A 922,746-nucleotide genomic window follows, 5' to 3' on the forward strand; every position below is an offset into this window, starting at 1 on the left:
AAAGAACTCTTCGTTTAAATGGATCGTCATAGCACTGATCGCGGCAATCGCGATAGCCGGAGCGCTCTTGGCGGTAAAGAATTCGGGGGTACAGACCATAAACGGAGATCCTACCGAACAGGCCCAGGGGCAGTCCTTCGAAGTTGATCCCAACAATCCTCCCGAGGGGATGGATATCCAAATCGATCCCGGCGCCAAGGAACTCATGTCCAACGACAAGAAATAACCCGATACCCCTCACCCCAAGCCAATCGCACCCGAAAGGCCATCAATGAACAGAGTTGGAAAGACAATCACCGCGCTTGCGCTATGCAGCGTCTTCGCGGCCCTCGTATGGGCCCTCGCTGGGTGGTCTCTGCCCTTCGCAGGGCAAGATTCCATGGCCAGCACAGATGAAACTGCTAATCAGCCTACTGCCTTGGTAGAAAAAGGCACCGTCGAGACAAAGGTGACCGGTCCAGGAGAAATCAAGGGCTCGTGGAGCGGCAAGCTTTCAGTAGATAAGAACCGTTGGTTCAAAGACTCGCCCGTTACCTTGAACCAACGTATCGCCAAAGGGACAACCCTGGTGAATTACACCTACGGAAAGCCCCTCGTCGCACCTTACGATCTGGTGGTTACTTCAAAGAACCTCCCGTCCAAAACAAATCAGCCCCTCAGCGACGACCATTACCTCGAAGTGACACGCGTCGATTCCCTCAACGTCGATGTTGCTGTCAACGAAAGCGATATTCTGAAGGTACACGAAGGTCAGGAAGTAGACGTAACCGTCGGTTCCTCCGAAGAAACGCCGATCAAAGGATCAGTTGCATCCATAAACCAGATCGGAGCCTACAACACGTCCGGATCAAAATACACCGTAACCGTTTCCATCCCCAACGAAGATGGAAATATATTCGTCGGCATGTCCGCGAATCTCAGCATCAAAGCATCCCAGGTTTCCGACGTGCTTACGGTTCCCGTCAGTGCCATTTCAACCGATGGAGAAAAGCCGATGGTCTCAGTGATCGGAGACGACGGCTCCGTCGAACACAAAGAGGTTTCGATCGGACTTTCCGACGGCCAGAAAACCGAGATCAGCGGTGATATCCACGAAGGTGACCGAGTTATCTTGAAGATCGCTTCTCCTTCGGGTGGAATGTCGATCCCCTCCAACGAAAACCACGAACCATCGAAATAGGGATCCCATGAAACCACAAGAGCTTACACAGACAAGCACAAAGCCCCCTGCAATAGAGATGTCCGGGATCCGAAAATCCTACCGAATGGGCGACGAAGAGGTGCACGCCCTAGATGGCATCGACTTCAGAGTCGATGTCGGAGAATTCGTCGCAGTAGTTGGAGCATCAGGTTCGGGAAAATCGACCCTGATGAACATCATCGGGCTTTTGGATGAACCCGATGAGGGGGTCTATCTTCTCAACGGGCGCAATGCCCGATCGCTCTCGGACGGCGAATCAGCAGCTATACGCAACCGAACCATCGGGTTCGTATTCCAGGACTTCAGCCTTTTGCCAACCATGAACGCATTCGAGAACGTCCGCCTACCCCTGCTTTATCGGGGGATGCATCCCAAAGAAGCAAGCGAAAAGGCGATGGAGCACCTCGATCTGGTGGGACTGGAATCCAGGGCCCACCATCTGCCCACTCAACTTTCCGGTGGACAGCAGCAACGCGTCGCCATAGCACGAGCTCTGGCAGGAGATCCCCAGGTGCTTTTGGCCGATGAACCAACTGGAGCCCTGGACTCCAAAACCAGCGAAGAAGTAATGCAGCTTCTGGAAAAATCAAACAAGAGCGGCCAAACCATCGTGTTCATCACCCATAACCCCGATCTCGCCTTGAGAACGGGTCGCACCGTATCGATTTCCGATGGGAAGATAAGGGAAGGAGCGATCTAGAGCATGAAGCTTTTGCAAATACTGCGTGAATCGTTCCTGAACGTGATGAGGAACAAGCTACGCACCGCCCTCACCATGCTGGGTCTGGTCATAGGCATCGCCTCGGTCATCATTCTAGTGGGGATCGGAGACGGATCTAACCATCAGGTATCTCAGAAGATCAAATCCCTCGGAGGCGACGTCATCTCAGCATATGCCTACAACGGGAGCAACATGACATACAGGGACATCGAGGGTATCCGATCACTAGACAGCGTTGGCGCAGCCGCCCCCTCTAAAAGTCTGTCTGCCAATGTCTCGTCCAACCACCGCAAGCTCGGTCAGACAAGCCTCACCGCTTCGGATGAAAACTATCTGGAGGCAAGGAACCTCAAACTCCTCAGCGGACGAAATCTATCCATCGCCGATCGCGTGAACAAGAGCAAGGTCTGCGTCGTCGGAGAGAAAGTGGCCAGAGAGGTATCGCGAGGAGGTGAAGCGCTGGGGACCAGACTAAAAATAGATGGCGATATCTTCACTATCGTAGGAGTTGTGAAATCGCAAGGCGAATCAATGGGGCTTAATACCGACGACCTGGTGACCATCCCTCTGACAACCGCCGACGACATGGGATACGGATCTGACTTTAACAAAGCCTACGTAAAGGCTGCCGACGCAGATAGCGTCAATGCGGCGAAAAAGGATACGGAGTCGTTCTTGGCGAACGAGGCGCACCTGAAACCCAGCTCTTTTGTGGTAAACACCCAGGGCGAGCTTCTCAACGCCGGAGCGTCGGTCAACCAAACCATGAGCGCCCTTCTGGGCGGTATCGCCAGCATATCCCTGATCGTTGCGGGGGTCGGCGTCATGAACGTGATGCTGGTATCGGTAACGGAGCGCATCCGAGAAATCGGAATCAAAAAGGCGCTCGGAGCCCGCAAGATAGACATTATGGGACAATTCCTCTGCGAAGCGCTCATCATAAGCGCCCTTGGAGGAGCGGCGGGTATCGCAGGCGGTTTGGCACTCGGGTATGCGGTAGGGTCAGCTGGACTCGCATTCGAACCTTCCGCAGGCATCGTAGGCATCGCAGCCGTCACCAGCATTGCAATCGGTCTGATATTCGGTTTGCTTCCTTCGTACCGAGCGGCCAGCCTCAATCCGATCGAAGCTCTGAAATAAACCGGAATCTCTGCGAATCAATCGATAGTTTCTGGAAAGGCCGCCCGATTGGGCGGCCTTTCTCCGTTTACGAAGCACCTTTGCAGAACCTGGTGGCTTTAACAAAAAAGGTGCGCCCTCAGCAGACGCACCTTCAAAATCGAAGATTTTGGATACTCGGCAAAGCTCAATGAAGAGCTCGGCTCTTAATGATCGGTTTCTCCCACTGCTCTCAAACGTGCTTCGCACCATGCCATGTCTTCGGCACGGAGACGATCCCGCCGCATACGGTCGAGACCTAGATCCTCCGAATCAAGCATTCCGGCATCGTCCAGCGAAGCCAGCTCGGTCCTCACCGCCACCGGATCGATTTCGTCGATACGGCAACCAAAACGGGGAAGAACGGACAGGTGGTTGTTCAGCACCTGCGTCGCCCCTCCCATAATGAGGAACTGAGCCCTCTCCTTACCCTCAGCATCAAACCAAAGCGTCAGCGCGCCGGTGCGGTTCAATCCGACGAAGCTCTCGTGTCCGCTCAGCACGCCGTAGTCGCCGTCGATACCCGGAATGCTGGCGTAATCCACCTCGCCCGAGTACAGCTCCCTAGTAGGAATAGCGACCACGGCACGAAACTTAGGCATTTGCTTCTTCCTTCATCTTCTCGTAAGCAGCATGGACATCCTCGATGGAGCCCTTCATGCGGAAGCACTGCTCGGGGATCTCATCGCACTCGCCGTCGAGGATGGCGGCGAAGGAGCGGACGGTGTCTTCGAGCTTCACGTACTGGCCGGGCAGACCGGTAAACTGCTCGGCAACGTGGAAGCACTGACCGAAGAACTGCTGGGCCTTGCGGGCGCGGTTAACGGTGAGCTTCTGATCCTCGGACAGTTCGTCCATACCGAGAATGGCGATGATGTCCTGGAGGTCCTTGTAGTTCTGCAGCAGCTCCTGGATGCCGACGGCTACGCGGTAGTGCTCTTCGCCAACGATCTGGGGATCCAGTGCGCGGGAAGAAGACTCCAGCGGATCGACGGCCGGGTAGATGCCCAACTCGGCGATGGAGCGCGACAAAACGGTACGGGCGTCCAGATGGGTGAACGTGGTGGCCGGAGCCGGGTCGGTAAGGTCGTCGGCGGGAACGTAGACGGCCTGAACCGACGTGATGGAGCCGGTCTTGGTGGACGTAATGCGCTCCTGCAGGTCGCCCATCTCGGTAGCCAGCGTGGGCTGGTAACCCACGGCGGAGGGCATGCGGCCCAGAAGCGCGGACACTTCGGAACCGGCCTGCGTAAAGCGGAAGATGTTGTCGATGAACAGCAGAACGTCCTGACCCTGGTCGCGGAAGTACTCCGCCTCGGTCAGACCTGCCAGGCCGACGCGCAGACGCGCTCCGGGAGGCTCGTTCATCTGGCCGTACACGAGGCAGGTTTTGTTAACGACACCCGACTCGCTCATCTCGAGGAACAGGTCGGTACCCTCGCGGGTGCGCTCGCCGACGCCGGTGAAGACCGACGTGCCGCCATGCTCCTGCGCCAGGTTGTTGATGAGCTCCTGGATGATAACGGTCTTGCCGACACCAGCGCCGCCGAACAGACCCGTCTTGCCGCCGCGAACGAACGGCTCGATGAGGTCGATGGCCTTGATGCCGGTCTCGAAGATCTCCGTGGTAGTGGAGAGCTCTTCGTAGGCGGGCGCGGGACGATGAATGGGCATGAAGCCCTCGATGTCCTCGGGAACGGGCTTCTCGTCAACGGGTTGGCCCATGACGTTCCAGATGCGACCGAGGGTCTGGGGGCCGACGGGCATCATGATGGGATGACCCGTGTCTTGAACCTCGAGGCCGCGAACGAGGCCGTCGGTCGAAGACATGGCGACGGAGCGAACGAGGTTGCCGGGCAGGTGCGTTTCGACTTCCAGCACGATATGCACGTCGCCGGCAGCGGTAGCGGCGTCGATCGTAAGCGCGTTGTAGATCGCCGGGATGCTCTCCGGCGAGAACTCAACGTCCACAACGGGTCCGACGATACGCACGATGCGACCGGTTGCGCCCTTGCTGGCCTCGAGCTCCTCTCTGGTAAATAGATTCTGACTCATTTAATCCTCCAAAGCAGCGGCGCCGCCGACGATCTCGTTGATCTCGGTAGTGATGGCGCCCTGACGTTCACGGTTATACAGTCTGGTAAGCGTCTCGACCATCTCGATGGCGTTGTCGGTGGCCGACTTCATGGCAGTGCGGCGAGCACCCTGCTCTGCAGCGGCTGAATCGACCAGCGCGAAATACATGATCGTGTCCAAGAACGACTGCAAAAGATAGGCCATGGCCGTCTCCGCGTCGGGCTCGAAATCGACATCTCCTCCGGGCACGTCCGCCGCGTGGTCGCGGAAGTCGTAGTAGACGTCCTCGTCCTTGGCTTTGATGCCCAGGGCCTCGGAAAAACGCCGTTCGGGAACGGGAAGCACCATCTCGGTCACCAGTCGCTGCTCGGCGCTGTTCTTAGCGTGATTGAACAGAACGACCACCTCGTCGAGGGATCCCGTACGATAGCCCTCGCTCACGTAGCCGGCGATCTGAGCCGCCTGCTCGAAAGTCGGATCGGCGGAGAGGTTCGCGAACGCGAGCACGGGCTTGACGCCGCGGTACTCGAAGTATCCGGTTCCCTTCTTTCCGCAGGAAACGACCTCGACCTCGATGCCCTGCCGCTCCTTCTCGTGGATGAGCTTTTCGGCGGCGCGCAGGATGTTGCTGTTGAAACCGCCGGCAAGCCCTCGATCGGACGTCACGACCACGATGGCGCTTCGCTTCACTTCCTCGCGCCTCTGCAAAAGGGGCTCGGAAGCGAGAGGCGCGTACTTCGCGGTGCTCATGAGGGCGTCGGACAAGGCGTTTGCCCAGGGAACCGACTGCTCCATGCGCGCCGTCGCACGGCGGATCTTCGCAGCGGCGACCATTTCCATGGTGCGCGTGATCTGCTTCGTGGACGTGACAGAGTTGATACGTCGTTCTATGTCGTGAAGGTTAGGCATATGCTCCCTGCCTTACACCGAAGGCGCGAACTGGGTCTTGAACGCCTCGAGAGCGGCATCCAGACCGGCTTTGGTCTCGTCGGTGAACTTCTTTTCCTTCTCGATGTCATCGATGAGCTCGGGCTTCGACGCGTGCAGGTACTCCAGCATCTCGGCGCGGAAACGCACCGTGTCGCCAACCGGAATGTCGTCGAGGAAGCCCCGACCGCCCGCATAGATGGAGATGGACTGATCCATGAACGACATCGGCACGTAGCGGCCCTGCTTCAACAGCTCGGTCATGTGCGCACCGCGGTTCAGCTGATCCTGCGTGGCCTTGTCCAGGTCGCTACCGAACTGGGTGAACGCCTGCAGCTCGCGATAGGCCGCCAGGTCGAGGCGCAGCGTACCGGCAACGGACTTCATGGCCTTGGTCTGCGCGGAGCCGCCGACGCGAGAGACGGACAGACCGACGTTGACCGCAGGACGCTGACCCTGGAAGAACTGGTCGGTTGACAGGTAGATCTGACCGTCCGTAATCGAGATCACGTTGGTAGGAATGTAGGCGGAAACGTCGCCCGCCTGGGTCTCGATGATCGGCAGAGCCGTCATGGAACCGCGGCCGTACTCGTCGGACATCTTCACGGCGCGCTCCAGCAAGCGGGAGTGCAGGTAGAAGATGTCACCGGGGTACGCCTCGCGTCCGGGCGGACGGCGCAGCGTCAGCGACATCTGACGGTATGCAACGGCCTGCTTGGACAGGTCGTCGTAGACCACCAGCACGTGGCGACCCGGATTCTCGGGGCCGGCGGGCTTGCCGTCCTCGCCGTTGTAGACGAAGTGCTCGCCGATCGCAGCGCCCGCCATCGGGGCGATGTATTGCAGAGGGGCGGAATCGGCAGCCGTGGCGGACACGACGACGGTGTAATCCATGGCGCCAAAGCGCTCGAGGTTCTCGACGACGCCGGCAACCGTGGCGGCTTTCTGACCGACTGCAACGTAGATGCAGATCATGTCTTTGCCCTTTTGGTTGATAATGGCATCGATCGCGATGGCCGTCTTGCCGGTCTGACGGTCGCCGATGATAAGCTCGCGCTGGCCGCGCCCAATGGGCACCATCGCGTCGATGGCCAAAATACCGGTCTGCATGGGCTCGTGAACAGGTTTGCGGCTGATGACGCCGGGCGCCTTGAACTCGACCGGACGCATGCCCTCGGCCTCGATGGGACCCTTGCCGTCGATCGGCATGCCCAGGGGGTTCACCACGCGACCGAGCATGGCCCTGCCCGAAGGAACCTCCATGATACGACCCGTGGTGTGGACCTGGTCGTTTTCCTTGATTGCGGTGACGTCACCGAGAAGAACGGCGCCGACCTCGTCCTCTTCGAGGTTCTGAGCCAAACCGTACACGGTTTTTCCGCCCGCGCCGACGAACTCGAGAAGCTCGCCTGCCATAGCGCCTTTCAGGCCGTCAACGCGCGCGATGCCGTCGCCGATCTGAATGACGGTTCCGACCTCGCGGGAATCGACGCCTACCTCCAAATTCTCCAGCTGCTTGCGCAGGGTTTCGTCGATAGACTGTGCGGTGATTTCAGTCACTAGCATTCACCTCCGTCTTCTATACTCGTTTGAGCGCTTCGCGAACGTTATCGACCTTCGTTTGCACGCTTGCGTCGATGCGCTCGCCATTGGCGCTCATTACAATGCCGCCCAGAATGGACTCGTCGATGCGCTCGTCAAGCACAACGTTCATGCCCAGTCCGGATTCGGCTTTCCGTTTAATAACTTCGCGAAGGCGATCGTCAAGCGCAACGGCGGTGGTGACGGACACCACGCACACCTTCAGCTTGCTGGCGATCAGACCCTCGTACGCGTCCCGCACGTGCGGGAGAAGCGCCGTTTCTCGGCGCTCGGCCATGACGCCCAGCACCTCGACCAAAGCGAGGTTCGCATCCGCAAAGACGCTCTTGATCACGCTCGCATGCTGCTCGGGCGTATAGGCAGAGTCTGCCAGAACGCTTTTGAGCTCGGCGTTCTCACGGATCGCGGAGACGACCTCGGCGGCCTGGCCGCGCACTTCCAGCACGCCGTCCTGCCCACCTGCGTTGAATGCAGCGTCGAATAGGATCTGCGCATACGTGGCGATCTGCCCTTTTACGACAAGACGGTTAGTTGGCATTGAAGCTGCCCGCCTCGTTCACGTAGCGCTCGATGATGCGGCGATGCTCGTCGTCGGACAGATCCTCGCCCACAAGGCGGGACGCAACGGACACCGAGATGTCGGCGATGGAGCCCTGAAGCTCGGCCATAGCGGCCTTCTTCTCGGCTTCGATGGCGATGCGCGCCTTCTCGATCATCGCGGAAGCTTCGCTTTGCGCCTGATTGGTGATTTCGGCCTTCGCCGCCTCACCCGTCTGCTTGGCGTCGGCCACGATCTTGGCGGCCTGGGCCTTCGCTTCGGCGAGTTCCTTTTTGTACTCTTCCAGAACGCGCTCGGATTCGATGCGCGACTCCTCGGATTTCCTGAGGGACTCGGCGATGGTCGCCTCGCGCTTCTCCAGCATGCCCTCGAACAGGGGCCAGCCGAACTTGCCGAGGATGACGACCAAGATCAGGAAGGCGATCAGCATGGGGATGAACTCCACCATGTCGGGCAGGATAACCGCCACGCCCTCCTTGGACTCCGCGAATGCGAGCGCAGGGAAAGCAAAAGCCATGCTCGCACCGGCCGCGACGCGGACCAGGAGAGCGGATGCTTCGTTTGCTCTCTTATTCACTGAGTAACCTCCTTCAAAAGCCTTATGCGGCGAAACGATTCCGATAAGGGCGAAGGCTACATGATGAACGCGAGAACGAAGCCCAGAAGCGCGAGGGCTTCCGCAAGAGCGGCGCCAAGGATGAAGTTGGTGAACAGACGGCCGGCCATCTCGGGCTGACGGGCGGTGCCGACGCACAGGCCGTAGCAGGCGATGCCGATGCCGATGCCGGGGCCGATGGCCGCGAGGCCGTAACCTACGACTTTGAGGGCACTAATGACGAAAACAGTTTCCACGATTTCCTCCTTTTGCCGTCTCTGAACACCTATTCAAAGACACCGGTTTTACTATGCGCCAACGGCCGTGGAAGAGAGCCGATGAGACCTGGATGAACGCACCGCTTCGGGGAAGGTGCCTCCCGCATTCGCCGCCTAAGCGACCTAGTGCTCGGACGTGGCCAACTGGATGTACACGGCCGACAGCACCGTGAAGACGTACGCCTGAAGAAACGCGACCAGCGTTTCGAGGGCGTACATGGCCACCAGCAGGGCCATCCAGAGAATGGAAACGCCGCCGACGAGGGGCATGGCTCCCTCGATGACGGACTGGATGAACGAGAACGCGAAGATGGAGAACACGCCGAGAGCCATATGGCCTGCGAACATGTTGCCGTACAGTCGGACCGCAAGGGTAAGCGCGCGCAGCACGAGCGACAGGAACTCGAAGAACCAGATGACGGGAACCATAGGCGCGGGCAGTCCGGACGGGGCGATGGACTTGAGGTAGCCCCAACCGCCATGGGCCTTGACGCCCCAGTAGTTGAAGTAGACGAATGCGATAAGGGAAAGCGCCCAGGTGATGCTGATAGATCCCGTGGGCGTCTTGCAGCCGGGGATCAGACCGACCATGTTCGAAATCAGGATGAAGAAGAACATGGTGGCCAGAAACGGCACGTGCTTGCGGTACCCATGGCCGATGGTGCCCTCGCCCATATCGCGGCGGACGAACTGGTAGCCGGTTTCGATCATGTTGACGAACCGGTTGTTCGGGACCAGCGTGAGGCGCCGCGCCGCAACCAGAACGACAACGAGGGTAAGGGCACACGTGATGCACAGCCAAAGCACGTACTGGGTGATACCGATGCCGGATCCGAAATTGGCGACGAACGCCGAGTCGAACGACTCCTTAAGCTCCGGTACGTGGTGATTGACCAAGTCTAGTGGATTCACGAAACTACCCTTTCCCTACTTGCGAACAAGCTTGTATACGTTGAAGGCAACCGCCGATCCGATGAGGGCGAAGAACTCGGCCAGAACGAAGGGCAGCGCCGCATCGCGCGCAACCGCGATGCAAGCGACGACCGCGACAGCCACAACCAAAAAAGAAACGAGCACCCCGAGCAGAAGCGCTCCGAGGAACCCGAAGTTACTGGTGGGGGTAGCCTTTCGCGCGATGCGCTGGGCGCCCATGAGCGGGAGGAAGCCCGCAACACCGGCCAGAGCGCCAAGTACGATAGCTACGACCATGTCTCTCTTTCTTTGCGCGCGGCGATTCGCGTACGTACATAAAGCATCAATATAATAGCGGATGGATGCGTATTCGTTAAACGTTATCCGCTAATAGGCCCCGTAAAACCCTCGATCGTCGGTGAAGAACCCATTTTGCACACAAGCGGCCGAGGCGCATCCCCCTCGAGGGAAAACCTACTTCGTGCCGAAGATGCGGTCGCCCGCGTCGCCCAGACCCGGCACGATATAGCAGTCCTCATTCATGCCTTCGTCAACGGCGCACGTGAACACCTGCACCTCGGGATCGGCCGCCAAAACAGCGCGAATACCCTCGGGAGCCGCGACGATAACCGCAAGCTTGAGGTTTTTCACGCCGCATTTGCGCAGGTAGTGCAAGGCGGCGATGGCGGATCCGCCCGTTGCCAGCATAGGATCGACCACCAGAACCTCACGCGAGGCGATGTCCTCGGGCATCTTGGCGTAGTACTCGTGGGGCTCGTGCGTGGTCTCGTCGCGGTACATGCCCAGATGCCCCACCTTGGCGGCCGGCATAAGCTCGAGCATGCCCTCGACCATGCCCAGACCCGCACGCAGGATGGGAACGATCGCAAGCTTCTTCCCCTGGACCATCTTGCAGGTCGCTTCGGTGATCGGGGTCTTCACCCGCACATCTTCCAGGGGAAGGTCGCGCGTGGCCTCGTACCCCTCGAACAGCGCCAGCTCGCGCACCAGTTCGCGAAACTGCTTGGACGACGTGCCCTCATCGCGCAGAATGGCGAGCTTGTGCTGAACCATCGGATGATCGACGACGGTTACGCGGGTACCGAACTCTTCGATGAAGCTCATAGGTTCGACCTTTCGTATGAGGACTGGGCAGCTGTTCCAGACGGTTTTTATCTATCCGAACGAGGATACAACAAAGGAGCCCGCCATATGCGGGCTCCTTGCAAGTTCTTCAAGAAGAGATGCGACGCGATTCCGAGTTCGGGGCCGCCCGCCGAAGCGGCGCCCCACCGAGTCGCATGGTTTTCACAGACGGCCCAAAAAAGCCTAGTACTCGATGGCATCGTACAGAGGGTGCGCGGCGATGAGCGCGTCGACGCCCGCCTTGACTTCAGCGAGTCCGGCCTCGTCGCCCGCGTTGAACACCGCTTCGGCGATGAACTTGCCGATCTGGTAGAACTCGTCGGCGCTGAATCCGCGCGTCGTGCCCGCCGCGGTTCCCACGCGGATGCCCGACGTGACGAACGGGGAAAGCTGCTCGTTGGGGATGGTGTTCTTGTTCACGGTCAGCCCCACCGACTCCAGCAGCTTCTCGGCGTCCTTGCCGGTCACGCCCGCAGGGGTCAGATCGACCAGGCACAGATGGTTGTCCGTGCCGCCCGTCACAAGGCGCAGGCCCCCTTCGGTCATGCCGCGACCCATGGCCGCGCAGTTCTCGACCACGCGCGCGATGTAGTCGGCGAAAGACGGCTGAAGGGCCTCGCCGAAGGCAACGGCCTTGGCGGCGATAACGTGCATGAGCGGACCGCCCTGAGATCCGGGGAACACGGCGGAGTTCAGCTTTTTGGCCAGCTCCTCGCTATTCGTGAGGATGAGGCCGCCGCGCGGGCCGCGCAGGGTCTTGTGCGTCGTGGTGGTGACCACGTCAGCATGGGGAACGGGACTGGGGTGCGCGCCCGTCGCCACCAGGCCGGCGATGTGGGCCATATCAACCATGAGCAGCGCACCGACGCCGTGCGCGATCGCGGCGATGCGCTCGAAATCGATGAGGCGGGGGTAGGCCGAAGCTCCGGCAACGATGAGCTGGGGCCGATGCTGCTCAGCCAAACGCTGCATCTCGTCGTAGTCGATTCGCTCGTCGGCGGTGAGGCCGTACGGGATCACGTTGTACAGCTTGCCCGAGAAGTTCGCCTTAGAGCCGTGCGTGAGATGCCCGCCGTTGTCGAGGCTCATGCCCAGCACGGTGTCGCCGGGCTTGACGAGCGCCGCGTAGGCCGCGTAGTTCGCCTGGGCGCCCGAATGGGGCTGAACGTTGGCGAACTTGGCTCCGAACAACTGCTTGGCGCGCTCGATGGCCAGATTCTCGACGATATCGACCTTCTCGCATCCGCCGTAGTAGCGCTTGCCCGGATAGCCCTCCGCGTACTTATTGGTGAGAACCGTGCCCATGGCCTCCATGACAGCTGGTGAGACGATGTTCTCAGATGCGATCAGCTCGATCGTGCCGCGCTGGCGTGAGAGCTCTTGCCTCAACGCGTCGGCTACCTGAGGATCCGTCTGTGGTACGTAATTCAGCGTCATGAATGCCTCCTTGACTCGGTACCTGCCACTTCCCACGCTGTGGCCGCGTATACGAGCATCTACCCTAGCGCAATATCCCAGAAAAAACCGAGAAAACCGCCCACTGGTTAAAAGCGCTGGTTAGCGGAATGTTTTGGGATATTCCTAGTCGAGCGCCATGATCTTCTCGACGCGGCCGGCATGGCGACCGCCCCCGAACGGAGTCGAGAGGAAGGCCTCCACAATAGCGAGGTTGGTATCCGCATCGACGAAACGCCCCGACAGCGCGATGACGTTCGCATTGTTGTGCTCGCGAGCCAGCTGAGCGAACTCGACCGATACCACGTTGGCGGCGCGGATGCCCGCACACTTGTTCGCAGCGATGGCCATCCCTATACCCGTCCCGCACACCAGCACGCCGCGCTCGGCCCGCCCGGACTGGACGTCGCGCGCAACCGCCTCGGCGAAATCGGGATAGTCCACACGATCCTCGTTGTCGGGTCCGCGGTCGATCACCTCGTGCCCCAGCGCAGCGAGATGCCGTCTCACAAGCTCTTTCCCTTCAAATCCCGCATGGTCGCCGGCGATGCTGATCTTCATGCGCGCCCCTTCCGAACGAAACGAACCGTCTGCCGGTCCCATGGTACGCATCGGGCCGATCGCGCCTCGCTCCGACAGGGTGAAATCCACCAAAACCGCAGTTTGCGAACCGGACCGCGAACCGAAGGAGAGACGGCGCCCCTATCGTTCGCGCGGGGCGACCGTCATCGTGCGCTCAACCGCGCGATGCCAGCGCGCCAGAAGCGACGCCTGGGTCCGATCGTCCATCTCGGGCATGAACACCGAATCGGCGCGCCGCAGATCGTGCAGGCGGGCAAGCGACTCCCAGAATCCCGTCGTCAGACCCGCCAGATAGGCCGCGCCCAAAACGGTGGTCTCGGTGTTTTGCGGGCGGCGCAGCGGGGTGCGCAGGATATCGCTTTGGAACTGCAGCAGAAAGTCGTTGGATGACGCGCCGCCGTCCACGTTGAGCGTGCGCAGCTGGATGCCCGAATCGATCTGCATGGCATCGACCAGGTCGTACACCTGGTAGGCCAGAGCCTCCACGCCGGCGCGCACGATATGGGCGGCCTTCGTCCCGCGCGTCAAACCGAAAACGGCGCCGCGCGCGTCGGCGTCCCAGTACGGGGCGCCCAGACCCGTGAACGCCGGAACCACCACGACGCCGTCGGTGCCCGAAACGCTGCGCGCAACCGCTTCGGCATCCGCCGACGATGCGATAAGCCCCAGCTCGTCGCAAAGCCACTGGATAAGCGCACCGCCCATGAACACGCTGCCCTCCAACACGTATTCGGGCGCACGGGTTCCGGGCGCGCTTGCCGCCACCGATGTGATCAGCCCGTGCGTCGACGAGCACGCCTCATTGCCGGTGTGCATGAGCAGAAAGCAGCCGGTTCCGTAGGTGTTTTTCGCCTGGCCCGTCTCGAAGCAGAACTGCCCGAACAGAGCCGACTGCTGATCCCCCGCCACGCCGCAGATGGGAACTCCGGGCACCACCCCGTCCTTCGCGGTCCTGCCGAACACGCTGGCAGACGGCTTCACCTCGGGAAGCATCGACATCGGGACCCCGAACAGCTCGCACAGCCACGGATCCCAGCTCATGGTATGGATATCGAACAGCATGGTTCTGCTGGCGTTCGTAACGTCGGTAGCGTGAACCGCGCCATTGGTAAGCGTCCAGATAAGCCACGAATCGATCGTGCCAAACGCAAGGCGGCCCGCTTCGGCCCGTTGGCGCGCTCCCTCCACGTTGTCGAGGATCCACTTTATCTTGCTGGCCGAGAAATACGCGTCGGGAATCAGTCCCGTCTTCGCGCGCACCTCCCGCGCAATCACCGGATCCCCGCAGATCGCATCTACGATCTGAGCCGTTCGCCTGCACTGCCACACAATCGCGTTGTACACGGGCTCGCCCGTTTCGCGATCCCATACCACCGTGGTCTCGCGCTGGTTCGTGATGCCGATGCTGTCGATGTCCGACGCATCGAAACCGCGTGAAACCAGCAGCTCGGTCAAGGCCCCCAACTGAGCGGACAGGATATCGCGCGGATTGTGCTCGACCCAGCCGGGCCGCGGATAGTGCTGGGCGAAGGCGTTGCGAGCCACCCCGCAGATGCGGCCCTGAACATCGACCAGCATCGCGCGCGCCGACGTGGTCCCCTCGTCAAGCGCCACTACGTAGTCAGCCATCGATCAGCTCCTCGAGAAAACCCAGCACGTCGGCGAACAGCCGATCGCGCACGTAATCGTTGTGGGGCTCGTGACGCGCTCCCGCATACAGCCTCACCCTCACATCCCGAACGCCGGCGCCCGACAGCAGCGCCGAAACGCGCCTGACGCCCGCGCCGCGCTCCCCCACCGGGTCCTCGTCGCCCGATACCAAGAGAAAGGGCAGATCAGATGAGATGCAACGGGCGCTTTCAGGGGAAACGGCGCTGGATACGAACTGGGCGAGCACCGCATACCCTCCCGCCGAGAACATGAAACCACACAGGGGATCGGCCAGATAGGCATCGACTTCGCGCTCGTCGGTGGAAATCCAGTCGAGCGGCGTCCGCGCGTTTTCAACCGAACGGCTGTATCCGCCCACGCCCAAACCGTCGAGCAGCGAACTGCGATGCGTCGCGCCCTTCACCGCGATGATCGCGCGGGCCGCGATCCCGCCGGCCGCCGCAAGCGCCGCCGAAGGGTTTCCCGTACCCGACAGCACGGCCCCCGCCACGCCCTCGGAATGCCGGGCCAGGTAGGTACGGACGATGAAGCTCCCCATCGAGTGCCCGTACATGAAATACGGCGCTTCCGGAAAACGCTCGGAGGCGATGCGGCGCACCTCGTGCACGTCGTCGAGAATGGCTCGGTAGCCGCAGTCGGGCGGAATGTGGCCCCGGTCGTCGACAGATGGGGCCGTAAGTCCGTGTCCGAGCATGTCCATGCCGCACACCGCGAACCCGCGATGCACCAGAAATCCGATGAGGGGCCGGTAACGCTCGATGTATTCGGCCATCCCATGAACCAGATGGATCACGCCGCGAACCGGGCGCGCCGCGGGAACCCATACGAACGCGTTTACCCGGCAGCCCCCTCCATGCGATGGGAACGCTATCGACCAGGCCTCCAAATCGGTCTCTGCAGAATCACTCCGCTCTCGGCCCCCCGCGTCGCAAAGCGCAGAAGCGCCCCCCTCGGACAAAACCGCAAGCAAGTCCGATTCAGAGATCGATCCCGCACGAAGCACCACGGGAGCCTCGCCCGTGCAGTCGAGAACCGTGGATGCGCACCCGCACGGATCGATCGAGGGATCGTCGAGGACGACGCCGGCCGCATCGGCCACATCGGCATCGACGTGTTCGAGCGTCGGGGTGTCGGGCGCGCCCGAAACGTTCGCCGACGTGGTGGCAAGGGGGGATCCGACCGCCTCGACAAGCGCGCGGGCCGTCGCCGCGGCGGGCATGCGCAAACCGATGGTTCCCCGCGGACCGCGATACGCCTCGGGCACCTCGTCTGACGCCTTCACGATCAACGTGAGGGCGCCGGGCCAGAAGCGCTCGGCTGCAGCGCGCGCGAACGGCGCAACGTCCTTGCCGTAGCGCAGCAGATCCCCAACCGAGCCGACCAGCCAGGCGATGGGCTTGCCCTCGTCGCGGCGCTTGAGGTCGTAAAGAACCCGGGGGCTCGGGGCGTATCGCACGCTCACGCCCAGACCGCACACCGTATCGGTGGGAAAAATGACGGCCCGACCCTTGCGCAGCGCCTCCACCGCCTGGGGAAAGCTTGCAATATCCATCGATCCTCCTCCGTTAAGCGCCCCGGCCGAACGATACGGGAAGGCGCTCGATATCGATACCGTTGCGCTCCGCCCGATGCCGGGCGAGTGCTTCGGCAACGCGCACGCCATCCACCGCCGCGCTCATGATGCCGCCCGCATACCCCGGTCCCTCGCCCGCCGGATACACGCCGCTTTCCGCCGCAGACCCGTTAAACGACGCCTGGAACCGCTCGTCGCGCACGATACGCACCGGACTTGAGCTGCGCGTCTCCACGCCGGTCATCACGGCGTCGGGGTTCGCGAACCCTCTGAGCCTGCGATCCAGCAGCGGCAGCGCCTCGGCCAGCGCCCGGGTTGCAAACGGAGGCAGGCACTCGTGCAGATCACACCACACCACGCCGCGCGCGTACGAGGGCTCCACCGTGCGCGAAGGGGCGCACGCGTGCGAAGGATCGTGCGAGCAGGCCAGGAAATCGCCCACCGTCTGGGCGGGAGCCTGGTAGGCATCCCCGCCGGCCGCGCGCGAGAGATCGAACGCCGCACGCTCCACGCGCCGCTGTAGATCGACGCCCGCCAGCACGTCACCCTCGCCGAAATCATCGGGGGACACCGACACCAGAAGGGCGCTATTGGCGTTGACCTCGTCGCGGGCGAACCGACTCATGCCATTTACCACCACGCCGCCCTCTTCGCTTGCAGCGCACACCACCGTGCCTCCGGGGCACATGCAAAACGTGTAGACGCTGCGTCCTCCGGGAAGGTGCGCCACCAGCTTGTAATCGGCGGCGCCCAGCGCGGGATGCGCGGCCGCCCGCCCGTACTGGGAGACGTCGATGTCGCGTTGCGGGTGCTCGATGCGCACGCCGATGGAAAACGCCTTGCGCTCCATGCGCGCCCCGGCATCGCGCGCCAACCGAAACGTATCGCGCGCCGAGTGCCCACACGCGAGGATCAGCTGATCGGCTGCGACGGTCTCGGTCGCCCCCGTTGCCGCATCCTCGATCTCGACGCTGCGGAGTCGGCCGCCTTCGATGAGCCAGTCCGATAAGCGGGCATCGAAGCGCACCTCTGCGCCCAGCGAGACAATGCGTTCGCGCAGTCTGCGCACGACCGTCTCCAGCTTGTCGGTTCCCACATGGGGCTTAGCCTGCCACCAGATCTCTTCGGGAGCGCCGGCGTCGATGAGCCAACGCAGAATATGGCGGGCGATCGGGCTTTTCGTTCCCGTGGTGAGCTTCCCGTCGGAAAACGTCCCCGCACCCCCTTCCCCGAACTGGATGTTCGTTCCCACATCGAGGGGGCCTCCCGCCTCGAACGCGTCGACCGCCGCCCTGCGGCGCTCGATGCTGGACCCGCGCTCGACCACCAGCGGACGCAAGCCCGCCTCGGCCAGGTACAGTGCCGCGAACATACCCGCGGGGCCGAACCCCACCACAACCGGACGAAGAGGCGAAGCGTCGCCGCCCAGCATGCCGACGGTCTGCGAGAAGCAGGGAATGCGCATGCGCTCGTAGGGCTTATGGATCCTGACGCGCGCACCGCGGGAACGCCCGTTATCGCCCGCGATCAGACGCCGCTCCAAATCGGGATCGATGAGGGAAACCACAAACGTCGCAATGAAGTGCACGTCGTTTTTCTTGCGCGCATCGACGCTGCGCCTCGAAAGCTCGAACGATGCGATATCGGAGGGCTTGCAGGAAAGCGACCGCGCAATCGCGCGCCTTTCCAGACGCGCCCCGTCGGGCAGGCCCGCATCAAGGGGCAGCGAAACGTTCGATACCTCGATCACGAGCGGCCCCCGATCGAAAACCGAGCCACTGCACGACCCGCGACCAGGCCCGATCCCCAGGCCCAGTGAAGATTGTACCCACCGCACGGCCCGTCCACGTCCAAAGCCTCCCCCGCGAAGAACATCCCCGGCACACCCAGCGCCTGAAGGTCGCGATCGGACACGGACGCAACGTCGATGCCGCCGCGGCGCACCTGGCATAGGTCCGCATCGCCCATACCCTGGACTTCGAAGGAAAACGCCGAGAGCGTCGCGGAAAGCGCATCGAGGACGGCATCCGAGCACGCCGATTTGCCCGAAAGACCGCAGCGCTTCAGCACCACGCGCCCGATCTGGGGAAGCACCAGGCCCCTCATCATGTCGTCGCAGGTGATACCGTCGCCTCCGAACACATGGGAAAGGCGCTCGCGGCGGCGGCGGAGCTCGAAGCGCGCCTCGGACGCGTCGCACCCGAGCATGTTCAGCTCGACCGCATCGCCTGCGCGTGCAAAGCGGGACAGGTCGTACACCACGATTCCCGACAGCCCGTATTTGCGGAACAGTACCTCGCCGGCAACAGAAGGCGCGATCACGCGGCGCTTGCCCGATCGATCGGTCCTGACCAGGGAGGCCTTGCAGCGAAGGCGAATGTTGTCCAGCTCGCGGGTCCACGCGGGGTCGGTTCTGAGCGGCCCCAGAACCGGACGCGGGCTCAAAACGCGCACCCCCTCGACAGACAGCGACTCCAACGCCCGCCCGCCAACGGCGACGACCACCGCATCGGCCCGCTCGAAAGCGCCGTCGGCCATACGCAGGGTGAAGCGTCCCGACGGCGTGCGCGGCGGCTCGACCGCCTTGACGCAGCGCCCGCAGCACTCGACCACCCCGGCGCGACGGGCGGCCGCGCGCAGCACGTCAAGCACGCTGGTCGCCTTGTTCGCCGCAGGATAAAGGCGACCGCCGGATTCTTCGCGAAACGCCAAACCTCGATCGGAGAAGAAGCAGAAGACGGGGTCGGCCGAGCGCAGCAATCCGTCGCTGCGGCACTGATCGCCCGCCCCGTCGGCGGTTGCGGCGCGAGCACCCAAAAGCCCAAGCACGCGCGCGACGAACTCGCCGTTGTGAAACGAAGAAGCCGCGTCCGCCCCGGCACGGACGTTCGACACGTTGCAGCGCCCGTTGCCCGTCGCCAAGATGGAGCGACCCACCCGGTCGTCTCGCTCGAACACGGCCACTTCAACGTCAAGCGCGCTGTTTTTACAAAATTCACCTGCAGAAACGGCGGCTGCAAGCCCTGCTGCGCCGCCGCCTATGATCACAATTCTTCTCATGGCCCCATTATAGGCCAGAAACGAAACGCTAGCCGAGTTCGGACTCGCGCACGTTGTCGAGCAGCTTGTGCAGAAGGGACCCCAGAAGCGCCGCCTCGTCGGCGTCGAGGTCCATGCACGACGCCATCTGCAGGGGAACGCCCAGCGCCTTCTTGCGCAGGGCCGCGCCCTCCTCGGTAACAGCCACCTCGACGCGCCGTTCGTCGGCGCTGCTGCGCCGCCGCGTAATGAGCCCCTTCGATTCCATCTTCTTCAGAAGCGGCGTGAGCGTGCCGGAATCGAGGTACAGTTCGGCACCCAGCTCGCTTACCGAAACGGTTTCCCTCTCCCAGAGGACCATCATCGTCAGATACTGGGTGTAGGTGAGGCCCAGCAGGTCGAGCAGGGGAGTATAGCGCCGCACCACTTCCTTCGCGGCGGCATAGAGGGGAAAGCACAGCTGGTTTCCAAGCTTGAGCCTTTCCTCGGGACTCAAGGGGAAATCGTCGAGCGCTGCTTCGGACATAGCGGAACCTCTTACTGGGCTGAATCGGACAATCGTATTGCGCTAAATCGCAGGCTGTACAATTTACCATGTACCCAATTGAAATGCTCGTGGCTGAGCGAATTTGCGCAGCCACTGTTGACAAACCTTCAATTGGAAGCGCCCGGCGATGGAGCCGGCCAATCGTTACAGCAGGTCGGACACGCGGCGACGGACCTCGTCCATCTTGTCCGTGGGCTCGAAGCGCTCAACCACATTGCCCTCGCGGTCGATGAGGAACTTGGTGAAGTTCCAGCGGATGTAGGTCTTGTCGCCGAACTCCTTCTCGACCGATTTGGACACCTTGTCCAGCACGAGCTTCTTCAGGCCGCTGAATCCCTGGAAGGGCTTGGCTTCGGCCAGCTCGACGAACAGCGGATGGGCGTTGTCTCCGTTGACCTCGATCTTGGAGAACTGGGGGAACTCGGTTCCGAACTTCAGCGTGCAGAACTGGCGGATCTCCTCGTCGTCGCCGGGAGCCTGGTTGGCGAACTGGTTGCACGGGAAATCGAGGATCTCGAAACCCTGGTCGCGGAACTCCTTGTACATGGCCTCGAGCTCTTCGTACTGCGGGGTGAAGCCGCATCCGGTTGCCGTGTTCACTACCAGCAGAACCTTGCCCCGGTACTCGCCGAGCGAGGTCGTGCTTCCGTCGGGGTTCTTGGCTTCGAAATCGTACACGCTCATAGGACAGCTCCTCTCGAAACGACGGGTGCATCCCCCGTCTGATTGCGGACTCAGTATTGCACGATATTCGATTGTATACAATTAAATATTGCGCTGTCTACATATTTCTCACACGATCGGCATCGAGCAGCCTGAAACGCGACCGCTGGGTTTCCAGGATCCCCTCTTTGTGCATCCGCCCCAGCTCAGCCGACATCGCCGAACGATCGACCCCCAGGTAATCGGCAAGTTCCTGGCGGTTGAACGGGATGGTGAACTCGTCGGATCCGCAGCGGCCCGCCTCGAACGACAGGTATGCCAAAAGCTTGCCCCGAATCGTTTTGGGAGCCGCCGCAAAGGCGCGGCGCGACAGGGCGAGGTTCTTCTGGGCGAAGATGGACAGCAGGTTGCGCGAGATGAGCGCGTGGTGGGCGCACGTGCTGGAGCAGGTGGTGAGGATGCGCTCGACGTTCAGGAACAGGACCTCGCACTCTTCGAGCGCCACCACGTCCACCATCAGCGGCTCGTCTCTCACCGCGGCGTAGGTTTCGGCGAACACGCTGCCGCGCGACGCGCGGCCCAAGATGCTGGTATTGCCCCACACATCGACGGCCTGCATGACCACCGCCCCCGACAGAACCAGGCCTAAAGACGATGTCCTGTCGCCCCGATGCAGCAGGTAGGCGCCTTTGGGATAACGCTTGCGACGCGCACCCAGACAACCCAGGACGGACTGAACTTCGTCAGATCCTATGCCTTTGAACAAGAGCGTGGCCGCCATGAATTCCTCAGTTGAGCCCATATGCGCTCCTTTTTCGTCCCGATGTGCGCATCGACGCCATCCGACATCGATCGGTTCGCTTCGTTTATACGCCGCCCCATCCCATGCAGGACTTTGCGTATGTTGGATTCACAACATACGCAAAGTCCCGCAACCGCTACCATGGGCGCACAAGAGAGAATCGATCGAAAACGCGAATGCGGGGGAAATCATGATCAGACGAGTGATCCAGATCGACGATGAGAAGTGCAACGGCTGCGGGATCTGCGCCGACGCGTGCCACGAAGGAGCAATCGGCATCGTGGACGGCAAAGCGAGGCTGTTGCGCGACGACTACTGCGACGGCCTGGGCGACTGCCTGCCCGCCTGCCCCACAGGCGCCATCACCTTCGTCGAACGCGAGGCCGTGGCCTACGACGAGGAAGCCGTCAGAAAGAACCTGGAGGCCCGAGCCGACGCCGAACATGCAGCGCGACCCGGCATCCGAACCGAAACGAAGGAGACACCCCGCATGAACGCACCTGCCCATCACCACGACCACGCCAGCTGTCCCGGAGCACGCGCGCGATCCCTCGCCCCGGCTGCGCAGGCTCCCGATACCGAGCAGGCGCATCGTCCGCACAACGTTCCCTCGCAGCTTCGGAACTGGCCCATCCAGATCAAGCTGGCTCCCACCCAGGCACCGTATTTCGACGGGGCGCACCTGCTTGTTGCCGCCGACTGCTGCGCATTCGCCTACGGCAACTTCCACGCCGAGTTCATGCGCGGCAAAGTTACCCTCATCGGATGCCCGAAGCTGGACGGAACCGACTACAGCGAGAAGCTGGCCGAGATCATCCGAGCGAACGACGTGCGCAGCGTGTGCATCGCCCGCATGGAGGTGCCCTGCTGCGGAGGCCTCGAGCAGATGACGAAAAACGCGCTGATGGCAAGCGGTAAGTTCATTCCCTGGCAGGTGGCCACTTTCTCGCTAGACGGACGCCTGCTCGATTAGCCCGCGCACCACGCTCTCGAGATCCTCCGCGTCGTCGCACGTGAAACGGTACCGCACGCACTGGGGCGCTTCGGGCGCCCCCTCGCGCGGCTGCTCGACGCGCACGAATACGGCTTCGACCTCGTTATATCCCTGCCCCAGCACCACGAAGGCGTAGCAGAGCGCCTGAAGCGCATGCTTGCGAACGAGCGCTTCGGCGCTTTCGTCGGCGCGACCGCCCGTCTTGTAGTCGACGATCAGAGCCCGCTCCGAAACGGCGTCGTCGGCCAGAAGGTCGATCGCACCCTCGAGGATCGCACAGGATCCATCGGAGAGCCCTATCGGATAGGCAAACGGAACCTCGCTTCTCACCCGGCCAAACGCCTCGACCTCACGGGCGATGTCGCTTCGGGCCCAACGCCCCAAAGCCGCCTCGATCCGCGCGGCCTCGATGCGACCGAGGTCGAACCGGACCGCCTGGATCCTCACGCGATCGGACGAGGGAGCTTCAATCCGGTTGTCGCCGCGCGAATCAACCGCATACTGCGCCAACAGGTGGAACGCCGAACCCACATCGGTTGCCCGGTCGGGATCGGCCACGGCAACGCGCGCACGACCGTCCTCGGGTTCGAGGAAGCCCTCGCTCCACGACAGCCCGGAATGAGCCGACTGCGCCCCTTCTCCGTCCGCGTCGCCGAGCGAAGCCCGCTGTTCGGCCCCCGGCAAGCCGTCATCCTCGGTTTGCGCCCCGCCATCAACCGAGACCGCATAGCGAACCGCCGCATCGACCGCCGCGGCAGCATCGATTCTGTCGTCACCGTGAGCAAGCGACGAGTAGCTGAAGAAGCCGGAGCGCGACCATTCGAACGTTCCGTACGAGGGCAGCCCGAACGGCTCGTGGACCGGCACGATGAAATCGTCTCCGCCCGCATCGGTCCCGTCCGCATCGCGGGGTGGGAATATCTCGTCCAGCGCGACCTCCTTTTCGGGAACGCTCTGGTGAACCACGACCGCAGGCTGCGACCCGCGATACGAAAACGTCGTAACGCCCGGATCGAAGCAGCCGCCCGGTCCGGACAGGGCGGGAACCACGGCGCTCATGGGGTCTGCCGCGCCGGGCGATCCGTCGGGCCTATCTTTCGTGCGCGTCCCCTTCATAGACAGCACCACGGCCTCTTTGGCCCGCGTGATGCCCACATAGAGAAGCCGCTTGGCCTCTTCCGCCTCGCCGATGTCGTTCAGCCTCACCATGGCTTCACAGGCCGCCACGGCATCTTCGCCCTCCTCTACAAGGTTCGCCAGCTTGTCCTCGTCGTCATCGGCGTCGAAGAAGTCGCCCGAAGCAACAGCCAGGTCGGCTGCATGGGGAACCGCCAGGCGATCGTTTCTGGCGAGCAGAGACAAGTACACGCGGCCGCCAAGCCTCGCCGACCTCAGCGGAGACGAAGATCGGCGCTTCTCGTCCATCTCCGAGATGGCCACGATGGAAAATTCCAGGCCCTTCGAGGCGTGAACGGTCATGATGCGAACGAAATCGCCCACCTGCGCCGAGAGGGCGCCGGGAGCGAGGCGGCTGCCTTCGACGGTCGCGCGGTACAACCGGGAAACCTCCGCCGCACCCGCACCGGAGGCTTCCAGGCCCTCGACGATGCGGATGGCTTTGTACATGTTCCCCGCGCTGGCCAGCCCCTCTCCCCCCCGCCGCTGCAGACGGGACGCCAGACCCGACTCCACGAACGCGAAGCGCACGGCCTCGGCCACCCCGCGCGACGCCAGCATCGAACGCGCCGCAGCGAGCACGTATCGGGCGTTTTCCATACGATCCGACACGTCGGCGCCCTCGAGCTTGCCGTTCGCCATAAGATCGGACAGGCCGCGATCGAGGCGGCGCGGATGCACCGCCCCGTCTCGGCGGGCAGTCGCCAGATCGAGCAGATCGGCTGTGGACACCTCGAACAGCGTTCCGGTAAGCACCCGGTATAGCGCCTGCGTGTCGTGAGAGTCGGCCAGCACGTCCAGCAAAGAGGCGACCTCGACCGCCTCGAGCGACGTCGAGAACACCGATCCGCCCGCCACCACGCAGTTGAATCCCGAAGCGCGCAGCTCGTCGGCGTATACCGAAGCCCTCGTCATACGGCCCAGCAGCACGACCATATCCGAAGCAGCGCATCCCGCCTTCCGATAGGCCGCAAAGCGCTCGGCTATGCGGCGGGCGCGCAGACGGGCGGTCACCTCGGTTCCGTGCGTCACCCGCGCCTGCGTGCTGAACAGATCGACCGCCACGCGCGGTTCCCCCGTGGGAAGGGGACGATCGACGCGACGCTCGCTGCGTCCCGCCTTAAGGCTCATGAACCGACCGCCGAACACCTGCGGCTGTTCGAAAACGCGATCGACGAACGCCAGAACGTCGGCGTGGCTGCGGAAGTTATCGGCCAGCTCGATAACCCTGCCCCCATCGTCCGACCTGACCTTTTCAAGGTGATCGCGATACACCGATACGTCGGCCCCGCGGAACCGATAGATGCTCTGCTGCCAGTCGCCCACCGTGCACAGGCGGCGCGCACCCGGCCCCGCAAGCCGCTTGATCATGGCAACCTGCATCCGGTCGGTGTCCTGGAATTCGTCGATCATCACCAGCTTGAACCGATCCTCGTAGCGCGCGGCGATCTCGGGACGCTCGACCAGGGCCCTGTAGGCCATAACCAGCAGGTCGTTGTTGTCCAAAACCCCTCGTTCGGCCTTGGCGTGCCCGAACGAAGCGCAAGCGTCCTTGGCTATCGAGATAAACATCGACAGGAAACCCGAAGCGTACAGCATGCGGGCGGTCTGAACCGCATAGGCGAAGTCGGCATCGACCTGCAAAGCGCGCTCCTTGAACTTCGCCCCGCAGTTCCCCGGAACGCGCACCACGTCGCGCGCGATGGAAAGAGCCTCTTCCAACGAGGGATCGGAGCTGCACGACAGCTCTCCCAAACGCTCGGCGGCTTCGACCGTCGAGAGCTTCGAGACGATGCGCTTGTCCGTCTCGGGAAGCGCGACCCACACCTCGGCAACCGCTTCCGCGCATTCTCCCAGGTAGGCGATCGCCTGGCGAACCGACAGCTTCGGGGTACGCAGCACCAGCGACGACACTCCGTCCTCGCAGGCGAGGGCTTCGTCCATCAGCTCGGAGACCAGGGCCGCGACGCCGAGATCGCCCGCACCGTATTCTTCGTGCGCAGAGCCGAGGGCCGCCGAGCCGAAACGATCCTCGGCACGGCGCAGCGCCCCTTCAAGCGCCTCGCTCTTCAATCGAGCGACCAGGGGCTCGTCTGCCATCGAAAAGCACGGATCGATCCCCAGCTCCACCGCATGGGCCCGCAGCAGCCGAGCGCACATGCCGTGAATGGTCGATATCCACGCACCGTCTACCAAAAGGGCCTGGTCGATACAGCCGATGGCACGCAACTCGCTTTTGATGCGCGCTTTCAGCTCGCCGGCCGCCTTCGTGGTGAACGTGATGGCCAGCACCTCGTCGATGCTGTCGACGTATCCCGTTTTCACCGCATGCGCAATGCGCTTCGTCAGAGTGAAGGTCTTTCCCGACCCCGCTCCGGCGGCCACAACCACCGGCTGATCGAGGATATCGACGCACTCCTGCTGTCCGGGCGTCAGTCCCATACGCTTCAAGCACCTCGTTTCGGGCATCGGGGAACCGGGCAGTACGAGCACGCATCCGCATGCAGCGGAGCGGGTTCGATATCGCCCGCCTCCAAACGGGAAAGGGCCTCCTCCACGCGCGCCTCGGTTTCATCCATGAGCTCGGCGAACCCGAACGGTCCCGTCGCATCGCAGGAGAGCTTTTCGGGCTTCGGCAGGGGAAGGTCCGCACCGCCGATCACTGTAGGGTCGTACAGACCGGCAATGCCGCCGCCCGGCCCGCGACGGTAGCGCACGAACAGCGCACCCACCACGTTCAACCCCAACGCGCGCTTCACCGCCTGGGCGTACACAAGCGCCTGGACCTTGCAGACCCCCTCGTCGCGAGCGGCCTCGACGTTGTAGCGCGCCGAGAGCGACCCTTTGTAGTCTATGATCACCGCGTTTCCGCATCCATCAACGTCGATGCGATCGACGCGCCCGCGAATCGCGCGGCCCGCATACGCGACCGGAGGGTCCTGCGGAAGCTCGTACTCCAGGTAAGCGGGATGAAACCCGGGAAGCAGCACCGCTTCGACCTCGAGATACCCCTCGAGAAAACCCTTCAGTTCCTGCAAGCGCCGACGCTCGAAATGATCGAGAGCCACCAAGCGGCGACCGGGCTCGAGGGACGGCTGCAGATCGGCCAGCCTATCGGCTTCCTCGCGCATGATCTTCCGTGCGCGCTCGAGAGTGCCCTCGGTCACCTTCGGCGCCACTTCGCACTGGAACCGACGGTAGAAAGCCTCCAAGACGGCATGGGCAAAGGTGCCCTTCTCGGCCGGGCCGAACAGCTCGTCGGGAGACTCGAGGCGCAACCTCCGCTCGACGAACCACCGATAGGGGCATTCCAGGTACAACTCGATCTGAGAGGGGGACGGGCACCATCGCGATCCCGGTTTTTCCAGATAGACGAACGGTGCCAAGCCGACGGGCACGAAACCCAGAGGATCGCCTCTCCCCAAGCGCTTCGCGAGGCCGCCTTCTTCCGAAGCCGGGCGCTCGTTTTCAAACAGCAGCTCTTCTCCGCGCTGAGAGGCAAGACCGTGCAGGCTGGACGGAAGCCGAAAGGCGTTTTTCACCTCGTCGATATCGGTGGGATCAGCGCGGTAGGCGTCGACGAACTCTTCCAGCACAACCGACGGATACGCTTCTGCGGCGTCCGCATCGTTGAGCGAACGCTCGACCGCGAAGATGCGGCGGGCAGCATGCTGAAGATGCGAGAATTCGCGACGCGCGCGGTCGAGGGGAGATTCGCAGGGAGGCATCCCCAGATCGGAGAGAACCAGCTGGGCCGCCGATGCGCGGTCGGACACCGACTGGGAGACGCTGTCCATATCGCACACCACCACAGCGTCGCACGATCCCGGCTCCAGGCGCGCCGCTTCTCGATGCTCGAGAAACCGCACGCTTCCCGGAAAGCCTTCCATCGGGCGCGACCGCGAAACGGAAACGCGCACCAACTCGAGGGCCCTCATGCAGTCCCGCATATCGGCCCCGACCCGACGCGCCGCCGACGTAACCGATTGGAACGCATACGTAGCCGCGATCTGATCGGCTGCGAAATGCTCCCCCCTCCGACGCTGGCCTCGAATCCCATCGCGTATGAAATCCAGCAGAACGTCGGCATCCGCATCGAGCGCGATCTCTTCGAATCGTCCGAACAGCTCGCTTTCGGCGCGCAGCTCGGATAAAACCCGCTCCCTATCCGACAGGCGATCGGCCCTCAGCTGCGCATCGAGTTTCTGCGAACGCCATTCGGGGAACCCCAGCAGGGGATTTCCCACCACATCGACCACGCACGGCGCCCACGAGGCATCGTCGGACGACAGACGGTTGAGCCCCCTTATCGCAGAGCCGAACGACGATCTGAAAAACGGCAGCCCGGCAGACGCGAACAGGGGCACGTTCAGCGCATCGACCAGCTTCTCGAACAGTCCGAGCGGATCGTTGCAGGCCACCACCACATCGCTTCCGCTCGGAAACGCACGCAGAGCATCCGCCAGCGCTCCAGCCTGAGCGTAGGCGCCCGAAGGGAACAGGAAGCGAAGCTCGACTCCCTCGGGAAGGCGCCCGACCGCAGAACGGATCCCGCCCCCCTCGTCTCCGGCATGCGCCCCGTCAAGCTCGAGGCCGTCGCATTCCTCGACGAACCAGCGCTGCTGGGGGGTTATCGCCGCCCTTTCGGAGAAGCGCACGGTTTTCTTGCGGGGAAACACCCGATCCTGATGCTCGGCCAGAAACGAGAGCGCATCGCCCGGCTCGACGAGCCCGACCGATCCCAAGGCGCTGCGGTAGTCGGACAGAAGGGAGCTCACCCGGGCGAAGCGGGGAGAACGCCGCCCCAGCTCGGACATGCCCCGCTCGAACGCAGGGATGCCGAAGCCCGTGGAAGCGAGCTCGGCAGCAAACTTCGCGTAGCCGTCCGACCACATCCCCATCTCGGGAGAAGCCGTCTGGCCTGTCACGGCCTCCCGTTCGCGACGCTCGCGCACGAGCCTGCCCAACAGCAGGCTGCGCTCGGCGCGACCGACCAGCTTCCGCTCGTCGCCGAACAGATCCCAAAGCGAGGAGACCCACGTACCCCAGGGAACAACCTCGACTCCGAACAGGGACGACCCCGCTTTCGCTTCTCGCTTGACGAACAGGTCCGCCTCGACGAACCCTTCGACGATCACGATATCGGCCGACATGATGGACAACCCCCTTACGAATGCTCGCACGCGATTGTACCCCGCAAGCTCGCCCCGAGGCAGGACCCCGATGGCAGAAACCCCCGCGAATCCGTGGATAATATCCGATACATCAAGTATTATTTATGCACGTTACATTCCTGCGACCAAAGGATCTCCTATGAAGTGCCCTCAGTGTGGTTCGGAATGCCCGAATAGCGCCCTTTTCTGCACCGAGTGCGGCACGGCGCTGCCCGCAGCGCCCGTCGATGACTCCCAGCCGATGAGTGCGCCCCAACCCGCAGAAACGCAACCCGAACCCGAGGCGCCCGCGCAGCCCGCTGCCGCACCTCAACCGGCCGCACCGGTCGCGCAGCCCGTCGCAGCCCCGCCGCAACCCGTAGACGCCGCGCACCAGCAGGCCTCTCCTCCCACGGGGCAGCCGCAGGCGCCCTACGGACAGCCCATCTACGAACAGGCTTCCAATACCCCCTGGTACGGCAAGACCTGGGTCGTCGTGCTGTTCCTCCTGTTCTTCTGGCCGATCGGCGTCGTGCTCATGTGGCTGAAGTCCTGCAGATGGTCCAAAGTCGCCAAAATCGTGATCTCCGCCATCGTCGGCATCAGCGTTATATGCTATATCTCCCTGGGTGTCACGATGTTCAGCTCGCTCTCATCGCTGGGGCAGTCGTCCGGCAATACCAGACTCGATCCCGCCATCACCGCGCCCAGCACGCCGAAAGACGATTCGCGCAATAATGCGCCCGCTCCTTCTGCAGGAGCCCTTGACAGCAGCCGATTGAAAGACGCGAAGGGCAACCCCACGGTCTACGCCCTGATCAACATCGACGGCTCCGACCTCGACCCTCTTCTCCAGTCCTGCGACCTGCGGTTCGACAAGCAGTGGGAGGGATGGATCGGCGAAGACATGTCGCGCACCGTCGACCTGTACGACTCCAGCACCAACGACGTTTCCTTGGACACGATCGGAACCCTGTCGTCCACCGAGCTGCTTCAGCGCGGAGACTTCTTTGTGACCTGCGGAGAGTCCTACGATTCGATCGACTCGTTTGCAAGCTCGGTCGTCAACACGGATTCCCAGAAGATCTCGTACCGTAGCGACGGCGAATCGACGATCATCTACGAGGTAACCGACCTGGACGGGAACAAATACAGCGTGCTGGTATCCGAATCGCTTGGCAGCTATAGCTATATGATCACGCAAGACTAGGTACGCCGATCGACCGGAGCTTTTCTGTGGGCCGGCGGGAGATTTTGCTAACGACGTGTTTCGAAGCGATTTCTCCCGTCGGCCCGTCTTTCGTTCTGCTATAGTTCCGCGCCATGAGCATTTCGACGACATACGCATCTTCGACCCGCACCTCCCGGGTGCGAACCGATGCGGCTCTCGTCTCTTTCCCTTATTCCTACCGATACCTGTAGCACACGGGCGCAGTCCCTGTACGCTGCGCTGTCCGCGCGGCAACAACCGTGTGCGCCTCCGGCCCGTCTGTTTCGGCAACCGTTTCACCAACGGCAGTATCGATAGGAACCACCCATGATAAAAATACTGATGGTGCTCGTTTTCTTGGCTTCAGCCATCGGCATCGGCTTCGCTACGCGCGCAACATCGCGCAGCATCGACGGGTTCGTGCTGGGCGGACGCAACGTCGGCCCGTGGATGTCGGCGTTCGCATTCGGCACCAGCTACTTCTCCGCCGTCATCTTCGTCGGATACGCCGGGCAGTTCGGATGGAAATACGGTCTGGCAGCCACCTGGATCGGTGTGGGAAACGCACTGTTGGGAAGCCTGCTTGCCTGGTGGGTGCTGGGTCCGAAGACCCGCAAAGCGACCCGCGAGCTCGATGCGGCCACCATGCCCGAATTCTTCGGCAAGCGCTTCGGATCCAACGCCCTGCGCATCGCATCGGCAGCCATCATCTTCGTGTTCCTCGTCCCTTACACGGCCAGCATCTACAACGGGCTCTCACGCCTATTCGGCATGGCCTTCGGCGTGCCCTACGAGGCATGCGTCGTCATCATGGCTATCGCCACCTGCGCCTACGTGGTGCTAGGAGGATACATGGCCACCGTGGTGAACGATTTCGTCCAGGGCCTCGTCATGCTGTTCGGCATCGCGGCCGTCATCGTGGGCGTACTTGACGGCCAGGGCGGAATCGCGCAGGCGGTGCAGAGCCTCGCGGAGGTATCCGACCCCTCCACTTCCCTTGTCGCCCCCTTCGCCAGCCTCTTCGGCCCCGATCTGCCCAACTTGCTGGGCGTCGTGGTGCTCACCAGCCTGGGAACCTGGGGGCTGCCCCAGATGATCCAGAAGTTCTACGCCATCAAAACCGACTCGGCCGTTCAGAAGGGCGCGATCATCTCGACCCTGTTCGCCCTCGTGGTTGCCGGGGGAAGCTACTTTCTAGGAGGGTTCGGACGTCTCTACGGCGACCAGATCGAACGCGGGGCCAACGGATCTCCCGTCTACGACAGCATCGTTCCCACCATGCTGTCGGGCCTTCCCGACATCCTCATCGGACTGGTTATCGTGCTGGTGCTGTCCGCTTCGATGAGCACGCTGTCCTCGCTGGTTCTCACCTCGTCGTCAACACTCACCCTCGATCTGATCGATCGCAACCTCGTCGATTTCAAGACGCCCGAGCGCAAGGTGGCGTGCATGCGCGCGCTTCTGGCGGTGTTCGTAGCCGTATCCGCTGCAATCGCGCTCGTGCAGCACACGTCCTCGGTCACGTTCATCGCCCAGCTGATGTCTATCTCCTGGGGTGCGCTGGCCGGATCGTTCCTCGGCCCGTTTTTCTGGGGACTCTATGCGAAGCGCGTGTCGCGGGCGGCGGTATGGACCAGCTTCGTCGTCGGGGTTGGCCTCACTGTCGGGAACATGATCCTCGGATCCTTCGGAATGCCGGTCTTCGCCTCGGCCATCAACTGCGGCGCAGCGGCCATGGTGCTCTCGCTGATATCGGTTCCGCTGGTCAGTCGCTTCACGAAGCCAGCCGACCCGGCAGCGCCCGCGCAGAATCGGCAAGACGCTCCGACGGCCTAGTCCCTATCGATCCGCGCATCGCGGGGCTCCGCGCGCAAGCACAGCCCCGCATCTCCATTACCGAGCCCGCCCCCGTCGGGCGCGAATCGCTTGGAACGCGCCTTCGAACGCAGCCTTCTGCCGGGCGTTCCATGCACCCATATCGTCCGAGGTGAAAAGGACGCTTCCCAACGAAGAGGCCTCGATCGCCCGCGCCCGTCGTTCGGCGGAAAGCTTCGTATCGCCACTCAGCGTAACGACATCGGGATCGATCCCGAAGGCTCGGCCGTCAAGAGCGCAGCGACCCCGCGTAGAGGCGATGTTGTTCTTCGCGCTGGCGCGTTCGCGGTGCAGCAAGCGCATATGCAAAAGGCCATCCCAGCCCGGCCTCACATCGCATCCCACACGCACGTAATCCAGCACGCCGAAGGCCGAGGACAGCGGAACGCCGCCACCCACAACGACACACGCCTCGCCTGCCGCCTCGCGCAGAAGGCCCAGCGCGTCGGCCATCAACTGCCCGCGGTTCATCCCATCGTGTGGAAACATGCATGCAGCGTAGAGAAAATCGGCCTTCAGGAGGGAGAAGCCCCAAACGCCCGTCATGGTGGAAACGCAGCGGCGCACGTAATCGCGCACCCCGGGATGCCGGGTGTTCAGTGCAAGCATCCCTCCCCAATGCGGAGCGACGGTTACCCTCCGCCCGCGATCGTCGCGCAAAAGCCAATCGGGATGCTCTGCCGCCACGCGCGATGCCGCCGAACACGCGAACGGGGCGATCCACAGACCGGGTTCGAGGCCCTGCGCCCTGATCCGGTCGGCCAGCTTGTCCAAACCAGAGGGGAACCGCGTGCGATCGACCTCCATCCAATCCCCCGCGCAGCAGTACCCGGCGTCCAACCGAAACACGCGCCGTGCCCCCTTCATCGGATGATCGGCGAAAAACGCTGCCGCGCCCTTCAGGTCGTCCAGCAGACCGCGTTCGTCCACGCGATCGAAGCGACGATACCAACTGGTATAGCCCACCAGCGCAAGATTGTCGCGGGCAACACATCCAACCAGGTCGAACCAACGATCGTACACCTCATCGGCAGAGCCCGACACCACGCAGTAACGCGCCAGCGAAACGCGCTCGCCCGCCGCGATCATACGTTCGGGCACCTCGGTGTCAGCCGTCACCACTCCCCCGAATGCATCGGTTCTGAACAGGGTGAACCCCTGGCTCTCGTCCAGCGAGGCAAGAAGAAGGCAGCGATCACCCCGCCGAAGCACCGCATAGGAGAACGCATGCATCTCGCCCGCGCGGCCCGTGTACTCCACGAAGCGGTAATCGCCCATCCCGTCCAACGCGCAGCGTCTCTTCACGAATTCGGGAACGCGGTTCAGTCCGCGCATCTTATCCCACACGGAACGCTCGGCCGTATCGGTCCAGCTCTGATAGCCATTCAGCAGCACGCGTTCGTCATCTGCGTACTGGTGGCGAAACCCGATCGAGCAGGCGGCCATCGTCAGATCGACGTTGGGCGTGATAGCCAGCTCCAGCACTTCGCCGTCGAACGACGCTTCGATCCGCGCCTCCCCCGAATCGAACGACTCGAACGGAACCTGGCGCACGTCGAGGCCCTCGCCGGTCGCCAGGCGATAGCGTATCCAGCAAAACGCCGGGGACAGCTCCATCATGCGACTTCACCCTCGCCCCGCGCAGCACCCCCGATAGATCCGAACGCGCACCGTCCGCTGTACGACATACCCACCAAGCCTTCCACTGACCGCTCTGATTCTATGTTCCGAGAGCAGAGCATACCGCAAAGCATTCCGCATCAAGCGCAATCGGAAGAAAAGATACGGGGGCGATACGCGCAACGCCGTCGGACTGGCGAAAAAGCCCCTTGCACGCGCAGCGCGCCCGAACTAGAATTCGTCCCATGAATTCTGTTTCAGGGCGAGGTGAAAATCCTCACTGGCGGTAATCGGAGCCGGCGGTCAAGCCGCGCCCCCCGAGAGTCCGCGAACCCTGCGCTTCGCAGGGCCGATCCGGTGGAATTCCGGAACCAACGGTTACAGTCCGGATGGAAGAGGCAGAAATCGCACGCGATCGCACTATATTCGCATGTGGTTACGGGCCCGTATGAATCCAGGAATTCATGCGGGCCTTTCCTTGCGATGCGAGGCCGAGGAAACCGGGCCCGGGCGAACCGTTTGCCTCGCGCAAGGAGGAACCATGTCCACCGACGAAACGACACTCGCATTCACCAATACCAACCGATGGGAGACGCGCCAGATCGTCACGATGGCGCTTCTGGCCGCCATCGGCGTTCTGCTGTCGTTCATCGAGATCCCGCTCATGCCCGGCGTTCCCTACCTGAAATACGATCCCTCCGCCGTTCCCGCCATGGTAAGCGGGTTCTCCTTCGGACCGGTCGCCGGCGTTGCGGTGGGCATCGTGACGGGATTGATCCACGGTCTGCTTACCAGTAACTTCTGGGGAACCATCATGGTGTTTGTCTGCACCACCGCGTTCGTGCTTCCCGCGGCCCTCGTTTACGGAAAGCGCCGCACGTTCAAAAGCGCCATGGTCGGCCTCGGGCTGGGAGCGGTGTGCATGGTGGTGTTCGCCATCATCGGCAACCTGCTGGTCACGCCCCTGTACTCGGGAATCGGCATCGAGGCGGTGCTGAGCATGATCGCACCCGTGCTGCTTCCCTTCAACATTCTGAAGTCCCTTGTGAACGCCGCCCTTACCCTCGTCGTGTACAAGAGCGTGTCAAACCTGCTCACACCCAAGAAAAAGCAGGTACGCGGACGCTAGCGCCTTTTCGCCGGCATCGAGGCCCAAGGTGCCTCGATGCGCCCGACTCGCACGACCCACGACCACGACCCTAAGGTAACGCCATGATCGATTTCTCACAGGTCGGATTCACCTACGACGGCGAGCGCTTCGTCCTGAAAGGCATCGACCTTTCCATCGGAAGAGGGGAATTCGTCTGCATCCTGGGCGGAAACGGATCGGGAAAGTCCACCCTCGCCCAGCATATCGACGCGCTTTTGCGGCCCGACGAGGGATGCGTGACGGTCAACGGGTGGAACACGAACGACACTACGGCGCTCTACCTCATCCGATCGACCGCCGGCCTGGTGTTTCAGAACCCCGACGACCAGATCGTCGCCAGCATCATCGAAAACGACGTCGCCTTCGGCCCCGAAAACCTGGGAGTGAAACCCGACGAACTGCGCCGGCGCGTAACCGCCGCGCTTGCGCAGGTGGGTCTCGTGGGGTTCGAGGAGCGCGACACCGGTGCGCTGTCGGGCGGTCAGAAGCAGCGCGTCGCTTTGGCGGGCGTCTTGGCTATGGAACCGCAGATCCTCGTGCTTGACGAGGCAACCGCCATGATCGATCCGCGCGGGCGCAAGGGCCTCCTGAAGATCTGCCGACAACTGAACGAAACGGGCATGACCGTCGTCATGATCACCCACTTCATGGAAGAGGCCGCTTCGGCCGATCGCGTGGTGGTGCTGGACCGTGGGCGCATCGTCGCAGACGGTGCGCCCACCGACGTGCTGGTGCGCGCCGAAGACCTGGAGCATCTGCACCTCGGCGTCCCTTGCGCAGCCAAACTGGCAATCGAGCTGCGGCGGCGAGGGGTTCCCGTATCCGTTTCCATCGACGAGCGAGCATTGGAGGACGAACTGTGCCGATTGTTTTCGACCAGGTAAGCTACTCCTACGACGAGAAGGCCGAGGCGTCGCGCAGACGCGGGATCATGGCCCGAATTCGCAAGGAGAACCGGGCGGATGTCCAAGACGGAGCGCCCCCGGAGAAACCCGCCTGGGGTTCGACCGCCCATCAGGCGTGGGCGCTTCGCGACGTGTCCTTCACCCTGGAAGACGGCGAGTTCCTTGGTCTATGCGGACATACGGGAAGCGGGAAGAGCACCCTCATCCAGCATACGAACGGGCTGCTGCACCCCACCGGCGGACGCGTGATCTCCGACGGGGCCGACCTCTCCGACAGGCGGGCGGCACAGCGCTGCCGCTTCGACACCGGCATAGTGTTCCAGTACCCCGAACATCAGCTGTTCGCCGAAACCGTGTTGGCCGACGTATCGTTCGGCCCGCGCAACCTCGGCCTTTCCGACGAAGAAGCCGTCGAGCGCAGTCTCGAGGCGCTGCGCGCGGTCGAGCTGGATGCAAACGGCATTGCGGACAAAAGCCCCTTCGAGTTATCGGGGGGACAGCAGCGCCGCGTCGCGCTGGCCGGAGTGATCGCCATGAGGCCCTCGGTGCTCGTGCTTGACGAACCGGCGGCCGGGCTCGATCCCCGGGCGCGCGCAGAAATGCTGAGACTCGTCGATCGCCTGCATCATGAGGGCATGACCGTCCTCATGGCCTCTCATAACATGGATGACCTCGCGCGCCTGAGCGACCGCATCCTTGTACTGAACCGAGGAAGCGTCTTCATGCTGGGGACGCCCGAGGAGGTGTTCTCCCGCGGAGACGAACTGCGCTCTATCGGCCTGGACGCCCCTTTCGCTCAGAACATAGCCGACTCGCTGCGCGCACGCGGCATCCCCCTCGATCGAAAGCTCTACGATATCGAAAGCCTTGCCTCGGCGCTGTCCGAGCAGTACCGAGCCCGCAACTGCGATGGACGGGCAGAGGGAAAAGACGCCGAGGGCGCCTCGGGCAACAACCGATCGGACGGCACGCATCATGCCTGATATCCCCATCCTCGGAAACTATCGGGCGGGCTCGAGCATCGTTCACCGGCTTGATCCGCGCACCAAACTGCTTGCCGCCCTCGCCCTTATCTTCATCACGTTCGCCGCGCAGACTTTTTCCGCTCTCGGAGCCCTGACCCTATTCGTTCTCGCCTGCGTGATGGCGGCCGAAATCCCGGTGGGAGACGCGCTGAAATCGATCGCGCCCTTGCTGTTTTTCGCCGTCATCACCGCACTGGTCAACCTGTTTTGGACGCAGGGGGGCGCTACGCTGTTCCAATGGGGATTCGTCACCATAAGCGAACTGGGCGTGCGCACAGCCGCGTTTTTCGGATACCGCATGATCCTGCTGCTGATGGCGGTGAGCCTACTCACCCTGACCACCACGAACCTCGATATCACCGAGGCCTTCGAGCGCGTGTTGAAGCCGCTTCGCCGCGTGGGCGTGCCCGTCCACGAGCTAAGCATGATGATGGGCATCGCGCTGCGGTTCCTTCCGCAGTTCGCGTTCGAGGCGAAGGCCCTCTATATGGCGCAGATCAGTCGCGGGGCGAGATTCTCCCAAGGCGGGGGAAAAACCAGGATGAGCGCGCTCGGCTCGATCGCCGTACCGCTGTTCACCAGCGCATTTCGTCACGCAGAGACGCTTTCGAACGCCATGGAGGCGCGCTGCTACCACGGCGAACAGGGTCGCACGCGCCTGGCGCCGCTTGCATTCGGCACGCGCGACGCGGTATGCGCGATAACCCTCGCCGTCGCGCTGGCCTGCACCGTTGCGGCGAACCTCCTACCCTGGTAAAGAGACGCGAACAACCTAGTCTTCGAAGTCGTACAGGTCTTTGGCAACCTTGCGGAACTCCTCGTACGCCTGATCGGCGATGGCTTCATCCTCCACCATCTCGAACTCGGAAGGCTGGCCCTCCTCGTCGCTCTCCACAACCTCGAGCACTAGCACCTCGCCGGATTGATCGGCGTCGTCTTCCCCTGTCGGGAAGAAGAACCCGTACTCGCGTTCGGATATGATCACGCTTCCCAGGAACTCGAGTTCAATGGAATCGCCATTCTCGTCCTGAAGCGCGATGGTCACGCCCTCTTCGGTGGGCGGGCAGAAATTAGGGGCGCTGGCTTGACGCATGTTGCCTCCTTGGCATTCTCTTGTTAGCGACGCTTCTTGCGGTTGGCCGATCCCGTCACCGAGACGGAGGCCGAGTGATCGAACTCGAACGTTCCCACCTCGGGACCTAACTTCTTCTGAAGCTTGGCATAGCGCTCTTCGCGGGTCTTCCACAAAGCGAACAGCGGCGTCGCGACCGCGATGGAAGAGTACGATCCCGCAATCAAGCCGATGACCATGGGGAACGCGAAGTCCCGCAGCGTCTCGCCGCCGAACAGCAGCATGGCGATGACGGGGATGATGGAGGTGAGCGTCGTGTTCACCGTGCGCAGGAACACCTGGTTGAGCGAATGATTCGCCATCGTCATAAACGAGCACTTGATGCTGAGCTCCTTGGCGTTCTCGTTGATGCGATGGAAGACGACCACCGTATCGTACAGCGAGTACCCCAGAATCGTAAGCAGCGCGGCGATGGTGTTGGGCGTGATCTCACGTCCCACCAGCGCGTAGACGCCCATCACGATGATCAGGTCATGCAGAAGCGCCACCACCGCCACGATACCCATCTTGTATTCGAAGCGTATGGCGATATAGACGATGATCAGCAGCAGCGAGACCAGAAACGCGATAAGCGATGCGCGGATGACGCTGGAGCCCCAGTCGGGTCCGATGGTGGATACCTGGATATCGGAAGTGGAAAGCCCCAGTTCCGCAGCCACCTTGTCGGCGGCGGCGCTGGAAACCTTCGCATCGGTCTGGGTGGTGCGGACCAAAAAGCCCTCTTGGCCGTCGGCCTGCGTGGTCTGAACGGTCGCGTCGTTGACGCCCGCGTTGCGCAGGGCTTGGTTCATGCGGTCGGCCGTCACGCCGTCGGTGTTCGAGAACGTGACGGACGTGCCGCCCACGAACTCGATGCCGAAGCTCATGCCCTTGACGCCCACCACCGCAATGGAAGCGGCCACCAGCACGGCCGACACCGCCAGAAGAACCCTTCGGCCCTTCATGAAGCCGATGTCGTGCTTGATGAAGCGTCCCTTCAGCGCACGGACCGCCGCTACGGCCCTCGACCCCTCCTCCTCGCGCTTGCCAGCCACGCGATCGGTGATAGCGCGGTTCATAGCCTCGCCGATCTCGGCGTCGGAGGTGGAAACGCCCTCGACTTCGGCAAGCGCCGCATAGGCGCGATGGGCCTCCTGGCTGTCCTTGAGGTCCCAGAATCCGGGGTGGCGCGCGATAACGCGCGGAGCGAGCAGACGGATGAGCGGGGCTTTGAACAGCAGCATCATAACGATGTCGCAGATGATTCCCAACGCAAGCGTCAGGCCGAAGCCCTTCACCGACGCGGACGCCAGGAAGAACAGCGACAGAGCGCTGACCAGGGTAACCAGGTCGGCGTCGATGGAAGTGAGAATGGCATGCCTCACGCCGGTGATCGAAGACGCGCGCACGCTGCGTCCCATGCGCACCTCCTCTCGGAAGCGCTCGACCGTAAGCACCGACGAGTCGGCGGCCATGCCGATAGTGAGCACGATGCCCGCAACGCCCGACAACGACAGACTGAAGAGGCCGAAATGGGAAAGAGTGGCCAGAACGCCCAGGTAGAACACCGCGAACACCACCATGGCGCCCGCCGTGATCAGGCCCAGACCGCGGTAGAAGAACAGCAGATACAGCATAACCAGCGCAAGACCGACCAGAGCCACCACTACGCCGGCAGCCAGCGCGCCCTGACCGAGCGTCGGGCCGACCACCTGGCTTTGCGCGTATTCGAAGCTCACAGGAAGCGACCCGCTCTGGAGCACCGTCTGCAGGGCCTTGGCGCCATCGAGCGTGTAGCCGCCCGTGATGGAGACCTTGCCGCCGGTGATTTCGGACTGAACGGCGGGAGCGGACTGAACCTCCCCATCCAAGATGATGACGATCTTGCCCTTGGTGGGCGCCAGCTCGCGCGTCGCATCGGCGAACGCCTGGCTCCCCTCGCCGTCGAGCGTGACGTTGACGGCGTAATCGGTACCCGCCTCGGATGCGTGGTCCACCGAAACGCCGGTGATGTTCGCACCCGTGATCATCGCGGTGTACTGATCGGACCCCACCTTGAGGTTGCCGCTGTCCTGCGCGGGAAGGGAATTGCCGAACGCATCGGTGACCTTGGCATTCTCGCCGTAGTTGCCCGAATCGATCTTGCTGCGCAGCGTCGAGTCGGTGAAGGAGTCGAGGCGCGCGAACTCGAGCTTGCCCGTCTTGCCGATGGTTTCCAGGGCCTTTTCAGTATCGGTGAGACCGGGGATCTGAACGAGGACCTGGTCGGATCCCTGACGCTGAACCACCGCTTCGCTCGCACCCAGCGCATTCACGCGTCTCTCGATGATGGCGCGCGAGGTCTCCATATCCTCGTCGGTGATTGCGCTTCCGTCGGTGCTTTTCGCGGTAAGCACGACCGACAGGCCGCCCTGGATATCAAGGCCCTGATTGATGCGTTGCGCGGGGGGCGTGAACGCGAATACCGACGCAACGATCAAAAGCGTCGTGACGACGAGTAGCCAGATATTGCGACGATCGACGGATGCTCCCGACTTCTTCTTGCGGCTCTTGGCCTGATTGGCTTTAATGGCCATCGCACTTCCTCTTCCATCCCTTGACTCCGGCTCGCTTGCACGCAGCGGCCGGCATCATATACGCGAACCTGATTATTTTGCCACAGGAACAAAGAAAAACCTTCTGGGAACGGAAAGTTAGACGCATTATCAAACTTCTTACGTCATCGGCGCCGCCTTGGCCGCGGCCTAGTAGTCGTCGGCTCCGGGAGACGCCATCCACTCCCGATAGAAATCCTCGTACGCGCCGGCCAAAACGGCCTCGCGCGCCCGCGCCATGAGATCGATGAGGAAGTGCAGGTTGTGGATCGAGAGCAGAATGCCTCCCAGCATCTCCCTTTGCTTGATCAGATGGCGGATGTAGGCCCTCGAGTAGCTGCGACACACCGGGCACGAACATGCGTGATCCAACGGCGAGAAATCGCGGGCGAACTTGGCGTTGCGCAGGTTCATGCGCCCCTGGCTGGAAAACGCCGTGCCCATGCGCCCCGTGCGCGTGGGAAGCACGCAGTCGAACATGTCCACGCCCTCGCGCACCGCGCGCACAAGGGTGGTGGGGTTGCCAACGCCCATAAGATAGCGCAACTTGCCTTCGGGCATCGCACGGCACACCGCCCCCAGCGTCTCGAACATCACGTCATGGGGCTCTCCCACCGAATAGCCGCCGATGCCGTAGCCTTGGAATCCCCGACCTCCCGCCGCGCGGCTTTCCGAATCGATGCGAACCAGCGCGTCGACGCTCTCGAGGCGCAGATCGAGGTGCATTCCCCCCTGCACGATCGCAAACAAGGCCTGATCGGGTCTGGTGTGGGCGTCGCAGCAGCGCTTGGCCCATTCCCACGAGAGCTTCGTGGAAGCCCGCACATCCTCTTTCTTCGCCGGGTACCCGATGCACTGATCGAGCTGCATGCAGATGTCGGCTCCGATGCGCTGCTGGATGTCCATGTTCGACTCGGGCGTCCAACGATGTCGGCTGCCGTCGTAGTCGCGCGCCTGGAAGGTCACGCCATCGCGATCGACCTTCATCATATGGTCGAGACTGAACAGCTGAAACCCGCCCGAATCGGTAAGCATGGGACCGTCGTAGTTCATGAATCTCTGGATGCCGCCCGCCTCTTCGATCAAATCGACTCCGGGACGCATGTACAGGTGATAGGTGTTCGCTAAAACCACCTGGGAACGTATCTGGTGCAGCTGATCGGCCGTAACGCCTTTGACCGTCGCATGGGTTCCCACGGGCATGAACAGGGGCGTTTGGAATGTTCCGTGCGCGGTTTCGTAACTGCCTGCGCGGGCATGGCCGCTGCGTCCTTCGATCCGGTACTCAAACAGGGCCATCTACGCATCCATCTCCTCAGGGCCCCTCTTGCGGGGGACCACACCCAACCTGGCAAGCGCAGCCCCGGTAAACGTCGGGTCCACCGAACCGCGCTCGACCGACGCGGCGGGGTTCGCGCAGACGGGCAGTCTTTCGACCCAGGAAGCGAACTGCGCAAGCGTCCCGTTGCGCACCGACGTCGCATCGAACCCGTTGGGGTTCAGCAGGTTGTCCGTAACCAGAAACGCATCGGCCCCCAGATCGCAGCAGGCGAGGTCTTCGACGGTGTTGTTCCCCACCATCAGCACCTTGTCGGCGGGTACGTCGGCGGCCAGCATATTCTCGACGAAGTACGCGGCATGGGGTTTCGTGGATCGCGAGTTGTCGAAGCACGTCGCGCGCTTGAACAGCGACGAATCAAGGCCCGCCCACTTCAGCCGCTCGTCAACCGCAACCGGGGGAAACAGTGGCATGGTGGTCAGAAGCAGCGGATAGCCCTTCTCAACCAGGGCGCCCACGACGCGCGCGGCGTTCGGGTCGGGTTCGACCATACGGCCCACCTCGGGAAAGACTTCGAGGTAATACGCGTCGAACCGGTCGATCCAATCCGTCCAGTAGCCGTCGTTATATCGCATGAAGGCTCCCCAGAACTCCTGGTCGTTAGTGGTATCCAGATCGTGATCGCGCATAGCGGCGATGCCCGCGGAAAGTCCGCGCTTGAAATCGTCCTGATCGGCGCCGGCGCGCACCATGAACCGCGCGATGCTGTCGAAGTAGCGTTTCAGGAATTCATCCAGATCCATCGGCAGAAGCGTGCCGTCCAGATCGAAGAACACCGCACGCACATCCATATCTTCGGGGGCCCTGAAGGCGCCGCTCTGTTCATTCATGGCTGTTCCCTCACCCTTGTTCTTATCGGCAGACTCGTTCGTTAAGGTAGTATAGGGCACATCGAAAGGAGCGCTGGAAACCCGATGAAATTGCTATTGCACGCATGCTGCGGCCCTTGCTCGCTCGAACCCGTCAGACTGCTGGCCGAGGCGGGCCACGACATCGCCATCTTCTACTCGAACAGCAACATCGCTCCGCGCGAAGAGTACGAAAGGCGCCTGTCGGAGCTGCGCGCGTTCGCCGATTCGGCGGGAGTTCGGGTTATTGAGGGAGCCTACGACCCGGCTGCATGGGAGGCTGCCGCAGGAACGCTGGGCGACAGGTTGTCCGCAGACTACGCTGCCCGCATCGACCGAGCGAAATCGGTAAGCGAGCTGCTAGACGACGCCAACCGCCAGAAGCGCTGCCGCGCCTGCTACCGTCAGCGACTGCGAGAAGCCGCCGAGGCGGCGCGGGCGGGCGGTTTCGACGCGTTGTCCACCACGCTGTCGGTAAGTCCCTACCAGTTCACCGACATTATTCGCGAAGAGCTCGAGCGCAGCGGGGATGCGGCGGGAGTCAAGGCGCTGTTCGAAGACTTTCGCCCCTACTACGATGAAGCGACCAGGCGCAGCCGCGAGGCGGGCATGTACCGCCAAAGCTACTGCGGTTGCCGCTTCTCCATCGCCGAAGGGAATGCCACGCGCGCATGGCTCAAGCGGCAGCGGGCGCTGAGGCAGGCCGCCTCGGCTCGGAAACGCGCGGACGAAGATGCCCGCCTCAGCGCCGAACGGGCCGATAAGGCCCGGCAGAAGCGCGCCTACGCCGACAAACAGGCCCGAAAGAAAGCCGTCCTGAAGGCGCTGCGCAAGCAGAACAGCGCATAGGGGCGATCGGCCTCCTCGTCCGGCGGAACCCGTCAACTCGTACCGTCCTCAAACCAACCCGAAGGCGTCCCCATGAAAACAAGCGATTTCGATTACGATCTCCCCACCGAACTCATCGCCCAGGAACCCGCGGCGGACCGCGACGGCTGCCGACTGCTGGTGATGGATCGGAAAACCGGGCAATTGGAGGACCGCATCTTCCGCGATATCGTCGATTATCTGCGCCCGAACGACCTTCTGGTGGTGAATGAAACGCGCGTGCTTCCCGCGCGCCTGCTGGGCGCCAAGCGGGGAACCGGCGGGGCTGCCGAGGTTTTCCTCCTGCGCGAGGTGTTCGATCGCGAGCCGAAAACCGATGCAAGCGCGCTGTGGGAGGTGCTGGTACGTCCCGGAAAGCGCCTGAAACCGGGGTCGGGAGCCATCGTCGACGTGCGCGACGGCGCTGGAGACATCGCCTTGTCGGCAGAGATAGTCGATTGGGTGGAAGGTGCGACGAAAGGAGAGCGCATCGCACGGCTCTCTACCGAACTTTCCTCGCTTGACGAGGCGCTTCACCGCGCGGGACATACGCCCTTGCCCCCCTACATCAAAAACTACGCAGGCGACGAGGAGCTGTACCAAACCGTCTACTCCAAAAAGGAGAGCTCGGCCGCGGCGCCGACCGCCGGCCTGCACTTCACACCCGAGCTGATCGAGCGGCTTAAGAGCAAGGGCGTCCGCTGGGAAACCGTCGAGTTGGAAGTAGGGCTGGACACGTTCCGCATCGTCGACGAGGAGGACCCCGCCGACCACAAGATGCACACCGAGTTCTATACGGTGCCAGCGCGCACCATCGCCGCCATCGAGGAAACGAAGCGGACGGGAGGGCGCGTGATCGCGGTGGGGACCACGAGCATGCGCAGCCTGGAGAGCTGCTGGAGCCCCGAGGAGCAGCGCCCCATGGAGCGCAACCGGGAGGCAACCTCGCTGTTCATCCTTCCCGGATACCGCTTCAACGTGTGTGACTGCATGATCACGAACTTCCATGTGCCGCGTTCGACCCTCATGATGCTGGTGAGCGCGTTCTCGTCGCGCGAATTCATAATGGGCGCCTACCGCCATGCGATCGACGAGCGCTACCGCATGCTCTCGTTCGGCGATGCGATGTTCATCCAGTAGCGGGGAAAATCGAATCCGTGACCAAGCCGATGCTCCGTCACGGATTCAACCCATGAAAAAAAAACGATCCGCTTTCGCGGATCGTTTCCAGCTCTGTATCTGAATGACTCAGGAGTTAAGCTTTCATAACGTTGCTGGCCTGCAGCTTGCCGTTCTGACCGGTGGTAATGTCGAACGTGACGGCAGCGCCCTCGTCGAGGGTCTTGAAGCCGTCCATCTTGATCTCAGAAAAGTGGACGAAGAGGTCTTCGCCATCAGCCTGGGAGATGAAGCCGTAGCCCTTCTCGGGGTTGAACCACTTAACAGTACCTTGCGCCATTTCATTCCTCTTTTCTCTCCCCGGCAGGGCCGACGAGTAACACTCGCGCTGCATGGCATCAGCACTCGCCCTCACCTCGAGAGCAACGTAGATCACTATACGCTAATATGAACCCGATTCTATCGAGGAATGCAACTAACCTGTTTATTGTGGGCGCTCATCGGCAAAAAACACAGCCTATCGGCCTTCTTGGCCGCACTCGCGCAAAGCCGCGCTCTCCAAGGCCGAAAAGTCGGCGGGATCGTCGGGAAGGCCGATGCCGTAGCGCGAGGCAAGCGCTCGGGCCTGGGCCGCGCGCAGATCGGCCAGCTGGTTTTCTCCTCCTTGCTGCAAGTACACCGATTCAAGCAGCAGACCGTGGGCAAGATAGCGAACGATGCGCGGCTCGACTCCCGACACATCAAGCACCGACGCCATCGATTCGGGTGCCAGCGAAAGCATCGCGGGCCCATCGAGATCGGTGGCCCGGGAAAACGCGTCCTCGATAGAACGGGCGCTGTCAAGCGGATCGAGTTCCCGTTCCTCCTGAATGCGGGTTTTCGTCAGAGCCTCGACGAACTGGAGGATCTGCCTCATAAGGTAATCTTTTTCGTACACATGCTCTCCTTCGAGTAAGCCGCGGCTCAGAGAGACTGCGGAGGCGCGATTCCCAGATGCCGATACGCGTGCGCGGTTGCCTGACGCCCCTTGGGCGTACGTACGATCAAACCCTGCTGCATCAGATAGGGCTCGTATACGTCCTCGATCGAATCGATATCCTCGGAAAGGGCCGAAGCGATGGTAGTCAGCCCCACCGGCCGGCCCGCGAACCGAACCGCCAGCAGTTCGAGAATGCGGTTGTCCATGGCATCGAGCCCCAGCGAGTCGATTTCAAAAAAGCTCAGCGCCTGAGCCGCGACATCTTCGGTTATGGCGGCATCCCCCCGTACCTGCGCCCAATCCCGAACGCGTCTGAGCATACGGTTGGCAAGACGCGGCGTTCCGCGCGAGCGACGGGCGATCTCCAGCGCCCCTTCTTCCTCCACCGGAGTGCCGAGGATAGAAGCCGAACGCATCACGATGGCGGCCAGCTCTTCGGGCGCATAGTACTGAAGCCGATAGGCTATGCCGAAGCGATCGCGCAGGGGGCCCGTAAGAAGACCCGTGCGCGTTGTAGCCCCCACCAGGGTAAACCGAGGAAGATCGAGTCTGATCGAACGAGCTGCCGGGCCCTTGCCCACTACGATATCGAGCGCGAAATCCTCAAGCGCCGGATACAGCACCTCTTCCACCATGCGATTCAGACGATGGATCTCGTCGATGAACAAGACATCGCCCTCTTCGAGGTTCGTGAGGATGGCGGCCAGATCCCCCGTCCGCTCGATAGCCGGGCCGCTGGTGGTTTTGATGTTCGATCCAAGCTCGTTGGCAACCACGGTAGCAAGCGTCGTTTTACCCAAACCGGGAGGGCCCGAGAACAAGATATGATCGGGGGACTCGCCGCGCGCCTTAGCCGCTTCCAGCAGAATGGCCAGCGACTCTTTTACCTTGGACTGACCCAGGTAATCGCCAAGGTGTTTGGGGCGAAGGCTTCTATCGAGAGCCAAATCGTCCTGCTGAAGATCGGCAGAGACGACGCGTTCGCGCGCCTCGGCTCCATCCGAGGCATCCGCCGCGCACGCCGACGGCCGAACCGCATCGCGCGCTTCAAACACCATGCCCTCTATTTCAAAATCGGAACCCATATCAACCTATCCGCACGTCTTAGCCGCCCAGTCGTTTCAACGCATATTGTATCAGCGCCGCCTCCCCGGCCGCCTCGGGTGCGCCCTTCAGCGCAACCTCCGCCTCTGCCGAAGTGAAGCCCATGGAAAGCAGCGCTTCGGTCGCTGCGGGAAGCGCCGAGGAAGCCGCAGACGCGGTTTGTGCGGACTCGGCGGAACCGCCGAAATCGTCCAGCGACCCTTTCAGCTCGAGCACGATGCGCGACGCGCCCTTCTTGCCCACACCGGGAATGCGCTGGATCGCCGCAATATCCTGGTTCGCGATATGAGCGCCCAGTTCGCGGGGGACATACGTAGACAAGGCCGCAAGCGCCACCTTGGCCCCGACGCCGCTTACCGTGATGAGTTTCTCGAAAAACCGCTTCTCGTCAGCCGAGACGAATCCGAACAGCGACATATCGCCCTCGCGCACCTGCAGATGGGTGAACACCTGCACGGGCTGACCCGCTGCGGGAAGCTTCGACAGCGACGCCGACGACATACCAACCTCGTAACCCACCCCGTTCACATCGATGTAGGCCGCCGTGGGCGTTTTACCCGCGAGAACCCCTTTAAGAAACGCGATCATTGTGCACCTCCCGCGCAGCGCGACCCCTCGTGCAGCACATAGCAGACAGCTGCCGCCAGCGCATCTGCCGCATGATCGGGCCGAGGGGTCTCGTCAAGTCCGAGCAGCTGCTTCATCATGTACTGAACCTGCGGCTTGTCCGCCGAACCCGTTCCCACCACCGCCAGCTTGATCTGGCGGGGCGAGAACTCCCCCACCGAAAGCCCCGCCTGAGCGCACGCAGCCAGCGCCGCTCCGCGCGCCTGACCCGTTGCGAACGCCGCCGAAACGTTTTGGCCGAACCAAACGGTTTCAACTCCCACCGCCTCAGGCGAAAACCGCTGCACAACTGCGGTGATCTGCTGGTATATTTTTCCCAAGCGCCACGCTAGATCTCGCTCGGACGGCGTGGACGCGCAGCCGTAGGCAACGCAGGAAAGCTTAGAGCCAACGCGTTCGATAACGCCCCAACCGGTATTCGCAAGTCCGGGATCGATACCTAGGATGATCCGTTTTTGCTGCATGCGCGGACCCTCCTCGCCCAATTCAACCTGCTATGCTTCGCCGATTATAGAACATTTGTTTGGGTATTACAAACGACCCGGCGGCAGATACCGATAAGCTCCCTCATCGTCGATCTCGCGCCGCGCAAGCCCTTCACCCACCACGTGGTCGAGAACGACCAAACCGTTCTCGAGAATAACCCAACGCTGTACGGGAAGCAGACCCGAAAAACCCTTCCCCTTGGTATTCCAACGCATAGAGCGAACCGCCTCGTAGCCCGTCGGGCCGAAGCGCCGCGCAATCAGATCGGCTGCGGCATCGATGCGCTGGCCATGGTGGCTTTTCAGCCATTCGACGCGCTCCCTGAACGTTCGACGCAGCCTTCCGTGGGAATGGCACAACAAAGAAACTCCCAGCGTGTTCACTTTATCGAGGTTGGAAAGGTAGCGTGCCATGGTGCAGGGTCGATCACACCTGAAACCCAAACCGGGCGACATGGGGTACAGCACGTGATCGCCGCTGAACAGAAAACCCGCCTGCGGTTCGTACAAAGCGAGGTGCCCCGGCGTGTGCCCTTCCACATCGATGACGACCAGACGGTGCGATCCCACCTTGATCACATCCCCGTCGCCCACGAACACCAGGTTCCGCCCGCGGTCGTCAAAGCTCTTGACGCCCATGCCGTAACTGCGGGCGATATCGCCGTAGTCGGCCGGACACCCCTCCGCACGCAGACGGGCGGCCAAAGCCCTATGAAACGAGCTTTTCTGGGCTGCGCACATGTATCCGAAATCCACTTCGCTCAGATAGATTCTCTGGTGAGCCCCGATGATGCGATCGACCAGCCCAGCGTGGTCGAGGTGCAGGTGAGTAAGGAACAGCGACATTGCGCCGACATCGATCCGCAGCTCATCGAGAACGCCGAGAAGCACCCGGAAGCTCTCGTCGGAAGGAGCGCCCGTATCGATCAGAAGCGCCTCGTCTCCGTCTCTCACTACATAGCAGTTCGTCTGCTTGGTGATGACGTTAGGAAACGGAACCGAGACGAGATACACGTCGGGGTTCGAGCCTATCTGCCAATAGCTCTCGCCCGATGAGAAATGGCCGGGAGCCTCGAAGAAGTCGTCCCTCACCCCGTACGCCATATCCCCCCCTTCGTCGCCCGAGCACCCTATGCGGCGTTCTCCACGCGGGTTCCCCTACAAAAAAGATGCGCCGGCAAACGCGGCGCATCTTGAAGTCGTCCATCCAGAAGCCGGCTACTCGGCTTCCAGAGCCGCTACAACCTCGTCGGTCATATCCATGGTGTGGTACACGTTCTGGATATCCTCGAGATCCTCCAGCTTGTCGATAAGGCGCATGACCTTCGGAGCATCCTTGGGCTCGATCGCCGTGGGCGTGGTGGGGATCATGGTAAGCTCGGCGCCGTGGGTCTCGATGCCGCCCTCCTCCAGCGCCCTCTTCGTCGCCATCAGCGCGGTGGGAGCCGTGTACACGATCCAGGATTCGTCGGCGTCCTCGTAGTCGTCGCCACCGGCCTCGGCCACGGCCAGCATGAGGTCGTCTTCGTCCGCGCACACCTCTTTCTGGATGGTGATCTGGCCTCGACGCTCGAACTGGAACGCCACCGAACCCGACGTACCCAGATTTCCGCCGCTGTGGTTGAACGCGGCGCGCACGTCGGCGGCGGTGCGGTTGCGGTTGTCCGTCAGGGCCTCGCAGTACACGGCCACCCCGGCCGGACCGTAACCCTCGTACACCACCGATTCGTAGTTAGCGGCGTCTTTACCTGCACCGAACGCCTTATCGATGGCGGTTTTGATCTTGTCGTTGGGAAGCGAATAGCCCTTCGCCTTCTCGATGGCGGCGGCAAGGGCTGCGTTGTTGTCGGGGTTGGGATCGCCGCCCTCTTTCGCCGCCACGGTGATGACGCGCGTGAGTTTGGAGAACAGGGCAGAACGCTTGGCGTCCTGAGCTGCCTTGCGATGCTTGGTGGTTGCCCACTTTGAATGTCCCGACATACGTGTTCCTTCCGAATCGGTTCGTTTCCAACGGGTGATTCTACCACAGGGGAAAAACTACAGGGAGAAATCCTCATCGCCGTTGAAAACCGCCAGAGCCTGCTCGACCCCGGCATCGCCCAGCGTGATGGCGCTGATGGCCTTGGTCAGGCGCACGGCCTCGTCGAGCGAGCGCTGATGGATGTTGCGACCCGTCGCGTTTCCGCACGCCCCGCCCACATGGATCTGATCATGCAGCTGCGCAAGGAACGTCGCGGCATCGACCGTCGATCCGCCCGCGCACACCAGACCGCAGCGACCCGCAGCCTGAGAGGCGACGGCCAAAGCTTCGGCAGACGTGCCCTCGGCGGGCTTGGGGGGGTTGACCTTCACGAAGTCGGCGCCCAAGCATAAAGCCGCGCCGGCTGCGCCGGCGATGAGCGCCGGATCCTTCTCCGCCGTAACGGCCTTGCCGCGCGGGTAGATCCACAAAACCACGACCAGACCCTCGGCGTGGGCGCGCGCGATGAGCTCTCCCGCCTCGGAGATCATCGTCGACTCGTACTCGCTGCCCAAATAGATGGTGTAGCCCAAGCCGACGATGTTCACGCCGTTGTCGCGCATATCCAAGACGCGATCCAGATCGCACAGCATCCCGGAATACGGATCCTCCTGGGAGGTGCTCACCAGGTTAGTTTTGGAGTTCATCTTCACCAGGTAGTTGATCTGGGGATAGTCGGCCCCGTACAGGGCGACCAGACCGCGCTGGGCGGCCATAACGCCGCACACGCCCTGATCGGCGATGCGGAACAGGTGCTCGGGATCGTTGTCGGCCGGATCGATGCCCTCGCCGTAGAAATCGCCGTTGAGGTGCTCGAACTTCTGGTCGCACGCGAACAGCATGAGACGTCCGGTACCGCGCGTGGCCTTCATGAAGTTATCGATGTACGTCTCGCGCATGTCGCACGCGACATCGAGCGGCACCCTCACTTGATCACGGGTAATAGTAGGCATTCGTTCCTCCTTGGTTCGACGGTCGAATGTACGACACGGTTACGATTCATTTTAGCGAACGCAGAGGATGCGCAAGCGCGAAGCCGAGCAAACGGAAAAGATCGTCAACCAAACGGTCGGATCGCGCAGAGACCACGGCGTGCGGCCGGCGCGCCCAAAGTTGCGCGATCGCTAGAACCACTCGCGCACCGAGCGGACGTAGACCCTTTGAAACGCCTCGTCGGAATCCATCAGATAGATGAGACCCTCGATAAGCGAGATGATCAGGCTGATGCCCGTTCCCAAGCCCAGCGTGAGGATGCCGCCCACCACGCTGCAGGCAAGCATCATGAATCCGGTCTGGTAATAGCCCAGATAAAACTTGTGCAGTCCGAACACCCCTCCGAACACGGCGAAAAGAGCAGCGGTGACGCGCTTTTTCGGGGGACGGAAGTCGACCGCCGAAGAGCTAGCTTCCACTGGGCGTTCCCCTCCCCCCTTTAACACGGCCACTCACGAAATCGATGATGCGGTTCTGGAAGATGATGCCGACAACGGCGATTCCGCCCACCACCACCATGATAACCACGCTGAGGGTTATGTTGCCATCGGCGAAACCGGAGGCCGCGACGGTGGACGCCACGATAGCGGGGGTGCGCGCAACGGTAGTCAGAATGAGAAACGGCCTCATCTTGATCCTGGTCAAGGGAAGCAGATACGTGAAAGCGTCCTTGGGAAGCCCGGGGATGAAGAACAGCAGGAAGACGATGACCTCGAACTTATTGGAATCCTCGAACCTGGTGATCTTATCGAGGTACTTCTGGGGGGCCATCTTCTGAACGAACGGCGCGCCCAGCTTATGGACCATCTGGTACACCAGCGCCGAGGACATAAGCGCGCCCACCACCATGATGAGCGCCCCCAGCCATGGACCGTACATCAGCCCGGCGGCGATCTGAACCACCTCGCCGGGAATGAAGGCGACGATCACCTGGAACAGCTGCAGGCCAAGCAAGATGACGACGCCCGCCGCGCCCGCGCTGCGCACGTGCTCGACCAGGCGGCTTACCCCGCCTTCGGAAAACAGATCCTTCAGCATGGGCCACATCAAAACGACGGATACGATGACGACGGCGAATATGGCAATGAGGGCTGCGAAGCGATAGACATCGCCTTTCTCCATAGCGTGACCACGCACCGTCGTCTCGCTCTGCGCCTTGCTCCGTATGGTTTCCTTGCGATCGCCCATAAAACCTAAGAATCCCTCCTATTGAGCCCGATGCGCAAAAACGCGCGCGCAGACCTATTCCTTCCGAGCCTTGTCGTACTCTTCCTTGAAGGCGGCGAACATGCCGCCCGCGCGGCCCAGCTGTCTTCCCACTGCGTGGCCGAGCGTCTTATTCTGGGGCTTTTTCCTTACGCCAGGCTTCGCGGAAGCTGTTTTTTCCCCTGACTTCTTCTGGTGCGCACATGAAGGCGCATCTTCTGCCCCGCCCCCCTTCGCCGGCGCGGATGCGCTCGAAGAATCCGTTCGGGATTTCGAGGCGGATGCGGGTTCGCCAACCTCTTTGCGGTACTCTTCCCTGAAGGCTCCAAACATGGCGCTTGCACGGCCGATCTGGCGCCCGGTTACGTACGCGCCTTTGTTGACGGCGTCGCCGACCGCCTTTGCCGCGTCGGCCGCACTCGGCTTCAGATCGTCCACCGCGCTGCGCACGGCCTCGGTCGCCTTCGCGGCGGCTTTGCCCGCCGCATCCGCGGCTCCACCTTCGGTCTCGATGCGGGCGGCCTCGTCGGACACGAGGATGGCACCGCGCACAACCTCGCCTTCCCCCTGTTCGGAGGTGTTGGAGCCGCAGTCGGACAGCGCCGCTCCTCTGCCGAATTTGAAGCCCTGCACCAAATCGGCGGGAACGGTGCGCTTGCCGACGATGGCATCGTTGGCAATCCCGTCATCGATCTCGAGCGATACGAGGATTCCGGAAAACCGCTCGAAGCTCACGTTGCCCACAGCGCCCAGCGTTTCCCCCGATGCCGTGACCACGGGCATGCCCGACCACAAAACGCAGCGGTCGAAATCCACGCCCAGCGACTTCTCGGCTTGCCTGCCGCATGCTCCGTCATCGTCGTCCACCACGATGCGACCGTCTTCGACCGCATAGCCGTCCAAAGCCACGAACAGGTCTTTTCTATGGAACATAAGCGCGAGGTCGGGACGCTTCACCAGAAACCCGACAATGCGCTTCTCCCTGGGATGAAACACGAAGCGCGATACCTTGCCCACGCGCCTCTCTTTGCCCTTGCGGCCCTGGATAACGACGCGCGAACCGGCTATATCGTCGGTGGTTGCGATGGAGCTTGCCATGGATCCTCCTCGAGGCGCCCTGCGGGTGCTGGCAGACGAAAGGCGCCGACGCGGTCAGAGCCCTCTCCGTAACCGCGGCCGGCGCCTGTGAAACTCGATATAGAGCGCATTACTCCCGGGAGTCGCCAGGTTCGATGTCGGACACCGCATCCGCCTGGATCTCGACCGGGGCGGGGCGGCTTTCCTCGGCGTTCTTCACAACCTGGGCCGCGATGCGCTGACGAGCGGCCTCGATCTTCTCGCGCAGCTCGTCGGAAGCCGCCGCGGTATGCTGGGGTCCGGCCGAAACCGCCTCCTGCACACGCGAGGCGACGGCGTTGTAAGCTTCCTGGCCCTTCTCGGTGGCCATCTGAGCAAAGTCGGTAGCCTGGGCTTTGGCGGTCTGGGCGAACTCCTGACCCTTGGCGGCAGCGTCGTGGAACACCGACTCGCCGCGCGCCTGGGCGCTGTCGTAGGCGGCCTGAACGCCCTGGGGTGCGCGGGCGGTGAAGTCCTTGGCCTCTCCCCAGATGGCATTTACCTTCTCGCTGACCAGTGCACGCGTTTCCTCACCGCGGCGAGGCGCGTACAGAAGGGCGGCGGCAGCGCCGATAGCACCGCCGATGATGAGTGTGGAGAGCTTGCCCATGATTTCCTCCTATGAACGGAAACGATGGCCTTATTATACGCAAGGAGCATCGCCGCAGCGCCCGAAGGCGCGCCGGTGCAGCCAAAAGGGTGCGCATCTTCCACACCCTCGGCACAAACGGAGGCGCGCCCGAGGGCGCGTCTTCGTTACCGGCAGTTTTCAACCAGCTCGTTCAGCACGCCGGGCATCGACAGCCCCGCGGCCTCGCACGCCGCCGGGAACAGCGAGGTGTCGGTCATTCCGGGCGACACGTTCACCTCGAGAACGCGCACCGCGCCGCCGTCCCAGATGCAGTCGATGCGGGCCAGATCGCAGATGCGGTAGGCACGGTACACTTCGAGGGCCGCCCGCTCGATCTCGGCGCGAATGGCCTGAGCGTCGGATTCGCTCTGGGCCAGGGACGCATTGCGCACCGGAGCGAAGTAATCCACATTCGTCGGATCGATGCGCTGCTCGGTGAGGTACAGCCCGCCGTTGGACACGATCTCGACCGGAGGCAGCGCATAGGCGTCCCATCCGGTTCCGAGAATCGAAACGGCCATTTCAACGCCCTCGACCCATTGCTCGATAACCACCGCATCGTCGAAGGAGAGCGCGTCGAGAATGGCCTTTCCCAGATCATCCTGGCAATCGACGCGATGCACTCCGAGGGCCGAGCCGCCGTGGGCGGGTTTCACCGCAACCGGATAACCTCCAATGACGCGCTGCTCGACCAAATCGAGCGCCGTCGCAGCGCCCATGGACTTGAACGCGTCGCGGGCGATGCAGATGCCCTGGGGCCACGAGGCAACGGGAGCCTCGCCGGTGATCGCACGGTACGTCGCCATCTCGGAATGGAGCGAGTCTTTGTTCCAGGTGCGCTGGCACACGGATGCGGGGGATCCCACGAAGGGGATGCCGACGAATTCGAGCAGGCTCTGAATGGATCCATCCTCTCCATGCTTGCCATGGAGCGCGTTGTAGCACACGTCGGGGCGCTCGCTGCGCAGCGTGGGAACGAGGTCCTTGTTGGTGTCGAGCGCAATGACGCGATGCCCCGCCTCCTCGAGCGCAGCGCACACGCGCTTTCCGCTGGACAGGGAGAACTCCCTCTCGAACGACGTGCCACCCATCAAAACCGCAACCTTCATTTAATCCTCCTTCAGAGCGCCGGCCTCGATGAAGGCGCGGTACAGCTCGAGTTTCTCTTCGATGACGGCGGCGAGGCGCTTGATGGCCTCGTCGATGTTTTCCGGGCTCTCGTAGCAAAACGCGATGCGCATGCTGTTGCGCCCGCGTTTCCCGTCGGGGAAAAAGCCGTCGCCCGGCGTGTAGATGACGCCCGACGCCAAGGCTTCCGCCAGCATGGACGACGTATCCACATACGACGGCAGCGTCACCCAAACGAAGAACCCCCCTTCGGGACGCGTCCACGTCGCCTCGGGCGGAAAGTACTCGTCAAGGGCCCGCAGCATGGCATCGCGGCGCATCCGATAGGTTTTCACGAACTTCTGCAACGTCTTCTGCCACGGCGTATCGCGGAAGTAGTGTTCGACCACCACCTGGTCGAACGAGCTCCCGCACAGGTCGGTTCCCTGCTTGGCCAGATTGATCTTGGAAAGCACGCCCGACGGCGCCGCCACCCAGCCGCAGCGCAGGCCCGGCGCGAACACCTTCGAGATCGTCCCCAAATACACCACATCGTCGCAAAGCGCCTTCAAGGGAAGCACATGACCGCCGTCGTAGCGCAAACGACCGTACGGGTCGTCCTCGACCACGATGAAGTTGTACTCCTCCGACAATTCGATCAGACGCTTGCGGCGCTCGGGAACCATCGTGACGCCGCCCGGGTTCTGAAAGTTCGGAATGGTATAGAGAAACTTCAAGCGGGGGTTGCCCTTCCCGATGCGCTCAAGCTCGGCCTCCAGAAGATCCATCCGCATGCCGGCTTCATCGAAGGGAATGCAGCGGATATCGGGTTCGTAAGCCGAAAACGCCTGAAGGGCGCCAAGATACGTGGGCCCCTCGGTAACGACGATATCGCCGGGATCCAAGAAGGTCTTCCCGATGAGATCGAGGGCCTGCTGGGCCCCCGACGTGATGATGATGTTCTCGGGCTTGCAGCGGATGCCCTCGTCGCGCATCAGATCGGAGAACACCCGACGCGTTTCGATGCGGCCGTCCGTCCCTCCGTACTGCAGCGCCACCGACATCTCGTCCGACCACGCCGCCTTGACCGCCTTGCGCACCGCCGACTGGGGCAGCAGCGACACGTCGGGCATGCCGCCCGCAAGGGAGATGATATCCGAACGATTGGCCGCGGCGAACAGATTGCGCACCGCCGACGGCCTCATCCCGGCCACGCAAGCCGACACCTTCTCGGTTGCGCGTTCGAACTTCAGATGAGCGCTTGTCATTGAAAACACCTTCTCATTGCGTCGTTTAAGCGGCGCTGCGCCTCTTTGGCGCAAGCCAGCGCGCACAGGTCGTCGGCGAAGCTCACCTCGATGCGAGCCGCCCCCGCGTCCTCGTCGATCCAGCGCGTCGTTCCCGTAAACGACGCCGCATCGCACGATGAGCGCCTCACCTGCTCGTCGATGATCATATGCTCCAACAGATGGGGAACCGACGTGTCCTCGATCACGGCGCCGAAGGTCCTCCCCTTTTCGTTGATACAGGCATGATGCGGGAGAGTCGGGTAAAAATCCAGAGCACGACGGGAAAGAATCGGTGTAGTGCAGCGCATGCCCGGATCGGGGACCGACACCTCGCACACGATCCGATCGCGTCGCACGGTAATACGGTCGATCCTAACCGGACGGCACATCGGCGCCCTCCTCCCGAACCTCGGCCGGCTCGTCTGGAGCCTCGTCCGTCTCGCTTGGCACCTCGGAGGGCTGGCGCACGAACACGCTTACGCCCTCGCCCGAGGGGATCTCGGGCTCTCTGCCGGAAACGCGCTCCTGCAGCGTCGCGAATGCCCGGCCCATATCCTCCGTCAGCGTGGACAATGCGGTGTAGCTCCCTCCGTCGATAACCACAAGCTGGCGACGGTCGTCGCTGAAGTAATAGCGACCCGAGCCCTTCATGTTCCCGAAATCGAACGCGATGGTTTTCGCACCCTGGTCGATCGCATACGAATAGGACACGTCGTCAGACAGCTTGATGGAGGCGTCGTCGATGGCCACCGGGACGGAGGTTCCCTGCACGAACCACAGCCCCTTGAAGTCGGCGGCGTCGTCGTAGCGCCACCAGCGATTCCAACAAAACGCCGCAGACAGCACGATCAGCACCGCGCACGCAAGCGCGACGACGGCCAGCGTCATCTTCAGCGGAGTGAACGAGAACGGCATCCGGCGCTTCGTCGGACGCTCCTGCGACTCCTCCCGCAACCCGTCGATAACCGACTCGCTCGATGCGGGAGCCGAAACCGGCTCGGAAGCCGAGGGGGGCTCCGACGCAGCTGGATCCCCGCCTTCGGATTCGCTATCGGGCGCAACCGATTCAACCCGCTCAAACACAGGAGACGAAACGCCCTCCGGCCGTTCGGGCGCCTCGTGCTGCGAATCGGCGCGCGGCTCTTCGCTCGATGTGGACGCGGTCTGTCCCGGCGCTTCGCCAGCGCGAAGAGCCTCCTCCTGCGCGACCCTTTGCGCGCGGGTTTTCGACTGGGCGACGCGCGCAGAGGCGACGCTGGGTCGCTTGGACTTCGATCCTGATCCGGCAGCTGCCCCGACCTTGGGCTTTCTCGCCCGAACCGTCGGCTTCGCTTTGGAAGCCCGTTCCTGCTTGGACTGAGCATCGGGTTCGGATGCAGGAGCAGGATCGGGAACCCCATCGGCGCGCTCCTGATCAGATGAACTCTTCGGTCCGCGAAAAACAGGCGTCGCAGCGGACGAACCGCTGCGACGCTTATGAACTCGCTTCGACGCATGCGAGCGCGATACCCGCTCTTCCGAGGCGCCTTCCCGTCCGTCAGCCATGCCCTCAGCCAACCTAGACGGGCTCGATGACCTCGGTGCCCATGTAGGGAACCAAAACGTCGGGAACCTTCACCGAACCGTCTGCCTGCTGGTAGTTCTCCAGAATCGCAGCCATCGTGCGGCCCACGGCCAGCCCCGATCCGTTCAGCGTATGAACCAAACGCGAGCCCTTGAAGTTCTCGGGGTCGCGATAACGGATGTTCATGCGGCGCGCCTGGAAATCCTCGCAGTTCGAACACGACGAGATCTCCTTGTAGCCGTTATAGGACGGCAGGTACACCTCGACATCGTAGGTTTTAGCGGCAGAAAAGCCGATATCACCCGTGCACAGCGCGATGACGCGATAGGGCAGGCCCAGCAGCTGCAGGATGTTCTCGGCGTCGGCCGTCATGGCCTCCAGCTCGGCGTAGCTCTCCTCGGGCTTGGCGTACTTCACCATCTCGACCTTGTCGAACTGATGCACGCGGATAAGACCGCGCGTATCGCGACCCGCGCTGCCGGCCTCTTCGCGGAAACAGGGGGTGAACGCGCAGTAGCGCAGCGGGAGGTCGGATGCCTCAAGCGTTTCACCGGCATGGATGTTGGTCAGCTGAACCTCGGCGGTCGGAATGAGGTAGAGGCCCTCGCGCGTGCGGAACATGTCTTCCTCGAACTTGGGAAGCTGGCCGGTGCCCACCATGGTCTGCTCGTTGGCCAGGGCGGGGCACCACCACTCCTTGTAGCCGCGCGAAGAATGCGTATCGGCCATGAAATTGATGATGGAGCGCTCGAGGCGGGCTCCGAGGCCGCCCAAAAGCACGAATCGGCTGCGGGCGAGCTTGGCGGCGCGCTCGGAGTCGATGATGTTCAGATCGGAGCCCAGATCCCAGTGAGCCTTGGGCTCGAAATCGAACTCGCGCGGCGTGCCCCAGCGGCGAACTTCGGGGTTGTCGCTCTCGTCGGCGCCCACAGGCGTCTCGACGCTGGGCATGTTGGGGGTGGACAGAAGGATCTGCGTCATCTGCGCGTCAACCTCTTCGCGGGCGCAGGAGGCGTCGGCAAGCTCTTCGTTGATGGCGCGGACGCGCTCTTTGGCCGCTTCGGCCTCGGCGGTATCTCCCCGACTCATCAGCTTGCCGATCTCTTTGGAAAGCGCATTGCGATCGGCCTGCAGGGCCTCTTCGGCCACGATGGCGCTGCGGCGGCGCTCATCCAGCTCGGCGAACCGCGCAGAGTCCCATGAAGCGTTCCGGTTCTTCATCGCCTCGGCAACTGCTTCTTGGTTTTCGCGAACAAAGCGTAGATCCAGCATCGCGCGCTCCTCGGGTTCGGCGGTCGCTGACGCGTCCGCAGCCTGCACATCGTAGCCCAGTATAGCGCAGGGACCACCGCCAAGAGCCAAGCGCGCGCCAAGCGGGCATACCAACTCCTTATCCTGCGTTTTGCGCCGCCGGGAACGTCATTCGCGAACGCTTAGGCTATACTGAACCGACGTAAAACCGACTCGCGCGCAAGCGGGACCAGCACCGAGGAAACCGAGGCATCGCACCATGGACTTCGCCGAACTGTACCACTTCCTGTTCGAAACCTACGTCGGCATCGGCGTGCTGGTGCTGTCCGGCCTCGTTCTCAGCCTCATCGCCGCCGTGGTCATGGAGTTCAAGACGCGCAAGACCTTCGTCGACCGCGGTCCGCGCGCTGACGAGGACGAATGGTCGTTCTTCGACGACGAACAGGACGAGGCGAAGGACCGGTAGACCCTTCGACGAAAGGCTCATCATGACTGTTGAGAACGCATCCGGCACGCCCGTGCTCTACCAGCGCGAAGGCGACTACATCCCCCGCATCGCCGCCGTTCACGATCTCTGCGGGTACGGAAAGTGCTCTCTGGGCGTTGCCATTCCCGTACTTTCCGCCGCCGGCTGCGATGTCTGCCCCGTCCCCACCGGACTGTTCTCGTCTCACACCGCCTTCCCGGGCTGGTACATGCACGACACCACCGCCATCATGGCCGACTACACGAATGCCTGGAAGGGCATCGGCGTCGAGATCGATGCCGTGTACTCGGGGTTCCTCGGCGCCGCCGAGCAGGTCGAACGCATCCGCGACCTGTACGCCGCCCATCCCTCGGCACTACGCGTGGTCGATCCCGTCATGGCCGATCACGGCAAGGTCTACCCCACCTACACCCCCGAGCTGTGCCAGGCTATGGCCCAGCTCGCCTCCGAAGCGGACATCCTCACGCCCAACCTCACCGAAGCCGCCATCATCCTGGGTGAAGAATGGAAGGGCTCTGACATCGCCGATATCGAAGCCGAGCGCATCATCGACGCGCTGATCGGCAAAGGTGCCGGGCATGTCGTGCTGAAAGGCATCCAGCGCGAAGGCGAGCCGGTGATCCGCAACTTCGTCGGCGGCGTGGATTGCGATATGTTCCAAGTGAGAAACGAGTTCGTCCCCCACATGCTTCATGGGACGGGCGACCTGTACTGCTCGGTGCTGCTAGCGGGAATCATGGCCGGACGAAACCTGCGCGAAGCCGCCGCCTTCGCCGGCGAGCTCACGCGCGATGCCATCATCGTGTCCACCAAGCAGCCCCGCTTCCAGGAGCGCGGTGTGAGCTTCGAGCTGCTGATGGGCAAGATCGCAACCTTGCTCGCACGCTAAGCGGGCGCGCCCGCAACGGAATCGCCCCGATATGCGGAAAGGCCGTCGGCTCCGAACGGCGCCGACAGGATCAGATCTCGTCGGCGCACTACGATCCCGTCGGGTGGCCCGGTCGCAAAAACGCAAGGAACAGAACCGTCAAAACCACGGAGAATACCAAAGGTACCAGGTCGTTCACCGAGGGAACGAGGCTTGCTCCCTGCGAGCTGAACCACACTGCGACAACAAGGCCGGCCGCAAGAACGGCGCCGCCGACCACCGCGCCCGCCACATCGAAAGCGCGCGAGCCGCGAGACGCGACAAGCGCCTGGAGAAACGCGGCGCACACCCAGCTTGCCGCTTCGCACCACAGGGCGGGACTCGCGCCCAGAACCAACGCGCGAGGAGCGGCATCGATCGAGGCGAAGCTCCAAAACGACACCGCATCCCAACCTGAAAGCGAACCCGTACCCAGGCAGGCCAGGCAAAACGCCCACACTGCCGAGAGAAGCCCCGTGGCCGCAGCAGACGAAGGCTTGAGGGCCGCGCCTGCCAGCAGGGGCGCAAGCTGCCCAAAGCCGAATCCTCCGAATATCGGCGAGAACACCGCCACATTCGATGCCGCAACGCTTCCCGCGCCCTCGAAGCGCCACCAAACCAGACTGGCGACCAGAAGAGCGACGCCCATAAGCGGAGTCGCGCCGCAGATCAGCGCTATCGATACGCCCGCAAGCGCCACCACGGACCCGATTGGGGGACGAAACGCCGCCAAAGCCGCAGCCAGCGTTGCCGCGATCAGCGACGCGGCAACGCCCTGAACGCTTACGCCCGACATGAACGGCATATTCGCCGCCGCCACATACGCGGTCGCACCCGAGGCGGCCGCCGCCGAGACGCGTCCCGCAACCGAGACCACCCGATCGTTTATTCGAGCCCTCATGGGAATCCGATCCTTTCGCAGCTCCAGAGGCGGCCGGGCGAAACGCGCGGCATGCTGCGGTTCGGTTCGATCTAAATCCGAACAGCCCTCATCGAAACCGTCCCCGTATCCATACGCACCGTATCCGTCGCGACCGTCGAACCCGTCGGCATCGCCGTAACCGTCTAGAGCCTCGTCGAGCGTTTCGCCCTCGAACCCGGAAAGGGGGTGCCCCAGGGCATCGTGAACGACCAGCGACAGCTGGCGCTTCCCGCGCGCAGCATCGCCCATGAAGCGATCCATCTCCTCTGCGAAATCCGCAACGGTGTCGTATCGAGCCGACGGATCGGGATCGAGCGCATAGAACAGCACGTCGTCAACCTGATCGTCAACGTCTTCCCAGCAAAGCGAAGGGAGGATCAGCTCCGCCTCTTCGATGGCCGCTTCGGCTTCTGCCAGCGTCGGGGCGAAGAAGGGGTTGTCGCCCGCTATCATCTCGTAGGCGACCGACGCCAGGGACCACTCGTCGGTACGCGCATCAAGGTGAGCGCGCCGCATCTGCTCGAGCGGCATGTACCCGATAGTGCCGCCGCCCGTCGTCCCTTTGCCCGACGCGTCCGCAAGCGTCGCCAGGCCGAAATCCGTCACTTTCACCTGGCCGTCAGCGTTGACGAGGATGTTGTCGGGCTTGATGTCAAGATGGAGAACGCCCCTTTTGTGAGCGACGGAAAGCGCTGCGGCCACCGCATCGAACACCGCCGTGGCCATGTCGATGGTGAGCAGGTCCCCGTATTCGCCAAGTAAACGCGACAGCGTGATGCCCTCGACGTATTCCATGATGAGGTACGCGTCCAGGCCGACCACCTCGACATCGTAAACCTTGACGATGTGCTGGTCATCGAGGCGCGCCGCGGTGCGAGCCTCGTCGATGCCCGGAATATTCGCCAAAGCCGAAGGTTCGTCGGACGCGGCCTGCCCGGATGGAACGGAGGCGGCCTCCCCCTCATCCGAGACGGCGGGCATGTGCATCGTCGCCGGCTCTGTCCCCCGTGCGCATCGGGTCGCGGGGCCCTCGTCTGCGGGCAAGCCCTCGGTACGCCCTTCGGACGGCGCGACGGTGCGCGAAACGGAGACCCCGGCCGGTTCGCTGTCGGAACCCCTTGTGCGAAACGGAGATACGAACTCGACGATCTGGGGCTCGTTATCCTCGATGGCCTCCCAGGGAAGCACGCCATGCCAGCGCTCGCGCATCGGCGGCGCCTCGTCGGGTTGCCGGGCGCGCTGCGCATCCATCTCGGTCAAGTGAATGATCTTGATGGCGACTTTTCGCTGGATCCGAGGATCCCATGCAACCTGAACCGAGCCGAAGCCGCCCGTCCCGACCGTACCCAGCGGTCGGTAGCGACCCAATATGAGCGTATCGTCGGCCACGGCTTCCTTTCAGGTTTTTCTCATGGGCAAGCTCTGCGTTGACCCATGATACCGCATGCGCCGCCGCACCCGCTTAGCCAAAGCCCCGTGAAACGAGAAGGGGTCGCAAGCCCGAAGCTTGCGACCCCTTGAAGTTCCATGGTGCGGGTGAAAGGACTTGAACCTTCATGGGGTTACCCCCATACGGACCTGAACCGTACGCGTCTGCCAATTCCGCCACACCCGCATTGCCCGTTCGTCATTGACGAAAGCGAGTACAGATATTAACCGACTTCAATCCCCTTTGCAAGGACAGATTGGGTTTCTTTCGCTCTGCACAAAACAACGACGGAGCTATCTCACTGCTTGCGCGCAACCACCACCGTGCGAATGAACGCAACCTCCTCGTCGGAGTCGATCGCGGGAACCACCGCATCGGCCCTCAAGGCCGCCCCGCTCCCAACCCGATAGTCGATGGGATCCTCGTCGGCATACTCGACGCTTGCGAACCCCGCGCGATGCAGCGCCCGCGTGAGATCGTCGCGGCTATACGACGCCTGAACTTCGTTTCCCACCACGCGAGCAGGGGCCCAAACAGCGTAATCGCGCGCACCCGTCGCCACGACCGCGTCGAATACGAACGTCCCATCGGCAACCAGAACACGCGCGAACTCGCGCAAAACCGCGTTGAAATCGTATGAGAGGTTCAAGCTGCAGTTGGAGAACACGCAGTCAAACGACGCATCCTCGATACCCGCCTCGGCCAGATTCTCGGGAACGGCGCAGGCGAACGCAACCTGGCCGTGAGCCTCGACCCCTCGGCCCAGCGATGCGCGCGCATAGGCCCGCGCCGATTCGACAAGCTCTTCATCGGGATCGACCCCCATAACGAACCCGTCAGGGCCAACGCGATCGGAAATCGCAAGAACGCCCTTGCCCGCACGGCAGTTCACATCCAGCACGCGCTTGCCCGAAAAACCCTCGCGAGGAAACGGCATCCGGCACGCCGCCGACGCGGCGCCTCGATGGGGAACGGCCCCGTAATAGGTTTCAAGGGCGGCCTTCGAATAACTCTCTTTGATGTTCATACCGCTCCCGTCTCGACAGGGCCAGCAGGTCGCGCAGCGAAAGGATCAATCGCCCAGCGAGGTTTTCAACGCACGGTAACCAGCCGGATCGTTTTCGGCCAAAGGGCGCATGCTCCCGGCATCGCGATCAAGCTCGACCGGATCGACTTCGCACGACGTTCCCTCGACCACGCAAGGGTCCAGACTCTGTCGGCCCAGCACGAACGATACGACCGTGCCTTCGCCCAAAACGCTCTGGATATCCATCCGCGCATCGGATCCGAAGTACCCCTTCATGCGGTCGCGCACGTTCTTCACCGCAATCCCCAGACCGGTGGACGATTCTGAGCACATGATGGTGTTGCGCCGCTCGTCGGTCATGCCCATGCCATCGTCGCTGATGCGGATGACCACATCGCCATCCTCGATATGGCCCGACACCTTCACCGTCAAGCAGCCTACAGCGGGCATGGCATGGCGAACCGAATTCTCGACGAGGGGCTGTATCAGAAACGATGGGACCATCATGGTGCCCACGGCCGGGTCGATATCAAGATCAAGTTGCAAGCGCCCCTCCCCGAACCGAGCGACCTCGAACGAGAAGTAACGCCGAACCTGCTCGACCTCGCGATCGAGGGCGATAAGGTCGGCAGAATCCTCCAGCGTGCGGCGGTAGAACACCGCGAAGTCCCTCAGCAGCACGCGCGCCTTTGCAGGATCGGTGCGAATAAGGGATGCGATGGTGTTGATGGTATTGAAAAGGAAATGTGGATTGATCTGGGCTTGAAGGGCTTTGAGCTCCATGCTGGTGGCCAGGCGCGTCTGCTCTTCCAAAGCCGATGCGGCCATCTGGGTGGACAGCAGCTCGGCAAACCCCACCGCCATCGATTCCTGGGTCCGGCTGATCTGACGCGAGTGGCGGTAGTAGAACTTCAGCGTCCCTCGAATGTCGCGGCCGATGTAGAGCGGAACGATGATGGCGCCCTTGATGCGCGAAGCGTGGGGCAGCCCGATATCTTCGGGAGAATCCAGGATGCGCGTGATACCGTCGTCCAGGGTCAGATGCGTTGCCCGCGTGCGAATCTTGCGCCCCTGGATGCTGTTTCCGTCGGTGTAGCCCGCATACCCCAGGATGTCTTCTCGATCGGTGATGGCCACGGCGATGGCGGCGGTCGCGGGAAGCAGCAGCTCGCAGATCTCCTGGGCCGCGCTCTGAGTGAGGCCGTCGGTCGTGCACCGCAGCGTCTGGCTGGCGATGCGCAGCACCGAGTCGGACTGACGCGCCCGCACCGAATCGGGGTCCATCAGCAGACGGATGAACGCGAACAGCGAGAGCGTGAAGGCGATGCCGGCGATGATCTGCAGCTTGATATCGCCCGCACCGAAATAGCCCATCCATAGGATAAGCAGGCCCGACACGATGGCCATGGCAACCAGCACCATCTCCGAGGTAAAGGCGCGCGGACGCATATGAGCCTGGCTGGAATCGGACACCGGATCTCCTTCCATGAACCTCGAATCCGCGCTATGCGGCGAACTCGTTTACCACCAGCAGGATAGACGCGACAATGAGGAATCCACCGAACGTGAGGCGCAGCGTCCGCTCGGGAATCAGCGTGATCAACCGAGCGCCCAGATACGCCCCCGGCACCGTTCCCAGCGAGACGAAGATACCCGCCAGAATATCGACGTTTCCCATAAGGCCCTGCTCGATGACGCCCGGAACGGCCAGGATCATCACGGCGACAAGCGACGTTCCCGAAGCGAACGCCATCGGAATGCCCAGAAGCCCGATCATCATCGGAACCATGATAAACCCGCCGCCCACCCCGACGTATCCCGAAGCCAGGCCGGCAGCCAGCCCGATTGCAGCGCCTTTGGCCAGAACGGCGCGCTCGATGGCGGGAAACGCGCGGCTCTCCTGGGAGGCGGACGCCGACCTGCCGGCATCCGAAGCGCCCTCCGAACGAAGCGCCAGGGCCTTCTTGAACATGTTGTACGCCGACGTCGAAATGATGGCGGCAGCCGCCAGCATAATGGTCCAGCCGGGCGATTTGCTTGCCAGAAGCACTCCCAGAGGCGAGGTGAGCGCCCCGCCCAGGCCCATAGCGACACCCAAGCGCGGAATGCAGGTGCGATGGCGCACATGGGCGGCCGCCCCCGAAAAGGACGTGGGGACGATGGTGAACAGCGAGGTGGCCGTCGATCCCATCGCGCTCATGCCGAACAGCAGCCTGAAAACGGGAACGAGGATGGTTCCCCCGCCGATCCCCAGAAGACCGGAGCTCACGCCGACGAACAGTCCGGTCAACACGCTGAGTGCAAGGTGGTCGATCATGGCCGATTATTCCGAATCGCCCAGGTTAAGCCTGATCTCGCTGGTGGCACCGGGATCCACGCCAGCCTCATCGGATGCGGGAACGGAGACCCCCTGGGTTCGAGCGGATACCGAATTGCCGGCCGCAGGACGCATCGACACCGACTGCACCAGCGCCTCGGACAGAATCGCATCGCCTTCCACCCGCGTCATCAGCTCGGGCCACACGTACTGAAACTCGAAGTACTTGGCGCAGTTGCGCTGGGCATATGCGAGCGCTTCGCCGTGAACCGCCTTCGCCGCGCGGCGATACGCCGCATGATCGGGACGACCCAGGCTGCGCAGCAACGCCGTGATGCGCACGCGGTTGTCGATGCCGGACTCGAGAAACGGGCCCGGATACGGTTCAAGCGACGCGGGCTTCACCTGCAAAAGGTCGATCTGCGTGCGCCCGAACTCCATCTTGCGGTTCTCGTACATCCATCGGTAGATATCCTGGCGGAACCGATCGCCCTCGCTCGCTCCTTCGGGGGGAAGATGCCTCATATGCCATTTGTTGTCGAACCATATATCGGAACCGTACATGCGCAGGTTCAGCATGTAGTCCAGATCTTCGCCGCGCGGGATCCACGGGTCGAACGATACGCGGCGAAACGCCTCTTTGTGCAGGGCCATGCAGCCACCGCACACGTGGTTCGAGCGCGACAGCCGCGGACCGCGCATCGCCCGCTCGATCCACTCGTTGAACGATTTCCCCTGCTGCCAGAAACGGTTGTACCAACGGTTCTGGCTTTGGGAATAATACGTTCCCCTCGCATTGAAGTAGTACCCCGTCTTCGCGAGGATGGGAACGCCCTTGCGCGTCAGCTTGCCCAGACCGTACACGGCCTTCTGCAAGAAGAACTCGTCTTCGACCACCGCATCGTCATCGAGGAACACCGCTGCATCGAAGCCGAAGATGTTCGAGATCACCAAACCGAAGTTGCGGATGGCCGAATACCCGGTAAGGCCCACCTCGCGAGCAAGGCGCCCCAGCCCCAGCTGCTCGAAACGCTGCTGAACCAGCTCCAGCTCGGGTGCGCCCATAACCGCGATGGGAAGCGAGGGAAACTTCGCCGCAATGCCCCTGACCTTGGCAAGCGCCCGATCTTCGATGCCGGGCTCGCTGGCAACCAGCACGACGATCTGGCCCATGCCGCGCACATTGATGAGCGAACTCAGGCACCTTGCCAACTCGCCCTGCTGATTGAGCGAGGTGGTGTGATCGTACACCGCCACGACGCTGCCGGCGGTGCGGCTGCGCCTCATCGAGACGAACGTGGGAATAATCACAACTGGATTCATGGGCGTCCTTAAAACAGAGCGCGCCCGAAGGCGCGTCATCGTCGAGCTGAACCCCTATTGTACCGCGAACGGGCGCGAAACGCCCCCTTGCGCGAATCTCTCTGGTCGGAGGCCTTCTCGCCCCGCATCTGGCGAGCCTCCTCCCGTCGCCTTCGCATCTGATCGAGCTCGTCTTTGAGGGCGCGGTACGATTCCACGCGCACCGATGCCAGATCGCCTCGCTGGACCGCGGCGAGCACGGCGCACCCCGGCTCGGCCTCGTGCTTGCAATCGCGGAAGCGGCACTCCGACGAAAATGCCGCCACATCGGGAAACGCAGCCTCGATGCCGTTATCGGCATCCCACAGCCCCAAGCCCCTCACGCCGGGCATATCCACCACGTCTCCGGCTCCGGGAATAGAGACGATGGCGCGGCTCACCGTGGTATGACGGCCCTTCCCATCGCCCTCGCGCACCGCGCCCGTCTCCATCACCTGCTGACCGACAAGCAAATTGACCAGGCTCGATTTACCCACACCGCTCTTTCCCAGAAGCACGCCGAGGGTTCCTTCGGGAAACCACGCGCGCACGGCGTCGACCGTTTCGGGATGCGCCGTCGACATGGACCTCACTTCGACCGACGAACCTGCGAGATCCCGCGCAAGCCTCTCGACAGCCTCCAGCTCCCGCGCACTGGAAACAAGGTCGGCCTTGGTAAGGAGAACCGATACCTGCACGCCCGCTTCGTGGGCCAAAACCAGCTCCCGCTCAAGCCGCTTGACGTTCAGATCCACTGCGGGCTCGACCACGACCACGCGCTCGAAATTGGCGGCCAGCACCTGGGACGAGGTTCTTTCGGCCGGATCTCTGCGCACGAACTGGCTGCGGCGCGCCTCGATGGAGCGAATGATGCCGTTGTCGTGACCGCACGGAAGCTCCACGTCTACGAAATCCCCAATAACCGACCTGATGCGCCGGCCCTTCACCAGCGCCGTCGCATGCTCGCAGCGAAACGGATCCAACCCTTCCACTTTGACCAGCGGATATCCGCGATCAAGCTTGACAACCCGACCGCGCGCCACTACCGCTGCCTCTCCCGCATGTAGTTGAAGCCGAGCAGCAGGGCGAACCCGAGCACGAGCAGGGCGCCGCCGCCGGCAAACGCAAGCGGGTCGAACGCATCGACCTCGACGCGGCCGGGCGCCAGCACCGACACGCTGGTCGCACGGACGTTCTGGGCGCCCTCCAGCTCGGGATCGGCCTCGTAGAACGTACCCGTGACCTGCAAGATGGTCCCGACGCGGTTGTAGCGGCCCAGCGTTTCGATAAGGGACGCCTGCTTCGCGGTCATGTACACGATCACCTCGGCGTACGACGACTTCTCGGTGGACATGATGACGACCCAGCGATAATTCGGATCGGAAGCGGCAACGATGTCTCCCACCGCCTCCCCCGACACCTGCACGGTCTGCCGATCGAACAGCTCGGCTTGCTGGGCGAGCTCGGCGATATCGGTCTCGTAGATGAACGAGCTGTCGGCACGCTGCGTAACGTCCACCTTGTTCGACGGATCGGAGTCGACCGAAGTGGATTTCTTGGCATCCTGCCCGTCCGCCGACTGTTCGCCGGAAGGCTCCCACTCGACCGATATATCGCCCGCTGGGGACGAAGGCCCTCGCTCGTCGGCCAGGGCGACCGGAGCCATCATCATGCTCGAAAGAGCCAAAGCGAACAGCATCGAGGCGATCTGCGCGCCAGACGGCGGGAAAGAAAGGGGAAGCGGCCTCATCGATCCCTCCAAGCCTCGACGACGTCGTTGACCGTCTCGCGCGGATACAGCGATACCGCCAACTTCACGATGAGCGCAAGGAAGGTCACGAACTCCAAACGCCCCGCCCACATAGCGAAGATGTAGAACAACTCGAGCGGAACCGGCATACCCGACCCCACCACGCCCGCGGTAAGGCCCGCGTTCGAGGCCATGGAGACGCTCTCGAAAATGGCCTGCGTCGCATCATGGCCGGCCGCGATGCCCGCCAGCGTCCCCACGATGTAGGTAATGGCGTACAGCGACATAACCGTCATCGCACCGCGCACCAGATCGTGATCGAGCGGACGCTTCCCCAAATGATAATAGGACGACCCCACGCATGCCGACTGGGGCGCGAGCGTCTGCTTGATGGTGGCGATAATCGACTTGAAGATGATGCCGATGCGCTTGATCTTGATACCGCCCGACGTAGACTCCGTGCCGCCGCCCGCACCCATCAGCACCGCGATGGTCATAAGCGCCCCCGAAGTGAACGCACCCGTCAGCTGCGAGGAGGTGATGTTCAAAAAACCGGTGGTCGAAAAGGCCGATACCACCATGAACAGGTTCGTTCTCAGCATGGTGGGGAGGTCGGAAAAGGCCGCGGTCCCTGAAATCGTGGCAGCAAGCACTATCGTGATGGCGAACATCCATAGAAGCGCGGCGACGGTCTCCATATCTCGGAAAAACTCGATGGCGCGCCCGCGAACGATGCAGGAATGGAGCACGAAGCTCACCGAGCCCGCCAGCATGATCACCATCAGCATCAGCTCGACGGAGAAAGAGTGGTAGTACAGCACGCTGAAATCCATCGGCGTGAACCCGCCGGTTGAAAAAGCCGAAATGGAAAGCCACAGCGAATGGAAGAACGCGCGCGGAGCCTCGAATCCGCACAGCAGCAGACCGGCGGCAAGCACCACGGTCGATATGCTGATGAAGATGAACGCGATGCGCGAGATGAAGCGCGCGGTCTGCACGACGTTGGGAACGATATGCTCGCCGCGGCCCTCGGAGGAGAAGAGGCTTGCTCCGCCTCTTCTGAACAGGCCGAATGTCGTTCCCACCACAATGAAGCCCAAACCGCCGGTGGCGTGCATGGTGAACCGCCACATGTTATCCGCCATAGACAGATGATCGAGGTCCAGGATGATGCTCACGCCCGTCGTCGTCACACCCGACACCGCATCGAACAGGGCGTCGAGGAAGCGCCCGTAATGCCCCGACATATGAAGGGGAATGGCTGCGAAGAACGCCAAGACCACCCACGACAGACCGGTGATGATGAGCGCCTGCTGATAGGTGAGCCTGCCCGGTTGGATGCGCACGAAACGCAAAGCGCTTCCCACGACCAGGGTGATGCCGGCCGTGAGCAGGTAATGCGACGCCGGAACCCATTCTTGGAACGCCAGCGCCACCACCAGAGGAACAGAGAGTCCCACCGTGAGAAACGAAATGAGAACCCCCAGGTAGTGCGCGATAACGCGCACATCGTTAAGGGAAAGCCGCTGCCACATAGCGCTACACCACGAACCTCACGACCGCCACGGCGATCATGCCGACGACGATGAACGCCGCAAAGAAGAGGACGAGCGCCATGTATCCGATCAGGGCGTCCTTTATGGCTTCGATGTTGTCGGGTTTACGCGTTTTCATGACTGCATTCTAATACATACACGGAAGGGCCCCTTGCGGAGCCCTTCCAATAAACGTTAAAAGCATGGCGGCAGGCGCCTTGGCCCTACTGCTGCAGCCCTTCGAGCGAATCGCAATCCAGGCTGACGGGCCTTTCCACACGGCACAGGTAGGAGCCTTCGGGGCTCGCATCGATGAACACGTGATCGCCGTCGAACAGCTCGCCGCGCACGACCTTCTCCGCGATGCGATCGACCACCTGGCGCTGGATCAGGCGTTTCAGCGGTCGCGCTCCGAACACGGGATCGTAGCCGTCTATCGCCAGGGCCTCGAGAGCCGCGGGCGCAACATCCAACGTGACGTGACGGTCGGCCAAACGTGCACGGACGCCTTCGAGTTGGAGCTTCACGATGGGCTCGATCGCGTTGATGTCCAGCGCGTCGAACACCACGGTATCGTCGATGCGGTTGAGGAACTCGGGACGGAACGTCGCGCGCAGCGCCTCTTGGATGGCGCGATCGCGCGTCTCTTCGTCGCCGTTTTCCTGAAATTCGCGAATGAACTGGGAACCCACGTTGCTGGTCATGATCACGATGGCGTTTTTGAAATTCACCACGCGACCCTGACCGTCGGTCAGGCGGCCGTCATCGAGCACCTGCAGCAAGATGTTGAACACATCGGGATGCGCCTTTTCGATCTCGTCGAGCAGAATGACGCTGTACGGGCGCCTGCGGACGGCTTCGGTAAGCTGACCTCCCTCGTCGTAACCGACATACCCCGGAGGGGCTCCGATCAGGCGCTGGACGCTGAACTTCTCCATGTATTCGGACATGTCGATGCGAATCATGGCCCGCTCGTCGTCGAACAGGTATTCGGCAAGCGCCTTGGCAAGCTCGGTTTTGCCCACGCCGGTAGGGCCGAGGAACAGGAAGCTGCCGATGGGTTTGTCGGGATCGGCCAGACCGGCGCGGCTGCGGCGGATGGCTCCCGCCACGGCGCTCACGGCCTCGTCCTGACCCACCACGCGCTCATGCAGCCTCTTTTCGAGATCGACCAGCTTCTCCATCTCTCCCCGCATCATCTTTTGAACGGGAATGCCGGTCCAGGTGGACACGACCTCTGCGATCTCGGACTCGGATACCTCTTCTTTGAGCAGGGCTCCGTTTTCCTGCCGCGCATTAAGATCGCGCTCGGCGGCCTCGAGGCGCGCCTTCAGCTCGGGAATGCGCGCATAGCGCAGCTCGGAGGCACGGGACAGATCGCCGTCGCGCGTCGCGCGCTCTTCTTCGAGCTGGGCGGCGTCGAGGTCGGTCTTGATGGTCTGGACGCTCTCGATGATGTCTTTCTCGTTGCGCCATTCCGCCTGAGCGGCGTCCAGGCTCTCTCGGGCCGCGGCGATGTCACGCCTCAGCGCCTCGAGGCGCTCGGCGCTTGCGGCGTCGGTCTCCTTCATCAGAGCCTGCTCTTCGATCTGCATCTGGGTGAGCTTGCGCGCCTGGGCGTCCACCTCTTCGGGCATCGAATCGATTTCGATGCGCAGGCGGCTGGCGGCCTCGTCCATAAGGTCGATGGCCTTGTCCGGCAGGAAGCGATCGGCGATATAGCGGTTCGAAAGCTCGGCCGCCGCGACGATCGCGCCGTCGGTGATGCGCACCCCGTGGTGAATCTCGTATTTTTCCTTGAGGCCGCGCAGGATGGCGATGGTGTCCTCAACGCTGGGCTCGCCCACGACCACCGGCTGGAAGCGGCGCTCGAGCGCGGCGTCTTTCTCGATGTACTTATGGTACTCGTCGAGCGTCGTAGCGCCGATGGCATGCAGCTCTCCGCGAGCGAGTGCGGGTTTGAGCATGTTGCCCGCATCGATGGTGCTCTCGGACCCCGAACCGGCACCCACGATGGTGTGCAGTTCGTCGATGAACAGGATGATCCGTCCCTCGCTTTCCTTCACCTCGCGCAAAACGCCCTTCAAGCGATCCTCGAACTCGCCGCGGTACTTTGCGCCCGCCAGCATCGAGGCAATATCGAGGCTGATCAGGTCACGATCCTGCAAACCCGAGGGAACGTCGCCCGCAACGATGCGCTGGGCGAGGCCTTCGACGATCGCGGTCTTGCCCGTGCCAGGTTCGCCTATGAGCACGGGGTTGTTCTTGGTGCGCCGCGACAACACCTGGACGGTGCGGCGGATCTCCTCGGAGCGGCCGATGACGGGATCGAGCTTGCCTTCGCGCGCCCGTTGGGTGAGGTTCTGGCCGTATTTGTTCAGGGCGTCCAGTTCGGGTTTGGCGTTCTGCTCGGTCACGCGAGTCGATCCGCGCAGATCGGAGTACGCTTCCTCCACGGTTCTGCGCGTGACGCCCTCGAGATTCAGCAGCCTTCCCGCATCGCCTTTGGCCTCGGCAAGCGCAATGAGCAAATGCTCGCTGGTCGCATAGCTGTCGCCCATCTTCTCGGCCGTTTTCACCGCACCGTCGATGCACTGCATCAAGTCGCTGCCGGGCATGGGAACCGGCATGCCGGATTGCACCTTCGGACGCTTGGCGATGGCCTCGTCCACGTTGGCGCGCAGGGAGGCCGGATCGGCCCCGGCGCGCTTGAGGATGGCCTCAAGGTTGCTTTCGGACGAATCGAGCAGAGCCTTTAGCAGGTGAATGGGCTCGATCGTGGCCGATTCGGATTCCGAGGCGACGCCCAATGCGTTCTGAAACGCCTCCTGAGCGGAAATCGCAAGTTTATCGAGTCTCATGATGTGCTCCTTTCTGGAGCTCGAGGTGCGGGACGGCAAGCGGTCGTCCCGCGATCTAAGCTCGTTGCTCTCGGCGCCGCCGAGGCTTGCGCAGCGATCGAGCGGCGGCCTGCTTTTGTCTAGGGGAGGCGTCTCAGCGCAAGGGCTCCCTGCCCGCTGCGCACAAGCGAGGCAACGTTCTCGCGCGTTTCGAGCTCGTGCACGCGATCTGCCAAGCGCCGCACCTTCTTATGCAGGTCGTCCAACTCGCGATCTCGCTCGTCGAGACGCCCCTGAAGATCGAGGATGCGGATGACCCCGGCCAGATTGATGCCCTCGTCGGTAAGCTCGGTGATAAGCTCGAGCCGCTCGATGTCGGCCTGCGAGTACATGCGGGTGTTGCCGCTGGTGCGCTGGGGATTCACCAGTCCCTTCTGCTCGTACGAACGCAGCGTCTGGGGATGCATGCCGGCAAGCTGAGCGGCTACCCCGATCATGTAGACGGGGCGGTTGCGATCGTCGCGGCCTCCTATTCCCATGGCCGGATTCCTTTCGTCTCGGCGGCGGCCAGGGCTTCGAGGGCCGACCTCTGCTCGTCGCTCAGCTCTGTGGGAACGAGCACGCCCACCTTGATCTTGAGGTCTCCCGAACCCGACCCCTTCACCCGCGGGGCGCCCTTGCCCTTGAGGGTAAGCACGGCACCATCCTGCGTGCCGGCGGGTACCTTCACGCGCACGCGGCCGCCCTCGGGAACGGGAACCACCACGCTTGCTCCCAGCGCGGCCTCGGAAATGCTGATGGGAACGTCGATGTGGACATCCGCGCCGTCACGGTGAAAATACTCGTGGGACTGGATCTTCGTGGTGATGAACAGATCGCCCGCCGCGCCCCCGTTTTCTCCGGGCATGCCACGGCCCTTGAAGCGCAAGCGGCCGCCATCGATTGCACCGGCGGGCACCTTCACCGATAGGGTCTCCTTATCGGAACGGCCGGGAACGCGCACCGTCACGCGCTTTTCCGCTCCCTTGAACGCCTCGTCGAACGTCACCGAAAGCGTTACGTTCGTATCGCGGCCCTTGCGGGCAACCGGACCGCGTGCGGTTCCTCCGAAGCCTCCGAAGCCTCCGAAGCCGTCGAAACCTAAGCCGCCGCCCTGGCGCAGAGACTCCAGTATCTCGGCCCAGCCCACAGTACCGCCGAACATGTCGCCGACGTTGCCCCAACCACCCGGGATCCCGTTGGCCTCGGCAGTTCCGAACTGGTCGTACATTTGGCGCTTCTTGTCGTCGGACAGAACCTCGTACGCTTCGTTGATCTCCTTGAACCGAGCCTCGTCGCCGCCCGCGTCGGGATGGTGCGTGCGCGCCAGCTTGCGAAAGGCCTTCTTCACGTCATCGGCAGAGGCATCGCGGGAAACGCCCAGCGTCTTGTAGTAATCGGGCTTGCTCTCCATGCTTCCCACCGCCTTTCTCGTATACCGCTGCGGTCTCGGGGCGATCGGGTCCGCCCCTTGGAAAGCAGGGGCGGACCCGCTCGATCCGCCCCTGCCGTTTCAGCTATTCTTCAACCTCGGGTTTTTCCCTTTTCGGGCCGCCCGAAGTAATGGTCACCATCGCGGGGCGCAGAACCTTCTTGCCCATGCGGTAGCCCTTCTGGTAGACCTGCGCCACCGTTTCGTCGGGAACCGCGGCATCCTCTACCGTGCCGACCGCCTGGGCCGAGAGCGCATCGAACGCCTCTCCCACCGGGTCTATAACCTCGAGTCCGGTCTTGCGCAACGTGCCGGACAGCTTGTTGCCGACCGCCCGAACGCCCTCCAGCAGCCCCGTCTCGCCGTTTGCCTCGGCGTACGAGATAGTGCGCTCGAAGTCGTCCAGCAGCGGAATCAGCTCGCCGACCAGCTTCTCGTTGGCGCGCAGCTTTTCATCCTCGCGCTGCTCGGCCATGCGGCGGCGGTACGTATCCCACTCCGCATGGAGTCGAACGTACTTGTCCTGCCAGTCGGCGCACTCTTTGCGTGCCGTTTCAAGCTCTTGCTCGAGCGAGGCTCCGGCTGATGCCACAACCTCTTCGGCCTCGGCGATCAGATCGTCTGCCGAGGGAGGGTCGGCGACGGGCGCTTCACCCGCCGCCCGACCCTCGGCCACCCGACTCGCGGAAGGCCCGGTACCGTCATCGACGCAGTTCGGGTCGGTTCCCTGAACGCCGTCGCGATCCTCGCGGTCGTCGGAGTACTCGTTGGGCTGCTCCATGAGAACTACTTCCCTTCTTTGCCGTCGTTATTGTCGTCAACGACCTCGTAGTCGGCCTCGATGGTGCCGTCATCGGCAGGAGCGGCCTGCGCGCCGGCACCGGCGGCTGCACCATCGGCTCCGGCCTGCGAGTACGCCACCTCGGCCAGCTTGTAACCGGCGGCCTGAAGCTTCTCGGAAGCAGCCTTGATAGCCTCGACATCGGTGCCCTCGAGCGCCTTTTTGGTCTCGGCGATGGCCTCCTCGGCCTGCTGCCTCGAGTCGGCCGGAACCTTGTCGCCCAACTCGTCAAGCGTCTGCTGCGTGGCGTTCACCAGGGAGTCGGCGTTGTTGCGCGTCTCGACCTCCTGCTTGCGAGCCTCATCGGCGGCGGCGTTTTCCTCGGCGTCCTTCACCATGCGCTCGACCTCGTCGTCGGACAGAGCGGTGGATCCCGAGATGGTGATCTGCTGCTGCTTGCCGGTGCTGAGATCCTTGGCGGACACGTTCACGATGCCGTTGGCGTCGATGTCGAAGGTCACCTCGATCTGGGGGATGCCGCGACGAGCTGCGGGGATGCCGGTAAGCTGGAAGCGGCCCAGGGTCTTGTTGTCGTGGGCCATGGGGCGCTCGCCCTGCAGCACGTGGATCTCGACGGAAGTCTGGTTGTCAGCGGCCGTGGAGTACACCTCGGTCTTGCGCGTGGGGATGGTGGTGTTGCGATCGATCATCTTGGTCATCACGCCGCCCATGGTCTCGACACCCAAAGAGAGCGGGGTGACGTCCAGAAGCAGGATCCCCTCCACGTCGCCGGAAAGCACGCCGCCCTGAACGGCTGCGCCCATCGCCACAACCTCGTCGGGGTTCACTGACATGTTGGGCTGCTTGCCGGTCATCTGCTTGGCAAGTTCCTGGACTGCCGGCATACGGGTGGATCCGCCCACCAAGATGACCTCGTCGATCTCGCCGGTCGACAGCCCTGCGTCGCGCAGCGCCTGCTCGACGGGCTTGCGGCAGCGATCCAGAAGGTCTTTGGTGATGCGCTCGAACTCCGCGCGGGTCAGCGTGTAGTCGAGATGCTTGGGGCCGCTCGCATCAGCCGTGATGAAGGGCAGGTTGATATTCGCCTGGCTGGTGGAGGAAAGCTCCATCTTCGCCTTCTCGGCGGCTTCCTTCAGGCGCTGAAGGGCCATCTTGTCGGCACGCAGATCGATGTTGTTCTCGGTCTTGAACTTGTCGGCGATCCAGTCGATGACACGCTGATCCCAGTCGTCGCCGCCCAGATGGTTGTCACCGGCAGTGGAAGCGACCTCGAAAACGCCGTCGCCCAGCTCGAGCACCGACACGTCGAAGGTGCCGCCGCCCAGGTCGAACACGAGGATCTTCTGATCCTTGTTCGTCTTGTCGAGGCCGTAGGCCAAAGCCGCCGCCGTGGGCTCGTTGATGATGCGCAGAACCTCGAGTCCGGCGATCTTGCCGGCATCCTTGGTGGCCTGGCGCTGGGCGTCGTTGAAGTACGCGGGAACGGTGATAACGGCCTGGGTGATAGTCGAGCCCACCTGCTTCTCGGCGTCGGACTTCAGCTTCTGCAGCACCATGGCCGAAATCTCCTCGGGGGTGTAGTGCTTGCCGTCGATCGAGACGACGGCACGGCCGTCCTTGCCGGCCTCGACGTTGTAGGCGATGGTTTTGCGCTCTTCGGAGGTCTCGTTGTACGAACGGCCGATGAAGCGCTTGACGGATGCCACGGTGTTCTCGGGGTTGGTGACGGCCTGGTTCTTCGCAGCCTTGCCGACGACGCGCTCGCCGTCCTTGCGGAAACCCTCGACGGAGGGGGTGGTGCGATCGCCTTCGGCGTTCACCAGGATTTCGGGCTCGCTTCCCTCCATAACGGCCATCGCCGAATTGGTGGTGCCCAGATCGATGCCAAGAATCTTTGCCATGATAACTTCCTCTCGTTGAAGTGTTGGTACCGAAGTAAGCGACGCTGCAACCGCGTCGTGAAAGCGATCTCGCTTCAGTTCGTAAGATTACTTTCGATGGTTTGCAGTATGAAATCTAAGTCGATACATGTCAAGTTTCTTCATAATTGTATTTCATATTTTATTCAGAGAAGTTATCAATTAATCTGCTATCAGGCAAAACAAGAGGCGGCCTCCGTTTCGGAAACCGCCTCAAATGTGTGCATAGATCTCAGTCCGACCGTATAAGGTCGCGCCGCCGCTACTCGTCCACGATCTCGGTGATGGCGCCCATGGGGCACTCTTCGAGGCAGTCGCCGCAACCGATGCAGCTATCCTCGTTCACGACCTCGGCGATCCCCCCGGGAACCTCGAGCGTCTCCTGCGGGCATGCGTCCACGCAGATACCGCAGCCGATGCACTCGTCAGCGTCGATGATAGGATGTGGCATAGCTAAACTCCTTCTCGTCTTGCATATTCCAAAGGCCGATACGACCCTCCCCGAAACTCTCTTGCGCAAGATATCATGCGAACCCCGATTTTCAAGGAAAGATGTGAAATTTCCAAGGGACGGCAAGAATACGCTTGCCAGCGCCTCAAAACCGCCGGCGGACGAACCTCGAGGAGCTAGCAGATACGGGGCAGCTGCTCGCCCACCAGCATGTCGAGGATGCGCGTACCGCCGATGGAGGTGCGGATAAGCGCCTTGGGGCCGCGCTCGAGCTTCATATCCCGCACCTCTCCGATCAGCGCCGCATCGCTGCCGTACCTGTCCGACCTCATAGCCTCGAGCGCGGCTTGGGCCTCGTCGGCGGGAACGACGCACACTATCTTTCCCTCGTTGGCAACCTGCATCACGTCGTACCCCAGCATCTCGCATGCTCCGGCAACCGATGGCTTCACCGGAACCGCATCCTGATCGACGACCATATCGACCTGCGCCTGAGAAGCGAACTCGTTCAGCGTCGACGAGATGCCCCCGCGCGTCGGGTCGCGAAAGCAGCGCACGTTCGGAGCCGCCTTCAAAACGGCGGCGATCAGGTGGTTCAAAGGCGCCGCATCGGTTTTCACGTCAGCGGAAAACGACAGGGACTCGCGGCAGCTCATGATGGTGATGCCGTGGTCTCCCAGGGTCCCCGACACGAGGATCTTGTCGCCCGGACGAATACGGGCGCCCCCCAGATTCACATTCGCGGGGATGAACCCTATGCCGGTCGTGTTGATGAACACCCCGTCGCCGTGTCCGCGGTTCACCACCTTGGTATCCCCCGTCACCAGGCGCACGCCCGCCTCGGCCGCCGCGTCCGCCATGCTCGCGCAGATGCGCTTGAGGTTCCGGATGGGATACCCCTCTTCGAGGACGAACCCGCACGATAGGTATTTCGGTACGGCGCCGCTGGTGGCGACGTCGTTCACCGTCCCGCACACCGCAAGCCTGCCGATGTCTCCCCCGGGAAAGAAGTGCGGGGAGACCACGAAGCTGTCGGTGGAAAACGCCATGCGCTCTCCGGACGCCGGAGCCTCAAGCACCGCCGCATCGTCTCCGCGCAACAGCTCTTCGCCCGCATAGGCCTCGAAGAACACCTCGTCGATGATGCGCTTCATCATCGAGCCCCCCGACCCATGGCCAAGCATCACCGTTGCATCCATGACTCACCCCCGAACGAAAGGGGCCGGTGCTGAACCGACCCGAACCCTCAAAACGCAGATGCCTTAATCCGGTTGCCCCGCATCGGCTGTGGTAAGCACCAAGCCGCCGTTTTTCACGCCCTTAGTTCCCAGAATGCGGTGCGCGATATCCTGCACGTCGGTCGTCTCGCCGCGCAGGATGATCACCTCGAGGCAATTATCCTCATCCATGTGAACGTGCGTGGTTGAAACCACCGATCCGTAGGAATGGTGTTGCACATGATGCAGCTTTTCCTGCACGTCGCTTGCATGGTGGTTGTACACGATGGTAAGCGTGCCCACCACCTCGACCCCCGGATCGGCCACGCGATCTTCGACGAGAGCTTCGCGCACCAGGTCGCGCACCACTTCGCTGCGGTTTTTCGCCAGTCCGCGCTTCGCCACCAGCGCATCGAAGCGCATCAGCAGGTCTTCGGGCATGGCGACGGAAAATCGAACCAGCTCGTTTCCCATAGCGGCGCTACACCAGGCTCACGGTTACGTTGGAAATGGCCTCGGCATCGTCTTCCAGCGCGTCTTTCGCGTCGCCCAACAGGGCGCGAACCTCGTCGAGCTTGTGCTGGACCTCGTGCAGCTTCTCTCCGGTAAGGGCGAAGCCGCCGTCGGCCGCCCTATGCGCAAGCGTATGCGACCAGCGGCGCTCGATTTTGATGTGGTCGTCGATTTGCTCGATCATCTGCTCGAACTGACCCGTGTTCACTCCGTTGGTGCACATAAGAACCTCCTGGAATCATCCCGTGCGGCCGCAACGACCGCATCTGATTGCTATCATCAGTTATACGGGCGCACGGGATTCCGATCAAGACTTGGTGTGATATTAAAATTGACCAGTAACATTTACAACATAAACCAGCGCGCGGCATGGGATGCCTTCTCCGCGCACCTTGCCGGGAGCGAGGCGGGCCTTCTGCTTGCGATAAGCGAAACCGAACTGAGCCCGACCGCTCGGCAAGCGCTGGACAACTCGGCGAAAGCGCTGGGATACGGCAAGGGGGCCTGCACGTTCGCATGCGTGCAACCTGCATCAGCATCGCAAGATACGCCCGGGGAAACAGCCGCCCCGAGCCTCGACGCCCATTCGCTGAAGCTTCTGGTGGAAGGAATCGACCCTTTAGCGCTGGTGGCTTCCGACGCCGCAGCGCTCCAGCTTGTGCAGCAAGCCTACCCCGATTCCACGTTCAGTCCGCGACAAGCGAACGCAAAGCGCGGTGCATGCTGGTTCGGGAGCGCCCTCGGAAGAACCGTCGTGGCCTTCGAGCGTTTCGAGGGGATGCTGGGCGACGCTGGCGACAAGCAGCACGCCTGGGCGCTTCTGAAGAAACTGCCGCACCTGGATTAACGCCAAGCGAAAGATAAAGGCGCCCCGAAGCTTCCTGTTCGGGGCGCCTCGCATTCGAGAGAGAGAACCGAAGCCCTGAGAGAGGGATGGGGCTGCGGCTAAGACAGGCGAATGCGGAATGGAGCGAGGGAGGGGGCCTCATCTCCAACTCTGCAACCCAGTATACGCTCTAATTATTCTTAGTCAAGAATAATTTAATCCAAGGAGCACCGAAGCATCGACCGAAAACTGGCCCCTCCTTGCAAACCCATTCCCACGACACCTATTTTCAACCGGTCGCCGGCAACGAACGCTCACGGCAGAACAAACCCGTCGTCGGCGCAGCGAGCTTCCCCCCCATCGTCGGTCGCATGCCTTACACTGGCTGCATGGATAAAACCGCCCGCACAAAGCAGAAGATCGAACGCGCATTCTGGGATCTGTACGCCCGCAAACCCGTCGAACGCATCTCCGTTCGCGAGATCACCGAAGCGGCCGGCTTCGCGCGCGGAACGTTTTACCTGCACTACCTGGATATCTACGACTTGCTGGACCAAGCCGAGCAGGCTCTTCTCGACGATATGGAGCGCTGCATCGATCGCTGTCCCTCGAATCCGGGAAAGACCGATCTTATCGGCCTCATGACGCGCCTTTTAACGCTGTACGAGCGCAACCGCACGCAAATCGTTTTGCTGCTGGGCGACCGCGGCGATGCGGCGTTTCGAAGAAAGCTGAAAGATCAGATGAAGCGTATGCCCATCTGGAAAGCGCACGATCCCGCACTCGATCTCTCGACGGGCGAGCGAGATCTCATGCTGGGTCAAACCGCCTCGGGCGTCATCTCGCTCATATCGGACTGGCTGGAAGACCAGCGCGGCGTATCGGCGGCAGAACTTCTGCATCTGATCTACGAATCGGCCATCAAGCGCGGGTAGCGAAAACCGCACGCCACGAATGCCGCGCGGTGCTACTTCCAGCGAAGAAGCCGCCTCTCCGCGATATCGAACAGCGCATACAGAACAACGCCGAGCGCCGCGAGCGCGATGATGCCCGCAAACATGCGCGGATAGTTCACCATCCCCCACGACTGCATGATGAAGTACCCCAGACCCGTCGATCCCGCGATGGCTTCGGCGAAGAACAGCACCGCGATAGCCGTGCCCGCGCTGATGCGCAGCGAGGTGAACACGGCGGGAAGCGTCGCGGGAACCACCACGTGGCGATACTCATCGAGGCGCCCCGCACCAAGCACGCGAATGGAGACGAGGGCATCTTCGGGGAGGGCCCGCACCGCGTCGCGCACGGCAACCAGAACCTGGAAAAACACGGTGAGGGAGACGAGCGCGATCTTGGGCGCATCGGCAAGCCCCAGCAGCACCAGCAAAATAGGCAGCACAACCACCTTGGGGATGGGGTACAGCAGGTACAGAACCGGAGCGAACAGCGCATCGATTCGCTCTGAGCGCGAGCAGACGAGCGCTACCGGAACAGCCAGCGCCGTGCCAAGCGCAACCGAAACCGCCACCCGATAGGCGCTTGTTGCGAAATCGGGGCCGAGCGCAGGCAGGTACCGTCCCAAAACCGGCACCGTCTGAAACGGAGTGGGAAGCGCGGGCGACTGGATGATGAGCGCCGATATCCACCACCCCGCAACGATGAAGACCAGAGCGGCCAGGTATCCGCCCACCTTGCGCAAGACGCTAGCCCTCATGCGAGCACCCGCCCTTTTCGTTAGCGGGACCCCCCGAAACCTCATGAAGCACAGAATCAGACGGAGCATCCGCACCGCTGCGCGGCCCGTCCAGCGCCGCGCGCACCTTTCTGCACACGGCGGCGAACTCCGAGCTGTCGCGATGCGACCGCGTCCCCGCACCCGAGTTGGCGATGTCTGCCACCAGGCGCCCCGGATGCCCCGACAGCACGAGAATGCGCTGCCCCAGGTACACCGCTTCTTCGATTGAATGCGTAACCAGCACCTGCGTATGCCCCGAACTAGCCCAAAGATCCAAAAGCGCGTCCTGCAGCTGCTCGCGCAAAAGCGCGTCGATGGCCGACAGGGGTTCGTCCATCAGAAGGACGTCCATATCGAGCGCAATCGCACGGGCGAACGCCAGACGCTGCTGCATGCCGCCCGAAAGTTCGCGCGGATACGCCGCCTCGAACCCCTCGAGCCCCACCTCGCGCATGGCCTCGCGACCGCGACGACGAGCTTCGGATCGAGCGACCTTGCGGATGGACAGGCCGACGGTCACGTTGTCAAGCGCCGTCTTCCAGGGAAAAAGACCCAGGTTCTGGGGAATCAGCGCCGTCGATCGGCGCGGTTTCGCCACAGGCCGCCCGCCCACCAAAACCTCGCCTGCCGTCGGGCTTGTCAGTCCGGCGATCATGCGCAGCGCGCTTGATTTTCCGCAACCGGAAGGTCCGATAAGCGCGACGGAAGCGCCCGCCTCGACGGAAAACCTCAAACCCGAAAGGGCTTCGGTTCCGTCAGACGGGCGCCCATAGGAAAGCGAGACGTCGTTGAACTCGATCCGAGGTGCTGAAGGCACGCGCTACTCCTTGGAAAACTTGCCCGTGTTCTCGTCGTAGGACAACGGGGAGGTCAGATAGCCCTTTTTCGTCATCCAAGCCAAAACGGGATCGATCATCGCACCCGTCGGCTTCTTCGCCATAGGATACTCGCTTATCGGATACGTGCGAGCCACAGACTCGGGAAGGTTCGCATTCGCTGCGAGCAGCGAACGATACTTCTCCGGGTCGCGGTTCACCAAAGCGGCACCGCCATCCCACACATCCTGCAGGGCGGCCAGAGCCATCGCCCCCGATTCGGCCGAAACGAAATCGGAGCGAACCGCCATGACGGACTGGGAGATGTTGTCGCCTTCGGTATCGTCGGCCAGGCACACGCACCCCGAAGCCTCGCCCAGCGCCAGCAGGGCGCCCGGCAGGGCCGCCGCCTTCACGTCGCCCGACATCATGGACTGAAAGCGAACGGGAAGCTTCTGAAGCTCCTCGACCTTGACCTGATCCTCGGGGATGCCCGCGCACTCCATCAGCTTGTCCATCACGTATTCCAGAATGGTGTTGGACCCAACCCCCACGGGAACCCCCGCCAGCTCGGACAGCGAGGTGATGCCGGTGTTCGGGCCGGTCATAATGCCGAATCGGCCCTGCTTGGCGGTCTCTCCCAACGTAACCCATGCAAGCTCGAGCCCCGTTCCGCTAGCGAACACGCTCGCCGAGACCATCGGATCGGTCATGGCGACGTTCACCGCTCCCGACGAGATACCGGCGATGAGCTCGGTGGCGGACTGGAACGCAACGACCTCGAACTCCACCTTATCGGCCGCAAGATCCTCTTGCTGGGCCACCCATAAAGGCAGGATGTCCTCGGTGGCCAGGGTACCCACCATCACCTTCGAGGGCGCAGAAGAAGCGCCGCCGTCGAAAGACGGCGCATCCTGCGGACTCGAACAGCCCGCAAACGCAGCAGCGCCCAAAGCCGCAGCTCCGATAACGAACGAACGGCGGGACAGCGCAGTTTCGATTCTCATGTAGGTTCCCTTCGGTACGTGCGCAGGCGCGCGGGATCGAAAAAGTCACGCACGTCCATGCTACCGAGGGACAACGGGCAACTCAATGAACAATCGGCACCCGAGTGTTCAGCGCCGTTGCGCCGCGCCCGGACTATTTGATATGTCCGATAAAATCGCGGGTACGCTCGGACGAGGGGTTGTCGAACACCTGCTGGGGGGTGCCCTCCTCGACGATGACGCCATCCTCCATGAAGATGACGCGATCGGCCACTTCGCGCGCAAAGCCCATCTCGTGCGTGACCACCACCATGGTCATGCCGGCATCGGCCAGGTTGCGCATAACATCAAGCACGCCGCGCACCAGCTCGGGATCGAGGGCGCTGGTGGCCTCGTCGAACAGCATGACGTGCGGATCCATCGCCAAAGCCCGCGCGATGGCAACGCGCTGCTGCTGACCGCCCGACAGCTGGGCGGGCAGGAAATCGGCGCGATCGGCCAGCCCCACGCGTTCGAGCTGCTGCAGGGCAACGCGCTCTGCCTCTTCCTTCGAGCGGCGCAAAACGCGCTGCTGGGCCAACATCACGTTCTTCTTGGCGGAAAGGTGCGGAAACAGGTTGAACTGCTGGAACACCATCCCCACGCGTTCGCGAAGCTTGTTCACGTCGGTCTTCGCGTCGGTGATCTCCTGCCCCTCGATGAAGATGCGGCCGCCGGTAGGCGCCTCGAGCAGGTTGATGCAGCGCAGCATAGTGGACTTGCCCGATCCGGAGGGACCGAGGACAACCACCACTTCCCCACGCTTCACATCGATGTTCACGTCGCGCAGAACCTGCGTCTCGCCGAACGATTTGGACAGATGCTGAATGCTAATCATGATTTCGGCGTCGGACACGACACACCCCTTCGAAAGCGACCCTCCCCTTCTGGGGAGCACCGAGATATTGTAAACCGACGCACTCCCCGAGCCAACCTCTGCGCGCGTATCGGCGGATAAAACGTCGGCGGCGCACGCATGCGCACCCGCCGTCAGATGAAAAGCAAACGGAACCGTGATTCCCCTTCATGCAAGAATCAGCCTACAAAGCGCTAAACTTCTGCTATTCTCTAGGCGATTATTCATTATTGCCTTACTCGCAGATTCAACGAACCGCTTGACGATCGGAATCGAACGCATACGAGAGGATCGGTTCAAAGGAGGCACCATGACTCGACGGGCCGGAGTCAACAGCGACGAGACGCGCGCGAACCTTATTCGGGCTGCAATCGAGGAATTCCGCGAAAAGGGCTACTCGAATTCTTCCCTACGTCGCATCTGCAACAAGGCCGGCGTCACGACCGGAGCTCTGTATTTCTTCTTCGATAGCAAAAACGATCTGTTCGAAAAGGCGATCGAACCCACCACATCGAAGCTCGTCCAAACTATCCAGGAAGGTTACGACAGCGAGTTCAACTCGGACGATATCGATCCGAGCATCGTGGGGAAGACCGCCGTTTCGCGGCGCGTTCTGGATATCTGCTACGAGAATCGAGAAGTGACCGACATCATCCTGGCCCATCAGGACCACCCCGCCGTCATCAAGTTGCACAAAGCCCTGTCTGACGTGCTGTCCACGCGCCTCGAAATACTCACCCGCCTTCTATACGACGAGGTTCCCGAAACCTCGATCCTCAACCACAACACCTTCTCGTGGTTCACCCAGACCGAAACCTTCCTCGGGCGCTACGTCTTGCAGCTCAACCTTCCCAAAGAAGAGGCCCTTCACCAGATCGACGCCATCATCCGCGTGCTGCGGTGCAGCATGGGCGCGCTCATCGAAACCGACGAACGCGCCGGATTGCTAAGCCCGAATAAGGCGCAACCCATCTACAAGGCTCTTGGTTACGCGAAGCGGGTCGACTAGCGTGACGGCGCGCCCACAGTCCGAACGCACCGAAAAACTGCGGGTCATCCTGGGGCAAGACGGCGTGTCCGCACTCGAAGCGGCCACCGTGCTGGTCTTGGGCTGCGGAGGCGTCGGATCGAACTGCATCGAATCGCTCGCGCGCGGCGGCGTGGGCGGCTTCGTCATCGTCGACCGCGACATCGTTTCCGCCAGCAACATCAACCGCCAGGCCATCGCGTTTCACTCAACCCTCGGGCAGAAGAAAGTGGACGTGATGAAGCGCATGATCCTCGACATCAACCCCGATGCGCACGTTGAAACCTACGACGACTTCCTTGTCGAAGAGAACATCCCCTCGTTCCTCGATCGCTTCAACGGCAACGTCGATTGGGTGATCGACGCCATCGACACCGTCTCGGCGAAGCTCGCCGTGGCACGGTACGCCTACGAAACCGGCATGCCGCTTATCAGCAGCATGGGCGGCGGGAACAAGCTGAACCCCGAGATGCTGCGGTTCGCCGACATCGGGGAAACGGTGAACTGCCCCTTGTGCCGCGTCATGCGAAAAGAATGCCGCAAGCGCGGCATCGGAAACCTGCAGGTTCTGTTCTCGGCCGAGCACCCCGCTGAAACCAGCGCCGCCGAAGGGGCCTCCCGCCGCGACCGGTCGGATCTGGGAACCATGTCCTACATGCCGCCGATCATGGGCCAGATGCTGGCGGGATGGGTGATGCGCCGCATCGTCGGCCTCGGCGAGAGCCGATGAGCGCCGAACATCGCGGCATGGAAAGCGATCGCCCGATTTTCCACGACGCGCACTGCCACCTCAACTCCATCGCCAACGCCGAACAGGTGGCCCGGCAGGCCCAGAGCGCAGGGGCGGGCATCTTCTGCAACTGCACGACTCCCGAAGAATACGAGATCGCCCGCGCGCGGTTCTCCCCCTACCCGGCAATCCGCGTTGGCCTGGGGCTGCATCCGTGGTGGGTGGACGACCCGGTTGAAAGCCAACTCGAACGGTTCGGGGTCCTTCTTCGGGACGCGCCCTACGTGGGAGAGGTGGGATTGGATTTCTCGATGCGGCATCGCGGCACCGCGCAAGCGCAGCGTCGCGCATTCGCGCGCATAGCCCGGCTTTGCGCCGAGGCCGGAGGGAAGACCCTGTCGATCCACGCCGTGAAGTCGGCCGGCGAAGCGCTCGACACCCTATGCGCCTGCGGGGCCGTCGAATCGTGCACCTGCGTATTCCATTGGTTCTCGGGAACGTCTGACGATCTGAATCGCGCCGTTGATCTGGGATGCAGATTCTCTATCGGGTCTCGCATGATGGAAACGAAACGGGGGCGCGCCTATGCGCGGTCCATTCCCCGCCACCTTGTTCTGCTTGAAACCGACTGGCCCATCCATGAGGGCGACGAGCGCACGTTCGACCAGCTGCAGGAAAATCTGGCATGCACTGCCGCACATATCGCGGAGATCAGACGGGAGCCGAGAATGGTGCCCCCAGGAGGATTCGAATCTCCGTTTCCGGCTTGAGAAGCCGGCGTCCTTGGCCGCTAGACGATGGGGGCCTGAAGAGTATAGCCAACCGGCTCGGCGGCGCGCGCGTGCCCGCGCACGCAACACCGAGCCGTCATAAAGTCGATTGAAAACTAGCGCGCCGCCGCCACGCGGAAGCCCTCGCGCGCCGCATCGACAAGCGCGCAAACCTGCTCGTCGGTGTGAGCCGCCGAAAGGAACAGCGCCTCGAACTGGCTGGGCGCTATGAGCATGCCCGCATCCAGCACCGCACGGAAGTACGCCGCGAACGCCTCGCGGTCGCTTCGGGCAGCCGTCTTCCAGTTGACAACCGGCCCCTCGGTGAAAAACACCGTGGTCACGCTGCCGAAGTTGTTAACGCACGCAGCGATGCCAACCTCGCGCGCCGCCGCGCGCAGGCCCTCCGTCAGAAGCGCTCCCTTGCGCTCGAGCTCGGGATACAGCGTCGCGGCATGGGCCTGCAGCTTGGTAAGCTGGGCCAGACCGGCCTCCATCGCAACCGGATTGCCCGACAGCGTACCGGCCTGGTACACCGGACCGGCAGGGGCAAGCTTCTGCATGAAGCGCTCCTTGCCGGCCACGCACCCCACCGGGAATCCGCCGCCGATGATCTTGCCGAACGTGCACAGGTCCGCATCGATGCCCAGCTTCTCCTGAGCACCGCCCAAGGCAACCCTGAACCCGGTAATGACCTCGTCGAATATGAGAAGCGCACCGAACTCGTCGCATAGGGCGCGCAAACCCTCGTGGAAGCCGGCGGCGGGAGGAACCACGCCCATGTTTCCGCTCACGGGTTCGACGATCACGCAGGCAACCTGATCGGGGGCCGCCTCGAACAACGCGCGCACGGAATCGAGATCGTTGTACGTGGCGATCATGGTGTCGCCGGCGGTTGCGGCCGTCACGCCCGGCGTGTCGGGAATGCCCAGCGTCGCCACTCCGCTTCCCGCGCTCACCAGCAGCGAGTCGCTGTGTCCATGGTAGTTGCCCTCGAACTTGACGATCTTGTCGCGTCCCGTGCAGCCTCGCGCGAGGCGGATGGCCGTCATGGTGGCCTCGGTGCCCGACGACACCATGCGCACTTCCTCGACGCCGGGAACCAGCTCGCATATCTTGTCGGCAAGCTTCAGCTCGGCCTCGCAGGGAGCGCCGAACGACACGCCCCTCTCAAGCTGCGCCCGCACCGCCCCGATAACGTCCTCGTCACCGTGACCGAAGATCATAGGACCCCACGAGCAGATGAAATCGACGTACTCGTTGCCGTCGATATCCCACACCAGGCTTCCCTTGGCACGATCGTAGAACACCGGATCGCAGCCCACGCTTCCGAAAGCGCGCACCGGAGAGTTCACCCCTCCGGGAATGACCTGCGATGCGCGGGCAAACGCCTGAGAAGACTTCGAATGATCAAGTGACATATCGTTCCTTTCGCGTCATCCACGGGTTCGATTAACCGTTACCCCTCAAAATACCTCATCGAAACTTTCTTGTACTCCCCCGTCGTCAAAAGAGCCTCGGACGCGTCGACGGAGATCCCCGCCTCGTCAAGCGCCCGCCTCATATCGGCGATCTGCCGGCTGAGATCCTCGGGCGTGCGCGCGTGGGTCATAGCGTACAGGTTGTAGCGCCACGTGTCGGCCTTCCTGCGAGCATAGCAATGGGTAACGTGCTCGGACTGCGCCAAGATGCGCCCTGCGGCATCGGTCTGGTCGTCCGGGACGTCCCATACCGTCATGGAATTATGCGACACGCCCATGACCTGGTGGCGAACCATCGCACCCACGCGCCTGATGGTCTTGGAGGCCAGCCACCCCCCCATCCGCGCGGCAACGTCTTGCTCGGTAATGTCGGTGCGCCCCAGATTCCGGGCGATACGCTTGACGATGGTGGAAAGCGGACGTTCGTCGAGGGCTCCGTCAACCGTGTGCAGGATGTCTCCTTGGGCCCATCGAACGATCTCGATGTTCACCGGATCGTCCGCATCAAACGGAAGGGGGTCGCACACCGGGACGGTCAAGACAGGGGCCTCTTTCTTGGGGGCAAGCCCTTCACGCAGCTCGCCCTGGGGAAGGGAGCCGGCCGGACCGTCGCCTTGCCGCCCGTCGTGCAGCAGTTTGGCATCCGCGAACCGCGTGGGCTTGCGCCGCACACGCGCATTGCCGTCCGACGACTTGAAGTTCACGCGGATCTTGTATTTTTTCGTGGACGGCAGATCCAGCACGTCGGCAACGCCGGTGCGCTGCGAGATCTCGACCAGCATGCGCTGGCGCTCTTCGACCGAACGAGCGATGACCGTAAACCACAGGTTGTAGTGGTTATCCCGACCGTAATTATGGGTGACCTGAGGATATTCGGACACGATAGCGGCGGCGGTCGCAAGCTCCCGCTCGCCCCCGGGCACCGAAAGAGCGCAAAGAGACGAGGCGTATCCCAGTTTGGGCGAGTTGAACGACGCGCCGACGCGTCGGATCTTCCCCGACTTGTACAGAGACGACACGGCTTCGATCACGCCGTCTCGCCTCAATTCAAGCGCCTTCGCCAGATCCCCCAAAGGATCGTCCGTCAACGGAAAGCCCTCCTGGATCGCATCGAGCACGCGATCCTGCACGTACTTTTTCGGCTCGTAGGCGCAATAGGGCTCTTCTTCCAGGTAGTCGCCGTACAGAGCCAAGGCGCGCGCACGGCACCCGCCGCACACCCCCTTGTATTCGCAGGCGCCGCACTTGCCCTTCAGCCGATCGTAATGACGCAGGTCGTCGAACACCGGAGAATGGGTCCAGATCTCGGAGAAGGGCGTTTCTTTGACGTTTCCAAGGTTCATGTCAAAATATCCGCACGGCTGCACCTCGCCCGTATGGCTGATGAACACGAAGGTGATGCCGCCCAGGCAACCGCGCGTCATGGCCTCCATGCCATAGGTCTCGGGCGTCACCTTGATGCCCTGCTTGGCAGCCTGTTGGCGCAAAATGCGATAGTACTGCGGCGAGTCGGTGGGCTTGAAGTGCAGAGGAGAGGTCTGCTGGCGCTCGAAGGCCCACAGCAGCACCTCCTCGTACTCGTCGGGCGTGAGCTCGACATCGATAAGGTCTTCTCCGCGTCCCGTGGGAACCAGAAGGAACGGATGGAACGCGACGGCGCCGGTTTCAAGCGCCAGGTCGTGCAACTCGTCGACCATCTCGTTGTTCATCTTGGTGACGGTGGTGTTGATCTGGACCCCCACCCCGTACTTCTGCATGTTCTTGATGCCCTCGAGGGTTTCCCGGAAAGCCCCCTCTTTGCCGCGGAACCTGTCCTGACCCTCGGCGTCGGGGAAGTCCAGCGACACCGACACGCGCGGAATGCCGTGCCGGGCCATCTGAGCCGCCACCTCCTCGGTGATGAGGGTTCCGTTCGTGCCGATTACCGGATGGAGGCCCTTCTCGTTCGCGTAATCAATGATGTCCCAGATATCGGGGCGCATAAGGGGCTCTCCGCCCGTCACGATGAGAATGGGATCGGTGATGCTGGCGATGTCGTCGATAACCGCCTTGCATTCGTCCAACGTCAACTCGCCGGGATACGGTTCGCAATGCGCAGCGGCGCGGCAGTGGTCGCACGCCAGGTTGCACGAACGGGTGATCTCCCAAGCCACGATGCGCGGCGCCTTGATGCCCGTACGCTCTTCGTACGCGCGAGCCGCCGGACCCGCTCCCGGTCGGTAGCTGCGGCGCGCCGTGTTGTCGCCCGGAGCCGCTGCTCCGGGATGCCCGCCGGGATGGCCTCCCGGACGTCCCGTCGGATGCCCCCCGGGATGACCCGAGACATGCGCCCTTTCGGCCCCCCGGGCCAAAGGGGCGTGGGCGCCGCAGCACGCGGCGCTGTGTTCGTGGGCCATATCAGTTCCCCTCCGCCAGCCAGCGAGCCGCCTCTTTGGCGTGATACGTGATGATCATGTCGGCTCCCGCCCGCTTCATCGAAGTCAGAAGCTCGAGCACGACGCGCTTTTCGTCGATCCATCCGTTTGCCGCCGCCGCCTTCACCATCGAGTACTCCCCCGACACGTTGTAGGCAACCGTGGGGAAGCGAAGCTCGGATTTCACGCGGCGCAGCACATCCAGATACGACAGCGCCGGCTTGACCATGACGAGGTCGGCGCCTTCGGCGATGTCGTAAGCTGCCTCTCGAACGCCTTCCTGGGCATTTGCGGGATCCATCTGATATGCGCGACGATCCCCGAACGCAGGCGTCGAGTCGGCCGCGTCGCGAAACGGGCCGTAGAACCCGCTGGCATACTTCGTAGAGTACGACATGATGGGCACCTGGGAAAAACCCGCCTGATCAAGCGCGCGGCGCATATGAGCCACGCGGCCATCCATCATGTCGGACGGAGCCACCATGTGCGCACCGGCGCGCGCGTGGCTGACGGCCTCGGCAGCCAGCCATTCGAGCGTGGCATCGTTATCCACCTCGCCCGCCTCGGTAAGCTTCCCGCAATGCCCGTGGCTGGTGTATTCGCACATGCACACATCGGTGATGATGTGCATGTCGGGCGCCTCGGCGCGGATGACGCGAACCGCCTCCTGCACGATACCGTGGTCGTCGTAGGCCTCGCTTCCGCACTCGTCCTTATGCGAGGGAAGGCCGAACAGCAGAACCGACCGTACGCCCAGACCAAGAAGCTCATCCATCTCGGGCTTCAGCATGTCGAGCGAAAGCTGGTGCACCCCGGGCATCGATGAGATCTCATCGCGCAGGCCTTTGCCCGGTTTGACGAACAGCGGATAGATGAAGTCGCGCACAGACAGCTCGGTTTCGCGAATGAACTGGCGAACCGTCTCGTCGGCCCTCATGCGGCGCGCGCGATAGGCGGGAAACCTGCCGTATTCCATTATCGGACACCCCCTTCGGCAACCGCCTCGCAGGCGCATCCGGCCTTCGATCCTGCGCCTTCGGGCCACGCGATCTCCTCGTCGGTGAGGTAGCACGCGGGATCCGACGCCCACAGGTCGCCCGTGGCGGCTTCGGCGCGCACGCGGAAGTTCCCGTTGCAGATGTCCAACCAGCGACAGGTCGCGCAGCGGCCCTTCACGAACGGACGCTTGTTCTTCAGGCGATACATCAGCTCGCTTTCAGGCGTGGTGCGACTCACGTCGGTCCAGATCTCGGAGAACGGGCGATCCTTCACATTGCCGAACGGGAAGTGGCGCCAGAATTGATCGGCGTACACCTCGCCATCCCAGCTCACGCTCGCAATACCCGCACCGGTCGAGTTGCCCTGGTTCCACTGGAGAAGCTGCAGCACCTCGGCCGCGCGCTGGGGATCTTCCTTCAAAAGCTCCAGATACACGAAAGGACCGTCGGCATGGTTGTCCACCGTAAGGATCTCGGGGCGGCCGCCGCGATCGAACCACGCGCGCGTGCGATCCATGATGAGTCGCACGGCCTGACGCGTTTCCTCGTGGCTGAGGTCTTCCTCCATAAGCTCCGAGCCGCGCCCCGTATACACCAGATGGTAGAAGCAGGCGCGGTTGATGCTGTGCTCTTCCATGATGTCGAACACGTCGTCGATCTCGCGCCAATTCAGCTTGTTGATGGTCATGCGCAGGCCCACCTTGATGCCGGCCTCCTGCGCATTGTTCAGACCCTCCATAGACTTGGCGAACGACCCGGGAACGCCGCGGAACCTATCGTGGGTTTCAGGGCCGCCGTCAAGGGAAACGCCCACGTACGACAAACCCACCTCGGCGAATTCGCGCGCCAGCTCGGGAGTGATGAGCGTACCGTTGGTCGAGATGACCACGCGCATACCGCGATCCTTCGCATAATGCATGAGCTCGGTAAGATCGTGGCGCACGCAGGGCTCGCCGCCCGAGAACAGCAGCACCGGCGCGCCGAACGCAGCCAGATCGTCGATCATGGCCTTGGCCTCTTCGGTGGACAGCTCGTCGTAGCGCTGCGCGTCGGATCCCGCGTAGCAGTGAACGCACTTCAGGTTGCACGTGCGCGTGCAGTTCCACACGACTACCGGCTTCTTGTCCTTGGAAAACTGCAGGAGCTCGCTGGGGAGCTTCGCCGACATGCGCTGATAGCGCAAGACGTCGGCGGGCTCGACCGCCCCGCAGTACAGTTTGGAAACTCCGATCATGCTATACCCCCTTCGGGCTCGCGCCCGCTCTCTGTTCTTCACCCGGCCGATCGTCGGATGTGAAATGCTCGCACAACGCATCGACCAGGCCCGGGATGGTGAACTCGGCCGCCTGAGCCGCCACCGTGAGACCCGCCTGCTCGATTGTGTCGCTGGTAATGGGACCGATCGAGAAGATCTCGACACGCCTCAGCAGCGCCCCCGCCGCATCGCCAAGCGCCTCCACCAGATTGCGCACCGCCGAAGACGATGCGAACGTCACGCCGTCGATGGAGCCCGCTTCGACCAGCGAGGCGAATTCGCGCAGATGCTCTGGATCCGCCGCCACGGTTCTATACGAGGGAACCACGTCGACCTCGCCGCCGTCTGCGGAAAGCAGCTGCGGAAGCACTTCGCGCGCCTCGAGGGCCCGCGGTATGAGAACGCGTTGGCCCGAAGCGAACCCCGCGTCGCGCAACGCCCCATGCACCGCCTCGGCACGGTATTCTGCAGGAACCACATCGGCTGCGATGCCATGCGAACGCAGCTTCGCCGCCGTTGCCGGCCCGATGGCCGCCACGCGGCACCCCGCCAGCGCGCGAGCATCCCGGAAACGAAGCTCCGAACCGCTCAGTCGATCGAAGAACCGCTCGACCCCGTTTACGCTGGTGAAGATCAGCCAATCGTACGAGTCGAGGCGAGAGAGCGCGTCGTCGAGCGGCTCGAAGCTTTCCGGGTCCACGATGCTGATGGTGGGCAGCTCGAACACCTCGGCTCCTTGCTCGCGCAGAAGGGAACCGAGGGAGCCGGCCTGTTCGCGCGAACGTGTAACCACCAGGCGCTTGCCGAACAGGGGCCGGTCCTCGAACCAGGCGATGCGCTCGCGCAGGGCGGCGACAGAGCCCACGACGATGATCGCCGGAGCTTCGATCCCCTCTTCACGGGCGCGCCGAGCCGCAGTTTCAAGCGTCGCGACGCAGGTCCTCTGGCGCGTGGTGGTTCCCCACTGAACCAGCGCGACCGGTATATCGGATGGAGCACCGCATTCCGCAAGCTTCTCGGATATCAGGGAAAGATTGCGCACGCCCATGTAAAAGCACACGGTGGCCCCCCGCTTCACCAGCCCCGCCAGCGAGGGCCAATCCAGCGTCGAGGCATCCTTGGAAGGATCCTCGTTTCCCGTAACCAGCGTGACAGACGTGGAGACACCGCGATGAGTGACCGGAATACCCGCATAGGCGCAAGCGGCGATTCCGCTGGTCACACCGGGTACGACCTCGAAGGGAATACCGGCCTCGGCAAGAGCCAGAGCCTCTTCCCCGCCGCGTCCGAACACAAACGGATCGCCGCCCTTCAACCGAACGACGGACGGCACCGCCTGAGCACAGCGCCCCTCGGCCCTGCGGGGAACGCCCCGGACGGCCTCGTCCCGCATGCGGCGCTCCAGCTCGCGCGCCTTCTCGACGAGGATACGGTTGATGTCGTCCTGACCGATGTGCTTCTCGAAGCCCTTCTTGCCGACAAACACCAGCTCGGCATCGGGGCGGACGTGCTCGAGCAGCCGATCGCTGGATAGATAGTCGTACACCACCACGTCGGCGCCCTGAAGCAGCGAAAGTCCGCGCACGCTCATGAGGCCCGGATCTCCCGGACCCGCGCCGACAAGGTACACGCAAACGGATTCCGGCTTGCTCACAGACCCACGCTCGCTTTGACGCGATCCATGATCTCGCAAGCGCCCTGTTCGCACAGCGCTTCGAGTGCCATCTCCGCCAGCTCGGCGGGATCGCTCCGGCTGATGATGCCCGCGCGCTCCATATGAACGCGCGCCATCTCCGAACCGTCGAGCGAAGAGACGAAGGCGTCCAGCACAAGGGTCTGCTGGTCGGCCGGACCCTCCCAACGGATGTAGGCGCCCAGCGGAACCTGGCAGCCCCCCTCGAGACGGGAAAGGATGATGCGCTCGGCATCGACGCAGGCCATCGTGGGCTCATGCGAGATATCGGCAAGCGCCGCGAGGGTGCGTTCGTCGTCGGCGCGCGCCTCTATGCCGACGGCCCCCTGCCCCACCGCGGGAATCATGTCCTCGATCGGAATATAGGAGCGAATGCGGTCTTCCCAGCCCATGCGCACGATACCCGAAACAGCCAGAACCGCGCCCTCGTAATGGGAGCCTTCGGCCTTGGCGAGGCGGGTGTCGAGGTTGCCGCGGATCTCGCTGGGAACCAACTGCGGATACCGCGCGCGCAGCTGAGCGGCACGACGCAGCGACCCGGTTCCGATGCGCGCGCCCTCGGGAACGTCGGCCAAACATCCAACCTGCGCCAACCGGGGACCGCACACCAGCGCGTCGCGAGCATCGGCACGCGGCAGCATCGCCGCCAGAACGCACCCTTCGGGAAGCGCGCTGGGAACGTCTTTCATGGAATGGACGCACATATCGATATCGCCCGCCAGAAGCTGGGTTTCGATCTCTTTAGTGAACAGGCCTTTATCGCCAATCTTGGACAAAGGGACATCCAGAATGCGATCGCCCGTCGTCTTGATGACCCGCACATCGACCTCGCGTGCGGGATCCTGCGCTCGCAGCGCATCGGCAACCGCATGCGCTTGCCACAGCGCCAAACCGCTGCCGCGGGTTCCGATCACGAAATCAGCCACTATTCCCCCGTTCTCTTCCCGATATTCTCGACCATGCGATAGCGCTCGTCGGGCTCGCCGTCGCGGCGACGCTCGTGCATCGAGCACCCTTCCCCCCGAAAGCACGAGGGATCCTTGCAGTGGCCGCACGCCGTCCCGGGAGGCATGGAGTCGAGACCGAACAGGTATCGCGCGGAACTGGTGTAGTAAAACGACTCGCCCGTCTTCGCCTCCTTGCGCAACCGGATGATCGGGCCATGGAGAATCTTGTTGGCGATAGCGGAGCCGAACGCCTCGAACATGGCGGCCTCGTCGGCGGACACCGATTCTCCACGGGCGCTCGCAAGGGCCTTGCAGAGACGCTTGAGCTCCTTCTGCACGGCAATGTCGCCCTTTTCGTGCATCTCCTTGATGGTGGGCGTCACGCTGCGCTCCTGCATCCACGAGAAGAACTCTTCCCCGGCTTCCTGCACCATGCGCTCGACCTCGCCCACAGCCGCCATCCGGCGGGACAGTCCCTCGTCCACGATGGAGGACAGGCGCTCGAGATCGTACAGAAGCACGCCAGGCACATCGCTGCATGCGGGATCGACGTCGCGCGGAACCGATTCGTCGATAACGACCAGCGGATCGCCTTCGCGCTTGGCCGCGGCGCGCGCCTGGGCAAGGCGGTCGGACTCGACGACGCAGCGCGGAGCCGACGTCATGCTGAACACCACGTCCGCCGATCCGAGATGCGCATAGCGCTCTGAAAAGGCGCAGTGGCCGATTCCCATCTCTTCGGCCAGATCGCGGGCGTGCTCGGTCGTGCGCGTCGCAACGGTGATGTCGCGCGCGCCCGCGTCGAGCAGGTAGCCCAAAGCCAAGCGGGCCATCTCGCCTGCGCCCAGCACCACGATCTTTCGGTTCTCCAGATCGGGAAACCTCTGCGAGGCCGCCCGGAAGGCGGTTGTGGAAAGGGACACCGAATCAGACCCGATCGCCGTTTCGGTGCGCACGCGCTTGCCAAGCGATATAGCACCTTTGAACAGGCGCGACAAAACGTCGCCGCACGCGCCGGACGCGACGGCGGCCTCGAAGGCCCGCTTGGTCTGGCCGAGGATCTGAGCTTCCCCCAGAACCATCGACTCCAGCGAGCACACCACGCGGAACAGATGTCGCGCCGCATCCATGCTGCGCTCGAGGTAGAACGAGCCCCGATCGAGCTCGGTCACGCCAAGGCGGGCCTTGACGAACGCCTCGAGCGACTCGAGGCCCATACGATCGGTTTTGGCGTCGACGTAGATCTCGGTTCGGTTGCACGTCGAGAGGATGACCGCCTCGCTGACGCCTTTCAGCGCTGTGATCTCGGACAGGGCTCCGGGTATCTCCCCCGCCGAAAAAGCGATCCTCTCGCGCGCTTCGATAGGGGCGCTCTTATAGCTTGCACCCACGACTACCAGGCTCATAGGCCCCGCTCCTCCGCAAGCGGTGCGACCACTTCGTCGTACACCTGCTCGGGCGTGATCCGCTCGCCTGCGGCGAGGCGATGTTCGATACCTGCCGATCCCACGGCCTCGAACAGCGGCGTGCGCACCGACGCCTCGCCGGGAATGCGCTGCTTCACCAGAGAGCGCACCTGGCCGAGCAGGTCGATGTAGTCCTCCCAGTACGCCGGGAACTGGGATTCGAGCGATCGGCGTATCTCGCGCGCGACACTGGGGGCCGCCCCTACCGTCGATACGGCGATCTGCAGTTGCCCGCGCCTCATGATGGACGGCACGATGCAGTTGCACAGCGACGGAACGTCCACCACGTTCACCAGGATATGGAGCCTGGACGCTTCCTGGAACACCCGTTCGTTCACGCTTTGGCTGGACGTTGCGACAACGGCCAACAGGGCCCCTTCGAGGTCTCCCTCCTCGTAGGGACGCTCGACAAGCTCGATATCGCCATTCCGGACGAACGATCTGACGAGGTCGGTCGCCTCGGGTGCGATTGCCGTGACGCGCGCGCCGTACTCGAGCAGCGTTTCGATCTTGCGCTGCGCGACCGCGCCTGCGCCCACGACGACCACCCGCTCTCCATCGAGATGGATGAACAGCGGGTACGGAGGCTTTGCGCCTTCATATGCCATGCGGTATCTCCTTCATCCGCGCGCTGCGAGGCGCGCGGGCGTCCCACCCCGTATGCGCGCGCAAGGCGTACCGACTGCGCACGAATACGGCACTCTCGGCAACGTATACTACCGAGAGCCCCCTCGAAGCAAAACTGCCAAAACTAACAGGATCGACGACAAGCCACTCTACAGCCTCCCATCAGGCGAAGCTGGTAAAAACAACAGGGTGCGCCCAAATGCGGGAGAGAAGGATTCATCCATGCCGGCACCTGCTTCGGCCGCCTTTGGAGCAGTGCGGCTAATCTTCGCTCACACGGTTCACGAACTCGATCAGTTCGTTGCGCGAGTGAACCCCTAATTTGCGGTAGGCGTTTTGCTGGTGATAGCGCACCGTCGAATTCGACACAACCAGCTTCCCCGAAATATAGGCGCACGAAAAACCCTGCGCGGTAAGGAGGGCCACCTCGGACTCCCGAGCCGTCAGGCCGTAGCGCTCCGACACGTCGTCGACGCGCTGCTTCAGCTGATCGGCGATCGAGCTCTGGGCATCTTCCTCCCGCCGCTGCGCCGCCTCGATTGCCGGCGTATCCGACAAAGCCGGATCCACCTTCTTCGGACCCGCCTCTTCCGAAGAGGGGGTCTTGGGCGCCGCAGCCGGAACCTCGCCGGAAAGCGGCTCGACCGCCTGCGAACCCGCTGCTGCCGGAGCGGATGCAAGCCGATCGGCATCCGGTTCCGCGCCCGCCGCCCGCACACGGGATACGGAGGAAGGCGAAGCGCCATCCTCGTCCTCGATCTCGTAGGGACGCAGGTTCACCTCGCGGTTAAGCGTCATGGCGCCGGCGAGCACGAGCGCCGAAACCGCAGCGATAACGCACCCCGCATTGCTGATGACCTGAATGTTCATCGGCAAGAGCGCCCCGATGTTCGCCCCGACGAAATTGGCGAGCGACCCGTTGACCGCCACCAGCAGCAATCCCGCCAAAAACGCACGCGGCACCTTCAGCAGGGAGAACATGGACGGGAACACCATCCAGTACAGGAACCGGAAGCAGAAAACGGCCGCCAGAAGAAAGCCGAGGAAGGCCTGAGACGACGCGTCCGATACGAAGCAGGAGAACACGATGGCCACCGAGAGCAGCACGAACGGAGGAACCCACACGATATGGATCCAATCGCGGCGCTTCAGCATTATGAAGGCGACGGAGCCTATGGTGAGAACCGCCCCCACCGCGAACACGGCGTAATTCGCCCCATCCGTCACCAAGGACAGGCGACGGTTCGCAATGGTGTACAGCATAGCGCCCAGCATGCCGTTCGCAAGAATGAGCAGCACGCTGAACCAGGGGATGCGGGGAAGGACCCCGGCCGGCATTCCGTCGGCTTTCGCCGATTCGAGGCGGGGATCGAGGTTCAGCGCCAAAGAACCGGCCGAAAATGCGCAGAGCACGGCTACGACCAAACAGGTTTCCTCACCGAGTCTTGGCGACCCTTCGATGATCGCACCCGCGATAACGAGTCCGACAAGGGTGGACGCCATGATCTGGAGCATGGAAAAGCGGCTGAGCAGCAGCAGCCATACGTACATGACCACGGCGTTGGCCGCCCCCGCCGCGAAGAACAGCGAAGCGCCCGCCGATCCGAGGTCGTCGGTTGCGGCCACCGCGATGGTAGCGGCGGTCATAACCGCCGTGCAGATGAAGAAAACGCCGGTGGTCACCGAAAACTTACGCAGGTAGCCCCCGATCGCCAAAACCAGCAGCACCGCCACCTCGGCAACCAGGCGCACAGCGTAGAAGGGGTCGGCGATCGCCGCCCCTCCTTGGGTAAGGTAACCCACGAAGCCCTGGGAAAGCATGCGGCTGTACGCGATCATGCACGCGAAGCCCAGCGCCAGCTTCAACGTCGTTTTCAGGTCGAGCCCGTTCCTGCGGATTCCGGCACCCACGCTTCGTCGGCCCCGCTACTCCACCGCGGAAGCGACCTTGCGAGCCGCGGCGGTGATAGTCAGATCGTCAACGTTGACGGTTATCTGGGCGTACTTCTCGTACAGGGGCTTACGCTCGTCGTAGAGGTCGTGAAGGCTCATGCTCACGCCGTTCTTGAGCACCACGCCGCGCTCCTGCAGATCGCCCAGGCGCGTTTTGAGCGAGTCGTAAGAGATCTGGAGGTACACGATGGTGCCGATTTCCGCCAGATGCCTCATGGCCTCGTCGGAATAGATGGCCGAACCCCCCGTGGAGATAACGGAGTTCGTGGCCGAAATCCCACTGAGAACGGCATTCTCGACCTCGATGAACCCTTCGGGGCCCAGCGCGTCGATGATCTTTTGCAGCGTCTTGTCTGATTGGTTCTGGATCAGAAGGTCGGCATCGACGAAATCCTTGTTCAGGATCTTGGCGAGAACGATGCCCAGCGTCGATTTGCCAGCGCCCGGCATGCCGATAAGGACGATATTGCTTTTGTCGGTCATGACAACTCCTTGCTCTTTGAGCAGCGATGAAATACGCGCATCGCCCATGATTCTACGCTATGCGAACGGATCTCGAGCGCGGGGATGGCCCATTTCACGCCTAATGGAGAACCTGTTGTCAAATTGATCGAATCGAGACGGGCACAGCCGAATCCTGCGCGAAACCCGGCCTGGAAAAAAGAAACGCGCCCCCGACAACGGGAGCGCGAAAACACGCTGGCGGAGAAGTAGGGATTCGAACCCTAGAATCGCTTGTGGCGATTACTCACTTAGCAGGCGAGCACCTTCGGCCTCTCGGTCACTTCTCCATGAGCAAAGCAGAATGATACCCGACTTGCATCTGCCGCGCAACGCAAAAACATAACCGGAACCCGAACGAGGTGGCCTGCGCGAAACCCGGCGGTTCAGCGAACGACCGCCGCCTTCAGCGACCCCAGAGAAGTCGCGCACGACCACCATCCGCGTCTGCGCGCCTCGATCGAAATCGCATCCGCCTCGTCGAACCCCTCGCACAGGGCGAACGTGCACGAGCCGCTCCCGCACAGAAGCACGCGCCCCTCGCCGCACCGGACCTCCAGCCACCGGCGAACTTCGGCAAGCTCGGGTTCCAGCGCCTCGGACGCAGCGGCGAGGTTGTTCAGCAGCACCGCATCGTCAGCCGATTCCATCCGATCGAGGACCCTCCGATGGACATGGTGCGCCGATGCGGAACTTTTATCGAACTCCCGATAGGCGGCAGCCGTTGAAACCCCTCGATCGGGCTTCACCAGCACCACCGGGCACTTCGACGGGCGCAGGGATCGCACGAACCGATCGCCCTTCCCCGAAAACGCAGCGCAACCGCCTTGCAGGAAGAACGCAACGTCGCTTCCCACTTCGCAAGCCGCGTCCAAAACCGCGCGCGATCCGGCATCGACGTCCCACAGCGCGCAAGCGCCCGCAAGCGCCGCCGCCGCATCGGACGACCCGCCGCCAAGTCCCGCCTGAACGGGGATGCTTTTATCGATCAGAATCTCGATGCGCTCGTCTTCCGCACGACCCAGCCTGCGCGCAAGCGACATTACCGCCCTCGCAGCCAGATTGTCGGCAGGCGCGATGGCGGGAACCTCGACATCATTGCTCGCCCTCACCTCGGCGATCGCAGACAGCCCCCCGCCCTCGAAGCCAACCGTGCGGCGCATGCGCACCGTATCGTGAAGGTTCAGCGCGTGAAGTATCGTAGACACCCGATGGAAACCCGATTCGAGCCGATCGCCCACGTCGAGCACTAAATTCACCTTCGCGGGAGCAACCAGCTCGATCCATCCCGAATCTCCCGATTCGGACGGCTCCCGGGCCGATCCGGCCCCGGACGGCGAGCCGACGCTCCCCTCCGATTGGTCTACCCTAGCCACGTTGTCTCCCCCGCTTCTCCCGCCGTTCAGCGAAAAACCTGGTAAGCAGCTCGGCGCACTCTTCTCCCAGCACGCCGGAAACCACTTCGAAGTTATGATTGAGCCGTTCGTCGGCATGCACCCGATAAAGCGATCCCAGGGCGCCGGCCTTCGGATCGGATGCCCCGAATACGCATCGATCGACGCGCGACTGATGCATAAGGCCCGCGCACATGATGCACGGCTCCAGCGTAACGTACACGGTACAGCCCGACAGCCGCCACGCATCAAGCTGGCGCGCGGCTTCCATCAGGGCCTTGAACTCGGCGTGCCCCGACGGGTCCCTGTCGGCCTCCCGGCAGTTGCGCGCACGGGCGACCACCCGAGGCTCGGCCAACGGCCGCCTCGTTCCTTTGTCGATGGGCGCATACACCACCACGGCCCCGATGGGAACCTCGCCGCATTCGGCGGCTTTCCGAGCCTCTTCGATTGCAAGGCGCATATAGTCTTCATCGGTCATGGCGCCATTATATATGGTATTCTTTGACACGCTTTCGAAGGGTTGGCGGCGCACCGCTCACCGATCCGCCCGTCGCATCGAATGCATCTGTTATCTGGAGGAATGGCCGAGCGGTTTAAGGCGGCAGTCTTGAAAACTGTTATGCCGAAAGGTATCGTGGGTTCGAATCCTACTTCCTCCGCCAGAATTGCAAGCGTCCCTGGTCGGGGCGCTTTTTTTATGATCGAAAGGATACGCCTGTGGAAAACCTCGCTTACTACGACGGCAACATCGGAACCGTCGACGAAGTGACCGTTCCGTTCAACGACCGATCCCATTTCTTCGGCGACGGCGTGTACGAAGCGACGATGGGCGCCAACGGCGTACCCTACCTCGTCGAAGACCACCTCGATCGCTTCTACTCAAGCGCACGGGCCCTCGGCATCGCCATCCCCTCGGGCAAAGACGAGCTGAAACAGCTGCTGTTCGATCTTCTGGCGAAGGTAGACGGCGACACCCATTTTGTATACTGGCAGGTCACGCGTGGAGTAGCCATGCGCGATCATGTATACGATCCCGCTATGAAGGGCAAGCTGTGGGTGCTCATCCGCCCTCAGAGTCTAGGGAGCATCCGCACTCCCGTGAACGTGACCGTCACCGAAGACAAGCGCTTCGAGTACGGCAACGTGAAAACGCTCAACCTGCTTCCCGCCGTCCTGTACAGCCAAATGGCCCGCGAACGAGATGCCGCCGAAACCATCCTGCACCGCAATGGCGTGGTCACCGAATGCTCCCACTCAAACGTATCCATCCTCAAAAACGGTGTGTTCTACTCGCACCCCAACGACGAGCACATCCTGCGCGGCATAGCCAAAACCCACATGATCCAAGCCTGCTACCGTCTGGGCATCCCCGTCATCGAGCGGGCCTTCACGCTCGATAGGCTCTACGACGCCGACGAGATCCTGATCAGCTCGTCGTCCAAGTTCTGCCTACCCGTGCGCTCGATCGACGGGCAGAAGGCGGGCGGGCGCGATCCTGAAAACCTTGGGGCGCTGCAAGACGAACTGATCCACGAGTTCCGCGCCTATACCGGCTCCGACGCCCTCAGCTGACGCAAGATCGCCGCCGGGCTAAAAACCGCCGTTCGGCAAAATGAGGTATTGCAACCCCGAAGCGGCGCAATCATAATTGCCATCCATAAGTTCAGTGAAGCTTCTTGAATCGACGTCGCCGAAACTGGAAGCGGAGAACACTCTGGAAAATTCTTAAATGAATGCCGAAGGTGCAAGGCTGCATCCGCAGCTGAATCTCTCAGGCAAACCGACGGAGACTTTTTTGCAGCCGTGCCTACGCACATCCAGCGCCGCATACTCGTCTTCATCTTCATTAGGAATCTCCCTCGAGTGTTCGCGATCTCGAAGGGGGCAACCTTGGAAGCAGTGCTTCTCCCGGTCGTTCAAACGATCAATTCGTACCTATCGAACTACGTCCTTGTGTTTCTTCTGGTAGGGGCCGGCCTGTTCTTCACCATTCGCACCGGCGGCATTCAGTTCCGCCGCTTCGGCGAAGGCTTGTCCCGCATGTTCAGCGGGTTCTCTTTGCGCGGAGGTAAGCAAGAGGGGGGAATCAGCTCGTTCCAGGCGCTTGCCACCGCCGTCGCCGCCCAGGTGGGAACCGGAAACATCGTCGGTGCCTGCGGCGCCATCATCGTGGGCGGCCCGGGCGCCATCTTCTGGATGTGGCTCATCGCCATCCTGGGTATGGCAACCAACTACGCCGAGGCCGTTTTGGCGCAGAAGACCCGCGTGGTAGACGCCGACGGATCGGTGCACGGCGGCCCCGCGTACTACATCACCACCGCTTTCACGGGTAGGCTCGGCCGGTTTTTGGCCGGGTTCTTCGCCATCGCCATCATCTTGGCGCTGGGCTTCATGGGCTGCATGGTTCAGTCCAACTCCATCGCCGAAACCATGAACAACGCCTTCCACATCCCCACCTGGATCATCGGCTTGGTCGTTGTGGTGCTGGCCGGATTCGTGTTCTTGGGCGGCATCCAGCGACTCGCCTCGGTGACCGAAAAGATCGTGCCCGTCATGGCTATCATCTACATCTTGTGCGGCATCGTCGTCCTTATCGCCAACTGGCAAAACGTTGGGCCGGCGTTCGCTCTGATCTTCCAGTCCGCCTTCAATCCCGCCGCCGAGGTAGGCGGTATGACCTTCGGCTTGATCGCAGCGTTGTCTCAGGGCGCTAAGCGCGGCCTGTTCTCCAACGAGGCGGGCATGGGCTCGACCCCGCACGCTCACGCTATGGCGAAGGTTTCCGAACCTCACGAGCAGGGCGTCATCGCCATGGTGGGCGTATTCATCGACACCATCGTGGTCGTCTCCATCACCGCCCTGGTCGTCATCTCCACCATGTTCGTCGGTGACGGAGCTTTCGCCCAGGATTACGCCGCCGCCGTGGCGGGCGGTCTGAGCAAGACCAACCTCGCCCAAGCCGCATTCGGTACGCTGTTGGGAGCGCAGGGGGGCAATATCTTCGTCGCCATCTGCCTGTTCATGTTCGCTTTCTCCACCATTCTGGGATGGAATCTGTTTGCGAAGCTGAACGTGCAATACCTGTTCCCCAAGGCCGGCAAAAAAGCCGTGAACGTGTTCTCGGTCGTTGCGCTGATGTTCATCTTCCTGGGTTCGCTCGCTTCCAACGAACTGGTCTGGGAGCTTGCCGACCTGTTCAATCAGCTGATGGTTCTTCCCAACGTAATCGCCCTCGTCGCGATGTCGGGCGTCGTCGCCGCAATCGCCAAGGAACACAAGGGAACGCGCAGAAACGACTAGCGTTTGCTCGATCCCGATCGAGCAAAATACCGACCCCCAAAAACGCCCCCGCTTTCTTTCCAGGAAGCGGGGGCGTTTCGCGTTCGCGCAGCGCCTTCAAAACGGCTGCGATCCGGTCGTTATCGCCGATCGATAGGAAGGTAGAGGCGTTTTGCCGCATGCGTGGACTTGTACGCCGGACGTATGATGCGCTTGCCCGACACGATCTCTTCGAATCGATGGGCGGCCCAGCCCGCCATGCGCGCGCAAGCGAACAGCGGCGTGTACAGCTCTTCGGGGATACCCATCATCGAGTACACGAACCCGGAATACATATCGACGTTTGCGCACATGGCCTTCTTGGAGTTTCGTTCGGTTCGCATGACTTCGGGCGTGAGACGCTCGATAGACTTCAGCAGCTCGAGCTCGGCCTCGAACCGGGTACCGCGCGCCAGCTGCTCGGCGAACCGCTTGCACACCACCGCACGGGGATCCGACTTGGTGTACACCGCATGACCCATACCGTACACCAGGCCCGTTCGGTCGTATGCGTCTCGATTCACGATCTTGCGCAGATAGTCGGCTACCTCCCCTTCGTCGTCCCAATGAGCGACGTTCTTTTTGATCTCGTTTTGCATGGCGCGCACCTGGTGGTTCGCACCCCCGTGGCGCCGTCCCTTCAAAGAACCCATCGCCGCGCCGTATGCGGAATACGCATCGGTATCGGCCGAGGTCAGCACACGCGTGGTGAACGTGGAGTTATTGCCTCCCCCGTGCTCGGCATGAAGGCTCATCATGATGTCGAGCATGCGCGCCTCGTCGGCGGTGAACGAGCGATCGGGACGCAGCATCGAAAGCACGGTTTCGGCCGTGGACTGACCGGGAACGAACCGATGCATGATCATCGACCCGTTATGGTAGCGCGCCTGCTGAGCGTGGTAGGTAAGCACCATGATGCGCGGAAGACGCGAGATAAGCGAAACAGCCGTCGCGATCTCGTGCATGGGAGATCGGTCTTCAGCCTGATCGTCATAGGCATACAGCAGCAGCACCGACCGCGACATCACGTTCATAATGTCGGGAGGCGTGTTGCGCATGATCATCGAAGCGGTGAAGCCATCGGGGAGCTCGCGCTGCCCGTCGAGAACCGCCCGATACGCATCAAGCTGCTCGCGCGTGGGCAGATCGCCAAGGAGAAGCAGATAGGAGATCTCTTCGAAGCGAAAGCGCCGATCGTCGTCCCCACTTTCCTCCGCGCTGCCCAGCAAGTCGTAGATGTCGAAGCCTCGATAGCACAGCGAGCCCTCGTCGGGAACGCGCGAACCGTCCGAAACCAGGTAGCCGTGAACGTTCGAGATGTTCGTCACGCCGGCCAGCACCCCGGTCCCGTCAGCGTTGCGCAGCCCGCGCTTGATGTCGAGATGCGAGAATGCCTCGAGATCGATGCCGTTAACCTCGTTGAATCGATCGTAAAGCTCGAATGCGCGCTGCTGGTCCATAACGATTCCCCTTAGCTCAGAGGGACGGGACGAAAAAGACAGGCGCCCCGTTCCGATATAGCATCATGCTATCAGACCAGGGTATCGATCAGACCTCGATCGCCATCCCGGTCGGTAAGGAGCCCAGCGAACCGCTTCACCACGTCGGCGCGTTGCGTTCGGCGAAAACGTTATGCACCGCCCATGCGGCTGAATTCAAAAAATACAAATGGCATGTTGACTCCCGGTTCGTTACGGGTATAATAGCTTTCGCTGTTTCGATGTGCGCCGTTACCTCAGCTGGATAGAGGGACTGACTACGAATCAGTACGTCGGGGGTTCGAATCCCTCACGGCGCACCACCAAAAACCGCAGGCCAAACGTTTGTTTGGCTTTTTTTATACTCTATCGACAATGCTCTATACCCGCACGCCGAGCAAAGGCCATCGATCTTCGTGTTCACAGAACTGCTCAATATCGCGGAGGGTATTGAGGTTTAACGCTCATCTGTGTCCCACAAACTATTTTGTGGGACACCTAAGGCAGCCTATTCGCTTTGGATGCGCTCGAAGAACGCCCGTTTGTCTTCCTTCGTCTCTCCCGCATCCAAAAGATCTTGAATGGTCACCCGATCAAGGAACATATCGACGCTCGACGAGATAAGCGCATAGGCGTTCGCCACCTTGCCCCCGATAATGTCTTCAACATGCTTGCCCGTCAAAGGATGGCGCGGGTCTTTGTATGTCTCTTCGAATGCGGCGACGATCTGGTGAATAGAGACCTCGGCAGGATCTTTGACCAGAGTATATCCGCCGTTCTTCCCAGGACGAGCGTTAATGAGCCCGGCGTTGCGCAGCTTCAAACCAAGCTGTATAAGATAATCGCGCGGAATATCCATGTGCTCGGCAATCTCTTTGGAAGAGCAGATGCCGCCCTTTATCGCAAGATACATCATGGCGCGAACGCCGTAATCGATAGAAGCCTTGAGCTTCATCAGCTGCCACCTTCCACATCTATCGCCAACCGGAAGTCCCCTTTCGGGAAACCCGAGGCATCCCCTAGCGCGGATCGCGCAGACCCTCACCGCATTGCGCGCATACCGCTTCTCGTCTCGATCGCCTTTGGACCATCAGGGAATCATAATGCACCGTATGTCTTGTTACGTTTCCATTAAATGAAATGGCCGATCGATTCTCCGATAATCTCCATAATGCGCCACGCAAACACGCCGAAAGCCGTATGATCCAACACCCCTCAGCCTTCATTGGGCTTAAAATAGGAAGCGGGCCCTGGTTAAAAATGAACGCCGCGTCCCCTTCGCATGACGCGACCCTTATTTCACCGAAACGAGAAACCCTTATGGAAAGCGATACCAGCGCCGAAGAACCACCGCGCAGTTCCGAAAAAACCACCCTGCGCCGCATGCTGATAGACCGTCGCAATCGCATCGACGAAGCGGATCGCGCCACACGCAGCATCTCGATGTGCGGGCGGCTTTCCGCCTACCTCCTGGAACGCCTCGGTGAGCTCGGTCCGCTCGAAGGGTGCCACGCGCCTTCGGTAGCCCTGTATGCGGCCATGGGAAGCGAGCCGTCGCTGGACCGGTTCGCGTTCGAAGCGATGGAACGGGGGTGGCGCTGCTTTTTCCCCGTCATGGTGAAAGACGCGCCGGAACCGTCGGGATCCCCTCGCATCCGTATGGAATTCGTTCGGCTGATGGCGGAACCGTATCGGAACAGAAGCCTGCCCTTCCTTACCTCTCCGGCAAAATCGATCGCACGGGATCAACTTGTCCGGCTGGGATTGCAGTCAGCCGAAGCAAAAGACCTCGATGCCGTGGTCGTCCCCTTGGTTGGATTCGACCAGAAGAACAACCGCCTGGGATACGGTGGCGGAAACTACGACCGCCTCCTCGCCGAAACCCGCCCCAATGCCGTTGTGGTCGGATTCGCGTTCGTCGAACAGCGCTGCTCCAGCCTGCCCGTCGAGCCCCACGACATCCCGCTGCCTCGTATCATCACCGGCTAGCGGCCCTGTCCAAGACGCCGGCTGCCACCTTGGCCGATCGGCGCCTTTCTTCCTACCGCCGCTGGCCGCAAGCGAGAAAGCACGGCCTTCGCCACCAGGACAACCAACAACAGAGCCACCGCCATCAGCACGATGGTTCCACCGGGCTTCAGCCCGAACGCGTACGACACGACGATGCCCGCGACGGTGGTGACCACACCCACCAGGGCGGAAACGGCATACATCTGATGCCAGCTGCGGGCAACCTGCAATGCGCATGCCACCGGAACCACCATCATGGACGAAACGATGAGCGAACCGATGAACTCCTTGCGCGTGATGAGACCGAATCCCCTGTTTTCTCCTCTAACGCTCGATCGAAGAATCGGACCGTCGGCTTCGACAGCCCGAGCACAGCCCGTACAGAACCGTGCGAGACGTGTCGATCTCGAAACCATGGTGGTTCTGCACATGCCGGGAGAAATCGTCCAGCATGCCGCAATCGAGGGGAAGTGCGCGACCGCAATCGAGGCAAAGCAGCTGACCTGCGGCTCGAGGAGCCTGAGGAGCAAGCCGATAGCGCGCCTCGCCGCCAGCCGGCCCGAACACCTTCACCGCAAAGCCGTCGTCGGCCAGCGCCTCGAGCGCCCGGTACACCGTGGTCCTGCCTACCGACTCTCCGGCTTCCACGAGGTTGAAATGAGCCTCATCGACCGAAAAGTACCGATCGGGAGCCTGGGTGAGCACCGAGCGCACCAGCCGCTTCTGCTTCGTATCGTATGTACGCCTGCGTTCCATCGTTGCGATCCAAACTGAAAACGAATTCCAATTCTTATCATAGAACCGCGTTTCCTCATGTCAATAGAAAGAAGCGCGACCCCGTTAAAGGCAATCACCGTGTATCGGAAGGCAAACGGCTCCGTGAGTCCGCCGAAGCAAGTCTCACCGTCCTTATAAATCGCCGAATCTAAGACAGCTTGCGGGCAGGAGATGCCCCGCGCTGTCCCTGATAGTGGCTTCCCAGCCCCGCGCTGCCGTAGGGACGCTCGACCGGTGAGCTCATGCGCTCGAACGACATCTGCCCGATACGCATTCCGGGATGAAGCACGATGGGCAGGGTTGCCACGTTGGAGAGTTCGAGCGTGATCTCGCCCACCCAGCCGGGATCGACGTAACCGGCCGTCGAATGGATCATGAGGCCCATGCGACCCAGCGAGCTTTTGCCCTCGAGTTTGCCCAGAATGTCGTCGGGCACCGAAATGCACTCGAACGTCGTGCCCAAAGCAAACTGCCCCGGCTGGAGAATGAACGCACCGCCCGGTTCAACCTCGATTTCCTCGGTAAGTCCAGGCTGATCGACAAGGGGGTCGATGAACGCGTGAGACGAGTTGCGAAAGATCCGAAAATTCGATCCCAGGCGCACATCGACCGACGCCGGTTGAATGTTTTCGGGAGCGAGCGGATCGATGCCGATGCGCCCGGCGGCGATCTGGGCTTTGATGTCGCGATCGGAGAGAACCATGAAAAGCCTTTCGTCGTGCGGCGAGCGCAAAGCCCGCGCGGTATTATCCGCAGTCTACCAGCAAACCGAACCGCAGGAGGCGACGATTCACTTGACGGGTGCCACGTCCGACCATCGCTCGATCAGCTCGTCTCGGGAGTGGATTCCCATTTTTCGATAAATGTGCTTGACGTGCGTCTTCACCGTGTCTTTCGAGATGAACAGCTCGCTTTGCACCTGCGGCCCGGTCTTTCCCTCCGCGAGAAGCTGGGCCACTTCAAGCTCGCGGGGAGATAGGCCGTAACACTGGGCCATCTCCCCCGAACGAACGCGTCGCTCCTGATGGGCATTAGATTCATCAGGCTCAGGATCCTCGTCTTTGAAAGACACGCCCCACCGCGCGAAGAAGTCCTTCTCACTCATGAACAGCACCGTTCCCACCACCACCATCGCAACGGTTATAGAGCCTATCACCAAGCTGTACGCATCGGAGCCACCGCTGAGCGACATGATGCCCTCGGATACCTGCCGCCCGCCCAGCGCCACCGCCGCCCGCACACCACGCTCGATGCCAAACAGCCAGAGCGCCGATATCCCGTAGCGATACGACATCGAGGCCATAAGCATCATGATGAGCACCGAGAACGCCGTGTAACTTGCCGTCGCGCAGAAATCCGACACCTGAGCATTAAACCAACCGAACGCGGGAACCACCAAAAACGCGCCGGTCATCAGCGGTAATGCGAAGCGGTACAGCGTGGCGAACTGAAAGTCCCTGCCTTGGCGGTGAATCATCACGAACAAAAGGATGCCCATGAACAGCGTCCCGAACGCCGAATGGGGCCCGAACGAGCTTGCGTACTGGCTTTCCTCCCGAAGACTGTACGCAAACGCATACACCGCCATAAGCAGGGTCGGCTTCCAGGGAAACGAGAACGATCGCGAGGATATGTGGTTGCGCTCCTCGGACGTAAGCGACATAGAGCCGATCGCCAACAGCAGCAAAGACACTATCGGGATCAGGGCCGATGTACCGAACAACCACGGGTAGGCCAATCCGCGGCAGAAATAAATGACGAACGCCGCCACGATTATGGATGCGCAGTAGTACAGCCCCACGCGAAACGGGCTGAGGCATCCGTACAGCTCGGACCACAGGAGAATGATGAACGCGGTTCCGATACCGCCCAGCACCGTGGCCGGAAAGGCAACCGATGATGCCGACGACGGCATCGCCACACTCAGCCATGCCAGGCATGTGCTGGACACCATGGACACGGCCACCACCGCGAACGCCGCGCTTCGCTCGATGAGAGGTTCGAGCGCCCTGTGAAACGCCGCACTCAAAACAAGCACGACGATCATCGCAAGGTCGTACACGTCATGTCCGGCAAACGCCTCGAACGGGAACTCCACGAACGAGCCCACGAACACAAGCTCGATCCATGCCCGATACAAGCCCAACCCAACGAACGCCAAGGGCACGTAGGGAATCGTATCGAGCAGGCGGCTCCCCGGAAGACGTGCGCCTTCGGACGAGGGAGGCGAGATCAAAAGATCCGGATCCCAAACCTCCGCCACGTGCTTATCCATCGCACCGCTCCTTCTTCTTCCCCATATCCGTGTCATTGTACGTTTTCGAGCGCATTATCGCACGTCGGAAGGGGGTGATTGCAGCAGGGTGATGCAAATACCCCCCTTGGGATTCATATGGGGGAAAGACGATCGCGGCACAGGGTCATAGAGTTGCGGGCATGGAAGCCCTGGCGAAGGGGACGAAGTAGCCGGGCGGTTTGAAGGAGGATCACAGCATGTCAGAGGGAATCAGCAGACGCGATCTACTCAAGTTCGGAGGTATTGCAGCCGCAGGCGTAGCCGGAGCCGGGGCGCTGAATGGGTGCAGCCCCAAATCCACAGGCGGCAAATCGAAAAACGCGGCGGGCGATGCAGCGACGGAAAAGACCGTCTCGGCCGGACACGACCGCACCGGCCTCCCCCGTTTCTTCGAGAAGCCCGCAGCCATCGCCGATATCAAGGAAACCAAGGACTACGACGTGGTCGTAATCGGCGCCGGGGCACCAGGAGTTCCCTGCGCCCTCGCCGCTGCCGAAAAGGGAGCGAGGGTCGCTCTCATCCAGAAGGAGCCCACCGCTTCGGCGTACGGCAATTCGGGATCGGGCATCGACCTGGCCAACAGCGATCCCGCCGACGTCGCCAGCCTCATCGACCTCATGATGCACGAATCCCAGCACCGCCCCAACCGCAAGCTCCTGCAAATGTGGGCAGAGAAATCGGGCGAAGCCGTGAAGTGGGTTATCGAGCGCTCCGCCGAGGGAGGGGCGCAGGTTGTCGACCAGGGCAACATCCAACACAAGCCCATGTTGGCGAAGTTCGGATACAACCTGTCGTTTGTCACCTCGTACTTCGGCCCCAAACCCTACACCGTGGGGGACGGAATGATCGCTTTGTGCGCCGTGGCCGAAAAGGCCGGGGTCGAGATCTTCTACAGCTGCGCAGCCGAGCAGCTGGTCGTTGACGATAGCGGCAAGGTTACCGGGGTGATCGCGAAAAGCGGCAAGACCTACCTTCAGTTTAATGCGAATAACGGCGTGGTGGTAGCAACGGGAGACTACCAAAACGACACCGACATGCTGAACTACTACCTGCCCGATATGCGCCATATGGGACCCAAGCAGTCTGGGCGCACCGGTGACGGACAGAAGATGATCGTGTGGGCAGGCGGCTGCATGGAAAACATCGCACACACCAAGATGCTGCACGACTTCGACGCCGGCCCCGCGTCGATGTGCGATATGCCGTTTTTGCGCATGAAAATGAACGGAGAGCGCTTCTGCTGCGAAACCACCGAGATGTCCCTGATGAACTGCTACCTCCAAAGCGAAGAAGACCAGGGGAACTACGTCGAGATCTACGACAGCGAATACATGTCCAAGGCAGCGGAATTCCCCGGCAAGCTGATCGACCCCGAGGAACTGAAGAACTGGATGCCCGAAGAGAAGATCGAGCGCAAAGGCGTTCTGGAAAGCTTCATCGGCACGTTCAAAGCCGACACCCTCGAAGAGCTCGCCAAAAAGCTTGAGATCACCGATGTGGCTCGGTTCGTTGAAACGATCAAGCGCTTCAACGAACTGTGCGATGAGGGGTCGGACGCCGATTTCGGGCTTCCCGCCAAATACCTCAAGAAGATCGACGTACCGCCTTATTACGGCACCCACCGTCACGTGCGCATGAGCTCCATCGCTTCGGGCGGGGTGCGCGTGAACGACAACCTGCAGTGCGTTACCCCCGAGGGCGAGGCCATCGAAGGGCTCTACGCCATCGGCAACGTGTCGGGCGGTTTCTACGGTGGCATCGACTACCCGCTCACCGTGTTCGGGATCAATCTTGGACACAACTACACTCAAGGCTACGTAGTCGGTCAGACCCTGGGGTCGAAATAAGATCCCACCGCTGGAAGCGGCACTCATCCCGGCGCGCTTTTCTCGTGGCCTCGGAAAGCCCTCTCTGTGCTCCGGGTTTCTTCCGTTCATCGGCAGAAACCCGGAGCGCGCGACCCCAACGCCCGCAAAAAGAGAGAAACTACAGCGTCTCGATCAAGCGGGCCAAACGCTCCGCATGATCGGCACCCAGCGCCTTGGCCTGCTCGAACGCAGCCTCGCTCCCTCCGGGAATAGAGAAGATCCCTCCCGTTGCAACGAACCCCGCCCACAGCATGCCCGCATAGCGTGCGATGCGCTTCTGGGTGTCGATCAGCTGGCCGGGCTCAAAGCCCTGGGCCTCGCATTGCGATTCGCTCGCCGCCATGGTAAACGACGCCACCAGCTTCTTTCCCCGCAGCTTCCCGCCTGTGCGGCCGTGCGAAAAACCGTGCTGGAACACCGTCTCCAGCCAGCGCTGCAAGATCGAGGGCATGCCGTACCAGTACAGCGGATACTGCAGCACCACCACATCGGCCTGTAAAAGCTTCCGCTGCTCGGCCTGCACATCGATCATGCCGTCGGGGTACAGGTCGGCAATGCGATCCAGGACGACGCCCGTAATGCGCGCCTGCGCTTCTTCGAGAACGGTTTTGTTGGCTGCGGAGCTCTGCAGATCGGGATGACCGCAGACAATCAGTACATTATTCATCGATACTCCTTGAAAGAGATCGTTCAGATTCGGATAACGCAATCGATTATCCCCGCTTCCTCGACCCTCCCCCGACCGCAAAACCGACCCCTTGACAATAAGTTAAGGTACTGAAACCTGTTCGGCATCTTTTCGGAAGGCATCGTTTCCGAAACGCTCGACCGACGAAGCGATGCGCACGTCGAAACCGCGCGCCGCAGCCGTGCGTTCTGACTTTTCGATAACGCCCATGCGATTATTCGCAGAGGCTGAAGGAGACGGTGCTTCCTATAATGAAGCGGTCGGATCCAACCGAAAATCAGGAGAACCCATGAGCCAAAGCATAGAAACAACCTGCGTGCAGGGCGGATACCAGCCCGAAAACGGACAGCCCCGCCAGGTTCCCGTCTACCAGTCGACCACCTGGAAATACGATACGTCCGAGCATATGGCCAGGCTGTTCGACCTCGCCGAAGCCGGCTACTTCTACACGCGCCTGGCAAACCCCACCAACGATGCCGTGGCCGCCAAGATCACCCAGCTCGAAGGCGGAGCGGCCGGAATGCTTACCAGCTCGGGACAGGCCGCCAACTTTTTCGCCCTGTTCAACATCGCGAGCGCAGGAGATCACATAGTCGCCAGCAGCGCCATTTACGGAGGAACGTACAACCTGATCAAAGTGACGATGGCGCGCATGGGGGTATCCGTCACGTTCGTCGATGCACATTGCACGCGCAAGCAGCTGGACGCCGCGTTCCAAAAGAACACCAAGTGCGTATTCGGAGAAACCATCGCGAACCCGGCGCTCGACGTTCTGGACATCGAGCTGTTCGCTGAAGCAGCCCACGCCCACGGAGTGCCGCTGATCGTAGACAATACCTTCGCCACGCCCGTGAACTGCCGCCCCATAGAGTGGGGTGCCGATATTGTCACGCACTCGACCACCAAATACATGGACGGACACGCCTCCACGGTGGGCGGAGCCGTGATCGACGCTGGAAAGTTTGACTGGAACGCCCATAGCGACAAGTTTCCCGGGCTCACCGAACCCGACGAGAGCTACCACGGCATCGTGTACACCGAGCAGTTCGGGCTGGCCGGAGCCTTCATCACGAAGGCGACGGCTCAGCTGATGCGCGATCTGGGCAGCATCCAGTCGCCGCAGCACGCATCGTTTTTGAATTCCAGCCTTGAGAGCCTGCATGTGCGGATGGCTCAGCATTGCAGAAACGGCCAGGCTGCTGCCGAGTTTTTGGAAAAGCACCCCAAGATCCGCTTCGTGCGCTACTGCGGCCTGCCCTCCGATCCGAACTATCCGCTGGCACAGAAATACCTGCCCAACGGCAGCTGCGGCGTGGTGAGCTTCGGATTCGAGGGTGGGCGCGAGGCCGCCGAGAGGTTCATGAGCGCGCTGAAAATCGCCGCCATAGCAACCCACGTAGCCGACTCCCGTTCATGCATCCTGCATCCCGCGAACGCAACGCACCGCCAGATGAACGATGCGGAACTCGAAGCCTGCGGCATCACGCCCGATCTGGTGCGCCTCTCGTGCGGCATCGAGGGAACCGGCGACCTTATCGCCGATATCGCCCAAGCGCTCGAGGCCGTCTAGCATCATCAGGCAAGCTCGAACGACCCCGCCGGCACAGCTTTCGCACTCGTCGGCGGGAGCGGGGACGGTAAGCCTCTCTAGAACCCCAGCCCCACCGTAAGATGGCTCATATAGAACATGAAGCGCATCACCAGAATGCCCGCATACGAAGAAACGATCGCAACGATCATCCGCGCTCTTTTCCGCGTAAGCGACGAAACGCCGCCCAACGTTCGCACCGCGATCACCGCAGCAGAGCACTCGAGCGCCACAAACGCGCACAGACCCCAGCCGTACAGGGGAACCAGCTGATATGCCGTCCCATACGCATTCCTCATTTCCGGGTACGCCATGCCCTGCATCGCGTACACTGCCACGCACAAGGCCCCCGCAACGCCCAGCATCGCTCCCACGGCCACGGGGCTGCGAAACGCCCCGACGGGGCGCACCTCGAACAAGCCAAGCGCGCCCTCGGCTACGATCACGCCGCCCACAAGGGCGTTAAGCGCTATAGAGGCAGGCACGTGCCACATCGCCCAGGTAAGCACCGTATCGACGCGGTAAGCGTACCCGATCAGCGCAATCACGATAACCGCCGCCACTGCGATCAGGGCATACAGCAACGTCATGGCAACCCTATGGGGCTCTACCGCAAACTGGAGCATCCAAAACACTCCCGACAGCATGAGAAACGCGATGACGGCCACAACCTCGTTGGACAGAGGGGAGCGCCCCACGCCCGCGAACACGTACAGGGCGTTTGCCGGATTGCCCAGATGAAGGGCCGCCGCGATCAGGCCGACCGACGCAAGGACCAGCGTAACCACCAGCGCGTTGCGCAGCTTCGCCCGCGCAGGATCATCCGCGCCGCCCAGGCCGCGCGCAAGCGTTCCGATGGCCACGATGAGGTACGCCACCACCGCAGACGGCGTCAGCGTGGTGAACAGCACCAGCGGAAACTCTTCGATCGCATTTGCCCAGCCGTAATCCATGCGAACCCCTAGCGGTATAGGCGAACCGGGCGCGCCTCGATACGCAACTCGCGGCGCATCCCCTCAAGCGATGCATGCGTGATCTGCGCCAACCCCCGGAAAAAATCGCCGTCCGTTTCCGTCTCCAGCCTATCAAGAAACCTCGGCGCCCACGGCAGAAGATGCTGTCCTAAAAACTCGCCCAGGCAGCCAGGACGGTTTCGGGCAATCCACGACAGCATCGCCAGCATGCACCCGAAGTGATCTTCGGGCATGTTCCGTTCAACGAAAACGGGTGCGCCGTGCTCCCGCAGCCACCCTCGAAGCTCGCCGGTAGTCCGGCCGAACAGCGCCCCGTCCCGATCGGTGTATACCGATCCCCATTGAGGAGCGGCCTTCACCTGGGGCCCCACGAACAACCGGCGAAATTCGTCAAGCAGGGCAGCGCGACGGGCAGCCCCCTTCTGCATTGCGGAAAGAGGACCCCGCGCATCCTTTCCCTCCACGAAAGGCCATTGGTCGGCGGCATCTCCCACCTCCAGATGGGCGAACGCATCGTAAAGAGCTTCGACCGCAGCCGACCCCGGCTCCAAGGTGAAGAACGGAGACAGCGATTCGGATACGAACGAAACGTCGGCCAGCATGTCTTCATTGAGGACAGCCTGCCCATCGATATCTTTCGTCTCGCACATGTCAGTCATCACCCCCGAATATGAAGGTGGCCCGACGGAAGATCCGCCAAGCCACCTTCGACATACGTGCATTGTACCCGCCCCGCAGCACTCATGCGCATCGGCGCGAGAAAAGCAAAGCGCTGCGTGCGGCAGAAAACCCTACATCAGTGAAATGCCAACCGACATCTGCAGCGCATAGAAGGCGAATCGCGCAAGCAGAACCCCGATCACAGCCAGCAGCAAGGACAGATACGCCGCCGACGGCTTGCCGGGACGGGATGCGGCTATCATCGACAGAACGGACGCCGCTGCGATCAGCGCCAAACCGAGCACGATCATCGGGAGAGCTCCCGCCACCAGATCGGACCCTGCCGCGATCGGACTCGTCAAGCCCGAAGCGAACGCAGCCACGCCGATCACGCCGATGAACGCCAGGACGCAGCCGATCAGCGCAAGGGCGCTGAGAACGCGGCCGAACGGACGATCGTCGCCATCCAACATGATCAGCCCCAGTGCCGCGCCGCCAACCAGGGCGTATCCAATCATCGCAACGATGTTGAGGGGGGAATTCCACGTGGGAATGGTTTCCATCATGTAGGCCAAACCGGTAAACACCGCAAACACGACCCCCAGCGCACCCGCCGCGATGCCGAAAGCCTTGAGCGCCGCGTCGCCAAGCTTGCCCGACGACGCCGCGATCCAATACGCAGCGGCCACGACGAAGAACAAACCGCCCGCAGTCACCTCGTTCGACAGCGGGGATCGCCCGATGCCTTCGGCTACGTGCAGCATGTTCCCCGGTGCGGCAAGATGGAACGCCGACGCGATGAAGCCGGCCAGAACCAACGCCAAAGGAACCCACATAAGCTTCAGTGCGCGCGTTCCCTGTTCCTGAGCGGGAAATGCGCCTGCGCACTGCACGGCAGCCAGCGCGATGAACGCACCCGCCCCGACGGGAGCCAACGTGGTAAAGATTGCCAGAGGCAATTCGGAAAGCATCGCGGTCATCCTACATTACCTCCTTGATGTTCTTGACTTCCCCACCAAACGTTCCCGCCGGCTGCGCGTCATCGGATTCGAGCACGTACAGGTTGGGATCGGTGTAGCTCGGCTCGGGCAAGGGAGCGATGTTGGCACGCTTGCCCAGCTTCGCCATCTCTTCCACAGGACCGAAATCAAGCGCGCGCAGCGGGCAGGCCTCCACGCAGATGGGGCTCTTCCCCTCGGCCACGCGCTCGGCGCACCCGTTGCACTTCACCGAACGCCCCAGCTGACGATCGACCTTGGGCGCGTTGTAGGGGCAGGCCATATGGCAGTAGCCGCAGCCGATGCATTTGCCTGCGTCCACATCGACCAGGCCGCTGTCCGCATCCTTGTGCATGGCGCCCGTCGGGCACACATGAACGCAAGCGGGGTTGTCGCAATGGTTGCAGGAGACGGACGCATGGTAGGCGAACATGGAAGCCACGCGGGGGCCGTCTTCGCCGTCGATCCACTCGCCGCCCTCGTAGTCGTACACTTTGCGATACGCGAAGTCGACCGACAGATCCTTGTAGTCCTTGCAGGCCAGCGCGCAGGTCTTGCAGCCCGTGCAGCGCGAGCTATCGAAATAAAATCCGTATTGAGTCATCTTGCATTCACCTAAGCCTTGGTAATCTGGACGATGATCGAATGAGAGGGACCGTTGCCCTTTGCAAGCGGGGTGGGCCTATAGGCGGTCAGCGTATTCACACATCCGCCCTTGTCCACGCGGTCTCCGTTCATGTCGGCATCGTGCCAGGCACCCTGCGGTATACCCACCGTTCCGGGAATGATTCGAGGCGTGACCTTGGCTTCTATCTCGATTTCGCCCACGGGGCTCTTAACGCGGCACTTGTCCCCGTTTTCGATGCTGCGAAGCTTGGCGTCGATGGGGTTGATCCATGCCTGCTGGCGGTTCATCTCGTCGAGCTCCTTGATGAAGCCGAACGACGAATGGGTGCGCGATTTGTAATGGAATCCGCTGCAGTACAGGGGGAACTCGTCGGTAACCTCCCCATACCCCTCGGGACCGGGCCAAAACACCGGGATAGCGTGAATCTCCTCGCCCTTTTCCAGCTCCCAGGAATCGTTGAGCTTGTCGAGGCTTTCGGAGTAGATCTCGATCTTGCCCGAAGGGGTGCCCAGGGGGTGGGCCACCGGATCGTCCCGGAAATCCTTCAGGCCGATCGAGGGAGGCAGCTCCTTCTTGTACACGCCCTGCTTGAGAATCTCGTCCCACGTGGGCATTTCGGGATGCTTCTTGCGACCTTCGTTGTACAGGAACTCGATCCACTGCTCCTGGGTTCTACCCTCGGTGAACTGCTCGCGGATGCCGAAGGTCTCGGCGATGTCGGCGCACACATCGTAGTGGCTCCTGCACTCGCCCGGAGCCTCCTGGGCAGGCCCGCCCACCGTCACGCCCGTGTAGTACTCGGAATAGCCCTGCGTCTGCATGTTCATCTGCTCTGCTCGCATCGCATCGGGCAGCAGCAGATCGGCGTATTTGCCCGAATCGGTGAGAACCGTATCCCACACCAAGATGAACTCGCACTTGGTTTCGTCCGACAGAACCTCGTGAACCTTGTTGATGTCGCCGTGCTGATTGGTGAAGCAGTTTCCCGCATAGCTGATAAGCAACTTGATGTCGCTTCCCAGCTTATCGGCGCCCACGATACCAGCATTGGTGGCCGTCATCGTGCTGCCGTGATCGATGGCATTCAGCCACTGGTACACGGGAAGCTTCGTTTTGATGGGGTTTTTGAACGGAAGGGCGCCCACCAGATACGTGGGGGGCTCGGCCTCTCGCTGGCCCGTGTTCGTTCCGGGAAGGCCGATCTGCCCCAACGCGATCGGAACCATGGAGATGGCGCGCGCGGTGTCTTCTCCGTTGGAGTGGCGCTGAGGGCCCCAGCCCTGGCATACGAACGGCGCCTTCGCGCTCTCCAGGTCCTTTGCCAGCTGGCGGATCTTCTCTGCGGGGATCTGGGTGATCTTGGAAGCCCATTCCGGAGTCTTCTCGATCTTGTCGTACCCGGTACCCATCAGATAATCCTTGTACGACTTGCCCTTCCCCTTGGCGGATTCGGGCATGGTGGACTCATCCCAGCCCACGCAGTACGTCGAGAGGAAGTCCTCGTCGGTTTTCCCGTCCACGACAAACTCGTGGCACAGGGCTGCGCACAAGGCGGCGTCGGTTCCCGTGCGGATGGGCAGCCACTCATCGGAGTGTCCCGCCGACGTCTCGTTCAGTCGGTAATCGATATTGACGATCTTTCCACCGCGCTCGTTTACCGCCTCGCGCACGCGCGCGAAATCCCATACGGCGTTGGCGCCGCCCATGCGCGTGTCCGCAGGACTGTTGCCGAACATAACCACCAGATCGGAATGGGCCTCGGCCTCGCTGAACGACGACGCGTTCACGTTGTCGTACGGAGAATAGACGCTGCCCTTCTTCTTGTCGCTGCCGAACATGTACGGCATCGAGGCGGACATCATATGGGTCGAGTAATCGTAGAGCTGGTTGACGAAGCCGCCCAGCATACCCAGCAGGCGCTTGCTTGGATTGCGTCCCGTCGTGGAATACATGCCGGTGCCGTAGTTGAAGTAGATGGCTTCGTTGCCGTAGGTGTCTATCGTGTACTGGATCTTGTCGTGGATCAGCTGGATCGCCTCTTCCCAGCTGATACGCTCGAACTTCCCCTCACCACGCTTGCCGACGCGCTTCATCGGGTACAGCAGGCGATCGGGGCTGTTCACCCAGCGACGCATCGAGCGGCCGCGCAAGCAGGCGCGCGCCTGGAAGTCCCTATCCCCTATGTTGTCGGTCTCCATGTAGGCGATCTTTCCGTCTTTGACGTGCCACTGGAAGATGCAGTTGCCTCCGCAGTTGACGTTGCACATGCTCCAGGCGATCGCGTCTTCTTCCCGCTTCGAGCCCAAAGCCTCGGTTGGCTGGGTCAGAGCAGACGCAGCTCCGCCCGCTGCCGCGACGGCAGCAAGAGCCCCCGCCGACTTCATGAAAGTACGGCGCGACTGGTTCAGCTGTGGCATATTTTCTCCCCTCTCGTCGAAAACCACGATCTCATCCTATCGAGACGGGTCTTCCCCCGTGTCACATAAATCATGTGAATTGCGAGGTCAGAGAGTGTAACATGCCCTGGTTCCCCGCATATGGAACGCACCCGCGCTGCAAGCGTCCCGTCGCATCCCCGTTTTCACCTTGAACTGAACACGGTTTGCCCTTAGCCTAGGCACTCGAGAGGAATGCCATGAAGACACTGCAGCTTCTTTTGAAGCCGAACATAGCCGCACTGGCCTACGCCATGTTCATGGCCACCAATGCGGCGGGCATATGGGGCGGCGTCTTTCCGTTCCTTCCCTTCGACATGCAGTCCAACGCGTTGCTGTTCTGGTTCTTCCTCGCCCAAGCCACCCTGTTTTTCACCACGTTTCTCTTCGTGGCCGCACTATCGTATTTCTTGCCCCCCATCACCGCCCGCCCCCTCGTAGTCGGAGCCGGCGCTCCCTATTTCCTGGGATGGACGCTGATCATCGGAGCCATGTACTTCCCCGAAGCGAGAATGCCCCTGCTCGTCTTCGGGGGAGCCTCGCTGGGCGCGGGGTCGGCCGGGTTCTACCTGCTGTGGCAGCGACTGTTCATGTCCAAGGAAACCAACCGCGGCGTGGCGGATCTGATGATGGGCACCGTATATTCGGCGCTCATCTACTTCGCCCTGTACCTTATCCCCCGCGCGATCACCGTCTATCTCATCCCCTTCGCATTCATGCCCCTGTTTGCGCTGGCGCTGGTGGTCAGTTCGAGGGAAATCGACCTCTCTCAGCCGATGTTTTCCGACGAGCCGCGCAAGAACCGTCGCGTTTACCGCAACACCCTGCGCGTTTTGTATCGAAGCGGTCTGGGCGTCGCGGCGCTGGGGTTCTGTACAGGCTGCATGAGGGCCGCCGCCATCGAGCAGCCCGAAATAGGATCGTATGTGAACATCCTGTCGATGGCCGCCCTGCTGGCAGCGGCCTGCTCGATCCTCGTCATATGGCGCTCGCGCGACGTCAAGTTCAACCCGCTGGCTATTTTTCGGGCGCTCGCTCCGGCCGCGCTCACCTCGCTGGCGCTGATGCCGTTTCTTCCCGCAACCTACACGCAGTGGCTCTCCGCGGTATTCTATTCCATCTACGGCATCGCGCTTTTGCTGATGATGATCCAAACCGGCCAGATCAGCCGTGATCTGGGCGTGCATCCCTTCTTCGCCTACGGCCTGATGGGCGGCATCGTGTACCTCATGCACGACCTGGGGTTCGTTGTCGGAAGCGCCGTCGAGCTGTGGGGAATCTACCGCCCGGTGCGAATCCTTCTGGCGCTGATGATGGTATACGTTTTGGCCATAGTGTATTTCCTATGCAACACCAGCTTGAAGACGACCATCGCCAAGGCGTTCAGCGACGACAGCATCGAGCTGCTTGCCCTCGCCCTTACGAGAAGGCAGCGCCCCGACAAGGCGGCGATCCGGTCGGTCTCGCAAGAGCCCTCGCCCCCGAAGCCAAAGCCCGACACGCGGGAACACATCTTCACCGACCGCCTTTCGAAGCAGATGGATGCGGTGCGCCGCGCCTACGGGCTGAGCGCGCGAGAGACCGAAGTGGCCGAGGCCGTCGCGCGCGGAAAGACCGTCAAGCGGATCGCAGAAGAGCTTTTCGTGTCCGAGAACACCGTGCGCACCCATACGAGGCGCATTTACGCCAAACTGGGTATACACAAGAAGTCGGAGCTGATCGACCTCGCCCAGTCCACGTTGCGCTAACCAAGGAAGTCCCGAAAACCATGAACCCGCAAGAGGCGCACAGCATCTGGCTGCATATCGGCAGATTCATAGGACGTCGCATGCCGATCGTCATCCTGCTGTCCCTTGCGGCAGGCATAGCCTTTCCCGACCAGATCGGGCGCCTCAGATCCCTCGTCCCCGTCCTGTTCGCCATCATGACGTTCCAGAACTCCCTCACCATCAGCCTCTCGAAACTTAAACGGGCCATCACCAGTCCCGCTCCCGTCGTGATGGTTTTGCTGTTCGCCCATGCGGTTATGCCCGTAGCCGCATATTGCGCGGGAAGCCTGCTGTTCGCCGGTGAAAGCGACGTCATCGCGGGTCTGGTGCTGGAATACTCGGTACCCGTCGCCACCTCCATGGTGATGTGGGTGTCGCTGAGCCGCGGCAACACGGCAACCTCTCTGGCGATCCTGCTGGCCTCGACGCTTATCTGCCCCTTCTCCATCCCCTTCACGCTCAACACCCTCCTTGGCGCATCGATCGAGGTGAACGCCGCCGGTATGATCGGCGATATGCTGTTCATGGTGGCGATTCCCGCACTCGCGGGCTTCGGGCTGAACGAACTGACGCACGGATGGGCGGGAAAGAAGCTTGCGCTCGAGCTCTCCCCGATCGCGCGCCTGATCGTCCCCCTCATCGTCTCGGCCAACACAACGGGCATCGCCGTCTACGTGCGCAACCCCACCCCCCAGCTGGCCGCGATCGTGGCGTTCGTGGGACTGTTCACCGCAGGGGCGTTCGTTGCGGGAATCGGTCTGGCGAAAGCCTCCCGTCAAAAACGCGACGAGCTTGCGCCCATCGCCTTCGGTTGCGGGATGCGCAACATCTCCGCCGGTTCTGTGATCGCCGCTTCGTACTTTCCTGCGGAAACGGTGTTTCCCGTGATGGCGGGCGTTTTGTTCCAACAGCTTCTGGCTGCGGCCTTCGGAAAGATCATCGCGCGCATGACGGATTCGGACAAAGAGGAAGCGAGCGCCTAGGCATACCGCCCAAACGCCCGCTTTCCGCAGATGAAACGCATATCAGGTTACATGGCGCGGATGCGCGCCACCGCCTCGACCGTCGCGGCGGCATCGCCGAACGCGGTGAGGCGCACGTACCCCTCGCCGTGCGGACCGAATCCGGCGCCGGGCGTGGTGATGACGTTCGCCTCTTCCAGAAGCTTGGTGAAAAATTCCCACGAGCCTGCGCCCTCGGGCGTCTTGCACCAAACATACGGGCTGTTCACCGCTCCATATACTTCAAATCCCGCAGCCTCCAGACCCTCTTTGATCACGCCTGCGTTCCGACGGTAGTACTCCAGCGTCTCCTCGATCTGACGGGCGCCCTCGGTCGTGTAGATCGCAGCCGCACCGCGCTGGATCACATACGACGCCCCGTTGAACTTGGTGGTCTGACGGCGATTCCACAGGGCGTTCAGGCTCTGGCCGTCTCGCTCGAGCTCCTTGGGCACCACCGTGTAACCGCAGCGCGCACCGGTAAAGCCGGCGGTCTTGGAGAACGAGCGGAACTCGATCGCGCAGGTTTTCGCGCCGGGAATCTCGAAGATCGAATGAGGAACGCCCTCTTCGACGATGAAGCGCTCGTAGGCTGCGTCGAACATGATGATCGAGCCGTTTTCGTTCGCATAATCGACCCAAGCGGACAGCTGTTCGCGGTTCAGCACCGTGCCGGTCGGGTTATTCGGCGAACACAGATAGATGACGTCGGCTTTCCGGGCGGGAAACTCGGGGCAGAAGCCGTTTTCCGCGGTAGTGGGCATGTAGACGATATCCGTCCAGCGCTCGGCCGCCGCGTCGTAGTCGCCCGCTCGGCCGCTCATGGCATTGGAATCGACATAGACGGGATACACCGGATCGCACACGGCAACGACGTTGTCCAGAGCCAGGATGTCGCCGATGTTGCCGCAGTCGCTTTTCGCGCCATCGGACACGAAGATCTCGTCCACGGCGATCTCGACGCCGCGCGCACGGAAATCGTGCTGGGCGATGGCCTCGCGCAGGAAGTCGTAACCCTGCTCGGGGCCGTATCCATGGAAGCGCTCGCTGGTGGCAAGGTCGTCAACCGCAGCATGCATCGCCTCGACGACGGCGGGGGCCAGCGGACGAGTGACGTCCCCGATGCCCATCTTGATCAACTTCGCTTCGGGGTGGGCTTCGGCATACGCCGACGTGCGCCGGGCTATTTCGGCGAATAGATAGCTGCCGGGAAGTTTGGCGTAGTTCTCGTTGACCCTGGCCATTAAGAGTCCTTTCACGTGCGGTTCGATGATGCCCCTATGGTATATCGAACCCCCGATCCCTTGGTTTCCATTTGCGAACGACGATGAAAACTCCGAACGGAGGGACTCGGATGCCGCCCTAGGCCCCGGACCCGCCGCCAAGCAACGTAGACTCGATACCGTTAAGGATAGAGCGCATGATCAGCCCGAAATACCGATCGCTCATCTCGTAGGGGCCGCCCGTCCTATCTTCTATGGACAGCGGCACGATGAACCCCTCCAGCAGCTCCAAGACGGCGGGCGAGCCATGCGCGCAGGAGCCGAGGCCGGCCGCCGTGTCGTCAAGGCTTACCCGCCGGTCTCGCTCGTTGGCGGAACGGTAGTCGCGAGCGGCAATCGCGCCGAGGGCAGTGTTGAAGATCATGGAGTACGCGAACGGGGTCATGTCGGCGAAACCCGCCTCGTGAAGCTTCTCGAAACCCACCTCGACCACGAACAGCAGCGACCGGGGAAAGCGCGTCATCTGCATGAGGCTGGCCACTCCGTTGTGGGCAAGCAGCACGCGGCGCAGGCTCACCGCAACCTCTATGTACCATTCCTTCCAGGGCAGCTGCGGATCGGGGCGCTCCACCAGACGACCCACCTCCTCAAGCACCCTCGACACCACGGCGTCCCTGTTCGGAAAATAGTGGTACGCAACCGACGGGGAAACGTCCAGCGCGGCGGCAAGGTCGCGCATGCTCCAGCCGTTTAAACCCCGCTCGGCGGTCAAGCCCAGCGCCGCAACCGCCACCTTGTCCTCGTCCAACCCTGCGCGCCGCCCCGTAGTCCCATCCCCCACTGCCACGTCCATCCCCCCCGGCAATTCCTTATTGACATCATAGAACATTGTTCTACTATACACTCGAACGCTGTTCTATACATACAAGGAGACCTCGATGAGCACCGAAACCGCAAGCCCCTCGAAACCCCCTGCCGCCGATGCGCGCACGTCGAACGCAGGACAGACCAAGATTCTGTTCGCCGTGGTGATCTTGGCCTATACGGGCCAGATGATCCTCAACCCCATCCTTGCCCCTCTTGCCAGAACCTTGGGAATGCAGGAATGGAGCGTCGGAGCCATCATATCGACGGCTGCGTTGATGTTCACCCTGTTCAGTCGCTTCTGGGGTCCGTATGCCCAGAAAGCGGGCGTCAAGCGCGTTTTGGCGATCTCGATGATGGGAGCCTGCATCGCTCTGGGAAGCTTCGCCGCGGTGGCGATCGCGGCCAACCGGGCGCTTATAGCCGGGTTCTGGCTTGTGTTCGGAGCCCTCGCGACCAGGGGCTTCCTTTACGGATGCTCGATCTCGGGCGTGATGCCGGCCGCACAGTACTATCTGGTGTCGAACTCCCACACCGAAGAGGAACGCGTCAAATCGGTAGGGGCCCTAGGGGCCATGAACGGATTCTCCGGAATCCTGGGATCTATCGCGGGCGGCATCCTGTCGATGATCGGAGGGCTGATGCTTCCCTTGGTCGTGATGCCGTTCATGATGCTGGCCGCCTTCGCCGTGGTGGTTCTGGCATTCAACCCCGAAGCAACCCGGGCGCAGGAAAACCGTCCCCGCAAAGTGCGCTACTTCGACCGACGCGTGCTGCCCTTCCTGCTTGTGGGCTTCACCCTGCTCCTGACGTTTTCCTCCATCCAATCCGTGTTCGGCTTCATGATCCAGGACCAGCTGGAACTCGATGCCGCCCAGACCGCCGCCTACACGGCGGCCTTGATGATTCTCACCTCCGTGATCATGATCCTGTTCCAGGGAGTTATAGCGCCGCGCTTGAAGCTATCCGCCCGCAGCATGCTGCGCACGGGTATGGGCCTGGTCACCGCCGGTTGCGCGCTGTTTCTTGCGGCGTCCACGCTTCCCCTGATCGTCGCGGCGTGCACCTTGATGGGAGCCGGATGCGGGTTCGCCATGCCCGGATACAACGTCGGTCCCACCCTCAACGTCGAACCCGAAGAGCAGGGAGGGCTTGCGGGACTGATCATGTCGAACAACGGCCTTACCTACATCATCGCACCGCTGCTTTCCACGTCTCTGTACGGCCTGAGTTCCGCAGCGCCTTTCGCGCTGAGCCTCGCGCTGGTTGCCGCAGGATTCGTCTTGTGCCTGGTGCATCCAAGGCTGCGCTAGACGCAGTTTCGGGTACGCCGCTTCCTGTGAAGCGCGTACAGCACCGCCATGCACGCCGAGGTGGCCGCCCAGGTGATCGGGTACACGGCGGCCACCGCCTCAACCGAAACGGCGCGCCGTCAACAGCGCAAGCAAGACTGTGCGAACCACGCAGATGTTGGCCACCACGACGACCATCGGCCCGAACGTCGTGCCGTAACCGCGCAGCGCATCCCCCAGCACCTGATGGAACACGTACAGAACGTAGAAGGGAAACGTCACGCCGATGATGCGCAGCCCCGTCTCGATGACTGCGGGGTTCTCGTCGAACACCCAGAACGCCCAGCGTCCAACCGACAGCATCAGGGCGGAAAGACCCAAAGTCGCCGCAAGGGCCAAAGCCAAAGAGATGCGGATCCCCTGCCTGCATCGGCCCTCGCGGCCCGCTCCGTGGTTTTGGGCGACAAAGGTGGTTGTGGTCTGGCCCAATGCCACGATCAGATAGAACATGGGCAGCTCGACCTTGAAGTACGTTGCGAACGCCGCAACGGTATCGACTCCCATGAGGTTGATCTGGTACTGCACGAACACGTTGGAAAGCGAGATGGCGAACGCCTGGATCCCGATGGGAAAGCCGACCGCCAACATGGAGCGGATCTGCCCGAAATCGATGCAGGAGGCAGCCTTGCCCACCGCGCCGAACCCGCCCTCGTCGAACAACCTTTTCGCAACCAGCCCCGCCGCAACCAGGTTCGACAGCAGCGTGGCCAGCGCCACGCCTTCGACCCCGGTTCCCAGCACACAAAGAAACAGCCAGTTGGCAGCGATATTCATCGCCTCGCCAACCGCCTGGGCGATCATGGGCGTGGACGAGTCCCCCAACGCGCGGGAGGCGCCTGCGCACAGGTTGTACAGCGGCACCGCGATAAGCACCGTGCAGACCACCGACGAGAGCGTCAGGAGAAGCGTCGCCGGAAGCTTGGAGGCAAACGTGGAGAACGCGGGCTTTCCGACACGTAGCTATCGCCCATATCGCCGGTCAGAAGCCCTCCCAGCCAGTTTGCGTACTGCACGAGAAAGGGCTTGTCAAGGCCCAGCTGGGCCTTCCTCTGGTCGATCTCGGCCCGGGAAATCGCAGCGCCCTGGTTTTCAATTAAAGCCGTAACCGCATCGCCTCCGGCCAGATGCATCATGCCGAACGACAGCAGGGTGATTCCCAGCAGAATGGGGATCAGCTGCAGCAACCTTCGCGCAACGTATCTTTTTCCAGGCGCGGCGCTCGAAGCCCGCCATCTCGTCGCGAATCCCGTTGGAATAGCTGGGAGCGCGCACGTCCCAGTACCTCGATATCTCCTGCGTATCGATGGCCGCAGAATGCGCTTGCCGGTCGCGCCCCGTAGGCAATCCCTGATTGCAGGCCATATATTGGCGCCTTCCCCATGATACGAAACTACGTTTCATCACACTAGCAGAGCGGCGGCCTCTCGTCCAGAACGCCGTCGTCCGGAGACGACGAGCCGAACGACGGTCCGCGCATCAGCCTGCGCGGCCTATCGGGAAGCGCGACCACGGCAAGCATGACCACGATGAAAAACGCACCGGCCGCATCGAAGCCCGTCACCGCCGTACCCAGCAAAAGCGTGGTGAACACCAGGGCGGCTACGGGCTCTATGCCGGTAAGCAGCCCGGCCACCACCGGACCGGCCTCGCGCAGACCCCGTAAAAACAGCGGATAGGGCAGCACCACGCCCAAAAGCACCGACCCCAGGATACCCGCGATAGCGCCCATGTCGGCGGGAACGATAGAGCCAACCGGATGCAGGAAGATAAGCGCGGCCACCGCGCCCACCATGATGCTGGGGGCCGTTACCGCAACCCCGTTCCATTTCTTCATAAGGTAGGTGGGAAGCAGCACGTAGGCGGCAAGGGTCACCATGCTCAAAACCCCCCAGAACAGACCCTGCGGACTAAGCGCCAGGCCGCTAAGATCGCCCTGCGTGCAGATGAGGGTCATGCCCACCGTACCCAGAACAATGGCCGTCAGCTCGCGCTTGCGCGGAAGGCGGCGCTCCATCAGACAGGCGTATCCGATGACCACCACGCTTCCCAGCTGCTCCATGAGCGTGGCGATGCCCGCCGTGTTGATCGCGATGGACATGATATAGGTGAACTGGCATCCGAAGCAGCCGAACACCCCGTACAGCACCAGGTCGATGACGGCGTTGCGGTTCGTAAGGATGCTCTTCAGCTGATCGCGCATGGTGACCAGGCACACCGCCATGAGGATGGCCGCGCTCAGCACCAGGCGAACGCACACAACCAGATGGGGATCCATGCCGTGCTCCTGCGTGAGGTACTGCACGCAGGTACCCGAGAACGCCCAGCACAGCGCTCCCGCCAGAATGCACGCCACGCCCAGCGCCTTGTTGCTTCCCGCTGCCTCCATGCCTCGCACCTCCGCTCTCGTAAAGCCGATCATCCCCGTTTCGCGCCTTTTGCGACGCACGCGGTCGAACCGCGTAACGCTACGATCCCATCTCCAGCAGGCGCATGATCTCGGCCCTGCTGTGCACGCCGCACTTCTCGTAGATGTGCCGCACGTGAGTTTTCACCGTTGAAGAGCTGATGACCAGGGATTCCTGGATGTACTTCGACCCATGGCCCGTCACCCACAGCAAGAAGATCTCCTTTTCCCGCTGGGTGAGGCCGTAGATCTCAGCCATCTCCTCAAGATGGTCTCCCATCGAGCGGCCCAGCCTGCGCTCGGCACGCTCGCGCTCAACCTTGCTGGGAGCCTCGAACACCAGAAGCGTGTCTTGGCTTTCGAACATAAAACCCGTCACCAGCATAAGCGCGAAAATCCCCGCCACCGCGAACGGCACCACCATATCGACCAGCAGCCACGCCGACAGCTGCCCGGCGAACATACCGCCCTGCACGGCCAGCCGCCCGATGGCAAACACCAGAAACGCCGGGGTGCGCGTAGTCCGCGCGATGTCGGCCAGCAGAATCCATGAGAGGATTTCGATAACCACCTGGATGCCCGTCATCAAAGGGGCGATGAGGGCCACGTACTCGTGACCGAAAATGGCCACCATCAGAAGAGCGCTGCCCAGAAGCGGCAGCGTTATCTTGTAGGCCGTCCCCAAACTGGCGTTCTCCCCTTGGAAAAGCGCCCCCCACACCACGAACGCCGCCACCACCGCGATGGTCAGACCCGCCGTCCACTCGAATCCGAAAACGCCCGATCGATCGAACGAGGCCACGTACACGCGCGCACCGCCGTACACGAACATGACCGCCGCCAAGCCAAGCGCAACCCTCCACGGCAAGCCCGAAAGCGGCATGAGCGAAAAGCGGGAGGCCCGCTGGCTTTGCGACGCGACGGCGCCGTCCGCCCCCTCCCCATCGGCTTCGACGGGACCCAGATAACTGCAGATCTTCTGGGGCTCTGGATACAGCACGGCCGCCAACAGGGGAAGCGCCGTGGTGACGGCGCCCGTCGCAGCCTCGGGCATAAGCAGCCCCGCATAGTAGATAACGTGCGCGAATCCGAACGAAGCGGCGGTCGCGAACACGATGTTGCGCGCCGACAGCGTGCTGAACAGCCGACCCCAAAAGATTACCAGCCACACCGAAGCGACCCCCGAAACGACGGCGCCGACCAGCATCAACGGCAGGGGCACGCGATCGCCGAACGCATAGCACGCCGTTCCCGCCGCCATCAGCGCCCCCGCAACCGCCAACTGCGCGCGCCTCTCGAACAGCCTGCGAGAGCGCCGCGAGAACGCGATGACGACTCCGTAAAGCGCAACGCCCGCGATCATGGATGCCAGGTGCACGTACACCAGGTTCAGATGCGTGGAGAGCACGGGGTTGACGGACGACGACGCGTTGAAGGACAGGTACACCCATGCCCAGTAGAAGCAGAAACCGAACACCTGGGTGGCCGGAAGCAGCGACCGCACCGGCGCGCGATCGCCCCTTCCCCGCTCCTCGATGATTTCCCGCGACGCCATACCTTCTCTTCCATGCGTATTTCAGACAAATTCTGCCATCATTATCATAACGCAGGACGGCCCCGTCAAACGGGGCCGTCCTCGCCAGACCGGGGGGCTAACGCCCGGTTCGATGGGAGCGTCGCTTCAGGGAGGGGAGAAGCGCGCGTCCGGGAAAAGCTACTTGCGCGCTGCGGCGTTTTCCCCCGCGATGCGGCCGAAGGTGATGCACATGCCCATGCTAAGCCCCTTCATGGAAATGGGGTATTCCACCGCGAAGCGTCCGCCCTGCGGGCCTCCGGCTACGTACAGGCCCTCGATCTGCTGGCCCTCCTTGGTGAACACGTGGCAGTCCTCGTCGGACACCACGCCGCCCAAAGCGCCCAGGTTCAGCGCCGGCGTGCACTTGGCCGCATAGAACGGGGCCTTGTCCAAGGCGAACAGGCGCTGGGAAGACTTGCCGAAGTCGGTATCCTTGCCGGCGGCGGCCAGCTCGTTGTAGCGCTGAATGGACTTCTTGGCTGTCTGGGCGTCCATGCCGGAGATCTTCGACAGCAGCTCGTCGATGGTATCGGCCTTGATGCAGCGGCCGTCGGCCACGGCGGCCTCCAGATCGGCGGGGGTGCGCACGTTGATCTTCAGGCCGTTGGCGGTATAGGCGGGAAGCTCGTCCTCGCGGTAAATGCAGGCGATGCCGTGAGCTGCGGGGAAGTACTTCAGCTGCTCGGGCCAGGCGGAGTCGAACAGCTGGTAGCACTCGCGACCGGGCTGCAGCTCAACCTGGTTCTCCAACTGCTGGCCGGGCAGATCCTCGTTCATGAAGCGCTTGCCGTGCAGGTTCAGCCATAGATAGCCGTTGGCGCCCATAACGCCGCGCCCGTCAGCTCCGGCGCCTCCGCCCATATGGTGGATCATGGGCGCGTGCCACTGCTCGATAGCCGCCCCGGCCCAGGCCGCCATCTTATGTCCGTCGCCCACGTTCACCGGCTTGCCCTGGGAATCCATGGTGATGCAGAGGGTTCCCACGCCGTTTTCCACCGTCTCGGGCGCATAGAACCTCATCATATCCTCGTTGCCCAGGTAGTCCCCCGTGGTGAGCACGACACTTCGAGCCGTTGCCTTCACGTACTTGCCGGACGCGTCGTCTTTGGCGTACACGCCGGTGACCTTGCCGTTTTCAGAGATCAGCTTGACCGCGGGACACGAATAGCGAACCTCGGCGCCCTTATCCAGCGCAACCTGAAGGTTGTCTTCCTGAACCTTCTTCAAATTGCTGAACGTGATGGACGTGGGATAGCACGGAAGGTCCTCGCGGGTCCAGTCGTAGGTTTCGGGCATGGGGTAGAAGAAGGGAGCGATGTAGTTCGCCTGCTTGTCGGCCGGAATCTCGGACCAGGTCTCGTCGGCGATGTAGGCATCCTTGCTGGCCTCGATGAACCAGTCCAGGGTCGCCCCCGACTCGTTCGCCCAGCGCTCGATGACGCCGAAGCGCGTATGGTAGCTGCCTTCGGCCATGTGGCGGTTCACGATCATGGTCTTGTCGAGGAAACCGTCGCCGCGACCCCACTTGCCCATCGTGCTGCCGCCCAAAGCGGCGATGTCGCTGGCGACCGAGGTGAGGGCGGGGGCCTTTTCGAAGCACAGGACCTTGGCGCCCGCCTCGGCGGCGGCACGTGCGGCGGCCGGTCCCGAAGCGCCCAGACCCACCACGATCACGTCGGCTTCAAGCGTCTCGGAAACTTCGGAGTCGCTTATGGAGGGAGCTTCGCCCAGCCACGTGAGGTTGCCGGTTCCGTCAAATCCGGCGGTTCCGCCGGCCACAGACGAGGCCGACTCGGCCGCAGCCTTCTCGCCCTTTGCCTTCGGAGTGCAACCCGCAAGCCCCCATGCCGCAGCGCCGGCCGCCGCTACGCCGGATGCCGCCAGAAATCCGCGACGGCTGATGCCCTTTGAAAACTCTGCCATGTTCGCACGTCCCTTCCCTAGGAATCCCGCAGCGCCGCCGAATCCGCGTGTTCGCGTTTGCGGTGCCGCCCGTCCGGCCGAACCCGGATCGGTTACTCATGAGGCCATCATGCCCGTCCCGCACCGCTGCGCCACCGACCCAAAAGGCTTAATTTGCGCAGCCGAGCCCTCGACCAAAAGGGGTGAGGTATGCTTTCATCTGGTTCGTTACCCAAATTCGACGAAGAAACGAGAGCACATGCCCATCCCCGCTTTCCTGGAACCGCTTCTTGCGCGGCAATACGGAGCCAACATCGCTTCGGCCATCATCGAGGGTTATTCCGCAAGGCGGGCGGTAACGCTGCGCGCCAACACCCTGCTGTCCGATCGCAGCGCCGTCGTCGCGGCGCTCGATGAGGCGGGCATCGAATGGGAGCCCCTTACGTGGTACGGCGACGCCTTCGTTCTTCCCCGGGCACGAGAGCGCGACGTATGGGATCTTCCGGCCTACGGGGAGGGGCGCCTGTATCTGCAAAGCCTCTCGTCGATGATCCCCCCGCTGGTCCTCGCAGCGCGCGCAGGAGAAGATATCTGCGACATGTGTGCCGCCCCCGGAGGCAAGACCACGCAGATCGCGGCGCTCACCGGCACCGGCGCCCGCATCACCGCCTGCGAGCTGCATGCGCCGCGCGCCGACAAGCTGGAGTTCAACCTGAACCGCCAGAAAGCGCGCAACGTCACGGTTATGCGCACCGATGCGCGGCAGATGGACGACTTCTTTTCGTTCGACCGCATTCTGCTTGACGCCCCCTGTTCGGGGTCGGGGACGCTCAGCACCGCCGATCCGCGCGCCGAAGATCGCTTCACGCCGCACCTCATCGAAAAGTCGCGCAAGTCGCAGCGGGCCCTGTTCGACAAAGCGCTGAAGCTGCTGAAACCAGGCGGCACGCTGGTGTATTCCACCTGCTCTGTTCTACGGGAGGAAAACGAGGCGATCGTGGAGGCGGGGCTGCAACGCGCGCCGCGCGACCGCGCCTTCGCCGTCAAACCCATCGAACTGCCCGAATCCGGCGACATGCCCCGGCTGCCCGTCGGCATAGAAGGTGCCCTGTGCCTTGCGCCCACCGATCGGTACGAGGGGTTCTTCGTAGCGAAGATCGTCCGCACGCACTGAGTGAGAAGGCGGCGGAGCCTTAGTGGAACAACCCCAGAACCGAGGATCCATCGGGCACGTACTGGTCGAGCTGAAGCGCCCTGAACAGACGGTCGGGAACGAGACTGACCAGGTCGTCGGTCCATCGAACCAGATCGGTGGGCTGGTCCGACCTGAACCAGTCGTTTAAGACCTCGCACTCGAGCTTCGAGAAGATCTCCACGATGAAGCGCATATTGTCGTTCACCTCGACGTGGCGGTAGTTCTCGAGGGTGTCCATCAGCACGACCTTGCGGTTCTCGGGCATCACCGTCTGTCCGAACGGCGTGTTGATGCTGTACTGAATGGACTTGCGGTAGAAGTCGCGCTCTTGGTTGATCAGGCGCAGATGGTGGTAGTACCCGGTTTTCCAGTCGATTGAGCGACCGATTTCGTTCAGGTAGAACTGCCGGCAGAAAATGGAGTGCCACCAGGGGATGTCGTACTTGCTTTGGAAATGGCGGTAGAAGGCCTGGCGTGAGATTCCCGCGTTCTTGCATATCTCGGTAATCGTGATTCGATCGAGCGGCCTGTCCACCGCATGAAGGATGCGCATCTTCATGCGCAGCTCAGGCGAACTGAAAATGTCTTCCCCACGAGCAAGATCTGGAAGCATGATTCCCCCAATCTCTCCGCAACAGTCAACGTGTTCGTTACCGACAACAGCAACACTTTTCGAGCCTCGTCCATCATAGCGTTACATTCCAAATTGACAGTTCAGCGTCACGGTACTTTTGCCCCCATCTGTTCCAATTAATAGACAAATAGATACCCTATGTCCACTATTCGTAGCATTTCCCCTCCAACGACCTTTGATGCAATGGTTTACGCACGCCATCATTGCTTTACGGAAAAGAACGGAAGGCTTCTCCCGATCGAGTCTGCAACGGTTTTTCAAGCAGCAGACATCGAGAAGAAAGGCGAACGAGCGACCGCGTTAGCTCTGAAAGCCTCGGATGCCTGGTGACAGTAAACCCCCTTGCCAGGCGTCCGGGCCTTTCAGAACCAGACACAGTACCTTGTGCGCACCGCGCACATCCGCCGATCTAACAGACGAATACGAAAAGATACGCACGGACACCCACTCGGGTTTATATTCCCGCACTCCTGAGGCCCTAATAGCAGCGCTGCTTTTGGCAATAGAACGGTTACCAACCAAGGAGGGATACATGAACGAACGAGCTAAATACAAGCTCATCGGCTTTATCATGATGTTCGGCTCATCTTCGTTGATGGGCGGTATCGGGGCTTTCGCACGGTTCATCGACGCACCAGGCGATTTCGTATCTTTCTGGCGCAACTTTGCAGGGCTCCTCGCACTTTCTTTAATTTTCCTGTTCATAGGCGGATTCAAAAAAGTCCGGGAAACCCGCTTCTCCGGCACGATGCTGCTATCGGGCATCTTCCTGGGTCTGCTGTCAGGGCTGTACTGCCTGTCCACCCAGTACACAACGCTGGCGAACGCATCGTTTCTCATCTACACCGGCCCGATCTACTCGACCGTGCTGGCGGCCATCTTCCTGAAGGAGAAGCTGAACATCAAGGGCATCCTGTGCATCGTGGCCGTGGTTGTGGGCATGCTGTTCATCGTGGGCATCATCACGCCCGAAGGCCTCACGCTCGACCTCGATCCGAAGTACTCGTTCGGCAACGCCATCGCCTTCGCATCCGGCGTCGCCTACGGCCTGTACCTGTTCTTCTCGCGCTATCGCGAGGATTGCGACTCCAACGTTCGTTCCTGGTGGAACTTCCTGTTCGGGTCCCTGTCCATCGTCGTGCTGATGATATGGCACCATTTCTTCCTCCAGCCCCTGTCCTACACCGAGAAGATCGGCGGCGTGACCCAGTTCGACGCCGACGGCCAGATCGTCACCCATGCCTGGAACCTGTTCACCATGCCCGCCTCGTCCTGGGTCGTGCTGATCGCCGCAGCCCTCATCACGGGATTCGGCGCATTCTACCTGCTCACGCATGCTACTAAGCGCCTGAAGGCCGGCGAGCTGGCCGCCATCTCGTACCAGGAGACCATCATGGCGTCGTTCCTGGGCCTACTCATGTTCGGCGAGACCATGACCGTCTTCCAGATCATCGGCGGCACCCTGATCGTCGTCGGCGGCGTGGCGCAGATCTTCTTCTCTACCAGCGCGGCTGGAAAGGAAGGCAACGCAGAAGCCCTGCCCGACAAGCAGTCGGACGGGCAGGGGGCCGGCCCCGCGCAAGCCTAGGGCTCGCCCCCGAAGCGGGCGATAGGCGCGAAGCGATCGCCGACCAAGAAACCCGGCGCGCCGCAACTCCCGCACCTCGCCCGCTTTCTTCAATCCTCAACCTCTCGTTTTCCCCTGTACCGAGCGATCGCGCGACTCGGCCTGGCATCGTGCACCCTTAACGGCAAGCCCGAAAGCCAAGGCCTCGGTAAACCCGCTTCAAGCGATCGCAGTTTTCCTAGGAGGTCAATCATGAAAAGCACCGTCTATATGGAAGAGATGGACGCCTTCACCTACCGCGAAAAGTTCGAGCGCGACGTGGTGATGTTCGTTCCCGCCGGAGCCCTCGAGCAGCACGGTTCCCACATGGCGATGTGCGTCGATGCCGCATTGACGAAGTCGATGGCGGGCGCAACCGCCGAGGCGTTGACGAAATCGACCGGGGGCGCTGTCCAGGGAATCGTAGCCGCACCGATCAACTACGGCTACCGATCCCAGCAGCGCTCCGGCGGCGGCTTCCACCTCACCGGAACCACCAGCCTGCGCGGCACGACCCTCATCGCACTGGCCCGCGACATCGTCTTCAGCCTCATCGCCCAGGGCGCTCGCAAAATCGTGCTGATGAACGGGCACTACGAGAACTTCCAGTTCATCTTCGAAGGAGCCGAGCTGGCCCTTGAGGACGCCCGCGCGAACGGCATCGACGACGTGAAGATCCAGCTTCTGTCGTACTGGGATTTCATCGACGAGAAAACCATCGAACAGCTCTACCCCGAAGGATTCACGGGATGGGATCTCGAGCATGCGGGCGTCATGGAGACGTCGCTGATGCTGCTGTTCTACCCCGACCTGGTCGACCTCGGCAAGGCGGACGATCCGCTGTATCGCGACCTTCCCGCCGTGCTGCCCAACTACGACGTGCTGCCCATCATCCCCGAGTACACGCCTCCTTCAGGATGCCTGTCCTCGCCCTCCGCGTCGTCGGTTGAAAAGGGCATCATTCTGCGCGACGTGGCCGTACGCAACATGGTAGACGCCATCAAGCGCGAATTCGCCTAACCCGACATCCGCACAAGAAGGCCCTCCGACGCATGGCGCAGAGGGCCTTCGTCGAAAGGAGCGACATGACCCCCATCTGCAATGCGCGTTCGGCTTCCGCGCTTAACGAAGTCGTCTGTTTTCGAGGGGATTTCCATGAAATCCCAGAAAGGAGACTGCCATGAGCGACCATGAGACACCGAAAGTCCCGTTCAAGGTAGCACTATCATCGTTTTTGGGGAACTTCATCGAATGGTTCGACTATGCCACCTACGCGTACTTCGCCATCACCATCGGTATCGTGTTCTTCCCCGAATCGGAGGTCAACTCCACGCTTCTGGCGTTCGCCGTGTTCGCCATCTCGTTCATCTTCCGGCCGTTGGGCGCGGCGTTCTGGGGAAGCCTAGGCGACAAGAAGGGCCGCAAATGGTCGCTTTCCATGTCGATCTTCCTCATGACCGGCGCCGCATTCCTCATCGGATGCCTGCCCACGTTCGAGACGCTGGGCATCCTCTCGCCCATCCTGCTGGTATGCCTACGCAGCATCCAGGGATTCTCCGCCGCAGGCGAGTATTCCGGAGCAGCCGTGTTCCTGGCCGAGTACGCTCCGCCCGAGCACCGCGGCAAATACTGCTCGCTCGTTCCCGCCTCGACCGCCTCAGGTCTGTTCGCCGGTTCGACCATGGCGCTGCTCATCAAGCTGCTGCTTCCCGAATCCGACGTGATCTCGTGGGGCTGGCGCATCCCGTTTCTCCTGGCCGGGCCCTTGGGTCTCATCGCCCACTACATCCGCACCAAACTTGAGGATTCCCCCGCCTTCGAGCATATGGCGGCCAACACCAACCGCACCGCCCAGGCGCCCCGACCCAGCCGCCTGGTGTTCAAGAAGTACGGGAGCCGCCTGCTGTCCAGCATCGCCGCCACCATGGTGAACTCCGTCGGATTCTATCTGGTGCTCACCTATCTTCCCACCTATCTCACCAGCTATGTGGGAATCCAGGCGGCTCCCGCCCAGCTTGCCACCGATATCGCCCTGGTAGCCTACATCCTCATCGTCCTCGGCGCCGGCAAGGTGTCCGACATCGTGGGTCGCAAACGGATGCTCCTGGGTGCCTGCGTAGCCTTCATCGTGCTCAGCATTCCGGCGTTCACCCTGCTGGGAACCGGATCACTTCCCGTGATCATCGCCGCTCAGCTGGTCTTGTGCGTGACGCTTTCCATCAACGACTCCAACATCGCCTGCTACCAAGCCGAGATGTTCCCCACCGAAGTGCGCTACACCGGCGCCGCGCTCGGATCGAACATCGCCTACGTCATCTTCGGCGGAACGGCCTCCTTCGTCGCCACCGCGCTTATCGACGCGACCGGCGACGGCATGGCACCCGCCTACTACATGATGGGCATCTGCGTGGTCGCGGGAATCATCCTCTTGCTTACCGCACACGACTACAACGGCGTCCACCTCAACGACATCGAATAGGGCTCAAATAGGCGAAGCGACCGCTTGAGACGGCGGCCTCGATACGGGGCCGCCGTCCGAGTCGCAAACCCCGGCTCATGAGGTGCGATCGCGCGCGAGGCCGAAAGGCCCCGCGCGCGTCGATAGGCCCTTCGATTCGCCCGCGGCGCACACAGAATGCCGCACAACCCGAAACGGCATTCAATCGGTAAGCGGTAGTTGCCCTTTTTTGGATGTTTTTATTTCTACGCTGAATTTTTATGCATTTTTTATCTATGTTTTTCACTTATGCTTATATTCGTATCAATGAATGCGTATACCTGCCAGGTAATTTGCAAAACGTATCAAAACCGTTTCCCGCAGACGCTACAATGATGCTCCCCCAAAAGATGCCCAGCTATCGTCCTTCGACGCTCATCGCCAGACAATAGCGGGCTTCATCTTGGGAAACGGCGCGGCACTCGCCTGAAGGCAGGTTCGCTGCGCAACGAAACGAAGGAAAACCATCCGAAGGAGGCACCATGAGCGGCGATAACGTAGTAGTTGCACGCAACACCCAGAATGCACCGGTCAACCCCCTGTACGCGCAGACCGCAGCATTCTCTCATTACAACAACCTTTCGGCCCAGCTGCCCGTCGATCCGGCAACCGGCAAAGTCGTCGAGGGCGGCATCGAGGCTCAGGCCGTCCAGTGCTTCAAGAACATCAAGGCCGTTGTCGAGAGCATCGACCATGTGATGAACGACATCGTCCGCATCACCGTGTTCGTGAAGGACCTCAAGAACATGGACGCGGTCGACGCCGTGTACCGTCAGTTCTTCCCCACCTACGTTCCCTCCCGCACCGTGGTTGCCGTCGCGGCTCTCCCGCTTGACGCCGACATCCAGGTCGAAGCGCTCGTTTCCAACGGCGAGGGCACCATCCCCAACGCTCCTCAGGCCGGCGACCTGCTGAAGTACACCAACAACACCGCCGCTGCGCCCCTGTGCGCGCTGTCCACCCAGAGCGTGGCCTTCTCGCACTACAACAACATCACCGCGCAGCTGCCCATCGACCCCGTTACCGGCCAGATCGTCGTCGGCGGCGTGAAAGAGCAGGCGGCTCAGTGCCTCAAGAACATCAAGTCGATCTTGACCAGCATCGACGTGCCCTTCGACGATATCGTCAAGGTGAACGTGTTCCTGAAGGACCTCGCCGACCTCGATGCGGTGAACGAGTCCTACACCCGCTTCTTCCCCGACTCGGGTATCGCCCGCGCGGTGGGTTACATGCCCGCACGCACGGTCGTTGAAGTGATCGACCTTCCCCTGCATGCGCTGGTGCAGATCGAGGCCGTAGTCTCCCACGGCGACGGCACGCCTCCCCAGGCTGTCGAAGACCGCCATGGCCTCATCGTCGAAGCCAGCAGCAATGCTCAGGCCCCCGCAAGCGCGCTTTCGAGCCAGACCGTTGCCTTCTCCCACTACAACAACATCTCGGCTCAGCTGGGCATCGACCCCGCAACCGGCGCGCTTGTGAGCGGCGGCACCAAGGCCGAAGCCGAGCAGTGCTTCAAGAACATCAAGGCCATCATCGAAAGCGTCGACCATGTGATGGAAGACGCCGTGAAGGTGAACATCTTCCTGAAGGACCTTGCCGACCTCGACGCCGTTGACGAAGTATACGCCGCGTTCTTCCCCCAGGCGCAGGCAGCCCGCCGCGTTGTGGGCGTCAACGCCCTGCCGATGGATGCGCACGTCCAGATCGACGCCATCTTCGGAAACGCCGAGGGCACGCCTCCGGTGAAATAGCCCGATCACGCACGCCCCCTTTTGCGCAAGCCCCGCTGTCGTATCGACAGCGGGGCTTGTTTCGTGCAGGGCATCCAAAGATCGAGCGGCGCGCCTCATTCTGTCCTACAGATCGTCCACCAACGCGGTCGATTTCGCATATGCGGTCGAGCGAGCCTCGAAGAAATCGGTCTTCACCATGTTGGCGTTCGAGTACTGCCCCACCCATTCCATATCGGCGGGCTCTTCCCTGCAATCGTCGAACAACATACCGAAACCGATCTGGCTCCAGCGCAGATTTCCCAGATAGCGCACGTAACGCTTGATCATGTCGGTGGTCAGGCCGCCTATGTCGTCGCCGATAACGTACGTCCCCCAGGCGATTTCCTGGTTCACGCCCTCGATCAGCATCTCGCGCAGATCGGCCACCATCGCCTCGTCGAATAGCTGCGGCTCTTCAACCTGAAGTTCGGTAAGGATGTTGCGGAACAGCCACAGGTGCGTGTTCTCGTCGCGGTTGATGTAGCGAATCTCCTGCGCGCTTCCGGGCATCTTGCCGTTGCGGGCCAGATTGTAGAAGAACATGAACCCCGAGTAGAAGTAGATGCCCTCCAAAATATAGTTGGCCATGCACACGCGCAGAAGCGCGCGTGGGCTGCGATCAGCCAGAAACTCGTTGTACAGATCGCCGATAAAGGTGTTGCGCGCAAGAAGATGCCGGTCGTCGCGCCATTGGTACAGGATCTCGTTGCGCTTTTCGGGGCTGCAGATGGTATCGAGCATGTACGAGTAGCTTTGCGAATGCACGCACTCCTGAAAGGTCTGGATGTGCAGGCACAGGTTCACCTCGTTGGCCGTCACGTACTCCGATACGTTGGGCAGGTTCGCCGACTGGAGCGAGTCCAAAAACACCAGAAACGACAGGATCTTGTCGTAGGCGACTCGTTCGGCTTGCGAGAGCCTTGGGTAGTCCTTGATATCCTGGGCGAGGTTGATCTCCTCGGGAATCCAGAAGTTGTTCATGGCCTGCCGGTACCAATCAGACACCCACGGGTACTTCAAGTTGTTGAAGTCGTTCAGGTTGGTGGTGTTGCCCCCGATCATGCGGCGAGCCCGCACCTCGGTATCGCCGTCGGGGTTGAACAGGGGGGTTCGTTTCAGCTGGTCGTCAGCACCAAGCGTCATGGTCATCCTTTCTCGGAAAGTCCGCAATCGTCGCTTCGCCCGTGCTCCGCCCTACGCAGAGCAGCTTTCGCATTCCTCGACTTCAAGCGACTTCGACCGCACGTAGTACACGGTTTTCACTCCGGCCTCCCATGCGCTTGCGTACAGGTCGAACACCTGGCGCATGGTGAACTCGTTGGTAATGTAGAGGTTCATCGACTGGGCCTGATCGATATGGCGCTGGCGCACGCCGGCTGCACGAATCGACCACGTCTGATCGATGAGGTGGGCGGGCTTGTAATACCAATGCGTTTCCACAGACAGCTCGGGAGCGATGCGCGGCAGCATCATGCCCTTCTTCTCTTCCAGGAAGAAGCGACGCATGATGGGGTCGAGTCCTGCCGAGGTTCCCGCTAGAATCGACGTCGAGCTGGTGGGCGCCACCGCCAGCAGATAGGCGTTGCGCATACCCTGGCGCGCGACTTTGCCGCGCACCTCTTCCCACGCATCGCCCGCATACCCGCGCTTGTCGAAATAGGCGCCGGTTTCCCAGTCGGAGCCCTCGAAGCACTCGTAACTTCCGCGCTCGGCGGCCAGGTCGCTGGACGCCTCGATGGAAAAGCGGTTGATGCGCTCGAACACCTCGTCGGCAAACCGCAGATGATCGTCGCTTTCCCAGCGAATCTTGCGCTTAGCCAGCATGTGATGGTATCCGCTCACGCCCAGACCCACCGAGCGATAGCGACGATTGGTTACGCGCGCATACGGCAACGCGTAGAAGTTCAGGTCGATCACGTTGTCCAAAGCGCGCACCGCCGTGCGCGTGAGCTCGCGCAGCTCGTCGTCGTCTTCAACCGCAATGCGGCCCAGCGACAAGCTGGCCAGGTTGCATACTACGAAATCACCGGGACGAACCGTGGTGACCACCACCGTATCGCCCTGTTCGGTAACCACCTCGCGCGACACCGTCTCCATCGCCGAAGTGTTCTGGGCGATCTCGGTGCACAGGTTCGAGCAGTAGATCACGCCGGCATGCGGGTTGGGGTTGGCGCGGTTCACCGTGTCGCGCATAAACGCGAAGGGCGCGCCCGTCTCGACCGCGGATTTGATGACCAGCCTCACCACATCCCGCACCGTCATCGTGCGCTTGGAGATGCGCGGATCGGCAACGCAGTCACGATAGCGGCGCTCCCATTCGTCGCCGAAGCAGTCTTCCAACGCATAGCCCTTCACCACAAGGATCTCGTGCGGATCCATAAGGTGCCATTCCTGGGACATGTCCTGTTTGGCCAGCTTCCAGAACAGGTCGGGGTAGCACACGGCCGGAAACACGTCGTGCGCCTTCATGCGCTCGTCGCCGTTGTTCGTGCGGATCTGCAGAAACTCGGGCAGATCGCGATGCCAGGCATCCAGATACAGCGCGACGGCCCCCGAGCGCATGCCCAGCTGATCGACGGCGACGGCCGTGTCGTTAATCACGCGGATCCAGCGGATCACGCCGCCCGCAGCCCCCTTGAAGCCGCGGATCGAACCGCCCGTCGCACGCACTTTCCCCAGATACATGCCCATGCCCCCGCCGAACTTCGACACCTGGGCGAAATTGTCCACCGAGCGGTAGATGCCCTCCAGCGAGTCGGGCACGGTGTCGATGAAGCAGCTCGACAGCTGGTGATGCGGTTTGCGCGCATTGGAGAGCGTGGGGGTGGCCATCGTCACCTTCAGCCCGCTCAGCATGGCGTAAAAGCGCTCGACCCATTCCATGCGCACCGCTCGATCTTCGCGCATGGCCAGATGAAGCGCCACCCCCAGAAACATTTCCTGGGGCGTTTCGACCGCCTCCCCTTCATGGGTGCGGATGACGTAGCGACGCAGCATAAGGTCGAGGCCCGCATAGTCGAACAGCCCGTCGCGCTCATCGTCGATGAACCCGGCGGCTTGGTCGATCTCGGCTCTCGTATAGCTCTCCAAAATGTAGGAACCGTACAGGCCCAGATCGGTGAGCATGCGCACCTTGTCATAGAAGCTTGCGACCCCGCGTCGGCCCATCTCGCAGGCGATCTTCCTATGGAAGGAAAACGCCAGCACGCGTGCGGCGATGCAGCTCCACAGCGGCGACTCCTGGGCGGTCAGCTCGACCGCGGCGCGGATCAGGGCATCGAGACGCTGCTGGACGCCCATGTCGAACTTGACGAAGCCCTGGAAGCGAGCCAGCCACACAGACACGCCGTATACTTCGTCGGCGAAATCGCGCTGGACCGATGCGAGCACCGAATCGAGTTCGGGCGCGCCCGCCAATCGAACGATCTCCTCGCGATCGCGGCGCAGGGCGCTGCGGCGGGAGCGGTACAGGATGTACGCTTTCGCCTGGGCGAAATGCCCCTCGCCCATAAGCGCTTCCTCTACCAGGTCCTGAATCTGTTCGACCGTGGCGGCAGGGGACTCCTCCATGCGGCGCTCGACCAAACCCAGCATCCGCTCAAGATCGGCTGCGGACACGGAGGCGGATGTGGCCGCGAACGATTTCTCCATCGCCGACACGATCTTGGAGGCGTCGTATTGCTCGAGCGCGCCGCTTCTCTTCACTATCTGCATCGGTAAACTCCTGACGATTCGCAATATATCTAGCGGTTAACGATGTCAGAAGATACCAGATATAGTGATCTCCTCCCAAATCGACAGGCGACTGACAACTTGGGAGCCCTCCGCGCACAGAAAGAGGCCGGACCGTTGCGGGTCCGGCCTCTCGAAACTCCTGCAAGCAACGGGGCTTACTTTGTGCCCATCATCTTCTTGTAGTCCTTGGAGCTCATCCAACCGTCGGGAATGACGGAATCGTTATGGCAGTTGGAGCAGTAGTTCACCGAAACCGTGTGGCCATGGTGGCATTCGGTGCATGCCACGTCGCCGTGGGGCATGGAGTGCGGGTTGCGCTTGGCGTCGATGGACGCAGTGGACTGAACGAACGCGCTTTTCTCCTGCAAGTCGGAGTGGCATCCGCTGTTGATGCAGAACTGGGTGCTGTCCTGAAGGCCTCGAGCGGCAACGAGGTCATCAAGCGAATGGGCCTCGAGCGGGTACTCGTAGTTGCCGGAAACCCAGGAGGCAGCCTCGGAAACCTGCTCGCCGATGGTGGGAACGTGGCAGCCCATGCACTGCATGCCGGCCCCGTGCTGGACGGCATTGCCCGCTTCATCGTAGTTCGCATGAGCATACGCCAGCATGCCGTTCGGATTGGAAACCTCGTTGCCCATACGGTCGGTCGTACCGTTGGCCCACGTGTCGTAGTACTCGTCCATCGGCGTGTGGCAGATGGCCGCGCAGAAGCCGGCGGTATTGTGCCACTGCCAGAACCCGATACCCAAGGCAACCACCACCACGGCTACGACGCCCAGGATCACCAAGCGGTTCTTCTTCGGTTTTTTGGGTGCGGGCTTAACGTTGTTGTTCTCGTCCATTATCAACTCCCTTGTCTGATCGAGACCTTTTTTCCAGGCGGCGCCCTCTACGCCGCCTGCACCCGATTCGGATGCAACGGGAACCTGCGGCTCTCAACCAATCGAGCCTTCCCATCGACCGTAGATTATGCCCCCAAACACCCGCTTTGAGTATCACCACAAAGGGGGGATTTTCTACATTTCCGAAGGAAAAGGCGGTTTAGAAGTGGGTTATTCGCATAACCGTGCGATTTTTCACGAAAAAACGCGGGCGGAAGAACCCGTCTCGCCGCCCGCTCTTCCGCAAAAAAAGCCCGCCGGAAACCGACGGGCTTTTCGTATCTGCAATACGTTCCAGCGAGTTTAGCGCTTCGAGAACTGCGGACGCTTGCGGGCCTTCTTCAGACCGTACTTCTTGCGCTCGACCATACGGGAGTCGCGCGTGAGGAAGCCGGCTTTCTTCAGCTCGGGGCGATACTCGCCAGCACCCAACAGGGCGCGGGAGATGCCGTGGCGCAGAGCGCCGGCCTGACCGGAGACGCCGCCGCCGTTCAGAAGGGCGACCACATCGAAATGGCCTTCGGTGTCGGTCACCTTGAAGGGGGCAACCGCGAAGTCCACCAGAGCCTGACGACCGAAGTAGTCAAGGGCCTCGCGACCGTTGACGGTCACCTTGCCCGTGCCGGGAACCAGGCGAACGCGAGCCGTGGCGTTCTTCCTACGGCCGGTGCCGTAATACAAAGCTTCATTTGCCATGACTAGCCCTCCATCTTAAACTCGCGAGGCTGCTGGGCCGCATGGGGATGCTCGGGGCCAGCGTACACCTTGAGCTTCTTACCCATCGCGCGACCAAGCGTGTTCTTGGGGAGCATGCCCTTGACGGCGTGCTCGAGAACGCGCTCGGGATGCTTGGCGATGGCCTCGTTGAAGGACTCGGACTTGAGTCCGCCGGGATAACCGCTGTGGCGATAGTAGCGCTTGTCGGTGGCCTTGTTGCCGGTCACGCGAATCTTCTCGGCGTTGATGATGACCACGAAGTCACCGGTGTCAACGTGAGGAGTGTACTGAGGCTTGTTCTTGCCGCGCAGAATCTTAGCCGCTTCAACAGCGACGCGACCCAAGATCTGATCTTCAGCGTCGATCAAGACCCAGTTGCGCTCAACCTCAAGGGGCTTTGCGTAGTACGTCTTCACTTCTATTCCTCCAAATACCTGTTTGAAATTCGCTGCAACGTCCGTTGCGGTGAACCTCTCCCGCTTGCGCGGGGCGTTGGTTTTCAAAAGTGCAAGGCCCGCGGACGCCGGTTTCCTACGCCGACACGCCTGCCCTGGCCTGGACAACCAAAAGCGGTGGCGCCTCCGCTGCTCTTGCTTCACGGGGCTTTTGAAAGCAAACGAATGCATTGTACTAGGCGGGTATGCGCCGCGTCAACGAACAGAGGGCGCTTGATCGGGGATTCTTCACGAAAAGATATCTCTGAAAAGTTCACGTGTTCCGAATATCAACGCATAGGAACGAGGGGTCTGGCACCTGCATCCGTTTTCGCCTGCGTTATCATAGCTACGAGCAAACCGAGCCGAAAGGGGCCGCATGCCCATCAGAATCCCCGACGCCCTGCCCGCAAAAGAGACGCTTGAGGGCGAGAATATTTTCGTGATGACCGAGCACCGCGCCGTTCACCAGGATATTCGTCCGCTGAAGGTGCTGCTGCTGAACCTGATGCCCACCAAGATCACCACCGAGACGCAGATCATGCGCAAGCTCTCCAACACCCCCCTGCAGATCGAGGTTCAGCTGCTGCAAACCGTCAGCCACCAATCGAAGAACACCTCGAAAGACCACCTCGAAACCTTCTACCGAACCTTCGATCAGGTGAAAGACGAACGGTACGACGGGCTGATCATCACCGGCGCGCCCGTTGAGCGCCTTGACTTCGAAGAGGTGGACTACTGGCCCGAGCTGTGCGGCATCATGGAATGGAGCCGCACCCACGTCCATTCGACCTTCCATATATGCTGGGGAGCCCAGGCGGGCATCTACTACCATCACGGGGTGCGCAAGCGCGATCTGCCCAAGAAAATGTTCGGGGCCTTCGAGCACCGCCTGGTGAAACCCTCCTCTCCCCTGGTTCGGGGGTTCGACGACCACTTCATGGCGCCGCACTCGCGCCATACCGAGGTCCTTGCCTCCGAGATCGAAGCCAACGGAAACCTCGAACTGGTATCCGTGTCCGACGAAGCCGGCGTCTACATCGCGAAAAGCGTGGATAATCGGCAGTTCTTCGTGTTCGGCCATCCCGAATACGACGACGACACGCTGAAGGCGGAGTACGACCGAGACCGAAAGGCGGGCATGAACCCTGCGCCGCCCAGGCACTACTACCCCGACGACGACCCAACCCGAACGCCGACGTCCACCTGGCGCGCCCATGCCCAGCTTCTCTACACCAATTGGCTGAACTATTACGTGTACCAGACCACACCCTACGATCTGAGCAAAGCAGGCGCGCAGGAGGCGACCGAAGATGCGACGACGGGACGCCCGAACAGCGGCCCGGCCCCGAAAAGCACTGAAAGCTCTCCCTCTATACGCGCCGCAAACGAAGACGACGACGGGTACGACCCGTACTCCGACCGCCGCAGCGAGGCGCCTCTGTTCGAGCGCGACCCCTGGCGTTAGCCCCGCGGCGCCAGCGCACACAGGATCTGCGGCGGCCTATAGGGCGAAACGCCGGAGATCAAGCCCAAGGAAGTCTGGAATCACAAGGTCGGATACTGCGGCAAGCTCGGATTCGGTCGAGCATGAAGGCGAGCTGTACACGCCCACGCAGCGCACCCCCGAAGCCGCCATGCTCTCAAGCGCGTAGGCGGAGTCGTCGAAACCCCAGGTGCATTGCGGCTCTACGCCCATGATCTCGCAGCATCGACGGAAAATGAACGGATCGCGCTTAGTGCCCTCCACGTCGTCCACCGAGACGATCGCATCCAGAAACGGGGAGAATCCGACGCGTTCCAGCCCCGCTTCAAGGAACGAACGCGGGCTGGACGACGCCACGGTGATGCGTGCGCCCCGTTCGCTCAAGCGGCGCACGAACGCCAGCGCCCCGGGACGTCCCTCGGCGCGCTGGCGATAGAAATCCAGCATGAACGCATCGATCCGGGCCGCAACGGCCGCGCCGCTTGCTCCGATGCCGAAGCCCTGATGGAAGAACTCGCCCGCCTCGGGAAGCGTGAGGGTGTTCAGCCGGTCGCGCTGCTCTTTGGACAGGACGACTCCCGCCGCCCGCGCAACCGAGGCCTCGGCATCGAGCCACGCCCCGATCGAATCGATGAGCGTCCCGTCGCAGTCGAAGATGAAGCCCACATGCGACAGATCGGGTTCCATGCTTAATCCTCGACGCGGATGATGGAAGGTTCGGAGTGCAGCACGTCGTCCAGCGAGGCGATCTTATCGACCACGGCGCGGATGTCGCGCTCGCGCGCCACATGGGTCACGTATACCACCTCGACGGTACCGGCCTCTTTCTGGCCTCGCTGAACCACCGAGTAGATGCTCACGCCGAAATCGGCGAAGATCCCCGCCATCGACGCCAGCACGCCCGGGCGGTCGGCAACCGGGAAGCGGATGTAGTATTTCGTCTCCAGATCGTCCATGGGAACGATGGGCAGGCTATCGGTGCAGGTGCAACCCACAAACGAGGTCACGCCCATCTCGATGTGGCGCGCCACCTCCAACACGTCGCCCATGACGGCGCTTGCAGCGGGGCCCGCGCCCGCCCCTTCGCCGAAAAACATCGTCTCGCCCACGGCGTCGCCCACCACATAGATCGCGTTGTACACGCCGTTCACCTTGGCCATCTGGTGGGAAAGGGGGATCATCGTGGGATGGACGCGCACATCCACGCCCTCGTCCGTGCGATGGCCGATGGCCATCAGCTTCACGCAGTACCCCATGTCGCGGGCCGTCTGCAGATCGGTGGTGGTGATGTTGCGGATACCCTCGGTATGAACATCGTCCAAACTCACACGCGAATTGAACGCGATGGAAGACAGGATGGCAATCTTGGCCGCAGCGTCGAAGCCATCCACGTCGGCCGACGGATCGGCTTCGGCGAAACCACGGGCCTGGGCGTCTGCCAGCGCCTCTTCGTAGCTTGCACCCTCTTCATCCATGCGGGTGAGCATGTAGTTCGTCGTGCCGTTGACGATGCCCATAACCTTGTCGATGCGATTGGCGATAAGGGAGTGCTTCAGCGGGTCGATGATGGGAATGCCGCCGCCGACGCTGGCCTCGAATGCGATTTCAACCCCGTGCTGTTTGGCAAGCTCGAACACCTCTTCGCCCGCCGTGGCCATCAGCGCCTTGTTGGCGGTGACTACCGCCTTGCCGTTGCGCAGCGCCTCGCACACCGCATCGCGGGCCGCCGTGGTCCCACCGATAAGCTCGATCACCAGATCGACGTTCGGGTCGGTTACCACCTCGCGGTAGTCGGACGTGAACACGTCGCCGTAACCGAACGACCGGGCGACCTCCGGTTCGCGCGAGCATACGCGCGCAACCTCGAGATCGACCCCGTAGTGGCGGCGGAACTCGTCTTTGTGGTTGCGAAGGATGTCGAGGCACCCTCCGCCCACCGTGCCGGTTCCGATCAGGCCGAGTCTTACCGTCATGGCTGTTCCTTTCGTTTCCCTCCATGCCTGCGGCCATCCCGAAAGGGACGCAGCGCCGAGGCGGATCCTTGCGTCTTACAGGTCGCGGCTCATGATGTCGGCATAGGTTTCGCGACGCGTCACCACGCGCGCCTCGCCGTCTTTCACGAACACGATCGCGGGGCGGGGCTGACCGTTGTAGTTCGATGCCATGCTAGAGCAATACGCCCCCGTACCGAACACGGCAACGATATCTTCCAGATCGGGGGTCTGAATGGGCATGTCAACAACCACCGCATCGCCACTTTCGCAGTGCTTTCCGCACAGCGTGACGATCTCGGTGCGGGGCTGGGACGCCTTGTTCGCAATCACCGGCTCGTACGAAGCGCGATACAGCGCGGTGCGGATATTGTCCGACATGCCCCCGTCGATGGCCACGTACTTGCGAACCCCCGGCAGCGTCTTGAGGATGCCCACCGTGTACAGGGTGAGCCCGGCGGTAGCCACCAGGCTGCGACCCGGCTCCACCAGCAGGCGCGGCGGGGCGACGCCCAGCTCGGCGCAGTACCTCTTCACCGATTCCGCCGTGATTCGGGCGAAATCCTCGATAGTCGAGGGTCGATCTTCGGCGGTGTAGGCAACGCCCAGGCCGCCTCCCAGGTCGAGTTCGGCCACCTCGAGGCCGTACGCCTCCTTCACGCGCGCGATGAACCTGATCATAACCTGGGCAGCCTCGCCGAATGAATGAAGGGCGAAGATCTGCGAGCCGATGTGGCAGTGAAAACCCACCAGATCGAGGTTGGGCATGCCCATAACGTCTTTCACGCACGCGAACGCGAAATCGTCCAGCATGGTGAAGCCGAACTTGGAGTCCTCGCACCCGGTGCGGATGTACTCGTGCGTATCGGCCTCGACGCCCGGCGTGATGCGCATGTAGATGCGCTGGGTGCGCCCCAGCTCTCCTGCGATCTGGGAGATGCGCGCCGCCTCGATGCGGCTGTCGACCACAATGACGCCCACCCCGGCCGAAACGGCCTCGCGCAGCTCTTGGGGTGTCTTATTGTTGCCGTGCACGTGCACGCGTTCCAGGGGAAAGCCCGCGGCGATGGCCACGGCAAGCTCGCCTCCGCCGGACACGTCCAACTCCATCCCCTCTTCGGCGGCGATGCGCACGACCTCTTTGTTCATAAAGGCCTTGCCGGCATACAGAACCCCCGAGTCGGGATACGCCTGCGCGAACGCCTTGCGATAGCGCGACATGCGCGAACGCAGATCGGCCTCGTCGTAGACGTACAGCGCCGTTCCCTGCGTGCGCGCCAGCTCGACCATATCGACGCCGCCGACGAACAGGTGGTCGCCGCGCACCTCGGCCGTAAGCGGAAGAACCGCCCCTAAATCCATCGTAGTGCGGTTGTCGGGCTGCTTTGAGCGATCGGATGCGGGAAGCGACATGCCACTCTACCCCTTCTGCATTGAGCCGGTTTCGGCTGATTCCGGATATTCCGAATATATTACCAAGAACCGCCGTTTCCCTTGCAGGTACCGAGGGCTTCCGCACAACGGATATCCGATGTTAACCGATCGGAAATATCAACGGCAACGCGCTAGCGCCCGCCGAACTTCTGGTCTTCGCCCAGCTCGACCACGACCTCGGTCACGCCGCGCGGGCTGTTTTTCTGCGCCTCCTCGATCTCCTGGCGGGCAAGGGGGCTGTCAATGCGGTCAAGCAGCTCTTTGCTGCGCTCGGCCGCTTCGGCGCCCGCCGTCTGGCGAACCGTGCAAGCGGGGTTGGTGGTAAGGTACGCGATACCGCGGCGCTGTTCGACCTTGGCCTTGGCAGCGAGGAAGGTGAAGCCCACCACCCCGGCGGTTGCGGAGGCCAAAAGGATGGCCAGCTTCGCGTTGACCACATGACCGGCATCCGGGAACGCCAGGTTCGCAACGAAGATGGCCATGGTGAAGCCCACGCCCCCCAGAAGGCCGGCGCCCGCCATGTGGATCCAGCCGGTGTTTTCGGGCAGCTTTGAGACGCCCAGTTTGACGACGACGAAGCTGGACAGCAGGATGCCCAGGGGCTTCCCAACCAGAAGGCCGAGGAACACACCGAAGAACACGGGGTTGTCCACCAGCTCCATCACGCCGCTGCCCAGCAGGGAAACGTCTGCGTTCGTAAGGGCGAACAGCGGCAGGATGCCGAAGTACACCCATGGATACAGCTTGTGCTCGAGCCGCGTGGCCGGCGGAACCACCTGGCGCGCGACGTGGCTGAGGTTGCTGACCGTCTCGATGTACTCCCCCTGCGCCGACACGTGCACGTCGGGGTTGTACGATTCGCCCGCCCGCTTCGCCTCGTACGCGCTCCATCCGATGAACTGGCGCAGGTTGATGCGCGAACCGGCGGGAATGGTGAACGCCAGAAGCACGCCGGCGATGGTGGAATGCACGCCCGACATGAACACGCAGTACCACAGAACCACGCCCACCAAAAGGTACGGAAGCAGCGAGTACACGTGCATGCGGTTCATAGCCACCAGCACCAGCACCACCGCAACCACGCACGCCAGCCACACAAACGATGGGGAGTGCCCGTAGAACATTGCGATCACGATGATCGCGATGATGTCGTCGGCAACCGCAAGCGTGCTGAGGAACACGCGCACGCCGTTGGGCACGCGGTTGCCCAGAAGCGACAGAACGCCCAGCGCGAACGCGATATCGGTTGCGGTAGGAATGCCCCAGCCGTGCTGGGTGTCGGGGAAACCCCCGTTGAACGCCGCGTAGATGGCGATGGGGGCCAGCACGCCGCCGAACGCCGCGATGATGGGCAGCAGCGCCTGGCGAAAGTTGGTGAGATCGCCGGCGGTCATCTCGTATTTGATCTCCAGGCCCACCAGCAGGAAGAACACCGCCATGAAGATGTCGTTGATGATATGGGCAAGCGACATGCCCGCATACCGATCGCCCACTACGAACCCGACCTCGGTGTTCCAGAACCCCAGGAAATCGCCGTACAGACCGGTATTCGCCACGGCAAGCGCGACCACGGCGGCCAGCAACATGAGGGCGGAGGCCTTCGTCGACGAATACGTGAACGTCATGAATTTCTGAAAGCGGTCCTGGTTGTTCTGCACCTCGTCGATGTAGATGCTCTTATGCCACGTCTGCGGCTCTTTCTGTGCTTTATCGGACATGGGATCAGTCCTCTACCGGTTGTGCGCGGGACTCCTTGAAAAGCGCCCACCGCGGGTTTTCACATCGAAGTAGAGAAACTTTAGCACACGGGCGCGTCCGCCAGCGTGAGGCGGTTACCCGTCATGGCCCGAAGCGGCTCGAGATAGGGTGCCTCGTCGATGTCGGCCGTCGCAATTGCAAGGTTCACCAGCAGATCCACCCAGAATTCGACCGAACGCCCGTACACGCGGGCGGCGTAGCCCCGCTCCATAAGCGACCGCTTGGCGTCGCGCACGTCCCGCTCGTCAAGACCCGCCAGCAGCTCATCGAGGGCGACGAGGTTGCGCTCGCCGTAGAATAGGTTTTTCACCAGGGTGATATAGGCCAGGCTGAAGTCGAACGGCATGGCGTCGGCCGGGCGGATCTCGATGAAGCTCTTCAGACGGACGTCGGGCCACACCATGGAAAGCGCATGCTCGACTTCCGCGTCGGTCATCACGCGATCGGCATACACCTCGTAAAACGTCTTGTCGCCCACGTACTCCCACGATCCGCGCCCGTCGGGCACCAGAATGGCCCCGCGGCTCAAAACGTAGTCTGCGTAGCGCTCGAACGAGAAGCCGGGCGACAGGGACCCCGGCACCGTCCCCACGCGATCTTGGCGCATACCGCTCCAGATTCCCGTGCGCACCATCTTGCGTGTACGTGGCCGAGCCTCGTAGACCGGGGAGTTATCACACATAAGGGCCAGGATGGGCGAGATCAGCTGGGCCACCCTGAACTTCAGCATGGCGTCGGCCTCGTCCGCGAAGTCGATGGACACCTGCAAAGACGCCGAGCCGCGCATCATGGTGATGCCCGCGTAGGCCTCGTTTCCCAGGAAGCGGTTCATGCTGTCGTAGCGGAACTTGGGAATGAGCTCGAGATCGGACGCCTTGGCGCTGGGGTTATAGCCCACCATGGGCGCGAACAACCCCAGTTCTTCCAACGCAGGATCGAGCGCTTCGCGAAATGCCAGGTAGGATGCTTCGGCGTCGCCCACGCTCTCGAAGGGGCCGGCCGACACCTCGATCTGGGCGGCAGGTTCGAGCGAAACGTATTCGCTGCCGCGCGCCAGCCCCACCAGATCGTCGCCGTCGTATACCTCGCGCTCGTAGCGGGGGCTCATGCGGCGCAGCACCGCGCGCACGCCGTTTTCCTCGGCATACGACACCGGCCCTTCGGTATCTTTATGCAAGATGACGTGCTCCAGCTCGTAACCGAACATGCGGCTTTGCTTGGCGCCCGCCTGGAAGAAATCGACCAGCCTGCGCCGGTTCGCCTCGCGATAGTTCCCGCCAGCCGCCCGATCGCCGGATTCAGCCTCGAATTCCATCTTCAACCTCGATCCGTTGTCGAGATCCTTCGTCTCGTCCGACACATGGCAACGATATCCCTACCGTTTCGACGCATTGTACACAACCTTATGGGGCTTCACCCTAACCTGCATGACATCTCCCCCGATCACACGCAAGGTGTAAGGTAAACGACAACTTTGGAGAAATCGAGACCGCGATTTACGTCGCTTCGCCTGAGCGCCTATACTCGCATCAGCTCGAATATCGATGAGGCGGGACACCCCCGCCGAACCCCTGCAACGAAAGAAGACCCTCATGGTTTCTCGCCGAGCCCTTATCGGAATATCGGCCCTCGTATGGCTTTGGGCCGGATACAACGTCTTGCGCATCGGCGTGGCCGCGTACGGTCCGTTCGTCGAACCTGCAACCTTCGCCCTTACCGCTGCGGTGTTCGCCCCCTTCTTCGTCATGTTCCAGAAGCTGGCCCGCGAGAACCGCGTGCGCATTTCGAACATGCCGACGGAGAAGAACAACCCCTTCACATTCTTCACCGTTCGGTCCTACGTCATCATCGCGCTCATGATGACGCTGGGCCTCGTGCTGCGCGGCATCCCGGCCGTCCCTCGGTTCTTCATCGCGTTTTTCTACGTGGGGCTGGGATCCGCTCTGTTCCTTGCGGGCGCCAGCTACGTGCTGTACCTCGTCCGATTCGATCGCTACGCCGAGGCCGACACGCACGCGGCCTGCTAGAGATGTTCAATTTCTATAACTTTTCTTTCTAAATGAACTTGCGTTCCTGTTGATTTAAGCCTGCAATCTGGGCAAACTCTCGCCATTCCCCAACGAATTGCTATAATGTTCGACCGCTGCATACGCATGGGCGCACCGCGCCCTCGAACCGCAAAGGGGAACCATGTTCGCACCCATTGCCGACCTTTTGGCACTGATCGTTCAACCGTGCTACGACCTCACGGGAAACTGGTGGATCGCCATCCTGCTGTTCACCGTCATCATCAAGATCATCCTCATCCCGATGTCGCTGTGGTGCCAGAAGAACAGCATCGTCATGGTCGACGTCATGCCGGAGATCAACCGCATCAAGGTGCGCTACTTCGGCGACAGCGAAACCATCGGCGAAAAGCAAAGCGAGCTGTTCAAGCAAAAGCACTACCATCCGCTGCTCAGCCTCGTGCCCTTGGCTGTTCAGATCATCATCCTGTTCGGCCTCGTCGACGTCATCCACTCCATCACCGACCACGGCGCCCCCGGAACCGAGTTCTTGGGAATGGTGCCCGTAACCGACGGGGGACTGTCCTGGATCATGCCCGTTTTGGCGGGGCTGTCCGCCGTGATCATGGGCTACGCGCAAAACCGCATCAACCCGCTGCAGAAAGAGCAGTCGAGGGCCGAGAAGAACATGACCAACGGCCTGTCCATCGGGCTGTCGCTGGTGCTGGGCGTGTTCGTGGCCGCCGGCATGTGCTTCTACTGGATCTGCTCGAACCTCACCTCCATCGCCATCCAGGCGCTCATGAACATCATGATCAAGCCCGAGAAGTACATCGACTACGACGACTTGGCGGCCAGCCGCGTCCAGCTGGACGAGCTAAGCAAGCTCGACAGCAACACGTCGAAGTGGTACCAGAGGAACCCCCTCGCCAAGCGCGAGAAGGCCGACTACAAGCGCTTCTTCAACGTGGTGAACAAGCACATCGTGTTCTACTCCGAGGGCAGCGGCTTCTACAAGTACTTCAAGGGAGCCATCGAGCACCTGCTGGCCCATTCCGACTGCGTCATCCACTACGTGACCAACGATCCGAACGACCAGGTCTTCGAGATCGCGAAAGAGCAGCCCCGCATCCGCCCCTACTACATCGCCCAGCAGCGCGCCATTACCCTCATGATGAAGATGGACGCCGATGTGGTGGTGTCTACCCTGGAGGATCTGGACAACTACTACATCAAGCGCTCCTACGTGCGCCACGACATCGAATACGTGTTCATGTTCCACCACATGACCTCCACCCACCTCACCCCCACCAAGGAGGCCTACGACCACTACGACACGCTGCTGTGCGTCGGACCGCACCAAAAGCAGGAGATCCGCCGCGCCGAAGAGCTGTACAGGCTGCCTGCGAAGAACCTGGTGGAGTGCGGCTACGACCTACTCGATGAGAACATCGCCTCGTATGCGCAGCTGGTCGAGGACCAGAAATCGGGTAAGCGTGCGAAAAACGAGCGCCCGGTGGTGCTGATCGCCCCGTCGTGGCAGGAAAGCAACCTGCTGGACCTGTGCTTCGACGACATGATGAAGTCCCTGCTGAACCGCGGATGGCGCATCATCGTGCGCCCCCATCCCGAATACACCAAGCGCTACCACGCTCGCTGGGAGGCCCTGCAGAAGCGCTACGCCCACGTTGACGAGGCCGACCTCTACTTCGAGCGCGACTTCTCGTCCAACAACACCATCTTCACCTCCGATCTCATCATCACGGACTGGTCATCGGTGTTCTGCGAATTCTCCTTCTCCACGCTCAAGCCCACCGTGTTCATCGATACGCCCATGAAGGTAGGGAACAAAGACTACGAAGAGCTGGGCATCGAACCCACCGACATCACCTTGAGAAACGAGGTGGGCGTATCGTTCGACCCCGAAAAGCTGGAGGGTTTGGGCGACGCCGTGGCCGACATGATCGAGAACGCCGATCGGTGGAGCGAGACCATCCGTGCAGTGCGCGACGAAACCATCTACAACGTGGGCGGCGGGCGCGAAGCCGCAGGCGAGTACCTGTTGGAAGCCATCCTCTCCCATCAGCGGCAGCGCGCCGACAAGGAGGCTGAAAACGATGAGTAGACGCCTCGCGCTGACCGCATTCGACGCCGCCGGCATCGCGCTGACCGCCTTCGTTCTCTCGTTCGCCTTCGTCCAGCCCGCCTGGGCCTACGTCGATCCGTCGGTCATGACCTATACCATCCAGGCGCTTGCCGGCGTGGCGGTGGCGCTTTCCACCGTCATGGGCGTGCTCATGAGGCGCACCCGCAAAAAGCTGCTGAAGTCCCTGAACATCGATGAGAACCGCAACAAGGAGGTCGAAGCGGACGTCAGCCGCATCGACCCGGAAACCGGCAAAGCCATCGTGTCGGACTGCGCAGATCCGAAAGAGCGCCGCTCCCGCAAACGATCGGACGCCCCCGGCAAGGGATACGCCCCCCGGTGGACCACGCGCCTTGTTTTGGCGCTCCTCGTGTCGCTGTTCTCGGTGGGCACGCTGTTCATCGTCGCGCCGCTTGAAATCGTGGCCGCCTCCAAGGGCAGCCTCACCTACGGGCTGACCGATGTCTGGCAGCCGGTCGTCCTCAGCGCCTTGGCGCTTACGTGCGCCCTTACCGTGCTGCTCACCGTGCTGCGCGGACGGGCGTTCAACCTGGTCCTCATGGTGGCCTTCTCGCTCGGGCTGGCCTGCTGGGTGCAGGCGATGTTCCTCAACCACGGCCTGCCCGCCGCAAACGGCGGCACCGTGAAGTGGACCGACTATAAAACCATCGGCTGCATCTCGGCGGCTGCATGGGTGCTTATCGCGACCGTCCCGTTTGCGCTCAGCTCCCTCAAGCGCCAGGCTACCCAGTTCGTCTGCGGGGCCCTGTGCGCCGCGCTTATCGTGGTGCAGGCCGTGGCGGTGGGAAGCCTGTTCGCGCCCGAGTCCATCCAGAGGGCATCGCTCACCGGCGACGGAGACAGCTCCGATCTGTCCGACTACCTTATGAGCGAAGAGGGCCTGTTCGACGTTTCGTCGAAGCACAACGTGGTGTTCTTCGTCTTGGACACCTACGACACTCAGTTCGCCAAGGACTCGCTGGCGAAAGATCCCGCCATGTTCAACGAGCTTTCGGGGTTCACCTGGTTCGACAACTCAGTGGGCTCGATGATCCCCACGCGCTACGGCAACGTGTTCCTGCTGACAGGCACCATGCCGCAAGAAGGGCAGCGCTGGGGCGACTTTTTGGCCGTGCGCTACCAGAACAGCAGCTACCTGGGCGACATCCAAGACCTCGGGTACTCCATCGGCATCTACTCCGACACCCTGGGCGAGCAGCACCTCAGCGCCGAAGACACCAAGCGCCTCATCTACGACCGCACCGTCAACATCCGCCCCGTCACGGAATCGACGATGGACGTCAAGGGTTCGGTTATCGCGCTGGCCCAATGCGCGCTCTACCGCGATATGCCCTGGTTCGGGAAGCCCTTCTTCTGGTTCTACACCGACGAGATCAACCAGCGCATGAGCGATACGTCCGAAGCGAAGGGCCTTGCGTCCATCCCCTACGTCATGAACGATGCGAAATGGGGCAACGACGTGAACCGTCTGGGAGTCAAGGTAAACGACGCGAACTCCGGCGATGCCGGATCGTTCCGCTACATCCACATGACGGGAACACACTGGCCCTACAACGTCAACGAGCGGGGCGAGGACATCGGACTGTACAACGCCACGCTCGATCAGCAGACTCGCGGCATCACCAAAATCGTCAGCGACTACATCCGCAAGCTGAAGGAAAACGGCACCTACGACAACACCACCATCGTCATCACGGCCGATCACGGCGACTACTATCCCATCACCGGTCCTCTGGACAAGCCCACCAGCCCCATCGTGATGGTGAAGCCCGCCCAGTCGGCGGAACTGGACGCCCAGCCCATGAAGGTGAACCACGCGCCCATCTGGGCCGGAGACATCCTCCCTACGGTCATCGAGTCCATGGGAGGAGATGCGGGCAAATACGGTCCCACGCTGTTCGACATCCCGGAAAACCAACCGCGCGAGCGCTTCTACCTGGAAACCATCAACAACGACACCGGCGACGTGGCGGCGCTGCAGTACGCCGTCAACGGCGACGCCCTGGATATGAGTAGCTGGCAGCTTACCGGCAAAGAATGGAGGATCTGGGAGTGACGATGAACCGCCCGAACCCCCGCACCCGCGCGCGCCTGTGCGTGGTGGCCTTCGACCTTGCGGCCTGCATCCTTGCCGCACTGCCGCTGTCGCTGGCCTTCGTCCAGCCCGCCTGGGCCTACGTCGATCCGTCGGTCATGACCTACACCATCCAGGCGCTTGCCGGCGTGGCGGTGGCGCTGTCGGCCGTGGCGGGAGTAGCCATGCGCCGCACGCGCAAAGCGCTGTTCAAGGCGCTGAACATAGACACGAACCGCAACAAGGAGGTCGAGGCCGACGTTTGCCGCATCGATCCCGACACGGGACGACCCGTTAAGGACGAAGCGGCAGGCGCAGCCGTCCAGGCGCCCCGAAAAGCCGCCGGCAAACCCCGCGCGCACGGATACGCCCCCGGCTGGAAAACCCGCGTCCCCCTCGCCCTCGCCACGTCCGCCTTCTTCGTGTTCACCCTGTTCGTAGTGGCTCCGTACGAGATCGTCGCCGCAAGCGCCGGCAGCGTGTTCTTCTCTTTGAACGACGTTTGGCAGCCCATCGCGATAGCGGCGATAGCGCTCGTCGCCGCACTGGCATTCCTGATCTCCCTTCTGCGCGGGCGCGCCTTCAACCTGGCCCTTCTGCTGGTGTTCGGGATCGGTCTGAGCTGCTATGCGCAGGCTCTGTTCCTGAACGTGGGCCTTCCTCCCTCGGACGGCCACAGCATCACCTGGAACGACTACCGCAAGCCCATGGTTGTATCGGGCATCGTCTGGCTGGTTCTGGTTATAGGGCCGCTTCAGCTCAGCAAGGTGAACCGCCAGCGCACGCAACTGGGAGCGGCGGCGCTGTCGCTGGCCCTCGTCATCGTGCAGGGCGTCGGCGTAGGAAGCCTGTTCGCCAACGCCGATACGGCGGGAACGTCAAGCGGCAAGGCCATCGTAACCGAGCAGGGGCTCTACGACGTCTCCTCGAAGAGAAACGTGGTGGTGTTCGTCCTTGACACCTACGATACGCAGTTCCTGCAAAGCACGCTGCAGGCGGCGCCCGACCTGCTGGACGACTTCACGGGATTCACCTGGTACAGGGATTCGCTGGGCTCGATGATCCCCACGCGCTACGGCCTGTCGTTTTTGCTGCACGGCCAGTACCCCCAGGAAGACGAGGATTTCGGCACCTACCTGAACCAGCGCTACAAGCGCAGCCGCTTCCTGCAAGACGTTCAGAGCCTGAACTTCTCGACCGGCATCTACACCGACACGCTGGGCACGCAGTTCCTCTCCGATGAAGAGGCGAACTCGCTGGTGAACAGCAAAACCATCAACATCCATCCCGCATCCAACACCATCACCAGCTGGAACAGCACCCTTAGAGCGCTTGCGAAGTGCTCTCTGTATCGCGACCTGCCCTGGATGCTCAAGCCCTTCTTCTGGTTCTACACCGACGAGATCAACCAGGCCACCAATGCGGACAACCCCGACATCGACCCGGCGAACAAGCCCTACATCATGAACGACGCCGGCTACTACAACTCGCTGAAGCAGCGCGGCCTCGCCTTCCAGGAAAACGACGACCGATACGACGGAGCCTTCCGCTTCATCCACATGACGGGCACCCACTGGCCCTATAACCTGGACGAAAACGGCAACGACATCGGGCTGCACAACGCGAACCTCACCCAGCAGGCGCGCGGCTGCATGAAACCCGTCCAGCACTACATCAACCAGCTGAAGCAGATGGGGGTGTACGACGAAACCACCATCATCATCACGGCCGACCATGGCGACTGGTACCTCACCGAGAACCCCCTCGAGAAGGTGACCGTCCCCTACATGCTGGTGAAGCCCGCCCAGTCAGCCCAGTTGGACGCCCAGCCCTACAAGGTGTCGCAGGCCCCGATTGCAGCCGAAGACGTGCTGCCCACCTGCATCAAGTACATGGGCGGCGATCCTTCGGTCTATCCGGGCTATTCGATGGACGAAATCCCCGAACATCTCCAGCGCCCGCGCTTCTTCAATATGACGCTGGATCGCGACGCGAAAGACTACAAGATCATCCAGTACGAAGTGAACGGCGACTCGCTGGACTTCTCGAACTGGAAGCTCACGGGAGTGTCGTGGGACGTAGGCGAAGGGTCGAAAGCCAAGGGCGACCACGACTAACGACGGCAAACAGCGAACCGGCGGGCCCCGCAAGGACCCGCCGGCCGTCCCAAGCACCGCCGCAGCCATCGCAAGCCGACGGCGCCCGCTTCGGCGGCCGATGCGCTTTGCCAGTGCATCGGCCGCCTGCTTTTTATTCCCCTACAGCTTGAAACCCAAAGTGACCAGCACCTCTTTGGGCATCATGAAGCGCACGGTTTTCTGGGGGTCCACCATCTGACACACCTGCACATCGCCCTGAAGCGAGAACAGCATAGCCGCCTCGGCCTCGGTGGCTTTCGTGCGAGAGCACACCAGGTCAAGCATGTCGTGCACGGCGATGTCGGCCGCCGCATCCAGCGTGTCGGCCGAAGCGATGGTTCCGAAATGAGTCTCGTTCTCAATAAGCGGATTCGTCAGAGAAAGTTCGGGGAGCGCCGTCAGCGTGACGGTCGCGTGCCCTGCAGCCTCGGCGCCCGACACCCCTATCTCGCCGTCGCCCATACACGCATGCATGTCGCCGCATCCGAACAGCGCCCCGTCAACGGCCACGGGAAAGTACAGGGTCGCCCCGACGGTAACGGCCTTGTTATCCATGTTGCCGCCGTGCGACCCGGGAGTTCCGCAGTTTACGGGCGCGCCTGCAGGAGCGACTCCGATCACGCCGATCATGGGGTTCAAGGGAAGGCGCAGCTTATCGGAAAACACCAAGCTGTCGCCCTGAATCGTACCGAACATCGTGGACCAGTCGTCGAAGCGGTCGCCCAGAACGCCCTCGTCCTTGCCGGTGGCGGCAACCGCGCAGCCATCGAATTCGATGGCGTCGATATGCACCTTCAGCGCGCCTCCCGCCACAGCCCCGTTCACGTACACCGGGCCGGTGGCCGGATTGATGCGGTCCCAATCGATGGCATCAAGCGCATCAGCCTGACTTCTCACCTGGTCGCCGAAGCAATCGGATGTGCGTATACGCACCGTGTCCCCCGACTCCACCGTCAGCGCAGGCTCAAGATCCTTGTCGAACGCATACAGCATCCGCTCGTTACCCAACTCGATCATGCCGTCCTCCTTCATCGAAAGCGCCTCATGCGCATGCTCGCTATCGCATCGCCCCGCGCTACAGGGCCGCGATATCCTTTACCAACTGGTCTACCTCTTCGTCAGTAGTGGCCCACGACGTGCAGAACCGCACGCACACGCGGCCCTCGCCCGCAGCGCCCTCGGGCTCGAAGACATAGCGCTCGGCCAACCGCTCGGCCTGGCGGTCGGACAACACCACGAACTGCTGGTTCGTCTCGCTGGCAACTTGGAAGGGGATGCCCGCTGCCGCGAAGGCGTCGCGGATGCGCAGGCCCAGTTCGGTTGCATGGGCGGTTATGCTGAAGTACAACCCGTCCGAAAACAGCTCTTCGAACTGCGCCCCCAACAGCCAACCTTTCGCGAGCATGCCGCCTTGCTGCTTTATGTAGCTACGGAACCGAGGCGCCAACCCCTCGTGGGAAAACACGATGGCCTCCCCGAACAGCGCGCCGCATTTCGTGCCCCCGATGGTGAACACGTCGGCAGCCCGGGCGATATCCTGGATGGTGGCGTCGCACGCCGGAGAACCCAGCCCGTAGCCTAGCCGTGCTCCGTCGATGAACAGGTACCACCCGTGGCGATGGCAGGTATCGGCGATTTCTCGCAGATCGGCAGCCGAAAACAGCGCTCCGAACTCGTTGGGGAACGAAAGGTACGCCATCTTGGGCTCGACCACGTGCTCGGGAACCGGGCTGGTCTCGAACTCGACCGCATGCCGCTCGATATCGGCCGCCGTGATCTTGCCATCTTCAGCGGGCACGGCGATCACTTTGGTGCCGCCGAATTCGATAGCCCCGGTCTCGTGCACGTTGATATGCCCGTCAGACGCACTGAGCACCCCCTGGTACGGTGCCAAAAGCGAACGGATAACCAGGGCATTCGCCTGAGTTCCGCCCACCACGAAGTGCACATCGGCCGATGGGTTCCCGATAACACGCCTCATGATCTGACGCGCCCGATCGCAATGCTCGTCCAACCCGTAACCGGAGTGCGACTCGCCTGCCGTGCGGGCGACAGCCTCGATGACACAGGGATGGCCCGTTTGACTATAATCGTTGTTGAACCTGATCACACGTTCTCCTCCGCCTCGTTCCACCTGACGAGAATCCTACCGTATTCCACCCGCCATGATGCAGATCGTACGCAAAATACCGACGAGGCGAGGCGGACGGAAAAAAACAGCTGCCGTGACCTTTATACTGGACATACGTCAGAATGCGTCCGCACGGACGCCGGAACCCACCTTCTGAAAGGCGTTTGCATGGTCTCCCGCGTTTACGTAGAGAAAAAGCCCGGATTCGACGTCGAATCGCACCAGATCGCCCACGAACTCCGCACCATCTTAGGGGTAGAGACGCTCGCGGGCCTGCGCATCGTCAACCGATACGATGTCGAGGGGATCTCCGACGATCTGTTCGAAGCGTGCGTCCCCACCGTGTTCAGCGAGCCGCAAACCGATATCGCCACCTACGAGCTTCCCCGGTCAAACGGGGCTGCGGTGTTCGCCGTGGAATTCCTCCCCGGCCAGTTCGACCAGCGCGCCGACAGCGCCGCCGAGTGCGTTCAGCTGATCAGCCAGGGCGAGCGTCCCGAAATCGCCACCGCGAAGCTGTACTTTCTGGAAGGCGACCTCGATGCAGCCGATATCGAGCGCATCAAAGACTACGTCATCAACCCGGTCGAGGCGCGGGAGGCTTCCCTGGCCGTCAAGACCACCGTGCGCACCGAGCAGCCCAATCCCGAGAAAGTCGAGGTTATCGACGGGTTCCTCAACCTGAGCGACGACGAGCTCTCTGCATTCGTGTCCGATCGGGAGCTTGCCATGGACCTCGCCGACGCGAAACTGTGCCAGCAGTACTTCGCCGACGAAGGCCGCAATCCCACCATCACCGAAATCAAGATGATCGACACCTACTGGTCGGACCACTGCCGCCACACCACGTTCGGCACCGAGCTTGCCGACGTGGCCATCGACGACGAACGCGCCGCGCAAACCTTCGAGCGCTATCTGGAAATCCGCCGCGAACTGGGTCGCGATAACAAGCCGATCTGCCTTATGGATCTGGGCACCATCGCAGCCCGCTATCTGAAAAGCAAGGGCGTGCTAACCGGCCTGGACGAATCCGAAGAGATCAACGCCTGCACCGTGAAGGCCACCGTCGATGTGAACGGGGTCGACGAGGACTGGCTGTTCCTGTTCAAAAACGAGACGCACAACCATCCCACCGAGATCGAGCCGTTCGGAGGCGCGGCCACCTGCGTGGGAGGCTGCATCCGCGACCCTTTGTCGGGACGCAGCTACGTATACCAGGCCATGCGCCTTACCGGCGCCGCGGACCCGCTGGTTCCGGTAAGCGCCACCATTCCGGGAAAGCTTCCCCAGCGCAAGCTGGTCACCACAGCCGCGGCGGGCTACGCCTCCTACGGAAACCAGATAGGCCTTGCAACCGGCCAGGTAAACGAGCTCTATCATCCGGGCTATGCCGCGAAGCGCATGGAGATCGGCGCGGTGGTGGGCGCCGCTCCCGCACGCAACGTCCGCCGCGAGACGCCCGCGCCCGGCGACGTCATCATCTTGCTGGGCGGCCGCACCGGACGCGACGGCATCGGAGGCGCCACCGGCTCGTCCAAGGCCCACGACGCCGAAAGCCTGGAATCGTGCGGAGCCGAGGTTCAGAAGGGCAACGCTCCCGTCGAGCGCAAGATCCAGCGCCTGTTCCGTCGCGGCGAGGCCACGCGCCTCATCAAGCGCTGCAACGACTTCGGCGCCGGGGGCGTGTCGGTTGCCGTGGGAGAGCTGGCAGACGGCCTGTCCATCGATCTGGACCGCGTTCCCAAGAAATACGAGGGGCTGGACGGCACCGAAATAGCCCTGTCCGAAAGCCAGGAGCGCATGGCGGTCGATGTAGCCGCCGCCGACGTGGACGAATTCATCCGCTACGCCCACGAGGAAAACCTGGAGGCAACCCCCATCGCCACCGTTACCGAGGAGCCCCGCGTCGTTATGACCTGGCAGGGCGACACCATCGTCAATATCAGCCGCCAGTTTCTGGCCTCGAACGGCGCCCCCAAGCGGGCAACCGCCCACGTGGCGGCCGCCCGCTCGTTCACGCCCGGGTTCGAGGGGTCAACCCTCGAGGAACGCCTGACCAACGTGGTCACCGACCTCAACACCTGCTCGAACAAGGGGCTGTCCGAACGCTTCGACTCCACCATCGGAGCAGGGACCGTGCTCATGCCCTTCGGTGGGAAATACCAGCTCACGCCTTCGCTCTCGATGGTCGCGAAGTTCCCCGTCGAAGGCGAGACCACCACGGTTTCGGGTATGGCCTGGGGCTTCAATCCCTATATTTCCGAGCGGAACCAGTACGCCGGAGCCTATCTGGCCGTCGTGGAAAGCATCTCCAAGCTGATAGCCACCGGCTTCAAGCGCAAGAACGCCTACCTTACGTTCCAAGAGTACTTCGGAAGCCTGCGCAACGATCCTAAGCGGTGGGGCCTGCCCGTCGCGTCGCTTCTGGGCGCTCTGGCAGCCCAGCTCGACCTGGAGGTCGCCGCCATCGGCGGCAAGGACTCGATGAGCGGAAGCTTCGAGGATCTGGACGTCCCCCCCACCCTCGTCAGCTTCGCCGCCGCCACGGGAAAGATCGACGCCATCGTGTCGCCCGAATTCAAGGACGCGGGCCATCGCGTCGTCGCTTTCTGCCCCGTGTATCGCGACGGGCTCCTTCCCGACGCGAACTCGCTTCGGGCGACCCTAGACGGAGTCGAGGCGCTTATCGGAAGCGGTGCGGCTCTGTCCGTGTCCACGCCCGGATACGGCTGTGCGGCCGAAGCCCTGTTCAAAATGTGCCTTGGCAACCGGATCGGCCTGGCGCTGAACGGATCTTTCATCGATGAGCTGTTCGAGCCCTCCTACGGCTCCTTCATCGTGGAGATGGCCGACGGCGCGGATATCCCCGAAATCCCCGGCGTGCGCACCGTTTCGTTGGGAAGCACGCAGGCGGCCTGGCGCCTCGATGCCGCAGGAGAGAGCATTTCGCTTGCCTCGATGCAGGAGGCATGGGAATCCAAACTCGAGCCGGTGTTCCCCTACCGTCAGGCCGGGGAAGAGGTGGAAACGGTTACACACGCGCAGTCCGCTCCGCTAGTCTACAGCGGCTCCATCGCCAAACCGCGCGTCGTCATCCCGGTGTTTCCCGGCAACAACTGCGAGTTCGACATGGCGCGCGCATGCGAGCGCGCGGGGGCCGAGCCGCACATCATGGTGGTGAACAACCTCACGCCCGCACGCATCGCCGAAAGCGCGCGCGAGCTGGCCAAGCAAATCGGCTCAAGCCAGATCGTCATGATTCCGGGAGGATTCTCGGGAGGCGACGAGCCCGACGGATCGGCCAAGTTCATCACCGCGTTTTTCCGCAATCCCGAAGTGACCGAGGCCGTTCGCGATCTGCTGCAGCGCCGAGACGGCCTGATGCTGGGCATCTGCAACGGGTTCCAGGCGCTCATCAAGCTGGGATTAGTTCCGTACGGCGACATCCGCCCCATGGACGAAAGCTGCCCCACCCTCACGTTCAACACCATCGGGCGCCACCAGAGCCGCATCGCGCGGACTCGCGTCTCGTCGAACCTCAGCCCCTGGCTGGCCCTGTGCGAACCGGGCGATGTGCACACCGTCGCCATCAGCCACGGCGAAGGACGCTTCGTGGCAAGCGACCAGCTTATCGAACAGCTGAAGGCAAACGGCCAGATCGCCACCCAGTACGTGGACGAAAACGGACGGCCCTCCATGGACTGGTCGGTGAACCCGAACGGATCGGTTTTGGCCGTCGAGGGCATCACCAGCCCCGACGGGCGCGTGCTGGGCAAGATGGGACACACCGAGCGCTTCGGAAACGGCACGTACCTCAACATACCCGACCATACGTTCCAGCCGCTCATCGAAGGCGGCGTGAACTACTTCGCCTAGCGAAGGAGCATCCTCTGCGTACGAAGGCCGTCTGCCGCGCACCCCGCGACAGACGGCCTTTCCCGTTCTATCTCCCCCGCGCAGATCAAGCCTAGGCGGAATACTGTGCAGCACCTTTGCCCGCGATGCGCCCGAACGTGAAGATGTCGGTCATCGAGCAGGATCCCAAACGGTTCGTCCCCATGATATGACCCGTTACCTCGCCTGCGGCGTACAGGCCGGGAATGGCCGAGCCCTCCGTGTCGATAACCCGAGCCTCGGTGTCAATCTGCAGGCCTCCCATCGTGTAATGAACGGCGGGCTTGCAAGCCATCAGGTAGAACGGACCGTCTTCGATCGCATTCATCTTGCCGCGATAGCCGAAGTCGGCATCCTTGCCGTCTTTGCAGTACGTGTTCCACTTTTCCAGCGTCTTTTTGGCGCCCTCGGCGTCTACGCCCATGTCGTCGCAGACCTCCTGCAACGTATCGGCCTTGACGATCACCTTGCGCGACAAGATGTTCTCGTACTCGTCCGCGTGGGTTTCAAGAAGTCCCGTCGCATCGGCGCCCTTTTGGTTGAACAGCAGATACCCCTGCTCATCGGTCTGCTTCAGTATCGCGTTGGAAATGACGTCGCGGCGCTCCAGCTCTTCGACGAACCGCGCGCCCTCCTTGTTCACCATAATCGCCTGATACTCCAGACGCACGTCGCCCACGTACAGAAGCGCGCCCGTGCCCGGATCGCACACCGGATACGTCTGAATATGCTCCATGTCCAGCAGGTTCGCGCCAACCTGCTGGCCCATCTCGATACCGTCTCCGGTCACGCCCACAGAATCGGTGGACAGGAACTTCTCGTTCATGGCGGGGTTGTACTTGGTGCGCATCTCGACGTTGGAACCGAAGCCGCCCGTCGCCATAACCACGGCCTTGCACTCCACGCTCACCTGCTGGCCGGTTACCGTGTTGGTGGCCTTCACGCCCACCACGGCCCCGTCCTTCTTCACCAACTCGGTGGCGCGCATGCAGTCGATCAGGGTGATGGCGTCTATCTCGCGGGCGCGTCTCGTCAGCTTCGTGGTCATCTCAGAACCGGAATGCGTGATCGGAATGAGCGAGCGCTTGGTGTGATGGCCGCCGAACTGCATCAGGTCGTGCTTCCACGACACCCCGCCCTCGAACGTCAGCCACTGCGAGCTCTCAAGGGCGCCTTCGGCCACGATCTGGACCAGCTTGGGGTCTCCCAGGTTGTCTCCCCCTTTAAGCATATCGGCCGCAAGGTCGTCGGGGCTATCGGAGATGCCCTCTTTCACCTGGATCCAATTGCCGGGAACCGCCATCTCGCCGCCAGACAGGGCAGTGTCGCCTCCGAACACGCCCATCTTCTCCATCAGCACCACGGTGCGGCCCGCATTCGCCGCCGTGATGGCCGCAGCGAAACCGGCGCCTCCCGCCCCGATCACAACGACGTCGGCGCGATCGGGAACGACGCCCTCGCCGGCATACTGAGACTTATCGCGCTTCTTCCACTGATCGGACTTCATACCGATATCGTTCAGGGCGTCCGAAACCGCGCCGATAAATGCCATGCTGGTGAGCGTGGCACCCGAAACGGCATCCACGTTCAGCGTCTGTCCGTCGATGATCTGCTTCGTAAGCTTCTCCATGGCAACGTCGCCCATACCCGGGGTCTCGCGCGAGTCGAGCACCGAGATGCGGTCAATCGCACCCTCTTTGGCCGACACCTCGATGGTGAAGCTGCCGTGCTTGCCCATGCCCGTCCCCACCGCGATGCCGGTTGCGCTCGGGTTCTTCTCGCCCTTCTTTCCTCCGGGCGCGCACCCCGCCAACGCAAGGGTTCCGCCAATCGCAGCGATAGAGCCGCCCATAAGGAACTGCCTTCGTGAAAACTGACCCATACTTCCTCCTTCGGTTTCCCGCGCACGCGGGCCCCTACAACCTCGGAAAACCATGCCGCAGCCACCCCGCATTCGCAATCGTCCGCCCGGGTTAAATGCCGTAACCCAAGATTAACCCCCTGGCTACCTTGGCTTTCAGGATATCTGTCGGGCGGAAAACCCCTACAATGGAGCCTTGTCCGCACAAGGTCGCTCGATCGATGCGGATACGTGCGCCGTCGTTTCATGCAGGAGGGCTATGGACGCATATCGGAATCCGGGGTTCGCCGCTTACTGGAGATCGGCTTTCGGGCGTGTCTCGTCCATTCCCTTGGTATTCCTTGGCGTGGGCCTGTACCGCGCTTGGCTGTCCATCTTCTTTCGCTTCGACGCGTTCCCCAAAATCGGCGTATCCGATTACTTCCTATTCGAAAGCGCCATCGGCGTCGCATCGCTCGCGCTTGCGTTCACCGCCGGAAACGGAGGGGCGCTTTGGCAGCGCCCGCGTGCCCACCTTGCGGGCGCGGCGCTTATGACCGCAGGGGCAGCGCTGCTCTCCCTTGGGTGCTTCGCGGTGGAATCCCCCGCCCTGCGCATCGGCGGCCTGGTGCTGGGCGGTGCGGGGCTGGGATCGCTCATCATCATGTGGGCGGAATTCTACGGATCGCTCAACCCGCTGCGCGTTGCCCTGTACCACGCCCTGGCCATTTCCGTTGGCGAGGCTATAAAGTTGCTTTTCATGGGGTTGAACACGTCCTACCTGGTGTTTTTCGCGGTGGTTCTTCCATCCGTCTGCTTCGCCTGCGTCCGCGCCAGCATGAAGCGGCTGCCCGAAAAGCAGCGCGAGCATCCGTCTGTTACCGGGGACGCGAAATCGATTCCCTGGAAACCCATCGCGCTGATGGCCACGTGCACGTTCGCCGCTGCGTTCGGAGCGCTTCCCACCCAGCCGCTTGTTGCCGGCAACATCGCCGGGGCGCTGTTCGTCACGGCGCTGGTGTTTTTCGGCGTGCTGTCCGCCTCGAAGTGGTTCAACTTCGACACGGTGTACCAGCTCGCGTTTCCCTTGTTCATCGCGGGTTTTCTGTTCGTTATGCCCGCGGTCGGCGGAAACGGGCAGATCATGGCGTTTTGCTACGATGCCGGCTACACCATGCTTTCCATGTACATCATGATCGTGCTCAGCAACATCACGTACCGCTTCGGGGTAAGCGCCGTATGGCTTAACGGCATCGAGCGCGGTATTCGCTACCTGGTAGAACTTGCGGGATGGGCTACGTTCTTCGCCGCATCGACCCATCTGGGACGCAGCGAGAGCGATGTGCTATACGACGCCATCATGCTCATTGTGGTTCTGACGTTCCTGATCATCTTCTTCACCGAGCGCGGCCTATCGGCGAAATGGGGCGTCGTACTGGATGATTCGCTTGAGAACGAATCGCGGGCGGGGCAATCCGCCATGAGGGCGTCCGATCTGTCGCGCTCGTTCGGGCTGACTCCGCGCGAAGAAGAGGTGCTGCAGCTGCTGGCGCAGCACATGACCGTCGCCGAAATAGAGCGAGCGCTGTTCGTGTCTCAGGGAACCGTGAAGGCCCATATCAGCCACATCTACAAAAAGATCGGCATCCACAGCAAGTCCGAGCTGTTCGAGCTTTTGGAGGGAAGCGGGTAGCTTCCATCGCCCACGCTTCTCGCGCCAAACTGCCGAACGATTTCACGCTAAACCTCGGAACGTTTTCGCGCCAAACCGCCGAAGTGAATCCCAGCGGCACGAGGAAGGGCAACTGGACAGCGGCCCACTGGGCCTAGATCAGGCGCATCGAGCTCAAGGAGAGGGCCGACGTGGCGACAGCGCGCGAGCTCGCATGCTGGCGCTGGACCATCGGGTGCATGGCGGAGGCGTAGCGATGGCGGATGCGACCGTATGACATAGAGCGATCCCTCCCATCCTGCGACCCGATCCGAGGCCGTTGGGGCCAACCCCGGTCACTTTTTTGCGAGCGCAGAAGGCGCCACCCGCGTAACGAGACCGTCGAATCGATGAGGCAACCCCAGTCGTAGCAACGGAGTGCCCAGCACGCCAGTGCCACGGGCGGATATTAACTGCAAAGACGAGCGTCGGAAAGACACGCCAAGGTCGCCGCAGGAGGGTCGAGATAGAGAAAGGGCCTGGCCTTGGGGCGGAACCCATGGGCCAGGCCCGATATTGCCTATTGACAATGTCCCGCTCATATTAGAAAAGATGGCGGGGGAAAGTCCCCGCCATTGGTTGGACCAGGGCCTTTCAGCCAGCCCGAAACGTATGTTGTTTATATCGCTTGGGACATGTTCTTGTCCATGTGTTTTCGGCATTGGGCACCAGATTGCCATATTCACAATGACGCTCATAACGATGATAAAAAACATAACAGACCAGCTACATTAGTTAGCTGACCTGTGTAAATGTTGGTCGCAGGGGCAGGACTTGAACCTACGACCTTCGGGTTCCTTACCCGAAGAGCAGTCCTTTTTTGACCCGCCGCATATATGAGCGCAACACATAGAGCCAACCGAATGTCGCATGCCGTTGTCTGCCTTCAGCCCCAAATTGCGTCTGCATCCATACCGCTGAAAGCCTAATAAACGTAGGTGGCCATCGCTTTCTTTGAGCATTCCGAACTTTCGGTTAAGATAGAATATTGTCTTTGCTGTAAACCATGGCGGTTTAACTCCATTCCTGGTAGCCTGGCTGAGGAAAGGAGAAGGGCTGAAGGTGGATAGGATTCCCGTAATAGATTTGTTCGCTGGTCCGGGTGGCTTGGGCGAAGGCTTCTCCTCATTGAGGGATAGTGCCGGCAATCGCATATTCCAAATCATTATGTCGGTAGAGAAAGATGAGCTGGCCCACAAAACACTAAGGCTGCGTGCCTATTATCGCGCTCTTTTTGACAAGCATGGGCGCATTCCGAAAGCCTACCTCTCGTTCATCGCCAACCCCAGCGATGAAAACTACGAGACACTTGTCAACTTTGACGAAAAGTGCTGGGATCGGGCATGCAAAGAAGCGCTTTGCATGGAGCTCAACGAGGGCGATGACGCCCTCGTTGACGAAGCCCGAATTCGATTGGCCAACTATCAGGCACCGACGGGAGATTGGGTTTTGATCGGTGGCCCGCCTTGCCAAGCGTACTCCCTAGTCGGTCGAGCCCGCAGAACGCGCGAGAAGGCAAAGCTCCAAGCCGACACTAAGCAAACGCTTTACAAGTGCTACCTTTCGTTTATCCGTAAGCTGCAACCCAGCATCTTCGTGATGGAGAACGTCAGGGGCCTACTCTCCGCCCAGCTTCACGGAGAGGGCGTCTTCGGACTCATCTGGCAAGACATGGAAGATGCAGGTTACGTCATCAAGTCGCTAGTTGTCGAAGACCCCAAGACCTCGGACGATTATGTCGTTCAAGCTGAAAACTACGGCGTGCCCCAAGCGCGCCATCGGGTGATTCTTTTGGGAGTCCGCTCAGATCTTGGACTCGACACAGAAACGCTCGTCGAGTCGCCCCAGGTTTCTCTTGGTGAGGTTCTCGCTGGAATACCGCCGATACGAAGTGGCTTCTCCATGCGAAATAAGGGCTGGAGCGACATGAACTGGAAGCAATATATAAACGGCGCCATTGACAAAATACTTGCCACCCCTGAAGGCGAGCCTCTGCGCGAGTGCCTCATGGCAGTAAAATCCTCTCGTCCTCCCAAGGTGATCACGAAGAACAAAGTGGTCGACGCATGCAATATCTATGCTTCGTGGTACCGGGGCAGTCTGGGAGGCAGTAAGGTGCTTCCGAACCATGAGTCTAGGACCCACCTCGCCTCAGACCTCGATAGATATCTGTTCTGCTCTGCCTATGCCAAGGTATACGGCACGCCCGCAAGGCTGTACGATTTTCCGGACTACCTGCTGCCTGCGCATGAGAACATCAAAGGGATCAGAGCCGGAAAAGAGGTTGACTTTGATGACAGATTCAGAACGCAGCTTTTCGACAAGCCCTCGACGACGATAACCTCCCATATAGCCAAAGACGGCCATTACTATATACACCCCGACCCACACCAATGCCGCAGCTTGACCGTTAGGGAGGCTGCGCGCCTGCAGACCTTCCCGGATGATTATTTCTTCGCGGGCAACCGGACGTCGCAATACGGTCAGGTCGGAAACGCTGTCCCCGTATTGTTGGCACATCACATCGCGGGCATCGTTGCTAAATCGCTTGACGCCAATTCGGTAGTTCGGGACCCGAGAGCTAGCTCCTGATTCTCCGATTCCTTTTGAGTTTATACGGGCAGCCCAGGTGCTTGAACCTATCCATCATTTTGACCAGCACCACAGATTGCTTGTCAGTGGGAATGCTTCCCCTTCCCATTTTTGTGGTAACTCTCATGATGCCCTGTTCTCGCTCGGTGCCCTCGCCATTGGCGACCGACCACTTCAGAACATTTGACCAGAACTCGGGGCCCATGCCGATTACCAGCTCTTGAGCCTCGATTCCGTTTAGCTCCCTCTGGTCCTTCTTTGCCTCGGCCTTGGCTTCTCTTTCATCTGAGAGGTCGAGAAGCGTTGAAAGCCATTCCGAATCCCAATCGATCTTCCTCTTGTGCAGTTCGGTGAGGCACTTCTCTTGCTTGGCCCATTCGGTAATGTTCTTGTAGCCGGCCTGAGGAGACATGAGCACCTCATGGGCCGCGTCTGCAGCCTGGCCGATAGCCCTTCTGAACGGCTTGTCGATTTCCTGGGCGGTCCATATCGCCTCGAAGTTCACGGCTTTGCCCATCTGCTTTACCGCGTGGGACAGTAGCCCGAGGGTCAAAACAACATGAGATGCTCTGTAACCGCCTTGCTCGTACCATTCGCGCTCCGTGACGATTTTTTCCGTCACGTTGTAGATTATTTTTTTGGCAATCAGGCGGCGGTAGTAAAACTCGTTGAACTGCAGTTGGTTCTTTTCCCACTCCAATGTAATCTGCTTCGCGAATTGGGCGAAGTTCTTCTGCGCGCCCCGGTTAACGTAATATGCGTCATCCGTCCATACCATGAGGTATTTTGCCAAGTCGGTCTTCGTGAAGCTCTGGGGCTTCGGGTAGACCTCTGCAAACTTCTTCTTCTTGCTTGGCGTGAGGTAAGCCTGTTCGTCCCTGTACTGGCCGCGGGCGCGCTCGTAGTACCACTTCGTCTCGATGTAGCTTCCATGCTGGGGCGGTGCATAAATCCTGCGGGAGAAGTCTTCGATCCTGATGTGGTACGGATGGTTGGAGAAGAAGTCGGCGTCGGACACGCGATTTTGGCTGTTCGCGCTTCTTGAAATCATGGGCACGAGTTCTTTGGCTTCGTCCGGGCTGACAACGCTCAGTTTCATCTGAACGTAAACCTTGCTCAGGTCTACGCCGCTCTTGTAGGCCGCATAGATTGATGCTGTGGTTTGTCCGCCATTCACGATTTGGAAGTTGTCCAACCTGACGATCTTGGCTCCTTCGTCGGTGTCGACCGTTTCCACCTTTTCGGCAGTAGCGGTTAGGCCGTTATTGAAAGAGAAGAACATCTCGGGGGTGTTCTCAAGCGTTCCCTTTATGCCTTTGTTTACTTTGCTCCTGGCCTGCAAAAACACCCTGACGTTTTGTTCCAGCAGGCGCGTGCCCCATTGGTCGTAGATGGTGGCCAAATCAAGACCTGGTACGGCTGCTAGATAAACCTCGTTTTTACCGGTCTTCGCGCTTGCCCGCAGCGCGCTTAACGGCCCCGATGGGAGTTCTTCGAAATCGACGACAAGCGCCTCGCGTTCTCGCCCGGACGAGACGAGCCTGTGAAGGCGCGAGATGTCCCAGACGCTATACGTCACTTCTCGGCCGTCTAGATCTGTATCAGACTTACCTTTCGCCTGGGCGCTCAGCACCTTGTTCGTAAGCAGATAGACCTTCACTCGCGAAACGATTGACCAGCGCTCGTTCATTAAGCCCGCGAGCTCGTATCCTGGGCTGCTCTCTTCTAGGCCATCGCGGAACTTTTGGCTCCTAGACTTGTCCACGAAGTTTACGGCTCGCTTGAACGCGGCGTCGATTTCGGTTCGCGTCAGAGTCTGTATCTCGTGCTCCACCCCTAAATCGAGCACGATTACCCCCAGTGTGGCGCTGTTTGCCTCCCTCGCTATCGTGTCCTCGAGGGGATCGCCGCAATAGCCGTCAATCCTGATTCCTCCGCGAGACGGCTGGTAATGGGCATAGATTGCATCGTCAAACTCGCCCGCGTCGATGAGGTAATCGGTGAAGATGTCGAACAGCGCCTCTTCCTTGTATATCTGCTCGGCGTTAGACGTTGTGACAATCTCTTGGAAGAATTCCTCGTAGAACTCGTCAAGACTAGATTGTTCGGCCATTGTATTCTCCAATCGCTCTCTCCACGCTCGACAGCTCTACCTTGAAGGCGTCGCATTTGGATAAGTCGAGCGAGTACTTGACCTCTGATACGCCAGACGGCAGGTCAGCCGGTGTAATTCTTGGAAAGCCGTCTGATACCAGATACGAGCCCTTGCCAGTAATGTCCCATGTAATTGTTGAGTAGTCGACGTCGTCGGAATAGCCAACGGCCGCCAATCGCAACGAGAGTTCCTCGGTCGCCAAGTAATCATCGCCGATGGCTTCTTTTGTTTTCCGGACTTCATCGGCAAGGCTTATGCCCCCGCTCGGGGCCTCGTCGAGTCCGAGCACGCATAGATACAGCTCTTCTGGTGGCTTCGCCGCAAGCTGGGGCTCAGAGCTGATTTTGACTTTCGAGTTGGCTGATCCGCGGTTCGACTTCACCTCTACGTACAGCCTTCCGAACGAGAAATCGCGGGGTGATCCCAAAGGCCCCGTCCATGCTTTTACGGCCTCGTTGGCCGGCATCGCCTTGAAGCAGACCTCCCGAAGGAAGCGCAGCTCTGCGATTAGCCCTTTCTGCTCGTGTTTTCCGAGCTTGCCCGAGCTCAGGCTTAGCATGTATCGCCAGATCTCAAGTCGGATTCGGACGTGGGAGCACACTTCGTGAGGAACGGCTTTCGTCACGGCGTCGATGATGTCTTCGCACAGCTTCATAAAGGGCTGGAGGATGCCGTCTTCCGTCAGCTCGATGAGGATCGACCTTGCCTTCGACTGCTCGTCGGCCATCTTCGAGATTCTTATCGCGCGCATCGCGGGCAGTGTGTCGTCTTTGCTCAGGCACGGGTATTTGATCAGGAGGGCGTTGTGCCCCTCGCTGGTTTTTGCCCAGAAGACCGAGACCCGTCCGCTGGATTCGAAGCCCTCAACCAAGCGGGTGGATATGTAGTCGTCTGCTGTCGGGGTTTTGATGGTTCCCCACGGGTTGCTACTGCTCATCTTCCACCTGGCTATCCTCGTCGGGCATGTCCTCGCCCAAGCTCATATCCTGCAAGGCGACGCTGTTGAAGACGTATTCGACATTCCAGTCTTTCTCGAGTGCCGGAAAGCTCATGCTCCATGCCACTGCAGGAATGGACAGGTCCTCTCTGTCCCAGAATTCCTTGTCCAAGGGGCCATACTTGCTGTCGCCCGGACCGGTGCAGTATTCGTACTCCGTGATGCCCTTTTTGGACATGATTCCCTGCCTGAATTTCACGTCGAGCATGTGGATGATTAGCAGCGGCCTCGACCTATGGTCTCTATAGTATTTTTCAAGGCCCAATGTGCGGGTTGTCTGGGATTGCGCGTACTCGTATTCTTGTTCAGCTATGGTTTTCTCGTACGGGCTTAAGCCGGCTGCCTGAATGCCCTTGGAAGCCACCTTGAACCTGTTTCCGATAAAGATCTTTTCACCGTTCGTTTGGCAGCCAGGAGAACGTCGTTGCCTGTACAGCTGCAATCCGCAGCACTCGAAATGCAGGTCGCTGTCATGATGCTTGCTCGGCTGGATTCCCGCCACCAGGACATCCCAGTATTTCTTTGACTCAAGGTCGAAGTATTCGATGTACTCGAGCACCTTGTCGGTCTTCGTGAGCATCGAATCATCGCAATTAACGTACCCCTTCAAGAAAGCCTTTATCTCGGAAGATGGCACTGCAGTGAACAACGGCCCCCATTTTGTATCGACCGTTCTCTCGCAATCGCTCGACTCGAGTCTCGCAATGAATTCGAATGCATGAGCTTCGTTTGTGCTTCTGACTTGCTCATTGCGTGGCAGAACGGTCGTTTCAATGAACTTGTTGCTCAGGCTGATGTTCCTTATCAGCTCTCCGGCGCCCATCTTATTCCGCGCTGTCACCATGAGGGTCGAAGGATGGGACCTGATTTTCTGCCCAAAAACTAGGGGGCTCGCTTTCTGCTGCTGCATCCTGATCAAATCGTCTACCAGATCGTCGGTTGCGTCGGCTACAAACTTGCACCAACCCGCAGACTCCCTGGTCATCCAGACCCTGCATACATCCTCATATCCGGGACGATGCCCAAACCAACGGCCCATCTGCATAAGCGTGTCGTACGCGCGTGAATTCCTGGCAAAGTATGACGTCACGAGGCCTTCAAGGGTCAGGCCGCGTGACAGGCTATAGCCTCCAATCGCGACGACATGCTCTCCGCCGCTCCCATAATCTAGGCTATCTATTGACTTCGAGTTGATTAGTGCAGTGCGCAATGGCCTGACTACGGAATAGAGCGTGGGGTATATCTCTTCCCAGCCGTACTCACACTTGCCTTCGAATTCATCGTCCCAGCATTGCTTAAGCGCCGCTATCTCAGATGAATTGCGTTGGGCCTCCTGGGCCGGCAGCGCCCGATAATTCTTGATTGGTGGGCGCAGCACGTCTTGGATGTATTCGTCGATACGGACGCGGTACTTCTTTTGGATCTTGTTGTAGGGGCTTATGTTGACGAGCATGCTCACATCGTCATCGTCGCCGTTTCTGGCTATCTTGATTGCCGCCGACAAGACAAAGGTTCTTATCGCGTCGACCATCGACTGTGGCAGCTCTTCCACATCCCAGTCTTTTTTGCCTATGGGGAGTTTGGCCACATCGTCGATAAACCTCACGTATCGTGACCGATCGACCGTCTGGTCGTCATCGGGCTCGATATCAGCGAACACGACGCCGGGGCCGAAATAGGAATCCGCCGCGCTCAGCGTGTAGATGAAGTTCCTTGGGAATAAATCTCTCCCGAACTCCTCATCGATCTGGTCTTTATCAATGAGGATATTCGCATAGGGAGTTGCAGTGTAGCCGATATACACGCTCTTGTTGAACAGGCTGAGCAACTCTCTAATTTGGGAGTTGATTCGTGATATGTCGTCCTTGCTGTACTGCGTGTTGATCGAGGCGTTGTCCGCCTCATCGTCAACCAAGAAAAGCTGGTCGCTATCCGTCCGGTATTGTTCCAGCCATGCGATAATGTTTTGCAGGGTTCGGTAGTTCTTCTTGATAACGAACACCCAGGGTTCCTTGGTGTTTTCTGGATCCACCTGCATCAGCGATTTCATCTTCGCTTTCTTGAAGTCATCGCTTCTGGTTGTCCCGGGGTTCGGATGCCTAAAAGCACCCCGGGCGACCTCACCAACCCCAACAGGGACCCGTTGGATTGATTTTTCTATGGTTGGCCGATAGTCGTATCCAACGAAGCCCTCTTCGATGCGCTGCTGCGTTTGCGACCGCAGGTCGTTTGTGGTCGCAGCCATTACGACGATGTATTTGTACCCGATGTCGGCCGCGCGACATATCAACCCAAGGTAATTAGCAGTCTTTCCCGACTGGACGTTGCCGACAACGAGGCCCTTCTTCATGAATTCGCCGCTCGTCGACGGATTTGCAGTTAGCGCCAAGATTTCAAAACTGTCTTTGCCTATCGCATCACACACGTCTTTTGACCAATGGCGCTGAAGCCTCAGGTAGCTTTCGTATTGGTTCCAATAGTGCCAGTCGACATCATCATTTATCTCCTGAAGCCATGGCGTGTTGTCGTCAGAGTCTATTAGGTAGTGTCCTAGCTCCTGCTTTACCGACTGGTCTTTCCAGTACTGGTCAACGACTTTGGCGACGAAATCGTCTCGGTTAATCTCGCCGAGTTCCGGGTACTTTTTCATCATATCCAGATAAAAAGCCAGGCAGTTGCGGGCGGACTCCTCTACCTCCGCTTGCGTCGGTATAACGTCGGCTTTTTCTTTCCACACCAAATCGCTTACATCGTTGAATAACTCTTCGTAGGCATCCATTACTGCTCCTCAATCCCCAAGGCTTCTAGCACCGATCCCCATCTCCCCTCGAAGATGTCCAAGCTTCGCATGATGTTCAGAATCTTCTCGTCTTCGTTTCCCTGAGATTTCATCATTCCAAAGAAACTGTTGGCAATCTCGGCCAAGTCGCTCTCTTCGATTGGCGGGTTTGTGACGCTCTCAGGATTGTTCGACAGTTCGTAATACAACGATTCGGTCGGAAAGCCTGATTCGATTAGCCTGAACAGCACTTCAAGATGCTTGGCGTCTTCGGCGTCCAGCTCTAAGAGGGCTCCTGCGATATTCGGGTGCTCCCGATTGATTCTGTAGGCGATGCTCCCGTTGTCTTTTACGGCGTTCCAAACGGGATACAAAGACGCTGACGTCTGCCTCGCGCCCCTTCGTCTGTAGACCTTCTTGGACGGAGAATTGAACGTGTTAATCAGGTTTCTTACTGTCGCTCGCACCTCTTCAGGCAATTGCGCCGATACTTTCTTGACGTCGATTTTCCAGTCTTCATCATGGTTGTTATCGATGTCGATTTTTACCCTGCATAATTGAGTCAGTGCGGTTTTCTTCGCCAAGTTGAACCATGTCCCGTAGATAATCAGTCTGCGAGCTCTGTAAAGATAGATGCCCTGGTTCTTCTGATAGCCTCCCACTAGCCCATATTTTTCGTACTCTTCTTTGCTCGAGTACTTCGACGAATGCGGCAACGTGAAACTCTGGACGGCAACGCCTTCGGAAACAGGCTCAACGGGATGGATAATCGTTGCCTCGTGTCGAGAATTGAACGGATCAAGCGGTTCGATGGGCACGCCGTTTAACGTCATGGTGACTTTTTTATAGCCGCGTTCCGTAGCAAGGAATCTATGAAAAACCAGAGCGATATGCTCTTCCGTCTCAGAAACCTGACGATTAAACACGGACTCGAGCGAGTGCTTATCCTTCGCCGAATCTCTTATGCGATCTATGTTTTCCCAAAGAACGAGCGTCCCGTCCCCGTCTTGCAGCAGCTCGTTAAAGGGAATCTCCTTGCGATCGGCTATCTCGAACACGTTCCACTCGTTTGTTTTCACAACCAAATCGAGATCCCACGCGAACGCACTGTACGAGCCACTCTTTCTGGAGAGAACCGTCATCTTTCTGCATTGGGAAAAAGACGCGGTTTTTAACCCAAGCCCGTATCTGCCCAAATCGTTTTCATTCCGCAGTTTCCTCGGATCGGCGCTTCCCATTCGCATGGACGAGAACAATTCGTCGTGCGTGAGGCCATGACCGTTATCGCAAATGGCGACAATGGGCTCGGGGGTTGCACGGGCCTCGATTCTAATCTCCGTTGCATCTGCGGCAAGCGAATTATCGATAAGGTCCGCTAGGGCCGTCTCGAACGAATAGCCGATATCGCGCATACTCTCGATGAGCATGGACGGCACCGGATCTAAACGCTTGCTGGTCACATTGGTTTCCATAACCGCTCCGTTTACGCGTGCGCTGGTGCGCTACTTCTTGCTCAACTCTTGGATCATGCAGTTCCTCACGAAGGCCGAGAAGCTCACCCCGCGCAGCTTGGTGAATCTGAATCTGCCCCGATTTCGTTGACAGGTGCTAAGCCGCCTTCGATCGGCTCTCTTCCATCTGCTTTTTCTCGAACTCCTCGGGGCTGAGCCAGCCCGGCGCCGAGCGAATCCCGATCCTGTTGCAGAAGCGCTCCATGCACTCGGATGTCTCGAGCGCCGCCTCCTCTCCGCCGGAGAAGGCGCGCGCGTGCGCGCATTCCGCCTTGACGACCCCCGTCAGGGACTCCGTGACGGCGCTGTCCCGCGGGCTCGAGACCGGCCCCGTGGACGGCGCGATTCCGCCCTCCCCCACGGTCTTGCCGACGAGCGGCGACGCGCACCGGCTCCCGTGGTCCGAGTGATGCAGGCAGCTGGAAAGCGAGCCGGGGTCGACGCCCAGCCCGCGCGCCACCTCCGCATAGGCGGTGTCGGACTTTCTGTGCAGCTCTACGGCCTGCTGCTTGAACTCCGGTGTGTACTTTGGCGTACCGGCCATGATCTTCACCTTTCTTCCTTTCCGAAATCTTATCGGAAAACGGAATTGCAAGTGTCAACCAATCTGGGGCAGATTCATCAAGGGCTGGAAGATCGTCGACCGCGTGCTGCCCTGGGAGGGCTTCACCGAGCAGCGGAAGTACGGCCTCGACGAGATGCTGCGCGCCTTCGACGGCGCGATGCCCGAGGGGGAGCGCCTAGGCGAGTTCCTGGACTCCGTCGAGGTGCCGGTCTCGGAGCTGCAGGTCGGCGACGAGGTCTGGATGTTCGCCGTCGGCGATGCCTGGAAGACGTACCCGGTCGTCGGCTTCGGCCAGCCGGAGTCCAGCCGCATCGCGGCTGCGGTCGATACGCCGGACGGCAAGACGGACGTGACATACCCCGACCTGCCCTACGTGGCCACGCACGACCACGGCGGCAACTTCTCCTGGAACGCCAACAACTACGTCCACGGCGACACGGCGCGCATCCGCCCGCGCAAGTAACCAATACCGTCAAGGCGCGGGTCTTCCAAGGTCCGCCCGGAGAGGGGCTTTCTATGAGCGAGATGATCCGCAGAGCTGAATGGGACCACATCAAGCGCGACTACGCATTCCGGAAAAACGACTCCGACTTCGAAATGCCCGATGGCTGCGCCGAGCACCATGACCGGCAGAAGGTCTACTGCGAGGGGTGCGACTCCAAGTACGGCACCATCATGGTGTCGCGCGAGATGTGCGCATGGCGCCATCCCACGTTCGACGAGTTCTACGACGGCGCAGTGATCGACTAGGCAGGAGCGACCATGGAACCGCACGCAACCGGCAACGCGACGATAACCATCCCGGCCGAGAAGCTCGAGTGGTTCCGCACCCAGATTGCCGAGATGCGCGGTATATACGCCGACGGCATAGCCCGAGAGGTTGCCGAGGAGCTAGGGTGCCTGCTGATGCTCTAGCCGTACGAACAACTTCAAGCTGCGCCTCTGCGCGACGGTGGGCGATGCGATCAGAAAACCCCAGCCGCTTGTCCGCCGAGCCCCACATCATGATGTGCATGCCGTAGTCGTCGAACATGCCAATCCTTTCGTTCGGTCGAAATGGCAAGACAGATGCTATCGGCGCGTCACAAGCCCAATACATCTACCTTCGACAAAAATCACCCAGCGTCATGGGAAAATAATCTCGGAAAACGCTTGCTCGTCACGCGGCGTGACGTTGCATGATGCACCTTGAAAGGAGGTGGTTTCCATGCCGGACAAGCAAACCGACAACCAGAAAATGTACTCGACGGGCGAGCTCGCCCAAGCATGCGGCACCACCGTGCGCACCGTGCAATACTACGACGAGAAGAGCCTCGTCCATCCAACCGACCTCACGGAGGGCGGCAGGTGCGTATACACGGACGACGACGCCGCCAGGCTGCGTCGTGTGCTGCTGCTGAAGTCGCTGGGACTCAGGCTCACAGACATCCGCAGCTTCCTGGATAGCAACGACTCAACAACGGTACTGCGCGACATCCTGCAAGAGCAGGACGCAAGGCTCGCCGAGGAACTCGAGGAGCGAGCACATGCCAGGAAGCGGATCGCCGCCATGATCGAGGCGATCGACGCCACCGGGGAACTTCCCGCCGAGACCGTCCCCGACATGGAAGACATCATGCAAGAGAGGGCCAGCATATGAAGAAGCGAGCTCACCCCGGTGTACAAGACGCTGCTAGCCATCGGGATTCCCGCGGGCATCGCGGAGATCGGCACGATAGCCTGGTGGATTGCCACGGGCGACTGGCGTCCGTTCGCAATCGTCCTGCCAATCGCCGTCATGATAGCCGCACTGCTTACGCGGACGTATCGCAAGCGCACAGCATACGTCTGCCCGCACTGCCGCAAGGTGTTCGTGCCCGCGACTACGGAATGGTTCTTCGCCAAGCACACGCCCACGACACGCAAGGTCACCTGCACCGAATGCGGCGAGAAGGACTGGTGCGCCGAGGTGTCGATCGAGCGGCTCGCAGCAAAGACGGGAAGCTAAGCACTGCACTTCGTCCAAGTCGTCGGTGACGGTGGCGCTCTACGCCACCGTCACCGCTGCCGCCGCGCTCAGATTGCCGTCAATGCCGACGACATCGCCCGCGAGGTCGCAGAGGAGCTAGGAAGACTGCTGCAGCCCTAGCCGCGGGCGCGTGTGGCGCTCGTGATAGGTCGCCCTCCAGTCTGCGCATACGGCCTTCGCCTCCTCGCGGCGCAATCCGGGAAACTCATTGACGAGGTACGGTGGCGCCATGGCCGAGCTCTCCTCGCCGCTCTCGCGCGGCTTGTTCAGGAAGGCGAAGCGCTCCGTATCGGGGAACATGTTTCTCATACGATGGGCTCCTTTTTCTGCTCCGATTATCCCGCAGACGCCCGCCTTCCTCCCGGCAACCCTGCCGAACCCATGCGGAAAGCACCCGCATGGACTCCCCTTAACGGCCTTACTCCATCACGCTCCGCCCGAGGTGGAGCTTCTCGAAGTCACGGCGGTAGGGCCCCTTGATGCCGACCTCGCCAACATCCTCCATGCCCTCTATTCCAAAGCTCCCGAGATACGACTTGACCCCGTCATCGTCCGTCAGGAAACGGCCGAGCGCCGCCATATCGTAGAGCCCTCCCACGGCAACTGCAGCTCCCATGCGAAAGTAGTCGTTGTTGCAGTAAGCGCCTCTATCACGCTTCTCCTCTGCCATGTGCGCACCTCGTTCCAACTGCGCCTTTAGCTCGTCTCGCATCCTAGCCCCGGCACGCATCCCCGGGAGTACCTCATCGGGGACACGGGCGCCGCGTTCTCTAGCCAGCGCCATCCCGCCCTCCGAAACGGTCCGCCAGCTGGACTCGGGAACGCATCGCCGCCGAGAACCCGGACGGCCGCAAGGTGCGAAAAAACTTCCCGGCTCGAATCCACGGGCACGATCGGGAACTCGCAGCCCTCCGGGTTTTCGCCTTCCTCCTTGCAGCCGCCCGGAACCCCGGCGCTCCACGCGCCACGGGCCCGCGAAGGACGGGCCGACAGATTAGGAGGTCGAGATGGAAAACACCAAGAACACGCTCGAGGTCATGATGGTCCCCGTCGGCGGCAAGCCCTACCGCAAGACGCTCGGGGCAGATGAGAGCGGAAGCTTCCTGCGCACGCTGCAGGAATGCGTCGGCGGCATGATGGAGCCCGCGGGGTACATCTTCGGGAACGCGCCCGCCGTCTACGTCAACGAGGAGGAGCTGTTCGGCGCATCGCTGGACACAGCGAACAGGGCCGTCTACGCGACGCACGAGATGGCCGAGGCTGGCTATCTCTCCCAGATGGACTATTCGAGCGTGGTCGAGGGGGGCGATCTCTACAGCATCGTCTTCGGCGACATGGTCTGCGTCGGGTTCGACCACGAGACCGGCGAGGACCGCGGCATCAGCGACGACGAGGCCGCACGCGTGATCAAGCGTTTCGGCGGCAGCAAGTCGATCCAGTCGGGTGCCGTCGAGTGCCTCCGGCTTGCGTTCCGGAAGCGGGCGGCCGTCTAGGCCGCCCGCAGGCGCCCTCCCGCCGGCATGACACGTTGCCAAGGAGGGAGGAGTCGATGTCGACCATGGACTCCTTGACTTGGGAAGCTTACAATGCTACTTGGGAAATTACTTAGAAGCTTACCGGGTAAGCTCCTAAGTAAGTGCTGCACTACGCAGGAATGCACCGAACGGGCGGGAGTGTGAACATGTTTGCGATAACCAGCGACGAGCAGCTCGCCGCGAAAATAGAGAGGATGCGGGCAGCCGGAACGGACCTCGCCGAGTGCGAGCTGAAGGCCGCCGCCGACGGCTTCCCCAAGAGCGTCTTGGAAACCATGTCCGCCTTCGCGAACACGGCGGGCGGCACCATCGTCTTCGGCATCAGGGAGGCCCGCGGCTTCCACCCCGCGCAGGGGTTCTCGTCCAAGGAGGTCCAGTCGGGATGTGCCCAGGCTGCACGCGAGGGCATAGAGCCAGCCCTCCAGGCCGACATCCGCATCCTCGACTTCGAGGGCTCGCCGACCGTCGTGGCGAACATCCCCGAGCTCTCTCCCCGCCAGAAGCCCTGCTACGTACGCCGGCTCGGCCAACGCAACGGATCCTACATCCGCACCGGGGACGGCGACCACAAGATGACGCCGTACGAGATCGACCGCTTCATAGAGAACCAGATCAACAGCGCCCGCCACGACGCGGTCGTCGTCCCAGACGCAACGCTCGACGATTTCGACGCCGGCCTCCTGACCGGATGGCTGGCGGCGGAGCGCACGTCGTCCTTCGGCCGCGTCGAGACCCTCGACGACGAGACGCTGCTCGCCAACCGAAGGGCCATAGCCCCCGACGAGCACGGCGTGCTGCGCCCCACACTGGCCGGCATGATGGCGCTCGGATCCTACCCCCAGAAGTTCTTCCCCCGGCTCAACGTCGTCTTCACGAGCTACCCGACTAGCCAGAAAGGGTCGCCCCGCGATGGCGGAAGGCGCTTCGACGACTCCGCCAACCTCGACGGCCCCGTGCCGCAGATGGTCGTCGACACGCTGCGCGTGCTCTCGCGCAACATAAAGCACGGCGCAATCGTCAAGGGCGCGCTGAGGGAGGATGTCCCGGACTACCCGCTCGACGCCGTGCGCGAGGCGATCGCCAACGCCCTCATGCACCGCGACTACTCCCCGGAGGGACAGGGGGAGCCCGTGATGGTCGACCTGTACCCTGACCGCCTCGAGATCGGCAACCCCGGCGGGCTGTACGGATCGCTCACGGTCGAGCAGCTGGGGCAGAGGGGCGGCACGACCTCCCGGAACCAATCGCTCTCGCGCATCCTGGAAGAGGTGCCCTACACGGACGTGGACGGCAGGCGCGGCAAGGTCGTCGAGAACCGCGGCACCGGATACCAGATCATACGCAGCTCCCTCGCGGATGCGCTCATGAAGAACCCGGTCATCGACAACACCTTGGACGGCTTCCGGATAATATTCAGGCACCGCAGCATGACCGAGCAGGAGAGCGCCTACTCCAGGAGCAACGTGGCCGAGGCCGTGCTCGATTTCATAGCCTCACGCGAGAGCGTCTCGAGGGCGGAGGTCGCGAGGGCCGCCGGCATTGCGGACAAGACAGCGAGCAAGTACATCAACGGCCTCATCGGTCAGGGCCTCGTGGAGGGCATCGGGACCCAGAACAGCCCTAAGCGTCGGTACAGGCTCATCGGCAGAAAGGGATGAGCTGAGAAGCCCTACTTGGGAACCTAGGTTCGGAAGTTCCCAAGTAGATTCCCAAGTGAGTTCCCAAGTAGGCTCTCATCGTCGCATGCGCAGGGGCTGCAGCTTGCTCGGCCGCGCTGAACGGTCGCCCCGCGGCGGATGCCGATTCCGCCGATTTCGGAATGATCCGGAAGTCGTCCCCTCCCCGAATTCCCCCATCTGCGCCTACTCCAAGGTCGTTGCCGGCACCCTGATTGCTGGCGTTTCCCCTTCAAAACGGCCTGTTTTGCGCCGGCACAACATCAGACCGTCCTCCGGGTTCCTTACCCGAAGGTCAGCAGTTTCGAGATGCCAGAGCCAAACTCCTTAGCGTTGCAGACAACGCGGTTGCCAACCATCTCGCAAGCTAGCGTCTCTGGGCGCAAGGTGGCACCTATAGCCGAAACGCCATCGTGCCCCCAACTTTTCTCGATACGCCTTGCATCTGCGCAAACGCCTAATGGACAATAAGCGAGAAGGCATCGAGCGCCCGCGCGATCTCCCAGGTAACGCTCGTGGCGGCCCCCACGAGCGCCGCGTCGTGCGACACCAGCAGCAGCGCCTGTTTCTGTCAAGGCTAAACTGAACACCGTGGCATGACCGAATTGGACACTTTGGCAAGCATGCCGCGTTTACTAGCTTTTGGCTTTTCCCAACACGAGCGAAGTCTCCATGCGGCGACTCGCGCCGATGAACTCGATCAAGCGCCCGCAACGCCCACCCCCCCCGATAAGGGCGTTGTGGGCGTTTCGCGGGGCATGGAGCGCCTTGCGGTGCGCGCCCGCCCCATGCGAGCGTGCAGGCCACAAGGCGGCGGGCAGCGATGCTGGGATGCCGGAGGAGCCGCTTTGCGAGCCGGGCGTCGGCTTTGGGACAAGCACGAGGCGAATCGGCCGAAACGGTAGACTTGGTAGCCCATCTCGCCGAGGCAGGAAGCTAGGCCATTGAAGCTACGCACCCTTCGTAAGCTCGGCGTAGAGTTTGAACAGGTGGGCGACTATCTTCTCCTCGTCGCCGTCGAAGTCCACGCCGTAGGCGGCCTCGACCGCCGCATCGAGGGCGGCGTGCGCCTGCCGCAGGTCGGCGGGCATCTTGTCGGGGTCGTACAGGTCGGCGAGCGTCGCGCCCGGGTGCTTATCTCTCGCATCGAGCACGCCTTGGGCGCGCCGCTTCACCTCAGCACGAACTTCGCTCGAACACTGGGGATATGCCATATTGTTGTACACACCCGAAGAGTATTCGTAATCCGACTTCAACCTACCGGACACCACTCGCATCCAAGAAGCATGGAGCCTCGAAGAGAGCAGCCCAAAGTCGAACAACGACGCGCCGGGCATTACTATCAACTTATCACTAGCGATAATTTCAGGAGTGAAAAAACCAAGTGGGACGTATTCGCGACGGCCAGAGGTCGTCCTCGGCAAAACTAGATAATTCGCTTCCGGCTGACGGTCTTGTACAAAAAGCCAGGGCTTGTCGGCGTATTTATTGAATTCTTTAGTTGGCGATGCCTCACGCGATGCTCGAATTCTAGACAGCCTCGAATCAAGTTCTGTATCGATCCCCACTGCATTCTCGGCAATATCGCGCAGCCAAATCACATATCGGACGGTTCCATTCATGAATTCGCGCGCACCTATATACTTTCGAAGATACGGCGCGACCGCTGGATGGGATGAGGAATAATTTCTGGCCTCATCTTCCTCAAGAATGAGCTCGCCCCCATCGACAGGCTTACTCCCTTGCGTCATAAGAAGGTGATGGTCGTCAACCGCCCTACCTCGTGAACGAATAAAAACATTAGGAGAGGGATATATATAACCATTGATATGAGGCACATTAACCTCGATTCCTTCCTCTTCAAATAAGAGGCAAGAACCACTGTTCTCGAAAGAGAACCCTACGATGACACAATGAACGTGCGCCTTATCACTAGCCTCGCTATCCCAAATGAACGTCCGCCATGCAAAAGCAATGCGTATTCCACCCTCGAACAGCGAGCGCCACATTGGCTCTACTTGTTCTCCTTGGCAAATCGAATTCGTCGAAACAAAGGCGCTTTTGATCGAACGGTTTATCGACATATAATTTGCAGCTATGTGATGCCACGCACCACAGTAATCAACCTTTCCCCATTTTTTTTGACCGGCAAAAGCGTTCGCCTCCATGTCGCTCGTCTGTTCTTTTGTTCTAAGCGATGACCCAACAAACGGCGGGTTGCCGCAGATGTAGCTGCACTGCTCGGCGGGCAGCACATCGTTCCAGTCCATGCGCAGGGCGTTGCCCTCGCGGATGTTGGCGTTGTGCTTCAGAGGAAGGAAGTCGAGCGGCTGCAGCAGTATCTCCTCGGTGGCCTGCTTCATCTGCGCCTCGGCGATCCAGAGCGCCGTCATGGCGACCGACACGGCGAAGTCGTTTATCTCGATGCCGTAGAACTGGTCGATTCCCACCTGAATCGAGTTGCTGCCTGCGTCGGCGAATCCGAGCCCCATCTGGTCGCCCTGCAGGTCCTCGATCACGCGGTTCTCCAGCCTGCGCAGGGAGAGGTAGCTTTCAGTTAAGAAGTTGCCGGAGCCGCACGCCGGGTCTAACAAGCTACCGTCTTTGATACAAAGCCCAGTTGCGGGGCCGGTGCAGTGCTTGGCAGAAATACCGTTATGAGCTGCGGTTTTATCTGTGAGCAGGCAGGTCGCTAGGAGCACCCATGCCCCCAAGGCATCGACCTCGCTCCGTTCGGTTGTCCTTGTCGCCGTTCTCATTTGCACCCACCTCGCTCTCTCAATCAGGAATCGTTAAAAGGTTCGGGAAATCGTTAAATCGTTCTTGACAAGTTAGCTCTCTTGAATAGGAACCTCTTGATGTTCCCTCGCCACCACTCTTCCGTCTTTGATTGCATAACATTCCACGTAATGGTCACCTCTAAACTTGGTGTGTTCAACATGACCCATTCGAAGCGAGCCTTTAATAATCTGCCCCCTGACGTCATCTCGCCGCTCTGCTTCTGATCCTCTGTTGAGCACTTTCCATCTAAGGTCGAATGGCGCAGGAACGGTTGTGTTGGAAACCTTGAACTCCAGCTTCTTGTTTGGGCGTAGCCAAATGTGGCGCACGAGCATATCCCGCAAGCTAGCTGGTCTAAATCCGTCTTGTGTGACCGTACAATCTATCTCAAGCGTATACCGTAGGTCCATATCGTAATAGTCTTCTATGAATTCCTCGGTGTCCTTGAAAGTCTCTTCGGAGCTTGCTCTGCTCGAAGAGCCATCCACGGGGACAAATCTACCAAGGACCTTACGCCATTTGGAATACATGGAAGAATCGCCGTCAGCCTCAATGGCATCCAGGCAAAGCCCGTATGCCTTCTTGGCCTTGTTCTGGAAGTTCTTCTTCACATACACCTTCTGATTACTGCCTACCGCATTCCAAGAGTCCTGTTTTGGAAGGTCACTGAGGAACTTGAAAAAGTCACGCAGCATATAGTCAGGCAGTGTTGTCTTTTCTTGGTACCAATCTGTCTGACCAAAGAACCGCCAGACCAATGTGTCTATGAGAAGACCGCCCATCTCCACATTGTGCTTACGCTTCCAAGCGCGAGTAAGCCTGCACAATACACGTGCGTTACCCTCGGTGCGATCGTTCAGCTCTTTCATCGCGCCGATTTCCAAGCGAGGTTTTGTCGTATGCCAAGAATCAGAATAGGTATCGGGATACTCAAACGATCCGTCGTCAGCCTCGAAAACGGGCTGGATTTCGAACTTGAAGTTCGTGAACTGGAGGACAACTACCTGGTGGTCTACTCTGATATCGGAAGTAGAATAGTGCGCGGAAACGCCCTTCTTCGCTCTTTCGAATGCCCGTCTGGAACCACCCTGTTTGTGATAATCGTCATACAAGGCGCGGGGCATTACATAGACCATATCCAAGTCCGAGATACCATCAATAGCCGTATGTCTGCCGCAAGAGCCGACCATTAAGGCATTATCCGTTTGACTGTCGCTGTCTCGAAACTCCCTATTGAGAGCCTTCGTGATCTCTTTGCGTCTGGAACTAATCTCCTCGTAGTTTGAAACCTTGAGATTCTCGAGCGTCTGCTCGAACAAAACATAGGACGAGGTCATGCGGCACCGCCTGAACTTGCGGCATGCAAGGCGTCCTGCGCCTCGGAGGTCTTCTCGTCAGTCTCAATCGCCTTTGATGCCCGGTCGTAGTCCTTTCTCGTCGTACGAGCGATGTCCGCAAGAACGGCGTTCTCCTCTGCCCTCATCTGGTCGCGGCGCTTCCTCGCCGTAGCGGGCGTGACGGCACCTGTTCGCAAGTCGCCAATAAGATCCTCGTAGCCGACAAAAAGTGCACGAGTTTTCACAGCGGCCATCTGATGCCGCTGGCTCTTTCCCGCAAAGTCGAGATAGTCTCCGAGAAGGGATGCGAGACTGGCGCAGGTCGCAACGATGGCAACAGCAAGGTTCCCCCAGGCTTCGTGACCGACAAGCGCGAAGATGCTCACAATCAAAGTGCTTGCAGACAAGACGGTAAACACGATGAGCGCAACATGCCTCCACTTCTCGTAGAGGTCATACCTGTCAGCCGCCTTCTCGTGAGCCTTGTAGGTGTACTTCATGCGATCAGCGGAGTCACGCAGGTTTGCTGACAGCTCCTCAATCTGAGCTGCGTCAACTATGTTTGCATCAGTCATGCCAGCACCGCCTCCTTTGCGAAATGCTCCTCGGCGATCGCGTCGAGCTGGGCTGCAATCTGCGGAAACGGCAGGTTCAGGTCGAGCGTGCGGACGCTGATCTGGTTGCCGCTCATCTGGTAGACGTTGTCGGGTTGGGTCTCCTCGTCAGTCTTGGCGTAGAGCAACATGCCGCTCACTTCATGCGGCGCACCCGCAAGCTCGGCCTCCTTGTTCTTCACGTAGGTGAAGATCTGGTACAGGTTGCCCGAGTGGACGGTATGGGCGTCCCAGTTCTCCTGCAGCGTGTGCGTGTAATACTTCGCATCGATGATGAGCACGGTCCCGCCCCGAGCCAGCACAATGTCGCTTTGCATAGTGGGCAGCATCGTGCCCACGCCGTCGTCGAGCGCCCACTTGATCTGCGGGGAACTGGCGGACGCGATGCCGCATTCCTTGCGGTAGTACTCGAGGATGAACTTCTCGTAGAGCCGCTCCATGTATTGGGGCTTGATGTAGGTCATGAGCCGCACCTCGCCGCGCTCGTCGGTCAGCAGCATACCGTCGATGACGAGCTGACAAACCGAGAGCAGCATCCGGTAGCTCTGGTTGTTGCGCGTGAGGCGTATGGACGACCAGCGGATACCCGCAGGCTCCACCTCACCCACGGTAGCGAAGAACAGCATGCGCTTCTTCAGCTCGTCGCGGTGCTCCGCGCCCACGTCGCCGTGGCGGAGCAACAGCATGGCCGTGGTCTTGAGGATCCGGTTGAGCAGGTTGTCCTCCGACAGCTCATCGTACTCGCATGACACGCGGCGGCTCCGAGCGAGGCGGTTCTTGATGGCGCCGGCCATCTCCACCTTGCCCCGCAGCACCGGCAAGTCCTCCGTGTGGTTCACGTACTCCCGGTAGAGGCCCTGCTTGAGCTGGTGGCCTATGCCCTTGGCGAGTATCGAGGCGAACAGGTCGTGGATGCGCTCGAAGTCCTCGCCCGCGACATCGTCCTCGCGGTCGGGGCGCAGGTCCTGGAACGCGTAGGAGAGCATATAGTAGACGTTCTTGATGAATATGCTCTTGTCCTTGGTCATCGCTGGAACACTCCGTGCAGGCTGTTCTCCCAACGGTGCAGCTTCGCCTCGTCATCGAACCAGTACTCGGCGAGCATTGGGGGGATGTCGTAGTCGACTACCTCGCGCAGCCATTCCTCGTCGGCAACGTCCCTGCCGCAGAAGTAGCTGTGCCCGATGCAGAAGCCGCACCCGAGCGAGCGGTCGCGGGCGATCTCCGCGTTGAGCTCCTTCACCCGAGCGACCAGCTCGTCGAGCACATCGCTGTCCAGCGCCTTCTGGTATGCGGCAAACCCCTCGGAGTCGAAGCCCGGTTCCATCTCGAAGAAGCTGAAGCGGCGGCGCAGCGCGTAGTCGATCATCGCCAGCGAGCGGTCCGCCGTGTTCATCATGCCGATGATGTAGAGGTTCTTAGGCACGCTGAAGGAAAGCCCGTTGTACGCGAGCGTGGCCTTGGTGCCCCGGTAGTCACGCTCGATGAGCATGAGCAGCTCGCCGAAGATCTTCGACATGTTGCCGCGGTTGATCTCGTCGATGATGAAGAAGAAGTCCTTGTCGGGCTGGTTGGCGGCCTTCTGGCAGAAGCGGTAGAAGACGCCGTACTTCAGCTCGAAGCCCTCGCCTGCGGGCTTGTAGCCCATCATGAAGTCCTCGTAGGAGTAGTTCTCGTGGAACTGCACGAACTCGATGCGGCTGTCGTCCTTCTCGCCCATCATCGACCACGCGAGCCTGTTGGCGCAGAAGGTCTTCCCGACGCCCGGAGCGCCTTGCAGGATGATGTTCTTCTTGTTGCGCAAGACCGCCACCAGGCGCTCGTAGCGCTCCTCGGTCATGTAGACGTCCTCGAGGAAGTCATCCGCTGTGTAGGTCTCGGTCTTGGCTTCCTCGGCGATGGGATTCTCCTCGCGAATGAGGTCGAGGATGAAGTCGTACTCGCCGGGAGTCAGCTTGAAGAGGCTTCCCTGGGGGTTGACGAAGTACTCCATCTTCTCCAGCTCGGGGCAGTCGTGCAGCGTCTGGTAGTCGATGGGCGTGCCGAGTCCCTCGACCTTCTCGAAGTAGAGCTTCTCTCCGTCCTGCTCGGCGGAGACCTTGGCGATGGCGACCACCTGCTTCACGGGGTTGGACTCATAGCCGATGATCATGTCGCCGGCCTTGGCGTCGAGGAAGTTCTGGAAGATGCGGCGCTTGTTGCCGTTCTCGTTGTAGAGGGTGTAGTCCTGGACCTCGCCGACGGCGATATCGGCGAAGCTCCAGATCTTCGGGTTTGCGTTGAGCCACCAGTAGCCCTTGTCGCTCTCGCCGCCCTCGGACTCCGCATGGAGGCTTACCTGGGTCAGGTCGATACGGTCGAGCGCATCCGAGAGCTCATCTCGCAACCTCCAGACGTGCGCGCCCTCCTCGTCCTTGCCTGCCTGGAGTCCGACGTAGAGCACCGGCCACCACTTCGAGTTTTCGTTTTCACCAGTGAGTACCGGGCAGCCCGTCTTCTCGACCACGCGCCTGGCAAGGCCAACCGACCCGCTTAGGTAGAACTGGCTCGACTCGCCGTATTTCACGGAGAGTTGCTTGCAGGTTGCCTCGCCACCGTAGTCCTTGAGGCGGCGGACGATCTCGAGCGCGCCCTCGGTGAAGACCTCTGGGTCGGCGAGCAGTCCCGCCCAGTCATCGACGGTGAGGCCGGGGTCGTACTCGTCAGCAGCGGGCCACCAGTCACCAGCGTCCTTGGGCTTGTCGTGCAGGTAACGGCTGATGTAGAAGCCGAAGTCGAAGGTGAGCGTACGCATCTCGGGGTCGGGGTAGCAGTCGGACGTGAGACTCCCCGCGAGCAGGCCCCTCAGCCCCTCGTCTTTCTGCAACTCGGCGCATATCTCGTCGTAGAGGGCAAGGTGGTTGCGGACGTTGTCGGCGTAGCGCCCCTGCTTGATGACGCAGTCGCTTCCCAGCTCCGCCGCCGTCTTGCGCACTTCGCCGAACTTGTAAATGTAGTAGCGGTCAGGGAAGAGCAGCCACAGGTAGGTGGTGATGGCGTTCTCGCTCTGGTAGTGGACCATGTTTGCTCTGTCGGGGTCGGTGTCCTTCCACTTCTGGAGGAGCTGATCGGCCTCCCGCTTGAATTGTGCTATGCGCTCCCAATAGTCCCTCTTCTCATCGAACAGGCCGAGGAACATGGCCCGGACTCCCTCCGGGTCAATCTGGGCAAACTCGAGGAGCATCCTCCTCGGGAAGTTGTTGAGCGAAGCGAGCAGGTTGTAGGTCTTGGCTAGCGCGGTGTCGAGCATTTCGGCGAAGTTCTCGGCGTTCATGGCCCAGTGCTCCTGAAAGTGCTTGGCCGCCTCCCACTTGTACTTCTCGTCTTTCCAATGCGTCGGGAAGTCGGCCTTGTACTGCGCCAGGACTTCCTTGAATCGTTCTTGGTCAATCATCACGTGCCCCTAACCGAATCCTTGCGTTATACCGCGTTGCTCGCAGGTTGCGAGAGTGTCTTGAGATCGTCCCAGCTGTCCGCCTTGGCTACGTCGTCCTCGTAGGCGACCATGTAACCCCAGGTCTGCCCGGCGAAGTCCGGCTCGATGGCGAGTCGCCTCACGAGCTTCTCGGCCGCCTTCCGCTTTGCCTGGACGGTCGCGTCGTCGCGCCCTCGTGCGCTCTTGCCCTCGATAATCCAATAGACTCCGTCCGCATCCAGCGCCACGAAATCTGGGAAGTAGCGGTCTCGTGCCGTGTAATAGATGTATGCCCCGTCCTGCACATGCAGCCTATGCCACCAGATGATGCTAGGGGATGTGTTGAGCAGTTTCGCGACCTCGTACTCGCCGCTGTAGGAGTCGAAGGACTCTTCGGCGAAGAGAGACTTGAACCATCCGGAGTAGACGCGGCCGCGCACGAACTCGTCGCGTGCATCTATGGGGTCGTAGACCCTCTCTCCGAAGGGGAGCATGTAACCGTTGAGCCTCATGTCCTTCGGCGTGATGGCGGCGATCTCCTTGGTGGAGCGCAGCACGCCCGCAACGTAGTCCTTGACGAGGCCTTGCAGCTGGATGCGAGCGGAGTCGAGCGACTTTACCGACCAGCCCTCGAAGGAGACCCCCTTCATGAACTTGGGGATAAGGTAGTTCTCCACGTAACGGGCAGTTTGGGCGTTCGTGGGTACCAGATGCATGTTCACGACCAGCCTCACGAGGGCGTCCCGGGCGTCCTCATCCGGCACGTGGATGGAGTCGACCTCAGCGCTTTCCGTGTCCACGGCGCGCAGCTTCTTGCCCAACGCCGCGACGATTTCCTTGCGGAAAAGGACGTCACCAGTGGAAGTCACGCGCTTTGCCGCCTCGGCGATGGCGTGGTCGTCGATCTCCGAGAGGTCCACCGGCGGCTGCTTGACCTGGATGTCGGCGACCGGGAACCGGTAGGACACGTCGGCGAAGCGGGGGTTGCGCTCTATTGTGACAGGCGTGAAGTCGAAGTCCTCCTCGCCGCCTATAGCCCGTACGCCGGCAGTCGGAGTGCCATCGCCCGTACTCAATGCCTGCGTTCCGGGCCCGAAGATGGGAACTTGCTGTTGCCCGTCGGCAGGCGTAGCCGTGGGCGCTGCCCCTGGTGCTGCGGCACCGGGATCCGGCTCCTGGGCGGCCTCCGCATGCTGCCGCATCGTCTCCGCCTGCACATCGGCCTGCTCCGCGGCCCGCCTGATGGCCTGCGCCACCCTGCCCTTGTCCGCCTCGGCGACGGCCTCCTCGAGACCAAACTGGGCGAGCACGTTCTCGGCTGCGAGGAGCTCGGTGAACGACTGGTGCGCGATGATGTCGAGCTGGTCTATCTGCCACACTCCCGTGTACTTGCCAAAGGGCAGGCGCAAGCCGCGTCCCATGGTCTGCTGGGTAAGCACCTCCGAAGCCATGGCGCGAAGGGTCACCACCACCGCGATGTTCTTGACATCCCAGCCCTCCTTGAGCTTGTTCACACTCACCACCGCGAGCACGGGCGAGTTGGGCTCGTCGAGGCCCTCGAGGAGCCTCTGGGTGCCATCATCATCGTGCTTCGAGTCCACCTGGAGCACGGCGCTGTCACGTCCGAGGAACTCGGGAGTGCGCAAAAGCTGGGCGACCTGCGTGGCATGGTCGGTGTCGGAGCACACGACGAAAGCAACTGCGTTCAGGTGCCGTATCCCGTGGCTCTCCGCGTAGAGGTCGTAGTAGGCCTGCTTGATCCCCCTCAGCTGCAGAGCGTCGCGCAGCTGCTGCTCCTCGGAGGCCCGGGTCTCGTCGTACCCTCCCTTGCGAAAGGCAAGGACGGGAGCCTTCACGTACTGGTCCTTGATCGCGCGCCAGAGCGGGTACTCAAAGATCACGTGGTCGCCGGGCAGGACCGATGCCGTGAGCCCTACGCAAGCGGCAGGGTCCAGCTCACGCAGCGCCGCGTTGAAGGCGGCCGCACTCGTCGAGTAGAGGTGCGACTCGTCGGCGATAACGACCAGGTCTTCAAGCCCTTTGAGGTAGTCGAACAGCACGCCCGCATTCTCGTCGAAACGCCTGGGCTTGCGCCGCTGGGCATCCTGGCCGTCCCCGAGGGTGGCGCCCTCGATGCTCTTGGGCGCGATGAGCTGCTGTATGTTGAAGATAAAAGCCAGGACGGGCACCTCGCGACCGAAGGAAAGCGTCCCAGAACCGTTTTGCCGGGCAACCCAAGCCGAGTAGTCCTGGGGCGTCACGACGTCAGGCGGCACGTTAGAACCGGGTATGTAGCGCGGGCTTCCCATGGAGAAGTTGGCGACGGTCTTGGACTGCACGGTCTTGCCGGGGGTAACGATGACAACGTTGCGCACTCCCTGGCAGCGCAGGTACTCGATGAAGGCCGCCATCAGGTAGGTCTTTCCCACACCGGTGGCGAGGTTTAAAACCTGCATCACGTCCGGGTCGTAGGGGCCGTCTAGCGTGAACACTAGCTGCCGCAGCGCCTCCTTGTTGGGTGCACGCAGGTCGAAGGCGGCACTGATGGATTCGAGAAGATCCGAGTCAAACGAGATGTCGAGTCTCTTCGCCATTACTCGTCGCCTCCTTTCGAGAAGCGGAAGATGTCGTCGGGGATGGAGACGACCCGCGAGCCCTTGCTGATGCGGCGCAGATGCTCGCGAACGCCGTCCATAACGCAGGTGGCAGCAAGCACCATGGTCTGCCCTTCGCGGAGCCGCGATACCAGCCAGTCGACGAGGTCGGTGTCGGCGACGCCCTCCCAGACCTTTAGGACGACGTTGCCCTGATAGCCTTCAAAGTAATGGCCGTCATACGTCTTCCAGTCCCCGAACTCAAGAAGCGCAAAGCCCAGGTTCGCGGCGACCGACCTCACAAGGGTGTCACCAGTCGCAGCTTCTGTGAGCATGACGCGGTCGAGCCTCGGGTCATAGTCGAAGCACTCCGGCGAGAGATGCGCGACTTGGAAGCCACCACCTCCGCGCCAGTTGATGGCCTCCTTGGTGCGCACCGTCTTCGAGCGGGCTTTCAGCTCCTTAACGGCTTTGCTCTTCTTCAGCTCGTCGTCGCCTGCAATGAGCTTGTTGATGAGTGAGGTGAGCTTCTGCGCATCATCGGCGGACATACCCTCTGGCAGCTCTACGCCTTCTGCCGCAATGCGCTCGCCTGCAGTGCGCGTGATGCCTCCCTGATCTTCTCCGTTCACCACCTTCACGAGCCGTGGCAGGGTGAAGTTGTGGAAGGTCGAATCCAGCAGCTCGCAGGTGACCCAGCGCCGCCCCATCTTCTGGGCAACCGCCGCCGTGGTGCCCGAGCCGGCGAAGCAGTCCAGCACGATGTCGCCGGGGTCGGTGGCGATGTGGATGATGCGCTCGAGCAAACGCTCCGGCTTGGGCGTGTCAAAGGGCACGTCACCCGGAAAGAGCTTCTTTATTTCGTTCTTTGCCTCGTCGTTTGAGCCAACCTCAAGGTACGGCCACCAGTCTTCTGGGACTTTTCCAGGCTTGGATGCCAAGTAGGACTTGGAGCGGAAGCCGCCACCGCCAGTGATGTACACGCGGGGCCAATTGCCCGATTCGATGCGGGCCTGCGTTCTCTCCCGCACCTCCTCGATTGAGCCGTCGAGGACAATGGACATGATTCCCTTTTTTACCCTTTCTAAGGGGATATTCTCGTTGTTGGCGCGCCATTCCTCATCATGCAGGTCCTCAAGATGGCATGGCGCATACTCCGACAGCCACTCCAACATATCCCTTTGCCCGAAACGCCAATGGCCTCCTCGCGGCGGTCGCAGCAATTCTCCAGTAAGCGGACTTTGGATGGCGTAGCACATCCCGCCTGCACCGTCACCCTTATTTGCTGTCGCCGGGGCGCTTGTCCATGCGCCGAGAGGGTCATCGTCGGGGTTGCTATAAGCAGCATCCATCGCCGCAGTTCTTGGGAGCCTGTTCCACCTTACTTCGGGCCCTTTGGCGTATACAAGAATCATGTCATGGCGAGACGAAAAGCCCTCGCGTTCTTTTTTGTCGTTACGCGGCTTGAAGGTCTTTTCCCAAGCAATCTCCGACAGGAAGTTCCCCGCTCCAAAGACTTCATCCATGAGCAATCGGATTCTATGCACTTCTACGTCATCGATATGCAACCAGATAGTAGCGTCATTCCGCATGAGCCTTTTAAGATGCAGCAGGCGGTCACGGATCATTGTGAGCCAGATGGAATGCTCTAGATTGTCTTCATACGACGGAAATGCTTTGGCCGTATTGAAGGGCGGATCGATGTAGACGCACTTCACCTGTCCCATGTACTTTGCGGCCAGTTCGGGCACGCGGGTGAGCGCCTCCAGCACGTCGCCCGACTCGCCGAGTATCAGCAGGTTGCCATCCTGCGGCGGCAGGTCAGCACGTTCCGAATAGGCGAATGAATCGGACTTCTCCGCCTGCACGCCCGTCACGCACTCGTCGAGCACCAGCGTATGCGTCTCGCAATACCTCGGGTCGCTCGGCTCCACCCACGTATAACCGTACCTCCCCGTCTCGGTTGGGATGAGCGCCTTGTCCTTGTTGTACCAGGTAAGCTGCAGGCGTTGCTTTGACATCATTCCACCTCCGCAGCTTCGCACGGAACAAGCTCCATGATGTCTGCAAGCTCACATTCGAGGGCATCGCATATCTTGATAAGGACGGCGGTCGTGATGTTGTCGCCACGCCCGAGCTTCGCAATTGAGGCTGGACTGACATTGCTGATAGCACGCAGGTCCTTGCGCGTCATGTTCTTATCGATGAGCAGTTTCCACAGTTTGTTGTAGCTGATTTTTCGTGCCATCAGAAACGGCCACCTTCCTCGCTTATTGCCTCTTCTTCTGTCGGATCGTGATAGTCGAGCAAGAACCCGTAACGGCCCTCATCTCTGTTCTTGGTGAATGGAATGAGGGTGGCAGTGCTGTAATCCACTCCATCTTGAAGCTCATTTTCCGCGATGATTACCTGGCATTCCCCGCAATTGGCAATCATGTGATTCATGAGAGCTGACTTCATGCTGTCGGAGACGGGGGTCTCGCCTTTCTCCACCAGGTTCAATATCGGCGAATCAAGCACGACGAGCTTTGGCGGATGCTGGCCGTTGGCTTCGAGGAACTTCATGAGCGTGAATGCAAAGATACTGTTCAGATAGGCGCGGTAGCCCTTGCCCTCGAGTTCCTTCGGCCTGCCGTTGATAACGAGGTCGAACGTGCCCTTGGCTAGCCTCGCGCTCTTGAAGGCGGGGTACTTGCAGTCCGAGACGGCCACCTTGAGCGCGTCGTCCAACGCCCTGAATGCCCCTTTGTCGAAGTACTCCTTCGCGTCGAACTTGTCGATTGAGGTATCCTCGCCTTCCTTCTCGGAGACATCGGCTTCAAACCCCTCCAGTATCGTCTCCATGCGATCGATCTCGCTGCGAAGCTGCGACACCCTTTGATAGGAGGCGAGCGCGCTTCGCAGCTCTGCGGCACGCGGCTTGAACATCCGGTTCACAAGGTCGACAACGTTGGCACGCTGCCGCTCGAGCTCTGATATCTGGTTTTCGAGAATCGCTATCTGCTCAGCTGTATCGGACTCGGTCAGCTCCAGATCCGCGATGCGAGCCAAAGTTTTCTCGAGCTCCGCTTTCGCCGCCGCCCTGTACGACTCTCGGTCGTCTGTCTTGGTTATCTCGTTCTCGCAGAAAGGGCATGTGTCTACATAACCAGCCTCCACTTTCTCCTCACCGTCGACGATAAAGTTGAGCCGGCTTACGTCAGAGTCGTACTGTGTGTGTAGCCTTCGGTACTGGTCGGCGAGTATTCGCATCTCTCCCAGCTCTTCGCTGACCCGCATGATCTCCGAGGAGATTATGCGGTTGCGCTCTACCGCCTCTGCAATGCTCGCCTCGACATCGGAAATCTGCCCCATGACCTCATCAATCTTTGCGTCGATGTCCACGTTGCCAATCTTCGCCAGCTCCTCCTGAAGCTCGGCCCGTCCTTCGGAGAGCGTGACTATCACGCTGTTGATGTAGGCGAGCACCGCCTTCTTCTTCGCCTTCTTGATCTCGGGATCCTCGTCTGCCGCATCATCGGCAGCCTCTCCGGTAATCAGGTACATCAAGGCGTTCAGGCTTGGTGTTATCGAACTGTTCGCAGGACGACCGGGGTCGCAGATGATCGTCTGCTTCGTGATGATTTCGTCCTCGTGGAGCAGGAACTGGTGACGGAACGACCGAACCGTGAGAGCCTGCTTCTGCTTTTTCTGGTTCTGTATGATCTTAACAGGCCCGTCGATTCCCAGGAGCTTGAGGAGAATCTCGTTGTAGGGATGAGCCGCTTTGTAGGAGATGTTGTAATCGCCGCTCTCGATTCCTTCTATGCCGGACGAGACGGTTATAACCGTGCCTCCCTTGGGCTTTTCGTCCCCGTCGACGATCTTCCTGCTGGCCCGAAGTTCCGTACCGCTCTCGTCCGCTATCACCATGGAGACCGTGTCGTAGCCCGTGCCGTCCTTGTCGAAGGGAACGGAGCCTTTTGCGCCGAGCATGAAGTCGATGCATGAGATCACGAGGGTCTTCCCGGTATTCGAGACACCGTGAACGATGTTAACTCCGCGATTGAAGTCAATGGATGACGGACGGACGCCTTCGCCACTCGCGCAGATCTGCTTGATATAGAAGCCGCTCATTCGGCCACCTCCTGCAAGGGTCTCTTCTCAAGGCGATGAATCTCCCTGATGACAGCCTTAAGGCTCTTGTGCTCGACGTCCTCGATCGCCCTTTCGCACGCATCCGCATAACGCCTCGCGTAGTCGCTTTCCAGCGAGGCAACGCGCTCCTCCCCGAGCTGTGTGAGGCGGTAGAGCATGCCCCTGTCTGAGGCGATCGGCTGTACGCACCCCTCGAGAACCAGCTCGCGAAGAGCATCCTCGACGCGTCGAAAACGGGCGAGCCTTTCGCCAAACATGTACTGGTTGTCGCCATGAACGTTATCGTCGGCCAACGAAAAGGTTTTTCCATAGGTGGCTACAAAGTCGATGACCTGGATGAACTCGAGGTCGATCGGGTCGCCTGCGCGGGACAGGAGGATAAGGAGCCGCAAGGAGACCTCGAACCTCGTGTTGAACACTCTATCTGTCTGCACGTGCCCACCCCTCTATCCTGCCGTCGTTGATGAGGAAATGGCAGACGCCCTTTCGTTGGGAGTTCGAGATTCTGTATCCATCCTTTGCAAGCATCAAATTGGTTGAGTCTATCTGCATCGCCCGATCCAGTACGGTGCGCAGGCATGAGAGGCCACCAGCGTAGTCATCGTCATGGACGCGCTCGTATGTCTCCACGACCTCGGAGTACACCTCGTCTACCAGCTCCACGAATGGATCCGCCTCAGTCACGTTGTAGATGTCACGCGTGCCGCGTCTTATCGCCTCAGCGGCATAGAAGTCGCCCCGCTGACGACGGAAGTGCCCCTCGCGCTCAGGATAGTCATCGAAGGATTCAACCGTGAAGGAACCGAAACTCAAGCCCTCCGCCTCGGCGTACACGTCCAGAAGCGCCCTGACATACCCGCGCTCCACGGCGGCTATGTCGTCCGGCGGCGCGATAGCGCCCATTGACTGTGCACCCGAATCCTTCTTCTTTTGAGGCTTGACCTTGTTCGGAAGCACGAGGGATTCCAGATACGCCTCAGCGAGAAACCTCTCGAGGGTTTCCAGCTTGGCAAGGTCGTTAAACTCTGCAATCCGCTCCGGCGGTAGGTTGGAGGCGGCGATATCGAGCATGATCCTGTAAATCAGGACGTCTTCCTGCCCCGAGAGGATGTGAGGCGCCACTTCCTTCTCGAAGTAGGGAACGATGGTCGCTCTGACCTTCGCGTTATTGTAGTTTGCTCGAATCTTGCTGTGAACGTTCTCCTGCCGCGAAAGTATCCTGCTTGCCGACGTCGGAGTGCATTCGATGAGCTCGCCATTATCCCCTTCAAGGTTCAGGGGCTTTACCACCGCCCCGTAGAGTAAGTCGAAGAGATCCTTCTGCGAGATGAAGCACTCCCATAGCTTCAGCAGATGATTGGCATACAAGGCAATGACGTATTCGCTCATCTCACCCCCTCCTCGGAAGCTTTGCAAAACCAGCTATAAAGCGCCTATAAAGCGGCCTGATTACTTCCAGCCCTCTCCTCCCTAGACTTTTTTAACGTGAACCGCACCGAATCTCGACGCGGAAACGCTGCGCCACGCGGGTTGCGTGATTGGAAGAACCGTAAGTTCCAATTTTAGCACTGCATGATGCGGATGTCGATATGAAGTGCGCGGACGTGAACATATTGTTCTTGTTACGCAGAGGTTCACGAAATCGAGCATCGTCTCGTCCCCAAGGCCACGGGGCGCGTTCGCAGGCGATGCCCGGAACAGTCAAGTGAATAGCGTGCCAGCTGCGAACGGCTGGTCACCAAGTCGAAGCGGAGCAATCCGCGCGAGGTGACCGCCCATGGGCAAAACCGCTGGCTGTCATTTAGGTGACCTCCGCTTCGGCTCTCAAGCCGAACGGAGAAACCTGATGACAAAGCAAGACAAACCACGCCGTATCTATCTCAAGTCGACGCGCACCTGGGTCGAGGTCGACGAGGAATTCTACCGCTCCTACATGCGGGAATGCGATGCCACCCGCAAGCGCATGCAATACCACGGGCGCTGCGTCTGCCCCAAGAACAAGTTCTGGCTGTGCGACACGGACTGCCCGGCCTGCGAGTTCCGCCGCACGGGCGACACCCTCTCGCTCGACAGCGAGCCGACCGACAGCGGCTACTCGCTGCTGGACACGCTGGAGGATCCGGCGGCGAGCATCGAGGACATCATCGCCGACTTCGACGAGCTGTCTCAGCTGCTCCACCGCCTGGGCGAGCTGATGCCCGAGGCCATCAAGGTCGGCATCCTGCGCGAGCAGGGACTCAACGAGTCCTCCATCGCCGCCGAGCTGGGCATCCCCCGTACCACGCTGCGCTCGCGCCTCGCCAAGGCACGCGAGCAGCTGAGCGAGGAGTACCCGGACATCCTCTAACCCCCATGGCCCCGGTTTCCCGCAGGTCGCCGGGGTCTTTTCGGATTTCCCCACGTCGCTTTCGTCAATCCGCGCGCCCCGCCTCCAGGGAAAGGCAAAGGGCGCGACGCAAGGAGGTGAACATGCCCACGACCAACAAGAGCCCCGCCCAGGAGGCAGCGGACGTGCTGGCCTCGATCTGCCGAGTGTCGAAACGTCTGGCAGGGCGGCTCGAAGCCCTCGCAAAGCAATGCCAATCCGAGGAAGGAGGACAAGAACATGACCAACGAACAGCTCATCACCGCCATCCGCGACATCAAGAGCGCCACGAGCTACATTGACGCGGTGGTCGACCAGGTGATCGGGGCGCTGGGCGGCGAGTCCGTTCAGACGGCAACGCAAGCGCCCGAGCCGCAGCCGCAGCTCAAGCTCGAGGACGTGCGCGCAATCCTGGCAGACATGTCCCGCGCGGGGTACACGGCGCAGATCCGCGCCCTGCTCGGCAAGTACGGCGCGGCCAAGCTCTCCGAGGTGGACCCGGCGCACTACGCGGCGCTGCTGCAGGACGCGGAGGCAATCGGCCATGAGTAGCCACGCACTTCTCTCCGCATCCTCGGCCTCCCGCCGGATCAACTGCCCGCCCTCCGCCCGCCTCGCCGAGAAGTACGAGGACAGGGGCAGCTCCTACGCCGCCGAGGGCACCGACGCGCACGCCCTGTGCGAGTACAAGCTGAAGGCGGCGCTCGGCATGGAGGCATGCCCCGACCCGGTCGTCCTTGTCGAGCAGCGCGTCGACTTCTCGCGCTGGGTGCGGGAGGGCTTCGGCACCGCCGACTGCATCGTCATCGCGGACGGCACCCTGCAGGTCATCGACTTCAAGTACGGGCTGGGCGTGCTGGTAGCCGCCGAGGCCAACCCGCAGATGATGTGCTATGCGCTGGGGACGCTTGACGCCTTCGACGGCATCTACGACATCGAGCGCGTGAGGATGACCATCTACCAGCCGCGCCGCGACAACCTCAGCACCGCCGAGCCCCCCAAGGCAGAGCTGCTGAAATGGGCGGACGAGGTGCTCAAGCCCGCAGCCGACCTGGCCTATGCCGGCGAGGGCAAACCCGCATGCGGCGAGTGGTGCGCCTTCTGCAAGGCCAAGAGCGCCTGCCGCGCACGAGCCGAGGCCAACCTCGAGCTTGCGCGCCACGAGTTCAGGCTCCCGCCGCTGCTGACCGACGAGGAGGTCGAGGACATCCTCGCCAAGGTCGACGGCCTGGTCTCGTGGGTGTCCGACATCAAGGAGTACGCCCTGCAGCAGGCCATCGGCGGCAAACAGTGGCACGGCTTCAAGCTCGTGGAGGGCCGCTCGAACCGCAGGTACGTCAACGACGAAGCGGTCGCCGAGGCCGTCTTGCAGGCGGGCTTCGAGCCCTACGAGCGGAGGCTCCTCGGCATCACGGCCATGCAGAAGATGCTCGGCAAGGCACGCTTCGACGAGGCCCTCGCCGGCCTCGTGGAGAAGCCGCAGGGCAAGCCCACCCTCGTGCCGGAAAGCGACAAGCGACCGGCCATGAACAACGCAAAGGAAGACTTCAACGACAACGAAGGAGAACACCATGTCTAAGAACACCACCGTCAAGAACCCCATGAAGGTCATCACCGGCGAGGACATCCGCTGGAGTTACGCCAACGTCTGGGAGCCGAAGTCCATCAACGGCGGCACCCCCAAGTACTCCGTGAGCCTCATCATCCCGAAGAGCGACACCCGGACGGTCGCCAAGATCAAGGCCGCCATCGAGGCCGCCTACGCTGAAGGGCAGTCCAAGCTCAAGGGCAACTCCAAGACCGTGCCGCCCCTGACGTCCATCAAGACGCCGCTGCGCGATGGCGACGTGGAGCGCCCGGACGACCCGGCCTACGCCAACTCCTACTTCATCAACGCAAACTCCGCCACCGCACCCGGCATCGTCGACGCCGACCTCAACCCGGTGCTCAGCCGCTCCAGGGTCTACTCGGGCGTCTACGGTCGCGCGAGCATCAACCTCTACGCCTTCAACACCAACGGCAACCGTGGCATCGCCTGCGGCCTGAACAACCTGCAGCTCATCCGCGCAGGCGAACCCTTGGGCGGCAAGGCGAGCGCCGAGAGCGACTTCGCGACCGATGACGATGACGACTTCTTCAACTAGAAGGGACGGCAAGCCATGGAAACGCTCGTTTACGCAGTGCTCGCCCTCATCCTGGGACTCGAGCTCATCTGGGTCTCGTTCATGCTCTACACCTCGGTCAGGGATGACCGCAGGGACGAGCGCGAGCGCAAGGAGCGCCTCGCCAGGGAGGCCAAGCGCGAGAAGGCCTTCGAAGCCATGAAATAGCCGACCTGGCCGGGGTCAGAAGCTCCTGGCTCCGGCCAAGCCCCTAGACAAGCGAGGTGACCTACATGGAGCAGATGGTGGAGATGGCGAACCAGCTCATCGCGATCATCGTGGGCTGCACCGCCTTCGCCCTGATCTACGGCACGATCTTCTACTTCCTCGGGTACCTGATCTTCTCGATCCTCCGGGGGATCCTCAAAGACCTGCAGCCGGTGTTCAGGCGATGGCACCAGTCCCTGAAGAGCGGGAAGAAGTGACGTCTGGGCGGCGGGGGCACCATCCCCGCCGCCCTTTCGCATGGAAGGAGTGCTGGCCTTGGAGACGATCAGCATCGACATAGAGACGTACTCCGGCGCGAGCCTGCAGAGGTGCGGGGTCTACCGCTACGCCGAGGAGCCGGACTTCGAGGTGCTGCTGTTCGCCTACAGCACGGACGGCTCGCCCGTGAGGGTAATCGACCTCGCATGCGGCGAGGAGATCCCGCAGGAGGTGCTTGCCGCCCTGGCGGACGATTCCGTGACCAAGTGGGCGTTCAACGCGAACTTCGAGCGCGTCTGCCTGTCCCGTTACCTGCGGGACCTGGGGCTGGGAGTCGGCGCGGGAAGCGCCGGGGACGCGCGCTATCTGGACCCACGGGGCTGGCGCTGCTCCATGGTCTGGACCGCCACGATGGGGCTGCCCCTGTCCCTGGAGAGCGCGGGAGCAGTGCTGGGCATCGATGTTAGTGTCAATGTATTTTTCACCGTTTCCGCCAACGCACATCCACCGTTTGCGCCAACGTACTTTCACCACTTCTGGTTAGCTCGCGCCCTCCTTTCCGTCATCCTCTCCGATCGACACGTCCTTCAGTCTGTACGACCTGCCGGTTATCTTGACGAGCGTGCAGTGGTGGCACAGGCGGTCCGCGATCGCGCTCGCCGTCACGTTGCTTCCTAAGACGTCGCCCCACCTTCCCACCGGCACGTTCGTGGTGACTATGGTCGAACGGTCGAGCACATACCTCCTGTTCACGAGCTGGAACAGCAGGTCGGCCCCCTCCTTCCCGACGTCGAGGTACCCGAGCTCGTCGATGATGAGCAGGCTGCAGTGCTCGTAGAACCGCAGCCTTCGGGAGAGGGTCTCCTTCGCGTACGCGTGCACGAGGTCCCCGACGAGCTTGGAGCAGTCGGCGAAGTACACCTGCCTGTGGGCGAGCACGGCCTCGTACCCCAGCGCGATCGACAGGTGGCTCTTCCCGACCCCGGGGCTCCCGACGAAGATCACGTTGTCCCCGATCTCCAGGAAGGACAGCGTCGCGAGCTGCTCGACCGTCCCCCTCGGCACGCTGGGCTGGAACCCCCAGTCGAAGTCGGCGAGGGTCTTTATGTAGGGGAAGTTGGCCATGCGCACGCGCCTGTCGTCGTCGGCCCTCCTCTTCCCCTCGACCTGCGCGTCAGTGAGCTCGAGGAGCGCCGTCACGAGGTCCTTCCTGCCGTCCGCCACCAGGCGCACGTACTCGGGCACCGACGAGGCCATCCCGTCGAGGCCGAGCTCCTCGAGGTTGGCGGCGAGCCTGTTGAGGGGGCTGGCCTGCACCACCGCGCTCACAGCGCGCCCCGATTGAGTCTATGAGCCCGAGGTTCGCCAGGGCGGCCTCCTCGATGTCCTCGTCGCCGAACCACCGCTTCCCCTCCATCACCTCGGCGTAGTGGGACGGGTCGTAGGCGGGCCCTCCGGCCCTGTGGGTCGCGACGAGCCTGCCGTCGACGTAGCAGTCCATGGTGCCGCCGGGCATGGAGACCACGCGCGCCGGCCGGCCGATGCAGCCCCTCGGGACGGACATGCTCTCGCCATGGGCCGTCACCAGCGTCGTGGACGGGACCTCCCCGATCCTGGTGACGTCGCCCATCGCCTCCTCCAGGACGCGCAGGTTGCCGACGGGCGCCAGCGCGTCCTGCGCCCGCCCCGCACGGTGACGAGGGCGGACATGTTGTCGGTGAGCCACTCGCGGGGCACGCCGCCGATCCTGACGATGGTCTCGTACATGCACCTCACCAGGTCGTCGGTCGTAAGGGTGTTCGACCGGATGAACACGTGGCGCCTGGAGTAGCCCAGGGTCGCGGAGTACGCGTTGAACTCGCAGACCTCCCCGTTGCGGTCCGCCATCCGGATCCCCTCCTTCCAGTCGAACTGGAGCTGCAGGCCCGGCGGGGTCTCGAACCTGGGGTGCGGCTCGGGTCCGGAGGCGGGCCCTATGGCGATCCCGTTCCTGCGCATGAAGTACGTGAAGGCGTTGTAGCCCGCGAGTCCCTCGTCCGGGTAGCGGTGGAGCAGCCACTCGTGGATGCCCTTCTTCGTCACGCCCGGTAGGAGCCCCTTCGCGGCGATCTCGTCCAGGTGGCCGTCGAACGACCCGGCCCTGAACGCCCTGCCGTCGCTCGGCACGCAGCCCTCCGCTCTCCAATGCGACGCGACGGTGTGCCTGTCCATCCCGTACCTCCTCGCGATCTCGCTGAAGTTGGGCTTGATGCCCGATTCCTTGTACATGGTCAACTCTTCGATCAGGTTTCCTGGCATGGTGGGCCCCTTCCGTCTCCTGCGGTGCATGCAAGAAGCGCAGGGCCCCGACCCGTTGGTCGAATCGGTGAAAGTACGTTGGTTGGAATGGCGCGAATACGTTGGCGCATCCGGCGCTTATACGCTGGTGGAAATGGTTGTTTTTACATTAGTCCTAACAGGGGCTTTCCTTCTCTTGGTCGTAGATGCGGACCTCGTCGAAGTTGCAGGTGAGAACCCAGCGCGGGCGCACGGAAAACGGCAGGTTGTTCGCGTACCAGAGCGCCTGCTGGTAGGGTGTTTCTGCCCCCGCCTTCTTGCTGCGCACGGTGGCCTCGTCGAGCGAGATCCCGCGCCCCTTCTGCTCGATCAGGATGCCCATGTCCTCGTAGAACACGTCGATCTTGCGGCCGCGCACCTTGCGCTCGAACTGCAGGACGTGGGTGGCGTTGGGGATGCCCAGAACCTCCTCGAGCAGCTGGATCCAGAACGAGCGCGACTGCTCCTCCTCGTTGCCCGGCTCCGCCCGCCAACGCTCCACGAACGCCCGCGACGCCGCCTTCTGCTGAACCTGGTTCATCGTCTCCGCCTCTTCGTTGGCTGTGACGGTTGCGGGGGTTACCCGCCTGGAACCGTCACAGCCGTCGCAACCGTCATTCGCCCATGGTCTTTCGGCCTCGTCCTGGGAAATGATAGACCAGCGAACAGCGCTTAACTGTTCGCGATAAGCAGTTTCTTTTGGCATCACTGCCCAAGTTATTCTGCTCAGTATTTATGAGAAAAGGCTCACCTAAAACAAAGCAGGTCAGAAGATTTAACCTTCTAACCTGCTGAAACTCTTGGTCGCGGGGGCAGGATTTGAACCTACGACCTTCGGGTTATGAGCCCGACGAGCTGACCAGACTGCTCCACCCCGCACTATGTGTGGCTGATTCGTGCAAACCAGCGAAGAGACACTTTATCACCAACGGCGCGATCATTCAAACAAAAGCGGCTTTACCCTCAAAGCTTCACAATTACCGATGCGCGCATCGCCCGAAACATCTTCCCGAAAGAAGCCCTACTGACCTTCCTCACCCAAATCGTCAACGGAAACAGTCTCAAGCTCCACGCGAATCCTGTCGATGCGCAGCTTGTCCATAGCCATCACGGTGAAGCGCGCCCGCTTGCCGTGCCCCTCCACCGACACTTCGTCGCCCTCGGCAGGGATGCGGTCGAACAGCACCAACAGCAACCCGCCCGCAGTCTCGCACTCGGACGCCTCTTCGGGCTCGAACCCCAACAGCTCCACGGTCTCGTCGATCGGCCTCAATCCGTCGATCACCACCGCGCCGTCCTCCAGCGTCTCGACGCGCCCGTCGTCCCCATGCCGATACTCGTCCTGCATCCTGCCGACGATCTGCTCCATGATGTCCGACATGGTAACGATGCCCGACGTGCCACCGTGCTCGTCAACCACCACCACGATCTTCCCGCTGCTCTGCTGAAGCATCTGCAGCAGCTTCGCCACGGGAATGCCCTCGGGAACCGCCTCGATGGGGCGAATCCGCATCTCTTCGAGCGGCATTCCCTTCGGTGCCGTGAACAGATCCTTCACGTGAATGAACCCAACGATGCGATCCTTATCCCCCCGGCACACCGGATAGCGCGTGTACTTGTAATTGCGCGCAAGCTGCATGTTCTCGGCCAACGAGTCCTCCAGGTCAAGGCATACCAAGTCGGTGCGCGGGGTCATGATGGCCTCGGCGTCCTTCTCTCCGATATCGAACACGTTGTCCACGATGGCGTTGCGCTCCGGATCGATCAGGCCGCTTTCCGTCGACTCGTCGATCAGCAGCTTGATCTCTTCATCGGTATACACCTCGTGCTCGTCGGCCGCCTCGTGGCCCGCCAGGCGCATCACGAAATCGGTGAGGGAATTGAAGCACACCATGATCGGGTACGTGACGGCGTAGAACACCTTGAGCACGGGAGCCGTCATCAGAGCGAACTTCTCGGTCGAATAGATGGCGAACGACTTGGGGATGAGCTCGCCCACCACCACGTGCAGCGACGTCATGATGATGTAGCCGATCGCGACCGCCGTTGGGGCCAGGGCAACCTGGGGCAGACCCAAAGCCTCGAACGCCGGGGTCATCAGATGCGCGAACGCGGGCTCGCCCAGCCAGCCCAGCGCCAAGGAAGCCAACGTGATGCCAAGCTGACATGCGGAAAGATACGCGTTCACATTCTCGGTGACCACTTTCGTGGCCTGTGCCCCGGGCTTTTTCTCCTGTACCGCGATATCGATCTGCGAGGGGCGGACGCGCACCATCGCGAACTCCGCAACAACGAAAAAGGCGTTCATCGCCAGAAACAACGCAACCAGAAACAAACTAAGCGGTAGCGGCATAGGGTGCTTAACTCTCCTTGGAAGGGGTATCGATTCGGTTTCTCCATTATAAACAACCGCAGGTGGTCTGCGGTAATCACGAAAGCAACCGCTATCGGAAACAGACGGATCCCAATATGGACAACAAGATTATTTTCCGCAATTAAATAGCGTATAGTGGATACAGGCGGCTTGCCACAAGATTCGCATGCGAGTTTTGAGGCAGGCCGCCTAACAACCTGGGAACACTCCCTCAAGACGAGAAAGGAACCTGCATGAAAGATCTTCTTGCCGAGTTCAAAGAATTCATCATGCGCGGCAACGTTATGGAGCTCGCAGTCGGCATCATCATCGGCGGAGCCTTCACCGCGATCGTCGCATCGCTGACGAGCGACATCATCAACCCGCTCATCGTGCTGATCTCCGGCGGCGGCACCGAGGTGTCCGGCCTGACCATCCCCGTTCCCGGAACCGCAAAGGGCATCGACTTCGGCGCCTTCATCACCGCGATCATCAACTTCCTGATCATCGCTTTGGTCGTGTTCTTCCTGGTGAAGGTCGTCAACAAGGCTATGTCCATCGGTAAGAAGCCCGTTCAGGAAAAAGCAGCTCCCACCTGCCCCTTCTGCCTCGAAGAAGTCAAGGAGGGCGCCACGCGCTGCCCGCACTGCGCCGGCGAGTTCGAGCGTCCCGCTGCCTAGCGGTCGGCACTGCAACGCCTTTATGGACGGCGCCGCCAACCGGTCGCCATCATGCAGAAGGCCCCGCCGACGCGGGGCCTTCCTCGTATCGCGCGGCAGTCCTGCGCGCTAGATCTTGTACATGTACTGGAACACGTCCTCGCGCTGAAGCGTGATCTGCACGCCCAGCTCGTCAGCCGTCTTCCCAAGGCGATCATGCACCGTGTTGAAATCGGCCACGGCCTCGTCCAGCGTAACCAGCATCGTCATCGAGAACATCTCGCCCAAGATGGTCTGGCTGATGTCGTTGATGTTCGCCCCGCAGTCGCCCAGCGTCGTTGAAACGGCGGCGACGATACCCGTGCGGTCCTTGCCCAAAACCGAAATTACGCACTTCATACAGCTCCCTTTCAACGAATGCCAACGAAGACAAGTCTAGCGTGCAACCGCCGCCCCATACCGCGACAACGGCCAACAGGTAAAAACTAACGGGGTTTCGACGGGTTAATCGCGCCGCGCGAAGATAAGGTGCATCGCCTCGTTGCGCGTGGCCTGGTTCGTTTTGAACGCTCCGCGCACCGCGCTGGTGGTCGTGGACGAACCGGGCTTCTTCACCCCGCGCATGCTCATGCACATATGCTCGGCCTCGATCACCACGATGACGCCCCTCGGCCCCAGCTCTTCCACCAGCGTATCGGCAATTTGCGAGGTCAGACGCTCCTGCACCTGGGGACGACGCGCAAACACCTCTACCAGGCGAGCCAGCTTCGACAACCCGCAGATCTTTCCTTCCGTCGAAGGAATGTAGGCAACGTGGGCCTTCCCGAAAAACGGGGCCAGATGATGCTCGCACATCGAGTAGAAGGGGATGTCCTTCACCAGAACCATCTCTTCGTGCCCCTCGTCGAACAGCGTCTCGAAATGCTCGCGGGGATCCTGCGTCAGACCCGCGAACACCTCCTGGTACATACGCGCAACGCGTTCGGGAGTTTTCCGCAAACCCTCGCGATCCGGGTCTTCGCCCACGCCTTCCAGAATCATCCGCACGCCGGTTTCGATCTTCTGCAAATCCATGCTCAATCCTTATTCAAACGAGATCTCGAGGGAGACGGGGCAGTGATCCGACCCGAACACCTCGCTGTGAATGGCAGCCGATTCCACTCGATCGGCCACCGAATTGCTCACCAGGAAATAGTCGATACGCCACCCTGCATTATTGGCGCGCGCGTTGAACCGGTAGCTCCACCACGAATACATGCCCTCGCGATCAGGGTACATCATCCTGAACGTATCGGTGAACCCGGAGTTTAGAAGCTCGGTGAACTTGCCGCGCTCCTCATCGGAGAATCCGGCGTTTCCGCGGTTGGACGACGGGTTCTTCAGGTCGATCTCGTTGTGGGCCACGTTGAAGTCGCCGCACATCACCACGGGTTTCGGCGAGGACGCCTCCGCCCCGTCGGGCATGATTCCCGACTCCAAGCCCTTGCAGAAATCGCGGAACGCGTCATCCCAGGCCATACGGTGGTCGATGCGGGCAAGGCCGTTCTGGGCGTTGGGCGTGTACACGTCGACGAACCAGAACTCGGGAAACTCGCACGCCACGATGCGCCCCTCGGTGTCCAGCTGGGCAATGCCCAGCTCGTGCACAACCTGCAAGGGCTCGCGCTTCGAGAACACCGCCGTTCCCGAATACCCCTTCTTTTCCGCATAGCTCCAGTAATCGCAGTGGCAGGGCAGGTCGAGCTCGATCTGCCCTTCTTGGAGCTTGGTCTCTTGCAGGGCGAAGATATCGGCATCGAACTGGGCGAATATCTCGTCGAACCCCTTCTTGGCAACGGCACGCAGGCCGTTCACGTTCCACGACACGAAGCGCATGGGCTTCCCTTCCATCTGATAGCCTTCGGCTGCACCCGATGATCGCGGCCCATCGAACCCAGACCCCGAAACGCAGCGGCTGATCGCTTATTTATGGTACGGCTCGCCGCGCGAAATGCGCTGAGCCCGATACAGTTGCTCGAGAAGCACCACGCGCGCCAGGTTATGCGGCAACGTGATGGGTCCGAACGACAGCGTCTCGTTCGCACGCGCGCGCACTTCGGCGCTCACCCCGCACGATCCACCGATCACAAAGGATATATCGCTTGCACCCGAAAGGGCGAGCGCATCGAGCCTTTCCGAAAAAGATTCGCTTGACCGCTGCTTTCCGTCGATGGCCAGAAGCACCACGTGCGTGCGCTGTCCCAGGGCCGCGCAGATGGCCGCGCCCTCCCGCGAAACCGCCTCGGCTTCGCCGCCCGCCTTGCGCGGGTCGATATCAGACAGCTCGACCACCGACGTTTTGGCGTAAGGCTGCAGGCGTTTAAGGTACTCGTCGCACGCAGCAGCCCAGAAGCGCTCTTTCAGCCTTCCCACGGCGATTACGGTAAAGCGCATGGCTAGGAAGCCTTTCCCGACGATTCCGCATCGGAAAGCGCCGCCCAATCGGACCCCAGAACCACCAGGAAGTCGGAGGAGAGAATGTAGTTGCCGTCGTTCATCATGGCGGTTCCCGCGCCAAGCGCTCCGGCTATCTGCTCGGCCTCGTACTTGTTGGTTGCGCTGTTGTACACAATGACGGTTTTGCCGTAATCGAAGCTTTCGGCGTTGCCGGTGGAAACGTTTGTGAATCCGGCCTCTTTAAGCTTCGTTGCGGCCTTGTCACCCAACCCCGCGACACCGCACCCGTTCCTCACCGAAACCGAGGCGCTTTTCTGCGCGGCGGTAAGCTCTTCACCCGTGGTGGCGATCACCGTACCGGACGTCTCGTCCACGATCGCCTCGCTCGAAGGCGGCTCGCCGTTGTTCATACGCGCGATCATGGCCTTCCACTCGGCCTCGTTCGTGTAGGTATACCATCCCCCATCGACATATTTGGAAGTCACCGGCTCCATAGCCGTATAGATGTCGGTCTGGGGGTCAAGCCCCCGCATCGTCTGAGCCAGCCCGATGATGTCCGTCACGTTCAGATCGGTGGTCACGTGCTTGCTGAGCGCCGATACGGTAGAGGCGATGGTGGCCGGATCGGACGACAGCATCTTCTTCGCAATGGCGGACAGCACCAGGCGCTGGTTGGCGGCGCGCATCGAGTCGGGATCGGCGTAGTCGCCGTACGTGTTGCGCGAGCGACACAGGATAAGGGCCTGATCGCCGCTGAGCGTCTGAAGGCCCGCGTCCAGGTGGCCGCCCGCGTCGGAATCGTTGATCTCGACGGGAACCTCCACCTCGATGCCGCCCAGCGCATCGACGATTTCCTTGAATCCGTCGAAGTTTATCTCGGCATAGTGGTTGATATCGACGCCCGCCATCTTCGACACGGTCTTGACGCTAAGCGCGGGGCCCCCGAACGCATGGGCGGCGTTCAGCTTCTGCTGTCCGTGTTCACCCAGATCAACAAGGGTGTCGCGATGGATGGACACCATGGCCACCTTCTTGTTCACCGGATCGATCCGAGCCAGCATGATGCTATCGGTGCGGAACGTCCCGCCGAAATACTCGTCGTTGTCGCGCTCGGCGCTTTCGTCGGTGCCCATCAGCAGCACGTAGAAGGGTTTTTTCGCCATGTCGGTTTTCACCAGAACGTTATCAAGCGATCCCCCCAGATACCCGTGCAGGTTGCCGTTAAGGTACCAGTTCGCGGCAAGGGCCAGCCCCGCTCCCGCCGCCAAAACCACCGCAAGTGCGATGCCGGCGATGCGCAGCTTTCCGCCCCGACGCTTCTTCCCGGGAGCCGTCGCATCGCCCCGGCGCTCGTAGTTCTCGCGACCGTAACTGCTTTTGGTGCGAGCTGCGCGGTTGTCGTCGGGAATCGGCACGCGCGACTTTCGGGCCAAGCGAGCCGCCGACCGAGAGCCGCGAGGGCGTTGCGGCTCGATGTCGGAAAACCCGTCGCCCACGCCTTCCTCGTAACGAGGATCGTATCCGTTCTCTCCGTATTCGGGCTCGATTCCGCCGTTTCTTCGAGCCCAGTCGTCCCAAGCCGCCATGCGCCATCTCCTATCGTGCGTTTATCGTTCGCTTCAATGGCCCTCTACGTTCTCGAGACGCCGAAACGCTAAAGCGCGCCCAGGCGCCTCCGCATGAATTCGTTCGCCGCAAGCTCGGCCGCATCGTCGATCCGATCCAGCCGCACTTCCTCCGTGTTGTCGAGGCGGGCCCGGCGTTCGTATGCTCGGCGCAGAAGCTCGTCGGCCACCTCGGGGTTCTTAGACAGAAGCGGACCGTGCAGATACGTGCCCAGCATGTTGCGATACACTGCGCCGTCAGCGTGATCGGCATCGTTGTTTCCCCTGCCCACCTGAGCGCGCACCGTCCCGAACGGATCGAGGCCCGAAGCGAGGTACGTGCGGCCCGCATGGTTCTCGTACCCCACCACAGGCGTGCTGGACCAGGCGGTATCCAGAACCACGTCGCCGATCAGACGGTTGCGGGACCCCCCTTCGGCCCGCCTCGTCTGGGCATCGAACAACCCCAAACCCGGCACGGATTCGTCCCCCATCAGCCACAGCGATCCTGCGATCTGGTACCCCCCGCAAATGGCAAGCGCAACGCCGCCGTCTTCGACGTATGCGGACAGGTCGTCGCGCATAGCAAGAAGCCCATCTGAGGCCAGGCGCTGCTCGCGGTCGGGGCCACCCCCCAGAAACACGATGTCCACCTGCGAGAAGTCCAAATCGTCCGCGCATTCCACGCGCACGACGCTTACGGGAAGCCCCCGGCGCCGCAGGCGCCAAGCAAGAACGGTCACATTGCCGCCGTCTCCGTACAGGTTCAGCAGATCGGGAAACATGTGCGCGATAACCAGCGGACGGACCCCTTCGCGAACGTCGGGGGCCGGGCTTTGCTCCAGCCGGGGTTGAGGCGGGTGCTGCTGCGCGATCTGGTCGAGCGAACAGTCCGACCGAGCAATTCGATCGAGGTCGGCCTTCACCGCGGGAAGCGCCGTATAGTTCGCTATAAGGTAAACGCGCGCGTCAGGGCACTCCGACGCCGCAAGGGAAAGAACCTCGCTTGCGCTTTCCACCAGGCGCGATTGAACGCCCGCGTACTTCAGCCGCACCTGCATGTCGTGCTTGCGGGCGCCGCCGGCACATGCAACCAAGCCCTCGATCTGGGAAAGCTCTTGGAAATCGATATCCCACAGCCACGAAACGTCTTTTCCGTCGGCCTCTTTGTCGTTGATGAAGAACGCAACGACTTTCCTTCCCTCTCCCTGGGTGATCAGCTTGAGGTTCTGATTGAATCCCGTTGGATTCTTGGCCAAATTCAGCAAGATCGGCATACCGGCGATGTCGTATGACTGCAAGCGGCCGTTCTTCGGATCGAACGCCTCGATGGCTTCGCCGAGAACTCCCGCCGAGACGCCCAGAGCCTGGGCGGCAACGTATACCGCAAGCAGGTTGTACACCATGTACACGCCGCTGAACGGAGCCGCAATGCGATCGAGCGCGCACGTTCCCTGAACGTCGAACGACAACCCTGCCTCGTCAAGCGCCACACGCTGGGCCGCATAGTCCAGATGCGCACGCGAGAAGCCGCATTTCGGGCAGCGATAGCTTCCCAGCTGGCCGTACTGGCGGTAGTCGTACTCCACAAGCGACGAGCACCGCTGGCAGATATGCGCATCGGCCACGGTGTTCTGGTCGAGCCCCATATCCTGGCCGATTCCGAACGCCACCGTCTTGTTGGGACAGCGATCGGCAATGGCCTGGCACAGCGGGTCGTCGGCGTTGTAGATAAGAACGGTGTCGGGAGATTTCTCCAGCGCTGCAACGATACTGTTCTGGATATGGTCGATCTCGCCCACGCGATCCAGCTGATCGCGGAACAGATTCAGCAGCAGCACGTAGTTCGACTGCAGAAACGGCAGAATCTTGGACAGCCACAGCTCGTCGGTTTCGAACACGCCCCAATTGGCGGATTTCACGTGAAGCAGCGCGGTGGCAACCCCCGAGTCAAGATTCGCCCCCGTTCGGTTGCACACCACCTCCATACCGGCGCGCTCGGCGGCATCGGCAAGCAAATTCGTGCAGGTGGTTTTCCCATTCGTCCCCACAACCAGAATCGATCCCGCCGTCAGGCGCGGGCGAAGGTGCGCAAGAAGCGCAGAATCGGCGTAAAGGGCGATCTTTCCGGGAAAGTTCGCTGCGGGACGTCGAAACACGTTCTTCAATCCCCAGGTAGATAAAGCACTAAGGGCGCGGGCGCCGACAAATCGCAAGCCCATCCGTTCCTCCGTTTTGATTGCTTCGTTTCCGACCGAAATCCAGGCCGGGTGGTGCAGTGCCGTCAATTATACGGGAACGAGGGTCGACATGAGAAAACGAAGCACTATATACAGAAGCGGGAAGATGCCCCCCGATACCCCCCCGAAGGCAGACACTACATAACGTTGCGATAACGGGAACATCCCGACATGGTAAAGATCCCGCAATTTCATAGCACACAATAGAAAAACGTGAGAGAGTGTAGCCATCGCAAAGGAAGCAGGGCGAACCTCTTCCTAAGCGGATTGACAACCTCCTCTTTTGTTGACACGGCGAGCAGGTCCTCCTTCCCCTCCTACCCTGCTCGCACCCAGGGCACCCCCTTTGCCCGAACAAGCTACGGCCCGCAGAACCCCCTTTCTCTGCGGGCCGTCTCGTTTCTAGCCCCCGCTACGCACCGCACCCGAAAGCGACGATGCCTTGCAGGTTGCCAGGCGGTTGGGTATACTGCATTCCTGCACTCGGAAGAGCGCATGCGCCAACGTGGCTCAGCTGGTAGAGCAACGCACTCGTAATGCGTAGGTCAGCGGTTCGAATCCGCTCGTTGGCTCCACAAAGAACGAGGTCAGACGCTTGTCTGACCTCTTTTCATTTTCCGGTGAAACCATATTTCCGGGTATAAGGGGGTATTGGTTCCTATAAGTTTTTACGGATTTTTACGGCCCTGCAGGCTTTTCCTCATTACGTCGCAATTAGCATCGATGTCGCACGTCATACTATGCGCCGATCGTCAAACCCCTATTGACTGGATTCCTCCCAAAGCTTAGAGTCCTACATGGGTACAAACACTTTCTGCGTCCCTGTATCTGTTAACCAACCTCCGCCACCGACCCTCCAACATACGGAGAGCGCCGATGACGGAGGTTTTTCTCTGATAGGAGAGAAGCATGCCTGCAAAAGACCAAAGACCTCAGAGCCGATATAGCCCAGGAAGGCGTCAACTTCATACTTGATCCGATGTGGCACACCATCTCTCGAAGCCTAAACGAGCACATCGATGGGATAGAGTCATACTGCGATAAGTTAGGACGTAGCCGAAAGGACCCTTCATGAGCGCGAACTCAACTGCTCGATTCATAGCAAGTCCCGAAACCACCCGAACCATACAGAGAACGGCAAGGGAAATAGAGCCCCGGGTTATCGAGACGCGCCGCTACTTCCACATGCATCCCGAGCTTAGCGGTCAGGAGTTCCGCACCGCCCTCCACATCGAAACCATCCTCGATAAGCTGGGCGTCGAGCACAAGCGGGTCGCCGGCACCGGCATCATCGCCACCATCCGCGGAGAAGCGCCCGACGCCTACGACGCCCAGGGAAACCCGCGGCGGCGCGTGGCCCTGCGCGCCGATATCGACGCGCTGCCCGTAACGGAAAGAACCGGGGTCGAGTACGAATCGTACAACGAGGGCGTCATGCACGCCTGCGGACACGACTGCCACATCTCCATGATGCTGGGCTCCATCGACATGATCACGCGACTGAAAACCCACCTTAGAGGCGAGGTTCGCATCATCTTCCAACCCGCCGAGGAAATATCCGACGGCGCCATGATGATGATCAAGGCCGGAGCCATCGAGGGAGTCGACGCCATCTACGGCGCCCATATCTGGAGCGAGGTCGAGGCGGGCACGATCTCGTGCGAACCCGGACAGCGCATGGCCCATACCGACTGGTTCCGCATCGATATCAAGGGGGTGAGCTCCCATGGGTCGATGCCCCACAAGGGAATCGACGCGGTTGTGGTGGGAGCCGAGCTGGTCACCGGATTGCAGGTGCTGGTGAGCCGCGACACGTCCCCGTTCGAGCCGGTGGTGGTAACCGTCGGAGAGTTCCACTCCGGAGAGGCGCGCAACATCGTTTCAGGCTCGGCCTACCTCACGGGAACCATCCGAACCTGGAGCGACGCGATGCGATCGGAGGTGCCCGAGCGCTTGGAGCGCATCGTCACCGAGGTGTGCTCGGCGTTCGGCGCGACCGCCACGTTCTCCTACGAGAACGGCAATCCCGGGCTGTCCAACAACCCCGAGCAGACCGCGATCTGCCGCGGCTCGATCGAGCGCGTGCTGGGAGAAGACGCCCTGGCCACCTATCGGGGAACGCTGTCGGGCGAAGACTTCAGCGAGTACCTGAACCGCGTACCCGGCGTGTTCGTGTTCGTGGGAGCGCGCAACGAGAAGCTGGGATGCGTGCACCCTCAGCACAGCTGCTTTTACAATGTGGACGAAAGCGTGCTGATCAAAGGGTCGATGGCCGCAGCTCAGTGGGCCGCCGACCAACTGGCCTGATCCCCCTAGAACACAGCCTCGTCATCGGGCGAAGGCGGGGCGTCGAACAGGCGCGGCACCTTCCACTCCCCCATCGTGGCGGGTGGTTTCTCCCAGCGCGGGTCGTTGTACACCTTCATGGAATCGGGCCGGGCGGCGCAGATCAGCGTCAGGTCGAACTGGCGCGCCAACTCGATGGTCAGATCGGTGGGAACCGCCTTGGATACCAGGATGGGAATGCCCGCGCGGATGGCCTTGGTCACCATGTCCACGGGAATGCGCCCGCTGGTGTAGATGATCGCCTGCGATAGGTCGTCGCGGTTGCGCAATGCGCAGCCGATCACCTTGTCGAACGCGTTGTGTCTGCCCAGATCCTCGCAGGTGTACAGCACGTTTTCCCCAATAGCAAGGTAGCAGCTGTGGGCCCCGAACGTCCGCCGGTGCATGGGCGTGTCGCCCGAGAACGCATCGGCCAGCCGAAAGATCCAAGCGGGATCCCATGGCACCGGCGTCACGGGTCTCATGCCCTGACCGACGGTTTCCAACGCCTCGAACACCTTGTTGCCCGTACAGCACGACGGGACGATGGGAGCCGATACCGGGCGGAAGGCGCGCTTTTCCCTTAGCAGCACGCGAATGATGGTCGCGTGCTCGCAAAGGTACATGAACTCGACGTCGTCTACCGAATGAATGACCCCTTCTGTGAACAGCCTCCCCAACACCAGCTCCTGCAAATCGAACGGAGAGCAGACGATGCGCATGCTCAGCCTGCCGTCCAGATACACGTCAAGGGTGTGCTCGCCCTGAACATCTTCCCCTTCGAAGCTGCGGCGGCCGTCTCTCAGGTACACCTCGGCCGGATACCGGAAAACGGCTTCCTGCTGTTCGGATCGGTCAAGAGATTCCATGCTGCCCCCGTACGTACTTCGATTTCTCGCCACCTGAAAACCCTAGGACATCCCAGGTATGAATTAGATGGTATTTGGGCAAATTCCCGCACATGAACACGGGGCTGTGGCAATATCGAGAATTGGATAGCCGTGCCGCCTGGAAATGGACGCCGACGCGCCTGGAAGGGCCGGCAAGCGAACGCAGCATAAACGCAACACCGCCGAACCTTTGGCGAGCTAGGAGATCGCATGGGCCTTTTTTCCCGCTTCGAGAACAAGATGGAAGACACGCTGGAAGGTGCCGCCAACAAAATGTTCGACGCGCCTATCTCGCCTGTTCAGATAGCTAAGAAATGCGAAAAGCAGATGAGGCGCGAAACCATGGTGGGCGCAGGCAAGCAGTTCGCCCCCACGCTGTACACCATCCTGGTCAACCCCGGCGACGACGAGCGCCTCTTCGGTTACTACCCCACCCTCGCAGGCGAGACCGAAACCTACCTGAATGCCAAAGCCGCCGAGGAAGGCCTGGTCATGGACGGCCAGCCACTGGTGCGCTTCGTGGTGGACGAAACGCTGAAGCACGGCAAGTTCGACGTTATCGCCGAGGCCGTCGCCGCGCCCATCGTCGCCCAGCTGCGCGAAGAGGAGCTGGTGCGCTACGGCATCGTGGCCGCCCCGGCCAAACCCCAGAGCGCACCCGGCTACGCCCAGCGCGCATCCGATCGCGCCGTCCGAGGCCAGGCCCGACCCACCGCAGGCGAATACGGCCAGAACGCCTACGCGCCCGAAGCCGTGCACGCCGGCTATGCCCAGCAAAATTCCCAGAACCTGAACGATCCCGCGCTGGACGGATACGCCGAACGCGCCGGGGCCCCGGCGCGCAAGCCGCCGCTTCCCTACGTCCCGGAAGACGAGATCGACTACTCCATCGACTACGGTCAGTACACCTTCGACAGCGAGGACTTCGAAGACTACCGCTCGAAAGCCGAGAGGGACCGTCGCAACCGCGCCCTGTACGGAACCAGCCAACCCCTCGAGCAGGATCGCGCCGCGCGGCTCGGCGGGGCGCCGGCGGCACCGCCCATTCCCGTCGGCGGCGCCGCTCCCGCATCCGCCCGTCCCGACAACGGAAGCTACGCAACCCGCAGCGGCAACTCGCTGCCGCTGGCCGGCAGCAGGCGCGCCCGCGTGATCGATCGCGCCTACCAGCGCACCTACGATTTGGCCGGCGCCCACATCACGCTGGGTCGCGGAACCGGAAACGATATCGTCGTGCAGGACTCGGCCGCCAGCCGGCGCCATGCCGAGCTTCGCCTGTCCCCCCAGGGATACTGGACCCTCACCGATATGGGCTCGACCAACGGAACCCTGGTGAACGGGGCCGCCATCACCGTGCAGACGCTCCAAAACGGCGACACCTTCACCATCGGCAAGACCAACTTCCAGTTCGTCGTCGGCTAGCATCGCTCGTTATCCCCGTTCACGGGTCCGTACGTTACCACTGTTGTTTAGGAGCGCTTTATGATCGACGTCGTTCTGCTTGCCGGACGACTTCTGTTCGTCGCTTTGCTGTTCGTGTTCCTGTTCGCCGTCATGCGAACGGGGATCGGACTGGTGCGAGGGCAGCGCAAGAAAGAGCGGACCTGGAACCTGTCTGTCGAGAAGGGTCCCAAAGAACTGCGCGGGGTTTCCATCGTCGTGCGCGGGCCGGTTATCGTCGGCCGCAGCCCCAACGCCGATATCGTCATCGGAGCGGGCTACGTCTCTGCGCGCCACGCACGATTCACCCTCATGGGGCAGAACCTGTTCGTCGAGGATCTGGGCTCCACCAACGGCACCGCCGTCAACGGCCAGCTGTTGAGCGGGCCCTCCGCACTGCGTAACAACGACATCGTCAACGTCGGCGACGTGGCCATTCGCGTGAGGCACAGCTAATGGGCCGCCGCAGTTCCTACCGCTCGACCGAACGTTCGCGCAAAGGCGCCATCACGCCTTTCGGGAGCCGCACCGATGTCGGATGCGTGCGCGATCACAACGAAGACTCGCTAATCGTAGCGCCTCCGCTCTACGTCGTGGCGGACGGCATGGGAGGGCACGCCGCCGGCGAGGTCGCTTCCGAGATCGCCGTCGGCACCATCGCCAAACACGCTCCCGAACATCCCGACGCCCTGGCGCTGGCGGAAGCGGTCAGGCAGGCCAACCGCGCCATCATCAAGGCCGCATCGGAGAGTGTCGGACGCGAGGGCATGGGCACCACCTGCACCGCCGCAATTCTGGATAAAGACAAGCTGGTCATCGCCCATGTGGGGGATTCGCGCGCCTACCTTCTGGGCGACGGGCGCCTGCACCAGATCACGCGCGATCACAGCCTCATGGCCAACATGATCGAAGCGGGCCAGCTGACGCCCGAAGAGGCGCGGTCGCACCCCAACCGCTCTGTCATCACCCGAGCGCTGGGCAACGATCCTGCCACCGAACCCGATCTGTTCGAGATCGACGTTCAAGCCGGCGATCGACTGCTTCTGTGCTCAGACGGCCTGACGGGCATGCTGCGCGACTCGCAGATCGAGTCCATCATGACGCGCGTGAAAGACCCTCAGCGGTGCGCCTCCCAACTGGTCAACGAAGCAATCGCCGCAGGCGGCGTCGACAACATCACCGTCATCATCATCGATATCGTGGGACAGCGCGAAAAGCAGATCCGCCGCATCGCGCGCCGCGCGAAGATCACCGTCGCGTTCGCCTTCATGCTGCTAATCGCCGTGATGGCCGCCGGCGCCTACGGCTCGTGGTGGTACTTGAACCACTCGGCCTACCTCGCCGCCGAAGACGGCTACGTGGCCATCTACCGCGGGGTTCCCGGCGAAGTGCTGGGATTCAGCCACTCGGAACTGATCGAGAAGACCGACGTGAAGGTGGGCGACCTTCCCGCGGGAAGCGCCGACCGTATCCAGGACACCCTGCGCGTATCCGATCTGGACGAGGCGTATAGCCTGGTAGACCAATACCGCGAAGAAATCGACTCCCGGAAGGGGGCGAGCAGGATTTGACGCGCCGCAACCTCGAACTTGCGCTCCTCGTCATAGGGGCGCCCGTCGTCATACTTCTATTCGCCATGCTGGCCTTGAACCAGGGCGAGTCTATTTCCGTGAACTCGCTGGGGGTGCCGCTGGGAATCTTCGGCGCCTTCCTGGTGTCGCACCTGGCCGTGCGGCGGTTCGCCCCCGAAGCCGACCCCGCCATCCTGCCCATCGTATTCGTGTTGGCGGGCATCGGCATCTGCTTCGTCACCCGACTTGCGCCCGATCTGGCGGTCAACCAGGTTGCCTGGCTGTTCGTAGGCGTCGGGGCCATGGTGGGCGTGCTGGCGCTGTCCCGCAATATCGAAAAGGTCGCGAACTACAAGTACACCTTCATGGTGCTGGGCATCGCGCTGCTGCTGTCCCCGATGGCCCCGGGGCTGGGACAAGAGATCCTGGGCAGTCGCATCTGGCTGCACATCGGGTCGTTTTCCTTCCAACCCGGCGAGGTCGCCAAGATCGCCATCGTGCTGTTCCTGGCCGGATACCTCTCCACCAACCGCGAGATGCTGTCGGTTTTCACCATGAAGGTGGGGCCGCTGCACGTACCCGACCTGCGCACCCTTCTTCCCATGCTGGTGATGTGGGTTGTCGCGCTGCTGGTGGTCGTGTTCGAGAAGGATCTGGGAAGCGCCCTGGTGTTCTTCTTCGTGTTCTTGGCCATGCTGTATGCGACCACGGGCAAGAAAACCTACCTGATCGTGGGCGTCGGACTGATCATCGTGGGCTTCCTTGGAGCCTGGGGCACGTTCTCGCATGTGCAGACCCGCGTCGCGAACTGGCTTGACCCCTTCGCCGACGCGCAGGGCGCCGGATACCAGATGGTCCAGGCTCTGTACTCCATCGTCGACGGCGATATCTTCGGACGCGGCATCGGTAACGGGATGGCCGACCAGATCCCCGTGGTCGAAAGCGACTTCATCTTCGCCTCCATCGCCGAAGAGGCCGGCCTTCTGGGCGCGTCGGGCGTGCTGCTGCTGTACGTAAGCCTCGCCATCCGCGGCTACGTTACCGCCAGCCGCGCGAAAAGCGACTTCAGCTCGCTTGTGTGCGTCGGTCTGACCACGATCATCGTGCTGCAGGCATTCATCATCGTGGGCGGCGTGACCGGACTCATCCCGCTTACCGGCCTCACCCTGCCCTTCATCAGCCAGGGGGGCTCGTCGCTTCTGGCAAGCTTCATCTCCGTGGGCTTCCTTCTACGCTGCGGCGACGAGGCCACGGGCGTCGGCGAGGAAATGGCCAATGCCACCATCACCATCAACAACAACAGCGTGCTGGGCCGCGTGTCGCTGGGCAGGCGCCTTACCCACTCCATCATCGCGTTCGGCCTGATGTTCTCGCTGCTGGTAGGCAACTTGACCCAGCTTATGGTGGTTAACGCCGCCGAATACCAATCCATGCCCGGCAACAACCACACGTTGGCGAAAAAGGCGCGCATCCAGCGCGGCACCATCACCACAGCCGACAACGTGGTCTTGGCCGAAAGCACGAGGAACGCCGACGGTTCGTACAGCCGCGTCTACCCCGCCGGATCGCTGGCAAGCCAGGTGGTGGGATACCAGTCCGATCAGTACGGCACCAGCGGCATCGAATCCACCCAAAACGAAGCCCTCGCCGGAACCACCAACCATGCAACCTGGCTGGACGTCCTAAACCAGGAGGCCGGCATCACCACGGCGGGCAACAGCGTCGAACTCACCTTAGATTCCACCGTCCAAACCGCCGCGCAAAAGGCGCTTGAGGGCTACACGGGGGCCTGCGTGGTGATAAACCCCGAAACCGGAGCCGTGATCGCCATGGCCTCAAGCCCCACCTATAATGCGGCTGATTTCGAGTCCGTCATCAAGGCAAGCGCCCAAAGCACCGACGACTCGTCTTCAAGCCTGATCAACCGCGCCACCCAGTCGCTCTACGCACCGGGTTCGACGTTCAAGATCGTCTCGCTGGCCACCGCGTTTGAAAACAGCGTCGCCACGCCCGACACCACCTTCACCTCTCCCGGCGAGATCACCATCGGGGGCGGCAAGGTCACCAACTTCGACTCCAACGACTACGGAACCCTCACGCTGAAGCGCGCGACCGAGCTGTCGTCGAACACGGCGTTCGGCCAGCTGGGAATAAAGATCGGCGCGAACGCCCTTGTTTCGGGAGCCGAGAGGTTCGGGTTCAACGCCAACCTGAAGTTCGATCTTCCCACCGCCACCTCCCTCATGGCCGACCCCAAGACCCTCAGCGACTGGGAGCTGGCCTGGGCCGCAGTCGGACAGCCCGTCGGCGACGACGCCGTGGTGGGCCCGCAGGCAACCGTGCTGCAGATGGCTCTGACGGGAAGCGCCATCGCCAACGACGGCGCCGTCATGAACCCCTATCTGGTCAAGTCTATCTACAACGCGAACGGCGAGCGCAGCTTCACCGCATCGCCCAGCGTGCTTTCCCAGGCAGTTAGCGCCGAGGTGGCATCCAAGGTGCGCGACGTGCTGAAGGGCGTGGTGAGCAACGGAACCGGTACCGCAGCGCAGATCCCCGGCGTTCAGGTTGCGGGGAAAACCGGCACCGCCGAAACGGGAAAGAAGCTTGACGACAGCTGGTTTGTGGGCATGGCGCCCGCAGACGATCCCAAAGTGGTTGTCGCCCTCGTGCTCGAGCAGGATGGCACCGAAGGCGATGGCGCGGCAAAAGCGCAAAATGTGTTGAAAACGGCACTTAAGCAAGAGGGACTTCTCTAAGATGCGCTATTCTAGTAACTCATATTGCCGAAACTACTTAAATGCAGCATAAACAGGCAAAAAGGAGCACCACGTGACTGGATCGATGACCGGTCGGTTGTTGAACAACCGCTACATGATTACCGAACGAGTCGGCGTCGGCGGAATGGCCGAGGTCTACCGCGCCCAAGACAACGTGCTGGGCCGCACCGTTGCGGTTAAGGTCATGCTGTCTCAGTACGCCGAAGACGAGGTATTCACCGCGCGGTTCCGCCAGGAGGCGGCGGCGGCGGCCAACCTGCAAAGCCCCTACATCGTGAACGTGTACGATTGGGGCCAGGACAACGGCACCTACTACATCGTCATGGAGTTCGTTCGCGGCAGCGACCTGAAGAACGCCATCAACCAGCGCGGGGCCATCAACCAGCGCAAGGTTGCCGAAATCGGCTCGCAGGTTTGCCAAGCCCTTTCGGTAGCGCACGGCCTGGACATCATCCATCGCGACATCAAGCCGCAAAACATCATGGTGCAGCCCGACGGAAACGTCAAAGTGATGGACTTCGGCATTGCGCGGGCGAAGAACTCCACCATGGCGAAAACCTCGGCCGTTCTGGGAACCGCGCACTACATCTCTCCCGAACAGGCTCAGGGCAAAGACCTCACGCCCGCAAGCGACATCTACTCGCTGGGCGTGGTGCTGTACGAATCCGTTACCGGCAAGCTGCCCTTCGACGGCCCCGATGCCGTAAGCGTGGCCATGAAGCAGGTGCAGGAGGCTCCCGTGCCTCCCAGCCAGGTGAACCCCGCCATCGATTCCGACTTCGAGGCCATCATCTTGAAGGCCATGAGCAAAAACCCGCTCGAGCGCTTCAACACGGTGCTGGAAATGCGGCGCGCCCTGAACGATTACCTGGCGGGCCGCACGGTGAACGTCGGCTCGTTCAACACCGCTCAGACGGCCGCCATGACCTCCAACCTGCCGGTGATGAACGCCGGCAACGGAGCCTACGCGGGCGCCGGTTCCACGTCGGTCATGCCCGCCTTGGCCGAGGAGGCCCACAACACCGGAACGGCGGGCGGTAGCGCGTATCTGAACTCGAACAGCAAAAAGCAGGGGCGCGGCAAAACCGTCGGCATCGTAGTGGCCGTCCTCGCAGCCATCGTGCTTATCGCCGCCGCCGTGCATTTCCTGGGAAACTCGGCAGATGGGGTTGAAGTGCCCACCGTCACCGGCTCCACGCTCGAAGAGGCCACCGAATCCATCCAGAAATCCGGGTTCACGGTAGGATCGGTTCAGTACAGCTACGACTCTTCGGTCGAAGCGGGCAAGGTGGTTTCGCAGGATCCCAAGGGAGGATCGAAGGCGAAGGCCAAATCGAAGATCAACCTGGTGGTTTCCGAAGGAACGGAATCCGTCGAGGTTCCCGACCTTACCAACATGACCCCCGAAGCGGCCCAGAAGGCGCTGTCTGCGGTGGGTCTGAAGTACGTAGCCGGAGCCGCCGAGCACTCCGACCAGGTGGCGTTGGGTAAAGTGGCGCGCCAGAACCCCGAACCCGGAACCAGCGTCGCAGCCGGTTCATCGGTTACCTACTACCTGTCCGCCGGCGAGGAAACCGTCAAGATCCCCAACGTCGTGGGCATGAGCGAAAGCAAGGCCAAGGTCACGCTTGAAAACGCCGGATTCAACGTCGAGGTGGAAAAGACGTCGAACGCCAACGTCAAAGAGGGCGACGTCATCAGCCAGACCCCGACGGCCAACAGCGGAGCCAAGGCCGGAACCACCGTGCTGATCACCGTCAGCGCCGGAGCCAACAGCTACACCGTGAAGGTAACGGCGGGCGAGGGCGGCAGCGCCTGGGCCGAACCCGATACCGTAAGCGAAGGAGGTAGCGTCACCATTCGCTACCAGGCTAAACCGGGATACAAGGTTTCTCAGGCTACAGGCGCATCGGGAACGGATTTCAAGGCCACCAGCGCCACCGAGGGCAGCTTCACCGTGAACAACGTGACCCAGAACCTTAGCATCTCCGTCACGTTCGTGCCCGACTCAAGCGGAAGCGCCAACGGCGGCGGAAGCGGGCAGGCCAACAACGGTGGCAACACAGGTGGCGGAACAGCTCACTAGGCGCTTGTCGTCTGCTACAATGTTCAGCACGCCCTCGTAGCTCAGGGGACAGAGCACCGCTCTCCTAAAGCGGGTGTCGGCCGTTCGAATCGGCCCGGGGGCGCCATCGAAACCATCGGGCCACACGTCGAACAGATTTGCGGTCCGTTTCGTTTCCCGACAAAGCCAAGGTCTGGCATCATTCTCGGCGAAGGGGAAACCGCAGGATCGGATTGCGGTCCAGGCTCGGGAATACGGCCCGCCCACCCCGAGAAAAAGCGAGAAAGGACGCCGGGTGTCCCAGCCGGTTCTCACAGCCAACCAGAACAAGATGCTCGTTGATGGTTACGAGGTCTTTTCGCAGGCGTTCCCAGCTGAAACGACCGAGCTGAGCCGATTCTCCTACAAGCATTTCGGCAACCCCGACCTCCTCGAAACGCCCGCCACCTTCGCCTACGAAAACGGGCGGGCGGTGGCAATGCAGTGGTACCAGGGCGTGCCCATCTCGTATGCGGGAGACGTCATCATGGCGGCCATGACCGCCGATACCGCCGCTGTGAACGAAGGCCAGGGCTTCCCCTTCCTCAGATGCTTCCTCGAAGGAAACAAGAAGATGAAAGAGCTGGGAATCCCCTTCCGCATGGGCAATCCCGACGCCGAATCCTTCCCCGTCGTCACCAAACTCGGCGATACCGTCATAGAAAGCTTCAACCAGGTGTATATCACTCGGGACGAGCTTGGCGAACGAGCCCCCTTCTCGGGCCTGGGCGGCGCCATCGGGCTGCGACGCCCAGGCCCACTCGAGCGCATCAACCGCCTTTCGAAACGGGCGAAGGGCCTCGCCTTCTCCGAATACGACGCCTGCCCGTTTTCCGATGCGGATTACCGCCGCATCAACGCGGAGAGCCTTTTCTCGCTGAAGCGCGGCGACACCTATTACCGATGGCGCATCGACGAACAGCCGGGGAAGTCGTTTCGCTACCTCGTAGCCCGAAAGAACGGAGAGCTCGCCGGCTTTTTCGTCATATGGCCGCGCGAAGACGGCTGGACCGAGCTTATGGACTGGGGCCTGTACCTCGATGAAGCGGAAAACCAGGCCCTGTTCGCAGCGCTTCTATCGCGCTGCATAACCTGGGGTTCGAGCTTCTTCGCCTCGTTCCTCAGCGAAAGCCGCGACGAGATGCGCTACTTCAGAAACGTAGGGATACACCCCTATGCCCCTCAAGGATCCTCCGTTATCGACCACATAACGATCGCCCTTTTATACGAAGCTTTTGACAAGCGCGTCTTGAATGGATCGGACTGGAAGATACGCAAGTCCGACCTGGACTTCTCCCTCAACAGACTGTAAGAAACGAGGCCGGCCGATGGATGTAACTGTAGTCGATCTTTTCAAGGAGTCGCTTCGCTCGAACCCAGATGGAATCCTGTTCTCAGACGAACGCAGATCGCTCACCTATCTCGATGCGGACGAGTCCACAGCAAGAATCGCACGGGCGGTTGTCTCGCGCGGCCTGTCGAAAAAACCAGTGGTGATCTTCCTCGAAAAGACGGTCGAATGCCTCGAGGCGTTCATCGGCGTGGTTCGCAGCGGAAACTTCTATTCGCCCACCGACGTCACCATGCCTGCAAGCAGAATCGAATCTATCTTCGCCACGCTCGATCCTGCGCTCGTCATCACGAACGACCAGCTTCGGGACCGCCTGGATGCAACAGGGTACGACGGCGACGTCCTCAACCTGTCCGAACTCGAATCCGAATCCCTGGCTGGCCCGAGCGAACTCGATCGGGCCGAAGGCTCCATCATCAGCACCGATCTTTTGTATGTGCTGTTCACCTCGGGCTCGACCGGTATTCCGAAAGGAGTCGCCATATCCCACGGCTCGGTGGTGGACTACGTTAACTGGACCACCTCGACTTTCGGCTTCGACGCCGACACCGTCCTGGGAAACCAGGCACCGTTCTACTTCGACAACTCAGTATTCGACATCTATTCCGCCATCCGCTGCGCAGGCGCGGCGCATATCATCCCGCCGTCGCTGTTCTCATACCCCGCACCCCTGTTCGAGCATATGAAGGATCGGGGGGTGAACGCGATCTACTGGGTTCCGTCGGCTCTCGTGCACATTGCGAACCTTAAGGGACTGGAGGGAACCGACCTCCCCGACTTGGAAACGATCCTGTTCGCAGGCGAAGTCATGCCGAACAAGCAGCTCAATCAGTGGCGGCGGGCCTGCCCCGAAACGCTCTTCGCGAACCTGTACGGCCCGACCGAGATAACGGTCACCTGCACGCTGTTCGTCGTGGACCGAGCCTTCGAAGACGACGACCCCCTCCCGCTGGGAGCGGTGCGCCGCAATGCGGAGATCCTCCTGCTCGATGAAAACGACTGCCTGATCACCAAGCCGAACAAGATCGGGGAACTGTGCGTTAAAGGGATCTGCCTCGCCCGCGGGTACTACGGAGCCCCCGAGAAAACCGCAGAGGCCTTCACCCAGAACCCCTGCAACCCCCACGTACCCGACACCATCTACCGCACCGGGGACCTGGCTTATTACAACGAACTGGGCGAGCTGGTCTTCTCATCCCGAAAAGACTTCCAGATCAAGCTGGGAGGCCGAAGGATAGAGCTGGGCGAGATCGAAACCGCCGCTTCAGCCGTCCCCGGTGTCGAGCGATGCTGCTGCCTGTTCAACGCCCCGGAAAGCAAGATCGTGCTGTTCTCAAGCGGTTCATGCGACAAGGCGTCCCTGAGAAACGGCCTGCGCGACAAGCTGCCGCGATACATGATTCCCGCCTCCATCGTGATCATCGACAGCCTTCCCTTGAATGCGAACGGTAAAATCGACCGCACGAAACTGAAGGAGATGCTTTGATGGCCGGCGTCGCGGGCAAAAACCCTTCCCCGGTAGCCTCGCTTCAAGACTTTTTCGAGATCATGCGGGCTTTTAAGGAAAGTGCCGCAAGCGGCGTCCACGGAAACTGCTACCTTATGCCGAACAAAGTCGAGTCGCTTGTCAGCGAAGGGGCCCTGAGCTTCGCTGCCGGCGAAACCACCTTGGCATTCTTCGAGCGCCGCGACGGGTTCATCCAGGTCCACTTCCTGCGGAAAGAGGCGGCCAACAGCGAGGCGTCGGACAAGGCGGCCCTCGACATGCTCGCCGAGCCCCGAGAAGAGCTCCTGATGGCCGAGATCCCCTTCTCTGCAAAGTCCGCAGGTGAAGATATCCCCGGCGGTGCACGCGCATCGATCGATTTCCTCGAACGATGCGGTTTCTCGACCGCCCGCATCAGCCGACGGCTCTCGCTGCGACCCACCGTGTGCGACAGCCAACCCGGTGCGCCCGAAAACGGCCGCGGCCTTGATGCCCCGGCGTCCATCGAGATCGCAAGCGTTTCTGATGCGGCATCTATAAGCCGAATGCTCGAAAAGGGCTTCGATCCGTTCTGCGATTACATCCCAACCGATCGAGAACTGCGCGACACCCTCTCGTCAGGCAGGGTTTACTGCATACGAGACGCCTCAGAAAGCCCCGTCGCCTTCCTACATTGGAGCCGGTCGGGGGCTGCCAGCGAACTCAAGCACCTCTACGTCGAGGACGGCGCGCGCGGCCGCGGATACGCCCGCATGCTGGTCCGCCGCTATCTCGAGAATCTACCTCTCAACGTGAAAACCTGCTTCCTCTGGGTAAACGATGCGAACGAACCTGCATTGGCCTTGTACGATGGTCTTGGTTACCGGTTCGATGGCCGAAGGGCCGTCGAGTTGACGAAAGGGATATAGATGGAAGTTTCAGCCGAACAGATTAAGCAAATAGTCGAAAACGTCAATCCCTCAGCCCTGAACAGCGACGGCCTTATCGAAGAAGGAGCTCTGGATTCCCTCGACATCGTCACGCTCGTAGCCGATTTCGAGGAGGCCTTCGGCATTTCGATCGACGTTTGCTACATCACGCCCGAAAACTTCAGCAGCATCGATGCGATGGCTGCATTCCTTAGGAAGGCGCAAAGTGAGGGCTAGCGAACCGAAGCCGATGGTGTTCTTCGTCCCCCATCAAGACGACGAGTACCTGACGTTCGGTCTGGCCATTCTCAGAGCCTCGCAAACCCACGACGTACATGTGGTGCTGTGCACCGATGGCAGCCTGGACGACACGCGCAACCAACTGGGAAGCGGAAAACGCTGCTACCTTCCCGAATTGGGAAAAGGACGGCGCATCCATTTCGGCAGGCATCGCTACGATATCTCGGTACAGGAATTCATCGGGATCAGAGACGAGGAATTCCGCACGGGATGCGAGCTTTTGGGAGTACGTCCGAACAATGTCCATATCGCCCCGAATCGTGCCGTCGACGGCAGTCTCTCGCCTGATTTGGCAAGCGAGATCATCCGCGACTACCTGTCCACGCTACCCGAGGCCGTCGTCTGCACCGAGGTTCCCATCGACTGCCCGCTGTACGACCCGAACGCCCCCGGCTACAGCGACGTGTACCATGCGGATCACCATGCGCTCGGAAACGGGGCACGCATGCTTTTCGAGAGCGGGCAGATAACCGAGCTTGTCTACTACGCCGATCCGTATTACCTGCAGCTTTTCAAGGACGCTGCTCCGCATATCGATTTCAAGGCACTTGTGCCCAACCAAACGGAGCTCGGAGCGCTGCGCAAAGCTGCGAAGGCCTATCGGCGCTGGCGACCTTCCCGCCGGCAGTTCGCAGTTGCCTGGCACAGCGCATCCCCTCTATTTCCGCAGATAACCGGCGATTGGAACAACTACTTTTACCAAGTAAAACCTACCAAGTAGCACTTGAAAATCAAAACCACCCCTCAAAGGGGTGGTTTGCTCTTAGGGTATAACCCAAAGGATGCCGGCCAGCGCCTAAAGACGCTGGCCTTCACCCTGTTCGGGCCCTATTACCATTGACCTGTGGCCGCCGGCCAAACCAGCGCGCCGGGGCGACGGACCAGCTCTTCTTGCAACCTTTCGACGAGAAGGGATCTTCGCACTCCCTAACGCTCAGCTTATCCAGGGCGATGTCCGCCGCCCCCTACTCAACTATTTCTCAACCCCCAAAGTCAATCCCGACCCGCTTACCAAGGGATAGTAGGCCCAGCTTATGCCACACGAAACAAGAGTCCAGTACTGACCACTTTTCCCTGAAAACTTCTCGAGTCGAACTCCTTGTCCATTTTCCAGACCAATCGGGGTAAGGCACAATCCTTCATACCCTTTCGGATGAATAGAAACGACACTGTCCGGATATTCAGGGTAGCTAATCTTTTTTAGAACCCAGGATTCTTTTTCAGATCCCGCCGGGCTAATCCGAACCGCAGCCCCATCTTCCACCGACTTGTAAGACAATCTCTTTCCAGGTTCACAAATCGGTTGGATCACAGCGGAGGACATGTCCTTCGACAACAGGCACCATTTCTGAGAAGCGATGAGGCCCGGACGATAAATCCTGACGGACTCCAGACCGGAGTCTGAGCCCGGGTTAACACCATCCGCCTTGCCATTGTAGTGAAGAATTCCGTCCCAGGGAAAATTATAATAGCCTCTAATCACCGATTCCTTACCGGTCTGGTCGCCTGTTTTTCCACCAGTGATCTGGCCGTTTTCATTGATAAGAAATTCGCTGAGCATATCGGGAGATGAACTCTGACACATAGCCGTATGGCTCGCTTCATTCAGGTAAATATCCCCTTTTTGCGCCACGAAACTCATAGGCTTCCATTCAAAAAGCCCGGTTTTGATGAACGCCTGCTTCATGTTTCCCGTATAGGTTGGACCTCCAACCCCAAGCTTTCCAAGCGCCCCTGCATAGGCAGTACCCTCGAGAGCCAGCTGCCAGCATTCAATAACCGAACTCGAGCAATCTCGATCGCCTTGCTGGACTTTATAGCACTTTCCATCAACCCACACGTCACAGGCCCCTTCTCCATCACCCCAACGGCCAGAGCCCTGCGTATAGCCATGCCAGTCATGCTCACACAGATGTTTATGGCACTCAGCAGCCACTTTCGCACAATTTGTCATCGTTCAATCCCTTCATCGCCAAATCCGTCCGTCCTAGGATCACTAATCACTCCAAGACAGACTAAAACTGATAAAACCGCATTAACCGCATCGATTACTTCGGGAAAACCCGTAACTTCAACCAACCTAAACCCGAAAAGAGACATTGCTGCCTGGATTAAGAGCAGAGATGCAGAAATTGCAGTGCTCCAAAACGCCTTGTTTCTTAACCTAGGCCCCCAATCGATCCCCGCCCAATTGTTACCCTCCCTACCCTTGGGGTGTAATTTGAACACTATCTTCAATTTCCGCATTATTCACCTCCTAAGTAAATTAATTCCACTTTAAGCGCTATACAGTGGATTTATTGGCATTATCCTAGGATATTATCTGAAACAGTAAATAAATTCTTGTTTAATGTCAAGAATTTATTTACTAAAATACGGAAAGGAGGTTATACATGATAATTTCGAAAAATATCAGAGCGCTAAGATCCGCTTACAATCTAACCCAAAGGGAGCTGGCAGAAATAGCAAGCGTTACGGAAAACGCTGTATCAAAGTGGGAAAACGGTTATGCGGCTCCTCGGTTAGGCGCCGTTGAAAAAATAACAAGCCATTTTGGCCTAAGTACGTCTGCCCTTCTAGAAAGCTTTGAGATTCAAAATGGGGGGGGATCGGATCCCTCACGATCATCCAAAGAAACCCTGTCTTCTTCTAACCTGGCTTACATTCCATTCAGGCAAAGCGGGTTATCCGGATTGAAAGCGATTGATCAGACGGAGACAGAGCCCTGCAATAAAGTGCCTGTGCCTTCATTTTTGGTCGAGTACTTCCCGGATTGCTTTGTGTTGAAAAACGATTCCGACGATATGGACAGATCAATCCCCCGAGACTGTTTAATCGTTGTAACCCCCGACACGAAACCAGAAAATGGATCCATTGTCCTCGTCTCAATCGACCAGGGACCCCTTCTTATTCGACGACTGCTCCGAACAAATCAGACAATTGTCCTGTCTGCCGAGAGTTCCGCTTTAAAGTGTAATGACCTGGTATTTCATACTGATTCCCATAAAAAGATCTCGTTCGTTGGCAGGATAATATGGTTCCAACCTGAGCGCATTCTCTGAGCGCAGCTTCTTCGTCAAACACGATAGGCGACATACCAAGACATCAATGTGAAAACGCTCTAACTTACCTTTATGATTCCCTCCCTGCGGTCCCAATTCCCGTCGATTAGTCTACCCTCAACATCGAGGATCTTACAACTATGCTTCATGCTAGACTTTCCGAGATCCCCATTTTTCGAATTTAGCAACATATCGGGTAGCAACGTCGAATGAATACCGCTTCCCTCGCTAGAAGATTCTTTTCTATCCCTTTGGCCATTACACCCGATTTCTCCGGTTATCGCTAATACATCTATAAATAATCGAAGGCGGCTGCACGATGCGACCGCCTTCGGTGCTTTTCTGCTGCAGCCCTCTACCGAGCCGCCGAGCGCTTCCCCAGAACGGGAACCGCCACCGCCAAGAGCGCCAGACCGAACACCAGCGACGGCCACGGGCTCATCGTGAACCCTGCCATCAGGTACCCGATGAAGCACACCACCATGACCAGCGTCGCGTACGGAAGCTGGGTAGACACATGACGCAGATGGTTGCACTGCGCGCCCGTCGAGGACAGGATGGTCGTGTCGGAAATGGGAGATACATGATCGCCGTACACGGCCCCGCCCAGCGTTGCGCCGATCGCAACCAGGAACAGCGGGTTGTCCGCCGGAAACACGCCCAGCACGATGGGAAGGATAAGCGCCACCGTGCCCCAAGACGTGCCCATCGCAAACGCAATGAACGCCGCCACCAGGAATATGATGGCGGGAAGCAGCGCCAGGCTCGCCCCGATGCTGGTAAGGAAGCTGGACACGAACTCGCCGGTGCCGATCATGTAACGGCACACACCGCCCAGCGACCAGGCAAGGACCAGGATCATAATCGCACCCACCATCGAGCGCACGCCCTCCGAGATCCCCTCGGTGAACCCCGGGAGAGTGGTCAGGCCCCGCGGAAGGAACATCGCTGCAGCAACACACAGGGCCACCACCACGCCGATGCACAGCCCCGAAATGGGATCTTCGCCAACAGCGGTGGCGAAATCGACGCCTTCGAAGAACCCGCCGACGAACAACATACCGACGATAGAGAAGATGATCAGCGCGACGATGGGAATAACCAGGTCGTACACGCGCCCCCTGTCGGAAATGTTCAAACCCTTGTAAGCCTCGGAAGCCGCCTGGGCTGCGCAATCGATGTCCGCCTCTTCGGTGACCACGGCGGGAACCTCGGGACGACCCGCCAGCTCGTCATCGGACTTGCCGTCAATCCCCATCGAGGACGCCTTCTTTAAAGCGCCTGTCATGCTCAGCTGGGCCTCGCGCATCGGGCCGAACTCGGTGGCGGTGATGATCATGTAGAACACGAAGATGATGATACCCAGTACCGCGCTGAGAAGCTGGGCCATCTTCGCATTCTTGACGCGCGTGGCGACGAACTCGGCATACGCTCGCGAGCCGCCCGCGATGGCTATGACCACCACCAAAGCTCCCAACAATGCTAGGAACAAGATGAGGGCGGCATTGCTCGAAATCTGCGTGGCCATCAGCTGCGGGAGCATGGTGAACGCGGTGATGGCCTGCGACACGCCGGGCCCGTCGGCTGAAAACGTGTAGATCAGCAGCCCAGAGAGCACACCGATGGTCAGCGATGAGTACACCTCCTTGGTGACCAGCGCGAGGCCCAGCGCCAACAGCGGAGGCAGAATTGATCACAACCCTGTTGCAATCAGGTCGAACCCTTCCATAACGTTCCCTTCCAACTTCCCTGCATAAGCAAATCCAGTCGCTAGTATAAGGTACCGGCCCTGCATCGCAGAGCTGGCCGCCCAACCTTTTGCCCAAGCGCGCCCCCACCGCGACCGAAAGAGCCGCCGAAACGGACGGAACGCCCAGCGCGGGTGCGACCGACACGCCTAGTAGCGGTTGTCGAAGATGCGGCGCGTCTTCTTCTCGGAACGGGGCAGATCGCCGACGGGCACGCCTTTGGCGACCGGCGTCATGCCGATCTTCGCCTTGAATATGGCCTCGAGGTTGCGCTCGACGGCCTCGCGATCCTCGCCCGTCGCCTCAGTCTCGAAGAACACCGTCATGATGTCGTGACCCATCATGTGGTCGATCATCACCTGGTATTCCGACGACGTGCCGTCCGTGAAGGCGATGACCTCCTCGATCTGGGCGGGGAACATGTTCACGCCCTTGACCTTCACCATATCGTCGGTGCGCCCCGTGATGATGTCGATGCGCGGATGGGGGCTGCCGCACTCGCACGGACCGGGGACGATGCGGCTGAGGTCGTGGGTGCGGAAGCGCACCAGCGGGGCGCCTTCCTTCTGCAGCGTGGTGAGCACGATCTCGCCGGTCTGGCCGTCGGGAACTGGCTCGCCGGTCTTCGGGTCCACGATCTCCAGATACACGTAATCGCTCCAGATGTGCATGGCGCTGTCGGCGCGGCAGTTGATGCCGATGCCGGGGCCGTACACCTCGGTAAGGCCGTAGATGTCGTACAGTTCGACACCCAACTCGTTGGCGATGCGTGCACGCATCTTGTCACCCCAGCGCTCGGACCCGATGATGCCCTTGCGCAGGCAGATCTTGTCGCGAATCCCGCGCTTTTCGATCTCTTCGGCCAGCAACAACGCATACGAGCTGGTCGCGCACAGCACCGTGGACTTCATGTCCATCATCATCTGCAGCTGCTTGTCGGTATTGCCCGGCCCCAAGGGAACCGCCATCGCGCCCAGCCGCTCGGCACCCGCCTGAAAGCCAATTCCCGCCGTCCACAACCCGTATCCGGGCGTGATCTGCACACGATCACGCGGCGTAACGCCCGCATACTCGTAGCAGCGGGCAAACTGGATGGCCCAGTCCTCAACGTCTTTTTTGGTGTAGGGAATAATAACGGGCGTCCCGGTGGTTCCCGAAGACGAATGGATGCGCACAATCTGGTCTTCGGGCACAGCCGCCAATCCCAGCGGATACGCTTCGCGCAAGTCGCCCTTATCGGTGAAGGGGAGCTTGCGGAAATCCTCGATCGTTTTCACATCGCGCAAGTCGATGCCCTCGAATTTCTTCGCATAAAACGCCGAGCGCTCCTTGAGCGTCTGGAAAGATGCCAGCACGATCTTCAACTGCCAAGGGGTCATATCCATGCCTGTCCTGCTCTCCTTTCGACGGGCGGCCGCTTTGCAAAGCGCGGCGCGGCGGGCATTATACTAGCCTAGCAGCTTTTCCGAAGCGTTTCGGCCACCGCATCGACCGCATTCAGGTTCATCTGCACGAAACGGGGCTTCACGCACACCTCGATGGCGCGCTTCAAGTCGTCAAGCGACAGAGGAAGGCTCGACCGGCACATGGCTGCCGAAAGCAAAACGGTGTTCAGCGCCTTCCTGCTGCCCACCATCTGCAGAAGTGATCGATCATCCACTATCATCAGACGTTCGGGAGCCTTCGAGAACGCCTCGGATAAGCGGCTAAGAACCTCCCGCCCGTCATAAGAACGCTTGCTTAGAGCCGCCGTCACCGGCTGAACCGACGTCTGCGCCGTCACCAGCATGCCGTCGGCCGCCAGATACGGAAGCACGCGCGCAGCCTCGGCCGGCTCGAACGCGACAATCAGATCGGCCGAGCTTCTGCCCAGAAGCGGTGCGTACACCTCTTCCCCCCGATCGCCCATACGCACATGCGATACCACGCTGCCACCGCGCTGCGCCATGCCGATAGTCTCGGCCGTGCGAACATGCCAGCCTTTTGCCCAAGCAGCCTGGGCAAGTATCTTGGCGGCCAGCACCGTCCCCTGCCCCCCGACTCCCGTCAGAAGAATATCCAGCATAGCGGCCTCCTATATTTCTGCAGCGATGCAGCCGTACGGGCACACGCTTGCGCACAGCCCGCACCCGTTGCACAGATCCGAGTCGATGAACGCCTGACCGCGCTTGGCGCTTCGCGGGCCCTCTGCAACAGCGTCGAACCCGATAGCCGGACAGCCGATCTGGGTGATGCACTTCTTGCATCCCGTGCAAGATCGCGCATCGATGATTACCGGTCGATCCGGCTTGACCAGCTGAACGCACGGCGCAACGTACAGAACCGCCGAAGGACCCGGATACGCAAGGGCCTTCGTGGCGGCCTGGGTCGCGGCCTCCAGATCAAGCGGGTCGGCGCACTCGATGCATGCGAACCCGTTGGCCCGCAGCTCGTCTTCGATCGACAATGCGGGACGCTTCTTGCCCATCAGCGTTACCCCTGTTCCCGGATGGGGCTGCGACCCCGTCATGGCCGTAGTCGCGTTATCCAGCACCACCACCGTGATGTCGTGTCCGTTATACGCCGCGTTCGCCAACCCGGGCAGGCCGCTGGCGAAAAACGTCGAATCGCCGATGTAGGCGACCGCCTTGCGATCGGGCTCGACCGCCGCAAACCCTTGCGCCATGGTCACGCCTGCGCCCATGCACAGACAGGTGTCCAAGGCGTCCAACGGCTGGGCGTTTCCCAGCGTGTAGCAGCCGATATCGCCGCACTGCACGGCAGGCACGTTTTTCAAAGCGCGCTTCACCGCGTAAAACGCCCCCCGATGAGGACAGCCCGGGCACAGCACGGGCGGGCGCAGGGGAAGATCGATGCCCAGCTCGATAGCGCAGTCCGTCGTTCGACCCTCAGAGAATCCCGCCTCCAGAAAACCGGCCAGGCGTTGGGAAAGATCGTCTACGTCGTTTTCCCCTCGATCGCGCGTCGATCCGGAAAGCTTTCCCAGCACGTCATAGCCGCCATGCTGTCGCCCGCACAAACGCAGCAGCTCGTCTTCCAGCACATAGTCAAGCTCTTCGAGCACCAATACGCGCTCCAGACCCTCCGTGAAACGGGAAACCGCCGCCGCAGGGAACGGATACGCGGTTCCCACCTGCATGAAACGGTAGGCGGGAAGCTTTGCACCCGCATCTCGCACCCGCTCCTCGATGGCTCGCAGCGCTTCGCGCGCGTTCGCGGCGCTGGTTCCCCCGGCAAGTATTCCCAAACGCGGGTTTCGACCGTGCGCTTCAACGGGATTGAAGCGTCCAAGCCCCTCGGACTTGGAGAACTCGTCTGTCATAAGAGACAGCCTCTGGTTTATCTGGCCATGGGCCTCGTAAGAGCGTTTGGGAAAGATCACCCAGCGCTTGGCATCGCGCACGAAACCTCCGTCGATCGGCTCGCGCGCAAAGGTCTGGGCGGGAACCTCGAAAAACGCCGAAGCGTGATCGACCCGTGTAGTGGGCCTTACGATAACGGGTGTGCCGTAGCGTTCAGACAAATCGAACGCATCTTTAACCATGGCATACGCCTGTTCGGGATTGGCGGGGTCCAGAACGGGAACCTTTGCAAAGGCGGCGAACCGACGCGTATCCTGCTCGGTCTGGGAGGATATAGGACCGGGGTCGTCGGCTACCACCAGCACCACGCCGCCCTTCACGCCCACGTAGTTCAGGCACATCAACGGGTCGGCGGCCACGTTCAGGCCCATCTGCTTGCAGGTGAACAGGCAACGCGCGCCCGCAGCAGATGCGCCGGCCAGAACTTCAAGCGCCACCTTCTCGTTCGAGGACCACTCCACATGAACGCCATGCGCAAGCCCCTCGGCACGCCGGCGCGCAATGGTTTCGATGATCTCGGACGAAGGGGTGCCCGGATACCCCGCAGCCACCCGCACGCCGGCTTCAAGGGCGGCGATAGCCATCGCCTCGTTGCCCATCAGCAGTTGCTTCGTCATGTTCCCGCCTTACGACCAGCCGATCACCCCCGATCGGTACCGAACTCCCCGCGATATACCGATCGTCTCATTATAGGAAAGCGACGCTACCCAGTCCGGAAAAAGCGCCCAAGAAACGAACAGGGGCGACAAACACCCGAAACGAGCCTCGTATGCCTCGTCGCAAAATGTCACAGATTTGTGGCATTTTTCTTACCGGTTCATGGGGGACTCGCGCCAAGCCTTCACCGTAACCTGTGGTTGTCTACAAGGATGAAGCATCAGACACCGCACAGATGAAGGAGATGATCTCGATGTTTACATTCAACAAGAACAACCGGGGACGCGCCGAGACAGCCCGTTTCACGCGGAGACCTGCTGAGGCGGATGTGGGGCTACGGATGTGGTTCCCAACGCGGTGAAGCACGCGCAAAGCCGCATAGCCGTTCGCTACGACGGCATCCGCCTTTCGGTTTGGAACGACTGCGGCCGGCTTCCCAGCGACCTCGACCGTCTTTTCGATCGATTCAACACCCAGTCGCACGGCGGTACCGGCATCGGCCTTGCCCTGGCGCTGAAGATATCCGAGATGCATGGGTGGAAGATTTCCGCCGAACGGACAAACGGCGGCCTTCTGGTGGCGTTCTGCTTCGAGGGCAAGCGGCTATAATCGGACAAGGTATTGTCCAACCAAGAAAGCGAGCCCTTTATGACCTCAGAAAACCCCGCGATCGTCGGAATCATCACGGGATCGGAATCCGATATGCCCGCCATGCAGCCCTGCATGGATCAGCTCGACGATTTCGGGATTCCCTACGAAGTGAAGGTTGCCAGCGCCCATCGCAAGCCGCAAGAGGTTCACACCTGGGCATCCACTGCCCACCAGCGGGGAATAAAGGTGATCATCGCCGCTGCGGGGAAGGCGGCCCACCTGGGGGGAGTGGTTGCCGCATTCACTCCCGATCCGGTGATCGCCGTTCCCATGAAAACAAGCGACCTGGGCGGCCTTGATTCGCTGCTTTCTATGGTTCAGATGCCCTCGGGAGTGCCGGTCGCCTGCGTCGCCATCAACGGCGCGAAGAACGCCGCCATCCTCGCGGTGCAGATTCTGGGTACGGGGGATGCCGCAAAACAGGCGAAAATCGTCGATTTCAAGAAAAAGATGGCCGAATAGCGCCCGCTCACCGCTATAAGCGCATCGCATCCTCGTTCCGACTGGGTTAAGAAGCTCCCCATCAGGAGATTCTTAACCTATACTAGGCGCTGCCGTTTATTCGTTCTGAAAGGGTAGGTATGGAAGGCTTCGACCTTATATCGACCGGTGCCTGGTCGATCGTTCCGCCGCTGCTGGCACTCGGGCTGGCGCTTATCTCCAAAGAAGTATACTCCTCGCTGACAATCGGCGTTTTCTCCGGTTTGATAATCTACACTTTCACGCTCGATGGAATCGGATTCGATCAGCTGGTAACGGCGTTCACCCTTCTTCCGAAAATGATGGCGACCCAAATATCGGAAAACGGAGCGCTTATCTTGTTCCTTGCGCTTCTCGGGGCGCTTGTGGTGGTTATCGCCACGGCGGGAGGATCGCGCGCTTACGCGGAATTCGTCGCAACGCGCGTAAAAGACGCTCGCATGGCGAAGATCCTCACCGCGATTCTGGGAATCCTCATCTTCGTGGACGACTACTTCAACTGCCTCACGGTGGGCGCGGTCATGCGCCCGGTTACCGACCGGTTCAAGGTAAGCCACGAAAAGCTTGCCTGGCTTATCGACTCGACGGCAGCGCCTATCTGCATCATCGCCCCCGTATCGTCATGGGCGGTTGCAATAGGCGGGTACATGGGCGAAGACGGATTCAGCACGTTCGTCGCCTCCATCCCCTACAACTTCTATGCGTTGCTCACCATTTTCTTCGTGTTCTTCATACTGATCATAAACCGCGATTTCGGACCCATGCGCACCGCCGAGATCGCCGCCGCTGAGGGCCACGAGGCCCGCATCGAAGTGAGCGGAGCCCTGAAGAAGGCCTCTTCTTTGGGCATGGATGCGACCGATGGCCGCTCGAACGACGGCGAGGCCGTTATGGAAGTGGTCGTCGGAGAGCGCGCCGACGTCGATTCCGCCGCCCAAGAGACCGCAGATGCCTACAAGGGCCTGGTCATCTCTGAAAAAGGTCGTATATTCGACCTGGTGATCCCCATTATCGTGCTTATCGTTTTCTCGATTACGGGAATGCTGTACGCGGGAGGGTTCTTCGAGGGCGTCGATTTCGCCACCGCGGTAGGCGAAGATCCCATTTCGGGCCTGTGCATCGGCGTGTGCGTGGCGCTGGTTGTTGCCGCGGCGCTGTTCATTCCGCGCGGACTCACCACCATCTCAAGCTTCACCGAAGGCATCGCCGAAGGCGTGCGCTCCATGGTGGGCGCCATCATGATCTTGGTTCTGGCGTGGAGCCTGGGCGGCGTATGCCGCTATCTCATCGGCACGGGCGAATTCGTCTCGGGATTCCTCACCGCCATCGGAGCAAGCCTTGCCCTGCTGCCGGCCATCATCTTCATCGTTGCCGCGTTCATCGCCTTCGCCATGGGAACCTCGTGGGGCACGGTGGCGCTCATCCTCCCCATCGTACTGGGCGTGTTCCCGGCGGACAATCCGTTGTTCCTGGTGGCAATCGGAGCCACGCTTGCCGGAGCGGTATACGGAGACCATGTGTCCCCCATTTCGGACACCACCATCCTTTCGTCTACCGGAGCGCAGTGCAACCACCTGCAGCACGTGGCGACCCAGCTTCCCTACGCATCGCTGGTCATGGCGGTGTGCTTCGTGGGTTACCTGATTGCGGGCTTCACCCTCAGCCCCTGGCCGTCGCTGGTTCTTGGCCTTGTAGCCATCGCCGCGGTTTGCCTGCTCATCGGAAAGAAGCCAACCGCTACGCAATAAAGCTGTGGTGTAGCCAAACGCCCGGAAACGAAAACAGGCGGCCTCATCTCGATGAAGATGAGGCCGCTTTCGTATCGCGAACGGTTCAAGCCGACCGCACCATCCTCTTCGAACGTGCTGGAGTTCGCCCAGCGTCCTCTTCGACTTTCACCTTCGCAGGGGTCTGGTTAAACTCGTAGTCCTTTGCCGCCGTTTTACATCCCCGAAGCATGGAGCAAGAATTTCGCCGCTGCCCTTAAGAAGAGCGCAAAGGAAGTGGGTTTTCCCACCGCGAAGACAACCGCCGAAGAATACGCATCTGTCGTCAAGGGATGCGTAGACCCCGCAATTGCGGACCTCTCGAAAGGCTTGGAATGGGATCCTTCTTCGCTAGCTTGGATTCCCGGCAAACCCCATCGATAAAAAATTTGCAGAAGATACCGTAGGTTACAGGAAGTCAGAGGAAAGAAAAAAGGGAGTTTCATCTGGTGAAAGATGAAACTCCCTGTTCAGATCATGGTGGTCGGAGGGGGACTTGAACCCTCGGCACGCGGATTTTCAGTCCGCTGCTCTACCAACTGAGCTACCCGACCAGGCAAAACGTTTTTCAACGCGGATAGTTATTCTACCGATGTTGAATTGCGCCGTCAATGACCAATTTCCTCTATTCGCAGAACTCACCCGCTCAAAGGAAGCCTTACTTCGCGCATCCCGAGCCGAACAGCAGTTCGCGCTCCTCGCCCGGAAGCGCTGCGCGCGCCTGATCGCGCAGGTTGTTCACGCCGATGAAGAACTGGCGCATCATGACCACCACCAGGTAGCGACCCTTCGATGTCAGCGTGATCTCATCGGCATTGTTGCGGTCGAACGCGCCTGCGGCGCTCATGTACGCCATCTCCAACGGCAGGCCGTTTTCCACCGTGCAGCCGAAATCGCGCTCCCACTGGCGCTTATCAAGTCGAAGCCCGAACAGCTGCATGAGGAAGCGATAGCGCATACGGTCATGCCTGTTGAACACGGTCTTGCCCATAAGGGACATACGACCCTGGCCGATGGCCTCGTTGTACTCCTTCACCGAAAACGTGTTCACATACAGGCTCTCGCCCAGATACGTGATACCGCCTGAACCGATGGCGGGGTACTCTTCGAACTGCACGACGTATTCGTCGATCATATCGGCACCCGCACGCTTCTCTTGGCCGGGCAGCACTTCGAGGTAGTCGTGGCGGTTGTAGGTCCATGCGCTGCTGTGCGTGAACTGCGGATCCTTGCCGCCCGTCAGCATATAGTCCAAAATCTCGTAGAACTTTCGCTCGCGATCGTAATCGACCTTGCCCACCGTGCGAGCCAGCGAACGCTCGACAGCGGGAGAAGCCATCAGCGGATAGAACGTCGTCTGGGTCGCTCCCGACTTCATCACGCTCTCAACATCGTTGATCAGCATATCCTCGGTCTGAGCGGGGAAATTGAAGATCATATCCACGTTCATCGACGCGAAATAGGGCACCGCTTCGCCAACGCGCTCGAGAACGACCTCGGCCGAACCGTACTTCTCGTAACGGTCCATCTGCCTCAGCAAGCCGTTATCGAAACTCTGCACCCCCACCGAAAGGCGCTGGACACGGCCCTGTAGCTTCTCCAAATAGCGGGGAATCAAATGGTTCGGATTCGTCTCGGACGAAACCTCGGCAATCGAGAACGTCTCGCGCGCCAGATCGATGGTTTCGCACAGCTCGTCGATGAGGATAGTGGGCGTGCCGCCGCCCACATACAGGCTGGAAAAATCGTAACCCAGCTCTTTCACCATCATCATTTCCTTGCGCAAGCTGGCGAAATACTCGCGCGCACGATCTTGGCGATACGGAAACCTGTTGAACGAGCAGTAGGGGCACAAGCGTTCGCAGAAGGGAACGTGCATGTACAGCATGTACTTCTTGTTCGGGTCGGGCCCAGGCACCACCGTGTCGGTAGTACGGTACAGTTTCAGGTAGTTCTTAGACGCCTCGCGGACGGCCTTGCTCAAAAGTCGCTCAGATAGCATTAATTACCCCAGGCGGATCGCCCGATAGAAGCTCGGTAGCCAATATCGGTGCGAAACTGCTTTCCTTCAAAATCGATCAAGCCGCAAGCCCGGTAGGCTTGGGCACGTGCGCTCTCAAATGTATCGCCCAGCGCCGTTACGCACAGGACGCGTCCGCCCGACGTTACCAAACCGCCATCGGGATTCATCGTCGTGCCCGCGTGGAACACCGTAACCCCTTCAAGCGCTTCGGCATGGCCGATGCCGGAAACCGCCTTGCCCTTCTGATAGGAACCCGGATACCCCGCGCTTGCCAGCACCACGCCGCACGCCCAGGAATCAGACCACGAAAGACCGATATCGCCCGGTCGGCCCTCGGCAACCGCCAACATGACCTCCACCAGATCGTTTTCAAGGCGCGGAAGAACCACCTGAGTTTCCGGATCGCCGAAACGCGCGTTGAACTCCAGCACCTTCGGACCTTCGGGCGTCAGCATGAAGCCACCGTACAGCACGCCGCGATAATCGTTCGAAAACTCGCGCGCGGTAGCGGCCGCAGCCAGCTGCATAATGCGCTGCATCTCGGCCAGCTCGTCGTCCGTAACAATAGGCACGGGCGAATAGCACCCCATACCACCGGTGTTGGGGCCCGTATCGCCGTCGAAGGCGCGCTTGTGATCCTGCGCGGTGGACATGCACAGCGCCTCGCCCGCCGACACGAACGCCAGCAGCGAGCACTCGGGCCCGGTCAGGCATTCCTCCACCACCACGCGCGATCCGGCGGTGCCGAACACGCCGGCGAAACAATCGCGGATGGCCTCTTCGGCCACCTCCAGGGAATCGGCCACGATCACACCCTTGCCAGCCGCCAAACCATCGGCCTTCACCACCAGCGGAGCACCCACCTCGCAGGCGTAGGCCAGCGCATCCTCGGCATTGTCGAAGCTGCCGTAGCCAGCCGTGGGAATGCCGTTTCTCACCATGAACTCTTTGCTGAAGGTCTTCGATCCTTCCAGCCGAGCCCCTTCAGCATCGGGGCCGAATACCGCAACGCCCGCCGCGCGGACCGCGTCGGCCACACCGGCCACCAACGGAGCTTCGGGGCCGATCACCACCAGATCGATCGCATGCTGACGAACGAAGGCGACCACCGCGTCGCCCGATTCGGCATCCAGATCGGAAACGTTATGCGCGATCTGAGCGGTTCCACCGTTTCCCGGAGCGACGAACAGCTCGTCTGCCGAAGAAGACTGCGCGATCGCCCACGCAAGCGCATGCTCGCGCCCGCCGCTACCCAGCACCAAGATGTTCATGATCTCCCTTTCGCACCCGCCAGGAACTCCCGGCTCGAATTCCTAATCTTCGTCCCGATACCAACCGCGCATGATGGTCTGATCGCGATCGGGGCCGACGGCCACGATGCTAATACGGGCACCCACCAGCTCTTCAAGATGCTTCACATAGGCCTGGGCCGTCGCGGGAAGCTCCTCGAATGTGCGGCACATAGTGATATCGGTGCCCTTCCACCCCGGAAGCTCTTCGTAGATGGGCTTCGCGTGGAACAGAACGCTTTGCTGCATGGGAAAGTAGTCGTAGCGCTTACCGTTGCACTCGTATGCAACGCACACCTTGATGGTGTCGAACTCCGACAGAACGTCCAGTTTAGTGAGCGCGATATCGGTCAGGCTGTTCACCTCGACGGCATAGCGGCCGATCACCGCATCGAACCAGCCGCAGCGACGCTTGCGCCCGGTAGTCACGCCGAATTCGTGACCGGCTGTGCACAGAAGTTCGCCGGTCTGGGCCTCCACGCCCGTACCACCGTCCTCGGGGAAGCGCTGCTCGGTGGGGAACGGGCCGCTGCCCACGCGCGTAACGTAGGCTTTCTGGATTCCCAGGATGCGATCGATCACCTTCGGCCCCACCCCGCTGCCGGTGGCCGCACCGCCGGCGCAGCAGGAAGACGAAGTCACATAGGGATACGTTCCATGATCGATGTCCAGAAGCGTTCCCTGAGCGCCCTCGAACAGAATCGATTTGCCGGCCCGATACGCGTCGTTGAGCAACTGGGCCGTCTCGGTAACGTACTGGCCCAAAATGCGCGCATAGGGAAGGTATTCCTCGCAGATCTCCTCGACCGTGTAGGTATGCAGGCCGTAGATCTTTTTGAGAATGGGGTTGACCTGCGAAAGCACCGTTTCGATCTTCAGACGGAAGATCTTCTCGTCAAGCAGGTCCTGGAAGCGGATGCCGCGACGAGCGGCCTTATCCTGGTAGCAGGGCCCGATGCCGCGCTTGGTGGTGCCGATCTTGTTCTGACCCAAACGCTTCTCGTCCGCGCCGTCCAAATCTTTGTGATACGGCATGATGACGTGCGCATCGCAGGAAATCTTGAGGTTCTTGCAGGAGATGCCCTCGGTTTCGAGCATGGCCATCTCCTTGATGAGAACACCCGGATCGACCACGACGCCGTTGCCGATAACCGGAACCGAGTCCTCGTACATAACGCCCGAGGGCATGAGGTGCAAAGCCAGCTTCGTGTCGCCGTGGATGACGGTGTGACCGGCGTTGTTGCCGCCCTGATAGCGCACAACGTAATCGTAGTCAGCCGCAATGAGGTCGGTGATCTTGCCCTTACCCTCGTCGCCCCACTGGGCTCCGACGAGAACGGTATTGGTCATGGGTCTCGCATCCTTTCAGGCCCGCATGGACGCGGGCGTTTCGAAGCGCCGGAAAAGCGCTGTCGGGCAGCTGCGTAAAAGCCGCCGGCCAACCAAACGAATACGCGCCCCGTCCGCACCGCGCAGGCGAAACAGGCGCGCTTCTCACAGGGATCATTCTATATTAGAGCCCCACGCGTATCGCAGACGAATCGGCACTCATCAGAGAGTCCACCACTTCTTTGTGGCAGGTGAATACAATAACCTGTCGAGTACGCGCCAACTCGGCCAAGGCACGGGCCGCACCCTCTCGGCGCTCGTCGTCGAAGTTTACGAGGATGTCGTCGGCCAGAACGGGAAGTGAGCGCCCCACATCGTCGGCGCAGATAAGCAACGCGATGCGAAACGCCAGGTACATCTGCTGGCGCGTTCCCAAAGACAGCTTGCGGGCGGGTCTCTCGATACCGTACGCATCACATACCGCGATGTCGCCCTCGTCGGTGGGCCGAACCGTGCACCATGCGCCCGACGTCATCAGCGACATCAACCGCGAAGCCTCCCGATACAGGCGAGGCTCACTCGAGATTCCCCATGCTCTTAGCGCGTCTTCCAGCATCTTCCTGGCCACAAGCAGCTTGACCAGCTGAGTTTCGGATTCAGCGCGGCGCGTGCGGATCTGCTGATGTCGCACCTTTGCTCGATCGGCCGCCGTATCGGACAGCGCCGAGGCGACCTCGCGTTCAGAAGATCCGCGTTCCTGCGAGGCGCTTGCCAGCCGATCGGCCGCTTCGTCGTGAGAAACGCGGCAGGCGCGCAGCTCCTCGTCAAGATCGACAACACACCAAGATGCATCGAATCCGTTATCCGTCAAAAACCCTGCCCGACGGGAAACCAGCGAATCGAGAACCGTCCGATCGGACGCAAGCGCCTGAAGCGCCTCATCGTAGGCATCCCGGGCACGCATCAGATCCCCTTCGCAGCGCATCGCTTCCGAAACCAGCTCGCGCGCATAGGAAAGCGACCCTTGAGCACACGCAAGCCCCCGATCGTCAAGGCGCTTCCTCACATTCTGGATACAGCGTTCGTGCTCGCTTTCAGCCGCCTCAAGCCTCGCACGAGCGATGTCGAGCTGGGCAGCCCCCGGTCGGCTTGCAAGCGAGGCGCCCCCGGAAAGGACACGGGGAACAGCCAGCGCCGCAAGCACCGCCCCGAATACCGCGGCGGCCGCGCAAGCGGCGGGAGCAGGTTCGCAAAGAAGCCCCGACCCGATTCCCAGCAAGGCGACAACCGCAGCTGCCGCAAGAGCGCACAGCGCCTCCAGCGGATTGATGAGCGCGCCCCCCGACGGCCCCGCCGAACCGTATCGAACGCGGGCGGCCGTTTCCGCAAAAGCCTGCCGGGCAACATCGGCGCGGTCGGCCGATCGGGCCAGATCGGCTTCGGCGCCGTCCAGCTCGTCAAGAATGATGCGCACATCGCCCTCGAACGAGAAGGGGCGCTTTTTTCCCCGGTGAGCCGAAAGCGCGCGTTCCAGAGAATCGACGCGAGCCTGTGCGATGGATACGGAATCTCTGGCCTGGTCGATCTGCCGATCGAACGACTCCACCGACGACTTCAGAGAGCTGATGCGCTCAAGGCGGTCGGATTCCGAATCGACGCGCGCGGCCAGATGGGCGCACTCCGCATCCAGCTCTTCCAGCCTCCGCGCCAAGGCCCGGGCATCATCGGCGCGCCGAGCCGCCTCGGCCACCTCGGCACGCGCCGCCTTCTCCTCCCTCGCCAGTAACGCAAGCGAATGATCGTTTTTTGCCGCCGTGGAGAAAAACGACTCGATACGGTCGTTTACCCACGCAAGCGCCTCGGCAGGGCTTGTCTGGGTTCCCGAGCCAGCCGTGAGAAACCGCGCAGTGACGTTATCGACGTTCGCAAGGGAATGAAGCGAGTCCGCGCTGAGCGCGAACACGGCTTCGTAGGTATCGCGATCGATATCGCCCAGCACCTCGGAAACGCCGCCGCTCGATGACGACTCGGGATCTCCCGATCCCTTGACGCGTAGAATCTCCACGTCAAACTCGACATTCAAGCGTTCATCGGATATTTCGGAAACCCGTCGAACCCCGGCGGCCGCCCCCGGGCTTTCAGGGTCGGGCGAGCCTTCCCAGGCGTGGCTGCGCGAAGAGAACAGCAGCCTGCCCGACCGATTCCCCTGTTCGGGCTTGTAGCCGTTACGTGTCTTCGTTTCTGAGTCCCATCCGAACAGCACGCCTTTGACGAAGGACGCGGCGGTGGTCTTGCCCGCTTCGTTGCGCCCGTACACTACATTAAGCCCCGGGCCGAACGGACCGAGGGTCTTTCCGTACATCCCGCCGAACGCACCGATGCGCGCAACTTTAAGGAAGCGCCTCATCGCTGCAGCCCTCCATCGAGCAGATCGAGAACGAGTCCCATGGATTGGTCGCACAAATCATCGGTAAGCGCGTTTGCTGCAGACGGATCGAGACGCCATTCGACTAACTGCTCTTCAACTTCGGCGCGCAAGGCCGAAATATCTTTTCCGCGACGCTCGGCAGCGCGGACGAACGCGGCGGCAAACAGAGCTTCGTCCCCCATTCGTTCCAGATCGCGAGGTTTTTTCGTGCGGTTGGACAGCTCATCAACGAAGAATTCGTCGTAAGCGCTCGAAAGCCGCGTTCTCAGATCCTCGAGAACGTCGTTGCGGCACAGCACATCATGCAGGTCGGTGCTTCCCACCAGCTTGACGCGCGCGATCATCCGCGCGCACTGCGCACGGCCGTTCGCACGGAACAAAGCCTCGACAATAGAGCGCTCGACGTCGGAAACGGTAGAGGCGTCGGAAACGTCGACGCTTAGGCGCTCCCAGTCGATGGAAGCGGTCGGCACGAACTCGACGCGGTTGCCCGCACCTTCGGTAAGCGTGACCAGCACGCACCCGCGACTACCCGTCTCGTTCGCATCGCGGCCCTGGATGCATCCGGGAAAGACGATGGACGGATCGTCCCACGACGGATAGGCGTACCGACTGTGAATGTGACCGCAGGCCCAGTAGTCGATACCGGTAGCCATAAGATCCAGCGGGTTTTCCGGCGCCTTCAGCGGGTCGAGCGTCAACCCGGTATGGATGACCCCCACCGAAAACGGTGCCTGCTGACGGGACAGGTTATCGCGGCCCGTTTGCCGCTCCAGATTCCGCTCGAGACTCGCCCGGTCGATGCCCTCTGAAATTCGCTGATCGCGCGGCCACGTTTGATTGAAATAGCTGCGCCCTCCCAAAAGGCACAGCGCTTCGCCGTCGCGCTCGTACAGCGCGAAGCTGGGGCGCGCCGCATCGAACATCACCGCGCTTGGGGGAAGGCGCTCGAAATCGATCTGCCACGAGGTGTACGGATCGTGGTTTCCCGTGCAGAGGTAGGCGGGAACGCCCGCGCGGTCCAGGCGATGCAGACCGTCAAAGAAACGACGGTAATCCCGATACGATGCACGAGCGGTGTCGAACACGTCGCCGGCAATAACCACGAAGTCGACCTCGCGCTTGATAGCCGTTTCGATGACGGTGTCGTATGCGGCCCCGATAGCTTCCAGCAGCCGATCCGACCACGTCTCCGACAGGTTCCTGATCCCCCGGAACGGAGCGCCGAAATGAAGGTCGGCTGTATGCAGAAACGTAATCGAGCGCGCCATGACCACTGCCTAGTACCCGGCGATCGCGGAATCGTCGATGTAGTTCATGAACTTGGTGTACTCCGCATTGAACGCAAGTTTGATGTCGGCCTGGGCGCCATTGCGGTGCTTCGCCACGATCAGCTCGGCCATGCCCATGTCGGGACGGCCATCCTGCTCGGCCTCCAGCTCGTTCGTACTTCGGTCGATGAACATGACGATGTCGGCGTCCTGCTCGATAGAACCCGATTCTCGCAGGTCGGACAGCATCGGACGCTTCTGAGCGCGCATCTCGACCGCACGGGAAAGCTGGGACAGCGCGATAACCGGCATGTCCATCTCTTTCGCCAAGATCTTCAGCCCGCGCGAGATCTCGGCAACCTCGACCGCGCGGTTCCCATCGCGACGAGTTTGGGGAGGCTGCATAAGCTGCAGGTAATCGACGATGATAAGCCCGCGCCCCGCTGCCGCGCGCAGCTCCCGGCGGGCCTTCGCCCGCGCTTCGAGGATGGAAAGCCCCGGCGTATCGTCGATGTAGAGCTCGATATTGGACAGGCGGTTGGACGCATCGGCGATAGCGCTCCAATCGGCTTCGGTCACGTATCCGCCGCGCAGCTTGGACAGGCTCACGCGCGCCTCCGAGCACAGAATGCGCTGCACCAGCTGGGACGCGCTCATTTCGAGGGAGAAAAAGGCCACCGCAGTGCCCGCCAACGAGGCGTTCACCGCCAGATTGAGCGCGAACGAGGTCTTGCCGACACCGGGGCGCGCGGCAAGAATGATGAGATCTCCTCCCCGCAGGCCGTGGAACAGCTTGTCCGCATCGGTGAAACCCGTCGGAACGCCGGCCATATGGGATCCCTGCTCGGCCAGGGCGGCGATCTCTTCAAACGCCTCGGTCAGAAGCACGTCCATCTTCTTAAACGTCGAGGACACGCGCTGCTCGGTAACTTTGAACAGGGTCTTCTCGGCTTCCTCAACCACTTCGTCCAAATTGTCGGGGGCGTTGTACGCCAACGCAGTAATCGAGGCGGACGCGTATATCAGATCGCGCAGGATAGACGTGCGCTTCACAATGTCGGCATGGTTTTGCCAGTTGGTAAGCGCAAACGTATTCTCGGCGAGATCCAGCAGGTAGGTGCACCCACCGATGGCATCCAGCTGATTGCCGGCTTTCAGGTTGTCGGCCAAAGATATTTGGTCGATGGGGATGCGGCGGGCGTTCAAATCGCATACCGCCTGATAGATGATGCGATGCGCCGGACGGTAGAAGTTCTCGGGGGTAAGCTTGAGCAGGATTTCCTCAAGCGCGTCCGCATCCAACATGCAGGCCGCCAAAACCGACTTCTCCGCATCGTCGTTGCGGGGAACCAGCTTCGTGGTTTGCGGATCGTTGAATTGCTCGGACGATCCGGGGTTCTGTCGGGGATTGAAACCTGCCATGCATATATCCTTACCGTCGGTGAGAGACCATACTAAACCATTCGTCGTCCCAGATGAAACGCCTTGTGCAACCAACACGACCTTGACGGGGGTTTCAACGGAGAAAAGGGAAAACCCCTCCGCCCGCACATGGGCAAAGAGGGGTTTTCAACGCTTTCAACAACTTTTGCCGTTGAAAGCTTCGGTGGTGCAGCGCACATCCGCCGCCCGATCCCGCGCAAAGGCGGGGCACAGCGCTTATTCAGCGGCCGTATCGGCAGCGGCCTCTTCAGCCGGAACCTCGACGGGAGCCTCGGCTGCCTCGTCGGCGGCGGGCTCTTCGGCGGGAGCCTCGGGCGCTTCGGCATCGACGACGTTCACAACCACGGTGGCGCGGATCTCGCGATACAGCGACACGCTGATCTCGTGGGCGCCGACCATCTTGATGGCCTTGCCGATCTCGATGCGACGGCGGTCGATCTCAAGATCCTTCGCAGCTTTAATCGCATCGGCGATCATCTGGGAAGTGATGGAGCCGAACAGCTGGCCCTCGTCACCCACCTTGGCCTCGACCACGATCGAGCCGCTCTCAAGGACCGCCTTGGTTTCCTCGGCGGTGGAGATGCGAACCGCTTCGCGCTTGGCGATGTTGTTGCGGCGATCCTCCAGCTGCTTCAGGTTGCCCTTGGTAGCGAGAACCGCATAGCCCTGCGTGAGCAGGAAGTTGTTGGCATAGCCGCGCGCAACGTCGATGACGTCACCCTCGCCGCCCTTGCCAGGAAGCTCTTTGAGCAGGATAACCTTCATGAGTCCTCCTTCGACTAGCGGTTGCGACGATCGCCGCGACCGCTAACGGCCGGGACTGCGTAAGGCATCAGAGCCATTTCGCGTGCACGCTTCACAGCATTGGCGATATCGCGCTGGTGCTGGGTGCAGGCGCCGGTCACGCGGCGCGGCTTGATTTTACCGCGATCGGTAACGAACTTACGCAGAAGCTGCGTGTCTTTGTAGTCGACGTACTCTGCCTTGTCCTTGCAGAACTGGCAGTACTTACGACGAGGCTGCTTCGAATATTCAGCCATGTGTAGTACCTCTTTTCAAATTCGCTTAAAACGGAATGTCCTCATCGTAGGGAGAAGCGGGCGTCATCGGCGCAGGTGCCGGGACGGGCGCATAGCCGGCCGAGGCGGGCGCCGAAGGGGCGGCGTCCATGGGGGCGCTGCCGCGCGACGACATGAACTCGAGATCGTCCACGATAACCTCGATCTTGCTGCGCTTCTGCCCGTCGCGCTCCCACTGGCTCCAGCGAAGCTTACCCTCGATGGCGACCTTCGTGCCTTTGCTCAGGTAGTTCGAGAGGCTTTGGGCGCGGCTTCCGAACATGGTGCAGTCGATGAAGTTGGGGTAGTCCTCCCACTCGCCGGTCTGCGCGTTCTTGCGGCGGTCGTTGACCGCCACGCCGAAGCCGAGGACCGGCATACCGGTCGCGGTCGAGCGCAGGTCGGGATCGCGGGTCAGGTTTCCGCTGATGACTACTCGGTTGATGCTCATCTTCCACCTCTTCTACGATGCGGCGCCAGGGCGCCGTTTCGATTTCTAGTCGCGGTCAGTGCGGGCGACGATCATGTGACGCACGACAGAGTCGTTGATGCGAAGAACACGATCGAGCTCGGCGATGCACTGGGGATCGACATGGAAATCGATGAGGGTGTAATCACCCTCGGTCAAACCGTTGATCTCATAAGCGAGTTTGCGTTTGCCCCACTCATCAACGTTGTCGAGAGTTCCGTTACCCTCGGTGATGGTGGTTTCGATGCGCTTCATGACGCCGGCGCGATGCTCGTCATCGATGGTCGGCGCAACGAAAAACAGCAGTTCATAAGCCTTCATCAGCTCACCTCCTTTGGACTGTACGGCCCCGGGCTGGTGAAGGCGACGCCGGGGCAGGAAAAAATACCTGCTCATTCTAGCAAACTAGAACCAAGGCGGCGATGCGGGCGCTGAACGGCTCCAACGAGCACACGGTATCACCACGAACCAAGAGCGCGGGCACAGAGAAAACCAACGGCCTCCCTCGATCCCCAGCCCCATTGTGAGCTGCGAATCCATCGGCAACCCACCCAAACGCCACCGAAGGTTCGCCGGAAATGCAGCAGCCTTCTAAAAACCCTGCGATTTTTTACAACGAACTGCACGAGAAAAGCCGCTGGAAACCAACGGCTTTTCTCGCACTCGTCCCTTATGCAGTCTATTGCTGCGATGCGCCGTCGGGTCCACCACCGTCTCCATCCGAACCCTCGGCATCCTCGACGGGCCAGGCGTGGGCGCTTGCGTGAATCATGAAGTTCGGAGCCGTCCCGATATAGGTTGGTTCCGCCTCGAACGTAGCGACACCCGAATCGTCGATCTCGTACACATAACCAATTGCGTGGCCCGATCCGCCGCCCGGCACTCCCCCTTCCGCAATAACCGCGTCCAGGGTTCGGTCGTCAACTTCAACGTATCCGTCATAGCAGAAGCCGTACGCATCGGCACCGTGCGCCAAATGAACCGTGCGCTCGGCCGCCGCAAAGCACCTCTCGATGTCATCGACAGGATGCGACTCAATGAACAGCTTGTCTTTAATGGCAAGCGCGGTAAACGGGGCAAGCTCCTCGCCGGCTGCAACCTTGTCGCGCGCTTCGTTCAAGATGTACACCAACACGCGTTCGAGCTGTTCGGGAATATCGGGGGTTTCTTTCGTATAGCTTTCAACCGTGCGGTCTGCCATGGCTGCTCTCCTCATGCGTGTCTCGTCTGTCGCTTCAGTCTGACCGATCGGACAGCACGATAACAACTTGAATGGGAAAGTCCAAAAAGTGTCCTTATCGGCGTTCTGGCGGTATCCTTACGGTCGGCACGATATCGCGCCGGCACAATACTCGTTTCTTTTGCGCTGAAAGGCGACAACCGTGGATTTGACGTTGCTTTCAAGCATGGCGGCGCCCTCGATGGGATTTGTTGCGCTCAGCCTCGATTTCTCGGCGGTGGTCATCGGGTCGCTCGGGGGAAGCCTCTTCGCGGTCGATCGAAAACTGGACCTCATCGGGGCGATGGCGCTGGCCCTTCTATGCGGTCTGGGAGGCGGGCTGCTGCGCGATATGATCATGCAGGTGGGAGACGTCTACATCCTGCGCACCAGCTACGCCATCCCGGCCTCGGCCATCACCGCCGCCATCGTGTTCTTCCTCAGCGCTCCATTTCAACGGCATCCGCACCTCATCGAATGGATCGATATCTTCTCGGTGGCGCTCTACGTTGCCGCAGGGGCGGGCAAGGCTATCGCCTACGGCCTCGCTCCTTGGACGGTGATCCTTTTGGGGATGCTCACCGGCGTGGGAGGAGGCATGCTGCGTGACGTGTTTCTGGGGGATGTCCCGCGCATCTTCCAGAAAAGCAACTTCTACGCCGTGTGCGCCATCCTCGGCAGTATCGCCTACCTCGCGGCCTCCTCGTTGGGGCTGACAGGTTTCCTGCCCGCCCTGATATGCACCATCGTTACCATAGGAAGCCGACGGTTATCCCTTCGGTACGATATAAAATCCCCTTCGCAATCCGACGTACATAACGCATTGCGAGAGCGGCGGGGCAAATAACCCGAACATGAACGAAGCGCGGACCGCAACCGGTCCGCGCTTCGTTTTCATACGGTTTTCATCCGATAGTTCGGAAGTCGCCGAACCACGCTCGAACGATCGACCCGAAACTACTTCTCCCTCTTGCGCAATCCAGCAGCCGCCAACCCCGCTGCCAGAAAAGCCGTTGCAAATGCCACGGCGAAGGGCACCGAGGTATCTCCCGTCGAGGGCATCACGAACACGCTCTTCACAGGCTTGTCCGGAGTGGGGGGAGTGGGGGGAGCCACCTGATTCTCGACGCCAACCGTCAGGCTGTTGTCGTCGGTCGCCTCATCGACGTCCACGGTCTTCAAAACCGCTCCGTCCGCTCCGATCTCCTGAACGGCATAATCGACGCGCTTACCGGTTGCGAAATCGAACACGGCAAGATCGGCCACGGTGGCCTTCCAGCCGTCGGCCTTCTTCAGCTTCGCTTCCCCTACCACAGACCCGTCATCAGCCTTAATCACACGCACGGTCACTTCATCTGCGGTTATCAAGTTTTCAGGAGCCGGAAGAGTGCCCATCTTCCATAGCTTTTCGATGGTCAGGTCTTTCAGGGGGTTAACCACCCTCATTGCCTGGTCGGCAGCCGCACCCTCGAAGTCGCTTGCCGTGAAGCGCTTTTCGTACACAAGCGAGCCATCGGCCTTCTTCAGAGGGTTCTTCTGGTCGTCGATCTCGACCAGCTTGTACTCGATGGGCTTCGAACGAACATCTTCGGCGGGCAATCCGATAATCTTGGACTTCCAGCCGTTTTCCTTGTTCAGCTCGATGATGTCGGAAAGCTTCGTACGCTTGCCGTCTTTGCTCAGCACGATAGCGTCAACGGGAACGTCTTTCCCTTCAAGGATGCGATACAGCTGGAAACGCGCAACGGCCGTATCGGGAACCCCGGCTTTGGGCTCTTTGCCCGTAGACTCGTTGTTCCACGCCTTCTCGAGCGCGGCATCGAACGCCGGATCCGTTCCGAACACCAGATGTCCGTTCGAGCCGACGCCTGCACCTCGGAACGACGAATTGTTGTGAATAACCATCGTGGCCACGCTTTTGGCCAAGCCAACCGACTTGTCGGAAACGACCGCGTGCAGCCCCTCGTTCGACAGCTTATCGGTGGGAGCGCCCTTAAGCACAACCGGATCACCCGGGTTCGCCTCGTCGAAGCGGCTAGGATCCGCGTTGCTGCCGTCGCGGTAGTACAGAACCGAGCCACCGCCCAGAATCCTATCGGCCAAATCCATAGGCTGAGACCCGTCGCTGCCCAGATTATCGTGGGCGATGTCGTCGCCGAACTGCTCTGCCTCGTTTTTCACGATGGCACCGCCGTTCGTTACATGAAGCACCAGGCTGCCGGTCGGGCACGTCCACACGCCGGCACCGATGGTGCCTTTGTTATCGGTCACCAGCGTGTTCTTGAAATGAGCTGTGTAGGATTTCGTGGCAACGTACACGCCGCCGCCCTGTTGGTCCGCTTTGTTGCCGGAAATATCGCCCCCGTTGAAATACACGTCGTTCGAGACGATGTTCACGCCGCCGCCCGTTCTGTCGGCGGTGTTGCCGGTTATGGAGCCTCCGTTCATAGTGAACGATGCAGGTTGGAGCAACGAGTATTCCTCAAGGGATAGGCCGCTGGACCCTCCCTCGCCATCAATTTCGGCCCACGTATTGCTGGCGCCCCAGGTGTAGAGGTTCATGGCGTTCACGCCGCCTCCGTTGGGAGCATGGTTGTCCTTGATCTCGCCGCCGTTCATGGTTACCGCGGCGTTTCCGAATATAAGAACTCCTCCGCCGCCGAAGCCGGACTCGTTACGCTCGATCGCTCCCCCGTTGATCTCGAAGGTCGAACGAACCTTCTGAGCTGCTTCGGGGGTCATATTCTTCAGATCGGAACCGTAAATCCAGTTCCACACGACAACGCCGCCGCCGAAGCCGCCGTTGTCGGAAATGGATCCGCCGTTCATCACAGCATGGGCTCCGTTATGCACCAGAAGTCCGCCGGCCTCTCCGTACGAAGAACCCGACACGGCACTTCCGAAGCCCTTGCTGATCTCGCCGCCGTTCATGGTGAACAGGGCACCATCGCTTACCGCAACGTTACCGGCGCCGTACTGAGCGTAGCTGGGATCCTGGAGTCGCATGTTGTCGGAAACTGCTCCGCCGTTCATGGTGAACGAAGCGTCCGGACCCTTCACGGTTACCGCTCCAACCGCGGCGCCCCGCAGATCCCTGGCTCCGTGAATGCTGCCGTCTTCCATAATGAAAGAGCCCTCAACCAGAACGGTCGGCTCACCTGAAGGTACCCACTGTCCACGAGAGAAGACCTTCACGATGCCGGCGCCCGCTTTCGACAGCGTCAGCTTCGCTCCCTTTTCAACCTTCACCATGACGTTGGTGAATTTATCTTCCCTCGTCAGAGATGACGACTCTTCTCCCCAAGGCGTCTTTGACTGAAAGCTGCAGAGCTCGATATCGGCTCCGGCGGGAATCACGATGGTTTTCGTTATCAGCACATCTCCGACACCCAGATAGATTCGGGTAGGGGTCGTACCCGCATCGTCAATCGCCTTCTTCAAGTCTTCCTGACTTGCTATATAGCTGGTAACTCCGTCAGCAAGGAAAACCTCTCTGCGGTCTTCAGCATGCGCAAGCGGCATCGACCAAGCCAACGCGATGGCAAACACCGTGGCTGCCAGAGCGCTGCAAATTGCCCCCCCCTCGCTTCTTTTCTCTCGTCCGTTTAAGCTGCGTTTCCATCTTGGCCTATCCTCCTGTTTACTACCGATGTTGGTATAACGCTTACCTTTCTAAGGATAGACGATTTTAATTGAACTAGATAGACCGCAAGGTACGGGGGCGCGAGCATTTTTCCGTACCTCAAGCAGCTAGCCCCCTTACAACAAAAGGGCCCCGGGATGATTCCCGGAGCCCGCAACGTCTGCTATAGGAGAAGAATCCTACAGGTTCTTACGCCTTCTTGCTCGCAGGGCGAAAGCCGCAACCAGCAGAGAGCCGAAAGCTCCCGCTACCAGCACGGCTGCAACGGCGGAGTCGCCGGTCTGAGGGGCGACCTTCACCTTCTTGGCAGGGGCAACCACCTTGCCGGTATCCACGTTCGGCTTATCCACCTCGGGCTGACCGGGCTGGGGGACATCCTTCTCGAGCACCGTAAGCTTCGCGGTGGTCGTAGAAGTCGCACCGGCTTTGTCGGTCACCTTGAAGATGATCTCGTAAACGCCGGGCTTGCCGGTAGTGAAGCCCTCGGGGTAGGTCACCTCGGGAACGAGGTCGCCATCCTCGGGGTCGTAAGCACGCGTCACCATGTCTTTGATGGCATCGAACGGGTCGCCAACGTGGATAGTCACGTCGCGAGCCTCGACCGAAGGCGCCTCGTTCATGGGGATCAGTTCCTTCTGAACCTCGACGGTGAACTGGATCGCATCGGCATCGGTAGCGATGGCATCTTTGCCGGGCTGCCATTGCTTGGCGTTCCAAACAAAGCTGAACGCTTCTCGATGGGTATTTCCAGAAGCGACGCCAAGGAAGCCGCCCTTTACGCTGCCCGAAACGGTCAGGCGCTTGGGAGTGTCATCCTGGGCCACATCCATCTTCACACCCGGCACCAGCAGCTTCATCCAGCCGTTTTCATCGCCGGCACGCTCGACAGCCGCCTTCAAGTCGGCATAGGTGCGAATGTCCTCGGGCTTGTCGAATACCAGCCCGATCTTGAGGGTCTTACCCTCGATCGAAGAGCTGGAAATCACGAACGGACCGAAGTTCTGGGCAGCAAGACCGGATTCGGTGGCGTCGGTGAACGACATGCCCTCGGGCAGCGTGAACTGAACATGGAACTCGCTGCTCTTAACCTCTACGTCGATGTTCTTGGGGTCGGGATTACCGAAGGCCCTCTCGACAAGCTTCATCTGCTCGAGCACGGGATCGACCTTGATGGCCCCCGTGAACGTCAGAACGTCGGCGGCCTTAACCGGGAACACGGCGTCGTGCTCGGTCTCGGTTCCGATAAGGATATCGCCCTCCAGATCGCCCTCAGCCGGAGCGGGCACCTTCAGCGTCGCCTGAATGACCGAGTCGTTGGCCGCATCGACGTCTTTGCCCTCGGGGTTCTGAACCCCATTCCACTTGAACATGAACAGCTTCACGGTTTGGTTGTGCTTGGCTTTGGCGTTGAACGAGCCTTCGACCGAGCCCTTCACCACAAGCGTGGAGGGAACGGTTACCGCAGAGGAAACCAGCACGTCCTGCACTTCCAGATACATCCAGTCCTTAGTTCCGTCGCCTACCGAATCGACCGCCTTTTCAAGATCGGAGTAGTTGGCTATAGCGTCGGTAAGATTGAACGTGACCTCGATGTCGTTGCCGGTTTTCTTAACGTCCTTGACGGTGAACGCGCTGCCGAAGTTGACGCCCTTTACCACGGGGGTATCCGAGACGGTCAGGCCTTCGGGCAAAGTCAGCTTCGCCGTGAAGTTGAAGCTGTCCACCGTGATTTCGATTTCATCGTGCTTGGTGTTGGGATACAGCGCCTCGATGGCAGCCATCTGCTGCTTCACGGGGCCGGCGTCGATGGCGCCGACGATCTTCAGCTTCTCTCCCACCACCGTGGGAAACGCCGCATCATGCGTGGTGTCAAGCGCGCGGTCGATGTTGCCGGCCACCAGTATGTCGGCGGGAATCGGCATCTCGACGGGCTTCTTAACCACCAAGGTGTGACTTATGGTATCGGGCATCTCGGGATTGGCCGCCGAGGCGAGCTGCTTGGCGGTCCAGGTGAAATTGAAGAGCTTGCTGGTGCCGCCCTCGTCGGTGGCAAGGGAAGAGAAACTGCCCTGAACGCTTCCGGTAGCGGTGAGTACGTCACCATCGGCAGCCTTGCCGCCGTCGATCTTCAGGCCGTCAACGTTCACCGAAAGGGTGGTCGCATTGGCGCCGAATGCTCGTGAGTTGGCGGAAATCGTATCGTTTCCGCCGGTAGATTCCACGGCATCTTTCAGCTGCTTGTAGTTGCTTATGCCGTCAACGAGGGTGAAAACGACCTTGACCTCGTTGCCGCTCACGGTGGACTGGGCAACCTTGAAGCAGCTCCCCAAACCCCTCACGGTAACGGCGGGGTTCTGGGGGATAACGATGCCGTCAGGAAGGGTCATCGTTGCCGTGAAAGTCGATTTCGGGTTGGCAAGAGCGATGCTTTCCGGCTTGCCCGCAGCGTCGGGGAACATGGCCTCCACGCCAGCCATAGCGGCCTTTACCTGCGAAACGTCAACTTCACCGGTGAGGCTGAAGGTTTCGGTGTCGGCAGCTACCTCTTGGGTCTTGTTGCTTGCCTGGGGGTCGGCTCCCCACATATCGCCATCGAGCGTGAACGCGTTCTCGATCTTCTCGATACTGGGATCGTCGATCCATTGAATGTAGTAGGTCGTATCCGACTTTATCTCGGGGTTTTCCCCAGGATACGTTATCCCGTACATCTTCTTCTGCACGAATCGGAAGGTGTCCTTCTTGCTGGTTGCAGAGCCGTACCACAGTACGGAATCCTCCAACTTGTAGCCGGGATTCACCGCACTGCCCTCGGGCTTGAGAAGCTCGGTATCCGTATCGCCAAGAAGCTCGAGAAGCTTCTGCTGATACGTGGCCTGGTTTATTACGGTAGCAATTTCACCGCCGTTTTCATCTTTCTCGATCTTGAAAACTTCGGGCTTCGTCTTGAACACGGAAGAGTCGGTGAAGGAACCGCCGTTCGCAGAGAACTTGACGGTGTACTTCTCGTCTTCCCACTGAGCATACAGGTCGACCTTCTGGTCGCCCTCCGGAACACTGATCGCGGATTGAGCCACATATGCCACTCCGGATCCGTCGGGTTTCGTGTTCCACGACTTGAACTTCTTGCCCGGTTGCAAGAAATCGTTCCTGGCTGCGACCACGCTCTCGAACGAAAGCGCTTCCGTTACTCTATCGGGCCTGTTGTCAGATACCGCATACGTCACATCAGACGAAGTGTTGCTGTGGTACACAACCCCGTAGCTTGAGGCGTTGGCCTTCCATTTGGCGTAAACAACCATATCGGACTTGACGACATCGGCTTGAGGAGCGAACGGCTTCTCGACGCCGCCGTCTTTATAGAACCAACCCAGGAAGTCGTAGCCGATTGCCACCGGCGTGTTCGGCACCGAAGCCGTTCCAGCCGCGGGAACCGCAGCGGGCAGAGAGTAACCCCTCATCGCCGTTGATTCGAGATCGGCCGTGGTTCCGTCTGCATAGGTGGCCGCAACCTTGCTGGCGGCGTCATCCGCATTCAGCTTGAAGGTAACCTTCGCTGCGGGAACCCATACGTGCTTTTTGCCGTCGGATGAAGCGGTTGCCACTTTGTACGAATACGTAGCGCCGTTTTTGTTAATGGGCTGAAGTTCATTGACGGACGAATCGGCAAGCGTGAACAGCATAAGCTTCTCGCCGCCGTTTGCAGAACCGTTGGTGGGTATCGCACGGCCCGTATAGAAGCTCTCGGAATACTTCACGAGATAGGATCCGCCAAGAACCACATAACCATCGGCCTTCGTAGACTGGGACAGGCCGTTATCCGCGTCCTTGGAAGCGGGGGACTCAACGCGGCTGTTCCCATTGAAAGTTATGGTGCCCTTGTCCTGGCTTCCGAAAAGCGATCCGCGATTCTTCCCATAGCCGATCATGGTCGAATCGTTGAAGACAACGTCTCCGGTGTTCACGTTAAGACCACCTGTAGGCGAACCCTGCAAGTCCAAAACAGAGTCGTTGAACGTAAACGGGTTCTTGCCGCCGCTGGTGTTAACCGAAATTCCAGCGGTACGGCCGCCAAGCGTCGTGATACGAGAGGAGCTGACCGTTCCGCCCGCGCAGAAGAAGGCGGGGCCACCGCCGAAGAACGAACGATACGGGTCGACCGTGAACTCGGAGTTGTCCATCGTCAAAACGTTCACATAGTAACCGGAGTAGCCGGAAACCTTCAGCGAAGCGTTTTTGAGGGTGAGATCCGTCTGATCGAACCACGTTTTGCTTGAAGTGACGCTGACCGTCGCGTTCTCGAAAACGGTGGAGTCACTATAAAAACTTGTGTTGTAACCGCCGGTGGAAGTAATCTTCACGCTGTCCTTTGCGGCAGAGCCCTTAACCGCGCCGGCGAGGTGGATTCCGCGACTATCCTTAGCTGCGCCGTTGTTCGTAAACTCGTACACACCGTCGGTGATAGTCGAACCGGCCTGAGCGGTAAGCGCAGTAGCGAAACCAGACATGCTGAGCTTGCCTCCGGGCGCGCACTTAAGCGTCGTGCCGCCGGGGAATACCAAGCCGTTCTTGCCGGTTCCGGTCATGGCAACGTCGCCCTCGATGATAAGCGTGACGCCTGCGGGAATGGTGATGGGGTCGGTAAGCCCGAAATTACCCTTCACGTGAATGGTTCCGCCGTCCTTTACGGCAGCTATTCCCGCCTGCAAAGTTTCAAGAGCCTCGCTCTCGCTGTTGCCAGCGGCCGCATCAGAGCCGTTGGTCTTGTTGACCCAAACCTCGGCAAGCGACTTAGCAGCGGGAGGCGCCGACACTGCGGCTTCCCCGCTCTGCGCCGCCATCGTGCCGCCGACGGCGGGGGAACCCGGAGCGGATGCCGAATCGGAAGCGCTTGCAGTATCCACAGGATTAGCTTGGATACCTGCGCTTACAGCATCACCCCCCATTGAAGCGTCGGGATCACTCGATGCGGCCGGCGTTGCGGCGGGCGTCGAGGCATCAGGCGCGGCGGGCTCGTTCGTTTCGCCCTGGCCGAATGCGCCTGTGGGGAACATGAGCAAAGCAAGAGTTATCGACAAGAATGCCGAAAGCGCCTTCTTCGACCACGTTGAACCCGAAGATCTCGGTTGGTCCATGCTCTCTCCTTCCGATAAAAATCGATGCTGACTACCGATTAACCTCTGACTACATTCCTAGATTAAAAAAGTAATCTCCCCCTTATAGCATTCCTCTCGAAAAATAATCAGGAGAGCAGGCTGAATTATACAATTGAAATAGATGTGGAGACGTAAAGAAAAAGCACCCTGCCTGGTGAAAGGAGGATGCCTGTAATTCAAAGTGGCGGAGGATGAGGGATTCGAACCCTCTGGTAAAACCATCTTTGAACTTGCTATATTTATTAGTAACTCACATAGATCATGCTTTTTCTGTCCTGGCGCCGAGAAAGTGAGGCGGGTCGGCCACCGGGATCTTTCGAATTCCCGGAATGTCCGACCCGCCGGCAAGGTCGCTCGGGGCCGCCCCGCAAGGGCACGGCCCCGCTGCAAAACTTAGCCTACCTCCGTCCGCTTCGACCCCGGGGTCGCCATCATGGCCTCGGTGGAGAGGGCTGCGGGGCCGCCGAAGATCCAGCCGTCGCACTCCTTCCAATCCGGGGTGCCCCAGCCGGCGGAGGCCACCTCGAGGACGGCCGAGGTGTCGTGGTCAGTGGCAAGGAGCAGCACCGACCCGCACCGGCCGCAGAGCGCCGCGCCCGTCAGGGCGTCGTACCAGCTCGAAGCCGTCGCCACCCCCATGCCGCTCCTCGAGGAGCCGTTAGCGAGGGCCCATTGCGCGAACAGCCTCGAGGTGTCGACCGAGTCGACCCCGCCCGCGCGGGTGAGGGGGCGTCCCCCCAGCTGGGACTCCGCCGACTCCGGGACGGCCTCCCGGCCGCCCATGATCACGACCCACCTGTCCGCGACCTCGGCGAGCGCGGCGTCCGACAGGGAGCCGTCGGGGCCGGTGAGGAGCACGGGGCAGCCGTTCGCGTAGGCGTAGGGCGCGGCGGCGAGGGCGTCCTGGAACGTCGATGCGGTGGCGACGAGAACCTTGCGGCCCCCGTGCCCCAGTTCCCGCGACACGGCGACCGACGTCTCCGCGGCGTCCTGCCCGAACACGCGCCGGAGCTCGGCGCCGGACCTGCCGGCGATCTGCACGGCGGCGGCCTCGGACACGGCGGCCTCGCCGCCCACGACGATCACCTTCGAGGGCCGGAGCCTGTCGAGCTGCGCCAGCGTCTGCTCGGGGACGCCGTCCCTGTGCGAGAGCAGGACGGGCGCGCCCTCCCTCCCTGCGAGCGGGGCGGCGGACAGGGCGTCGTGCCAGCTCTCGTCGGTCGCCACCACGACCGTGCCACCCTGCTCGGCCCAGCCCCTGCCGCTCGACACGATGGCCGCCATCGTGTCGAGCGCGGTGTCCCCGGCCAGGCGGGGCCAGCCCGGCTCCAGTTTCCAAGCGGCGCCCGCATCCCCCGGCCCGGGCTCGGGCAGCGGCTGTGGCGGGGCCTCCCCGGCGAACGCGGCGCCGGCTCCCAGGAGCGAGACGCACAGGGCGAGCCCGGCGGCTATAGAAGTGGTTTTCCTCATCGTCACATCTCCTTTCCGGCGAGCCGTCACCAGACCGCCTTGTTGAGCGATTCCTCGACCTCTCGCGACAGGGCGGCGGTTCCACCGAAGATGTAGCCCTGCCCGATCAACGAGCGGTTCCTCTTCACGAATGATACTAGATCGGCCGAGTTTCCCGTAGCCGTCAGGATCAGAGGGGCCAGGTATGCCCGATGACGTCAGGAGCTGAGGGGTTTGTGCTGTTCATGTGGATCGTGATCATACTCGTCTGGGTGGGCGCGGTTGCAATCTGCACGTCCTCCCAAGTCGCTCTCGTGGTTCGATCCATCCAGATATGCCTGTACACGTACCTGGCCCCCATCCCGTCCGCCACCATTGCCTCAGATGCGCTCACACCTAAGTCACATAAGTTTTCTGATCCATAACGGATTCACATCGATTGCGGCAATTACGGTCGGTTACGAGAAAGTTGCGCGCAAAGAAAAATGCATCTCGCTGGTGGGAGCGAGATGCATTGAATTCGAAGTGGCGGAGGAGGAGGGATTCGAACCCTCGTTACCCTTAAAAAGGTAAAACAGTTTTCGAGACTGCCGCATTCAACCGCTCTGCCACCCCTCCGCGTGGGTGCGGCCAGCTGGTCTCAATACCGGCCGTCGGACATGCGTCCAAGCGTTTGTCGAAGACTGCCGCCTGTAGGCGATCACGTAAAGTGGCGGAGAGATGGGGATTCGAACCCCAGATACGCTTTTGACGTATACACGATTTCCAATCGTGCTCCTTCGGCCAGCTCGGACATCTCTCCGCGTCTCCGACTGACTGCACCTCTGGGATGCAGCAGGTAGGTAGTATACAACAGCTTTTCGGTGGTCACAAGAGTGCAGAACGCTATTCGCACAAGGGACGCGAGCCTTATCGGATCGCACCCCTTGAAGCAGAACAACCGCGAAACAAACCCTGCGACAAAGCTCACTACTTCGCTGCGCGACGCTTCCTCAGCGCGAAGGCAAGAGTCCCCGAGGAAACCAGAGCGAGGCCCGCGACAACCGCAGCAATCACGAACGCATCGCCCGTTATCGGCAGCTTCGCAGGAAAGGAAGCCTTAACGGCGGTATCGGCCTGCGCCTTGTCGGTGGTCGGTACGACACGAGCGGCGCTGTCCGCCGGTGCCGAGGAATTCAGTATCTCGTAAGCAACGAGTACCGTCCTTGCATGTGCGTTACGAAAACAGATAGATCGAACAGGTCGCTCATCATACGATCCGTAAGTATCTCCTCTTTAGCGCCGTCGGCGAACACCCGCCCGTTCTTCAAAGCGATAACCCGCTCGATTTCGGGAACGATATCGTCCAGATAGTGCGTAACCAGCACCAGGGGCTTCCCCGCTTGCACGATGCGCCGCATAGCGTGCCTCACGTAATGCATGCCCTCGGGATCAAGTCCCGTGCACGGCTCATCGAAGCACAGGGCAGTAGGGTCGCCCACCAGGGCCCGGGCAATAAGAACACGGCGTGCTTGACCGGTGGACAGCGTCAACATGTCCCGTTTGGCAAGATCTGCGATCCCGATCTGCTCCATACAGATTCGAGCGATCTTCCGAGCGCGGGCAACCTCGCACGCATCCATGCGAGGACGCAAGCCCAGCGTTCCCTCCACCCCGCCGGCAACGATATCGAGAACAGGCAGATGAACGGCCGCTTCTTCCTGCATACCCGTCGACACCACGCCGACAAGCGAGCGGATTTCGGAAAGCGTTATGCGCGGACACCCCCGGAATACAACAGGGGGACGATCCCGATGCAGGGGGAGCAACGTGCGCGCGATAAGCCCGACAAACGTGGACTTTCCCGAGCCGTTCGGCCCGATTACCGCCACCGACTCCCCCTCGGCGAGCTGGAGGGAATCGATGGACAAGATGGGATGTCCCGCACGTTGAACCACCGCGTCTTTTATGGAAACGAAAGGTGCGGGAGAGAGAAGCTCCCCCGCACCTTGAATATCGATAGCGCTCGCCACGTTCCGGACTACGAATTGGAAGCTGGCTTCTCGGAGTCGGAGGACGCGCCCGGCGCCGGCGAGGTGGAATTGCTAGGGTACTTGCTCATATCGATATCGTAGGACAGGCCCTTGGGCATGTCGGCCACCTCGATAGTCGCCTTCTCCTTCTGCTGCGCGATCCAATCGGAGAACGCAGACTGCGACTTCTTCGAAAGAGACATGCGCACGATGGCATCAAGCATGTCGGAGGGTATCTGATCGATGCTGGTGATCTCGGAAGGGGCCTCCCAAATATCGGTGCACTTGATGATGTGAATGCCGAACTTGCTGGTTACCAGATCGCTTATCTGGCCTTTTTCAAGCGAACCCAGAGCCGTAGTATATTCGGAAACGAAACTGGACACCTTGTCCCAACCAACATCGCCACCGTTTGCAGCCGAGCCTCTGTCGGTTGAATCCTGCTTGGCCGCCTCTTCGAACGAAAGGACCCCCGATTTAAGCTGATCAAGAACTTTCTGGGCCTTTTCGGTGTCGTCGGAGGCGAACAGGATGTGGGAAGACCTCTTCGACCCGCTTAGAATCGAAGCGTACTGCTTGGCGTACTCAAGCTTCTCGTCGTCGGTAACCTCGACGCTTTCGGCAAGCTTGCGCTGGACATTGGTCTTCAAAATGGACGAGGTGATGGTGTCGCGATAGTCGTCCTCAGAGAACCCGGAGGAAGCCAGTGCCGACTCCCAAGCTTCATCGGAATCATAATTGGCCCTCATCTGCTCGATGTAAGAGTCGACCTCGGAATCCTCAACGGAGATTCCCAGTTCAGCGGCACCACTTTTCACCAGCTCCTGCTCGACGTAAGCGTCGATCATCTGCTGACGGATGGTTTCGGGGGTCATGCCGTACTGCGCAAGCCACTGGCCCCAGGCAGAATCTTCAAGCAGACCGTAGCCATCGCGGATCGATTGGATCTGCGAAGTGATCTCGCCCTCGCTTAGCGTCGCGCCGTTGATGGTAACCGCGGTTTGGGCGCTGGGATCGGCTGTGGAGTTCGAACCGGAACAACCAGCAAGACCAAGGGCTCCAGCTACAACGAACGTCGCTGCAACGGCCATCTTCGCAAATTTCTTCTTCAGCATATTCACCTTTTCTATCTGCCAGCGCATTCGCAAAGGAGCGCATGAACATACCCGCCCATTATCGCATTCATCTTGGCGGTCGATAATGCGTGCACAATAAGGACACTGATAGTTCACGATGGTTATCAAAATAATAGGGGCCTCTGGTACCGGAGGCCCCCGACTTCCCTACTGCTTGTTCGCCTTCTTCCGATCGATGGCCGAAAGCAAGCGCTTCCTCAATCGAATCGACTGGGGAGTAACCTCGACAAGCTCATCGTCCTCGATGTATTCAAGCGCCTCTTCCAACGTAAAGGTTTGGGGAGGCGTAAGCGAAATCGCCTTGTCGGCAGACGAGGAACGCTGGTTGCCCAGGTTCTTCGACTTCTCCACGTTCACCACCATATCGCCTTCTTTGGCGGACTCACCGACGATCATTCCCTCGTAGCAATCCTCGCCAGGACCGACGAACAGCTTGCCGCGTTGCTGAAGCGTATCGAGCGCATAGGCTACCGACTTGCCCGTATCCATAGCGATCATCGAACCGTTCTTACGATGCCCCATCTCCCCGCGGTAGGCACCGTACTCGGAGAAGTGGTGGAACATGACGGCTTCGCCACGGGTCGCATTCAGAAGGCGCGTGCGCAAACCCATCGTTCCCCTCGAAGGAATCTTGAACACCAAATGAGTGTCCTCGCCGCGCTGGTACATATCGATCATCTCGCCGCCGGCAGTTCCGAACACCTCGATGGCCTTGCCCGCATACTCGCTGGGAACGTCAACCGTCGCTTCCTCGATAGGTTCGAGCTTGTTGCCGTGTTCGTCCTTCTTGATGATGACGCGGGGACGTCCCACCTGGAATTCAAATCCTTCGCGGCGCATCGTTTCCATAAGAACCGAAAGATGCAGAACGCCGCGGCCCGCCACCTCCATGCCCGTAGAATCGGGGACATCGGTGATGCGCATCGAGATATTGCTTTCCGCTTCCTTGAGAAGACGCTCACGAATCTGGCGGCCGCCCACGATATCGCCTTCGCGGCCGACCAGCGGGCTGGTAGAGGGTTCGAATACAACCGCCATCGTGGGCTGCTCGACTTCGATCGGATCCAGACGGATCGGGTTCTCGCGGCTGGTAACCATATCTCCGATATCGGCGTCCTCGACGCCCACCACCGCGATGATGTCTCCCGCCGTAGCTTCGGCAACCTCCTCTTTACCCAGGTCGCTGAACACCATGACCTGCTTGATAGAGGTGTTGTAGCGGGTTCCGTCGTTCTTGATGACAAGAGCCTGCTCGTTTTTGTGCATCGTGCCGGAGTACAGACGGCCGACACCGATGCGCCCGACGAAGCTGGAATGATCGACCGTGCAGATCTGAAGGGCCACCGGACCCGACGGCTCGCAATCGGGCGAAGGCACCTTGTTCACGATGGTATCGAGGAGGGGGATCATGTCCATATTCTCGTCATCGTGGGAGTACCGAGCGTAGCCGTTCACAGCGGAGGCGAACACGACGGGGAAATCAAGCTGCTCGTCGTTCGCATCAAGCTCTACCATCAGGTCGAATACTTCGTCGACCACTTCGTCGGGACGTGCGCCGGGACGATCGATCTTGTTGACCACCACTACAATGCGCAAGCCCAAAGCCAGCGCATGGCGCAAAACGAATCGGGTTTGGGGCATCGGGCCCTCGAAGGCGTCCACGATAAGCAAGGCTCCGTCGGCCATGTTCAACACGCGTTCGACCTCGCCTCCGAAGTCGGCATGACCCGGGGTGTCGATGACGTTGATCTTAACGTCGCCATACTTGATGGCGATGTTCTTGGAAAGGATGGTGATGCCGCGCTCGCGCTCCTGATCGTTGCTATCCAGCACGCGCTCTTCGACGCGCTGATTCTCGCGAAAAGCGCCAGCTGCGTACAATAGACGATCAACCAGCGTGGTTTTGCCATGATCGACGTGGGCGATGATGGCGACGTTGCGGATGTTCTCTTGTTTCAATATCTCTTCTTTCTGTTGGAATCCCCATAGGGATTCGGACGGCCTTTGCGTCTGTTCAGACGGTGGTTGATAGACGGGTAAACGGTTACTCGCTTGCGAGCTCTTCTTCAATCCGACGTTGCTCTTTCTTCAGCCTCTTCAGATGCTCGTCGATGGTATTCACCGTGTTGTTCGACGAAAACAGTTGAACGACCCCCCAAACGGCAACCGCAGAGGCAATGCCGGCGATGGCGGGAATACGGCGCAACCCGAATGCAACCAAACCGCCTGCAACCAGCATCACCAGCCCCTGATGCCTTTGGTCGAGCGCCAAATCCTTCTGCTCGACCAGCTGGACGCGTGCCTGGGCTATTCCGGCCAATCGAGCCGAGCGCGTATCGCCGGCGGTCACCCCATCGGAAGGGCGCCCACATGCAGAGGAAGAGGGCGGCTGTTTCCCCTTCGTCAGAAAGTCGTACGCTTCCTGCAGGTACTTGAACTGCTCGGTTGCGCGGGACTGAAGCTTCGCGTTCGAGGCGAACTTGTCGGGATGAAGAATCTGAACCATCTCCCGATAGGCGGACTTGATGTCGTCCATCGAGGAGGTAGGCCCTAATCCCAACGCGCGCAGAGCCTCGTCTCTGTTCATGCAACCCTCCTTCACTTCCATGCGACCTTACATGGTAGCGGGCAGGGAGCTCGCGCATCCCATCTGGGATGAATTGCCATAAATATAACGGGCGGTTCATGACTTCAAGATGGGACGGGAAAATGAAAAGCCGCCCCGAAGGGCGGCGGCGTTTTGGTGGAGAATAGGGGGATCGAACCCCTGACCTCAGGCTTGCAAAGCCCGCGCTCTCCCAGCTGAGCTAATTCCCCGAAGGAACACGTTCTTGTAATAAACGCTCCACCGGCAAACTCGGCTCACGGTGGAGCGTTTATCGCAAAGTAAATGGTGGGCCCGAATGGATTTGAACCAGCGACCTCACGCTTATCAGGCGTGCGCTCTAACCAACTGAGCTACGGGCCCTTGCAAAAGTGCTTGAATACCTTACGTCAAATATCCGTAGAAGGTCAAGCGAAAACTTCTACTTTTTTCTTTTTCCCTACCGAAGCCCTTAAAGAAACCTCCCCGCCGCATTTCGCAGCAGAGAGGTTTCACGTGAAACAGCAAGGGAGAGCCTACCCCTCGGAACCGCTCGGATCGGAGGCGTCGTCGTCGAGATCGTCGATATCCACGTCGTCGGCCTCGTTTTCTTTTTTGCGGCTCTTTTTGCCCTTCTTCGTTACCGCTACGGCCGACACACGGTCATCGTCGGCCACATTCATGATGCGCACGCCCTGGGTCGATCGGCCTTGCATCGTAATTCCCGACACCGCCGTGCGCACAACCACGCCTTCCTCGGACATGATCATGACCTCATCGTCTTCGTTGACGATCTTCGTATCAATCAGCAGGCCCTTCTTCGCCGTCATATTGATGGTGAACACGCCTTGGCCGCCGCGATGCTGGTCGGGATATTCCGATACTTCCGTGCGCTTGCCGTAACCACGCTCGGTAAGAACCAGGAGGCAGGCATCGTCGTGGGCGATTTCCAATCCCAGCGCGGTTGCTCCGGCGGAAAGCGTGATACCGCGCACGCCCATGGTATCTCGTCCCATCGGACGCGCTTCCGATTCATCCCACTTGATAGCCTTGCCGGCAGTGCTGGCCATCAGCACCTTGTCTCCTTCAGAAACGCGCTTCACCGCGATAAGGGTATCGTTGTCCTTGAGGTTGATGGCGATCAGGCCGTCTTTGCGCGTGCGATCGTACAGCGCCATCGAGGTCTTCTTCACCATACCCTGAGACGTGGCGAACATCAGGTACTCATCTTCGGGGAAGTCCTTGGTTGCGATGACGGCCGAAATAACCTCCCCCTTCTCAAGCGGCAAAAGGTTCACGATAGCCGTCCCGCGGGCGTGGCGGGATGCTTCGGGAAGCTCGTACACCTTCAGGCGGTACACCTTGCCCTTCGACGAGAAGAACAGCATGTAGGAATGAGTGGATGCGACGAAGATATGATCGACGTAATCGTTATCCTTCAGGTTTACGGCCTGGGTGCCTTTGCCCCCGCGCTTCTGAGAACGGTACGTCGCAACGGGAAGGCGCTTGATGTAGCCGGCCTTCGTTACCGTTACTACCATGCTCTCGTCGGCGATAAGGTCCTCGACGTTGATGTCCTTGGCCTCTCCCCCGATCATAGTGCGGCGGGGAGTACCGAAACGCTCCTTGATTTCCTGCATCTCCTCTTTGATGATGCTGCGAAGCAGTACGTTGTCAGACAGGACGCGCTTGAAATACTCGATGCGCTCGCGCAGTTCGGCAAGCTCTTCCTCGAGTTTCGCCCGCTCCATGCCCGTTAAACGACGCAGACGCATCTGGAGAATGGCTTCAGCCTGCTTGTCGCTTAGCGAAAAGCGTTCCATCAAACGAGAGCTCGCCTCGGCATCGGTCTGAGACGAGCGGATGATGGCGATAACCTCGTCGATGTTATCGAGCGCGATGAGGTAGCCCTCAAGGATATGGGCGCGCTCTTCGGCTTTTGCAAGCTCGTAGCGGGTGCGACGGGTAATGACGTCTTCCTGGTGGGAAATATAGTGATGCAGCACTTCTTTAAGGGAAAGAACGCGAGGGACGCCGTCGACCAGCGCCAGCATGATCACACCGAAGCCCACTTGCAGCTGGGTGTGCTTGTACAGTTTGTTCAGCACCACTTCGGGAATAGCATTCTGCTTGAGATCGATGATGATATCGATACCGTGGCGATCCGCGCCATCGTGGATGTTGCTGATCTCGGGAAGCTTCTTATCCCTTACCAACTCACCCAGCTTCTCAAGCAGGCGCTGACGGTTCACCTGATAGGGAATCTCTTTGATAACAAGTTGGCTGCGGCCCTGTTTGGTTTCTTTGATCTGGCATTTTGCGCGGATAGAAAGAGACCCGCGACCCGTTTCGTAAGCATCGCGGATACCTTTCGAACCCATGATGGTCGCACCGGTCGGAAAATCAGGGCCGGGCATGACCTGCATAAGCTCGTCAACGGTGACATCGGGATTATCGATCATCATGCAGGTGGCGTCGATAGCCTCCCCCAGATTATGGGGAGGGATGTTCGTTGCCATGCCGACCGCGATACCGGCCGACCCATTTACCAGAAGGTTCGGGAACCGGGCGGGAACTACGACGGGCTCTTCCAAGCTCTCGTCGTAGTTAGGTTGAAAGTCAACCGTTTCCTTATCCAAGTCGCGCAGCAGCTCCATTGCCGCCTTATCCAAACGCGCTTCGGTGTAACGCATAGCCGCGGCGGAATCGCCATCGATCGAGCCGAAGTTTCCGTGGCCATCGACCAGGGGAACGCGCATCGAAAACGACTGAGCCAAACGTACCATGGTGTCGTAAACGGCCGAGTCTCCATGGGGGTGGTACTTACCGATCACATCGCCGACGGTACGGGCTGATTTCATATGGGGACGGCTGGGGGTGTAACCCGATTCGTTCATAGCATAGAGAATGCGGCGATGAACAGGCTTCAAACCGTCGCGTACATCGGGCAGCGCACGCGAGACGATAACGCTCATGGAGTACTCCAGGAACGAATTCTGCATTTCCTTTCCCAGGTAAGCGCTGCGCACGATGGTTCCTTCCCCACCGTTCGCACCTTCGATGATCTCCCCGTGGGGGCGCTCGAGACCGGTCTTGTCATCAGCTGTTTCCGACGGCTCTGCTCCCACAGACTGCCCATCGGTCTGGAACTCGGAAGCATCCGAAACGTCGTTGCGCTCGTCCGCGTCGTTATTGAATTCTTCGCTCATAAAGAAAGCTCCTTAGATATCGAGGAAGCGGACATCGCGGGCATGCGACTGAATGAAATCGCGGCGCGGTTCAACCTTGTCGCCCATCAGATCGGTCACCGCGCGTTCGGCTTCGGCGGCGTCATCGATGTTCACCTGAAGAAGCGTTCGGGTGGCGGGCTCCATGGTGGTTTCCCACAATTGCTCGGGATCCATCTCTCCCAGACCCTTGTAACGCTGAACCGTCCATTTGTCGGGATCATCGTATTCAGCCAACGTGGAGCCAAGCGCCTTTTCGTCGTAAATGTAGCGATCGATTTTGGTCGAGCGTGAGTTTTTGCGCTTGATGCCGAAGATGGGTGGCTGGGCGATGTAAATGTAACCGCGATTGATAAGCTCGGGCATGTAGCGATAGAAGAACGTAAGCAGCAAACAGCGGATATGGGCACCGTCCACATCGGCATCGGTCATAATGATGATGCGATGGTAGCGAGCCTTATCAGGATCGAAATCAGCGCCGATATTGGTACCGATAGCGGTGATCAGCGAACTGATCGTATCAGAGGAAAGCGACCGATGAAGACCGGCGCGCTCGACGTTGAGGATCTTGCCGCGCAGGGGAAGAATCGCCTGGTGCTTTCGATCGCGCGCCTGTTTAGCCGATCCACCTGCGGAATCGCCCTCGACGATAAAAATTTCGGATTCCGTGGGATCCTTACTGGAACAATCGGCCAGCTTACCCGGTAAAGCGAAAGAATCCAACACGTTTTTGCGGCGCGTCATCTCGCGGGCGCGGCGCGCGGCTTCGCGCGCCTTCAAAGCGGACGAGGCCTTATCGACGATGCGCCGGGCCGGCGCGGGGTTTTCCTCAAGGAACTCCGCAAGACCCTGAGTAATAGCGTTTTGAACGAGCGGGCGGATCTCGGTATTGCCCAGTTTTGTCTTGGTTTGTCCCTCGAACTGGGGATCGTGAAGCTTAACCGAGATAACGGCCGCCAAACCCTCGCGCGTGTCGTCGCCCGAAAGATTGGAATCCTTCTCTTTCAGAAGCCCCTTCGTGCGCGCGTACTCGTTCAGCGTGCGCGTCAATCCCTGCTTGAAACCTTCAAGATGGGTGCCGCCCTCGTGAGTGTTGATGTTGTTGGCAAACGCCATCACCGAATTGGTGGAATACGACGTAGACCACTGCATCGCAACCTCGACGGTTCCATCGGAGTTGTCTGCCGCAAAATAAATGGGTTTGTTCAGGGTTTCTTTGCCCTCATTGATGAATTTGACGAAGTCGATAAGACCGTTATCGAATTTGAACACCTCTTTGCGGTATGAAACGGCCTCCCCTTCAACGGGGGCCACCGTTGCGCGTTCATCGATAAGCTCGATCTTCAACCCCTTGTTCAGGAAGGCCATCTCACGGAAACGGGCCTGAAGCGTTTGGTAGTCGTACACCGTGGTCTCGGTAAATACCTCGGGGTCGGGCCAGAACGTAACTGTCGTTCCATTATGCTTCGAGGTTCCGATTTCATGCAGTTTCTCGACGGTCTTGCCGCGTTCGAAGGAAATGGCGTATTCCTTGCCATCACGGCGAACCTGCACCTCGACGCGCTTCGACAAGGCATTCACAACCGAAATGCCCACACCGTGAAGCCCGCCGGACACTTTATACCCGCCTCCGCCGAACTTGCCACCGGCATGAAGGATCGTCAGAACAACCTCGACGGTGGGGATCTTTTCTTTAGGGTGCTTGTCTACGGGGATGCCGCGGCCGTTATCAACAACCGTAATAGAGTTATCCTGATGAATGATCACCTGAATATGGTCGCAAAAACCAGCGAGCGCTTCGTCGACGGAATTATCGACAACCTCGTACACCAGATGATGCAAACCGCGCGGGCCGGTGGACCCAATATACATACCGGGACGCTTGCGAACGGCTTCAAGCCCTTCGAGCACCTGGATCTCCGACCCACTGTAGTTCTCGGAAGATTCTGCCACGGAATCGCTCCTTCGTTCACTTTTCGGATATGGGAAAACAAAATGCAGACACTATCGCCAAGCTCTGAATGCAAAAACCCGCGCGTCTGCAGCCAACCCAACATACTTAGCTTCCAATATACCATTATAGAGGGATGATTAGTTGATTCTGAATAGGGTCTACACGCCTTACAATGCGTTGTAAGACCTTGGTTGGAACTTAGTTGGAAGTTTTTCCCATTTTGGTAGAAAAATCAGCAACCATAGCTTTTCCAAGAGCCGAGCGCACTCGGTCGTTCTGCACTCCGGCAATTTTTTCCTCGATGGCCAAGCGCTGGACTTGAGAAAGAGCCCTAACCTGTCTAACCTGCGTTTCCCTATTCTCAACATGAGCAAACGGATGCCTGTACCGCTGTGTTCCACGTGAAACATGGATATCGAACGTCCCAAGGTTTTCGCCGTACATTTTCAGAAACATCAGCTTCATCATTTCTCGCTGCGCATTCAGCTCGGCGGCGAAGATGCTTTCATCAACGTAGACGCTGAATTTCTTCTCATCGCCCTCGCGCGTTATATACACCGCATTGACATGCCTGAGAATCAAGTCGGCGGCATCCGGGTAAACGCGGGTAACCACCCCTTTGAAGCACGATTGAACGTGAGCAACGCGTGCATGGAGGCGCGCTTGGGAGGGATCGCCTCCGAACGAAGCGATAGCTGCGGTAACCTCGGATGAAAACTTTCTCATCGGTTACTCCGATCCTGCTAGGGGAAGCTGAATCACCGTGGCTTTCTCGAGAAAATCAGCGTCAAAATAATCGCAATGCGTTGCGGTGATAAAAATCTGAAGCCCCCGATCGACGAATTCGAGCAGGGCCCGTCGGCGCGGGCCGTCGAGTTCGCTCATAACATCATCAAGCAGCAATACGGGATGGCTTCCAAATGTCGCCTCCATCTGATCGACTTCAGCTATCTTCCAGGCAAGCACAACGCTTCGCTGCTGGCCTTGAGAAGCAAAATCGGAAACATCGGATCCGTCAAGGAAGAGGCGTATCTCATCAGCGTGCGGGCCTATCATGCTGCGTTTCCTTTGCAGCTCGAGCGGGCGTGCAGTCGCCAAGCGGCAGGCAAGCGCCTCCCTTAGATCATCACGCGAAACATCGATAGAGTCCGTGGAGTCGTTCGGATACGGCAAAACGTCTTCGGTCTTTTCCAGCCTGTTCCACGAGTATCGATACGTCGCCGTGAGAAGTTCCCGCGCATCTGATATTCGTCCGTAATTAACCTGCGCATACCGCATGAGGTTCGAAAACAGATTGATACGGTAGAACATAAGCTGCGCGCCGCAATTAACCAGCATCTCATCGATGCTGTCAAGCATTCCCCGCGTATAAGAGTCATCCTTCAAAAGGCGGTTCTTGTTCTGAACCAGCTTGTCGTAGTCCTTTTTTACATTTTGGTAGCTCTGGGATATCTGAGCGCCCAGATCATCGATCGCCGATCTCTTCACCTGGGACGAGCCTTTGGAAAATTCGAGATGGTCGGGGGCGAAACATACCGAGGGGACGATGCCCCTCATATCGGCGGACGTCTTCTTCTTCCCATTTAGGAAATACGACCGCTGACCAGGTTTCAGGTCCAGCCTCAAATCAAGCGACCGGGACGCATTCGCCGCACATGCGCGAACCGAACCCGCTTGCGCGCCGTGGCCGATCAGTTGGGACAAGGGAGGATGCTTGAATGAAACCAGCGACGTCATCATCTGGATCGCTTCGAGAATATTGGTCTTTCCCGCAGCGTTGCGCCCTACGATAAGAACGAGGTCGGAATCGAATTCCAGTTCGAGCCGGTGCCAACTCCTGAAATCGAACAGGGATATGTTCGCTATTTTGAGAGACATGCCGAACTACGACAAACGCACGGGCATAACCAGATACAGATAGTCCCCAGAGCTCGTATCCTTGAAAATGCCCGGTTTCATCGAACCCTGCAACTCCAGCGCCACGCTCTCGCTCGGAGCCGAGTTGAGGCCCTCTCCCACATAAGAGCTGTTGAAAGCTATCTCACACGATTCTCCCTCAACCTGGGCCGGCACAACCTCCTGAGTGGACCCGACATCCTGCCTTACCGAAGAAACAGTGATGATCTGGGCTTCGGGGCTGATGCTGAAGCGAACCGATGAACCAGACGAACCAAGCAGGGCCGCGCGCTTCACCGCCGCCGCAAGCGCGGCCGTATCGACCACCGCGCGCGTGGCGTGAGACGAAGGTAGAAGCTGTTTGTAGTTGGGATACTTTCCCTCGATGCGTCTGTTCACAAACGACGTTCCCTTATAGGACACCACGATCTGATTTTCGGCCAAGGCGATGGAAATATCGTCACCCGATTTGGGCAAAGCCGCTAATTCCGCAACGAACGCACCTGAAACAACCGCCGAAAACGCGGTCTCCCCCCGGTCGGACAGGCGCTGAGTTACCGAAAGACGGTATGAATCTGTGGCAACCATCTTCAACATGCCGTCCTCGAGGGTTATGAGGACGCCCGTGAGGATCGGACGGCTATCATCGCGAGAAACCACGTTCGAGACCTTCTTCGCCATAGTCGAGAAGGTCTCGAACGGGATGCTGATTTGCTGGTCGGTTTCGACGAACGGGAATCCGGGCCAATCCTGAGCATTCAGGCTTTTGATGGAAAAAGATGAGTTATCGCAGGTGATGGTAGCCGTCTCGCTGTCTGTGGAGATATGGACCGCAGCATCGGGCAGGCTTTTCACAATATCGACAAGCAGTTTCCCGGGCAGCACGGCCGCGCCGGCTTCCTCGACGAGTGCAGTGCAGGTGAATTGGATCGAAAGATCGAGATCAGTTGTTTGAAACACGATACTGTCATGATGGGCCTCGAGATATATCCCTGCCAGGATGGGAAGGGTCGAGCGCGCAGAAACGCCTTTCTGGACGATCGAGAGCGCGTTGCCCAGCTCTGCTTGGTTGATCGAGAATTTCATAGCGCGTTCCCCTGTCACGTTCGACGGTGTTTCCGGATAGACGATTATACGACCATTGACCCTTAGAAAACCTTGCGGTTTCATCGGGCTCGCTGACCCTCTCTACTCTGCTTCTATCTTCTTTTTATAAAACAGATAGTTGTAGTAATAAGGGCTATCGAATTGTTGAAAGCTTAGATTTTTCCCAGTTAGACACGGATATTCGCATACCGAGAAAAAGTTTGCAATCACGGCAGCATTTTCAACCTGTTTTATTGATTACGTTATCTCTCCGCAGAAAATCTCGGTTTCCCACCGTTTTTCACGGAGCTATGATCTTGTTTTAAAGATTAAATGTTTCTAATGATCTTCTTAATCGTTTCGACTTCTTCCTGGACGATGCGTTCCTTGGAGAATCGGGATTCGACATCGTTTACCGCGTACATGACCGTCGCGTGGTCTCGGTTTCCAAAAGCAACGCCAACCTGGGCAAAGGGGATGTCGAGCATTTCCCGTGAAAGATACATGCACATTTTTCGGGCGTATGAGATATCCCTGGTTCGTTTCGGACCCACCAGGTCGGTATGTGACACGCGGTAATACTCCTCGCATGCCTTTTGGATGTCTTCTATGGTGGTTTTCTTCATCGCGCCGCCGGAGAAGTGATCTTCAAGGAGCCGGCGTACATCGGGGATGCCGATCACATCGTTTTCGAACGCCTCTATGCTCGCGAGAACCTTGGTCACGGCACTTTTAAGCTCGCGTATGTTCGAGCTGGAGTTTTCGGCGATGTAGTTTTGAACCTCATCGGACAGCGATGCCGTCGATTCGGGGTTCATGTCCTCGTAGTCCCTTATGAAGTTGCGGATGATGCTGAGTTTGGTCTCCACTTCGGGCGGTTGGATATCGAACGTCCCGCCGGAGTTGAATCGGCTGATGTAGCGCTGGTCCATGTCGATGTTGGACGGTGCGCGATCGGCCGAGAGGATGACCTGGTACCCCTTTTCGATCCGGTTGTTCATGATCTGGAAGAACAGGTCGAGGGTCTGCTTTTTGCCTTGGAGCTGCTGAACGTCGTCGAGCAGCATGACATCGGCCTGTTCGTACTTGTTTTGGAAGTTGCGGTAGCTCTGCTTGTTCCGGTCTTGTTCGGCTCCCGCATCGACGTACTGGTTCACGAACGACGCGGCATCGACGTACACGCATTCCAGATGCGGCATATTCACTTCGATGTAGTTTTCTATGGCTCTGATGAGGTGCGTTTTCCCCAAACCCGACTGGCCGTAGATGAACAGCGGGTTCATTCTCGTCCCGCCGGGGTTCTCGGCTACGGAGACCGCCATCGAATAGGCGACGCGGTTCGAATCTCCGATCACGTAGTTCTCGAACGTGAACGCCGAAGAGCGACGCGGTTTTTCGATGATGGGAGCGGGTTGGCTTGGTTCGGCGACCACGGGAAGCGCCCTGCTTGCGGATTGCTCGGAACTTATCTGGGCGCTTGCCGAACGCATGGCGCGCTCCCGCGCCGCCTCGAGCGCGCTCATCACCGTAGAATTAGCGACGTTTGAAGTGGTCGTGGCGGGTTGGGGGGACTCTGCGCTGTTTGCAAGCAGCGCTGCGGCCGCGTGGTTCGCGGAATCTTCTGGCTTGGGCGTTTCGGTTCCCGCGGAAACGCCCATCGACGGCATCTGCGCGCCACCGGCATTCGATTGGGACGGATCGACCTCGACGAAAACCGTGTACTCTAGTCCATGCAAATCGCTAAGGGCCTGCTTTACCAGCGATACGTAGTGGGTTTCCACCCAGTTTCTAATGAACTCGTTGTCGGCGGTGAGCATAAGAAAACCCTCGCTCATAGCCTGAGGTTGCAGGCGGGAGAAAAACGCGTTCACCTGAGCCGTATCGACGCCGTCGTACGAGACGACCTTCGAACAGATTCGTCCCCATTCGCAGATAAGCTGTTCGCCGTCCATGTTCTATTCCTTCTCCTGCAGCCTTCGGGCGATGTCTTGGCCATATTCGGTGAGCTTTCGCTTTTTCGTTCCCGCAGGCTGCTCTATCAAAGCCAACTCCGTCAGCTTCGTCATGATTTTGTGGGTCGTTGAGTTCGCGGTATCGGTGTACGCGGACATCTCGGTCACGCCAAGAGGCCCCTCTACGAGGAATTGCTGCAAGAACAGCTCTTCCTTTTCGTTGAGAATAGGCATGGGCGCCTGTTTTGGCTCTTCGACGGCGCGTGCACCGTGGTCGCATTCGGCTTGGTTCGACGTCGAATCACGTTGAACGGCCGCTCTCAGAGAGCTCTCCTGGCTCTCCCCCGCCTTTGCGAGGCTGATGGTAACCACTGCCCCTGCTCCGATATTGTCCTCGATGAGAACCGTTCCATGTTCCCCTTCGAAATACTCTTTAACGATGGGAAGGCCCGATCCTACTCCTCTGATGTATTTTTTCATCGGTTCTTTAGCCGAAGAGAAACCGGGAAGCTGAGCTTTTTCGATGCTGGCTATACCGGGTCCCTGGTCGGCGAACCGGATGGTGTTGCCGTTGTCGAGGATGGAAACGACGGCTTCAGTAAAACGCGCGTGGATGAAGTTTTCCGACACCTCCTGGATAACGCTGAAGGGGATGGATCCGCCCAGTTGGCGTGCAAGCGTATAGGTCTGAGAGGCGATATCGGTTATGTATTCGTTCGTGGGAGCCGGCCTGATTTCGATCATGCGCGGTGCCGATCTTAGGTTGTCGTACACGGCGATCCGTGCAACGGCGTCGACGAAATCGTAATCGTCCCTATCGGTCGGAACGATCTGATCGGCTGCATCTCCCTTGTGATCGTTTGAAAAGTCGCTCATGTCCCGTTTGCTTTTCCGTTCCGTACCGTTTTCCCTGAAACTTTTAAAGAAGCCCCATTGTAGCGGCTTCTTTGTTAAAAAGCCGTTCCCACCATACGACAACTTTGCACTTATTCACTCTTTTTCTCAGGTGAAAGACTGCAAGTTGAAAATTCATCTCTTCATTTCACTCTATTTCACACTTTTTAACATTTTATTCATCATTTGTGGAAAAGAATGAAATTATGGGAAATACGAGGCGGAAAACATGATGAGGGGAATATTTGCGTTGAATAATGTTCAATGCCTGATGAACAAGGTGATCGTAGTTGCGATGAGGGTTGCTATTCGATTACGGGATTAAAACCACCTGCGGAAACGGGAAAGATACAGGGAATTATCGGCATCGGTATAAGAAAAACCCAGTTCAGATAGGTGTTTATTTTTTATAGCCGCAGTAACTGCTGTTCAAAAGCTATTTTGGAAAAACTGGTTTTTTGTATTGACTTTTCTGCTCTTCTAGCTTTTCCACATACTGACTTGCGCAAATAAAAAGTTTTCAACTTTTTCAACAACATATCTGTTGAAGATTAATAATCCACATCCGCCGAAAGATATTTTTCACTTCGTTTTTCATGAAAAGCGTTTCGGTGAGAAACGACGATTATCGCAATTGTGTCTTCAATAGCTGCTTGGCACCATATATGGGGTGTGCGAGTTGAATTTTTCCTCTTACCGGCTTTTTTGCAGATGAATCATGGATTTTGGTGCTGGAGCTCATAAAAGAGTGTATGTGAAAGTGATGAACGATTATAATTTCGCTTCTCTGGGCTTTTACTAGGAAGATAAGCGGTTGCTTGGTTTTCCGCTGAAGTTCGGAGGGGGAATGATTCAGCTTAGCTCTCTGTATGCAGGGAAACGAGCTGTTCGATGCTTTGTTGTTTCAGGGTAAGCCTGTATAATGCTCGGGTTGCTCTTGTCAGTATTGGAAGGAATGTCAATGAAACGCACCTATCAACCGAATACCCGTAAGCGGGCTAAGTGCCACGGCTTCCGTGCTCGCATGGCTACCAAGGGCGGCCGCCGCGTTCTTGCTGCTCGTCGCGCCAAGGGTCGTAAGCGTCTCACTGTCTAGAAACGAGTCTGGGTTGGATACCATAAAATCCAGCGCAGAAATCTCTTCTCTGTTCAAACAAGGAAGACGTTTTAGCACTCCTTACTTCACGCTTATAGCTTCGCGCACAAAAAGTCAGCACGGCCTGAAGGGTCGTGTTGCTTTTATTGCGGGGAAGAAGTCGGGTAATGCGGTGTGGAGGAACAAGGCGAAGCGGCGGTTGCGCAGCATTAGATTCGATGAATCTCCTGCCGGTTTCGATTGCGATGTCGTTTTGCTGGCAAAAACCCGCATAACCGCTTCTTCCTACGATGAAGTGAAGGCCGCCTATCGGGATGTGCTGAAAAAAGCTCGTTTGGAACAGCGGGTTTAACGTTGATAGCAAGGTTGGGACATATCGTCATGCGATTGCCTTCCAATCTTGCTATTTTTCTTATCGTCGCCTATAGAGCCGTGATCTCGCCTTTGTTTCCTGGTTGCTGTCGTTTTGAGCCGACGTGTTCGCAATACGGAATCATCGCGTTCAAGAGATTCGGGTTTTGGAAGGCGCTCGGTTTGACGACCCGACGTATTTTGAAATGCCGGCCCGGAGGTCCTCATGGGTATGACCCAGTACCCGAGGATGTTCCAAGATCCCATTAAGGAATCATTTTATGTGGGAAGCGTTTAAGAATCTCGTTTTCGATCTGATTCACTTTTTCTATTCCGTTGCAGGCGACTGGGGTATGGCGATCCTCATCGTCACGCTTATCCTTCGCGTCATCATCTCCCCGCTTACGCATGCTTCGACGAAATCTTCCTACCAAATGCAGAAGATTCAGCCGAAGTTACAGGAGCTTCAGGCTAAATATGCCGATGACCAGCCACGTTTGCAGGAAGAGATGCAGAAGCTCTATGCGGAGGCAAAATTCAACCCTCTTACGGGATGCTTGCCCATGTTCCTGCAGATGCCCATCTTCATCGCGCTGTTCCAGGTTCTCAACGAAATGTCTGCTCGTTTGGGCGATGTAAACTACTCGTTCTATCATCTCGTTCCCAACCTCATCACCAGTCCTTCGGTTGCTTTGGGCGAAGGGTTCGGATCGTTTATTCCCTACTCCATTCTTCTCGTGGTATTCGCCGGCGCAACGTTTGCGCCCATGGTTTTGATGCAGCTGAACCAGAAGAATAGCTCTCAGCGTACGCAGATGCTGGTCATGTCGGCATTCATGACCGTGTTCATGCTCTGGATCGGCTGGAGTTCTCCTGCCGGTGTTTTGCTGTACTGGGGACTCTCTTCGCTTATCGGCGTCGCGCAGCAGCAGATATCCATGAAGATCATGAAGGACCGCGATGCGCGCCTTGAAGCTGAAAAGGAAGATGAACCGGTTGCTATCGAAGTGATCCGCAAAGAAAAGAAAAAACGCCCCACCAAGAAGCGCTAAATGGTACTGTTTCACGTGAAACATTCGCGAAGCGCTGATTTGGATCAAGCAAGAGGAGCATTCGATGGAAAACGAAATCCAAGAAGATGTAGTTAAAGAAGGTATTCCCCGCTTTGAAAAAGAGCCCGTTGACGAGCGTATGGATCTCACCGACGAAGAGCTTGATCATGTTGCGGATACCGCGATCGCTTCACTGAAACAAATTTTGAAGCATTTCGATGTCGGCGAAGTCACCATCGATGAATACGATGGAGACGAAGGCGAGCTCATTCTCGATATTACAGGCGACGATCTTGCCGTTCTGATCGGACGTCATGGTCGAACGCTTGAGGCTCTTCAGTTTATCGTTTCCGCTTTGACGGTTCGCCAGATTGGCTTCAGGTTCCCCGTTATCGTCGATATCGAAGGTTATAAGAACCGCCAACGTCAGAAACTAGAAGCGCTTGCGCGATCATCTGCTAAGAAGGCGGCTTATAACGGTAGAAGCGTGAAGCTTCGCCCTATGAGTCCGTACGAGCGCCGCATCATTCATGTTGCGTTGAGGGATGATGATCGAGTTCGAACCGCTTCGGAAGGTGAAGGGCCTGCGCGGCATATCGTTATTCTGCCTGTGAAGTAACTGCCCGATAGAAGCGTTTGATACATGTGGGTATGCGAAAGACCTTCGGAAGCGGAGGTCTTTCTTGTATGATGACTTCCATTCCGCCGCTTTTACTGTTCATCATCGTTTCCAGGGGTTTTAAAATGGATAGCCATATAACAGAAGAGATGGCCGCTTTAATGCAGTCGCATCTTGAATTGGTTATCGAAGCAAATAAAACTACGAATCTCACGCGGATAGATTCCCTGGAAGACGGGATGCTCCTTCATGTTGAAGATTCTCTTGTAGGTTTGGAAGAGTGCTTATCTGCCCCCGAAGGCATGTATGCCGATCTTGGAACAGGGGGCGGATTTCCCGGCATCACCATTGCAATTGCTACGGGTCGTATAACCAAGTTGGTGGACACCAGAAGGAAGAAGACGGCTATTCTGGATGGAATAACCGAAAAGCTCGGTCTTACAGATTATATCTCTACGTATACCGGTCGCATCGAGGAGATGGCTTTGGAATATCCCAAAGCATTTTCCCTTATTACCGCCCGCGCCCTTGCCCGACTCTCGGTTCTTCTTGAGTTTGCGTCTCCTCTTTTGAAGCAAGGGGGTCGCTTGGTTTGCTATAAGGCTCAGGTTTCAGACGAAGAGCTAGGCCATGCGTTGGAAGTTCAGCGAACATTGGGAATGAACCTCGTTTCTCAGAGATCGGTGTATTTAAGCGACGGGGAAACATTCAGAACCATTCTTTCTTTCGAGAAGATAGGCAACCCTCGAATCAAGCTCCCTCGTCCGGTGAGTTTTGCTCAAAAAAAGCCTCTCTAGATCGCCCGGTCGGTTGTCTGAAGCTGCCGGTGAACCAAACGATAAAAGACGTGTTTCACGTGAAACACGCTATACTTGCATCGTATGATGAAAGGAGATCCCGTGGGTCTATTCGATGGTCTGAGGCTTAATAAGAAGACTGAAACCCTTCAAGAGCCCGAAAAAACTCCGACTCAGTTGAACGATGAAGCTGAGCGCGAGGTTATGGTCGATGAGGGTATGGTTATCGAACGCATGGAAGTGGTCGAGAGGCCTACGGATGTAGAAGAGGTATCTTCCCTGGAGGAAGAAGTCGCCTATAAGGAGCTGAAATCCTATAAGGATAAAAAACCGGTCAAGCACGTGATCGGTCAGACGAAGATCTTTGCGATCATCAACCAAAAAGGCGGCGTCGGGAAATCAACGACAGCCGTTAACCTAGCGGCTGCTTTGGGAGAGCAGGGCAAACAGGTTCTCCTGATCGATCTTGATCCGCAGGGTAATGCGACAAGCGGCTTGGGAATCAATAAAGCCGAAATCGACCGATGCATTTACGACGTGCTTCTTAACGATGTTCAGATCGAGGATATTATCATTCCGGATATAACCGAAGGGCTGGATCTTGCCCCGGCGACGATTAATCTGGCTGGTGCGGAAGTCGAGTTGGTATCGGAAATGGCTCGCGAAAACAGGCTGCGCGACACAGTTGGAAGACTGCGTGGGAAATACGACTACATTTTGATCGATTGCCCTCCGTCGCTCGGATTGCTTACGGTGAATGCTTTGGTTGCCGCAGATAAACTTGTTATTCCAATCCAGTGCGAGTTTTATGCGCTGGAAGGCGTGACAAAACTTCTCGATTCGATGAAACGTGTCAAATCTCGTCTCAATCCCTCGTTGGATATCTATGGGATTCTTCTTACCATGTACGATGGTCGTACAACGCTTGCGAAACAAGTTGCCGGCGAGGTGAGAAGCTTTTTCGGGAAACAGGTGTTCGAGACCGTTATCCCCCGCACGGTAAAGTTGTCCGAGGCTCCCAGCTATGGCATTCCCATCACCCAGTACGATCCTGCTGGGAAGGGAGCCCAGTCGTATTCTGATCTTGCGAAAGAAGTGGTGAAGCGTGGCTAAGAGCAAAGGAGGGCTTGGTCGGGGGTTGAACTCCCTTCTAGGCGGAGTGGGCATTGAAACGTCTAACGAGGTCCCAGGGCGCCAGCGCGTCGAAATGGAAAGCAGGGAAAACCAACAGGTCGAAGAACCGCCCGCCCCTGCCCTTTCAAGCGAAGTTTCCGAAGAGGACTTCCTCAACGAAGATCGCATCACCATCAAAAGCGTAACGGCTCGCGAGGTATCTGACAAACCGGTTATCGAGCATATCCAGGTGCAGGAAGAGCCTCGTGAAACGATTCATACGCGTAGGGAGGCGGACGAACCCGGAACCTCGAATAGGGAAGTGGATATCGAAAAGGTTGTTCCGAATCCCGACCAGCCGCGTACCAGTTTCAAAAAGGAAGAGCTTGAAGAGTTGGCCGAATCTATTAAGTCGAACGGCCTTCTTCAGCCGGTTTTAGTGCGTCCGGCGGCAGGCGGCACGTACCAGATCATTGCGGGCGAGCGTCGATACCAGGCATCGCTTTTACTGGGCGCTTCAAAACTTCCCATCCGTATCAAAGAAGCCGATGATGATAAAGCCCTCGAGCTTGCCCTTATCGAGAACATTCAACGAAGCGATCTGAATCCTATCGAAGAGGCGTATGGATATCGTCGCATGATGGAGCATGGAAGCCTGACCCAATCCGAAGTTGCCCAGGCGGTATCGAAGGGTCGCTCTACTATTGCGAACGCGTTGCGTTTGCTCGAGCTTCCCGAAGATGCCCAGCAGTTGCTGTTCGAAGAGAAGATCACGGCGGGCCATGCTCGGGCTATTCTCTCGGTTCCCGATGAGGAAGGTCGTAGGAAGCTGACCGAGAAACTGGTGGCCGAAAAACTTTCGGTGCGTGAGACCGAAGCTCTTGCGAGGCTCATGTCCGGTAAGAAGGAGTCTTCTACGTCAACGCGCGTTCCGGTTCCCAAATCTTTCAAACGCGTTGCGCGTTCCTTAAGGAACTCTCTTCATACCAACGTGCGCGTGAAGACGGTCAAAGGGAAAAACAAGATTGAAATCGAGTTCAAGGACGAAGAAGATCTGGAGAGGTTGTTCAAGGAGCTTTCCAATCAAAATCATTCGGCTTAGTTTCCGTATTTAAAAAACCGCCCGTTAGAATCGATTCTAACGGGCGGTTTTGATATTAATCGTGTAGCAAGTCAAAAAACAAAAACTAGGCCTTTAAAACTGAATTGGCAAGCTGTCCGCACGCACCGTCGATATCAGCGCCCCGAGATTGCCTTACCGTCGCGTTAATTCGGTTGCGTTCCAATTCACCGGTCCATCGTTCCAAAGTTTTTCGCGAGACCGGTCTGAAGGGTGAATCGGAGATCGGATTCAGCATGATGAGGTTCACATGGCACAGAAGACCCTTGCAGAAGCGAACGAGGCGATGCAGCTCCTGATCATCGTCGTTGGTTCCTTCGATAAGCGCGTATTCTAAAGAGACTCGCCTCCCTGTTTCTTTGGAATACGATTTAAGGGCGTCTCTCAAATCGGATAGAGGGAATCTTGCTAATTCGGGCATGATGAGATCACGCGTATTCTGATGAGCGCTATGGAGGGAAACGGCCAGCGTGAACTGTTCGGGTTCTAAGGTAAAGCTTTCTATTTTTGGAATTATCCCGCACGTTGACACCGTGATGCGCCGCGCTCCAATATCGAGGAGTTTCCCATGGTTCAGAATGCGCAGCGCTCCCATGAGGTTGCGATAGTTTGCAAAGGGTTCCCCTTGGCCCATAACCACCACGTTGGATATGCGCTGCCCGAAATCTTCGCCTACGACATTGATTTGGTCGACGATTTCCCCTGGAAGAAGGTTGCGCCTCAGCCCCTGTTTCCCCGTAGCGCAGAAAAGACACCCCATGGCGCATCCCGCCTGGCTCGAGCAGCAGACCGTGAGTCGGCCATCATCGGAAGGTATCCCCACCGTCTCGACCAATGTGCCGTCCATCAATTCGAGGAGGTACTTTCGCGTGCCGTCATGCGAGACCTGACGATCCGCTATTGTCGGAAAGGTAAACGGATAAGCCAACGCAAGCTGTGAACGGAGAGCCGAAGGAAGGTTGGTCATCTCGTCGAACGAGCGCACGCGCTTCACGTACAGCCACGAGGCAATCTGCATCGCCCTGAATTTCGGGATGCCTCTGTGCTCAAGCGTTTGCCCAAGATCGGGAAGAGAGAATTGTTTGATCGAGTTTTCCATGATCAGATTATAAGGGAGACTGTGTTTCACGTGAAACGTACAGAAGGAAAAGGATGTAATTACCTGGTCGGTCTGCTTTGATATACTTGCTAGGCATCGCATCTTACCGGAAGGCGGCACAGCCGAAATGAATCCCGAAAACTGCAAGGTAGCTCTTCTGTACGGAGGCACAAGTGGCGAGCGCTCGATATCGATCGCTTCCGGAGAGGGGTCGCAGGCAGCGCTTATCGAAGCCGGCTACCAGGTTACGATGATCGATACAGCCGAAAAAGATCAGATCATGAGACTTTTTTCGGACGGTTTCGATGTTGCCTTTCTCTGTCTTCATGGAAAGATGGGCGAAGACGGCACGGTTCAGGGTTTGTTGGAGTACGCCGGCATCCCTTACACCGGTTCGGGCGTGCTATCCAGCGCGCTTTCCATGGATAAGGCGAAAGCCAAGGTTATGTACGAGAGGGCAGGTTTGCCCACCCCTCCGTCGATAGATCTTGTTCGTGGGGAATCGTATGAGGTCGATGAAATCGTTCGGTCGCTGGGGATTCCCTGCGTTGTGAAGCCCGCAACCGAAGGGAGCGCCCTGGGCGTTTTCATAGTCGAAAACGATTCGGAGCTCACGTTGCGAATCGAGGAAGCGTTCGAGATCGATAACCATCTTGTGGTGGAGAAGTATGTCAAAGGCATTGAATTGACCGCTGCGGTGCTGGGAAACGAAACGATCGAAGCCTTGCCGGTAATCGAGATCGTTCCTTCTCATGAATTTTACGATTTCGAGTCGAAGTACGCCCCCGGCGGTTCCCAGCATATCTGTCCCGCGCGCCTCTCTGATGAGGATACGGCGAAGGTGCAGCAGCTTGCTGTGGATGCCCATAAGGTTCTGGGCTGCCGAGGCGTTTCCCGTACCGATATGATCCAAGATGGCGAGGGACGGATCTGGTTGCTTGAAACCAATACGATTCCAGGCATGACCAGCACGTCTCTGCTTCCTGACGCCGCGCGCGCAGTCGGGCTCGGCTTTCCGCAGCTCTGCTCTAAGTTGGTTCAGCTGGCGTTGGAGTAACGCGTTTGAGGTGAACGCGGCGGCGCTTGCGGGCGGTCAGAACAGTCCGAGCTGCTTGAGAACCCAAACGCCCGCCGCAACGAACGCTAGGATAAAGGCCCAGCCAACGATAAAGCACCCCTTGTTTCCCGCGCGTCCCTGCTCGATCATGTGCTCGGAGAAGCGCCGCTTGCTTTTCATGATCACCATGCCCGACTTCTTTTTCGGAAGAGGGGTTGTCGCCGAGGGCATCCAGGCGCCCTTGCTTTCGATAACCTTTGCTTCGCCCTGTTCGGACAGGGCGATGTCGGGACGGATACCATTTTGAAGCCGCTTCGATATTTGAGCGCAGAATACCTTGAAGCAGTCGCTTTCAGAGGCTGGATACGACACCACCGCCATCTCGCCCCAATACAGGCCGGGAGAGGGGTCTTCGGAATAGGCGACAAAAGAGAGCATAACTTTAATAACGTCGCCCCGCGCTTGCGCAAGCTGAATCTTGCGAGTCGCTTCGATGCCGAAGAAACCTATTTCGGCTCCGAACCTATTTCTGATCCATGCGACGGCTGTACCTCGCTCGTTTCTGATCTCTATATCGAATTCGTCTCCCACCAGGGTATCTGCGCCGATCAGCACGGCGGCGTCTTTCTTCGATACGGCTTCGAAGCGGGTGTAGAATCCTTCGTAGCGCACGTTATTCCTCTCGATCGTTCAGACGGGCGCAAGTGTATCATGCTTTTTGTGAAGGTCGCCTTTATGCGCTTTCGTCCGTAGCGCTTCGCTTTTTTCGCGGTGCGGTGGGCAAGCATCTTCTCGGAGCTGCTTATCGGTCGGTAATTTGCTAGTCTGTTGGAATGGAATCTTCAATGTCCCGCCTGCGCGGAAATCTGGATGCAAACATCACCGACGGTACCCCGATCGACGTCATCGAGCGGTACGCTTCTTTGAAGGATCTGGCCGACAGGCTTGATTTCGGTGCGCTTGATGAGAACGTTGTCGTTCTGGATACGGAAACGACGGGTTTATCGTTCTCGCACGACGAGCTGATTCAGGTGGCCGCGGCGCGCATGGATCATGGGAAAATAGAGTCCTGGTTCGTCAGTTTTGCCAACGCGGGAAAGCCCATTCCTGAAGAGATCGAGCATCTTACCCATATCTCCAACCAGGATATAGCCGCAGCACCGACGCCGAACGAGGTTATAGAGCGATTGGTCGAGTTCGTGGGCGATGCCCGCATCGTGGCGCACAATGCCGAGTTCGATCGGACGTTCACCACGAAATACCCTGCGGGCGCGGCGCTGCTTGAAAACGAATGGATCGACTCGCTGGATCTTTCTCGCATCGCGTTGCCCCGCCTGAAATCCCATAGGCTCATCGATCTCGTGAAAGCGTTCGACGCCCCTCTTTCGACCCATCGAGCTGATGCCGATGTAGAGGCGACCTGTTCGCTGTTTCGGATATTGCTGACCGCCGTTTGCACGATGCCGCGATCTTTGGTGGCCGAGATTGCATCGATGACCGACAAAAATCAATGGCCATCGGTGGTCGTGTTCGGCTATTTGCTGAATAATGCGCCTGCAGGATCGCCCCTTGCCGCTTTGGATGAGGCTCCTGCATCCGGTACGGCCGATGCCGATGAAGGACGGCCAAAGCCTGCCGATCGGGCATCCTTGTTCTCATTGAGATCGATGCGGCGGCAGCGCGTCAATTCCTCTTTGAAGCCGCAACGGCCGACCGCGGTTTCGGATGCGACGGCCTTCGATGACGAGGGGATTTTTCTGGATGTTCCCTCTCGGGCGGATGTAGCGCGTGCTTTCAGCTCTGAAGGTCTGCTTGGGCGGATATACCGCAGCTACGATCCTCGCCCCGAGCAGTTGGAGATGGCCGAGGCCGTGCGTCTGGCGTTCGAGAGGTCGAACAATCTCGTGGTGGAGGCGGGGACGGGCGTCGGCAAGTCGATGGCCTATCTGGTTCCCGCCGCGCTCGCCTCGCTTCGCAGCAAAGCGGTGATGGGAGTTGCCACCAATACGAACGCCCTGCTTGATCAGCTGGTTTTTTCCGAGCTCCCCGCTTTGGCCCGGGCCATTCGGCAGGAGGCCCCCGATCTTCCCGAATTGAGTTACGCCGCTTTGAAGGGCATCGCTCATTACCCATGCCTTCGCAAGGTGGAAAAGATCGTATCGGAGGGTCCCTCGGTGCGCGAGGTGGCGGGTAAGCAGAAAAACCAAGCCCCCGCTCTGGCGGCACTGCTTTCGTATATCGAGCAAAGCGGGTTCGACGATCTGGATGCGCTTAAAATCGACTACCGGCTGCTGCCGCGTTGGGCCATCACCACAACGAGTAACGATTGTCTGCGCAGAAAATGCCCTTATTTTGGAAGCCTGTGCTTCGGACACGGCGCGCGCCGCCGCGCGGAGCGCTGCAACATCGTGGTCACCAACCATGCGTTGCTGTGCTGCGATTTAGCGGCTGACGGCGGGCTTCTGCCCCAGGCCGCGTGCTGGGTGGTCGACGAGGCCCATGGTATCGAATCGGAAGCGCGCCGCGCTTTCACGAAGAAGGTCGATTCGGACGCGCTGTCCCGCCTGTCAGGACGCGTTGCCCCCTCTGCCGGCTCGCGGACGATCTTCGCTCGGGCCGAGAGAGGGGCTGCGGGAGAAGTTGAGGAAAGTGCGCCGCTGTTCTACGGGCTTTCCGCCAAGGCTCAGGAAGCGGGTAACACTTTCGCACGCGCCGCTGAGGAATACTGTCTGCATGTGAAGGATCTTCTGTATTTCGATACCGAGAAGTCCGGAAGATCCTACGAGAGCATCGATCTGTGGCTGAACAGCGAGGTGCGCCATAGCTCGGTGTTCGCGAGCCTGAAGAGCCATGCCCTTGTCATGGTGGACGCAGCCGAGAAGCTGGTGCGTTGCTGCCAGGATCTGGTGGCGTTTCTCGAAGGGATCGACGCCGCTGCAGAACCCCAGCGCGAGATCGCTTCGACCGCCATCGAGCTCAAAGAGCTCATCGAGGCATGCGATCTGATTTTCAACAAGCAACCGGAGTCGTTCGTGTTTCAGGCGAATCTGCTTCGGAAAAAGGATCGTCTCGGAGATGCGCTTGGGGCTATGCCGCTCGAAGTGGGCTCTATGATGCGCGACGCCTTCTACAGCCGAACGAAGTCTGTGGTCTACGCCTCGGCCACATTATCGGTCGATGGTCGTTTTGAAGCGTTTACCAGGGCGATGGGGCTGAACGAGGACGAGGGGTCCTTCGCGCGCGAGCTTCAAGTCGATTCAAGCTTCGATTTCGACAACAACATGATCGTTTACGTGGCAAGCGATATGCCCGAGCCCAATGCGCCGTCGTATCTGGCGGCTTTGCAGAAGCTCCTTATAGGAGTGCACCTCGCACAGGGCGGTTCCATGCTCACGTTGTTCACGAACCGCCGCGAAATGGAGCGCTGCTTCGACGAAGTGAACCCGTCGATGAAAAAGGAAGACCTACGTCTTGTCTGCCAGAGAAAGGGCGTGTCCCCCAAAGCCCTACGCGACGATTTCATTGCCGATGAGAGCCTGTCTCTGTTCGCCTTGAAGTCGTTTTGGCAGGGATTCGATGCCCCCGGATCAACGCTGAGGGGCGTCGTCATACCGAAGCTGCCGTTTTCACGCCCAACCGATCCGCTTTCGTGCGAGCGTTCGTCGCGCGACGACCGTGCGTGGTTCAGATACACCCTCCCGCAGGCTGTTATCGAAACGAAACAGGCAGCGGGCCGCCTCATTCGGAAGTCTGACGATGCCGGAGTCGTTATTTTGGCGGACAGACGCTTGGTGACGAAAAGCTATGGAAAAACGGTTCTGAATTCGCTCCAGAGCAAGACGGTGCGCATCTGTCCAACGAGCGAGATCATCGCTTCTCTTTCGGCGATGAGCGGACGCTAAGCCATGCCGTCGTTGCCGCAGCGCATTCGCGTTGCCCATATCAAACGGAATACGGAAGGGACATCCAACGAGATCTCGTTGGATGTCCTGGATGCTGCCCGTCAGTCTTTGGACGAGAGGAAGCCCACGGCAAAGCAGCGACTTCTCCGCATTTCGGGGGGAGTGCCGCATATCTCCCTTCCGCTGGGTAAGCGCAGCGATGTTTCACGTGAAACATCAGAGGTTGCAGCGGGACGGACGGTCGAATCTACGGCGCCGTCCGATCGTGTCGATCCGTCGTCCTCTAAACGGATTCCTCGCAAGCTTCGTCAAGGACGCGGCCATCTAAGAGCGAGGCGCACGACTTCGCCTTCCGATGCGGCTGCCGCTTCTTCGGGAAAACGCGCATCCTCTCCTCAAGATCAGGTGGCGTTCGAGATAGCGCGCAGGAAGCGCCGGCGTGCCATGAAGCGCGCAGGACGAGCAGCCCTTGCCGTTCTTGCCATCGTCGCCATCGGCGTTGCCGGGTATACGGCATTCACTTACGTGAAAGAGGATCGAGGCAACGAGGCCATGTTCTCGCGCGCTCTGAATAAGATAGGCGAAACGGATACGACGCTCGCTGCGCTCGATTCGTTGGTAGAGGATCCGGTTAAGGCAACCGAGAAGGGTGTGTGGGTTGCGGCGCATTCCGATATCGCAGCGGCGAAAGATTCTCTGGGCGAGGCGAGCTCGCTGCTCCGCGCCCTCTCTTCTCGGCGCTTGCCTCACGGAGTTTCCGCCGCGATGACAGCGGCTCGGGAAAACGTCGAGGCGCGCCAGCAGATGATCGGCGAAGCGGAGCGGGTTATGGAGAAGGCCGCCGCCGCGCAAGATCTATTGAAGCGGCTGCGCGACGCATGGTCGAGCCTGCAGGAGGGAGACACCCTTGCGCGGGAGGCCGCCGGTTTATCGTCGAAGGCGGCATCGGTCGACGAGATCAAAGACGTGCGGGAGAAGGGCGCGCGGGCGGCGCAGCGGTTCAACGATGCGCTGGACGGGTTGTCCTCAGCGCTTTCAGCGGCACCCGGCATCAAAGTCGAACCCTATATCGAATACATCGAAGCGCGTTTGGAGGCTCTTGGCTATGCTGACGCAGCCGACGCGGCGCTTATCGATCGAAACAAAGATGAAGCGCGCGCGCAAAACGATCGCTACACCGAATCGGACGAGCGGGCGTCTCGCCTCGCAAAAGGACTTCCTGTTTCGGTTGACCAGGTAGTTCTCGATTTCGTACAAGCTCAGTCGTCAAGCGAAGCTGAAAGCTATCGCCGTGCGCGTGCAGAAGCTACGCAATCGGATTCCGAGCTTCGCGATTACTTGGGCACTCAATCCAAATAGTTTATACTTTCATGCGAGTATGCGCATCGAACAGCGCATATCAGATGAAAGGCATACTGATGGCTGAACTTTTGGATAACGTGCAGTACCTCTCTCAAGAGGTTGGACCTCGACCGGCGGGTACTGAGGAAGAGCAGCAGGCCGCGCTCTACATTGCCGATCAGATGCAGAAGGAGTCGGGTTTCGCCGCGGTGATCGACGATTTCTCGACCTCCATAGAGTCGAGCTTCGTTCGCGGCGTATGCGCTGCCGTCATTATCGTGGCCACCGTTGCGGGCATGGTGTTTCCCGCTTTGGCAGTCGGAGTGCTGGTTGTCACGATCGTCGCAGCCGCGGTGTTCGCTCTCGAGATCCTTGACCGCCCGTACGTGTCTGACCAGCTGGGCAAGGGGGTGTCGCAAAATGTTGTGGCCAAGTACGTCCCCGATCGCCAAGAGGGGATGCCGCGTCGCAGTCGGAAGGTCATCCTGGTTGCGCATTACGATTCCGGCCGCGTACGTCCATCTTATCTGCGCTTCATCGAAAACGTTCCCGCTCCGATGCCTCAGATCTGCGCGGGGGCCGTTGTCGCCGTTCCCATCCTAACGTTGTTTCGCCAGCTTATCGCCCCTCAAGGTCCGGGTGCGGTATTCTTCAACTTGCTTCTTGCCGTAGCCCTCATCGGTTGCGCGGTGATGGTCGTTCGCACGGTGGCTGCTCGCATCGCTCCTTTTAGCGAAGGGGCGAACGACAACGCCAGCGGTGTTGCGGCTCTGCTGGAAGTGGCCCGTCGGGTGGGGGGCGGATCGAGCAACGCAGACGCCCGCATCCACGGGTACGAAGCAGCTGTCGAGCAGGGTTTGGTCGATGATGAGACCGAGGTGGTTTACGAGGCTTCTGCCTCCGAAGCGCCTGCCCGCGCGGGCGTTGTAGATCAGCCCGTGTCTCGGTCGCAGTCTGCTGCGGCCCCTCGGACTCCCGAGATCGACCCCGCCGATCCCCTGAATGCCGCCAAGGCCGCGCTTGCCGCCTTTACCGGCGCCCCGGGCGCGGTGTGGACGCCGCAGGACGAGCGCAGTGCATCCGTGTCGCAACCTTCGAAGCCGTCTGTCAACGAGGTCGCCCCGACACCCGAAACCATCGAGGAGACGTCTTCCGTCGAGGGGGGTTCAGAGTCCGAGGCCGTATCGCCCGCTTCGGAAGACGGGCGGGCGCATGCGCCTGCCGCCTCTGAGCTTGCGGGTGATCCCTCGGTTCCCGCCTGGTTCGTTGCAGCGCAGCAGAAGGCCCGGAGATCCGATTCCGAGGTGGACGAATCCCTTCGTTCGCGCTACGCCGACGCTGGCGAGGAGGCTCTGGCCCAGCGGGAGGCTCAGGCGGAGCTCCCGCATTCGGCCGCTTCCTTTGACGAACCCGTCGCTGCTTCTGCCCCCGAAGAGGATGTCTGGCATACCATCGAAACCGAAGATGTCGGCGATGAGCAGGGAGCATTCCCAGCTGTGGCCGACCAGCCCGCTGCGGTGCGATCCGCATCGTCGGAAGCGATTGGCGAGGAGGAGCAGGTTGCCGCCGATTCCGCTACCGCGCTCGATGCACTGTACGCATCGGAAGAGCTTGCGGGTTCGGAGGGTCGGGCTGCTACGGCTCAGGATGCGCCGTCCGAGGTCATCAGCACCGAAAGCTATTTCTCCCCCGCATTGCTGGGCGAGGAGGCCCCGGTCGATCGCGACGCTCTGTCTGCCGAGTTCGCCAGCCTGATCGAGCGAAAAAAAACATCGGACCCCATTATTCCTCCCGATCAGAACCTTACCGAGGGAGCGTTCGAGAAAAACGTTCCCGAACCGGGATTCATGAGGAACTGGCCCGAAGGCAGCGCCGAGCTTACCGGCAGGATCGACGTTACCGATCTCGATATCCCCGCTTCGGAATCTCTTGTAGACGCGAAGCCGGTTATCACACCGGCGTCGTCTGCGGTCGAGCTACCCCGCCTCGATGCTCCTGCAGCAGATGCCGTGGAGCCCAGCAAGCAGCCCGCACCCCTTGCCGACCAGCCTCCCGCTTCGGCGGTTGCGCGCGGTCTGGAGCGCGTGCCTGTAATCGATCCTGCGGCTATCGCAGCCGAGCATCCTTCCAAATCGGGCGTGATTCGGGGGATGCGCACGGTTCTTCCGTCGGTTTCCGGCACCATTACGCGCGTGAACGCCGAAGATCCCTCTCCTGTTTCCACGGTCGGGTCGTTCGTGGCGGGGGCGACGGGTTCTATCACCCCGGTGGGGGAAGAGTTGCTTGAGGGGGCCGCCCCCGAGGAAATCTACGTTGACGACGCCGACGATTCGGGCATCGAAGAGAACTTCACCGATTCAGGCGCTCCCGCCGGCCCGGGATACGTCGAGATGCCCAAGAGCCGCTTCCAGCGCTTCATGGATCGCTTGGGCTTTTCGAGCAGGAAAGAGGATTTGAAAGAGACTCCCCAGGAATGGCTTGATGTCGAACAGGATTTCGACGCCCGCGAAACTGGACGCGCACGGGGAGGATGGGAGAGCTTCCGCGATGGGTCGCGGTCCTACGATTCGGCTGCCCGCGCCCGTAAAACCGCCGACGAAGGCGATGCTTCCAATCGAAGGAGGCCGACCGACGTTCGAGGCGGAGTGGCATCTGCCCCCGAGGCATACACCGAAGGCGGAGGGTATCTGCTGGTTGACGATTCCGCGCTCGACCCCGATGCTCCCTACAGCGAGATCGGGCCGAGCGAGCCTTGGGATAGGCGCACGTGGAACGGCGGCGCCTTCTCGCGCGTACAGCTTGGGCGGGTCGATACGAAGTCGGGATCCGAGAATGCGGGGGAAGACGAGCCGATCAAAGAGCATGCACCGGCCCCTCTTCTCGAGGTGGCTGCCGAGCTGAATGAAGAGATCAGCCAGATCTATCATTTCAACAACCCGGATTTCACGACGGAGATCTGGTTCGTCGCTCTGGGATCCGAGATCGGAAGGCGCGACGGCATGCGCGCGTTTTTGGATAAGTACGCTTCTGATCTGCGCGGGTCCATCCTCATCGACATCGATTCGATTGCGGCGGGCAAGCTGGCGTTGGTTCAGGAAGAGGGTACGGTGCGCAAGGTGAGGCCGTCGGCGCGCATGAAGCGCTATATTCAGAAAGCCTCGCGAGTTACGGGCAGGAAACTTGACTCGATTTCTCTTCCATGGAACGAGTCGGCGATCACGGTGGCGTCGCGTCGGGGCTTGCAGGGGATGCACCTGGTGGGCATCGAAGCGGAAGAGGTTGCCCTGTCGGCAACCAGCGAGGATGTGATCGAGAACGTATCTGCGGATGTTCTGGCGGAGAATACCGACTTCATCACCGAGCTGGTGAAGAGCATCTAAAGAGTTGTGCGCGATCTCGTTTGGAAGGGCGGCCCCTAAGGAGGTCGCCCTTCTTGTTCTTGCGGCCGGAGCCGGGGGTCGGCTTCGTGTATGAAGAACGATCGTCTCTCGCATACAGTCGATTGTGAAACAGGGGAAACGCTTCCATCTTCTCCTCTCTTCCTGAAACTCCGAGTTTGTTGGAAGCGCAGATGATCGACCTGCTGGGTAGGGTTCCGCTACGGCTTTACCTCTATCCAACCTGCACCCGTGACCTTGCAAGGGCGAAAAAGCTCAGGCGAAGATTTTCCCACAGCGCCATGATTGACGTGCTAGGATTGAAGCAGTTCATGGACGACGTGGCATCGACGCATACTTGCTTACGACGTCATGCTGCAAGACGGCGTCAACCTGTCGTTCGGGACGGATGCGCCTGTGACGGATGTGAATCCACTCTTGGGCATCCATGCCGCTGTAACCCGGGCGGAGACGTTGCCGGATGGGCAAAGTCGGCTATGGTATCCATCTCACGACATAAGCGTGTACGACGCCATCCGTGCATACATTTACGGCACTGTCGTCTCAAATGGACGCGGGCACGAGCTTGGAATCTTGGAAGTGGGAAAGCTTGCAGACATCGTGGTGCTGGATACCGACATCACCAGATGTGCGCCTGCAAAGAGTCTCGATGCAAAAGTACTGTTTACGATATGCGATGGCAACGTGGTATACCGCAGGTGAATCGGAAAGGCTCCATCATGACTGACATACGCATCGGCGATCTTCGTCGTGAAGACTTCAAGCGCGCCATAGATTTTGCGATTGAAGGCATGCACTTCAAAGAGCTTGTAGGCGGAGGACCGCTTCTCAGATTGTATGGCACGTATTTCTGGTACCTGGAACTTTTGTATGCAACGCAGGCCATCGCCGCATATGCGGACGGGCGCTTCGTAGGCGCGCTGCTTGCATCGTATGCGGGAGAGCCGAGGGTGTTCAAGTCCGCGCCGATGTCCGCTTTCGTTGCTGCGTTCGGCTTCGTCGAAAAAGCGGTAGACCCGAGCGCTAGGGACTACTACCAAGCGAATGACCGGATGCTTTCCGAATTGGAGGCGGTCGTTAAACCCGACGGCGAGCTTCGCTTCTTGGCTGCCGAGCCGGGCGGTAGCGTTAAGGGGGTAGGAACCGCGCTTCTGGAAGAGCTTGCCCGGCGCGAGCGCGGAAAGCTCACCTATCTGTACACGGATTCAGGCTGCACATACCAGTTCTACGAGAAGCGCGGATTCGAATTGGTGGGACAGGAAGAGGTTGCCGTTGGTTCTGGAAAGGACAGAAAGCCCTTGACGTGCTTCCTGTTCGCGAAGGTGCTTTGATTGTACGTGCATATTTCCTGACCGTCACCCATCTCCCCAGGGTCTTCTCGTTGATACCGAGGCCGGCGGCCACTTGGGCGATGAGCTTCTCCGACGCGATGGCGAACTCGGCGGCTGGGTCGCGCAGGACGGAGGGAAGCGTGCGGTCGCTTAGGACATGTTGCATGATGATTTGCTGAAATGACAAAGGAAATGAAGGAGGTACGGTTATAATGCTTTCCTACTGCGGGCGTGATTCAATGGTAGAATTTCAGCTTCCCAAGCTGACCACGCGGGTTCGATTCCCGTCGCCCGCTCCAAGAGTTCTAGCCGATCCTCCCGGGATCGGCTTTTTCGTTACAGGGCAAGGAGCCGCTTCATGCAGCGCAGCAATCTTAAAGGGCTTGTGTTCGACTTGGACGGGACGCTGCTCGATACGCTTCCCGACCTTGCGGCGCTGACGAACGAAACGTTGCGCCACCATGGATACCCGACGCATAGCATTGAAGCCATCAGGGGTTTCGTGGGTAAAGGCGCTGCCATGCTGATACGTCGCGCGCTTCCGACGGGGGTTTCCGATGCCGAGATCGAGGCGGTGGTCGCCACGTGGCGCGCGCTGTTCCCCTCGTTGGGGCATGCGAACACCAAGCCGTACGAGGGTATTCCCGAACTGTTGGCCCGTCTTTCCGATCGCGGCTGCCGTCTTGCGGTGCTGTCGAACAAATTCGATGCCGCCACACAGGAGGTGATAGGAGCCCATTTCCCCGGTGTGTTCGACGAGGTTCACGGCGAGTGCGCGGATTATCCGCGCAAGCCCGATCCCACCGGGTTGATGAAAACCATCTCTCAGCTGGGATGCATCCCGTCAGAGGTGGGGTATGTAGGCGATTCGGGCACCGATATGGAGGTGGCTTTGCGCTCGCATGCGATCGCGCTTGGGGTTTTGTGGGGATACCAGTCGCGCACGACGCTGATCGAAGGCGGCGCGCAGGTTATTATCGACCGACCGGGCGACTTGCTTGATTGGGTGCAGAATAGGGAGTGACGTCATGTTGGATTATCGCAATAAGCTGGATCTGTGGATCGATTGCGTCGAAGACGAAAGCCTTGCGGCCGAGCTTTGCTCTATGAGGGATGCGGGCGATGACTCCGTTATCGCCGATGCGTTCTTCAAAGATCTGGAGTTCGGCACCGCGGGTTTGCGCGGCGTGATCGGAGCGGGCACGAACCGCATGAACGTCTATACCGTGGGCCGCGCCACCCAGGGTTTGGCCGATTATCTGAATTCTCGCTTCGAGCGCCCTTCGGTAGCCATTGCGCGCGACAGCCGCCATATGGGCGAGGTGTTCGTGCGGCATGCGGCCTCCGTTCTGGCAGCCAACGGGGTGTCGGTTCATGTGTATCCGCGCATCGAACCCACGCCGGCCCTTTCGTTCGCCGTGCGCGATCTGGGCTGCGCGGGGGGCATCTGCATGACGGCTTCGCATAATCCCGCTGCATACAACGGCTACAAAGTGTACGGGGCCGACGGCTGCCAGATCACCAGCGAGGACGCTTCGGATATCTCTGCGGCCATCGCGAAGGTCGATCCGTTTTCCGGAGTGAAGGCCGTGCCGTTCGAGGAGGCGGAGAGGGCCGGGCTTATACGGTGGATCGATGAGGGTACGCTTGATCGGTACATAGACGCCGTAGCCGCGGTTGGAGTCGATCCCGGCGCGGACGCGGATCTGAAGGTGGTGTACACGCCGTTGTGCGGTTGCGGTCGCGAGTGCGTCGAGCGCATCCTTGCCCGCATCGGTGTGACCGATGTGGCCGTTGTACGCGAACAGGGGGAGCCGAACGGCGATTTCCCCACGTGCGAATACCCGAACCCCGAAGAGCGCGCTGCGCTGCAGAAGGGCATCGATCTGTGCGAAGAAGTGCGTCCCGATTTGCTTTTGGCCACCGATCCCGACGCCGATCGCGTGGGGGTGGCGGTGAAAGACGATGGCCGCTACATCCTGCTTTCGGGTAACGAGATGGGCGTGCTGCTTCTGGACTACCTGGCTCGTCGTGCGATCGAGGAAGGCCGAACCCTCGACCGCCGCATCGTTGCGACCACGATCGTGTCATCCACCATGGTGGATGCCCTTGCGGACAAGTACGGTTTTGCGGTGCGCCGCGTTCTGACCGGCTTCAAGTACATCGGCGGAATCATCGGCGAGCTCGAATCCTGCGGCGAGGAGGAGCGCTTCCTCTTCGGATTCGAAGAAAGCTACGGATACCTGAACGGCACGTATGTGCGCGATAAAGACGCCGTGGACGCCTCGATGCTGATATGCCAGATGGCGCGGTACTACAAGGCGCGGGGATTGAACCTTGCCCAGGCTATGCGCACCCTGTACGAAGAGCACGGCTTTTACCGCAACAAGACGCTGTCGTTCTCGTTTCCCGGGGCGGCCGGGGCGGCCGGCATGGCCGACTTGATGGCCGGCTTGCGAGCCGACCCCCCTGTTCTCTTGGCGAATCGCCCCGTGACAAGGCTGGTTGACTACCGGTTAGGGGAAGGGGGCCTGCCGCCCGCGAACGTGGTGGAGTTTTCCGTCGAAGGGGATCACAAGGTGGTGTTCAGGCCCAGCGGCACCGAGCCGAAGGTGAAGGCGTACGTGTTCGCGAGCGGTTCGGATGCCGAGGCTGCCGACAGGGTGGTGTCGGAGCTGGAAGACGAGGTGCGCCATTTTGTGGAAGGGTTCTGCTAGAGGCTGAGCGCCAGAAGATCTTCGGGGGTTACCGAAAGCGCATCGGCGAGGCGGATGATGAGGGATAACCTCGGATCCGCCTCGCCGTTTTCTATTTTGTCGAGCAAGGGCCTTCCGATGCCCACCATCATCGCGAACGTCTGTTTGGTGAGACGTTGCTCGGTGCGCAGTCGCCTGACGTTGTATCCCAAAGCGGCACCGAGTTCCCCGGCGGGGGGTCCAGATGCATAGGCGAAGGGCATGTCGGTGCGGTAATCCATGCGGTTAGCGTAACGTTGCCGTTTCGCATCGATGTAATTCAGAGGTTACAGTTAGAAAATATATAATCGCTGTTCAAAATCGGTTTTATTATCTGCGGAACGATCTTTTTAGCAAAAAACTAGCAATCGTTTCGCGGTTGCATCCGCGTTCTATCGAACGCGAACGTTTCCCCGAAGCCGATCTGCGATCGCCCCGATCTCTTTTACTGTGTGCCCCTTGTCGCGTCGGGATGCCCGTTCTATGGCGAATGGGCCTAGATGGTAATATGAACGGGTTCGATTATCGACCGCGTACTCGGGCATCTGAAGACCTCATGTTGAAGGTCGAGGCTACAAGCCCTGCGGATTTGAGTGCATGCGCGGGCCTTCGCCTGCGCTTGGAGGAGACTACATGGCAGGAAAGCACGCTCGAAAGAAGAACGAGGCCCCGAGTCTGAAAACCCCTTCTGTCACCGACGGCGCGGAGCAGGGTTCTTTCAAGCCTGCTTTTGATTACATCCCCTCGTCGATTCCGCGTGCGGCGGTGGAAGCCTACGCCCGCGATGCTCAGCAGTATTCGGTGCGAAGCAAAAAGAAGATGAGCCGCGCAAAGCGCATCGCTCTCGGTGTCTTCATCGCCTTTGCCGTGGTGCTGGTGGGGGCCGGGACAGCGGCGGCCCTCTACATAAACGCGATCAATGCGACGCTGGCGGGCAACAAGACCGATCAGGAGATAGCCGAGATCAACGAGGTGCTTGCCCCTGCGAAGTCGAATCTGACCGAGCCGTTCTACGTCATGCTGGTGGGTTCGGACGAACGTGAGGACAACGACGAGATCGGACGGCGCTCCGATACGAACATCGTGGTGAGGGTCGATCCGAAGACCAACAAGGTCTCGATGGTTTCGATCCCTCGCGATACCGCCATCAACCTCAGCGAATACGGAACGGTTAAGTTCAACGCGGCATATACTTTCGGGGACACGGCGGGTTCCATCAAGCAGGCCTCTGAAATGCTGGGAGTGGATATCTCGTACTATGCCGAGATCAACTTCTCGGGCCTGATAGGCCTCGTCGATGCGGTGGACGGCGTCGACGTGGACGTCGAGGAGCGTATCGACGATCCCGATGCCGGCCCGGTGGTGATCGAGGCGGGGCACCAGCATCTCGATGGCGAGGCGGCGCTCGTGTTCGCCCGCAGCCGTGCCTATGCCGACGGCGACTACACGCGCGTCTCCAACCAACGCAAGCTGATTCAGGCGATCGTCACCAAGATCGAGTCCCTTCCCGTAACCGAAATACCCGGGGTGATCCAAGCCGCCGCGAAATGTGTTGCCACGAATCTGAAGGTTACCGATATCATCGGGCTTGCCCAGGCGGTCAAGGGCAACGGCGATATGACCATCTACTCTGCGACGGTTCCTTCGCTGCCGGCCCAGTACAACGGAGCATCGTACGTGTTCGCCGATTACGATGCTATCAAGAAGATGATGGAAGCGGTGGATGCGGGTCTTGACCCCAGCACGGTGACTACCGAGAAGACGCCCGAGAAGCTGATGGCCGAGTACCAGCAGCGGGTGTCGGGCGTCTCTTCGCGTTCCGGAACGGAAGTCGCCCCGTCATCGGGATATTCGCCGAACGCGTATTCGAATCCGAATCCCAATCAGTATTCAGGGCAGACCCCCCAAGGCGGTGCGGGCAACGGCGCATACGCGAACACCGGAAACCAGAATGGAGGCGGCACCTATAACAGCGGCTCTTCCAGCGCTGCCGCAGGCGGTGCTCCGAATGCTGGCGGTGCGGGGGCGGCGGGGTACTAGGCCCGAGCAGCCCGCTTCGGTCCTCCGCTAGCGGGCGTTGTAGCCGTCGGGGTTGTTCGACTGCCAACGCCAGCTGTCAGCGCACATGCGCGACAGGTCGAATCGAGCCGCCCAATCAAGCTCGTCGCGCGCCTTGTCGCATACCGCGTAGTTCACGGCGATGTCACCCGCGCGCCGTGGCTTGATCTGGTAGGGGATATCTTTTCCGCACGCTTGTGAGAAGGCCTTCACCACATCGAGGACGCTGGAGCCCGTACCGGTGCCCAGGTTGAAGATGCCAACGCCCGCCCGCGTGCCGTTTGTTTGCGTCGGACCTTCGATCGAGCCCAGGCCGATGGCTTTACCGGTTCCCACTTTGCCGCCCATCCAGCGCAGCGCGGCCACGTGGCCGCGCGCGAGATCAACCACATGGATGTAGTCGCGCACGCCGGTTCCGTCCGGGGTGTCGTAGTCGTCGCCGAACACCCCAACGCTTTCCAGCTTTCCCACGGCTACCTGCGCCACATAGGGAAGCAGGTTGTTGGGGATGCCCTTGGGGTCCTCGCCGATAAGCCCGCTTTCGTGGGCGCCGATGGGGTTGAAGTAGCGCAGGAGCACGATGTTCCACTCGTTATCGCCCACGTAAAGATCGGTGAGGATCTGCTCGAGCATCGATTTCGTCTGCCCGTAGGGATTCGTGGCGCTGTGTTTGGGGCACGCTTCGGTGATGGGGATGAACTCGGGTTCGCCGTACACGGTTGCGCTGCTGGAAAACACGATGTTCTTCACGCCGTGCGCGCGCGCTACGTCGCAGAGCACAAGCGTTCCCGCGATGTTGTTCCAGTAGTACTCGAGGGGCTTTTGGACGCTTTCGCCCACGGCCTTGAACCCCGCGAAGTGGATGATCGCATCGATGTCGTTTTCGGAGAAGATGCGCTTTAGGGCGTCGCGGTTAAGTATGTCGCTTTCGTAGAACCGGAGGCGGTCATCGGCAACGCCGGTGATGGTGCGCACGCGTTCGAGCGCGGCGGCACTCGAGTTGCTGAGGTTGTCCACGACGACGACCCGGTACCCTTCGTCCAAAAGCTCGACGCAGGTGTGGCTTCCGATGAAGCCCGCGCCTCCGGTGACGAGCACCGTGATCTCGTTTTGGTTCTGAGCGAGGTTTTTGTTGGCCATGACGTTCCTTCCCGGAATCGGAATCGTGTGTCGTTTGACGATCGATCGAGACGAATATCATGGTATCAGGGGTTCGCGCGCCGTGCAGGGTGTAACCTTGGTTCTAGCACAAATGCTGTCACTCCGTTGAAAAGGAGCACTATGAACGATTTCGTCTTCTATTCCCCAACCGAGTTCCATTTCGGCCGCACGGCTACCGATGGCATGGGAAAAGCTCTGAGCGAAGCGGGCTTCAAGTGTGCGCTGGTGGTGTGCGGTCAGGGGTCCGTGAAACGCTCGGGCGTGCTCGACCAGGTGAAAAGATCGCTGGCCGAAGCCGGCGTTGATCTGATCGAGCTGGGCGGCGCCCGTCCGAACCCCGAAGTGGGGTTCGTGCGCAAAGGTATCGAGCTGGTGCGCGCGCACGGCCTCGACAGCGTTGTTGCGGTGGGCGGGGGCAGCGTCATCGATGCCGCCAAGGCCATCGCTTTCGGAGTGTTCTACGAGGGAGACGTATGGGATATTTTCTCGCAGCGGCTCCCCATCGAGCGGGCGCTCCCCATCGCGGCCCTCGTCACCATTCCCGCCGCAGGCTCTGAAGCGTCCGCTTCGTGCGTTATTAGCAACGACGCCGAGGGACGCAAGGTGGGCGTGGGAAGCGATGCCTTCCGGCCCCGCTTCGCTTTCATGAACCCCGAGCATACCTTCAGCCTTCCCGCATACCAGACCGCCGCAGGCGTGACCGATATGTTCGCCCATATCTGCGAGCGCTATTTCAGCGGCCTGGGAACGGTGACGGTTACCGACGGAATCGCCACCTCGCTTCTGCGCACGCTTATCGAGCATGGGCCGCGCGCTATCGAACATCCCGAAGACTACGAGGCTCGAGCCAACATCATGTGGGTGGGAATGCTGGCTCATAACGATATCGCCGGGTGCGGGAGGGCTCTGAACCCCGGCGGGCGCGCAGGCGGTTGGGAGAGCCATGGGCTCGAGCACGAGGTGTCGGCGCACTTCGTCGACGTGACGCATGGGGCGGGCCTGGCGGTGATCATGCCGAACTGGATGCGCTACGTGTGGTCTGCCGACCCGAGCAGGTTCCTGTCGTATGCGCGCGACGTATTCGGCATCGAACCCGTCGACGATACGGCAATCGCGATCCGCGACGCGGTGGAAGCGGCCATCGACGAGACCCAGGAGTTCTTCATGTCTTTGGGCATGCCCTCGTCGCTGCGCGAGTTCGGGATCGATCGGTCCGACATCGAAACCTTCATCACCACGCTCGAGAAAACCAAAGGAGAGCGGTTCGGCTCGTTCAGACCCTTGGATATGGAAGACTCCCGGGCTATTTACCGGATGTCGCTGGAGCCCCACGAGCCCAACGTGTGGGAGACCGAGGAAGAGCGCGAAGCGCAAGCGGGGTAAGGCAGCGACCTCTTGCGGTGGGAGAGGTGCGAGAGGGTCGTGAGGAATGATGACGCAGGCCGCCGAGGCTCCCGAGGGAGGAGAGGACGGCTAAGCGGTGTATTCTTCCAGGTAATCGATCAGCTCTTGGCGCGAATGCAGGTCGGTTTTGGCGTAGATCCGCTTGATATGCGCGTGGGCCGTCCCTTGGCTAATGAACAGGGTTTCGGCCACGCGCTTTTGCGTGTATCCCTGGGCGTAGAGCGCCAGCACCTCTATTTCCCGGTCTGATAAAAGGAACTGCCGGCCCATCTGCCGGGCGCTCTGCTGCATCATCTCTTCGCGGGTCTGGGCCGATTCCGAATTGTTGTCCAAGCCCATCAGCTTGCTGAGCTTCGAGGGGTTCGGCTTGCGCCGACACGAGCGGCAGTCGCCCTCGCACGAGGGGGAGCTTTCGACCTGCGATTGGTTTTCCACGTGAAGGAACTGGATGAACACGATCTGAGCCGATACGAGCAGAATAAGGCTCATAACGGAGAGCACCAACCCGCTATCGAGGGCAAGGGATGCCAGGGCGATGATGGACAGACGCATGACCGCGCGGCATCCGATCCACACGATCCAGCCGGCACAGGTGTAGTAGTACGGGTCGCGCCATCCCGCGCTCATGAATGCGAGGGAAACGTACCAGGTGAAACCTACCATAAGGGCGTTGAGCGTCGTGGTGGGAACCGCACCTATGTGCAGTGTGTCGGGAAAGGCCGAGTACAGCACCAATGCGATCGCGGCCAGCAGCTGCATGGCGACGAACATGCCCACAGTGGTGGTGCGCTCGGATCCGCGCAGCGTGGCTATGATGATGAGGGAGCAGCAGAAGATGACCGCCAGCGGGTAGGCAAGGCGCGTGGCGGGATCGAACACGATGGACGCCCCGTTGGGGTACCCGCGCAGAAAGCCGATGACGATGGACAGTGCGCCGATACCCACCGCGGTGGCCATGAGGAACTGGCGCCTTTGGATCTCGGTTTTCGAGAAGGAGAAGTAATCCGACTCGAATTCTCGGCCCTCGATGTGTTTGGGGATCGTGCGCGTGCGCGCGGAGAGCCTAAGCGGATACTGCAGCAAGACGATCGAGGCGGATAGCGCCATCTCAAGGAAATCGGGCAGGATGGACAGCGCGTACAGAAGCGCTTCGCTTAGCGCGAGCGAGGTGAAGACGTAAACCACCGCCACGACGGTGTTCGTTTCGCGCGCACGACGCAACCAGTAGAAGATGCATAGCGACGCCGAAAGGCTGACCAGGGCCCCGATGGCCAAGCGCATTCCAGGGAAGGGCTCGCCGAGGGCGAACATGGCGGCCATGGCGAATCCCGAGAGCGACTCGACGGCGATGGACGCGAGCATCAGCCGATTCACGAACCGTTTCTTCAGCGGGGTTTTTCGCCGAGTGATGACGGCGAGGAGGACTCCCAGGGCCGCTAGCGCGATAAGCATGCTGCTGTCGGTGAGCGCGCCGTCATCGGTGCGCGCATATCCCCCGTACGATGCGGTGAGCAATCCGACGCGGGAGATGACCAGGCCCGCTACAAGCGGAATCAGAGCCGAGAAACGCTCGGTCAGGCCCTTGAGGCCGCCGGGGCCCTCGAGATAGGATCCCTCGTTACCCCGAACCGCTGCTCGCTCGGTGTTCTTTCCGTCTCGCGACATGCATCCTCCCCCGGGTCGCTTTCGGCCCATGCACGTTTGTTGGCGGTTATCCTCAAAGAGGGTAGGCATTCCATAGCCGTTGGACGAGTATGCAATGCGGGTCGGTTCATCTGGACCGGCCTCCGGTACGTTATTCTAGCGCGTGTTCGGTGAAACAGAGCGATTTAATCGAGGGGGGCGTATGTCGTCTATTGACGGGCGAGCCGAGGAGTTCGGCGAAGTTGAGGATCCGGTGCGCGATGTGTTCAACGAGCCGCGAGAGCGCGCCGTGATCCGTACGCAGGATGTTTACCAGATGGAAACCGAGGTGGGCACGATCGGGTACTCCGACACCCTGCTTTCGGTTATAGCCCATTACACCAACAGCGGGCGCCCCAAGGGGTACAACGCCCAGTGCATGGTGGGCAAGTCGAAGAAGGGCGAGACCGCGCTGCGCCTGTTCGCCGTAATCGACCCTGAAACCGAGACGTTCGTGCGCGCGGGCTTTCAGTCGCGGGGTTGCCTGGCCGTGACGGCCTGTGCGAGTGCGGTGTGCACCATGATCGAGGGGAAGACCTTTGCCGAGGCCCTTTCCATCAAGCCAGATGATATCGCCGCCGCGCTCGACGGGGTTCCCAGCGACAAAACGTATACGCCGCATTTCGCGACCGAGGGCGTGCGGGCTCTGGTGGGGGATTACTGGTTCAGGCGGGGCATGACGCTTGAGGATTTCAACGCCCGCAAGCTGTGTGACGACGGATCTTTGTCGTGCATTCTGTGCGAGAACTGCTCGCTTAGGTCGTTTAGGATGGAAAAGCTGGTGGAAGGGCTTTCTCCGGCTGCGCCCGCTGCGTGCGGGTCCGAAAGCGCACCGGACGATGCCGTCGAGGAAGCTCGGATCGAAACCTCGGCCGCTGCGATGGCGGCGGGGTCCGAGGCCGCCCCTTTGCTGGCCCCTGTCGCCACAGGAGCCGCGATGTCCCCCGTCGGGGGCGCGTCGCCGTCCGCAGACCCGTCCGCCCTGCCGTGCGAGGATCCCGAGAAGCGCGCGATCCTCGAGAACAACGCGCTTGCCCGCGCCTTCGACGATGTGCGCAAGCAGTCGGCCGAGGGCCATCTGGTGTGCGCCACACGCTGGGTTGATCTGGGTATCATACCGCCGCATATGACCGAAGACGAATTCGAGATGACGGTGTACCACTACGTGTGCGACCACGGTTGCGAGGAGGAGAAGCCGAAAGGGGCGGCTGCGCAGAAAAACCCCCATATCGAAAGCCGCTTCAGAACGGCTACGCGCCCGGTGGGGGTGCCGAGGTTCTTCGACCACGCGCGCAGGGGCCGCACCGATGCGGACGAGGCCGCCGAATTCGATGAGGGTCTCCCCTCGACCGGTGAGGGCGCGCCGGTTTCCTCCGCGCCCCTCCGCCCGATCGAGACGAATAACGACGCTGTGTACGACCAGGTGTTCGGTTCGCTGAAGCTTCCCGACGGATACAAGCTTATCGAGCGGGACGGAGAGTGCGTTATGGTGCCCCTCGAGGACGAAGACCGGTTCATTCCCTTGAAGGTGGAGTGTTCGACCATCGCCGTGCTCGAGGGGGCCTACGAGTACTACCTGTACGATACGCGGTCGATGACCTCGTCGTTCGCTCACTGGGCATTCCTTGCGGCGGAAGGCGACGACGAGGCTACGTTTGCGGATTGCGTGCGCGAGGAGTCGCGCGTGTATCCGCGCCCCATGCCTGCCAGCGGGTTTTCCAACCGCCCCTTCAACAAAACCCCCGAGGAAGTCGAGCAGATGTGGAAGGCGGTAAGCGAATCGGGTCGCTACCCCGATATCCAGCGCACGGTCGCCTCCAACGGAGATGTGTTCTTCTTCTCGACGAAGCACCTTGCTGCCGACTACGCATCCTCTTTGGCCGAGTGGGCGGCGGTGGGCCGCTCGATGAGCGTGTAGAGGCAAGACGTCCGCGCCGTCCTTTCCATCGGCGCTTCGGCCGCGAGGCGCGCCCGCACCTGCCGTCGAACCGAGCGCTTCATCCCAGAAACGCAATCGCCCCGCCTTCAACGGAAGGCGGGGCGACCTTGTTAGAGCGACCTTTCGGGCCGTTCTACAAGCTAGGGAAGGAGGCCGAGCTTATCGAGGTCTTCCTTGATGTCGGCCATGCCGTACTCGTCTAGGCACTCGCGGGTCGGGCAGCCGAGCTTTTCGTCCCACCCGAACTTCCCGTAGACCATGGTGAGGGCCTTCTGGAAGTCGTCGCGGTCCATTTTGTCGGTACCCTCGGTGAACGGCTGCTTATCGGGATCTTTGGTGAACACCCACTCGGTGATCTTGTCATGATCGTCGCGCAGGTTGTTGTTACCCAGGGTTCCGTCGGACTTGGCCATGCCGCGCACGGTCGCTGCGCGCTGCAGCGTCATGATCTTGGCGCCAGCCTTGTACAGATCGTCGGTGGTGGTGTCGATGCCGGTCACCGCCGTGAAGAACTTGGCCTCCAGGTCGAGGTCCCCGCGGTAGTCGCGGGTCTTAGACGGGCTCATGGTCATCGGCCACACCCAGTTGCACAGGGTAAGCGAGTCGTGAAGGACGTCGGTCACGATACTCCACCAGGCGAAGTTCGCCTTGTGGTCGTTCATGGGCGTGTAGTTCTTGTTCTTGTCGATGGCCTCTTCGCTGCCCCAGACCTCCTTGGCGATCTGCTGCTTCAGTTCGAAGGGAAGGCCGCATCCTTGGAAGTTGACGGCGGAGTGGATCATGTCGTCGCGGTTGAACATCATGTTGTACACGGCGCCCACCTGGCCGAAGCACTCGATGGAGTGGTGGACCGGCCAGCCGCGGTAATTGATGAGCTGGGATGCCACGGTATCGAACCACTTCATGTCGTCCCAGCGCTTGCACCAGACGATGGGGCCGTGGCCGATGTAGGACATCTCGTTGTCGTTTTGGGCGATGTGCTTCAGCACGTCCACCATGAGGCTGGGATCGTTGGTCTTGAACTTCTCCCAGTCGAACATCTCGTACTCTTCCTTGGGAAGGACGCGCTCGAACACGCCGCTTGCGTAGCAATGGGCGATGTCGCGGTAGAGCTGCGCGTAGTTGCACCACAGGCCAAGATCGTCAACAGTCGACCCCATGGCCTGGTTCCAGATGACGAAGTCGTCCCCGTTTTTGGAGACGGTGGTCTTGTCCTTCAAGATCGCCTGCATGTAAAGGAAGGGGAAGTTCGGCACGCAGGAGTTGCCGGTGGTCTCGAAGCCCCCTGCCTTGGAGCTTTGGGGAACACGCAGGTCGGCGTAGCAGTGGACGGGGCAGCTGTGGCAGCCGTCCATCTTCACCGTGTACTTCTCGGCCTCGGGGCCGTCGTCTTTGGTGGATTTCATGCAGCGGTAGCCCATGGTGTTCAGCTCGCCGGGTTTGGGCTCTCCCGTATCGATCGCTCCGCCCTCGGCCAAGGCCCAGGTGAGGCCCTTGCGCGAGGTCCAGCGGGAACCCTTGTCGTAGTACTCGGCCCACTCCTGCTGGGTCGAGGGAACGACGTGGTTGTTGTTCGAGCCGATGACTTCGCCGATCATGTAGTCGGAAAGCTCGGCAACGGCCTTGGGGTCCTTGACGTAGACCGATCCGTTGCCCCTGACGACCAGCCCCTTGAGCTTCTTGGAACCCATGACCGCGCCCAGGCCGCCGCCGGCGGAGTGGCTGCGGGAGTTCAGCATGCAGGCGTAGGGCAGCAGGTTCTCGCCGGCAGGGCCGATGGCCGCCACGCAGCAGTCGACGCCCTCGAGGCGATTCAGCGCTTCGGTGGTTGCGTGGATGCCGGTGCCCCAGACGAAGGAGGCGTCCTTGATCTGGACGTCGTCGTCTTTGATGCACAGGTACACCGGGGTTTCGGATTTGCCCTCGACGATGATGGCGTCCCAGCCGGCCAGCTTGATCTTGGCGCCCAGCATTCCGCCCGTATGGGCGTCGACCACGAGATGGTCGGTGGTGAAGGTGGACAGGAAGCTGATGGAGGTGCGGCCCGCCAAGGGCACGCCGGATGCCGTCAGGGGACCGACGGCATACACGATCTTGGCGTCTTCGGACAGCGGATCGCATCCGACGGGCACCTCGTCGTAAATGATCTTGTTGGCGATGCCCATACCGCCGACGTATTCCTTGTAAGGATCGGTGGATTCGACGGTGACCTTTCTGGTGCCGAGGTTCACGCGCAGGATCTTGCCGGTCCATCCATATGACTTCGCGTCAGTCATGTTGGTTTCTCCAAATCTCTCTCTTTACGTGTGTTGCGCGGCACGTAGGCAATGCGATTTGGAGCGCGGATTTGACTGTTACGTCGCCGTGCATTCTTTCAAACGTCGGGGCGGTCCCGTACCCTCTTTAGGGGTAATCGGGAGAAAAAACCTTGTCAGAGAGGGAATACCCGCAAAGAGGGTACGGGTGCTTATAAAGGCGGACGCATAGTAGTCCCATGTTGCGCGGCTGAAAGCATGCGGGGGGCATGCGTCTGCGGTTTGCGAACTGAGAGGGATCGCGATCGACCGCAGCGCCCATTAAGACAAATCGATACGTGTTGTGAGGGGGATCACAGGATGCCGGATACTAATCTGAGCGCAAGCGCTGCCGAGGAGCAGACGAGGTCGGCCGACGCTGCAGCCACTACGGCGGAATCTGGATCTACGGGTAAGAAGACGATCACGCGTCGCAACGTTTTGGCCCTGGCGGGAACCGGCGTGGCGGGCTTGGTCGCGGGCGGTGTGCTTGCGACATGGGGCGTGACCCAGGAGCGCCTTGCCAGCGGCGAGCTTGATCTGCGCACTACTCCCACGAAGATGATCGTGACCGATCGCGCCCGCTGTTCGGGCTGCCAGCGCTGCGAGATGATGTGCACGCTGAGAAACGACGGTCGCGTCTGCCAGCACATCGCCCGCGTGCGCGTGTGGGACAACTATTATTTCGGGAAGAGCGTCGATACGGGCGAGGGCATGTTCACTGGCAACTGCCAGTTCACCGTCGAGCATTGCAAGCAGTGCGCCGATCCCATGTGCGCCAAGTACTGCCCTGTGCACGCCATTCACGCCGACAAGGATACCGGGGCCCGCGTGGTGAACGCCGAGGCGTGCATCGGCTGCGGGATGTGCGGTCAGGCTTGTCCCTGGAACATGCCTCGCGTCGATAGCGACACCGGTGTGTCCACGAAGTGCGTCTCGTGCGGCCGCTGCGCCCAGCAGTGCCCCAACGGCGCCATCCAGTTCGTTGACTGGCAGGACATCGCTCAGGCCGTCATCGACAAGGGCGTCGTTCGGACGGCCACGCTCGTCTAGCGACCCATCCGTTCGGGCTAGAGGAAGGGTGCCGCGGGCAAGGGGGTGTGCAGATGGAGGATAGCGAGGTGTTCGCCGTACTGTCCCAATGCTTCGTCGATGGCGGCGAAGCCGAGTGGGACCGGTTCGTCGCCGAGCAATGGGCCGAGTTCTGCGAGGCCGTTGCGCGCATCGAGTCGTTCGGATTCGGGGCCGAGGGCGCGCCGCCGAAGGTGTGCGAACCGGCTCTTCCCGCCCCGCCATCGGGTGCCGAGAAGGATTCGTATGCGCGTCGCCGCTACACCGGAGGACTTCCGTCTTCGGCGATGCCGGTCGAATCGCTGTACGCTTCTTTTGCACAGACGGGATCCGGGGCTGCGCGGTACCGAGCGCTTTGCGCCGACTACATGGCCGACGTCGCGTCACGCATGGGGCTTTTCATTCCCGAGCGGTTTGCGGCGTACCCCGACCATCTGTCACTCGAGCTCGATCTGATAGCAGTGCTTCTTCGGGCCGATGCGCTCGACTCCGCCCGCACCGTTGCGGTCGAACGCCTCGCATGGCTGCCCGATTACCGAGCCGATCTCGAGCGGTTCGACGATGCGGGGTTTTACCGGGCTCTGCTCGATCGCTTGGGGCGCATACGCCGTCGCCTTGCCGACGAGAAGGAATCCGAACGGTTTCACTATGACGAGAAAACTCTGATAACGAACATACAGGAAGGATGACAGCAATGTCTGAAAAGGCTTTGACCAGGCGAAGCTTCCTGGCCGGCACTGCGGGGGCGGCAAGCCTTGCTGCAGTGGGCGGTTTTGCGGGTTTCAGCGCCTGGGAAAACGCGCAGGCTGTCGAAGGCGCCGAGAAGGATCTGCGCCTCGTCCATTCGCTGTGCAACGGCTGTTCGAGCAAATGCGGGTTCACGGCCTATACAAGCAAGGGCAAGCTTATCAAGCAGATCGGCGATCTGGCGCACAACGACGCCCAGGGCAAGCTCTGCGCGCGCGGTTACGGGTTCGCGAACATCGCGTTTTCCAAGGATCGCCTTACCGATCCGCTGAAGCGCAACGCCAAGGGCCAGTTCGAGAAGATATCGTGGGATCAGGCGTATGCCGAGATCTCCGATAAGCTGAAGGGCATCATCGACGAGTCGGGGGCCGCCTCGGTCGCCCTCGTCCACGATCCGCGTCCTTCGGGAAGCTATTACGGTCCTCGCTTCATGAACGCGCTGGGTTCGGCCAACATCTACACGCACGGCGCCGCATGCTACGCTTCCCGCAAGGGCGGGTTCAAGCAGGTTCTGGGTTACGGCGATTGGACGAGCGACGTCGAGAACTCGAAGATGACCATGTTCATCGGCCGCAGCTATGCCGACGGCATCAAGCCCTCCCAGCTCATGAGCCTTCAGCGCGCGCACGACAGGGGATCGAAGATCGTTTTGGTCGATCCTCGCTGCAGCAATACCCGACCTTTTGCAACCGAGTGGGTGCCCATCAAGCCCGGAACCGATATGGCGCTTGTTCTGGCTCTGTCGTGCGAACTGGTGCGCACGGGCAACTACGACAAGGAATACGTGAAGGCCAACGTCGAGGGCTTCGACCAATGGTGGGACTACACCCGCACCTGCACGCCCGAGTGGGCCGAAGAGATCACCGGCGTCCCCGCCGACACGATCTGCCGTTTGGCCGCCGATTTCGCGGCAGCTGCTCCGGCTGCGTCTATCGAGGCCAGTTGGCGCGCTGCGTTCGGATGCATGTACACCAACTCCGGTGAAACCGCTCGCACCGTGGCCATCTTCAACACGCTTCTCGGCTGCTGGAACCAGAAGGGCGGCGCCATCTTCACGTCCAAGGCCAAACTGGGAAACATGGACAAGACCAAGTTCAAGCCTACTCCCAAGATCGAAGCGAAGCCCTACGGCAACTCCGATCTGAAGCTGGGAACCGAGGCGAACTGCCTCATGGCCGCCCAGGGAGCGCGAAAGGGCGATCTTAAGGCCATGTTCTTCTACAACTCGAACATGGTGGCCGGCTATCAGAACCCGAAGTACCTGGGAGAGTGTCTGGACAACCTCGAGCTGTGCGTCGTCATCGACGTTCAGATGAGCGAGACCGCCCAGCATGCCCATTACATCCTGCCCGAGTGTAGCTATCTAGAGCGTGCCGAGGTTCCGCAGCTCAACGGCGGCATGATCCCGTCAGTCACGTTCCGCGACCAGGTGCTCGACGTGATCCACCCGAATACGCGCTCGTGCGACAAGATATACACCGAGCTGGCCGAGGCGTGCGGCGTGGGCGAGTACTTCCAGTTCACGCTGGAAGAGCTGTCCGAGGCCCAAATGAAGAGCATCGGCCACAGCATGGACGAGCTTCGTCGCGTGGGCACCATCAACCTGCACGACAAGGCGTTCAAGTACGGTACCGCCCCGAAGTTCTCCACTGATACCGGCAAGATCAAGTTCTGCAACGACGCGGTGACAGAGTACGGCTACAGCGCCGCCCCCCATTGGGAAGCGCCCAGCGTTTCGCCGAATACCGACGAGTATCGCCTGATTGCGGGTAAGCAGGCGATCCAGAGCCACAACCAGACGGTCAACGTCGGCACCCTGATGGATATTTCCAAGGAATACGGCCTCGAGCGCCTGTGGATCAATCCTGCGGTAGCAGACAAGATCGGCGTCAAGGACGGCGACACGGTGGAGATGTCCAACGCGCTTCACACCGGCAGGATCAAGGTGAAGGTTACCGAGCGCATGAGTCCCTGGGCCGTCTACATGCCCAGCCATTACGGCTGTTCGGTGAAAGAGCAGACCAATGCCTACAGCTTCGGTTTGCGCGCGATGGACTTCACCGAGTTTCGCATCGAACCCGGTTACGGCGGATCGTGTAACCACGAGAACTCCGTCAAACTTAAGAAGGTGAATGCATAATGGCCCGTTACGGAATGCTTATCGATACGAGCAAATGCGTCGGGTGCTTCACCTGCCGTACCGCTTGTCAGCGCCAGAACGGCCTGTTGGATGACGAGTCGTTCATTCGCTTCGAGACTCGCGAGGTGGGGAAGTTCCCGAACGTGACGTTTGAGACGGTGCCCCTGCAGTGCATGCACTGCGACGATGCTCCCTGCGCAGCGGTGTGCCCTACGGGTGCGGCTCGCATGGGAACCGACGGTATCGTTCAGGTTGACCAGGGGCGCTGCATCGGTTGCCTGTATTGCATGGCGGCATGCCCCTACCAGGTGCGCGTGCGCAACAGCGAGACGGGCTCGGTTGACAAATGCCGTTTCTGCACGGTTTCCGCCGCTGTGGACGGTACTGCTATGTGCACGTGTGTGGAGGCTTGCCCCACTGGCGTGCGCGTCTTCGGCGATTTGGACGATCCCGATTCCGAGATTTCCAAGCTGCTGGCTGAAACCAAGGCTCAGCCCATCGCCGAGGGCCTGTCCGAGCCCAAAGTCTACTACGTGAGGTGATGAGCATGGAATTCGAACCTATTTGGGAGCTTCCCATTGCGCTGTACCTGTTCTTGGCCGGTTTGGGCGGCGGCGCGTTCATCACATCGGTGTTCATGAACTGGAAGAACCCCGACACTAAAAAGATCCAGCGCTTCGCTCACCTGGCCGCCCTCGTGTTCGTGGGCGTCGGCTTGGTGTTGCTGATGACCGATGCGAAGGCCGGCTTGTTCCATCCGTGGCGGTTCATCTTGCTGCTGGTGAACTTCGGCTCCGTCATGACCTGGGGCGTGGTGTTCCTCGCCGGCTTCATGGCGGTCGATCTGGCTGTAGTGGTTCTGGAGTGGACCAAGCGGGTGGTGCCGCGCTGGCTCGAGATCGCGGGCTGTCTGTTCGCGGTGTGCGTGGGCATCTACACCGGCGCCTTGCTGGGCGTGCCCCATACGTTCCCGCTGTGGAACAGCGCGGTTCTTCCGCCCCTGTTCCTGGTCTCCGCCGTTTCGACGGGCGCTGCGGCGGTTCTGCTGTACGGCGTGCTAGCCGTACCCGAGGAATTCGAGCGCACCGGTTGGGTGAAGAAAGCTCACTACTTCTTGCCGATCGTCGAGATCGTGTTGGTCGCAGCGCTGCTTTTCATCACCTTCTACAACGGCGAGGCGGGTCGGAACTCGGCTATGTCGCTTCTGTGCGGTCGGTTCGCCGTGGTGTTCTGGCTGGGCTTTGTGCTTATCGGTCTTTTGGGTCCGATCGCGATCGAGACGGCGATGCTGTTCGTTGCGAAGCCCGAGTTCGAAGAGACTCCGACGGGCCGATACCTGCTTGCGGGCGGCAGCGTCGGTGTTCTTATCGGAGGGTTTCTGCTGCGTTACCTGGTGGTTATGGCGGCGCTTCCGGTCACGTTGGTCGTTCCGTTTATCTAGGTCGGAGTTCTCCCCTCTTCATGTCGGCGGCCTGCGTTCATCGCGGGCCGCCGTTTTTGCTGCTGCGGTGTTTGCTACAATGGGCGCTTCGGGGGGAGGCTGAATGGTCGAAATGAAAAGCCCGGCCGTCGCGTTCGTCGGCCGCCATAACTCGGGGAAAACAACCCTGATCGTCAAGCTTATCGAAGAGCTGGTTGCTCGCGGCGTCGATGTGGGCAGCGTGAAGCACCACAGTCATGCGGGCTTCGATATCGATATCCCCGGCAAGGATTCGTACCGACATCGCCATGCGGGGGCTTCGGAGACGGTGATTGTCGCTCCCGGGCAGATGGCGTGCGTAAAAACGATCGAGGGGGATCTCGATTGCTCCCGCATCGTGGCCAGTATGCCGGGGCACGACCTGGTTATCGTGGAGGGATACCGTAAAAGCGGTCTTCCCACTATCGAGATCATGAGACAGGGCAACCCGGCCGATGTGAAGGCGGCTCGGGTCTTTGCGCAGGGCGCGCGCGAGGGATGGTCGCTCGATTCCGATTTCACGCAGATCGGGCGCCGGGTTTCGGATGCCGATCCCGGTCGAATCGATTATCTGGATGTTTCCGAGAAGCTGCCCGGATCGGCCACGGTGGCTATCGTAAGCGATATCCCGTGTGCACTCGAAGCCGCGCGTTTATACGGGATACCGTCGTTCGGGCTGGAATCCGTATCCGAGATCGCCGACTTTCTCGAACGGAGCTACGCCCGGCCGAAGGTGACGGTGGTGATCCAGGCGGGCGGGGAGAGCCGCCGTATGGGCACAAGCAAGGCCACGGTTTCCTTCGGGGGTCGTCCTTTGATATGCCGCCTGATAGACCGCGTCTCTTCGGTTGCCGACGAATTGGTGATCACCACCAACGAACCCGACAACCTCTCGTTTCTGCTTGAGGACTATCCGAAGCTGGCCATTCGGCTCGAGCGCGACGTGTGCGCCGCTCGCGGTGCGCTTCCCGGACTCTACACCGCCCTCGAGGTTGCATCCCATCCCTATGTAGCGGTGGTGGCCTGCGATATGATCTTTGCTTCGCCCCGTTTGATCGCAGCCGAGGTCGAGGCGCTCACGCGGTCGGGGGCCGATGCGGTGGTGCCCGTGAACAAGCACGGTTACGAGCCGTTCCATGCGCTTTACCGGAAAAGCGCCTGTCTGCCGGTGGTGAGGGAGGGCGTCGAAGCGGGCCAGCGCGCCGCCCAGTACGTTATGAGGCACGTGAACGTGCGCGAATTCCCGCAAAGCGAGGTTCTGGCGGCCGAGCCCATGGGAGGCTGTTTCGTGAACGCGAACACGCCCGAAGAGCTGGCGTCGTTTGAAAGCTGGTATTTGGATGCCCAGCATCGATGATTTGGTCTCGGTTGCCGAGGCGTTCCAGAAAAGCCCCGTCTACATCGATCGCGATCGCTGCGTTGCCGTGCGCAACCGCAATGCGTCGTGCCGTCGTTGCGTGGACGCTTGCCCCTGCGATGCGATCGAGGTCATGAACAACGAGATCACCCTCGATGTTCGGGCATGCAGCGCCTGCGGGGCGTGCACTGCGGTGTGCCCTACGGGTGCGCTGGTGCCCCTGCGCCCCTCCGACGACGATCTGTTCGATGCGTGCGTGCAGGCTGCGGGAGCGTCTGTGGGACGTGCGGTCATCGCCTGTGCCCGCATCTCGTCTCGGCGGGAGGCCGATCCGACGCGGTATGCCGAGGTACCCTGCCTGGCCCGTGTTGACGAGAGCGTCCTCATGAGGCTGGCGGCCGAGGGCGTCCGAGAGATCGTTCTGGTCGATGGGGCTTGCGCGACCTGCCGTTATCGGGCCATCGATGAAGGCGTCAATATCACGTGCGGGGCGTTCCAGCAGCTCGTCGGGGCCCAAGGGGCAGAAATTCCGATATCCCGCACGAGCGCCTTCCCGCACGATATGCTGATCGAGGATGCAACGGGCCTGTTCGGAACGACGCGCCGAGATTTCTTCTCTGAAACCGCCCGATCGGCCCGCGATCTGGTGAGCACGGCCGCGAAGGCCGCGCTTGAAAGCGAGCTGGCAGACGCGAAGGAGCTTTCCATCGGCGCGCGCCTGCGGGCGGGCGAAAACGGTGCGCTTCCTACGTTCGAGATCCGCCGCCATGCCGATATCGTCAACGCTATGGATGCGCTGGGGCAATCCGTTGTCGAGGAAGTGGTTGCGCGCGTATTCGCGACGGTCGAGATCGATGTGGAGAAGTGCAACGGGTGCGGTATGTGCGCCGTATTCTGCCCGACGGCGGCCATCAAGCGCGACGAGCGCAAGAAGCCCTACACGAACCCCGAATACCTGGAGTTCTGGGCTTCCGAATGCATTCAGTGCAACCTATGCCAGGACGTGTGTTGGAAGAAGTGCCTGAAAGTCAGTCCGGTCGTTCCCACCAAGCAGCTGTTCAGCTTCGATCCGGTGGTGTTCGATTTGCGGTCTTCCGCGGGCGCCTCCAAGCCGTTCGGCCTGGGTTCGAGCTAGGATGCGGGGTCTTGCTTTCCGCTTGGCAGCGCCGTGCGGCTCTGCGGTAAGGGGCGGGTCGTATATAATCGGTTGAACCAGACCGGCGAAAGGGCCCCCATGACCGACGATACCCGCAGGCACATTACGGTAACTCCCGACGACGAGGAGGATTTCGTTATCCGAGCCGGGGTCTCCTCGATTCCAGCCGAGCCGTCGGCGGAAGCGGGCGTCCGCGCCGTTAACCGATCCGGGATTCAACCGACGCCGCCAGAGGATTCCCTGCCTGCTTCGCAGGAAACCACGGATCCCTCTGTGTTGCGGAATGCGTCGCCATCAAGTGATCCTGCATCCGAACAGGCTTTTGGTCGGGATGGGTACAAAGAAACCACGCTCGAGGACATCGAATCGGCCGGCGGGATGTCGAAGATGCAGGGCATCATCATCGCGCTGGCGGTGCTGGCGGTTCTCGGGTTCATTCTGTATTACAACGTGGCTATGCGCTAGCGCCGCCGCTACGAGAAGGGCATCCCATGAGCGAGAACGAACAGACCAGCTCCAGGCGATCCGAAGAGGCTTTCGCTTCGCACGGTGGCGCACAGGCCGTTCCATACGATGATCCCATTGGTTTGACCAGCGCATTTGCACCCATCGGAACCCCCGACGACCCAGACGGGGGAGAGTTTTCCCAAAACGAGGAGAGGTCTCGCCCGGCTCGTCACGCCCGACGCGCGGCTTGCGGCGATGAGGGTGCATCCGACAACGAGGATGTGCAGCCTTCCGATGCGGAAGCGCCCGATCGCCCGCTTGCTTACGAGGGGGACGTTCAGGAGGATTTCCGCGATCCGGTGGAAGCGCTGGAACCGGTTGCGGCAGCCCCCCTGCTGGTGGGGGATGACGGTTTGGCGGACAGATTCTCCGAAGAGGATCGCAAGGGCGCACGAAGGGGCAAGGCGGCCGACTTGCCGGCTCCCGCGAGGAAGAGCCGGCGCATACGCCGGCGCCTCATTGTGATCATCGTGCTGCTGATCGTGCTTCTGGGGGGCTTCGGCTATCTTGGATACACGCTGTTCAAAGATACGCAGAACGGCGCGGCCGAGCTCTCAGCCCTCCGCGCCAGCGTAACCGTTGCGGCAACCGGCGAAGACGTGTCCAAACCCTCCGTTCAGAAGACGACGGAGGTTCCACGTTTGCCTGCGGTTATCGGTTTGGAGAAATCAGAGGCCATCGAAAAGATAGGCCACGGTGCGACCGAGGTTAAATCCAGTGAGGCCGCTGATGCCGACAGCGTCATCAAAACCAATGTGACCTGCAGTCTTACTTCGGAACCGGCCGATCCCAAGACGGGTGTCCCGTCGGTGTATCTGGGGCTGGACGAGGACGGGAAGGTTGTTCAGGCGGGTTATTCCGCGTCGCCCACCGCACTCGGATTCGGCGATTTGAGCTTTTCCGACCTGGTGGTCAATGGGCATGCGATCGAGGGTGCGCTGAGGGAGGCGGGCCTTAAGGTGCAGGACGGCGCCGCCCTGCTTCCCGCCGATGCCTCCGAATACACCACGTATGCGGCTAACCAGACGACGGTGCAAAAGCAACAGTACGCCTTCGAAGGTACCGCCGATTCGTACGCATGGTCGGCAGTGCTCAGCTACGACTACAGTGCGGCCAACCTGTCCGGCGGCAACGTGAGCGACACCGTTCGCGTGCTGTATCTGTACATAGAGAAGGCATAGCGCTTCGGGGTTCCAGCATGAGGTCTGCGCGTTTCTTCGCATACCGCCTGTCGGAGCGGCATGCGTTTGCGCAGAATTCTTGCAGATGTCAGGCGGTATGGTATGATCTTCCAGGTACGTTACTGAAGAGAGGTCAATTCCTCCACCTAGTTCGGCTGCAGGTCGATGGGTTGCTTGAATAGAGGTCGTTGCAGACAGCTTTCATTCGCCCGTTGCCTTCGCAGCGGGTTTCGTTTTTTTTGCGGCGCGTAAGCGCAGGAAGTCAGGAGGTGAGCGCCATAGCAGCTCAGGAGCCACGGCTCAATAGAGAGATCACCACGCGTGAGTGCCGTCTGATCGGCTACGACGGATCTCAGATGGGAATCTACGCCACGGTTCAGGCGCTTCGCATCGCCGAATCCGAAGGGTACGATCTGGTGGAGATCGCTCCGAATGCGGAACCTCCCGTATGCCGCATCATGGACTACGGAAAGTTCAAGTATGATCAGGCTATCAAGGCGAAGCAGGCTCGGAAGAACCAGAGCAGGATCGAAACCAAGGAGATGAAGTTCCGCCCGAAGATCGATGTGGGCGACTACACTACCAAGAAGAAGCACGTTTTGCGCTTCCTCGATGCCGGCGACAAGGTGAAGATCACGATCATGTTCCGTGGCCGCGAGATGGCCCATCCCGAGCAGGGGCTTTCCATTCTGGAGCGCCTTGCCGAGGATCTGAAAGACATGGCCGTCATCGAATCTGCGCCGAAGATGGAAGGTCGCAACATGCACATGCTCATCGCTCCTTTGCCTTCCGCCGTGAAGAAAAAGAAGGAAGCGAAAGCGGGAAAGAACGAAAAGGTCGCCGAGGGCGATAGCACTGAAGGAAAGGACGAATAATGCCTAAGATGAAAACCCATCGGGGTACTGCGAAGCGCTTCCGCGTGACCGGTTCCGGCAAGATCATGCGTGCCAAGGCTTTCAAGAGCCACATCCTCACCAAGAAAAGCCCCAAGCGCAAGCGCAACTTCCGTCAGGAGACCGAGCTGTCTGCTGCCGACAATCGCGTTGTCGCTCGTAACCTCGGCCTTCGCTAATCGATAAAGGAGAATCATCATGCCTCGTGTAAAGCGCGCAGTTAACGCTCATAAGAAGCGCCGCACAATCCTCGGCCGTGCGAAGGGTTACTACGGTGCCAAGTCCCGCTCCTACAAGAACGCGAAGCAGCAAGTCCAGCATTCGCTTCAGTACCAGTACCGCGACCGCCGCAACAAGAAGCGCGAGATCCGCCGCCTGTGGATCACCCGCATCAATGCGGGCACCCGTGCAAACGGCATCGTGTACTCCCAGTTCATGAACGGTTTGAGGAAGGCCGGCATCGAGCTTGACCGCAAGGTCCTCTCCGATATGGCCATCAACGACGCTCCCGCGTTCGCTCAGCTGTGCGAGATCGCCAAGAAGGCCCTGTAATCGCTTCAAAGCGAAGCCTCGTGCACCAAGCCCCCGAAACTCTCAAAGGTTTCGGGGGCTTTCTCGTTTGATTCTGCGGTCTGCGTCGTCCCGGCTGTCGAAACCATGTTGAAAAACCGAGGCTGGGTCGATTTCGTAACCGCCGGGTTACGAAATCGACCCATTCGCTATCGCATTTCTTTAATGCGTAAAAAATGCATCTGATCTGCGGCCATCAAATTGATATCAGAAATGTCGTGTTAATCTGACAGACAAACAGGGGAGGTCCAATCCATGGCCGGAGAGGCCGATGGCCAAGCAGGCGCCTCCCCTGATGTCCTTTCGTTTCCGATCCTTTTCGCCTATGCGGTGAAAACGTGCGCTTTGGCGACGCCTTTTCGTCGCTAAAGCGCACGGGAGTAGAATGATCAGGGTTAATGGGCGCTTTTCACAAGAGCGCCGGGAAGCGGCGGCGTCCCTCGGGGGCGCTTTCGATGAAGGGACGGTACCATGGCCGATATCCAAGAGGTCCAGTATATCTGGAAGAACGGCGAGATCATTCCCTGGGCGGAGGCTACGACGCACGTTCTTAGCCACTCGCTGCATTACGGATCGGGCGTGTTCGAGGGTATTCGCTGCTACGAAAACCCCGATACGCACAAAAGCTACGTGTTCCGCCTTCAGGACCATATGGAGCGCCTGGTTCGCAGCTGCAAGATCTCCATGATCGACCTTCCCTATACCGCCGAGCAGCTGGCGCAGGCGACAGTCGCGCTGATCAAGGCGAATAACCTGAAGAAGTGCTATATCCGGCCTTTGGTGTACCGCGGTTACGGCACGATGGGGGTTGATCCCACCGGATCTCCCACCGATGTCGTTATCGCCGTGTGGCCGTGGGATGCCTATCTGGGTGCCGAGGCTCTGGCCAAGGGGATCAAAGTGGGCGTTTCATCGTGGCGCCAGCGCTCCAACAACGCCATTCCTCCCGCGGTGAAAGCCACTGCGTCTTACATGAACTCGCTGCTGGCGAAGCTCGAGGCGAGGGCTCACGGATACGGTGAGGCCATCATGTTGAACGAGGCCGGTCTGGTGTGCGAGGGTACGGGGGAGAACCTGTTTGCCGTGCGCAACGGCGTGATCTCCACCCCACCTTTGTCCGACGGTCTGCTTGAGGGCATCACGCGCGACTCGGTTCTCCAGATCGCCACCGATATGTTCGAAGACGGCGAGATCGACGCCTGCCCGCTTGAGGAGAGCCTGACCCGCACGGATCTGTACGTGGCCGACGAGGTGTTCATGACGGGTTCGGCCGCCGAGCTCACTCCGGTTGCCAGCGTTGACGAGCGCCAAGTCGGCTTGGGCGCGCGCGGTCCTGTGACCAAGGCTTTGCAGTCCCGCTTCTTCGATGCGGTGTACGGCAATGCCGAGCGCTATGCCGACTGGCTGACCGAGGTGGAGTAGCGTCGATGGACGATCTGCGCAATGAAGACGTCGAAAACCTGCTTCAAGTCCTTGTCTCCATCGACGACAAGGACTGCATGTTCGCTTTGCTCGAAGATCTGTTCACCATCAGGGAGATTCGTGAGTCCTCCCAGCGATTGGCGGTTGCGCGCATGTTGGATTCGGGTATGTCGTACGTAGCCATCGAGAAGCAGACGGGCATGTCGGCCACCACCATCGCGCGCGTCTCCAAATGCCTGGGGTACGGTGCGGGCGGGTATCGTCATGCCATCGAGGTGCTGTCGGACGGCCAGGCGCCTATCGACAAGAACCTTTAGCCCGGTATCTTTACGGGTTCGACGCACAGGCCGCCGTTGCTTCGGTTGACGAAGCAACGGCGGCCCTTCGTTTAGCTTAGGGCCAGCGCATGAACCGCCGTCAGGGCGCACAGAAGGATAAGGACGAGAGCTCCGTACGAGGCTAGCCATCGCTTCCAGCCGAATTTTCCCCATGCGGGCAAGCGCCTTACAAGTCTTCTTTTATCGGCTATCAGCACAGCGGTCGATATGAAAAGCAAAGGGCAGATCACCAAGAATGCGAAGGCGTTGTACCAGATCGGCATCGTTTGGTTTTGGGGCGTCGGGTTCAGGAAGGCGGCGATGCAGCTCGGTATGAGAAGAGCGAGCGCCGCGCACAGCAGTACGTTCCAGATTTTCCCCAAGGTGGAGAACCTTTCCGGTTTTGAGATGGAGGAGGGCGTCTGACCGGCCGCCGCGCCGCGCACATCGTCGGGCGCCTTGGCGCAGGCTTGCAGGAAGGCGCTCTTCAGGGCCCGCGTATGTGCGAAGCGCTTATCGGGATCGAATTCGGTTGCGCGCATCAGCACTTCTCTCATCTTGTCGGAGATGTGCGATCCGGGGAAGCGGTCATCGTGGGTCGAGGCGGACGGGATCGTCCCCGTCAGGCAGAAGTACAGCAGCATGCCCAGCGCGTACACGTCGCTGCGCACCGTGGTTTGCTTGTAACCGAACTGCTCGGGAGGGGAAAACGACCGTGTCCCGAACAGAAGGGTGTCCGTTTCGGCATCTTCTTTGAAATCGCGCGCGATTCCCAGATCGATCAGAACCGCACGCGAGTCTTGGACGATCACATTGCTGGGTTTGAGGTCTCGATGGATGAGCGGCGGATCGAATCGTTCGTGAATGGATGCGACCGCATCGCAGATGGGGGGAAACAGTCTGCATGCGAGGTCGTTTCCCGCTCCCAGCCTGGTCACGGCTCGATCGAGCGTTTCTCCCGACAGGTATTCCATGACGATGATCAGATGTCGGTCGGTTTCGTAGCACTCGTATATGTAAGGGACGGCTTCTAGCAGGTTGTTCGCATTATGTTGCTGATGGTCGAATATGCGCTGGTAGGCACTGCCAAGGTGCGAGGTGCTTTCGATGTATTTTCTAACGTAGAGGTTTTGGAACCCCCGCTTCATCCGCAAGGGGGCGTCGGCTTCAAGGACGGAGTCGGGCAGATACACCAGCTCGGTACGCTCGGTTTCAGTGCCTTTCAGGGTATCGACAATGCGGTACCGATCCTCCCGTTCGAGGCTTGCCAGGTACCGCTTGAGGTCGTTCGTGTCGATGGGGGGCATGCGTCATCAGTTCTCGATAATCGTCTGTTCCCCGAAACCGTAAAGCTCTCTCTCCGCCTGCAGCAGGGTCGCTCCTTTTTGGAGAGAGTAGATGATTATGGCGTCGCGGCGATTCTTCGGATACAGGCGGCTGATACCGCCGGCTTGCAAAAGCCGCTGGGTTTCCTGGACGGTAAGTCGCATGCCGAATGCGATTTGCAGCAGCTTGTTGCGCGTCGGGTTCCTGCGCCCGGCGAAGATGTACCAGGCGTACGTTTCGTCGAGGTCGGACGCGCGGGCGACCTCTTTGTACTTCATGTTCCGGTCCTGCAAAAGCTGGTTCAGGTATTCGGTGAGGGTAGGCGCGTCGAACGTGCAGCGTTCCACGAAAGCTTTCGGGTCGGATGAATTGATGAGCTCGGAGAGAAGGTGTTCGGTGAGCGGTTCGTTCACGGGTAGGGCCCTTTGCTGGAAAGCGGATGAAAGCTGCAGCCGCTTGCGCACCTGGGACCTCATAAAAGCCCAGCGCCGTACCAAGGTACGGCGCTCCAATGCTCGAAGCAGGCGGGGGAGGCGAACTCCCCCTCGGTGCATTGTACTATTCAACGCTGAACTTTTTCGTGACGAGAATGTCCTTATCCTTGTTAAAACTGATCAGCGGTGAGACCTCAACGGTTACTTCGCTGGCGTCGGTTAGCTGGTAGGCTTGTTTGACGGTTACTTCGGAGCCGGGCTTTACTTGGCTCAAGGCTTTGCTGCCATCGAGGTCCCGCACTACCGCCCTATCCAGCTGAACGCCGTTCTGGAATGCTCGGGGGATCACGTTTCCGGAAAACGACGTGCTGTCATCGGTCATGTTCTTCCAGGTGTACGTGACGACGATCGCGTTTTTGCCAGAGTAGTCCTGGGTTACCTCGGAACTGTCGATCGATACCTGGTATTTGGTTTTGTTCGAATCGTCGGCCTTTTCGGCGGTGCCGCTTTCAGTTGCGCTAGACGGGGTCGATGCCTGTTCTGCGGTGTTTTCCACCTGAGTGCGCTCCATAGCCTTATCGATTGCGGCGGAGTACAGGCTTTGGGTTGCCAGAACAACCACGATGGCGATGATGCTGACGATTAGCGCTGCCACGGCCAGGCCCTTGCCGGTTTTCTTTCCCTTGCCGATGCCCACCAGGCCAACTATCGCGAGGATGATTCCCACGATGGCGAAGACGAACGACAGGTTGTTCACGATGGGGATGAACGAGCTGGCCAGGGCGAGCACGCCAAGAACCAGTGCGGCGATCGCCGACCCCGACGTTCCCTTTGGCGTGGGCCGCTGATCGGGAGCGAGGCTTGATTGTTCCATGGTTTCCTCTTCCTTCAAGGTTGTACGACTGCGCCCATGTTAGGGAAAGGGGAGATGCGATTCATTAGCTGCCAGCTAATGATCGGCCGGTTTTTAGCGAAGCGTGGCTCGATCAGGGAGAATCGGGGCATCCGAGCGGTTGAATTCGCCTGCGGGCGGGACTATACTGACCGCTCTGCCGCGAAAAGGAACAGCGGTACGGTTCAAGGAAAAGAGGATGCGGCGCTATGAAGCGTTTGCTGATCGTGGTCGACTTCCAGAAGGATTTCGTCGAAGGGTTCTGCACGCCGGAACAGGCCGACGGGATCGACGGGTGCATTGCGGAGAAGATCTGCGCATACCGCGACAACGGAGACAAGATCATCTTCATTTTGGATACGCGCGAGACCGCCTACCTGAACATGCAGGACAGTCACGTGCGTCCGATGCCCCATACGCTGGAGGGGATCGGAAACGGGCTGTACGGTCGAGTGGCGCAGCTGCGCGACGAGATCGACGAGGTGTACTTCAAGGCTTCATTCGGTTCGTCCGACCTGTTCGTTCGTCTGATGAAGGCGCAGAAGGTGGCGGCATCCATGGGGGTTCTGCCGTTTGCGAGCATCGAGGTTGCGGGCCTGTCGGCTACGCGCTGCCTGCTCTCGAACGTGGTGATCGCCCGCACCGCCTGTCCCGAGGTTCCGGTGGTCGTCGATGCGCGCTGCACTGCGGCGCGTGATGCGGTTTCTATGCGCAAAGCGCTCGATATCCTTGAAGAGCTGCGTGTCGATGTGTGCACTCAGGCCGTGGAGGGTGCGCAGGGCTGACGCCCCCGAGCCCGAGGCCCGCAACCGTTCGGTTTTATGATATCTTTAGCGATAACCGAACAAGAAGGGTCTTCTCGATGAGTCTCGGGCACAATCAATTCAAGGTAGTCAAAGCTCTCTACGAAAACGCAGGGCTCAGCCAACGCGACCTTGCCGACATTACGGGCATGGGCCTGGCCACCGTGAACGCGGCGTTTAAAGAATGCGTTGAAAACCGGCTGATCGACGAAGGCCGCCTGACGGCTAAGGGCATGGTATCTCTGAAGCCCTACGCCGTCGATAACGCCGTGATTCTCGCCGCGGGGCTCTCGTCTCGCTTCGCTCCCATTTCCTACGAGCGGCCGAAGGGCCTGCTGGAAGTACGGGGAGATATTCTCATCGAGCGGCAGATCGAACAGCTCAAGGCGGCTGGGATCAGCGATATCATCGTGGTCGTCGGATACAGGAAAGAGTCGTTTTTCTATCTCGAAGACAAATACGGCGTCAAGATAGTCGTCAATCGGGAGTACGCAGAGCGCAACAACAACAGCTCGCTCATGCTGGTAAGAGAGATTCTCGGCAACACCTACATCTGCTCTTCGGATAACTATTTCGAGAAAAACCCCTTTGAAAGCCATGTATGGAAGGCGTACTACTCCGCGCAGTATTCGGAGGGGCCCACCGAGGAATGGTGCATGCAGACCAAGGCGCACGACCGTATTTCCAAGGTGGCGCTTGGCGGTGAAAACTCCTGGTACATGATCGGACACGCCTTCTTCGACCGGACGTTTTCCGCCCGGTTCCGGGATATCCTCGAAGCGGAATACGATCTGCCCCAAACGCGCGACAAGCTTTGGGAGACGCTGTATGTCGAGCACCTTAAAGAGCTCGATATGGAGATCAGGCGCTACGATCCTCCCATCATTCACGAGTTCGACTCCCTCGATGAACTGCAGGACTTCGATCCACTGTTCCTCGAGAACCTTGATAGCGAGATCTTCGACAACATCGTGGCCGTGCTGGGCTGCGAGAAATCGGAGATTCGCAACGTCTACCCGCTTAAGCAGGGTCTTACGAACCTCAGCTGCCATTTTGCGACAAATGACGGCGAGTGGGTCTATCGGCATCCCGGGATCGGAACCGAACTGCTCGTCGATAGAGGGGCCGAGAAAAAGGCTCTGGAAGCGGCGAAGATGCTTGGGCTCGACAGCACGTTCGTGTTCGAGAACCCCCGTCGCGGTTGGAAGATCTCGCGGTTCGTGCCGAACTGCAGAAACCTCGATGCGCATGACGACGCCCAGCTTAAAGCGGCTATGGAGATGGCCAGAAGGCTGCACGGATCCGGCGTCGGGCTTGACCGTGCGTTCAGTTTCTTTGAGGAGGGCGTTGGCTACGAACGGGCGATCCTCGAGCGTGGAGACGTAAGTGCGCGCGACTGGGAGGACATGCGCGCGCAGGCCGAGCGGCTTAACGGATTGCTGGTGGCCGATGGCGGCGAACCCGTCCTGTGCCATAACGACTTCTTCGGGCTTAACTTCCTTATAGGGGAAGACGGCCACGTCGATCTTATCGACTGGGAGTACGCGGGCATGGGCGACTATGCTAACGACTTCGGCACGTTCAGCGTGTGCGAGCAGCTGAGCGAAGACGAGATGCGGCGCGCGTTGTCATATTATTTCGGTCGAACGCCGACGGAGGCGGAGTGGCGGCACAACCTCGGACACGTGGGTATGGCCGGTTGGTGCTGGTATGCCTGGTCGCTGTTGAAGGAAAGCGAGGGCGGCAACGTCGGGGAGTGGGCGTATCTCTACTATCGATACGCCAAAACGTACCTGAGAAAATCACTCGAGCTGTACGCAGCGAGCGAACGGTAGCTTCCCGAGACGCGACAGGAGAAAACATGCAGCAGGGCATTGCGGTGCTCAGAAAACAGCGCCGACGCAGGTTCGTGGCGAAAGGCGTCGCGTTCGCGGTTGCTTCGGGGGTTTGCTACGGTCTCTACACCGCGTTTCTGACGCTGGCGGAAACCCAGGGTGTATGGGGAAGCTGGCTGGGCGGTTCGGAATGGGGCGGAGGCTCGCCGCTCAGCGCGTTTTCCGTCACCTTCGCGCTCGCCGCGCTTGCAGCTGGCATAAACGACCTGATCAGCGGGATTTGGTCTCTGGCGGGATGCGTCAAGAACGGGCAGCTGGGCGATCTGTGCAAAACCGTGCGCACCAAACCCGGCCGGGTGATGATACTGTGCGCTGCGATCGGCGGGCCTTTTGCGACGATCGCCTACGTCGTTGCGCTCAATTCTGCAACGGCGGCGGGAAATCCGGGGGTTATCGTTCCGATAGCGGCACTTAACTGCGCTATCGGAACGATCCTCGGCCGGATTCTGTTCAAGCAGAGGCTTGCGGCCCATAAAGTGGCGGGCGTGCTGACGTGCCTTGTCGCTGCCGGGGTGATCGGGGGCACGAGCTTTGCCCATATGGGCCCCGAAGCGCTGTTCGGCTGTCTGTTCGCGTTTCTCGCGGCGTTCGGGTGGGGTTTCGAGGGATGCGTCGCGGGGTTCGGCACCATGCTTATCGATTATCGCATCGGCATTGCCATCAGGCAGGTGACGGCCGGCGCTCTCGAGCTTGCGATTATGTTCCCGATTCTGGCAACCGTGGGCGGAGGCGCTGCCTGCGCGTCATCGATGCTGGTCGCCGCTCTAACCGACCCGGCGATGCTGGTTTTCGCCATCTCCGGGCTTTTCGCCATGCCGGCGTTTTCGTTCTGGTACAAGGGAAACTCCATGTGCGGAACCGCGCTGGGGATGGCCTGCAACGGAATGTATGCGTTCTGGGGGCCCTTCTTCATCTGGATCGTCCTGGGAGTGCTGGGCGTCGGGGGGATGTCGGCCGACTACCCGCCGCTTTCTTTGGCGCAGTGGATCGGCGCCCTGGTGATGATAGCCGGAATATTCTGCATCGCCATCGATCCCGTCGCTGCTGTCTCCGGTTGGATGAAGGGACGGTCGGATCATGAGTAAGCTTCGCTTACCGCTTCACTACGCGATTATCAAGCACTTCGAAGATGGGCGACCCGATTGCGCCGAGGGCGTGATTCGATCGCTCGAGTCAGACTACGCCGGCTACAAACTGCTTGCGCTGAAAGATGTCGAGGAGACGCTGGCGACGGCGAAGGAGAACGGGGTTCTGGAAGAGGCGGACTTCCAGCTTGATGGAGCCGGTCGACTGAGGATCCTGTACCGGATAAGCGATTTCGGCAAGGATATGGTTCGCCGATACATCGGATAGAGCGCATGCGCCCGCGCATCGGCCCGAAGGCTCAACGCGCGGGCGCTGGGTAAAACCGAAAAGCCCTTGTTTCCGCCCTGGTTCAAAGCGGCGGGCGAGCGTTGCTTGAAAGCCTAGTACGCTTTGAACGCGCTTTTGGGCGCACCGCAGATGGGGCAGGTTTCGAAGTTCTCGCCCTTGTGGATGTAGCCGCAGCCGGGGCACAGGTAGTAGGCCTCGTCGTCGGCCGCATCGATGTTGTTGTAGGCTTCCAGGTACACTTCGGCATGGACGGACTCGGCCAGCTTGGCGCGGGTGAAAACGGACACGGCCTTCTCGTCGCCCTCTTCGATGGCCTTCTGGATGAAGGCGGGGTACATGTCGGAGGTCTCGTACATCTCTCCGGCGGCCGAATCGATGAGGTTCAGATCGGTGGTCACGGGGGTCTTCGCTTCGACGACCGGGCGCTCGTAGTCGGGCTCGGCCGCCTTCACCAGGGCGGCTTCCAGACGAATGTGAATCTGCTCGGCGTCGGAGGTGGCGCGGAACAGACGGGCGATCTGGGTGTAGCCGGCGGCCTCGGCGGCCTCGGCGCAGGCGGCGTACTTGGCAGAAGCGCCGGTCTCGCCCATGACGGCGGCCTTCAGGTTCTCAAGCGTGGTTCCCACGGTGGTCTGGGAGCCTGCGGCGATGTTGAAGTTGGTGGAGTTGCTGGGGGTGGGGAGCTGTTCGCGCACGTTCATCGGCATGAGGCGACCTCGTCTTTCCTTCGATTGTTATTACTTGCGACCCTTGCCCCTCGCAAAGCGGATCGCACTGCTCCGATGATACGACCCCCGGGCTGTTAAATGGTGCACAATATAAATTCACGTAATGTGGTGCAGAATTTGTAACTAATTAGCCGAAGCGTACTCAAGCTTCGGATTTCGGGGTTGCGTGGTTTCCCGGTAGCCCGGGCAGCAAACCGCTCGAGCCGTTATTATTTCAGTCTGGAAAATGTTGTGCGCCTTCTCCTTTAGAATCGATGGATTCGCAGATAATACCGTGCGCTGTTGCGATGAAAGGATCCCGATGGATACCGAATCGGCCTGGAAGAACTACACCGACGAAGACCTCGCTTCGCTCGAGAAGCTGGCGAGCGACTACATAGACTATATTTCCGAGAACAAGATCGAGCGCGAATTCGCTCGCGCGGCCATACGCGACGCCGAAGCCGCCGGATACGAAAGCTTGGCCGCGGCATATCGCGAGGGCCGGCGCCTTCGGGCGGGAGACAAGGTGTACGCCCAGATCCACGGCAAGGCGGTCATTCTCGTCCATATCGGTCGCCGCCCGCTCGAGCAGGGTATGAACATCCTCGGAGCCCATATCGACTCGCCCCGGCTCGACTTGAAGCAAAACCCCCTGTTCGAGGCGAACGGCCAGGTGCGCTTGGACACGCATTACTACGGCGGCATCAAGAAGTACCAGTGGGTGACGGTTCCGTTGGCCCTGCATGGCGTTGTGGCCAAAAAGGACGGCACCGTGGTCGACGTGGTTATCGGAGAAGACGCCTCGGATCCGGTGTTCTGCGTTACCGACCTGCTTATCCATCTCGCTTCGGCTCAGATGGGCAAGAACGGCAGCGAGGTGGTCGAAGGCGAGGACCTCGACGTGTTGGCGGGTAACCGGCCGCTGGTGCTGGAGGCGTCTGCAACCGAAGGCGCTGATGGGCCGGATGGAGCCGCCGCGACCAAAGAGCCGGCGAAGGCGTTCGTCCTTCAGCTGCTGCGCGAGAAATACGGCATCGAGGAGGCCGACTTCCTGTCGGCCGAGATCGAGGTGGTTCCCGCAGGGCGCGCCCGCGAACTGGGGTTCGATCGAAGCATGATCATCGGCTACGGGCAGGACGACAGCGCGTGCGCCTACACTTCGATGGCAGCGCAGCTTGCCATCGACACCCCCGAACGCACGGCTCTGTGCGTGCTGGTGGACAAAGAGGAGATCGGCAGCGTCGGCGCAACCGGTATGGCCTCGCAGTTCTTCGAGAACGTGGTGGCCGAGGTCATGGAGCTGGCTGGCGAATCGGGCGACATCCGCCTGCGTCACGCCCTTGCGGCTTCGTCCATGCTGTCTTCCGACGTCTCCGCGGCCTTCGATCCCGCCTACGCGTCGGTATTCGAGGCGAAAAATACCGCGTTTCTCGGTTGCGGCCTCGTGTTCAACAAATACACGGGGGCGCGGGGGAAAAGCGGCAGCAACGATGCGAGCGCCGAGTTCGTGGCTACCATCCGCCGCATCATGGACGATGCGCACGTGGCGTTTCAAACTGCGGAGCTGGGAAGGGTGGACGCCGGCGGCGGCGGGACCATCGCGTACCTGCCCGCACGTTACGGCATGAACGTGATCGATTCGGGCGTTGCGGTGCTTTCGATGCACTCGCCCTGGGAGGTTACCAGCAAGGCCGACCTGTACGAAGCCTACAAGGGCTACGTCGCGTTTTTGGAAAACGACCGATAATCCTTCGGTCTTTTCATACAGGCAAGGGAAATGTACGAAATGAAAGGAGGTCCAGTGGAGGAACGAGAGAAGTTCGCATCCCGTTTGGGCTTCATCCTCATCAGCGCGGGATGCGCTATCGGCTTGGGGAACGTGTGGCGGTTCCCGTATATCGTGGGACAGTACGGGGGAGGCGCGTTTGTTCTTCTGTATCTGGCGTTCCTAGTCGCTCTCACGCTTCCCATCGTGGTGATGGAGTTTTCCGTCGGCCGCGCCAGCCAGCGCAGCTACGGTCGTTCGTTCGAGGCGCTTGAACCTGCCGGTTCGCGGTGGCATGTGCTGAAATGGTTCGGGTTCGCCGGCAACTACGTGTTGATGATGTTTTACACGGTGGTGTCCGGCTGGATGCTGAACTACATTTTCAAGAGCGCAACGGGCACGTTCAATGGCCTCGATGCAGCTGGCGTTTCCGGCGTGTTCGCAACGATGCTGTCCAATCCTGCCGAGCTGATCTTCTGGATGGGCGTTGTCGTGGTGATCGGCATTCTCTGCACGGCTGCGGGTCTGAGAAACGGCGTCGAGCGCATTACCAAATACATGATGATCGCCCTGTTCGTAGTTCTGCTGCTGCTTGCTATCCGCTCGATCACGCTTCCCGGGGCGGCCGAGGGCATTGCGTTTTACCTTACGCCTGATTTCAGCAAGTTGACGGCGAACGGTCCGTCCGGGTTCCTCCAGGCGGTATACGCGGCCATGGGCCAGGCGTTCTTCACCATGTCGGTGGGCATCGGCTCGATGGCGGTGTTCGGAAGCTATATCGACAAGAAGCACTCTTTGACGGGCGAGGCCCTGCGCGTCGGCAGCCTCGATACGTTTGTGGCCATCATGGCCGGCTTCGTGATCTTCCCTGCCTGCTTCGCATACGGGGTCGATCCCAGTGCGGGCCCCGGATTGGTGTTCCAGACGCTGCCGGTGGTGTTCGAGGCCATGCCGGGCGGTCAGGTGTGGGGCGCTCTGTTCTTCGTGTTTATGTCGTTCGCGGCCCTTTCCACTGTCATTGCCGTGTTCGAGTTCATCATGAGCTTCACCATGGACCAGTGGGGCGTGAGCCGCAAAAAGGCCGTTGCCATCAACGGCGTGATGATCTTTCTTTTGGCGCTTCCCTGCGCGCTTGGGTTCAACGTGCTTTCCGGCGTTGTGGTTCCGGGCATCGGCGACATCCAGGGCGTCGAGGATTTCATCGTCTCGAACAACCTGCTTCCCATCGGGTCGCTTCTGGTGCTGCTGTTCTGCACGCGCAAAGGCGGTTGGGGATGGCAGAACTTCATCGCCGAGGCCGATACGGGCAATGGCGTGAAATTCCCCAAGAGGCTGTTCTGGTTCGTGAAGTACATGGTGCCGTTCATGATCGGCTTCATCATCGTGATGGGCTATATTCCCATCGTGTCGAAGTGGTTTGGTATCGCCTAATCTGCCGAGCCGTATCGGCAAAAGAATGTCTTCAACCGCTCCGGGGCTTGTGCGCCGGAGCGGTTTTCGTTCAGCGGATCGAGAGGCTTGCGGGTTTGATGCGCTGAAGATGAAAAGGGGGACGGCTTTTCGCCGTCCCCCTTTTCATGCGGTTCGATTCGCTTTGCGGATGGAGCTATCCGACCAGGACCTGGGCCACAAGCAGGATGCAGCCGAACACGCTGAGGAACGCGACCATGGGCCAGACGAACTTGAACCAGTGCGAGTACTTCATGTCCAGCATCTGCAGCGTCGCCATAACCAGGCCGGTGGGGGCGAGGAACAGCATGGCGTACTGACCCCAGTTGTATGCGCAGATGATGGCCGAACGATCGATGCCCACCGTATCCGCCAGCGGTGCGAGGATGGGCATGGCCAGCACGGCCAGGCCGGACGAAGACGGAACGATGAAGCCAAGCAGGAAGAACAGCAGGAACATCATCACGATGAACAGCGGGCCGTTCATTCCGGAAACGAGGTTCGACGCATTGTAGAGGATGGTGTCTGATACCAGGCCGTTTTCCAGAACCAGGTTGATGCCGCGCGCGAGGCCGATGATCAGCGACACGCCCACCATGCTCGATGCCCCGGCGGTGAATGCTTCGGTGCAGGCCTTCTCATCCTTGCCCGAGATCAGCATGCATACGATGGTGACTGCCAAGAACATTGCCGCCATCTGGGGGAACCACCAATGCAGCGCCATGACGCCAGTGACCATCAGTACAAACGATACGACGAACAGGCAGAGGATGATCTTTTTGCGAACGTTGAAGACGGCAACCTCGGGGTCGTCGGCAGAGCCCATCGAGTACAGTTCGGCGAAATGCTCGCGATCTTCGTAGGTGTAGGAGAACGCGGGGTTGGCTTTAAGCTTCTTGCAGTACCAGTACAGGTAGGCGACCACCACGATGCCGCCGACCAGCAGTCCGCCGATGCGCCACTCGATCCCTTCGGTGAGGGTCGTTCCCGCAGCGTTGGCGGCGATGACGACGGAGAAGGGGTTGATGGTGGAAAACGCCGTGCCCATGGAGCCCGCCAGGAAGATGGCGCCCACCGAGACGATCGAGTCGTAGCCCAGAGCCAGGAACAGCGGCACGAGGATGGGGTAGAACGCTATGGCCTCTTCTTCCAGGCCGCAGGTGGTGCCGCCGATGAGCATGAACACCGACACAGCGAAGACCAGGGCGAACTCCCGGCCTTTGGTCTTGCGGGTCAGGGCAAGCAGGCCCGCCTCGAAAGCGCCGGTCATGCGCACGAATCCGATAAAGCCTCCCAGAACGAAGATGAACACCATGATATCGACGCCGTTGATGGTGCCGTTCACCATGGCCAGCGTGATGTCGGATGCTCCCATCGTGTGCTGGGGCAGCTGGACGTAGGTGCCTGGGATGGATACGGGCTTGGTGATGGCGCCTTCGACGAATTTGCTGACATCGACCTCCATGTCGGCGGTGACGGGGTTCTCTGCGAGAGCCTCCTGTGTCGCCGGCATGTGGGTCATGGTTCCGTCGGGCGCGGTGATAACCAGATCCGAGCTCACCTTGTCGTACGAGAGTTTGGAATAGGATCCCGCAGGGATGAACTGGGTGGCTAAAACGGCGAGGATCGTCAGGACGAACAGAATGGTGAACGCGGTGGGAAAGGAAAGCTTGAATTTCTTTTTCGGGGGAGCGCTTGCCCCTCCGTTCATAGCAGCGGCTGCTTGAGCCATAGTTGTTCCTCCTGTTGTTTCTCGGTGCGCGGCGGGCAGGTTGATCGTCTGCCCGCCGCGCACCCCCTGATGAAGCCGAGAGCGCAGCATCTGATCGTCGCATGGCTGATGAGCGCTTTCGGCGGAGACTGCGATTTGCGGATACGCCGCCGATCCTCAGCTCCTTCATAGCGGGTCGGTGACGGATTCCAGCGAGCTTGCCGGGATGTTCGGAGAAGGCCCCTAGTCCACCGTGATGACCGTGCCGGTCTTGCCCTCGATGGCGTCCTTGGCCTTCTCGAGCGAGGTGACGATGGCCTTGCCGGAGGGGCAGTCGGCCAGGTACTCGAGGCAGGCCTGGACCTTGGGCAGCATCGAGCCGGGGGCGAACTGGCCCTCCTCGATGTAGCGCTCGGCGTCGGCGACCGACATGCGGTCGAGCTCCTCCTGGTCGGGCTTGTTGAAGTTGATGCAGACCTTCTCGACGGCGGTCAGGATGATGAGCGCGTCGGCCCCGAAGTCGGCGGCCATGCGGGCGCTGGAGCGGTCCTTGTCGATGACGGCGGGGACGCCCTCGTAGCCGCCCTCGCGCTCGAACACGGGCACCCCGCCGCCGCCGGTGGACACCACGATGTAGCCGGCCTCCACGAGATCCCGGATCGCGTCGAACTCGACGATGCGCTCGGGCTTAGGCGACGCGACTACCTGGCGCCAGCCGCGGCCGGCGTCCTCCTTGTACACATAGCCGGTCTCGGCGGCCTTGGCCTTGGCCTCTTCCTCGGTGAGGAAGGCGCCGACGGGCTTGGTCGGGTTCTCGAACGCGGGGTCGTCGGGCGAGACCACGGTCTGGGTGATGACGTTGGCGGTCGAGCGGTCGATGCCGCGGCGGCGAACCTCGTTGAGGATGGCCTGGGACAGGTGGTAGCCGATGTAGCCCTGGCTCATGGCGCCGGCCTCGGGGAACGGGATGTCGGGGGTCTTGCCGTCGCGGGCGGCGGCGAAGTCGCAGGCGTTCTTGATCATGCCGACCTGCGGGCCGTTGCCGTGGCTGACGATGACGTTGACGCCCTCGGCGACCAGGTCGACGATGCAGGCGGCGGTGTGCTTGACGAGCCCGAGCTGCTCGGCGGGCGTGTTGCCCAGGGCGTTTCCGCCCAGGGCGATGACGACGGACTGGCCGTCTCCCTTCTTGTAGGGCATGGGGGCTCTCCTTTCGGGAAGCGGGGGCTGTCTCTTATAATCATCTGACCCTGCCGACGAAGTGTATACGCTTGGTCTCGGTCTTCCCCGTATTACTCAAACAGATCGGGCAACCGGNTGGGGCACGCCGGCGCGCTTCATGTCCTTGAAGTTCTTCGAGAGCTTGAGCAGGTACTCGATCTCCTCGGTGGTGAAGTCGAGCAGGCGGACGAAGCTGCGGCCGCTGAGGTTGACGCCCATGGTGGTTCCTTTCTCCTTCGGTGTCCGCGCGACTGTTTTGGCGCGGACGGCTTTCGTTGGGAGGCACCCGCGTTGCCCGGCAGCCGCGTTGCACTTGCCGGTTCCGCAGATCGCCGCCCATTCCTTCTGTGACTAATGTAGGGAACCCCGACGGAAAGAAATACGTTTAAATTGGTTGGCCCGGGAGGTTTAAAATGGGTGTAGACTGCTAATCCAGCGGATATAATGCCCCTATTATTCAAAACCGAGCAGCGTTCGCATGCGTCAGCGGTCGGTGCGTTCGCGCAGTTGGGATCGGTGTTTCGTGGTCGGGAGGCTTGTTTGGAGCTTGCACTGTTCTATTTCACGTGCGTTGTGCTGCTGGTTAGCGTGGGGTCGTTTTCGCTCTGTCTCTCGACGTTCATCGTCACTCGCCGCAAAACCTACGGGCTTGCCGCGGTGGCTTTCTTTTCGTACTTCTTCGACGTTCTGATGGTGTTCCAGGACTACTACTTGTTCAGCGGATCGTTTTACGAGATGGCCGACGCCTATTACATGGGGCAGCCCGTCGGGCTCTTGGTAACCGGACTGGGGGTTCTGGCATCGATCTGGCTTATCGTGTGCTCTACCTTCGATATCCGCCATCAGGTATGGCTGATCGGTCCGTGCGTTGCGTTCTGCCTGATAAGCGCTGCTGTATGGGGTGCGCTTCCTCCGGGTAACATCAGGTTGTTTGCCTTCGTCACCATGAGGGAGGTGTTCCTGGCGTGGTCGCTGGCGGTGTTTGCCGTGAAAGCCTCTCTGTCCAGCGAGGCGTTCCGATCGCGGATGCGCAAGCGCATCCCGTTCTTCATCGGGGGAGTTCTGCTGATGGTGGGCATCGTTGCTGAAAACGTGCTTACCATGTTCGTTTTTTCCCGCGACGGACTGCTGATGGGGCTCGTGACCATCCTTCCCGAGCGCAGCATCGTCGAAAACATCTTGCTTTTGTGGTGCGCGGCCTGGATTTGGGTGGAATGCTATCGGGTTCTGAGCATTCATTTCAGGCAGCCCCCCGTTATGAGCGAGCGGCGGGGGCTGGAGGTCGTTCATGCCGGTATCGACCTATACGCCGAAAGGCTCAGGCTCACCGGCAGGGAGAAAGACGTCCTGTTTCTCGTTCTTCAGGGGAAGGACAATCAGAATATCGCTTCGGAGCTCCAGCTTTCCCCTAGCACGGTGAAAGTGCATGTCCACAACATTCTGAAGAAGACCAACTGCGGCAACCGCCAAGAGCTCATAAGCGATTTCGTGGCGAATGGCTAGGCCAGAGCGAGGTGGTGCCCGTGGGTTTTCGCTTGCCCATGCGATGTGCGGTCGGCAAGGCTCGCCCGCGTGGTTCCCCCCCGGATTCCCCCGTGCGTTTTCGCTGAAAAGGGGGAAGGTTGCGCGGTTGTGCGGGCTCCTTGCAGGATATACTGTTCCGAATATGCCGGCGGCAGTTCTGGAGAGTGGATAGGAGCGCATTCAATGGCCATTTATTTCGATGAACCATCCCGTACCTTCAACGAGTACCTGTTGGTTCCCGGGTACACCTCATCGAAGCATGTTCCCGAAAACGTGAGCCTGAAAACCCCGTTGACGAAGTATCGTCGCGGCCAGGAGGATCCCGCCATTTCGCTGGGTATTCCGATGGTGTCTGCGGTCATGCAGGCCGTTTCCGACGATAAGATGGCCATCGCCTTGGCGACCGAGGGCGGTTTGTCGTTCATCTACGGTTCCCAGACCATCGAGGACCAGGCGGCCATGGTCGCCCGCGTGAAGGATTACAAGGCCGGTTTCGTTACCAGCGATGCCAATCTTTCGCCCGATATGACGCTTGCCGACGTGGTTGCCCTGCGCGACCGACTGGGTCACTCCACCATGCCCGTTACCGCCGACGGAGGCCCCCACGGCAAGCTGGTGGGCATCGTCACCGAGCGCGATTACCGCCTGTCCCGCATGTCGCTTGACGAGAAGGTGTCCGACTTCATGACGCCGCGCGAGAAGCTGATCGTCGCTCCTTCCGATACCACGCTGAAGGGGGCCAACGATATCATCTGGGAGCACAAGCTGAATTCGCTTCCCCTGGTGGACGATCAGGACAACCTCATGTACCTGGTGTTCCGCAAAGACTACTCCTCCCATAAGTCCAATCCTAACGAGATGCTCGATGTGCACAAGCGCTATATGGTGGGCGCCGGCATCAACACGCGCGACTACGCCGAGCGCGTTCCCGCTCTGATCGAAGCGGGAGCCGACGTGCTGTGCATCGACAGCTCCGAGGGGTATTCGGATTGGCAGAAGTTCACGCTCGCCTGGATTCGCGAGAACTACGGAGATGCGGTGAAGGTGGGCGCGGGCAACGTGGTGGACGCCGAGGGATTTCGCTTTCTCGCCGAGGCCGGCGCGGACTTCATCAAGATAGGCATCGGCGGCGGCTCCATCTGCATCACGCGCGAGCAGAAGGGCATCGGCCGCGGTCAAGCCACCGCTACCATCGAAGTGGCCAAAGCCCGCGACGAGTACTTCGAGGAGACGGGCGTCTATATCCCGCTGTGCTCCGACGGCGGCATCGTGTACGACCATCACATCACGCTTGCGCTGGCGATGGGATCCGATTTCGTCATGCTGGGCCGCTACTTCGCCCGCTTCGACGAGAGCCCCACGAACCGCGTGAACGTCAACGGCAGCTATATGAAGGAGTACTGGGGCGAGGGTTCCGCGCGCGCGCGTAACTGGCAGCGCTACGATCTGGGCGGAGACAAGAAGGGCATGACCTTCGAGGAGGGCGTGGACAGCTACGTTCCCTACGCCGGCTCGCTGAAGGACAACGTGGCCGTCACGCTGGCCAAGGTCAAGTCGACCATGTGCAATTGCGGCGCCATCACCATTCCCGAGCTTCAGCAGAAGGCGAAGCTTACGGTGGTCAGCTCGACGTCCATCGTCGAGGGCGGCGCGCATGACGTGCTGCTGAAGGACAAGTCGGGGTACTCTTCGACGTCCAATTAGGTTTCAAGCCGAACGAACCGGCACCTCGCCGCCGGTTTTCGTTGCGGTGAGCGGTTGCGTGTTTAGAAAGGATCCGGCATGCGCGTTATGGCGCTTGATATCGGAGAGGTGCGCGTGGGAATCGCAATCAGCGACCCCGCCCGGAAAGTCGCGTCTCCGGTGGCCGTGCTTCCCGCCGTTGAGGTCAAGTCGTGCGCGCGCACGTTCAGGCGCGTGCTGGACGATTGGGAACCCCAACTTCTCGTCTGCGGTTTGCCGAAGAGCCTGTCGGGCGACGAGGGCCCCCAAGCCAAACGCATACGCGCCTTTGCCCGGGAGGTATCCTCCTTATGCGATCTGCCCTGCATCTTTGCCGACGAGCGTTTGTCGTCGCAGGAGGCGAAGCGCTCGCTGCGCGCCGAGGGCCTGAGCGAGAAGGCGATGCGCGGCAAGGTGGACATGGTGGCTGCCAGCTTGTTTTTACAGGCCTGGCTGGATTCCCAAGCGACGCAAGACGAACGACAGTAAAGGAGAAGCATGCCTTTCCGTAAGAACGCAACGTACTCGCAGCGACCCAGCCACGCGGCTCGGGCGGCTCACGCCAAAGGCGAGCGCATGTTCAGGAACTACGATACGACGGCCATCCAGCCGAAGAGGAATCCCGTTCCGGCCGTGGCAGCGCTCATCGCGGTTGTGGCGGTCCTTGCGGTGGTCGTCTACCTCGCGGCATCGTTTGTGACCGGCGGGTTTTCCGGTTCGAAGCTGCTGACCGAGAGCGAGACCGCCACGATCGTCGTCGCCGAGGGCGAAGGCGCCCAGGCTATCGGGCAGTCGCTTACCGACGCGCATCTCATAGGCTCGGCGTCGGCCTTCACCGATCGGGTGGGTGCTTTGAATGCCGCCTCGTCTCTGAAACCGGGCACGTACGAGATTGCGGGCGGTACGTCGGTTGACGATATCGTGAACCTGTTGGTGGCCGGCCCCAAAGAAACGACCTTCACCATCCCCGAAGGATCGACGCTGAAAAACACCGCCGATATCATCGAGGATTCCACCGGAGGCGTGGTGACGGCGGCTGATTTCGTGAAAGCCGCCTCCGATGCCGGCGTCTACGCTGCCGACTATCCGTTCCTCAAAGACGCCGGCGGCAAGTCGCTCGAAGGCTTTCTATTCCCCAAAACCTATGCGTACACCGCCTCTTCGGCGGCCGACTCGCTGGTGCGCGCCATGCTCGACCAGTTCGAAGCCGAGACTGCGAATCTAAACCTCTCGTATCCCCAATCCAAGGGTTTAAGCGTGTACGATGCGCTCAAGCTTGCCTCGATTGTGGAGAAGGAGTCCGACGCCGATCATCGCGCAACGGTGGCCAGCGTGTTCTACAACCGCCTGGAAAAGGGCATGAGATTGCAGTCCGATGCGACGGTGGCGTACTTCGTGGGTCACGATCCCACGGCGGCCGACGTTGCGACGGCCGATCCGTACAACACCTACACCATCGACGGCCTGATGCCGACGCCCATCTGCGCGCCCGGCATAGAATCGCTTGCCGCGGTGTGCGCTCCCGAAGAGACTCCATACCTGTACTTCTACTTTGCCAAAGACGCTTCGGGTGTCATGCAGTACCATTTCAGCGAGACGTACGAGCAGCACGAAGCGACGTACGCATAAGGGAGGCAGCTTATGGGGCCGTTTTCTCCCGACCGATATTTTTCCCGCGTGTCCCGCATCGACGTGGATCGCGACCTTCTGGGCCGCGGTCTGCGTTTCGTTTTTCTGGACATCGATAACACCATTCGCCGGCGGGATAACCGCGAGGTCCCGATCGATGTGCGCGCATGGATCGGCCGAGCCCGCGAAAAGGGCGCGGTTGTGTGCCTGCTTTCCAACAACTGCCATGCCGATGTGTACGATCTTGCCGACGAGCTGGGACTTCCGATTGTCGCCAAGGCGATGAAGCCGCTTGCATTCGGGTTTTTGCGTGCGATGCGGATGTGCGGCGCGTCTGCGAGCAAGTCGGTTATGGTGGGCGACCAGATCTGCACGGATGTGGTGGGCGCGAAGCTGGTGGGCATGAAATCGTACCTGATAGCTCCCTTGGTCGAGCAGGATCTCCCCCATATGGCGGCGCTGCGCCGCGCCGAACGCAAGATGATGGGTGACCGCATTCCCGAGGGCGCTTCGACGTCGGTTTCTGCGCAGGCGAGGGAATAGGCATGGCGCCGGAGATTGGCTGGGCCGGTCTTTCAGAGCGTTTGTATGTGATGGGTCATCCGGTTTCCCACTCGAAGTCTCCTGCTCTGTACAACGCGGCGGCGCGAGCACTGGGTCTTTCCTGGGAATATGGTTTGATGGATATCGAGGATGCAGACGAGGCGCGCCGCTTCATCGAACGGGGGAGCTTCCTTGCCCTGAACGTGACTACGCCCTTCAAGCCCCTCGCTTTGCGGGCGGCGGCGCGAAGCACTTTGGCGGCCCGGCTGTCGGGCGGGGCGAATCTGTTGGTGCGCACCGGCGACGGATTGGTTGCCGACAACGTCGATGGGGCGGGATGCGTGGCTTACCTCGAACGATGCGGTGCGGTCTTTTCCGGGTCGCGCGTCGCGGTGTGCGGAACGGGTCCCACATCGCTATCCATCGTGCATGCCGTCCTTGCGGCGGGCGCTTCTCGAGTGTCGCTGGTGGGTCGCGACGCTGGGCGCGCATCCAAGGTTCGCGCCCGTTATCTTGCCGCGCTGGATCGGCTTGATCGCTCCTTGGTCGCCGTTTCGCTTGCGGGCGGCTCGCTCGATCGAGGTTGTTGCGCTTGCGCCCCCGCGCGCTTGAGGGCGCTCGATTACGCTTCTGCGGCGGCCGACCTCGCGGCGGCCGACCTTATCGTCGATGCCACCTCGCTTGGCATGCATGCGGGGGATCCGGCTCCATTCGACACGGCGCTTCTGTCGTCGGGTCAGATTGCGTTCGACGTCGTGTACGGCCATGGCGAAACCGCGCTTATCAAAGCCGCTCGTCAGGCGGGCTGCCAGGCATTTGATGGCGAGGGGATGCTGGTGGCTCAGGCAGAGCTCGGCCTGCGCGGCATCGCGGCGGCATCGGGGTGCGCCGTCGATTTCGAGGGATGCGATCTGTTCGGCGTTATGGCGCAAGCTGCGGGGTTTGTCGCGCTTGCCTCCGCGTAGCCTGGCGCGGGCGGCCATGCGTTACAATCGGTTGGAATGGATCGCGAAACGAGGAAGCCCATGCGTTATTTGACGGCAGGTGAGAGCCACGGCCCCGAATTGACTGCCATCGTCGAGGGGGTTCCCGCGGGCCTCAAGATATCTGAAAAACACATCAACGCCGACCTTAAGCGGCGCCAATCCGGCTATGGGCGCGGCGCGCGCCAATCCATCGAGGCCGATGCCGTTCGCGTGACGTCGGGCGTTCGCTTCGGCAAAACGCTGGGTTCTCCCGTCACGTTGGTGGTGGAGAACAAGGACTGGGAAACCTGGTCGGATCGGATGGCCGTGTTCGGGCCCGTCCCCTCCGCGTTGAAGCGCGAAGTGACTCCGCGTCCCGGTCATGCCGATCTGGTGGGTGCGATTAAAGTGGGGACCGAGGACTGCCGCGACGTTTTGGAGCGGGCCAGCGCTCGTTCGACCGCCTCCCTCGTCGCCGTCGCGTCCATTGCGCGCGAGTTTCTGGCCGATGTGGGGGTCGAAGTGTTCTCGTACGTTAGCTCCATCGGCGATGCTTGTTTGAACGAAGACGACCCGCTGCTCAGCGCGCCCGATTACAAACCGCTCGATATCGAGATGTCCGAGGTGCGCTGCCCCGACGCGGAGGCGACCGAGTTGATGAAGCACGCGATAGACGACGCGGCCGCGAAAGGCGAGAGCCTGGGTGGAACGTTTCGCGTGGTGGCGTTGGGCCTGATCCCCGGATTGGGCGGGTACTCGCAGCCCGACAGCCGCCTGACGTCGCAGATCGGTGCCGCCCTGTTCGGCATCCCAGCTATCAAGGGCGTCGAATTCGGATTGGGATTCAGATCGGCGCAGCTTCGGGGCTCGCGCGTCCACGACGTCATCGGGCTGGATCGCGGTCGCGGGTTCACGCGGGCCAGCAACAACGCGGGAGGCCTCGAAGGCGGCATGACCACGGGTCTTCCCCTCATCGTGACCTGCGCCATGAAGCCTATCCCCACGTTGGCTTGCGCATTGGGCACCGTCGATCTGGACACGCTGGAGCCGGCGGAGGCGTCGCGCGAGCGCGGCGACGTGTGCGCGGTGCCCGCGGCGGCTGTGGTTGCCGAGGCCCAGGTGGCGTTCGTGCTGGCCAACGCGTACCTCGAGAAGTTCGGGTGCGACGATATGCGCGGCATTCGCGCCGCCATCAAGTCGTATCGCCAGCGTATCAGGACGATGTCCAAATGACGGGGGCCAAGGGCAAGCAGCCCGTGCACGATTTCCGCAAGAAGCGTCCCAGCGAGAAGAGGCCGGACGCGGGGGCGTGGGCGCTCAGAAGCCCCGTGTTCTTCGTGGGGTTCATGGGAGCCGGGAAGACCTCGGTCGTGCGGCGGCTCGCGCGCATTGCGGGCGCGGCTTCGGTCGATATGGATTGCTATATCGAGCGCCGGTGCGACAAGAAGATCGCAGACATATTCGCCGAAGAGGGGGAAGAGGGCTTCCGGAGGATCGAGACTGAGGTGCTGCGCGAGCTTGCCGCGGCGCCGCCCCAGTTCATTTCATGCGGGGGAGGGGTGGTGGTACGTCCCGAGAACCGCGAGATCTTGAAGCGGTCGGGTTTTGTGGTGCATCTTAAGATCACCGCGCACGACGCGGCTCGGCGCATCAGGAATTTCGAGCGCCGCCCCCTGTTCGGCGATCTGGACAATGCGGAGCTGATCTGCCGGCAACGCAGCCCCCTGTACGAGGAAGTGGCCGACCATACCGTGGAAACCGCCGATAGAAGCACGGGGGCGGTGGCTTACGAGCTGCGATCCGTTCTGCGGAGAAAGGGAGTGCTGTGGCTACGAAAGTCATCGTAGGGCTGCCTGGGGGCGTCGAATATGCGGTTCGGATAGGATCGGGGCTGATCGATGGCCTGGGATCGTCGATGGCGGCGATTCCCGCCCTTGCGCCGCATCGTCGCGTTCTCGTTATCAGTGACGATAATGTTGCGCCGCTGTATCTGCCCCGGACGAAAGCTGCGCTGAGGGCTGTCGGCTATCAGGTGGCCGACATCGTGGTTCCGGCTGGTGAGGCAAGCAAGTCCCTTGATATCGCCCATGAAGTGTGGGATGCGATGGCGCAGCTGGGGCTCGAGCGCAGTTGCGTGGTGGTGGCGCTGGGCGGCGGCGTGGTGGGGGACCTGGCGGGGTTCGTCGCGTCGTCTTACATGCGCGGCGTCGCGCTTGTTCAGGTTCCCACCACGCTTCTTTCCATGGTCGACTCGTCGGTGGGCGGTAAGACCGCGGTGAACCTTGCTGCGGGAAAGAACCTGGTGGGCAGCTTCTGGCAGCCGTCTTATGTGTGCGCCGACCAAGCTGTGCTTGAAAGCCTCGACGATCGGGAGTGGACATGCGGTTTGGCCGAGATCGCGAAGTCTTCCCTGATCGGGTCGGATGATTTCTTCTTCTGGCTGTCCGAGCACGCGCGAGATCTTGCCGTCCGCGATTACGGTGCGGCGGCCGAAGCGGTTGCCCGCTCGGTTGTGTTCAAAGCCGATGTGGTGGCACGCGACGCGATGGAGACAAGCGGGGTGCGCACGTGCCTGAATTACGGGCATACGCTTGGACATGCTCTGGAAAAAGCGCTGGGTTACGGGACGGTGTCGCACGGGCATGCCGTTTCCGAAGGCATGAGGTTCGCCGTTTTCCTGGCGCAGCGTCGCGGGATCGCAGGGAGCGATTTCGCAGCTGCTCAAAACGAACTGCTCGACGCCTTGGGCTTATCGGCGATGGGCATGCTGCCTTCTGCCGAGGACCTGGTCGAAGCTATGGTGCACGATAAGAAGGCGCAGCGGGGCGAGGCGAGGTTCGTGCTGCTGTCCGATGTGGCGCGCTGGGAGCTTGCCTGCATCGGTCGCGACGAGCTGGTCTCGGCTTTGCGCGCATATTCCGAAAGGTAGGCTGCAGTGGGACGTATGGGAAAGATCTTGGTTCTGAACGGTCCGAATCTGAATATGCTGGGCGTGCGGGAACCCGAGGTGTACGGAACGCAGACGCTGGCCGAATTGGAGCAGGCCGTTGAGGATCACGCCGCATCGAAGGGGATCGAAGTCGAATGCTTCCAGTCGAACAGCGAGTCTGCGCTTATCGAGCGCATACAGCAGGCCCGCGGAGCGTTCGACGGCATCGTGTACAACCCCGCGGCCCACACGCACTATTCCATCGCCTTGCGCGATGCGGTGGCCGCCTCGGGGGTTGCGACTGTGGAGGTGCACCTTTCCGACATCGCGCAGCGCGAGGGTTTCCGCGCGCATTCCGTCATCGAGCCGGTGTGCATCGCCCAGATCGGGGGGCGCGGACTGCGCGGCTACCTCGATGCGATCGATCTGCTGCTCGAGCGGGCCGATGGACGGGAGACGCTGGGTTCCGTCCGGTCTCGTTTGCAGGCGGAACCCGCGGGCTTGAGGGCGCGCGCGCTGGGCGGCGGGGCCCTTTCCCCTTGCGAAGTCCAGCTGTTCGATCCCCTCGAGCGTCAGGCGATCGAAGTGAGCGATCTTCCGGGCGTCGGGGAGTCGTCCGCCTTGAGGATGCGCCTTGCGAGGGACTTTCTGGAAGCGCATGGGTTCGACGCGTTTTACTCCCTGAATACGTCCGACATCGCGTGGGCTACGGCGTTTGAAGACGTGTTCGACGACGAGAGGGCCCACGCGCTGCTGATCGCGCGGGATCGGGCCCTGCTCCACACCGATTCGCGGTACTCCCACGCCGCCCGCCAATCGGCCCAGCTTGCCGGCGGCCTGGTGGACATCAGCGACGAGCGCGTTTCCCATGCGCGCGCAGCAGTTGGCGCGGTTTCGGCCCTGCCCGGAAGCGATCCGCTCGACCTGGCTTTCGAGGACGATGTGCTGCTTAGGGAATGGCGCGCCTTGACTGCGGCGGTCGAAGAGGCGCCGCGTTCCGTGTCGCTGCGGGAGACGTCGGGCGCGCTGATCGGGTTGCGGGCGGTGAAGGATCTCGGTGAAATTGCGCGCCTTCGGGCCGCCCAGGCGGTTACCGATGCCGCATTTGCCCATATCGTTCGCTTTATGCGCCCCGGTATGACCGAACGCGAGGTTCAGATCGAGCTCGAAGACTACATGATGCGCCACGGCGCGCGCGGGTTGGCGTTCAGTTCGATCGTGGCGACCGGAGCCAACGGCGCAAGCCCCCATGCCGTTCCGGGCGATACGCGCCTGGAGGCCGGGCAGTGCGTGGTCATGGACTTCGGGGCCCGTGCGTACGGTTACTGCTCGGACATGACGCGCACGGTGTTCATCGGAGAGCCCTCCAGCCGTCTGGCAGAAGCCTACGAGGTGCTGCGGTGCGCCAACGAGACAGTCGAGGCGGCGCTCGTTCCCGGCATGACCGGTCGCGAAGCTCATGAGATGGCCGAGGAGGTTCTGGCTCGCGGCGGGTTCGGGGGCCTTATGGGTCACGGATTGGGACATGGAGTGGGCATCGACATCCACGAGCAGCCCAATCTCTCCCCTCGAAACGATCGGCCGCTGCTCGCAGGTTGCGTGGTTACGGTGGAACCCGGCATCTACGTTCCGGGGGAGTTCGGCATGCGTCTGGAAGATTGCGGGGTGCTCACCGATGAAGGTTATAAGGTATTCGGCACGTCACCTCATGAGATGGTTATAATCTAACGGTTGAAAATACAGAAGCACCGCTTATGTTCTCTCGCCTGTCCCTTTCGGAGCCCGGGCGGGGCGCCGCGATCGCGCGAAGCGGGGTACGGAGAGGATGTTCCCATGGCCATTTCTACGGCAGACTTCAAGAACGGTATGTGCATCGTCAACAACGGCAAGATGTGCACCATTGTCGAGTTCCAGCACGTGAAGCCCGGAAAGGGAGGCGCGTTCGTGCGCACCAAGCTGCGCGACATCAAGACGGGTCGCGTGGTTGACTACACGTTCAACGCCGGCACCAAATTCGATTCCGTCCGCCTCGAGCAGCGCACCATGCAGTACCTGTACAACGACGGCGCCGACTTCAACTTCATGGACACCAGCTCCTACGAGCAGCTGGCCATTCCCGAGGCGACGGTGGGCGACACGGCGAAGTGGCTGAAGGAAAACGACGAGGTCACGCTTCATTATGCGGGTGAGGAGCTTATCGACGTCGAGCCTCAGATGTTCGTCGAGCTGGAAGTGACCGAGACCGATCCCGGCTTCAAGGGCGATACCGTGCAGGGCGGCACCAAGCCCGCAACGCTGCAGACGGGCGCCACCATTCAGGTTCCCATGTACATCGAGGTGGGCGACGTCTTGCAGGTCGATACCCGCGACGGCCGCTTCATCAAGCGCGTCTAGCCAGGTTTGCGACGAGGTTCGCAAGACCTTCGTCGTCAGATAATCTTCGCAGATCGAAAGCCGTTCGCGGGTTGCGGGCGGCTTTCGCGCCCTTTGGTGCGACCGCGGCGTCGCGGCTGCCGTCCGTCTGCCATCTCGGTGAAATATACCTGTCCGAAACGATTTGCGCAGCGGGGTCTTCTATACTGTGAAGACTACCCTGTTTCGCGAACTGATAAGGAGGCGTGCATGTCGAAGCTCCACATCATGGATACCACGATCCGCGATGGCCAGCAGAGCTTGTGGGCTACCCGCATGCATATCGGCGATATGCTTCCCATCCTGCCGAAAATGGACAAGGTGGGATACTGGGCCATCGAGGCGTGGGGTGGCGCGACGTTCGACACCTGCCTGCGGTTTTTGGATGAAAACCCCTGGGAGCGCCTGCGTTCCATCAAAGCGAACGCGCCCAATACGCCGCTTGCCATGCTTTCCCGCGGCCAGAACCTGGTAGGGTACAAGCATTATTCGAAAGACATCGTCGACCACTTCATCGCGGCTGCTAAGAGAAACGGCGTCCACGTGTTCCGCGTGTTCGACGCGCTGAACGACATCCGCAACGTGGTGGACAATGCCGAGGCCATCAAGGCGTGCGGAGGGCATTTCGAAGGAGCCATCTCTTATACCGTTTCTCCCGTTCATACGCTTGATAGCTATATCGAGTACGCTCAGCGGCTCAAAGAGCTGGGCGCCGATACCATCGCCATCAAGGACATGGCGGGCCTGCTTACCCCGTATCGCACCGAGCGCATCGTGAAGGCGTTCAACGCCGAGATCGGCCTGCCGGTTCACGTTCACTGCCACTACGTCGGCGGTATGGCCCCGGCCAACATCTTGAAGGCGGCCGAGGCGGGCGCCGCCATCGCCGACACGGCCCACGCTCCGCTGGCGTTCGGCAATTCGCATCCCGCCGTCGAGATGGTGACAGCCGCGCTGCAGGAAAGCGCGTACGATACCGGTCTGGACCTCGAGCTTTTGTTCGAGATCTCGAATTACTGGGAAGAGGTGCGCAAGCGCGGCCACTTCAACCGCGGCGTGTCCTCGCTTACCCATATGCAGGTGTACTCGCATCAGGTTCCCGGCGGCATGATGTCCAATCTTATGGCTCAGCTGGCCGTTCAGAACGCGGAAGATCGCCTGCCCGAAGTTATGGCCGAGATTCCCAAGGTGCGCGCCGAGGTTGGCTATCCGCCGCTGGTCACGCCGATGTCGCAGATCGTGGGCACGCAGGCCGTGTTCAACGTGCTGACGGGCCGTCGTTGGGGCGTCGTGTCGCGCGAGATGAAGGACTATCTGTGCGGCTACTACGGCAAGGCTCCCGGTCGTATCGACAAGGAGATCTTGAAAAAGGTTGTGGGCGACTCCGACGTGCTGGACGCAAACGTCGCGCCCGGGTCGCTGGTTACCACCACGTTCGACGAGGTTGCCGAAGAAATCGGAGACCTCGCTCAGAGCGAAGAGGACGTGTTGATGTACGCCCTGTTCCCGAACGAGGCGCGTACGTATCTGAGCAAGCACCGCACGCAAGAGAAGGTCGAATTCCTCATGGCCGAGGAGTCGAGCGCTACCAAGGAGGGCGATTACGTGGATATCAATCAGATCCGAGAGCTGGTTCGCATCGCTGAAGAAAGCGGCGTGGGCGAGATCCTGGTTGAAGAGGAGGGCGTCCGCGTTGCCGTGCGCATGCCGGGTGCGGTAGCAGCCCCGGCTGCCGCCGCGCCCGTCGCCGCTGCCCCGGCCGTGCCCGCTGCGGCCGCGCCTGCCGTGCCCGCTGCGGCCGACGATGCCGCCCGCCCCGCTTCGTGGAAACCCGTCGAGGCTCCGATGGTGGGCACCTTCTATGCGGCTCCCGCTCCGGGCGAGCCTGCGTTCGTTCAGGTGGGTGACGAGGTTGCCGCCGGACAGACGCTGTGCATCGTCGAGGCTATGAAGCTGATGAACGAGATCGCCGCCGACGAGATGGGCACGGTGCGCGAGGTGTGCGTCGAGGACGGATCTCCGGTCGAGTTCGGCACGGTTCTGTTCTACGTCGAGCCCCTGGGCAAGCCCGCCCCTGCTCCGGAGACAGCATAATGTTCAAGAAGATTCTTGTTGCGAATCGCGGCGAGGTGGCGCTGCGCGTCATGCGTGCCGCCCGCGAGCTGGGCGTGAAAACGGTTGCGGTGTACTCTACGGAAGACGCCGATACCTATCCGGTGCGCTATGCCGACGAAGCGGTGTGCATCGGTCCCGCTCAAGCTGGTAAAAGCTATCTGGTCATGTCGAACATCATCGCGGCGGCGAACACCACCGGTGCCGAGGCCATCCATCCCGGCTACGGGTTTTTAGCGGAAAACGCCGCGTTCGCCCGCGCGTGCGCCGATAACGACCTGGTGTTCATCGGCCCCTCGCCCGAATGCATCGAGCGCATGGGTGACAAGAGCTCGGCGCGCGAAACCATGAAGGCGTGCGGCGTGCCCACCGTGCCCGGGTCCGACGGCTGCATCGAGACCGTCGAGGAAGCGCGCCGGTTCGCGGATTCCGTGGGGTATCCCGTGCTCATCAAGGCCACGGCGGGCGGCGGCGGCAAGGGCATGCGCGAGGTGCACGATCCTGCCGACCTCGAGTCCCAGTACCATGCCGCGCGCACGGAAGCCGGAGCCGCCTTCGGCAACGACGGCGTGTACCTCGAAAAGCTGGTGCTGCGTCCTCGTCACGTCGAGATTCAGGTGCTTGCCGACGATTTCGGCAACAACATCTCGCTGTGCGAGCGCGACTGCTCGGTTCAGCGTCGCCATCAGAAGCTTATCGAGGAAGCTCCCTCGCCTGCGCTGAGCGACGATCTGCGTCATGCTATGAGCGTTGCGGCGGCCAAGGCGGTACGTGCCGTGGACTACCGCAATGCGGGAACCATCGAGTTCCTTCTGTCCTCCGACGATCAGTTCTACTTCATGGAGATGAACACGCGCGTGCAGGTGGAGCATCCGGTGTCCGAGCAGATCACCGGTGTCGATATCATCAAAGAACAGCTGCGCATCGCTTCTGGCGAGCCTATGAGCTGCGCTTCCCGGGCGCCGTTTTCGCCGTTCGGCCATGCCATGGAGTTCCGCATCAATGCGGAGGATCCCGATTGCGGGTTCAGGCCCAGCCCCGGCACCATCACGCGCTTCGAGCCTCCCGCGGGTCCGGGCGTGCGCGTGGAGAGCTACATCAAGAGCGGTTCGAGGATTTCTCCGTATTACGACTCGCTTGTTGCTAAACTCATCGTGTTCGGGCAGGATCGCGAAGAGGTGCTCGCCCGCGGGCGCCGTGCGCTGGACGAGTTCGTCATCGAGGGGATCAAGACGACCATCCCCTTCCATCGCGCCGTGCTCGAAAACGAGGTGTTCTGCGCTGGGGAGGCCGCGACGGACTTCATCGAAACCCAGATGGGAGATTTGCTATGAGCGACTTGCACGTTGAGGGTATGGACGTTGCGTCCAACGTCGTCGAGACCATCGTTTCGATCGCCGCAACCGGCGTCGAGGGAGTTGCCAGCGTCGGGACCGCCACGACAAGCGGGATTCGCTCGCTGTTCGGTGCCAAGCCCAGCACGCAGGGCATCGCCGTCGATGTCGAAGACGATGCGAAACTGCGCGTTTCGGTGCGTATCGTCGCGCGGTACGGATATGCGCTTCCCGATGTGGCCGCCGAGGTTCGCTCGGCTATCGTCGATGCGGTTTCCACCCAGGTGGGAGCTTCGGTCGGCAGCGTCGATGTGTTCGTCGACGGCATTCAATTCGACAAATAGAACGTGGGGGACACCTGCTTGATGGCTGCAAAAGGCAAAATGCACGAGCGCACGCTTGCGCGCGAATCCGCGCTTGCGCTGCTGTATTCCAGCGACATCACCGAGTCCGACGTCGCCAAGATCGTCGATGAGGGCGCGTACCCCGCCGACGATCTCGATCTTCCCGTGTACGCCGAGGCGCTGGTGCGCGGTGTTGCCGCCCATCGCGACGAGATCGACGGGTATCTGTCCACAACCTCGGAAAACTGGGCGCTCGAACGCATGCCCGTAGTCGATCGCGGCATTTTGCGCTTGGCTGCCTACGAGATGGTGTTCGTCCAGGATGTGCCGGTATCGGTGACGATCAACGAGGCGGTCGAGCTTGTGAAGCGCTACGGCGGCGAAGACGACTCCTCCCGATTCGTGAACGGCATTCTGGGCCGCATTGCGCGCAGGCTCGAGAAGGGCACCGAAGCGGTAGCCGGCACCTCGGCCGAAGACCCCGAGGCGCCTGCGCGTCCGGAATGCGACAACCGGTTCGCTCCCGCAGGCGATACGATCGATCCCTCGAGTGCCGAGTAGTCTATGGCGGTGCAGGATCCGAATACGTTCGACGAGGTGAAAGCTCGCTTGAATGAAATCGTCGAGGCTGTTTCCGACGACGGGCTTCCCTTGGACGATGCGCTTGCGCTGTACGAGGAAGCTGTGGCCCTGGGCCTTCGCGCCAGCGATCTTCTTGAGTCCGATTTGGATGCGGCTGACGAGAGGGCCGCGGTTTCAAGCGAGCTTGCCCGCGAGCGGGCGTGTCTCGAGGGTCGGCCTTCCGCCGACGAGAACGGTTTCGGCGATCGAAGCGAAGACGAGCGACGGGATGGCGCGCAGCCTGCCGAAATCGGGCGGGCTGTCGATTCCCAGTAGATAAGGGGTCGATCATGAAAGACCGTATTCTCGATTGCATCGGCTCTCCGGCCGATCTCAAGGTTTTGGACGATTCCGAGCTCGAGATACTTGCAGACGAGATTCGCCGGGAGATCGTTGCCTCGGCGTCCAAGACCGGGGGGCACGTGGCCTCTTCCCTTGGCGCCGTAGAGATCATCCTGGCCGTTCATTCCCTCATCAACAGCCCGACCGATCGGTTCGTGTTCGATGTCGGGCACCAAGCCTATGCTCACAAGCTGATCACCGGTCGTCTCGAGCGGTTCGACACGTTGCGCACGTTCGGCGGCGTCTCGGGGTTCACGCGCCCGGCCGAAAGCGAGCACGATGTTCATGCATCGGGTCATGCCTCGGACTCTCTCTCCATTGCGCTGGGGCTGGCCAAGGCGCGTGAGATCAAGGGAACCGACGAGAAGATCGTTGCTCTCATCGGAGATGCGGGGCTGGCGGGGGGTATGGCCTTCGAGGCGCTGAACACCATCGGCCAGATGCAGCTTCCCATGGTCATCGTCCTGAACGACAATGAGATGTCCATTTCGAAGAACGTGGGCGCCCTCGTCAAGCACCTGGGTGCGCTCCGTTCCAGTGAAACCTACCGCGATGTGCGCGATTCGGTTCAGTATCGGTTCGAGAACGCGGGCAGGTTCGCCAGCTCGCTTGTCGGGTTCGGGCGCACCATGAAGGATTCTCTGAAGCAGTTCGTCTTGCCTCAAGAGACGATGATGTACGAGCACTTGGGTATTTTATGCACGCCTCCTGTGGACGGGCACAACATCGCCGAGCTGCGCGATATCCTGTCAACCGCGCTGGAAGCCGACGGGCCGGTTCTGATGCATGTGGTCACGCGCAAGGGCGCCGGCTATGCGCCCGCTGAAAAGGATCCGGTTCGCTTTCACGGTGTGTCGGCTTTCGACATCCAGACGGGTGCCGACGTCAAAAAGCCCGCGACCGCCCCTTCGTACACCAGCGTGTTCGGAAGCGCCCTTCTCGAAGAAGGGCGTCGGGACAAGCGCGTGGTCGCCATTACGGCGGCGATGCGCGGCGGCACCGGGGTCGAACCCTTTTTCAGGGAGTTTCCCGATCGCTCTGTCGATGTGGGCATCGCCGAGGAGAACGCGGTCGGCATGGCGGCGGGCCTTGCGCGCGGCGGGTTGAAGCCAGTGGTCGCGATCTACTCGACCTTTCTTCAGCGCGCCATCGACCAGCTGATTATCGACAACGCCCTGATCGAGACCGACGTAGTGTTCGCAATCGATCGAGCGGGCCTCGTGGGGGCGGACGGGGCGACCCATCACGGCGTGTTCGATCTGGTGTATACCCGCATGGTGCCGAACATGCGCATTATCGCCCCATCCGATGAGGCCGAATTGGTGAACGCTCTGCATACGGCCCTGCATCTGGGCGGTCCGGTGTCGGTGCGCTACCCGCGCGGCAGCGCCCAGGGGGTCGATCTGCCCGACGAGCCGCGCATCCTGCCGTTCGGAAAAGGGGATATTCGTCGCGCGGGAGAGGACGTCGCGCTGCTTGCGTGGGGCGACATGGTGCAGACCGCGCTGGAAGCGGCCGATGTTCTGTCTGAACGAGGCATCCAGGCGCGCGTGGTGGATATGCGCTGGGCCAAGCCCATCGACGTCGATGCGGTTGCGCATGCAGCCGAAACCAAGCTGGTGGTAACGTTGGAAGACGGGGTTGTTGCGGGCGGCGTCGGCGAAGAGGTGCTGCACGTGTTGTCCCAGCAGGCCTCGACCACGCCCGCGTTGCTTTTGGGCATCGAGGACCGGTTCGTTTCCCACGGGTCGCCGTCCGATCTGTTCCGCAGCATAGGTTTGGATGCCGCATCGATCGCTCAGCGCATTCTCGAGAGCCTTTAGGATCCGTCGGTCGTTTCGGGAAAGCGGTCTAGCGGGTGGTGACGGGCTTTTCCATGATGTAGTCGTCCATGACGAACCCCTGGCCTATATCGTTGACCACCGCCTCGATGGCCTTGAACCCGGTTCCCTCGTAGGCGCGGATGCCCAGAGCGTTTCCCTTGTTCACCGTCAGGTACAGGGCTCTATGCCCGCGCTGGCGGGACAGCTCGTCGTAGTGCTCGATGGCCCTTCGGGCGTGACCGCGGCCGCGTGCCGACCCCAGCAGGTAGATCTTCGAGATGAAGAAGCGGTTGGTCTCGGGCTCCGAATATCCGCCGGTGTATCCGACGATAGGTCCCCAGGGATGTCGGTCGGTGGGTTTTCCTGCGAGATCGGGGTCAATAACGAACCAGTACTCGTAGGCGTGGTGCAAAGCCGCCATATCGCGACGGATGGCGGCAAGCGATTGGAACCGATCGACCATATAGCGCGTCTGGTCTTCGCCGATGAGGGCCGGCCAGTACTCGATCCATATCTCCTCGGCCAGTTTCGCAAGCGTTTCCTGCTGCTTTTCGGTGCGCACAGGTTGGAATTCGGTGGCCATGCGGCTCCTTTCTCGGTTCCAGTCGATTCTATACCCGCATCCCGCGAGTTCGCAGAGAATACGGCACTTGCGGAGACGGGCCGCTCAATCTGCGGAAAAAAGCTTTCGCTTGAACGAATCCATGCGCCGGCCTGCTACAACCATGCTATACTGATCGGGCTTGCGAGAGTTCCGCAGGCATTACGTATTGGCCCCCGAGACATGTTTGTTGCGAAAGGCCGCTTCGGCCAGCTTATGCGTAAGCGAACATGGTATAGGTAGCAACCATTCATGTTGACGGGTCCCCGGAAAGAAAGTTGAAAGGGGTCCGTTTTGACCGACATCAAGAACCCGTCCGTCATCGACTTCGGCGACATCTCCGATGAGCAGATGAACGCGCTGATCGATGGCACGCTCACCGAGTTCGACGAGGGCGACCTGGTCGATGGCACCATCGTCAAGATCGAGCGTGACGAAGTGCTCGTCGACATCGGATTCAAGAGCGAGGGCGTCATCCCCTCCCGCGAGCTGTCCATCCGCAAAGATGCCGATCCCGCCGATCTCGTTACCATCGGCGACAAGATCGAGGCTCTGGTTCTCCAGAAGGAAGACAAGGACGGCCGCCTGATCCTCTCCAAGAAGCGTGCCGAGTACGAGCGCGCTTGGATCTCCGTTGAAGAGAAGTTCAAGGCCGGCGAACCCGTTACCGGCGAGGTTATCGAAGTGGTCAAGGGCGGCCTCATCCTCGATATCGGTCTGCGCGGCTTTTTGCCCGCATCGCTGGTCGACCTGCGTCGCGTCAAAGACCTCGACATGTACATGGGCACCGAGCTCGAGGCTCGCATCATCGAGATGGATCGCAACCGCAACAACGTCGTTCTGTCCCGCCGCGTGCTGCTTGAGGAGGGCCGCAAGAACGAGCGCGCCGAGATCCTCACCAAGCTGTCCAAGGGCATGCGTCTCAAGGGCTCCGTCTCCTCGATCGTCGACTTCGGCGCTTTCGTGGACCTCGGCGGCATCGACGGCCTGGTTCATATCTCCGAGCTTTCCTGGAACCACGTCAACCATCCCTCCGAGGTCGTCAAGGTGGGCCAGGAGGTCGAGGTCGAGGTTCTCGATGTCGATCTGCAGCGCGAGCGCATCTCGCTGGGCCTGAAGCAGACCACGCCCGATCCGTGGGTGAAGCTTGTCGAGTCCTATCCTGTGGGCGCCATCGTTGACGGCAAGGTTACCAAGGTCGTTCCCTTCGGCGCCTTCGTTGCGCTGGGCGAGAACACCGAGGGTTTGGTTCACATTTCCGAGATGGCCCCCCGCCACATCGAGACGCCCGCTCAGGTCGTCAAGGTGGGCGACGAGGTGAAGGTCAAGGTTATGGAGATCAACCCCGAGCGCCGTCGCATCTCTCTGTCCATGAAGGCCGCTGCCGCCGAGCTGGGCATCGAGATCGAGGTTGACGAGACCGTTCAGCCCGAAGAGCGCCCTGCTCGCAAGCGCACCGATCGCGCCGAGAAGGTCGAGGGTGCCGAGGCCGTCGAGGCTCCTGCCGAGGAGGCTCCTGCGGCTGAGTAAGCTGCGAGACGCATCATCTTCGCATATCGAACAACGAGAAAGGATCCTTTAAGGATCCTTTCTTTATGGGTAAACTGGGAACAGCTAGATAGGCTTTCAAGATCCGCATCCGACGGACAAGCGGGAGGCAGGTATGTTGAAGGTTCAGACAGGCAAAACAGTCCGATCGGCAGGAAGCGTGCTTTTTGCGGCTGCCCTGGCAATTTCGATGACGCCCCCCGTCGCCTATGCCGAAGATGCTTTCGAGAGCCAGATTCCCGAGCTGGCTCAAGACCAGTCGGAGCCATCGGCGGAAGAGGTCGAAGCCGCCATCGCCTCGGGTGACCTGTCCATTTCCGACGATAGCGCGGCGACGTTCCAAGAAGAGGGGCTTGTCCAGCCCCGTGCGGCCCGCTCCTGCTCCTTCCCTGTTAAAACGAATACCAAGGTTCCTTCGAGCGTTCGCTCGTTCGATTATTCGGGTGCGGATATGTTCGAGACCGCGGCGGCTGAAGCCGAGGCGGCGTATCCCGATGGGGTTTCGTCGGCCATTCTGGTGGGTCCGGGCGATTCGTGGATCGACGCCTTGGCGTCTGCTGGTCTTGCGGCATCCAAAGGTCCGATTCTGTTCACCGAGTGGGGCGGGCTCAGCGATGCCGCACGCGTGGCGATGCGCGAGTTGGGGGTGAAAAGCGTTCTCATCATGGGTGGAACCGCGGCGGTTTCGGCTGACGTCGAGGCCGATCTCGCGCAGGAGGGCATCGCGCTCGAAGCTCGCCTGGGAGGGGAAGACTGCTTTGGCACCCAGCTTGCGATATACGAATATGGGAAGAAGAACGGGTTTTGGAGCGGGGACTCCGTTTTGTACGCAACGGCGGGTTGGTTCGGGGACGCGCTTTCGGCCTCGCCTCTCGCGTTTGCCGCGCGTTCCCCCATCTTTCTGGTTAATTCCCGCAAAGAGCTGAACTACCAGCAGAAAGTCGCTTTGGAATCCGCAGCGCAGGAGGGCTTCGGCCGTCGTGCGATTATTTTGGGCGGAACCGCGGTGGTATCGGATGCTACCGAGCGATACGCCGCAGGCGTGAGCGCGCGTGCGGGCGGTGCTGACCAGGCGGTTCGCTTGGCGGGAGACGATCAGTACGGTACGAGCATCGCCATCGCCAACTACGAGGCGGCCTCTGGTTTCACGTGGAACAACGTTGCGTTCGCCTCGGGCGATCTGCCCTACGACGCGCTGGCCGGGTCGGTGTTCCAGGGCAAGACCGCCGCTCCGTTGCTTTTGGTTCACGATTACGACACTTCTACGATCGCAGCCGTCGGCTCGCACAAGGCGGATATCGATCGGGTGCGTTTCTTCGGGGGCGAAGCCGCGGTTTCCATGCAGACTCGCATGGGGGTTTCCGATGCGCTAGGGTATCCCTGGGCGGCTAACTACGGCTTCAAAGTATACGTCGATGCGGGCCATGGACCCGACGGGGTAACGCCCGGGGTGTACGATCCCGGTGCTATAGCGAATGGATACCGAGAGTCCGACCTGACCAAAGAGCTTGCCGGTATGGTTGATAAGATCTTGCGCGAGGAATACGGGGTCGCCACGTTTTTGAACGTGGATGGAGGAAACTACCGCTTCCGTATGCCTGAGGCCCTTGCGAACGGTAGCGACGCGTTCGTTTCGATTCACTTCAATTCATCCGGGGCAAGCGGGCCAAGCGGTGTGGAGAGCTACATCCACTCCTACAACGCCTCGCGTTTCTCGGCGGCGTGGCAGGGAATGATTCATCCCAGGCTGGTCGAGGGCGTGGGATTGGCGGATCGAGGACAGCGCAAAGCCGAACTGGCGGTTGTGGGCGGAGGACGGATCCCCTCGGTGCTGCTTGAGGTCGCTTACATCAACAACGCAAGCGATATGGCCCAGTACCAGACGCGAAAGCACGTCGTTGCGCACAAGATCGCCGAGGGGATGGTGGCGTAGGGCGGGTGCCGTTGCGGCTCTACGAAGGGGATTCCGGAAGGTTCCGCTTTTCGCAGAGCATGTTCGTCGCATCCTCCACTGAAAGCGCCGCAACCGGGCAATGGCGGATCAATTCCTCGTCGTTTGTTATCAAGAGGTCCGCATTGCAACGCATCGCAGCGGCGATTACCAGGTTATCCTCGTAATCGCTATGAAGACGGAGTTGCTTTTGCGCGATCCATACATCGGATCGGTCGCAACCGACTGCGGTGGACAGTTCGTTCATTTTCGACAGGCACGTCCATGCCGTTTTCGCCGCCGTAACCGCATCGGCCTTGGAAACTTCGCCCTTATCGCGCATGACGGCACGCCTGTAATCGGTGGAAACGAGGTAGAACGGGTCTTTCCCGCCGATGGCCGATGCGAGGCGCCGCTTCGGCCCTTTCCGCCGATCGAAAAGGCGACGCCTCGCTTTGCAGGCGAGACGTCCGTTTCGGCTGGTTGGTTCGGCAAGCAGGCTCTAGGCCGTTTGCGACGGAGCGCTCTTTTCAGCATCGCCGCGCTGGGGCAGGTAGTCGGCCACGGCGGAGCGGATCAGCTCGATATAGGTTGCCGATCCCTTTTCGGACAGATGGGTGCCGTCTCCGTCGAAGTAGTCCCCGTGATCGGCGCTGGCCGCGTACCAATCTATCATCCGGACATTGGGGTATTTCTGTGCCGCATCGGCAAGGGCCTTGTTGCTGCTTTCCATCCAGTCGGTATTCGACCGCGAGTTCACCAGCCATACCATCTTGTCGGTTCCCACATCGTTCATGAGGCCTGCAATCTGGTCGTCGGTTACGTAGCCGTTCGTTCCCAGGGCGATCACCACGATGCTTCCCACCGTGCCGGCATCGCGGTACCGGTTGTAGTAGCTGCCCGCATTGTAGAACTGACGGTTGACGGCCGCATCGATCAGCCCATGCGGGAAGGCGTCTTGGAAGTAGGGAATGGCCCGCACCGATACCGAATCGCCGATCATGAGGATGTCGTATTTCGAATCGTCGATCGCCGCGACGTAGAACCCGGAGCTGTTTTCGGCAGCATGGCTGGCAGATGCGCTATCGTCGGCGTCGGTTCGGCTGTTCAGCGATTCTCCCGCTACGATACCGCCCTGGTCTTCGGCCAGCTTGAGCAGCGACCCTCCCTCTAACGCGTTCGTGTCGGGGACAAAGGCGAGGCCGGCTACGGCGATCAGCAGGGTCACCGCGCTTGCCGAAACCGTCTTGACATGGCTTCGACACCACTCGACGATCGAGGTGGCACCGGTTCGCAGCTGTGCGACCAGCTTTTCGGCGGCTCCGCGGCGCAGGGGGTTTTCCACGTATTCGTACGAGAAGTGCGCGAAGGCGAAGATGGCTGCCAGTTCGATGGCCATGAGGTAGAGCGGGGCGCCCTCGTTCACATGGGGCGGTTCGAGCAGCAGCAAGATGGGGAAATGCCATAGGTACATCGAATAGCTGCGCTGACCAACCCATACGAGGGGCTTGAGGGAGAACGCGCGTCCGATGAGGCTTCCCGGATGAACGATGCAGGCAATGAACAGCGCCGTTAGCACAGAGCACAGAAGCAGCCCGCCTCGGTATATGAAGGGCGAGAAGCCGTTGCTCAGCGCCACCAGCAGCACAAGTCCAAGCAGGGCCGCACCGCCCACCGCATCGAGAGCGAGCCGTTCGGACCGAGACATGGCCGCCCCGGCGTTATCGTCAAGCTTCTGATACGGCCATACGAATGCCAAGATCGCGCCGATAAGCAGGGAGAAGGCGCGCGTGTCGGTTCCGTAGTAGACGCGGGAGGGGTCGGATGCGGGATCGAACAGCGCGGCCATCAGCGCAACCGAGACAAGCGCTGCGATGGCGCACCCCTTGGCGATCGAGCCCTTCCTGGCGCCCCGATGGACGATGAGCATGAGAACTACCGGCCAGATCAGGTAGAACTGCTCTTCGATGGCTAGCGACCAGGTATGGGCCAGGGGCGAGGGGGCTCCTAGGGCGTCGAAGTACGACACGTTGTGGATGATCTGCCACCAGTTGTTGAAGAAGAACACGGTAGGCAGGATGTCCGGGCGCATTTTGGTGAGCAGCGCATGATTCAGAAGCGTGCACAGCGCGGCTGTCCCCGCGATGGCGAACAGCACGGCGGGAACGATGCGCTTGATGCGGCGAATCCAGAATGCTTTGAGGTCAACGGTCCCGTTGGCCTCGATCTCGGATATCAGCAGGCCGGTGATGAGGTAACCCGAAAGCACGAAGAACATGGTGACGCCCAGAAGCCCGCCGGGGGCGAAGCCGAGGTGCATGTGGTAGGCGATCACGGCGAGGACCGCGAACGCGCGAAGCCCGTCCAAAGACGGGACGTAACGGGATTTTTGGCGGGGCATGGGACTTCCTTCGCGAAATTTTTCTGCCGCCATCTAGTCTACTGGATAAAATAGGTAATTGAGCGGGGTGTTTAGAACGTTCGGCCAATCACGAAATGACCCGAATCGCCCCTACGGAGGCGTTGTCGCGCACATTGCGCGCTACCCAAGATGTGTATGATGGAGCTGATCGTTTTTCAGGTTGAAAAGGAGGCGCGAAATGAGGCAGATCTTCGTCATCGGCGGCATGGGTGCCGGGAAGTCAACCGCTCGGAAGGCTCTGGTCGAGCAAGGTCTGGCTTATATCGACCTCGACAAGGTGGGTCACGAGGTTCTGGGGTGGGATGTCGTCAAGTCCGACCTGGTCGATGCGTTTGGCGAGGACATCCTAGGGGAAGACGGCGAGGTGGTGCGATCAAGGCTCGCCCAGAAGGCGTTCGTGTCCCCGGCCCTTACGCGCAAACTGAACCGCATCACGCTTCCCCGCATCGAAGATGCGTTCACCAGCAGGTTGGACGCGTACGAGGCCGAAGGCCACAAAGCCGTTGTCGTGGAGAACTCGGTGTACAAGACCCGCAGCATGTCCATGGCCTACAACGCCGATGTGGTGGTTGCGGTTCTTGCTCCCATCGAGACCCGGGTGGCCCGTGCGGTGCAGTCGGGCTGGGACGAACTGGACGTTCGTCGCCGCATCGCCCAGCAGATCACCGATGCCGAGCGCATCGAGGAGGCCGATGTGGTGTTCAACAACGATGGCACGCCCGACGATCTGCGCGATCGGGTGGTTTCCTGGTGGCGCGGCTACTGCGCCCAGGAAGGTATCTAGCCCTCGGCTTTTCGGGGCCGCTCCGAGGGGCGGCCCTTTCCCGCACTTGGAGCCAAGGCAAGCGGGCCGTTCGTGGGTCTTTCGAAAAAGGAGCGTCCGTGTCTCATCTGTCGAATCTCGAAGGAACCGAAATGCAGGGCAAGCTCCCCGAAGTGCGCCTGTCTACCACTCCGCTTCGAGTGGTGTCTCCCTACGAGCCGGCAGGGGATCAGCCTGAGGCCATCGCGGCGCTTGCTCGCAACATCGATCAGGGGGTTCGCTACCAGACGCTTTTGGGAGTGACGGGTTCGGGCAAGACGTTCACCATGGCCAAGACCATCGAGGCCGTGCAGAAGCCTACGCTGGTGCTCGCCCCCAACAAGACGCTCGCTGCTCAGCTGGCCGCCGAGTTGAAGGAGTTTTTCCCCGACAATTCGGTGGTGTACTTCGTTTCGTACTACGATTACTACCAGCCAGAGGCTTACGTGCCTTCGTCCGACACCTTCATCGAGAAAGACGCGTCGATCAACGAGGAGGTCGAAAAGCTGCGTCATGCGGCCACGTCGGCTTTGCTGTCGCGTCGCGACTGCATCGTAGTTGCAAGCGTGTCGTGCATCTACGGTATCGGTAGCCCCATGGACTATGCGGGCATGGCGGTTTTCCTCGATAAAGAGAAGGAAGCGGATAGGGATCACGTCATTCGCGAACTTATCGAGATCCAGTACGATCGCAACGACTACGAGCTGTCCCGCGGGACGTTTCGCGTGCGCGGGGACAGCCTCGATGTGTTTCCGCCCTATGCCGACAATCCCATTCGCGTCGAATTCTGGGGCGACGAGATCGAGAGCATTTCAGAGGTGGATGGTCTGACGGGCGAGGTGCTGAACACCTACGAGGCGCTTCCCGTGTGGCCTGCATCTCACTACGTGACGGCACGGCCTAAGATGGAAAAAGCGCTTTCGACCATTCGAGAAGAGCTTCGCGTGCGCCTGGGCCAGTTCCGCGATGAGGGCAAGCTGCTCGAGGCCGAGCGATTGGAAATGCGCGTCGGTTACGATCTGGAGATGCTGGAGACGATGGGATTCTGCTCGGGGATCGAGAACTATTCGCGCCATCTTGATGGACGCAAACCCGGCGAGCCCCCCTATACGCTGATCGACTACTTCCCGAAGGACTTTCTGTGCATCATCGACGAGAGCCACGTGACCGTCCCTCAGATTCGAGGAATGCACGAGGGGGACCGTTCGCGCAAGATCACGCTAACCGAGCACGGGTTCAGGCTTCCCAGCTGCCTGGATAACCGCCCTTTACGCTTCGACGAGTTCGAAGAGAGGGTGCCTCAGTTCGTGTACGTGTCGGCTACGCCCGGCGATTACGAGAACCGCGTCAGTCAGGCGCGCGTCGAGCAGATCATCCGTCCGACAGGTCTGCTCGATCCCGAGATCGCCGTGCGCCCGATAGCGTCCCAGATCGATGACATCATCGACGAAGCGCGGATTCGTGTCCAGCGCAACGAGCGCGTGCTGGTTACCACGCTGACGAAGAAGATGGCCGAGGATCTGACCGATCATCTGCTTGATCAGGGGATCAATACGCGTTATATGCACTCGGACATCGCAACGCTCGAACGCGTCGAGATCCTGCGCGATCTGAGGTTGGGAAAATTCGATGTGCTGGTGGGCATCAACCTGCTGCGCGAGGGCCTCGATCTGCCCGAGGTGTCGCTGGTTGCCATTCTGGATGCCGACAAGGAGGGCTTCCTGCGCAACCACCGTTCGCTCATTCAGACTATCGGCCGCGCCGCCCGCAACGCGTCGGGCGAGGTCATCATGTATGCCGACAAGATCACCGATTCCATGCGGCTGGCTATCGACGAGACGCGCCGTCGCCGGGATATCCAGATGCGGTTCAACGAGGATCACGGCATCGAGCCGCAGACGGTGCGCAAAGCCGTGAACGACATCATCAGCTCCGTTGCCGACGAGGTGGGCGGTGTCAGTGCCCAGGACATAAATCGAGAGTTGGCCGAGCTGTCTCGAGAAGAGGTTCTGCGCATCGTTTCCAGCATGGAAGACGAGATGGCGGAGGCGTCCCGGAACATGGATTTCGAGGCCGCTGCGCATCTGCGCGATCAGATCGTGAGATTCCGTTCCCAATTCGAGGGCACCACCGAAGAGGCGGCGCTTGCCGGTTTGAAGAAAACGGCCCGAAAGGGAAGCGCCTACGGGAATCGCAAGCACGCCGCCTACGGATCGAGCCGTAGGCGGTAATCGTCGCCGATTGCGCTGTATGCCGATCGGCCTTTGTCCTGGGCGATGTGCGGAAGGCGAGGTCTCGCGTCCGTCAGGCTTGCGCGTCAGCTTCGGTTCCGGCGTTCATGAATGCGACGCCGGCGATGATCAGCGCGATTCCCAGCCCCATAAGCGCGGTGACGGGTTCTCCGAACACCAGCGACCCTATGACGGCGGTGCCGATCGTGCCGATGCCGCCCCACACTCCGTACGACAGCCCCAGCGGGAGGTGTTTCAGCGCGAAGGAGAACAGCGAGAAACTGGCAAGGTAGCTGATGGCTATGCCGACGACGAATACGGGTTCGGTGAACCCGTTGGACAGCTTGATGAACGTGGTTCCGAACAGCTCGCAGACGATGGCGATGCCCAGAAGCATCCAGCTTCGCGTGATGGGGGACATAAGGCTACACTCCCATTTTCAGAAGGACGATGCCGGCGATGACGAGGATGATGCCCAGCACTTTTTTCCAGGTGAACAGCTCGCCCCAAAGGGCGCGCCCCACGACGCAGGTAAGGGCGATGGACGATCCGCTCCAAATGGCGTAGGTGATACCCAGGGGAAGTTCCGCCAGAACGTGCGACATCAGGTAGAACGACAGCACGTATCCGATCGCGATGCCGGCGATCCATCCTTTTTTGCGAAAGCCGTCCGACAGCTTCATCGAGGTGTCGGCGAATGTCTCGAGGATTACCGATCCTGCGAGCATGAGCCATGCCATGTTGGTTTCCTTTCCAGGACGGCGGGCCGGACGCGATCGCCCGTCGTCGTTCCCGTTACCGTTCGAGGAGCGTTTTCACCCTATGCCGGGCGAGATCGACGTGCGATTCGTCTACGAACGTCACGCCCTCTGCTTCCAGCATGCGCCGCTGGACCTCAGGTCCGCCGAACCCGAAACCTGGAGCGAGCGATCCGTTTTTGAATACGACGCGATGGCAAGGCGTGGCGTGGTCGCCCATGCCGGGGTTTGGGTTGTTGTGCAGCGCGAAACCGACGTAGCGTGCTGCGCGCGGACGCCCGATCGCCTCGGCTACCTGACCGTAGGTGGCCACGCATCCACGAGGGATGCGCCGCACCGCAGTATATACCGCTTCGGAGAATTCGCTCATATCGTCACGCCCACTCGTCGGTATCCAGCACGATGGTGAAAGGGCCGTCGTTAACGAGGGATACGTCCATGTCGGCTCCGAACGTTCCCGTCTCGACGCGCGTTACGTGTTTGCGTGCGAGCGAGACGAACTCTTCGTAAAGACGTCGCGCCGTCTCGGGGTCCGCGGCGTCGGTGAACGAGGGCCTTCTTCCTCGGCGGCAGTCGGCGTAAAGGGTGAATTGGGACACGACCAGCACCTCTCCAGAGATCTCTGCGATCGAGCGGTTCGTCTTGCCCTCGCTGTCGGCGCAGATGCGCAGGTTGAAGATCTTCGACCACAGCCGCTCGGCATCTTTTTCGGTATCGCCGTCGCCTACGCCCAGAAAGATGAGGTAGCCGCGACCGCACGAGCCGACGGCGGTTCCTTCGACCGTGACGCCTGCCTGTTTGACTCGCTGGATAACCGCGCGCATTCGTTCAACCTTTCGCCTTTTCCTTCCAGTGTACTTGATGCCGATGCAAACCGGGGTCTGCGCAGCGCGGGGAAGAGGTTTCGGAGAGTTTTCAGCGACTGAAATTCATACATGCGTTGGACGGCGGTTAGGTTTCGGATGGGCTTGCTTGCTATACTGAGGGTTCGAGGTGACCAGGTATCGGGAGACGTCCATGATCGACGAAATACAGGTGAGCGATCTCGCTCTCATCCGTTCGGCTTCGCTTGCGCCTGCCGATGGCCTCACCGTTCTCACCGGCGAGACCGGTGCTGGCAAGTCCGCGCTGCTTTCCGCCTTCAAACTGCTGATGGGGGGACGCTCGGACAAGGCGATGGTGCGCGAGGGAGCGTCATCCCTGCAGGTTGAAGGGCGGTTTTTCGGAATTTCTCTTGCGGCGGGCGCCCTGGGATGCGACGAGGGTTCTTCGGATGGAGCCGAATTGTCGGACGAGGCGGTGGTTGTGCGCCGCGTGGGTGCCGATGGCCGTTCGCGCGTTTTCGTGAACGGATCGATGGCAAGTGCGCGCCAGCTTGCCGATACGGTGGCGGCCGGCATCGATCTGTGCGGTCAGTTCGAGCACCAGCAGCTTATGAAGCCCGCGAACCATGCCGGCATTCTCGATTCCTGGGCGGGAGACGAGGCTCGGGAGCGGCTCGAGGCGTACCGGGTCCGCCTGTCTGCGGCTCGCGGTGCCCGGTTAGAGCTCGACCGCGTGCGCGAGGCCCAGAAGAGTTCGTCGGAGCGGCTTGACGAGGCTCGGTTCGTTCTCAAACGCATCGGCGAGATCGATCCGCAGCCCGGTGAATACGAGCAGTTGGTCCGCGATCTTTCCGTGGCTGAAAACGCCGAGGCGCTGGCGATATCAACCGCAACGGCTCACGAGGCCTTATCGGCGGACGGGGGAGCCCTTGATGCGCTGAACACGGCGGCCTCGGCGCTCGAGTCGTGCGCAAAGTGTGATTCGAATCTGGGCGAACTTGCCCAACAACTGCGTGAAACCGGATATGTTCTAGAAGATATTGCAGCTCAGGCGCGTGATTACCGCGAAGGAATCGACTTCGATGCGCAGACCCTTGCGTTTCAGCAAGAGCGCATCGCAAGCCTTCAAGGGCTGATGCGCGAATTCGGCCCCCGTATGGACGATGTTTTGGCCCGTCGTGATCGGGCGGCTGACGAGGTGTCGCTTGTGGACGATGCCGAGATGCGCGAATCGGCCGCCGTACGCGAGGTCGAGCGCGCCGAGGCTGCTTTGCTGGAAGCCGCCGATGCGCTGGATGCGGCTCGATGCGCGGCCGCTCCCGAATTCGAGGCCGAGGTGAACCGGGTGCTCGGACGCTTGGAAATGGGGTCGGCGGCTCTGGTCTGCTCGATCGGGCGGCTCGATCGAGCGGCGTGGTCGTCCCAGGGCCCCTCGTCGGTTGAATTCATGTATCGTCCCGCAGCCGGCATGCAGGTGCGGCCTCTCGCGCGCATCGCGTCGGGAGGCGAGGTGAGCCGCGTCATGCTGGCCACCAAGGTGGCGCTCGGTAAGCGCGATACGGTGGATACGCTGGTGTTCGACGAGGTGGATGCTGGAGTGGGAGGGTCGGTAGCCAACGCGCTGGCCGAGGTCATCGCCGATTTGGCGCACACTCATCAGGTGATCGTCGTCACGCATCTCGCTCAAGTGGCCGTTCGCGCCCAGCGCCACTACGTGGTGTCGAAAACCGAGGATCGCAGCGGGGCATCAACGATGATCGGCGAGGTTTCGGGGGAGGATCGGGTTGCGGAGATCGCGCGAATGCTCTCGGGCGGTTCCACCGAGGCTTCCGTCGCCCATGCGCGCGAGATGCTGCGAAGCGCGTTGGCCTAGCTAGGATCGAACGGTCGGCAGCGATCCGTTTATTCGGGATAGGGGTTTTATGCTTACGCTCGGGTGCCATCTTTCCATTGCCAAGGGTTTCGCCGCGGCTGCCCGCGATGCCCGCCGCATCGGGGCGAACACGTTTCAGTTCTTCACGCGCAACCCGCGCGGGGGAAAGGCCAAGGCGATCGATCCGGCCGATCTCGAGCGTTTTCGCGCGGAGTGCGCGGAGGCGGGCATCGAGCACATCCTGGCCCATGCCCCCTATACGCTGAACCCCGCGTCGTCGAACCCCCAGACGCGCGAGTTCGCGCTGGCCACTTTGGCGGAGGATCTTGCCCGTATGGAGAACACGCCCGGCCAGATGTACAACTTCCATCCCGGCGCTCATGTGGGCCAGGGATCGGAGCGCGGGATCGAGCTCATAGCGGAGGCTTTGAACCAGGTGCTTCGTCCCGGTCAGACCACGACGGTGCTTTTGGAGACCATGGCCGGCAAGGGGACCGAGGTCGGCCGCACGTTCGAGGAGCTGGCGGCCATTATCGACCGCGTCGACCTGGGCGACCGCATGGGCGTGTGCCTGGACACGTGCCACGTGTGGGACGGAGGCTACGATATTGCGGGCGATCTGGAGAGGGTTCTGGATCGCTTCGACCAGGTGCTGGGGATCGACCGGTTGCGGGCGCTGCATCTGAACGACAGCAAGAACCCGCTTGGGGCCCATAAGGATCGCCACGAGCGGCTGGGCGAGGGCTTCATCGGTATCGGTGCATTCGAGGCCGCCGTGACTCACCCGGTTTTGCGGAAGCTGCCCCTGTATCTGGAGACGCCTCAGGACGGTTTGGACGGCTATGCCGCAGAGATAGCGATGCTACGTTCTTTTTGCCGATGAGCGGCGGTTTTTCGGGCAATGCGACATGGGATCATTCAAGGAGTTCTCTTCTGCAGAGCTCGACGACCTCGTTTCGTCGGTGAATGCCCAGCGCCTTGCGAACTTTCCTGTGTCGCTCTCGTCGGCCGAGATCAGACGTATATACGAATCGATAGGATCGTAACCTTCGCGTTTTGGACGGATGCGGGCGCCAGTCTTTCGAACCAACTTCGGAAGCGCTTCGTCCAATGCGGGGATTTATCAGAGAATCGCGCCCGATCTTGGTTATTGCAAGGGCACCTCTCTTGATGCGCTATACTGGCGTGCATATGCGACGACGAAGATAAGCTTCGGCGCTGCCCGTTCTCAGAGAGGCGCTTCTTTGGCTGGAAGAGCGCTAGCGGGTGCCGCGGCCGTTCCCTTCCGAGCATCCTCCCCGAAAGCGAAGGTTAGCGAGCCAGGCGTTCATAGGGGAAGACGGGCACCCTCCGTTATCGGGGAACACGAAGCGGGTCGCGGCCTTTGGGCTTGCGATCAATCAAGGTGGTACCGCGAGAGCCTTCTCTCGTCCTTGAATCGATGCTGCGGGTGCGAACTCAGTTGCATTGGCAAGGGCAGGGAAGGCTCTTTTTTTGAGGGCGAGAGAAAGGCGAATCGAGATGTCGGTGATCGACGAGTTGGCGGAGCTGAGGTCCAGAACCCTGGTCGCCATCGAGGCCGCGCGGGGAACTTCGGCGCTTGACGAGGTGCGCGTTCAGGTGATGGGCAAATCAGGCGAGCTTACCAAGTACCTGCGCCAGATGGGCCAGGTTGCCAAAGAGGAGCGCGCCGAGGTGGGCAAGGCGGTAAACGCTGTGAGAGCCGCTGTCGAAGAAGCGCTCGATCAGCGCAAACGGGCGCTTGCAGCCGACGAGCTGGAGGCCTCCATCAAAAGTTCGGCCGTTGACGTGACGCTTCCCGGGCGCGCTCAGCAGATGGGAGCTCGCCACCTCATCAATCGCATTTCCGATGAGATATGCGATGTTTTCCTCGGACTGGGCTACACGGTTGCAACGGGCCCCGAGGTGGAAACCGACTACTACAACTTCACGGCGCTGAACGCTCCGGCCGACCATCCCAGCCGCAGCATGCAGGATACGTTCTACGTGCGCGACCTGTCGGGCGACGCCGCTGCGGTCCGCGGCGAGTCCGATGTGCTGCTGCGCACCCAGACCTCCGGCGTTCAGGTTCACGTGATGGAGGCTCAGAAGCCCCCCATCTACATCGTCGCGCCGGGAAAGGTGTATCGTCGCGACGTGGCCGACCCGTCGCACCTTCCCCAGTTCACTCAGATAGAAGGCCTGGTGATCGACGAGAACATCAGTTTCGGTGATCTGAAGGGAACGCTTGATTACTTCTGCAAGGCGATGTTTGGCCCCGAGCGAGAAACGCGCTTCAGAGCGCATTACTTCCCGTTTACCGAGCCGTCGGCGGAAGTTGATGTGAGCTGCGGAATTTGCCATGGCGAGGGTTGCCGGTTCTGCAAGGGCACCGGCTGGCTCGAGATCCTGGGCTGCGGCATGGTCGACCCGGCGGTGCTCGAGTGCTCGGGGGTTGATCCCGAGCGGTACTCGGGTTTCGCGTTCGGCGTGGGCGTCGAGCGCGTTGCGGCGCTGAAGTACGACATTCCCGATCTCAGGTTGCTGCTTCAAGGCGATATGCGTTTCCTTCGTCAGTTCTAGTTCAGGAAGAAGTTGACTCATGAAAGTTTCTCTCAAGTGGCTGGGCGAATACGTTGACGTGCCCTCCGACCTCAAAGCCTTCTGCGATCGGCTCGACCTGACCGGAACCGGAGTCGAAGGCGTCGAAGTGCAGGGTCGGACTTTCGACAAGGTGGTTACCTCGCGGGTGCTTACCAAGGTCGCGCATCCCGACTCCGATCATATGTTCGTCACGACGGTTGACGTGGGGTCGTGGAATCTCGGGGAAGACGGGAATCCCGAGCCGTTGCAGGTTGTGTGTGGTGCTCAGAATTTCAATGCAGGCGACCGCATCGTTACGGCGCTTGAAGGCGCGGTGCTTCCCGGTGATTTCAAAATCAAGAAGTCGAAGAAGCGCGGCGTGGTGAGCTACGGTATGAACTGCTCCAACGCAGAGCTGGGGCTGGGAGGCGACGCCGATGGCATCATCATTCTTCCCGAAGATGCGCCCATCGGGGTTCCCTACGCCGATTACCTGGGGCTTTCTGACACGGTGCTGGATCTTGAGATCACGCCGAACCGTCCCGACTGCCTGTCGGTAGCGGGCATGGCGCGCGAGGTGGGGGCGATGTACCGCATCCCGGTAACCTATCCTTTCTACGAGCTCGAGGAAGACGCTTCGCTGCCCCCCGCTTCCGACCAGGTGGAGGTGTCCGTTGCCGACGCCGCTCGCAGCAAGCGCTATACCGCCCGCGTGATCGAGAACGTGAAGATCGGCCCCAGCCCCGATTGGTTGGCCGAACGCGTCACCGCGGCGGGCGCCCGCCCTGTGAACAACGTGGTCGATATCACGAACTACATTCTGTTCCTGTTCGGTCAGCCCCTGCACGCCTTCGACTTCGATAAGGTGGCATCGGATGACGGCAAGGCGCGCATCCAGGTGCGTCCTGCGGTCGAGAACGAGAAGCTGACGACGCTTGACGGGGAACAGCGCGCGCTGTCTTCGGATATGACCGTGATCGCCAACGAGCGCGGACCCATTGCCCTGGCGGGCGTCATGGGGGGGCTCGATACCGAGATCTCGGAATCGACCACCAAGGTTTTGCTGGAGGCCGCCACGTTCGATCGTTCGCACACCAGCCGCACCAGCCGCAGCCTTGGTCTGATCAGCGAGTCGTCTTTGCGCTACGAGCGCACGGTGGACGACAACCCCATCGCCGATTATGCGGCCATGGCCGCAGCCCTCATCGCCGAGGTGACGGGCGGATCTGTGGCCTGCGGCCTGGTCGATGTGTGGAAAGAGCACACGCAGCCGCGCAGCCTGGCTTTCCGCATCTCCCGTTTCACGCAGATGATGGGCCTCGAAGTTCCTACTGACGATATCGCCGATATCCTCGAGCGCCTTGGCTGCGACGTTTCTTCGTCGTCGGATCCCGATATGCTGGATGTGGTTGCGCCCACGTTTCGTCCCGACCTTGCGCGCGAGATCGATCTGTACGAAGAGGTTTTGCGCCTGTGGGGCATGGATCGGGTGAAGCCCACCTTGCCCGCAAGTCCCGGACGCGTTGGGCACCGCACCGATGATCAGAAGCTTTCCTCGCTCATCGACGCATCGCTGCGTGCGAGCGGACTGAACGAGACCATGACCTACTCGTTTGCCGATCCGGCCGATATCGAGCGCTTGCGCATGGATCGCGCGAGCTTGGGAGACGCCGTCGAGCTGCTGAATCCGATGAACGCCGACCAGTCGGTGATGCGTCAGAGCATCGTCCCCGGCCTTTTGCGCAGCGTGGCCTACAACCAGAATCACGGCGTGAAGAACATCCAGCTCTACGAGCGCGGAACGGTGTTCTTCGCGCGCGAGGGAGCCAAAAAGCCCAAGGAGCGGCAGAAGGTCGCCGGTATCCTTGCCGGCTCGATGATCGAGCCGGCTTGGAACGCCCAGGCGCGTCCGTTCGATTTCTTCGACGGGAAGGGAGCGGTTGAAAACTTGCTGCGCGAACTGGCGGTTCCCAAAATTCGCTGGCGCGCTTTGGAGGCCGACGAGGCACCTTTTCTGCAACCGGGCCGCGCTGCCGAGGTTTCGAGCGCGGGAACCGTTCTGGGTTGGGTCGGCGAGATCCACCCCCTCGCCGTCGAGGCGTTCGATGCGAATCCGGCCGTCGTTGCGTTCGAGTTGGACGTCCGGGCCCTGGGTAAGTCGAGCCGTCCCGCACGCGACTACCTGGACGTCCCGACGTTTCCCGAGGTGTCGGTTGACGTGGCCTTCGTGGTGAACGAGGACGTTACGCACGAGCGTCTGATGCAGTGCATGTCGTCTGCAGGGGGAAAGCTGCTAGAAAGCGCCCGCTTGTTCGACGTGTACCGCGACGAGGACCGCCTGGGGGCGAATAAGAAGTCCATGGCCTACGCGCTGTCCTACCGGGCAGCCGATCGAACGCTTACCGGTGAAGAGGTGGAACGTGCTCACGAACGTTTGGTCAAGAAGGTTTGTGGAGCGACGGGAGCCGAGGTTCGCGGTTAGATAAACCATGGTTTACTTTAGTGGAACAGTTCCGAACGCGCGGCAGCTCCGTAAAGGGGCTGCCGCCTAGATATGCGAGGTAGACATGTACGACGGAATCGAGAGCCCTGGTCGCAACGATGAGTGCTGGTGTGGTTCGGGCAAGAAGTACAAGAAGTGCCATCGCGACTTCGACGATAAGCTGCAGCAGCTGTGGGATGAAGGGGAAGAGGTGCTTGCGCGCAGTCTGCTGAAAACCCCCGCCGACATAGAGGGCATCAAACTCAGCGCGAAGGTGAACGTGGGTGCTCTCGATTACGTCGAAGCCCACATCAAAGCGGGCGTCACCACGGCCGATATCGATCGGTGGGTTCACGATTACTGCATCGAGCGAGGCGCGGTTCCTGCCGACTTGAACTACGAGGGTTTTCCGAAAAGCGTGTGCACCTCCGTCAACGAGGTGGTTTGCCACGGCATCCCGTCCGAAGACGAAGTGCTGCGCGAGGGCGATATCGTCAACGTCGATATGTCGACCATTCTCGGAGGGTACTTCTCAGATTCCTCGCGCATGTTCTGCATCGGCGAGGTCGATCCCGAGTGGAGGCGTTTGGTGGAGGTTACGAAGCGATCGGTCGAGGCGGGGATGAGCGCGGTTCGGCCCTGGGCTCACCTGGGCGATGTGAGCGCCGCGGTGAACAAGGTCGCCACCGATGCCGGCTTCAGCGTTGTGCGCGAATTCGGAGGGCACGGTTGCGGGATCGAATTCCACGAGGATCCGTTCGTCAGTTTCGTCGAACTGGCCGGCACTGGGCCGATTTTGGTTCCGGGGATGTGCTTTACTATCGAGCCGATGGTTAACATGGGTACAGCGGATATCGATATGAGCGACCCGAACGGGTGGACGGTGCGCACGGCCGACGGTCTGCCCAGCGCTCAATGGGAGGTTCAGGTGGCGGTCACAGAATCGGGTTTCGAGCTGATTTCCTGGTAATCGCGAGGGCCGGCCACGTTGCCGGCCCTCGTTTCAGAGGAGGGTGGCATGCAAGATCGCATTACGTATCGCGATAAGCTGAGGCAGGCCGATCGGGAGGCGCGTGCCACCGTCGTTGCGCTGGCCGTTACCATCGTCGTATGGGCGGTGGGCGGTTTCGGTTTGGCGGGACTCGATATCAAAGTGGCGCACACGCCGCTGTGGGTGATCTGCGGTACGGTCGGTGCGTGGGTATGCGCGATAGCATGTGCGGTTTACCTCGATAAACGCGTATTCGTAGATTTCAGCCTCGATGACGAGGACGACGTCGGCCCGGTATCGGAGTCGGACGCGAACCGCGAGGGCTTCGATGGCGAGGGGGTGTGCCGTGGCTAGTATTGTTGGGATTGTTCCCGTCATTTTGTTCTTGCTGGCCGCTTTGGCGCTCAGCATATCCGTTCGCCGCCGATCGCGTTCGGGGGCCGGGTTCGTCAACGATTACTTCATCGGAAGCCGCAGTCTCGGGGCATTCGTTTTGGCGATGACCACCATCGCCACCTATGGATCGGTCAGTTCTTTTGTCGGGGGGCCCGGTCAGGCCTGGACTATCGGCTGGGGCTGGGTGTACATGGCCGCTGTCCAGGTGACCGCCCTGTTCGTGCTGTACGGCATCATGGGTAAGAAGATGGCGCTGGTTTCTCGCAAGCTGAATGCGGTGACGGTGATCGACGTGCTGCGGGCGCGGTATCGATCCGACGCGTTGGCGATCGTCGCGGCGCTGGTCATCGTGGTGTTTTTCGGAACAACCATGATCGCCCAGTTCGTCGGCGGCGCCAAGCTGTTCGCGGCGGTTACCGGGTATTCCTACCTTACCGGCTTGGTGCTGTTCGGTCTGGCGGTCGTTATCTTCACGACCATCGGGGGCTTCAAGGGCGTCGCCGTCACCGACGCGCTGTGCGGCATCGCGATGCTGGTGGGGATCTTCGTTTTGGCCGGGGGCATTCTGCACGCGGGAGGCGGATGGGACAACCTCATGGCCACCATCGAGCGAAACCATCCTGAAATGATGGAACCCCTTTCGGGAGGCCATATGCCCTACGGGCTCTATTTCACCCAATGGCTCATCGTCGGCATCTTCACGTTTTGCCTTCCCCAGTCGGCCGTGCGGACCATGGGTTTCAGGGATGCCAAGTCGCTTCGCTGCGCCATGGTGCTTGGCACCGTCATCATCGGGGCGATGCTTATCGGGTGCACGGCGCTGGGAACCATGTCGGCTGGCGTTCTCACCGACGACATCTCGGCGTACGGAAGCATCGACAACATCATTCCCACAGCGATCGTCTCTACGCTGCCGCCCTGGCTTGCCGGCGTTGCCATCATCGGCCCCATTGCGGCGTCCATCTCCACGGTGTCCTCCCTTCTGATAGCGGCGTCCTCTGCAATCGTCAAAGATATCTGGATCCACTACGGAAGCCGGGCGGGAAAAACCGCCTCCGACCGCACCATCGAGGTTTCAAGTCAAGCTGCGACCTTGGGCATAGGCTTTGTCGTGTTCGTGTTGGCGGTTACGCCGCCTGCGGTCATCTGGCAGATCAACATGTTTGCGTTCGGCGGGCTGGAAACGGCGTTTTGCTGGGTGTTTCTGGGGGCGCTGTTCTGGAGGCGCGCCAACAAGTACGGAGCGCTGCTGTCGATGGTCGGTGGTACGGCGGCGTATTGCGTGTGCATGGCCTTGGGAATTAAGCTTTTCGGCTTGCATCAGATCACCATTGGCTTGACGGTTGCCTTGCTGCTGATGGTCGTCGGGTCGCTGGCGTTCAAGGATCGCGAATGCAGTCACCTCCCGGTCTTTTTCGGAGAATCCTCTCGATCCGATCTCTAAAATACAAACAAATGTTCGTTTCTGTGCTATACTCATGCGAACGGAAGCCGAGCCGTTTTTCCGGTACGTCCGGGGAAGCGGCTCTTTTCAGAGAGCTGCTTCGACGCCCTCCTTCGTCGTTCGCTCGCATTGCGAAAGGGGATAGCATTATGAACACGCTTGATCTCGAACGTTTAGAAGGAGTCGAAAGCCTTGCTCAAACGGCTGAATCGTCATCGGAGCCGCTTGTGATTATCGACAGGCACGGGCGGGAGGCGCTGGTGGCTATGTCTCCGGCTGTTCTGGAGCGCCTGCTGTTCGATACCAGCATCCTCAACTGCGATCCGGATGGATGGATCCGTTCCTGATGGAAGGTCTTTTGGCAACCCGCTGTTTCAACCCGAAACAGCGGGTTGTCCGCGCTATTTAGGGGTATGCTAGTGGACGCTGGCGACGTACATCGCCGTCCTGCGCGGTTGGCGGGTTTCTTGGAACGAGGGATTCTGCGGTATTCTCGAGTTTGGGAGGAGCGTCATGTCTATCAAGGTTGGTGTCATCGGAGCATCGGGCTTCGCCGGAATCGAGATCGTGCGATTGGTGCTGCGCCATCCCCGGTTCGAGCTTGTCGCGGCCACATCGTCAGAGCTTTCCGGGCGGCCTCTTTGCGCAGCGTACCCTGCTTTGGATGGTTGGACGGACCTTTCGTTCGTGCCTCACGACGACGCGTCCATCGACAGGTGCGACGTGGTGTTTTTGGCGGTTCCCCATACGGCGGCGCTCGCCAGTGCGCCCTCCCTGGTTGAAAGGGGCTGCGCGGTCATCGATCTTTCGGCCGATTTTCGCCTGGACGATCCGCGCGTGTACGAGGCGTGGTACAAGGTCCCCCATACCTGTCCGGAGCTGTTGAAGAGGCGGGCGTTCGGTCTGCCCGAGCTGTTTAGGGAAGACCTGGCGGCATTGGCAGACGTTCGCGACAAGGGCGAGGGCGTTCTGGTGGGTTGCGCGGGCTGCTATCCCACCGCCACGTCGCTTGCTGCCGCCCCTGCCTTGCGGGCCGGTTTGGGCGCAGACGGAATCGTGGTGGTAGATGCTATTTCGGGCGTGAGCGGTGCGGGGCGCAAGCCTACCGACAAGACTCATTTCTGCTTCGCGCACGAGGGGGCATCGGCGTACGGAGTGGGCAACCATCGGCATATTCCCGAAATCGAGCAGATACTGGCGATAGAGGGTCGCCTGGTGTTCACGCCTCATCTTGCACCGTATAGCAGGGGACTTCTCTCTACGGTGACGTTCGGGGTCGGGTCTCGGGCTATCGATCAGGCCTCCCTTGAAGCCGTCTATGACGACTTCTACAGGGACAGCCGGTTCGTGCGCTTTTTGGGCGGGTCGGTCCAGCCGACCACGGCATCTGTGGTCGGGACAAACGCCGCCCAGGTGAGCGCCGTGTTCGATTCGAGGACGAACACGGTTGTAGCCACCTGCGCGATAGACAATATCGGCAAGGGCGCTGCGGGGCAAGCCGTTCAATGCGCGAATATCGTATGCGGGCTCCCCGAAACGGCGGGACTCGAGCTTATATCCACTCCCGTGTAGAAAGGCGAATCATGCTCGATAGCTCTTCGACGACGGAAAACATTGAACCTTTGGGACTGGATATAGCCCGCATCGATGATGTCGGCTTATCGGTTATCAGCGGCGGCGGAGTCTCCAGCGCCAAGGGATTTCGGGCATCCGGCGTGCATGCGGGATTCAAAAAAAACGCCGATAGCCTCGATCTTGCTCTGGTGGTTGCCGACGAACCTTGCGCATGCGCGGCAACGTTCACCCGTAACGTTTTCTGCGCGGCTCCCGTCCAGGTGTCGCGCGAGCACCTGGACGGCGTTTCGTACGGTACGGCCAAGGCCGCTGTGATAAATTCGGGCATTGCCAATGCTGCGACGGGCGATCGGGGTTTGCGCACGGCACGAGAATCCGCCGAGATAGCCGCAGGTTTTCTCGGATGCGATTCATCCGAGGTCGTTCTTGCTTCAACCGGCGTGATCGGCGCCCACTTGCCTCTGGATCCTTTTAACACCGGCATTCCTGCAGCCATCGAAGCCGCAAGTGCCGAAGGTGGAAGCGTGGCGGCTCGCGCCATCATGACTACCGATACGCGTCCGAAAGAGTGCGCCGTTTCGTTTTCGGGGGAATCCCTCGGATATCCGGGAGCTGTTTTCACGGTGGGCGGCATGGCGAAGGGCGCAGGCATGATCATGCCCAATATGGCTACGATGATCTCGGTTGTTACCACCGATGCTCCGATTTTGCCGCACGATTTGAGAAACGCGCTTGCAGAGGCTGTGGACGAGAGCTTCAACAGGGTTACCGTCGATTCGGACACGTCTACCAACGATTCGTGCTTTGCCTTCGCAAGCGGCAAAGCGGCTTTGGAGGGAACCCCGTTTGTTCCCGGAACCCCCGCTTTCGATGCGTTCAGACGTGCGCTTGCATTCGTATGCCGAACCAACGCCCGTGCGATGGCGGCCGATGGAGAGGGTGCCACGCGCCTTATAACCGTCCAGGTCGTAGGAGCCGCCAGCGCGGCGGACGCCGATCGGGCTGCACGCACGGTTGCCAATTCGCCTCTGGTGAAGACGGCTGTGTATGGCAACGATGCGAACTGGGGTCGCATAGCGGCCGCACTGGGCCGATCGGGCGCTCGATTCGACCAGGGGGCTGTCGATATCGACATCATGGGGATTCCCGTCTGTCGCCAGGGACTCACGGTGGCTTTCGACGAAGACGAGGCGCTTCGGAGGTTCGAGGCCCTCGAGATCGTCATCGATATCGATCTGGGTGCCGGTTGCGAGCGGGCCATGATGTGGACGTGCGATTTCTCGCACGATTACGTGACCATCAACGGAAGCTATCGATCGTAGCGCTGGTTTCCCGCGTACCGATTTCAAGGAGGCTGTTATGTCGCTATCTACTCAAGAAGAGCTCGAACGGGAATACGTGATGGGCACGTTTGCCCGAAAGCCGGTTCAGTTCGTGCGCGGAGAAGGCGTTCGCCTGTTCGACGACGAAGGCAACGAGTACCTCGATTTCGTTGCGGGCATCGGTGTCATCAGCGTGGGACACTGTCATCCGCGTTTGGCGGCCGCTGTGCGCAGGCAGGCCGAAACCCTCATGCATGTCAGCAATTACTACTACATCGAGAAACGAGGCGAAGTTGCCCGCAAGCTGTCTCGGATGCTGAGGGCCACCTGCCCCGAGGACGAGGCTTGGAAGGTGTTCTTCTCGAACTCCGGCGCAGAGTCGAACGAGTGCGCCATCAAGCTTGCGCGCGTCTACGCAAAGCGCCGAGCCGAAGCCGAGGGGAAGGCGGCGCCGCGCGTGATCGTAACGCTCGAGCGCAGCTTCCATGGAAGGACGCTCGCATCGCTGGCGGCAACTGCGCAGCCTGCTAAGCAAGAACTGTTCCAACCGCTTCCCGACGGGTTCACTGCGACGCCCATTAACGACGTTGCAGCGCTCGAAGACCTGTTCGCGAAGCGAGGGAGCGAGATCTGCGCCGTTCTGCTCGAGCCCATTCAGGGCGAGAGCGGTGTGCACCCCTGCACTGCCGAGTTCATGACGGCGGCGCGAAGGCTTACCAGCGAGCATGGTGCGCTGCTTATGTGCGACGAGGTTCAGTGCGGTATATTCCGTTGCGGCGAATACCCCTTCGGCTTTCAGCATCTGGGAGTTCAGCCCGATGTCGTCAGCATGGCCAAGGGTATCGCGGGCGGTTTTCCCATGGGAGCCTGTGCGGCGCGCGCATCGGTTGCCGATTCTTTCTCGGCCGGAGACCACGGCACTACGTTCGGCGGAAGCAATCTGGCCATCGTGTCGGCATATGAAACCCTCTCGATTATCGAAGATGAGAATCTTGCTCGAAACGCCCAGGTGGTCGGAGCCTACTTGCGATCCCGTCTCGAGGCGCTTCCCCAGGTGGTCGAGGTTCGCGGTCGCGGGCTCATGCTTGCCGCCGAGCTTGCCGAGGGCTTCAGCGCACCCGATGTGGTGCTTGACGGGTTGGGTGCGGGGCTGGTTTTGAACTACACCGGACCGTCTACGCTTCGCTTCCTTCCCCCGCTAACATGCTCGGTTTCCCATGTCGATCAACTTATCGAAAGACTGTCCGTCCTTCTGGAGCGACGATAGCGCTGCATGCGGTTTTCAAACCGCATCATACAGGGCCGCTTTGCTGGGCGGTGCGTTGTTCCGAATGTGTTCGGCTCACGCGCAGGCTGTGTAATATACCTGGTCGCTCGTTCCCGATGGTAAAATCGGAAGGCCCCGTCTCACCATGTCGGGGCCTTCCTTTATATTGTTGGAGGTGAACGTGGGTTCTCGTTCCATGAAGAACAGGCTGGCAGTGAAGAAGAGACGCCCGCTGGTCGGGGTGGTCTATGTTTTCGGCGTTCTGCTCGCTCTGTTGGCTGCAGGAGCCTTGGTGGGATATGTCCTCATATCCTCTTGGACATCCAACCTGCCGGATTGCTCTGGCCTGGAAGATATCCAGGCATCCAAACCCACGGTGGTTTACGCGAGCGACGGCACTACTCAGCTTGCTCGCTTCCAGCTTGAGAACCGCACGCCCGTCGAGGCCGCGCGAATCAGCAAGTACGTGCTCAACGGTACGGTCGACACCGAAGACGAGCGTTTCTACCAGCATAACGGCATCGATATGGCCGGCATTGCGCGCGCGACGGTGAACAACCTTACCGGCGGCGAGCTCGAAGGGGCCTCCACCATTACCCAGCAGCTGGTACGCAACACCGTGATCGCCGACGAGATGAACGACATCTCCATCAAGCGCAAGGTGCGCGAAGCCGCTCTGTCCCTGCAGATGGAACGACGCTATACCAAAGGTCAGATCCTTGTCATGTACCTGAACACCATCAATTATGGGTCGGGGGCCTACGGTATCGAGGCGGCGTCTCAGCGCTACTTCTCGAAATCCGCAAGCGATCTTACGCTTGCGGAAGCGGCGTTATTGGTGGGAATTCCGCAGTCTCCCACCTACAACAACCCCCTGCAGTATCCCGACAATGCCGTTGCCCGACGCAATCTCGTGCTTTCGCGCATGCTGAAGGCGGGCGATATCACACAAGAAGAGTACGACCAGGCCACGTCCGAGTCGCTTGCGTTGAACCCCAGCGAGCCGGCGGACGATATTCAGGCCTACCCGTTTTTCACCACGTATGTCCGCAGCCTCGTCACCAACCAGTATGGCATTTCCGAATCAGACATCATGAAGGGCGGGCTTACGGTTGTCACCACGCTCGATCCAAGGTTGCAGGACGCTGCGGAGTTCGCCGCTCAGCAGAAGCGCCAGAAAGTAGGCGGGGACTTTGACGTCGCCATGACCGTGATCGATCCCAACACGGGCTACATCAAGGCCATCGTGGGCGGAGCCGACTACTACACCAGCCAGGTGAACATCGCAACCGGCCAGGGCACCTCGGGTCGCCCCTGCGGGTCGGCGTTCAAGGTGTTTACCCTGGTTGCCGCTCTTGAGCAGGGTATCAGTCCTCAGACCCAGGTGGATTGCAGCTCCCCGGCCACTATCGACGGCTACACGCTTCAGAACTACGACAACATCAACTACGGCACTCGTTCTATCTCTCGTGCTCTGGCGGTTTCGGCGAACACGGGTTTCGTGAGGCTTGCGGCATCGATGGGCCCGCAGGCTGTTGCCGATACGGCGAAGAGCATGGGTATCGATTCGGTGCTGGACGTGAAGAGTGCGGGAGAGACCATCACGCTGGGCGTTGAAAACGTCACACCTCTTGAAATGACCGAGGCGTACGCCACCGTCGCCGCGGGCGGTATGCATCGCGATCCCACGGCCATCATGACCATCTCCGATTCCGACGGGCGCATCGTTGTGGACAACACCGATATCGCCAAGCGCAGCAAGCGCGTGATGTCAGAGGAGATCGCCTATGCCGCCGAGCAGGCGATGGAAGGCGTGGTGAATTCGTACGAGGGTACGGGAACCGCAGCGCGTCTTGGCAACGGCCAGACGGTCGCGGGTAAGACGGGTACGACCGAAAACTATAAAGACGTTTCGTTTTACGGGATAACGCCCCAGTACGCAGTGGGCATTTGGTGCGGCGATCCGTCGAATAGGGCATCGCTGACCCCGGGAACGGTGGTTGCCGATGTGTTCGCGTCGTTCATGAACGTTGCGCTGAAGGGTCAGCCTGTTGAAAAATTCAAGAAGCAGAAGGACCCGGTGTACAAGCCGTACTCCGATGATAAGTACCACATTTACGGGGTGGGCGGCTATGCGGGCTCTAGCAGCTCGAACGAAGCGGAAGACTCGAAAGGCCCCTCGGATGCGACCGTTTGGGGCCAGGGCGGGAATGCCGTCGGGAACGCAAACCAACCTGGATCGACGGAAAACGGAGCCAACGGATCGGCCGGTTCCGGATCTGCGGGGACGAATGCGCCGGGAACCGGGAACGGAAACGCCGGTTCCGGCGGTCAGACGGGGGCTGCGACGGGAGGGAATTCCTCGTCGAGCAACGGCGCAGGTGGCGGGGGGTCATCCGGTGGCGCGGTCGCCACGCCATGATTCCTTCTTTTGTGAATAGTCGGGCCAACCGCGCATTTCTGATGGTACAGTTCGCCCCATGAATATCTTTGCCTGCTTGCTCAAGGAGTTGACCTATGAATCTCAGCAAACGAAGCCTTCTCGCCCTTGCCTGCTCGGCAGCGCTTACGGCGTCTCTTGTCGCGGGGTGCGCCCCCGTCTCCCCAGCTGCCAAAGCGCAGGATGAAGCCCAGGTGGCGAATCGCGCGTATATGTCGTCGGTGAACGAAACCATGTCCGATCTGGATAAGGGTCTCGAAGAGTTCGTGACCGCCGTGTCGCGCAACGATGTCGTTACCATGCAGACTCAGGCCGAAAGGGCCTACAAGGCTATCGACAAACTAAAAGAGACCGACGCTCCTGAAGCGCTTGCCGACATCAAAAGCGATTACGTTGAGGGCGCCACCAAACTTCAGGAGGCTCTGAGCGACTATATCGCCCTTTACACCGAGATGCAGGCGGCGCAAAGCACCGGATCGTTCGACTTCTCCTCGTTTTCCGGACGCGTGAGCGGCGTCCAGGAGAAATACGACGAGGGGATAGCCGCTCTGAAGAAGGCCGACGAGGCGGCTGCTTCGCTTCAGTAGCTAACGGCTACGGCCCCGCCGACACCACCAGGGACACTGCTTTGCCCTCGATTGACTGCGAGATCACCTTTCCGGCAGGTTCGCTCGACTTGACCTCGATATACACGATCCAGTAGCTGCTCAGGGAAGACAGCGCATCCGAGAGGTTCATGCCGACGACGCTCGGTGCGCTTGCGGGGTCGGCGCCCTGCACGGATTCGTCGATGTCCTTGTCGTCTTCGCTATCCTTATCGGAATCCGTCTCCGAGCCGCTGGACTTCGCATACGAAGGATCGGCGACGGTGGGGAAGGGGACGACGGGCTGTCCTTCCAGGGCCTTCGACATGAAGCTCTTCCACAAGGGGGATGCGGTGAGCGACGGGCTGGTGGTCGAGTAGTCGCGGTTGCCGATCCATACCGAGCAGGTGAGCGTGGGGCAGTAGCCCACCAGCCAGTGATCTCTGAACTCGGTGCCGGTACCGGTTTTGCCGGCAACCTTCTGGCCGTTCGAGGGAGCGTAGCCGTAGGCGGTTCCCTCGCGGGTCTCGAACACGCCGCGCAGCACCTTGGTGGCGGCACCGGCAATCTCCTCGGTCAGCACGCGCTCGCTTTTGTTCTTCTCTTCGTAGATCACCTTGCCCTCGCTGTTCACGATTTTGGTGATGATCACCGGATCGCGCTTGATCCCCTGCGCGGCCAGCGTGTTGTAGGCGGTGGCCATTTCAAGCGGCGTGACGTTTTCGGTTCCCAGCGTGATGATGGGGTAGGAGGGAAGCTTCTGCTTGACGCCCATCGAATGGGCGATATCGATCACCTTGTCGGTTCCCACCTTCTCGATGAGGCGGTAGTAGCCCGTATTCGATGAAACCGCGGTTGCGCTGGATATCGAGCGTCGTCCGTAGTTGATGCTGTCGAAGTTGTGCAGCTTATCGCCGTTCGGCAGGGTATAAGGATCGGTGCAGTCGATGACGGTCGAGGGGCTGATCCCGGCCTGCAATGCGCCGATCAGCGTGAACATCTTGAAGGCGGAGCCCGCCGGTCGGCCTCCCTGCGTTGCGATGTTCCATTGGTCGGTATAGTAGTCTTTTCCGCCCACCATAGCGAGAACGTGTCCGTCTTTCGGGCTCATCGCCACCAGCGAGGCGTCCAGGTCGCCGCTCATGGAGGCGTATTGCTGAGCGCATGCCTGATCCGCTTTGTCTTGCAGGGAAGTATCGAGGGTGGTGTAGATGGTCAGACCGCCCTCGAACAGATCGGCATACGAGCAGTCGTACTGGTTTCCCTCTTCCAGCAGCTGACTGCGCACATAGCTGGTGAAATAAGGATAGGCGTAGATCCCCTGGAACGGGGCGGCGGCCTTCGGATTTAGTCCGAGATCCTGGTTCAGGGCGCTTTTGTACTCGCTTTCGGTAATGACGTCCGCCTTCAACATGCGCGCAAGCACCACGTTTCTGCGCGCCAGGCACGCATCGGGGTGCTCTTTGGGGTTGAGCTGGTTGGGAGATTGGGGGATGCCGACCAGCGTTGCCGCCTGGGCGATGCTCAGATCGGCCGCCGGGGTTTGGAAGTAGTTTTGGGCGGCGGCTTCGATGCCGTAGCAGCCGTCGCCGTAGTTGATGACGTTCAGGTACAGGTTGAGGATTTCATCTTTGGAGTATTTCTTCTCCATCTCAAGTGCGAGCGCCGCTTCGCGAACCTTTCGCTCGATCGTGATGTCGGTTGCCTCTTCTGACAAAACGGTGTTGCGAACCAGCTGCTGGGTGATGGTCGAGGCTCCTTCGAGCTGTTGTCCGGCCAGGTTGGAATATAGTGCGCGCGCGATACCCCAGGGGTCGATACCGCTGTGCTCGTAGAAGCGCAGGTCCTCGGTTGCCACGGTGCCCTTCAGAACGTACGGGGAAATCTCCGATTTCTCAACGGGGTCGCGCTTTTCCAATTGGAATTCGGCCAACAGCGTTGTACCGTCGGCGGCGTACATATAGGATTGCTGTGCGAAATTGAACGTATCCGTGTTGTTCAGGCTGGGCAGGTTTTGGGTCCATGCGCCGACGGCGTTCCAGACCCCGATGCAGGCTCCCGTCGCAAGCGTTACGACTATGGCGGACGCAACGACGAGGGACCATCCAACGGCGTGGGTCTTTGCGTGGCGGAATTTACGGCGAGCTTTCATAAAGGGCACCTGTACTGTGTTTGGCTGGCTTTTTCGTCTGACGCGGGTACAACTATATATGAGAGGCGCGCATTGTGCGCGTCGGGGGTCGTTACTACCGAGGATAATTATGACCGAATTCGATCTATCAGGGGCGGGGAAAAACGTCGAGCTGCTGGCACCTGCGGGTAACGTCGAGTGTCTCCATGCCGCCGTCGCGGCAGGGGCCGACGCGGTGTATCTGGGCCTGGGCGACTTCAACGCACGTCGCGGGGCCGATAATTTCACGATGGATTCGCTTGCAGAGGCGTGCGATTACGCACATCTGCGCGGTGTCGCCATCTATATGGCGCTGAACATCGCCATTCTTCCTTCGGAAATCGATCGTGCGGTCGAAACCGCCAGGCAGGCCGTCGCAGCGGGAGCCGATGCGGTGATCGTCGAGGATCTTGGCTTGGCTGCGCGCATTCGTCAAGAGATTCCCCAGGTTGAACTGCATATTTCAACGCAGCTGAACACCCATAGCGCTGCAGGGATCGAGGCCGCGGCCCGACTGGGCGCTTCGCGCGTTACATTGGCTCGCGAGTTGTCGTTCGCCGAGATCGCTTCGCTTGCCGAAGTGGCGGCCGATTTCGGGATGACAGTCGAGACGTTCGCTCACGGCGCTCTGTGCGTGTGCTATTCGGGGCAGTGCCTGATGTCGTCTCTGATCGGGGGGAGGTCGGCGAATCGGGGAACATGCGCGCAGGCCTGCCGTCTTCCCTACGAATTGCAGAGCGACGATCGCTCCAAGCCTCTGCCAGCCGCGGGGGCGCACCTGCTCTCTCCTCGTGATTTCTGCACAGCTGAAGTGATGCCCCAGATGGTAGCTTCGGGTACGTCGTCGTTGAAAATCGAGGGCCGTATGAAGTCCGCGACGTACGTGTTCTCGGTCGTGTCGGTGTACCGTGATATTTTGGACCGAGCGCTTGCCGGACGCGACGCTCGGCCCACCGATCAGCAGAGGGGGGTTTTGTCCGAGGCGTTTTCGCGCGGGTTCACCACCGCCTACCTCACGGGTGATCGCGGAAACGAGATCATGAGCTACGGCCGTCCGAACAACCGCGGAGTCCTGGCCGGTCGCGTGTCCGAGGTCAAGGAAGGTTTTGTCGAGATAGCCACTCACATCGAACTCAATCCCGGAGACGTGGTCGAGTTTTGGACCAAGCGCGGCCATTTCGCGTGCCCTCTTACCGCGGCTTCCTTTGCGCGCGACGGTAGGATTCGTCTGGCGCCCGAACAGAAAGTGGGGAAGGGGGATCGGGTGTTTCGCGTACGCAATGCGGCTGCGGAGTTCACCGACGATGCCCTCGAGCCGCGTGTGCCGGTGATCGGGCGCGTTCGGTTGGCGTTGGGGGAGCCGGCGCGTGTGGAGTTCTCGCTGGCGCATGGCTGGCGCGGGGCCCAACGCATTGCGGCCGCCGCCTTTCCGTCGGCTGTCGCCTGCGAGGAACAGACGCGGGCCGTTTTCGGATACGTCGGTGCCGCCGAAGGCGCGCCCGTCGAGCTTGCGCGCACCAAGCCCCTCTCGACCGAAGACGTCGAATCCCATATCGATCGGTTCGGGCAGACGCCCTTTGCCCTCGTCTCGCTTGATATCGAGCTTTCCGAGGGTGCGGGCATGGGTTTTTCGCAGCTGCATCGTTTGAGGTCGGAGGCGCTTGTCCGCCTGCAAGAGCAGATACTCGATCTGTATGCGGCCAAGCGCCGCAGCCTTATCGGGAAGCTGAATGAGCGTTCCCGGCAAAACATCGGTTTCGCGGAAACGCTTGGCGCTTCTGCTGCGGCGACCCCGCGCAAGCGCCCCGATCAGGTGTCGGTGGTCGCGTGGGCTTCAAACCCCGCATGTGCGCGGGCCGCGAAGCGCGCGGGGGCCGACGTCGTGTACATCCCCATTCTCAATTACAAGCGCGGAGAGTCGGTTCTCGCCGGCGTTCGGCGCGAGGAAAACGAGCAGGCGGGATATCCCAAGCAGAAGGTGATGGCGCTTCCCACCGTCGATCACGACCCGATCGAGGGCACCCGTGAAGATGCCTGCGGGTTCGACGTGTGGGACTACGTGCGCGAAGGCAAACGGGTGTTTGCGGACAGCTTGGCTTCTTGCGTGCGGGCTCAGGCATACGGCGCCCTCGTCGAGTTGGGTCCCCATGTTCCCCTCACGAACGCGGCGGGGCTGCGCCTGGTTGAACAGTGGGGGGTTGCCCGGGTGTGGCTGTCCCCCGAATTGACGCTTGGTCAGATCGCCGACCTTGCGGACGGATCGTCTGTCCCCCTCGGGATTACGGTGTCGGGTGCTCAGGAGCTGATGGTGACCGAGCACTGCCTCCTTATGAGCCAGGGACCCTGCGATCAGAACTGCGCAGCGTGCCGCCGACGCAACGTCGAGCACCACCTGAAAGATCGCAAAGGGTTCGATTTCCCGGTGGTCACCGATTCCATGGGGCGCAGCCACCTCTACAACGGCATCGAGCTCGACATCGTGCCGTGCCTGCCCGACCTGCTGTCCATAGGGATATCGTCGTTCATGGTCGATACGACCCTCATGGATAAGAACGAGGCCCATGCTGCGGTCTCGCGCGTCGTTCGAGCGCTCAAGCTTGCCCGCGAAGAGGGTCGTTCGGTCGAGAAGCGCCGGGGAACCACCACCGGACATCTGTTTCGCGGGGTGTCATAGGGCGCGGAAAGGGCGCGCGGCCTGATAACGTGCTAGAATCGCCTTCTGTTGTACCGAACCTCACCGTCGATTGGAAACCTATGCAGTCTGTCGAAGAGCAAATCCGCATCATCTCCTCGGGTGCCGACAAGGTCGTTCCCGAACAGGCCCTGGTCGAGAAGCTCAAGCGGGGCAGGCCTCTGAACATCAAGCTGGGCGTCGACCCCACGGCTCCCGACATCCATCTGGGACATGCGGTTCCCCTGCGCAAGCTGCGCCAGTTCCAGGACCTGGGGCATCAGGTCACGCTCATCATCGGCGACGGTACTGCGTTGATCGGAGACCCTTCGGGCCGCAACAGCACGCGTCCCCAGCTTTCCCTCGAGCAGATTCGGGAAAACGCCCAGACATACGTCGATCAGGCGTTCAAGGTACTCGACCCCGAAAAGACCACGCTCGTGTACAACTCCGAATGGCTCTTCGAGATCGATATGCGCAAGATCCTCGAGCTTGCCAGCCTGTTCACGGTGGCTCGCATCCTCGAGCGCGACGATTTTCACAAGCGCTACACCGGAAATCAACCCATCGGCGTTCATGAATTCCTGTACCCCATCATGCAGGCGTACGATTCGGTCGTCATCAAGGCCGATGTCGAGCTGGGAGGATCCGATCAGCTGTTCAACCTCCTTGCGGGCCGCGAACTCATGGAGAAGATGGGAATGGAACCGCAGGTGTGCCTGACGCTTCCCTTGCTGGAGGGAACCGACGGTGTTCAGAAGATGTCGAAGAGCTACGGCAACTACATCGGGCTTACCGATGAGCCCGCCGATATGTTCGGCAAGGTGATGTCTATCCCCGACGAGCTGATGGAGAAGTACTTCCGGCTTGCATCCACGGTCGAAGTGGCCGAGATAGAGCGCATCGTCGAAGGCGTGGCGAGAGGAGCGCTGCATCCGAACAAGGTGAAGCGCTCGCTTGCCCGCAACATCGTTGCGGCTTACTACAGCGAGGCCGAGGCTGCCGAGGCCGAGGCATCGTTCGATCTGCTGTTCAAACAGCATGCGCTTCCCGACGATATCGCCGAGTTCCCCGCCGATCTTGCGCCGAATGACGAGGGAACGGTCTATCTTGCGAAGATCATCGCCGATTCGGGCCTTGCGGCCAGCGCGGGAGAAGCGCGTCGGCTTATCGATGGAGGCGGAGTTAAAATCGATGGCGAAGCGGTTCCCGCTAAGAGCTACAACATCGATCCCGCCAAACTGTCAGGTGCGGTTGTGCAGGTGGGGAAGCGCAAGTTCGTCAAGATCGTTTAGCAACTGACGTAGGTTTGCCTGAACGAAAGCTCTTTATACATATATATGCGAGATCGAGGGGCGGAGGATATTCTGCTCCTCGATTGTTTTCGGGCTTCTATGATGCGACCCCCCGCTCCCCCCGTTTGTGGAGAACCCTCCACAAACGGGATCCCCCGTTGCGCCGCGGCCCCGGGGGGCGTATAGTAGCAACCCGCGCTCGGGGAGGGCGCGCCCGGAACCCGGGGCCCGCAGGGCCGCGGGGGGCGGGAAAAAAAGGGGGTTGACGGAGCGATCCGGATGCCCTAGAATTACTCCTCGCGCCGAACGCGGGAGCGGGAGGCGGGCCGGGCCGGATGGCCCCGGCCGGAACCTTGAGAACCGGATACTGGATACGGAAAGATCGAGAGATCGAGTCGAACAGACTCCGATGGATCAGACGGACCACGTCAGCCCGTCCCCGCGAGGGGAGGGGCGGTTACTTTAGTTTAGAGCTTACTTCGAACGGAGAGTTCGATCCTGGCTCAGGATGAACGCTGGCGGCGTGCCTAACACATGCAAGTCGAACGGTTAAGACGGCTTCGGCCGTGAATAGAGTGGCGAACGGGTGAGTAACACGTGACCAACCTGCCCTCCGCACCGGGACAACCGGGGGAAACCCCGGCTAATACCGGACGATCCCGGCCCCCCGCATGGGGGGCCGGGCGAAGCCCAGGCGGCGGGGGATGGGGTCGCGGCCCATTAGGTAGACGGCGGGGCAACGGCCCACCGTGCCGACGATGGGTAGCCGGGTTGAGAGACCGACCGGCCACATTGGGACTGAGATACGGCCCAGACTCCTACGGGAGGCAGCAGTGGGGAATATTGCGCAATGGGGGCAACCCTGACGCAGCAACGCCGCGTGCGGGACGACGGCCTTCGGGTTGTAAACCGCTTTCAGCAGGGAAGATAGTGACGGTACCTGCACAAGAAGCCCCGGCTAACTACGTGCCAGCAGCCGCGGTAATACGTAGGGGGCGAGCGTTATCCGGATTCATTGGGCGTAAAGCGCGCGCAGGCGGCTCTTCAAGCGGAACCTCTAACCCCGGGGCTCAACCTCGGGCCGGGTTCCGAACTGGAGGGCTCGAGTGCGGTAGAGGCAGGCGGAATTCCCGGTGTAGCGGTGGAATGCGCAGATATCGGGAAGAACACCGATGGCGAAGGCAGCCTGCTGGGCCGGCACTGACGCTGAGGCGCGAAAGCTAGGGGAGCGAACAGGATTAGATACCCTGGTAGTCCTAGCCGTAAACGATGATCGCTAGGTGTGGGGGGAGCCTTCCCCCCGTGCCGAAGCCAACGCATTAAGCGATCCGCCTGGGGAGTACGGCCGCAAGGCTAAAACTCAAAGGAATTGACGGGGGCCCGCACAAGCAGCGGAGCATGTGGCTTAATTCGAAGCAACGCGAAGAACCTTACCAGGGCTTGACATGCAGGTGAAGCGGCGGAAACGCCGTGGCCGAGAGGAGCCTGCGCAGGTGGTGCATGGCTGTCGTCAGCTCGTGTCGTGAGATGTTGGGTTAAGTCCCGCAACGAGCGCAACCCCTGCCCCGTGTTGCCAGCATTCAGTTGGGGACTCGCGGGGGACTGCCGGTGACAAACCGGAGGAAGGCGGGGACGACGTCAAGTCATCATGCCCCTTATGCCCTGGGCCGCACACGTGCTACAATGGCCGGCACAGCGGGCTGCCACCCAGCGATGGGGAGCGAATCCCGTAAAGCCGGCCCCAGTTCGGATCGGAGGCTGCAACCCGCCTCCGTGAAGCCGGAGTTGCTAGTAATCGCGGATCAGCACGCCGCGGTGAATGCGTTCCCGGGCCTTGTACACACCGCCCGTCACACCACCCGAGTCGTCTGCACCCGAAGCCGCCGGCCGAACCCCGCGAGGGGGCGGAGGCGTCGAAGGTGTGGAGGGTGAGGGGGGTGAAGTCGTAACAAGGTAGCCGTACCGGAAGGTGCGGCTGGATCACCTCCTTTCTAGGGAGACACGCGAAGTGTCCTACCGCGGGCGACCGCCCGCGGCCTGGAATGACACCTGAAGGCTAGGCCGGCCGAAGGGCCGACCGAACCGGGGCGCCGTCCGCCCCCCGTAATCCAGCATCCGGCTCCGAGGGCTCCGGCCCCCGACGGCACCTTGACAGCTGCATAGCGTTTCATCGAGAACAAAGATGATGATCATAACCATATTGAATATGGTTCTCCAAAGATACAGATAGTCGTGCTTTTCAAGCACGGCCATCGCATCTGCGATCGCGTTTCAACGCGCGATATGCGATACGAAACCCATCGGGATTTTCATGTCAGGGAACTGACAGCGGATCTAGAGCGAAGATACCATGGGCGCACGGCGGATGCCTTGGCACAGGAAGCCGAAGAAGGACGCGGTAAGCTGCGATAAGCTGCGGGGAGGCGCAAACGGCCCTCGATCCGCAGGTCTCCGAATGGGGGAACCCGAGCGGGGTTATGCCCGCTCGCTCCCGCCCGAACGCATACGGCGGGAAGCGGCAACCCGGGGAACTGAAACATCTAAGTACCCGGAGGAAGAGAAATCAACCGAGATTGCGCGAGTAGCGGCGAGCGAAAGCGCACCAGCCCAAACCGAAGAACGCACGCGCCCTGGGGGGTTCGCGTCTTCGGGGTTGCGGGGCGCGCGAGGGGGACCCCCCAGGGTCCCCGCGGAGTCACAAAGCTCATGAGGTAGCGGAACGGCCTGGGAAGGCCGGCCGAAGCGGGTGAGAGCCCCGTACGCGAAACCCATGGCCTCCGCCGGCGCGTCCCCGAGTAGGTCCGGGCACGTGAAACCCGGACCGAAGCCGGGGGGACCACCCTCCAAGGCTGAACACTCTCCTGTGACCGATAGCGAACCAGTACCGTGAGGGAAAGGTGAAAAGCACCCCGAGAGGGGAGTGAAACAGCACCTGAAACCGTGCGCCCCCAAGCAGTCGGAGCGGCTGGAAATGCCGTGACGGCGTGCCTTTTGTAGAATGAGCCAGCGAGTGGCGGTATGCGGCGAGGTTAAGCTTAGAAGCGAGCCGCAGCGAAAGCGAGCCTTCAAACGGGCGCGTGAGTCGCATGCCGCCGACGCGAAGCCGGGTGAGCTATCCTTGGGCAGGCTGAAGCGGGGGTAAGACCCCGTGGAGGGCCGAACCCACTTCGGTTGAAAACGGAGGGGATGACCCGAGGATAGGGGTGAAAGGCCAATCAAACCCGGAGATATCTCGTTCTCCCCGAAATAGCTTTAGGGCTAGCCCGGGCCGTTCACCCGCGGTGGTAGAGCACTGGATTCCCTAGGGGGCTTCACCGCCTGCCGAAGGAAACCAAACTCCGAATGCCGCGGGCCCACAGGCCCGGAGTCAGAGCGCGTGGGCTAAGCTGCGCGCTCGAGAGGGAAACAGCCCAGACCGCCCGCCAAGGCCCCCAAGTCCGTGCCGAGTGGCAAAGGATGTGCGCTCGCCCAGACAGCCAGGATGTTGGCTTAGAAGCAGCCATGCATTCAAAGAGTGCGTAACAGCTCACTGGTCGAGTGGGAGCGCGCCGACAATACACGGGGCTAAGCACGGCGCCGAAGCGGCGGGCCGGATACACCGTATCCGGCGGTAGGGGAGCGTTCCCGGAGGGGCGAAGCGGCAGGGGCGACCCGCCGTGGACTTCCGGGAAGCGAGAATGCTGGCATGAGTAGCGAGAGACGAGCGAGAAACTCGTCCGCCGCAAGCCTAAGGTTTCCTGGGCGAGGCTAATCCCCCCAGGGTCAGTCGGGAGCTAAGGCGAGGCCGGAAGGCGTAGCCGATGCGCAACGGGCGGACATTCCCGTACCGCCCATGGCGCGCCCGAGCGTGAGCGGTGACGGAGAAGGATATGCGGGCGTGGTTCTGGACGTCCACGTGAAAGCCGGTAGGGAGCCGATTTGTCAAGCACGGTCGGCGCTGATCCCGAGAGGCGAGACGAAGCACCTGGTGCGAAGCCGCAGATTCCATGCTTCCTAGAAAAACCGCGCATGCGAGCGCCATGGGCGCCCGTACCAAAACCGACACAGGTGGGCAGGTAGAGCATACCGAGGCGATCGGGGGAACCGTGGTCAAGGAACTCGGCATAATGGCCCCGTAACTTCGGAAGAAGGGGTGCCGCCGGCGGTGTAGGGGCCCGCCCCCGAAGCCGCTGGCGGCCGCAGCGGATTGGCCCAAGCGACTGTTTACCAAAAACACAGGACTCTGCCAAGCCGCAAGGCGACGTATAGGGTCTGACGCCTGCCCGGTGCCGGAAGGTTACGCGGACGCGTCAGCCGCAAGGCGAAGCGCCGAAGCCAAGCCCCGGTAAACGGCGGCCGTAACTATAACGGTCCTAAGGTAGCGAAATTCCTTGTCGGGTAAGTTCCGACCTGCACGAACGGCGTAACGACTTGGGCGCTGTCTCGACCACGGTCCCGGTGAAATTGCATTGTTCGTGAAGATGCGAGCTACCTGCGGAAGGACGGAAAGACCCCGTGAACCTTCACTGCAGCTTGGCATTGGCCGTTGGCCCGGAGCGTAGAGGATAGGCAGGAGGCATCGAAGCCGGGGCGCCAGCCCCGGTGGAGCCGACCTTGGAATACTGCCCTCTTCGCGCCGGCGGCCTAACGCCCGTCCGTGATCCGGCGGGTGGACCGTGCCAGGCGGGCAGTTTGACTGGGGCGGTCGCCTCCCAAAGCGTAACGGAGGCGCGCGAAGGTCCGCTCAGGACGGTCGGCAACCGTCCCGAGAGCGCAAGAGTGCAAGCGGGATAGACTGCGAGGCCAACAAGCCGAGCAGGTGCGAAAGCAGGTTCTAGTGATCCGGCGGCCCAGCGTGGAATGGCCGTCGCTCAACGGATAAAAGGTACTCCGGGGATAACAGGCTGATCTTGCCCAAGAGTCCACATCGACGGCAAGGTTTGGCACCTCGATGTCGGCTCATCGCATCCTGGGGCTGGAGTCGGTCCCAAGGGTTGGGCTGTTCGCCCATTAAAGCGGTACGCGAGCTGGGTTCAGAACGTCGTGAGACAGTTCGGTCCCTATCCTCCGCAGGCGCAAGAGGGTTGAGGAGACCCGCCCCTAGTACGAGAGGACCGGGGCGGACGGACCTCCGGTGCGGCAGTTGTCGACCAACGGCACGGCTGCTTAGCCGCGTCCGGCGCGGATAACCGCTGAAGGCATCTAAGCGGGAAGCCGCCTCCAAGATGAGCCCTCTGTCCGGTAAGGCCCCTCGTAGACCACGAGGTTGATAGGCCGCAGCTGCAAGCCCGGCGACGGGCTCAGGCGAGCGGTACTAATCGGCCGAGCTCTTCTCTCAACACGGTCCGCCGCGCATGTCCGCGCCGCGGTCGCTCTCGATGGGCGCTGTGCAGCCGCCAGGGTGCCGCAGAGCACCACCGCCCGCGCCCTGCGCGAGCGCGGCCATGGAGGCGGGGATCACCCGATCCCGTTCCGAACTCGGCAGTTAAGCCCGCCGTCGCCGAAAGTACTGCAGCGCCAGGCTGCGGGAGGATAGGGAGCCGCGCTCGCGCAGGGCGCACCGGGAGGTGCGCGAGGGAGGGGGCCCGCGAGGGCCCCCTCCTCTTCGTTTCGGGCATGCGGGCGGTTCGGTTCGGGTTATGCGCGAACTTTCGCATCTTCGGTTCAGTCTTTCTGAATATCTTTCAATAAGGTAATAAGCGTGTAAATTCAGACCGTTCGGAAACCGGTCTTTTCTTCCGCTTATATAATGAAAATATTCGTTTTAGCGTCCTTTTTCCTGTAAAGGGGAGTGACCTGTGCCCGAATTCTCTTTTGATCCAAAACAGCTTGCAGTCAAGGCTTTGTCCAGCGAGGATGTCCTGATCGATCTCGTGAAAAGTCTCGAAGGGGCTTCCAGGCGATCCCGTCAGGCTTCGGCATCGGCGCTGGCCATGATCGCGCGCGAAAACGCCGAACTGCTCGTTCCCTACATCAATGCCCTGGTAGACGGCCTGAACCGTCCGGAGGCTCAGACGCGTTGGGAATGTATCGATGCGCTGACGCTGTTGGTTCCCCATGCTGCGCAGGCGTGCGCGGCGGCTCTCGACGATGTCGAGTCGGCGCTCTTCGATGAATCGAACGGCCCGGTGCGTCTTTCATCCGTAAGATTCCTGTGCAAATACGGCGCAACGGGAGTCGATGAGTCCGAGCGCGTGTGGCCCCTCATCGACGAGGCTGTTCAGTGCTATCACGGAGACCTGGAGTTTTCCGAGATGCTGGGTGCGGTGTCGGAGTTCGCGGTTGCATCGATATCGGCAGAGGTTCGCCAGGCTCTGATCGACAGAATGTCGTTCGATGCGACGAATGGCAAGGGGCTCTCGAAGAAGAAGGCGATCCAGATCATCGAGAGCGCTCGCGCCGTACAGTGATCTACCGAATGCGCAGCAATGCTGCGCATTCGCCTTTTTCTGGCCCTGTATCTGGGAAAAGACCGCTAGCATTAGATTGATTGCACATTGTTTGCGGGCAAATCGATGCAAGCTTGCTTTGGCTTTCGGCATGTGCGCGCAGCCGTGCTTTCCAGGCGCGCGTCACCCCTTTACGCCAGCTGTTGGGATTTCGAGATAGGAGCGTCATGACTCGCCACGTTGTCACCCTTATCCCCGGAGATGGAATCGGAGTCGAAACTTCTGCCGCCATGCAGCGCGTAGTGGATGCGAGCGGCGTCGATATCGCGTGGGAAATCGCTTTAGCGGGAGCCGAGTGCATCGAGACCGAGGGAACCCCCCTTCCCGAATCTACACTCGAGTCGATACGCAGGAATGGGGTCGCCATCAAAGGTCCGATCGCCACTCCGGTGGCGGGCGGATTTCGCAGCGTGAACGTTGCTTTGCGCAAAGCGCTGGACCTGTATAACTGCCTGCGCCCGGTGCGATCGCTTCCCGGTGCGGGCGGTCGCTACGAAGACGTCGATCTTGTTATCGTTCGCGAGAATTCGGAAGACCTGTACGCAGGAGTCGAGTTCGAGCAGGGAAGCGAGGGTGCCGGCAAAATCATCGACTTGTGCCAGAGCGTCGGAGCGGGTTCGATTCGCCGCGATTCCGGCATATCCATCAAGCCCATATCGGTTACGGGATCGCGCCGCATCGTTCGCGCCGCATTCGAGTATGCGCTCGCCCAGGGTCGCCGGAAGGTGACCGCTGTCCACAAGGCGAACATCATGAAGCACTCCGACGGATTATTTCTGACGGTGGCGCGCGAGGTTGCCGCGGAATACGAAGGTCGCGTCGCCTTCGACGAGCGCATCGTTGACGCGTTCTGCATGAATCTGGTGATCGAACCCGGTCAGTTCGATGTGGTGGTATTCCCGAACCTCTACGGCGATATCGCAAGCGATCTTGCCGCGGGGCTCGTGGGCGGCCTGGGGATCGCTCCGGGCGCCAATATCGGGGATGGCTGCGCGGTGTTCGAAGCCGTGCACGGGTCGGCGCCCGATATCGCGGGCCAGGACAAGGCGAATCCGACGGCTGAGATTCTATCCGCTGCCATGATGCTCGATCACTTGGGGGAGCGAGAAGCCGCTTCTCGAATTCGGGAAGCGGTTCGCCGCGTATACGCAGAGGGTTCGTGCCTGACGGGGGATATTCGCTGGGCGACCGGGTCGAAGGAGCCTGCGGCCTCTTGTACGGCGTTCACGGAGAATCTGATCGAGGTCATGAGGTCTTTGTAGCGGCTTGCCTCAAAGCCGAAGGGTATTGGGTTGCGGGAGGCGCATATCGATAGCGCGGTGCTTTCTAGCCCGACGAGACAGAGCTTACGTTAGGGGTGGCGATGACGAGGTGCAACGAATCGTTCAAGCGGGTGCTGGACGTCGAGGGGTCCGAGTTCGAGTATTATCCGGTTTCCCAGGTTCCAGGAACCGACAGGCTTCCCTATGCGTTGACGGTTCTCGTTGAAAACGCGCTGCGGTGCGTCGAGGGAGAGTCCGCTGCGCTTGACTGCGTCCAGCGGATCGTCGATGCCGGTTTGGCAGGCGTTCCCGGAGAGGAGATCGAGTTCTCCCCATCGCGCGTTTTATTCCAGGATTTCACCGGCGTACCTGTGTTCGTCGATTTTGCCGTTATGAGGGAGGCCTGCGCTCAGATCGGGGGCGATCCGGCTCGCATCAACCCCCAGATCCCGTGCGATCTGGTTATCGATCATTCGGTGATCGCCGACGAGGCGGGGAGCACATCGGCGATCGACAGGAACATGGAGCTGGAATTCCAGCGAAATGCGGAGCGCTACCGCTTTTTGAAGTGGGCTCAGGATTCGTTTCGGAACGTGAGGATCGTGCCCCCCGGATCGGGGATCTGCCATCAGCTGAACATCGAAAAATTCGCTCAGATCGCGATGGTTCGCGATGCGGAGGGGAACGTTTGCGACGCGTCCGACGTTTGCGGATGCGATGCGACGAGCCGTCCCGTAGCCTATTTCGATACGCTGGTGGGAACCGATAGCCATACTCCCACCGCAAACGGCATTGGGGTTCTGGGTTGGGGCGTGGGGGGCATCGAGGCCGAAGCGGCCGCTTTGGGCCAGCCCATCACCACGCTCGTCCCCCGCGTGGTGGGCGTTCGTCTTACCGGGGAGCTTTCGGGTAGCGTATCGGCTATGGACGTGGCGCTGAGATTCGCCCAGATGCTGAGATCGCGCGGCGTGGTCGGATGCTTCGTCGAATGCTTCGGCTCGGGCCTTGACAGCCTGAGCGCCACTCAGAGGGCCTGCATTTCCAATATGACCCCCGAGTACGGCAGCACCTGCACGCTGTTTCCCGTTGACGGCCGCACGCTTGATTTCTTCCGCATGACGGGCCGCTCCGACCGGCAGGTGGCGCTGGTCGAGGCATACGCCAAGGCTCAGGGACTTTGGCACGATGCTGGGGCAGAGCGCGTGTATTCCGAGGTTATCGAACTCGATCTGTCCCAGGTTTCCGCATCCATGTCGGGTCCGTCGCGGCCGCACGACCGCTTCGATCTTTCCGACGCGAAAGAGCGTTTCGAGGCGCTTCGGCTGGAACGCGGGCTGAGCAGCGACGAGCGCTCGGTCGTGACCATCGACGGGGTGCGTCACGAACTTGCCCATGGCGCCGTGGCCATCGCCGCCATCACCAGCTGCACGACCGCGGCCGATCCGCGGATGATGCTGGCGGCGGGCCTTGCCGCGCGCAACGCCGAGCGCGCGGGGCTGAAACCCCAACCTTGGGTGAAGTGCGTATTTGCTCCTGGAAGCCATGCGGGGACCGAGATTCTCGATCGCGCCGGCCTCCTGGGTTCTCTGCGGTCGGTAGGGTTTTTCAACTGCGGATACGGCTGCATGAGCTGCATCGGCAACTCGGGTCCCATCAAGCCCGAAATGCACGAGGTGTGCGATCGCATCGAGCTTGCGAGCGTTTTGTCGGGGAACAGGAACTTCGAGGGTCGTATTTCTCCCGACGTATCTCAGAACTATCTCATGCAGCCCGCTGCGGTCATCGTGTATGCGATTGCCGGAACGGTTGACTTCGACTTCGAGAGCGAACCTTTGGGTGTCGATCTGAAGGGCAACAGCGTGTTCGCCCGCGATCTCATGCCTTCGGCCGAAGAGCTGGACGAGCTTGTGGAGAGATTCGTGACGGCGCAGGCCTACAGCGAGGGCGCGGTCGGCATGTTCGAGGGAACGCGGGCATGGAGAAGCCTCGACGTTTCCCCCAGCTCGGTGTTTTCCTGGGATGGAGAGTCCACGTACGTGCGTCGCCCTCCTTACTTCGACGGGATGGGGGCCGATCCCGCTCCCTCCGAAGCGCCTTGCTGCGCGCGCGTCCTGGCCAAGCTGGGCGACTTCATCACGACCGACCACATATCGCCGGCCGGTTCGATCGCTGCGGGATCCCCTGCGGCGCTGTACCTTGAGTCGCACGGTGTGAAAAGCGCCGATTTCAACACGCTGGGTGCTCGTCGAGGCAATCACGAAGTGATGATGCGGGGGACGTTTGCCAATGTGAAGCTGATGAACGAACTCGCCGCGGGTCGAAAGGGCGGTTGGTCGCTCGATTTCTCCGACGGCCGGGTCAAGCCTTTGTTCGATGTCTCCGAGTCGTATCGGAGCAGCTGCGTTCCCAGCATCGTCGTTGCGGGAAAGATGTACGGGAGCGGATCTTCGCGCGATTGGGCGGCGAAGGGCCCGATGCTGCTGGGAGTTCGTGCCGTGATCGCGGAGAGCTTCGAGCGCATCCATCGGTCCAATCTCGTTGGCATGGGCGTGCTGCCGCTCCAGTTCGCCGAAGGGCAGAACGCGGAAACGCTTGGGCTGACAGGCGAAGAGTCCTACACGGTTGCTCCGGTGGATTTTTCAAACGGTTTGCCCGAGCCCCGGGTGGTTTCCGTAAGCGCCCGTCGAGACGACGGCTGCGAGGTGCTGTTCGACGCGATCGTGCGCGTGGACACCCCGACCGAGGGTCGCTATATGCAGCATGGGGGTATCTTGCAGTACGTGCTGCGCAGCCTGGCCTCGAAGTAGATCGAGTCGGCGGAGTGCTTGACAAGACCTGAAAACAGAGTAATATGTAATGGCTGCTTTTACGCAGCGCGAACGTAAACCGTTCCGCTACCAAAGACAGCAGGTGCCTTTCGGGGCTTAAACGCAACAGCGGCCCGCCGAGGTGGTCATGCGATACGTATGTGCCGACCCTCGCTGTCTTTCGATGGCGGGGGTCGTTTCGTTTCTACGGACGGCTCCACCCGAAATCGGAGCGGAACCGATTGCAAGCGAAAGGAGGTGCACTGCATGCCCAACGCACAGAATCAAGCGATGATGGCTTCCATCAAAGAGGATCTGACCGACGTCAAGGCCGTTTGGGTTGTGGATTACCGCGGCCTGAGCGTGAAAGAGGTCGAAGGCCTTCGCCGCGATATCCGCGAGGCCGACGCATCCATGAAGGTGTACAAGAACACCCTCGTTCGCATCGCTCTCAAAGAGCTCGACATGGCCAGCCTCGATGAGGTTTTGGAAGGCCCCTCTGCTTTCGTGTTCTGCAAGAACGACCCCGTTGCGTCCGCCAAGGCGCTGACCGAGTTCGCCAAGGATAACGATAAGCTCGTTATCAAGGGTGGCATGATGGACGGCGACTTCGTTAACGCCGGTCAGTTCGACGCCGTTGCCTCGCTGCCTTCGCGCGAGCAGCTGCTCGCTCAGATCGCCGGCGCCATCTCCGGTGTCGCCCGCGGCCTCGCCGTTTCCATCAACGGCGTTCCCAGCGGTCTTGCCCGCACGATTCAGCAGGTCTCCGAGCAGAAGCCCGCTGCATAACGCGTGCAGCATGCGCGGCGTGAAAGCCGCTTAAGTCAACGAAACGCGGCCGCGCGAGCGGCCCCCCTGAAAGGAAAGTGTCATGGCTGTTACCAAAGAAGAAATCATCGAGGCCCTCAAGGAGATGTCCCTTCTCGAGGCTTCCGAGCTCGTTTCTATGATCGAGGAGACCTTCGGCGTTTCCGCTGCTGCTCCCGCCGCTGTCGCGGTTGCCGCTGCTCCTGCCGAGGCCGCCGAAGAGAAGTCCGATTTCGACGTTGTGCTCGAGGGCTTCGGCGACAACAAGATCGCCGTTATCAAGGTTGTCCGCGAGATCACCGGCCTGGGCCTGAAGGAGGCCAAGGAGGCTGTCGAGGGCGCTCCCAAGGCTATCGCCGAGGCTGTCGCCAAGGATAAGGCCGACGAGATGAAGGCCAAGCTCGAGGAAGCCGGCGCTGCCGTCACCTTGAAGTAAACTGCGTTTTGCGGTTGTTCGGAGGGGGCCTGCGGGCCCCCTCTTTTCGTTTGGGCCGCGACGTAACAGTCGCCCTTTATTGAGAAAGTTTCACGCCGTGCAAGGTTTTCGTCAGTTTTTTGTGTTCTTATGAGAAGGTGATAAACGTACCTGCGAAAGGGCGGGAACGAAACGCCAATCGAGTGAAGGAGTTGGCATGCGGATCAAGTACTTCCAGACAGCATGGAACGATCTGACTAAGTCGGAAGGTTGGCTTAGGAAGATGATGCTGCTCGCGCTGATAACGATGATTCCCATTTTCGGTGCGATCGTGGTTATGGGATATCTTTACGGCTGGGCCCGCGATATAGCATGGGGGGTGCGCAACCCGCTTCCCGCTCGCATCTTCGCCAACGAGGATGGCAAGCTGTACCGCCGAGGATTCTTCATCTTCGTGATCGGCATCGTGGCCGGGGTGCTGCCCTACATCGTTTTCACTTTCGCCGAAGGATCGATGGGCGTAGGCTGGGCGGGTTTGCTGGCAAGCTCGGTGAACTCCGGCTATTTCCCGCACGGCTCGTTTTCCTCGTTCGGGGGTCCGGTCGTTTCCGCTGGAAGCCTGACGACGGGCATGCTGCTGTATCTGCTGGGAATGGTCCTTACGTTGGGCATATGCTTCTTCCGGTGGGCGGCGAGCATGCGCGTTTCCATTTACGATAATCTTTCTTCGGGATTTCAGGTCGGGAAGCTGTGGAGCATGCTGCGCGCCGACGGCAGCGGCATCTTGCGCATCTTCGGGATGGTTATTTTGGCCAATATCGTGGCCGGTTTCGTCCTTTTCCTCATTTTCATGCTGCTCATGCTGGTCTTCGTGGCGATGTTTGCCGGCACGTTCATCTCCATGGTTGACGGAGGCAGTGCGGCGGGCAATGTGGGGGCTGTGATCAGCGCGCTGCTTGTCGGCGGTCTGTTCTTCACTATCTGGGCATATGCCGCTGTCGTGTGCTCCATGATCGTCGAGACGCTCACCGCGCGCGCTCTTGGTTACTGGGTGGGTCAGTTCGACGTTCCGCATTGGGGCGGGCAGAATGATCCGGCTCCGTTCGAGAACCCTGCGAGGGAGGTTCGCCCCCAGCAGCCGCAGCCTGTCGATAGCGTCCAGCAGGTTTGGGGCGCCCCGCAGGCGACGGTGCCGGTTGCCTCGGATGCTCCGGTTGCCGGGCAGCCTCAGAACGAAGAGGCGTCGGCGCCCGCTGCCGTTGAGGGCGAGGCCGCGGTTGCCGCGGTTCCCGAGGCCGATCCGGGTGCGGACGTTTCCGCAGCGACGGACGCCGGTGCGGATGCGGATTCCGCTGCGGATACGCCGAAGTCCTCCCAGTAAAGCTTCCTGGTGGGTTCTTGCCGCCTCGGAAAACCGTTTGGTAAACGACGCGGCCCCGAGAAGATTCGGGGCCGCGTTTCTATGTGTGGGGTAGTTTTCGGGATGCACGTACGCGCCTTCGGTGCGCAACGCTTACGAGATTCTGAGGGCGCGCATGGCGTTCAGGATGGCGATCACGGATACGCCGACGTCTCCGAACACCGCCATCCACATGTTGGCGATCCCGAAAACGGGGAGGGCCAGCACCATGACGAGCACTTTCACACCGATGGCAAACGCGATGTTTTGCTTTACGATCCGCATCGTTTTTCGCGCGATGCGGATCGCGAGGGCGATCTTCGAGGGACGGTCGTCCATAAGCACGATATCCGCGGCCTCGATGGCCGCATCGGAGCCCAGGGCTCCCATGGCGACGCCGACATCCGAGCGCATAAGCACCGGTGCGTCGTTTATGCCGTCGCCCACAAACACCAGCTTGCCGCGTTCGCTTGTCGAAGCCAAAAGGTCTTCCACCGCGTTAACCTTATCGGCGGGGAGCAGATGGGCTCTGAACTCGTCGATACCCAGATCGTCGGCTACCGCGCTCGCTACTTCCGCGCGATCGCCGGTGAGCATGACGGTTTTCTTCACGCCGCACCGATGCAGCTCGTCAAGAGCTTTGCGGGCGTCTTCCTTCACCATGTCGGCGATGACGATGTGGCCGATGTAGGCGCCGTCTAGCAGCACGTGAAGCACGGTGCCGGTTAGGTCGCACGGTGTCCACGAAGCGTTTTCGCTTCCCATCATGGCATCGTTGCCAACTACGACGATTCGCTGGTCAACAAGGGCACGTATGCCGTGTCCGCTTTTTTCGACCACGTCATCGACCCGCGCGGCGTCGATTTTCCCGCTGTACGCTTGACGCAGGGACAGTGCGATGGGGTGGTTGGAATAGACCTCCGCATGTGCGGCGACGGACAACACGAGGTCGGGTTCGACATCGGCTGCGGGATGGATCGCAACGACGCTGAACGTTCCGTTTGTGAGAGTTCCGGTTTTGTCGAAGGCGACGGTTTCGGCAGAGGCGAGCGCTTCGAGGTAGTTCGATCCTTTTACCAGGATTCCCGCGCGCGATGCCGCTCCGATTCCCCCGAAAAACGAAAGGGGAACGCTGATTACCAGGGCGCACGGACAGCTAACCACTAAAAATATCAAAGCGCTCTTTACGCACTCCGACCACAGCTGCCCCAGTAACAGGGGAGGGATACAGGCTATGACCAGTGCGAGGCCGACGACGACGGGGGTGTAGTAGCGCGCGAATCGCGTGATGAAGTTTTCGGTTCGCGCTTTGCGATCGCTGGCGTTTTCAACCAACTCGAGGATTCTTTGCACGGTGGATTGGTCGTAGGGCCGTTCGACGCGGATATGCAGCGGCCCGGTCATGTTGATGCATCCGCTGATGACCTCGGCTCCTGTTTCGACAACGCGCGGGACGCTTTCTCCGGTGAGGGCGGAGGTGTCGAGCTGGGACGATCCTTCCGTCACCGTTCCGTCCAAAGGGACGCGCTCCCCCGGTTTCACCACGATGGTGTCTCCCGGGTTGACGGAGTAGGGGTCGACCTGCTCGACGGCCTCGTTTGAGACGAGGTTGGCGTAGTCGGGCGCGATGTCCATCATGGCGGCGATCGATTTACGGGATTTTCCCACCGCGTAGGATTGAAACCATTCTCCCAATTGGTAGAACAGCATGACGGCGGCCCCTTCGGCCATGTGGGGATCGCTTTCGGGGAACAGCACCAGCGCAAAGGCTCCGAACGTTGCGATGGTCATGAGGAAGTTCTCGTCGAGCACCTGGCCGTGCGTTATGCCGTGCCAGGCCTTCGCGATGACGTCGTATCCGGCCAGAAGGTAGGGAACGAGGAACAGCGCGAATTCCAGATACAGGTTTACGGGGGGGTCGGCCAGCCTGTCGAGGGGAGCAAGCTGGAGGCATATGAACAGCGCGAGTGCGGCGACGATGCGGATGAGGGTCTTTTTCTGGTGGGAGGTCATGAGGTTCCTCGATGCGGATCTGGGCTTTTATGCGACGATCGAGCAGGTGGGCTCGATTTTTTCGAAGATTCTTTTCGATTCTCCGAGCAGCTGGTCGAAGCGATCGTCTTCGGCGTCGAGGGTGAACTTGAGCGTGAGGAAGTTGATCTTGGCTTCGTTGACGCCGTCGAGCCGGTTTATGGCATCCTGGATTTTCCCGCCGCAGTTCGGGCAGATGTCTCCTTCAAGCTTGAATACCTTTTTCATAGGGTGTTCTCCTTTCGGCTTTTCGTTATTCGCAGATGTGGTTCATGCCCTGCGCAAGCATGGTTCTAACGTGGTCGTCGGCAAGGGCGTAGGCGATGTTTTTGCCGTCGCGGCGAAACTTCACCAGGTGAGCTTGCTTGAGGATTCTCAGCTGATGGGACACCGAGCTTTGCGTGGCGTTGACGGATTCGGCTATATCGGCCACGTACCGTTCGTGCTCCATAAGCGTGAACAGGATTTTTATTCGCGTTGTATCGGAAAACACCTTGAACAAGTCGGCCAGCTCGTATAGCAGCTCCTCCTCGGGTGCGCCCTCGCTCAAATCGATCGTCTCGTCGATGTTTTCCTGCGCGTTCACGATAACCTCCTTTTTATCACATAATCATATGAGCACTTATTCATATGATTATACGGAAGCGGCGGCGCCGGTCAAGAGCGAAGCGCTTGTGGACGGTGTTTGGCATCAGACGATTCGATGAGATTACAGTATGCGCACATGGGGAAGGGAAAGGCTTTTCGGTGCTATAGTCTTGCGGGTGCTAATCTTATCCGACTATAAATAAGAGACGTGCGCGGTCCATTTCGCAGATCGGATGGTTCGCTGGGGCGAGAGAGATGAGGGTGCTTCATGAGCAGTGCATCAAACGGCGCATTCGTGCGCTCCATCAATGTTTCGACGCGCAAGGGTACGCGCAAGACTCCCGTGGGAGGCGTTCCGCAGACGGTCAAGGAGCAATGGGGCTTTGTAAACGACGCGCATGCCGGCGACTGGCATCGCCAGGTGTCGTTTCTGGCCCAGGAGTCCATCGTCAAGGCGCAGGGTATGGGCCTTGACGTGAAGGAGGGGGATTTCGGGGAGAACTTTACCACCGAGGGCCTGGACGTTCTTGCGCTTCCTTTGGGAACCCAGCTGAGGATCGGCGACGATCTGCTGGTTGAGATCAGTCAGATCGGCAAAGTGTGCCATACGCGTTGTGCGATCTACTACCTTGCCGGAGACTGCATCTTCCCGCGCGAGGGCATCTTCGCCGTCGTTTTGGAGGGTGGCGAGGTAAAAGCGGGCGACCCTATCGAAGTGGTCAAGAGGGGAGATGGAACTTGCTCGTTTGCTCCTCCCGAGGCGCTTGCCGAGGTTGAGGCCGCACGCGCCGCCGGAACCCTGTAGCGTTTGCGCGAGTTTGCCTTCGTATCCACTCGACCCCATGTCGAGCTCCGTTGACGATCCGTTGTTTTCGGTCGATGCTGTGAGCAAAGGATTTGCGGAAAAGCCGCGCCGGTGTTCGTGGCACAATATCGAAGGTCGCGTGATGTGGCCGCATATATCGGTTTCGGATGGAAGGCGGAGGCAAGCGTGAGCGATGATCAAATTCCCACTATGGGGTCGAAGGACAATCCCGACGCGATTTACGATGCGCGGGTGCTGGGTGCTCCGAAGGTGATCCTTTTCGGGCTCCAGCATATGTTCGCCATGTTCGGCGCGACGATTCTGGTTCCCATCCTGACCGGGCTTCCCGTTTCGACCGCCCTTTTGTTCGCCGGATTGGGAACGTTGCTGTTCCACCTGATCTCCAAGGGCAGGGTTCCCGCGTTTCTCGGATCGTCGTTCGCCTTTATTGCGGGATATGCGGTTATCGCTCCGAACGGAGAGGCGGAGCTTCTGCCTTATGCATGTCTGGGCGTTGCGTGCACCGGCCTGCTTTACTTGGTGCTGTCCTGCCTGTTCAAGGTGTTCGGCACTGCGCGCGTTATGCGGTTCTTCCCTCCCGTAGTTACCGGCCCCATCGTCATCGCGATCGGATTGAGCCTGTCGGCTTCGGCCATCAACAACTGCCAGACGTATTGGCCCGTGGCCCTCGTTGCCATTGCGTCCATCGTTGTTTGCAGTATTTGGGGTAAGGGCATGATCAAGATCGTTCCGATTCTCATCGGCGTTCTGGTTTCCTACGCAACCGCTGCCGCGATCGGTCTGGTTGATTTCTCCCGCGTTGCAGACGCGGCTTGGGTTGGCGTTCCCCTCGCTTGGGATAAGACCGTCTTCGGCTTGTTCAACGAGAATTTCGATGCGGGCCTCGCGGTGACGGCCATCATCACCATCGTCCCGCTTGCGTTCGCCACCATCATCGAGCATATCGGAGACGTTTCCGCTATCAGCTCCACGGTGAATCGCAACTATATCGCCAAGCCGGGCCTGCATCGCACGCTTCTGGGGGACGGTTTGGCCACTATCGTCGCGTCTCTGTTCGGCGCTCCCGCGAATACGACGTATGGCGAGAACACCGGCGTGCTCGCGCTTACCAAGGTGTTCGACCCTCGGGTTGTCCGCATCGCAGCGCTGTTCGCGGTGCTGTTCTCCTTCTGTCCGAAGTTCGTCGCGCTCATCGAGGTTATGCCCGCTTGCGTTGTCGGGGGCGTCTCCATCGTTTTGTACGGCATGATTTCCGCGGTCGGCATCCGCAATCTGGTTGAGAACAGTGTCGACTTCATGAAGAGCCGCAACGTGCTTATCACGGCTATCATCATCGGTTTTGCGGTGGGCATCTCCTACAGTCAGGCGGGTTCGATCTCCTTCGCCGTTGCGGGCATCACCATATCGCTGTCCGGTTTGGCGGTCGGTTCGATCGCGGGTATTTTGCTGAATATGGTGCTTCCGGGGCGCGAGGACATCGTCGGCGTGGATGGCAGCATGGTCGAAGGGGATCACGATGCCCTGCCCGATGAGGACCTGCTTCCCCTTGAAGGGCCGCGCCCTGTCGCAAAACCCGTCGAGTAAGGATCGGGGTATGTCTCCTGACTTCGAGCGAAAACTTATCGGCGCCCTCGGATCGGATTCGATTCTGATCGCGGAGCCGATGGCGCTGCATACAACGTTCAAAATTGGCGGACCGGCGGACTACCTGGTGAGGCCCACGGCGGTGGAACAGGTGCGCGCCGTGGTCGATTTGTGCCGGGATAACGGCGTCGATCTGCGCGTGATCGGATTGGGCAGCGATCTTTTGGTGTCCGATTCGGGGCTGCGGGGCGTCGTCATGGAGATAGCCGACAACTTTTCGGAGATCAACGTGGATGAGCGGGGGTTGGTTTCGGCTCAGGCCGGAGCCAGCAACGCTTCGGTTGCTCGGGCGGCTCTCGAAGCGGGCTTGTCCGGATACGAGTTCGCCAGTGGGATACCTGGAACTGTAGGCGGTGCCGCGATCATGAACGCGGGAGCGTACGGGGGGGAATTCTCCGATGTCGCGCTTTCGTGCGTGTGCGTGACGCGTGAAGGCGATCTTCTCGAAGTTAGAGCGGATCAGGCCGACTGGGGATATCGCCATAGCCGCATGGACGATGAGGGAATGATCGTCCTGGCCGTTCTGTTGCAGCTTGTTCCCGGAGACAAAAACGAGATTCAGGCGCGTATGGACGATCTTGCGGAACGGCGGGCCGCCAAACAGCCTCTCGAGATGCCCAGCGCCGGCTCTACGTTCAAACGGCCCGAGGGGCACTATGCGGGCAAGCTGATTCAGGACGCGGGGTTGCAGGGCACGGCGGTTGGCGGTGCCGAGGTGTCGAAAAAGCACGCGGGCTTCGTGGTGAATGCTGGTGGCGCTACCGCAGAGGATGTTCGCGGGCTCATCGGGTTGATTCGAGATTCTGTTTTCGACGAATCGGGCGTGCGGTTGGAACCCGAGGTTCGCATGTGGGGCTTCGGGAGGTAGCGGCGCGTCTGTATCGCTTCTGTTACGCGGGGTCGGCATAGACGAGCGTCCTTTCATTTTCGGGATTCGTTCGATAACTGCAGGTGCAGAATGTGAATAACTGTTCGATACTCGGTTCGCCCTCATCCCCGTCAAGCGTGAAGTCGGCGTTGTTCCGAACGCTTTCGAGGTATGCCGCAAACGCCGCATCGGTTGAGAACCGCACGCATTTCCCGGAATCGGATCCCGGTATCGTTTTGACCCCGAAGACGTTGAGAACTTTGGTTTTCTCGGGCGAGAGCACGTAGACGGTTCGGTGGTTTCGGGCGAACCCGACGTCGGAGTATCGGGAGAAATCGGCGAAAAGGCGATCGGACCATCCTGTGTTGTGCCCGCTTATCACCACGTGTCGAGCGTCAAGCCCGCGCGTGCCGCAAGCGGCATCCAGATAGGGGCACCCTGCCGGGTCGGAGTGCCCCCACGCGTTATGGTCGAGGTAGAACAGAGGGTCGGATGCGGGAGCCTGCGCCACTGGATAGCTGATACGGGTGCCGGGGACATAGATCCATGCAACGATATCGGGGTTGGCTTCGCGCCAGGCCTTCCAATCGACAACGGGGATGCCGTCTGCCCCATCCTCCGAATCTCCCTTCCCCAAGACCCGTTCGGCTACCGAAGCAGGCCATTCGCGCTTGGCGAAGGGGTCTTCGGGTCGGGGCGGCACCGACGTGACATCGTTTGCCAGCGGTATGAGAAAGATTGCCGTGAGGCAGGAGATCGCCGCCGCCCCGATTGTTCCCGATACCCACCTGAGAATGCGATGCGCCCGTGCGTGATCCGATCGTCCGACGCATCTCTTCGCAGAGGCGTATCGGCGCCCCTTATCTGCATCGGGGTATCTTGAACGCGCCACCTGCGGATCGCCTCCTTTTCAGTTCGCAGGCGAAAAACACGGTTCCGGAGGCTATTCCGATCAATCCCAGGAGGGCGGCAAGTTTCCAATGAGAGAATAGCTCGTTGCCCGTCTTGTCGAACGGCTCTTCGTTGCCGCCTTGATCGTCTTTTGTCGGCTGGTCGCCGCGCTCAACGAGGTGGCGTATCTTGTTCGAGGTGTTCGGTAAGGGGTCTCCTTTTTTCCAATCAGGTTGGTAGCGGACTTGATTATCGAGGTGGTCTATGTTGCCCGCCGCGTCTTCTCTCACGCGCACCGTGAACGAAAGCGTGGTTACGCCACCTGGTTCCATCTTGTCGATAAGCCAGCTCACGGTTCTATTCGAAGCATCGAAGGTGGCTGAGTGGTCGCTTGAGAGGCTGTCTTTGATCAGCTCGCATCCGTCGGGCAGGGGATCTTCGATGCGCACCTGACGTGCGTCATCGCTGTCGGCCGAGCCTTTGTGGGAAACGTCGATGAAGTACGTTACGGTGTCTCCGTGCTTGACGAGGGTTCCCGTGCGGGGGTCCGATCGTTTGACGACGTGGAGCTGGGCGGGCGCTTTCGTCGTCGCGGTGGGGTGAACGGTGGTGCTGGTCGAGCCGGTCGGTTGGGCGTTAGCGGGGTCTCCCGGCTTTACCGGGACTTCGTGCGTGTCGTAGAACGCGGTGTTCAGGATGGCGCTTCTCTCTTTAGCGGCCCTCTCCGATACCGAGACGCGAAACCTCAGCTCTACCTTCTTGCGCGGAGGAAGATTCGCTACCGCCCATTCCAGATACGCTCTGCCGTCGTCCGATGCCGCGACGTAGGAACCCTCATCGGTTGCCGAACCCTCGACGTAGGAGGTTCCTTCGGGGATGAGATCTCGTACGAGGGTGCAGGCGCTGGGCACGCTTCCCGTGTTCTCAACCGTGATGAGGTATTCGATTTCGTCGCCGGCTTTCACGGGCGTTCCCGAGGCTGGAGTCGATTGTTTCTGGGCGGTGACGAAATCCCCCGTGGTGGGAGTGATGTCGGGAGGCGTCGGAGGTGCGGGCGGCTTAGGCGGATCGACCGGTTGGGGAGGTTTGGGCGTCTCGATGCGGATAGAGGCCTTCGTTTCGGCGCGGTGGTGGTTGATGAGGGTTTCGGCGGTGTTCTCGACCGTGGATCCCGCGGCGTCGTTTGCTGCCGAGGCCTCGATGACGAGGTGGTATGTTTCCCCTGCAAGAGGCATGGAGCTTTCAAGCCAACCGGGATCGAACCGGTACGAGAGCGTCTTGCGCTCGGCGTCCCAGTTGAGTTTGCCTGCGGTGTTCGTCACGTCGTCTTTTTTGCCGCCGCTTTCCTTTACGACTTTGGCAGTTCGGTATTCCAGGGCATCGGGCAGATGATCGATGATTTCGAAGTGTCGATACCTGCTGAGCACGTCCTCTCCGAGCGTGCCTACTTGCTGGCTGACATCCCACACGATGGGTTGACCAGGAGCGGCGCTTTCGCGGTCGGCTTTTTTCTGGGGCGCGGGCGGGGCTCCGGTGCCCAGGCTTGCGCTTGCGAAGCTGAACCAGCCGGTGAAGGGGGCCTTAATAGCGAACCGTTCGTCTTGATAGAGGGTCACGGCGTTTCTGGTATAGGTAGGTTTTCCCAGATGATCCTCGAATTCGTTGCTGACAGGGTAGGCGTGGATGTATTCGGTGCCTCCGATCGTCACGGATTTCGTTTTCATGTTGGTCTGCTGAGACAGGGCGATCTTCTTTGTGTCTTCGGATCGAACGAGAACGCTTTCCGAGTAGGTATCGCCTGATAAGGGGATGTTCGGGTAGTCTTCGACCTTGGAGGGAGGGTAGTAGTTCAGGGAGCAGAATGTGAGATAGCTGCCCCTCAGCTCGACGGGTCGTTTGTCCGAGCAGTAGAAGAATTCGATCTGCATATCGGTATCTTGCATGTTGAACAGGTATCCCCCTGCATAAAGGAGGTCGGGAAGTTGGATGACGGGGCAGTCGAGTTCGGGCCAGGTTTTGCTGTACGAGCTGGCGACGGAAAGTCGCGCTCCGACGGGCTCGTTGTCGTACACGCCGACGCAGGGGTATTCGAACGTGGCTGAAATCTTGTCTCCCGGCTTCCAGGTTCGGCCTTCGAACTCGAAGGTGGTTCCCTGCGTGGCGAAGTCGTCGCACCCGAAAAAGCTGTGGAGTCCGCTGCGCAGAATGGGAAGGGTGGCTTCGCCTCCGACCAGCTCGTCGTTTGCGTAAAGCTTGGCGACATGGGTTGTTTTGCTTACGGATGGCTGGCTCTCGACCAGGCGCGCGGGCTGTCTTACGTTCATGTGATGCTCGGCGATGGCGGGATCTGATGGAAGTCCCGTTGATATGACCAGCGGATTTCGTGCGTTTCCGTTATCGGCTGGGATGGTTTCGATCGGTACGGTTGCGCCGTGACCTTCCGGAACGGAGAACAGAGCCACTGCCGAGATTACGGCGATACGCAAAGCTGCCGAAATGACGAAGCGCCATCCATGCGGCGGATGCTTTGCGCGCTGCGTCGACAGGAGGTCTGGTCGCTTCATGAGGACTCCTAACGTTGTTGTCGAATCTTCGGATGCCGACAGGCTAGAGGCGCGCCCTATCGGGCGGCCAACGGTTTGCGCAAGGGCCTTCAACCGATCGTCGCTTTCGCTCCATTGGACGTTCGGCGATTTCCAACCGAAGCAGGGTGAGTTTTTCGCTCGGTTCAAGTCATCCGCTCGTCGGTTTATCCCTGGCGTTTGATCGAGGCGGGGGCGGATAGCGCATTCGTCTCGGTACAATGGGTCGGTTAAGACCCCGCCCCAAGGGCGGTGCGATGCGACATGAAGGAGATCCCATGTGCGGAATCGTTGGATATACCGGCTCTAAGCAGGTTGCGGGCATCTTGCTTGAAGGTTTGAAGCGGCTCGAGTACCGAGGCTACGATTCGGCCGGGGTCGCGGTTCAGCGCGAGGGTTCGTTGCAGGTGGTGCGCCGTAAGGGTCGCGTTGCCGAGCTCGAGTCCGCCGTGAAGCAAAGCGAGGTGGAGGGAACCTGCGGTATCGGACATACTCGCTGGGCCACTCACGGTCGTCCCAGCGAGGCGAACGCTCATCCCCATGCCTCAAACGACGGGCGCATCGCAGTGGTGCACAACGGCATCATCGAGAATTTCGCCGAGCTGCGCGACGAGCTGGCGGCCCGTGGCTACGCATTCGGCAGCGATACCGACACCGAAACCATCGCCCATCTGGTGGAAGATGCATACGAGGGCGACTTGCTGGCTGCGGTTCGCGCAGCGACCGAGCAGGTTGTCGGTTCGTATGGATTGGCGGTGACCTGTGCCGACGAGCCTGGTGTTATCGTGGCCACACGTAAGGACTCCCCTCTTATCGTGGGTAGAGCCGAAGACGGCTGCTATGTGGCTTCCGATGCGATTGCGATGATCGATGCGACGCGCGACGTGGTGGTGCTCGAGGACGGTTGGTTCGTTCGGATGGATGGGGAGTCCATGGGGTTCTTCGACGAATCGCTGTCCCCTCTCGAGCCGACGGTTACCCATATCACCTGGGATATGGACGTGGCCGAAAAGGGCGGGTACCCCGATTTCATGCTGAAGGAGATCCACGAGCAGCCGCGCGTGATCCGCGACACGCTGGCCGGGCGCCTGGTGAACGGCCGCTTGGAAATCGACGAGTTGGGCATGAGTCCCGAAGAGCTGAATCTGATCGATCGCGTGTACGTGATCGCATGCGGAACCAGCTATCATGCGGGATTGGTGGCAAAGGAGCTTATCGAGGGCTGGGCGCGTATCCCCACCGAGGTCGAGGCCGCAAGCGAGTTTCGTTACCGCAACCCCATCATCACGCCCACCACGCTGGTGGTGGCGGTGTCCCAGTCGGGCGAGACGGCCGATACGCTGGCGGCTATTCGCGACGCCCGCGTGAAGGGCGCGCGCGTGTTCGGCATCACCAACGTGCTGGGCTCTCCGGTGGCGCGCGAGTCCGACGGCGTGATCTACACGAAGGCGAACAAGGAGATCGCCGTGGCGTCGACCAAGTCCTTCCTTGGGCAGATCGTAAGCCTGACGCTGCTTGCCCTGCTGTTGGCTCAGGCTAAGGGCAAGCTCAAAATGAACCAGATTCGCCTGCTCTTCCGGGAACTGGCCGATACCGCCGAGCAGGTCGAGTGGATCTTGGCGCACGCCGACGAGGTGAACGAGGCGGCCCGGGCCTGCTCCGAGGCCCGCTCCGCCCTGTTCGTGGGTCGCGGCATGGGAGCCGCCATTGCCCGGGAGGGCGCCCTGAAGCTGAAGGAGATCAGCTACCTGCATGCCGAAGCGTATCCGGCTGGAGAGATGAAGCATGGTCCGATTGCGCTTATCGACGAGGGATTCCCCGTGATCGTTGTCGCGACGAAGAGCCCCGTGTACGATAAGACCGTCTCCAATATGCAGGAGAGCAAGGCGCGCGGAGCGACTATTATCGCCATCGCCACGGAAGGCGACGAGGACATCAGGGCCCACGCCGATTATGTGATCTACATTCCGAAGGTGCGCGATGCGTTCTCGGCGATCACGGCCAGCGTTCCTTTGCAGCTGCTGGCCCGCACCATAGCCGTTCTGCGCGGGTGCGACGTCGATCAGCCCCGCAACCTTGCAAAGTCGGTGACGGTCGAATAAGGGACGCATGAGCGAAAACGAGCAGATGATCTGCAATGACGATATGGAGATGGAGACGCGCGAAGAGGCGCTTGAGGCCGTTGCGCACCGATCGGCATCGTTTGCGGACGGCGCGGTTGGTTTAGGCGTCGACATCGTCGAGATCGATCGCATACGCCGGATCCTCAAAAGGAGCCCGTCGTTTGCGAGCAAGGTGTTCTCAGAGGCAGAGCGCGCTTACTGCGAGGGCTCGTCGATTCCCGCCACGCACTTCGCGCTGCGCTTCGCCGCGAAGGAGGCGGTGGTGAAGGCGTTGGGCACCGGGTTTTCGCGCGGCATAGGCGTGCGCGATATCGAGGTGGGGCGCTTGGCTTCGGGAAGACCCTGCGTCGAGCTGCACGGAGCGGCTCGAGAGGCCGCCGACGAGCTGGGAGTGCGTGAGATTCCGTTGTCTTTGTCGTTCACCCACACCGATGCGGTGGCGTGCGCTCTTGCCATCACCGAACGCTCGGCGCGCGTTGCCGAAGCGCGCATCGATCAGAGGCAGCGACTCGCCCGCACATTCAAGGAAACGCGCAAGATTCTGGACGAGCTGTAGCGATGGGGGCCTTTCCGCCGAAAAGGTTTTCGATCGAGAAGGCTGCGGACCTGCTTCCGTTTCCCGCTTCCCGTACGCACAAATACGCGCGCGGGAAGGTTACCGTGGTTGCGGGCAGCCCGCGCTATCCGGGCGCAGCGGTTCTTGCGTGCCGCGCCGCCCAGCGTATGGGCGCAGGGTACGTCGAGGCGGTCGTGTCCGCCCAAGCCGTCCTTCCCGTTCGAATGTCGGGACCCTCGCTGGTGGTGGCCGATCGGGACGGATGGGATCCCCCTCTTTTGGAATCGACGGCCGAAAGGCCTCTGTCGGTGCTGATAGGGTCTGGTTTCGATGCCGTAGGAGATGCGGCGGAGTGCGGGCGGTTATGCGAGCTCGTCTTCGATCGGGCGATGTGCCCTGTGGTTGTCGATGGGGGCGCGCTGAGCTTCGTCGCGCGCAGGGATATGCGCTCTGCGTTGCGCGCCCGTGCGAATCGGGGGGCTGTCGCGGTGCTCACGCCCCATGCGGGCGAAGCGGATCGCCTGGCCGAAGCGGCCGGTCTTCCTGACGTTTTTCTGTCAGAGTCTCCGTGGGAGGCCTGCGCGCACTTGGCACGGGCTTATAGTGCCGTAGTGTGTTTGAAGGGTCCCGATACGTACGTTTCGGACGGGATCCGGACGTATCTGATCGATCAGGGCGGGCCCGAGCTGGCCAAGGCGGGAACGGGAGATGTTCTTGCGGGCATGGTGGCGGCGCTTGCGGCGCAGCGGCAAGACGACGTTTTCCGTGCGGTTGCGACGGCGGTTTCGCTTCATGCGGAGGCGGGACGGCTTGCGGCCGACGATCGGACTTCGATCGGCGTGATTCCCGAAGATGTGGTGGAGAAGCTGGGCGCGGCCATCAAGTGGGCAGCTTCTTATCGATAGGAAGGCGTTTTGGTGAGCGACGAGACTTTGAACCTGTTCGACGAGGGCCGAGAAGAGCGGGAAGACCAAGTGCGAGGGCGTATCGAGGCGCTGAGGCGCGAGATCGAGCACCACACCTACCTGTACTATGCCAAAGACGCCCCCGAGATATCGGATGCGGCGTTCGACTCGCTTATGCGCGATTTGCGTGAGCTGGAGGCGGCGCACCCCGAATGCTTCGATCCGTCATCGCCCACCCAGCGCGTGGGCGGGTACGTGGGCGACCAGTTTGCGCCGGTGCGCCACGAGAAACGCATGTACTCGTTGGACAACGCCATGGATCTTGCCGAGCTCGATGCGTGGTTCGATCGCGTGGAAGAGTTCTTCGGGGAGCTTCCCACGCTGAATTGCGAACTGAAGATCGATGGTTCCGGGATCGCGCTTACCTACGAGGACGGGGTGCTGGTGCGCGCGGCGACGCGCGGCGACGGAACCACGGGTGAAGATGTTACGGTGAACGTTCGTTCCATCAGGGATGTTCCCCTGAGGCTTCGGGCCGAGGGCCTGTCGGGCATCGCGCGATCCGGCTCCTTCGAGGTGCGCGGCGAGGTGTACATGCCCAAGGCCAGCTTCGAGTCGCTTAATCGCGCGGCGCAAAACGAGGGGCGCGCGGCCTTTGCCAACCCGCGCAACGCTGCGGCGGGCAGCCTGCGGCAGAAGGATGCCGCGGTGACGGCTTCGCGCGATCTGTCGACGTTTATGTACGCGATCGCCGATGAATCGTCCGTGCTGGCTTCGGGCCAGTCCGACCTGCTTGCATGGATGGGCGAGTCGGGCCTGCATGTGAACCCCGACGTACGGCGCTGCTCATCCAGGGCGGAGGTGCGCGCGTTTTGCGAGCATGCCCTCGACCTGCGCGAATCGCTTCCTTACGAGATCGATGGCGTGGTGGTGAAGGTTGACTCGTTCGCGTTGCAGACGGCCATGGGATTCACATCGCGCGCACCGCGCTGGGCCATCGCCTACAAGTTCCCGCCCGAGGAGAAAACCACGATCCTGCGCGATATCACCGTGCAGGTGGGGCGCACTGGCAAGCTGACGCCGGTGGCGGAGCTCGATCCGGTTGTGGTAGCCGGTTCCACCGTCGCGCGCGCCACGCTGCACAACGAAGACGAGGTCACGCGCAAAGACGTGCGGGTTGGCGACACCGTGGTGGTGCGCAAGGCCGGCGACGTCATTCCCGAGATCCTGGGCCCCGTGATGTCGCTGCGTCCCAAAACCGCCCTTCCGTGGCGCATGCCCGAGGTCTGCCCCAGCTGCGGCAGCGCGGTCATCCGCGAAGAGGGGGAGGTCGATTTCCGCTGCATCTCCATCGATTGCCCCGCTCAGTCGGTCGAGCGCCTGATCCACTGGGTGGGCAGAAGCGCGCTGGACATCGACGGCATGGGTGAGGAAATCGTGGGGCGCCTGGTGGAAGTTGGCCGCGTGACCGATGTGGCCGACTATTACACGCTTGACGAGGACGAGTTGGCCGCATTGGACATGGGGCGCCTCAACAAGGAGGGGCAGCCCATTTGCCTGGGGCGCACGGTTGCGAAGAAGCTGGTCGGGCAAATCGAGCAGAGCAGAACCCGTCCGCTTGCGCGCGTACTGTTCGGCTTGGGTGTGCGGCATGTGGGAAAGACCACGGCCGAGGCGATCGCTGCTGCGTACCGCACCATCGATGCGCTGATGGAGGCCACCGAGGAAGATCTGGCCGCGGTGGAAGGGGTTGGCCCCAAGATCGCTCACAGCGTGAGCGCTTTTCTTCATACGCCGAAAAACGTCGAGGTTATCGCGCGGTTGCGCAAAAACGGCGTGGCGATGGCCGACGAGGTGGCCGCAGCGCAGGATCAGCTTCCCCAGACTTTGGAGGGGTTGACGTTCGTGCTGACCGGAGCGCTGGTCGAGACGGGTATGACCCGCGATGAAGCCGCCGGAGAGCTGAAGGCGCGGGGAGCCAAGGTGTCGTCGAGCGTTTCCAAGAAGACGAGCTTCGTTATAGCGGGTGAAGCCGCCGGCTCTAAATACGATAAGGCGGTGTCGCTGGGGGTGCCCGTGCTGGGAGAGGCCGAGCTGCTTTCCATCATCGAGACGGGCAATCTCCCCGGGATTTCGTAGCGGTCGGGATCGTTAAATTATTTTATCTGAAAATAATTTCAATTGACTATCATTCTCGTTCTCACGATACTGAACCCAGCGATATGAGCGACCGGCCGCTTGCCCGGTCCATCGGGGGAAGCGCGACAAGAGGAGGATCTCGCATGAAAAAGTATTCGTTTGCGGCGGCAGCGTGCTCGCTTGCGCTTGCCGGCGTTTTTGCGTTGACCGGGTGTGCAGGCGGAGGTTCGTCGGCGTCGAAGGCGGATGCGCCCGCTCAACCGGTCGAGCTTACCGTGTTTGCGGCTAATTCGCTGGAAAAGGCGATGCCCGAGGTTCAGGCGCTGTATACAGCCAAGACGGGAGTGATGTTTGCCGATACCCAGTTCAAAGCTTCGGGTGATCTGGTGAGCCAGCTGCAGGCCGATTCGAAGGCGGCCGACGTTCTTATTACCGCTTCTCCGGCGACGATGGACGCAGCCGCCTCTAACGGGTCTGTCGATGAGTCCACGCGTCTCGATATGTTCAAGAACGACCTGGTGCTGGTGGCTGCCGCCGGATCGGGGATCAAGGTTTCTTCGGTCGCCGATCTTGCGAAAGAGTCCATCTCGTCGTTTGCGCTGGGAGAGCCCAATGCGGTTCCTGCGGGCAAGTACGCCGTTCAATCCCTCGAGGCTGCCGGCTTGTGCTCGACGGTGGCCGACGACGCCAAAAAGATTTCCGTGAAGTGGGACGACGCCGTTTCCTCGAAGGTGAATGCGGGTGCCGACAAGGTGGGCACGGTTGCGAAGTACGTGGCAAGCGGCCAGGCCGAGGTTGGGTTCGTGTACAGTTCGGACGTGTATCGATACGACGGCATCGAAGCTATCTTCACAGTTCCGGCCGATACCCATAAAAGCATCAAGTATCCGGGGGCTGTGTGCGCCGAAAGCGCTCACTCGCAGGCTGCGGCGGACTTCTTGAAATTCTGCATGGAAGATTCCGATGCCCAGAAGGTGTTCTCGAAATACGGTTTCGAGCTTGTCGCATAGAGCGAACGGGCGTTTTTTGGAGAACTCGGAGCACCGGCGCGTCGCCGGTGCTCCTTCTGTACAGGCGGGAGGATTCGTGGGCGGACGTTCAACGGAATCGGTGGCGACGCGGGCGACCGGAAGGGCGTGCACGGCGGGAATGGTTTCGGTCCTTCTTGCGTTCGCATGCACCCTGCCCGCGTTTTCTGACGAGCCGGCGGCTTTTTCCACGGCTTCGCGCACATTGGCCGAAACGCCTGTCGTTTCAGACGCTCCCCTGGTTTTCACCGACGCGGAGGGACGCTCTATTTCCGCTGGTTCGGGTGACGCCTCCGAGATCGAGGGGGCCGTGTCGGTATCCGAGGATTTCTCCGCGTCTACGCTTGATCGCTGCGGGTTCGGTATCGATTCGTTTTCGCGGCAGAACAAGGGAACCAATCGGGCCGCAGACGGCGTTTCCATCGGGTATCGTTGGCCCATGGCATCCGATAGGGCGTTCGCCATTATCGTCACTCGCGAGGCGCTGGTTGTCTATATTCCCTCAGAAATCGCTTCTGAACTGGGAATCAATATCGACGACGAACGTTTTCAAAGCCGTTTCCTCGCGCAGGTCGAGGCACTGGATCGAGGGGCTTCAAGCGGGGGCGCGCTTCTGGATTCCGCGGGCAAGGCGCTGTATTTCACCAGCAGTGATACGGTTTCGGCGGGTGCGTTCACCTACGGCTTCTCTCGGGAAGCGAAAGGGGTCTTCTATGCCGTCAGCCAGGCTGTCGGGTCTGACGATGGAAGCGCGGGCGGCCTGTTCATGGAAACCGGCGAGCTGAAGCCGGCAGCCGATGTCGCGGTGGTTGAAAAGCCCGAGGGTCTCGCGGCGGCCGCGGCGTTCTTCTCTGCTTTGGATTGGGATCCTTTATGGGTGTCGCTGCGCACGACGGGTGTCGCTATCGTGTTCATCTTCGCATTCGGCCTCGTTGCGGCATGGGCCACGATGAGGGTATCCGATCGTGCGAAGGGGGTGCTGGATACCGTGTTCACCATTCCCATGGTGCTTCCGCCCACGGTGTGCGGCTTTCTGCTGCTGATGGCGTTCGGCAACTCGACGGCGACGGGTCGCTGGCTTATCGAGCACGGCATCGATGTGGTGTTCACGTGGCAGGCGGCGGTTATCGCCTGCGTGGTGGTGGGATTTCCCATGATGTATCGCACGGTGCGCGGGGCGTTCGAGAACCTGGACGGCGCCATGCTCGATGCGGCGCGGACGCTTGGTTGGGGCGAGGGAAAGGTGTTCTTCCGCCTTATGCTGCCGTTGGCTTGGCCCTCCATTGCGGCGGGTACGGTGCTTGCGTTTGCGCGGGCCATGGGCGAGTTCGGCTGCACGTTGTTTTTCGCGGGTAATTACGCGGGGGTCACGCAGACCATCCCCATCGCCATCTACTTCGATTGGATGGGCGGCAAATCCGACGTTGCGCTGTTCTGGGTGCTGGTGGTCATTGCGCTGTCGTTTTTGGTGATATTCCTCATCAACGGGTATTCGTCGCGCACGCAGCGATTCAAGAGGAGACTGGGAGACTAGCATGGCCGCATCGATCGATATACGCAAGAGGCTCGACGCGTTCACGCTCGAGGTGGCGTTCGAGGCGGGGCGGGAGACGCTGGGGCTTCTCGGGGAAAGCGGTTGCGGGAAATCGATGACGCTGCGCTGCATCGCGGGCATCGAGACGCCCGACGAGGGAAAGATCGTCGTTGACGGGGTTGTGTACTTCGATTCGGCCGCCGGGATCAACCTGTCGGCCCAGCAGCGCAAAACCGCCTTGCTGTTCCAGAACTACCTGCTGTTTCCCCATATGACGGTAGAGCAGAACATCGCGGCGGGCATAGGAGACGCAACGCGGGCCGAGCGGGATCGCGCCGTGGCCGAAGAAGTGAGCCGGTTTGCGTTGACGGGACTGGAGAAGCGCTACCCGCTTCAGCTTTCGGGTGGACAGCAGCAGCGCGTGGCCTTGGCGCGCATGCTGGCGGCCCGACCGGGCATCCTCATGCTGGACGAGCCGTTCTCGGCGCTTGACTCGCATCTGAAAGGGGGACTCGAGCAAAGCCTGTCTCTTCTGTTCGATCGATTCGAGGGAACGGTTCTCTACGTCAGCCACGATATCGACGAGGCCGTCCGCCTGAGCGATCGGATCGCGGTGGTCGAGCGCGGCGCGATCAGGGAGCTGTCCGCATCGTCGGATCTGATCGAATCCCCCCAATCGGTTGCCTCGCTCAAGCTGTCGGGCTGCAAAAACATCGTGTCGGCCCAGGCTGCGGGCGACGGCCGCATACGGGTTGCGGCGTGGAATGCCGAGCTTGAAGTTGCCCGTCCTCTTCCAGCGCGGGTCGGTAAGGCGGGCGTGCGGGCGTTTCGCATCGAACGCGCGGAGGGCCCGGGGGTCAACTGCTTCCAGGTGCGGGTCAAGCACGCCATCGATTCCCGCTTCGATCGGACCTGCCTGCTTGACTTCGCGGGTGGGGAAGCCTCGACCGAAGCCGGTTCGGAACGCGACGGCCTTCTTTCTGAAAGCGATCTGGTGTGGCGTACAAGCAAGCTGACCGTTGGGGAACGGGGGCTGCCTTGCCCGGGCGATGTGCTGTGGGTGCGCATACCTCCCGAACACATCTACGTGGTTGCCGACTAACGTAACGAGTTGGTTTCGTTGCCCTTGCCGTGCATGTGGTTATGCGCGGAGGTGACGAATCGTGCTTCGGGTCGCGTATACTGGCGCGTAAGGATCGAGGGAGCAATGAAAGACGGGCACGGCCGAACAATCGATTATCTGCGCATTTCTCTGACGGATCGGTGCAACCTCCGTTGCGTTTACTGCATGCCGGAAGAGGGCATCGATCTGATCGAGCATGAGGATATCCTGCGCATCGAAGAGATCCAGCGCATCGTGCGGGTTGCCGTGCGCATCGGCATCAGAAGCGTGAGGCTTACCGGCGGAGAACCCACCGTTCGCCGAGGTATCGAGGATCTGATCAGCGATATCGTATCCCTTCCCGATATAAGGAACGTGTCGCTTACCACCAACGGGATCCTTCTTCCCCGCATGGCGCGCCGTCTTCGCGAGGCGGGTCTGTCGCGGGTGAACATCTCGCTCGACACGTTGGATAGGCAGCAGTACGCTCGAATCACGCGGCGCGACTGCCTTCCCGCAGCGCTTGCGGGCATCGATGCCGCTTTGGAGGCGGGGCTTGACCCGGTGAAGATCAACGCGGTTACCGTGCGCAGCCTGAATCAGGATTATTTCGAGTTCGCCAAGATGTCGATCGATCGCCCCCTTCACGTTCGTTTCATCGAGTACATGCCGGTGGGCGACAGCGCGGGCATCGATGGCCTGGGTTGGGGCGAACGGGACGTCTACCCCAGCCATCAGCTGGTCGAAGACATTAATGCGCGCGCGATCAGCCAAGGTTTTTCGCCTCTGGAGGCCTGTGACGGCGACAGCGGCCCCATCGGGTGGGGTCCTGCCCGTTATTTCGCCTTTCCGGGGGCGCAGGGAACCGTGGGGGTGATTTCTCCCCGATCGCGGCATTTCTGCGGAGACTGCAACCGGCTGAGGCTGACGGCCGAAGGGAAGCTGAGGCCCTGCCTGTTCTCCGATCGTGAGTTCGACGTGCGGGCCGCCTTGCGCTCCGGAGGCGAGGAGGCCGTGTACGCGGTGTTTCTCGAGGCGCTGGGCGAGAAGCCCGACGATCACCACGATCGGGTGGGAACCCGGCGCGGTATGAGCCAAATCGGGGGATAGCCCGTGCTTTCGCAAGGTTCCCGAGCGTCTGGTTGCGGTTGACGCAGAGACGCTACCGCGAAGTCCGTTTCAGAAACGAGGAGCATCATGTCCGAGCACCAGCTCACCCATATCGACGAAAAAGGCGACGTCCGTATGGTGGACGTATCCGAGAAGGCCGACACTCGACGCATTGCCGTTGCGGAAGGGTTCATCTCCATGCGCCGGGAGACGCTTGACCTCATCGTTGAGGGAAAGGCTGCGAAGGGGGACGTTCTGGCATGCGCCCGCGTCGCCGGCATCATGGCCGCCAAGCAAACCAGCGCGCTTATTCCGATGTGCCATCCGCTGAACATCACGAAAGCGAAGGTGGAGTGCGTGCCGGTCGGTTCCGAAGATCGAAGCGACGGCAAGGTGGGTATCCGCGTTCTGGCAACGACGGGCGTGACCGGCAAAACCGGCATCGAGATGGAGGCTCTTACGGCGGCAAGCGTGGCCTGCCTTACCGTCTACGATATGTGCAAGGCGGTCGATCGGGGCATGGAGATTGGAGAGGTCCGTCTTCTGCGCAAAGAGGGGGGCAAAACCGGTTTGTGGGAGCGCGACCCTTCCCGGCCCTAAGGCTTGCGCTTTGCGGTTCGGGACGTAATCTTGCGGGTTCGCAAGGCGTCCATCCCTGAAGAGGCGACCGTTTGCTCTCCATATTTGTTATATATGCTTTACTTTGTTCGGGTTCGATGGTAGGTTAGCCGCTGGTGTGAAACGGTTATCAAGGGCGTCGGGGTTCATCGGCGCCGTGCACGGAGCGGGTATGTCAGACACACGGACTGCGCAAATCGAAGCCAAGGCCTCCCGGTGCCGGTTGGTTCGGTGCGCTTGGGCGACTCTGGGCTTTTTCTGCTTCGGGTTGGCCGTGGTCGGGTTCGTGCTGCCGCTCATTCCCTGCACCCCGTTTCTGCTGGTGTCCGCTTTTTCTTTCGCGCGCAGTTCCGAGCGGCTTGATCGGTGGTTCAAAACCACCAAGCTCTATCGTGTGGTGCTGGAAAACTACGTCGCCAAAAAGACCATGACGCTGAAAGCGAAACTCACCCTGCTTGTTCCGGTTACGCTGCTTTTGGCCTTCGCTTTTGCGATGATGGGATCGGCGCCTGTCGGGCGTGCCATCGTGACTGTCGTTTGGATCGGCCACATCGTGTATTTCGGATTCGTCGTGAAAACCGAGCGGGAAGCGTCATAACCCGCCGCGCTCTCGGTTTCGCAGTTGCGCCCTTTTTCGGCGCCCTCTGCTGCTTTTCGATCTTCGGGCATGGTTCTTTTCCCTGTTTCCAAAAAAAAAGCGTTTCTTGCGGGTCGGGAAACGCCTTCTTCGTTCGTTTTATAGATGAAAGCGGAAATACGAGGCGGCAACGGCGCGGGCGAACATCTTCGGTCAGATGGCAACGGCGCGCGGTCGCGGCTAAGGAGGTATGCGGTGGGGATGGGCGACGAGCGAAACGACGAGGCACGGGCCCGACGAGCCGTGTCGCTGTACGCCAATCTTATCCTGCGGCTGATCGCGTGCCGAATATTTGATATTATATCAAGATCCTATTTCGAAGGTGCAAGAAGAAGGAGCGTGCGTAGTGGAGAAGAGGAAAACCGTTCCCAGTTGCTTGCTGGCCCTAGCTTTGGCGAGTGGATTGAATCCGGCGACGGCTCTTGCGGAAGACGCATCCTCTGTCGATCGGGCAGAGTCCGTCGTGGCTTCGACGGACTCTGCATCCATGGTGGAGAAGGCGTCCTCGCAGTTGGATGCACAGGAAAGCGTGGGACAAGAAGCTGCTGCCCCGAAGGCTCCTGCCAATCAGCAGATGACCATCAACTACAAGTGGAACAAGAAAGATTCGAAGGGGTATTACAATCCTCAGGATGCGGGAAAGGATTTTTCATTTCGCATTTGGTACTCTCTGAGAGGAACAGATGAAAATGGAAAAAAAGGCACATTCTGGACCGGAGTGCAGACCATTACCGGGCAAGTTGGCGTAGATCAGACGGTCGCGTTCGATCTTTCCGAAGTGAAAGACCAGTATGGTAAGACTTGGACGAACTGCACATGGGAAGCTGCCCATTGGTCTCCCCTTACGGAAGATTCTCATACGTATTCGGTGGGAGAAAGCTATACGACAACATCTCCGTTTACGACTGAATATTTGTTACAGCAGAACATGGAGACCAACGTCGCTATGAAAACAGCTGATGGAGCCATAGTCGCGCCCATGGATCTTAAAAGGCTTTTGATCGGTTACCACGTGACAAAAGACGGTGACACTAAGCCGTTGACGGCCAACAGCGGTAAAAACATCTCGGCTGAGGAGCTGTTTGAAAATGGCAGCACTCTGGGTTTGTATAAGAAACCCCTCTTCAACGATGCAATCAACCAAAACTCATTGACCATGTTCAATCCCTACAATGACAACAAGACCAACTACCAACTCAATTCCGCTTTCGCTGGAAGCGACAAGGAAGCGCTCGAGCAGCGTTACGGTCTCTCTCTTAGCGGAAACGACCTGAGTGGTTGGGTGCTCACGCTGACATCGAAAGTCAAGAAGAGGCCTGTAATCACCAAGACCGATATTCCCGTTCCAGCCGAGATCGAGTACGTCGACGATCCCACGCTCGACGAGGGTGTCGAGGAAGTCGTGAGCGAAGGAGCTGCGGGGACGTCCACGACTACCTATGATGAATACTATCTGCCTGCAGTTGGTGGCGAACCGGAGAAGATTATCGAAAAGACCGAGCCCAAGACCGCTACGGTGGACCCCACCAAGAAGAAGGTTCGTCGTGGCACCAAGCCGAAGGCTCCAATCGAAGATGAGGTTGCTCCCAAACCCGAGCCCATGCCACAGCTTGTTAAACCTGCTGTCTCTGAAAAGCCCGCGCTTGTCTCCAATGCGACGGAAATGCCCAAGACGGCAGACAATGCCCGGGATTGGTTCGCCCTCGCATCGTTCGGTTTCGTTTCGAGCGTCGCACTCGCCCTTTTCGCTCTCAGGAAGAGAAGGTCGTAGGACGGTCCATCTCGTTCTTTCTGCCAGGGTTTCTTGAGACGGGAATCAAGGCTATCAGTATCGGGCATCGGAGAGAATCCGGTGCCCGATTTTCCTTGAGATGCGAGGATCGCATTGCTTCAGGTGGTATTGTTTGCTCGTTAAGGGGGAGCGGGTCGCATCGACCTCATCGTTAGCCGGTTCATCTCGCTGACGGGAGAAGGCGAGCTCGTTCGCGCGAAACGCTACAGCCGCTATCTCGAACGTCGCCCCATCGATGATGTCATGTGGCAATTCAGCTACCTGATGATCAGGGGAATCATCCAATATCGCAGCGGCAACCTGGAGGAATCGAGGAAGAACCTCGAGAAGATGTACCATGTTTTTTATCGACGGGGAAGAATGGAGCAATGAGGGTCGTTCATGGCTGATGGTTTCGAGGGCGTTCAGATCGGCATCTCCCGCGGTGGAGTCACCATGACTCGCGATGGCAACACCGATTTCCTGCTTTACCCAGCAGCTCATGCAGTTGTTCGCAATATTCAATCCATCGCTGGCTATCTGGTTGTGGTTCGCTGGGAGCATCTGGAAACCGTTCTGTACACGTTTTCGATAGCGAGGTTGGACGAAAAGCCGGGCGTCACGCGCTTCACCCCGTCTCGCCCGTTGTTGGTGACGGTCGACGCCGACGGTTGCCAGCTCGTGGCGGAGGACCCTGCGACCGAACCGGTCGCCTTCGACATCGATCTCGCCTCGATGCCGGATTCGATCAACTTTCCCAGCCTGCTGCGCGTTTCCACGGTCCCTTCATCTGCGGGTGGCGTTCCGATGCAGGCCACTTTCCCCGATGATGGCAGCACCGGGCGCATCTTGATCACCGCGTATGCCGGGTTCGGGATTTGCCTGCCGATGAATTTCGACCCTTCGGTGCGTGATTGGCTGGAGGGCTCTGGGGCCTGGGCGCAGATCTTCGCACGCGGCGGTGGCGAATTGGGACGTGGCTGGCATAGGGCTGGCGCTGGGGCTGGGTCTCTGGCTGGTGCTGATGACATTTTGACAGTCGTGCGCTCGTTGCGTTCATCCGGTGCGGGGCGAGAGGTTTTCGGCTATGGGTTTTCACATGGCGCCACCCAGCTGCTCCGCGCGTTTCTGCTCGATCCGACGGCATTTGACAGGCTGGCTCTTTGGTCGCCTGCTGTGGAACTCTGCGAACCTGATGACTCTTGGCCACAGCTTTGGTGTGCCGAATACGGCGATGTCAGTTGTCCTGACGAGCGCACCGCCATGGTGAAAGCCTGCCCCACGGCGATGTTGCGCCACGTTCTCGAGATTTCTCCGGAATCTCTCGCCAATTGCCAGATCCTGATTCTTTCCAGCACTGATGACGATCGTGTGCCGCCTGCGCAGATCGCCGAATTCAGTTCTCTGCTTTCCATTGGAGCCGATGTGCGATTCCACCAGGTCGAATCCGCCGGTCACGCCGGACTGCACGATAACGTGCAGTCCGCAGTGCAGAGGCAATTGCTTTGGGATTTTCTTACCGCCTAGGTTGGCGGGCTAGGCTTTTTGGAACACGTGGATGCACATGGGGCTATCCTGGCTTGCAGGCGTGCCGTCCCAGTTCTGCCAAACTTCCGTCAATTCCAACCCCGCGTTGCTTCCCATCTGAATCAATTCGGAACGTTCGTTCCATCGCAATGCGGCAGTGTAGACATCTGGCGTTTTCCTGTCTTTCAGAAAGACGAAGGCTTGGGTGAATATATGCCTGTCCGGATGGTAAACCTCGTATGACAAGGTCACTTCCCCGGGGACGATTCGCATGATATGGGTGTGCTGCCCTTCGAGCCGGTAGCCGGAGGGATTCATGCATTCGACGATTAAGAAGCCGCCAGGCCTTAGATGCTCGGATGCTCGAAAGAAGAATTCCTGCTGCTTGTCGATCGTCAAGATGGTCTGGATTTCGAGCGCCAGGTTGAACACCAGGTCGAAAGTCTTTCCCAGGCGCATTTCGGCCGGATCGCCCAGATGGGTCACGACTCGATCGCTTCCCGGCTGTTCCTTGAGCTTGTTCAGCATCGCTTCATGACGTTCGATCGCTTCGATGCTGGAGCATTTGCCCACCAACGGCAGAACATGGCGGCCGGTTCCGACCGCCGTGCCCAGGATGTCGCCTCCTTTAGACAGCCGCAGCAGCTGTGCCACCGCCGGTTCGGTCTCCGGTCGATAGCCAAATTTTTCGTGCCAGCGGTCTGCCCATGGTTGGCTGTTGGAATAGTCGTTCAATTCGTCGAAGTCAACTCGATAATCAAGCACGTTATCCTCCATTCCTCGATTTTTCGAAACAAATATTAGACAAAACTAACTCATTTTGCTACTGTGCGGGATATGAGATGTTAGGAATGAATAACTGTCCATTCTATCTACTTGATTGGAGGAGCATGCCTGACCGCGATATTCTCGGACTCGGCCGTGCCGGGTGGCTGCCGATGATCGCCTCCTTCTCCGTCGGTCTGCTCTTGTCCGGAATCTTGCTATGCCAAGCGTGGCTTCTATCGCGTATCTTCTCCACACTCTACTCATGGGATTTCTCGCATCTGGCGTTGCTTCTGGGGATGTTCGCCGTAGTGCTCTTGGTGCGCCCTCTCGTCATGCTCGTCCAAGAGCTGCTCGTCAGCCGAGTTGGCAGGAACATCAAGCTCGATGTCCGCGTTCAGTTGCTCGAGCATCTGAACAAGATGGGGCCCTTCGGCTTGTCCTCGAAGCGCACCGGCGAAGCCGAAGCGCTCGTCACCGATGGCGTCGAGCTGCTGGAGGATTATTACGGGCGCTATGTCCCGCAGTTGGGGGTCACCATCGTGACGGTGGTCGTGGCCATCGCCTTCTTGTTCGAGCTCGATCCCCTGGTTGCGCTCGTGGGTGGATGCGCGGCATTGCTCACCCCGATCCTCCCAAGTCTGTGGAATAGGACGCTGAAGCGTCGCGGCTATCAACATTGGGACCAGTATTCCCAGATGAATGCCGAAGTGGTTGATGCAATGCAGGGCATGACGACCTTACAGCTCTTCAACAACGTGGAGCGTCAACGGGAAAAGATCGACTCTGCCGCCCAATCCCTTTTAGCCGCCACGTTATCGCAGATGCGAACCTCTTTGTTGGGGTCGGCCATTTCGTCTTGGATGGTCAACGGCGGTCCCGTGATAGTGTTGACGCTGGGCATCATCCAGGCTTGGTATGGCTCTGTGGATATCGCACAACTTTTCTGGTGCCTTTTCCTCAGCTACGAGCTTTTCCGTCCTTTCCAAGATCTCAGCGCCCATTGGCACGCTGGCTTTCATGGCTATTCGACCGCACGGCAGGCACTCGAACTGCTGAAAGCTCGCACGCCTCACGATGACGATTTGCCAAACCAGGCACTTCCAACAACCTCCTTCGATATATGCTTCGATCGGGTTTCGTACCGCTACCCGTCGACAGAATCGAATGCGGTCAGCGACGTTTCCCTCGATATCGAATCTGGCAAGACGGTCGCGTTGGTGGGGCAGTCTGGCTGCGGCAAGTCTACCTTGCTCGGGCTCCTGCTCAGATTCGGCGACCCGTCTGCTGGGCGGATCAGCATCGGCGGCGTCGACTTGCGCGCGCTTTCCCGCGACGACCTGTCTTCGCTCATCACGCTTGTTCCGCAGGAACCGGTCATCTTCAATGGAACCATCGCCGAAAACCTGCGTGCCTGTGCGCCAGAGGCCTCCGATCGACAGCTACGTGATCTGTGCCTTTCCCTCGGGCTCGATGATATCTCCCCCAGCATTGACGAGCTGCTCGACACTCCCGTGCGGGAACGTGGCGGCGGCGTTTCCGGCGGCCAGCGTCAGCGCCTGGCCATTGCTCGGGCTCTGCTCCGAAACACCCCGATCCTGCTGCTGGACGAAGCCACGTCGGCTCTCGATGCCAGAGCGGAACAACTCGTGCTGTCCACTATCGAAAACCACCGCAAAAAGCTATCCGGCCAGGGAAGGACCCTGACCGTCATCATGTCCGCCCATCGGCTCGAGATGGTTCGGCCTGCCGACCTGATCGTCGTCTTGTCCCAGGGCAACCTTATCGAAATCGGCGACCATGAAAGCTTGCTGCTCCAAAACGGGGTCTATGCGGCCCTCGTCGGCACGGCTCGAGAGTTGGTCCGATCATGAAGCACGTTGCATTTCGCGAAGCGTTCGAACCCCTTCTTCGGCTTTTGCCAAGACTCGCATGCTACAGAAAATACATCGTGCTCATCTTCGCGATGCTTCTGCTGCATCGCGTCTGCGTGACCGTTCTCAACGTATTGGGCGCCGCGCTCGTCTCGCACGTCATGCTCGTCAATCATGTAGACGGCCTTGCCTGGTGGGTATTAGCGGGCCTGGCAATCCTGGTCGTATCGATCGGGGTGACCTGGTGGTTGGACATGTGGTTCGCCCATGTCTACAGCTACAAGATAATCGCAGACCTTCGCATCGACATATACGATGCCATCAACAGGATAAGCCCTTCCGGGCTGCAGCACAGGACGACGGGAGACATTACCGCTGCAGCCATGTCCGATGTCGAAATCACCGAATGGTTCTACGCCCATACCGTAATCGATTCTCTGGCCACGCTTGCAGTCAACGTGATCTTCACTGCGGTGATGATCGTCCTGGTCGGTCCGTCCGGGGCGGTCTTGCTTGTGGCCACCACGGCGATTTTACTAGTGCCGATCTTCACCCTGCCCTTGCAGAATAGGCAGGGCGAGAACATCCGGCAGAGCCTGGCTAGGCAGAAGAGCAGATCCTTGGAGATGATCCAGGGGTCACGCGAGATCACCAGCCTTGGATTGGTCGAGAGGCAGTTGGACGTGATTCGGGAATCCACCTTGGAGGTTCAGCGGTGCAAGCGCAGCTATATCGTACGTTCGGGCATAGAGATTGCAATCTCCCAGCTGATGGTTTCGGTTGCGACCATAGGTACTCTTGCCTGGCTCCTTGCGCTGAACCAGACTGGTAGCGTGGAATTGGTCTATATACCGTCTGCGATGATGCTGCTCAGCGCATCTTGCAAAGCCTGCCTGAGCTTGTCGAGCATGTTGCGCAAGCTCGGTGAGGTTTCCGGCGCCGCCCGCAGGTTCTTCGAGTTGGTTGGCATGCCCCAGCAGATTCCAGACGAAGGCGAGCCGGCAGATTTTCCCGACGGGGCATTGGGTATCGAATACCATGATCTGACCTTCGGATACTCCGATGGTACCAAGGTACTGGACGATTTCGACCTTTCGATCGAGGCAGGTTCCTCGGTGGCGCTCGTCGGTCGGACCGGAGTCGGCAAGTCCACGATCGCTGCATTGACCGTGAGACTCTATCGACCACGGTCTGGCAGCATCTGCATCGATGGCAGGCCAATCGATTCGATCCCGCTCGACCAATTACGAAACCTCGTGACGCTCGTACCGCAGCATCCATATATCTTCCGCGGCACCGTTCGAGACAATCTGCGCATGGCCAAGTTGGATGCTTCCGATGACGAGCTTTGGCGGGCGCTTGAGATCGCCCAGCTAGACGATGTGGTTCGCAGGCTGCCCAACCAGATGGACACCTTGATAGGAGAGCGCGGCGCGACCCTTTCGGGCGGACAGAGGCAGCGTCTCAGCTTGGCTCAAGCGTTCCTGAAGAATTCCCCGATCGTCATCTTGGACGAGGCCGTATCGAATCTCGATCCGAATTTGGAGCAGAGGCTCATCGAGGCGGGCCGGTTCATCTACGAAGGTCGAACCATTATAACCATCGCACATCGTCTTTCCACCATACGCTCGGCAGATTCGGTGGCCTTCATCGAGGACGGCAAGATTCTCGCTTTTGGGGCTCACGAACAACTGCTGAGGGATTGCCCACGTTATCGTGCCTTCATGGAACCTGCAACTGGTGCCATGTAGCAGCTGCAAATATGCACGAGGTACGCGAACGAGTAATGCAAAGGAGGTGATATCCATGCTCGACGTGACGATCAACATGATCGAAGAGGACGCAAGCGAACGTCTGGTGGCCCCGTGCTGCCATGCGACCTCGACCGCCAATTAGCTTCTAGCTAATTGAGTGCTGGGAGGGTCGGGAAGCCCCGTGATGCTCGTTGCTCACGTGGGTGCTTCCTGGCCCTTTTTTACGGATAGGGGCCTTTTGGAGGGGTTCTGTATGGAATTGAACTTGCTGGCAGATTTCGGTCTTGAGGTGGCTCCTTCTTTCGAATTGCGGGAGTTGCCGCATCGCAGTACGTTGCTCACCGACGCGGCTTCGACCCACTATGTGATCGAGCTACCGCTTTCCCAGACGCTTTCCTTCTATCGATCTTGGCAAGCTGGCGAACGGGATGTTCCCGACAGCTTGAGAGATCTATTTACCACATCGCAACAGCTTTATGAGCGGCTATGCCGTCAATACGGGCTCTTGGATCCGGCAAATCTCATCGCATCTGATGAGAGCCGCTCGGATGCGAAGTATCTTCTGGCGGGAAATCCGTCGCTGGGGCGTCTTCTGATGGAAAATTCCGGCAGGATGGATCTGGAGGTTTGCGCACTTCCCGATGATGAGGTGTTGCACATGGCTTTTTCCTCTGGTGCGACGCCTATCAGGTTGGAGCCTCAGATGGACGAGCTTGCGTTTGGTCATTTCGACCAGCTTGCGCGCAATTATCGTTTCCCATGGTGTCCTCTGGTCTGGCGGCGCGACTCACTGTGGCTTGGCCCTATGTTTTCTTCCGGCGAGGGTCCGTCATGGACCGATTTGCAACGGCGTAGGATAGCGGCTCAGTTCAACGAGCCTATAGCTCGCGCCCTTCAACGTCCATCGGTCACGGGCCCTGTTATGATGATCGGCGTCGAGGCGCTGAAGCATGCCGTCCAGCTGTTGCCAAGCTTGGAATCGGGGCTCATGCTGGAAATAGGACTCGATGGAACGGTGACCGAACATACCGTCCTGGCATGGCCGGCTCGACTTGATGCCACTCGCGCCAAGGTAGAGCCGCAACAGCTCGTTTCACCTGAATGCGGCATCATTCGCCGGCTTCGCAAGATTAAGCATCATCCTGATCTACCTAGTCGCATCGTTACCTATCAAGCGGATATGTCATTCATACAAAGAGTATCTTCATGGAATTGCGCCTATACCTGCGAGGGGTCTTCATGGGGTGATCCCGGTCAAGCGTATTTCGCTGCTTTGGGAGAATCTTGCGAGCGTTATGCGGGCAATGCATTGGATACGCTGCCGGTAATGCAGGGCTCGTTCAGCGAATTGCGAAGAAAGGGGATCGATGTGCTCTCTCCGGAATCCATCGTCTTGTTCCGGGATGAGGATTATCGGCGACCTGGATTTCCATTCGCGCCATTCACCAGGGATTTACCTGTTGGATGGGTGCCGGCAAGATATTTGGACACCGATGAATCCGTCATGGTTCCGGCATCGTTGACCTATTCGAATTGGCATTCATACCCCAACGGCTTCGAAAAGCCATTGCTGAAATGCCCGTTCGCCGGGATAGCGGCTGGCAGCAGCTACGAGAATGCGGTTTGCAGCGCGATCGAGGAAGTGATCGAGCGTCATGCGACGATGACATGGTGGCTTACGGGCATCAGGTTACCTGGTCTGGAAGTGTCGGGCGAGTTGCTGGCACAGCTCGGCGAATTCCCAGACTATCAGGAAATCTTCCTGACGCGCCTGGAAAACGTGTTCGGCTTCCCCGTCGTCTGCGCAACAGTGCTCAATCATCGTTGGAAGACGATCAACATGGGCTTCGCCGCTCGGCCTGCTGAACGGGATGCTGCGTTGAAGGCGCTGTTGGAGGCATTCAGCTTGCAAGAGGGAAGCATCGACCTGCTCGACCAATCCGGCTCTCACTGGAATGCTATTGCGGGTGGCCGGTTGCCGCGCGGCGGGTTGCGCGCATACCGGCAAGATCGCGCGTATGCAAAGGATTATGCACCTGATTTTTCGGATTGCACTGACCTCATGGCGCAGCAGCAGTATTATCTTGATCCCAGCACACATGAAGCTGTCATGTCAATCGTCAGGTCAGATGCGGTTTTGCCCTTGGAAAACGAGAATCGAATCTCGCGGGGAGTTTCTAATTACGTGACATTACTTGCCGAACAGGGCTTTAGACCGATTGTGGTTGACCTTACCCCACCCGATATATCCCAGAGTGGCATTAAGGTGGTTCGCGTCATTGTTCCCGGAACCGTGATGAATTCTCCGGCGGCTTTCCCTCATCTGGGAAACGATGCCGTGCGTCATACAGCGGAGAAGTTGGGATGGATCGATGATGTGCAGGCTTCGATAAATTGGAATCTGCGCCCCCTCCCGCACGCTTGAGAAAAAACGAACCACCCGCTTAGCGGACGGTCTTGGGGGGGTGGCTTACTCCTTTTTTGATCCTTCGGTTCGAATCTCAGGACTCGAGTGGGAGCATGACGAGCTGTATTACCCCATCCACGACAAAACGGTTGATGGACATCTTGTAGACGTCTTCTATCAGGTCTGCACGTAGGATTTCATCCGGAGTTCCCATGTCGATCACCTTGCCATGATCGAGAACCGCCAGGTAGTCGCAGTAGCGTGCAGCAAGGTTCAGGTCATGCAGGACCACTACCGCCGAGAAGTTCTTCTTGCGCACAGTTTGCAGGATCTTGTGCTGCTGGAAGACATCGAGATGGTTCGTCGGTTCGTCCAAGAGCAGGACATCGGTTTTCTGGGTCAGGGCCCGCGCCAACATGGTGCGCTGGTATTCGCCGCCGCTTATCTCGGTGATCGGGCGGTGTTGGATTTCCTCTATTCCCAGCTCGGCAAGAGCTTCGTCCACGATGGATTCGTCTTTCGCAGTGAATCCATCGAGCACGTTATGATGAGCTGCGCGACCCAAGCGCACATACTCGCGGATCGTCAGCGGAATCGATGCGGATTCCGTCTGAACCACGACGGCCATCTGTTTAGCCAGCCCTCTCGTGGAGTAGCTGCCCAGGTCGTTGCCGATGAATGTGATTTTGCCGGACGTGGGGCTTAAGGAACGGTAGAGGCATTTCAGGAACGTGGATTTGCCCGAACCGTTCGGTCCGATTATCCCAAAGATGCAATCTTTGGGAATGGAGAGGCAAACCCCGGTCAAAGTGGGGTTTGCCTCGCGAATTCCCGCGTAACGAAACGTTATGTCCTCGCAGCTGAAGAGTGTCATGAAGCTCTATTTCAACGAGTCGGAAATAGCCTGCATCGCAGGTATGATTGCCGGCGTGGGCCAGATGTTATGGTTGGAGATGCCGACGATCTTATCATTCTTGACCGCTTTCATGGTGTCGGCGCCGGGTTCGGTGAGCAGGCGGGCCTTGTCTTCCTCGAAGGTGGAGCCGGTGCGACCATACTTGATGATGATCACGTCCGGGTCTTTTTCAAGGATCGTCTCCCAGTTCACTTCTTCGACGTAAGGGGCCTTTTCGTCAGCGAAGATGTTTTCCAGTCCCAAGCGCTCCATCATCTGACCTTCGATGCTCGCATTGCTGACGGACATCACGGGATATTCTGGGGAGAAATAGAAGAGCAACGCCGCAGTTTTCCCTTTGCCGGGCTTTTCCTTGTCGAACTGGGCCAGTTTCTTCTCGAATTCCGCAGCTTTCTCTTCACCGCGTTTCGGTTGTCCCATAACTTTGCCAAGTTCACGCAAATCGCTGCTGATGAGCTCGAAGGGGCTTTCATCTGGAACTTGCAGGGAGTCAGCGCCGTCTGCCTTGGCATGAACGACGATGGAATTGGGAACTATTACCTTGATTCCGGCTTCTTCCACCTTTTTGGGGTCGAATCCGGTGAAGGTATCGGTAATGACCAGATCCACATCTTGGGAGATGATGCTTTCCGTGCTGAGCTCGCCATCCGAGAGGATTTTTGCTCCCATTGCGTCCGCTTCTGGATTGGGGTCTTTGAATTCGCCCGAACGATAGGCGAACTGTCCTTGCTCTGCCAGTTCAGCAGCATAGATGGCAGACGTCGGGCCAGAGGTGAGAATCTTTTCCGGTGCCTTGTCGAAGGCGACTTCACGACCGCCATAATTGTAGGTCATGGGGTAGGCAGCATCTGCGGATGCCGATGCCGATGGTGCTTCGACCGACTCGTTGCCGGTGCTCGAGCAGCCCATGAGTCCGCCCATCAGCAAGGCGCTGACAGTTAGGGTCGCCCCCAGTCGTTTGAACATCGTTGTCTTTTTCATTTCCTTCCTTTCCTTCCTTTCCTAGGTCCTTTCTTTCCGACATTCAGTGCACTGCCCTGGCTGTACTGCCGGCGCACCAATGCGATGAGGACAGGGGTTCCAACCAGCGCGGTGATGATACCGAGGGGTATTTCCCTTGGCTGGAAAGCAATTCGTCCGATAACGTCCGCCCAGACCATCAAAACCGCGCCAAGCAGTGCGGATATGGGGATTACGGATCGGTTGGTGGCGCCCACCAACCGGCGTGCCGCATGGGGGATTACCAGACCCACGAAGCCAATTTGACCAGCTACCGAGACCAGAACGGCGATGCAAGCCGATACCAGGAGCATGCTCGCCATCCTGAGGCGTTGTGGATTGAAGCCACTGATCTGCGCGGTTTCGTCCGACACGGACATGGCATCCAGACCTGACCCCATTCCCATTCCGATAATTGTCGTTATCAGCAGTGCAAGGGCTGGGAGCAGCATCTGATCCCAGTTCGCAAGAGTCAGAGAACCGAGCATCCAGAACATCACCGAGCGGGCTGCTCCTTCGTCGCCTGATGCAAAGACCATCAGATTGGTAAGAGCCGTCATGGCGAATCCGATTGTAACGCCCGCCAAAATCACGCGACTGGATGTCAAACTACCGCCTGTCGAGGCTATGGCGAACGTCGCGACCGTGGCTATGACTGCACCTATGAAGGCTGCACCTGCCAATCCGAACGCGCCGCTGATTCCAAATACCAGGACGGTTGCCGCTCCAGCAGATGCTCCCGAAGCGGTGCCCAGCAGATAGGGGTCTGCCAGGACGTTTCGTACCAGGCTTTGCATGATGGCTCCGCAAACCGAAAGGCCAGCTCCAACGATTGCGGCGAGCATTATGCGCGCGCCGCGCACTTCCCAGATGATCACCTCTTCGCGTTGGCTGAACGAGCCGGGACTGCCGGAAATCTTGCTCCAGAAAACTTCCAGGATGGTGCGAGGCGAAACGTGTGCGAACCCGATGCCGAACGCCATGAATATCGAGACGATCAATAGGGCAGATCCTGCAAAAGTTAATAAAATCGCACGTCGGTTCATTTGCAGACTGTCCTCATTCTCGTATCTTTAAACGGGCTGTCCGAATTGTTAGCCGAGACTTATTCTAACTCGTTTTGCTTGATAAGTTAGCTGATTCTAATTAATTGATCGTAGAAACGGGTGAATGGTCTTATCTCCGAAGGGAAAGGCTAACTCGAAAGAAACAGGTGGATTTGAGGGGAAGCCAATGGGGGTTTTGGCTCGAGATCACTGCACAATCCTCCATTATTACAAAGTGGGTGCGATTGATGTAGGCGGGCTAGCTGCATTTTGCCCCTGTTCCCCCCGCTATTCTGTGGGAGAATGAATGAGTAGGCATTACCTAACTTCAAGGAGCCAATATGAGCAAAGAAGAAAGCCATTTGCCCCTGTTTGGCCCCGGACCAGCATATGTCATGACGATAGCCTTGCTCACCGTTGCCGGGATCGCGCTTTCGACATTAGGATTTTTGCCCGTGGCTAGCGCGGGTGCCGCTTCTGTGGTACTTACGGTGCTTGGTTTTGCCTTCATGGTCGGGGGAGTCGCGTTGTGGATGACGGCTGTGATTGGCGCTCGCATCGACCGGGGGATCAAGTCGAATCGACTCGTCACCGATGGCATCTATGCTTTCGTGCGCAATCCCGTCTATTCCGCTTTCATGTTCCTATGCACGGGCATCGTTTTCGCCTTCGGCAACCTCTGGCTGCTCGTCCTGCCTTTCGTGTTCTGGGCGGTTCTCACCATCTTCATGAAGGCTACTGAGGAGAAATGGCTATCTGGCCTCTATGGTCAGGATTACGCTGACTACTGCAAGCGCGTGAACCGCTGCATTCCCTGGTTCCCAGGAGGATAGGCTGCTTGCCCCCGCTTATGAAGCTCCTGAGGTGCGATACGTCATCATCGCGCTGGCGGTGCTGGCGGCGTCGAATGCATGCAAGGATCTGCTGCGGTCGCGCCGCAGCATGCGGATCGTAGCGCTGGATCAGGCACCCGAAATGGCCGCTCCTGAGCCCGACTAGGCGTATCGAGAGGTTTTCGATCGCATGATGGATCTGCCCGTCGGATATCGCGAGGCGCTGTTTTTCCATTATGTCGAAGGGTATTCGGCTGCCGAGATTTCCCATATGCAGGGCAAGTCGGAATCTGCCGTATTCAAGGCCTTGAGCCGCGGGAGGCAGATGATCCGCGAGTCGATCGGAGGAGGGCAAGATGAGCGATCGTAGGACGGACGGTTTTACGGAGCGAGAGGCCGATGCGGTGGTGGGCGATGCGCATGGGTATGCGGTGGTGTACAGCATCAGCCGCGACGATGGCGGGACGGTTATCTGGTCTCGCAACGTGTTCTTCGATCGGATCATCGATCCAAGCGAGGTGGCATCGGTGGAGATCGGCGGTGCATCCATCAAGCCGCTGGCTTAGGAATCGATGCTCGGCCGTAAAGGGAAAAACGCACCCGGGCCAGGTGCGCATCGAGGGGGCTGCGATCAGCCCCCTCTTTCAGTTTCAAGTGGTGCCCGAGGCGAGAGTCGAACTCGCACGAGTTTCCCCAACGGTTTTTGAGACCGCCGCGTCTGCCATTCCGCCACTCGGGCGCAGGGTTGGATTATAGCTCATCGGTCGGAACAGCGCGAGATGGTTCCCAACATCATAATTCCAACGCTTGCCCTGTCTAGGCCTTGAACAGGTTGCGCTCACGGATCTCTTCGCGCACCGTGCGCAGCATAAGGTCGGCGTCATCCAAGCCCAGATGGCGCTCTGCCTGGTCGGGAGCAAGGGTGCCACGGCGGCGCGCCCAGTTTTCCAGCGCAGCCGGCTTGGCGTCGAAGGGCATGAACTGCGTTTCGCGGTCCAGCTGGCGGCAGATGTCGCGCGTGTCGATGGGAATGATGCGCCCTGCTTTGCGCCCTTCGGCGTACCCCTTGAGGTTCAGCATGAACCACGAGTCCTCGAAAGCGGCGTTGTGAGCCATGTAGGGATGCGATTCCAGCACCTGCAGCAGCTTGGCCTGGAGCTCGGGGTTCTCGCGCAAGGGCTTTTCGTCTTTCACGTCATCCCAGGTAATCTTATGGATGTTGGCCAGGGGCACGCCTTTTTGCTCGTATTCGGCGGGCAGGCCGCAATACAGGCTGACCGCATCGCGGGGCTCGGCGTCGGCTTTCAGCTCCATAAGCTCCCATCCGATATTGATGATGCGCCCGCGATCGGGGTGGCGCGACGTGGTTTCGATGTCGATGCCCACCACGGTTCCGCACATGCCGTTTCCTCCGGCGTAGGCCGTGGCGATGGGCTGGCGGCGCTGGACGGTTTCCTTCAAAACGGTTTCGGGGCGGCAGCGGCGCAGCTTGGCGATGGCGCGTACCAGGTCATCGTCGGACAGGCCTCGGGACAGGTTCAGCCCGCGCATGCGCTCGATGCGATCGCTTTCCAGCTGATCAGCCAGATCGCGGTTGCGATCGGCCAGCTCGAGCACCAAGTCGAACCCGAATCCCGGGTTGTCTTGAGCCATGAAGGCATCGGTGAGCACCTTGATGGCCTCCTCGTTTTTCGCGCACTCGGTCTCGATCGCCTCATCCCCGAACGCGAGCAGAAAGTCGGGGAAGGCGAAGGCGTTTGCATGTTCGAGAGCCTGGTCGATGTTCATGGGGTTTCCTTCGGTTCGGGTGGGAAGCGGTTGCTCGCAGCGCCCGCTTGCGGGTTAGTCGAGGATAATCCTAGCACGAGGGATGCCGTTGATGCCTTTCGCGTTAATCTAGGCATCGAGTCGATAGAGATGCCGTTGCACGCCTGCTTTGCCTGCGCTGTGCAGCGGCCAGCTTCCGGGTCCGAAGTGGAAGGCGGGGATGGAGAATGGACGAACGCGATTTGCTTGCGGCGGCAGATAGGTATCTGGAGGATCATTGGGACGCTATGCTGAGCGATATCGAGACACTCGTCTCTGTGGAAAGCGTCGAGGATTTGGGGTCTGCGCAGCCGGGAGCTCCGTTCGGTCCCGGGCCTCGCGCGGCTTTGACCTGCGCGCTGGACATCGCGGCCGGATATGGTTTCGACGTGTGCGATTGCGAGGGGTATCTGGGATACGCCGATGCGCCGGGACGAAGCGCCACCCAGATCGGCGTGATCGGACATGTTGACGTCGTCCCCGCGGGGCCGGGCTGGACATACCCGCCGTTTTCCCTTACGCGTAAAGACGGGTTCGTCTTGGGTCGGGGGACAAGCGATGACAAGGGGCCGATGGTCGTGGCTCTGCACGCCGTTCGCCTGATCAAAGATGCATGCGGTCCTTTGCCCTACACGGTGCGCCTTCTGTTCGGAGCCAACGAGGAGACGAACATGAAAGACGTCGAGCACTATCGCGCCCATCACGCGGACCCCGCGTTTCTATTCACGCCCGATGCCGAGTTCCCCGTCGGATACGGAGAGGCGGGCATCTGCAGCGGGACGGTCGAGGGGCCCATCGTCGAGAACGGCGACATCGTCGAGTTCGAGGGAGGTGCGGCGGTGAACGCCGTACCCGGGCAGGCCCGGGCGGTCGTGCGCAGCGATCGGGCGCTCGCTTCGAGCGACTGCGTGGAGGCGACGCCGCTCGGAGGCGGTATGTTCGATCTGTTCGCACGCGGGAAAAGCGCGCATGCCTCGACGCCCGAGCTGGGCCGCAACGCCATCGGGCTTCTTGTGGGCTATATGCTGGAAAACGGAGTGGGCACACCCGAGGAGCGGGCGTTTCTGAACTTCGAGCGCGCATTGCTGTCGGTGAGCGACGGGTCGGGCGTGGGGATCGAGGCAGTAGACGACGACTTCGGAGCGCTCACCTGCGTCGGGGGGGTCGCATCGCTTGAAGGGGGGCGGTTGCGCCAAACGATTGACTGCCGGTATCCCACCACGACGTCGGCCTCTTGCATCGCACGGCGCGTAGAAGCCGCCGCGCACGAGGCGGGCGCGGCGTTTTCGCTCGATCATGACAAAAAGCCTTTTCTCACCAGCCCCGACTCCGAGGCCGTCCAGGCTCTCCTGGGAGCTTACAGGCGGGTGACCGGGCGCGACGACGCGGCTTTCACCATGAAGGGGGGCACGTATGCGCGTCTGTTTCCATGCGCGGCAAGCTTCGGACCCGAAATGCCCGACGAGGTTCGTCCCGCCTGGGTGGGAACGATGCACGGACCTGACGAGGGGATAAGCGAGGACACCTTGAAGGACGCGTTCAGAATTTACGTTTTGTCCCTCGCCGCTCTGATGAAATGCTCCCTGTGATCCTTGCGCTTGCTCTATAATCAGTGCCGTGTAACCAACCGCAGGACAGCTCTTTTGTCGAGGGGCTGACGTTTGAGGAAGGTCCGCTGTGCTTAAAGCGATTATCGTTGACGACGAGGCCCCTGCCCGTTCCGAGCTCAGGTTTCTGCTTGACGAACTTGGTCAGACCGAGGTCGTGGCCGAGGCCGCAAGCGTGCGGGAGGCCATCGAGAAGCTGAAGGAGTACCCCTGCGACGTCATGTTCCTCGATGTGAACATGCCTGAGGCAACCGGACTGAAGCTCGCCGACGGCCTGCAGCACCTGAAGTTTCCCCCGGCCGTGGTGTTCGTAACCGCCTACAGCGAGTATGCGCTGGACGCGTTCAAGGTGAACGCCGTCGATTACCTGGTGAAGCCGGTCGAAACCGAGCGTCTGGCCCAGGCGATCTCCCGGGTGCGCGAAAACGTGGCGCTGCACCTCCAGGCTCAGAAGTCCGAGCGCATCCCCGTCGAGAAGGGGGGCAAGAAGATCTTCATCCCCATCGACAGCATCCGCTTCGTCATGGCGCGCGACGATTACGCCTACCTGCAAACCGACGATGACCGTTACTTCTCCACGGTCAGCTTGGCTCAGCTGGAGAAAAGGCTGGACGGACATGGGTTTTTCCGCGTGCATCGCGGCTATCTGGTGAATCTCTCGCTGGTCGAAGAGGTAGAGCCGGTGGCCGGCGGAACGCTGTCCCTTGCGCTGAACGGCGTGGACGAGCGCATCCCCGTCTCTCGCCGCCGCGTGTCGCTCTTGAAGAAGGCGCTGGGGCTGTAGCAGGCACGTTACGAGCGAGGAGGGCCCCAGGCACGGTGCTTGGGGCTTTTGCTTAACGGTTCGAACCGCGCCAAGGAACATGCCGTTCGAGCCTTCGGCGAGCCCTCGCCGGCGTTTCGGTAAAATGACGTGCGTGTGTGCATTCGCACGTTCCCAAAACGGATGAGAGGATTTCCTCAGATGATTTCCGTAGAGATGGAAAAGCTGTACCCATCGGGTAAGACCTTGGTGAGAGAGCATATTGCGAGCCGCATCCACGCCAAGGACGCTTCGGTGTACGATTTTTCCGACGAGGCGCTGGAATGTGCCCGCAATTACATGGGCTGGACCGATCTGGCCAGCAACCCCCCGTGTTCGTTTTCCGATATTCGCTCGTTTGCCCGCGAGGCCGTTGACGCCGGGATGACCGACGTGGTCCTTATCGGCCAGGGGGGTTCGACCCAGGCTTCGATGACCATTACGAAATACAACAAGGTGGATTCGTCCGATATACGGTTTCGCACGCTCGATTCCGACTCCCCGGTGCGGTTGCGCGAGGTGTTGGCCATCGTGAATCCGAAGACCACGCTGGTGGTGATCTCGTCGAAAAGCGGCGGGACCGTCGAGCCCCGCTTGATGCTGGCGGCGGTGCGCGAGGCGTTTTGCAGGGTTCTGACCGAAGACGAGGTGCGCCGCCGTCTGGTGGCCATCACCGATCCGGGCTCCGAGCTTGAACGCCAGGCGCGCGACGAGGGGTGGCGAGCGGTGTTTTCCGGCGAACCCACGGTGGGTGGCCGCTATTCGGCTCTGTCGGTGTTCGGCCTTCTGCCTGCCGCGCTTGTGGGTATCGATATCGAGCATATGATGGCGTGCGCTCTCGAGGCGGAGCGGGCCTGCAGCGAGGACTCCATCGACAACCCGGCCATTGGGCTGGCGTCGTTTCTGTACGACAACTACCTGAAGGGCCGCAACAAGTTTTCGGTGCTCACGCAGAAGCGCGGTCGCGTTCTGGGCCTGTGGATCGAGCAGCTGGTGGCCGAGAGCCTGGGCAAGGAAGGCCAGGGGATCCTTCCCAACATCGAGGTGGACTCGCTTCTGCTCTCGTCGGACCCGGGCGATCGCAGCGTGGTGATGTACCAGACCAAAAACGACTCGTGGGACGAGATGCGCAATTTCGAGATGAGCCTGTCGTATGTCGATCCCACCATCCCTCGCTTGAACTACCGTATCGAATCGGTCGAAGAGCTGGCCGAGCACTTCGTGGTGTGGGAGTACGCCATAGCCATGTGCGGGTACCTGATGAAGGTTTGCCCGTTCGATCAGCCCGATGTCGCTTCGGCCAAGTCCGAGGTCATGGACATCCTCGAAAAAGGCGAGCCCGCCCCCGATTTCACCGAGCACTTCATTGGCGAGTGGGATATGGGCGAGGCCGAGGTGCGCGTCGGTTCTCGTCTTGCGGGTCCGGGCACCATCCGAGAGGCTCTGCGCGGCCTGCTGGGGTCCATCGAGCAGGGGGACTTCTTCGCGCTGAATGCGTTTCTGCCGTTCACGGGGGAGGGCCGCCGCGAGGCGCTCGAGGTCGTTCGCCACGGGGTCGCCTCGGGGTTCGGGGTGGTGTCGTGCCTGGAAGTGGGTCCGCGCTACCTGCATTCGACCGGACAGCTGCAGAAGGGGGGGCGCAACGACGGGGTGTTCCTCATTCTTTCCGCAGACGAGCTGAAAGACATTCCCCTGCATGACGCGGTGGCTCCCAGCTTGGGGACGCTTGCCAAAGCTCAGGCGGTAGGCGATTTCGTTACGCTCTCCTCGCGCGATCGGCGCGTGGTGCACCTGCACCTGCCCGATAACTCCGGGGTGACGCTGCGTGCGCTTGCTTCCGAGATCACGTCGGTGATCAGGGAGATCCAAGAGCAGCGAGGGATCTAGGTACGCGGATGCGGCGGTTGCGAAGAAGCGCTGGCCCGCGATTCGCTCAGTGTGCTGAAAACGATCCCTCTTGCGGATGCGGGAGGGATCGTCTGCTTTAGGAGGTTGCTATGATCGAAGCGATCGACATTCAGGTGAAGGGAGTCGTGCAGGGGGTTGGGTTTCGCCCCTTCGTCTATCGTCTGGCCAAGCGCTACCTCGTCAACGGCTGGGTACTGAACGCTATCGACGGAGTAACCATCCACGCCGAAGGCGAGCGGTCCCATCTTGACGGGTTCGTCATGGAAATAGCCGATAATGCGCCGTCGGCCGCCAAGGTCGAGCGCATCAAGATGCACGACGCCGTACCGGAGGGCTTCACCGAGTTCGAGATCCGATTCTCCGACGACGGGGCGGCCGATGCGACGACGCTCGTGTCGCCCGATCTGGCAACATGCGAAGACTGCCGGCGGGAGCTGTTCGACCCCGAGAACCGGAGGTACCGCTACCCGTTCATCAACTGCACGAACTGCGGTCCGCGCTTCACCATCATCAACGGGCTTCCGTACGACCGCCCGAAAACGTCCATGGCCGATTTCCCGATGTGCCCCCATTGCGCCCAGGAGTACGCCGATCCGCTTGACAGGCGATTCCATGCGCAGCCCGACGCATGCTTCGAGTGCGGGCCTCATATCAGCTGGTGCGAGGTGACCGACGGGATTGCGGGCGAGGTGACATGGGGGGCAACCCGCGAATCAAGCGATCGCATCCTGTCTGAGGCCGTGCGGGTTCTGTCGGCCGAAGGCATCGTTGCGGTGAAGGGTCTGGGCGGCTTTCATTTGGTGTGCGATGCGTCCAGCGAGGCCGCGCTTGCCAAGCTGCGCGCGCGCAAGAAGCGCGACGGCAAGGCGTTCGCGGTGATGGCGGCCGGCATCGAAGACGCCCGCATTTCGTGCGAGGTGGATGAGGCCGAAGCGGCCCTGCTCGAGTCTCCCGCGCGTCCGATCGTACTTTTGCGCAAGCGTTCGGACGCTTCTTTGGCTGCGGGGTTGGCAGACGGTTTGCCCGATCTGGGGGTCATGCTTCCCGCCACTCCGGTCCAGTATCTGCTCATCCACGATTTCGCAGAGGCGACGGGAAAGCGCATGCTGGTTATGACTTCGGGAAACGTCCATAACGATCCCATCGTCACCGACGATGGGGCTGCGCGCGCCTTGCTGGCCCCCATCGCCGATGCCGTTCTGGGCAACGATCGCGTCATCGAGTCGCGCTACGACGATTCGGTCGTGCGCGTGCTGAGCGTTCCGGGAGCGGATGCGGCGGGACGACCCAATCGCGCGGTGCAGTTCTTCCGCCGTGCTCGCGGGTTCGCTCCGGCGCCCTTGAGGCTGGGTTCCGTCGATGGCGCGGCGGGGTCTTCCGGAGCCGAGGGCGCGCATGTGAACGAAGGTGCGGCTGGGCAAAGGGCCGCGGAGGCGGATTTGGCACCGGCCGAAGTTCAGCCCCCCTCTATTTTGGCCTGCGGGTCCGAGCAGAAATCGACGCTTGCCCTCACTCGCGTACCCGAGGTGTTCGTCTCCCAGCACATCGGGGACGTCGAAAACGTCGAGACCTACGATGCCTGGTTTGAAGCGAAGCGACGATACGAGAATCTATTCGGGTTGACCCCGACCGTTGTGGCGTGCGACGCCCACCCCGAGTACCTTACGGCGAAATGGGCTCGCGAACAGGGTTCTCCTCTGATCGAGGTTCAGCATCACCACGCCCATATCGCCTCGGTTCTGGGCGAGCACGGAATCGGCGAGGCGGTGTGCGGCATCGCGTTCGACGGAACCGGGTACGGCGCCGATGGAGCGCTGTGGGGCGGCGAGGTGCTGTTGGCCAACCGATCCGATTACGAACGCTTCGCGAACTTTTCGTATGTGCCGATGCCGGGAGGTGCGGCCGCCATCGAGAACCCGCTGCGTATGGCCTACGGCGTTTTGTGGGCGTTCGATTTACTTGGGCACCCTTGCGCCCGCCGCGTTATCGACCAGCTGGGCGATCAGGCGGCGGTGTGCGACCAGATGATCGAGAGGGGTCTGAACGCGCCTTCCACTTCGTCGGTGGGCAGGCTCTTCGATGCGGCCGCGGCGCTTACGGGCGTGTGTGCGCATCCCACCTACGAGGGCGAGGCGGCAATCCTGTTCGACGCCGCCAGACAAGGGGAGCTCCGAATCGAAGACGATGATCGCTACCGCATCGCGATCACGAAAAACGCCGCGCTTCCCCAAAGCACCGCCCGCGACACCTCGGTGGTCCTGCTTGATGCGAGCCCGACGTTTTCAGCGTTGCTGGACGATCTTGAAGCGGGCGTTTCCGTGCAGGTTGTTTCGCTGAGGTTCCACAGCGCGTTCGTGCGCGCGATGGTGGACGTGGCCGAGCTGGTGCGCGGTGTGTACGGAATCTCGACCGTCGCGCTGTCGGGAGGGGTGTTCATGAACCGCTATCTGATCGAGCGCGGGCTGGAGAAGCTAGAGGCGGCGGGGTTCACCGTTGCCATCAACGCCGAGTTACCTCCGAATGACGGATGCATCTCTTTCGGTCAGGCGGTGGTAGCATCGGCCGTGTGTTAGTGCCGTGCGAACGGGTCGGGCGCATGGGGCGCGCTTCGGCGAGAGGGGCTATTCTGGAGCCGACCAGAAAGAGGGTTTGGATATGTGCCTAGCGATTCCCGCTCGGATCACCGAGCTGAAAGACAACAACATGGCCGAAGTGTCCATCATGGGCACGACGCGCGACATCTCCATCGACCTTACCCCCCAGGCGGGGCTGGACGATTACGTGCTGGTGCATGCGGGTTTCTCCATCGAGGTGGTGGGCGAGGAATACGCGAAGGAGACGCTGGCCCTCATAGACGAGATGTCTGAACTGGTTGACGATTTCGAGGCTGGCCCTCAGACGGCGGTTCTCTGATGGAGCGCACGGCAGATCGTGCGGCGGGCTCTTTCGAGCGAGGGGTTTTTTCGATGGAGGAAGAGCTTGCCCGCTTCAAGGATCCGGTGCTGGCCCGCAGGATGCTCGATGCGATTGCGGCGTTCTCTCCCGGCGAAGCGGTGCTTATGGAAGTATGCGGGACGCATACGGTGTCCATCGCCCGCAGTGGCATTCGCGATCTGATGCCCGAAGGGGTGCGCCTGGCGTCGGGGCCGGGCTGCCCGGTGTGCGTCACGTCGAACAGCGACATCGACACCGTCATCGCGCTGGCGCGCATCCCCGAGGTGACCATCGCCACGTTCGGGGATATGACGCGCGTTCCGGGGTCTACGTCCAGCCTGCTGAAAGAGCAGGCTGACGGACGCGATATCCGAATCGTGTACTCGCCGTTGGACGCTTTGAGAATCGCACGGGACAACCCCGACCGCGAAGTGGTGTTCGTGGGCGTCGGGTTCGAGACGACCACGCCCCTGGTGGCCATCGCCGTCAAGCGGGCGCTTGAAGAGGGGTTGGGAAATTTCAGCGTGTTCGCGGCGCACAAGAACATGCCGGGGGCCATCGAGGCGATCATCGCCGATCCGAAGCTTAAGGTATCGGCGCTCATCCTTCCCGGCCATGTCAGCACCATCATCGGAGCCGAGCCGTACCGCTTCCTCGCTGAAAAATACGGTATTCCCGGGGTTATCACCGGTTTCGAGCCGGTGGATATGCTGCAGGGCATCGCCATGATCATGCGCCAGCTGCACGAGGGTCGCGCCGAGATCGAGATCGCGTATGCGCGCGGAGTCATGCCCGAGGGCAACCCCGTGGCGAAAGCCGCGATCGACGAGGTGTTCGACACGTGCACGGCCATCTGGCGCGGGTTGGGGCCCATCGAGGGGTCGGGGTATCGGCTGCGCGAGCGCTACCAAGGCTTCGATGCCGTTGCGAAGCTGCGGCCCCGGGTCGAGCAGACGCGCGAACCGAAGGGGTGCCGTTGCGGCGATATCTTGCGCGGTATCATGCGACCAGACGAATGCCCGCTGTTCAGAAAGGTATGCACGCCGGAAAACCCGGTGGGACCCTGCATGGTGTCGAGCGAGGGCAGCTGCGCGGCGTATTTCCGCTACTACTGATCGGCTTCGTTGCGAGAGGGGCCGTACACGGCTTCCAGCAGCAATCGGGCGGTTGCGTCCCACGAGCACCGATCCTTCGCCCGCCGGTAGGCGGCCTCTCCCTGCGATGCGGTGAGCGCTCGGTTGCCCGCGGCCTTTCTCAGCGCCTGCGCCACCGTTTCGGGACGGGCGTCCGCCAGCAGAACGCCGAACCGCTGATCGGGGATCAGCTCGTCGGTGCCGCCCACGGCGGTGACGATTGCGGGCGTCTTGCAGGCGGCGGCTTCGAGCAAGGCGGTGGCGAAGCCTTCCGAGCGCGAGGGCAGGGCCATCGCGTCGGCTCGATGCAGCAGCGCAGCCAAGTCTTCGCGCGAAAGCTTTCCCAGCGCGTGAACGCGCTTGCATCCGAGCGCTTCGATCGCGTGGCTTTCGGGCCCCGCTCCGGCGATGAGGGCGCAAACGGGAGCCCCCTCTTCCTTCTCCAGAGAAGCGATGGCCCGGGCAAGCGCGAGCGCCCCTTTTTCGGGCACCAGCCTTCCGGCGAACGCCACGATGAACGCATCGTCTTCAAGGTGCAGCTCGGAGGCGAAATCGCGTTCGCTTGCAAGCGAAGCGAACGCATCGGCGTCGATCGCGTTGGGAAGCTCGCCGGATGACGCGATGCCGAAGTGGCCCAGCCATGCGCTGGCTTTGCGGGAAACAGCGAAGAACCTGGGCCGATAGCGCATGACGCGCCTTGTCATCGCGTGTTCGACCGCGCGTACCGCAAGATCGACGAATGCGTGTCCCATGGTGAGGTGCGCCGAGCCGTGTTCGACTACGATGCCGCTGGCGCCCAGCCTGTCGGCAAGGGCCAACCCTTCGAGCGAATGCGGGTAGAACCGGGCGTGCACCACGACGCAGTCGATGGTCTGCGTTTCAAGCCAGGATACGAGCCGGCGGTATTCGGCGTTTCTCTGGGGGACGGGGTAGCGGCCGCCCAGCAGGTTGCGACAGGGAAGCCGCACCACGTCGAATCCAGATTCCGACGTGCGGCTTTCCAGCCCGTGGGTGTTCGAGGTGACCACGATCACGCGGATGCCCAGCCGAACCAGGGTGCGTGCCAGGTGCTCTGTGTACGATTCGACGCCGCCTACGTTCGGGGCGTAGCGGGTGGAGAACATGCAGATGCAGCGTTGGCGGTTCATGGCGTTCGGTTCTCCTCCGAGGTGGTGAAATGAATCAAAGCGCGATCAATGGTATCATGTGAAGTCTTTTGCATGGAAATCGACCGGGGATCGAGCAACGACGGATAGACAAGTGACGGGTGGCATGTCGGAAGGATCGCAGACGGAGAAGGGCGCGCGTGCGGAACGCATCGTTCTTTTCGGCTTCTATTTCGCGTTCGTCATCGTAGGCGAAGCTGCGCTGCTTGGTGCGCTGTGCGCCCATTATCGCGAGGGATGGGCCACCCTTGCCACCGGCCTTGCCGTTGCATGCGCGGGGGTTTCCCTGGTGCTGTTCGCTCGCCTGTTCGATCGATACCGCACCAGTCCCGAGCGCTTGTTCCTCGTTTTAGCCCCGATCCTTTTGGGCGGGTTCGCCTTCTTCATGATGCCCTATGCGGTACCCGACGAGTTCACCCATATCAATCGCATATTCGATAACAGAGCGGGCCAGGCGCTCCTCGATGTGCCCGCCCAGCTGCACCAGGCATACGTGTTCATAGACAACTACGAGCAGCTTGCCGCCGAGCTGTTGGTTCCTTTCGATTACACCCAGGTCAGGCAGACGGATTTCACCGTCGCGGCGTATTCGGAGGCGAACTACCTCGTTCCGTCTTTGACGGTGCTGGCGGGAAAGGCCCTCGGCCTGAACGCCTATGTGCTCATCTATCTTGCGCGCCTGTCCAACGCTGCGTTGTTCATGCTGGCGGGGTGGTGGATTATCAGGCGGCTTCCGTCGGGAAAGCAGTTCGCCCTGGTGTTTCTGCTCAACCCCATGCTGCTACAGCAAGAAGCGTCGTGTTCGGCCGACGCCCTGTGCAACATCGCCATTCTCTGCTTCCTTGCGCAGGTGGTCGCGCTGCGAGCCGAGGGGCGCGTGGGGATTCCCTGGCGTCAGTGGGCGCTGCTGGGCTTCTTTTTCGCGTTGGTGTTTCTTTGCAAGTACGCCTACCTTCCCCTTACGGCGGCGGCTCTGGTTCTGCTTCCCCAAATCAAACGGCGCTGGATACGCTGGGGCGTTCCGTTTGCCATGGCGGGATTCGCGGTCTTCGCGGTTGCGTTCGTCTTGTCGAGCGGGTACCGGCGCCTTCTGGACGAGGCCGCGCATCGGTTGGAGCCCTCGATGTTCATCCAGCGGCTGCTTGAGACCGTCCAGCATCGCAGCGTGCCGACGATCTGCCAGTTCGCGGGAGAGAATCTGGGGTGGCCGCACGAAGCGCTCTATCCGGCTGCCGCGCACGTTCCGCTTGTGTGGGCCGCCTACCTTGCGGTTCTGCTGGTGGCGCTGCTGGCCAGTTTCGACGGTCGCCTGTCGATTCCCTGGCACAACAGGCTGACGTTCTTTCTTCTGGCCGTGGTAGAGCAGCTTATGCTATTTGCGGTGTTTCTGCTGGATTGCTCCGATGATGCGGGTCCCGTCGAGGGGGTCCAGGGCCGCTATTTTATTCCCGTAGCGTTTTTGGGCGCGGCTTCGCTGTTCTCCCTCAAGCGTTTGCGGATAGGCGAGGCTCCGGCCCACCTGTTTGCAATCGCGGTGCTTGCGCTTGATGCGATATCGTTGGCGTTCGTTATCATATGGTTCTGGTAGCGGGTTGCGTGGCGGCGGTTCTATCCGTTCGATAGGGTTGGGTATGGCTGATTTGAGAAAACGGGTGCTGGCGCTGGTGCCGGCGTATAACGAGGAAGGCAGCATCGTCTCTGCCATCGAGGATCTGAAGGCGCATGCGTCCGACATCGACTACCTGGTGGTCAACGACGGTTCGCGCGATGCGACCGAATCGATCTGTCGCGAGCGGGGCTACAGGATGCTGTCGCTTCCCATTAATCTGGGCTTGACCGGGGCGTTTCAGGCGGGCATGAAATACGCCTACGAGCAATCCTACGATTACGTCATTCAATTCGACGCCGATGGGCAGCACTCGGCGGCCTACATCTCGGATTTGGTGTCGTGCGCCGAGGGCACCGGCGCCGACATCGTGGTGGGATCCCGATTCGTGAACTGCAGGAAGCCCGTTTCCGCGCGCATGGTGGGTTCGACGTTGATCACGGCTATGATCAAGCTCACTACCGGCCAGAGGATCCAGGATCCGACATCGGGCATGCGGCTGTTCAGTTCGCGCGTTGTGCCCCTGTTCGCCCGCGATTCCGATTTCGGACCCGAGCCCGACACGCTTTCGTATCTGATGCGCAGCGGCTTCAAGGTATGCGAGGTTCCCGTCGAGATGCGCGAGCGCATTGCGGGGGAAAGCTATCTGAACTTCACGAAGTCGGTGTTGTACATGCTGCGCATGGGCGTTTCCATCTTGCTGGTGCTGTGGTTCAGAAAGAAAGGGGAGATATGCTCGTCTTCGTGCTTGTAGCGGGAGCGATTCTTACGTTCGCGTTCATCCTCGTCAAGATCCGCCACGAGAAGATGAAGGTGGACGAGGCCATGTTCTGGTTCTTCTTGGCGCTGGCGTTGGTTATCTTGTCTGTGTTTCCCCAGATCGCATTCTTCTTCTCGAACCTGCTGGACATCGAGTCCCCCTCGAACTTCGTGTTTCTGTGCGTTATCGCCATCTTGGTGGTGCGCGGGTTCTACCTGACTATGGAGCTGTCCAGTTTGAAGAAGAAGGTTGCCGAACTCGCTCAGGACTGCGCACTGAGGGATCTGCGCGATCGAGAGTCGTAGGAGGCGGGCCGTGGAGCCGTTAAGCGTCAACGAGGTAAAGAGCATCGAGCTCGAAATCTTGGACGAGTTCGTGCGTATATGTTCCGAACAGGGAATCACCTACTATTTGGGGTACGGAACCCTGCTGGGCGCTGCGCGCCATGAGGGCTTCATTCCCTGGGACGACGACATCGACGTCATCATGATGAGGGAGGACTACGAGCGCCTTGTCGCCGGGTTCGACCGGTGGCGCTCCAGCGACCGGTTCTCGCTGGCGTTTTACCGCGATGGGCGGTCGGTCTATCCCTTCGCGAAGATCGTCGACGCGAACACGCTGGTGAAGGAGGATTTCGCTCGCAAAGATATCGCGACGGGCGTGTGGATCGACGTGTTTCCCCTCGATCGCGTGGATCTGTCCGACCTGCGGGCGTCCAAGCGCATCGGGCGCCTGTCGCTTGCGCGGTCGTTCATCGTGGCCGACCCTTCGGTGGGATCGTCCTTTCTGGCGAAGGCCGCCAAGCGCATCGTGTGTCCCGTCGCCCATCGACTTGATGCGGTGAAGTACGCGCGCCTTATCGACGAGAGCGCACGCGATGCGTGCGATCGAGATACGGGCTATGTGGCTGCTCTGGTCGATGACGGATATCCGCCGCGCCCCATTCCCGATGCGGTGTTCTCATCGGTTGTCCATCTGCCGTTCGAGGGACGCTCTCTTTCGGTTCCCTCGGGATACAAGGAGCTGCTCGGCTTGCATTACGGCGATTGGAAGCAGATTCCTCCCGAGGATAAGCGGGCCGTGCACGTGGTCGAGGCGTATCGGTTGTCGCGATGAGGTCCCCTCGCGTTTTCCGCAACGAGCCCGCACCCGAATCCGTGCCCCCGCTGTCCATGAAGGGAAACATGCTGTGGAACTCGGTGGGGTCGCTTGTCTATTTGGCTTGTCAGTGGTTGGTGACGGTGCTGGTGGTGCGCCTGTCGCTTGGCGGCTACGACGCGGCGGGGTTGCTGGCGCTTGCGATGTCGGTTGTGGGTCTGTTCGGCACCCTGGCAAACTACAAGATGGGAACCTACCAGATCTCGGACGTGAATCGGGAAAACGAGCTATCCGAATACCTGGGATTCCGCGTGGTCATGCTGGCGGCCTCTTTCGTGCTTTGCATGGCTTATGCGTACGCCACCTGCGCATGGTACGCGCTGCCCACGATCGCGCTGTTCTACTGCTTCAAGGCAATAGGCTTGGTCATCGATGTGCTGCACGGAACCGACCAGCAGCATCGCAGGCTGGACTATGCGGGAATGTCGTTCATTCTCCAGGGCGTGTCCACGCTTGCGGCCTTCTCGGCGGTGTTCTACTTCACGCAGAATCTCGATCTGGCCATCATCGCCATGGGCGCGGCTGCGTTTTCGGTGCTTGTTTTCTGGGATATCCCGCGCACGGCTCGGTTCGAGCCGGTGTGTCTGAAGCTTACCGGGGCAAAGGCGGTCTTTTTCCTGAAGACCTCGTTTCCGTCCACGATAGCGGCGCTTGCCGCCGGTTCCCTGTTCGTGATTCCCAAGCAGATGCTGTCGTATCTGTCCGGAGACGCCGCCTTGGGTATCTACTCATCGGTGGCGGCGCTTGCGCTGGTGGTTCAGATGGGCGCCAACTACCTGTACGGTCCGTTGTTGGACGTGTTCCCCGCGCTGTACTTCGGGGGGAAGCGCGCGAAGTTCCTGAAGCTGTTCGCGCGGACGGCGCTTGGCATCATTGCCGTGGCGGTCGTCTGCTCGGTGGGGTTGGCGCTGGCAGGGGCGTGGGTGCTCGAGCTCTTGTTTGGCCAGAGCATACTTTCGTACGTGTACCTGCTCCAACCCATTCTGATCGCCACGTTGGCGACGGCGTTCCTCTGGTTTTTCGGGGATCTGCTTATCGCGCTGCGCGATTTCAGGGGGAACCTGATCGGCAACGCGGTGGCGTTTGCGGCAGTTGCGGTGCTCAGCTATCCGTTCGTATCGATATGGGGCATGAACGGCGTGAGCTTCACCGGCATGGCGGCCTGCTTGCTGGGTGCGGGCATGCTGCTGCTGTTCATCGTGAGGAAGCTAGGGCAGTGTCCCGTCGGCGCTGCGGAAGAGTGACCGGCCGTCTGCCGGCGTTCGCTGTTGCAGGAGGTTCGAGAGAGCCTGTCCGGTTCGAGAAAGGTGAGAGATGCGTGTTCTCCAGGTGATCGGCGCCATGGATCGCGGCGGTGCCGAAACGATGATCATGAACCTGTACCGCGCGATCGATCGCGAACGGATCCAGTTCGATTTTCTCGTCCACGAACAGCGCCTATGCGATTACGACGAGGAGATAGCCGATCTGGGCGGATCGGTGTTTCGGGAGCTGCCGCGCTTCGTCGTGTCGAATGCGTGCTCGTACCGCAGGGCGTGTCGGGACTTCTTCGACCGTCATCCCGAGCATGAGATCGTTCACGGGCATATCGGAAGCAGCGCGCTTATCTATCTGCCCGAGGCGCGTCGGGCGGGAAAGGCCGTCATTGCGCACAGCCATGCGCGGAATTTCCCCCTCTCGCCAACCGAGGTAGCGTTTCGCGCTCTGTCGCTTCCCGTGAGGTTTCAGGCAGACGGGTTTCTGGCCTGTTCGCTTGAGGCGGGCATCGATCGCTTCGGTCGTGCGGTCGTTGGGGGGAAGCGATTCTCGGTGCTGCGCAACGCAATCGACGTAGCGGCGTTTCAATGCGACGAACCTGCTCATAGGCAGGCAAAGCGAGATTTTGGATGGGCGGACCGCGTGGTGGTGGGCCATGTGGGGCGCTTCGATCCGGTGAAGAATCACCGCTTCCTCATCGATGCCTTCGCGCGGTTCAAGCGGCGCGTACCCGAAGCGTTGCTGGTGCTGGTGGGTCGCGGCGCGATCGAGGATGAAGTGAGGGCGCACGCGGTGGACAGTGGGTGCGCGGACGATGTGGTGTTCTGGGGTGTGACCGATGAGGTCGCCCGTTTGCAGAAGGCGTTCGACCTGTTCGTTTTCCCGTCGTTGTCAGAGGGTCTTCCCGTGTCGGTTATCGAGGCTCAGGCCGCGGGTGCGCCCACGCTGCTGTCCACCGGCGTGCCGGAACTCTCTGTGATGGATGCGCGCATTGCGACCAGGCTCGATTTGACGCAAGGGCCGCAGGTTTGGGTCGATGCCATGGTCGGCGCGCTCGAGCGTTCGCCCGAGCGCGCGCTAGGAGCCCGGGCGGTGCGGGCCGCAGGCTTCGATATCGAGCGCACCGCGGCGTGGCTCGAACGGTATTATCGTAGTTTGGCGGACGCATCGACGAAGCGGACGGAAGGTGAGTGAATATGCGCTACGACCCGGAGATGCTGCGCAGACTCCAGCTTCTTCAGCTGGAGATACTGAAGGACGTCGATCGCGTCTGCCGTGCCGAGGGGATCACGTACTTCCTCGATGGCGGCACGCTTCTGGGCGCGATGCGGCACGGAGGGTTCATCCCCTGGGACGACGACATCGACCTGGGGATGCCGCGCACCGATTACGAGCGGTTCATGCAGGTGGCGCCCCGCGCGCTGGGGGAGCGCTACCGGGTGTCGGATCCCCGAACATGTCCGCAGCAGGCGGGCATGTTCGGCAAGGTGTGCAGATCGGGAACGCGCTTCCATACTCGGGAGACGCTTGATGCGGGGTTCGACCAGGGGGTGTTCATCGATATCTTTCCGTACGACGTCATGCATGCCGACCCCCGCGTGGCGGCGCGCCAGCGTGCGCGCTGCCGGCAGCTGCAAAGCACGCTGTACCTGCTTCATTCGGGTTGTGTAGGCGTTCCGCATACGGGGGCGCTGGGAGAAGCCGAGAAGGCGGTTTGCCGGGTTGCCCATGCGGTCTTAGGGCTTGCGTCCGACCATCGGCGCCTGGTCGAGCGGTTCGAGCGCGAGGCGGCGCGGGGGCTCGAGTCGCCGGGACGCGAGTACGCCACCCTCGCGTGGCCCTCGATCACCCTTCCCGCCGAAGGGTTCGACCGCGTCTCTCCCCTTTCGTTCGAGGGGTGCGAGTTCTTCGGCCCGGCCGATCCCGAACGCCATCTGTCGATCATGTACGGGGATGGCTGGACGGAACTGCCGCCCGTCGAGGCGCGGCGCAACCATGCCCCGCTTGTGCTGGATTTAGGCGAAGGGGGGGCGCGGGCCCTATCGTAGCAGCGCGTGGCTGACGAAGTCGGCGATACGCGCTCGGAACTGGTCTTTCGAAACGGTCGGCTCGCCGTCGGGTCCGGTGGCGTACAGGGTGTCGGTGATGATGAGGCCCAGGATGCCGTTGGCCACGAAGGTGGGATCGAGCGATTCTCTGAACAGGCCGTCGGCTTTGCCGCGCTCAACCTGCTCGGCCAAAAGCTCGATGATCGCTTCGATTTTCTGGCGCATGTCGGTCGACCAGGTGCGCCCCTCGCGCCACAGCTCGTTCATGAGGAAGCGGGTGAACGACCGGTCGTCGAAGGCGATGTCCACGAACTTGCCCAGCATTGCGGCCAGCGCCTCGGCCGCATCCTTTTCGACCGCGCACGATTTCAGATCCTCGAAGATCTGCTCGGTGCGGATATCGAGGATGCTGTTTCCTATCTCCTCCTTGCTTTTGAAGTGATAGTAGGCAACCCCCTTGGATACGCCCGCCTCTTTGACGATCTCGTCAACGGTGGCGGCGCTGTACCCTTTTCGGCTGATCACACGGAGGGCCGCTTCGAGGAGCCGTCCTCTGGTCTGTTCGGATTTCTTCATCATGCGCCTATTCTAGCCAAGATCCTAACTGAGCGATATGACGGGATGGAGGTCGGTCATGACCACGTTGCGCTTCGCGCGCGCGACCAGCACGGTGCCTGCAAAGCTGGCGATGCCGATTCCCGCCAGGACGGCGGCGGCGCTCAGCATGGCGGCGACGTCCAGTCCGGCCATGGCCTGGCGCAGCGATGCGACCGAGTACGTCATGGGCATGAACGGGTTGATGGCCTGGAAGAACGGCGGCGTCATCTCGATGGGGAAGGTCCCTGCGGCGCTGGTGAGCTGCAGCATGAGGAAGACGATGGCCACGACGCGTCCCGGTACCTTCAAGGCCGCGAATATGAGCTGCATCAGAGCTGCGAACACGAGGGCGACCAAGATGCCGATCAGATAGAACGCCGCAACGTTGTCGATCTGGAGATGCAGGGCGAACTGCAGGGTGGTCAATAGCAGCAGCGCCTGGATGATGGCCATAACCGCCAAGGGCATGAAGCTGGAGAATGCGACCATCGCCGGATGGGCTCCCGAGAGGATGAGGCGGTTGTTCAGCGGTCTGAAGATGAATCCCACCATGAGCGCGCCAACCCACAGGGCCAGCGAGATGAAGTAGGGCGCAAATCCGGTTCCGTAGTTCAGGACGTCGGTGTAGTGGCTTTCGTTCAAATCGATCGGGGAGCTCATCATCTCGGCCCGCGCCGGGACGTTGTCGATGCGCATGGAGTTTTGCGCATCTGCCAGAGCCGATGCCAGCTCATCCGATCCGTCCGTCAGATCCCCCAGGCCATCGGCGAGCTTCTGCTCGTTTTCGGCCAAGGCGGCCGCCCCGCTGTTGATCTTTCCGGATCCGTCGGAGGCGCCTCGGGCGCCGTCTGCCAACTTGGAGGCCCCACCGTCGAGCTTCGCCGCGCCGTCGGCGAGCTCGGTTGCGCCTGCGGCAGCACCCTCTGCGCCGTCGGCAACCTGGCGGCTTCCCGAAACGAGGGATTGCATGTTCGCGTCAACCTCGCCCGCTCCTTGTGCGAGCGCTTGCATCTTGGCGTCCAATCGATCGGCGCCGTCTGCCAGCTGCCCTATGGCCGCTTTGAGGGCGGGAGCGTTTGAGATCAGGGGGGAAACCGCGCTTGAAAGCGTTTCGTATCCGTCTTTCAGCTGGGTTGTCGCACCCGAGAGCGCGTTCATGTTCGTCTGCAGCGACGCCAGGCCCCGGGAGATGCCATCGGTTCCGGTGGAAAGTTCGCCCAGTCCCGACTGCAGGCCGGTCGCGCCCGCGGCGATTCTTTCCTCGGCGGTCTTCACGCCCGCCGCCGCCTGTTGAGCGCCCTTGAGGTAGGAGATGGCCTGCTGCGTTGCCGCGTCGGTGCTACCCGAGCTCTGCAGCGCCGCAAGCGCTGCGTCGATGGCTGCGGACTCGCTGTTGCTCAGCCCGTAAAGCGTCGATGTTCCGGTGTCGCCCGACGACCCGATGCCGGATGCGAGCGCATCGGCACCGCCTTTCAGCTGGCTAGCTCCGGAGGACACGCGTTGGGCGCCATCGCCGAGCTGGTTGATGCCGCCGAACAGAGTGGTCGAATCGCTGTCAGAGGACGTTCCCACCTTGGCCGATAGGGAAGAGAGACCGCCCTTAAGCTGGTTGTCGGCCGCTTGCAGTCGCGCGACTTGATCGGAGGTGGGAAGCGCCGCGGTCGCCTGGCGCAGCTGGTCGGCGCCAAGGGACAGGGGCGCGGTTCCCTGCGTCCTCAGCTGGTCGGCTCCGTGCGCCACGTTTGCGGTTCCCTGGTTTTTCAGTTCGCCGGCACCTGCGGCCACCTGGTTCGCCCCGTCTGAAAGCCGATCGGCCCCGGTCTGAAGGCGGGATGTCCCTGCGACCAGCGACCCCGTTCCGCTTTTCAGTTCCCCCGCGCCTGAAGACAGGGTGTCCAGGCCGTCTGCCAGGGTGCCGAGGGCGGTATGCAGGGTGAACGCCCCGTCGGTCAGCCGGTTCGCCCCGTCTTGCGCGGTTTGGGTTCCGTCCGATATCCGTCGGGCGCCATCGACGGCCTGCCCCAGATCGTCGGCCCCGCTGTTTATGCTGTTGTAGGCGGTTTCCCAGTACTCCCTCACCACGGCTTCGCTCACCTGGCTGCGCACCTGCTTCCAGGCGCTCGAGCCCAGCTGCGAGGCCAGCATGTTGGTGGCTTCGTTATACGTCACCAGCATGCTGGCGTGTTCGGGCGTGCTGGTTTCGGCGGAGCCGATCTTGTCGGTGAAGTCGGACGGGATGGTGGCGACCATGTAGTACGCGCCATCTCGAAGACCCTCTTCGGCTTCGTCCGCATCGACGAAATTCCACTGGAATCCCTGGTCGGATTCTTGCAGCCGCTCCTTTACCTGCTGTCCGACGTTGCGCTGCTCGCCGTTGACGACCGCGCCTTCGTCTTCGATGACGACGGCGACGGGCACGGTGTCCAGCGTCTCGTAAGGGTCCATGAACGCATAGAGGTAGAGCGCTCCGTACAGCAGCGGAATCACGCCGATGGCCGCGATCACGATCTTCATGACGCCGCCCGACATGCTGTTTTTCACTTCGGACACGGCGAACCTTAAACCCTTGAAAGCCACAGCCTAGCTCCTTTCGCTGAGGTAGTACGCGTTATCGGCCGCTTCGGCCAGCTCCGGCTCGAGAACGCCGACGAGGATGGTGACGTTGCGGGCTTTGGAGAAGCGCTTGATGTTTTCGAGGATGGAGAAGGACTGGTCGAGCGTCAGCTCGCTTTCGATGTTGTCGACCACGATGATGTCGGGGTGGCTCACCCAGGCCAGCGCGACTCCCAATTCGGTCAGCTTTTTCGAGGTGAGCTCGCCCACGGTTTTCGATGCTTCGCCGTCGAGCCCCCATTCTGCGAGATAGGAGATCACGTCGGATTTAGCGGGCCGTCGCCCGTACAACTCGAATTCAGCCGCGACGGCATCGACCGCCTTTTGGGTGTTCGGAAGGTCGTTGAGCCCCTTGAACAGTCCGAGCCCTACGTGCTTTTGCGCTTTCGACGATTGACGGGGAAGCCGGTAGCCCAAGATGCGCAGGCTGCCCTTCGAATACTTCATGCGCCCGGCAAGGGTAAGCAGCAAAGCGGATTTTCCCGATCCGTTCTTGCCGCAGACGGCAAACGTTTCTCCCTGCAGCACCTCGAGGCTTACGTCACGGTAGGGGGTTCCCAGAAGCGTGCTGAGGGTGAGGTCCTGGCAACTGAGGACGGTCTCGCCTCCGGCATAGGGCGCGATGCCCTCGCCACGCACGATGCGTTTCGATTGAGCGTTCACGGTTCTCCTTTTATACTGACTGGTCAGTTTTTTGAAGAGTATAGAACCGGCGTCCAGTAGTGCTATAAAAATGACCGAACAGTCAGAAAATGCACACATTCCCTGAAAGGGCCCTCAAATTCCCTGATTTCAGACTCAATAATTAAACATAACTGTAAAAAATGTTCAATAATGTTCGATAATGATTAAACAGGTGATTATCATTCATATCAAAACATATCGTTCAATGTCTCTGATCTGGGGGAATGATACTTTTAAGACCTTGCGGGATCGATGGAAAGCGGGAATAATTGATGGATGCAGGCATTACTGCGTGCAATTCGATTGTGTGCTTTGTGTCTGGGGAAAGCAATCGAAAAGGGATAAGAAAGGGGAGGTGCAGTATGGATATCTTTACCGACGTCGTCACGCTTTCGCGTATCCAGTTTGCGTTTACGGTAGCGTTTCATTTCATCTTCGTGCCGCTGTCGATCGGCCTTGGTCTGATCGTTGCGATTTTCGAGACGAAACACTATCGCTCGGGCAAGCAGGAGGACGCGGCGGCCGCGAATTTCTGGCTGAAGATCTTCACTACTACTTTCGCAATCGGTGTTGCCACGGGCATTACCATGGAATTCTCGTTCGGAACGAACTGGGCGGACTATTCGCGCTTCGTGGGCGATATCTTCGGCGCTCCGTTGGCTGCCGAAGCCCTGTTCGCGTTCTTCCTGGAGTCGGTGTTCCTGGGGGTTCTGCTGTTCGGCCGCAAGCGCGTGTCGCGTAGATTCTACATGGTGTCCGCGTGGCTGGTTTGGGGCGGCTCCATGCTCTCCGCTCTCTGGATCCTCATTGCGAATTCGTGGATGCAGACGCCGGCCGGGGCCGAGCTGGCCAGCGACGGCTCGAAGGCTATCATCACCGACTTCTTCGCAGCCGCGTTCAACCCGTCCACCGCTGCGCGCTATTCGCACACGGTTTTGTCCCTGCTGGTTCTCGGCGCGTTCGTGTCCATCGCCATCGGGGGCTACTATCTGTTGAAGGGCCGTCACAAGGACTTCGCCGTGAAGACCGCCAAGGTTGGCGCTGTGGTTGGCTGCATCGCGACGGCGCTTCTTCTGGTTTCGGCTCACTCCACCGCCGTGGGCGTGGCCGAAGAGCAGCCCACCAAGCTCGCTGCGATGGAGGGCCAGTACGGTGACGAGCCCTCCGCTCTGTACCTGTTCGGATACGTCGATGCCGAAAACGAGAAGGTTGTCGCGCCCGTCGCTATTCCCGGCGGCACCAGCTTCCTTGCCACCGGCTCGTTCGACACGGTTATGCCCGGTCTGAACTCGCTGTCCGAGACCGAGAAATTCGGCGCGCTCGATCCGCACGATATTCCCGTCAACGCGATCTTCCAGTCGTACCATCTGATGGTGGCCTGCTTCGGCCTGATCGCGCTCGTGTTGATCCTGGTGTTTTTGGGCCTCAAGAAGCCCTCTCTGCTTGAGAAGAAATGGCTGCAGCGCCTGATGCTGATCGGCCCCCTCTTCCCGTTCGTTGCGATCCAGGCCGGTTGGATGACCGCCGAGGTGGGACGTCAGCCCTGGGTCGTCTATCCTTCCACCACGGGTCCCGATGGGATCTCCCTGCTCACCGCCGATGCCATTTCGCCGTCGGTGTCGGCTCCCGAGTTGCTGCTGACCATGGCGCTGTTCATCCTGGTGTACGTGTTCTTGTTCGTGGCCTGGGTTCGCGTCATCGGGCGCTTCCTGAAGGAAGGCCCCCAGAACGTCGAGCTGCACGACGCTGTTGCAAAGGACGGTGAGTAAGCATGGACTTCACTTTCTTGCAGGTACTCTGGTACTTCTTGATCTTCCTGCTCATCGCTGGCTATTTCATTCTCGATGGCTTCGATCTGGGTATCGGCATCCTGGCTCCGTTCGTGGCTAAAAACGAGCACGAGATGGAGATCGCCCGTCGTGCGATCGGACCGGTTTGGGACGGCAACGAGGTGTGGCTGCTCACCGCGGGCGGCGCTTTGTTCGCGGCGTTCGCGCCCGCATACGCCACCACGTTCTCGGGTTTCTACCTCGCCATTATGCTGGTGCTGTTCGGCCTGATCCTGCGTGTGGTCGGCCTTGAGTTCGCCCACCGCGATCCTGCGTGGCTGAAGGTGTGGAACGTGCTGTTTTTCGTAGGCTCCCTGTTCCCGGCCTTGCTTACGGGCGTTGCCGTCGGCAACATCTACGCGGGCATTCCCATGGATGCGGCCGGCAACTACATCGGCGTTCCGTTGCTGGGCCTGGTTACTCCGTTCACTCTGCTTTGCGGCCTGCTGGGTCTTGCCATGATGCTCGCTGCGGGGGCCTGCTGGCTTGCTCTCAAGGCGCCGATGGGCTCCGACCTGCGCAAGCGTTCGGTTTCGATCCGTCGCCCGCTGCAGATCGCGGCATGCGTGCTGTTCGTGCTGGTTTCCGTGTACGGGCACTTCGTGATCCAGCCCGCCATGGATCCGGCTCTGGGCGTTCTGCGCTGGGTGTTCGTCCTGCTGTTCGTGGCGGCGCTGGTGGGGTCGCTCGTGTTGGCCGCTCGCGATGAGGCCGATCTTCCCGTGTTCGTGCTGCAGTCTGCTGCCGCGTTCGCGCTTGTGTTCCTGCTGGCCACCTCGATGTTCCCGAATCTGGTGGTCGCTTCGGCCGACAGCATCGGTCCTGCGCTGACCATAGCGAACTCCGTGGCCGCCGATTCCACGCTGTTCTGGATGACCCTCATCACGTGCGTGGGCGTGCCTTTGGTGCTTGCCTATCACGTGGTCACGTACCGCCTGTTTGCGGGCCGCGTCACCGACGAGGATCTGGAGGGCGGCTACTAGGCTGTTTTCCCGACCCGAGTGAGCGGTTTTGGCGCCCCTGAGCGTTTCGGAGAACCGATCTGGGGTATTCGAGGGCCCCGTCGCGTAAGCGGCGGGGCCTTTTGCATGCGATGGGGGTTCGGGGGTCCTTCCCATCGGGGCGCTTGCGCGCTGGGTTCGCCTGTCGGCTCCGCGTACTTTTCCCGGTGGATTCCTCGTAGGGTTCGCCGAAAGGGGAGGGCGTCCAGCGCGATCGGGGAGGTTTGGTCTGGTAAAGTGGGGAATATGAATCCTTCAGCGAAATCAGAGCCCGATCCGGGCCTTCTCTCCCGTCTCAAGAGAGCATGGGGGATCGGACGCCGCGCGCAGGTCTCGGAAGAGGACATAAAAACCCTTGTTACCGGAACCGATAACATCATCGACGACAAGAAGCGCATGATCGGGGAGATCCTCGATCTCGACTCACTGGTGGTAAGCGACGTTATGACGCCGCGCGTCGATATGATCTGCGTTGAAGACACCGAAACCGCCAGAAACGCGCTGGACCGCATGCTCGGCACGGGGTACTCGCGCCTTCCGGTGTTCCACGAAGATCTCGACGACGTGGTGGGCATCGTTCATCTGAAAGACCTCATCCAGCCTTGCGTCGAAGGCCAGGGAGATGCGCTCGCCGCCGATTTCGCCACCGATCCCTACTTCGTTCCCGAATCGAAGGACATGTTTCCGCTGCTCAGGGAGATGCAAACGAATAGGCAACAGATAGCCGTGGTGGTTGATGAGTACGGCGGCACCGATGGTTTAATTACCATAGAAGATATCGTCGAAGAGATCGTAGGGGAGATCATCGACGAGACGGACGCGGAGGACCCGTACCTGGTGGCGGTCTCGGATACCGAGTGGATCGTCGATGGACGGTTCACGGTGGAGGAAGCCCGCGATCTGGGCTGGCCGGTGCGGGAGTCCGAGGGGTACGACACCATTGCCGGGTGGTTTATGGATATGATCGACGTGGTCCCCCAGGTAGGGCGCGAACTCACCATCGAGGGTTATCGCTTCAAGGTGGAGGGTATGCGTCGGCGCCGCATCCGCATGCTGCGCGTATCCAGGGATGCCGCATCGAAAGCGCAGGCGTTCGCCGATGACGGCGCTTCCGAGTCCGTTCGCGGCTGCTAGCATCCCCAAAGCGTGACGCGCCTCGGGCGCGTGGAAGGTTTGCGGTGGAGAAAAAGCTTTTCAGAAGCGAGGATGGCATCATAGCGGGCGTTTGCGGCGGATGCGCTGAGGCGCTGGGGGCAAGCGCTGCCGTGGTTCGCCTTATCGCTGTCGTGCTGATGGTGGTTAGCGTCGGCTTAGTCGGCGCGGTGTATCTCGCCCTGTGGTATTTCATACCCAAACGCCAAGATTCCTCATCGGTCCTCGACGTGGTGCCCGAGTTCGCTCATTCGGATCGATACGGCGAGATCGTCGGTTCGGGTTCCGACCATGAGGGCGGGTGCGGGCATTCCGGATCGCCTCGAAAGCTTATGGGGTGGGGGGATGTGCTCCGCCCGCGTTCTTTAGACGACGATCTGTTCGATCGCGATCGGAGGTCGTTGCCCACCGTGGCCCGCGCGGGGATCGCCATCGGGCTTCTGGCTATGTTTGCGGTCGTGGTATCGCTGGGCATGCCGTTTTTCCCCGGGGCGGCGTGGTGGCAGTTCTGGCCCCTTCTCCTGATCGCGTTCGGTGTGGTGCTGATCGTCTTGCCGCTGCGCGACTTTGCCAATCGCTCGGCCATGCACCTGTTCGGCGTGTCGATGGTTTTGCTGGGCGGCGGCCTTACCCCTACAACCCTGGGTATGTTGTCGCTCATTACCTGGCTCAACGACATCATCGCGCTGTGGCCGGTGGTAATTGCTGCATTTTACCTGTTCGGAGCAGGGTATCGCCGACGGTCCACCCCGCTTATGCTGGCAGGGGTGGCGCTCCACGGCGTATTTGTGATCGCCGGCGTGTTTTTCTTCGCGGTGCCGGGAAGCCTCGAATGCATCGACTTCTCGCATATCGGCGGAGGCGTGGTCGCCGTCAATTCCGATGGCTCGGTCTGGCTGTTCTAAGGCGAACAGAATCCGCAGGGTTTATGGAGAGGCGCCGCCGGAATTGTTGGCCGCGCCGTCCATCTACGGTAAAATATCGCTCTGCATACGCAATCGCTTCAGATGCGCACTCAGCTGAAACACCTCCCAAACAGACCCTCAGCTGACCCCGTGGTTCGCGCGGGAGGGCATTGTGCGCTCGGGTGCTTGCATACAGAGAGGAACAACGCCTAATGGCTTCAACGACCAGGCAACGAAGGCGCGTTGCGGCAAGCTCCATCGCCGGCGCAGTCGCCGCTGTCGCCCTTGTAGGGGTGATCGGCCTTAACGTTGCATCCGCCAACAGCGGAAGTACCCAGGCGGATCGGTTCGGCATCGAGATGGCCGCGCTGAGCTCCGCCTCCCCTGCTCCTTTGGGCGATTTCGCGGCCGAGGCCGCCGACGCGTCGTACGGAGCTTCTACGCTTTCCCAGTCGTCCCCGCGCAACATCGACGCCGGAGTTTTCGCCATCGAGGAAGAGGAGAACGCCGCGGCCGAAGCCGAGCGCCAGGCGAAGGCCGCCGAAGACGCCGCTGGTTTGAATCGCGCGCGCAGCGCCATGGCATCCCAAGGTTCTACCGGGGCGTCCATCGGCTTGTCCGAGGTGGACTGGACGGTGGGCCACGATGTGTTCGTCGAGGAATGGGCGAAGCGCATCGATGTGTTCCTTGCGGGATCTCCGCTGGCGGGCCAGGGCGATAACTTCGCGCAGGCCGCCTGGGATAACGGAGTCGACCCGCGCTGGTCGCCCGCTATTTCCAAAACCGAGAGCTCGCGCGGTGCGATCTGCTTCCTTCCCCATAACGCCTGGGGTTGGGGTGCGTCGAGCTGGATCAGCTTCGACGAGTCGGTAAGCGCCCACGTTGCCGGGTTGGCCAAGGGGTACGGCTACACGCTTTCCAAGGGGGCCGCCGCCAAATACTGTCCGCCCAACACCGATCACTGGTATGCCAGCACTTTGGCGTCGATGAAGAGCATCTAGGCTTTTTCGACTGCGGCTGACAAGGTAACCCGATGTGCGACAATGGACCCGAGCGACCGCTCGGGTCTGTTTTCGTTCCCTCGTCTCGAAAGGGCTCGCATGAGCAACATCATCGTGGTCGGCTGCGGACGCGTGGGCTCGCAGCTTGCCAACATGCTTTCCGACAACGGGAGCAATGTGTGCGTCATCGACAAGAGCGCCGAGGCGTTCGCCAACCTGGGGCGCAACTTCAACGGATCAACCGTCCAGGGCATCGGCTTCGATGAAGACACCCTGGTGAAGGCGGGGATCGAAGACTGCGATGTGCTTGCCGCAGTTACCCAGTCCGACACGGCCAACCTCATGGTCACCGAGGTCGCCACCCATCTGTACGGGGTGCCCCATGTCATCGCGCGCCTGTACAACTCCGATCACGAGCGCGCCTACATGCAGCTGGGAATCGATTACGTGTGCGGCACGTCTCTTGTGGCCGAAGAGGTGTTCGGCAAGACGGTATCGGGACATGGCGCCCATCTCGACACGTTCGGCGAATACGAGGTGCTGCGCTTCTCGCTGAACCTCAAGCATCTCGACCGCAAAACCATTCGCGTTTCCGAGATGGAGCGCGTGCACGATATTCGCATCGTGGCGTTCGAGCGCGCCGACGGATCGGCCTCGTCCATTCCGACGGGCGACTCGGTGCTGTATCACGGGGATACCGTTCTGGCATGCGTCCGCCACGAGCTTATCGATCAGTTTTCCATGTACATACAGGGGTAGGAATGCTATGCGCGTAGTAATCTCGGGTGGCGGAAAAGTGGGCGAGTACCTTGCCACCGTGCTGCTTTCCAGCGGAAACGAAGTCATCATCATCGAACGCGATGCCGATGTGGCCGATCGCCTGTCCATGCTGCTTTCGGGCCGCTATCTCGTTATAGTGGGGGACGGCTGCGACTCGAAAAGCCAGGAGGATGCGGGTATCCGCCGCGCCGACGTGTTCGTCGCCACCACCGGCCAGGATGACAACAACCTGGTTGCCTGCGAGATCGCGCAGCGCGTGTTCAAGGTGCCGCGCGCCGTCGCGCGCGTGAACGCTCCGAAAAACCAGCGCATCTTCCGCACTTTGGGGATCGAGAGCGTCTCGTCCACCCAGCTTATCGCGAATCTCATCGAAGAAGAGACCCTGCTCGGTTCGATGAGCACCATCACGTCCCTTACGCACAGCAACGTGTTGCTCACTGAAATCGTTGTGCCGCGTTTCCGCAGCCATGCCGAAGACGAGGGCGTGCCGGTAGCCAACCTGGATATGCCGGACGGCAGCATCATCGCGGCGGTCGCGTTGTCCGATCGCATCGAGGTGGTTGGTCCCGAAACGGTGGTGCGCCCCGGTGATCGCGCGATCGTTATAGCCGACCAGGAAGCCGTTGACGACGTCCGCGATATGCTGAGGAGCCTGTAGGTTTTCTCGTTCGCGAAAACCCGGCCGTGCGAACGAGTCGGTGTTCGAGGTATTACGGGGCGCTTTGCGCGCCCGAAGCATGATTCAAGCCGCCAAGGTGAATTTCGACAGGAAGGAACAACATGATCGGCCGTTACACCCGTTCTGAGATGGGGGCTATCTGGGAGACCCAGAACAAGTTCGAGATCTGGAAGGAAATCGAGATTCTGGCGTGCGAAGCGCAGGCCGAGTTGGGAGCGGCGGGTATCACGAAGGAAGAAGCTGCCTGGATTCGCGATCACGCGAACTTCACGGTCGAGCGCGTCGACGAGATCGAGAAGGTTACGAATCACGACGTCATCGCGTTTCTCACCAATATGGCCGAGTACATCGACGCGGACGTCCCCGAGGGGTCGGAGCCGCCCAGTCGCTGGGTTCACTACGGAATGACCTCGTCGGATCTGGGTGATACCGCCCTTTGCTACCAGATCGTGCAAGCGTGCGACATCATCCTTGCCGACATTCGCCGGCTGGGCGAGACGTGCCGCCGCCGGGCGTTCGAGTTCGAGGACACGCTGTGCGTCGGGCGCACGCACGGCATTCACGCCGAGCCGATGACCTTCGGTATGAAATTCGGAAGCTGGGCCTGGATGCTCAAGCGCGCCGAAGAGCGCATGCTGCAGGCTCGGGCCATGGTGGCCTGCGGTGCCATTTCGGGCGCCGTGGGGTCGTACTCCAACATCGATCCGTTTGTCGAACGGTATGTGTGCGAGAAGCTGGGGCTGACCCCCGATCCCCTATCCACCCAGGTAATCGCGCGCGATCGCCACGCTCAGACGATGTGCGCCCTGGCCGTGGTGGCCGCCGAGCTGGAGGCCATCGCCACCCAGATCCGCCTTTTGCAGCAGTCCGACGTGATCGAGGCCGAAGAGCCGTTCAAGAAGGGTCAGAAGGGCTCGTCGGCCATGCCCCATAAGCGCAACCCCATCACGGTCGAGCGCGTGTGCGGCCTCTCGCGTATCGTGAAGGCCAACGCCCAGGTGGCGCTTGATAACGTGGCGCTGTGGTACGAGCGGGACATCAGCCATTCGGGTGCCGAGCGCGTGGCGCTGGCCGATAGCTTCATCGCGCTCGACTATATGTTCGGCAAGATGCAACCCCTTTTGGACGGTCTGTTCACCTACCCCGCCAAGATGGAGCACAACCTGTGGCGCACGCGCGGGCTCATCTTCTCGTCCAAAGTGCTGCTGGCCCTGGTTCAGACGGGCATCACGCGCGAGGACGCTTACGTTATCGTCCAACGAAACGCCATGGCGGTGTGGGAGGATATCCAGAATGCGGTGGACGGCCCCACGTATCGTCAGCGCCTCGAGGCCGACCCCGATGCGCGCCTCACGTCTGACCAGCTGGATGCCATTTTCGACCCTCGTGCATTCCTGACGCGCAAAGACGCCATCTTCGCCCGCCTGAACGATCTGAGCTTCGAGGCGTAGGGAAGGCCTTCCGATCAGTTCGCCGGACTCCATATCTTCACGCGGCAGACCTGGGTTCTCTCTTCGTTTACGGGTTTGTAGTCAACGCTGGTAAATGTGACCAGCTTGGAATGTGCGCCCGTGGTGGCGGTGTACTCGCCGTAGGTATCCGCTCCGTCGTCAACGTCGATGGTGAAGTACGTTCCGCTTTCCAGGTCGACCAGCGCAACGGCGTAGGTAGACTTCACTACAAGCAGTTTGCCGCACCAGCACGGAGGAGCGGAGGGGGTTCGTCCGAATCGGAACCATAAAGCCGCATCGTAGTCGCCTTTGCGCGTATCGCTCATTGGGCAGTAGGTTCCCATTTGGGATAGCCCTTCGCCCGAATTGTAGATTCGCTCGAGCGAGAACGAGAAGCCCTGGGGTCCGTAAGCCACGGAAAGGGGCGTCATGCCGGCGGGAAGGACGACGGAGTCTTCACGTTCGCGCGAGGCGGCCCCGAAGTACAGCAGCTCGAAGTGGGTCGGGTTTTCAGCCGAACGGGCCGCAAACGATACGCCGTTCGCGGCTGCGTACAGAGGCGTGGCGGCGTTCTTGTGCGCGGTATGGATCTTCTCGGGGTCGTCAGACCCGAACGAGCAGGCGTACAGCGCGCAGGAGCCTTTCACGACCTTGTCCACGGCTTTGGGATTCACCAGCCAGAACGCGAACGATTCGGATGCAGCGAGCGTCGGGGTGTCGGTGGATGCGTCACCCGAGGCCGCCAAGACGGGCGATCCCGCCTTGGTTCCGGCAAGCGAAGCCGTGTAGATGCGCCAGGTGCCGTCGAGGATGTTCGCTTCGGTCCAGACGATTCCCGCAGAAGAGGCCCGCACATCGTATATCTCGAAATGCTCGGAGAGCCCCACCGGCTTCTCGATCACCGTAACCGGTCCACCCGCCTTGCCTATTTCGACGATGCCCACGCGCGCAAGGGGACTTCCCGTGTCGGAGGGAACGAGGCATGCGGCCACGGCATCGTCGCTGGCGAAGACGAGCGATCCTAACGGCAGGTCGAACGAGCCGATTTGGCGCAGGTGAGCACTGTGGTCTTCGACCAGCTCGAAGTTGTCAAGCGTCTTCACGGAGCCTTCCGGCACGTTGAGCGACGCGATCTGCCGGCTCTTCTTCTCGGAATTGGACGTAGCGACTTTGATACCGCCTGCCACCAGGGCGATAGCCCCTACGCCGGCTGCTCCGTAGAGGAATTTCCTGCGCGATAGGAGCGTCTGCCCGTCGTCGGCTGCGGTGCCGCGCGGGCGGCGTGCGGCACCGGGGGGGTTCAGATGGTTTCCGCGTTGGCTGCGGACGCGCGCACGCGGCCGTCCCGCCGCACGGACGGAACGGTGGGTGTGCGTGCCGTTGTTTCTGCTGAAGCTGCTCATCGTATTGTTGATTTTGTCATTTAAAGCACGCTCTGCGCCGTTTAGCTGGGAATTGTTACAATAACCCCAAATGCAGCGCGTCGTTCGAGCTCGTTTCGGTGCGCTGCGCCGGCTTCTTTTCCTATATGAGGATGAGGTGATCTTGCTGTGAGCAACGAAACACGTCGCATTCTTCTGGTCGAAGATGAAAAAGCTATCCGCGATGCGGTGACCGCGTATCTCGAGCGCGAGAACTACTGGGTTACCGCGGTGGGCGATGGTCAGGAAGCCCTCGATGAGTTCGGAAAGCATCATTTCGACCTGGTTATTCTCGACCTCATGCTTCCCCGTGTTCCCGGTGAGCGCGTCTGCCGTGCCATTCGCGACAACTCCGACGTGCCTATCATCATGCTGACCGCAAAGGGCGAAGTCGAGGATCGCATCATCGGCCTCGAACTTGGTGCGGATGACTACCTTATCAAGCCGTTCAGCCCCCGCGAGCTGGTTGCGCGCGCTCGTGCGCTGCTGCGCCGCGTTCATGCCGATTCCGAGCCCCAGCGCGAGGTTCTCGAGTTCGGCGACCTTACCATCGACGTATCGGGTCACAAGGTGCTGGTTCTGGGCAGCGAGGTCGATCTCACCGCCAGCGAGTTCAAGCTGCTCACCACGCTGTCCCGCTATCCGGGGCGCGTTTATTCGCGCATGGAGCTGGTTGAGAAGGTGCTGGGGTACGACTTCGAAGGGTACGAGCGCACCATCGACAGCCACGTGAAGAACCTGCGCGCCAAGATCGGCGACAACCCGCGCCATCCCAAGTGGCTGCACACCGTCCATGGGGTGGGCTACCGCTTTGAGGATCCTACGGCCGTCCCCTCAGACGAATAGCGCCCGATTAGCAGGAGGTCCGCGCAGGGGGCCTCGTAAGGAATAGACGTGTCCGATACCACCCAGCAACAGGAATCGCCGTCGCGCGAGCCGTCGAAGGGGAAGCGCTTCGCCACGCTGGCGCGCCTCACCTACACGACCCGCATGACGGTTTACTTCGCCTTGATCGCAGCGATGACGGCGCTCATCGCCATCGGGGTGGTGTCGTTTGTGTGGGAGCAGTACTTCCAGATGTACACGCGCGACAACATGCAGGCGCTGGCCGAGTCCACCGCCGAGCAGATCGCGTTGCGCTACGCCCAGTACGGGTCGTACAATTCCTCGTCGATAGCTCCGGCCGATTACGCGGCAAGCGTGTATCGGGGTATGGGCGTGCAGGTGGTCGATGCCGATGGCAAGGTGGTGTACGACTCCACCGTCATCCAGGCGGTTGACGGAGACGGCGGCAACGTCGAGCTGCCTTCGCTGGCCCCCAAGCACGGCACGGGCAACACCGCGCGTTCTCCTATCGTCGTTTCCAACCAGGCCATCGGATCGGTGCGCGTATGGGTCGAGGGGTCCGACACGCTGCTGCGCGAGGCCGACCGCGAATTCCGAGACCGGTCGTATCAGGCTATGATCTGGGCTACCGTTATCGCCATCATTCTCGCGTCGCTTATCGGGTACCTGTTCGCCCGCAACCTCGTGCGCCCCATCAAGCGCATGACCGATACCGCCATGGCCATGAAGGAAGGCAACCTGTCGGCTCGCACGGGACTGACCGGCGACGACGAGGTTGCCGAGCTGGCCAAAACTTTTGACGCGATGGCCGAATCCGTCGAACGCGATAGGCAGCTCGAGTGCCGCCTGACCACCGATGTGGCGCATGAGTTGCGCACGCCGCTCATGGCGATTCAGTCTACGGTCGAGGCGATGGTCGATGGCGTGTATCCCGCCGATGAAGAGCATCTCGACATCGTGAACTCCGAGGTTCAGCGGTTAAGCCGCCTGGTCGATTCCCTGCTTAAGCTCTCGCGTCTCGAGAACCGCTCGATGCCGCTGAAAGAAGAGCTGGTCGATGTGGGCGAGCTGATCGCCGCGATCGTGACTACACACGATTCGTACGTGCGCGAGTCCGGCTTGACGTTGGTATACGATGCCGATCCGGGCGTGTGCGTTATGGGGGATCCCGATATGATCCGCCAGGCCACGGCGAACCTCGTTTCCAATGCCGTGCGCTACACCCCTGAGGGCACCATCACCGTGAGCGTCAAACGCGAAGGGGGCATGGCCGCCATTTCCGTATCCGATACGGGCGTGGGTTTGTCTCCCGAGGAAGCGAAGATGGTGTTCGATCGGTTCTGGCGCGCCGACGAGCACCGCAACCGCGAAAGCGGGGGCTTGGGCATCGGGTTGTCGGTAGTCAAGGAGATCGTCGAGCGTCATCACGGTCGCGTGGGGGTCGAGGGCGAGAAGGGCGTCGGGGCTCGCTTCACCCTGTATCTTCCGCTGTACGACGAGCGATCCAAGCAGAGACAGGCGCGCAAGCGCTAGCTTCCTCGCTTTTTGACGGGAAAAGATGCCGATGACGTGACTGCGCCGCGGATCATGCGGGATAATGGCGCTTGTCTGTTGGTGGGCAAGCGCGAAGGGAAGCGAGCGACTGTGAGCGTAATCGACATCAAGCCCGATGCTCAGGGCAAAGTGAGGGATCTGTACGATCTGGGCGACAAGCTGCTATTGGTGGCAACCGACCGCATCTCGGCGTTCGACTACATCCTTCCCGACGAGATTCCCGGCAAGGGCATCGTGCTCACGCAGCTGTCGTGCTTTTGGTTCGAGCTGCTTGCCGGCGTGGTGGAGAATCATCTCATATCGTCTGACGTGGCCGATCTGCCCGAGCGCTTCAAACCCTATGCCGACTACCTGCGTGGACGCTTCATGTTGGTGAAAAAGGCCGAGATGTTTCCCGTCGAGTGCATCGTGCGCGGATACTTGGCCGGCAGCGGATTGAAAGAGTACGACGACCGGGGGACCGTGTGCGGGATATCGCTGCCTGCGGGCCTGGTGAATTCGTCCAAGCTGGTCGAACCCATCTACACGCCCTCGACCAAGGCCGAAGTGGGGGGCCACGACGAGAACATTAGCTTCGAGCGCACCGCCCAGCTGATGGGCGAGCAGGATGCGGCTGCTCTGCGCGATCTGTCGCTTGAGGTGTATACCGCCGCCCGCGACCACGCGGCTGAAAACGGCATCATCATTGCGGATACCAAGTTCGAGTTCGGACGCGTCGGCGGCAAGATCGTTCTGGCCGACGAGGTGCTCACTCCCGATTCCTCTCGTTTCTGGCCCGGCGATGCGTACGAAGAGGGCAAAGACCAGCCCAGTTTCGACAAGCAGTTCGTGCGCGATTGGCTGAGCGCTCATTGGGACCGTCAGGGCACCCCTCCCCATCTTCCGCAGGACGTCATCGAGAAAACCGCCGAGAAGTACGTGCAGGCCTACGAGAAGATCACCGGTCGTCCGTTTACGTACTAAGCACGCAGCAATTCAAGGAGCAGTTCGAGCATGAGTCAGCGCAACCCTCTCAACGAGCGTTACACCACTGAAGACAGGATGGGAAAAACGCGCAAAAGCGCCGCATCGGCCAAGCCGGCGGCCAAACGCGCAGCGACGGTGCGTTCGGCACCCCAGAAAACGAAGAAGGAGAAGCGCGCCGAGCAGCGCGAACGCGAACGCAAGGCCGATGAGAAGCGCTATCGGGCCCAGCGGGATCTGTACAACGTGCCCACCGAAGAGTACAGGCGGCTCCGTCGCACCTGGTGGATCGTGCTGGTGGCGGCCGTTGCCTGCACGGTTCTGTCGTTCGCCCTTTCTGCCGTTTCGGGCCTCGAGACCGTCTCGACGGTGTTTTTGGTCGTGGGATACGCCCTGATCCTGTTCGCTCTCTACATCGATTTCGGGAAAACCCGCAAGCTGCGCAAACAGTACGCCGCCCAGGTTGCGAAGAACAAGTCGAAGGCCGTCCGAGCTGAGCAGAAACGCGCCCGCGCTGAACAGCGCGCCCTCGAATCGGAGGCGAAAGAGAATCCCGAGGGTGCGGCAGGCGAGGAGCCCCGGGGAAAGGGCGTGTTTTCAAAGCTGTTCAAACGATAGCGAAAAAACGCGGACAAGGTTGCGAAGAGTCCCGGTTGCCTTTGGTCGAGGCGGCCCGGACTTTTTTCCTAGGCGGCGTCGAAGGCCGACGCCTCGTTTCCGATCTGGGCCTTCGCGTGGCTTTTCCGCGTGAGGAAGTAGAAGAGGGGCGTATCGAGCGCGGCCATCGCGAACTTGAGGATATACTGGCCCACCATCATGGCTCCCAGCGTGGGGAGCATGGAGGAATCGAACAGCCATCCGAAACCGAATCCGAAGCTGATTCCGATGAACACCACCGTATCGATGATCTGCGAAGTCATTGTCGAAGCATTGTTCCAGATCCAGCGCTTTTTAGGAGCTGTGGCTTCGTCTTTGGTCATGAAACGGTTGCGTAGTCGGTGGAACACTTGAACATCCCATGACTGGGATAGCAGATACGCGGTCATGCTGCCGACGACGAACACGGCGTTTTGACCCAGCAGCATGTCGTAGGCCGACTGCATATCGGGGTTCACGGCGGGGAGGGCTTGCGTGATAAGTATGAGAACGAGGGCGATCAGCTGGCAGGCGAAGCCGCCCCATACGATCGTCTGGGCCTCCTTGCGGCCCCAGATCTCTCCGATCACGTCGGTCATGAGGTAGGTGATGGCGTAGCACAGCGCGGCGCCGGGGACGGCGATGGTGCTTCCGAACAGGGGAATACCGGTTTGGACGGTTTTGGCGGTCACCATGTTCGAGACCACCAGCGACACGGCGAACACCATGGCGCACAGCATGAGGTTGCGATTCGTTCTCTTCATGTGTCATCCTTAGTTTTTTATGGTTGGATTTCGCGAACAACCCCCGTCGAAGCGGGAACGCGCCATTCGGGCGCGGGTGCCTATTCTAGGCGTATTCCAGCGGATCGTCTATACCGTTGGCTCGAAAAGCCGCGATGCGGTCAATGCAGGTTCCGCATGTTCCACAGGGCTTCGAGCTTCCCTCGTAGCACGACCAGGTGAGATGGTAGGGCACTTGCATATCGAGGCCGCACTTGACCACGGCTGCCTTGTTGACGTGGACAAACGGCGCCTCGAGCGAGACAAGCCCGTAGGTTCCCAGCTCGATCGCGCGACCCATGGTGCCGACGAATTCGGCGGAGCAGTCCGGGTAGGCGCTTCCGGCCGCATCGTCGGCGTGGGCTCCCAGATAGAGGAGCACGCGTCGATCGGGATAGATGGACAGGGCGAATGCCGCGGCGGCAGAGAGCATGAGCCCGTTGCGGAACGGAACGTACGTGCTGACGGGTCCCTCTTCGCGCCCTTGGATCTGTTGGCCGTAGCTTTCGTGCTCGATGGGATGGGAGCTGCGGGCCATAAGCGCGTTGGTTGACGCCGCAAGTGCGTTGGAGAGATCCAGCATATGCTGCGCAACCTGGTAATGCTTGGCAACCGCTTGTGCGCTCTCGAGCTCCCGGACGTGTTTTTGCCCGTAGCTTACACCCAGCGCCGTCACGTTTTCGGCGCCGAAGCGCTTTACGGCCAACGCCAGGCAGGTTGTGGAGTCGATGCCCCCGCTCGAGAGGATGACGGCGCATGAGGCTACGGGCAAAGCGGGACTATCCATTAGCGCGCACCATCTCCCGCATCGAGGTCGGAAAGCTGCTCGAACATGCGGGCCTTCGCCGTACGCTCGTATCCAAAATCAGGATTTGCCCAGTTTGCAAAGGGATAGATTGAAATTCCCCCGCGTGGGTAGAACATCCCGCGCACTTCGATGTACTTGGGTTCCATCAGCTTTGCCAAGTCGTTCAGAATGACGTTGGTGACGTCTTCGTGGAAGTCGCCGTGGTTGCGAAACGAGAACAGGTACAGTTTTAGCGACTTGCTTTCGACCATTTTCACGTGGGGGATGTAGTTGATGTAGAGCGTGGCGAAGTCGGGCTGTCCGGTGATGGGGCACAGCGTGGTGAACTCGGGACAGCGGAACGTGACCATGTAGTCGCGGTCGGTATGCTTGTTCTCGAACGTTTCCAAGACGGTGGGGTCGTAGTCGGGCGAATAGACGGTGCCCTGGTTTCCCAGCAGGGTAAGGCCTTCGCTTTTTCGGTTCTCTGAAGCCACGTGGCTGCCTTTCTCCTTGGGTGTTGTGCGCTACGACTATAGCAATACTGTGTGGGGTCTGGGTGGGCGGCGGAGCTCGTCTTTATAATGAAACCTTTGCAGGCGGCGTTTTACGCTGGCTGTGCCGACTGAAAGGAGCCTGATGCCGGCGCGTGATTCACGCAACATGCGTCCGAGGCGCCGCCGAACGGCGCCCGTGGGGCCTGTCGTTGCGGCCGTCATGGCGATCGCGGTTCTGCTTGCCCTGTTCGGTCCCGCGCGCTGCTTGTCGAGTTCGCCTTCTGCAGCGCAGGGGGGTTCCGGAGGACTCTCCGAGCTTCCGCGCAACCAGTATCGCTGGACCGGCCTCGAACGCACTAACGACAGGCTGGCTTATACGGTAGACGGTCGGGTCCTCTCCCGTGTGGGTGTCGATGTTTCCAGCAACCAGGGCGCGGTGGATTGGAACGCGGTTGCCAACGACGGTATCGAGTTCGCCTACATTCGCCTGGGGTATCGCGGAACGGCTACGGGCGTCATGATGATCGACGAGAACTTCGAAGCGAACCTACAAGGAGCCCGTGCTGCCGGCTTGGATTGCGGTGCGTACTATTTCTCCCAGGCCGTCAGCGTCGAAGAGGCGCGGGAAGAGGCCCAGGCGGTTATCGACCAACTGGGGGGTCGCCCGCTGCAGCTTCCCGTGGTGTTCGACTCCGAAACCAGTGCGGCGGGGACGGGCGTATCGCGCACGGCCGATCTGGACAGTCAGCAGATAAGCGATATCGCGCTGGCTTTCTGCGAGCGCATCGAGGCGGCGGGGTACCGTCCGATGGTGTACGGCAACGCTTCTGATTTGGGGCGCTACGACTTGCTTAGAGTGATGGAGCATCCTCTGTGGTGGGCCGAGTACGATGCGGGGGTTCCCACCACCATTCTCGACTTCAAAGTTTGGCAGTACACCAACAAGGGAAGCGTCAAGGGGATTTCCGGATCGGTGGATTTGAACATCGAGATGTCGAGGGTTTTCTAGCCTGTTTATCGCGGGAGGGGCAGCCGCTCGGAAACGTCCAGCTCCCAGTGGTTGATATCCAGCCAGCGTCCGAACTTGCAACCGACCTCGTGCAGCGTTCCGCGGTACTCGAAGCCGAAACGCCGATGAAGCTGTTCGCTGGCATCGTTTCCGCCGGTTATCACCGACACGATGCGGTGGGTGCGCCCGTCTGATTGCGCTGCCCGTATCAAATGCCCCATAAGCTTCGCACCGATTCCGCGACCGCGCCCGTCGGGGTGCACGTACACGGATAGCTCGACGGTGGGGCTGAAAGCGTCTTTGTCCCGATAGGGCGACAGGCATGCGAACCCGAGCACATCCCCGCCGTATTCGGCAACGACGAGGGGGTGGTTGTTGCGGTTGTGGCGCAGGGCGAATGCCCGCCATGCGGCGGCGTCGACCGGTTCGATATCGAAGGTGGCCACACCGTGTTCAACTTCATGGTTGTAGATGCTTCGCGTCGATTCCAGATCAGACGGGATATCGGGCGACAGGGGGCGAATCGTCAGGCTGCGGGCGGCGGCACGGCGCTTGATGGCGGAGGCATCTGCCCGGCAGGCTTGAGGATAGGCGGCGTGCGGATTATCGGCGCTCGGCAAAAGGGATCGTCTCCAGCGACTCTTCATCCAGATTGCCGTCGAACACGTAGTGCTTGGTTTCTCGGGCAACGATGCCGGACAGCGCCAACGTGATGATGATATTGGGGACTGCCATCAGGGCGTTGGTGATGTCGGATATGGTCCACACGACGTTTCCGAGGCCGACCGCCCCCAAAAACGTTGCGAAAACGTACATGATCTGGTAGACCTTGATGCCCTTTTGCCCGAACAGGTAGGCAACGGCGCGGTTTCCGTAGTAGTACCAGCCGATGATGGTGGAAAACGAGAACGCGATGATGCCAAGCGCGAGGATGGGCGCGCCGATGTAGGGGATCTTCTCGAACACGAGGCTGGCAAGCTGGGTGCCGGTGATGTGTTCGATCGAGGAGACCGCACCGACCAGCTCGGGGTTGGCTAGCAGGGTCGACACGATGACGATGCCCGTCAGGGCACAGATCACCACCGTGCTCCAGAACGCGCCGGTCATGGCGACCAGGGATTGCTGCGCGGGGTTCTTGCTCTGCGCAGCCGCCGCGATGATGGGTGCGGAGCCGAGGCCGCTTTCGTTCGAGAACAGGCCGCGCGCGCAACCGTATTGAAGCGCAACCATGACGCCGCTGCCGACGGCGCCGCCGAACGCGGCTCGGGGGGTGAAGGCGCACAGGACGATCTCTTGGAGGGCGGGAATGATGAAGGCGCTGTTCATTATCAGAATGGCGATGCATCCTCCCGCGTAGCCGACGGCCATGACGGGGACGAGGAATTCGCAGACCCGTGCGATGGACTGCACGCCGCCGATGATGACGATCGCGGCAAGCACGGCGATGACGATGCCGACGGCGAAGGCCGGGGTCGCGGTGTGCGAGGTGATGATGCCGGTCATGGCGTTGGACTGGACGGCGTTGCCGATGCCCAGCGCGGCGATGGCGGCAAACACGGCGAACAGCACGGCGAACGCGCGCGCGATCGGGGGCGTCTTCCCGTTTTTGCGGAAGGCCCGCTCCCAGGCGTACATGGCGCCGCCCAGCATGCTCCCGTCGGCGTCTTTCACACGGTATCTGATGGAGATGAACACCTCGGAATATTTAGTGGCGATGCCGAAGATGCCCGTGATCCACATCCAGAAAATGGCACCGGGGCCACCGGCGAGAATGGCGGTTGCGACGCCGACGATCGATCCGGTGCCGACCGTGGCCGCCAGCGCCGTCGCCAGCGCCCCGAAGTGGCTGATGTCGCCCTCGCCCTCGCCGTGGCTGTCAAGCGACATCCTCACGGCCAGGGGAAGCTTGCGCTGGATGAAGCCGGTGCGCACGGTGAGGAACAGATGCGATCCCAAAAGCAGAAGGATCATGGCGGGCCCCCATACGAGGGCGTCGATCGACTCCAGAATTTCCATACGGCTCTTTCGTGTTCCTGCTGCGCCCGACGGGCGGTGTCGACGCGGCGGTTGAATGTGGTGACGAGGGAACATACTAGCACTGCCCCCGCCGTGCCCTTGGTGCTGATGCGTGCCGAAAGCGGTCAGCGGTGCCCGCTGCTCACAATCACCATAGAATGCTTTCGCTCGATCAGGCGATGAAGAGAGAAATCGAGAAATTCGTCCAAGATGTCGGCAACCCGTTCGGGATCCCCGTCTCGTTCAGCCTTCTAGATGCCCGTCTGCACGGCCTCTCGATTCTTCGTGGACAGCGATCCGCACCTGAACACCCCCGCTAACTGCGAATACATCGTTTCATATCGGAGAGGCGACTAGATTGCGAACGTCTGGCCCTCTCATGCAGGGCGGCGTGTTCCTTGTCGTGATGGGCGTTTTGATGATAACGGGTCGGCTGACGGCGCTCATGTCGTTTTTGAATTTCTAACGTTCACTTGAACTGGGGCGATCATTCGCCGCGGGAAAGGAGCTTGCTTTATGGAGAAGCAGATGAATCGGGGTTTGAGGGCTACTGTGCTTGTCGTTGCGCTGGCGGTGTTACTGGGCGGGGCTGCTTTCGCCTACAATGCCCTGTTCGCTTCGTCGAAAGCGGGAGACGTGCAGAGCGCACGGACCTCACCCGACACCGCGGGTATCGGCCAGGGATCCGCCTTAACTCCGTCGCATCCTTTGGGTGGAACCAGGGTGGGCGAGGCGGCTGCGGACTTTTCGCTTTTCGATGCCGAGGGAAGAAAGGCCAGCCTATCGGCCATCCGAAACGGAAAACCTACCGTTGTGAACTTTTGGGCCACCTGGTGTCCGTACTGCCTGAGGGAAATGGAGGCCTTCCAGTCGATGTACGAGCGCTACGGCGATCGGGTGAACTTCGTGATGTTGAACGTGGCCGACACGTCGGGAGAGACGGATTCGGCGCAAGCCTACGTGAAAGAGGAGGGCTATACGCTCCCGATCTATTACGATCTCGAGCATGCGGGCAGCAAGACGTACAACGTAAGCGGACTTCCCGCGACGCTTGTTATCGGTGCCGACGCAACGATTCGGTACAAAGGGGCCCGCGAGATGAGTCGGGACGATCTTGCCAAGCAGATCGAGGCGGCGCTGTAGGGAGCATCAGGCTCGACCCTTCTTCCTTTCTTCGAGGGCGCGCTGCTTCTCCCGGTGTTTGAGGTACTTGCGGTGTGCCTTCTTGCGGGCCTCTCGGATGCGGCGGATCTCTTCGTGATGAAGGCGGCTTCGGTCCGTGAGGCTGAGGCCGCGCACCTCGTCTCCGCGCAAGCGACGGATGCTTTCGATACGAGCGGCTATCGCATCGATGCGCGGGTCGTCTTCGGCGAACCCGAGGGATTCCGCCATGATGATCGCCACGTCGCGAGCGGGCGCGTCCGAGTACACCATGCGTTCGACCTTGAATCGCGTTCCCAGATCGACGAGCCTGCGTTTCTCGTCGGCAGACCGACCCGATTCGCCCCCGGCCGCCTCGCGGCTGATCTTGTGGACGGTTTGGGCGTCAACCACCTGGTAGGCCAACTGTCCCACCAGCGGCATGAGGAACACGGTTATGGCTCCTGCGGCAACGAAGGTGGAGGCGAAGTCCTGCGGCATGGCTCCGGCGCGTACGGCGATTGAGGTGACGGCTACGATTAAGGGCAGCGCCGTCGCGCAGTAGATGGCGACCGACGCGCGGTTCTGCGCGGGCATGTCGCGCGTCTCCCTGTGAATGCTGGTAGCGACAAAGATAGGAATCGCCCTGATCACGACAAGCGCCACGATAAGGGCGATCAGGAGGGCCGGCTGGGCGAACACGCTTGCAACGTCGATTTTCCCGCCTGAGACCACGAAGAACACCGGGATGAAGAATCCGAATCCGATCGCATCCAGTTTGTGCTCGAGCGCGTGGTCGCCATCGGGCATGATCGAGCGCAGGGTGAATCCGGCCGCGAACGCCCCCAGCACGATATCGAGGTCGAAGACATCCGAAATGGTGACCAGCAGCATAAGCAGCCAGATGGTGAGGCGGACGAACGTTTGGGACGTGGTGTCGGCCTTTGCCTCGATCGATCGGTAGAAGCGGCTGCCGCGTTCGCGTACGCCGGCGGCGTGCCGTGCGATGAGCACGCACAGGATGGCCAGCCCCAGCAAGATGATGGCGCTTTTCCAGGCGCTGCGGGCCGACAGCAGCATGACGATGGCGATGATGGGCGCCACTTCTCCCCAGGTTCCGTAACTGATGATGCTGTCTCCCACCGCAGTTCCCAAAACCCCGCGCTCTTTGAGGATCGGCATGAGCGTGCCGATGGCCGTGGTCGTAAGCGCGATCGCTAGGGCGACGTTGGCAAGCGATCCGAACCCGACGGCGGGTAGGGCGGCTCCGAACACCAGCGCGAACGCGAAGCTCGCGGCCCAGGTGGCAAGTCCCGCCCGTCCTTGGGAGCCGGTGAGCGAATCGGGGTTGATCTCGTATCCGGCCAGCAGGAACAAAAACGCCATGCCTAGCTCGGACAAGAGCGACACCGGTTCATCGATGGTGAACAAATCGAGGCCGTAGGGCCCCAAGAGCGCACCGATCACCAGGAGAAACACCGTTTCGGGGATGATCTTTCCCGGAATGCGGTCGGCGAATGCGGGGCAGAGCGCTCCGATGGTCACGATGACGAGCAGCGATGCGAAGTCGAATTCCATGAGAGATCCTCGGTTGTTTTCGGCGTGCGGAGGGTGCGGTCGGTGCGGAAGGCTACGACTCGTTTTCCCGTGCGACGAGGCGCGCGGCCCCGTAGCGATCGCGCAGAACGGGCTTTTCGATCTTACCCGTGGGATTGCGCGGCACATCGGCGAATATATAGGCGCGCGGGCGCTTGTACCGAGGCAGCCTGATGCAGAATTTTCGCAGGTCGTCCTCGGTGAGATAGGAATCGGGCTTCGCTTCCACCACCGCGCACGAGATTTCTCCCAGGCGCGCGTCGGGAAGCCCGATGACGGCGACGTCCTTGACGGCGGCGTGCCCGCGCAGGAAGTCTTCGATCTGGACGGGATAGATGTTCTCGCCGCCCGAGATGATGACGTCCTTCTTTCGATCGACCAGGTAGATGAAGCCGTCTTCGTCCACTTCGGCCATGTCTCCTGTGTACAGCCATCCGTCGCGCAGCGTCTCGGCGGTTGCTTCGGGGTTCTTGTAGTAGCACACCATCACGCCGTCGCCGCGCAGGCACAGCTCGCCTGCTTCGTGAGCGCCGGCGGCGACGGGCGTGCCGTCCTCTCGACGCACCTCGGCTTCCCAGCCGTATCCCGGCACGCCGATGGCACCCAGGTGGTCGAGGTTTTTCACCCCCAGATGAACGCTGCCGGGACCCATGCCTTCGGACAGACCGTAGTTCGTGTCGTACTGATGGGAGGGGAAATACTCGGTCCAGCGGCGGATGAGGCTGCGGGGCACGGGCTGCGCCCCGATGTGCATGAGGCGCCACTGATCCAGGGAAAGCTCGTCGATATCGACGTCTCCGCAGTCCAAAGCGTCCAGGATGTCTTGCGCCCAGGGAACCAGCAGCCATACGATGGTGCAGCGCTCTTCCGAGACGGTCTGCAGAATCCAATCGGGCCGCACGCCGCGCAAAAGCACCGCGCGCGAACCCGAGGCCAGGCTTCCGAACCAGTGCATCTTGGCGCCCGTGTGGTACAGAGGGGGGATGCAGAGGAACACGTCGTCGGGCGTCTGGGCGTGATGACGCCGCTCGACCTTAGCGGCGTGGACGAGCCCCCGGTGAAGGTGGAGTATCGCTTTGGGAAACCCGGTGGTTCCGCTGGAGAAGTAGATGGCCGCCTCGTCCTCGTCCGATACGCTTACGTCCGGCTCGGAGGCGGGTTGGCTCCAGATGCAGCTGAAGTAGCTTTCAGCCCACGAGGGGCAGGCTTCGCCGACGTAGAAGAAGCGCTCGACAAGGGGGGTATCGCCCACGATCCCCTCGACGCGCTCGAGGAACTCGGGGCCCAGGATAAGGGTCGAGACGTCGGCCAGATCAAGGCAGTACTTTATCTCGTCGGCGGTGTAGCGGAAGTTCATGGGGACCACGATGGCCCCGGCCTTCAGGATGCCGAAGTATATGGGAAGCCATTCCAGGCAGTTCATCAGGAGAATGCCCACTTTGTCGCCGCGCTTCACTCCCGAATCGACAAGCAGGTTCGCGAAGCGGTTCGCGTTTTGGTTGAACTCGCACCACGAGATCTCGCGTCGGTAGCGCTTGGAAGGATTCGCCTCGACCAGTTCGTACTCGCGCCACGTCACCCCTCGGCTTTCGCGTCGTTCGGGATTCACCTCGACCAGCGCGATATCGCTCGGCTTCGTGCGGGCGTTGTCGATGAGGTACTGGGTGATGGGCATGCTCGGTCCTTCCGGCGCGCGAAGACACCTCCGGCTTTCCTTTCCGCTACGGCGATCAAGTATAGCGCGGCATCCCCCGAAGAGAGCAGATGCGTGGGTGCGGACGTAAAAAGAGCCCACCGCATCTGCCGGATCGATGCGGTGGGCAAGAGGTTTGCGATGCGCTATTCGACGCCGACGATGACATCGGTCGATTTGATCAGGGCGACGGCATCGGAACCGACGGCGAATCCGAGCGACTCGACGGCTTCGTTGGTTATGGATCCGCAGATTCGCAGGCCGTCGACGGTTTCAAGGACGACATGGCTGTTGACGGCGCCCTCGGTGACGGATACTACCTTTCCGGCGATCTGGTTGCGGGCCGAGATGCCTGCGATCTTCGCGGAACCGGAGGCGAATACGACGTTGGTGGCCTTTACGATGGCGACGGCCTTGCCGCCGGTCGCCAATCCGAGATCCTTGACGGCTTCGGAGGTGATGTTCGCCTTGATGACGCTGCTTCCTACCTCGATGGCGACGATGCTGTTCACTGCCCCGTCGGTGACGGATTTAACGGTCCCTTCGAATTGGTTTCGTGCGGATATCCTCATGGCTGCTTCCTTTCCCTGGGTGTTGGCGGGCACCGGGTGGTGCTGTGGCGCCCCGCCCCGCCGTTCGTACGGAGGGGATACGGGCTGTCTTTGCCATCATGCCGCAATCGATCCGGTGCGGGCGCTTTTGTCAGGCAATGTTGACCACCTGTTTTGTTTTGTGGAGGAAATATGATGCCGATGAGTTATATAATCCATTAGGTATTGCTTATTTTGACGGGAGCGTTGCGCATGTTCGACAAGATGGGGGCGGTCTCTCATAGAGTTTCGTCTTCTATTGCGGTCCTTCTCTGGGCGGCATCGGCCCTCCCATTCGTTTGGAGGGAAGGTTACCTTTATGCCGCTGTGATCCAGGCCGTGTTCATGGTGGTTCTGTCGGCTTTGAACTTCAAGGTGGGTCTTCCTCAGCGCAATGAGATCGTTGCGTTCTGCCTCGCTTGGGCTGCCCTCTACCTCGTGTGGGTCGCTGCTCAGATACGGCTTGCCCTCATCGTCGCCCAACTGGTCGTTGCCGGCATGTGCCTGTTCGTGGTCTTCCTCTCTTTGCCCAAGCGCTACCGCGATCGCTCGCGTTCGAGCAAGGCTGCGTTCTCAGCGGCGCTTCTGTGCTGCGCGGCGATGCAGGCGGGTATCGTTTTCCTCATGATCTTGTGGCTTCAGTCCGCATCCCCGCTGGAGGTGCAGTCGATCGGAAGGGCGATCCCTCCCGATATGCTTTGATGGGGATCCGCCTCGCTTGTCGCTGTTCGATAGGGACTCCCGATTGATCGCGCGGATTCGGACTCTTTTCTGCGTCCGTCTGCTGCGCAGAGACCCGCGATTCCGCTTCGTTTTTGCATGCGGTCACGACCTGTCGGCCTTCCGTGCATCGTGAAATACTATTGTTTCTTTGTAAAAATATTCTAAAAGTAGTATAAATATAGGGCTAACGGTCAGATCGTTTCGCGGCTGAAGGAGAGAGGTGCGATGCGCTGTTGCGCTCAAGAAGGCTCGTCGGCCCATATCGCGCTTCGACGTGCCGTTTCCCTTGTCATCGCCTGGGCGCTTGCCTTTTCTTCGATCTCCCTTTCCTTTGCCGAACAAGGCACGCTTTCGCCCGGATCCGGCGAAAGCGGGCAACCGGTTGAGGATCCGGCTCCCAAGGTTGCCAACGTCGTCATAGTTTTGCGCAATACCAATACCGATCTTGGATCCGCGCTCAACCCGAACCATACCGTGAAGGAGATCACCGCTAAGGGCGGAACGCTCGAGCTGGACAGCCTTATGTACTGGACGACGGGCGATGAGTCGCGCAACCACCCTTCGGTCGAGTGGTTTACAAGCGATCCATCCATAGCCACCGTGTACGGGGGCGTGGTGAGCGCCAAGAAGAACGGCACGGTATACGTCTGCGCGCGCGTGAGCGCGAACACCGATGGAGGGCAGCCTATAACGGCATCCGCTCAGATCGAGGTCAAGGGCCAAGACGATGCCCGTTACGTGACCGCGCTGCGCATCATATCCCCCGACGGGCGAGATGTGACGAACGAAAACTACGAGTGGGAAGAATCGTACTCTACAGCAAAAGCGCAGTTCAATGCCGAAATAGATGTATTCGATCCGTCTTCTGGCTCTTCGACCACTTACTCGACCGTCCAGGGTTCTCTCTCATCTCAGGCACCTGACCTGGGAGATCTTTCGTGGTCGCTTACCGACGCGAGCCTTGGGGCAGTTGATCCGACGACAGGTTTGTTCCGTCCGCGATCCTCGACGGTCGTGGGGCTTCAGGTGCTCTCCCTCGCTGGGTTTTCGGGCTCTGTCGTCTCGGCTGTGACTTCGGTGCGCTGCAAAGAGCCGGGGGAGATTCAGCGCAACGGGTTCAATCCCCAGGAAACGTTCACCATCAAGGCGTATTACGAGGAGCATCCCTACGATGTCTACGGAGACGAGGCTCTCGCTGTAGACAAGACCTACTCGCTTGCCGACATGGAGGGGCTGGCCACGATGCGCGCCACCTACACCGCGTTCAACTCGTCTGATTACTACACGATGACGGGTCGGGGCGTCCCCCTTGAAAGCCTGCTTGTGAACGCGGGGATCAAACCGAGCGATATCAAAACGTTCGCATTCGGAACCGGGGATTGGCCGGTGGGAGAGAACCGCCCGGTCACCGCCGATTTCGTTTTGGGAACGCGCTACTACTACCCCAACATCGATCTCGGTTCGGATGTGAGGTTTTCCGGGGCGATCCCCGTCGAGCCGATGATCGCAGTCGAGAGCAACGAGCGCAAAGGCGGCAGCACCGACCCCGATTCCAAGATCGACATCGGAACGCGCTTTCGCCTGCTGTTTGGCTCGACTCCTGCAGGCGGCAGTACGTCTTACCAGATCAAATGGATAAATACGCTGTACGTCGTGTTGAAAGGCGCTCCTCCTTCGGAGCCGGGTAAGGGTCCCGGCATAGGCGGCGGCTCCCAAAACCCTGGCGGCGAAACGTCTGGGTCCGGATCGCCTGACGGACGATCAGGGTCTGACCTCGGTTCGGGTGTGCGGGGTATAGGCGGATCGTCTTCGCTCACCACGGTCGAGTCCGCCGGAGGCGATGAGCTTGCCAAGCAGGCTGCCGAGGGGTCTTTCGATGCGCAAGGGGACGTCGCCGGATCGGCTGCACCGCAAGGTGGGTCCGTCTCCCGCGTCTACCAGGTGAGCCTTGAGGATGCCGACGCTTCAACGGTGAGCGATGTGGTGGCTGCGCATCCCTTGAGGGCCTGGATCGCGCCGTCTGCCTCTTTGTTTCTCGTGATTGGATGCACCCGCATGGGTTGGTGGTATCGGCGTCAAACCCCGCGCTTCCGGGCGCGGGCGGTTTAGTGAGGAGTTGAGGGAGATGAGGGAATCCCGAGGTCGGCATGCGCGTCAGGACGAGCGCGTCCCGAAAAGCTTGCGGAAAGGCAAGCGCGCTGCGGCGACTGTCGCGGCCGCGGTTGCCCTCGCCGTTTGCATCCCGGCAGTGTGGGGATTCGCCGCGAACGTGATCCCTCAGTACGGATGGTACACTTCCGACCCCTCGGCAGACACGTTCGTTATCACGAATGCGGGGGAATGGAAGGCGCTTTCGGCGCTAGTGAACGGTAAGGCCGATACCAATGGAGACGGGCGCCACGATTCTGCGGATGCGCCTGCCCAAACGTTCGAGGGCAAAACGGTGCGCCTCGCCGCCAATCTGAACTTTCTCGGCGCGCCCGTCGAGCCTCTCGGAGGCCGCGATGGTACGCGGTTCGACGGTGCGCTTGACGGCGACGGCCACACCGTGATGGACGCGACTATCGACGCCGGCTCTTCAACCGAGAACATTGGCTTGATCGGCGAAGCGGGCCCCGCTTCTTCGATTGCCAACCTTGCCGTTTCGTCGAGCGTGTCCGTGAAGGTGTCGGTGGGCAAGGACGGCTCCCTCATCCGCAATGTGGGAGCGATCGTCGGCAAGACCGCAGGGTCGGTATCGAAGTGCTCGAGCAGCGCTTCGATCGAAGTCGCAAGCGGCGTCTCTCCTACCGCTCTGATGAAATTCCCTATCATGAACGTGGGCGGTCTCGTCGGCCAGGGGCTGGGCGACGTCGTTTCATGCGTGCATGCCGGTTCGCTTTCGGTGTCCGAAACCGGTTCCCCTTTGGCCGAGCTCGATCAGGCATCCATTGCGCTTAACATCGGCGGTGTGATCGGCAGTGCCGGTGAGGTGGACACTTCGGTGGACAGCGCTGCCGCCTCGATGCACGGAGAGGTGCGCGGCTGTTCCAACGCGGGCTCGATGCGGGTTCATACGCCCAGCCAGAACGGGCTCGATCGGTTCGGTCAGGTAAGTTATGCGCAGTCGTCGAACGTCGGCGGCATTGCCGGGTACAGTCGCGCGAGCATCTATGGTTGCTCCAACGAGGGCGATATCGACGCCGAGCGCGCAGCGGGTGTGGCGGGAATCGTCGGATCCGAGCGCGCGCGCATTACCTCTCTGTCGTTTAACGGCAACTACTCCGAGGTGTCAAGCGACGATGGGAGGCAAGCCGACCCCATCGTCGTGGACGGGTGTTCGAACGCAGGTTCGGTGAAGGGTTTCGCCTTTGCGGCCGGCATCGCCGGACGGGCCGGATCCTACACCGCCATAAACGGCTGCGTGAATCGGGAAGATGCCTGGATCGCGGCGGTTCGCTGGAACAAGCCCTTCCCTGCGGGCATCGTCGGATCATCGAGCGGGAAAGTTACCTACTGCGCGAACGCGGGCAAAGTCGTGTCTGCCCGTATATTCGAATTCGGGGAGAACGGGGCGGCTCCGAAGTATACGACGAGCGGGGGGTACTTTGCTTCGGGAATCGCGGGCAACCTCACGCATTTCATGGACAAGGAGGGCGTTCGCACGTCCCCGCTTCCCGAGATGTACGGCTGCTATAACGTGGGCAGCGTTATGGCTCAGCAGAATATGCGCCAACGTGCGCTTGTGGGGGATAATTCGGGTATCGTCCATGATTGCCTAGCCCTTCAGGGTTGCGTGTCCACGGGAAGACTCGTATACGGCGACGGTCCGGGTGATACCGAGACCTCGGGCGGTACATCGTGGAACTGCCGCTTTGCAACGTCCGACGAGTTGAAGGGCGTCGTCGAGCTGTCCGATTCGCAGGGAGCGAACAGCGTTTCGTGGCTCAACGAGAACATGGACGCGTCTGGCGGGACGACCTTCTGGGTGAAGGCACCCTCCTGGTATCCGGTTCTGAACTCCGCCGTAGACTGGGATCCGCTTGACATCTCGACGGCGACGGCTTCGCTCGAATCGAATGCCAGCTATACGGGCATCGAGTCGGTCCCGCGTGTGAAGGTGGTTTCTGCAAATGGTTCCGTCTTGCGGCAAAACGTCGACTATCTGGTAGTTCCTCAGGATGGGGCCGTCGAGGTATCTGGCGGTTCCGCTCCCTACGAAGCGACGGTTCAGGGTATCGGGAACTACTCCGGCACGCTGGCGAACAAGGTTTCCTACGGTATCGATGCGGGCGATCTTGCCGTTTGCACGGTAACAGTCGATTCCAAGGTGTTCAATGCCGCTTGGCAGAAACCGGCCGATAACGGCGTGCGCGTGCTCAACGCGGCGGGCGGGGTGGTCGACCCGTCCGAGTACACCTTCAGGCTCGATCCCGACGACCAGCATGTCAAGGACGGGCAGGCGCAGCGAGCCGGGAAGTACAAGGTCATCGTCAGCGCCTCTGCCACATCAACCCATTTCGTCGGCACCAATAAAGAGGGGGTCTTCCCCATCAAGGTTGCCCAGATCTCGTGTCCCAAAGATGATAAGGGAGGTAATTTCGCGCGGCCGACCAAGGTTTCGGCGGGCGGTGTCACCTACGATTGGTTCAGTTCCACCCTCAATCCGAATACCGAACCACAAAAGCTCAAAACTTTCGAGTATACGGGGCATCCCATCCTTCCGAAGGTCGAAGGCGTCGTTTTGACGGGTTCCACGGTCGAGGGTTCGGTCGATTTGGTCGAGGGGACCGATTACAGGGTGCTGTACGGTGCTCAGGTAGGCGACGACCCTACGCAGACCAACGCTACGACGAACAGCGGCGTTAAGGGAGGCTCGTCTGTGGGCTACGTCACCGTGCGCTACGTTGCGGGAGGGAATTACGGAAACTACGAGGTTATGCGCTTCCGCGTGGTGGACACGCCTGCGAAAAACGATCTCTCTCAGGCCGATGTTGCGGGCGACGGGGACGTTGTGTTCGAAGAGGGCGTCGATCAGTACCGCCCCATCAGCCTCAGCTTCGCCGGCTCCAAGCTCGAAGAGGGAGCCGACTATTCGATCGAGTACCGCAACAACGACAAGCCCGGCACGGCGTCGTTCACGGTAACCGCGCTTCCCGACAGCGAGTTCACCGGGTCTCTATCCGGGGAGTTCAAAATCCTAGCCGAAGATCCCTACGTTTTGGATTACTCCTTCGACGAGGCGAGCAAGACAGCCTCGGTCACTGGCTTGCGGTACCGGGGCACCAAGGATTCGTTCGATCTGGTTATCCCCGACAAGGTCGAACGAGGGGGCACCGTCTATGCGGTGACGTCTATCGCCGAGGGGGCTTTCGGGTCGTCTAACGTGAACAAAGTTCCCGAAGATGCGGGCAAGATCGCGTCGGTTTCGATTCCGGCATCCGTAGAGTCCGTCGGCGCGTATGCGTTTTGCTCGGCCAACCTTGCCGGCGGGCCGGTATCCGGTCTGTCGAAGGTGACGTTTGCCGAAGGTTCTCGCCTCAAGGTGATCGGGAAGGGGGCGTTCGAGAAAACCTCGATCGAAAACCTTACCATTCCCGCTTCGGTTGCCTCGATCGAGGAAGCGGCGTTTGCGAAGAACGAGAAGCTCTCGTCGGTCACGTTCTTGTCGGTCGACCCGGTCGCGCCGACGTTTTCAACCAAGGCCTTTGCGGGTACGACCGGGGTTAAAGCCCGGGTGAGCGTCAAGGCGACAGGGCTCATCAGAGCTCTCGAGCCGCTGGTTGCGAATCAATCGTGGAAGATCGACGTAATCGATGGCCCCCAGGACCAGGGCTGGAAGCGCTTGGCGGGAGCTACCGCGCTCGACACGATGAACGAGATCGCGACCGAGGCGTTCGATTCGGCCGATACCGTGATTATTGCACGGGCAGATGGGTTTCATGATGCGCTGTCCGCAAGTGCGCTTGCGGGTGTCTTCAAGGCCCCCATCCTCATGACCGATACCTATGATCTATCAGAGCAGACTGCGTCCGTCATCAGGCGGTTGCGTCCGAATCGTGCCATCATCTGCGGTGGTGAGGCGGCTGTTTCCGATCGGGTGGGGTCTCGGATCACGGCACTGGGGGTCGATCGCGTCGATCGCGTGGCTGGATCTGACGCCGTCGAGACCGCCAATGCCATTTCGCGCGAAGTTCGTGCGAGCGCCCAGGGAGCGTCTTCGTCTCGCACGTTCGTGGTCGCCACGAGCAGCGGCTTTCACGATGCTCTATCCTCGGCTCCCTATGCCTATGCCACGGGTTCGCCTATTTTTCTAGCGAACCCGTGGAACGGGGCTCTCGATGACACGACGCTGGCGGCAATCAAGGAGGGCGGGTTCACGCGCGCGGTGATCGCGGGCGGTACCGCCGCTGTTGATGGGCGGGTCGAGGACCAGATCAGGGTCCTGGGCATTTCCGACGTCGTGCGAAAAGCCGGGCCGTCGGCTTACGAGACCTCGGTCGAGCTTGCTGCCTGGGCCTGCTCCGAGGGCCTGTCGGCCAACAGGATGGGCGTCGCTACGGCCAAGGGATACTACGACGCGCTAACCGGGGCCGCTTTATGCGGAAAGTTCGGATCCGTTCTGATCCTGGCCGACGAGGGGTATGATTCCTATGCCATCGAGCGCTTCGTCGCCTTGCACAGCGCTGAAATATCGCGCGGATACATCTTTGGCGGTACGGCCGCCGTTGCTTCGTCGGTTCAGTCCGATCTTGAGGCGGCGACGAGCTGACACTCAGCTGTTTTTCCTGCGATGTGCAGGTTATGCAGATAATGGAAGCTTTACGGAAGGAGAAGGAATGTACAAGAAGGCAACATCGTTGCGCGGCCGCATAGCAGGTGCGGTCTGTGCGCTGGCGATGGGTGCGTGCGTTTGGGGCGTTGCGTCGCCTGCGCAGGCATACGCAGATGACGAGGTGTTCTCTGACACCTGGGAGCGCCTTGCGGGTCCCATCGCGTTGGATACGATGAAAGAGATCGCCAACGAGGGATGGAGCGAGGGTTCGGAGTACGCCGTGGTCGCTACGGCCGACGGGTACTGGGATGCGCTTTCTGCGAGTGCTGTGGCGGGGCTTCACAACGCTCCGATCCTCATGACCTCGACCAAGTCTCTGTCCGATCAGACGAAGGCGGCGCTTGCCGATCTCAAGGTCAAGAAGGTTATCCTGTGCGGCGGCGAGGCGGCTGTCTCCGATGACGTGAAAAAGCAGATCGAGGCGATGAACATCTCGGTCGAACGCGTGTCGGGAGCCGATGCGATCGAAACTTCCGTCAAGTTGGCGGACAAGCTGGGAGACGAGCACGGCGAGACCTGTCTGATAGCTACGAACGCCACGTTCCAGGATGCGCTGGCATGCGCTCCGTGCGCCTACACGCACACGGGTGCGGTGTATCTGGCAGACGGTTCGACTTTGAAGCTCACCGACCAGGCGCTTGAGTCTATCAAGGCAGCGGGTTACAAAAAGGCGGTCATCGCAGGCGGCACCGCAGCTTTGTCCGATGAGGTGGAAAAGCAGCTCAAGGGCATCGGCGTCACTCCGGTGCGCAAAGGCGGGGCGACGTGCTACGAGACCGCGACCGAGCTTGCTTTGGGCTTCGAGCTTGAGTACGACATGGGTCTTTCGAATATGGGGGTTGCCACCGGCCAGGGTTTCCATGACGCTCTTGCCGGTGCGGCCCTGTGCGGCAAGAAGGGCTCCGTGCTTGTTCTGGCTGACGAGCGCAACTCCGAGGCGGCTTTGAAGTACCTGGGTAAGGACGCTCAGTCCGTCGTCATTCACGGGTACATCTTCGGCGGCGAGGCTGCTGTTGAGAAAGAAGTCAAGGACGAGATCAATAAAAAGGCTCCGTTCTTCAAGGTGTACCGCACCACCCGCGCCGGCGAGTTCACTTCTGCCCTTTTGAACAAGGCTGATTTCATGGGGCTCAAGTCGGACAGCACGGCTCCCCAGTCCGGTATGTATTACAAGAACGGCGGTTGGAACGTGACGACGGCAGCGACCTATGTCACGCTGGACGATCTGTTCAAGGCGGCCGGCGAGGCCTTCGCCACTGCGTGGAAACCCGGTGCCACACTTGTCTATGAAGGAAAGGGAAGTACCCGCACTCAGAGACACACGTTCGAGGAGGTGACGGGTGGTAAGTTCTTCCCTAAAACCGTGAAGGGCGAAGGTGTCGTTGATGGCGCGGTCGGCGTGGTTCCGTGTCTTTCGCTGACGTTTGCCAAGGGAGCGGTTGCCGAGGGTTCGACTGCGGGAGACGCCCAGGCGGCCAACGTGGCCAAGGCGAACGACAAGGCAAGCCCCACGATCCTGTTCGGCATTTCCGATCAGGAGGCGACGTCTAACGATGCTGCAGGCATGAAATACTGGAACAACGTGCGTGAGCTGACCATCGAGGTAGCGTAACGAGCGCATGAGGTCAAAGGCCCGCGCCGTTTTTCGGCGCGGGCCCGCTTGAGACAAAGCTCGCGAGTGCCGTCTTTACAAGACGCCGCTCGCGAACCTTGTCGAGGGAACGGATGTGAGAGGGGAGCTATGAGCCTGATTGAGCGACGTTTCGTCGGAGGGGCGCCGTCCGTTTTCGGCGCGCAGATGACCCGACGCGGCTTCATTCGGGTTGCCGGGGCGGCAACGCTGGCGGGAGCAGCGGCTCTGACGACGACGGGTTGTCGATCGAAGGAGGGCGATGCGTTTTTCCGCGGCGAGCGCGAGATCGTGGACGACGCGGGCAGGAAAGTGGTCATCCCCGTTCCCGACAAGCTCCAGCGGATCTATTACACGAGTGCTTTGGCTCAGGTGTGGGTGTTCACGCTCGACCCCTCGAAGCAGGGCGGTGTGAGCTTCCGCTTCACACCCGAGGAACTGCGCTACCTTCCCGAAGGAACCGATAAGCTTATGTACATGGGATCGCTTTCGGGCGGCGGCGAGCTTGATCGTGAGCAGCTTCTCGCCCAGGATATCCAGCTGATCTTCTCCATAAGCGGCATCGCTCTTACGGCTTCCGACATATCCACCGCCAACGATCTCCAGAAATCGACCGGCATCCCCGTGGTGTGCGTGGACGGGTCGTTCGAAAACGTTGCGAACGCATACCGCTTCGTCGGGGATATCATGGGGGCGGGCGATCGCGCCGAGGAGATTGCAAGCTATCTCGAAGGAATCTACAAAGATGTGACCGGTGCGCTATCGGGCGTGCGCGACGAAGACCGGGTGAGTCTGTACTACGCAGAAGGCCCGTTCGGCCTGGCCACCGAACCCGATGTATCGCAGCATGCCCTCACGTTCGAGGTCGCGAGGGCGCGCAACGTAGCGGCGGTCGAGGCGGTTTCCGGTATCGGCATGTCGTCGGTCTCGCTCGAGTCGGTGATCGCGTGGGATCCCGAAGTGATCGTGGCTTGGGATGACGTGATCAGGGGTGGAGCCGATGAGATCATCCGCACCGATCCCGCCTGGGCTACCATCCGAGCCGTCCGCGAAGGGCGCGTGTACACGATGCCCAATGCGCCCTTCGCGTGGTGCGACCGCCCTCCTGGGGTCAACCGCTTTTTGGGAATACAGTGGGTGGCGAACATGCTGTACCCCGATCTGTACCCGGTCGACATGCTCGAAGAGACCAAGGAGTTCTACCGCAGGCTCTACTGGGTCGATATTGGCGATGACGATGCCCGCGCCCTCCTGGGAAACAGCTATCCTCCGTACCGAAAGGCGTAACCACCGATGAACTCCCTGTACGATTCAACCTACCTTCCCGACATCCTGCACGATATCGCGCAGGGCCTTTTGCTCCCGACTATGATCATCATCGTCGTGCTTCTCGCGACGACCCTGATCGTTTTAGGCGAACTGGTTGTCGAGACGCTTTCCGAGCGTCGGCACTACCGTCGCAACATGCCTCTGATCGTGAACGAGATCAACAATGCGCCTTTCGACAGGGTCGATTCGGTGGTGGAGGGAAGCGGCCTTTTGATCAAGCAGAAGGCGGCCTTGCTCACGATCTCTCGCAACATGGGCCTTCCCGAGGATGCGCTGTTTTCCTTAGCTCAGACCCAGGTGAATAAAGTCGATCATTTCTACAAGCGGCGCATTGCCGTAAGCGACGTGATTTCCAAGATCGGTCCCATGCTGGGTCTGATGGGAACGCTTATCCCCCTCGGTCCGGGCATCGTGTCCCTGAAAGACGGAAACACCGCCCTTCTGGCCCAGTCCCTCAACATCGCTTTCGATGCGACGGTATGCGGTCTGGTCTGTGCGGTGGCTTCCCTGATCGTATCTAAGATCCGTGCGGGATGGTACGCCGACTACGTCGAGTCGGTCGAATCGATTGCCACGTGCATTCTGGAGAAAGCGTCCCAAGCGCGCGCGGAAGGAGAGGTTTTACCCTCGAACTACACCGGCGATGCCGAGAAGGAGCTGCAACGCGCCGCCGGCTCTCGGGACATTCGGGCTTCCGAGCCGGATCTTGTCGATACGCCCCGGTCTTCGAAGGATTCAGAGGAGGTTTCATATGGCGCGTAGTTTTCGCACAAGCGGGTTTCGTCGCTCGTTTGCGATGGACGAGGATGTGAACCCTTCGGCCTATATCGTCAACCTTGCCGACTGCATGCTCGTTTTGGCCTGCGGTTTCCTTGTCGCTTTGGTAGCGCGCTTCAATCTCGATGTAAGCGCTCCCGAAAAAATCGATACTTCGGAGATGACCGAGGTAGCTCCGGAGACGATCGAAGAGGAGATCGTGTCGGGAGATGGATCGTACTACATAGATGCAGGGCGCGTGTACCAGGATCCCGAGACGGGCAACTTGTATCTGGTCCAGTCCGACTCGCAGACCGGATCGACGGGCGGGACAAGCGGCTCGAGATCGTCGGCCAATGCAGCCGATTCATCTTCGCGCTCTTCGTCTTCGGCGATCGATGCCCGTGCGAATGGGGCTGATTGATGGGTTTTCGCAATCGTGCCACCCGCATCGAGGCGGCGTTTCCTGCAGGTCTTCCATCCGATGAAGAACAGGGGCCGTCCGAGGTTTCGGTTCGAGAAGCGTTCTGTTCTCGCGTTTCGTTAACGGCGCGGATCGCCATACCCGTTGCAGTGGTCGTGGCTTTCTTCCTGTCGTTTATGATCGGGAAGTTCCCGTTGACTCCGGTGGAGGTGGTGCAGGGTGTCATCAACAACCTCCAGGGAAACGTCGAGGACCTCGAGGCGGTGAAGGTCGATAACGTCTTGTTCTCGATCCGTTTCCCGCGCATCCTCGTAGTCATGCTTGTCGGGGCTGCTTTGGCGGTGGCGGGTGCGAGCTATCAGGGGATGTTTCGCAATCCGCTCACGTCGCCCGATCTTTTGGGGGCCTCGGCAGGCGCGTCGTTCGGAGCTTGTCTCGCGCTCCTGTTCAACCTATCGGGCGAGTACGTGCAGCTGTTCGCGTTTTTCGGTGGGATGGTGGCGGTCGGGCTGGCGGTAACGTTCAACCGCGCGGTCGATTACGATCCGACCCTCAGTTTGGTTCTTGCGGGCATCTTGGTGTCCACCCTTTTTCAGGCGGGTACGTCGCTTGTGAAGTTCATGGCCGATGCCAACGATAAGCTTCCCACCATCACCTTTTGGCTTATGGGATCGTTCGCCCAGATCAATAGCGGCGATCTTATTGCTTGCCTCGCACCGATGGCGCTTGGTTTCGCGATTCTGCTGACCCAGGCATGGAAGCTCAATGTGCTGTCGTTTGGCGAAGAGGAGGCTCGCTCCATGGGGGTGAACACGCGACGTACGCGTCTTCTGGTCATCTTCGCCGCGACGCTCGTTACGAGCACGGCCGTTTCGGTGGCGGGTATCATCGGGTGGATCGGACTTGTCATACCCCATTTGGCGCGCGCTCTCGTGGGTCCGAACTACAAGATCCTCCTTCCTGTATCGATGGTCGTGGGGGCGACGTACCTGCTGTTGGTCGACGACATCGCGCGCATGCTTGCGACGGTGGAGATCCCCATCGGGATCCTCACGGCGATTCTGGGTGTTCCCTTCTTCGTTCTTATATTCAAGAACAGCATGGGCGGATGGAGGTAGCATGGCGGCTTTGGTCGAAGTGCGCGATCTGCGCTGCGGGTACGGCAGGGGAGTCAGGCGCGTGGAGGTGGTTCATGGCGTGTCGTTCGATCTGGATCCGGGTGAGTTCGCGTGCATCATCGGAGCAAACGGATGCGGAAAGACCACCACGCTTAAAACCATGATGGGGCTTCAGGACAAGCTGGGGGGAGATGTGCTCGTGGCGGGAGAGGACGTGTTCTCGCTTTCCGACCGCCAGCGTGCGCAGAGGTTCGCCTACATACCTCAGGCCCATACGCCCCCGTTTCCCTTCTCGGTGTCGGATGTGGTGATGATGGGGCGCACCCCCCATCTAAACCGTTTGGCCCGACCGGCCGATCGGGATCGAGAGGCAAGCGCGCGCGCCCTCGAGGTGCTGGGGATCGAGAACCTGGCTTCGCGCATATACACGCAGCTTTCGGGAGGGCAGCGCCAGATGGTGCTCATAGCTCGCGCCCTGGCCCAGGAAGCCGAGGTTTTGGTTATGGACGAACCCACCGCATCGTTGGACTTCGGCAATCAGCAGCTCGTGCTTTCCTGCATGCGCATGCTTTCGGATATGGGCAAGGCGGTTGTCATGGTCACCCATGATCCCGACCATGCCCTGTATTGCGCCGACCGAGTGATGGTTATGGAAGAGGGTCGCTGCATCCGCACGGGGACGGCGCAGGAGTGCATCACGACCGATATGCTCGCACGGATATACCGCACCGACGCCCGCGTCATCGATATCGAAGTGGAGCCGGGCCGCATCGAGCGCGCCTGCATCCCCGTTCTTCCGCGTTGACGGGTTTGGTTTTTGTATCATTCTAACAGTTAAGGAGACGGGTGCTTTCTAGCACGCTCCTTCGATGATGCCTTCCGCTAGCTGCCATGATGGTTCCAGCCAACGAAGAACGCGCCGATGCGGGTCCCTTCGGCTTAGAAGTTATCGTAGACGAACTGCACCGGGGCATTGAGGCCCGAGAACACCAGCAGCCACACGATGAGAAGAGTCCCGGCTGCGACGAACGCCCCGGCACCCAGCGCTACGACGAGGGGATGGGTGTTCGCAAACCCCTCAACGATCTGACGGACTCGCGCAATGGGGTGGGTGGGTTTTCTAATCATCTCCGTTGATCGCTTTCAGATCGGCTTCGGAAAGCCCCTCGGCTTCTCCGAAGGAACCGCCGCCGAGGAACGCATCGTCGCGGTCGTTGATGAAGCTGTAGATGGCCTTCTCGATGCGAACCCATCCCACCCAGCCCGGATGGGTCATGTCGCACAGGAAGTACTTCTCGTATTCGCAGCTCGAGAAGTCGGCATAGGGGTATCCGGCTTCGTTGCAGATGGCGCGGACGCGCGCGTAGTAGCCTTGGCGCTCTTCTGTCGTCACGTTTTGTCGGTCGTACCACGAGCCATGCACGGGAAGCATCACGACGAGCGGCTCCCATCCGCATTCTCTGCATACCCGCATGAAGGAGCGCAGATCCTCGTACTCGCGATCGGCTTGGCTGAATGTTTCGTCCTTCTCGCTGTTCAAAGGTGCTTTCTGGGTGAAATAGCTGTTGTAGACGCCGTACTCGTTGTTAGTGCATTTCGCTTTTCCGGCAGTGCGGCCCTGTTCCATCAGTGCGTTCCAATCGGGCTCGACCGGGGTCGTGGACTCCCGACGTTCGGCCGTCTTGTAGGGCGCATCGGCGTTCAGCCATCTGATCTGCCTGCGCGCATTCAGCTCGTTGCCGAAGGTGAAGATCCGGTCATTCAGCTCGTCGATGAACGTGTCTTTGTTCGCCGCTGCGAGCGAGGTTTTGTCGATGCCCAGTTCCCCCAGCCTTTTGCGCACGTAGGCCTTCGTTTCCTCCGAGATGTTGGGGTTGTCGCAGAATTGGCGGTACAGCTCGTAGGAGAAGATGCGCTTGAAGGCCCACTGGGCCCCGTTGCCCTTGAAGAACCACTGGGGCGACAGGATCAGCGTGATCTTCTTCTTCGGCGTGGTTCCGTCGTAGGCTCCCGCAGCGATCGCCTGCCACAGGCTCTGGTCGAAGGCGGTTCCCACAAACGTCATGTCAACGCCAGTGTTGTGTTCGCCGAACACGGCGGCCGGTACGGTGGGTACGAGGCTTTTCGGCGTGGAGAACTCCGACGATCCGAAGGCAAGATAGGAGTTCGGCGACATGTTCTGCGTGACGAAGGACGGGTAGCGAGACCGGATATCCGAATAGAGGTAATCGTACAGCTTCCGATCGTCGGCCTTTCCCAGACCGGGCAGGATTGCGCACAGCCCCCCGACCGCCAGCGCGGCGGCAAGCAATCCGCCCAGCACCGCGCGTAGGAGCCTCGTTCCGCTTTTTGCCTTCTTTTTGTCGCAAGCGGCTTCGTTGGTGGGATCGATGTGCGCTCGCATTGCTACAACCGCGCTTCTACCTGGGAGATGATCAGATTGACCGTGTTCATTTCCGTGCGCGCCACCTCGGTGGGGGCGATGGATACGCCGAAATCGTCCTCGATGCGCACCAAAAGCTCTACCGCGGCCATCGAGTCCAGCAGTCCGAGTGCGAACAGGTCCTCGTCGCGATGGGAAAGCACCGCATCGCTCTCGCATACCTCCTCAAGCAAATCGAGCATGCGGGATTCGAGTTTTTCACGAGAGATGTCGGCCATGGTTACCGTCCTTTCAAAAGTACTGATATCTGTCCGGAGAACAGGGCGAACCCGAGCATCACCAACTGGATGGTGACGATCCACGAGAGGACCTTGTACCAGGTTCTGTCCTTGTTCTTCTTGTAAAACGACGATTTCTTCTGGTAGAGCTCGCACAGCGCCAGAAGCGCGCCATGATACGCCCCGTACGCGAGGTAGTTCGGCGTCAGCCCGTGCCAAGCGCCCATCAGCGTCATGTTCACCAGGTAGCCGCACAGCGACGTATGCAGCCTCTTCTTGAACAGCTTGCGCTTCATGGATGCGCGGGCGAACCGCATGAACACGAAGTCGCGCAACCAGAAGGAAAGCGTCATGTGCCAGCGGTTCCAGAAGTCCTTGATGTCAACGGCGATGAAGGGCGCGCGGAAGTTGCGGGGGGTTTTGATGCCGAAGCACCAGCTGGCTCCGATGGCCATAAGGCTGTATCCGGCGAAGTCGAAGAACAGGTAGAACCCGTATACGTAAGCCGTTTTCACCTGCAAGAACAGCTCCCAGAAAAAATCTGCGGTTCCCCAGGGGGCAAGCGAGTAGCTCTTGTACATCAATCCTGCGATGAACAGCTTGTACACCAGACCGGCGACGATAAGCAAGATGCCGCGGGCAAGCATGCCGGCGTATTCGTCTTTCGGGCGCACCGCGTGGGCGTCTTCGAGGAATCGGCGGCTGCGGTCGATGGGACCCGAGGTGAACGTGGGGAAGAACACGAGGAAGGCGAATGTGTCGAGCGGGGCCATCCGATCGATGATGCCGTCGTGTATCTCAAGCACCATCTGGACGGATTTGAACGTCAGGTACGAGATGCCCAGAAAGCCCAGAAGGCTTTGGTCGAAGACGGCGCTTACCTTGTATACGATCAGCGGAGCCAATGCAAGGGAAAGCGAAACCCAGAAACGCTTCTTCGATGCGGGGCTGCGCAGGAGCCACTGGATGCTTGCGCACGACAGGGTCAGATAGCAGGCAGCGTAGAACCCTTCGAGCGGGGTCTTGCAGAACAGGCAGGCTATCAGAATCACCGACGCGACAGCGCCGTAGCGTCCGAGCGGCTTTTCGGCCAAGCCCAAGACGGCGGCTGGGATCACGGCTGCAATCAGCAGGATGAAGAAACTGGGATCCGCGTAAAACGACATGCGCCGGTCCTATCGTCCCATCGAGGCCAGTGCACGGCGATCGATCTTGGCGTTGGGGGTGAGGGGCATGGCTTCCAAGCGGGAGAACGCGCGGGGTATCATGTAGGCGGGGATGCGCTCGGTCAACCGGGCTTTGAGGTTTTGCGCGAGCTCGAGTCCGTCGAGTTCGCAGGCATCATCCATGACAACGAATGCTTTCAAGGTTCTGATCTGGCTGTTTCTGACGACGGGAATAACCGCGGCCTGTTTGACGCCTTCGAGGGACATCAGGTTGCATTCGATATCGCCCAGCTCGATGCGAAATCCGTTCATCTTGACCAGGTGATCGAGACGGCCCTCGAAGCGCAGGTTTCCCCGTTGGTCGAGGGATCCCTGATCGCCGGTACGGTATCCGCGTGCGGGGGTTCCGTCGGCGAGAGACGCGAAGAAGAAAGAGGCCTGGGTTTTCTCGGGATTGCGGTAGTAGCCCTTGGCCACCGTATCGCCCACGATAACGATCTCGCCCGATTCGCCGACGGCCTTCTGTCTGCCCGTTTCGGGATCGATGATGCGCAGCTCGGTTCCGGGGCGCGGCGAACCCACCGTGAGCGGATCGGGGCTTTCCAGGTCGGCCGCTTTTATTTCGGCGTAGGTTACCGCCACGGTCGATTCGGTGGGGCCGTAGGTGTTCACGACCAGCGCGCCTTCGAAGCGCTGTCTTAGAGCGCGTGCCGTTCGGCTATGGAGGGTTTCCCCGCAGAACAGGAACAGGCTCGCCTTCGGGAGAACGTCGCGGGAAAACGAGGGGTCGACCAGACAGAGATCGGCGAACGATGGGGTGGAGATCCATACGTCGATCTGCGATTCTCGCAGGTCGGAGAAGAGCAACCCGTAATCGTGGGTGGTTTCGGCCGATACGGCATGCAGGCACCCGCCGGTAACCAGCGCTCCCACCACCTGGTATTCGGAGAGGTCGAACGAATAGGGGGCCTGGTCGAGAAAGACCGCCCTCCCGTCGCGCACGACCGGGAAGGTTTTCATCCAGGCGGCGAATCGATCGATGTTGTTCGCGGTGATCTCGATTCCCTTGGGCATGCCGGTGGAGCCCGAGGTGAAGATGATGTAGTGGGTTTCCTCTCCGGAGACCCAAAGGCTTTCGGGCTCGTCCTCGAAGGGGCCGGATTCGGCGACGATGCGCTGGGCGTCGAGGATCTGATCGGCGCAAACGGATTCCAGCAGATCGTACGGTGCCTGCTCGGCGCAGATGATCGGAGGGAGATCCAGCTGTCGGGCTATATCGATCACGCGCGATACGGGAAGCTCGGAATCGATGGGGACGAACGCGTGTCCCGAGCGGAGGCAGGCGAGAAAGGATGCGATCATGAGCGACGATTTATGGCCGTAGACCATGACGGGTTCGCGCCCGCCGGTTTCCTCGCGCAGTTTCGCCGCAAGACGGCCGGCCATGTTCCAAGCCTGTTCATACGTGACCTCCTGCGCGCCCGCCATGCGATGGATCGGAGCGTCGGGGTGTTCGAGCGCCGTTTTTCGTACGCTGCTGAGAATCACGTTGGTCATCGGTTCGTCCTGCGTCTCGTGCCGTTTTGCCGGCGTTGCCTACGGGATAATATCGGCATTCTAGAATCGTAACCTTAAGCGGACTTTAAGGCAGGCGCTCTTCAAGGATTCTTGACATATTTGGGCTGTTAGAATGCGCGCAGCAGGGGCGGGTTGTCCTGCGCTGCTAGAATGGGCAAAGGCGCGATCGGAAACCGTGTGAGCGCTTTGCGAAAGGAGGGCTTCCCCGTGAGGCTTCTGGTTGCCGATGACGAGAGAGATCTGGCGCTTTCTTTGCGCGTCATCTTGACCCATGCGGGTTACGAGGTTGATGTGGCGCACGATGGAGCCCAGGCGCTGGCTCGTCTTGCGCAGGGCCGCTACGATGCGGTTGTTCTGGACGTGATGATGCCCGAGGTTTCGGGTCTGGACGTGGTGTCTAAGATGCGCGGCGCGGGCGATGGCACTCCTGTCATCTTGCTTACGGCCCGCTCGACGGTGGACGATCGGGTGGAGGGGCTTGACAGGGGCGCCAACGACTATCTGGTTAAGCCCTTTGCGGCGAAGGAATTGCTTGCGCGTATTCGTGCGGTGACACGCGATCGGGCGAAGGTGACGTCTTCGACGATATACTGCGGCGACTTCGTTATCGACCGCGAGGCGTTCTGTTTGAGATGCGGTGATCGCTCGATCGACCTTACGGCTCTCGAATGCAAGCTGCTGACGTTTCTTGTCGAAAACTCCCATCGGAAGGTTTCGGGCGAAGAGCTGAAGCTGAAGGTGTGGGGTGTCGATTGCGGCTCCGACATGGGAAGCGTGTGGGTCAACATGTCGAATCTGCGCAGGAAGCTGCGCGATGCGGGGTCTTGCATGGTGGTCTGCACGGTGCGCGGAGTTGGTTACCGTTTGGAGTCGTCGCATGAGCATTCTGGTGAATAAAAAGCCGGGCAGCGGGGCCAAGTCCGCCGCGTCGCCCGAGATCTGCCGACTGCGCGGTCAGTACATCGCGGTGGCCTTTGCCTCATCGGCGCTGGTTCTTACCATGGTTTTGGTTTTCACCAACGTGATGAACTGGCAGAGCATGTGCGTGGGCCTTGACGGATTGGTGGACTATATCGTCTTGGAGATCGAGGATCTCGAAGATCCGATGCAGATCGAGGGGATTTCCCGGGCGGTCGAAGAAGACGGGGATCCGGTAGCAGACCTTCTGCTCCTCGAGACGTCCGAGTTGCCATACGAAACGTGGTACTTCGCGGTGACGCTGGACGAATCGGGCGACGCCGTTGCAGCGAACACCGCACATGTCGTGACGATCGACGAGGCGACGGCTCTCGCCATGGGGGAGGAAGCGGGTCGCAGCAGGGCACGGCGGGGCTTTGCGGGAGACTTCCGCTATGCGGTTACGCGCATGAACGGCGAGCGCACGGTGGTGTTCCTCAACGTTCGTGCCGAACTGATGTCGTTTTGGTCGTTCGTCTCGGCCAGCATCACGGCGGGCGTTGCGGGCGTACTGATGGTGCTTCTCGTATCCATTCCGCTTTCAGCTCGCGCGGTAAGGCCCGTAGTCGAGAGCCAGGCGGCGCAAAAAAAGTTCGTGACCGATGCAAGTCACGAGATCAAGACGCCGCTTGCGGTCATTCTCTCGTCGGCCGACGTTCTTGAGATCGAGCACGGGCAAAGCGAGTGGATCGACGCGATCAGGAAGCAGGTCGATCGGCTTGACGGCCTTGCGGGCAAGCTGGTTCTCCTGTCTTTGGTCGACGAGGGGCGCGGTGGGCTGAGAAAGGCTCCGTTCGACTTTGCCGATCTGGTACGCGACAAAGCCGACGAGTTCAAGGCGATCGCCCTTACCCAGGGTCGCCGCATCGCTTTGAGCGTCCCGCCGTCGCTTCCGTATACGGGTGACCGCAATCGCATCGATCAGATGATCGGCATTTTGCTGGACAATGCGCTTAAGTACTCCGTTCCCGGATCCGATGTGCGCGTCTCGCTGTTCGAGTCCGAAGACGGATCGGTTTCTCTGCGCGTATCCAACCAGGTTGAGGGTATCGAGCCGGGCACTCACGACGAGTTTTTCCGCCGATTCTACCGTGCGGACGGAGCGCGCAGTTCGACGGGTGGCCATGGCATTGGTTTGGCGGTCGCGCGCGCCATCGTCGAGTCTCACGGAGGGTACGTGTCTGCGAACAGCCCCGATGGCGAATCGTTCGAGATCGAAGCGGTTCTGTAGGCATAGCAGCTGCTCAGCGCTGTTCTTATGATGTGATGGACGAAGGGGCCCCAGGTTCGGGCAAAGCTCTATAATGGACGCATTTGTTGCATGACGAGAGACGGGTGCCGATGCGCCCCGATCGAGTGAGGAAAGACAGACCATGAAGCCTTACAACCCGCATGAACTCGAACCGCGCTGGCAGAAGACCTGGGAGGAAACCGGTCTTGACTCGGTGGGCGAACGCACCGACAAGCCCAAGAAGTACGTTCTCGAGATGTTCCCGTATCCTTCGGGCGACATCCACATGGGTCATGTGCGCAACTACACCATCGGGGACGTGGCCGCTCGCTATGCCCGCATGCGCGGGTTCGACGTGCTGCACCCGATGGGCTGGGACGCGTTCGGCCTTCCTGCGGAAAACGCGGCCATCAAGCGAAACAGCCATCCCGCGACATGGACGTATGCGAACATCGAAACGCAGAGGGCCAGCTTCAAGCGTATGGGTTTCTCGTACGATTGGAATCGTTCGGTTGTGGCGTGCGATCCCGAATACTATCGCTGGGGTCAGTGGATCTTCCAGAAGTTCTGGGAGCGCGGACTTGTCGAACGTCGCGCCTCTCCGGTGAACTGGTGTCCCAGCTGCGAGACGGTGCTTGCAAACGAGCAGGTCATCGATGGGAAATGCTGGCGCTGCAGCAGCGAGGTCGAAAAACGCAACCTCACCCAGTGGTATTTCAAGATCACCGACTACGCCCAGCAGCTTCTCGACGATCTTGACAAGCTTCCCGGCTGGCCCGAGCGCGTCAAGCAACAGCAAGCCAACTGGATCGGGCGCTCCGAGGGCGCCGAGGTCGATTTCATCCTGTGCGACCGCGAGGGCAACGTTCCCGACCAGCCTGTCGAAGACGATATCGTGACGGTGTTCACCACGCGCGCCGACACGCTGTTCGGCTGCAGCTTCTTCGTCCTCGCGCCCGAGTACGCCGGTTTGAAGGACCTTGTGGCCGGCATGGAGCAGGAGCGCGCGGTCCTCGATCTGGTGGAGGCGGCCAAGAAGGTGTCCGCCGTCGAGCGCGCCCAGGGCAACCACGAGAAACACGGCGCTTTCACCGGCCGCTACGTGGTGAATCCCGTCAACGGAGAGAAGGTTCCGGTGTGGGTGGCCGACTATGTGGTGGCCGACTACGGAACCGGTGCGGTCATGGCCGTTCCCTGCGGCGATCGCCGCGACTTCGAGTTCGCGCGCAAGTACGATCTTCCCATCATCCCCATCATCCTCGATCGGGACGACCCTCTGTATCCACAGCTGAAGGATCAGCCGCGTCGTGTTGTCACGCAGGTTGATTGGGACGAGGCGTATGCCGCCGAGGGCATGCTGGTCCAATCGGGCGAATTTACCGGCATGGTGGGCGGCAAGCATTCAGAAGGCGAACAGGCCGTGGTGGCGCGGCTGGAAGAGCTGGGGCGCGGTCGCCGCAAGGTCGAGTTCCGCCTGCGTGACTGGCTGATCAGCCGTCAGCGCTACTGGGGAAACCCCATCCCCGCCATACACTGTCCCGACTGCGGCGTTGTTGCCGTGCCCGAAGAGGACCTGCCGGTTCGCCTTCCCGAGGACATCGACCTGGCTGCAGGCGAGACGCTGGCGCAGCATGAGGGGTTCGTGAACTGCGTCTGCCCGAAATGCGGCAAGCCTGCGCGTCGCGAGACGGACACGATGGACACGTTCACGTGCTCCAGCTGGTACTACCTGCGCTACGCCGATCCGCATAATCAGGAGCTTCCGTTCGATGCGGATATAGCGAACAGCTGGCTTCCGGTCGATCAGTACATCGGCGGCATCGAGCACGCGATCCTGCATCTGCTGTACAGCCGCTTCTTCACGAAGGTGCTGCGCGATATGGGCATGCTCGATTTCGACGAGCCGTTCACCAATCTGCTGACGCAGGGGATGGTGCTCGATGGAAACGGCGAGGTCATGTCCAAGTCGAAGGGCAACGTGATCGCTCCCGAGGATATGATCGCATCGTACGGCGCGGATGCGGTGCGCGCCTACATCCTGTTCATGGCGCCTCCTGACAAAGAGCTGCTGTGGAACGAAGACGGGCTTGCCGGCCTGTTCAAGTTTTTGAACCGCGCATGGCGCCAGGTGTTCGATCTGGTTGGCGAGGCTGGCGAGGATACGCTGTTTGCAGGGGGGGACTTCGATGTCGATCGGGTTTCCAGGCTGCGTGCGAAGCTGAATCGCGAGCGTCATCGCGTGGTCGGTAAGGTGGTTGACGACTTCGATCGCAACAACTTCAACACGGCCATCGCCGCCATCATGGAATTGGTGAATGCGACGGGCGATTACCTGCGCGCCGCTTCGTCGGAAGTGCGCGCTTCAAGCGACGAGACTCGTGCGTTCGACCGCGATATCGCCGAAACCATCACGAAGATCCTCGCTCCCATCGCGCCGCATTTGTGCGAAGAGCTGTGGGCTTCGGCTCTGTCCGGAACCGGATCCATCCACCAGCAGCCATGGCCTGCCTTCGATGCGACTCAGGCTGCGCACGACGAGGTCGAACTCGCCGTGCAGGTGAACGGAAAGGTTAAGGCGAAGGTTACCGTCGCAGCCGATGCGGCCGAAGACGACGTGAAGGCCCTCGCCCTCGAGGCCGCATCTGCCGCCGTCTTCGGCAAGGACGTGAAGAAGGTCATCGTGGTCAAGGGCCGTCTCGTCAGCATCGTGGCAAGCTAGAGCGCGCATCGTTCTTTGCGCTGTTCTTTCGGGGCTTTTTCAGCGATGCTCTTCATAACCGCATATCAGATGCGGTACTTAGTTTGCATGACAAGGGGATTTCTTCGGAGATCCCCTGTTTCATCATTTTGCACGATAGGAAAACGAGCCGTTTGCATCCATAGTTTCACGGCAGCGCATCGCCCGCATCGAATCGCCGCTGTGGTATTGGATCCCTCGGCTTTTCCGGGCGACGCCGAAGGCGGGCCGTCGTCCGCATCAACCATTGAGCCATGAAGGAGTCCTGCATGAAGTTTCTCGGCCTCGGTGTTCCCGAACTCGTTATCATCCTCGTCGTCATCCTGCTGATCTTCGGCCCCAAGAACCTTCCAAAGCTTGGAAGCGCCGTGGGTAAGACCGTGAAGAACCTGCGTTCGGGAATGAAGGAGGCCGATGCGGCCGACGAGGCTATCGAAGGCGAAGTTGAGGGGACCGTCGAGGAAGTTGTCGAGGAGAAGCCCCGCAAGGTCGTGAAGAGGGTCGAAGCCGCGCAAGGCGATGAGTAGAAACGCGGTTGGCGCGTGCATATGGTGAGTGCGGGTGCGGGATCGGAAGGTCCCGCACCCTTTTTGCTACTATGAGGGACGAGGTTTCCCGTTATCGTCCCCAAGAGGAGTTCGTTGAATGGCACAGCAGCCGGGTTTGTTCGAAGCGCTGTCCCCGCGCCGCACGGTGGGATTCGCTTGCAACCAGGCTTTCATGTTCTACGTTCTGTACATGGGCTTCAACCGTTCGTTTGAGATCGGGGGCCTGTCGTTCGAGAGAGCCGAGCTTTTCTTCATGCTCGCCTTTCTCGTTGTCGGCTTCTTTTCGTTTCGCCGTCTGGGGGCCGGTTTCCATCGGGTCGTTCTAGCGAAACCCGCTTTGTATGTTTGCGCGATCGTCGCCTCGGCAACATCGCTTGCCTCGGCTCTGTTTCCCGAATACTCGGTCGCCTGGGTGGTTCCCGAAGGTTTGCTTATCGGGGCTCCCGCTTCGTTTCTCCTATTAGCTTGGGGTTTGACGTTCGGTCGGGAGCGCACGTCTGTCACGGTGTCCGAGGTTTTCCTGGCTTCCCTTATCGGAGCGGCCGTGTGCCTTCTGTTCTCGGTGGCCGGATCCTCCTCGGTGTTTTCAGCCGCATTCGCCCTGCTTCCCCTCGCGAGCGTGTTCAATATCGATGTCCCTGCCTGGAAAGGGCGTGCGTCCGGACCCTTATCCGATCTGGCGGGAGGAGCCGGCGAGAAAGGGAAGCTGTCTGCCAAGATCATGGCTGGAACGTCTCTGTTCGGCTGTGCGGCGGGTTTGATGGAGACGTATGGAACCGATCCCGGATCGGCGACGATGCCGTTTCATACGGCGTCGTTCGTGGTGTTCTGCGCGTTTCTCATAGGAAGCCTCTCGTTGCTGCTGTCGCATGGGTTCGGTCGAGGAGCGGCTCTGAACAAGTCGTATCGCCTGTCGATCCTGGTGGTCATGATGGGTATCCTGATAGTTGGATGGCCTGCGGCCGATCTGTCTCCCACGCCTGGGAAGGCATACGTCTTGGCGGGGTACCTGGGTCTCGAGGCTGTGCTTATCTCGCTGTTTCTCGTGCTTGCCGAAATTCTGGAGGTCGATTCCAGTTTGGCGTTCTCCCAGGGGTTCGGCGCTCTGTTTGCCGGAGAGCTGATCGGCTTGCTGCTGGGGAACCTGAATGACCTGGTGTCGGCATCTCTGATGCACGGCGTGCCGATGATTGCGACGACGCTTGATTCCGCTTCGCATTTCGCGGTGGTCCTTTCGGGCGCCTTGGTGCTGATTGCGTATGTATTCCTGTTCACCGAGCGTGATTTCGACAACTTGTCTGAAATCGTGACGAAAGAAGATGCGTTCGAGCGGACCTGTCAGATCATGGCCGCTCGTTTCGAGCTGTCTCGCCGCGAATCAGAAATTCTTGCATTCGCGCTGCGTGGGCGCACCAGCGAACGCATTGCCCAGGAGCTGACGGTCAGCAAATCGACGGTGGATACGCATCTGCGCCGCATATACGCGAAGATGGAGATTCACAGCCGCCAGGAACTGCTCGATGTGGCTGAATCGATCGAGGAAGGCCTCTGAGATTCCGTCGGTTCGATCGGCGTCGTCGGCTGCTATGCGCGGCTTGGATCCATGCGCAGCGCGGCCTGAACGAGGTCTTTGGTGCGTGCGGGAATCTCGCGCGCTTCGTAGCTCAACTGATCTTCGTAGGCACCTCTATCGGCCGGAACGCCTACCGCGTTGCATCCGAGCAGCCTTGCGGATGCGATTGCGCGCGGAAGGTGGTAGTTCTGGGTGACGATAACGACGGATTGGACGTCGTATGAGTAACGGGTTCGGTACATGCTTTCGTAGGTGGAGAACCCGGCGTTGTCGCATATGATGGCCGACTCGGGAATACCTAGATTTACCAGGTAGTTTTTCATGGTGTCGGGTTCGTTGTTGTAGACGGTGCTGCCGTCTCCGGACACGATGATCGTCGGCGCGACGCCCGAAGCGTAGAGCTGGGCCCCTGTTTCCAGGCGATCGCGCAGGATGTCGGAGGGGGTTCCGTCGGTGAATACGGATGCGCCCAGAACCACGATCGCATCGTATGCTGCTTCCGATCGAATCTGCTGAATCGATGATATAGATGGGGTGGCCGAGGTAACCACGTAGGCGTTGGTCCCGCCGATGACGATGGCGGCACCCAGCAGGAATGCGCATGCGGCCTTTGCGCAGAAAGCGAAGAAGCCGCCGGTATTCGATCGTGCCATATGCGCTATCACCTGGTTTTCCGCTGCGTTTCAACTGAAAAGAGAAAGGCCATCGGTGATGGATGGCCTTGTCGTTTGTGGTGGTCGATGCAGGATTTGAACCTGCGACCTTGTGCTTGTAAGGCACCTGCGCTCCCGCTGCGCCAATCGACCGAATCGCCTTTCGGCGGAGGTTGATTCTCTCACACAAAGTCCTTCGGTGCAACGACAGTTGACGTTTCCTTTGCGTTTATCGCCATTCCAAAGCGGTTATGACGGGTTTTTATCGGGTGGTTCGCCATTCGATGGATTGTCGTTGGGTTTTCGAGCTGCTTCGATTGAAATGCGGTTGACTCCGACGGATTCGACGGGGTGTCTCGGGGCAGAACCGATGCTCCGTGGGTGGGCATCGGATGGTTCGGGGTTCGGTTTCTTGATCATACTCCCCATCACGCACGATGCGCGATGGGAGGGTGTATGTCGAAGCGGACGAATATGATGGCCGCGATTATCTGCGCTGTTGTCGCAGCGGTTCTCTCGTTTGCCTATCTTTCGGGTTTGCGGGGGGAGGCAAAGGCCGCTCAAGACGAGGTGCTGGAGAAATACGGCGGACAGCTCGTCGATGTGTACGTGGCGCGCGGCGATATCGAACCTGGTCACGTTATATCGGCTTCCGACCTCGAATTGAAAACCAGCGCCGCCCATCTGCTGCCCGATGGAGCGATCGTCGAACTCGACCGCGTCGTGGGGCGCAAGCCCACAAGCATCATATGCAAGGGAGAGGTGTGCGTCGAGCGACGGTTCGAGACGGCTCCTTCGACACTCGAGGTTCCTGCGGGAACGGCGGCCCTCAGCCTGCCGGCAAAGACGGTGCAGGCCTTGGGCGGTGCCTTGAAAGAGGGGATGAAGGTCGATGTGTACGCATCCGGCGGGTCGTCTACAACCGCTATTGCGCGCGACGTTTCGGTGCTCGCCACTTCTGTAAGCGACGAGAGCGAAGGAAAAGGTGCTCAGAGCTTGGAGTGGGTCACGCTCGCCGTTCCTCCCGAGTCGGTGCAGGAGTTGGTTGCCGCTTCCGAGAAGACCAAGCTCTGCTTCGTCCTTCCTTCGGATACCGGGGGACAAAACGCTCGGAGCGAGAGTCGATCGAGCGCGGATGGAGAAAGGGGTGCGAAGCGCCCGCAAAGCGCAGCCCCTTCCGCTTCAGGTGAAAGGAGAGCCGCATGAGCGAGATCTTGCTGTGTGCATGTCGAGAGTCGCTTTCCAACCCCGCCGATTTGGGGTTGCCGGAAGAGGAGCTGCTCTGCATCCCCTGGCTTTCCAGTGCGGAGAGCGGCGAAGAAGCCCGTTCGCTGATGAAGCGACCCGGGATGCATGAAGCGTGGGTGATCGATCCGTCCGATATCGAGCCGATCAACCTTGCCGCTTCGCTGAAAGCCGATCGCCCCGATGCCCGCATATGCCTGATCTCGTTTTCCGAAAGCGGATCGCTCAGAAGTCGTGCCCATGCTGCGAATATCGACGCTCTTTACAATCGCGCTCTGTTCGTGAAGCGCTATATGCAGGCTAAATGCGCAGCAGCTTCGTTGGGACGATCGTTGCTTCCGGCAAGGGTGAGCGGTGATGTCGTCGTTTCCGACCCTTCGTCTGACGGCACCGATGCGTCCGTTTCCTCCCCGACGATAGAATCCCGGCCCCATCCGGTGGATCCGGGGGTCGCTTGTCGGAATGAAAGAGAGGCTGAGGGAACGCCGGTCCGGGTCTCTTCGAGTCGCGGGTTCGTGTTATCCGTTGCCAGCGGAAGCGGCGGTGCGGGGAAGAGCACGATTGCGGTGTTGAGCGCTTTGCAGCTACGTTCTCAGGGACTGAGCGTAGCCTTGCTGGACGCGGACCTGCAGTTCGGTGATGCCTCCGGTTTGATGGGGGCCATCGAGGCGCTGTCGATCGAGGAGGTTGCCGAGCATCCCGAGGTGCTTGGAGGGGGCTGCGAGTCGAAGTCGGTCACCCTGGTGTCTGCGGGAAATCGACCCGAGCGTGCGGAAGAGATCGTCGGTCTTTTGCCCGCGGTTATCGAGGCTCTGGCCGATTGCTTCGACGTCGTGGTGGTGAATACGGGGTCGTTTTGGGATGAATCCCATGCGGTGGTTCTCGAGCGATCGGAAAAAGCGCTGCTTCTCATCGATCAGAGATTTTCTTCCCTGAGGGCGGCCCAGCGCTGTCTCGATCTGTGCGCACGATGCGGGATTGCGACGGTTCCGTTCGTTCTGGTGGTGAACAGGGTTTCCCGCAATTCCAGAATATCGGCCGAAGATGCTTCGGGTTTCTTCGACGATGCGCCCGTAAGCTCTTTGCGGGATGGAGGATGGGATGTTGAGGAAATGCTGGCGGCAGGGCTGTCCGACGAACTGCTGTCCTCCCGCAACGAACTATGCTCGTCGCTTGCAAATCTGCTTGACGGCGTCGTTCCTTTTGCGGGCAAAGCCGCAGACGGTTCTGATAAGGGACGGCGGTCCTCTCTGTTCTGCTGGGGATCGAGGAGGAAAGCATGAGTCTTCTCGAGAGAAGCCGGGCGTGTGAACGGGGAAGAGGGCCCGATGGGGTTTCCACTGTTCCTTCGACGGCCGACTTTCGGTCCGAGGTGGAACGCGTTCTGTCCGCCGAGAGGATGATCGCTTTGGTGACGCAGGATCCCGTTCGAGCCCGTGCCGAGGTAAAGAGCGCGTGCAGGCAGGTTTTCTCCGAGTTGAAATGGGCGCAGATCGAAGCTGAGGATCGGATCCTCCTTGAGAACTCTCTTCTCGATCAGATATTCGGGTTTGGATTGATCGAGGGGTACCTTTCCGATTCCTCGGTTACCGAGATCATGATCAATGGTACCGACGGGTTGTTCTACGAGCGGGAAGGGATGCTGTTCGCGGCGCCGATTCATTATTCGGACGAAGCCGACATCAGGGCGTTGATCGACAGGGTGCTCGGCCCTTTGGGCAGACGCGTCGACGAATCGTCTCCGTTGGTGGATGCGCGTCTGCCCCAGGGCTATCGCGTAAACGTCGCTATGCCGCCGGTTGCTCTGAGGGGCCCTCTAGTCACCGTGAGGAAATTTCCCGAACGGGTTATGACGCTTGCAGACATGGGCGAACGTGGCAGCGTGGATGCCGATCTTGCCGAGTTTTTGCGCAAGGCGGTCGGTGCCAAGAAGAGCATTGCGGTTACCGGAGGCACGGGTTCGGGTAAAACCACCCTGCTCAATGCGCTTTCCTGTTGCATATCGCCGCGAGAGCGCATCGTGACGGTAGAAGATTCGGCGGAGCTTCGTTTCTTCAACCACCCTCATGTCGTCGGGCTCGAGGCGCGTCCTCGGAACACCGAGGGAACCGGTCTTGTGACCATTCGCGATCTGGTGGCGAATGCTCTGCGGATGCGTCCCGATCGGATTATCGTGGGCGAATGTCGCGGATCCGAAGCGCTCGATATGCTCCAGGCGATGAATACGGGACACGAGGGGTCTCTTACCACTCTTCACGCCAATTCTCCCGAGGACTCCATCTCCCGACTGACCATGATGGTGAGGTTTGGCATCGATCTTCCCGTAGACGTCATCGAATCGAGCATCGCAACGGCGCTCGATCTGATCGTTCACGTGAAACGCTCGTCGGACGGTCGGCGGTTCGTGTCCGATGTCGCCGCGTTGACGTTCGATCTTTCGGATAGGCGCTGCTTCGTCAAGCGCCTGTACAACCGGTCGTCATTTTCGCAGACCGGAACGTGGAGCGCTGGTGCGGCTGGCGCTGCGGGGCGCCGCGAATCCGAGTGCGATTCCATGAAGGGAGAGAGCTTATGAGCATATGGAACGCCGTAGGTGCGGGAGCGGTTCTCTCGAGTTCGCTGTTCGCCTTCTTCGCGATTCGCGCTTTCTTCCGAGGCCGTTTCCAGCGCGGGCTGGAAAGAGATGCGCGGCCTGGGGGGATTCTGGTGGAGGGGCTGCGCGGCCTGAAGAGGGCCTCGTTCGCTATTCTTAGGTACCGTCAGGTAAAACGTCTGATCGATGTAGAATGCCGTTTCCTTGAAAGGAAAGACGTTGCGGCATCTCCTCAGGGGCTGGCGAGCGCGGGGATGCTTTCGCTAGCCATATCGTGCGGTTTCGGTCTGCTGGTCTCCGGATCGATTCTGTTTGCGTGTCTTGCCCCGATTCTGGTTTCGGCCATCGCGCTTATCCACGCGAGAACCGAAGAAGACCGCGAGAGGCAGCGGGTTAGGGAGGCGGTGCCGGAGGTTCTCGAGTCTATGGCGGATTGCTTTGGTTCGGGGTACAGCATGATGCAGGTGTTCGGTCATCTGGCAGAGCGATCCGACGATGCGGTGTCCCCGGCGTTCAGGGAAGGCTACGGGATCCTGAAAACGGGAGGGACGGCGCAACGTGCGCTCCTGTGCCTGAGCAGCCTATCCGATTCCGCCGATCTAGGCTTCGTGTCGGTGGCGCTTGCGGTGCATCATCGGTCGGGAGGCTCTATTCAGGCTACGCTGAAGACGGCGGCCGACTCGTCCAAAAGCGAGCTGGCCTTGAAGCGGTCGCTGCGTTCGCAGACTGCCCAGGCTCGGCTGTCGGCGCGGATCGTCTCGATCATGCCTCTCGTTCTCGTGTCGGCTTTCTCGTTTGCCAGTCCCGGTTTTCTGGTTCCGTTCATCTCAAGCCCTTCAGGGTGGGCTCTGTTCTCTTTAGCGGTCTCCATGCAGATAGCGGGTATATTTCTTGTTCGACGATCGCTGCGCGTGGGAGGCGGCCTATGAGCGCTATGGCGTTTCTTCCCGCAATTTCGGCATTGTTTCTATCGGCATCCGTCGGTATGGGGATCCACGGGGCGCTCGAGCGTCTGAGGAAAAGACGGGTTAAGCGGCTGATCTGGGGGTCGAACGCTGCAATTAGAAAGGGCGCGCGCTCCTGTCCCGGATTGGGCTATGCTGCGCGCCTCAGCTCCCTTCCCCTCTGCGAGCTGGTGCTGCAAAAGGCCGTACCCCCGATTCTATCAGGGTCGGAAAAGCGGTTTCACGAGACCGTCAAAAGAACGGGGTATTCGGATCGCGTGACGTTTTCGGGGTATCGCGAAGCTCGCATTCGGCTCACGTTGGCGACGGCGTTGGCGGGACTTCTGTTCGGCATGGTTTGTTCGACGGAGCTGGGCATCGCCTTGGGCGCTCTTTCGGGTGCGGGCGGCGCATGCCTCATGCGTAGGGAGATGATGCGAGAGCGGAGGAAGCGTCAGCGCGAAGCGGCCGATCACCTTTCGGAAATGTTGGAAGTGGTTTCGTTGGGCATGAGAAGCGGATTGACCTTCGATCTCAGCTTCGCCCTCTATGCCGAGCATTTCGATTCCCGTTTCGCTCGCGATTGCCGTTCGGCGCATCGACGGTGGATCTCGGGTCTTGCGACGCGAAGCGATGCCCTGATCGATTTGGCCGACTACTACGACAGCGATCAGCTCGCCCGCACGATCGAGAGCATCAATCGCTCGCTTTCCCTCGGCACCGAATTGTCGGCTCGTCTGAGCGATATCGCCGCTGTCGCCCGCGAGAAGAGAAAATCCGAGTTGGAAGAAGAGGTATCGAAGGCGCCGGTGAAGATGATGATTCCCACAGGGACGCTTATTTTGCCGGCCATGTTGCTGCTGGTTATGGGGCCGGTTCTGCTGGAGCTTGCCCATGATGTCAGGTTTTAACGGTTGCGGAAGCGAAGGAGGAGCCATGGAAGATATTGCGAGGGGGAGCACGGGTGAATCGGTTGCGTTGCGGGTTCGGCATGCAGCCCGGTCTCTTCGGGAAGAGCTTGTCCGCTTGCATGCGCGGATGACGCTGATCGGGAGAAACGATGCCGGGCAGGGGACGACGGAGTACGCGATCCTGGTTGGCGTGCTGGTCGTGATCGCCATCGTGGCCATTGTCGCCTTCAGACCGAAGCTCCAGGAGCTTTGGAATGCCATCGCCGATGGCATGGGGCAGCTATGAGGTGGAATGCGGGATCGGTTTCGTCTGATTCCGGGCAGTCGACTGTCGAGTTCTGTCTTGCGTCGGCTGTGATGCTTTGCATTGTTCTGGGGCTTTCTTTGGTTTGGAGGGCATTCTCGTCCGGCGTGTTCGTTGAACATGCGGTGACGGCGGCCTCCCATCATGTGCAGGGCATTGCCCCCGGACTTATCGCCGACATCTTTCTGTATTGAGGAAGCGTACGGGTGGGGAGGAAAAGTCGATGGCTGCGCATAGATTCGGCTGGTTGAAAAGCGGGTGCGAGGGACAGGGTACCGTCGAGGCCTCGTTTGCCCTGCCCGTGCTATTGGCCCTGGTGGTTTTGGCGGTTCAGCCGGGAGTGTACCTCTACGACCGGATGGTAATGCAAAGCGCAGCGGAGGAAGGGTGCAGGTTGCTTGCTACAAGCGATGAGCAGGGCTGCGACGAGTCGTCGGTTCGATCGAGCGTGACCCATAGGTTGCTGGCGATCCCCTGCGAAGAGCACTTCCATGTGCGCGAGGCAGATGGGGGATGGATGGTCTCCCTTGAGGGATCGGCTGCATCGTCCGAGGTTGCGGTGGAGATTTCAACAAGAGTGAAGCCCCTTCCGCTGATCTATCTGGGAGGTAGGGCTCTCGGGGCGCTCGACGGCGACGGTTGCATGAGAGTGACGGCTCGAGCGAGCAGAGCGACCCAGCCATCATGGGCGGCCGGGTCGCCCGCAGGGCCCGATCCTCGATTATGGGTGGGGGCGTGGTTCAGGTGAGGTTTTTTCCCTTGGGCGCGCGGAATACGGTGTTTTTCGACGATCGGGGATTCACGACTGCCGGGATGGCGGTTGCGCTTCTGCTTGCGCTCTCCCTGGTTTTCACGGCGAGTCAGGTTTATCGGGTGAACTCGGTTTCGGCGCGCGTGCAAGATGTCGCCGATGCCGCAGCGCTTGCCGCGGAAGGACAGGTTGCGGAGTACGTTTTAGCCGCACGTGTCTGCGATGCGGTCTTGTTCTCCCTTTCGGTTGCCGGGCTGACGTGCGCGGGCGCGGGTATCGTCTGCCTGTGCGTCCCCGGCGGCGCCGTGATCGGAGACCCGTTGATCGAGGCGAGCAGGTCCCTGTTCGATAGTCGATCGAAGTTCTGTCGGAGCGCGAAAGAGGGGCTGGAGTCGTATCAGAAGGCGCTCCCCTTTCTCGCCTCCTTGAGGGCAACGGCTATCGCGTCGTCGAACAATCAAGAAGGTCGGCATCGTTACCTGGCCATTGCCGTTTTGGTTCCCTGCTCCGGTGAGCCGATGGCATGGGATGACGATATAGGTTCGTCCGAGCTCTCAGACGATATCGATCGGAAATCCGATGGCCTCAAGCAGGCCGCCGAGCGTGCGGATGAGGAGGCCCGCAAAGCCAACGATGCGAAGACGAGGGGTTTCATTGCGGACTGCGGTTCGGAAGGGTGCTCCAGCATGTTCGAGAGGGCTTCTGTTCTTGCGGGATTGGATGGCAACGAAAACCCCTTGTACGCCAGCGTTGATACGTGGGATTTCGCAGCGGGTCTCTCGCGCGCGCGGGCGTACTACCGGAAGCGTCTGGCAAACGAGCATCCTGTGAGTTCGACCGACGAGGAGCGTATGAAATCGTACCTGCGCTCTTGTTTTTACCGCTATGCGGTTCGGAAGCTTTCGTCGGCATTCGTGAAGGATACCGACGAGGGGTTCGAGGTGTCGCTCCCGCATGTTCCACACAATACCGATGAGGTGCGCGCAACGTCTCTGTATACCGACGAGCTTTTTCTCGAGGGAATCTCTCCCGAGGGGCAGCGCGTTGTGTTCGCTTATCCCGAAGCCGCCGTCGGCTTACCGACGGCTCCGATCTCGCTCCAGCGTATGGAGGCCGAAGGGATTCCCTCGTATCCCGAAGGGCTGCTTTCAGTATCGGATATGGGTCGCGTAGCGGCGGCATCCACTTCGATCGACAACGGGTTCGAGCATTATTTCAGGGAGTTCGTAGAGGCAGCCGAAGAGTACGAACGGGCTAGAAAGAAGCTTGATCCTCTGGAAAGGGAGGCGAAGCAGACGGTCGACGGGGTGTTCTCAAAGATTCGCAACGCGCTGGAGCAGGTTGCTTCGGCTCGCATAACGCCGCTTCCCCCCGGACGCAACGGAGCGATCGCGATCGTGACGGATGTAGAGGCTACTTCGGTGTCCCGCTTGGCTCCCGCCCCGTTCGTGGGTTCGGATTCCTTCTTGGGGAATAGGACGGCCGTGGCGGCGTCGACGCTTCTCGAGGAGTCGTCGGATGAAGGAAAAACGGCTCTGAGCTCGCTTCTGGACGGAGTTGCGGAACGGTCCGGATCGTCCCTTCTCTCATCTGAGGCGCTTATGTGCTGGTCGGATATTCTGCGCGGGTACGCTAAGGGGAAGGAGGGGATGGCGTCTGCCGTGGAAGGCCTGCTGGCCTCCCTTCCTCTGGGCAGTGCAAGCGGGCTGGGCGATTGGGCGGCAAACGGGCTTTCGCTTTGCATCGAGTCGGTGGGGCTCGATCCCCCGAAGCTCAATGCGGTCAAGCCGGTCGTTGTCAATTCGGGATCGGTCGCCGCGTCGTCGGATGATCCGGCCGCCGTTAACTATATCTCGATAAAGAAGGCTGCGATCGAGCATCCGGTTGCAGGTTCGAGGCCGTTTTCGTCGTTGATCTCCGCCATCGAGGGAGAAGCGAACCACTGTTTGGACGGCGTTCCCGAAACGGTCGAGGTTGCTTCCATAGAGATCGCCGGAGCCGGTATTCCTATCGAGGTTCCCGTTCCCGATTCGGTGCGGGATTCGGCTTCGACGGTGTTTCGGGATGCCCTCGATCGCCTGAGGGGCCTCGAGGCAAGCGAATGCGGGGGCAGCGTATGGGACTGATCAAGGGAGCGATTCGAGGGTTAGCCGATGAGAAGGGTCAGATGACCGTGGAGCTGGCCGTGGTGTTTCCCGCCGTCTTGGTCGTTTCGCTCGTTGTTTTCAACGCGGTGAAGTATTTGGGAGATTGCGCTTCTTTCGATAGGGCTTTTCATCAGGAGGTTCGCATTGCGGGAACTGCTCCTGCCTACGGTCAGACGGCGGAGGGCGGATGCCGTCTTATAGAGGATGCTTTGAGGATAAGAGACGTTGATGTCGGAGAATGCTCCGTTACGGTCGAGCGCGACGAGTGGGGCTTCGTTCGGTTTTGCGGCCGTATGGAATTCACCCCTTCGCTTTTTGGAATCCCCCTGCGATCCGAGGTTTTCGGGATCGGTCTTCAGCCCGCGGTGCACGAGGTCTCGTTTTCCGTCGATCCGTACAAACCGGGGGTGATCCTGTGAGACGGCGCTTTCTCAAGGCGGGTTCGTGCGTTGCGCTGGGTCTGGCTGTGATAGCCGCTTCGGGGTGGATGGGGCGTTTGGCGGCGGGGATTTCGACTCTTTCCCCCGATGATCTGCAGAGAAGCTCCCTCAATGCCGATCAGGTGCTATTGGGTGGGTTTCCCGTTCATGGCGGGACCGGGTTGCAAAACCCCATTCCCGACGCTTTTGGGTTTATAGAGGGAGAGCGCGATGTGATGAGTGCCGACGGGCTTGTTGGGTATAGCACCGATTTACCGGTCGAAGATGCGCGAAGATCGTTTGCCCAGGCAGCGGACAGATCGGGATGGAGGTGCCGTGAGTGCGAACCGGCGGGTTTGGTATGCGAGGGAAGCGAGGGAGAGGCGCGGTGGGCGTATGCCGTGTTTTCCGCGATCGGAGAGACGACCAGCGTGGTGGTGAGCTACCAGATAGGAGACTGATATGAGCAATGTGGACGAACGGGGGTTTCCCGTCGAGACCATCTCGATCGCCAGCGGCCTGGCCGAGCGAATGAAGGGGCTGATAGGGCAGTCCGAGAAAGGGGGAGTGGTGATGCTCAGCCCTTGCTGCGATATCCACACGTTCGGAATGCGTGCAGATCTCGATGTGGCCTTCGTGTCGAAAAGCGGGGTGATCCTCGAATCGCGCCGATCGGTCAAACCGCGGACGAGGATCAGATGTCGCGGGGCGCGGGCCGTTCTGGAACGCTTCTCGGATAGGAGGCGTCCTTGGTTTATGAACGGAGATACGTTATGCATCACCTGCGGAAATGTATGTATCGGTCGAAGATTTGACGAGTTGCCGGCAAAGGGCGATGCGCGGGAGCGGCCTAGGGAGGACAGTCGTATCTCCTTTCGAGAACGGCGCAAGATAGAAAGGAGGCAACATGAAGCAGTGTCCGATTTGCGGGGCGATGTCGTTCGATGATGCTCCTGTGTGCTACGGGTGCCTGTTTGATTATGCGAAGCAGAGGCGGGGTGTTTTGAAGGAGATCGATGCCGATCAGAAAGTCGGTGTCGTTTCGGCTCCCTCTGTTTCGCAGCCTGGCAGCGGGCTTTTCGCAGAGGGCGATCATGCGTGGGGAGAGGCCTTGGTGTTCCGAATGTCCGCTTCCGCCCCGCGATCGTATTCCGTCGAAGCCTGTTCCGATGGCTCCCTGCGTCTGACGTTCGCACCGGGATGGTCGTGTTCGGTTATCGAGGGGGAGAATGTTTGAGCCGTCCGTCGTGGGCATCTTCATGTGCGGACTTGCGGTTTTTCTTTCGATGGTCCTCTGCGTTGCAGTCGATGTGAGGGAGCGACGCATTCCGCGTGCATACTGCTATGCGATCGCGCTTGCCGGGTCGGCTTTGCAGTTCGTCTCGTTCGGGATGCGCAGTTTTCTCGACGGAGCGGTTTTCGGCGTCCTTTCGGTTGCATCGGCGCTCGTTTTGAACCGCCTGCTGTCGCGCGGGGATTCCGTCGATGCCATCGGAGGAGGGGATATTCGCTGCATGTTTGCCTTGAGCCTCGCTACGGGGTCGTACGCTCCGGTGGGGTTTTCGGCCTGCTTTCTATGCGCGGCTGTATTCGGGCTGTTGGCGGGAAGGAGGAGCCGGGATGGGGGAAAACGGACGATGCCGCTGGCACCGTATCTTTCTCTGTGGTTGGTCTGCGGATGGCTGTGCCCCTACGCTTTGAACTTCTGATCAAACAGCTTCAGGGCATATTCGTTCAGATCTCGGTTGATTTCGAGGTAGGCATCAAGCAGCGCTTCTCCCTCGGGCGTGAGTGTGGAGCCGTGGGCTCCGTCGCGGTCGAGGATGTGGATGCCAAGGGTGCTCTCGGTGTCCTTCATGATGCGCCATGCTTTGCTGTAGGCCATGCGCATATCCTTGGCGGCGGCGTTCAGCGAGCCTTTCTCCCTCACGCCCAGGCAGAGATCGGCAACGCCGCGCCCGAACATCGACCCGCGGGAACCGCCCTCGACGGAGATGGCGATGCGTACAAGCGGAGATAGATGGGTGTTCTCAAACATGTTCTCCTCGATCCTTCGGTTTCGTTAGCTCGGCTTCGGTGCGTCTGATCAGAATATAGCCTATCCGATCGGTCAGACGCACCTTTATCGTCCCGACAGATAATCGACGATTGCCGTCTCGATGCACGCGGTGCTTCCCTCGATCACTTCGGTGAAGCGGATGGGAAGTTCGTCGAGTTCGGCGAGGCCCGTCGGAACGTCGGATCCGCCCGTCTCGGAGGAGATGAGGGAATTCAGCTCGCATCCGGTGAGTGCCGCAACGTCGGCGGGAAGCGGATCGGTCGATCTGATGCCATGAAGCGCCCGGTACACATTGTCGCCGAACTTGGCCCAGTGGGCGGTACTTGCGATGATTACGGGAACGTCGTCGGTGCGCAGGTTGCAAGCCGCTTTGTAGGCGACCGCCGTATGGGGGTCCATCAGGTATCCGTGGCGCTCGTATACGCCTCGGATGGTTTCAAGGCAGGTTTCGTTGTCAACCGAATCGGCGGCGAGATGCGCGCGCACCGCTTGGAAGGTCTCGCGGTCGATGCGGAAGCGTCTTTCGGCGGCGAGGTCTTCCATCCAGCCGCGGATCGCCTCTCCCTTGCGGCCGGTGAGTTCGAACAGCTGCCGTTCGAGGTTCGAGGACACCAAGATATCCATCGACGGCGTCGGGGTCTTCACGAAGGGGCGGTTCGAGATATCGTACGTGCCCGTGTTGATGAAGTCGGTGAGCACGCGGTTCTCGTTGCTGGCGCAGTACAGCATGCGGATGGGGCAGCCCATGCGTTTGGCATAATACGCTGCGAGGATGTTTCCGAAGTTTCCGGTTGGCACGCAGACGTCCACTTCGTTGCCGGAAGTCAGCGCCCCCTTGGCAACAAGCTCGGCGTATGCCGATAGGTAGTAGACGATCTGGGGCATCAGCCGCCCCCAGTTGATGGAGTTGGCGCTTGACAGGGCGATTCCGTAGTCGGTTCCGAGCTGTTCGGCGAACGCGTCGTCTTTGAAGACGTTTTTGGCCCCGGTTTGGCAGTCGTCGAAGTTGCCCGCAACGCCCCAAACGACGACGTTGTTTCCTTTTTGGGTTGCCATCTGCTTGAATTGAATGTCGCTCACGCCCCCGTCGGGGTACATGACGCCGATGCTCACGCCTTCGACCCCGTCGAATCCGGCAAGTGCGGCTTTTCCGGTGTCGCCCGACGTTGCGACCAGGATCATATGCTCGACGTCCAACTTGCCCTCGGCGCGCAGCTTTCGGGAGCTGGCGCTGAAGAACAGGGGCAGGCATTGGAGGGCCATATCTTTGAACGCGCTGGTGGGACCATGCCACAATTCGAGGACATGGGTGGAGTCGTCCAGCGACACCACCGGGGCGATGCGTTCGTCGTCGAAGTTCTCGCCGTAGGCGCGCTCGCACAGACCGTCGATTTCGGCTTCTGGCAGATCGATGCCGAAGGCGCGATAGATCCGGCTTGCGCGCAGAGCGTAGGGAATATGGGCCAGGGCGCAGATCTCGTCGACGCCGAGTTCGGGAACAACGGCGGGGACGTAGAGTCCTCCGCCTTGTGCAAGGCCGTTTACAACGGCTTCGGTGAACGCAACGCCTTCTGCGCAGGCACCGCGCGTATCGATGAAAAGGTTCTCGGCCATGTTCGTTCCCTTCGCTTCGGCCTATCGATCAGGGGAATGGAAAACGTGCTTCGTACTTTACCCGACTATCGGGAAAAACGAACCCGGTGCCCCGCAGCGCCGGCAGAATCGGATAAATCTTCTATCAACGGTTTCGCGCGGGAACATCGGCGGTTTGGTTCTGCGGATTGATGGGGAGAGATGCCTCGCCGATGCCGAAGCATGATAGAATCCCCGTCTAACCATCTCATTCATCGGTCTTTATGTTGAATCAGAGGCAAGTTCTGTATTTATTTCCCAATTTGTTTGCCGTAGAATACTCAACGGTGTTCGATTGATTTAACATCAGACGGTTTCATCGTGTGCGATCGCAGGATCGCGCGCGAATCGTCCGAAACGCCGGAAGTGATTCGTCTTGCATTCAAGTCGAGCCGCCTCCGACGGTCTTTGGGGCAACGGGACTGTTTGCTTATCGGATGAAGGGGAAGGGGGTGATCGGTCTATGGCCGAGACGATGGAGAGACCGCTTGCGTTCGCCGATCAAGGCTCGACGGTCCGTATCTCAAGAATCAGATTGGATAAACAGGATACGCTTCGCCATCTCGAGAGCCTTGGCTTCGTCGAAGGTGGAGAGGTTCGCGTCATCGCTGATCAGCTGGGTAACCTGATCGTCGAGATCAAGGGGTCCCGCGTTGCCGTCAATCGCGCTACAGCCATGAAGATCATGGTCGGTTAGCACCGCGCGTCTTCAATGGTGGGAGCGCTCGTGCCGGGGGTTCCCCGTGGGGAATAGGTTTGCATGGTTTAAGCATCAACGAAAGGAGAGACGAGGACATGGTCGAAGAAGTTCGAGAGAGGACCCTTCGCGATGTCGCAATCGGGGACAAGGCGGTCGTGAAGCGCCTTGTGGGCTCGGGTGCGATCAAGCGCCACATCATGGATATGGGCATCACCAAGGGAACCGAGGTGTTCGTCCGCAAGGTAGCTCCTCTGGGGGATCCCTTGGAGCTGACGGTTCGCGGCTACGAGCTGTCTTTGCGCAAAAGCGAAGCCGAGTGCGTGCTGGTTGACTAGAGTGATCGCGCACTCCGAAGCATTCGCGACGCGCTGATCCGACATTGTTGAAAAGACCCCTTCACCAGGTGTTTTCTCAATGCAGTCGGAGCGCTTTGCGAAATCGCTTCCAATTTCTATCCGTAAACGTGTGAAAGGACTGCTATGTCGATTCGCATAGCGCTTGCCGGCAATCCCAACTGCGGCAAGACCACGCTGTTCAACGCCCTTACCGGAGCGCGGCAGTACGTGGGCAACTGGCCCGGCGTTACCGTCGAGAAGAAGGAGGGCCAGTACCGGGCGAACAGGGACGTGACCATCACCGACCTTCCCGGTGTTTATTCGCTTTCCCCGTATTCGCCCGAAGAGATCGTCACGCGCGACTACCTGCTTGACGGTCGTCCCGATGCGGTTATCAGCCTGGTTGACGCAACCAACCTCGAGCGCAACCTGTACCTCACCACGCAGGTGATCGACCTGGGGCTTCCCGTGGTCATCGCCGTCAACATGATGGATCTGGTGGCGAAAAACGGCGACAAGATCGATCTGGATAAGCTTTCGAGCAAGTTCGGCTGCCCGGTCGTCCCGGTGTCGGCCTTGAAAAACGACGGCCTCGACAAGCTCCTTGATGCGGCGATCGACGCCGCCCGAAGCAAGCGCGTGCCCGCGCCCACGGTGCGGTTCACCAACGACGCCGAGGACGCCATCGAGAAGGTCGGGGCGATCCTGGCCTCGCGCGTTCCCGCCGAGACCGTGCGCTGGCATGCCATCAAGCTTTTGGAAGGCGAAGAGCGCACGCTCGACTCGTTGAAGCTTCCCGCAACTGACGTCCAGGCGATCGATGCGATCCGCGAGGGCCTCGAGAATGCGCGGAACGACGATGCCGAGTCGATCATCACGTCCGAGCGCTACGGCATGATCGGGGACGTGGTGTCGGAGGCCTACACGCGCTCGATGCGGGGCATGTCCACGTCTGAAAAGGCCGATCGCATCATCACCAGCCGCATCTGGGGCCTGCCCATCTTCATCGCGATCATGTACCTCGTGTACTACATCGCGATCTCCACGGTGGGAACCGCGGCTACCGACTGGGTGAACGACAACCTGTTCAGCGACGGTTGGCTGATAACCGGAACCGAGCAGTTCGAAGAGGACAAGGGAGCCTTCGACGAGGCCAAGGGCCAGATCGACGCCTACATCGCGGCTGCCGAGGAGGCGGGTATCGACACCGAGGCCGTCAGCGCCGCTCTCAAGGCCGAAGAGCCCACCGAACAAGATGCGCAGGCCATCGCTGCCTTCCTCGAAAGCGCCGAGGAAGCGCAGGTGGAAGGGGTCTACGAAGCCGAGGACGAGGAGACCGGGGAAACCACGGTCACGCCCGTTTCCGCCGAGGGCTTCGCTGAAGCGCTCGAGGTCGAAGAGCCCAACCCGGCCGACTACGGCGCCTACATGCCCTCCATTCCGTCCGTCGTGACGGAGTGGCTGGAGTCCATCGGGGCATCCGACTGGGTGAAGGGCCTCGTCATCGACGGCGTCGTCACCGGCGTCGGCAGCGTTTTGGGCTTCCTGCCCCAGATGGCCGTCCTGTTCCTCGAGCTGGCCATCCTCGAATGCTGCGGGTACATGGCGCGCATCGCGTTTTTGATGGACCGCATCTTCCGCAGGTTCGGCCTGTCCGGTAAGTCCTTCATTCCCATCTTGGTGGCCACCGGCTGCGGCGTGCCCGGGGTCATGTCGACCAAGACCATCGAAGACGAACGCGACCGCCGTCTGACCATCATGACCACCACCATGATCCCGTGTTCGGCGAAGACCCCGATCATCGCCCTGATCTTCGGCTCCATCGCCGGTGGGTCGATCCAGAACGCCACCTGGGTGTCGCCCCTGTTCTACTTCATGGGCATCATCGCCATCATCGTGTCCGCCGTCATGCTGCGCAAGACCCGCTGGTTTGCCGGCGAAGCCTCCCCGTTCGTCATGGAGCTTCCCGCGTACCACATCCCCGCAGCGCGCACCGTCCTCATGTCGGTGTTGGATCGCTGCAAGGCGTTCGTGATCAAGGCGGGCACCATCATCTTCCTCTCGGCGATCGTCGTGTGGTTCCTGCTGAACTTCGGGTTCTACGAGGGCTCGTTCGGCATGCTCGACACCGAGATGGACGGCTACATGCGCTACTCGCTCATGGCCGCGCTGGGCAATGCCATCGGCTGGATCTTCATCCCGCTGGGATTCGGCGGCTGGGAGGCCGCCGTCACCTCCATCACGGGCCTGGTGGCTAAGGAGAACGTCGTGGCCACCGTCGGCATCATCACGGCCGTCGGGTCGGACGCCTCCGACGCCGATCCCAGCCTGTGGGCCGCGTTCGCCGCGCTGTTCAACGGCAACGTGAACGCCATGGCTGCGTTCTGCGCTTTCAACCTGCTGTGCGCTCCGTGCTTCGCGGCCATCGGAGCGATCCGCAACCAGATGGCGTCCGCGAAGTGGTTCTGGGCCGCGATCGGCTACATGACCGTGTTCGCCTGGATTGTCGGCCTGATCATCTTCCAGTTCGGCTCCGCCCTGTCCGGCGAGATGAACGTGGTCGGGTGCGTGGTGGCGTGCGTGCTTCTGGGTGCGATCCTCTTCCAGGTGTTCCGCCCCATGCCGCGCTACGATGTGAAGAAGACCGGTGACAAGAAGTAAGCTGACGGAATACGGCGGCGGTTTCGAAGGTGCGGTTACGGCTGCGCAACGCTCTGTCCGAACGCATTGCGAAGAGGGAATCGCCTGCCATAGTTAGCTTCAGATAAGTTCTTTGCCGCAGGGTGGGCGATGCCTGCCCTGCGGTGCATTCGGAGTGAACGGGGGTTGGTCATGGCGGAGCTTTCTATGACGCCGGGAACGCTTTTCGTGTTGGCGATTCTTGCAGGCTGGTTCTACCTGGCGGTGCGACGCCTATGGAAGAAAGGCTCGTGCGATTCGAAGTCGTGCTCGAGCGGAGCGTGCAACTGTTCTGCGGGCTGTTCTGCGGCCGATAAGATGCTGGCAGATGTAGATGCTGCGCTTGCGAAAGAAGGACGTTGATCACGAGACATATTCGCGCTGCGATGCGCGGTTATGGAGAAGACGTGAACTAGAAGTAAGCAGAAAAATACTTGTTGACGCGTTCTAGTTGTAAACCTAAACTAACAAATGTCGGAAGTCGGAATGACAGCGAAGCCCGAGACGATGGCAACGCTGAAAGACTCCGATCTGCGACTCTGATTAGCTGACCCGGTGGTGGAGATTCCTCTCGTCTGATCGTCCACCACACAACAAGCTGGCGAGGGACCCACCCCCCCTCTCTCTTCCCTCGCCAGCCATACCTTCTCGACGGCGCTGCCGTTTTTTTTGTTTAGCCTGGTGAAATCGATGGCATCGAGTGATGCAGAAAGTCGATGACCATGGTGTACTTTTGGTTGTTCGGTCCTTTTTTGATGGTAGAATTCACCTAGGCCGTATAGGATCGCAATCATCTTCAGCAACGGGGGGTCTCATCATGGAGAAGATGTCTAAGTCGCACGAGGATTACCTCGAGGCGATCGTCATGCTCGGCGGAACCGACGAAGTGTCTGTTCGCTCGGTCGATATCGCCAAGAAGCTCGAGGTGTCGAAGGCTTCCGTGAACAAGGCCGTCTCGCTGCTCAAGGAAAAGGGTCTGGCCGATCAGCCTTACTACGGCGATGTGACCCTCACCCGCGAAGGCTACGAGTACGGTCGGTCCGTTCTCGAGCGCCACCATCTTCTGTTCGCCTTCCTCACCCAGGTTCTGGGTATCGACGAGGAGCGAGCCGACGCCGAGGCGTGCCTGATGGAGCATGCTATCTCCGACGAGTCTTTCGAGAAGTGGCGTGCTTATTTCAAGGAGCACAACCTCAAAGTGGAGATCTAGAACGGGCACGCTCGTTTTTCGACGATCGCCTGTGCTATTCTTTGCTCGGTTTCACGCATTACACCCACCTTTAACGACGAACGATGCATGAAAGAGGCTGCTCCGTGCCTGCGCACAGCAACATAGTTTCATTCGACGAAGTTAAGCGCTCTTCGCGCGTGCCCTCTCTTGTGCACGGGTTTCCTGATTCCGTCCGGCGCGCCCGCGTCGACATAGTCGACGAGGATTCCGTCGACCCCACCGATTCCGCCGACGGGCGCACCCCCCGCGCCTCCCGCCGCCATCAGCGTGAGAAGAAGCGTGCGGCACGGTTGTTCGAGCGTCAGTTCGGCTCCGACTCGTCGCACGACGAGCCAGGCGCCGCCGCCCCCCGCGCTGCGGTATACGAGGGGAAGATGGGCCGGCGGGCTCGCAGGGCTTCGCATATGCAATCCGCTGCCACGGCTCTGCCCGCATTCGCCCGCCTTCGCGCTGCGAACCTGGCGGGACGCTTCGAGCTGCCGCGAGGTCCTTTCGCGGCCGCCGCCTCCATCGTCGTGACGGTGTTCATGGCTGCCTTTCTGTACGCTCCTGCGCAGAGCTACTATCAGACTATGCGAGAGAACCAGCGGCTTGAAATGGAATATGCGGCCTTGCAGACGCGCAATGCGGCCATCGAGGCTCAAAACGGGGCGCTTTCCACGGCCGCGGGCGTGGAGACTGCGGCTCACGAAGAATTCGGCTGGGTGAAGAAGGGCGAGCAAACCGCCCATGTTTCCGGTCTTTCGTCCGAGTCGTCGTCTTCGGGTTCGCTCACCACCTATCAGCGCGAAGTCAAGTCGAGCGATATTCCGTTGCCGACGACCTGGTATTCGCCTCTGCTCGATACCGTATTCGGCGTTTCGTAGCCTTCGGCATCTACGTCTAAGGAGGCCTCGTGGCTTTAGTTCTCGCTCCGGTCGATGGGCACGGCCGCATCGTTGCACCCGACGGAACCTGCTTGCGCGCCTCGATCGATATCGGCACGGTGACCTGCCGTATGCTGGTCACGCTGGTCGATGGTCGGAGAAAGCTGTACGAAGTCGCGCGTCTGTACCGCATCACGAATCTCGGAGAAGGTGTCGATGCGTCGAAGACCCTGCGTTCCGAGGCGATCGAGCGGGTGCGCTGCGCGATCGCGTCGTTTAAGGCCGAGCTTTCCCGCTACGAGCGCGATTTGGGCTGTCGGGCCGAACTGCGCGCTGTCGCCACATCGGCGGCGCGCGATGCCCGCAACGGATCCGACTTGGTACGCGTTCTTGCGGAAGAGGGGGTGCGCCTGCGCATCGTATCGGGCGACCGGGAGGCGTCCCTTTCGTTTTCGGGGGTGTCGCGGGAGTTTCCCGGGCAGTCCATCGCGGTGATCGACATCGGTGGCGGTTCGACCGAGGTGGTGGCCGGCCGCGCGGGAGAGGGCATCGCGTCGGCTCGGTCCTTCGACATAGGGTGCCGTCGCGCGACCGAGAAGCTGCTGGGAGAGGACCTGGTCGATCCGGAAGCCGAGACTCGGCTGCGCCGGTGGATTCGCAGCGAGATGGAACCGCATTTCAGGCAGTTGGGCGAAACGGGGTTGCTTAACGGGAGGCTGGTCGGCGTCGCCGGAACCGCCACGACGATCGTGTCGGTACGCGACCGCATGGAGCGCTACGACTGCTCGAAGGTGCACGGAGCCGTGGTCACAAGAGAACAGTTGGCCGATCAACGGCTCACGCTTGCCGGCATGGCGCTTGAAGAGCGCCAACGGGTGGTCGGGCTCGATCCGAAGCGCGCTGCGGTGATCGTGTCGGGCCTCGTCATCATGGAAGAGGTTATGGATCTGGCTGGGATCGGGGAATTCACCGTAAGCGAGTCTGACATCCTGCAAGGTGTCATTTTGGCTGTAGACTTCGATTAGCGGCCTGATCCCTTCCGAGTTTTGATACAGTTACTGAATCGTGTGGACGCACGGTTGCGGGAGCGTGGCGGAATTGGCAGACGCAGCGGACTTAAAATCCGCCATCTTCGGGTATGTGGGTTCGAGTCCCACCGCTCCTACCAGTCTAGACGGTGAGGAATCAGAGGGTGATCGACGTTTATCGAACGGGAGCCGCAGCGGCCCCGCGTTCCCCTCGCGCATGGGCCATCAGGAAATGGGGCAGCGGGCAGTACATGATCGATATCGACGACACGCTCAGTTCGAAGGGCCTTCCCGACAGCTTCGAGGATTATCTCGGCCGTTACGCCGACGTGGCGGGGGAGGCGATCAACGCCTATATCCCGCAGGCATCCCATCCCGATATGGATGCGTTTCTGTACGGCCCCCTCACGGAGTATAGTAGAAACGGGGGGAAGCGCCATCGGCCGCTTATCTGCTTTGCGGCCGCCCGCGCAGTAGGGGGGCAGGCCAACCGCGCGGTCAGCGTGGCTGCCGCTATCGAGCACTTCCACACAGCCGCGCTCATTCACGACGATATCGCCGACGACGCCGAGTTGCGTCGGGGCGAGCCGTGCCTTCACCTTACCGAGGGTCTGGGGCTTTCCATCAACATGGGCGACTTGGGGCTTACTTTGGTCAACGGAACAGTGGTGAAAGATCCGCTGCTCGATGCCGAAACCAAGGTGCGCGTCATTTCCGAGCTCATCGACATGACCCGCCGTACCATCGAGGGCCAGGCTCTTGATATCGGGTGGGCGCGCGACGGGCGCTACGACCTGACGGTGGACGATTACCTGGTTATGGCAACGCACAAGACCGCCCATTACTCGGGCGCGGTCCCGCTTGCTTTGGGCGCGATCGTGGGCGGCGGCACCGACGCCGAAGTCGAGGGTCTGCGCAACTTCGGTCTGGACACCGGTTTGGCGTTTCAGATTCAGGACGATATCTTGAATCTGGTGGGCGCGACGGAAAGCACCCAGAAGGGATTCCGCGACGACATCACCGAGGGCAAGCGCACGCTGGTGGTGGTGCACGCTCTTCAGAATTCTCGACCCGACACGCGCGACCGCCTGATCGATATCCTCTCATCCAGAACGAAAGACCAGGCTGTTCTGAACGAAGCAGTGGAATTGATGAAGGCCGCGGGCAGCATCGAGTTCGCCCGCAACTACGCGGAGAGCCTTACCGGCATGGCCAAGATCCGCCTTGCCGATGCGCTAGCGCCCTCGGCTTACCGCGATCTACTTATCTCCATGGCCGATTTCTTCGTGCATCGCTTGAAGTAGTCGGAGAGCGGCGGGTTGCGCTGCGATGCCGGCGCTGCGGCGGCGGGGTGTTGCGACTTTGCGCGAGGTGCTTGCAAAAGCGCCTGTCGATTGTTGCTTTGGTGTGCCGAGTCGTTCGAGCTCGGGATGAACAGTCGGGGTGATATACCATGGCGCATATGGAAACGATTAGATTGAACAATACGGGCAGCGCGGTCGAGGATGTCCAGCAGCGCCTGGTGGTGGTCGGACTGCTTGACGAATCGGACGTCGATGGCGCGTTCGGGCCCTCCACCGCCTCGGCGGTGCGCGCGTTTTGCGCTCAGTCTGGGCTTCCTTCCGGCGACGAGGTTGACGAGAAGGTATGGGCGGCGCTGGTGGATGCCACGTACCGTCTGGGGGATCGCACGCTGTATTTGAGGCTCCCTCATTTTCACGGTCGCGACGTGCTCGATCTGCAGCAGGCGCTTGGGGCCCTGGGGTTCTCGTGCGGCAGCGACGACGGGATTTTCGGAGCCCATACGGAAAGCGCGCTGCGCCGCTTTCAGCTGAACATGGGGCTTCCCTCGGACGGCATCGCCGGAGCGTACACGTACGCCTGCATCAGGAACCTCCATCATTCGTGGGAGGGCAAGGGTACCATCAAGCTGCCGGTGAATCTCGGTTTCGCCCGCGCCGCCAACGTGCTGGAAAGTCGGTCTTTGTGTCTGTTCGGAACCGACGGGTTCACGCGCAGCGTGGCGTCGCGCATGTCTAATCTGGCTCTGGCCACCAATCCGGCGTCGCGCATCGTGAGCGCCGAGGCCCTTTCGGTGCTTCCCGGCGAGGGCATGCTGCTTGTGCACATCGTGCTTCCCGGCGAGGAGTCGGCCGAGGGGTGCCCGCGCGTGGCCTACGGGGGGGAAGGTTCGCTTGCCAGGCGCCTCGATTCGGCGCTCTCACGCGCCACGGTTGCCCAAACTTCGCGCATTGCAATCGAATTACCGGGTTCTATTTGGGAAGATGCGGGAGAGGACCGCTCTGCCCAGCACTATGCGATCACGTTGCTCGATGCGCTGTGCGCCGCATTGTCCTAAGCGTGCCCGCTCGATAGAAGGAGAGAGACATGACTCGTCCCATGACCATGGCCGAGAAGATCCTGGCCGCCCATGCGGGCTTGGATGAGGTCGTCCCCGGCCAGCTTATCGAATGCGATCTGGATCTGGTTCTTTCAAACGACGTTACGGCGCCCATCGCCATCAAGGAATTCAGGAAGATCGGTCTGGACAAGGTGTTCGATCCCACCAAGATCGCGCTCGTCCCCGATCATTACGTTCCCGCGAAAGACATCAAATCGGCCGAGCAGGCCAAGATCGTGCGCGATTTCGCGTACGAACAGGGTATCACCCATTACTACGAGGTTGGCTGCATGGGCGTCGAGCATGCGCTCCTTCCCGAGCAGGGCGTTGTGGGCGCGGGCGACCTCGTCATCGGATCCGACAGCCATACCTGCACCTACGGTGCGCTCGGGGCGTTTTCCACCGGCGTGGGATCCACCGACGCCGGCGTGGGCTACGCTACGGGCCGCGCTTGGTTCAAGGTTCCCGAGTCGCTGCTGTTCCGCATCGAGGGCGCGCTTCGTCCCGGCGTGAGCGGCAAAGACGTCATCTTGCATATCATCGGCCTTATCGGAGTCGATGGGGCTTTGTACAAGGCGATGGAGTTCACGGGAAGCGCCATCCGCTCGATGAGCATGGATTCCCGCATGGCCATCTCCAACATGGCCATCGAGGCGGGCGGAAAGGCCGGCCTCATCGAGGTGGACGACATCACGCGCGCTTACCTGGACGGCCGCGTCGAGCGCCCCTACACCGAATACCACAGCGACCCGGACGCGCATTACGAGCGCGTGTACGAGATCGACGCGGCTTCCATCGAACCGACGGTTGCCTGGCCGCACCTTCCCTCGAATACGCACCCGGTGAGCGAGTCGCGCCACATTGCCATCGACCAGGCGGTTATCGGCAGCTGCACCAACGGCCGCATCGAGGATATGCGCGCGGCCGCCGAGGTGCTGCGGGGCCGGGTTGTCGCGCCGAACATGCGGTGCATCGTGATCCCTGCGACCCAGCAGGTGTATCGTCAGTGCATGAAGGAAGGTCTGATGAGCATCTTCATCGAGGCGAACTGCGCGGTATCTACTCCTACGTGCGGCCCCTGCCTGGGAGGCTATATGGGCATCCTTGCGGCCGGCGAGCGCGCCATCGCCACCACCAACCGCAATTTCGTGGGCCGCATGGGGCACCCTACCAGCGAGGTGTACCTGGCTTCCCCGGCGGTTGCCGCCGCCAGCGCGGTTCTGGGGCATATCGGCTTGCCGGAAGATATCGACTAAGGAGGACGCGGCATGGAATTCAAAGGACGCGCTCATAGGTACGGCCGCGACATCGATACCGACGTCATCATTCCCGCGCGCTATCTGAATACGTCGGATCCCGCGGAACTTGCCAAGCACTGCCTGGAAGACCTCGATGTCGATTTCGTCAAGAACGTGCAGCCGGGTGACATCATCGTGGCCGACGAGAATTTCGGATGCGGGTCTTCTCGCGAGCACGCGCCCATCTGCATCCGCGCGGCCGGCGTCGATGCGGTTATCGCGAAGAGCTTCGCCCGTATCTTCTACCGCAATTCGATCAATATCGGCCTGCCCATTATGGAATGTCCCGAGGCGGTTGACGCCATCGGGGCGGGGGACATCGTGAGCGTGGACGCCGATGCGGGCGTGATCGTGAACGAGTCTACGGGCCAGTCGTTTCAGGCTCAGCCGTTTCCGCCGTTCATTCGCGAGATCATCGAGGCAGGAGGCCTGATCGAGCGTACGAAGAAGGTTGCGGGCGCCAACTAACGGCTCCGGCGGCGCTTTCATAAAGTTTGTGTTCCAGCGGCGGGATTCAACCGAGTTCCGCCGCTTCGCATTCGGTGCAGCCGTACAATAGCGGAAACCTCAACGACGCGCGGTGCGCATACGAACGAAAGGGCGAGCATGGCCAGCTACAGTGTTTGCACGCTTCCGGGTGACGGCATCGGACCCGAGATCATAGCCGAAGGCATCAAGGTCCTCGATGCGGTGGGAGCCAAGTACGGCGCGACGTTTTCCTATGACGAGAAGCTCATCGGAGGCGCCGCCATCGATGCGGTTGGAGATCCGCTTCCGGAAGAGACGCTTGCGGCGGCGCGCGCGTCCGACGCAGTGCTGCTGGCTGCGGTGGGAGGCCCGAAATGGGATACCACCGATTCGTCGAAACCTCGTCCCGAACAGGGGTTGCTTTCCATTCGCAAGGGTCTGGGACTCTACACCAACCTGCGGCCGGTGCGCACGTTCGCGGCGCTTTCCGACGCTTCCTCGCTGAAGCCGGAGATAATCGAGGGCGTCGATCTCATGATCGTGCGCGAACTGACGGGCGGGCTGTATTTCGGCAGGCGAGAGCGCTTCTTCGACGAAGAGGGCGCCGGAGCGGAGGGGTCTCGGGGGCAGCGTGCTTACGACACGCTCGAATATCGAGAATACGAAATCGAGCGCATCGCCCGCCAGGCATTCGAGATGGCGAAGGTGCGCAAGGGGCGCGTTCATTCCATCGACAAGGCCAACGTGCTTGACACCAGTCGCCTATGGCGCGAGGTCGTCCACCGCGTGGCCTCCGAGTATCCAGAGGTCGAGCTGGTCGATATGCTGGTGGACAACACCGCCATGCAGCTGATCGCCTATCCCCGTCAATTCGACGTGGTGGTGACCGAGAATATGTTCGGCGACATCCTGTCCGACGAGGCGTCGATGCTTGCCGGATCGCTGGGTATGCTGGCCAGCGCAAGCCTGGGTGACGGCACGGCGCTGTACGAACCCAGCCACGGAAGCGCCCCCGACATCGCAGGGCTCGGTATCGCCAACCCGCTTGCCCAGATCCTGTCCGTCGAGATGATGCTGCGCTACAGCCTCGAGATGCCGAAGGCCGCCGACGACATCGCCCGCGCGGTCGCCGGGGTTTTGGACGAGGGATGGCGCACGGGCGATATCAAGCAGGTCGATACCGATCCGAACCAGGTGGTGGGAACCGAACGGATGGGTGATCTGGTGGTCGCTCACCTGTAGGCTTTCGAGCTGTCTGAGCGAGCTCAGTTCAAGCTGCGCTCCACGAACGTTCGGATCGCATCGCTTGCATAACGGGCCGTTCCCTCTCCGAAACGGTCGATGTTCTTGCGGAATGCGGGGGCGGCATGATAGCCGGCCCCGATGTGTCCGAACACCTCGATCGTACAGTCGAAAGCGTAGCGCCTTATATGGCCCAGCAGGGTTTCTGCCAGAGCGAGGTTTTCGGGCGCGTCGGCGGGCAGTCCCTTGGCTCGGTTTTCGGATAGCCCGAAGAATACCTCGTTGAAAGCAGCCTCCACTTCCGATTCCCTTCCTTTTTGCCGAGCGAGCGCCCCTTCGACCATTTCATCGCCGTAGCGCTTCTTAGCTTCTTCGGTGTATTCGAGGCCGTCTTTCCAAGAGAGCCCCGAGAACTTCTCCTCGGTGGTCATAGTCGTTTCCCCTTTGTGGTAGCGGATGGTTTTCTCTAACGTGCGCACAAGCGATGCAAGCCGGCGTTGCTCGCTTTCAAGGAGGGAGAGCTGCTGTTCGAGCATGCCGATGCGGTCGGTTCGCGCTCGTTCGAGCAAATTGCGCGTATCGTTCAGGGAAAAGCCCAGGTACTTGTAGAACAGGATGCTTTGCAGCGTCTCGAGGTCTTCTTCGGTGTAATAACGGTACCCGTTTTCACCCTTGCGCGGGACGAGCAGCCCGATGCGGTCGTAATGGTGCAAGGTGCGCACGGATACGCCCGATAGTGCAGCGGCCTGTTTGATCAGATACACGCTTCCTCCTTCCGGGTCATGTTGTAAACCCTATCCCAACGTAAGGGTCAAGGGGGTTTCACCTTGCTTTGCGGGAAAAATGTCGATATATTTATTCTTAGATTTATATATACTATTTCAAGAATAATTTTGGTCTAGATAATCAAGATTATTCCCGAGTATTGGGGACGGGTGTGTGTCACGAGGGGGAAGCGAGGGGCTATTTTGCATAGTTCTGCCCGTTTTGGAAGGAGGGGCATCTCGGTCTGCCTTGTCGTTGCGCTTGGGCTGTCGTTCACCGGTGCGCCTGTAGCCGCCCAGGCGGCTCCGTCTGCAGATGCTTCGGATGAGGCTCGCGCATCGAGTGCCGAAAGCAGATCATCGGTCATTTCCGATGACCTTGCCGCCGAGCTTGGCAAGGGTGGCGATAGGTTCGACGTGATGGTGCTGTTCAAGGAGAAAGTATCGCTTGACGAGGCGGTGGAGAGTGCATCGAGCGATCCGGCGGAGGGAGCGCTCGAGGTTCGCGAACGCAAAGCAGTGGTTGGAGCGCTTCAGGAAACTGCTGCTCTCAGCCAGGATTCTATTGTTCCGTGGCTCGAGAAGATGAAAGAGGAGGGATCGGTCGAGAGCTACGAGCAGTTCTTCATCATCAACGCCGTGCATGTGGTGGCAAACGCTCAGGTTATTTCAGAGCTTGCTGCCGTCCCTTCGGTTAAGAGCATCGATGTGAACCACGAGCTCACGCGCGACGAGCCGATCGAGGTGAAGCGATTCAACCTGTTCGATATGCTCGGCTTCACGAAAACCGAGGTTGAGTGGAATATCGATCAGGTGGGTGCCGACAACGTATGGGAGAAGTACGGCGTGAACGGAACCGGTGTCACCGTGGGTATCATCGATACGGCGGCCGATGCCACCCATCCGGCGCTGAAGTCCAAATTCCGCGGGTACAACGCCCAGACCGGCGAGCTTACCTATGAGGGAAACTACGTAGACTGCGTGGGGGACACCACCTCGCCCGAACAGGCGCGCTATGTGGCGCATGGAACCCACGTGGCCGGAACCATTCTCGGATCCGAAGTCGAGGAAAACGGCAGCACCTACACGGTGGGCATGGCGCCGGGGGCAACCTGGATCAATGCGCGCGTGTTCAACGACTACCAGAGAACCGACGATGCGGCTTTGGCCCGTGCTGCCGAATGGATGCTGAAACCCGGCGGGGACATCACCAAGGCTCCCTCGATCATCAATAACTCGTGGGGTACCACCGACGGCAAGAACGCCTGGTACGCCCAGTATATCGACGCCTGGCGCGCGGCTGGAATTCTGCCCGTGTTCTCCGCCGGCAACATGGAGCCCGGGGAGAACGAGCCGGTGGCGAGCTCGATCGTCTCTCCGGCAAGCTACGCCAAATCGTTCGCGGTCGCTGCGGTTGACCGTTCGGGAAAGCGCGGATACTTTTCCAAGCTCGGACCTTCCCCCATCAAGGGCGTTACCGGACCCAAGCCCGAGATTTCGGCCCCGGGCGTCGATATCCGCTCGTCCATCAGGGGCGGATACGGTTATATGAACGGCACTTCCATGGCGGCGCCCCACGTTACCGGCGCGGCGGCACTGATCAAATCGGCCAAGCCGACCTTGAGCGACGCCGATATTCAGAACCTGCTCGAGGAAACGGCCACCTCGCTTACCGATAGCGACTATCCCAGTGTACCCAACATGGCGTACGGCTACGGGTGCATCGACGTGTACGATGCCGTGGCCGAGGCGCTGGGGGACGGCACTGCAACCGTGAAGGGAGACGTCACCTGCAACGGGGTACCGGTTAAGGCAGACATCGCGGTTTCCGAAACCGGTCAGACCGCGACTACCGACGAGAAAACGGGCGCCTACGTTTTGAAGCATGCGGCCGGTACCTTTACGGTCACCTGCGATGTGTACGGCTACGAGCACTTCGAAAAGCAGGTCGAGATCAAGAAGGACGAGCCGCTGTCATTCGATATCGCTCTGGTTAAAAAGCAGGTCGGAACCATCAACGGAGTTGTGAGCGACGAAAAGGGAACCCCGGTGGAAGGCGCGCACGTGCGCGTGGTGAACGGAAACGATGCCAATTTGTACGTTACCTCCTCTGCAGGCGAGTTCTCCATTCCCGATCTGCCCGAGGGAAGCTACCGCGTGCGCGTGTTCAAGGAGGGTTTCCGGGCCGAGGAGAAAACCATCGAGGTGAAGGGTTCGGTCGTGTCGGAGGCCTTCGGCCTTACGGAGGCGCCCACCGTGGTGCAGAAGAAGATCTCGCACCATGAGGGCGATGCGAATACCGACGACAGGCTGAATCTGACAATCGGCATGGGCGGCTACATGGGCTGCGCCGTGTGCTTCGTGCCCTACATGGAGGGCGGGGTCATAACGAACGCCTCGGTATACGTGCCCGTGTCGAACCTTAACGGCAACGACAAGGCGAAGCTCTCGATTTTGGAGAAGGACAACCGTGGTCGCACCAAAACCCTGCTCGGCCCTCTCGATGTAACGGTCAAGCAAGGGGTCATGCAGACATTCGACTTGGAAGAATATCAGGTAAAAACCGATAAACCCTACTACGTGGCGATCAGCACTCCCAGCCGCGGTGTAGCGCCTTTCCTGGTGGGAGTGGACAACTCCGGCGATGGTAGCTTCTCCTACATCTATTCCGGATCGAACCTGGTTCCTCTGTCGGGCGAAGGGCTCGACGGCGCCTTGATGATCAGATCCACCATGGAATATCCCGAGGGAGCCAAGGAGCTTTCGATTCAGGTGGGCAAGCCCGCTGTCTCACCGGTCAAGCCGCTCGAGCGCCGCATCAAGGGAATCGCCGCGCCCAATCAGGACCTGAAGTTTACTATCGGGTCCAACAGAATCAATGCCCGCGCAGAGAAGAACGGCAGCTTCTCGGTGGAGGTGCCGTTCGAATACGCCCTCACGCCGGGAACCGAGGTATACGGCTACGGCAAGGATGTGAACGGCCTGCTTAGCGATCCTGCTACCACCTTCGTGACAACCGAGCGCTCCGATCTGGATCGCGCCGTTACCGCCGCGCGCGCCTTGATGAGCAAGAACGTGCTGAGCGCCGAGCAAACAGAATCGCTCGAGAAGCTTCTCGAGGATGCCGGATCGTTCCTCGATACGGTTGATTCCTACGAGTCGGGAGACCAGCTTGAGAAAGCGCGGATAGTCGAACACCAAGAGCAGATCGAGAGCCGAGCCAAGCAGATTCGCCAAACGCTTTTAAGCTTCTCGCCGCATAAGCAGGCGCTGCTCGCCGATATCCAGAAGGCCCAGGCTGAAATCGACGCGTCGGTTCGCAGCAAGGACGGTGCCGGGGTTCCCGTTACGCGTTACTGGGTGACTCCCCTCGATTACATCAACCTTGCTACGGCCATTATCCGCGCCAAGACCAAGTACGAAAGCGTGCTCGCAACCGACGATGAGGTGGACGCGGCCCGTCGGCAACTCGAAAAGGCACTCGGGGTTTTCGATTCGAAGAAGAAGCAGGGCGCTGATGCCGCCGAGGCGGACGAGACGGCCCTGCTGCCCGTTACCCGTGCCATCGAGCGGGCAGCCGATGCTCTGAAGCGCATCAGCGAGTCGGGCGACGGCCGCGACATCGATCCGGCGGCTCGGTGGGCGACGCCAGAGGACCGCTCGAAGCTCGAGGCGGCTATCGATGCCGCGAAGTCTGCCGCGCAGAAGAGTGGCCTGACCGCTGAATCTATCAGGAAGATCCAGGCCGAGATCGACCAGGCAACTGCCGACTTCGAATCCAAGGCGAAGCTTGGATTGCGGGCCGATTTGTCGAAGGTCCGCGATGATCTGCGTAAGACCATCTGGAATGCGAAGGTTCTGCTGTACGAAACCAGGCAGTTCTCGGCTGCAAGGTCTCTGGAGACCGACTTCGCACGTGTGGAATCGGGAGCCGTTTTCTCATCCCTCGCTTCGTTCTCGCTTTCGCCGGAAGCCGTTCTTCCCGGGGCCGGCCCGGTGATCGATCGCGCCTCCTTCATAAAATCCATCGATGCGGCCCAGGCAACATTTTCGGATTCTCGATCGACGCCGTCTGCCTTGGTTACCCAGAACGATTACCTGAACAGGTCTATCAGGCAATACAAGCAAGTAGCTCGAGCTTAGTCCGCTGATTGTCTCTATGCGATAGGAGTGAAATGAACCTCAAGATCTCTACCTCCATCACGAATGTGGCGGTGTCCATGGCGCTTGCCTGCACCGGCGTGCCCGCCGTCGCCCTCGCCCAAGAAGGGGTCCCCTCGGCCTTGGAGGCCAGTGTTATGGGCGCAGAAAACCAGGCCTCCGATTTCACGTTCGCCGACGGTGCGATTACCGCTTACACCGGAACTTCAACCGAAGTGGTCGTTCCCGCATCCATCAACGGACAGGCCGTGAAATCGATTGGGACGGGCGCTTTCAAGGACAAGGGCCTCACCAAGCTGACTCTCAACAAGGGCTTGGAGAGCATCGGCGAGAGCGCCTTCGAGAACAACGCGCTCAAGTCGGTGGAAATTCCCGATACCGTCACCTCCATCGGTGCGAACGCGTTTCGTCTGGCCGGCAGCGCCGATTCGAAGGCCGGCACCGGCCTGAAGGTGAGCGGCATGAAGGGCGTGACCGAGCTTTCCGACGGTTCGTTTAGCGGCATGTACGACCTCTCGCTCGATATCCCCTCTCTGGAAAAGGTGAACGAGAAGGCGTTCGAACCGGCATGGAAGGGCGAGTACTCATACGAGCGCGCCCGCTATGCCCGGCTTTTCACCGGGAACGACAACGCTCATAAGCTTGACAATCTGAAGGGTGTGTACCTGGTTGATCCCGTGACCCTTACCACGGTGTCTAAGGACGCCGACACCGGTGCGGTGCTGAAAACCGAAACGATCCCCGGCGAGTTCGCGACCGACTACTCCAACTACCGCGACCTGGATTCCTTCTTCAAAAAGGGAGAAATGCTTAGCGATCGGAAGGCCGGCGAGACCATTTCGGGGTACGCGCGCCCCGTTGCCGCGCAAACCGTGAAGCTTGACAAGCTGGACACGCGGGTTGAGTTCGCCTACAAGGCGTTCGCCGTCCATGCGCCTGCAGGCGTGGAGAAGACAGCCGAGAAGATCGATGGAAAAACACTTTCCGGCGCCACGGTTGAGCTGTACGCGAAGGTGAAGGAGCCGGGTTCGTACTGGGCCGAAGACGTCAAGCTCGCAACCGCGACTGCTTCCGAGAAGGACGGGTCGTTCTCGTTCTCGCTTAAAGGCCTGCCCAACTTCGATTTGGCGAATTACAAGGACAAGCTCGTGATCAAAGCGAGCACCGCCAAGGATTCCGAGTTCACGGGCACGGCCCCCGACTTCAACGTATCAGTCGGCACCGCCTCTTCAGGCATCGAGCGCGCCGATCAGATTGAATTGAAGGCGAAGCAGGGAGATCCCGTCAGTCTTCCGATTAGCACCCTGGTGCATTTTACCGACGGAACGTCTAAGGAGATGCCGGTGAGCTGGACGAACTCTCGACCTTCGACCGACGTTGCGGGCGACTTCTGGATCAGGGGATCGGTCTACGATGAGTCGAACAACGCGACGAATGTGTTCGCCAAGGTGACGGTCGAAGCTGACGACAAGGTGGAAGCCGCCAACACCGACGCTCTCATGAAAGCTCTCGAGCAGGGGCGCAGCGTCCTTAAGACGGCGCTTTCCAGCAGCACCGACGGCGCAGACGTAGATGCCGAGTCGTACTGGGTACCCGCCTCTGTCTACCAGAAGCTGAGCGATGCGATCGCGAACGGCGACAAGGTTGCGAAAGACAAGTACGCAACGCAGTCAGCGGTGAACGAGGCGGCTGACGCCGTATCTGCCGCCGCGGACGAATTCGCCACGGCCCGCAAGGCCGGAGTGAAGCCGGGAACGGAAATCACCACCGGATCGGTCCAGTACCAGGTATTCGTGGAGACCATGACCGACGGCGTAGACAACCCCGGGATCAAGCTGAAGAACTCTGCAACGGGTGACGTGGTGGAGCCTTCGGTTTCCAAGGATGACGACCACTTCACGCTGAGCTTCGACAAACTGCCGTTCGGAACCTGGCAAGTGATTGCGCCCGATAGCCTGGTGCCGACGGTTCATGATTATGCCACGCGCTTGAAGCTCGCGCATTCGGTGACCCTCAGCAAGGATCATCGCGACTTCGTCGATCATCTGTACTACAAGAAGGGCATTCGCGTCTTCTTCGATATGGATGGCAAGGGTAGAACCGATGGAAAGACCGAGGTGTACTATCTGCCGGGAGAACCGGTGGGGTCTCTCGATTTCCCGTTCGTCGAAACCGACGACAGCCTGGTGTTCGACGGATTCTCTAAGGACAAGGTGAACCTCATCGACCCCTCGTTGGTGGTAACGGGCGATATGACGCTTACGGCTCTGTACCATGCTCCGAAAGGCGATACGGTGAACGAGAACACCGACATCGACGGATATTGGAAGATCGGCGACTTCACCTATGCGCAGGACACCAAATCCGATACCGAGACGCGCGGAAAATGGATGATCACCGGTTTGTCGAATCGCGGCAAAGAAAAACTGAAGAGGAACTCCGAGATCACGCTGCCCACGGCTACGTATCTGAAGGGCGAGAACATCGACACCAACGAGGTCACTTACGTCGGTTGGAAAGCCACCGAGGACGATAGCGCCGACGGCGCCTTCGAGAGCTCCGGCATTACGGCGGTGAACATTCCCGAGGGAATCGTGGGGATCTATCCCTATTCGTTTTTGGACAACAACATTTCGAGCGTGAGCTTCCCCAGCTCTTTGGAGTGGCTGGGCATCGGTTCGTTCATGAAGAGCAACGTGAGGGAAGTGAGGTTCAACGACGGAATCAAGAACATCCGCGAAGGGGCCTTCGCCGACAACGCGCTTACCCATGTGGAGATTCCCGACAGCATCAAGCTGATCGAGCCGTTCGCCTTCTCGGGCAACAAGATTTCGAAGGTGAAGCTCCCCGCTCAGCTTGAAAAGATCCAAAAGCGCGCCTTCTATTCGAACGCGCTGGTGGAGCTTGAGATTCCCACCACGGTCAATTTCATCGAGGATGAGGCGTTCGGAGAAAATAGCGGCATAGTGACGCTTTGGACCACCGATAGAACCAATCCCAATCATCTTTCCGACGGATCGACGTTCAGGATCAACCCCGGAATACCCGACATTGGGCAGGAGGTTGATAAGACCGCTCTGAAAGCCCTTGCCGGAGAGGCGGAGGCGCTTCGGACCAAGACCGTCGTTGCCGATGATGATTCAAAGATCGAAGTCGGTACGTTCTGGGTGACGAAGGAAGCCGATGCTGCGTTGAGCAACGCGCTGATCGAGGCGAACTATCAGCTGGAGAGCGGTGCCGCAACGAAGGAATCCGTCGAATCGGCCCGACTTGCGCTCGACAAGGCGTTTAAAGCGTACAAGCAGGCAAGGAAGCAGAAAGAGAGCGCGCAAGGCGATCAGCCGGGCAAAACCGATGACATCGCAAGCTCTGCCGATAAGGATGCTTTAAGGAAGCTCGTTTCGGAAGCGGGGGACCTGCGCAGGGACGTGCAGGTAGCCAAGGACGGGTCGCACGTTGCCGTGAACAAGTCGTGGGTGACAAAGGAAGCCGATGATGCCTTGGTGATGGCCGTCGGCGCTGCCCAGGCCCGGATCGATGATGAAAAGGCCTCCAAGGACTCCGTCGAGGCGGCTCGCGCGGCGCTCGGCAAGGCGATAGAGGCATTTCGCGAGGCGGTGAAACCCGGAGCCAAGCCCCACGCTTCCTGGAAGCGCATATACGGTGAAGCGGCGCTCGACACCATGGCCGAGATATCTCGTGAAGGATGGGGCAACGGATCGGTCGAAACGGTGGTTCTGGCAACCAGCAGCGGTTACTGGGACGCTCTTTCGGCAAGCGCTCTTGCAGGGGCGTACGGCTCGCCGATCTTGCTTACCGATAGGGACGAGCTTTCGAGTCAGGCTCGCGACGAAATCAAGCGATTGGGTGCCAAAAACGCAATCATCATCGGGGGATCTGCCGCGGTTTCCGAGGCGATAGAAAGCGATCTGTCCGGTCGTATGGGCTTGTCCGTCGAGCGAATCGGCGGACAGGACGCATCCGAGACGGCCGCGATGGTGTCGAGTCGCTCGCACGGGGTGAAGGCATCCGACACCTGCATCGTCGCAACCGTTCATGGGTTCTACGATTCTCTTTCCATCGCTCCTGCGGCCTATGCGAAGGGAATGCCCGTGTTCCTTGCCGATTCCGACAACATCCTCACAACCGACGCGCTCGACCGCATCAAACAAGCGGGTTTTTCAAATGTGGTCATCGTGGGCGGGTCCGCAGCGGTCAGCGCCACGGTTGAGAAGCAGCTGGAGGGCATCGGCCTGACCGGTTCGAGCGTTAAGCGCGTGTTCGGGCAAGACGCCTGGGAAACCTCTGCGGCTATCGCCGAGTACGCGGTATCGAGAGGCTTGTCGTTCGACAGGATGGGCGTCGCGGACGGCTGCGGATACTGGGATGCGCTTGCAGGGGCGGCGTTATGCGGGAAGAACGGCAGCGTCATGGTGCTGGTCCCTCATGGTGATGGCTCCATGTCCTACAACCCGTACTGCATAGACATGGTGGTCAAACCTCACGGCTCTGACATCGCCGAAGGGTATGTGTTCGGAGGCGAGTTTGCCGTTGCGGAATCTACCATGGATGCCCTGGTTGCCGCCACGAAAGTGAACAGGTGATAGAGCCAGTCGTTTGATCGAGCCGGTTCGAGCTTGCATAGTCGAACCGGCTATTCCAGGCGCGTCTGTCCTTCGGTTTCCGCGACGAGACGAGCCGCTGGTCGGAAAACCTCGAACCCATCTGCGCTAGAACGGGGGAGTTCCGAAACGTCCGCACAGCAGGCGATGTTTCTTTGATCAGGCAATCTTATGATTCTGTGCTACAATATCGGCATGGGAAAACGGATCAGGGACATCGACTCCGAAGTGCTCTGCGTCGACGAGCACCTGCACACCGGGTCGTTTTCGGCATTCAGATCGGTTCATCTGTCCACGTTCGTCTTCGCGTTCTTCGGTATTGGCTTTTATCGCCTGTGGTACCAGTTCAACTTCTACAACCTGCATTTTTCCGTCGATCTCGGGATGGTCACGGTGGCTGCCAACGTCGTGCGCGCCGGCGTGATCTTCTTGCTGGTGCTGCTGGTCTACAGGGCCGGATTCACGCGCGCCGGACGCGGAGTGTTCGTGTGGTCGGGGTTTGTCCTCATGACCGCTTCGAGCCTCCTGTATCTGATCGATCTGTTCTTCGACCAGACGTCTTTCGAGTCCCTGCGCATCGTCATCGGCGGGGTTGGTTTGGTGGGTGGAGAGGTGATCTGGATCTTTTTCCTGGAGCGCTTGAAGCCGGCTCAGGTGTTCATGTACGCGGCGGGAGGCTTGGCGCTTTCCTGCGCTTTGTCGCTTGCGATGGGGTATCTTGATCCCGCCGTTGCTGGAATGGTGAACCTGTTCGTTCCCGCCCTCTCGGTGTTTTCGTATTGGCAGGCGATGTCCGAACTGGATAAACGCTCCGAAGCATCCGAGCGCACCGGCGATGCGCTGTATGAAAGCCCTGGGCAGTTTCTCGGTATCGTGCAGATAGTGGCGGCCTTCTTCCTGTACGCGCTTTTGCTGGGCGTTGCGCTGGGGTATCCCGACGGGAGGCTGCGCGAGCTGTCTCAGGCGGCTCGGTCTGTCCATCAGGTTCTCGTGGTCGCGCTTTTGTGCGCGGTGGTGTGGTTCGCTCTCGTGCGCGGGAGGGCTTTCAAGCTCTCGGGGTACTGGCTTTTCCAAAATGCACTGATGATGGCCAGCATCTGTTTCCTGATGAGCGGCGCCCCCCTGGCTGAAGAGGCGAGCACCTTCCTGCTTACCAATGCCATCACGTGCTTCTACATACCTCTGGTGTATTTCATCTGCCTGATCGCGCGTCATGTTCGGTGGCCGGCGACGTTGGTGTACGCAGTGGTGTACGGAGGTTCGCTTCTGTTCATGGCGGGTGGCAGGGTTGTGGTCTACCGCATCGGCCCGACGCTCGATCACAGTCTGTGGTTGCTTATCGTTATGGCGGTTCTGGTGCTTGTCGAATCGACTTTGGTCATCAGACCGAAGCTCATGGGCGACACGGTGCTGGGATTCGAGATCGACCGGATCGATGCGAGGCGTCTGTCTCCCGAGACCTTCTGGGCATCGACCCCTCCGATTGCGCAAGCGGGCTGCGGTTTTGCTGAAGCTTATGGCTTGACCTCGGTTGAAGGGTCGATCATCCGGCTGATTGCGCAAGGAAGGAGCAGAAGCTTCATAGCGGATGCCCTGAACTATTCGGAAAACACTATTCGAAACTATACGCGCACGGCGTACCGCAAAGTGGGGGTTCATTCCAAGCAGGAGCTTATCGATAGGGTGGTGGAGTTTTCGGGTGTTCCCGAGGAGACGGACGGATAAGCCGCCTTGCTTTTCCGACGATGCCGGCTGTGCTGCGAACAAGGAAGCCCCCTGTTTCTCGTGGCTGAAAAACAGGGGGCTTCTCGATGGTCGGCGCGTTGATGCAAGGCGGAAAGCGCGTCGAGACGCCGTTTGCGGCAGCGGTTAACGGACTGTCGCCCGTGCGGATTCCGCGGCGTTTTTACCTGCGCTGCGCCCGAACGTCACGCAGTCGGCGATGGCGTTTCCGCCAAGCCTGTTGCTTCCATGGATTCCCCCGGTGCATTCACCGCATGCGAACAGGCCCTGAACAACCGATCCGTTCGCGTCGAGCGCGTGGGCGTCCACATCGATGCGGATGCCGCCCATGGTATGGTGCACGGTGGGAACCTTACGGCAGGCGTACCAGGGTCCTTCGGTAAGCTCCTTGTCGGCGGAGTTGTTCGCTTTGAACCCGAAGGGATCTTCGGCCATACCCGAAACCGTCTTGTTATAGCCGTCGATGGACGCTTGCAGCTTATCGGGATCCATACCGCATGCTGCGGCCAGATCCTTCACGTTTTCTCCTTTTACGATATGCTCGAGCGCCAGCATGTTTTCGATGGTGGCTCCGTTTGCGTCGGGTTCGGTCTCGGATGGGTAGCGCACCTTGTTAACGACGATCCAGTAGGTCGAATCGGGCTGGGCGAAGATGGCTTTGCAGAGGGTGTCGCGCTCGGCGCCCTCGTTCACGAAGCGCTCGCCGTTCTTGTTCACGAAGATGCGGTTGCGACCCGAGGTGCGGATGTCTTCCATCAGACCGGTGCCGGGCGTGCCGCAGGGATGCAGCTGGATGTCGGGTAGGCCTACCAGCTGCGCTCCGGCATCCTCGGCAAGTTTGAGACCTTCGCCCTGAGCGCAGGGCTTGATGTTGGTGCATCCGATGGTGTCGTCAAGCTTCACGTCGGCCCACACGCCGGTGTTTACCTGCTGACGGTACTCGACGTTGGCGCCGAACCCGCCCGTGGCGACGACGACCGCCTTCGCCTTCACGGTCACCTCGTCTTTTTTGCGGTGAAGGCCCTTGATTCCCGTGATCGCCCCGTCTTCGACGACGAGGGACGTTACCTGCGTTTCGTGCAGGATGGTCATCTGATCGGCGTGGGCTTCGGCGAAAGCCTCGAAGGCGCGGATGTAGGTGTTGCCCGAAGGGGTGGCCGGGTAGTGGCTGCGCTCTCCCAGCGATCCTGTGGCAGACCCCACCTTCTCCTTGAACTCGACGCCCAGCGACTCAAGCCAATGAACCGAATCGAGCGCGTTATCCACAAGGTAGCGAATCAGCTCGGGCGTACCTTCCTCGTGACCGCCCTTGAAGGTGGTTTCGTAGAACTTGTCGACGGAGTCTTCGATGCTCTGCTTGCCCTGACGGTCGGGATCGACGGCGTTCAGCGCCCCTTCGGAAACATTGGTGGAGCCTCCCGTGATGCCGCATTTCTCGACGACGATCACCTTGGCGCCGGCCTGCACGGCCGAGATAGCGGCGGTCAACCCCGCACCGCCCGCACCTATCACGCAGACGTCGGCTGTGTAACCGGCCTCTATCCTGTCTTCGGGTCCTTCGGCCTTCGCGAGGCTTTTGGAAGCTCCTGCCTGGTCCGCGCATTCTTTCAAGCCTTGCTGGAAGCACATGCTGGAAAGGGTGGCGCCGGTTACGGCATCGAGGTTGCTGCTCTGGTACTGCAGGGCTTTCTCGGAAAGCTTTTCGAGTGCCGAGGCGCCCACGCCCAAGGACTCCTGGTTCGTTGCGAAGTCGATGGAGGTAATGGCCTTATCCGAGAAGGTGACGTCGATGGTGAACGGCGCGTTGTGGCCGGTGACGTTCGCCGTGTAGGTTCCCGCTTTCCAAGCTGCTGACGCTGCGGGCTTGGCGGGCGAACAAGCGCTGAGACCCGCTCCCATAAGTCCCCCATAGACACCAAGTGCCACCGTCCCCTTCAGAAAGGTGCGGCGATCGAGCCAGGGACTCTCGTTCCGATCGGTCATGACGATTCTCCTTTCGCCTGCATGCAGGCATCGTTTTCCCCTGATCAGACTATAAGATGCGGCCTTTGTCCTGACTAGGATCAAAAGGTACCCGCTTGTGTCCAAAAGGTACTTTCGCCCTGTTGTTCACGGGGGCTCGTCTACGGGGAAGATCACAACGACGCTCACTAGGGCAACGCTCTTTCTCGGATGCGGGAGGGAATGCGTTATCTGCGCTAGAATGGGGTTCTTTGCATGAAGAAGAGAGGTTCCGATGGCGTTTCTGCTTGGCTGCGAGAAGGTTGGTCTCGAGTTCCCGACGAAGACCGTGTTCGAGTCCGTGTCGTTGGGCGTGGACGAGGGTGCGCGCATCGGCATCGTCGGGCGCAACGGGGATGGCAAGTCGACGCTTCTGTCGCTGCTTGCCGGCGCGATCGAACCCGATGCGGGGCGCGTGGTTCGCACGCGCGATGTGACGGTGGGGTTGCTCAGCCAGACCGACAGGCTGTCAGACGACGACACCGTGCACCATGCGATCGTGGGCGATATGCCCGAGTACGAATGGGCGGCCTCGCCGACGATCCGTTCGATCATAGACGGCCTTGCGGGCGACGTTGCCTGGGAGGGCCGCGTGGGCGATCTGTCGGGAGGCCAGCGACGTCGCGTCGATCTGGCTCGCCTGCTGGTGGGCGACTGGGATGTCCTTATGCTGGACGAGCCGACGAACCACCTGGATGTGCGGGCTATCGCCTGGCTGGCCGACCATCTGAAGAGCCGCTGGAAAGACGGCCAAGGGGCCTTGCTGGTGGTTACCCACGACCGGTGGTTCCTCGATGAAGTGTGTCTGAACATGTGGGAAGTGCACGATCGCATCATCGAACCGTTCGAGGGCGGGTTTTCGGCCTACATCATGCAGCGTGTCGAGCGCGATCGCGTGGCGGCGGTTATGGAGGAGCGCCGCCAGAACAAGCTGAGGCGCGAGTTGGCCTGGCTGTCGCGCGGCGCCCGCGCTCGTTCGACCAAGCCCAAGTTTCACGTTGCGGCCGCTCAAGCGCTCATCGCCGATGTTCCTCCGCTGCGAAACGAGATCGAGTTGAAGCGGATGGCCGTCGCCCGTCTGGGCAAGGAGGTCATCGACTTCAAAGGGGTGTCGGTAGCGTTCGGGGATCGCCGTGTGCTGGACGGCATTACCTGGCTTGTCGGTCCGGGCGATCGCATCGGGTTGGTGGGCTGCAACGGCGCGGGGAAAACCACGCTGCTGCGCTCCATGCAGGGCCTCCAGCAGGTTTCCGCGGGACGCGTCAAAATCGGAAAGACCGTGAAGTTCGCGGTTCTGTCCCAGCATCTTGACGAGCTGACGGCTTTGGGAAGCGATCGCGTGCGCGTGGTGATCGGGCGCTATCATACGCGCGTGATGCTGGACGGCAAAGAGCAGACGCCCGCCCAGCTGCTCGAGCGCCTGGGCTTCACGAAAAGCGACCTGAACGAGCCGGTGTGCGATCTTTCGGGCGGTCAGAAACGCCGCCTGGCGCTGATGCTGATTCTGCTGGACGAGCCGAACGTGCTGATCCTCGACGAGCCGGGAAACGATCTGGACGTCGATATGCTGGCGGCGGTCGAAGACCTTCTTGACGGCTGGCCGGGAACCCTGATTCTCGTCACGCACGACCGCTATCTTATGGAGCGCGTCACCGACGACCAGTACGCGCTTATCGGCGGCCGTCTTCGCCACCTTCCCGGAGGCGTGGACGAATACCTGCAACTCGCTGATGAGGAAACCGCCGCGGCTCGCACGATGGTCGGTGCAGGAACGGGGTGTCGGGAGGGCGCTTCGGCGCCTGCGGGCTCCAAGGGAGAAAGCGGACTTTCCAATGCGGAGGAACGTGCTCTGAAAAAGCTGGTTTCATCGCTTGACCGCAAGATGTCCACGGCGCGCAAGAAGAGAGCGGCCCTTCAATCATCGATGCTGGAAGTCGATCCGACGGACTTCGTGAAGCTGGGAGAAGTTCAGACTCGGATAGACGAAGTGCAGAGGCAGCTGGAGGAATACGAGCTGGAGTGGCTGGAGGCCTCCGAGAAGCTCGAGGGGTAAGCGTTTTGTGCGCTTTCCCCGCATTGCTTGCCCGTTCCTAAAAGTTTGCGAGAAATGTTGTAGGAACAACATACAGTTGTGCGCATGGCGCGTAGGTTGGATCCATTGTCAATCCCATTGAGAGGCGGGACCATGGAATCCAAGATGTATTGCTATCAGTGTCAGGAAACGGCCGGCTGCAGCGCCTGCACCGTTTCCGGTGTGTGCGGAAAGTCTCCCGAGACCGCAAATCTGCAGGACCTCCTTATGTTTGCGACGCGCAACCTCGCCCGCGCGACCACCGCTTTGCGCGCGCGGGGCGTCGAGATCGACAACGCCGTGAACTACCTGGTGACCGAGAACCTGTTCGTCACCATCACCAATGCCAACTTCGACGACGAGGTTATCGCCGCCCGCATCGGCCAGACCGTGAAAACCACCCTCGAGCTGAACGGAAAGCTGGGAGACGCGTCCATAGAAGCATGGGATGGCCAGGGCGATTGGGATGCTCTTTCTTCCCAAGTCGGCGTTATGGCTACCGAGAACGAAGACGTTCGCAGCCTGCGCGAGCTTATCACCTACGGCCTGAAGGGCATGGCCGCCTACAACCATCACGTCAACGCGTTCGGCACCTTCGTGCCCGAGGTCGATGCATTTCTGCAGGATGCCCTGGCCAAGACCCGCGACGATTCTCTGAGCGTCGATGCGCTTGTCGCGCTTGCCCTCGAGACCGGCAAGTACGGCGTGGATGTCATGGCCGCACTTGATGCCGCGAACACCGGCGCATACGGCAACCCCGAGATCACCAGCGTCAACATCGGCGTGCGCAACAACCCCGCCATTCTGGTTTCCGGTCACGACCTGCACGACCTCGAGATGCTGCTCGAGCAGACCCAGGGTACGGGCGTGGACGTGTACACGCATTCCGAGATGCTTCCCGCCCATTACTATCCCGAGTTCAAAAAGTACGATAACCTGGTGGGCAATTACGGCAACGCCTGGTGGAAGCAGCGCGAGGAGTTCAAGAGCTTCAACGGCCCCATCCTGTTCACCACGAACTGCATCGTTCCCCCGCGCGGCGAGGTGGCCCAGCGCATCTACACCACCGGGGCCTCGGGCTTTGCGGGCTGTCCGCACATCGAGGCCGACGAGAACGGCCGCAAGGACTTCAGCGCCATCATCGAGCATGCAAAGCGCTGCGATCCCCCCGTTCAGATCGAGGAGGGCGCCTTGGTCGGCGGTTTCGCTCACAGCCAGGTGCTCGCCCTTGCCGACGCCGTGGTCGATGCGGTGAAGTCCGGAGCCATCAAGAAGTTCGTTGTCATGGCCGGCTGCGACGGCCGTGCGAAGAGCCGTAACTACTACACCGATTTCGCCAAGGCGCTTCCGAAAGATACCGTGATCCTGACGGCGGGCTGTGCGAAGTACAAGTACAACAAACTCGACCTTGGCGACATCAACGGCATTCCCCGCGTACTCGATGCGGGTCAGTGCAACGATTCGTATTCGCTTGCGGTGATCGCGATGAAGCTTCAGGAGGCGTTCGGACTCGACGACATCAACGATCTTCCCATCGTCTACAACATCGCTTGGTACGAGCAAAAGGCCGTTATCGTGCTTCTCGCCCTGCTCCACCTGGGCGTGAAGAACATCCACCTCGGGCCCACCCTGCCGGCGTTCCTCTCGCCGACGGTTGCCGGCGTCCTCGTCGAGAACTTCGGCATCGCCGGCATCGGTACGGTGGAAGACGACCTTGCGCTGTTCTTCGGCGAAGAGGCAGCCGCTGCCAAGGGCGACACCGTCACCGCCGATATGCTGGTGGGCGAGATCATCCGCAAGCACCCCGGCGCGATTGCCGTTCTGGAAGCGGCCGGCATGGGCTGCATGGGCTGTCCCGCCTCGCAAAGCGAATCGCTGGCCGATGCGGCGCTGGTTCACGGACTGGCGGTCGAACCCCTCCTTGAGAAGCTGAACGCTTAGCCCGCACGCGCCGATTCTTCCCCGATGCGCTCCCTGCTCCTCTGCGCGCATCGGGGGGGTCACCCTGTCTGAATCGAAGCCGCGCCCGTCTCGACTGAAAGGAACTCCATGAGCGCATTTCTGGGCCCCATCCATCATCGCATGTACGCGAAGGCTCGGTCCGTCCATAAGATCGCCGAGGAAATCGCGTTGTTTTCCGACGATCGGGGGTGGACGTCCGGGCTCGCCGAGGCCCTCGCAGCCGCTTGGCCCGCTCCGCAAGGCGAGATCGAGCAGGTTATCGATCTTTCCCAGATTCATGGAAGCCTCAACGTGCTGGTGGACGACGCCGAGCGGGCCCTTGCGTTCGCGTGCGCTTCCGCGGCCGATCATATCGACGATCTGGCATGCCATCTTGAGCAGCTGGGAGCTCGAGCCGCGGCTCGAGCGGGTACGTTGGAGCTTGCCGCTGCATGGAACTCTCTGGATGCGGCCTGGCTCGACGGCATGCCGTGCGACGGGTTGATGTCGCTGGTGTCGAACGAACCCTATGAGATCATCTGGCGCATCGATGTGGCGGCCCACGCAGCCGTCGGGTACGAGGCTTTGCGCACCGCCTGGATGCGCGGATTCGCCCTCGAATCGGGTTTCGCGTTCTCCCCGCTGGGAGCCGGTACGTTTCGCCTGAGCACGGAGGTATAGCATGCTGCTGATCGATATTCTGGTTGAAGAGCACAACCGCATCCTCGAGGTCGCCGCTCATCTTGAGCAGATGAGCATCGACCTTATGGAGCGCGATATGTTCGATGCGGACGAGTTCTCGTCCACCATCAAGTTCATTCGAGAGTTCGGCGATGCAACCCACCACATGAAAGAAGAGGATCTTCTGTTCGCCGAAATGACCAAGCAACTGGGAAAGGTTGCCGAAAACCTTATCCAGCACGGCATGATGGTCGAGCATGACGAGGGGCGCATGTGCGTAAGGGAGCTTTCCGCCGCTTGCGAACGTTACGCTGCGAATCCTTCGGCAGCCGACAAGTTGGAGATCATCAGCTGGGGCATGGAGTACGTGCACATGATCCGCCGCCATATCGAGAAGGAGAACACGGTGGTGTATCCCTTCGCCGAGCGTCAGCTTGATGCTGAAACCTGGGAGCGATTGAACCGCGAGGCGCTTGCATACGTTCCCAAAATAGACTGAGAAGCCCTCGTTAGTCCCTCGTCAGAAACGTGGCTCTACGAGAGCGAAAAGGCTCCCTCGATCGAGGGGGCCTTTTTGTTGCAAAGGGGTTCGTTGCTGTATATACTGTATATATCGTACATATACAGTATGCATGCTATGTCGATTGAATTCCGCAAAAGGACGGCTTTTGCGGGAACGGAGAAGCACGTGAATATCGTCATTTCAAATTCGGGGGACCGTCCGATCTACGAGCAGATCGCCTCTCAGATCCGCGATGCGATCCTTTCGGGGGATCTGGGCGAGGGGGATGCGCTTCCCTCTATCAGGTCGCTTGCGACCGATCTGAGGGTCAGCGTCATCACCACGAAGCGCTCCTATACCGAATTGGAGTCGCAAGGGTTCATCGACACGATTCCCGGCAAGGGCAGCTTCGTTGCGGGGGGTAGCGGCGATCTGCTGCGCGAGCAACGCATCCGTCAGGTTGAGCGGCAGCTGGAAGCGGCGCTGTCGTCGGCTCGGTCGGCGGGTCTTTCTCTATCCGATGTGCATGACATGATCGACGCCCTCACCGAGGGCGCGGTGTAGGAAGGAGCGAACGTATGGAAAGCCTTGTTTCGATACGGGACCTCGAGAAACGCTTCGGTGATTTCAAGCTCGAGTCCATCGATCTGAGCGTCGATGCGGGGTGCGTGACCGGTCTGGTGGGGTCCAACGGCGCGGGTAAATCGACCACCATCAAATCGCTTCTTGGTTTGGTGAATCCCGATGCGGGGAGGATCGCCCTGTTCGGCGAAGAGCTGTTCGGCCCCGCTTCCGAAGGCGGGTGTAGGCGGGCTGCGGCGATCGATTATCGGCAGTGTATGGCGCAGGTGGGATATGTTCCCGATACCTGCCCGTTTCCGTTGACGCTTCCTTTGAGCAGCATCGATCCTTTGGGTCGAGCTATGCATGCCACCTGGGATTCCGCGCGATTCAACCGGTTGTTGGGCGAGTTTGGGATCACGGGGAAAAAGACCGTCAAGCAGCTTTCCCGCGGCATGACGATGAAGCTGTCGCTGGCCGCCGCCCTGTCGTTCGAGACGCGCCTGCTTGTTCTGGACGAGGCGACGGCGGGCCTTGATCCGATAGCCAGAGACGAAACCCTCGACATCCTGCTCGATTACGTTTCCGATGGGGAGCACGGCATCCTGTTCTCTACCCATATCACATCCGATCTGGAAAAAGTGGCCGATACGGTGGTATGCATCGATGCGGGACGCGGCGTGTTCGACGTTCCGAAAGACGACCTGAGGGAGCGGTTCGGGGTTGCGCACTGTCGTACCGATCAGGTTGAACCGGTGACGGCGCACTGCAAGGCCGCCGGGGACCGCGCGCTGGCTCGGCGCCACGCCTACAGCGTGGACGTTCTGGTGCCCGACCGATTCGGCTTCGCCCGCGCGTTTCCCGACATCCCATGCGATCCGATCAGCATCGAGGAGTTCATGACGTTTCACATCAGGGGGGAGGAACTATGAGGGAGAACATACTGACCGACTGGATCATCGTGCGCTGGAGCATCGTGTCGGCTATGGGCATATCGCTTGCGGCTGCGCTGGTCGCAGCCTTCTTCTCGGGGAATCCGGCGCTGTTCATCGGCCTGATGGGATTCCAGATCCCGTATCTGTACCTGGCAACGGCGTTCAACGCCGAAGCCGACCAGGGTTGGCTGAATCTCAGGCTTGCGGCGAATCCCGATCGGGCAAGCTTGGTCGCCGCCCGGTATGTGATGATGCTTGCCGTCATGGCTGCATCGGCGGTGCTGTCATTGGTTCTGTACATGGTGCTTATGGCCGGGATCACCGCGCTGGCGCCCGCCGTCGGGGTTCTTGCGGATTGGTTGGATAACGCCGAGATCTCCCGGGGTGCGGCCGTGCTGTGCGCGGTGGTGGCTTCGTTCATGAGCGGTTTGTCCGGCGCGATTTCGTTTCCCTTTACGTTCAAGTCGGGCCTCACGAAGGCCACGTCCTTTGCTCCTATGGCGTTGTTCCTTCTGATGTGCTTTGGTTTGTATGCGGCGCAGGGTCTGTTCGCGGGCTCTGTCGTCGCCGATTGGGTGGGCGGTCTGCTCATGACGTTCGGAGCCGACGGGGTCGCGTACCTAGCTGCGGCTCTATTCGCGGGTGCGACCTGCGTGGCTATGGGGGCGAGCTATCTTGTGGCTTGTCGTATGTTCGAACGCCGCGATATTTAGTGCGAATGCGTCGTTTTCGGAGTTTCCGCTGCAATCCAAAGCGCTATCCTGAACCGAGCACTCACACAGGCGTTCGGCACAAGGAGCCACTATGCAGATGGAGAATTCAAAGGACTATGCGGGTTTTGCCGAGGCCTTCGCCTTTTTGGGAAACTCGCTTATGGAGCCGCCTTTGAAAACGGGCGGGTTTTCGGTGGATCCCTCGTTTTGGGAGGATTTCCCCACGTTCGAAAGCGCCGCTGTATGCGGTGCGACCGCATCGTTGGTCGAATACCTCGAGCGGTTGGCAAGCAACGTCGAATTCGATCCCGTAACCGACGTTTCGGTCGAATTCACCAGGCTTTTCGTGGGACCCCCTTCACCTGGGGCCGCTCCTTGGGAAACCATGTACCGCGGAGAAGGGACCCGTGTCGGATTCGGGGCCGCAACGTTTGAGATGCGTGAGCTCATGAGGGAATCGGGTTTGCAGGTATCCGGGGATAGCAACCAGTACGAAGACCATATGGGAATCGAGCTGCTCTATCTTTCTGTGCTGTGCCGGAAGGTCGCCGACGGCGAGGAAATCGAGTTCGGGCAAATTTCCGACTTCGTCGAGGCTCATCCAGGGGCCTGGATCGAAAAGCTCTCCGCGCAGGTTGCCCAGAGCGCTCCCGATGGGTACTATGTGCGCTTTTTGGCTCTGTGCTCGGTGCTTCTTGCCGCCCTCCTCGATGGATGCTGATATACGTATTTGTAATACGTACTTATCTGCTCACTTCAGGACCGGATAAAGTCAGCGACCGCGAGGCACGAGACGCGATTAAAGGGCTGAGGCGTTTCATCCATGTCTGTCCGATCGGCGAGAATCATATCGATGCGGCATTGGGTTCTGATGGGGAGGATTTCGAGGATTGCTGCATGTACCATGCTGCGCGAAGCCTGAAGGCCGATGCTATCGTTACTCGAAACGAAGTCGCGTTCGCAGAGAGGAAGCACCGGAGGATCGACGGGATCAGAGCCCGTTTTCCTCCAGGATGCCGTCCAGGGTGCGCCAGGCGAGTTCGGCGCACTTCACGCGGGCGGGCATGCGGCCGATGGTTTCCAGTTCGTAGGCCTCGTCGAGGTCCTCTTTATCCTGCTCGGACAGCTCCTTGCCCTGGATCATGCCGACGAACAGGGCCGAGAGCCGCTTGGCCTCCTCCACCGTCTCGCCTGTAATGAGGTCTGCCATGATGTCGGCCGATGCCTGGGAGACCGCGCATCCATGCCCGGTGAACGCGGCTTCCTCGATCACGTTGTTTTCGATGCGCAGCTTGAGTACCATCTCGTCGCCGCAGCTGGGATTGATGCCCTCGTGCTCGTAGGTGGCGTTTTCCATATCGTATTTGTAGTCGGGATGCGCATTGTGCTCCATGAGCGCCGCGGTGTAGATGTTATTCCCCATTGAACATGCTCCAAACCTTTTTCAGGCCCTCGATCATCGCGTCGATATCGGAGGCGTCGTTGTAAAACGCGATCGACGCACGACAGCTGGACTCGACGCCCAGCCAGGCCAGCAGCGGCTGAGCACAGTGGTGTCCCGCGCGGATGGCCACATCGTCGATGTCGAGTACGCTGGAAACGTCGTGGGGATGGATGCCCTTGACGTTGAAGGCGATCACGCCGTGGTGGAGGCTCGGATCCGAAGATCCGATGATCTCGATGAAAGGGAGCTCTCCCATGCGCTTCATCGCGTAGGCCACCAGGGCGTCCTCGCGTTCGCGGATGGCGTCCAGCCCCACGTTTTCGATATAGGAGATCGCCGCGTCAAGTGCGTACATACCGGCGGCATCCTGGGTGCCCGCCTCGAACTTTTCGGGAACCTCAGCCCAGGTGGCGTCGGTTTCGGTGACGCTGCCGATCATCTCGCCGCCGGTGAGGAGGGGCGGCATGGCCTCAAGCAGGTCGCGTCTTGCCCACAAAACGCCGATTCCCATGGGGCCGAACAGCTTGTGGGCCGAGAACACGAAGAAGTCGCAACCGAGCTTTTGCACGTCTACCTGCAGATGGGGAACCGATTGGGCGCCGTCCACCACCATGACCGCACCGTTTTCGTGCGCGATCGAGGCCATGAGCCTCACATCGTTTTCCACGCCCAACACGTTGGAAACGTGAACGGCCGACACGATTTTGGTGTTCGGGCCGATCTTCTCGCGCATCTCGGCTTCGGTGACGACGCCGTCTTCGTTCGGCCGCATGAACACCAGCGCGGCCCCGATGGCGCGGCAGATTTGCTGCCAGGGGATGAGGTTGGAGTGGTGCTCCATGATGGTGATGCAGATCTCGTCGCCTGCGCCGACCGCGTGCGCGCCGTACGACAGCGCTACAAGGTTCAGCATCTCGCTTGCGTTGCGGCCGAACACGATATCGCGGTGGCGAGGCGCGTTGATGAACGAGGCCACATGCTTGCGTGCATCCTCGATGGCCATGGTGGCCTTCACGGACAGGCCGTACAGCCCGCGCAGGGGATTGGCGTTCATGGTCTCGTAGAACGAACGCTGGGCATCCAGCACGCACTCCGGGCGCTGGGCCGTGGCGGCGCTGTCGAGGAATTTCAGCTGGGGGTTGTTCGCCAGCAGCGGAAAGTCCTGCTTATAGGGGTTTGCGCAGATATCGACGGTCATCCTACTCACCGTCCTCTGCAAGACGGGCCGAGAAGTTGCCCAGGATGGTATCGCCCAAACGCAGGACGCTGCGGTACGTCGTCTCGTCGGGCGCTTCGAGGGCGGCCTGCTCCATGATGGCGCGCACGAACATCTTTTCGGCGGCATCGCGCGAGATTCCGCGGCAGGCCAGATAGAGCATCTGCTCGTCGCGCACATGCCCGATAGTGGCGCCGTGATTTCCCGACACGTCGTCTTCGTTGCAGAGGATGACGGGCACGGTGAGGTTGGTCACGCTGTTGTCCACCAAGAGCACGGTTTCGTTCTCCTGGCCGGCCGAGCCCTTGCATCCGCGCACGAGATCGATGGTGCCGCGCAGAACCTTCTTGCTGGATCCGGCCAGCACGCCGTTTGCTTTGATGGCGCATTCGGTTTTAAGGCCGTGGTGGCGAAGCGAGTAGTTGAAGTCCCGCTCGAGAGCGCCGTGTCCCAGGTAGCGCAGATCGATATCGATCCGGGCGGCATCCCCGCGCAGATCGCCTCCGATGCCGCCGTAGACCTTTGCCGCCCCCAGGACGGTTTCGCGGATGGAGATGCGGGCGCCGTCGTCTGCGAACAGGCCCATATCGTCCAGATCGGTCCAGGTGGAGTCCAGCGTTTGCGTGCGCGCGATGTTCACCTGTGAGCCTTTGCCCGCAAACACGCGCAGCTCGGTGCCGACGAACCCCGCACCCAAGGCGGGGGAGTCAACCGATACGGTGAGGTTCACGACGGAGTTCTCGGCTGCGACGACATCGACAGCGCATGCGTTCACCGCGCCGTCCACGCCGGTAAGGCGCAGGGTCGCGCTCGTTTCGGCGTTGGGTTTGGAGACGATGACGATAGGGTCTCCCGCGACGGTGTTGAGGAAGGCTGCGCCCGCCTCGCCCATGCCGGTTTCGAATGTGGCGCGGATATCGCGCGCGTCCTCGATAGCGGCCGCGCGGGCCTGATAGGCCGAGAGCGCCAGGTTGTCGAAGGTTTCTTCGGCAACGCAGGTTCGTTCGGGTGCGGGGCGGGCGGCCATCCGGGCTTCCTGGGCTTTGCTCATGGCGCGATCGAACGCGTCTGCATCGCCGAAGGCGTCGGGATCGGCTTGGACCACGACGTCGCTTACGGCTTCAAGGCTGCCGGGCACTTCCACATCCGTGCTGTTCATGTTAAGGCGATGCCAGGTGGGGGCGGGCATCGCATTGAGCTGTTCCAAGACGTAGGCGTCCATTACCCGATCGCCCCTTCCATCTCGAGCTTGATGAGGTTGTTCATTTCCACGGCGTACTCGAGCGGCAGCTCTTTGGAGATAGGCTCGGCGAACCCGTTCACGATCATGGTGCGGGCCTCCTCCTCGGAGACGCCGCGGCTCATGAGGTAGAACAGCTTGTCGTCGCCGATGCGCCCGATGGTGGCCTCGTGCCCGACATCGACGTTTTTGCAACGGATGTCCATCGCGGGGATGGTGTCGGAGCGGCTGATGTCGTCAAGCATGAGCGAGGCGCACGAGATGCTGGCGCGCGAACCTTCGGCGTTGGGGGTTGCGACCACGGAGCTGCGGAAGGTCTGAATGCCTCCGCCTTTCGAGATTCCCTTGGTCTCCACCGATGCGCTGGTTTCGGGGGCGGCCAGAACGACCTTACATCCCGTGTCGAGGTTCTGGCCCTTGCCTGCGAAGGTGATGCCGGTGAAGCTGGACTTGCTCTTGCGCCCGGCCAGGATGGACATGGGGTAGAGATACCCCACATGGCTGCCGAACGAGCCGCTGATCCACTCGATTTCGCCCTCTTCGGCGCAGATGGAGCGCTTCGTGTTGAGGTTGTACATGTTCTTCGACCAGTTCTCGATGGTCGAGTAGCGCAGATGCGCGCGCTTGCCCACGAACAGCTCGACGGCGCCCGCATGCAGGTTCGCGACGTTGTACTTAGGCGCCGAGCATCCCTCGATGAAGTGCAGGTCGGCATCGTCTTCCACGATGATGAGCGTATGCTCGAACTGGCCTGCGCCCTTCGCGTTCAGGCGAAAGTAGCTTTGCAGGGGGTAGTCGAGGCGCACGCCCTTGGGGACGTACACGAACGAGCCGCCCGACCATACCGCGCCGTGAAGCGCTGCGAACTTGTGGTCGTCGGGACGGATGAGCGTCATGAACTTCTCGCGGATCAGCTCCGCGTACTCGCCCTCCAGTGCCTCTTCGATGCCCGAGTACACGATGCCCATCTTGGCAGCGCTTTCCTGCATGGAGTGGTACACCAGCTCGGAATCGTACTGGGCTCCCACACCGGCAAGGTAGGAGCGCTCCGCCTGGGGGATTCCCAGGCGCTCGAAGGTGTCCTTGATCTCGTCGGGAACGCTGTCCCAGTCGCTTTGCTGCTCGGTGTTGGGCTTCACGTAGGTGACGATGTGATCGGTGTCGAGGCCCTCGATGGAGGGGCCCCAGTCGGAAATCGGCATGGAGCGGTAGATCTCGAGCGACTTCAAACGGTGCTCGAGCATCCATTCCGGCTCGTTTTTCTTCTCGGAGATCTCGCGCACAACCTCTTCGGTGAGGCCGTCGAGCTTCTCCTGGCCGGAATCGTCGTAGCGGAAATCGTACAGGCTGCGATCGATATCGGCGACCTCGGCTCTCTTCTTCTCCACGGCGATCGCCTACTCGGCTTCGTCGGCGCGATGACCGAACCGCTCGAATCCGTTGCGGTCGATGTCGTCGATGAGGGACGAGTCGCCTTCGGCAGCGATCCTTCCGCGCACCATGACGTGCACGCGGTCGACGTCGAGGTGTTCGAGGATGCGGGTGTTGTGGGTGATGATGAGCAGGGTCCCCTCGCAGTTCCTGCGATAGGAGTCCATGCCCTTGGACACTACGGACAGCGCATCCACGTCGAGGCCCGAGTCGGTTTCGTCCAGGATGGCCAGCTTGGGCTGCAAAAGCAGCAGCTGCAGCATTTCGACCTTCTTCTTCTCGCCTCCCGAAAAGCCCACGCCCAGTTCGCGGTCGAGGTACGAGGCGTCCATGTTCAGCTCGTCGGCCAGCTGCTTGATGCGGCGGCGGAACTCCTTGTTCTTCATATCCATGCCCGCGCGACCCTCGATGGTTGCGCGCAGGAAGCTTGACAGCGGCACGCCGGGGATCTCGACGGGGGCTTGGAAACTGAGGAACAGGCCCGCATGCGAGCGCTTGTCGCAGGAAAGCTCGGTGATGTCTTCGCCGTCGAAGACGATCGAGCCGTCGGTGACCTCGTAGGCCGGGTCGCCCATGGCGATGTGGCCGAGGGTGGTTTTTCCGGCTCCGTTGGGTCCCATCAGGACGTGCACCTCTCCCCGTGCAACGTCCAGGTCAACCTCGCGCAGGATGGGCTTGCCCTCGACGGAGGCGGACAGTCCCCGAATGCTGAGCAGTGATTCTCTCGTCATGTATCGTCCTTAAACTAAGTCCATTAGTTTGATAGGATTAAGATAGGATTAATCGGGAAACAGTCAAGTCTTTTCCTACTCGTTTCCTAGAATTAGTTTACCGGGCGTTAAAATGCCCGTGAATTCGATGACGAGAGCCGCCCGCAGAGCCGGGTCGGTCTGCCGTGGTGTTAAGACGGGGGTGTGAGCGCATGCTCGTTACAACCAAGGGACAGTACGCCATGCGCCTGATGATCTTCATCGCGCGCGGGCAAGGAGACAAGATCGCCTTGAGGCGCGTTGCCGAGGCCGAGAACATCTCGCTGAAATACCTGGAGCACCTGGCCCACTCCATGGTGAAGGCCGGTTTGCTGGTAAGCGTTCGCGGCTACGGAGGCGGCTATCTTTTGGGGAAGGATCCCTCCGACATCAGGGCGGGCGATATCCTGCGCGTCTCCGAGGGCTCGACCGCCCCGGTGAACTGCGCGGGGCTGGTTGATGGGTGCCCGCGGGAAAACGTGTGCTCGACGGTGGCATTCTGGACGGGCCTCGACCGCGTGATCGAGGAGTACGTCGACGGAGTGACGCTGGCTCAGCTGGCCGATCTCGAGCCGTCCCCGATTTCTTCGGTGTACGACTTGGTCGAGCGACGCTAAGGGCGCCGGGGAGCGGTTTCGCGTTCGTTTGGTATCCGTCTTCCGTTCGTGGATGATTCGCCGTGCTTGTGTGGGAAAATGAGTGGCGAAACATTCGACGTCGCACGTGAGGTTTTCGGATCATGCCTGCACAGTTCAATCTCAGCGTGGCGGATGGCCAGGCTGTCTCTCGGATCGAAGAGCGCTTCGAGCTTCCCCGCTTCATCGCAGCTACGCTGGTCGCCCGCGGCATGCGCGAGCCCGACCAGGTAGAGCGCTTCCTGTCTCCCTCGCTCGATCGAGACTGGCTCGAACCCTATTCCATTCCCGGCATGAGGGATGCCGTCGATGCGATCGAGGCGGCCTTGCGCGAACGGCGCCGCATCGTCGTGTTCGGCGATTTCGACGTGGACGGCATTTCGGCGACCACGGTGATGACGCGCGGTTTGCGCGTTCTGGGCGGGCAGGTCACCCCGTTCGTGCCCCGTCGTTTCGAGGAGGGATACGGCATCACGCCCGCCGCGTACGAGCGCGTGAAGGAGCTCGATCCCGACCTGGTGATCACGGTGGATTGCGGCATCTCGTGCCGCAACGAGGTGGCGGCTATCGTGGCCGACGGCATCGAGGTGGTGGTCACCGATCATCACGAGCCCGCCGACCTGGTGCCCGAAGGCGTTGCTCTGGTCGACCCCAAAACCGATCCTTCGTGCGACAGCGGCATCCTTGCGGGGGTTGGCGTGGCGCTGAAGCTCATTCAGGCGCTGGGAGGGCGGTTCGGGCGCCCCAACCTGTGGCGTTCCTACACCGATCTGGCCACGCTGGGAACGGTGGCCGATCTCATGCCCATGCGCGGCGAGAATCGCGCGCTGGTAAGCGACGGCCTTTCCCGCATCAACGAGGCCGCGCGACCCTGCATCGCCGCGCTCCTGGGTCAGGCGGGGGCCGCCGACAAGCCGGTCACCTCGACCAACCTCAGCTTTTCGCTCATTCCGCGGCTGAACGCGGCGGGTCGCATGGGGGATGCCCAGATCGCTCTGGACCTCTTGCTGTCCGACGACTTCGACGAGGCGTGCCGTCTTGCAGCCCAGCTCGAGGCGGTCAACGATAAGCGCCGCACGATCGAAGCCGAGCTGTCGGAGGTCGCCCGCGTGAAGGCCGCGGAAGTGTATGTCGGCCAGCGTGCGCTGGTCGTGGCGGGCGAGGGGTGGCACGAGGGTGTGAAGGGCATCGTTGCCAGCCGTCTTGCCCACAATTACGGCGTTCCCTGCCTGCTGTTCACGGTCGAGGACGGAGAGGCCCGCGGGTCGGGGCGCACTGTGGGCCAGGTGAACCTCTTCAAGGCGGTGGAAAGCGCCGAGGGGATGCTCACGCGCTTCGGCGGCCACGAAGCGGCCGTCGGCGTTACGCTTCCAGCCGACAGGCTGGAGGAATTCGCCGCGCATCTGTGCGCGTACATGGACGAGCTGCCCGAGGATATGTTCCATCCCCTCATCGCGGTCGATGCGACCGTGTCCATGAAGGAGCTCACCCTCGAAAACGTCGAAGCGCTCGAGCGCCTTGCCCCTTTCGGACAGGAGAACAGAGTGCCCGTGTTCATGGCACGCGACGTGGTTATGGGAAACCGCCGCGCGGTGGGCGCCGAGAAGAACCACTTCTCGTGCACGCTGTCGGACGGTGCGGGCAAGACTGCGGGAATCATGTTCCACGCCACCGACATCGAGACGCTTCTTCGCACCGATGCGGTGGTGACGGCTGCGTTCGAGGTGCAGGTTGACGAGTGGCGCGGGCGCCGCTCCGTGAAAGCGATGCTGAAGTCGATTGCCCCGGCGCAGACCTGCCGCGCTTTGGAGGCCTGCCTCGATCCGAACAACCTGCGGTTCGTGGCCGACCTGTACGCGACTTCCGATGAGGAGCTGTGCGCGTCGGTACCCGAAAGCCCCGAAGACGTCGAGTCGTACGAAGCCGATCGAATCCGCAACCGGGAGGCGTGGGAGCGCCGTGCGCGCACCGAGCCCGACCGGCTAGAAGCCGATATCGTGCGGGCCCTCATCGGGTCGGCCGAGGTGCATCGCTCTCAGCGCCAGGCGCTCGATTACCTCGACGAAGGCCGCTCGGTTTTGGCGGTCATGGCAACCGGTCGCGGGAAGTCCCTCATCTTCCACGTGCATGCGGCCATGGCGGCTCTGCGCGACCACACGGCCAGCCTGTTCGTGTACCCGCTGCGCGCCCTCATCGCGGACCAGGCGTTTCACTTGAATCGAGCGCTCGCTCCGTTCGGCATATCCATCAGCGTGCTTACCGGGGAAAGCACCCCCGACGAGCGCAGCCTGATCTACCGGTCTTTGTCGGAAGGGACGTGCGACATCGTTTTGACCACGCCCGAGTTCCTCGACTACCACGTTGACGATCTGTCCGCGTCGGGCCGCATCGGTCTTGTGGTGGTGGACGAGGCCCATCACGTGGGCATGGCGAAGGCGGGCCGGCGCCCCGCGTACGCAAGCATGGGCCGTGCGATCGAGCGTCTGGGAGGGCCGCGCGTACTGGCGCTTACCGCTACGGCGAACGGCGACGTTGCCCGCCAGATCGCCTCGACGCTTCCCCTCGACGCCTTCGTGTTCGACGGCGCCGAGCGGTCCAACCTGGTGGTGCACGATCGGCGCAATACGCGCGATCGGGACGACTATCTGGCCAACCTCATCGCAGGCGGGGGAAAGACGGTTGTATATGTCACGACGCGCGAGCAATCGGTGTCGGTCGCGCGCGAGCTGCGCCGCCGCGTTCCCCAGATCGCTCTGCTCATCGGTTTTTACAACGCCGGGCTTTCGCGTGACGAGCGGGCGCGCATCGAGGAGATGTTCCGCACCGGATCGCTGAGCGTGCTGGTGGCCACCTCGGCGTTCGGCGAAGGGGTGAACATTCCCGACATCCGCAACGTCGCACTGTACAACATGCCCTACAACGAAATCGAGTTCAACCAGATGAGCGGGCGTGCGGGGCGCGATGGGCAGCCCGCGGGCATCCACTTGCTGTTCGGGCGCGCCGACGCGTCGGCCAACGAAGCGGTGCTGTCCGGCATGACCCCCGATAGGGACCGCATGGTTCAGGTGTACCGCTATCTCAGGGGGTGCCAGCAGCAGGCGGGGGAGGCTTCGTTTTCCACCACGCCCGCCAAGATCGCCCAGGATGCTTCGACCGATCAGGTAAGCATCACCGTGGCCACCGCCGAATGCGCGCTTGCGGTCTTTCGCGAACTGGGGCTTCTCGAGGCTCACAGCGTTTACGCCGCAGGAGAGGAGACGCGCTGGGTTCGCTTGTCGAACAGCGCGGGCAAGGTGGAGCTTACCGAGAGCGTGCGGTATCGGGAGGGCATGGGAGAGCGCGCCGTGTTCGCGGTGTATCGCGACCTCGTGCTGTCCGAGCCCCTGTCTGTGCTCCAGGAACGCGTGACCAGGCCTATCCTTCCGCCGTGCGCGAGTGCGGAATGCGCTTTCGCAAACGGCGGGGATGCGCGGGCGGCGGGCGCGCGCATTAGCGTAGAATAGGTGAAAAGCGATAATTCGACGCGGGAGAGGAGAGGTGCTTTTCATGGCATGCAGCGACGAGGAGCTTGCACTGGTCGAGGAGCGCTTCGAGGAACTGCTTGAAAAGACCGAGCCGTATCTTCCCGCATCCGATCGGGACATGATGAGGCGCGCCTTCTCGTACGCCCGCTCCCACCACAAGGGGCAGCGGCGTAAAAGCGGCGAGCCGTTCGTGCTGCATCCGATCGAGGTGGCGATCATCCTCACCAGCTTGCGCATGGATGCGGAAACGCTGTGCGCGGCCCTTCTTCACGACACCATCGAAGACACCTCGGCAACGTACGGCGACGTTCAGCGCGAGTTCGGCACGGAGGTGGCCGATCTGGTGCAGGGCGTCACCAAGATCACGCGGATCGAAGTGGAAAGCCTCACCGACGAGCAGGCGGCCACCATCCGCAAGATGCTTGTGGCCATGAACAAGGATATCCGCGTCATCGTCATCAAGCTGGCCGACCGTCTGCACAATATGCGCACGCTCTCGTCTCTGCGCGAGGACAGGCGCATCTTCAAGGCGCGCGAAACCCTCGAGATCTACGCGCCCATCGCCCATCGTCTCGGCATCGGGTCCATCAAATGGGAACTCGAAGACCTCGCCTTCTACCACCTCGAGCCGGTGCGCTATCGGCAGATCTCGCGCATGATCAAGGAGACGCGCGACGATCGCGAGCAGTACCTGCAGCAGGTTATCGACATCCTGCGCAAAGAGCTGGACAAGGTGGGCATCAGGGCCCATCTCTACGGCCGGCCCAAGCATCTGTATTCCATCTACTCCAAGATGAAGAACAAAGACAAGGACTTCTCCGAGATCTTCGATCTCATCGCGGTGCGCGTGGTGGTCGAGACGGTGAAGGACTGTTATTCGGCGTTGGGCGCGGTCCATACCCTGTGGCACCCCATGCCCGGTCGGTTCAAAGACTACGTGGCCATGCCGAAGTTCAACATGTACCAAAGCCTGCATACCACGGTTATCGGTCCTGCGGCGCGTCCCCTCGAGGTGCAGATCCGTACCGAAGAGATGAACCGCACCAGCGAATACGGCGTGGCGGCTCACTGGCTGTATAAAGAGCATGGCGGGAAGAGCCGCCGCGAGGCGTCGTTCGATCAGCAGCTGGCATGGCTGCGCCAGATGATCGACTGGGGCGACGAGACGCAGGATTCGCGCGAGTTCCTTAAAGACCTGAAGGTCGACCTCGACGACGCCGAGGTATTCGTGTTCACCCCGAAAGGCGAGGTGAAAAGCCTGCGTGTGGGTTCGACCCCGGTCGACTTCGCGTACGCCATCCACACCGAGGTGGGCAACCGCTGCGTGGGCGCGAAGGTGAACGGCTCGATCGTTCCCTTGTCCTACCAGCTGAAAATGGGTGACCGAGTCGAGATCCTCACGCAGAAAAGCGCGACGCCCTCGCGCGGGTGGCTTGACATCGTGCGCACTCCGTCGGCGCGCTCGAAGATCCGCAGCTATTTCGCGAAGGCGACGCGCGGCGATGATCTGGCCGAAGGCCACGACCGTTTGCAGCACGAGATGCGCAAGCACGGTCTGGGCATCTCGAACTCCCAGTCCCAGCGCGCGCTGAAGGCCGTTGCGCGCCAGATGGGATACAAGGATTCCGAGGATATGCTGGTTGCCTTGGGCGGCGGCAAGGAGTCGGTTCTGGCGGTGGCGAACCGCTTGCTGCGCGAGATAAAGGGCGACCCGGACGAGGCGCGCGTGTCGAGCGCGGTTTCCAAGGCCATGATGACGGGCAAGATGCCCCCGATGCTCACCAACGTGAAGCAACCCAAGGCGACGCGTCATATTTCGAACGGCGTGGTGGTCGAGGGCAGCTCGGACATGCTGGTGCGCCTGTCGCGCTGCTGCAATCCGGTTCCCGGAGACGACATCATCGGCTTCGTCACGCGCGGGCGCGGCGTGTCGGTTCATCGGGCCGACTGCCCCAATGCCAAAGACCTGCTTACCGAGCCCGAGCGCATCATCAAGGTGGAGTGGGAGCGGGGGCCGACGGCTACGACCACGTTCAAGGTCGAGGTCCATATCGAGGCGCTTGACCGCATGAACCTGCTGCGCGACGTGGCTTCGGTGCTGTCCGAAGAGGGAGCCAACGTCCTCAGCTCGTCAACGTCCACGCAGCGCGACGGTTTGGTTCAGATGAGGTTCTTGTTCCAGCTGTCCGATGTGGGCCACGTAGACGACGTGCTTATCAGGTTGATGGACATCGACGGCGTGTTCGAAGCGCGCCGCACCCAGCCCGGCGAGAGCGTGGGGAAGCGGTAACGAGCGTGAAAACGAGGTAACTATGGGTTTCAAGGTTGATGGAGCGTGCCTGAACGTCGGATTCTCGGTGATGGGTCCGATCCAGAACAACGTGTACATTATCGACGATGGAAAGACCGCCTTCGTGGTCGATCCTACGTGCGATTCCGATGCGATCATCGATCAGCTGGGAAAACGTAAGCTGGCGGCCATCGTGCTCACCCACCGCCACTGGGATCACGTGGGGGCCGCGTCTGCGTTGCGCCGCAAAACGGGCGCCATCACCATTGCGACGGCCCTCGACGCTCCCTACATCGAGGGTGCGCGCACGGTCCCCGGCGAGCGCCACGAGGCCCCGCCCTGCGCCGTCGATCATCGGGTGTCCCATGGAGATGTCATCCAGATCGGCGATATGCCCTGGAAGGTTATCGGTACGCCCGGGCACACGCCGGGAGGTATGTGCCTCTACATCGACCCTCGGTTCGGATGCAACCCGCAAGGCGCGCCTCTTCTGGTATCGGGTGACACGCTGTTCTACGGAACCATCGGCCGAACCGACTTTTACGGCGGAGATCTGGGTCAGATGAAGCAGTCGCTGAAGCGCTTGGCGGTTCTGCGAGACGAGACCATCGTCTTGCCGGGACACGGAAGTCTCACGCGCATCGGAGACGAGCGTCAGCGCGTATTCGCCCGTTATGCGGATGACGAGCCGGATTTCGGGTCCGACGACGATCGGATCGTCACCGTCTAGCCCGAAAGCAAAGCTTTCGTAAAATAATGGCGGGCGCTCTGGGCGCTGTCGTTTGCGGGCGGGGCATACGCTAAAATGATCACGCTGTTTTAGCCCCTCACTAGGAGAGAACATGCCTAAGAAGAGCAAGTTCGATTATTTCGACGCGTTCGTCAAGCAGGCGGAGATCGCCTGCAAGGAAGCGGATGTGCTGGTCGATACCGTCGAGAACTTCACGTCGGCTTCCGAGCTCGAGCCCGTCCTCAAGCGCGCCCATGATATCGAAAACGAGGGCGACGAGGTGAATCATGCGATCATGGGCAACATCGCAATAGACTTCGTGACCCCTATCGACCGCGAGGATCTTCTGGCTCTCGCGCAGATCATGGACAACGTCACCGACTCCATCGAAGACATCCTGCAGCGGTTCTACATGTACGATGTCCACTTCATGAACGACGATGCGAAGGCCATGGCGCACCTCATCCAGAAGAGCGCCGTGGCGCTGTGCACCGCTATGCGCGATTTCCGCAACTTCAAGAAGTCCAAGAAGTTCCATAGCCTGATCATGGAAGTGAACGACTACGAAGAGCAGGCCGACGTGCTGTACGTGCAGTCCATTCGCCGTCTGTACACGCAGGATAACGACAACGCGGTGCGCATCGAGGTATGGTCGCGTATTCTGGATCGCATGGAACGCTGCTGCGATCAGCTGGAACACGCGGGCGACATCATGAGCACCATCATGGTGAAGAACCTCTAGCGTCGTATCCGACAGTCGGACGCCTTCGCGATCCGTTTGCTATAGTTTTCAGCAACGGGCCAATCGGCCCTTGGTTCGATGCATATCAGGAGTGGGTCATGGCCTTAATTGTCTGCAAGTTCGGAGGCACGTCGGTGTCGTCTCCCGAGCGCATCCAGAATGTTGCGAAGCGCCTGGTTGCACGAAAGCAGGAGGGTAACGACGTCGTCGCGGTGGTGTCCGCCATGGGCAAAACCACCGACGAATTGGTGGGGCTTGCCCGCGCCCTGAACGGGAATCCCCCTGCGCGCGAGATGGACCGCCTGCTGTCGACCGGCGAGCAGGTGTCCATGTCCCTTCTCGCCATGGCCATCGAGGCTCGGGGATACAAGGCCATGAGCTTCACGGGCCGCCAGGCGGGCATCGAAACCGATGCTACGCACTTGAAGGCCAAGATCACCAACGTTTGCAGCGAACGCATCATGGACGCTATCCGCGCAGGTGCCATCCCCGTGGTCGCGGGGTTCCAGGGAATCGACCCTTCGGGGGACATCACCACGCTCGGCCGTGGCGGCTCTGACACCACGGCTGTTGCGGTGGCCTGGGGAATCAAGGCCGATGCTTGCGAAATCTACTCCGATGTTCCGGGGGTGTATTCGGCCGACCCGCGCATCGCCCCCCGTGCGCGCAAGCTCGATCAGATCTCGTACGACGATATGCTCGAGATGTCGGCGGCCGGCTCGGGCGTCCTCCAGATGCGCGCCGTCGAGTTCGCCAAGAAATTCAACGTCGTTATCCATTCGCGCTCGGCGTTCACCGATGAAGAGGGCACCTACGTCAAGGAGGCAACCGATATGATGGAAGAAGCGGTCATCACCGGCATCGCTCACGATTCTTCGGAGGTCAAAGTCGTTATCCGCCACGTGCCCGATGCGGTGGGCGTTGCCGCCAAGGTGTTCAGCGCCCTGGCCGCCAACATGGTGAACACCGACATGATCATCCAGAACATTTCGGAGGCGGGTTTCACCGACATCAGCTTCACCTGCCCGGGGGCCGATCTTGCCCGCGCGCGCGAAACGCTTGACCGCATCGTGCCCGAGATCGATGCGAAAGGCGTTGTGGTTGACGAGGATATAGCTAAGATCAGCCTGGTCGGCACTGGAATGAAGTCGTCTCCCGGCGTTGCGGCGAAGGCGTTCTCGACGCTGGGCGAGCAAAACATCAACATCCTCGCGATATCGACGTCGCCCATCCGGTTGTCGCTTGTGGTGGACGGCGGCCAGGTTGCCGAGGCCGTGCGCTGCCTGCATACGGCGTTCGGGTTGGATGCCGACGAGGTGTTCGAGGAAAAACAGCTCTCCGCCGAGGAAATTGCAGCGAAGCTGGCGAAGGGGCGTTAGGATTCGCTGCACGTTTGCGGGGGTTCCCGTTACGGATCCCCGACCCCGATTGTTTGGAGCCGAAAGGAAGCTGACATTATGGTTTGGACGAAGCCCATGCCCGCACACCCTGTGGTTGCCGTAGCCGGTGCGACCGGCGCGGTTGGTCGGGAGTTTTTGAAGGTCCTGCACGACCTCGATTTCCCTGCAAGCGAGATTCGCCTTCTGGCTTCGGCTCGCTCTGCCGGAACGAAGCTTCCCTTCGAAGGGTGCGGATCGGTTCCTGCGGGCTCGTACGCGGTGGAAGAGATGACCCCGGAATCGTTCGCTGGCGTCGATATCGCGCTGTTTTCCGCCGGATCGGGGGTTTCCCAGGCTATGCGCGATGCCGTGGTCAAGGCCGGTGCGGTTATGATCGATAACTCCAGCGCGTTTCGCATGGATGCGGATGTGCCTTTGGTGGTTCCCGAGGTGAATCCGGGCGATGTCTCGTGGCATTCGGGCGTCATCGCCAACCCGAACTGCTCGACCATCCAGATGGTGGTGGCTTTGAAACCCCTGGCGGACATCGTGCCCATCAAGCGCGTGGTGGTGTCCACCTATCAGGCGGCAAGCGGCGCCGGAGCGGCTGCGATGGACGAGCTTTACGATCAGACCAGCGAATATCTTGACGGGAAAGCCGACAACGAGCTGACCGTCCAGGCGTTCCAGCACCGCATCGCCTTCAACTGCATTCCCCATATCGACAAGTTCCTCGACGACGGATCGACCAAAGAGGAATGGAAGATGGTGGTCGAGACGAAGAAGATCATGGGGGACGAGAACATTCAGGTAAGCGCGACGTGCGTGCGCATCCCCGTCCTACGGTGCCATGGCGAGGCAGTAAACGTCGAGTTCGCATCTCCCGTTTCAGCGGAGGACGCCCGCACGGCGCTCGCTTCGGCGAAAAACGTTGTGCTGATGGACGATCCCGGTGCTAACATCTACCCTATGCCCGGTTTGCTTGCCGGGACGAACGATACGTACGTCGGGCGCGTTCGCAAGGACCCTTCGGTCGAACACGGATTGTCGCTATGGGTGGTAGCCGACCAGATCCGGAAAGGCGCCGCGCTGAACGCCGTGCAAATCGCTCAGTTGCTGTTGCCGTAAACCCTCGCATGAGAGGGGAACGGTCAGGAGAAGAGAGAGGACCTGAACCATGAAGAAGTACGTATGCGTGTGCGGTTATGTGTACGACCCCGCGATGGGCGATCCCGATAGCGGAATCGAGCCCGGTACCGCGTTCGAGGATATCCCCGAGGACTGGGTGTGCCCCGTCTGCGGCGTGAGCAAGGATATGTTCGAGGAGCTCGAGGACTAGGCTTTCGATGCGATTCCCGCCGAGGGAGCCGGGAGAGCTTGAAGGGATCCTTCGAGAGGGATCGAGAAAACGGGGCGTCGCAGAGGCTCTGCGGCGCCTTTCGGTTCGGGGCGGTCCGACGGTGCGTCGGGCCGCCCCGTTTCGCGTGTGCGCTATTCGGCGGCCAGCAGCTTGCCCCCGAAGCAGTAGAAGAAGTCGTTGTCGCATACGGTGTCGATTTCGAAGAGCGTCGACCAGAGGGAGGCTTCCTTCAGCGCTTCGCGCAGCGTGCTGGTCACTTCGGAGGGAACGTGCTTGTGATGGGCGTTCATCGCGTGGCGGCTCATCCCGTGGGCCACGAGGAACCTTCCCTGCGGAGCGAGGAGTGCGGCCACTTTCTTGACGAGGTTTTCTTTGTCGAGGAAGTGGGGATAGGCGTTGTAGATGACCGCGCAGTCGAACGATCCCTCGCAGTCGAGATCGAGGGTGTCGCCGCATTCGAATCGAACGGACGGCTCGCCTTTGAATTTCTCCCTTGCGCGCGCAATCATTTCCGCGGACAAATCGACCCCGAGCACCGTATCCGCCCCTGCCTCCAGATAGGCGGGAACCATCACGCCGGTGCCGCAGCCCAAGTCGAGCACCCGGCTTCCCGCGCGCACCCCGGCGATATGCGCGACGCTTGCATGCTTGGGGCCTGAGGCCTCTCCGTGTTCGTCCCATTGGGGGGCTCGTCCGTCGAAGTACTCTGCTACGGGGTTGCGGGTTTCTTTCAACATGGGATAACCACCTTTCTTCCTGCGTGCTGTATCACGTCGGCTTCTATTCCGTAGACGGTTTCTATCAGGTCGGCGTCGATGATGTCGGCGCTGCCGAAAAACAGCAGGCGTCCGTCTTTCATGAACGCGAATCTATTGCAGAACCTCAGGGCGAGGTTGATGTCGTGCATGACGGCGATGGCGGCTATGTTGCGGCGATCGATCTCTTTGCGCACGAGCGCCATGCACTCCAGCTGGTTCGCCACGTCGAGGTTGTTGAGCGGTTCGTCGAGGAGCAGGACGGGGGTCCTTTGCACGAGCGTGCGCGCGATCGCGACTTTCTGGGCCTCTCCGCCCGAGAGATGGTCTGCCCGGCGGGGAAGGAGATCGCCGATTCCCAGCTGACCGGCCACCTCCTCGACGATCCGGCGGTCTTCGGCATCGGGAGCGTACCGGACGTAGGGCAGCCTTCCGAGCATGAGGGCGTCGTACACGGTGGTTTTCGGCAGGATACTTTGCTGTTCTACCAGCGCGATCGTTCGAGCTCGCGCACCGCGGCTTATGCGATCGATCGGGGTTTCGCCTACGAGCACCGTGCCTTCCTGCGGTTTCAGCAGGCCGTCCATGCAGGAGAGCAGGGTCGATTTCCCCGATCCGTTCGTTCCGAGTACCGCTGTGAAAACGCCCGGTTCGGCCTCGAGGCTGACCTGGTCGAGCACCGTGCGCGCCGAACGGTAGCCGTGGGATACCTGAGCGGCGGCAACGACCGCACGCTTTTCGGAAGGGGTCTCGATCGGGGCCATCGGCGCGCTTTTCGCAGGACTCATCGCCGCTCCGATCGCCCGATAAGAAGCCAGACGAACAGCGGGGCTCCTAGAAACGCAGTGATCGAGCTGATGGGGAGGATGGTGGAGGGTATGATCGAGCTGGCGACGAGATCGCTTGCAAGCAGCAGGCTGGCTCCCGCGAAGGCCGAAGCCGGAAGAAGCGATTCATAGCTTCCGCCGACGATGCGCCGCATGATATGGGGGGCAACCAATCCGATGAAGTTGATGGTTCCGCAAAACGCGATGATGCTCGACGAGGCGAGTGTTCCGGCCAATATTATCCCCAAGCGCGCCCTTTGCACTGGAATCCCGATGCTGTGGGCGTATTGCTCCCCCGATTCGAACGCGTTGAGCTTCCAGCGGGCAAGGTAGAAGAACACGCAGGTTGCAAGCGTGGTAACGGCCATGACGGAGAGTTCGGGGTAGCCCACTCTCCTTAAGCTTCCGAACGTCCAAAAAACGACGGCGGCCACCTGGGTGTCGTCGGCGAAGTATTGAACGAGCGCCGTTGCTCCGGTGAACAGCGCCGAGAGGGCCACCCCGGTGAGCACCGCGCTTTCGGCGGTAAGGAGCCTGAGTCGAGACACGGCGAAAATGACGAGCGACGACGCCATGGCTCCTGCGAACGCGCAGGCGGCGGTTAACGGAGGGCTGGCGAACGTCACCCCTTCGTGCGCACCCGTTGCCGAGCCGACCGTTCCCGCCCCGAGGGCGATGATGGCGACGGAGGCTCCGAAGGCCGCTCCCTGCGCGATGCCCAGCGTGCTCGCCGAGGCAAGCGGGTTTCTCAGGGTGCTCTGGAATCCGCAGCCGGCGCATGCGAGGGCGACTCCCCCCAAGAGGGCGCACAGCACGTGGGGAAGACGCAACCCGACGACGACCGTCTGCTGGTGGACGGTCCCTTTTCCCAGAAGAACGTCGAATATCTCGACCGGTCCTATGCCCGAGCTGCCCGAGCAGAGCGACACGGTGGCGAAAAGGCAGGCGGTGGCGAAGCTGATCAGGATGGCCACCTTGCGCCGCCGCCTCTGATTGCGAGCCTCCCTTATTCCCGCTTCCTCGGACATGGGACGCTTATCCGATTGAAATCGGTTTGAAATCGGCCCCGCTCGACTTCATGGTGTCGTAATAGGGCGATCCGAGCATGACGGTGAAAATCTCGTCGTATCGGGCGGGGAGGTCGATGTCGGAGAAGCGGTCGGGATAGACGACCGAAGCGCAGAAGTACGCGTCGCAGATGCCCATCTCCACGTTGGTTCCGTTGAAGTTGAACGACGGCTGGGAGTAGAGCCGCTTGTTCTTAAACGCCTGGAGTTCGTTGAAGAATGCCGGGTTGTCGCCGAAGTCCTTTTTCAGAAGCTCCATATTTCCGGCGTTGAGGAACATGATGTCGGGATCCCAGGTTCCGATCTGCTCGAGGGTGGTGTCGAACGCCCCTTTCTGGCCGGACTCGTCCGCGACGTTCTTGGCGTTGATGGCATCGAGAACCGGGTAGTGGGCGTAGGTGCCGGTGAAGCTCTTAGCCCCCTTGAAGTTGACGGCTCCCACGTATACGCGCGGTTTCTGGTCGTCGGGTATCGAGGCGGTTCGCTCGCTCAGGTCTTCTTTCCATTCCTTGAGCTTCGTGACGACCTGGCGGGCGTGATCCTCCGTCCCGACGGCCTGACCCACGGCTTCGATGGAGGCGTACACGTTCTCGGTGAAGAGCTGTCCCTGATACGAAATTCCGACGACGGGGATCCCGATGCTTTCCTGGAGCGCGTCGCATTCTTCGGCGCTGCGGCTCGAGACTATCACGTCGGGGTTTATCTCAAGCAGCTTTTCGGTATCGACGGTCGTTTCCATAAGATGGTTGCCGTTCGACGTGGTGGGCAGCGTTGAGAACAGATCCTGATGAACGACGGTATAGGGTCTGCTGGGAGCCGCAGGGTACTCCATCTCCGTTACGGCCACCAGTTTGTCCTGGCCGCCGGCGTAAACGACGAAGCGTGCACCGCTTCCCACGGTTGCGACGGTTTCGACCTCTTTGGGAACATGAACCGTGCGCCCGTAGGCGTCGGTGACGCTGCGCTCCGTTTCCTGGCCGGAATCGGCTCGGGTCGTCTGGTTGCCGGGTTCGGTGCAGGCGCACAGGGCGAGGGCGAGAAGCGCGATCGCTCCGGCTATCAGAACGAACCGCCTGGCCTTCCTGCTGGACGGGACTTTTGCTTTCATAAAAACCTCCCTTTGCCATAGGTAATACGAAATATAAATTCGTATTATCGCCATACTAATACAGATTCGGTGCGATGTTGGGGCACAGCGTGGTTTTGTCGGAGCGGGGAGTCGGTATACTGGCCGCATGAAGAAGCGAAGGCTTGACGACATACTGGTGGAACGTGGCTGTTTTCCCGATGCCGCCGCCGCTTTGCGCGCGGTGCTGGCGCGTGAGGTGAAGGTGGATGGTGCCTATGCTAAGAGCGCGGCCGCTTTGGTTGCGCCCGATGCGCGCGTCGAGGTGAAGAATGCGAGCCCGTACGTTTCGCGGGGAGGGTTCAAGCTGCGCGCCGCCCTCGATGCCTTCGGCCAGGATGTTTCAGGCAAAACGTGCATCGATATCGGATCTTCGAGCGGAGGGTTTTCCGACTGCCTTTTGCAGGCGGGGGCGGGAAGCGTTGCCTGCGTGGATGTGAACTACGGCCAGCTTGCCTGGAAAATCCGTCAGGATCCGCGCGTGACGGTGTTCGAGCGCACGAATATCCGTCTGGCCGATCCGGCCGGCCTGGGTGCGCCTTTCGACGTGATCGTGGCCGATCTGAGTTTCATCGGGCTTGCGGGGCTTGCGCATACGTTTGCCGCGCTGTGCCGCAAAGGCAGCGTGTTCATCGGGTTGGTGAAGCCCCAATTCGAATCCAGACATCATGAAAGCGACCGAGGGGTCGTGCGCGACGAGGCCGTGCGGGTGCGCACGGTGGACGAGGTGCGCACGGCGCTGGTGGATGCGGGATTCGAGGTTTCCGGCGTGATCGAGTCGCCCATCAAAGGGGCCGCGGCCGGCAACGTGGAGTATCTCGTGCGGGCGGTCAAGCGCGCCTGATCCGATCGCGCCGTTCGGTGTGCGCCCTGGTTTTCCGAGGTTAGAACAGGGCGCGTCCCGCCAGACGCCCCACGGCGACGCCGACAAGGCAGCATGCGAGGCTGCCGAGCGAATAGAGCGCCGCTTCTCCCCAGGCTCCGCCGTCGATGAGGGAGAGCGTTTCCAGGCTGAACGTCGAGAAGGTGGTGAATCCGCCCATCACCCCGGTGGTGGCGAACAGCTTCCAGGTCGAGGCGTTCGGTGCGCCGCCTTGCTGGAACGCAGCGGAGAGCACTCCCATCAGAAAGCAGCCCGCAGCGTTCACCAGAAAGGTGGGGAGCGGAAACGATCCCCAGATCGCCGGGGATCCTCCCAGACAGCCCACGCCCAAGCTGGCGAGATAGCGCAGCGCGGCGCCAACAGCGCCGCCTGCCGCAACGGCGATGACGTTGACGATCATCGCTAGTTCTTCAACGAGTTCAAGGGCGCCGGGATGCGTCCGCCGCGCCGGGCGAACACCGATCCGGCATGCTGGTTGACCGGCATGACGGGGGCGTAGCCTAAAAGCCCGCCGAAGTTTAGCGTATCGCCCGGCTTCTTCCCGATGGCGGGAATGAGGCGCACGGCCGTGGTCTTGTTGTTGATCATGCCGATGGCGCATTCGTCGGCGATGATGCCGAGGATCGTCTCGACGTCGGTGTCGCCGGGAACGGCGATCATGTCCAGTCCCACCGAGCATACGCAGGTCATAGCCTCGAGTTTTTCGATCGACAGGGCTCCTGCTTCGGCGGCCCGTATCATGCCGGCGTCTTCGGAGACGGGGATGAAGGCTCCCGACAAACCCCCGACCGACGAGGACGCCATCACGCCGCCCTTCTTGACGGCGTCGTTGAGCAGGGCGAGCGCCGCGGTTGTCCCCGGGCCTCCGCAGGTTCCCACCCCTATCTCCTCCAAGATGTTGGCGACCGAATCGCCGCGGGCCGGTGTGGGAGCCAGGGACAGATCGAGGATACCCTGAGCGTATCCGAGGCGGCGCGATGCCTCGCGGGCCATGAGCTCGCCCGCACGCGTGATTTTGAACGCGGTGGCCTTGATCGCTTCGGAGATCTCGGTGAGGTCGGCGTCTTTCGGCATATCGGCCAGCACGGCGCGCACGACGCCGGGACCCGAGACGCCCACGTTGATCACCTCGTCGGCCTCGCCCGATCCGTGGAAGGCGCCCGCCATGAAGGGATTGTCTTCCACGGCGTTGCAGAACACCACCAGTTTTCCGGCTCCGATGCACTCGCGGTCGGCGGTGAGCTCGGCGCATCGCTTGATGACGCCCGCCATTTTCCATGCGGCGTCCATGTTGATGCCGGCGCGGGTCGAGCCCAGGTTCACCGACGAGCAGACGAAGTCGGTGCTGGCCAGAGCCTCGGGGATAGAGTCCATCAGCTTGTGGTCGGCGGCCGAGGCCCCTTTCTGGACGAGCGCCGAGAAGCCTCCGACGAAGTCCACGCCCACCTCTTTGGCCGCGCGATCCATGGCCAGCGCGATGGGGGACAGGTCGTGCGCCGAGGTGGCGGCCGCGACTTCGGCGATGGGTGTGACCGAGATGCGCTTGTTCACGATGGGGATGCCGAACTCGCGTTCAAGCTGCTCGGCCGTGGGGACCAGCCGTTCGGCAGCTGAAGCCATGCGGTCGTACACCTTGGAAGCGACCACGCCCACGTCCTCGTGCGTGCATCCGCGCAGATTCAGACCCAGCGTGATGGTGCGGATGTCGAGGTTTTGCTTGGTGACCATTGCCATGGTCTCGGCAACTTCGGCCGGCGTGATTTGCATGGCGTGTCCTTCCCGTGCGGATGATCGTTTCGACGATGGTATCAAATCGCGTGTGAGCGTACGCTGGCGACGCGCGGCATTCGCCGTTACGTGACGGTATCGGCGGCCGGTCGGCGCTTGCTTCGTCGGTTTCGTGTCGCCTGGGTGACGCTCGCGTGAAATTCATCGAGGATTCGTTTCGCAGGTGGTTTCCTCTGGGGTAGAATTAAAAATCAACACGATGTGCAAAAAAGGTCGCGGTGTTGATTTAGCTTCCGTTCAAGGGGGCCGCGAGCGAAAAGGGAGAGTATGTCCAACACTGCAACGATATCGTCTCCGTCCGATGCACGTTCGTTTCGCCCGTTCGAGGCGGCTGGCGAAGACAGGCGCATCACGCGCTCGAAAAAGGCGATGCGCAAGGCCCTTATCGAGCTCATGGAGGAATACGGCTTCGACGGCTTCACCGTCAACGACCTGTGCGCTCGGGCCGATTTGAACCGGGGGACCTTCTACAACCATTTCAAGGATAAAGACGATCTTCTGGCTTCGCTTGAAGAGGGGGTCCTCGAAGATCTCGAGCGGTTCCAGGCGAAGATGGCGACGCTCAGCATGACGCAGGCCATGGCTTGCGCGGTGACCCGCCATCCCCTGCCCCTTCTGGTCGATCTGTTCTCGTACCTGCGCGAACAGGGAGATTTCCTTCATGCGGTGCTGGGCGACGGGGGGGATGTGCGCTTCGGCCCGCGACTACGGGACGCCATCTGCACGAATCTGGTGCAGTCGATCCTTCACGAGCGCTACCGCAGCGATTCGTCGCCCTTCGTCAGCTACTACGTTGCGTTTTTCGCGTCGGCGTACCTCGGGGTCATCGTGCGCTGGATCGAAACCGGCATGGGGGAGAGCCCCGAGGATATGGCGCGCATCTGCATGAGGCTTCTATTCATCAAACCCGGCGAGTCGATCAAGCTCTAGAGAACCGGCTTCTTCCGTTTGCAGGACGGTGCACACGGTACGGCCTACCAAGACGATTGGATTCACAGCAATGGACATGAACAACGAGGCGACCGCGTCGCAGGGAACACCGCTTCTGCGTATCGGTATCGATGTGGGATCGACCACGGTGAAGCTTGCCATCCTCGACGAGCAGGACGCTATCCTGTACTCCATCTACCAGCGTCATCACTCCGACGTGCGGGCGACGGTTGCGGAGGTTCTGAGGGAGGCTGCCGAAAGCTACGGAGACAGCGCGATGACGGTGTCGATCACCGGGTCGGGCGGATTGCTTCTGGCCCAGTGGCTGGGACTCGAGTTCGTACAGGAGGTCATCGCGTCCAAGACGGCGGTGGAAACCTTCATTCCCGAAACCGACGTGTGCATCGAACTGGGCGGCGAGGATGCCAAGATCATCTTTTTCGACCAGAGCATCGAGCAGCGTATGAACGGCCAGTGCGCCGGCGGCACCGGCGCGTTCATCGATCAGATGGCGACTCTTCTGGACACCGATGCGGGCGGTCTGAACGAGCTGGCGAAAGACTACCGGACCATCTACCCCATCGCCAGCCGCTGCGGCGTGTTCGCCAAGACCGACGTGCAGCCGCTCCTGAACGAGGGCGCCCGTCGCGAGGATATAGCCGCGTCCATCCTGCAGGCCGTGGTCACCCAGACCATTTCGGGGTTGGCGTGCGGACGGCCTATTCGCGGTCACGTTGCGTTTCTGGGGGGTCCCCTGCAGTACCTCTCCCAGCTGCGCGAGCGCTTCTATCTCACGCTCGGGCTGGACGAGGAGCATATCATCGTGCCCGACAACGCTCATCTGTTCGTGGCTAGCGGGTGCGCGGCAGCGGGCGCGCTGTCCGATACGGTGAAGGTCGAGCGCCTCAACGACGTTATCGGGCGTCTGGAGGGTTTGGGCGACATTCAGGGATCCGAGGTTGTGCGCCTTGCGCCTCTGTTCAAAGACCAGGCCGACTATCGCGAGTTCAAGCAGCGTCACGACCGGGAGAAGGTGGCCCGAGCCGATCTCGCTTCATATCGGGGTACGGCGTATCTCGGCATCGATGCGGGTTCCACGACGTTCAAGGCTGCGCTTGTCACCGAGGCGGGCGAGATTCTGTGGACCCATTACATGAACAACAAAGGCGACGTGATCGGGTCGGCCAAGGCCGCCGTGGCCAAACTCTACGACGACCTGCCGCGCGACCCGCAGACGGGGGATGCGCTGGTTGCCATCGGGCATGCCACCGTCACCGGGTACGGGGAGGGTCTGCTCATCCAGGCGCTCAACATCGACTCGGGCGAGATCGAGACGGTGGCTCACCTGCGCGGGGCTCACGAGATGCTGCCCCGGGTCGAGTTCATCCTGGACATCGGTGGGCAGGACATGAAGTGCCTGCGCGTCAAAGACGGCGTGATCGATTCCATCATGTTGAACGAGGCCTGCTCGTCGGGATGCGGGAGCTTCATCGAGAGCTTCGCCACGGGCCTGAACCTTCCCATAGCCGAGTTCGCCGAAACCGCTCATTCGGCCGAGAATCCGGTTGACCTGGGAAGCCGCTGCACGGTGTTTATGAACAGCCGCGTTAAGCAGGCCCAGAAGGAGGGCGCCACCGTAGGCGACATCGCCGCCGGCCTCGCTATTTCGGTCGTCAAGAACGCCCTGTTCAAGGTTATCAAGATACGCGACCCCAAGGATGTGGGCCAATACGGCATCGTCCAGGGCGGAACCTTCCTCAACGACGCGGTTCTGCGCGCGTTCGAGCAGCTGGCCGGCGTGAACGCGGTGCGTCCCGACATCGCGGGCAACATGGGAGCGTACGGAGCGGCCCTCCTCGCGCGTGATCGCCATGCCGAGGCGGTGCGCACAGCCGCTGCGCGCGGAGCATCAACCGAGATCGTCTCGACGCTGCTGAGCGCAGAAGAGCTGTCCCAGATGGAGCCGACGCATCGCACGGCGCGCTGCCGCCTGTGCTCGAACAACTGCCTGCTGACCATCAACGACTTCGGGAAGGATCCCGAGACGGGCAGGCATCGTCGTTTCATCACGGGCAATCGATGCGAGAAGGGCGCCGGGCATGCAGACAACCTGATGGGCCAGGTTCCCAATCTCTACGACTACAAAAGCCACCGCCTGTTCGATTACGAACCCCTGTCCGTCCAGGATGCGACGAGGGCGACGGTGGGCATCCCTCGTGCGCTCAACATGTACGAGAACTATCCGTTCTGGTTCACTTTCTTCACCGAGCTGGGCTATCGCGTGGTTCTATCCGACCAGTCCACCAAAGCGGTGTACGAGTCGGGCATCGAGTCGATGCCGTCCGAGTCGGTGTGCTATCCGGCGAAGATGTCTCACGGGCACGTGATGAACCTTTTGGGCAAGGGCGTCGATTTCATCTGGATGCCCTGCTCGAAGTGGGAGCGTCGAGAAGACGAAGGGGCGGGCAACCACTACAACTGCCCCATCGTGGCCAGCTATTCAGAGGCGCTGCGCCTGAATATCGACGAGCTGAACGATTCGGACACGCGATTCTTGAACCCGTGGCTTCCCTACGATAAGAAGGACCACCTGAAGAAGCGCCTGTACATTGAAATGGTCGAGAACTTCGGCGACGTGGTGGGCAAGAGGGGCGGCGCCCCGTCTCAGGCCGAGATCGACCATGCGGTCGAGGTTGCCTGGGCCGAGGACGAGAGGTTCAAGCACGATATCCGCACCAAGGGCGAAGAGACCCTGATGTGGATGGAGGAAACGGGCACGCACGGCATCGTGCTGGCCGGGCGCCCGTACCACAACGACCCCGAGATCAACCACGCGATTCCCGAGCTGCTTACCAGCTTCGGCCTGGCAGTGCTCACCGAAGACTCCATTGCGCATCTGGGCACGCTCGAGCGTCCCATCCGATTGGTCGATCAGTGGATGTACCACACGCGCCTGTATGCGGCCGCCAAGGTGGCCACGCAGCGCCACGACCTCGACCTGATCCAGCTGAACAGCTTCGGGTGCGGACTCGATGCGCTGACCACCGACCAGGTGCAGGAGATTCTGGAGGCGGCGGGCAAGGTGTACACGGTGCTGAAGATCGACGAGGTGTCCAACCTGGGCGCCGCCCGTATTCGCGTGCGCTCGCTTTTGGCGGCCCTCAGCGATCAGGAGGCGCAGCGCCTGGAAGAGGAAGCCCGCGTCCGTGCGGCTGACACGATGTCCGATGATGCGCCGCAGGAGGGCTGCCCGGCCTGCTCGATCGATCTTGACGCGCTGTCCGAGCGAAGCGCCCATCGTGCGGAATTGGAGGCGAGCGTGGGAGCGGGCATTGCGGGGTCTCCCGCTCGGTCGGAGGATGCCGATCCGCCTCTTGTGCTCGACGACGAGGAGAAGGCGCAGATCGCAGCCGAGGCATCCAAGCTCATCGGCGGCTCCTCCTGCTGTTCGCACGAGCCGTGCGCACCCGATACGGCCATCGAGAAAGCCGATCTCTACATTCAGGACTTCTTCAAGCAGCGCAGGGGTTCCGATACGTCGTTCGAGCGCGTCCAGTTCACCGAGAAGATGCGCGACGAGGGATGGACGATCCTCGCCCCCCAGATGGCGCCCATCCACTTCGAGATCCTGCTGGAGATCTTCCATCGCTTCGGCTACAACGTCGAGCTTCTGCCCTCGGTGGATCCCAAGGCCACCGATGCCGGCCTCAAGTATGTGAACAACGACATCTGCTATCCGTCCATCTTGGTGACGGGCCAGATCATGGAAGCGGTGCTGTCGGGGCGCTACGACACCGACAAGCTTGCGGTCGTCATCACGCAGACCGGTGGCGGATGCCGTGCGACCAACTACATCTCGCTTATCCGCAAGGCGCTTAAAACCGCGGGCTTGGGCCATATTCCGGTCATCTCTGTTTCGACGGCGAAGCTGGACGAGGAGAATCCCGGGTTCAGCATCTCGCCCAAGATGCTGGGTCAGGCGATGTATGCGTTCATATACGGCGATCTGCTGATGCAGTGTCTGTACCGCACGCGTCCCTACGAGGTCGAGCCCGGGTCCGTGACGGCGCTGTACGACAAATGGATGGCGGTTTGCAAAGACCACATGCGCCACGGCGTGCGCTACGGAGAATTCAAACGCACATGTCGCCAGATCATCCGCGAGTTCGATACCATCCCGCTGCAGGGAGAGGGAACCAAGCCGCGTGTGGGCGTGGTGGGCGAGATCCTGGTGAAGTTCCATCCGACCGCGAACAACGACGTGGTCGGCGTCATCGAACGCGAAGGATGCGAGGCGGTGGTTCCCGGGCTGATCGAGTTCTTCCTGTTCGGCATCGCGGGAGCTATCTTCCAGAAGGATCCTCTGGGACGCTCGGCCAAGGGCGCGTTGGGAAGCCGGGTCGCGCTGCGGGTTATCAAGATGCTGCGTGCGCCGGTGAACAGGGCGCTTGCGAAGTCGAATCGCTTCTGCCCGCCAACCGACATCTACACGCTGGGCGGATACGCCGAAGAGATTCTCAGCCTGTGCAACTCGATGGGCGAAGGCTGGCTGCTGACAGCCGAGATGGTGGAGCTTATCAAGGAAGGTACGCCGAACATCGTGTGCGCCCAGCCGTTCGCGTGCCTGCCCAACCACGTGGTGGGACGCGCGGTTATCAAGGAGCTGCGTCGGATCTATCCGCTCTCCAACATCGTCGCGGTCGACTACGATCCCGGCTCGTCGGAAGTGAATCAGCTCAACCGCATCAAGCTGATGATTTCGGTAGCGAAGTCGAATCTCGAGGCCGAACGCGTCGCCGATCCCGAAGCGCGCAAGAAAGCTGCGCTCGACCGTTTGCGCACGGCTTCGCCCGAGTCCGAAACATCGGCGCCGTAGGGAGCCTGTCGACGCTCGGCAGACCCGATGCGGGAAGGTTACAATGGGGGTGCGCGGCTTAAGGGCTGCGCACCCCTGCTGCTTTCCCGCTTGCCATTGCGGGGCGCATCGCGCATCGCGCGTCGCCGACCGCTCGATAGAGAGGATCAAAATGTCTCAGGAACTTGCCTGCCTTCCCTGCACGGGGGAAACGGTGCTCGCTTTCGTGATCGGGGCTGCGGTCGTGATCGGAGTGATCGTACTTATCGTCGCTGCGGTGAAGCGCCGTCGCGGAACCATCGACGTACCCAAGCGCGGGAAGCACGGCGGAGAGTAGATCGGTGGTATCGGACGAAGGACGCCTGGTTATCTGCCCGACTCCTCTGGGAAACCTCGGCGATATCACGCTGCGTGCAATCGAGCGGCTCAAAGAAGCCGATGCGGTGTGCGCCGAGGACACGCGTGTGACGGGCAGGCTGCTTGCGGCCTTGGGTATCGAAAAGCCCCTCGAGCGCTTGGACGAGAACCGCATCGCTCGCGACGCCGCGGATGTGATCGCGCGCGTGGCGGCGGGCGAGACGATCGCGTACTGCTCGGATGCCGGAATGCCCGGCGTGTCCGATCCGGGCTTGAGGCTGGTAAGGGCTGCGCACGAGGCGAATGTTTCGGTCGAGGTGCTTCCCGGACCCACGGCGGTCGCGACAGCTTACGTGGCCAGCGGAGCGACCGACCCCCGATTCTATTTCGGAGGGTTTTTCCCGCGCAAGGATGCCGAGCGTGCATCGGTGCTTGAAAACCTGCGCGCGCTTCCGGCCGCGCTGGTGTTCTACGAAAGTCCCCATCGGGTGATCGATTCCCTGCGCGTTGTGGCGCGGGTGTTTCCCTATCGCCAGGTTGCCGTATGCCGCGAGCTTACCAAGCTGCACGAAGAGATTGCTCGGGGCTTGTCGGCCGAGGTACTGGCGCGATTCGAGAGACGCGCCTCCGAAGGGGGCATCAAGGGGGAGATCGTCGTGGTCATCGAAGGTCCCGCCGACGACGAGCGCTCCGAACAGGTTCAATCGGCCAGGGGTTCGGCGGCCGATCGTGCCGCGTCGATGGCGCGGGAAGGCGCGCGCGCAAAGGAGATCGCGCGAACGCTCGTTTGCGAACTGGGCGTTTCGCGCAATACGGCCTACGATCTGGCGCTTGAGGCTACCAAGAGGGAACGAGAGCTGTGAGCCGGGATCGGCTGCGCGAAAGCCCGTTTCCCGTTCGGGCGAATTCGCGTGCGAAAACGGGTCGGAAACGCCGCGATAAGCCCGCCCGTCTCGCGCCTTGCAAGCTGAGAGTTGGCGATCTTGTTGTAAGCGTCGTGCGCAAAGACGTGCGCACGATCCGGTTGCGCGTCAGGCCGCCCGAGGGGCGCATCGAGGTATCGGCCCCTTTTCCGGTGTCCGATCGGCAGATCGAGCAGTTGGTGCGATCGAAGCGAAGCTGGCTGATGGCAAAGCAGCATGAGGTGGCACAATCCGTTATGTCGAGGGCCGAAGGCGCCGACGCCGCAGAGGTTTGCGCCTGGCGCGCAGCGGTCGAGACGGCTGCGCCCGTTTTGGTGGCGAAGTGGGAACGGATCATGGGCGTGCACGCGGGGAAACTCGCGTATCGCAACATGCGTTCGCGTTGGGGCAGCTGCCAGCCTGCAACGGGGCGCATCTGCCTGAACGTGCGCCTTGCGCTGTATCCCCCGGAATGCCTCGAGTACGTGGTGGTGCACGAGCTGGCTCACCTTATCGTGGCGGGCCACGGTTCTGAATTTCGGCGCGTTATGGATTCGTTTCTTCCCGATTGGCAGAGCGTCGCGGCGAAATTAAGATAGACTAAGCTAACTTATGTAAGCCACCTGGTATACGCGAGGAAGCGAAATCGGAGAATTTTTCTTCGATTCCGCTTCCCTGCATGTAGAATGGTGGTTCGTTTTTCTGGACAGAAAAGGGCGCTTCCTCATCGATGTGCGTAGAGCGCCCGTCGTTAGGAGATCCGCATGACTTTCTCGTTGGAAAAGACCGCGCGTGCGGCGCTGTCGTGGGCGCTTTGCTGCGCATTGGTTTTGTATGCGCCGCTTGCGCACGCGGATGAGACCCAGGAGGATCGCGATGCGCCCGCAAGGCAAACCGCTGCGCAAAACGATGCCCCAGCGCACGTCGAAAAGGCGCGCATCGACGAGGAGGCGGCAAAAATCGAGGCAGCCGAGGGCGCGTACAGCTCCGACGAGATGATCGTCGTGTACAAAGAGGGCGTTTCGAGCAAGAACGTGATCGGAACCATGAGCGTTCCCGACGAACGGGTGACCGATCTGGACGACGGGTCTGGCCAGGTGCAGGACATCGACAGCAAAACGGTGCTGGTCGATCTTCCCGAGGGCGTGTCGGTGGCCGAGGGCGTGGCCCAGGCCCGGCGCGATCCGGACGTCGCCTTCGCCCAGCCGAACTACCTTTACTATCCCATCGAGGATCCGACGGGCTCGCCTTCGGGAGCCGAAGCTTCCTCCGACGCTTCTGCCGACGCGGCGCTGGAGCCTCAGCGGACTCCCAACGACCCGATGTCGTATTCCAGTACGTCCGAGTGGACGATCAAAAACCAATGGTGGCTGTACAGCCTCGATGCGTTCAAAGCCTGGGATCTGGTGCGTTGCGAGAACAAGGTGGCGGTCGCGGTGTTCGACACGGGCATCAACTTCGACCACAGGGACCTCAAGCCCAACCTGCTGAAAGACTACGCCTACGATGCCTATTACAGAAAGAAGCTGGAAGCCAATGCGAGTTTCTCGTTCCAGCACGGCGTGCACGTGTCGGGTATCGTGGGGGCGTGCGCGGGAAACGGCTTCGGTATGGCGGGTCTGTCCTATAACGCCAACGTTCTTCCCGTGAGCGTGTTTCATTGGGACGCGCACCTGGGCAAGCCCGTGAGCGATGATGCGACCCTCATCAGCGCGTTCAACTACCTGCTGAGCGATCCCGACCAGTCGGGGAAGACCATCGCCCAGCGTACGAACACGCGCGTGGTGAACATGAGCCTGGGCGGTCCTGCTCCGGTTATCGATAAAGCGCTGGAGGATACCATTCAAAAGGCGCGGGATAACGGGATCCTGTCGGTGGCATCGGGCGGAAACGGAGATAAGTACGGCAATCCCAACACGGACTATCAGTATCCGTCGGACTTCAAAAACGTGATCGCCGTGGTGCCGCTCGATGCCAATAACCAGCGTCCTCATTGGGCCGACTACAACGACCGCAAAGACATCGCCGCCCCGGGCGTCGATATTTGGTCGACTTCAGATGCCAACAGCGGTTACAGGGTGGAAAGCGGTTCGTCCCAAGCGTCTCCGATGGTCGCTTCGGCTGCGGCGCTCCTGTTCGCGAAAAACCCCTCCCTTACCCCTGACGAGGTGCAAAACGCGCTTCTCTCCACCGCTATCGATCTGGGGGATCCGGGGCGCGACGATATGTACGGCCATGGAAAGCTGAACCTGGTTGGTGCGCTGAACAGCGTGAAGAAGCCGCCGGTTGCATGGGAGCGCCTGTATGGGGACGACGCGCTGGGAACCATGGGTAAGATCGCGGAAAAGGGCTGGGGCCAGGGATCGGCGAAGACGGTGGTTTTGGCCACGAGCAGCGGGTACTGGGATGCGCTTTCCGCGAGCGCTTTGGCAGGCGTTCACGCAGCGCCGGTTCTGCTGACGCAGACCGATGCCCTGTCTGCCGAGACTCGATCCCAGATTCGGCGCTTGGGTGCGCAGAAGGTCTACATTGTGGGCGGTACGGCAGCCGTGTCCGAGCGGGTGAGCGATGCGCTCAAACGCGATATGGGCCTTGACGTCCAGCGTCTGGGCGGCGTCGACGCGGCGGACACTTCGCTTCTTATCGCGCAAGAGGTGATCAAGACCAGGCCCGCAATCTCGTGCATTGTGGCCACCGCCAGCGGCTACTACGATGCGCTTTCGGCGGCGCCCCTCGCGTACGCCCAAGGTTCCCCGGTGCTGCTGACCAACCCCTCGGGCGAGCTTTCCTCGGCGGCCGCTTCGTTCGTGCGCGACGCGAAGCTGGGCGGTGCGCTCATCGTCGGCGGGGAAGCCGCGGTGGCGCCCGGTACGGAACGCCGCCTTGCTTCGGCGGGCATCTCGTCGGGTTCGATTGCGCGTATGGGGGGCGCCGACGCGTGGCATACGTCTGCGCGCATCGCCGAATACGCCCTCAGCGGCAAGGCCGATGCGAAGCTGGGCATCGACAAGCTGGGCGTTGCCGATGGAAACGGGTACTGGGATGCTCTGACGGGTGCGGCTCTGTGCGGCAAGAACGGTAGCGTGCTTCTGCTGGTGCCCCACGATGGATCCACGTCTCAGGGCGATACGTTCCGCTACGATCCGTACTGCATCGATAAGGTGGTGAAGAAGCGCGCGGACCAGATCGATACCGGCTACGTGTTCGGCGGGGAAGCGGTCGTACCCCGATCGACGTTCGAAGCTCTGAAGGGCGCGACGGCGCGGGCATAGGAAGAAGGGCCCTCGAAGCCGCGGCGGGCGCTTCGACGGGAATTATCTGCCGCTAGATCAGCGACATCTGGTATGACACCTTGTTGTACCAATCCTGCCAGGTGGGAGGACAGTACTTTTTGGCAGCCGAGGGCGATACGGTGTAGCCGTAGCCGCGCGCAAGTCCTGCGACGTGGCCGTTGATGGCGTCTTCCCATGACCCCCAGCTGACCGAGCCCCACCCCCAGGCGTTATGTGGCTTGAAGCAGTAGGCTCCCTTCGAGCTCTCAACCGCCGAGATGGCGGGGGAGAAACGCGGGTCGATACCGTAGGTCCAGGCGGCTTTCGCATAGGTCTCGCCCTGCCCGGCCATCGCAGATCCGGCCAGGTAGGCATCGATGCGCGGAGCCCAGGTGTCGATGAACTGCTGCGCGTTGGAATTCCAGTCCACATCATCGGCGGGAGGCGCCGCAATAGGCCCCGGAGCCGTTTTCGAGCTTGACGGCGCCTCGGCGGCCTTGTCGTTGTCCGCTTCGCTCTTGGCGGCCTCTTCGGCGGCGATACGGGCGGCTTCCTCGGCCGCTGCCCGAGCCTCGGCTGCCTCGCGTTCGGCCTTCTCGCGCGCGATGCGCTGGGCCTCCTCGCGTGCGTCCTGAGCCTCTTTCAGCGCTCTTTCCGCATCGGATGCGGCGCGCGCGGCCTCGACGCGCTGAGCCTCCAGTTCGGATTCGGTTCGATCGAGCTGCGACTTCATGTTCTGGAGCTCGTTGATCTCGGCCACGTTGCGGTCGGCCACGCTTCCGATGTACTCGAGGTTGCGCATGAAGTCGGAGAAGTCCCGGGCGTTCAGCAGCAGCGTGACGATGGAGGCCGAATCGCTCTGCATCTTGTACAGCGCCGCCGCGGCGTTATTGCTGCGCGCTTGCTGGCCGGGAAGGGCCGCCTCAAGCCGTTCGATCTGGAGGCGGTTGTCCTCGATCGATCGTTCGATCGAGGACAGGTGGTCGGTTGCGGACAGGTATTCGGCCGATGTTTGCTCGATGCGCTGCTGGAATTCGTCTGCGATCGGGGCCGTATCGATGTCCTCGGCAAAGGCGCGCGGGTTCTCGGATCCGACGAGGGGGGTTCCCGAGAGCGCAAGGATGCCTGCGCAGGCGAGAGCGGCTGCCGCGCGCGGCAGCCGCCGCTTCGCCGTGCCGATATGGTGTACAGTCATAAGCCGCATAAGGTCCTTACGTAGGTGAAAAAGGACAAGCGTCCATTATAAAGAAGGTCCGAGCGCGGGTAAAACTTCGGGCCTCCTACCGGTGGTGGCGCACAAAAACGCAGTTCATCGACATAGCGATTGTGAAGGTAGCGGCGCGGGCGACAGGAGGGCCCCGCTTTGCGCCTCGCTTGCATCCCGCCAACGGTCTGTTTTGGGGCCCTTGCGGTTGATGCGGCGCCACCGGCGCGTTTGCCGTGTCGTTTCGCTTCGCCTTGCCGTTCGGTGGTAGAATATTCGGCTGTATTTGAAGCGTGCGCGCCCTTCGGGGCGCTTGGAACAAAGGGGCGCGATCCATGTCCAAGGGAACCTACTCGATCACCACTCCCATTTACTACGTGAACGCCGCGCCGCATCTGGGAACGGCGTACTCGACGGTCTCCGCCGATCTCGTCTCCCGCTATCAGCGTATGAACGGATACGATGTGGCGTTCGTCACCGGCATGGACGAGCATGGCCAGAAGGTGGCCGACACGGCTGTCGGAAAGGGGATGACGCCGCAGGAATGGTGCGACTCGATGGAGCCGGCGTTTCGCGAGGCGTGGGATCTGCTCGATATCGATTACACCGACTTCGTCCGCACCACCGAGCCGCGCCACGCCCGCAGCGTCCAGAAGCTGTGGGGGGATCTTTTCGAGAAGGGCTACCTGTACAAAAGCAGCTACGAGGGCTGGTACTGCGTTCACGAGGAAACTTACTACGCCGAAAGCGACCTCGAGCGCGACGAGGAGGGCGCGTTCGTGTGCCCCGAGTGCCATCGTCCGGTTCAGAAGGCGTCGGGCGAGGAGAACTGGTTTTTCAAGCTGTCCGATTTCCAGGAGCCGCTGCTGAGGTTCTACGAAGAGCACCCCGACTTCATTCAGCCCGAGACGCGTCGCAACGAGGTGGTTTCGTTCGTGAAGGGCGGTTTGAAGGACCTCTCCATTTCTCGCAGCACGTTCGACTGGGGCGTTCCTTTGCCGTTCGATCCCGATCATGTGGTGTACGTCTGGGCCGACGCGCTGGTTGCGTACTTCACCGGCATCGGGTACGCCGACGCGGCGCGCGAAGGCGAGTTCGATCGTCGCGCTCCGTTCCAGTATCACATCGTGGGCAAGGATATCACGCGCTTCCACTGCGTTATCTGGCCTGCCATGCTGATGGCGGCTGGTCTGCCCATCGCGCACCGCGTGTTCGGGCACGGGTTTCTGCTCACCAAGGGCGAGAAGATGTCGAAGTCGCGCGGAAACGGCCTTATGCCCGCCGATCTGGTGAAGGTGTTCGGCGTAGACGCGTACCGCTACTATTTCATGAGCGATGTGCAGTTCGGGCACGACGGGGCCATCTCGCTTGAGCGCATGGTGCAGGTGTACAACGCCGATTTGGCGAACACCTGGGGCAACCTGTGCAGTCGCGTCTTCAACATGACGAAGAAGTACTACGATGGCAAGGTTCCGGCGGCCCCGGTGGCAGCGGGCGACAACCCGCTGCGCGCGATTTCCGACGAGCTGTACGCCCAGTTCGATGCGTCCATGAGCGAACTGGACTTTTCCGGTGCCGCCGCCGCGGTGCAGAAGCTCGCGTCGCGCGTGAACCTCTACGTGGAAGAGTCCGCTCCCTGGAATCTGGCCAAGTCCGAAGAGACCGCCGACGAGCTGGCCTCGGTTATGTACAACGCGCTCGAGGCGATTCGCATCATCGCGCTGTACCTCGCTCCGTTCATGCCGAATACTTCGGCTGAGGCGCTGCGCCGTATCGGCATCGACCTTTCGGGCATAACCGATATCGAATCGGCCACGGTATGGGGGCAGCTGCCGTTCGGCAACGCGGTGGAAGTGGGCGACCCGCTGTTCCCGCGCCTCGATGTGTCCGCAATCGACTTCGATCTCGATTAGGCAGCCATGTCCGACGACTCCGATCGATTGAAGCTTCCCCCGTTTCGCGATGCGAGGTTCTACCGCAAACGCAAGCACTCCTCTTATCAGGAAGTAAGCGCTCCGTGCTTGGGGGCCTCGGTTGCCGACACGCATGCGCATCTTCATATGCTGCCCGATCCTGCGTTCGAGCTGGCTCGGTGCGCGGTCAACGGCGTGCGCTACCTTTGCATGATCGTCGATCCCGTCGAAGACGGGGAAGAACCCATCGAGCGGCTTGACGATTGGGTGTCCGATGCCCGTCGCGAGCTTGCGGGTTTGGACTCAGGCGGGCATTGCGAGGTTCCGCGCGTGCGCATCGCCGTCGGAATCCATCCCCACAACGCGTCGGCGTGGAACGGGGAGATGCGGCGCGCGCTTCATCGGCTCGCGCTCGATGCGCGCGTCTGCGCGATCGGCGAGATCGGACTCGACTACCACTACGACCTGTCTGCGAGGGATGCGCAGCGAAGCGCGTTCAGGGAGCAGGTGCGCTTGGCGCAGGATCTGGGGCTTCCCGCGGCCCTGCATGTGCGCGAGGCTCACGACGAGGCGTTTGCCATCCTGTCTGAAACGGGTTTTCCGCCCGCGGGGACGCTGCTGCACTGCTGCAGCCTCGACGCCGATGAGATCGCTCCGTGGATCGGGGCGGGCTGCTTTATCGCCTACGGGGGCGCGCTTACGTTCAAGAAGCTCGAAGCCGCACGTAAGGCCGCGGTGAGCGTTCCTTTGAATCGCTTGCTTACCGAGACCGATTCCCCGTTCATGACGCCCGAGCCGATGCGCGGGGTGGGATGCACTCCGGCCCACGTGGTGTTCACCGCTGCTGCACTGGCCCAGATGAAAGCCCAGCATGACGGGATCTCGCCGGACGAGGTGCTCTCGGCACTGTACGAAAACGCGCTTGGCCTGCTTGATCGAAACCGAGAGGAACTAGCATGAACCGTCTTATCATCGTCGGATCTCCCCGTTCGCGGGGTCGCTCGGCCTTTCTCGCCGAGGCTATCTTCGAGACGTTCATCGAGGAGTTTCCAGAAGACGAGCTGGCGCTCGCTCCGGTATCCGAGCTTGATATCGCCGCATGGGACGGTCGCACCGACAACGTGGTCGCGTCGGCCGAGCAGGCGGCCGACGCAGGGCTCGACTGCGAGGATTCGCTTCACCCGGCGTTTATGGTCGATGACGATATGGGCGAGGTGTACGAGCTGATGAATGCGGCCGACGAGCTGTCTGTGGTGTGCCCTGTTTATTTTTCGGGTGCGCCGGCCCAGTTCAAGGCTTTGCTCGATCGCCTGCAGCCCTACTACTGGATATACGATCGCGAAGCTCCCAAGCGCCCGCTCACCTTGCACGTGATCGGGGAGGGCGGAGATCCTCACGGGTTCTCGGCTTTGGTGAGCGAAGTACGCTCGGCATTCGCGGTTGCGGGGTTCCAGATGGTCCAGGTTCTCAACTGGGTGGGGAAGATCGAGGAAGACGGCCAGATCACAGGAGACCCCGAGCCGATCGACCCTGCGCTGTTCGATCGCCTCCCTATGCAAGCCGACCGGACGGCTTTCCTTCCTCCCGAAATCCCTCGCGTTTGCCCGGACGCAGATGCGCTTGCCCCTCGGCAATCGGAGGCGGGCAGGTCGCGCCCTCGTCCGAAGCTCGACATAGCCGGCGACAGCCGCAACGCCGCTGCCCGCGCCGAAGAGCGCTCGCGTCAAGGCGGCAGGCCGAAGCGTTCGTCGCAGAAGAAGGGCGGCTCCGCGTTCGGCGAGAAAAACGATGCCGGGAAGCGTTCGGGTCGTACCCCCCGGCCTGCCAAGAAGGGTAACGGCAAGCGTCGTGGATAGGCTTTCTCCCTTGGCGGGGGTATCCGCCACACGCGAGGTCTTGGAGTCCCACGGTCTTGTCACCAAGCATGCGTTGGGGCAGAACTTCCTCATAAACGACGATGTTTTGAAAAGGATCGTCGCGCTGGCCGATCTGAGTCCGTCCGACCGGGTGCTCGAAGTCGGTCCCGGTATCGGAACGCTCACTATCGCGCTGCTTAAAAGCGCGGGCCGGGTAACGTCCATCGAGCGCGATCGCGACCTTCCCGCTGTTCTGACCGAAACGCTGTCCGAGTGGAGCGATCGGTTCTTTCTGGTGCAGAAGGATGCGCTCGATTTCAGGTTGGACGATCTTGCCGACGACGGGGTGGATCTGCCGAACAAGCTGGTGGCCAATCTTCCCTATGCGGTGGCCGCCACGATCGTCCTCGATTTCCTGCAGCGGTTCGACTTCTTGGAGTCGGCCACCGTCATGGTTCAGCGCGAGGTGGCCGACCGCATGATGGCGGCTCCGGGCACGAAGACCTACGGGGCGTACTCGGTGAAGTTATCGCTGTACGCCCAGCCCAATGGACGGTTTCCGGTATCTCCCGGCAATTTCTTCCCCCCGCCCCACGTCGAGAGCGCGGTTCTGCGCCTCGATCGGTGCGTGGCCGTAGACGAGGACGGATCCGCCCTGTCCGCCGAGTTGCTGAAGGCGACGTGCGTCATGGCCGATGCGGCCTTCGCGAATCGCCGCAAGACGCTGGCCAATTCCTGCAAAACGTATTTCTCGGGTGCGGGCGGCCAGTATCCCGGTGCGGTCGATGGCCTTCCCGCGATCTACCGGCATGCGCAGATCGACCCGAAGCGTCGCGGCGAAACGCTCGATCGCGGCGAGTTCATCAGGTTGGGGAAAGCCCTCGTCGAGCTGAGTGCAAAACATAGAATTCGATAGACATTTCAATTATGGAGAGAATATCAGGCTTGTGAACAGGGACTCTGCAGTCCCTGTGCAACCTCTGTTCAAGCATGGTATGATTTCGAGGCATTTTTTGTCTAAATCGGAAAAGAGTTCTGCATGGATTTGGAGCAGCAAGCCAAAATCGTCGATTCGATTCACGATACGCTCAACGGGTACGTGGGTCAGCGCCTGAGGGTTCGAGCGAATATGGGGCGTTCCAAGATCGTCGAGAACGAAGGTGTGCTCACGCAGGTTCACCCCCGCCTGTTCATCATGGAGGTCGATCGCAAGCGCGGCCGCACCGCCCGTCAGTCGTACCAGCACGTTGATGTTCTTACGGGAACTGTCGAGCTTTCTCAGAACGACCAGCCTCTGTTCGAACCCTTTATCATCGATCCTTCGGAAGAGGACGAGGCTGTTGCGGACGAAGGCTCCGACAGCGAGTCTTCCGAGTTGTAGCCGCTTCGGGCCTATCGCCCGACTTGTGTTTTTGAAGGTTTGCCGAAAAGGGGTGGCGCTTCCATTTGACAAATGGGCGGCGTACCCCCAAAATGGCTTCCTGCGCATCGCGCTTCACGTGGGGATGTAGCTCAGCTGGGAGAGCATCACGTTCGCAACGTGGGGGTCGTGGGTTCGAATCCCATCATCTCCACCACGTAATCTGTACGAACCCCCGACCGTTGTATCCGGTCGGGGGTTCGTTGCGTTTCGGTTGCATATTCGAGGGTTCTTTCGTATATCCGTCGTTTCTACAGCAGACGCGTCGAAGCCATGACGCTATAACAAGCTGTGAAGGATTTGTGGCGTGTGCTCAGTTCGTGGTTTTCGATCGGATAACAAAGCTGCGCAAATCGTAAACGACCCTGTGCGCAGGGAGGCTGATGATATCATCGCAAGACTGGCATCGGGGGTCGTCTGAGGTCGGGAGCGCCTTCGGTCAAGGGACGGTGCGCTTTCGGGTTCGAGCATGATGTGCCTCAATCGATGGCGACGGCGGGTTTTTCGGTGGTGGCGGGATTCGACGCGATCTCGGAGGGATTGGATGAATTCTAAGATGAAGCGCCGCATGGCTGCGGTGACCGGCGTGATCGTCATAGTTGTCGTGGTGGTGCTCGCGGTGGTGGGCGGTGCGTCGTCGGCTAAAACCGTTTCGGTTGCCGATGCGGTCGACGGCGTCTTCGGCGATCGCAAGATCCAGGTCTCGGCAACGGTGGTCGAGAACTCCTTCTCGGTCAAGGACAACACCCTTATCTTCTCCGTGTACGACAAAGAGGCCGACCCCAAGGCCTCCAAGCAGCTGCGCGTGCGCTACGAGGGCGGTGTTTCCTCCACGTTCGGCAACGATGTCGTGGCTATCTGCACGGGTAAGATCGATGGGGAGGGCGTCCTGCAGTGCAGCGAGCTGGTCACCAAGTGCCCGTCTAAGTACGAGAACTCCACCGATTCGCTGTCGGTTTCCCGTCTTATGGGTTACGCCGATTCCGTGCGCAACAAACCGGTGAAGGTGGCGGGCCAGATGAAGGAGGGCACCCTGGGCGTTGCGGGCGGTGATCGCCGCTTCGTTGTGGTAGACCCCGATACCGCCGACGAGATGCCCGTCAAGTACGACGGGGCTCTGTCCGACGAGACTGTCGAAGGGTCGTCGTTGGTCCTGACGGGTTCGATCAACGATCAGGACGTGTTCGTCGCGACTGAAGTCGCGCTGGAAGGATAAGCATGGCAACGCTTGGTTTCTCGTTTCTCGTCGTTTCGTTTGCAGCAGCCGTCGCGTCCATCCTGGCGTTTGCGTTCGGTCACGTTTCGTTCCTGCGGGAGAGGAGCGCCGCTGCCAAAAATAAGCCCGCGCGGGCGGCGGGGGCGGCTCTTGCAAACCGCATCGGGCGGATAGGCGTGGCGGTTACCATGCTGGCTTTGCTGGTTTGCTGCCTTATTTTGGTGTACTGCTTCTTTGCGGGCGATTATTCCATCAAGTACGTTTTAGCGGAGCGCTCGCTGAACACAAGCGAACTTGCCTGGTTGTACAAATTGTCCGGCCTGTGGGCCGGACGCGAGGGCTCGCTGCTGTTCTGGGCCTGGCTGATCTCCGCGTTCGAAGTGGCCGTGGTTCTAGCCACGCGCAAGAGGCGCGGCCAGATCGACAACGTGGCTTTGGCGGTTATCCAGCTCGTCGTGGTCGCGTTTGTGGGAGTGCTCACATTTTCCCAGGTAAACATGCCCTTTGAACCCACGCCTGCGACGTATTTCAACGCCGAGGGCAAGCTCACCGCTTCAGCTTCGCTCAACGCCATGAACACGCTTCTTGAACACTGGGCGATGGTCATTCATCCCCCCATGCTGTTCGTCGGCTACGCTGGCATGACCGTTGCGTTCGCTTACGCGATTGCCGCGCTGGTCATGGGCGATGCATCGCGTCTGTGGGTCGATCGCGCCCAGCGTTTCACCATGGTGTCGTGGATCTTCCTCGGCATCGGCATCGGCCTGGGCTCCGTATGGGCCTACGTCGTTCTCGGTTGGGGCGGGTACTGGGGGTGGGACGCCGTTGAGACGGCCAGTCTTCTGTCCTGGTTGGTGGGCGTCGCCCTCATCCACACCTTCACGGTGTATCGTCAGCGCGGTGCGTTCAAGCGCTGGGCCGTTATGTGCGCGTGCCTGGCGTTCGCCTTCGTGATCGTCGGTACGTTCATCTCCCGTTCCGGTTTGGTGCAGTCCGTTCATGCATTCGAGGGCGACCCTGTCTCGCTGTGGCTGTTCGGTGCGCTGATCACCGTGTCGGTGCTGGCGGGCATTGCGGGCCTTGCCGTGCGCTGGAGTCGGTTCGGACCCGATACCGAGGGGGCCGACGATGTGGAGAACATGATCTCCAAGGATGCGGCGTATTATTTCAACAACGTGATCATGATCATGTTCACGCTGGTGCTTACGTACATGACCGTCTCTCAGGCGCTTCCTGCCTGGCTTCCCTTCGGCGGCGACTCGCTGGGCAAGACCGCCTACAACGCCATCGCCTACCCCCTGGGGATTTTCTATCTATTCATCATGTCGGTTGGGCCCATGCTCGGTTGGGGCAAAACCGACCGCGCCCGCTTCCTCAAAGACGCCAAGGTTCCGTTTGCCTGCGCGCTGGTTCTGTTTGCGCTGCTGATGGTGTATTGGGCTGCGAATCTGTTCCCGGCGTACAACAACATGATCATGTCGGGGTCCGCAGCGGCCAGCGATCTGCTCGAGCAGGGACCGTCCTGGTATTACAACGGGCTCGCCGTGATCGGTCTGCTGGTGGCGAGCATGCTGTTCTTCAACTCGCTGCTCATGCTGGTTCGCGGCGTGCGCTCGTACGCGAGGAGCAAAGACATCGCCGGTCCGAAGGCCGTCGCCGCGGCGTTTCGGAACCGTCCGTCCACGTTGGGCGGATTCATCGTCCACGTCTCTATGGGCATTATTCTGGTCGGCCTCATCGGATCTTCGATGTATGTGACCGAAAAGACCGGTTACGTCGATTACGACGCGGCGACCGACAGCTCGCCTGAAACGTTTGCCATCCAGGAGTACGAGCTGCGCTTCACCGGCTCCAGCGTGAAGCCGGATGACGCATCGTACAAGGTGACGTACGAGACCGATTTCGACGTGTACAAGAACGGCCAGCTGGTCGGCCAGGCTCATCCGCAGGTGGTTGCCGATCAGATGACCCAGGAGCAGAAGCTGAACGCCTCGGTGCTGAGTTTTGCCGACGAGGATCTGTTCGTGGTGTACCGTGGCGTGAATTCCGATGGCGACCTGTCGATGGACGTGCGCGTCAACCCGCTCATCCAGTGCGTCTGGTGGGGGTTCGCCTTGCTGGTGGCGGGCGGTCTGCTTGCGGTGTGCGGCCGTCGCCTTCCGCGCAAAGATGGTATGGTGGCAGCGGAGAAAGACGGCGGAGCGAAGGAGCACGGCGCCCCGGGCTTGGATGGCCTTGCGGGTGCGTAAGGGATAGCGCATGGCATCGATGGACGCAGCGGCGGTCGCGTGCGGGGCGGGAAGTTCGCCTCGTGCGGGAAACGCGATCGAGGCGAGGAACCTCACCAAGATATTCGGCGCGCGCAAGGCGGTCGATCGGGTTTCGTTCGACCTTCTCCAAGGTTCGTTCCTGTCGATTTTCGGTCCCAACGGGGCGGGTAAGACCACGCTTTTGCGGATGCTGTCCACGCTCAACCGCCCGACGCAGGGCACCGCGCGCGTGATGGGCCTCGACATCGTGGAAGAGCCGGATCGCGCCCGCGATCACGTGGGTCTTATCTCGCATCAGCCCATGCTCTACCCCGATCTGTCCGCCGAAGAGAACCTTATGCTGTACGCGCAGCTCTACGGCGTGGTTGATCCGCGCCAGCGCGTCCTGCAGCTTCTGGATGCGGTGGGGCTGAAGCATCGTCGCCTCGACCCGGTTCGCACGTTCTCGCGCGGCATGACGCAGCGCGTATCCATCGCGCGTGCCCTGGTCCACGACCCGGCCGTGGTGTTTCTGGACGAGCCGTATTCGGGACTCGATCCCCATGCAGTCGAGATATTCGACGATCTCATCGAATCGGTGCGCGAGCGCCGCACCTTCGTGATGGTCAGCCACGACCTGCGCAAGGGGTTCGACATGTGCACGCACGCCCTGGTGTTGGCGAAAGGCCGCGTGGTGGCGTTCGATTCCAAGGATCATCTGGACTTCAACGATTTCTCGCAGCTGTATCGCGAGACGGTGGGAATGGGGGTGGCGTGATGGACAGCGTCAAGCTGAAGCGCCCCTCGACCTTGCGGCAGTATCGAAACCTTCTGGCGAAGGATCTGCGCCAGGAGTTTCGCACCAAAGAGATGCTCATATCGATGGGCATCTACGCCCTTTTGGTCATCGTCGTGTATGGTGCCGCGTTCGGGTTTTCGGCCGAGCGCATCGACATTGCGCGCATGAGCGGGGGTCTTCTGTGGTCGCTCATCGTGTTCACGTCGCTTCTGGGGTTGAACCGATCGTTTTCCCACGAGAAGGAGCAGGGCTGCCTGGAGGGTATCCTGCTTGTGCCGTTGGACCGTTCGGTGGTGTATCTGGCCAAGGCGACCTCGAACCTGCTGTTTTTGCTGGTGGTCGAGGTGCTGTCCATTCCGTTGTTCTATTTCTTCTTCCTTACCTCGGCCGAGCTTGCGCCTCAGGCTGCGTTCGCAGCGGTTCCGCTGGCACTGGGTACGGTAGGGATCGCGGGTGTGGGCACGATGCTGTCCACCATCACCATCAACACGCGCGGCAAAGACGTGATGCTGGCCATCCTGTTCGTCCCGCTTGCCTATCCGCTGCTGTTCGCCTGCGTTTCCGCGACGACCAGCGCGCTTTCGGGCGGGGAGTTCTGGATGGATGCCTACGGCATCTCGGTTATCATGGCGGCTGCTTACGATGTGATCATGCTGGCCGTGTGCTGGGTGCTCTACGACTTCGCCGTGAGCGCCTAGGTGCCGATCGTCGGTGTATGCAGGGGCGCGAGCGCGACAACCGCTCTGCCCGTTGGGATTGTGTTGGAATCAGCGGAAGCTGGTACGAGATAAAGGAGCAGTATGTCCAAAGAAGCGAAGGGACGCCTCCGCGTCCCGGAAGCCGGTCAGTGGCCGGACAGCCTGGCTGCATTCGCCGCGATTGCGGGGGCCGTCCTCACCACGCTGGCGTTCCTCGATGCGTTCTTTCTCATCGGACCGGTTCACGGTGCCCAGGTGAACGGATTCGAATACATCGGGGGAGAGCTGGTCACCAACAAGCTCCTGCTTTCGCAGAAGATCTTCTTCTTCCATATGCCGGTCGCCGTGGTGTCGTTCGCGGCGCTTACGGCGGTCCTGTACTACAGCGCGCAGTTCCTTCGCACCAAAGAGCAGCGGTTCGATACGTGCGCCAAAGTTGGCATGGAGGTATCGCTGATCTTCGTTATCGGCACCATGATCACGGGCGATCTGTGGACGCGTTTCGAGTGGGGCGTGTGGTGGACGTGGGATCCGCGTCTGACCACCTATCTCATCCTCATGCTGCTGTGCATCGCGTACTTCGTTTTGCGCAACTCCATCGACGAGCCCGAGCGCCGCGCGACGTATTCGGCGGTTATCGGGATCATCGCTTTTGTCGATGCGCCCATCACGATGATGATCACGCGCTTCATTCCCGACGGCAAGCATCCCGTCGTCGTGCGCGAAGGCGGCATGACACCCGATATGGCCGTCTGCGTCGCTCTTGCGCTTATCGGCATGCTGCTGATCATGTTTGCGCTGTACCGTTTGCGGTTCCGTCAGATTCGCATGGCCGAGCGCGTCGAGGCCCTGAAGCAGCAGTTGGAAGACTAGGAGACAAGCTATGAATCCCATCCTTGCAGATATCTACAGCACCATCCTCCCGTCCGCTCCGTACGTTATCGGCGCCTATGCGCTTCTGTGGGCCGCCCTGTTCGTGTACGTCGCGATGATCGTGCGCGGCATGAAGAAGACCGAAGCGCAGATCGCGGTGCTTGAAGAGGAGCTGGCTGCGCGCGCCCAGGAGCGATAGACTACACGCGCTGAAAAAAACACCAGGATCGTAGCCGCCCGGGCGGCAGGAAGGTTTCGATGTCATGAAGGCTTTGATTCCCGCAGCGGGGCTTGGCACGCGGTTTCTGCCCGCCACGAAGGCCCTGCCGAAAGAGATGCTGCTCGTCGTCGACCGTCCTGCGATCCAGTACGTCGTCGAAGAGGGGCTTGCTTCGGCTGCCGACGAGGTGGTCATCATCAACAGCCGCTCCAAAAAGGCGATCGAGGATCACTTTACGCCCGATCCCGATCTGGTGGCTCTGCTGCGCGAGCGCGGTAAGGATTCCTACGCCGATCGGGTCGAGCAGGCCGGCAACCTGAACGTCAGCTACGTGTACCAGGACGAGGCGCTTGGTTTGGGCCATGCGATCCGCTGTGCGCACGACAAGACCGGAGACGAGTCGTTCTACGTGCTTCTGGGCGATGTGCTGGTTCCCGACAACCGCATGCTTCCCCGTATGCAGGAAGTCTCCGACGCGCATGGCGGCGCAAGCGTTATCGCGGTTATGCCCGTGCCCGACGATCAGGTAAGCCGTTTCGGCATCATTGCCGGGTGCGCGGTGGGCGCAGACGTGTGGAAGGTCGATTCGCTGGTCGAGAAGCCTGCGCTCGAGGAGGCTCCCAGCAACCTGGCCGTATTCGGGCGCTATCTGCTGAGTCCTCGGGTTATGGAGCTTCTGGCCGACGTCGCACCGGGTGTGGGCGGCGAGATCCAGCTCACCGACGCCCTCGATGCGGTGCTTCGCGAAGAAGAGATGTACGCGCTGGTGATCGATCCGGCAGACGGGTTCGATACCGGGACGGTCGAAAGCTGGCTTGAGACCAACAACATCCTGTTCGAGCGAAGCCGCTCGCTTGCGTAGGCGCCTCTCGAGGGAGCGCGGCATCCTGCGGTGGCGGGTTCGACGGCCTTGAACCGGCGATGCTGCGTGCTTGATCGGGGGAAAGAGAAGACCCGGGGGGAAGGGAGCCCGCCGGGTCTTTAGGGAGGGATGTGCGGCGGTATGGAGCGCCGCGTGTCTGCTTGGAAGGAGAAAGCAGATCGAAAGGAAGGGGGCCTTTCGATGCCCTCATTATAGAAGGCGGGTTTGAACCGGGTGTGCATTGCGGGTGCGCTTTGTGCGGATTGCCTATGCAGCAACGATGAATTCCCAGGTGGTTCGTGACGGTCGGTCTACAGCGCCCGTACGGTGCATTCCGAATGCAGGTGCACCGTCGTTTTCGGGGTGTCGGTTGCTCGCAATGCGACTGCGGTATCATACTCGGTATCGAAAGGAACGCCCATGCCCGATATCTCGCTTCGCTTCAACCGCGACATGCTGGTCGTGTCTTCGCCGGTGGAAAACGTGCTGGCCCGGCAAGGGGTCGATATGCGGCGCGATCTGCCCTACCTGTCGCTCATAGAGCCCGAGGGTCTGGCCGATGCATTGAGGCTTGACCTGCTGGCCGGTGCACAATGCCTGGTTATGCCCACGGAATCGCTCACGCCCGCCCGTTTGGCCCAGATATCGTCAGCCGATCGGGGATCGAGCATCGCGCGCGCCCTGTTCGATCTGGTACGCGAGCTGAAGCCCCAGCATATCTTCGCCGAAGTGGGTTCGTGCGGCCTTCCTTTGGACGCGTCGTCGAAGGCGTCTCTGAACGAGCATCGCGGCCAGTACGTCCGTGCGGCGCGCGATCTGTCGCCGCTTGGAATCGACGCCGTGCTTTTGAGCGGCTTTTCCCGTATAACGGAGCTGAAGTGCGCTCTGATGGGTTTTTCCCAGGTGCTTGACGTGCCGCTGTTCGCATCCATCGACATCGATGGCGCGGGAAACCTGGCTGCTTCGGGAGAGACGCTTGAAGAGGCGTTTCTTTCCATGGCCGACCTAGGTGCCGCGGTCGGCGGGTTTGCCACGTCCGCACCTGCGGAGGTTGCCTCTGCGCTCGTTCGCCGCGCGCGCGCCGCGGTCGACCTCCCCCTGATGGTTCAGCTGGTCGTCGGTTCCCAGTCCGATCGCGTCGGCGCTCCCTCGGCTTACGCATCCCCCGATGCGATGGTGACCGCTGCGGCGCACCTGCACGCCGCCGGGGCCCAATTCGTGCGCGCGGCCGGAAAATCGACCCCGGCTTACACAGGCGCGCTGGCGGCTGCGGTTACCGGCTTGGACGTACTCGATCGATAGAATTGTTATGGAGGATCGGATGCTTTCGTCAAACGCGATGCGCAGCGACGACTACGGAGCCCTGCAAACAGTGGTGAACGCGCTGTTCTCCGATGCGCGGGTCGAGTCGGTTCGCCGACTCGACGTCGTGCTATCTGCCGAGGCGAACGACCTTCCCTCCGACCTGCTTGAGGTGGTGGGTCTGCTTCCGCCGGGAACCTATACGCGTCGCCGTCTGTGCGACCAGCTGAATTCGGCGATCGTCGGTCACGCGTGGGGCCAGGTATACGGGACGGTGCAGTAATGGTGCTGGTGAACGGGATCAGCTCTTTGCTGGGCCACCTGTTTTCAGGCGAGGTTCCCTGGGCGGTGTCGGTGGGAATCGCCGCTTTGCTCGAAATCGTCGCGACGGCCGTCATCGTGAGAATCGTTTCGTATGCGCTGAGAGGCTTCCTGCGCCACGATTCGGTGCCGATTCCCTCCAGCTCCATTTTCGTGAACATCGCGCGCGTTTCCCTGTGGACGATCTGCGTGTGCGTGATTTTGGCATCGTGTTTGGGAATCGACGTGTCGGGCGCCATCGCCGCTTTGGGCGTGGGCGGCATCGCGCTTTCCCTGGGCTTCAAAGACACCGTTTCAAACGTGATCGGCGGCGTGCAGGTGTCGGTGATGGGGTTGGTGACGCCGGGCGACCACATTCGCGTGGGTGCTTCGCAGGGTGTCGTCGAGGATGTGACCTGGCGTCAGACGGTGGTGCGCAGCGCCGAGGGCCAGCAGATCTACATCCCCAACTCGATCATCAACACGGCGGCGCTCGAGAAGCTTCCTTCGGCGGGTCTGGTGAAGGTGGGCGTAGTGGTGAGCGGGCCGGCGTCCCGCTTGAACGAAACGGCCGGGGCCATGGCCGACGCGTCCAAGCGTGCGGCCAGCGGTATCGGCGTGCTGATGGACGACCCCAAGGTCGTGTTTTCCGAAGTGGTGGAGGACGGCGTGAAAGGCACGGTGCTGTTCGAGATGGCGTCTTCCGATCGGGCGGCGCAGGCGCGCGATGCCGTGGTGCGGGCGGTCGCTCCGTTCGCGCGGCCCGTTGCAGAAGGTTCGGACGAAAACGGGAACTCGGACGCGGAGTGATCCGACGCAAGGCGTTCGATGGGGGGATTCGAGGCGGGGACGCTGCGGGAAGGCCATCCGAGGATCTGCGGACACGAGAAGTTCCGCACCTGCCCCAGGGTGAACCCACCTCGAAAGGTGGGTGCTCGCAGCTCGCTTCCTGGCTTTCGCATCAACGGATGCGAATCCCCATTTCACTCGCAATATGGAGCTCCCTAAGAAAGGACATCGGTCCACCGCATATCGTGGCTGGGTGCGGAACCACTTAGAACTTTAGAGCTCGGAAACCGCAAAGTAAAGGGTTGACTTGATGTCCGTTTAGCGGTTGCGGGGCGAAAAAGGAAAAAGGGACGTTCGACGATCCGTTGCGGCTTGTCTGCGAAGCTCCTGCCTCGAGTTCTGTTCATATCTAGGTGGGCTCCCTTTCGGAAAATCGTGTTAGTATTATCTAACAATTATGTGGTTATCCGTAAGAGTGTGACTGCAGCAACAACGATCCGTTCGCGCATCTGCTTTTCTTTTCGTATGGTGACGCACAAAGTGAAGCGGGTACAGCATGGACGATAAGACAGCTCGATCTCTCGCATGCAGCGGATTGCTGGACGGCGTGCCGCGCGATCTGTACGGGGAGACCCTGGACAAGCTGTGCGTTCAGGAAAAGACGTATCTCGAAGGCGAGCTGCTGCTGCATCTGGGCGAGCATCCTGATGCGGTGGGCGTTGTGGTGGAGGGGTACGTGCGCATAGACTTTTACGACGACGACGGCAACGCGTCAACCATTGCCGTCGTGGGACGGGGGGGAATGTTCGCCGAGTCCGTGGCGTGCGCGGGGGATCCCAGCATCGTGCAAGCCCAGGCCGCATCCGATGTGCGCGTGCTGTGGCTGGACATGAACCGCATGATGACGGGTCGCGCTATGCTGGAAACCCCTTATGCGGGCGTCATTATGGCGAACAACGTGCGCATGCTCGCCCGCAAGAACACCATGCTGGTGCGCAAGATGCAGCTGCTGTCCCAGAAGCGTTTGCGCGACCGCATCAAGCTGTACCTGCTTCAACGCGAGAGCGGCCTGGTTCCGAAGGACACCATGGCCGAGAAGAGCCGCGCTTCGCTGGCACGCTACCTCGGCGCCGATCGCAGTGCGCTTTCGCGCGAGCTCAGCCGCCTGCGCGATGAGGGCATCGTGTCGCTTGACGGCGGGGCGATCGAAGTGATCGACCGCTCCTTTCTGGAGAGGTAATGCCCGCTGCGTGTTCGGCGAGACCGCTTTTGGACTGATTGCAGCTAAAAGTAAATCACAACATACAGTTTTCTTATAAATAATCTTTTCCTTTTCGCCGTGTATTGCGAAAAAAGTAAGCCGATGTTAAAAATAAAGGTGAAAGAGATCCAAGGCTAACTTTATGTGCTTCATCGGTTCGATTGCGGCGTCCTTTTCGGGGTGCCGACCCCGTGCAAGGGCGGGGCGCAAAGGAGGAGAGTCCATGTACATGACCGGTAAGAACTGGCTTTCGTGCGGAGCCGCCGTTGCTTTGGCGGCAACGCTGGCGATCGCACCCGTTCCGGCCGTTGCGTTCGCCGACGGGGCGAGCGCGGTATCCGAGCAGAACGCAGGTGTCGACTGGGCGAAGCTGGCCAACGGGACCTACACCGTTTCCGTGTCCGCCAAGCAGACCCCTGCGGCGACGTCTGATTCCGTGATGAACTCGGCCCTGACCAAGACGGCCGATCTGACGGTCAAAGACGGGGCCTACACGTTGCGGTTGCAGATCGGAAGCGTGTTCGGAGGATATCTGAGTGCGGTCGACCAGTTCGACAGCTTCACCAAGGGCGCCGAACCGACGGGCGGTCCCAAGCGCGTGTGGACCAGCCCCGACTCCCAGAACGGGTCTGCGGCCGACTTCTCCATCGTCTTAAGCGAGCAGACCAAGAAGACCGGTCTGGTGGCGCTTCGGTTCACCTCTCCCAAAATGATGGGGTACACGCCCAGCGCCGCTATTCAGATCGACACGTCGTCGGTGAAGGTGGTCAAGCTCGATCAGCCGACGCCTCCGGTTAAGCCGGGAGGCGGCTCCGAAGGCGACAACCCGGGCGGCGGATCCGGCACTACTCCGGGCGGGGGAACGCATCCTGGCGGATCGTCCGACCAACCCTCCGACCCCGCTCAGGTTCCCGGCGATAAAACCGCTGCGGTCAAGTTCATCAGCCCGTCTTCCGGCAAGGATGTGACGTCTCATATGGCGGGCATGGTGGGCACTACGGCGGGCTACACCGCCAAGCCCGACGCTACGTTCGACGTTTTCCTGGTGGTTGCGAAGAAGTCCGCCGCTCTGTTCGCCGGTGCGACCTACGGGGATGCTGGAAAGGCAGCCGAGGTGTCCGAGGCAGCAGACGGTTCCAAGGTTTATAAGTTCAACGTGGCCTCCGTGACGAAGCCTTTCCGCGTGACCTGGAAAGTGACCGCCGGTCCGCATTCCGAAGTGGTCACCGACGTGGTGCTTGACGTGCAGGAGGCGCCCAAGCCCGAACCGGGGCCCAAGCCCGATCCTACTCCCAAGCCCGGTCCCATCGATCCCAAGCCCGTTCCTGTACCGGAAGAGCAGCTCAAACAGGCTCAGGGCATGCAGGTTGGGCATTCGTATCGGATTCCCATCAACTTCACTAAAACGGGAACCGGCATCGCGTCGATGGCCGGCCAGTACTTCGGCGACAACGCGGTTGTCATTCCCCGAGCCGACGGGACGCTCGAGGTGCGCTTCTCCACGAACCGCCCCGACTACATCACCAGCCTTACCTACGGCGGGGTTGCCGCATCCGTGGTAAGCGAGAGCGCGAGCAGCCGCGAATACAGCATCGTCATTCCGCGCTCGGACAAGGACACGACGGTGAGCCTGTCGATGACCATCAGTGCCATGAACAACATGACGGTCAACACCGATATGCACCTGTACCTAAGCGATGCGAAGGACCTGGGCGCGGGGTCGAACTTCCATGCCACTTCGGGCAAGACCGGCACCGCTCCCAGCAATTCTGCGGTGACGGGGACGCCCCAGACCGGCGATGCGCATGCATCTGCCGGAGCCGGCGTGGTGACGGCCGTGTCGGCTTTGGCTGCTGCCGGCGCTGCCGCGCTCACCCGTCGCCGTCGTGCGTAAAGGTTGGCCGATGAGGTGTTCCGCGTCTTCCGCGAAGAAGGCGGCCGTGGCCGCGGGGCTGTTTGCGCTTGGCTGTGCGCTGGCCGTCGCGCTGGCGCTTGCGGATAGGGTCGGGTTGGCCTACGCCGAGGTGTCGGCAGTCTACACTGCGACGACGAACCCATCGTATTCCAACCCCGACACGGGCGCGATCGAAGATGCCGGAGGGTCTGCCCAGTCGGCGTTGGGAACCTCGATGGCCCAGAGCATAACCGGCCAGCAGGCCTACGTTGAGAAGGATGTTGACGGGTCCGTGTTCGTGACGCTTCGCATGGCCCAAGCCGCCGAGGTAGGCGCCGTTTCCATAGCGTCGGATGCCGATCACGATGGGACGTTCGACGCGGCCCAGCCCGCCCAGGTTATGAGAACCGATGCGGCCGAGAACAAGGTGGATGTGCGTGCGCGCATCGCGGGCGAGCGGGCTACGCTGCGCGTGAACATGTATGTGAACGCGATGGGTCGCGAGGTGGTGTACTTCGTCACGCTCGGCAACCTGCAGGAGGGTAACGCCGCCGGGTTCGTCGAGACGGTGGTGCCGGGCGAAGGGAGCGCCTTAGAACAGGCCGACCCCGCTTCTCTCGCCTCCGGTTCTTCCGAGACGCCGGGCGATGGGACCGAAGGGCGGAAATCCTCCCTTGCCGAAGGATCGGCCGCGGAAGGCGTGAAGGAGTACACGGGAGACGGCGCAGAGGCAACCTCTTCGGGTTCGAACGGGGCCGAGGCGCTGAATTACCCGGTCATCGTCGGCGGGGTTGCGGGAGTGGCGGCCCTCGGCGCTCTGGTCGCGTACTTCGCGGTTGCGAGGCCGCGCCGTGCGGTTCAGGCGTCGGCTGCAGCCGCAGCGGCTGAAAGCGCCGAGGGTACCGGCTGCGATGGATAGGCGGTCGGTATTCGCTTTCAGCGCGAAGCGGCGCATAGGGCTTGCGGCCCTGTGCGCCGCTGTCGTTTGCATGCTGCTGGCCGGGTGCGTCAACCAGCACCCCGAGCGCGCGGCATCTGGCGACGGCGCCCCGCGGCTGGTGGCCACGTCGGTCGCGGCGGTTTCGATCGCCGAGCGGCTCGATCTCGATCTGGTGGGAGTGCCCCGAACCGCGGCGGTTCTTCCCGAGCGCTACGCCGATGCAACGGTTGTGGGCCCGCCTATGGCGCCCGATCTCGAGATCGTGGCGAAGCTCCACCCCGACTTCGTCGTATCGCCCGTTTCGCTTGAAAACGATCTGCGCCCCAAGTACGCCTCGATCGGCAAGCCGTCCATCTTCCTAGACTTGAACAGCGTCGATGGTCTGTACCGCTCGATTTCGTATCTGGGCCGCAAGTTCGATCGCGAGCAGGAGGCCCAGCGTCTGGTGGACGACTACGAACGGTTCATGGAAGGCTACCGCGCCAGCATCGAGGGCAGGCGCCCGCCGCGCGTGCTGATCCTCATGGGCCTTCCCGGATCGTATCTTGTGGCCACGCCGCACAGCTATGCGGGGAGCCTGGCAGAGCTTGCCGGGGCCGAGAACGTGTATGCGGACGCTGAAGATGCGTTCGTGAACGCGAACACCGAGGATATGCTCGCGCGCGACCCCGACATCATCCTCAGAACCTCTCATGCGCTTCCCGACGACGTGATGAAGATGTTCGCCGAAGAGTTCTCCACCAACGACGTGTGGAAGCATTTCAGGGCGGTGCGGGAAGGGCGCGTGTTCGACTTGTCCCACAAGTGCTTCGGAATGAGCGCGACGTTTGCCTACCCGGATGCCCTGAGGGATCTGCGCTCTATTCTTTACGAAGGTTCTGACGGGTCGGATGGAACTTCAGCCTGCGTGTTCGGAAGCGGGGAAGCGGGCGCATAGGCGGACGGATCGGCAAGGGTTTTACGGTTCGTCTCTGGATTCGATGGGCGGGAAGGCATGATCGGTACGGTACGGAAGATATCGGCGTTTGCGGTGCTGATCGTCGCGCTTGCGGCGCTGTTCGTAGTCGCGGTGAACACGGGCACGCTGAAGGTTGAGCCGGCCCAGCTGTTCTCCGGTTTGTTCATCGAATACGACGACGCTGTCGCCACCGTATTCGATCTGCGGTTCCCGCGTATTTTCATCGCGCTGGCCGGCGGGGCGGCTCTTTCGGTGTCGGGCGTGCTGCTGCAGGCCGTCATCAGGAACCCCTTGGCCGATCCCGGCATAATCGGCATCGGTTCGGGGGCGGGATGCGCCGCCGTGGCCGTCGTGCTGTTCGCTCCGGCGCTGTTCTATTTCACGCCGCTCATTGCATGTGCGGGTGGTTTGGCGGCGTTCGCCCTGGTGTATACGCTTTCGTGGAGGGCGGGCTCGCTTTCGCCCTTGCGCATCATCTTGGTGGGCATCGCGGTGAGCGCGATGTTTTCCGGCCTGTCCGCCGCCGCGAGCACCGCATCGGGCGGCGTCATGTCGGGGGCGGCTAGCTTGGCGGATGCGAACATCACCATGAAAACCTGGTCTGACGTTCGCGTGCTGGCGGCCTACGCGGCTCCTTTCCTGATCGCGGCGCTTTTCGTGTGGAAGCGGTGCGACCTGCTGCTGCTCGAGGACAAGACCGCCCGTTCGCTTGGCGTCGATGTGGCGAAGAGCCGCCTGGGCATCTCGGTCGTCGCGGTCGTTCTTGCGTCTGTCGCGACGGCTGTGATCGGTCCCATCAGCTTCCTCGGACTCATCGTTCCCCATTGCGCCCGTCTGCTGGTGGGTTCCTCGCACAGATGGCTCGTGCCCTATTCCATGCTGCTGGGTGCCTTCACGCTTCTTCTGGCCGATACAATCGGGCGCAGCATCGCAGCCCCCTACGAGATCAGCGCCGCTGTCGTAATGGCGGTCGTCGGCGGCCCCGCATTCATCGTTTTGCTCAGGAAGGCGGGCGGCGTCTATGGCGAGTAACGTGTTCACCATCACCGATCTGACGTTCTCGTACGGGGAAAACCGGGTGTTCGACAATCTGAGCCTCACGGTGCCCGAAGGCGCGGTGACCACGCTGATCGGAGCGAACGGATCGGGGAAGACCACGCTGTTCAACCTGATGAGCAAAGGCTTGAGGCCTTCGTCGGGGACGGTGCTCCTGCGTCGGGGAAACGTCGCCGACCTGCGTCTGCGCGACTACGCCAAACTCGTGGCCATCGTTCACCAGAACAACACCGCCCCGTTCGATCTGACGGTCGAGCGCCTGGTGGCCTATGGCCGCTTTCCCCATCGGGCGCGCACGGGGTTCGTCGGCGGCATGGTGGGTTCGCAGGCGCGTTCTTGTGTGCAGGACAGCGAACGGATGGTAAATTGGGCGATCGAGGTGTGCGAGCTGTCCGAGGTGCGCACCCGCACGGTGGCATCGCTGTCGGGTGGCCAGCGCCAGCGGGTGTGGATCGCGATGGCGCTTGCCCAGGGGTCGAAAGTGCTTTTGCTCGATGAGCCGACGACGTACCTCGACGTTCGGTTTCAACTGGAGATCCTGCGCTTGGTGCGGCGGCTCAACGAGGAGTTCGGTATGACGATCGTCATGGTTTTGCACGATATCAACCAGGCGCTTCGCTACAGCGATCATCTAATCGCGCTTGCCAAGGGAAAGGTCGCAGGTCAGGGACCTCCCCAGGACGTGGTTACGCCGCAGCTCATCGAAGAGGTGTACGGGGTGAGCCTCGATATCGCCCTCATCGATGGAAGGCCGTTCGTGCTGTCGGTGTGATGTCCGCAAGACGATCCGACGCAGTTCAAACACGAACATATGTGCTATAGTGGAGCGCATGGATACGTTGTTCACAGAGCTTGAGAACCAGGCGAAGGAAAAAGTCGCGCCTCTGGCGGTGCGTATGCGCCCGCGCTCCCTCAATGAGATGGTGGGACAGCGCGAAGCGTGCGGCGAGGGAAGCTGGCTGCGCGCCGTCATAGAGCGCGACCGCCTGAGCTCCATCATTCTGTTCGGTCCGGCTGGAACGGGCAAGACCTCGCTTGCCCGCGTCATTGCGGAAACCACCGCGGCGGCGTTCGTGGAAGTGTCCGCTATCGGCGGCACCGTATCCGATCTGCGCAGGGAAATCTCCGAAGCCGAAAAGAGGCTGGGGCTTACCGGTCAGCGAACCATCCTGTTCGTAGACGAGATCCATCGCTTCAACCGAGCCCAGCAGGACTCTCTGCTCCACGCCGTCGAAAGCGGCGTGGTCGTTTTGGTGGGAGCTACCACCGAGAACCCGTATTTCGAGGTGAACAGCGCGCTGCTGTCCCGTTCGCGCGTGGTCGAGCTCAAAGGGCTGACCGATGCCGATATATCGGCCCTGATCGATCGGGCCTTGGCGGATAAGCGGGGCTTGGAGGGGCGCTACCGTCTGACCGACGAGGCGCGCGATGCGTTGGTTATGCTGGCGGGAGGGGACGGCCGTGCCGCTCTCACCACGCTCGATCTGGCGTCGGGAATGGTGGAACCCGGTGAGGGGGGCGCTCCGGCCGAAATCGGCGCGGCGGCGGTCCGATCGGCGGTTCCCCATCGCAGCGTTCCTTACGACAAGAACAAGGATATGCACTACGATATCGTATCCGCGTTCATCAAATCGATGCGCGGAAGCGACCCCGATGCCGCTTTGTACTGGCTTGCCCGCATGGTGGACGGCGGCGAGGATCCGAAGTTCATCGCCCGGCGCATGCTGATCGCGGCATCGGAGGATGTGGGCAACGCCGATCCCCAGGCGCTGCTGGTCGCCGCCGCGGCGTTCAAGGCCGCCGAAGTCATCGGGTATCCCGAGTGCCGTATCAACCTCGCACAGGCCGCGACGTATCTGGCGCTTGCCCCCAAAAGCAACGCGTGCGAGGCGGGCATCGATGCGGCCCTGTCCGAAGTGCGGCACGGTCCGGCGCGCAGCGTTCCCGATCATTTGCGCGATCGTCACCGTCCTGGGTCCGAAGGCTACGGCGCGTACCTGTATCCCCACGACTATCCGGGCGGGTGGGTTGACCAACGCTATCTTCCCGAAGGCCTCGAGCGCGGTGCGTTCTACCGGCCCACCGAGCGCGGGTGGGAGGGGTACCGCATCGACGGCGCTTGGCGAGACCGCACGTAGCAAGCCTATGAATGACGCATGAACCAAGGCGCAATCAGCCGTTTTCGTAGGTGTTGGATGATATAGTGAGGTGTTACCGTTTTCAGGAGGCTTCCTATGGATGCAACTGCCGTTCTCAGCATGGCGCTGCCCGCCGTATTCGTCGTGGTCGGCATCGTTCTCATCGTTTTGCTGATCGAGCTGTACCGTGCGGTGAAGTCTCTGCGTACGACGGTCGATGACGTGAAGCAGCAGATCGAACCCACGCTCGAGCATGTCGAGTACATCACGCGCACGCTTCGGCCCGCAATCGACAAGGTCGATCCTCTGGTCGACCGCGTTTCGCTTACGCTCGACGCCGCCAACCTCGAGCTGATGCGCGTCGATCAGATTCTCGAGGATGTCACTGCGATCTCCGATACGGCGTCCAGCGCGGTTGCGGCGGTGGACTCGGTTGCCAATGCTCCCATGAACGCCGTGAAAAGCGTTTCGGGTAAGGTTCGTTCGGTTTTTCGGATGAAATCGATTAGCGACGAGACCGCCCGCCTCGAGCGGCAGCGCGCCGCAACGGCTCGCGCCCTCGAGCAGCTTAAAGGCGAAGAGCGAAAAGCGGGCCAGCGGGCTTCGGTTTCATGTGACGATTCCGCTTCCGAATCGAACCGGATCGCCGATGCAGGCCGCTCTGCATCGGACGTTTCGGTGCATGATGCGTCGAAGCTCGACGGCTATTTTCACTACCAGCCCGCTTCGTCCGAGAAGACGGCCTAGGGACGCGTTTCCATGTCCAATCCCGTTGCCGACAAAGCGAAGCGCTTGCTTGACGTCTTGCCGCTGAAGGGCCAGGCGAACGACGAGGTCGCCCGCGAGAGCCTGCGCGCCGTTAAGGCGCAGCGCCGGTTCTTCACCGTGTGGGCCTGGGTGGGGGCCATCATCCTCATCGTTGCCGCGGTCAACGCCGTGATCGTCGTCTCCATTCCCGTCGGCATCATTCTGTGGACCATCGTGTTCGTGTTCCTTTTGCGCGCCCCGGTCGCTTTCCTTGAAGCGCGAGGGGTTCCGCGTCTGATCGGAACCACGGTTGCCTACCTTTTGCTGCTTGCGGGGCTGGGGGCCATCTCGTTTGTGGTCTTTTCCCCCCAGATCGGCATCAGCAATCAGTTCGCCGATCTGGTGGCAAACATCCCCGACTATTTCAGGGCGCTGAACAACCTGTTCAACGACTTGTATGCGCGCTACTCCAATTTCCTCCAGAACGATCAGGTGAAGCGCACGGTCAACGGAATCGCGTCGTCGCTCATCAATTGGACGTCCTCGCTTGCGGGGTCGAGTGCGGGAACCATCGTCGCGGCGGGAACCTCGATTGCGAACATCTTCATTACCGTGGGATTCTCGCTGGTCATTGCATTTTGGATGCTGGTCGATCTTCCGAATCTGGGCACCGAGGTGCGTCGGGTGTTCGGTCCCAAGTACTCCGACGATCTGAAGATGCTCCACGGCAGCGCCACCAGGGTCATGGGCGGCTACATCGTGGGAACCGCCGTCCAATGCGCCATTATCGGCGGATGCTGCGGCGTGCTGTTCACCGTTTTGGGAATCCAAAGCCCGGCGGCACTGGGCGTCATCACGGGGATCCTCAACATCATTCCGATCGTCGGGCCGTGGCTGGGAGGTCTCATTGCGGCTCTGATGAGCTTGTTCATCAGCCCGGTTACCGCGCTCGTGGCGCTTTTGGGAACGATCGTCATCCAGCAGCTGGTCTACACGTTCGTATCGCCGCGCATCATGAGCAACGCGGTTGACATCCATCCCGCCCTCACCTTCTTGGCCCTGCTTTCCGGCTCCGCCGTCGGCGGCACCACGGCGGGTCTTATGGGAGCCCTAGTCGGCGCTCTTCTGTCCATTCCCGTAGTCGCCCTCGCCAAGTCCGTTTTCGTGTACTATTTCGAGCGGAATACGGGACGGCGCATCGTGTCCGAGGATGGTGTCTTCTTCAAGGGCGCGCCGGTTTTGGAAGACGGGTTCGATCCGCTCTCGGATGCAACGGGGGAGGAGATGGCCCAGGCCGAACGCGTTGCCGAGGCGCTGCGGCCTCCCGAAGAAAGTCCACCGATCCTGTCCGAGGAGGCCCAGGCTGCAAAGGTTTCCATCGAGATGGATGAAGCGGGGGGTTTGGATCGGCCCCAAGATCGGTAGGAGAGAGCGGGCTGGACGGTGCTTTATTCGAGGTTCGGCGCTCGGCGCGGGGCAAGTAGGGTAAGGACATGCGTAAAGCATGGGTACAGGCGATAGATAGGTAGTTGTTCTGTGAAATACATGACCACAGCGGAGATCCGCGAAAAGTATCTGCAGTTCTTCGAGGCGAAGGGATGCAAGCGCATGCCTTCGTCCTCGCTCATCCCCGATGATCCCTCGCTGCTTTTGACCAGCGCGGGCATGGTTCAGTTCAAGCCCTACTTCCTTCATGTGAAAGAGCTTGATCCCCAGTACACGGGAACCACCACGGTTCAGAAGTGCGTGCGAACCAACGACATCGACATCATCGGCACCACCGGACGACACCTCAGCTTCTTCGAGATGCTGGGAAACTTCTCGTTCGGAGCGTACTTCAAACAGGAGATGTGCGCCTGGGCCTACGAGTTTTCCACCGAGGTGCTCGAGCTTCCCAAAGAGCGCCTGTACTTCACGGTGTACCTTGATGACGACGAGACCATCGAGATCTGGAAGAGTCTGGGCGTGCCCGAGGATCACATCACCCGTCTGGGAGAAGACGACAACTTCTGGCGTGCCGGACCTACCGGCCCGTGCGGCCCGTGCTCCGAGATCTACTTCGACCAGGGTCCCGACTTCGAGGGCGAGAAGCCGGGCGATGACGGAGACCGCTTCCTCGAGTACTGGAACTGCGTGTTCACCCAGTTCGACGGGCAGGAGGACGGGACGCTCGCGCCCCTTCCCACCAAAAACATCGACACGGGTATGGGCCTCGAGCGCATGGCCGCCATCATGCAGGGCGTCCAGTCGAACTACGAGACCGACGTTATGCGCGATCTCATCAGCGTGGGCGAGCGCCTTAGCGGCAAAGCGTACAAGCAGGACGCCGCATCCGACCTGTCGCTGCGCATCATAGCCGACCACAGCCGCAGCGTTTCGTTCATGATCGCCGACGGCATCCTTCCGTCCAACGAGGGTCGCGGCTACGTTTTGCGCCGTCTTTTGCGCCGCGCGGTTCTGCACGGGCACAAGCTGGGCATCGAAGGGCCGTTCCTCGGCGCGTGCTTCGAAGAGATCATCAAGCTCATGGGCCATGTGTACCCCGAGGTCGTGGACAATCGCGAGCTGGTGGAGCGCGTCATCCTCTCGGAGGAGGAGCGCTTCGGCGCGACGCTTCGCCAGGGGCAGGCCTATTTGGCGGAGGCTCTGATCGACATGGAGTCGGGCTCGGTTCTCGATGGTAAGGTCGCCTTCGCTCTGCATGATACGTACGGGTTCCCCGTCGAGCTTACCGAAGAGATCTGCGCGGAAAGCGGGATTTCCATCGATCGGGCGGGCTTCGAGGCGAATATGGAGCAGCAGCGCAACCGCGCCCGCGCGGCGAACACGAAAGATGCCGAAGCTGCCTGGAGCACGTTCGGCGGCGTGTATGCCGACCTGCTGAAGCAGCGCGGTAACACGAAGTTCGTCGGCTACGGGACGCTTGAGTCTGCTGCGGAAGTGGTCGCTCTGGTCAAGGACGGCGCGCTTGCCTCGTCGCTTTCCGAAGGCGACGAGGGCGAGGTAGTGCTCGACGTCACGCCGTTCTACGCCGAGATGGGCGGCGAAGTGGGAGATACCGGCGTCATCTTCTGCGAGGCTGCCCGTGTCGAGGTGCTTGACACCAGGGCCCCCGAAAAGGGTCTGGTTTGCCACAAGGTGAGGGTCGCGTCGGGCAAGATCGAGGCGGGTGCGCAGGTAACCGCTTCGGTTGACCGGCTGCGCCGTGCGCGCATCACGCGCAACCACACCGCAACGCACCTGCTTCACGCGGCGCTGCGCGAGGTTCTGGGCGAGCATGTGAACCAGGCGGGCAGCTACGTGGGACCCGACCGTCTGCGTTTCGACTTCACCCACTTCTCGGCGGTTTCCCCCGACGAGATCAGGCGCATCGAAGCGCGAACGAACGAGATCGTCATGCAGGCTATCCCTACCACCATCTACGAGACCTCGCTCGACGAAGCGCGCGCCTCGGGCGTAACAGGCCTGTTCGGCGAAAAGTACGGCGAGGTTGTGCGCGTGGTCGAGGCGGGGGCCTTCTCGCGCGAGCTGTGCGGCGGTTGCCATGTGGGCAACACTTCCGAGATCGGCTTGGTTAAAATCGTGGGAGAATCGAGCGTCGGAGCGAACGTGCGTCGCATCGAGGCGGTTACCAGCTTCGCGGCCCTCGAGTATCTGAATTCCTGCGAGGCGCAGCTGAAAGCGGTTGCCGACCAATTGAAGGCCCAGCCCCTCGAGGCGGCCGAGCGCGTCGCCGTCAACCTGAAAGCGCTCAAAGAGCTTCAGGCCGAGGCGAAGCGATCCAAGCAGAATGCCGCCGCAGACGGTGTGGCGGGTCTGCTGGAGCAAGCGCGCGATGCCGCTGCGGGCTATCCGGTGGTTGTCGGGGCTATCGACAACGCCGACTCGTCCTCGATGCGCAACGCATGGGATGTCCTGCGTTCGCGCATGGCCCGTCCCGGTGCGGTGGTGCTTGCGGGGGAAAGCGAGGGCAAGCCCGTTTTGCTTGCTGCGGGAACCGACGAGGCGGTGGCGGCCGGTTTCGATGCGGGCGCCATCATCAAGGCGATCGCTCCTGCTATCAAGGGCGGCGGCGGTGGAAAGACCTCGATGGCCCAAGCCGGAGGAAAGGATGCGTCCGGTTTGGAAAAGGCGCTGGATCAGGCCCGATCAATGCTGGGGCTGTAGCCTTTCCCGAAGAATCGGTAGACACGATCACAAAAAACAGGGGAGCCGTGCAAAACGGCTCCCCTGTTTTTGCATAGGGGCTTTCCCATTCGGAGTCTAGTCGAACGACTGAACGGAGGGATGCTCGTCGATAACGCGATGAAGCTCTTTGATGTAGCGCAGAAGAAGCTGGCCAGGGCGGCGTTCGTTGTGCATGATGTATCCGACCGTCATCTTCTGATCTACATCCAGCGGAATGGCGACGATGCCCTCGTGCATCTCGGGCGAGAGCACGCCGGTGGATACGGTGTAGCCGTTGAAGCTGGTTAGCAGGTTGGTGAGAGTACCGCGATCCGAGTAGCGGATATTGCGGTTATGGGGGAGGTAGCCAAAAGGTTCCTCCGAATAGTAAAACGAGTTGGCTGTCCCCTGTTCGAACGAGTAGCGCGGGTACTCGTCCAGATCGCCCAGGTTGAGGATCTTACGGTCGGCCAGCGGGTGCTTCTCGCTTACGAACACATGCACCCTCGCTTTGAACAGCGGGGTGAACGTTACCTCGGCGTCTTTGAAGGCCTTCTGCAAAACGCGCGAGTTGAAGTCGTCCATGTACAGAACGCCCACGTCGCTCCTGAAGGTTCGCACATCGTCGATGATCTCGCCCGTAGCGCATTCGCGCAGCACGAAATCGTACTTCTCGCTTTCACAGCCTTCGGCGACGTTGATGAAGGCCTGAAGCGAGAAGTGGTAATGCTGAGTGGATACAGCCAGGCGCACCTGGCTTTCCCGTCCGTGCGCATAGCGCGTTTCCAGCATGTCGGCCTGCTCGATTACCTGGCGTGCGTATCCGAGGAGTTCGGTGCCGTCGTTGGTGAGGTGCACGCCGCGGTTGGAGCGCGTGAAAATGGTGATGCCCAGTTCGCGTTCGAGCTCCTTGACCGCTGTCGAAAGGTTCGACTGGCTGATGTAGAGATTCTGCGCGGCTGCGTTGATCGAGCCGTGTTCCGATATGGCGATCAGGTAGCGGAGCTGTTGAAGCGTCATTCGATATATCCCCCTCGTTCGATACGCGCTCATTTTAATACAAGATGAATTATCGAAAAAAGCGAATATTGATTATAGAACCCGTTCGTTGAAAACAGGACTCCCGACACCGTGTGCGAGGCGGTGTCGGGAGTCTGAAAAGGCGATTGCGCCAACTCGTCCTTGGCAATGAGAGGGACCGGGCGGTTAGGGATGCGGGGTTCCGCAGTTGCCGCAGAACTTGCCGAAGTTCTGGGTTCCGCACTCGGGGCAGAACCAGCGGGTCGGTTCGGGTTTCTTCGTTCCGCAGTTACTGCAGAATTTTCCGGCGTTTGCGGCCTGGCAGCTGGGGCAGGTCCACGAACCGGCTTCTGCGGTCGCGGTCGTCGCACCGGCGCTGCCCTGCGCATCGGATGCGCCCGCGGCCGTCGGCGCGGGCTGGTGCTGGGCGTTCATTTCGAACAGCTGGTTCGCGCTGACGCCTCCTGCCTGCTGCGCCATGCCGAAGCCCATGAACCCCGTCAGCGCTCCGCCCTCGTTTGCCGCTGCGGCGCGCATGGCGTCGCCCTGCGCCGCGGTAAGCGAGCCGGCCGCCATGCCGGGATCGCGCAGCGCGCCCGCCTTCTGCATCTCCTTGATGAGGGCGGCATCCTCTTCGGAGACGTTCACCGAGTTCAACGCGACGGTCTCGAGCGTCAATCCGCGCGCTTCACCCCAGGCTTGGCTCAGCTCGCCGCGCAGGGCGTCGGTCAGCTCGGTCACATGGCCGGGAAGCTCGCTGTAACGGATGCCCATCGCGGAGATGCGGGCAAGAGCGGGTTGGAGCGCCGTGAGCATTTCGCTGCGCAGCTGGCTTTCAACGTCGGCGCAGGTGAACTTTTCCGCCACGTTTCCGGCGATGGTGGTGTAGAAGCGCACCGGGTCGGTGATGCGGAACGAGTACATGCCGTTCGTGCGGATAGCGAGATCGATGTCCAGTCCGACGTTTCTGTCGACCACGCGGAAGGGGATGGGGGAGGTGGTGCCGAACTTGTTTCCGATGATCTCTTTGAGGTTGATGTAGTAGACGCGCTGGTCTTTTCCGGGGTCTCCGCCGAACTTGAAGCGCTGTCCGATCTGCTTGAAGGTGTTCACGATGCCTTCGCCCAAGTTTCCGTAGAACAGGCTGGGCTCGGTGGAATTCTCGTAGGTGTATTCGCCGGGTTCGGCGCAGAACTCCGCGATCTTTCCCGACTCGACGATGATCATGCACTGACCCTCGTTCACGGCGATCTTGGATCCGTTCGAGATGATGTTGTCTTCGGCCTTGGTGTTCGAGCTGCGGCCGCGGCTGGACGTTTGCTTCTTGCCCTTGATGATGAGGGTGTCTGCGGCCATCTCATCGCAGTTGAAGAATTCCAGCCAGGTATCGGCCAGCACGCCTCCGCCCGCTCCGACTGCTGCTTTGATAAGTCCCATGGTCGCTCCTTCGTTCGTGCCGCTTCATGCGCTGCGGCTGCGCTTCGAGCTTGCCTCGGATGATATATCGGATCCTGTGCCGAACACGATGCCGTTGCCTAGAATTTTCCTCCCGACGATCCGCCGAACCCGCCGCTGAAGACGGTGGATCCGCCTCCCGAGGAGTTGTGGTCGTCTGGCAGGGGGACGACGGACATGGTGGAGGTGACGAACCAGTCGTTTTGGGAGGCGAGTTTGAAGCTTCCCTGTTCGACGTAGTCGGCGGCCTCGGTTTTGAGCCGTGCGGTTTTCATCTTGCGGTATTCCATCGCGCTCAGTCCGCCGGCTATCGCGCCTGCGACGCCCAATGCTATCGCGATCTCGAAAAGCAGGCCGAGCAGCCTGTCTACGGGATCGGAGTCCGAATCGAAGGACGATCCCGTTTCGGCCCGGTACTCAAGCAGGTAGGTTGCGCGGTGGTAGAACGCCGATCCGGCGTCGTCCCACTGATCGTCCTTGAGACTGGGAAGGATGCGCTCTTCGAGGGATTTCACGCCGTAATCGGTGAAGGCCTCGATACCGTCTCCGTAGGTGATGGTTACGTAGTCGCGTGAATCGATTGCCACGAGGAACAGAATGCCGCTCTTTTTCTCGCCAAGGCCCAGGTGGTGGCTGTTGTAGTAGCCGGTGGCATAGTCGCGCACCTGCTGCGATCCGATGTTCGGGACAACCAGCAGGTACGTTCCCATGTGGTAGCGCTCGGCCAGGAAATCTCCCTGCCGCTCCAGTTCCCGTTTGGCATCGGCGCTTAGAGCCCCGTATTCATCGAAGACGAACGTTCCCTGATTGGATTGGTTCTCGTTGTTCGCAAACGCGTCGCTTGCCGCCCAGGCGATGCCGCATGGGGCGAGCGAGAAGGGGAAGGAAAGGCAGAAACACAGGGAAATCGCTGCCAGCGTTTTCGGGAATCTCGTGAGCATACCGTCTCCCTACAGTACGAATCGAAGCACGGCAAACGTTGCGACGGCGATCGGCGCGAACACCGCCAAGAACCGCATCGCCAGCCTTTTTCGGCTGATAGGCAGATCGCCGATCATCTTTCCGGTCTGCCCGTTCATGGCGAACAGGAAGTCCCGTTCGTTCCATCTGGTGTGCAGCATCCAGACGGGCAGAAGCGCGTAGCGGATATCGTTCCAGATCACCGATGAGCTGCAACCGTCCAGACTGACGGTTGCGTATCCCTCTACCGTGCGGGACAGCGCGTCCTGCATGCTTTTCTCCATGCGCTCTTCGGCGCGCGCCTTGCATTCCTCGGCGTTCTGATCGTAGCGATCGGCCATGAACCCCGGTAGGTAGCCCAAAGAGAACGGGACCATTTCGGAGTAGTCATAAGGTTCGATCGAGTCCATGTGCGCGTCGGGCATGCGGGTCGATCCGTCCACGGGAACGCGCGCGAAATCGATGGAGCCTGTGCGTTCGGCGGCGTAATGGTCGGTTTTCGTGTAGAGGTTCTTTTTGTCGCTCCAGGTGATGACGTTGGTCATTGAGAACTTGGCATCTGCGTCGGCTGTGGTGGAGTACAGCCAGAACGGAACGTACACGCCTTGGATCTCGTTGAGGTGGTTTTCGTCGGAGAAGTTTTTGGGAAGAAGCTTCTTGTCGTGGTAGTACTCTCTCAGGGCCGCGATGGCGTCCTCCTTCGTTTTCCTGAAGGGGATGAGGTAGTCGGGCCGAAGCGCATCCGAAAGCCGACCGGGCACGATGGTCTCGTTTCCGCAGTACGGACATTGTTTGATGGCGGTAACCTGATCGACCATCAGCTGCGCTCCGCATGACGAGCAGTTGTAGGCGCGCATGCTGCGGGCATCTTCGTCGTCCCATCGAGATCGCTTGAGATAGGCCTGGATGGGATCTTCGCCCGCTTCGACCCGTTCCGTTTCGACGGCGGTGTTCGGATCGATCGAGGCCTCGGCTGCATGGGGAGTCTCGGCCGCGACGTTGCCGTGTTTGCGGGTGTAGTAGGTCTCGACGTCTTCGGGACAGAAGCGGGATCCGCAGAAATCGCATTCAAGGCTGTTGGTTCGAGCTTCGAAGTGCAGATGCCCTCCGCATGAGGGGCACTGGTAGTTCGTCGATTCGGATGCCATGAAGCGCCTTTCGTTGAAGTGCGAACCGTGTTGTCAATAATAGCGGTTTTTACCAGGCGTATAATGCGCTGCGCGCAAGATCGCTTTGTTTTTTATGAGGTTTTGCGTCCGGTTCGTACGTACGGTTCGAGGGGGAGTTTCCGTGACGCGGCTCTTTTCTGTTCTGGGTGATTCCATCAGCACGTTCGAAGGCTCGACGCGCGAGGGTTTCGCGGTGTTCTATGCGGGCGAACGCCGACGCGCTTGGGGGGTGGAGTCGGTTGAAGACACTTGGTGGATGCAGGTGGTGAGCCGTTGCGGGGGTACCGTTGCATCCAATGCCGCCTGGTCGGGATCGTGCGTGGAGGGGCCGGGCTATCCTGCGGGGGAAAGCCCCGGACGTGCTGACGCCCTTGTTGCCGACGACGGGTCGGCTCCCGACGATATCCTGGTGTTCTTCGGGACGAACGATTACGGGTGGGGAGGTTTTTCCAACCAGATGAGAGGTCGGGGAAACGCGATACCCTTCTGCGCGAGGGAAGATCCCTCCGAGGGCGCCTCGGACAAAAAGGGGGGAGAGCCGTGCGGTGCTTCGGCGTCGTTTCCGGCTGTCGAGCATGCCGTCGAGCGGTTTCAAGCGGCTTACGGCCGCATGCTGTCGAATCTTCGGAGCCGTTTCCCCCGGGCTCGAATCTGGTGCGTGTCGCTGTTGGCCGGACGCGTGAGCGGGTGCGGGCAATCGACATTCCCTCGCGTGTACCGGGGAGCGGCCTTCGACGACTACAATGCCGCCATAGAGTCGGCCTGTCGTGATCATGGCTGCACGTTTTGCCGTGCCTCCTCGCTGGGATACGACTACGAGGCACTTGACGGTACCCATCCCACCAAACTTGGCATGAGCCAGATCGCCTGGATGGTGGAGACGTGCATGCGAGAGGCGGGCGACGCCGCCTTGTCCGAACTTGACGCTTCGCCGTTTCCCGGCAAAGCGGCGTTTTTGTCGCGCGATCCCTGCGTATTTCCTGGAAGATCCTGTGTGAACTGCGCATACGCTCAATCCACGACAGCCCAGTGGATGCACGTCTGCCGTCGTTTCATCGAAAGCGGCCCGTATCGCAGGTAGGGGCCTCCTACCAGGCGTCGTCGGGGTGGTTGGCCGAGCTGAGCGACCTGATGTCGCGGAAGTCGAACGACGCCCCGTCGATCTCCATGCGCCTGGATCGCGCGTCGATGCGCACGATGCTGCCCTCGGCCTGCTCGTAATGGTCCCTCCGATAGTAGACGACGCTCACCGGATCCCCCGGCTCGAGGGACGCCAGGATCCGATTGAGGGATTCCTCCTCCTCTTCGAGGAGCTGGCAGCGTTCCTGGCGCTCGACGGCGGCGAGGGACATCAGGTTGCCGAGGCCCTTCAAGGCGGCGAAGGGCAGGTATTGTCGGGCCCTGTTCGCTTCGCTATGCACGGTGCCCTCCGATCTGGACGTTGCGCTGCCGGGCGGTTGCGCACTCCAGCGCATCGATTCCCCTGATGAGAGAGTTCTTTCCGTAACGGTTCCTCACTTCTATGGAGGCGCAGCACAGCGCCCGCTCCCGCTCGAGCTCCCTTACGTCGGTGAACAGGTCGAGCGTCTCGCAGCTTTCCGCCTCGAGGCGCCCCAGCGCTATGCTCATCCGCTTTACGGGGCGCGCGGGATCGACTTTTTCCTCGTAGAGAGCGACGATTTGCTGCTCGAGATAGCGTCGGGAGGACGTTTTGCGGGAGAGTTTCCTCGATGCCGATGCGGCGGTTTCGGGGGTGAACCGGCGCCTCTGGGTTCGGTAGACGCGCCCCGGCACCGCGTATCCCACCATGAGGGACACGTGTCCGGCCACCATCCGGCGCTCTACCAGCTCGAGGGCCGATTCGTACACCATCTCCTTCAGCACCACGAGCGCCTCGTCGAAGCTGTACTCCCGCATGAGGACCTGCCCGTTGGCGATCGACGTCGAACGGGGGCGGTACGATCTTATCTGGTCGATGGTGCAGTCTTCCCGCCCGTGCGCGTGGTCGATGAGCAGCTGGGCGTTGATGCCGAACTCCCGCTCGAGCAGCGATCGGTCGAGTCGGGTCACCCCTTCGAGGTCGACCACCCCGTGGCGCGCCAGCCGCTCGGCCGTCCCCGGTCCGATGTTCCATATGTCGGTGAGGGGGCGATGCCGCCAGACGGATGCTTTGAACGACGGTTCGTCCAGGTACCCGATGCGGTCTTTTTCGCGCTTCGCCTTGATGTCCAGCGCCACCTTGGCCAAAAACAGGTTCGTGCCGATCCCCGCGGTTGCGTAGATGCCCGTTTTGGCGAGCACGGCGTCCATGAGCATGCGGGCGAACGACCGCGCGTCGGTGCGGTAGAGGACCAGGTAGGGTGTGGCGTCGATGAAGCATTCGTCTATGGAGTACGCATACAGGTCGTTGGGGGACACGTAGCGCAGGTAAATGCGGTAGATGAGGGACGAGACCTCCATGTAGCGGCGCATGCGGGGGGTCGCGACGAGGTAGTCGATGCCGTCGGGTATCTCGAACAGACGGCATCGGTTTTTCACCCCGCGCTCTTTCATGCGAGGGGTGATGGCGAGGCAGATGGTCGAGCGCCCGCGGTCGGGGTCGGCCACCACCAGGTCGGTCGACAGCGAGTCCAGCCCGCGATCGACGCATTCCACGCTGGCGTAAAAGCTTTTCAAATCGATGCACAGATACGTGCGCACGCGCCCAAGGCCCCCCATGGCTCCCCCTTCTTTTTAGAACGTTTGTTCGATTACGGAGGGAATTGTCGCGCGGTTCGCGGGCGCGGTCAATCGAACAAACGATGGAGAATGGGCGGCGTTTTACGAGCCGGCCTACCGAAGGGCGATCCAGGCCGCCGCGAAGGCGATGACGGCACAGGCGCAGGCGAATGCGGCCACGGCCGTCCAGGGGATGCTCGCGAAAGGCGCCGCCCCTTTGCGCGCTTCGGCCGCCGCATCGCGGGAGAACGCCACGAAGCCCAGGTAGTCTCCGTTGTCGGCGAGATGGAGGCACTGCGTTTCTCCGTCGTCGAGGCGGGCTTCCAGCTCGCGGGCGGCCTGCGGGACGAACACGGACTGCGCGGGCGCCTCGCGTCGAGACGCGATGGCCACCTTGTGGGAGCCGCTGGCGACGATGCGGCAGGTGGGAGACGTTTCGATGACGGAATCGGCCACGATCTGCGGGAGATGTTCCTGCTGCGCGCCGTACGCGCGCAGGGCGCGCGCCCAGTCCGCATCGCTTCCCGAGGCGGTGCACAGCGCCAGGACGACCAGGCGGTCGGCATCGTAGCGGGGGGAGAAGTTCTCGATCGCGGAAACGCGCATGCGGCTCCTTTCCGTTCGGGATCCGACGCGCCTAGTTCAGCGAGAGCTCGGCAATGACGGCCTTCAGGGCGTCGGCCGATTCGCGCAGGCGCCGGTGCTCGTCTTCCGATATGGGGGCGGGCAGATGGGAATCGATGCCATTTGCGCCGATCACGCTTACGATACTGAGGGCTACATCGCTTAAGCCGTATTCTCCTTCCAGCACGGTCGAGACGGTCATGACCGACTTTTCGTCCCGCACGATAGCTTCGCACAGCCGTTTCACCGAGGCGGCGATTCCGTAGTAGGTGGCGCCTTTCTTCGAGATGATCCGACCGGCGCTGGTGCGCACTTCGTGCTCGACGCGCTCCATCAGCTGCCGGGGGTCGCTTATCCCTGCGTTTTCGAGGCATTCGGAAAGCGGGATGCCCGAGACGTTGGCCATGCTCCAAACGGGGAATTCGCTGTCGCCGTGCTCGCCGATGATGCGGGCGTGTACGTTGCGGGCATCCAGATGCAGGTGGGCGGCCAGGATGCTTTTGAAGCGAGCGCTGTCCAGCATGGTTCCGGTACCCAGCACGCGGCCATGCGGAAGCCCGGTGATCTTGGCGGCGACGTAGGTCAGCACGTCAACGGGATTCGACACCATGATGAGGATGCCCTCGAAGGACGGCCATGAGAATTCCGTCAGGATGGATTCGAGGATCGCGACGTTTCTCTGAACCAGATCGAGGCGCGACTCTCCGGGTTTTTGGGCGGTCCCCGCCGTGATGATGGCGATGTCGGCATCGGCCAGATCGTCGTAGTCGCCCGCGTAGACCTCCACCGGTCCGTAAAACGGCGTTCCGTGTCCGATGTCGAGCGCTTCTCCCTCGGCGCGCTCCCGGTTGACGTCGACCAACGCGATTTCGGAGAAAAGTCCGCTTTCCATCAGGCTAAATGCCGATGTGGCGCCAACCAGGCCGCAGCCTATGATCATGGCTTTCCGGGTGTTCGACTGGGCCATGGAGCCTCCTATCGACGTCTGCGCGGGTCGTCGCCCCGACGGGGTGCGCAGGACTTTCGGCTTTTGTCCGCGCGCTGCGCTGAGCAGCATTCTAGGCCTTGTTTTCGCCGATTGCGTTTCGGGTGCCGTTTTTCGCGAGAAAACGCCGATAAGAATCGCAGCTGCGACGTGCCGGTCGGTGCTCCCGGTCGGTGTGTCGTAGCATGCTCGGCTTTCGGGTTCGCTTTGTGCGGCTTGCCTTCGCCGCGCGTTCGAGTTATAGTGCAACGGTTCGCGTCTTTGGCGCGTATCCGTTTCGAGCCGACAAGGCGGCTCGCGTGCCGGAACCGCAGCGTTTGGTGCTGCTGGCTTTCGGGTCATGCAGAATACCTGGCGGTCCCCTCCCGGTTCCAAGGGTGTGCGGACTGCGCGATCTTGAGAGTCGCGCGCCTGACATGCAGGCATTACGAGCCATCGGCCCAGAAGGGCGGGGGATGGTCGGAATTTTTTTGTGCTCAAAAAATCCCAAGCATTTTAGATCGAACATCTGCTAGCATCTAGAGTTGCTGCTTACTGTCGATTTGCTTATGCAAAGGAGCACTTTTGACCAAACAAGATGTCATCGAGCTCGAGGGAACCGTGCAAGAAGCGTTGCCCAACGCAATGTTTCGCGTCGAACTCGAGAACGGCCACACCATTCTGGCCCATATCTCCGGAAAGATGCGCATGCACTACATCAAGATCCTTCCCGGGGACAAGGTGACGGTGGAGCTTTCCGTGTACGACCTCAACCGAGGCCGCATCACGTATCGCTTCAAGTAGCGACCGCTTTTTCTGAACGGTCGCGTTTCCGACTTTTCAGATAAAGCGACAGGTGCGTTTCGCGTTTGCGGGCGCGCCGTCGCTGGTTTGGCTCTGGTATCCCTTCAAAGCAGGTGGCAGGGCGGACAATAACGGCAGCGGCTGGCCGTTTGAGATAGACGAATTGGTAGAGCGCCGAAAGGAAGAAAACATGAAGGTACGCCCTTCGGTCAAGAAGATGTGCGATAAGTGCAAAATCGTGCGTCGTCACGGCAAGATCTTTGTGATCTGCGAAAACCCGCGTCATAAACAGCGTCAAGGCTAGGAAGAGGAGATAAGCATATGGCTCGTCTTGTTGGTGTCGACCTCCCGCGCGACAAGCGCGTCGAGATCGGTCTGACCTACATCTACGGCATCGGTCTGACGACTTCCAAGAAGATTCTTGCGGAAACCGGTGTCAACCCTGACATCCGCTGCAATGACCTGACGGAAGACGATCTGTCCAAGCTCCGCGATTACATCCAGGGCAACCTCACGGTCGAGGGCGACCTGCACCGCGAAGTTTCCCAGAACATCAAGCGCCTCATGGAGATCGGTTGCTACCGAGGCCTGCGCCACCGTCGTGGCCTGCCCGTTCGCGGTCAGCGCACCCACACGAACGCTCGTACGCGCAAGGGTCCTCGCAAGCAAATCGGCGGCAAGAAGAAGTAGGGGTAGCTAAATGGCTCAGAAGAAGAATGCAACTGCGCACATCAAGCGCTCCGAGCGTAAGAACATTGCCGTTGGCGCTGCGCATATCAAGTCCACGTTCAACAACACGATCGTGAGCATCACCGATCCCCAGGGCAACGTGATCTCGTGGCAGTCCGCCGGCACCGTCGGCTTCAAGGGCTCCCGCAAGTCCACTCCGTTCGCGGCTCAGATGGCTGCCGAGGCTGCCGCAAAAACCGCCATGGAGCACGGCCTGCACAAGGTCGCCGTTTTCGTGAAGGGCCCCGGCTCGGGCCGCGAAACCGCCGTCCGCTCCCTGCAGGCAGCCGGTCTCGAGGTTTCCAGCATTCAGGATTGCACGCCCATTCCGCACAACGGTTGCCGTCCGCGCAAGCGTCGTCGCGTGTAGTTGAAAGGATTTAGATCATGGCAATTGACAGGACTCCGGTTCTGAAGCGCTGCAGGCAGCTGGGCATCGAGCCCTCCGTCCTCGGCTATACCACCAAAGAATCCAAGCGCGAGCCCAAGCGCCGCCGCAAGGAAAGCGAGTACGGCCAGCAGCTTCGCGAGAAGCAGAAGGCCAAGTTCATCTACGGCGTTCTCGAGAAGCAGTTCCGCAGCTACTTCAAGCGCGCCAAGGCTATGGAGGGCGTTACGGGCGAGAACCTTCTCACCATTCTCGAGTCCCGCCTGGACAACGTCGTGTTCCGCCTCGGCTTCGCCCGCACCCGCAAAGAGGCTCGTCAGGCAGTCACCCACGCTCACTTCACCGTGAACGGCCGCAGCGTCGACATCCCGTCGTACCGCGTCCGCCCCGGCGACGTGATTGCCGTCGCTCCCAAGGCCAAGGAGCTTTTGGTTATCAAAAGCGCGCTGGTCAGCAACGAGCGCGTCGCCGTTCCCGCATGGCTCGAGGTCGATATCGAGAAGCTTCAGGGCAGCGTTTCTGCGCTTCCCACGCGTGATCAGATTGATCTGGACATCAACGAACAGCTCATCGTCGAACTGTACTCGAAGTAATCACGCCCAAAGTAAGGAGGCTTACCAAGCATGACAGAGTTCATGAGGCCTACAGTTACAACGGAAGAAGTGAGCGACACCCTTGCTCGTTTCATTGTCGAACCGCTTGAGCGCGGTTACGGCAACACTCTGGGCAACTCGCTGCGCCGCGTTCTGCTTTCGTCTCTCGACGGTGCGCGTGCGACGGCGATCCAGATCGAGGGCGTGCAGCATGAGTTCACTACTGCCGAAGGCGTCATCGAAGACATCACCGATATCGTTTTGAACGTGAAGGGCCTGGTCTTTCAGGCTCTCAACTCCGACATCGAGCAGGCCATCGCGCATGTGTCCGTCGAGGGCCCCTGCGTGGTGACCGGAGCCGATCTGGAAGTTCCCACCGAGTTCACGCTTATCAACCCCGAGCACGTCATCGCGACGGTTGCCGACGGCGGTCAGCTCGAGATGAGCATCCGCATCGGCGTGGGCCGCGGCTACGTGTCGGCCGAGCGCAACAAGCGCACCGAGGATCCCATCGGCATCATCCATGTCGACTCGCTGTTCTCGCCGGTGCGCCGTTGCACCATGAACGTGGTCAACACCCGCGTCGGCCAGCGCACCGACTACGACAAGCTGGTTCTCGAGGTCGAGACCGACGGCTCTTCCACCCCCGTCGAGGCAGTGCTGCGTGCGGTGAACATCATCAACCAGTACATGGGCGCCTTCATGGTTCTTTCCGGCGATGAGGAGGAAGAGGAGATGGAGGTCCCCTCGATCTTCACTCCCGAGGGCCAGGAGACCAATATCGAACTCGACAAGCAGATCGAGGATCTGGACCTTTCCGTCCGCTCCTACAACTGCCTGAAGCGCGCCGGCATCCACTCTGTGCGTCAGCTGGTCGAGTTCTCCGAGAACGACCTGCTGAACATCAGGAACTTCGGCGCTAAGTCCATTGAGGAAGTGAAGGACAAGCTCATCTCCATGGGCTTGAACTTGAAGCTATAGGAGACACGAGACCATGAGACACAACTACAAGGGCCGCAAGCTCGGTACCGACACGAGCCATACGCGTGCGATGAAGCGCAGCCTCGTCGGCGCTCTTCTGGCAAACGACCGCATCAAGACCATCGAGTCGCGCGCCAAGGAGATCCGTCCCGACGTCGATCGCATCATCACCTGGGCAAAGAAGGGCGACCTTCATTCTCGCCGCCTCGCCATCGCCAAACTCGGCGGTGACAAGGAGCTGGTGCGCGAGATCTTCGAGAAGGTCGAGCAGGGTCTGTTCGCCGATCGTAACGGCGGCTATACCCGCATCATGAAGCTGGGCTACCGCAAGGGCGATAACGCTCCCATGGTGGTCATGGAGCTGTGCACCGAGCCGGTGAAGAAGAAGGCCGCGAAGGCCGCTCCGAAGAAGGTTGCCCCCAAGAAGGTCGAGGCAGCCGAGGAGAAGCCCGCCGAGACCGAGGTCGTCGAGGCTGCAGCCGAGGCTCCGGTTGAAGTGGAGGCCGAGGAGGCCAAGCCCGAAGAGGCTCCGGCCGAGGAGACGAAGGCCGAATAGCCTTTCGTTTCCCGCGTGCGTGAAAGCGAGAATGGACCCGGCCTGCCGGGTCCATTTTTATGCCCCTATGCCATACTGGGACGATGCTCTTTCGGTTCAAGACATATTATCCGGCGGAATCTCCCGTTCACCGTTGCGATGCCCGCGTCAAGATAGCGCTGCTTGCGGTACTGTCGCTGTGCTCGTTTCTCGTCGAGTCGCTTTCGGGGATGACTGTGCTTGCGATTGCGGTGGCGGCCTGCGCTTTCCTATCTCGTATCCCGTTCAGGGCGCTTGGCGCGCCGCTTGCTCCTACGGGGGTTCTGGGGGCGTTCGCGCTGTGGTTCTCGGCCGCGAACGGGGCGGGATTCGAGGCGGGAGTCGTCATCGCGTTGCGCATGCTGGTGCTTGTGGAGGCCAGCATGGTGGTGGCCTTAAGCACTGCGTCACACCAAACCATGGGTGCGATGGCGCAGATGATGGCTCCGTTGCGCAAGGTAGGGGTTCCCGTGGACGACATCGTCGTTACGCTGTCTTTGGCTCTTGCGTTCATTCCCGCCATCGCCGTTGAAATATCCCGTGTTCGCTGCGCGCACGTGTCGCGCGGCGCCGAGCAGGCAAGGGGTCTGAGGGCGGGGCTATCGAGATGGGGTAGCACGTTTTCGTCCGTATTCGTTGGGTTGTTCGGTCGAGCGGACTCCCTCGCCCGCGCGATGGACGCTCGGGCTTACGGAGCCGCAGACGAAAGGTCGGCGCTCAACGTGGTGAAGGCGCGTCCCTGTGATGCGGCTGCGCTCTGTCTCGGCCTAGCGGCGATGGCTGCCGTGGTTCTCGTCTTCTCTGGGCGCTGAGGAAAGGGCCGCGCGCCTTGCCGCATTCCGCTTATGGGCGCCATCGAGCAAGCGGATCGTTCTGGATCGAGGGTCCGGATGCTATCATCTAGCTGTCATTCAATACTGCATTATGTCGAGGAGGCATAGATGAGCATCATTATCGATGTGTACGGACGCGAGGTTCTCGATTCACGGGGCAACCCCACCGTCGAGGTCGAAGTTACCCTGGACGACGGCTCGTTCGGCCGTGCCATGGTTCCTTCCGGTGCCTCCACCGGCGCGTTCGAGGCCGTGGAGCTGCGCGATGGCGATAAGGGCCGCTATCTGGGCAAAGGTGTCCTCACCGCGGTCGGCAACGTGAATACCGAGATTGCGGGCGAACTCATCGGAGCCGAGGCCACCGACCAGCGTGCCATCGACGAAGCCCTTCTCGAACTTGACGGAACCGATAACAAGGGTCGGTTGGGAGCCAATGCCATTCTGGGCGTTTCCCTTGCCACCGCGCGCGCCGCAGCCGAGTCCTCCGCGCTGCCCCTTTACAAATACGTGGGCGGTGTGAACGCCTACGAGCTGCCCACGCCCATGATGAACATTCTCAACGGCGGCGTGCATGCCGACAACAATGTGGACTTCCAGGAGTTCATGATCATGCCCGTGGGCGCTTCGACGTTCGCCGAGGGCCTGCGCTGGTGCGCCGAGATCTATCACACGCTGAAGAAGGTTCTGCATGACGCCGGCCTCGGCGGGGGCGTAGGCGACGAGGGCGGTTTCGCGCCGAACTTCACCACGAACGAAGAGCCGCTTCAGTATATTGTGCGCGCGTGCGAGGCCGCCGGATATCAGCCCGGTGCGGACATTCTGTTCGCGATGGATCCCGCATCCACCGAGTTCTACGATGCCGGCAAGCAGCGCTATGTGTTGGCGGGCGAGGGCCGCGAGCTTACCAGCGACGAGATGGTCGATTACTGGGCGGCACTGGTCGAAAAGTACCCCATCGTGTCCATCGAGGACGGCATGGCCGAGGAAGACTGGGACGGCTGGAAGAAGCTCACCGACCGTATCGGTAGCAAGGTTCAGCTGGTGGGAGACGATCTGTTCGTCACCAACTCCGAGCGCTTGGCAAAGGGCATCGAGCTGGGCTGCGCGAATGCGATTCTCATCAAAGTGAACCAGATCGGCAGCCTCACCGAGACGCTCGATGCCATCCAGATGGCCAAGCAGGCGGGCTACGCCTGCGTTATGAGCCACCGTTCGGGCGAAACCGAAGACACCACCATCGCCGATCTGTCCGTGGCGCTCAATACCGGGCAGATCAAGACCGGCGCTCCGTGCCGCAGCGACCGCGTGGCGAAGTACAATCAGCTCATCCGTATCGAAGAGGAGCTCGATACCCAGGCCCGATATGCAGGTCGTCTGGCGTTTTACAACATCGAGTGCGAGTAGCCCGACTGCTGGGCAGGGCGTTCGTTCGTTGTGATATTCTCAACAGACGGCACGTATTCCGATGCGGTTCTTTGCACCCTGCGCGTTCGTGCGGGGTGCTTTTCGTATTACCCGTCTGCGCCTCGTGCGCGTCTGTTTGCTTTGAAAGGCTTTGAACTGTGAACGATTCGGCAATTCCCGAGATGATCTCGCTTGAAGAGGCGCGCGAACTGGTGCTTTCGAGGGTCTTCGCACTTCCGGTGGAGCTTGTCTCTTTGCGCGAGGCGGTGGGTCGCCCGGCTGCGGCCGACCTTGCCAGCGACATCGACATCGCCCCGTTTCCCCACAGCGCCATGGACGGCTTCGCTTTGCGGGCCGCCCAGATCGCGAGCGCCTCTGTGGAATCCCCGGTGGAGCTTGACGTCATAGCCGAGGTGGCTGCGGGCGACGTGTTCGAGGGTTCGATTGCGGAAGGGCAGTGCGTGCGCATCATGACGGGCGCTCCGCTTCCCCCCGACGCCGACTCCGTGGTGAAATACGAGGTCGTGGGCGTGGTACGGGGCGACGGGAAAACGGGCAGCCGCGTTTCGTTCTCGAACACCACCAAACAGCGCTCGAACGTGCGCGAGGCGGGCGAGGAAGCGAAGGCGGGCGAGATCGTGGTGCGCTCCGGCGAGGTGATCGGGAACGCCGGCGTGGGCTTTCTGGCAGGATGCGGCGTGACGTCGGTGCCGGTTCACCGCAGGCCGCGCGTTGCCATCATTTCGATCGGATCCGAACTGGTGGATGCCGACGAGGTTCCTTCGTACGGAAAGATCCGCAATTCCAATGCTTACGCCCTTGCCGCCTGCGCCGCTGCGGCGGGCGCGGTGCCCGTTCGGCTTCCCATCGTGCGGGATTCGCTTGAGGCGCTGCAAACTCAGGTCGAGCGTTGTGCCGCCGAGTACGACTTCGTGGTGACGAGCGACGGGGCGTCCAACGGCGACTTCGATTTCATAAAGCCCGCCATCCAGGGCGCCGGCGAACTGCTGATGTCCACGGTGAACATGCGGCCGGGCAAGGCCCAGGCGTTCGGCGTGGTAAACGCTACTCCGGTGTTCGGGCTGCCGGGAAATCCCGCAGCCGCTTACTTGGGTTTCGAGCTGCTGGTCAGGCCCGCATTGAGGAAGATGCAGGGATTTTCCAACTTCGAGCGTCCCCGCGTGAAGGCCCGGCTGTCCGAAGACTTCAAGAAGAAGGACCCGCGGCGCATTTTTTTACGCTCGACTCTCACCAAAGGCGAGGACGGGCTGTACGTGGTCGCGCCTGCAAAGAACCAGAGTTCGGGGTTGTTCGGCGTCATTCAGCGCAGCAACTGCTTCGCCGTCATGTCCGAAGGCGCGGGAGTGCGCGAAGCGGGTTCTGTAGTCGAGTGCATTCTGCTCGATGTGAGCGAAGACGTGGTCATTTAGGGAAGGGAGTTTTGCCGTGTCCGCAAAGAAGCCGACGTTTTGCATCGTCACCTGCTCTGACACGCGTGGAATGAAGCAGGATACGGCGGGCGCCGCCCTCGAGAAGCTCATCGCCGAACAGGGTTGGGAATGTATCGATCATGTGGTGGTAAGAGACGACCGCCCCCTCATCTCGGCCGCCATTGTGCGGGGAACCGACGAGCTGAAGGTCGATATCGTGCTTACCTGCGGAGGGAGCGGACTTTCGCCGCGCGACGTTACGCCCGAAGCGACTATGGACGTTTGCGAGCGCAATGTGCCCGGCATCGCCGAAGCCATGCGGGCTTACAGCCTGGCCATCACGCCGTTCGCGATGCTTTCCCGGGCGCTTTGCATGCAGCGCGGTCGTTCGTTGGTGCTGAATCTTCCCGGCAGCGAGAAGGCGGCGCGCGAGAACTGGGCCGGTGTAGTGGGGGCGCTTCAGCATGCCGTGTCCATGATGGCCGGAGGTGGTCACTGATATGTATTCGTCCGATCTGCCCAACGGGTTCACGGGTATGCCTCGAAAGAAAAGCGGCGTCACTCCGTTTTCCGAAGGCGCCGCATCGTCTTTGTCGGACGATGCAGAGGGGTGCTTGGCATCGGGTCGCGGTCGCCTGACGCTCGATGTCGAGCAGGCAGACACCATCGAGGAATCGCTGCGTCGCTGGTCGTGGGTGAACATCGATTTAAGCGCAGTTCGCCATAACGTGCGCGAGGCGCGCAAGCTCATTGCGCGTTCGACTCATCTGTTGGCCGTCGTGAAGGCCGACGCTTACGGGCACGGTGCCGTAAAGGTTGCGAAGGCGGCGCTTTCCGCCGGAGCCGATCACCTGGGCGTGGCAACCGTATCCGAGGGCATCGAGCTTAGAAAAGCTCAGATCAGCGCTCCTATTCTCATGTTGTCGCAGCCACCTGCCAGCGCTATCCCCCTTCTTCTGGCTTACGACATCATGCCTTCGGTGTACGAGTCCGAGTTCGCCGTCCAGTACGGAGAGATGGCCGATGCGCACGGCATGGAGGCACCGTTTCATCTGGCGGTGAACAGCGGGATGAACCGCATCGGCGTGCGCTACGACGAGGTTGTGCCTTTCATGATGAGCATCGGGTTTCATCGGGCGCTTAAGCTTGCGGGCGTGTTCACCCACTTCGCCACGGCGGATGCTCCCGAACCGTTCGAGTTCGACGTTCAGGCGCATCGGTTCGAGGAGGCCGTTGCGGCTTTGCGCCAGATGGGGGTAGATCCCGGTATCGTTCATGCGGCGAATTCGGCAGCCACGGTGCGCTATCCCGGTGTCCATTACGATATGGTGCGCTGGGGTATCTGTATGTACGGTTTTCACCCGTGTCCCGAAACGCGTCTGCGGGTTGCGCTGAAGCCGGTCATGAGCGTGCACGCGCGCATCACCGATACCCGTCTGGTTCCCATGAGCGAAGGGGTGAGTTACGGGTTCAACTACCGCTCTCCCGGCAGCGTCAAGATCTGCACCCTGCCCATCGGATACGCCGACGGACTGGTGCGCGCGCTTTCGGGAAGGATCGACGTCCTGCTGAAGGGAAGGCGTTTCCGCCAGGTGGGCAACGTCTGCATGGATCAGTGCATGTTCGAGGCGGATATGCGCTCGTTCGCCACGCGCACGCGCATCGACCCGCAGGTGGGCGACGAGGTCGTCATCGTGGGCGAGCAGGGCGACGAGGCGGTCACCATCGACGATATGGCCGCTCAGCTGAATACGATATCGTACGAGGTGGCGATAGGGTTCTCCCGTCGCATGCCGCGTTACTACCTCGGTTAGGACGTAGTAGGATCATGGCAGATTCCCGTACTTTGGATGACGTGCGCGCCGACGTTGCGGCATGTCGCCGCTGCCCTCTGTGCGACGGGCGGACGAATACCGTGTTCGGCAACGGTGATCCGCAGGCGCGCGTTCTGGTGGTTGGAGAAGCGCCGGGAAAGAACGAGGACAAGCAGGGAGAGCCGTTCGTGGGAGCCGCAGGGCGCAACCTGTCTGAGTTCTTGGAAATCGCGGGACTCAAACGCGAGCAGATATTCATCGCCAACGTGCTGAAGTGCCGTCCTCCCGACAACCGCGATCCGCGTCCCGACGAGATCGCCGCATGCGCGCCGTTTCTGCGCGAGCAGACGCGCCTGATCAACCCCGACGTGATTGTCACCTTGGGTAATTTCGCCACCAAGTTCATCCTGAAAACCGAGCGGGGCATCACCAGCCTGCATGGGCAGACGTTCATGGCGGGCAGGTTCAAGGTGTTTCCCATGTTCCATCCCGCCGCAGCCATCTACGATCGTACCAAGCGTCCCCTGATCGAGGAAGATTTCGCCCGTTTGGGGGAGATCCTGCGCGCGGGCGGCGCGACCGAGGGCACGGAGCACGAGGGTGTTCGATGACCCCGTTCGATCCGATCGCCTATATTAACGAGCCGCGCTGGCAGCAGTCTCGCCTGGGTCTCGAGCGCATAACCGATTTGCTGGAGCGTTTGGGCAGGCCTCAGGATGTGCTGAGGTTCGTCCACGTGGCCGGTACCAACGGGAAAGGGTCCACCTGCGCCTACATCGAGTCCATCCTGCGCGAGGCGGGGTATCGAACGGGTTTGTTCACCAGCCCCTTCATCATTCGGTTCGAAGAGCGCATCCGTGTGGACGGCGCAGACATCGCTCCTTCCGACCTTGCCGAGGCAACGTGCAAGGTGCGCGATGCGGCCGAGGTCCAGTTCGCAGAGACCGGCGAGCATCCTACCGAGTTCGAGCTGATGACCGCGGTTGCGCTTGTGCATTTTGCCCAAAGCGCTTGCGACTTGGTTGTGCTTGAGGTGGGTCTTGGCGGGCGATTGGACTCGACCAACGTTATCGATGCGCCCGAGGTGTGCGTTATCGCGCGCATCGGGTTCGATCACACCGATCTGCTTGGCACCGAGCTATCCCAGATAGCGGCTGAGAAGGCAGGCATCATCAAGCCGGGCGCCGCCGTGGTGTCCTACCCGCAGGATCCGTCTGCCCGCACGGTTATCCAGCGGGCTGCCGAAAGCGCCGGATGCGCTCTGATCGAGCCCGACTTGAGCACCTTGGAGGTTTCGGGCGGCATCGCCTGCGGGTGCCGAACGTTTTCGTACAAGGGGCGCACGTTTCGCACGCGCATGCTGGGAAGCTACCAGCCGGCTAATGCGGCGGTGGCCGTCGAGACTGTCGAGATGCTGGGAAAGCGCGGGTGGGGCATTTCCGACGAGGTGGTTGAGCGGGGCATTGCATCTGCATTCTGGCCGGGTCGCTTCGAGGTGCGGGACGCGCGCGGTGCGCAGCCCACCGTCGTTATCGACGGGGGACACAATCCGCAGGGCGCACGCGCTTTGGCCGATTCGCTGAAAGATGCGTTTCCCGACCGGTCGTTCACGTTCGTCATGGGCGTGCTGGCGGACAAGGACTACCGCGCGATGATCGATGCGCTTGCGCCCTTGGCGCGCGCATTCGTGTGCGTCGCACCCGATAACCCCCGGGCTCTTGCAGCCGGCGACCTGGCAGAGGCGGTGCGGACGCAGGCGCGGGCGCATTCGGTTTCGCTTGAAGCGACCGTTGCGCGCGACATGGCGCAAGCGGTGGGCATCGCGCGTCGACTGGCCGGTGCCGAGGGCGTCATGTGCGTGTTCGGAAGTCTGTACGCCCTGTCTGCGGCTTACGCGGCTTTGGACGAAGCTGGCCTCTAGGCGGTTTCGCGCACCAGTTCCCAGAATGCCACGGCGCTCGATGCGGCTACGTTGAGCGAATCCACTCCGCGGCGCATGGGGATGCGCACGGTCATATCGCAGTGCTCAAGCGTGGTGGGGGACAGGCCGTACCCTTCCGTTCCGAACACCAGGGCTATCTTTTCCTGCGAGCGGACGCGCGGGTCGCTCAGGCAAAGCGAGTCGTCCTCAAGCGCCATGGCGGCAATGGTGAACCCCAGGTGATGAAGGGTGCGCGCTGCATTGACGAACCAGGTGCGCGCATCTCCCTCCATGCGGGTCCAGGGTACTTGGAACACGGTACCCATCGATACGCGCACGGCGCGACGATACAGCGGATCATAGCAGGCGGGAGAGACGAGCACGGCATCGGCCCCGATCGCCGCTGCGGAGCGGAAGATGGCGCCGACGTTGGTGTGATTGCGGATATCTTCCAAAACAGCTACCACGCGCGCGTTCTCCAGCGTCTTTTCCATTGGCTGGAGCATGGGGCGCCGAAATGCGCACAGCGCTCCGCGCGTCAGCTCGAATCCGGTGAGCTGGCGCAATTCGCTGTGCGGAACCGCGAACACGGGGGTGCCGGGGTGCGTCTGGTCGATCCGGCGGATGACCTGTTCCAGCTGACCGAGATAATTCGGTGCCGTTAGCAGGGATAGCGGGACGCATCCCGCATCAAGGGCGCGGCCGATCACCTCGATGGTCTCGGCTATGAAAATGCCCTTATCCGGTTCGATTCGGCTGCGCAGCGCGACGTCGGTCAGGCGGGCGAACGGGTCGAGGCGCGGATCGGAAAGACGGTCGATGGAAACGAGCGGCACGGCGGGTCCTTTCGGTGGGTCGTGGGATCAAGTATACCCTGTGCTGTTTTCCTCCGAGCGCTTTGGCGGCGCTATACTGCGATGCAGTGCAGTCGTGAGTTCAGGAGCTCATGCATGGCTATGAATGACAACGATCTCGAAGGGTCGCTGTGCGACGGGAAGCCCGTTGCGCGATCCGGTGCGTTTTACGACCTCGTCGCAACGGTGGCCGCCTTGCGCGCACCCGAAGGGGGCTGTTCGTGGAATCGGGCGCAGACGCACGAAACGCTGGCCGAATACCTGGTAGAGGAAGCCTACGAGGCGGTCGATGCCCTCGAGGCGCACGATGTCCGGCGCATCGAAGAAGAGCTTGGCGACGTGTTGCTCCAGGTGGTTCTGCAAAGTCAGATCGCATCCGAGACGGGAGGCTTTTCCATCGACGACGTGTGCGCGACGTTGGATGAAAAGATGGTACGGCGCCATCCCCACGTGTTCTCGGGTGTTGCCGGCGGCGATGCGAACGAGGTGGCCCGTCTATGGGAGCAAATCAAGCTGGAGGAAAAAGAGGAGGCCGCCCGCCGTGCGTTCGAAGCGGGATCCGTTCCCAGCTTGCTGGACGATGTTCCCCGCTCGTTTCCCGCGCTGCTTCAGGCCCAGAAGATATCGCGCAAGGCGGCGGCAGCTGGCTTCGAATGGGAAACGCTTGACGGGGTGTGGGCCAAGGTGCGCGAAGAAGAGGCCGAGCTGCGCGAAGCGTACCGGGCGGCACCCAAATCCGATGACGGCCGCATGCTGCGTCGCGCCGATGCCGCCGATCCTTTGGTCGAAGCCGCCGAGTTGGAGTTCGGCGACCTTCTGTTCGCTCTGGTGAATGTGGGGCGGCGTATGGGAATCGACTCCGAATCGGCGCTGCGCAGAACCTGCGCGAAGTTCCGCTCGCGCTGGGAATCGATGGAGGGGCAGGCACGCGCCTCCCATGTACCGATCGATGGGTTGGCCTCCGACGAACTTGAAAGACTATGGCAGGCGGCGAAGGGCAGGGAGAATGCCGAGCATGGATCAGAATAGCTCGCTTACCGAGAGGATCGAGCGGATCGACCCGCATCGCTCGTTAGTGAAACCGGGGGAAAGGGATCTGACGGTGGAAACGTCCGAGAGCGCTCGTCAATTCTTCGCCGACGTGCTTCCCATGCTGGCCCGCTATCATGCGGCGATGCGCGAGATGGAGGTGCGCTTCGAGATCATCGATCGGGATCTCAGTGCTCGACGGCACCGCAACCCCATTCATCACGTCGAGTCGCGCGTCAAGGATCCGCGAGGCGTGTACGAGAAGCTGGCGCGTTACGGCAAGTCCCAGACGGTCTCCAACGCCGAGCGCTACGTTATGGATATCGCCGGCGTCCGGGTGATCTGCTCCTACATTCATGATGTTTACGAATTATGCGAAATGCTGAAACGTCACGACGACCTCGAAGTGGTACATATCAAGGACTATGTGGCAAACCCCAAGCCCAACGGTTACCGCAGCTTGCATATGATCGTCAAAATACCTGTTCATTTTGTTGATAGAACCAGCATGATACCCGTCGAGGTTCAGATACGGACTATCGCGATGGACTTCTGGGCCAGTTTGGAGCACGAGTTGAAATACAAAGCGGTAAGCGAAGTTGCCGGTATCGACTCATACGATGAATTGCGCGATTGCAGTAGAATTATACGAAATGTTGAATCTCGAATGCAGATATTGGCTCAGGCTCTGGATGCCGAATAAAAAAGCCGTCTATGTTAAATCTTCGATATCTCACCTGAATATCATGGTGCGATAGGGTATGTTGATGAACGCTTGAGAAAGGGGCGCACCGCCGGTGTGCGTATTTTAAGTATGCATGAAGGGAGAACCACATGAACATGAAGAAGATTGGCGCCTTGCTGGCAGTCGGATGCCTTGCCGCCGCCCTTGCGCTGACGGGTTGCGCGGGTTCGTCCGGCGCGACCGACTCGAAATCCAATTCCGGGTCCGACTACAAGCTTCAGAGCGCCGGCACCCTCACCATCGCCACCTCGCCCGACTTCCCGCCGTTCGAGAACATGGAAAACGGCGAGTACGTGGGCCTCGATATCGAAGTGGCCAAGGCTGTTGCCAAGAAGCTTGGCCTCGAGCCCAAGTTCGTCTCCCTTCAGTTCGATGCCATCCTGCCCGCCATCTCCAGCGGTACGCAGGCCGATATGGGCATCTCCGGGTTCACGATAGATCCCGAGCGCGCCAAGCAGGTTGATTTCACGCACTCCTACTACACCGACGACCTGTCCATTGCGGTTGCGAATTCCAGCACGGTGACCAAGGAAACGGTTGACGCCGACCTCAATTCCGCCGGCGTCAGCATCGCCGTCCAAAGCGGAACCACGGGCGAAACCTACGTGCAGGAGCATTACCCCAACGCTCGCGTGGTGGCCTACGGCAATTCCAACGACTGCTTTGCCGCTATGCAGGCGGGCCAGGTGAACGCCGTATGCACCAACTACGCCGTGGTGAACAAGATGCTGGCCGACGCGTACAAGGACGCCAAGGTAGTGAAGAGCATCGCTACCGGCGAGGAATACGCCATTGCGGTTTCCCCAGATAACAAGGCTCTGACGACGGACATCAACAAGGCTTTGGAAGAGCTTATGGCCGATGGCACGATCGACAACCTGCTGAAGCAGTACATGTAGCAGGGAAACGACCAAGAAGTCGGTATAATGGAACCCTCCGTTTGTTTCTCGAAAGGGAACCGGGGGGTTCCTGTTGTCTGAAGCTCGCCGCGCGTCGTAGGCGAAACGCATAGCATTAATGGGGTAGTGATCGACCGATGAACAATGCTCAATCAGTTAGAACCGTCGCGAGGCTGCTGACTTCCTGCGCCGTTGCCTTATCCTTGGCCCTTGCGGTTTTCGCTGCCCCTGTTACGGCGTATGCCCTGACAACGACGGATATGACTGCTCGTCCGAATGGAAACAGCGGATCGGACGTTTTGGGCGGCACCGAGACGCGCATCTCATGGGAGGGCCAGGCCGCACCCCATGAATCGGTAAGCAGCCTGTCGTTCACGCTGTCCGAGGGCACGCGCTTCTCGCTCGATAACGCCAAGCTCACGTTGCTCACGGGCGAAGACCACATGACCCGCACCAAGGTCGATGCCCGGTTCTCGTCCGAAGGTCAAACCGTCACCGTCTCCATCGGCGGCGAGGTCGAGCCGGGCGCCTACTATCGCGTCGAGCTGTACGGGGTGGAGTTCCCCGCGGCAGGCGGCAATCTTACCGTCGAAGGGACGGCTTCGTTTGCCGACGGATCGAGACAAGAGCTGAGCGACCTGCCGTCCATCAAGGTGACCGCGGTGTCTCCCGCCGATCAGCTTGCCCGCTACCTCGAGGGGCAGGACTGGGTGAAGGCCTGGAACTCCAACAAGTTCCTGAAGCTGTTCTTCAACCCGCCTTTGCTGGTTACCAGTTTTCCCGTCGTGATGAACGGCTTTTTCCTGGCGGTGGGTATCGTGGCCGTCGCCTTCCCCCTGGCCATTCCCGTGGGTCTGGCGCTTTCCTTCATGCGCATGTCGCGCTTTCGGGTTCCGCGCGCGATTGCGGCTGCGTATGTGAACGTGGTGCGCGGCACGCCCGTGTTCCTGCAGATCTACATCGCGTTTTTCGGCCTGCCCCTGGCGGGGGTGGAAATCCCGTCGTTCCCGCTGGGCGTTTTGGTGCTGGGGATGAACTCCGGCGCCTATCTGTGCGAGATCTTCCGTGCAGGCATCCAGTCCATCAACAAGGGCCAGTTCGAAGCCTCTCGCTCGCTGGGAATGAGCAGGGCCCAAACTATGCTGTTCGTCATCATTCCCCAGACGATTCAGCGCGTGCTTCCCACAATGACCAGCGAGTTCATTCTTCTGTACAAAGATACGTCGCTTTTGGCCGCCGTCGGTGTCATGGAAGTGGTCATGTACGCCAAAACCATCGTCGCCGCTACCGGCTCCATCACGCCCTACATTGTCGCTGCGTGCTTCTATCTGGTGTTCACGCTTCCGCTTGCCAAGCTTGTGGGTATATTCGAGGCGCGGCTTGCCGGAAACAATGCGGGTTCGGCGAAAAAGCGCGCGCGCAAGCTGAAATCGGCGGCGCGGCAGTAGGCCGATCAGCCTAGGGGATGGCCGTTGGTTCCAGGTTGCCCAACCGTTTGCGGTTTCATTGGGGCTCAATGCACCTACGGCGTCTTTGTTGGTTAACTTCCCTGGTAAAGTGGGAAATATACGTTAAAGCCTCTGTATGATAGGAGGCGCCGGAAAAGAGGCGGGTCATCCCTCCTTGTGATCGAGAAAGGATCGCGAATGGCTAAGAGCACTCTCGCCGAGAAGTTCAAGAACATCGGCCCGGGCGCGCTGGTCGCAGCAGGCTTCATCGGACCGGGCACGGTTACCACCTGCACGGTGTCGGGTGCAAGCTATGGCTACACCATGCTGTGGGCGCTTCTGTTCGCAACCGTGGCAACCATCCTGTTCCAGGAGATGGCTGCGCGCATCGGCATCATCACGGGGAAGGGCTTGGGCGAAAACATTCGCGATCGCGTCGGCAATCCCGCGCTGAAGTGGGCCGCCATCGCCATCGTCATCGTGGCCATCTTCGTGGGCAACATCGCCTACGAAACCGGTAACGTGACCGGCGGCATTTTGGGAATCCAGGCGTTCGCTCCTGGTATTCAGATGCTGCCCATCGTGGTGGTTATCGGCATCGCTGGTTTCGCCTGCCTGTGGATTGGCTCGTACAAGCTGGTTGAGAAAATCCTCACGGCCATCGTGGTGTTCATGGGCTTGGTGTTTCTCATCACGGCATTCGCCTCTCCGGTTGATTGGGGCGCGGTGGTGTCGGGTCTGTTCGTCCCCATGCTTCCCAGCGTCGAGCAGACCGGCGGCGTGTCCCCCATTTTGGTTGCGACCGGGCTCATTGGAACGACGGTGGTTCCGTACAACCTGTTCCTGCATGCCTCCGGTGCCGCCGAGCGCTTCAAAGATCCCGAACAGGTGGCCGACGCCCGCTTCGATGCGGCCCTTTCCATCGGGCTTGGCGGCGTCATATCGATGGCGATCCTCATCTGCGCTGCGGCCAATATCCATGGCACGGGCATCGCAGTGACCAACGGCAAGGATATGGCCATCGCCCTTCAGCCGCTTCTGGGCAGCTGGGCTACGTACATGATCGGTCTCGGTCTTCTGGCTGCCGGCTTCTCCAGTGTGATTACGGCTTCTTTGTCGGCGGCGTATGCGGTTAACGGCGTTTTGGGCTGGGGCAAGGGTCTTAAGGACGTCCGCTTCAAAGCCATTTGGCTGATCGTGCTTCTGGCCGGATGCTTCATGGCGGTTGCGTTCGGGAAGAGCCCCACGCAGCTTATCCTCACCGCTCAGGCGGCTAACGCCATCCTGCTGCCCATCATGGCCTTCTTCGTGATGTTCTGCGCGAACGGAGCAGATCTCGAGAAGTTCAAGAACCATCTGTTCGCCAACATTGCGGGTGTGGTGATTATCCTGGTCACTATCTTCATCGCGTACCGCAACATGTCTGCGTTCATCACGTCTGTCCAGAAGCTGCTGGGAGCCTAGCTTTCAGGTTAGTGGCTTCAACGACGCCCCCGCCATCGGCGGGGGCGTCGTTTTGCCGGGTGGTTTTCGCAACGCTCTATGGAGGTGAAGCCGTACCGGTCGATTCGGCGTTTAGGACCCAATCGGCTTGATCTGCACGTTGGATTCCTCAAGTGCGCGGCGAAGTTCTCGAACGAACTCGAGCGCACGCTCGTTGTCGCCGTGGGTGCAGATGGTGTCGGCTGAAATCCGGATGGTTTTGCCGGTGATGCTTTCGATGGTGCCTTCGCGAACCGCGCGGACGGCGCGTTTGACCGCGAACGCCTCGTCGGTGAGCGTTGCGTTGGGTAAAGAGCGCGGGGCAAGCACGCCTTGGTCAGTGTAGTTGCGATCGGCGAAGAATTCGTTGGCGCACCTGAGCCCTGCCGTCTCTCCGGCTTCTATCAGGCAGCTGCCCGAAAGGCCCACCAGCACCAGTTTTGAGTCGAAGTCCCGCACGGCGGCGGCGATGGCGTCTGCCAATGCGCGGTCGGTGGCGGCTCGGTTGTACAGCTGCCCGTGGGGCTTCACGTGGTGCAGATCTGCTCCCTCTGCCGCGCAGAAGCCCGCGAGCGCTCCGATTTGGTACAGGACGAACGAATAGGCCTCGTCGGGCGAGAGGTTCATGTCGCGGCGTCCGAATCCCTGAAGGTCGGGGTATCCCGGATGAGCGCCGATCGCAATGCCGGCTCGGGCGGCCATGCGCACGGTTTTGCGCATGACCGACGGATCGCCCGCGTGCATTCCGCACGCGATGTTCACGCTTGAAACCAGGGGAATAACCTGGTCGTCCAGCCCCATGGCGTACCTGCCGAAGCTTTCACCCAAATCGCAGTTGAGATCGATGGCGTTCATAAGCGTTTCCTGTCTTCAGTACTGTTTCATACGTGCGGTTTATCCGAAACCGTCATCCTTTCAGGTCGATGTTTTTGGTGTCGGTCACCAGCATGCAGCCTGGGGCGTGCGTGATGGCCAAGGGCGGTTTGGAGTTCATCACGACCGATTGCGGGGTAACGCCGCAGGCCCAGAACACCGGGGTCTCGCCTTCGTACATGTCGACCGGATCACCGAAATCGGGACGGGATACGTCGCGGATGCCGATGGCGGCGGGGTCGCCGATATGAAGCGGGGCGCCGTGCACCTGCGGAATGGCTCCCGAGATCTGGGTGGCGCGCACGATCTGCCCGTAGGGAATGGGCCGCATCGACATCACCATGTTCCCCGACATCGATCCTGCAGGCCTGCAGGCGACGTTGGTGAGGTACATCGGGACGTTTCTGCCCATGGTGTTATGCCGCATTTCGATTCCGGCTTCGATCAGCTCGGACTCGAACGAGAACGAGCAGCCGATGACGAACGAGACGAAGTCGTCACGCCACATATCTGCGACGTCGGTAACCTCGTCGACCAGCTCTCCGTGGCGGTAGATGCGGTAACGGGGAAAATCGGTGGCGATATCGCAGTCGGTCGCGCAGATGGAGGTTTGGCGCGCGCCCGTTTCGGTTACCTCTAAAAGAGGGCAGGGCTTGGGGTTTCGCTGGGCGAACAGGAGAAAGTCGTAAGCCTGCTCTTTGGGCAGCACGATCAGGTTCGCCTGCGCGTAGCCCGGACACAATCCGCTGGTGGGAGCGCTGTAGGCTCCCGAGCGGATCAGGCGGCGCAGTTCGACGGGGGAGGCGCTGCGGGCTTTCTCCCAGATTTCGGGGGAAACGTTGTCGGGACGAGCCAGCATCGCACCCCTCCTTTCGTTTCTATCGGATGCAGAGCGCCTTGTTCGGGACGGTTCCGGCAGAGGCGGACGACCGCGTGGCGCTACACTTCGCCGCGCAGGAACTTCTCGATGAAGCTGGTGTCGGCCAAACCGGCCTTGAACGTTTCGTTTTCCATGATGGAGTACTGAAAATCAAGGTTGGTCGACACGCCCACTACCACCATCTCTTCCAGTGCCGTGCGCATCTTGGCGATGGCTTCGGTGCGGCTGCGCCCGCGTACGATGACCTTGGCGATCATTGAATCGTAGTAGGGAGAGATCTCGAATCCGTCGTAGGCGGCGGTATCGACGCGCACGCCGTTGCCTCCGGGCAGGTGCATCTGCGAGATCACGCCGGGGCTGGGCAGAAATCCCTTTTCGGGAATCTCGGCGTTGATGCGGCACTCGATGCCGTGGCCGTCGAGGTGGATGTCGTCTTGGGTAAACGACAGCTCTTCGCCCGCCGCGATGCACAGCATCTCGCGCACGATGTCTCGGTGGGTGACGAATTCGGTGACGGAGTGCTCTACCTGCACGCGCGTGTTCATCTCCATGAAGTAGTAGTTGCGGTCCTTGTCCATCAAAAACTCGATGGTGCCCGCAGACGTGTAGCCCACAGCGCGTGCGGCCTTCACGGCGTCTTCCATCATGCGTTGGCGGGTTTCATCATCGAGGAAGGGCGAGGGGGATTCCTCGATCATCTTCTGGTGGTTGCGCTGCACCGAGCAATCACGTTCTCCCATGGCCACGATATGGCCGTGATTGTCGGCGATAACCTGAACCTCCACGTGGCGCGGGTCGATAACGGCTCGCTCGAGGTACATGGTGTTGTCGCCGAACGCGTTGATGCTCTCGCGCTGCGCGATGTTGAACTGCTCGATGAAGTCTTCGGGACTCTCTGAGATACGCATGCCCTTGCCGCCGCCGCCCGACGACGCCTTGATCATAATGGGCCATCCCACGTCGGCAGCGGCCGCTTTCGCGTGCTCTGCATCGTGGAACGACTCGCGGCAGCCGGGTACGACGGGCACGCCGGCGTCCATCATGGTGCGACGGGCCTGGCTTTTGTTGCCCATGCGGTCGATTACCGACGCGCGCGGTCCGACGAAGACGATGTCGTTGTCGGCGCACATCTTCGCGAAGGTGGCGTTTTCGGACAGAAAGCCGTAACCGGGGTGGATGGCGTCGGCGCCGCACCCGAGGGCCGCGGTGATGATGGCCGTGGTGTTCAGGTACGAGTCACGGGCTTGGGCAGGTCCGATGCATACCGATTCGTCGGCCAGGTACACATGGAGCGCCTGGCGGTCGGCGGTCGAGTACACCGCGACCGTCTTGATGCCCATCGCCCTGCAGGCGCGGATGATGCGGACGGCGATTTCTCCGCGGTTGGCGATAAGAACCTTGTTGAGCATGGCGGATCCCTACGCCGAGGCTTCGGTGACGATGCGGAACAGGGGCTGGTCGTATTCTACCTGGGTTCCGTTTCCGGCCAGGATCTCGGTGACGATGCCCGGTGCGGGAGCCGTGATCTCGTTCATCATCTTCATGGCTTCGACGATGGCGAGGGTCTGCCCGGTAAGCACCTCCTGGCCCACCTTCACGAAGGGCTCTTCATCGGGGGAGGGGCCGGTGTAGAACGTTCCCACCATGGGGCTGCGCACAAGCGCGCTGGAGTCTTCGGCGCCGGCCACGGGCGCGCTTGCGGCGCCGGTGGTGACGTGCGAATCGTCATGGCTGGCGATAAGCTCCTTCACGCGGTCGGCCATCAGCGGCAGGGCCATGGCGCTTGCAATGGACGGGGTTGCGCGCTCCAGCTCGATCTTGATGTCCCCGTCGTCGTAACGGACGGCGCTCAGGTTGGCTTCGTCCATGATCTCGATGAGATCTTTGATGTTCTTGGTTTCCATGACGCTCCTTTACGACTGGCGCTTCTCGCGGTGATGGGCGGTCTGTTCGGTTTCGATCCAAAGCGCTTGGCCGCCCGAGGCCAGCGCCTGCGCTTCGAGGATGGGTGTGAGCCTCCGCGCGGTCTTGCGCGGGGAGATGCCCCCGTAACTTGGTCGTCTGACCATTTTAGCAAGAGCTTTGAAGTGCAGCGTTTCTCTGCGGTAAAGCTCTTGGGCTTCCTGCACGCTTACGGAGTCGAATCTAACGGTGCGCCCGGGCGGGCTTTGCACCAGCTTGGGAATATCGACGCTGGCGACCGTCCCTATTTTCGCATAACCGCCCGTGGTTTGCCGATCGGCCAGCATGATGATGGGACGGCCGTGATTCGGAACCTGGATCGCGCCCAGCGCAATGCCGTCCGAGACGATGTCCGATCCGCCGATGGTTTCGATAACGGGCCCGTCGAGACGAAAGCCCATGCGGTCGCATTGGGAGGAAACCCGATAGGGGCTGCTGTAAAAGGTGTCGATTCCGGCTTGGGTGAACAGGTCGTGCTGGGGGCCGGGGACAACGCGCAGCCTCACCTCTTCGCTGTCGAATTCGTAATAGGCCGCCTCGCCCTCTAGCGTGTGCGAGGCCAGGTTCGGGATGAATTCGGTGGAGCGCGTTTCGAACGACAGGTAATCACCCGTGGTGAGCGCGCGTCCCTTCCATCCCCCGATTCCGCATTTGAGGTTGGTGGAGGCCGATCCCATGACGCGTTCTACCTTCGGGCCGCCTCCCGCAAGCGCAAGATAGCCGTACACGCCCGTGCGCGGCGCGCTGAACGAGAGCACCGATCCGCGCTTGACGGGAAGCGCGGTGTAGGCGGGCAGAGGCACGCCGTCGAGGGTGGGGCGGAAATCTCCGCCGGTTACGGCGACGAACGTGGCCGTGGTGAACCTCAGCGTGGGACCGGCCAGGCAGAATTCCAGCACCGGTGCGTTCGGATCGTTGTCCACCAGCAGATTCGCAATGATGGCCGCGCGTTTATCCATGCATCCCGAGGGGGAGAACCCGCTGCCCAGAAACCCGGTGCGTCCGAGATCCTGGATGGTGGTGCATACGCCCGGTTTGTTGGCGGTCATGCCCATCAGTTTTCCTCCATCGTGATCTCGCAGCAGTAGGTTCCGTTGTCAACTTGGGATTGTATAGCCCGGTAGCGTTCTTCGGTGATGGGAGCGAAGCGGATGTAGTCGCCGGCTGCGTACAGGATGGGCTGCGCGCGGGCGGGGTCGTACGGCATGACGGGCGTGCGGCCGATGAGCTGCCAGCCTCCGGGCGAGGCCAGCGGGTAGATGCCGGTTTGCGCGCCTCCGATGCCCACCGACCCGGCGGGGATGACGGTGCGCGGCGAGGCGAGGCGGGGGGTGTGAAGGCGCTTGTCGAGACCGCCCAGGTAAGCGAATCCGGGAAGGAATCCCAGCATGTCGATAAGGTAGTCGCGCCCGCTGTGGATCTCGATCACCTCGCGAGGGGAAAGCCCTGCATGCCGAGCCACCGTTTGCAGGTCGGGGCCGTAGTCGCCGCCGTAGCACACGGGTATGGTCACGATGCGGTGAAGGCTGTCGATCGATCCGGTGATGGTGCGCAGCTTGCCGGTGACGCGGGCGCACAGGCTGTCGTAACCGATGATGTTGGGGTCGTAGCACACCATGAGCGAGCAGAAGGCGGGCACCAGCTCGGTGACGCCCGGGATGCGGTCTTCGGAAAGCGTTTGGGCGGCAGCGCGCACCAGGCGGCTGGTTTCCGCCGAGATGGTGCGTGCGAACTCGAGGTTGATGGCCGAGTCGCCCGCCGTTGAGATTGAGAATGAGGCCATATCCCGCCTTTGTTTCGAGAATTCGGAAATCGCCCGGCCGTTCGGCGGGCGATTTCAAGGTCAGTCTATGATTTTACTGGCGAACGGGGTTAAATGGTGTTTCCGTTCTCAAAAATATTGCCGAAGAGAGGGAAATAACGGCGGAAATGAGCGAAGCGATATTCTGCATAGCGTTTTTCGTAGCGTACACCGTTCAGGGTATTACCGGGTTCGCGGGCAATATGTTTGCGATGCCCGTGGGGATCCATACCCTGGGCATGGGGGAGTCTATCGCCGTTCTGAACGCTATGGGGGTCATGGCCTGCGGGTTGCTGTCCCTGTTGAACTTCAAGTCGATCGATTGGCACGAGCTGGGGCGGATCATCGGCGTGATGCTTCCCTTCATGCTGGTGGGCATATGGGTTGACAACGTCGTTTCCCTTGGCGCGCTGCTTCGCGTGTACGGCCTGATCATTATGGGCGTAGGTTTGTACAACCTGGTGTCGAAGCGCCAAAGGTTCCTGCCTTCGTGGGCCCAGTGGGTGGTTTTGGCGGCGGCCGGTCTCATTCAGGGAATGTTTATCTCGGGCGGAGCCTTGCTGGTTATTTACGCGGTGCAGAAGATCCAGGATAAGCACCGGTTTCGCGCGACGTTGTCGATGGTGTGGACTGTTTTGAACCTCCTGTATGCGGGAATCGCGTTTCAGGGGGGAGCGTTCACGCCCGTGGTGGTGAATGTGGTGTTGGCCTGCATTCCCCTTGCGGCCCTTGCGACGGTTTTGGGGAATTGGGTAGGTAAGCGCATCAGCAAGGAGCATTTCCTGAAGATCGCGTATGCGGTGCTGGCGCTGATCGGCGCGCTGTTGCTGTTTTCGGCGTAGGGGCTGTCTGTGTCGGGGTCCTGAACCTACGTTATAGGTACCGAGGGCGAAGGCCGGCGTTTGCATAAGCGCTATGGCCATCATCATGGTTGTCAGTAAGCTATTGAGTTACAATTACCCTAGATCGCAAGCGGCAATGCGCTTCCGACCTTATCTGCTACATCCGACTGAGGAGGAAAAATGGCTCAGTACGCTCGAATCTTCGCAGCATTGGACGGAGGGTCTACTCAGGAAGCCGTGGCGCGCCGTGCGGTTCAGATTGCCCACAACAGCGGCGCGGAACTGCTGTTCGGGCACGTTATCGACTCGGTTCCCTATGAAGCAAACGGCATCGACTTCGCGGCTTTGTGCGAGGATGGGAAGAAGAACCTCGAACATGACCTGGCCTCCGTTTTGGCGGAGGCGCGAGACGATGCCAGCATCGCTTCGGTCGATCTGAAGGTGCATGCCGGACGCATTACCGATACCCTTGCCGAAAGCCTCATCGAGCCTTTCGAGCCCGATCTGGTGATTTGCGGAGCCCGCGGTTTGTCGAACCTGAAGTACGCCTTCGTGGGCAGCGTTTCCACCTACCTTATTCGCAATATTAAATGTGATGTCTTGGTTGTTAAACCCGAGCATTACGACGCATGAGGCGGTAAGCTGAATTAATCTGTAGGGCAGGTATCTGCCGAGCTGCTGCGCCCGCTGACAACTCCGGCCAAGCCGCGTGTTGTCGGCGGGCTTTTTCGTACGACGAAGGAGCCTTTTCGTGATCAACCAAACGATGCTCGACCTCGGACGCGCCCCGTCGCCCATCCGCCAGCTGTTCAACTACGGCCTGGAACGCAAAAAGGCAGTGGGAGCCGACAAGGTGTTCGATTTCAGCATCGGCAACCCCAGCATCCCCGCGCCCGAAGCGATTCGCGAACGCATGCGCGATCTGATCGAACAGGATCCGGCCGCTCTTCACGGGTACTCTCCCGCATCGGGGTTTCTCGCTACGCGCGCAGCCGTGGCGCGCAATCTGCGCGCCCGATTCGGCATCGAGGCCGATCCTCGCCACGTATACATGACCACGGGAGCCATGGCGGGCGTGAAAAGCGTTATCTGCGCGGTGGCGCGTCCCGGTGAGGAGGTGATCGTCAACACGCCGTACTTTCCCGAGTACCGCATGCTTATCGAAACGGCGGGATGCGCCTGCATCGAGGTGCCTACGCGCGTCGATGATTTCCAGCTTGATATCGAGGCGCTGGGAGAAGCCATCAACCCCAATACTGCGCTGATCATCGTCAACTCGCCGAACAACCCGGTGGGAACGGTATACACGCAGGATTGCATCGAGCGCCTGGCCGCTTTGCTCGAGTCGCGTGAACGCGAATACGGCCACCCCATCTACCTTTTGAGCGACGAACCCTATCGCGAGCTGTGCTACGACAACGAGGCCCCGTTCACGGCAAGCTTCTACCGCGACACCATCGTGTGCTACTCGTGGGCGAAAAGCCTCTCGCTTCCCGGTGAGCGCATCGGCTACGTGTTCACGTCCAGCCGCATGGAACACGCCGACGATGTGGCCGATGCCGTTGCGGGCGCTCACCGATCGCTGGGCTACGTGTGCGCTCCGGTTATGTTCCAGAAGGTTATCGAGACCTGCATCGATCTGCCCGCGAATGTGGAGGCGTATCGGCGAAACCGAGATCTGCTCACCTCCGGCTTGGACGAGCTGGGGTACCGCTACGTCCCTTCCGATGGCGCGTTCTACCTCTGGGTGAAGGCGCTTGAGGAAGACGCCCAGGCGTTCAGCGATCGAGCCAAGCGGCACGATCTGCTTCTGGTGGCGTCCGACAGCTTCGGGTGCGGCGGCTGGGTGCGTGTGAGCTACTGCGTGTCCGAGGCCTCCATCAGGAACTCCATGAAAGCATGGAGGGCTCTGAAGGAAAGCTACGGCGCTTAAAATCACCTACTCGCTGCGCAGCGCCTCCACGGGGTCGGCCTTCGATGCTCGCGATGCGGGTATGAGGCCGGCGATGAACGTGAGCAGCACGCTGATGGCCGCCAGCACCGCGGCGGCCTGCCAGGGGAGGATCGCCACCTGGGCAACGTTGAACAGCGAGTTCACAACGGCGTTCACCGGAATGCAGGCAAGGGCGGTGACGCCGACTCCCATGATGCCCGCGATCAGGCCTTCGATGACCGTCTCGGCGTTGAAGATCTCGCTCACGTTGCGCTTGCTCGCGCCGATGGAGCGCAGGATGCCGATCTCCTTGCGCCGCTCGAGCACCGAGATGTACGTGATGACGCCGATCATGATGGACGACACCACCAACGAGATGGACACGAACGCTATCAGCACGTAGCTGATCATGTCGATGATGGTCGTGACCGAACTCATCAGGGCCCCGACCAGGTCGGTGTAGGTGACGACGCGGTCATCGTCCCCGGCGGCCTTCGCGTCGGCGTTGTAGGCGTCGAGGATGCCGACCACCTTCTCCTTGCTGTTGAAGTCTTTGGGATACAGGCTGATCTGCTCGGGTTTGGCGTAGTCGGCGTATCCCAACGTCTTCAGGTTGTCCTCGTAGCTGGTCTTCTTCGCCGTCATCATCGAGGTCAGAAGCCGGGTGAGTTCGTCTTGATCCATGTTGAACTGGAAAGCCTTGGCAAACGCTTCGGGGCTGATGTTCATCGCGCTGGAAAGCGACGAGCTGAGCTGCCCCATGTAGCTTCCCACCGCAGACGAGACCTGCGACGAGAGCGCGGTCATCATTTGGGAGATGTATCCCTGGAGGGCTTTCTGCAGCCCGGCAGAAAGCGACTGGGACATCGATCCGGCCAGCTGAGCGCCGATCTGAGACGAAATGGCGCTCGCGATGCGCTGCTGGACGGCCTTGCTCACGGCATCGACGTCCTGCGCGGACAGCTTCGCGCTCAGCTGGCGCTGCACTTCGTCCGACACCGCCTTCTGAACGGCCTCGTTGTTCGCGACGGTGGAGACAACCTGGTTGATCTGGGTTTGGACGGACGGCTCGGCCAGGTAGTCGCCGATGGTCGCGGACGGGTGCGCGGAGAGGTATGCGGGGAAGCCCTGCATGATGCGCGAGGCGGTTTGGGCGATGTCGTTGGACGCGCTGGCCCCCAAAGCGCCGTTCGCCGCCTTGAGGATGGACGCGTAATCGAGCTGGGAGAGCGCTTCTCCCAGCTGGGGGAAGTTTGACGCAAGATCGCTCAGATCGACGCTGGCCAGGTCGATGTTTGATAGATCGGCGCCCGAAAGCTCCATTCCCGACCAGTCGATGCCCGACAGATCGAGGGAAAGATCGGACGAGGGCGCAGACGCCATGTCGAACCCGGAGAGCGCCGCGTTGTTGAACGACAGGTTGCTCAGCGCTGAGGGGTCGAAGCTGAACGCCTGGGAAAGAGCCTGTTGATCGATGGTGAACAGCGACGACATGTCGAAATCGCCCTTTTCGTCGGCGGCTTCGTCGTCGAAGCCCTTCCCGGTGAACACGTTGGTGTCGGGCTCTGCCATCTGCTGCTTCACGATATCGGACTGGGCGGCCTCGTCCACGAGGCGATCGCGCAGCGCGGGCGTGTAGTATAGCCGGCTGGGGAGCAGCGCGGTCCCGTTGGCGTCGGGGTCCGCCTGAACGATGCCGACGATGCGCAGGTCGTCAGAGTTTTCGACGAGCGATTTCATGTAGTCGGCGTCATCCGACTTGTCGACCCACGTGCCGTAGTCGTCGTTTCGCTCGTACAGCTTCGTGCGATCGACGGCTTTGAACGTGGGCGACATCAGCTCTGCGAACGAGAAGCCGCCGGAAGCCTGGTCGGTATCGACGTTTTCCCCTCTGCCGAACGCCTCGGCCATCTGGTCGAGCTTTTCCGGGTCCTTCAGCCCCATGCTGTACAGCAAAAGGTCGCTGACCTGCTCGTTGCTGTTAACCACCAGGACCAGCTCGTCGTAAGAGGAAGGCCAGCGCCCCGCCAGCACGTTGTAGTTCTTCTCGTACAGGTTGGGGTTGCTGGGAAGCTGGGCGAATGCATCGTACGAGGTCATGCTGCTGGAAAGGAGACCTCCCATCGAGGCTCCGGGCGACGAGGGGTCGTATCCCGACAGCTTCGTCATGGTGGTGTCCGGGTTGACCTGACGGGCGCCCGATTCGGTGTCGCTGCTGAACACGAGGGGCTTGATCCCGTAGTCGCACTCGATGAGGTTCACGTACTCGTTGACGTTGCCGCCGTTTCCGTCAAGAAACGTCTTCAGTGATGCGAGGTCGTTGGTGTTCACGCTTGAGAACATGCGGTTGAGGGCCCCGAGCTCTTTCACGTCCCCGCCATCGGATGAGCTTGCGTCCTCGTCGGCGGATCCCGTCGCCGCAGCGGACGGGGAGGCGCTGCTTCCCGTCAAAGAAACAGGGGAGGAATAGCCTTCGTCGTCGGTTCCGCTGCCCGCTCCCAGCATCGCGCTGAGGTCCATGCCGGTTTTCGCGATCGTCAGCGGGTATTCGGACAGGGTCTGCTCTTCGACGTCGGCGATGTAGTTGTTCACGCCGTTTGCCAACGAGAGGATGGCCGCGATGCCGATGATCCCGATGGATCCGGCGAACGCGGTCATGATGGTGCGCCCCTTCTTGGTCATGAGGTTGTTGAACGAAAGCGACAGCGCGGTGAGAAACGACATCGAGGTCTTGACGGCCTTCTTGCCATGGGCCGCCGCGATTTCGCTCTCGGTGGGACGATAGGGCATGCTGTCGCTGCGAATCGTTCCGTCGGCGAGGTTGACGATGCGCGTGGCGTATTGTTCGGCCAGTTCGGGGTTATGCGTGACCATGACCACCAGGCGGTCGCGGGCGATCTCGGTGAGGAGGTCCATGATCTGCACGCTTGTTTTCGAGTCGAGCGCGCCGGTCGGTTCGTCGGCGAGCAGGATCTCGGGGTCGTTGATGAGGGCGCGCGCGATGGCGACGCGCTGCATCTGCCCGCCCGAAAGCTGGCTGGGCTTCTTGCCCACGTGGTCTTTCAGCCCCACGCGTTCGAGCGCTTCGACGGCGCGCTTCCTGCGCTCGGCTTTCGACACGCCCGACAAGGTGAGCGCCAGCTCGACGTTGGCCAGCACGGTTTGGTGGGGGATGAGGTTGTACGCCTGGAACACGAACCCGATGCGGTTGTTGCGGTACGCGTCCCAATCGCGGTCCTTGTATTCCTTGGTCGAGATGCCCTCGATGATCAGGTCGCCCGAATCGTAAGCGTCAAGGCCTCCCAGGATGTTCAGCAGCGTGGTCTTGCCCGATCCGGACGGGCCCAGGATGGCGACGAACTCGTTGTCGCGAAACGATATCGATACGTCGTCGAGGGCCTTTTGGGTAAAGCTGCCGGTGGTGTAGGACTTGCTGATGTTGGTGATCTGAAGCATGGGCCCCCTCGTTCGCTCGGGCGATGGAAAGCGTCAGCTTGCACACTACCCCGATGGGAAGCGGCGGTGCGCTCGGTCGCGAGAATGTAATGTGTTCTCCATGTCCGATGGAGCGGAGGGGTGCAAGCTCAGAGTTAGCCTCAGGTAGCCAAAAGCACGGTTGGGTTTCACCGAAGGTGTTCGGCCGACGGCGCACTTTCTCTCGTTAGAATGGTCGATAATGTAGCGAGGAAGGCGGGGCGAAGGGCCCCTGGAAAGCGAGGAGGAAAAGTATGGACGCAAAAGTCGCTCAGCTGCTTAACGACCAGATCAACAAGGAGCTGTACTCGGCATATCTGTACATGTCGTTTGCGAACCATTACGAAGAGGTGGGGCTGAAGGGTTACGCCAACTGGTACATGGTCCAGACCAAAGAAGAGCGCGACCACGCGCTGATCTTCCGCAACTACCTGCTGGAAAACGACGAGAAGGTCAAGCTGACCGCCATCGCCGAGCCGGATATGACGTTTTCCAACAATCTCGAGCCCCTCGAGGCCGCGCTCGAGCACGAGGAATACATCACGGCGTCGATCAACGAGATTTACGCAGCTGCGGTCGAAGTCAACGATTACCGCACCGTCAATTTCCTGAAGTGGTTCGTCGAGGAGCAGGGCGAGGAAGAGGCCAACGCCCGCGACATGGTGTCCGATATGAAGCTTTACGGCAGCGACCAGGGCTCTTTGTTCTCGCTCGATCGCGAGGCGATGTCGCGCACCTACACCGAGGCGGCTCCGCTGTCCGCAAACTAGCGCGTTTGGTCGAGGCTGCTGGATGCGCGAGGCGCATGTTCGGACGGCTTCGGAATAGAGAGGGGTGCCCTGCTCGCGGTTTCATGCGAGCAGGGCACCCCTGTTTTGGTCTTGCCCGGTGCGGATTCGAACTTCCTAATTCGCCTTGGGTTTAAGCACCAGCGTGATGATGAGGCCGATCAAGCCCAAGAAGAATCCCAGGAAGAAGCAGCCCACCGCCGAGCGCCCCTTCTTCTTTCCGATGGTCATGCAGACAACTCCCAGGATGACTGCGATAACCGCTCCGATTCCCAGCTGCAAAGTGTAGAAATCGCCGCTCAAGTACTCCATGACGTCCCTTTCTCCGTTTCCTGTCGGAAAACTAACTGATATGCATTAAATCATGGTTTGACACGGTATTAGCCACGATCAGCCAATTCTTATCGAAAAAGTCCGAATTGCGCTGCCGAGGGGCAAAAAAAGCGCGCACCCGCTGGGGATGCGCGCAGCAGTCGGGCATCGAGGGTTGCGCCTAGGCGTCGGCTTCGGTGATCCCGTTGATGATGGACGAGACGATGCTGATGACGATGCTTGCGAAGAAGGCGGAAAGGAAGCTGTCGATTCGGATATCGACTCCGAACAGGAATCCGGAAAGCCCTGCGGCCAGGTACACCATAAGCGTGTTGATGATGAGGTAGCCGATTCCCAGCGTTACAACGGTGAAGGGCAGCCCGAGAGTCTGGGCCAGGGGTTTGATGCTCGCGTTAATCAATGCCATGATCAGGCCGAACGCAAGAGTCGACATAAGTGTCGAGCTGTCGGCCCCAAAGCCGATGCCGGGGACGAGCCAAAGGGCGGCCGCGCAGGCGACCGAAGTGACGAGCCAGCGTACAATGAAGTTCATGGTTCCTCCTCGTGTTGGTTGGCTTTATTATCCCTTTGTTTTCCCCATTCGGGCAAAACGGGTGGGGAAACGTAGAATATGACGATAAACCGGGTTGTAAAACGAGAGGGTTGTGCGATGACGCAGACGGCTTCCGAGAAGGAAACTGGTGGGTTTCCGCGATGCCCCCATGCGAGGGAATGCGGTGCCTGCCAGCATGTGAACGAGCCGTACGATCAGCAGGTGGCTCGGAAGCAGGATCGGCTTGTCGCGTTACTTCGCGAGGCTGGGCTGCTGGACGGTGCGGAGATGCTGCCGTTTCGGGGCATGGACGAGCCGTACCGCTACCGCAACAAGGTGATGTCGCCGTTTGCCGCAGGTCGTCGTCAGGGCGGTGCAGCCCTCAAAGGCGGCTTTGCCAAAGACGGCCGCGTCTTCGGGAAAGGCGCCGCCCGAAGGAAAGGGCCCCTGCGCGAGATCCTCACGGGCATGTACGCGGCCGGCACCCATCGCATTGTGGATACCCGGCATTGCCTGGTCGAAAACGAGCAGGCCCAGAAGGTCGTCCGATCGGTGAAGACCCTCATGATGCGCTACGGGATCGAACCTTACGACGAAGACGCCGGAACGGGGTTCATGCGTCACGTTGTAGTGCGCGTGGGGCATGAAAGCGGCGAGATGCTGGTCACGCTCGTGACGAACAGCGAGGAGTTCCCCGCCTCTCGGTCGTTTTGCCGAGAGCTTACGCGCATGTGCCCCTTCATCACAACCGTGGTGCAGAACGTGAACCTGAGGAAAACGAACGTGGTGCTTGGTGGGAAGGAGCAGCGCCTGTACGGACCCGGGTTCATCCTCGATACGCTGTGCGGGCTGTCGTTCCGCATTTCCAGCCAGTCGTTCTATCAGGTGAACTCGGTTCAAACCGAGATCCTGTACCTAAGCGCGATCGGGTTCGCGCAACTGGACGGAACCCAGTCGGTGATCGACGCGTACTGCGGCACGGGGACCATCGGGCTGGTGGCGGCGTCGCGCGGCGCAAGCAGCGTGGTGGGGGTGGATACGGTCGAATCATCTATCCGCGATGCGCGGGAGAACGCACGGCACAACGGGATCGAGAACGCGGCGTTTCATGCGGCCGATGCGAGTTCGTTCATGCGCGGCTTGGCGGCAGAGGGCCGTTCGGCCGACGTGGTGTTTATGGATCCGCCGCGCGCGGGATCGACCGAAGAGTTCCTCGACGCGCTGGCGGTTCTAGCCCCTCGGCGCGTGGTGTACATCTCGTGCAACCCCGTTACGCAGATGCGCGACCTGCGCTATTTGGCGGCGAAGGGCTATCGGGTGGAGAAGGTGCAGGGGGTCGATATGTTCCCCCATACCGACCACATTGAGACGGTAGCTCTGTTGTCCAAACTAAATACAGAACATCATTTAGATATAGAAATAGGGGAAGATGAATTATCTGAAATTGACTTTTCAAAAGACGCAACTTATGGAGAAATTAAAAAGTATGTGTTAGATAAATACGGACTAAAAGTTTCAAGTCTATATATTGCACAAATAAAAAGGAAACATGGTCTAATAGAGAGAGAAAATTATAATTTTAGTAAGAAAGAAAATCAAAGAGTGCCAAATTGCCCAGAAGAAAAAGAAAAAGCAATCGAAGATGCTTTAGAGCATTTTGGAATGATTTAAATAATATCTAAGATTGAAAATTTTAAAATTAAGACTTAAAAACTTTAAGATTAAAAAGATATGTACTTCTTATATATGAAGATTAATAATGAATGTTGTTGTGGATGCAAAACAGAAAAGCCGGATCAAATTAAAGACAATTGTCCTGTATGTAATAATGAAGGGATTTCCGTTAGTAAAGTAACTGTTGAACATCTAGTGGTAGATGATTATCGTAATGCTGTTAACGGAGATCAATATAAGATTTGCATGAACGAGGACTGCGACGTTGTTTACTATAACTTAGATAATGAAATAAAATTCTTGAAAGACCAAGTTAGAGTTCCTATCTGGTTTAAGAAAGATGCAGATCCTAAGTATGCTTGTTATTGTAGCGAAGTCACAGAAAATCAGGTAATTGAAGCAGTTGTAAAGCATGGCGCGAAATCCGTAAAAGAAGTAAATGCCATCACTGGGGCAATGAAAAATTCTAATTGTAAAGAAAACAATCCGTTGGGAGTTTGTTGTCATAAGATTATTCAGGAAGCTATCGATAAAGGCTTGAAAATGAAATAATTACAGTCGATATGTTCCTACAAACGAGAGCCAATCTTTGATATGTTTCCATCTACGAGCGTGGATATGTTCCCCATAACCATAGGGGTTGAGAGTGTCGTATTGATGACAAGGGTTGAACCCACTAAGTAAATAAAGTGTAGAAATATGAAGTATGTGAGGGAACTAAAAGACTGTAATATTCCAATCATATTTGAGAAAAAGAAGATAAAGACCATGATACAAGCTATATGAAGAACAACGGAACAGAATCCAAGATATCAAGTGATGTAGCAATCTCATCGGGAAGTATTACAATAAAAAATACGGAAAAATGAAATTTGTATTGCCAGAAACAGGGAGTATGGGAAGAAATATGAAAGAAAAAAACAAGCAGGTAAATTTAAAATGGGGTATGAGAAAACTTAGTGTAGGTCTTTGCTCCGTTGTGATTGGTGCAAGCGTTGTGCCAATGATGCCAGCCTATGCTCAGGAGGCTATTCCGATTGCTGCGAGATTACCACAAGATGATGTAGCAGCCTCAAGATCGGTCAGTGCCAGCGGCATAGGAGAGACAACACTTATCTATGCCGGTGTTACTTTTGAAAAAACAGAAGGAGATACCATCACATTAAAATGGAGCAAATGGAATAAAGCAGGTACTTACTGGGATACGGTTACAGATGACAAGAAGGATCCTGAGTATTTTGCAGGTAGATATGTTCTTGAATTCTCCGATCCTGAGTTTTACAAACAGATTGAATCCATTGAAGTAAAAAGTGGCTCGTTCAAAGTGAACATGGAAAAGTACTACGATGGAGATCCTGAAAAAGGTGGCTCACTTTGGACACACAAAATTATAGGCGGAGCTCTGCAGGAAAGCACGATCGGCGCCAACACCATCTCTACCGTTACCATTAAACTTGCTAATGGTAAAACATTAGAATCTTTGGGGTTAAAAGATAAGAAACTTAAGTTTGATTCTATGTGGCTTACTGGTAAGGGAGGAAAAACAACTCCAAATCTAATCGCAAAAGAATCCATCAGTAGTGGATACATCTACGATAAGACAAAAGAAAAAGATAACCATAAGTCAAATCTTACCATGGATGGCTTTACTTCTAAGGCCATGTTTGTAGAAGGGGAAAGCAAGAAATTTGATGAAATCAAAACAGTTCATGAATATAAGCCTGCCATCAAGTACGAATCCTCTTTTCCAGGAGGTGGGTATGCAGCTGTAATTGAAGAAACTTTCCCTGCTGAACTTACAGATTTCATCGACTGGGATAATGTGTATATTTATTCTTCAGATATCAATGGTAATCCTACAAAAAATGTAGTGAAAACTAGAATTGATAAACCTAAAGATGGAGTTATTAATACTTTTAATTCTCCTGCGATGAGTCATAAAAATGTAAGCACTAACGGTGAAGTTGCTAAAGTTAGAAGTTACATTCAATCCAACGTGTTAACTGCTGCTGCAGGACAGGTTGGTTTCTATACAATCTCATATAAGCTAAAGGATTCTTTGAAGGATCCGGAAGCGGCAAAGAAGATTATTGAAGCTGCAAAGCAGACAGATAACAATAGCTTCCTACCGTTTTCTTCTCGCCTTTATGCAGATTGGCCAGATAATAAGATTTTTGGATTCAATAAAGATGACGGAGCTCCTTGGAAGATTCTGGAAAACTCTGAACATAACAGCGTGCTGGACGTAAGAGATACAGACGGTGATGGTCTTATTGATTTTATTGAATATCAATTCGGTTCAAATCCGAACCTAGTAGATACAGATGGAGACGGTGTGCCTGATGGACAGGAAGCACTGGTGGATAATACTAAACCAAATGATGCTTCTGATTATATCGTAAAGGCACCAACTGCCGAAAACACAACTTACAACCCTGCTGTAGAAAACAAGATTAAGGGAACACTTCCAAAACCTCTAATCAAGAACCCTGCAAAGCCGGAGGAAGATTTAAAGGTTACAAATAAAGCGGCAGGAGATGCCATTGTAAAGCTTCATCCATATGATGCTAAGACAAAGACCTATGATAAGGATAAGGTAATTGCTGAAGTAAAAATTCCATTTGATAAATTGGAAAAAGGTGAATTTGAAATACCATTACCTGCTAATAAAGTAGAAGATGGTTCAAAGGCTCAGATTGTAGCCTACGCACCAAATGGGGAACATTCTATTGATGGACCGGTTCTTAACTTTAACTTGACAGATGCAGACAGGTTTAAGCCGGAAGCAGAAAAAGAAACAGTTCCTTTTGGCGGAAAGTATAACTTGACTGATAATATCAAGAAATTCAAAGATGCAAAAGGCAGCGCAGCTACTCCCGAGCTTGACAATAAAACTCCGTTTGAAGATGTTACAGCTGAAGATGCTATTAATGTCAACAAACCGGGTGAATACACAGGTAAGGTAAGGGTAAAATACAAGGATGGCTCTACAGAAGATGTGGAAGTTCCGGTAACAGTACTTGCAAAAGTCATTGATCAGACAAAAAATCCTGATGCGAACACGCCGGAAGGCTATGTAAGAGTGACTTTTGAACAAGGGGAACACGGCACATTTGCTAAAGATTCTAAAACTGTATTGGATGTAGTAAAAGGAACATTAAAATCGGATGTAACTGTTCCAACTGTTGCTCCAGCGGAAAATTTCAAGCATACGGGTTGGACACCGGAAATTCCGGAAAATTTTGATAACGGCGGTACGTTTACTGCTAAGTACGCTGCTGCACAAACGGATGCTGAAAAATATACGGCAGAGGGTGGAACCGTAAATAAGCCTTATGGTGAAAAAGCAACAGAGGAAGATGTTAAAAAGAAAGTTACTGTAAAGGATGGGTCGAACCAAACTTTACCGGCAGCGGAGCAGAAGAAGGTAGTCAAAGAAATCAAGGTGGGAGAAATTCCTGAACCTGGAAAAGATGGCGGGAATCAGACTGTTCCGGTAACCGTAGTATACGAAGACGGAACGAAAGACGACATCAGTGTAACTATTGACTACAGCGACGCTAAGGATAAATACGCACCGGAAGGGCAAAAGGTAACTGTCAGTCAGGGAGCAGAAGAGCCAAAGGCAGAAGATGCTATCAAAAACAAGGATAAAATGCCGGAGGGAACAAAGTACGCTTGGAAAACTCCGATAGATACCAATACAGCAGGAGAACGCAAAGCAACGGTTACTGTAACTTATCCGGATGGCAGTAAAGAAGATGTGGAAGTTGACTTTGAAGTAAGGGTAACTACACCGGCACAAACGGATGCTGAAAAATATACGGCAGAGGGTGGAACCGTAAATAAGCCTTATGGTGAAAAAGCAACAGAGGCTGAAATTACTGATGCGGTTACAACGAATGCTCCAAATGAGCGAGTTAAGTCAAAGAAGATTATTGGTGATATTCCTACTACAGGAGTGGATCAACCAGTTGACGTAGAGATAACTTACGCAGATGGAAGTGTAGCAACAGTACAAGTATTTGTTAGCTATGGAAAGGCAAAAGATGCCTTTGATCCTACAGGAAAAAATCTATCCGTAAAACAAAATGACGGTGCACCTTCTCCAGCAGATGCAATTACCAATAAGGATGCTTTGCCAGCAAATACGGGATATAGCTGGACAACTCCAGTTAACACTACAGAAGTCGGAACACATGAATATACTGTGAAGATAACTTATCCTGATGGTTCAGAGGATTTCGTAAAAGTAAATGTAACGGTAGAAGCTACAGCACCTGCACAAACTGATGCGGAAAAGTACAAAGCAGATGGCGGAAAGGTAAACAAACCTTACGGACAAACAGCTACTGCTGAAGAAGTAGTGGATGCAGTAACAACCGATGCACCAAAAGATAAGGTGAAATCCATTAAGGTGGTTGGTTCAATCCCAACAAAAGGAAAAAATCAACCGGTTAAGGTAGATGTGACCTATGCTGATGGTACAAAAGATACGGTAACCGTTACGGTAAACTATATGGATGCAGCGGACGCATTTAATCCAGAAACAAAACCAATTACGGTAGATAAGGGACAAGCTCCTGATGCAAAAGATGGAATTGCCAATAAGGATGAATTCCCAGAGGGTACAACTATTACTTGGAAGAAGCCTGTGGATACAAAGAAGCCGGGTGAAAAAGAAGGTACAGTAGTAGTAACCTATCCAGATGGCAGCAAAGATGAAGTAACAGTTAAGGTTGTTGTTCAAGACAAAAAGTCTCAGGCAGATGAAAATGAACCAAAAGTGAAAGAGGAAGTCATCAAAGAAGGAGAAAAGCCTGACTTAACAGACAATGTTACTAATCTCGACAAACTTCCTAAGGGAACAAAGGTGAAGGACATTACACCGGATGGAGCGATTAATCCAAATAAACCTGGTGAATACGAGGGAACTTTAGAAATCGAATATCCGGACGGAAGTAAAGATACTGTAAAAGTGAAGGTTGTTGTTACGAAAAAGAATGTAGCTTCTTCAAATACTGATTCTAACAACAATGGAAAGAAACCTAGTGGCAGTGATAATGGAAAAGTTCATGTAAATTCTTCATCACCAAAGACAGGCGATACTGCTAACCTAAGCATGTTTGCAGGAATTATGGGTATGGCAGGAAGCTTACTAGCCCTTATTGGTTTCAAAAAAAGAAAAAAGGAAGATGAACGAGAATAAATTACTTTGAAATATTTAAGTAAAAATTTGAGTCAGAATAGTAATCAGCCCCCGGCTTAGCCGGGGGCTTTTTTGGTCGCGGCGCTGGCCGCGATGGCGCTGCGGTGGCGGAGGCTTAGCGGACAAAATGTGTGTCCCGTTTCGGGCGCTGACGCAGGTCGGCGTCCATTTTTTATGAAAAACTTTCTTCTGGGAAAAGTTCGAGGTCGGACAAAATGTGTGTCTGGAATTTGACGCTTCCCCAGTTCAGTACCCTTGAAACGACTTAAAACTTTCTCGTTTCGAGGGGAGCGCCATGAATAATAAGAAATGTCCCACCTGCGGCATGGCGATGAAAAGGAACGGTCGGACGAGCGCGGGCGCACAAAGACGGCGTTGCAGGGAGTGCGGATCGTCCTCGATGCATTCTCATGGTTCGGAGCTCGCTGATCTCAATGCGTTCATCGGGTGGCTCCCATCTAAGGATGCGCATCGCTCGATGCCGAGCGGCGGTCGTACGTTCCGACGCCGCAACGAGGGGTTCTGGAAGATGTGGCCCATGCCTGACGTGGTGGATGAGGTGCACCGCGTCATCCATGTCGACGGAATCTACCCTGAGCGCGACCTTTGCGTGCTCATCGCATGCACTGAAGAGTACGTGCTGTCCTGGCATCTCGCCCGCAGCGAGACCGTGACGGCGCGGAGCGCGCTTTTGCGCACCGTAGCGCCCCCCCTGAGGTCGTCGTGACCGATGGCGGGTCCGGTTTTGCCTCGGCGGTCAAGAAGGAATGGCCGAGCACGCGTGTGCAGAGGTGCGCTTTCCATGCGTTCTGCAAGGTGAAACGGTATACCACGACCAGACCGAAACTTCAGGCCGGACAAGAGCCCTACCGGCTCTCTAAGGATCTCTTGCATATAGGGACCCTGCATCAGGCGGGTATGTGGGTCGAGAGGCTCATGCAATGGTGCGACTTCTGGAATGATTTCCTCAATGAGAAGACGAGGGTGGAAGGCGGCTGGGAGCGGACGCACGACAGGCTTAGAAAAGCACGCCGCTCCCTAGTGAAGCTCGTGAACGACGGCACCCTGTTCACATATCTGGATCCGGAACTGACGGCCGAGGGGCCACTTCCTTCTATGAATAACGTGATAGAAGGGGGCGTGAACGCGCGGTTGGGGGGATGTTCTGCGTAATCACAGGGGGCTCAAGGTCGATCACCGTATTAAGGCGGTGTATTGGCGGTGTTACATGCATTCCGAGCGCCCGAAGTCCTTCTCGGAAATAAGAAGGTCGATGCCGACGGATGACGACATCGACCTTCTTCGCGAGATCTATGCGGAAAATCCCGCTCCAAGCATGGATCCAGTGGAATGGGGTAACGGTCTTACGTGGTCCGAGTTCCATAACAGCACGGCATATCCATACTCGGTTGAATAATTGGCTAGACACACATTTTGTCCGCTAACCCAAAAAAGCAAGGAAAAGAGAGAGCGTGTGCCTCCCGGCGCTGCCGCGCCGTTCGCCATACGAAGAAGAAAAGCTGGGCACAGGTAGGGTCGGGGTATGTGTGGGAAAATTGGTTTTAATTTTTCCCACACGCTGCCCTCAAAAAAATATTTTCTACCTCTTTTTCTGTGTCCTGAATTTCTTTTTCCTCTTGATGGTTTTGGGTTCGGGTTTTTGGGGTGCTTTTCTAGGTGCCGTTTGGACTGTTCAGGGCCTGATTTTGCTTGCTATAAGCCTTTCCGTGTGGTATAATTTGACTGTAATTGAATAGTTCACGCGTGATAATCGCACTTGAGCGACCCTGTTTCATAGTTTGGGGAAGCACTTAAAAGCGGCCAACACGTTAACGCACGAATGGGAACGGGCGGTGAACCTTTAGGAGAAATCCTATCGGTTTGCCGCCTTTTTTGTTTATCGAAATATGAGAGGAGAGAAAGACATGTCAGTAAAGACCAAGACGAGACTGTATGTCTCTTAACTCGGCAAAAGGTCAAAGAGCATCTAAATGTGGACGTTGATATGAAAGGCCTGAAACATGAGAGACTACCGCCAAAGCCAACGTATAAGCAGATACAGGCGTATGTACTCGAGAAGTACGGTCTGAAAGTGTCGCCGTTATATATCGCAAATGTGAAAGGTGAGTTAGGCTTAGAGAAGCAGTTCTCCTACGAAAAGGAAGGCATAGTTGCAAAAAATCGACCTCAATGCTCGAAAGATAAACTCGATGCAGTAATCAAGGCGTTCAAGCACTTTAAGATGATCTCATCAAAGATAGAACACAGCATGAGAAAGGAATGGAGGAAAAGAGATGGCTGATGAATCTGGTAAAAAGAAGCGAACGAAATTGTGGGTGGCGATTGCCGTTATAGCGGCGATTGCAGTTTGCGGCGGAGGCGCGTATCTGTATTTCAGCGCACAAGCGGCTAAGGCATACGGTGTTCCGCTTGTGGTAAACGCCGAAGGACTTGACACGGAGAAGGGCACAAAAATCCCTATCCACGCGACTGGAAAAGATTCCAAGGGCAATGCTGTGGATAGCGTGTTCTACGGAGGGTCAAGCTCTTCCGGCATAGCGCTCAAGCCGGGCGATTACAGCCTTGCGATTGAGGCATCGCCCATCGCGGAGGACGGCACCATCTACAACACCAAGGACGCGGTTACGAAGGTGAGCATCGCCAAGGACGGCAAGACCAACGTCGAGAAGGAAATCACCATCGAACCAATCCCTGCGGAAGAGGTGGCAGACGAGCAAATCGAGGCGGCTTACAACGCGGCGAAGGACAGCGGAATCGACGCCGCCAAGCTCGACGATTTGAAGGAAAAGGCGCAAAAGCGCAGGGACGATGCCATAACCGCCAAGAAGGCCGAGGAAGAGAAGAGGGCAGCTGAGGAGAAAGCTGCTGAAGAACAAAAGGCTGCCGAGACCAAGGCAGCGAACGGCGGGCACGCATTCATGACGGATTATTTCTACGTGGATGTTCCGTCCAGCTGGAAGTCAAGCGAGTGGAGCGTGGAGCAGATAGACTCGCACAGATGGCGGTTCTCACATATGCCCGCCAACGATTATGGTGGTGCGGCTGACGTCGTTGTCGCGGAAAGTGACCCATGGCCGAACAGTAACACCACGCATCTAGGTATGACCGGCAAGGGGCTAAATGTGTATTACACGCAGGCTGGTGCAGGGTTTTTTGACAAGGGCGCAACAATCACACTGACGCAAGCACAGACGAGTGATAACTCTGATTACATGCGCGCCGATGGTTTTTGGAATTCCGACTATCAGGAGATAATGCGTGCTCGCGAGAGAGCCAGGCAGCAGCAGACGGGCGGTAGCAACTGATTTAGCCGTGTCCAAGCCGAAAGCGTGAGTGACGAGAGCAAGCGTGGCTCGAAAGAGCTGCCTTGCTCTTTTTTGATGCCTTAATCAAGATTGATTTCAAGAACGAGGCAAGAGTCATTTGCCTCGGTAAGGGGGCGCGGGCATTTTTCCGTACCTCAAGCAGCTAGCCCCCTGTGGAGTGGTCAAGGTTTTCTGGACAATTATTTAAGCATCTTCAGGCGGCATCTCGCTCTAAGTCGCAAGGCGCCATTCCAACAGCCCGTTCTCGCGCTCGGGCTCCCCGACCTTCTTCCGGGGCTTCGCGATCTCGCGGTCCTTGTCGGCCTTGGGGCTTCCGTTGCCTGGAAAGGCGGCGTCGCCCATCTCCTCGTATTCCTGAGCCCGGCGGCCGAGCGCGGAATCCTTGATCCCAAGCTCCTTTGCGAGGTCGACGGCCCTCGTCTCTCCGCTCGGCGCCACCCGGGCGGCCGCGACCTTGAACCGCTTGTCGTAGCACTTCCTTCTTTGGATCGTTCCGAACGCCTCTCACCCTTAACTTGGTGTCCAGAAAACCATACCCTCTCCAGTGAGCTGTTCTTAACATTTTCGGGTTATAGTCCGAGAATTTGTTGCATCACCCGTGGTAGCTAGGGGATACTTGCGTAAGTAAACACAAAAGTCTTTATTGGTTTAAATTGTCGCGTCGAACAGCATTGGGGAAATATGAGGGATTGTTCTGTTCCATTCCGTGGAAAACTCGCGCAGAGCCTATCTGAACTATTGGCTTTAGCCATAGCAACCGCCTTAACGCTGACTGTTGCGGGTTCGGTGGCTGTTTCCCGCGCTTATGCCGCAGACGCTTTAGGGGATCAACAGGTTCAGCAAGTGCTAGATCAGGTTCTCTCTGACCTCCAGAAAGTTGATTTTCGCGAGAAAGCCATCAGGGATAAACTTGCAAAGACCAATTTCACGGGAACCGAGAAACTAAACAAAAAAGTTGCGATTTGGAAGGACAATAAAGATAAGTACCCTAACCTTAACGATGTCCCGGAAGAGGTAGTGCTCCAGGCGCTACAAGAAGAGTACTTACTCGCTTCCGATATGGAGGGCGCATTCAACCAAATCAAAAAGGATTTACCAGCAATCCTCCCGCTAATGATAAGAGCAGATTCCCAGGTAGCTGCTGCGGGGAAGAATAAAGACGTCGCCTACTATGTAAACGCGATTAAAGACGATACTGCTGGTTTCCTGATTGGCGCTGCCTATCTGCAACGTAACTATGGTTTCAACATAGAACAGGGTGCTACGGTTGCTCGCCAGCTGATGACGGAAAATAATGCTTTCGGGAAAGAATATGCCCCCCTGGATGTAGTCAAAGCTATTGGGCAGCAGAGCGCCGATCAGCGCAAAATGTTGTCTACTCCTAAACTGTTTAAAGATGTTTTAGGTGGGAAGATAGCTGAACAGACCGATTTAGGATCTTTCCTTAATGACCAGGTAGTCAAGACAGGTCAGACTCCTGCCGATTGGTTTTGGAAAACCTCTAAAGCAGTAATTTATGAGAAGAAGTCGAAAGCAAACCCGGATGCTCCCTATCGGGTATTCGATAAGCTCAAAGGCGAACCGAACGGTCAGGCAGAGCTGCTCGCCCTATTGAACGCGTCAGAGAACTCTCTGTATGTGGTTTCGACGGTGGAGTCCATCATGTACGGTCTGACCGACACCTATGTAAATCGAGCACTCAAAGATGCTGATCGAAATGCTTATATTGCCGAACTAGAGGAGTTTGAACACAAGGTCGAATACGCCGCTGAACGCCAAGCCGACTATTTGGATTTTTGGCATCGCATAGCAAAAGAGGATAAGCGATCACAACTTGTAGGCAACCGCCGCGTATGGGACAACCAGCAGATTAAGAACCCGAATGAGACTTCTGCTGCAAAACGGTGGTCGCCTAAACAGGGTGCTGGGGTTGCCAGCGGAGTTAAAGAGTTTATGACCCCGTTAGGCTACTATTTTACTTTCACGCAGGCAGATGGAGTGGCCGACATTAATAGCGGACAGATCCACTACTGGTTGGCCAATGGTCTAGATGATCGCGGGCTGACCACCTACGCTCACGAACACACGCACCAAATGGCGAATCAGGTGCATTTTGCGGGATATGGTCAGCGTTCCGGGGCGAGTGCCGAACTGATTACTCGAGGCGTGTTCGAGCCGTGGCATCAGAACCATGATACGGATAAAGGGGCGAACTTCGACCTCAACCAGATTTTTGACCGCGCTGGGCAAGTAACTTATGGGAATGAAAATCCGGATCGTTTCCAGACAGCCGAGGATTTGAAGACCTATTACGGCAACCAGATGGATTTGATCTACACCCTGGACTATTTGGAAGCTGAGGTGGCTTTATCCAAAGACGATGCCACCAAAGCAAAACTGTTCAATAAAGTCACCTTGTCCGACAGAGACGAAAAGTTTGACAATATCACTGTCGATGAGGCTAAGAATCTTAAAACAATCAATGACCTGGTAGATATGAACGCGGTTGCCTATCGACTCATGGTTGATGGGCAAAAGGTAACTGGTACCGCTAAATATAACGGCTACTATGCGATTCCCCTGTTTACCCCGATTTATGGAGCGCCCCATAATCCCAACGGGATGAGCGGGGATATCCATACTAAGCGCCTGAGCTGGGAGATGCTTGCGGCATACGGCTACTACGAGGGTATGGTTCCCTACTTGTCTAATCAGTTAAAACCAGACAACGTTGCGCAAAATACGCAGTTTAGCGACGACGTGATTATTTCTGAGGTGAGTGGCGGTACTTACCCCACTATGGCGGCTTTCAAAAAGGCCCAGTATGCTGACCGGATTGCTAAGAAAGATAACTTAAAACCAATCACTGTTGATTGGGAGGGAAAGACCCAGCAGATCACCACCTATGCTCAACTTAAAGAACTAATGGATGCTGCTGTGGAGGACGACCTTAAAAATAATCGCCTGACGCAATCGGGCTGGTACAGCAAAATGCCCACAGATACCAAGGTGGAACGGTTAAAGAGCGCAGTTTTCTTAGCGTATAAAACTAACACCAATCAGTTTGCTACCAACATTTATAAGAATGCCCCTAAAACTTACGCGGTCACCTACAAGTTTAACGATTTCGACGACCTCCCCGAGGACGTGAAAAAACTCCTACCGGCCTCGCAAACCGATATTGCTGCTGGTAGCACGGTGACCCTGGCTGAACCAGGGAAGAAACAGGTGGTGACCGATAAGGGGATTTATGACTTCAAGGGCTGGGAACCTGCGACAATCACGAACATAGCTAAGGACGAAACCGTCACTGGTACCTGGACTTTTACCGCCTATGTGACCCCGGAAGCCCCCAGCAGTCGGGATGACGACTTTGCTCAAGGCGGGAATGAATATATCGGCAGCTACACGTTACCTGAGGTGGAGGGGGTTGAATACCTGGTAGACGGAAAAGTAGTTACCGGAACAGTAAATGTTAGTCCCAATCAGGCTGATGCGAATGCTCCGGTTACGGTTACCGTAACCGCCAGGGCAAAGGATGGTTATAGTCTTAAACCCTCCGCTACGTCCTCGTGGGAGTTTAAGTTTACCCGCGTGAGTGACAAAGACCGGTACGCCCCGTTCGCTGATCCGATTTCTTTGACAGTGGGAGATATGCTTCCGCTACCTAAAGATGTGGTTAAGTTCCCGGATACTCCGGGTCAGATGCCTACCGATCTAGATAAAGTGAAGTTCGCTTGGAAAGCGCCGACACCGAGCACGGACAAAGTCGGTAATACCAAGGGAACCATCACTGTTACTTATGCTGATGGCAGCAGCGAAGAAATCACCCTGAAAGTGATAGTAAAGGCTGACGAGCAACCAGGTACCGAACCTAGTGAACCCGGCACACAGCCGGGTGAAGAGATTCCCGGAACCACCCCCAATCCGGGTACAGGTAAACCTGACACTAAACCTTTGCAGCCGAGCAATCCCTCGTCAAACCCAACTCAGAGTGTTCCAAAAACCGCAGGTAAGACATCGGCGTTAGCGAATACTGGTTCTGTGGGGCCGGAGGCGTTAGTAGCTCTCGTTTTCCTTAGCACCGCTGGCGTGTTACTGGTTAGCTGTAGACGCAAATCTGTGCACAAACAGTAAGTAGCTGCGCTGCGGGATTGGGGGAGTTCATTTTTTAGGTGAAGGGTGAATTTCCCCGTCCAGGTTGCGATCAGGCGGTGACGGAGTTTTCCAATTGCTAACGCACCATCCAAGCTAGATTAGATAAATAAAAACCAGAAATATGGTAGTAAATCTTTTGTTGATTTATTTATTTATTCTTAGGCTTGTCGGTTCGGATGAGCATGCGGATGAAACCGCCCGCTACGCGTCCTTCTTGAGGTATGCGGCAAGCTTTTCGTCAAGCTTGCGCTGTTGGCGCCTGTGCGCAAAACCGAAGATCGTGGCGATCACGGCGAATATAAGCAGGTAGGTGATGGTGAACGAGAGCCAGGCCCCGAGGTTGTCCGAGGGAAACCAGCTCATCAGGACCGCTGTTGTCGCCAAGATCGCGTATAAGCACAGGCCGAACAGCGGCAGGCGCAGCGCGTAGGCCATGTGGCGGATAACGGTCGAAGTGAAGAAAACCAGCTGCAGGGCGGCTGACGCGACGCACACCCCGAAAACCGACCAGCACAGGTCGATGCCCCGCTTCGACGTCTCATCGGCGAAGACGGAGCCCATCGTCATGCATGCCAGCATGACGATGGTGAATCCAACGCACAGGGAAACCGCGAACGACCGCGCGTTTTCGCCTACTGTTCGGTGTTCGGTATCGATGATGCTTTTCGGGGCCATGACAGCTCCTTTCTCGGTCTACATTATTCCGATCTTGCGCCTGACCTGGGATGCGTATTGCCTTGATATGACAATTCGCTCGCTGTTCTCCAAAGTGGCCAGCATTCTGCCGTTCAAATCGGGGGAAAGCCCCGTTATCTTGCGAAAATTCACCACGCAGTTCTTCGCTATGCGCATGAAATCGCAGTCGGAAAACCTCTCTTCCATTTCGCAGAGGCGCAGCCTCGTTTCGAGAACGGAATCGTTTGTGTAGAAGAACGTGTGACCGTCGATAGACTCGATATACAGGACGTCTTCCGCGCTCACGATACGGGTTTGTCCATCTGAGTACCCGGTTACCTTGCGGTCGTGCATGCGAAGCCGTGCCACGATATCTAGCACCTCGCGATCGGTTTTGGCGCACAGGATGGTGATTTCGATATCGCGTGCAGATGGTCGTTCGTCAATCGTTATCTTCATCGCGCTCCTTTCAGCAAAGACATCATAGAGCGGCAAAGGGCACCGCGTTGGTCTTGTGCGGTTAAGTTGCCCTGCAGAGATTCTGAGTTGCAAGAACAGATAGCGATCTGCGCAGACTCGATTGAAAAAAAGATTGTTCGATCAATGGCGTATCATTCGATTCCTATGGGAAAACGGCGCTTCTTCGGGCGAAATCCAAGCGCGAGGTTTAAGATTTTCGGCAAGGATCGGTTTGGCGGGAGGTGCTGCGTGCGAAGAGGGGACACCGAAGTGATCGACGAGGGCCGCAAGATCGATTTGGCGCGGCGCGATTCCCGCGTCGGGTTCGAAATCGACTGCGAACTTGTGCCGGTGTCGGGTGGGAACAACCCCTGCAAGTACAGCGAATGCTTCGCCTCCGTCATCGGTTTCGGGCATCTGTCGATCTTAGATGATTGCGCAGGGTTCACGGTCAAAAGCAGGTGGCTATGATGATCGAAGCGACGACGGCGCTCGATCGCGTGGTTGCGTGCATCGATGGGCGCGGGCTTTCCACGGCCGAGGCTCCGGTTCTGCTGATGGTTTCGGGTGGCTCTGATTCGACGGCGCTTGCCTACCTTGCAGCCCACTTGCATCGCCTAGGGAGGCTGGGGCCGCTTGCCATGCTGCATGTGAACCATCGGTTGCGCGGCGACGACTCCGACGCGGATGCCGCATTCGTCGCCGAACTTGCCCAGGTGCTGGACATCCCCCTGTTTAACTGCGAGGTTGATATCGCGGCGCTCATCGGGGAAGAGGGGGGCAATCTCGAAGCGGTTGCCCGCCGCGAACGCTATGCGGCTGCCGATGAAGCGCTGAAGAGTCTCTGCCTGCACGAAGCTCGACCGTTTGCAGAGGGGCGCATCTTCACCGCGCACACCTCCGACGATCGCGTCGAGACGTTTTACATGCGCTCCATCGTGGGAACGGGTCCCGGGGGTTTTCGTTCGATGAGGTATCTGAACGGAAGGATCGCGCGACCCTGCCTCGATGCCACCCGGGAGGATCTGCGCGCCTACGTGCGCTTTCTTGCCGAATCGGGGCAGCCGGTGGTGCGCGACGGGGAGGGGGCGCTTTGGCGCGAGGATGCGACCAACGCCCACACCGATCGGTTCCGCGCCTACGTGCGCCACGAGGTCGTCCCGCGGGCCAAAGAGCGCAATCCCCAGCTTGCCCAAACGCTTACGCGCACGATGAATCTGATAGCCGATGAAGACGATTACCTGAATACCCAGGTAGACCGTCTGTTCGGGAACGCGGTGTCGTGGATCGTGTCCGACGAGGCCTGCGGACCTGATTGCGGGGCGGGTTTCGTTTTGCTGCCCGAGGCGGGGAAGGTGCATTCCGCGCTTGCCCGTCGCGTGGTGGTTCGCGCGCTTGAATCGATGCTGCCCCAGGGTGCGCGCATCGAGGCCGCCTCGGTCGAGGCGGTGCTTGCGGGGTTTGCGGACAAGCGGATAAACAGCGGGTATGTTTCCAACATTCAGGGAAACCTTGCGGTGAGCGCCAACAAGCATGGTGTGCGCGTCGAGCCGATGGCCGCGTTTCGCACGCGCCGCAATAAGAGAAGCTAGCAATCGGGGCGCGCAGGCTCCGGGAGGGATGTCGGTACGCATATGGAAGAAACAGACCGCCTGGTTTCCGCAAACGTCGAAGGCGACAAGGATGACGCGCATGCGGGGACGGGAGATTATCCGGGCGATGCGGCAGAGGCGGCCGTGGTGGGCGAGGTGATCGACTTCGATATCGTGCTGGCAAGCGCCTCCCCGCGCCGCCGTGACATTCTCGAGCAGGCCGGTATTCCGTTCACCGTCTGCGTAAGCGATGTTGACGAGTCGCTTGAGCCCGACGATCTGGCGCAGCCCGTGGAAGCGGCCAAGAAGCTTGCCCAGCGCAAGGCGGGTGCGGCGGTGCAGGAGGTTTTGAGCGACGAGTATGTGGGCTCGCTCATCGTCATAGGGGCCGACACGGTGGTTGACTGCCGGGGCGAGGTTTTCGGCAAGCCGCAGGATACCGAAGACGCGAAGCGCATGCTGCGCAGCTTGTCGGGTTGCACCCATCGGGTGCATACGGCGGTTTCGGTATGGATGATCCACGCCCCTAACGCCCAGGACGTGTCTTTGGGGTATCGCACGTTCTCCGACACCACGTGCGTCCGCTTCAAAGAACTGGCCGAATGCGATATCGAAAGCTACCTGGCTTGCGGAGAATCGTTCGACAAGGCCGGCGCCTACGCCATTCAGGGGGAAGGGTCGACTCTGGTCGAGGGCATTGACGGGTATCGCAGCACGGTGGTGGGCTTTCCCATCGAGCGCGTTCTGGACGAGTTTCCCGATATCGCGCGTATGAGACGCGTGTAAATATCGTACCTTCTGGGATGCCGTAGCCGTATCGTAAGGCGCTCTGATAAGCCCAATGGTAGAATACCGACGATATTGAACAGCAACGATGCCCGCCCATCAGCGATGTTGGGCGGTTCTTCGGTTTTCTGAGAAGGATGCTGAGCGTGGATCGAGACGTCGAAGAGATTCTGTACACCGAAGACGAGATCAAGCGGCGCGTTGCCCAGATCGGCGCGGCGCTTACTGAAGAGTACGCCGAGCGCGTCGAGCGCGGCGAGCAGATCGTCCTGATCTCGGTTCTGCGCGGCGCGGCCATCTTCATGGCCGATCTGGCGCGCGAGATCAAGCTGCCCGTCGAGATGGATTACATGGCCATCTCGTCGTACGGTTCCGGAACCAAGAGCTCGGGTGTCGTGCGCATCTTGAAGGATCTGTCCTCCGAGATCAGCGGAAAGCACGTTATCGTAGCCGAAGACATTCTCGACTCCGGCCTCACCCTCACGTACCTCCTGAAAAACCTCGCTTCGCGCGAACCGCTGTCGATCGAGGTTGCCACGCTGCTTCGCAAGAACACGCGGGCTCAGGCCAAGATCGACTGCAAGCACGTGGGCTTCGAATGCCCCGACCGGTTCATTGTGGGTTACGGTCTGGACTATGCCGAGAAGTACAGGAACCTGCCCTACATCGGCGTTCTGAAACCCGACATCTACCGGTAACGGCAAGGCCCGCTCGCTTCGGCAGGCGGGCGTTTCGATATTCTAGGCAACAGGGCAGACGCATGTTGTCTGCGAAAGGTAAGGCGCAATGTCAAACAACAGCAAGAAACCCCCGATTCAGGGTGCTAACCTGCGTACCGCCATCGTCAGCGTCGTCTTGTTCGCGTTCGTGGCGTTTTTGGCCGGGCGGCAGTTCCTCGCTATGACGAACCCCGACGGCAAACCCACCGACAACCTCATCACGTCCGAATTCATCCAGGCGGTCGAGCAGGATCGCGTGGTTTCGGTTACCTACGATGCGGGCTCTCATACGGTGAGCGGAACCTACTATCCGGCCGTCACCGCAGGCTCTACGGCGGCAGGCGCCTTCAACAAGTCGTTTTCGGCGCTGGGTGCGCTTGCGAACGCCGAAGCTCCTGCGTGGGTTAGCCTCCAGGGCATTGCAACCGAGGCTATCGAGGCCAAGCAACTGGGCACCGAGCGCAAGTACACCTCTACGTATGTTGGGCAGGACTCGCTGATCAACCTGGTGACGAAGCATCCTGACACCACGTACCAGATCAAGCTGCCCTCTCCGTTCGCCGACATCCTCACCACGCTTCTGCCCATCCTCATCATGGGCGCGCTTCTGTGGCTGTTCCTCACGCAGATGATGAAGGCGCAGAACTCGCAGATGGGTTTCGGGCGCGCCAAAGCGAAAAAGACGCTTGAGGAGCGCCCCGACGTCAAATTCGACGATGTTGCCGGCGTAGACGAGGCGGTCGAGGAGATGCAGGAGGTCAAAGACTTCCTGGCGAATCCCGAGAAGTACCGTCAGCTGGGCGCCAAGATTCCGCGCGGCTGCCTTCTGGTGGGCCCTCCGGGCACCGGTAAGACCCTCTTGGCCCGTGCGGTTGCCGGCGAGGCCGGCGTGCCGTTCTTCAGCATCTCGGGCTCCGACTTCGTCGAGATGTTCGTCGGCGTGGGTGCAAGCCGCGTGCGCGATCTGTTCCAGCAGGCTAAAGAGGCGGCGCCTTCGATTATCTTCATCGACGAGATTGACGCGGTGGGCCGCCAGCGCGGCACCGGTCTGGGTGGCGGGCACGACGAGCGAGAACAGACGCTCAATCAGCTGCTGGTCGAGATGGACGGTTTCGAGAAGAACGATTCGGTGGTTCTGATCGCGGCTACCAACCGCTCCGACGTTCTCGATCCGGCGCTTCTACGTCCGGGCCGCTTCGATCGCCAGATCGTAGTGGATGCGCCCGACGTGCGCGGCCGCGAGAAAATCCTCAAGGTTCACGCCCAGGGCAAACCGTTGGGAAGCGATGTCGACCTGAAGGCCGTGGCGGGCATCACCCCGGGCTTCACGGGCGCCGACCTTATGAACCTGATGAACGAAAGCGCGCTGCTTACGGCGCGCCGCGGCAAGAAGATCATCACCCAGACCGAGGTGAGCGACGCGATGGAGCGTATCATAGCCGGACCCGAGCGCAAGGGCCGCGTGATGAACGCCGAGACCAAGACAACCATCGCCTATCACGAAAGCGGGCACGCGCTTGTTGGGTTCACGCTCGACCACGCCGATCCGGTGCATAAGATCTCGATCATTTCGCGCGGCCGTGCGTTGGGCTACACGCTGTCCATCCCCGAAGAGGACAAAGTTCTCTCGACGGTGGGCGAAATGAAAGACGAGTTGGCGGTGTTCATGGGCGGCCGCGTTGCCGAAGAGATCTTCCGCGACGACTTCACCACCGGCGCCAGCAACGACCTCGAGCGCGCCACGAAGATGGCTCGCGCGATGGTTACCCAGTACGGTATGTCGCCGATTCTGGGGCATCAGGTGTTCGGTCAGCCCAATCACGAGGTGTTCCTGGGTCGTGATTACGGCAACACGCAGGATTACTCCGACGAGACGGCGCGCGCTATCGATGCCGAGGTGGCGCGCATTTTGAAGGAAGCGCACGATCGTGCTTACGAGATTCTCAGCGCGCGCAAGGACCAGATGCATAACATGGCGAAGGTTCTGCTGGAGCGCGAGACGGTGGAAGGCGAGGCGTGCCAGGCCCTGCTTGAGGATAGGTGGGACGAATACGTGGCACGCGAACCCGAGCTGATCGCCCAGCGCGAGCGGGAAGAGGCTGAGGCGCGCAAGCGCGATGAGGAGGAAGCCGAGCAGCGCGCTTTGCGCGAGCGCATGGCGGGAATCCCCGGCATGGAGGGGTTTGAGACTGCGTCTTCCGAGACCGATGCCGCCGTTTCGACGATTCCCGGTATGGAGTCCGTCGAAAAGCCGGCGGAAGCTTCCCCTTCTGCCGTCCAGGACGCTTCGATCGAAGGGGAAGGTGCCGACGGTTCTGCGGGCGCATCCCTTGACGACGCCGAGGGGAAGCGGCGAAACTAACGATCGCCTCGAAGGAGATGGCCCTATGTGGTGCTGTTCAACCTATGAATTCGACGAGAGGATGCCCATTATCATGGGCATCCTCAACGTTACGCCCGATTCGTTTTCCGACGGGGGAGATCACAACCGACCCGAGGATGCGATCGAGCACGCTTTGAAGCTGGTCCAGCAAGGCGCTTGCATCATCGACGTGGGAGGCGAGTCTACGCGCCCCGGTTCGGCCGAGGTTTCCATCGAAGAGGAGCTGCGGCGCACGGTGGATGTCGTGGCCGAGCTTTCCCGTCGCGGCGTATGCGTAAGCATCGACACGCGTCACGCCGAAGTGGCCGAGGCCTGTGTGAAGGCGGGCGCAGCGATCATCAACGATGTGTCCGGTTTTCGCGATCCCGCCATGGTGAGCGTGGCTGCAGCCTGCGATGCGGGGTTGGTGGTCATGCACATGAAGGGCGAGCCTTCCACCATGCAGAGCGACACGTCGTACCACGATGTGGTGGCCGAGGTGCGCGATTACCTGTTCCGCCGCGCCCGCCAGCTTGAGGCTGCCGGTATCGCGCGCGGGCGAATTTGCCTCGATCCCGGTCCTGGGTTCGGCAAAACGCCCGAACAGAGCCTTGATCTTATGCGCAACCTTCAAGAGCTGGTGCGGTTGGGGTATCCGGTTATGACGGCGGCCTCGCGCAAGCGCTATGTCGGATTCGCCTACGGCATCGACGCCCCCAAGGACCGCGACGGTGCTTCGGCCACCGAAGCGCTGCTGGGCTGCGAGCTGGGAGCCACGATCGTGCGAACGCACAACGTGGAGGCTAGCGCATCGGCTCTGAGGGATCTGCGCCCTCTCGCCGTTATAGCCCTGGGCTGCAACGTGGCGCTGGTCGCCCAGCCCGGAGAAGAGCGGGAAGCGAAGATCGCCCAGTTGAACTTGGCGATCGGCGCGCTGTGCGCGCTTCCCGATACGGATATCGTCGATATCTCGAGCTTCTACGAAAGCGAGCCTGCTTACTACGAAGATCAGGACTCGTTCGTGAATGCCGTGGCGCTTGTGCGCACGGGGATAGCCCCGAAGGAGCTTTTGGGTTACCTGCATGCCATCGAGAACAGCCTGGGTCGCGTGCGCGAGATCCCCAACGGGCCGCGCACCTGCGATCTTGATATCGTCGATTACCAGATGTACGTGGTCGATACGGAAGAGTTGGCGCTCCCGCATCCGCGAGCGCTCGAGCGCGACTTCGTGGTGAAGCCCTTGGCCGAGATCCGCCCCGGTTTCGTGTTCGCCGACGGTTCGATTCTCTCCGATGCGGGTGTGAAGTACGGCGCGGCCGTGCGCATCGGCTAGATCGGAAAGGCTGGCTGCCGGTATGGGGTTGTTCAACCTGGAGGTGCGGGACTCGGTAACCTCCACTAACGATCTGGTTAAACAGGCGATCGGCGAAGGCGCGCCCGAAGGGTATGCCGTCCTGGCCTTCTCCCAAAGCGCCGGATACGGTCGGCAGGGACGCATCTGGGCCAGCCCCTACGGCGGTATGTACCTGTCGCTGCTGCTGCGTCCCCCGGTTCCGCTCGACCGGGTTGCCACGGCGGGCCTGGTGGTCGCGCTTGCGGTGCGCTCGGCTGTCCTCGAACGGTTTCCAGCGGTGGAGGCCCAGGTGAAATGGCCTAACGATATCGTGTGCGCCCACGGGAAGCTGGCCGGTATTTCCTCTGAATACAAAAGCGGTGCGCTGTGCATCGGCATTGGCGCGAACGTGGTTCGGCCCGAGGAGGGCCTTGACGTGCCCGGTAAGTACGCGCCGGCGTATTTGTCGGATGCGTCGGTTGCCGGGGGCGCGTTTTGCCGCCGTGCGATCGAAGGGCTTGCGCGAAGCGTTCTCGAACAGCTCGAACCGCGCTACCTGCACTGGTGCGCATGCGGGTTCGAGCCGTTCGCGGATGAGTACCGCTCCTGCCTGTCGCTGACGGGAGCGGAAGTGGAGGTGGTGAACCGTGCGGGAGATCGGATTGCGCAAGGAGAGGTTGCGGGCATCGATTCCCTCGGCCGTTTGCTGGTGCGCGCGGATGGGGGAGAGCTTTCAGCGGTCGCTTCGGGTGAGGCTCACATCGCGCGCATCGGGCATCGCTAGGCTTGCGTCCCGAACACTCGGGCCAGCACGGAGTCGATGCGGGCGACCACGTCGGCGCGCTCCATCAGCTCGAAGCTTTCAAACAACGGGGGCGAAACCATGTTCCCGCAGACGGCGACGCGTACGGGTTGGAACACCATCTTCGGCTTCAGCCCTAAGGCGTCGCAGAGGTCGCGCACCTTTTCCTGCAATGACTCGAATTCCCAGTCGTTCGATTCATCGGCGATGATGGCGCGAGCGGCGGTCAGAACCTCGTCGGCGCGGGCTCCTTCTTTGGTCAGAACCTTCGACACCGATTTTTCATCGAGTTCGCGCACCTCGCCGCCCCAGAACAAAAAGGTCAGCTTCTCGGGAATCTCATCGAGGCGGGTAAGGCGCTCGGACAAAAGCGGGTAGGTTTGCTTCGCCCAGTCGGGATGCGCCAAGAACCAATCGTCGGTGGCTCCTGCGCGCTCGATCCAGGGCTTCGCAACGGCCCCGAAGGCCTCCTGTCCCATTTCCCGGATGTAGACGCCGTTCATCCAGTCGAGCTTGGTCTCGTCGAACACGGCGTCTTTTTTGGTGATGCGGTCCAGATCGAAGGACGAGCACAGCTTTTCGCGGTCGATGATGGTGGTTTCGCCGTCAAGCGACCAGCCCAGAAGCGCAAGGAAGTTGACGACGGCGTCGGACAGATAGCCGCGGTCGCGGTACTCTTCGACGCTGGTGGCTCCGTGACGCTTCGAGAGCTTTTTGCCATCGGCGCCCAGAATCATGGACAGGTGGGCGAAGGTGGGAACGGGGCGTCCCAAAGCCTCGTAGATCAGGATTTGGCGCGGAGTGTTGGACAGATGGTCGTCGCCGCGGATCACATGGGTGATGGCCATGTTGGCGTCATCGCAGACCACGGCGAAGTTGTACGTGGGAGTGCCATCGGTGCGCACGAGGATCATGTCGTCCATGACATCGGCGGGAAAGCTCATGTGGCCGTAGACGGCATCGTCGAACTCGATGGGGCCGTGGTTGTCGGGAACCCTCAGGCGCCAGACATGGGGCTCCCCGGCTTCGATGCGGCGAGCGGCTTCGTTCGCGTCGAGGTCACGGCATGTGCGGTCGTAGCCGGCATATCCGCCCTCGGTCGCTTCGGCCGCCGCGCGCTTTTCATCAAGCTGCTCTTTCGTGCAGAAGCAGGGGTAGGCCGCCCCGCTTTCCTTCAGCTGTTCAAGGGCGGCGGCATAGGTGTCCATGCGCTGCATCTGATGGTACGGCCCATATGCGCCGCCCACTTCGGGGCCCTCGTCCCAATCGAGCTCGAGCCATTTCATGGCGTTAAGAATGACCTGGACGTTTTCTTCCGTGGAACGCTCGGGGTCGGTGTCTTCGATGCGCAGGATGAAATCTCCGCCCTGAGCGCGCGCGTACGCCCAGTTGAAAATGGCCGTGCGGGCACCTCCGATGTGCAGGCGGCCGGTCGGCGAAGGCGCGAAGCGAACGCGCACCTTCTTTTGGGAATCAGTCATGTCGTGCCTCTCGTCGTAAGCGGGCAAACCCGGTAACCTTCAAACGTTAAGACTTTACCAATTCGGCGCGCGATGGGCCATCTTTCGGCTCGTTTTTCTCGGAGTTCACAGGGATGCGCGCGTCTTTTCCCTCAACAGGCGAACCCCGATGAGGCCGGTGGCCGAACAGGCAAGCAGGCTGACGGTCAACCAGATAGCGCCCAGCGCCATCCACAATTCGGTGGGAAGGGCGCAGATAAGCAGGCTGCTTTCCGAGAACTCCCAGGTTCCCTGCGTGAAGAAGATGCCGTGAAACGCGCTGAACATTCCCATGAAATCGATGGCCGCCCATAGTCCGAGGACTGAGAATGATCCAACGACCAGCGTCGATGAGGCGATAAGGGGAACCGCGGCAGCGCGCCTGCCCGCGACGCGCGCCAAGGCGAACAATCCGCCGGCACCCACCAGTATGCAGATCGCGAGGATGGGGAGCGTCGCAGTTGCGACGCGGTTCACGTCGTCGAGGTGTTCGACGGCGGATCGGTCGAAGACGTAGGCGTCGCGCGCCGAAGCGAAGGCCGAAGCGAAGGCGGCGCCATCGCTTTGTTCCGACAGCCCGTCGAGATCGGGAAATCCCGATGGCTGCGCGGCATTGGAGAGACCGCTTGAACGATTGCCTTCCAGCTCCCTGTTCACCTGGTAGATGGTGCGGTACAAAGCGGTTCGGTCGTGCGATCCGAACGAGAAGTCCCGCGCTGCGGCGGCGACGCGGGACAGCTGGTCTTTCGAGAAGGGCGACAGGTCGTCCCAAGCCAGGGCTGAGGAAAGCGCGGGCGAGAGGGGAGGGGCCGTGCAGACGAGGTACCCTCCTCCCACAAGGGCGATCGCCAGGGCGAGGGAAACGATCGTTTGTGCGGCGGTAAGCGCGCGGGGCTTGCTCACGAGGTTAGTCGCTTTCCCGATCGACCCACAGGGTGGCGGCGGTAATGCCCTGCATATCTTTCGAGATGGTGGGCAGCGGCCCCAGGCGGCTGAATACTCCCTGGAACGTCCCGTTGTACAGATACAGGCCGTTGAGGTTGTTGTACGGCACCGTTTCGCACGCTACCTGGTTGTCGGCCAGCTTGTCGATTCCGGTGTCGGGGGGCAGCGTGTCGGTCTTGAAGGGCACGACGTAGTGCTGCGCGATGAAGGGGAAGCCCGCTTTGCCGTTGGCGAAGCGATCCACCAGGCCGTCCCACTCTTTCTGATCGAAGAAGCAGCCGGCGTAGACGTTGTCCGCTCCGTAGTGGTCGGTGGGCTTGATGATCCACCCGTCCTTGTTCGCCTTCACATCCTCCAGATCGACTTGATCGCTTTCGAGGAACGTGGTGAGCGGCACGGTGGCGCGCACGAACGCGTTTTCCTCGTCGGTGAGGATCGCGGTGGTCGCGGGGTGGTACAGAGCCTTGAAGATCTGCTTGTCATGGACAATATGCCCCGCAAAGCTGCCGATGAGGGCAACTTTTTCGGCACGAACCGCCTCGATCATCCCTTGGGATTCCTCCCAGAACTCGATGACGTCGTTAGTGACGCTGCGCCGCCAGATGGCGTTGATGGCCGTGCCGTCGTGAGCGCGGAGGGATCGTCCGTCGAAAACGAGGTCGCGCACATCGGCGACGATGCAGCGGTACCCGCGTTTCTGGAACAGTCCGGCGAAGATCTCGAATTCGTCCACCACGCCGTGATCGAGGTAGTCGCAGATGGCGAACACGGGATCGTCGACGCGGTGCTCGTAAGTTGCGTAGATGTCGATAAAGGAGCTCACCCAGCTGTCGAACAGCTCGCAGGCTTCGACGCGGTGGCGGGATGCGAACTCTGCGAACGTGGCGGTCTGTTCGACCGAATGGGTGATTTCGCGATTCTCGTTCATGCCGCTCGATCCGTCGCCGTTGAATTCACAGAATTTGACGGACAGCGTGTCTTCGTCAAGGAAGGTATCGACACGGGCGAAGGGGAGCAGCGCATCGTAGCCGCGCGGAAGCAGGATCAGCTCGCGGAGGCGTTCGTCGAAGTCGAATATGGTGCGGTATTCGGGGTCGTCCAGGTAATGGGCGATCACCTTGCATAGGATGCGATGCGCCGTTTCCGATGCGTCTTTCATCGCGCGGTACGTGACGTCATCGAACAGACGGGGCACGAAGGCAGAGTCGACGACGCGGTGGTGGACGATGGCGGTCGAGCGCTCCATGTAGGCTCGGGCGGCGCGGCGTCCGGCTATGTCGCCGCCGAGCTCGGAGGCGATTTCGAGGTATTCGCGCGTGTAGGCGGCGTTGTTGCTCATGGTCTTCCTTTGCGAAAAGGCGGTTCGTCGATTCATTGCCCGAAGGGTTCGGCGCTCACGCGAGATTCTATCTTACCGCCGCGTCCGGCGAGGTTTCTTCGTCCAAACAGCACTGGATCGTTGCGTTTCCGGCAGCTTGGCTTGCCAACGGTTCGTTTCGCGTATATGCTCTGATCGATAAATGTTAGCTGTATGTAACTTAAGGAGGAATACGGTTATGGAAAGGGGAAATAAAGCGAGCGCAGGCGAAGGGAAGAAAGCCCTCAAGGCATGGGGCGTGCGCGAGGTGGTGACCGCCGTGCTTATGAGCGCGTTGGCCATCATACTGATGTTCGCCGGAGCGTCCGTGACGATGATCCATCCCGATGCCGCGATGGTGGCATCGGGGGGCGCGGCGGTGTTTTTAGCCGCTCCGGTGTACATGCTCATGGTTCTGCGGGTGAACCGCCTTGGGATCACGACGCTGTTCGCAACGATGTGCTCCCTTCTCTTTTGTTTGGTGGGAAACTTCGAGTACATGATTCCCTTCTACATAGCGGGGGGAATTCTGCTGGACGCCGTTTTCCTGAGGACCGAAGCGCAGCGCACGAACCCGTGGTGGATCACGGCCGCATGGTCTGCGTTCAGCGGCCTGTACCTGCTCTCGACCATGATCCCGGTTGTAAGGAACCTCGAAGCCTACCTGAACGATTTGGTGGCGAGGGGGTTCGATCAGTCTTTCGCCGATACCTTCCTGCGTTACTACACCGATCCCGCATGGGTATGCGGAATCGCGATCGGCACCGTCGTCTGCGGTTTTTTGGGAAGTCTGATCGCTCGGGCCCTTATGCGCAAGCATTTCGCCAAGGCCGGAACGGTCTGATATGGAACAGGCCTCTGTTCAGTCCCGGGGTCGTACGGTCGGTTTTGCGGTGACGGCCAAGGTAGCGGTGCTCGTATGCGCGGTCGTTGCGACGAGCTTCGATCTGAGCGACGGCGCTCGGGCGGTTCTCGGTATCTTTTCGATCGTCTACGCCGCGCGGGTCGCTTCGCTGCGCATGGCGCTGTGGCTTACGGTGTCCCTGGCGCTTATCGCGGTGCTGTACCTAGCGTTTTCTCGCTTCGGGGTGCGGCTGATCCTGTTCTCTCCGATGCACGTCTATCAGGGTTGGCATGCGTTTCCCGTGATGGCGGCCACGTGCGTGGTGTGCGTCTCTGCGCCGGGCACCATCAGCGCAGCGCTGTCCCGCATGAAATGCCCGAAAAAGATCATTCTCGGAGTGCTGGTTATCTTAAGGTTCTTCCCCACCTTCGCCTCGATGAGGCGCGCTCTGCGCGACTCGTTGCGCAAGCGCGGGTTGCTGGCGGTTCGCCAGGTGCTGGGAAATCCGTTGGACACCTACGAGTACGTCATGGTTCCCATGCTTATGGCGCTTGTTAACAGCGCCGATCAGCTTGCGTCCTCGGCGGTTACGCGCGCAGCGGAGGCCCCTACTTCCCGAACCAGCTACTATCGGGCGTCCTTCGCTGTTTCGGATGCGGTGTGCGTCCTTGCGTGCATGGTTGTATGCGCGGGCGTCGTGACGATGGGGAGAATAGCGTGATGGGCCACAGCGCGCTGAGCCTCGATCGGGTGTCGTTTGCATACAGGGGCGCTTCTGAAACCATTCACGATGCGTCGCTTTCGGTGGCGCGCGGCGAGTGCGTCGTGCTGCTGGGCCCTTCCGGCGGCGGAAAGACGACGATCGCGCGCCTGATAAACGGACTTGCGGGCGGATATTACGAAGGAGAGGCCCGGGGCTCGCTGAATATCGGGGGAGTTCCGTGCGAGGACATCCCTTCGTGGAGACGCGCCGAGTTCGTGGGCAGCGTGTTCCAGGATCCGGCAAGTCAGTTCTTCTCTAGTCAGTTGGCCGGAGAGATCGCTTTCACCTGCGAGAACCTAGGGTATGACCGCAACTTCGTGGTTCAGCGCACCGACGAGGCGATACAGGCGTTCGATCTGGACGGGCTGCGCGCCGTTCCGAACGATCGGCTTTCCAGCGGGCAGAAGCAGAAAGTGGCCATCGCTTCGGCGATCGCCCCGCATCCCCTCCTCGTCGTGATGGACGAGCCCTCGTCCAACCTCGACGAGGAGGCGGCGGCCAGACTGGGTCGGACGGTGGCGGATATGAAGGCCGCCGGCTACGCGCTTGTGATCGCCGAGCATCGCATCGCGTATTTGGAGGGAGTTGCCGACCGTTTCCTCTACGTGCGCGGCGGCCGCATCGAGCGCTCGTTTACCCCCCAAGAGGTGGCGGCGCTTTCCCCGGGCGAGCTGCTTGCTCTTGGCCTGCGCAGCCCGTCGAGCGTCCCGCGTCCCCGGCTTCTCGCGGCGGAGTCTTTCGACGGCGCCGTCGAACTCGGGGAGGGAGAGCACGCGGCTGCGATGCGGGACGTGTCGGTTTCGTTCGGGCGCCGCCGCGTGCTTGACGGCGTGTCCCTTTCGGTGAAAAGCGGCCAGATCGTAGCGCTAACGGGCGAAAACGGCGCGGGAAAGACGACGCTTCTGCGGGTGCTGGCGGGATTGCTGGCCTCGCGCTGCGGCTCGATTGAAATCGACGGCACCCGCTGCAATCGGCGGCACTTGCGTCGGTCGGTGTGGTTCAGTCCGAACGACGTGCGGGCCGAGTTCTTCACGCCCAGCGTGCTGGAGGAAGTGATGCTGCTGGTCGATCCGACGGAGGACAACCGAGAGCGGGCGCAGCGCGTTTTGGAGACGTTGGGTCTGTGGCATATGCGCGAGCGCTACCCCTCGACGCTTTCGGGTGGGCAGAAGCAGCGCCTGTCCATTGCATGCGGCCTGGTGATGCGCAGGCCCATTCTGGTGCTGGACGAGCCGACCAGCGGCTTGGATGCTTCGAGCATGGAAAGGCTGTCGGAATCCCTTGCGTTCGCGTCGCGCGAAGGCCAGGCCGTTTTGGTGGCAACGCACGACAACGAGTTCATGGAGCGGTGCTGCACGCACAGCTACGAGTTGGCGATGTAGAAGGAAGGTGGTCGTATGGAAATGGCTTTGGACGGATCCGAGGCCCGGGGAAGGGAGCCGGACGGGCGGGGCGGGACCTCGGCGGCCGGCGCTCGCGGCAAAGAGAGCCTTATGGGTTTGTACCTGAGGCTTACCAAGCCCGTTCACGGGCTGATCGTGCAGGGTATGGTGCTATCGGCGCTGTCGGTTGCGTTCGGCTTCGTCCCGTATCTGGTTGCCATCGTTATCGCCCAGAAGGCGCTGGAAGGATCGATGTTCGACGCGCAGACTCTGGCGCTCATGGTGATCGCGTCGGTTGCGTGCGCTACCGCGAGTCGCCTGCTGTTCGGGGGAGGCACGGGCATATGCCATCATGCCGATGCGGACTTCCGCGTGAATACCCGCCGCATCCTGTTCGGTCATTTCTCGCATCTTCCCCTGGGTTGGTTCAGCGATCGGACGTCGAGCGAGGCCAAGCAGGCCGCATCCGACGATGTGCTGGGCATGCACCAATCGGTGGGGCACGCTCCCACCGACCTGGTGAATGCGGCGCTTACCCCGATCATCCCCTTGGTGTACCTGTTTACCGTCGATTGGCGCCTGGCGCTTCTGCTTGTTGGCTATCTGGTCGTTATGACGGCCGTCTCGATGCCGCTCATGATGCGCGACTACTCCGAGCTCAATAAGCGGTACAACGCCGCGAACGTCGAGCTGTCGGCGTCGGTCGTAGAGATGGTCGAGGGCATCGAGGTGGTGAAGGCGTTCGGCGGCTCTCGGCAGGCGGGAGGGCGCTTTCGCCGGGCCGTGCGGGACCTATCGGAGGTCGTGCATGTTTGGACGAAGGCCACGGCTGGGGCCTACAGCCTCCTTGTGGCCGGCACGTCTCCGGGGATGATGCTTGCGATGATCGGGTTGGCAAGCTGCCTGTTCGTTTCCAATGGCTGGTGCGACCTGGCAACGTGCGTGCCGTTTCTGGTGCTGGGCGCCAATATTCCGTCGGGAATCATGGCCGTGGGCTCTTCGATGGGCTTTCTGCGCTTGGCCAAGCAGAGCCTAGAGCACCTTTCCGAGATCCTTGCGGTTAAGCCTCTGCCCGAACGGGCCTGTGCCGAGGATCTTCCGTCGAAGGATCTGGACGTGGCGTTTGACAGGGTGTCCTTCTCGTATGCGGCCGAGTCGTCGCGCGCCTTGGACGAGGTCACCGTGCGTCTCGCTCCGGGAACCGTCACCGCGCTTGTCGGGGGGTCGGGAAGCGGGAAGACCACGTTTGCCCGGCTGATCCCGCGGTTCTGGGATCCGGTTTCGGGGACGGTGCGGATGGGCGGGGTGGATCTGCGCGATGCCTCCTCTCAGTCGGTGCTGTCGAAGGCCGCCATCGTGTTCCAAGAAAGCATGATGCTGGGGGTAAGCCTCCGTGAGAACATCAAGCTGGCCCGTCCCGAAGCGTCCGACGACGAGATGGTGGAGGCCGCCAAGGCTGCTCGGATACACGAGCGCATCATGGAGCTTCCGCGTGGCTACGACACGGTGGTCGGTTCGTCGGACGGGTCGTTGTCGGGAGGCGAGGCGCAGCGCGTGGCCATCGCGCGGGCGCTTATCCAGGATGCGCCCATTCTCGTTCTGGACGAAGCGACGGCCCATGCCGATCCGGAGAACGAGACCGCCATCCAAGAGGCGCTGGGCAATTTGGTGCAGGGTAGAACCACCGTGGTTATCGCCCATCGGCTGAACACCGTGGTCCATGCCGATCGAATCCTTGTTATGGAGGCCGGTCGGATCGTCGAGGAGGGCACGCACGAGAGCCTTCTGGGAGCGCGCGGGCGCTATGCGGAGTTGTGGGAAGCCCAGCAGGCGGGTGCGCATACTGCTGAGCATGGCGGAAAGGACGTTGTATGATCGTCGATCAGATCGATGCGCTTGTCGGCGAGAAGACCGGGGTGAAGCCCCAGGCTGTTTTCTTCGCGTTTGCGGGGGTCGTAGAGGCGGGCGTCTACGTTGCGCTGCTCCCGCTTCTGCATGCGCTGGCGCAATCCGACGGAGCCTCGGCGTTGCGGTGGGCCCTGATCGTGGTTGCCTTCGGCATCGTGTCGGCCGCGGTGAGCTTCGTCGCGGAGAACCGCGGGTACTTCATCGGCACGAAGCGCGTGGTAAGCCGCATTCAGGAGCGGTTGGGCGATCACGTGGTCTCGCTTCCCCTCGGGTGGTTCACCGCAGCCCGCGCGGGCCAGCTTTCGTCTTTGCTCGAGCGGGACTTGCAGATGGTCATGAACTTCCCAGGCGTGTTTCTGCGCCAGTTGGTCTCGTCCGTCACGGTTCCCGCGTGCATCGCCTTGCTGTTTCTCTACATCGACTGGCGCATCTTCCTGTCGTTCATCGCGCTTGCCCCTCTTCTGTACGCGGGGGCGAAGAAGATGAGCAAGGCGGCCGGTGACGGCCATCTGAAGGAGGAGGAATCGAATGCCCGGTTCACCTCCCGTATTATCGAGTTCGTTCAGGCTCAGCCCATTTTGCGGGCGACGGGGCAGGCGCACGAAGGCTGGGCGGCGCTCGCGGAGGATATCGAACGCGATCGCGAGGCGACCGTGGCCACGCTCGATATGACGCAGCGTCCGATGCTGAATTACACGGTGACGGTGTATGCGATGTTCGGTCTGTCGTTCCTCTCGTCCACCGTGTTGCTGGCCATAGGGGATATCGATGCCGTCGAGTACCTGTTCGTAGCCATTCTGGGGCTGCGCTTCATCGACGCCCTTCTGAAAATCGGGGCCCAGGGCATGGCGTTTCGCGTGTGCGAAAACGCCCTCGACTCGGTCGAGCGCGTCTTATCGGCCCGGCCTCTGGCCCAGGCGGCCGACCCGAAAAAGCCCTCCGCATCCGATGTGGTGTTCGATCATGTGGGATTTTCCTACGATCAGAAGCGCTCCGTACTCGACGACGTTTCGCTTTCCTGTCCCGAGCACAGTCTGACCGCGCTTGTGGGCCCGTCGGGTTCGGGTAAAACCACGCTCACACGGCTCGTGGCGCGCTTCTGGGACGTCGACGAGGGAAGCGTCCGCATCGGCGGCGTCGATGTCCGCGACATGCGACCCGACGATCTTTTGGGCATGATATCCCTCGTTTTCCAGGATGTGTATCTGTTCGACGGAACTATCGAGGACAACGTGCGGTTCGGCTCTCCCCACGCAACCGACGAGCAGGTGCGCCGCGCCGCCCGCATCGCGCGCCTCGACGAGGTGGCCTCTCGCCTTGACGATGGATGGTCCTCGCGCGTGGGCGAAGGGGGATGCCGCCTTTCGGGAGGCGAGCGCCAGCGCGTGTCTATTGCGCGTGCCCTGCTGAAAGATGCGCCCATCGTGCTGTTCGACGAAGCGACCAGTGCGCTTGATGCCGAGAACGAGGCCGCGGTGGTCGATGCGATGCACGAGCTTGCCCGCAACCGGACGGTGCTCGTGATCGCCCATCGGCTCTCCACCATAGCCGCGGCCGATCAGATCGCCATGTTGGAAGACGGACGCATCACCCAGCTGGGGACTCATGATCAGCTGCTTTCCCAGGAAGGTCGCTATCGCAGCTTCTGGAAGGATCGCGAGAAGGCGCAAGGTTGGAGGATTGCCCGCGCGTAGGCGCCGCCCCCCTGCATGCGGCTCGTCGTCGGCATTCCGTTCGGTCGGTTCGCACCGTGCGGGGCGCGACGGGCCGCATTCGCCTGCGCGTTCGAGGGTGTCTTTGTAAACGGTGCCTAAACAGATAACCGCGCTTCATCCAGACGGATATAATGGGTGAAGTTTGCGGCGCTGCGGCTTTGCGGCGCATGGTCGATGGGCGCGCAGTGCGTCACGATATACAAGGAGCCTTTACATGGCAGAAGCATCGCCTTCCTATTTGTTCACGTCCGAGTCGGTGACCGAGGGTCATCCCGACAAGGTGTGCGACCAGATTTCCGACGCCATCCTCGACGCCATCCTTGCGAAGGAGATCGAGCTGGCGGAAGCGGGTTACGTCGCTCCGAACGGCCAGCCCGCCGATCCCGGCCAGTTCCGCTGTGCATGCGAGACGCTTACGTCCACGGGGTTGGTGGTGGTTACCGGCGAGATCCGCACTCAGGCCTACGTCGATGTGCAGGAGATCGTCCGCGGCGTTCTGGACGATATCGGATACAACCGCGCAAAGTACGGCTTCGACGCCTCTACATGCGGAATCATGAACGCCATTCACGAACAGAGCCCCGATATCGCCCTGGGCGTCGATACGTCGTTCGAGGCCCAGCACGGTCTCGATCGGTCCGATCCCTACGATCTGACCGGCGCGGGAGATCAGGGCATGATGTTCGGCTACGCCTGCAACGAGACGTCCACGCTCATGCCGATGCCCATCTACCTGGCGCATCGTTTGTCCGAGCGCCTTACCGAGGTGCGCAAGAACGGCACGTTGCCCTACCTGCGCCCCGATGGGAAAACCCAGGTGTCGGTTCGCTACGTCGAGGGTAAACCGGTGGCCGTCGAGCAGGTGGTGGTGTCCACCCAGCATGCCGACGATGTCGAGACCGAATCTTTGCGCGCCGATATCGTCAAGCATGTGGTCGAGCCCGTTTTCCAGGCCGAGGGCGTGCGGCTTTCTTCCGATGCGGGCATCCACATCAACCCCACCGGGCGTTTCGTGGTGGGAGGGCCCATGGGGGATGCGGGTCTCACCGGCCGCAAGATCATCGTCGATACCTATGGCGGCATGGGTCGCCACGGCGGCGGCGCGTTTTCCGGCAAGGACTGCACCAAGGTGGACCGTTCGGCTGCGTACGCCGCTCGCTGGGTGGCGAAAAACGTGGTGGCAGCCGGTCTGGCCGATCGCTGCGAGGTTCAGGTGGCCTACGCCATCGGCATGGCCCACCCCGTCTCGGTGATGGTCGAGACCTTCGGAACGAACACGGTTCCCGTGGCCGACATCGAGTCTGCGGTTACCAGCGTGTTCGACCTGCGTCCGGGGGCCATCATCGACGAGCTCGACCTTCGCCGCCCCATTTATCGCAAGACGGCTGCATACGGTCATTTCGGCCGCGAGCTTCCCGAGTTCACCTGGGAGCGCACGAACAGGGTGGAGCAGCTGAAAGCCGCGTGCGGCCTGTAGCTTCGTATCGGCGGCCGCGACTCTTCGCGAATCGAGGAACAGCCGCCCGCGTCCGGTTTCTTAACGCTCCAGCGGGCCCCGGTAGCCCATGATGCCTCCCATGTTCGATACGTCCGCGTACCCCATGGCCTTCATCTGGCCTACCGCGCGCGTGCTGCGCGCCCCGCTGGCGCAGTAGAGGCGCAAGGGCGTTTGTTTGTCGGGTGCGATCTTGCGGATGGACGCCAGATCGGACAGAGGGACGTTCAGGGCTCCCTCGATATGGCCGCGACGGTATTCGTCGGCTTCGCGCACATCCACGATAAGCGCTCCGATCTTGCGGGCATCGGCTACGTTTTCGGTCATACCGCCGCCTGCGAACAGCGAGAACAATCCCATAGAGTCCTTCTTTCGGTAGATTTCATGAAAGCAGGGTACCCGTTTTCCTCCCCCTTTCGCGATTTGGTCACCGAAAGGGGGGAAACGATCTTCGGGGTTGCGCACAGGCGGGCGAACCGCTGTCGGACGGTTTGCGGCAAGCGCCGCCGCGGGCCGTGCGGAAGCCGTCCTATGCCGTCTTCGCGAAGAACTCCCCGGCGATGCGCACGGTTTCCGCTGCATCCTTGGCGTACCAGTCCGCTCCGACCATCTGGGCGTATTCGGGGTTGAGCACAGCGCCTCCCACCAGTACGCGCACATCGGGCGCTTCGGCCCTCAACAGAGCGATGGTGTCTTCCATGCCTCGGATCGAGGTGGTCATGAGGGCCGAGAGGCCCACGAGCTTCACCCCGTGCGTTTTCACGCAATCCAAGACGACCTGGGGATCGACGTCGCGACCCAGATCGATCACGCGGTACCCGTAGTTTTCCAGCAGCATCCTGACGATGTTCTTCCCGATATCGTGGATATCGCCTTTGACCGTGGCCAAAGCGACGGTGCCCTTGTTGACATCCGCTGCCGCGCTGGCGGCCTTGATCACGTCGAACCCGGCTTTGGCGGCTTCCGCCGAGGCCATAAGCTGGGGAAGGAAGAACGTTCCCCGTTCGAACGCATCGCCCACCTCGTCGAGGGCCGGGATGAGGTGGTGGTTGATGATGTCGAGCGGATCGGTGTCGTTCAGCAGAGCCGAGCAGATCTCGCCCGCAGTTTTTCTGCGGCCCTGTACGATGGCGCTGTGCAGCGACCCGTCGTCGGCGCACGTCGCGGGTCCGGCAGGGGCGCTTTCCGAGCTGCCTTGCGCTGGGTCGGCGGGTTTTCCTGCGGGCGTTGCTTGGTAGTTCGCGTAGCCCTCGATGAAACGGCGTGCGCCAACATCGTGTCCGCACAGGACGCGCCAGGTGTCGACCACCTCGCGGTAGCGATCCGACAGCGGATTCAAGATGGGCAGGTCGAGTCCGGCGCTGAATGCCGCCGCCAGGAAGGTTGCGTTGACTACGGGTCGGGCTGGAAGCCCGAAGCTGATGTTCGACACGCCCAGCACGGTGCGCACGCCCAGCCGCTCTTTGACCATCGTCACGGCGCGCAGGATGTCGGCGACCTCGTTTTGATTGGTTGAGGCAGACATGACCAGGCAGTCTATGAACACGTCTTCGCGCGGGATCCCCGCCTGTTCGGCGGCCTCGACGATGCGGCACGCGATGGCGAAGCGCTCTTCGGCCGAAGGGGGGATGCCGTTTTCATCCAGCGTGAGGCCGACGACGGCACATCCGTAGTGCCGAGCGATAGGGAGGATGGCGCGAAGGCTTTCCTCCTTGCCGTTCACGGAGTTGATGAGGGCTTTTCCCGCATAGGCGCGCACGGCGGCCTCTACGGCGACCGGATCCGACGAATCGATCTGCAGCGGAAGGCCGGTGACGCTTTGGATGCGCTTAACCAGTTCGCACAGGCAGGCGGCCTCGTCTATTTCGGGCAGGCCGGCGTTTACGTCCAGCGCGTCGGCGCCGGCCTGGTCTTGAGAGATGGCCTCGTTGACGACGTAATCGAAATCGCCCTCGCGCAGCGCGGCCTTGAGCCTTTTCTTGCCCGTAGGATTGATGCGCTCTCCGATCACGCCTACGGATCGCCCTCGGAACTCCAGTGCCTGCTGGGCGCTGGTGATGACGCAGACGGGAGAGGCGGGGATGCGCACGGGCACCCGGTTTTCCACAAGAGAGGCCAGCCGCTCGATATAGGACGGGTCGGTGCCGCAGCATCCTCCGATGATGGAGGCTCCCGCATCGACCATCTTTCTTACGGAGGCGGCGTAGTCTTGCGCCGATACGGAAAACACCGTCTTCCCGTTTTCCATCCGGGGCAATCCGGCGTTTGCCTGCACCATGACAGGACAGGTGGCAGCCGACAGCATCTCTTCGACGATCGGGACCAGAGCGTCGGGGCCCAAAGAGCAGTTCACACCCAGGGCGTTGACGCCCAGGGCATCCAGGGTGTAAGCCGCGACGTTCGGACTAGTGCCCAAAAACGTGCGGCCCGTCTCGTCGAAGGTCATCGTGGCGAATACGGGAAGGTCGCTGTTTTCCTTGGCTGCCAGCACCGCCGCCTTCGCTTCCAGAAGGTCGGCCATCGTCTCGATGACGAACAGGTCGGCTCCGGCTTTGTCGGCGGCGCGGACCTGCTGAGCGAACAGGTGGTACGCTTCGTCGAACGACAGCGTTCCCATCGGTTCGAGCAATGCGCCGGTCGGTCCGATGTCGGCGGCTACGTAGCGCGGATGCGCCGAGAGCGCGCACGCGATCGCAGCGCCGAACACCTCGTCAACCGTTGCGCGGCCTTCCAGCTTGCGCTCGTTGGCCCCGAAGGTGTTCGTGGTGATCACCTGGGCGCCCGCTTGGACGTAGGAGCGGTGCACGGCGCTTACCGCGTCTGCGTGGTCGAGGCATAAAAGCTCGGGCAGCTCGCCGGCGTCCAGGCCGCCTTTCTGCAGCATGGTTCCCATGGCTCCGTCGAATACCAGATAGGCATGGCCGTTCAGTACTTCGGCCAGATAGCCGTCCTTTACGCGCACGCGATCCCGCGTGCGCGCGGCGACGGTTCCGTTCGTTATCGGTAGCACGTCGTGTCCTCCTTTCGTATCGAGCAGTACGGGCGAAACGAGCAGTTCGCGCAGCTGCGCCTATCGTCTTGCGGGGAATCGAACAGCCCGATGACGGCCGTGGAGCTTTTGGCCGGGACAAGCAGGTTGCCCGTCGTCACCGTGATTCCCAGCGCCCTTTCCGCGCCAAGGATGCGCACGATGGCGGGCTGGATGTCCAGGGGAAGGTCCCCGTAGCCGGGACCGTAGCGCCAGTTGCAGTACAATCCCCGTTCTCGGGCTTCGTGCACGATGGCCGCGTTGCAGGCGTCGGCAACCGATTCGACCAGCGCCGATCCGGCGGCATCGAACATGAACGCATCGAGGGGGTTCAGAAGGCGCATGCGCCGCCCTTCCCGCTCGTTTGAAAGGCCCAGAGTGCAGGTCATGAGCGCCGCTTCCCGCGCACCCGACAGATGCCTTGCAATATCGTCTCCGGGAAGGACGAGCGTCGTTCCCGTCAAGCGCACGCCCTCATCGAGCTTTTCGATAGGGAAGATTCGGTAGCGGTATCCGGGAGAGGCGGTGCGCTGTGCTGCGTTGGCGATCTCGTCGAGGCGCCCGATAAGGGACGTATCGACAACTTGTCCCGCATATCCCAGGTAGCGCATCGTTTCTGCTCGATCGACGAGGTATCTGCGGTCACTCATCGTGCGAGGAAGGGCGCCGCTGCGGCTACGGCCGCCCGCGCGATGTCGGGTTGGTTCATGGTGTACACGTGGATGCCGTCCACGCCGAACCGCGCCAGCTCGTCGATCTGGCGGCAGGCGTATTCGATGCCGGCCTGGCGCAAGCTGGCCGGGTCGTTCTCGTAGCGGGCCAGCAGTTTGACCAAGGGTGCCGGCATGCTGGCACCGCACATGAATACCATGCGCGTCACCTGGCTTTTCGATAGGAACGGCATGATGCCGAACGTGATGGGAACCGTTACGTTCGCCGAGCGCGCCCGGTCGAGGAAGCGGTAGGCGAAGTCGTTGTCGAAGAAGAGCTGGGTTACGAAGAACTGGGCGCCGGCATCCTGCTTCTCCTTGAGATGGCGGATGTTCTCGTAGTCGTCCAGGCAGTCGATATGACCTTCGGGATAGGCCGCCGCCCCGACGCAGAAGCCGGCTTCGCGCAGGATGGGGATGAGGTCGCGCGCGAGGGCGAACGCTCCGGGACAAGCCCCTTTGACGGCGTCGCCGCGCAACGCGAGCACGTTTTCCGCCCCTCGTTTTCGGAGCGAGGCGATATGGCGCCGAATATCTTCGGTGCTTGCGCCGGTGCAGGTGAGGTGGGCCATCATGTTCAGGTTGAACTCGGTCTGACCGATCTGGGCTACCTGTTCGGTAAGCGCGGTGTTCCCCGAACCGCCGGCCGAATACGTGACCGACACGAACCCGGGATCGAGCGGGGCCAGTTCGGCTATGACGGAGCGGGCCGCATCGATAGTAAGCTGGCCTTTAGGCGGGAATACCTCGAACGACATAGGCTTCGCGTTGTTGAAGACCTCGGTGATGCGCATGGTTTCCTCCGATGCGTGCGTTTCAGGTTTCGGTACCGCGATCGTTTCGGTACGGGGCGGCTTTGTACACCTCGATCGCAGCGGGTTCCATATTATATAAGAAACAGAAAATCGGATTATATGAATAATAGAATTCTAGCCATGCGCTCTCGAGAATGCGACATCGACCGAAGCGGAGAGCCGTCCTTCTGCCGGCATCCGCCGAACGAGACGGGACGCACGACGGCTCGCTGTCACATAAACACGGTCGTCAGCGCTCCGATCACGTCATCGAGGTTGTCTTCGGTGATGCCGGCGTAGTTCAGCACGAGTCTGCACGAGCTCTGTTCGCCTGGCTTTTGCAGATCGGTGTAGTCTTCGAGGAACGAAAGGCGCATACCCGCCTTTCGTCCCCGCGCTCTCGCTTCGTCGTTGGACAGGCCGGTGCGCACGTTCACCAGCAGGTGCGTGCCCGCGTCGCATCGCTCGATGTCGAGGATGCTTCCGAGGTCGGACGAGGAAAGAGCCTCTGTGACGAGGGCCTTGGTTTTGCGATAGTGGTTGCGCAGGCGGTACACCTGCCGCTCGAAGTGGCCCTTTTCGATGAAGCGGGCAAGGGCGTACTGCTCGAAGCTGGAAACGGCGCTTGAAAACAGGGCGATCGAGCTTTCGTAGCGCGCAAGCAGGCGGGGAGGCAGGATCATGTAGCCGATGCGAAACGAGGGCGCAAGCGTTTTGGAAAACGCGTTCATGTAGACGACCTTGTCGTTCACGTCTTCGGCGAACAGGGGAGAAAACGGTTTGGATCCGTATCGGAACTCGCTGTCGTAGTCGTCTTCGACGATGGAGCGCCCCGCTTCGGCATTCGCCCATTCGAACAGCTCGATGCGCCGCTTCACGGGCATGACGCGTCCCTGGGGAAACAGGTTCGCGGGAGCGGTGCGCACAAACGATGCGCCGGTACGCTCCAGCTCGTCGACGCGCACGCCGCTTTCGTCCGAGCGCACGCGCTCCCAGGGGGTTCCGCGCAGGTCGGCGATGGTCTCGAGTTTGCGATACCCCGGATCCTCGAACGCGAACTTCGCATGCGAGCCCAGCAGAACCAGCAGTTGGTCGAACAGAACCTCGGTACCCGGCCCGATGACCACCTGGTCGGGGGAGGCTTCGATTCCGCGGTTGCGGTAGAGATAATCGCACAGGGCGCGGCGCAGCTCGGCAAGGCCCTGATGGGGGATGGCCCGCATCAGCTCGTCGGTGGGCAGCGACAGCGCCTCGCGCATGCAGCGTCCCCAGATGCTTGCCGGGAACAGATCGAGGCTCGTGCGCGTTCCCCGGGTGTCGATGCGCGCTTCGGTCTCCTTTTCGCGTGCAGATGGCTTGCCCGGGTTCGCGCGCATCTTCGCTTTCGGCTTCGGGGCGTAGTTGACCTTTTCGACGAAATAGCCCCGGCGCTCCTGCGCGCACAGAAATCCCTCTGCCAGCAGCGTGTCGTAGGCGCGCATGACTGTGTTGGTGGATGCTCCCAGGTGGTTGGCAAGCGAGCGCTTACCGGGCAGGCGGCTTCCGGGCGCAAGCCTTCCCTCCACGATATCGTCGCGGATTCGCTCGTACAAGAATTCGTACAGGGGCTGCTTTTCCGGTCGTTCGTTCAGGTCGTAGGTGAGCATCGCTTCTCCCGTGATTTCCGTTCGGCTAACTGATACCTAAAAAAATAAACATACTGGGACTTAAAACAGTATCAGATAACGCTTAGCATCGGAGGTGCAACGAACGGTTTCGATATAAGGAGATCGAAATGAACGTGAATTTGAAAGATACGTACGGCCTGTTCATCGATGGTAAATTTGTTTCCGCATCCGATGGGGGCACCTTCGCGACCACCAACCCCGCGACCGGTGGGCACCTCGCCTATGTTGCCGAGGCGACCAAGGAGGATGTGGATGCGGCCGTGGCCGCTGCGTGGCGGGCGTTCGACACCTGGAAGCGCGTCGGGGATGCCGAGCGGGCTGCCATCCTGAACAAGATCGCCGATATCATCGACGAGAACAAAGAGCTGCTCGCCACCGTGGAGTCCATGGACAACGGCAAGCCCATCCGCGAGACCATGAACATCGACGTTCCCTTCGCGGCCGACCATTTTCGCCTGTTCGCCGGCGCCGTGCGCACCGAGCAGGGGACGTCTCGGGTGCTTGACGGGGGAATGCTCAGCCTGGTCATGCGCGAGCCCATCGGCGTTGTCGGCCAGATCGTGCCTTGGAACTTCCCCTTCCTCATGGCGGCTTGGAAGCTGGCTCCGGTGCTCGCCGCAGGCGACTGCACCGTGTTCAAAACGTCTTCCACCACGCCGCTGAGCGTCATCGTCCTCATGGAGCTTATCCAAGACGTCGTCCCGGCCGGCGTCATCAACGTGGTTTCGGGCAAGGGTTCGGCGTGCGGCCAGTTCCTGCTCGACCATCCCGATCTGCGCAAGCTGGCCTTCACGGGTTCCACCGGCGTGGGCTATGGCGTGGCGAAGGCCGCGGCCGAGAAGCTGATTCCCGCCACGCTCGAGCTGGGAGGCAAGAGCGCCAACATCTATTTCGACGACTGCGACCTCGACCGGGCCATCGACGGGCTTATGCTGGGCATCCTGTTCAACCAGGGCCAGGTGTGCTGCGCCGGTTCGCGCGTGTTCGTGCAGTCGGGTATCTACGACCGTTTCGTCGAGCGCGCGGTCGAGCAGTTCGGTCGCGTTATCCAGGGCGATCCCCTCGATCCTGAAACGCAGATCGGCACGCAGATCAACGAAGGACAGCTTCAGAAGATCGCCTCCTACATCGATATCGCCCGAAAAGAGGGGGCGACCATCGCCGTAGGTGGAGAGCGCAACGTCGAAGGAGAGCTTGCCAAGGGCAGCTTCTTCAAGCCGACGCTCATCACGGATGCGACCAACGACATGCGCGTCGCCCGCGAGGAGATCTTCGGCCCCGTTGCTGTGATCATCAGGTTCGAGGCCGAAGACGAAGTGGTCCGTATGGCCAACGATTCCGAGTACGGCTTGGGCGGCGCGGTGTGGACCGGCGATATCACGCGGGCTCTGCGCGTTGCCCGCAACGTCGAGACCGGCCGCATGTGGGTTAACACCTACAACCAGATTCCCGCCGGAGCTCCTTTCGGCGGCGTGAAGAAGTCCGGCATCGGGCGCGAGACCGACATCGCCGTTCTGGACGCCTACACGCAGAAGAAAAACATCATGATCAACCTGAACGACGCGCCCAGCGGTTTCTATCCGCTCAGGTAACGAGGGTGCGCGGGCGTTTGGGAGTTGGGGCGCATCGCTGCTACACTGGCTGCATGAAAATCGCTCAGGTAGTTCTCGACATACCCACCCAGGCGCTCGACGCCCCCTACACCTATCTCGTTGCCGAAGAGAAAACCGACGATCTCGAGTTCGACGTAGCCGTTGGCTGCGTCGTTCTCGTGCCGTTCGGGGGTCGCCGGGCGTGCGGGTTCGTTGTGGCCATCGAGGACGTCTCCGAGCTCGATCTGGCCCGGAAGATGGACCCGTCCAAGCTGAAGTACGTGATCGGCGCCCTGGGACCGGCGTATTTCGACGAAGAAGGGGCCGCATGCGCCCAGTACCTTTCCGAGCGCTACATCGCGCCGTTGTCGGCCTGCGTGCGCCTGTTCACCCCTCCGGGCGGCGTCCCGCGCATGGTTCGCTCGCGTGACGGGCGCTGGCGCCTCGAGCGGCCGGCGGTAGGCGAGGTGGACGACCGCTGGGTTACGGCCGGTCCTGCGTTCAAGGACTTTCGGCCTCGCAAGAACGCGGCGAAGCAGATCGCCATTCTCGAAGCGCTCGAAGCGGGCGATCTGCGCGCGGTCGAGCTGTCCGCCGAGTTCGGAGCGGTGGCGTCTACTTTGAAGGCGCTCGAGGCGAAAGGAGCTATCGCCATCGAGCGCCGCCGTCGCTTTCGCGGAGACGCCCGCCTTGGCCGCTCGTTCGTCCCTTCCGCAAAGCCTCGGTTGACCGAAGGCCAGGCGGCCGCCGTGGATGCGATCGCGGCAGCCGGTGCGGCGGCTCGGGGCGAGACGGTGCTGATCGACGGCGTTACCGGATCGGGCAAGACCGAAGTGTACCTGCGGGCCATCGAGTCGGTGGTGGATGCGGGGCGCACGGCGATCGTGCTGGTCCCCGAGATCTCGCTCACGCCCCAGACGGTTGCGCGCTTTCGCGGGAGGTTCGGCGATCGGGTGGCCGTCATGCACTCCCGCATGAGCCAGGGCGAGCGCTACGATCAGTGGGACTTCATCCGCTCGGGCGAGGCCCGCGTGGTCGTGGGTGCGCGCAGCGCCCTGTTCACGCCCCTGTCCAATCTGGGTCTCATCATCATCGACGAGGAGCACGAGGGTTCCTACAAGCAGGACAGCGCTCCGCGCTACCATGCGCGCGATGTGGCGCTGTGGATGGTGCGCCGCGCGGGGGCGACCTTGGTGCTGGGTTCGGCCACCCCGTCGATCGAGAGCCTGCATGCCGCGGTTAAAGACCCTCTGTGGCGTGCGGTGGTTCTGCCCGAGCGTGCGAACGGGAGGCCTTTGCCGCAGATCACCGTGATCGATATGGCCAAAGAGTTCGGCCGGGGTTCGCGCTCGATGTTCTCGCGCACGCTGGCGAACGCCTTGGAGGAAGAACTGGCCGCGGGGCACAAGGCCGTGCTCATGTTGAACCAGCGCGGATTCGCGAAGTTCGTGCTGTGCCGCGAGTGCGGGTTCGTACCCTCCTGTCCGCACTGCTCCACGTCGCTTACCTATCACGAGCAGGGGTCTTATCTGGCCTGTCACCACTGCGGCTTCCGTATTCCCGTGCCGGTAACCTGTCCGGAATGCTCCAGTCCGTACCTGAAGAAGTTCGGGGCCGGCACTCAGCGCGTCGAGGCGGATCTGCGCATGTTGATCGACGGGTTTTCCAGTGTAGCGTCGCCGGTGCCCATCATTCGGATGGACGCCGACACCACCAAGGGGAAAAACGCTCACCAGAACCTGCTCGATCGGTTCGCTTCGGCCGATGCCGCGGTGCTGCTGGGAACCCAGATGATCGCGAAGGGCCTGGACTTCGACGATGTGACCCTGGTGGGGGTCATCAACGCGGACACCATGCTGAACCTTCCCGACTATCGGGCTGCCGAACGAACGTTCGACCTGGTTGAACAGGTGGCTGGGCGCGCAGGGCGCGGCAAGCTTCCCGGACGGGTGATGGTGCAGACCTACGAGGCCGATCATGCCGCCATTCGCGCGGCGGCCGGTTACGACCGGGCGCTGTTTCTCCGTGACGAGCTGCCCAAGCGCAAAATGCTCGGGTACCCTCCCTACGTTAGGATGGCCAACGTTTTAGTGTGGGGGAAAGATGAGAAGTCGGTGGAGGCCCAGGCCAAAGCGCTTCAGCGCGACCTTGTGCGGCGCGTGAGCGAGCACGGAGGCTCGTCTTGGCGCGTGCAGGACGCCGTTTCCTGCGTGCTGGCGAAGCTGCGCAATACCTATCGCTGGCATATCGTGGTGAAATGCCCGGTTGACGCGGATATCGCCCGCGTGCTTCTGCCGCTGTTCCGTTCCCGTAAAGCCGATCCGCACGTAAGCGTAGCGGTGGATGTCGATCCGAACGACCTGCTGTAGGCGCGTCGAGAGAACGCGGATTCGCCTCCATAATTCCGATGAGCCTTACCGTCCGATTGAAAACGTAGTAGAATTCACCCTTGTATCTTTGCGCCCAAATTCAGGAGGATGCGGGTAGAAGCTCCAGGGTCGAAAGGAAGTTCACGTGGCCGAAGCCTCGGAAAAGACAACGACGAAAACCAAGCGTATCGCAGACGAAAAAGCAGGTGATCTTATCGAGAGCGTCGAAGAGGGAGCGATCGGATCTGGAAAGGACGCTGCGCCCGGCGCGGCGAAGAAGGCGGGCTCCAAGCCGAAGAAGCCCGTCGCCGAGAAAACCGCTGAAGCCGATGCCGACGAATTCGAGGACTCCGACGACGTCGAGCCCGAGGTGATCGGTGCGGTCGATGCGGCCGATGCCGACAAGGACCACTCCGACTCCGATCACGAGGATCTGCTCGAGGGCATTCCCGAGGAGGAGCTGAAGGCCGTTTCCGACGTCCAGCTTCCCAAAGTCACCAACAGCCGCGTCAGCAAGGTGAAGTCGCGCCGCCGCGCGGCCGACGCGGGCGTCACCATGCTCACGGGCGATCCGGTTCGCATGTACCTGAAGGAAATCGGAAAGGTTCCGCTGCTTACCGCCGCAGAAGAGATCGATCTGGCCATGAAGATCGAGGCGGGCGTGGCGGCTACCGAAGAGCTCGAGCGCGCAGAAGAGGAGGGCGTCGAGCTGGAACGTCGCGAGAAGCGGCGCCTCGGTCGCATCGAGCAGGTGGGTATCGACGCGAAGCAGCAGCTTATCGAGGCGAACCTTCGCCTGGTCGTATCTATCGCCAAGCGCTATGTGGGTCGCGGAATGCTGTTCCTCGACCTTATCCAGGAAGGCAACCTCGGCCTTATCCGCGCAGTCGAGAAGTTCGACTACAAGAAGGGCTTCAAGTTCTCGACGTACGCTACCTGGTGGATCCGCCAGGCCATCACGCGCGCCATCGCTGACCAGGCCCGCACCATCCGCATTCCCGTGCACATGGTCGAGACCATCAACAAGCTCGTGCGCATCCAGCGCCAGCTGCTTCAGTCGCTGGGTCGCGAGCCAACCCCCGACGAGATCGGCGAGGAGATGGGTCTTACCGCCGAGCGCGTGCGCGAGATCCAGAAGATCAGCCAGGAACCGGTGAGCCTCGAAACCCCCATCGGCGAGGAAGAGGACAGCCAGCTGGGAGACTTCATCGAGGATGCCGATGCGGTGGTTCCCCCCGACGCCGCCAGCTTCTCTATGCTGCAAGAGCAGCTGGCCAAGGTGCTGGACGGCTTGGCAGAGCGCGAGCGCAAAGTTATCAGCCTGCGCTTCGGATTGGAAGACGGTCATCCCCGCACGCTTGAGGAAGTGGGCAAGGAGTTCGGCGTCACGCGCGAGCGCATCCGTCAGATCGAGAGCAAAACGCTTGCCAAGCTGCGCCATCCCTCCCGTTCGTCAAAGCTCAAAGACTACCTGGAAGACTAATCTCAATCCGAGGACTGCATGACTCAGCAACTGGAACTGTTCGCAAGCTGCCTCTCTGGCATGGAGGGGCAGCTTGCCGAGGAACTGAAAACGTTTCGCATCAGGAAAGTGCGCCCCTTAGCCGGGGGCGTTGCTTTTTTCTGCGATCTGGAAGCGGCGTACCGCGCCTGTCTATGGTCGCGTCTTTCGGCCCGCGTGATGCTGGTGCTCGACCGCGTGAGCGCAGTCGATGCCGATGCGCTGTACGCGGGCGCGCATGGAATCGCTTGGGAAGATATCGTGTCCAGCGAGGCCAGCGTGGCCGTTCACGCGTCGGGTACCAACGAGCAGCTGCGCAATACGCGCTTCACCTCGTTGAAGGTGAAAGACGCGGTGGCAGACCGCCTGCGTGAATGCGCGCCCGAGCGCGCGGCGTCGTCCGAGAGGCCCCGTCGTGTGGCCATCGATGTGCGCATCCGCAACGAGAAAGCCACGATCTCGCTCGATCTGGCGGGGGGAGCGCTGGGAAACCGGTCTTACTTTTCGAACGACGATACCGACGACGCCGCTCTTGAGGCGCTGCTTGCCGCCGGTTTGCTCTCGCGGGCTTCGTGGTCCCAGCATGCTGCGGAAGGGTTCGGGTTTATCGATCCGGTGTGCGGAAACGGCGTGCTGCTTTGCGAAGCGGTGTCTGCGGCATGCGATCGCGCTGCGGGACTGGGTCGCGAGCGCTGGGGGTTCTTGGGATGGAAAGGGCACGACGAAGCGCTATGGAGAAAGCTTGTGCGCGAAGCGGAACGCCGTTTTGAAGCGGGGCTTTCCCGTATTGCGGGGCCTGAGGCGCTTGCTGCGGGCCCAGGTGCCCGGCCCGACACGACGCGCGTGCGGTTCGTGGGCGCAGCCGCTTCGTCACCGGCTATTTCGAGGGCGCGCGATCATATTCGCCGTGCCGGTTTGCGTCCTGCTGCCAGCGTCGAGATCGGAGATGCCGAAACCATCGCCCATCTGGTGCGGCGCGTTTCCCTCGTTGCCAACCGCTTCGCTTCGGCTCCCGCAACCGGGCTGCTGGTTGCCGCCAATCCCGAGGCGCGCGCGGCGGGCAAGCGAGCCAGTTTGCAGGCGGCCGAGATCGCGTTCGTGAACGCCTGCGCCGCCGCGCCCGAAGGCTCGGTGTTCGCCATAGCGGGAGGTGCGGGCGCGGCTGCTCGATTCAAAGGAAAGCCGAAGACCAACGATCGGGTCGGCCGCGATCGGGTCCAGACCGCTCTTCGCGTGTTCGATATCGCTCCGGATGCGGGGGTTGCCATCGAGATTCCCGATTCCGCCGGTGGAGCGCCGCGCACGGTTCAGGTGTACGATGCGGGATCGATCCAGTTCGCTTCGCGCCTGCGCAAGGTGCTGAAGGAGCGGAGGAAATGGGCGGCGGCAGAGGGTGTTTCCTGTTACCGCATCTACGACGCCGATCTTCCCGAATATGCGGTGGCCATCGATGTGTACGAGGGCTGCGGGCAGGCGCGCGGTAACACGTATCTGCATATTTCCGAGTACGCGGCTCCATCGTCGGTCGATCCTCAAAAGGCCCATCATCGTTTTGCGGACGTGCTGAGCATCGCTCCGGTGGTGTGCGATGTGCGTCCCGACCATGTGTTCTCGAAGACGCGGACGCGCGACAAGGGCGGCAGCCAGTACCGCGATGCGGGAGATCGTCCCTACGTGACCACCATCGAGGAGGGCGGCTATACGTTCGAGGTCGATTTGAACGGACGCTTGGACACGGGTATCTTCCTCGATCATCGCATTACGCGGAGCCTGGTGGGAAAGCGCGCTCAAGATGCCAGGTTCCTGAACCTGTTCGCGTACACCGGAACGGCTACGGTGTACGCGGCGGGAGGCGGCGCGCGCAGCACCGTGACGGTCGATCTGTCTCAGACGTATCTGGAGTGGGCCGACCGCAATATGCTGGCGAACGGTTTCGACGGATCGGAGCATTCGTTCGAGCGCGGCGATGTGATGCGCTGGCTTACCGATGCGCGGCGGTCGGGCAGGCGCTTCGACGTGATCTTCGTCGATCCGCCCACGTTCTCGAACTCGAAGTCGATGGGGCGGCGCACCTGGGACGTTCAGCGCGACCATGTGGAGCTGCTGATCAACGTGACGCGTTTGCTTTCTGAGGAGGGAGAGGCCGTCTTCTCGTGCAATCTGCGCTCGTTCAAACCCGATCTCCAGAAGCTCGAGCGCTATGGCGTGGTGCTTGAAGACGTTTCGGCCGACACCATCCCCGCCGATTTCGCGCGTACGCCCAAGATCCACAAATGCTATATCGTGACGAGGGCGTAAAGGGAGCGCGGTTGCGATTGATCGCGGGTTTTTGCGACGAGCAAGCCCAGCTGAGCGCGGTTTTGGTTCTCGCGTGTCAGAATCATTGCGTTTCTCGTAGGGAAAGGTGCGCAAGCGGTTCGGTTGCGTTAGAATACCCCGGTACGCGCCCTTAGCTCAATGGTTGGAGCAGAGGACTCATAATCCTTTGGTTGCAGGTTCGAGTCCTGCAGGGCGCACCATCGAAACGCCAGGCCAGACCCGTCAAACGGTCTGGCCTTTCTCTTCCTTGCCGCTGTCCCCGCGCTCCGGTAGCTGTTCTCCGTGTGTGGGGAGAGGTGGGCCAGGGGAGGCTCGTAGAACACCCGCCAGTACCCCCCGACTCGCCGCCCTCATGCGCGCACCTCCTCGGGCCCTGTCGGATCTGATCGTCTCTGATGGACGATCTTTAAGTTATAGGCCAAAACGTGTTGATGAATTCATGCGTTTACCTAGTTCAAATGCCCTCAATAGGCCCTGAAAGTTCATGCGCTTTACCTGTACGTGATGGTGGTTGTGCACATCACGCCGGAGATCGACGTTCCCGCATTTATCGAACAGATGTTCTATACGAGGTGGATGCTACACGGCAATACGTTGACGGTCAACAGGCGGTCACGAGAAAGAAGCGAGCACACAGCATGTTTCACGGCGTCGAAGCGGCGCTTCGAGCCGGCAGCTCGAATCACCAGGCAACCTCTTCCGTCAAAAAATTAGCTATTGATAACAAAAATGGGAAATGGTATTTTTCTCCGAGTGTTAATCGGATCTAACTTCGATAGGAGAATGTATGAGGGAAGGTATGCGCAAGGTTACGGCCGGGGCGCTTGCAGTCGGATTGGTGTGCGGCGGCGCGGTTGCAGCCGCCCCCGGCGTCGGTGCGATCCAATCGCCTGACGTGGCTTGGGCCGAAGAAGCGAATCAGATCACGTTCGACTACGTGAAGAAAAACGGTGTCCACACCGCCGTTTCAGACAAGGCCGACATGTACGTGATGGCTTCGAGCGAAACCGATCACACCGGCAAACTGGAAATCCATGTGTACGGCAAGCTCAAGATGCCCTATACCGGCCAAGATATCGACGTGACCGACTCCGACGAATCGTGGATGAAGCCGAACCCGTATATGAAGTCGATGTTCGAGTGGGCGCCTGAAGACCCCGCCGCAAGCGTGTACGACAAAACCATGTTCAAGAACACCTTGCCCATCTACGTGGACAAGGGAACCACAAGCATAAAGATGAGCCTCAAAGGGGAGGAAGTCGATCTAGCCATTCCCGCCGCGCTGTCTGTTCTGGACACCAAGCCCCTCTCCGAAGCCCTCAACGGTCACCGTGCCGAATACGAGGCCGCCAAGAATGCGGGGATGGTTATCAAGCCCGAAACGGCGAAGGCGTTCGAAGACCAGATGGCCGCCGCCGAGAAGATGCTCGAAGACGCGGCGAAGCCCGACACGACGGTTACCCAGGATGCTCTCGTACAAGCGCGCCAGAAGCTGAACGAGGCGTTTGGGAACCTGGTCCCCGAGCCTTTCAAGCGCGAAGCGCTTTCGGCCGCCATCGAGAAGGCGAACAAGATCATAGCGAACGTGCCCGAGCTGGCGAAGCAGGGCAAGGGGTACGAAACCAAGGCCTACGACGCGTTCTATGCAAGCTATCTGCGCGCTAAAGCGCTTATGGCAACCGAGGATCTGAAGTTCATCGTGGGATCCCACGAGGGCGGTGCCCTCAGCACCCAGCGCGATTTCGATCGCACGGCAGCCGAGCTGGAGGATCTTTCCGGCAAGCTGCCTGTGATCGAGCGCAAGGCGGTGGACACCGGCAAGCTGAAGGCGACGTTCTTCAAGGCCCTCGACCGCAAGCCGGCCGACGGAAAGGGATGGGAGGCCTCTTCGGGTCGTGCGTTCCGCGACGCTCTTACCAACGCCCAGGAGGTTCTGAACACGGCCTATCCTTCCGAGGAAGCGGTCGAAGGCGCGCTGAAGACGCTTGTCGAGGCGGGCGATGCGCTGAAGGAAGCGAACCTCGATCCGAAGTCCGCTTACACGATGAACATACGCTACCGCCACCATGCCGAAGACGCTCCGTCTCACCTGATCGACAAGTACTTCGAGGCTGATGGAGCCCAGGTGAAGGTGGCGAAGGAGGGCATCGTTCCCGGGTCAGAGGTGCGAATTTATATGGACGACCTCGATCTGGTGAAGAAGTTCGACGGCTATAGGCCCACCACGTTCTTCTATGCGTCGGATGACGGCACGCTTGGCAAGGTGCGCCTGTTCACAGGGGAGGACGGCCGCGCATTCGTGTCGTTTGTGGCCGAGGCGAACGGAGATTTGGACATTAAATACGAGAAGGGCGCAGATTCCCGCCAGCCCGCTCCTGCTCCCGTGCCGACCCCCGAATTGCCCGACGATAAGAAGCCCGAGCCCGGCAAGCCCTCCGATCAGGTGAAGCCCGAACCTGGGAAACCTGCCGACCGGATGGATCCTGCAGTAGACCAGCCCAAGCCCGCCGAAAGCCAGAAACCGGTCGAGGGCGACAAGAAGACCGCCATGCCGAAGACCGGTGACAGCGCGGGTCTCGCTGCGGTTGCATCGAGTGTGGCCGCCGCTCTCTCCGTTCTTGGGTTTGCGGCATTCAGGCGCCGTCGCGACTAGCGCTTCTCGAAGCAAGAGGTACGGTGACCATCGGCGGCATCCGTACGAACGACCACCTGCAGGCGATCGACAAAGAGGGTATGCCCATCGAGGGGCTGTTTGTGGCCGGTGCCGATAACGGTACGCTGATGAGCGCTCCATACTGCGACTATGAAGGCTACAGCCTCATGTGCGCGTACAGCGGGGGGCGCTTGGCCGGCAAATACGCCGCTGCAGCCATCCGATAGGGCGCGATTTTTGCGAAGCATTGGGCGGAGGGCCGATTGGCCCTCCGCCTTTTTCGTTTCTCGTCGCTATAGGTTCGCTCTGCTTCTGCGGGCCTCTTGCGGCACTCGCCGTTTCGGGTCATCTGTGGGACAATGAAGGGCGTTTATCGCATCGACATTCAGGAAGGTACCATGGCCGAATTCATCTACCAAATGCACCAGGCGCGCAAGGCGCATGGCGACAAGGTCATTCTCGACGACGTTACCCTCAGCTTCTACCCGGGAGCGAAGATCGGCGTGGTGGGCCCTAACGGCATGGGTAAGTCGACCCTGCTAAAGATCATGGCCGGCATCGAAGACGTCTCCAACGGCGATGCGCGCCTTACGCCCGGTTACAGCGTGGGAATCCTTTTGCAAGAGCCTCCCCTCGAAGAGGATAGGACCGTTCTCGAAAACGTTCAGCTGGCCTTCGGCGACGTGTACGCCAAGGTGGCCCGCTTCAACGCGATCGGTGCGGAGATGGCCGACCCCGATGCCGACTTCGACGCCCTGATGGACGAGATGGGCAAGTTGCAAACCGAGATCGACGCCGCCGACGGCTGGGATCTGGACAGCAAGTTGTCCCAGGCCATGGATGCGCTCCAGTGCCCCGATCCCGACATGCCGGTCAACGTGCTGTCGGGGGGCGAGCGCCGTCGCGTGGCGCTGTGCCGCTTGCTGCTTGAAGCCCCCGATCTGCTGCTGCTTGACGAGCCCACCAACCACCTCGACGCCGAGTCGGTGCTGTGGCTCGAGCAGTTTCTGCGCACGTACCCCGGCGCCGTCCTGGCCGTCACGCACGACCGTTACTTCCTCGATCATGTGGCCGAGTGGATCTGCGAGGTGGATCGCGGCAGTTTGTTCCCCTACAAGGGCAACTATTCTACCTACCTCGAGACGAAGGCTGCCCGCATCGCCTCCCAGGGCGTTCAGCAGGAGCGCCTTGCCAAGAAGCTCGCCGCCGAACTGGAATGGGTTCGCTCCAGCCCCAAGGCTCGCCAGGCGAAGAGCAAGGCCCGTCTCGAGCGCTACGATCAGATGGCCGCAGAGGCCGCTTCCGGCAAGAAGCTCGACTTCACCGAGATCCAGATTCCGGTGGGCCCGCGTTTGGGTGCGAAGGTCATCGAAGTTGAGGATCTGTGCAAGTCGTTCGGGAACCGCGTGCTGTTCGACGGACTGTCCTTCTCGCTTCCCCCCAATGGCATCGTCGGCGTGATCGGCCCCAACGGTGTTGGCAAGTCCACGCTGTTCAAGATGATCATGGGCATCGAGCAGCCCGACAGCGGTTCTCTGAGCATCGGCGAGTCCGTAAAGATCTCCTATGTCGACCAGGGTCGCGAGGGAATCGATCCCGACACCAAGTTGTGGGAGGTGGTTTCGGGCGGCACCGACTTCATGCAGGTGGGCGACACCGAGATCCCCAGCCGCGCCTATGTGGCCAGCTTCGGTTTTAAAGGTTCCGACCAGCAGAAACCCGCGGGTGTGCTGTCGGGCGGCGAGCGCAACCGCCTGAACCTGGCGCTCACGCTGAAGCAGGGCGGCAATCTGCTGCTGCTTGACGAACCCACCAACGACCTCGATACCGAGACGCTGGCAAGTTTGGAGGAGGCGCTTCTGGCCTTCCCGGGCTGCGCTGTGGTGGTCAGCCACGATCGCTGGTTCCTTGACCGCGTGGCCACGCATATCCTGGCGTGGGAGGGAACCGACGAGAACCCCGCGAAATGGCATTGGTTCGAGGGCAACTTCGAGGCGTATCAGGAAGACCGCGAAAAGCGGTTGGGTCCCGATCTGTCGAAGCCCCACCGCGTTCATCGCAAGCTCACGCGCGATTAGCCGCGATGGCGCCCGATCGCTCAGGTTAGCCGGTCGGGCGCCTTTTCGAGGCGGAGTTCCACAGCCCTTCTCCCTATCCGCATTCAATCGATTAGCCTCCAGACACACTTTTGTGTCTATACCCCGCCGGTTTTTCTCATGATGGCCGAGAGAAGAAAACGAGCCGCCCCGAAGGGCGGCTCGACGATTCATGGTGGTCGCTACAGGATTTGAACCTGTGACCCCCGCCGTGTGAAGGCGATGCTCTCCCGCTGAGCCAAGCGACCGAAGTGCGTTACGGATAACGCGTTTGGATATTCTAGCCGCATCCTGTCGCCGATGCAAGGTCTTTTCGCGAAAGTGTAGCGATCGTTCTGGGATACACTGCTTGCCGTGCATCGTATTCCAAAGGGGTGGGCTATGTCGCTGCATATCATCGAAGAGGCGCGTCGCTGTTTGAATTGCAAAAAGCCTCTGTGTCAGAAGGGGTGTCCCGTAAGCACTCCGATTCCCGAAGTGATCAAGCTGTTCAACGAGCGCCGTATGAACGAGGCGGGAGATATCCTGTTCTCGAACAACCCGATGAGTTCGGTGTGCTCGCTGGTGTGCAATCACGCTGCGCAGTGCGAGGGAAACTGCATACTCAACCGTACGGGCAAGGCCCCGGTCCATTTCAGTGCCATAGAAAGCTATCTTTCGGACATCTATCTCGATCGCGTGAAGGTCGCGTCCGCTCCGTTTTCCGGCAAGCGCGTTGCCGTTATCGGGGCAGGCCCGGCGGGCATTACCGTCGCGCTGAAGCTGGCCGAGGCGGGTTGCGAGGTCACCGTGTTCGAGATGGAATCCAGTATCGGCGGCGTGCTGGAATACGGCATCCCGTCGTTTCGCCTTCCGCGCAGTTACGTAGATCGGTTCCGCAAGCTGCTGGATGCCGCGCGGGTAAGGGTGCGTCCCAACACGGCGGTGGGCGAGTCGCTGCATATCGGCGATCTGATGCGCGACGGGTACGATACGGTGTTTGTCGGCACGGGCGCGGGTCGTGCGAAGAAGTTGGGAACCCCCGGCGAGGCGCGGGCCAACGTGTATTTCGGCGTGGACTATCTGAAGATGCCCGAGGCGTGCCCGGTGGGCGAGCGGGTGGCCGTGATCGGTGCGGGCAACGTGGCCATGGACGTTGCGCGCACGGTTTTGCGCAACGGGGCCCGCGAGGCGCGCATCTACGCGCGCAGCCGCAACATCTCGGCCAGCATGGACGAGGTGGAGTACGCCAAGCTGGACGGAGCCCAGATCGTATGCGGAAAGCTGATCCAATCCATCGGAGAAGACGGCCCGCTGTTCAAAGACACCCTGTTCGACGATGAAGGGGCGCCGGTCGGTTACTCCGACGACCTGGTTCAGGAGTACGCCGACACCACCATCATCTGCGTGTCCCAGACTCCTAAGAACAAGCTGGTGCTCACAACGCCGGGATTGAAGTCGGACGACCGGGGTCTGTTGGTTGTGGACGACAGTTGCATGACCACGGTTCCCGGCGTGTTCGCGGCAGGCGACGTGGTGCTCGGGCCGCTTACCGTGGTGCATGCGGTTCAGAGTGCCAAACGCGCCGCCCGCTCGATGCTCGATTACATGGAGCGCACCGCGGCGTCCTGAGCGCAGGGGTGTCCGCAGTCCGCTCCGAGGATCGCGCAAGATCGCCTGATTGCGGACTTTTGCGGGTATACTGGTGGGGTTTGACGGAACCGACACTTCGACGATGAAAGAGACATCTATGAGCGATACTTTTGAAGCGAGCAGGAAGCGCTCTGACGATATCCGTGCCGACTTGCCCGTTCATCCTGGAAAGTACACGATGCTCACCGGCGACCGCCCGACCGGCCGCTTGCATCTGGGGCATTACTTCGGCAGCATCATGAATCGCGTGGCGTTGCAAAACCTCGGCATCACCACCTACGTCCTCATCGCCGACTACCAAGTCATTACCGATCGGGATACCACGGCCAACATCCAGGACAACGTGTACAACATGGTGATGGACTACCTGGCCGCGGGCATCGACCCGGAAAAGACCCCCATCTTCGTTCATTCCGCGGTTCCCGCCGCCAACCAGCTGATGCTTCCGTTCCTCTCGCTGGTCAGCGAGTCCGAGCTGCAGCGCAATCCCACGGTGAAGGCCGAGATGGAGGCGTCGGGGCATGCGCTTACGGGTCTTTTGCTCACCTATCCGGTCCACCAGGCGTGCGACATTCTGTTCTGCAAGGGCAACATCGTGCCGGTGGGCAAAGATCAGCTGCCCCATATCGAACTCACGCGTCAGATCGCGCGCCGCTTCAACGAACGTTACGGCAGCGTATTCCCCGAACCCGAAGGCGTGCTGTCAGACGCCATCGAGATCCCCGGACTTGACGGCCGCAAGATGTCGAAGAGCTACGGCAACTCCATCATGCTGGGCGCCACCGAGGCCGAAACGGCGAAGCTCATCAAAAAATCCCAAACCGACTCGGATCGCCACATCACCTTCGACAAGGAAAGCCGTCCCGGCGTTTCGGCTCTGCTGACCACCGCGGCGCTGTGTACCGGCCGCAGCGAGATCGAGATCGCCGACGAGATCGGCGACGGGGGATCGGGTGCGCTGAAGAAGCTGGTTACCGAGAGTGTGAACGGTTTTCTGGCCCCGCATCGCGAGCGCCGCGCCGCATTCGAGGGCGATCTGGATTACGTGCGCGACGTGCTTCGCGAAGGCAATCGCCGCATGAACGAGATCGCCGAGACCACGCTTGCCGAGGTACGGGAAGCCATGGGAATGGTATATTAACGATCGGCTCATCGATGCGATCGGCGTACGGACGCGTTCTGCGATGCGTTCCCTTTCTGCGTTGCGCCCTTCGAGGGCGGTTTCGCGCCGAACCGTTGGCCTTTCTGCATACCGTTCGCAATCACAGGGCGCCGAAGGGAAGCGCTTGCCGACCCGTCTGCGGGGTCGGAACCTGTATGCGGACGAAGCCGCCGATCGGGCAACTGCCGGTTGGCGCAATACCATCGGTTTTTGTAAAAAAGGGGACCGTACCTATGAATTCACTTACCAAGGAGCGCTTGGTTCTCGCGGTGTGCGGCGTGATCGCGGCAGCTGTCGCCATCACTTTGGCGGCAGCGGGGAATCCGGGCAACATGGCCATCTGCGTCGCGTGCTTTATCCGCGACAGCGCCGGTGCGTTGAAGCTGCACACGGCTGCGCCCGTCCAGTATCTCAGGCCCGAGATCATCGGCATTGTGTTGGGCGCGTTCGTCATGTCCATCGCGGGGCGCGAGTTCAAGTCGACTGCGGGGTCGTCTCCGCTCACCCGCTTTTTCCTGGGCTTCGTCATGTCCATTGGAGCGCTGGTGTTTCTGGGCTGCCCGCTGCGCATGATCCTGCGCATGGCTGCCGGCGACCTTAACGCTTGGGTTGGGCTGGTAGGCTTTGCCGCCGGCATCATGGTCGGAGTTTTCGCGTTGAAGAAGGGCTTTTCCCTGGGTCGCGCCACGGCGACGCTTCATAAGTCGGAGGGCTACATCCTGCCCGCCGTGCTGCTGGTTCTGTTCGTGCTCAGCCTCGTCACCTCTCTGTTCGCCGTCTCGGCCGAGGGTCCCGGCAGCAAGCACGCCCCCGTGGCAATTTCTATCATCGGCGGTTTGGCCTTCGGCGCCCTTGCGCAGAAGTCCCGCCTGTGCTTCGCGGGCGGTATCCGCGACGTGGCCATCGCGCGCGATTTCAGCGGGCTGATCGTGATCGGCATCCTGTTTGCGGGCGTGCTGGTGTACAACCTGGCAACCGGGCATTTCACCGTGGGTTTCGAGTCGCAGCCCATCGCTCACTCCGAAGCGCTGTGGAACATCCTCGGCCTGTTCGTGGTCGGTCTGTCCGCCACGCTTATGGGCGGCTGCCCGCTGCGTCAGCTGGTGCTGGCTGGATCCGGATCGGCCGATTCCGCCGTCACCTTCCTGGGTCTTTTGATCGGTGCGGCGTTCTGCCACAACTTCGGCATCGCGTCGAGCCCGACGGGAACCACGTTTGCCGGGCAGGTCATGACGGTGGTCAGCATCGTCGCGCTTGCGGTGCTTGCCGCGGTCAACATCAAACGGGCCGACGCGTAGCGCGTCCGCCGGTTGCTTTTCGCCCGTCTTTGAAGATGCCTTCGACAATGCGGGCCTGAAAACGAAACGATATCGAGCGAGGAGGATTTCGATGATCGAATTGGATGCGCGGGGCCTGTCGTGCCCCGAACCGATGCTCATGGCGAAAAAGGCGATGAAGGACGCGCCTTCCGAAGAGGTTTCCGTTTCCGTCGACAGCGCGTCGGCGCGCGACAACATCGCCCGCGCGGCGAAGATCGAGGGCCGCGACGTTACCGTAAGCGATACAGGCGATGGCTGGATTGTCCTCATCAAATAGGAGCGGTCAAGCGAGAGGCTCCGAGAGCGCATCGAGAATCGCCATCGTCACGTTCCATACGAACACCGAGGCTATGAAGTGCGGCGATGTGTGCAAGCGGCACGGTATCGCCGGTAGGCTGGTATCGATTCCCCGCGACATCTCGGCGGGGTGCGGGTATGCATGGCGCACCGACGAGGGCGAACTCGATCGCTTCCTAGCCTTCCTCGATCGGCAGGCGATCGAACACGAGGCGGTTCACCTGCGAAACCCGTAGCTTTTTGAAAAAGCACTTGCGCAAAGCGGCCATTCCGCTATAATTCTCTCTTGCGTTCTAAGAGAGCGCCTATTCCTCGGTAGCTCAACGGCAGAGCATTCGGCTGTTAACCGAAGGGTTGTAGGTTCGAATCCTACCCGGGGAGCCATGAATCAGTGAGCCAGGGAATATCCCTGGCTCGTTTTGTTTATCCCGCATCGACTTCGGCGATTGCGGGCGCAACGAAGGGCCGGTCCATCGTGATAATGCAGTTAGAGCAGATCGCCAAGTCGTTCGGCGGCCGCACGCTGTTCGAGGGCGTCAATTTCCGCCTTGAGGAGTACGACCGTCTGGCGCTTGTGGGCGCCAACGGCGCGGGCAAGACCACGCTTCTGCGCATCATTTCTGGGCAGGAGGACGCCGATGCGGGTCGTGTGGTTCTGGCCAAGGGAGCCCACCTGGGCTATCTGGAGCAAGAGGCCATCGAGATGGAGGATCGCTCCATATTCGAAGAGGTTATGTCGTCCCAGGTGGAAATCGTGGAGGCCGAACGCCGTCTGCATGCGCTCGAAGCCCAGCTGGGCGAGAACCCCACCGAGCAGCAGCTGGCTGCGGCTGGTCGCGCGCGTGACGCATACGAGAACCTGGGCGGCTACACCATCGAGTCGAAGGTGCGCGCTGTCATGTTCGGCCTGGGGTTCAAGGAGGGAGATCTCGCACGATCGACCAGCGAGTTCTCGGGCGGCTGGCAGATGCGCATCGCGCTTGCGAAGCTGCTGGTGAGAAATCCCGAGGTGCTGCTGCTCGACGAGCCCACCAACCATCTGGATCTGGAAAGCGTTAAGTGGCTCGAGGGCTTTCTGCGCGGGTACTCCGGCAGCATCGTGGTGGTCAGCCACGATCGCGACTTCATGGACAACATGGTCGATCGTGTGGCCGAGATCGAGAACGGGACGGTCGGCCTGTACAAGGGAAACTACTCGTCGTACCTGAAGGCGCGCGACGAGCGCATCGAGCGATTGAAGGTGGAGCGTAAACAGCAGCTCGAGGAGATCGCGCGGCTCGAAGCGTTCGTCGAGAAGTTCCGCTACAAGGCGACGAAGGCCAAGCAGGCCCAGGATCGCGCGCGCAAGGCCGAAAAGCTGAAAGAGGACCTGGTCGTCGTTCCCGAAGAGCGCAAAACCGTCCATTTCAACTTCAAGCAGCCCGAGCGCACAGGCGACGAGGTGGTGATCGCGCGGGGGCTGACGAAGCGCTACGGCAGCCATACGGTATACGACGGCGTCGATTTCAAGATGTACCGCGGCGATAAGATCGCGCTGGTCGGGCCGAACGGCGCGGGAAAATCGACGCTTTTGAAAATGGTGGCCGGGCAGCTCGCGCCCGATGCGGGCGTCGTTTCGTACGGCACGAAGGTGTCCAAAACCTATTACGCCCAGCACCAACTCGATCAGCTTCATCCGGGAAACACCGTGTTCGAAGAGCTCGATCGGGCGGCGCCCGGTTGGACCATCTCGCAGGTGCGCTCGCTTCTGGGGGCGTTCCTGTTTCACGGAGACGATGTCGACAAGAAGGTGGGCGTGCTGTCGGGCGGCGAGAAGGGTCGCCTCGCCTTGGCCAAGATGCTGGTAGCCCCGCGCCCTCTGCTGTGTCTGGACGAACCCACCAACCATCTCGATATTTCCAGCGCCGATGTGCTGGAGCAGGCGCTGCGGCATTTCGAGGGAACGATCCTGCTGATCACGCATGACAGGCACCTCATTCGCGGCGTGGCGAACCGCATCGTGGAGGTGGTCGATGGCAGGATCACCGATTATGCGGGCGATTACGACTACTACCTCGAGAAAACCGGGCAGATCGAGGGACCTGCGTCGGCGGCGCCCTCGGCTTTGTCCGGGTCGGCGCGGCAACCGGCGGCCAAGCGGGAATCGGCTGTCAGCGCGCCTGCCGGCTATAAGACCAAAGAGCAGAAGCGCCGCGAAGCCGAAGCCCGCAACCGCGCCTACGCCGCTTCCAAGATGCAGCGAAAGCGCATTGCCCAGCTGGATAAGCAGCTCGAACGGGACAACGCGCGCATGGGCGAGCTGCTTTCGATGCTGGCCGATCCGTCGTTCTACGTGAACGAGGATGCCACCTCCGACGTCGTGGCCGAGCATGCGAAGCTCAAGTCCCGCATCGCCGCCGCCGAGGAGGAGTGGTTCGAGCTGAACGAGGAAGTGGAGCAAGAAGTAGCTCGCCAACAGGAAGGTCTGTGATGGGTCTGATAGGAGCTGCGCAGCCGGAGGCGGTATCGCCCGGGCGCGTCAACGTCGTTCTGGTCGAGCCCGAGATACCGCAAAACGCCGGCAACGTCGTGCGCACCTGCGCCTGCACGGGTGCGCAGCTTCACCTGGTCGAACCTATGGGCTTCAACCTCTCGCAGAAAAACCTTCAGCGCGCGGGATGCGATTACTGGGACGATGCGGACATTGTGAAGTGGCCGTGCATCGAGGCGTTTCTAGAGGCGCATGGAGCCGATCGACTCCATCTGTTCACGGGCAGGTCCCGGCGGTTTCACACCGAGGTACGGTACGAGGCGGGGGATTTCCTTTTGTTCGGACGGGAGAGCCGGGGCTTGGACGCATCGCTGCTCGAGCGTTTCGCCGATGGGTGCGTGCGCATACCGATGCGCGCCGAGCAGCGCAGCCTCAACCTGTCCAACGCGGTTGCCATCGCGGTGTATCAGGCATTGCTCCGGCAGGGTTTCCCCGGCTTGGCATAGGGGCACGTTGCGGGGATGCCGCGCCGTGCGACCGCAGCGGATCGGCGATGCGCGGCATCAAGTCCGAAAGGCGACCTGTGGTCACGATGCCGCTTGCGCTGCCAGCCGCCGTCTTTTGTCCAGCCAGGCGGGCAGAACTTCTGCCACCAGTACGCTCGAGAACACCAGGGCGAACCCTACGAATAGGCGCAACGTCAGCTCTTCGGCGCCCAGAAGGATGCTGAACGAGGCTCCGAACACCGATTCGAATGTGAGGATCAAAGAAGCGGTGGCGGGCGTCATATGGGGTTGTGCGGTATTCTGCATGAGCAGGGCAAGCGCGGTTGCGAATACCGTGAGGTATCCCACTGCCAGCACGTCGCCGACATCGAACCGCGCAAGGTCGGGGATAGGTTCGGTGAGTCCCGCAACGGTTAGCCCGCATGCTCCCACGACGGCGAACTGCCAGATGGTGATCGCGAGCGCGTTCTTCTCGGATGTGAGCATCGAGATCAGGGTGATGTGCAGGGCGAAGAAAAACGCGCAGCCCAAAGACAGCGCATCGCCGAACCTGACGGTGAAATCTCCGCTCAGGCTGATGAGGCCGATCCCGGTGAGCGCGATCGCGGCGCCGGCGATCGAGAAGCGCGTGGGTCGGCGCCGCATCAGCAGCCAGGCCGAAAACGGGACGATCACGCAGTAGGTCGCGGTGAGGAACGCGTTTTTCCCCGGTGTGGTGTCGGTGATTCCGACGGTTTGCACGTAGTATGCGGCGAATAGCACGAATCCGCATACGCAACCGTACAGCGCGTTGCGCTTGTCGAGGTAGATGCTGCGCTCCTTGAAGAAGAACAGGGCCAGGATAACGGCGGCGAGGGCGAAGCGGGTGCCCACCAGCCAGGCGGGCCCCATCACCTCGGTAACGTCTTTGACGAGAACGAAGGTGCTGCCCCAGATTATGGTTGCGGTGATGATCATGGCGTAGTAACGCATGGCGGCCTCCTTCGTCAAAATCGCACTTGATCGCTATGCTGACGCGCCGTACGGCCAAAGTCAACCGTTTGCGAAGGAACGAGGGGTTTTCGCGCGGCGGCGACCCCTGGATTCCGGGCGCTTGCGCTGTCGTTTGATACAATGAGGACACCGATTGTTCGACGAAAGGACGGGCTGCTATGAACATTGTCTTGTTGGGTGCTCCGGGTGCGGGCAAGGGAACTCAGGCTGCCAAGCTGGTTGAAGAGTTCGGGACGCCGCACATCTCGACGGGCGACATGCTGCGCGCCGCCGTTAAGGCCGGTACTCCGCTGGGCAAGAAGGCCAAGTCGTACATGGATGCCGGCGACCTGGTGCCCGACGAGGTCATCATCGGCTTGGTGACCGAGCGTTTGCAGGAGCCCGATACTGCGCGCGGCTTCATCCTCGACGGTTTCCCGCGCACATCCGCCCAGGCGGTCGCACTCGATGCCGAGCTGGGCAAGCTCGAGCGTCCGCTTGACGCCGCGCTGTTGGTGGACGTCGACTTCGAGGTCATCATCGGCCGTCTCACCTCGCGTCGCATGTGCCGCGATTGCGGTCATATCGGCTCGGCCGCCGATGCGGTGTGTCCGAAGTGCTCGGGAGAGATGTACCAGCGCGACGACGACAACGAGACCACGGTGCGCAATCGCCTCGATGTGTACGAGAAGTCCACGGCTCCGCTGATCGACTACTACCGCGGATGCGATCTGCTGGTCTCCATCGACGGCGATCGCGACGTCGATGTGGTGTACGCCGACGTCAAGAAGGCGCTCGGTCTGTAACCCGTAGTCTGTAGCCCGTAGCCCCCGATAAGGAGCTGATGTTTTGAACATCGTCATCACCGATGATTACGCGGCCATGAGCCGTGCCGCTGCCGACGTGATCGCGTCGCGCATCAAGGAGGATCCTCGCTGCGTGCTGGGTCTGGCCACCGGTTCGACCCCGATCGGCCTGTACGCCCAGCTGGTGAACGACTGCAACGCGGGCGAGATCAGCTTCAGGGAGGTTTCCACGTACAATTTGGACGAGTACCGCGGTCTTTCGGGCGACCACGGGCAGAGCTACCGCTACTTCATGCAGAAGCATCTGTTCGATCTGGTGGATATCGATCCCGCCGCCACGCATGTGCCCGATGGGGCGAACACCGATGCCGAAGCAGCCTGCTGGGATTACGAGCACAGCATCCTCGAGGCGGGCGGCATCGATCTGCAGCTTCTGGGCCTAGGTCATAACGGGCACATCGGCTTCAACGAGCCCAGCGACCAGTTTCCCGTGAACACGCACCTCGTGAAACTTCATCAGCGCACCATCGAGGCGAACAGCCGCCTGTTCGACCATATCGACGAGGTGCCGCGCGAGGCCTACACCATGGGCGTGGGAACCATCATGCACGCTGCGGAGATCCTGGTGGTGGCAAGCGGCTCCGACAAGGCGCAGATCGTCTACGATGCTTTCTTCGGTCCCGTGACGCCTCAGGTTCCCGCTTCGGTGCTGCAGCTGCATCCCAACGTCACGGTTGTCGTCGACGAGGAAGCCGGGGCCCTATGCGTGTAGTCAACGGCCGTGTTTTCTCCGAAGGTCGGTTCGTCGAAGCCGATATCGTGGTCGAGGGCGACCGCATTCAGGCGCTCGAGCCGCGCGTCGGCCTATCGACGGTAGGAGCGAACGACGTTGACGCGACGGGATGCACCGTTGTTCCCGGCCTGATCGACGTGCATTTCCATGGCTGTGTGGGAAGGGACTTCTGCGAAGGGGTCGACGAGGCCACTCACGCGATCGCCGCGTACGAGGCTTCGCGCGGCGTGACGTCGATCTGCCCGACCACCATGACGTTTCCCGAAGAGATTCTGGGTCGGGTGATGGACGCTGCCCGTTCGTTTGCTTCCGGGGATGGCGAAGCCCAGCTGGTGGGCATCAACATGGAGGGGCCGTTCATATCCCACGGAAAGATAGGTGCGCAGAACCCCGCCTACGTGGTGAAGTGCGACAGCGGATTCTTTCGTCGTTTGCAGGAGCGCTCGGGCGGGCTTATCAAGATCGTGGACATCGCTCCCGAAGAGGCGGGTGCGCTTGCGTTCACGCGCGAGGTGGCCGACGAGGTGCGCGTGTCGGTGGCTCACACTTGCGCAGACTACGATCAGGCGCTTGAAGCGTTTCGGGCGGGCGCGAACCATGTCACGCACCTGTGCAACGCCATGGCGCCCCTGCATCACCGCGACCCGGGTCCTATCGCCGCCGCAGCCGATTGCGATCATGTGATGGTCGAGATCATCACTGACGGGGTTCATATCCACCCTGCAATGGTGCGCGCGATGTTCAAGCTGTTCGGCGACCGGCGCATGATGATCATCTCGGACACGATGGAAGCCGCGGGCCTCGATGACGGCGAATACACGCTGGGTGGGCAGAAGGTCCACGTCGAAGGCAACAAGGCGCGCCTTGAAAACGGTACGTTGGCGGGTAGCGTGACCGATCAGATGGGATGCTTCCGCGTTGCCGTGCGCGACATGGGCATCCCCCTGGAAAGCGCCGTGCGCGCGGCGTCCGAGAACCCGGCACGCGCGCTGGGCATCGATGGGGAACGCGGTTTCATCAGGCCGGGTTATGTCGCCGATCTCGTGGTGCTCGACGACGAAGTGAACCTCGAACGCGTCATCGTGCGCGGTCGGGCCATTTAATCGCATTCCAGTTCCTTCAGGCGAGGCGGGCTTTCCCGGTTAATTCAGCGCATCTGCGAACCACGACGTGATGGACGTCGGGTGCGTTATCGCGGTGCCCACCACGACGGCCCAGGCGCCCGCCTCAAGAGCGCAGGCGGCATCGTGGGGCGTGTGCACGCGCCCCTCGCATACGACGGGATACCCCGGGAACTCCTCGCATGCTTGACGCAAGAGATCGAGGTCGGGGCCATCGGCGGCCGTGCAGTCGATGGCTGCCACCCCGTGGGAAAGCGTGGTGGAAACCAGGTCGCACCCAACGGCGACGGCGCCGCGGATGTCCTCGATGGTGGCGCAGTCGGCCATGATGAGGGTTTCGCACTGCGCGCGCAGGTCCTGCACGGTTTGCGCGAAGGTGCGCCCGTCGGGGCGGGGTCGATCGGTCGCATCGATGGCGACGATGTCGGCTCCGGCATTCACGCAGGCGACGGCGTGGCGCAGGGTGGGGGTGATGTAGACGCCTTCATGTCCCTCTTTCCACAGGCCGATCACCGGCACTTCGACACGTCCTTTGATGGCTGCGATGTCGGAAAGCCCCTGGCAGCGGATAGCTTTGGCACCGCCCAGCTCGGCTGCGCGGGCCATCTGGGCCATGGTCTCGGGATGGCGCAGCGGCTCTCCCACATAGGCCTGGCAGCTGACGATCAGCCCGCCTTTCAGGTTCTCTACGAGCGGTGAAGTCATAACGTTACTCCTTTGCGGTTGAGGCGATCGAGTCGAGCAGGTTCTCGGCGGCCCCGATGAGGGGCGCACGGGAACCCAGCGCGCCTTCGATGATGCGCGTATCGGACAAGGGGGTGAGAGCTTGGCTCTGGAAACCCTGTTCAAGGGCGTAGCGCCAACGCGGTCCCGCGTTCACCACCGATCCGGACAGCACCACGGCCTCGGGGTCGAGGATATTGCACCACGATCCGACAGCCTGGCCAAGCGCGTTGCCGGCGAACTCGATGGCCTCGATGGCCCGCTGGTCCCCGGTTTCCGCTCGACGTGCGATCTCGGCTCCCATACAGGAGGGATCCAGTTCGTCGCCGAACCGCCTGCCCTGGTAGCGAGCGCACAGAGCGGTGCCCGAAGTTACCGTTTCGGCATGGGAGGACCCTCCGCAGGCACAGGGAAGATCGTTTGCAAGGTGGTGAAGGGTGTGTCCGATATGTCCGGCCGCCCCTCGAAAGCCGCGCACAACCTTGCCGTCCAGGATGAAGGCGCCTCCCAAACCGGTGCCGATGCCCACCATAAGGCAGCTGTGAAGCCCGACCGCCGCTCCCCAGCGGGCCTCCCCCAGCGCATGGGCGTGCACATCGCCCATATTGGAGGCGGGCAGGTCGAGCTCGTCTGTAAGACGACGTGCGACGGGGCGCCCCGTCCAGCCGGGCATGATCTGGTTGGCATACGCGATCGAGCCCGTTTCGGGATCGACGACCCCCGCCGTGTCGGCTCCGATGCCGATGACGGGATGGGTTGCCTGCGCGATAAGGCCGTGCGCCACCTCCACCATATCGTCGAGCACGGCTGCGCCGCCGCGAGCCGCATCGGTGGGAACGGATGCAAGGTGCGACACGTCGGGGTGGGCGCCCTTTCGAGGATACGTTACCAGGGCGCCTGCGATTTTCGTTCCGCCTACGTCAAGTGCAACCACGCTGAACGGGTGCGATGGCGGCTGGGTGGGTGAGGGCATGGGCCTCCTATCGAAGAAAAGGCCGGGTGCGGGCGGCGAGCCTGCACCCGGCCTTCGGGGAATCTAGGCGCGGACGGGGGCTTCCGGATCCATGAGACCGTTGCTCTTGAGGACGGACACAATGGTTTCGACGTCCTTGCCGACAAGCGGCTGAACGGGTTCGCGCATCTGATTCGTGTTGAACACGCCCATCTGCCACAGCGCTGTCTTGAACGCACCCACGCCGGCGCCGAACCCGACCGTCGCGTCGACGTTGCGAACGATGTACATGAGGTGGGCCAGGTGATCTTGGATCTGACGGACGCGCTCCCAGTCGCCTGCCTGGTAGGCGCGCCACTGCTCGACGTAGCTGGCGGGGTCGAGGTTGGCCAGACCGGGGACCGATCCGTCGGCGCCGCTGAGGTACGCGCCGTCAACAACCACTTCGTGGCCGGTGAACAGCTGCAAGGGGTGGCCTGCGTCCTTGTTCTGCAGGCACAGCCAGCGGAATGCCACGTCGTCTCCCGAGGAGTCCTTGACGCCCTGCAGCACGCCTTCGGTGCCCAGCTTGACCAGCATGGTGGGATCGAGCTTGGTATGAACGCATACGGGCAGGTCGTAGGCGAACAAGGGCAGGTTGCTATTTTCGCGGATGACGCGGAAATGGCGTTCGACCTCGCGCGGGCCGCCCAGCGCGTAGAACGGAGCGGTGGCCACCAAGCCGTCTACACCGAAACCTTCGGCGCGTTTCGCCTGGTCGATGACGCGCAGCGTTTCCATGTCGATGATGCCGGCAAGAACGGGCACGCGGCCGCCCACGATGGCGACGGCTTCCTGCAGCACGTGATAGCGCTGCGCATCGGTGAGGAAGGCCACCTCGCCGCTGGAACCGAGGAAAAACAGGCCGTCGACGCCCGCCTCGATCATGCGGTTGATGGTGCGCTCGAATGACACCAGATCGATCTGGCGGTTCCCGTCAAGCGGGATGACCACCGGGGGAATGACGCCTTTGAATTGCGCATCGGACATAAGGGTTTGCTCCTCTTTCTATGAATACGGTCCCGTTGCGCCAACAGCATACAACGGGACCGAGGGAAAAGCGCGCGGGCGCGTGCTTGTTCAGCGAATTAGCTTAGAAGCGATGGATCGGGATGAAGCAGCGACGGCGCGGCGCCCAACAGCAGCTTGGTGTAGTCGTCTTTCGGATTGTCGAACACCTCGGAGGCCTTGCCGCGCTCGACGGCCCGTCCCTTGTTCATGACCACGATCTGGTCGGAGATATAGCGTACCGTCTGGATATCGTGGCTGATGAACACCATGGAAAGCTTCAGCTCGCGCTTGAGGTCCATCAGCAGGTTCAAGATCTGGGCGCGCACCGATACGTCGAGGGCGCTGGTGGGTTCGTCGGCGATGATCGCATCGGGCGAAAGCGATAGGGCGCGCGCGATGGCGACGCGCTGGCGCTGGCCGCCCGAGAGCTGCCCGGGCAGCGCGTCGAGGACGGAGGAGGGCAGGCCCACCATGCCGATGAGTTCGCGCACGCGCGCCGCTTGCTCCTGGGGTGTTCCCACCTTATGGACGCGCATGGGGTCGAGCAGCTGATCGGCTACGGACATGCGCGCGTTCAGGGCGGTGGCGGGGTCTTGGAACACGACCGAGATCACGCGGCCGATGTGGCGGCGCTGTTCGGCGGAGCGCTTCGTGACGTCCTCGCCCTTGAAGAACACAAGTCCGCTGGTCGGAGTTTGCAGGCCGCACATAACGTTGGCGGTGGTGGACTTGCCGCAGCCGGACTCGCCCACGATGCCCAGCGTCTCTCCGCGATGCAGCTTGAGGGTGAGATGGTTGACGGCCGTGACGCGGTTGGGGTTCAGAAGCGATCCGGTGCGCGTCTTGAATACGACGGAGATGTCGTCCAGAAAGATGATGGGTGTCTCGTCGGTCCCGTCTTTCGCGGGTCGAGCGGTTTCGGACGCCTGAGCGTCGGCGGTTCGGCTCATCGGTTCGCACCTCCTTCGATGTACGGTTCGATTCCCAGACGGGCAAGCTCGCTGTCGGGAAGCTCGGCATAGTAGTGATCGGTTCCCGCAACCTGTTTGATCATGGGGCGGATGGGGGAGACCTTGTCGGGATGGCTCGAGCGCGGTGTGAAGCGATCGCCTTCGGGGAAGTCCTTGGGCGAGGGAACCGAGCCCGGTACCTGATGCAGACGATCTCCGCCGGCCTCGATGGACAGCACCGATCCCAAAAGGCCGCGGGTGTACTCGTGCACGGGGTGGCACAGGATGTCGCTTACCGGGCCCTGCTCGACAACCTGGCCGGCGTACATGACCGTGATGGAGTTCGCCACTTCGGCCACCAGCGCAAGGTCGTGGCTGACAAACACCATGGCGAATCCCAGTTCCTTCTGAAGCTTGTTGAGAAGGTCGATAACCTGCTTTTGCACCGTCACGTCAAGCGCGGTGGTGGGCTCGTCGGCGATGATGATCTTTGGGTCGCGCGTGAGGGCCATGGCGATCAGAACGCGCTGGCGCTGGCCGCCTGAAAGCTCGTGGGGGTACGAGTCCAGCGTGCGCTTCGGGTCGAGGCCCACCAGCTCGAGCAGTTCCTCGGCGCTGCGGGTGCCGCCACGGCTGGTGAGCTGCTTCATCTGGGCGCGGATGAGCATCGAGGGGTTCAGCGAAGACAGGGCGTCCTGGTAGATCATGGCGATCTCGCGTCCGCGCAGCTGGTTGTAGTGCTTGTTGTCGAGGCCCACCAGGTTCTGGCCGTTGTAGATGATCTCGCCGGTTACCTCGGCACGCGGATCGAGCAGCCCCATGATGGTGAGCGAGGTAATGGATTTGCCGCAGCCGGACTCGCCCACAAGGCCCATGGTCTGGCGTGGACGGACTACGAAACTCACGTGGTCGACCACGTTCACGTTTCCGTGGCGCGGGAAGCGGATGCAAAGGTCTTTGACTTCCAGTACGGGGGGTACGTCGGTGCGAGCCGGGAAGCGGTCGGAGCGCTTCTTTTCGATCGCACGCAGCTGCGAGAGGCGCTGCTCAAGAGATTCGGCCTGGGCGGCGTAGGCGAGGCGCGGATCGGAGACCAGCTTGTCGGCTTCGCGATTGGCGACGAGGTTGTCGTCGGAAGCCTTGACGGGAGCTTTGGGCGCGGCCGCCATGGCGTCGGTGATGCCCTCGGACAGGATGTTCAGGCACAGAACCGTGATCATGATGGCCAGGCCCGGGAACAGTGCCTGCCACCAGCGGCCCGAAAGGACGCCGCCACGGGCGTCTGCAAGAATATTACCCCAGGTGGGAGTTGGTTCGGGAATACCGGCGCTGATGAAGGACAGCGAGGCTTCGAACACGATGGCGTCGGCTACGAGCACGATGGTGAACACCACGATGGGCGCGATGCAGTTCCTCACGACGTGCTTGACGAGGATGTGGGGCGCTCGGGCGCCGGACACGACGACGGCGCGGACGTAGTCCTGGTTGTACTCGCTCATCACGTTCGCGCGCACGATGCGGGCGATCTGCGGGATGTAGAGGAAACCGATGGCGAAGATGAGCGAGGGCACGCTGGTGCCGAACACGATGACGAAGGTCGCGGCCAGCGCGATGCCGGGGAAGGACATGATCACATCGAGGACGCGCATGATCACTTCGGAGATCCACTTGCGGCTGACGGCTGCCACGGCGCCGATGATCGATCCGCAGACGAAGGCGAACAGCGTCGCGCCCAATCCGATGGTCAGCGAGTAGCGGGCGCCGTACATCATGCGGGACAGCACGTCGCGGCCCTTGTCGTCGGTTCCGAAAAGGTAGCTGGAATCGGGCGCGAGGCGCGCGTCGAAGATGACCAGGGGATCGAACGGCGCGAGCGCCTGGGCCAGAAGCGCCACGATCACGACCGCTGCCAGCACGACGAGGGAGATGCGGGATCCGATCGACATGGCCTTCCACCGGCGCAGGCGGAAGGCCCCCGGGTTCTGTTCGAATTTCTGAGTGAGGTTTTCACGCAAGGCCATGCTTACACCGTCCTAATTCGGGGGTCGATCAGGATGTAGAGCATGTCAACGATGATGTTGATGATGATGAACGTGATGGCGACCACCAAGACGACGCCCTGCACCAGCATGACGTAGTTGGACTGGATGCCGGACACGATCGCCATGCCCATACCGGGAAGGTTGAAGATGACCTCGATGACCACTGCTCCTCCGATGAGGTAGCCGATGCGCATACCCAGAACGGTGACGGGGGTGATAAGGGCGTTGCGCAAAACGTTGCGGGCGATGACCACGTTTTTGGGGATCCCCGCCCCCAGTGCGGTGCGGACGTAGTCCTTGTCAAGCTCTTCGACCATAGACGTGCGGATGACGCGCGTCAGCTGGCCGGCCAGGGGAACGCCCAGAGCGAAGGAGGGAAGCGACATGCGCGTGATCCAGCCCGCGGGGTTATCGGCGAATGCGGGAAGGGGGCCCGATGCCGGGAACATGCCGAGGTTCACCGAGAACAGCAGGATAAGCAGGACGGCCAACCAAAACGACGGCGTGGCGATGCAGGCGACCGAGAAGACGCGGATGGCGTGATCGGGCCACTTATCCCGGTATAGGGCCGAGATGACGCCGAGAACGACCGCGATGACGACCGCGATGACGAGGCCCGCGAACGTGAGCTGCATGGTGATGGGCAAAGCCTGCGAGATCCGCTCGGCAACCGAGGCGTTGTTGGCGCCGTATGTGCCCAGGTCTCCGTGAACGAGACCGGTCATGAAGCTGCCGTACTGAACGACGACGGGATCGTTCAGCCCGTGCTCGGCGCGGTATTGCTGAACCTGCGCTTCCGATGCGCCCTCACCCAGAACCGAATAGGCCTGGTCGATAGGGGAAAGCGACATGAGGAAGAATACGAGGATAGTGACGCCTATTATCATAATGGGCAAAGCGATCAAGCGCCTGCCTATGAGACGCAATAGGTTGTTCACCGGTTCCCCCCTTTCCAAGACAGGAGCGCATGCGCCCCTTTTGCTACATCGGCTCGAATGCGCCGCTCGACCGTTTTTTGGCACGACAAAACAAGCGGCGGATCAAGCCAGAAGCCATTCTATATGAAAGCGCCCTGGATGACGCCCTGAAGACGATTCCGACAAGCTATTCACTATTACGAGAAGGGGCCCGCAGCTAGTTGCTGCGAGCCCCTTCGAACGGCTGCGTGCAAGAAGATGCTTACTTGCGCACCTTTGCGCCCAGGAACACCAGGCCGGTGGTGGCGATGGGCTCGAAGCCCTCGATCATCTTGGGCTGGTAGCCGGTCGCGAGCTTGCGGTGGAACAGCGGATACAGCGGCGCCTCGTCGGCGATGATGTCGAAGCACTGGTTCCACAGGGACTGCTGAGCGCCTTCGGAGGCTTCGCGCGCCTGCTGCATGAGGCCCTGAAGCTCGGCCCAGCGGCTGCCTTCCTGCTTCTTCCAGCAAGAACGGCCGCGCGTCCATACGTTGTCGCCGTACCACCAGGTCATAAGCAGGTCGGGATCATTTCCGAAGCAGGTCGGGTCGCCCGGGGTGAGCATGACATCGTAGGGCAGCTCGCTGTCGGATTCCGCCAGCTTGCTCCAGTCGATCTTCTCCTCCTGGATGGTGCAGCTGATGCCTGCAGCGTCCAGATCGTTCTTGATCTGGGCGGCAAGGCCCTTCACCCAGTTGTTGTTGGTGAGCAGGGTGAAGCTCAGACCGGTTGCGCCGGCCTCGGCCAGCAGCGCCTTGGCCTTCTCGGGGTCGTAGGTGTAGACCGTCGAAGCCTCATGATAGTTCGCATGGGTCTTGGGCAGGAAGCCGGTAACGGCGGTGGCATTGCCGTTCATCTGGTTCTTGATGAGCTTATCCACGTCGATGGCATAGAAGAACGCCTGACGGACGCGCTTGTCGTTGAAGGGCGCCTTCAGGGTGTTGAACATCAGGAAGGCCTGGTTGAAGCCCTGGACGTATTCGACGGAGGCGCCGGCGGCGGTCAGCTGGTCGGCGTTGGCGTCGGGCACGTTCTCCATAACCTGGACGGAGGCTTCCTGAAGCGCCGTGGTGCGGGAGGTTTCGTCCAGAAGGACGTTCCACTCCATGGAGGCGGCGCCTGCGGGGTACTCGCCGGTGTAGTGCTTGTTGGGCTCGAACACCATGGTGCCGCCGTCGTCGCCGTTCACCGTGGCGTAAGCCCAGGGACCCGAGCCGATGGGCATGGTCTTGAGCTGGTCTTCGGTAAGCGATGCGGGGAAGACCTTCACTACGGACAGACGGGCCTGCAGAAGGCTGCCGAACGCGTACTTCAGCTTGAAGGCGACGGTCGCATCGTCTTTGGCGGAAACGGACTCGATGAAGGAGAGGAAGGCGCCGTAGGTGCCGTCGGCCATGTTCTTCTCGAAGGAGTTCACCACGTCGGCCGCGGTGACCTTGCTGCCGTCGGAGAACAGGGCGCCGTCGCGCAGGGTGACTTCGTACTCGGTGTCGGAGACCTTCGTGGGCTCGCCCTTGGCCAGCGAGGGATGGGTCTTGTACGTGTGCAGGTCGAGGTCGTAGAGGCCCTCGAAGACGTGCCAGGTGGCCGCCAGCATCAAAGCGGAGCTGTTGCCGATGGGGTTGACGTTGGTGCTGGTGTAGGCAACCGCACCGGTCAGCTTGTCGGCGACGGTTCCGGTGGAGCCGTTCGAGCTTGAAGAACCGCTGGTGGAAGATCCGCAGCCGGTAAGGCTGAGACCGGTCGTAGCTGCGACCGCGGCCAGCGCGCTGCCTGCGATGAACGTGCGGCGCGACAGCTGTGACTTCTGCATCTGCATTAATGCCTCCTGATTGGTTTTGACAGCTTTTTCGGCGCCGCCATAGGCGGCGCACTATCAGCCGTATTATCTCCCAATCCAACTGTGAAGGAAAGATGAAATTGTACCGACAATTATTTTGATCTGGTGCGGTGCTATTAATAGGTTGCATTTGCTTTTGGCGGGGCCGGGTACCATCCTCGCGTTGCGGGCGGTTGTTTTGACGAGGCTCAAGGCGCTCTTCGCGCGAACGGAGAGCCGTGGGCTTGCGAAGAAAGGGGAACGGGCGGTGGGTGAAGGCGCTCCCAAGGCGGCAAACGAGCACGTTCGCAAGTCGATGCAGGGCAATAAGCGAGCGAACACCAAACCCGAGCTGGTGGTTCGCGAACGTCTGCGCGCGGCGGGACTGACCGGCTACCGCCTCCAATGGAAGGTGCCGGGGCGGCCCGACATCGCCTGGCCGGGTAAGAAGGTGGCGCTGTTCGTAAACGGGTGCTTCTGGCATCGCTGCCCCCGCTGCAACCCCTCGGTTCCCAAGTCCCACGTCGAATACTGGTCGGTTAAATTCGAGCGCAACGTCGAGCGCGACAGAGCCAACCTCGCAAAGCTCGAAGAGGACGGCTGGAGCGTCCATGTGGTGTGGGAATGCCAGCTGAAGAAGAAGGTCATCGACGATACGATGGCCGAGCTGCTGCCGGTTCTGGCCCAACAGCTCGGTAAGCCGCTTGCCGACTAGCTGCGCCCCAAACAGGGACAAGGCGCCTTGTACGGCATCGCCCTTCCCGTGCGCTCGGTATCATGAGCTCGCATCGCTTCGGCAGGGGAGTGGGAATCGTACGGCCCGCCGAAGCCGCTGGCTTTTCCCCGACGAGCACAGACGGCGCCGCTGCAGGACGTTTGAGGCCTGCGCTGTGGCGTTCGGGGGCGTGGGGTACTCAAAAAGGAGTTGTTTATGGCGAGAACGTACATGTCAATGGACGGCAACAACGCCGCTGCGCACGTTTCGTACGCATTCACCGAAGTTGCCGGCATTTATCCGATCACCCCGTCAAGTCCGATGGCCGACTACGTCGACCAGTGGTCTGCGAACGGTCGCAAGAATATCTTCGGCACCACGGTGCGCGTGGCCGAGCTCGAAAGCGAATCCGGCGCCGCCGGCACGGTGCACGGTTCGCTTACCGCCGGCGCCATCACATCCACCTACACCGCATCGCAGGGCCTGCTTCTCATGATTCCCAACATGTACAAGATCGCCGCCGAGCGCCTTCCCAGCGTGTTTCATGTAAGCGCCCGCACGGTTGCGACGCATGCGCTCAACATCTTCGGCGATCATTCCGACGTCATGGCCTGCCGCCAGACCGGGTTCGGCATGCTTGCCGAGGGCAACGTGCAGGAGGTCATGGACCTTTCCGCAGTTGCCCATCTCGCCGCCATCAAGGGACGGACCCCCTTCCTCAACTTCTTCGACGGTTTCCGTACGTCCCACGAGGTCCAGAAAATCGCTGCGTGGGACTATGCCGATCTCGCCGACATGGTCGATATGGACGCGGTGCGGGCGTTCAGGGACCATGCGCTGAATCCCGAGCATCCCGCCGCGCGCGGTTCGCACGAAAACGGCGACATCTTCTTCCAGCACCGCGAGGCATGCAACAATCAGTACAACGAGCTGCCGGCCATCGTCGAGGAGTATATGGCGAGGGTCAACGAAAAGCTGGGCACCGATTATCGTCTGTTCAACTACTACGGCGCACCCGACGCCGATCGCGTGATCGTGGCGATGGGCTCGTTCTGCGATGTGTGCGAGGAAGTGGTGGACTACCTGAACGCCCAGGGCGAGAAGGTGGGTCTGGTGAAGGTGCGCCTGTACCGCCCCTTCGTCACCAAGCGGTTCATGGAGGCGCTTCCCGCGACGGTAGAAAAGATCGCGGTGATGGATCGCACTAAAGAGCCCGGCTCCATCGGAGAGCCTTTGTACCTGGACGTGCTGGGTGCCCTGTACGAAGAGGGCCGTACCGACATCGTCGCCGTGGGAGGTCGTTACGGCCTGGGATCGAAGGACACGCCCCCGTCGTCGGTGTTCGCCGTGTACGACGAGCTGAGCAAGGACGCTCCCGCTCGGGAATTCACCATCGGGATCGTCGACGATGTGACGCACCTGTCGCTTCCCGAGAATCCCGACGCCCCCAACACCGCGGCTCCCGGCACCATCGAGTGCAAGTTCTGGGGTCTGGGCGGCGACGGAACGGTGGGCGCCAACAAGAACTCGATCAAGATCATCGGCGATACCACCGATAAGTACGTTCAGGCGTACTTCCAGTACGATTCGAAGAAGACGGGCGGCATCACCATCAGCCACCTGCGCTTCGGTGATAAGCCCATCCGCAGTAGCTATTACGTGAACAAGGCCGACTTCGTCGCATGCCACAACCCGTCCTACATTATTAAGGGCTTCCGCATGGTCAACGACGTGAAGCCCGGCGGCGTGTTCATGATCAACTGCCGCTGGACGGCCGACGAGCTCGACGAGGTGCTGAACGCCGAGACGAAACGCTACATCGCGCGCAACGACATCAAGCTCTACACCATCAACGCCATTGACCTGGCCGAAAAGATCGGCATGGGCAAGCGCACCAATACCATCCTGCAGTCGGCCTTCTTCACGCTGGCCGGGATCATCCCGCAAAACGAAGCGCTCCAGCACATGAAGGATGCGGCTACCAAGTCGTATTCCAAGAAGGGCGCCGATGTGGTCGAGATGAACCACAGGGCCATCGAGGCGGGCGCTACCGCGTTTTCGCCCATCGAGGTTCCCGCTTCCTGGGCCGATGCCGTCGACGACGTCGAGGGCCCCATCATGTCCGGCCGCCCCGAGACCATCAAGATGGTTCGCGAGATCATGGAGCCCATCGGGCGCATGGAGGGCGACCGCCTGCCCGTTTCGGTGTTTATCGATCATGCCGACGGTCAGTTCGAGCTGGGCGCGTCGGCCTACGAGAAGCGCGGCGTGGCCGCCTTCATCCCCGAGTGGCAGCCCGACAAGTGCATCCAGTGCAACAACTGCGCGTACGCATGCCCCCATGCCTGCATCCGTCCCTTCGCGCTTACCGATGCGGAGGCCGCCGCTGCTCCGGAGGGCTCGGTCATGCTGCCCATCAAGGCCGGCAAGGGCAAGGGCGTGTACCAGTACTCGTTGGCCATCTCCCCCGGCGACTGCATGGGCTGCGAGGTGTGCGTAAGCGTTTGCCCCACCGACTCGCTGGTGATGCAGAACATCGAGACGCAGCTCGCCCGCCAGCCCATCTTCGACTACCTGGTGGCCGAGGTGTCCGAAAAGACCGAGCTTGTCAGCAATACGGTGAAGGACAGCCAGTACAAGCGTCCGCTGCTGGAGTTCTCCGGCGCCTGTGCGGGATGCGCCCAGACGTCGTACGCTCGCCTGGTCACGCAGATGTTCGGCGACCGCATGTTCGTTGCGAACTCCACGGGCTGCTCGTCGATCTGGGGCAATCCGGCTGCTACGTCGCCGTACACAACCGATGCGAACGGTCGCGGCCCGGCATGGTGCAACTCGCTGTTCGAGGACAACGCCGAGTTCGGCATGGGCATGAAGCTCGGTCACGATGCGGTGCGCACCAAGGTTGCCGTGGAGTCGGCCGCCCTGCTCGAACAGGAGGGCGTATCGGATCAGCTGAAAGAGGCTGCGACCGCATGGCTTGACGCGCGCGACGTCGCCGAACAGAGCAAGGTCGCCTCGGCGGCATATGTCGAGGCGCTTCGCGCATTCGCTCCCACGGCGCAGGGCGAGGCCAAGCGTTTGGCCGAATCCGTGCTCGCGAACAAAGATTTCCTGGTGAAGAAGTCGTTCTGGATCTTCGGCGGCGACGGTTGGGCCTACGACATCGGCTTCGGCGGCCTCGACCATGTGCTTGCGTCTGGCGAGGACGTGAACGTGTTCGTGTTCGACACCGAGGTGTACTCGAACACCGGCGGCCAGTCGTCCAAGGCATCGAACATCGGCCAAGTTGCGCAGTTTGCAGCGGCCGGCAAGGACATCAAGAAGAAGAGTCTCGCCGAGATCGCGATGAGCTACGGATACGTGTACGTCGCCCAGGTGGCGATGGGGGCCAAGCCCGCGCAGACCATCAAGGCCATCGCCGAGGCGGAGGCTTACCCCGGGCCGTCGCTGATCATCGGGTACTCTCCCTGCGAGATGCACTCCATCAAGGGCGGCATGGCCAAGTGCCACGACGAGATGAAAGCTGCTGTGGACTGCGGTTACTGGAACCTGTTCCGCTTCAATCCCGAGGGTGCGCCGGGCAAGAGGTTCGTGCTTGACAGCAAGGCGCCTGCGGGTGGCTATCAGGAGTTCCTCATGAACGAGGCGCGTTACAGCCGTCTGGTTCGCGAGTTCCCCGATCGCGCCCCCGATCTGTTCGAGCGCAACGAGGCGGCCGCGCTCGAGCGCTGGTCCCACCTCGAGAAGCTGAAGACGGTGTATTCCGAGTAGACGGCAGACACAAGATGAAAGCGGCGGCCGCGTACGAGCGGCCGCCGCTTTTTTTCGGTTCGCGCCGTTTGGTGCGCGGCGTGAAAAGCCGCCCGCTTCGCGAGGAACCGAGGACCGCCGCGCTAGCTTCGGCTTGCCAGCAGTTTTTGCGCGTAGGCCAGCTTCACGCAGCAGACGAACACGTCCAGCGCCTCGTCAAGTTCGTCCAGAGGGGGCAGGGTGGGGGCTATCCTGATGTTGGAGTTTCGAGGGTCGCATCCGTAGGGCCAGGTTGCGCCTGCTGCGGTCATGGTTACGCCCGCCTCGGCCGCAAGCTCCACGATGCGCGAAGCGCACCCTTCCGGAGCATCGAAGGATACGAAATAGCCTCCCTTCGGGTTGCTCCAGCGGCAGTCTCCCACATCGAAGAGCGATTCATCCAGTTTGCGCGCGACCAGTTGGAACTTGGGGCGCAGGATGGAGGCGTGGCGGGACATGTGCCGGGCGATTCCGCGCGCATCTCCGAGGAAGCGTACGTGGCGAAGCTGGTTGAGCTTGTCGTATCCGATCGTCGCTACGCCCATATGCCGTCTTATCTCGTCGAGGTTATCGGGAGAGGCGGCCAGCGCGGCAAGGCCGGCTCCCGGAAATGTCACCTTCGAGGTGGACGCGAACTTCAGATAGCGCCGGGGGGTGCCCGCCTCTCGGCAGGCGGCGGCGATGTCGAGCACGTGGTCCTGTCGTTCGACGTCGTCGAACAGATGGTGCACGCCGTATGCGTTGTCCCATATGATTCGGAAGTCTGGCGCGGCGCACTCCATGTTCGCCAGACGACGCACCGCGGTATCGGCGTAGGTGGCGCCGCTGGGATTGGCGTACTGGGGCACGCACCATATTCCCTTGATGGAGTCGTCGTCGCGCACGAGGTGTTCGACCAGATCCATGTCGGGCCCCTCGTCGGTCAGCGGCACGGGGATCATCTGGAATCCCAGCGCTTCGGTGATGGCGAAATGCCGATCGTATCCCGGAACCGGACAGAGCCATTTCACCTGAGCAAGAGAGTTCCAGGGAGCGCACCCGTCCGTTCCGAACAGGCAGCAGCGTACCAGGGCGTCGTACATAAGGGTGAGGCTCGACGTCCCTCCGACGACGACGTGTTCGGGGGTGTCGTCAAGAAACACCGCCATGAGGCGCTTCGCCTCGGGCAGGCCGTCCAGCACTCCGTAGTTGCGGCAGTCCAGGCCGCTATCTGCGGTGCACGATGCCGGATCGGTTACCGACGAGAGCATGGGCATGCTGAGATCAAGCTGATCGGAAGCGGGTTTTCCGCGCGCCATGTTCAGCGAGAGCCCGCGCGCCTTCATGGCGTTGAAATCACCTTCGAGCCGTGCCGCCAGCGCTTCGAGCGCATCCGTTTCCAAATCCGCGTACATAAGACGATCCTTCCGCTTGTCGTCGCTTTGCCGTTGCCGCGCTAACCCGACATTCTAGCGTTTCGAGCGAAGCGCAAGGGAAAGATTAAGTCAAGCCCGCGCAACGATTCCGTTGGCGGCACGATGGATCCGACGGGCGCTTTACCACAGAAGAGCACAGCGTTAGCGGTATAATCCTGTTCCATTCGTCTATTGAGGGGAGTTTGAGCGTCGATGGTTGAAAACGACTTCTTCGTGCTGCTCGCAATGCTTCTGTACTTCATCGTGGTGCTCACGATCGGGTTCGTGTATGCGAAGCGGTCGAACTCTTCGGCCTCCGAGTACTTCATCGGCGGGCGAGGGGTGGGGCCGTGGCTCACCGCCCTTTCCGCCGAGGCGTCCGATATGTCGGGCTGGCTGCTCATGGGCCTTCCCGGCGTCGCGTATTTCACCGGTGCCTCCGATGCGATGTGGACCGGTTTGGGGCTTGCGATCGGCACGTATCTGAACTGGAAGTTCGTTGCCAAGCGGCTTCGCCTGTATTCCGAGCGCACCGATTCCATCACGCTGCCCGATTTCTACTCCAAGCGCTTCGGCGACCGGAAGAACATCATATCGACCGTCGCCGCGGTCATCATCGTGTTGTTTTTCAGCGTGTACGTCGGCAGCTGTTTCGTAACGGTGGGCAAGCTGTTCGCCACGCTGTTCGGCCTCGATTACGCCACCATGATGATTCTCGGCGCCATCATCGTGTTCCTCTATACCCTGGTGGGCGGGTATCTTTCGGTGGTGGTCACCGACTTCGTCCAGGGCATGCTCATGTTCTTCGCCCTCTCCGTGGTCGTGGTCGGCTCCATCGCGTGGGCGGGCGGAATCGACAATACCGTCGCCTTCATGCGGGCCATCCCCGGATTCCTCAGCGGATCGCAGATTGCGGTGCCCGCTCTCAATGAAGCGGGTCGTCAGCTGGTCGCCGACGGGCGCCCGGTGTTCGCCCAGCCCGCCGAATACGGCCTCATCACCATGGTTTCGATGATGGCCTGGGGTCTGGGTTATTTCGGTATGCCCCAGGTTCTTGTGCGTTTCATGTCCATCCGTGATGCCGAGGAGGTGAAGAAGTCGCGTATCATCGCCACTACCTGGGTCGTTATCTCCATGACCAGCGCGGTGGTCATCGGTTTGGTGTCGCGTGTGATCCTCCCCACGTACTTCGGCACCCAGGCCGAAGCCGAGAACGCCTTTATCGTTCTCGCCCAGATGATGCTCCCCTCGTTCATTTGCGGCGTGGTGGTGTCGGGCATCTTCGCGGCATCGATGTCCTCGTCGTCTTCGTATTTGCTTATCGCCAGCTCGTCGGTTGCCGAGAACATGTTCCGCGGCATCTTCAAGCGCGACGCCAACGATCGCCAGGTCCTCATCGTGGCGCGTCTCACGCTGATCGTGGTGTTCCTGTTCGGCATCTTGGTCGCCTATGACGAGAACTCGTCCATCTTCGCGGTCGTTTCCTATGCGTGGGCCGGTCTGGGCGCTTCGTTCGGTCCGCTTACGCTCACGTGTCTTTATTGGCGTCGCGCGACCATGCAGGGAGCCCTGAGCGGCATGGTGGCCGGTACGGTTTCCGTCCTCGTGTGGCACAACCTCGTCAAGCCGCTTGGCGGAGTGTTCGGAATCTACGAGCTGCTTCCCGCGTTCATCATCGCCCTGGCGGTGAACGTGGTGGTCTCGTTGCTCACGAAGCCTCCTACCGCCGAGGTTCAAAACGAGTTCGATACGTATCTTCAGGCGGGGGAGGAAAGATAGCGTCTTTTCTCGCCGCTTCGGAAAGTTTTCGGGCTTTTCGCGAACGAGTTTCTTCGGATGCATCGAAACATCCATGTCAACAGGGGAAACTTTGTTCTAAAAAAGACACGCCCGGTAGCGTGTAAACTGTTGACACGCTGAAATCCATAGCGTATTATTCATCTGCTCATGCGCGAGAAACACCTTCTCAAGCATGGCAGGCAGCTTGAAAAGTACACATGAATTTGAGCGAGTCCTTATGGGAGTGTGCCCGAGTGGTTAAAGGGGACGGGCTGTAAACCCGTTAGCTATGCTTACCAAGGTTCGAATCCTTGCGCTCCCACCATCTTGCCCGTGTAGCTCAGTCGGTAGAGCACTTCGTTGGTAACGAAGAGGTCACCGGTTCAAGTCCGGTCGCGGGCTCCATGCGGCGGTGTAGCTCAGTTGGTTAGAGCACACGGTTCATACCCGTGGCGTCACTGGTTCGAATCCAGTCACCGCTACCATTTCTAAATCAAGCATCCTCGTCGAGGGTGCTTCTTGTATATATCGGTTAATAATCGCTGAGAGCGATGGAAATAACTAGGAGGATGATTTTCATGGCAAAAGAGAAGTTTGACCGTTCTAAGCCGCATGTAAACATCGGTACCATCGGTCACGTTGACCATGGCAAGACTACTCTGACGGCTGCTATCTCCAAGACCCTGTCCGGCAACGACGGATCGCACGGCACCGCAACTGCCGACTTCACCGCTTTCGAGGACATCGACAAGGCCCCCGAGGAGCGTGAGCGCGGCATCACCATCTCCATCGCTCACATCGAGTATCAGTCCGATACCCGCCACTATGCTCATGTTGACTGCCCCGGCCACGCCGACTACGTCAAGAACATGATCACCGGTGCCGCTCAGATGGACGGCGCGATCCTGGTTATCGCCGCCACCGATGGCCCTATGGCTCAGACCCGCGAGCACATCCTGCTCGCCCGTCAGGTCGGCGTTCCCTACATCGTCGTCTTCCTGAACAAGTGCGACATGGTTGATGACGAAGAGCTCATCGACCTCGTCGAGATGGAGACTCGCGAGCTGCTTTCCAGCTACGAGTTCCCCGGCGACGATCTGCCCATCATCCGCGGCTCCGCGCTGAAGGCCCTCGAGGGCGACGCCGAGTGGCAGGGCAAGATCTGGGAGCTCATCGACGCTGTTGACGAGTACATCCCGACCCCCGAGCGCGACACCGACAAGCCCTTCCTGATGGCTGTCGAGGACACCATGACCATCACCGGCCGCGGCACCGTTGCCACCGGTCGTGTGGAGCGCGGTGTTCTCCATCTCAACGATCCCATGGAGATCGTCGGTATCCGCGAGACCCAGAGCACGGTTTGCACCGGCATCGAGATGTTCCGCAAGCTGCTCGACCAGGCCGAGGCCGGCGACAACATCGGCTGCCTGATGCGCGGCATCAAGCGCGAGGACATCGTTCGCGGCCAGGTTCTCTGCAAGCCCGGTTCGGTTACCCCGCACACCGAGTTCAAGGGTCAGGTCTACATCCTTACCAAGGAGGAGGGCGGCCGTCACACCCCGTTCTTCACCGGCTATCGTCCTCAGTTCTACTTCCGTACCACCGACGTTACCGGTGTTGCGAACCTGCCTGAGGGCACCGAGATGGTCATGCCCGGCGACAACGTCGAGATCACCGCTCAGCTCATCCACCCGATCGCCATGGAGCAGGGTCTCCGCTTCGCTATCCGCGAGGGTGGCCGCACCGTTGGCTCTGGTCAGGTTACCGAGATCATCAAGTAGTTCTCGTTCCTACTCGCTTGTTTCGGAGCCCGCTTTCAACGCGGGCTCCGTTATGAGATTCATGTGATACCCAAGCATTGCAATCGATGTAGAAAAACATAGAGGAGAATTCTATGCGTACCTTGGTCACCCTGGCATGCACGGAGTGCAAGCGCCGCAACTACACGACCAACAAGAACAAGCAGACCACTCCTGATCGTCTCGAGATGAAGAAATACTGCAAGTGGTGCGGCAAGCACACGTTGCATCGCGAGACTCGATAGTTTAGGATGACAAGCATAGGCCAGTAGCTCCAATTGGTAGAGCGGCGGTCTCCAAAACCGCATGTTGGGGGTTCGAGTCCCTCCTGGCCTGCCAGCTTGTATAAGCAGCTTGCTTTCAGGTTACTTGCTTTATATAGCAACTTGAAGCCAGGCTGCTTGTTTGGTGTTTAATGGCATGTGTTTCCGTCTTTAGAATTAGGTAGTGTATGGCGCATAAATCGAAGACTCAGCGAGCGAAGGCATCCGCCGCCCGATCGGCCAAAAAGGTAGAGAGGGCCGAGCAGAAAGCCGTTGCCTCTTCCGAACCCATGGCTGCGGTAGAGGGCACCGAGACACCCAAAAAAGGTCTTTTTGCAAAGTCCGAAAAGAAAGAGACCGCTGCCGCGCAGGATAAGCAGCAGAAGGCCAAAAAGGTCGAGAAGGAGACTCCTAAGAAGTCTCGTTTTGCGTTTTTCAAGGACGTTAAAGCCGAATTGAAGCGCGTCACGTGGCCTTCGCGCCAAGACGTTGTGCAGTGGAGTTTGGTCGTTGTGGCCGCACTGCTGTTCTTCGGCCTGTACGTCGGCCTTCTCGACAACGTGATCATCACGCCGCTTCTGGTGGCTATTTCCGGGTTGGGGGCTTAGTCGTGGCTAAGAAATGGTACGTGCTCCACACGTATTCGGGGTACGAGAACAAGGTCAAGCGGACGCTCCTTCAGCGTGTCGAACTCATGGGGCTCGAGAACAACGTGTTCGCCATCGAGATTCCCACCGAGATGGTCACCGAGATCAAAGAGGGCGGCCGCCGCGTCGAAACCGAGCGCAAGATCTTCCCGGGCTACGTTTTGGTTCGCATGGAGCTCGACTCCCGTAGCTGGGCTGCCGTGCGCAACACTCCCGGCGTCACCGGTTTCGTGGGAAGCCAGGGAAACCCCGAGCCGCTTACCCGTGCCGAGTACAACAAGATCATGGGCATCGGCCGCAACGTCCCCGGCGCTCCGAAAAAAACTTCGACGGATATCGAAGAGGGGCAGGCGATCAAGGTGGTTTCCGGCCCCCTCGCCGAATTCGACGGCGTGGTTTCGGAGGTTCATCCCGATGCCGGCAAGGTCAAGGTTATGGTTTCCATCTTTGGTCGCGAGACTCCGGTGGAGCTTTCCTTCGACCAGGTTGCTAAACTGGACTAAGCGTTTTCGGCTGGGCGTGCCCGCGTGGACCGGGGCTTCTCACGCACGGCGTTTCGATAGAGTTATTCAGCACTGAAGCATTTGAAAGGAATCGATCATGGCTCCTAAAGCTAAGAAGGTTACCGGTTTCGTGAAGCTGCAGATTCCTGCAGGCGCCGCTAACCCCGCTCCTCCGGTTGGTCCCGCGCTGGGCGCGCAGGGCGTCAACATCATGCAGTTCTGCCAGGCGTTCAACGCCCAGACGCAGGAGCAGTCCGGCACCATCATCCCCGTCGAGATCACGGTGTACGAGGACAAGTCCTTCACCTTCATATGCAAGACCCCCCCTGCGGCGGTTCTCATCAAGGAGAAGCTGGGTCTGAAGTCCGGCGCCGCCATTCCGCAGCTCCAGACCGTCGGCACGCTTTCCGAGGCCCAGCTGCGCGAGATCGCCGAGATCAAGATGCCCGACCTCAACGCCAATACCATCGAGGCCGCCATGGAGGTCATCGCGGGAACCGCCCGTTCGATGGGCGTGCGCATCGAGGGTCGCGAGATGAAGAAGAAGTACATTCCCTCCAAGAAGCTTGCCGAAGTCCTCAAGCAGATGGGCAACTAGCCCGTCGGAGAACACTCCGCTCGCTGAGGTTTTTGCGGCGTTAGCCGTGAAGATACAAGGTGGAAGAGCCGTCGAGGCTCGCTACGTACCACGAAAGGAAACAGGATGGCTAAAACTACCAAGAAGTACCGCGCAGCGGTCGAGAAGATCGACAAGGATCTCTACGCTCCCATCGAGGCCTTCACGCTGCTGAAAGAGCTTGCAAGCGCCAACTTCGACGAGACCGTCGAAGTTCACTTCCGCTTGGGCATCGATACCCGTAAGGCCGACCAGCAGCTGCGCGGCACCGTGTCGCTGCCGAACGGCTCGGGCAAGACCGTTCGCGTTGCCGTCTTCGCCGAGGGCGACGCCGCTCGCGCCGCCGTTGAGGCCGGCGCCGATATCGTCGGTTCCGACGATCTGGTTGCCGACATCCTCGCCGGCAAGATCGAGTTCGACGCCGCTGTGTCCACGCCCGACCAGATGGCCAAGGTCGGCCGTTTGGGCAAGGTGCTCGGCCCCCGCGGCCTTATGCCCAACCCCAAGCTGGGTACGGTCACCCCGGATGTCGCGAAGGCCATCACCGAGCTCAAGGGAGGCCGCGTCGAGTATCGCGCCGACCGCTACGGCATCGCGCATGTCATTCTGGGCAAGGCGAGCTTTACCGCCGAGCAGCTGGCCGAGAACTATGGTGTCGTGTACGACGAGGTTCTGCGCATGAAGCCTTCCAGCGCTAAGGGCCGCTACGTGAAAAGCATCACCGTCGCTTCCACGATGAGCCCGGGTTTGAGCGTCGATCCTTCCGTTCAGAAGGGCTATACTCAGCCTGTTGCTGAATAAGCGTTCACTCTATCGAATGAAGGGGCCCCGCTTGCTGAAGCGGGGCCCCTTTTCTATCTGATCGGATTGGCCCCATCGGCTGTCCGTGCTCGTTCCGATCGGTCGGGAAAGGAGCCGCTGTGATCATCAAGAAGTCGCCTGCCGAAATCGAAGCCATGAAAAGATCGGGCGCCCTGTCAGCGCGCGTGCTGAGGGAAATCGGGAAGCGGTGCAAGCCGGGAGTTACCACCTGGGATCTCGATGCGTTTGCCGAGGAGTTCATACGCGACAACGGGGGCGTCCCCACGTTCAAGGGCTATTGCGGTTATCCGTGTTCGATCTGCGCTTCGATAAACGACGAGATCGTTCACGGCATTCCCAGCAAGCGCCGCGTTTTGCGCGAGGGCGATATCATCTCCATCGACACGGGAGCCACCGTTAACGGATGGGCGGGCGATAACGCGTGGACGTTCGCGGTGGGAGAGGTGTCGCCTGCAGCGAAGCGCCTTTTGGAGGTTACCGAGGCGTGCATGTGGGCGGGCATCGAGGCGGCCGTCGTAGGCGGTAGGGTGGGCGACATCGGATATGCGGTGTCGAAGGTGGCGCGTGCGGCGGGCATGGGCGTTGTGCGCGAATACACCGGACACGGCATCGGCAGGAATATGCACGAGGATCCCGATGTTCCCAACTTCGGCTTGCGGCGCACTGGCCCTCGTCTCGAAGCGGGGATGGTCCTGGCTATAGAGCCGATGATCACCCTCGGATCCCACAAGACGCGCGAGGGGGGCGATGGTTGGCTGGTTTCAACGCGCGACGGAAGCCTGGCGGCTCATTTCGAGAAAACGGTGGCTATCTTGAATGACGGCCCCGTGTTGGTTTCCGACTGATCCTGCGTATCGCGTTGGCCAAAACGGGCTCGAGTCGGTTCATCTCGGGCACGCGAAACGCAAACGCGAGGCCGAACGATACCAGCAGGTCCGCAAGGCCGCACAGCACCAGTTTCGCGAATCCGTCCAGCATCGAGCCTTCTTGCGCCAAACCGGGCATGACCGTGCTGAGCGCATAGGCCGCAACCGATCCGATCAGCGCGGCGGGGACGATGCGCAGTGTGGAGGAGATGACGGGCCGGATGCCGAACGACCCCATGTAACGGCGCAGTAGCAGTGTGAGCACGATACTGGTGATACCGTAATACACCAGGTCGGCTACGGGTACTCCGTAGAGTCCGAATGCGGCGGGAGAGCACAGAAGGGCGTACATGCCGCACTGCACCGCCACCATCGCCGTGCAGATCAGCGCGAAGTGCAAGAACTTGCGCAGGCTGGCGTATACGTTGTACATAAGCATGGTCACCGAGTAGAAGGGCAGGCTGACCACCCACAGCGCCAGGATGGAGGCGACGTAGGCAACGTCTTGCGCGCTGAACGCTCCCGCGCGAAACAAGCTGATAAGCGGGGTGGAAAGGCCGCAGATAAGCCCGGTGAAGGGCACGGCCATCACTACGGTCACAGCGATTCCGGTGCGGGTGAGGCGGCGCATGGCCATCCAATCGTGCTTGGCTACGGCGGCGGACATCTCGGTGAACAGAGGGCGCGAAAACGATACGATGAGCACGCCGTAGGGAAGCTGGTACCACGTCCATGCGTACAGAAGCGTCGCGGGTCCCTCGTCGCCTGCTTGGAGGGAGAAGGCGTTTCTGCACGAAAACGCGATCATGGTTCCGATGACGTAGATAAGCGTGGGGATGGCGATTCGCACGGCTTCGCGCAGGGCGGGGTCTTTCAGGTCGATGGAGGGCCGCCACCTGAATCCCTGCTTGATCAGAGCGGGGATCTGAATGAGGAACTGCAGCGCCACGCCGATCGACGTTCCGAACGCCAATACGGCGATCGCGAGATGCGGATCGGCGCTGGAAAGCGGAACGTAGGCCAGAAACGCGATGATGACGGCCACGTTGTTCAGTGCCGGAGCGATCGCCGTGATGAAGTACACGCGGTTGGCGTTCAGGATGCCGGTGATCACGCCTCCGATTCCGTAGAACAGAATCTGGATGGAAAACACGCGGAAGAACTCGACGGCCAGCTCCGTAACTTCGGCCGATTCTCCCACCGTGAACGTTTGGGTGGCGATCACCTGGGGTGCGAACACGGCTGCGAGCATCGAAATGGCGCCCAGTACCACGACAGCCAGATTCAGCAGGTTATTGGCGAAGCGGTTGCCCGCCGCCTCTCCGCGGCGCTCTTTTTCGGAAAGATAGGTGGGCAGAAACGCTGCAGCCAAAAGCCCCCCGGCCACCAGTTCGAAGATGACGTTGGGCATGTTGTTTGCAACCTGGTACGACGAGGTGATGAACGTGTTGCCCAGGGCGAAGGCCATCACCCAGGTGCGAACGAGGCCCGTTGCGCGCGATCCCAGGGTTGCAACCGTCATCAAAGCCGTGGAGCGCGCGATCGAGCCGCTCGATGTTCCTTCGCTCAAAGCGTTTCCTTTGTTCTTGAAGATAGGCGCGCTCGACGCCGTCTCGGGGGCTGAAAACGTACAATGCTTATAATGAACCATGCGGGCTGGGCCCCGGCTATTTTCATTAGATGAACCAAGTGGATTCGCGCTCGGAATCGGTGGGCGCGCTTGAAGGGATGCGGACCTCATGAGAATTCTGCTTGTCGGAAGCAAGAGCAACTCCCAGGCGGTTGACGCTCGATTTCAGCTGATGGCATATTTCCAGTCTCAAGGAATAGAGTTCGAAAGCGTGGATATCGACGATCTGCCCGATAGCACGTTCGTCTATTCGGGCTGCAGCCTCGATCGACTTGATCCTCGCTTTGCGGGGGAGTTCCATATGGTGATCGCCCTGGGGGGAGACGGCACTATATTGCGCACGTCTCGGGTCACGGCGATGCTTGACTGCCCGCTTCTGGGTTTGAACTTCGGTCACCTCGGCTTTTTGTGCAACACGGTGGAGGGCAACCTCATTGCCACGGTATCAGAAGCCTTGGCGGGCGAGATCGCGGAGGAGAAGCGCGAGAACCTGCGCATTTCGGTGGTGTGCGCAGGCGATGAGGAGGATTACGCCATTGAAGGTCCCCGCACGCTGTACGCCCTCAACGAGATCACCATCGCGCGCGGCGCGTCCGGGCGCATCTTCAACTTCGATATCGATATTTCGGGCGATCGCGTGGCTCGGATGCGCGGCGACGGCGTAGTGGTGGCGTCGGCAACGGGATCGACAGCCTATGCGCTTTCCGCGGGAGGCCCTTTGGTGGCTTCGGGATACCGCGGCATGGTAGTGGTTCCGGTTGCGCCCCATACGCTCAATTCGCGCGCCATTGTCACGGCTCACAGCGATGTGGTCGAGATATCCATCGCAGACGACCAAGCCAACGGACACGACATCTCGTTTTTCGTGGATGGGGACGTGGTCGAGTTCGAGCGGCCGGTGAGAAGCGTTGTCGTCAGCGCGAGTGATCGTCCCACGCGGCTTTTGAAGTACCGCCGGGAGGGGTTCTACAAACTCATCGCAAAAACGTTCTTCAACATGAACGATTAATCTACCTGGTTTTATGAGGTTCCCTTTACAAACATCGCGGAAAAGGGCGGCGCTGTGCTAGCATAGGTGACCGTAGCGCTTGTATAAAGGCGATGTTCGCTCAGGAGGGATCTGGATGGATTTCTCATCACCGATGCTCACTCGACGCGCATTCGCGGGTTCGGCCGTGCTGTTCGGCGCGGCGCTGGCCTTGGCGCCCTCTCGCGCTTTCGCGGTTTCCGCAGCGGAAAAGCAGGCTGAAGCCGATGCGGTGCGTGCGCAGCTCGTGTCGCTCCAGGCCGATTTGGAGCAGGCCGAAGCTCATTACCATCGCGCCATAGAAGAGCGCGACGCAGCGCGCGCGGCTATGGACGAGCAACAGGTTCTCATCGACGCTTCAACCCGTCGCATCTCCGATCTGCAGCAACGTTTGGGAGATCGTGCGGTTAGCATGTACCGCACCGGCCCCACGGGCTTTCTCGACTTCATGCTGGGTGCGAAATCGTTTGACGAGCTCGCCCAGAACTGGGACCTGCTGAACCGCATCAACGACGAGGACGCGCGTCTGATCGAGGAGACCAAGCAGGAAGAGGCGCGGCTGGAGGCGGCGCAGGAGGAATTCGCGCACCAGGAGCGGATTGCGGCCGATAGGGCGGCTGAAGCCGAACACATCAGCGCCGATGCCAATGAACGGGTGGAAAAGGCCACGGTGCTGCTGAACACACTGGATGCAGAAGCGCGCGAACTACTGGAGCAAGAGCAGGCGGCTGCTGCGGCCGAAGAGGCGGAGCGCCGTCAAACGATTAAGGAGAAGACTCCTGCCCCCGTTGCCGGCCCGATCGATCGGGGAGGGCAGACGTCCGATAATTCCGCAGCGGCCGACTGGGCGCTGACGAAGATCGGATGTCCGTATATCTTGGGTACCGCAGGGCCCGATACGTTCGATTGCTCCGGTTTGGTGGTGTGGGCCTACGCGCAGATAGGCATTCACCTTCCGCATTTCACCGAATCGCTTTACGCAGCAGCAAAGCGCGTGGTTCCCATCTCGCAGGCGCGCCGCGGCGATGTGCTGTACCGTTACTGGCACTGCGGCATCGCGCTCGTTCCCGGCGGATCGAAGTACGTTCATGCCCCCACGCGCAACGCCAGGGTGCGCGATACCGACCCCCTCTCGTGGTCGGGGTTCACCTGCGCGCTCCAGTTCTAAGGGGCTTCGGGTTTTCAACGCGCCGGCTCTTTCGTCGAAGCGTTCGCGCATGCGCGGTCTGCCGGCTGCTTTTTCTGCACTATGCATAGCTCGAGACGAGACGCACCCCGTATCTTGGGGTGCGTCTCGCGTTTGCACTCAATGTATGGTGGTTTTGCTTGATATTGCGGATATTTTTTGCTTCCGATCTGCGGAAACAGTATCCTGAATTGTGAAATTCACAGCTCTGTCAACCCAAAATGGGAAAAACGTCCGAAATTGGCCTCCGTTGACGAAATACCGCAAATTCAATCGATCTACCAGGTGATATGAAGTGAAGAACAAAACACAAACCTGAAAAAGCACGCGTGTTAGTATAAGGCTTGCAACGTCTCGAATATGTACCCCATTGTTCGATCAGGAGGTTTCTATGAGCGAACAAGTAACGAATCTGAGTAGACGCGTGTTCATCGGTGGCGCGGCGCTGTTCGGCACCGCTCTCGTCATGAATCCGAATCGCGCCTTCGCGGTCTCCGCCGCCGAGAAGCAGGCCGAGGCCGACGAGGTGCGCAACCAGCTCGTTTCCCTTCAGGCCGACCTCGAGAAGGCGTCGAACGATTACTATGCCGCTCTCGAACAGCAGCAGGCTGCGCAGTCTTCCATGGAAGAGCAGCAGGCCCTTATCGATCAGGCATCTTCCCGCATCGATGAGCTGCAGACGCGCGTTGATTCTCGTGCCGTCAGCATGTACCGCACCGGTCCCACGGGCTTCCTCGACTTCATCCTCGGAGCCTCTTCGTTCTCCCAGCTTACCCAGAATTGGGACATTCTCAACCAGATGAACGAAGACGATGCTCGCTTGGTGGAGGAAACCAAGACCCAGAAAGAGGCTCTCCAGGCTGCAAAAGACGAGTATGCTCGCCAGGAGCAGATCGCTGCCGACAAGGCTGCCGAGGCCGAGCGCGTTCAGAGTACGGTTTCTTCGCGCATTGCCGAGGCATCGGTTCTTTTGGAGTCTCTTGATGCGGAGACGCGCGAGCTTCTCGAGCAAGAGCAGGCCGCAGCTGCGGCCGCGGCTGCGCTTGAGGCTGCGGCTGCTCATCAGCAGTCGGGGGGGTCCAGTGCTTCGTCGGATACAGGTTTTGGCGATAATGGTGGAAGCTGGTCGGCTCCGAATAGCCCGGCTACCCCTTCTGCACCCGCTCCGAGGCCTACGTATTCAACGGGGGGATCTGCTGGAGATAACTCGGCAGTTGTTGGTTATGCGACGTCTCGTATTGGTTGTCCTTATGTCTGGGGTGCTGAGGGTCCCGATGCGTTTGACTGTTCTGGTCTAGTGGTCTGGGCATACCGCCAGATTGGAATGAACCTTCCGCATTATACCGAGTCACTTTATGCTTGTGCTAAGAACGTCGTTCCGGTTTCCCAAGCACGGCCTGGAGATGTTTTGTATCGCAACCAGCATGTCGGTATCGCCATCGGTTACGGCGGCGTTCCGTACGTGCATGCGCCTACTTTCGGAGCAAGGGTGCGCGATACCGATGCCTTGTCTTGGTCGGGATTTACAGCGGCGCTGCAGTTCTAGAGTCTCCGTCGCTACTGAAGAAGTGCCGGGTACGAATCAATTCGTACCCGGCACTTCGTATTCAGCAGGTGCTTTGCTCGTCGCTTTCGTGTGCGGCCCTTCTCAGTTCGTCTATCAGCATCCGCGCGGTTTCGTCAGCTAGGAAATCCTTTCGGTACAGCACATAAAAGTCGGTCTCGAACGGGAAATCCACAAGATCGAACGATCGGCATTCGCTTCGGTTGTCGATTCCGAATCGGGGAACCAGGGTTTCGGGCACGATCCCCGCACCCTGGTCGAAGTTTCGTCCGAAGTAGTCGAAGTGGTTTTCGATGGGCACCGACTTCAACTGCACGCGAGCCCCCAGTTCGGCGAATTGTGCGACCACGCCATCTCGGATGTACCCATCGTAGATGTCGGGAGGTGCGATTATGGTCTTCCCGTCCAGATCGGCGGCTCGCACAGAATCCTTTTTGAACAGATCGTTTCCCTCGGTGACGTAGAAATGGATGGGTTCCCGGCGCACGAAGAACCCTGCAAGCCCTCTTTCTTCGAGCGTATGTTCGGCTTCCGATTTCGGCATCCAGGATTTGATGCCGGCAACCACCAGGTCGTTCGATCCATCCTCGAGCGCATGGATATTACTGGCTGCGCTGGGAACGGTGGCTATTTCGACAACCTTTCGATTGGCTGAAGCGTCGAGGCTTCGGCATGCTCGATGGAGCAGGCTTTCGATCCAGGGAAGATTCGTGGCCGAAATCTTCACCATCAGAAAGTTTCCTTCGAGCGCCCGATACTCGCTCACGGTTTTTCGGGCACGTTGAACGAGGTCGTCTGCGTCGCCTACGAATCTTTTGCCCAAAGGGGTGAGTACAAGGTTTCTCCCCTCCTTTTTGAACAGGCGACAGCCGAGTTCGGATTCGAGATCGGCTATGTGCTCGGTAAGCGTCGCCCGTGCGACAAAGGTTCTCTGGGCAGCGGACGACCAGTTCAGATCGTGTGCCAATGCAAGAAACTCTTCCAGATGTCGGGTATCCATGGCGTCCCTTCCGCAGTCGTTCTTATCAGGATATCTGATTTGGCCCCATTGCGCTGCTGTGCGTAAAAGCGCATCGGGTGTCGGCGTTCCAACAGAGCTGTCGGTTTTCCTGCATCGAGGTCGAACTTCGACCGTGCGTTTTCGGCTTCACGTTCATACCATGGAACCGAAGAGGTCGCTTGGGCGCGAAGGGGGCGTCCAAGCGGCGAGGGATGGAAACGAGAAGGAGGGTTTCATATGGCTATGGATCGCAGAAGCTTCTTGAAGGGTGCTGCGCTGGCCACGGGAGCGGGCGCTTTGGCTGGTCTGACCGGCTGCGCTCAGCCCAAGGCGAAAGACGGGCAGAAGATGGATGCCGCGTCGAAGGAGAAGGATGCTTTCGAGGAGGCCGCCGCTCCCATCGAACCCGTCTCCGAGCCCAGCTCGTGGGATGAGGAGTTCGAGGTCGTGGTGGTCGGATCGGGCGCTGGCGGTACCAATGCGTCGATCCGCCTGGCCCAGGCGGGCTACAAGGTCGTTATGCTCGAGCGCAACGAAGACCTGGGCGGAAACTCCAAGCATTCGTCGGTGTTTTCCAATTTCGGCGGTCACAAGCAGGCCGAAGACCGCAAATGGGCGTATCCCAGCTACCCGTACGACGTCGACAACATCGTCGAGTTCATGCTTGATTGCCAGCAGATGACGGGGGATCCCGAGCTCATGCGCGCCATGGCGCTCGAAGGGCCCAAGTGCATCGACTGGATGAACGAGAAGGCAGGTGCGAAGTGGGTTCCCATGAACCCCTCTCCTGCGGGCGCGGGGCTGCTTGAATGGGAGGGCATGTCGACGCCCACCAACGGCATCAACGTGAACCTCATCCCGTTTAAGCAGCTGGCCGCGACTGCGGAGGGCGCCGGGGTCGACATTCGCACCAGCAGCCCGGTGACGGCCCTGGTGTTCGACGGCACCCGCGTCACGGGTGTGCGCATCTCGTCGGGCGGCCGCGACAGGTTCATCCGGGCGACGCGTGCGGTGGTGCTCACGGCCGGCGGCATGGAAGTGAACCGGGCCATGATGGCCAAGTACAGCGCGACCTGCCTCGAGGGAATCGCCAACATCGCCACGCCTCCGAACGGCACGGGCGAGTGCATCCGCATGGGCCAGGGGGTCGGTGCGGCCTTAAGCGGTTTCGATTCGACGGGGGCGTTCGACGGCGGCGTGTGGTGGCGCGACTACAACGAGTTCGACACCGAGATGGACTGCCACATCAACAAGGACGGCAATCAGGCGCTGCGTCAGCCCTGGCTCCGCATCAACAGCCTGGGGCAGCGCGTTCCGTACATCTCGACGTCGGCGCGCAGTTTCCCGTACACCACCGAGGCTTCCCCCTCGTCCGCCGGTTTGTGCGACACGGCCGGTATCGAGATGGCGCAGCCCGGGGGAAAGACCTTCGTGTGCTTCGATTCCAAGTTCGACGAGCTGGTGACGAAGAACTTCTTCGGTCAGGTGATCTGCCGCAAGGCCAAGATCGTGGCTGCCGACGATCCCTACATCGATCGCGTTCCCGAGTGGCTGCGCGACTGGCATACCGGGTTCCAGCAGATGATCGACGGAGGAGCCATCAAGAAGTGCGACACCGTCGAAGAACTCGAAGAGGCCTTGGGATTGGAGACGGGCACGCTGGTTGAGGCGGTGCGCGTATGGAACGGCGCATGCGAGGCGGGAGAGGATCACGTCGCTTCTTACAAGTATCCAAAAGAATGGCTGATCAAGATAGACGAACCCCCGTTTTACGGAGCGAAGCTGGGCGGGCATGTGTTCGGGTCGAAGTGCGGCCTTCTGGTGAACTCCCGCATGCAGGTAATCTCCACGTCGGGGGCCGCTATTCCCGGACTGTATGCCGGATGGCATACAGCTGGCGGATCGGCGGGCGACGGCAACGCTGCCGGTAAGCCCCTGACCGGCATGTACGCCGACCTGGGCCTCTCCTTCGTCGGCGGTTATATGGCCGCGGGTGGCATCATGGCCGAGGACGGGAAGAGCGACCCGCAGTAAAGGTCTGGTTTGGATTCGGGCGGCTGCTTGGTTTTGCAGCCGCCTATTCTTTCAGCTGCTTGCCGTCGGTGTCCCAATAGAAGCGTTTGAATTTGCGGATCTGGTTGAGGTGCATGATGCTCGACCAGATCCCGTGCATTACGGAGTCGGGCCGATAGCGAAGCGGGTAGGCGTCGCGGGTGCGCCTCAGGGTGTCGAGGGCGCGCTTCAGAAGAACTTCGTCGCGGATGCTGCGCTTCAGCACGTAGGCGGGCACGCAGCAGTACAGGAAGGGATCGTAGGCCTCCCGATAGGGAATCTCCTCGCCCAAAACGAACTCGCGCACGATAAGGCTCGCGAAGTTCACGCCGCCCAGGCTCATATAGTAGGTGTTGCGCCCGCAGCGGGTGTTCACCTCGAAGAAGCGGAACGACCCGTCGCGGCTGTCGTATTTGATGTCGAAGTTCGCCATACCGCGATAACCGGTGCGTTTGAGGAACCGGGCGGCGGCGTCGATGATGTCTTGCTGGCGCTCTCCTAGAATGGCCAGGGGGTTTCCAAGCGCGGTGGGGTCGTGGTCTTGCAGACACACCTGCCCGCCTGATACGACGCGAATGGTTCCGTCGGCATCGGAGAACGTGGTGAGCGTGCGGATGGCGTCGTCGCCTCCGGGAACGAAGTCCTGAAGCACCAGTTCGGCATCGTAGTCCGAGGTGCGGATGTCATGCCATACCTGCTGCATCTCCTGGGGCGATTCGATCTCGTAGATCTTGCGTTTGCGCGGGATGGAGGCATCCTGGAACTGGGCGGAGTTCGAGGGTTTGGCGATGAGCGGATAGCTGAACGTGTCGACCGGCAGATCGGCGGGGCCGGTCGCGCAGTCGAAGTACCGGGTTTCGGGGTAGGGGATATCCAGCTCTTCGCACAGTTCGTAGAAGCGTCGCTTCTGCGTGATCTCGTCCAGTAGGGAGAAATCGATGTAGGGCACCGCGAATCCGGCGGCCTCCAGGCGCTCTTTCCCCGATGACAGCAGACGCGCGTGCACGTCGTCGCAGCCAAGGACCAGCAGCTGCGCCCGGGGATCGGTCGCAAGCGCCTCGTGCGCGATCGATTCGAGGGCGGGGTACAGGACGCTTTCCTGCGTGGTGACGCCTTCGATGAGGCGGTAGTCGGTGAATCTGCTGCTTGACAGCATCTTGATATCTTGGCTGGCCAGTACGATGGTGCGCGAGATTCGATAGGCACGGTGGAGTTCGCGCACGTAGCTGTAGGCAAGGATGTCGCCTCCCACGACAACGGGAACGAGGTGTTTCGAGATATCGTTTTGTTGCAGGTTAACGTTCGCGTCTGCGCTCATGGTAGACTTTGCTCCTCGACGTGGGTACTGCGTGCTTCGTGACGCAGCCATTATTTCATACCGGGGGCTTTTAGGCTCTAACGTGCCGGCGGAGATGCGCGAAACAACGTAAGCGCCTCAAAACGCCGGGTTTCGTGCCCGACTATCGCAAAGAGGAAGGTATATCCGCATGTGTGGATTCGTAGGCTTCACCGCAGTCGACTTCGACCAGCGGGTCAACCGCGACATCGTCAAGGACATGGCGGACCGCATCATTCATCGTGGTCCCGACGACGAGGGCTATTTCGTGAACGACGACATCGCGATGGGGTTCAGGCGCCTGTCGATCATCGATCTTGAAGGAAGCCGTCAGCCCATGCAGAACGCCGATGCTACGGTGACGGTTACCTTCAACGGCGAGATCTACAATTTCCAGGAGCTGCGCGCCGAGCTTCAGGATCTAGGTTATACCTTCGTCACCAATGGCGATACCGAAACCATCGTTCACGGCTACGAGGCGTGGGGCACCGATGTGTTCGAGCGGCTTCGCGGCATGTTCGCCATCGCCATCTGGGACGATGCTAAAAAGCGCTTGATCTGCGCGCGTGATATCTTCGGTATCAAGCCGTTTTACTATCAGCACGATGGCGGGCGGCTTATCTACGGATCCGAGATCAAGGCGTTTCTCGCGCACCCGAAGTTCCGCAAGGCCGTGAACCGGGCGATGCTGCCTCAGTACCTGTGCTTCGAGTACATGAACGATTCCCAAACCATGTTCGAGGGCGTTCACAAGCTTTTGCCCGGTCACTTTATGGTGTTCGAGCAGGGTCGTCTTGACATCGAGTGCTTCTATCGCATCACGTACAACATCGACGAGTCCAAGAGCCTTGACGAATGGGCCGATATCGTGCGCGACACGTTCGACGAGTCTGTGCGCGCCCACGAGATCGCCGATGTAGAAGTGGGCAGCTTCCTGTCCGGAGGCATCGACTCGTCGCTTGCCGCTTACGCGATGGGCCGGCATCACGCCGAGGGCGTCAAGACGTTTTCGGTGGGTTACGAGATCGGCTGCGAGGAGAAGCTGGCCGAGATTGCCGAACAGTCCGATTTCGAGATCAAGCTCGACGAGCTGGCCGACTCCAGCAGTTTCGCCGCGTGGGCGGGCTTGCCCAACTTCGAGACGCGCGTGTCGGCCAAAGAGTTCCTGGATATCGTTCCCACCGAGCAGTACCACATGGACGAGCCTTTGGGCGCACCGAGCGCGATCCCCCTGTATTTCGTGTCGCAGCTGGCGCGCAAACAGGTGAAGGTGGTGCAGTCTGGAGAGGGCGCCGACGAGCTGTTCGGCGGGTACTGGATCTACCACGATCAGTACGAGTTCTCGAAGTACCTGGCCGTCCCGCGTCCCTTGCGCGCCCTGGCTGGCGCGGTGGCCGAGAAGCTGCCCGCCTTCCACGGTCGACGCTTCCTCATGCGCGGTTCGGGCGGCCCCGAGAAATCGTATCAGCGCACGTCGATGAACTACATGTGGGACGAGATTCCCAGCGTTTTGAAGGGCTATGCCGGTCCGTGCAAACCGTGGGAATGGGCGCGTCCCCATTTCGAGGAAGCGGCCAAGCAGAACACCGACATAATCACGCAGACGCAGTACGTCGATATGGTGAGCTACATGCCCTTCGACATCTGCCTCAAGGCCGACAAGATGTCCATGGCGCATTCCATTGAGCTGCGCGTTCCCTTCCTTGACAAGAAGGTGCTCGACGTGGCGCTGCAGCTGCCCACCGCGTGTCGTGTGGACGATACGCATTCCAAATATGCTTTGCGCGTGGCTGCGAGCAAACTGGGTTTCCAGAAGAAGGTTGCCAACATGCCCAAGCAGCCCTTCATCACGCCTCTGACGGTGTGGCTGCAGACCGATTTGTTCTACAACCGCATCAAAGAGGCGTTCACGAGCGCTGCGGCGCACGAGTTCTTCAATGTGGACTACTTGATGCGGATGCTGGACGATCACAAAAGCGCCAGCTTCGCGACCACCGAAGGCCGCGGCAAGCTGAAGATGATGCGCATCTGGAACATCTACTGCTTCCTGTGTTGGTACGAGGTGTTCTTCGGTGCCTCGTCGGAGAAGTGGGCGCCTAAAACCCAGGTAGCATAGGGTTTACTTCGCTATAAGGATTCTTTCGATAACTCGCTCTCGTCTGGGAGGCCGGCTGTTGCCGGCCTTTCCTTGAGAAGGTGACCGTGATGCCTCAGACGGGGGACGGTGCCCTTGCGGTGTGTGCAGGAGCTTTCGTGATCCTGATCGTCTCTGCACTGCGTCGCACCCGCAGCGATTCGTAGCGACGACGACGCCCGAGCCAAGGTGCATCGGTCAAAGAGAATGCGCGGTTTAAGGTAACCTAAGCACGCCAACGGGCCCTCTCGATATCGAGAGGGCCCGTTTCGATTGACAAGACAGTCGATTTGCGGAACGGTTTCGCGCCCGTACTGCTCGGTTCGCTCTTTAGGCGTGGTAGTAGCGACCTTGTTCGAACTGGGGTTCACAGCATACGTTGATGCCCAGCGTGCGCAGCAGCTGCTCGTCTTCCTCGTGCAGGATGAACGAGAAGTGCGCATCGCATCCGCGCAGCTCTTTCAGATGCGAGATGGCCTTTTCGGCATCGGGCGAGTCGATGGAGCTGGTGGAAAGCGCAATCAGCATCTCGAGAGGATGCAGCTGGGGGGTGCGCTGGTTCAGCTGGTTCTCGCGCAGGCTGCAGATGGGTTCCAGAGCGCGATTCGAGATCACCCAGGTCTCATCGGCGATGCCCGCCTGCGCCTTCATCGCGTTGATCAGCACCGAGGCGGCCGCCCCCAAAAGCTCCGAGGACTTCCCGGTGATCACGCGCCCGTCATGCAGCTCGATTGCCCCGGCTGCGCGCTCGGTTTCGGCGGCGCGGGTCAGCGCGGCGGCGCGCGAGGGGATGAGGTCGATATCGATGTGCGCTTTCTTCATCAGAAGCTTGACCTTGGCCGCATCGACGGCTTCGGTCCCCATCCGGCGCGCGGTCTCGGCGGCCTTGAAATAACGGCGCACGATCTCGCGGTTGGCGGCCGCGCGCACGGTCTCGTCATCGACGATGGCCTTGCCCGCCATATTGACCCCCATGTCGGTAGGCGACTGGTAGGGGCTTTCGCCCTGAATGCCGTCGAGCATGGCTTTCAGCACGGGGAAGATCTCGATGTCGCGGTTGTAGTTCACGGTGGTTTGCCCGTAGGCCTCCAGATGGAACGGGTCGATGGCGTTCACATCGTCCAGATCGACCGTGGCGGCTTCGTAGGCGATGTTGACGGGATGATCCAGGGGAATATTCCAGATAGGGAAGGTCTCGAACTTCGCGTACCCGGCGGTGATGCCGCGACGATGCTCGTTGAACAGCTGGGAGAGGCAGGTGGCCATTTTGCCCGAACCCGGTCCGGGTGCGGTGACGACCACCAACGGCCGCGAGGTCTCGATGAAGTCGTTTTTCCCGTAACCCTCATCGCTTACGATGTGATCGATGTCGTAGGGGTAACCGGCGATGGGATAGTGCAGGTAAGTGCGCAGCCCCAGGGCGCTCAGGCGCTCGCGGAACTGGTCTGCGTTAGGCTGGTTGCGATACTGCGTGATGACGATGCTGCCCACGAAAAACCCTCGATCGTTGAATGCGTCTACCAGGCGCAGGACGTCCTCATCGTAGGTGATGCCCAAATCGCCCCTGATCTTGTTGCGTTCGATGTCGTTTGCGTTTATGGCGATCACGATTTCGGCTTCGTCAGCCAAAGCCTGGAGCATGCGCAGCTTGGTGTCGGGCTCGAAGCCGGGGAGCACGCGCGCGGCATGGTAGTCGTCGAACAGCTTGCCGCCGAATTCGAGGTAGAGCTTTCCGCCGAACTGATTGATGCGCTCCCTGATGTGGGCCGCTTGCAGCTCGATGTACTTCTCGTTATCGAATCCTTGTCGCATTCCATCCCTCCTGGTAAATAAGGTATTTCAGTAGTTTTCCGAAAACATCCGACGGCTTTCGGGCGGTTTTCGGCAATAGGGAACAGTATAGATCACCCGCGGTATCCCGCTTGGCGGGAAACGCGTCCGTCTATGGAAAACGACGAGGTTTGCCGAGCATCGCTCGCGTTGAAACACGTTGGAAATCTGGGCGTGTGCTCATTGCGAATTATCGGGCTACGGGGTGCGGGCTGTTAGAATCGAAAGACGTTTGCGAGGCCGTTTCGGCGTTGCAGGCGTTTTTTATTTTGAAGATGCAACCATTCAAACCGAGGGTTCGGGAGGCAGGAGCGCGATGGCAAAGTACATTTTCGTGACGGGGGGCGTGGTGTCGTCTTTGGGCAAGGGCATTACGGCGGCTTCCTTGGGGCATCTCCTCAAAGCGCGCGGATACAGGGTGACCATGCAGAAGATGGATCCGTATCTGAACGTCGATCCCGGAACGATGTCGCCGTTTCAGCACGGCGAGGTGTTCGTGACTGAGGACGGCCATGAGGGCGATCTCGATCTGGGCCATTACGAGCGCTTCATCGACGAGAACCTTTCGCGCGCGTCGAACTTCACCCAGGGCTCGATCTACCAGACGCTTATCGCCCGCGAGCGCCGAGGAGATTTTTTGGGTGGAACGATGCAGGTCATCCCTCATGTAACCGACGCTATCAAGCAGCGCATCCGCCAGGCGGCCGAACAGTCCGGCGCCGACTTCGTGATCTCGGAGATCGGCGGCACGATCGGAGACATCGAAAGCCAACCGTTCATCGAAGCCGCGCGCCAGTTCAAAAAAGAGCTTCCCTCAGGAGACGCGGTATTCGTCCATGTGACGCTCGTTCCCTACATCGCCGCCGCTCACGAATTGAAAACCAAGCCCACCCAGCATTCGGTGAAAGAGATGCGCTCTTTGGGCGTGCAGCCCGACTTCATCGTGTGCCGTTCGGATCGCGAGGTCGATGCCGCCGTGCGCGAGAAAATCGCGCTGTTCTGCGACGTCGATGCCGACGCGGTATTCGGTTGCGAAGATTCCCCCTCGATCTACGAGGTTCCCTTCAAACTGTTCGAACAGGGCTTCGACGTCAAGGTGTGCAAGCGGATGGGTATCGAGGCGCGCGAGATCGATCTGAGTCCGCTTTCCAGGTTCGTGAAAGCGGCGCGCGCATGCGAGGGGTCGTGCGAGATCGCGGTGGTGGGCAAGTACGTGAGTTTGCCCGACGCCTATCTGTCGGTTACCGAGGCGCTGCACCATGCCGGGGTTGCGCTGGGGGTGAACGTACGCGCCCATCTGATCGACGGGGGCGAGTTGTCAGACGGCAACGCTGCGGAGCTTCTGGGGTCGATGGACGGCATTTTGGTTCCAGGCGGATTCGGACAGCGGGCCTTCGAGGGCAAGATCGCCGCCGCCCGCTATGCGCGCGAGAGCGGGACGCCCTATTTCGGTATCTGCCTCGGCCTTCAGGCGGCGGTATGCGAATTTGCCCGCAACGTCGCGCGTTTGCAGGGAGCATCTTCGGCCGAGTTCGACCAAGATCTGGCGCATCCCGTGATCGACCTCATGCCCGAGCAGGAAGGCGTCGAAGAGAAGGGCGGCACGATGCGCCTCGGATCGTATCCGTGCAAGGTGGATCCGAACAGCAGGGCCTTCGAAGCGTACGGGGAAGAGACGATTCACGAGCGCCATCGTCATCGCTTCGAGGTGAGCAACACCTATCGCGACCAGCTGGTTGACGCCGGGCTGTCCATTTCGGGCACATCACCCAGCGGTCGGTTGGTCGAGATGGTGGAAATCCCCGATCATCCGTGGTACGTTGCCAGCCAGGCGCATCCAGAGTTCAAAAGTCGTCCGACGCGCCCGCATCCGCTGTTCATCGGTTTCGTGAAAGCGGCTTGCGCGAAACGCGGTTAACCGGGGAAGGGAAGAGTCGTGGCGTTTGAATCGGCCCGCAGCGAGTACCTGGCGTACCTGCGCGTCGAGCGAGGAGCGTCTTCCCTCACCGTGCGCGCATACGAGTCCGACCTGGCGGACTATGCGCGGTTTCTCGTTCATCGGGGGACGCTCGAGCTCTCGTCGGTGAAACGGGGCGACATCGTTGGCTACGAAACGCATCTTCTCGACCAGGGTTACGCGGTTTCCAGCATCGATCGGCATCTTTCGGTTGTCAAAGGCTTCCATCGCTTTCTGGTGCGCGAAGGCAGGCTCGAGTCGAACCCCGCTTCGACGGTGAAGCTGCCCAAGCCTCCCGCACGATTGCCGGATGTCGTATCTATCGAGCGTATTGCGTCCATGCTCGATTTCATGGGGGGATCCGACGCGGCCTCGTTGCGCAACCGGGCGCTTCTCGAAGTTCTGTACGGATGCGGTTTGCGCGTGAGCGAGGCGGTGGGACTCGACCTCGACCGGATCGGCTTTGACGAGGGGTTCGTGCGAATCGTGGGCAAAGGCGGCAAAGAGCGGGTCGCGCCCCTGTCGGGGTGCGCCGCCCTGGCGCTTTCAAGCTATCTCGAGCAGGGTCGTTCGCAGCTGATGAAACCCTCGTCATCGTCTGCCTCGGCAGTGTTTCTGAATGCGCGCGGGTCGCGTCTGTCTCGGCAGAGCGCTCACAGAATCGTTTCGGACGCGGGGGCTCTGGTGGGTATCGAGAACCTCCATCCCCACACTTTGCGTCATTCGTTTGCGACCCATATGCTGGAAGGCGGTGCCGATCTGCGGGTTATTCAGGAGATTCTGGGCCATGCGGACATCTCCACCACGCAGATCTACACGCATGTGAACAGATCCCACATCAGGGAGGAATACCTTGCCGCCCACCCGCGTGCCCGCGCGTCATCGTAGAACCGCAGCGGCGCAGGTTGTTCGGTTCGATCCCCCCGTTTGCGCTCGAGGGTAGCTCAGAAGCGCCTTCGCGCGAAGCGTATGGCGAAATTGTGGCTGCATTCGGTCGGCATCGAGTCATGTTCGCGGGTCTGCGCGCCGCTCCCACTTTCTCCCACCGCTTCGATCGAAGGTCCATTCGTTTCTTCTGCACTCATATGTTGTGCTCTATTTACAGCAACAACACCATATGGTGGGTATCTCTGATGTTATAACGTGCATCGTTCGGTCTCGTTGCCGTCCGAGCTAATCATGAACGCTTTTTCTATCAGCGATCATTTCCTCAAACTGCATGATTATGTTGAGAAGTGGGGCAAAGTGGGGTAGTATGTGACACGTCGGCAGCAACAAGTGGAACGGAGCGGGAGATGGTGGAAGAGGTGGCAGACGTCGTTGATCTGAACGGCGAATATCGCTTCAAAGCCGACTCCAAGGGCCGCGTGTCTTTGCCCGCCAAGTTTCGCAAGGTGCTGTCGAGCGATCTCGTGGTAACCAAAAGCCTCGACGACCAGTGCATCTATGCCTTCGAGGTTCCGGCCTTCAACAGCTGGGTGGCTCAGCTGTTCGAGGATCGGTTCGGTGGTTATTCGGCTTCCAACCGGGAGCATAGCCGCTTGAGGACCGCCCTCAAGGCCCGGGCCTTCGACGTTCAGGTCGATAACGCCGGCCGCATCATGATCCCCGCGGATCAACGTGTAACGGCGGGCATCGACAAGGACGTGGTCATCGTCGGCAACACCGGTTACTTCGAGATTTGGGACGCCGAGCGCTACGACGCCATGAATTCCGAGATTGATCTCGGCGTTCTGTTCAGCTCGTAGGGTGAGGCGATGACAAGCGAATATCGGCATATCCCGGTCATGCTCGCCGAGTGCCTCGAGCACTTGAAACTCGAACCGCAGCACACGTTCGTGGACGCAACGCTCGGCGGGGCTGGCCATTCTTTCGAAGCTGCTCGGCGCTTAGGCTCTGAGGGCACGCTCATCGGTATCGATCAGGACGAAGTCGCCCTCGCGGCGGCCCGCCTCAAACTCGAAACGATACCGGAGGATCATCGTCCTCGTCTCGAGCTTCTGCGCGGCAACTTCGGCAACATGGATGAATTGCTCGTTTCAGCCGAGGTTCCGGGAATCGACGCGGTCTTGTTCGACCTCGGGGTTTCCTCGGTGCAGATCGACACACCGTCTCGCGGCTTCTCCTTTAAGGAAGACGGCCCCCTTGATATGCGGATGGATCCGGGTAAACAAACCCTAACCGCAGAAGAGATCGTCAACACTTACAACGCATCTGATCTCACTCGGATCATCCGTGCCTATTCGGACGAGAGGTGGGCGAGCCGTATCGCGGACTTCATCGTGAAACGCCGCGAAAGCGCGCCCCTTTCCACCAGTGCGGAGTTGGTCGAGGTTGTGAAAGCGGCCATACCGGCTTCGGCTCGTCGCGCGGGGGGACATCCCGCGAAGCGGACGTTTCAGGCTCTTCGGATCGAAGTCAACTCGGAGCTCACCGTGCTGAAGTCCGGTTTGGACGCAGCGGTGCGCTGGCTGAATCCCGGAGGGCGGATCGTCGTGATTTCGTATCACTCGCTGGAAGACCGCATCGTCAAAGAGACGTTCAATTCGTTTTCCCATCGCTGCACGTGCCCTCCGGATCTTCCGGTGTGCGTGTGCGGGAAACAGCCGATACTCGATATCGTCACCCGCAAGCCCGTCCTTCCTTCCGCAGAAGAGGTCGAGCGCAACGCACGGGCACGCAGTGCCAAGGTGCGCGTGGCAACCAAGCTTTAGCCGTCTTCGGAAACGAAGGCGGCCGACACCGCAAACGAGAACTAAACGAACCGAAAACGAACCAGAGGGCAAACGTACATGGCTAGCGCGCAGACCGCATATCGTCTCAACGACTTCGAATACGCGCCCCAGCGTGCGCTGCGCCCCGACGTGCACGTCGTTGCCGGGACGCGCACGGATGCCGGCTCGCTTTCCCCTTCCGTCTTCCTCGCTGCGAAGGTGATCGCGGTTGTGATGGTTGCGTTTGCCCTGATCGCAATGGCTCGCATCTGCCTTCAGTCGGCCGCCGTTTCCAGCGCGGTCGAAGGCCAGCAGCTATCTTCGCAGATCAAGGATGCACGTTCGTACGGCAACGACCTGGAGATCACCCAAACCTCCCTCACCAACAACTCGACGCTCAGATCGGTCGCCGCCGGTATGGGCATGGAGGCTCCCGAAAGCGCGTCTTCGATCGTGCTGGAAAAAGACGTGGTGGCCACCGACGAGGCCGGCAACCTCTCCCTTTCCCGAAGCGTGCGCAACTCCGTGGATGTTCGAGGGTAGATCATGGCGCGCAAACCAACCCGATCAGGGCAGGAAAGCGAAACGGTTTCCGACAGGTCCCCCCAGGGGGGCCGTCTTGTTGTTCGGGGTTCGTCGCGCACCTACTGGGCCATCGTCCCGTTCCTCATCGTAGCTGCGGTGTTGTTCCTGCGGCTGTTCTACCTCGATGTGATCGTGGCCGACGAGTACTCCAAGCAGGCTCAGGAGGCGCGCACGTCGAAGATCGTCGTCGAGGCCCCGCGGGGCACCATCTATGATCGGAACCATAACGTGCTTGCCATCAGCGTCGATGCTACGACGATCTACGCGAATCCCTCCGAGGTCGAAGACGTTCAGGCGACGGCTGCCCAGCTGGCTACGGTGTTGGGGGGTCAGGCCGATGACTATGCTCCGAAGATGGGCAACCGCAATCTCAAGTTCTCCTATATCAAGCAGAAGGCCGACGTTCCGGTGGCCGACAAGGTGAGGGAGCTGGGGCTGAAAGGCATCTACTTCCTTGCCGATTCCAAGCGCTCGTATCCGTACGGCCAGGTGGGCGGGCAGTTGGTGGGCGCGTGCAACACCGAGGTGGACGAAGACACCAAAGAGGAGTACCTTACCGGCATTTCGGGTCTCGAGTATTACTACAACGACGCGCTGTCGGGAAAGCCGGGGTACTACGAGGCGGAATACGCTCAGAACGGCTCTCCTATTCCCGGGGCGGTTCATCAGTCGGTGGCCGCCGAGGAGGGTCAGGATATCGTCACGTCCATCGATATCGAGATGCAGCGCACGCTCGAACTGAAGCTCGCGCTGGGGCTGCATCAGGTCGGCACTGAATCCGGTACGTCGGTGATCATGGACGCAGGTACGGGGGAGATCTACGCTGCAGCGTCGTACCCGCTGTTCAATCCTGCGGATCGCTCTACGGTGGCCGAAGGCTCGATGCAGCTCAAGGCGGTTTCGCACCTCATCGAGCCGGGATCGGTGTTCAAAACCGCTACTGCTATGGCGCTTCTGGAGACCGGAACCATGAAACCCGACGACACGGTGTATGCGCCCGCCACCATCTCGGCTGACGGATACGTGATATCCGACGCTCACGAGCGAGGTGACACGGTGTACACCTTGCGCCAGGTCATGCAGTATTCATCGAACGTCGGCATCTCGCTTTCGGCCGAGAGGATGGGCTTCGACAAGCTGTACGATCACATCAAAAAGTACAATCTGAACTCTCCGTCGGGTGTGGACTATCCTGGCGAGCAGACGGGCTATCTGGTTGACTTCGCGAACTGGAGCCGCGTGGTGGGTTACAACGTCAGCTTCGGCCAGGGCGTCTCGCTTACCCCGTTGCAGATCACGCGATTCTACGGCGCTTTGGTCAACGACGGTGTGGAGTGCACGCCGCATTTTCTCATCGGCATGTCGAATGCCGAAGACATGCCCGATTGGGATAGTCGAAGGCAGCGGGTGATCGACGACACCGGCAAGATTGCCGATATGACGAGCATGCTGAAGACCGTCGTCACGGACGGAACAGGCAAGCGCGCCGCCATCGAGGGCTACAACGTGGCCGGCAAGACTTCGACCGCAGAGATCTACGACGAAGTGAACGGCGGGTACCTCAAGGGGATGTACAACCTGTGTTTTGCAGGCTATCTAGCCGACTCGTCCAGCCAGTTGGTATGTTTTGTGGGAGCTGACAACGTGCCTTCCGACAGCGCCGTTACCTTCATCTTTCACGATATAATGACCGAGGCTATCAATCGCTACAACATCGTATCCCAGTGAGGCGGCGCAACATCATGACCAAAACGTGTTCCCAGTTGTTCGATGGTTTCGAGCATACCGTTCTAGGAAACGCAGGCGAAGAGGTCGCGGGACTCGCCTACAGCAGCGGCGAGGTTCGGCCGGGAGATGCGTTTTTCTGCATCGTAGGCCTGAACGTGGACGGCCATTCGTTTGCGCAAGATGCCATCGATCACGGCGCTAAGGTCATCGTGTGCGAGCGCAAGGTGTATCTGGCCGATGCGACCGACGTCACCGAGATCATCGTATCGGACACCCGTAAGGCTATGGCGCATGCGGCGGCCCGATTCTACGACGATCCCTCGCGCAGCTTCTCGCTGGTGGGCATTACGGGAACCAACGGAAAGACCACGACCACCTATCTGGTCGAGCAGATCGCCAAGAGCGCGGGCAAGCGCACGGGCGTCATCGGCACGGTGGGGGTTCGCGTGGGCTCTGACAGCTTCAAGGCCCAGCGCACCACGCCCGAATCGTCCGACTTGCAAAAGACGTTCGCTCAGATGCGCGATGCGCGCGCCGACGTCGTGGCGATGGAGGTGAGCTCGCATGCGCTTGACTTGCTGCGCACCTGGGAGACGCGGTTCGCCGTCACGGCGTTCTCCAACCTCACCCAGGATCATCTGGACTACCATCACACATTCGAGGCTTATTTCGAGGCGAAGGCGCTTCTGTTCTCGAAAGATTACCCGGCAAAGCGCGTGGTGTGCATCGATGACAAATGGGGCAAAGAGCTCTTGCGCCGCTGCAACGCCAACGACGACAACGTGGTGTCTACGGGCTTCGATTCGTCGGCCCAGATCCATCCGGTCGAAGTGAGCTACGAGTCTACCTGCACCAAGCTTGCGCTTGACGTGCGCGGACAGCGGCTCGAGTTCACCTATCCGCTTGTGGGCAAGTTCAACGTGAGTAATGTGATGCTGGCGTTCGGCATCGCGCTTCAGCTGGGTATCCCGGCGGACAGCATCGCGCGCGCATTGGAAGACGCACCGCAGGTTCCGGGGCGCCTCGAGCGCGTCAGCGTTCCTTGCGACGGGGGCGTTTCGGTGTTCGTCGATTACGCGCATACCCCCGACGCGCTTGAGAAGGCCATGCGCTCCATCGCCGACATCACCGAAGGCCGCACCATCGTGGTGTTCGGCTGCGGCGGCAATCGCGATTCAGCGAAGCGCTCCATCATGGGCAAAGAGGCTCTGCAGGCCGATTTTGCCGTGGTGACGTCAGATAATCCGCGCAACGAGGATCCTTTGGCCATCATCGAGGATATCGTGCAGGGGATGGGATCGGATCCGTCCGCCTACGCGGTCGAACCCGACCGCCGCGCGGCCATCGCGCTGGCTATCGCGCAAGCGAGGCCGGGCGACTCCATTCTCGTGGCCGGGAAGGGCCACGAGGATTATCAGCTGGTGGGCGATCGGGTGCTTTCGTTCGACGATCGCGTTGTGGCCGCTGAAGAGTTGAAGCGCGCATTCGGTGCGGAACAGGGCGAGGCGTAAGAACGCCATGCGGTGCAGTATCGAGCGCATAGCAAGCGCAACCTCGGGGAGGTTCGTCGAGGGTTCGTCGCTGTCTGCTTCCGAAGTCTTCGGGATCACCTGGGACTCGCGCGCTGTCGCCGAGGGCTCGGTGTTCGTGGCCTTGGTGGGACGGCGCGTTGACGGGCACGACTTTCTTCCGCAGGCATTTGCAGACGGGGCGGCCTGCGCCCTGGTGACGAAAGCTCCCAGTGACGAGGCCCGCGTGGCGGCCCGTCGTGCGGGTGCGGCCATCGTCTTGGTCGACGATGCGCTTCGAGCCCTTTCGGATCTGGCCTCGTGGTGGCGCACCCAGCTGTCTGGTCTCGTGATCGGCATCACCGGATCGACGGGCAAGACCTCTACCAAGAACATGGTCGCCGCCGTCTGCGGAGCATGCGGCACGACCGTCGCCACGCAGGGCAATCAAAATAACGAACTGGGGGTTCCCAATACCCTGTTGTCCGCTAAGTCCGACACGCGCTTCGTCATCGTCGAGATGGGCATGCGCGGGCCGGGTCAGATAACCGAACTGTGCTCCATCGCGCGTCCCGATTGGGCGCTTGTCAGCAATGTGGGGGAAAGCCACATCGAGCTCCTCGGTTCGCGCGATGCCATCGCGCGCGCGAAGGCCGAGGTCTTCCAGGGTCTTTCCCAGGGCGCGCGCGCGTTTGTGAACGCGGCCGACGAATACGCCGATCGGCTGATCGAGGTCGGGGGTCACGAGATGCGCGGCGGCGAAACCGTTTTCTTCGACGGATCGATCGACGCTGCGGCGCGGCGTGCGCGCGTGCGCGCGGACGCTCCCTATGCGTGGGCCGAAAACATCTCGCTTGACGAATGCGGGTGCGCTCGTTTCGACCTGTGCGCGACGGGGTTCGCCCACGGCGGTCGCGTAGCGTGCACCTTGTCTGTCCCCGGGCTTCATAACGTGAGCAACGCCTGTTCGGCGGCGGCCGTCGGCCTCGCAGCCGGTATGACGCCGGCTGACGTTGCGCAGGCGCTATCCCGCGTCGAAGCCGAAAGCGGTCGTCAGGAGATGCTGCGGACATCCCAGGGCGCGCTTGTGGTCAACGATGCGTACAACGCCAACCCCGATTCGATGCGCTCATCGCTTGATATGTTTGCGGCCCTCGACGTCGAAGGCCGGCGCATCGCCGTTCTGGGAGACATGGGAGAGCTCGGGTCGTTCGCGGCCGAATGCCATCGGCGGGTTGGCGCGCATGCGGCGTCATGCGGGCTCGATCGGCTTGTCTGCGTGGGCACGCTCGCCCGTTTCATCGCCGAAGGGGCGCTCGATGCGGGCTTTCCCGAAGGGCGGGCGCTCTGTCTCGACTCGGTGGACGAGGCGTCGTCGCTTGTCGAGGGGCTTCTTTCGCCCTCCGACGCGGTTCTGATTAAGGCATCTCATTTCATGGATCTCGAGCGTATGGCTCGAAGATTGGCTGGCTAGCATGTTATCGGCTCTTTTCTCGCATTACCCTACGTTTCTCGTGTTCTTGGCGGTGTTCGTCTCCATGGTGCTCACCATGGTGCTCATGCCCCCTTGGATCCGTTTCCTGCAAGGTCGGAATATCGGTCAGCAGGTACGCGACGACGGCCCTCAAACTCATCTGATCAAACAGGGAACGCCTACCATGGGCGGCGTCGTCATGCTTGTCGCGGTAATCGTGACCATTTTGTTGGTGGGGTACCCGGCGGTCGAGACCTACGGGCTTTTGGTCGCCATCATCCTGACGGGATTTCTGGGGCTTTTCGACGATGCTTCGAAGGTTATGCACGAGCGTTCGCTGGGGTTGACGCCCAAGGCCAAGCTGGTGGGCCAGTTCGCGATCGCTACGGCGTTCACTCTTCTGGCCGTGAATCTTTTCGGCATCGCCCCGACGGTCGAGATTCCCTTCGTCGTCACCATCGATCTGGGCGTTTTGACCACGGTCCTTCCGATCGCGGGAGGGGTTTGCATTCCGTGGCTCTATGTGGTCTACGTCGGTATCTTGCTGGTGGGTCTGTGCAACGCGGTGAATCTCACCGACGGCCTCGACGGTTTGGCTTCGGGAACCGTCATGATCGTCATGATCGTCATGGCGGCCATCGCCTACCGCACCGATCTGCTCGAGCCCGCCATACTTGCAGCGGCCCTCGCGGGAGTTTGCGTCGGATTTCTATGGTTCAACTCGTTTCCGGCCGATATCTTCATGGGCGACACCGGTTCGCTTGCGCTGGGTATGGGCTTGGGATGCCTTGCGGTCGTCACCAAAACCGAATTCGTCGCCATCATCATCGGCGGGCTGTTTGTGGCAGAGGCTCTGTCGGTCATGCTCCAGGTAGCGTGGTTTAAGAAGACGCGCCGCCGCATCTTCCTCATGGCTCCTCTCCACCATCATTTCGAGAAGAAGGGATGGAGCGAGACGAAGGTGGTTATCCGCTTCTGGATCATCTCGGGCGTGTTCGCGGCCATCGGATTTTCGTTGTACTTTGCCGAATCGGTGATGGTGGGGTAGCGCATGGAAAAGGTCGAATTCATCGAGGGGCGCAAAAGCGCCCCCGTTCATCTGGGACGCATTTTGGTCTTGGGTTTGGGGAAGTCGGGAATGTCTGTCGTGCGCTACTGCGCCGGTCTTCTGGGCGAGCGCGTCGAGGGACTCTATGTCGCGGCGGGGAGAAAAACCGAGGCGTCGAATCGCTTTCTAGCCGAGGCGGGCATCGAGCCGTCGTGCGTTGCATACGGCGATGACGGCGTGTCCCGGTTGGTGGAGTCGAATTCAATCGAGCGCTTCGACCTTTGCATCGCCAGTCCGGGCATCCCGTACTTCGAGCGGCTCTACATGGAGGGTGCGGCCAGCAGCGTCGAACTTGTAAGCGAGGTCGAGTTCTCGTGGCGCGAGAGTCGGACCGAAAGCCGGTGGGTTGCGATCACGGGCACGAACGGCAAGACCACCACGACCGCATGCTGCGCCGAGCTTCTCTCCAAAGCCGGTCTGAGGGCGTCGGCCGTGGGGAACATCGGCACGGTGTGCCTCGATGCGGTGTCTGCCGACCAGACGGACGTGTACGTGGCCGAAGTCTCGTCGTATCAGCTTGCTTCGACGGTGCGCTTTGCGCCCAACGTCGCCGTTGTTCTGAACATCACGCCCGATCACCTTCACTGGCACCGCACCTTCGAGGCGTACCGCGATGCGAAGTTCAAGCTGCTCGACAACCTCGCCGCCTCGGCTGGCTCGGTGGCGGTGCTCGATGCCTCCAACGACGTGGTGCGGGAAAAGGTGCGCGCGCTTGCGGCCCGCTCCGACGCCGAACGTGGATTCTCCTACATTCCCCTGGGCACGTCGGAGGGTATGCGGGGCGATATGCGCGTTCGCTGCGGTTCGCGCAATGCCGCTTTCGTCGCCGAGGACGGCATGCTCACGGTCGTCTTCGGGGGGGAGGTGCCGATCTGTCGGGTTGACGAGCTGCTTGTCAAAGGCGAGCACAACGTGGGCAATGCGCTTGCGGCTGCCAGTGCGGCCGTGGCGCTGGGATGCGAAGGGCGGGCCGTCGGTGCAGCCTTGCGGTCGTTTCCCCCCCTTGAGCACCGCATCGAGCCGTGCGGAACGGTGGCGGGCGCTGTTTGCTACAACGATTCCAAGGCAACGAACGTCGATGCTGCGGTCAAAGCGGTCGCGTCGTTTGCCCCTGTGCGCCCCATCGTGCTTTTGGGCGGCGACGACAAGGGAACCGATCTTTCGGAGCTCGTGTCGGCCGTTCACGCCCATGCGCGCTGCGCGGTTCTGTTCGGCGATGCCGGAGAGCGGTTCGAGCGGGCGTTTGCCGAAGCGGCCGATAAGGCTCCGGCGCAGTTCGAAGCGAAGCGTGTTCGGGGGTTGGAGTCGGCGCTGGACGCGGCGCTTTGCGCGGCGGGCGAGGGCGATGTGATCCTCTTGTCGCCGGCCTGCGCTTCCTTCGACGAGTTCGCTTCGTTCGAAGAGCGCGGAAATGCGTTCAAAAAGATGGTGGCCGCGCGGGCTGCAGGGGCGTAAGGGCTGATAACCATGGCGCTTTTTAGCTCTCCCCACGATACATCCGCCCATATCGCGGGCCCTCGTCTGGCTATTCTCATGCTGACCCTCGCCCTGACCCTCGTCGGGTTGGTGATGGTGTACTCGGCTTCGGCCCCCTCGGCCATCAGCGAGCAGGCCTCTGCGGCATCGTATCTGAAAGACCAGCTGGTCTTTGCGGGGCTGGGCCTCGCCGCCGGTTTCGTGTTCTGGCGCTTCGTTCCCTACGAACTGTGGCGCTCGCCGCTGTTCTATGCGGTGTGGGGCGCTGCCGTGCTGATGCTGGTCGCGGTGGCGGTTTCGGGAACGGTCAGCCTGGGGGCCAAGCGCTGGCTCTATATCGGATCCCACAGCATCCAGCCTTCCGAGTTCGTTAAATTCGTCCTGGTCATCGGCATGGCACGTCTGCTGAGCCGCCTGCGTTCAGGCGATATCGGCATGAGGGATTTCGCGATCCGCCTTGCCCTGGGCGTGATCGTTCCGCTGCTGTTCCTGTACAGAACCCAGTCTGACCTGGGAACCACCGCCATTATCGCCGCCGGTGTCATCGGGGTTCTGTGGTTGGGCGAGGTCCCGTGGAGGGTGATCGCGGCGATCGTGGTCGTTGCGGCTCTTCTGGTGATCGCGTCCATCGCTACAACGCAGTACCGCTCGGGCCGTATGCTGTACCTTGATCCGTGGAACGACGGAGAAGGAGGGCGCGGTGCGGGATATCAGATCATTCATTCGTACTACGCGTTCTCCCAAGGGGGTCTGTTCGGCTCGGGGCTGGGGAACTCGCGTGAGAAGTTCCTCTACCTTCCCGAATCGGAGACCGACTTCATCTTCGCGGTGATCGGAGAGGAATTCGGTCTGCTGGGGTGCCTGGTGGTTATCGGCTTGTTTCTGGGCCTGCTCTGGGCGGGCTTGCAGGTCGCGCGGCACGCTCCGGACGATTTCGCCTCCATGATCGCGGGCAGCCTTACCATGATGCTGGTGGCTCAGGCCTTTCTGAACATCGGATGCGTCATCGGGGTGTTTCCGACGACGGGAAAGCCGCTTCCGTTCATATCTTCGGGGGGGTCGTCTCTCGTCAGCTCGTTCATCATGGTGGGGATCATCCTGTCTATCTCGCGCGCATCGGGTGAAAGCGTGTATTTCAAGCGTCGCGATAATCTGCGCATTCTGAAAACGGGCGGTTCCGCTGAGTCTGCCGGTCCCCGCGAAACCGATCCGTCGCGGGTTTCGCCTGCGCGCTCGGCTGATCGGCCTGCCCGACCCGGCGGCCGCACCGCCCCTCCGTTGGCGCTTGGCGGCTTGGGCGCGCGCACGGATGCGAAGGGTCGTTTGCGGCGCTTGTCTGGATGGTCGGATCGAAGGGATCGTTAAATGCGCATCGTTTTATCGGGCGGCGGAACGGCGGGCCACATCAACCCCGCCCTTGCGCTTGCCGAAGCATTGAAGGAACGCGGGCACGAGGTCTTCTTTGCGGGAACCCCCCGTGGGATCGAAGCCCGCCTGGCAGTCGAGGCGGGTCTTGCCTACGAAGCGTTCGAGGCGAGCGGATTCGATCGGGCGCATCCCGTCTCGCTTCCCAAGGGCATGTCGCGCATAGCGCGCAGCACCAGGCGAGCCGTAACGTGGTTCGATCGGATCGAGCCCGACGCGGTAGCGGTGTTCGGCGGGTACGTGTGTATTCCCGTGGGCCGCGCTGCGCTCAAGGGCCACGTGCCCCTTATCGTTCACGAGCAGAACTCGGTGATGGGCCTGGCTAACCGCTATCTGGGTAAACGAGCCGACGCGGTCTGTCTGACGTATGGGCAGGCGGCCGCGGGCCTTAACGGCCGCGGCAGGGTCGTCGTGACGGGGAATCCCGTGCGCGCCTCGGTGCTGTCGGCGACGCGGGAAGAGGGCAGGGCGCTGCTCGGCATACCGACCGATGCGTTCGTTTTGCTGGTAACGGGGGGCAGCCTCGGAGCTCGGCACGTGAACGGAGCCGTGGCAGCGCTGAAGGATCGGCTGCTGTCGAACCCGTCTCTGCATGTGGTGCACGTTACCGGCCCCAAAGAGTTGGCTTCGGTTCAGAAGCGCCTTGCGCTCACTCCCGAACAGGTACAGCGCTGGCATTTGTTCGGCTATCAAAGCGAGATGGGCAAGTGCATGGCCGCCGCCGACGCGATCGTGTCGCGCGCGGGGGCGACTTCGCTTGCCGAGATAGCCGCCCGGGCCATTCCCGCCGTGCTCGTTCCGTTTCCCCATGCGACGGCCGATCACCAGACCATGAACGCCCGATCGTACGTGGAGGCGGGCTGCGCATTGCTCATCGCCGATGACGAGGTCGATGGCCCGAAGTTCGAATCGGCGGTGTGCCGCCTGGTTGAGGACGGATCGATGCGGGCGTCTATGACGGCGGCGGCTCGAAACCTGAACGCTGCGGATGCAGCCTCCCTTCTAGCCGACGAGGTGGAGCGCGCGGTCGAATCGCGGTCGTAAGAAGGAGGCCAAGCGGCGCAGATCATCGGCGCCTCGCCGCTTCTGGTTCGGGATTTGCCCGCTACCGCTATAATGACGGGGGATTTTCAACGGAACTCAGATGAGGAACCAGCAACATGGACGAAAAACGTATCGAATCGGTTCATTTCATAGGCATCGGCGGCGTCGGAATGAGCGGCATCGCTTTGGTCGCGCATAATCAGGGCATTCGCGTTACCGGATCGGATATCAAGGACAGTCGCTATACCAAGCAGCTGCGGGAGGCGGGCGTTACGGTGTTCATCGGCCATGCCGAAGAAAACGTTGCGTCTGGCGAGGGCGCCCCCGACGTGGTGGTGGTCAGCACCGCGGTGATGGATTCCAATCCCGAGCTCGTTGCGGCGCGCACTCGGGGCATCGAAGTATGGCATCGGGCCCGCATGCTCGCGTATCTGGGCGTGGGTCTTGAGACTCTGGCCGTTGCGGGAACGCACGGAAAGACCACCACGTCGTCTATGCTGGCCAGCGCGCTTGACGATATGGGGATCGACCCCACGTTTCTCATCGGCGGCATCGTCCGCGCCTACGGCACCAATGCGCACTCGGGATCGGGTCGTTTCTACGTAGTAGAGGCCGACGAGAGCGACAAATCGTTCACGTACCTGTCTCCCGCTGCGGTGCTGGTCACCAATATCGAGGCTGATCATCTCGACCACTATCGCGACCTCGACGAGATCAAAGAGAAGTTCGCCTCGTTCATCGGATCGGTTCCCGAAGAAGGGGGCATCGCGGTGGTGTGCGGAGACGACGCCGAACTGGTGCGTATCGCCCGGGCGTCGGGCCGCACTACGATCACGTATGGTTTTTCGGAATCCTGCGACGTGCGCATTGAGTCGTACGAACCTCGCGGAGTGGGCGGCTCGTATCGCCTCGCGTTTTCGGACGGCCGCGTTTTCGAAGGTTCCATTCCTCAGAATCCGGGGGCCCATAACGTGTCCAACGCGGTCGGCGTCGTTGCGCTTATCGACGCGCTCGGATACGATGCGGCCGCCGCGGTTTCGGCCCTCTCCGGTTTTCGCGGTGTCAAACGCCGTTTCGACCTGGTGGGAGAGGCGGCCGGCGTTACCGTAGTCGACGATTATGCGCATCATCCCACCGAGATCGCCGCGACGGTTCGCGCGGCGGCGCAGCTGGGATACGACAGGGTCCACGTTCTGTTCCAGCCGCACCGCTATTCGCGCATCGGGCTGTTCGCCGAGGTTCTCCGCGACGAGTTCGGCGCCGCGTTCGACGCGGCGGACACCGTGACGTTCATGGACGTGTACTCTGCCGGGGAATCTCCCGTTCCGGGCGTCAACGGCAAGGCGTTTCTCAACGTCGTGCTCGACAACCCCTCTCACCCCGAAGCGAGCTACGTGCCGCGCCGCATCGACACGGTCTCAGAGATGGTGGGCAAGGTTTCGCCCGGCGACCTGGTGATCACCATGGGCGCCGGCGATGTTACCGCGATCGGACCGCAGATCATCGAGGCCCTGAAAGCGCGTGAGGGCTAGTGGCGCGCCACGCGAGCGAGCTTCAGTCCCTGCTCGTCGACGGATCGTTCGACGGAGAGGTGTATCCCAACGAGCCTCTGGCTCGTCATACGACGTACCGGATCGGCGGGCCGGCGCGATTCTTCGTTCAGGTCGATTCGATCGGAGCGCTCGGTTCGCTGCTCGAGGTGTGCGAACGTAGCGGCGCAGCGTGGTACGTTGTGGGAAAGGGCAGCAACCTGCTCGTCGCCGACGAGGGCTTTTCCGGCGTGGTCATCACGCTGGGTCGCGACTTTCGCATGTTCAACTACGATGAGGATGCGCGGATTGTTTCAGCGGGCGGGGGTTGCTCGCTTTCGGCTTTGATTCGCGAGATGTTTCGCCGCTCTTTAGGGGGGCTTGAGTTCGCGGCGGGAACGCCGGGAACGGTCGGCGGCGCGTTGAGGATGAACGCCGGATCCCGACAGGAATGGATCGGGTCGCGCGTCAGAAGCGTCACGACCGTCCGCCCGTGCGAGGGGCTCAGACGCTACGGCGCCGATCAGCTGCTTTGGGACTATCGTCGCAGCAGCATCCCCGCTGACGAGGTCGTCGTCGAATGCGAACTTTCGGTAAAGCCCGTCGACCCCTTCTGCATTCGGGGTAAGATGGAGGCGTCCCTGTCTCGTCGGAGCAAGACTCAGCCGCTGTCGCTGCCTTCGTGCGGAAGCGTGTTTCGCAATCCCGATGGGGCATCGGCGGCGCAGCTCATCGAGTCGTGCGGCTTGAAGGGATGCCGTGTCGGAGGCGCGGAGGTATCCAGTGTTCACGCCAACTTCATCGTGAACGCCGACGGAGCGACCGCCTACGATGTAATTCGGCTTATCAAGCAGATCCAGACGAAGGTGCACGAAGTCCATGGCATCGATTTACAACCGGAAGTCAGATTCCTCGGTTTCGCGTAGGCCGCGCGGTTCCGCATCGTCTTCGCGCGATCGTTCGGATCCCTCCGATTACCGCGTGATACCCGGCGGCCGTTCGGGCCTGTCTTCCCGTGCGTCTCGTGCCGCTCGCCCGGCTCGGAGCGGCTACGACTCCGTGCGCGTCGGCGACGTGGCGCGCAACGAGCGGATGATGCGGGCTCAGGAGCGCTCGCGGGCCTTCGTTTTGCGCATCGGCGCGGTCGCCGCAGCCATCGCGGTGCTCATGGCCGCGTTCTTCGTGCTGCGGTCGTCAAGCGTCTTTTCCATCGATCAGGTAAGCGTCGTCGGCGTCGAACATCTTACCGCCGACGACATGGCCAAACTCGCAAACGTTCCGGCAGGTTCGACCCTGCTCGATGTGGATGCGGCGGCTATAGAGGCTCGCATCAGGCGCAACGCCTGGGTATCGGGGGTCTCCGTTTCCAGCAGGTTCCCCCATACGCTTGAGATTTCCGTTACCGAGCGCACCGTCTCGGCGGTTGTCGAAGTGCCTGCATCCGATGCGAAATCGGTCAAGCAGTGGGCGATCTCGTCCGACCACATCTGGCTTATGCCCATCCCCGAGAAGGGAAGCGCTGGCGCGAGCACTACCAGCTCGAAAGTGTACGAAGATGCCGATGCGGCCCTGCATATCACCGACGTCCCATTCGGAACCAAGGCCGAGATCGGCCAGAAGTGCACGGACAGCAACGTGTTGAATGCGCTCGATATTGTGGGGGGGATGACCACCGAGCTTGCGGGCAAAGTGAAGACGGTTTCGGCTGCCGGCGAGGAAGAAACCACGCTGATCTTGGACGACGGCATCGAGATCGCCTTCGGAAAAGCCGAGGGCATCCGCGATAAAGAGCGCGTCGTCCTCAAGATCATCGAAGAAAACCAAGGTAAGGTTTCCTACATCAACGTGCGCTCCGTCTCAAGCCCCACCTGGCGCGCTCTTTCGTAGCGTTTCCTCGTTTTCGTGTGTTCATGTGCGGTTTAACGAATGCGTGCTCGTTGCAAATGCATGATCATCGTGTAAAATTGACCAGCAACAAGGCGTCTTGCGGGATGTCGCACTAAGGAAACGCAGCTCAAAAGCAATTTTAGGTGTGGAGGATACAATGCCCAACAAGGTTGGCTCTGATAATCTGGCGGTCATCAAGGTCGTCGGCGTCGGCGGCGGTGGCACGAACGCCGTCAATCGTATGGTCGAAGCCGGTGTTCGCGGCGTTGAGTTCATCGCGGTGAATACCGATCACCAGGCGCTTCTGATGTCCGACGCCGATCGCACCATTCATATCGGCGAAGATCTCACCCGCGGACTGGGTGCGGGCGCGAATCCCGAGGTGGGTTGCCAGGCCGCCGAGGAAAGCCGCGAGGAGATCCGCGCCGCGCTGGCCGAGGCCGACATGGTCTTCGTCACGGCGGGCGAAGGCGGCGGCACCGGCACCGGCGCCGCTCCGGTCGTGGCCGAGATCGCCCGAGAGGAAATCGGCGCGCTTACCGTGGGTATCGTTACCAAGCCCTTCTCGTTCGAGGGCCGTACGCGCCGCAACCAGGCCGAGCAGGGCGTCGAGCTGCTCTCCCAGAAGGTCGACACCCTCATCGTCATCCCCAACGACCGCTTGCTCGAGGTGGTCGACAAGAAAACCAGCATGCTCGATGCGTTCCGCATCGCCGATGACACGCTGCGTCAGGGCATCCAGGGCGTTACCGACCTCATCACCATCCCCGGTCTCATCAACCTCGACTTCGCCGACATTCGCACCGTCATGAAGGATGCGGGGACGGCGATGATGGGCATCGGCATCGCGTCGGGCGAGAACCGCGCCCTCGAAGCTGCCACCCAGGCCACCAACTCCAACCTGCTCGAGGCCTCCATCGCCGGAGCTTCGCGCGTGCTGTTCTCCATCGCCGGCGGCCCCGACCTGACGCTCACCGAGGTCGACGCCGCAGCGCGCACCGTCGAGGCGTGCGCAGACGAGAACGCGAACATCATCTACGGTCAGATCGTCGACGAGAAGATGGGCGATACCATCCGCATCACCGTCATCGCCACCGGCTTCAAGGCGGCCGAGAGCCAGTCTGCCATCGATTTCGCCCGCAAGGACCTCTTCGCATCCACGTCGCAGGAGTCGGCGGCAAGCGCTTCGGTCTCTGCGTACTCTACGCCGGCGTCCCAGCGCGGAACTCAGGCAACGGGAGCAAGTCGCTTCGCCGACGAGGACTATATTCCCGATTTTCTCAAGCGTCAGCGTTAACCGATAAGCATGGAAGTTCCTTTATCGGATTTGCCTTCGCCAACGCTCGATGCGCGCCTTGGGCGCGCGCATCGCATCGATGCGCTCACCGATGACGCTCTGTACGGCGCCGTCGGTGTGCGCATTGCTTTTACCGGCCGCATGGGCGGCGTAAGTTCCGGACCGTACGCCTCCCTCAACCTGGGAACCCATGTTTCCGACGATCCGTCTGCGGTCGAAGAGAACCGCTCTCGCCTCGCTTCTGCTTTGGGAGCCGAGGCGGGTTCGCTGATCGTTCCCCATCAGGTTCACGGCGATCGCCTGGTGTGCATAGGCGATGGCGCGGCGCGTGATCTTGCGGCTGTGAGAGCCGATGTCGCGTCGGGGTGCGACGGGGTCGTGTGCACGGCGCATGGAGTTCCGGTCCTGCTGAATTTCGCCGACTGCCTTCCTCTCGTCTTGGTGTCGCCGACGGGAGCCTTCTGCGTTGTCCATGCCGGGTGGCGAGGAGCGCTTTCGGGTATCGCGGGTGCGGCGGCGCGTCGGCTGGCAGGTACCGACATCGCTCTTGAAGCGGTTCCCTCCGATAAGCGCTGCGCGCTTTTCAACGCCTATATCGGCCCCTACATTCATGCGGAGGCGTTCGAGACGTCCTCGGATGTGCGCGATGCGTTCGCGAGAAGGTTCGGAGCGGCCGTTGCGCCCGATGCGCGCCATGTTGATCTAGGGCGCGCGGTTGCGGTCGACCTTGTCCAGGCGGGCGTCGATCCTGCGCGCATCTGCGATGCGGATATCTGCACGTTTCAGCATTCCAGCAAGTATTTTTCCTACCGCCGTTCGGGCGGTATCTGCGGACGGCACGGTGCCGTCGCCTATCGGGAAGAAAGGTGATAGAGGTGAGCGCTCGAGAACGCTATCGAAGCGTGCGAGAGGAACTTGAGTCGGTGTGCGAGGATGCGGGGCGCTCTTTCGAGACCGTCCATCTGGTCGCGGTATCGAAGACGGTCGGCGTCGAGGAAGTTGCAAGCGCCATCGAAGGGGGAGCGTGCGATTTCGGAGAGAACCGTCCCGAAGGCCTGATGGAGAAGGCCGATGCCTTCCCTGGAAAGCGCTGGCACTTCATCGGCAACATCCAGTCCCGCCGTATTGCGGATATCGTGGGCCGCGCATCGCTCATCCACTCTCTTTACCAGTTGAAGCATGCGCAGAAGATAAACGACGTTGCGGAGGAGAAGGGCCTGATCCAAGACGTTCTCATCGAGGTGAACGTTTCGGGGGAGGAATCGAAGAGCGGACTGAATCCGCGCGAAGTGGTCGAATTCGCCCAGCAGATGGGCGAGCTTTCCCATGTGCGGCTGCGCGGTCTCATGACTATGGCTCCCCAGGGAGACCTCGATCGCGCGCGCGAGGTGTTTGAAGAGCTGGCATACCTCAAAGAGCTCTTATGCTCTCAGCTCGACGACAAGGTTGCGGCCGAGGTCAATGAGCTTTCCATGGGCATGAGCGAAGACTGGAGGGAAGCGGTGTATGCCGGGGCTACCATAATACGGGTGGGTCGGGCCATCTTCAGCGAAGACTTCTAAGGCCTTGCGCCGAAGAGACGATTTATGGGCGCATCGGCTGCGCTAGACTCGTTCCTATCGGACAATGAGGGTAAACGCAGCATTGAAACGAAAGAGACAGGTGATGGCAATGGCAGGCTTCTACGCTTCAGACGGTGACGGGGGTTTTCTGGGAACCATCAAATCCCGCCTCGGGTTCGGCGACGAATCCGCAGTGCCCGCTCGTTCGCGTACGCGGACGCGAACGACGCGCCCGCAACGTCGGGCCGACGACGCCGAGTTCGCCGCCGACGAGGCGGTCGCCGAGGAATTCGCGGAATACGGGCCGGGCTATCGTTATTCGGAAGACGCTTACGAGCGTACCGCGAATGCGCCCACCAGCGAATTTCCTCCGCTGGTATCCAAGAAGGACATGAAGCGCCCCGCAGCGCGCCTCGGGCGCGATCCGCTCAAAGAGTCGGAATCGACGCCGTCGGTATCTGCTTCCGGACGCATGATGGTTGACAACGCCGCACCCGCCGCCTTGTCGCCGCGCGATCGCGCCGAGCGCACCTCGGAAGCGCGTACGGCGGGCGGTTTGAATAACCTGTTCTCATCCACGTCTTCCGACGGTGCGGACAGGCCTTCCTCGGAGGGCGTCGTATCTGTCCAAGAGGCGCCTCGCGCATCCAAGCGCGGCATTTCGGTGCTGCGTCCGTCAAGCTATGGTGATGTCGAGCGGGTTGCCAAGATCGTGCGTTCGGGCGATGTGGTCGTCATAGCGCTCAAGAACACTCCCGACGATTTGTCGAAGCGCATCCTCGATTTCTCGTTCGGCGTCAGCAGCGCGCTCGAGGCTCAGGTCGAGTATCCCGGCGATAAGGTGTACGCCATCTGCAAGGGGGCTGCGCTCACGTTTTCGGAGCTTTCGGCCCTGCGCAAGCAGGGTGTGCTGTAATGGCCCTTTCGCGTGAAACCCGCATAGCCGTCATCGGTGCGGGCAAGATGGGCGAAGCGCTTCTGTCCGGTTGGCTCGGCTGCTCGGAAGGTCTGGCCGGGGTTATCGGGGCGGAGAATCTGCTTGCCGTCAATCGGACGAAGGAGCGCTGCGACCAGCTTTCGCGCGCATACGGCATCGCATGTTCGCTCGATGCGTCCGAGGCGCTTTCGGCCGATATCGTCATCATCGGCGTGAAGCCCCAGGTTGTTCCTGATGTTCTAGCCGATCTGCGGCGTCTCGATCCGTCGGGCGGGCGTATGCGCAGCTGCCTGTTCGTCTCGATCGCTGCGGGTCTTTCCACCTCGACGCTTTCGGGTATGCTGGCCGAACGTGCGAGCGTGGTGAGGGTCATGCCTAATATGCCCCTTATGGTGGGACAGGGCGCATCGGGAGTATGCGGCGGTTCGGCGTGCGCGCCCGAAGACGTGGCGCTTGTGCGCGATCTGTTCGGCTGCCTGGGGGCGGCCGAGATCGTATCCGAGTCGGACATGGATGCCGTGTGCGCGCTCAGCGGTTCGGGTCCGGCTTACGTTGCGCTCATGGTGGAATCGATGCGCGATGCGGCCGTGGTCGAGGGGCTTGATGCCCAAACAGCCGAGCGCTTCGCGTTGCAGACCGTTTACGGAACGGCGCGGTACATGATGGAGCTCGGAATCAGCCCCGAACAGACGCGGACGTCGATTTGCAGTCCCGGCGGCACGACGGTTGCGGCTCTCGATGCCATGGAGGATGCCGGCTTCTCCGACGCGGTCAGAATCGGCATCGCAGCCGCCTCCAAACGCTCTGAAGAGTTAGGGAATATTCAATGATGTCCTTTAAATACCTTTTGGTATCGATCTCCGATGCCTACAGCATGGTTATCTTCATCTACGTTCTCATGTCCTGGATCCCCACGTCGTCGGGGATCATCAGCGATATCTACCGTGTTTTGGGCAGGGTGTGCGATCCGTATCTGAACCTGTTCCGCAGGCTCATTCCCCCCATTGGAGGAATGGTGGATGTGACGCCCATAGTCGCCCTGCTTGTATTACAATTCGGAGTACGTTTGATAATCGGGCTTTTTTAACGTAGTCACGCTCGCGTAAGGCGGGCCAAACGAAGGGATTTTCAGATGGCCATTACTTCGGAAGACATCCATAACCAGAGCTTCTCGATCGATCGCAAAGGTTACGACGTCGACGAAGTGGACGTGTTCCTCGAGCATGTCGCCGACGAGATCGGTGCCCTGAACGCTCAGGTGGAAAGCCTGAGGATGCAGCTTGAACAGGCGCGCGAGGATCTGGCTGAACCCGGTCTCACCCAGGCGGTCGCTCCGGTTGCCGCCGCGCCCGCTTCCGATGCCGATAGCGTCGTGCTTCAGGAGCGCATTGCCGACCTCGAACGGAAGCTGGCCGAGAAATCCGCCAACGACACCGCTATCTCTCAGGCGCTCATCGTCGCCCAGCGCTCCGCCGACGATATCGTGGCCAATGCCCGTTCGCAGGCTTCCACGATCGTTCAGGATGCCGACGCCGAGGCCGAGCGTATCGTGAGCAAGGCCGAGGCCGAGCGTCAGAAGGTCGTCGAGTCCACCCGCGCGCTCGAAAACGCTCGTGAAAACGTGCGTGCCGACTATCGCAACATGCTTTCCGACTTCATCGGGGATGCCTCTCGCAAGCTCAGCGAAATCGACGAGAATGCTCCTCGCAGCGCATCCAGCTTCACCAGCGAGGTTGCCCCGCTTATCACCCCGAGTGCAGCCGAGGCATCGACTCAGCGCTCCGCATCTCCGGCGGCTACCGCGGCCGCTGCGTCGTTTGCCGCAGGTGGCACCGCAGCTGTCGCTTCGAACGCGCCCTCCTACTTCGAGAAGGATCTTTCCGGTTTCGGTGACGCCGACGACGATTTCGATTTCGATGACCCCGACTAAGCCACGCGCTCTTTCACATCAGCTTTGCTTTCGCGTCACGCCCCGTTCGGGGCGTGACGAGGTTGTAGGGTGCGGCGTCGATTCCGACGGCGCACCCGAGGTTCGCGTTCGCGTGACGGCGCCCCCCGACAAGGGAAGGGCCAACAAAGCGGTGTGCGAGCTGGTGGCTAAGCAGCTGCGCATCGGAAAGACCTGTGTGAGCGTGGTATCCGGAGAAACATCGCGGAACAAGCGCCTGGAAATACAGGTGGATTCCGCTGTGTTGGATGACTGGCTGAAAGGGCTGCGGGCGCTCGAAGCCCGTTAGGCGTCTCCGATAAAAGTCGAGTGGGTCGATAAGCCGGGTTCTGTCGTTGGACGGCCATTTATCTAGGACGTGCGTCGCCGCACGTATCAAGCGCGCAACCCGAACGCACGGAAGGGCGACCGTATAGCGTTCCTATTTGCGTTTGCTCCAGGTGGGGTTTGCCAAGCCGCGCCGTTGCCGACACGCTGGTGCGCTTTTACCGCACCGTTTCAGCTTGTCTCGCTGCGAAGCAGCGGGAGTTTCCTTTTCTGTGGCACTTTCCGTCGGGTCGCCCCGCCCAGCCGTTAGCTGGCACCTTGCCCTTGGGAGCCCGGACTTTCCTCATGCAATGCATGCGACCGCCTGACCCACTCGAGTATGCTATTCTAGCAAACCGGCGCCCGCGCGCGCGGAATACGTCTCAACAGGCGAAAACCTCCACGCCGCGCCGTTCTGAAAACCGACCGATTGGATGGCCCCCTATGAGCGTGTGCGCAGTGGTTGCCGCCTCCGACTTCAATGCAGTTCACTTCAAATCACTTGATGATCAGGGATTTTTTGATGAAGTATATGCGGTTGACGGTGGTTGGTCCCACCTTCTTTCCGTAGGGAGAACAGCCGATATGGCATTGGGAGATTTCGACTCGCTCGGATACGTGCCCGATTGCGCACGCGTCTCCAAGCATCCGGTCATGAAGGATCAAAGCGACCTCGAGCTTACCCTCGAACGAGTCAAGACGCGCCGTTACTCTGAAGTGTTCGTATACGGCGCCTTGGGCGGACGGCTCGATCATACGCTTGCCAACCTCCAGCTGTTCGCGCGATTCGCTGAAGAAGGGATGGATGTGGTGGCGATCGATCTCGCTTCGGCTTTACGCGTTTTAGTGGGACCCGATGCGTTTGATCTGCCGAATCTCGAATCTGGAACGGTCTCGGTGTTCGCTGCCAGCGACGAGGCGCACGGCGTCATAGAAAGAGGGCTGCGTTACGCTTTCAACGACGAGACTCTGACGAATAGAACCTCCCGCGGTCTTTCGAACGAGCTTACGGGGGAGCCTGCCATGGTGGGCTTGGAGAAAGGGAGCATCTTCGTCTTCTATCCGCTGGGCTGATTTTTCCCTTCTTTGGGCCGAACCCCTTACGTCGGTTGCCTATAATCATCGCATCCGCCATGGGCGGATAGGGGAGCTCGCGTGCGCGATGGCGCGGCGGCGGGCTGAGAGGAGGCTCGCAAGACGGCCTCGACCCTCAACCTGATATGGGTAATGCCAACGAAGGGAGCATCATGACGCAGCTTGAGGCCGCACGTGCCGGAGAGATAACCGAGCAGATGCGCATCGTCGCACGCAAAGAGCATCTGGATCCCGAATTCATCAGGGACAAGGTTGCCCGGGGCCGCATTGCGATTCCCGCTAACGTGAACCACCGTTCGCTCGATCCCGAGGGCGTGGGCGAAGGCCTTCGCACCAAGGTCAACGTCAATCTGGGGGTATCCGGAGACAAGGCCGATTTTCCCGAGGAATGGGAGAAGGTCCGCATTGCGCTTAATAACGGAGCCGAGTCGATCATGGACCTTTCCAACTGCGGAAAGACGCATCCGTTTCGTTCCAAGCTCATCGAGAAGTCGACGGCCATGATCGGAACGGTTCCCCTCTACGATGCGATCGGGCACCTCGACAAGCCGCTCGATCAGATAACCGCCGACGATTTTCTGTCGGTGATCGAAGCGCATGCTGCAGACGGGGTGGACTTCATGACCATTCATGCGGGCTTGAACCGACGCGCGCTCGAGTCGTTTAAGGAGACGGGACGCGAGTTGAACATCGTCAGCAGGGGAGGATCGCTTGTATTTGCCTGGATGCAGGCAACGGGAAACGAGAACCCGTTCTTCGAGTATTACGATAACCTGCTTGATATCCTGCGTCGTTACGATGTCACCATCAGCCTGGGAGACGCTTTGCGTCCGGGCTGCATCGATGATGCGACGGATGCGTCCCAGATTTCCGAACTCATCGAGCTGGGAAAACTTACGAAGCGCGCCTGGGATCGAGGTGTGCAGGTTATCGTCGAGGGACCTGGGCACATGGCTATTGACGAGATCCAGGCGAACGTCAAGCTTCAGAAGAAGCTGTGCCACGGAGCGCCCTTCTACGTGCTCGGTCCTCTGGTGACCGATATCGCACCCGGATACGACCACATCACATCCGCGATCGGAGGGGCGGTCGCAGCGGCGAGCGGAGCAGATTTTCTCTGCTACGTGACGCCGGCCGAGCATTTGCGCCTACCCGACGCAAACGACGTGCTCGAAGGCGTTATCGCATCGAAGATCGCAGCCCATGCGGCAGACATCGCAAAGCGGGTTCCCTTTGCCCGAGAGGCCGATACGAAGATGGCTCGCGCCCGTCGCGTGCTCGATTGGGACGCGATGTTCGAGGTTGCGCTCGATCCCGTCAAACCGCGTCGATACTTCGAGAGCGCTCCTCCCAAGGTGGAGGGAACCTGCACGATGTGCGGCGAGATGTGCGCGGTTCGCACGGTCAACCAGGCGCTTGCAAGCATGGAGGAGTGCTCCGACCTGTAAGGCCGCGGTTGTTCAGAGGGAGGCGATATGAAGTCAGTGCTGAGCGTAGCCGGATCCGATTCCAGCGGGGGAGCCGGCATTCAAGCCGATATCAAAACCATTCAGAGCATGCATGTGTTCGCCCAAACGGCGCTCACGGCGCTCACGGCTCAGAACACCTTGGGCGTCTCATCGGTGCTCGAGGTTGCTTCGAGGTTCGTCGAAGATCAGATAGATGTGGTGTTCGCCGATATCAGACCCGATGCGGTGAAGATCGGGATGGTATCGAGCGCATCGGTTGCCGAGCGCGTCGCGTGCGCCTTGCAGCGAAACGGCGCAACGAACGTTGTCGTCGATCCGGTAATGGTGGCTACAAGCGGCGCCCGTCTTATCAGCGAGGATGCGCTCGGCGTTCTGACGACCGAGTTGTTCGCGCTGGCAAGCATCATCACCCCCAACATCCCCGAGGCGGAGATCCTTTCTGGTCGCCCGATCGAGGGGAAGGCTGATCAGGAGGATGTGGCGCGCGTCCTGGCCGACCGATTCGGCTGCGCTGTGCTGGTGAAGGGAGGACACGGCCTCAACGATGCGAACGATGTCCTGGCGCAGCCCGCTTGCCCTGCGCGGTGGTTCGAGGCTTTGCGCATCGACAACCCGAACACCCATGGTACGGGGTGCACGCTTTCCTCCGCGATCGCTTGCGGGCTGGCGCTCGGACATTCGTTGGAAGATTCGGTGAGTGCAGCTAAACAGTACCTGTCGGGAGCGCTTGCGGCTGGTTTGGATTTGGGGAAGGGGCCGGGTCCGCTCGATCACATGTGGAACAATCGGCTTATCGGATAAAGAAAACCGACTTTTCCGCTTCTTCGACGGTGCGGAGGGGTGATGTGGCTGATCGAGAAAAGAAAAAGCCAGCCGATGAACGGCTGGCTCGAAATTCCTGGTAGCTCCGACCGGATTCGAACCGGCGACCTCCGCCTTGAGAGGGCGGCGTCCTAAACCGCTAGACGACGGAGCCACAGAGGCATTCGCGCTGCTTACCGAAAAATGGCTGGGGTGGAAGGAGTCGAACCCTCACATACGGCACCAGAAACCGCTGTCCTGCCATTAGACGACACCCCATCGATTTCTCGATGTGCACTTGAGAAAAACTCAAGTTGCAAGCGCGGGTTGTAATATTACGCACTCCTGCCGCATACGTCAAGCATATTTTTAAGAATAATCGGAGCAGCCTTTTCGGCTCAAGCGAAAGCTACCGAGAGCTTATCCAGGCTTCAACGAAGGAGACCAGATCGTCGAGGGAGTTTTCCGCCTCTTCCTCGATTACGGCGTCAAGGGCCGCATCCAGAGCGCAGGCAACTTCGGGTCCGGGCGCAACGCCTAGGGCGATGACGTCGTTTCCGTTGATGGCCAGACCGCTGCGGGTGAAGGGCTCTTCGGCCGCAAGGATCTCGCTGAGGATGTCCAGCAGCGCATCGCAGGTTTGGACGCGCATTCGATATTCGGGCGCTTTCGCCATGGCATCGGCCCGCTTAAGCTGACACAGTGCGATGAACAGGGCCGTGTCGCCGTTTAAGTCGCGCAGGGCGGTTTTCACGGCCTTACGCGTGGCGGCGATGCGTTCGTCATGGCGTCTCACCAAGGCAAGCACCTGTTCGATGAACTTCGGCGAGTAACCGAGTCGCTGAAGCAGACCCCGGCCGATGATGACGCTGATTTCGGGATGCCCGCGAAAATGACGCACCCCATCCGACTCGTAGCAGGCGGCTGGCTTCCCGATGTCGTGCAGCAGGGCCGCCCAGCGAACCAGAGGATGGGCGGGGGTGTTGTGGACAACCCAGGCGGTATGCTCGAGGACGTCGTAGCAATGAAACACCGATTTCTGGTCGAATCCTTCGAGGGCCACGAGTTCGGGGAGGACGGGAGCCAGCACATCGACGCAGCGAAGCAGCGCATCATGGACATGCGAGCCGGTTATGAACAGGTCGATCTCGTGGGACACGCGCTCGCGGGACAGCGCAAGGGTTTTGGACTTTGCGGCGCGCATGGCGTCGAACGTGGCGGGCTCGAAGTCGAATCCCAGTTGGGAAGCGAACCGACATCCGCGCAGGATGCGCAGGGCGTCTTCTGCGAACCGTTGCGGGGGGTCTCCGACTGTTCTGAGAACCCTCTTTTCGATATCGGCTGCGCCCCCGTAAGGATCGACCAGCCCTTTGCAGGGATGGTAGGCAAGCGCATTGATGGTGAAGTCCCTGCGCGCCAGGTCTTCCTCGATCGTAGAAGCGAACGATACCGTGTCGGGGTGGCGGGAGTCGGTGTACATGCCATCGACGCGGTAGGTGGTTACCTCCAACGCGTGCCGCTCGATGACAACCGTAACCGTTCCATGATCGGTTCCCGTTTCATGGACGGAAAAACCGGCCTCGATGAAGGCCCGCTTGGTTTCTCGCCAGGTTGCCGAGGTCGCCATGTCGATATCGCGCACGTTATCGGAGCGCCCCATGAGGGTATCGCGAATAAACCCGCCGACAATCCAGGCCTCGAATCCTGCGGATTCCAGAACCTCGAAAGCGGTTTGGGCATACGGAGGTATGTCGACGAACGTGCGGTCAAGTGACATGGCAAACCCTTCTTTTACTGGGGAAAATGTAACATAAATCGGGAAGGATCGAATCCACCTATATATAGAAAGAGAATACGGTCCGCGGTGACATACGCCCTTCGCCCCCCGTTTGTGGAGAACCCTCCACAAACGGGATCCCCCGTTGCGCCGCGGCCCCGGGGGGCGTATAGTAGCAACCCGCGCTCGGGGAGGGCGCGCCCGGAACCCGGGGCCCGCAGGGCCGCGGGGGGCGGGAAAAAAAGGGGGTTGACGGAGCGATCCGGATGCCCTAGAATTACTCCTCGCGCCGAACGCGGGAGCGGGAGGCGGGCCGGGCCGGATGGCCCCGGCCGGAACCTTGAGAACCGGATACTGGATACGGAAAGATCGAGAGATCGAGTCGAACAGACTCCGATGGATCAGACGGACCACGTCAGCCCGTCCCCGCGAGGGGAGGGGCGGTTACTTTAGTTTAGAGCTTACTTCGAACGGAGAGTTCGATCCTGGCTCAGGATGAACGCTGGCGGCGTGCCTAACACATGCAAGTCGAACGGTTAAGACGGCTTCGGCCGTGAATAGAGTGGCGAACGGGTGAGTAACACGTGACCAACCTGCCCTCCGCACCGGGACAACCGGGGGAAACCCCGGCTAATACCGGACGATCCCGGCCCCCCGCATGGGGGGCCGGGCGAAGCCCAGGCGGCGGGGGATGGGGTCGCGGCCCATTAGGTAGACGGCGGGGCAACGGCCCACCGTGCCGACGATGGGTAGCCGGGTTGAGAGACCGACCGGCCACATTGGGACTGAGATACGGCCCAGACTCCTACGGGAGGCAGCAGTGGGGAATATTGCGCAATGGGGGCAACCCTGACGCAGCAACGCCGCGTGCGGGACGACGGCCTTCGGGTTGTAAACCGCTTTCAGCAGGGAAGATAGTGACGGTACCTGCACAAGAAGCCCCGGCTAACTACGTGCCAGCAGCCGCGGTAATACGTAGGGGGCGAGCGTTATCCGGATTCATTGGGCGTAAAGCGCGCGCAGGCGGCTCTTCAAGCGGAACCTCTAACCCCGGGGCTCAACCTCGGGCCGGGTTCCGAACTGGAGGGCTCGAGTGCGGTAGAGGCAGGCGGAATTCCCGGTGTAGCGGTGGAATGCGCAGATATCGGGAAGAACACCGATGGCGAAGGCAGCCTGCTGGGCCGGCACTGACGCTGAGGCGCGAAAGCTAGGGGAGCGAACAGGATTAGATACCCTGGTAGTCCTAGCCGTAAACGATGATCGCTAGGTGTGGGGGGAGCCTTCCCCCCGTGCCGAAGCCAACGCATTAAGCGATCCGCCTGGGGAGTACGGCCGCAAGGCTAAAACTCAAAGGAATTGACGGGGGCCCGCACAAGCAGCGGAGCATGTGGCTTAATTCGAAGCAACGCGAAGAACCTTACCAGGGCTTGACATGCAGGTGAAGCGGCGGAAACGCCGTGGCCGAGAGGAGCCTGCGCAGGTGGTGCATGGCTGTCGTCAGCTCGTGTCGTGAGATGTTGGGTTAAGTCCCGCAACGAGCGCAACCCCTGCCCCGTGTTGCCAGCATTCAGTTGGGGACTCGCGGGGGACTGCCGGTGACAAACCGGAGGAAGGCGGGGACGACGTCAAGTCATCATGCCCCTTATGCCCTGGGCCGCACACGTGCTACAATGGCCGGCACAGCGGGCTGCCACCCAGCGATGGGGAGCGAATCCCGTAAAGCCGGCCCCAGTTCGGATCGGAGGCTGCAACCCGCCTCCGTGAAGCCGGAGTTGCTAGTAATCGCGGATCAGCACGCCGCGGTGAATGCGTTCCCGGGCCTTGTACACACCGCCCGTCACACCACCCGAGTCGTCTGCACCCGAAGCCGCCGGCCGAACCCCGCGAGGGGGCGGAGGCGTCGAAGGTGTGGAGGGTGAGGGGGGTGAAGTCGTAACAAGGTAGCCGTACCGGAAGGTGCGGCTGGATCACCTCCTTTCTAGGGAGACACGCGAAGTGTCCTACCGCGGGCGACCGCCCGCGGCCTGGAATGACACCTGAAGGCTAGGCCGGCCGAAGGGCCGACCGAACCGGGGCGCCGTCCGCCCCCCGTAATCCAGCATCCGGCTCCGAGGGCTCCGGCCCCCGACGGCACCTTGACAGCTGCATAGCGTTTCATCGAGAACAAAGATGATGATCATAACCATATTGAATATGGTTCTCCAAAGATACAGATAGTCGTGCTTTTCAAGCACGGCCATCGCATCTGCGATCGCGTTTCAACGCGCGATATGCGATACGAAACCCATCGGGATTTTCATGTCAGGGAACTGACAGCGGATCTAGAGCGAAGATACCATGGGCGCACGGCGGATGCCTTGGCACAGGAAGCCGAAGAAGGACGCGGTAAGCTGCGATAAGCTGCGGGGAGGCGCAAACGGCCCTCGATCCGCAGGTCTCCGAATGGGGGAACCCGAGCGGGGTTATGCCCGCTCGCTCCCGCCCGAACGCATACGGCGGGAAGCGGCAACCCGGGGAACTGAAACATCTAAGTACCCGGAGGAAGAGAAATCAACCGAGATTGCGCGAGTAGCGGCGAGCGAAAGCGCACCAGCCCAAACCGAAGAACGCACGCGCCCTGGGGGGTTCGCGTCTTCGGGGTTGCGGGGCGCGCGAGGGGGACCCCCCAGGGTCCCCGCGGAGTCACAAAGCTCATGAGGTAGCGGAACGGCCTGGGAAGGCCGGCCGAAGCGGGTGAGAGCCCCGTACGCGAAACCCATGGCCTCCGCCGGCGCGTCCCCGAGTAGGTCCGGGCACGTGAAACCCGGACCGAAGCCGGGGGGACCACCCTCCAAGGCTGAACACTCTCCTGTGACCGATAGCGAACCAGTACCGTGAGGGAAAGGTGAAAAGCACCCCGAGAGGGGAGTGAAACAGCACCTGAAACCGTGCGCCCCCAAGCAGTCGGAGCGGCTGGAAATGCCGTGACGGCGTGCCTTTTGTAGAATGAGCCAGCGAGTGGCGGTATGCGGCGAGGTTAAGCTTAGAAGCGAGCCGCAGCGAAAGCGAGCCTTCAAACGGGCGCGTGAGTCGCATGCCGCCGACGCGAAGCCGGGTGAGCTATCCTTGGGCAGGCTGAAGCGGGGGTAAGACCCCGTGGAGGGCCGAACCCACTTCGGTTGAAAACGGAGGGGATGACCCGAGGATAGGGGTGAAAGGCCAATCAAACCCGGAGATATCTCGTTCTCCCCGAAATAGCTTTAGGGCTAGCCCGGGCCGTTCACCCGCGGTGGTAGAGCACTGGATTCCCTAGGGGGCTTCACCGCCTGCCGAAGGAAACCAAACTCCGAATGCCGCGGGCCCACAGGCCCGGAGTCAGAGCGCGTGGGCTAAGCTGCGCGCTCGAGAGGGAAACAGCCCAGACCGCCCGCCAAGGCCCCCAAGTCCGTGCCGAGTGGCAAAGGATGTGCGCTCGCCCAGACAGCCAGGATGTTGGCTTAGAAGCAGCCATGCATTCAAAGAGTGCGTAACAGCTCACTGGTCGAGTGGGAGCGCGCCGACAATACACGGGGCTAAGCACGGCGCCGAAGCGGCGGGCCGGATACACCGTATCCGGCGGTAGGGGAGCGTTCCCGGAGGGGCGAAGCGGCAGGGGCGACCCGCCGTGGACTTCCGGGAAGCGAGAATGCTGGCATGAGTAGCGAGAGACGAGCGAGAAACTCGTCCGCCGCAAGCCTAAGGTTTCCTGGGCGAGGCTAATCCCCCCAGGGTCAGTCGGGAGCTAAGGCGAGGCCGGAAGGCGTAGCCGATGCGCAACGGGCGGACATTCCCGTACCGCCCATGGCGCGCCCGAGCGTGAGCGGTGACGGAGAAGGATATGCGGGCGTGGTTCTGGACGTCCACGTGAAAGCCGGTAGGGAGCCGATTTGTCAAGCACGGTCGGCGCTGATCCCGAGAGGCGAGACGAAGCACCTGGTGCGAAGCCGCAGATTCCATGCTTCCTAGAAAAACCGCGCATGCGAGCGCCATGGGCGCCCGTACCAAAACCGACACAGGTGGGCAGGTAGAGCATACCGAGGCGATCGGGGGAACCGTGGTCAAGGAACTCGGCATAATGGCCCCGTAACTTCGGAAGAAGGGGTGCCGCCGGCGGTGTAGGGGCCCGCCCCCGAAGCCGCTGGCGGCCGCAGCGGATTGGCCCAAGCGACTGTTTACCAAAAACACAGGACTCTGCCAAGCCGCAAGGCGACGTATAGGGTCTGACGCCTGCCCGGTGCCGGAAGGTTACGCGGACGCGTCAGCCGCAAGGCGAAGCGCCGAAGCCAAGCCCCGGTAAACGGCGGCCGTAACTATAACGGTCCTAAGGTAGCGAAATTCCTTGTCGGGTAAGTTCCGACCTGCACGAACGGCGTAACGACTTGGGCGCTGTCTCGACCACGGTCCCGGTGAAATTGCATTGTTCGTGAAGATGCGAGCTACCTGCGGAAGGACGGAAAGACCCCGTGAACCTTCACTGCAGCTTGGCATTGGCCGTTGGCCCGGAGCGTAGAGGATAGGCAGGAGGCATCGAAGCCGGGGCGCCAGCCCCGGTGGAGCCGACCTTGGAATACTGCCCTCTTCGCGCCGGCGGCCTAACGCCCGTCCGTGATCCGGCGGGTGGACCGTGCCAGGCGGGCAGTTTGACTGGGGCGGTCGCCTCCCAAAGCGTAACGGAGGCGCGCGAAGGTCCGCTCAGGACGGTCCGCACCCGTCCCGAGAGCGCGAGAGTGCAAGCGGGCTTGACTGCGAGGCCAACAAGCCGAGCAGGTGCGACAGCAGGTTCTAGTGATCCGGCGGCCCAGCGTGGAATGGCCGTCGCTCAACGGATAAAAGGTACTCCGGGGATAACAGGCTGATCTTGCCCAAGAGTCCACATCGACGGCAAGGTTTGGCACCTCGATGTCGGCTCATCGCATCCTGGGGCTGGAGTCGGTCCCATGGGTTGGGCTGTTCGCCCATTAAAGCGGTACGCGAGCTGGGTTCAGAACGTCGTGAGACAGTTCGGTCCCTATCCTCCGCAGGCGCAAGAGGGTTGAGGAGACCCGCCCCTAGTACGAGAGGACCGGGGCGGACGGACCTCCGGTGCGGCAGTTGTCGACCAACGGCACGGCTGCTTAGCCGCGTCCGGCGCGGATAACCGCTGAAGGCATCTAAGCGGGAAGCCGCCTCCAAGATGAGCCCTCTGTCCGGTAAGGCCCCTCGTAGACCACGAGGTTGATAGGCCGCAGCTGCAAGCCCGGCGACGGGCTCAGGCGAGCGGTACTAATCGGCCGAGCTCTTCTCTCAACACGGTCCGCCGCGCATGTCCGCGCCGCGGTCGCTCTCGATGGGCGCTGTGCAGCCGCCAGGGTGCCGCAGAGCACCACCGCCCGCGCCCTGCGCGAGCGCGGCCATGGAGGCGGGGATCACCCGATCCCGTTCCGAACTCGGCAGTTAAGCCCGCCGTCGCCGAAAGTACTGCAGCGCCAGGCTGCGGGAGGATAGGGAGCCGCGCTCGCGCAGGGCGCACCGGGAGGTGCGCGAGGGAGGGGGCCCGCGAGGGCCCCCTCCTCTTCGTTTCGGGCATGCGGGCGGTTCGGTTCGGTTCGGGCGAGGGCGCTCCGTTCCCTCGATTCAACCGTGCGCGAGGGTGTGCTGATTTCCGCTTTCACGAGCGCTTTCTGTTTATTTATCTCCAGTTAAGCCGTAAAATGGGCACTCGGGTCTTACCCTGTTTGCATAGGATCACGTCGAAGTTCGGCAAGGACTTACGCATGGATATTAGGTTTACCCGTCGCACGGCGATTCTGGTTTTCTGGGATATTGCGGCGACGTTTTTCGCATACTATCTTGCTTCCCTGTTAACGGGGTTGGCTCACGAGGTCTTTGGTACGCATGAGATCTACTTTCTCTTGGGTGCGGCCGTCGTGGTGAACCTGTCGTTTCTTCTCGTGTTTCAGCTGTACAACAACCTTTGGGAATACGCCTCGGTTGACGATGCGCTGAGGATCGTCGTAGCCGTTTCCATCAGCACGTTGGTCACCGCGGTCTTCCTGTGGCTTATGGGGCATTGGATTCCCATACGCGTCTACCTTGGCGCGCTTTTGCTCATGGTTTTTTTCATCGGCGGAATTCGCATGCTGTTTCGCATCGCGCGTTCGAAGAGTCGCGAGTTCGAGCTGGTAAAGCACGCCGAGAACCGCCCGCGCACGCTGATCGTGGGAGCGGGGGAAACCGGTAGTCTCGCCATCATGCGCATGGTTTCGAAAGATCCTCTTATGCCGGGAGAGCCCGTCCTTGTGGTTGACGATAACGTAAGCAAGCGAAAGCTGCGCATTCACGGGGTGCCGGTACTTGGAACCAGCGACGATATCAAGGTCTTGGTGGATCGATACGGGATCGAGCAGATTGTCGTCGCCATCCCTTCGGCCTCCCTTGAGCAGCGTCGCCGTATCTACCAGATCTGCACGCAGACGGATTGCCAGCTGCGCACCCTTCCCAACGTGCGCGAGCTGCGCATCGACGAAATCGAAGACGTATCCTTGCGCGAGGTGGACGTCGCCGATCTTCTCGGCCGGGAGGAAGTGGTTCTGAATACCCGCGTGGTGTGCGGTTATATTTCGGGAAAAACTGTCTTGGTTACCGGAGGCGGCGGATCGATAGGTTCGGAGCTGTGCCGCCAGATGTGCACGGTCGCACCGCGGCGCATCGTGGTGTTCGACATGTACGAGAACGATGCCTATCTTTTGCGCAACGAGCTCATGAACCAGTACGACGACGTGGATGTGATCGTCGAGATCGGGAGCATCTGCAACCCCGAGCGCTTGCGCGACGTGTTCGAGAAGTATCGGCCCTCGGTGGTCTTTCACGCTGCCGCGCACAAGCACGTGCCGCTTATGGAGATGTGTCCTCGCGAAGCTATCCTGAACAACGTGTTCGGCACGCTGAATACCGTTAAGCTTGCCGATGAGCTTGGAGTCGACCGCTTCATCTTCATATCAACCGACAAGGCGGTGAATCCGACGTCGGTGATGGGCGCCACCAAGCGCATGGGCGAGATGGTGATTCAGCACTACGCGCAGGAATCCAAGACGGTTTTCGCCGCTGTGCGCTTCGGAAACGTGCTGGGCAGTAACGGAAGCGTTATCCCCATCTTCAAGAAGCAGATCGCCGAGGGCGGCCCGGTTACGGTAACCCATCCCGATATCGAGCGGTTCTTCATGACCATCCCCGAGGCCTCGCGCTTGGTTATCCAGGCGGGCGGTATGGCATCGGGAGGAGAGATATTCATCCTCGATATGGGGGATCCGGTGAAGATCGTCGATCTAGCCAAAAGCCTCATCACGCTTTCGGGTCTGAAGGTGGACGAAGATGTGCGCATCGAGTTCACCGGACTGCGTCCCGGCGAGAAGATGTACGAGGAGCTGCTGATGAACGAGGAGAACACCTTGCCTACCAAGATGAAGGGCATCATGATCTCCACGGGCAAAGAGATAAGCTACAGCGAGGTGGACTCCAAGCTCTCCGACCTCGAGGCAATCCTTTCGGGAACCGATGAAGAGGCGGTCAAGGTGCTCGAACGAGTCGTTCCCACATATACGCTGACCAGAAACATCGCTTGTGCACATTAACCGCTCGCGAGGGCGAAACGCGGAGGAAAGGACCCAACATGGCGCATTACGATTACCTGATCGTTGGAGCGGGGCTTACCGGGGCGATTTTCGCCCACGAGGCTTGTCGGCAGGGAAAGTCCTGTCTCGTTATCGATCGCCGCAACCATGTGGCGGGAAACATCTACACCGAGGAGATCGAGGGGATCAACGTCCATGTGTACGGGGCGCACATCTTCCACACCTCGCTTGAGAACGTATGGAGGTACGTGAACTGTTTCGCCGAGTTTAACAATTACGTAAACAGTCCCATTGCGTACTACAAGGGCGAAGTGTACAACATGCCCTTCAATATGAACACGTTCTCCCGTATGTGGGGCGTGGTGACGCCGGCCGAGGCCAAGGAGAAGATCGCCCAGCAGATCGCAGCTGAGGGCATCGGGGAGCCGCGGAACCTCGAAGAGCAGGCGCTTTCCCTGGTTGGTCGCGATATCTTCGAAAAGCTGGTGAAGGGTTACACCGAAAAGCAGTGGGGGCGCGACTGCAAGGATCTGCCTGCATCGATCATCAGGCGCCTTCCGTGCCGCTTCACTTACGATAACAACTATTTTAACGATCGCTATCAGGGTATTCCCATGGGTGGTTACACGAAGATGATCGAGCGTATGCTTGAAGGCGTAGAGGTGCGCTGTGGCGTGGAGTATCGCGATCTCGTCGCCGAGCAGCCCGATATCGCCGCGCGTACGATCTACTGCGGCCCGATCGACGGATTCTACGACTATCGTCTGGGAACGCTTGAATACCGCAGCCTGCGCTTTGAAAGCGAGACGTTGGACGAGGAGAATCACCAGGGCGTTGCGGTGGTCAATTACAACGAGCGCGAGGTGCCCTGGACGCGCATCATCGAGCATAAGCACTTCGAGTTCGGAACGCAGCCCAAAACCATTATCACCCGCGAGTACTCTGCGAACTGGCATCCTGGTGACGAGCCGTACTATCCCATCAACGATGCGCGCAACTCCGCGCTGTACGAGCGTTATCGCGAGCTGGCCGACAAGGAGGGTTCGGTGGTGTTCGCCGGCCGTTTGGGCGGCTATAAGTACTACGACATGGACAAGGCGATTGCGGCGGCATTCGACTTGGTGGAAGACGAATTGGGAGTCCGGCTGTAGCGAATGTGCCCGAGAAAGGCTGTCCAGGGGCCTGCGTCCGCTCAAAAGACCAGGCCCTTTCATGTTTCTTAGAAGCCTCCGGAACGAAGATGCGCGAGAGCAAAAGCTTAACCCGACAAAGAGAATCATCGTGTATCAGGTTATTTATTTTACTAATAACTCGATTGCGTCTCAACGTCACATGCGGATTACATCAGATATTCTCACTATGCTACAGTACGGGCCAAAGTTGGGTCGTGCAAAAGGATGGAAGCTATGGCTCGTCATCCAGAAAAACCTGTTGTAAACCATCTTCGTGCAGGTGAGCTTCGTCGCAAGGAGCTTATCGAAGCCGCTCGGTACGTGTACGAACAGAAGGGGATCGAGCGCGCCTCCGTCAAAGACATCACCGATCATCTGTACGTGACGCGCAGCCTCTTCTACCACTATTTCACCGACAAGGACGATATAACTGAATGGGTTCTTCTGACGTACGTCAGGGACTTCGTCAAGCTGGCGCATCGGTGGAACGAGCGCCGTGTGCGGGGCGACGTGCGCACTGCGGTGTTCCAGTGCGTGCGCCTGTTCCGCCAGGCGGTGTTCGATAGCAATCCCTTGCGCGAAGAGATAGCCGGATCGGCCCGCGCCGATCGGTATCTGAGCTTCACGTTTCGATGCGCCGACGAGGTGACGAGGTTCTGCCTGCGCGAGATGATTCCCGAATACAGAAGGTTTCACCCATTCGATTTGGCTCACCCGTATGAAACGGTCTATCTGCTGCTGTTCGGACTGGTGGGTCTCGTCCGACGCTATCCCGACACATCCGATGACGTGATCGCCGACATCGTTATCAGCACGCTTCGTCTCGAATCTGGTTGGGAGAGGGCGCAGGCGAGGCCCATCCCGCTGTCCTCCGGTTCTCCTTGGTGTTTATCAACCGTTTGATAGCGCCTGAAATTTTCATCAGGACTTCAGACAATAAAATTACTTCTCCTTACAACACCTGTTCAGGGCGTTGACACTTTTTGAAATCTGTTCATTGACGCACTGTCAAATATGAATATATTATGTGCCTATGTTCGGATAGAGGCAGATGGAGAGGTTGCCATGACGGTCGCAGCGCCTGGACAGAGCGAGCATGCGCCCATTGCAGAGCTTCGGCGAACCGATATCGTCGAGGCGGCTCGCAGTCTGTACGAGAGAAAGGGCATCGGCAACACGTCGGTTAAAGACATTGCGGCCGAGGTGGGCGTGACGCGCAGTTTGTTCTATCACTACTTCGAGAACAAAGACGACGTCACCGAAGCGGTTCTCGATACGTACGTTCAGGATTTCGTCGAGTTGGTTCGGTATTGGAACGCTTCGCGCGAACCCGGAAACGTGCGCAAGGCTCTGTCCGAGAGCGTCAAGGTGATTCGCAGGGGTCTGTTCGATAATAATTCCTTGCGTAAGGATCTTGCCAACAACGAGAATGCGGGTTTGTATCTGAAGTTCGCCTCGCGCGTATCTGAAGCGCTTGCCCGCTACATCACCGACACCACGGTGGTCGATTACTCCCGGTACCACGAGATCGAGATCGATCACGTATTCGAGACATTCTATGTGCTGATCAGCGGATTGGTGAGCTACATGCGCTACAACCCCGAAGCGCCCGACGAGGTGCTGGCGGATATCGTCGCCCAGACCCTGCGGTTGGATCTGGATTACGTCCCTAGCGCGTCGAGGTGCGCGTTTTGCGTGACGGAGGCCGTGTAGCGGCGAGACGCTTGGCAGAGAGCTAGGCGGGTTCATCCGCCTTGGTGCATATGCAGGAAGCGCCCGAAGGGGGCTTGGGCTCTTGCATCTAAAAAGGGGATTGGTTCCGGTTCGATATCGGAATGAGCGAACGGCGTAAGGAGGAAGCGATGTTATTCGAGGTGTACGGCGACCATGCGCTATACCAATGGCTTGGCTGGGCGATGGTGTTCTGCGGTTTGATCTTGCTGAACGAGGTTGCGCGCCGCTCAAAGGCGGGCGGCATTTTCATGTTCGTCGCCCTGCCCATCGTGATGACCGTATACTGCGTCGTCGTGACCGCTGCGGCGGGCGCGGGTTTGGATTGGGGCGTGAACAATCCTACCGTGGTGTTCCAGAACGGCTGGTTCCACTACGCGAAGGTGTATGCGGCCCTGGCCGGTTGCATCGGCTTCATGATCTTGAAGTACCGGTGGGGAAAGCTCGGGAAATCCCACATGTTCAAATGCTTCCCGTTCGTGATCGTCGCCATCAACATACTCATTGCGGTGATCTCGGACTTCGAGTCGGCGGCGCATTTCTTCACGGGGGATTTCTTCATGCAGAACGGCTCGCCGGTATGGGTTACCTCCGAGCACGCGACCCAGGTATGCGGATGGAACAACGTGTTCAACGGCGTTGCGGGCATCCTCAACATCTTCTGCATGACCGGCTGGTGGGGCATTTACGTGTCGAAGAAGAAGCACGACATGCTATGGCCGGATATGACGTGGGTGTTCATCATTTCCTACGACCTGTGGAACTTCTGCTATACCTACAACTGCCTGCCCAACCACGCTTGGTACTGCGGTTTGGCTCTGCTGCTTGCTCCGACGGTTGCCAATGCGCTGTGGAACAAGGGAGCGTGGATTCAGAACCGTGCGTACACGCTTGCCATTTGGTGCATGTTCGCCCAGGTATTCCCGACGTTCCAGATAAGCTTCCCTGATATGGGCGTTGACAGCATCTTCGCCGTCCAGTCGACGCTGAATGCGACGACGAACACGACGGTGTCGCTGGTTGCGCTTGCGGCCAACGTGGCGGCGCTGGGTTATGTGGTCTATCGCGCCAAGAAACTGGGGGTCAACCCGTATACCCACGAGGTGTTCACCGGCACGCGCGACTTCGACCGCGCGATGGAGCGCCGCGAGGCTGCGGCCTAGATACGAGATCGGATGCCCCTGCCGCGTTGGGCGGCAGGGGTAAGAGAAAGGGAAGCTATGCCTGACAAGGACACGGGTTCTCCGTTTGCGCCCGAAGGCACTCGAAAGCGACCGCAGGTAAAGCGCAAGCGCTGGGCAATCGCAGGATGTATCGCCGCGGTTCTGGTTGCGCTGGGGGTCGGGTTCAACGTGTGGCATGCGACGCCGCAGTTCTGCAATGCGATCTGCCATCAGCCCATGGATTCGTACGTCGAAGGGTACCTGGAGAGCGAGCAGCCCATCATGGCCGCGCATCGCGAAGCGAACGTACGGTGCCTCGACTGCCACCCCGCCACGCTGAAAGAGCAGGTTGCCGAAGCGACCTCCTGGATGCGGGGGGATTTCAAGGTGGATGATCGGGGTAATCTGGTTGATCAGGGTATTTCGTTCGATTACAAGAAGTGCACGAGCGGCGGATGCCACGATTTCGAGGACATCGCCTCGTCCACTCGGGACTGGGGCGGTCAAAAGGGTGTGAACCCGCATTTCAGTCATCAGTACTACGGAGGAGAGGACTCGGGCGAGGTTCTGGCCGGATCGATGGGAGCCTATGCGATGGACTGCTCGTATTGCCATTCGTCGCACGGTACCTCCCAGATGTGGTGTAACGGATGCCATGATTTCAAGACGCCGGACGGCTGGGAAAACCCAGCGGCATCGCGGCGGTAAGGAAGGGGGATTTATATTGAAACCCCAAGTTATCGTAATAGGTGGCGTAAGCGTGGCCATGGCTGCGGGCCTTGTGGGGTGCGGGGCGTCGTTTGAGGGGTCCGGCTCCAAGGACGCCGCCAGCGCCGAGCAGTTGGCCATCCACACGCCCAACACCTGGATCGACCGGGCTCCGCTTGAGCGGAAGACGGCAAGCGGATCGTATGCCGACGGCACGTACACGGGCGTCGCGAAGGGTATGGACGGATTGATCACCGTGACGTTGCGGGTGGAAGGAAACGTCATCGCCTGCACGCAGATGACCCAAGAAGGCGAGACCCAGAGCGTGGGGGGCTACGAGGCTATCCGCGACGGGGTGTACGCCCGCATGATCGATGCGGCCCAAGACAGCGAGATCGATGCGATCTCCGGCGCCACCATCACGACGCAAGCCGTGCGCGACGCCGTTGCCGATGCGCTTTCCCAGGCCGCAGCCGCATCGGTAAGCGCGCAGAAGGAGGGTTAGACATGTCGGACAACGGACAGGAACAGATGAACGGCTGCTCCCGTCGCGACTTTCTGGGTATGGCGTTTGCGGCAACCGCCGGTGCGGTGGCGGCCAATGCGACGCCCCTGAACGCGTTCGCGGTCGAACGGGGGTTCATCGGCGATTGGTCGGCTGACGGCTCTCGTGCCGTTGCCGTCCCCGACAGCGCTCAGGGAAACGGATCGGGTGGAGGGGATGCAACGTACCGCGATCATTTCGCCGCTGCGTTTCCGGCAAACGACGCAACTCCCATCGCACCGCGTCCCGTACCTGCAGCATGGGATTACGAGTGCGATGTTGTGGTGGTGGGAGCGGGCGGCGGCGGCCTGAACGCGGCGGCCCGTTCGGCCGAGCTGGGCGCGCAGACCATCTGCGTGGAGTCGGCCGGGCTGCAGGGGGGAAACGCCCAGTCTGCCGGCATGTGCGCGATCTTGGGTGGATCCCGTTTGCAGGAAGAGCGGCGCTTCGCGCTGCCCTCGTATCCGTTCGACGCTCAGAAGATGACCGACTGGGCGATGGACGAGTATCACTTTGCGGCCGATCCGCTGCTCATCCACCGCATCGCCGAAGGCGGGGGCAAGTGCATCGATTGGATGGCCGACTGCGGCGTTCAATGGCGGTTGGGCGAGATTCCGGTGTATGTGGCTCCGAAGAACTCGACGCTCGATCATCATGTTCTCAAGATGAAGGACGCCACCGATGCGATGTTCAGCTACGGGTTGCGCAAAGGGGTCGACTTCCACTTCCAGTGTCCCGCGACGGCCCTTGTCCAAGACGACAGCGGACGCGTGGTGGGCATCTACGCGAAAGAGGGTTACGAGCGCGAGATCTCCATTCACGCGAGAAAGGCCGTTATTCTTACGGCGGGAGGCTTCTGCAACAACAAGGCGCTGCTCGATAAGTACATTCCGACGGCTGCCATGGGTTGCGCATCCAGCTATCTTCCTTTGGGGGAGACGGGCGAGTGCTTCCGCATGGGACTGGGCGTTTTGGCCGACGTGTCCGGTTTCAACAGCTCGGCATCGTTCGATGGCGGTGTGGATTGGGCTTCCGAGGGAGGTCAGTGGGCGCGCTTCCTATACGACGGCATGACGCAGCTCTCGCGTCAGCCCTGGCTTACCATCGATCGTGCGGGCAACCGTCTGCGCTATATGGACTCGCGTGTGAAGAAGGACGGGGCGGCGGCCATCTATGCGCTGGGAGATTTGGCGACGGTGCAGATGACGCCTCCGGGGCACCGTTCGTATATCATATTCGATTCGAAGTTTGAGGATCATCTTGCGGGGTTCGCCCAAGAGCATTGCCGCAAGCTGATCTCGCCCGACCTCGAACAGATCGAGAAGATTCCCGAGCATTACCGCGACTGGCATCACGGCGTCGAGGACGCTATCGAGGCCGATGTTCTGAAGAAGCGCGACACGCTTGAGGAGTTGGAGGCCGACCTGGGCTTTGGCGAGGGGATCCTGGTCGGAGCCGTTGAGAAGTGGAACGAATGCTGCCGTAAGGGCAAAGACGACTTCATGTACCCCATGCCCGAGGAATGGCTGCACGAGGTGGCTACTCCGCCGTTTTACGGATGCCGTATCGGAGGCAATCTGTACGGCACGAAGGCCGGTCTCATGATCAACGATCGCATGCAGGTTGTCAGCACGTCGGGTCGCGTTATTCCCGGCCTGTACGCCGGCTGGCATACGGCAGGGGGCGCATGCGGTGAGAACTCGTATGTGGGCGACGTCATTCTGGGTTCGCTTTTGGGCGACGTGAGCCTGGCGTTTTGCGGCGGATACCTGTGCGGAACGTTCGCCAACGATGCGGAACTCGACTAAGGAGGGGTGATACATGTTTGCAGCTCTGAAGAAGGGCGTCGCTCCGTTCGGGTCGGTGTTTCTGGGCGGATTGCTTGTCGCCCTGTTCGCACGCATCGGAGTGTTCGCCCTCGATGCGGCCGGGGCGTTTTCGTACAGCTATCGTGCGGCGACTGCTCCGTATATCCAGACGGGTTCGACGCTCGACCAGCTGTGCATGGCGCTTTCAGGTGGAACCTTGATCGGATTCATGGTCGCAAGCGGTCTGGCGATGGCGCTTGCGGTTGCGACGGTGCTGGTGTTCGCCTACGTGTATCGCGGTGAATCCGGCCGCTGTGCGGCGGGGCCCGCCCTGGTGTGGGGCGCGGTATGCGTGGCGGTGTCGTTGGTGTGTCTCGGGGTGATCGTGGCCGGCCTGTTCTCGGGCGTTCAGCTGCATCAGATAGCCAGCAAGGGCGGTGTCGAAACGAAGATCGTGCTGCTGATGGTTCTGTTATGCGCTGCGACGCTGGTGGCCGCCGCATGCGTCGGGCTCTCCTCGGCCCTTCGCGGCGGTGCGGAGGGCTGGTTCAAGCGCGTGATGCTGAGGTTTTCTGCATGTGGCGCGCTGGTTTGCGTGGCTACGGCCGGCTCGTTCGGGGCCGTCAACGCCGAGCTCGTCTCGCTTCCGTGGGTATCGGGATGGATGCTGTGCGCGATCGCGCTTAACGCCGGGATGATCGCGCTGTTCTCACGCGAAGCCGCTTCCGGGGTTTCTCGATAGGGGTTCCGAGAAGGGATTTTTGGTAGGTTGGCCTAAACGGCTCCGGCGTCGGTTGCGTCGGGGCCGTTTTTGTGGTTCTACCCAAGGAAACGATCGGGATTCGAGTCATGTGAGAGCCCTCGTTTTCTCTGTCGCGCGAAACCCCTTTCCGCGTTCGCTTTTTCCGCGCGGGTGAGATACCCTCGGCGCATCCCTTCGGCAGCTGCCTCGCGTGCCTGGCCGATGCCCATCGTTGCAGATGCGGATACGATGGCGCTGGCGTAGGGTGTTTTTAGCCGAAGAGGCCATGCGGTTGCGGGGGACGGATGGATGCGGCGCGCTTTGTTTTCGGGTTCGGTGAGAAAAACGTGCAGGCGGTGTGGAACGTTGCCGATACGCTCCATTTTCCGCGCAAGCGGAGCATAATCGGATGCGAACAGCGTTCGTTTTTCGAGGGAGCGTAGGAATGGCGGAGGTTCTAGAGGCGCTGATGCTGGTCAGCTTCGGTCTTTCGTGGCCGCTGAACGCATGGAAGGGATACAAAGCCGCAACTGCTGCGGGAAGCAGTTGGCAGTTCATCGGCCTTATCACGTTCGGATATCTGGCAGGTATTGCGGCGAAGTTCGTATCGGGGCAGGTTACCTGGGTGCTTGCGGTGTATGTCGTCAATCTTGTGGCACTTGGTGCGAACTGGGCCGTGTACTTCCGCAACCGCCGTCTGGATGCTCGGCGCGAGACGGTCTCGGCAACCTAGTCCATGGTGTGGGTCGAGTAGACCTTCAGGTCTTGCCATAGCCGCACGCTCCCCGCTGCGCGCGTGGCGGGGACGTCGATGATGCGTTGGTTTTCGGATCCCCTGAACCGCAGGGTGATGTTCTTCGATTCCTCGACGAAAGGGCCGTCTACTAGAACGTCGATGCGTTCGAGGATGCGGTCGGTAAAGGGAGTATGGCGCTCGCTTTCCGGGTCGGTAAGATCCTCGTAGAGATCCCCCGTATAGATCCAAATGGTCTTCGTGCTTCCATAGCGGCTTCGCACTGCTTCGACAAGTTCGAGCACGTCCTGTTGGTTGCGCGGCTCCATGGGCTCTCCGCCCAGGACGGTGAGGCCTTCGACGTAAGAAGGCCCCAAGCTTTCGACGACGCGCTCCATTACCTTTGCGTCGAACCGGTCTCCGTAGTCGAACGACCAGGTTTCGCGCTGGAAGCAGTGCTTGCAGCGATGTGTGCATCCCGAAACGAACACCGAGGTGCGGACGCCCTCGCCGTTGGCGATATCGAAGAACTTTATGTTTCCGTATTTCATGAGATCACCCGGCCTTCAAGGGCGGCGCGTGAGCGAGGCGGCAGCCGCGTTTCAGAATCTGGAACTACAGATGCAGAACGCGGTCTTTGATCTCGGCCGTGCGACCCTGGTTCCAGAACTGGGTGCCGATGTATCCGCAGGTTCGACGTGCGACGTTCAGCTTGTCCTGGTCGCGGTTGCCGCAGTGCGGGCACTCCCACACCAACTTGCCGTCCTCTTCGATAATCATGATCTCGCCGTCGTATCCGCATTCCTGGCAATAGTCGGACTTCGTGTTGAGCTCGGCGTACATGATGTGGTCGTAGATGAACTGCATGGTTGCGATGACGGCCTTCAGGTTGTCCTGCATGTCGGGCACCTCGACGTAGCTGATGGCTCCGCCGGGGGACAGCGGCTGGAATTGGCTTTCGAAAGCCAGCTTGTCGAAGGCGTCGATGTTTTCGGCTACATGCACATGGTAGCTGTTGGTGATGTAGCCGCGATCGGACACGCCCTTGACGATGCCGAAGCGGCGCTGCAGCGCTTTGGCGAACTTGTAGGTGGTGGACTCGAGCGGGGTGCCGTAGATGGAGAAGTCGATGTTGTGCTCGGCCTTCCACTGGGCGCACTTGTCGTTCATATGCTGCATGATCTGCAACGCGAGCGGCGTAGTTTCGGGATCGGTGTGGCTGCGCCCGGTGAGGGCGAAGACGCATTCGTGCAAGCCGGCGTATCCCAGGCTGATGGTCGAGTAGCCTCCGTACAGCAAACTGTCGATGACCTCGCCCTTTTTCAGGCGCGCAAGCGCTCCGTGCTGCCACAGGATGGGCGCCGCGTCGGACAGCGTTCCCTTCAGGCGGTTGTGGCGCGCCATGAGGGCCCGATGGCACAGTTCAAGCCGCTCGTCGAATATGGTCCAGAACCTATCGAGATCCCCTTCGGCGGACAGAGCGACGTCGGGTAGGTTGATGGTGACGACTCCCTGGTTGAAGCGGCCGTAATACTTCGGCTGTCCGTTTTCGTCCACGTAGGGGGTAAGGAAGCTGCGGCATCCCATGGGGGTGTAGCAGTGGCCGTTGCCGTCCTTGTCGATTTTGGAGCGTTTCATGATCTTTTCGGACACGTAGTCGGGAACCAGGCGCTTGGCGGTGCACTTGGCTGCGAGCTGCGTGAGGTAGAAGTACGGCGAGCCCTCGGCGATGTTGTCCTCTTCCAGCACGTAGACCAGCTTGGGAAACGCCGGCGTGATCCAGACGCCCTCTTCGTTCTTCACGCCTTGGTAGCGCTGGCGCAGGGTCTCTTCGATGATCATGGACAGGTCGTGCTTCTCGGCTTCGCTGCGCGCTTCGTTCAGGTACATGAACACGGTTACGAACGGAGCCTGGCCGTTCGTGGTCATGAGGGTGACTACCTGGTATTGGATGGTCTGCACGCCGCGGCGGATTTCGTCGCGCAGGCGTCCTTCGACGACTTCGTCGATGCGGTCGGATGCGGCTTCCAGACCGAGGCTGTTGATCTCGTCGATGACTTCGCGGCGGATGCGACGGCGGCTGACGTCGACGAACGGCGCGAGGTGGGACAGCGAGATGGACTGTCCGCCGTACTGGCTGGATGCGACTTGCGCGATGATCTGCGTGGCGATGTTGCAGGCGGTCGAGAAGCTGTGGGGCTTTTCGATGAGGGTGCCCGAGATGACGGTGCCGTTTTGAAGCATATCCTCGAGGTTCACCAGGTCGCAGTTGTGCATGTGCTGGGCGAAGTAATCAGAGTCGTGGAAGTGGATGATGCCCTCTTTGTGCGCCTCGACCACATCGGGTGGCAGCAGCTTGCGCATCGCGAGGTCTTTGGAGACCTCTCCGGCCATGTAGTCGCGTTGCACGGAGTTGACCGTGGGGTTCTTGTTGGAGTTTTCCTGCTTGACCTCTTCGTTGTTGCATTCGATGAGGGCGAGGATCTGATCGTCGGTGGTGTTCTTGTGCCGCTTCTGGTTTTGCAGATAGCGGTAGATGATGTACTTGCGGGCGACCTCATAGCAGTCCAAGCGCATGATCTCGTCTTCCACCATGTCCTGGATCTCTTCGACCGACACGGTGTGGCCCGATGCCTCGCACAGGTCCGCCACGTTGGCGGCGGCGTACATGACTTGGCGCTCGGTCAGGCGCTGGTTTTCCTTGACCTCTTTGTTCGCAGCCGCGATCGCGTTGGCGATCTTGGTGACGTCGAAGGGGACTTCGGATCCGTTGCGCTTGATGATCTTCATGGACGGGACCTCTTTTCCGAGTGGTTGGGCAACGCGGTCGCAGATGCGATGCGCGATGGGCGGGGGTATGTTTGGGTAGGTTGCAAATCGATGCGGCTATCATACGTCAAACGGATCCAGGATGTAAGCCCCGTGGACACAATATATTGTGTCCACGGGGCTTACATCTATCAATAAGTAGTGTTATTCCAGTTCGTAGAGGGGTAAAGGCATTGTCAACGCTTCGGTAGCGTTTCGCTTGCCGGTGCGACTGGGGGCGTATGCCAACGAGGGGGTTTCGCTCGCATGCGCTGCGACGACCTGCGCACCTCTTGAAAGGGCGGGATTGCAAGAGGTTTGCACGTGGCTTTTCGGTGTAAAATCTCACCGTGGTTTTCATCGCAGGGAGGGCGCGCGGCATACGTTGTGCCGGCAGTTCGTTTGCGCTCTCGGTTGGGAAGGAGAAAAAGGGAGTGGATCAGTTCTTCAAGATTTCCGAAAGGAAGAGCACGGTTGGAAACGAGGTCATCGGTGGTTTGACTACGTTTCTGGCCATGGCTTACATCATTGCGGTCAACCCGCTGATGATGAGCATCGCAGGCATCCCGTTCGATGCCGCTCTTACGTCGACGTGCTTCGGCGCGGCCATCATGACCATCGCCATGGGCATCTTCGCCAACCGTCCGCTGGCGCTTGCCTCGGGCATGGGCATCAACGCGATCGTCGCTTACAGCCTGTGCGGCGCGACTGCGCTGGGCGTCGATTGGCGTGTTGCGATGGCGGTCATCTTCCTGGAAGGCGTGCTCATCCTCGTGCTGGTTCTGTGCGGGCTTCGCAAGGCCATCATGGACGCCATTCCCGTCAACGTGCGGCGCGCGATCGGCATCGGCATCGGTCTGTTCGTGGCGTTCATCGGTCTCAAGGGCGGCGGCATCATCGTCGGCAACGAGGCCACTATTCTCACGCTGGGCGATCTGACCAGCGCTCAGTGCATCGTGGCGTTGGTGGCTATCGCGCTCGCCGTTGTGCTTGAAACCCTGAAGGTGAAAGGCACGCTGCTTATCTCCATCGTCGCGGCCACCATCGTGGGCATCCCCCTGGGCGTGACGGTTATGCCCACCACCATGAATTTCGGTTTGGACTTTTCCGCGTTCGCAGCGCCCTTCCAGATCGATCCGCAGTCCAATACCGTGGCCATCCTGCAGGTCGTGACGACTCCGGCCTTACTCATGTTCGTCTTCTCGCTTCTCATGAGCGATTTCTTCGACACTATGGGTACGGTTATGGGTGTGGCCGATCGCGCCGACTTCGTTGACAAGGACGGCAACATCGAGGATATCCAGCCCATCCTCATGGTCGACTCGGCTGCCGCGGTGCTGGGCGGTTTCTTCGGCGCGAGCTCCATCACCACCTATGCCGAGAGCACCGCGGGCGCGGTCGCGGGCGCGCGTACGGGTCTGTCCAACGTCATCATCGGCGTCCTGTTCGCCGTGTTCGCCTTCTTCGCGCCGGTGATCGGCATGGTTTCGGCTCCCGCGACCTGCGGCGCGCTTGTGGTTGTGGGCTATCTGATGATGACGGGCGTGGGCGAGATCGACTGGACCTCCATGGATTCGGCGTTCCCCGCGTTCATCACCATCATGGGTATTCCGCTGACCTACTCCATCACCGACGGCATCGGGTTCGGTTTTGTGTCCTACGTGGTTATCAAGGTTGCCCAGGGCAAGATCGGCGAGATCAAGCCGCTTATGTGGGTTGCAACGGTAGCGTTTTTCCTCATGTTCATATTCGCGTAGGAATCGCGTACGCCGCTTTCCTTCGTTTCTGGATATCGAGCCGAGCGCCCCATGGATCATGGGGCGCTCGGCATGTATGGGGCACCCTCAAATGCGATGAGCGCGCGTGAGGTTTCGCGTATTGTGTAAAAGAACGCGATCAACAATGACGTAGGCGGAAACCCGGCGGGCGCAACGTTCGTTGGGCTTGGTGAGTGCGGAGGGCTAGGTGCTCGGAATGGTATTCGGTAATTGTTCGGAAGCTTCTCGGCTTTCGCATCTGCGGAAAGCGGCAAGCGTGAGAGCAAGGGCTTGCAGGGTCGCTGTCCTCGTCGCGGCGGCTGCCGCCCTCGGCGTGGGAGGGGCTTTTGCCACGGGGATCCTCAACTTGTCGGGGGTCTACTGCTGAGCTGCACGCGGCGGCGGAGGTTCGGCCGGTCGCCGCTAAAGAGCTGAAACCCAACGGGAACGGCACGTACACGCTCGATCTCACGCTGAGGGGCTCTTCCACCTCTGCGAAAAATTCTAGCAGGTCAGACGTTACTTTGGTCATCGACACCTCGGGCAGCATGCTGTATCCGACCGATGGGATGGTTCGCTCTGCAAGCTCTATCGGATCGAATATGGCCAACACCAAGGCCTACGTGAAAGTGGGGGAGTACTACTACCCGGTTGCTACGTACGGTAACTCTCTGTGGGTTGAAGAGTCGCGCAAAACTGCCTCGCTTCCAGCTGGGGCCAACTACTACGGATTGGGCAAGGTGTCTTATTCTACGGGCGGAGAAAGCTTCGTCGATTCTTTCAGGATCGTCAGCAAAGGCTACCTGGTTGTCGGTGAAAAAGACACCAACTGGGTTCTTAAGTCCGACAAGATTGCCCAAACGCGCTGGGGAGCAGCGTTCGGGGGCGCTGTCCGGGAGGAGGACCTTTCAATGCGGCTTTACTCCCGACAAGCGCCGTTTTGGCTTGTCGCCGGTCCGTTTCGCCCGTTTCGAGCAAAAGGCCCCGCATCGGTATCGATGCGGGGCCTTTTTGTTGTTCGATCAAGTTGCCTCTGCGGTGCTCGCTGCGTCTTTCGACGCTTTCCGGAAGCCCTAAACGAGCAGGGCTCCGACGCGCATGCACTCGGCGGATGCTTCGTCATCGGGATAGTCTTTCGCGATCAGAGAGTCGACGACGTTGACGCCGGCAGATTCTGCGCGCTGTTCCCACAGTTCCATCCATTCCCCGTCGTTCCAGTCGTACGAGCCGAACAAGACCACCTTGCGGTCGCCAAGCAGGGGCTCGACTTCGTCGTACATGGGAAGGAACTCGGTGTCTTCGAGCTCTTCGTCGCCCATGGCAGGGCACCCGAAGGCGATGGCGTCGTATCCGTCCAGCTTGTCGGCTCCGAAATCCGATGCCTGTATGATGCTGACCTTAGCCCCCTTGGCCGATGCTCCCTGCGCGATCAGGTCGGCCATAGCTTCGGTGTTCCCGGTTCCGCTCCAGAAAACCACTGCGACGTTACTCATGTTCGTGCTCCTCACTCATTCGTTGCCGTTCAGGTAAAACCGTTCGCGTTCGCCAAGGAAGCGCATGCGAGGGCGCTATCGTGCGCTCGCATGCGACTCATCGGCTTTAAGGCGTGCTTGCCTTGCATCTACGGGGATGTGCAGGCGCGCGAGCTCTTCGATGGGGACTCCTTCGCGGAAGAGCGTGCGCATTTGCTTCGTGCACGACCGGAAGCATCCGAAGCAGGTTTGCGCGTCGCGCTCGTTCGAATACACCTTCCAGCAGCCGCATGCCAGGCAGTTTCGTCCCTGGTTTTCGATGAACCCGATCACATCCTCAAGCGGATAGCCCAGAAACAGGCCGATCTCGTGAGGGAATCGACAGGCGTGTGCGCACGAGGTGGACGCGTCGGTCTCGGCGATGCGCCGTCTCATGCGTTCGATGTGGGGCTTGACAGAGCAGGTGTTCGGATAACCGTAGCTTTGCAGGAAACGCATAGGCTTGGTTTGTCGCAGCGTGCGGACAACCATGTCGGGACGGTACACGTACACGAGCGCGCCGAAGGGCCGCGTCGCGAGGATATCGACGAAAACGCCCAACGGAGCAAGTTTGACTTGGGCTTCTCGAAGGGATCGGGAGAAGGATCCGCCAGGTACGTCTTTTGAGCCCTTGAAGGCGCTCTCGTTGGCGGCAAGGGAGGCTTTTGCGTCGAAGGGTACGTTGAACAGGCCCCCCGATTTGATTCCCCCCAACACGGGAGCGCAGTGGTGCACGATCATGCTTTCGAGGGTCTTCGTTCCGTTCATCGCAAGCCTCCTTTCGACACTTGAAAGTAAAACAGCGCTAACTTAAAGAAGTTATCTGAGGTTGTCAATAGAGGGATGCCGATCCGTCCTTGGATTTCCCGTGAGTGTCGCACCGTGCTGGCCAGCGGAGCTGAAAAGCGGGTTTCGGTTGAGATGGGAGGTTGGGGGCGCGATCTTTCGGCGTGAAAAAGGAGGTGCGCGAGGTTGACGCTCTTGGCGAAACGGGGATCGTTATGTAACGTTCGTGCAACTTCGCTTGATCGAATGTGCGGATAATAATATTGTACACAATTGATTTAAGAGACAGCAAAGGAAGGGGCGTTCATGAGCTCTGGAACCGAAGGAAGAGACATGCTTGATGTGGCTGTTGTCGGCGCCGGTCCCGCCGGTCTGACTGCCGGCCTGTACGCTGCGCGCGCCGGTTTGAACGTATCGGTGTTCGAGCGCATATCAGCAGGCGGACAACTCGCCCAGACCGAGATCATCGAGAACTATCCCGGGTTTCCCGAAGGTACGGGCGGCTTCGAGCTCGCTTTCGCGATGCAGCAGCAGGCTGTGAACTTCGGTGCCTCCATGGCTTCCGAAGACATTGTCTCGGTTGACTTCTCCGTCTCTCCCAAAGTGCTGCGAACGGCCAGCGGCAAAGAGATCGAAGCGCGCACCGTTATCGTTGCGACCGGAGCCCGCCCACGTAATCTGGGAATCGATCGGGAGGATGAGCTGAAGGGCCGCGGGGTGTCGTATTGCGCGACTTGCGACGGCAACTTCTTCCGGGGCAAGACGGCCGTCATCGTCGGCGGCGGGGACACCGCGGCCGCCGATGCGATCTACCTGTCGCGCATCTGCGAGAAGGTGTACCTGGTTCACCGTCGCGACAAGCTGCGTGCAACGGCCGTTTACCATAAGCGCCTTGAAGCGCTTCCCAACGTCGAGTTTGTGTGGAACTCCGTTCCCGATCAGCTGGTTTCGGGGGATAACGGCACGGTATGCGCCTTGCGTGTGAAGGGCGTCGCAAGCGGTGAAGTGCGCGAGATCGCCACCGATGCGGTGTTCGTGGCCATCGGCACCGTTCCCAACACCGAGTTTCTGGGCGATGCGCTCGAGCTTGATGAAAGGGGATACATCGTTTCCGACGAAACCGGCCATACGTCGGTTGCGGGCGTGTTCGCCGCCGGCGATGTGCGCACGAAGACCCTTCGCCAGGTTTCAACTGCGATTTCCGATGGTGCGCAGGCTGCGGAGAACGCTGCGGAATTCGAGGGAATCTGATAGCATGGTTCCTTGTGCTTAAACGAAAGAGTCTGTTTCGAAGCGACGAAGGAATATCCCATGCAGGAAGCGAATATGCGCGAGAAGCTCGAGAAGATTATCAAGGCCTACGAGGAACTTCAGGTCAGGATGGGCGATCCCGAGGTTCTCGGCAACCAAAAAGAATACAACCGCCTTGCCAAGGAGTACGCGAACCAGGGTCCGCTCGTTGCCCAGGCCCGCGCTTACGTCGAAGCCGAAGACGATCTTGCTGCGGCCAAAGAAATGCTGGCGGATCCCGATATGAAGGAGTTCGCCCAGGAAGAGATCGCCGCAATTGAGGCGAAGCTGCCCGGCATCGCCGAAGAGGTGAAGTTCATGCTCATTCCGGCCGATCCGGCCGACGAGAAGGACACCATCGTCGAGATCCGCGGTGCGGCGGGTGGCGATGAGGCGGCCATCTTCGCCGGAGATCTGTTCAATATGTACGAGCGCTTCGCCTCCTCCCGCAAATGGAAGATCGAGGTTCTGTCTTCCAGCCCGTCTGAGGCCGGCGGGTTCAAGACCATCGAGTTCAAGATTTCGGGCGACAAGGTGTATTCGGTCATGAAGTACGAAAGCGGCGTCCATCGCGTGCAGCGCGTTCCCAAGACCGAGAGCCAGGGCCGTATCCAGACCTCCACGGCGACGGTGGCGGTTCTTCCCGAAGCCGACGAGGTCGAGATCGACATCAATCAGAACGACCTGCGCATCGACGTGTACCGAGCCGGCGGTCCGGGCGGTCAGTGCGTGAACACCACCGACTCGGCGGTGCGCATCACGCATATCCCGTCGGGTTTGGTGGTTCAGTCGCAAGATCAGAAGTCCCAGCTGCAGAACAAGATCGCGGCCATGGCCGTCCTCCGTGCCCGCCTGTACGACAAGATGCTGGCCGAGCAGCAGGCCGCCGAGGGCGCGGCCCGTCGCAGTCAGATCGGATCGGGAGACCGGTCGGAGAAAATCCGTACGTACAACGCTCCCCAGGATCGCGTGACCGATCACCGTATCGGCTACAACGGCACGTACAACGGCGTGCTGCTGAACGCGGGGGGAGCGGGCTTGGCCGAGCTTATCACGGCGCTGCAGGCCGCCGACCGCGCGAAGAAGCTCGAAGCGGCCGTGTAGGGAAGCCCAATGCCCGATTCTACCGAAACGTGGACCGTTCGCCGCATGTTGGAGTGGACCGAGGCGTACCTGGGTCGCAAGGGGGACGATAATCCCCGACTGTCGGCTCAGTGGCTGGTGGGGGCCGTATGCGGTCTTTCGCGTGTCGGCCTCTACACCGCGTTGGACCGTCCGCTCGATCCGTCCGAGCTCGAGCGGATGCGGGCGTTCGTCCAGCGTCGCGGGGCGGGGGAGCCGCTGCAATACATCATCGGGGAGTGTGCGTTTCGCCATATCGTCCTCAAAACCCGCAAGGGCGTGCTGATTCCCCGTCCCGAGACCGAGGTGCTGGTAAGCGAAGCGCTCGCGCTGCTTCCCGCACGCCCGGCCGCGCGTCGGGCCGAAGACGGTCTCGTCGAAGCGCTTGCGGCCGAGGCCGAGCGCATCGAGGGCGATCCTGCGGCAAGCGGGGTTTCGGATCGAACAAGGGAGCTTTTGCTGGCCGCGCGGGAAAGAGCGCGGGCCGAAGAACCCGAGGGACTTCTGGTGGCCGACCTGTGCACCGGTTCGGGCTGCATCGCCTGCTCGCTGGCCTACGAGCATCCGCTGGTGAGCGCGTTTGCAACCGATATTTCTGCCGAAGCCGTGGATCTTGCCCGACAGAACGCTTCCGATCTGGGGCTGTCTGATCGCGTCAAGGTGCTTTCGTGCAGCTTGGGCGGAGGTATCCCCGAACGGTATCGCGGTCGCATCGATCTGGTCGTTTCCAACCCGCCCTATGTCCCCACCGATGTTTTGGGCGGCATGCCGCGCGAAGTGGCGGACTTCGAGCCTTCGCTGGCCCTCGACGGGGGAGACGACGGCTTGGACGTGTTCAGACCCCTTGCCTCTTGGGCTTTCGCGTTTCTCCGCCCGGGAGGTGCGCTGGCGGTCGAATTGCACGAGACCTGCCTCGATGATGCCGCCGCCTACGCCGGCTCCCTTGGGTTCGCCTCCGTGCGCATTGTGCGCGACCTTGCGGATCGCCCGCGCATCCTGTGCGCGGTCAAGCCGGATACCCCGATGAGCGCGTGATGGAGCGGGTGTTCAGGCTTCACGTTCTTGCAAGCGGCAGTTCGGGCAATGCGTCGATAGTCGAGGATACGAACACGGGAAAAGGCGTTCTCATCGACTGCGGGATCTCCAAGCGGGCGTTTCTGGAGGGCTGCGCGGCAACGGGGTTCGATCCGTCCGGTTTGGAAGCGGTGGTCGTCACTCACGAGCATGCCGACCACGTGAAGGGCCTCGGCGTCGTAATGCGCGGGCTTTCCAAGCTGGGGCACCGTCCGCCCCTTTATGCCCCCGCGGCTTGCGTGAGCGCCTCGAAAGCCCTTTCCGATCTCGGATCCGATTTCGAGATGAGATCGTTTTCGGATGCCGATCAGATATCGGCGGCGGGAATGAGCATCCATCCGTTTCGCACCGCGCACGACGCAGCGGCATCGTTCGGGTTCCGCTTCGAGTGCGGGGGCGACGCCCTGGGATTCGCAACCGACACGGGCATGGTTTCGCCGCAGGTGCGCGAGGCTCTCGGCGATGTGCGCATTCTGGGGCTCGAGGCCAACCATGGGCTGAAGATGCTGGATGCGGCCGACTATCCGGCCTATGTGAAGAGCCGCATCGCATCCGATCGAGGGCATCTCAACAACGACCAGAGCGCTTCTGCGCTGCGGACGCTTCTATGCCCGCGGCTCGAGGCCGTGGCGGCGCTCCATGTTTCCGAGAACGCCAACACCTACCGCGCTGCGCGCGAAGCACTGTCGGGCGTTGTTCAGCAAGAGGGTCACCATGCGTCGGTGCAGGTGGGATACCAGCGACGCCCGATCCTCGTCGGGTGAGGAGCGGCGTTTGCAGAAGCGTCGCTGCGCTAAAGCATCATGAAGGCCTTGGCCAGAAGAAAGCCGATCAGCCCGCAGCAGGGGAAGGTGAGGATCCAGGCCAGCACCATGTTCTTGGCGATGCCCCATTTCACCTTGCGGGGGTTGTTCGAAGCGCCGACGCCCATGATGGACGCGGTGCTCGCGTGGGAGGTGGAGACGGGCATGCCGGTCATGCTGGAAATGAACAGGGTGACGATCGTGCCCGAGGTGGCCGCCGCTCCCTGGTACTTCTCGAGGTTCACCATGTCCATGGCCACCGACTTGATGATGCGCTTGCCCCCCAGAAACGTGCCCAGCGAGATGGCAAGCGAGCAGATCAGCATGAGCCACAGGGGAAACCCGGTTCCCTCGAACGATTCCGAGCCGAAAGCCAGTGCGATGCCCAGAAGGCCGATGGACATGAATTTCTGGCCGTCCTGGGCTCCGTGGAGAAACGACAGGAGCGCGGCGTTGATGTTCTGGACCATCGTGAAGCGATTGTTGGCCACCTTGCGGTTCATCGATCCGCAGAGCTTCTCGAGGATCCGCACCGCGACCCATCCCAGGGCGAATCCGGCGATCAGTGAGAAGGCCATGCCGTAGACAACCTTCACCCATTCGGAGGGCACGACGCCCGCCCACCCGTTCAGCGCGATGGCGCCGCCGGTGATCCCGGCGATGAGCGAATGGGACTTAGAAGCGGGAATGCCCAGAAACCAGCAGATAAAACCCCAGATGATGGATCCGATCATCGCTGCTTCGAGCGCCATCAGCGCTTGGTGCGTATCGCCTTGGAAATTCACCATCGAGAACATGGTGTGGGCGACGGCGGTGGAGATGTAGGTCATGAGGATGATGCCCAGCAGGTTGAACACCGCAGCCACGACAAGCGCGCAGGTCGGCGTCATGCAGCGGGTCGATACCGCGGTTGCGATGGCGTTGGGGGCGTCGGTTGCCCCGGAGATGACGGTCACGCCGATAACCAGGAAGATGATGACGGCGAGGGAGGGGTAGACAGCGACCTGTTCGATGAACGCGCCGAGTGTGAGTTCCATCAGACTCCTTATGCATATACCGGGCCACCCGCCCGATTACATTGCCCGGTACATTCTAGCGTATCTGCGCAAAAGCAAGACAAGGGGTTTGAACGAGAGAATAAACTCACGCTTGATTCGGTTTTTTATTCAAGAAGGTCTTCGGCGCGTCTCCGGTTGCGCTTCTCATCTATAATACGGAAGGCCCTCCGCTTGCGGGAAACCTCAGGCGGACTGCCGTTTCAACGATATCGAATCCCCCGATCAAGATGGAATCGTAACCGCGGGACCAGCTGTCCGCGCGATCGAGGAAGGTGCGCTCTATGTCGATCGATCTTTCCGTGCTCAACGGCCCCCAGCGTCAAGCGGTCGAATGCACCGAAGGTCCCCTGCTGGTTTTGGCGGGCGCTGGATCGGGAAAAACGCGCGTGCTCACCTACCGTATCGCGCATCTGGTGAACGATCTGGGCGTAGCGCCGTGGGAGATCCTCGCCATCACGTTCACGAACAAGGCGGCCAAAGAGATGCAGTCGCGCGTCGCCGGCATCATCGGCCCGCGATCGCGCGGCATGTGGGTCTCTACGTTTCACAGCATGTGCGTGCGCATGCTGCGCGCCGACGCCGAGCGTCTGGGATTCTCGCGCAATTTCACCATCTACGACGATTCCGACTCGAATCGCCTGGTTAAAGAGATCATGGCCGAACTCGACATCGACCCGCGCCGCTTTCCCGTCAAAGCGCTGCGGGGACGTATCTCCCAGGCTAAAAACGAACTCGCGGTTCCCGGAGACTTCGCAGCCCGCGTGAGCGATCCAGTGGGGAAGGTTGCCGCGCGCGTGTACGAGCGCCTGCAGGATCGTCTGCGCAAGGCCAACGCGTTCGATTTCGACGATCTTTTGCTGTACGGGTACCTGCTGCTGAAGCACTACCCCGATGCGCTTGCGGCTTACCAGGAGCGGTTCCGCTACATCATGGTGGACGAGTACCAGGATACCAACCATGCCCAGTACGAGATCACGCGCTTGCTGGCGGCCCGGCACCGCAACATCATGGTCGTGGGCGACGACGATCAGTCCATCTACTCGTGGCGCGGAGCCGACCTGCGCAACATCCTCGACTTCGAGCAGGATTACCCGAGCTGCACCACCGTCAAGCTGGAGCAGAACTACCGAAGCGTGGGCAACGTCTTGAAGGCCGCCAACGCCGTGATCGCGAACAATGCCGAACGCAAGGTGAAGAACCTGTTCACCGAGGCGCAGGACGGCGATCCGGTGAAGGTGTACTGCGCCTCTGACGAGCGCGATGAGGGCCGCTGGATCGCCGGGCGCATCGAGCAGCGCCATGGCGACGGCATGAGCTACAACCAGATGGCGGTTTTCTACCGCACGAACGCCCAGTCGCGCATGATCGAGGATATGTTCCTGCGTGCGGGCGTGCCCTACCGCATCGTTGGCGGAACGCGCTTCTTCGAGCGCCAGGAGATCTCCGATGTGATGGCGTACCTGACGTGCGTGGTGAACCCTTCCGACGACATTGCGGCCAAGCGCGTGGTCAACGTGCCGCGGCGCGGCGTGGGAAAGACCACGATCGAGCTTGTGGAGGGCCGCGCTCGCGAGGCCGGCACGACGTTTCTGCAGGAAGCCGAGATGGCTCTGGCCGATCAGTCTCTGCGCGCTGCGACGCGCTCGGCGTTGGGGGAGTTCCTGGGCATTCTCGAGGCCGGCCGCTCGTTTTCGGGCGATCTGAGACGGGTGGTCGAGGCCATCATCGAGCGATCGGGCCTCATCACGGCGCTTGAAGCCGAAGGAACCGACGAGGCGCGCGGCCGCATCGACAACATCCGCGAATTCCTCGGCGTCGTCGACGAGTTCGCCGATACGCATACCGATGAAGATGCGCTGTTCGAGGCCCCCACGATCTCTTCCGGCGAGAGCGGGTCGCCGCGCCCCGAAGTGCGCACGTTGCGCGGCGATTCCCTGGCCGACTTCATCGAGTGGGTGCGCCTGCGCACCGATCTGGATGCCGCGGGAGACGATGGGAATGCGGTGACGCTCATGACCGTGCATGCGTCGAAGGGCCTCGAGTTCGATTGCGTGTTCGTGGCCGGCATGGAGGAATCCCTGTTTCCCAGCGCGCGTTCGATCCAGGAGTCGGCCAGTGTTGAGGAGGAGCGCCGGCTTGCCTACGTCGCCATCACGCGCGCGCGCAAATATCTGTACCTGACGTATGCCAGCCAGCGCACCATCTACGGCCAGACGCAGGTGAACCCGGTTTCGCGCTTCGTTCACGAGATCCCCCCCGAGGTGCGCAGTGCCGTGGGCGTGGGTTCGGCTGGTTTTGCGGGTACGGGCTGGGAGAAGCGCGGCAGCCGCCGCGGTATCGCGGGGTCGGGCGCGGAGGCGGGCGAAGGCCGCGTGTTCGGCCGTTCGAGCGCGCACGGTGCGGGCGAGCGCGCGCGTCGCGGCCGGACGCGCTTCGATTCGGCGTCCGATGCGCAAGCGGGCGCGCGCGCGAGCTTTTCGGCGGGCGATAGGGTAAGCCACAAAACCTTCGGCACCGGCGTGATCACCAAGGTGGACGGAGACACCATCTTCGTGAAGTTCTCGAAAACCGGACAGGTTAAGAAGCTGCTGAAAGACTACGCTCCCATCGTGAAGATGGGCTGAGGCGCCCCCGCTTCGGCATTTGCCGGGAGAAATCGTCCGTACGGCATCGAAACGCATTCGCGTCGCAGGATTTGGCTAGAATGATCGGGATATCCTGCATCTGCGGCTTTTCGCCGCCCCGATCCGAGGAGCCTTCATGTCTTCGACCATCATCGTCATCGGACACCGCAATCCCGACAACGATGCCATCAGCTCGGCGGTTGCCTACGCCTATCTGAAAAACGCCGTCGCTGCACGCGATGCCGCCGACGGGTGCGAGCCCGATCGCTACGTGCCTGCCCGTCTGGGGCCGCTGCCCCCCGAGACTGCCGGCGTCTTTGGACGCTGCGGCATCGAGGCGCCCCGCATGATCGGGCACGTGCATGCGCGCGTTTCCGACGTGATGACGCGCAACCCCGTTTCCATCAACCGCCACGCCACCTTGCTCGAGGCCGGACGCATGCTGCGCAAGCACAACATCCGCGCTCTCGTCGTCACCAACGACGACGGGACGTACCGGGGCCTGGTCACCACCCGCATGATCGCCGAGCGATACATCTCGGCCACCGACGTCCTCACGCAGGGCTCATCCCAAGACGCCGTCGCCGCCGACCTCATCGCCTCGCTCGATCAGGCGGTCGACGAGATCCTCGAAACCGAGGTGCTCGTGCTCGATGCCGAGGTTATCTTGAAAGAGGCTATCGACGACCTGATGGCAAGCCCCCTTCGCGAGGCGGTGGTGCTCGATGACGACGGGTGGGCCGTCGGCATCGTCACGCGCTCCGATGTGGCGGTGAGGCCTCACCGAAAGGTGATCCTGGTCGATCATAACGAGCGTCGGCAGGCCGCTCCCGGCATCGACGAGGCCGAGGTCGTCGAGATCATCGACCATCACCGCATCGGCGATGTGTCCACCGTCAACCCCATCAGGTTCCTGAATCTGCCCGTCGGATCGTCGGCGACCATCGTCGCCTTGGAGTTCCAGCGCGAAGGCATCCGAATTCCCGCGGATATCGCCGAGATCCTCCTATCGGCGCTCATGACCGACACCGTCATCCTGAAGTCTCCCACGGCCACGCCCACCGACGAGCGCATCGCCGCTTATCTGGGCGAAGTGCTGGGGGTCGATCCGATGGAGTTCGGAATGGGCGTCTTCAAGCTGCGCGGGGGCGACGAGCACATGCCCATCGACAAGTTCGTCGGCGCCGACGCCAAAGAGTTCCAGGTGGGGGACAGCGTCGTGCTCATCGCGCAGCACGAAACCGTCGATCTGCAGTCCTCGCTTGCCCGGGAGCGAGAGATCCGCGCCGAGATGCGGCGCCTTCTGGAGGCGGGAAAGTACGAGTTCGTGCTTCTCATGGTGACCGATATCATCGCCGAGGGAAGTCAGTTTCTGTGCGAGGGCAACCGCAAGCTGCTCAACCGTGCGTTCGGCATATCGTGCACGGGCAGGGGAGGCACCTGGATGCCCGGCGTCCTGTCACGCAAAAAGCAGGTGGCCGCGCGCATCCTGGGGTCGTAGGCCCGCCTTCGCCGCAACGTTGTTGTGCGTTCGGCGGCGGCTTTCTGCCGCAGCTCGCTGGGACCGGCCACGCGAATTTCGACGGCGGTCTCCGCGGATCGGCAACACCGGGGTTTCCGGTGTGTTCTCTCTGTGGAGACAAAGTAGATACGCCCGGATGCGTGGCGTTTGACAACCCAGATGGCGGGTGATAGTGTTTGCCAGCGCGTCTGATGAGGCGCTTGTTCTGCCATGCCCGAACTCACGCGGGAAGGCGGGACGAGAGCTTAGGCGCCTCGGTTCGACCGATGGGCTTAACTCGAAAATGACCTGGTGAAAATCGGGTCTGAAGGCACATTTCGATTGTAAGAAGGAGAGAAGAAGTTGCCTACAATCAACCAGCTGGTCCGCAAGGGCCGCGCCAAGCAGGTCGACAAGAAGAAGACCCCTGCTCTGAAGGGCAACCCTCAGAAGCGTGGCGTGTGCACCCGCGTGTACACCACCACCCCGAAGAAGCCGAACTCGGCTCTTCGCAAGGTTTGCCGCGTGCGTCTGGTCAACGGCATGGAGGTTACGGCCTACATTCCCGGTATCGGCCACAACCTGCAGGAGCACTCCATGGTGCTCATCCGCGGCGGCCGCGTCAAGGACCTGCCCGGCGTGCGCTACAAGGTCATCCGCGCCGCGCTCGACTGCGCTGCGGTGAACGACCGCAAGCAGGCGCGCAGCCGCTACGGTGCCAAGCGCCCCAAATAAGTTGTCAGTAAGCCGCACGGACCGCTGAACGCCGCAATATAAAGGAAGCGGCCGGTCTAATGGACCCAACGGGTTCGGAAGTGCGCAAGATCTCGAAGGAGAAAGAATGCCGCGTCGCGCAGCAGCCATCCGCCACGAAGTGCAGCCGGATGCCAAGTACAACAACCGTCTTGTCACGCAGCTGATTAACAAGGTCCTGCTTGATGGCAAGAAATCCCTCGCCGAGAACATCGTCTACGGCGCGTTCGACCTCGTTCAGGAGAAGACCGGCGAGGATCCCCTGTCCGTGTTCAAGAAAGCCATGGACAACGTTCGCCCCACGCTTGAGGTCAAGCCCAAGCGCGTCGGCGGCGCCACCTATCAGGTCCCGATGGAAGTGCCTTCCCGTCGTGCGACCACTCTCGCGATCCGCTGGATCGTCGACTTCTCCCGCAAGCGCCGCGAGCACACCATGCGCGAGCGCCTTGCCAACGAGATCATGGAGGCCGCCCAGGGCCAGGGCGCTTCGGTCAAGCGCCGCGAGGATCTCTACAAGATGGCCGAGTCCAACCGTGCGTTCTCGCACTATCGTTTCTAGAGGGGGCTTCCTTTATGGCTAAGAAGACCTCTCTGAAAGAGACGCGCAATTTCGGCATCATGGCCCACATCGACGCGGGCAAGACCACCACGACCGAGCGCATCCTGTACTACACGGGCAAGACCCACAAGATCGGCGAGGTGCACGACGGCGCCGCCACCATGGACTGGATGGTTCAGGAGCAGGAGCGCGGCGTGACCATCACCGCCGCCGCCACCACGTGCTTCTGGAAGAAAGACGACGTCGAGTACCGCTTCCAGATCATCGACACGCCGGGCCACGTGGACTTCACCGCCGAAGTCGAGCGCTCTTTGCGCGTCCTCGACGGAACCGTTGCCGTGTTCGACGCCGTTGCCGGCGTGCAGCCCCAGTCCGAGACCGTGTGGCGTCAGGCCGAGCGTTATGGCGTGCCCCGTATCGCGTTCATCAACAAGTACGACCGCGTGGGAGCAGACTTCTTCCACGCCATCGACACCATGAGGGACCGTCTGGGCGCCTCTGCCGTCGCCGCCCAGATTCCCATGGGCGCCGAGGACAACTTCTGGGGCGTCATCGATCTCGTTACCATGACCGCATGGGACTTCAAGGCTGACGAGAAGGGCATGACCTATCCCGAGCCTATGGACGCCATTCCCGCCGAGTTCGCCGAGGAGGCCGAGCTGCGCCGCCAGGAGCTGGTGGAGGCCGCCGCCGACTGCGACGACGAGCTTATGGAAAAGGTCCTGATGGAGGAGGAGTTCGGCGTTGACGAGCTCAAGGCCGCCATCCGCAAGGGCGTTATCGCCTGCCAGATGAACCCCGTGTTCGTCGGTTCCGCCTACAAGAACAAGGGCGTGCAGGAACTGCTGGACGCCGTCGTCGACTACCTGCCCAGCCCCCTCGATATTCCGGCCATCAAGGGCGAGAACCCCGACACCGGTGCCGAAGACGAGCGTCCGGCCGACCTCAAGGCCCCGTTCTCGGCCCTGGCGTTCAAGATCATGACCGACCCGTTCGTCGGTAAGCTCACGTACCTGCGCGTGTACTCGGGCAAGCTCGATGCGGGTTCGTACGTGACCAACGCCTCGAAGGGCAAGAAAGAGCGCGTCGGGCGCTTGCTGCAGATGCACTCGAACCAGCGCGTCGACATCGATGCGTGCGCTGCGGGCGACATCGTGGCCGTTGTCGGCCTGAAGGCCACCTCGACGGGCGACACGCTGTGCGACGAGCAGGCTCCCATCATCTTGGAGTCCATGGAGTTCGCCGATCCGGTTATCGACATCGCGGTCGAGCCCAAGACCAAGGCCGAGCAGGACAAGATGGGCATCGCCCTTCAGAAGCTGGCCGAAGAGGATCCGACCTTCCGCGTTTCCACCAACCAGGAAACCGGTCAGACCATCATCGCCGGCATGGGCGAGCTCCATCTGGAGATCATCGTCGACCGCTTGCTGCGCGAGTTCAAGGTCGAGGCGAACGTCGGTAAGCCCCAGGTCGCCTATCGCGAGACGGCTACCAAGGAAGTCCTCAACGTCCAGGGCAAGTTCGTTCGCCAGTCGGGCGGTCGCGGCCAGTACGGCGACGCCGTCATCAACCTGTACCCGCAGGAGGCAGGCAAGGGTTACGAGTTCGAGAACAAGATCGTGGGCGGCGTGGTTCCCAAGGAGTACATCCCCTCGATCGACAAGGGTATCCAGGAAGCGCTCAACAACGGCATCCTGGCCGGTTATCCCGTGGTCGATATCCGCGTCGAGCTGGTTGACGGCTCCTATCACGACGTCGACTCCTCCGAAGCGGCCTTCAAGGTGGCCGGCTCCATGGCGTTCAAGGCGGCTATGAAGAAGGCCGCCCCGGTGATCCTCGAGCCCATGATGGCCGTCGAGGTCGAGACGCCCGAGGAGTACATGGGCGACGTTATGGGCAACCTCTCCAGCCGTCGCGGCCAGATCCGCGGTATGGGCGATCGCGGCAATGCCAAGATCATCAGCGCCAAGGTGCCGCTGTCCGAGATGTTCGGCTACGCTACCGATCTGCGCTCCACGACGCAGGGACGCGCTTCCTATACGATGCAGTTCGATTCGTACGAGGCGGTTCCCAAAAACGTTGCGGACGAGATCATCAGCAAGGCCGGCGGAAGCGCTTCCTAAGCGGACGCTAGAATTCAATTGGAGGAAAACACAAGTGGCTAATCAGAAGATTCGCATCCGCTTGAAGGGATACGACCATGAGATCGTGGACCAGTCCACGAAGCTCATCGTCGACACCGCTCAGAAGACGGGTGCAAAAGTTTCCGGTCCCATCCCGCTGCCGACGGAGCGCAACCTGTTCACCGTCGTGCGCGGCCCGCACGTCGACAAGGATTCCCGCGAGCAGTTCGAGATGCGCACCCACAAGCGCCTGATCGACATCCTCGAGCCCACCCCTAACACGGTTGACTCGCTGATGCGCCTCGATCTCCCTGCCGGCGTCGACATCGAGATCAAGCTGTAAGGGGTGCCTCAGAGTATGATTAACGCGATTTACGGCAAAAAGGTCGGCATGACGCAGCTGTTCAACGAGAACGACGAAGTCGTCGCCGTCACCGTCATCAAGGCAGAGCCCAACACCGTCTGCCAGATCAAGACCGTTGCCACCGACGGCTACGACGCCGTGCAGCTCGGCTTCGGCGACATCAAGCCCCAGAAGGTGAACCGTCCCATGGGCGGGCACTTCACCAAGCAGGGCGTCGATGCCCGTCGCTACCTGCGCGAGGTTCGCGTCGAGGACGGCAGCGCCCATGCAACCGGCGAGCAGGTTACGGTCGGCAGCTTCGCCGAGGTGAAGAAGGTCGACGTCACCGGTACCTCCAAGGGCAAGGGCTTCGCCGGCGTCATGAAGCGCCACGGCTTCGCCGGCGGTCCCGGCGGCCACGGCGCCCACTTCCACCGCGCCCCCGGCTCCATCGGCCAGTGCGCCACGCCCTCGCGCGTCCTGAAGGGCGTTCGCCTTCCGGGCCACATGGGCTGCGACACGGTTACCGTGAAGAACCTCGAGGTTGTCCGTATCGACGAAGAGTCGAACCTCATCCTCGTCAAGGGTGCAGTTCCCGGCGGCAAGAACGGCATCGTTCGCGTCCGCATGGCCTAGTTGATCGAAGAACCTCTTAAGGAGCTTGCAGTATGACCACTATCGAAATCAAGGATGCCGCAGGCAAGACGGTCGAGTCCGTCGAGCTTGCAGCGTCTGTGTTCGGCATCGAGCCGAACGTGCCCGTCATGCACCAGGTTGTTCGCGCTCAGCGCGCTTCTTGGCGCCAGGGCACCCATAACACCCGTACCCGCGGCGAGGTTCGCGGTGGCGGCAAGAAGCCCTGGAGACAGAAGGGCACCGGTCGTGCCCGCCAGGGCTCCATCCGCTCGCCTCAGTGGCGCGGCGGCGGTGTCGTGTGGGGCCCGCATCCCCGCTCCTATGCGTTCTCGGTGAACAAGAAGGAGATCAAGCTCGCGATGCGCTCCGTGCTCTCCGCCAAGCTCGCCGACGGCCAGCTTCACGTCGTCAACGACTTCGGTTTCGAGAAGCCCTGCACCAAGGCGGCCGTCGCCGCTCTGAAGGCTCTGGGCATCGAAGGTCGCACCACCATCGTCATTGGCAACGAGGACGTCGATACCTTCCTATCCTTCCGCAACCTGCAGAAGGTCAACGTCATCCCCGTGGCCGAGGCCAACACCTACGAGATGCTGGACAACAAGTCCCTCATCTTCACTTCCGAAGCTCTGAAGCGCATCGAGGAGGTGCTTGCATAAATGAACGCACGCGAGATCATCATCCGCCCCATCATCACTGAGCACAGCTACGACATGATGGAGAAGAACACTTTCACCTTCGAGGTTGCCAAGAACGCCAACAAGATCGAGGTCGCCAAGGCCGTCGAGGAGATCTTCGACGTCACCGTGGTCAAGGTCAACACGCTGACGGTCAAGCCGAAGAAGAAGCGCGTCCGCGTCCAGCAGGGGTACACCCGCACGTGGAAGAAGGCTATGGTTACGCTGAAGGACGGCGATACCATCGAGCTGTTCGCTTCCTAAGCGATCCTGTGCTGTTTTGCCGAAAGGGGCGCTCCGCTGCGGGGCGCCCCTTTTTGCGCTCGTATCGATTACAATACGCACCGTGCGCGTGCGCTTCCCGAGCGTTTCGGAAAGCTGGCTGGCGCGGTGTGATACGGCTCGGATGCCGCCGAACCTTTCGGGGACGGCCGGCTTCTTTCGATTCAGAGAGGGATCGTATGAAGGTCATCAAGAAGGAAAACCCCGACGGCACCTTTCACATGAAGGCCGTCGCATCGACCGAGGAGGTGGGTCGCGCGCTCGATGCCGCCCAGGAGGTGTTCTGCCAGCAGATGGGCGTGATGCCCGTTCCCGGTTCGTCTGCGGCCCAGGCGGCTGCCGAGCAACTGGGAATCAAAGACCTCGACGCCATCGTGGCGGCCCAGGCGGTCGAGTACCTTGTTCCCATGGCATTCGAGAAGCACGGCGTGATCCCCGCCTTCATGCCGCAGGTGCGCGCTGCGGTGCCGATGCATCGGGAAAAGGCCTTCGAGTTCGAGTTCGAGGCGACGTCCAAGCCCGTTTACGAGCTGTCCGGCTACGATCCGGTTTCGATTACGGTCGAACCCTACGGCAGCGTCGATGACGAGGTCGAGGCCCAACTCCAGCAGATCGCTGAAAACTTCTCGACGTTCGAGCCCGCCGAGGCGGCCGTTATCGAGCAGGGTATGACGGTATTTCTGGCCGTGCGCTGCCTAATCGATGGCAAGGAGGTTCCGGGCGTGACCACGCCGGGGCGCAGCTATCAGGTGGGTACGGGCATGATGCCTCCGTCGTTTGACGAGGGTATCGTGGGCATGAACGTGGGCGAGCAGCGCTCGTTTTCCTTCCTCGCGCCCGACATCGACGCCGAAGGCGGGCTTTCTGAGAAGGAATATCGGGCCGAGGTTACGTACCTCGAGAACCAAAAGCGCGTTAAAGCCGAGATCACCGATGAGTTCGTAACCTACACCTTCCCGATGTACTCGTCGGTTGAGCAGCTGCGCGCGTCCATCTTCGACGATCTGGACGGCAAGCGCCGCACGGGATACGAAGAGTACAAGCGAAACCTTGCCGCCGACGAGCTGGGGAAGCGCTTCGAGGGCAGGATCGCCGACGAGGTGTACGAGGGCACCATGCGCAATACGGTCATGAACATGCGCGCCGAGATCCAGCAGCAGGGCATGCGCTGGGAAGACTTCGTAACCCAGAACGGGGGAGCCCAGCAGGTCAACATGATGCTCATGATGCAGGTGCGCTCGATGCTCGTTCAAGGCTACGCACTCGACGCTCTTTACCGTCACGAGCGCCTTTCCTACACCGACGAGGATGTCATGGATGTGTGCCGCGCGTTCAACCCGGCCGATCCTGCGCTTGCACGCCGTCGCATGGAGGAGATGGGGCACAGCCTCACCTTGAAGGAATCGGCCGAGCGGCTATGCGCTAACAAATGGCTGGTCGCGCACGCTGATATCCGCGTTGCGGACGAACAGGGCGCTTCGGCGGAAGGGGAGTAGCGAGGAAGCGGGTTGTCGAGCGGGTCGATCCTGTCGTATCTCAGGGCATACAGGGCGACTAACCACCGGTGGCATGGAAACGCGTGTTCGGCCAAGACGCCATCAGTACCATGAAGGCCATCTCCGAGAACTGGGAAGCCGGTACATCGAAAACCGTGGTGGTGGCCACCGCGAGCGGGTATTGGGATCCTTTGGTGGCGTCGGCTCTGGCGGGGAGGCATCAGTGCCCGATTCCACCTTCGATGCCGCGAAGAAGCCGTCCGAGAGGAAGTAGCGCGCATCCCGTATGGGCGGCGGTGCATTCGGCCCGGCGATCCTATCGATCGCCGGGCTTTTCTCGTTGCTAGGGCAATCGGCGGGTTGGTTTCGTTTCATCCGCCCAATCGTTCGGTTTGCGGCTTGGCGGACGGACGCGGTGCAGGTTTTGCGGAAGCGCTCGGGACCGGCGTGCCGATCGGGCGCGTTTGCAGTATGGTATCCCGTCGGAACAACTGCATCCGAAACGATAGGAGATCGCGTGGGCGAATCCAGTCTGGGTCGCGTCCTTTTGATTGCGAATCCCGCTGCGAACAACGGCCGGGTGAGAAAAGTGGCTCTCGAAGCCCGCGATGCCCTGCGCACGGCGTGCCCTTCGATCGACGAGGTGCAGCTGGTGCTCACCGAGCAGCCCGCGCACGCGACCCGTATCGCCTCGTCGGCGCATCCCTGGGACACGGTCGTGGCTTTGGGCGGCGACGGGGTGGCTCACGAAGTCGCCAACGGGCTCATGCGCATCGATGGGCCCGATCGTCCCGTATTCGGGCTGCTTCCCTTCGGATCGGGAAACGACTACGCCCGTACCCTGGGCATGCCGATGGATCTGCGCGCTGCCGTTCAAGCGCTGGAAGCAGCGCGGTCTCGCTCTTTCGACTTGGGGATATGCAACGACCGGTTCTTCTTGCAGACGCTTTCCTTCGGCTTAGACGCCGCTATCGCGCTTGACACGGTGAAGCGGCGCAAGACCACGCGGCTGTCGGGCGCGCCTCTCTACCTTGTGAGCGGTCTCACCCAGCTCGTGGCGCACCTCGACGTTCACCATGCAGAGGTCTCCATCGACGGCGCCGAGCCCGCTTTGCTCGATGTGCACCTCCTGGCCATCCAGAACGGTGCCACGTACGGGGGCGGGTTCTCCGTGTGCCCCGATGCCCGTCCCGACGATTCCGTACTCGATTTGTGCTGGGTGGACGGCCCCCAGCCTGTCCATCGGGCGACCAAGACCTTCCTTTTGGCGAAGGGCGGCAGGCATGTGACGCGCCCCGGCGTGCATTTCGACCGCGCATCGCAGGCAACGGTCGCGTTCGCAGGTTCCGTGCCCGCCCAGATCGATGGGGAGCAGCTAACGGGAACGCGCTTCAAGATCGGCGTCGCGCACCGGGCCCTCTCGGTGCTCTCCCTCGCGTAGGCGCGTCCTTTCGACCGCGCATCGGACCTCTTGTGCGCAGGTTATGTGCTCATCTGGGCTTCTTGATAATGCTTTTCCTTCTGTATATAATTCTTCCTTGTGTCTGGGCGATCTATAGATACACCCGGACGCGTGGATTATCGGAGTCGAAAGCGCATGCCCTCATCATGCGCAGGTCGGCAATCGTGATCCACGGCATGTAGGGGGTCTTTGGTGTACGACGAGGCGTGCGAGCAAAGGCCCGGAGGAAGATGCTTGAAGTCCGTTGCGCTTCGAGCATCCGAGAAAGGAAACACTAGCATGGGAGTCAAGCAGTACAAGCCGACTAGCCCCGGCCGCCGTTTCCAGATGGTCTCCGATTTCGCGGAGATCACCACGGATAAGCCGGAGAAGTCGCTCCTCGCGCCCCTGTCCAAGAAGGCAGGGCGCAACAACAACGGACGCATCACCACCCGTCATCAGGGCGGCGGCCACAAGCGTCGTTACCGTATCATCGATTTCAAGCGCAACAAGGACGGCGTGCCCGCCAAGGTTGCCACGGTCGAGTACGATCCCAACCGTTCTGCCCGCATCGCCCTTCTGCATTACGTGGACGGAGAGAAGCGCTACATCCTGCATCCCAAGGGTCTGCGCGTGGGCGATATGATCGTGAGCGGTCCCGAAGCCGACATCAAGCCCGGCAACGCTCTTCCCCTCGCGAATATCCCCGTGGGTACCCTCATCCACGCCGTCGAGCTCCAGCCCGGCAAGGGCGCGGCGCTTGCGCGTTCTGCGGGAACCAGCATCCAGCTCATGGGTAAGGAAGGAAAGTACGCCATCCTGCGCATGCCCTCTTCCGAAATGCGTCGCGTGCTGCTCACCTGCCGTGCGACCGTCGGAGAGGTCGGCAATGCCGAGCACTCCAACATCAAGATCGGCAAAGCCGGCCGCAGCCGCTGGCTGGGCATCCGTCCCACGGTTCGCGGTACCGTCATGAACCCGGTCGATCACCCGCACGGCGGCGGCGAGGGCAAGAACAAGTCCTCGGGTCGTCACCCCGTGTCTCCGTGGGGCGTTCCCACCAAGGGCCATCGTACCCGCAACCGCAAGAAGGCTTCGAGCCGCCTGATCATCCGCCGCCGCAAGAAGTAGCGCCCGCGAAAAGGAGCAATAGTGAGCAGAAGTTTGAAGAAGGGACCTTTCGTCGAGCCGCGCCTTCTCGGTCGTATCGAGGCTATGAACGAAGCCGGAACGAAGGATGTCGTGAAGACCTGGTCTCGTGCATCTACCATCTTCCCGGAGATGGTCGGTCACACGATCGCCGTTCACGACGGGCGCAAGCACGTCCCCGTCTATGTAACCGAGTCCATGGTCGGCCACAAGCTGGGAGAGTTCTCTCCGACCCGCACCTTCAAGGGTCACGCAGCCGACAAGCGCAAGAAATAAGGAGAGGGTGAGCAATGGAAGCTAGAGCTATCGCACGTTACGTGCGTGTTTCGCCCCGCAAGGCGCGCGTCGTCGTCGATCTGGTCCGCGGTAAGTCCGTGCTGCAGGCTCGCGAGGTTCTCGCGTTCACGAACCGCGGCATCGCCGAGTGCGTCGAGAAGACCCTGAATTCCGCGGTTGCCAACGCCGAGCATCTTCATCATGTCCGTCCGGAGTCTCTCGTCGTCAAGGAAGCCTACGTCGACGAAGGCCCGACCCTGAAGCGCATTCGTCCGCGTGCGAAGGGTTCCGCTTCACGTATTCGCAAGCGTTCGAGCCACATCACCATCGTTGTTGGCACGCGAGAGGAGGCATAAAGCCTTATGGGTCAGAAAGTAAGCCCTACCGGTTTCCGTCTCGGCATCACCGAGGATTGGCGTAGCCGCTGGTACGCAGGCAAGGATTACGCTGCCAACCTCGAGAACGACATCGCCATTCGCTCGTTCCTCGAGCGCGAGCTCTCCCGTGCTTTGGTGTCCCGCATCGAGATCGAGCGCGCCGGCGACAAGACCAAGGTCATCATCACCACGGCCCGTCCCGGTATCGTGATCGGCAAGAAGGGGTCGGAGATCGACGCCCTGCGCAAGAAGCTGCAGTCCATCGCAACCGGCACGGTGTCCGTCGAGGTCATCGAGGTTAAGAGCCCCGAGCTGGACGCCACCCTCGTGGCTCAGTCCATCGCCGAGCAGCTGGAAGGCCGCGTCGCCTTCCGTCGCGCCATGCGCAAGGCCGTTCAGTCCGCGATGAAAAGCGGCGCCAAGGGTATCCGCATCCAGTGCGCCGGTCGTCTGGGCGGTGCCGAAATGAGCCGTCGCGAGTGGTATCGCGAGGGTCGCGTGCCGCTGCACACGCTGCGTGCCAAAATCGATTACGGCACTCATACCGCAGCGACCACCATGGGCTCCATCGGGGTTCAGGTTTGGATCTATCATGGCGAGGTTCTGCCGGGCCAGAAGGCTCCGCAGCCTGCTCTCGAGGGCAGCGCTCGCCCGAACCGCGCTCGTCGCAACAACCATCGCGGCGACCGCAACGAGAGGGGTGCTAAGTAGATGCTCGTACCTAAGCGTGTGAAGCACCGCAAGGTGCAGCGCGGTTCCATGAAGGGCAAGGCCAAGGGTGGAACCCGTCTGAATCATGGCGAGTACGGTATCCAGGCTCTCGAAGCCGCTTGGATCACCAACCGCCAGATCGAGGCTGCTCGTATCGCGATGACCCGCGAGATGAAGCGCGGCGGCAAGGTGTGGATCACCATCTTCCCCGACAAGCCCATCACCAAGAAGCCCGCCGAGACCCGCATGGGCTCGGGCAAGGGCAATCCCGAAGCCTGGGTCGCCGTCGTCAAGCCCGGCCGCATCATGTTCGAGATCGCCGGCGTCGAGGACGAGGTTGCTCGCGAGGCGCTCCGTCTTGCCATCAACAAGCTTCCCATCAAGTGCAAGATCGTGACGCGCGAAACGGAAGGTCAGGAATAAATGAAAGCAGCAGAGATTCGCGAGCTTTCCGCAGAGGATCTGACGGCAAAGCTTCAGGAGGCCCGCGCAGAGCTTTTCAACCTGCGCTTCCAGATGGCTACCAGCCAGCTGGACAATACCGCCCGCCTCGGCCAGGTCAAGAAGGACATCGCTCGTATCCAGACTGAGATGCGCGCGCGCGAGCTTAAGGCTCTTAACTAGAGCGCGGATTTTAGGAAGGTAGAAGAACATGACTGATGAACGCAACTCTCGCAAGGTCCGTCAGGGCATTGTCGTCAGCGATGCCAATGACAAGACCTGCGTAGTGCAGATCAAGGATCGCAAGCCTCATCCCATCTACGGCAAGATGATGACCACCACCAAGAAGTTCCACGCTCACGACGAGAACAACGAGGCCCATGTCGGCGATACCGTCTTGATCATGGAAACCCGCCCGCTGTCCAAGATGAAGCGCTGGCGCCTGGTGAAAATCGTCGAGAAGGCACAGTAGTTTGCGGCTTTGCTGCATTCTCCTCTAGAGGAAAGTAAGGTAGAAGCAATGATTCAGGTGCAAACCATGCTCACGGTTGCCGATAACTCCGGCGCCCGTAAGGTGCAGTGCATCAAGGTCCTCGGCGGCACCGGCCGTCGCTATGCCGGCCTTGGCGATGTCATCATCTGCGCGGTTAAGGAAGCGGCTCCCAACGCCAACGTGAAGAAGGGCGACGTCGTTCGCTGCGTTGTCGCTCGCGTGAAAAAGGAGGTGCGCCGTAAGGACGGCAGCTACATCCGCTTCGATCAGAACTCCGCCGTTCTGATCAACGAGGACGGCTCTCCCCGCGGCACCCGCATCTTCGGGCCCGTTGCCCGCGAGCTGCGCGACAAGAAGTACATGAAGATCGTGTCTTTGGCACCGGAAACGCTGTAAAGGAGGTGCGCTGATGAGTGGAATGAAGATCAAGAAGGGCGACCTCGTCAAGGTCATTGCCGGTAAGGACAAGGGCAAGGAGGGCGTCGTGCTCCGCGCGCTTCCCGAGCGCAACCGCGTCGTCGTCGAGAAGGTCAACATCGTGAAGAAGGCCCAGCGACCCACGCCGCAGAACCAGCAGGGCGGCATCATGTCGATCGAGGCCCCGCTGCACGTGTCGAACGTCATGCTGATCGATCCTGCGACCAAGAAGCCCACCCGCATCGGTTATCGTTTTAAAGAAGACGGTACGAAGGTGCGCGTTGCCAAGGTTTCCGGCAAGGATATCGATTAACATAGTGAATTGCGATTTTCCAGCCTCGTTTAGCGGGGCTGGATACTCGCGGTTATGGCCCCGGCAAGGCGTCGGGGACGCGGGGTCGGAAATCTCGCGTTTAATTCATCGGAAAGGAAAGCATTACCATGACTCCTCGTTTGAAGGAACGCTACAAAAACGAAATCGTGGCTAAGCTGGAGTCCGAACTTGGCTTGCAGAACGTGAACCAGGTTCCCCGCCTCGAGAAGATTGTCGTGAATATGGGCGTGGGCGCCGCCGCGTCGGATTCCAAGCTGCTCGATGCGGCCATCAACGATCTGCGCATCGTTACCGGCCAGCAGCCCTGCGTGACGCGCGCGCGCAAGTCCATCGCCGGATTCCACATCCGCGAGGGCCAGGCTATCGGCGCCAAAGTCACGCTGCGCGGCGACCGCATGTGGGAGTTCCTCGATCGTCTTCTGGCCGTGGCCCTGCCGCGCGTGCGCGACTTCCGCGGCATCTCGCAGAAGAGCTTCGACGGCCGTGGCAACTACTCTCTGGGCATTACCGAGCAGCTGATCTTCCCCGAGATCGATTACGACAAGATCGATCGCACTCGCGGCATGGACATCACCGTCGTCACCACCGCCGAGGACAACGCATCCGCGCTCGCTCTGCTCAAGGCCCTGGGCTTCCCCTTCAAAGAAGACTAGGCCGCGTATCGTTCGTAGACGTTCGGGAGCCCCATGCCCCCGCGTTAATAGGAAAGAAGGAAATGCATGGCTAAGAAATCGATGATCGCCAAGGCGAAGCGCGAGGCCAAGTTCTCGACGCGCGAGCACAACCGCTGCGCGCGCTGCGGCCGCCCCCGCGCTTACTACCGTAAGTTTGGCCTGTGCCGCGTGTGCCTGCGCGAGCTTGCCAACAAAGGCGAACTTCCTGGCGTGACCAAGTCCTCCTGGTAGGCGACCGGTATACGTTTAGGGTGTGCCCGCGCTCAGGCGTTCGCGCTACGGGTGCGAACGAACCGAGCGACGCGGTTCATCAAGGACTAAAGGAGAATCTCGTATGACAATGACCGATCCAATCGCAGATATGCTTACGCGCGTGCGTAACGCAAATTCTGTCGGCAAGGACACCGTGTCCATGCCGTCGAGCAAGAAGCTCGTCGAAATCGCCCGCATCATGGAGCAGGAGGGCTATATCGCGCGCTTCGAGGTGATCGAGGGAGAGCCTCGCGCCACCCTTGAGATCACGCTCAAGTACGGCAACAAGAAGGCCAAGACCATCCGCGGCATCAAGCGCATCTCGAAGCCCGGCCTGCGTATCTACGCCGGCAAGGACGAGCTGCCCCGCGTCCTCGGCGGTCTCGGCACGGCAATTATTTCTACGAGCCAGGGTGTGATGGCCGACCGCGATGCGCGCAAAAAGGGCATCGGCGGCGAAGTCGTCGCATACGTCTGGTAGGAAGGGAGCGAGGTAATATGTCTCGTATCGGCAAACAGCCCATTACCGTTCCTGCTGGCGTGACGGTCACCATCGACGGTACCAAGGTCACCACCAAGGGCCCCAAAGGCGAACTCACCCGCGAGTTCCCCTCTATGATGATCATCAAGCAGGAAGGCGACGTCATCACCGTGGAGCGTCCCGACGACTCCCGTGAGGCGAAAAGCTACCACGGCCTGGTTCGCACGCTCGTGGCGAACATGGTCGAGGGTTCCGCAAACGGCTTTTCCAAGAAGCTGCAGCTGGTGGGCGTCGGCTACCGTGCCGCGCTGAAAGGCAAGGATCTCGACCTTCAGCTGGGCTTCTCCCATCCCGTTGTTGTGACCTGCCCCGAAGGCATCACCTTCGAGGTTCCCACTCAGACCGAGGTCGTGGTTTCGGGTCCGAGCAAAGAGCAGGTCGGCCAGGTTGCGGCCGACATCCGCAAGTGGCGCAAGCCCGAACCCTACAAGGGCAAGGGTATTCGCTACGAGGGCGAATACGTCCGTCGTAAGCTCGGCAAGGCTGCCAAGGGCGACTAAAGCTGCCTCGTCTGCATATGATTAAGGATTGAAGGGAATCTCAATGAACACCAATTTCAAGAAGAGGCAGACAGGGCTCGTTCGCCGTCATCGTCGCGTGCGCGGCAAGATCTCCGGTACCGCAGCCCGTCCCCGCCTCTGCGTTACGCGCAGCAACAACAACATCTACGTGCAGGTCATCGACGACGTTGCCGGAAAGACCATCTGCGGCGTCTCGACCCTCGGTCCCGAATTCAAGGAGACCGGCAAGAAGAGCGCGACGGTCGAAGGCGCTTCGGCCATCGGTTCGATCATCGGCAAGAAGGCACTCGAGGCCGGCGTCACCGAGGTCGTGTTCGACCGCGGCGGCAACCTCTATCACGGGCGCATCAAGGCTGTTGCCGAGGGCGCTCGCGAAGCAGGCCTGAAGTTCTAGAAGGGAATAAGCTATGGCTCGTAAACAGCAACAGGAGGCAGGCGTTCCCGAGCTCCAGGAGCGCGTCGTTTCGATCAACCGTGTTTCCAAGGTCGTCAAGGGCGGTCGCCGCATGGCGCTCACCGCTCTGGTCGTCGTCGGCGACGGCAACGGCCGCGTCGGCATCGGTCTGGGCAAGTCCAAGGAAGTTCCCGCCGCCATCTCCAAGGGCGTCGAGGACGCGAAGAAGAACATGTTCGACGTTCCTCTGACCGAGGCCAAGACGGTTCCCCACGACATCATCGGCGAATACGGCGCGGGTCGCGTCCTTATCCGTCCGGCGATGCCCGGTACCGGTGTCATGGCCAGCGGCGCTGTCCGTGCGATCATGGAGCTTGCCGGCATCACCGACGTCATCACCAAATCGCTCGGTTCCACCAACTCCATGAACATCATCAAGGCGGCTGCCGAGGGTCTGAAGAACATGCAGAGCCCCGAGCAGGTTGCCGAGCGTCGCGGTCTGACCGTCGATCAGATCTTCGGCCGAAAGGAGAGCAACTAATGTCCGAAGCGAAGAAGACTCTCCGTCTCACTCAGATCAAAAGCTCGATCGGCCGTAAAGCCGATCAGGGCCGCACGCTGCGCGCTCTTGGGCTCGGCCGTATCGGCAAGACCGTCGATCAGGTCGACAACGAGTCCGTTCGCGGCATGATCTTCAAGGTGAAGCACCTTATCACCGTCGAGGAGATCTAAAAGTTAGCCGTTTCTTTGAAACGCTGGCATTTAAACCCCGCTTGTTATAGGCAAGCGGGGTTTTTTACTTTATAATCGTCATGTTTTGCGCCGTATCGGCTCAAGGCACATAATGGAGTTTGCTAGCGGCGAGCTGCTAGCGCGGTCCGCAGGGGCGGATCGAGCGAACAAAAGGAGTTCAACATGGAATTGTCCGATCTTCGTCCCGCAGAGGGCTCTCGTAAGAAGCGCACGCGCGTCGGTCGCGGTCACGCAGCAGGCAAGGGCAAGACCGCCGGTCGCGGTCTGAACGGCCAGGGTTCTCGTTCCGGTGGCAAGAAGCGCGCCGGCTTCGAGGGCGGTCAGACCCCGCTCGCACGTCGCCTGCCCAAGCTTCCCGGTTTCCGCAACATCAACCGCGTGGAGTACATTCCCGTGAACGTCAGCCGTCTCGAGGATAAGTTCGAGGCCGGCGAGGTCGTGGACGGCGAGTCCCTGAAGGCCAAGCGCATCATCAAGAATGCCGATGCTCCCGTCAAGGTTCTCGGTGACGGCGATATCACCAAGGCTCTCACCGTGAGGGTCGACAAGGTTTCCGCCACCGCTCAGGCTAAGATCGAGGCTGCCGGCGGAAAGGTCGAACTGCCTTGTTAAGTGCGATCGTAGACGCATTCAAAGTTGCGGAGCTGCGCAAGAAGATCCTCTTCACGTTGGGGATCCTTGCGCTGTACCGCTTCGGAGCGTACCTCCCCGTTCCGGGCATCCCGTTCCGTCAGTTCGCCGATGCTTTCGCGAACTCGGGGACGGGCGTTTCCATGACGATGCTCGACCTGTTCACTGGCGGTGCGCTGTCGCACTTCTCGGTGTTCTCGCTGGGCATCATGCCCTACATCACCGCATCCATCATCATGCAGCTGATGCAGGGAGTCATCCCGGCGGTTGGCCGCTGGGCCAAAGACGGCGAGACCGGACGGCGCAAGATCACTCAGACCACGCGCTACCTTACGTTGGGCCTGGGTCTTATCAACGCCATCGGGTACCTGCTGCTGTTCCAGTCACCGGCCTACGGTGTTCAGTTCAGCACCGACGTGCCCCAGTGGCTCACCAGCGTTATCGTCGTGTTCACGCTGGTTGCGGGCACTGGTTTGATCATGTGGATGGGCGAGCTTATCACCCAGCGCGGCATCGGCAACGGCATGTCCCTTATCATCTTCGCAAGCATCGTGTCTCGTGTTCCCTCGTCGATCTTCTCGTCGGTCACCACCAATTCTGACATGGGGACGGGTATTGCGGTCACCGTGCTTATCGTGGCCGTGGTGCTTATCGCCATCCCCCTCATCATCTTCGTGGAGCGCGCGCAGCGCCGTATTCCGGTGAACTACGCCAAGCGCATGCAGGGACGTCGCATGATGGGCGGGCAGTCCACCTACATTCCCTTCAAGGTGAATGCAGCGGGCGTTATCCCCATCATCTTCGCAAGCTGCCTTATCTACTTCCCGGCCCAGATAGCCGCGTTGTTCAACGTCGGTTGGCTGACGGCCCTGTCGAACGCAATCTCGACGGGTTGGCTGAACTGGATCCTCACGCTGCTGCTGATCGTCTTTTTCGCATACTTCTACACCTCTATGGTGTTCAACCCCGAAGAGACGGCGGATAACCTTCGCAAGCAGGGCGGGTTCATTCCCGGCATCCGTCCCGGAACGGCGACGGTTGCCTACATCCGCAACGTCTTGCGTCGCGTGACGCTGCCCGGAGGTATCTTCATCGCCCTTATCGCGGTCGTTCCCTCGATTCTGTTCTTCTTTACGAACAACCAGTTGATCCAGGCGTTCGGCGGCACCTCCATCCTCATCATGATCGGCGTCGCACTCGATACCATGACCAAGGTGGAAAGCCAGTTGAAGATGCACAACTACGAGGGATTCTTCAAGTAGGGTTCTCGGATTTCGCTTCGAACGGCCTGGCTAACAACCAGGCCGTTTCTGTATACAGGAGTGCTTATGGTGTCAATTCCGTATCTGATCTGCGCAGTTTTGTCGTTTATACCAGGGATCGTCCTGCATGAGATGGGACACGCCTTTGCGGCGTACAAGCTGGGTGATCCGACTGCGCGCAGCGCGGGACGCATCTCGTTCAACCCCATCAGGCACGTCGATCCGTTCGGTACGGTGATTCTTCCGATTATGCTGATGGCGGTGAACATGCCCGTGTTCGGATACGCGAAACCGGTGCCCTACAACCCCTCGTATTTCAAAGACCCCCGCAAAGGCGATCTGATCGTGGGGTTGGCCGGTCCGGCGGCCAACTTCATCCAGGCGCTGGCCGCAGCGGGGGTAGCGCTGGCTCTGTTCATGTTCGCTCCTCTGTCGTCATGGATGAGCAACGTCGTCTTCGGTTATTTCTACACCCTGTTTCTGCCGCTGTACGCGCTTATCAACCTGTATCTGATGTTCTTCAACCTGCTGCCGATACCCCCGTTGGACGGCTCGTCCATCTTCGCCTTCATCCTGCCCGAACGTTATCTGCCGCAGTACTATCGCGTCCAGCAGTACGCATTCCCGATCTTCATCGCGGTTGTGGTTCTGGTTCCCCAGGTGCTTCACATCAACCCGTTCCGCTTTTACCTCGATGCGACTGCAGGCAATATCTGGGAGCTGCTGTTCCCCTTCATGGCATAGGCGCATGGCGTTTCGCGTTAAGACAGATTCTTTCGAAGGGCCCTTCGACCTGCTGCTGTACTTGGTCGGCAAGCAGCGGGTCGATATCGGCGCGATCTCGATCACATCCGTTGTCGATCAGTATCTGGCCGAGGTGGCGTGCATGCGCAAGCTCGACCTCGACGTCGCAAGCGATTTTCTGTTGGTTGCCTCTACGCTGCTGGAGATAAAGGCCTCCAGCTTGGTGCCGAGGGAGCCGGCTTCTCCCGAAGACGATGAGATGGCGGAGATGACCCCTCGCGAGGCGCGCGATATCCTCGTGGGACGTCTGCTGACGTACAAGCAGTTCAAAAATGCGGCGATGGGATTGGGGGCGCTGTACGAGAGACGCGGATCCATGTTCGCCCGTACCTTCGGTCCCGATGCCGATCTGCGTTCGGTCATGCCCGACTTCCTGCGCGACGTGAGCCTCGACGGGTTGGCGTATCGCGCTGCGTGCTGCTACGCTCGTCGCGAGGTGTTCCTGCTGGAATCCGAACACATCGCAAGCAAGCCGATTCCCGTGGAGGTGCAGGTTCGCGCGCTCCACCGGCGCATCGCGAATCGGAAATCGCTTCGGTTCAGCCAGCTTGTCGACCCCGCGTCACCGGTGCCGGTCGTGGTCGTTACCTTTCTGGCCATCCTTGAGCTGTTCAAGCGCTCGATGGTGGATCTCGTTCAGGACGAGGAGTTCGGCGATATACGGATCGACTACATCGAAGGCTCGGGTGACCTTGTTTTCGAGGGGGAAAGCGAGCGTTTGACGTCGTTCGAGGAGGATTTCAATGTTCGGTAACCTTGACGAGGGCCGTCTGTCGGCCGCGCTCGAGGCGCTTTTGTTCGTGACCGACGAACCGGTTGCCGCTTCAACGCTCGCTTCTATGGTCGAAGTCGAGCTCGCCCGCGTCGAACAAGAGCTGACCTGCCTGGCTGAACGCTTCGAGCAAGAGGGAAGAGGCCTCGCTCTTTTGCAGGTGGCTGGCGGCTGGAGGCTCTATACGCATTCCGACTTCAAGGATCTGCTCGAGAAATACGTGCTGTCGTGGGACACGCGCCGCCTGTCGGAGGCCGCGCTCGAAGTACTGGCCGTCGTGGCGTACGGTCAGCCCCTTACGCGAGCTCAGATCGCCTCCGTGCGCGGGGTGAACTCTGATTCGACGCTGAATACCCTCATCGATCGGGGGTTGGTGAGAGAGGCGGGAACCCTTGACGCTCCCGGCAATCCTACTTTGTATGCCACGTCGCGCAGTTTCCTGGAGCGGTTCGGGCTCGGTTCGCCCAAAGATCTGCCGGATCTGGCCGATTTCGCACCCGATGAGGAAACCGTGCGCCTTATCAAGGAGCGCCTGGGGGCAACGCAGGTTGAGGTTCGCGCTCATGGGCTTGTCAAGGGCGAGCACGGGGATCTTTCCCTGTTCGATGTGGGAGAATCCGAACAACCTTCCTTGGAGTCCCTGTTCGGCGTCGTCGACAAGGTCGATTTCGACGAGCTGACCTTCAACACCGATGACGAGTAGGTGCCTATGACCGAACCGGATAACAGAACGGTCCCCCTTCGCCTTCAGAAGTTCCTCGCCCGTGCAGGGGTCGCTTCCCGGCGCGGATCGGAAAACCTCATGACGGCGGGCCGGGTGACCGTGAACGGTGTCGTCGTCACCGAGCTGGGCAGCAAGGTCGATCCGCGTATAGATCAGGTTCGCGTGGACGGCGTTCCCGTTGCGCTTTCGGCGGGTCCGATAACCGTTATGCTGCATAAGCCGGCCGGCGTGATAACCACCATGAAAGACGCGCGCGGGCGCGCCTGCGTGGCCGATTTGGTTCCGGCGGACCGATACCCGGGTCTGTTCCCCATCGGTCGTCTCGACGCCGATACCACCGGGCTGCTTTTGTTCTCCACCGATGGAGAGCTGGGAAACGGGCTTTTGCATCCCCGCCATCACGTGCCCAAGCGCTATATCGCGCTGGTGGAGGGATCCTTGTCTAAGGGCGATCTTGAGGCGCTGCGCAACGGGGTGGAGCTTGACGACGGCCTGACCCGCCCGGCGCGGGTAGATGTGTTGCCCGATCCTCGATCGGCGATCGAGCGATTCGATCTGATGCTGCCCTCGAAGCTGGCGAAGAGCGCGAGGATGCGCCGGGAGTGGAAAGCCAAGGAGCGCGCCTTCGATTTTTCGGCGGTGCGGCTTGAGATTCGCGAAGGACGCTATCATCAGGTAAAGCGCATGCTCGAAGCGGTGAGTCACCCCGTGGTGGCCCTGCATCGCGACGCGTTCGGCCCGATAGAGCTTGGAGATCTTCCCCGGGGCTTATGGCGCGTGCTGGACGAAGACGAGGTGTCCGCGCTCAACGAAGCGCGTTGCGACTGATAGCCCGGCGCCCCCGATCTTGACTTGCTCGGGGGCGCCGGAGCTCTCGCGTTCCTCCCGCTTTCGGAAGAGGGATCGGTTCCTATGCGGATTCCTTCGCGATCTGCTGGCCGGCGATGCGGCCGAACACCACGCAGTCGGTGATGGCGCAGCTTCCCAGCCGTACCGCTCCGTGCGTGCCGCCCGTGATCTCGCCCGCGGCGTACAGACCGGGAACAGGCTCGCTATCCTGGTTGAGCACCTGCGACTTCATGTTCGTCACCAGGCCGCCCATGGTGTGATGAACCTTGGGCCACAGCTTCGATACGTAGAACGGGGGTTCCTTGATACCCGTTGCGCCTTCCTGGATGAGGGCGCCGAAGTCCTCGTCTTTTCCGGCGGCCACGAATCCGTTCCAACGCTCCACCTCCGCGAGGAAGGCGTCTTTGGGCATGTTGAAGGCGGCGGCCAGCTCTTCGAGCGTTTGATAGGATGTGATGACGCCCGCTTCGGCACCGCCCTTCATAATACGCTCGACCACGCGCTTTTCGCAGGTGGGCGCATCGCCGATCACGAGGGTGGTGTGGTTGAGCTCGAGCATCTTGTCGGCACGCACCTTGCGGTCTCCGGTTTCCTTCACGAAGCGCTTCCCAGTTTCGGGGTCGACCATGATGCCGCATCCCACCAACCGTTCGCAGAACTGCGGGCAGTAGCCGAAGCCGTCTTCGTCGGGACTGGTCCACGGACCAAGCTGGATCCAGTCCATATGGACGTCCATGGCCTTGTGCTTCAGCGCCTCGCGCAGCGCCTCGCCAGTTGCGCCTTCGTGGTTGGTGCTGGTAAGCGCATCGGTCAGGCGCGGCTCGTGGATCTGGCGCATGGCAACGTCGTTGGAGAATCCGCCGGCTGCCAGCACGACGCCCTTCTTCGCCTTCACGAAGTAGGTCGACCCGCTGTCCTCGTTGCCCAGCTTGTAGCCCTTTCGGCACTCTGCGCCGACGATGCGCCCGGAGTCGTCTTCGACCAAGCGAACGAGCTTGGTGCTCAGGGTCGGTTTCACACCCAGTTCGTCGAGGCGGGCAATCTCCGCCTTGACGATATCGGCGCCCATGGCGTTCGACGTGGTGTTGGTTCGGGGAACGGAGTGACCGCCGTGGAAGTTCAGTTTGGTGAATTCGACGCCGAGGCCCGTGCACCATTCCACTGCGCCCGCGGAGTTCTCAACGAGGATCTTCACCTTGTCAACATGGTTGTAGTACTTGCCGGTGACCAGCATGTCCTTCTGCATCAGCTCGAAGGAGTCCTCGACGCCCGCCGCCTTTTGGAGAGGGGTGCCCACAGCGGCCATATCGCCGCCGTTGATGGAGGAGTTTCCACCGTATGAGGACATCTTGTCGATCACCACGACATCGCATCCTGCTTCTTTGGCCTCGATCGCCGCAGCCAGGCCGGCAAAGCCGGTCCCGACCACCACTACGTCGGACTCGACATCCCACTTGATGTCGGAGGCTTTCGAGCCCGCAGCGCTTTTTGACGCGCTGGGAGAGCACGCCGCCAAAGCCCCTCCTCCGATGAGCGCGACACCGGCTGCGCCCGCGGCCTTCAGGAAGTCCCTTCTTTCAACAGACATGGTTCCCCTTTCTCGCATGTATGTGTGCAATCCTATATTTCCCCTGTTCAGATCGCACTAACGATACGATTATTCTACTGGTTTGGAGAAAGTGAAGGGAAGCAATGGAAATTTGATGAAGGGTAACTTATTGTTTAGGGTGACCGCGGCCGAAAGCGGCTGCGCGGCGAAAAGCTTCGGCGAGATGATGCTCCGTCTTCGGGCAGGGTGATCGGAAAGGCGCCGAAGCCCGTATCGATCGTTCGTTTTGCTACTATGTCTTCAAGCAAACAAGCGGGGCAGGGTGCGATAACGGCGATAAGCGAGGAATCCGTGCTCAATATCGAGATCAGGCAGCTCGAGTACTTCACCGCTGCGGCGAGGATGGGAAGCTATGCCCGGGCCGCCAAGCACCTGTTCGTCTCGCCCCAGGCTATCTCGAAAAGCGTCCAGGTGCTCGAATCGCATCTGGGGGTGAACCTGTTCGACCGCAATTCCAACGGCATCGCGCTTACCGATTTCGGGAAACTGTTCTACGAGAAATCCCTTGCGGTGATCGAAGAGCTGGAGGAGTTACAGCGCGAGGCTGAGTGCCATGTGGCCGATTGCGTGTCGATCGTATCGGTGGGCATCCATTCCCTGTGCTTCAAGGAGAACGGCGGATCGATCGCCCGCAGCGATCTTCTGGGCTTTTCATCTCGGTACCCCGACGTGGATTTCAGGTTCATGGAGATGTCGGGAGACGCCATCGTGGAATCCATCGCGGCTGATAACCTCGATTTTGCGATAACCGTACCGCCCGATAACCTGAGCCGCGATTACGAGTCCGTCGAGCTCAAGATGTTTCCGATTGCAGCCATCGTTCCGCGTGAACGGGGAGTGCGCCTTCCCGAAAGTCTCACGGTTCCCCAGCTGTCGGGCCGCAGTCTGGTGTCGCTGTCCGGCGAGCGCGAATTGAACAAGGTGTTCATCGATCAGGCCGAGGCTCAGGGCGATCGCATCGCGGTGTCGTCGCTCCAGATCGCTCCGAACAGCGATATCGAGTTCATCACCGAATGCAGGGCGTACTCCATCCGGCCTCTTCAGCATGCGCTGCGCACCGTGACATGCTTGCTGGTGGGCGTGGTTCCCGTTGTGGACGATAGGAACGAGGCGATCTCCATTCCGCTGTACCTGTTTTGGAAGAAGGGGAGGCGCCTTGCACCTGTGGAACGCTCTTTGCTCGACCGTATCATCTCGCTGTACCGACGTTGATCGCGTGCAGGGGGCCGAGTGTGCGCAGACGGCGCGGTGCGGGTAGTAGAATGGCGCATGGATAAGTTGGTTGTGTTCGGTTTGATCGGGGGCGCGGGCGGATATGGTGCGAAGCGGACCGCTGCGAGGATGCGTGCGCGTTCCCGGAGATAAGAGCATCGCGCACAGAGCCCTGCTCATGGCCGCCTCGGCGGAGGGCGTTTCTTGCATCGAGGGCCTTCCCGCGTCGGACGACGTGCTTGCCACCGCGTCTGCGATCGAGAGCCTGGGCGCGCGGGTGCGCGTCGCGGGCTTTCCTTCCTTCAAGGAGTTTCGCCGCCGTCTCGGTCTCGACGCCCCGGGCATCGACGGCAATGCGGGTTCGCGCCGAAGCGTTCCCCTGTTTTCCTTCGACGTGCTTGTCGAAGGGTGGGGAGCCTTCGGCCCTCGAACTCCCGTCGGGCCGATCGACTGCGGCAACTCGGGAACCACCGCTCGGCTCCTCATGGGCATTCTTGCCCCGTGGCCTGTGGAAGCGCTGGTCACAGGGGACGATTCGCTTCGCCGACGCCCCATGGGGCGCGTTGCGGATCCGCTTTTCGCCATGGGAGCTTCGATTGCGCCATCTGAACGCGCGGCAGGGAAGGGCGACGCCTCGAAGGTTGCGCTGCCGCTTCTCTTCAAGGGGTCGCCGAACCTCAAGGGCATAGCGTGGGATTCGCCCGTTTCGTCGGCTCAGGTGAAAAGCGCCGTGATCCTGGCGGGCTCCCAAGCGCTCGGCACCACTTCGTTTTCAGAACCTTCTCCCTCGCGCGATCACACCGAACGCATGCTTCCCCTGTTCGGAGTCGAGGTGCGTACAGTCGAGGGCCGCTTGGTCGTCGAAGGGCTCCGCCGCCTGCGCGCCGCCAACGTCTCTGTTCCGGGGGATCCCTCTTCGGCGGCGTTTCCCGTGGCTGCGGCGGTCCTGTCCGAAGGAAGCCGCGTGCGCGTGGAGGGTGCGGGGCTCAATCCGGGGAGGGTCGCGTATCTGGACGTGCTGGGGCGCATGGGCGCGCGCGTGGCTGCGCGCGCTTCGGGGGACGGATCGCCAGAGCCCGTAGGAACCATCGAGGCGGCCTTCACCCCCTCCCTCGCGCCGGTGGAAACCCCGCCCGAGCTTTCGGCTTCCATCATCGACGAGGTTCCGGTGCTGGCCCTCGTCGCGTCGCGGGCTTCGGGGGACTCGGTGTTCAGGTCGGTGGCCGAGCTGCGGAACAAGGAGTCCGACCGGCTGGAGGGCATAGTCGATCTCCTGGCGCTTTTGGGTGCAACCGCATATGCGGTCGGCGACGACCTGGTCGTTGAGGGCTGCGGCGGGTGGAGGGCTTCGGAGGTTCGCTCCTTCGACCCGCGGGGCGATCATCGTCTTGCCATGGCGGCGCTGGCGGCGCAGGCGGCGGGGGCCCCAATCTCGGTGGCCGATACGGAATGCATTAAGGTAAGCTATCCTGGTTTTCTCATCGATATGGAAAGGCTGATATCATGATCGTTGCCATAGACGGCCCCTCGGGAGCCGGTAAATCTACGGTTTCCAAGCTCGTTGCGAAAGAGCTGGGTTTTTCGTGCCTCGATACCGGGGCCATGTACCGCTGCGTCGCATGGAGGGCTCTTCGGGAAGGGGCCTCGCTCGAGGATGCCGAGGCGCTGGGCGCGATAGCCCGGGCATGCCGGATTTCGTTCGCGCACGACGAAGGGGCGGTGGATGCCCGCGCCGTGTTGGTGGATGGGTGCGATGTTACCGATGCGATCAGGACCGCCGAGATCGATCGGGCGGTCAGCAAGGTGTCGGCCGTACCGGCAGTGCGCACCTCGCTGGTTGAGCGCCAACGCGTCATCGGGCGCGCGGGCAACTACGTGGTGGAGGGCCGCGATATCGGCACGGTGGTGTTCGCCGACGCCGAGGCGAAGGTGTTCCTCACGGCCAGCGACGAACAGCGGGCGCGCCGACGCGTCGCCCAGAACGCCGCGCGCGGTATCGGATCCACCGACTTCGAGACGGTGCTCGCCGACATCGTTGCGCGCGACGAGCGCGATTCGGCCCGCGCCGCCTCTCCGCTTGCGGCTGCCGACGATGCGATGATCATCGATTCTACCGGCCTGTCCCAGGACGAGGTAGTGGCCCGTATCTGCGATCTCGTGCGCGAACGGATGCGCTAGATGCCCGCCGGCAAGAATGCGGGCACCGACGCGCCGCGCGGATACGAGCGCTTCTGGGACATGCCCTTCGGCGGCGTGTCCGAAGATCGCCATATCCCCAAGGGGGTGGCCACGGTCATCATCGTGGTGGTTGCCGCTTTGAGCAAACTGCTGTTTCGCTATCGCGTCGATCACCGCGAGCGCCTCGTCGCCCTTGCGCGGGACAGCGGCGTGGTGGTGGTGTCGAACCACACCTCGTTTATGGACGTGGTGTTTTTGTTCCTGTCGGCCTGGCCGGCGATCTGGCCGCGCTTCATCGCGCGCGACACGCTGTTTGCGGGCAAGCCTCGCGTGTTCGGCTGGGCCCTGTCTCGCCTGGGCGTGATACCCATCAAGCGCGATTCGGCCGACCGCACCGCCATCAGGCGCGCTTCGACATCGTTGAAGAACCGTGAGACGATCGTCATCCTCCCCGAAGGTACGCGACGGGGGAAGAGCGACCGCACGCCCGAGGTGCACGGAGGCGCGGCGCTTATCGCCCGTATGGGCAGGGCACCCATCCTTCCCATGACCGTGCGCGATGCGGAGCACATTAAGCAGAAGGGCCGCTTTGTGCGGTTCCCGCGCATCACAACCGAGTACGGTCAGCCCGTTTTGCTGGAGGATTTCGACTTCCTGCCCAAGGATCAAAGGCTTGACGGGTGCGTGTGGTACGCGATGCGCGAGTGCTTCGCGCTCAGCCGACGCTGCTCTCCCGAAGAGGTCGATATGGTCGAGCTCTTTCCGAATGGTTACGATTTCACTCCTGTTTTTGCCGCCCATCCCATTCCTCGCCATACTGCTGAGGAGGTAGCCGCCGAGACGGCGCGCAAGCGCGCGGAGGAGGTTTCGGCGTCGGCGGAGAAAGGCGCGAGCTAACATGAAGGTGGTACGGGCGAAGCACGCCGGCGCGTGTTACGGGGTTCAGCGCGCGCTCGATCTTGCCCTTAAAAGCGTGGAGGACGGAGGGCGCGCCTATACGCTGGGACCGCTCATCCATAACCCCCAGGTGGTGGAGAAACTGTCCGATCGGGGCGTAACCGAGGTGTCCGCCATCGAGGACGCGATGCGCGGCTCTTCGGTGGTCATTCGCAGTCACGGCGTTACGCCCCAGGTCATGCGTGCGGTTGTTGCGGCGGGAAACACCGTGGTCGATGCGACGTGCCCCCATGTCGCGCGGGCTCAGAAGGCGGCGGCCGATATGGCGCGCCGATTGGGCAGCGTGGTGGTCGTGGGAGAGGCGGGGCATCCCGAGGTCGAGGGCATCGTCGCCTGCGCGCGTGAGAGCACCGAGCGCGTCTATGCCGTCACCTCGCCTGACGAGGTGCCCGCAGACATCGAGGCGCCGGTGGGCGTGGTGGTCCAGACCACTCAGCAGAAAGACAGGCTCGATGCGATCGTGTCTCATCTGCGCGCCCTCGGCATCGAGCCCGAGGTGAAAAACACCATCTGTTTCGCCACTTCGCAGCGCCAGGATGCGGCGGCGGACCTGTCTGACCAGGTCGATGCCATCGTGGTTATCGGCGGGCGCAACTCGTCGAACACCACGCGCCTGTTCGATATCTGCAAGGCCCAATGCGAGCGTACCTTCCACATCGAATCGGTGGCCGAATTGGACGAGTCGTGGTTTTCCGGAGTGGGCACGGTGGGCGTGACCGCTGGCGCATCCACTCCGGAAGACCAGATCGCCGCTGTCGTTTCCCGTTTGGAGCGCATGTGACCATCGCTCCTTTGAAAGGTTCGTCCCTCTCGTATCCGGGCGCCGATATCGAGCGCGCGGCGGGAAGCTCCGAGGGCGGCGTCGGCGCCTGCGCGGTTGCGCCCGCCGTGCTGGCAGCTTCGCGCTGCGCCACTCATGCCCTCATCGCCTCTGTGCATCCGGGCTCTCCGGCAGACGACGCGGGGTTCACTCCGGGATGCTATTTCACGTCGGTCGACGGGCATCCGCTGCGCGATGTCATCGATTGGCGTTGGCTGTCGGGTGATTTCTCGATCGAAGTGGGATACATCGATACCGATGGCGACGAGGGGTCGGTGGAGCTCGAACGCGATCTGGGCGAAGACTGGGGGGTCGAATTCGACGGACTGGTGTTCGACGATGTCATCCAGTGCCGCAACGCCTGCACGTTCTGCTTCATGCATCAGCTCCCCAAAGACATGCGTCGCTCGCTGTACCTGCGCGACGACGACTACCGCCTCAGTTTTCTGGTGGGAACCTTCGTTACCCTCACGAACCTCGGAGAGGCCGACGAGGCTCGAATCATCGAGCAGCGCATCACGCCTTTGCACGTTTCACTGCAGGCCACCAGTCCCGAGGTGCGCCGCGCGATCATCGGCAGACGGGCCCAGCACGGCCTCGAAGCGTTCGATCGGCTGCTTGCCGCAGGTATCGAGGCGCACGTGCAGATCGTGTTGGTGCCGGGGGCCAACGACGGCGACGAGCTGTCCGCTTCGCTGGAGTGGGCCTGGGCGCGCCCCGGCATCCTCAGCGTGGGCATCGTGCCCTTGGGCTACACGCGCTTCCAAAAGCGCTTCGAGCACAGCTTCGACGATCCCGTTTCGTCGGGAAGGCTGCTCGAGCAGATCGAGCCGTTTCAGCGGCGGGCCCTGTCCGAACGGGGGGTGCCCTGGGTGCATGCCGCTGACGAGTTCTACAGCAACGCCTACGGAGCCGATCTTATCGACAGGCTGCCGCCAAGCGAGCACTACGGCGACTTCGGCTTGTTCGAGGACGGGATCGGCATCATCCGCTCGTTTCTTGACGATTGGTCTCGGGCGTTGGCCGAGGGAGCGGTGCAGCGTTGCGCCGCCGCGCTGAGCGCCGCAGGGAAAAGGGCGTATCTCGTCGCAGGGACCGCGCAACGGCACTTCCTCACTCCCAGCATCGAGGAAAGCTGTCTGCGCGGCCTGCTCGAGCCGCTCTACGTCGAAAACGAGTACTTCGGCGGCAATGTGAACGTCACGGGGCTGCTTGTGGGCGCCGATGTGGGAGCCGCCATCCACCGCGTCTCCGGCGAACGAGGCGGGCGCGATGCGATCTACCTCGTTCCCCGCGTCATGTTCAACGACGACCTGATCATGCTCGATGATAAGCGTCTGGAGGATGTGGAGGCGATCGCGGGGGTCGAAGTTAACATGGTATCCTGTTCACCGTTTGATTATCTGCGCGAGCTGACGGCCTTGGCCGAGCGCTCATAGACATAGAGAAGGAAAATACCATATGAGCCTGCCGCTTGTAGCCGTGGTCGGCCGACCCAACGTCGGCAAATCCACATTCGTCAACCGCGTCGCCCAGGCCGACGAGGCCATCGTCCACTCCATGCGCGGGGTAACCCGCGACCGCTCGTATCACGAATCCGAATGGAACGGCGTGAGGTTCACGCTGGTCGATACGGGTGGCATCGAGATGGGGGACGAGGACAATTTTCAGGCCTCCATCCGTCATCAGGCCTTCGTTGCTGCCGAGCAGGCCGATGCGATCGTGTTTCTGGTTGACGGCAAGACGGGCATCAACGCCGACGATGCCGAGGTGGCCCGCATCCTGCGTAAAACCGACAAGCCGGTCTTTCTGGTGGTGAACAAGCTCGACACGCCGGGGCGCACCGACGAGATCTGGGAGTTCTACCAGTTGGGTATAGGGGATCCCTGGCCGGTTTCGGCGGTTCACGGGCACGGGACGGGCGATCTGCTCGACGAGGTCGTCGTTGCCCTCGAGAAGGCTTCGGCCGATCGCGAACTGTCGGGCACGCTGGATGCGGGCGTGAACGTCGCCATCATCGGTCGGCCGAACGCGGGCAAGTCCTCGCTTACCAACAAGCTTACCGGCAACGACCGCTCCATCGTTTCCGACGTCGCGGGAACCACGCGCGATGCGATCGATACCTACATCGAGCACGAGGGGAGAGCCTACACCATCGTCGATACCGCCGGTCTGCGCCGTAAAAGCCAGATCGACGAAGATGTCGAGTACTACGGGTTCGTCCGTGCCATGCGCGCCATCGACCGCGCCGACGTGGCGCTGCTCGTCATCGACGGAACGCTGGGCCTTACCGATCAGGATCAGCGCGTCGCGCGCTTCGCCGCCGACCGCGGGTGCGCCATGGTTATCGTGCTGAACAAGTGGGATATCGTCGAGGGGCCCGAGGCCAAGGCCGAGGTGCGCGAACGCATCCAGGATCGCCTCATGTTCGTCGGCTACGCTCCGGTGGTGGCTATCTCCGCGCTTACCGGCAAGAACATTCAGCGCATCTGGGACGCCATCGACACGTCGTACGCCAATTTCCAGAAAACCATCCCCACCAATCAGCTGAACACCTGGTTGCAGGATATCCGCGAGTTCGGGCACACCGTTTCGCACGGCAAGGCCATGCTGCGCATGAAGTACGTGACCCAGACCGGGACGTGCCCACCGGCGTTCACCTTCTTTGCGAACCGTCCTGACCTTGTGGACGATAACTACGAGCGCTACCTCGAAAACCGCCTGAGAGAGCACTTCGACCTCGAAGGGACGCCCATTCGCATGAAGTTCAAGAAGAAGGACTAGGCGCATGTTCGCAACCGCCATCGCATCCGTCTTTTTGGTTTCGTTCCTTTTAGGGTCGATACCCTGGGGGGTCATCGTTTCGCGTCTGTTCTTCCACACCGATGTGCGCCAGCACGGAAGCGGCAACATCGGAGCCACGAACGCACTGCGCACGCTGGGTAAGAAGGGTGGCGCGGCCGTGTTCGCCCTCGATGTCGCCAAAGGTCTGCTCAGCGGGGCGGTGGTCGGACTCGTTTCGGCGATGCTGCCCTCGCAGACCCCGCTTTCCACGGTCGAGCTGCAGGTCTTATCCGCCATGGCGTTTCTCGCATGCACGTGGGGCCACATCTTCAGTCCATGGCTTGGCTTCAAGGGCGGCAAGGGAATCGCCGTCGCATTCGGGTGCATGATGGTGGCGTTCGGACCCGTGCCGGGGCTCATCGAGTTGACGGCGTTCGTCGTCGTCGTGGCGGTTTTGCGCTACGTGTCGCTGGGCTCTATCGTGGCGGCATTGCTGTGCCCGGTTACGGCCGCCTTCGTGTTCTGGCCCAATGCCTGGGCCATCGTTTTGTGCTCGCTGGCCGCCGCCACAGTGGTATGGGCGCACCGCGCCAACATCGAACGGTTGCGCGCTCACGCCGAATCGAAGCTGGGAAGCGCAAGCGAAGACCGATAGGGAAGAGGAGCGCCCATGACGATAGCGGTAATCGGAGCAGGATCGTGGGGAACGGCGCTGGCCCAGGTCCTTGCGAAAAACGGAAGCCAGGTCTTTCTGTGGGCGCGCCGCGAGTCGGTCGCCCGATCCATCGATTCGTCTCACCGCAATCCCGACTATCTGTCGTCGGTCGAGCTGTCGACTTCCATTCGCGCGTCGTCCGATCTCGAAGAGGTCGTTCGCGCGGCCGAGGCGGTTGTGCTGGTTACGCCTTCCAAGGTCATGCGCTCGATGGCCTGCGAGCTTTCCCGTCTGGTCGGATCGAGCGTTCCTGTGGTCGTCTGCTTCAAAGGCGTTGAAGAGAACACGGGCTGTTTGCCCCTCGAGGTGCTCGAACAGGAGATGGGCAACGCGGGCCGCTTCGCCGTCCTGTCGGGTCCGAACCACGCCGAGGAGGTGGCTGTTGGAATCCCGGCGGGCACCGTTGTGGCTTCTGCCTGCGCCGAAACGGCCGATGCGTTTCAGCGGCTGTTCTCGGTCCCGCAGTTTCGCGTGTACACCAGCTCCGATGCGGTGGGCGTCGAGCTATGCGCCGCCGCCAAGAACGTGATCGCCATCGCCGTGGGCCTGTCTTACGGCATGGGGTACGGAGACAACACCGCTTCCATGCTCATTACGCGCGGTATGGCCGAGATGAGCCGCTTGGTCTCGAAGGCTGCGGGCGACCCCCTCACCTGCATGGGGCTTGCCGGGGCGGGAGACCTTATCGCCACCTGCATGTCGCGTCATTCGCGCAACCGCCGTTTCGGCGAGGCGTTCGCGCGGGGTACGACGCTCGATCGGTTCCACGAAGAGACCCATATGGTGGTCGAGGGCGCACTGGCCTGTAAGAACCTTTCGGTGCTCGAGCAGCGCTACGGTATCGAGCTGCCCATTACCGATGTCGTGCGCGGTTTGATATGGGAAGGTCTTACCATCGACGAGGCGCGCGACGCGCTGAACGCGCGCTCTCTCAAACCCGAGTTCTACGGAATCTAGGTTCTTGCGCGCGGGTATCCGCACCGATCCCTTTTATAGGCGGAGGTTTTCGCATCGGATTCGATCTGCAGACGGAGCCCGTTGGGCCGTCTTCTGCTCGAAGGCAAGAAGTCCTCGTCTCACCTGGGTTGATCTATCGTGGCCGAACGGCTCGCGGTTCTTGCCGACCACGCGGTGCGTGGGTACGATCAGCGGGAGGGGGCAGCTTTTCACGGCGGTTCCCACCGACCGATGCGATCCCGGTTTTCCGATAAGGCGGGCCAGCTGTTCGCAGGTGCGCTCCTCGCCGTAGGGGATCGAGAGGATTTCGGTCCAAACCGTGCGCTGAAACGCGCTGCCCCTTAGCGAGAGGCGCACGTCGAAAGAGCGCCTTTTTCCCGCGAAGTACTCTTGGATCTCGGTTGCGGCCCGGTTGGTGAGGATCGAGGGAGCGTTTCTGCCGAGAAGCGGCACCGCTCCGAACGCAAGCGCGGTCAGCCCCTTGTCGTCGGCGGCGATGGTCAGCGGGCCGTGAGGCATGGGGTAGGTGCACCAGTTCGACCGTTCCATGCATCCCTCCTTCCGGGTTAAGCGCTTGCTTTAGTTTAACAGTACGTTCTCATGCCGTTGAGCGTCTGCGTCCGCCGAATCGTTGCGTTAGAATGGTGATTCGCGATAATCCAGTTGGGAAAGGTCGAGCATGTTTCAGCCTCTGCGGGTCGCCCCGTCGATTCTATCGGCGGATTTCATGAACCTATCTGCCGATATCGAGCTTGTCGAGCGCGCTGGCGCGGGGTTCGTCCACGTCGATGTGATGGATGGCCACTTCGTCCCGAACCTGACGATGGGCGTTCCGGTGGTCAAACAGCTCAAGCGCTGCGCCCGCATCCCCCTCGACGTGCACCTCATGGTGTCCAACCCGCTCGAACAGCTTCCGTGGTTTATCGAGGCGGGAAGCGATATCCTCACCGTTCACGCCGAAGCGCTCGATGAAGGCGAGCTGGTGGAAGCGGTCGACCTCATTCGGTCGGCGGGTGCGCGGGCGTGCGTGTCGCTGAAGCCGAACACGCCCGCTTCGGCGCTTGCACCCGTTATCGATCGGCTGGACATGGCGCTTGTCATGAGCGTCGAACCCGGCTTTTCGGGGCAGAGCTACATCGAGGGTAGCGAAAACAAGGTCGCTCGTATCGTCGAGCAAGCGCGAGGTGCGGGCAACGAAGGCCTGCTTATCGAAGTGGACGGCGGTATATCCGTATCGACGGTCGAGCGCGTCGCGGCGGCGGGCGCCGATGTGATGGTGTGCGGGAACGCCTTCTTCAAGGCGGCCGATCCCGCAGGCGAGCTGAAGCGCATATGCGATTTGGGGAATGCCGCGCGCCGCGCGGCGCAGGAGGCTTAAAAGACATGGCTGTTACCGTTTCAGAGAACTACGTGTACCTCGACTGGGCCGCAACCACTCCGCTCTGCGAGGAGTCCGTTCTTGCCATGCAGCCCTACCTGGTTCCCGGAAAGGCGAACGTCGCCCTCAACGCCAACGCCAACTCCCTGCATGCGCCCGGTCGCGCGGCTTTCGAGGCGCTCGAGCGCGCCCGCCGCTCGTTTGCTTGCGACATCAACGCCGCCCGACCGAACGAGATCGTCTTCACGGGCGGCGCAACCGAGGCCGACAACACCGCGATCATCGGATTGGCCCAGGCTGTTACGGCCGAGCGGAACCGCAGTCGGCAAGGCTCCTTCACGCCCCATATCGTGATCTCGTCTATCGAGCACGAGGCGGTGCTGTCTCCCGCGCATCGTTTGAAATCGCTGGGTTTCCGCGTCACGGAGATAGATCCGGATCGTTCGGGATTCATCCGCCCTGAAAAACTTGCCGCAGCCATGGGAGAGGATACGGTTCTCGTGTCCGTTCAGGCGGCGAACAGCGAGGTGGGAGCGCTTCAGCCTGTTGCCGAGCTGGCTCGCATCGCCCATGATCGCGGGGCTCTGTTCCACACCGATGCCGTGCAGGCGCTCGGAAAGGTTCGGTTCGACGTTCAGGAGCTGGGTATCGACGCCGCATCGTTTGCGGCGCACAAGATCTGCGGCCCCAAGGGGGTCGGCGCGCTGTACGTGCGCGCGCGCATCCCCTACCAGGATTATCTGCTGGGCGGCGGTCAAGAGGCGGGTCGGCGCAGCGGTACGCAGAATGTGATGGGTATCGCGGGGTTCGCCGCCGCATCGCGCACGGCTATCGAATCGCTTGCAGAAGAGAGCGCGCGGCAGCGCTCGCTGCGCGATCTCCTCTACGCTCGGCTTTCCTCCATTCCCGCCGTGTCGCCCACGGTTGCGGTTGAGCCGGGAAGCGAGGATTACCTTCCCAATGTCGTTCACGTGCTGGTCGAGGGATACGAGAGCGAGACGCTTGTCCTGCGCCTCGATATGAAGGGGTTCGGGGTATCGGGCGGCTCGGCCTGCTCGTCTCACTCCCTCGAACCCAGCCATGTGCTGAAATCCATGGGGATCGACTCCGATGCGGCCTACGGGGCCCTGCGCATTTCGTTTGGGCGCTTCACGACGGAGGCCGACATCGAAGGTTTCATCGTGGCACTCAGGGAGTGTCTGGACTGGCAATGAGGGAGCTCGTAGACACGCATACCCATACCGAGCTGTGCGGCCACGCAACGGGATCGGTGTTCGACCTGGTGGAAGCCGCTTGCGCACGCGGCGTATCCACGCTGGGCATCACCGAGCACTACCCGCTTTCCCCCGTATTCGACCCCAACGGCGATTCGGCCATGCCTGCTTCCGAGCTTTCGCCGTACTTGGAATCGATCGAACGTGCGCGCCTCGAGCATCGCGGGATCGAGATCCTTGCCGGATGCGAGTTCGACTGGTTGGGAGAAGCGGACGATCGGGGCATCCAGGCGGCCGATCTGGAGCGATTCGAGCTCGTGTGCGCATCGGTTCATTTCATCGGAACCTGGCCGATCGATCATCCCGAACTCAGCATGGAGCGCTGGGGGATGCGCGATCAGGTCGATGGCATATGGCGCGACTACTTTGCTCGGTGGTGCGAAGCGGCGGCGTGCACCCGTTTCCCGTTCCATGTGATGTGCCACCCCGATCTGGTGAAGAAGTTCGGCATCTACCCGTCGTTTCGCATGGGTGCGCTCTACGACGATGCGGTGGATGCGGTGCTTGCCTCGGATCGCATGATCGAAGTGAACGCATCGGGCGCGTTCTGCCCGTGTGGCGAAGTGTATCCGGCTCCCGATTTGCTGAGGCGCTTCGCCTCGGCAGGCGTTCCCTGCACGGTGGGCTCTGACGCCCATTGTCCGGAAAACGTGGCGCGCGGCATCTCCGGGGCGATGAGATCGATGTACCAGGCGGGGTACCGTACGGTTACGGTTCCGACGCGCGACGGGGATCGACGGGAGGTCGAACTGGCATGAAAACCAATCTTATGAGGGAAGACCAGCTTTCGACGGCACTCACCGTGGGCGAGTTGGAGCGTAGGCTGCTCGAGCTGTACCCGCGCGAGGACGCCGAAACCTGGGACCGCACGGGACTGGTGGTGGGCGACCCCGACGAGCCGGTTGCTTCGGTTGCCATCGCGCTCGATCCCACGTACGCTGCGCTGTGCGCATGCCGCGAATTCGGAGCGAACGTTCTTATCACGCATCATCCCCTGTTCATCGACCCGCCGCAGAGTTTCGTCGCCTTCGGCAGCGGGGGCGATGCGGCCGGGGCGCGCGTGCATGCGGCTGCCCGCTGGAATGTGAGCTGCCTGTCGTTTCATACGACGCTCGACGTGAGCGCCGACGGGGCGCGCATGCTGCCGTGGATCCTCGATCTCGATTTCGATCGCATCGTCGTCCCTGCGGCGCGCGACGGTCGGCTCGGGTACGGCCAGTTGTGTTCCGTGCGCGATGACGATCTGGATCTTCGAGGTTTGGCGCTGCGCTGCAAACGGGTGTTCGGGCGCACTCCGCGCGTATGGGGCGATGCCGGCGCGCCCGTCGAGCGCGTGGTGTGCGCCACGGGGTCAGCCGGCAATGTGATCGAGGGCGCATTGTCGCAGGGCGCCGATTGTCTGGTGTGCGGCGAGGCTAGATACCACGACGCGCTTGACGCGCAGGAGCGGGGGCTTGCGCTGGTCGAGCTCGGGCACGACGTGAGCGAGCTGCCGTTTTGCGCGGTTCTCGCCAAGGCGGTCGCATCGGTGGGAGTCGATGCCGAATCGATCCATATCTACGATCAGAGTTCTAACTGGTTCACCGTATAGGTTTTGCAAGGGGGCGCTATGCAGCTGCGACACGAGGATATGAACAACCTTATGAGACTTCAGCGCGTCGATTTGGATATCGCGCGCTCTAAAAGGGAATTCGACGAGCTTCCCGCGCGCAAAGAGCTCGCATCGGTTCGGGCGAAGATCGCGCAGGTCGAGGAGAAGGCTCGCGCGTTGGCCTCCGCACAGCAGCAGCTCACCGAGTCCATCGCACAGCTCGAGGCCGAAGATGCGCGCCTTTCCGAAGATCAGGTCCTCGCCCAGGCGCGGATCGATACGGCGGGAACGGATTATCGCAGCATCGAGATCGATTCCAAGAAGCTGCGCTCCCTGAGTGAAAAGCGAGCGGCCTGCGAGAAGCGTCTCGAGAAGCTCTATGCCGATTCCGAGAAGGCCGCGGGTCTGCGCAGACAGATCGAAGAAGCCCGTGCCGCGCTCGCTTCGGAGGATCGCCGCCGCAGCGCGGCGCTCGAGACTGCACGTGTCGAGTATGGAAAAAAGGCCGATGTGCTGGCCGACCGGCGCGATGACCTTGCTTCGCGGCTGCCCGACGACGTGCTGAAGCGCTACACCGCATCGACTGCCCGCGGAGGCGGCGTGGGTGTGGGCGTGCTGAGCGAGGGGAAGTGCGGTTCGTGCAGAACGCCCCTCGAGCACGGCAAGCTCATCGAGCTGCGCGCCCATGCTCCCCTGGGTACGTGTCCGAACTGCGGACGCCTGCTCATCGTTGCCGATTAGCAGGCGTCGGGCGGGCAGCGTTCGATGAACGAGAAAAAGCCCCGCAGGATTGCGGGGCTCGAATGCCAAGAAGGGAGTTGGGTCGCGCCTTAAGCGCGCTCGACCTTGCCGGCTTTCATGCAGCTGGTGCACACGTTGGCCTTGCGAACGCGGCCCTTTGTGTCCCTGATAGTGATCTTCTGGATGTTGGGGCGGAACATGCGCCCGGTCACGCGATGAGAGTGGCTGATGCTGTGCCCGGCAACGGGGTGCTTACCGCAGATTTCGCAAACTTTAGACATATTGAATCAACTCCATGCTTGGCATTCCATTAACGAATGAAATGGTAATCGACAAACAGCCTTGGAAGTGTACCACAAATGTTTTCAAGGCCGCAAGGTTTTTTCCTGTATAGCCTTCCGCACCTGTGCGGCGCGCATCGTGGTTCGCGGGCTTTGGTCTATACTACCGTTGATCTGATCATAAAACGAGCGAAGAACGTCCGTCCATCGAAAGGACCGTATATGAGCACCGTTATTCCCGGAGAGCTCCACGTCGCCAACGACGTGCTTGCCGATATGGTGGGCCATGCGGCCGCCGAGTGCTACGGAGTCGTCGGTATGACCGCGCCCACCAACGTGCCCGGCATCGCCAAGATCCTTCCGACATCCCGCCTGCGCCGCGGCGTGGTCGTCGAGGCCGTCGAAGGGGGGATCCACGTCGATCTGTACGTGGTCATGGAATACGGAACCAACATCAACACCGTTTCTCAGAACCTGGTCGATCAGGTGTCCTTTGTGTTGAAGGAGTACGCGCGCGTTCCGCTGGCCGGCGTCGACGTGCACGTTCAGGGCGTTAAGGTCCGTAAGTAGGGAACAGGGTCGCGCGCCCCGCTTCGGGGTGCGGCATGCAAGGAGAATCGTCAACTTATGTCTGAATACACCGTCAACGATACGCTCAACGCCCTCGCGGCGGCGAGCAAGGGCCTTTCCGCGCGCAAAGACGAGATCAACCGACTCAACGTCTTTCCCGTGCCGGACGGGGACACCGGAACCAACATGTCGCTCACGCTCGAGTCGGTCATAGGAAACGTGGCCCGCGTTCCCATCGGGGCTCCGTCGGCCGACATCCGCAAGGCCGTCACCACCGGCGCGCTCATGGGCGCGCGCGGCAACTCGGGCGTCATCACCTCGCAGATCCTGCGCGGCTTGTGCGAAGGTTGCGCGGAGCGCTCGACGTTCGACGCCGCAACCCTCGACGCCGCGTTCGCCCGCGCCCAGGAAGTGGCGTTTCAAGCGGTTCGCAAGCCCGTCGAGGGGACCATCCTCACGGTGCTGCGCGACATCGCCTCGGCAGCCAGGCATGCGCACAAAAAGCGCTTCTCGATTGACGAGGCGCTTGATTTCGTGGTAACCGAGGCGTACGCCTCGGTTCAGCGCACGCCCGAATTCCTTCCCGTTCTGAAAGAGAACAACGTGGTCGATGCCGGCGGATACGGCCTGGCTATTTTGGTGGACGGCTTCGTTGCCGCGCTCAAGGGCAGGGAGGGGGAGCTCAAAGACGAGTTCGCGTTCGCGCGGACCGATGCTCCCAAGGTGGAGATCGAGCTCATCAACGACTGGGAGGGCTCGGAGTTCCGCTACTGCACGGAATTTCTCGTGCATTCCGATTCGGTCGATGTCGAGGCGGCTCGCGAGTTCCTTCCCACCATGGGAGACTGCGACCTTATGGTGGGCATGCATCCCAACTTCAAGGTGCATGTTCATTCCAATCGGCCCGACCAGGTGCTGCAGTGGTTCCTTACCCACGACTCCCAAATCTCGGAGGTCCACATCCATAACATGCAGCTGCAAAGCGCCGAGCGCGCCGACAAGCTTGCCTCTGAGCAGGCTTCTCGGGAAGCCGAGCGCAAACCTTACGGCTTCGTCGCCGTTGCAAGCGGCGAGGGCAACGCCAAGATCCTCAAGAGCCTGGGCGTCGATGTGGTGGTGTCGGGCGGCCAGACCATGAACCCGTCCACCAAAGATCTGCTCGACTCCATCGTTTCCATCAATGCGGACCATATCATCGTGCTGCCGAACAACTCGAATATCATCATGGCCGCTCAGAGTGCGTGCGAGCTGGCCGATATCCCGTGCGGCGTGGTACCCACCAAAACGGTCCCGCAGGCGTTTTCCTCCCTGTTCGGATTCAACGAGGGGTGCGATCTGGCAACCAATCTCGATTCCATGACCGAGGCCTTCGCCGACGTTAAGACGGGTGAGGTCACCCATGCGGTGAAGGACTCGCGAGACGCGCACGGCAACCCCATTTCCGCAGGCGACGTCATCGGCATCGCCGATGGATCCATCGAGGCCGTGGGCTCCGATATCAACCAGGTCGTCATGGCCTTGCTCGAGGTTATGGAGGCCGAAGACGCCGATACCCTCACGCTTCTTTCGGGTCAGGATTTTAGCGACGATCAGGCTCAGGCGCTGGTCGCGCTTATCGAGGGAAGGTACGAGGATATCGAGATCGAGTCGCATCGCGGAGAGCAGCCGCTGTATCCGGTCGTCTTCTCCGTCGAATAGCGGCTCCGAAACAGGCGCGGGAGGTTCGGTGGCGGACGGATCCAAGCAGTCCAAGACCGTGCGGGACGCCCCGCGCGATCGGCTGGAGGCCACGATGGCCTTGGATGCCGATGTGTCGGCCGTGCGTCTCGTCAGCCCCGCGCGGGCTGCGGTCCTGCACAAGCTCGGAGTGCGTACCGTTCGCGATCTGCTCGAGCATTTCCCGCGTCGCTACGTCGATCTATCCAGCCTCCAGACGATCGCCCGGGCGACCATCGGCGAGAACTGCACGGTGAACGGGCTCGTGCACGAGGTCAAGCTCAAGCGTCCGCGCCGAAACCTCTCTCTGGTCGAGATATCGCTTGTAGACCAGACCGGCGTGCTGATGGTCACGGTGTTTCGCCAGCCTTGGCTGGCCGATCAGATCAAACCGGGCTCGACGGTCGCGGTAGCGGGCAAAGTCGAGTTCAACTACGGGTTCAAGCGCATGACCAATCCGTTCATCGAGCTGCTTGGGGATGCGGGGGATAGGGCGGGAGGACTGGTGATCCCGATCCATCCCGCCACCGACGGGCTTTCGACCGCTTGGGTTCGCCGCCTGGTGAAAAACGCCTTGCAGCACACGGCGGGCATGCTTGATCCGCTTCCGCTCGAGTTGCGCGCGCGCCGAGGCCTCATGAGCCGCGGGCGCGCTTTCAGTGCGATCCATTTTCCTCGTTCGATGGATGAACAAGCCGCGGCACGGTATCGCCTCGCCTACGAAGAGGTGCTGTTTCTCCAGTTGCAGCTCATGCGCGACGAGTCGCTGAGCCGAGAGGGCCGCACCCCCGTCTCGCATTGCGTGGACGGAGGGCATCTCTCCGAACTCGAGGCGGCGATTCCGTTCGAGCTGTCCGCCGAGCAGCGAGGCGCGGTGGGCGAGATCCTTTCGGTTCTTGCGGCTCCGAAACCTGCGAACCACATGCTTTTAGGCGATGTGGGAACGGGAAAGACGGTGGTGGCGGCCCACGCCCTGGCTGTGGTAGCCGATTCGGGAACCCAGGCCGCGCTTATGGCCCCCACCGAGATCCTTGCCCGCCAGCATGCGGCAACGCTCGGCCCGCTTTTCGATCGTGCCGGCGTGATCTGGGATGTTCTAACCGGTTCGACTCCTGCCGACGAACGTGCGCTTCTGCTCGAGCGCGTGGCTGCCGGAGTGGTTGACGTGCTTATCGGAACCCATGCGCTCATCGAGGATGCGGTGCGGTTCAAAGATCTTTCGCTTGCGGTTATCGACGAGCAGCAGCGCTTCGGTGTCGATCAGCGGGCGAAGTTGGTGGGGAAGGGGGGCTGTCCCGACGCTCTGTTCCTCACGGCCACTCCCATCCCGCGTACGTTGGCGCTTGCTCTGTACGGGGGAATGACCCTGTCGTATCTGCGGGGACGACCCGCCGGGGCCGCGCCTCGCTCGACACGGGTCCTTACCAAAGACGCTCGCGGCATCGCCTACGACGCGGCCAAGGAGGCGCTTGCCCGCAACGAGCAGGTCTATGTGGTGTGCCCTCTGGTGGGCTCGCGGGCTCTAAACGGGGAGAGACCCATCGACGGGGGAGTCGATGCCGAACCGGAGTGCATCTATGCATCCATCAGCATCGAGTCCGATGACGACCTGTGCGAGGCGGATCTTTCGTCGGCGGAAGGCGAAGCGGCGTTTCTCCAGGCTAAGGTGTTTACCGATCATGTGGTCGAATTGGTGCACGGAAAGATGCCGGCGCAACGAAAACAGGAGGTCATGGATCGATTTCGATCGGGGCAGACCCAGGTGCTCGTAGCTACGACGGTGATCGAAGTGGGGGTCGATGTCCCGTGCGCGACGATCATGATCGTCGAGGACGCCGATCGGTTCGGTCTGGCCCAGCTGCACCAGCTTCGCGGGCGGGTGGGCCGCGGGGGTTTGCCGGCGCAGGTGTTTTTGGTATCGTCTTCGCGCTCTGAAGAGGCTCTCTTGCGCCTAGCCGCCATGGAGGGCACCGATGATGGATTCGAGCTGGCTTCGTTCGATCTGTCGCTGCGCCGCGAGGGGGATATCCTCGGCAACCGCCAGCATGGGGCTTCGGGCCTCAAGCTAGTGAACGTGGTGCGCGATGCTGCTCTCATCGAGGCCGCTCACGAGGATGCGCGCGCCATCGTTGAGGTCGATCCACTGCTCGAAGGGCAAGACGTGCGCGCTGTCGCACGAGAAGCGCGGCTGTCGTTCGGCCGATCAACCGAGTTCCAAGGAGGATAGCGTGCGCATCATCGCAGGACAATTCAAAGGAAGGCCGATCGACGCGCCTGCGGGCGCCACAACGCGTCCGACGGTCGATCGCGTGCGAGAAGCCCTGTTCAGCTCTCTTATCAGCATAAAGGGACCTTTCGAGGACTCATGCGTGCTCGATGCCTTCGCCGGTTCGGGCGCTTTGGGTATCGAGTCGCTGTCCCGCGGGGCGTCGCGCGCGGTGTTCTGCGAGTGCGATCCGAGGGCCCATCGCGTCGTTTCCTCCAACCTCGAGCGATGCAAGATCGGGTGCGATCGGGCTTGCGTGCTGAGAGCCGACGTGTTCGGCGCGCTGTCGCGCTTGGGTTCGGTTCCGTTCGATCTGGTGTTTCTGGACCCTCCGTACCGATGTCCACCCGAGGAGGTGCTGTCGATACCGACCCGTCTCGCAGCTGACGGAATGCTGGCCGCCTGCGCGCTCGTCGCCTACGAGTTCGACGCGAAGGTTGGCGACGCGGTGCGCGAGCAGGCTCGCGCCGCCGGCTTTTCTGTGCTGGCGGAGAAAAGATACGGAAAGACCGGTGTTGCGATCCTGCAGGTCGAAGGGTAGGGCATAATGACGGTTGTCGTTTTCAGCGCAACGGGATGCGCTTTCAGATGAGGGAGGATCGTTCGATGAAGCGAGCGCTTACGCCGGGGACCTTCGATCCCATCACGCTTGGCCATCTCGACGTCATCACGCGCGCATCGCAGCTCGTTGACGAAGTGGTGGTGGCCGTCGCCGTGTCGAAGAAGAAAAAACCCCTGTTCAGCATAGATGAACGCGTGGCGCTCGTCGAGCAGGCGGTCGCTCATCTTCCCAACGTGCGCGTCGTCGCCTTCGATTCCCTTCTGGTTGATTTCGCGCGGGAGGTGGAAGCGACGGTTGTGATCAAAGGACTGCGAGCCATCACCGATTTCGAGTACGAGTTCCAGATGACGGCGATGAACTATCAGCTTGACGAAGAGCTGGAAACGGTATTCATCATGTCGTCTCCGGAATACATGTACCTGTCGTCTTCCATTGTCCGCGAGATCGCCAGTTTGAAAGGGGATTACGAGCGGTTCGTGCCCACGTGCGTCGCCCAAGCGCTGGCCGCGCGCTTCGATTGCCGAAGCGGTTCTCCCGCCGACGGGTCCGTGCGGGATCACGTCGTGAAGAGCGGCTATAATATAAATGCTTTGTGATGCGGCCTGGGACCGCAGGCAAACCTGGTAGAATTTAACCGATTACGTGCGTGAAGCGCGCACTGTCAGGGACATAAACGCAGCAGGCTTGGAAGGACGATTATGGACGAAACAGGAGTATTGGGGCTGCTCGAAGAGCTGTCCATCCTCCTCGAGGATTCGAAGCCCGTTTTCGGCAAGAACAACATGCGCCAGATCGATATCTCGGCTGCATTCGAGATCATGGACGAGATCCGCGATACGTTCCCCAGCGAGTTCTCCCAGGCCCGCCAGATCGTTCGCGAGCGCCAGGGCCTGCTCGACGATGCCGAGGCCGAGGCCGCTCGCATGATCGAAGATGCACGCAGCCAGGCTATGACCATCGCCAGCGAACAGGAGATCGTTCGCATCTCCCAGCAGCAGAGCGATCAGATTGTCGCCGATGCCCGCGAACTCGAACGTCAGACGCGCGCCGGTGCGGAGGATTATGCCGATGAGGTGTTCGGCCATGTCGAGCAGAGCCTCGATTCGCTGCTGAACAACGTGCGCCGCTGCCGCGATCGACTAAACGCGACCACCCAGTCTTCTCGTTAATGACCGGCTTCGCAACCATCAAGATCCCCGCCGAGCTCTTCGCACCTGCGGAGAGCTCGCGTTATGAGGGTCTTCTCGATCTGGGCGTTCTGCATGCGGGAAGCGACGAGTACCGGTTCGCGGATTCGGTTGCCTGGGAGGTCGACGTCACCAACACCGGAGAGGCGTTCCTGGTTTCGGGGCGGGCAAGCGGATGCGCCGTTGTGCATTGCGCGCGTTGCCTCGACGAGGTGGCGTTCGATCTGGAAGCCGATATCGAAGGGTATTTCCTCATCGATTCCGGCCAGGAGCACGTCGAAGGGCTCGATGACGACGAGTTCGACGTGCTTCCCGCCAATCACGAGATCGATCTGGTTCCGCTTATCGAAGCGGCCTTCCTGGTAGAAGTCCCCTTCGTCCCGCTATGCCGGGATGATTGCGCGGGTTTGTGCCCGGTTTGCGGTGCGAATCTCAACGAGGGTGATTGCGGCTGCGGTGGAGATGCCGCGGTGCGCGATTTTGACGAGGCGGCCAATCCGTTTTCCGTTCTGAGGAAGATCGATCTGGGATAGATCGAACCGAAAGGACCGCTCGCCTCAGGCGCGCGAAGATGGAGGGTCGTTGAAATTCCAAACACTCTTGCGGTGTTCCGGTTGTTTTGCTAACATATCACGTCGCATGTTTATGTAGATTTGAGCTGCGGTTCAAGGCAGCGGCTCGACGAAGGAGATAGAGAGACATGGCAGTACCTAAACAACGCATGGGCCGTATCCGCACCCGTACCCGTCGCGCCACCCATGACCGCATCGATGCGCCTTCGCGCTCCGTCTGCCCGCAGTGCGGCGAGGTCAAGCTGCCTCATCGTGTTTGCCCGAACTGCGGTTTCTATAAGAACCGCGAGGTTGTCGAAACCGACTAAGCTGGGTTTCAAGCGATCGTAGAATAAAACCTCCCACGGCATGCCGGTCGGGAGGTTTTTGTTTGAAGGGAGGGTTTTCATGCGGGAAAAGGTGACGATAGCGGTTGATGCCTTGGGAGGCGACCATGCTCCTTCGGTAGTTCTCGACGGCGTTGCCGATGCGCTGGCGGCCGACGAGGGCCTCGGTGTCGTGCTGTGCGGTCCTGCCGAGATCGTCGAGCCGTTCGCAGCGCAGCACGAGCGTTGCGTAGCGCGTGCGACCACCGAGTTCATCGACATGGCCGAACATCCGGCCAATGCGGTTCGTAAGAAGAAGGACTCATCCATCGTCGTGGGATGCCGTCTGGTGAAGGAGGGCGTCGCTCAGGGATTCTTCTCGGCGGGATCGACCGGTGCCTGTCTCGCCGCTGCCACGCTGGTTATGGGGCGCATCAAGGGCGTGGCGCGTCCCGCTCTTGCCACCGTGGTGCCCTCCCCCCTCAAGCCGACGGTTCTGTGCGACGTTGGAGCGAATGCCGATTGCAAGGCCGAGTACCTTGTTCAGTTCGCGCGCATGGCAAGCGTGTATTCCCAGGAGGTTTTGGGTATCCAGAACCCCAGCGTGGGACTGTTGAACATCGGGGAGGAGGAGACGAAAGGATCGCAGTTCGCCCAACAGGCCCACGAGCTCCTGAAGGCCCAAGAGCCCAATTTCAAGGGCAACGCCGAAGGGCGCGATGTTTTGGCGGGAGCGTTCGATGTGATCGTGACGGATGGGTTTACCGGCAACGTCGCCCTCAAAACACTCGAGGGTACGGCAAACGTGCTGTTCGGACAGTTGAAGCAGATCCTTACGGCCTCGCCTAGGGCGAAGCTGGGCGCGCTCGCCATCAAGGGGGGGCTGGCGGATCTGAAGAACAAGGTCGATGCCGACGCGTATGGCGGGGCCCCGCTTCTGGGCGTTAAGGGAGTCTGCATCGTCGGACACGGTTCGTCAAGCGCCCGCGCTGTGTGCAACGGCATCCTCACCGCCGCGTTGGCGGTGCGCGTCGACGTTTCTGGTTTAATCGAGCAAACCGCGCCTCGGTAACGCGCATCGGCACCGCTTGGCGTACAATAAGAAAAACGGTTACGAAAGCCCTGGAAATGGGGCTTTTGTGCATGTGCGTGCGAACAGGTTGGACACCGCTCCCTTCGGGAGCGTCTGCTTCGAAAAGAGCGCCCGCAAGGGGTGCGGCAACGGGGATGTATGAACCTTACTGAAGAACAGCGGGGCAAGCTTGCGCTTGCCGAAAAGATCGTGCAGCATCGATTTGAGAATGAAGACCTGCTGCTGTCGGCTATTACGCACCCGTCGGCAACCGAGGGCCGTTCGGTGAAGTACTCCTACGAGCGCCTTGAATTTCTGGGCGACTCCATTCTGGGCTGCATCGTCGCCTCGACGGCGTTCCATCGTTTCCACGGCCTTGACGAAGGGGGCTTGACCCGCATCAAGGTGGCGTTGGTATCCGGATCGAGCCTTTCGGAGGTGGCTGCGGGCCTCGGCTTCGCCGATGCGATCGTGTTCGGGTCGTCCGAAACCGGCACGGGCAAGCGCGGGCTCCATTCGGCTCTGGAAAACGTGTTCGAAGCCGTGGTGGCGGCGCTGTACCTTGATGGCGGCATGGACGCAGCCAACGAGTTCGTCCAGCGCACGCTCATCCCGCGCATGTCCATCGATATGGCGCGCGAGCCCGAGAACCCCAAGAGCGCCCTTCAGGAAAAGCTTCAGGAAGGCGGCATCACGCCCACCTACAAGCTGGTCGAAACCCAGGGTCCGCCCCACGATCGCACGTTCGTCGCCCAGGTGTTCGCCGGAACCCAGGGCCTGGCGCGCGGAACCGGCCGCACGAAGAAGGAGGCCGAGAGCCAGGCGGCGAAAAGCACGCTCGCCCGTCTGGGCGAGTTTTTCGGGTTCGGTCTGGACGAAGAGGAGAGGGCCAAAAAAGACGTGGCCAACGCCCAGGCGAAAGCCGAGCGTACGGTGGCAGACGCCTTTGCCAAAGCCGACAAGATCACGGCGAATGCAGAAGCGCGTGCGCGCAAGGCGGTCGAGCGCGCCGCTGCTCGCAAGGGCAGGAAAAACCACAAGGCGGATTAGCGCATGCACCTGAAATCGCTCGTTCTCAAGGGATTCAAGTCGTTCGCCGATCGAAGCGTTCTCTCCCTCGAACCGGGTATCACCGCCGTGGTCGGTCCCAACGGTTCGGGGAAATCGAACATCTCGGATGCGGTGCTGTGGGTGCTGGGCGAGCGCAACGCCCGCCATTTGCGCGGCCAGGCTATGGAAGACGTCATCTTTTCCGGCTCGTCGGCTCGCAAGCCCGTTTCGGTGGCCGAGGTCGAGCTTGTGCTGGACAATGCCGACGGCACGCTTCCCGTCGATTATTCCGAGGTGTCGATCATGCGCCGGCTGTACCGCAGCGGCGAGTCCGAGTATCTGGTGAACGGGTCGGCGGCGCGGCGCATGGACGTGCTCGACATCCTGCACGACACCGGCTTGGGAACGGGAACGCACTCTATCATCTCGCAGGGCAGCCTCGATTCCATTCTGCAGTCGCGCCCCGAGGATCGACGCGCCCTGATCGAGGAGGCCGCGGGCATTCTCAAGCATAAGCAGCGCAAAGAGAAGAGCGCGCGCAAGTTGGAGCAGATGGACAACCACCTTGCCCGGGTGCGCGATGTGTATGCCGAGATCGCGAAGCGGTTGGCTCCCCTCGAGCGCAAGGCGAAGCGGGCCCAGGAGCATGCCGAGGCTTCGGCGCGCCTGTCCGAGGTGAAACTGGCGCTGGCGGTTGACGATCTTCGATCGCTTCAGGGGCGCTGGGACGAGATCGTTCGGCAAGAGGGTCTTATCGCGTCGCTCATCGAAGATCGCCGTGCGTTCGTTGTCCGCTCGGAGCAGGCCGTGATCGATCTTCAGCAGCTCATTCAGCGTGAAACTGCAGGGGCGGGCGAGATAGCGCGGTCCCAGCGTCGCGCTTCGTCTGCGGCCGAGCGTCTTGATTCGGTGGAGATGCTGCTGCGCGAGAAGCGCCGGTCTGCGCAAAGCTACGAGGCCGACGTTCGCATCGCCCTTTCGTCCGCCGCTTCCAAACGACAGGAGGCCTGCGCCGAGCTCGATCGGTCTCAGGCGGCGCTCGACGAGGTCGAGGGTCTATTCGGCGAGGCTTCGGCCAAGGTCGATTCGCTTTCGGCCCAGCGCGACGAGGCGGTCGCGCGTCGCCGTGCGGTCGAGCGAGAGCTCGACGAGCTGCGCGTGGTCGTACGTAAAGACGAGCGAGAGCGCGAGGAGATGCGCCGCCGCCGCGCTTCGATGGGAGATGTTCTTTCAAACGAGCTGGCGCGCGAACAGGTGATCGATGCGCGCCGCATCGAGATCGATGCCGATATCAATGCGGCGCAGGGCGATTTCGAGCAGAAGCGCTCTCATCTCGAGACGCTGCGCTCGGATTTCGATCGGCTGGTAGAGAGGGAGAGGGCGGCCAACGTCGAACTGTCTTCGACGTTGGCCGGACGCGACAGCGCGCGGGCGCGGGCTCATGCGGCGCAAGACGCCGTGCGCGCGGTCGAAAACGAGATCGCGGCGCTCGAGCAGCTCCAACGTGCGGGCCGTGCCGACGATCCGGCCCTCTCATGGCTGGTGGACGGCACGGATCGCTTCAAGGGCGCGCTCGCCCCGCTTTCCAAGTCCATCGGCGCGCCGCAGGGCTTGGAGCTTTTGGTCGAGAGCCTTTTGGGAGAAGACCTCGCCGGTCTCGTCGCGCCCGACTCGGATCATGTTCGCGAGGCGGTTGAGGCGCTTTTGGAGGAAGGTCGCGCGGGCAGCGTCAGCCTGATGTCGCGCACGGTGAGCGGAGCTTCGGCTTCCTGCCAGGCTGAACTGGGTCGACCCCTGGTGGAACTGCTCTCGTACGACGAAAGCTCCGCCGGTGTCGTGGAGTCCCTTTTGGGCGACGTCATGGTGGTGGACACGGCTTCCGAGGCGTTCGAAGCCCAGCGCCGTGGCGGGGGGCAAGGCGCGCGCTTCGCTTCTCGAGACGGCGTCGTGGCGTGGCCGACGGGGAAGGTGCGCGTGTACGGGGCGTCCCGTAAGGAGGCAGAGGGGGTGCTGGCCCGCGAACGGCGTCTCGATCAGCTGGCAGAGCGCCTTTCTGCGGCGCTCGACGCGAAGAAGACCTGCGAAGAAGAGGCGCTTTCGGCTGAGAGCGCATGTCGTGCAGCCCAGGAGAGAAGCCTCGATCTCAGCCAGAAGCTGGCTCGCTGCCGAGGAGAGGTCGATTCCGCAGCCGCCGGGTCGGATCGCGCGCAGAGAAAGCTGTCCGCCTTTCAGCGCGAACGCGACGAGATAGCCGGGCAGCTGGATCGCGCGCGGCAGAAGGTGGGCGATCTGCGTCCGGCCGTCGAGAAGGTGGATGCGCGCCTGTGCGACATCGAGGGGAACCTGGCCGCTGCGCGCGGCCGTATCGACGAGCTGGAAGAGAGGATAACCCCGCTTCGCCGCGATGCGGGGCGCCTGAGCGAGGAATGCGCGAATGCCAAGCTCTTGCTGGCTACGCTTACCGAACGGCGCACGTATGCCCGCCGCGTCGTCGAGGCGCGCGGACGCGACATCGCACGGATCGACGAGCAGGCGGAGGATTCCGCCGAGGTTCTGGCGATAAAGCGGGCAGCCGGTAAGCGCTGCGAGCCCTTGCTCGAGGTCGTGTCGCTTCTGGGGGACTCGCTGCGCCGCCGCGCGCGAGCGCTCGAAGATGCGCTGGCAAGCTCTGAGCGGGCCTCGTCGGGGCTTGTCGAAAGCGCGGAGAAGGCGCGCGGCGAGGCGCAGTCCGCGCGCGAGCGCTTCGACGAGGCCAGCGCCCGCATGACCCAGGTGCGCGTCGATAAGGGGCGTTTGGAGGTCCAGATCGAAGCGGCCGCCGCCGCCATCACCCGTGATTGCGCGACGTCGATCGAGACGGCTCAGAACCTTCCCGCCCTCGAGGATCGGGCCGCATCGGAAGACGAGATGTTCAGACTCGAGCGGCGCATCAAGAACATGGGGGCCGTCAACCCCGACGCCGCCGTCGAGTTCGCGCAGCTGAAGAAGCGCACCGATTTCCTTGAGACCCAGCTGGCCGACATGGAGGCGGCGCGCAGATCGCTCGATTCGATCGTGCGCATTATCGAGACACGCATGAAAGACGACTTCGTTCGTACGTTTAACGAGGTGAATAGCAGTTTTTCAGAGATCTTCTCCGTTTTGTTCCCGGGCGGCCGGGCGCGGCTGGAGCTGGCCGACCCGACGGATATCGAAGGCGCGGGCATCGAGGTGGTGGCGCAGCCGCGCGGCAAGCGCATCGCCAAGATGATGCTGATGTCGGGCGGAGAGAAATCGCTTACGGCGCTGGCACTGCTGTTCGCGGTCTACCGCATCCGATCGACCCCGTTCTATATACTGGACGAGGTCGAGGCCGCGCTCGACGATTCGAACCTGCGTCGTTTGGCCGCCTACGTCGATTCGCTGCGCAACGAGACGCAGCTGATCATGATCACGCATCAGAGACGTACGATGGAGATGGCCGACGTTTTGTTCGGCGTTTCGATGCAGGGAGACGGCGTCACGCGCGTTATCAGCCAGAAACTCGAGCATGCGCTCAAGCATGCGGAATAGGGGATCACATGGGTTTGCTCGGACGGTTCAGCGAAGGTCTGCAGCGCTCGAGGGAGCGTTTCAAAGAGCAGATGAACGTCTTGCTCGATCGGGGTCCCGATCTTGACGGCGAATTCTGGGACGGCCTGGAAGAGGCGCTGATCCTAGCCGATATCGGGGGGGTCCTCGCTTCCGATCTGGTTTCGGATCTGCGCGACACCGCGACGCGCCGGGCCCTTCCCGATGCTTACGCGGTGCTCGACCTTCTGAAGGAGCGCATTGCCGATTCGTTCTCGGAGCCGCGACCCGAGGTGTTCGACGAGGGCCATTCCGTGGTGCTGTTCGTCGGCATCAACGGAGCGGGGAAAACCACCACGTGCGGCAAAATCGCCAAGCAGGCGCGCGATGCGGGCCGCACCGTGGTGCTGGGAAGTGCCGATACCTTCCGCGCCGCCGCCATCGAACAGCTCGAGGTGTGGGCAGCCCGCGCCGGAGTCGAGATCTGCGCTCGAGAGCGCGGGGCCGATCCTGCCAGCGTCTGCTACGACACCATCGAGCGGGCCGAGGCCCTGGGAGCAGATCTGGTGCTCATCGACACCGCGGGGCGCCTTCACACCTCGGCCGACCTCATGCGCGAGCTGGGCAAGGTTGCAAGTGTCGTCCGCAAGCGCGCCGCTGCGCCCGTGCACACGGTTCTCGTGATCGATGCGACCACCGGTCAAAACGGGCTGAGCCAGGCGCGGGAGTTCCATGCCGCGCTCGACCTGGACGGGGTCATCGTCACCAAGCTCGACGGCACTGCGAAAGGCGGAATCGCGCTTTCCGTGTCACACAGCCTGGGTCTTCCCGTGCTCAAGCTCGGCGTGGGCGAGAGCTTGGACGACCTGAAACCCTTCGATGCGCGCGAGTACGCCGACGCGCTCATCGGAAGCTTCGACGAGCGCAGCGCCTAGGCGCCCGTCCGCTATACTTTCGTTTCCCCCGTTTCTCGAGGAGCTGATATGTTTGAGAGTCTAAGCGATCGCTTACAGGGCGTATTCGCGAACCTGCGCGGCAAGGGCCGTCTGACCGAGTCCGACATCAACGAGGCCATACGCGAGATCCGTATGGCGCTGCTTGAAGCCGACGTCAACTTCAAGGTGGTGAAGGACTTCACGGCCAACGCCACGGCCAAGTGCATGGAAAGCGACATCCTCGATTCGCTGACGCCGGCCCAAAACGTCATCAAGGTCGTGATGGACGAGCTGACGCGCATCCTGGGAGGGACCGATTCGAGACTCGAGCTGTCTGCGAACCGCATACCCAACGTCATCATGCTCGTCGGCCTGCAGGGCTCGGGTAAAACCACGGCGGCCGCCAAACTCGCCTACCTGCTGAAGCAGCAGAACCGCAAGCCCCAGCTCGTCGCCTGCGACGTGTATCGCCCCGCCGCCGCCGACCAGCTGGAAACGCTGGGTTGCGAGGTCGGAGTCGCGGTGTTTCGCGGCGACGGCGCCGATCCGGTGGCCATTGCCAAGGCGGGCGTGCGCGAGGCCGTGGACAACCTGCGCGACGTGGTCATCATCGACACGGCGGGCCGCCTGCATGTGGACGAGGCCATGATGGCCGAGGCGGAAAACATCCGCTCGGCGGTCGAACCCGATGAGATTCTTATGGTGGTCGATGCCATGACCGGCCAGGATGTGGTCAACGTCGCCAAGGCGTTCGCCGAACGGGTCGATTTCGACGGCGTGATCATGTCCAAGATGGATGGCGATGCTCGTGGAGGCGGCGCGCTGTCGGTGCGCGAGGCCACCGGAAAGCCCATCAAATTCGTCTCGTCGGGCGAGAAGCCCGATTCGCTGGAGGCCTTCCATCCCGACCGCATGGCGCGCCGCATCCTGGGCATGGGCGACGTGCTCAGCCTCATCGAGAGCGCCGTGAAGGTACAGAAGGAAGAGGAAGAGGCCGAGGTTGCCGAGCGCTTGGCGCGGGCGGATCTGAACCTGAACGACTTCATCGACATGAATCGGCAGATCCGCAAGATGGGCGGCATCTCCCGCCTCATCGGCGCGCTGCCCGGAGGCGACAAGGCGCTCGCCCAGGGTCAGGTCGACGAGGGCGCCCTGGACAGCATGGAGGTCATCATCAATTCGATGACCAAGGCCGAGCGCGAAAAGCCCGATCTCATCAACGGCCAGCGCCGCGCCCGCATCGCCTCCGGTGCCGGGGTTACCGTCACCGATGTGAATCAGCTGATGAAGCGCTACGGTGAAGCGCGCAAGATGATGAAGAAGATGATGCCCGCCGTCACCGATCAACCTGCGCGCGGCAAGAAAGGCAAGAAAGGCAAGAAGGGCAAAAAGCAGCGCCGTCCGTTGCTTCCCGGAATGCCGGGCGGCGGTTTTGGCGGCATGAACATGTCCGACCTCAAAAAGATCCAGGATCTGATGAAGGGGGAGTAGTTCGTTGGCGTGGCGGTCCTGTGAAGGCGGGACGGCCTGTGCGCCCGCTTGTAGAGATTGCACAAGGATGCCCTTGTCAAAAACGATATTGAAACGTATCATGTACAGTCGCTGTTTGCAGACTCCGGTGTCAGCCTCAAAGTCTGCGCCGAAGTTGTCAGGATAAAAGGAGTTCTTTAATGGCAGTCAAAATCCGCCTTGCCCGCCACGGTGCGAAGAAGCGCCCGTACTACCGCGTCGTCGCCGCCGATTCCCGTTCTCCGCGCGATGGTCGCTTCATCGAGGAGATCGGCCGTTACAACCCCTGCGTCGAGCCTACCATGGTGTCGTTTAACGACGAGCGTCTGAAGTACTGGCTCGAGTGCGGTGCCCAGCCTACCGACACCGTCGCCCGCCTTATCAAGGGTCGCGAGAGCGAATAACGGTCATGGCCGATCAGCCCACTGAAATAGCAGGTCTGGTTGAGTGCATCGTCGCTCCCCTCGTCGACCATAAGGACGATCTGCAGATCGCTTCGAGCGTTTCGCCCGAAGGGGTCGTTCTGGTCGAGGTGAGGGTCAACGAGGAGGATGCCGGCAAGATCATCGGGCGTCAGGGCCGCGTGATCAAGTCGATCCGCACGCTTGCCCGCGCCGCCGCCTCGCGTACCAACACGCACGTGGAAGTCGAGATCATCGAGTAGATGCGCGCGTGGACCGATGTCGCCGTTTTGGCGAAGACCAGAAGCCTCGCGGGAGGGTTCGTTGTGAAAAGCACGACGGGCCTTCCTTTTTTGTTGCGGGTCGGTATGGAGGTGGCGTTCGTGCCGCCCGTCACCGACCTGCCTCGGCGCGCCCGCGTGTCTGGGATTACCGGTGCGACCGATACGACGGCTCGGGTGCTGTTCGAGGGGATCGAGGATATGTCCCAGGCGAAGGCCCTGGTGGGCTGCCATTGCCTCGTTCGATCCGAACTACTTGACTTGGAATCGCCCGCCATCGGCGCCCTGTCGTGGATAGGGCTGCGCGTCGTGGACGAGCGCTTCGGTGATCTGGGCGAGGTGTCCGACGTTCTGGAGAATCCCGGTCAGATGCTGCTCGAGGTCGTTTCGTCCGATCGCAAAAGCCCCCTGCTCATCCCGCTCGTCGATGAGTTCATCGTATCGGCGGATCCGTTTGACGCGCGGATCGTCGTGTCCGTTCCCGAAGGTCTGCTGAACCTGTAAGGATCTCGCTGTGATCGTAGAAACCCTCTCCACGTTTCCCTTCATGTACGAGTCGGTCATGGGCTCGTCTATGATGAAGCGCGCCCAAGAAAAGGGAATCATGCAGTTCGCCGCATACGATCTGCGTGACTGGACGCACGACCGCCATCGCACGACCGACGACGATCCGTACGGCGGGGGGGCGGGTCTCGTCATGAAGTGCGAGCCTATCTTCGAGGCTTACGACGCCTTATGCGGCCGAGGGCCGTCAGCCGCCCTCACAGGTTTCGAACAGCCCGCAACCGGGCCGAGTCCGCGCTTCTGCCAGACGCCGCCCCCCAAAACCGTGTTCCTCACGCCGTGCGGGCGTCGTTTCGACGATGCGCTGGCCACCGAGCTTTCCCGCGAAAAGCGGCTGCTGTTCATATGCGGCCACTACGAGGGCATCGACCAGAGGGCGTATCGGCTGGCCGACTACGAGGTGTCTCTGGGCGATTACGTGCTTACCAGCGGAGAGCTCGCGTCCATGGTGGTCATCGATGCGGTGGTGCGCAAACTGGACGGGGTTTTGGGAGCGGACAACGGCGCGGTTGACGAGAGCTTCGTGAACGGCCTGCTCGAGCCTCCTCAGTACACGCGCCCTGCGGTCTTTCGGGGCGAAGCGGTGCCCGAGGTTCTTCTATCGGGAAACCACGCCCTCATCGATTCGTGGCGGCGCGAGCAGAGCCTGCTTCGCACGGCGCGGCTGCGCCCCGATCTTCTCGGAGAGGCGGACCTGAGCGCCTGCGAAAGGGAATTTATCGAGAGATGTCGCATCGCAGACGAAGGATAGCCTGATCGCGGTATCATGGCTCGGTGAACTGTTTCGGCGCTTAAGCGCCCTGCTCTTGCAAGAAAGGTGCGGTTGTCGATGGACCTCGGGCAACATGCCGAACCTCGCTCTTCGGGCGCGGCTCGGTCGATAGTGCGCAACATAGCGACCATTGCCTTTGTGTTCGTGTTGGCTTGGGCGCTGCGAACCTTTGTGTTCCAGCCCTACAAGATCCCCTCGGGCTCGATGGAAAGCACCGTCATGACGGGTGATTTTCTGGTGTCCGAGAAAGTGTCGTACTATTTTCGCGATCCCGAGCAAGGGGATATCGTCACCTTCTACGATCCCGCTTTCTCGGGCGACGTGCGCACGCTGCTCAAGCGCGTCATCGCCACCGAAGGCCAGACGGTCGATCTGGTCGATGGCGTCGTTTACGTGGACGGCAAGCCCCTGTCCGAGCTCTATACCGGTGGCAAGCCCAGCTATCCGCTTGAAAATTCCAGCATCTCGTTTCCCTACACGGTGCCCGAGGGTTCGCTGTGGGTTATGGGGGACAATCGCACCAACTCGCAGGATTCCCGCTGGTTCGGTGCGGTTAGCAAGGAGCGCGTCACCGGGCGCGCCGTCGTTATCTTCTGGCCCGTTTCCGACATCGGGTCGCTCGCCTAGCCGTCGTTTGGCCCGTATCAGCAGAGAAGGAGAGATATGCCCACCGATCCTAAGGCTTTGAAGCCGCAGTCCGATCTCGCGCCGACGTTCCAAGACGTCATTATGAATCTGCAGCGCTACTGGTCGTCGTGCGGATGCGTTATCCTGCAACCCTATGACAACGAGGTGGGTGCGGGAACGAATGCGCCCGCCACGACGCTGCGCTCTCTCGGCCCCGACACGTGGCGAACGGCCTACGTGCAGGGATGCCGCCGTCCTACCGACGGCCGCTACGGCGAGAACCCGAATCGCACCCAGCACTACTTCCAGTTCCAGGTTCTCATGAAGCCCTCTCCCGACAACATCCAGGATCTGTATCTGGGATCGCTGCGGGCCATCGGCATCGACACCGACGTGCACGACGTGCGCTTCGTCGAGGACGATTGGGAAAGCCCGACGCTCGGTGCGTGGGGCTTGGGCTGGGAAGTGTGGATCGACGGCATGGAAGTCACCCAGTTCACCTACTTCCAGCAGGTGGGCGGCTTCGAGTGCAGTCCCGTTCCCGTCGAGATCGCCTACGGTCTCGAACGTCTGACCATGTACATCCAAGGCGTCGACAACATGTTCGACATCGTATGGGCGCGCGGCGACGACGGTGTTACCTTTACCTACGGAGACGTGTATTTGGAAAACGAACGCCAGTACTCGCGCTATAACTTCGAGGTGGCCGATACCGAGTTTTTGTTCGACGAGTTCAACGAGCGCGAGTCCGAATGCCTGCGCACGCTCGAGGCGGGTCTGCCCCTTCCCGCCTACGATAGCGTTCTGAAGTGCTGCCATGCCTTCAACCTGCTCGACGCGCGCGGGGTGATCTCTGCGACCGAGCGCATGGCCTACATCCTGCGCGTGCGGACCATCGCCAAGGCCGTGTGCGCCAGCTATATGAAGCATGTGTGCGGTATCGAGGTTGAAGACGATGCCGCCGATTCGAGGGAGGAGGCCGGAAATGAGTAACCTGAAGACGCTCGCGTTTGAAATCGGCACCGAAGAGATTCCGGCGTTCGACCTGCATGCGGCGACCGACCAGCTGGGCAAGCTGATGGCGCAGCTGCTCGATGCAGCCAAGGTGCCCCATGGAGCGATCGAGGCGTACTCGACGCCCCGCCGTCTGGCCGTCATCGTCTCGGACGTGGCCGACCGGACCGAGGCGGTGGACGAGGAGTACCGCGGTCCTGCGGCGCGCATCGGTATCGACGCCGAGGGCCACTACACCAAAGCGGCGCTGGGATTTGCTCGCGGCAAGGGAGTGACCGCCGACGACCTGGAGGTTCGCTCCGAAAACGGAGTGGATTACCTGTACGCCACCAAGCATATCGAAGCCGCTTCCACCAAGGGGCTCATCGGCGATGTTCTGGCCTCGGTGTTCGAGAAGCTCTCCTGGCCCAAGTCGTGCCGCTGGGCTTGCCGTACGGAATCGTTCTCGCGTCCGGTTCGCTGGATCGTCGCCCTTCTGGGTGACGAGATCGTACCCGTGAGCTTTGCGGGAGTCGACTCGGGGCGGCATACCTGGGGTCATCGCGTTTTGTCGCCGGGTGCGCACAAGGTGGATAACGCCGACAGCCTGATCGATACCGTTCGTTCGCTGAAGATCGTGGCAAGCGAGGTCGAGCGCGAGGCCATCATCCGCGACGGGGTTGCGCGCATCGAACGGGAAACGGGCTGCACCGCCGAGCTTCCCGCGAAAACGCTGCTCGAAGTGGTTAATCTGTCCGAGGCGCCCTCTGTTTTGTGCGGAACCTTCGACGAAGAGTTCCTGCGCGTACCCGAAGAGATCATCGTGGACGCGATGCTCATGCACCAGCGCTATTTCCCGCTCTACGACGGAGAAGGGAAGCTTACGAATCGCTTCATCGTGGTGTCCAACGGCGATCCGGCCCATTCCGCCGTGGTGATCGACGGCAACGAGCGCGTGGTGCGCGCCCGTTTGGACGACGCCAAGTTCTTCTACGAGGAAGATCTGAAAAAGCCGCTCGAGTTTTACGTCGGGGGGCTCGAGGCCGTGGTGTTCCAAGAGCAGCTGGGAAGCACCCACGCGAAGGCGCTGCGCATCGAGCGCATCGCGGGCGATTTGGCGCGTGCGGCGGGTCTGGGCTCCGAGGAGGTGCGCGATTGCCGGCGCGCCGGCCTTTTGTGCAAGGCCGACCTGGTTACGAACGCGGTTGTCGAGTTCACCAGCGTCCAGGGCGTCATGGGCGGCTACTACGCGGAGGCTTCCGGCGAGGGGGCTGTCGTGGCCGGTGCCATCAGAGACCACTATCGTCCGCGCTTCTCCGGTGATGCGCTGCCCGAAACGACGGTGGGCAAGGTGGTCGCGGCTGCCGACAAGCTCGATACCATCTGCGGGCTGTTCTCGGTGGGTCAGGGTCCCACAGGATCGTCCGATCCGTTCGCTCTGCGCCGCAGTGCCATCGGCATTCTGGCCATCATGGAGTCCGGGGTCGAGTTCTCGTTGGTGGAGGCTGTCGAGCGAGCGCTTTCCGCCTTTTCGACCGACGGCGTCTCCTTCGATGCCGCATCCGTGCGCGACGAAGTGGTCGAGTTCTTCGTGACGCGCGCGCGTGTGATGCTGCGCGACGAAGGCTGCGCTTCCGATACCATCGAGGCCGTCTTGGCCGCTGGGATCGAAGAGCCGCGCATCCTCATGATCCGTGCGCGCGCGCTCGAGGCCGCGCGTCGCGAGCAAGGAGAGGCGTTCGCGGATCTTGCGATCGCCTATGCCCGCGCGAACAATCTGCGCGACCCCGAGGCGGGCGTCGCCGTGGACGATCGGCTGCTCTCCGATGAGGAGCGCGCGGTCGTAGAGGCGGTTGCCCTCGCCGACGTCGAGGTGGCATCGGCTCTTTCGCGTCACGACTACGCCGCCGCCCTTGCACAGCTTTCGTCTCTGAGGGCGCCGATCGATGCGTTCTTCGAGAAGACGCGCATCATGGACGACGATCTTTCCCTGCGCGCGAATCATCTTGCGGTGCTCAACCGCTTCGTTTCGGTATTCGCGCATGTCGCCGACTTCGGCAAGATGGCGAAATCGGGTAAGTAGCTTTCGAAAAGGGGGGGGCGCATGCTGGAGACGGAGATGTACGCCGCGCATGGTGGATTTCCGACGATATACGTGGTCAGCGATTCGGTTGGTCTGACGGGTCAGTCCATCGCGCGCGCCGCGGCGGTTCAGTTCGGCATCGAAGCCCCCCACGTCGAAGTGCTCTCGAAGGTTCGCTCGTTCGAGCAGATCCGGTCTTTCCTGGAAGAGCATGTATCTCGGGGGGTCCAGCGTGACGGGAATGACCGCCTGCTGCTGTTCTACACGCTGGTGACGAACGAATTGGCCGATAAGCTGTGCACATACGTGGCCGAACACCCCAATATCGTCGCCGTCGATATCATGACGCCGGCGCTTAAGGCGATCGCCTCGATGACGGGACTCGCTCCTTCCCAGCTTCCCGGAAAGCTGCATGTGGCCAACCAGCAGTACTTCAGCCGCATCGAAGCGGTCGAGTTCACCATCGCCCACGACGATGGGCGCAATCCCCACGAACTTGCCAAGGCCGATATCGTGCTTCTGGGGGTTTCGCGCTCGTCGAAGACGCCTTTGTCGATTTACCTTTCCCAGCAGGGGTTCAAGGTGGCCAACGTTCCGCTCGACATGCATACCGAGCCGCCGAAAGAGATATACGACGTCGATCCTACTCGTCTGTTCGGTTTGATGACCACGCCCGATGTGCTGGTCGATATCCGCAAGCGCCGTCTGGGAAACGCCTGCAGCGTAGCGGGAAGCTACGCCGATCCCGAGTACGTGTACGACGATTTGGAGCGCGCCCGCGCGCTCATGCGCAAGCTGGGCTGCATCGTCGTTCATACGGAGCGCCGTGCCGTCGAGGAGACTGCCCAGGAGATCCTGGCCCATTTCGCACGCAATCATCCCGATATGCTGGGGTACCGCTAAGCCGTTCGACGCGTTCGGTCCGCGTGCGGAACGTATGCGGCTTCGAATCGAGTGCCCGTTGGACAGGAGGAGGATCCTCGTTGAGGTTGGCGGTGATCGGCGGTGGCGCTGCGGGGTTCTTTTTGGCGGTCAATGCGGCGCAGGCCGCTTCTAGTCTCGAGGTCGTTGTGTTCGAGCAGCGAGATCGTGTGCTGTCGAAGCTCGAGGCTTCAGGTGGCGGCCGTTGCAACTGCACCAATACGTTCGCTGGCGTGAAGGACCTCAAAACGGTCTATCCGCGGGGGTCGAATCTGATCAAAAGCCAGTTCAAACGATTCGGGCCCCAGGATGCCTTCGCTTGGTTCGAGGGTCGCGGCGTTCCCCTCATGATTACGGCAGACCAGCGGGTGTTTCCCCGCGCGCAGGATAGCCGTGCGGTTTCGGGTTGCCTGAAAACCGAAGCCGAAAGGCTTCGGATCCGCGTTCGGACGGGATGTCGGATCGATCGGCCCGAATCGCTTCTTCGCGACGGGGGAGGGGATTTCGATTTCGTCGCCGTCACGATCGGGGGAACCCCTGGTGCTCGGGGGTGCGTTCCGAGTCTTTTCGCGTTCAAGCTTGCGGGTGGCGCGCCCGACGGTCTCGCCGGCGTTTCGGTACCCGAGGTCGTCGCATCCATTCCGGCATCGAAGCTCTCGGCGCGCGGCGCGCTTCTCGTGACCCACGAAGGCTTCAGCGGGCCCGCTATTCTGAAGCTCTCCAGCTACGCCGCTCGAGAGCTTGCGAGCTGCGCGTATCGGTTCGATCTAAGGGTGAACTGGACGGGCGGGCGCAATTACGACGAGGTTTCGGGTTTGCTGCGAGACCTTGCGCGCGCTCATGCGAGAAAAGCGGTGCCGAACGCTTCCCCCTTCGGCTTGCCGAGCCGTCTGTGGGCGCACGCGGTCTCGCGCGCAACGGCGTGCGGGGAGGCGTCCATCGCGGGCAAGCGGTATGCTGACCTGTCGAAGCGGGACTTCGCTCGACTGACCGAAGTTCTTACGAACGATGTGTACGCGGTGTCCGGCCGTGCGCGCCATAAGGACGAGTTCGTGACGTGCGGAGGGGTACCGCTGGACTCCATCGACAAAACGACGATGGAGTCCAAGCAGACACCCGGTCTGTTCTATGCCGGCGAAGTGCTCGATATCGACGGAATCACCGGGGGGTTCAACTTTCAGGCTGCGTGGACGACCGCCTACGCAGCGGCCACGGCCATCGCGCGGCGTGCAGGTATGTAGGCGCGCATCTCGCCGGATCTGCTTTTCGCAGACGTTACGCAAGCGGGAGGGTGAGCGTGAACGTCGTCCCTCCGTCGTGCGAACTGGGGACCGACAGGGTGTCCCCGTGAGCTTTAGCGGTTTCCTTCGCAATGGAAAGCCCCAGGCCGTATCCTGCTGCGTCTCCGCCGCGCGCCTTGTCGGTTCGGTGGAATCGATCGAATACGCGCTCGAGATCTCCCGGTTCGATATACGAGCCGGAGTTGTTGACCGATAGAACGGCCCTGCCGTTTGCGCTGGAGAGCCCGATGAGGACGCGTCCGCCCGTCTCGATGTACTTGCAAGCGTTCTCGATGAGCGTTGCAATCGATTTCCCAAGACAGGTGTTCGTCACGCTTGCAGACGGCACTCAGAACTCTTTGGCGGATTCGTCGCCCGCGGTTGCCGACGCCGCGGGGGACGTTCTTGGCGCGGCGCTGTACAGTACCGCCGACCTCACGCTGCGGGGGACGGGGGCGCTTTCGGTTGCAGGTTCGTGCAACGACGGCATCAAGTCGAAAGACGACCTGGTGATCATCGGGGGAACGTATACCGTGAGCTCGGTGGGAGACGCTCTGGTCGGCAAGGATTGCGTCAAGATCGGCGGCGGCTCCTTCACGCTGATGTCAGGCAAGGACGGCGTCGCGTCATCCAACGAAGACGACGCCGATCGCGGATTCGTCAGCATCGATGTCGGCTCTTTCTCGATCGATGCTGACGATGACGGCGTACATGCCGAGTGCGGGCTGTCGGTGTCGGGTGGTACGGTGGATGTGGTGTCCAGCATCGAGGGCCTTGAGGGGCAGTCAATATCCGTGAGTGGCGGGGGGGTGTCCATCGTTTCGAGCGACGACGGCATTGTAGCGGGTGCTTGACGGGCGAGCGCCGCATCGGAACCAATGTGGCGCTATCGCATGTGCGAGCCGTGTTTTTCCTTGAGAGATGCCAGCCGTTTACCGTTTGGAGCATCCGAATCGAGGGCGACTTCGTTACTGCTGCGTTAACATGTTGGCGTTCGTGGGCATACGCCCAAGACGCGTAAGAACAAGTGAATCAGTGCTAAGGAGAACAAGGTGGCTGAGCAAGTCAAACGCGTATACCGATTCGGTAAGGACTCTCAGGGCGACAACGTCACCGAGGGTGCGGCCAGCATGAAAGGAGTGCTGGGCGGCAAAGGCGCCAACCTCGCCGAAATGGCCAACATCGGCCTTCCCGTCCCTCCCGGGTTCACCATCACCTGCCAGACCTGCATGGAGTACGCGAATGCCGACAACGCCTGGCCCGAAGGGGCGCTCGACGAGATTCGCGCGTATCGCATCGACCTCGAAGAGCGCATGGGCAAGAAGATCGGAGATGCCGCCGACCCGCTTCTGGTCTCCGTTCGCTCCGGCGCTCCCATGTCGATGCCGGGCATGATGGACACGGTGCTCAACCTCGGCCTGAACGACCGGTCCATTCAGGGACTCATCGCTCAGACCGACAACCCTCGCTTCGCCTGGGACTCGTACCGTCGTTTCATCCAGATGTTCTCCAATGTGGTTATCGGCCTTGATGGCGATCTGTTCGAGAACGCGATCATTGCCATGAAGCAGCGCCGCGGCGCGGTCTCCGACACCGATCTGACGGCAGAGGATCTTTCCGAGCTGGTGTCCGAGTTCAAGGCGATCTTTGCGCAGAACACCTCCGCTGCCGACTACCCCTCGCTCGTTGCGGACGGCGAAGTGCGCTTCCCGCAGGATCCCACCGTTCAGCTTCAGCTGGCTATCGAGGCGGTGTTCGGCAGCTGGAACAACCCGCGCGCGACCCTGTACCGCCAGAAGAACAAGATCGCCGACGATCTGGGTACGGCCGTCAACGTCCAGTGCATGGTGTTCGGCAACAAGGGTAACACCTCTGCCACCGGCGTGGCCTTCACGCGCAACCCCGCCGACGGAACCAAGGAGTTCTACGGCGACTACCTGGTAAACGCCCAGGGCGAAGACGTCGTCGCGGGCATACGCAACACCAGTCCCATCTCCGAGCTCAAGCACGTGGAAGGGCTTCAAAAGGCCGGTCAGGAGCTCGAGGATGTGTTCGTGCTGCTCGAGAACCACTTCCGCGACATGATGGACATCGAGTTCACCATCGAGCAGGGCAAGCTCTGGATGCTTCAGACCCGCGCAGGCAAGCGCACCGCCGCTTCCGCCCTCAAGGTTGCCATCGACATGCAGCGCGAAGGCCTCATCACCAAGGAGGAGGCCGTGTGCCGCGTCGAGCCGTCGCAGCTCGATCAGCTCCTTCATCCTCAATTCGACAAGAACGCCCGTTACGATGTGCTTGCCCGCGGCCTGAACGCGTCCCCGGGTGCCGCGGTGGGCAAGGTCGTGTTCTCGGCCGCCGATGCGGTTGAGGCCGCCGAGCGCGGCGAGAAGACCGTTCTTGTTCGCTGGGAGACCACACCCGACGATCTGGCCGGCATGATCGCCGCCGAGGGCATCCTCACCTCGCATGGCGGAAAAACCTCCCACGCCGCCGTTATCGCTCGCGGCATGGGCGCTCCATGCGTCTGCGGCGCCGAGGCGCTGCGCATCGACGCCGAGAAGAAGCAGGCTGTGGTCGCCGGTACCGACGTGGTACTGCGCGAGGGCGACGTCATCTCGCTGGACGGTACTACGGGCATCGTCGTTCTCGGCGCGGTCGATCTGGTTCAGCCGGAGCTGACCGGAGATCTCGACACCATTCTCGAGTGGGCCGACGAGTTCCGTACCCTCGGCGTGCGCGCCAATGCCGACAACCCCGAAGACGCTCGGCTCTCCCGTGAGTTCGGCGCGGAGGGCATCGGCCTCGACCGCACCGAGCACATGTTCCTGGGCGAGCGCAAGCAGATCATCCAGAGCTTCATCCTCGACGAGGACGAGGAGATTCGCGAAAAGGCCATCGCCGATCTGTACGCCGCTCAGACGGGCGACTTCTACGGTATGTTCAAGGCCATGGATGGCCTGCCCGTCATCGTGCGTCTGCTCGATCCGCCGCTGCACGAGTTCCTGGAGAGCCCCCGCGCGCTCGATGTTGAAATCGCCCGCCTGGAGGCTTCCGGTGCCGATGCGCGCGTAATCGCCGAGAAACGAGGGCTTCTGGCCAAGATCGACTCGTTCGTCGAGGCCAATCCGATGCTGGGCTTGCGTGGCTGCCGTCTGGGCATCGTGTACCCCATTCTTCCGGTCATGCAGGTCCGCGCTATCGCGACGGCTGCTGCGCGCCTGAAAAAGGAGGGATTCGATCCTCGTCCCGAAATCATGATTCCCTTGGTCAGCACCGTGAACGAGCTTGCTAAGCTGCGCGAGGTCGCCCAGAAGACCATCGCCGAGGTGTCCGAAGCGGAGGGCGTCGAACTCGACCTGGAGATCGGCACCATGATCGAGCTTCCGCGTGCGGCCGTTACCGCCGACGAGATCGCCACGCAGGCCGACTTCTTCAGCTTCGGTACGAACGACCTTACGCAGACCACGTTCGGCTTCAGCCGCGACGATGTCGAGGGCGAGTTCATCCCCCAGTACCTTACCGAGAAGTTGCTTCCCTACAATCCCTTCGCAACCATCGATCCGGGCGTTGCGAAACTGGTTAAGATGGGCGTCGACCTGGGTCGCCAGGGCAACCCCGACCTCAAAGTGGGTGTATGCGGCGAGCACGGTGGAGATCCCGATTCCATCCACACCTTCCATAAGATCGGCCTGGATTACGTGAGCTGCTCGCCGTACCGTGTTCCGGTCGCGCGTCTCGCTGCCGCTCAGGCTGCGCTCAAATAGGAAGAAAACCGGCTGCCTGTTTGCGCGTCTGTAAAGGGAACCCGCGGTGATCGCGGGTTCCCTTGTCGTTTCGGGCCGAGAGCAGATGACGGGGTTTGCGCGACGGGCGAAGGGAGTTGCGGGTTCGATGCTAGGCTAGGATCCGCTCGATGGTCCCCCCGCATACGACGGTATCTCGATCGTATGCTACCGCGAACTGTCCGGGAGCGCAGGCGCGCTGCGGTTCGGAGAAGGTGACGACCAGACTTGATTTCCCGGTTTGCTCGACGGTTGCCGGCCGGGCGCTCTGGCGGTAGTGCGCCTTGACGTTAAGCCGAACGGGATGGTTCAACGAGTCTCGCGCGATGAAGTTCGCATCGCGCACGAGGATTCGGGTGCACAGCGTATTGCGATCGAAATCGACCACCAGCCGATTCCTCTCGCTATCTTTCGCATAGACGTAGAGCGGTTCGGGAGCCGCAACGCCGATTCCCTTGCGCTGCCCGATGGTGTAGCGCACCAGTCCATGGTGGGTTCCAAGAACCTTTCCGCTGCGGTCCACAATCTCTCCCGGCTCGAATTGCGAACCCGTTCTAAGTTCGATGAAGCGCGCGTAATCCCCATCGGGTACAAAGCAGATGTCCTGGCTTTCGCGCTTGTTCGCATTGATGAAGCTGTGCCGGGCCGCCATTTCACGGACTCGGGGTTTGGTGAGCTCCCCCAGAGGGAACAGCATATGCTCGAGCGTGTCCTGGCTGAGATGGAACAGAACGTAGCTCTGGTCCTTGTTGCCGTCCAAGCCGGTTTTCAGTTCGTAGCGCCCGGTTTCGGCGTTGAACGACCGTCGGGCGTAGTGACCGGTGGCAACGTAGTCGAATTCCAGTTCGCGGCGCCTTTGCTGCAAAGCTGCGAACTTCACGTAGCGGTTGCAGTCGATGCAGGGGTTGGGGGTATCGCCGCTCAGGTATCCCGTGCAGAACCGATCGATGACCTCCCGATTAAACGTCTTGGTGAAGTTGAACACGTAGTGGGGCACGCCTATTTCCAGGCATACCTGCCGTGCGTCCTCGGCATCCTTCAGCGAACAGCAGGTTTTCGATTCGGCAAGGCAGGCGTCTTCGTTTTCGAACAGCTTGAGGGTCACCCCCTGGACGTCGAGTCCGGCTTCGGCGAGGACGAGCGCGGCGACCGAGCTATCGACGCCCCCGCTCATGGCGCAGAGCACTCGCTGACCTGCCGAAGGATATGCATGTTCGGGCATCATCAGATCGCGTAGCTGTCCGCGGCGACGGGGGATTCGTCGTCGACGATCTTTTGCAGCGAGATGCCGCTTAGGTACTCTTTGATGAGGTTGTCCAGTCCGCGCCACATGTTCGCTTCAAGGCAGGGAGAAGCCGGGGCCCACTCGAGTTCGCCCTTGTCAAGAGCGCCTGCAGGGGCGAGGCTTCCCTCTGTTGCGTCGAGGATGTCGTAGATGCTGATCTTGTCGGCAGGCCGCGCCAGCTTGTATCCCCCCGATGCCCCGCGCGTCGACTTCAAAAGATCGGCGCTCGTCAAGCTCGGGGTGATCTGTTCGAGGTACTTTTTCGAGATGCGCTGGGTTTCCGAGATCTCCTTCAAAGACACCGGCTCGGCCTGACCCTTCGTCGTCAGGTACAGCATCAGGCGCACGGCGTAGAGGCCTTTGGTCGAAATTCTCATGGCGGGCCTTTCGGGCGGCTATTCAGGTTTCGTCGAATGGCCGGATCATACCATAGAACCGAATCGCATGCGCCTTCCCTAGAAGTCGAACATCGCCGTGGACAGGTAGCGCTCTCCGGTGTCGGGGAGGATGGCCACGATGACCTTGCCCTCGTTTTCGGGGCGCTCGGCCAGCCTGCGCGCGGCCGCGACGGCCGCACCCGAAGAGATGCCCACCAGCAGGCCGTCGTTGGCTGCAAGCTCGCGCCCGGTTTCGAACGCCTCTTCGTCGGTGACGGCGATGATTTCGTCGTAGACCGCGGTGTCAAGCGTTTCGGGGACGAATCCGGCGCCAATCCCCTGGATCTTGTGCGCTCCGGGGCGGCCTTCGGACAGGACGGGGGAGCCGGCCGGTTCGACCGCGACAACTCTGATGTCGGGGTTCTGGGATTTCAGGAACGAGCCTGTGCCCGAGATGGTTCCGCCGGTTCCGATACCCGCTACGAGGATATCTATCTTGCCTTCGGTGGCTTCCCAGATCTCGGGGCCGGTGGTGGCGGCATGAACGGCGGGGTTCGCGGGGTTGACGAACTGGCCGGGGATGAAGGAGTTTTGGACTTCGGCATGCAGTTCGTCGGCCTTGGCGATCGCTCCCTTCATGCCCTTCGATCCGTCGGTCAGCACGAGTTCGGCCCCGTAGGCCTTCATGAGGTTGCGGCGCTCGACCGACATGGTTTCGGGCATGGTGATGATGATGCGGTGCCCGGTTGCGGCGGCGATAGCCGAAAGGCCGATTCCGGTGTTGCCCGAGGTGGGCTCGATGAACACGGTGTCGTCGTCGATAATCCCGTCGGCTTTGGCCCGATCGATCATGGCCTTGGCGATGCGATCCTTCACCGACCCGGCGGGGTTGAACGATTCGACCTTGCCGATGATGGTCGCTTGCAGCGCGTGGTTCGCTTCGAAGCTCGAAAGCTCCACCAAAGGTGTGTTGCCGATGAGTTCGGAAACGTTCTTGTAGACGGTCATGGCTTCCTCTTTCTCTTTCCGCCCGAGCGCCTTGTCGTTCGGGTTTCTTCGTACGGTTAAATCCTATTATACATCTAGGTAAAGTAAAGATAAAAAACGATCATCCACATATTCTTGAAGCGAACGGGATGGGTCGGCGATTGCGGGTGTTTCATTTTTTGTCTATCATCGGGTAAGATGCCGTCAAGCTACCATGCGAAGGAGGGCTTATGCGCATTATCGGGAGGGAAGACCAACAGTTTCGCGAACGCGACATGCTGGGTGGCGATGCGATGCTCTCTTCGGAAAGCGAAGGGCGCGATCGCTCTTCTGCGTCCGACATCCTTCGCAACGATTTCCAGCGCGATCGCGATAAGATCCTCCACTCCAAGGCGTTTCGTCGTCTGTCGCACAAGACCCAGGTCTTTCTGGCAGTCGAGGGAGATCATTACCGAACGCGCCTCACCCATACCCTCGAGGTGTCCCAGATCTCGCGCACGATCGCCCGCGCCCTGTCGTTGAACGAGGATCTGACCGAGGCCATTGCTCTCGGTCACGACCTGGGACATACGCCGTTTGGCCATGCCGGAGAGGCCGCTTTGTCCGACTGCCTTGCGCGCAGGGAGGGGTTCGAGTTGGACGGCCCGTCGTTTGCGGGCAGCGGGGATCGCTCCCATCTGCTGTTTCATCACAACCGTCAGAGCTTGCGCGTGGTCGAGGTCATCGAGAACGGCGGGGCGGGACTGAATCTGACGGCCGAGGTTCGTGATGGGATCGTGTGCCACAGCGGTAATCTGCGCGCCGAAACGCTCGAGGGGCGCGTGGTCGCCATTTCCGATCGAATCGCGTACGTGAATCACGATATCGACGATGCGATCAGGGCGGGGCTGTTGTCTGAGGACGATCTGCCGGAGTCCACGCATGCAGTTATCGGGGGCGATCACTCGGCGCGCATCGAATCGCTCGTGCTCGATCTGGTTGAAACGTCGGCGACGTTCGGCGACATCCGTATGTCGGATCCTATGTGGTCGGCCATGATGGAGCTTCGCTCGTTCCTGTTCGATTCGGTGTATACCAGCTCTGCGGTCAAAACGGAGGCGGATAAGGCGTCTCGTCTGATAGGGCTTTTGTTCCAGCATTACGTCGATCGTCCCGACGAGGTGCCGGGCGAGTACCGCGATATCGCGCGCGGAGACGCGGTGGTTGCGGCGGTCGACTACATCGCGGGGATGACCGATCGGTTCGCGCGCGACAGCTTCCACGACATTTTTTCGCCCCGTTCGCTGCGGGCGAACGAATTGGCTTCCTAGTGCAGCTTCTTCGTCCTATAATAAATCCCTATGCATTCGAGAGATAACATACAGGCGGCCTTCGGGGCGGCTTTTCCGATCGTGCTCGGTTACGTGGCCATCGGGATTCCGTGTGGCATCCTCAGCTCGTCTATCGGGATGAACGCCCTTCAGGTTCTTATGATGTGCCTGCTCCTGTATTCGGGGGCGGGTCAGTTCATGCTTCCGAACATGTGGCTCGCCGCCTCGCCGGTCGCTTCGATCGTAGCGAGCGTATCCCTGGTGAACATGCGCCATATCCTGTACTCGACCTCCATCACGTCGTGGGTGAGAGACGTTCCCCGTCCGCTTTCGTGTTTCTTTGCAGCCACCATCACCGATGAGAGCTTCGGTGTGAACATGAACCGCTTCCTTGCGGGGGGCTGGTCGGTTGAACGAGCCACCTTGGTGAATTGCTTTTCATGGTCGTCCTGGACGCTTTCGTGCGTGGCGGGCACCTTCATCGGCGATGCCCTGAACATTCCTCTTCCCATAGCGGCGTTCGCGATGACGTCCATTTTCATCTGCCTGATGGCCACCCAGAAGATGACGCCGTCCAACGTTGTCGCCATAGTCGCGGCCGTTGCGGGCGTGTTCGCGTGCAAGCTGGTCGGACTGTCGGGTCCGTCGATTCTGCTGGGGGCCACGTTCGGCGTCGCCGCCGCCATCGCATTTGACAGGTTGAGGGAGGTTGTGCGATGAGCGCTCCTATCACCTGGCCCGATTTCTTCATCATCCTGGCTGTTACCGCATCGTGCATGCTTGCGAGCCGCGTGCTTCCCATGATGCTTCTGAAGGGCAGAGAGCTCCCTACGCGCGTGTCCGATGCGTTGGGCTATATTCCCCCTGCGGCGTTTGCCGCCCTGGTTGCAAACGATCTCCTTGCGCCGGGAATGTTCGACGCGGGCCTTTGGCCTGCGGGAGCCCCCCTTGTGGCGGCGTTGGCGGTAGTGGTGGTCGCGCGCCTTACGAAATCGCTGCTCTGGTGCGCGTTGACCGGCATCGCCGCGTACCTGCTGCTTATGATGATCTGAGGTTCGCCCCTCTTTTTCTTCGATCGCTGGTATAATCGGTCGGGCGAGGCTCGCTTATGCGTGAAATGAGCAGGTCTAAAATGCTCTTGCATAGGGGGCGCTATGGCGATATACTACCTAATCGCGTCTTAAGCAGATTGCAAAACGGCTTTCAAGTTTTACCATATAGAAGGAAACAGACATGGATATCATTCGCGCTATCGAACAGCAGCAGTTCAAGCAGGATCTTCCTGTTTTTCACGTGGGCGACAACGTGAAGGTTCACTATCGCATCACCGAGGGTAACCGCGAGCGTATCCAGGTTTTCCAGGGCGACGTCATCCGTCGTCACGGCGAGTCCAGCCGCGAGACGTTCACGGTTCGCAAGATGAGCTTCTCCATCGGCGTCGAGCGCACCTTCCCCGTGCATTCTCCCAAGATCGACAAGATCGAGGTCGTGCGCCAGGGCGATGTTCGCCGCGCCAAACTGTACTATCTCCGCGACAAGGTCGGCAAGGCCGCCAAGATCAAGGAGAAGTCGTTCCGCTAGGAGCCGTTGTTTTCTCAAGCCCATGCTACGGCGTGGGCTTTTTTCTTTTCTCGACGAAATTCAAGGGAGTCGATGTGGGCGAAGCAGACAGTCGGATGACGGTGGGGCAGATCAAGGTGATGCTGGCGAAAGCCGATCGAATGTGTTTCGAACAGCTTGAACGGGAGTTCTTCGACGATGCGCGAAAGGGGGTGGCGATCGCCTTTGCGGCGGCGCGCAAGCGCATCGAGCGGGAGGAGCGCGAGTGCGCGCGCCTGGAAGGGCTCTACCGCTTCGAGCGCGATCTTGCTGCCGATCACGGGGCGTCCATTGTCGTGGGGTTGGACGAGGTGGGGCGCGGGCCTTTGGCGGGTCCTCTCACGGTCGGCGCGGTCGTTCTGGATCCTTCGACGATCATCTGCGGCCTGAACGATTCCAAACAGGTTAAACCCGAGGATCGGCCTGCAATGGCCCAGGCGATCAGAGAAACGGCGCGTGCGTGGAGCATCCAGCATATCCAGCCTGACGAAATCGACGCTGCGGGCATGTCCGCTTCGCTTCGCGTTGCGTTTTCGCGCGCCATCGCCGATATCGAGCGACGGGGAGTCATTCCCGATTTGGTTCTTATCGACGGAAATCCCCTTGGAATCGATAGGCGCGAGGTTAATGTGGTCAAAGGTGACGCCACCTGCGCCTCGATCGCCGCAGCTTCGATCATAGCGAAGGTCCAACGCGATGCCCTGATGGTCGAATACGCGCGCCAGTACCCGCATTACCGGTTCGATGAATGCAAAGGGTACGGATCTGCGGCTCATATCGAAGCGATCGGGCTGCACGGGCTGTCCCCGATACATCGGAAGAGCTTCTGCAGGTCTTTCTGTTCAAACGGCTAGAATCAAGCTCTCTTGTTCGGTCGGACGGTCACGACTTTCGTTCGAAGCCGTGCTTGCTATTCGATTCATGTCCGATCGATGCCGGTTGGAGATTCGTCGGATTGCGCGCCTACTCTCTTTTCGGATGAAAGGAGACGGCATGGCTGCAAACATGGTTGAGGAAACGCCGGACGACCGGTTCGATTCGGACGAGCATAGGCCAGTCTCGGACATGGACCCCCATGAGTTGGGGCTTCGAGGGGAGCGAGCCGCAGAGCGCTATCTGCGTATGCGCGGCTATGAAATCGTCGAGAGGAACTGGACGTGCTTTGCAGGCGAGGCGGACCTCATAGCGCGCGATGGCGATTGCATCGTATTTGTCGAGGTGAAGACCAGATCGAATCTGAGCGTGGGTTTGCCCGAGGAAGCGGTTGACGCTCATAAGAAGGCGCGTTACGAGAAAATCGCGGCATGCTATCTCAGGGAGATGGATTGCGGGATCGATGAGGCTCCCGTTCGATTCGACGTGATCGGCCTTCTGGTGGTATCCCGCGATCGCGCGCTGGTTCGCCATCACATTAACGCGTTTGGGCGGCCATGAGCGCGCGATACGGTCGCTGCACGGTTCTGTCTGCGGGTTTGCGAGGGGTCGAAGCAATGCCCGTCGAGGTCGAGGTGTCGGTTTCGCCGGGACTTCCGGGATTCTACATCGTGGGGTTGGCAGACGCGGCCGTTCAGGAATCCAAGGAGCGCGTTCGCGCGGCCCTGAGGGCGGTTGGTTTTTCCATGCCGGGGGATCGCGTGGTGGTCAATCTCGCCCCGTCCTTTCTTAAAAAGCGGGGAACGGGGTTCGATTTGGCTATCGCTTTGGCGGTGCTGGTTGCTTCGGGGCAGGTCCCCGCACAGTTCGTCGAGGGCAGGATGTTCGTCGGCGAGTTGTCGCTTGAGGGGTCGGTTCGTCCGATCGACGGGATTCTGGCCTGCGCCGTGAAATCTGCCGAGATCGGAATCGAATTCGTCTGCGCGGATGCCCCGGAAAGACTGGTCGAGGTCGAAGGGGCGCGGTTTCGGTACATGAGATCGCTTTCGGCGGCGCGTAGCGGCGATATCGGTTTTCTGACGTGCTGCCCAAGCGAGCGTTTCGGGGCGTTGTCGGATTATGCGGATGTTTCGGGGAACTCGTTTGCAAAGCGCGCTTTGCAAATCGCGGCGGCGGGATCGCACGGTTTGCTCATGATCGGTCCGCCGGGGTCGGGAAAGACCATGCTCGCTTCGCGGCTTCCCTCGATCCTTCCCGAGCTTGATAAGCGATCGGCGTTGGAATCGGCGCTGATCCATTCGGTCGCGGGAAACGACATCTCGTCGATCCTCTCGGGAGCAAGGCCCTTTCGGGCGCCTCATCACAGCGCGAGCGCGGCAGGGCTTGTGGGCGGTGGATCTCCGCTGCGCCCCGGGGAGATCTCCCTTGCGCATAACGGAGTTCTGTTCTTGGACGAGCTTGCGGAGTTCAGATCGTCTGTTCTCCAAGCACTGCGACAGCCTTTGGAGGAAGGGCGCATCACCATCACGCGGGCCGATGGAAACACGACGTTTCCGGCTCGATTCATGCTTGTTGCCGCTTCGAACCCGTGTCCGTGCGGCTATCTGGGTGATCTCGAGCGTACCTGCACCTGCACGCCTTCGCAGATTGCTTCGTACCAAGCCAGAGTGGGCGGTCCTCTGCTCGATCGGTTCGACATGCAGATCGATGTGAGACGGGTGCCGCCGCACGAGATCATGAGCCTCGATCGAACGGAGTCGTCGTCATGCCTCAAGGAGGGGGTATCGAAAGCTCGCCGCTTTGCGGCGTGGAGGAAAGGGCGCTATCCATGCGATCGGTCGACCCGGGGGGTCGTGGAGTCGTGTCGCATGCGGGACGACGATGCCGAGTTCTTTGCCTCTGCCGCGCGGACTCATGCGATGAGCGGGCGCGGGATGGCGCGTGCTTTGTCGGTTGCGCGAACCATCGCGGATATGGCCGAACGGGAATCGGTGAACCGTTCAGATCTCTGTGAAGCCTTGGGGTTCAGGCTGAGGAGGGCCGGAAAGATATGAGCGGTGCATAGGATGGGAGGCGAGCAGTGATAGGGTCGATGCTGGAAGGAGACCGCTTCGTCATCGAGCGGGAAGGCCCCTTGTTCCCGGAAAGCCTCAGAAGCGTACGAAGGCCTCCTCGGCGCCTGTTCGTGGTTGGGAATCCGCATGCGCTTGAAGAAGGGCTGGCGGTGATCGGGGCGCGCCACGCAACTCCGTACGGCAGAGGATGCGCGGCGCGCTTCTCCCGTAAAGCTGCCGAACGGGGAATCGTCATCGTATCGGGGGGAGCCCGAGGGTGCGACGCCGAGGCTCACCGCGCGGCTGTCGGAGCGCGTTCGAAAACCGTGGTGTTTCTGGGCGGCGGATGCGACCGTTTGTATCCAAGCGAGCATCGGGCGCTGTTCCAGAGCGTGATCGATGCGGGCGGCGCGATCGCGTCGGAGCATGAGTGGGGTACCGAGCCGCGCCCGTACATGTTCCGAGAGCGCAACAGGCTGATCGCCGGGTTGGCCAGAGCCGTGCTCATCGTCGAAGCCGGCATGCCGTCGGGAACGTTTTCGACAGCTGACGAAGCTCTTGAAATGGGAAAAACGGTGCTTGTGGTTCCGGGGGCCATCACTTCGGCGTATTCGAGGGGATCCAACCGCCTTTTGTACGACGGCGCCGTGCCCGTTATCGATGACGAGACGTTCGAAGACCAGATGGCGGCCGCGTTCGGTCTGTTGCGAAGCGAGGCGGTTGCAGCCGAAGGCGAAGGAGGCGTCGGCGGATGCGCTTCGGTTCGAGATGGCGGAGAGGTGCTGGACGCTCTGTCGGCCGAACCGCTTTCGTCAGAAGAGTTGTGCGCGCGGTTCGCTTCGCGCGGATCCTTCGACCGGGTGCGCAGTTGGATCATGGAGGAAACCGTGAAGGCCGAGGCATGCGGGCTGATTGCGCGACAGCCTGATGGGAGGTGGGCTGCTGTGGTAAGGGGGTGATCACCGCTGAAAGGACGGGCGTCTGCCGGCTCACGCGGTGGCTTCGGAGCTCATGCGCTACACTGTCGGTATGGATAAAACGATTGCGATAGTCGGTGCGGGCCTTGCAGGTACCGAAGCCGCACTCCAACTCGCTTCGCGCGGGTTCGAGGTCTCCCTCTACGAAATGAGGCCCCATACCGGCACTCCGGTTCACACAACGGGGCGCTGCGCCGAGCTCGTATGCTCCAACTCGTTGAAAAGCACCAAGCCCGAGAGCGCCGCGGGCATGCTGAAGGCCGAATTGCGCCGCCTCGGTTCGTTCGTCTACGCCGCTGCGCTCAAGACGCGCGTGGCGGCGGGCGGGGCGCTTGCGGTCGATCGCGACGCGTTCAGCTCGATGCTCGACGACCAGGTGCGCCTGCATCCGAATATCAAGTTGGTCGAAGGCGAGGTCGAAAGCCTGCGTTCCATCGCCCGAACGGCTGCTGCGATGGTGGTTGCAACCGGACCGCTCACCACCGATGCCCTCGCGGCCGATCTGTCTTCGATAACCGGGTCGGATCGCCTGTCGTTCTTCGATGCCGCGGCTCCCATCGTCATGGCCGACTCCATTGATTACGGCAAGGTCTTTCGTCAGAGCCGCTACGAAGACGCCGGCGAGGGGCCCGACGGGCGGGGGGATTACCTCAACGCGCCGTTCACGCGCGAGGAATACGAGGAGTTCGCGAACTGCCTGCTGGAGGCCGAGCGCGTCATTCAGCGCGATTTCGAGACCAAGGATCTCTTTCAGGCTTGCCAGCCTATCGAAGAGATCATGCGAAAGGGAATCGACGCTCCGCGCTTCGGTCCGCTTAAACCCGTGGGCCTTACCGATCCGCGCACGGGTCGGCGCCCGTACGCAGCGCTTCAGCTCCGCGCCGAGAATGCGCAGATGACCGCCTACAACCTGGTTGGCTTTCAGACCAACCTGCGTTTCGCCGAGCAAAAGCGCGTGTTCAGCATGATTCCGGGTTTGGAAAGCGCCGAGTTCGTCCGATTCGGCGTCATGCATCGCAACACCTTCATCGACGCTCCCCGTCTGCTCAATTCCGATCTTTCCCTGCGCGGTGGGACGATCGAGGGCGCTGCGGTCTATGTCGCCGGACAGCTGGGTGGAACGGAGGGGTACTGCGAGGCCGTCCGCTCGGGCCTTCATTGCGCGCTGTCCATCGCGGCCCGCTTAAAGGGAATCGAGCTGCCCGCCCTTCCCGCCGAGACCGCGTTCGGGGCCCTGGTGCGCTATGCGACCGATCCTCAAACCGAGAACTATCAGCCCATGCACGTCAACTTCGGCATCATGCCCCCTCTGTCCGAGCGGGTAAGAAACAAGGGCCTGCGCTACGCCGCCTATGCGCAGCGGGGCGCGCTCGCGCTCGATGGGTACGTTCACCAGCTTGAAGGGGCGGGTCTCGCGCAGCGGGAGGGTTCTCGATGAGCGAAGGCGATTCGGATGCTTTGCCATCCGCAACGGCGTACGTCGATCGTTTCTGTGCGTCGTTGCGTGCCGAGCGCAACAGCTCCCCGCATACGCTGAGGGCGTATCGCAAAGATATCGCGGCGTATCTTGCGTGGTGTGAAAGAAGCGATCGAGACTTCCTCTCGATCGACCATCGGGGCCTGCGGCTCTACCTCTCCGAGCTTTCCGAGGCGCGCTATGCTCGCTCGACCACGAATCGCATGCTGTCGTCGATTCGGGCCTTCTACCGCTGGCTTTTGATCGAGGGCGTTATCGTGTCGGATCCGGCGTCGGTTCTGCAGGGCCCGCGCCAAGGGGCAAGGCTGCCCCGCGTTCTCAAGCCGCAGGAGATGGCGCAGCTGCTGGGTGTGAACGCAACGGACGTCCAAGCGGGATCTATCGGCAAGGCCGAGGCTGTTCGCATGCGCGATCAGGCTATTCTCGAGTTTCTCTACGCATGCGGCGCGCGCATCTCAGAGACGTCGGAGCTGCGCAACGACCTGGTCGATTTTTCCCAATGCCAGGTGAAGGTGGTGGGGAAGGGGCGAAAGGAGCGCATCGTTCCCCTTCACGCCCTGTGCCTCGATTCCATGATGAAGTACCGTCGCCTCGCCCGCCCGGTGCTTTTGAACGGTGCCGACAGCGAGTTCTTCTTCGTGTCCACACGCGGCAACCAGATGAAGACCGATGCGATGCGCAAAATGTTCAAGCAGGCGCTTGTCCAGGCGGGTCTCCCCTCGGACATCACGCCTCACGATATGCGCCACACCTTCGCAACCGATGTGCTTGCGGGCGGCGCCGATCTGCGCAGCGTGCAGGAGATGCTGGGCCACGCATCGCTTTCGACCACGCAGATATACACCCACCTTACCGTCGAGCGCCTTCGCCAGGCCCATAAGGCGGCGCATCCCCGCTCGTAGGCAAAAGGCGAACAAAAAGCGGTTTTTAAAAGACTGCGTTACAAGACGGCTCCTTCTCTGCGCCCAACGGTAGAATTCGAGTATTGCGCGGGTGTCCCGCCAGAACGCGACGGGCGTTTCGATCCCGCAACGGGGCTCTCGCGTGTCGAGTTGTGAAAGAAGAAGGTCCACATGGGTCAAAGCGAAATCGTCATCAAGGGCGCTCGCGAGCATAATCTGAAGAACGTCGATCTCTCCATTCCGCGCGACAAGCTGGTCGTCATTACGGGTCTGTCCGGTTCGGGGAAATCCAGTCTCGCTTTCGACACGATGTACGCCGAGGGTCAGCGTCGCTACGTCGAGAGCCTGTCGAGCTATGCGCGCATGTTCCTCGGGCAGATGAGCAAGCCCGATCTGGACAGCATCGACGGACTTTCCCCCGCAGTGTCCATCGATCAGAAGACCACCAGCAGAAACCCGCGATCCACGGTGGGCACCACAACCGAGATATACGATTATCTGCGCCTTCTGTACGCGCGTGTCGGCGTGCCCCATTGCCCCGAATGCGGGCGCGTCATCCAGAAGCAGACCACCGATCAGGTAACCGACGAGATCTTGAAGCTCGCCACCGATCAGGCCGACAAGGCCATCGTCATGGCTCCTATGGTCGAGGGCAAGAAAGGGGAGTTCACCCGCCTGTTCGCCGATCTCGGTCGCGAGGGGTTCGCCCGCGTGCGCATCGATGGGCAGATCGTTCGCCTTACCGGCGAGGAAATCGTGCTGAACAAGAAGATCAAGCATTTCATCGAAGTGGTGGTCGATCGCGTGTCCCTTAAAGCGTCGGCCACGACGCGTATCGCCGAAGCGGTGGAGACCGCAACCTCGCTTGCCGATGGTCGCGTGCTGGTTCAGGTGATCGGCAAAAGCGGAGATCAAGACGTTGCTTCGAAGAAAACATCGTCGGGGGCCACGGGGGGTCTCGCCGAAAACGAGCATATGTTCTCGCTGGCTTTGGCCTGCCCCGAGCATGGGCACTCCATAGCCGAGCTTCAGCCGCGCGACTTCTCCTTCAATGCGCCGTACGGTGCCTGTCCGGATTGCCTGGGCTTGGGCAGCAGGGAAGAGGTCGATCCGGCGCTGGTGGTTCCCGACTGGTCGCTGTCGCTGAACGAAGGAGCGGTCGCCCCGTTCAAAACGGGCAACTACTATCCCCAGGTTCTGGTGGCCGTGGCGCAGCATCTGGGAGCCGATGCCGACACCGCATGGGAGGATATGCCCGAAAAGGTTCGCGACGGGTTGATGAACGGCGTGCCCGGACGCGTGCGCGTCGATTATGTGACCGTCGATGGACGTGAAACCTACTGGTACATCGAGTGGGGCGGAATCATCAAGGCGATCGAAGATAAGCTGAAAGAGGCGTCGAGCGATCGCCAGCGCGAGAAGCTGGAGGCTTACTTCGCCACGATTCCGTGCCATACCTGCAAGGGTCGCCGACTGCGTCCCGAGATCCTGGCCGTCACCATCGAGGGCAAGTCGATCATCGATGCCTGCGAGATGAGCGCGCTTGACTCGCTGCGGTTTTTCCAATCCCTCGCGTTTAAGGGCGCTGACGAGAAGATCGCGGGGCCGATCGTCAAGGAAATCGTCGCGCGCTTGAAGTTTCTCGTCGATGTGGGCCTGGACTATCTGACCCTCGAACGCGCAACCGCCACGCTTTCCGGTGGAGAGGCCCAGCGCATTCGCCTGGCAACCCAGATCGGCGCGGGCCTGACGGGTGTGCTCTACATTTTGGACGAGCCGTCCATCGGGCTGCATCAGCGCGACAACGAGCGTCTGATCGAGACCCTTCGCCATCTGCGCGATTTGGGCAACACGGTGGTGGTTGTCGAACACGACGAGGATACGATACGCGCCGCCGACTTCGTGGTCGATATGGGACCGGGTGCGGGCGAGCATGGCGGCGAGGTGATCGCGGCGGGTACGCCCCAACAGGTTATCGATACCGTGGGTTCGGTGACGGGAGACTACCTCAGCGGCAGGAAGCGCATCGAGGTGCCTTCCGAGCGCCGAAGCCCCAATCGCGGCAAACTGCGGCTCACGGGGGCTTCGGAGAACAACCTGAAAGACGTTTCGCTCGATGTCGAGTTCGGCACGCTGACCGTCATCACGGGCGTGTCTGGTTCGGGGAAAAGCTCGCTTATCACCGACACCTTGGCCCCGCTTCTGGCCAACCGCGTGAACAGGGCTCGCCGGCGAACCGGCGCCTACAGAAAGATTGCGGGCGTGGATAAGATCGACAAGGTCATCAATATCGATCAGAGCCCCATCGGTCGCACGCCGCGCTCCAATCCCGCCACCTACGTTGGCTTGTGGGACGATATTCGCGCCCTGTTCGCCTCGACGCAGGAGGCCAAGGCGCGCGGGTATTCGCCCGGGCGCTTCTCGTTCAACGTGAAGGGCGGCCGCTGCGAGGCGTGCAAAGGAGACGGCCAGATCAAGATCGAGATGCACTTCCTTCCCGATATCTACGTGCCGTGCGAGGTGTGCAGCGGCGAGCGCTACAACCGCGAGACGCTGCAGGTTACGTATCGCGGCAAGAACATCTCCCAGGTGCTTGACATGACCGTGGACGATGCGTTGGGGTTCTTCGAGAACATTCCGGGCATCAGGCGCAAGTTGCAGACGCTTCACGACGTAGGTTTGGGCTATATCCGTCTGGGCCAGCCGGCCACCACGCTGTCGGGAGGCGAGGCCCAGCGCGTCAAACTGTCAAGCGAGCTGGACAAGCGCCAAACGGGCAAAACCTTCTATATACTGGACGAACCCACCACGGGGCTGCATTTCGAGGACGTGCGCCAGCTGCTTGCAGTGCTGCAGCGCCTGGTGGATGCGGGTAACACCGTTTTGGTCATCGAGCATAATCTCGATGTGATAAAATCTGCCGACCGAATAGTCGATCTCGGTCCCGAAGGGGGTTTCCGCGGGGGGACCGTGGTGGCGGCGGGCACGCCCGAAGAGGTCGCCCGTGTGGCCGAAAGCCATACCGGCCGGTTCTTGCGGCCCCTGCTCGGTATCGAATCAGAGCGTTAGGGGATCTCGGCATTCAAGCGCGCCGAGTTTTGCAATTCACAGTGCGGGAGGCGTTCATGGAGCTGCGCAAAGTCGAGCTATCCGAGCTCGATCGGGTGATGGATGTATACGAGGACGGTCGTCGGTCCCTTGCAAAGCTGGGTATCGATCAGTGGCAGCATGGGCGCCCCTCGCGTGCGATGTTGGAAGCCGATATCGTCAACGGAGAGCTGTTCGCCTGCGTCGAGGACGGTGCGGTTCTCGGGTACGTTATGTTCAGCTTGCGCGGCGACGCAGACTACGATCGACTCGAGGGCAGCTGGCTGTCAGAGGGCGATTCGGCGAATCCCGACTACGGCGTGGTCCACCGTTTGGTGGCCGATTCCCGTACGGGTCGCCGAGGGGTTGCCTCGTTTTTGATGGGGCAGGTCGAGGAACTGGCCCGTGCTGCTGGCGTGAAGGGCGTGCGGCTTGACACCCATCCCGGCAACATCCCCATGCGTCGTCTTCTGGCCAAACTGAGCTACACGAAGTGCGGCGCCTTCCATCTGGTGGGTTGTCCCGAGCCGGTGACCGAGCGCTACGCCTACGAGAAGCTTGTGTAAGTCCGCCAGGCGCGTCTGCGCGCGGTTACCGTTTCTGGGGCGGCGGCGTGGCCACGGTGGAGGACTACCATGACGCCCTCGTGGCTTCGGCCTGTTGCGGGCGCCACGGCCTCGGCCTCGCCCTCGTGGGTTACAATCTCGATGGGTACGAGGACTGGTGGTCGGCGGTGAGTGCACTGAAGCGCTGCCAGGCTCCCGTCGATCGGGACACGAAGTGCGAGGGCTTCGTCTTCGGCGGCGAAGCTGCCGTATCGCGAGGCGATTTCTTGAACCTGCCTTTTTGGCCGCCGTCTCCTCCTTACTGGGATCTTGTGGATCCTTGTGAGCCTTGATTAGTTCGGAGGATAATCGCGCGATATCCGAAAGCGATGGTCGCGTCCCTGAATCTGGGATTGAATGAGATCAGGGTTTCGGGGCGCGGCTTTTTACCAGCATCCTCTTGCGTCCTTTGATCTTTTTCCGATAGTTGACGGTTTCAGCTAGGGCGCGGATCGCGTGTGCCTCGAGGCGCTTTGCTATACTGCGCCTATGACCGATAAGAACGACTCACTCTCGAACCCTTCCGCTTCCGGCGCATCTGCACAATTATCTGCCCGAAAGATCGAACGCATCAAGCGGGAGCTTGACAGCGTGCCCGCGCTGCCGGGCTGCTATCTGTGGAAGAATGCGGAAGGCGAGGTCATCTACGTCGGCAAGGCGAAGCAGCTGCGCGCCCGCATGCGCCAGTACGTGAACTTCCAGGACGACCGCGCCAAGATTCCCCTGCTGGTCGATCAGATACACTCGTTCGAATACCTGGTGGTCGACAACGAGCACGAGTCGTTGGTTCTGGAGAAGAACCTCATCAAGCAGCATGCGCCCTTCTTCAACGCCGACTTCAAAGACGACAAGTCCTATCCGTTCATCGCGCTTACCAAATCCGACGTGTTTCCCGCGATCAAGTACACGCGCGAGCGTCATCGAGCCGGGACGCGGTACTTCGGGCCCTTTACCGACAGCCGTGCGGCGCGCAATCTCGTTGATATAGCGAGGCGAATCGTTCCTATCTGCGCGTCGTCGTGCGCCGACTGGCGGCGGCTTTCGCGCAGCCTCGAGCGCAGCGATGGGGCGACGACGGCGTCGTCGCGCCCGTGCTTCGACTGTCACGTGGGGCTGGGTCCGGGAGCCTGCTGCGGACGCATCACCCCGGAAGAGTACGCTGAAAACGTCAAGAAGATCGCGCGGTTCCTGGATGGGCAGCATCGCGAGTTCGTAGACGAGCTGTCTCGGGAGATGGCCCAAGCCGCCGAAAACCTCGAGTTCGAGCGCGCCGCGCGGATCAAGGACCGCATCGATACCATCAACTCGCTCACCGACAAGCAGCGCGCCGTTTCCTCGCATGCGCTCGATGCCGATGTGGTGGGCATCGAGCGCGAGGAGACGGTTGCCGGCGTGCACGTTCTGATGGTGCGGGAGGGCCGCATCGTCAACTCGAATGAATTCGTGCTGAACCGCGGACGCGACGTGCCCGACGAAGACCTGCTGCACATGTTCCTGCTGCGCTACTACGATGCGACGACGTCTATTCCTCGCGAGGTTGTCGTGCGCAACATGCCCGAGGATGCCGAGGTCATGGGGGAGTGGCTTACCGGAAAGCTTTCCAGCGCGCACGGGGCGAAGGTGCGCTTCGTCGCGCCGAAGAAAGGCGAGCGCGCCGAGCTGGTGGAGCTGGCCGAGAAAAACGCCAAGCATACCCTCATGCGCTACAAAGTGCGCACCAACTACGACGATAAGCGCATCAACGAAGCGCTTATGCAGCTGGAAAGCGCTTTGGCGATGGACGGTCCGCCCTACCGTATCGAATGCTTCGACATCTCCACCATTCATGGCAGCTACACCGTCGCCTCCATGGTGGTGTTCACCAACGGGCGGCCCGATAAGAACCAGTACCGCCGTTTCAAGATAAAGACCCCGCTTTCCGAAGCCAACGACTTCCTCAGCATGCAGGAGGTGATGAAGAGGCGCTACGCGCCCGAGCGCATGGCAGACCGCCGCTTTGGCTCTAAGCCCGACCTTATCATCTTGGATGGAGGAAAACCTCAGCTCAACGCCGTTCTTCAGATGTTCGGGGAGATGGGGGTCGACGACATCGCCCTTGCCGGTCTGGCCAAGCGCGACGAGGAGCTGTTCGTTCCCTGGCAAAACGCGGGGCCGGTCGTCCTTCCGGGCGGATCGGCCTCTCTGTACCTGGTCAAGCAGGTACGAGACGAAGCCCATCGCTTTGCGATCACGTTCCATCGAGAGCTGCGCGGCAAAGGTATGACCGCCAGCATTCTCGATGACGTCGCGGGGCTGGGGCCCGTGCGCAAAAAAGCGCTTCTGGGGCATTTCAAATCGTTCAAACGGTTGAAGGAGGCCTCGCTCGACGACATCTGCGCCGCGCGCGTTGTTCCCAACGAGGTGGCAGAAGAGCTGTTCGCGGTCTTGCGGCAGTATAATAGGGATGTAGCGGAGCGCGCGACGGATGCGTCGGGCACCGCGGACGGCGAGGAGTAAGGAGTGCTGGGTATGGGCGATCGCGACGTCGCGCTTGAAAACCTCGAGGTGGTCATCGTGAGCGGAATGAGCGGTGCGGGCCGCACCGAGTCGATGCGCGTGTTCGAGGATCTGGGATACTACTGCGTCGATAACCTTCCCCCCGTTCTCATCGGAAACCTCATCGACATGTATCGTGCTCACGGGATCGAGGGGAAGCCCGGCAAGCTCGCGTTCGTGTGCGATGCCCGCACGGGAGATTTCTTCGAGGCGATGCACACCGAGCTGGAGAGTCTGAAAGGCAAAGGGGTGAACTACCGCATCGTGTTCCTCGACGCCGAGGACGAAAAGCTTATCTCCCGCTACAAGTCCAGCCGTCGGCGCCACCCTCTGTGCGGAGACGGAGCCACCATCTCGCGCGGCATCGAGCGCGAACGCGACGTGCTGTTCGAGCTGAAGCAGGCCGCGACGTTCGTGATCGACACCACCAACCTGCTGCCCGCCGAGTTGCGCGCGAAGATTCGCGAGCTGTTCTCCGACGGCTCTCCTGCGCAGGGGCTTTCGGTCACGGTGTACTCGTTCGGGTTCAAACACGGAGCGCCCGCTGACGCCGACGTCGTCATCGATGTGCGTTTTCTCCCCAACCCCTATTACGAGAGCCGGTTGAAGTACCTCACCGGTCTCGATCAGCCGGTGCGGGACTACGTGCTGTACAACGAAGAGACCGAGAAGTTCTTGCGCCGCTGGGAGGCTCTGCTCGACTGCGTCATGCCGGGGTACGTGTCCGAGGGCAAGCAGCAGCTCGCCATTGCGGTGGGCTGTACGGGCGGTCAGCATCGCAGCGTCGCCCTGGCCGAGGTGACGGGCGATTACCTTTCGTCGAAGGGGTACCGCGTAAGCGTTGCCCATCGCGATCTGAAGCTGGCGGTGCGCCGCGACGGCTCGGTTACCGTGGCCGACGTGAGCGCGAGCGCGAACGACTGATGATGAGAAGAGACCGTCAGGCCGAAGAGGCCTTCGTTCACGATCCGTCCGCAACCGCCGTCTTCGCCGTGCTGAAGGATCTGTCGGGTTCGATCCTTCCCAAGCGTCGCTTCAAGGCGGTTGTTATCGGAGGGGGAACTGGGGCTCCGGTTTCCATTCGCACCTTGCTGTCGATGGGGGTGAAGACGTCTGCGGTCGTCGCGATGGCCGACGATGGGGGTTCGACCGGCATCCTGCGTACGGAGGCGGGGGCGACGGCACCGGGCGATATTCGCAAGTGCCTTACCGCCATGGCGTCCGATTCCGCCGATCCGTTCACCGAGGCGTTCAAGATCCGCTTCACCTTCGCCGGGAACCACACGTTGGGCAATCTCGTGCTGTCTGCACTCGAAGCGACGACGGGGAGTTTTCCCGAAGCCATCGCCATTTGCGAGAAGATGCTGGGTGCGCGCGGTCATGTGTATCCCTCCACGCTCGAGCGCATCATTCTCGAAGCCGATACGACCGACGGCCACACCGTGTGCGGTCAGGCTGTGGCGTCGCATTCGCGCGCCCCGCTTTCGCGCGTGCGTCTTTCGTCCGAAGAGCCCATAGCAGCCTACCAGCCTGCCGTGCAGGCGATCGAGCGGGCCGATCTGATCGTGCTCGGTCCGGGGTCTCTGTTCACCTCCATCATCCCGAACCTGCTGGTTCCGGGTATCGTGGAGGCGATCTCCCGTTCGGCGGCCCCGGTCGCATTCGTGTGCTCGCTTGCCGACGTCCAGGGAGAAACGCGCGGGATGTCGGTTACCGACCATGTGCGCGCCTTGGAAGACCACGGCATGATCGGGCTGGTCGATTTCCTTATCGCCAACGCGCCGTCCGATCTGCCCGATCGCGGCGAAGGCGTGCGCCCCGTGCTGCTCTCGCGCGCCGAGGCGGCCTGCGTCGAGGCGCGGGGCATCCAGGTGATCATGCGCGACCTGGCCGATCATAAAGCGGTGACCTGGCATGATCCTCTTCGTCTGCGCGAAGCGTTCGAGGAGGTGCTGCACAGATGTCGTTCGCCTCGGATGTGAAGGAAGAGCTTGCGCGCGTCGCTCCCGAATGCTCGCATTGCGGTCGGGCGGTGCTTGCGGCGCTGGTGCGCGTCGAAGGGACGCTGCTTCTGCGCGGTCCGGGACGCTACGGGCTTGAGATCTCGACCGATATCGCCGCGGTTGCGCGGTGCGTCATCACGCTGTCGCACGAGCTGTACGGTCTCGAGACCAACCTCGTCATTCGGCGCAGCGTTCTCCATAAGACGCCGAACTACCTCATTCGCTTTGCCGATCAGGAAAACCTCGCGGAAGCGCTGCGCGATATGGGGGTGTTCGGCGAAGAGGGCCTTATGCGGGGCCTTGCGCCCCAGCTCGTCTCCAAGCGCTGCTGCGCTTCGGCCTATCTGCGCGGCGCCTTCATGGGAAGCGGCTTCATCGCCAATCCGCGCGGCGATTTCCACTTCGAGATCACGCTCGAATCGCGCGAGCTTGCCGAGGATCTGGTGGCGCTCATGGACGGTGCCGGCATTCATGCGCGCATCATGCAGCGGCGCAGCTCGTACATGGTCTACCTGAAAAGCGGCGAAGCCATCCTCGAGTTTCTGGCTTACGTTCATGCGAACCAGGCGGCGCTCGATATGGAAAACGCGCGCGTCGTGAAAAGCGTGCGCAACGACGTGAACCGCATGACCAATGCCGAGATGGCCAACGCCACGAAAGCGGCGAACGCTTCGGTCGATCAGATCTACGCCATGCGACGCGTGCTCGAAACGCACGGCCCCGAGAAGCTTCCTCCTGCGTTGCGCGAGATCATCCAGCTAAGGGTGAAGTATCCTGACGCCACGCTGAAGGAATTGGGCGAGCGGGCCGATCCCCCGCTGTCCAAATCCGCCGTTTATCATCGCGTCCGCCGAATAGAAGCGCTCGCTCGCAAATCTTGATGTTTCCAACGCGTTACAATGGCTGCGCGCATTCTGTGCGCTGAATACGTGAGAACAGATCTGTCATTCAACGAAAGGGGAGCAATGGCAACCAAGGTAGGCATCAACGGCTTCGGACGAATCGGTCGGCTTGTCTATCGTGCGATGGCAAACGATCCGGAGGTCGAGATCGTTGTGATCAACGACCCTGGTAGCATCGAGGCCATGGCCCATCTGCTGAAATACGACTCCGTGCACGGCCGCATGTTCGATAGGATCGAGATCGACGGGGACAGCCTCGTGGTCGACGGCCATCCCTCCCGGGTGTTCGGTACGCGCAACCCCTCCGAGATTCCCTGGGGCGATCTGGGAGTCGATGTCGTTGTCGAATCCACCGGTCATTTCACCGACGCTCACGCAGCGCGCGCCCATATCGAGTCGGGTGCGAAGAAGGTCGTCATCACCGCTCCCGGGAAAAACGTGGACAAGACTATCGTCGTGGGCGTGAACGAAGGCGACTACGACAAGGACGTCGATAGCATCGTGTCGAACGCGTCGTGCACCACCAACTGCCTTGCCCCGTTTGCCAAGGTCCTGCTGGACGGCTTCGGAATCAAACGCGGATTCATGAACACCATCCACGCCTACACCAACGACCAGAAGATCCTCGATCTGCCGCATAAGGACCTGCGCCGCGCCCGTGCGGCTAACCTGTCGGTGATTCCCACCACCACCGGTGCCGCCCGTGCGGTTTCTCTCGTTCTCCCCGAGCTCAAGGGCAAGTTCGACGGGTTCGCCACGCGCGTGCCCACCCCCGACGGATCGATGGTCGATCTGACGGTCGAGCTCGAACGCGACGTTACCGTTGACGAGGTGAACGCTGCCATGAAGGCCGCCGCCGAAGGTCCGCTGAAGGGTATCCTCCAGTATCTCGACGAGCCTCTGGTCTCGTGCGATATCGTGGGCAATCCCCATTCGTCCATCTTCGACTCCCAGCTCACCATGGTTCTGGGGGGACAGGGCAACCTGGTGAAATGCGTTGCCTGGTACGACAACGAGTGGGGTTACTCCCAGCGCGTAAAGGATCTTGTCAAGATCATGCTCTAGGCACTTCGCTCGGGCGGCCTCGGGGTCGCCCGATTGCTTTTGCAGACCGTTTGCATGAAAAGGAAACCCGTATGACCACCATCAACTCCATCGATCGGCTCGACGCCTCCGGCAAGCGCGTTTTGGTGCGCGTCGATTTCAACGTTCCGGTTAAAGACGGCCGCGTTACCGACGACACGCGTATCAGAGCCGCGCTTCCCACCATCGAGCGGCTAATCGAACAGGGCGGGCGCGTAGTGCTCATGAGCCATCGGGGCCGTCCGTCGGGCGAAGGGTTCGAGGAAGACTTTTCGTTGAAGCCCGCGGCCCAGCGCTTGTCCCAGCTTGTGGACGCCCCTGTGCGCATCGCAGACGACATTGCGGGCCCGGATGCTCTCGCCAAGGCCGAAGCGCTTGCGCCCGGCGAGATCCTCGTGGTGGAGAACCTTCGTTTCGACCAGCGCGAGAAACGCAACGATCCGGGATTCTGCGCCGAGCTGGCCAGGTTGGGCGAGGTGTACGTGAACGACGCGTTCGGTACGGCGCACCGGGCCCATGCTTCGACGGCAGGCGTGGCCGAGCTGCTTCCGGCTTATGCGGGATACCTCATGGAGCGCGAGGTGTCTACGCTCACGGGTATGCTCGCATGCCCCGATCGTCCCTTCACGGCGGTGCTGGGGGGCTCGAAGGTTTCCGACAAAATCCAGGTTATTGATGCGCTGATGGAAAAGTGCGACACGCTTGTCATCGGAGGCGGCATGTGCTTTACGTTCCTGGCGGCCCAAGGTTACGAGGTCGGCTCGTCTCTGTGCGAGCGCGATTTCGTCGAGCGGGCCGCCCAGATGATCGAGGCAGCGCGTGAAAAGGGGGTTCAACTGCTGCTTCCCGTCGATGTGGTTGCGGCCGACCGGTTCGCCGAAGATGCCGACGCGGTGACGGTCGGCGTCGATTCCATCCCCGAAGACCGTATGGGGCTCGATATCGGCCCGAAGACCGCAGAGATCTACGGCGAGGCGTGCCGGAAGGCGGCCACGGTGTTTTGGAACGGACCGATGGGTGTGTTCGAGATGGATTCGTTTGCGGCGGGAACCCGTGCGGTTTCCGAAGCCATCGCCGAGAACCGTGCCGGAGTCACCATCATCGGCGGCGGCGACAGCGTGGCGGCTGTCAACAAGTTCGATCTGGCCGACCGCATGACGTTCATCTCGACCGGCGGCGGCGCCTCGATGGAGCTTGTCGAGGGCAGGGAACTGCCCGGCGTGGCGGCGCTGTATCGTTAGCCTATCAAGCAGTCTTATAGAAAGGGGCATTCGTGCGCATACCTCTGATCGCGGGCAACTGGAAGATGAACAACACCATTCCCGAAGCGGTGGTGCTGGCTCAAGATATCTGCAACAACTTCGAGCGGGGCTGGGCAGACGAGGTCGATGTGCTGGTGTGCCCTCCTGCGCTCGACATCAAACCGGTGAAAACCGTGTTCGAATTCGACCGTGTTAAGGTCGAGGTGGGCGCCCAGAACGTGTACTGGAAGAAAAGCGGTGCGTTCACGGGAGAGCTTTCCTGCGACATGCTGGCTTCGGCGGGATGCTCGGCGGTTATCGTCGGTCATTCCGAGCGCCGCACCCTGTTCGGCGAAACCAACGAGGATGTCAACCTCAAGGCGAAGGCGGTGCTTGCCGCGCGCATGATGCCTATTGTCTGCGTGGGTGAATCGCTGTTCGTGCGAGAGGCGGGTGAGGCGGTGGAGTACGTGTGCTCCCAGGTAGATGCGGCCCTTGCCGGTATCGACGATATCGATGCGCGCAGCTGCGTCATCGCTTATGAGCCCGTATGGGCCATCGGAACGGGTCGCACGGCCACTCCCGAGCAGGCCCAGGAGATCTGCGCGGCCATTCGCGGCGTGCTCGTTCGCCGCTATGGGTCGGATGCGGCCGAGGCCGTGCGCGTTCTGTACGGAGGATCGGTGAACGTGGGCAACATCGAGCTGCTGATGGCCCAGCCCGACATCGACGGGGGCCTGGTGGGCGGTGCCAGTCTCGATGCAAAAGGGTTCCTGTCGCTGGTAAGGGCGTGTGTGCGATGACGTGGGAGCGTAAGAGCGCCGAAGACCGCGCCGCATACGCGCTTCCCGCCGCGCTCATCATCATGGACGGGTTCGGACTTGGCGAGGCGGGTCCGGGAAATGCGATTTCGCTCGCTTCCACCCCCGTGCTCGACAGGGTGTTCTCCACCTGCTCGATGACGAAGCTCGACGCGTCGGGCGAGTCGGTGGGCCTGCCCGACGGGCAGATGGGCAATTCCGAGGTGGGGCATCTCAACATCGGTGCAGGACGCGTGGTTCATCAAGAGCTTTCGCGCATCAATCTGGTCTGTCGCAACGGCGGGCTTGCCGAGAACCCCGTTTTGCAGGCTGCCTTCGACGCGGGGAGCAAGCCGGGTGCGGTGCTTCATTTCATGGGGCTTCTGTCTGACGGCGGGGTCCACTCCTCCAACGAGCATCTGTACGCTTTGATAAGAGCCGCTAAGGATCACGGCGTTCAGCGCGTTGCGGTTCATTGCTTCATGGACGGGCGCGACGTTGCGCCCAAAAGCGGTGCGGGGTTTGCGTCCGATTTGGAATCGGTTCTGTCCGACTTGTCGGACGACGGCTTTTCCGCGCGCATCCACTCGATATCGGGGCGCTATTACGCGATGGATCGCGACAATCGGTGGGAGAGGATCGAGCTTGCCTACGACGCGCTCGTCGGTGCCCGCCCGCTGAGCGATCTTTCGCCCGCCCAGGTGCTGGCGGCATCGTACGAGCGCGGCGTTACCGACGAGTTCGTGGTGCCGGTTGCCTTCGACGAGCGCGGCGTGCGCGACGGGGATGCCGTGGTGTTCTTCAATTTCCGTCCCGATCGGGCCCGTCAGATTACCCGGGCGTTCGTAGACGAACGCTTCCGGGGGTTCGATCGCGTCCGCCTTCGCGATCTGTCGTTCGTCTGCCTTACCGAGTACGATCCGACCATCGACGCGCCCGTCGCCTTCCCGAAGACCTTTCCGGAAAACGTGCTGGCCGACGTGCTGTCCGAAGCGGGTCTCGCCCAATACCATATTGCGGAAACCGAGAAGTACGCGCATGTCACGTTCTTTTTGAATGGCGGCCGCGAACAGCCCAAGGAAGGCGAGGTGCGCAAGCTCATCGCCAGTCCGAAGGTAGCAACCTACGATCTCAAGCCGGAGATGAGCGCTCCTCTGGTGGCCGATGCTCTTGCCGCGGCCATCGACGCCGACGAGGCCGACGTCTATATCGTGAACTTCGCCAACTGCGACATGGTGGGCCATACCGGCGTCATTCCGGCGGCGGTGTCTGCCGTCGAGGCGGTCGATAGGGCGGTAGGACAGGTTCTGGAAGCGCTCGAGCGCAGATCGGGTGTGGCCCTCATCACCGCCGATCATGGGAATGCCGACAAGATGGTGGCCGAGGACGGCACGCCCATGACCGCGCATACCACCGCGCTTGTGCCGTTGGCGCTGGTCGATTATTCGGGAAGGGGCCTTGCGCTGTGCGATCGCGTTGGATCGCTGTGCAATTTGGCGCCTACGTTGCTTGATATGATGGGGGTGAGCAAACCTCCCGAGATGACGTCTGACAGTCTTCTTGCCTGATGGGCGGAGTATCGCATACCGAGCTCATCTGTGGAGGGATGGTCGATCTTCGGTTTGTTTCTCGAAATCGACCCCTCGCGCCGGTTTGTTTCTAATATAATCTCCAAGTTGTTGTACGAGGCAATCTGAAAGTAGAGTCGCTGTGAACCCTCTTCTGGTTATCCTGCTCATACTCCTGATCGTTTCCGGTTTGGGCCTTATCGTGTTCATCCTGCTGCATTCGGGCAAGGGGACGGGCGTGTCCGACATGGTCGCCAGCGCCGTGTATTCGTCCCAGACCGGTACCAGCATTGTGGAGAAGAATCTCGACCGCATCACCATTGCGCTCGCGATTATCTTCATGCTCGCGCTCGTCGCGCTGATGTTCGTGTACCCCCAGGGAACGATTTCCCGTTAGAAATTGTTACTTCACAAGCGGCGTCGTTTCGGTTATAGTTACCAGCGTTGCTTTTGAAGCGGCATTCGTCGGAGTGGTGGAACGGCAGACACGCTAGCTTGAGGTGCTAGTGCCCATATCTCGGGTGTGCGGGTTCAAATCCCGCCTCCGACACCAGAAACAAGAAACGCGGACCCTTTGGGGGTTCGCGTTTTTCTATCTTGACCTTGACGCAGAGGCGTCCCTTTGGGCGCTTTTTTCGTTTCTTCGACGAGGTTTCGGGTTTTTCGATCCTATACTGATCGGTGCGCATGCGCTTTATCGCGGCTGCGTGCGACGCGTTTCGCATCGAGCTTTCCGCGTCGGTACCTGCATTGCAAGGAGACAACGTGGCATCCTTCCTTTCTTCCAGCTCGACTTCGCGCACGAACCAGGTGCAGACGGTGCTCGTCATCGTGCTGCTGTTCAACTTGGCCGTGGCGTTCGCCAAATTCATCTACGGAACGGTCTCGGGTCTATCGTCGGTCCAGGCCGACGGCGTTCATTCGCTGTTCGATTCGGCGGGCAATGTGGTGGGCATTTTCGGCGTGCTGATCGCTTCGAGGCCCCCTGACGAGACGCATCCGTACGGGCATGCCAAGTTCGAGACCTATGCCAGCGTGGTTATCGGGATCATGCTGGTGTTCGCGGCTTGCGAGGTGGGTTCCGAGGCGTTGGACAAGCTTGCGATCGGATCGACGGGCGCGGTCGAGCCGTTTTCGTTCGCCCTGATGATCGCTACGTTGGGAGTCAACGTATTCGTGTCGCAGTACGAGAGGCGCCGCGCGATCGAATTGAAGAGCGAAGTGCTTGCGGCGGATGCCCGCCACACCCTTTCGGACGTGTTCGTCTCCATCGGGGTGTTGGCAAGCTTGGGATTGGTGGCCCTGGGTTATCCGATCGCCGACCCCATCATGACGCTCCTGGTGATGCTGGCTATCTTGAAAGCTGCGTACGAGGTGTTCAGCGTGGCTATCGTGACGCTGTCCGACCACGTCGTCATTCCGGTCGAGGAGATCCGCGCTCTGGCGATGTCGGTCGCGGGGGTTGAGGACACCCACCACGAGCGCTCGCGCGGTTCCGAGAACGAGGTTTATTGCGACCTGCATGTTTTGGTGGACGAGGCAATGACGGTGGGGGAGGCTCACCGCGTAGCCGAGGCGGTCGAGCTTGCCATCAAGGACGCGCGCCCCGAGGTGAAAGAGGTGCTTGTCCACATCGAGCCCAACGACGGCCATGTTGACTGACGATCGAGCGAACGTAAGCCGACGCGTCGTTTTGTTCGACGTGGGCCAGACGCTTGTGCGCGCACGTCCCGACATCGGCGAGATGTTCTGGCGCGTGAGCACCGAACTTGGCTATCGGGTTGACCGAAGGCGGGCAGTAAGGCTTCAGCCGTTGGTGTACGGGTACTACGACGCCGAATACCTCAAAGACGGAGACTTTTGGTGCTGTCAAGATCGGTCGGTTCTGATCTGGCTTGATATGTACGCGCTCATGTGCCGTGAGATGGGCTTGGGAGATGAGGTCGACCGTATTCCCCGCATGATGTACGACCGCTACCTCGACGCGCGGTCGTGGGAGGTCTACGATGACGTCGTTGCGTGTCTTACGCGCCTGAGACGGCAGGGATGTCGCTTGGCCGCAGTGTCGAACTGGTCGAATCATCTCGAGGGCCTTCTGCGAGATCTGGGGCTGCTTCCGTATTTCGACGAAGTGGTCGCGTCTGCGGCCGTAGGGTTGCGCAAACCCGACCCCGCCATTTTCAGGTTGGCGTTGGAACGGCTTGGGGCCAGCCCCGATCGCGCCGTCCATGTGGGCGATTCGTACGAGGCCGATGTGTGCGGGGCTCTGAACGCCGATATCGAGGGGGTGCTTTTGGATCGGGAGGGAAGAAGCCGTCGAGCGGGATGCCGTACGATTGCCAGCCTGCGCGAGCTGTGAGGTTGCGATGCGAGGGAGCACGGGTTCGAAGGGGCCTTGAGATCCCCAGATAAGAAACAAGGTCACGGAAAACCGTGACCTGTGCGAGTTCATGGTGGGCGGTACAAGATTTGAACTTGTGACCCCTTCCGTGTCAGGGAAGTGCTCTCCCACTGAGCTAACCGCCCGATTAGCCGTGGATGCTTTTCCGCATCAGCAAGCAGTTAGTATACAGGAACCATTAGCGCTGTCAAAGGTTTTTTCGACGGGAGAAAAACTTTTTGGGTCTTGCGCGCCCCCGCCCGGTCGCGTATCATGGTCACCCGTGACGCGGACATGGCTCAGCTGGTAGAGCACCACCTTGCCAAGGTGGGGGTCGCGGGTTCGAACCCCGTTGTCCGCTCCACCGTCTTCTCGGGCCGGCCATTCGCGTGGCCGGCCCTTATCGTAGGAAGCGGCGACGTGGCCAAGTGGTAAGGCAGAGGCCTGCAAAGCCTTCACCCCCGGTTCGAATCCGGGCGTCGCCTCCAGAAAAGACCCCGAGAGGGGCCCCTCCCGGGGCCCCTCTCGCGTATCCGGGGGCTTTCCCGGCGGACGAGCCCCTCGGACGCCGTCGCAGAGGCCGTTCTGGGAGGAAACGTGCGGCGGCTTTTGAGGATAGAGGGCCTTCGAGCCAAGCAGCGCGCCCACCTTCCATCCGGCCGGCTATCCGCTGGTTTTCAGCCGCTCCTTGTATCCTTCGCCCCAGGCCCACAGGGCGTCGAGCACGGGCTCGAGCGTCTTGCCCAGCTCGGTGAGCGAATACTCCACACGCGGGGGAACCTCGGCGTACACCTCGCGGTGAACGAGGCCCCGCGCTTCCATAGTACGGAGGTTCGAGGTGAGTACCTTCTGCGACACCTTGCCGATGGAGCGTTGCAGCTCCTTGAAGCGCATGGTGTCGTTGAGCACGAGGTCGCGCAGGATGAGCACCTGCCATTTATTGCCGATCAGCGAAAGCGTCGTTTCCACGGGACAAGGCGGCAGCGATTCGAGAACCGCCTCGTTCTTCGCTATCCCCATAGTCTAACCACATCCTAAACCCCTGTTTAAGTACATTAGTTACAAAAAGGTACCTACAGCACTATATTGTGCCTACTTTCTATCGGTATGCAACGATTCTAGTATTCGCATCGATAGAAATCAACGGAACGCCGATGTCGGACGAAAAGGGAAAGGGCGCATCGCGCCGATCCCAGCCGTCGCAGCCGGGCGATTGTCGAAGGACGGGAGGGCAACCGGTACGGAAACAACCTGGGACGCTTGAAGGAAGCTATCGAGAGCGCCGACGCGATCGTCGTGGGAGCGGGTGCGGGCTTGTCAACCGCGGCCGGCTTCACGTATGCGGGGGAGCGCTTCGAGAGGCTGTTCGGAGACTTCGCCGCGAAGTACGGTATCCGCGACATGTATTCGGGCGGGTTCTTCCCGTTCGCCGCGCCCGAAGAGCGGTGGGCGTGGTGGAGCCGCCATATCTGGTGCAACCGCTACGAGCCGGCGCCCGAAGACGCCTACGGGAAGCTCCTCGAGCTGCTGGACGGCAGGGATTTCTTCGTGCTGACCACCAACGTCGACCATCAGTTCCAACAGGCGGGCTTTCCTCGGGAGCGGCTGTTCTACACCCAGGGCGACTACGGTTTGTGGCAGTGCAGCGAACCATGCCACGACATCACCTACGACAACTACGCTGCGGTGAAGCGCATGGTGGAAGAGCAGCGCGGTATGCGCGTTCCCAGCGAGTTGGTGCCCACGTGCCCCCGCTGCGGCAAGCCCATGACCATGAACCTGCGCGCGGACGGGACCTTCGTGGAGGATGCCGGTTGGCGCGCGGCGGCTGCGCGTTACCGGGCGTTTCTCGAGGCGCACGAAACGGGGAGAGTGCTCTATCTGGAGCTGGGCGTGGGCATGAACACCCCGATCATCATCAAGTACCCTTTCTACCGGCGCGTTTACGAGAACCCCGAGGCTATCTACGCCTGCGTGAACTACGGCGAGGCGTACACGGTCGTCGAGATTCGAGACCGTTCGATCGTGCTGGATGCGGATATCGACGCGGTGCTGGGCGAGCTGCTTTGATCGGGGGATTGAGGAGGATGCGCATGGAATCTGGAAGGAAACGACATCTGCTCGAAGAGCTCGTGAAGGGCCTTAGCGCCGAGCGGGGCATCGCCGCGCCGACGGCCGTCAACGAAGACGGGCTTTGTGATGCGTTCCGGGCGCTGGTGAACACGCGTCCTGTATGGGCGGCCGACACTCGCTGGATCGAGATGCAAGACGAGCTTCTGACGGGCATGATCGCCGAGGCCGGGATATGCGGCATCGATTCCACCGAAGCCGTTTCCGACGATGGGCTCGTCCGGTTGTGGCGCGGCGACATCACGACACTCGACGTCGATGCCATCGTGAACGCGGCCAACAGCCGGATGCTCGGATGCTGGGTGCCCGGGCACCACTGCATCGACAACGCCATCCACACCTTCGCCGGCGTCCAACTGCGAGCCGAATGCGCTTGCATCATGGAGGAGCAGGGCTGCGACGAGCCTACGGGTGCGGCCAAGATCACCGCCGCTTACAACCTGCCTTCCCGGCACGTCATCCACACGGTGGGCCCCATCGCCGACGGCCGGCCGAA

At 60.8% G+C, this 922,746-nt stretch carries 799 protein-coding genes, 31 tRNA genes, 6 rRNA genes, 1 other RNA gene, 4 pseudogenes, 3 riboswitches and 1 other annotated feature (2 of these 845 only partly in view); of the genes and pseudogenes, 530 read left to right on the forward strand and 311 right to left on the reverse strand.

All coding sequences use genetic code 11. The features are described from left to right. The 4 genes from EIH26_RS01045 to EIH26_RS01060 form a co-directional block, all read left to right on the forward strand. Positions 1–226, forward strand: the 3' portion of a protein-coding gene (locus tag EIH26_RS01045) for a hypothetical protein (protein WP_124060370.1). The gene continues 5 nt to the left of window position 1, outside the view; 226 of the gene's 231 nt are visible here — the last part of the coding sequence; the start codon falls outside the window, past its left edge; its stop codon occupies positions 224–226. A gap of 153 nt (positions 227–379) precedes the next feature. Then, entirely contained in the window at positions 380–1,180 is an 801-nt protein-coding gene (locus tag EIH26_RS01050) for an efflux RND transporter periplasmic adaptor subunit (protein ID WP_164470935.1), read from the forward strand. 85 nt (positions 1,181–1,265) lie between these two features. Continuing rightward, positions 1,266–1,901, forward strand: coding sequence for an ABC transporter ATP-binding protein (locus EIH26_RS01055; protein ID WP_304999823.1), 636 nt, complete (start codon positions 1,266–1,268; stop codon positions 1,899–1,901). 3 nt (positions 1,902–1,904) lie between these two features. Further along, complete coding sequence (locus tag EIH26_RS01060) at positions 1,905–3,062, forward strand: ABC transporter permease (protein ID WP_124060373.1); 1,158 nt, start codon at positions 1,905–1,907, stop codon at positions 3,060–3,062. 185 nt (positions 3,063–3,247) lie between these two features. Here the strand turns inward: EIH26_RS01060 and EIH26_RS01065 are convergent, their stop codons facing one another. The 19 genes from EIH26_RS01065 to EIH26_RS01155 all read right to left on the reverse strand — a co-directional run bounded on the left by EIH26_RS01065 (position 3,248) and on the right by EIH26_RS01155 (position 21,507). After that, positions 3,248–3,682 (reverse strand): F0F1 ATP synthase subunit epsilon, encoded by a 435-nt coding sequence (locus EIH26_RS01065; RefSeq protein WP_124060374.1) that lies wholly within the window; start codon positions 3,680–3,682, stop codon positions 3,248–3,250. After that, positions 3,675–5,135 (reverse strand): F0F1 ATP synthase subunit beta, encoded by a 1,461-nt coding sequence (gene atpD / locus EIH26_RS01070; protein ID WP_124060375.1) that lies wholly within the window; start codon positions 5,133–5,135, stop codon positions 3,675–3,677. Before atpD ends, EIH26_RS01065 begins: the two co-directional genes overlap by 8 nt. Continuing rightward, positions 5,136–6,065 carry an ATP synthase F1 subunit gamma gene (gene atpG / locus EIH26_RS01075; RefSeq protein WP_124060376.1) on the reverse strand — a complete coding sequence of 310 codons (930 nt, stop codon included), beginning with the start codon at positions 6,063–6,065 and terminating at the stop codon, positions 5,136–5,138. 12 nt (positions 6,066–6,077) lie between these two features. After that, positions 6,078–7,649, reverse strand: coding sequence for a F0F1 ATP synthase subunit alpha (gene atpA, locus EIH26_RS01080; protein WP_206424645.1), 1,572 nt, complete (start codon positions 7,647–7,649; stop codon positions 6,078–6,080). A gap of 13 nt (positions 7,650–7,662) precedes the next feature. Beyond that, positions 7,663–8,223 carry an ATP synthase F1 subunit delta gene (gene atpH / locus EIH26_RS01085; protein WP_241152718.1) on the reverse strand — a complete coding sequence of 187 codons (561 nt, stop codon included), beginning with the start codon at positions 8,221–8,223 and terminating at the stop codon, positions 7,663–7,665. Beyond that, a complete protein-coding gene (atpF, locus tag EIH26_RS01090) occupies positions 8,213–8,821 on the reverse strand; it encodes a F0F1 ATP synthase subunit B (RefSeq protein WP_124060378.1) in 609 nt (202 codons plus the stop codon). Before atpF ends, atpH begins: the two co-directional genes overlap by 11 nt. A gap of 56 nt (positions 8,822–8,877) precedes the next feature. Continuing rightward, a complete protein-coding gene (gene atpE, locus EIH26_RS01095; protein ID WP_082019687.1) occupies positions 8,878–9,096 on the reverse strand; it encodes an ATP synthase F0 subunit C in 219 nt (72 codons plus the stop codon). Between the two features lie 144 nt (positions 9,097–9,240). Beyond that, positions 9,241–10,029, reverse strand: coding sequence for a F0F1 ATP synthase subunit A (atpB, locus tag EIH26_RS01100; RefSeq protein WP_124060379.1), 789 nt, complete (start codon positions 10,027–10,029; stop codon positions 9,241–9,243). A 15-nt stretch (positions 10,030–10,044) separates the two neighbouring features. Then, the gene (locus EIH26_RS01105; protein WP_124060380.1) at positions 10,045–10,326 is read right to left on the reverse strand and encodes a hypothetical protein; all 282 of its coding nucleotides are present in this window, start codon (positions 10,324–10,326) and stop codon (positions 10,045–10,047) included. Positions 10,327–10,503: 177 nt separating this feature from the next. Beyond that, complete coding sequence (upp, locus tag EIH26_RS01110; RefSeq protein ID WP_124060381.1) at positions 10,504–11,154, reverse strand: uracil phosphoribosyltransferase; 651 nt, start codon at positions 11,152–11,154, stop codon at positions 10,504–10,506. Positions 11,155–11,358: 204 nt separating this feature from the next. Then, positions 11,359–12,612, reverse strand: coding sequence for a serine hydroxymethyltransferase (gene glyA, locus EIH26_RS01115; protein WP_124060382.1), 1,254 nt, complete (start codon positions 12,610–12,612; stop codon positions 11,359–11,361). Between the two features lie 144 nt (positions 12,613–12,756). Further along, positions 12,757–13,191: a ribose 5-phosphate isomerase B gene (gene rpiB, locus EIH26_RS01120; RefSeq protein ID WP_124060383.1), complete on the reverse strand. Its 435-nt coding sequence runs from the start codon at positions 13,189–13,191 to the stop codon at positions 12,757–12,759. 141 nt (positions 13,192–13,332) lie between these two features. After that, a complete protein-coding gene (glpK, locus tag EIH26_RS01125) occupies positions 13,333–14,841 on the reverse strand; it encodes a glycerol kinase GlpK (RefSeq protein WP_124060384.1) in 1,509 nt (502 codons plus the stop codon). Beyond that, the gene (locus EIH26_RS01130) at positions 14,834–16,435 is read right to left on the reverse strand and encodes an L-threonylcarbamoyladenylate synthase (protein ID WP_164470936.1); all 1,602 of its coding nucleotides are present in this window, start codon (positions 16,433–16,435) and stop codon (positions 14,834–14,836) included. The genes glpK and EIH26_RS01130 overlap by 8 nt, the downstream gene beginning before the upstream one ends. 13 nt (positions 16,436–16,448) lie before the next feature. Further along, positions 16,449–18,206, reverse strand: coding sequence for an NAD(P)/FAD-dependent oxidoreductase (locus EIH26_RS01135; protein WP_241152719.1), 1,758 nt, complete (start codon positions 18,204–18,206; stop codon positions 16,449–16,451). After that, a complete protein-coding gene (locus EIH26_RS01140) occupies positions 18,203–19,516 on the reverse strand; it encodes an NAD(P)/FAD-dependent oxidoreductase (protein WP_241152720.1) in 1,314 nt (437 codons plus the stop codon). The genes EIH26_RS01135 and EIH26_RS01140 overlap by 4 nt, the downstream gene beginning before the upstream one ends. Before the next feature lie 28 nt (positions 19,517–19,544). Continuing rightward, the gene (locus EIH26_RS01145; RefSeq protein ID WP_124060386.1) at positions 19,545–20,021 is read right to left on the reverse strand and encodes a MarR family winged helix-turn-helix transcriptional regulator; all 477 of its coding nucleotides are present in this window, start codon (positions 20,019–20,021) and stop codon (positions 19,545–19,547) included. A 165-nt stretch (positions 20,022–20,186) separates the two neighbouring features. Next, positions 20,187–20,726 (reverse strand): glutathione peroxidase, encoded by a 540-nt coding sequence (locus EIH26_RS01150; protein ID WP_124060387.1) that lies wholly within the window; start codon positions 20,724–20,726, stop codon positions 20,187–20,189. A gap of 97 nt (positions 20,727–20,823) precedes the next feature. Then, entirely contained in the window at positions 20,824–21,507 is a 684-nt protein-coding gene (locus tag EIH26_RS01155) for a Crp/Fnr family transcriptional regulator (protein ID WP_124060388.1), read from the reverse strand. Positions 21,508–21,697: 190 nt separating this feature from the next. Between EIH26_RS01155 and EIH26_RS01160 the strand changes: the two genes are divergently transcribed. Then, complete coding sequence (locus tag EIH26_RS01160; RefSeq protein WP_124060389.1) at positions 21,698–22,480, forward strand: ATP-binding protein; 783 nt, start codon at positions 21,698–21,700, stop codon at positions 22,478–22,480. Here the strand turns inward: EIH26_RS01160 and EIH26_RS01165 are convergent. Both EIH26_RS01165 and EIH26_RS01170 read right to left on the reverse strand, forming a co-directional pair. Next, positions 22,457–26,119, reverse strand: coding sequence for a UvrD-helicase domain-containing protein (locus EIH26_RS01165; RefSeq protein WP_164470937.1), 3,663 nt, complete (start codon positions 26,117–26,119; stop codon positions 22,457–22,459). The two genes, EIH26_RS01160 and EIH26_RS01165, sit on opposite strands and share 24 nt — an antisense overlap. A gap of 5 nt (positions 26,120–26,124) precedes the next feature. Then, complete coding sequence (locus EIH26_RS01170; protein WP_124060391.1) at positions 26,125–28,830, reverse strand: PD-(D/E)XK nuclease family protein; 2,706 nt, start codon at positions 28,828–28,830, stop codon at positions 26,125–26,127. 160 nt (positions 28,831–28,990) lie between these two features. On the opposite strand from EIH26_RS01170, the gene EIH26_RS01175 reads away from it, so the two are divergent. Beyond that, on the forward strand, positions 28,991–30,040 hold the full coding sequence (locus tag EIH26_RS01175; protein WP_124060392.1) for a zinc ribbon domain-containing protein: 1,050 nt from the start codon (positions 28,991–28,993) through the stop codon (positions 30,038–30,040). Positions 30,041–30,367: 327 nt separating this feature from the next. Further along, a complete protein-coding gene (locus tag EIH26_RS01180) occupies positions 30,368–31,876 on the forward strand; it encodes a sodium:solute symporter (RefSeq protein ID WP_124060393.1) in 1,509 nt (502 codons plus the stop codon). A 57-nt stretch (positions 31,877–31,933) separates the two neighbouring features. On the opposite strand, the gene EIH26_RS01185 is transcribed toward EIH26_RS01180, so the two are convergent. Beyond that, positions 31,934–33,535, reverse strand: coding sequence for a glycoside hydrolase family 36 protein (locus EIH26_RS01185; RefSeq protein ID WP_124060394.1), 1,602 nt, complete (start codon positions 33,533–33,535; stop codon positions 31,934–31,936). A gap of 249 nt (positions 33,536–33,784) precedes the next feature. Continuing rightward, positions 33,785–33,940, forward strand: a riboswitch (FMN riboswitch). Between the two features lie 136 nt (positions 33,941–34,076). Between EIH26_RS01185 and EIH26_RS01190 the strand changes: the two genes are divergently transcribed. From EIH26_RS01190 to EIH26_RS01205, 4 genes are all read left to right on the forward strand, one after another. Beyond that, positions 34,077–34,664: an ECF transporter S component gene (locus EIH26_RS01190; protein ID WP_124060395.1), complete on the forward strand. Its 588-nt coding sequence runs from the start codon at positions 34,077–34,079 to the stop codon at positions 34,662–34,664. Positions 34,665–34,747: 83 nt separating this feature from the next. After that, on the forward strand, positions 34,748–35,569 hold the full coding sequence (locus tag EIH26_RS01195) for an energy-coupling factor transporter ATPase (protein WP_124060396.1): 822 nt from the start codon (positions 34,748–34,750) through the stop codon (positions 35,567–35,569). After that, positions 35,545–36,573, forward strand: coding sequence for an energy-coupling factor transporter ATPase (locus EIH26_RS01200; RefSeq protein ID WP_124060397.1), 1,029 nt, complete (start codon positions 35,545–35,547; stop codon positions 36,571–36,573). The genes EIH26_RS01195 and EIH26_RS01200 overlap by 25 nt, the downstream gene beginning before the upstream one ends. Continuing rightward, positions 36,566–37,372: an energy-coupling factor transporter transmembrane protein EcfT gene (locus tag EIH26_RS01205; RefSeq protein WP_124060398.1), complete on the forward strand. Its 807-nt coding sequence runs from the start codon at positions 36,566–36,568 to the stop codon at positions 37,370–37,372. Before EIH26_RS01200 ends, EIH26_RS01205 begins: the two co-directional genes overlap by 8 nt. Positions 37,373–37,387: 15 nt before the next feature. Here the strand turns inward: EIH26_RS01205 and EIH26_RS01210 are convergent, their stop codons facing one another. From EIH26_RS01210 to EIH26_RS01225, 4 genes are all read right to left on the reverse strand, one after another. Then, positions 37,388–37,708, reverse strand: a complete 321-nt coding sequence (locus EIH26_RS01210) for a DUF1292 domain-containing protein (RefSeq protein ID WP_124060399.1) — start codon at positions 37,706–37,708, stop codon at positions 37,388–37,390. Between the two features lie 23 nt (positions 37,709–37,731). Next, positions 37,732–40,302, reverse strand: a complete 2,571-nt coding sequence (gene secD / locus EIH26_RS01215) for a protein translocase subunit SecD (protein WP_124060400.1) — start codon at positions 40,300–40,302, stop codon at positions 37,732–37,734. Positions 40,303–40,470: 168 nt separating this feature from the next. Then, positions 40,471–41,619 (reverse strand): tRNA guanosine(34) transglycosylase Tgt, encoded by a 1,149-nt coding sequence (gene tgt / locus EIH26_RS01220; RefSeq protein ID WP_124060401.1) that lies wholly within the window; start codon positions 41,617–41,619, stop codon positions 40,471–40,473. After that, positions 41,620–42,489, reverse strand: a complete 870-nt coding sequence (locus EIH26_RS01225) for an HAD family hydrolase (protein WP_241152721.1) — start codon at positions 42,487–42,489, stop codon at positions 41,620–41,622. Between the two features lie 84 nt (positions 42,490–42,573). Between EIH26_RS01225 and EIH26_RS01230 the strand changes: the two genes are divergently transcribed. Next, positions 42,574–43,356 (forward strand): epoxyqueuosine reductase QueH, encoded by a 783-nt coding sequence (locus EIH26_RS01230; protein ID WP_124060402.1) that lies wholly within the window; start codon positions 42,574–42,576, stop codon positions 43,354–43,356. Between the two features lie 72 nt (positions 43,357–43,428). After that, a complete protein-coding gene (gene queA, locus EIH26_RS01235) occupies positions 43,429–44,514 on the forward strand; it encodes a tRNA preQ1(34) S-adenosylmethionine ribosyltransferase-isomerase QueA (RefSeq protein WP_124060403.1) in 1,086 nt (361 codons plus the stop codon). A gap of 115 nt (positions 44,515–44,629) precedes the next feature. Here the strand turns inward: queA and EIH26_RS01240 are convergent, their stop codons facing one another. From EIH26_RS01240 to serS, 17 genes are all read right to left on the reverse strand, one after another. Beyond that, positions 44,630–44,833, reverse strand: coding sequence for a cold-shock protein (locus EIH26_RS01240; RefSeq protein WP_124060404.1), 204 nt, complete (start codon positions 44,831–44,833; stop codon positions 44,630–44,632). A 177-nt stretch (positions 44,834–45,010) separates the two neighbouring features. After that, entirely contained in the window at positions 45,011–45,430 is a 420-nt protein-coding gene (locus EIH26_RS01245; protein ID WP_124060405.1) for a hypothetical protein, read from the reverse strand. A 26-nt stretch (positions 45,431–45,456) separates the two neighbouring features. Then, positions 45,457–46,557, reverse strand: a complete 1,101-nt coding sequence (gene ruvB / locus EIH26_RS01250; protein WP_124060406.1) for a Holliday junction branch migration DNA helicase RuvB — start codon at positions 46,555–46,557, stop codon at positions 45,457–45,459. Between the two features lie 19 nt (positions 46,558–46,576). After that, positions 46,577–47,164 (reverse strand): Holliday junction branch migration protein RuvA, encoded by a 588-nt coding sequence (gene ruvA, locus EIH26_RS01255; protein WP_124060407.1) that lies wholly within the window; start codon positions 47,162–47,164, stop codon positions 46,577–46,579. Next, the gene (gene ruvC, locus EIH26_RS01260) at positions 47,161–47,667 is read right to left on the reverse strand and encodes a crossover junction endodeoxyribonuclease RuvC (RefSeq protein ID WP_124060408.1); all 507 of its coding nucleotides are present in this window, start codon (positions 47,665–47,667) and stop codon (positions 47,161–47,163) included. Before ruvC ends, ruvA begins: the two co-directional genes overlap by 4 nt. A 66-nt stretch (positions 47,668–47,733) precedes the next feature. After that, entirely contained in the window at positions 47,734–48,792 is a 1,059-nt protein-coding gene (locus tag EIH26_RS01265; RefSeq protein WP_124060409.1) for an MBL fold metallo-hydrolase, read from the reverse strand. 114 nt (positions 48,793–48,906) lie between these two features. Continuing rightward, positions 48,907–49,668, reverse strand: coding sequence for a YebC/PmpR family DNA-binding transcriptional regulator (locus EIH26_RS01270; RefSeq protein WP_124060410.1), 762 nt, complete (start codon positions 49,666–49,668; stop codon positions 48,907–48,909). 57 nt (positions 49,669–49,725) lie between these two features. Further along, positions 49,726–50,661, reverse strand: a complete 936-nt coding sequence (locus EIH26_RS01275) for an aldolase (protein WP_124060411.1) — start codon at positions 50,659–50,661, stop codon at positions 49,726–49,728. 171 nt (positions 50,662–50,832) lie between these two features. Continuing rightward, positions 50,833–51,120 carry a TM2 domain-containing protein gene (locus EIH26_RS01280; RefSeq protein WP_164470938.1) on the reverse strand — a complete coding sequence of 96 codons (288 nt, stop codon included), beginning with the start codon at positions 51,118–51,120 and terminating at the stop codon, positions 50,833–50,835. Then, positions 51,110–51,889 carry a TVP38/TMEM64 family protein gene (locus tag EIH26_RS01285; protein ID WP_124060413.1) on the reverse strand — a complete coding sequence of 260 codons (780 nt, stop codon included), beginning with the start codon at positions 51,887–51,889 and terminating at the stop codon, positions 51,110–51,112. The genes EIH26_RS01280 and EIH26_RS01285 overlap by 11 nt, the downstream gene beginning before the upstream one ends. Positions 51,890–51,943: 54 nt before the next feature. Continuing rightward, complete coding sequence (locus EIH26_RS01290; protein ID WP_124060414.1) at positions 51,944–53,005, reverse strand: PRC-barrel domain protein; 1,062 nt, start codon at positions 53,003–53,005, stop codon at positions 51,944–51,946. Between the two features lie 109 nt (positions 53,006–53,114). Further along, positions 53,115–53,633, reverse strand: coding sequence for a YtxH domain-containing protein (locus tag EIH26_RS01295; RefSeq protein ID WP_124060415.1), 519 nt, complete (start codon positions 53,631–53,633; stop codon positions 53,115–53,117). A gap of 146 nt (positions 53,634–53,779) precedes the next feature. Continuing rightward, positions 53,780–54,763: a D-alanine--D-alanine ligase gene (locus EIH26_RS01300; protein ID WP_124060416.1), complete on the reverse strand. Its 984-nt coding sequence runs from the start codon at positions 54,761–54,763 to the stop codon at positions 53,780–53,782. Then, positions 54,764–56,029 (reverse strand): PLP-dependent aminotransferase family protein, encoded by a 1,266-nt coding sequence (locus tag EIH26_RS01305; protein ID WP_124060417.1) that lies wholly within the window; start codon positions 56,027–56,029, stop codon positions 54,764–54,766. Beyond that, positions 56,026–56,439: a hypothetical protein gene (locus EIH26_RS01310; protein ID WP_124060418.1), complete on the reverse strand. Its 414-nt coding sequence runs from the start codon at positions 56,437–56,439 to the stop codon at positions 56,026–56,028. Before EIH26_RS01310 ends, EIH26_RS01305 begins: the two co-directional genes overlap by 4 nt. Further along, positions 56,423–57,595, reverse strand: a complete 1,173-nt coding sequence (locus tag EIH26_RS01315) for a hypothetical protein (protein WP_124060419.1) — start codon at positions 57,593–57,595, stop codon at positions 56,423–56,425. The genes EIH26_RS01310 and EIH26_RS01315 overlap by 17 nt, the downstream gene beginning before the upstream one ends. A 13-nt stretch (positions 57,596–57,608) precedes the next feature. Continuing rightward, positions 57,609–58,886 (reverse strand): serine--tRNA ligase, encoded by a 1,278-nt coding sequence (serS, locus tag EIH26_RS01320; RefSeq protein ID WP_124060420.1) that lies wholly within the window; start codon positions 58,884–58,886, stop codon positions 57,609–57,611. Positions 58,887–59,124: 238 nt separating this feature from the next. On the opposite strand from serS, the gene EIH26_RS01325 reads away from it, so the two are divergent. Together EIH26_RS01325 and EIH26_RS01330 are read left to right on the forward strand one after the other, a co-directional pair. Continuing rightward, positions 59,125–59,331 (forward strand): DUF6724 family protein, encoded by a 207-nt coding sequence (locus tag EIH26_RS01325; RefSeq protein ID WP_124060421.1) that lies wholly within the window; start codon positions 59,125–59,127, stop codon positions 59,329–59,331. Positions 59,332–59,353: 22 nt separating this feature from the next. Next, positions 59,354–60,241, forward strand: a complete 888-nt coding sequence (locus tag EIH26_RS01330; protein WP_124060422.1) for a bifunctional hydroxymethylpyrimidine kinase/phosphomethylpyrimidine kinase — start codon at positions 59,354–59,356, stop codon at positions 60,239–60,241. Positions 60,242–60,329: 88 nt separating this feature from the next. Here the strand turns inward: EIH26_RS01330 and EIH26_RS01335 are convergent, their stop codons facing one another. From EIH26_RS01335 to EIH26_RS01420, 19 genes are all read right to left on the reverse strand, one after another. Continuing rightward, on the reverse strand, positions 60,330–62,570 hold the full coding sequence (locus EIH26_RS01335; RefSeq protein WP_241152722.1) for a serine/threonine-protein kinase: 2,241 nt from the start codon (positions 62,568–62,570) through the stop codon (positions 60,330–60,332). Positions 62,571–62,709: 139 nt separating this feature from the next. Next, positions 62,710–62,796, reverse strand: a tRNA-Leu gene (locus EIH26_RS01340). 112 nt (positions 62,797–62,908) lie between these two features. Continuing rightward, positions 62,909–63,637 (reverse strand): methyltransferase domain-containing protein, encoded by a 729-nt coding sequence (locus EIH26_RS01345; RefSeq protein WP_124060423.1) that lies wholly within the window; start codon positions 63,635–63,637, stop codon positions 62,909–62,911. 45 nt (positions 63,638–63,682) lie between these two features. Next, positions 63,683–65,086 carry a sensor histidine kinase gene (locus tag EIH26_RS01350; RefSeq protein WP_124061739.1) on the reverse strand — a complete coding sequence of 468 codons (1,404 nt, stop codon included), beginning with the start codon at positions 65,084–65,086 and terminating at the stop codon, positions 63,683–63,685. A 55-nt stretch (positions 65,087–65,141) separates the two neighbouring features. After that, positions 65,142–65,954 carry a sulfite exporter TauE/SafE family protein gene (locus EIH26_RS01355; RefSeq protein WP_206424647.1) on the reverse strand — a complete coding sequence of 271 codons (813 nt, stop codon included), beginning with the start codon at positions 65,952–65,954 and terminating at the stop codon, positions 65,142–65,144. 6 nt (positions 65,955–65,960) lie between these two features. Further along, a complete protein-coding gene (locus EIH26_RS01360) occupies positions 65,961–67,277 on the reverse strand; it encodes a glycosyltransferase (RefSeq protein WP_124060424.1) in 1,317 nt (438 codons plus the stop codon). A 35-nt stretch (positions 67,278–67,312) separates the two neighbouring features. Continuing rightward, entirely contained in the window at positions 67,313–68,338 is a 1,026-nt protein-coding gene (rsgA, locus tag EIH26_RS01365) for a ribosome small subunit-dependent GTPase A (protein WP_124060425.1), read from the reverse strand. Continuing rightward, a complete protein-coding gene (locus EIH26_RS01370; protein ID WP_124060426.1) occupies positions 68,338–69,045 on the reverse strand; it encodes a hypothetical protein in 708 nt (235 codons plus the stop codon). Before EIH26_RS01370 ends, rsgA begins: the two co-directional genes overlap by 1 nt. Next, positions 69,042–70,580, reverse strand: a complete 1,539-nt coding sequence (locus tag EIH26_RS01375) for a TrkH family potassium uptake protein (protein ID WP_124060427.1) — start codon at positions 70,578–70,580, stop codon at positions 69,042–69,044. Before EIH26_RS01375 ends, EIH26_RS01370 begins: the two co-directional genes overlap by 4 nt. Before the next feature lie 4 nt (positions 70,581–70,584). Further along, positions 70,585–70,719, reverse strand: a complete 135-nt coding sequence (locus EIH26_RS08570; RefSeq protein ID WP_255409457.1) for a hypothetical protein — start codon at positions 70,717–70,719, stop codon at positions 70,585–70,587. Between the two features lie 85 nt (positions 70,720–70,804). Next, positions 70,805–73,441: an ATP-dependent chaperone ClpB gene (gene clpB / locus EIH26_RS01380; protein ID WP_124060428.1), complete on the reverse strand. Its 2,637-nt coding sequence runs from the start codon at positions 73,439–73,441 to the stop codon at positions 70,805–70,807. Between the two features lie 119 nt (positions 73,442–73,560). Then, positions 73,561–73,953: a heat shock protein transcriptional repressor HspR gene (locus tag EIH26_RS01385; protein ID WP_124061741.1), complete on the reverse strand. Its 393-nt coding sequence runs from the start codon at positions 73,951–73,953 to the stop codon at positions 73,561–73,563. After that, entirely contained in the window at positions 73,950–74,873 is a 924-nt protein-coding gene (locus EIH26_RS01390; RefSeq protein ID WP_124060429.1) for a DnaJ C-terminal domain-containing protein, read from the reverse strand. Before EIH26_RS01390 ends, EIH26_RS01385 begins: the two co-directional genes overlap by 4 nt. A 103-nt stretch (positions 74,874–74,976) precedes the next feature. Continuing rightward, positions 74,977–75,672: a nucleotide exchange factor GrpE gene (locus EIH26_RS01395; RefSeq protein ID WP_124060430.1), complete on the reverse strand. Its 696-nt coding sequence runs from the start codon at positions 75,670–75,672 to the stop codon at positions 74,977–74,979. Between the two features lie 5 nt (positions 75,673–75,677). Continuing rightward, a complete protein-coding gene (dnaK, locus tag EIH26_RS01400) occupies positions 75,678–77,594 on the reverse strand; it encodes a molecular chaperone DnaK (protein WP_124060431.1) in 1,917 nt (638 codons plus the stop codon). A gap of 280 nt (positions 77,595–77,874) precedes the next feature. Next, positions 77,875–78,063: an ATP-binding protein gene (locus EIH26_RS01405; protein WP_039688036.1), complete on the reverse strand. Its 189-nt coding sequence runs from the start codon at positions 78,061–78,063 to the stop codon at positions 77,875–77,877. Between the two features lie 176 nt (positions 78,064–78,239). After that, complete coding sequence (gene hypE / locus EIH26_RS01410; protein WP_124060432.1) at positions 78,240–79,262, reverse strand: hydrogenase expression/formation protein HypE; 1,023 nt, start codon at positions 79,260–79,262, stop codon at positions 78,240–78,242. A 63-nt stretch (positions 79,263–79,325) separates the two neighbouring features. Continuing rightward, positions 79,326–79,754 carry a nickel-responsive transcriptional regulator NikR gene (gene nikR / locus EIH26_RS01415; protein ID WP_124060433.1) on the reverse strand — a complete coding sequence of 143 codons (429 nt, stop codon included), beginning with the start codon at positions 79,752–79,754 and terminating at the stop codon, positions 79,326–79,328. Between the two features lie 7 nt (positions 79,755–79,761). Continuing rightward, entirely contained in the window at positions 79,762–80,016 is a 255-nt protein-coding gene (locus tag EIH26_RS01420; protein WP_124060434.1) for a dynein gamma chain protein, read from the reverse strand. A 96-nt stretch (positions 80,017–80,112) separates the two neighbouring features. On the opposite strand from EIH26_RS01420, the gene EIH26_RS01425 reads away from it, so the two are divergent. Together EIH26_RS01425 and EIH26_RS01430 are read left to right on the forward strand one after the other, a co-directional pair. After that, on the forward strand, positions 80,113–80,640 hold the full coding sequence (locus EIH26_RS01425; RefSeq protein ID WP_241152724.1) for a hypothetical protein: 528 nt from the start codon (positions 80,113–80,115) through the stop codon (positions 80,638–80,640). A gap of 368 nt (positions 80,641–81,008) precedes the next feature. Further along, on the forward strand, positions 81,009–81,554 hold the full coding sequence (locus tag EIH26_RS01430) for a TetR/AcrR family transcriptional regulator (RefSeq protein ID WP_164470939.1): 546 nt from the start codon (positions 81,009–81,011) through the stop codon (positions 81,552–81,554). 32 nt (positions 81,555–81,586) lie between these two features. Here the strand turns inward: EIH26_RS01430 and EIH26_RS01435 are convergent, their stop codons facing one another. The 4 genes from EIH26_RS01435 to EIH26_RS01450 form a co-directional block, all read right to left on the reverse strand. Continuing rightward, the gene (locus EIH26_RS01435) at positions 81,587–82,330 is read right to left on the reverse strand and encodes an ABC transporter permease (protein WP_124060436.1); all 744 of its coding nucleotides are present in this window, start codon (positions 82,328–82,330) and stop codon (positions 81,587–81,589) included. Next, positions 82,320–83,168 carry an ABC transporter ATP-binding protein gene (locus EIH26_RS01440; protein ID WP_206424648.1) on the reverse strand — a complete coding sequence of 283 codons (849 nt, stop codon included), beginning with the start codon at positions 83,166–83,168 and terminating at the stop codon, positions 82,320–82,322. Before EIH26_RS01440 ends, EIH26_RS01435 begins: the two co-directional genes overlap by 11 nt. Before the next feature lie 3 nt (positions 83,169–83,171). Next, positions 83,172–84,173, reverse strand: coding sequence for an ABC transporter substrate-binding protein (locus tag EIH26_RS01445; protein ID WP_124060437.1), 1,002 nt, complete (start codon positions 84,171–84,173; stop codon positions 83,172–83,174). Between the two features lie 133 nt (positions 84,174–84,306). Next, positions 84,307–85,029, reverse strand: a complete 723-nt coding sequence (locus EIH26_RS01450; protein ID WP_124061744.1) for an amino acid ABC transporter ATP-binding protein — start codon at positions 85,027–85,029, stop codon at positions 84,307–84,309. A gap of 328 nt (positions 85,030–85,357) precedes the next feature. On the opposite strand from EIH26_RS01450, the gene EIH26_RS01455 reads away from it, so the two are divergent. From EIH26_RS01455 to EIH26_RS08640, 3 genes are read left to right on the forward strand one after another with little or no spacing between them, the layout of a single operon-like run. Further along, on the forward strand, positions 85,358–86,056 hold the full coding sequence (locus EIH26_RS01455) for a TetR/AcrR family transcriptional regulator (RefSeq protein ID WP_124060438.1): 699 nt from the start codon (positions 85,358–85,360) through the stop codon (positions 86,054–86,056). 1 nt (position 86,057) lies between these two features. Next, positions 86,058–86,804, forward strand: coding sequence for a ThiF family adenylyltransferase (locus EIH26_RS01460; protein ID WP_124060439.1), 747 nt, complete (start codon positions 86,058–86,060; stop codon positions 86,802–86,804). A gap of 17 nt (positions 86,805–86,821) precedes the next feature. After that, positions 86,822–87,574 (forward strand): TatD family hydrolase, encoded by a 753-nt coding sequence (locus EIH26_RS08640; RefSeq protein ID WP_370453761.1) that lies wholly within the window; start codon positions 86,822–86,824, stop codon positions 87,572–87,574. Here the strand turns inward: EIH26_RS08640 and EIH26_RS01470 are convergent. From EIH26_RS01470 to EIH26_RS01535, 14 genes are all read right to left on the reverse strand, one after another. Further along, positions 87,534–87,609 (reverse strand) — tRNA-Glu (locus EIH26_RS01470). The genes EIH26_RS08640 and EIH26_RS01470 overlap by 41 nt on opposite strands. 81 nt (positions 87,610–87,690) lie before the next feature. After that, a complete protein-coding gene (gene hemL, locus EIH26_RS01475) occupies positions 87,691–88,995 on the reverse strand; it encodes a glutamate-1-semialdehyde 2,1-aminomutase (protein WP_124060440.1) in 1,305 nt (434 codons plus the stop codon). Positions 88,996–89,033: 38 nt separating this feature from the next. Continuing rightward, positions 89,034–91,451 carry a radical SAM/SPASM domain-containing protein gene (locus EIH26_RS01480; protein WP_124060441.1) on the reverse strand — a complete coding sequence of 806 codons (2,418 nt, stop codon included), beginning with the start codon at positions 91,449–91,451 and terminating at the stop codon, positions 89,034–89,036. 1 nt (position 91,452) lies between these two features. After that, on the reverse strand, positions 91,453–92,445 hold the full coding sequence (gene hemB / locus EIH26_RS01485) for a porphobilinogen synthase (RefSeq protein ID WP_124060442.1): 993 nt from the start codon (positions 92,443–92,445) through the stop codon (positions 91,453–91,455). Beyond that, positions 92,445–93,701 (reverse strand): 12,18-didecarboxysiroheme deacetylase, encoded by a 1,257-nt coding sequence (gene ahbC / locus EIH26_RS01490; protein ID WP_124060443.1) that lies wholly within the window; start codon positions 93,699–93,701, stop codon positions 92,445–92,447. The genes hemB and ahbC overlap by 1 nt, the downstream gene beginning before the upstream one ends. A gap of 1 nt (position 93,702) precedes the next feature. Next, on the reverse strand, positions 93,703–95,376 hold the full coding sequence (cobA, locus tag EIH26_RS01495) for a uroporphyrinogen-III C-methyltransferase (RefSeq protein ID WP_241152725.1): 1,674 nt from the start codon (positions 95,374–95,376) through the stop codon (positions 93,703–93,705). Further along, complete coding sequence (gene hemC / locus EIH26_RS01500) at positions 95,373–96,341, reverse strand: hydroxymethylbilane synthase (protein ID WP_206424649.1); 969 nt, start codon at positions 96,339–96,341, stop codon at positions 95,373–95,375. The genes cobA and hemC overlap by 4 nt, the downstream gene beginning before the upstream one ends. Next, positions 96,341–97,768: a glutamyl-tRNA reductase gene (gene hemA, locus EIH26_RS01505; protein ID WP_124060444.1), complete on the reverse strand. Its 1,428-nt coding sequence runs from the start codon at positions 97,766–97,768 to the stop codon at positions 96,341–96,343. Before hemA ends, hemC begins: the two co-directional genes overlap by 1 nt. Then, on the reverse strand, positions 97,765–98,436 hold the full coding sequence (locus tag EIH26_RS01510; RefSeq protein ID WP_124060445.1) for a bifunctional precorrin-2 dehydrogenase/sirohydrochlorin ferrochelatase: 672 nt from the start codon (positions 98,434–98,436) through the stop codon (positions 97,765–97,767). The genes hemA and EIH26_RS01510 overlap by 4 nt, the downstream gene beginning before the upstream one ends. A 280-nt stretch (positions 98,437–98,716) precedes the next feature. Continuing rightward, entirely contained in the window at positions 98,717–100,366 is a 1,650-nt protein-coding gene (locus tag EIH26_RS01515) for a helix-turn-helix transcriptional regulator (RefSeq protein ID WP_124060446.1), read from the reverse strand. 15 nt (positions 100,367–100,381) lie between these two features. Beyond that, on the reverse strand, positions 100,382–100,891 hold the full coding sequence (locus EIH26_RS01520) for a shikimate kinase (RefSeq protein WP_124060447.1): 510 nt from the start codon (positions 100,889–100,891) through the stop codon (positions 100,382–100,384). A 217-nt stretch (positions 100,892–101,108) separates the two neighbouring features. Further along, a tRNA-Ser gene (locus tag EIH26_RS01525) sits at positions 101,109–101,199 on the reverse strand. A 96-nt stretch (positions 101,200–101,295) separates the two neighbouring features. Next, entirely contained in the window at positions 101,296–102,285 is a 990-nt protein-coding gene (gene ispE, locus EIH26_RS01530; RefSeq protein WP_164470940.1) for a 4-(cytidine 5'-diphospho)-2-C-methyl-D-erythritol kinase, read from the reverse strand. Next, complete coding sequence (locus tag EIH26_RS01535) at positions 102,278–102,784, reverse strand: nucleoside deaminase (RefSeq protein ID WP_124060449.1); 507 nt, start codon at positions 102,782–102,784, stop codon at positions 102,278–102,280. The genes ispE and EIH26_RS01535 overlap by 8 nt, the downstream gene beginning before the upstream one ends. Before the next feature lie 96 nt (positions 102,785–102,880). Here EIH26_RS01535 and EIH26_RS01540 point away from each other — a divergent pair. From EIH26_RS01540 to EIH26_RS01550, 3 genes are all read left to right on the forward strand, one after another. Further along, a tRNA-Ser gene (locus tag EIH26_RS01540) sits at positions 102,881–102,968 on the forward strand. Between the two features lie 55 nt (positions 102,969–103,023). Beyond that, positions 103,024–103,878, forward strand: coding sequence for an aminotransferase class IV (locus EIH26_RS01545; protein ID WP_124060450.1), 855 nt, complete (start codon positions 103,024–103,026; stop codon positions 103,876–103,878). A gap of 132 nt (positions 103,879–104,010) precedes the next feature. Beyond that, positions 104,011–104,103, forward strand: a riboswitch (glycine riboswitch). A 102-nt stretch (positions 104,104–104,205) separates the two neighbouring features. Continuing rightward, complete coding sequence (locus EIH26_RS01550) at positions 104,206–105,606, forward strand: sodium:alanine symporter family protein (RefSeq protein WP_241152818.1); 1,401 nt, start codon at positions 104,206–104,208, stop codon at positions 105,604–105,606. Between the two features lie 119 nt (positions 105,607–105,725). On the opposite strand, the gene EIH26_RS01555 is transcribed toward EIH26_RS01550, so the two are convergent. Beyond that, positions 105,726–107,084, reverse strand: coding sequence for a citrate synthase (locus tag EIH26_RS01555; RefSeq protein ID WP_124060452.1), 1,359 nt, complete (start codon positions 107,082–107,084; stop codon positions 105,726–105,728). A gap of 264 nt (positions 107,085–107,348) precedes the next feature. On the opposite strand from EIH26_RS01555, the gene EIH26_RS01560 reads away from it, so the two are divergent. Further along, a tRNA-Arg gene (locus EIH26_RS01560) sits at positions 107,349–107,425 on the forward strand. 185 nt (positions 107,426–107,610) lie between these two features. Here EIH26_RS01560 and EIH26_RS01565 read toward each other — a convergent pair. Then, positions 107,611–108,057 (reverse strand): Rrf2 family transcriptional regulator, encoded by a 447-nt coding sequence (locus EIH26_RS01565; protein ID WP_124060453.1) that lies wholly within the window; start codon positions 108,055–108,057, stop codon positions 107,611–107,613. Between the two features lie 365 nt (positions 108,058–108,422). Between EIH26_RS01565 and EIH26_RS01570 the strand changes: the two genes are divergently transcribed. Further along, complete coding sequence (locus tag EIH26_RS01570; protein ID WP_164470941.1) at positions 108,423–109,091, forward strand: 5-formyltetrahydrofolate cyclo-ligase; 669 nt, start codon at positions 108,423–108,425, stop codon at positions 109,089–109,091. Here EIH26_RS01570 and EIH26_RS08575 read toward each other — a convergent pair. From EIH26_RS08575 to EIH26_RS01590, 4 genes are all read right to left on the reverse strand, one after another. Next, positions 109,088–109,543 carry a metal ABC transporter permease gene (locus EIH26_RS08575; RefSeq protein WP_124060455.1) on the reverse strand — a complete coding sequence of 152 codons (456 nt, stop codon included), beginning with the start codon at positions 109,541–109,543 and terminating at the stop codon, positions 109,088–109,090. The two genes, EIH26_RS01570 and EIH26_RS08575, sit on opposite strands and share 4 nt — an antisense overlap. Continuing rightward, positions 109,437–109,868 (reverse strand): Fur family transcriptional regulator, encoded by a 432-nt coding sequence (locus EIH26_RS01580; protein WP_124060456.1) that lies wholly within the window; start codon positions 109,866–109,868, stop codon positions 109,437–109,439. Before EIH26_RS01580 ends, EIH26_RS08575 begins: the two co-directional genes overlap by 107 nt. A gap of 169 nt (positions 109,869–110,037) precedes the next feature. Beyond that, positions 110,038–110,592: a dCTP deaminase gene (dcd, locus tag EIH26_RS01585; RefSeq protein ID WP_124060457.1), complete on the reverse strand. Its 555-nt coding sequence runs from the start codon at positions 110,590–110,592 to the stop codon at positions 110,038–110,040. Positions 110,593–110,679: 87 nt separating this feature from the next. Beyond that, positions 110,680–112,164 carry a response regulator transcription factor gene (locus tag EIH26_RS01590; RefSeq protein ID WP_124060458.1) on the reverse strand — a complete coding sequence of 495 codons (1,485 nt, stop codon included), beginning with the start codon at positions 112,162–112,164 and terminating at the stop codon, positions 110,680–110,682. A 218-nt stretch (positions 112,165–112,382) separates the two neighbouring features. Here EIH26_RS01590 and EIH26_RS01595 point away from each other — a divergent pair, with 218 nt between their 5' ends. Continuing rightward, positions 112,383–114,032 carry an FAD-dependent oxidoreductase gene (locus tag EIH26_RS01595; RefSeq protein ID WP_124060459.1) on the forward strand — a complete coding sequence of 550 codons (1,650 nt, stop codon included), beginning with the start codon at positions 112,383–112,385 and terminating at the stop codon, positions 114,030–114,032. 139 nt (positions 114,033–114,171) lie between these two features. On the opposite strand, the gene EIH26_RS01600 is transcribed toward EIH26_RS01595, so the two are convergent. Together EIH26_RS01600 and EIH26_RS08580 are read right to left on the reverse strand one after the other, a co-directional pair. Continuing rightward, positions 114,172–114,720, reverse strand: coding sequence for an NAD(P)H-dependent oxidoreductase (locus EIH26_RS01600; RefSeq protein ID WP_124060460.1), 549 nt, complete (start codon positions 114,718–114,720; stop codon positions 114,172–114,174). 102 nt (positions 114,721–114,822) lie between these two features. Next, the gene (locus EIH26_RS08580) at positions 114,823–114,951 is read right to left on the reverse strand and encodes a hypothetical protein (protein ID WP_255409461.1); all 129 of its coding nucleotides are present in this window, start codon (positions 114,949–114,951) and stop codon (positions 114,823–114,825) included. A gap of 79 nt (positions 114,952–115,030) precedes the next feature. On the opposite strand from EIH26_RS08580, the gene EIH26_RS01605 reads away from it, so the two are divergent. After that, positions 115,031–116,311 (forward strand): O-acetylhomoserine aminocarboxypropyltransferase/cysteine synthase family protein, encoded by a 1,281-nt coding sequence (locus EIH26_RS01605; RefSeq protein WP_124060461.1) that lies wholly within the window; start codon positions 115,031–115,033, stop codon positions 116,309–116,311. A 77-nt stretch (positions 116,312–116,388) separates the two neighbouring features. On the opposite strand, the gene EIH26_RS01610 is transcribed toward EIH26_RS01605, so the two are convergent. From EIH26_RS01610 to EIH26_RS01630, 5 genes are all read right to left on the reverse strand, one after another. Further along, a complete protein-coding gene (locus EIH26_RS01610; RefSeq protein ID WP_124060462.1) occupies positions 116,389–117,282 on the reverse strand; it encodes a DmsC/YnfH family molybdoenzyme membrane anchor subunit in 894 nt (297 codons plus the stop codon). An 8-nt stretch (positions 117,283–117,290) separates the two neighbouring features. Further along, positions 117,291–117,953 carry a molecular chaperone TorD family protein gene (locus EIH26_RS01615; protein ID WP_206424650.1) on the reverse strand — a complete coding sequence of 221 codons (663 nt, stop codon included), beginning with the start codon at positions 117,951–117,953 and terminating at the stop codon, positions 117,291–117,293. 141 nt (positions 117,954–118,094) lie between these two features. Further along, the gene (locus EIH26_RS01620; protein WP_124060464.1) at positions 118,095–118,943 is read right to left on the reverse strand and encodes a DmsC/YnfH family molybdoenzyme membrane anchor subunit; all 849 of its coding nucleotides are present in this window, start codon (positions 118,941–118,943) and stop codon (positions 118,095–118,097) included. A 1-nt stretch (position 118,944) separates the two neighbouring features. Continuing rightward, entirely contained in the window at positions 118,945–119,565 is a 621-nt protein-coding gene (locus EIH26_RS01625; RefSeq protein WP_124060465.1) for a DMSO/selenate family reductase complex B subunit, read from the reverse strand. Positions 119,566–119,576: 11 nt separating this feature from the next. After that, positions 119,577–122,006, reverse strand: a complete 2,430-nt coding sequence (locus EIH26_RS01630; RefSeq protein WP_124060466.1) for a DMSO/selenate family reductase complex A subunit — start codon at positions 122,004–122,006, stop codon at positions 119,577–119,579. Positions 122,007–122,224: 218 nt separating this feature from the next. Between EIH26_RS01630 and EIH26_RS01635 the strand changes: the two genes are divergently transcribed. Together EIH26_RS01635 and EIH26_RS01640 are read left to right on the forward strand one after the other, a co-directional pair. After that, complete coding sequence (locus tag EIH26_RS01635; protein WP_124060467.1) at positions 122,225–123,772, forward strand: response regulator transcription factor; 1,548 nt, start codon at positions 122,225–122,227, stop codon at positions 123,770–123,772. 20 nt (positions 123,773–123,792) lie between these two features. Continuing rightward, complete coding sequence (locus EIH26_RS01640) at positions 123,793–124,776, forward strand: bile acid:sodium symporter family protein (RefSeq protein ID WP_124060468.1); 984 nt, start codon at positions 123,793–123,795, stop codon at positions 124,774–124,776. A gap of 47 nt (positions 124,777–124,823) precedes the next feature. On the opposite strand, the gene EIH26_RS01645 is transcribed toward EIH26_RS01640, so the two are convergent. Together EIH26_RS01645 and EIH26_RS01650 are read right to left on the reverse strand one after the other, a co-directional pair. Then, the gene (locus EIH26_RS01645) at positions 124,824–126,038 is read right to left on the reverse strand and encodes an LL-diaminopimelate aminotransferase (protein ID WP_124060469.1); all 1,215 of its coding nucleotides are present in this window, start codon (positions 126,036–126,038) and stop codon (positions 124,824–124,826) included. Between the two features lie 118 nt (positions 126,039–126,156). Further along, complete coding sequence (locus EIH26_RS01650) at positions 126,157–126,870, reverse strand: TetR/AcrR family transcriptional regulator (RefSeq protein WP_124060470.1); 714 nt, start codon at positions 126,868–126,870, stop codon at positions 126,157–126,159. Between the two features lie 85 nt (positions 126,871–126,955). Between EIH26_RS01650 and EIH26_RS01655 the strand changes: the two genes are divergently transcribed. After that, positions 126,956–128,194 (forward strand): MFS transporter, encoded by a 1,239-nt coding sequence (locus tag EIH26_RS01655; RefSeq protein ID WP_124060471.1) that lies wholly within the window; start codon positions 126,956–126,958, stop codon positions 128,192–128,194. A 99-nt stretch (positions 128,195–128,293) separates the two neighbouring features. On the opposite strand, the gene EIH26_RS01660 is transcribed toward EIH26_RS01655, so the two are convergent. The 5 genes from EIH26_RS01660 to EIH26_RS01680 form a co-directional block, all read right to left on the reverse strand. Beyond that, the gene (locus EIH26_RS01660) at positions 128,294–129,094 is read right to left on the reverse strand and encodes an MATE family efflux transporter (protein WP_206424651.1); all 801 of its coding nucleotides are present in this window, start codon (positions 129,092–129,094) and stop codon (positions 128,294–128,296) included. A gap of 35 nt (positions 129,095–129,129) precedes the next feature. After that, positions 129,130–129,597 (reverse strand): hypothetical protein, encoded by a 468-nt coding sequence (locus EIH26_RS01665; RefSeq protein ID WP_370453762.1) that lies wholly within the window; start codon positions 129,595–129,597, stop codon positions 129,130–129,132. Positions 129,598–129,638: 41 nt separating this feature from the next. Continuing rightward, the gene (locus tag EIH26_RS01670) at positions 129,639–130,619 is read right to left on the reverse strand and encodes a DMT family transporter (protein ID WP_164470943.1); all 981 of its coding nucleotides are present in this window, start codon (positions 130,617–130,619) and stop codon (positions 129,639–129,641) included. A gap of 79 nt (positions 130,620–130,698) precedes the next feature. Continuing rightward, positions 130,699–132,192, reverse strand: coding sequence for a helix-turn-helix transcriptional regulator (locus EIH26_RS01675; protein ID WP_124060473.1), 1,494 nt, complete (start codon positions 132,190–132,192; stop codon positions 130,699–130,701). A gap of 159 nt (positions 132,193–132,351) precedes the next feature. Further along, a complete protein-coding gene (locus EIH26_RS01680; RefSeq protein WP_124060474.1) occupies positions 132,352–134,136 on the reverse strand; it encodes an FAD-binding protein in 1,785 nt (594 codons plus the stop codon). A gap of 238 nt (positions 134,137–134,374) precedes the next feature. Between EIH26_RS01680 and EIH26_RS01685 the strand changes: the two genes are divergently transcribed. Next, positions 134,375–135,289 carry an RsmB/NOP family class I SAM-dependent RNA methyltransferase gene (locus EIH26_RS01685; RefSeq protein WP_124060475.1) on the forward strand — a complete coding sequence of 305 codons (915 nt, stop codon included), beginning with the start codon at positions 134,375–134,377 and terminating at the stop codon, positions 135,287–135,289. Between the two features lie 19 nt (positions 135,290–135,308). On the opposite strand, the gene EIH26_RS01690 is transcribed toward EIH26_RS01685, so the two are convergent. Further along, the gene (locus EIH26_RS01690; protein ID WP_124060476.1) at positions 135,309–135,923 is read right to left on the reverse strand and encodes a TetR/AcrR family transcriptional regulator; all 615 of its coding nucleotides are present in this window, start codon (positions 135,921–135,923) and stop codon (positions 135,309–135,311) included. 553 nt (positions 135,924–136,476) lie between these two features. On the opposite strand from EIH26_RS01690, the gene EIH26_RS01695 reads away from it, so the two are divergent. From EIH26_RS01695 to EIH26_RS01710, 4 genes are all read left to right on the forward strand, one after another. Continuing rightward, positions 136,477–137,532, forward strand: a complete 1,056-nt coding sequence (locus EIH26_RS01695; protein ID WP_124060477.1) for a DMT family transporter — start codon at positions 136,477–136,479, stop codon at positions 137,530–137,532. Positions 137,533–137,763: 231 nt separating this feature from the next. After that, entirely contained in the window at positions 137,764–138,570 is an 807-nt protein-coding gene (locus tag EIH26_RS01700) for a creatininase (protein ID WP_124060478.1), read from the forward strand. A 160-nt stretch (positions 138,571–138,730) separates the two neighbouring features. After that, complete coding sequence (locus EIH26_RS01705; RefSeq protein WP_124060479.1) at positions 138,731–140,029, forward strand: MFS transporter; 1,299 nt, start codon at positions 138,731–138,733, stop codon at positions 140,027–140,029. A 500-nt stretch (positions 140,030–140,529) separates the two neighbouring features. Continuing rightward, positions 140,530–141,798 (forward strand): RidA family protein, encoded by a 1,269-nt coding sequence (locus EIH26_RS01710; RefSeq protein WP_124060480.1) that lies wholly within the window; start codon positions 140,530–140,532, stop codon positions 141,796–141,798. Between the two features lie 105 nt (positions 141,799–141,903). On the opposite strand, the gene EIH26_RS01715 is transcribed toward EIH26_RS01710, so the two are convergent. The 5 genes from EIH26_RS01715 to rplM all read right to left on the reverse strand — a co-directional run bounded on the left by EIH26_RS01715 (position 141,904) and on the right by rplM (position 147,568). Continuing rightward, entirely contained in the window at positions 141,904–142,962 is a 1,059-nt protein-coding gene (locus tag EIH26_RS01715; RefSeq protein WP_124060481.1) for a ribonucleotide-diphosphate reductase subunit beta, read from the reverse strand. Between the two features lie 51 nt (positions 142,963–143,013). Further along, positions 143,014–145,533: a ribonucleoside-diphosphate reductase subunit alpha gene (locus EIH26_RS01720; protein WP_124060482.1), complete on the reverse strand. Its 2,520-nt coding sequence runs from the start codon at positions 145,531–145,533 to the stop codon at positions 143,014–143,016. Between the two features lie 176 nt (positions 145,534–145,709). Continuing rightward, on the reverse strand, positions 145,710–146,396 hold the full coding sequence (locus EIH26_RS01725) for a cytochrome c3 family protein (RefSeq protein ID WP_124060483.1): 687 nt from the start codon (positions 146,394–146,396) through the stop codon (positions 145,710–145,712). Between the two features lie 342 nt (positions 146,397–146,738). Further along, positions 146,739–147,131: a 30S ribosomal protein S9 gene (gene rpsI, locus EIH26_RS01730; protein WP_124060484.1), complete on the reverse strand. Its 393-nt coding sequence runs from the start codon at positions 147,129–147,131 to the stop codon at positions 146,739–146,741. A 2-nt stretch (positions 147,132–147,133) separates the two neighbouring features. After that, positions 147,134–147,568 (reverse strand): 50S ribosomal protein L13, encoded by a 435-nt coding sequence (gene rplM / locus EIH26_RS01735; RefSeq protein WP_039687963.1) that lies wholly within the window; start codon positions 147,566–147,568, stop codon positions 147,134–147,136. Positions 147,569–147,965: 397 nt separating this feature from the next. Between rplM and metA the strand changes: the two are divergent. Next, positions 147,966–148,868 (forward strand): annotated as a pseudogene (metA, locus tag EIH26_RS01740) (homoserine O-succinyltransferase); the annotation flags it as partial. Positions 148,869–149,090: 222 nt separating this feature from the next. Here metA and EIH26_RS01745 read toward each other — a convergent pair. The 5 genes from EIH26_RS01745 to EIH26_RS01765 all read right to left on the reverse strand — a co-directional run bounded on the left by EIH26_RS01745 (position 149,091) and on the right by EIH26_RS01765 (position 155,615). After that, a complete protein-coding gene (locus EIH26_RS01745) occupies positions 149,091–149,759 on the reverse strand; it encodes an HAD family phosphatase (RefSeq protein ID WP_124060486.1) in 669 nt (222 codons plus the stop codon). Positions 149,760–149,761: 2 nt separating this feature from the next. Next, positions 149,762–151,045 (reverse strand): homoserine dehydrogenase, encoded by a 1,284-nt coding sequence (locus EIH26_RS01750; RefSeq protein ID WP_124060487.1) that lies wholly within the window; start codon positions 151,043–151,045, stop codon positions 149,762–149,764. A 75-nt stretch (positions 151,046–151,120) separates the two neighbouring features. Continuing rightward, positions 151,121–152,476 carry a diaminopimelate decarboxylase gene (gene lysA, locus EIH26_RS01755; RefSeq protein WP_124060488.1) on the reverse strand — a complete coding sequence of 452 codons (1,356 nt, stop codon included), beginning with the start codon at positions 152,474–152,476 and terminating at the stop codon, positions 151,121–151,123. Between the two features lie 152 nt (positions 152,477–152,628). Beyond that, positions 152,629–154,215 carry a Na+/H+ antiporter NhaA gene (gene nhaA, locus EIH26_RS01760; RefSeq protein WP_124060489.1) on the reverse strand — a complete coding sequence of 529 codons (1,587 nt, stop codon included), beginning with the start codon at positions 154,213–154,215 and terminating at the stop codon, positions 152,629–152,631. Positions 154,216–154,295: 80 nt separating this feature from the next. Continuing rightward, positions 154,296–155,615: a glutamate-cysteine ligase family protein gene (locus EIH26_RS01765; protein WP_124060490.1), complete on the reverse strand. Its 1,320-nt coding sequence runs from the start codon at positions 155,613–155,615 to the stop codon at positions 154,296–154,298. 232 nt (positions 155,616–155,847) lie between these two features. On the opposite strand from EIH26_RS01765, the gene EIH26_RS01770 reads away from it, so the two are divergent. From EIH26_RS01770 to EIH26_RS01785, 4 genes are all read left to right on the forward strand, one after another. Continuing rightward, positions 155,848–156,282: a hypothetical protein gene (locus tag EIH26_RS01770; RefSeq protein WP_124060491.1), complete on the forward strand. Its 435-nt coding sequence runs from the start codon at positions 155,848–155,850 to the stop codon at positions 156,280–156,282. Between the two features lie 163 nt (positions 156,283–156,445). Further along, positions 156,446–158,386: a membrane protein insertase YidC gene (gene yidC, locus EIH26_RS01775; RefSeq protein WP_124060492.1), complete on the forward strand. Its 1,941-nt coding sequence runs from the start codon at positions 156,446–156,448 to the stop codon at positions 158,384–158,386. Continuing rightward, on the forward strand, positions 158,379–160,484 hold the full coding sequence (locus EIH26_RS01780) for a sulfatase-like hydrolase/transferase (protein WP_124060493.1): 2,106 nt from the start codon (positions 158,379–158,381) through the stop codon (positions 160,482–160,484). Before yidC ends, EIH26_RS01780 begins: the two co-directional genes overlap by 8 nt. Before the next feature lie 2 nt (positions 160,485–160,486). Then, positions 160,487–162,619: a sulfatase-like hydrolase/transferase gene (locus EIH26_RS01785; protein WP_241152819.1), complete on the forward strand. Its 2,133-nt coding sequence runs from the start codon at positions 160,487–160,489 to the stop codon at positions 162,617–162,619. A gap of 141 nt (positions 162,620–162,760) precedes the next feature. Here EIH26_RS01785 and EIH26_RS01790 read toward each other — a convergent pair whose 3' ends face one another. Together EIH26_RS01790 and EIH26_RS01795 are read right to left on the reverse strand one after the other, a co-directional pair. Beyond that, the gene (locus tag EIH26_RS01790; protein WP_124060495.1) at positions 162,761–163,657 is read right to left on the reverse strand and encodes an acetamidase/formamidase family protein; all 897 of its coding nucleotides are present in this window, start codon (positions 163,655–163,657) and stop codon (positions 162,761–162,763) included. A 58-nt stretch (positions 163,658–163,715) separates the two neighbouring features. After that, positions 163,716–164,750, reverse strand: coding sequence for a low specificity L-threonine aldolase (locus tag EIH26_RS01795; protein ID WP_124060496.1), 1,035 nt, complete (start codon positions 164,748–164,750; stop codon positions 163,716–163,718). Positions 164,751–164,939: 189 nt separating this feature from the next. On the opposite strand from EIH26_RS01795, the gene EIH26_RS01800 reads away from it, so the two are divergent. Then, positions 164,940–168,647: a phosphoribosylformylglycinamidine synthase gene (locus tag EIH26_RS01800; protein ID WP_124060497.1), complete on the forward strand. Its 3,708-nt coding sequence runs from the start codon at positions 164,940–164,942 to the stop codon at positions 168,645–168,647. Between the two features lie 91 nt (positions 168,648–168,738). Here the strand turns inward: EIH26_RS01800 and EIH26_RS01805 are convergent, their stop codons facing one another. Continuing rightward, positions 168,739–170,547: a flavocytochrome c gene (locus tag EIH26_RS01805; RefSeq protein WP_124060498.1), complete on the reverse strand. Its 1,809-nt coding sequence runs from the start codon at positions 170,545–170,547 to the stop codon at positions 168,739–168,741. 238 nt (positions 170,548–170,785) lie between these two features. Here EIH26_RS01805 and EIH26_RS01810 point away from each other — a divergent pair, with 238 nt between their 5' ends. Continuing rightward, a complete protein-coding gene (locus EIH26_RS01810) occupies positions 170,786–172,198 on the forward strand; it encodes a helix-turn-helix transcriptional regulator (protein WP_124060499.1) in 1,413 nt (470 codons plus the stop codon). Between the two features lie 133 nt (positions 172,199–172,331). Here the strand turns inward: EIH26_RS01810 and EIH26_RS08585 are convergent, their stop codons facing one another. After that, positions 172,332–172,457, reverse strand: a complete 126-nt coding sequence (locus EIH26_RS08585; protein WP_255409463.1) for a hypothetical protein — start codon at positions 172,455–172,457, stop codon at positions 172,332–172,334. Positions 172,458–173,278: 821 nt separating this feature from the next. Here EIH26_RS08585 and EIH26_RS01815 point away from each other — a divergent pair. Continuing rightward, positions 173,279–174,808 (forward strand): DNA cytosine methyltransferase, encoded by a 1,530-nt coding sequence (locus EIH26_RS01815; protein WP_206424653.1) that lies wholly within the window; start codon positions 173,279–173,281, stop codon positions 174,806–174,808. Here the strand turns inward: EIH26_RS01815 and EIH26_RS01820 are convergent. The 5 genes from EIH26_RS01820 to EIH26_RS01840 form a co-directional block, all read right to left on the reverse strand. After that, positions 174,798–176,921, reverse strand: a complete 2,124-nt coding sequence (locus EIH26_RS01820; RefSeq protein ID WP_124060501.1) for an AIPR family protein — start codon at positions 176,919–176,921, stop codon at positions 174,798–174,800. The two genes, EIH26_RS01815 and EIH26_RS01820, sit on opposite strands and share 11 nt — an antisense overlap. Then, positions 176,905–177,900 carry a PD-(D/E)XK motif protein gene (locus EIH26_RS01825; RefSeq protein ID WP_124060502.1) on the reverse strand — a complete coding sequence of 332 codons (996 nt, stop codon included), beginning with the start codon at positions 177,898–177,900 and terminating at the stop codon, positions 176,905–176,907. The genes EIH26_RS01820 and EIH26_RS01825 overlap by 17 nt, the downstream gene beginning before the upstream one ends. After that, positions 177,890–180,739 (reverse strand): Z1 domain-containing protein, encoded by a 2,850-nt coding sequence (locus EIH26_RS01830; protein ID WP_124060503.1) that lies wholly within the window; start codon positions 180,737–180,739, stop codon positions 177,890–177,892. Before EIH26_RS01830 ends, EIH26_RS01825 begins: the two co-directional genes overlap by 11 nt. Further along, positions 180,739–182,211 carry an ATP-binding protein gene (locus tag EIH26_RS01835; RefSeq protein ID WP_124060504.1) on the reverse strand — a complete coding sequence of 491 codons (1,473 nt, stop codon included), beginning with the start codon at positions 182,209–182,211 and terminating at the stop codon, positions 180,739–180,741. Before EIH26_RS01835 ends, EIH26_RS01830 begins: the two co-directional genes overlap by 1 nt. A gap of 136 nt (positions 182,212–182,347) precedes the next feature. Beyond that, positions 182,348–182,794 carry a transposase gene (locus EIH26_RS01840; RefSeq protein ID WP_124060505.1) on the reverse strand — a complete coding sequence of 149 codons (447 nt, stop codon included), beginning with the start codon at positions 182,792–182,794 and terminating at the stop codon, positions 182,348–182,350. Here EIH26_RS01840 and EIH26_RS01845 point away from each other — a divergent pair. The 5 genes from EIH26_RS01845 (at position 182,793) to EIH26_RS01860 (ending at position 184,802) form a co-directional block, all read left to right on the forward strand. Beyond that, on the forward strand, positions 182,793–183,278 hold the full coding sequence (locus tag EIH26_RS01845; protein WP_206424654.1) for a hypothetical protein: 486 nt from the start codon (positions 182,793–182,795) through the stop codon (positions 183,276–183,278). The two genes, EIH26_RS01840 and EIH26_RS01845, sit on opposite strands and share 2 nt — an antisense overlap. A gap of 53 nt (positions 183,279–183,331) precedes the next feature. Continuing rightward, positions 183,332–183,565, forward strand: a complete 234-nt coding sequence (locus EIH26_RS01850; RefSeq protein WP_124060506.1) for a hypothetical protein — start codon at positions 183,332–183,334, stop codon at positions 183,563–183,565. 12 nt (positions 183,566–183,577) lie between these two features. Beyond that, positions 183,578–183,730, forward strand: coding sequence for a hypothetical protein (locus EIH26_RS08340; RefSeq protein ID WP_164470945.1), 153 nt, complete (start codon positions 183,578–183,580; stop codon positions 183,728–183,730). Between the two features lie 292 nt (positions 183,731–184,022). Further along, positions 184,023–184,454 carry a MerR family transcriptional regulator gene (locus EIH26_RS01855; RefSeq protein ID WP_124060507.1) on the forward strand — a complete coding sequence of 144 codons (432 nt, stop codon included), beginning with the start codon at positions 184,023–184,025 and terminating at the stop codon, positions 184,452–184,454. 18 nt (positions 184,455–184,472) lie between these two features. Beyond that, positions 184,473–184,802: a hypothetical protein gene (locus EIH26_RS01860; RefSeq protein ID WP_124060508.1), complete on the forward strand. Its 330-nt coding sequence runs from the start codon at positions 184,473–184,475 to the stop codon at positions 184,800–184,802. A gap of 117 nt (positions 184,803–184,919) precedes the next feature. Here EIH26_RS01860 and EIH26_RS01865 read toward each other — a convergent pair whose 3' ends face one another. Together EIH26_RS01865 and EIH26_RS01870 are read right to left on the reverse strand one after the other, a co-directional pair. Continuing rightward, a complete protein-coding gene (locus tag EIH26_RS01865) occupies positions 184,920–185,132 on the reverse strand; it encodes a hypothetical protein (RefSeq protein ID WP_124060509.1) in 213 nt (70 codons plus the stop codon). 109 nt (positions 185,133–185,241) lie between these two features. Next, positions 185,242–185,493, reverse strand: a complete 252-nt coding sequence (locus EIH26_RS01870; RefSeq protein ID WP_124060510.1) for a hypothetical protein — start codon at positions 185,491–185,493, stop codon at positions 185,242–185,244. A gap of 337 nt (positions 185,494–185,830) precedes the next feature. On the opposite strand from EIH26_RS01870, the gene EIH26_RS01875 reads away from it, so the two are divergent. Both EIH26_RS01875 and EIH26_RS01880 read left to right on the forward strand, forming a co-directional pair. Continuing rightward, positions 185,831–186,316 carry a DUF3846 domain-containing protein gene (locus tag EIH26_RS01875; protein ID WP_124060511.1) on the forward strand — a complete coding sequence of 162 codons (486 nt, stop codon included), beginning with the start codon at positions 185,831–185,833 and terminating at the stop codon, positions 186,314–186,316. A gap of 188 nt (positions 186,317–186,504) precedes the next feature. Next, on the forward strand, positions 186,505–188,016 hold the full coding sequence (locus EIH26_RS01880; protein WP_164470946.1) for an ATP-binding protein: 1,512 nt from the start codon (positions 186,505–186,507) through the stop codon (positions 188,014–188,016). A 968-nt stretch (positions 188,017–188,984) separates the two neighbouring features. On the opposite strand, the gene EIH26_RS01885 is transcribed toward EIH26_RS01880, so the two are convergent. The 11 genes from EIH26_RS01885 to EIH26_RS01935 form a co-directional block, all read right to left on the reverse strand. Beyond that, a complete protein-coding gene (locus EIH26_RS01885) occupies positions 188,985–190,793 on the reverse strand; it encodes a DNA methyltransferase (protein ID WP_124060513.1) in 1,809 nt (602 codons plus the stop codon). A gap of 72 nt (positions 190,794–190,865) precedes the next feature. Beyond that, complete coding sequence (locus tag EIH26_RS01890; protein ID WP_124060514.1) at positions 190,866–192,152, reverse strand: nucleotidyltransferase; 1,287 nt, start codon at positions 192,150–192,152, stop codon at positions 190,866–190,868. Beyond that, complete coding sequence (locus EIH26_RS01895; protein ID WP_124060515.1) at positions 192,149–192,727, reverse strand: SLATT domain-containing protein; 579 nt, start codon at positions 192,725–192,727, stop codon at positions 192,149–192,151. The genes EIH26_RS01890 and EIH26_RS01895 overlap by 4 nt, the downstream gene beginning before the upstream one ends. After that, positions 192,724–193,794 (reverse strand): 5-methylcytosine-specific restriction endonuclease system specificity protein McrC, encoded by a 1,071-nt coding sequence (mcrC, locus tag EIH26_RS01900; RefSeq protein ID WP_124060516.1) that lies wholly within the window; start codon positions 193,792–193,794, stop codon positions 192,724–192,726. Before mcrC ends, EIH26_RS01895 begins: the two co-directional genes overlap by 4 nt. Further along, positions 193,791–196,199, reverse strand: coding sequence for an AAA family ATPase (locus EIH26_RS01905; protein WP_124060517.1), 2,409 nt, complete (start codon positions 196,197–196,199; stop codon positions 193,791–193,793). Before EIH26_RS01905 ends, mcrC begins: the two co-directional genes overlap by 4 nt. Positions 196,200–196,225: 26 nt before the next feature. Next, the gene (locus EIH26_RS01910; RefSeq protein WP_124060518.1) at positions 196,226–198,814 is read right to left on the reverse strand and encodes a DEAD/DEAH box helicase; all 2,589 of its coding nucleotides are present in this window, start codon (positions 198,812–198,814) and stop codon (positions 196,226–196,228) included. Beyond that, the gene (locus tag EIH26_RS01915) at positions 198,814–200,838 is read right to left on the reverse strand and encodes a site-specific DNA-methyltransferase (RefSeq protein ID WP_124060519.1); all 2,025 of its coding nucleotides are present in this window, start codon (positions 200,836–200,838) and stop codon (positions 198,814–198,816) included. Before EIH26_RS01915 ends, EIH26_RS01910 begins: the two co-directional genes overlap by 1 nt. Further along, the gene (locus EIH26_RS01920; RefSeq protein WP_124060520.1) at positions 200,835–201,062 is read right to left on the reverse strand and encodes a helix-turn-helix transcriptional regulator; all 228 of its coding nucleotides are present in this window, start codon (positions 201,060–201,062) and stop codon (positions 200,835–200,837) included. Before EIH26_RS01920 ends, EIH26_RS01915 begins: the two co-directional genes overlap by 4 nt. Then, the gene (locus EIH26_RS01925; RefSeq protein WP_124060521.1) at positions 201,062–202,930 is read right to left on the reverse strand and encodes an ATP-binding protein; all 1,869 of its coding nucleotides are present in this window, start codon (positions 202,928–202,930) and stop codon (positions 201,062–201,064) included. The genes EIH26_RS01920 and EIH26_RS01925 overlap by 1 nt, the downstream gene beginning before the upstream one ends. After that, a complete protein-coding gene (locus EIH26_RS01930) occupies positions 202,927–203,385 on the reverse strand; it encodes an ABC-three component system middle component 2 (protein ID WP_124060522.1) in 459 nt (152 codons plus the stop codon). The genes EIH26_RS01925 and EIH26_RS01930 overlap by 4 nt, the downstream gene beginning before the upstream one ends. Beyond that, positions 203,372–204,340 carry an ABC-three component system protein gene (locus EIH26_RS01935; RefSeq protein ID WP_124060523.1) on the reverse strand — a complete coding sequence of 323 codons (969 nt, stop codon included), beginning with the start codon at positions 204,338–204,340 and terminating at the stop codon, positions 203,372–203,374. The genes EIH26_RS01930 and EIH26_RS01935 overlap by 14 nt, the downstream gene beginning before the upstream one ends. Before the next feature lie 457 nt (positions 204,341–204,797). On the opposite strand from EIH26_RS01935, the gene EIH26_RS01940 reads away from it, so the two are divergent. From EIH26_RS01940 to EIH26_RS01960, 6 genes are all read left to right on the forward strand, one after another. Further along, complete coding sequence (locus EIH26_RS01940; protein ID WP_124060524.1) at positions 204,798–205,298, forward strand: RNA polymerase sigma factor; 501 nt, start codon at positions 204,798–204,800, stop codon at positions 205,296–205,298. 258 nt (positions 205,299–205,556) lie between these two features. Further along, the gene (locus EIH26_RS01945; protein ID WP_124060525.1) at positions 205,557–205,868 is read left to right on the forward strand and encodes a DNA ligase; all 312 of its coding nucleotides are present in this window, start codon (positions 205,557–205,559) and stop codon (positions 205,866–205,868) included. Then, complete coding sequence (locus EIH26_RS01950; protein ID WP_124060526.1) at positions 205,861–206,895, forward strand: DUF2800 domain-containing protein; 1,035 nt, start codon at positions 205,861–205,863, stop codon at positions 206,893–206,895. Before EIH26_RS01945 ends, EIH26_RS01950 begins: the two co-directional genes overlap by 8 nt. After that, the gene (locus EIH26_RS01955; RefSeq protein WP_124060527.1) at positions 206,888–207,460 is read left to right on the forward strand and encodes a DUF2815 family protein; all 573 of its coding nucleotides are present in this window, start codon (positions 206,888–206,890) and stop codon (positions 207,458–207,460) included. Before EIH26_RS01950 ends, EIH26_RS01955 begins: the two co-directional genes overlap by 8 nt. A gap of 15 nt (positions 207,461–207,475) precedes the next feature. Continuing rightward, positions 207,476–207,646, forward strand: a complete 171-nt coding sequence (locus tag EIH26_RS08345; protein WP_164470947.1) for a hypothetical protein — start codon at positions 207,476–207,478, stop codon at positions 207,644–207,646. A 65-nt stretch (positions 207,647–207,711) separates the two neighbouring features. After that, the gene (locus EIH26_RS01960) at positions 207,712–207,903 is read left to right on the forward strand and encodes a hypothetical protein (RefSeq protein WP_124060528.1); all 192 of its coding nucleotides are present in this window, start codon (positions 207,712–207,714) and stop codon (positions 207,901–207,903) included. A 541-nt stretch (positions 207,904–208,444) separates the two neighbouring features. Here EIH26_RS01960 and istB read toward each other — a convergent pair. From istB to EIH26_RS01990, 5 genes are all read right to left on the reverse strand, one after another. Further along, positions 208,445–209,233, reverse strand: coding sequence for an IS21-like element helper ATPase IstB (gene istB / locus EIH26_RS01970; protein ID WP_124060529.1), 789 nt, complete (start codon positions 209,231–209,233; stop codon positions 208,445–208,447). 252 nt (positions 209,234–209,485) lie between these two features. Then, on the reverse strand, positions 209,486–210,202 hold the full coding sequence (locus tag EIH26_RS01975) for a transposase (protein ID WP_206424656.1): 717 nt from the start codon (positions 210,200–210,202) through the stop codon (positions 209,486–209,488). Positions 210,203–210,356: 154 nt separating this feature from the next. Further along, a complete protein-coding gene (locus EIH26_RS01980; protein WP_206424657.1) occupies positions 210,357–210,761 on the reverse strand; it encodes a type IIL restriction-modification enzyme MmeI in 405 nt (134 codons plus the stop codon). Between the two features lie 260 nt (positions 210,762–211,021). Next, positions 211,022–211,099: transfer RNA gene (locus EIH26_RS01985), tRNA-Met, on the reverse strand. 142 nt (positions 211,100–211,241) lie between these two features. Next, positions 211,242–212,573, reverse strand: a complete 1,332-nt coding sequence (locus EIH26_RS01990) for a hemolysin family protein (protein WP_124060530.1) — start codon at positions 212,571–212,573, stop codon at positions 211,242–211,244. Between the two features lie 254 nt (positions 212,574–212,827). Between EIH26_RS01990 and mscL the strand changes: the two genes are divergently transcribed. Next, a complete protein-coding gene (gene mscL, locus EIH26_RS01995) occupies positions 212,828–213,253 on the forward strand; it encodes a large conductance mechanosensitive channel protein MscL (protein ID WP_124060531.1) in 426 nt (141 codons plus the stop codon). 108 nt (positions 213,254–213,361) lie between these two features. Here the strand turns inward: mscL and EIH26_RS02000 are convergent, their stop codons facing one another. The 6 genes from EIH26_RS02000 to EIH26_RS02025 form a co-directional block, all read right to left on the reverse strand. Beyond that, positions 213,362–213,631: an ACT domain-containing protein gene (locus EIH26_RS02000; RefSeq protein ID WP_124060532.1), complete on the reverse strand. Its 270-nt coding sequence runs from the start codon at positions 213,629–213,631 to the stop codon at positions 213,362–213,364. A gap of 105 nt (positions 213,632–213,736) precedes the next feature. Beyond that, on the reverse strand, positions 213,737–214,306 hold the full coding sequence (gene folE, locus EIH26_RS02005) for a GTP cyclohydrolase I FolE (RefSeq protein ID WP_124060533.1): 570 nt from the start codon (positions 214,304–214,306) through the stop codon (positions 213,737–213,739). A 9-nt stretch (positions 214,307–214,315) separates the two neighbouring features. Continuing rightward, the gene (locus EIH26_RS02010; RefSeq protein ID WP_124061749.1) at positions 214,316–215,107 is read right to left on the reverse strand and encodes an exodeoxyribonuclease III; all 792 of its coding nucleotides are present in this window, start codon (positions 215,105–215,107) and stop codon (positions 214,316–214,318) included. Between the two features lie 87 nt (positions 215,108–215,194). Then, the gene (gene rlmH / locus EIH26_RS02015) at positions 215,195–215,665 is read right to left on the reverse strand and encodes a 23S rRNA (pseudouridine(1915)-N(3))-methyltransferase RlmH (RefSeq protein WP_124060534.1); all 471 of its coding nucleotides are present in this window, start codon (positions 215,663–215,665) and stop codon (positions 215,195–215,197) included. Positions 215,666–215,667: 2 nt separating this feature from the next. Next, positions 215,668–217,254, reverse strand: coding sequence for an LCP family protein (locus EIH26_RS02020; protein ID WP_124060535.1), 1,587 nt, complete (start codon positions 217,252–217,254; stop codon positions 215,668–215,670). 68 nt (positions 217,255–217,322) lie between these two features. Next, positions 217,323–219,494: a MurT ligase domain-containing protein gene (locus tag EIH26_RS02025; protein ID WP_124060536.1), complete on the reverse strand. Its 2,172-nt coding sequence runs from the start codon at positions 219,492–219,494 to the stop codon at positions 217,323–217,325. Positions 219,495–220,011: 517 nt separating this feature from the next. Here EIH26_RS02025 and EIH26_RS02030 point away from each other — a divergent pair. Continuing rightward, positions 220,012–220,087, forward strand: a tRNA-Thr gene (locus EIH26_RS02030). Positions 220,088–220,583: 496 nt separating this feature from the next. Further along, a complete protein-coding gene (locus EIH26_RS02035) occupies positions 220,584–221,819 on the forward strand; it encodes an amidohydrolase (RefSeq protein ID WP_124060537.1) in 1,236 nt (411 codons plus the stop codon). 5 nt (positions 221,820–221,824) lie between these two features. On the opposite strand, the gene fdhD is transcribed toward EIH26_RS02035, so the two are convergent. Then, positions 221,825–222,706 carry a formate dehydrogenase accessory sulfurtransferase FdhD gene (gene fdhD / locus EIH26_RS02040; protein WP_124060538.1) on the reverse strand — a complete coding sequence of 294 codons (882 nt, stop codon included), beginning with the start codon at positions 222,704–222,706 and terminating at the stop codon, positions 221,825–221,827. A 231-nt stretch (positions 222,707–222,937) separates the two neighbouring features. Between fdhD and EIH26_RS02045 the strand changes: the two genes are divergently transcribed. The 11 genes from EIH26_RS02045 (at position 222,938) to EIH26_RS02095 (ending at position 235,388) form a co-directional block, all read left to right on the forward strand. Then, positions 222,938–224,149 (forward strand): DUF3662 and FHA domain-containing protein, encoded by a 1,212-nt coding sequence (locus tag EIH26_RS02045; protein ID WP_124060539.1) that lies wholly within the window; start codon positions 222,938–222,940, stop codon positions 224,147–224,149. 60 nt (positions 224,150–224,209) lie between these two features. Then, positions 224,210–224,623 (forward strand): FHA domain-containing protein, encoded by a 414-nt coding sequence (locus EIH26_RS02050; protein ID WP_124060540.1) that lies wholly within the window; start codon positions 224,210–224,212, stop codon positions 224,621–224,623. Continuing rightward, complete coding sequence (locus EIH26_RS02055) at positions 224,623–225,738, forward strand: Stp1/IreP family PP2C-type Ser/Thr phosphatase (protein WP_124060541.1); 1,116 nt, start codon at positions 224,623–224,625, stop codon at positions 225,736–225,738. Before EIH26_RS02050 ends, EIH26_RS02055 begins: the two co-directional genes overlap by 1 nt. After that, on the forward strand, positions 225,735–228,497 hold the full coding sequence (locus EIH26_RS02060) for an FtsW/RodA/SpoVE family cell cycle protein (protein ID WP_124060542.1): 2,763 nt from the start codon (positions 225,735–225,737) through the stop codon (positions 228,495–228,497). Before EIH26_RS02055 ends, EIH26_RS02060 begins: the two co-directional genes overlap by 4 nt. Positions 228,498–228,570: 73 nt before the next feature. Continuing rightward, complete coding sequence (gene pknB / locus EIH26_RS02065; RefSeq protein ID WP_241152727.1) at positions 228,571–230,604, forward strand: Stk1 family PASTA domain-containing Ser/Thr kinase; 2,034 nt, start codon at positions 228,571–228,573, stop codon at positions 230,602–230,604. Between the two features lie 30 nt (positions 230,605–230,634). Then, positions 230,635–230,710 (forward strand) — tRNA-Arg (locus EIH26_RS02070). 168 nt (positions 230,711–230,878) lie between these two features. Then, positions 230,879–231,934: a hypothetical protein gene (locus EIH26_RS02075; protein WP_124060543.1), complete on the forward strand. Its 1,056-nt coding sequence runs from the start codon at positions 230,879–230,881 to the stop codon at positions 231,932–231,934. 16 nt (positions 231,935–231,950) lie between these two features. Continuing rightward, complete coding sequence (locus EIH26_RS02080) at positions 231,951–233,459, forward strand: amino acid adenylation domain-containing protein (RefSeq protein WP_164470949.1); 1,509 nt, start codon at positions 231,951–231,953, stop codon at positions 233,457–233,459. Further along, a complete protein-coding gene (locus tag EIH26_RS02085; RefSeq protein ID WP_124060545.1) occupies positions 233,459–234,367 on the forward strand; it encodes an N-acetyltransferase in 909 nt (302 codons plus the stop codon). The genes EIH26_RS02080 and EIH26_RS02085 overlap by 1 nt, the downstream gene beginning before the upstream one ends. Next, on the forward strand, positions 234,368–234,604 hold the full coding sequence (locus EIH26_RS02090; RefSeq protein ID WP_124060546.1) for an acyl carrier protein: 237 nt from the start codon (positions 234,368–234,370) through the stop codon (positions 234,602–234,604). Then, the gene (locus EIH26_RS02095) at positions 234,594–235,388 is read left to right on the forward strand and encodes a PIG-L family deacetylase (protein ID WP_164470951.1); all 795 of its coding nucleotides are present in this window, start codon (positions 234,594–234,596) and stop codon (positions 235,386–235,388) included. The genes EIH26_RS02090 and EIH26_RS02095 overlap by 11 nt, the downstream gene beginning before the upstream one ends. 252 nt (positions 235,389–235,640) lie before the next feature. On the opposite strand, the gene EIH26_RS02105 is transcribed toward EIH26_RS02095, so the two are convergent. Together EIH26_RS02105 and EIH26_RS02110 are read right to left on the reverse strand one after the other, a co-directional pair. Further along, positions 235,641–236,621, reverse strand: coding sequence for a hypothetical protein (locus tag EIH26_RS02105; RefSeq protein ID WP_124060548.1), 981 nt, complete (start codon positions 236,619–236,621; stop codon positions 235,641–235,643). Continuing rightward, a complete protein-coding gene (locus EIH26_RS02110) occupies positions 236,618–236,914 on the reverse strand; it encodes a phage holin (protein WP_124060549.1) in 297 nt (98 codons plus the stop codon). The genes EIH26_RS02105 and EIH26_RS02110 overlap by 4 nt, the downstream gene beginning before the upstream one ends. Before the next feature lie 146 nt (positions 236,915–237,060). Here EIH26_RS02110 and EIH26_RS02115 point away from each other — a divergent pair, with 146 nt between their 5' ends. Next, complete coding sequence (locus EIH26_RS02115) at positions 237,061–237,729, forward strand: LexA family transcriptional regulator (RefSeq protein WP_124060550.1); 669 nt, start codon at positions 237,061–237,063, stop codon at positions 237,727–237,729. A 355-nt stretch (positions 237,730–238,084) separates the two neighbouring features. On the opposite strand, the gene EIH26_RS02120 is transcribed toward EIH26_RS02115, so the two are convergent. From EIH26_RS02120 to EIH26_RS02135, 4 genes are all read right to left on the reverse strand, one after another. Further along, complete coding sequence (locus EIH26_RS02120) at positions 238,085–239,371, reverse strand: Na+/H+ antiporter NhaC family protein (protein WP_241152728.1); 1,287 nt, start codon at positions 239,369–239,371, stop codon at positions 238,085–238,087. A gap of 255 nt (positions 239,372–239,626) precedes the next feature. Then, the gene (locus EIH26_RS02125) at positions 239,627–240,862 is read right to left on the reverse strand and encodes a phenylacetate--CoA ligase family protein (protein WP_124060551.1); all 1,236 of its coding nucleotides are present in this window, start codon (positions 240,860–240,862) and stop codon (positions 239,627–239,629) included. 68 nt (positions 240,863–240,930) lie between these two features. Beyond that, on the reverse strand, positions 240,931–241,542 hold the full coding sequence (locus EIH26_RS02130) for an indolepyruvate oxidoreductase subunit beta (protein ID WP_124060552.1): 612 nt from the start codon (positions 241,540–241,542) through the stop codon (positions 240,931–240,933). A 9-nt stretch (positions 241,543–241,551) separates the two neighbouring features. After that, positions 241,552–243,456, reverse strand: a complete 1,905-nt coding sequence (locus EIH26_RS02135; protein ID WP_124060553.1) for a thiamine pyrophosphate-dependent enzyme — start codon at positions 243,454–243,456, stop codon at positions 241,552–241,554. A 382-nt stretch (positions 243,457–243,838) separates the two neighbouring features. Here EIH26_RS02135 and EIH26_RS02140 point away from each other — a divergent pair, with 382 nt between their 5' ends. The 3 genes from EIH26_RS02140 to EIH26_RS02150 all read left to right on the forward strand — a co-directional run bounded on the left by EIH26_RS02140 (position 243,839) and on the right by EIH26_RS02150 (position 246,375). Then, entirely contained in the window at positions 243,839–244,105 is a 267-nt protein-coding gene (locus EIH26_RS02140; RefSeq protein ID WP_124060554.1) for a HAMP domain-containing sensor histidine kinase, read from the forward strand. A 39-nt stretch (positions 244,106–244,144) separates the two neighbouring features. Then, a complete protein-coding gene (gene purE, locus EIH26_RS02145; protein ID WP_124060555.1) occupies positions 244,145–244,609 on the forward strand; it encodes a 5-(carboxyamino)imidazole ribonucleotide mutase in 465 nt (154 codons plus the stop codon). Between the two features lie 119 nt (positions 244,610–244,728). Further along, positions 244,729–246,375, forward strand: a complete 1,647-nt coding sequence (locus EIH26_RS02150) for a Na+/H+ antiporter NhaC family protein (protein ID WP_124060556.1) — start codon at positions 244,729–244,731, stop codon at positions 246,373–246,375. Between the two features lie 496 nt (positions 246,376–246,871). Here EIH26_RS02150 and EIH26_RS02155 read toward each other — a convergent pair. From EIH26_RS02155 to EIH26_RS02210, 12 genes are all read right to left on the reverse strand, one after another. Then, a tRNA-Phe gene (locus tag EIH26_RS02155) sits at positions 246,872–246,947 on the reverse strand. A gap of 104 nt (positions 246,948–247,051) precedes the next feature. Beyond that, complete coding sequence (locus EIH26_RS02160; RefSeq protein WP_124060557.1) at positions 247,052–248,395, reverse strand: coproporphyrinogen III oxidase family protein; 1,344 nt, start codon at positions 248,393–248,395, stop codon at positions 247,052–247,054. After that, positions 248,395–249,687 (reverse strand): phosphoribosylamine--glycine ligase, encoded by a 1,293-nt coding sequence (gene purD, locus EIH26_RS02165; RefSeq protein ID WP_124060558.1) that lies wholly within the window; start codon positions 249,685–249,687, stop codon positions 248,395–248,397. The genes EIH26_RS02160 and purD overlap by 1 nt, the downstream gene beginning before the upstream one ends. Positions 249,688–249,729: 42 nt before the next feature. Next, positions 249,730–251,055, reverse strand: a complete 1,326-nt coding sequence (locus tag EIH26_RS02170; RefSeq protein WP_124060559.1) for an adenylosuccinate synthase — start codon at positions 251,053–251,055, stop codon at positions 249,730–249,732. A gap of 163 nt (positions 251,056–251,218) precedes the next feature. Continuing rightward, on the reverse strand, positions 251,219–253,441 hold the full coding sequence (locus tag EIH26_RS02175) for an ATP-binding protein (protein WP_124060560.1): 2,223 nt from the start codon (positions 253,439–253,441) through the stop codon (positions 251,219–251,221). Then, entirely contained in the window at positions 253,438–254,733 is a 1,296-nt protein-coding gene (locus EIH26_RS02180) for a DNA repair exonuclease (protein WP_124060561.1), read from the reverse strand. Before EIH26_RS02180 ends, EIH26_RS02175 begins: the two co-directional genes overlap by 4 nt. A gap of 9 nt (positions 254,734–254,742) precedes the next feature. Then, on the reverse strand, positions 254,743–256,155 hold the full coding sequence (gene dnaB, locus EIH26_RS02185; RefSeq protein WP_124060562.1) for a replicative DNA helicase: 1,413 nt from the start codon (positions 256,153–256,155) through the stop codon (positions 254,743–254,745). Positions 256,156–256,392: 237 nt separating this feature from the next. Continuing rightward, entirely contained in the window at positions 256,393–256,941 is a 549-nt protein-coding gene (rplI, locus tag EIH26_RS02190) for a 50S ribosomal protein L9 (RefSeq protein WP_124060563.1), read from the reverse strand. A 14-nt stretch (positions 256,942–256,955) separates the two neighbouring features. Continuing rightward, positions 256,956–257,216, reverse strand: a complete 261-nt coding sequence (gene rpsR, locus EIH26_RS02195; RefSeq protein ID WP_039687838.1) for a 30S ribosomal protein S18 — start codon at positions 257,214–257,216, stop codon at positions 256,956–256,958. A 25-nt stretch (positions 257,217–257,241) separates the two neighbouring features. Beyond that, a complete protein-coding gene (locus tag EIH26_RS02200; protein ID WP_124060564.1) occupies positions 257,242–257,685 on the reverse strand; it encodes a single-stranded DNA-binding protein in 444 nt (147 codons plus the stop codon). A 45-nt stretch (positions 257,686–257,730) separates the two neighbouring features. Then, the gene (gene rpsF, locus EIH26_RS02205; protein ID WP_124060565.1) at positions 257,731–258,024 is read right to left on the reverse strand and encodes a 30S ribosomal protein S6; all 294 of its coding nucleotides are present in this window, start codon (positions 258,022–258,024) and stop codon (positions 257,731–257,733) included. A gap of 358 nt (positions 258,025–258,382) precedes the next feature. After that, entirely contained in the window at positions 258,383–258,904 is a 522-nt protein-coding gene (locus EIH26_RS02210; protein ID WP_124060566.1) for a hypothetical protein, read from the reverse strand. A gap of 181 nt (positions 258,905–259,085) precedes the next feature. On the opposite strand from EIH26_RS02210, the gene EIH26_RS02215 reads away from it, so the two are divergent. Next, the gene (locus EIH26_RS02215; RefSeq protein WP_124060567.1) at positions 259,086–259,769 is read left to right on the forward strand and encodes a trimeric intracellular cation channel family protein; all 684 of its coding nucleotides are present in this window, start codon (positions 259,086–259,088) and stop codon (positions 259,767–259,769) included. Positions 259,770–259,879: 110 nt separating this feature from the next. Here the strand turns inward: EIH26_RS02215 and EIH26_RS02220 are convergent, their stop codons facing one another. The 3 genes from EIH26_RS02220 to EIH26_RS02230 form a co-directional block, all read right to left on the reverse strand. Then, complete coding sequence (locus EIH26_RS02220; protein ID WP_124060568.1) at positions 259,880–262,444, reverse strand: Cna B-type domain-containing protein; 2,565 nt, start codon at positions 262,442–262,444, stop codon at positions 259,880–259,882. Between the two features lie 300 nt (positions 262,445–262,744). Further along, positions 262,745–267,466, reverse strand: coding sequence for an InlB B-repeat-containing protein (locus EIH26_RS02225; protein ID WP_164470952.1), 4,722 nt, complete (start codon positions 267,464–267,466; stop codon positions 262,745–262,747). A gap of 645 nt (positions 267,467–268,111) precedes the next feature. Continuing rightward, the gene (locus EIH26_RS02230) at positions 268,112–269,188 is read right to left on the reverse strand and encodes a cell wall-binding repeat-containing protein (RefSeq protein WP_124060570.1); all 1,077 of its coding nucleotides are present in this window, start codon (positions 269,186–269,188) and stop codon (positions 268,112–268,114) included. 191 nt (positions 269,189–269,379) lie between these two features. On the opposite strand from EIH26_RS02230, the gene EIH26_RS02235 reads away from it, so the two are divergent. Beyond that, entirely contained in the window at positions 269,380–269,592 is a 213-nt protein-coding gene (locus tag EIH26_RS02235) for a hypothetical protein (RefSeq protein ID WP_124060571.1), read from the forward strand. 101 nt (positions 269,593–269,693) lie between these two features. On the opposite strand, the gene EIH26_RS02240 is transcribed toward EIH26_RS02235, so the two are convergent. From EIH26_RS02240 to EIH26_RS02315, 16 genes are all read right to left on the reverse strand, one after another. Then, a tRNA-Ser gene (locus EIH26_RS02240) sits at positions 269,694–269,785 on the reverse strand. 92 nt (positions 269,786–269,877) lie between these two features. Continuing rightward, a tRNA-Ser gene (locus EIH26_RS02245) sits at positions 269,878–269,969 on the reverse strand. A gap of 167 nt (positions 269,970–270,136) precedes the next feature. Further along, entirely contained in the window at positions 270,137–270,397 is a 261-nt protein-coding gene (locus EIH26_RS08645; RefSeq protein WP_124061751.1) for an LPXTG cell wall anchor domain-containing protein, read from the reverse strand. Continuing rightward, entirely contained in the window at positions 270,343–271,179 is an 837-nt protein-coding gene (locus tag EIH26_RS02255) for an ABC transporter ATP-binding protein (RefSeq protein WP_241152729.1), read from the reverse strand. The genes EIH26_RS08645 and EIH26_RS02255 overlap by 55 nt, the downstream gene beginning before the upstream one ends. 8 nt (positions 271,180–271,187) lie before the next feature. After that, positions 271,188–272,294 carry a peptidylprolyl isomerase gene (locus EIH26_RS02260; protein WP_164470953.1) on the reverse strand — a complete coding sequence of 369 codons (1,107 nt, stop codon included), beginning with the start codon at positions 272,292–272,294 and terminating at the stop codon, positions 271,188–271,190. Positions 272,295–272,462: 168 nt separating this feature from the next. Then, the gene (gene typA, locus EIH26_RS02265) at positions 272,463–274,274 is read right to left on the reverse strand and encodes a translational GTPase TypA (protein WP_124060573.1); all 1,812 of its coding nucleotides are present in this window, start codon (positions 274,272–274,274) and stop codon (positions 272,463–272,465) included. 85 nt (positions 274,275–274,359) lie between these two features. After that, positions 274,360–274,902, reverse strand: a complete 543-nt coding sequence (locus EIH26_RS02270) for a J domain-containing protein (RefSeq protein WP_124060574.1) — start codon at positions 274,900–274,902, stop codon at positions 274,360–274,362. 154 nt (positions 274,903–275,056) lie between these two features. Further along, a tRNA-Ala gene (locus EIH26_RS02275) sits at positions 275,057–275,132 on the reverse strand. Positions 275,133–275,206: 74 nt separating this feature from the next. Further along, a tRNA-Ile gene (locus EIH26_RS02280) sits at positions 275,207–275,283 on the reverse strand. Positions 275,284–275,435: 152 nt separating this feature from the next. Continuing rightward, positions 275,436–278,108 (reverse strand): DNA gyrase subunit A, encoded by a 2,673-nt coding sequence (gene gyrA / locus EIH26_RS02285; protein ID WP_124060575.1) that lies wholly within the window; start codon positions 278,106–278,108, stop codon positions 275,436–275,438. A gap of 12 nt (positions 278,109–278,120) precedes the next feature. Then, positions 278,121–280,079 carry a DNA topoisomerase (ATP-hydrolyzing) subunit B gene (gene gyrB / locus EIH26_RS02290; protein ID WP_124060576.1) on the reverse strand — a complete coding sequence of 653 codons (1,959 nt, stop codon included), beginning with the start codon at positions 280,077–280,079 and terminating at the stop codon, positions 278,121–278,123. 199 nt (positions 280,080–280,278) lie between these two features. Beyond that, positions 280,279–280,806 carry a hypothetical protein gene (locus EIH26_RS02295; RefSeq protein ID WP_124060577.1) on the reverse strand — a complete coding sequence of 176 codons (528 nt, stop codon included), beginning with the start codon at positions 280,804–280,806 and terminating at the stop codon, positions 280,279–280,281. Between the two features lie 3 nt (positions 280,807–280,809). Continuing rightward, entirely contained in the window at positions 280,810–281,958 is a 1,149-nt protein-coding gene (locus EIH26_RS02300; RefSeq protein ID WP_124060578.1) for a DNA replication/repair protein RecF, read from the reverse strand. Positions 281,959–281,964: 6 nt separating this feature from the next. Further along, complete coding sequence (gene dnaN / locus EIH26_RS02305; protein WP_124060579.1) at positions 281,965–283,062, reverse strand: DNA polymerase III subunit beta; 1,098 nt, start codon at positions 283,060–283,062, stop codon at positions 281,965–281,967. A 329-nt stretch (positions 283,063–283,391) separates the two neighbouring features. Then, complete coding sequence (dnaA, locus tag EIH26_RS02310; RefSeq protein WP_124060580.1) at positions 283,392–285,014, reverse strand: chromosomal replication initiator protein DnaA; 1,623 nt, start codon at positions 285,012–285,014, stop codon at positions 283,392–283,394. Between the two features lie 3 nt (positions 285,015–285,017). Next, positions 285,018–285,890, reverse strand: coding sequence for an ATP-binding protein (locus tag EIH26_RS02315; protein ID WP_124060581.1), 873 nt, complete (start codon positions 285,888–285,890; stop codon positions 285,018–285,020). A 979-nt stretch (positions 285,891–286,869) separates the two neighbouring features. Between EIH26_RS02315 and rpmH the strand changes: the two genes are divergently transcribed. The 8 genes from rpmH (at position 286,870) to EIH26_RS02355 (ending at position 292,038) form a co-directional block, all read left to right on the forward strand. Next, positions 286,870–287,004: a 50S ribosomal protein L34 gene (gene rpmH, locus EIH26_RS02320; protein WP_082019850.1), complete on the forward strand. Its 135-nt coding sequence runs from the start codon at positions 286,870–286,872 to the stop codon at positions 287,002–287,004. 13 nt (positions 287,005–287,017) lie between these two features. Continuing rightward, positions 287,018–287,356 (forward strand): ribonuclease P protein component, encoded by a 339-nt coding sequence (gene rnpA / locus EIH26_RS02325; protein ID WP_124060582.1) that lies wholly within the window; start codon positions 287,018–287,020, stop codon positions 287,354–287,356. A gap of 29 nt (positions 287,357–287,385) precedes the next feature. Then, complete coding sequence (yidD, locus tag EIH26_RS02330) at positions 287,386–287,625, forward strand: membrane protein insertion efficiency factor YidD (RefSeq protein WP_124060583.1); 240 nt, start codon at positions 287,386–287,388, stop codon at positions 287,623–287,625. Between the two features lie 11 nt (positions 287,626–287,636). Then, positions 287,637–288,407, forward strand: coding sequence for a YidC/Oxa1 family membrane protein insertase (locus EIH26_RS02335; protein ID WP_124060584.1), 771 nt, complete (start codon positions 287,637–287,639; stop codon positions 288,405–288,407). Positions 288,408–288,471: 64 nt separating this feature from the next. Next, positions 288,472–289,026, forward strand: coding sequence for a R3H domain-containing nucleic acid-binding protein (locus EIH26_RS02340; RefSeq protein WP_124060585.1), 555 nt, complete (start codon positions 288,472–288,474; stop codon positions 289,024–289,026). 68 nt (positions 289,027–289,094) lie between these two features. After that, positions 289,095–289,823 (forward strand): 16S rRNA (guanine(527)-N(7))-methyltransferase RsmG, encoded by a 729-nt coding sequence (gene rsmG, locus EIH26_RS02345; protein WP_241152730.1) that lies wholly within the window; start codon positions 289,095–289,097, stop codon positions 289,821–289,823. A 219-nt stretch (positions 289,824–290,042) separates the two neighbouring features. After that, a complete protein-coding gene (locus tag EIH26_RS02350) occupies positions 290,043–290,936 on the forward strand; it encodes a ParA family protein (protein WP_124061754.1) in 894 nt (297 codons plus the stop codon). Next, complete coding sequence (locus tag EIH26_RS02355) at positions 290,929–292,038, forward strand: ParB/RepB/Spo0J family partition protein (RefSeq protein WP_241152731.1); 1,110 nt, start codon at positions 290,929–290,931, stop codon at positions 292,036–292,038. Before EIH26_RS02350 ends, EIH26_RS02355 begins: the two co-directional genes overlap by 8 nt. 85 nt (positions 292,039–292,123) lie before the next feature. Here the strand turns inward: EIH26_RS02355 and rlmN are convergent, their stop codons facing one another. After that, positions 292,124–293,155 carry a 23S rRNA (adenine(2503)-C(2))-methyltransferase RlmN gene (gene rlmN / locus EIH26_RS02360; RefSeq protein ID WP_124060586.1) on the reverse strand — a complete coding sequence of 344 codons (1,032 nt, stop codon included), beginning with the start codon at positions 293,153–293,155 and terminating at the stop codon, positions 292,124–292,126. Positions 293,156–293,282: 127 nt separating this feature from the next. Here rlmN and EIH26_RS02365 point away from each other — a divergent pair, with 127 nt between their 5' ends. Beyond that, complete coding sequence (locus tag EIH26_RS02365; protein WP_124060587.1) at positions 293,283–294,212, forward strand: D-alanine--D-alanine ligase; 930 nt, start codon at positions 293,283–293,285, stop codon at positions 294,210–294,212. 36 nt (positions 294,213–294,248) lie between these two features. Here EIH26_RS02365 and EIH26_RS02370 read toward each other — a convergent pair whose 3' ends face one another. Continuing rightward, positions 294,249–294,884, reverse strand: a complete 636-nt coding sequence (locus tag EIH26_RS02370; protein WP_124060588.1) for a hypothetical protein — start codon at positions 294,882–294,884, stop codon at positions 294,249–294,251. A 173-nt stretch (positions 294,885–295,057) separates the two neighbouring features. Between EIH26_RS02370 and EIH26_RS02375 the strand changes: the two genes are divergently transcribed. The 8 genes from EIH26_RS02375 (at position 295,058) to EIH26_RS02410 (ending at position 306,901) form a co-directional block, all read left to right on the forward strand. Further along, positions 295,058–298,114: a helicase C-terminal domain-containing protein gene (locus tag EIH26_RS02375; protein ID WP_124060589.1), complete on the forward strand. Its 3,057-nt coding sequence runs from the start codon at positions 295,058–295,060 to the stop codon at positions 298,112–298,114. A 78-nt stretch (positions 298,115–298,192) separates the two neighbouring features. Further along, on the forward strand, positions 298,193–299,473 hold the full coding sequence (locus tag EIH26_RS02380) for a hypothetical protein (RefSeq protein WP_124060590.1): 1,281 nt from the start codon (positions 298,193–298,195) through the stop codon (positions 299,471–299,473). 59 nt (positions 299,474–299,532) lie between these two features. Next, a complete protein-coding gene (locus EIH26_RS02385; protein WP_124060591.1) occupies positions 299,533–302,835 on the forward strand; it encodes a hypothetical protein in 3,303 nt (1,100 codons plus the stop codon). Between the two features lie 369 nt (positions 302,836–303,204). Further along, positions 303,205–303,555: an amidohydrolase family protein gene (locus EIH26_RS02390; RefSeq protein ID WP_124060592.1), complete on the forward strand. Its 351-nt coding sequence runs from the start codon at positions 303,205–303,207 to the stop codon at positions 303,553–303,555. 17 nt (positions 303,556–303,572) lie between these two features. Continuing rightward, positions 303,573–304,184, forward strand: coding sequence for a GNAT family N-acetyltransferase (locus tag EIH26_RS02395; protein ID WP_124060593.1), 612 nt, complete (start codon positions 303,573–303,575; stop codon positions 304,182–304,184). 225 nt (positions 304,185–304,409) lie between these two features. Next, positions 304,410–304,483, forward strand: a tRNA-Gly gene (locus EIH26_RS02400). A 59-nt stretch (positions 304,484–304,542) separates the two neighbouring features. After that, positions 304,543–305,208: an HAD family hydrolase gene (locus tag EIH26_RS02405; RefSeq protein ID WP_124060594.1), complete on the forward strand. Its 666-nt coding sequence runs from the start codon at positions 304,543–304,545 to the stop codon at positions 305,206–305,208. A 4-nt stretch (positions 305,209–305,212) separates the two neighbouring features. Then, the gene (locus tag EIH26_RS02410) at positions 305,213–306,901 is read left to right on the forward strand and encodes a phospho-sugar mutase (RefSeq protein WP_124060595.1); all 1,689 of its coding nucleotides are present in this window, start codon (positions 305,213–305,215) and stop codon (positions 306,899–306,901) included. On the opposite strand, the gene EIH26_RS02415 is transcribed toward EIH26_RS02410, so the two are convergent. After that, complete coding sequence (locus EIH26_RS02415) at positions 306,898–307,161, reverse strand: helix-turn-helix domain-containing protein (protein WP_124060596.1); 264 nt, start codon at positions 307,159–307,161, stop codon at positions 306,898–306,900. The two genes, EIH26_RS02410 and EIH26_RS02415, sit on opposite strands and share 4 nt — an antisense overlap. A gap of 391 nt (positions 307,162–307,552) precedes the next feature. Between EIH26_RS02415 and EIH26_RS02420 the strand changes: the two genes are divergently transcribed. Further along, on the forward strand, positions 307,553–308,959 hold the full coding sequence (locus EIH26_RS02420) for an LCP family protein (protein ID WP_241152733.1): 1,407 nt from the start codon (positions 307,553–307,555) through the stop codon (positions 308,957–308,959). A gap of 27 nt (positions 308,960–308,986) precedes the next feature. Here EIH26_RS02420 and galE read toward each other — a convergent pair whose 3' ends face one another. Beyond that, positions 308,987–310,117 carry a UDP-glucose 4-epimerase GalE gene (gene galE / locus EIH26_RS02425; RefSeq protein WP_124060597.1) on the reverse strand — a complete coding sequence of 377 codons (1,131 nt, stop codon included), beginning with the start codon at positions 310,115–310,117 and terminating at the stop codon, positions 308,987–308,989. A gap of 141 nt (positions 310,118–310,258) precedes the next feature. Here galE and EIH26_RS02430 point away from each other — a divergent pair, with 141 nt between their 5' ends. Continuing rightward, a complete protein-coding gene (locus EIH26_RS02430) occupies positions 310,259–311,521 on the forward strand; it encodes an iron-containing alcohol dehydrogenase (protein ID WP_124060598.1) in 1,263 nt (420 codons plus the stop codon). 90 nt (positions 311,522–311,611) lie between these two features. Here EIH26_RS02430 and EIH26_RS02435 read toward each other — a convergent pair whose 3' ends face one another. After that, positions 311,612–313,207: a LuxR C-terminal-related transcriptional regulator gene (locus EIH26_RS02435; RefSeq protein ID WP_164470954.1), complete on the reverse strand. Its 1,596-nt coding sequence runs from the start codon at positions 313,205–313,207 to the stop codon at positions 311,612–311,614. Between the two features lie 181 nt (positions 313,208–313,388). On the opposite strand from EIH26_RS02435, the gene EIH26_RS02440 reads away from it, so the two are divergent. Beyond that, positions 313,389–315,143 (forward strand): iron-sulfur cluster assembly scaffold protein, encoded by a 1,755-nt coding sequence (locus EIH26_RS02440; protein WP_124060600.1) that lies wholly within the window; start codon positions 313,389–313,391, stop codon positions 315,141–315,143. Between the two features lie 161 nt (positions 315,144–315,304). Here EIH26_RS02440 and EIH26_RS02445 read toward each other — a convergent pair whose 3' ends face one another. After that, complete coding sequence (locus EIH26_RS02445) at positions 315,305–317,440, reverse strand: aldehyde ferredoxin oxidoreductase (protein ID WP_124060601.1); 2,136 nt, start codon at positions 317,438–317,440, stop codon at positions 315,305–315,307. Positions 317,441–317,779: 339 nt separating this feature from the next. Here EIH26_RS02445 and EIH26_RS02450 point away from each other — a divergent pair, with 339 nt between their 5' ends. From EIH26_RS02450 to EIH26_RS02515, 14 genes are all read left to right on the forward strand, one after another. Then, entirely contained in the window at positions 317,780–318,511 is a 732-nt protein-coding gene (locus tag EIH26_RS02450) for a 4Fe-4S binding protein (protein ID WP_124060602.1), read from the forward strand. A gap of 53 nt (positions 318,512–318,564) precedes the next feature. After that, positions 318,565–319,218: a molecular chaperone TorD family protein gene (locus EIH26_RS02455; protein WP_124060603.1), complete on the forward strand. Its 654-nt coding sequence runs from the start codon at positions 318,565–318,567 to the stop codon at positions 319,216–319,218. Positions 319,219–319,223: 5 nt separating this feature from the next. After that, positions 319,224–321,416 (forward strand): molybdopterin-dependent oxidoreductase, encoded by a 2,193-nt coding sequence (locus EIH26_RS02460; protein ID WP_124060604.1) that lies wholly within the window; start codon positions 319,224–319,226, stop codon positions 321,414–321,416. Continuing rightward, entirely contained in the window at positions 321,416–321,958 is a 543-nt protein-coding gene (locus tag EIH26_RS02465; RefSeq protein WP_124060605.1) for a 4Fe-4S dicluster domain-containing protein, read from the forward strand. Before EIH26_RS02460 ends, EIH26_RS02465 begins: the two co-directional genes overlap by 1 nt. Before the next feature lie 5 nt (positions 321,959–321,963). Beyond that, positions 321,964–322,857, forward strand: a complete 894-nt coding sequence (gene nrfD / locus EIH26_RS02470) for an NrfD/PsrC family molybdoenzyme membrane anchor subunit (RefSeq protein ID WP_124060606.1) — start codon at positions 321,964–321,966, stop codon at positions 322,855–322,857. A 103-nt stretch (positions 322,858–322,960) separates the two neighbouring features. After that, entirely contained in the window at positions 322,961–324,232 is a 1,272-nt protein-coding gene (gene mobB / locus EIH26_RS02475) for a molybdopterin-guanine dinucleotide biosynthesis protein B (RefSeq protein ID WP_124060607.1), read from the forward strand. Next, positions 324,216–325,367, forward strand: a complete 1,152-nt coding sequence (locus EIH26_RS02480) for a 4Fe-4S binding protein (protein ID WP_124060608.1) — start codon at positions 324,216–324,218, stop codon at positions 325,365–325,367. The genes mobB and EIH26_RS02480 overlap by 17 nt, the downstream gene beginning before the upstream one ends. Before the next feature lie 99 nt (positions 325,368–325,466). Continuing rightward, the gene (locus EIH26_RS02485; protein ID WP_124060609.1) at positions 325,467–325,853 is read left to right on the forward strand and encodes a hypothetical protein; all 387 of its coding nucleotides are present in this window, start codon (positions 325,467–325,469) and stop codon (positions 325,851–325,853) included. Positions 325,854–325,879: 26 nt separating this feature from the next. Next, positions 325,880–327,076, forward strand: coding sequence for a histone-lysine N-methyltransferase (locus EIH26_RS02490; RefSeq protein ID WP_124060610.1), 1,197 nt, complete (start codon positions 325,880–325,882; stop codon positions 327,074–327,076). A 269-nt stretch (positions 327,077–327,345) separates the two neighbouring features. Continuing rightward, a complete protein-coding gene (infC, locus tag EIH26_RS02495; protein WP_206424658.1) occupies positions 327,346–327,951 on the forward strand; it encodes a translation initiation factor IF-3 in 606 nt (201 codons plus the stop codon). Beyond that, positions 327,951–328,148, forward strand: coding sequence for a 50S ribosomal protein L35 (gene rpmI / locus EIH26_RS02500; RefSeq protein ID WP_124060612.1), 198 nt, complete (start codon positions 327,951–327,953; stop codon positions 328,146–328,148). Before infC ends, rpmI begins: the two co-directional genes overlap by 1 nt. A gap of 19 nt (positions 328,149–328,167) precedes the next feature. Further along, the gene (gene rplT / locus EIH26_RS02505; RefSeq protein ID WP_124060613.1) at positions 328,168–328,521 is read left to right on the forward strand and encodes a 50S ribosomal protein L20; all 354 of its coding nucleotides are present in this window, start codon (positions 328,168–328,170) and stop codon (positions 328,519–328,521) included. Between the two features lie 489 nt (positions 328,522–329,010). Beyond that, entirely contained in the window at positions 329,011–329,961 is a 951-nt protein-coding gene (locus EIH26_RS02510; protein WP_124060614.1) for a branched-chain amino acid transaminase, read from the forward strand. 5 nt (positions 329,962–329,966) lie between these two features. Then, positions 329,967–330,278 (forward strand): YerC/YecD family TrpR-related protein, encoded by a 312-nt coding sequence (locus tag EIH26_RS02515; RefSeq protein WP_124060615.1) that lies wholly within the window; start codon positions 329,967–329,969, stop codon positions 330,276–330,278. A gap of 71 nt (positions 330,279–330,349) precedes the next feature. On the opposite strand, the gene EIH26_RS02520 is transcribed toward EIH26_RS02515, so the two are convergent. From EIH26_RS02520 to EIH26_RS02530, 3 genes are all read right to left on the reverse strand, one after another. Next, a complete protein-coding gene (locus EIH26_RS02520) occupies positions 330,350–331,585 on the reverse strand; it encodes a serine/threonine-protein kinase (protein WP_124060616.1) in 1,236 nt (411 codons plus the stop codon). A gap of 6 nt (positions 331,586–331,591) precedes the next feature. Continuing rightward, positions 331,592–332,017 carry a helix-turn-helix transcriptional regulator gene (locus EIH26_RS02525; RefSeq protein WP_124060617.1) on the reverse strand — a complete coding sequence of 142 codons (426 nt, stop codon included), beginning with the start codon at positions 332,015–332,017 and terminating at the stop codon, positions 331,592–331,594. A 145-nt stretch (positions 332,018–332,162) separates the two neighbouring features. Beyond that, entirely contained in the window at positions 332,163–332,912 is a 750-nt protein-coding gene (locus tag EIH26_RS02530) for a DUF5067 domain-containing protein (protein WP_124060618.1), read from the reverse strand. Positions 332,913–333,139: 227 nt separating this feature from the next. Here EIH26_RS02530 and EIH26_RS02535 point away from each other — a divergent pair, with 227 nt between their 5' ends. The 4 genes from EIH26_RS02535 to EIH26_RS02550 all read left to right on the forward strand — a co-directional run bounded on the left by EIH26_RS02535 (position 333,140) and on the right by EIH26_RS02550 (position 336,981). Continuing rightward, entirely contained in the window at positions 333,140–333,715 is a 576-nt protein-coding gene (locus tag EIH26_RS02535; protein ID WP_124060619.1) for a cysteine hydrolase family protein, read from the forward strand. Between the two features lie 77 nt (positions 333,716–333,792). Next, the gene (locus EIH26_RS02540; RefSeq protein ID WP_124060620.1) at positions 333,793–335,568 is read left to right on the forward strand and encodes a phosphotransferase; all 1,776 of its coding nucleotides are present in this window, start codon (positions 333,793–333,795) and stop codon (positions 335,566–335,568) included. A 26-nt stretch (positions 335,569–335,594) separates the two neighbouring features. Continuing rightward, complete coding sequence (locus EIH26_RS02545) at positions 335,595–336,713, forward strand: hypothetical protein (RefSeq protein ID WP_124060621.1); 1,119 nt, start codon at positions 335,595–335,597, stop codon at positions 336,711–336,713. Further along, on the forward strand, positions 336,706–336,981 hold the full coding sequence (locus tag EIH26_RS02550; RefSeq protein WP_124060622.1) for a hypothetical protein: 276 nt from the start codon (positions 336,706–336,708) through the stop codon (positions 336,979–336,981). Before EIH26_RS02545 ends, EIH26_RS02550 begins: the two co-directional genes overlap by 8 nt. Positions 336,982–337,094: 113 nt before the next feature. Here EIH26_RS02550 and ngr read toward each other — a convergent pair whose 3' ends face one another. After that, positions 337,095–337,709: a nigerythrin gene (ngr, locus tag EIH26_RS02555; protein WP_241152734.1), complete on the reverse strand. Its 615-nt coding sequence runs from the start codon at positions 337,707–337,709 to the stop codon at positions 337,095–337,097. A 322-nt stretch (positions 337,710–338,031) separates the two neighbouring features. On the opposite strand from ngr, the gene EIH26_RS02560 reads away from it, so the two are divergent. Next, positions 338,032–339,459, forward strand: coding sequence for an aminopeptidase (locus EIH26_RS02560; RefSeq protein WP_124060623.1), 1,428 nt, complete (start codon positions 338,032–338,034; stop codon positions 339,457–339,459). A gap of 30 nt (positions 339,460–339,489) precedes the next feature. Further along, positions 339,490–340,908, forward strand: a complete 1,419-nt coding sequence (locus tag EIH26_RS02565) for a sodium-dependent transporter (protein WP_124060624.1) — start codon at positions 339,490–339,492, stop codon at positions 340,906–340,908. Positions 340,909–341,083: 175 nt separating this feature from the next. Here EIH26_RS02565 and EIH26_RS02570 read toward each other — a convergent pair whose 3' ends face one another. The 3 genes and pseudogenes from EIH26_RS02570 to EIH26_RS08650 all read right to left on the reverse strand — a co-directional run. Beyond that, positions 341,084–342,658, reverse strand: coding sequence for a YfcC family protein (locus tag EIH26_RS02570; RefSeq protein WP_124060625.1), 1,575 nt, complete (start codon positions 342,656–342,658; stop codon positions 341,084–341,086). Between the two features lie 222 nt (positions 342,659–342,880). After that, positions 342,881–343,837 (reverse strand): carbamate kinase, encoded by a 957-nt coding sequence (arcC, locus tag EIH26_RS02575; protein ID WP_124060626.1) that lies wholly within the window; start codon positions 343,835–343,837, stop codon positions 342,881–342,883. A 120-nt stretch (positions 343,838–343,957) separates the two neighbouring features. Beyond that, positions 343,958–344,077, reverse strand: a pseudogene (locus tag EIH26_RS08650) (ornithine carbamoyltransferase); the annotation flags it as partial. A 321-nt stretch (positions 344,078–344,398) separates the two neighbouring features. On the opposite strand from EIH26_RS08650, the gene EIH26_RS02585 reads away from it, so the two are divergent. The 17 genes from EIH26_RS02585 (at position 344,399) to dxs (ending at position 362,158) form a co-directional block, all read left to right on the forward strand. Continuing rightward, the gene (locus EIH26_RS02585; RefSeq protein ID WP_206424660.1) at positions 344,399–345,361 is read left to right on the forward strand and encodes a helix-turn-helix transcriptional regulator; all 963 of its coding nucleotides are present in this window, start codon (positions 344,399–344,401) and stop codon (positions 345,359–345,361) included. A 204-nt stretch (positions 345,362–345,565) separates the two neighbouring features. Beyond that, a complete protein-coding gene (locus tag EIH26_RS02590) occupies positions 345,566–347,086 on the forward strand; it encodes an IMP dehydrogenase (protein ID WP_124060628.1) in 1,521 nt (506 codons plus the stop codon). Between the two features lie 78 nt (positions 347,087–347,164). After that, positions 347,165–347,593, forward strand: a complete 429-nt coding sequence (gene ruvX, locus EIH26_RS02595) for a Holliday junction resolvase RuvX (protein WP_124060629.1) — start codon at positions 347,165–347,167, stop codon at positions 347,591–347,593. A 9-nt stretch (positions 347,594–347,602) separates the two neighbouring features. Further along, entirely contained in the window at positions 347,603–348,733 is a 1,131-nt protein-coding gene (mltG, locus tag EIH26_RS02600) for an endolytic transglycosylase MltG (protein ID WP_124060630.1), read from the forward strand. Between the two features lie 12 nt (positions 348,734–348,745). Then, on the forward strand, positions 348,746–349,276 hold the full coding sequence (locus EIH26_RS02605; protein ID WP_124060631.1) for a YqeG family HAD IIIA-type phosphatase: 531 nt from the start codon (positions 348,746–348,748) through the stop codon (positions 349,274–349,276). Between the two features lie 2 nt (positions 349,277–349,278). Further along, positions 349,279–350,241, forward strand: coding sequence for a shikimate dehydrogenase (locus EIH26_RS02610; protein ID WP_124060632.1), 963 nt, complete (start codon positions 349,279–349,281; stop codon positions 350,239–350,241). 60 nt (positions 350,242–350,301) lie between these two features. After that, a complete protein-coding gene (aroC, locus tag EIH26_RS02615) occupies positions 350,302–351,474 on the forward strand; it encodes a chorismate synthase (RefSeq protein ID WP_124060633.1) in 1,173 nt (390 codons plus the stop codon). After that, positions 351,471–352,088 (forward strand): shikimate kinase, encoded by a 618-nt coding sequence (locus EIH26_RS02620; protein WP_124060634.1) that lies wholly within the window; start codon positions 351,471–351,473, stop codon positions 352,086–352,088. Before aroC ends, EIH26_RS02620 begins: the two co-directional genes overlap by 4 nt. After that, complete coding sequence (aroB, locus tag EIH26_RS02625) at positions 352,067–353,170, forward strand: 3-dehydroquinate synthase (protein WP_124060635.1); 1,104 nt, start codon at positions 352,067–352,069, stop codon at positions 353,168–353,170. The genes EIH26_RS02620 and aroB overlap by 22 nt, the downstream gene beginning before the upstream one ends. A 15-nt stretch (positions 353,171–353,185) precedes the next feature. After that, positions 353,186–354,898, forward strand: a complete 1,713-nt coding sequence (gene aroQ / locus EIH26_RS08495; protein WP_164470955.1) for a type II 3-dehydroquinate dehydratase — start codon at positions 353,186–353,188, stop codon at positions 354,896–354,898. A 105-nt stretch (positions 354,899–355,003) separates the two neighbouring features. After that, positions 355,004–355,564, forward strand: coding sequence for an elongation factor P (gene efp / locus EIH26_RS02635; protein ID WP_124060637.1), 561 nt, complete (start codon positions 355,004–355,006; stop codon positions 355,562–355,564). Between the two features lie 228 nt (positions 355,565–355,792). Next, complete coding sequence (accB, locus tag EIH26_RS02640; RefSeq protein WP_124060638.1) at positions 355,793–357,676, forward strand: acetyl-CoA carboxylase biotin carboxyl carrier protein; 1,884 nt, start codon at positions 355,793–355,795, stop codon at positions 357,674–357,676. After that, positions 357,676–359,028, forward strand: coding sequence for an acetyl-CoA carboxylase biotin carboxylase subunit (gene accC, locus EIH26_RS02645; protein ID WP_124060639.1), 1,353 nt, complete (start codon positions 357,676–357,678; stop codon positions 359,026–359,028). The genes accB (EIH26_RS02640) and accC (EIH26_RS02645) overlap by 1 nt, the downstream gene beginning before the upstream one ends. Beyond that, complete coding sequence (locus EIH26_RS02650) at positions 359,025–359,372, forward strand: Asp23/Gls24 family envelope stress response protein (RefSeq protein ID WP_124060640.1); 348 nt, start codon at positions 359,025–359,027, stop codon at positions 359,370–359,372. The genes accC (EIH26_RS02645) and EIH26_RS02650 overlap by 4 nt, the downstream gene beginning before the upstream one ends. Positions 359,373–359,393: 21 nt before the next feature. Continuing rightward, on the forward strand, positions 359,394–359,933 hold the full coding sequence (nusB, locus tag EIH26_RS02655) for a transcription antitermination factor NusB (RefSeq protein WP_124060641.1): 540 nt from the start codon (positions 359,394–359,396) through the stop codon (positions 359,931–359,933). 3 nt (positions 359,934–359,936) lie between these two features. Beyond that, the gene (locus EIH26_RS02660; RefSeq protein ID WP_124060642.1) at positions 359,937–360,269 is read left to right on the forward strand and encodes an exodeoxyribonuclease VII small subunit; all 333 of its coding nucleotides are present in this window, start codon (positions 359,937–359,939) and stop codon (positions 360,267–360,269) included. A 14-nt stretch (positions 360,270–360,283) separates the two neighbouring features. Then, a complete protein-coding gene (dxs, locus tag EIH26_RS02665) occupies positions 360,284–362,158 on the forward strand; it encodes a 1-deoxy-D-xylulose-5-phosphate synthase (protein ID WP_124060643.1) in 1,875 nt (624 codons plus the stop codon). A gap of 28 nt (positions 362,159–362,186) precedes the next feature. On the opposite strand, the gene EIH26_RS02670 is transcribed toward dxs, so the two are convergent. Continuing rightward, entirely contained in the window at positions 362,187–362,741 is a 555-nt protein-coding gene (locus EIH26_RS02670) for a GNAT family N-acetyltransferase (protein ID WP_124060644.1), read from the reverse strand. 369 nt (positions 362,742–363,110) lie between these two features. On the opposite strand from EIH26_RS02670, the gene rpsA reads away from it, so the two are divergent. Beyond that, positions 363,111–364,289 carry a 30S ribosomal protein S1 gene (gene rpsA / locus EIH26_RS02675; RefSeq protein WP_370453763.1) on the forward strand — a complete coding sequence of 393 codons (1,179 nt, stop codon included), beginning with the start codon at positions 363,111–363,113 and terminating at the stop codon, positions 364,287–364,289. Positions 364,290–364,497: 208 nt separating this feature from the next. Then, entirely contained in the window at positions 364,498–366,240 is a 1,743-nt protein-coding gene (locus EIH26_RS02680) for a cell wall-binding repeat-containing protein (protein WP_164470956.1), read from the forward strand. A gap of 19 nt (positions 366,241–366,259) precedes the next feature. On the opposite strand, the gene EIH26_RS02685 is transcribed toward EIH26_RS02680, so the two are convergent. Beyond that, entirely contained in the window at positions 366,260–366,580 is a 321-nt protein-coding gene (locus EIH26_RS02685) for a hypothetical protein (RefSeq protein WP_124060647.1), read from the reverse strand. A 159-nt stretch (positions 366,581–366,739) separates the two neighbouring features. Further along, positions 366,740–368,638 (reverse strand): acyltransferase family protein, encoded by a 1,899-nt coding sequence (locus EIH26_RS02690; RefSeq protein WP_164470957.1) that lies wholly within the window; start codon positions 368,636–368,638, stop codon positions 366,740–366,742. A gap of 199 nt (positions 368,639–368,837) precedes the next feature. Here EIH26_RS02690 and coaE point away from each other — a divergent pair, with 199 nt between their 5' ends. Beyond that, complete coding sequence (coaE, locus tag EIH26_RS02695; protein WP_124060649.1) at positions 368,838–369,443, forward strand: dephospho-CoA kinase; 606 nt, start codon at positions 368,838–368,840, stop codon at positions 369,441–369,443. A gap of 98 nt (positions 369,444–369,541) precedes the next feature. After that, complete coding sequence (gene uvrB / locus EIH26_RS02700; RefSeq protein ID WP_304999825.1) at positions 369,542–371,692, forward strand: excinuclease ABC subunit UvrB; 2,151 nt, start codon at positions 369,542–369,544, stop codon at positions 371,690–371,692. A 73-nt stretch (positions 371,693–371,765) separates the two neighbouring features. Here uvrB and EIH26_RS02705 read toward each other — a convergent pair whose 3' ends face one another. From EIH26_RS02705 to dtd, 4 genes are read right to left on the reverse strand one after another with little or no spacing between them, the layout of a single operon-like run. Then, positions 371,766–372,113, reverse strand: a complete 348-nt coding sequence (locus EIH26_RS02705; protein WP_124060650.1) for a multidrug efflux SMR transporter — start codon at positions 372,111–372,113, stop codon at positions 371,766–371,768. A gap of 4 nt (positions 372,114–372,117) precedes the next feature. Continuing rightward, positions 372,118–372,432 (reverse strand): multidrug efflux SMR transporter, encoded by a 315-nt coding sequence (locus EIH26_RS02710; RefSeq protein ID WP_124060651.1) that lies wholly within the window; start codon positions 372,430–372,432, stop codon positions 372,118–372,120. 55 nt (positions 372,433–372,487) lie between these two features. After that, a complete protein-coding gene (locus EIH26_RS02715; protein WP_124060652.1) occupies positions 372,488–372,820 on the reverse strand; it encodes an MGMT family protein in 333 nt (110 codons plus the stop codon). Between the two features lie 4 nt (positions 372,821–372,824). Then, on the reverse strand, positions 372,825–373,274 hold the full coding sequence (gene dtd, locus EIH26_RS02720) for a D-aminoacyl-tRNA deacylase (RefSeq protein ID WP_124060653.1): 450 nt from the start codon (positions 373,272–373,274) through the stop codon (positions 372,825–372,827). Between the two features lie 169 nt (positions 373,275–373,443). Between dtd and recN the strand changes: the two genes are divergently transcribed. The 14 genes from recN (at position 373,444) to EIH26_RS02785 (ending at position 390,234) form a co-directional block, all read left to right on the forward strand. Continuing rightward, positions 373,444–375,147, forward strand: a complete 1,704-nt coding sequence (gene recN / locus EIH26_RS02725) for a DNA repair protein RecN (RefSeq protein WP_370453754.1) — start codon at positions 373,444–373,446, stop codon at positions 375,145–375,147. A 49-nt stretch (positions 375,148–375,196) separates the two neighbouring features. Beyond that, complete coding sequence (locus EIH26_RS02730) at positions 375,197–376,030, forward strand: deoxyribonuclease IV (protein WP_124060654.1); 834 nt, start codon at positions 375,197–375,199, stop codon at positions 376,028–376,030. Positions 376,031–376,055: 25 nt separating this feature from the next. Continuing rightward, on the forward strand, positions 376,056–376,193 hold the full coding sequence (locus EIH26_RS08350) for a phosphonoacetaldehyde reductase (protein ID WP_164470958.1): 138 nt from the start codon (positions 376,056–376,058) through the stop codon (positions 376,191–376,193). Between the two features lie 484 nt (positions 376,194–376,677). Next, the gene (pheS, locus tag EIH26_RS02735; RefSeq protein WP_206424722.1) at positions 376,678–377,730 is read left to right on the forward strand and encodes a phenylalanine--tRNA ligase subunit alpha; all 1,053 of its coding nucleotides are present in this window, start codon (positions 376,678–376,680) and stop codon (positions 377,728–377,730) included. A 19-nt stretch (positions 377,731–377,749) separates the two neighbouring features. After that, the gene (pheT, locus tag EIH26_RS02740) at positions 377,750–380,212 is read left to right on the forward strand and encodes a phenylalanine--tRNA ligase subunit beta (RefSeq protein WP_124060656.1); all 2,463 of its coding nucleotides are present in this window, start codon (positions 377,750–377,752) and stop codon (positions 380,210–380,212) included. Between the two features lie 85 nt (positions 380,213–380,297). After that, a complete protein-coding gene (locus EIH26_RS02745) occupies positions 380,298–381,182 on the forward strand; it encodes a methionyl aminopeptidase (protein ID WP_124060657.1) in 885 nt (294 codons plus the stop codon). A gap of 48 nt (positions 381,183–381,230) precedes the next feature. Then, on the forward strand, positions 381,231–381,557 hold the full coding sequence (locus EIH26_RS02750) for a YhdT family protein (protein ID WP_124060658.1): 327 nt from the start codon (positions 381,231–381,233) through the stop codon (positions 381,555–381,557). Next, entirely contained in the window at positions 381,550–383,043 is a 1,494-nt protein-coding gene (gene panF, locus EIH26_RS02755; RefSeq protein ID WP_124060659.1) for a sodium/pantothenate symporter, read from the forward strand. The genes EIH26_RS02750 and panF overlap by 8 nt, the downstream gene beginning before the upstream one ends. A gap of 149 nt (positions 383,044–383,192) precedes the next feature. Continuing rightward, a complete protein-coding gene (locus EIH26_RS02760; RefSeq protein ID WP_124060660.1) occupies positions 383,193–383,390 on the forward strand; it encodes a hypothetical protein in 198 nt (65 codons plus the stop codon). A 166-nt stretch (positions 383,391–383,556) separates the two neighbouring features. Continuing rightward, the gene (gene argC, locus EIH26_RS02765; protein WP_124060661.1) at positions 383,557–384,615 is read left to right on the forward strand and encodes an N-acetyl-gamma-glutamyl-phosphate reductase; all 1,059 of its coding nucleotides are present in this window, start codon (positions 383,557–383,559) and stop codon (positions 384,613–384,615) included. A gap of 11 nt (positions 384,616–384,626) precedes the next feature. Continuing rightward, the gene (gene argJ / locus EIH26_RS02770) at positions 384,627–385,940 is read left to right on the forward strand and encodes a bifunctional glutamate N-acetyltransferase/amino-acid acetyltransferase ArgJ (protein ID WP_124060662.1); all 1,314 of its coding nucleotides are present in this window, start codon (positions 384,627–384,629) and stop codon (positions 385,938–385,940) included. Between the two features lie 37 nt (positions 385,941–385,977). Next, complete coding sequence (locus EIH26_RS02775) at positions 385,978–387,207, forward strand: aspartate aminotransferase family protein (protein ID WP_124060663.1); 1,230 nt, start codon at positions 385,978–385,980, stop codon at positions 387,205–387,207. 181 nt (positions 387,208–387,388) lie between these two features. Continuing rightward, the gene (locus tag EIH26_RS02780; protein ID WP_164470959.1) at positions 387,389–389,629 is read left to right on the forward strand and encodes a transglycosylase domain-containing protein; all 2,241 of its coding nucleotides are present in this window, start codon (positions 387,389–387,391) and stop codon (positions 389,627–389,629) included. Between the two features lie 95 nt (positions 389,630–389,724). Beyond that, the gene (locus tag EIH26_RS02785) at positions 389,725–390,234 is read left to right on the forward strand and encodes a hypothetical protein (RefSeq protein ID WP_124060665.1); all 510 of its coding nucleotides are present in this window, start codon (positions 389,725–389,727) and stop codon (positions 390,232–390,234) included. Between the two features lie 7 nt (positions 390,235–390,241). On the opposite strand, the gene EIH26_RS02790 is transcribed toward EIH26_RS02785, so the two are convergent. Then, positions 390,242–392,383 carry a transglycosylase domain-containing protein gene (locus tag EIH26_RS02790; RefSeq protein ID WP_124060666.1) on the reverse strand — a complete coding sequence of 714 codons (2,142 nt, stop codon included), beginning with the start codon at positions 392,381–392,383 and terminating at the stop codon, positions 390,242–390,244. 109 nt (positions 392,384–392,492) lie between these two features. On the opposite strand from EIH26_RS02790, the gene EIH26_RS02795 reads away from it, so the two are divergent. From EIH26_RS02795 to EIH26_RS02845, 11 genes are all read left to right on the forward strand, one after another. Beyond that, on the forward strand, positions 392,493–395,075 hold the full coding sequence (locus tag EIH26_RS02795) for a U32 family peptidase (protein ID WP_124060667.1): 2,583 nt from the start codon (positions 392,493–392,495) through the stop codon (positions 395,073–395,075). 80 nt (positions 395,076–395,155) lie between these two features. Continuing rightward, positions 395,156–396,367, forward strand: a complete 1,212-nt coding sequence (gene tyrS / locus EIH26_RS02800) for a tyrosine--tRNA ligase (protein ID WP_124060668.1) — start codon at positions 395,156–395,158, stop codon at positions 396,365–396,367. A gap of 480 nt (positions 396,368–396,847) precedes the next feature. Next, a 16S ribosomal RNA gene (locus EIH26_RS02805) occupies positions 396,848–398,358 on the forward strand. 347 nt (positions 398,359–398,705) lie between these two features. Beyond that, positions 398,706–401,684 (forward strand): 23S ribosomal RNA (locus tag EIH26_RS02810). Between the two features lie 96 nt (positions 401,685–401,780). Then, a 5S ribosomal RNA gene (gene rrf / locus EIH26_RS02815) occupies positions 401,781–401,895 on the forward strand. Together the 16S, 23S and 5S rRNA genes form the textbook arrangement of a ribosomal RNA operon. Positions 401,896–402,144: 249 nt before the next feature. Next, positions 402,145–402,756 (forward strand): hypothetical protein, encoded by a 612-nt coding sequence (locus tag EIH26_RS02820; protein WP_124060669.1) that lies wholly within the window; start codon positions 402,145–402,147, stop codon positions 402,754–402,756. Between the two features lie 206 nt (positions 402,757–402,962). Continuing rightward, positions 402,963–404,057 carry an isocitrate/isopropylmalate dehydrogenase family protein gene (locus EIH26_RS02825; RefSeq protein WP_124060670.1) on the forward strand — a complete coding sequence of 365 codons (1,095 nt, stop codon included), beginning with the start codon at positions 402,963–402,965 and terminating at the stop codon, positions 404,055–404,057. A gap of 101 nt (positions 404,058–404,158) precedes the next feature. After that, the gene (acnA, locus tag EIH26_RS02830; RefSeq protein WP_124060671.1) at positions 404,159–406,864 is read left to right on the forward strand and encodes an aconitate hydratase AcnA; all 2,706 of its coding nucleotides are present in this window, start codon (positions 404,159–404,161) and stop codon (positions 406,862–406,864) included. 72 nt (positions 406,865–406,936) lie between these two features. Continuing rightward, positions 406,937–407,073 (forward strand) — a sequence feature (ribosomal protein L10 leader region). 58 nt (positions 407,074–407,131) lie between these two features. Beyond that, a complete protein-coding gene (gene rplJ / locus EIH26_RS02835; protein WP_124060672.1) occupies positions 407,132–407,653 on the forward strand; it encodes a 50S ribosomal protein L10 in 522 nt (173 codons plus the stop codon). Positions 407,654–407,735: 82 nt separating this feature from the next. Next, positions 407,736–408,107: a 50S ribosomal protein L7/L12 gene (rplL, locus tag EIH26_RS02840; RefSeq protein ID WP_124060673.1), complete on the forward strand. Its 372-nt coding sequence runs from the start codon at positions 407,736–407,738 to the stop codon at positions 408,105–408,107. 196 nt (positions 408,108–408,303) lie between these two features. Continuing rightward, positions 408,304–409,467, forward strand: a complete 1,164-nt coding sequence (locus tag EIH26_RS02845) for a DUF4013 domain-containing protein (RefSeq protein ID WP_124060674.1) — start codon at positions 408,304–408,306, stop codon at positions 409,465–409,467. A 132-nt stretch (positions 409,468–409,599) separates the two neighbouring features. Here EIH26_RS02845 and EIH26_RS02850 read toward each other — a convergent pair whose 3' ends face one another. The 3 genes from EIH26_RS02850 to EIH26_RS02860 are packed head-to-tail and all read right to left on the reverse strand — an operon-like array spanning position 409,600 to position 412,102. After that, entirely contained in the window at positions 409,600–411,498 is a 1,899-nt protein-coding gene (locus EIH26_RS02850; protein WP_124060675.1) for a heavy metal translocating P-type ATPase, read from the reverse strand. 27 nt (positions 411,499–411,525) lie between these two features. Then, positions 411,526–411,744, reverse strand: coding sequence for a heavy-metal-associated domain-containing protein (locus tag EIH26_RS02855; protein WP_124060676.1), 219 nt, complete (start codon positions 411,742–411,744; stop codon positions 411,526–411,528). A gap of 25 nt (positions 411,745–411,769) precedes the next feature. Continuing rightward, the gene (locus EIH26_RS02860) at positions 411,770–412,102 is read right to left on the reverse strand and encodes a metalloregulator ArsR/SmtB family transcription factor (RefSeq protein WP_241152735.1); all 333 of its coding nucleotides are present in this window, start codon (positions 412,100–412,102) and stop codon (positions 411,770–411,772) included. Between the two features lie 270 nt (positions 412,103–412,372). On the opposite strand from EIH26_RS02860, the gene EIH26_RS02865 reads away from it, so the two are divergent. The 3 genes from EIH26_RS02865 to murB (EIH26_RS02875) all read left to right on the forward strand — a co-directional run bounded on the left by EIH26_RS02865 (position 412,373) and on the right by murB (EIH26_RS02875) (position 415,442). Further along, entirely contained in the window at positions 412,373–412,909 is a 537-nt protein-coding gene (locus EIH26_RS02865; RefSeq protein WP_124060677.1) for an MOSC domain-containing protein, read from the forward strand. Positions 412,910–413,119: 210 nt separating this feature from the next. Continuing rightward, a complete protein-coding gene (locus tag EIH26_RS02870; protein ID WP_370453764.1) occupies positions 413,120–414,514 on the forward strand; it encodes a uracil-xanthine permease family protein in 1,395 nt (464 codons plus the stop codon). A 10-nt stretch (positions 414,515–414,524) separates the two neighbouring features. After that, positions 414,525–415,442, forward strand: a complete 918-nt coding sequence (murB, locus tag EIH26_RS02875) for a UDP-N-acetylmuramate dehydrogenase (protein ID WP_124060679.1) — start codon at positions 414,525–414,527, stop codon at positions 415,440–415,442. A 22-nt stretch (positions 415,443–415,464) separates the two neighbouring features. Here murB (EIH26_RS02875) and EIH26_RS02880 read toward each other — a convergent pair whose 3' ends face one another. Both EIH26_RS02880 and EIH26_RS02885 read right to left on the reverse strand, forming a co-directional pair. After that, positions 415,465–416,334, reverse strand: a complete 870-nt coding sequence (locus tag EIH26_RS02880; RefSeq protein ID WP_124060680.1) for a class B sortase — start codon at positions 416,332–416,334, stop codon at positions 415,465–415,467. After that, the gene (locus tag EIH26_RS02885) at positions 416,303–418,897 is read right to left on the reverse strand and encodes an isopeptide-forming domain-containing fimbrial protein (RefSeq protein WP_124060681.1); all 2,595 of its coding nucleotides are present in this window, start codon (positions 418,895–418,897) and stop codon (positions 416,303–416,305) included. The genes EIH26_RS02880 and EIH26_RS02885 overlap by 32 nt, the downstream gene beginning before the upstream one ends. A 296-nt stretch (positions 418,898–419,193) precedes the next feature. Here EIH26_RS02885 and glmS point away from each other — a divergent pair, with 296 nt between their 5' ends. From glmS to EIH26_RS02945, 12 genes are all read left to right on the forward strand, one after another. Continuing rightward, the gene (gene glmS, locus EIH26_RS02890; protein WP_124060682.1) at positions 419,194–421,017 is read left to right on the forward strand and encodes a glutamine--fructose-6-phosphate transaminase (isomerizing); all 1,824 of its coding nucleotides are present in this window, start codon (positions 419,194–419,196) and stop codon (positions 421,015–421,017) included. A gap of 7 nt (positions 421,018–421,024) precedes the next feature. Then, complete coding sequence (acpS, locus tag EIH26_RS02895) at positions 421,025–421,594, forward strand: holo-ACP synthase (protein WP_241152736.1); 570 nt, start codon at positions 421,025–421,027, stop codon at positions 421,592–421,594. Between the two features lie 2 nt (positions 421,595–421,596). Then, a complete protein-coding gene (locus EIH26_RS02900) occupies positions 421,597–422,499 on the forward strand; it encodes an NAD(P)H-hydrate dehydratase (protein WP_124060683.1) in 903 nt (300 codons plus the stop codon). A gap of 27 nt (positions 422,500–422,526) precedes the next feature. Further along, complete coding sequence (gene ligA, locus EIH26_RS02905; protein ID WP_124061762.1) at positions 422,527–424,638, forward strand: NAD-dependent DNA ligase LigA; 2,112 nt, start codon at positions 422,527–422,529, stop codon at positions 424,636–424,638. Positions 424,639–424,781: 143 nt separating this feature from the next. Further along, positions 424,782–425,648: a molybdate ABC transporter substrate-binding protein gene (gene modA, locus EIH26_RS02910; RefSeq protein WP_124060684.1), complete on the forward strand. Its 867-nt coding sequence runs from the start codon at positions 424,782–424,784 to the stop codon at positions 425,646–425,648. Positions 425,649–425,724: 76 nt separating this feature from the next. Next, on the forward strand, positions 425,725–427,200 hold the full coding sequence (modB, locus tag EIH26_RS02915) for a molybdate ABC transporter permease subunit (RefSeq protein ID WP_241152737.1): 1,476 nt from the start codon (positions 425,725–425,727) through the stop codon (positions 427,198–427,200). Position 427,201: 1 nt separating this feature from the next. Then, positions 427,202–428,302 (forward strand): sulfate/molybdate ABC transporter ATP-binding protein, encoded by a 1,101-nt coding sequence (locus EIH26_RS02920; RefSeq protein WP_124060685.1) that lies wholly within the window; start codon positions 427,202–427,204, stop codon positions 428,300–428,302. Between the two features lie 105 nt (positions 428,303–428,407). Further along, a complete protein-coding gene (moaA, locus tag EIH26_RS02925) occupies positions 428,408–429,412 on the forward strand; it encodes a GTP 3',8-cyclase MoaA (protein ID WP_124060686.1) in 1,005 nt (334 codons plus the stop codon). A gap of 87 nt (positions 429,413–429,499) precedes the next feature. Continuing rightward, positions 429,500–430,012: a cyclic pyranopterin monophosphate synthase MoaC gene (moaC, locus tag EIH26_RS02930; RefSeq protein WP_124060687.1), complete on the forward strand. Its 513-nt coding sequence runs from the start codon at positions 429,500–429,502 to the stop codon at positions 430,010–430,012. Positions 430,013–430,202: 190 nt separating this feature from the next. Then, entirely contained in the window at positions 430,203–430,628 is a 426-nt protein-coding gene (locus tag EIH26_RS02935) for a YbaN family protein (RefSeq protein WP_124060688.1), read from the forward strand. Positions 430,629–431,013: 385 nt separating this feature from the next. Continuing rightward, positions 431,014–432,438 carry a G5 domain-containing protein gene (locus tag EIH26_RS02940; protein WP_124060689.1) on the forward strand — a complete coding sequence of 475 codons (1,425 nt, stop codon included), beginning with the start codon at positions 431,014–431,016 and terminating at the stop codon, positions 432,436–432,438. 402 nt (positions 432,439–432,840) lie between these two features. After that, the gene (locus EIH26_RS02945) at positions 432,841–433,965 is read left to right on the forward strand and encodes a S9 family peptidase (protein WP_124060690.1); all 1,125 of its coding nucleotides are present in this window, start codon (positions 432,841–432,843) and stop codon (positions 433,963–433,965) included. A gap of 9 nt (positions 433,966–433,974) precedes the next feature. Here the strand turns inward: EIH26_RS02945 and EIH26_RS02950 are convergent, their stop codons facing one another. Beyond that, positions 433,975–434,742 carry a class I SAM-dependent methyltransferase gene (locus tag EIH26_RS02950; RefSeq protein ID WP_124060691.1) on the reverse strand — a complete coding sequence of 256 codons (768 nt, stop codon included), beginning with the start codon at positions 434,740–434,742 and terminating at the stop codon, positions 433,975–433,977. 113 nt (positions 434,743–434,855) lie between these two features. Here EIH26_RS02950 and EIH26_RS02955 point away from each other — a divergent pair, with 113 nt between their 5' ends. From EIH26_RS02955 to EIH26_RS02965, 3 genes are all read left to right on the forward strand, one after another. Further along, entirely contained in the window at positions 434,856–436,604 is a 1,749-nt protein-coding gene (locus tag EIH26_RS02955; protein WP_124060692.1) for an ABC transporter ATP-binding protein/permease, read from the forward strand. Positions 436,605–436,681: 77 nt separating this feature from the next. After that, complete coding sequence (locus EIH26_RS02960) at positions 436,682–438,355, forward strand: ABC transporter ATP-binding protein (protein ID WP_241152738.1); 1,674 nt, start codon at positions 436,682–436,684, stop codon at positions 438,353–438,355. Between the two features lie 256 nt (positions 438,356–438,611). Next, the gene (locus tag EIH26_RS02965; protein WP_124060694.1) at positions 438,612–440,783 is read left to right on the forward strand and encodes a YcaO-like family protein; all 2,172 of its coding nucleotides are present in this window, start codon (positions 438,612–438,614) and stop codon (positions 440,781–440,783) included. A 76-nt stretch (positions 440,784–440,859) separates the two neighbouring features. Here the strand turns inward: EIH26_RS02965 and EIH26_RS02970 are convergent, their stop codons facing one another. Genes EIH26_RS02970 through EIH26_RS02980 form a run of 3 tightly spaced genes read right to left on the reverse strand, consistent with a single transcriptional unit; the run spans position 440,860 to position 443,726 of the window. Beyond that, positions 440,860–441,639 (reverse strand): ABC transporter ATP-binding protein, encoded by a 780-nt coding sequence (locus tag EIH26_RS02970; protein ID WP_124060695.1) that lies wholly within the window; start codon positions 441,637–441,639, stop codon positions 440,860–440,862. Between the two features lie 6 nt (positions 441,640–441,645). Then, positions 441,646–442,662, reverse strand: coding sequence for an ABC transporter substrate-binding protein (locus EIH26_RS02975; RefSeq protein ID WP_206424661.1), 1,017 nt, complete (start codon positions 442,660–442,662; stop codon positions 441,646–441,648). Continuing rightward, positions 442,659–443,726 carry an iron ABC transporter permease gene (locus EIH26_RS02980; protein ID WP_124060696.1) on the reverse strand — a complete coding sequence of 356 codons (1,068 nt, stop codon included), beginning with the start codon at positions 443,724–443,726 and terminating at the stop codon, positions 442,659–442,661. Before EIH26_RS02980 ends, EIH26_RS02975 begins: the two co-directional genes overlap by 4 nt. A 341-nt stretch (positions 443,727–444,067) precedes the next feature. On the opposite strand from EIH26_RS02980, the gene EIH26_RS02985 reads away from it, so the two are divergent. From EIH26_RS02985 to EIH26_RS02995, 4 genes are read left to right on the forward strand one after another with little or no spacing between them, the layout of a single operon-like run. Continuing rightward, positions 444,068–444,559, forward strand: coding sequence for an isoprenylcysteine carboxylmethyltransferase family protein (locus tag EIH26_RS02985; protein ID WP_124060697.1), 492 nt, complete (start codon positions 444,068–444,070; stop codon positions 444,557–444,559). A 31-nt stretch (positions 444,560–444,590) separates the two neighbouring features. Continuing rightward, entirely contained in the window at positions 444,591–444,725 is a 135-nt protein-coding gene (locus EIH26_RS08590) for a hypothetical protein (RefSeq protein ID WP_255409468.1), read from the forward strand. 24 nt (positions 444,726–444,749) lie between these two features. Next, a complete protein-coding gene (locus EIH26_RS02990; protein ID WP_124060698.1) occupies positions 444,750–444,929 on the forward strand; it encodes an RNA polymerase sigma factor in 180 nt (59 codons plus the stop codon). After that, complete coding sequence (locus EIH26_RS02995; protein WP_124060699.1) at positions 444,916–445,125, forward strand: hypothetical protein; 210 nt, start codon at positions 444,916–444,918, stop codon at positions 445,123–445,125. Before EIH26_RS02990 ends, EIH26_RS02995 begins: the two co-directional genes overlap by 14 nt. Before the next feature lie 89 nt (positions 445,126–445,214). Here EIH26_RS02995 and EIH26_RS03000 read toward each other — a convergent pair. Together EIH26_RS03000 and EIH26_RS03005 are read right to left on the reverse strand one after the other, a co-directional pair. Then, positions 445,215–445,298, reverse strand: a tRNA-Leu gene (locus tag EIH26_RS03000). A gap of 77 nt (positions 445,299–445,375) precedes the next feature. Next, a complete protein-coding gene (locus EIH26_RS03005) occupies positions 445,376–446,347 on the reverse strand; it encodes a 3'-5' exonuclease (protein ID WP_124060700.1) in 972 nt (323 codons plus the stop codon). Positions 446,348–446,553: 206 nt separating this feature from the next. Here EIH26_RS03005 and EIH26_RS03010 point away from each other — a divergent pair, with 206 nt between their 5' ends. The 6 genes from EIH26_RS03010 (at position 446,554) to hypD (ending at position 454,731) form a co-directional block, all read left to right on the forward strand. Further along, on the forward strand, positions 446,554–447,954 hold the full coding sequence (locus EIH26_RS03010; protein WP_124060701.1) for a Sapep family Mn(2+)-dependent dipeptidase: 1,401 nt from the start codon (positions 446,554–446,556) through the stop codon (positions 447,952–447,954). Between the two features lie 88 nt (positions 447,955–448,042). Beyond that, a complete protein-coding gene (locus tag EIH26_RS03015) occupies positions 448,043–448,756 on the forward strand; it encodes a LytTR family DNA-binding domain-containing protein (RefSeq protein WP_124060702.1) in 714 nt (237 codons plus the stop codon). Positions 448,757–448,936: 180 nt separating this feature from the next. Next, positions 448,937–450,661: a glucose-6-phosphate isomerase gene (locus EIH26_RS03020; RefSeq protein ID WP_124060703.1), complete on the forward strand. Its 1,725-nt coding sequence runs from the start codon at positions 448,937–448,939 to the stop codon at positions 450,659–450,661. A 110-nt stretch (positions 450,662–450,771) separates the two neighbouring features. Beyond that, on the forward strand, positions 450,772–453,255 hold the full coding sequence (locus EIH26_RS03025) for a carbamoyltransferase HypF (protein ID WP_124060704.1): 2,484 nt from the start codon (positions 450,772–450,774) through the stop codon (positions 453,253–453,255). A gap of 82 nt (positions 453,256–453,337) precedes the next feature. Continuing rightward, on the forward strand, positions 453,338–453,595 hold the full coding sequence (locus EIH26_RS03030) for a HypC/HybG/HupF family hydrogenase formation chaperone (protein WP_124060705.1): 258 nt from the start codon (positions 453,338–453,340) through the stop codon (positions 453,593–453,595). A gap of 53 nt (positions 453,596–453,648) precedes the next feature. Then, entirely contained in the window at positions 453,649–454,731 is a 1,083-nt protein-coding gene (gene hypD / locus EIH26_RS03035) for a hydrogenase formation protein HypD (RefSeq protein ID WP_206424662.1), read from the forward strand. Here hypD and EIH26_RS03040 read toward each other — a convergent pair. Then, positions 454,725–455,897 (reverse strand): glycosyltransferase family 4 protein, encoded by a 1,173-nt coding sequence (locus tag EIH26_RS03040; protein WP_124060707.1) that lies wholly within the window; start codon positions 455,895–455,897, stop codon positions 454,725–454,727. The genes hypD and EIH26_RS03040 overlap by 7 nt on opposite strands. A 124-nt stretch (positions 455,898–456,021) precedes the next feature. On the opposite strand from EIH26_RS03040, the gene EIH26_RS03045 reads away from it, so the two are divergent. The 7 genes from EIH26_RS03045 (at position 456,022) to EIH26_RS03075 (ending at position 462,744) form a co-directional block, all read left to right on the forward strand. Next, a complete protein-coding gene (locus EIH26_RS03045) occupies positions 456,022–457,503 on the forward strand; it encodes a DUF2142 domain-containing protein (RefSeq protein ID WP_124060708.1) in 1,482 nt (493 codons plus the stop codon). Positions 457,504–457,546: 43 nt separating this feature from the next. Then, on the forward strand, positions 457,547–458,275 hold the full coding sequence (locus EIH26_RS03050; RefSeq protein ID WP_124060710.1) for a glycosyltransferase family 2 protein: 729 nt from the start codon (positions 457,547–457,549) through the stop codon (positions 458,273–458,275). Then, positions 458,254–458,586, forward strand: a complete 333-nt coding sequence (locus tag EIH26_RS03055; RefSeq protein ID WP_124060712.1) for a DUF2304 domain-containing protein — start codon at positions 458,254–458,256, stop codon at positions 458,584–458,586. The genes EIH26_RS03050 and EIH26_RS03055 overlap by 22 nt, the downstream gene beginning before the upstream one ends. A gap of 10 nt (positions 458,587–458,596) precedes the next feature. After that, positions 458,597–459,397: a phosphorylcholine transferase LicD gene (locus tag EIH26_RS03060; RefSeq protein WP_124060714.1), complete on the forward strand. Its 801-nt coding sequence runs from the start codon at positions 458,597–458,599 to the stop codon at positions 459,395–459,397. After that, entirely contained in the window at positions 459,394–460,683 is a 1,290-nt protein-coding gene (locus EIH26_RS03065) for a lipopolysaccharide biosynthesis protein (protein WP_124060716.1), read from the forward strand. Before EIH26_RS03060 ends, EIH26_RS03065 begins: the two co-directional genes overlap by 4 nt. Before the next feature lie 70 nt (positions 460,684–460,753). Continuing rightward, the gene (locus tag EIH26_RS03070) at positions 460,754–461,890 is read left to right on the forward strand and encodes a glycosyltransferase (protein WP_124060718.1); all 1,137 of its coding nucleotides are present in this window, start codon (positions 460,754–460,756) and stop codon (positions 461,888–461,890) included. A gap of 2 nt (positions 461,891–461,892) precedes the next feature. Beyond that, positions 461,893–462,744: a phosphorylcholine transferase LicD gene (locus tag EIH26_RS03075; RefSeq protein ID WP_124060719.1), complete on the forward strand. Its 852-nt coding sequence runs from the start codon at positions 461,893–461,895 to the stop codon at positions 462,742–462,744. On the opposite strand, the gene EIH26_RS03080 is transcribed toward EIH26_RS03075, so the two are convergent. Genes EIH26_RS03080 through EIH26_RS03090 form a run of 3 tightly spaced genes read right to left on the reverse strand, consistent with a single transcriptional unit; the run spans position 462,736 to position 466,617 of the window. Next, positions 462,736–463,323, reverse strand: a complete 588-nt coding sequence (locus tag EIH26_RS03080) for a TetR/AcrR family transcriptional regulator (RefSeq protein ID WP_124060721.1) — start codon at positions 463,321–463,323, stop codon at positions 462,736–462,738. The genes EIH26_RS03075 and EIH26_RS03080 overlap by 9 nt on opposite strands. 21 nt (positions 463,324–463,344) lie before the next feature. After that, a complete protein-coding gene (locus tag EIH26_RS03085) occupies positions 463,345–465,918 on the reverse strand; it encodes a YhgE/Pip domain-containing protein (RefSeq protein WP_124060723.1) in 2,574 nt (857 codons plus the stop codon). Between the two features lie 3 nt (positions 465,919–465,921). Continuing rightward, positions 465,922–466,617 carry an ATP-binding cassette domain-containing protein gene (locus tag EIH26_RS03090; protein WP_164470961.1) on the reverse strand — a complete coding sequence of 232 codons (696 nt, stop codon included), beginning with the start codon at positions 466,615–466,617 and terminating at the stop codon, positions 465,922–465,924. 383 nt (positions 466,618–467,000) lie between these two features. Here EIH26_RS03090 and EIH26_RS03095 point away from each other — a divergent pair, with 383 nt between their 5' ends. The 8 genes from EIH26_RS03095 to purB all read left to right on the forward strand — a co-directional run bounded on the left by EIH26_RS03095 (position 467,001) and on the right by purB (position 475,436). Continuing rightward, complete coding sequence (locus tag EIH26_RS03095) at positions 467,001–468,407, forward strand: cytochrome ubiquinol oxidase subunit I (protein WP_124060727.1); 1,407 nt, start codon at positions 467,001–467,003, stop codon at positions 468,405–468,407. Between the two features lie 2 nt (positions 468,408–468,409). Next, positions 468,410–469,450, forward strand: a complete 1,041-nt coding sequence (gene cydB, locus EIH26_RS03100) for a cytochrome d ubiquinol oxidase subunit II (protein ID WP_124060729.1) — start codon at positions 468,410–468,412, stop codon at positions 469,448–469,450. A gap of 264 nt (positions 469,451–469,714) precedes the next feature. Further along, positions 469,715–470,602 (forward strand): hemolysin family protein, encoded by an 888-nt coding sequence (locus EIH26_RS03105; RefSeq protein ID WP_241152739.1) that lies wholly within the window; start codon positions 469,715–469,717, stop codon positions 470,600–470,602. 44 nt (positions 470,603–470,646) lie between these two features. Continuing rightward, positions 470,647–471,525, forward strand: coding sequence for a PspC domain-containing protein (locus tag EIH26_RS03110; protein ID WP_164470962.1), 879 nt, complete (start codon positions 470,647–470,649; stop codon positions 471,523–471,525). Positions 471,526–471,737: 212 nt separating this feature from the next. After that, the gene (locus EIH26_RS03115) at positions 471,738–472,526 is read left to right on the forward strand and encodes a CMP-2-keto-3-deoxyoctulosonic acid synthetase (RefSeq protein ID WP_124060734.1); all 789 of its coding nucleotides are present in this window, start codon (positions 471,738–471,740) and stop codon (positions 472,524–472,526) included. 99 nt (positions 472,527–472,625) lie between these two features. Then, complete coding sequence (locus EIH26_RS03120; protein ID WP_124060736.1) at positions 472,626–473,285, forward strand: TrkA family potassium uptake protein; 660 nt, start codon at positions 472,626–472,628, stop codon at positions 473,283–473,285. A 7-nt stretch (positions 473,286–473,292) separates the two neighbouring features. Beyond that, entirely contained in the window at positions 473,293–473,964 is a 672-nt protein-coding gene (locus tag EIH26_RS03125) for a TrkA family potassium uptake protein (RefSeq protein WP_124060738.1), read from the forward strand. A 122-nt stretch (positions 473,965–474,086) separates the two neighbouring features. Further along, positions 474,087–475,436 carry an adenylosuccinate lyase gene (gene purB, locus EIH26_RS03130; protein WP_124060740.1) on the forward strand — a complete coding sequence of 450 codons (1,350 nt, stop codon included), beginning with the start codon at positions 474,087–474,089 and terminating at the stop codon, positions 475,434–475,436. 14 nt (positions 475,437–475,450) lie between these two features. Here purB and EIH26_RS03135 read toward each other — a convergent pair whose 3' ends face one another. Further along, entirely contained in the window at positions 475,451–476,839 is a 1,389-nt protein-coding gene (locus EIH26_RS03135; protein WP_124060742.1) for a twin-arginine translocation signal domain-containing protein, read from the reverse strand. A 147-nt stretch (positions 476,840–476,986) separates the two neighbouring features. Between EIH26_RS03135 and EIH26_RS03140 the strand changes: the two genes are divergently transcribed. From EIH26_RS03140 to EIH26_RS03155, 4 genes are all read left to right on the forward strand, one after another. After that, a complete protein-coding gene (locus tag EIH26_RS03140; protein WP_124060744.1) occupies positions 476,987–477,703 on the forward strand; it encodes a response regulator transcription factor in 717 nt (238 codons plus the stop codon). Positions 477,704–477,751: 48 nt separating this feature from the next. After that, a complete protein-coding gene (locus EIH26_RS03145) occupies positions 477,752–479,236 on the forward strand; it encodes a HAMP domain-containing sensor histidine kinase (protein ID WP_241152740.1) in 1,485 nt (494 codons plus the stop codon). A gap of 111 nt (positions 479,237–479,347) precedes the next feature. Then, positions 479,348–480,220, forward strand: coding sequence for a phosphoribosylaminoimidazolesuccinocarboxamide synthase (locus EIH26_RS03150; protein ID WP_124060745.1), 873 nt, complete (start codon positions 479,348–479,350; stop codon positions 480,218–480,220). Between the two features lie 30 nt (positions 480,221–480,250). Further along, positions 480,251–480,838, forward strand: a complete 588-nt coding sequence (locus tag EIH26_RS03155) for a hypothetical protein (protein WP_124060747.1) — start codon at positions 480,251–480,253, stop codon at positions 480,836–480,838. A gap of 68 nt (positions 480,839–480,906) precedes the next feature. On the opposite strand, the gene EIH26_RS03160 is transcribed toward EIH26_RS03155, so the two are convergent. The 3 genes from EIH26_RS03160 to queF all read right to left on the reverse strand — a co-directional run bounded on the left by EIH26_RS03160 (position 480,907) and on the right by queF (position 482,922). Beyond that, on the reverse strand, positions 480,907–481,620 hold the full coding sequence (locus tag EIH26_RS03160) for a queuosine precursor transporter (RefSeq protein WP_124060749.1): 714 nt from the start codon (positions 481,618–481,620) through the stop codon (positions 480,907–480,909). An 85-nt stretch (positions 481,621–481,705) separates the two neighbouring features. Beyond that, positions 481,706–482,425 (reverse strand): 7-cyano-7-deazaguanine synthase QueC, encoded by a 720-nt coding sequence (gene queC, locus EIH26_RS03165; RefSeq protein WP_124060751.1) that lies wholly within the window; start codon positions 482,423–482,425, stop codon positions 481,706–481,708. Beyond that, positions 482,425–482,922, reverse strand: a complete 498-nt coding sequence (gene queF / locus EIH26_RS03170) for a preQ(1) synthase (protein WP_124060752.1) — start codon at positions 482,920–482,922, stop codon at positions 482,425–482,427. Before queF ends, queC begins: the two co-directional genes overlap by 1 nt. Positions 482,923–483,064: 142 nt before the next feature. On the opposite strand from queF, the gene EIH26_RS03175 reads away from it, so the two are divergent. Further along, a complete protein-coding gene (locus EIH26_RS03175; RefSeq protein ID WP_241152741.1) occupies positions 483,065–483,931 on the forward strand; it encodes a glycoside hydrolase family 25 protein in 867 nt (288 codons plus the stop codon). Positions 483,932–483,936: 5 nt separating this feature from the next. On the opposite strand, the gene EIH26_RS03180 is transcribed toward EIH26_RS03175, so the two are convergent. Beyond that, on the reverse strand, positions 483,937–484,551 hold the full coding sequence (locus tag EIH26_RS03180; protein ID WP_206424663.1) for a GNAT family N-acetyltransferase: 615 nt from the start codon (positions 484,549–484,551) through the stop codon (positions 483,937–483,939). Continuing rightward, positions 484,535–485,947, reverse strand: coding sequence for a sodium:alanine symporter family protein (locus EIH26_RS03185; RefSeq protein WP_124060756.1), 1,413 nt, complete (start codon positions 485,945–485,947; stop codon positions 484,535–484,537). The genes EIH26_RS03180 and EIH26_RS03185 overlap by 17 nt, the downstream gene beginning before the upstream one ends. A 516-nt stretch (positions 485,948–486,463) precedes the next feature. Here EIH26_RS03185 and EIH26_RS03190 point away from each other — a divergent pair. Continuing rightward, entirely contained in the window at positions 486,464–487,090 is a 627-nt protein-coding gene (locus EIH26_RS03190; protein ID WP_124060758.1) for a TlpA disulfide reductase family protein, read from the forward strand. A 6-nt stretch (positions 487,091–487,096) separates the two neighbouring features. Here the strand turns inward: EIH26_RS03190 and EIH26_RS03195 are convergent, their stop codons facing one another. The 3 genes from EIH26_RS03195 to EIH26_RS03205 all read right to left on the reverse strand — a co-directional run bounded on the left by EIH26_RS03195 (position 487,097) and on the right by EIH26_RS03205 (position 490,948). Then, positions 487,097–488,665 (reverse strand): cation:proton antiporter, encoded by a 1,569-nt coding sequence (locus EIH26_RS03195; RefSeq protein WP_124060760.1) that lies wholly within the window; start codon positions 488,663–488,665, stop codon positions 487,097–487,099. Between the two features lie 52 nt (positions 488,666–488,717). After that, entirely contained in the window at positions 488,718–490,358 is a 1,641-nt protein-coding gene (locus EIH26_RS03200; RefSeq protein WP_124060762.1) for a class I adenylate-forming enzyme family protein, read from the reverse strand. 164 nt (positions 490,359–490,522) lie between these two features. Beyond that, positions 490,523–490,948: a molybdopterin-binding protein gene (locus EIH26_RS03205; RefSeq protein WP_124060764.1), complete on the reverse strand. Its 426-nt coding sequence runs from the start codon at positions 490,946–490,948 to the stop codon at positions 490,523–490,525. A 231-nt stretch (positions 490,949–491,179) separates the two neighbouring features. Here EIH26_RS03205 and EIH26_RS03210 point away from each other — a divergent pair, with 231 nt between their 5' ends. From EIH26_RS03210 to EIH26_RS03250, 9 genes are all read left to right on the forward strand, one after another. Further along, a complete protein-coding gene (locus EIH26_RS03210; protein WP_124060766.1) occupies positions 491,180–491,668 on the forward strand; it encodes a hypothetical protein in 489 nt (162 codons plus the stop codon). 246 nt (positions 491,669–491,914) lie between these two features. Continuing rightward, positions 491,915–493,798 carry a hypothetical protein gene (locus tag EIH26_RS03215; protein ID WP_124060768.1) on the forward strand — a complete coding sequence of 628 codons (1,884 nt, stop codon included), beginning with the start codon at positions 491,915–491,917 and terminating at the stop codon, positions 493,796–493,798. A gap of 16 nt (positions 493,799–493,814) precedes the next feature. Beyond that, entirely contained in the window at positions 493,815–498,440 is a 4,626-nt protein-coding gene (locus EIH26_RS03220; RefSeq protein WP_124060770.1) for a cell wall-binding repeat-containing protein, read from the forward strand. A gap of 67 nt (positions 498,441–498,507) precedes the next feature. Beyond that, the gene (locus tag EIH26_RS03225) at positions 498,508–500,115 is read left to right on the forward strand and encodes a cell wall-binding repeat-containing protein (RefSeq protein WP_164470963.1); all 1,608 of its coding nucleotides are present in this window, start codon (positions 498,508–498,510) and stop codon (positions 500,113–500,115) included. 129 nt (positions 500,116–500,244) lie between these two features. Next, positions 500,245–501,420 (forward strand): ABC transporter substrate-binding protein, encoded by a 1,176-nt coding sequence (locus EIH26_RS03230; RefSeq protein ID WP_124060773.1) that lies wholly within the window; start codon positions 500,245–500,247, stop codon positions 501,418–501,420. 6 nt (positions 501,421–501,426) lie between these two features. Beyond that, positions 501,427–502,224: a MotA/TolQ/ExbB proton channel family protein gene (locus EIH26_RS03235; protein ID WP_124060775.1), complete on the forward strand. Its 798-nt coding sequence runs from the start codon at positions 501,427–501,429 to the stop codon at positions 502,222–502,224. Further along, positions 502,214–502,642 (forward strand): DUF2149 domain-containing protein, encoded by a 429-nt coding sequence (locus tag EIH26_RS03240; RefSeq protein WP_164470964.1) that lies wholly within the window; start codon positions 502,214–502,216, stop codon positions 502,640–502,642. The genes EIH26_RS03235 and EIH26_RS03240 overlap by 11 nt, the downstream gene beginning before the upstream one ends. Further along, on the forward strand, positions 502,642–503,760 hold the full coding sequence (locus EIH26_RS03245) for an iron ABC transporter permease (protein WP_124060779.1): 1,119 nt from the start codon (positions 502,642–502,644) through the stop codon (positions 503,758–503,760). Before EIH26_RS03240 ends, EIH26_RS03245 begins: the two co-directional genes overlap by 1 nt. Before the next feature lies 1 nt (position 503,761). After that, on the forward strand, positions 503,762–504,565 hold the full coding sequence (locus tag EIH26_RS03250; protein ID WP_124060781.1) for an ABC transporter ATP-binding protein: 804 nt from the start codon (positions 503,762–503,764) through the stop codon (positions 504,563–504,565). A 134-nt stretch (positions 504,566–504,699) separates the two neighbouring features. On the opposite strand, the gene EIH26_RS03255 is transcribed toward EIH26_RS03250, so the two are convergent. The 5 genes from EIH26_RS03255 to dltA are packed head-to-tail and all read right to left on the reverse strand — an operon-like array spanning position 504,700 to position 509,144. Then, entirely contained in the window at positions 504,700–504,888 is a 189-nt protein-coding gene (locus EIH26_RS03255) for a hypothetical protein (RefSeq protein WP_124060783.1), read from the reverse strand. Beyond that, the gene (gene dltD / locus EIH26_RS03260) at positions 504,881–506,164 is read right to left on the reverse strand and encodes a D-alanyl-lipoteichoic acid biosynthesis protein DltD (RefSeq protein ID WP_124060785.1); all 1,284 of its coding nucleotides are present in this window, start codon (positions 506,162–506,164) and stop codon (positions 504,881–504,883) included. Before dltD ends, EIH26_RS03255 begins: the two co-directional genes overlap by 8 nt. Before the next feature lie 2 nt (positions 506,165–506,166). Beyond that, positions 506,167–506,421, reverse strand: a complete 255-nt coding sequence (gene dltC, locus EIH26_RS03265) for a D-alanine--poly(phosphoribitol) ligase subunit DltC (protein WP_124060787.1) — start codon at positions 506,419–506,421, stop codon at positions 506,167–506,169. A 2-nt stretch (positions 506,422–506,423) separates the two neighbouring features. Further along, a complete protein-coding gene (gene dltB, locus EIH26_RS03270) occupies positions 506,424–507,587 on the reverse strand; it encodes a D-alanyl-lipoteichoic acid biosynthesis protein DltB (protein ID WP_124060789.1) in 1,164 nt (387 codons plus the stop codon). A gap of 9 nt (positions 507,588–507,596) precedes the next feature. Then, positions 507,597–509,144 (reverse strand): D-alanine--poly(phosphoribitol) ligase subunit DltA, encoded by a 1,548-nt coding sequence (gene dltA / locus EIH26_RS03275; RefSeq protein WP_124060790.1) that lies wholly within the window; start codon positions 509,142–509,144, stop codon positions 507,597–507,599. A 228-nt stretch (positions 509,145–509,372) separates the two neighbouring features. Between dltA and EIH26_RS03280 the strand changes: the two genes are divergently transcribed. From EIH26_RS03280 to EIH26_RS03300, 5 genes are all read left to right on the forward strand, one after another. Further along, positions 509,373–510,062, forward strand: a complete 690-nt coding sequence (locus EIH26_RS03280; protein WP_164470965.1) for a response regulator transcription factor — start codon at positions 509,373–509,375, stop codon at positions 510,060–510,062. Then, positions 510,043–511,353, forward strand: a complete 1,311-nt coding sequence (locus EIH26_RS03285) for a sensor histidine kinase KdpD (protein WP_164470966.1) — start codon at positions 510,043–510,045, stop codon at positions 511,351–511,353. Before EIH26_RS03280 ends, EIH26_RS03285 begins: the two co-directional genes overlap by 20 nt. Before the next feature lie 142 nt (positions 511,354–511,495). Beyond that, positions 511,496–514,072, forward strand: coding sequence for a leucine--tRNA ligase (gene leuS / locus EIH26_RS03290; protein ID WP_124060796.1), 2,577 nt, complete (start codon positions 511,496–511,498; stop codon positions 514,070–514,072). Positions 514,073–514,359: 287 nt separating this feature from the next. Next, positions 514,360–514,617 carry a twin-arginine translocase TatA/TatE family subunit gene (tatA, locus tag EIH26_RS03295; RefSeq protein ID WP_124060798.1) on the forward strand — a complete coding sequence of 86 codons (258 nt, stop codon included), beginning with the start codon at positions 514,360–514,362 and terminating at the stop codon, positions 514,615–514,617. A 118-nt stretch (positions 514,618–514,735) separates the two neighbouring features. Next, complete coding sequence (locus EIH26_RS03300) at positions 514,736–516,190, forward strand: helix-turn-helix transcriptional regulator (protein WP_124060800.1); 1,455 nt, start codon at positions 514,736–514,738, stop codon at positions 516,188–516,190. Positions 516,191–516,222: 32 nt separating this feature from the next. On the opposite strand, the gene EIH26_RS03305 is transcribed toward EIH26_RS03300, so the two are convergent. Then, the gene (locus EIH26_RS03305) at positions 516,223–516,864 is read right to left on the reverse strand and encodes a vancomycin high temperature exclusion protein (protein ID WP_124060801.1); all 642 of its coding nucleotides are present in this window, start codon (positions 516,862–516,864) and stop codon (positions 516,223–516,225) included. Positions 516,865–516,942: 78 nt separating this feature from the next. After that, positions 516,943–517,017 (reverse strand) — tRNA-Val (locus tag EIH26_RS03310). A 321-nt stretch (positions 517,018–517,338) separates the two neighbouring features. On the opposite strand from EIH26_RS03310, the gene cpaB reads away from it, so the two are divergent. The 13 genes from cpaB (at position 517,339) to EIH26_RS03380 (ending at position 527,887) form a co-directional block, all read left to right on the forward strand. Next, positions 517,339–518,070, forward strand: coding sequence for a Flp pilus assembly protein CpaB (gene cpaB / locus EIH26_RS03315; protein WP_206424664.1), 732 nt, complete (start codon positions 517,339–517,341; stop codon positions 518,068–518,070). Next, positions 518,067–519,392 (forward strand): P-loop NTPase, encoded by a 1,326-nt coding sequence (locus tag EIH26_RS03320; RefSeq protein WP_124060805.1) that lies wholly within the window; start codon positions 518,067–518,069, stop codon positions 519,390–519,392. Before cpaB ends, EIH26_RS03320 begins: the two co-directional genes overlap by 4 nt. Beyond that, the gene (locus EIH26_RS03325; RefSeq protein ID WP_124060807.1) at positions 519,389–520,684 is read left to right on the forward strand and encodes a CpaF family protein; all 1,296 of its coding nucleotides are present in this window, start codon (positions 519,389–519,391) and stop codon (positions 520,682–520,684) included. The genes EIH26_RS03320 and EIH26_RS03325 overlap by 4 nt, the downstream gene beginning before the upstream one ends. Beyond that, entirely contained in the window at positions 520,681–521,631 is a 951-nt protein-coding gene (locus EIH26_RS03330) for a type II secretion system F family protein (protein WP_124060809.1), read from the forward strand. Before EIH26_RS03325 ends, EIH26_RS03330 begins: the two co-directional genes overlap by 4 nt. Continuing rightward, positions 521,628–522,557 carry a type II secretion system F family protein gene (locus EIH26_RS03335; RefSeq protein WP_124060810.1) on the forward strand — a complete coding sequence of 310 codons (930 nt, stop codon included), beginning with the start codon at positions 521,628–521,630 and terminating at the stop codon, positions 522,555–522,557. Before EIH26_RS03330 ends, EIH26_RS03335 begins: the two co-directional genes overlap by 4 nt. A gap of 25 nt (positions 522,558–522,582) precedes the next feature. Further along, the gene (locus EIH26_RS03340; RefSeq protein WP_124060812.1) at positions 522,583–522,843 is read left to right on the forward strand and encodes a hypothetical protein; all 261 of its coding nucleotides are present in this window, start codon (positions 522,583–522,585) and stop codon (positions 522,841–522,843) included. Then, positions 522,840–523,055: a hypothetical protein gene (locus EIH26_RS03345; protein WP_124060814.1), complete on the forward strand. Its 216-nt coding sequence runs from the start codon at positions 522,840–522,842 to the stop codon at positions 523,053–523,055. Before EIH26_RS03340 ends, EIH26_RS03345 begins: the two co-directional genes overlap by 4 nt. A gap of 29 nt (positions 523,056–523,084) precedes the next feature. Then, positions 523,085–523,609 (forward strand): TadE/TadG family type IV pilus assembly protein, encoded by a 525-nt coding sequence (locus EIH26_RS03350; protein ID WP_124060815.1) that lies wholly within the window; start codon positions 523,085–523,087, stop codon positions 523,607–523,609. Positions 523,610–523,620: 11 nt separating this feature from the next. Beyond that, on the forward strand, positions 523,621–525,738 hold the full coding sequence (locus EIH26_RS03355; protein ID WP_124060817.1) for a molybdenum cofactor biosynthesis enzyme: 2,118 nt from the start codon (positions 523,621–523,623) through the stop codon (positions 525,736–525,738). Beyond that, positions 525,729–526,178 carry a hypothetical protein gene (locus EIH26_RS03360; protein ID WP_124060819.1) on the forward strand — a complete coding sequence of 150 codons (450 nt, stop codon included), beginning with the start codon at positions 525,729–525,731 and terminating at the stop codon, positions 526,176–526,178. Before EIH26_RS03355 ends, EIH26_RS03360 begins: the two co-directional genes overlap by 10 nt. Then, positions 526,175–526,639, forward strand: coding sequence for a hypothetical protein (locus tag EIH26_RS03365; protein WP_124060821.1), 465 nt, complete (start codon positions 526,175–526,177; stop codon positions 526,637–526,639). The genes EIH26_RS03360 and EIH26_RS03365 overlap by 4 nt, the downstream gene beginning before the upstream one ends. 446 nt (positions 526,640–527,085) lie before the next feature. After that, complete coding sequence (locus tag EIH26_RS03375; RefSeq protein WP_124060825.1) at positions 527,086–527,415, forward strand: hypothetical protein; 330 nt, start codon at positions 527,086–527,088, stop codon at positions 527,413–527,415. Then, positions 527,408–527,887, forward strand: a complete 480-nt coding sequence (locus EIH26_RS03380; protein ID WP_124060827.1) for a prepilin peptidase — start codon at positions 527,408–527,410, stop codon at positions 527,885–527,887. The genes EIH26_RS03375 and EIH26_RS03380 overlap by 8 nt, the downstream gene beginning before the upstream one ends. On the opposite strand, the gene EIH26_RS03385 is transcribed toward EIH26_RS03380, so the two are convergent. Together EIH26_RS03385 and thrC are read right to left on the reverse strand one after the other, a co-directional pair. Beyond that, positions 527,869–528,216, reverse strand: a complete 348-nt coding sequence (locus EIH26_RS03385) for a winged helix-turn-helix domain-containing protein (protein WP_124060828.1) — start codon at positions 528,214–528,216, stop codon at positions 527,869–527,871. The two genes, EIH26_RS03380 and EIH26_RS03385, sit on opposite strands and share 19 nt — an antisense overlap. Positions 528,217–528,300: 84 nt before the next feature. Then, the gene (gene thrC, locus EIH26_RS03390; RefSeq protein ID WP_124060830.1) at positions 528,301–529,851 is read right to left on the reverse strand and encodes a threonine synthase; all 1,551 of its coding nucleotides are present in this window, start codon (positions 529,849–529,851) and stop codon (positions 528,301–528,303) included. A gap of 481 nt (positions 529,852–530,332) precedes the next feature. Here thrC and EIH26_RS03395 point away from each other — a divergent pair, with 481 nt between their 5' ends. From EIH26_RS03395 to leuB, 12 genes are all read left to right on the forward strand, one after another. Continuing rightward, the gene (locus EIH26_RS03395) at positions 530,333–530,566 is read left to right on the forward strand and encodes a FeoA family protein (RefSeq protein WP_241152742.1); all 234 of its coding nucleotides are present in this window, start codon (positions 530,333–530,335) and stop codon (positions 530,564–530,566) included. A gap of 98 nt (positions 530,567–530,664) precedes the next feature. Next, positions 530,665–530,904 (forward strand): FeoA family protein, encoded by a 240-nt coding sequence (locus EIH26_RS03400; protein ID WP_124060832.1) that lies wholly within the window; start codon positions 530,665–530,667, stop codon positions 530,902–530,904. Positions 530,905–531,048: 144 nt separating this feature from the next. Then, a complete protein-coding gene (locus tag EIH26_RS03405) occupies positions 531,049–533,565 on the forward strand; it encodes a FeoB small GTPase domain-containing protein (RefSeq protein WP_124060834.1) in 2,517 nt (838 codons plus the stop codon). A gap of 835 nt (positions 533,566–534,400) precedes the next feature. Continuing rightward, entirely contained in the window at positions 534,401–534,793 is a 393-nt protein-coding gene (locus tag EIH26_RS03415; RefSeq protein WP_124060838.1) for a metal-dependent transcriptional regulator, read from the forward strand. 104 nt (positions 534,794–534,897) lie between these two features. Next, the gene (locus tag EIH26_RS03420) at positions 534,898–535,680 is read left to right on the forward strand and encodes a septum formation initiator family protein (RefSeq protein ID WP_124060840.1); all 783 of its coding nucleotides are present in this window, start codon (positions 534,898–534,900) and stop codon (positions 535,678–535,680) included. Positions 535,681–535,709: 29 nt separating this feature from the next. Then, a complete protein-coding gene (locus EIH26_RS03425) occupies positions 535,710–536,705 on the forward strand; it encodes a Ppx/GppA family phosphatase (RefSeq protein ID WP_241152743.1) in 996 nt (331 codons plus the stop codon). Positions 536,706–536,763: 58 nt separating this feature from the next. Next, positions 536,764–536,848, forward strand: a tRNA-Leu gene (locus EIH26_RS03430). 111 nt (positions 536,849–536,959) lie between these two features. Next, positions 536,960–538,012 carry a polyprenyl synthetase family protein gene (locus EIH26_RS03435; protein WP_124061769.1) on the forward strand — a complete coding sequence of 351 codons (1,053 nt, stop codon included), beginning with the start codon at positions 536,960–536,962 and terminating at the stop codon, positions 538,010–538,012. 149 nt (positions 538,013–538,161) lie between these two features. Then, positions 538,162–539,067, forward strand: a complete 906-nt coding sequence (locus EIH26_RS03440) for a peptidoglycan-binding protein (RefSeq protein ID WP_124060842.1) — start codon at positions 538,162–538,164, stop codon at positions 539,065–539,067. Positions 539,068–539,096: 29 nt separating this feature from the next. Continuing rightward, the gene (gene leuC / locus EIH26_RS03445) at positions 539,097–540,365 is read left to right on the forward strand and encodes a 3-isopropylmalate dehydratase large subunit (RefSeq protein WP_124060844.1); all 1,269 of its coding nucleotides are present in this window, start codon (positions 539,097–539,099) and stop codon (positions 540,363–540,365) included. 12 nt (positions 540,366–540,377) lie between these two features. After that, positions 540,378–540,875 (forward strand): 3-isopropylmalate dehydratase small subunit, encoded by a 498-nt coding sequence (gene leuD / locus EIH26_RS03450; protein WP_124060846.1) that lies wholly within the window; start codon positions 540,378–540,380, stop codon positions 540,873–540,875. 138 nt (positions 540,876–541,013) lie between these two features. Then, positions 541,014–542,117, forward strand: a complete 1,104-nt coding sequence (leuB, locus tag EIH26_RS03455) for a 3-isopropylmalate dehydrogenase (protein WP_124060847.1) — start codon at positions 541,014–541,016, stop codon at positions 542,115–542,117. 23 nt (positions 542,118–542,140) lie between these two features. Here leuB and EIH26_RS03460 read toward each other — a convergent pair whose 3' ends face one another. Further along, on the reverse strand, positions 542,141–542,881 hold the full coding sequence (locus EIH26_RS03460; RefSeq protein WP_124060849.1) for a MerR family transcriptional regulator: 741 nt from the start codon (positions 542,879–542,881) through the stop codon (positions 542,141–542,143). Between the two features lie 204 nt (positions 542,882–543,085). Between EIH26_RS03460 and EIH26_RS03465 the strand changes: the two genes are divergently transcribed. The 3 genes from EIH26_RS03465 to EIH26_RS03475 all read left to right on the forward strand — a co-directional run bounded on the left by EIH26_RS03465 (position 543,086) and on the right by EIH26_RS03475 (position 553,389). Beyond that, positions 543,086–547,024, forward strand: a complete 3,939-nt coding sequence (locus tag EIH26_RS03465) for a S8 family serine peptidase (protein ID WP_124060851.1) — start codon at positions 543,086–543,088, stop codon at positions 547,022–547,024. Positions 547,025–547,056: 32 nt separating this feature from the next. Next, complete coding sequence (locus EIH26_RS03470; RefSeq protein ID WP_124060853.1) at positions 547,057–551,646, forward strand: leucine-rich repeat protein; 4,590 nt, start codon at positions 547,057–547,059, stop codon at positions 551,644–551,646. Positions 551,647–551,835: 189 nt separating this feature from the next. Further along, positions 551,836–553,389, forward strand: coding sequence for a response regulator transcription factor (locus EIH26_RS03475; RefSeq protein WP_124060855.1), 1,554 nt, complete (start codon positions 551,836–551,838; stop codon positions 553,387–553,389). A gap of 144 nt (positions 553,390–553,533) precedes the next feature. On the opposite strand, the gene EIH26_RS03480 is transcribed toward EIH26_RS03475, so the two are convergent. Continuing rightward, a complete protein-coding gene (locus EIH26_RS03480) occupies positions 553,534–555,390 on the reverse strand; it encodes a flavocytochrome c (RefSeq protein ID WP_124060857.1) in 1,857 nt (618 codons plus the stop codon). Positions 555,391–555,643: 253 nt separating this feature from the next. Between EIH26_RS03480 and EIH26_RS03485 the strand changes: the two genes are divergently transcribed. The 9 genes and pseudogenes from EIH26_RS03485 to EIH26_RS08655 form a co-directional block, all read left to right on the forward strand. Continuing rightward, positions 555,644–557,461 carry an ABC-F family ATP-binding cassette domain-containing protein gene (locus tag EIH26_RS03485; RefSeq protein ID WP_124060859.1) on the forward strand — a complete coding sequence of 606 codons (1,818 nt, stop codon included), beginning with the start codon at positions 555,644–555,646 and terminating at the stop codon, positions 557,459–557,461. Positions 557,462–557,593: 132 nt separating this feature from the next. Next, positions 557,594–559,420, forward strand: coding sequence for a hydroxylamine reductase (gene hcp / locus EIH26_RS03490; RefSeq protein WP_124060861.1), 1,827 nt, complete (start codon positions 557,594–557,596; stop codon positions 559,418–559,420). 108 nt (positions 559,421–559,528) lie between these two features. Next, positions 559,529–560,101, forward strand: a complete 573-nt coding sequence (locus tag EIH26_RS03495; RefSeq protein WP_124060863.1) for a hypothetical protein — start codon at positions 559,529–559,531, stop codon at positions 560,099–560,101. Between the two features lies 1 nt (position 560,102). Continuing rightward, a complete protein-coding gene (locus EIH26_RS03500; protein ID WP_124060865.1) occupies positions 560,103–560,600 on the forward strand; it encodes a hemerythrin domain-containing protein in 498 nt (165 codons plus the stop codon). Between the two features lie 189 nt (positions 560,601–560,789). Then, a complete protein-coding gene (locus tag EIH26_RS03505) occupies positions 560,790–561,167 on the forward strand; it encodes a GntR family transcriptional regulator (protein WP_124060866.1) in 378 nt (125 codons plus the stop codon). 14 nt (positions 561,168–561,181) lie between these two features. Continuing rightward, entirely contained in the window at positions 561,182–562,096 is a 915-nt protein-coding gene (locus EIH26_RS03510; protein ID WP_124060868.1) for an ABC transporter ATP-binding protein, read from the forward strand. Next, positions 562,093–562,812, forward strand: coding sequence for an ABC-2 transporter permease (locus EIH26_RS03515; protein ID WP_164470970.1), 720 nt, complete (start codon positions 562,093–562,095; stop codon positions 562,810–562,812). The genes EIH26_RS03510 and EIH26_RS03515 overlap by 4 nt, the downstream gene beginning before the upstream one ends. A gap of 91 nt (positions 562,813–562,903) precedes the next feature. After that, positions 562,904–563,533 (forward strand): molecular chaperone, encoded by a 630-nt coding sequence (locus tag EIH26_RS03520; protein WP_241152744.1) that lies wholly within the window; start codon positions 562,904–562,906, stop codon positions 563,531–563,533. Beyond that, positions 563,527–563,748: pseudogene (locus EIH26_RS08655) on the forward strand (hypothetical protein); the annotation flags it as partial. The gene EIH26_RS03520 and the pseudogene EIH26_RS08655, both read left to right, overlap by 7 nt. Positions 563,749–563,803: 55 nt before the next feature. On the opposite strand, the gene sufU reads toward EIH26_RS08655, so the two are convergent. The 5 genes from sufU to sufC are packed head-to-tail and all read right to left on the reverse strand — an operon-like array spanning position 563,804 to position 568,874. Next, a complete protein-coding gene (gene sufU / locus EIH26_RS03525) occupies positions 563,804–564,235 on the reverse strand; it encodes a Fe-S cluster assembly sulfur transfer protein SufU (protein WP_124060872.1) in 432 nt (143 codons plus the stop codon). Further along, entirely contained in the window at positions 564,225–565,454 is a 1,230-nt protein-coding gene (locus EIH26_RS03530) for a SufS family cysteine desulfurase (RefSeq protein WP_124060874.1), read from the reverse strand. Before EIH26_RS03530 ends, sufU begins: the two co-directional genes overlap by 11 nt. A gap of 1 nt (position 565,455) precedes the next feature. Beyond that, positions 565,456–566,694, reverse strand: a complete 1,239-nt coding sequence (locus EIH26_RS03535; RefSeq protein WP_124060876.1) for a SufD family Fe-S cluster assembly protein — start codon at positions 566,692–566,694, stop codon at positions 565,456–565,458. Beyond that, positions 566,694–568,100, reverse strand: a complete 1,407-nt coding sequence (gene sufB, locus EIH26_RS03540) for a Fe-S cluster assembly protein SufB (RefSeq protein WP_124060878.1) — start codon at positions 568,098–568,100, stop codon at positions 566,694–566,696. The genes EIH26_RS03535 and sufB overlap by 1 nt, the downstream gene beginning before the upstream one ends. A gap of 9 nt (positions 568,101–568,109) precedes the next feature. Beyond that, complete coding sequence (gene sufC / locus EIH26_RS03545; protein WP_124060880.1) at positions 568,110–568,874, reverse strand: Fe-S cluster assembly ATPase SufC; 765 nt, start codon at positions 568,872–568,874, stop codon at positions 568,110–568,112. A gap of 191 nt (positions 568,875–569,065) precedes the next feature. Here sufC and EIH26_RS03550 point away from each other — a divergent pair, with 191 nt between their 5' ends. From EIH26_RS03550 to rd, 8 genes are all read left to right on the forward strand, one after another. Further along, a complete protein-coding gene (locus EIH26_RS03550; protein ID WP_124060882.1) occupies positions 569,066–569,509 on the forward strand; it encodes an Rrf2 family transcriptional regulator in 444 nt (147 codons plus the stop codon). 122 nt (positions 569,510–569,631) lie between these two features. Beyond that, on the forward strand, positions 569,632–573,030 hold the full coding sequence (gene recJ / locus EIH26_RS03555) for a single-stranded-DNA-specific exonuclease RecJ (protein ID WP_124060884.1): 3,399 nt from the start codon (positions 569,632–569,634) through the stop codon (positions 573,028–573,030). Between the two features lie 43 nt (positions 573,031–573,073). Beyond that, positions 573,074–575,341 carry a bifunctional (p)ppGpp synthetase/guanosine-3',5'-bis(diphosphate) 3'-pyrophosphohydrolase gene (locus EIH26_RS03560; protein WP_124060886.1) on the forward strand — a complete coding sequence of 756 codons (2,268 nt, stop codon included), beginning with the start codon at positions 573,074–573,076 and terminating at the stop codon, positions 575,339–575,341. Between the two features lie 22 nt (positions 575,342–575,363). Further along, entirely contained in the window at positions 575,364–576,071 is a 708-nt protein-coding gene (locus tag EIH26_RS03565; protein WP_124060888.1) for an MBL fold metallo-hydrolase, read from the forward strand. A 112-nt stretch (positions 576,072–576,183) separates the two neighbouring features. Continuing rightward, a complete protein-coding gene (locus tag EIH26_RS03570) occupies positions 576,184–576,813 on the forward strand; it encodes a DUF47 domain-containing protein (RefSeq protein ID WP_124060890.1) in 630 nt (209 codons plus the stop codon). A gap of 98 nt (positions 576,814–576,911) precedes the next feature. After that, positions 576,912–578,192, forward strand: coding sequence for an aspartate kinase (locus tag EIH26_RS03575; RefSeq protein ID WP_124060892.1), 1,281 nt, complete (start codon positions 576,912–576,914; stop codon positions 578,190–578,192). 78 nt (positions 578,193–578,270) lie between these two features. After that, entirely contained in the window at positions 578,271–579,320 is a 1,050-nt protein-coding gene (locus EIH26_RS03580) for an aspartate-semialdehyde dehydrogenase (RefSeq protein ID WP_124060893.1), read from the forward strand. A gap of 49 nt (positions 579,321–579,369) precedes the next feature. Further along, entirely contained in the window at positions 579,370–579,531 is a 162-nt protein-coding gene (gene rd / locus EIH26_RS03585) for a rubredoxin (RefSeq protein WP_124060895.1), read from the forward strand. Positions 579,532–579,683: 152 nt separating this feature from the next. Here the strand turns inward: rd and EIH26_RS03590 are convergent, their stop codons facing one another. The 4 genes from EIH26_RS03590 to EIH26_RS03605 are packed head-to-tail and all read right to left on the reverse strand — an operon-like array spanning position 579,684 to position 583,309. Beyond that, the gene (locus EIH26_RS03590; RefSeq protein ID WP_124060896.1) at positions 579,684–580,289 is read right to left on the reverse strand and encodes a class I SAM-dependent methyltransferase; all 606 of its coding nucleotides are present in this window, start codon (positions 580,287–580,289) and stop codon (positions 579,684–579,686) included. Continuing rightward, on the reverse strand, positions 580,283–581,071 hold the full coding sequence (locus tag EIH26_RS03595; protein WP_124060897.1) for an ABC transporter ATP-binding protein: 789 nt from the start codon (positions 581,069–581,071) through the stop codon (positions 580,283–580,285). Before EIH26_RS03595 ends, EIH26_RS03590 begins: the two co-directional genes overlap by 7 nt. Before the next feature lie 20 nt (positions 581,072–581,091). Next, the gene (locus EIH26_RS03600) at positions 581,092–582,162 is read right to left on the reverse strand and encodes an iron ABC transporter permease (protein ID WP_124060898.1); all 1,071 of its coding nucleotides are present in this window, start codon (positions 582,160–582,162) and stop codon (positions 581,092–581,094) included. Positions 582,163–582,169: 7 nt separating this feature from the next. Beyond that, positions 582,170–583,309, reverse strand: coding sequence for an ABC transporter substrate-binding protein (locus EIH26_RS03605; RefSeq protein ID WP_124060899.1), 1,140 nt, complete (start codon positions 583,307–583,309; stop codon positions 582,170–582,172). Between the two features lie 127 nt (positions 583,310–583,436). Between EIH26_RS03605 and EIH26_RS03610 the strand changes: the two genes are divergently transcribed. Beyond that, positions 583,437–584,171, forward strand: coding sequence for a TlyA family RNA methyltransferase (locus tag EIH26_RS03610; protein ID WP_124060900.1), 735 nt, complete (start codon positions 583,437–583,439; stop codon positions 584,169–584,171). Between the two features lie 40 nt (positions 584,172–584,211). Here the strand turns inward: EIH26_RS03610 and crcB are convergent, their stop codons facing one another. Then, positions 584,212–584,610, reverse strand: a complete 399-nt coding sequence (gene crcB, locus EIH26_RS03615; RefSeq protein WP_241152745.1) for a fluoride efflux transporter CrcB — start codon at positions 584,608–584,610, stop codon at positions 584,212–584,214. A gap of 2 nt (positions 584,611–584,612) precedes the next feature. Beyond that, on the reverse strand, positions 584,613–585,977 hold the full coding sequence (locus tag EIH26_RS03620) for a PFL family protein (protein WP_124060901.1): 1,365 nt from the start codon (positions 585,975–585,977) through the stop codon (positions 584,613–584,615). A gap of 288 nt (positions 585,978–586,265) precedes the next feature. Between EIH26_RS03620 and EIH26_RS03625 the strand changes: the two genes are divergently transcribed. The 6 genes from EIH26_RS03625 (at position 586,266) to EIH26_RS03645 (ending at position 596,314) form a co-directional block, all read left to right on the forward strand. Continuing rightward, positions 586,266–586,928, forward strand: coding sequence for a TetR/AcrR family transcriptional regulator (locus EIH26_RS03625; RefSeq protein WP_124060902.1), 663 nt, complete (start codon positions 586,266–586,268; stop codon positions 586,926–586,928). Positions 586,929–587,004: 76 nt separating this feature from the next. Beyond that, positions 587,005–591,804, forward strand: coding sequence for a 2-hydroxyacyl-CoA dehydratase (locus EIH26_RS03630; RefSeq protein ID WP_124061772.1), 4,800 nt, complete (start codon positions 587,005–587,007; stop codon positions 591,802–591,804). Positions 591,805–591,955: 151 nt separating this feature from the next. Then, on the forward strand, positions 591,956–592,120 hold the full coding sequence (locus EIH26_RS08355; protein ID WP_164470971.1) for a hypothetical protein: 165 nt from the start codon (positions 591,956–591,958) through the stop codon (positions 592,118–592,120). Positions 592,121–592,124: 4 nt separating this feature from the next. Continuing rightward, positions 592,125–593,003 carry a 16S rRNA (cytidine(1402)-2'-O)-methyltransferase gene (gene rsmI, locus EIH26_RS03635; RefSeq protein WP_124060903.1) on the forward strand — a complete coding sequence of 293 codons (879 nt, stop codon included), beginning with the start codon at positions 592,125–592,127 and terminating at the stop codon, positions 593,001–593,003. After that, the gene (locus tag EIH26_RS03640; RefSeq protein ID WP_241152746.1) at positions 593,000–593,641 is read left to right on the forward strand and encodes a M48 family metallopeptidase; all 642 of its coding nucleotides are present in this window, start codon (positions 593,000–593,002) and stop codon (positions 593,639–593,641) included. The genes rsmI and EIH26_RS03640 overlap by 4 nt, the downstream gene beginning before the upstream one ends. A 165-nt stretch (positions 593,642–593,806) precedes the next feature. Next, entirely contained in the window at positions 593,807–596,314 is a 2,508-nt protein-coding gene (locus EIH26_RS03645; RefSeq protein WP_124060904.1) for a S8 family serine peptidase, read from the forward strand. A gap of 52 nt (positions 596,315–596,366) precedes the next feature. Here the strand turns inward: EIH26_RS03645 and EIH26_RS03650 are convergent, their stop codons facing one another. After that, positions 596,367–597,509 carry a hypothetical protein gene (locus EIH26_RS03650; RefSeq protein ID WP_124060905.1) on the reverse strand — a complete coding sequence of 381 codons (1,143 nt, stop codon included), beginning with the start codon at positions 597,507–597,509 and terminating at the stop codon, positions 596,367–596,369. 344 nt (positions 597,510–597,853) lie between these two features. On the opposite strand from EIH26_RS03650, the gene metG reads away from it, so the two are divergent. The 26 genes from metG (at position 597,854) to alaS (ending at position 625,176) form a co-directional block, all read left to right on the forward strand. Next, entirely contained in the window at positions 597,854–599,431 is a 1,578-nt protein-coding gene (gene metG / locus EIH26_RS03655) for a methionine--tRNA ligase (RefSeq protein ID WP_124060906.1), read from the forward strand. 6 nt (positions 599,432–599,437) lie between these two features. Then, complete coding sequence (locus EIH26_RS03660; protein WP_124060907.1) at positions 599,438–600,391, forward strand: TatD family hydrolase; 954 nt, start codon at positions 599,438–599,440, stop codon at positions 600,389–600,391. Beyond that, a complete protein-coding gene (locus EIH26_RS03665; protein ID WP_124060908.1) occupies positions 600,388–601,287 on the forward strand; it encodes a flavodoxin family protein in 900 nt (299 codons plus the stop codon). The genes EIH26_RS03660 and EIH26_RS03665 overlap by 4 nt, the downstream gene beginning before the upstream one ends. Continuing rightward, positions 601,280–602,203 carry a 16S rRNA (adenine(1518)-N(6)/adenine(1519)-N(6))-dimethyltransferase RsmA gene (gene rsmA, locus EIH26_RS03670; RefSeq protein ID WP_124060909.1) on the forward strand — a complete coding sequence of 308 codons (924 nt, stop codon included), beginning with the start codon at positions 601,280–601,282 and terminating at the stop codon, positions 602,201–602,203. Before EIH26_RS03665 ends, rsmA begins: the two co-directional genes overlap by 8 nt. 123 nt (positions 602,204–602,326) lie before the next feature. Continuing rightward, entirely contained in the window at positions 602,327–602,668 is a 342-nt protein-coding gene (locus tag EIH26_RS03675) for a Veg family protein (RefSeq protein WP_124060911.1), read from the forward strand. 120 nt (positions 602,669–602,788) lie between these two features. Next, a tRNA-Ala gene (locus EIH26_RS03680) sits at positions 602,789–602,864 on the forward strand. Positions 602,865–603,251: 387 nt separating this feature from the next. Further along, positions 603,252–603,923: a cytochrome c maturation protein CcmE gene (locus tag EIH26_RS03685; RefSeq protein ID WP_124060913.1), complete on the forward strand. Its 672-nt coding sequence runs from the start codon at positions 603,252–603,254 to the stop codon at positions 603,921–603,923. 2 nt (positions 603,924–603,925) lie between these two features. Then, positions 603,926–606,172, forward strand: coding sequence for a heme lyase CcmF/NrfE family subunit (locus EIH26_RS03690; protein WP_124060915.1), 2,247 nt, complete (start codon positions 603,926–603,928; stop codon positions 606,170–606,172). A gap of 19 nt (positions 606,173–606,191) precedes the next feature. Beyond that, the gene (locus tag EIH26_RS03695) at positions 606,192–606,950 is read left to right on the forward strand and encodes an ABC transporter ATP-binding protein (protein WP_206424724.1); all 759 of its coding nucleotides are present in this window, start codon (positions 606,192–606,194) and stop codon (positions 606,948–606,950) included. Beyond that, the gene (locus EIH26_RS03700; RefSeq protein WP_124061774.1) at positions 606,950–607,669 is read left to right on the forward strand and encodes a heme exporter protein CcmB; all 720 of its coding nucleotides are present in this window, start codon (positions 606,950–606,952) and stop codon (positions 607,667–607,669) included. The genes EIH26_RS03695 and EIH26_RS03700 overlap by 1 nt, the downstream gene beginning before the upstream one ends. A 102-nt stretch (positions 607,670–607,771) precedes the next feature. Then, positions 607,772–608,542, forward strand: a complete 771-nt coding sequence (gene ccsA / locus EIH26_RS03705; RefSeq protein ID WP_124060918.1) for a cytochrome c biogenesis protein CcsA — start codon at positions 607,772–607,774, stop codon at positions 608,540–608,542. Positions 608,543–608,552: 10 nt separating this feature from the next. Continuing rightward, entirely contained in the window at positions 608,553–608,741 is a 189-nt protein-coding gene (locus EIH26_RS03710) for a hypothetical protein (protein WP_124060920.1), read from the forward strand. Between the two features lie 64 nt (positions 608,742–608,805). After that, complete coding sequence (locus EIH26_RS03715) at positions 608,806–609,624, forward strand: UTP--glucose-1-phosphate uridylyltransferase (protein ID WP_124060922.1); 819 nt, start codon at positions 608,806–608,808, stop codon at positions 609,622–609,624. Between the two features lie 420 nt (positions 609,625–610,044). Beyond that, a complete protein-coding gene (locus EIH26_RS03720) occupies positions 610,045–610,926 on the forward strand; it encodes a homocysteine S-methyltransferase family protein (RefSeq protein WP_124060924.1) in 882 nt (293 codons plus the stop codon). A 19-nt stretch (positions 610,927–610,945) separates the two neighbouring features. Beyond that, positions 610,946–611,209 carry a hypothetical protein gene (locus EIH26_RS03725; protein WP_124060926.1) on the forward strand — a complete coding sequence of 88 codons (264 nt, stop codon included), beginning with the start codon at positions 610,946–610,948 and terminating at the stop codon, positions 611,207–611,209. Next, positions 611,209–612,036, forward strand: a complete 828-nt coding sequence (locus EIH26_RS03730) for a mechanosensitive ion channel family protein (protein ID WP_124060928.1) — start codon at positions 611,209–611,211, stop codon at positions 612,034–612,036. The genes EIH26_RS03725 and EIH26_RS03730 overlap by 1 nt, the downstream gene beginning before the upstream one ends. Before the next feature lie 535 nt (positions 612,037–612,571). Further along, positions 612,572–613,255, forward strand: a complete 684-nt coding sequence (locus EIH26_RS03735) for a Crp/Fnr family transcriptional regulator (protein WP_124060930.1) — start codon at positions 612,572–612,574, stop codon at positions 613,253–613,255. Between the two features lie 244 nt (positions 613,256–613,499). Beyond that, positions 613,500–615,170 (forward strand): NEAT domain-containing protein, encoded by a 1,671-nt coding sequence (locus EIH26_RS03740; protein ID WP_206424665.1) that lies wholly within the window; start codon positions 613,500–613,502, stop codon positions 615,168–615,170. 10 nt (positions 615,171–615,180) lie between these two features. Further along, entirely contained in the window at positions 615,181–616,089 is a 909-nt protein-coding gene (locus tag EIH26_RS03745; protein ID WP_124060934.1) for a heme-binding Shp domain-containing protein, read from the forward strand. After that, positions 616,082–617,047 (forward strand): heme ABC transporter substrate-binding protein IsdE, encoded by a 966-nt coding sequence (gene isdE / locus EIH26_RS03750; protein WP_124060936.1) that lies wholly within the window; start codon positions 616,082–616,084, stop codon positions 617,045–617,047. The genes EIH26_RS03745 and isdE overlap by 8 nt, the downstream gene beginning before the upstream one ends. Before the next feature lie 57 nt (positions 617,048–617,104). Further along, the gene (locus EIH26_RS03755; protein WP_124060939.1) at positions 617,105–618,100 is read left to right on the forward strand and encodes an iron ABC transporter permease; all 996 of its coding nucleotides are present in this window, start codon (positions 617,105–617,107) and stop codon (positions 618,098–618,100) included. Further along, on the forward strand, positions 618,090–618,896 hold the full coding sequence (locus EIH26_RS03760) for an ABC transporter ATP-binding protein (RefSeq protein ID WP_124060940.1): 807 nt from the start codon (positions 618,090–618,092) through the stop codon (positions 618,894–618,896). Before EIH26_RS03755 ends, EIH26_RS03760 begins: the two co-directional genes overlap by 11 nt. A 58-nt stretch (positions 618,897–618,954) precedes the next feature. Next, a complete protein-coding gene (locus EIH26_RS03765) occupies positions 618,955–620,262 on the forward strand; it encodes a replication-associated recombination protein A (RefSeq protein ID WP_124060942.1) in 1,308 nt (435 codons plus the stop codon). Between the two features lie 96 nt (positions 620,263–620,358). Next, positions 620,359–621,009, forward strand: coding sequence for a DUF948 domain-containing protein (locus EIH26_RS03770; RefSeq protein WP_124060944.1), 651 nt, complete (start codon positions 620,359–620,361; stop codon positions 621,007–621,009). Between the two features lie 12 nt (positions 621,010–621,021). Then, positions 621,022–622,434, forward strand: a complete 1,413-nt coding sequence (locus tag EIH26_RS03775) for an AI-2E family transporter (RefSeq protein ID WP_124060946.1) — start codon at positions 621,022–621,024, stop codon at positions 622,432–622,434. Between the two features lie 111 nt (positions 622,435–622,545). Then, the gene (gene alaS, locus EIH26_RS03780; protein WP_124060948.1) at positions 622,546–625,176 is read left to right on the forward strand and encodes an alanine--tRNA ligase; all 2,631 of its coding nucleotides are present in this window, start codon (positions 622,546–622,548) and stop codon (positions 625,174–625,176) included. 96 nt (positions 625,177–625,272) lie between these two features. On the opposite strand, the gene EIH26_RS03785 is transcribed toward alaS, so the two are convergent. The 4 genes from EIH26_RS03785 to EIH26_RS03800 form a co-directional block, all read right to left on the reverse strand. Beyond that, positions 625,273–626,196, reverse strand: coding sequence for a LysR family transcriptional regulator (locus EIH26_RS03785; protein ID WP_124060950.1), 924 nt, complete (start codon positions 626,194–626,196; stop codon positions 625,273–625,275). A 186-nt stretch (positions 626,197–626,382) separates the two neighbouring features. Continuing rightward, positions 626,383–627,633 (reverse strand): SPFH domain-containing protein, encoded by a 1,251-nt coding sequence (locus EIH26_RS03790; protein WP_124060953.1) that lies wholly within the window; start codon positions 627,631–627,633, stop codon positions 626,383–626,385. A gap of 98 nt (positions 627,634–627,731) precedes the next feature. Next, entirely contained in the window at positions 627,732–628,592 is an 861-nt protein-coding gene (locus EIH26_RS03795; RefSeq protein ID WP_124060955.1) for a TPM domain-containing protein, read from the reverse strand. Positions 628,593–628,601: 9 nt separating this feature from the next. Further along, a complete protein-coding gene (locus tag EIH26_RS03800; RefSeq protein ID WP_124060957.1) occupies positions 628,602–629,759 on the reverse strand; it encodes a hypothetical protein in 1,158 nt (385 codons plus the stop codon). A 142-nt stretch (positions 629,760–629,901) separates the two neighbouring features. Here EIH26_RS03800 and EIH26_RS03805 point away from each other — a divergent pair, with 142 nt between their 5' ends. Further along, entirely contained in the window at positions 629,902–630,861 is a 960-nt protein-coding gene (locus EIH26_RS03805; protein ID WP_164470973.1) for an SGNH/GDSL hydrolase family protein, read from the forward strand. A 7-nt stretch (positions 630,862–630,868) separates the two neighbouring features. Here the strand turns inward: EIH26_RS03805 and EIH26_RS03810 are convergent, their stop codons facing one another. From EIH26_RS03810 to EIH26_RS03825, 4 genes are all read right to left on the reverse strand, one after another. Next, entirely contained in the window at positions 630,869–631,201 is a 333-nt protein-coding gene (locus tag EIH26_RS03810; protein ID WP_124060960.1) for a hypothetical protein, read from the reverse strand. Further along, complete coding sequence (locus EIH26_RS03815) at positions 631,194–632,498, reverse strand: DNA repair protein (protein WP_124060962.1); 1,305 nt, start codon at positions 632,496–632,498, stop codon at positions 631,194–631,196. Before EIH26_RS03815 ends, EIH26_RS03810 begins: the two co-directional genes overlap by 8 nt. Before the next feature lie 114 nt (positions 632,499–632,612). After that, positions 632,613–633,104, reverse strand: coding sequence for a hypothetical protein (locus tag EIH26_RS03820; RefSeq protein ID WP_124060964.1), 492 nt, complete (start codon positions 633,102–633,104; stop codon positions 632,613–632,615). Between the two features lie 31 nt (positions 633,105–633,135). After that, entirely contained in the window at positions 633,136–634,089 is a 954-nt protein-coding gene (locus tag EIH26_RS03825) for an L-lactate dehydrogenase (protein WP_124060966.1), read from the reverse strand. A gap of 582 nt (positions 634,090–634,671) precedes the next feature. Between EIH26_RS03825 and infA the strand changes: the two genes are divergently transcribed. From infA to EIH26_RS03895, 14 genes are all read left to right on the forward strand, one after another. Continuing rightward, positions 634,672–634,890 (forward strand): translation initiation factor IF-1, encoded by a 219-nt coding sequence (gene infA / locus EIH26_RS03830; protein WP_039689786.1) that lies wholly within the window; start codon positions 634,672–634,674, stop codon positions 634,888–634,890. 190 nt (positions 634,891–635,080) lie between these two features. Beyond that, the gene (rpmJ, locus tag EIH26_RS03835; RefSeq protein ID WP_039689784.1) at positions 635,081–635,194 is read left to right on the forward strand and encodes a 50S ribosomal protein L36; all 114 of its coding nucleotides are present in this window, start codon (positions 635,081–635,083) and stop codon (positions 635,192–635,194) included. A gap of 17 nt (positions 635,195–635,211) precedes the next feature. Continuing rightward, on the forward strand, positions 635,212–635,580 hold the full coding sequence (gene rpsM / locus EIH26_RS03840) for a 30S ribosomal protein S13 (RefSeq protein ID WP_124060968.1): 369 nt from the start codon (positions 635,212–635,214) through the stop codon (positions 635,578–635,580). 10 nt (positions 635,581–635,590) lie between these two features. Beyond that, on the forward strand, positions 635,591–635,989 hold the full coding sequence (gene rpsK, locus EIH26_RS03845) for a 30S ribosomal protein S11 (protein ID WP_039689780.1): 399 nt from the start codon (positions 635,591–635,593) through the stop codon (positions 635,987–635,989). 17 nt (positions 635,990–636,006) lie between these two features. Further along, positions 636,007–636,600: a 30S ribosomal protein S4 gene (rpsD, locus tag EIH26_RS03850; RefSeq protein ID WP_124060970.1), complete on the forward strand. Its 594-nt coding sequence runs from the start codon at positions 636,007–636,009 to the stop codon at positions 636,598–636,600. 30 nt (positions 636,601–636,630) lie between these two features. Continuing rightward, a complete protein-coding gene (locus EIH26_RS03855) occupies positions 636,631–637,581 on the forward strand; it encodes a DNA-directed RNA polymerase subunit alpha (protein WP_124060972.1) in 951 nt (316 codons plus the stop codon). 13 nt (positions 637,582–637,594) lie between these two features. Continuing rightward, positions 637,595–638,137, forward strand: coding sequence for a 50S ribosomal protein L17 (rplQ, locus tag EIH26_RS03860; RefSeq protein ID WP_124060973.1), 543 nt, complete (start codon positions 637,595–637,597; stop codon positions 638,135–638,137). Positions 638,138–638,220: 83 nt separating this feature from the next. Then, the gene (locus tag EIH26_RS03865) at positions 638,221–638,967 is read left to right on the forward strand and encodes an energy-coupling factor transporter transmembrane protein EcfT (protein ID WP_164470974.1); all 747 of its coding nucleotides are present in this window, start codon (positions 638,221–638,223) and stop codon (positions 638,965–638,967) included. 129 nt (positions 638,968–639,096) lie between these two features. Beyond that, positions 639,097–640,392 (forward strand): phosphopyruvate hydratase, encoded by a 1,296-nt coding sequence (gene eno / locus EIH26_RS03870; RefSeq protein ID WP_124060975.1) that lies wholly within the window; start codon positions 639,097–639,099, stop codon positions 640,390–640,392. A 173-nt stretch (positions 640,393–640,565) separates the two neighbouring features. Further along, positions 640,566–641,822 (forward strand): gephyrin-like molybdotransferase Glp, encoded by a 1,257-nt coding sequence (gene glp, locus EIH26_RS03875; protein WP_124061775.1) that lies wholly within the window; start codon positions 640,566–640,568, stop codon positions 641,820–641,822. A 16-nt stretch (positions 641,823–641,838) separates the two neighbouring features. Further along, positions 641,839–642,321, forward strand: a complete 483-nt coding sequence (locus EIH26_RS03880) for a molybdenum cofactor biosynthesis protein B (RefSeq protein WP_255409471.1) — start codon at positions 641,839–641,841, stop codon at positions 642,319–642,321. A gap of 37 nt (positions 642,322–642,358) precedes the next feature. After that, positions 642,359–643,636: an alanine racemase gene (gene alr / locus EIH26_RS03885; RefSeq protein WP_241152747.1), complete on the forward strand. Its 1,278-nt coding sequence runs from the start codon at positions 642,359–642,361 to the stop codon at positions 643,634–643,636. A 14-nt stretch (positions 643,637–643,650) separates the two neighbouring features. Beyond that, positions 643,651–644,247, forward strand: a complete 597-nt coding sequence (locus tag EIH26_RS03890) for a uracil-DNA glycosylase family protein (protein WP_124060977.1) — start codon at positions 643,651–643,653, stop codon at positions 644,245–644,247. Next, positions 644,244–645,557 carry a folylpolyglutamate synthase/dihydrofolate synthase family protein gene (locus tag EIH26_RS03895; RefSeq protein WP_124060978.1) on the forward strand — a complete coding sequence of 438 codons (1,314 nt, stop codon included), beginning with the start codon at positions 644,244–644,246 and terminating at the stop codon, positions 645,555–645,557. Before EIH26_RS03890 ends, EIH26_RS03895 begins: the two co-directional genes overlap by 4 nt. Here EIH26_RS03895 and EIH26_RS03900 read toward each other — a convergent pair. Continuing rightward, complete coding sequence (locus EIH26_RS03900; protein ID WP_124060979.1) at positions 645,554–646,393, reverse strand: RNA methyltransferase; 840 nt, start codon at positions 646,391–646,393, stop codon at positions 645,554–645,556. The two genes, EIH26_RS03895 and EIH26_RS03900, sit on opposite strands and share 4 nt — an antisense overlap. A 114-nt stretch (positions 646,394–646,507) precedes the next feature. On the opposite strand from EIH26_RS03900, the gene mazG reads away from it, so the two are divergent. The 5 genes from mazG (at position 646,508) to EIH26_RS03925 (ending at position 651,996) form a co-directional block, all read left to right on the forward strand. Continuing rightward, positions 646,508–647,440, forward strand: coding sequence for a nucleoside triphosphate pyrophosphohydrolase (mazG, locus tag EIH26_RS03905; RefSeq protein WP_124060980.1), 933 nt, complete (start codon positions 646,508–646,510; stop codon positions 647,438–647,440). Next, positions 647,427–648,143, forward strand: coding sequence for a (p)ppGpp synthetase (locus EIH26_RS03910; protein WP_241152748.1), 717 nt, complete (start codon positions 647,427–647,429; stop codon positions 648,141–648,143). Before mazG ends, EIH26_RS03910 begins: the two co-directional genes overlap by 14 nt. Before the next feature lie 131 nt (positions 648,144–648,274). Continuing rightward, positions 648,275–649,084: an ABC transporter substrate-binding protein gene (locus EIH26_RS03915; RefSeq protein ID WP_124060984.1), complete on the forward strand. Its 810-nt coding sequence runs from the start codon at positions 648,275–648,277 to the stop codon at positions 649,082–649,084. A 260-nt stretch (positions 649,085–649,344) separates the two neighbouring features. Continuing rightward, positions 649,345–650,532, forward strand: coding sequence for an amino acid ABC transporter permease (locus tag EIH26_RS03920; RefSeq protein ID WP_206424666.1), 1,188 nt, complete (start codon positions 649,345–649,347; stop codon positions 650,530–650,532). 198 nt (positions 650,533–650,730) lie between these two features. Next, positions 650,731–651,996 (forward strand): Nramp family divalent metal transporter, encoded by a 1,266-nt coding sequence (locus EIH26_RS03925; protein WP_124060988.1) that lies wholly within the window; start codon positions 650,731–650,733, stop codon positions 651,994–651,996. 111 nt (positions 651,997–652,107) lie between these two features. Here EIH26_RS03925 and EIH26_RS03930 read toward each other — a convergent pair whose 3' ends face one another. The 6 genes from EIH26_RS03930 to pxpB form a co-directional block, all read right to left on the reverse strand. Next, a complete protein-coding gene (locus tag EIH26_RS03930) occupies positions 652,108–652,869 on the reverse strand; it encodes a LamB/YcsF family protein (protein WP_124060989.1) in 762 nt (253 codons plus the stop codon). A gap of 52 nt (positions 652,870–652,921) precedes the next feature. Beyond that, complete coding sequence (locus EIH26_RS03935; protein ID WP_124060991.1) at positions 652,922–653,746, reverse strand: putative hydro-lyase; 825 nt, start codon at positions 653,744–653,746, stop codon at positions 652,922–652,924. Positions 653,747–653,826: 80 nt separating this feature from the next. Then, positions 653,827–655,176 carry an acetyl-CoA carboxylase biotin carboxylase subunit gene (accC, locus tag EIH26_RS03940; RefSeq protein WP_124060992.1) on the reverse strand — a complete coding sequence of 450 codons (1,350 nt, stop codon included), beginning with the start codon at positions 655,174–655,176 and terminating at the stop codon, positions 653,827–653,829. A gap of 9 nt (positions 655,177–655,185) precedes the next feature. Further along, the gene (gene accB / locus EIH26_RS03945) at positions 655,186–655,671 is read right to left on the reverse strand and encodes an acetyl-CoA carboxylase biotin carboxyl carrier protein (protein ID WP_124060993.1); all 486 of its coding nucleotides are present in this window, start codon (positions 655,669–655,671) and stop codon (positions 655,186–655,188) included. Between the two features lie 9 nt (positions 655,672–655,680). Further along, on the reverse strand, positions 655,681–656,784 hold the full coding sequence (locus tag EIH26_RS03950) for a biotin-dependent carboxyltransferase family protein (RefSeq protein ID WP_124060994.1): 1,104 nt from the start codon (positions 656,782–656,784) through the stop codon (positions 655,681–655,683). Continuing rightward, positions 656,784–657,512 carry a 5-oxoprolinase subunit PxpB gene (gene pxpB, locus EIH26_RS03955; RefSeq protein ID WP_124060995.1) on the reverse strand — a complete coding sequence of 243 codons (729 nt, stop codon included), beginning with the start codon at positions 657,510–657,512 and terminating at the stop codon, positions 656,784–656,786. Before pxpB ends, EIH26_RS03950 begins: the two co-directional genes overlap by 1 nt. Positions 657,513–657,658: 146 nt before the next feature. Here pxpB and EIH26_RS03960 point away from each other — a divergent pair, with 146 nt between their 5' ends. From EIH26_RS03960 to EIH26_RS03970, 3 genes are all read left to right on the forward strand, one after another. After that, complete coding sequence (locus EIH26_RS03960) at positions 657,659–658,372, forward strand: sulfite exporter TauE/SafE family protein (RefSeq protein WP_124060996.1); 714 nt, start codon at positions 657,659–657,661, stop codon at positions 658,370–658,372. Positions 658,373–658,552: 180 nt separating this feature from the next. Next, entirely contained in the window at positions 658,553–659,005 is a 453-nt protein-coding gene (locus tag EIH26_RS03965) for a universal stress protein (protein ID WP_124060997.1), read from the forward strand. Between the two features lie 118 nt (positions 659,006–659,123). After that, positions 659,124–660,305 (forward strand): pyridoxal phosphate-dependent aminotransferase, encoded by a 1,182-nt coding sequence (locus EIH26_RS03970; RefSeq protein ID WP_124060998.1) that lies wholly within the window; start codon positions 659,124–659,126, stop codon positions 660,303–660,305. A 6-nt stretch (positions 660,306–660,311) separates the two neighbouring features. Here the strand turns inward: EIH26_RS03970 and EIH26_RS03975 are convergent, their stop codons facing one another. Then, positions 660,312–663,761, reverse strand: coding sequence for an ATP-binding cassette domain-containing protein (locus EIH26_RS03975; RefSeq protein ID WP_124060999.1), 3,450 nt, complete (start codon positions 663,759–663,761; stop codon positions 660,312–660,314). A 272-nt stretch (positions 663,762–664,033) separates the two neighbouring features. Between EIH26_RS03975 and EIH26_RS03980 the strand changes: the two genes are divergently transcribed. Beyond that, the gene (locus EIH26_RS03980) at positions 664,034–664,549 is read left to right on the forward strand and encodes a ferritin (protein WP_124061000.1); all 516 of its coding nucleotides are present in this window, start codon (positions 664,034–664,036) and stop codon (positions 664,547–664,549) included. 135 nt (positions 664,550–664,684) lie between these two features. On the opposite strand, the gene EIH26_RS03985 is transcribed toward EIH26_RS03980, so the two are convergent. Both EIH26_RS03985 and EIH26_RS03990 read right to left on the reverse strand, forming a co-directional pair. Further along, positions 664,685–664,879, reverse strand: a complete 195-nt coding sequence (locus tag EIH26_RS03985) for a hypothetical protein (RefSeq protein ID WP_052241660.1) — start codon at positions 664,877–664,879, stop codon at positions 664,685–664,687. A gap of 181 nt (positions 664,880–665,060) precedes the next feature. Further along, the gene (locus EIH26_RS03990) at positions 665,061–665,432 is read right to left on the reverse strand and encodes a phage holin family protein (protein ID WP_124061001.1); all 372 of its coding nucleotides are present in this window, start codon (positions 665,430–665,432) and stop codon (positions 665,061–665,063) included. Between the two features lie 306 nt (positions 665,433–665,738). On the opposite strand from EIH26_RS03990, the gene rlmD reads away from it, so the two are divergent. The 6 genes and pseudogenes from rlmD to EIH26_RS04020 all read left to right on the forward strand — a co-directional run bounded on the left by rlmD (position 665,739) and on the right by EIH26_RS04020 (position 675,641). Next, positions 665,739–667,103 (forward strand): 23S rRNA (uracil(1939)-C(5))-methyltransferase RlmD, encoded by a 1,365-nt coding sequence (gene rlmD / locus EIH26_RS03995; protein WP_241152749.1) that lies wholly within the window; start codon positions 665,739–665,741, stop codon positions 667,101–667,103. 75 nt (positions 667,104–667,178) lie between these two features. Next, on the forward strand, positions 667,179–667,658 hold the full coding sequence (locus EIH26_RS04000; protein WP_000700631.1) for a Csac_0668 family 2Fe-2S cluster-binding (seleno)protein: 480 nt from the start codon (positions 667,179–667,181) through the stop codon (positions 667,656–667,658). A 355-nt stretch (positions 667,659–668,013) separates the two neighbouring features. Continuing rightward, positions 668,014–672,315, forward strand: coding sequence for a Rib/alpha-like domain-containing protein (locus tag EIH26_RS04005; RefSeq protein WP_206424667.1), 4,302 nt, complete (start codon positions 668,014–668,016; stop codon positions 672,313–672,315). 295 nt (positions 672,316–672,610) lie between these two features. Further along, positions 672,611–673,732: pseudogene (locus EIH26_RS04010) on the forward strand (IS1249 family transposase). A 576-nt stretch (positions 673,733–674,308) separates the two neighbouring features. Further along, positions 674,309–674,617 carry a hypothetical protein gene (locus EIH26_RS04015; protein WP_206424668.1) on the forward strand — a complete coding sequence of 103 codons (309 nt, stop codon included), beginning with the start codon at positions 674,309–674,311 and terminating at the stop codon, positions 674,615–674,617. Continuing rightward, positions 674,610–675,641, forward strand: coding sequence for a hypothetical protein (locus tag EIH26_RS04020; protein WP_124061004.1), 1,032 nt, complete (start codon positions 674,610–674,612; stop codon positions 675,639–675,641). Before EIH26_RS04015 ends, EIH26_RS04020 begins: the two co-directional genes overlap by 8 nt. Positions 675,642–675,872: 231 nt before the next feature. Here the strand turns inward: EIH26_RS04020 and EIH26_RS04025 are convergent, their stop codons facing one another. Next, the gene (locus tag EIH26_RS04025) at positions 675,873–676,151 is read right to left on the reverse strand and encodes a transposase (RefSeq protein ID WP_370453765.1); all 279 of its coding nucleotides are present in this window, start codon (positions 676,149–676,151) and stop codon (positions 675,873–675,875) included. A gap of 192 nt (positions 676,152–676,343) precedes the next feature. On the opposite strand from EIH26_RS04025, the gene EIH26_RS04030 reads away from it, so the two are divergent. Then, positions 676,344–679,799, forward strand: coding sequence for a ZmpA/ZmpB/ZmpC family metallo-endopeptidase (locus tag EIH26_RS04030; RefSeq protein WP_124061006.1), 3,456 nt, complete (start codon positions 676,344–676,346; stop codon positions 679,797–679,799). 222 nt (positions 679,800–680,021) lie between these two features. Here EIH26_RS04030 and EIH26_RS04035 read toward each other — a convergent pair whose 3' ends face one another. Both EIH26_RS04035 and EIH26_RS04040 read right to left on the reverse strand, forming a co-directional pair. Next, positions 680,022–680,495 carry a DUF3021 family protein gene (locus tag EIH26_RS04035; protein ID WP_124061007.1) on the reverse strand — a complete coding sequence of 158 codons (474 nt, stop codon included), beginning with the start codon at positions 680,493–680,495 and terminating at the stop codon, positions 680,022–680,024. Positions 680,496–680,513: 18 nt separating this feature from the next. After that, positions 680,514–680,954 (reverse strand): LytTR family DNA-binding domain-containing protein, encoded by a 441-nt coding sequence (locus EIH26_RS04040; RefSeq protein WP_124061008.1) that lies wholly within the window; start codon positions 680,952–680,954, stop codon positions 680,514–680,516. Positions 680,955–681,203: 249 nt separating this feature from the next. Here EIH26_RS04040 and EIH26_RS04045 point away from each other — a divergent pair, with 249 nt between their 5' ends. The 7 genes from EIH26_RS04045 (at position 681,204) to EIH26_RS04075 (ending at position 688,530) form a co-directional block, all read left to right on the forward strand. After that, positions 681,204–681,425, forward strand: a complete 222-nt coding sequence (locus tag EIH26_RS04045; protein ID WP_124061009.1) for a hypothetical protein — start codon at positions 681,204–681,206, stop codon at positions 681,423–681,425. Then, positions 681,422–682,546 carry a tRNA lysidine(34) synthetase TilS gene (gene tilS / locus EIH26_RS04050; protein ID WP_241152750.1) on the forward strand — a complete coding sequence of 375 codons (1,125 nt, stop codon included), beginning with the start codon at positions 681,422–681,424 and terminating at the stop codon, positions 682,544–682,546. Before EIH26_RS04045 ends, tilS begins: the two co-directional genes overlap by 4 nt. A gap of 42 nt (positions 682,547–682,588) precedes the next feature. Continuing rightward, positions 682,589–683,332 carry a nucleoside triphosphate pyrophosphatase gene (locus EIH26_RS04055; RefSeq protein ID WP_124061010.1) on the forward strand — a complete coding sequence of 248 codons (744 nt, stop codon included), beginning with the start codon at positions 682,589–682,591 and terminating at the stop codon, positions 683,330–683,332. 146 nt (positions 683,333–683,478) lie between these two features. Next, positions 683,479–684,030 carry a hypoxanthine phosphoribosyltransferase gene (gene hpt, locus EIH26_RS04060; protein WP_124061011.1) on the forward strand — a complete coding sequence of 184 codons (552 nt, stop codon included), beginning with the start codon at positions 683,479–683,481 and terminating at the stop codon, positions 684,028–684,030. An 88-nt stretch (positions 684,031–684,118) separates the two neighbouring features. Then, entirely contained in the window at positions 684,119–686,413 is a 2,295-nt protein-coding gene (gene ftsH / locus EIH26_RS04065; RefSeq protein ID WP_124061012.1) for an ATP-dependent zinc metalloprotease FtsH, read from the forward strand. A 25-nt stretch (positions 686,414–686,438) separates the two neighbouring features. Continuing rightward, positions 686,439–687,746, forward strand: coding sequence for a dihydropteroate synthase (gene folP, locus EIH26_RS04070; RefSeq protein ID WP_124061013.1), 1,308 nt, complete (start codon positions 686,439–686,441; stop codon positions 687,744–687,746). A 22-nt stretch (positions 687,747–687,768) separates the two neighbouring features. Further along, on the forward strand, positions 687,769–688,530 hold the full coding sequence (locus EIH26_RS04075; RefSeq protein ID WP_124061014.1) for a biotin--[acetyl-CoA-carboxylase] ligase: 762 nt from the start codon (positions 687,769–687,771) through the stop codon (positions 688,528–688,530). Here EIH26_RS04075 and gltX read toward each other — a convergent pair. The 3 genes from gltX to EIH26_RS04090 all read right to left on the reverse strand — a co-directional run bounded on the left by gltX (position 688,527) and on the right by EIH26_RS04090 (position 692,331). Continuing rightward, positions 688,527–690,029, reverse strand: coding sequence for a glutamate--tRNA ligase (gltX, locus tag EIH26_RS04080; protein WP_124061015.1), 1,503 nt, complete (start codon positions 690,027–690,029; stop codon positions 688,527–688,529). The genes EIH26_RS04075 and gltX overlap by 4 nt on opposite strands. Before the next feature lie 105 nt (positions 690,030–690,134). Then, complete coding sequence (locus EIH26_RS04085; RefSeq protein WP_164470975.1) at positions 690,135–690,950, reverse strand: DUF1461 domain-containing protein; 816 nt, start codon at positions 690,948–690,950, stop codon at positions 690,135–690,137. Positions 690,951–690,954: 4 nt separating this feature from the next. After that, a complete protein-coding gene (locus EIH26_RS04090; RefSeq protein WP_124061017.1) occupies positions 690,955–692,331 on the reverse strand; it encodes a carboxylate--amine ligase in 1,377 nt (458 codons plus the stop codon). Between the two features lie 217 nt (positions 692,332–692,548). Between EIH26_RS04090 and EIH26_RS04095 the strand changes: the two genes are divergently transcribed. The 6 genes from EIH26_RS04095 to metK all read left to right on the forward strand — a co-directional run bounded on the left by EIH26_RS04095 (position 692,549) and on the right by metK (position 700,438). Beyond that, positions 692,549–693,193, forward strand: a complete 645-nt coding sequence (locus EIH26_RS04095) for an MptD family putative ECF transporter S component (protein ID WP_124061018.1) — start codon at positions 692,549–692,551, stop codon at positions 693,191–693,193. A gap of 1 nt (position 693,194) precedes the next feature. After that, positions 693,195–693,914: an energy-coupling factor transporter transmembrane protein EcfT gene (locus tag EIH26_RS04100; RefSeq protein ID WP_124061019.1), complete on the forward strand. Its 720-nt coding sequence runs from the start codon at positions 693,195–693,197 to the stop codon at positions 693,912–693,914. Further along, the gene (locus EIH26_RS04105) at positions 693,914–695,338 is read left to right on the forward strand and encodes an ABC transporter ATP-binding protein (protein WP_164471048.1); all 1,425 of its coding nucleotides are present in this window, start codon (positions 693,914–693,916) and stop codon (positions 695,336–695,338) included. Before EIH26_RS04100 ends, EIH26_RS04105 begins: the two co-directional genes overlap by 1 nt. 15 nt (positions 695,339–695,353) lie before the next feature. Next, positions 695,354–697,213, forward strand: a complete 1,860-nt coding sequence (locus EIH26_RS04110; RefSeq protein WP_241152751.1) for an ABC transporter ATP-binding protein — start codon at positions 695,354–695,356, stop codon at positions 697,211–697,213. Continuing rightward, positions 697,210–698,940, forward strand: a complete 1,731-nt coding sequence (locus EIH26_RS04115) for an ABC transporter ATP-binding protein (RefSeq protein ID WP_124061021.1) — start codon at positions 697,210–697,212, stop codon at positions 698,938–698,940. The genes EIH26_RS04110 and EIH26_RS04115 overlap by 4 nt, the downstream gene beginning before the upstream one ends. 235 nt (positions 698,941–699,175) lie before the next feature. Further along, positions 699,176–700,438, forward strand: a complete 1,263-nt coding sequence (gene metK / locus EIH26_RS04120) for a methionine adenosyltransferase (protein WP_124061022.1) — start codon at positions 699,176–699,178, stop codon at positions 700,436–700,438. Between the two features lie 60 nt (positions 700,439–700,498). Here metK and EIH26_RS04125 read toward each other — a convergent pair whose 3' ends face one another. From EIH26_RS04125 to EIH26_RS04145, 5 genes are all read right to left on the reverse strand, one after another. Beyond that, positions 700,499–700,816: a rhodanese-like domain-containing protein gene (locus EIH26_RS04125; RefSeq protein WP_124061023.1), complete on the reverse strand. Its 318-nt coding sequence runs from the start codon at positions 700,814–700,816 to the stop codon at positions 700,499–700,501. A 169-nt stretch (positions 700,817–700,985) separates the two neighbouring features. Further along, on the reverse strand, positions 700,986–703,466 hold the full coding sequence (locus EIH26_RS04130; RefSeq protein WP_124061024.1) for a homocysteine S-methyltransferase family protein: 2,481 nt from the start codon (positions 703,464–703,466) through the stop codon (positions 700,986–700,988). Next, positions 703,454–704,095 carry a vitamin B12 dependent methionine synthase gene (locus EIH26_RS04135; protein WP_241152752.1) on the reverse strand — a complete coding sequence of 214 codons (642 nt, stop codon included), beginning with the start codon at positions 704,093–704,095 and terminating at the stop codon, positions 703,454–703,456. Before EIH26_RS04135 ends, EIH26_RS04130 begins: the two co-directional genes overlap by 13 nt. A 35-nt stretch (positions 704,096–704,130) precedes the next feature. Beyond that, the gene (locus EIH26_RS04140) at positions 704,131–704,988 is read right to left on the reverse strand and encodes a methylenetetrahydrofolate reductase (RefSeq protein WP_124061026.1); all 858 of its coding nucleotides are present in this window, start codon (positions 704,986–704,988) and stop codon (positions 704,131–704,133) included. Between the two features lie 233 nt (positions 704,989–705,221). After that, complete coding sequence (locus tag EIH26_RS04145; protein ID WP_124061027.1) at positions 705,222–706,634, reverse strand: PLP-dependent aminotransferase family protein; 1,413 nt, start codon at positions 706,632–706,634, stop codon at positions 705,222–705,224. A gap of 128 nt (positions 706,635–706,762) precedes the next feature. Between EIH26_RS04145 and EIH26_RS04150 the strand changes: the two genes are divergently transcribed. The 8 genes from EIH26_RS04150 to ettA all read left to right on the forward strand — a co-directional run bounded on the left by EIH26_RS04150 (position 706,763) and on the right by ettA (position 719,167). After that, positions 706,763–708,247, forward strand: a complete 1,485-nt coding sequence (locus tag EIH26_RS04150; protein WP_124061028.1) for an aldehyde dehydrogenase family protein — start codon at positions 706,763–706,765, stop codon at positions 708,245–708,247. 53 nt (positions 708,248–708,300) lie between these two features. Further along, positions 708,301–710,616 (forward strand): primosomal protein N', encoded by a 2,316-nt coding sequence (gene priA, locus EIH26_RS04155; RefSeq protein WP_124061779.1) that lies wholly within the window; start codon positions 708,301–708,303, stop codon positions 710,614–710,616. A 370-nt stretch (positions 710,617–710,986) separates the two neighbouring features. After that, positions 710,987–712,099 (forward strand): RNA polymerase sigma factor RpoD, encoded by a 1,113-nt coding sequence (rpoD, locus tag EIH26_RS04160; protein ID WP_241152823.1) that lies wholly within the window; start codon positions 710,987–710,989, stop codon positions 712,097–712,099. Between the two features lie 18 nt (positions 712,100–712,117). Beyond that, the gene (gene rlmKL, locus EIH26_RS04165) at positions 712,118–714,415 is read left to right on the forward strand and encodes a bifunctional 23S rRNA (guanine(2069)-N(7))-methyltransferase RlmK/23S rRNA (guanine(2445)-N(2))-methyltransferase RlmL (RefSeq protein WP_124061029.1); all 2,298 of its coding nucleotides are present in this window, start codon (positions 712,118–712,120) and stop codon (positions 714,413–714,415) included. A gap of 145 nt (positions 714,416–714,560) precedes the next feature. After that, positions 714,561–714,636, forward strand: a tRNA-Ile gene (locus EIH26_RS04170). A 587-nt stretch (positions 714,637–715,223) separates the two neighbouring features. Continuing rightward, on the forward strand, positions 715,224–717,089 hold the full coding sequence (locus tag EIH26_RS04175; RefSeq protein WP_124061030.1) for a hypothetical protein: 1,866 nt from the start codon (positions 715,224–715,226) through the stop codon (positions 717,087–717,089). Between the two features lie 23 nt (positions 717,090–717,112). Then, positions 717,113–717,316: an FAD-binding protein gene (locus EIH26_RS04180; RefSeq protein WP_241152753.1), complete on the forward strand. Its 204-nt coding sequence runs from the start codon at positions 717,113–717,115 to the stop codon at positions 717,314–717,316. A gap of 171 nt (positions 717,317–717,487) precedes the next feature. Continuing rightward, complete coding sequence (gene ettA, locus EIH26_RS04185; RefSeq protein WP_124061031.1) at positions 717,488–719,167, forward strand: energy-dependent translational throttle protein EttA; 1,680 nt, start codon at positions 717,488–717,490, stop codon at positions 719,165–719,167. Positions 719,168–719,358: 191 nt separating this feature from the next. Here the strand turns inward: ettA and EIH26_RS04190 are convergent. Continuing rightward, positions 719,359–719,433, reverse strand: a tRNA-Val gene (locus EIH26_RS04190). A gap of 133 nt (positions 719,434–719,566) precedes the next feature. On the opposite strand from EIH26_RS04190, the gene EIH26_RS04195 reads away from it, so the two are divergent. The 8 genes from EIH26_RS04195 to EIH26_RS04230 all read left to right on the forward strand — a co-directional run bounded on the left by EIH26_RS04195 (position 719,567) and on the right by EIH26_RS04230 (position 726,571). Next, positions 719,567–720,796: an FAD-dependent oxidoreductase gene (locus tag EIH26_RS04195; RefSeq protein ID WP_124061032.1), complete on the forward strand. Its 1,230-nt coding sequence runs from the start codon at positions 719,567–719,569 to the stop codon at positions 720,794–720,796. A gap of 118 nt (positions 720,797–720,914) precedes the next feature. Beyond that, complete coding sequence (gene trpS / locus EIH26_RS04200) at positions 720,915–721,958, forward strand: tryptophan--tRNA ligase (RefSeq protein WP_124061033.1); 1,044 nt, start codon at positions 720,915–720,917, stop codon at positions 721,956–721,958. Positions 721,959–722,212: 254 nt separating this feature from the next. After that, on the forward strand, positions 722,213–723,277 hold the full coding sequence (gene yedE / locus EIH26_RS04205; protein WP_124061034.1) for a YedE family putative selenium transporter: 1,065 nt from the start codon (positions 722,213–722,215) through the stop codon (positions 723,275–723,277). Between the two features lie 91 nt (positions 723,278–723,368). After that, the gene (locus EIH26_RS04210) at positions 723,369–723,575 is read left to right on the forward strand and encodes a sulfurtransferase TusA family protein (protein ID WP_124061035.1); all 207 of its coding nucleotides are present in this window, start codon (positions 723,369–723,371) and stop codon (positions 723,573–723,575) included. Continuing rightward, positions 723,550–723,831 (forward strand): DUF3343 domain-containing protein, encoded by a 282-nt coding sequence (locus tag EIH26_RS08595; protein ID WP_124061036.1) that lies wholly within the window; start codon positions 723,550–723,552, stop codon positions 723,829–723,831. Before EIH26_RS04210 ends, EIH26_RS08595 begins: the two co-directional genes overlap by 26 nt. A gap of 73 nt (positions 723,832–723,904) precedes the next feature. Further along, positions 723,905–723,979, forward strand: a tRNA-Asn gene (locus tag EIH26_RS04220). 91 nt (positions 723,980–724,070) lie between these two features. Further along, positions 724,071–726,065: an ATP-binding cassette domain-containing protein gene (locus tag EIH26_RS04225; RefSeq protein WP_124061037.1), complete on the forward strand. Its 1,995-nt coding sequence runs from the start codon at positions 724,071–724,073 to the stop codon at positions 726,063–726,065. After that, positions 726,065–726,571 carry a tRNA (cytidine(34)-2'-O)-methyltransferase gene (locus EIH26_RS04230; protein ID WP_124061038.1) on the forward strand — a complete coding sequence of 169 codons (507 nt, stop codon included), beginning with the start codon at positions 726,065–726,067 and terminating at the stop codon, positions 726,569–726,571. The genes EIH26_RS04225 and EIH26_RS04230 overlap by 1 nt, the downstream gene beginning before the upstream one ends. 81 nt (positions 726,572–726,652) lie before the next feature. Here EIH26_RS04230 and EIH26_RS04235 read toward each other — a convergent pair whose 3' ends face one another. Further along, positions 726,653–727,543 carry a DMT family transporter gene (locus tag EIH26_RS04235; RefSeq protein WP_124061039.1) on the reverse strand — a complete coding sequence of 297 codons (891 nt, stop codon included), beginning with the start codon at positions 727,541–727,543 and terminating at the stop codon, positions 726,653–726,655. Positions 727,544–727,722: 179 nt separating this feature from the next. On the opposite strand from EIH26_RS04235, the gene EIH26_RS04240 reads away from it, so the two are divergent. The 3 genes from EIH26_RS04240 to nagA are packed head-to-tail and all read left to right on the forward strand — an operon-like array spanning position 727,723 to position 730,245. Then, a complete protein-coding gene (locus EIH26_RS04240; RefSeq protein ID WP_124061040.1) occupies positions 727,723–728,349 on the forward strand; it encodes an adenylate kinase in 627 nt (208 codons plus the stop codon). 43 nt (positions 728,350–728,392) lie between these two features. Next, the gene (gene nagB / locus EIH26_RS04245) at positions 728,393–729,121 is read left to right on the forward strand and encodes a glucosamine-6-phosphate deaminase (RefSeq protein ID WP_124061041.1); all 729 of its coding nucleotides are present in this window, start codon (positions 728,393–728,395) and stop codon (positions 729,119–729,121) included. Next, a complete protein-coding gene (nagA, locus tag EIH26_RS04250) occupies positions 729,112–730,245 on the forward strand; it encodes an N-acetylglucosamine-6-phosphate deacetylase (protein ID WP_124061042.1) in 1,134 nt (377 codons plus the stop codon). The genes nagB and nagA overlap by 10 nt, the downstream gene beginning before the upstream one ends. 39 nt (positions 730,246–730,284) lie before the next feature. On the opposite strand, the gene EIH26_RS04255 is transcribed toward nagA, so the two are convergent. The 7 genes from EIH26_RS04255 to EIH26_RS04285 form a co-directional block, all read right to left on the reverse strand. After that, positions 730,285–730,968: an N-acetylmannosamine-6-phosphate 2-epimerase gene (locus tag EIH26_RS04255; RefSeq protein ID WP_124061043.1), complete on the reverse strand. Its 684-nt coding sequence runs from the start codon at positions 730,966–730,968 to the stop codon at positions 730,285–730,287. 4 nt (positions 730,969–730,972) lie between these two features. Beyond that, positions 730,973–731,959, reverse strand: a complete 987-nt coding sequence (locus EIH26_RS04260; RefSeq protein WP_124061044.1) for an ROK family protein — start codon at positions 731,957–731,959, stop codon at positions 730,973–730,975. A gap of 63 nt (positions 731,960–732,022) precedes the next feature. Beyond that, the gene (locus tag EIH26_RS04265; protein WP_124061045.1) at positions 732,023–732,967 is read right to left on the reverse strand and encodes a dihydrodipicolinate synthase family protein; all 945 of its coding nucleotides are present in this window, start codon (positions 732,965–732,967) and stop codon (positions 732,023–732,025) included. Between the two features lie 98 nt (positions 732,968–733,065). Next, positions 733,066–733,938 carry an ABC transporter ATP-binding protein gene (locus tag EIH26_RS04270; RefSeq protein WP_124061046.1) on the reverse strand — a complete coding sequence of 291 codons (873 nt, stop codon included), beginning with the start codon at positions 733,936–733,938 and terminating at the stop codon, positions 733,066–733,068. Then, on the reverse strand, positions 733,935–735,959 hold the full coding sequence (locus EIH26_RS04275) for a dipeptide/oligopeptide/nickel ABC transporter permease/ATP-binding protein (protein WP_124061047.1): 2,025 nt from the start codon (positions 735,957–735,959) through the stop codon (positions 733,935–733,937). Before EIH26_RS04275 ends, EIH26_RS04270 begins: the two co-directional genes overlap by 4 nt. Positions 735,960–735,961: 2 nt before the next feature. Then, positions 735,962–736,918 (reverse strand): ABC transporter permease, encoded by a 957-nt coding sequence (locus EIH26_RS04280; protein WP_124061048.1) that lies wholly within the window; start codon positions 736,916–736,918, stop codon positions 735,962–735,964. 241 nt (positions 736,919–737,159) lie between these two features. After that, positions 737,160–738,758 carry an ABC transporter substrate-binding protein gene (locus tag EIH26_RS04285; RefSeq protein WP_241152754.1) on the reverse strand — a complete coding sequence of 533 codons (1,599 nt, stop codon included), beginning with the start codon at positions 738,756–738,758 and terminating at the stop codon, positions 737,160–737,162. Between the two features lie 268 nt (positions 738,759–739,026). Between EIH26_RS04285 and EIH26_RS04290 the strand changes: the two genes are divergently transcribed. Together EIH26_RS04290 and nifJ are read left to right on the forward strand one after the other, a co-directional pair. Continuing rightward, a complete protein-coding gene (locus tag EIH26_RS04290; RefSeq protein WP_241152755.1) occupies positions 739,027–739,473 on the forward strand; it encodes a very short patch repair endonuclease in 447 nt (148 codons plus the stop codon). Positions 739,474–739,689: 216 nt separating this feature from the next. Beyond that, positions 739,690–743,244, forward strand: coding sequence for a pyruvate:ferredoxin (flavodoxin) oxidoreductase (nifJ, locus tag EIH26_RS04295; protein ID WP_124061049.1), 3,555 nt, complete (start codon positions 739,690–739,692; stop codon positions 743,242–743,244). A 122-nt stretch (positions 743,245–743,366) separates the two neighbouring features. Here nifJ and EIH26_RS04300 read toward each other — a convergent pair whose 3' ends face one another. Further along, positions 743,367–744,656, reverse strand: coding sequence for an aminotransferase class I/II-fold pyridoxal phosphate-dependent enzyme (locus tag EIH26_RS04300; protein ID WP_124061050.1), 1,290 nt, complete (start codon positions 744,654–744,656; stop codon positions 743,367–743,369). Between the two features lie 213 nt (positions 744,657–744,869). On the opposite strand from EIH26_RS04300, the gene EIH26_RS04305 reads away from it, so the two are divergent. From EIH26_RS04305 to map, 12 genes are all read left to right on the forward strand, one after another. Further along, positions 744,870–746,435, forward strand: a complete 1,566-nt coding sequence (locus EIH26_RS04305; protein ID WP_124061051.1) for a sodium/proline symporter — start codon at positions 744,870–744,872, stop codon at positions 746,433–746,435. A gap of 240 nt (positions 746,436–746,675) precedes the next feature. Further along, a tRNA-Tyr gene (locus EIH26_RS04310) sits at positions 746,676–746,760 on the forward strand. Between the two features lie 4 nt (positions 746,761–746,764). After that, positions 746,765–746,840 (forward strand) — tRNA-Thr (locus EIH26_RS04315). 3 nt (positions 746,841–746,843) lie between these two features. After that, positions 746,844–746,920: transfer RNA gene (locus EIH26_RS04320), tRNA-Met, on the forward strand. A gap of 93 nt (positions 746,921–747,013) precedes the next feature. Continuing rightward, on the forward strand, positions 747,014–748,216 hold the full coding sequence (gene tuf, locus EIH26_RS04325; RefSeq protein ID WP_124061052.1) for an elongation factor Tu: 1,203 nt from the start codon (positions 747,014–747,016) through the stop codon (positions 748,214–748,216). Positions 748,217–748,329: 113 nt separating this feature from the next. Continuing rightward, a complete protein-coding gene (gene rpmG / locus EIH26_RS04330; protein ID WP_039689597.1) occupies positions 748,330–748,479 on the forward strand; it encodes a 50S ribosomal protein L33 in 150 nt (49 codons plus the stop codon). A 17-nt stretch (positions 748,480–748,496) separates the two neighbouring features. Beyond that, a tRNA-Trp gene (locus EIH26_RS04335) sits at positions 748,497–748,573 on the forward strand. A 112-nt stretch (positions 748,574–748,685) separates the two neighbouring features. After that, positions 748,686–749,105, forward strand: a complete 420-nt coding sequence (gene secE, locus EIH26_RS04340) for a preprotein translocase subunit SecE (RefSeq protein WP_124061053.1) — start codon at positions 748,686–748,688, stop codon at positions 749,103–749,105. A gap of 2 nt (positions 749,106–749,107) precedes the next feature. Then, positions 749,108–749,647 carry a transcription termination/antitermination protein NusG gene (nusG, locus tag EIH26_RS04345; protein ID WP_124061054.1) on the forward strand — a complete coding sequence of 180 codons (540 nt, stop codon included), beginning with the start codon at positions 749,108–749,110 and terminating at the stop codon, positions 749,645–749,647. 97 nt (positions 749,648–749,744) lie between these two features. Continuing rightward, a complete protein-coding gene (gene rplK, locus EIH26_RS04350) occupies positions 749,745–750,245 on the forward strand; it encodes a 50S ribosomal protein L11 (RefSeq protein ID WP_124061055.1) in 501 nt (166 codons plus the stop codon). Between the two features lie 105 nt (positions 750,246–750,350). After that, entirely contained in the window at positions 750,351–751,064 is a 714-nt protein-coding gene (gene rplA / locus EIH26_RS04355) for a 50S ribosomal protein L1 (RefSeq protein ID WP_124061056.1), read from the forward strand. Positions 751,065–751,183: 119 nt separating this feature from the next. Beyond that, on the forward strand, positions 751,184–751,930 hold the full coding sequence (gene map, locus EIH26_RS04360; protein WP_124061057.1) for a type I methionyl aminopeptidase: 747 nt from the start codon (positions 751,184–751,186) through the stop codon (positions 751,928–751,930). On the opposite strand, the gene murJ is transcribed toward map, so the two are convergent. After that, positions 751,893–753,521 (reverse strand): murein biosynthesis integral membrane protein MurJ, encoded by a 1,629-nt coding sequence (gene murJ / locus EIH26_RS04365; RefSeq protein ID WP_241152756.1) that lies wholly within the window; start codon positions 753,519–753,521, stop codon positions 751,893–751,895. The genes map and murJ overlap by 38 nt on opposite strands. A 169-nt stretch (positions 753,522–753,690) precedes the next feature. Between murJ and EIH26_RS04370 the strand changes: the two genes are divergently transcribed. The 3 genes from EIH26_RS04370 to EIH26_RS04380 all read left to right on the forward strand — a co-directional run bounded on the left by EIH26_RS04370 (position 753,691) and on the right by EIH26_RS04380 (position 757,340). Next, the gene (locus EIH26_RS04370) at positions 753,691–754,590 is read left to right on the forward strand and encodes an NAD(+)/NADH kinase (RefSeq protein WP_124061059.1); all 900 of its coding nucleotides are present in this window, start codon (positions 753,691–753,693) and stop codon (positions 754,588–754,590) included. Positions 754,591–754,705: 115 nt separating this feature from the next. Continuing rightward, a complete protein-coding gene (locus tag EIH26_RS04375) occupies positions 754,706–755,776 on the forward strand; it encodes an NlpC/P60 family protein (protein WP_124061060.1) in 1,071 nt (356 codons plus the stop codon). 409 nt (positions 755,777–756,185) lie between these two features. Then, on the forward strand, positions 756,186–757,340 hold the full coding sequence (locus EIH26_RS04380; RefSeq protein WP_124061061.1) for a C40 family peptidase: 1,155 nt from the start codon (positions 756,186–756,188) through the stop codon (positions 757,338–757,340). A gap of 61 nt (positions 757,341–757,401) precedes the next feature. Here the strand turns inward: EIH26_RS04380 and EIH26_RS04385 are convergent, their stop codons facing one another. Beyond that, complete coding sequence (locus tag EIH26_RS04385; RefSeq protein WP_124061062.1) at positions 757,402–758,358, reverse strand: LysR family transcriptional regulator; 957 nt, start codon at positions 758,356–758,358, stop codon at positions 757,402–757,404. Positions 758,359–758,595: 237 nt separating this feature from the next. Here EIH26_RS04385 and EIH26_RS04390 point away from each other — a divergent pair, with 237 nt between their 5' ends. Then, the gene (locus EIH26_RS04390) at positions 758,596–760,392 is read left to right on the forward strand and encodes an FAD-dependent oxidoreductase (protein WP_124061063.1); all 1,797 of its coding nucleotides are present in this window, start codon (positions 758,596–758,598) and stop codon (positions 760,390–760,392) included. Between the two features lie 43 nt (positions 760,393–760,435). Here EIH26_RS04390 and EIH26_RS04395 read toward each other — a convergent pair whose 3' ends face one another. Then, entirely contained in the window at positions 760,436–761,728 is a 1,293-nt protein-coding gene (locus EIH26_RS04395) for a carboxylate--amine ligase (protein WP_124061064.1), read from the reverse strand. A gap of 169 nt (positions 761,729–761,897) precedes the next feature. Here EIH26_RS04395 and asnB point away from each other — a divergent pair, with 169 nt between their 5' ends. Beyond that, positions 761,898–763,862, forward strand: coding sequence for an asparagine synthase (glutamine-hydrolyzing) (gene asnB / locus EIH26_RS04400; protein ID WP_124061065.1), 1,965 nt, complete (start codon positions 761,898–761,900; stop codon positions 763,860–763,862). A 348-nt stretch (positions 763,863–764,210) separates the two neighbouring features. On the opposite strand, the gene EIH26_RS04405 is transcribed toward asnB, so the two are convergent. Continuing rightward, entirely contained in the window at positions 764,211–765,692 is a 1,482-nt protein-coding gene (locus tag EIH26_RS04405) for a DUF1846 domain-containing protein (RefSeq protein ID WP_124061066.1), read from the reverse strand. Positions 765,693–766,026: 334 nt separating this feature from the next. Between EIH26_RS04405 and EIH26_RS04410 the strand changes: the two genes are divergently transcribed. The 23 genes from EIH26_RS04410 to EIH26_RS04520 all read left to right on the forward strand — a co-directional run bounded on the left by EIH26_RS04410 (position 766,027) and on the right by EIH26_RS04520 (position 790,178). Next, positions 766,027–767,628, forward strand: coding sequence for a CTP synthase (locus tag EIH26_RS04410; RefSeq protein ID WP_124061067.1), 1,602 nt, complete (start codon positions 766,027–766,029; stop codon positions 767,626–767,628). An 18-nt stretch (positions 767,629–767,646) separates the two neighbouring features. Continuing rightward, positions 767,647–768,555, forward strand: coding sequence for a site-specific tyrosine recombinase (locus tag EIH26_RS04415; RefSeq protein WP_124061068.1), 909 nt, complete (start codon positions 767,647–767,649; stop codon positions 768,553–768,555). 407 nt (positions 768,556–768,962) lie between these two features. Continuing rightward, positions 768,963–769,415, forward strand: a complete 453-nt coding sequence (locus tag EIH26_RS04420) for a division/cell wall cluster transcriptional repressor MraZ (protein ID WP_124061069.1) — start codon at positions 768,963–768,965, stop codon at positions 769,413–769,415. Positions 769,416–769,424: 9 nt separating this feature from the next. Further along, complete coding sequence (rsmH, locus tag EIH26_RS04425) at positions 769,425–770,381, forward strand: 16S rRNA (cytosine(1402)-N(4))-methyltransferase RsmH (protein ID WP_124061070.1); 957 nt, start codon at positions 769,425–769,427, stop codon at positions 770,379–770,381. 78 nt (positions 770,382–770,459) lie between these two features. After that, complete coding sequence (locus EIH26_RS04430) at positions 770,460–770,924, forward strand: cell division protein FtsL (RefSeq protein ID WP_124061071.1); 465 nt, start codon at positions 770,460–770,462, stop codon at positions 770,922–770,924. Between the two features lie 3 nt (positions 770,925–770,927). Then, the gene (locus EIH26_RS04435) at positions 770,928–772,694 is read left to right on the forward strand and encodes a penicillin-binding protein 2 (protein WP_124061072.1); all 1,767 of its coding nucleotides are present in this window, start codon (positions 770,928–770,930) and stop codon (positions 772,692–772,694) included. A gap of 14 nt (positions 772,695–772,708) precedes the next feature. After that, complete coding sequence (locus EIH26_RS04440) at positions 772,709–774,205, forward strand: UDP-N-acetylmuramoyl-L-alanyl-D-glutamate--2,6-diaminopimelate ligase (protein ID WP_124061073.1); 1,497 nt, start codon at positions 772,709–772,711, stop codon at positions 774,203–774,205. A 7-nt stretch (positions 774,206–774,212) separates the two neighbouring features. Continuing rightward, positions 774,213–775,676: a UDP-N-acetylmuramoyl-tripeptide--D-alanyl-D-alanine ligase gene (gene murF / locus EIH26_RS04445; RefSeq protein WP_124061074.1), complete on the forward strand. Its 1,464-nt coding sequence runs from the start codon at positions 774,213–774,215 to the stop codon at positions 775,674–775,676. 1 nt (position 775,677) lies between these two features. Further along, entirely contained in the window at positions 775,678–776,724 is a 1,047-nt protein-coding gene (gene mraY, locus EIH26_RS04450) for a phospho-N-acetylmuramoyl-pentapeptide-transferase (protein WP_124061075.1), read from the forward strand. A gap of 3 nt (positions 776,725–776,727) precedes the next feature. Continuing rightward, entirely contained in the window at positions 776,728–778,239 is a 1,512-nt protein-coding gene (gene murD, locus EIH26_RS04455; RefSeq protein WP_124061076.1) for a UDP-N-acetylmuramoyl-L-alanine--D-glutamate ligase, read from the forward strand. 12 nt (positions 778,240–778,251) lie between these two features. Further along, entirely contained in the window at positions 778,252–779,625 is a 1,374-nt protein-coding gene (locus EIH26_RS04460; RefSeq protein WP_124061077.1) for an FtsW/RodA/SpoVE family cell cycle protein, read from the forward strand. Next, positions 779,626–780,729: an undecaprenyldiphospho-muramoylpentapeptide beta-N-acetylglucosaminyltransferase gene (murG, locus tag EIH26_RS04465; protein ID WP_124061078.1), complete on the forward strand. Its 1,104-nt coding sequence runs from the start codon at positions 779,626–779,628 to the stop codon at positions 780,727–780,729. A 116-nt stretch (positions 780,730–780,845) separates the two neighbouring features. Then, positions 780,846–782,261 carry a UDP-N-acetylmuramate--L-alanine ligase gene (murC, locus tag EIH26_RS04470; protein WP_124061079.1) on the forward strand — a complete coding sequence of 472 codons (1,416 nt, stop codon included), beginning with the start codon at positions 780,846–780,848 and terminating at the stop codon, positions 782,259–782,261. After that, the gene (gene murB / locus EIH26_RS04475) at positions 782,261–783,184 is read left to right on the forward strand and encodes a UDP-N-acetylmuramate dehydrogenase (protein ID WP_124061080.1); all 924 of its coding nucleotides are present in this window, start codon (positions 782,261–782,263) and stop codon (positions 783,182–783,184) included. The genes murC and murB (EIH26_RS04475) overlap by 1 nt, the downstream gene beginning before the upstream one ends. After that, positions 783,138–784,145 (forward strand): cell division protein FtsQ/DivIB, encoded by a 1,008-nt coding sequence (locus EIH26_RS04480; RefSeq protein WP_124061081.1) that lies wholly within the window; start codon positions 783,138–783,140, stop codon positions 784,143–784,145. The genes murB (EIH26_RS04475) and EIH26_RS04480 overlap by 47 nt, the downstream gene beginning before the upstream one ends. Positions 784,146–784,302: 157 nt before the next feature. Next, positions 784,303–785,442 carry a cell division protein FtsZ gene (gene ftsZ / locus EIH26_RS04485; RefSeq protein ID WP_124061783.1) on the forward strand — a complete coding sequence of 380 codons (1,140 nt, stop codon included), beginning with the start codon at positions 784,303–784,305 and terminating at the stop codon, positions 785,440–785,442. 9 nt (positions 785,443–785,451) lie between these two features. Next, positions 785,452–786,312 (forward strand): polyphenol oxidase family protein, encoded by an 861-nt coding sequence (locus EIH26_RS04490; RefSeq protein WP_124061082.1) that lies wholly within the window; start codon positions 785,452–785,454, stop codon positions 786,310–786,312. Between the two features lie 5 nt (positions 786,313–786,317). Next, positions 786,318–787,004: a YggS family pyridoxal phosphate-dependent enzyme gene (locus EIH26_RS04495; RefSeq protein WP_124061083.1), complete on the forward strand. Its 687-nt coding sequence runs from the start codon at positions 786,318–786,320 to the stop codon at positions 787,002–787,004. Between the two features lie 103 nt (positions 787,005–787,107). Next, a complete protein-coding gene (locus EIH26_RS04500; RefSeq protein WP_206424670.1) occupies positions 787,108–787,920 on the forward strand; it encodes a cell division protein SepF in 813 nt (270 codons plus the stop codon). Continuing rightward, complete coding sequence (gene proC, locus EIH26_RS04505) at positions 787,920–788,771, forward strand: pyrroline-5-carboxylate reductase (protein WP_124061085.1); 852 nt, start codon at positions 787,920–787,922, stop codon at positions 788,769–788,771. Before EIH26_RS04500 ends, proC begins: the two co-directional genes overlap by 1 nt. Then, positions 788,768–789,028 carry a YggT family protein gene (locus tag EIH26_RS04510; RefSeq protein ID WP_124061086.1) on the forward strand — a complete coding sequence of 87 codons (261 nt, stop codon included), beginning with the start codon at positions 788,768–788,770 and terminating at the stop codon, positions 789,026–789,028. Before proC ends, EIH26_RS04510 begins: the two co-directional genes overlap by 4 nt. A 45-nt stretch (positions 789,029–789,073) precedes the next feature. Then, a complete protein-coding gene (locus EIH26_RS04515) occupies positions 789,074–789,871 on the forward strand; it encodes a DivIVA domain-containing protein (RefSeq protein ID WP_124061087.1) in 798 nt (265 codons plus the stop codon). Next, positions 789,858–790,178 carry a DUF167 domain-containing protein gene (locus EIH26_RS04520; protein WP_124061088.1) on the forward strand — a complete coding sequence of 107 codons (321 nt, stop codon included), beginning with the start codon at positions 789,858–789,860 and terminating at the stop codon, positions 790,176–790,178. Before EIH26_RS04515 ends, EIH26_RS04520 begins: the two co-directional genes overlap by 14 nt. Before the next feature lie 13 nt (positions 790,179–790,191). Here the strand turns inward: EIH26_RS04520 and rnpB are convergent. Continuing rightward, positions 790,192–790,532, reverse strand: an RNA gene (gene rnpB / locus EIH26_RS04525) — RNase P RNA component class A. 107 nt (positions 790,533–790,639) lie between these two features. Here rnpB and EIH26_RS04530 point away from each other — a divergent pair. From EIH26_RS04530 to thiD, 3 genes are all read left to right on the forward strand, one after another. Further along, positions 790,640–791,269 carry a thiamine diphosphokinase gene (locus EIH26_RS04530; protein ID WP_124061089.1) on the forward strand — a complete coding sequence of 210 codons (630 nt, stop codon included), beginning with the start codon at positions 790,640–790,642 and terminating at the stop codon, positions 791,267–791,269. Positions 791,270–791,330: 61 nt separating this feature from the next. Next, positions 791,331–791,454, forward strand: a riboswitch (TPP riboswitch). Next, positions 791,416–792,738: a phosphomethylpyrimidine synthase ThiC gene (gene thiC, locus EIH26_RS04535; protein ID WP_164470978.1), complete on the forward strand. Its 1,323-nt coding sequence runs from the start codon at positions 791,416–791,418 to the stop codon at positions 792,736–792,738. It overlaps the preceding riboswitch by 39 nt. A gap of 27 nt (positions 792,739–792,765) precedes the next feature. Continuing rightward, on the forward strand, positions 792,766–793,560 hold the full coding sequence (gene thiD, locus EIH26_RS04540; protein ID WP_124061091.1) for a bifunctional hydroxymethylpyrimidine kinase/phosphomethylpyrimidine kinase: 795 nt from the start codon (positions 792,766–792,768) through the stop codon (positions 793,558–793,560). Between the two features lie 98 nt (positions 793,561–793,658). On the opposite strand, the gene EIH26_RS04545 is transcribed toward thiD, so the two are convergent. From EIH26_RS04545 to EIH26_RS04555, 3 genes are all read right to left on the reverse strand, one after another. After that, positions 793,659–793,735 (reverse strand) — tRNA-Glu (locus EIH26_RS04545). A 30-nt stretch (positions 793,736–793,765) separates the two neighbouring features. Further along, positions 793,766–793,839, reverse strand: a tRNA-Gln gene (locus EIH26_RS04550). Positions 793,840–793,969: 130 nt separating this feature from the next. After that, a complete protein-coding gene (locus tag EIH26_RS04555; RefSeq protein ID WP_124061092.1) occupies positions 793,970–795,337 on the reverse strand; it encodes a CCA tRNA nucleotidyltransferase in 1,368 nt (455 codons plus the stop codon). Between the two features lie 467 nt (positions 795,338–795,804). Here EIH26_RS04555 and EIH26_RS04560 point away from each other — a divergent pair. The 13 genes from EIH26_RS04560 (at position 795,805) to EIH26_RS04620 (ending at position 811,566) form a co-directional block, all read left to right on the forward strand. Beyond that, positions 795,805–797,315, forward strand: a 16S ribosomal RNA gene (locus EIH26_RS04560). A 347-nt stretch (positions 797,316–797,662) separates the two neighbouring features. Further along, positions 797,663–800,641: ribosomal RNA gene (locus tag EIH26_RS04565) — 23S ribosomal RNA — on the forward strand. A 96-nt stretch (positions 800,642–800,737) separates the two neighbouring features. After that, positions 800,738–800,852, forward strand: a 5S ribosomal RNA gene (gene rrf / locus EIH26_RS04570). Positions 800,853–801,108: 256 nt separating this feature from the next. After that, complete coding sequence (locus EIH26_RS04575; protein ID WP_124061093.1) at positions 801,109–802,965, forward strand: nucleoside-diphosphate sugar epimerase/dehydratase; 1,857 nt, start codon at positions 801,109–801,111, stop codon at positions 802,963–802,965. A 38-nt stretch (positions 802,966–803,003) separates the two neighbouring features. Beyond that, positions 803,004–804,116 (forward strand): UDP-galactopyranose mutase, encoded by a 1,113-nt coding sequence (gene glf / locus EIH26_RS04580; protein WP_124061094.1) that lies wholly within the window; start codon positions 803,004–803,006, stop codon positions 804,114–804,116. A 255-nt stretch (positions 804,117–804,371) separates the two neighbouring features. After that, positions 804,372–805,040, forward strand: a complete 669-nt coding sequence (locus EIH26_RS04585) for a TetR/AcrR family transcriptional regulator (RefSeq protein ID WP_164470979.1) — start codon at positions 804,372–804,374, stop codon at positions 805,038–805,040. 162 nt (positions 805,041–805,202) lie between these two features. Then, positions 805,203–805,850 carry a TetR/AcrR family transcriptional regulator gene (locus tag EIH26_RS04590; RefSeq protein ID WP_124061096.1) on the forward strand — a complete coding sequence of 216 codons (648 nt, stop codon included), beginning with the start codon at positions 805,203–805,205 and terminating at the stop codon, positions 805,848–805,850. A gap of 149 nt (positions 805,851–805,999) precedes the next feature. Then, entirely contained in the window at positions 806,000–807,031 is a 1,032-nt protein-coding gene (locus tag EIH26_RS04595; RefSeq protein WP_124061097.1) for a DUF5692 family protein, read from the forward strand. 57 nt (positions 807,032–807,088) lie between these two features. Then, entirely contained in the window at positions 807,089–807,739 is a 651-nt protein-coding gene (locus tag EIH26_RS04600; protein WP_124061098.1) for a cytochrome c3 family protein, read from the forward strand. 16 nt (positions 807,740–807,755) lie between these two features. Then, positions 807,756–808,244 (forward strand): FMN-binding protein, encoded by a 489-nt coding sequence (locus tag EIH26_RS04605; protein WP_241152757.1) that lies wholly within the window; start codon positions 807,756–807,758, stop codon positions 808,242–808,244. A gap of 2 nt (positions 808,245–808,246) precedes the next feature. After that, complete coding sequence (locus EIH26_RS04610) at positions 808,247–810,091, forward strand: FAD-binding protein (protein ID WP_124061100.1); 1,845 nt, start codon at positions 808,247–808,249, stop codon at positions 810,089–810,091. A gap of 13 nt (positions 810,092–810,104) precedes the next feature. Further along, positions 810,105–810,833 carry a hypothetical protein gene (locus EIH26_RS04615; RefSeq protein ID WP_124061101.1) on the forward strand — a complete coding sequence of 243 codons (729 nt, stop codon included), beginning with the start codon at positions 810,105–810,107 and terminating at the stop codon, positions 810,831–810,833. A gap of 445 nt (positions 810,834–811,278) precedes the next feature. Then, the gene (locus EIH26_RS04620; RefSeq protein ID WP_124061102.1) at positions 811,279–811,566 is read left to right on the forward strand and encodes a hypothetical protein; all 288 of its coding nucleotides are present in this window, start codon (positions 811,279–811,281) and stop codon (positions 811,564–811,566) included. Here EIH26_RS04620 and nrdG read toward each other — a convergent pair. Continuing rightward, a complete protein-coding gene (nrdG, locus tag EIH26_RS04625) occupies positions 811,563–812,117 on the reverse strand; it encodes an anaerobic ribonucleoside-triphosphate reductase activating protein (protein WP_124061103.1) in 555 nt (184 codons plus the stop codon). The genes EIH26_RS04620 and nrdG overlap by 4 nt on opposite strands. Positions 812,118–812,181: 64 nt before the next feature. Further along, positions 812,182–814,356: an anaerobic ribonucleoside-triphosphate reductase gene (gene nrdD / locus EIH26_RS04630; RefSeq protein ID WP_124061104.1), complete on the reverse strand. Its 2,175-nt coding sequence runs from the start codon at positions 814,354–814,356 to the stop codon at positions 812,182–812,184. A gap of 452 nt (positions 814,357–814,808) precedes the next feature. Here nrdD and EIH26_RS04635 point away from each other — a divergent pair, with 452 nt between their 5' ends. Continuing rightward, a complete protein-coding gene (locus EIH26_RS04635) occupies positions 814,809–816,131 on the forward strand; it encodes an NCS2 family permease (protein ID WP_124061105.1) in 1,323 nt (440 codons plus the stop codon). A 1,073-nt stretch (positions 816,132–817,204) separates the two neighbouring features. Here EIH26_RS04635 and EIH26_RS04640 read toward each other — a convergent pair. Together EIH26_RS04640 and EIH26_RS04645 are read right to left on the reverse strand one after the other, a co-directional pair. Then, a complete protein-coding gene (locus EIH26_RS04640) occupies positions 817,205–817,624 on the reverse strand; it encodes a flavodoxin (RefSeq protein WP_124061106.1) in 420 nt (139 codons plus the stop codon). 75 nt (positions 817,625–817,699) lie between these two features. Continuing rightward, positions 817,700–818,410: a DUF3793 family protein gene (locus EIH26_RS04645; protein ID WP_124061107.1), complete on the reverse strand. Its 711-nt coding sequence runs from the start codon at positions 818,408–818,410 to the stop codon at positions 817,700–817,702. A 351-nt stretch (positions 818,411–818,761) separates the two neighbouring features. On the opposite strand from EIH26_RS04645, the gene trxB reads away from it, so the two are divergent. From trxB to EIH26_RS04665, 4 genes are read left to right on the forward strand one after another with little or no spacing between them, the layout of a single operon-like run. Continuing rightward, positions 818,762–819,679 (forward strand): thioredoxin-disulfide reductase, encoded by a 918-nt coding sequence (gene trxB / locus EIH26_RS04650; RefSeq protein WP_241152758.1) that lies wholly within the window; start codon positions 818,762–818,764, stop codon positions 819,677–819,679. Between the two features lie 60 nt (positions 819,680–819,739). Further along, positions 819,740–820,822, forward strand: a complete 1,083-nt coding sequence (gene prfA / locus EIH26_RS04655) for a peptide chain release factor 1 (protein WP_241152759.1) — start codon at positions 819,740–819,742, stop codon at positions 820,820–820,822. 9 nt (positions 820,823–820,831) lie between these two features. After that, positions 820,832–821,875, forward strand: a complete 1,044-nt coding sequence (locus tag EIH26_RS04660; protein WP_124061109.1) for a HemK/PrmC family methyltransferase — start codon at positions 820,832–820,834, stop codon at positions 821,873–821,875. Beyond that, on the forward strand, positions 821,875–822,678 hold the full coding sequence (locus EIH26_RS04665; protein WP_241152760.1) for an MBL fold metallo-hydrolase: 804 nt from the start codon (positions 821,875–821,877) through the stop codon (positions 822,676–822,678). Before EIH26_RS04660 ends, EIH26_RS04665 begins: the two co-directional genes overlap by 1 nt. A 29-nt stretch (positions 822,679–822,707) precedes the next feature. Here the strand turns inward: EIH26_RS04665 and EIH26_RS04670 are convergent, their stop codons facing one another. Next, a complete protein-coding gene (locus tag EIH26_RS04670) occupies positions 822,708–823,754 on the reverse strand; it encodes an inorganic phosphate transporter (protein WP_124061110.1) in 1,047 nt (348 codons plus the stop codon). Positions 823,755–824,056: 302 nt separating this feature from the next. On the opposite strand from EIH26_RS04670, the gene EIH26_RS04675 reads away from it, so the two are divergent. From EIH26_RS04675 to EIH26_RS04835, 34 genes are all read left to right on the forward strand, one after another. Continuing rightward, positions 824,057–826,399 (forward strand): ATP-dependent helicase, encoded by a 2,343-nt coding sequence (locus EIH26_RS04675; RefSeq protein ID WP_124061111.1) that lies wholly within the window; start codon positions 824,057–824,059, stop codon positions 826,397–826,399. Between the two features lie 136 nt (positions 826,400–826,535). After that, complete coding sequence (locus EIH26_RS04680) at positions 826,536–827,900, forward strand: putative manganese-dependent inorganic diphosphatase (RefSeq protein WP_124061112.1); 1,365 nt, start codon at positions 826,536–826,538, stop codon at positions 827,898–827,900. A 363-nt stretch (positions 827,901–828,263) separates the two neighbouring features. After that, a complete protein-coding gene (rpsL, locus tag EIH26_RS04685) occupies positions 828,264–828,635 on the forward strand; it encodes a 30S ribosomal protein S12 (protein ID WP_039688617.1) in 372 nt (123 codons plus the stop codon). A 106-nt stretch (positions 828,636–828,741) separates the two neighbouring features. Continuing rightward, positions 828,742–829,212: a 30S ribosomal protein S7 gene (gene rpsG, locus EIH26_RS04690; RefSeq protein ID WP_124061113.1), complete on the forward strand. Its 471-nt coding sequence runs from the start codon at positions 828,742–828,744 to the stop codon at positions 829,210–829,212. Positions 829,213–829,226: 14 nt separating this feature from the next. Next, on the forward strand, positions 829,227–831,335 hold the full coding sequence (gene fusA / locus EIH26_RS04695; protein WP_124061114.1) for an elongation factor G: 2,109 nt from the start codon (positions 829,227–829,229) through the stop codon (positions 831,333–831,335). A 34-nt stretch (positions 831,336–831,369) separates the two neighbouring features. Beyond that, positions 831,370–831,678 carry a 30S ribosomal protein S10 gene (gene rpsJ, locus EIH26_RS04700; protein WP_006361610.1) on the forward strand — a complete coding sequence of 103 codons (309 nt, stop codon included), beginning with the start codon at positions 831,370–831,372 and terminating at the stop codon, positions 831,676–831,678. Positions 831,679–831,693: 15 nt separating this feature from the next. Further along, entirely contained in the window at positions 831,694–832,314 is a 621-nt protein-coding gene (gene rplC / locus EIH26_RS04705) for a 50S ribosomal protein L3 (RefSeq protein ID WP_124061115.1), read from the forward strand. 32 nt (positions 832,315–832,346) lie between these two features. After that, positions 832,347–832,970, forward strand: coding sequence for a 50S ribosomal protein L4 (rplD, locus tag EIH26_RS04710; RefSeq protein WP_124061116.1), 624 nt, complete (start codon positions 832,347–832,349; stop codon positions 832,968–832,970). Next, positions 832,971–833,252: a 50S ribosomal protein L23 gene (rplW, locus tag EIH26_RS04715; protein WP_124061117.1), complete on the forward strand. Its 282-nt coding sequence runs from the start codon at positions 832,971–832,973 to the stop codon at positions 833,250–833,252. A 197-nt stretch (positions 833,253–833,449) separates the two neighbouring features. Then, positions 833,450–834,766: a trigger factor gene (locus EIH26_RS04720; protein WP_124061118.1), complete on the forward strand. Its 1,317-nt coding sequence runs from the start codon at positions 833,450–833,452 to the stop codon at positions 834,764–834,766. Positions 834,767–834,849: 83 nt separating this feature from the next. Further along, a complete protein-coding gene (locus EIH26_RS08660) occupies positions 834,850–835,113 on the forward strand; it encodes a cell wall-binding repeat-containing protein (RefSeq protein WP_370453755.1) in 264 nt (87 codons plus the stop codon). A gap of 170 nt (positions 835,114–835,283) precedes the next feature. Further along, complete coding sequence (locus EIH26_RS04725; RefSeq protein WP_164470980.1) at positions 835,284–836,207, forward strand: diacylglycerol kinase family protein; 924 nt, start codon at positions 835,284–835,286, stop codon at positions 836,205–836,207. A gap of 300 nt (positions 836,208–836,507) precedes the next feature. Then, positions 836,508–837,338: a 50S ribosomal protein L2 gene (gene rplB, locus EIH26_RS04730; protein WP_124061120.1), complete on the forward strand. Its 831-nt coding sequence runs from the start codon at positions 836,508–836,510 to the stop codon at positions 837,336–837,338. Between the two features lie 21 nt (positions 837,339–837,359). After that, positions 837,360–837,632, forward strand: a complete 273-nt coding sequence (gene rpsS, locus EIH26_RS04735; protein WP_039688637.1) for a 30S ribosomal protein S19 — start codon at positions 837,360–837,362, stop codon at positions 837,630–837,632. A gap of 14 nt (positions 837,633–837,646) precedes the next feature. Continuing rightward, on the forward strand, positions 837,647–837,988 hold the full coding sequence (gene rplV, locus EIH26_RS04740; protein ID WP_124061121.1) for a 50S ribosomal protein L22: 342 nt from the start codon (positions 837,647–837,649) through the stop codon (positions 837,986–837,988). Positions 837,989–837,994: 6 nt separating this feature from the next. After that, complete coding sequence (gene rpsC, locus EIH26_RS04745) at positions 837,995–838,720, forward strand: 30S ribosomal protein S3 (RefSeq protein ID WP_124061122.1); 726 nt, start codon at positions 837,995–837,997, stop codon at positions 838,718–838,720. Continuing rightward, positions 838,721–839,143: a 50S ribosomal protein L16 gene (rplP, locus tag EIH26_RS04750; protein WP_124061123.1), complete on the forward strand. Its 423-nt coding sequence runs from the start codon at positions 838,721–838,723 to the stop codon at positions 839,141–839,143. Next, positions 839,144–839,344: a 50S ribosomal protein L29 gene (rpmC, locus tag EIH26_RS04755; protein ID WP_039688644.1), complete on the forward strand. Its 201-nt coding sequence runs from the start codon at positions 839,144–839,146 to the stop codon at positions 839,342–839,344. It abuts the gene before it with no gap. Positions 839,345–839,372: 28 nt separating this feature from the next. Beyond that, entirely contained in the window at positions 839,373–839,633 is a 261-nt protein-coding gene (gene rpsQ / locus EIH26_RS04760; RefSeq protein ID WP_039688646.1) for a 30S ribosomal protein S17, read from the forward strand. Positions 839,634–839,681: 48 nt separating this feature from the next. Continuing rightward, positions 839,682–840,050, forward strand: coding sequence for a 50S ribosomal protein L14 (rplN, locus tag EIH26_RS04765; protein ID WP_124061124.1), 369 nt, complete (start codon positions 839,682–839,684; stop codon positions 840,048–840,050). 22 nt (positions 840,051–840,072) lie between these two features. Further along, entirely contained in the window at positions 840,073–840,384 is a 312-nt protein-coding gene (rplX, locus tag EIH26_RS04770; RefSeq protein WP_241152824.1) for a 50S ribosomal protein L24, read from the forward strand. Positions 840,385–840,512: 128 nt separating this feature from the next. Then, positions 840,513–841,058, forward strand: a complete 546-nt coding sequence (gene rplE, locus EIH26_RS04775; RefSeq protein ID WP_124061126.1) for a 50S ribosomal protein L5 — start codon at positions 840,513–840,515, stop codon at positions 841,056–841,058. A 66-nt stretch (positions 841,059–841,124) separates the two neighbouring features. Beyond that, positions 841,125–841,310: a type Z 30S ribosomal protein S14 gene (locus EIH26_RS04780; RefSeq protein ID WP_124061127.1), complete on the forward strand. Its 186-nt coding sequence runs from the start codon at positions 841,125–841,127 to the stop codon at positions 841,308–841,310. A gap of 103 nt (positions 841,311–841,413) precedes the next feature. Beyond that, positions 841,414–841,812 (forward strand): 30S ribosomal protein S8, encoded by a 399-nt coding sequence (gene rpsH, locus EIH26_RS04785; RefSeq protein WP_124061128.1) that lies wholly within the window; start codon positions 841,414–841,416, stop codon positions 841,810–841,812. Positions 841,813–841,829: 17 nt separating this feature from the next. Next, complete coding sequence (gene rplF / locus EIH26_RS04790) at positions 841,830–842,372, forward strand: 50S ribosomal protein L6 (protein WP_124061129.1); 543 nt, start codon at positions 841,830–841,832, stop codon at positions 842,370–842,372. A 43-nt stretch (positions 842,373–842,415) separates the two neighbouring features. Beyond that, entirely contained in the window at positions 842,416–842,787 is a 372-nt protein-coding gene (gene rplR, locus EIH26_RS04795; protein ID WP_039688661.1) for a 50S ribosomal protein L18, read from the forward strand. Positions 842,788–842,800: 13 nt separating this feature from the next. Further along, positions 842,801–843,328: a 30S ribosomal protein S5 gene (gene rpsE, locus EIH26_RS04800; RefSeq protein ID WP_124061130.1), complete on the forward strand. Its 528-nt coding sequence runs from the start codon at positions 842,801–842,803 to the stop codon at positions 843,326–843,328. Beyond that, on the forward strand, positions 843,328–843,519 hold the full coding sequence (rpmD, locus tag EIH26_RS04805; RefSeq protein WP_124061131.1) for a 50S ribosomal protein L30: 192 nt from the start codon (positions 843,328–843,330) through the stop codon (positions 843,517–843,519). Before rpsE ends, rpmD begins: the two co-directional genes overlap by 1 nt. 183 nt (positions 843,520–843,702) lie before the next feature. Then, the gene (gene rplO / locus EIH26_RS04810; protein WP_124061132.1) at positions 843,703–844,152 is read left to right on the forward strand and encodes a 50S ribosomal protein L15; all 450 of its coding nucleotides are present in this window, start codon (positions 843,703–843,705) and stop codon (positions 844,150–844,152) included. Next, positions 844,146–845,432 carry a preprotein translocase subunit SecY gene (gene secY, locus EIH26_RS04815; protein WP_124061133.1) on the forward strand — a complete coding sequence of 429 codons (1,287 nt, stop codon included), beginning with the start codon at positions 844,146–844,148 and terminating at the stop codon, positions 845,430–845,432. The genes rplO and secY overlap by 7 nt, the downstream gene beginning before the upstream one ends. 66 nt (positions 845,433–845,498) lie before the next feature. After that, the gene (locus tag EIH26_RS04820; RefSeq protein ID WP_124061134.1) at positions 845,499–846,176 is read left to right on the forward strand and encodes a site-2 protease family protein; all 678 of its coding nucleotides are present in this window, start codon (positions 845,499–845,501) and stop codon (positions 846,174–846,176) included. Between the two features lie 4 nt (positions 846,177–846,180). After that, positions 846,181–846,990, forward strand: coding sequence for a ScpA family protein (locus EIH26_RS04825; protein WP_124061135.1), 810 nt, complete (start codon positions 846,181–846,183; stop codon positions 846,988–846,990). After that, positions 846,980–847,711: an SMC-Scp complex subunit ScpB gene (gene scpB / locus EIH26_RS04830; protein WP_124061136.1), complete on the forward strand. Its 732-nt coding sequence runs from the start codon at positions 846,980–846,982 to the stop codon at positions 847,709–847,711. The genes EIH26_RS04825 and scpB overlap by 11 nt, the downstream gene beginning before the upstream one ends. A 6-nt stretch (positions 847,712–847,717) precedes the next feature. Next, positions 847,718–848,560: a pseudouridine synthase gene (locus tag EIH26_RS04835; protein ID WP_124061137.1), complete on the forward strand. Its 843-nt coding sequence runs from the start codon at positions 847,718–847,720 to the stop codon at positions 848,558–848,560. 82 nt (positions 848,561–848,642) lie between these two features. Here the strand turns inward: EIH26_RS04835 and EIH26_RS04840 are convergent, their stop codons facing one another. Further along, on the reverse strand, positions 848,643–850,169 hold the full coding sequence (locus EIH26_RS04840) for a flavocytochrome c (protein ID WP_124061138.1): 1,527 nt from the start codon (positions 850,167–850,169) through the stop codon (positions 848,643–848,645). Between the two features lie 312 nt (positions 850,170–850,481). Here EIH26_RS04840 and EIH26_RS04845 point away from each other — a divergent pair, with 312 nt between their 5' ends. From EIH26_RS04845 to EIH26_RS04885, 9 genes are all read left to right on the forward strand, one after another. Next, positions 850,482–851,402, forward strand: coding sequence for a LysR family transcriptional regulator (locus tag EIH26_RS04845; protein WP_206424671.1), 921 nt, complete (start codon positions 850,482–850,484; stop codon positions 851,400–851,402). Between the two features lie 103 nt (positions 851,403–851,505). Next, positions 851,506–852,909: a 3-phosphoshikimate 1-carboxyvinyltransferase gene (locus tag EIH26_RS04850; RefSeq protein WP_124061140.1), complete on the forward strand. Its 1,404-nt coding sequence runs from the start codon at positions 851,506–851,508 to the stop codon at positions 852,907–852,909. After that, positions 852,906–853,580 (forward strand): (d)CMP kinase, encoded by a 675-nt coding sequence (gene cmk, locus EIH26_RS04855; RefSeq protein ID WP_124061141.1) that lies wholly within the window; start codon positions 852,906–852,908, stop codon positions 853,578–853,580. Before EIH26_RS04850 ends, cmk begins: the two co-directional genes overlap by 4 nt. Then, on the forward strand, positions 853,581–854,477 hold the full coding sequence (locus EIH26_RS04860; protein ID WP_124061142.1) for a 1-acyl-sn-glycerol-3-phosphate acyltransferase: 897 nt from the start codon (positions 853,581–853,583) through the stop codon (positions 854,475–854,477). Between the two features lies 1 nt (position 854,478). Next, complete coding sequence (gene ispH / locus EIH26_RS04865) at positions 854,479–855,318, forward strand: 4-hydroxy-3-methylbut-2-enyl diphosphate reductase (protein ID WP_124061143.1); 840 nt, start codon at positions 854,479–854,481, stop codon at positions 855,316–855,318. Further along, positions 855,315–856,796, forward strand: coding sequence for a DUF512 domain-containing protein (locus EIH26_RS04870; protein ID WP_241152762.1), 1,482 nt, complete (start codon positions 855,315–855,317; stop codon positions 856,794–856,796). The genes ispH and EIH26_RS04870 overlap by 4 nt, the downstream gene beginning before the upstream one ends. A 22-nt stretch (positions 856,797–856,818) precedes the next feature. Then, positions 856,819–858,141 (forward strand): ribosome biogenesis GTPase Der, encoded by a 1,323-nt coding sequence (der, locus tag EIH26_RS04875; RefSeq protein WP_124061144.1) that lies wholly within the window; start codon positions 856,819–856,821, stop codon positions 858,139–858,141. 4 nt (positions 858,142–858,145) lie between these two features. Beyond that, positions 858,146–858,796 carry a glycerol-3-phosphate 1-O-acyltransferase PlsY gene (gene plsY / locus EIH26_RS04880; RefSeq protein ID WP_124061145.1) on the forward strand — a complete coding sequence of 217 codons (651 nt, stop codon included), beginning with the start codon at positions 858,146–858,148 and terminating at the stop codon, positions 858,794–858,796. 15 nt (positions 858,797–858,811) lie between these two features. Continuing rightward, positions 858,812–859,813 (forward strand): NAD(P)H-dependent glycerol-3-phosphate dehydrogenase, encoded by a 1,002-nt coding sequence (locus EIH26_RS04885; protein ID WP_124061146.1) that lies wholly within the window; start codon positions 858,812–858,814, stop codon positions 859,811–859,813. 33 nt (positions 859,814–859,846) lie between these two features. On the opposite strand, the gene EIH26_RS04890 is transcribed toward EIH26_RS04885, so the two are convergent. Continuing rightward, positions 859,847–860,362, reverse strand: coding sequence for a methylated-DNA--[protein]-cysteine S-methyltransferase (locus tag EIH26_RS04890; protein ID WP_124061147.1), 516 nt, complete (start codon positions 860,360–860,362; stop codon positions 859,847–859,849). Between the two features lie 130 nt (positions 860,363–860,492). Between EIH26_RS04890 and rpe the strand changes: the two genes are divergently transcribed. Genes rpe through EIH26_RS04915 form a run of 5 tightly spaced genes read left to right on the forward strand, consistent with a single transcriptional unit; the run spans position 860,493 to position 864,797 of the window. Beyond that, positions 860,493–861,191 (forward strand): ribulose-phosphate 3-epimerase, encoded by a 699-nt coding sequence (gene rpe, locus EIH26_RS04895; RefSeq protein ID WP_124061148.1) that lies wholly within the window; start codon positions 860,493–860,495, stop codon positions 861,189–861,191. 5 nt (positions 861,192–861,196) lie between these two features. Then, positions 861,197–862,405 carry a cysteine desulfurase family protein gene (locus EIH26_RS04900; RefSeq protein WP_124061149.1) on the forward strand — a complete coding sequence of 403 codons (1,209 nt, stop codon included), beginning with the start codon at positions 861,197–861,199 and terminating at the stop codon, positions 862,403–862,405. Further along, positions 862,402–863,223, forward strand: a complete 822-nt coding sequence (locus EIH26_RS04905; protein WP_124061150.1) for a histidinol-phosphatase — start codon at positions 862,402–862,404, stop codon at positions 863,221–863,223. The genes EIH26_RS04900 and EIH26_RS04905 overlap by 4 nt, the downstream gene beginning before the upstream one ends. After that, a complete protein-coding gene (locus EIH26_RS04910) occupies positions 863,220–864,056 on the forward strand; it encodes a Nif3-like dinuclear metal center hexameric protein (RefSeq protein WP_124061151.1) in 837 nt (278 codons plus the stop codon). Before EIH26_RS04905 ends, EIH26_RS04910 begins: the two co-directional genes overlap by 4 nt. Before the next feature lie 18 nt (positions 864,057–864,074). Further along, positions 864,075–864,797 (forward strand): zinc ribbon domain-containing protein, encoded by a 723-nt coding sequence (locus EIH26_RS04915; RefSeq protein WP_124061152.1) that lies wholly within the window; start codon positions 864,075–864,077, stop codon positions 864,795–864,797. A gap of 89 nt (positions 864,798–864,886) precedes the next feature. Here EIH26_RS04915 and rpmB read toward each other — a convergent pair whose 3' ends face one another. Then, positions 864,887–865,078, reverse strand: a complete 192-nt coding sequence (gene rpmB, locus EIH26_RS04920) for a 50S ribosomal protein L28 (protein WP_124061153.1) — start codon at positions 865,076–865,078, stop codon at positions 864,887–864,889. Between the two features lie 222 nt (positions 865,079–865,300). On the opposite strand from rpmB, the gene EIH26_RS04925 reads away from it, so the two are divergent. From EIH26_RS04925 to EIH26_RS05030, 22 genes are all read left to right on the forward strand, one after another. Further along, positions 865,301–865,648 carry an Asp23/Gls24 family envelope stress response protein gene (locus tag EIH26_RS04925; protein WP_039688704.1) on the forward strand — a complete coding sequence of 116 codons (348 nt, stop codon included), beginning with the start codon at positions 865,301–865,303 and terminating at the stop codon, positions 865,646–865,648. Between the two features lie 57 nt (positions 865,649–865,705). Beyond that, the gene (locus tag EIH26_RS04930) at positions 865,706–867,346 is read left to right on the forward strand and encodes a DAK2 domain-containing protein (RefSeq protein ID WP_124061154.1); all 1,641 of its coding nucleotides are present in this window, start codon (positions 865,706–865,708) and stop codon (positions 867,344–867,346) included. Between the two features lie 28 nt (positions 867,347–867,374). Then, entirely contained in the window at positions 867,375–869,591 is a 2,217-nt protein-coding gene (locus EIH26_RS04935; protein WP_241152763.1) for an ATP-dependent DNA helicase RecG, read from the forward strand. Between the two features lies 1 nt (position 869,592). Further along, positions 869,593–870,171 carry a 16S rRNA (guanine(966)-N(2))-methyltransferase RsmD gene (rsmD, locus tag EIH26_RS04940; protein ID WP_164470981.1) on the forward strand — a complete coding sequence of 193 codons (579 nt, stop codon included), beginning with the start codon at positions 869,593–869,595 and terminating at the stop codon, positions 870,169–870,171. Positions 870,172–870,236: 65 nt separating this feature from the next. Then, entirely contained in the window at positions 870,237–870,788 is a 552-nt protein-coding gene (gene coaD, locus EIH26_RS04945) for a pantetheine-phosphate adenylyltransferase (RefSeq protein WP_124061156.1), read from the forward strand. Between the two features lie 102 nt (positions 870,789–870,890). Next, entirely contained in the window at positions 870,891–871,361 is a 471-nt protein-coding gene (locus EIH26_RS04950; protein WP_039688712.1) for a hypothetical protein, read from the forward strand. Beyond that, complete coding sequence (locus EIH26_RS04955; RefSeq protein ID WP_124061157.1) at positions 871,361–871,912, forward strand: DUF177 domain-containing protein; 552 nt, start codon at positions 871,361–871,363, stop codon at positions 871,910–871,912. Before EIH26_RS04950 ends, EIH26_RS04955 begins: the two co-directional genes overlap by 1 nt. Before the next feature lie 167 nt (positions 871,913–872,079). Then, positions 872,080–872,259, forward strand: coding sequence for a 50S ribosomal protein L32 (gene rpmF, locus EIH26_RS04960; RefSeq protein ID WP_039688715.1), 180 nt, complete (start codon positions 872,080–872,082; stop codon positions 872,257–872,259). 79 nt (positions 872,260–872,338) lie between these two features. Beyond that, entirely contained in the window at positions 872,339–873,328 is a 990-nt protein-coding gene (gene plsX / locus EIH26_RS04965) for a phosphate acyltransferase PlsX (protein WP_124061158.1), read from the forward strand. A 159-nt stretch (positions 873,329–873,487) separates the two neighbouring features. Then, positions 873,488–874,378: a ribonuclease III gene (gene rnc / locus EIH26_RS04970; RefSeq protein ID WP_124061159.1), complete on the forward strand. Its 891-nt coding sequence runs from the start codon at positions 873,488–873,490 to the stop codon at positions 874,376–874,378. 3 nt (positions 874,379–874,381) lie between these two features. Next, complete coding sequence (gene smc / locus EIH26_RS04975) at positions 874,382–877,930, forward strand: chromosome segregation protein SMC (protein ID WP_124061160.1); 3,549 nt, start codon at positions 874,382–874,384, stop codon at positions 877,928–877,930. A gap of 8 nt (positions 877,931–877,938) precedes the next feature. Then, the gene (ftsY, locus tag EIH26_RS04980) at positions 877,939–878,862 is read left to right on the forward strand and encodes a signal recognition particle-docking protein FtsY (RefSeq protein WP_124061161.1); all 924 of its coding nucleotides are present in this window, start codon (positions 877,939–877,941) and stop codon (positions 878,860–878,862) included. A gap of 48 nt (positions 878,863–878,910) precedes the next feature. Continuing rightward, on the forward strand, positions 878,911–880,353 hold the full coding sequence (ffh, locus tag EIH26_RS04985; protein ID WP_124061162.1) for a signal recognition particle protein: 1,443 nt from the start codon (positions 878,911–878,913) through the stop codon (positions 880,351–880,353). 179 nt (positions 880,354–880,532) lie between these two features. After that, on the forward strand, positions 880,533–880,775 hold the full coding sequence (gene rpsP, locus EIH26_RS04990) for a 30S ribosomal protein S16 (protein WP_124061163.1): 243 nt from the start codon (positions 880,533–880,535) through the stop codon (positions 880,773–880,775). Between the two features lie 5 nt (positions 880,776–880,780). Then, entirely contained in the window at positions 880,781–881,035 is a 255-nt protein-coding gene (locus EIH26_RS04995) for a KH domain-containing protein (protein WP_124061164.1), read from the forward strand. Positions 881,036–881,098: 63 nt separating this feature from the next. Beyond that, a complete protein-coding gene (locus EIH26_RS05000; protein WP_206424672.1) occupies positions 881,099–881,557 on the forward strand; it encodes a ribosome maturation factor RimM in 459 nt (152 codons plus the stop codon). A gap of 10 nt (positions 881,558–881,567) precedes the next feature. Next, positions 881,568–882,368, forward strand: a complete 801-nt coding sequence (gene trmD / locus EIH26_RS05005) for a tRNA (guanosine(37)-N1)-methyltransferase TrmD (RefSeq protein ID WP_124061166.1) — start codon at positions 881,568–881,570, stop codon at positions 882,366–882,368. A 78-nt stretch (positions 882,369–882,446) separates the two neighbouring features. Further along, on the forward strand, positions 882,447–883,016 hold the full coding sequence (lepB, locus tag EIH26_RS05010) for a signal peptidase I (protein ID WP_124061167.1): 570 nt from the start codon (positions 882,447–882,449) through the stop codon (positions 883,014–883,016). A 36-nt stretch (positions 883,017–883,052) separates the two neighbouring features. Continuing rightward, a complete protein-coding gene (locus EIH26_RS05015) occupies positions 883,053–884,009 on the forward strand; it encodes a glycine--tRNA ligase subunit alpha (protein ID WP_124061168.1) in 957 nt (318 codons plus the stop codon). After that, on the forward strand, positions 884,002–886,092 hold the full coding sequence (gene glyS / locus EIH26_RS05020) for a glycine--tRNA ligase subunit beta (RefSeq protein WP_124061169.1): 2,091 nt from the start codon (positions 884,002–884,004) through the stop codon (positions 886,090–886,092). The genes EIH26_RS05015 and glyS overlap by 8 nt, the downstream gene beginning before the upstream one ends. 21 nt (positions 886,093–886,113) lie before the next feature. Continuing rightward, entirely contained in the window at positions 886,114–886,995 is an 882-nt protein-coding gene (locus tag EIH26_RS05025) for a pyruvate, water dikinase regulatory protein (protein WP_124061170.1), read from the forward strand. A gap of 80 nt (positions 886,996–887,075) precedes the next feature. Next, positions 887,076–888,254 (forward strand): aminoacetone oxidase family FAD-binding enzyme, encoded by a 1,179-nt coding sequence (locus tag EIH26_RS05030; RefSeq protein ID WP_124061171.1) that lies wholly within the window; start codon positions 887,076–887,078, stop codon positions 888,252–888,254. Positions 888,255–888,288: 34 nt separating this feature from the next. Here EIH26_RS05030 and EIH26_RS05035 read toward each other — a convergent pair whose 3' ends face one another. Beyond that, entirely contained in the window at positions 888,289–888,642 is a 354-nt protein-coding gene (locus EIH26_RS05035; protein WP_124061172.1) for a cell wall metabolism sensor histidine kinase WalK, read from the reverse strand. Between EIH26_RS05035 and EIH26_RS05040 the strand changes: the two genes are divergently transcribed. Both EIH26_RS05040 and ppdK read left to right on the forward strand, forming a co-directional pair. Next, positions 888,587–889,147 (forward strand): carbohydrate-binding domain-containing protein, encoded by a 561-nt coding sequence (locus EIH26_RS05040; protein ID WP_206424673.1) that lies wholly within the window; start codon positions 888,587–888,589, stop codon positions 889,145–889,147. The genes EIH26_RS05035 and EIH26_RS05040 overlap by 56 nt on opposite strands. 198 nt (positions 889,148–889,345) lie before the next feature. Continuing rightward, positions 889,346–892,057, forward strand: coding sequence for a pyruvate, phosphate dikinase (ppdK, locus tag EIH26_RS05045; protein WP_124061174.1), 2,712 nt, complete (start codon positions 889,346–889,348; stop codon positions 892,055–892,057). A 130-nt stretch (positions 892,058–892,187) separates the two neighbouring features. Here ppdK and mnmA read toward each other — a convergent pair whose 3' ends face one another. The 3 genes from mnmA to cysK all read right to left on the reverse strand — a co-directional run bounded on the left by mnmA (position 892,188) and on the right by cysK (position 894,745). Continuing rightward, positions 892,188–893,300: a tRNA 2-thiouridine(34) synthase MnmA gene (mnmA, locus tag EIH26_RS05050; protein WP_370453756.1), complete on the reverse strand. Its 1,113-nt coding sequence runs from the start codon at positions 893,298–893,300 to the stop codon at positions 892,188–892,190. Continuing rightward, the gene (locus EIH26_RS05055; RefSeq protein WP_124061175.1) at positions 893,300–893,737 is read right to left on the reverse strand and encodes an Rrf2 family transcriptional regulator; all 438 of its coding nucleotides are present in this window, start codon (positions 893,735–893,737) and stop codon (positions 893,300–893,302) included. Before EIH26_RS05055 ends, mnmA begins: the two co-directional genes overlap by 1 nt. A gap of 78 nt (positions 893,738–893,815) precedes the next feature. Further along, positions 893,816–894,745, reverse strand: coding sequence for a cysteine synthase A (cysK, locus tag EIH26_RS05060; protein WP_124061176.1), 930 nt, complete (start codon positions 894,743–894,745; stop codon positions 893,816–893,818). 209 nt (positions 894,746–894,954) lie between these two features. Here cysK and dgt point away from each other — a divergent pair, with 209 nt between their 5' ends. The 25 genes from dgt to EIH26_RS05185 all read left to right on the forward strand — a co-directional run bounded on the left by dgt (position 894,955) and on the right by EIH26_RS05185 (position 920,099). Further along, positions 894,955–896,034 (forward strand): dGTP triphosphohydrolase, encoded by a 1,080-nt coding sequence (gene dgt, locus EIH26_RS05065; protein WP_124061177.1) that lies wholly within the window; start codon positions 894,955–894,957, stop codon positions 896,032–896,034. Positions 896,035–896,064: 30 nt separating this feature from the next. Next, positions 896,065–896,754 (forward strand): AzlC family ABC transporter permease, encoded by a 690-nt coding sequence (locus EIH26_RS05070; RefSeq protein ID WP_124061178.1) that lies wholly within the window; start codon positions 896,065–896,067, stop codon positions 896,752–896,754. Beyond that, positions 896,751–897,086 (forward strand): AzlD domain-containing protein, encoded by a 336-nt coding sequence (locus EIH26_RS05075; RefSeq protein ID WP_124061179.1) that lies wholly within the window; start codon positions 896,751–896,753, stop codon positions 897,084–897,086. Before EIH26_RS05070 ends, EIH26_RS05075 begins: the two co-directional genes overlap by 4 nt. Positions 897,087–897,267: 181 nt before the next feature. Then, positions 897,268–897,615, forward strand: a complete 348-nt coding sequence (gene rplS, locus EIH26_RS05080) for a 50S ribosomal protein L19 (protein ID WP_124061180.1) — start codon at positions 897,268–897,270, stop codon at positions 897,613–897,615. A 74-nt stretch (positions 897,616–897,689) separates the two neighbouring features. After that, positions 897,690–898,487 carry a ribonuclease HII gene (locus EIH26_RS05085; protein ID WP_241152764.1) on the forward strand — a complete coding sequence of 266 codons (798 nt, stop codon included), beginning with the start codon at positions 897,690–897,692 and terminating at the stop codon, positions 898,485–898,487. 139 nt (positions 898,488–898,626) lie between these two features. Continuing rightward, positions 898,627–899,067, forward strand: a complete 441-nt coding sequence (locus tag EIH26_RS05090) for a YraN family protein (protein WP_206424675.1) — start codon at positions 898,627–898,629, stop codon at positions 899,065–899,067. Further along, positions 899,064–900,560 carry a YifB family Mg chelatase-like AAA ATPase gene (locus EIH26_RS05095; RefSeq protein WP_124061181.1) on the forward strand — a complete coding sequence of 499 codons (1,497 nt, stop codon included), beginning with the start codon at positions 899,064–899,066 and terminating at the stop codon, positions 900,558–900,560. The genes EIH26_RS05090 and EIH26_RS05095 overlap by 4 nt, the downstream gene beginning before the upstream one ends. Before the next feature lie 38 nt (positions 900,561–900,598). After that, positions 900,599–901,519: a DNA-processing protein DprA gene (dprA, locus tag EIH26_RS05100; protein WP_124061182.1), complete on the forward strand. Its 921-nt coding sequence runs from the start codon at positions 900,599–900,601 to the stop codon at positions 901,517–901,519. A 52-nt stretch (positions 901,520–901,571) separates the two neighbouring features. Continuing rightward, entirely contained in the window at positions 901,572–902,975 is a 1,404-nt protein-coding gene (gene trmFO / locus EIH26_RS05105) for a methylenetetrahydrofolate--tRNA-(uracil(54)-C(5))-methyltransferase (FADH(2)-oxidizing) TrmFO (RefSeq protein ID WP_124061183.1), read from the forward strand. After that, a complete protein-coding gene (locus EIH26_RS05110; protein ID WP_124061184.1) occupies positions 902,972–903,916 on the forward strand; it encodes a tyrosine recombinase in 945 nt (314 codons plus the stop codon). The genes trmFO and EIH26_RS05110 overlap by 4 nt, the downstream gene beginning before the upstream one ends. 171 nt (positions 903,917–904,087) lie before the next feature. After that, positions 904,088–906,985 carry an excinuclease ABC subunit UvrA gene (gene uvrA, locus EIH26_RS05115; RefSeq protein WP_124061185.1) on the forward strand — a complete coding sequence of 966 codons (2,898 nt, stop codon included), beginning with the start codon at positions 904,088–904,090 and terminating at the stop codon, positions 906,983–906,985. Positions 906,986–907,041: 56 nt separating this feature from the next. After that, positions 907,042–907,569: a GNAT family N-acetyltransferase gene (locus EIH26_RS05120; RefSeq protein ID WP_124061186.1), complete on the forward strand. Its 528-nt coding sequence runs from the start codon at positions 907,042–907,044 to the stop codon at positions 907,567–907,569. Positions 907,570–907,616: 47 nt separating this feature from the next. After that, complete coding sequence (locus EIH26_RS05125; protein ID WP_124061187.1) at positions 907,617–907,901, forward strand: hypothetical protein; 285 nt, start codon at positions 907,617–907,619, stop codon at positions 907,899–907,901. A 196-nt stretch (positions 907,902–908,097) separates the two neighbouring features. Next, entirely contained in the window at positions 908,098–910,104 is a 2,007-nt protein-coding gene (gene uvrC / locus EIH26_RS05130) for an excinuclease ABC subunit UvrC (protein ID WP_124061188.1), read from the forward strand. Positions 910,105–910,116: 12 nt separating this feature from the next. Next, positions 910,117–911,067, forward strand: coding sequence for an RNase adapter RapZ (gene rapZ, locus EIH26_RS05135; protein WP_124061189.1), 951 nt, complete (start codon positions 910,117–910,119; stop codon positions 911,065–911,067). Next, on the forward strand, positions 911,067–912,125 hold the full coding sequence (gene yvcK, locus EIH26_RS05140; RefSeq protein WP_241152765.1) for a gluconeogenesis factor YvcK family protein: 1,059 nt from the start codon (positions 911,067–911,069) through the stop codon (positions 912,123–912,125). The genes rapZ and yvcK overlap by 1 nt, the downstream gene beginning before the upstream one ends. Then, positions 912,104–913,027, forward strand: a complete 924-nt coding sequence (gene whiA, locus EIH26_RS05145) for a DNA-binding protein WhiA (protein WP_124061191.1) — start codon at positions 912,104–912,106, stop codon at positions 913,025–913,027. Before yvcK ends, whiA begins: the two co-directional genes overlap by 22 nt. Positions 913,028–913,111: 84 nt before the next feature. Beyond that, positions 913,112–914,113: a type I glyceraldehyde-3-phosphate dehydrogenase gene (gene gap, locus EIH26_RS05150; RefSeq protein WP_124061192.1), complete on the forward strand. Its 1,002-nt coding sequence runs from the start codon at positions 913,112–913,114 to the stop codon at positions 914,111–914,113. A 71-nt stretch (positions 914,114–914,184) separates the two neighbouring features. Next, positions 914,185–915,372, forward strand: a complete 1,188-nt coding sequence (pgk, locus tag EIH26_RS05155; RefSeq protein WP_124061193.1) for a phosphoglycerate kinase — start codon at positions 914,185–914,187, stop codon at positions 915,370–915,372. A 32-nt stretch (positions 915,373–915,404) separates the two neighbouring features. Further along, the gene (gene tpiA / locus EIH26_RS05160; protein ID WP_124061194.1) at positions 915,405–916,175 is read left to right on the forward strand and encodes a triose-phosphate isomerase; all 771 of its coding nucleotides are present in this window, start codon (positions 915,405–915,407) and stop codon (positions 916,173–916,175) included. Beyond that, on the forward strand, positions 916,172–917,740 hold the full coding sequence (gene gpmI / locus EIH26_RS05165) for a 2,3-bisphosphoglycerate-independent phosphoglycerate mutase (RefSeq protein ID WP_124061195.1): 1,569 nt from the start codon (positions 916,172–916,174) through the stop codon (positions 917,738–917,740). The genes tpiA and gpmI overlap by 4 nt, the downstream gene beginning before the upstream one ends. Before the next feature lie 142 nt (positions 917,741–917,882). Continuing rightward, complete coding sequence (gene secG / locus EIH26_RS05170) at positions 917,883–918,137, forward strand: preprotein translocase subunit SecG (protein WP_124061196.1); 255 nt, start codon at positions 917,883–917,885, stop codon at positions 918,135–918,137. A 67-nt stretch (positions 918,138–918,204) separates the two neighbouring features. Then, positions 918,205–918,293: transfer RNA gene (locus EIH26_RS05175), tRNA-Leu, on the forward strand. 212 nt (positions 918,294–918,505) lie between these two features. Next, positions 918,506–919,402: a cation diffusion facilitator family transporter gene (locus EIH26_RS05180; RefSeq protein WP_241152766.1), complete on the forward strand. Its 897-nt coding sequence runs from the start codon at positions 918,506–918,508 to the stop codon at positions 919,400–919,402. Further along, entirely contained in the window at positions 919,392–920,099 is a 708-nt protein-coding gene (locus EIH26_RS05185) for an HAD family hydrolase (RefSeq protein ID WP_124061198.1), read from the forward strand. The genes EIH26_RS05180 and EIH26_RS05185 overlap by 11 nt, the downstream gene beginning before the upstream one ends. A gap of 92 nt (positions 920,100–920,191) precedes the next feature. On the opposite strand, the gene EIH26_RS05190 is transcribed toward EIH26_RS05185, so the two are convergent. Then, positions 920,192–920,266 (reverse strand) — tRNA-Val (locus tag EIH26_RS05190). A 142-nt stretch (positions 920,267–920,408) separates the two neighbouring features. Here EIH26_RS05190 and EIH26_RS05195 point away from each other — a divergent pair. Both EIH26_RS05195 and EIH26_RS05200 read left to right on the forward strand, forming a co-directional pair. Further along, a tRNA-Gly gene (locus tag EIH26_RS05195) sits at positions 920,409–920,484 on the forward strand. A gap of 50 nt (positions 920,485–920,534) precedes the next feature. Next, positions 920,535–920,608: transfer RNA gene (locus EIH26_RS05200), tRNA-Cys, on the forward strand. A 175-nt stretch (positions 920,609–920,783) separates the two neighbouring features. Here the strand turns inward: EIH26_RS05200 and EIH26_RS05205 are convergent. Next, positions 920,784–921,140, reverse strand: coding sequence for a helix-turn-helix domain-containing protein (locus EIH26_RS05205; RefSeq protein WP_039688785.1), 357 nt, complete (start codon positions 921,138–921,140; stop codon positions 920,784–920,786). 240 nt (positions 921,141–921,380) lie between these two features. Here EIH26_RS05205 and EIH26_RS05210 point away from each other — a divergent pair, with 240 nt between their 5' ends. Then, a complete protein-coding gene (locus EIH26_RS05210) occupies positions 921,381–922,190 on the forward strand; it encodes a Sir2 silent information regulator family NAD-dependent deacetylase (RefSeq protein ID WP_241152767.1) in 810 nt (269 codons plus the stop codon). Between the two features lie 23 nt (positions 922,191–922,213). Then, positions 922,214–922,746 carry the 5' portion of a protein-ADP-ribose hydrolase gene (locus tag EIH26_RS05215; protein ID WP_124061200.1) on the forward strand. The gene runs 253 nt beyond the window's last position, so only the first 533 of its 786 coding nucleotides appear in the window; the start codon lies at positions 922,214–922,216; the stop codon falls past the right edge of the window.

It is taken from the genome of Gordonibacter sp. Marseille-P4307 (assembly GCF_900604965.1).
In the GTDB taxonomy this organism is placed as follows: domain Bacteria; phylum Actinomycetota; class Coriobacteriia; order Coriobacteriales; family Eggerthellaceae; genus Berryella.

What these genes read in the sequence shown, in the direction of transcription:
- EIH26_RS01050 (WP_164470935.1), top strand. Translation starts at nt 380, where the DNA reads ATGGCCAGCACAGATGAAACTGCTAATCAGCCTACTGCCTTGGTAGAA.
- EIH26_RS01055 (WP_304999823.1), top strand. Translation starts at nt 1,266, where the DNA reads ATGGGCGACGAAGAGGTGCACGCCCTAGATGGCATCGACTTCAGAGTC.
- EIH26_RS01060 (WP_124060373.1), top strand. Translation starts at nt 1,905, where the DNA reads ATGAAGCTTTTGCAAATACTGCGTGAATCGTTCCTGAACGTGATGAGG.
- EIH26_RS01065 (WP_124060374.1), bottom strand. Translation starts at nt 3,682, where the DNA reads ATGCCTAAGTTTCGTGCCGTGGTCGCTATTCCTACTAGGGAGCTGTAC.
- atpD (WP_124060375.1), bottom strand. Translation starts at nt 5,135, where the DNA reads ATGAGTCAGAATCTATTTACCAGAGAGGAGCTCGAGGCCAGCAAGGGC.
- atpG (WP_124060376.1), bottom strand. Translation starts at nt 6,065, where the DNA reads ATGCCTAACCTTCACGACATAGAACGACGTATCAACTCTGTCACGTCC.
- atpA (WP_206424645.1), bottom strand. Translation starts at nt 7,649, where the DNA reads ATGCTAGTGACTGAAATCACCGCACAGTCTATCGACGAAACCCTGCGC.
- atpH (WP_241152718.1), bottom strand. Translation starts at nt 8,223, where the DNA reads ATGCCAACTAACCGTCTTGTCGTAAAAGGGCAGATCGCCACGTATGCG.
- EIH26_RS01105 (WP_124060380.1), bottom strand. Translation starts at nt 10,326, where the DNA reads ATGGTCGTAGCTATCGTACTTGGCGCTCTGGCCGGTGTTGCGGGCTTC.
- upp (WP_124060381.1), bottom strand. Translation starts at nt 11,154, where the DNA reads ATGAGCTTCATCGAAGAGTTCGGTACCCGCGTAACCGTCGTCGATCAT.
- glyA (WP_124060382.1), bottom strand. Translation starts at nt 12,612, where the DNA reads ATGACGCTGAATTACGTACCACAGACGGATCCTCAGGTAGCCGACGCG.
- rpiB (WP_124060383.1), bottom strand. Translation starts at nt 13,191, where the DNA reads ATGAAGATCAGCATCGCCGGCGACCATGCGGGATTTGAAGGGAAAGAG.
- glpK (WP_124060384.1), bottom strand. Translation starts at nt 14,841, where the DNA reads ATGGCTGACTACGTAGTGGCGCTTGACGAGGGGACCACGTCGGCGCGC.
- EIH26_RS01130 (WP_164470936.1), bottom strand. Translation starts at nt 16,435, where the DNA reads ATGGATATTGCAAGCTTTCCCCAGGCGGTGGAGGCGCTGCGCAAGGGT.
- EIH26_RS01140 (WP_241152720.1), bottom strand. Translation starts at nt 19,516, where the DNA reads ATGAGAAGAATTGTGATCATAGGCGGCGGCGCAGCAGGGCTTGCAGCC.
- EIH26_RS01145 (WP_124060386.1), bottom strand. Translation starts at nt 20,021, where the DNA reads ATGTCCGAAGCAGCGCTCGACGATTTCCCCTTGAGTCCCGAGGAAAGG.
- EIH26_RS01150 (WP_124060387.1), bottom strand. Translation starts at nt 20,726, where the DNA reads ATGAGCGTGTACGATTTCGAAGCCAAGAACCCCGACGGAAGCACGACC.
- EIH26_RS01155 (WP_124060388.1), bottom strand. Translation starts at nt 21,507, where the DNA reads ATGGGCTCAACTGAGGAATTCATGGCGGCCACGCTCTTGTTCAAAGGC.
- EIH26_RS01160 (WP_124060389.1), top strand. Translation starts at nt 21,698, where the DNA reads ATGATCAGACGAGTGATCCAGATCGACGATGAGAAGTGCAACGGCTGC.
- EIH26_RS01165 (WP_164470937.1), bottom strand. Translation starts at nt 26,119, where the DNA reads ATGGGACTGACGCCCGGACAGCAGGAGTGCGTCGATATCCTCGATCAG.
- EIH26_RS01170 (WP_124060391.1), bottom strand. Translation starts at nt 28,830, where the DNA reads ATGTCGGCCGATATCGTGATCGTCGAAGGGTTCGTCGAGGCGGACCTG.
- EIH26_RS01175 (WP_124060392.1), top strand. Translation starts at nt 28,991, where the DNA reads ATGAAGTGCCCTCAGTGTGGTTCGGAATGCCCGAATAGCGCCCTTTTC.
- EIH26_RS01180 (WP_124060393.1), top strand. Translation starts at nt 30,368, where the DNA reads ATGATAAAAATACTGATGGTGCTCGTTTTCTTGGCTTCAGCCATCGGC.
- EIH26_RS01185 (WP_124060394.1), bottom strand. Translation starts at nt 33,535, where the DNA reads ATGATGGAGCTGTCCCCGGCGTTTTGCTGGATACGCTATCGCCTGGCG.
- EIH26_RS01190 (WP_124060395.1), top strand. Translation starts at nt 34,077, where the DNA reads ATGTCCACCGACGAAACGACACTCGCATTCACCAATACCAACCGATGG.
- EIH26_RS01195 (WP_124060396.1), top strand. Translation starts at nt 34,748, where the DNA reads ATGATCGATTTCTCACAGGTCGGATTCACCTACGACGGCGAGCGCTTC.
- EIH26_RS01205 (WP_124060398.1), top strand. Translation starts at nt 36,566, where the DNA reads ATGCCTGATATCCCCATCCTCGGAAACTATCGGGCGGGCTCGAGCATC.
- EIH26_RS01210 (WP_124060399.1), bottom strand. Translation starts at nt 37,708, where the DNA reads ATGCGTCAAGCCAGCGCCCCTAATTTCTGCCCGCCCACCGAAGAGGGC.
- secD (WP_124060400.1), bottom strand. Translation starts at nt 40,302, where the DNA reads ATGGCCATTAAAGCCAATCAGGCCAAGAGCCGCAAGAAGAAGTCGGGA.
- tgt (WP_124060401.1), bottom strand. Translation starts at nt 41,619, where the DNA reads ATGGCCCTGTTTGAGTACCGGATCGAAGGACGCAGCGGCCATGCCCGC.
- EIH26_RS01225 (WP_241152721.1), bottom strand. Translation starts at nt 42,489, where the DNA reads ATGAATGAACAGAGCGGCGCCTTCAGGGCCCCCGAAGATATGGATGTG.
- EIH26_RS01230 (WP_124060402.1), top strand. Translation starts at nt 42,574, where the DNA reads ATGAAATTGCTATTGCACGCATGCTGCGGCCCTTGCTCGCTCGAACCC.
- queA (WP_124060403.1), top strand. Translation starts at nt 43,429, where the DNA reads ATGAAAACAAGCGATTTCGATTACGATCTCCCCACCGAACTCATCGCC.
- EIH26_RS01240 (WP_124060404.1), bottom strand. Translation starts at nt 44,833, where the DNA reads ATGGCGCAAGGTACTGTTAAGTGGTTCAACCCCGAGAAGGGCTACGGC.
- ruvB (WP_124060406.1), bottom strand. Translation starts at nt 46,557, where the DNA reads ATGGGTTCCGATTTTGAAATAGAGGGCATGGTGTTTGAAGCGCGCGAT.
- ruvA (WP_124060407.1), bottom strand. Translation starts at nt 47,164, where the DNA reads ATGATCGCGTTTCTTAAAGGGGTTCTCGCGGGTAAAACGCCCACGGCG.
- ruvC (WP_124060408.1), bottom strand. Translation starts at nt 47,667, where the DNA reads ATGCAGCAAAAACGGATCATCCTAGGTATCGATCCCGGACTTGCGAAT.
- EIH26_RS01265 (WP_124060409.1), bottom strand. Translation starts at nt 48,792, where the DNA reads ATGGCGTACGGGGTGAGGGACGACTTCTTCGAGGCTCCCGGCCATTTC.
- EIH26_RS01270 (WP_124060410.1), bottom strand. Translation starts at nt 49,668, where the DNA reads ATGTCGGGACATTCAAAGTGGGCAACCACCAAGCATCGCAAGGCAGCT.
- EIH26_RS01275 (WP_124060411.1), bottom strand. Translation starts at nt 50,661, where the DNA reads ATGCCTACTATTACCCGTGATCAAGTGAGGGTGCCGCTCGATGTCGCG.
- EIH26_RS01285 (WP_124060413.1), bottom strand. Translation starts at nt 51,889, where the DNA reads ATGGGCGATCGCAAGGAAACCATACGGAGCAAGGCGCAGAGCGAGACG.
- EIH26_RS01290 (WP_124060414.1), bottom strand. Translation starts at nt 53,005, where the DNA reads ATGGCAAGCTCCATCGCAACCACCGACGATATAGCCGGTTCGCGCGTC.
- EIH26_RS01295 (WP_124060415.1), bottom strand. Translation starts at nt 53,633, where the DNA reads ATGGGCAAGCTCTCCACACTCATCATCGGCGGTGCTATCGGCGCTGCC.
- EIH26_RS01300 (WP_124060416.1), bottom strand. Translation starts at nt 54,763, where the DNA reads ATGAAGGTTGCGGTTTTGATGGGTGGCACGTCGTTCGAGAGGGAGTTC.
- EIH26_RS01305 (WP_124060417.1), bottom strand. Translation starts at nt 56,029, where the DNA reads ATGACAAGCGCTCATCTGAAGTTCGAACGCGCAACCGAGAAGGTGTCG.
- EIH26_RS01310 (WP_124060418.1), bottom strand. Translation starts at nt 56,439, where the DNA reads ATGTGCCGTCCGGTTAGGATCGACCGTATTACCGTGCGACGCGATCGG.
- EIH26_RS01315 (WP_124060419.1), bottom strand. Translation starts at nt 57,595, where the DNA reads ATGGCTGACGGACGGGAAGGCGCCTCGGAAGAGCGGGTATCGCGCTCG.
- serS (WP_124060420.1), bottom strand. Translation starts at nt 58,886, where the DNA reads ATGCTGGATCTACGCTTTGTTCGCGAAAACCAAGAAGCAGTTGCCGAG.
- EIH26_RS01325 (WP_124060421.1), top strand. Translation starts at nt 59,125, where the DNA reads ATGGACTTCGCCGAACTGTACCACTTCCTGTTCGAAACCTACGTCGGC.
- EIH26_RS01330 (WP_124060422.1), top strand. Translation starts at nt 59,354, where the DNA reads ATGACTGTTGAGAACGCATCCGGCACGCCCGTGCTCTACCAGCGCGAA.
- EIH26_RS01345 (WP_124060423.1), bottom strand. Translation starts at nt 63,637, where the DNA reads ATGAACATCAAAGAGAGTTATTCGAAGGCCGCCCTTGAAACCTATTAC.
- EIH26_RS01350 (WP_124061739.1), bottom strand. Translation starts at nt 65,086, where the DNA reads ATGCGTCCGCGCGCCTTTACCTCGGAGATGGTGCTGGTTGCCATGGCC.
- EIH26_RS01355 (WP_206424647.1), bottom strand. Translation starts at nt 65,954, where the DNA reads ATGATCGACCACCTTGCACTCAGCGTGTTGACCGGACTGTTCGTCGGC.
- EIH26_RS01360 (WP_124060424.1), bottom strand. Translation starts at nt 67,277, where the DNA reads ATGAATCCAGTTGTGATTATTCCCACGTTCGTCTCGATGAGGCGCAGC.
- EIH26_RS01370 (WP_124060426.1), bottom strand. Translation starts at nt 69,045, where the DNA reads ATGAGGCCGCTTCCCCTTTCTTTCCCGCCGTCTGGCGCGCAGATCGCC.
- EIH26_RS01375 (WP_124060427.1), bottom strand. Translation starts at nt 70,580, where the DNA reads ATGTGGCAGCGGCTTTCCCTTAACGATGTGCGCGTTATCGCGCACTAC.
- EIH26_RS08570 (WP_255409457.1), bottom strand. Translation starts at nt 70,719, where the DNA reads ATGAAAACGCGTAAACCCGACAACATCGAAGCCATAAAGGACGCCCTG.
- clpB (WP_124060428.1), bottom strand. Translation starts at nt 73,441, where the DNA reads ATGAGACTCGATAAACTTGCGATTTCCGCTCAGGAGGCGTTTCAGAAC.
- EIH26_RS01390 (WP_124060429.1), bottom strand. Translation starts at nt 74,873, where the DNA reads ATGGAGAGCAAGCCCGATTACTACAAGACGCTGGGCGTTTCCCGCGAT.
- EIH26_RS01395 (WP_124060430.1), bottom strand. Translation starts at nt 75,672, where the DNA reads ATGGAGCAGCCCAACGAGTACTCCGACGACCGCGAGGATCGCGACGGC.
- dnaK (WP_124060431.1), bottom strand. Translation starts at nt 77,594, where the DNA reads ATGGCAAAGATTCTTGGCATCGATCTGGGCACCACCAATTCGGCGATG.
- EIH26_RS01405 (WP_039688036.1), bottom strand. Translation starts at nt 78,063, where the DNA reads ATGCCACATCCTATCATCGACGCTGACGAGTGCATCGGCTGCGGTATC.
- hypE (WP_124060432.1), bottom strand. Translation starts at nt 79,262, where the DNA reads ATGGATGCAACGGTGATGCTTGGCCATGGGTCGGGGGGCTCGATGATG.
- nikR (WP_124060433.1), bottom strand. Translation starts at nt 79,754, where the DNA reads ATGGGAAACGAGCTGGTTCGATTTTCCGTCGCCATGCCCGAAGACCTG.
- EIH26_RS01420 (WP_124060434.1), bottom strand. Translation starts at nt 80,016, where the DNA reads ATGTGCACCAACGGAGTGAACACGGGTCAGTTCGAGCAGATGATCGAG.
- EIH26_RS01430 (WP_164470939.1), top strand. Translation starts at nt 81,009, where the DNA reads ATGGATAAAACCGCCCGCACAAAGCAGAAGATCGAACGCGCATTCTGG.
- EIH26_RS01435 (WP_124060436.1), bottom strand. Translation starts at nt 82,330, where the DNA reads ATGAGGGCTAGCGTCTTGCGCAAGGTGGGCGGATACCTGGCCGCTCTG.
- EIH26_RS01445 (WP_124060437.1), bottom strand. Translation starts at nt 84,173, where the DNA reads ATGAGAATCGAAACTGCGCTGTCCCGCCGTTCGTTCGTTATCGGAGCT.
- EIH26_RS01450 (WP_124061744.1), bottom strand. Translation starts at nt 85,029, where the DNA reads ATGATTAGCATTCAGCATCTGTCCAAATCGTTCGGCGAGACGCAGGTT.
- EIH26_RS01455 (WP_124060438.1), top strand. Translation starts at nt 85,358, where the DNA reads ATGACTCGACGGGCCGGAGTCAACAGCGACGAGACGCGCGCGAACCTT.
- EIH26_RS08640 (WP_370453761.1), top strand. Translation starts at nt 86,822, where the DNA reads ATGGAAAGCGATCGCCCGATTTTCCACGACGCGCACTGCCACCTCAAC.
- hemL (WP_124060440.1), bottom strand. Translation starts at nt 88,995, where the DNA reads ATGTCACTTGATCATTCGAAGTCTTCTCAGGCGTTTGCCCGCGCATCG.
- EIH26_RS01480 (WP_124060441.1), bottom strand. Translation starts at nt 91,451, where the DNA reads ATGGCCCACGAACACAGCGCCGCGTGCTGCGGCGCCCACGCCCCTTTG.
- hemB (WP_124060442.1), bottom strand. Translation starts at nt 92,445, where the DNA reads ATGGAATACGGCAGGTTTCCCGCCTATCGCGCGCGCCGCATGAGGGCC.
- ahbC (WP_124060443.1), bottom strand. Translation starts at nt 93,701, where the DNA reads ATGATCGGAGTTTCCAAACTGTACTGCGGGGCGGTCGAGCCCGCCGAC.
- hemA (WP_124060444.1), bottom strand. Translation starts at nt 97,768, where the DNA reads ATGAGCCTGGTAGTCGTGGGTGCAAGCTATAAGAGCGCCCCTATCGAA.
- EIH26_RS01510 (WP_124060445.1), bottom strand. Translation starts at nt 98,436, where the DNA reads ATGGCATATGAAGGCGCAAAGCCTCCGTACCCGCTGTTCATCCATCTC.
- EIH26_RS01520 (WP_124060447.1), bottom strand. Translation starts at nt 100,891, where the DNA reads ATGACCGACAAAAGCAATATCGTCCTTATCGGCATGCCGGGCGCTGGC.
- EIH26_RS01535 (WP_124060449.1), bottom strand. Translation starts at nt 102,784, where the DNA reads ATGACCGATGAAGACTATATGCGCCTTGCAATCGAAGAGGCTCGGAAA.
- EIH26_RS01555 (WP_124060452.1), bottom strand. Translation starts at nt 107,084, where the DNA reads ATGGACCAGCAGCGCGCATTCGAGCTTTACGATCGATTCAACGAGGTT.
- EIH26_RS01565 (WP_124060453.1), bottom strand. Translation starts at nt 108,057, where the DNA reads ATGAAGCTCAAGGCTTCTATCGATTACGGCGTTCGCGCCATGATGTAT.
- EIH26_RS01570 (WP_164470941.1), top strand. Translation starts at nt 108,423, where the DNA reads ATGGAAAGCGATACCAGCGCCGAAGAACCACCGCGCAGTTCCGAAAAA.
- EIH26_RS08575 (WP_124060455.1), bottom strand. Translation starts at nt 109,543, where the DNA reads ATGTGCAGAACCACCATGGTTTCGAGATCGACACGTCTCGCACGGTTC.
- EIH26_RS01580 (WP_124060456.1), bottom strand. Translation starts at nt 109,868, where the DNA reads ATGGAACGCAGGCGTACATACGATACGAAGCAGAAGCGGCTGGTGCGC.
- dcd (WP_124060457.1), bottom strand. Translation starts at nt 110,592, where the DNA reads ATGGTTCTCTCCGATCGCGACATCAAAGCCCAGATCGCCGCCGGGCGC.
- EIH26_RS01590 (WP_124060458.1), bottom strand. Translation starts at nt 112,164, where the DNA reads ATGGATAAGCACGTGGCGGAGGTTTGGGATCCGGATCTTTTGATCTCG.
- EIH26_RS01595 (WP_124060459.1), top strand. Translation starts at nt 112,383, where the DNA reads ATGTCAGAGGGAATCAGCAGACGCGATCTACTCAAGTTCGGAGGTATT.
- EIH26_RS01600 (WP_124060460.1), bottom strand. Translation starts at nt 114,720, where the DNA reads ATGAATAATGTACTGATTGTCTGCGGTCATCCCGATCTGCAGAGCTCC.
- EIH26_RS08580 (WP_255409461.1), bottom strand. Translation starts at nt 114,951, where the DNA reads ATGGGCGTTATCGAAAAGTCAGAACGCACGGCTGCGGCGCGCGGTTTC.
- EIH26_RS01605 (WP_124060461.1), top strand. Translation starts at nt 115,031, where the DNA reads ATGAGCCAAAGCATAGAAACAACCTGCGTGCAGGGCGGATACCAGCCC.
- EIH26_RS01610 (WP_124060462.1), bottom strand. Translation starts at nt 117,282, where the DNA reads ATGGATTACGGCTGGGCAAATGCGATCGAAGAGTTTCCGCTGGTGCTG.
- EIH26_RS01615 (WP_206424650.1), bottom strand. Translation starts at nt 117,953, where the DNA reads ATGTGCGAGACGAAAGATATCGATGGGCAGGCTGTCCTCAATGAAGAC.
- EIH26_RS01620 (WP_124060464.1), bottom strand. Translation starts at nt 118,943, where the DNA reads ATGACCGCGATGCTTTCCGAATTGCCTCTGGCAATCTTTACCACGTTG.
- EIH26_RS01625 (WP_124060465.1), bottom strand. Translation starts at nt 119,565, where the DNA reads ATGACTCAATACGGATTTTATTTCGATAGCTCGCGCTGCACGGGCTGC.
- EIH26_RS01630 (WP_124060466.1), bottom strand. Translation starts at nt 122,006, where the DNA reads ATGCCACAGCTGAACCAGTCGCGCCGTACTTTCATGAAGTCGGCGGGG.
- EIH26_RS01635 (WP_124060467.1), top strand. Translation starts at nt 122,225, where the DNA reads ATGAAGACACTGCAGCTTCTTTTGAAGCCGAACATAGCCGCACTGGCC.
- EIH26_RS01640 (WP_124060468.1), top strand. Translation starts at nt 123,793, where the DNA reads ATGAACCCGCAAGAGGCGCACAGCATCTGGCTGCATATCGGCAGATTC.
- EIH26_RS01645 (WP_124060469.1), bottom strand. Translation starts at nt 126,038, where the DNA reads ATGGCCAGGGTCAACGAGAACTACGCCAAACTTCCCGGCAGCTATCTA.
- EIH26_RS01650 (WP_124060470.1), bottom strand. Translation starts at nt 126,870, where the DNA reads ATGGACGTGGCAGTGGGGGATGGGACTACGGGGCGGCGCGCAGGGTTG.
- EIH26_RS01655 (WP_124060471.1), top strand. Translation starts at nt 126,956, where the DNA reads ATGAGCACCGAAACCGCAAGCCCCTCGAAACCCCCTGCCGCCGATGCG.
- EIH26_RS01670 (WP_164470943.1), bottom strand. Translation starts at nt 130,619, where the DNA reads ATGGAGGCAGCGGGAAGCAACAAGGCGCTGGGCGTGGCGTGCATTCTG.
- EIH26_RS01675 (WP_124060473.1), bottom strand. Translation starts at nt 132,192, where the DNA reads ATGGCGTCGCGGGAAATCATCGAGGAGCGGGGAAGGGGCGATCGCGCG.
- EIH26_RS01680 (WP_124060474.1), bottom strand. Translation starts at nt 134,136, where the DNA reads ATGGCAGAGTTTTCAAAGGGCATCAGCCGTCGCGGATTTCTGGCGGCA.
- EIH26_RS01685 (WP_124060475.1), top strand. Translation starts at nt 134,375, where the DNA reads ATGCCCATCCCCGCTTTCCTGGAACCGCTTCTTGCGCGGCAATACGGA.
- EIH26_RS01690 (WP_124060476.1), bottom strand. Translation starts at nt 135,923, where the DNA reads ATGCTTCCAGATCTTGCTCGTGGGGAAGACATTTTCAGTTCGCCTGAG.
- EIH26_RS01695 (WP_124060477.1), top strand. Translation starts at nt 136,477, where the DNA reads ATGAACGAACGAGCTAAATACAAGCTCATCGGCTTTATCATGATGTTC.
- EIH26_RS01700 (WP_124060478.1), top strand. Translation starts at nt 137,764, where the DNA reads ATGAAAAGCACCGTCTATATGGAAGAGATGGACGCCTTCACCTACCGC.
- EIH26_RS01705 (WP_124060479.1), top strand. Translation starts at nt 138,731, where the DNA reads ATGAGCGACCATGAGACACCGAAAGTCCCGTTCAAGGTAGCACTATCA.
- EIH26_RS01710 (WP_124060480.1), top strand. Translation starts at nt 140,530, where the DNA reads ATGAGCGGCGATAACGTAGTAGTTGCACGCAACACCCAGAATGCACCG.
- EIH26_RS01715 (WP_124060481.1), bottom strand. Translation starts at nt 142,962, where the DNA reads ATGACGCTTGGTGCTGACGACCAGCTGAAACGAACCCCCCTGTTCAAC.
- EIH26_RS01720 (WP_124060482.1), bottom strand. Translation starts at nt 145,533, where the DNA reads ATGCAGATAGTGAAGAGAAGCGGCGCGCTCGAGCAATACGACGCCTCC.
- EIH26_RS01725 (WP_124060483.1), bottom strand. Translation starts at nt 146,396, where the DNA reads ATGGACGAGAACAACAACGTTAAGCCCGCACCCAAAAAACCGAAGAAG.
- rpsI (WP_124060484.1), bottom strand. Translation starts at nt 147,131, where the DNA reads ATGGCAAATGAAGCTTTGTATTACGGCACCGGCCGTAGGAAGAACGCC.
- EIH26_RS01745 (WP_124060486.1), bottom strand. Translation starts at nt 149,759, where the DNA reads ATGGAACCCGATCTGTCGCATGTGGGCTTCATCTTCGACTGCGACGGG.
- EIH26_RS01750 (WP_124060487.1), bottom strand. Translation starts at nt 151,045, where the DNA reads ATGACGGTAAGACTCGGCCTGATCGGAACCGGCACGGTGGGCGGAGGG.
- lysA (WP_124060488.1), bottom strand. Translation starts at nt 152,476, where the DNA reads ATGTCGCTTCCCGCATCCGATCGCTCAAAGCAGCCCGACAACCGCACT.
- nhaA (WP_124060489.1), bottom strand. Translation starts at nt 154,215, where the DNA reads ATGTCCGATAAAGCACAGAAAGAGCCGCAGACGTGGCATAAGAGCATC.
- EIH26_RS01770 (WP_124060491.1), top strand. Translation starts at nt 155,848, where the DNA reads ATGGTTTCTCGCCGAGCCCTTATCGGAATATCGGCCCTCGTATGGCTT.
- yidC (WP_124060492.1), top strand. Translation starts at nt 156,446, where the DNA reads ATGTTCGCACCCATTGCCGACCTTTTGGCACTGATCGTTCAACCGTGC.
- EIH26_RS01780 (WP_124060493.1), top strand. Translation starts at nt 158,379, where the DNA reads ATGAGTAGACGCCTCGCGCTGACCGCATTCGACGCCGCCGGCATCGCG.
- EIH26_RS01785 (WP_241152819.1), top strand. Translation starts at nt 160,487, where the DNA reads ATGAACCGCCCGAACCCCCGCACCCGCGCGCGCCTGTGCGTGGTGGCC.
- EIH26_RS01790 (WP_124060495.1), bottom strand. Translation starts at nt 163,657, where the DNA reads ATGATCGAGTTGGGTAACGAGCGGATGCTGTATGCGTTCGACAAGGAT.
- EIH26_RS01800 (WP_124060497.1), top strand. Translation starts at nt 164,940, where the DNA reads ATGGTCTCCCGCGTTTACGTAGAGAAAAAGCCCGGATTCGACGTCGAA.
- EIH26_RS01805 (WP_124060498.1), bottom strand. Translation starts at nt 170,547, where the DNA reads ATGGGTCAGTTTTCACGAAGGCAGTTCCTTATGGGCGGCTCTATCGCT.
- EIH26_RS01810 (WP_124060499.1), top strand. Translation starts at nt 170,786, where the DNA reads ATGGACGCATATCGGAATCCGGGGTTCGCCGCTTACTGGAGATCGGCT.
- EIH26_RS08585 (WP_255409463.1), bottom strand. Translation starts at nt 172,457, where the DNA reads ATGTCATACGGTCGCATCCGCCATCGCTACGCCTCCGCCATGCACCCG.
- EIH26_RS01820 (WP_124060501.1), bottom strand. Translation starts at nt 176,921, where the DNA reads ATGGCCGAACAATCTAGTCTTGACGAGTTCTACGAGGAATTCTTCCAA.
- EIH26_RS01825 (WP_124060502.1), bottom strand. Translation starts at nt 177,900, where the DNA reads ATGAGCAGTAGCAACCCGTGGGGAACCATCAAAACCCCGACAGCAGAC.
- EIH26_RS01830 (WP_124060503.1), bottom strand. Translation starts at nt 180,739, where the DNA reads ATGGATGCCTACGAAGAGTTATTCAACGATGTAAGCGATTTGGTGTGG.
- EIH26_RS01835 (WP_124060504.1), bottom strand. Translation starts at nt 182,211, where the DNA reads ATGGAAACCAATGTGACCAGCAAGCGTTTAGATCCGGTGCCGTCCATG.
- EIH26_RS01845 (WP_206424654.1), top strand. Translation starts at nt 182,793, where the DNA reads ATGATCTTCACCTTTCTTCCTTTCCGAAATCTTATCGGAAAACGGAAT.
- EIH26_RS01840 (WP_124060505.1), bottom strand. Translation starts at nt 182,794, where the DNA reads ATGGCCGGTACGCCAAAGTACACACCGGAGTTCAAGCAGCAGGCCGTA.
- EIH26_RS01850 (WP_124060506.1), top strand. Translation starts at nt 183,332, where the DNA reads ATGAGCGAGATGATCCGCAGAGCTGAATGGGACCACATCAAGCGCGAC.
- EIH26_RS08340 (WP_164470945.1), top strand. Translation starts at nt 183,578, where the DNA reads ATGGAACCGCACGCAACCGGCAACGCGACGATAACCATCCCGGCCGAG.
- EIH26_RS01855 (WP_124060507.1), top strand. Translation starts at nt 184,023, where the DNA reads ATGCCGGACAAGCAAACCGACAACCAGAAAATGTACTCGACGGGCGAG.
- EIH26_RS01865 (WP_124060509.1), bottom strand. Translation starts at nt 185,132, where the DNA reads ATGAGAAACATGTTCCCCGATACGGAGCGCTTCGCCTTCCTGAACAAG.
- EIH26_RS01870 (WP_124060510.1), bottom strand. Translation starts at nt 185,493, where the DNA reads ATGGCAGAGGAGAAGCGTGATAGAGGCGCTTACTGCAACAACGACTAC.
- EIH26_RS01875 (WP_124060511.1), top strand. Translation starts at nt 185,831, where the DNA reads ATGGAAAACACCAAGAACACGCTCGAGGTCATGATGGTCCCCGTCGGC.
- EIH26_RS01880 (WP_164470946.1), top strand. Translation starts at nt 186,505, where the DNA reads ATGTTTGCGATAACCAGCGACGAGCAGCTCGCCGCGAAAATAGAGAGG.
- EIH26_RS01885 (WP_124060513.1), bottom strand. Translation starts at nt 190,793, where the DNA reads ATGAGAACGGCGACAAGGACAACCGAACGGAGCGAGGTCGATGCCTTG.
- EIH26_RS01890 (WP_124060514.1), bottom strand. Translation starts at nt 192,152, where the DNA reads ATGACCTCGTCCTATGTTTTGTTCGAGCAGACGCTCGAGAATCTCAAG.
- EIH26_RS01895 (WP_124060515.1), bottom strand. Translation starts at nt 192,727, where the DNA reads ATGACTGATGCAAACATAGTTGACGCAGCTCAGATTGAGGAGCTGTCA.
- mcrC (WP_124060516.1), bottom strand. Translation starts at nt 193,794, where the DNA reads ATGACCAAGGACAAGAGCATATTCATCAAGAACGTCTACTATATGCTC.
- EIH26_RS01905 (WP_124060517.1), bottom strand. Translation starts at nt 196,199, where the DNA reads ATGATTGACCAAGAACGATTCAAGGAAGTCCTGGCGCAGTACAAGGCC.
- EIH26_RS01910 (WP_124060518.1), bottom strand. Translation starts at nt 198,814, where the DNA reads ATGGCGAAGAGACTCGACATCTCGTTTGACTCGGATCTTCTCGAATCC.
- EIH26_RS01915 (WP_124060519.1), bottom strand. Translation starts at nt 200,838, where the DNA reads ATGATGTCAAAGCAACGCCTGCAGCTTACCTGGTACAACAAGGACAAG.
- EIH26_RS01920 (WP_124060520.1), bottom strand. Translation starts at nt 201,062, where the DNA reads ATGGCACGAAAAATCAGCTACAACAAACTGTGGAAACTGCTCATCGAT.
- EIH26_RS01925 (WP_124060521.1), bottom strand. Translation starts at nt 202,930, where the DNA reads ATGAGCGGCTTCTATATCAAGCAGATCTGCGCGAGTGGCGAAGGCGTC.
- EIH26_RS01935 (WP_124060523.1), bottom strand. Translation starts at nt 204,340, where the DNA reads ATGAGCGAATACGTCATTGCCTTGTATGCCAATCATCTGCTGAAGCTA.
- EIH26_RS01940 (WP_124060524.1), top strand. Translation starts at nt 204,798, where the DNA reads ATGACAAAGCAAGACAAACCACGCCGTATCTATCTCAAGTCGACGCGC.
- EIH26_RS01945 (WP_124060525.1), top strand. Translation starts at nt 205,557, where the DNA reads ATGACCAACGAACAGCTCATCACCGCCATCCGCGACATCAAGAGCGCC.
- EIH26_RS01950 (WP_124060526.1), top strand. Translation starts at nt 205,861, where the DNA reads ATGAGTAGCCACGCACTTCTCTCCGCATCCTCGGCCTCCCGCCGGATC.
- EIH26_RS01955 (WP_124060527.1), top strand. Translation starts at nt 206,888, where the DNA reads ATGTCTAAGAACACCACCGTCAAGAACCCCATGAAGGTCATCACCGGC.
- EIH26_RS08345 (WP_164470947.1), top strand. Translation starts at nt 207,476, where the DNA reads ATGGAAACGCTCGTTTACGCAGTGCTCGCCCTCATCCTGGGACTCGAG.
- EIH26_RS01960 (WP_124060528.1), top strand. Translation starts at nt 207,712, where the DNA reads ATGGAGCAGATGGTGGAGATGGCGAACCAGCTCATCGCGATCATCGTG.
- EIH26_RS01975 (WP_206424656.1), bottom strand. Translation starts at nt 210,202, where the DNA reads ATGCCAGGAAACCTGATCGAAGAGTTGACCATGTACAAGGAATCGGGC.
- EIH26_RS01980 (WP_206424657.1), bottom strand. Translation starts at nt 210,761, where the DNA reads ATGAACCAGGTTCAGCAGAAGGCGGCGTCGCGGGCGTTCGTGGAGCGT.
- EIH26_RS01990 (WP_124060530.1), bottom strand. Translation starts at nt 212,573, where the DNA reads ATGCCGCTACCGCTTAGTTTGTTTCTGGTTGCGTTGTTTCTGGCGATG.
- mscL (WP_124060531.1), top strand. Translation starts at nt 212,828, where the DNA reads ATGAAAGATCTTCTTGCCGAGTTCAAAGAATTCATCATGCGCGGCAAC.
- EIH26_RS02000 (WP_124060532.1), bottom strand. Translation starts at nt 213,631, where the DNA reads ATGAAGTGCGTAATTTCGGTTTTGGGCAAGGACCGCACGGGTATCGTC.
- folE (WP_124060533.1), bottom strand. Translation starts at nt 214,306, where the DNA reads ATGGATTTGCAGAAGATCGAAACCGGCGTGCGGATGATTCTGGAAGGC.
- EIH26_RS02010 (WP_124061749.1), bottom strand. Translation starts at nt 215,107, where the DNA reads ATGCGCTTCGTGTCGTGGAACGTGAACGGCCTGCGTGCCGTTGCCAAG.
- rlmH (WP_124060534.1), bottom strand. Translation starts at nt 215,665, where the DNA reads ATGCGCTTTACCGTAATCGCCGTGGGAAGGCTGAAAGAGCGCTTCTGG.
- EIH26_RS02020 (WP_124060535.1), bottom strand. Translation starts at nt 217,254, where the DNA reads ATGGCGGCTTGGGACGACTGGGCTCGAAGAAACGGCGGAATCGAGCCC.
- EIH26_RS02025 (WP_124060536.1), bottom strand. Translation starts at nt 219,494, where the DNA reads ATGGGCTTGCGATTTGTCGGCGCCCGCGCCCTTAGTGCTTTATCTACC.
- EIH26_RS02035 (WP_124060537.1), top strand. Translation starts at nt 220,584, where the DNA reads ATGAGCGCGAACTCAACTGCTCGATTCATAGCAAGTCCCGAAACCACC.
- fdhD (WP_124060538.1), bottom strand. Translation starts at nt 222,706, where the DNA reads ATGGAATCTCTTGACCGATCCGAACAGCAGGAAGCCGTTTTCCGGTAT.
- EIH26_RS02045 (WP_124060539.1), top strand. Translation starts at nt 222,938, where the DNA reads ATGGGCCTTTTTTCCCGCTTCGAGAACAAGATGGAAGACACGCTGGAA.
- EIH26_RS02050 (WP_124060540.1), top strand. Translation starts at nt 224,210, where the DNA reads ATGATCGACGTCGTTCTGCTTGCCGGACGACTTCTGTTCGTCGCTTTG.
- EIH26_RS02055 (WP_124060541.1), top strand. Translation starts at nt 224,623, where the DNA reads ATGGGCCGCCGCAGTTCCTACCGCTCGACCGAACGTTCGCGCAAAGGC.
- EIH26_RS02080 (WP_164470949.1), top strand. Translation starts at nt 231,951, where the DNA reads ATGGATGTAACTGTAGTCGATCTTTTCAAGGAGTCGCTTCGCTCGAAC.
- EIH26_RS02085 (WP_124060545.1), top strand. Translation starts at nt 233,459, where the DNA reads ATGGCCGGCGTCGCGGGCAAAAACCCTTCCCCGGTAGCCTCGCTTCAA.
- EIH26_RS02090 (WP_124060546.1), top strand. Translation starts at nt 234,368, where the DNA reads ATGGAAGTTTCAGCCGAACAGATTAAGCAAATAGTCGAAAACGTCAAT.
- EIH26_RS02105 (WP_124060548.1), bottom strand. Translation starts at nt 236,621, where the DNA reads ATGACAAATTGTGCGAAAGTGGCTGCTGAGTGCCATAAACATCTGTGT.
- EIH26_RS02110 (WP_124060549.1), bottom strand. Translation starts at nt 236,914, where the DNA reads ATGCGGAAATTGAAGATAGTGTTCAAATTACACCCCAAGGGTAGGGAG.
- EIH26_RS02115 (WP_124060550.1), top strand. Translation starts at nt 237,061, where the DNA reads ATGATAATTTCGAAAAATATCAGAGCGCTAAGATCCGCTTACAATCTA.
- EIH26_RS02125 (WP_124060551.1), bottom strand. Translation starts at nt 240,862, where the DNA reads ATGGATATGACCCCTTGGCAGTTGAAGATCGTGCTGGCATCTTTCCAG.
- EIH26_RS02130 (WP_124060552.1), bottom strand. Translation starts at nt 241,542, where the DNA reads ATGCTGGATATTCTTCTGACGGGAGTCGGGGGGCAGGGGACGGTGCTG.
- EIH26_RS02135 (WP_124060553.1), bottom strand. Translation starts at nt 243,456, where the DNA reads ATGACGAAGCAACTGCTGATGGGCAACGAGGCGATGGCTATCGCCGCC.
- purE (WP_124060555.1), top strand. Translation starts at nt 244,145, where the DNA reads ATGACCTCAGAAAACCCCGCGATCGTCGGAATCATCACGGGATCGGAA.
- EIH26_RS02150 (WP_124060556.1), top strand. Translation starts at nt 244,729, where the DNA reads ATGGAAGGCTTCGACCTTATATCGACCGGTGCCTGGTCGATCGTTCCG.
- EIH26_RS02160 (WP_124060557.1), bottom strand. Translation starts at nt 248,395, where the DNA reads ATGCTATCTGAGCGACTTTTGAGCAAGGCCGTCCGCGAGGCGTCTAAG.
- purD (WP_124060558.1), bottom strand. Translation starts at nt 249,687, where the DNA reads ATGAACATCTTGGTGCTGGGTAGCGGCGGGCGCGAGCATGCGCTTGCG.
- EIH26_RS02170 (WP_124060559.1), bottom strand. Translation starts at nt 251,055, where the DNA reads ATGACCAATACCGTTCTCGTCGGAGCCCAGTGGGGCGACGAGGGTAAG.
- EIH26_RS02175 (WP_124060560.1), bottom strand. Translation starts at nt 253,441, where the DNA reads ATGAGGCGCTTCCTTAAAGTTGCGCGCATCGGTGCGTTCGGCGGGATG.
- EIH26_RS02180 (WP_124060561.1), bottom strand. Translation starts at nt 254,733, where the DNA reads ATGGCGCGCTCGATTACGTTTCTGCATACAGCCGACCTTCATTTCGGC.
- dnaB (WP_124060562.1), bottom strand. Translation starts at nt 256,155, where the DNA reads ATGGCAGGTTTCAATCCCCGACAGAACCCCGGATCGTCCGAGCAATTC.
- rplI (WP_124060563.1), bottom strand. Translation starts at nt 256,941, where the DNA reads ATGAAGGTTATCCTGCTCAAAGAGCTTCCTGGCAAGGGCGGCGAGGGT.
- rpsR (WP_039687838.1), bottom strand. Translation starts at nt 257,216, where the DNA reads ATGGCTGAATATTCGAAGCAGCCTCGTCGTAAGTACTGCCAGTTCTGC.
- EIH26_RS02200 (WP_124060564.1), bottom strand. Translation starts at nt 257,685, where the DNA reads ATGAGCATCAACCGAGTAGTCATCAGCGGAAACCTGACCCGCGATCCC.
- rpsF (WP_124060565.1), bottom strand. Translation starts at nt 258,024, where the DNA reads ATGAAGGCTTATGAACTGCTGTTTTTCGTTGCGCCGACCATCGATGAC.
- EIH26_RS02210 (WP_124060566.1), bottom strand. Translation starts at nt 258,904, where the DNA reads ATGGCAGACCGCACGGTTGAAAGCTATACGAAAGAAACCCCCGATATT.
- EIH26_RS02220 (WP_124060568.1), bottom strand. Translation starts at nt 262,444, where the DNA reads ATGCCGCTTGCGCATGCTGAAGACCGCAGAGAGGTTTTCCTTGCTGAC.
- EIH26_RS02230 (WP_124060570.1), bottom strand. Translation starts at nt 269,188, where the DNA reads ATGAGGAAAACCACTTCTATAGCCGCCGGGCTCGCCCTGTGCGTCTCG.
- EIH26_RS02235 (WP_124060571.1), top strand. Translation starts at nt 269,380, where the DNA reads ATGACGTCAGGAGCTGAGGGGTTTGTGCTGTTCATGTGGATCGTGATC.
- EIH26_RS02260 (WP_164470953.1), bottom strand. Translation starts at nt 272,294, where the DNA reads ATGCTGAAGAAGAAATTTGCGAAGATGGCCGTTGCAGCGACGTTCGTT.
- EIH26_RS02270 (WP_124060574.1), bottom strand. Translation starts at nt 274,902, where the DNA reads ATGAACAGAGACGAGGCTCTGCGCGCGTTGGGATTAGGGCCTACCTCC.
- gyrA (WP_124060575.1), bottom strand. Translation starts at nt 278,108, where the DNA reads ATGAGCGAAGAATTCAATAACGACGCGGACGAGCGCAACGACGTTTCG.
- EIH26_RS02295 (WP_124060577.1), bottom strand. Translation starts at nt 280,806, where the DNA reads ATGAGAAAGTTTTCATCCGAGGTTACCGCAGCTATCGCTTCGTTCGGA.
- EIH26_RS02300 (WP_124060578.1), bottom strand. Translation starts at nt 281,958, where the DNA reads ATGTCTCTCAAAATAGCGAACATATCCCTGTTCGATTTCAGGAGTTGG.
- dnaN (WP_124060579.1), bottom strand. Translation starts at nt 283,062, where the DNA reads ATGAAATTCTCGATCAACCAAGCAGAGCTGGGCAACGCGCTCTCGATC.
- dnaA (WP_124060580.1), bottom strand. Translation starts at nt 285,014, where the DNA reads ATGGACGGCGAACAGCTTATCTGCGAATGGGGACGAATCTGTTCGAAG.
- EIH26_RS02315 (WP_124060581.1), bottom strand. Translation starts at nt 285,890, where the DNA reads ATGAGCGACTTTTCAAACGATCACAAGGGAGATGCAGCCGATCAGATC.
- rpmH (WP_082019850.1), top strand. Translation starts at nt 286,870, where the DNA reads ATGAAACGCACCTATCAACCGAATACCCGTAAGCGGGCTAAGTGCCAC.
- yidD (WP_124060583.1), top strand. Translation starts at nt 287,386, where the DNA reads ATGCGATTGCCTTCCAATCTTGCTATTTTTCTTATCGTCGCCTATAGA.
- EIH26_RS02335 (WP_124060584.1), top strand. Translation starts at nt 287,637, where the DNA reads ATGTGGGAAGCGTTTAAGAATCTCGTTTTCGATCTGATTCACTTTTTC.
- EIH26_RS02340 (WP_124060585.1), top strand. Translation starts at nt 288,472, where the DNA reads ATGGAAAACGAAATCCAAGAAGATGTAGTTAAAGAAGGTATTCCCCGC.
- rsmG (WP_241152730.1), top strand. Translation starts at nt 289,095, where the DNA reads ATGATGACTTCCATTCCGCCGCTTTTACTGTTCATCATCGTTTCCAGG.
- EIH26_RS02350 (WP_124061754.1), top strand. Translation starts at nt 290,043, where the DNA reads ATGGTTATCGAACGCATGGAAGTGGTCGAGAGGCCTACGGATGTAGAA.
- rlmN (WP_124060586.1), bottom strand. Translation starts at nt 293,155, where the DNA reads ATGGAAAACTCGATCAAACAATTCTCTCTTCCCGATCTTGGGCAAACG.
- EIH26_RS02365 (WP_124060587.1), top strand. Translation starts at nt 293,283, where the DNA reads ATGAATCCCGAAAACTGCAAGGTAGCTCTTCTGTACGGAGGCACAAGT.
- EIH26_RS02375 (WP_124060589.1), top strand. Translation starts at nt 295,058, where the DNA reads ATGTCCCGCCTGCGCGGAAATCTGGATGCAAACATCACCGACGGTACC.
- EIH26_RS02385 (WP_124060591.1), top strand. Translation starts at nt 299,533, where the DNA reads ATGGCTGAACTTTTGGATAACGTGCAGTACCTCTCTCAAGAGGTTGGA.
- EIH26_RS02390 (WP_124060592.1), top strand. Translation starts at nt 303,205, where the DNA reads ATGCTGCAAGACGGCGTCAACCTGTCGTTCGGGACGGATGCGCCTGTG.
- EIH26_RS02395 (WP_124060593.1), top strand. Translation starts at nt 303,573, where the DNA reads ATGACTGACATACGCATCGGCGATCTTCGTCGTGAAGACTTCAAGCGC.
- EIH26_RS02405 (WP_124060594.1), top strand. Translation starts at nt 304,543, where the DNA reads ATGCAGCGCAGCAATCTTAAAGGGCTTGTGTTCGACTTGGACGGGACG.
- EIH26_RS02410 (WP_124060595.1), top strand. Translation starts at nt 305,213, where the DNA reads ATGTTGGATTATCGCAATAAGCTGGATCTGTGGATCGATTGCGTCGAA.
- EIH26_RS02415 (WP_124060596.1), bottom strand. Translation starts at nt 307,161, where the DNA reads ATGGATTACCGCACCGACATGCCCTTCGCCTATGCATCTGGACCCCCC.
- EIH26_RS02420 (WP_241152733.1), top strand. Translation starts at nt 307,553, where the DNA reads ATGGCAGGAAAGCACGCTCGAAAGAAGAACGAGGCCCCGAGTCTGAAA.
- galE (WP_124060597.1), bottom strand. Translation starts at nt 310,117, where the DNA reads ATGGCCAACAAAAACCTCGCTCAGAACCAAAACGAGATCACGGTGCTC.
- EIH26_RS02430 (WP_124060598.1), top strand. Translation starts at nt 310,259, where the DNA reads ATGAACGATTTCGTCTTCTATTCCCCAACCGAGTTCCATTTCGGCCGC.
- EIH26_RS02435 (WP_164470954.1), bottom strand. Translation starts at nt 313,207, where the DNA reads ATGTCGCGAGACGGAAAGAACACCGAGCGAGCAGCGGTTCGGGGTAAC.
- EIH26_RS02440 (WP_124060600.1), top strand. Translation starts at nt 313,389, where the DNA reads ATGTCGTCTATTGACGGGCGAGCCGAGGAGTTCGGCGAAGTTGAGGAT.
- EIH26_RS02445 (WP_124060601.1), bottom strand. Translation starts at nt 317,440, where the DNA reads ATGACTGACGCGAAGTCATATGGATGGACCGGCAAGATCCTGCGCGTG.
- EIH26_RS02450 (WP_124060602.1), top strand. Translation starts at nt 317,780, where the DNA reads ATGCCGGATACTAATCTGAGCGCAAGCGCTGCCGAGGAGCAGACGAGG.
- EIH26_RS02455 (WP_124060603.1), top strand. Translation starts at nt 318,565, where the DNA reads ATGGAGGATAGCGAGGTGTTCGCCGTACTGTCCCAATGCTTCGTCGAT.
- EIH26_RS02460 (WP_124060604.1), top strand. Translation starts at nt 319,224, where the DNA reads ATGTCTGAAAAGGCTTTGACCAGGCGAAGCTTCCTGGCCGGCACTGCG.
- EIH26_RS02465 (WP_124060605.1), top strand. Translation starts at nt 321,416, where the DNA reads ATGGCCCGTTACGGAATGCTTATCGATACGAGCAAATGCGTCGGGTGC.
- nrfD (WP_124060606.1), top strand. Translation starts at nt 321,964, where the DNA reads ATGGAATTCGAACCTATTTGGGAGCTTCCCATTGCGCTGTACCTGTTC.
- mobB (WP_124060607.1), top strand. Translation starts at nt 322,961, where the DNA reads ATGGTCGAAATGAAAAGCCCGGCCGTCGCGTTCGTCGGCCGCCATAAC.
- EIH26_RS02480 (WP_124060608.1), top strand. Translation starts at nt 324,216, where the DNA reads ATGCCCAGCATCGATGATTTGGTCTCGGTTGCCGAGGCGTTCCAGAAA.
- EIH26_RS02485 (WP_124060609.1), top strand. Translation starts at nt 325,467, where the DNA reads ATGACCGACGATACCCGCAGGCACATTACGGTAACTCCCGACGACGAG.
- EIH26_RS02490 (WP_124060610.1), top strand. Translation starts at nt 325,880, where the DNA reads ATGAGCGAGAACGAACAGACCAGCTCCAGGCGATCCGAAGAGGCTTTC.
- rpmI (WP_124060612.1), top strand. Translation starts at nt 327,951, where the DNA reads ATGCCTAAGATGAAAACCCATCGGGGTACTGCGAAGCGCTTCCGCGTG.
- rplT (WP_124060613.1), top strand. Translation starts at nt 328,168, where the DNA reads ATGCCTCGTGTAAAGCGCGCAGTTAACGCTCATAAGAAGCGCCGCACA.
- EIH26_RS02510 (WP_124060614.1), top strand. Translation starts at nt 329,011, where the DNA reads ATGGCCGATATCCAAGAGGTCCAGTATATCTGGAAGAACGGCGAGATC.
- EIH26_RS02515 (WP_124060615.1), top strand. Translation starts at nt 329,967, where the DNA reads ATGGACGATCTGCGCAATGAAGACGTCGAAAACCTGCTTCAAGTCCTT.
- EIH26_RS02520 (WP_124060616.1), bottom strand. Translation starts at nt 331,585, where the DNA reads ATGCCCCCCATCGACACGAACGACCTCAAGCGGTACCTGGCAAGCCTC.
- EIH26_RS02530 (WP_124060618.1), bottom strand. Translation starts at nt 332,912, where the DNA reads ATGGAACAATCAAGCCTCGCTCCCGATCAGCGGCCCACGCCAAAGGGA.
- EIH26_RS02535 (WP_124060619.1), top strand. Translation starts at nt 333,140, where the DNA reads ATGAAGCGTTTGCTGATCGTGGTCGACTTCCAGAAGGATTTCGTCGAA.
- EIH26_RS02540 (WP_124060620.1), top strand. Translation starts at nt 333,793, where the DNA reads ATGAGTCTCGGGCACAATCAATTCAAGGTAGTCAAAGCTCTCTACGAA.
- EIH26_RS02545 (WP_124060621.1), top strand. Translation starts at nt 335,595, where the DNA reads ATGCAGCAGGGCATTGCGGTGCTCAGAAAACAGCGCCGACGCAGGTTC.
- EIH26_RS02550 (WP_124060622.1), top strand. Translation starts at nt 336,706, where the DNA reads ATGAGTAAGCTTCGCTTACCGCTTCACTACGCGATTATCAAGCACTTC.
- ngr (WP_241152734.1), bottom strand. Translation starts at nt 337,709, where the DNA reads ATGCCGATGAACGTGCGCGAACAGCTCCCCACCCCCAGCAACTCCACC.
- EIH26_RS02560 (WP_124060623.1), top strand. Translation starts at nt 338,032, where the DNA reads ATGGATACCGAATCGGCCTGGAAGAACTACACCGACGAAGACCTCGCT.
- EIH26_RS02565 (WP_124060624.1), top strand. Translation starts at nt 339,490, where the DNA reads ATGTACGAAATGAAAGGAGGTCCAGTGGAGGAACGAGAGAAGTTCGCA.
- EIH26_RS02570 (WP_124060625.1), bottom strand. Translation starts at nt 342,658, where the DNA reads ATGGCTCAAGCAGCCGCTGCTATGAACGGAGGGGCAAGCGCTCCCCCG.
- arcC (WP_124060626.1), bottom strand. Translation starts at nt 343,837, where the DNA reads ATGCCCTACAAGAAGGGAGACGGCCAGTCCGTCGTCATCGCCCTGGGC.
- EIH26_RS02590 (WP_124060628.1), top strand. Translation starts at nt 345,566, where the DNA reads ATGGCCATTTATTTCGATGAACCATCCCGTACCTTCAACGAGTACCTG.
- ruvX (WP_124060629.1), top strand. Translation starts at nt 347,165, where the DNA reads ATGCGCGTTATGGCGCTTGATATCGGAGAGGTGCGCGTGGGAATCGCA.
- mltG (WP_124060630.1), top strand. Translation starts at nt 347,603, where the DNA reads ATGCCTTTCCGTAAGAACGCAACGTACTCGCAGCGACCCAGCCACGCG.
- EIH26_RS02605 (WP_124060631.1), top strand. Translation starts at nt 348,746, where the DNA reads ATGGGGCCGTTTTCTCCCGACCGATATTTTTCCCGCGTGTCCCGCATC.
- EIH26_RS02610 (WP_124060632.1), top strand. Translation starts at nt 349,279, where the DNA reads ATGGCGCCGGAGATTGGCTGGGCCGGTCTTTCAGAGCGTTTGTATGTG.
- aroC (WP_124060633.1), top strand. Translation starts at nt 350,302, where the DNA reads ATGCGTTATTTGACGGCAGGTGAGAGCCACGGCCCCGAATTGACTGCC.
- EIH26_RS02620 (WP_124060634.1), top strand. Translation starts at nt 351,471, where the DNA reads ATGACGGGGGCCAAGGGCAAGCAGCCCGTGCACGATTTCCGCAAGAAG.
- aroQ (WP_164470955.1), top strand. Translation starts at nt 353,186, where the DNA reads ATGGGAAAGATCTTGGTTCTGAACGGTCCGAATCTGAATATGCTGGGC.
- efp (WP_124060637.1), top strand. Translation starts at nt 355,004, where the DNA reads ATGGCCATTTCTACGGCAGACTTCAAGAACGGTATGTGCATCGTCAAC.
- accB (WP_124060638.1), top strand. Translation starts at nt 355,793, where the DNA reads ATGTCGAAGCTCCACATCATGGATACCACGATCCGCGATGGCCAGCAG.
- accC (WP_124060639.1), top strand. Translation starts at nt 357,676, where the DNA reads ATGTTCAAGAAGATTCTTGTTGCGAATCGCGGCGAGGTGGCGCTGCGC.
- EIH26_RS02650 (WP_124060640.1), top strand. Translation starts at nt 359,025, where the DNA reads ATGAGCGACTTGCACGTTGAGGGTATGGACGTTGCGTCCAACGTCGTC.
- nusB (WP_124060641.1), top strand. Translation starts at nt 359,394, where the DNA reads ATGGCTGCAAAAGGCAAAATGCACGAGCGCACGCTTGCGCGCGAATCC.
- EIH26_RS02660 (WP_124060642.1), top strand. Translation starts at nt 359,937, where the DNA reads ATGGCGGTGCAGGATCCGAATACGTTCGACGAGGTGAAAGCTCGCTTG.
- dxs (WP_124060643.1), top strand. Translation starts at nt 360,284, where the DNA reads ATGAAAGACCGTATTCTCGATTGCATCGGCTCTCCGGCCGATCTCAAG.
- EIH26_RS02670 (WP_124060644.1), bottom strand. Translation starts at nt 362,741, where the DNA reads ATGGCCACCGAATTCCAACCTGTGCGCACCGAAAAGCAGCAGGAAACG.
- rpsA (WP_370453763.1), top strand. Translation starts at nt 363,111, where the DNA reads ATGAACGCGCTGATCGATGGCACGCTCACCGAGTTCGACGAGGGCGAC.
- EIH26_RS02680 (WP_164470956.1), top strand. Translation starts at nt 364,498, where the DNA reads ATGACGCCCCCCGTCGCCTATGCCGAAGATGCTTTCGAGAGCCAGATT.
- EIH26_RS02685 (WP_124060647.1), bottom strand. Translation starts at nt 366,580, where the DNA reads ATGCGCGATAAGGGCGAAGTTTCCAAGGCCGATGCGGTTACGGCGGCG.
- EIH26_RS02690 (WP_164470957.1), bottom strand. Translation starts at nt 368,638, where the DNA reads ATGCCCCGCCAAAAATCCCGTTACGTCCCGTCTTTGGACGGGCTTCGC.
- coaE (WP_124060649.1), top strand. Translation starts at nt 368,838, where the DNA reads ATGAGGCAGATCTTCGTCATCGGCGGCATGGGTGCCGGGAAGTCAACC.
- EIH26_RS02705 (WP_124060650.1), bottom strand. Translation starts at nt 372,113, where the DNA reads ATGTCCCCCATCACGCGAAGCTGGATGCTTCTGGGCATCGCCATCGTC.
- EIH26_RS02710 (WP_124060651.1), bottom strand. Translation starts at nt 372,432, where the DNA reads ATGGCATGGCTCATGCTCGCAGGATCGGTAATCCTCGAGACATTCGCC.
- EIH26_RS02715 (WP_124060652.1), bottom strand. Translation starts at nt 372,820, where the DNA reads ATGAGCGAATTCTCCGAAGCGGTATATACTGCGGTGCGGCGCATCCCT.
- dtd (WP_124060653.1), bottom strand. Translation starts at nt 373,274, where the DNA reads ATGCGCGCGGTTATCCAGCGAGTCAAACAGGCAGGCGTCACGGTCGAA.
- EIH26_RS02730 (WP_124060654.1), top strand. Translation starts at nt 375,197, where the DNA reads ATGCTTACGCTCGGGTGCCATCTTTCCATTGCCAAGGGTTTCGCCGCG.
- EIH26_RS08350 (WP_164470958.1), top strand. Translation starts at nt 376,056, where the DNA reads ATGGGATCATTCAAGGAGTTCTCTTCTGCAGAGCTCGACGACCTCGTT.
- pheT (WP_124060656.1), top strand. Translation starts at nt 377,750, where the DNA reads ATGAAAGTTTCTCTCAAGTGGCTGGGCGAATACGTTGACGTGCCCTCC.
- EIH26_RS02745 (WP_124060657.1), top strand. Translation starts at nt 380,298, where the DNA reads ATGTACGACGGAATCGAGAGCCCTGGTCGCAACGATGAGTGCTGGTGT.
- EIH26_RS02750 (WP_124060658.1), top strand. Translation starts at nt 381,231, where the DNA reads ATGCAAGATCGCATTACGTATCGCGATAAGCTGAGGCAGGCCGATCGG.
- EIH26_RS02760 (WP_124060660.1), top strand. Translation starts at nt 383,193, where the DNA reads ATGAACACGCTTGATCTCGAACGTTTAGAAGGAGTCGAAAGCCTTGCT.
- argC (WP_124060661.1), top strand. Translation starts at nt 383,557, where the DNA reads ATGTCTATCAAGGTTGGTGTCATCGGAGCATCGGGCTTCGCCGGAATC.
- argJ (WP_124060662.1), top strand. Translation starts at nt 384,627, where the DNA reads ATGCTCGATAGCTCTTCGACGACGGAAAACATTGAACCTTTGGGACTG.
- EIH26_RS02775 (WP_124060663.1), top strand. Translation starts at nt 385,978, where the DNA reads ATGTCGCTATCTACTCAAGAAGAGCTCGAACGGGAATACGTGATGGGC.
- EIH26_RS02785 (WP_124060665.1), top strand. Translation starts at nt 389,725, where the DNA reads ATGAATCTCAGCAAACGAAGCCTTCTCGCCCTTGCCTGCTCGGCAGCG.
- EIH26_RS02790 (WP_124060666.1), bottom strand. Translation starts at nt 392,383, where the DNA reads ATGAAAGCTCGCCGTAAATTCCGCCACGCAAAGACCCACGCCGTTGGA.
- EIH26_RS02795 (WP_124060667.1), top strand. Translation starts at nt 392,493, where the DNA reads ATGACCGAATTCGATCTATCAGGGGCGGGGAAAAACGTCGAGCTGCTG.
- tyrS (WP_124060668.1), top strand. Translation starts at nt 395,156, where the DNA reads ATGCAGTCTGTCGAAGAGCAAATCCGCATCATCTCCTCGGGTGCCGAC.
- EIH26_RS02825 (WP_124060670.1), top strand. Translation starts at nt 402,963, where the DNA reads ATGACTCGCCACGTTGTCACCCTTATCCCCGGAGATGGAATCGGAGTC.
- acnA (WP_124060671.1), top strand. Translation starts at nt 404,159, where the DNA reads ATGACGAGGTGCAACGAATCGTTCAAGCGGGTGCTGGACGTCGAGGGG.
- rplJ (WP_124060672.1), top strand. Translation starts at nt 407,132, where the DNA reads ATGCCCAACGCACAGAATCAAGCGATGATGGCTTCCATCAAAGAGGAT.
- rplL (WP_124060673.1), top strand. Translation starts at nt 407,736, where the DNA reads ATGGCTGTTACCAAAGAAGAAATCATCGAGGCCCTCAAGGAGATGTCC.
- EIH26_RS02845 (WP_124060674.1), top strand. Translation starts at nt 408,304, where the DNA reads ATGCGGATCAAGTACTTCCAGACAGCATGGAACGATCTGACTAAGTCG.
- EIH26_RS02850 (WP_124060675.1), bottom strand. Translation starts at nt 411,498, where the DNA reads ATGACCTCCCACCAGAAAAAGACCCTCATCCGCATCGTCGCCGCACTC.
- EIH26_RS02855 (WP_124060676.1), bottom strand. Translation starts at nt 411,744, where the DNA reads ATGAAAAAGGTATTCAAGCTTGAAGGAGACATCTGCCCGAACTGCGGC.
- EIH26_RS02865 (WP_124060677.1), top strand. Translation starts at nt 412,373, where the DNA reads ATGAGCAGTGCATCAAACGGCGCATTCGTGCGCTCCATCAATGTTTCG.
- EIH26_RS02870 (WP_370453764.1), top strand. Translation starts at nt 413,120, where the DNA reads ATGGGGTCGAAGGACAATCCCGACGCGATTTACGATGCGCGGGTGCTG.
- murB (WP_124060679.1), top strand. Translation starts at nt 414,525, where the DNA reads ATGTCTCCTGACTTCGAGCGAAAACTTATCGGCGCCCTCGGATCGGAT.
- EIH26_RS02885 (WP_124060681.1), bottom strand. Translation starts at nt 418,897, where the DNA reads ATGAAGCGACCAGACCTCCTGTCGACGCAGCGCGCAAAGCATCCGCCG.
- glmS (WP_124060682.1), top strand. Translation starts at nt 419,194, where the DNA reads ATGTGCGGAATCGTTGGATATACCGGCTCTAAGCAGGTTGCGGGCATC.
- acpS (WP_241152736.1), top strand. Translation starts at nt 421,025, where the DNA reads ATGAGCGAAAACGAGCAGATGATCTGCAATGACGATATGGAGATGGAG.
- EIH26_RS02900 (WP_124060683.1), top strand. Translation starts at nt 421,597, where the DNA reads ATGGGGGCCTTTCCGCCGAAAAGGTTTTCGATCGAGAAGGCTGCGGAC.
- modA (WP_124060684.1), top strand. Translation starts at nt 424,782, where the DNA reads ATGAAAAAGTATTCGTTTGCGGCGGCAGCGTGCTCGCTTGCGCTTGCC.
- EIH26_RS02920 (WP_124060685.1), top strand. Translation starts at nt 427,202, where the DNA reads ATGGCCGCATCGATCGATATACGCAAGAGGCTCGACGCGTTCACGCTC.
- moaA (WP_124060686.1), top strand. Translation starts at nt 428,408, where the DNA reads ATGAAAGACGGGCACGGCCGAACAATCGATTATCTGCGCATTTCTCTG.
- moaC (WP_124060687.1), top strand. Translation starts at nt 429,500, where the DNA reads ATGTCCGAGCACCAGCTCACCCATATCGACGAAAAAGGCGACGTCCGT.
- EIH26_RS02935 (WP_124060688.1), top strand. Translation starts at nt 430,203, where the DNA reads ATGTCAGACACACGGACTGCGCAAATCGAAGCCAAGGCCTCCCGGTGC.
- EIH26_RS02945 (WP_124060690.1), top strand. Translation starts at nt 432,841, where the DNA reads ATGGCTGATGGTTTCGAGGGCGTTCAGATCGGCATCTCCCGCGGTGGA.
- EIH26_RS02950 (WP_124060691.1), bottom strand. Translation starts at nt 434,742, where the DNA reads ATGGAGGATAACGTGCTTGATTATCGAGTTGACTTCGACGAATTGAAC.
- EIH26_RS02955 (WP_124060692.1), top strand. Translation starts at nt 434,856, where the DNA reads ATGCCTGACCGCGATATTCTCGGACTCGGCCGTGCCGGGTGGCTGCCG.
- EIH26_RS02965 (WP_124060694.1), top strand. Translation starts at nt 438,612, where the DNA reads ATGGAATTGAACTTGCTGGCAGATTTCGGTCTTGAGGTGGCTCCTTCT.
- EIH26_RS02970 (WP_124060695.1), bottom strand. Translation starts at nt 441,639, where the DNA reads ATGACACTCTTCAGCTGCGAGGACATAACGTTTCGTTACGCGGGAATT.
- EIH26_RS02975 (WP_206424661.1), bottom strand. Translation starts at nt 442,662, where the DNA reads ATGAAAAAGACAACGATGTTCAAACGACTGGGGGCGACCCTAACTGTC.
- EIH26_RS02980 (WP_124060696.1), bottom strand. Translation starts at nt 443,726, where the DNA reads ATGAACCGACGTGCGATTTTATTAACTTTTGCAGGATCTGCCCTATTG.
- EIH26_RS02985 (WP_124060697.1), top strand. Translation starts at nt 444,068, where the DNA reads ATGAGCAAAGAAGAAAGCCATTTGCCCCTGTTTGGCCCCGGACCAGCA.
- EIH26_RS02990 (WP_124060698.1), top strand. Translation starts at nt 444,750, where the DNA reads ATGATGGATCTGCCCGTCGGATATCGCGAGGCGCTGTTTTTCCATTAT.
- EIH26_RS02995 (WP_124060699.1), top strand. Translation starts at nt 444,916, where the DNA reads ATGAGCGATCGTAGGACGGACGGTTTTACGGAGCGAGAGGCCGATGCG.
- EIH26_RS03005 (WP_124060700.1), bottom strand. Translation starts at nt 446,347, where the DNA reads ATGAACATCGACCAGGCTCTCGAACATGCAAACGCCTTCGCCTTCCCC.
- EIH26_RS03010 (WP_124060701.1), top strand. Translation starts at nt 446,554, where the DNA reads ATGGACGAACGCGATTTGCTTGCGGCGGCAGATAGGTATCTGGAGGAT.
- EIH26_RS03020 (WP_124060703.1), top strand. Translation starts at nt 448,937, where the DNA reads ATGATTTCCGTAGAGATGGAAAAGCTGTACCCATCGGGTAAGACCTTG.
- EIH26_RS03025 (WP_124060704.1), top strand. Translation starts at nt 450,772, where the DNA reads ATGATCGAAGCGATCGACATTCAGGTGAAGGGAGTCGTGCAGGGGGTT.
- EIH26_RS03030 (WP_124060705.1), top strand. Translation starts at nt 453,338, where the DNA reads ATGTGCCTAGCGATTCCCGCTCGGATCACCGAGCTGAAAGACAACAAC.
- hypD (WP_206424662.1), top strand. Translation starts at nt 453,649, where the DNA reads ATGGAGGAAGAGCTTGCCCGCTTCAAGGATCCGGTGCTGGCCCGCAGG.
- EIH26_RS03040 (WP_124060707.1), bottom strand. Translation starts at nt 455,897, where the DNA reads ATGAACCGCCAACGCTGCATCTGCATGTTCTCCACCCGCTACGCCCCG.
- EIH26_RS03045 (WP_124060708.1), top strand. Translation starts at nt 456,022, where the DNA reads ATGTCGGAAGGATCGCAGACGGAGAAGGGCGCGCGTGCGGAACGCATC.
- EIH26_RS03050 (WP_124060710.1), top strand. Translation starts at nt 457,547, where the DNA reads ATGGCTGATTTGAGAAAACGGGTGCTGGCGCTGGTGCCGGCGTATAAC.
- EIH26_RS03055 (WP_124060712.1), top strand. Translation starts at nt 458,254, where the DNA reads ATGCTCGTCTTCGTGCTTGTAGCGGGAGCGATTCTTACGTTCGCGTTC.
- EIH26_RS03065 (WP_124060716.1), top strand. Translation starts at nt 459,394, where the DNA reads ATGAGGTCCCCTCGCGTTTTCCGCAACGAGCCCGCACCCGAATCCGTG.
- EIH26_RS03070 (WP_124060718.1), top strand. Translation starts at nt 460,754, where the DNA reads ATGCGTGTTCTCCAGGTGATCGGCGCCATGGATCGCGGCGGTGCCGAA.
- EIH26_RS03075 (WP_124060719.1), top strand. Translation starts at nt 461,893, where the DNA reads ATGCGCTACGACCCGGAGATGCTGCGCAGACTCCAGCTTCTTCAGCTG.
- EIH26_RS03080 (WP_124060721.1), bottom strand. Translation starts at nt 463,323, where the DNA reads ATGATGAAGAAATCCGAACAGACCAGAGGACGGCTCCTCGAAGCGGCC.
- EIH26_RS03095 (WP_124060727.1), top strand. Translation starts at nt 467,001, where the DNA reads ATGGATATCTTTACCGACGTCGTCACGCTTTCGCGTATCCAGTTTGCG.
- cydB (WP_124060729.1), top strand. Translation starts at nt 468,410, where the DNA reads ATGGACTTCACTTTCTTGCAGGTACTCTGGTACTTCTTGATCTTCCTG.
- EIH26_RS03105 (WP_241152739.1), top strand. Translation starts at nt 469,715, where the DNA reads ATGAATCCTTCAGCGAAATCAGAGCCCGATCCGGGCCTTCTCTCCCGT.
- EIH26_RS03115 (WP_124060734.1), top strand. Translation starts at nt 471,738, where the DNA reads ATGGCTTCAACGACCAGGCAACGAAGGCGCGTTGCGGCAAGCTCCATC.
- EIH26_RS03120 (WP_124060736.1), top strand. Translation starts at nt 472,626, where the DNA reads ATGAGCAACATCATCGTGGTCGGCTGCGGACGCGTGGGCTCGCAGCTT.
- EIH26_RS03125 (WP_124060738.1), top strand. Translation starts at nt 473,293, where the DNA reads ATGCGCGTAGTAATCTCGGGTGGCGGAAAAGTGGGCGAGTACCTTGCC.
- purB (WP_124060740.1), top strand. Translation starts at nt 474,087, where the DNA reads ATGATCGGCCGTTACACCCGTTCTGAGATGGGGGCTATCTGGGAGACC.
- EIH26_RS03135 (WP_124060742.1), bottom strand. Translation starts at nt 476,839, where the DNA reads ATGAGCAGCTTCAGCAGAAACAACGGCACGCACACCCACCGTTCCGTC.
- EIH26_RS03155 (WP_124060747.1), top strand. Translation starts at nt 480,251, where the DNA reads ATGAGTCAGCGCAACCCTCTCAACGAGCGTTACACCACTGAAGACAGG.
- EIH26_RS03160 (WP_124060749.1), bottom strand. Translation starts at nt 481,620, where the DNA reads ATGAAGAGAACGAATCGCAACCTCATGCTGTGCGCCATGGTGTTCGCC.
- queC (WP_124060751.1), bottom strand. Translation starts at nt 482,425, where the DNA reads ATGGATAGTCCCGCTTTGCCCGTAGCCTCATGCGCCGTCATCCTCTCG.
- EIH26_RS03175 (WP_241152741.1), top strand. Translation starts at nt 483,065, where the DNA reads ATGCCGGCGCGTGATTCACGCAACATGCGTCCGAGGCGCCGCCGAACG.
- EIH26_RS03185 (WP_124060756.1), bottom strand. Translation starts at nt 485,947, where the DNA reads ATGGAAATTCTGGAGTCGATCGACGCCCTCGTATGGGGGCCCGCCATG.
- EIH26_RS03190 (WP_124060758.1), top strand. Translation starts at nt 486,464, where the DNA reads ATGGAGAAGCAGATGAATCGGGGTTTGAGGGCTACTGTGCTTGTCGTT.
- EIH26_RS03195 (WP_124060760.1), bottom strand. Translation starts at nt 488,665, where the DNA reads ATGGAATTCGACTTCGCATCGCTGCTCGTCATCGTGACCATCGGAGCG.
- EIH26_RS03200 (WP_124060762.1), bottom strand. Translation starts at nt 490,358, where the DNA reads ATGCCCATCACCCAGTACCTCATCGACAACGCCCGCACGAAGCCGAGC.
- EIH26_RS03205 (WP_124060764.1), bottom strand. Translation starts at nt 490,948, where the DNA reads ATGAGGATATCCGCACGAAACCAATTCGAAGGGACCGTTAAATCCGTC.
- EIH26_RS03210 (WP_124060766.1), top strand. Translation starts at nt 491,180, where the DNA reads ATGTTCGACAAGATGGGGGCGGTCTCTCATAGAGTTTCGTCTTCTATT.
- EIH26_RS03215 (WP_124060768.1), top strand. Translation starts at nt 491,915, where the DNA reads ATGCGCTGTTGCGCTCAAGAAGGCTCGTCGGCCCATATCGCGCTTCGA.
- EIH26_RS03220 (WP_124060770.1), top strand. Translation starts at nt 493,815, where the DNA reads ATGAGGGAATCCCGAGGTCGGCATGCGCGTCAGGACGAGCGCGTCCCG.
- EIH26_RS03225 (WP_164470963.1), top strand. Translation starts at nt 498,508, where the DNA reads ATGTACAAGAAGGCAACATCGTTGCGCGGCCGCATAGCAGGTGCGGTC.
- EIH26_RS03230 (WP_124060773.1), top strand. Translation starts at nt 500,245, where the DNA reads ATGAGCCTGATTGAGCGACGTTTCGTCGGAGGGGCGCCGTCCGTTTTC.
- EIH26_RS03235 (WP_124060775.1), top strand. Translation starts at nt 501,427, where the DNA reads ATGAACTCCCTGTACGATTCAACCTACCTTCCCGACATCCTGCACGAT.
- EIH26_RS03240 (WP_164470964.1), top strand. Translation starts at nt 502,214, where the DNA reads ATGGCGCGTAGTTTTCGCACAAGCGGGTTTCGTCGCTCGTTTGCGATG.
- EIH26_RS03245 (WP_124060779.1), top strand. Translation starts at nt 502,642, where the DNA reads ATGGGTTTTCGCAATCGTGCCACCCGCATCGAGGCGGCGTTTCCTGCA.
- EIH26_RS03250 (WP_124060781.1), top strand. Translation starts at nt 503,762, where the DNA reads ATGGCGGCTTTGGTCGAAGTGCGCGATCTGCGCTGCGGGTACGGCAGG.
- EIH26_RS03255 (WP_124060783.1), bottom strand. Translation starts at nt 504,888, where the DNA reads ATGATTAGAAAACCCACCCACCCCATTGCGCGAGTCCGTCAGATCGTT.
- dltD (WP_124060785.1), bottom strand. Translation starts at nt 506,164, where the DNA reads ATGCGAGCGCACATCGATCCCACCAACGAAGCCGCTTGCGACAAAAAG.
- dltC (WP_124060787.1), bottom strand. Translation starts at nt 506,421, where the DNA reads ATGGCCGACATCTCTCGTGAAAAACTCGAATCCCGCATGCTCGATTTG.
- dltB (WP_124060789.1), bottom strand. Translation starts at nt 507,587, where the DNA reads ATGTCGTTTTACGCGGATCCCAGTTTCTTCATCCTGCTGATTGCAGCC.
- dltA (WP_124060790.1), bottom strand. Translation starts at nt 509,144, where the DNA reads ATGACCAACGTGATTCTCAGCAGCGTACGAAAAACGGCGCTCGAACAC.
- EIH26_RS03285 (WP_164470966.1), top strand. Translation starts at nt 510,043, where the DNA reads ATGAGCATTCTGGTGAATAAAAAGCCGGGCAGCGGGGCCAAGTCCGCC.
- leuS (WP_124060796.1), top strand. Translation starts at nt 511,496, where the DNA reads ATGAAGCCTTACAACCCGCATGAACTCGAACCGCGCTGGCAGAAGACC.
- tatA (WP_124060798.1), top strand. Translation starts at nt 514,360, where the DNA reads ATGAAGTTTCTCGGCCTCGGTGTTCCCGAACTCGTTATCATCCTCGTC.
- EIH26_RS03300 (WP_124060800.1), top strand. Translation starts at nt 514,736, where the DNA reads ATGGCACAGCAGCCGGGTTTGTTCGAAGCGCTGTCCCCGCGCCGCACG.
- EIH26_RS03305 (WP_124060801.1), bottom strand. Translation starts at nt 516,864, where the DNA reads ATGGCACGATCGAATACCGGCGGCTTCTTCGCTTTCTGCGCAAAGGCC.
- cpaB (WP_206424664.1), top strand. Translation starts at nt 517,339, where the DNA reads ATGATGGCCGCGATTATCTGCGCTGTTGTCGCAGCGGTTCTCTCGTTT.
- EIH26_RS03320 (WP_124060805.1), top strand. Translation starts at nt 518,067, where the DNA reads ATGAGCGAGATCTTGCTGTGTGCATGTCGAGAGTCGCTTTCCAACCCC.
- EIH26_RS03325 (WP_124060807.1), top strand. Translation starts at nt 519,389, where the DNA reads ATGAGTCTTCTCGAGAGAAGCCGGGCGTGTGAACGGGGAAGAGGGCCC.
- EIH26_RS03330 (WP_124060809.1), top strand. Translation starts at nt 520,681, where the DNA reads ATGAGCATATGGAACGCCGTAGGTGCGGGAGCGGTTCTCTCGAGTTCG.
- EIH26_RS03335 (WP_124060810.1), top strand. Translation starts at nt 521,628, where the DNA reads ATGAGCGCTATGGCGTTTCTTCCCGCAATTTCGGCATTGTTTCTATCG.
- EIH26_RS03340 (WP_124060812.1), top strand. Translation starts at nt 522,583, where the DNA reads ATGGAAGATATTGCGAGGGGGAGCACGGGTGAATCGGTTGCGTTGCGG.
- EIH26_RS03345 (WP_124060814.1), top strand. Translation starts at nt 522,840, where the DNA reads ATGAGGTGGAATGCGGGATCGGTTTCGTCTGATTCCGGGCAGTCGACT.
- EIH26_RS03350 (WP_124060815.1), top strand. Translation starts at nt 523,085, where the DNA reads ATGGCTGCGCATAGATTCGGCTGGTTGAAAAGCGGGTGCGAGGGACAG.
- EIH26_RS03360 (WP_124060819.1), top strand. Translation starts at nt 525,729, where the DNA reads ATGGGACTGATCAAGGGAGCGATTCGAGGGTTAGCCGATGAGAAGGGT.
- EIH26_RS03375 (WP_124060825.1), top strand. Translation starts at nt 527,086, where the DNA reads ATGAAGCAGTGTCCGATTTGCGGGGCGATGTCGTTCGATGATGCTCCT.
- EIH26_RS03380 (WP_124060827.1), top strand. Translation starts at nt 527,408, where the DNA reads ATGTTTGAGCCGTCCGTCGTGGGCATCTTCATGTGCGGACTTGCGGTT.
- EIH26_RS03385 (WP_124060828.1), bottom strand. Translation starts at nt 528,216, where the DNA reads ATGTTTGAGAACACCCATCTATCTCCGCTTGTACGCATCGCCATCTCC.
- thrC (WP_124060830.1), bottom strand. Translation starts at nt 529,851, where the DNA reads ATGGCCGAGAACCTTTTCATCGATACGCGCGGTGCCTGCGCAGAAGGC.
- EIH26_RS03395 (WP_241152742.1), top strand. Translation starts at nt 530,333, where the DNA reads ATGGCCGAGACGATGGAGAGACCGCTTGCGTTCGCCGATCAAGGCTCG.
- EIH26_RS03400 (WP_124060832.1), top strand. Translation starts at nt 530,665, where the DNA reads ATGGTCGAAGAAGTTCGAGAGAGGACCCTTCGCGATGTCGCAATCGGG.
- EIH26_RS03405 (WP_124060834.1), top strand. Translation starts at nt 531,049, where the DNA reads ATGTCGATTCGCATAGCGCTTGCCGGCAATCCCAACTGCGGCAAGACC.
- EIH26_RS03415 (WP_124060838.1), top strand. Translation starts at nt 534,401, where the DNA reads ATGGAGAAGATGTCTAAGTCGCACGAGGATTACCTCGAGGCGATCGTC.
- EIH26_RS03435 (WP_124061769.1), top strand. Translation starts at nt 536,960, where the DNA reads ATGATCGATATCGACGACACGCTCAGTTCGAAGGGCCTTCCCGACAGC.
- EIH26_RS03440 (WP_124060842.1), top strand. Translation starts at nt 538,162, where the DNA reads ATGGCGCATATGGAAACGATTAGATTGAACAATACGGGCAGCGCGGTC.
- leuC (WP_124060844.1), top strand. Translation starts at nt 539,097, where the DNA reads ATGACTCGTCCCATGACCATGGCCGAGAAGATCCTGGCCGCCCATGCG.
- leuD (WP_124060846.1), top strand. Translation starts at nt 540,378, where the DNA reads ATGGAATTCAAAGGACGCGCTCATAGGTACGGCCGCGACATCGATACC.
- leuB (WP_124060847.1), top strand. Translation starts at nt 541,014, where the DNA reads ATGGCCAGCTACAGTGTTTGCACGCTTCCGGGTGACGGCATCGGACCC.
- EIH26_RS03470 (WP_124060853.1), top strand. Translation starts at nt 547,057, where the DNA reads ATGAACCTCAAGATCTCTACCTCCATCACGAATGTGGCGGTGTCCATG.
- EIH26_RS03475 (WP_124060855.1), top strand. Translation starts at nt 551,836, where the DNA reads ATGATTCTGTGCTACAATATCGGCATGGGAAAACGGATCAGGGACATC.
- EIH26_RS03480 (WP_124060857.1), bottom strand. Translation starts at nt 555,390, where the DNA reads ATGACCGATCGGAACGAGAGTCCCTGGCTCGATCGCCGCACCTTTCTG.
- EIH26_RS03485 (WP_124060859.1), top strand. Translation starts at nt 555,644, where the DNA reads ATGGCGTTTCTGCTTGGCTGCGAGAAGGTTGGTCTCGAGTTCCCGACG.
- hcp (WP_124060861.1), top strand. Translation starts at nt 557,594, where the DNA reads ATGGAATCCAAGATGTATTGCTATCAGTGTCAGGAAACGGCCGGCTGC.
- EIH26_RS03495 (WP_124060863.1), top strand. Translation starts at nt 559,529, where the DNA reads ATGAGCGCATTTCTGGGCCCCATCCATCATCGCATGTACGCGAAGGCT.
- EIH26_RS03500 (WP_124060865.1), top strand. Translation starts at nt 560,103, where the DNA reads ATGCTGCTGATCGATATTCTGGTTGAAGAGCACAACCGCATCCTCGAG.
- EIH26_RS03510 (WP_124060868.1), top strand. Translation starts at nt 561,182, where the DNA reads ATGGAAAGCCTTGTTTCGATACGGGACCTCGAGAAACGCTTCGGTGAT.
- EIH26_RS03515 (WP_164470970.1), top strand. Translation starts at nt 562,093, where the DNA reads ATGAGGGAGAACATACTGACCGACTGGATCATCGTGCGCTGGAGCATC.
- EIH26_RS03520 (WP_241152744.1), top strand. Translation starts at nt 562,904, where the DNA reads ATGCAGATGGAGAATTCAAAGGACTATGCGGGTTTTGCCGAGGCCTTC.
- sufU (WP_124060872.1), bottom strand. Translation starts at nt 564,235, where the DNA reads ATGGGGAATAACATCTACACCGCGGCGCTCATGGAGCACAATGCGCAT.
- EIH26_RS03530 (WP_124060874.1), bottom strand. Translation starts at nt 565,454, where the DNA reads ATGACCGTCGATATCTGCGCAAACCCCTATAAGCAGGACTTTCCGCTG.
- EIH26_RS03535 (WP_124060876.1), bottom strand. Translation starts at nt 566,694, where the DNA reads ATGGACGCCTACGTCTTGGAACAGCTCAATGCGATGCCCGCCCCCACC.
- sufC (WP_124060880.1), bottom strand. Translation starts at nt 568,874, where the DNA reads ATGACGAGAGAATCACTGCTCAGCATTCGGGGACTGTCCGCCTCCGTC.
- EIH26_RS03550 (WP_124060882.1), top strand. Translation starts at nt 569,066, where the DNA reads ATGCTCGTTACAACCAAGGGACAGTACGCCATGCGCCTGATGATCTTC.
- recJ (WP_124060884.1), top strand. Translation starts at nt 569,632, where the DNA reads ATGCCTGCACAGTTCAATCTCAGCGTGGCGGATGGCCAGGCTGTCTCT.
- EIH26_RS03560 (WP_124060886.1), top strand. Translation starts at nt 573,074, where the DNA reads ATGGCATGCAGCGACGAGGAGCTTGCACTGGTCGAGGAGCGCTTCGAG.
- EIH26_RS03565 (WP_124060888.1), top strand. Translation starts at nt 575,364, where the DNA reads ATGGGTTTCAAGGTTGATGGAGCGTGCCTGAACGTCGGATTCTCGGTG.
- EIH26_RS03570 (WP_124060890.1), top strand. Translation starts at nt 576,184, where the DNA reads ATGCCTAAGAAGAGCAAGTTCGATTATTTCGACGCGTTCGTCAAGCAG.
- EIH26_RS03575 (WP_124060892.1), top strand. Translation starts at nt 576,912, where the DNA reads ATGGCCTTAATTGTCTGCAAGTTCGGAGGCACGTCGGTGTCGTCTCCC.
- EIH26_RS03580 (WP_124060893.1), top strand. Translation starts at nt 578,271, where the DNA reads ATGGTTTGGACGAAGCCCATGCCCGCACACCCTGTGGTTGCCGTAGCC.
- rd (WP_124060895.1), top strand. Translation starts at nt 579,370, where the DNA reads ATGAAGAAGTACGTATGCGTGTGCGGTTATGTGTACGACCCCGCGATG.
- EIH26_RS03590 (WP_124060896.1), bottom strand. Translation starts at nt 580,289, where the DNA reads ATGTTGAAAGAAACCCGCAACCCCGTAGCAGAGTACTTCGACGGACGA.
- EIH26_RS03595 (WP_124060897.1), bottom strand. Translation starts at nt 581,071, where the DNA reads ATGGCCCCGATCGAGACCCCTTCCGAAAAGCGTGCGGTCGTTGCCGCC.
- EIH26_RS03600 (WP_124060898.1), bottom strand. Translation starts at nt 582,162, where the DNA reads ATGTCCGAGGAAGCGGGAATAAGGGAGGCTCGCAATCAGAGGCGGCGG.
- EIH26_RS03605 (WP_124060899.1), bottom strand. Translation starts at nt 583,309, where the DNA reads ATGAAAGCAAAAGTCCCGTCCAGCAGGAAGGCCAGGCGGTTCGTTCTG.
- EIH26_RS03610 (WP_124060900.1), top strand. Translation starts at nt 583,437, where the DNA reads ATGAAGAAGCGAAGGCTTGACGACATACTGGTGGAACGTGGCTGTTTT.
- crcB (WP_241152745.1), bottom strand. Translation starts at nt 584,610, where the DNA reads ATGATCGTCAACGTCATCGCCGTTGCGGCAGGCGGCGCTGTTGGCGCC.
- EIH26_RS03620 (WP_124060901.1), bottom strand. Translation starts at nt 585,977, where the DNA reads ATGCAAATCACGCCGGCCGAAGTTGCCGAGACCATGGCAATGGTCACC.
- EIH26_RS03625 (WP_124060902.1), top strand. Translation starts at nt 586,266, where the DNA reads ATGTCCAACACTGCAACGATATCGTCTCCGTCCGATGCACGTTCGTTT.
- EIH26_RS03630 (WP_124061772.1), top strand. Translation starts at nt 587,005, where the DNA reads ATGAACAACGAGGCGACCGCGTCGCAGGGAACACCGCTTCTGCGTATC.
- EIH26_RS08355 (WP_164470971.1), top strand. Translation starts at nt 591,956, where the DNA reads ATGTCTCAGGAACTTGCCTGCCTTCCCTGCACGGGGGAAACGGTGCTC.
- EIH26_RS03645 (WP_124060904.1), top strand. Translation starts at nt 593,807, where the DNA reads ATGACTTTCTCGTTGGAAAAGACCGCGCGTGCGGCGCTGTCGTGGGCG.
- EIH26_RS03650 (WP_124060905.1), bottom strand. Translation starts at nt 597,509, where the DNA reads ATGACTGTACACCATATCGGCACGGCGAAGCGGCGGCTGCCGCGCGCG.
- metG (WP_124060906.1), top strand. Translation starts at nt 597,854, where the DNA reads ATGTCCAAGGGAACCTACTCGATCACCACTCCCATTTACTACGTGAAC.
- EIH26_RS03660 (WP_124060907.1), top strand. Translation starts at nt 599,438, where the DNA reads ATGTCCGACGACTCCGATCGATTGAAGCTTCCCCCGTTTCGCGATGCG.
- EIH26_RS03665 (WP_124060908.1), top strand. Translation starts at nt 600,388, where the DNA reads ATGAACCGTCTTATCATCGTCGGATCTCCCCGTTCGCGGGGTCGCTCG.
- EIH26_RS03675 (WP_124060911.1), top strand. Translation starts at nt 602,327, where the DNA reads ATGGATTTGGAGCAGCAAGCCAAAATCGTCGATTCGATTCACGATACG.
- EIH26_RS03685 (WP_124060913.1), top strand. Translation starts at nt 603,252, where the DNA reads ATGAATTCTAAGATGAAGCGCCGCATGGCTGCGGTGACCGGCGTGATC.
- EIH26_RS03690 (WP_124060915.1), top strand. Translation starts at nt 603,926, where the DNA reads ATGGCAACGCTTGGTTTCTCGTTTCTCGTCGTTTCGTTTGCAGCAGCC.
- EIH26_RS03695 (WP_206424724.1), top strand. Translation starts at nt 606,192, where the DNA reads ATGGACGCAGCGGCGGTCGCGTGCGGGGCGGGAAGTTCGCCTCGTGCG.
- EIH26_RS03700 (WP_124061774.1), top strand. Translation starts at nt 606,950, where the DNA reads ATGGACAGCGTCAAGCTGAAGCGCCCCTCGACCTTGCGGCAGTATCGA.
- ccsA (WP_124060918.1), top strand. Translation starts at nt 607,772, where the DNA reads ATGTCCAAAGAAGCGAAGGGACGCCTCCGCGTCCCGGAAGCCGGTCAG.
- EIH26_RS03710 (WP_124060920.1), top strand. Translation starts at nt 608,553, where the DNA reads ATGAATCCCATCCTTGCAGATATCTACAGCACCATCCTCCCGTCCGCT.
- EIH26_RS03715 (WP_124060922.1), top strand. Translation starts at nt 608,806, where the DNA reads ATGAAGGCTTTGATTCCCGCAGCGGGGCTTGGCACGCGGTTTCTGCCC.
- EIH26_RS03720 (WP_124060924.1), top strand. Translation starts at nt 610,045, where the DNA reads ATGCCCGATATCTCGCTTCGCTTCAACCGCGACATGCTGGTCGTGTCT.
- EIH26_RS03725 (WP_124060926.1), top strand. Translation starts at nt 610,946, where the DNA reads ATGCTTTCGTCAAACGCGATGCGCAGCGACGACTACGGAGCCCTGCAA.
- EIH26_RS03730 (WP_124060928.1), top strand. Translation starts at nt 611,209, where the DNA reads ATGGTGCTGGTGAACGGGATCAGCTCTTTGCTGGGCCACCTGTTTTCA.
- EIH26_RS03735 (WP_124060930.1), top strand. Translation starts at nt 612,572, where the DNA reads ATGGACGATAAGACAGCTCGATCTCTCGCATGCAGCGGATTGCTGGAC.
- EIH26_RS03740 (WP_206424665.1), top strand. Translation starts at nt 613,500, where the DNA reads ATGTACATGACCGGTAAGAACTGGCTTTCGTGCGGAGCCGCCGTTGCT.
- EIH26_RS03745 (WP_124060934.1), top strand. Translation starts at nt 615,181, where the DNA reads ATGAGGTGTTCCGCGTCTTCCGCGAAGAAGGCGGCCGTGGCCGCGGGG.
- isdE (WP_124060936.1), top strand. Translation starts at nt 616,082, where the DNA reads ATGGATAGGCGGTCGGTATTCGCTTTCAGCGCGAAGCGGCGCATAGGG.
- EIH26_RS03755 (WP_124060939.1), top strand. Translation starts at nt 617,105, where the DNA reads ATGATCGGTACGGTACGGAAGATATCGGCGTTTGCGGTGCTGATCGTC.
- EIH26_RS03760 (WP_124060940.1), top strand. Translation starts at nt 618,090, where the DNA reads ATGGCGAGTAACGTGTTCACCATCACCGATCTGACGTTCTCGTACGGG.
- EIH26_RS03765 (WP_124060942.1), top strand. Translation starts at nt 618,955, where the DNA reads ATGGATACGTTGTTCACAGAGCTTGAGAACCAGGCGAAGGAAAAAGTC.
- EIH26_RS03770 (WP_124060944.1), top strand. Translation starts at nt 620,359, where the DNA reads ATGGATGCAACTGCCGTTCTCAGCATGGCGCTGCCCGCCGTATTCGTC.
- EIH26_RS03775 (WP_124060946.1), top strand. Translation starts at nt 621,022, where the DNA reads ATGTCCAATCCCGTTGCCGACAAAGCGAAGCGCTTGCTTGACGTCTTG.
- EIH26_RS03785 (WP_124060950.1), bottom strand. Translation starts at nt 626,196, where the DNA reads ATGACGCTTCAACAGCTCCGCTACCTGATCGCCATATCGGAACACGGC.
- EIH26_RS03790 (WP_124060953.1), bottom strand. Translation starts at nt 627,633, where the DNA reads ATGGGACTTATCAAAGCAGCAGTCGGAGCGGGCGGAGGCGTGCTGGCC.
- EIH26_RS03795 (WP_124060955.1), bottom strand. Translation starts at nt 628,592, where the DNA reads ATGCTCACGAGATTCCCGAAAACGCTGGCAGCGATTTCCCTGTGTTTC.
- EIH26_RS03800 (WP_124060957.1), bottom strand. Translation starts at nt 629,759, where the DNA reads ATGGCATCCGAATCGACGAACTACCAGTGCCCCTCATGCGGAGGGCAT.
- EIH26_RS03815 (WP_124060962.1), bottom strand. Translation starts at nt 632,498, where the DNA reads ATGGGGGGCCTTGGGCGCGTGCGCACGTATCTGTGCATCGATTTGAAA.
- EIH26_RS03820 (WP_124060964.1), bottom strand. Translation starts at nt 633,104, where the DNA reads ATGCGCGTTTCCGCGATCGAGAACTTCTCCCCCCGCTACGATGCCGAC.
- EIH26_RS03825 (WP_124060966.1), bottom strand. Translation starts at nt 634,089, where the DNA reads ATGGCCCAGTCGAACACCCGGAAAGCCATGATCATAGGCTGCGGCCTG.
- rpmJ (WP_039689784.1), top strand. Translation starts at nt 635,081, where the DNA reads ATGAAGGTACGCCCTTCGGTCAAGAAGATGTGCGATAAGTGCAAAATC.
- rpsM (WP_124060968.1), top strand. Translation starts at nt 635,212, where the DNA reads ATGGCTCGTCTTGTTGGTGTCGACCTCCCGCGCGACAAGCGCGTCGAG.
- rpsK (WP_039689780.1), top strand. Translation starts at nt 635,591, where the DNA reads ATGGCTCAGAAGAAGAATGCAACTGCGCACATCAAGCGCTCCGAGCGT.
- rpsD (WP_124060970.1), top strand. Translation starts at nt 636,007, where the DNA reads ATGGCAATTGACAGGACTCCGGTTCTGAAGCGCTGCAGGCAGCTGGGC.
- EIH26_RS03855 (WP_124060972.1), top strand. Translation starts at nt 636,631, where the DNA reads ATGACAGAGTTCATGAGGCCTACAGTTACAACGGAAGAAGTGAGCGAC.
- rplQ (WP_124060973.1), top strand. Translation starts at nt 637,595, where the DNA reads ATGAGACACAACTACAAGGGCCGCAAGCTCGGTACCGACACGAGCCAT.
- EIH26_RS03865 (WP_164470974.1), top strand. Translation starts at nt 638,221, where the DNA reads ATGCTCTTTCGGTTCAAGACATATTATCCGGCGGAATCTCCCGTTCAC.
- eno (WP_124060975.1), top strand. Translation starts at nt 639,097, where the DNA reads ATGAGCATCATTATCGATGTGTACGGACGCGAGGTTCTCGATTCACGG.
- alr (WP_241152747.1), top strand. Translation starts at nt 642,359, where the DNA reads ATGCCTCGAAAGAAAAGCGGCGTCACTCCGTTTTCCGAAGGCGCCGCA.
- EIH26_RS03890 (WP_124060977.1), top strand. Translation starts at nt 643,651, where the DNA reads ATGGCAGATTCCCGTACTTTGGATGACGTGCGCGCCGACGTTGCGGCA.
- EIH26_RS03895 (WP_124060978.1), top strand. Translation starts at nt 644,244, where the DNA reads ATGACCCCGTTCGATCCGATCGCCTATATTAACGAGCCGCGCTGGCAG.
- mazG (WP_124060980.1), top strand. Translation starts at nt 646,508, where the DNA reads ATGGCTATGAATGACAACGATCTCGAAGGGTCGCTGTGCGACGGGAAG.
- EIH26_RS03910 (WP_241152748.1), top strand. Translation starts at nt 647,427, where the DNA reads ATGGATCAGAATAGCTCGCTTACCGAGAGGATCGAGCGGATCGACCCG.
- EIH26_RS03915 (WP_124060984.1), top strand. Translation starts at nt 648,275, where the DNA reads ATGAACATGAAGAAGATTGGCGCCTTGCTGGCAGTCGGATGCCTTGCC.
- EIH26_RS03920 (WP_206424666.1), top strand. Translation starts at nt 649,345, where the DNA reads ATGACTGCTCGTCCGAATGGAAACAGCGGATCGGACGTTTTGGGCGGC.
- EIH26_RS03925 (WP_124060988.1), top strand. Translation starts at nt 650,731, where the DNA reads ATGGCTAAGAGCACTCTCGCCGAGAAGTTCAAGAACATCGGCCCGGGC.
- EIH26_RS03930 (WP_124060989.1), bottom strand. Translation starts at nt 652,869, where the DNA reads ATGAACGCCATCGATCTCAACTGCGATTTGGGTGAAAGCTTCGGCAGG.
- EIH26_RS03935 (WP_124060991.1), bottom strand. Translation starts at nt 653,746, where the DNA reads ATGCTGGCTCGTCCCGACAACGTTTCCCCCGAAATCTGGGAGAAAGCC.
- accC (WP_124060992.1), bottom strand. Translation starts at nt 655,176, where the DNA reads ATGCTCAACAAGGTTCTTATCGCCAACCGCGGAGAAATCGCCGTCCGC.
- accB (WP_124060993.1), bottom strand. Translation starts at nt 655,671, where the DNA reads ATGGAAACCAAGAACATCAAAGATCTCATCGAGATCATGGACGAAGCC.
- EIH26_RS03950 (WP_124060994.1), bottom strand. Translation starts at nt 656,784, where the DNA reads ATGGGCATGACCGCCAACAAACCGGGCGTATGCACCACCATCCAGGAT.
- pxpB (WP_124060995.1), bottom strand. Translation starts at nt 657,512, where the DNA reads ATGGCCTCATTCTCAATCTCAACGGCGGGCGACTCGGCCATCAACCTC.
- EIH26_RS03960 (WP_124060996.1), top strand. Translation starts at nt 657,659, where the DNA reads ATGAGCGAAGCGATATTCTGCATAGCGTTTTTCGTAGCGTACACCGTT.
- EIH26_RS03965 (WP_124060997.1), top strand. Translation starts at nt 658,553, where the DNA reads ATGGCTCAGTACGCTCGAATCTTCGCAGCATTGGACGGAGGGTCTACT.
- EIH26_RS03975 (WP_124060999.1), bottom strand. Translation starts at nt 663,761, where the DNA reads ATGCTTCAGATCACCAACATCAGCAAGTCCTACACCACCGGCAGCTTT.
- EIH26_RS03980 (WP_124061000.1), top strand. Translation starts at nt 664,034, where the DNA reads ATGGACGCAAAAGTCGCTCAGCTGCTTAACGACCAGATCAACAAGGAG.
- EIH26_RS03985 (WP_052241660.1), bottom strand. Translation starts at nt 664,879, where the DNA reads ATGGAGTACTTGAGCGGCGATTTCTACACTTTGCAGCTGGGAATCGGA.
- EIH26_RS03990 (WP_124061001.1), bottom strand. Translation starts at nt 665,432, where the DNA reads ATGAACTTCATTGTACGCTGGCTCGTCACTTCGGTCGCCTGCGCGGCC.
- rlmD (WP_241152749.1), top strand. Translation starts at nt 665,739, where the DNA reads ATGGACGAGCCGTACCGCTACCGCAACAAGGTGATGTCGCCGTTTGCC.
- EIH26_RS04000 (WP_000700631.1), top strand. Translation starts at nt 667,179, where the DNA reads ATGAAGATTAATAATGAATGTTGTTGTGGATGCAAAACAGAAAAGCCG.
- EIH26_RS04005 (WP_206424667.1), top strand. Translation starts at nt 668,014, where the DNA reads ATGAAAGAAAAAAACAAGCAGGTAAATTTAAAATGGGGTATGAGAAAA.
- EIH26_RS04020 (WP_124061004.1), top strand. Translation starts at nt 674,610, where the DNA reads ATGGCTGATGAATCTGGTAAAAAGAAGCGAACGAAATTGTGGGTGGCG.
- EIH26_RS04030 (WP_124061006.1), top strand. Translation starts at nt 676,344, where the DNA reads ATGAGGGATTGTTCTGTTCCATTCCGTGGAAAACTCGCGCAGAGCCTA.
- EIH26_RS04035 (WP_124061007.1), bottom strand. Translation starts at nt 680,495, where the DNA reads ATGGCCCCGAAAAGCATCATCGATACCGAACACCGAACAGTAGGCGAA.
- EIH26_RS04040 (WP_124061008.1), bottom strand. Translation starts at nt 680,954, where the DNA reads ATGAAGATAACGATTGACGAACGACCATCTGCACGCGATATCGAAATC.
- tilS (WP_241152750.1), top strand. Translation starts at nt 681,422, where the DNA reads ATGATGATCGAAGCGACGACGGCGCTCGATCGCGTGGTTGCGTGCATC.
- EIH26_RS04055 (WP_124061010.1), top strand. Translation starts at nt 682,589, where the DNA reads ATGGAAGAAACAGACCGCCTGGTTTCCGCAAACGTCGAAGGCGACAAG.
- ftsH (WP_124061012.1), top strand. Translation starts at nt 684,119, where the DNA reads ATGTCAAACAACAGCAAGAAACCCCCGATTCAGGGTGCTAACCTGCGT.
- folP (WP_124061013.1), top strand. Translation starts at nt 686,439, where the DNA reads ATGTGGTGCTGTTCAACCTATGAATTCGACGAGAGGATGCCCATTATC.
- EIH26_RS04075 (WP_124061014.1), top strand. Translation starts at nt 687,769, where the DNA reads ATGGGGTTGTTCAACCTGGAGGTGCGGGACTCGGTAACCTCCACTAAC.
- gltX (WP_124061015.1), bottom strand. Translation starts at nt 690,029, where the DNA reads ATGACTGATTCCCAAAAGAAGGTGCGCGTTCGCTTCGCGCCTTCGCCG.
- EIH26_RS04090 (WP_124061017.1), bottom strand. Translation starts at nt 692,331, where the DNA reads ATGAGCAACAACGCCGCCTACACGCGCGAATACCTCGAAATCGCCTCC.
- EIH26_RS04095 (WP_124061018.1), top strand. Translation starts at nt 692,549, where the DNA reads ATGGAAAGGGGAAATAAAGCGAGCGCAGGCGAAGGGAAGAAAGCCCTC.
- EIH26_RS04100 (WP_124061019.1), top strand. Translation starts at nt 693,195, where the DNA reads ATGGAACAGGCCTCTGTTCAGTCCCGGGGTCGTACGGTCGGTTTTGCG.
- EIH26_RS04105 (WP_164471048.1), top strand. Translation starts at nt 693,914, where the DNA reads ATGGGCCACAGCGCGCTGAGCCTCGATCGGGTGTCGTTTGCATACAGG.
- EIH26_RS04110 (WP_241152751.1), top strand. Translation starts at nt 695,354, where the DNA reads ATGGAAATGGCTTTGGACGGATCCGAGGCCCGGGGAAGGGAGCCGGAC.
- EIH26_RS04115 (WP_124061021.1), top strand. Translation starts at nt 697,210, where the DNA reads ATGATCGTCGATCAGATCGATGCGCTTGTCGGCGAGAAGACCGGGGTG.
- metK (WP_124061022.1), top strand. Translation starts at nt 699,176, where the DNA reads ATGGCAGAAGCATCGCCTTCCTATTTGTTCACGTCCGAGTCGGTGACC.
- EIH26_RS04125 (WP_124061023.1), bottom strand. Translation starts at nt 700,816, where the DNA reads ATGGGATTGTTCTCGCTGTTCGCAGGCGGCGGTATGACCGAAAACGTA.
- EIH26_RS04135 (WP_241152752.1), bottom strand. Translation starts at nt 704,095, where the DNA reads ATGCGCTACCTGGGATATGCGGGACAAGTTGTCGATACGTCCCTTATC.
- EIH26_RS04140 (WP_124061026.1), bottom strand. Translation starts at nt 704,988, where the DNA reads ATGCGCATCACCGAGGTCTTCAACAACGCGAAGCCTATGTCGTTCGAG.
- EIH26_RS04145 (WP_124061027.1), bottom strand. Translation starts at nt 706,634, where the DNA reads ATGCTCACCTACGACCTGAACGAACGACCGGAAAAGCAGCCCCTGTAC.
- EIH26_RS04150 (WP_124061028.1), top strand. Translation starts at nt 706,763, where the DNA reads ATGAACGTGAATTTGAAAGATACGTACGGCCTGTTCATCGATGGTAAA.
- priA (WP_124061779.1), top strand. Translation starts at nt 708,301, where the DNA reads ATGAAAATCGCTCAGGTAGTTCTCGACATACCCACCCAGGCGCTCGAC.
- rlmKL (WP_124061029.1), top strand. Translation starts at nt 712,118, where the DNA reads ATGACTCAGCAACTGGAACTGTTCGCAAGCTGCCTCTCTGGCATGGAG.
- EIH26_RS04175 (WP_124061030.1), top strand. Translation starts at nt 715,224, where the DNA reads ATGAGGGAAGGTATGCGCAAGGTTACGGCCGGGGCGCTTGCAGTCGGA.
- ettA (WP_124061031.1), top strand. Translation starts at nt 717,488, where the DNA reads ATGGCCGAATTCATCTACCAAATGCACCAGGCGCGCAAGGCGCATGGC.
- EIH26_RS04195 (WP_124061032.1), top strand. Translation starts at nt 719,567, where the DNA reads ATGTCGCTGCATATCATCGAAGAGGCGCGTCGCTGTTTGAATTGCAAA.
- trpS (WP_124061033.1), top strand. Translation starts at nt 720,915, where the DNA reads ATGAGCGATACTTTTGAAGCGAGCAGGAAGCGCTCTGACGATATCCGT.
- yedE (WP_124061034.1), top strand. Translation starts at nt 722,213, where the DNA reads ATGAATTCACTTACCAAGGAGCGCTTGGTTCTCGCGGTGTGCGGCGTG.
- EIH26_RS04210 (WP_124061035.1), top strand. Translation starts at nt 723,369, where the DNA reads ATGATCGAATTGGATGCGCGGGGCCTGTCGTGCCCCGAACCGATGCTC.
- EIH26_RS08595 (WP_124061036.1), top strand. Translation starts at nt 723,550, where the DNA reads ATGGCTGGATTGTCCTCATCAAATAGGAGCGGTCAAGCGAGAGGCTCC.
- EIH26_RS04230 (WP_124061038.1), top strand. Translation starts at nt 726,065, where the DNA reads ATGGGTCTGATAGGAGCTGCGCAGCCGGAGGCGGTATCGCCCGGGCGC.
- EIH26_RS04235 (WP_124061039.1), bottom strand. Translation starts at nt 727,543, where the DNA reads ATGCGTTACTACGCCATGATCATCACCGCAACCATAATCTGGGGCAGC.
- EIH26_RS04240 (WP_124061040.1), top strand. Translation starts at nt 727,723, where the DNA reads ATGAACATTGTCTTGTTGGGTGCTCCGGGTGCGGGCAAGGGAACTCAG.
- nagA (WP_124061042.1), top strand. Translation starts at nt 729,112, where the DNA reads ATGCGTGTAGTCAACGGCCGTGTTTTCTCCGAAGGTCGGTTCGTCGAA.
- EIH26_RS04255 (WP_124061043.1), bottom strand. Translation starts at nt 730,968, where the DNA reads ATGACTTCACCGCTCGTAGAGAACCTGAAAGGCGGGCTGATCGTCAGC.
- EIH26_RS04260 (WP_124061044.1), bottom strand. Translation starts at nt 731,959, where the DNA reads ATGCCCTCACCCACCCAGCCGCCATCGCACCCGTTCAGCGTGGTTGCA.
- EIH26_RS04265 (WP_124061045.1), bottom strand. Translation starts at nt 732,967, where the DNA reads ATGTCCGATGCGCAATTCAAAGGCGTCATTCCCCCGGTGGTCATCCCG.
- EIH26_RS04270 (WP_124061046.1), bottom strand. Translation starts at nt 733,938, where the DNA reads ATGAGCCGAACCGCCGACGCTCAGGCGTCCGAAACCGCTCGACCCGCG.
- EIH26_RS04275 (WP_124061047.1), bottom strand. Translation starts at nt 735,959, where the DNA reads ATGGCCTTGCGTGAAAACCTCACTCAGAAATTCGAACAGAACCCGGGG.
- EIH26_RS04285 (WP_241152754.1), bottom strand. Translation starts at nt 738,758, where the DNA reads ATGCAGATGCAGAAGTCACAGCTGTCGCGCCGCACGTTCATCGCAGGC.
- nifJ (WP_124061049.1), top strand. Translation starts at nt 739,690, where the DNA reads ATGGCGAGAACGTACATGTCAATGGACGGCAACAACGCCGCTGCGCAC.
- EIH26_RS04300 (WP_124061050.1), bottom strand. Translation starts at nt 744,656, where the DNA reads ATGTACGCGGATTTGGAAACGGATGCGCTCGAAGCGCTGGCGGCACGG.
- EIH26_RS04305 (WP_124061051.1), top strand. Translation starts at nt 744,870, where the DNA reads ATGGTTGAAAACGACTTCTTCGTGCTGCTCGCAATGCTTCTGTACTTC.
- tuf (WP_124061052.1), top strand. Translation starts at nt 747,014, where the DNA reads ATGGCAAAAGAGAAGTTTGACCGTTCTAAGCCGCATGTAAACATCGGT.
- rpmG (WP_039689597.1), top strand. Translation starts at nt 748,330, where the DNA reads ATGCGTACCTTGGTCACCCTGGCATGCACGGAGTGCAAGCGCCGCAAC.
- secE (WP_124061053.1), top strand. Translation starts at nt 748,686, where the DNA reads ATGGCGCATAAATCGAAGACTCAGCGAGCGAAGGCATCCGCCGCCCGA.
- rplK (WP_124061055.1), top strand. Translation starts at nt 749,745, where the DNA reads ATGGCTCCTAAAGCTAAGAAGGTTACCGGTTTCGTGAAGCTGCAGATT.
- rplA (WP_124061056.1), top strand. Translation starts at nt 750,351, where the DNA reads ATGGCTAAAACTACCAAGAAGTACCGCGCAGCGGTCGAGAAGATCGAC.
- EIH26_RS04370 (WP_124061059.1), top strand. Translation starts at nt 753,691, where the DNA reads ATGAGAATTCTGCTTGTCGGAAGCAAGAGCAACTCCCAGGCGGTTGAC.
- EIH26_RS04375 (WP_124061060.1), top strand. Translation starts at nt 754,706, where the DNA reads ATGGATTTCTCATCACCGATGCTCACTCGACGCGCATTCGCGGGTTCG.
- EIH26_RS04380 (WP_124061061.1), top strand. Translation starts at nt 756,186, where the DNA reads ATGAGCGAACAAGTAACGAATCTGAGTAGACGCGTGTTCATCGGTGGC.
- EIH26_RS04385 (WP_124061062.1), bottom strand. Translation starts at nt 758,358, where the DNA reads ATGGATACCCGACATCTGGAAGAGTTTCTTGCATTGGCACACGATCTG.
- EIH26_RS04390 (WP_124061063.1), top strand. Translation starts at nt 758,596, where the DNA reads ATGGCTATGGATCGCAGAAGCTTCTTGAAGGGTGCTGCGCTGGCCACG.
- EIH26_RS04395 (WP_124061064.1), bottom strand. Translation starts at nt 761,728, where the DNA reads ATGAGCGCAGACGCGAACGTTAACCTGCAACAAAACGATATCTCGAAA.
- asnB (WP_124061065.1), top strand. Translation starts at nt 761,898, where the DNA reads ATGTGTGGATTCGTAGGCTTCACCGCAGTCGACTTCGACCAGCGGGTC.
- EIH26_RS04405 (WP_124061066.1), bottom strand. Translation starts at nt 765,692, where the DNA reads ATGCGACAAGGATTCGATAACGAGAAGTACATCGAGCTGCAAGCGGCC.
- EIH26_RS04410 (WP_124061067.1), top strand. Translation starts at nt 766,027, where the DNA reads ATGGCAAAGTACATTTTCGTGACGGGGGGCGTGGTGTCGTCTTTGGGC.
- EIH26_RS04420 (WP_124061069.1), top strand. Translation starts at nt 768,963, where the DNA reads ATGGTGGAAGAGGTGGCAGACGTCGTTGATCTGAACGGCGAATATCGC.
- rsmH (WP_124061070.1), top strand. Translation starts at nt 769,425, where the DNA reads ATGACAAGCGAATATCGGCATATCCCGGTCATGCTCGCCGAGTGCCTC.
- EIH26_RS04430 (WP_124061071.1), top strand. Translation starts at nt 770,460, where the DNA reads ATGGCTAGCGCGCAGACCGCATATCGTCTCAACGACTTCGAATACGCG.
- EIH26_RS04435 (WP_124061072.1), top strand. Translation starts at nt 770,928, where the DNA reads ATGGCGCGCAAACCAACCCGATCAGGGCAGGAAAGCGAAACGGTTTCC.
- EIH26_RS04440 (WP_124061073.1), top strand. Translation starts at nt 772,709, where the DNA reads ATGACCAAAACGTGTTCCCAGTTGTTCGATGGTTTCGAGCATACCGTT.
- murF (WP_124061074.1), top strand. Translation starts at nt 774,213, where the DNA reads ATGCGGTGCAGTATCGAGCGCATAGCAAGCGCAACCTCGGGGAGGTTC.
- mraY (WP_124061075.1), top strand. Translation starts at nt 775,678, where the DNA reads ATGTTATCGGCTCTTTTCTCGCATTACCCTACGTTTCTCGTGTTCTTG.
- murD (WP_124061076.1), top strand. Translation starts at nt 776,728, where the DNA reads ATGGAAAAGGTCGAATTCATCGAGGGGCGCAAAAGCGCCCCCGTTCAT.
- EIH26_RS04460 (WP_124061077.1), top strand. Translation starts at nt 778,252, where the DNA reads ATGGCGCTTTTTAGCTCTCCCCACGATACATCCGCCCATATCGCGGGC.
- murG (WP_124061078.1), top strand. Translation starts at nt 779,626, where the DNA reads ATGCGCATCGTTTTATCGGGCGGCGGAACGGCGGGCCACATCAACCCC.
- murC (WP_124061079.1), top strand. Translation starts at nt 780,846, where the DNA reads ATGGACGAAAAACGTATCGAATCGGTTCATTTCATAGGCATCGGCGGC.
- EIH26_RS04480 (WP_124061081.1), top strand. Translation starts at nt 783,138, where the DNA reads ATGGCATCGATTTACAACCGGAAGTCAGATTCCTCGGTTTCGCGTAGG.
- ftsZ (WP_124061783.1), top strand. Translation starts at nt 784,303, where the DNA reads ATGCCCAACAAGGTTGGCTCTGATAATCTGGCGGTCATCAAGGTCGTC.
- EIH26_RS04490 (WP_124061082.1), top strand. Translation starts at nt 785,452, where the DNA reads ATGGAAGTTCCTTTATCGGATTTGCCTTCGCCAACGCTCGATGCGCGC.
- EIH26_RS04500 (WP_206424670.1), top strand. Translation starts at nt 787,108, where the DNA reads ATGGCAATGGCAGGCTTCTACGCTTCAGACGGTGACGGGGGTTTTCTG.
- proC (WP_124061085.1), top strand. Translation starts at nt 787,920, where the DNA reads ATGGCCCTTTCGCGTGAAACCCGCATAGCCGTCATCGGTGCGGGCAAG.
- EIH26_RS04510 (WP_124061086.1), top strand. Translation starts at nt 788,768, where the DNA reads ATGATGTCCTTTAAATACCTTTTGGTATCGATCTCCGATGCCTACAGC.
- EIH26_RS04515 (WP_124061087.1), top strand. Translation starts at nt 789,074, where the DNA reads ATGGCCATTACTTCGGAAGACATCCATAACCAGAGCTTCTCGATCGAT.
- EIH26_RS04520 (WP_124061088.1), top strand. Translation starts at nt 789,858, where the DNA reads ATGACCCCGACTAAGCCACGCGCTCTTTCACATCAGCTTTGCTTTCGC.
- EIH26_RS04530 (WP_124061089.1), top strand. Translation starts at nt 790,640, where the DNA reads ATGAGCGTGTGCGCAGTGGTTGCCGCCTCCGACTTCAATGCAGTTCAC.
- thiC (WP_164470978.1), top strand. Translation starts at nt 791,416, where the DNA reads ATGGGTAATGCCAACGAAGGGAGCATCATGACGCAGCTTGAGGCCGCA.
- thiD (WP_124061091.1), top strand. Translation starts at nt 792,766, where the DNA reads ATGAAGTCAGTGCTGAGCGTAGCCGGATCCGATTCCAGCGGGGGAGCC.
- EIH26_RS04555 (WP_124061092.1), bottom strand. Translation starts at nt 795,337, where the DNA reads ATGTCACTTGACCGCACGTTCGTCGACATACCTCCGTATGCCCAAACC.
- EIH26_RS04575 (WP_124061093.1), top strand. Translation starts at nt 801,109, where the DNA reads ATGGATATTAGGTTTACCCGTCGCACGGCGATTCTGGTTTTCTGGGAT.
- glf (WP_124061094.1), top strand. Translation starts at nt 803,004, where the DNA reads ATGGCGCATTACGATTACCTGATCGTTGGAGCGGGGCTTACCGGGGCG.
- EIH26_RS04585 (WP_164470979.1), top strand. Translation starts at nt 804,372, where the DNA reads ATGGCTCGTCATCCAGAAAAACCTGTTGTAAACCATCTTCGTGCAGGT.
- EIH26_RS04590 (WP_124061096.1), top strand. Translation starts at nt 805,203, where the DNA reads ATGACGGTCGCAGCGCCTGGACAGAGCGAGCATGCGCCCATTGCAGAG.
- EIH26_RS04595 (WP_124061097.1), top strand. Translation starts at nt 806,000, where the DNA reads ATGTTATTCGAGGTGTACGGCGACCATGCGCTATACCAATGGCTTGGC.
- EIH26_RS04600 (WP_124061098.1), top strand. Translation starts at nt 807,089, where the DNA reads ATGCCTGACAAGGACACGGGTTCTCCGTTTGCGCCCGAAGGCACTCGA.
- EIH26_RS04610 (WP_124061100.1), top strand. Translation starts at nt 808,247, where the DNA reads ATGTCGGACAACGGACAGGAACAGATGAACGGCTGCTCCCGTCGCGAC.
- EIH26_RS04615 (WP_124061101.1), top strand. Translation starts at nt 810,105, where the DNA reads ATGTTTGCAGCTCTGAAGAAGGGCGTCGCTCCGTTCGGGTCGGTGTTT.
- EIH26_RS04620 (WP_124061102.1), top strand. Translation starts at nt 811,279, where the DNA reads ATGGCGGAGGTTCTAGAGGCGCTGATGCTGGTCAGCTTCGGTCTTTCG.
- nrdG (WP_124061103.1), bottom strand. Translation starts at nt 812,117, where the DNA reads ATGAAATACGGAAACATAAAGTTCTTCGATATCGCCAACGGCGAGGGC.
- nrdD (WP_124061104.1), bottom strand. Translation starts at nt 814,356, where the DNA reads ATGAAGATCATCAAGCGCAACGGATCCGAAGTCCCCTTCGACGTCACC.
- EIH26_RS04640 (WP_124061106.1), bottom strand. Translation starts at nt 817,624, where the DNA reads ATGAGTAACGTCGCAGTGGTTTTCTGGAGCGGAACCGGGAACACCGAA.
- EIH26_RS04645 (WP_124061107.1), bottom strand. Translation starts at nt 818,410, where the DNA reads ATGAACGGAACGAAGACCCTCGAAAGCATGATCGTGCACCACTGCGCT.
- trxB (WP_241152758.1), top strand. Translation starts at nt 818,762, where the DNA reads ATGCTTGATGTGGCTGTTGTCGGCGCCGGTCCCGCCGGTCTGACTGCC.
- prfA (WP_241152759.1), top strand. Translation starts at nt 819,740, where the DNA reads ATGCAGGAAGCGAATATGCGCGAGAAGCTCGAGAAGATTATCAAGGCC.
- EIH26_RS04660 (WP_124061109.1), top strand. Translation starts at nt 820,832, where the DNA reads ATGCCCGATTCTACCGAAACGTGGACCGTTCGCCGCATGTTGGAGTGG.
- EIH26_RS04665 (WP_241152760.1), top strand. Translation starts at nt 821,875, where the DNA reads ATGGAGCGGGTGTTCAGGCTTCACGTTCTTGCAAGCGGCAGTTCGGGC.
- EIH26_RS04670 (WP_124061110.1), bottom strand. Translation starts at nt 823,754, where the DNA reads ATGGAACTCACACTCGGCGCGTTCATCGAACAGGTCGCTGTCTACCCC.
- EIH26_RS04675 (WP_124061111.1), top strand. Translation starts at nt 824,057, where the DNA reads ATGTCGATCGATCTTTCCGTGCTCAACGGCCCCCAGCGTCAAGCGGTC.
- EIH26_RS04680 (WP_124061112.1), top strand. Translation starts at nt 826,536, where the DNA reads ATGTCTTCGACCATCATCGTCATCGGACACCGCAATCCCGACAACGAT.
- rpsG (WP_124061113.1), top strand. Translation starts at nt 828,742, where the DNA reads ATGCCGCGTCGCGCAGCAGCCATCCGCCACGAAGTGCAGCCGGATGCC.
- fusA (WP_124061114.1), top strand. Translation starts at nt 829,227, where the DNA reads ATGGCTAAGAAGACCTCTCTGAAAGAGACGCGCAATTTCGGCATCATG.
- rplC (WP_124061115.1), top strand. Translation starts at nt 831,694, where the DNA reads ATGATTAACGCGATTTACGGCAAAAAGGTCGGCATGACGCAGCTGTTC.
- rplD (WP_124061116.1), top strand. Translation starts at nt 832,347, where the DNA reads ATGACCACTATCGAAATCAAGGATGCCGCAGGCAAGACGGTCGAGTCC.
- rplW (WP_124061117.1), top strand. Translation starts at nt 832,971, where the DNA reads ATGAACGCACGCGAGATCATCATCCGCCCCATCATCACTGAGCACAGC.
- EIH26_RS04720 (WP_124061118.1), top strand. Translation starts at nt 833,450, where the DNA reads ATGAAGGTCATCAAGAAGGAAAACCCCGACGGCACCTTTCACATGAAG.
- rplB (WP_124061120.1), top strand. Translation starts at nt 836,508, where the DNA reads ATGGGAGTCAAGCAGTACAAGCCGACTAGCCCCGGCCGCCGTTTCCAG.
- rplV (WP_124061121.1), top strand. Translation starts at nt 837,647, where the DNA reads ATGGAAGCTAGAGCTATCGCACGTTACGTGCGTGTTTCGCCCCGCAAG.
- rpsC (WP_124061122.1), top strand. Translation starts at nt 837,995, where the DNA reads ATGGGTCAGAAAGTAAGCCCTACCGGTTTCCGTCTCGGCATCACCGAG.
- rplP (WP_124061123.1), top strand. Translation starts at nt 838,721, where the DNA reads ATGCTCGTACCTAAGCGTGTGAAGCACCGCAAGGTGCAGCGCGGTTCC.
- rpmC (WP_039688644.1), top strand. Translation starts at nt 839,144, where the DNA reads ATGAAAGCAGCAGAGATTCGCGAGCTTTCCGCAGAGGATCTGACGGCA.
- rpsQ (WP_039688646.1), top strand. Translation starts at nt 839,373, where the DNA reads ATGACTGATGAACGCAACTCTCGCAAGGTCCGTCAGGGCATTGTCGTC.
- rplN (WP_124061124.1), top strand. Translation starts at nt 839,682, where the DNA reads ATGATTCAGGTGCAAACCATGCTCACGGTTGCCGATAACTCCGGCGCC.
- rplX (WP_241152824.1), top strand. Translation starts at nt 840,073, where the DNA reads ATGAAGATCAAGAAGGGCGACCTCGTCAAGGTCATTGCCGGTAAGGAC.
- rplE (WP_124061126.1), top strand. Translation starts at nt 840,513, where the DNA reads ATGACTCCTCGTTTGAAGGAACGCTACAAAAACGAAATCGTGGCTAAG.
- EIH26_RS04780 (WP_124061127.1), top strand. Translation starts at nt 841,125, where the DNA reads ATGGCTAAGAAATCGATGATCGCCAAGGCGAAGCGCGAGGCCAAGTTC.
- rpsH (WP_124061128.1), top strand. Translation starts at nt 841,414, where the DNA reads ATGACAATGACCGATCCAATCGCAGATATGCTTACGCGCGTGCGTAAC.
- rplF (WP_124061129.1), top strand. Translation starts at nt 841,830, where the DNA reads ATGTCTCGTATCGGCAAACAGCCCATTACCGTTCCTGCTGGCGTGACG.
- rplR (WP_039688661.1), top strand. Translation starts at nt 842,416, where the DNA reads ATGAACACCAATTTCAAGAAGAGGCAGACAGGGCTCGTTCGCCGTCAT.
- rpsE (WP_124061130.1), top strand. Translation starts at nt 842,801, where the DNA reads ATGGCTCGTAAACAGCAACAGGAGGCAGGCGTTCCCGAGCTCCAGGAG.
- rpmD (WP_124061131.1), top strand. Translation starts at nt 843,328, where the DNA reads ATGTCCGAAGCGAAGAAGACTCTCCGTCTCACTCAGATCAAAAGCTCG.
- rplO (WP_124061132.1), top strand. Translation starts at nt 843,703, where the DNA reads ATGGAATTGTCCGATCTTCGTCCCGCAGAGGGCTCTCGTAAGAAGCGC.
- EIH26_RS04820 (WP_124061134.1), top strand. Translation starts at nt 845,499, where the DNA reads ATGGTGTCAATTCCGTATCTGATCTGCGCAGTTTTGTCGTTTATACCA.
- EIH26_RS04825 (WP_124061135.1), top strand. Translation starts at nt 846,181, where the DNA reads ATGGCGTTTCGCGTTAAGACAGATTCTTTCGAAGGGCCCTTCGACCTG.
- scpB (WP_124061136.1), top strand. Translation starts at nt 846,980, where the DNA reads ATGTTCGGTAACCTTGACGAGGGCCGTCTGTCGGCCGCGCTCGAGGCG.
- EIH26_RS04835 (WP_124061137.1), top strand. Translation starts at nt 847,718, where the DNA reads ATGACCGAACCGGATAACAGAACGGTCCCCCTTCGCCTTCAGAAGTTC.
- EIH26_RS04840 (WP_124061138.1), bottom strand. Translation starts at nt 850,169, where the DNA reads ATGTCTGTTGAAAGAAGGGACTTCCTGAAGGCCGCGGGCGCAGCCGGT.
- EIH26_RS04850 (WP_124061140.1), top strand. Translation starts at nt 851,506, where the DNA reads ATGGTGCGAAGCGGACCGCTGCGAGGATGCGTGCGCGTTCCCGGAGAT.
- cmk (WP_124061141.1), top strand. Translation starts at nt 852,906, where the DNA reads ATGATCGTTGCCATAGACGGCCCCTCGGGAGCCGGTAAATCTACGGTT.
- EIH26_RS04860 (WP_124061142.1), top strand. Translation starts at nt 853,581, where the DNA reads ATGCCCGCCGGCAAGAATGCGGGCACCGACGCGCCGCGCGGATACGAG.
- ispH (WP_124061143.1), top strand. Translation starts at nt 854,479, where the DNA reads ATGAAGGTGGTACGGGCGAAGCACGCCGGCGCGTGTTACGGGGTTCAG.
- der (WP_124061144.1), top strand. Translation starts at nt 856,819, where the DNA reads ATGAGCCTGCCGCTTGTAGCCGTGGTCGGCCGACCCAACGTCGGCAAA.
- plsY (WP_124061145.1), top strand. Translation starts at nt 858,146, where the DNA reads ATGTTCGCAACCGCCATCGCATCCGTCTTTTTGGTTTCGTTCCTTTTA.
- EIH26_RS04885 (WP_124061146.1), top strand. Translation starts at nt 858,812, where the DNA reads ATGACGATAGCGGTAATCGGAGCAGGATCGTGGGGAACGGCGCTGGCC.
- EIH26_RS04890 (WP_124061147.1), bottom strand. Translation starts at nt 860,362, where the DNA reads ATGGAACGGTCGAACTGGTGCACCTACCCCATGCCTCACGGCCCGCTG.
- rpe (WP_124061148.1), top strand. Translation starts at nt 860,493, where the DNA reads ATGTTTCAGCCTCTGCGGGTCGCCCCGTCGATTCTATCGGCGGATTTC.
- EIH26_RS04900 (WP_124061149.1), top strand. Translation starts at nt 861,197, where the DNA reads ATGGCTGTTACCGTTTCAGAGAACTACGTGTACCTCGACTGGGCCGCA.
- EIH26_RS04905 (WP_124061150.1), top strand. Translation starts at nt 862,402, where the DNA reads ATGAGGGAGCTCGTAGACACGCATACCCATACCGAGCTGTGCGGCCAC.
- EIH26_RS04910 (WP_124061151.1), top strand. Translation starts at nt 863,220, where the DNA reads ATGAAAACCAATCTTATGAGGGAAGACCAGCTTTCGACGGCACTCACC.
- EIH26_RS04915 (WP_124061152.1), top strand. Translation starts at nt 864,075, where the DNA reads ATGCAGCTGCGACACGAGGATATGAACAACCTTATGAGACTTCAGCGC.
- rpmB (WP_124061153.1), bottom strand. Translation starts at nt 865,078, where the DNA reads ATGTCTAAAGTTTGCGAAATCTGCGGTAAGCACCCCGTTGCCGGGCAC.
- EIH26_RS04925 (WP_039688704.1), top strand. Translation starts at nt 865,301, where the DNA reads ATGAGCACCGTTATTCCCGGAGAGCTCCACGTCGCCAACGACGTGCTT.
- EIH26_RS04930 (WP_124061154.1), top strand. Translation starts at nt 865,706, where the DNA reads ATGTCTGAATACACCGTCAACGATACGCTCAACGCCCTCGCGGCGGCG.
- coaD (WP_124061156.1), top strand. Translation starts at nt 870,237, where the DNA reads ATGAAGCGAGCGCTTACGCCGGGGACCTTCGATCCCATCACGCTTGGC.
- EIH26_RS04950 (WP_039688712.1), top strand. Translation starts at nt 870,891, where the DNA reads ATGGACGAAACAGGAGTATTGGGGCTGCTCGAAGAGCTGTCCATCCTC.
- EIH26_RS04955 (WP_124061157.1), top strand. Translation starts at nt 871,361, where the DNA reads ATGACCGGCTTCGCAACCATCAAGATCCCCGCCGAGCTCTTCGCACCT.
- rpmF (WP_039688715.1), top strand. Translation starts at nt 872,080, where the DNA reads ATGGCAGTACCTAAACAACGCATGGGCCGTATCCGCACCCGTACCCGT.
- plsX (WP_124061158.1), top strand. Translation starts at nt 872,339, where the DNA reads ATGCGGGAAAAGGTGACGATAGCGGTTGATGCCTTGGGAGGCGACCAT.
- rnc (WP_124061159.1), top strand. Translation starts at nt 873,488, where the DNA reads ATGAACCTTACTGAAGAACAGCGGGGCAAGCTTGCGCTTGCCGAAAAG.
- smc (WP_124061160.1), top strand. Translation starts at nt 874,382, where the DNA reads ATGCACCTGAAATCGCTCGTTCTCAAGGGATTCAAGTCGTTCGCCGAT.
- ftsY (WP_124061161.1), top strand. Translation starts at nt 877,939, where the DNA reads ATGGGTTTGCTCGGACGGTTCAGCGAAGGTCTGCAGCGCTCGAGGGAG.
- ffh (WP_124061162.1), top strand. Translation starts at nt 878,911, where the DNA reads ATGTTTGAGAGTCTAAGCGATCGCTTACAGGGCGTATTCGCGAACCTG.
- rpsP (WP_124061163.1), top strand. Translation starts at nt 880,533, where the DNA reads ATGGCAGTCAAAATCCGCCTTGCCCGCCACGGTGCGAAGAAGCGCCCG.
- EIH26_RS04995 (WP_124061164.1), top strand. Translation starts at nt 880,781, where the DNA reads ATGGCCGATCAGCCCACTGAAATAGCAGGTCTGGTTGAGTGCATCGTC.
- lepB (WP_124061167.1), top strand. Translation starts at nt 882,447, where the DNA reads ATGGACCTCGGGCAACATGCCGAACCTCGCTCTTCGGGCGCGGCTCGG.
- EIH26_RS05015 (WP_124061168.1), top strand. Translation starts at nt 883,053, where the DNA reads ATGCCCACCGATCCTAAGGCTTTGAAGCCGCAGTCCGATCTCGCGCCG.
- glyS (WP_124061169.1), top strand. Translation starts at nt 884,002, where the DNA reads ATGAGTAACCTGAAGACGCTCGCGTTTGAAATCGGCACCGAAGAGATT.
- EIH26_RS05025 (WP_124061170.1), top strand. Translation starts at nt 886,114, where the DNA reads ATGCTGGAGACGGAGATGTACGCCGCGCATGGTGGATTTCCGACGATA.
- EIH26_RS05040 (WP_206424673.1), top strand. Translation starts at nt 888,587, where the DNA reads ATGAGCGTTGCAATCGATTTCCCAAGACAGGTGTTCGTCACGCTTGCA.
- mnmA (WP_370453756.1), bottom strand. Translation starts at nt 893,300, where the DNA reads ATGATGCCCGAACATGCATATCCTTCGGCAGGTCAGCGAGTGCTCTGC.
- EIH26_RS05055 (WP_124061175.1), bottom strand. Translation starts at nt 893,737, where the DNA reads ATGAGAATTTCGACCAAAGGCCTCTACGCCGTGCGCCTGATGCTGTAC.
- cysK (WP_124061176.1), bottom strand. Translation starts at nt 894,745, where the DNA reads ATGACCGTCTACAAGAACGTTTCCGAACTCATCGGCAACACACCTTTG.
- dgt (WP_124061177.1), top strand. Translation starts at nt 894,955, where the DNA reads ATGCGCATTATCGGGAGGGAAGACCAACAGTTTCGCGAACGCGACATG.
- EIH26_RS05070 (WP_124061178.1), top strand. Translation starts at nt 896,065, where the DNA reads ATGCATTCGAGAGATAACATACAGGCGGCCTTCGGGGCGGCTTTTCCG.
- EIH26_RS05075 (WP_124061179.1), top strand. Translation starts at nt 896,751, where the DNA reads ATGAGCGCTCCTATCACCTGGCCCGATTTCTTCATCATCCTGGCTGTT.
- rplS (WP_124061180.1), top strand. Translation starts at nt 897,268, where the DNA reads ATGGATATCATTCGCGCTATCGAACAGCAGCAGTTCAAGCAGGATCTT.
- EIH26_RS05090 (WP_206424675.1), top strand. Translation starts at nt 898,627, where the DNA reads ATGGCTGCAAACATGGTTGAGGAAACGCCGGACGACCGGTTCGATTCG.
- EIH26_RS05095 (WP_124061181.1), top strand. Translation starts at nt 899,064, where the DNA reads ATGAGCGCGCGATACGGTCGCTGCACGGTTCTGTCTGCGGGTTTGCGA.
- dprA (WP_124061182.1), top strand. Translation starts at nt 900,599, where the DNA reads ATGCTGGAAGGAGACCGCTTCGTCATCGAGCGGGAAGGCCCCTTGTTC.
- trmFO (WP_124061183.1), top strand. Translation starts at nt 901,572, where the DNA reads ATGCGCTACACTGTCGGTATGGATAAAACGATTGCGATAGTCGGTGCG.
- EIH26_RS05110 (WP_124061184.1), top strand. Translation starts at nt 902,972, where the DNA reads ATGAGCGAAGGCGATTCGGATGCTTTGCCATCCGCAACGGCGTACGTC.
- uvrA (WP_124061185.1), top strand. Translation starts at nt 904,088, where the DNA reads ATGGGTCAAAGCGAAATCGTCATCAAGGGCGCTCGCGAGCATAATCTG.
- EIH26_RS05120 (WP_124061186.1), top strand. Translation starts at nt 907,042, where the DNA reads ATGGAGCTGCGCAAAGTCGAGCTATCCGAGCTCGATCGGGTGATGGAT.
- uvrC (WP_124061188.1), top strand. Translation starts at nt 908,098, where the DNA reads ATGACCGATAAGAACGACTCACTCTCGAACCCTTCCGCTTCCGGCGCA.
- rapZ (WP_124061189.1), top strand. Translation starts at nt 910,117, where the DNA reads ATGGGCGATCGCGACGTCGCGCTTGAAAACCTCGAGGTGGTCATCGTG.
- yvcK (WP_241152765.1), top strand. Translation starts at nt 911,067, where the DNA reads ATGATGAGAAGAGACCGTCAGGCCGAAGAGGCCTTCGTTCACGATCCG.
- whiA (WP_124061191.1), top strand. Translation starts at nt 912,104, where the DNA reads ATGTCGTTCGCCTCGGATGTGAAGGAAGAGCTTGCGCGCGTCGCTCCC.
- gap (WP_124061192.1), top strand. Translation starts at nt 913,112, where the DNA reads ATGGCAACCAAGGTAGGCATCAACGGCTTCGGACGAATCGGTCGGCTT.
- pgk (WP_124061193.1), top strand. Translation starts at nt 914,185, where the DNA reads ATGACCACCATCAACTCCATCGATCGGCTCGACGCCTCCGGCAAGCGC.
- gpmI (WP_124061195.1), top strand. Translation starts at nt 916,172, where the DNA reads ATGACGTGGGAGCGTAAGAGCGCCGAAGACCGCGCCGCATACGCGCTT.
- EIH26_RS05185 (WP_124061198.1), top strand. Translation starts at nt 919,392, where the DNA reads ATGTTGACTGACGATCGAGCGAACGTAAGCCGACGCGTCGTTTTGTTC.
- EIH26_RS05205 (WP_039688785.1), bottom strand. Translation starts at nt 921,140, where the DNA reads ATGGGGATAGCGAAGAACGAGGCGGTTCTCGAATCGCTGCCGCCTTGT.